Source organism: Breoghania sp. L-A4 (assembly GCF_003432385.1).
GTDB lineage: Bacteria > Pseudomonadota > Alphaproteobacteria > Rhizobiales > Stappiaceae > Breoghania.
This window is the reverse complement of record NZ_CP031841.1, coordinates 1767730-2688068: the sequence shown is the minus strand read 5'-3', so window position 1 is coordinate 2688068 and position 920339 is coordinate 1767730. Positions and strand designations below refer to the sequence as shown.

Annotated in this window: 796 protein-coding genes, 6 tRNA genes and 59 pseudogenes (1 of these 861 running past the window's edge); 332 read left to right on the top strand and 529 right to left on the bottom strand. The window is 64.1% G+C overall.

From position 1 onward, the window contains the following. Window positions 1-108 precede the first annotated feature (108 nt). Window positions 109-1188: a glycoside hydrolase family 3 N-terminal domain-containing protein gene (locus D1F64_RS25100; protein ID WP_117412690.1), complete on the top strand. Its 1080-nt coding sequence runs from the start codon at window positions 109-111 to the stop codon at window positions 1186-1188. Next, window positions 1188-1469, top strand: coding sequence for a hypothetical protein (locus D1F64_RS25095; RefSeq protein ID WP_117412689.1), 282 nt, complete (start codon window positions 1188-1190; stop codon window positions 1467-1469). Before D1F64_RS25100 ends, D1F64_RS25095 begins: the two co-directional genes overlap by 1 nt. Before the next feature lie 11 nt (window positions 1470-1480). Here D1F64_RS25095 and D1F64_RS12285 read toward each other — a convergent pair whose 3' ends face one another. From D1F64_RS12285 to D1F64_RS23355, 22 genes and pseudogenes are all read right to left on the bottom strand, one after another. Next, window positions 1481-3049: an SUMF1/EgtB/PvdO family nonheme iron enzyme gene (locus tag D1F64_RS12285; RefSeq protein WP_117412688.1), complete on the bottom strand. Its 1569-nt coding sequence runs from the start codon at window positions 3047-3049 to the stop codon at window positions 1481-1483. Further along, window positions 3042-4241, bottom strand: a complete 1200-nt coding sequence (locus tag D1F64_RS12280; protein ID WP_117412687.1) for an FtsX-like permease family protein — start codon at window positions 4239-4241, stop codon at window positions 3042-3044. The genes D1F64_RS12285 and D1F64_RS12280 overlap by 8 nt, the downstream gene beginning before the upstream one ends. Then, window positions 4238-5020, bottom strand: coding sequence for an ABC transporter ATP-binding protein (locus D1F64_RS12275; protein WP_117412686.1), 783 nt, complete (start codon window positions 5018-5020; stop codon window positions 4238-4240). Before D1F64_RS12275 ends, D1F64_RS12280 begins: the two co-directional genes overlap by 4 nt. 12 nt (window positions 5021-5032) lie before the next feature. Next, entirely contained in the window at window positions 5033-7009 is a 1977-nt protein-coding gene (locus tag D1F64_RS12270) for a vWA domain-containing protein (RefSeq protein ID WP_162901510.1), read from the bottom strand. Then, window positions 7006-7416, bottom strand: coding sequence for a hypothetical protein (locus D1F64_RS12265; RefSeq protein ID WP_117412684.1), 411 nt, complete (start codon window positions 7414-7416; stop codon window positions 7006-7008). The genes D1F64_RS12270 and D1F64_RS12265 overlap by 4 nt, the downstream gene beginning before the upstream one ends. A gap of 80 nt (window positions 7417-7496) precedes the next feature. Further along, the gene (locus tag D1F64_RS12260; protein ID WP_117412683.1) at window positions 7497-8078 is read right to left on the bottom strand and encodes a hypothetical protein; all 582 of its coding nucleotides are present in this window, start codon (window positions 8076-8078) and stop codon (window positions 7497-7499) included. Between the two features lie 3 nt (window positions 8079-8081). Beyond that, a complete protein-coding gene (locus D1F64_RS12255; RefSeq protein ID WP_117412682.1) occupies window positions 8082-10778 on the bottom strand; it encodes a virulence factor SrfC family protein in 2697 nt (898 codons plus the stop codon). 131 nt (window positions 10779-10909) lie between these two features. Next, window positions 10910-14026 carry a virulence factor SrfB gene (locus D1F64_RS12250; protein ID WP_117412681.1) on the bottom strand — a complete coding sequence of 1039 codons (3117 nt, stop codon included), beginning with the start codon at window positions 14024-14026 and terminating at the stop codon, window positions 10910-10912. A 100-nt stretch (window positions 14027-14126) separates the two neighbouring features. Further along, a complete protein-coding gene (locus tag D1F64_RS12245; protein WP_162901509.1) occupies window positions 14127-15488 on the bottom strand; it encodes a hypothetical protein in 1362 nt (453 codons plus the stop codon). Beyond that, window positions 15485-16027: a hypothetical protein gene (locus D1F64_RS12240; protein WP_117412679.1), complete on the bottom strand. Its 543-nt coding sequence runs from the start codon at window positions 16025-16027 to the stop codon at window positions 15485-15487. Before D1F64_RS12240 ends, D1F64_RS12245 begins: the two co-directional genes overlap by 4 nt. Continuing rightward, complete coding sequence (locus D1F64_RS12235; protein WP_162901508.1) at window positions 16024-16542, bottom strand: serine protease; 519 nt, start codon at window positions 16540-16542, stop codon at window positions 16024-16026. Before D1F64_RS12235 ends, D1F64_RS12240 begins: the two co-directional genes overlap by 4 nt. Further along, window positions 16470-17816, bottom strand: a complete 1347-nt coding sequence (locus D1F64_RS23375) for a hypothetical protein (protein WP_162901507.1) — start codon at window positions 17814-17816, stop codon at window positions 16470-16472. The genes D1F64_RS12235 and D1F64_RS23375 overlap by 73 nt, the downstream gene beginning before the upstream one ends. A 918-nt stretch (window positions 17817-18734) precedes the next feature. Next, window positions 18735-19865, bottom strand: a complete 1131-nt coding sequence (locus tag D1F64_RS12225) for a helix-turn-helix transcriptional regulator (RefSeq protein WP_117412677.1) — start codon at window positions 19863-19865, stop codon at window positions 18735-18737. Window positions 19866-19952: 87 nt separating this feature from the next. Next, window positions 19953-20381, bottom strand: coding sequence for a hypothetical protein (locus D1F64_RS12220; RefSeq protein WP_117412676.1), 429 nt, complete (start codon window positions 20379-20381; stop codon window positions 19953-19955). A 5-nt stretch (window positions 20382-20386) separates the two neighbouring features. After that, window positions 20387-20833, bottom strand: a complete 447-nt coding sequence (locus D1F64_RS23370) for a hypothetical protein (RefSeq protein ID WP_162901506.1) — start codon at window positions 20831-20833, stop codon at window positions 20387-20389. 194 nt (window positions 20834-21027) lie between these two features. Further along, complete coding sequence (locus tag D1F64_RS12215) at window positions 21028-21444, bottom strand: TerB family tellurite resistance protein (RefSeq protein WP_117412675.1); 417 nt, start codon at window positions 21442-21444, stop codon at window positions 21028-21030. 175 nt (window positions 21445-21619) lie between these two features. After that, window positions 21620-21964, bottom strand: a pseudogene (gene tnpA, locus D1F64_RS12210) (IS200/IS605 family transposase). 184 nt (window positions 21965-22148) lie between these two features. Further along, a complete protein-coding gene (locus tag D1F64_RS23365; RefSeq protein WP_162901505.1) occupies window positions 22149-23123 on the bottom strand; it encodes an MvdC/MvdD family ATP grasp protein in 975 nt (324 codons plus the stop codon). Then, complete coding sequence (locus tag D1F64_RS23360; protein ID WP_162901504.1) at window positions 23117-23323, bottom strand: hypothetical protein; 207 nt, start codon at window positions 23321-23323, stop codon at window positions 23117-23119. Before D1F64_RS23360 ends, D1F64_RS23365 begins: the two co-directional genes overlap by 7 nt. 644 nt (window positions 23324-23967) lie before the next feature. Next, window positions 23968-24879, bottom strand: coding sequence for a radical SAM protein (locus D1F64_RS12205; RefSeq protein ID WP_117412674.1), 912 nt, complete (start codon window positions 24877-24879; stop codon window positions 23968-23970). Window positions 24880-25112: 233 nt separating this feature from the next. After that, window positions 25113-27713 (bottom strand): pentapeptide repeat-containing protein, encoded by a 2601-nt coding sequence (locus tag D1F64_RS12200; protein ID WP_162901503.1) that lies wholly within the window; start codon window positions 27711-27713, stop codon window positions 25113-25115. Next, a complete protein-coding gene (locus tag D1F64_RS23355) occupies window positions 27647-28585 on the bottom strand; it encodes a hypothetical protein (RefSeq protein WP_162901502.1) in 939 nt (312 codons plus the stop codon). Before D1F64_RS23355 ends, D1F64_RS12200 begins: the two co-directional genes overlap by 67 nt. Window positions 28586-28644: 59 nt before the next feature. Here D1F64_RS23355 and D1F64_RS12190 point away from each other — a divergent pair, with 59 nt between their 5' ends. Next, window positions 28645-29244, top strand: coding sequence for a GNAT family N-acetyltransferase (locus tag D1F64_RS12190; protein WP_162901501.1), 600 nt, complete (start codon window positions 28645-28647; stop codon window positions 29242-29244). 177 nt (window positions 29245-29421) lie between these two features. Here the strand turns inward: D1F64_RS12190 and D1F64_RS12185 are convergent, their stop codons facing one another. Together D1F64_RS12185 and D1F64_RS12180 are read right to left on the bottom strand one after the other, a co-directional pair. After that, window positions 29422-29640 carry a conjugal transfer protein TraD gene (locus D1F64_RS12185; protein ID WP_117412670.1) on the bottom strand — a complete coding sequence of 73 codons (219 nt, stop codon included), beginning with the start codon at window positions 29638-29640 and terminating at the stop codon, window positions 29422-29424. A 1-nt stretch (window position 29641) separates the two neighbouring features. After that, window positions 29642-29968, bottom strand: a complete 327-nt coding sequence (locus D1F64_RS12180; RefSeq protein WP_205470792.1) for a conjugal transfer protein TraD — start codon at window positions 29966-29968, stop codon at window positions 29642-29644. 171 nt (window positions 29969-30139) lie between these two features. Here D1F64_RS12180 and traA point away from each other — a divergent pair, with 171 nt between their 5' ends. The 6 genes and pseudogenes from traA to D1F64_RS12150 form a co-directional block, all read left to right on the top strand. Continuing rightward, window positions 30140-33130 carry a Ti-type conjugative transfer relaxase TraA gene (gene traA / locus D1F64_RS12175; RefSeq protein ID WP_248304440.1) on the top strand — a complete coding sequence of 997 codons (2991 nt, stop codon included), beginning with the start codon at window positions 30140-30142 and terminating at the stop codon, window positions 33128-33130. Window positions 33131-33226: 96 nt separating this feature from the next. Continuing rightward, complete coding sequence (locus tag D1F64_RS12170; protein ID WP_117412668.1) at window positions 33227-33442, top strand: AlpA family phage regulatory protein; 216 nt, start codon at window positions 33227-33229, stop codon at window positions 33440-33442. Then, on the top strand, window positions 33429-33731 hold the full coding sequence (locus D1F64_RS12165; RefSeq protein ID WP_248304439.1) for a hypothetical protein: 303 nt from the start codon (window positions 33429-33431) through the stop codon (window positions 33729-33731). The genes D1F64_RS12170 and D1F64_RS12165 overlap by 14 nt, the downstream gene beginning before the upstream one ends. A gap of 45 nt (window positions 33732-33776) precedes the next feature. Continuing rightward, window positions 33777-34067, top strand: a complete 291-nt coding sequence (locus D1F64_RS12160) for a DUF1778 domain-containing protein (RefSeq protein WP_117412667.1) — start codon at window positions 33777-33779, stop codon at window positions 34065-34067. After that, window positions 34064-34579, top strand: coding sequence for a GNAT family N-acetyltransferase (locus tag D1F64_RS12155; RefSeq protein ID WP_117412666.1), 516 nt, complete (start codon window positions 34064-34066; stop codon window positions 34577-34579). The genes D1F64_RS12160 and D1F64_RS12155 overlap by 4 nt, the downstream gene beginning before the upstream one ends. Window positions 34580-34614: 35 nt before the next feature. Continuing rightward, window positions 34615-36225 (top strand): annotated as a pseudogene (locus D1F64_RS12150) (recombinase family protein); the annotation flags it as partial. Here the strand turns inward: D1F64_RS12150 and D1F64_RS12145 are convergent. Continuing rightward, window positions 36196-36285 (bottom strand) — tRNA-Ser (locus tag D1F64_RS12145). The pseudogene D1F64_RS12150 and the gene D1F64_RS12145 overlap by 30 nt on opposite strands. A gap of 553 nt (window positions 36286-36838) precedes the next feature. Between D1F64_RS12145 and D1F64_RS12140 the strand changes: the two genes are divergently transcribed. The 7 genes from D1F64_RS12140 (at window position 36839) to D1F64_RS12110 (ending at window position 44476) form a co-directional block, all read left to right on the top strand. Next, window positions 36839-37912: a septal ring lytic transglycosylase RlpA family protein gene (locus D1F64_RS12140; RefSeq protein WP_117414572.1), complete on the top strand. Its 1074-nt coding sequence runs from the start codon at window positions 36839-36841 to the stop codon at window positions 37910-37912. A 264-nt stretch (window positions 37913-38176) separates the two neighbouring features. Beyond that, window positions 38177-39376: a D-alanyl-D-alanine carboxypeptidase family protein gene (locus tag D1F64_RS12135; protein WP_248304438.1), complete on the top strand. Its 1200-nt coding sequence runs from the start codon at window positions 38177-38179 to the stop codon at window positions 39374-39376. Window positions 39377-39392: 16 nt separating this feature from the next. Beyond that, window positions 39393-40127: a dTMP kinase gene (gene tmk / locus D1F64_RS12130; protein ID WP_117412665.1), complete on the top strand. Its 735-nt coding sequence runs from the start codon at window positions 39393-39395 to the stop codon at window positions 40125-40127. Window position 40128: 1 nt separating this feature from the next. Then, on the top strand, window positions 40129-41214 hold the full coding sequence (locus D1F64_RS12125; RefSeq protein WP_117412664.1) for a DNA polymerase III subunit delta': 1086 nt from the start codon (window positions 40129-40131) through the stop codon (window positions 41212-41214). Window positions 41215-41283: 69 nt separating this feature from the next. Then, complete coding sequence (gene metG, locus D1F64_RS12120; protein WP_117412663.1) at window positions 41284-42846, top strand: methionine--tRNA ligase; 1563 nt, start codon at window positions 41284-41286, stop codon at window positions 42844-42846. Beyond that, a complete protein-coding gene (locus D1F64_RS12115; protein ID WP_117412662.1) occupies window positions 42846-43631 on the top strand; it encodes a TatD family hydrolase in 786 nt (261 codons plus the stop codon). Before metG ends, D1F64_RS12115 begins: the two co-directional genes overlap by 1 nt. Before the next feature lie 35 nt (window positions 43632-43666). Further along, window positions 43667-44476 (top strand): MBL fold metallo-hydrolase, encoded by an 810-nt coding sequence (locus D1F64_RS12110; protein WP_117412661.1) that lies wholly within the window; start codon window positions 43667-43669, stop codon window positions 44474-44476. A gap of 25 nt (window positions 44477-44501) precedes the next feature. Here the strand turns inward: D1F64_RS12110 and D1F64_RS12105 are convergent, their stop codons facing one another. Then, window positions 44502-44963, bottom strand: a complete 462-nt coding sequence (locus D1F64_RS12105) for a phage tail protein (protein WP_117412660.1) — start codon at window positions 44961-44963, stop codon at window positions 44502-44504. Window positions 44964-45057: 94 nt separating this feature from the next. Beyond that, window positions 45058-45732 (bottom strand): TetR/AcrR family transcriptional regulator, encoded by a 675-nt coding sequence (locus tag D1F64_RS12100; RefSeq protein WP_117412659.1) that lies wholly within the window; start codon window positions 45730-45732, stop codon window positions 45058-45060. 472 nt (window positions 45733-46204) lie between these two features. Between D1F64_RS12100 and D1F64_RS12095 the strand changes: the two genes are divergently transcribed. The 5 genes from D1F64_RS12095 to mazG all read left to right on the top strand — a co-directional run bounded on the left by D1F64_RS12095 (window position 46205) and on the right by mazG (window position 52745). Next, a complete protein-coding gene (locus D1F64_RS12095) occupies window positions 46205-47242 on the top strand; it encodes an HlyD family secretion protein (protein ID WP_205470451.1) in 1038 nt (345 codons plus the stop codon). 108 nt (window positions 47243-47350) lie between these two features. Then, window positions 47351-48937 (top strand): DHA2 family efflux MFS transporter permease subunit, encoded by a 1587-nt coding sequence (locus tag D1F64_RS12090; protein ID WP_117412658.1) that lies wholly within the window; start codon window positions 47351-47353, stop codon window positions 48935-48937. 159 nt (window positions 48938-49096) lie between these two features. After that, entirely contained in the window at window positions 49097-49630 is a 534-nt protein-coding gene (locus D1F64_RS12085) for a regulatory protein RecX (RefSeq protein ID WP_117412657.1), read from the top strand. A gap of 657 nt (window positions 49631-50287) precedes the next feature. Then, window positions 50288-51730: an autotransporter outer membrane beta-barrel domain-containing protein gene (locus D1F64_RS12080; protein ID WP_117412656.1), complete on the top strand. Its 1443-nt coding sequence runs from the start codon at window positions 50288-50290 to the stop codon at window positions 51728-51730. 142 nt (window positions 51731-51872) lie between these two features. Then, the gene (gene mazG, locus D1F64_RS12075; RefSeq protein WP_117412655.1) at window positions 51873-52745 is read left to right on the top strand and encodes a nucleoside triphosphate pyrophosphohydrolase; all 873 of its coding nucleotides are present in this window, start codon (window positions 51873-51875) and stop codon (window positions 52743-52745) included. A gap of 3 nt (window positions 52746-52748) precedes the next feature. Here mazG and hflX read toward each other — a convergent pair. The 9 genes and pseudogenes from hflX to dusB all read right to left on the bottom strand — a co-directional run bounded on the left by hflX (window position 52749) and on the right by dusB (window position 65492). Continuing rightward, window positions 52749-54150: pseudogene (gene hflX / locus D1F64_RS12070) on the bottom strand (GTPase HflX). Between the two features lie 44 nt (window positions 54151-54194). Continuing rightward, complete coding sequence (gene hfq / locus D1F64_RS12065; RefSeq protein ID WP_117412654.1) at window positions 54195-54452, bottom strand: RNA chaperone Hfq; 258 nt, start codon at window positions 54450-54452, stop codon at window positions 54195-54197. Window positions 54453-54949: 497 nt separating this feature from the next. Next, complete coding sequence (locus D1F64_RS12060; RefSeq protein ID WP_117412653.1) at window positions 54950-56290, bottom strand: potassium transporter TrkG; 1341 nt, start codon at window positions 56288-56290, stop codon at window positions 54950-54952. A 157-nt stretch (window positions 56291-56447) separates the two neighbouring features. Next, on the bottom strand, window positions 56448-57824 hold the full coding sequence (gene trkA / locus D1F64_RS12055; RefSeq protein WP_117412652.1) for a Trk system potassium transporter TrkA: 1377 nt from the start codon (window positions 57822-57824) through the stop codon (window positions 56448-56450). 156 nt (window positions 57825-57980) lie between these two features. Then, window positions 57981-59348, bottom strand: coding sequence for a sigma-54 dependent transcriptional regulator (locus tag D1F64_RS12050; protein ID WP_117412651.1), 1368 nt, complete (start codon window positions 59346-59348; stop codon window positions 57981-57983). Beyond that, on the bottom strand, window positions 59338-61620 hold the full coding sequence (locus D1F64_RS12045; RefSeq protein ID WP_205470450.1) for a PAS domain-containing sensor histidine kinase: 2283 nt from the start codon (window positions 61618-61620) through the stop codon (window positions 59338-59340). Before D1F64_RS12045 ends, D1F64_RS12050 begins: the two co-directional genes overlap by 11 nt. A 224-nt stretch (window positions 61621-61844) precedes the next feature. Next, window positions 61845-63286, bottom strand: a pseudogene (ntrC, locus tag D1F64_RS12040) (nitrogen regulation protein NR(I)). 2 nt (window positions 63287-63288) lie between these two features. Beyond that, entirely contained in the window at window positions 63289-64449 is a 1161-nt protein-coding gene (locus D1F64_RS12035) for a nitrogen regulation protein NR(II) (protein ID WP_248304437.1), read from the bottom strand. After that, window positions 64446-65492, bottom strand: coding sequence for a tRNA dihydrouridine synthase DusB (gene dusB / locus D1F64_RS12030; protein WP_256372871.1), 1047 nt, complete (start codon window positions 65490-65492; stop codon window positions 64446-64448). The genes D1F64_RS12035 and dusB overlap by 4 nt, the downstream gene beginning before the upstream one ends. A gap of 127 nt (window positions 65493-65619) precedes the next feature. Between dusB and D1F64_RS12025 the strand changes: the two genes are divergently transcribed. The 9 genes from D1F64_RS12025 to D1F64_RS11985 all read left to right on the top strand — a co-directional run bounded on the left by D1F64_RS12025 (window position 65620) and on the right by D1F64_RS11985 (window position 76464). Beyond that, on the top strand, window positions 65620-66885 hold the full coding sequence (locus tag D1F64_RS12025) for a bifunctional 2-C-methyl-D-erythritol 4-phosphate cytidylyltransferase/2-C-methyl-D-erythritol 2,4-cyclodiphosphate synthase (RefSeq protein ID WP_117412649.1): 1266 nt from the start codon (window positions 65620-65622) through the stop codon (window positions 66883-66885). Between the two features lie 61 nt (window positions 66886-66946). Next, on the top strand, window positions 66947-67444 hold the full coding sequence (locus tag D1F64_RS12020; protein ID WP_248304771.1) for a CinA family protein: 498 nt from the start codon (window positions 66947-66949) through the stop codon (window positions 67442-67444). A gap of 97 nt (window positions 67445-67541) precedes the next feature. Further along, a complete protein-coding gene (locus D1F64_RS12015) occupies window positions 67542-67913 on the top strand; it encodes a hypothetical protein (RefSeq protein ID WP_117412648.1) in 372 nt (123 codons plus the stop codon). Between the two features lie 453 nt (window positions 67914-68366). Continuing rightward, complete coding sequence (locus tag D1F64_RS12010; RefSeq protein ID WP_248304436.1) at window positions 68367-69701, top strand: adenylate/guanylate cyclase domain-containing protein; 1335 nt, start codon at window positions 68367-68369, stop codon at window positions 69699-69701. 29 nt (window positions 69702-69730) lie between these two features. Further along, complete coding sequence (locus D1F64_RS12005) at window positions 69731-71554, top strand: hypothetical protein (RefSeq protein ID WP_117412646.1); 1824 nt, start codon at window positions 69731-69733, stop codon at window positions 71552-71554. A gap of 22 nt (window positions 71555-71576) precedes the next feature. After that, complete coding sequence (locus tag D1F64_RS12000) at window positions 71577-72830, top strand: YcaO-like family protein (RefSeq protein WP_117412645.1); 1254 nt, start codon at window positions 71577-71579, stop codon at window positions 72828-72830. After that, window positions 72827-73627, top strand: a complete 801-nt coding sequence (locus tag D1F64_RS11995) for a TfuA-like protein (RefSeq protein ID WP_117412644.1) — start codon at window positions 72827-72829, stop codon at window positions 73625-73627. The genes D1F64_RS12000 and D1F64_RS11995 overlap by 4 nt, the downstream gene beginning before the upstream one ends. Next, window positions 73624-74847 (top strand): hypothetical protein, encoded by a 1224-nt coding sequence (locus D1F64_RS11990; protein WP_117412643.1) that lies wholly within the window; start codon window positions 73624-73626, stop codon window positions 74845-74847. The genes D1F64_RS11995 and D1F64_RS11990 overlap by 4 nt, the downstream gene beginning before the upstream one ends. A gap of 204 nt (window positions 74848-75051) precedes the next feature. Continuing rightward, window positions 75052-76464 carry a hypothetical protein gene (locus D1F64_RS11985; RefSeq protein ID WP_117412642.1) on the top strand — a complete coding sequence of 471 codons (1413 nt, stop codon included), beginning with the start codon at window positions 75052-75054 and terminating at the stop codon, window positions 76462-76464. A gap of 157 nt (window positions 76465-76621) precedes the next feature. On the opposite strand, the gene D1F64_RS11980 is transcribed toward D1F64_RS11985, so the two are convergent. Continuing rightward, window positions 76622-78298 (bottom strand): EAL domain-containing protein, encoded by a 1677-nt coding sequence (locus tag D1F64_RS11980; RefSeq protein WP_205470449.1) that lies wholly within the window; start codon window positions 78296-78298, stop codon window positions 76622-76624. Between the two features lie 303 nt (window positions 78299-78601). On the opposite strand from D1F64_RS11980, the gene D1F64_RS11975 reads away from it, so the two are divergent. After that, entirely contained in the window at window positions 78602-79510 is a 909-nt protein-coding gene (locus D1F64_RS11975) for a sugar kinase (RefSeq protein WP_117412641.1), read from the top strand. Between the two features lie 396 nt (window positions 79511-79906). Here the strand turns inward: D1F64_RS11975 and D1F64_RS11970 are convergent, their stop codons facing one another. The 3 genes from D1F64_RS11970 to speD all read right to left on the bottom strand — a co-directional run bounded on the left by D1F64_RS11970 (window position 79907) and on the right by speD (window position 82299). Then, window positions 79907-80863: an IS481 family transposase gene (locus D1F64_RS11970; protein ID WP_117411175.1), complete on the bottom strand. Its 957-nt coding sequence runs from the start codon at window positions 80861-80863 to the stop codon at window positions 79907-79909. 84 nt (window positions 80864-80947) lie between these two features. Beyond that, on the bottom strand, window positions 80948-81820 hold the full coding sequence (speE, locus tag D1F64_RS11965; RefSeq protein ID WP_117412640.1) for a polyamine aminopropyltransferase: 873 nt from the start codon (window positions 81818-81820) through the stop codon (window positions 80948-80950). Beyond that, entirely contained in the window at window positions 81817-82299 is a 483-nt protein-coding gene (gene speD / locus D1F64_RS11960) for an adenosylmethionine decarboxylase (protein WP_117412639.1), read from the bottom strand. Before speD ends, speE begins: the two co-directional genes overlap by 4 nt. Window positions 82300-82672: 373 nt before the next feature. On the opposite strand from speD, the gene D1F64_RS11955 reads away from it, so the two are divergent. Beyond that, window positions 82673-83851, top strand: coding sequence for a hypothetical protein (locus tag D1F64_RS11955; RefSeq protein ID WP_162901499.1), 1179 nt, complete (start codon window positions 82673-82675; stop codon window positions 83849-83851). Window positions 83852-83897: 46 nt separating this feature from the next. On the opposite strand, the gene D1F64_RS11950 is transcribed toward D1F64_RS11955, so the two are convergent. From D1F64_RS11950 to D1F64_RS11885, 13 genes and pseudogenes are all read right to left on the bottom strand, one after another. Then, on the bottom strand, window positions 83898-84854 hold the full coding sequence (locus D1F64_RS11950; RefSeq protein ID WP_117412637.1) for a GDP-L-fucose synthase: 957 nt from the start codon (window positions 84852-84854) through the stop codon (window positions 83898-83900). A gap of 11 nt (window positions 84855-84865) precedes the next feature. Then, window positions 84866-85947, bottom strand: a pseudogene (gene gmd, locus D1F64_RS11945) (GDP-mannose 4,6-dehydratase). A 149-nt stretch (window positions 85948-86096) separates the two neighbouring features. Then, window positions 86097-86738, bottom strand: a complete 642-nt coding sequence (locus D1F64_RS25090) for an AGE family epimerase/isomerase (protein WP_117412636.1) — start codon at window positions 86736-86738, stop codon at window positions 86097-86099. Beyond that, on the bottom strand, window positions 86651-87280 hold the full coding sequence (locus D1F64_RS25085; RefSeq protein WP_162901498.1) for an AGE family epimerase/isomerase: 630 nt from the start codon (window positions 87278-87280) through the stop codon (window positions 86651-86653). Before D1F64_RS25085 ends, D1F64_RS25090 begins: the two co-directional genes overlap by 88 nt. Before the next feature lie 69 nt (window positions 87281-87349). Further along, window positions 87350-88288, bottom strand: a complete 939-nt coding sequence (locus D1F64_RS11930; protein WP_117412634.1) for an NAD(P)-dependent oxidoreductase — start codon at window positions 88286-88288, stop codon at window positions 87350-87352. Between the two features lie 118 nt (window positions 88289-88406). Beyond that, window positions 88407-89135: a sugar phosphate nucleotidyltransferase gene (locus D1F64_RS11925; protein ID WP_117412633.1), complete on the bottom strand. Its 729-nt coding sequence runs from the start codon at window positions 89133-89135 to the stop codon at window positions 88407-88409. A gap of 4 nt (window positions 89136-89139) precedes the next feature. Further along, a complete protein-coding gene (locus tag D1F64_RS23830) occupies window positions 89140-91314 on the bottom strand; it encodes an aminotransferase class I/II-fold pyridoxal phosphate-dependent enzyme (protein ID WP_205470448.1) in 2175 nt (724 codons plus the stop codon). Beyond that, window positions 91311-92132: a transketolase gene (locus tag D1F64_RS11910; protein WP_117412631.1), complete on the bottom strand. Its 822-nt coding sequence runs from the start codon at window positions 92130-92132 to the stop codon at window positions 91311-91313. Before D1F64_RS11910 ends, D1F64_RS23830 begins: the two co-directional genes overlap by 4 nt. Then, window positions 92129-93169, bottom strand: a complete 1041-nt coding sequence (locus D1F64_RS11905; protein ID WP_205470447.1) for a hypothetical protein — start codon at window positions 93167-93169, stop codon at window positions 92129-92131. The genes D1F64_RS11910 and D1F64_RS11905 overlap by 4 nt, the downstream gene beginning before the upstream one ends. Window positions 93170-93177: 8 nt before the next feature. Further along, a complete protein-coding gene (locus tag D1F64_RS11900) occupies window positions 93178-94704 on the bottom strand; it encodes a radical SAM protein (RefSeq protein WP_117412630.1) in 1527 nt (508 codons plus the stop codon). 146 nt (window positions 94705-94850) lie between these two features. Beyond that, the gene (locus D1F64_RS11895; RefSeq protein WP_117412629.1) at window positions 94851-95684 is read right to left on the bottom strand and encodes a class I SAM-dependent methyltransferase; all 834 of its coding nucleotides are present in this window, start codon (window positions 95682-95684) and stop codon (window positions 94851-94853) included. 42 nt (window positions 95685-95726) lie between these two features. Next, a complete protein-coding gene (locus D1F64_RS11890; protein WP_117412628.1) occupies window positions 95727-96299 on the bottom strand; it encodes an HAD family hydrolase in 573 nt (190 codons plus the stop codon). Window positions 96300-96409: 110 nt separating this feature from the next. Continuing rightward, a complete protein-coding gene (locus D1F64_RS11885) occupies window positions 96410-97570 on the bottom strand; it encodes a glycosyltransferase (RefSeq protein ID WP_162901497.1) in 1161 nt (386 codons plus the stop codon). 45 nt (window positions 97571-97615) lie between these two features. Here D1F64_RS11885 and D1F64_RS11880 point away from each other — a divergent pair, with 45 nt between their 5' ends. Continuing rightward, on the top strand, window positions 97616-98341 hold the full coding sequence (locus D1F64_RS11880; RefSeq protein ID WP_162901496.1) for an FkbM family methyltransferase: 726 nt from the start codon (window positions 97616-97618) through the stop codon (window positions 98339-98341). A gap of 65 nt (window positions 98342-98406) precedes the next feature. Then, window positions 98407-99126: a class I SAM-dependent methyltransferase gene (locus tag D1F64_RS11875; RefSeq protein ID WP_162901495.1), complete on the top strand. Its 720-nt coding sequence runs from the start codon at window positions 98407-98409 to the stop codon at window positions 99124-99126. Window positions 99127-99172: 46 nt separating this feature from the next. Here D1F64_RS11875 and D1F64_RS11870 read toward each other — a convergent pair whose 3' ends face one another. Then, window positions 99173-100000 carry a glycosyltransferase family 25 protein gene (locus tag D1F64_RS11870; protein WP_162901494.1) on the bottom strand — a complete coding sequence of 276 codons (828 nt, stop codon included), beginning with the start codon at window positions 99998-100000 and terminating at the stop codon, window positions 99173-99175. Between the two features lie 50 nt (window positions 100001-100050). After that, window positions 100051-100950 carry an alpha-1,2-fucosyltransferase gene (locus D1F64_RS11865; RefSeq protein WP_117412623.1) on the bottom strand — a complete coding sequence of 300 codons (900 nt, stop codon included), beginning with the start codon at window positions 100948-100950 and terminating at the stop codon, window positions 100051-100053. Window positions 100951-101481: 531 nt separating this feature from the next. On the opposite strand from D1F64_RS11865, the gene D1F64_RS11860 reads away from it, so the two are divergent. Further along, entirely contained in the window at window positions 101482-102120 is a 639-nt protein-coding gene (locus D1F64_RS11860) for a sulfotransferase family 2 domain-containing protein (RefSeq protein ID WP_162901493.1), read from the top strand. Between the two features lie 212 nt (window positions 102121-102332). Beyond that, on the top strand, window positions 102333-103328 hold the full coding sequence (locus D1F64_RS11855; protein ID WP_162901492.1) for a glycosyltransferase family 10: 996 nt from the start codon (window positions 102333-102335) through the stop codon (window positions 103326-103328). Window positions 103329-103377: 49 nt separating this feature from the next. Here the strand turns inward: D1F64_RS11855 and aspS are convergent, their stop codons facing one another. Beyond that, window positions 103378-105159 (bottom strand): aspartate--tRNA ligase, encoded by a 1782-nt coding sequence (gene aspS / locus D1F64_RS11850; protein WP_117412620.1) that lies wholly within the window; start codon window positions 105157-105159, stop codon window positions 103378-103380. Window positions 105160-105593: 434 nt separating this feature from the next. Between aspS and rnd the strand changes: the two genes are divergently transcribed. Further along, window positions 105594-106787, top strand: coding sequence for a ribonuclease D (gene rnd / locus D1F64_RS11845; RefSeq protein ID WP_117412619.1), 1194 nt, complete (start codon window positions 105594-105596; stop codon window positions 106785-106787). A 16-nt stretch (window positions 106788-106803) separates the two neighbouring features. On the opposite strand, the gene D1F64_RS11840 is transcribed toward rnd, so the two are convergent. The 5 genes from D1F64_RS11840 to D1F64_RS11820 form a co-directional block, all read right to left on the bottom strand. Further along, window positions 106804-108324, bottom strand: a complete 1521-nt coding sequence (locus D1F64_RS11840; RefSeq protein WP_117412618.1) for a Ppx/GppA phosphatase family protein — start codon at window positions 108322-108324, stop codon at window positions 106804-106806. A gap of 4 nt (window positions 108325-108328) precedes the next feature. Continuing rightward, window positions 108329-110560, bottom strand: a complete 2232-nt coding sequence (locus tag D1F64_RS11835; RefSeq protein WP_117412617.1) for an RNA degradosome polyphosphate kinase — start codon at window positions 110558-110560, stop codon at window positions 108329-108331. Window positions 110561-110660: 100 nt separating this feature from the next. After that, complete coding sequence (locus D1F64_RS11830) at window positions 110661-111341, bottom strand: hypothetical protein (RefSeq protein WP_117412616.1); 681 nt, start codon at window positions 111339-111341, stop codon at window positions 110661-110663. Then, window positions 111338-112432, bottom strand: coding sequence for an AI-2E family transporter (locus D1F64_RS11825; RefSeq protein ID WP_117414565.1), 1095 nt, complete (start codon window positions 112430-112432; stop codon window positions 111338-111340). The genes D1F64_RS11830 and D1F64_RS11825 overlap by 4 nt, the downstream gene beginning before the upstream one ends. A 91-nt stretch (window positions 112433-112523) precedes the next feature. Beyond that, complete coding sequence (locus D1F64_RS11820; RefSeq protein WP_117412615.1) at window positions 112524-113066, bottom strand: CDP-alcohol phosphatidyltransferase family protein; 543 nt, start codon at window positions 113064-113066, stop codon at window positions 112524-112526. A gap of 182 nt (window positions 113067-113248) precedes the next feature. Between D1F64_RS11820 and purM the strand changes: the two genes are divergently transcribed. Together purM and purN are read left to right on the top strand one after the other, a co-directional pair. Next, window positions 113249-114331, top strand: a complete 1083-nt coding sequence (gene purM / locus D1F64_RS11815; protein ID WP_117412614.1) for a phosphoribosylformylglycinamidine cyclo-ligase — start codon at window positions 113249-113251, stop codon at window positions 114329-114331. Then, window positions 114328-114993, top strand: a complete 666-nt coding sequence (gene purN, locus D1F64_RS11810) for a phosphoribosylglycinamide formyltransferase (RefSeq protein WP_117412613.1) — start codon at window positions 114328-114330, stop codon at window positions 114991-114993. Before purM ends, purN begins: the two co-directional genes overlap by 4 nt. Window positions 114994-115008: 15 nt before the next feature. Here purN and D1F64_RS11805 read toward each other — a convergent pair whose 3' ends face one another. From D1F64_RS11805 to D1F64_RS23350, 4 genes and pseudogenes are all read right to left on the bottom strand, one after another. Beyond that, entirely contained in the window at window positions 115009-115335 is a 327-nt protein-coding gene (locus D1F64_RS11805; RefSeq protein WP_162901491.1) for a hypothetical protein, read from the bottom strand. A 70-nt stretch (window positions 115336-115405) separates the two neighbouring features. Then, entirely contained in the window at window positions 115406-117484 is a 2079-nt protein-coding gene (locus D1F64_RS11800) for a molybdopterin oxidoreductase family protein (protein ID WP_117412611.1), read from the bottom strand. 309 nt (window positions 117485-117793) lie between these two features. Next, a complete protein-coding gene (locus tag D1F64_RS11795; protein ID WP_205470446.1) occupies window positions 117794-118609 on the bottom strand; it encodes a YHYH protein in 816 nt (271 codons plus the stop codon). Between the two features lie 159 nt (window positions 118610-118768). Then, window positions 118769-118858, bottom strand: a pseudogene (locus tag D1F64_RS23350) (nucleoside-diphosphate kinase); the annotation flags it as partial. Window positions 118859-118962: 104 nt separating this feature from the next. Here D1F64_RS23350 and D1F64_RS11785 point away from each other — a divergent pair. After that, the gene (locus D1F64_RS11785) at window positions 118963-119538 is read left to right on the top strand and encodes a DUF3291 domain-containing protein (RefSeq protein ID WP_117412609.1); all 576 of its coding nucleotides are present in this window, start codon (window positions 118963-118965) and stop codon (window positions 119536-119538) included. A gap of 51 nt (window positions 119539-119589) precedes the next feature. On the opposite strand, the gene ndk is transcribed toward D1F64_RS11785, so the two are convergent. The 3 genes from ndk to D1F64_RS11770 all read right to left on the bottom strand — a co-directional run bounded on the left by ndk (window position 119590) and on the right by D1F64_RS11770 (window position 121410). Continuing rightward, a complete protein-coding gene (gene ndk, locus D1F64_RS11780; RefSeq protein WP_117412608.1) occupies window positions 119590-120012 on the bottom strand; it encodes a nucleoside-diphosphate kinase in 423 nt (140 codons plus the stop codon). Between the two features lie 157 nt (window positions 120013-120169). Next, window positions 120170-120577 carry a hypothetical protein gene (locus D1F64_RS11775; protein WP_162901490.1) on the bottom strand — a complete coding sequence of 136 codons (408 nt, stop codon included), beginning with the start codon at window positions 120575-120577 and terminating at the stop codon, window positions 120170-120172. 140 nt (window positions 120578-120717) lie between these two features. Continuing rightward, on the bottom strand, window positions 120718-121410 hold the full coding sequence (locus D1F64_RS11770) for a glutathione S-transferase family protein (protein ID WP_117412606.1): 693 nt from the start codon (window positions 121408-121410) through the stop codon (window positions 120718-120720). 91 nt (window positions 121411-121501) lie between these two features. Between D1F64_RS11770 and D1F64_RS11765 the strand changes: the two genes are divergently transcribed. Beyond that, window positions 121502-122011, top strand: coding sequence for a DinB family protein (locus D1F64_RS11765; RefSeq protein WP_117412605.1), 510 nt, complete (start codon window positions 121502-121504; stop codon window positions 122009-122011). A 266-nt stretch (window positions 122012-122277) separates the two neighbouring features. On the opposite strand, the gene D1F64_RS11760 is transcribed toward D1F64_RS11765, so the two are convergent. Next, complete coding sequence (locus D1F64_RS11760; RefSeq protein WP_117414564.1) at window positions 122278-123096, bottom strand: cyclase family protein; 819 nt, start codon at window positions 123094-123096, stop codon at window positions 122278-122280. Window positions 123097-123271: 175 nt separating this feature from the next. Here D1F64_RS11760 and D1F64_RS11755 point away from each other — a divergent pair, with 175 nt between their 5' ends. After that, window positions 123272-125158 (top strand): ABC-F family ATP-binding cassette domain-containing protein, encoded by a 1887-nt coding sequence (locus tag D1F64_RS11755; RefSeq protein WP_117412604.1) that lies wholly within the window; start codon window positions 123272-123274, stop codon window positions 125156-125158. A gap of 318 nt (window positions 125159-125476) precedes the next feature. Next, a complete protein-coding gene (locus tag D1F64_RS11750; RefSeq protein WP_117412603.1) occupies window positions 125477-126289 on the top strand; it encodes a crotonase/enoyl-CoA hydratase family protein in 813 nt (270 codons plus the stop codon). Window positions 126290-126588: 299 nt separating this feature from the next. Here the strand turns inward: D1F64_RS11750 and D1F64_RS11745 are convergent, their stop codons facing one another. Continuing rightward, window positions 126589-127293: a class I SAM-dependent methyltransferase gene (locus D1F64_RS11745; protein ID WP_248304435.1), complete on the bottom strand. Its 705-nt coding sequence runs from the start codon at window positions 127291-127293 to the stop codon at window positions 126589-126591. A gap of 40 nt (window positions 127294-127333) precedes the next feature. Then, complete coding sequence (locus D1F64_RS11740; protein ID WP_117414563.1) at window positions 127334-127783, bottom strand: DNA polymerase III subunit chi; 450 nt, start codon at window positions 127781-127783, stop codon at window positions 127334-127336. Between the two features lie 566 nt (window positions 127784-128349). On the opposite strand from D1F64_RS11740, the gene D1F64_RS25080 reads away from it, so the two are divergent. Beyond that, the gene (locus D1F64_RS25080) at window positions 128350-128472 is read left to right on the top strand and encodes a hypothetical protein (RefSeq protein WP_256372870.1); all 123 of its coding nucleotides are present in this window, start codon (window positions 128350-128352) and stop codon (window positions 128470-128472) included. A gap of 136 nt (window positions 128473-128608) precedes the next feature. Here D1F64_RS25080 and D1F64_RS11735 read toward each other — a convergent pair whose 3' ends face one another. Beyond that, complete coding sequence (locus D1F64_RS11735; protein ID WP_117412601.1) at window positions 128609-130108, bottom strand: leucyl aminopeptidase; 1500 nt, start codon at window positions 130106-130108, stop codon at window positions 128609-128611. A 548-nt stretch (window positions 130109-130656) separates the two neighbouring features. On the opposite strand from D1F64_RS11735, the gene D1F64_RS23345 reads away from it, so the two are divergent. The 8 genes from D1F64_RS23345 to D1F64_RS11700 all read left to right on the top strand — a co-directional run bounded on the left by D1F64_RS23345 (window position 130657) and on the right by D1F64_RS11700 (window position 139505). After that, the gene (locus D1F64_RS23345; protein WP_162901489.1) at window positions 130657-130836 is read left to right on the top strand and encodes a hypothetical protein; all 180 of its coding nucleotides are present in this window, start codon (window positions 130657-130659) and stop codon (window positions 130834-130836) included. Beyond that, window positions 130794-131843 carry an LptF/LptG family permease gene (locus D1F64_RS11730; protein WP_162901488.1) on the top strand — a complete coding sequence of 350 codons (1050 nt, stop codon included), beginning with the start codon at window positions 130794-130796 and terminating at the stop codon, window positions 131841-131843. The genes D1F64_RS23345 and D1F64_RS11730 overlap by 43 nt, the downstream gene beginning before the upstream one ends. Further along, the gene (lptG, locus tag D1F64_RS11725; protein ID WP_117412599.1) at window positions 131840-132931 is read left to right on the top strand and encodes an LPS export ABC transporter permease LptG; all 1092 of its coding nucleotides are present in this window, start codon (window positions 131840-131842) and stop codon (window positions 132929-132931) included. Before D1F64_RS11730 ends, lptG begins: the two co-directional genes overlap by 4 nt. After that, window positions 132931-135354, top strand: a complete 2424-nt coding sequence (locus D1F64_RS11720) for an LPS-assembly protein LptD (protein WP_117412598.1) — start codon at window positions 132931-132933, stop codon at window positions 135352-135354. Before lptG ends, D1F64_RS11720 begins: the two co-directional genes overlap by 1 nt. A gap of 199 nt (window positions 135355-135553) precedes the next feature. Then, the gene (locus D1F64_RS11715; RefSeq protein WP_162901487.1) at window positions 135554-136492 is read left to right on the top strand and encodes a SurA N-terminal domain-containing protein; all 939 of its coding nucleotides are present in this window, start codon (window positions 135554-135556) and stop codon (window positions 136490-136492) included. Window positions 136493-136543: 51 nt separating this feature from the next. Then, window positions 136544-137563 (top strand): 4-hydroxythreonine-4-phosphate dehydrogenase PdxA, encoded by a 1020-nt coding sequence (gene pdxA / locus D1F64_RS11710; RefSeq protein WP_117412596.1) that lies wholly within the window; start codon window positions 136544-136546, stop codon window positions 137561-137563. Then, complete coding sequence (rsmA, locus tag D1F64_RS11705) at window positions 137563-138426, top strand: 16S rRNA (adenine(1518)-N(6)/adenine(1519)-N(6))-dimethyltransferase RsmA (RefSeq protein WP_117412595.1); 864 nt, start codon at window positions 137563-137565, stop codon at window positions 138424-138426. Before pdxA ends, rsmA begins: the two co-directional genes overlap by 1 nt. A gap of 32 nt (window positions 138427-138458) precedes the next feature. Then, window positions 138459-139505, top strand: a complete 1047-nt coding sequence (locus tag D1F64_RS11700; protein WP_117412594.1) for an alcohol dehydrogenase — start codon at window positions 138459-138461, stop codon at window positions 139503-139505. A gap of 424 nt (window positions 139506-139929) precedes the next feature. On the opposite strand, the gene D1F64_RS11695 is transcribed toward D1F64_RS11700, so the two are convergent. From D1F64_RS11695 to D1F64_RS23335, 21 genes and pseudogenes are all read right to left on the bottom strand, one after another. Then, entirely contained in the window at window positions 139930-141144 is a 1215-nt protein-coding gene (locus D1F64_RS11695; RefSeq protein WP_117414562.1) for an ArgE/DapE family deacylase, read from the bottom strand. Window positions 141145-141146: 2 nt separating this feature from the next. Continuing rightward, complete coding sequence (locus D1F64_RS11690; RefSeq protein ID WP_117412593.1) at window positions 141147-142412, bottom strand: allantoate amidohydrolase; 1266 nt, start codon at window positions 142410-142412, stop codon at window positions 141147-141149. 135 nt (window positions 142413-142547) lie between these two features. Further along, on the bottom strand, window positions 142548-143093 hold the full coding sequence (uraD, locus tag D1F64_RS11685; protein WP_117412592.1) for a 2-oxo-4-hydroxy-4-carboxy-5-ureidoimidazoline decarboxylase: 546 nt from the start codon (window positions 143091-143093) through the stop codon (window positions 142548-142550). A 55-nt stretch (window positions 143094-143148) separates the two neighbouring features. Further along, a complete protein-coding gene (locus D1F64_RS11680; RefSeq protein ID WP_248304434.1) occupies window positions 143149-144279 on the bottom strand; it encodes a urate hydroxylase PuuD in 1131 nt (376 codons plus the stop codon). A gap of 78 nt (window positions 144280-144357) precedes the next feature. Then, window positions 144358-145722, bottom strand: coding sequence for a nucleobase:cation symporter-2 family protein (locus D1F64_RS11675; RefSeq protein WP_117412591.1), 1365 nt, complete (start codon window positions 145720-145722; stop codon window positions 144358-144360). 164 nt (window positions 145723-145886) lie between these two features. Further along, window positions 145887-146954, bottom strand: a complete 1068-nt coding sequence (locus tag D1F64_RS11670; protein WP_117412590.1) for a BMP family ABC transporter substrate-binding protein — start codon at window positions 146952-146954, stop codon at window positions 145887-145889. A gap of 68 nt (window positions 146955-147022) precedes the next feature. Continuing rightward, window positions 147023-147943 carry an ABC transporter permease gene (locus tag D1F64_RS11665; RefSeq protein ID WP_117412589.1) on the bottom strand — a complete coding sequence of 307 codons (921 nt, stop codon included), beginning with the start codon at window positions 147941-147943 and terminating at the stop codon, window positions 147023-147025. After that, on the bottom strand, window positions 147940-149052 hold the full coding sequence (locus D1F64_RS11660) for an ABC transporter permease (protein ID WP_117412588.1): 1113 nt from the start codon (window positions 149050-149052) through the stop codon (window positions 147940-147942). Before D1F64_RS11660 ends, D1F64_RS11665 begins: the two co-directional genes overlap by 4 nt. Then, window positions 149042-150633: pseudogene (locus D1F64_RS11655) on the bottom strand (ABC transporter ATP-binding protein). The gene D1F64_RS11660 and the pseudogene D1F64_RS11655 overlap by 11 nt, the downstream one beginning before the upstream one ends. 10 nt (window positions 150634-150643) lie before the next feature. Beyond that, window positions 150644-151486 carry a xanthine dehydrogenase accessory protein XdhC gene (gene xdhC / locus D1F64_RS11650; protein WP_248304433.1) on the bottom strand — a complete coding sequence of 281 codons (843 nt, stop codon included), beginning with the start codon at window positions 151484-151486 and terminating at the stop codon, window positions 150644-150646. Next, a complete protein-coding gene (locus tag D1F64_RS24575) occupies window positions 151378-151650 on the bottom strand; it encodes an XdhC family protein (RefSeq protein ID WP_248304432.1) in 273 nt (90 codons plus the stop codon). Before D1F64_RS24575 ends, xdhC begins: the two co-directional genes overlap by 109 nt. Then, a complete protein-coding gene (xdhB, locus tag D1F64_RS11645; RefSeq protein ID WP_117412587.1) occupies window positions 151650-153974 on the bottom strand; it encodes a xanthine dehydrogenase molybdopterin binding subunit in 2325 nt (774 codons plus the stop codon). The genes D1F64_RS24575 and xdhB overlap by 1 nt, the downstream gene beginning before the upstream one ends. Window positions 153975-154040: 66 nt before the next feature. Beyond that, window positions 154041-155537 (bottom strand): xanthine dehydrogenase small subunit, encoded by a 1497-nt coding sequence (gene xdhA, locus D1F64_RS11640; protein ID WP_117412586.1) that lies wholly within the window; start codon window positions 155535-155537, stop codon window positions 154041-154043. Between the two features lie 3 nt (window positions 155538-155540). Next, window positions 155541-155891 carry a hydroxyisourate hydrolase gene (gene uraH / locus D1F64_RS11635; RefSeq protein WP_117412585.1) on the bottom strand — a complete coding sequence of 117 codons (351 nt, stop codon included), beginning with the start codon at window positions 155889-155891 and terminating at the stop codon, window positions 155541-155543. A gap of 11 nt (window positions 155892-155902) precedes the next feature. Further along, on the bottom strand, window positions 155903-156052 hold the full coding sequence (locus tag D1F64_RS23340; protein ID WP_162901486.1) for a hypothetical protein: 150 nt from the start codon (window positions 156050-156052) through the stop codon (window positions 155903-155905). Window positions 156053-156170: 118 nt separating this feature from the next. Then, window positions 156171-157024 (bottom strand): annotated as a pseudogene (locus D1F64_RS11630) (LysR family transcriptional regulator). Between the two features lie 110 nt (window positions 157025-157134). After that, window positions 157135-158112, bottom strand: coding sequence for a quinone oxidoreductase (locus D1F64_RS11625; protein WP_117412584.1), 978 nt, complete (start codon window positions 158110-158112; stop codon window positions 157135-157137). A gap of 76 nt (window positions 158113-158188) precedes the next feature. Continuing rightward, window positions 158189-158920, bottom strand: a complete 732-nt coding sequence (locus tag D1F64_RS11620; RefSeq protein WP_117412583.1) for a TerC family protein — start codon at window positions 158918-158920, stop codon at window positions 158189-158191. Between the two features lie 4 nt (window positions 158921-158924). After that, window positions 158925-159647, bottom strand: coding sequence for a CDP-alcohol phosphatidyltransferase family protein (locus tag D1F64_RS11615; RefSeq protein ID WP_117412582.1), 723 nt, complete (start codon window positions 159645-159647; stop codon window positions 158925-158927). 244 nt (window positions 159648-159891) lie between these two features. Further along, window positions 159892-160437, bottom strand: a complete 546-nt coding sequence (locus D1F64_RS11610) for a DUF2182 domain-containing protein (RefSeq protein ID WP_117412581.1) — start codon at window positions 160435-160437, stop codon at window positions 159892-159894. Between the two features lie 70 nt (window positions 160438-160507). Beyond that, complete coding sequence (locus D1F64_RS23335) at window positions 160508-160828, bottom strand: hypothetical protein (RefSeq protein ID WP_162901485.1); 321 nt, start codon at window positions 160826-160828, stop codon at window positions 160508-160510. Between the two features lie 257 nt (window positions 160829-161085). Here D1F64_RS23335 and D1F64_RS11605 point away from each other — a divergent pair, with 257 nt between their 5' ends. Continuing rightward, the gene (locus D1F64_RS11605; protein ID WP_117412580.1) at window positions 161086-162342 is read left to right on the top strand and encodes a UbiH/UbiF family hydroxylase; all 1257 of its coding nucleotides are present in this window, start codon (window positions 161086-161088) and stop codon (window positions 162340-162342) included. An 857-nt stretch (window positions 162343-163199) separates the two neighbouring features. Here the strand turns inward: D1F64_RS11605 and D1F64_RS11600 are convergent. Both D1F64_RS11600 and D1F64_RS11595 read right to left on the bottom strand, forming a co-directional pair. Next, window positions 163200-164255, bottom strand: coding sequence for a CoA transferase (locus D1F64_RS11600; protein WP_117412579.1), 1056 nt, complete (start codon window positions 164253-164255; stop codon window positions 163200-163202). Between the two features lie 52 nt (window positions 164256-164307). Then, on the bottom strand, window positions 164308-165261 hold the full coding sequence (locus D1F64_RS11595; RefSeq protein ID WP_117412578.1) for an AEC family transporter: 954 nt from the start codon (window positions 165259-165261) through the stop codon (window positions 164308-164310). Between the two features lie 169 nt (window positions 165262-165430). On the opposite strand from D1F64_RS11595, the gene D1F64_RS11590 reads away from it, so the two are divergent. The 3 genes from D1F64_RS11590 to hspQ all read left to right on the top strand — a co-directional run bounded on the left by D1F64_RS11590 (window position 165431) and on the right by hspQ (window position 168142). Beyond that, complete coding sequence (locus tag D1F64_RS11590; RefSeq protein WP_205470443.1) at window positions 165431-166330, top strand: lipid A biosynthesis acyltransferase; 900 nt, start codon at window positions 165431-165433, stop codon at window positions 166328-166330. Window positions 166331-166458: 128 nt separating this feature from the next. Beyond that, complete coding sequence (locus D1F64_RS11585; RefSeq protein WP_117412576.1) at window positions 166459-167508, top strand: CoA ester lyase; 1050 nt, start codon at window positions 166459-166461, stop codon at window positions 167506-167508. A gap of 310 nt (window positions 167509-167818) precedes the next feature. Beyond that, window positions 167819-168142 carry a heat shock protein HspQ gene (gene hspQ, locus D1F64_RS11580; protein WP_162901732.1) on the top strand — a complete coding sequence of 108 codons (324 nt, stop codon included), beginning with the start codon at window positions 167819-167821 and terminating at the stop codon, window positions 168140-168142. 53 nt (window positions 168143-168195) lie between these two features. On the opposite strand, the gene D1F64_RS11575 is transcribed toward hspQ, so the two are convergent. Both D1F64_RS11575 and D1F64_RS11570 read right to left on the bottom strand, forming a co-directional pair. Then, a complete protein-coding gene (locus D1F64_RS11575) occupies window positions 168196-168777 on the bottom strand; it encodes an invasion associated locus B family protein (RefSeq protein WP_117412574.1) in 582 nt (193 codons plus the stop codon). Window positions 168778-168904: 127 nt separating this feature from the next. Beyond that, the gene (locus D1F64_RS11570) at window positions 168905-169552 is read right to left on the bottom strand and encodes an invasion associated locus B family protein (RefSeq protein ID WP_117412573.1); all 648 of its coding nucleotides are present in this window, start codon (window positions 169550-169552) and stop codon (window positions 168905-168907) included. A 252-nt stretch (window positions 169553-169804) separates the two neighbouring features. On the opposite strand from D1F64_RS11570, the gene D1F64_RS11565 reads away from it, so the two are divergent. From D1F64_RS11565 to D1F64_RS11545, 5 genes are all read left to right on the top strand, one after another. Further along, window positions 169805-171712, top strand: a complete 1908-nt coding sequence (locus D1F64_RS11565) for an extracellular solute-binding protein (protein ID WP_248304431.1) — start codon at window positions 169805-169807, stop codon at window positions 171710-171712. 20 nt (window positions 171713-171732) lie between these two features. After that, window positions 171733-173439: a class I adenylate-forming enzyme family protein gene (locus tag D1F64_RS11560; RefSeq protein ID WP_162901484.1), complete on the top strand. Its 1707-nt coding sequence runs from the start codon at window positions 171733-171735 to the stop codon at window positions 173437-173439. Window positions 173440-174026: 587 nt separating this feature from the next. Further along, entirely contained in the window at window positions 174027-175232 is a 1206-nt protein-coding gene (locus D1F64_RS11555) for a hypothetical protein (RefSeq protein WP_162901483.1), read from the top strand. A 164-nt stretch (window positions 175233-175396) separates the two neighbouring features. Further along, on the top strand, window positions 175397-176050 hold the full coding sequence (locus D1F64_RS11550) for a DsbA family oxidoreductase (RefSeq protein ID WP_117412570.1): 654 nt from the start codon (window positions 175397-175399) through the stop codon (window positions 176048-176050). 535 nt (window positions 176051-176585) lie between these two features. Next, window positions 176586-178019 carry a hypothetical protein gene (locus D1F64_RS11545; protein WP_117412569.1) on the top strand — a complete coding sequence of 478 codons (1434 nt, stop codon included), beginning with the start codon at window positions 176586-176588 and terminating at the stop codon, window positions 178017-178019. Between the two features lie 207 nt (window positions 178020-178226). Here D1F64_RS11545 and D1F64_RS11540 read toward each other — a convergent pair whose 3' ends face one another. The 4 genes and pseudogenes from D1F64_RS11540 to kdsA all read right to left on the bottom strand — a co-directional run bounded on the left by D1F64_RS11540 (window position 178227) and on the right by kdsA (window position 182643). Continuing rightward, entirely contained in the window at window positions 178227-178859 is a 633-nt protein-coding gene (locus tag D1F64_RS11540) for a LysE family translocator (RefSeq protein ID WP_117412568.1), read from the bottom strand. 191 nt (window positions 178860-179050) lie between these two features. Then, entirely contained in the window at window positions 179051-180325 is a 1275-nt protein-coding gene (gene eno, locus D1F64_RS11535; RefSeq protein ID WP_117412567.1) for a phosphopyruvate hydratase, read from the bottom strand. Between the two features lie 119 nt (window positions 180326-180444). Continuing rightward, window positions 180445-181760, bottom strand: a pseudogene (locus D1F64_RS11530) (UDP-glucose/GDP-mannose dehydrogenase family protein). A 64-nt stretch (window positions 181761-181824) separates the two neighbouring features. Next, window positions 181825-182643 (bottom strand): 3-deoxy-8-phosphooctulonate synthase, encoded by an 819-nt coding sequence (gene kdsA, locus D1F64_RS11525; RefSeq protein ID WP_346432325.1) that lies wholly within the window; start codon window positions 182641-182643, stop codon window positions 181825-181827. Between the two features lie 285 nt (window positions 182644-182928). Between kdsA and D1F64_RS11520 the strand changes: the two genes are divergently transcribed. The 3 genes from D1F64_RS11520 to D1F64_RS11510 all read left to right on the top strand — a co-directional run bounded on the left by D1F64_RS11520 (window position 182929) and on the right by D1F64_RS11510 (window position 186073). Further along, window positions 182929-183636, top strand: a complete 708-nt coding sequence (locus D1F64_RS11520) for an ABC transporter permease (protein ID WP_117412565.1) — start codon at window positions 182929-182931, stop codon at window positions 183634-183636. Window positions 183637-183768: 132 nt separating this feature from the next. Beyond that, a complete protein-coding gene (locus tag D1F64_RS11515; RefSeq protein WP_117412564.1) occupies window positions 183769-184779 on the top strand; it encodes an NAD-dependent epimerase in 1011 nt (336 codons plus the stop codon). Then, the gene (locus tag D1F64_RS11510; protein WP_117412563.1) at window positions 184769-186073 is read left to right on the top strand and encodes a nucleotide sugar dehydrogenase; all 1305 of its coding nucleotides are present in this window, start codon (window positions 184769-184771) and stop codon (window positions 186071-186073) included. Before D1F64_RS11515 ends, D1F64_RS11510 begins: the two co-directional genes overlap by 11 nt. A gap of 15 nt (window positions 186074-186088) precedes the next feature. Here the strand turns inward: D1F64_RS11510 and D1F64_RS25410 are convergent, their stop codons facing one another. The 5 genes and pseudogenes from D1F64_RS25410 to D1F64_RS23325 all read right to left on the bottom strand — a co-directional run bounded on the left by D1F64_RS25410 (window position 186089) and on the right by D1F64_RS23325 (window position 189232). Beyond that, window positions 186089-186262, bottom strand: coding sequence for a hypothetical protein (locus tag D1F64_RS25410; RefSeq protein WP_248304842.1), 174 nt, complete (start codon window positions 186260-186262; stop codon window positions 186089-186091). A gap of 107 nt (window positions 186263-186369) precedes the next feature. Further along, window positions 186370-186795: pseudogene (locus tag D1F64_RS25405) on the bottom strand (carbonic anhydrase); the annotation flags it as partial. Between the two features lie 44 nt (window positions 186796-186839). Beyond that, window positions 186840-188000 carry a serine hydrolase domain-containing protein gene (locus tag D1F64_RS11500; RefSeq protein ID WP_205470738.1) on the bottom strand — a complete coding sequence of 387 codons (1161 nt, stop codon included), beginning with the start codon at window positions 187998-188000 and terminating at the stop codon, window positions 186840-186842. A gap of 381 nt (window positions 188001-188381) precedes the next feature. Continuing rightward, window positions 188382-188528: a hypothetical protein gene (locus D1F64_RS23330; protein WP_162901482.1), complete on the bottom strand. Its 147-nt coding sequence runs from the start codon at window positions 188526-188528 to the stop codon at window positions 188382-188384. Between the two features lie 530 nt (window positions 188529-189058). Next, entirely contained in the window at window positions 189059-189232 is a 174-nt protein-coding gene (locus D1F64_RS23325; RefSeq protein WP_162901481.1) for a DUF1778 domain-containing protein, read from the bottom strand. Window positions 189233-189621: 389 nt separating this feature from the next. Here D1F64_RS23325 and D1F64_RS11485 point away from each other — a divergent pair, with 389 nt between their 5' ends. From D1F64_RS11485 to D1F64_RS11480, 3 genes are all read left to right on the top strand, one after another. Next, a complete protein-coding gene (locus tag D1F64_RS11485) occupies window positions 189622-190689 on the top strand; it encodes an MFS transporter (protein ID WP_248304736.1) in 1068 nt (355 codons plus the stop codon). Then, window positions 190686-190832, top strand: a complete 147-nt coding sequence (locus D1F64_RS24560; protein ID WP_248304735.1) for a hypothetical protein — start codon at window positions 190686-190688, stop codon at window positions 190830-190832. Before D1F64_RS11485 ends, D1F64_RS24560 begins: the two co-directional genes overlap by 4 nt. A 215-nt stretch (window positions 190833-191047) precedes the next feature. Then, window positions 191048-191704, top strand: coding sequence for an HAD-IA family hydrolase (locus tag D1F64_RS11480; protein ID WP_117412559.1), 657 nt, complete (start codon window positions 191048-191050; stop codon window positions 191702-191704). Window positions 191705-191811: 107 nt separating this feature from the next. On the opposite strand, the gene D1F64_RS11475 is transcribed toward D1F64_RS11480, so the two are convergent. Both D1F64_RS11475 and D1F64_RS11470 read right to left on the bottom strand, forming a co-directional pair. Further along, window positions 191812-192498 (bottom strand): tRNA guanosine(34) transglycosylase Tgt, encoded by a 687-nt coding sequence (locus tag D1F64_RS11475; RefSeq protein WP_117412558.1) that lies wholly within the window; start codon window positions 192496-192498, stop codon window positions 191812-191814. Between the two features lie 278 nt (window positions 192499-192776). Next, the gene (locus D1F64_RS11470) at window positions 192777-193535 is read right to left on the bottom strand and encodes an AraC family transcriptional regulator (RefSeq protein ID WP_248304734.1); all 759 of its coding nucleotides are present in this window, start codon (window positions 193533-193535) and stop codon (window positions 192777-192779) included. A gap of 174 nt (window positions 193536-193709) precedes the next feature. On the opposite strand from D1F64_RS11470, the gene D1F64_RS11465 reads away from it, so the two are divergent. After that, a complete protein-coding gene (locus D1F64_RS11465; RefSeq protein ID WP_117412557.1) occupies window positions 193710-194066 on the top strand; it encodes a cupin domain-containing protein in 357 nt (118 codons plus the stop codon). A 165-nt stretch (window positions 194067-194231) separates the two neighbouring features. Here the strand turns inward: D1F64_RS11465 and tgt are convergent, their stop codons facing one another. From tgt to coaD, 5 genes and pseudogenes are all read right to left on the bottom strand, one after another. Then, window positions 194232-195392, bottom strand: a complete 1161-nt coding sequence (gene tgt / locus D1F64_RS11460) for a tRNA guanosine(34) transglycosylase Tgt (protein WP_117412556.1) — start codon at window positions 195390-195392, stop codon at window positions 194232-194234. Next, window positions 195389-196467 (bottom strand): annotated as a pseudogene (queA, locus tag D1F64_RS11455) (tRNA preQ1(34) S-adenosylmethionine ribosyltransferase-isomerase QueA). The gene tgt and the pseudogene queA overlap by 4 nt, the downstream one beginning before the upstream one ends. 281 nt (window positions 196468-196748) lie before the next feature. Next, a pseudogene (locus D1F64_RS11450) lies at window positions 196749-197218 on the bottom strand (peptidylprolyl isomerase). 79 nt (window positions 197219-197297) lie between these two features. After that, entirely contained in the window at window positions 197298-197813 is a 516-nt protein-coding gene (locus D1F64_RS11445) for a peptidylprolyl isomerase (protein ID WP_117412555.1), read from the bottom strand. Window positions 197814-197875: 62 nt separating this feature from the next. Further along, entirely contained in the window at window positions 197876-198376 is a 501-nt protein-coding gene (gene coaD / locus D1F64_RS11440; protein WP_117412554.1) for a pantetheine-phosphate adenylyltransferase, read from the bottom strand. Between the two features lie 171 nt (window positions 198377-198547). On the opposite strand from coaD, the gene D1F64_RS11435 reads away from it, so the two are divergent. The 3 genes from D1F64_RS11435 (at window position 198548) to D1F64_RS11425 (ending at window position 200188) form a co-directional block, all read left to right on the top strand. Continuing rightward, the gene (locus D1F64_RS11435; RefSeq protein WP_117412553.1) at window positions 198548-198844 is read left to right on the top strand and encodes a hypothetical protein; all 297 of its coding nucleotides are present in this window, start codon (window positions 198548-198550) and stop codon (window positions 198842-198844) included. Window positions 198845-199338: 494 nt separating this feature from the next. Further along, the gene (locus D1F64_RS11430) at window positions 199339-199668 is read left to right on the top strand and encodes a hypothetical protein (protein ID WP_162901480.1); all 330 of its coding nucleotides are present in this window, start codon (window positions 199339-199341) and stop codon (window positions 199666-199668) included. Window positions 199669-199810: 142 nt separating this feature from the next. Continuing rightward, window positions 199811-200188 (top strand): hypothetical protein, encoded by a 378-nt coding sequence (locus D1F64_RS11425; RefSeq protein ID WP_162901479.1) that lies wholly within the window; start codon window positions 199811-199813, stop codon window positions 200186-200188. 156 nt (window positions 200189-200344) lie between these two features. Here the strand turns inward: D1F64_RS11425 and gyrA are convergent, their stop codons facing one another. Further along, window positions 200345-203062, bottom strand: a complete 2718-nt coding sequence (gene gyrA / locus D1F64_RS11420; protein ID WP_205470788.1) for a DNA gyrase subunit A — start codon at window positions 203060-203062, stop codon at window positions 200345-200347. A gap of 294 nt (window positions 203063-203356) precedes the next feature. Between gyrA and D1F64_RS11415 the strand changes: the two genes are divergently transcribed. After that, a complete protein-coding gene (locus D1F64_RS11415) occupies window positions 203357-203998 on the top strand; it encodes a MarC family protein (RefSeq protein WP_117412549.1) in 642 nt (213 codons plus the stop codon). A 6-nt stretch (window positions 203999-204004) separates the two neighbouring features. Here the strand turns inward: D1F64_RS11415 and D1F64_RS11410 are convergent, their stop codons facing one another. From D1F64_RS11410 to D1F64_RS11400, 3 genes are all read right to left on the bottom strand, one after another. Further along, window positions 204005-207226, bottom strand: a complete 3222-nt coding sequence (locus tag D1F64_RS11410; protein ID WP_117412548.1) for an efflux RND transporter permease subunit — start codon at window positions 207224-207226, stop codon at window positions 204005-204007. Next, entirely contained in the window at window positions 207223-208236 is a 1014-nt protein-coding gene (locus D1F64_RS11405; protein ID WP_117412547.1) for an efflux RND transporter periplasmic adaptor subunit, read from the bottom strand. The genes D1F64_RS11410 and D1F64_RS11405 overlap by 4 nt, the downstream gene beginning before the upstream one ends. 269 nt (window positions 208237-208505) lie before the next feature. Beyond that, on the bottom strand, window positions 208506-208865 hold the full coding sequence (locus D1F64_RS11400; RefSeq protein ID WP_117414559.1) for a hypothetical protein: 360 nt from the start codon (window positions 208863-208865) through the stop codon (window positions 208506-208508). Window positions 208866-209016: 151 nt separating this feature from the next. Between D1F64_RS11400 and D1F64_RS11395 the strand changes: the two genes are divergently transcribed. Next, the gene (locus D1F64_RS11395) at window positions 209017-209976 is read left to right on the top strand and encodes a cation diffusion facilitator family transporter (protein WP_117412546.1); all 960 of its coding nucleotides are present in this window, start codon (window positions 209017-209019) and stop codon (window positions 209974-209976) included. Window positions 209977-209986: 10 nt separating this feature from the next. Here D1F64_RS11395 and D1F64_RS11390 read toward each other — a convergent pair whose 3' ends face one another. The 3 genes from D1F64_RS11390 to D1F64_RS11380 form a co-directional block, all read right to left on the bottom strand. Beyond that, on the bottom strand, window positions 209987-210385 hold the full coding sequence (locus D1F64_RS11390; protein WP_117412545.1) for a DUF2306 domain-containing protein: 399 nt from the start codon (window positions 210383-210385) through the stop codon (window positions 209987-209989). A gap of 365 nt (window positions 210386-210750) precedes the next feature. After that, on the bottom strand, window positions 210751-211305 hold the full coding sequence (locus D1F64_RS11385) for a single-stranded DNA-binding protein (protein ID WP_117412544.1): 555 nt from the start codon (window positions 211303-211305) through the stop codon (window positions 210751-210753). Between the two features lie 209 nt (window positions 211306-211514). Then, window positions 211515-212297, bottom strand: coding sequence for a SapC family protein (locus tag D1F64_RS11380; protein WP_117412543.1), 783 nt, complete (start codon window positions 212295-212297; stop codon window positions 211515-211517). Between the two features lie 633 nt (window positions 212298-212930). Between D1F64_RS11380 and uvrA the strand changes: the two genes are divergently transcribed. From uvrA to D1F64_RS11365, 3 genes are all read left to right on the top strand, one after another. Further along, window positions 212931-215852 carry an excinuclease ABC subunit UvrA gene (uvrA, locus tag D1F64_RS11375; protein WP_117414558.1) on the top strand — a complete coding sequence of 974 codons (2922 nt, stop codon included), beginning with the start codon at window positions 212931-212933 and terminating at the stop codon, window positions 215850-215852. Window positions 215853-216208: 356 nt separating this feature from the next. Then, window positions 216209-216493 (top strand): GIY-YIG nuclease family protein, encoded by a 285-nt coding sequence (locus tag D1F64_RS11370; protein ID WP_117412542.1) that lies wholly within the window; start codon window positions 216209-216211, stop codon window positions 216491-216493. An 824-nt stretch (window positions 216494-217317) separates the two neighbouring features. Further along, entirely contained in the window at window positions 217318-217467 is a 150-nt protein-coding gene (locus tag D1F64_RS11365; protein ID WP_117412541.1) for a DUF1127 domain-containing protein, read from the top strand. Between the two features lie 591 nt (window positions 217468-218058). Here the strand turns inward: D1F64_RS11365 and D1F64_RS11360 are convergent. After that, the gene (locus D1F64_RS11360; protein ID WP_117412540.1) at window positions 218059-218679 is read right to left on the bottom strand and encodes a hypothetical protein; all 621 of its coding nucleotides are present in this window, start codon (window positions 218677-218679) and stop codon (window positions 218059-218061) included. Window positions 218680-218932: 253 nt separating this feature from the next. Between D1F64_RS11360 and D1F64_RS11355 the strand changes: the two genes are divergently transcribed. Together D1F64_RS11355 and trmFO are read left to right on the top strand one after the other, a co-directional pair. Next, window positions 218933-219493: a type 1 glutamine amidotransferase domain-containing protein gene (locus D1F64_RS11355; protein ID WP_117412539.1), complete on the top strand. Its 561-nt coding sequence runs from the start codon at window positions 218933-218935 to the stop codon at window positions 219491-219493. A 121-nt stretch (window positions 219494-219614) separates the two neighbouring features. Continuing rightward, window positions 219615-221033, top strand: a complete 1419-nt coding sequence (gene trmFO / locus D1F64_RS11350; protein WP_117412538.1) for a methylenetetrahydrofolate--tRNA-(uracil(54)-C(5))-methyltransferase (FADH(2)-oxidizing) TrmFO — start codon at window positions 219615-219617, stop codon at window positions 221031-221033. 208 nt (window positions 221034-221241) lie between these two features. On the opposite strand, the gene D1F64_RS11345 is transcribed toward trmFO, so the two are convergent. The 5 genes and pseudogenes from D1F64_RS11345 to yajC all read right to left on the bottom strand — a co-directional run bounded on the left by D1F64_RS11345 (window position 221242) and on the right by yajC (window position 225806). Continuing rightward, window positions 221242-222090 carry a phytoene/squalene synthase family protein gene (locus D1F64_RS11345; protein ID WP_117414557.1) on the bottom strand — a complete coding sequence of 283 codons (849 nt, stop codon included), beginning with the start codon at window positions 222088-222090 and terminating at the stop codon, window positions 221242-221244. Window positions 222091-222157: 67 nt separating this feature from the next. Further along, a pseudogene (locus D1F64_RS11340) lies at window positions 222158-222558 on the bottom strand (Mth938-like domain-containing protein). Window positions 222559-222565: 7 nt separating this feature from the next. Then, window positions 222566-223507 carry a protein translocase subunit SecF gene (gene secF / locus D1F64_RS24085; protein ID WP_117412537.1) on the bottom strand — a complete coding sequence of 314 codons (942 nt, stop codon included), beginning with the start codon at window positions 223505-223507 and terminating at the stop codon, window positions 222566-222568. A gap of 18 nt (window positions 223508-223525) precedes the next feature. Continuing rightward, on the bottom strand, window positions 223526-225142 hold the full coding sequence (secD, locus tag D1F64_RS24080; protein WP_117412536.1) for a protein translocase subunit SecD: 1617 nt from the start codon (window positions 225140-225142) through the stop codon (window positions 223526-223528). Between the two features lie 340 nt (window positions 225143-225482). After that, complete coding sequence (gene yajC, locus D1F64_RS11325) at window positions 225483-225806, bottom strand: preprotein translocase subunit YajC (protein ID WP_117412535.1); 324 nt, start codon at window positions 225804-225806, stop codon at window positions 225483-225485. Window positions 225807-226018: 212 nt separating this feature from the next. On the opposite strand from yajC, the gene D1F64_RS11320 reads away from it, so the two are divergent. Further along, entirely contained in the window at window positions 226019-226993 is a 975-nt protein-coding gene (locus tag D1F64_RS11320) for an ATP-binding protein (RefSeq protein ID WP_117412534.1), read from the top strand. Window positions 226994-227015: 22 nt separating this feature from the next. Here the strand turns inward: D1F64_RS11320 and D1F64_RS11315 are convergent, their stop codons facing one another. The 16 genes and pseudogenes from D1F64_RS11315 to D1F64_RS11245 all read right to left on the bottom strand — a co-directional run bounded on the left by D1F64_RS11315 (window position 227016) and on the right by D1F64_RS11245 (window position 243272). Further along, on the bottom strand, window positions 227016-227387 hold the full coding sequence (locus D1F64_RS11315; protein ID WP_248304733.1) for a YkvA family protein: 372 nt from the start codon (window positions 227385-227387) through the stop codon (window positions 227016-227018). A gap of 19 nt (window positions 227388-227406) precedes the next feature. Further along, window positions 227407-228399 (bottom strand): peptidoglycan DD-metalloendopeptidase family protein, encoded by a 993-nt coding sequence (locus tag D1F64_RS11310; protein ID WP_117412532.1) that lies wholly within the window; start codon window positions 228397-228399, stop codon window positions 227407-227409. Continuing rightward, window positions 228396-228689 (bottom strand): hypothetical protein, encoded by a 294-nt coding sequence (locus D1F64_RS23320; protein WP_162901478.1) that lies wholly within the window; start codon window positions 228687-228689, stop codon window positions 228396-228398. The genes D1F64_RS11310 and D1F64_RS23320 overlap by 4 nt, the downstream gene beginning before the upstream one ends. Before the next feature lie 313 nt (window positions 228690-229002). After that, window positions 229003-229614, bottom strand: coding sequence for a protein-L-isoaspartate(D-aspartate) O-methyltransferase (locus D1F64_RS11305; protein WP_117412531.1), 612 nt, complete (start codon window positions 229612-229614; stop codon window positions 229003-229005). A 259-nt stretch (window positions 229615-229873) separates the two neighbouring features. Beyond that, window positions 229874-230632, bottom strand: a complete 759-nt coding sequence (surE, locus tag D1F64_RS11300; RefSeq protein WP_117412530.1) for a 5'/3'-nucleotidase SurE — start codon at window positions 230630-230632, stop codon at window positions 229874-229876. A gap of 30 nt (window positions 230633-230662) precedes the next feature. Continuing rightward, window positions 230663-231948, bottom strand: a pseudogene (gene serS / locus D1F64_RS11295) (serine--tRNA ligase). 119 nt (window positions 231949-232067) lie between these two features. Beyond that, complete coding sequence (tatC, locus tag D1F64_RS11290) at window positions 232068-232859, bottom strand: twin-arginine translocase subunit TatC (RefSeq protein ID WP_117412529.1); 792 nt, start codon at window positions 232857-232859, stop codon at window positions 232068-232070. After that, window positions 232856-233500, bottom strand: a complete 645-nt coding sequence (tatB, locus tag D1F64_RS11285; protein WP_117412528.1) for a Sec-independent protein translocase protein TatB — start codon at window positions 233498-233500, stop codon at window positions 232856-232858. The genes tatC and tatB overlap by 4 nt, the downstream gene beginning before the upstream one ends. 53 nt (window positions 233501-233553) lie before the next feature. Next, window positions 233554-233784, bottom strand: a complete 231-nt coding sequence (locus tag D1F64_RS11280; RefSeq protein ID WP_117412527.1) for a twin-arginine translocase TatA/TatE family subunit — start codon at window positions 233782-233784, stop codon at window positions 233554-233556. Window positions 233785-233863: 79 nt separating this feature from the next. Beyond that, window positions 233864-235024, bottom strand: a complete 1161-nt coding sequence (locus D1F64_RS11275) for an ABC transporter ATP-binding protein (RefSeq protein ID WP_117412526.1) — start codon at window positions 235022-235024, stop codon at window positions 233864-233866. A 77-nt stretch (window positions 235025-235101) separates the two neighbouring features. Then, a complete protein-coding gene (gene scpB, locus D1F64_RS11270) occupies window positions 235102-235731 on the bottom strand; it encodes an SMC-Scp complex subunit ScpB (protein WP_248304770.1) in 630 nt (209 codons plus the stop codon). An 88-nt stretch (window positions 235732-235819) separates the two neighbouring features. Further along, on the bottom strand, window positions 235820-236677 hold the full coding sequence (locus tag D1F64_RS11265) for a ScpA family protein (protein ID WP_117414556.1): 858 nt from the start codon (window positions 236675-236677) through the stop codon (window positions 235820-235822). An 89-nt stretch (window positions 236678-236766) separates the two neighbouring features. Continuing rightward, window positions 236767-237782: pseudogene (nagZ, locus tag D1F64_RS11260) on the bottom strand (beta-N-acetylhexosaminidase). 96 nt (window positions 237783-237878) lie between these two features. Beyond that, window positions 237879-239993 (bottom strand): SPOR domain-containing protein, encoded by a 2115-nt coding sequence (locus D1F64_RS11255; protein WP_162901476.1) that lies wholly within the window; start codon window positions 239991-239993, stop codon window positions 237879-237881. Between the two features lie 185 nt (window positions 239994-240178). After that, on the bottom strand, window positions 240179-241936 hold the full coding sequence (gene argS / locus D1F64_RS11250; RefSeq protein ID WP_117412523.1) for an arginine--tRNA ligase: 1758 nt from the start codon (window positions 241934-241936) through the stop codon (window positions 240179-240181). Between the two features lie 104 nt (window positions 241937-242040). Beyond that, window positions 242041-243272, bottom strand: a pseudogene (locus tag D1F64_RS11245) (deoxyguanosinetriphosphate triphosphohydrolase). A 224-nt stretch (window positions 243273-243496) separates the two neighbouring features. Here D1F64_RS11245 and D1F64_RS11240 point away from each other — a divergent pair. The 3 genes from D1F64_RS11240 (at window position 243497) to D1F64_RS11230 (ending at window position 245448) form a co-directional block, all read left to right on the top strand. Then, window positions 243497-243838, top strand: coding sequence for an iron-sulfur cluster assembly accessory protein (locus D1F64_RS11240; protein ID WP_117412522.1), 342 nt, complete (start codon window positions 243497-243499; stop codon window positions 243836-243838). 406 nt (window positions 243839-244244) lie between these two features. After that, the gene (gene xth / locus D1F64_RS11235; RefSeq protein ID WP_117412521.1) at window positions 244245-245036 is read left to right on the top strand and encodes an exodeoxyribonuclease III; all 792 of its coding nucleotides are present in this window, start codon (window positions 244245-244247) and stop codon (window positions 245034-245036) included. A 112-nt stretch (window positions 245037-245148) separates the two neighbouring features. Beyond that, window positions 245149-245448: a hypothetical protein gene (locus D1F64_RS11230; RefSeq protein ID WP_117412520.1), complete on the top strand. Its 300-nt coding sequence runs from the start codon at window positions 245149-245151 to the stop codon at window positions 245446-245448. A 359-nt stretch (window positions 245449-245807) separates the two neighbouring features. Here D1F64_RS11230 and D1F64_RS11225 read toward each other — a convergent pair whose 3' ends face one another. The 4 genes from D1F64_RS11225 to D1F64_RS11210 form a co-directional block, all read right to left on the bottom strand. After that, on the bottom strand, window positions 245808-246596 hold the full coding sequence (locus D1F64_RS11225; protein ID WP_248304732.1) for a tetratricopeptide repeat protein: 789 nt from the start codon (window positions 246594-246596) through the stop codon (window positions 245808-245810). A 665-nt stretch (window positions 246597-247261) separates the two neighbouring features. Next, window positions 247262-248104 (bottom strand): DUF2189 domain-containing protein, encoded by an 843-nt coding sequence (locus D1F64_RS11220; RefSeq protein WP_117412518.1) that lies wholly within the window; start codon window positions 248102-248104, stop codon window positions 247262-247264. A 56-nt stretch (window positions 248105-248160) separates the two neighbouring features. Beyond that, entirely contained in the window at window positions 248161-248808 is a 648-nt protein-coding gene (locus tag D1F64_RS11215) for an FMN-binding negative transcriptional regulator (protein ID WP_117412517.1), read from the bottom strand. Beyond that, entirely contained in the window at window positions 248809-249366 is a 558-nt protein-coding gene (locus D1F64_RS11210) for a thioredoxin family protein (protein WP_117412516.1), read from the bottom strand. Between the two features lie 364 nt (window positions 249367-249730). Here D1F64_RS11210 and parE point away from each other — a divergent pair, with 364 nt between their 5' ends. The 3 genes from parE (at window position 249731) to D1F64_RS11195 (ending at window position 254871) form a co-directional block, all read left to right on the top strand. Then, window positions 249731-251842 carry a DNA topoisomerase IV subunit B gene (gene parE, locus D1F64_RS11205; RefSeq protein WP_117412515.1) on the top strand — a complete coding sequence of 704 codons (2112 nt, stop codon included), beginning with the start codon at window positions 249731-249733 and terminating at the stop codon, window positions 251840-251842. Window positions 251843-252122: 280 nt separating this feature from the next. Continuing rightward, entirely contained in the window at window positions 252123-253688 is a 1566-nt protein-coding gene (locus tag D1F64_RS11200) for a DEAD/DEAH box helicase (protein WP_117412514.1), read from the top strand. Between the two features lie 130 nt (window positions 253689-253818). Beyond that, on the top strand, window positions 253819-254871 hold the full coding sequence (locus tag D1F64_RS11195) for a GGDEF domain-containing protein (RefSeq protein ID WP_117412513.1): 1053 nt from the start codon (window positions 253819-253821) through the stop codon (window positions 254869-254871). 94 nt (window positions 254872-254965) lie between these two features. On the opposite strand, the pseudogene tenA reads toward D1F64_RS11195, so the two are convergent. The 9 genes and pseudogenes from tenA to D1F64_RS23315 all read right to left on the bottom strand — a co-directional run bounded on the left by tenA (window position 254966) and on the right by D1F64_RS23315 (window position 263234). Next, window positions 254966-255630 (bottom strand): annotated as a pseudogene (gene tenA / locus D1F64_RS11190) (thiaminase II). Between the two features lie 14 nt (window positions 255631-255644). Further along, a complete protein-coding gene (locus tag D1F64_RS11185) occupies window positions 255645-256013 on the bottom strand; it encodes an iron-sulfur cluster assembly accessory protein (protein WP_117412512.1) in 369 nt (122 codons plus the stop codon). A gap of 46 nt (window positions 256014-256059) precedes the next feature. Beyond that, window positions 256060-256476, bottom strand: coding sequence for an SUF system Fe-S cluster assembly protein (locus tag D1F64_RS11180; RefSeq protein ID WP_205470737.1), 417 nt, complete (start codon window positions 256474-256476; stop codon window positions 256060-256062). Window positions 256477-256519: 43 nt separating this feature from the next. Continuing rightward, on the bottom strand, window positions 256520-257773 hold the full coding sequence (locus tag D1F64_RS11175) for a cysteine desulfurase (RefSeq protein ID WP_117412511.1): 1254 nt from the start codon (window positions 257771-257773) through the stop codon (window positions 256520-256522). 14 nt (window positions 257774-257787) lie between these two features. After that, on the bottom strand, window positions 257788-259101 hold the full coding sequence (sufD, locus tag D1F64_RS11170) for a Fe-S cluster assembly protein SufD (RefSeq protein WP_117412510.1): 1314 nt from the start codon (window positions 259099-259101) through the stop codon (window positions 257788-257790). Between the two features lie 11 nt (window positions 259102-259112). Continuing rightward, window positions 259113-259868: a Fe-S cluster assembly ATPase SufC gene (sufC, locus tag D1F64_RS11165; RefSeq protein ID WP_117414554.1), complete on the bottom strand. Its 756-nt coding sequence runs from the start codon at window positions 259866-259868 to the stop codon at window positions 259113-259115. Window positions 259869-259929: 61 nt separating this feature from the next. Further along, complete coding sequence (gene sufB, locus D1F64_RS11160; RefSeq protein WP_117412509.1) at window positions 259930-261405, bottom strand: Fe-S cluster assembly protein SufB; 1476 nt, start codon at window positions 261403-261405, stop codon at window positions 259930-259932. A gap of 54 nt (window positions 261406-261459) precedes the next feature. Further along, window positions 261460-262641, bottom strand: a complete 1182-nt coding sequence (locus D1F64_RS11155; RefSeq protein ID WP_117412508.1) for a cysteine desulfurase family protein — start codon at window positions 262639-262641, stop codon at window positions 261460-261462. A gap of 107 nt (window positions 262642-262748) precedes the next feature. Then, on the bottom strand, window positions 262749-263234 hold the full coding sequence (locus D1F64_RS23315) for a hypothetical protein (protein ID WP_162901197.1): 486 nt from the start codon (window positions 263232-263234) through the stop codon (window positions 262749-262751). Here D1F64_RS23315 and D1F64_RS11150 point away from each other — a divergent pair. After that, window positions 263139-263794, top strand: a pseudogene (locus tag D1F64_RS11150) (alpha/beta hydrolase). The gene D1F64_RS23315 and the pseudogene D1F64_RS11150 overlap by 96 nt on opposite strands. A gap of 290 nt (window positions 263795-264084) precedes the next feature. Here the strand turns inward: D1F64_RS11150 and D1F64_RS11145 are convergent. Both D1F64_RS11145 and D1F64_RS11140 read right to left on the bottom strand, forming a co-directional pair. After that, window positions 264085-264471 (bottom strand): NADH:ubiquinone oxidoreductase subunit NDUFA12, encoded by a 387-nt coding sequence (locus tag D1F64_RS11145; protein ID WP_117412507.1) that lies wholly within the window; start codon window positions 264469-264471, stop codon window positions 264085-264087. Beyond that, window positions 264468-265310, bottom strand: coding sequence for a response regulator (locus D1F64_RS11140; protein ID WP_205470736.1), 843 nt, complete (start codon window positions 265308-265310; stop codon window positions 264468-264470). Before D1F64_RS11140 ends, D1F64_RS11145 begins: the two co-directional genes overlap by 4 nt. Window positions 265311-266226: 916 nt before the next feature. Here D1F64_RS11140 and D1F64_RS11135 point away from each other — a divergent pair. The 4 genes from D1F64_RS11135 to D1F64_RS23810 all read left to right on the top strand — a co-directional run bounded on the left by D1F64_RS11135 (window position 266227) and on the right by D1F64_RS23810 (window position 273866). Further along, complete coding sequence (locus tag D1F64_RS11135) at window positions 266227-269886, top strand: vitamin B12-dependent ribonucleotide reductase (RefSeq protein ID WP_117412506.1); 3660 nt, start codon at window positions 266227-266229, stop codon at window positions 269884-269886. Between the two features lie 444 nt (window positions 269887-270330). Next, window positions 270331-271362, top strand: coding sequence for a hypothetical protein (locus D1F64_RS11130; RefSeq protein ID WP_162901475.1), 1032 nt, complete (start codon window positions 270331-270333; stop codon window positions 271360-271362). A 1302-nt stretch (window positions 271363-272664) separates the two neighbouring features. Further along, window positions 272665-273033, top strand: coding sequence for an MFS transporter (locus tag D1F64_RS23815; protein WP_205470735.1), 369 nt, complete (start codon window positions 272665-272667; stop codon window positions 273031-273033). Beyond that, window positions 273033-273866 carry an MFS transporter gene (locus tag D1F64_RS23810; RefSeq protein ID WP_205470734.1) on the top strand — a complete coding sequence of 278 codons (834 nt, stop codon included), beginning with the start codon at window positions 273033-273035 and terminating at the stop codon, window positions 273864-273866. Before D1F64_RS23815 ends, D1F64_RS23810 begins: the two co-directional genes overlap by 1 nt. A 206-nt stretch (window positions 273867-274072) precedes the next feature. Here the strand turns inward: D1F64_RS23810 and D1F64_RS11115 are convergent, their stop codons facing one another. From D1F64_RS11115 to D1F64_RS11090, 6 genes and pseudogenes are all read right to left on the bottom strand, one after another. Further along, on the bottom strand, window positions 274073-274927 hold the full coding sequence (locus D1F64_RS11115; protein WP_117412503.1) for an ABC transporter permease: 855 nt from the start codon (window positions 274925-274927) through the stop codon (window positions 274073-274075). 12 nt (window positions 274928-274939) lie between these two features. Continuing rightward, window positions 274940-276199 (bottom strand): ABC transporter permease, encoded by a 1260-nt coding sequence (locus D1F64_RS11110; RefSeq protein WP_117412502.1) that lies wholly within the window; start codon window positions 276197-276199, stop codon window positions 274940-274942. Window positions 276200-276284: 85 nt separating this feature from the next. Beyond that, window positions 276285-277384 (bottom strand): annotated as a pseudogene (locus D1F64_RS11105) (extracellular solute-binding protein). Between the two features lie 87 nt (window positions 277385-277471). Continuing rightward, the gene (locus tag D1F64_RS11100) at window positions 277472-278566 is read right to left on the bottom strand and encodes an ABC transporter ATP-binding protein (RefSeq protein ID WP_117412501.1); all 1095 of its coding nucleotides are present in this window, start codon (window positions 278564-278566) and stop codon (window positions 277472-277474) included. A gap of 460 nt (window positions 278567-279026) precedes the next feature. Further along, complete coding sequence (locus tag D1F64_RS11095) at window positions 279027-280937, bottom strand: FAD-dependent oxidoreductase (RefSeq protein WP_305764473.1); 1911 nt, start codon at window positions 280935-280937, stop codon at window positions 279027-279029. Window positions 280938-281119: 182 nt separating this feature from the next. Further along, window positions 281120-282850 (bottom strand): phage tail sheath C-terminal domain-containing protein, encoded by a 1731-nt coding sequence (locus D1F64_RS11090; RefSeq protein WP_162901474.1) that lies wholly within the window; start codon window positions 282848-282850, stop codon window positions 281120-281122. Between the two features lie 292 nt (window positions 282851-283142). Here D1F64_RS11090 and D1F64_RS11085 point away from each other — a divergent pair, with 292 nt between their 5' ends. Continuing rightward, a complete protein-coding gene (locus D1F64_RS11085; protein WP_117412498.1) occupies window positions 283143-283595 on the top strand; it encodes a hypothetical protein in 453 nt (150 codons plus the stop codon). Window positions 283596-283907: 312 nt separating this feature from the next. After that, window positions 283908-285380, top strand: a complete 1473-nt coding sequence (locus tag D1F64_RS11080) for a hypothetical protein (RefSeq protein ID WP_117412497.1) — start codon at window positions 283908-283910, stop codon at window positions 285378-285380. Between the two features lie 76 nt (window positions 285381-285456). On the opposite strand, the gene D1F64_RS11075 is transcribed toward D1F64_RS11080, so the two are convergent. The 4 genes and pseudogenes from D1F64_RS11075 to lpdA all read right to left on the bottom strand — a co-directional run bounded on the left by D1F64_RS11075 (window position 285457) and on the right by lpdA (window position 288883). After that, complete coding sequence (locus D1F64_RS11075; protein ID WP_117412496.1) at window positions 285457-285912, bottom strand: type II toxin-antitoxin system RatA family toxin; 456 nt, start codon at window positions 285910-285912, stop codon at window positions 285457-285459. A 92-nt stretch (window positions 285913-286004) separates the two neighbouring features. Next, entirely contained in the window at window positions 286005-286964 is a 960-nt protein-coding gene (gene lipA, locus D1F64_RS11070; RefSeq protein ID WP_117412495.1) for a lipoyl synthase, read from the bottom strand. Between the two features lie 86 nt (window positions 286965-287050). Next, complete coding sequence (locus tag D1F64_RS11065; RefSeq protein WP_117414552.1) at window positions 287051-287290, bottom strand: GlsB/YeaQ/YmgE family stress response membrane protein; 240 nt, start codon at window positions 287288-287290, stop codon at window positions 287051-287053. 151 nt (window positions 287291-287441) lie between these two features. Next, window positions 287442-288883 (bottom strand): annotated as a pseudogene (gene lpdA, locus D1F64_RS11060) (dihydrolipoyl dehydrogenase). Between the two features lie 136 nt (window positions 288884-289019). Here lpdA and D1F64_RS11055 point away from each other — a divergent pair. Next, window positions 289020-290228: an MFS transporter gene (locus tag D1F64_RS11055; protein WP_117412494.1), complete on the top strand. Its 1209-nt coding sequence runs from the start codon at window positions 289020-289022 to the stop codon at window positions 290226-290228. Window positions 290229-290425: 197 nt separating this feature from the next. On the opposite strand, the gene D1F64_RS11050 is transcribed toward D1F64_RS11055, so the two are convergent. From D1F64_RS11050 to D1F64_RS11025, 6 genes are all read right to left on the bottom strand, one after another. Beyond that, window positions 290426-291796 carry a pyruvate dehydrogenase complex dihydrolipoamide acetyltransferase gene (locus tag D1F64_RS11050; protein WP_117412493.1) on the bottom strand — a complete coding sequence of 457 codons (1371 nt, stop codon included), beginning with the start codon at window positions 291794-291796 and terminating at the stop codon, window positions 290426-290428. A 17-nt stretch (window positions 291797-291813) separates the two neighbouring features. Continuing rightward, complete coding sequence (locus D1F64_RS11045) at window positions 291814-293184, bottom strand: pyruvate dehydrogenase complex E1 component subunit beta (protein WP_117412492.1); 1371 nt, start codon at window positions 293182-293184, stop codon at window positions 291814-291816. A gap of 19 nt (window positions 293185-293203) precedes the next feature. Next, the gene (gene pdhA / locus D1F64_RS11040) at window positions 293204-294253 is read right to left on the bottom strand and encodes a pyruvate dehydrogenase (acetyl-transferring) E1 component subunit alpha (RefSeq protein ID WP_117412491.1); all 1050 of its coding nucleotides are present in this window, start codon (window positions 294251-294253) and stop codon (window positions 293204-293206) included. Between the two features lie 181 nt (window positions 294254-294434). Next, complete coding sequence (locus D1F64_RS11035) at window positions 294435-294761, bottom strand: septum formation initiator family protein (RefSeq protein ID WP_117412490.1); 327 nt, start codon at window positions 294759-294761, stop codon at window positions 294435-294437. 183 nt (window positions 294762-294944) lie between these two features. After that, on the bottom strand, window positions 294945-298499 hold the full coding sequence (mfd, locus tag D1F64_RS11030; RefSeq protein ID WP_117412489.1) for a transcription-repair coupling factor: 3555 nt from the start codon (window positions 298497-298499) through the stop codon (window positions 294945-294947). A gap of 16 nt (window positions 298500-298515) precedes the next feature. Continuing rightward, complete coding sequence (locus D1F64_RS11025) at window positions 298516-298809, bottom strand: succinate dehydrogenase assembly factor 2 (protein ID WP_117414551.1); 294 nt, start codon at window positions 298807-298809, stop codon at window positions 298516-298518. 231 nt (window positions 298810-299040) lie between these two features. Between D1F64_RS11025 and recG the strand changes: the two are divergent. Beyond that, a pseudogene (gene recG / locus D1F64_RS11020) lies at window positions 299041-301142 on the top strand (ATP-dependent DNA helicase RecG). A 2-nt stretch (window positions 301143-301144) separates the two neighbouring features. On the opposite strand, the gene D1F64_RS11015 reads toward recG, so the two are convergent. Continuing rightward, window positions 301145-301861 (bottom strand): DUF502 domain-containing protein, encoded by a 717-nt coding sequence (locus tag D1F64_RS11015; protein WP_117412488.1) that lies wholly within the window; start codon window positions 301859-301861, stop codon window positions 301145-301147. Window positions 301862-302215: 354 nt separating this feature from the next. On the opposite strand from D1F64_RS11015, the gene D1F64_RS24555 reads away from it, so the two are divergent. Next, on the top strand, window positions 302216-302476 hold the full coding sequence (locus D1F64_RS24555) for a YbaN family protein (protein WP_248304730.1): 261 nt from the start codon (window positions 302216-302218) through the stop codon (window positions 302474-302476). A 17-nt stretch (window positions 302477-302493) separates the two neighbouring features. Beyond that, entirely contained in the window at window positions 302494-302631 is a 138-nt protein-coding gene (locus D1F64_RS24550) for a hypothetical protein (RefSeq protein ID WP_248304729.1), read from the top strand. Between the two features lie 66 nt (window positions 302632-302697). On the opposite strand, the gene glmS is transcribed toward D1F64_RS24550, so the two are convergent. Then, a complete protein-coding gene (gene glmS, locus D1F64_RS11005) occupies window positions 302698-304524 on the bottom strand; it encodes a glutamine--fructose-6-phosphate transaminase (isomerizing) (RefSeq protein WP_117412487.1) in 1827 nt (608 codons plus the stop codon). Window positions 304525-304801: 277 nt separating this feature from the next. Then, on the bottom strand, window positions 304802-306151 hold the full coding sequence (glmU, locus tag D1F64_RS11000; protein ID WP_117412486.1) for a bifunctional UDP-N-acetylglucosamine diphosphorylase/glucosamine-1-phosphate N-acetyltransferase GlmU: 1350 nt from the start codon (window positions 306149-306151) through the stop codon (window positions 304802-304804). Window positions 306152-306507: 356 nt separating this feature from the next. Here glmU and D1F64_RS10995 point away from each other — a divergent pair, with 356 nt between their 5' ends. The 3 genes from D1F64_RS10995 to D1F64_RS10985 all read left to right on the top strand — a co-directional run bounded on the left by D1F64_RS10995 (window position 306508) and on the right by D1F64_RS10985 (window position 309282). Beyond that, the gene (locus D1F64_RS10995; RefSeq protein WP_117412485.1) at window positions 306508-307236 is read left to right on the top strand and encodes a hypothetical protein; all 729 of its coding nucleotides are present in this window, start codon (window positions 306508-306510) and stop codon (window positions 307234-307236) included. 131 nt (window positions 307237-307367) lie between these two features. Further along, on the top strand, window positions 307368-308216 hold the full coding sequence (rlmJ, locus tag D1F64_RS10990) for a 23S rRNA (adenine(2030)-N(6))-methyltransferase RlmJ (RefSeq protein WP_117412484.1): 849 nt from the start codon (window positions 307368-307370) through the stop codon (window positions 308214-308216). 127 nt (window positions 308217-308343) lie between these two features. Then, complete coding sequence (locus D1F64_RS10985) at window positions 308344-309282, top strand: DMT family transporter (RefSeq protein ID WP_117412483.1); 939 nt, start codon at window positions 308344-308346, stop codon at window positions 309280-309282. Between the two features lie 65 nt (window positions 309283-309347). On the opposite strand, the gene D1F64_RS10980 is transcribed toward D1F64_RS10985, so the two are convergent. The 10 genes from D1F64_RS10980 to D1F64_RS10935 form a co-directional block, all read right to left on the bottom strand. Further along, window positions 309348-310592 (bottom strand): NAD(P)/FAD-dependent oxidoreductase, encoded by a 1245-nt coding sequence (locus D1F64_RS10980; protein ID WP_205470787.1) that lies wholly within the window; start codon window positions 310590-310592, stop codon window positions 309348-309350. A 55-nt stretch (window positions 310593-310647) separates the two neighbouring features. Beyond that, on the bottom strand, window positions 310648-311070 hold the full coding sequence (locus D1F64_RS10975) for a c-type cytochrome (RefSeq protein WP_248304728.1): 423 nt from the start codon (window positions 311068-311070) through the stop codon (window positions 310648-310650). A 90-nt stretch (window positions 311071-311160) separates the two neighbouring features. Continuing rightward, window positions 311161-311832, bottom strand: a complete 672-nt coding sequence (locus tag D1F64_RS10970; protein WP_117412480.1) for a cytochrome c — start codon at window positions 311830-311832, stop codon at window positions 311161-311163. After that, window positions 311816-313096 carry a sulfite dehydrogenase gene (gene soxC / locus D1F64_RS10965; protein WP_117412479.1) on the bottom strand — a complete coding sequence of 427 codons (1281 nt, stop codon included), beginning with the start codon at window positions 313094-313096 and terminating at the stop codon, window positions 311816-311818. Before soxC ends, D1F64_RS10970 begins: the two co-directional genes overlap by 17 nt. Before the next feature lie 217 nt (window positions 313097-313313). Beyond that, on the bottom strand, window positions 313314-315005 hold the full coding sequence (gene soxB / locus D1F64_RS10960; protein ID WP_117412478.1) for a thiosulfohydrolase SoxB: 1692 nt from the start codon (window positions 315003-315005) through the stop codon (window positions 313314-313316). A gap of 305 nt (window positions 315006-315310) precedes the next feature. Beyond that, complete coding sequence (gene soxA, locus D1F64_RS10955) at window positions 315311-316177, bottom strand: sulfur oxidation c-type cytochrome SoxA (protein ID WP_117412477.1); 867 nt, start codon at window positions 316175-316177, stop codon at window positions 315311-315313. Between the two features lie 75 nt (window positions 316178-316252). Further along, window positions 316253-316579: a thiosulfate oxidation carrier complex protein SoxZ gene (soxZ, locus tag D1F64_RS10950; RefSeq protein ID WP_117412476.1), complete on the bottom strand. Its 327-nt coding sequence runs from the start codon at window positions 316577-316579 to the stop codon at window positions 316253-316255. A gap of 49 nt (window positions 316580-316628) precedes the next feature. Beyond that, window positions 316629-317090, bottom strand: coding sequence for a thiosulfate oxidation carrier protein SoxY (gene soxY, locus D1F64_RS10945; RefSeq protein WP_117412475.1), 462 nt, complete (start codon window positions 317088-317090; stop codon window positions 316629-316631). Window positions 317091-317190: 100 nt separating this feature from the next. Then, window positions 317191-317646, bottom strand: coding sequence for a sulfur oxidation c-type cytochrome SoxX (soxX, locus tag D1F64_RS10940; protein ID WP_117412474.1), 456 nt, complete (start codon window positions 317644-317646; stop codon window positions 317191-317193). A gap of 340 nt (window positions 317647-317986) precedes the next feature. Beyond that, a complete protein-coding gene (locus D1F64_RS10935) occupies window positions 317987-318757 on the bottom strand; it encodes a cytochrome c biogenesis CcdA family protein (RefSeq protein ID WP_117412473.1) in 771 nt (256 codons plus the stop codon). Window positions 318758-319012: 255 nt separating this feature from the next. Here D1F64_RS10935 and D1F64_RS10930 point away from each other — a divergent pair, with 255 nt between their 5' ends. From D1F64_RS10930 to D1F64_RS10920, 3 genes are all read left to right on the top strand, one after another. Next, on the top strand, window positions 319013-319429 hold the full coding sequence (locus tag D1F64_RS10930; RefSeq protein WP_248304727.1) for a transcriptional regulator: 417 nt from the start codon (window positions 319013-319015) through the stop codon (window positions 319427-319429). A gap of 81 nt (window positions 319430-319510) precedes the next feature. Beyond that, a complete protein-coding gene (locus tag D1F64_RS10925) occupies window positions 319511-319861 on the top strand; it encodes a metalloregulator ArsR/SmtB family transcription factor (RefSeq protein WP_117412472.1) in 351 nt (116 codons plus the stop codon). Window positions 319862-320062: 201 nt separating this feature from the next. Next, entirely contained in the window at window positions 320063-321160 is a 1098-nt protein-coding gene (locus D1F64_RS10920; protein ID WP_117412471.1) for a YeeE/YedE family protein, read from the top strand. A 104-nt stretch (window positions 321161-321264) separates the two neighbouring features. Here D1F64_RS10920 and D1F64_RS10915 read toward each other — a convergent pair whose 3' ends face one another. The 7 genes and pseudogenes from D1F64_RS10915 to D1F64_RS10890 all read right to left on the bottom strand — a co-directional run bounded on the left by D1F64_RS10915 (window position 321265) and on the right by D1F64_RS10890 (window position 328611). Continuing rightward, on the bottom strand, window positions 321265-322104 hold the full coding sequence (locus tag D1F64_RS10915; RefSeq protein ID WP_117412470.1) for a 3-keto-5-aminohexanoate cleavage protein: 840 nt from the start codon (window positions 322102-322104) through the stop codon (window positions 321265-321267). Further along, window positions 322101-323459, bottom strand: a complete 1359-nt coding sequence (locus tag D1F64_RS10910; protein ID WP_117412469.1) for an aspartate aminotransferase family protein — start codon at window positions 323457-323459, stop codon at window positions 322101-322103. The genes D1F64_RS10915 and D1F64_RS10910 overlap by 4 nt, the downstream gene beginning before the upstream one ends. A 66-nt stretch (window positions 323460-323525) precedes the next feature. Beyond that, window positions 323526-323954 (bottom strand): universal stress protein, encoded by a 429-nt coding sequence (locus tag D1F64_RS10905; protein ID WP_117414550.1) that lies wholly within the window; start codon window positions 323952-323954, stop codon window positions 323526-323528. A 120-nt stretch (window positions 323955-324074) separates the two neighbouring features. Then, window positions 324075-325598: a DUF3394 domain-containing protein gene (locus D1F64_RS24545; protein ID WP_248304726.1), complete on the bottom strand. Its 1524-nt coding sequence runs from the start codon at window positions 325596-325598 to the stop codon at window positions 324075-324077. Between the two features lie 5 nt (window positions 325599-325603). Next, on the bottom strand, window positions 325604-326587 hold the full coding sequence (locus tag D1F64_RS24540; RefSeq protein ID WP_248304725.1) for a TRAP transporter fused permease subunit: 984 nt from the start codon (window positions 326585-326587) through the stop codon (window positions 325604-325606). A gap of 192 nt (window positions 326588-326779) precedes the next feature. Next, window positions 326780-327792: pseudogene (locus D1F64_RS10895) on the bottom strand (TAXI family TRAP transporter solute-binding subunit). Window positions 327793-328311: 519 nt separating this feature from the next. Next, window positions 328312-328611 carry a hypothetical protein gene (locus D1F64_RS10890; RefSeq protein ID WP_117412468.1) on the bottom strand — a complete coding sequence of 100 codons (300 nt, stop codon included), beginning with the start codon at window positions 328609-328611 and terminating at the stop codon, window positions 328312-328314. Window positions 328612-329074: 463 nt separating this feature from the next. On the opposite strand from D1F64_RS10890, the gene D1F64_RS10885 reads away from it, so the two are divergent. Then, a tRNA-Lys gene (locus D1F64_RS10885) sits at window positions 329075-329150 on the top strand. 274 nt (window positions 329151-329424) lie between these two features. On the opposite strand, the gene D1F64_RS10880 is transcribed toward D1F64_RS10885, so the two are convergent. The 13 genes and pseudogenes from D1F64_RS10880 to D1F64_RS10820 form a co-directional block, all read right to left on the bottom strand. After that, entirely contained in the window at window positions 329425-330831 is a 1407-nt protein-coding gene (locus D1F64_RS10880; RefSeq protein WP_117412467.1) for an FAD-dependent oxidoreductase, read from the bottom strand. A gap of 1 nt (window position 330832) precedes the next feature. Next, a pseudogene (locus D1F64_RS10875) lies at window positions 330833-331446 on the bottom strand (cysteine hydrolase). 201 nt (window positions 331447-331647) lie between these two features. Further along, a complete protein-coding gene (locus tag D1F64_RS10870; RefSeq protein ID WP_117412466.1) occupies window positions 331648-333699 on the bottom strand; it encodes a hydantoinase/oxoprolinase family protein in 2052 nt (683 codons plus the stop codon). Next, window positions 333696-335432, bottom strand: coding sequence for a hydantoinase B/oxoprolinase family protein (locus tag D1F64_RS10865; RefSeq protein ID WP_117412465.1), 1737 nt, complete (start codon window positions 335430-335432; stop codon window positions 333696-333698). Before D1F64_RS10865 ends, D1F64_RS10870 begins: the two co-directional genes overlap by 4 nt. Beyond that, entirely contained in the window at window positions 335429-336298 is an 870-nt protein-coding gene (locus D1F64_RS10860) for an isocitrate lyase/phosphoenolpyruvate mutase family protein (RefSeq protein ID WP_117412464.1), read from the bottom strand. The genes D1F64_RS10865 and D1F64_RS10860 overlap by 4 nt, the downstream gene beginning before the upstream one ends. Continuing rightward, on the bottom strand, window positions 336295-336801 hold the full coding sequence (locus D1F64_RS10855; protein ID WP_117412463.1) for a 3-isopropylmalate dehydratase: 507 nt from the start codon (window positions 336799-336801) through the stop codon (window positions 336295-336297). The genes D1F64_RS10860 and D1F64_RS10855 overlap by 4 nt, the downstream gene beginning before the upstream one ends. Continuing rightward, the gene (locus tag D1F64_RS10850) at window positions 336798-338087 is read right to left on the bottom strand and encodes a 3-isopropylmalate dehydratase large subunit (RefSeq protein ID WP_117412462.1); all 1290 of its coding nucleotides are present in this window, start codon (window positions 338085-338087) and stop codon (window positions 336798-336800) included. Before D1F64_RS10850 ends, D1F64_RS10855 begins: the two co-directional genes overlap by 4 nt. Next, window positions 338084-338694, bottom strand: a pseudogene (locus D1F64_RS10845) (ABC transporter ATP-binding protein). Before D1F64_RS10845 ends, D1F64_RS10850 begins: the two are co-directional and overlap by 4 nt. Window positions 338695-338778: 84 nt before the next feature. After that, a complete protein-coding gene (locus D1F64_RS10840; protein WP_117412461.1) occupies window positions 338779-339525 on the bottom strand; it encodes an ABC transporter ATP-binding protein in 747 nt (248 codons plus the stop codon). Further along, on the bottom strand, window positions 339518-340501 hold the full coding sequence (locus D1F64_RS10835) for a branched-chain amino acid ABC transporter permease (RefSeq protein WP_248304724.1): 984 nt from the start codon (window positions 340499-340501) through the stop codon (window positions 339518-339520). Before D1F64_RS10835 ends, D1F64_RS10840 begins: the two co-directional genes overlap by 8 nt. Window positions 340502-340506: 5 nt before the next feature. After that, complete coding sequence (locus tag D1F64_RS10830; protein WP_117412459.1) at window positions 340507-341379, bottom strand: branched-chain amino acid ABC transporter permease; 873 nt, start codon at window positions 341377-341379, stop codon at window positions 340507-340509. A gap of 58 nt (window positions 341380-341437) precedes the next feature. Then, the gene (locus tag D1F64_RS10825) at window positions 341438-342670 is read right to left on the bottom strand and encodes an ABC transporter substrate-binding protein (protein ID WP_205470732.1); all 1233 of its coding nucleotides are present in this window, start codon (window positions 342668-342670) and stop codon (window positions 341438-341440) included. 57 nt (window positions 342671-342727) lie between these two features. After that, the gene (locus D1F64_RS10820; RefSeq protein WP_117412457.1) at window positions 342728-343582 is read right to left on the bottom strand and encodes a GntR family transcriptional regulator; all 855 of its coding nucleotides are present in this window, start codon (window positions 343580-343582) and stop codon (window positions 342728-342730) included. A 95-nt stretch (window positions 343583-343677) separates the two neighbouring features. Between D1F64_RS10820 and D1F64_RS10815 the strand changes: the two genes are divergently transcribed. Then, window positions 343678-344244 carry a nuclear transport factor 2 family protein gene (locus D1F64_RS10815; protein ID WP_117412456.1) on the top strand — a complete coding sequence of 189 codons (567 nt, stop codon included), beginning with the start codon at window positions 343678-343680 and terminating at the stop codon, window positions 344242-344244. A 4-nt stretch (window positions 344245-344248) separates the two neighbouring features. On the opposite strand, the pseudogene doeB reads toward D1F64_RS10815, so the two are convergent. From doeB to D1F64_RS10765, 10 genes and pseudogenes are all read right to left on the bottom strand, one after another. Continuing rightward, window positions 344249-345288: pseudogene (gene doeB / locus D1F64_RS10810) on the bottom strand (N(2)-acetyl-L-2,4-diaminobutanoate deacetylase DoeB). 3 nt (window positions 345289-345291) lie between these two features. Then, window positions 345292-346485, bottom strand: a complete 1194-nt coding sequence (doeA, locus tag D1F64_RS10805; RefSeq protein ID WP_117412455.1) for an ectoine hydrolase DoeA — start codon at window positions 346483-346485, stop codon at window positions 345292-345294. 38 nt (window positions 346486-346523) lie between these two features. Next, a complete protein-coding gene (gene eutC / locus D1F64_RS10800; RefSeq protein ID WP_117412454.1) occupies window positions 346524-347516 on the bottom strand; it encodes an ectoine utilization protein EutC in 993 nt (330 codons plus the stop codon). Continuing rightward, a complete protein-coding gene (gene eutB / locus D1F64_RS10795) occupies window positions 347513-348505 on the bottom strand; it encodes a hydroxyectoine utilization dehydratase EutB (protein WP_117412453.1) in 993 nt (330 codons plus the stop codon). Before eutB ends, eutC begins: the two co-directional genes overlap by 4 nt. After that, window positions 348502-349308, bottom strand: coding sequence for an ectoine utilization protein EutA (eutA, locus tag D1F64_RS10790; protein ID WP_248304723.1), 807 nt, complete (start codon window positions 349306-349308; stop codon window positions 348502-348504). Before eutA ends, eutB begins: the two co-directional genes overlap by 4 nt. Continuing rightward, window positions 349305-349964, bottom strand: a complete 660-nt coding sequence (ehuD, locus tag D1F64_RS10785) for an ectoine/hydroxyectoine ABC transporter permease subunit EhuD (RefSeq protein ID WP_117412452.1) — start codon at window positions 349962-349964, stop codon at window positions 349305-349307. The genes eutA and ehuD overlap by 4 nt, the downstream gene beginning before the upstream one ends. Before the next feature lie 2 nt (window positions 349965-349966). Beyond that, window positions 349967-350626, bottom strand: coding sequence for an ectoine/hydroxyectoine ABC transporter permease subunit EhuC (ehuC, locus tag D1F64_RS10780; protein WP_117412451.1), 660 nt, complete (start codon window positions 350624-350626; stop codon window positions 349967-349969). Between the two features lie 276 nt (window positions 350627-350902). Continuing rightward, window positions 350903-351748, bottom strand: coding sequence for an ectoine/hydroxyectoine ABC transporter substrate-binding protein EhuB (gene ehuB, locus D1F64_RS10775; protein WP_117412450.1), 846 nt, complete (start codon window positions 351746-351748; stop codon window positions 350903-350905). A 73-nt stretch (window positions 351749-351821) separates the two neighbouring features. Further along, window positions 351822-352619, bottom strand: a complete 798-nt coding sequence (ehuA, locus tag D1F64_RS10770; RefSeq protein ID WP_117414548.1) for an ectoine/hydroxyectoine ABC transporter ATP-binding protein EhuA — start codon at window positions 352617-352619, stop codon at window positions 351822-351824. 135 nt (window positions 352620-352754) lie between these two features. Further along, a complete protein-coding gene (locus D1F64_RS10765) occupies window positions 352755-354140 on the bottom strand; it encodes a PLP-dependent aminotransferase family protein (protein WP_117412449.1) in 1386 nt (461 codons plus the stop codon). An 89-nt stretch (window positions 354141-354229) separates the two neighbouring features. On the opposite strand from D1F64_RS10765, the gene D1F64_RS10760 reads away from it, so the two are divergent. The 3 genes from D1F64_RS10760 (at window position 354230) to D1F64_RS10750 (ending at window position 357753) form a co-directional block, all read left to right on the top strand. Beyond that, window positions 354230-354724, top strand: a complete 495-nt coding sequence (locus D1F64_RS10760) for an Lrp/AsnC family transcriptional regulator (RefSeq protein WP_117412448.1) — start codon at window positions 354230-354232, stop codon at window positions 354722-354724. A 137-nt stretch (window positions 354725-354861) separates the two neighbouring features. Beyond that, window positions 354862-356358, top strand: a complete 1497-nt coding sequence (locus D1F64_RS10755; protein ID WP_117412447.1) for an NAD-dependent succinate-semialdehyde dehydrogenase — start codon at window positions 354862-354864, stop codon at window positions 356356-356358. A gap of 15 nt (window positions 356359-356373) precedes the next feature. Beyond that, window positions 356374-357753: an aspartate aminotransferase family protein gene (locus D1F64_RS10750; RefSeq protein ID WP_117412446.1), complete on the top strand. Its 1380-nt coding sequence runs from the start codon at window positions 356374-356376 to the stop codon at window positions 357751-357753. A gap of 89 nt (window positions 357754-357842) precedes the next feature. On the opposite strand, the gene D1F64_RS10745 is transcribed toward D1F64_RS10750, so the two are convergent. After that, the gene (locus D1F64_RS10745; RefSeq protein ID WP_248304722.1) at window positions 357843-358799 is read right to left on the bottom strand and encodes a LysR family transcriptional regulator; all 957 of its coding nucleotides are present in this window, start codon (window positions 358797-358799) and stop codon (window positions 357843-357845) included. Between the two features lie 116 nt (window positions 358800-358915). On the opposite strand from D1F64_RS10745, the gene D1F64_RS10740 reads away from it, so the two are divergent. The 5 genes from D1F64_RS10740 (at window position 358916) to atzF (ending at window position 365506) form a co-directional block, all read left to right on the top strand. After that, a complete protein-coding gene (locus D1F64_RS10740) occupies window positions 358916-360535 on the top strand; it encodes an ABC transporter substrate-binding protein (RefSeq protein WP_117412444.1) in 1620 nt (539 codons plus the stop codon). 4 nt (window positions 360536-360539) lie between these two features. Beyond that, a complete protein-coding gene (locus D1F64_RS10735; protein WP_117412443.1) occupies window positions 360540-361565 on the top strand; it encodes an ABC transporter permease in 1026 nt (341 codons plus the stop codon). After that, entirely contained in the window at window positions 361562-362461 is a 900-nt protein-coding gene (locus tag D1F64_RS10730; RefSeq protein WP_117412442.1) for an ABC transporter permease, read from the top strand. Before D1F64_RS10735 ends, D1F64_RS10730 begins: the two co-directional genes overlap by 4 nt. 2 nt (window positions 362462-362463) lie before the next feature. After that, the gene (locus tag D1F64_RS10725; protein ID WP_117412441.1) at window positions 362464-364095 is read left to right on the top strand and encodes an ABC transporter ATP-binding protein; all 1632 of its coding nucleotides are present in this window, start codon (window positions 362464-362466) and stop codon (window positions 364093-364095) included. Window positions 364096-364177: 82 nt separating this feature from the next. Next, window positions 364178-365506: an allophanate hydrolase gene (gene atzF, locus D1F64_RS10720; protein WP_117412440.1), complete on the top strand. Its 1329-nt coding sequence runs from the start codon at window positions 364178-364180 to the stop codon at window positions 365504-365506. 217 nt (window positions 365507-365723) lie between these two features. On the opposite strand, the gene D1F64_RS10715 is transcribed toward atzF, so the two are convergent. From D1F64_RS10715 to D1F64_RS10695, 6 genes are all read right to left on the bottom strand, one after another. Continuing rightward, window positions 365724-367013, bottom strand: coding sequence for an amidohydrolase family protein (locus tag D1F64_RS10715; protein ID WP_117412439.1), 1290 nt, complete (start codon window positions 367011-367013; stop codon window positions 365724-365726). Between the two features lie 9 nt (window positions 367014-367022). Next, entirely contained in the window at window positions 367023-368015 is a 993-nt protein-coding gene (locus D1F64_RS23310) for a hypothetical protein (protein WP_162901473.1), read from the bottom strand. A 122-nt stretch (window positions 368016-368137) separates the two neighbouring features. Continuing rightward, entirely contained in the window at window positions 368138-369082 is a 945-nt protein-coding gene (locus D1F64_RS10710; RefSeq protein ID WP_117412438.1) for an ABC transporter permease, read from the bottom strand. After that, on the bottom strand, window positions 369079-370155 hold the full coding sequence (locus D1F64_RS10705; protein ID WP_117412437.1) for an ABC transporter permease: 1077 nt from the start codon (window positions 370153-370155) through the stop codon (window positions 369079-369081). Before D1F64_RS10705 ends, D1F64_RS10710 begins: the two co-directional genes overlap by 4 nt. After that, window positions 370152-371702, bottom strand: coding sequence for an ABC transporter ATP-binding protein (locus D1F64_RS10700; protein WP_117412436.1), 1551 nt, complete (start codon window positions 371700-371702; stop codon window positions 370152-370154). The genes D1F64_RS10705 and D1F64_RS10700 overlap by 4 nt, the downstream gene beginning before the upstream one ends. Before the next feature lie 126 nt (window positions 371703-371828). Then, window positions 371829-372791, bottom strand: a complete 963-nt coding sequence (locus tag D1F64_RS10695) for a BMP family protein (RefSeq protein ID WP_248304768.1) — start codon at window positions 372789-372791, stop codon at window positions 371829-371831. A 252-nt stretch (window positions 372792-373043) separates the two neighbouring features. On the opposite strand from D1F64_RS10695, the gene D1F64_RS10690 reads away from it, so the two are divergent. The 4 genes from D1F64_RS10690 (at window position 373044) to D1F64_RS10675 (ending at window position 375265) form a co-directional block, all read left to right on the top strand. Continuing rightward, window positions 373044-373292, top strand: a complete 249-nt coding sequence (locus D1F64_RS10690; RefSeq protein WP_117412435.1) for a glycosyltransferase — start codon at window positions 373044-373046, stop codon at window positions 373290-373292. Beyond that, window positions 373265-373729, top strand: coding sequence for a hypothetical protein (locus D1F64_RS10685; protein ID WP_248304721.1), 465 nt, complete (start codon window positions 373265-373267; stop codon window positions 373727-373729). The genes D1F64_RS10690 and D1F64_RS10685 overlap by 28 nt, the downstream gene beginning before the upstream one ends. Before the next feature lie 110 nt (window positions 373730-373839). After that, window positions 373840-374346 carry a hypothetical protein gene (locus tag D1F64_RS10680; protein ID WP_117412433.1) on the top strand — a complete coding sequence of 169 codons (507 nt, stop codon included), beginning with the start codon at window positions 373840-373842 and terminating at the stop codon, window positions 374344-374346. A gap of 4 nt (window positions 374347-374350) precedes the next feature. Beyond that, window positions 374351-375265 (top strand): NAD(P)-dependent oxidoreductase, encoded by a 915-nt coding sequence (locus D1F64_RS10675; RefSeq protein ID WP_162901472.1) that lies wholly within the window; start codon window positions 374351-374353, stop codon window positions 375263-375265. An 88-nt stretch (window positions 375266-375353) separates the two neighbouring features. Here the strand turns inward: D1F64_RS10675 and D1F64_RS10670 are convergent, their stop codons facing one another. The 11 genes and pseudogenes from D1F64_RS10670 to tpiA form a co-directional block, all read right to left on the bottom strand. After that, window positions 375354-376415 carry a class I SAM-dependent methyltransferase gene (locus tag D1F64_RS10670; RefSeq protein WP_117412431.1) on the bottom strand — a complete coding sequence of 354 codons (1062 nt, stop codon included), beginning with the start codon at window positions 376413-376415 and terminating at the stop codon, window positions 375354-375356. A gap of 3 nt (window positions 376416-376418) precedes the next feature. After that, on the bottom strand, window positions 376419-377189 hold the full coding sequence (locus D1F64_RS10665; RefSeq protein ID WP_117412430.1) for a CmcI family methyltransferase: 771 nt from the start codon (window positions 377187-377189) through the stop codon (window positions 376419-376421). Between the two features lie 81 nt (window positions 377190-377270). Further along, window positions 377271-377807, bottom strand: coding sequence for a dTDP-4-dehydrorhamnose 3,5-epimerase family protein (locus D1F64_RS10660; protein ID WP_117412429.1), 537 nt, complete (start codon window positions 377805-377807; stop codon window positions 377271-377273). After that, window positions 377807-379030: a class I SAM-dependent methyltransferase gene (locus tag D1F64_RS10655; protein WP_117412428.1), complete on the bottom strand. Its 1224-nt coding sequence runs from the start codon at window positions 379028-379030 to the stop codon at window positions 377807-377809. Before D1F64_RS10655 ends, D1F64_RS10660 begins: the two co-directional genes overlap by 1 nt. Window positions 379031-379062: 32 nt before the next feature. Then, on the bottom strand, window positions 379063-380121 hold the full coding sequence (gene rfbG, locus D1F64_RS10650) for a CDP-glucose 4,6-dehydratase (RefSeq protein WP_248304720.1): 1059 nt from the start codon (window positions 380119-380121) through the stop codon (window positions 379063-379065). A 5-nt stretch (window positions 380122-380126) separates the two neighbouring features. After that, the gene (gene rfbF / locus D1F64_RS10645) at window positions 380127-380897 is read right to left on the bottom strand and encodes a glucose-1-phosphate cytidylyltransferase (protein WP_117412427.1); all 771 of its coding nucleotides are present in this window, start codon (window positions 380895-380897) and stop codon (window positions 380127-380129) included. Between the two features lie 131 nt (window positions 380898-381028). Next, window positions 381029-381901 (bottom strand): VOC family protein, encoded by an 873-nt coding sequence (locus tag D1F64_RS10640; RefSeq protein ID WP_162901471.1) that lies wholly within the window; start codon window positions 381899-381901, stop codon window positions 381029-381031. A gap of 38 nt (window positions 381902-381939) precedes the next feature. Continuing rightward, entirely contained in the window at window positions 381940-382359 is a 420-nt protein-coding gene (locus tag D1F64_RS23305) for a hypothetical protein (protein ID WP_162901470.1), read from the bottom strand. 69 nt (window positions 382360-382428) lie between these two features. Further along, the gene (locus tag D1F64_RS10635) at window positions 382429-384057 is read right to left on the bottom strand and encodes a CTP synthase (RefSeq protein ID WP_117412425.1); all 1629 of its coding nucleotides are present in this window, start codon (window positions 384055-384057) and stop codon (window positions 382429-382431) included. Between the two features lie 127 nt (window positions 384058-384184). Next, on the bottom strand, window positions 384185-384544 hold the full coding sequence (gene secG, locus D1F64_RS10630) for a preprotein translocase subunit SecG (RefSeq protein ID WP_117412424.1): 360 nt from the start codon (window positions 384542-384544) through the stop codon (window positions 384185-384187). 135 nt (window positions 384545-384679) lie between these two features. Beyond that, window positions 384680-385437 (bottom strand): annotated as a pseudogene (gene tpiA, locus D1F64_RS10625) (triose-phosphate isomerase). A gap of 173 nt (window positions 385438-385610) precedes the next feature. Between tpiA and D1F64_RS10620 the strand changes: the two are divergent. From D1F64_RS10620 to lexA, 6 genes are all read left to right on the top strand, one after another. Beyond that, on the top strand, window positions 385611-387494 hold the full coding sequence (locus D1F64_RS10620) for a peptidylprolyl isomerase (RefSeq protein ID WP_117412423.1): 1884 nt from the start codon (window positions 385611-385613) through the stop codon (window positions 387492-387494). Window positions 387495-387581: 87 nt separating this feature from the next. Further along, entirely contained in the window at window positions 387582-388595 is a 1014-nt protein-coding gene (gene trpD / locus D1F64_RS10615; protein ID WP_117412422.1) for an anthranilate phosphoribosyltransferase, read from the top strand. Window positions 388596-388640: 45 nt separating this feature from the next. Further along, a complete protein-coding gene (trpC, locus tag D1F64_RS10610) occupies window positions 388641-389441 on the top strand; it encodes an indole-3-glycerol phosphate synthase TrpC (RefSeq protein WP_117412421.1) in 801 nt (266 codons plus the stop codon). Between the two features lie 8 nt (window positions 389442-389449). Further along, on the top strand, window positions 389450-389944 hold the full coding sequence (gene moaC, locus D1F64_RS10605; RefSeq protein ID WP_117412420.1) for a cyclic pyranopterin monophosphate synthase MoaC: 495 nt from the start codon (window positions 389450-389452) through the stop codon (window positions 389942-389944). 12 nt (window positions 389945-389956) lie between these two features. Continuing rightward, entirely contained in the window at window positions 389957-391162 is a 1206-nt protein-coding gene (glp, locus tag D1F64_RS10600; RefSeq protein ID WP_117412419.1) for a gephyrin-like molybdotransferase Glp, read from the top strand. A 158-nt stretch (window positions 391163-391320) separates the two neighbouring features. Further along, window positions 391321-392034, top strand: coding sequence for a transcriptional repressor LexA (gene lexA, locus D1F64_RS10595; RefSeq protein ID WP_117414545.1), 714 nt, complete (start codon window positions 391321-391323; stop codon window positions 392032-392034). A 48-nt stretch (window positions 392035-392082) separates the two neighbouring features. Here the strand turns inward: lexA and D1F64_RS10590 are convergent, their stop codons facing one another. Together D1F64_RS10590 and D1F64_RS10585 are read right to left on the bottom strand one after the other, a co-directional pair. Next, a complete protein-coding gene (locus tag D1F64_RS10590; protein WP_117412418.1) occupies window positions 392083-392553 on the bottom strand; it encodes a hypothetical protein in 471 nt (156 codons plus the stop codon). A gap of 113 nt (window positions 392554-392666) precedes the next feature. Further along, window positions 392667-393908 carry a ComEC/Rec2 family competence protein gene (locus tag D1F64_RS10585; RefSeq protein ID WP_162901469.1) on the bottom strand — a complete coding sequence of 414 codons (1242 nt, stop codon included), beginning with the start codon at window positions 393906-393908 and terminating at the stop codon, window positions 392667-392669. Between the two features lie 690 nt (window positions 393909-394598). On the opposite strand from D1F64_RS10585, the gene gltX (D1F64_RS10575) reads away from it, so the two are divergent. Together gltX (D1F64_RS10575) and gltA are read left to right on the top strand one after the other, a co-directional pair. After that, window positions 394599-396020 carry a glutamate--tRNA ligase gene (gene gltX, locus D1F64_RS10575; RefSeq protein ID WP_117412415.1) on the top strand — a complete coding sequence of 474 codons (1422 nt, stop codon included), beginning with the start codon at window positions 394599-394601 and terminating at the stop codon, window positions 396018-396020. 331 nt (window positions 396021-396351) lie between these two features. Beyond that, the gene (gene gltA / locus D1F64_RS10570) at window positions 396352-397644 is read left to right on the top strand and encodes a citrate synthase (RefSeq protein WP_117414544.1); all 1293 of its coding nucleotides are present in this window, start codon (window positions 396352-396354) and stop codon (window positions 397642-397644) included. 251 nt (window positions 397645-397895) lie between these two features. On the opposite strand, the gene lpxB is transcribed toward gltA, so the two are convergent. The 18 genes and pseudogenes from lpxB to D1F64_RS10485 form a co-directional block, all read right to left on the bottom strand. Further along, window positions 397896-399071: a lipid-A-disaccharide synthase gene (lpxB, locus tag D1F64_RS10565; RefSeq protein ID WP_117412414.1), complete on the bottom strand. Its 1176-nt coding sequence runs from the start codon at window positions 399069-399071 to the stop codon at window positions 397896-397898. Then, a complete protein-coding gene (gene lpxI, locus D1F64_RS10560) occupies window positions 399064-399957 on the bottom strand; it encodes a UDP-2,3-diacylglucosamine diphosphatase LpxI (protein ID WP_117412413.1) in 894 nt (297 codons plus the stop codon). Before lpxI ends, lpxB begins: the two co-directional genes overlap by 8 nt. Before the next feature lie 15 nt (window positions 399958-399972). Continuing rightward, window positions 399973-400767 (bottom strand): acyl-ACP--UDP-N-acetylglucosamine O-acyltransferase, encoded by a 795-nt coding sequence (gene lpxA / locus D1F64_RS10555; RefSeq protein WP_117412412.1) that lies wholly within the window; start codon window positions 400765-400767, stop codon window positions 399973-399975. Window positions 400768-400774: 7 nt separating this feature from the next. After that, the gene (fabZ, locus tag D1F64_RS10550; protein WP_117412411.1) at window positions 400775-401236 is read right to left on the bottom strand and encodes a 3-hydroxyacyl-ACP dehydratase FabZ; all 462 of its coding nucleotides are present in this window, start codon (window positions 401234-401236) and stop codon (window positions 400775-400777) included. Window positions 401237-401385: 149 nt separating this feature from the next. Beyond that, the gene (lpxD, locus tag D1F64_RS10545) at window positions 401386-402453 is read right to left on the bottom strand and encodes a UDP-3-O-(3-hydroxymyristoyl)glucosamine N-acyltransferase (protein ID WP_117412410.1); all 1068 of its coding nucleotides are present in this window, start codon (window positions 402451-402453) and stop codon (window positions 401386-401388) included. Window positions 402454-402524: 71 nt separating this feature from the next. Then, a complete protein-coding gene (gene bamA / locus D1F64_RS10540; protein WP_117412409.1) occupies window positions 402525-404864 on the bottom strand; it encodes an outer membrane protein assembly factor BamA in 2340 nt (779 codons plus the stop codon). A gap of 203 nt (window positions 404865-405067) precedes the next feature. Next, a complete protein-coding gene (rseP, locus tag D1F64_RS10535; RefSeq protein WP_117412408.1) occupies window positions 405068-406204 on the bottom strand; it encodes an RIP metalloprotease RseP in 1137 nt (378 codons plus the stop codon). A gap of 201 nt (window positions 406205-406405) precedes the next feature. Continuing rightward, the gene (dxr, locus tag D1F64_RS10530) at window positions 406406-407260 is read right to left on the bottom strand and encodes a 1-deoxy-D-xylulose-5-phosphate reductoisomerase (protein ID WP_346432324.1); all 855 of its coding nucleotides are present in this window, start codon (window positions 407258-407260) and stop codon (window positions 406406-406408) included. A 3-nt stretch (window positions 407261-407263) separates the two neighbouring features. Beyond that, window positions 407264-407709 (bottom strand): annotated as a pseudogene (locus D1F64_RS25400) (hypothetical protein); the annotation flags it as partial. Between the two features lie 120 nt (window positions 407710-407829). Further along, a complete protein-coding gene (locus D1F64_RS10525) occupies window positions 407830-408732 on the bottom strand; it encodes a phosphatidate cytidylyltransferase (RefSeq protein ID WP_117412407.1) in 903 nt (300 codons plus the stop codon). Further along, window positions 408729-409499 carry an isoprenyl transferase gene (locus D1F64_RS10520; RefSeq protein ID WP_117412406.1) on the bottom strand — a complete coding sequence of 257 codons (771 nt, stop codon included), beginning with the start codon at window positions 409497-409499 and terminating at the stop codon, window positions 408729-408731. The genes D1F64_RS10525 and D1F64_RS10520 overlap by 4 nt, the downstream gene beginning before the upstream one ends. A 34-nt stretch (window positions 409500-409533) precedes the next feature. After that, complete coding sequence (frr, locus tag D1F64_RS10515; RefSeq protein WP_117412405.1) at window positions 409534-410097, bottom strand: ribosome recycling factor; 564 nt, start codon at window positions 410095-410097, stop codon at window positions 409534-409536. Between the two features lie 115 nt (window positions 410098-410212). Then, a pseudogene (pyrH, locus tag D1F64_RS10510) lies at window positions 410213-410931 on the bottom strand (UMP kinase). Window positions 410932-411018: 87 nt separating this feature from the next. Further along, window positions 411019-411945 carry a translation elongation factor Ts gene (gene tsf / locus D1F64_RS10505; RefSeq protein WP_117412404.1) on the bottom strand — a complete coding sequence of 309 codons (927 nt, stop codon included), beginning with the start codon at window positions 411943-411945 and terminating at the stop codon, window positions 411019-411021. A gap of 254 nt (window positions 411946-412199) precedes the next feature. After that, window positions 412200-413332, bottom strand: a pseudogene (locus D1F64_RS10500) (30S ribosomal protein S2). Between the two features lie 285 nt (window positions 413333-413617). Continuing rightward, window positions 413618-414088, bottom strand: a complete 471-nt coding sequence (locus D1F64_RS10495) for a DUF1801 domain-containing protein (RefSeq protein WP_117412402.1) — start codon at window positions 414086-414088, stop codon at window positions 413618-413620. 190 nt (window positions 414089-414278) lie between these two features. Continuing rightward, entirely contained in the window at window positions 414279-417716 is a 3438-nt protein-coding gene (gene dnaE / locus D1F64_RS10490; RefSeq protein WP_117412401.1) for a DNA polymerase III subunit alpha, read from the bottom strand. Window positions 417717-418393: 677 nt separating this feature from the next. Then, a complete protein-coding gene (locus tag D1F64_RS10485; protein ID WP_117412400.1) occupies window positions 418394-418852 on the bottom strand; it encodes a hypothetical protein in 459 nt (152 codons plus the stop codon). Between the two features lie 92 nt (window positions 418853-418944). Here D1F64_RS10485 and D1F64_RS23300 point away from each other — a divergent pair, with 92 nt between their 5' ends. Next, entirely contained in the window at window positions 418945-419202 is a 258-nt protein-coding gene (locus tag D1F64_RS23300; protein ID WP_162901468.1) for a hypothetical protein, read from the top strand. Between the two features lie 322 nt (window positions 419203-419524). Here the strand turns inward: D1F64_RS23300 and D1F64_RS10480 are convergent, their stop codons facing one another. From D1F64_RS10480 to D1F64_RS10465, 4 genes are all read right to left on the bottom strand, one after another. Continuing rightward, the gene (locus D1F64_RS10480) at window positions 419525-420181 is read right to left on the bottom strand and encodes an ABC transporter ATP-binding protein (RefSeq protein ID WP_117412399.1); all 657 of its coding nucleotides are present in this window, start codon (window positions 420179-420181) and stop codon (window positions 419525-419527) included. 91 nt (window positions 420182-420272) lie between these two features. After that, window positions 420273-421550, bottom strand: a complete 1278-nt coding sequence (locus D1F64_RS10475; protein WP_248304719.1) for a lipoprotein-releasing ABC transporter permease subunit — start codon at window positions 421548-421550, stop codon at window positions 420273-420275. 274 nt (window positions 421551-421824) lie between these two features. Continuing rightward, a complete protein-coding gene (gene proS, locus D1F64_RS10470; protein WP_117412398.1) occupies window positions 421825-423162 on the bottom strand; it encodes a proline--tRNA ligase in 1338 nt (445 codons plus the stop codon). A 635-nt stretch (window positions 423163-423797) separates the two neighbouring features. After that, window positions 423798-424145 carry a hypothetical protein gene (locus D1F64_RS10465; RefSeq protein ID WP_248304718.1) on the bottom strand — a complete coding sequence of 116 codons (348 nt, stop codon included), beginning with the start codon at window positions 424143-424145 and terminating at the stop codon, window positions 423798-423800. Window positions 424146-424359: 214 nt separating this feature from the next. On the opposite strand from D1F64_RS10465, the gene D1F64_RS10460 reads away from it, so the two are divergent. Beyond that, on the top strand, window positions 424360-424752 hold the full coding sequence (locus D1F64_RS10460) for a hypothetical protein (protein WP_205470731.1): 393 nt from the start codon (window positions 424360-424362) through the stop codon (window positions 424750-424752). A gap of 282 nt (window positions 424753-425034) precedes the next feature. Here the strand turns inward: D1F64_RS10460 and D1F64_RS10455 are convergent, their stop codons facing one another. From D1F64_RS10455 to D1F64_RS10335, 25 genes and pseudogenes are all read right to left on the bottom strand, one after another. Continuing rightward, window positions 425035-425301: a DUF1467 family protein gene (locus D1F64_RS10455; protein WP_117412397.1), complete on the bottom strand. Its 267-nt coding sequence runs from the start codon at window positions 425299-425301 to the stop codon at window positions 425035-425037. A 16-nt stretch (window positions 425302-425317) separates the two neighbouring features. Next, window positions 425318-425722: a methylmalonyl-CoA epimerase gene (gene mce, locus D1F64_RS10450; RefSeq protein ID WP_117412396.1), complete on the bottom strand. Its 405-nt coding sequence runs from the start codon at window positions 425720-425722 to the stop codon at window positions 425318-425320. A gap of 40 nt (window positions 425723-425762) precedes the next feature. Then, window positions 425763-427433: a ribonuclease J gene (locus D1F64_RS10445; RefSeq protein WP_117412395.1), complete on the bottom strand. Its 1671-nt coding sequence runs from the start codon at window positions 427431-427433 to the stop codon at window positions 425763-425765. Beyond that, window positions 427430-428233 carry a biotin--[acetyl-CoA-carboxylase] ligase gene (locus D1F64_RS10440; RefSeq protein ID WP_117412394.1) on the bottom strand — a complete coding sequence of 268 codons (804 nt, stop codon included), beginning with the start codon at window positions 428231-428233 and terminating at the stop codon, window positions 427430-427432. Before D1F64_RS10440 ends, D1F64_RS10445 begins: the two co-directional genes overlap by 4 nt. A gap of 3 nt (window positions 428234-428236) precedes the next feature. Next, complete coding sequence (gene nuoN, locus D1F64_RS10435) at window positions 428237-429676, bottom strand: NADH-quinone oxidoreductase subunit NuoN (protein ID WP_117412393.1); 1440 nt, start codon at window positions 429674-429676, stop codon at window positions 428237-428239. A gap of 115 nt (window positions 429677-429791) precedes the next feature. Continuing rightward, complete coding sequence (locus D1F64_RS10430; RefSeq protein WP_117412392.1) at window positions 429792-431306, bottom strand: NADH-quinone oxidoreductase subunit M; 1515 nt, start codon at window positions 431304-431306, stop codon at window positions 429792-429794. Further along, window positions 431306-433267: an NADH-quinone oxidoreductase subunit L gene (gene nuoL / locus D1F64_RS10425; protein WP_117412391.1), complete on the bottom strand. Its 1962-nt coding sequence runs from the start codon at window positions 433265-433267 to the stop codon at window positions 431306-431308. Before nuoL ends, D1F64_RS10430 begins: the two co-directional genes overlap by 1 nt. 8 nt (window positions 433268-433275) lie before the next feature. Beyond that, window positions 433276-433584 carry an NADH-quinone oxidoreductase subunit NuoK gene (nuoK, locus tag D1F64_RS10420; RefSeq protein ID WP_117412390.1) on the bottom strand — a complete coding sequence of 103 codons (309 nt, stop codon included), beginning with the start codon at window positions 433582-433584 and terminating at the stop codon, window positions 433276-433278. A 53-nt stretch (window positions 433585-433637) separates the two neighbouring features. Beyond that, window positions 433638-434252 (bottom strand): NADH-quinone oxidoreductase subunit J, encoded by a 615-nt coding sequence (locus tag D1F64_RS10415; RefSeq protein ID WP_117412389.1) that lies wholly within the window; start codon window positions 434250-434252, stop codon window positions 433638-433640. A 69-nt stretch (window positions 434253-434321) separates the two neighbouring features. After that, window positions 434322-434810, bottom strand: a complete 489-nt coding sequence (gene nuoI, locus D1F64_RS10410; protein ID WP_117412388.1) for an NADH-quinone oxidoreductase subunit NuoI — start codon at window positions 434808-434810, stop codon at window positions 434322-434324. A 59-nt stretch (window positions 434811-434869) separates the two neighbouring features. Next, window positions 434870-435115, bottom strand: coding sequence for a hypothetical protein (locus tag D1F64_RS10405; protein ID WP_117412387.1), 246 nt, complete (start codon window positions 435113-435115; stop codon window positions 434870-434872). 13 nt (window positions 435116-435128) lie between these two features. Next, window positions 435129-436178 (bottom strand): NADH-quinone oxidoreductase subunit NuoH, encoded by a 1050-nt coding sequence (gene nuoH, locus D1F64_RS10400; protein ID WP_117412386.1) that lies wholly within the window; start codon window positions 436176-436178, stop codon window positions 435129-435131. A gap of 15 nt (window positions 436179-436193) precedes the next feature. Beyond that, window positions 436194-438287 (bottom strand): NADH-quinone oxidoreductase subunit NuoG, encoded by a 2094-nt coding sequence (gene nuoG / locus D1F64_RS10395; protein WP_117412385.1) that lies wholly within the window; start codon window positions 438285-438287, stop codon window positions 436194-436196. Then, window positions 438284-438622, bottom strand: a complete 339-nt coding sequence (locus D1F64_RS10390; RefSeq protein WP_117412384.1) for a pentapeptide repeat-containing protein — start codon at window positions 438620-438622, stop codon at window positions 438284-438286. The genes nuoG and D1F64_RS10390 overlap by 4 nt, the downstream gene beginning before the upstream one ends. Before the next feature lie 13 nt (window positions 438623-438635). Continuing rightward, window positions 438636-438839: a hypothetical protein gene (locus tag D1F64_RS10385; protein WP_117412383.1), complete on the bottom strand. Its 204-nt coding sequence runs from the start codon at window positions 438837-438839 to the stop codon at window positions 438636-438638. Window positions 438840-438850: 11 nt separating this feature from the next. After that, a complete protein-coding gene (nuoF, locus tag D1F64_RS10380) occupies window positions 438851-440155 on the bottom strand; it encodes an NADH-quinone oxidoreductase subunit NuoF (RefSeq protein WP_117412382.1) in 1305 nt (434 codons plus the stop codon). Window positions 440156-440164: 9 nt separating this feature from the next. Beyond that, window positions 440165-441318: pseudogene (nuoE, locus tag D1F64_RS10375) on the bottom strand (NADH-quinone oxidoreductase subunit NuoE). Further along, window positions 441318-441833, bottom strand: coding sequence for a hypothetical protein (locus D1F64_RS23295; RefSeq protein WP_162901467.1), 516 nt, complete (start codon window positions 441831-441833; stop codon window positions 441318-441320). Before D1F64_RS23295 ends, nuoE begins: the two are co-directional and overlap by 1 nt. Beyond that, window positions 441830-443013, bottom strand: a pseudogene (locus tag D1F64_RS10370) (NADH-quinone oxidoreductase subunit D). The gene D1F64_RS23295 and the pseudogene D1F64_RS10370 overlap by 4 nt, the downstream one beginning before the upstream one ends. A gap of 10 nt (window positions 443014-443023) precedes the next feature. Then, window positions 443024-443629: an NADH-quinone oxidoreductase subunit C gene (locus D1F64_RS10365; RefSeq protein ID WP_117412381.1), complete on the bottom strand. Its 606-nt coding sequence runs from the start codon at window positions 443627-443629 to the stop codon at window positions 443024-443026. Window positions 443630-443659: 30 nt separating this feature from the next. Further along, complete coding sequence (locus D1F64_RS10360) at window positions 443660-444232, bottom strand: NADH-quinone oxidoreductase subunit B (protein WP_117414539.1); 573 nt, start codon at window positions 444230-444232, stop codon at window positions 443660-443662. A 35-nt stretch (window positions 444233-444267) separates the two neighbouring features. Next, window positions 444268-444633 (bottom strand): NADH-quinone oxidoreductase subunit A, encoded by a 366-nt coding sequence (locus D1F64_RS10355; RefSeq protein ID WP_117414540.1) that lies wholly within the window; start codon window positions 444631-444633, stop codon window positions 444268-444270. Window positions 444634-445344: 711 nt separating this feature from the next. Beyond that, window positions 445345-445421 (bottom strand) — tRNA-Asp (locus tag D1F64_RS10345). Window positions 445422-445692: 271 nt separating this feature from the next. Then, window positions 445693-447156 (bottom strand): pyridoxal-dependent decarboxylase, encoded by a 1464-nt coding sequence (locus tag D1F64_RS10340; RefSeq protein ID WP_117412379.1) that lies wholly within the window; start codon window positions 447154-447156, stop codon window positions 445693-445695. 43 nt (window positions 447157-447199) lie between these two features. Beyond that, the gene (locus D1F64_RS10335; RefSeq protein ID WP_117412378.1) at window positions 447200-448348 is read right to left on the bottom strand and encodes an alpha-hydroxy acid oxidase; all 1149 of its coding nucleotides are present in this window, start codon (window positions 448346-448348) and stop codon (window positions 447200-447202) included. Window positions 448349-448736: 388 nt separating this feature from the next. Between D1F64_RS10335 and D1F64_RS10330 the strand changes: the two genes are divergently transcribed. The 19 genes from D1F64_RS10330 to D1F64_RS24525 all read left to right on the top strand — a co-directional run bounded on the left by D1F64_RS10330 (window position 448737) and on the right by D1F64_RS24525 (window position 468302). Continuing rightward, window positions 448737-449789, top strand: coding sequence for a TRAP transporter substrate-binding protein (locus D1F64_RS10330; RefSeq protein WP_117412377.1), 1053 nt, complete (start codon window positions 448737-448739; stop codon window positions 449787-449789). 6 nt (window positions 449790-449795) lie between these two features. After that, the gene (locus D1F64_RS10325) at window positions 449796-450344 is read left to right on the top strand and encodes a TRAP transporter small permease (RefSeq protein ID WP_117412376.1); all 549 of its coding nucleotides are present in this window, start codon (window positions 449796-449798) and stop codon (window positions 450342-450344) included. A 270-nt stretch (window positions 450345-450614) separates the two neighbouring features. Then, window positions 450615-451934, top strand: coding sequence for a TRAP transporter large permease (locus D1F64_RS10320; RefSeq protein ID WP_117412375.1), 1320 nt, complete (start codon window positions 450615-450617; stop codon window positions 451932-451934). 386 nt (window positions 451935-452320) lie between these two features. Next, the gene (locus D1F64_RS10315; protein ID WP_117412374.1) at window positions 452321-453097 is read left to right on the top strand and encodes an IclR family transcriptional regulator; all 777 of its coding nucleotides are present in this window, start codon (window positions 452321-452323) and stop codon (window positions 453095-453097) included. 109 nt (window positions 453098-453206) lie between these two features. Continuing rightward, window positions 453207-455339 (top strand): indolepyruvate ferredoxin oxidoreductase subunit alpha, encoded by a 2133-nt coding sequence (locus D1F64_RS10310; protein ID WP_117412373.1) that lies wholly within the window; start codon window positions 453207-453209, stop codon window positions 455337-455339. Beyond that, window positions 455339-456421: an indolepyruvate oxidoreductase subunit beta family protein gene (locus tag D1F64_RS10305; protein WP_117412372.1), complete on the top strand. Its 1083-nt coding sequence runs from the start codon at window positions 455339-455341 to the stop codon at window positions 456419-456421. Before D1F64_RS10310 ends, D1F64_RS10305 begins: the two co-directional genes overlap by 1 nt. Continuing rightward, window positions 456418-456768, top strand: a complete 351-nt coding sequence (locus D1F64_RS10300; protein ID WP_117412371.1) for a DUF6537 domain-containing protein — start codon at window positions 456418-456420, stop codon at window positions 456766-456768. The genes D1F64_RS10305 and D1F64_RS10300 overlap by 4 nt, the downstream gene beginning before the upstream one ends. An 18-nt stretch (window positions 456769-456786) precedes the next feature. Further along, the gene (locus D1F64_RS10295; RefSeq protein ID WP_117412370.1) at window positions 456787-457410 is read left to right on the top strand and encodes a LysE family translocator; all 624 of its coding nucleotides are present in this window, start codon (window positions 456787-456789) and stop codon (window positions 457408-457410) included. A gap of 225 nt (window positions 457411-457635) precedes the next feature. Next, complete coding sequence (locus D1F64_RS10290; RefSeq protein ID WP_248304717.1) at window positions 457636-458976, top strand: amino acid ABC transporter substrate-binding protein; 1341 nt, start codon at window positions 457636-457638, stop codon at window positions 458974-458976. 69 nt (window positions 458977-459045) lie between these two features. Further along, on the top strand, window positions 459046-459822 hold the full coding sequence (locus D1F64_RS10285) for an ABC transporter ATP-binding protein (protein WP_117412369.1): 777 nt from the start codon (window positions 459046-459048) through the stop codon (window positions 459820-459822). Next, window positions 459815-460567 (top strand): ABC transporter ATP-binding protein, encoded by a 753-nt coding sequence (locus D1F64_RS10280; RefSeq protein WP_162901466.1) that lies wholly within the window; start codon window positions 459815-459817, stop codon window positions 460565-460567. The genes D1F64_RS10285 and D1F64_RS10280 overlap by 8 nt, the downstream gene beginning before the upstream one ends. Before the next feature lie 16 nt (window positions 460568-460583). Continuing rightward, window positions 460584-461462 carry a branched-chain amino acid ABC transporter permease gene (locus D1F64_RS10275; RefSeq protein WP_117412368.1) on the top strand — a complete coding sequence of 293 codons (879 nt, stop codon included), beginning with the start codon at window positions 460584-460586 and terminating at the stop codon, window positions 461460-461462. A gap of 2 nt (window positions 461463-461464) precedes the next feature. Next, window positions 461465-462499, top strand: coding sequence for a branched-chain amino acid ABC transporter permease (locus D1F64_RS10270; protein ID WP_117412367.1), 1035 nt, complete (start codon window positions 461465-461467; stop codon window positions 462497-462499). A gap of 135 nt (window positions 462500-462634) precedes the next feature. Beyond that, complete coding sequence (locus D1F64_RS10265; RefSeq protein ID WP_117412366.1) at window positions 462635-463402, top strand: glutathione S-transferase N-terminal domain-containing protein; 768 nt, start codon at window positions 462635-462637, stop codon at window positions 463400-463402. Window positions 463403-463505: 103 nt separating this feature from the next. Then, window positions 463506-464606: a C4-dicarboxylate TRAP transporter substrate-binding protein gene (locus D1F64_RS10260; protein ID WP_117414537.1), complete on the top strand. Its 1101-nt coding sequence runs from the start codon at window positions 463506-463508 to the stop codon at window positions 464604-464606. Between the two features lie 388 nt (window positions 464607-464994). Beyond that, window positions 464995-466941 carry a TRAP transporter large permease subunit gene (locus D1F64_RS10255; RefSeq protein WP_248304716.1) on the top strand — a complete coding sequence of 649 codons (1947 nt, stop codon included), beginning with the start codon at window positions 464995-464997 and terminating at the stop codon, window positions 466939-466941. 13 nt (window positions 466942-466954) lie between these two features. Continuing rightward, a complete protein-coding gene (locus D1F64_RS24535) occupies window positions 466955-467557 on the top strand; it encodes an amidohydrolase family protein (protein ID WP_248304715.1) in 603 nt (200 codons plus the stop codon). After that, complete coding sequence (locus D1F64_RS24530; RefSeq protein WP_248304714.1) at window positions 467554-468168, top strand: hypothetical protein; 615 nt, start codon at window positions 467554-467556, stop codon at window positions 468166-468168. The genes D1F64_RS24535 and D1F64_RS24530 overlap by 4 nt, the downstream gene beginning before the upstream one ends. Beyond that, a complete protein-coding gene (locus D1F64_RS24525; protein WP_248304713.1) occupies window positions 468147-468302 on the top strand; it encodes a hypothetical protein in 156 nt (51 codons plus the stop codon). Before D1F64_RS24530 ends, D1F64_RS24525 begins: the two co-directional genes overlap by 22 nt. A 126-nt stretch (window positions 468303-468428) precedes the next feature. On the opposite strand, the gene D1F64_RS10245 is transcribed toward D1F64_RS24525, so the two are convergent. Both D1F64_RS10245 and D1F64_RS10240 read right to left on the bottom strand, forming a co-directional pair. Next, window positions 468429-469298: an ATP-binding protein gene (locus tag D1F64_RS10245; RefSeq protein ID WP_248304712.1), complete on the bottom strand. Its 870-nt coding sequence runs from the start codon at window positions 469296-469298 to the stop codon at window positions 468429-468431. Then, complete coding sequence (locus tag D1F64_RS10240; protein ID WP_117412364.1) at window positions 469292-471376, bottom strand: PAS domain-containing protein; 2085 nt, start codon at window positions 471374-471376, stop codon at window positions 469292-469294. Before D1F64_RS10240 ends, D1F64_RS10245 begins: the two co-directional genes overlap by 7 nt. Window positions 471377-471865: 489 nt before the next feature. Here D1F64_RS10240 and D1F64_RS10235 point away from each other — a divergent pair, with 489 nt between their 5' ends. Next, the gene (locus tag D1F64_RS10235; RefSeq protein WP_117414535.1) at window positions 471866-472303 is read left to right on the top strand and encodes a BA14K family protein; all 438 of its coding nucleotides are present in this window, start codon (window positions 471866-471868) and stop codon (window positions 472301-472303) included. Between the two features lie 147 nt (window positions 472304-472450). Here the strand turns inward: D1F64_RS10235 and D1F64_RS10230 are convergent, their stop codons facing one another. The 3 genes from D1F64_RS10230 to D1F64_RS10220 form a co-directional block, all read right to left on the bottom strand. Beyond that, on the bottom strand, window positions 472451-473095 hold the full coding sequence (locus D1F64_RS10230; protein ID WP_162901465.1) for a PRC-barrel domain-containing protein: 645 nt from the start codon (window positions 473093-473095) through the stop codon (window positions 472451-472453). Between the two features lie 335 nt (window positions 473096-473430). Beyond that, window positions 473431-474216 carry a matrixin family metalloprotease gene (locus D1F64_RS10225; protein ID WP_117412362.1) on the bottom strand — a complete coding sequence of 262 codons (786 nt, stop codon included), beginning with the start codon at window positions 474214-474216 and terminating at the stop codon, window positions 473431-473433. A gap of 478 nt (window positions 474217-474694) precedes the next feature. Continuing rightward, entirely contained in the window at window positions 474695-475669 is a 975-nt protein-coding gene (locus D1F64_RS10220; protein ID WP_117412361.1) for an NAD(P)-dependent oxidoreductase, read from the bottom strand. 320 nt (window positions 475670-475989) lie between these two features. Between D1F64_RS10220 and D1F64_RS10215 the strand changes: the two genes are divergently transcribed. Further along, a complete protein-coding gene (locus D1F64_RS10215; protein ID WP_117412360.1) occupies window positions 475990-477036 on the top strand; it encodes a LacI family DNA-binding transcriptional regulator in 1047 nt (348 codons plus the stop codon). Window positions 477037-477043: 7 nt separating this feature from the next. On the opposite strand, the gene D1F64_RS10210 is transcribed toward D1F64_RS10215, so the two are convergent. The 6 genes from D1F64_RS10210 to D1F64_RS10185 all read right to left on the bottom strand — a co-directional run bounded on the left by D1F64_RS10210 (window position 477044) and on the right by D1F64_RS10185 (window position 484306). Continuing rightward, window positions 477044-477562: a hypothetical protein gene (locus D1F64_RS10210; RefSeq protein ID WP_117412359.1), complete on the bottom strand. Its 519-nt coding sequence runs from the start codon at window positions 477560-477562 to the stop codon at window positions 477044-477046. A gap of 219 nt (window positions 477563-477781) precedes the next feature. Further along, the gene (locus D1F64_RS10205) at window positions 477782-479173 is read right to left on the bottom strand and encodes a dihydrolipoamide acetyltransferase family protein (RefSeq protein ID WP_162901464.1); all 1392 of its coding nucleotides are present in this window, start codon (window positions 479171-479173) and stop codon (window positions 477782-477784) included. Between the two features lie 226 nt (window positions 479174-479399). Further along, window positions 479400-480851 (bottom strand): NAD-dependent succinate-semialdehyde dehydrogenase, encoded by a 1452-nt coding sequence (locus D1F64_RS10200; RefSeq protein WP_117412357.1) that lies wholly within the window; start codon window positions 480849-480851, stop codon window positions 479400-479402. A 5-nt stretch (window positions 480852-480856) separates the two neighbouring features. Then, entirely contained in the window at window positions 480857-481834 is a 978-nt protein-coding gene (locus D1F64_RS10195) for an alpha-ketoacid dehydrogenase subunit beta (protein ID WP_117412356.1), read from the bottom strand. Further along, window positions 481822-482904 (bottom strand): thiamine pyrophosphate-dependent dehydrogenase E1 component subunit alpha, encoded by a 1083-nt coding sequence (locus D1F64_RS10190; RefSeq protein ID WP_117412355.1) that lies wholly within the window; start codon window positions 482902-482904, stop codon window positions 481822-481824. The genes D1F64_RS10195 and D1F64_RS10190 overlap by 13 nt, the downstream gene beginning before the upstream one ends. 85 nt (window positions 482905-482989) lie before the next feature. Next, window positions 482990-484306, bottom strand: a complete 1317-nt coding sequence (locus D1F64_RS10185) for a Xaa-Pro peptidase family protein (protein ID WP_117412354.1) — start codon at window positions 484304-484306, stop codon at window positions 482990-482992. A gap of 591 nt (window positions 484307-484897) precedes the next feature. Here D1F64_RS10185 and D1F64_RS10180 point away from each other — a divergent pair. The 4 genes from D1F64_RS10180 to D1F64_RS10170 all read left to right on the top strand — a co-directional run bounded on the left by D1F64_RS10180 (window position 484898) and on the right by D1F64_RS10170 (window position 487315). Continuing rightward, on the top strand, window positions 484898-485605 hold the full coding sequence (locus D1F64_RS10180) for an ABC transporter permease (protein ID WP_117412353.1): 708 nt from the start codon (window positions 484898-484900) through the stop codon (window positions 485603-485605). Between the two features lie 11 nt (window positions 485606-485616). Further along, a complete protein-coding gene (locus D1F64_RS10175) occupies window positions 485617-486171 on the top strand; it encodes an ATP-binding cassette domain-containing protein (protein ID WP_248304711.1) in 555 nt (184 codons plus the stop codon). Beyond that, complete coding sequence (locus tag D1F64_RS24520) at window positions 486171-486425, top strand: hypothetical protein (protein WP_248304710.1); 255 nt, start codon at window positions 486171-486173, stop codon at window positions 486423-486425. Before D1F64_RS10175 ends, D1F64_RS24520 begins: the two co-directional genes overlap by 1 nt. 95 nt (window positions 486426-486520) lie before the next feature. After that, window positions 486521-487315 (top strand): substrate-binding domain-containing protein, encoded by a 795-nt coding sequence (locus tag D1F64_RS10170; protein ID WP_248304767.1) that lies wholly within the window; start codon window positions 486521-486523, stop codon window positions 487313-487315. A gap of 105 nt (window positions 487316-487420) precedes the next feature. Here the strand turns inward: D1F64_RS10170 and D1F64_RS10165 are convergent, their stop codons facing one another. Further along, a complete protein-coding gene (locus D1F64_RS10165; protein ID WP_205470730.1) occupies window positions 487421-487660 on the bottom strand; it encodes a DUF1127 domain-containing protein in 240 nt (79 codons plus the stop codon). A 144-nt stretch (window positions 487661-487804) separates the two neighbouring features. Between D1F64_RS10165 and D1F64_RS10160 the strand changes: the two genes are divergently transcribed. Further along, window positions 487805-488815, top strand: coding sequence for a WYL domain-containing protein (locus tag D1F64_RS10160; RefSeq protein ID WP_117412351.1), 1011 nt, complete (start codon window positions 487805-487807; stop codon window positions 488813-488815). A gap of 413 nt (window positions 488816-489228) precedes the next feature. Here D1F64_RS10160 and D1F64_RS10155 read toward each other — a convergent pair whose 3' ends face one another. From D1F64_RS10155 to D1F64_RS10145, 3 genes are all read right to left on the bottom strand, one after another. Further along, window positions 489229-489648 (bottom strand): carboxymuconolactone decarboxylase family protein, encoded by a 420-nt coding sequence (locus tag D1F64_RS10155; RefSeq protein ID WP_117412350.1) that lies wholly within the window; start codon window positions 489646-489648, stop codon window positions 489229-489231. Further along, the gene (locus D1F64_RS10150) at window positions 489593-490021 is read right to left on the bottom strand and encodes a MerR family transcriptional regulator (protein WP_117412349.1); all 429 of its coding nucleotides are present in this window, start codon (window positions 490019-490021) and stop codon (window positions 489593-489595) included. Before D1F64_RS10150 ends, D1F64_RS10155 begins: the two co-directional genes overlap by 56 nt. A gap of 77 nt (window positions 490022-490098) precedes the next feature. Further along, the gene (locus D1F64_RS10145) at window positions 490099-491613 is read right to left on the bottom strand and encodes a fused MFS/spermidine synthase (RefSeq protein WP_162901463.1); all 1515 of its coding nucleotides are present in this window, start codon (window positions 491611-491613) and stop codon (window positions 490099-490101) included. A gap of 831 nt (window positions 491614-492444) precedes the next feature. On the opposite strand from D1F64_RS10145, the gene D1F64_RS10140 reads away from it, so the two are divergent. Both D1F64_RS10140 and D1F64_RS10135 read left to right on the top strand, forming a co-directional pair. Beyond that, window positions 492445-500082 carry a type I polyketide synthase gene (locus D1F64_RS10140; RefSeq protein ID WP_117412347.1) on the top strand — a complete coding sequence of 2546 codons (7638 nt, stop codon included), beginning with the start codon at window positions 492445-492447 and terminating at the stop codon, window positions 500080-500082. Between the two features lie 23 nt (window positions 500083-500105). Continuing rightward, window positions 500106-501482: an aminotransferase class I/II-fold pyridoxal phosphate-dependent enzyme gene (locus D1F64_RS10135; protein WP_117412346.1), complete on the top strand. Its 1377-nt coding sequence runs from the start codon at window positions 500106-500108 to the stop codon at window positions 501480-501482. A gap of 12 nt (window positions 501483-501494) precedes the next feature. On the opposite strand, the gene D1F64_RS10130 is transcribed toward D1F64_RS10135, so the two are convergent. The 6 genes from D1F64_RS10130 to D1F64_RS10105 all read right to left on the bottom strand — a co-directional run bounded on the left by D1F64_RS10130 (window position 501495) and on the right by D1F64_RS10105 (window position 508767). Continuing rightward, window positions 501495-502286, bottom strand: coding sequence for an SDR family NAD(P)-dependent oxidoreductase (locus D1F64_RS10130; RefSeq protein ID WP_248304709.1), 792 nt, complete (start codon window positions 502284-502286; stop codon window positions 501495-501497). A 79-nt stretch (window positions 502287-502365) separates the two neighbouring features. Beyond that, a complete protein-coding gene (locus tag D1F64_RS10125) occupies window positions 502366-503652 on the bottom strand; it encodes a capsular biosynthesis protein (RefSeq protein WP_117412344.1) in 1287 nt (428 codons plus the stop codon). A gap of 64 nt (window positions 503653-503716) precedes the next feature. Continuing rightward, a complete protein-coding gene (locus D1F64_RS10120; protein ID WP_248304766.1) occupies window positions 503717-504958 on the bottom strand; it encodes a capsular biosynthesis protein in 1242 nt (413 codons plus the stop codon). Window positions 504959-505284: 326 nt separating this feature from the next. Then, the gene (locus tag D1F64_RS10115) at window positions 505285-506337 is read right to left on the bottom strand and encodes a polysaccharide biosynthesis/export family protein (RefSeq protein WP_248304765.1); all 1053 of its coding nucleotides are present in this window, start codon (window positions 506335-506337) and stop codon (window positions 505285-505287) included. Between the two features lie 477 nt (window positions 506338-506814). Beyond that, window positions 506815-508071: a hypothetical protein gene (locus D1F64_RS10110; RefSeq protein ID WP_117412341.1), complete on the bottom strand. Its 1257-nt coding sequence runs from the start codon at window positions 508069-508071 to the stop codon at window positions 506815-506817. A 3-nt stretch (window positions 508072-508074) separates the two neighbouring features. Then, on the bottom strand, window positions 508075-508767 hold the full coding sequence (locus D1F64_RS10105; protein ID WP_117412340.1) for an ABC transporter ATP-binding protein: 693 nt from the start codon (window positions 508765-508767) through the stop codon (window positions 508075-508077). 780 nt (window positions 508768-509547) lie between these two features. Here D1F64_RS10105 and paaI point away from each other — a divergent pair. The 3 genes from paaI (at window position 509548) to D1F64_RS10090 (ending at window position 510812) form a co-directional block, all read left to right on the top strand. Then, on the top strand, window positions 509548-510036 hold the full coding sequence (paaI, locus tag D1F64_RS10100) for a hydroxyphenylacetyl-CoA thioesterase PaaI (protein WP_117412339.1): 489 nt from the start codon (window positions 509548-509550) through the stop codon (window positions 510034-510036). 60 nt (window positions 510037-510096) lie between these two features. Continuing rightward, a complete protein-coding gene (locus D1F64_RS10095; protein ID WP_117412338.1) occupies window positions 510097-510294 on the top strand; it encodes a hypothetical protein in 198 nt (65 codons plus the stop codon). 98 nt (window positions 510295-510392) lie between these two features. Further along, window positions 510393-510812 carry a hypothetical protein gene (locus tag D1F64_RS10090; protein WP_117412337.1) on the top strand — a complete coding sequence of 140 codons (420 nt, stop codon included), beginning with the start codon at window positions 510393-510395 and terminating at the stop codon, window positions 510810-510812. Between the two features lie 113 nt (window positions 510813-510925). Here the strand turns inward: D1F64_RS10090 and paaC are convergent, their stop codons facing one another. After that, complete coding sequence (gene paaC, locus D1F64_RS10085; protein WP_248304708.1) at window positions 510926-511702, bottom strand: 1,2-phenylacetyl-CoA epoxidase subunit PaaC; 777 nt, start codon at window positions 511700-511702, stop codon at window positions 510926-510928. Between the two features lie 104 nt (window positions 511703-511806). Then, window positions 511807-512046 carry a hypothetical protein gene (locus D1F64_RS23290; RefSeq protein WP_162901461.1) on the bottom strand — a complete coding sequence of 80 codons (240 nt, stop codon included), beginning with the start codon at window positions 512044-512046 and terminating at the stop codon, window positions 511807-511809. Between the two features lie 6 nt (window positions 512047-512052). Here D1F64_RS23290 and D1F64_RS10080 point away from each other — a divergent pair, with 6 nt between their 5' ends. Further along, entirely contained in the window at window positions 512053-512412 is a 360-nt protein-coding gene (locus D1F64_RS10080; protein ID WP_205470728.1) for a hypothetical protein, read from the top strand. A gap of 85 nt (window positions 512413-512497) precedes the next feature. Here D1F64_RS10080 and D1F64_RS10075 read toward each other — a convergent pair whose 3' ends face one another. The 4 genes and pseudogenes from D1F64_RS10075 to puuE all read right to left on the bottom strand — a co-directional run. Continuing rightward, window positions 512498-513820, bottom strand: a complete 1323-nt coding sequence (locus D1F64_RS10075) for a TRAP transporter large permease (RefSeq protein WP_117412334.1) — start codon at window positions 513818-513820, stop codon at window positions 512498-512500. After that, window positions 513820-514410, bottom strand: a complete 591-nt coding sequence (locus tag D1F64_RS10070) for a TRAP transporter small permease (RefSeq protein WP_117412333.1) — start codon at window positions 514408-514410, stop codon at window positions 513820-513822. Before D1F64_RS10070 ends, D1F64_RS10075 begins: the two co-directional genes overlap by 1 nt. 377 nt (window positions 514411-514787) lie before the next feature. Further along, entirely contained in the window at window positions 514788-514991 is a 204-nt protein-coding gene (locus tag D1F64_RS10065) for a hypothetical protein (protein ID WP_117412332.1), read from the bottom strand. 40 nt (window positions 514992-515031) lie between these two features. Continuing rightward, window positions 515032-515936, bottom strand: a pseudogene (gene puuE, locus D1F64_RS10060) (allantoinase PuuE); the annotation flags it as partial. Between the two features lie 297 nt (window positions 515937-516233). Between puuE and D1F64_RS10055 the strand changes: the two are divergent. The 5 genes from D1F64_RS10055 (at window position 516234) to D1F64_RS10040 (ending at window position 521859) form a co-directional block, all read left to right on the top strand. Beyond that, window positions 516234-516479, top strand: coding sequence for a hypothetical protein (locus D1F64_RS10055; RefSeq protein ID WP_117412331.1), 246 nt, complete (start codon window positions 516234-516236; stop codon window positions 516477-516479). Between the two features lie 328 nt (window positions 516480-516807). Then, window positions 516808-517266, top strand: a complete 459-nt coding sequence (locus D1F64_RS10050) for a PadR family transcriptional regulator (protein ID WP_205470727.1) — start codon at window positions 516808-516810, stop codon at window positions 517264-517266. Continuing rightward, window positions 517263-517385, top strand: a complete 123-nt coding sequence (locus tag D1F64_RS25075; protein WP_256372896.1) for a hypothetical protein — start codon at window positions 517263-517265, stop codon at window positions 517383-517385. The genes D1F64_RS10050 and D1F64_RS25075 overlap by 4 nt, the downstream gene beginning before the upstream one ends. Before the next feature lie 47 nt (window positions 517386-517432). Next, entirely contained in the window at window positions 517433-518542 is a 1110-nt protein-coding gene (locus D1F64_RS10045) for an efflux RND transporter periplasmic adaptor subunit (RefSeq protein ID WP_205470726.1), read from the top strand. Next, complete coding sequence (locus tag D1F64_RS10040) at window positions 518539-521859, top strand: efflux RND transporter permease subunit (protein ID WP_117412330.1); 3321 nt, start codon at window positions 518539-518541, stop codon at window positions 521857-521859. The genes D1F64_RS10045 and D1F64_RS10040 overlap by 4 nt, the downstream gene beginning before the upstream one ends. Before the next feature lie 85 nt (window positions 521860-521944). On the opposite strand, the gene pssA is transcribed toward D1F64_RS10040, so the two are convergent. The 6 genes from pssA to D1F64_RS10010 form a co-directional block, all read right to left on the bottom strand. Continuing rightward, window positions 521945-522832 (bottom strand): CDP-diacylglycerol--serine O-phosphatidyltransferase, encoded by an 888-nt coding sequence (gene pssA / locus D1F64_RS10035; protein ID WP_248304707.1) that lies wholly within the window; start codon window positions 522830-522832, stop codon window positions 521945-521947. 13 nt (window positions 522833-522845) lie between these two features. After that, window positions 522846-523571 carry a phosphatidylserine decarboxylase gene (locus D1F64_RS10030; RefSeq protein WP_256372895.1) on the bottom strand — a complete coding sequence of 242 codons (726 nt, stop codon included), beginning with the start codon at window positions 523569-523571 and terminating at the stop codon, window positions 522846-522848. A gap of 102 nt (window positions 523572-523673) precedes the next feature. Next, on the bottom strand, window positions 523674-525578 hold the full coding sequence (locus D1F64_RS10025; protein WP_117412327.1) for an ABC transporter ATP-binding protein/permease: 1905 nt from the start codon (window positions 525576-525578) through the stop codon (window positions 523674-523676). Beyond that, a complete protein-coding gene (locus tag D1F64_RS10020; RefSeq protein WP_117412326.1) occupies window positions 525575-526027 on the bottom strand; it encodes a metalloregulator ArsR/SmtB family transcription factor in 453 nt (150 codons plus the stop codon). The genes D1F64_RS10025 and D1F64_RS10020 overlap by 4 nt, the downstream gene beginning before the upstream one ends. 182 nt (window positions 526028-526209) lie before the next feature. Then, window positions 526210-527097, bottom strand: coding sequence for a LysM peptidoglycan-binding domain-containing protein (locus D1F64_RS10015; protein WP_117412325.1), 888 nt, complete (start codon window positions 527095-527097; stop codon window positions 526210-526212). Further along, on the bottom strand, window positions 527094-527948 hold the full coding sequence (locus D1F64_RS10010; RefSeq protein WP_162901460.1) for a hypothetical protein: 855 nt from the start codon (window positions 527946-527948) through the stop codon (window positions 527094-527096). The genes D1F64_RS10015 and D1F64_RS10010 overlap by 4 nt, the downstream gene beginning before the upstream one ends. A 482-nt stretch (window positions 527949-528430) precedes the next feature. On the opposite strand from D1F64_RS10010, the gene D1F64_RS10005 reads away from it, so the two are divergent. Then, window positions 528431-529042, top strand: coding sequence for a TIGR00730 family Rossman fold protein (locus D1F64_RS10005; RefSeq protein ID WP_117412323.1), 612 nt, complete (start codon window positions 528431-528433; stop codon window positions 529040-529042). 51 nt (window positions 529043-529093) lie between these two features. Here the strand turns inward: D1F64_RS10005 and D1F64_RS24515 are convergent, their stop codons facing one another. From D1F64_RS24515 to cysS, 6 genes and pseudogenes are all read right to left on the bottom strand, one after another. Further along, window positions 529094-529339 (bottom strand): hypothetical protein, encoded by a 246-nt coding sequence (locus D1F64_RS24515; protein ID WP_205470725.1) that lies wholly within the window; start codon window positions 529337-529339, stop codon window positions 529094-529096. An 11-nt stretch (window positions 529340-529350) separates the two neighbouring features. Beyond that, window positions 529351-530001: an EamA family transporter RarD gene (gene rarD / locus D1F64_RS10000; RefSeq protein ID WP_205470724.1), complete on the bottom strand. Its 651-nt coding sequence runs from the start codon at window positions 529999-530001 to the stop codon at window positions 529351-529353. 24 nt (window positions 530002-530025) lie between these two features. Next, a pseudogene (gene cimA / locus D1F64_RS09995) lies at window positions 530026-531638 on the bottom strand (citramalate synthase). Window positions 531639-531704: 66 nt separating this feature from the next. Continuing rightward, a pseudogene (locus tag D1F64_RS09990) lies at window positions 531705-532195 on the bottom strand (GFA family protein). Between the two features lie 7 nt (window positions 532196-532202). Next, window positions 532203-532577, bottom strand: coding sequence for an endonuclease domain-containing protein (locus D1F64_RS09985; protein ID WP_248304706.1), 375 nt, complete (start codon window positions 532575-532577; stop codon window positions 532203-532205). A 212-nt stretch (window positions 532578-532789) separates the two neighbouring features. Then, window positions 532790-534214, bottom strand: coding sequence for a cysteine--tRNA ligase (gene cysS / locus D1F64_RS09980; protein WP_117412321.1), 1425 nt, complete (start codon window positions 534212-534214; stop codon window positions 532790-532792). 540 nt (window positions 534215-534754) lie between these two features. Here cysS and D1F64_RS09975 point away from each other — a divergent pair. Next, entirely contained in the window at window positions 534755-535132 is a 378-nt protein-coding gene (locus D1F64_RS09975; protein WP_205470723.1) for a metalloregulator ArsR/SmtB family transcription factor, read from the top strand. 151 nt (window positions 535133-535283) lie between these two features. On the opposite strand, the gene D1F64_RS09970 is transcribed toward D1F64_RS09975, so the two are convergent. Both D1F64_RS09970 and D1F64_RS09965 read right to left on the bottom strand, forming a co-directional pair. Further along, window positions 535284-535763: a CreA family protein gene (locus D1F64_RS09970; protein ID WP_248304764.1), complete on the bottom strand. Its 480-nt coding sequence runs from the start codon at window positions 535761-535763 to the stop codon at window positions 535284-535286. A 204-nt stretch (window positions 535764-535967) separates the two neighbouring features. Continuing rightward, window positions 535968-536531, bottom strand: coding sequence for a hypothetical protein (locus D1F64_RS09965; RefSeq protein ID WP_162901459.1), 564 nt, complete (start codon window positions 536529-536531; stop codon window positions 535968-535970). Window positions 536532-536606: 75 nt separating this feature from the next. Between D1F64_RS09965 and D1F64_RS09960 the strand changes: the two genes are divergently transcribed. Next, window positions 536607-537062, top strand: coding sequence for a GFA family protein (locus tag D1F64_RS09960; RefSeq protein ID WP_117412318.1), 456 nt, complete (start codon window positions 536607-536609; stop codon window positions 537060-537062). A gap of 32 nt (window positions 537063-537094) precedes the next feature. Here D1F64_RS09960 and D1F64_RS09955 read toward each other — a convergent pair whose 3' ends face one another. From D1F64_RS09955 to D1F64_RS09940, 4 genes are all read right to left on the bottom strand, one after another. Next, complete coding sequence (locus tag D1F64_RS09955; RefSeq protein WP_117412317.1) at window positions 537095-537289, bottom strand: DUF2783 domain-containing protein; 195 nt, start codon at window positions 537287-537289, stop codon at window positions 537095-537097. 31 nt (window positions 537290-537320) lie between these two features. Beyond that, complete coding sequence (locus D1F64_RS09950) at window positions 537321-538955, bottom strand: FAD-dependent oxidoreductase (protein WP_117412316.1); 1635 nt, start codon at window positions 538953-538955, stop codon at window positions 537321-537323. Between the two features lie 221 nt (window positions 538956-539176). Further along, on the bottom strand, window positions 539177-540127 hold the full coding sequence (locus D1F64_RS09945; protein ID WP_117412315.1) for an MBL fold metallo-hydrolase: 951 nt from the start codon (window positions 540125-540127) through the stop codon (window positions 539177-539179). A 72-nt stretch (window positions 540128-540199) separates the two neighbouring features. After that, on the bottom strand, window positions 540200-541219 hold the full coding sequence (locus tag D1F64_RS09940) for a fumarylacetoacetate hydrolase family protein (RefSeq protein WP_117412314.1): 1020 nt from the start codon (window positions 541217-541219) through the stop codon (window positions 540200-540202). Between the two features lie 190 nt (window positions 541220-541409). Between D1F64_RS09940 and D1F64_RS09935 the strand changes: the two genes are divergently transcribed. The 3 genes from D1F64_RS09935 (at window position 541410) to D1F64_RS09925 (ending at window position 544079) form a co-directional block, all read left to right on the top strand. Then, entirely contained in the window at window positions 541410-541961 is a 552-nt protein-coding gene (locus tag D1F64_RS09935; protein WP_117412313.1) for a MarR family transcriptional regulator, read from the top strand. Beyond that, a complete protein-coding gene (maiA, locus tag D1F64_RS09930; RefSeq protein WP_117412312.1) occupies window positions 541961-542617 on the top strand; it encodes a maleylacetoacetate isomerase in 657 nt (218 codons plus the stop codon). The genes D1F64_RS09935 and maiA overlap by 1 nt, the downstream gene beginning before the upstream one ends. Window positions 542618-542801: 184 nt before the next feature. After that, window positions 542802-544079 carry a DUF2865 domain-containing protein gene (locus D1F64_RS09925; RefSeq protein WP_117412311.1) on the top strand — a complete coding sequence of 426 codons (1278 nt, stop codon included), beginning with the start codon at window positions 542802-542804 and terminating at the stop codon, window positions 544077-544079. Here D1F64_RS09925 and gltX (D1F64_RS09920) read toward each other — a convergent pair. Both gltX (D1F64_RS09920) and D1F64_RS09915 read right to left on the bottom strand, forming a co-directional pair. Continuing rightward, window positions 544042-545409, bottom strand: coding sequence for a glutamate--tRNA ligase (gene gltX / locus D1F64_RS09920; protein WP_117412310.1), 1368 nt, complete (start codon window positions 545407-545409; stop codon window positions 544042-544044). The genes D1F64_RS09925 and gltX (D1F64_RS09920) overlap by 38 nt on opposite strands. A 29-nt stretch (window positions 545410-545438) precedes the next feature. Beyond that, window positions 545439-547115 (bottom strand): NAD+ synthase, encoded by a 1677-nt coding sequence (locus D1F64_RS09915; RefSeq protein WP_117412309.1) that lies wholly within the window; start codon window positions 547113-547115, stop codon window positions 545439-545441. 173 nt (window positions 547116-547288) lie between these two features. Between D1F64_RS09915 and D1F64_RS23285 the strand changes: the two genes are divergently transcribed. Beyond that, a complete protein-coding gene (locus tag D1F64_RS23285) occupies window positions 547289-547675 on the top strand; it encodes a hypothetical protein (protein ID WP_162901458.1) in 387 nt (128 codons plus the stop codon). Between the two features lie 36 nt (window positions 547676-547711). Here D1F64_RS23285 and D1F64_RS09910 read toward each other — a convergent pair whose 3' ends face one another. The 3 genes from D1F64_RS09910 to D1F64_RS09900 form a co-directional block, all read right to left on the bottom strand. Next, entirely contained in the window at window positions 547712-548239 is a 528-nt protein-coding gene (locus tag D1F64_RS09910; protein ID WP_162901457.1) for a response regulator, read from the bottom strand. Between the two features lie 357 nt (window positions 548240-548596). Continuing rightward, window positions 548597-549394, bottom strand: coding sequence for a class III extradiol ring-cleavage dioxygenase (locus D1F64_RS09905; protein WP_117412307.1), 798 nt, complete (start codon window positions 549392-549394; stop codon window positions 548597-548599). A gap of 182 nt (window positions 549395-549576) precedes the next feature. After that, complete coding sequence (locus D1F64_RS09900) at window positions 549577-550956, bottom strand: 3-deoxy-7-phosphoheptulonate synthase class II (protein WP_117412306.1); 1380 nt, start codon at window positions 550954-550956, stop codon at window positions 549577-549579. Between the two features lie 302 nt (window positions 550957-551258). Here D1F64_RS09900 and D1F64_RS09895 point away from each other — a divergent pair, with 302 nt between their 5' ends. The 3 genes and pseudogenes from D1F64_RS09895 to D1F64_RS25065 all read left to right on the top strand — a co-directional run bounded on the left by D1F64_RS09895 (window position 551259) and on the right by D1F64_RS25065 (window position 553177). Beyond that, a complete protein-coding gene (locus D1F64_RS09895) occupies window positions 551259-551981 on the top strand; it encodes a VIT1/CCC1 transporter family protein (protein ID WP_117412305.1) in 723 nt (240 codons plus the stop codon). Between the two features lie 63 nt (window positions 551982-552044). Next, window positions 552045-552569, top strand: a pseudogene (locus D1F64_RS25070) (YbdK family carboxylate-amine ligase); the annotation flags it as partial. A gap of 122 nt (window positions 552570-552691) precedes the next feature. Then, window positions 552692-553177 carry a hypothetical protein gene (locus tag D1F64_RS25065; RefSeq protein WP_256372894.1) on the top strand — a complete coding sequence of 162 codons (486 nt, stop codon included), beginning with the start codon at window positions 552692-552694 and terminating at the stop codon, window positions 553175-553177. A 10-nt stretch (window positions 553178-553187) separates the two neighbouring features. Here D1F64_RS25065 and D1F64_RS09885 read toward each other — a convergent pair whose 3' ends face one another. From D1F64_RS09885 to rpiA, 5 genes are all read right to left on the bottom strand, one after another. Then, window positions 553188-553784 carry a gamma-glutamylcyclotransferase family protein gene (locus D1F64_RS09885; protein ID WP_117412304.1) on the bottom strand — a complete coding sequence of 199 codons (597 nt, stop codon included), beginning with the start codon at window positions 553782-553784 and terminating at the stop codon, window positions 553188-553190. Window positions 553785-553975: 191 nt separating this feature from the next. Continuing rightward, the gene (locus tag D1F64_RS09880) at window positions 553976-554743 is read right to left on the bottom strand and encodes an SDR family oxidoreductase (RefSeq protein WP_117412303.1); all 768 of its coding nucleotides are present in this window, start codon (window positions 554741-554743) and stop codon (window positions 553976-553978) included. A 170-nt stretch (window positions 554744-554913) separates the two neighbouring features. Next, window positions 554914-556299 carry a glutathione-disulfide reductase gene (gene gor, locus D1F64_RS09875; RefSeq protein WP_117412302.1) on the bottom strand — a complete coding sequence of 462 codons (1386 nt, stop codon included), beginning with the start codon at window positions 556297-556299 and terminating at the stop codon, window positions 554914-554916. A gap of 113 nt (window positions 556300-556412) precedes the next feature. Then, window positions 556413-556919, bottom strand: coding sequence for a DUF2059 domain-containing protein (locus D1F64_RS09870; RefSeq protein WP_117412301.1), 507 nt, complete (start codon window positions 556917-556919; stop codon window positions 556413-556415). 27 nt (window positions 556920-556946) lie between these two features. Then, entirely contained in the window at window positions 556947-557645 is a 699-nt protein-coding gene (gene rpiA / locus D1F64_RS09865; protein WP_117412300.1) for a ribose-5-phosphate isomerase RpiA, read from the bottom strand. A gap of 317 nt (window positions 557646-557962) precedes the next feature. Between rpiA and D1F64_RS09860 the strand changes: the two genes are divergently transcribed. From D1F64_RS09860 to D1F64_RS09850, 3 genes are all read left to right on the top strand, one after another. Continuing rightward, on the top strand, window positions 557963-559831 hold the full coding sequence (locus tag D1F64_RS09860) for a methyl-accepting chemotaxis protein (protein WP_162901456.1): 1869 nt from the start codon (window positions 557963-557965) through the stop codon (window positions 559829-559831). 94 nt (window positions 559832-559925) lie between these two features. Further along, window positions 559926-560609 carry a phosphoglycolate phosphatase gene (gene gph, locus D1F64_RS09855; protein WP_205470720.1) on the top strand — a complete coding sequence of 228 codons (684 nt, stop codon included), beginning with the start codon at window positions 559926-559928 and terminating at the stop codon, window positions 560607-560609. A 48-nt stretch (window positions 560610-560657) separates the two neighbouring features. Next, window positions 560658-560732, top strand: a tRNA-Val gene (locus tag D1F64_RS09850). A 189-nt stretch (window positions 560733-560921) separates the two neighbouring features. Here the strand turns inward: D1F64_RS09850 and D1F64_RS09845 are convergent. After that, complete coding sequence (locus D1F64_RS09845) at window positions 560922-562094, bottom strand: fumarylacetoacetate hydrolase family protein (protein ID WP_117414531.1); 1173 nt, start codon at window positions 562092-562094, stop codon at window positions 560922-560924. A gap of 371 nt (window positions 562095-562465) precedes the next feature. Between D1F64_RS09845 and D1F64_RS09840 the strand changes: the two genes are divergently transcribed. The 5 genes from D1F64_RS09840 (at window position 562466) to D1F64_RS09825 (ending at window position 571539) form a co-directional block, all read left to right on the top strand. Continuing rightward, window positions 562466-565525, top strand: a complete 3060-nt coding sequence (locus D1F64_RS09840; RefSeq protein WP_205470719.1) for a patatin-like phospholipase family protein — start codon at window positions 562466-562468, stop codon at window positions 565523-565525. A 15-nt stretch (window positions 565526-565540) separates the two neighbouring features. After that, on the top strand, window positions 565541-568237 hold the full coding sequence (locus tag D1F64_RS09835) for a hypothetical protein (protein ID WP_117412298.1): 2697 nt from the start codon (window positions 565541-565543) through the stop codon (window positions 568235-568237). A 22-nt stretch (window positions 568238-568259) separates the two neighbouring features. Further along, complete coding sequence (locus D1F64_RS09830; protein WP_248304704.1) at window positions 568260-569885, top strand: GMC family oxidoreductase; 1626 nt, start codon at window positions 568260-568262, stop codon at window positions 569883-569885. Then, on the top strand, window positions 569774-570169 hold the full coding sequence (locus D1F64_RS24510; protein ID WP_248304763.1) for a GMC oxidoreductase: 396 nt from the start codon (window positions 569774-569776) through the stop codon (window positions 570167-570169). The genes D1F64_RS09830 and D1F64_RS24510 overlap by 112 nt, the downstream gene beginning before the upstream one ends. Window positions 570170-570354: 185 nt before the next feature. Beyond that, window positions 570355-571539, top strand: coding sequence for an aminotransferase class V-fold PLP-dependent enzyme (locus D1F64_RS09825; RefSeq protein WP_117412297.1), 1185 nt, complete (start codon window positions 570355-570357; stop codon window positions 571537-571539). Between the two features lie 148 nt (window positions 571540-571687). Here the strand turns inward: D1F64_RS09825 and D1F64_RS09820 are convergent, their stop codons facing one another. From D1F64_RS09820 to pcaH, 5 genes are all read right to left on the bottom strand, one after another. Next, on the bottom strand, window positions 571688-572140 hold the full coding sequence (locus tag D1F64_RS09820) for a VanZ family protein (protein WP_117412296.1): 453 nt from the start codon (window positions 572138-572140) through the stop codon (window positions 571688-571690). A gap of 335 nt (window positions 572141-572475) precedes the next feature. Next, entirely contained in the window at window positions 572476-572763 is a 288-nt protein-coding gene (locus D1F64_RS23280; RefSeq protein WP_162901455.1) for a hypothetical protein, read from the bottom strand. Continuing rightward, window positions 572756-573028 (bottom strand): hypothetical protein, encoded by a 273-nt coding sequence (locus D1F64_RS23275; protein ID WP_162901454.1) that lies wholly within the window; start codon window positions 573026-573028, stop codon window positions 572756-572758. The genes D1F64_RS23280 and D1F64_RS23275 overlap by 8 nt, the downstream gene beginning before the upstream one ends. 277 nt (window positions 573029-573305) lie before the next feature. Then, window positions 573306-573896 (bottom strand): protocatechuate 3,4-dioxygenase subunit alpha, encoded by a 591-nt coding sequence (pcaG, locus tag D1F64_RS09810; protein WP_117412294.1) that lies wholly within the window; start codon window positions 573894-573896, stop codon window positions 573306-573308. 3 nt (window positions 573897-573899) lie between these two features. Then, window positions 573900-574601, bottom strand: coding sequence for a protocatechuate 3,4-dioxygenase subunit beta (pcaH, locus tag D1F64_RS09805; protein WP_248304703.1), 702 nt, complete (start codon window positions 574599-574601; stop codon window positions 573900-573902). 235 nt (window positions 574602-574836) lie between these two features. Between pcaH and pcaQ the strand changes: the two genes are divergently transcribed. Then, complete coding sequence (gene pcaQ / locus D1F64_RS09800; protein ID WP_117412292.1) at window positions 574837-575766, top strand: pca operon transcription factor PcaQ; 930 nt, start codon at window positions 574837-574839, stop codon at window positions 575764-575766. A 222-nt stretch (window positions 575767-575988) separates the two neighbouring features. On the opposite strand, the gene D1F64_RS09795 is transcribed toward pcaQ, so the two are convergent. Further along, window positions 575989-576192 (bottom strand): SEL1-like repeat protein, encoded by a 204-nt coding sequence (locus D1F64_RS09795; RefSeq protein ID WP_117412291.1) that lies wholly within the window; start codon window positions 576190-576192, stop codon window positions 575989-575991. Between the two features lie 500 nt (window positions 576193-576692). On the opposite strand from D1F64_RS09795, the gene D1F64_RS09790 reads away from it, so the two are divergent. Together D1F64_RS09790 and D1F64_RS09785 are read left to right on the top strand one after the other, a co-directional pair. Beyond that, window positions 576693-577136, top strand: a complete 444-nt coding sequence (locus D1F64_RS09790) for a DUF2147 domain-containing protein (RefSeq protein ID WP_117412290.1) — start codon at window positions 576693-576695, stop codon at window positions 577134-577136. An 8-nt stretch (window positions 577137-577144) separates the two neighbouring features. After that, window positions 577145-577594, top strand: coding sequence for a DUF2147 domain-containing protein (locus D1F64_RS09785; protein WP_117412289.1), 450 nt, complete (start codon window positions 577145-577147; stop codon window positions 577592-577594). Between the two features lie 290 nt (window positions 577595-577884). On the opposite strand, the gene D1F64_RS09780 is transcribed toward D1F64_RS09785, so the two are convergent. From D1F64_RS09780 to D1F64_RS09745, 10 genes are all read right to left on the bottom strand, one after another. Beyond that, on the bottom strand, window positions 577885-578349 hold the full coding sequence (locus tag D1F64_RS09780) for a GNAT family N-acetyltransferase (RefSeq protein WP_117412288.1): 465 nt from the start codon (window positions 578347-578349) through the stop codon (window positions 577885-577887). 465 nt (window positions 578350-578814) lie between these two features. Continuing rightward, the gene (mdoH, locus tag D1F64_RS09775; protein WP_205470718.1) at window positions 578815-580005 is read right to left on the bottom strand and encodes a glucans biosynthesis glucosyltransferase MdoH; all 1191 of its coding nucleotides are present in this window, start codon (window positions 580003-580005) and stop codon (window positions 578815-578817) included. Beyond that, the gene (locus D1F64_RS24505; RefSeq protein WP_205470717.1) at window positions 579915-580625 is read right to left on the bottom strand and encodes a glycosyltransferase; all 711 of its coding nucleotides are present in this window, start codon (window positions 580623-580625) and stop codon (window positions 579915-579917) included. Before D1F64_RS24505 ends, mdoH begins: the two co-directional genes overlap by 91 nt. A gap of 3 nt (window positions 580626-580628) precedes the next feature. Next, entirely contained in the window at window positions 580629-580994 is a 366-nt protein-coding gene (locus tag D1F64_RS09770; protein WP_162901453.1) for a hypothetical protein, read from the bottom strand. Then, window positions 580991-582571 carry a glucan biosynthesis protein gene (locus D1F64_RS09765; RefSeq protein WP_117412286.1) on the bottom strand — a complete coding sequence of 527 codons (1581 nt, stop codon included), beginning with the start codon at window positions 582569-582571 and terminating at the stop codon, window positions 580991-580993. The genes D1F64_RS09770 and D1F64_RS09765 overlap by 4 nt, the downstream gene beginning before the upstream one ends. Before the next feature lie 517 nt (window positions 582572-583088). After that, the gene (gatB, locus tag D1F64_RS09760; protein ID WP_117412285.1) at window positions 583089-584570 is read right to left on the bottom strand and encodes an Asp-tRNA(Asn)/Glu-tRNA(Gln) amidotransferase subunit GatB; all 1482 of its coding nucleotides are present in this window, start codon (window positions 584568-584570) and stop codon (window positions 583089-583091) included. A gap of 562 nt (window positions 584571-585132) precedes the next feature. Next, window positions 585133-585666 (bottom strand): EscU/YscU/HrcU family type III secretion system export apparatus switch protein, encoded by a 534-nt coding sequence (locus D1F64_RS25395; RefSeq protein ID WP_346432318.1) that lies wholly within the window; start codon window positions 585664-585666, stop codon window positions 585133-585135. Beyond that, window positions 585663-585893 carry a flagellar hook-length control protein FliK gene (locus tag D1F64_RS24500; protein ID WP_248304762.1) on the bottom strand — a complete coding sequence of 77 codons (231 nt, stop codon included), beginning with the start codon at window positions 585891-585893 and terminating at the stop codon, window positions 585663-585665. Before D1F64_RS24500 ends, D1F64_RS25395 begins: the two co-directional genes overlap by 4 nt. After that, window positions 585860-587809, bottom strand: a complete 1950-nt coding sequence (locus D1F64_RS24495) for a hypothetical protein (protein WP_248304702.1) — start codon at window positions 587807-587809, stop codon at window positions 585860-585862. The genes D1F64_RS24500 and D1F64_RS24495 overlap by 34 nt, the downstream gene beginning before the upstream one ends. Continuing rightward, window positions 587806-588195, bottom strand: coding sequence for a hypothetical protein (locus tag D1F64_RS09745; protein WP_162901451.1), 390 nt, complete (start codon window positions 588193-588195; stop codon window positions 587806-587808). Before D1F64_RS09745 ends, D1F64_RS24495 begins: the two co-directional genes overlap by 4 nt. 190 nt (window positions 588196-588385) lie before the next feature. On the opposite strand from D1F64_RS09745, the gene D1F64_RS09740 reads away from it, so the two are divergent. Beyond that, complete coding sequence (locus tag D1F64_RS09740; RefSeq protein ID WP_117412282.1) at window positions 588386-588631, top strand: DUF6455 family protein; 246 nt, start codon at window positions 588386-588388, stop codon at window positions 588629-588631. Window positions 588632-589057: 426 nt separating this feature from the next. Here the strand turns inward: D1F64_RS09740 and gatA are convergent. The 3 genes and pseudogenes from gatA to gatC form a co-directional block, all read right to left on the bottom strand. Then, window positions 589058-590529, bottom strand: a pseudogene (gene gatA / locus D1F64_RS09735) (Asp-tRNA(Asn)/Glu-tRNA(Gln) amidotransferase subunit GatA). After that, the gene (locus D1F64_RS09730; RefSeq protein ID WP_117412281.1) at window positions 590526-590996 is read right to left on the bottom strand and encodes a GNAT family N-acetyltransferase; all 471 of its coding nucleotides are present in this window, start codon (window positions 590994-590996) and stop codon (window positions 590526-590528) included. Before D1F64_RS09730 ends, gatA begins: the two are co-directional and overlap by 4 nt. A gap of 5 nt (window positions 590997-591001) precedes the next feature. Then, window positions 591002-591289: an Asp-tRNA(Asn)/Glu-tRNA(Gln) amidotransferase subunit GatC gene (gene gatC, locus D1F64_RS09725; protein ID WP_117414529.1), complete on the bottom strand. Its 288-nt coding sequence runs from the start codon at window positions 591287-591289 to the stop codon at window positions 591002-591004. A gap of 322 nt (window positions 591290-591611) precedes the next feature. On the opposite strand from gatC, the gene D1F64_RS09720 reads away from it, so the two are divergent. Beyond that, window positions 591612-592100, top strand: a complete 489-nt coding sequence (locus D1F64_RS09720) for a YHS domain-containing (seleno)protein (RefSeq protein WP_117412280.1) — start codon at window positions 591612-591614, stop codon at window positions 592098-592100. Between the two features lie 231 nt (window positions 592101-592331). Here the strand turns inward: D1F64_RS09720 and D1F64_RS09715 are convergent, their stop codons facing one another. After that, entirely contained in the window at window positions 592332-593483 is a 1152-nt protein-coding gene (locus tag D1F64_RS09715; RefSeq protein ID WP_205470716.1) for an aminotransferase class I/II-fold pyridoxal phosphate-dependent enzyme, read from the bottom strand. 279 nt (window positions 593484-593762) lie between these two features. Here D1F64_RS09715 and D1F64_RS09710 point away from each other — a divergent pair, with 279 nt between their 5' ends. Then, entirely contained in the window at window positions 593763-595244 is a 1482-nt protein-coding gene (locus D1F64_RS09710; protein WP_248304701.1) for a M48 family metalloprotease, read from the top strand. 51 nt (window positions 595245-595295) lie between these two features. After that, complete coding sequence (locus tag D1F64_RS09705) at window positions 595296-596075, top strand: DsbA family protein (RefSeq protein ID WP_117412278.1); 780 nt, start codon at window positions 595296-595298, stop codon at window positions 596073-596075. A gap of 175 nt (window positions 596076-596250) precedes the next feature. On the opposite strand, the gene D1F64_RS09700 is transcribed toward D1F64_RS09705, so the two are convergent. Then, on the bottom strand, window positions 596251-597180 hold the full coding sequence (locus D1F64_RS09700; RefSeq protein WP_117411581.1) for an IS110 family transposase: 930 nt from the start codon (window positions 597178-597180) through the stop codon (window positions 596251-596253). A 464-nt stretch (window positions 597181-597644) separates the two neighbouring features. Between D1F64_RS09700 and aroQ the strand changes: the two genes are divergently transcribed. The 4 genes from aroQ to aat are packed head-to-tail and all read left to right on the top strand — an operon-like array spanning window position 597645 to window position 600621. After that, window positions 597645-598085, top strand: a complete 441-nt coding sequence (gene aroQ, locus D1F64_RS09695; protein ID WP_117412277.1) for a type II 3-dehydroquinate dehydratase — start codon at window positions 597645-597647, stop codon at window positions 598083-598085. A gap of 26 nt (window positions 598086-598111) precedes the next feature. After that, on the top strand, window positions 598112-598564 hold the full coding sequence (accB, locus tag D1F64_RS09690) for an acetyl-CoA carboxylase biotin carboxyl carrier protein (RefSeq protein ID WP_117412276.1): 453 nt from the start codon (window positions 598112-598114) through the stop codon (window positions 598562-598564). Between the two features lie 11 nt (window positions 598565-598575). Further along, window positions 598576-599925 carry an acetyl-CoA carboxylase biotin carboxylase subunit gene (accC, locus tag D1F64_RS09685; protein ID WP_117412275.1) on the top strand — a complete coding sequence of 450 codons (1350 nt, stop codon included), beginning with the start codon at window positions 598576-598578 and terminating at the stop codon, window positions 599923-599925. 12 nt (window positions 599926-599937) lie between these two features. Continuing rightward, window positions 599938-600621 (top strand): leucyl/phenylalanyl-tRNA--protein transferase, encoded by a 684-nt coding sequence (gene aat / locus D1F64_RS09680; protein WP_117412274.1) that lies wholly within the window; start codon window positions 599938-599940, stop codon window positions 600619-600621. A 23-nt stretch (window positions 600622-600644) separates the two neighbouring features. On the opposite strand, the gene D1F64_RS09675 is transcribed toward aat, so the two are convergent. The 8 genes and pseudogenes from D1F64_RS09675 to D1F64_RS09640 all read right to left on the bottom strand — a co-directional run bounded on the left by D1F64_RS09675 (window position 600645) and on the right by D1F64_RS09640 (window position 611010). Beyond that, window positions 600645-601226: a hypothetical protein gene (locus D1F64_RS09675; RefSeq protein ID WP_117412273.1), complete on the bottom strand. Its 582-nt coding sequence runs from the start codon at window positions 601224-601226 to the stop codon at window positions 600645-600647. After that, complete coding sequence (locus D1F64_RS09670; RefSeq protein ID WP_117412272.1) at window positions 601227-602732, bottom strand: glycosyltransferase family 4 protein; 1506 nt, start codon at window positions 602730-602732, stop codon at window positions 601227-601229. Window positions 602733-602862: 130 nt separating this feature from the next. Continuing rightward, a complete protein-coding gene (locus D1F64_RS09665; protein WP_117412271.1) occupies window positions 602863-603393 on the bottom strand; it encodes a L,D-transpeptidase in 531 nt (176 codons plus the stop codon). 280 nt (window positions 603394-603673) lie between these two features. Beyond that, complete coding sequence (locus D1F64_RS09660; protein WP_205470715.1) at window positions 603674-604198, bottom strand: DUF2155 domain-containing protein; 525 nt, start codon at window positions 604196-604198, stop codon at window positions 603674-603676. A gap of 170 nt (window positions 604199-604368) precedes the next feature. Next, window positions 604369-607223, bottom strand: a pseudogene (locus D1F64_RS24490) (valine--tRNA ligase). 132 nt (window positions 607224-607355) lie between these two features. Beyond that, on the bottom strand, window positions 607356-608015 hold the full coding sequence (locus tag D1F64_RS09650) for a DUF2497 domain-containing protein (RefSeq protein WP_248304761.1): 660 nt from the start codon (window positions 608013-608015) through the stop codon (window positions 607356-607358). Between the two features lie 293 nt (window positions 608016-608308). Then, window positions 608309-609679: a TolC family outer membrane protein gene (locus D1F64_RS09645; RefSeq protein ID WP_248304700.1), complete on the bottom strand. Its 1371-nt coding sequence runs from the start codon at window positions 609677-609679 to the stop codon at window positions 608309-608311. A gap of 657 nt (window positions 609680-610336) precedes the next feature. Beyond that, a pseudogene (locus tag D1F64_RS09640) lies at window positions 610337-611010 on the bottom strand (protein-L-isoaspartate O-methyltransferase). Between the two features lie 255 nt (window positions 611011-611265). Between D1F64_RS09640 and D1F64_RS09635 the strand changes: the two are divergent. Together D1F64_RS09635 and D1F64_RS23265 are read left to right on the top strand one after the other, a co-directional pair. Continuing rightward, a tRNA-Cys gene (locus tag D1F64_RS09635) sits at window positions 611266-611339 on the top strand. Window positions 611340-611862: 523 nt separating this feature from the next. Beyond that, the gene (locus D1F64_RS23265) at window positions 611863-612012 is read left to right on the top strand and encodes a hypothetical protein (protein WP_162901449.1); all 150 of its coding nucleotides are present in this window, start codon (window positions 611863-611865) and stop codon (window positions 612010-612012) included. A 983-nt stretch (window positions 612013-612995) separates the two neighbouring features. Here D1F64_RS23265 and D1F64_RS09630 read toward each other — a convergent pair. From D1F64_RS09630 to D1F64_RS09605, 6 genes and pseudogenes are all read right to left on the bottom strand, one after another. Next, window positions 612996-613241 (bottom strand): annotated as a pseudogene (locus tag D1F64_RS09630) (MerR family transcriptional regulator); the annotation flags it as partial. Between the two features lie 36 nt (window positions 613242-613277). Then, entirely contained in the window at window positions 613278-613598 is a 321-nt protein-coding gene (locus D1F64_RS09625; RefSeq protein ID WP_117412268.1) for an integration host factor subunit alpha, read from the bottom strand. Window positions 613599-613809: 211 nt separating this feature from the next. Then, window positions 613810-614790 carry a beta-ketoacyl-ACP synthase III gene (locus D1F64_RS09620; protein ID WP_117412267.1) on the bottom strand — a complete coding sequence of 327 codons (981 nt, stop codon included), beginning with the start codon at window positions 614788-614790 and terminating at the stop codon, window positions 613810-613812. Further along, window positions 614787-615850, bottom strand: a pseudogene (gene plsX / locus D1F64_RS09615) (phosphate acyltransferase PlsX). The gene D1F64_RS09620 and the pseudogene plsX overlap by 4 nt, the downstream one beginning before the upstream one ends. A 140-nt stretch (window positions 615851-615990) precedes the next feature. After that, entirely contained in the window at window positions 615991-616608 is a 618-nt protein-coding gene (locus tag D1F64_RS09610; RefSeq protein ID WP_117412266.1) for a DUF177 domain-containing protein, read from the bottom strand. Between the two features lie 3 nt (window positions 616609-616611). Continuing rightward, window positions 616612-617208 carry a ubiquinol-cytochrome C chaperone family protein gene (locus D1F64_RS09605; RefSeq protein ID WP_117412265.1) on the bottom strand — a complete coding sequence of 199 codons (597 nt, stop codon included), beginning with the start codon at window positions 617206-617208 and terminating at the stop codon, window positions 616612-616614. 91 nt (window positions 617209-617299) lie between these two features. Between D1F64_RS09605 and D1F64_RS09600 the strand changes: the two genes are divergently transcribed. Then, on the top strand, window positions 617300-617803 hold the full coding sequence (locus tag D1F64_RS09600) for an outer membrane protein assembly factor BamE (RefSeq protein ID WP_117412264.1): 504 nt from the start codon (window positions 617300-617302) through the stop codon (window positions 617801-617803). A 79-nt stretch (window positions 617804-617882) separates the two neighbouring features. On the opposite strand, the gene D1F64_RS09595 is transcribed toward D1F64_RS09600, so the two are convergent. The 16 genes from D1F64_RS09595 to D1F64_RS09520 all read right to left on the bottom strand — a co-directional run bounded on the left by D1F64_RS09595 (window position 617883) and on the right by D1F64_RS09520 (window position 635080). Then, window positions 617883-620021, bottom strand: a complete 2139-nt coding sequence (locus D1F64_RS09595; RefSeq protein WP_117412263.1) for a sodium-translocating pyrophosphatase — start codon at window positions 620019-620021, stop codon at window positions 617883-617885. Window positions 620022-620334: 313 nt separating this feature from the next. Continuing rightward, window positions 620335-621294, bottom strand: a complete 960-nt coding sequence (locus D1F64_RS09590; protein WP_346432317.1) for an MFS transporter — start codon at window positions 621292-621294, stop codon at window positions 620335-620337. 772 nt (window positions 621295-622066) lie between these two features. Beyond that, window positions 622067-623059, bottom strand: coding sequence for a thiamine-phosphate kinase (thiL, locus tag D1F64_RS09585; protein WP_117412262.1), 993 nt, complete (start codon window positions 623057-623059; stop codon window positions 622067-622069). A 120-nt stretch (window positions 623060-623179) separates the two neighbouring features. Next, on the bottom strand, window positions 623180-623737 hold the full coding sequence (gene nusB, locus D1F64_RS09580; RefSeq protein WP_117412261.1) for a transcription antitermination factor NusB: 558 nt from the start codon (window positions 623735-623737) through the stop codon (window positions 623180-623182). A 2-nt stretch (window positions 623738-623739) separates the two neighbouring features. Then, complete coding sequence (gene ribH, locus D1F64_RS09575; RefSeq protein ID WP_117412260.1) at window positions 623740-624186, bottom strand: 6,7-dimethyl-8-ribityllumazine synthase; 447 nt, start codon at window positions 624184-624186, stop codon at window positions 623740-623742. Between the two features lie 192 nt (window positions 624187-624378). Next, window positions 624379-624981 (bottom strand): riboflavin synthase, encoded by a 603-nt coding sequence (locus D1F64_RS09570; RefSeq protein ID WP_117412259.1) that lies wholly within the window; start codon window positions 624979-624981, stop codon window positions 624379-624381. Between the two features lie 4 nt (window positions 624982-624985). After that, entirely contained in the window at window positions 624986-626164 is a 1179-nt protein-coding gene (gene ribD, locus D1F64_RS09565) for a bifunctional diaminohydroxyphosphoribosylaminopyrimidine deaminase/5-amino-6-(5-phosphoribosylamino)uracil reductase RibD (protein WP_248304699.1), read from the bottom strand. Beyond that, the gene (gene nrdR, locus D1F64_RS09560) at window positions 626161-626670 is read right to left on the bottom strand and encodes a transcriptional regulator NrdR (RefSeq protein WP_117412258.1); all 510 of its coding nucleotides are present in this window, start codon (window positions 626668-626670) and stop codon (window positions 626161-626163) included. Before nrdR ends, ribD begins: the two co-directional genes overlap by 4 nt. 9 nt (window positions 626671-626679) lie before the next feature. After that, window positions 626680-627993, bottom strand: a complete 1314-nt coding sequence (gene glyA / locus D1F64_RS09555; protein WP_117412257.1) for a serine hydroxymethyltransferase — start codon at window positions 627991-627993, stop codon at window positions 626680-626682. A gap of 235 nt (window positions 627994-628228) precedes the next feature. Then, entirely contained in the window at window positions 628229-628435 is a 207-nt protein-coding gene (locus tag D1F64_RS09550; protein WP_117412256.1) for a serine hydroxymethyltransferase, read from the bottom strand. A 32-nt stretch (window positions 628436-628467) separates the two neighbouring features. Further along, a complete protein-coding gene (locus tag D1F64_RS09545; RefSeq protein ID WP_117414525.1) occupies window positions 628468-629760 on the bottom strand; it encodes a L,D-transpeptidase family protein in 1293 nt (430 codons plus the stop codon). Window positions 629761-630555: 795 nt separating this feature from the next. Then, window positions 630556-631068, bottom strand: coding sequence for a MarR family winged helix-turn-helix transcriptional regulator (locus D1F64_RS09540; protein WP_117412255.1), 513 nt, complete (start codon window positions 631066-631068; stop codon window positions 630556-630558). A 173-nt stretch (window positions 631069-631241) separates the two neighbouring features. Then, entirely contained in the window at window positions 631242-632183 is a 942-nt protein-coding gene (mmsB, locus tag D1F64_RS09535) for a 3-hydroxyisobutyrate dehydrogenase (RefSeq protein ID WP_117412254.1), read from the bottom strand. A 50-nt stretch (window positions 632184-632233) separates the two neighbouring features. Next, the gene (locus tag D1F64_RS09530; RefSeq protein WP_117412253.1) at window positions 632234-632644 is read right to left on the bottom strand and encodes a DUF6163 family protein; all 411 of its coding nucleotides are present in this window, start codon (window positions 632642-632644) and stop codon (window positions 632234-632236) included. A 37-nt stretch (window positions 632645-632681) separates the two neighbouring features. After that, window positions 632682-633788, bottom strand: a complete 1107-nt coding sequence (locus tag D1F64_RS09525; RefSeq protein ID WP_117412252.1) for an enoyl-CoA hydratase/isomerase family protein — start codon at window positions 633786-633788, stop codon at window positions 632682-632684. Window positions 633789-633940: 152 nt separating this feature from the next. After that, entirely contained in the window at window positions 633941-635080 is a 1140-nt protein-coding gene (locus D1F64_RS09520) for an isobutyryl-CoA dehydrogenase (protein WP_117412251.1), read from the bottom strand. Window positions 635081-635367: 287 nt separating this feature from the next. Here D1F64_RS09520 and hemB point away from each other — a divergent pair, with 287 nt between their 5' ends. Beyond that, window positions 635368-636360 carry a porphobilinogen synthase gene (hemB, locus tag D1F64_RS09515; protein WP_211200339.1) on the top strand — a complete coding sequence of 331 codons (993 nt, stop codon included), beginning with the start codon at window positions 635368-635370 and terminating at the stop codon, window positions 636358-636360. A gap of 358 nt (window positions 636361-636718) precedes the next feature. On the opposite strand, the gene D1F64_RS23260 is transcribed toward hemB, so the two are convergent. Together D1F64_RS23260 and D1F64_RS09510 are read right to left on the bottom strand one after the other, a co-directional pair. Then, on the bottom strand, window positions 636719-636880 hold the full coding sequence (locus D1F64_RS23260; protein ID WP_162901448.1) for a hypothetical protein: 162 nt from the start codon (window positions 636878-636880) through the stop codon (window positions 636719-636721). Then, window positions 636877-638112: a PLP-dependent aminotransferase family protein gene (locus D1F64_RS09510; RefSeq protein WP_117412249.1), complete on the bottom strand. Its 1236-nt coding sequence runs from the start codon at window positions 638110-638112 to the stop codon at window positions 636877-636879. Before D1F64_RS09510 ends, D1F64_RS23260 begins: the two co-directional genes overlap by 4 nt. Before the next feature lie 72 nt (window positions 638113-638184). On the opposite strand from D1F64_RS09510, the gene D1F64_RS09505 reads away from it, so the two are divergent. The 5 genes from D1F64_RS09505 (at window position 638185) to D1F64_RS09485 (ending at window position 643603) form a co-directional block, all read left to right on the top strand. Beyond that, entirely contained in the window at window positions 638185-638805 is a 621-nt protein-coding gene (locus D1F64_RS09505) for a LysE family translocator (RefSeq protein ID WP_117412248.1), read from the top strand. A gap of 284 nt (window positions 638806-639089) precedes the next feature. Beyond that, entirely contained in the window at window positions 639090-640316 is a 1227-nt protein-coding gene (locus D1F64_RS09500) for a threonine ammonia-lyase (protein ID WP_117412247.1), read from the top strand. Window positions 640317-640419: 103 nt separating this feature from the next. Beyond that, window positions 640420-640914: an RDD family protein gene (locus D1F64_RS09495; RefSeq protein ID WP_117414524.1), complete on the top strand. Its 495-nt coding sequence runs from the start codon at window positions 640420-640422 to the stop codon at window positions 640912-640914. A 77-nt stretch (window positions 640915-640991) separates the two neighbouring features. Continuing rightward, window positions 640992-642827 carry an SLC13 family permease gene (locus D1F64_RS09490; RefSeq protein WP_117412246.1) on the top strand — a complete coding sequence of 612 codons (1836 nt, stop codon included), beginning with the start codon at window positions 640992-640994 and terminating at the stop codon, window positions 642825-642827. 29 nt (window positions 642828-642856) lie between these two features. After that, window positions 642857-643603: an arginyltransferase gene (locus D1F64_RS09485; RefSeq protein WP_117412245.1), complete on the top strand. Its 747-nt coding sequence runs from the start codon at window positions 642857-642859 to the stop codon at window positions 643601-643603. 286 nt (window positions 643604-643889) lie between these two features. On the opposite strand, the gene D1F64_RS09480 is transcribed toward D1F64_RS09485, so the two are convergent. The 3 genes from D1F64_RS09480 to D1F64_RS09470 all read right to left on the bottom strand — a co-directional run bounded on the left by D1F64_RS09480 (window position 643890) and on the right by D1F64_RS09470 (window position 645964). Further along, complete coding sequence (locus D1F64_RS09480) at window positions 643890-644453, bottom strand: hypothetical protein (RefSeq protein WP_117412244.1); 564 nt, start codon at window positions 644451-644453, stop codon at window positions 643890-643892. A 65-nt stretch (window positions 644454-644518) separates the two neighbouring features. Continuing rightward, complete coding sequence (locus tag D1F64_RS09475; RefSeq protein ID WP_346432316.1) at window positions 644519-645151, bottom strand: uracil-DNA glycosylase; 633 nt, start codon at window positions 645149-645151, stop codon at window positions 644519-644521. A gap of 216 nt (window positions 645152-645367) precedes the next feature. Then, window positions 645368-645964, bottom strand: coding sequence for an NYN domain-containing protein (locus D1F64_RS09470; protein ID WP_117412242.1), 597 nt, complete (start codon window positions 645962-645964; stop codon window positions 645368-645370). A 401-nt stretch (window positions 645965-646365) separates the two neighbouring features. Here D1F64_RS09470 and rpoZ point away from each other — a divergent pair, with 401 nt between their 5' ends. From rpoZ to era, 8 genes and pseudogenes are all read left to right on the top strand, one after another. Next, window positions 646366-646755 carry a DNA-directed RNA polymerase subunit omega gene (gene rpoZ, locus D1F64_RS09465; RefSeq protein WP_117412241.1) on the top strand — a complete coding sequence of 130 codons (390 nt, stop codon included), beginning with the start codon at window positions 646366-646368 and terminating at the stop codon, window positions 646753-646755. 157 nt (window positions 646756-646912) lie between these two features. Continuing rightward, window positions 646913-649116: pseudogene (locus D1F64_RS09460) on the top strand (bifunctional (p)ppGpp synthetase/guanosine-3',5'-bis(diphosphate) 3'-pyrophosphohydrolase). 342 nt (window positions 649117-649458) lie between these two features. Continuing rightward, window positions 649459-650145, top strand: coding sequence for a DUF2062 domain-containing protein (locus tag D1F64_RS09455; RefSeq protein ID WP_117412240.1), 687 nt, complete (start codon window positions 649459-649461; stop codon window positions 650143-650145). Further along, the gene (locus tag D1F64_RS09450; protein WP_117412239.1) at window positions 650142-650894 is read left to right on the top strand and encodes a pyridoxine 5'-phosphate synthase; all 753 of its coding nucleotides are present in this window, start codon (window positions 650142-650144) and stop codon (window positions 650892-650894) included. The genes D1F64_RS09455 and D1F64_RS09450 overlap by 4 nt, the downstream gene beginning before the upstream one ends. Continuing rightward, window positions 650891-651325: a holo-ACP synthase gene (gene acpS / locus D1F64_RS09445; protein WP_117412238.1), complete on the top strand. Its 435-nt coding sequence runs from the start codon at window positions 650891-650893 to the stop codon at window positions 651323-651325. The genes D1F64_RS09450 and acpS overlap by 4 nt, the downstream gene beginning before the upstream one ends. 221 nt (window positions 651326-651546) lie before the next feature. Next, a complete protein-coding gene (lepB, locus tag D1F64_RS09440; protein ID WP_117412237.1) occupies window positions 651547-652302 on the top strand; it encodes a signal peptidase I in 756 nt (251 codons plus the stop codon). A 7-nt stretch (window positions 652303-652309) separates the two neighbouring features. Further along, window positions 652310-653023, top strand: a complete 714-nt coding sequence (gene rnc / locus D1F64_RS09435; RefSeq protein WP_117412236.1) for a ribonuclease III — start codon at window positions 652310-652312, stop codon at window positions 653021-653023. 53 nt (window positions 653024-653076) lie between these two features. Further along, complete coding sequence (gene era / locus D1F64_RS09430; RefSeq protein WP_248304760.1) at window positions 653077-653994, top strand: GTPase Era; 918 nt, start codon at window positions 653077-653079, stop codon at window positions 653992-653994. A 210-nt stretch (window positions 653995-654204) separates the two neighbouring features. On the opposite strand, the gene D1F64_RS09425 is transcribed toward era, so the two are convergent. Further along, window positions 654205-654963, bottom strand: coding sequence for a siderophore-interacting protein (locus D1F64_RS09425; RefSeq protein WP_248304697.1), 759 nt, complete (start codon window positions 654961-654963; stop codon window positions 654205-654207). A 508-nt stretch (window positions 654964-655471) separates the two neighbouring features. On the opposite strand from D1F64_RS09425, the gene D1F64_RS09420 reads away from it, so the two are divergent. Together D1F64_RS09420 and D1F64_RS09415 are read left to right on the top strand one after the other, a co-directional pair. Beyond that, window positions 655472-656077, top strand: coding sequence for a hypothetical protein (locus D1F64_RS09420; protein ID WP_162901447.1), 606 nt, complete (start codon window positions 655472-655474; stop codon window positions 656075-656077). Continuing rightward, window positions 656020-657423 (top strand): hypothetical protein, encoded by a 1404-nt coding sequence (locus D1F64_RS09415; protein WP_117412233.1) that lies wholly within the window; start codon window positions 656020-656022, stop codon window positions 657421-657423. The genes D1F64_RS09420 and D1F64_RS09415 overlap by 58 nt, the downstream gene beginning before the upstream one ends. Window positions 657424-657622: 199 nt before the next feature. Here D1F64_RS09415 and D1F64_RS09410 read toward each other — a convergent pair whose 3' ends face one another. Beyond that, window positions 657623-657847, bottom strand: coding sequence for a hypothetical protein (locus tag D1F64_RS09410; RefSeq protein ID WP_117412232.1), 225 nt, complete (start codon window positions 657845-657847; stop codon window positions 657623-657625). 551 nt (window positions 657848-658398) lie between these two features. Here D1F64_RS09410 and D1F64_RS09405 point away from each other — a divergent pair. The 3 genes from D1F64_RS09405 to parC all read left to right on the top strand — a co-directional run bounded on the left by D1F64_RS09405 (window position 658399) and on the right by parC (window position 662763). After that, on the top strand, window positions 658399-659154 hold the full coding sequence (locus tag D1F64_RS09405) for an autotransporter domain-containing protein (RefSeq protein ID WP_162901446.1): 756 nt from the start codon (window positions 658399-658401) through the stop codon (window positions 659152-659154). Window positions 659155-659485: 331 nt separating this feature from the next. Continuing rightward, window positions 659486-660235, top strand: a complete 750-nt coding sequence (gene recO / locus D1F64_RS09400) for a DNA repair protein RecO (RefSeq protein ID WP_117412230.1) — start codon at window positions 659486-659488, stop codon at window positions 660233-660235. A gap of 278 nt (window positions 660236-660513) precedes the next feature. Further along, on the top strand, window positions 660514-662763 hold the full coding sequence (gene parC, locus D1F64_RS09395; RefSeq protein WP_117412229.1) for a DNA topoisomerase IV subunit A: 2250 nt from the start codon (window positions 660514-660516) through the stop codon (window positions 662761-662763). Window positions 662764-662880: 117 nt separating this feature from the next. Here parC and D1F64_RS09390 read toward each other — a convergent pair whose 3' ends face one another. Continuing rightward, window positions 662881-664161 (bottom strand): hypothetical protein, encoded by a 1281-nt coding sequence (locus tag D1F64_RS09390; RefSeq protein WP_162901445.1) that lies wholly within the window; start codon window positions 664159-664161, stop codon window positions 662881-662883. 392 nt (window positions 664162-664553) lie between these two features. Here D1F64_RS09390 and D1F64_RS09385 point away from each other — a divergent pair, with 392 nt between their 5' ends. Beyond that, entirely contained in the window at window positions 664554-664847 is a 294-nt protein-coding gene (locus D1F64_RS09385) for a GIY-YIG nuclease family protein (RefSeq protein ID WP_117412227.1), read from the top strand. Window positions 664848-665076: 229 nt separating this feature from the next. On the opposite strand, the gene D1F64_RS09380 is transcribed toward D1F64_RS09385, so the two are convergent. The 3 genes from D1F64_RS09380 to dapA all read right to left on the bottom strand — a co-directional run bounded on the left by D1F64_RS09380 (window position 665077) and on the right by dapA (window position 666757). After that, window positions 665077-665301, bottom strand: a complete 225-nt coding sequence (locus D1F64_RS09380; protein ID WP_117412226.1) for a hypothetical protein — start codon at window positions 665299-665301, stop codon at window positions 665077-665079. Between the two features lie 64 nt (window positions 665302-665365). Continuing rightward, a complete protein-coding gene (gene smpB, locus D1F64_RS09375; RefSeq protein WP_117412225.1) occupies window positions 665366-665848 on the bottom strand; it encodes an SsrA-binding protein SmpB in 483 nt (160 codons plus the stop codon). Between the two features lie 30 nt (window positions 665849-665878). Continuing rightward, window positions 665879-666757 carry a 4-hydroxy-tetrahydrodipicolinate synthase gene (dapA, locus tag D1F64_RS09370; RefSeq protein ID WP_117412224.1) on the bottom strand — a complete coding sequence of 293 codons (879 nt, stop codon included), beginning with the start codon at window positions 666755-666757 and terminating at the stop codon, window positions 665879-665881. 253 nt (window positions 666758-667010) lie between these two features. On the opposite strand from dapA, the gene D1F64_RS09365 reads away from it, so the two are divergent. Further along, the gene (locus D1F64_RS09365; protein WP_162901444.1) at window positions 667011-669374 is read left to right on the top strand and encodes a lytic transglycosylase domain-containing protein; all 2364 of its coding nucleotides are present in this window, start codon (window positions 667011-667013) and stop codon (window positions 669372-669374) included. Window positions 669375-669492: 118 nt separating this feature from the next. Continuing rightward, window positions 669493-670353 carry an alpha/beta hydrolase gene (locus D1F64_RS09360; RefSeq protein WP_117412222.1) on the top strand — a complete coding sequence of 287 codons (861 nt, stop codon included), beginning with the start codon at window positions 669493-669495 and terminating at the stop codon, window positions 670351-670353. A 72-nt stretch (window positions 670354-670425) separates the two neighbouring features. On the opposite strand, the gene D1F64_RS09355 is transcribed toward D1F64_RS09360, so the two are convergent. From D1F64_RS09355 to D1F64_RS09320, 9 genes and pseudogenes are all read right to left on the bottom strand, one after another. Next, a complete protein-coding gene (locus D1F64_RS09355) occupies window positions 670426-671664 on the bottom strand; it encodes a porin (RefSeq protein ID WP_117412221.1) in 1239 nt (412 codons plus the stop codon). A gap of 665 nt (window positions 671665-672329) precedes the next feature. Then, entirely contained in the window at window positions 672330-673631 is a 1302-nt protein-coding gene (locus D1F64_RS09350; RefSeq protein ID WP_117412220.1) for a porin, read from the bottom strand. A 601-nt stretch (window positions 673632-674232) separates the two neighbouring features. Continuing rightward, on the bottom strand, window positions 674233-674451 hold the full coding sequence (locus tag D1F64_RS24480; RefSeq protein WP_248304759.1) for a hypothetical protein: 219 nt from the start codon (window positions 674449-674451) through the stop codon (window positions 674233-674235). A gap of 156 nt (window positions 674452-674607) precedes the next feature. Further along, window positions 674608-676388, bottom strand: a pseudogene (gene pbpC, locus D1F64_RS09345) (penicillin-binding protein 1C); the annotation flags it as partial. Window positions 676389-676399: 11 nt separating this feature from the next. Further along, complete coding sequence (locus D1F64_RS24475) at window positions 676400-678418, bottom strand: alpha-2-macroglobulin family protein (RefSeq protein WP_117412219.1); 2019 nt, start codon at window positions 678416-678418, stop codon at window positions 676400-676402. Then, a complete protein-coding gene (locus tag D1F64_RS09335; protein ID WP_117412218.1) occupies window positions 678325-681969 on the bottom strand; it encodes an MG2 domain-containing protein in 3645 nt (1214 codons plus the stop codon). Before D1F64_RS09335 ends, D1F64_RS24475 begins: the two co-directional genes overlap by 94 nt. A 241-nt stretch (window positions 681970-682210) precedes the next feature. Further along, window positions 682211-682327: a helix-turn-helix domain-containing protein gene (locus D1F64_RS24470; RefSeq protein WP_248304696.1), complete on the bottom strand. Its 117-nt coding sequence runs from the start codon at window positions 682325-682327 to the stop codon at window positions 682211-682213. Next, window positions 682324-683688: a sigma-54 dependent transcriptional regulator gene (locus D1F64_RS09325; protein WP_117412216.1), complete on the bottom strand. Its 1365-nt coding sequence runs from the start codon at window positions 683686-683688 to the stop codon at window positions 682324-682326. The genes D1F64_RS24470 and D1F64_RS09325 overlap by 4 nt, the downstream gene beginning before the upstream one ends. Before the next feature lie 2 nt (window positions 683689-683690). Next, a complete protein-coding gene (locus D1F64_RS09320; RefSeq protein ID WP_117412215.1) occupies window positions 683691-687005 on the bottom strand; it encodes a PAS domain S-box protein in 3315 nt (1104 codons plus the stop codon). A 1170-nt stretch (window positions 687006-688175) separates the two neighbouring features. Between D1F64_RS09320 and D1F64_RS09315 the strand changes: the two genes are divergently transcribed. Continuing rightward, on the top strand, window positions 688176-689138 hold the full coding sequence (locus D1F64_RS09315; protein WP_117412214.1) for a diacylglycerol kinase family protein: 963 nt from the start codon (window positions 688176-688178) through the stop codon (window positions 689136-689138). Window positions 689139-689291: 153 nt separating this feature from the next. Continuing rightward, window positions 689292-689558, top strand: a complete 267-nt coding sequence (locus tag D1F64_RS09310; RefSeq protein WP_117412213.1) for a hypothetical protein — start codon at window positions 689292-689294, stop codon at window positions 689556-689558. A gap of 122 nt (window positions 689559-689680) precedes the next feature. Here D1F64_RS09310 and D1F64_RS09305 read toward each other — a convergent pair whose 3' ends face one another. From D1F64_RS09305 to D1F64_RS09290, 4 genes are all read right to left on the bottom strand, one after another. Continuing rightward, window positions 689681-690973, bottom strand: coding sequence for a DUF2254 domain-containing protein (locus D1F64_RS09305; protein WP_117412212.1), 1293 nt, complete (start codon window positions 690971-690973; stop codon window positions 689681-689683). A gap of 143 nt (window positions 690974-691116) precedes the next feature. Next, window positions 691117-692199, bottom strand: a complete 1083-nt coding sequence (locus D1F64_RS09300; protein ID WP_205470709.1) for an AI-2E family transporter — start codon at window positions 692197-692199, stop codon at window positions 691117-691119. Window positions 692200-692351: 152 nt separating this feature from the next. Continuing rightward, window positions 692352-693050 carry a sensor histidine kinase gene (locus D1F64_RS09295; RefSeq protein ID WP_162901443.1) on the bottom strand — a complete coding sequence of 233 codons (699 nt, stop codon included), beginning with the start codon at window positions 693048-693050 and terminating at the stop codon, window positions 692352-692354. Continuing rightward, entirely contained in the window at window positions 693032-694078 is a 1047-nt protein-coding gene (locus tag D1F64_RS09290) for a CHASE domain-containing protein (protein WP_117412211.1), read from the bottom strand. The genes D1F64_RS09295 and D1F64_RS09290 overlap by 19 nt, the downstream gene beginning before the upstream one ends. A gap of 193 nt (window positions 694079-694271) precedes the next feature. Here D1F64_RS09290 and D1F64_RS09285 point away from each other — a divergent pair, with 193 nt between their 5' ends. Then, window positions 694272-694472, top strand: coding sequence for a CsbD family protein (locus tag D1F64_RS09285; protein ID WP_117412210.1), 201 nt, complete (start codon window positions 694272-694274; stop codon window positions 694470-694472). Between the two features lie 338 nt (window positions 694473-694810). On the opposite strand, the gene D1F64_RS09280 is transcribed toward D1F64_RS09285, so the two are convergent. Beyond that, on the bottom strand, window positions 694811-695605 hold the full coding sequence (locus D1F64_RS09280; RefSeq protein WP_117412209.1) for a response regulator: 795 nt from the start codon (window positions 695603-695605) through the stop codon (window positions 694811-694813). Window positions 695606-695740: 135 nt separating this feature from the next. On the opposite strand from D1F64_RS09280, the gene D1F64_RS09275 reads away from it, so the two are divergent. Together D1F64_RS09275 and D1F64_RS09270 are read left to right on the top strand one after the other, a co-directional pair. Continuing rightward, window positions 695741-695959: a NepR family anti-sigma factor gene (locus tag D1F64_RS09275; RefSeq protein WP_117412208.1), complete on the top strand. Its 219-nt coding sequence runs from the start codon at window positions 695741-695743 to the stop codon at window positions 695957-695959. Then, complete coding sequence (locus D1F64_RS09270; protein ID WP_117412207.1) at window positions 695956-696519, top strand: sigma-70 family RNA polymerase sigma factor; 564 nt, start codon at window positions 695956-695958, stop codon at window positions 696517-696519. The genes D1F64_RS09275 and D1F64_RS09270 overlap by 4 nt, the downstream gene beginning before the upstream one ends. Window positions 696520-696674: 155 nt before the next feature. Here D1F64_RS09270 and D1F64_RS25060 read toward each other — a convergent pair whose 3' ends face one another. From D1F64_RS25060 to D1F64_RS09250, 5 genes are all read right to left on the bottom strand, one after another. Further along, window positions 696675-696842, bottom strand: a complete 168-nt coding sequence (locus D1F64_RS25060; RefSeq protein ID WP_256372893.1) for a ferritin-like domain-containing protein — start codon at window positions 696840-696842, stop codon at window positions 696675-696677. Beyond that, window positions 696827-697186, bottom strand: coding sequence for a ferritin-like domain-containing protein (locus D1F64_RS25055; RefSeq protein ID WP_256372892.1), 360 nt, complete (start codon window positions 697184-697186; stop codon window positions 696827-696829). The genes D1F64_RS25060 and D1F64_RS25055 overlap by 16 nt, the downstream gene beginning before the upstream one ends. Before the next feature lie 82 nt (window positions 697187-697268). Beyond that, window positions 697269-697691 carry a hypothetical protein gene (locus D1F64_RS09260; protein WP_117412206.1) on the bottom strand — a complete coding sequence of 141 codons (423 nt, stop codon included), beginning with the start codon at window positions 697689-697691 and terminating at the stop codon, window positions 697269-697271. A gap of 3 nt (window positions 697692-697694) precedes the next feature. After that, window positions 697695-698039 carry a DUF883 family protein gene (locus tag D1F64_RS09255; protein WP_117412205.1) on the bottom strand — a complete coding sequence of 115 codons (345 nt, stop codon included), beginning with the start codon at window positions 698037-698039 and terminating at the stop codon, window positions 697695-697697. A gap of 136 nt (window positions 698040-698175) precedes the next feature. Further along, the gene (locus D1F64_RS09250) at window positions 698176-699102 is read right to left on the bottom strand and encodes a PRC-barrel domain-containing protein (RefSeq protein ID WP_162901442.1); all 927 of its coding nucleotides are present in this window, start codon (window positions 699100-699102) and stop codon (window positions 698176-698178) included. Between the two features lie 584 nt (window positions 699103-699686). On the opposite strand from D1F64_RS09250, the gene D1F64_RS09245 reads away from it, so the two are divergent. Next, window positions 699687-699899 (top strand): DUF1328 domain-containing protein, encoded by a 213-nt coding sequence (locus tag D1F64_RS09245; protein ID WP_117412203.1) that lies wholly within the window; start codon window positions 699687-699689, stop codon window positions 699897-699899. A 136-nt stretch (window positions 699900-700035) separates the two neighbouring features. On the opposite strand, the gene D1F64_RS09240 is transcribed toward D1F64_RS09245, so the two are convergent. The 6 genes from D1F64_RS09240 to D1F64_RS09215 form a co-directional block, all read right to left on the bottom strand. Further along, window positions 700036-701613 (bottom strand): histidine kinase dimerization/phosphoacceptor domain -containing protein, encoded by a 1578-nt coding sequence (locus D1F64_RS09240; protein ID WP_117412202.1) that lies wholly within the window; start codon window positions 701611-701613, stop codon window positions 700036-700038. A gap of 22 nt (window positions 701614-701635) precedes the next feature. Then, entirely contained in the window at window positions 701636-702214 is a 579-nt protein-coding gene (locus D1F64_RS09235; RefSeq protein WP_205470708.1) for a sigma-70 family RNA polymerase sigma factor, read from the bottom strand. Beyond that, on the bottom strand, window positions 702214-702432 hold the full coding sequence (locus tag D1F64_RS09230; protein WP_117412201.1) for a NepR family anti-sigma factor: 219 nt from the start codon (window positions 702430-702432) through the stop codon (window positions 702214-702216). Before D1F64_RS09230 ends, D1F64_RS09235 begins: the two co-directional genes overlap by 1 nt. A 394-nt stretch (window positions 702433-702826) precedes the next feature. After that, window positions 702827-703087 (bottom strand): hypothetical protein, encoded by a 261-nt coding sequence (locus D1F64_RS09225; RefSeq protein WP_117412200.1) that lies wholly within the window; start codon window positions 703085-703087, stop codon window positions 702827-702829. Window positions 703088-703127: 40 nt separating this feature from the next. Beyond that, window positions 703128-703319, bottom strand: coding sequence for a PLDc N-terminal domain-containing protein (locus D1F64_RS09220; RefSeq protein ID WP_117412199.1), 192 nt, complete (start codon window positions 703317-703319; stop codon window positions 703128-703130). Window positions 703320-703571: 252 nt separating this feature from the next. Continuing rightward, window positions 703572-703766, bottom strand: a complete 195-nt coding sequence (locus tag D1F64_RS09215; RefSeq protein WP_117412198.1) for a hypothetical protein — start codon at window positions 703764-703766, stop codon at window positions 703572-703574. 488 nt (window positions 703767-704254) lie between these two features. On the opposite strand from D1F64_RS09215, the gene D1F64_RS09210 reads away from it, so the two are divergent. From D1F64_RS09210 to D1F64_RS09165, 14 genes and pseudogenes are all read left to right on the top strand, one after another. After that, a complete protein-coding gene (locus D1F64_RS09210) occupies window positions 704255-704494 on the top strand; it encodes a hypothetical protein (RefSeq protein ID WP_117412197.1) in 240 nt (79 codons plus the stop codon). Between the two features lie 197 nt (window positions 704495-704691). Continuing rightward, window positions 704692-705912 carry a chromate efflux transporter gene (chrA, locus tag D1F64_RS09205; protein WP_117412196.1) on the top strand — a complete coding sequence of 407 codons (1221 nt, stop codon included), beginning with the start codon at window positions 704692-704694 and terminating at the stop codon, window positions 705910-705912. A gap of 492 nt (window positions 705913-706404) precedes the next feature. Next, window positions 706405-707139 (top strand): FCD domain-containing protein, encoded by a 735-nt coding sequence (locus D1F64_RS09200; RefSeq protein ID WP_117412195.1) that lies wholly within the window; start codon window positions 706405-706407, stop codon window positions 707137-707139. 92 nt (window positions 707140-707231) lie between these two features. Continuing rightward, window positions 707232-707711, top strand: a pseudogene (locus D1F64_RS25390) (substrate-binding domain-containing protein); the annotation flags it as partial. Window positions 707712-707794: 83 nt separating this feature from the next. Next, window positions 707795-708109 (top strand): annotated as a pseudogene (locus D1F64_RS24460) (substrate-binding domain-containing protein); the annotation flags it as partial. 21 nt (window positions 708110-708130) lie between these two features. Next, window positions 708131-708343 carry a hypothetical protein gene (locus D1F64_RS24455; protein ID WP_248304841.1) on the top strand — a complete coding sequence of 71 codons (213 nt, stop codon included), beginning with the start codon at window positions 708131-708133 and terminating at the stop codon, window positions 708341-708343. Between the two features lie 31 nt (window positions 708344-708374). Then, the gene (locus D1F64_RS09190; RefSeq protein ID WP_248304695.1) at window positions 708375-709979 is read left to right on the top strand and encodes a sugar ABC transporter ATP-binding protein; all 1605 of its coding nucleotides are present in this window, start codon (window positions 708375-708377) and stop codon (window positions 709977-709979) included. Then, complete coding sequence (locus D1F64_RS09185; protein WP_117412194.1) at window positions 709976-710998, top strand: ABC transporter permease; 1023 nt, start codon at window positions 709976-709978, stop codon at window positions 710996-710998. Before D1F64_RS09190 ends, D1F64_RS09185 begins: the two co-directional genes overlap by 4 nt. Window positions 710999-711008: 10 nt before the next feature. After that, window positions 711009-712001 (top strand): ABC transporter permease, encoded by a 993-nt coding sequence (locus tag D1F64_RS09180; RefSeq protein WP_117412193.1) that lies wholly within the window; start codon window positions 711009-711011, stop codon window positions 711999-712001. Window positions 712002-712319: 318 nt separating this feature from the next. Continuing rightward, entirely contained in the window at window positions 712320-712910 is a 591-nt protein-coding gene (locus tag D1F64_RS24450; protein ID WP_248304694.1) for a hypothetical protein, read from the top strand. Beyond that, entirely contained in the window at window positions 712874-714514 is a 1641-nt protein-coding gene (locus D1F64_RS09175) for an FtsX-like permease family protein (RefSeq protein ID WP_248304693.1), read from the top strand. The genes D1F64_RS24450 and D1F64_RS09175 overlap by 37 nt, the downstream gene beginning before the upstream one ends. Beyond that, a complete protein-coding gene (locus D1F64_RS24445) occupies window positions 714460-714681 on the top strand; it encodes a hypothetical protein (RefSeq protein ID WP_346432315.1) in 222 nt (73 codons plus the stop codon). Before D1F64_RS09175 ends, D1F64_RS24445 begins: the two co-directional genes overlap by 55 nt. A gap of 3 nt (window positions 714682-714684) precedes the next feature. Further along, complete coding sequence (locus D1F64_RS09170) at window positions 714685-715896, top strand: HlyD family efflux transporter periplasmic adaptor subunit (protein ID WP_117412192.1); 1212 nt, start codon at window positions 714685-714687, stop codon at window positions 715894-715896. Window positions 715897-716023: 127 nt separating this feature from the next. Then, the gene (locus D1F64_RS09165) at window positions 716024-716764 is read left to right on the top strand and encodes an ABC transporter ATP-binding protein (RefSeq protein ID WP_248304691.1); all 741 of its coding nucleotides are present in this window, start codon (window positions 716024-716026) and stop codon (window positions 716762-716764) included. 903 nt (window positions 716765-717667) lie between these two features. Here the strand turns inward: D1F64_RS09165 and D1F64_RS23255 are convergent. Together D1F64_RS23255 and D1F64_RS25050 are read right to left on the bottom strand one after the other, a co-directional pair. Then, window positions 717668-718651, bottom strand: coding sequence for a hypothetical protein (locus tag D1F64_RS23255; RefSeq protein WP_162901441.1), 984 nt, complete (start codon window positions 718649-718651; stop codon window positions 717668-717670). Between the two features lie 630 nt (window positions 718652-719281). After that, window positions 719282-719407: a hypothetical protein gene (locus D1F64_RS25050; protein ID WP_256372891.1), complete on the bottom strand. Its 126-nt coding sequence runs from the start codon at window positions 719405-719407 to the stop codon at window positions 719282-719284. A 103-nt stretch (window positions 719408-719510) separates the two neighbouring features. On the opposite strand from D1F64_RS25050, the pseudogene D1F64_RS09160 reads away from it, so the two are divergent. From D1F64_RS09160 to D1F64_RS09135, 5 genes and pseudogenes are all read left to right on the top strand, one after another. Next, a pseudogene (locus D1F64_RS09160) lies at window positions 719511-719899 on the top strand (transposase); the annotation flags it as partial. Window positions 719900-720941: 1042 nt separating this feature from the next. After that, complete coding sequence (locus D1F64_RS09155; protein WP_117412191.1) at window positions 720942-723254, top strand: OmpA family protein; 2313 nt, start codon at window positions 720942-720944, stop codon at window positions 723252-723254. Next, entirely contained in the window at window positions 723242-723820 is a 579-nt protein-coding gene (locus tag D1F64_RS09150) for a hypothetical protein (protein WP_117412190.1), read from the top strand. The genes D1F64_RS09155 and D1F64_RS09150 overlap by 13 nt, the downstream gene beginning before the upstream one ends. Before the next feature lie 1263 nt (window positions 723821-725083). Next, window positions 725084-725464: a hypothetical protein gene (locus D1F64_RS09145; protein ID WP_162901440.1), complete on the top strand. Its 381-nt coding sequence runs from the start codon at window positions 725084-725086 to the stop codon at window positions 725462-725464. Window positions 725465-726497: 1033 nt separating this feature from the next. Next, on the top strand, window positions 726498-733115 hold the full coding sequence (locus tag D1F64_RS09135; RefSeq protein ID WP_162901439.1) for a hypothetical protein: 6618 nt from the start codon (window positions 726498-726500) through the stop codon (window positions 733113-733115). 191 nt (window positions 733116-733306) lie between these two features. Here D1F64_RS09135 and D1F64_RS24440 read toward each other — a convergent pair whose 3' ends face one another. The 5 genes from D1F64_RS24440 to D1F64_RS23250 all read right to left on the bottom strand — a co-directional run bounded on the left by D1F64_RS24440 (window position 733307) and on the right by D1F64_RS23250 (window position 738120). Then, window positions 733307-735319: a DUF2793 domain-containing protein gene (locus D1F64_RS24440; RefSeq protein ID WP_248304690.1), complete on the bottom strand. Its 2013-nt coding sequence runs from the start codon at window positions 735317-735319 to the stop codon at window positions 733307-733309. Beyond that, window positions 735312-735470, bottom strand: coding sequence for a hypothetical protein (locus D1F64_RS09125; RefSeq protein ID WP_210210436.1), 159 nt, complete (start codon window positions 735468-735470; stop codon window positions 735312-735314). Before D1F64_RS09125 ends, D1F64_RS24440 begins: the two co-directional genes overlap by 8 nt. Before the next feature lie 503 nt (window positions 735471-735973). Then, a complete protein-coding gene (locus D1F64_RS09115) occupies window positions 735974-736912 on the bottom strand; it encodes a phage tail tube protein (RefSeq protein WP_117412185.1) in 939 nt (312 codons plus the stop codon). Between the two features lie 24 nt (window positions 736913-736936). Continuing rightward, complete coding sequence (locus tag D1F64_RS09110) at window positions 736937-737356, bottom strand: acyl-CoA transferase (RefSeq protein WP_117412184.1); 420 nt, start codon at window positions 737354-737356, stop codon at window positions 736937-736939. 2 nt (window positions 737357-737358) lie between these two features. Beyond that, on the bottom strand, window positions 737359-738120 hold the full coding sequence (locus tag D1F64_RS23250; RefSeq protein ID WP_162901438.1) for a hypothetical protein: 762 nt from the start codon (window positions 738118-738120) through the stop codon (window positions 737359-737361). Between the two features lie 132 nt (window positions 738121-738252). Between D1F64_RS23250 and D1F64_RS09105 the strand changes: the two genes are divergently transcribed. After that, entirely contained in the window at window positions 738253-738456 is a 204-nt protein-coding gene (locus D1F64_RS09105) for a hypothetical protein (RefSeq protein ID WP_117412183.1), read from the top strand. 145 nt (window positions 738457-738601) lie between these two features. On the opposite strand, the gene D1F64_RS23245 is transcribed toward D1F64_RS09105, so the two are convergent. The 9 genes from D1F64_RS23245 to D1F64_RS24430 all read right to left on the bottom strand — a co-directional run bounded on the left by D1F64_RS23245 (window position 738602) and on the right by D1F64_RS24430 (window position 742871). Then, entirely contained in the window at window positions 738602-738832 is a 231-nt protein-coding gene (locus D1F64_RS23245; protein WP_162901437.1) for a hypothetical protein, read from the bottom strand. Continuing rightward, complete coding sequence (locus tag D1F64_RS09100) at window positions 738822-739142, bottom strand: hypothetical protein (RefSeq protein ID WP_117412182.1); 321 nt, start codon at window positions 739140-739142, stop codon at window positions 738822-738824. The genes D1F64_RS23245 and D1F64_RS09100 overlap by 11 nt, the downstream gene beginning before the upstream one ends. 115 nt (window positions 739143-739257) lie before the next feature. Continuing rightward, on the bottom strand, window positions 739258-739890 hold the full coding sequence (locus D1F64_RS09095; RefSeq protein ID WP_117412181.1) for a DUF6441 family protein: 633 nt from the start codon (window positions 739888-739890) through the stop codon (window positions 739258-739260). Further along, window positions 739887-740198, bottom strand: coding sequence for a hypothetical protein (locus tag D1F64_RS09090; RefSeq protein ID WP_117412180.1), 312 nt, complete (start codon window positions 740196-740198; stop codon window positions 739887-739889). The genes D1F64_RS09095 and D1F64_RS09090 overlap by 4 nt, the downstream gene beginning before the upstream one ends. Continuing rightward, entirely contained in the window at window positions 740198-740533 is a 336-nt protein-coding gene (locus tag D1F64_RS09085; protein ID WP_117412179.1) for a DUF2190 family protein, read from the bottom strand. Before D1F64_RS09085 ends, D1F64_RS09090 begins: the two co-directional genes overlap by 1 nt. 77 nt (window positions 740534-740610) lie before the next feature. Beyond that, on the bottom strand, window positions 740611-740994 hold the full coding sequence (locus D1F64_RS09080) for a hypothetical protein (RefSeq protein WP_205470707.1): 384 nt from the start codon (window positions 740992-740994) through the stop codon (window positions 740611-740613). Further along, a complete protein-coding gene (locus D1F64_RS09075; RefSeq protein ID WP_248304689.1) occupies window positions 740943-742247 on the bottom strand; it encodes a phage terminase large subunit family protein in 1305 nt (434 codons plus the stop codon). The genes D1F64_RS09080 and D1F64_RS09075 overlap by 52 nt, the downstream gene beginning before the upstream one ends. 28 nt (window positions 742248-742275) lie before the next feature. Beyond that, window positions 742276-742641, bottom strand: coding sequence for a hypothetical protein (locus tag D1F64_RS24435; RefSeq protein ID WP_248304688.1), 366 nt, complete (start codon window positions 742639-742641; stop codon window positions 742276-742278). Window positions 742642-742658: 17 nt separating this feature from the next. Continuing rightward, window positions 742659-742871 carry a hypothetical protein gene (locus D1F64_RS24430; protein ID WP_248304687.1) on the bottom strand — a complete coding sequence of 71 codons (213 nt, stop codon included), beginning with the start codon at window positions 742869-742871 and terminating at the stop codon, window positions 742659-742661. A 113-nt stretch (window positions 742872-742984) separates the two neighbouring features. On the opposite strand from D1F64_RS24430, the gene D1F64_RS09065 reads away from it, so the two are divergent. Together D1F64_RS09065 and D1F64_RS09060 are read left to right on the top strand one after the other, a co-directional pair. Next, complete coding sequence (locus D1F64_RS09065; protein WP_117412178.1) at window positions 742985-743209, top strand: hypothetical protein; 225 nt, start codon at window positions 742985-742987, stop codon at window positions 743207-743209. Window positions 743210-743299: 90 nt separating this feature from the next. Further along, on the top strand, window positions 743300-743872 hold the full coding sequence (locus tag D1F64_RS09060; protein ID WP_117412177.1) for a DUF3489 domain-containing protein: 573 nt from the start codon (window positions 743300-743302) through the stop codon (window positions 743870-743872). 888 nt (window positions 743873-744760) lie between these two features. Here D1F64_RS09060 and D1F64_RS09055 read toward each other — a convergent pair. The 7 genes and pseudogenes from D1F64_RS09055 to D1F64_RS09030 form a co-directional block, all read right to left on the bottom strand. Further along, window positions 744761-745036 carry a hypothetical protein gene (locus tag D1F64_RS09055; RefSeq protein WP_117412176.1) on the bottom strand — a complete coding sequence of 92 codons (276 nt, stop codon included), beginning with the start codon at window positions 745034-745036 and terminating at the stop codon, window positions 744761-744763. Next, entirely contained in the window at window positions 745033-745392 is a 360-nt protein-coding gene (locus D1F64_RS24425) for a hypothetical protein (RefSeq protein ID WP_248304686.1), read from the bottom strand. Before D1F64_RS24425 ends, D1F64_RS09055 begins: the two co-directional genes overlap by 4 nt. Before the next feature lie 229 nt (window positions 745393-745621). Next, window positions 745622-745693, bottom strand: a pseudogene (locus D1F64_RS24420) (hypothetical protein); the annotation flags it as partial. Window positions 745694-746256: 563 nt separating this feature from the next. Continuing rightward, window positions 746257-747591: a ParB N-terminal domain-containing protein gene (locus tag D1F64_RS09045; protein ID WP_117412175.1), complete on the bottom strand. Its 1335-nt coding sequence runs from the start codon at window positions 747589-747591 to the stop codon at window positions 746257-746259. A 417-nt stretch (window positions 747592-748008) separates the two neighbouring features. Continuing rightward, window positions 748009-748269 (bottom strand): DUF6362 family protein, encoded by a 261-nt coding sequence (locus D1F64_RS09040; protein ID WP_248304685.1) that lies wholly within the window; start codon window positions 748267-748269, stop codon window positions 748009-748011. A 113-nt stretch (window positions 748270-748382) separates the two neighbouring features. Continuing rightward, complete coding sequence (locus D1F64_RS09035; RefSeq protein ID WP_117412174.1) at window positions 748383-748577, bottom strand: hypothetical protein; 195 nt, start codon at window positions 748575-748577, stop codon at window positions 748383-748385. Window position 748578: 1 nt separating this feature from the next. Continuing rightward, window positions 748579-749106 (bottom strand): hypothetical protein, encoded by a 528-nt coding sequence (locus tag D1F64_RS09030; protein WP_248304684.1) that lies wholly within the window; start codon window positions 749104-749106, stop codon window positions 748579-748581. Between the two features lie 592 nt (window positions 749107-749698). Here D1F64_RS09030 and D1F64_RS09015 point away from each other — a divergent pair. Both D1F64_RS09015 and D1F64_RS09010 read left to right on the top strand, forming a co-directional pair. Then, a complete protein-coding gene (locus D1F64_RS09015; protein WP_117412171.1) occupies window positions 749699-750154 on the top strand; it encodes a DUF2924 domain-containing protein in 456 nt (151 codons plus the stop codon). Next, window positions 750151-750669 (top strand): annotated as a pseudogene (locus D1F64_RS09010) (recombinase family protein); the annotation flags it as partial. The gene D1F64_RS09015 and the pseudogene D1F64_RS09010, both read left to right, overlap by 4 nt. A gap of 5 nt (window positions 750670-750674) precedes the next feature. Here D1F64_RS09010 and D1F64_RS09005 read toward each other — a convergent pair. Beyond that, window positions 750675-751444, bottom strand: a pseudogene (locus D1F64_RS09005) (IS5 family transposase). A 24-nt stretch (window positions 751445-751468) separates the two neighbouring features. Between D1F64_RS09005 and D1F64_RS24415 the strand changes: the two are divergent. The 10 genes from D1F64_RS24415 to D1F64_RS08960 all read left to right on the top strand — a co-directional run bounded on the left by D1F64_RS24415 (window position 751469) and on the right by D1F64_RS08960 (window position 759638). Beyond that, entirely contained in the window at window positions 751469-751870 is a 402-nt protein-coding gene (locus tag D1F64_RS24415; protein ID WP_248304683.1) for a recombinase family protein, read from the top strand. Between the two features lie 5 nt (window positions 751871-751875). Continuing rightward, entirely contained in the window at window positions 751876-752319 is a 444-nt protein-coding gene (locus D1F64_RS24410; RefSeq protein WP_248304682.1) for a zinc ribbon domain-containing protein, read from the top strand. Then, window positions 752316-752672, top strand: a complete 357-nt coding sequence (locus D1F64_RS24405; protein WP_117412169.1) for a hypothetical protein — start codon at window positions 752316-752318, stop codon at window positions 752670-752672. The genes D1F64_RS24410 and D1F64_RS24405 overlap by 4 nt, the downstream gene beginning before the upstream one ends. 196 nt (window positions 752673-752868) lie before the next feature. Beyond that, window positions 752869-754023, top strand: coding sequence for a DNA phosphorothioation system sulfurtransferase DndC (gene dndC / locus D1F64_RS08990; RefSeq protein WP_117412168.1), 1155 nt, complete (start codon window positions 752869-752871; stop codon window positions 754021-754023). Window positions 754024-754071: 48 nt separating this feature from the next. Continuing rightward, complete coding sequence (locus D1F64_RS08985; protein WP_248304681.1) at window positions 754072-754224, top strand: hypothetical protein; 153 nt, start codon at window positions 754072-754074, stop codon at window positions 754222-754224. Between the two features lie 6 nt (window positions 754225-754230). Continuing rightward, window positions 754231-754968 carry an ATP-binding protein gene (locus D1F64_RS08980; protein WP_117412166.1) on the top strand — a complete coding sequence of 246 codons (738 nt, stop codon included), beginning with the start codon at window positions 754231-754233 and terminating at the stop codon, window positions 754966-754968. A gap of 192 nt (window positions 754969-755160) precedes the next feature. Further along, the gene (locus tag D1F64_RS08975; protein WP_117412165.1) at window positions 755161-756267 is read left to right on the top strand and encodes a hypothetical protein; all 1107 of its coding nucleotides are present in this window, start codon (window positions 755161-755163) and stop codon (window positions 756265-756267) included. Window positions 756268-756311: 44 nt separating this feature from the next. Then, complete coding sequence (locus D1F64_RS08970; protein WP_117412164.1) at window positions 756312-757847, top strand: type IV secretion system DNA-binding domain-containing protein; 1536 nt, start codon at window positions 756312-756314, stop codon at window positions 757845-757847. A 4-nt stretch (window positions 757848-757851) separates the two neighbouring features. Beyond that, the gene (locus D1F64_RS08965) at window positions 757852-758406 is read left to right on the top strand and encodes a hypothetical protein (RefSeq protein ID WP_117412163.1); all 555 of its coding nucleotides are present in this window, start codon (window positions 757852-757854) and stop codon (window positions 758404-758406) included. Further along, window positions 758403-759638 (top strand): DNA phosphorothioation-associated DGQHR protein 1, encoded by a 1236-nt coding sequence (locus tag D1F64_RS08960; protein WP_117412162.1) that lies wholly within the window; start codon window positions 758403-758405, stop codon window positions 759636-759638. Before D1F64_RS08965 ends, D1F64_RS08960 begins: the two co-directional genes overlap by 4 nt. Window positions 759639-759965: 327 nt before the next feature. Here D1F64_RS08960 and D1F64_RS08955 read toward each other — a convergent pair. The 3 genes from D1F64_RS08955 to pcaC form a co-directional block, all read right to left on the bottom strand. Then, window positions 759966-760057 (bottom strand) — tRNA-Ser (locus D1F64_RS08955). Window positions 760058-760306: 249 nt separating this feature from the next. After that, entirely contained in the window at window positions 760307-760936 is a 630-nt protein-coding gene (locus tag D1F64_RS08950; protein ID WP_117412161.1) for a glutathione S-transferase N-terminal domain-containing protein, read from the bottom strand. 99 nt (window positions 760937-761035) lie between these two features. After that, complete coding sequence (pcaC, locus tag D1F64_RS08945) at window positions 761036-761428, bottom strand: 4-carboxymuconolactone decarboxylase (protein WP_117412160.1); 393 nt, start codon at window positions 761426-761428, stop codon at window positions 761036-761038. 267 nt (window positions 761429-761695) lie between these two features. On the opposite strand from pcaC, the gene D1F64_RS08940 reads away from it, so the two are divergent. The 5 genes and pseudogenes from D1F64_RS08940 (at window position 761696) to D1F64_RS08930 (ending at window position 763493) form a co-directional block, all read left to right on the top strand. Further along, window positions 761696-762286 carry a YceI family protein gene (locus tag D1F64_RS08940; RefSeq protein ID WP_117412159.1) on the top strand — a complete coding sequence of 197 codons (591 nt, stop codon included), beginning with the start codon at window positions 761696-761698 and terminating at the stop codon, window positions 762284-762286. 60 nt (window positions 762287-762346) lie between these two features. Beyond that, window positions 762347-762661, top strand: a pseudogene (locus D1F64_RS25385) (cytochrome b/b6 domain-containing protein); the annotation flags it as partial. Window positions 762662-762690: 29 nt separating this feature from the next. Beyond that, window positions 762691-762927: a cytochrome b/b6 domain-containing protein gene (locus D1F64_RS25380; RefSeq protein WP_346432314.1), complete on the top strand. Its 237-nt coding sequence runs from the start codon at window positions 762691-762693 to the stop codon at window positions 762925-762927. A gap of 18 nt (window positions 762928-762945) precedes the next feature. Next, a complete protein-coding gene (locus D1F64_RS24400; RefSeq protein WP_248304680.1) occupies window positions 762946-763170 on the top strand; it encodes a hypothetical protein in 225 nt (74 codons plus the stop codon). Beyond that, window positions 763167-763493, top strand: a complete 327-nt coding sequence (locus D1F64_RS08930) for a YceI family protein (RefSeq protein ID WP_248304679.1) — start codon at window positions 763167-763169, stop codon at window positions 763491-763493. The genes D1F64_RS24400 and D1F64_RS08930 overlap by 4 nt, the downstream gene beginning before the upstream one ends. A gap of 174 nt (window positions 763494-763667) precedes the next feature. On the opposite strand, the gene D1F64_RS08925 is transcribed toward D1F64_RS08930, so the two are convergent. Then, a complete protein-coding gene (locus D1F64_RS08925; protein ID WP_248304678.1) occupies window positions 763668-764135 on the bottom strand; it encodes a DUF4405 domain-containing protein in 468 nt (155 codons plus the stop codon). A 204-nt stretch (window positions 764136-764339) separates the two neighbouring features. Between D1F64_RS08925 and D1F64_RS08920 the strand changes: the two genes are divergently transcribed. From D1F64_RS08920 to D1F64_RS08910, 3 genes are all read left to right on the top strand, one after another. Then, complete coding sequence (locus D1F64_RS08920; RefSeq protein WP_117412158.1) at window positions 764340-765980, top strand: fumarate hydratase; 1641 nt, start codon at window positions 764340-764342, stop codon at window positions 765978-765980. Between the two features lie 349 nt (window positions 765981-766329). Continuing rightward, window positions 766330-766938 carry a L,D-transpeptidase gene (locus D1F64_RS08915; RefSeq protein WP_117412157.1) on the top strand — a complete coding sequence of 203 codons (609 nt, stop codon included), beginning with the start codon at window positions 766330-766332 and terminating at the stop codon, window positions 766936-766938. 177 nt (window positions 766939-767115) lie between these two features. After that, the gene (locus D1F64_RS08910) at window positions 767116-767514 is read left to right on the top strand and encodes a hypothetical protein (RefSeq protein WP_117412156.1); all 399 of its coding nucleotides are present in this window, start codon (window positions 767116-767118) and stop codon (window positions 767512-767514) included. A 90-nt stretch (window positions 767515-767604) separates the two neighbouring features. On the opposite strand, the gene D1F64_RS08905 is transcribed toward D1F64_RS08910, so the two are convergent. From D1F64_RS08905 to D1F64_RS08895, 3 genes and pseudogenes are all read right to left on the bottom strand, one after another. Next, window positions 767605-768309: an outer membrane beta-barrel protein gene (locus D1F64_RS08905; protein WP_162901434.1), complete on the bottom strand. Its 705-nt coding sequence runs from the start codon at window positions 768307-768309 to the stop codon at window positions 767605-767607. 246 nt (window positions 768310-768555) lie between these two features. Continuing rightward, window positions 768556-768924, bottom strand: coding sequence for a DUF971 domain-containing protein (locus tag D1F64_RS08900; RefSeq protein WP_248304677.1), 369 nt, complete (start codon window positions 768922-768924; stop codon window positions 768556-768558). 49 nt (window positions 768925-768973) lie between these two features. Then, a pseudogene (locus D1F64_RS08895) lies at window positions 768974-770408 on the bottom strand (deoxyribodipyrimidine photo-lyase). A 217-nt stretch (window positions 770409-770625) separates the two neighbouring features. On the opposite strand from D1F64_RS08895, the gene moaA reads away from it, so the two are divergent. Together moaA and D1F64_RS08885 are read left to right on the top strand one after the other, a co-directional pair. Then, entirely contained in the window at window positions 770626-771705 is a 1080-nt protein-coding gene (moaA, locus tag D1F64_RS08890; protein ID WP_117412153.1) for a GTP 3',8-cyclase MoaA, read from the top strand. 16 nt (window positions 771706-771721) lie between these two features. Further along, the gene (locus D1F64_RS08885) at window positions 771722-772003 is read left to right on the top strand and encodes a hypothetical protein (protein ID WP_117412152.1); all 282 of its coding nucleotides are present in this window, start codon (window positions 771722-771724) and stop codon (window positions 772001-772003) included. Between the two features lie 9 nt (window positions 772004-772012). On the opposite strand, the gene D1F64_RS08880 is transcribed toward D1F64_RS08885, so the two are convergent. The 4 genes from D1F64_RS08880 to D1F64_RS08865 all read right to left on the bottom strand — a co-directional run bounded on the left by D1F64_RS08880 (window position 772013) and on the right by D1F64_RS08865 (window position 778475). After that, a complete protein-coding gene (locus D1F64_RS08880; RefSeq protein WP_117414515.1) occupies window positions 772013-772816 on the bottom strand; it encodes a transglutaminase family protein in 804 nt (267 codons plus the stop codon). 363 nt (window positions 772817-773179) lie between these two features. Further along, window positions 773180-777007, bottom strand: coding sequence for an SIR2 family protein (locus tag D1F64_RS08875; RefSeq protein WP_117412151.1), 3828 nt, complete (start codon window positions 777005-777007; stop codon window positions 773180-773182). 35 nt (window positions 777008-777042) lie between these two features. After that, window positions 777043-777903 (bottom strand): DUF3306 domain-containing protein, encoded by an 861-nt coding sequence (locus D1F64_RS08870; RefSeq protein WP_117412150.1) that lies wholly within the window; start codon window positions 777901-777903, stop codon window positions 777043-777045. A 32-nt stretch (window positions 777904-777935) separates the two neighbouring features. Continuing rightward, a complete protein-coding gene (locus D1F64_RS08865; protein ID WP_162901433.1) occupies window positions 777936-778475 on the bottom strand; it encodes a DUF3305 domain-containing protein in 540 nt (179 codons plus the stop codon). Window positions 778476-778752: 277 nt separating this feature from the next. Between D1F64_RS08865 and D1F64_RS08860 the strand changes: the two genes are divergently transcribed. The 3 genes from D1F64_RS08860 to D1F64_RS08850 all read left to right on the top strand — a co-directional run bounded on the left by D1F64_RS08860 (window position 778753) and on the right by D1F64_RS08850 (window position 781796). After that, entirely contained in the window at window positions 778753-780831 is a 2079-nt protein-coding gene (locus tag D1F64_RS08860) for a 4Fe-4S dicluster domain-containing protein (protein WP_248304676.1), read from the top strand. 442 nt (window positions 780832-781273) lie between these two features. Then, a complete protein-coding gene (locus D1F64_RS08855; RefSeq protein ID WP_117414513.1) occupies window positions 781274-781483 on the top strand; it encodes a hypothetical protein in 210 nt (69 codons plus the stop codon). A gap of 103 nt (window positions 781484-781586) precedes the next feature. Further along, entirely contained in the window at window positions 781587-781796 is a 210-nt protein-coding gene (locus tag D1F64_RS08850; protein WP_162901432.1) for a hypothetical protein, read from the top strand. A 92-nt stretch (window positions 781797-781888) separates the two neighbouring features. Here the strand turns inward: D1F64_RS08850 and D1F64_RS08845 are convergent, their stop codons facing one another. Further along, window positions 781889-782185 carry a DUF3144 domain-containing protein gene (locus tag D1F64_RS08845; protein WP_117412147.1) on the bottom strand — a complete coding sequence of 99 codons (297 nt, stop codon included), beginning with the start codon at window positions 782183-782185 and terminating at the stop codon, window positions 781889-781891. Between the two features lie 95 nt (window positions 782186-782280). Further along, window positions 782281-783693 carry a multicopper oxidase family protein gene (locus D1F64_RS08840; protein WP_117412146.1) on the bottom strand — a complete coding sequence of 471 codons (1413 nt, stop codon included), beginning with the start codon at window positions 783691-783693 and terminating at the stop codon, window positions 782281-782283. Between the two features lie 483 nt (window positions 783694-784176). On the opposite strand from D1F64_RS08840, the gene D1F64_RS08835 reads away from it, so the two are divergent. Further along, entirely contained in the window at window positions 784177-785928 is a 1752-nt protein-coding gene (locus D1F64_RS08835; RefSeq protein WP_205470706.1) for a HAMP domain-containing methyl-accepting chemotaxis protein, read from the top strand. Between the two features lie 225 nt (window positions 785929-786153). Here D1F64_RS08835 and D1F64_RS08830 read toward each other — a convergent pair whose 3' ends face one another. Then, window positions 786154-787014 (bottom strand): NAD(P)H-binding protein, encoded by an 861-nt coding sequence (locus D1F64_RS08830; protein WP_117412144.1) that lies wholly within the window; start codon window positions 787012-787014, stop codon window positions 786154-786156. Window positions 787015-787124: 110 nt separating this feature from the next. Between D1F64_RS08830 and D1F64_RS08825 the strand changes: the two genes are divergently transcribed. Further along, entirely contained in the window at window positions 787125-788033 is a 909-nt protein-coding gene (locus D1F64_RS08825; RefSeq protein ID WP_117412143.1) for a LysR family transcriptional regulator, read from the top strand. A gap of 208 nt (window positions 788034-788241) precedes the next feature. Here D1F64_RS08825 and D1F64_RS08820 read toward each other — a convergent pair whose 3' ends face one another. The 16 genes and pseudogenes from D1F64_RS08820 to apbC all read right to left on the bottom strand — a co-directional run bounded on the left by D1F64_RS08820 (window position 788242) and on the right by apbC (window position 802880). Further along, window positions 788242-789129, bottom strand: a complete 888-nt coding sequence (locus D1F64_RS08820; protein WP_117412142.1) for a DMT family transporter — start codon at window positions 789127-789129, stop codon at window positions 788242-788244. Window positions 789130-789265: 136 nt separating this feature from the next. Continuing rightward, the gene (locus D1F64_RS08815; protein WP_117412141.1) at window positions 789266-790282 is read right to left on the bottom strand and encodes a DUF6352 family protein; all 1017 of its coding nucleotides are present in this window, start codon (window positions 790280-790282) and stop codon (window positions 789266-789268) included. Continuing rightward, complete coding sequence (locus D1F64_RS08810) at window positions 790275-790766, bottom strand: DUF6505 family protein (protein WP_205470704.1); 492 nt, start codon at window positions 790764-790766, stop codon at window positions 790275-790277. Before D1F64_RS08810 ends, D1F64_RS08815 begins: the two co-directional genes overlap by 8 nt. A gap of 4 nt (window positions 790767-790770) precedes the next feature. Further along, complete coding sequence (locus D1F64_RS08805) at window positions 790771-791409, bottom strand: biotin/lipoate--protein ligase family protein (protein WP_162901431.1); 639 nt, start codon at window positions 791407-791409, stop codon at window positions 790771-790773. A gap of 224 nt (window positions 791410-791633) precedes the next feature. Then, window positions 791634-791825: a DUF6494 family protein gene (locus D1F64_RS08800; protein ID WP_117412139.1), complete on the bottom strand. Its 192-nt coding sequence runs from the start codon at window positions 791823-791825 to the stop codon at window positions 791634-791636. 146 nt (window positions 791826-791971) lie between these two features. Next, complete coding sequence (locus D1F64_RS08795; protein WP_162901430.1) at window positions 791972-792967, bottom strand: trypsin-like peptidase domain-containing protein; 996 nt, start codon at window positions 792965-792967, stop codon at window positions 791972-791974. Continuing rightward, on the bottom strand, window positions 792957-793121 hold the full coding sequence (locus D1F64_RS23240) for a hypothetical protein (RefSeq protein WP_162901429.1): 165 nt from the start codon (window positions 793119-793121) through the stop codon (window positions 792957-792959). The genes D1F64_RS08795 and D1F64_RS23240 overlap by 11 nt, the downstream gene beginning before the upstream one ends. Window positions 793122-793156: 35 nt before the next feature. After that, window positions 793157-793849 (bottom strand): c-type cytochrome, encoded by a 693-nt coding sequence (locus D1F64_RS08790; RefSeq protein WP_117412137.1) that lies wholly within the window; start codon window positions 793847-793849, stop codon window positions 793157-793159. Then, window positions 793846-794574 (bottom strand): WD40 repeat domain-containing protein, encoded by a 729-nt coding sequence (locus tag D1F64_RS08785; protein WP_117412136.1) that lies wholly within the window; start codon window positions 794572-794574, stop codon window positions 793846-793848. Before D1F64_RS08785 ends, D1F64_RS08790 begins: the two co-directional genes overlap by 4 nt. A gap of 96 nt (window positions 794575-794670) precedes the next feature. Then, window positions 794671-795816 carry a formate dehydrogenase subunit gamma gene (locus tag D1F64_RS08780; protein ID WP_117412135.1) on the bottom strand — a complete coding sequence of 382 codons (1146 nt, stop codon included), beginning with the start codon at window positions 795814-795816 and terminating at the stop codon, window positions 794671-794673. Window positions 795817-795908: 92 nt separating this feature from the next. Beyond that, a complete protein-coding gene (locus tag D1F64_RS23235; protein WP_162901428.1) occupies window positions 795909-796082 on the bottom strand; it encodes a hypothetical protein in 174 nt (57 codons plus the stop codon). Between the two features lie 376 nt (window positions 796083-796458). Next, entirely contained in the window at window positions 796459-797058 is a 600-nt protein-coding gene (gene fdh3B, locus D1F64_RS08775; protein ID WP_117412134.1) for a formate dehydrogenase FDH3 subunit beta, read from the bottom strand. Window positions 797059-797072: 14 nt separating this feature from the next. Continuing rightward, a pseudogene (locus D1F64_RS08770) lies at window positions 797073-799969 on the bottom strand (formate dehydrogenase subunit alpha); the annotation flags it as partial. 277 nt (window positions 799970-800246) lie between these two features. Further along, the gene (locus tag D1F64_RS08765; RefSeq protein WP_117412133.1) at window positions 800247-800441 is read right to left on the bottom strand and encodes a twin-arginine translocation signal domain-containing protein; all 195 of its coding nucleotides are present in this window, start codon (window positions 800439-800441) and stop codon (window positions 800247-800249) included. Between the two features lie 324 nt (window positions 800442-800765). Then, a complete protein-coding gene (locus D1F64_RS08760) occupies window positions 800766-801176 on the bottom strand; it encodes a molecular chaperone TorD family protein (protein ID WP_248304675.1) in 411 nt (136 codons plus the stop codon). 510 nt (window positions 801177-801686) lie between these two features. Next, window positions 801687-802880, bottom strand: coding sequence for an iron-sulfur cluster carrier protein ApbC (gene apbC / locus D1F64_RS08755; protein ID WP_117412132.1), 1194 nt, complete (start codon window positions 802878-802880; stop codon window positions 801687-801689). Between the two features lie 479 nt (window positions 802881-803359). Between apbC and D1F64_RS08750 the strand changes: the two genes are divergently transcribed. The 7 genes and pseudogenes from D1F64_RS08750 (at window position 803360) to D1F64_RS08720 (ending at window position 809822) form a co-directional block, all read left to right on the top strand. Continuing rightward, the gene (locus D1F64_RS08750) at window positions 803360-803764 is read left to right on the top strand and encodes a BLUF domain-containing protein (protein WP_162901427.1); all 405 of its coding nucleotides are present in this window, start codon (window positions 803360-803362) and stop codon (window positions 803762-803764) included. Window positions 803765-803881: 117 nt separating this feature from the next. Beyond that, a pseudogene (locus D1F64_RS25375) lies at window positions 803882-803953 on the top strand (hypothetical protein); the annotation flags it as partial. A gap of 416 nt (window positions 803954-804369) precedes the next feature. Continuing rightward, on the top strand, window positions 804370-804552 hold the full coding sequence (locus tag D1F64_RS08740; RefSeq protein ID WP_162901426.1) for a hypothetical protein: 183 nt from the start codon (window positions 804370-804372) through the stop codon (window positions 804550-804552). A 236-nt stretch (window positions 804553-804788) separates the two neighbouring features. Continuing rightward, entirely contained in the window at window positions 804789-806786 is a 1998-nt protein-coding gene (locus D1F64_RS08735) for a bifunctional 2',3'-cyclic-nucleotide 2'-phosphodiesterase/3'-nucleotidase (protein ID WP_117412129.1), read from the top strand. Window positions 806787-806913: 127 nt separating this feature from the next. Beyond that, entirely contained in the window at window positions 806914-807432 is a 519-nt protein-coding gene (locus tag D1F64_RS08730; RefSeq protein WP_248304673.1) for an NUDIX hydrolase, read from the top strand. 156 nt (window positions 807433-807588) lie between these two features. Further along, window positions 807589-808026, top strand: coding sequence for an NUDIX hydrolase (locus tag D1F64_RS08725; RefSeq protein ID WP_117412127.1), 438 nt, complete (start codon window positions 807589-807591; stop codon window positions 808024-808026). Window positions 808027-808295: 269 nt separating this feature from the next. Then, a complete protein-coding gene (locus D1F64_RS08720; protein WP_117412126.1) occupies window positions 808296-809822 on the top strand; it encodes an inorganic phosphate transporter in 1527 nt (508 codons plus the stop codon). Between the two features lie 13 nt (window positions 809823-809835). Here the strand turns inward: D1F64_RS08720 and D1F64_RS08715 are convergent, their stop codons facing one another. Next, the gene (locus D1F64_RS08715; protein WP_117412125.1) at window positions 809836-810645 is read right to left on the bottom strand and encodes a nitroreductase family protein; all 810 of its coding nucleotides are present in this window, start codon (window positions 810643-810645) and stop codon (window positions 809836-809838) included. 116 nt (window positions 810646-810761) lie between these two features. On the opposite strand from D1F64_RS08715, the gene arfB reads away from it, so the two are divergent. Next, complete coding sequence (gene arfB / locus D1F64_RS08710; protein ID WP_117412124.1) at window positions 810762-811184, top strand: alternative ribosome rescue aminoacyl-tRNA hydrolase ArfB; 423 nt, start codon at window positions 810762-810764, stop codon at window positions 811182-811184. Window positions 811185-811273: 89 nt separating this feature from the next. Here arfB and D1F64_RS08705 read toward each other — a convergent pair whose 3' ends face one another. From D1F64_RS08705 to D1F64_RS08695, 3 genes are all read right to left on the bottom strand, one after another. Then, window positions 811274-812305 (bottom strand): methionine synthase, encoded by a 1032-nt coding sequence (locus tag D1F64_RS08705; protein ID WP_117412123.1) that lies wholly within the window; start codon window positions 812303-812305, stop codon window positions 811274-811276. Between the two features lie 90 nt (window positions 812306-812395). After that, window positions 812396-813088 (bottom strand): class I SAM-dependent methyltransferase, encoded by a 693-nt coding sequence (locus tag D1F64_RS08700; protein WP_117412122.1) that lies wholly within the window; start codon window positions 813086-813088, stop codon window positions 812396-812398. A gap of 28 nt (window positions 813089-813116) precedes the next feature. Further along, window positions 813117-814379, bottom strand: coding sequence for a DUF3419 family protein (locus D1F64_RS08695; RefSeq protein WP_117412121.1), 1263 nt, complete (start codon window positions 814377-814379; stop codon window positions 813117-813119). Between the two features lie 286 nt (window positions 814380-814665). On the opposite strand from D1F64_RS08695, the gene D1F64_RS08690 reads away from it, so the two are divergent. The 11 genes from D1F64_RS08690 (at window position 814666) to D1F64_RS08640 (ending at window position 825249) form a co-directional block, all read left to right on the top strand. Continuing rightward, a complete protein-coding gene (locus D1F64_RS08690) occupies window positions 814666-815643 on the top strand; it encodes an MBL fold metallo-hydrolase (RefSeq protein WP_248304672.1) in 978 nt (325 codons plus the stop codon). A gap of 404 nt (window positions 815644-816047) precedes the next feature. Then, entirely contained in the window at window positions 816048-816506 is a 459-nt protein-coding gene (locus tag D1F64_RS08685; protein WP_117412119.1) for a BLUF domain-containing protein, read from the top strand. Window positions 816507-816807: 301 nt separating this feature from the next. After that, a complete protein-coding gene (gene fdhD / locus D1F64_RS08680) occupies window positions 816808-817707 on the top strand; it encodes a formate dehydrogenase accessory sulfurtransferase FdhD (protein ID WP_117412118.1) in 900 nt (299 codons plus the stop codon). Continuing rightward, complete coding sequence (mobA, locus tag D1F64_RS08675) at window positions 817704-818351, top strand: molybdenum cofactor guanylyltransferase MobA (protein WP_117412117.1); 648 nt, start codon at window positions 817704-817706, stop codon at window positions 818349-818351. The genes fdhD and mobA overlap by 4 nt, the downstream gene beginning before the upstream one ends. Next, window positions 818348-818884 carry a molybdopterin-guanine dinucleotide biosynthesis protein B gene (gene mobB, locus D1F64_RS08670; RefSeq protein ID WP_117412116.1) on the top strand — a complete coding sequence of 179 codons (537 nt, stop codon included), beginning with the start codon at window positions 818348-818350 and terminating at the stop codon, window positions 818882-818884. The genes mobA and mobB overlap by 4 nt, the downstream gene beginning before the upstream one ends. Beyond that, window positions 818871-820166 (top strand): gephyrin-like molybdotransferase Glp, encoded by a 1296-nt coding sequence (glp, locus tag D1F64_RS08665; RefSeq protein ID WP_117412115.1) that lies wholly within the window; start codon window positions 818871-818873, stop codon window positions 820164-820166. Before mobB ends, glp (D1F64_RS08665) begins: the two co-directional genes overlap by 14 nt. Before the next feature lie 249 nt (window positions 820167-820415). After that, the gene (locus D1F64_RS08660; RefSeq protein ID WP_117412114.1) at window positions 820416-821201 is read left to right on the top strand and encodes an ABC transporter substrate-binding protein; all 786 of its coding nucleotides are present in this window, start codon (window positions 820416-820418) and stop codon (window positions 821199-821201) included. A 162-nt stretch (window positions 821202-821363) separates the two neighbouring features. Then, window positions 821364-822074, top strand: a complete 711-nt coding sequence (locus tag D1F64_RS08655; RefSeq protein WP_117412113.1) for an ABC transporter permease — start codon at window positions 821364-821366, stop codon at window positions 822072-822074. Beyond that, a complete protein-coding gene (locus D1F64_RS08650) occupies window positions 822071-822910 on the top strand; it encodes an ABC transporter permease (RefSeq protein ID WP_117412112.1) in 840 nt (279 codons plus the stop codon). Before D1F64_RS08655 ends, D1F64_RS08650 begins: the two co-directional genes overlap by 4 nt. Before the next feature lie 169 nt (window positions 822911-823079). Then, window positions 823080-824228, top strand: coding sequence for a PLP-dependent aspartate aminotransferase family protein (locus D1F64_RS08645; protein ID WP_117412111.1), 1149 nt, complete (start codon window positions 823080-823082; stop codon window positions 824226-824228). 73 nt (window positions 824229-824301) lie between these two features. After that, a complete protein-coding gene (locus D1F64_RS08640; protein WP_117412110.1) occupies window positions 824302-825249 on the top strand; it encodes an MBL fold metallo-hydrolase in 948 nt (315 codons plus the stop codon). A gap of 94 nt (window positions 825250-825343) precedes the next feature. Here D1F64_RS08640 and D1F64_RS08635 read toward each other — a convergent pair whose 3' ends face one another. Continuing rightward, window positions 825344-826228: a LysR family transcriptional regulator gene (locus D1F64_RS08635; protein WP_117412109.1), complete on the bottom strand. Its 885-nt coding sequence runs from the start codon at window positions 826226-826228 to the stop codon at window positions 825344-825346. A gap of 356 nt (window positions 826229-826584) precedes the next feature. Between D1F64_RS08635 and D1F64_RS08630 the strand changes: the two genes are divergently transcribed. Beyond that, window positions 826585-827463 (top strand): NAD(P)-dependent oxidoreductase, encoded by an 879-nt coding sequence (locus tag D1F64_RS08630; protein ID WP_117412108.1) that lies wholly within the window; start codon window positions 826585-826587, stop codon window positions 827461-827463. Between the two features lie 78 nt (window positions 827464-827541). Here D1F64_RS08630 and D1F64_RS08625 read toward each other — a convergent pair whose 3' ends face one another. Both D1F64_RS08625 and D1F64_RS08620 read right to left on the bottom strand, forming a co-directional pair. Beyond that, on the bottom strand, window positions 827542-828060 hold the full coding sequence (locus tag D1F64_RS08625) for a DUF302 domain-containing protein (RefSeq protein ID WP_248304671.1): 519 nt from the start codon (window positions 828058-828060) through the stop codon (window positions 827542-827544). A gap of 108 nt (window positions 828061-828168) precedes the next feature. After that, window positions 828169-828663 carry an Lrp/AsnC family transcriptional regulator gene (locus D1F64_RS08620; protein WP_117412107.1) on the bottom strand — a complete coding sequence of 165 codons (495 nt, stop codon included), beginning with the start codon at window positions 828661-828663 and terminating at the stop codon, window positions 828169-828171. A 218-nt stretch (window positions 828664-828881) separates the two neighbouring features. Between D1F64_RS08620 and D1F64_RS08615 the strand changes: the two genes are divergently transcribed. Further along, a complete protein-coding gene (locus tag D1F64_RS08615; protein ID WP_205470703.1) occupies window positions 828882-829886 on the top strand; it encodes a sulfurtransferase in 1005 nt (334 codons plus the stop codon). 203 nt (window positions 829887-830089) lie between these two features. After that, on the top strand, window positions 830090-830830 hold the full coding sequence (locus D1F64_RS08610) for a methyltransferase domain-containing protein (RefSeq protein WP_117412106.1): 741 nt from the start codon (window positions 830090-830092) through the stop codon (window positions 830828-830830). Between the two features lie 12 nt (window positions 830831-830842). Here the strand turns inward: D1F64_RS08610 and D1F64_RS08605 are convergent, their stop codons facing one another. From D1F64_RS08605 to D1F64_RS08595, 3 genes are read right to left on the bottom strand one after another with little or no spacing between them, the layout of a single operon-like run. Beyond that, the gene (locus D1F64_RS08605; protein ID WP_117412105.1) at window positions 830843-832129 is read right to left on the bottom strand and encodes a cation:proton antiporter; all 1287 of its coding nucleotides are present in this window, start codon (window positions 832127-832129) and stop codon (window positions 830843-830845) included. Further along, window positions 832129-832854, bottom strand: coding sequence for a uracil-DNA glycosylase family protein (locus D1F64_RS08600; protein WP_117412104.1), 726 nt, complete (start codon window positions 832852-832854; stop codon window positions 832129-832131). The genes D1F64_RS08605 and D1F64_RS08600 overlap by 1 nt, the downstream gene beginning before the upstream one ends. A gap of 23 nt (window positions 832855-832877) precedes the next feature. Next, window positions 832878-833489: a glutathione S-transferase gene (locus tag D1F64_RS08595; protein WP_117414510.1), complete on the bottom strand. Its 612-nt coding sequence runs from the start codon at window positions 833487-833489 to the stop codon at window positions 832878-832880. A gap of 211 nt (window positions 833490-833700) precedes the next feature. On the opposite strand from D1F64_RS08595, the gene D1F64_RS08590 reads away from it, so the two are divergent. Further along, a complete protein-coding gene (locus D1F64_RS08590; RefSeq protein ID WP_117412103.1) occupies window positions 833701-835242 on the top strand; it encodes a HAMP domain-containing sensor histidine kinase in 1542 nt (513 codons plus the stop codon). A 16-nt stretch (window positions 835243-835258) separates the two neighbouring features. Here the strand turns inward: D1F64_RS08590 and cobT are convergent, their stop codons facing one another. Continuing rightward, on the bottom strand, window positions 835259-836299 hold the full coding sequence (gene cobT, locus D1F64_RS08585) for a nicotinate-nucleotide--dimethylbenzimidazole phosphoribosyltransferase (RefSeq protein WP_117412102.1): 1041 nt from the start codon (window positions 836297-836299) through the stop codon (window positions 835259-835261). A 95-nt stretch (window positions 836300-836394) separates the two neighbouring features. Here cobT and D1F64_RS08580 point away from each other — a divergent pair, with 95 nt between their 5' ends. The 3 genes from D1F64_RS08580 to D1F64_RS08570 are packed head-to-tail and all read left to right on the top strand — an operon-like array spanning window position 836395 to window position 838155. After that, window positions 836395-837210 (top strand): adenosylcobinamide-GDP ribazoletransferase, encoded by an 816-nt coding sequence (locus D1F64_RS08580; RefSeq protein ID WP_117412101.1) that lies wholly within the window; start codon window positions 836395-836397, stop codon window positions 837208-837210. A gap of 52 nt (window positions 837211-837262) precedes the next feature. Further along, entirely contained in the window at window positions 837263-837451 is a 189-nt protein-coding gene (locus tag D1F64_RS08575; protein ID WP_117412100.1) for a DUF1289 domain-containing protein, read from the top strand. Further along, a complete protein-coding gene (locus tag D1F64_RS08570) occupies window positions 837451-838155 on the top strand; it encodes a TIGR02281 family clan AA aspartic protease (RefSeq protein ID WP_117412099.1) in 705 nt (234 codons plus the stop codon). The genes D1F64_RS08575 and D1F64_RS08570 overlap by 1 nt, the downstream gene beginning before the upstream one ends. Before the next feature lie 3 nt (window positions 838156-838158). Here the strand turns inward: D1F64_RS08570 and dusA are convergent, their stop codons facing one another. The 3 genes from dusA to D1F64_RS08555 all read right to left on the bottom strand — a co-directional run bounded on the left by dusA (window position 838159) and on the right by D1F64_RS08555 (window position 841979). Further along, window positions 838159-839154: a tRNA dihydrouridine(20/20a) synthase DusA gene (gene dusA, locus D1F64_RS08565; RefSeq protein WP_117412098.1), complete on the bottom strand. Its 996-nt coding sequence runs from the start codon at window positions 839152-839154 to the stop codon at window positions 838159-838161. A 377-nt stretch (window positions 839155-839531) separates the two neighbouring features. Continuing rightward, a complete protein-coding gene (locus D1F64_RS08560; RefSeq protein WP_117412097.1) occupies window positions 839532-840545 on the bottom strand; it encodes an SDR family NAD(P)-dependent oxidoreductase in 1014 nt (337 codons plus the stop codon). A 414-nt stretch (window positions 840546-840959) separates the two neighbouring features. After that, window positions 840960-841979, bottom strand: a complete 1020-nt coding sequence (locus tag D1F64_RS08555) for a 1-aminocyclopropane-1-carboxylate deaminase (protein WP_117412096.1) — start codon at window positions 841977-841979, stop codon at window positions 840960-840962. 139 nt (window positions 841980-842118) lie between these two features. Here D1F64_RS08555 and D1F64_RS08550 point away from each other — a divergent pair, with 139 nt between their 5' ends. Further along, on the top strand, window positions 842119-842595 hold the full coding sequence (locus D1F64_RS08550; RefSeq protein ID WP_117412095.1) for an Lrp/AsnC ligand binding domain-containing protein: 477 nt from the start codon (window positions 842119-842121) through the stop codon (window positions 842593-842595). Between the two features lie 25 nt (window positions 842596-842620). Here D1F64_RS08550 and D1F64_RS08545 read toward each other — a convergent pair whose 3' ends face one another. The 9 genes and pseudogenes from D1F64_RS08545 to D1F64_RS08505 form a co-directional block, all read right to left on the bottom strand. After that, window positions 842621-844099, bottom strand: coding sequence for an amidase family protein (locus D1F64_RS08545; RefSeq protein WP_117412094.1), 1479 nt, complete (start codon window positions 844097-844099; stop codon window positions 842621-842623). Between the two features lie 2 nt (window positions 844100-844101). Continuing rightward, window positions 844102-845337, bottom strand: coding sequence for an FAD-dependent oxidoreductase (locus D1F64_RS08540; RefSeq protein ID WP_117412093.1), 1236 nt, complete (start codon window positions 845335-845337; stop codon window positions 844102-844104). Between the two features lie 13 nt (window positions 845338-845350). Beyond that, a complete protein-coding gene (locus D1F64_RS08535) occupies window positions 845351-846751 on the bottom strand; it encodes a M20 family metallopeptidase (protein WP_117412092.1) in 1401 nt (466 codons plus the stop codon). Next, the gene (locus tag D1F64_RS08530; RefSeq protein WP_117412091.1) at window positions 846717-848330 is read right to left on the bottom strand and encodes a gamma-glutamyltransferase; all 1614 of its coding nucleotides are present in this window, start codon (window positions 848328-848330) and stop codon (window positions 846717-846719) included. The genes D1F64_RS08535 and D1F64_RS08530 overlap by 35 nt, the downstream gene beginning before the upstream one ends. A 10-nt stretch (window positions 848331-848340) precedes the next feature. Then, a complete protein-coding gene (locus tag D1F64_RS08525) occupies window positions 848341-849345 on the bottom strand; it encodes an oligopeptide/dipeptide ABC transporter ATP-binding protein (RefSeq protein ID WP_248304670.1) in 1005 nt (334 codons plus the stop codon). Further along, a complete protein-coding gene (locus tag D1F64_RS08520) occupies window positions 849342-850328 on the bottom strand; it encodes an ABC transporter ATP-binding protein (RefSeq protein WP_117412089.1) in 987 nt (328 codons plus the stop codon). The genes D1F64_RS08525 and D1F64_RS08520 overlap by 4 nt, the downstream gene beginning before the upstream one ends. After that, window positions 850325-851223, bottom strand: a pseudogene (locus D1F64_RS08515) (ABC transporter permease). Before D1F64_RS08515 ends, D1F64_RS08520 begins: the two are co-directional and overlap by 4 nt. A gap of 1 nt (window position 851224) precedes the next feature. Continuing rightward, entirely contained in the window at window positions 851225-852142 is a 918-nt protein-coding gene (locus D1F64_RS08510) for an ABC transporter permease (RefSeq protein WP_117412088.1), read from the bottom strand. 62 nt (window positions 852143-852204) lie between these two features. Beyond that, window positions 852205-853716: an ABC transporter substrate-binding protein gene (locus tag D1F64_RS08505; protein ID WP_117412087.1), complete on the bottom strand. Its 1512-nt coding sequence runs from the start codon at window positions 853714-853716 to the stop codon at window positions 852205-852207. A 134-nt stretch (window positions 853717-853850) separates the two neighbouring features. Here D1F64_RS08505 and D1F64_RS08500 point away from each other — a divergent pair, with 134 nt between their 5' ends. Continuing rightward, window positions 853851-854642 carry an IclR family transcriptional regulator gene (locus D1F64_RS08500; RefSeq protein WP_117414509.1) on the top strand — a complete coding sequence of 264 codons (792 nt, stop codon included), beginning with the start codon at window positions 853851-853853 and terminating at the stop codon, window positions 854640-854642. Between the two features lie 383 nt (window positions 854643-855025). Here D1F64_RS08500 and D1F64_RS25370 read toward each other — a convergent pair whose 3' ends face one another. Then, the gene (locus D1F64_RS25370; RefSeq protein WP_346432313.1) at window positions 855026-855364 is read right to left on the bottom strand and encodes a glutathione binding-like protein; all 339 of its coding nucleotides are present in this window, start codon (window positions 855362-855364) and stop codon (window positions 855026-855028) included. Next, window positions 855273-855575: a glutathione S-transferase N-terminal domain-containing protein gene (locus tag D1F64_RS24385; RefSeq protein ID WP_248304668.1), complete on the bottom strand. Its 303-nt coding sequence runs from the start codon at window positions 855573-855575 to the stop codon at window positions 855273-855275. The genes D1F64_RS25370 and D1F64_RS24385 overlap by 92 nt, the downstream gene beginning before the upstream one ends. Window positions 855576-855968: 393 nt before the next feature. Between D1F64_RS24385 and D1F64_RS08485 the strand changes: the two are divergent. The 3 genes and pseudogenes from D1F64_RS08485 (at window position 855969) to D1F64_RS08470 (ending at window position 858458) form a co-directional block, all read left to right on the top strand. Beyond that, a pseudogene (locus D1F64_RS08485) lies at window positions 855969-857524 on the top strand (ISL3 family transposase). Window positions 857525-857559: 35 nt separating this feature from the next. Beyond that, window positions 857560-857988 carry a DUF4880 domain-containing protein gene (locus D1F64_RS08480; RefSeq protein ID WP_162901424.1) on the top strand — a complete coding sequence of 143 codons (429 nt, stop codon included), beginning with the start codon at window positions 857560-857562 and terminating at the stop codon, window positions 857986-857988. Between the two features lie 8 nt (window positions 857989-857996). Then, a complete protein-coding gene (locus D1F64_RS08470) occupies window positions 857997-858458 on the top strand; it encodes a FecR domain-containing protein (RefSeq protein WP_248304667.1) in 462 nt (153 codons plus the stop codon). Between the two features lie 237 nt (window positions 858459-858695). Here the strand turns inward: D1F64_RS08470 and D1F64_RS08465 are convergent, their stop codons facing one another. From D1F64_RS08465 to D1F64_RS08445, 5 genes are all read right to left on the bottom strand, one after another. Continuing rightward, a complete protein-coding gene (locus D1F64_RS08465; RefSeq protein ID WP_248304666.1) occupies window positions 858696-859754 on the bottom strand; it encodes an ABC transporter permease in 1059 nt (352 codons plus the stop codon). A gap of 68 nt (window positions 859755-859822) precedes the next feature. Then, complete coding sequence (gene rbbA, locus D1F64_RS08460; RefSeq protein WP_117412084.1) at window positions 859823-862561, bottom strand: ribosome-associated ATPase/putative transporter RbbA; 2739 nt, start codon at window positions 862559-862561, stop codon at window positions 859823-859825. Window positions 862562-862563: 2 nt separating this feature from the next. Continuing rightward, window positions 862564-863574: an HlyD family efflux transporter periplasmic adaptor subunit gene (locus tag D1F64_RS08455; RefSeq protein ID WP_117412083.1), complete on the bottom strand. Its 1011-nt coding sequence runs from the start codon at window positions 863572-863574 to the stop codon at window positions 862564-862566. 756 nt (window positions 863575-864330) lie between these two features. Then, window positions 864331-865599 (bottom strand): HAMP domain-containing sensor histidine kinase, encoded by a 1269-nt coding sequence (locus D1F64_RS08450; RefSeq protein ID WP_117412082.1) that lies wholly within the window; start codon window positions 865597-865599, stop codon window positions 864331-864333. After that, on the bottom strand, window positions 865599-866285 hold the full coding sequence (locus D1F64_RS08445) for a response regulator transcription factor (RefSeq protein ID WP_117414506.1): 687 nt from the start codon (window positions 866283-866285) through the stop codon (window positions 865599-865601). The genes D1F64_RS08450 and D1F64_RS08445 overlap by 1 nt, the downstream gene beginning before the upstream one ends. 148 nt (window positions 866286-866433) lie before the next feature. On the opposite strand from D1F64_RS08445, the gene D1F64_RS08440 reads away from it, so the two are divergent. From D1F64_RS08440 to D1F64_RS08430, 3 genes are read left to right on the top strand one after another with little or no spacing between them, the layout of a single operon-like run. Beyond that, complete coding sequence (locus D1F64_RS08440) at window positions 866434-867879, top strand: efflux transporter outer membrane subunit (protein WP_117412081.1); 1446 nt, start codon at window positions 866434-866436, stop codon at window positions 867877-867879. Further along, a complete protein-coding gene (locus D1F64_RS08435; protein ID WP_117412080.1) occupies window positions 867879-868952 on the top strand; it encodes an efflux RND transporter periplasmic adaptor subunit in 1074 nt (357 codons plus the stop codon). Before D1F64_RS08440 ends, D1F64_RS08435 begins: the two co-directional genes overlap by 1 nt. Further along, the gene (locus tag D1F64_RS08430; RefSeq protein ID WP_117412079.1) at window positions 868949-872068 is read left to right on the top strand and encodes an efflux RND transporter permease subunit; all 3120 of its coding nucleotides are present in this window, start codon (window positions 868949-868951) and stop codon (window positions 872066-872068) included. Before D1F64_RS08435 ends, D1F64_RS08430 begins: the two co-directional genes overlap by 4 nt. Window positions 872069-872577: 509 nt before the next feature. On the opposite strand, the pseudogene D1F64_RS08425 reads toward D1F64_RS08430, so the two are convergent. Next, window positions 872578-873024, bottom strand: a pseudogene (locus tag D1F64_RS08425) (IS21 family transposase); the annotation flags it as partial. A gap of 168 nt (window positions 873025-873192) precedes the next feature. Continuing rightward, window positions 873193-874128, bottom strand: a complete 936-nt coding sequence (locus D1F64_RS08420) for a LysR family transcriptional regulator (protein WP_117412078.1) — start codon at window positions 874126-874128, stop codon at window positions 873193-873195. A gap of 112 nt (window positions 874129-874240) precedes the next feature. Between D1F64_RS08420 and D1F64_RS08415 the strand changes: the two genes are divergently transcribed. Genes D1F64_RS08415 through D1F64_RS08395 form a run of 6 tightly spaced genes read left to right on the top strand, consistent with a single transcriptional unit; the run spans window position 874241 to window position 880270 of the window. After that, window positions 874241-876499 carry a CocE/NonD family hydrolase gene (locus tag D1F64_RS08415; protein ID WP_117412077.1) on the top strand — a complete coding sequence of 753 codons (2259 nt, stop codon included), beginning with the start codon at window positions 874241-874243 and terminating at the stop codon, window positions 876497-876499. Continuing rightward, on the top strand, window positions 876499-877299 hold the full coding sequence (locus D1F64_RS08410) for an ABC transporter permease (RefSeq protein ID WP_117412076.1): 801 nt from the start codon (window positions 876499-876501) through the stop codon (window positions 877297-877299). Before D1F64_RS08415 ends, D1F64_RS08410 begins: the two co-directional genes overlap by 1 nt. Before the next feature lie 22 nt (window positions 877300-877321). Next, window positions 877322-877591, top strand: a complete 270-nt coding sequence (locus tag D1F64_RS24380; RefSeq protein ID WP_248304665.1) for an ATP-binding cassette domain-containing protein — start codon at window positions 877322-877324, stop codon at window positions 877589-877591. Next, on the top strand, window positions 877558-878367 hold the full coding sequence (locus tag D1F64_RS08405) for an ABC transporter ATP-binding protein (RefSeq protein ID WP_248304664.1): 810 nt from the start codon (window positions 877558-877560) through the stop codon (window positions 878365-878367). The genes D1F64_RS24380 and D1F64_RS08405 overlap by 34 nt, the downstream gene beginning before the upstream one ends. Before the next feature lie 34 nt (window positions 878368-878401). Beyond that, window positions 878402-879430 (top strand): extracellular solute-binding protein, encoded by a 1029-nt coding sequence (locus D1F64_RS08400; protein ID WP_117412075.1) that lies wholly within the window; start codon window positions 878402-878404, stop codon window positions 879428-879430. 3 nt (window positions 879431-879433) lie between these two features. Next, complete coding sequence (locus tag D1F64_RS08395; protein WP_117412074.1) at window positions 879434-880270, top strand: ABC transporter permease; 837 nt, start codon at window positions 879434-879436, stop codon at window positions 880268-880270. 228 nt (window positions 880271-880498) lie between these two features. Here D1F64_RS08395 and D1F64_RS08390 read toward each other — a convergent pair whose 3' ends face one another. The 5 genes and pseudogenes from D1F64_RS08390 to D1F64_RS08365 all read right to left on the bottom strand — a co-directional run bounded on the left by D1F64_RS08390 (window position 880499) and on the right by D1F64_RS08365 (window position 885148). Further along, window positions 880499-881341: an amidohydrolase family protein gene (locus tag D1F64_RS08390; RefSeq protein WP_248304663.1), complete on the bottom strand. Its 843-nt coding sequence runs from the start codon at window positions 881339-881341 to the stop codon at window positions 880499-880501. Next, window positions 881326-881514: pseudogene (locus tag D1F64_RS08385) on the bottom strand (fumarylacetoacetate hydrolase family protein); the annotation flags it as partial. The gene D1F64_RS08390 and the pseudogene D1F64_RS08385, both read right to left, overlap by 16 nt. A gap of 195 nt (window positions 881515-881709) precedes the next feature. Continuing rightward, entirely contained in the window at window positions 881710-882450 is a 741-nt protein-coding gene (locus tag D1F64_RS08380; RefSeq protein ID WP_117412073.1) for an SDR family oxidoreductase, read from the bottom strand. 31 nt (window positions 882451-882481) lie between these two features. Beyond that, a pseudogene (locus D1F64_RS08375) lies at window positions 882482-883989 on the bottom strand (altronate dehydratase family protein). 248 nt (window positions 883990-884237) lie between these two features. Beyond that, a pseudogene (locus D1F64_RS08365) lies at window positions 884238-885148 on the bottom strand (GntR family transcriptional regulator). A gap of 211 nt (window positions 885149-885359) precedes the next feature. On the opposite strand from D1F64_RS08365, the gene D1F64_RS08360 reads away from it, so the two are divergent. The 5 genes from D1F64_RS08360 (at window position 885360) to D1F64_RS08340 (ending at window position 890684) form a co-directional block, all read left to right on the top strand. Continuing rightward, window positions 885360-886343, top strand: a complete 984-nt coding sequence (locus D1F64_RS08360; protein ID WP_248304662.1) for an ABC transporter permease — start codon at window positions 885360-885362, stop codon at window positions 886341-886343. Beyond that, window positions 886340-887104 carry an ATP-binding cassette domain-containing protein gene (locus D1F64_RS08355; protein ID WP_117412071.1) on the top strand — a complete coding sequence of 255 codons (765 nt, stop codon included), beginning with the start codon at window positions 886340-886342 and terminating at the stop codon, window positions 887102-887104. Before D1F64_RS08360 ends, D1F64_RS08355 begins: the two co-directional genes overlap by 4 nt. Window positions 887105-887186: 82 nt before the next feature. Beyond that, the gene (locus D1F64_RS08350) at window positions 887187-888101 is read left to right on the top strand and encodes a sugar ABC transporter substrate-binding protein (RefSeq protein WP_346432323.1); all 915 of its coding nucleotides are present in this window, start codon (window positions 887187-887189) and stop codon (window positions 888099-888101) included. A gap of 86 nt (window positions 888102-888187) precedes the next feature. Continuing rightward, the gene (locus D1F64_RS08345; RefSeq protein ID WP_117412069.1) at window positions 888188-889210 is read left to right on the top strand and encodes a zinc-binding alcohol dehydrogenase family protein; all 1023 of its coding nucleotides are present in this window, start codon (window positions 888188-888190) and stop codon (window positions 889208-889210) included. A gap of 40 nt (window positions 889211-889250) precedes the next feature. Next, window positions 889251-890684, top strand: coding sequence for a mannitol dehydrogenase family protein (locus D1F64_RS08340; RefSeq protein ID WP_248304661.1), 1434 nt, complete (start codon window positions 889251-889253; stop codon window positions 890682-890684). Window positions 890685-891415: 731 nt separating this feature from the next. On the opposite strand, the gene D1F64_RS08325 is transcribed toward D1F64_RS08340, so the two are convergent. The 7 genes from D1F64_RS08325 to dctP form a co-directional block, all read right to left on the bottom strand. After that, window positions 891416-892741, bottom strand: a complete 1326-nt coding sequence (locus D1F64_RS08325) for an FAD-binding oxidoreductase (RefSeq protein ID WP_117412065.1) — start codon at window positions 892739-892741, stop codon at window positions 891416-891418. A gap of 12 nt (window positions 892742-892753) precedes the next feature. Continuing rightward, window positions 892754-893383, bottom strand: coding sequence for a DAK2 domain-containing protein (locus D1F64_RS08320; protein ID WP_117412064.1), 630 nt, complete (start codon window positions 893381-893383; stop codon window positions 892754-892756). Then, a complete protein-coding gene (locus tag D1F64_RS08315) occupies window positions 893383-894381 on the bottom strand; it encodes a dihydroxyacetone kinase subunit DhaK (RefSeq protein ID WP_117412063.1) in 999 nt (332 codons plus the stop codon). Before D1F64_RS08315 ends, D1F64_RS08320 begins: the two co-directional genes overlap by 1 nt. Window positions 894382-894404: 23 nt before the next feature. Then, on the bottom strand, window positions 894405-895823 hold the full coding sequence (locus D1F64_RS08310; protein ID WP_117412062.1) for an amidase: 1419 nt from the start codon (window positions 895821-895823) through the stop codon (window positions 894405-894407). Further along, window positions 895823-897130, bottom strand: coding sequence for a TRAP transporter large permease (locus D1F64_RS08305; RefSeq protein WP_117412061.1), 1308 nt, complete (start codon window positions 897128-897130; stop codon window positions 895823-895825). Before D1F64_RS08305 ends, D1F64_RS08310 begins: the two co-directional genes overlap by 1 nt. Beyond that, on the bottom strand, window positions 897127-897672 hold the full coding sequence (locus D1F64_RS08300; RefSeq protein WP_117412060.1) for a TRAP transporter small permease: 546 nt from the start codon (window positions 897670-897672) through the stop codon (window positions 897127-897129). The genes D1F64_RS08305 and D1F64_RS08300 overlap by 4 nt, the downstream gene beginning before the upstream one ends. A gap of 136 nt (window positions 897673-897808) precedes the next feature. Continuing rightward, a complete protein-coding gene (gene dctP / locus D1F64_RS08295; RefSeq protein WP_117412059.1) occupies window positions 897809-898816 on the bottom strand; it encodes a TRAP transporter substrate-binding protein DctP in 1008 nt (335 codons plus the stop codon). 385 nt (window positions 898817-899201) lie between these two features. Between dctP and D1F64_RS08290 the strand changes: the two genes are divergently transcribed. The 4 genes from D1F64_RS08290 to D1F64_RS08275 all read left to right on the top strand — a co-directional run bounded on the left by D1F64_RS08290 (window position 899202) and on the right by D1F64_RS08275 (window position 903002). Next, window positions 899202-900560 (top strand): MmgE/PrpD family protein, encoded by a 1359-nt coding sequence (locus D1F64_RS08290; RefSeq protein WP_117412058.1) that lies wholly within the window; start codon window positions 899202-899204, stop codon window positions 900558-900560. Window positions 900561-900583: 23 nt separating this feature from the next. Next, window positions 900584-901390 (top strand): IclR family transcriptional regulator, encoded by an 807-nt coding sequence (locus D1F64_RS08285; RefSeq protein WP_117412057.1) that lies wholly within the window; start codon window positions 900584-900586, stop codon window positions 901388-901390. Between the two features lie 266 nt (window positions 901391-901656). Continuing rightward, the gene (locus tag D1F64_RS24375; RefSeq protein ID WP_346432312.1) at window positions 901657-901947 is read left to right on the top strand and encodes a pyocin activator PrtN family protein; all 291 of its coding nucleotides are present in this window, start codon (window positions 901657-901659) and stop codon (window positions 901945-901947) included. A gap of 365 nt (window positions 901948-902312) precedes the next feature. Continuing rightward, entirely contained in the window at window positions 902313-903002 is a 690-nt protein-coding gene (locus D1F64_RS08275; protein WP_162901420.1) for a DUF998 domain-containing protein, read from the top strand. 3 nt (window positions 903003-903005) lie between these two features. Here D1F64_RS08275 and D1F64_RS08270 read toward each other — a convergent pair whose 3' ends face one another. Continuing rightward, a complete protein-coding gene (locus D1F64_RS08270) occupies window positions 903006-903998 on the bottom strand; it encodes an aldo/keto reductase (protein ID WP_117412055.1) in 993 nt (330 codons plus the stop codon). Between the two features lie 432 nt (window positions 903999-904430). Between D1F64_RS08270 and D1F64_RS08265 the strand changes: the two genes are divergently transcribed. The 3 genes from D1F64_RS08265 (at window position 904431) to D1F64_RS24370 (ending at window position 906591) form a co-directional block, all read left to right on the top strand. After that, entirely contained in the window at window positions 904431-904817 is a 387-nt protein-coding gene (locus tag D1F64_RS08265; RefSeq protein WP_248304660.1) for a tudor domain-containing protein, read from the top strand. Window positions 904818-904876: 59 nt separating this feature from the next. Next, on the top strand, window positions 904877-905116 hold the full coding sequence (locus D1F64_RS23760; protein WP_205470702.1) for a hypothetical protein: 240 nt from the start codon (window positions 904877-904879) through the stop codon (window positions 905114-905116). An 83-nt stretch (window positions 905117-905199) separates the two neighbouring features. Next, the gene (locus D1F64_RS24370) at window positions 905200-906591 is read left to right on the top strand and encodes an FAD-binding oxidoreductase (RefSeq protein ID WP_117412054.1); all 1392 of its coding nucleotides are present in this window, start codon (window positions 905200-905202) and stop codon (window positions 906589-906591) included. 807 nt (window positions 906592-907398) lie between these two features. Here the strand turns inward: D1F64_RS24370 and D1F64_RS24365 are convergent. Next, window positions 907399-907833 (bottom strand): annotated as a pseudogene (locus tag D1F64_RS24365) (class I SAM-dependent methyltransferase); the annotation flags it as partial. Between the two features lie 481 nt (window positions 907834-908314). Here D1F64_RS24365 and D1F64_RS08245 point away from each other — a divergent pair. Continuing rightward, entirely contained in the window at window positions 908315-909271 is a 957-nt protein-coding gene (locus D1F64_RS08245) for an IS481 family transposase (protein WP_117411175.1), read from the top strand. A 396-nt stretch (window positions 909272-909667) separates the two neighbouring features. Here D1F64_RS08245 and D1F64_RS08240 read toward each other — a convergent pair whose 3' ends face one another. Genes D1F64_RS08240 through D1F64_RS08230 form a run of 3 tightly spaced genes read right to left on the bottom strand, consistent with a single transcriptional unit; the run spans window position 909668 to window position 912548 of the window. Beyond that, on the bottom strand, window positions 909668-910945 hold the full coding sequence (locus tag D1F64_RS08240) for a TRAP transporter large permease (protein ID WP_117412052.1): 1278 nt from the start codon (window positions 910943-910945) through the stop codon (window positions 909668-909670). Then, window positions 910930-911553, bottom strand: coding sequence for a TRAP transporter small permease (locus tag D1F64_RS08235; protein ID WP_117412051.1), 624 nt, complete (start codon window positions 911551-911553; stop codon window positions 910930-910932). The genes D1F64_RS08240 and D1F64_RS08235 overlap by 16 nt, the downstream gene beginning before the upstream one ends. Window positions 911554-911576: 23 nt before the next feature. Continuing rightward, complete coding sequence (locus D1F64_RS08230; RefSeq protein WP_117412050.1) at window positions 911577-912548, bottom strand: sialic acid TRAP transporter substrate-binding protein SiaP; 972 nt, start codon at window positions 912546-912548, stop codon at window positions 911577-911579. A gap of 441 nt (window positions 912549-912989) precedes the next feature. Between D1F64_RS08230 and D1F64_RS08225 the strand changes: the two genes are divergently transcribed. The 7 genes from D1F64_RS08225 to D1F64_RS08195 form a co-directional block, all read left to right on the top strand. Further along, entirely contained in the window at window positions 912990-913541 is a 552-nt protein-coding gene (locus D1F64_RS08225) for a GntR family transcriptional regulator (RefSeq protein ID WP_162901418.1), read from the top strand. 136 nt (window positions 913542-913677) lie between these two features. Further along, window positions 913678-915255, top strand: coding sequence for a peptide chain release factor 3 (locus tag D1F64_RS08220; protein ID WP_117412048.1), 1578 nt, complete (start codon window positions 913678-913680; stop codon window positions 915253-915255). A gap of 138 nt (window positions 915256-915393) precedes the next feature. Further along, window positions 915394-915651, top strand: a complete 258-nt coding sequence (locus D1F64_RS08215; RefSeq protein ID WP_248304659.1) for a BrnT family toxin — start codon at window positions 915394-915396, stop codon at window positions 915649-915651. After that, window positions 915617-915877: a BrnA antitoxin family protein gene (locus D1F64_RS08210; protein ID WP_117412046.1), complete on the top strand. Its 261-nt coding sequence runs from the start codon at window positions 915617-915619 to the stop codon at window positions 915875-915877. The genes D1F64_RS08215 and D1F64_RS08210 overlap by 35 nt, the downstream gene beginning before the upstream one ends. Window positions 915878-916076: 199 nt before the next feature. Next, window positions 916077-918233 (top strand): malate synthase G, encoded by a 2157-nt coding sequence (locus D1F64_RS08205; protein WP_117412045.1) that lies wholly within the window; start codon window positions 916077-916079, stop codon window positions 918231-918233. Window positions 918234-918494: 261 nt separating this feature from the next. After that, window positions 918495-919004, top strand: coding sequence for an MASE1 domain-containing protein (locus D1F64_RS08200; RefSeq protein ID WP_117412044.1), 510 nt, complete (start codon window positions 918495-918497; stop codon window positions 919002-919004). Then, on the top strand, window positions 918944-920339 hold the 5' portion of the coding sequence (locus D1F64_RS08195; protein WP_162901417.1) for an ATP-binding protein. It continues 584 nt past the right edge of the window; only the first 1396 of its 1980 coding nucleotides appear in the window; it begins with the start codon at window positions 918944-918946; its stop codon lies beyond the right edge, outside the window. Before D1F64_RS08200 ends, D1F64_RS08195 begins: the two co-directional genes overlap by 61 nt.

Here is a 920339-nt window from a genome sequence, read left to right as displayed (position 1 = left end):
CAGTCGGATTATTCGGGGTTTTCAGGACGTGCAGGGCGACATGCCGCCGCCGCGCCGGGTGCAAGCCAGGCGGCGCCTGCAGTGGACGGACCGGCCGCTGATTTTGACGTGACCGCGGAGCCCCGATTTCTTCCCGCCGGCGACGCAACGCTCGGCGTCTATTCGGACGAACCTGACCCGGCTGCGCCCCAGACAGGAACGGCTTCCGGACCTGGATCAGACATCGGATCGCTGATCAACGCGTCGCAAACCGGCGACACGCCCTTCGAACCCGAACTCTTCGACGGCCCGCCGGAGCTTCCGCCGGGCATGGCCAAGGCCGCGCTGCGGGGCGCGGGTCGCGCCGATACTGCTGCAGTTCCGGCGATTCCGAAACAGGCGGCGCTGACCCATGTGCCGCGCCCGCTCGCCAAACCCGCGCCCGGCGGCGCGCTCGACGTCGAGGCCCTGTCGCGGCAGATCGGGGCGATGCTGATCGTCGGGTTCAAGGGCACCCGGGCCGAGGACCCCGACGTGCAGGCGCTCGGCGAGTTGATCCGGCGCGGACGGCTGGGCGGCGTGATGTTCCTCAAGCACAACATCGTCAGCAAGAAGCAGGTCGTTGCGCTGACGGGTTATTTCCGCCGCCAGGCCGGCAGCCGCCCGGTCATCATCTCGGTCGACCAGGAAGGCGGGCACATCGAACGTCTCACCCGCGCCGCGGGATTTCGTGAGCGACCGTCGGCGGCCGAGGTCGGCGGCATGACCGAGCGTGCCGCGGCACGGCTCTATCAGGACATGGCCCTGGACCTGCGCTCCTGGGGCTTCAACATGAATTTTGGCCCGGTGCTGGACGTCAACGTCAACCGCAACAATCCGATCGTCGCGCGCTACGGACGCAGCTATTCGGCCGATCCCGCGGATGTGGCGCGGTTCGGCAGGATCTTCGTCGAGGCCCACCGCAAGGCAGGGGTGATGACGAGCGTGAAGCACTTCCCCGGCCACGGTTCGAGCACCAGCGACAGCCACAAGGGGTTCGTGGACATTTCCGGCAGCTGGAGCGAGAAGGAACTGACGCCGTTCCAGCAGCTCGCCCGCGCCCACGCGATCGACACGGTGATGATCGGACATCTCTACATCGACCGTTACGGCGCGCCGGGGGGCGGCGCCTGCCGGCATCCCTGTCCCCGGCCGTCGTCAACGGGCTGATGCGCACGACACTGGGCGCACGCACCGTCGCGATCACCGACGACATGGACATGGGCGCCATCCGGCGCAATTTCACCTTCGACGAGGCCCTCGCGCTGGCGGTCGGCGCCGGTGACGACCTGATCATCCACTCGAACCTGATCGAGAAGGATCCGGCGATCGCCGAGCGGATGCTCGATTCGATCCTCGGCGCGGCCATCTCAAGTCCGCAGATGCGCGACCAGATCGGGGCGGCCAATCGGCGGATCGCGCGGCTCCACAAGGCCATGGCGGGCGGCTGAATTCCCCGCGGTTACGGATCCAGGCCCGCCAGGGACAGTTCCAGGATGACTTCGCGGCTGCGATCCTCCTGTTGCGCCAGGCGGGTGCAGATGTCGGCGGACCGGCGCACGGACGCCGCAAGGGCCGGCATGCCACGCTGCTCCAGTTCGGAAACCAGTGCGCCCGCCTGTGCCTTGATCCGGTCGGGGTCGAACTCGTTCACCATGCGGACGATCAGATCGGAGTTGAAGCTGTTGAACTCGAACTTGGTTCCCTGAGCCTCGTCGTTCTCGCTCTCCATGACGATCAGATTGAGCCGGTCGAAACTGGCCGCGGCTTCCGGAGCCAGCAAGAGCTTGCGGCTGCGGATCTCGGTCTCCAGATGGCGGATGAATTGCAGCAGCTTGCCGCTGTTCATGAGCATGCTCGACAGGAGCCGGTCCTCGCGTTCGTTGCGGGATGCGTTCTCGAGCCGGATTGCCTTCTTCACCGTCGCGATGTTGGCGCGGATCTGTCGGTTGGCCTCGGTTTCCTCCATTTGCGACAACAGATTGACCGGATCTTCATCCGCTGGCAGCCGGCTCTGGCCGGCGCTGTCCCATTCGGACCGCAGGCGGTTGAAATCGGCCAGGTCGCTGAGCGCCGGACCCGAAATCGCGAGGCGGAAGCCCATGTCGCGGAGCGTCTTTTCCTTTCCCGTTGCCGGATCGAAATAGGGGTGCTCCGTGCGCATGGCGGAGCGCAGACCGCCCACGCCAGACAGGAAGGACCCGCCCTTGACGATGAAGCCGCCCGCAAGTCCGTGCAGCCGGCCCGCCTTGTTCAACTTGAAGGGCTCGAGCGTCATTTCGGAGGCGTTGCCATACATGTCGTGCAGGCCGATCGGATTGGGATCGAGAAGGCCGACCTCGTTGACGGAGCCGCCCGAGGACAGGTTGGCCCAGGCGTAGTTGTCGATCCGCGAGCTCATCGGAAACCGTTCCGCCTGGAAATCCGTGAGATTCACCGCGGCTCCCCCGCGCACCGCATATTCCCACTCCACCTCAGTGGGCAGCCTTGCGTAGAAGGCGCGGCTGCCGAGCAGCGCCTCCAGACTGTCGGCGGCATGTTCGTGCAGGTAGCGCGTCAGCCGGCGGCTGTAGTCCACCGCGTCGTACCAGCTGACGCCGGTGACGGCCTCGAACGCGTGCGCAGGGCTGGCGCAAGCCTCGCCGCGCACCGCCGCGTATTGCCCCACTGTGGTCTCGTATTTCGCCAGCAGATAGAAGCGGCTGCCGTCGGCCTTGAAGGCGCCGGAAATGAAGGCCGCGCGCGTGTAGTCGAGAAAGCCCTGTTCCTCGCTGGGCCAGCCGAGAAGAATGCGCCGGTCGTCGAGAACCGCCCCGCCGGTGCTGTCGTCCTCGGACTGGGGCGTCGACACCTTCCGGAAAACGATCTTCTGATCGCACGGCAGATCCAGGATCACGTCGTCCGCGAGCGGCTGTGGGTTCCAGCCCTCGTCCAGCGCCAACGCCTGGACGGAGACCGCCGCCAGCGCGCCCGTGCCCAGCAGGGCAGAGAGAGCGGTGCGCATGATGCGCCTGAAAACTGTCTCACGCATGTTCCTTCAACGCCTCCGAAGGCGGGATCTTCTTCAACCCCTGGAATTGCAGATGCCCGATGGTCAGCGTGAGGCCATAGGAGAGGGCGATGGCCACCACGATCGCCGACGCGCGCAGGTCGCAGATGCGACCATCGAACATGTCGGTCAGGTAGACCTGGTTGATGAACAGCGCGACCGCGGAGGCCGCGGAGAGCGACACCACCAGGCCCAGCGTCGCGATCAGGAAGATCTGGGTCATCGGATACATCGAGAGCTGGAACGAGGACATTCCGAGCAGCCGCATCAGGCTCAATTGCTGGCGGCTCTGGCGCAGCGTCGAGGCGATGTTGGCCATCAGCGACACCAGATAGCCGAGCACTCCGGCGATCGTGATGATCGCGAAAATGCCGTTCATCACCGCTTCCAGGCTCTTGACCCAGGTGATGTTGGCCGCGTTGCTCTTGGCCTTGAAGCCACGCTCGGACATGATCGCGTCGAGCGCGATGACTGTCTCGATCGACGCCGCATACAGGCGGACGCTGTCATGCCGGGCGATGCGTTCGGACAGCGGCGTGCCCGTAATGCCGCGCTCCGGTACCGCGTAATTGTCCGAAAACGCGCCGATCTGCGCGACGACCGGCTCGTCGAGCAGCGCCTCGAGCCCGCCGAGCAGACGCGCGGGGACGACCAGCGCGACCTCCAGATCGTAAGACAGCGCCTCGTCGTCGGAATTGCGGTAGCGCGAGGCGACGACCGTGTCCCCCACCGAGACCTTCAGCTTCTGCGCCAGCGATTCCGAAAGCCCGACCTGACCGGCCTCCAGCGGCGGAAAGCCCTCGGGCAGCAGCGGATCGCCGACCATCGACGGCCGGATGTCCGCCTCAACGAGATCGAACGTGTTCCCGCTGCGCGCGAATTCCATTTTCGCCGCCAGGCTGCGCGGGGCGCCCACCACGAACCCGACCTCGGGCCGGGCGCGCAGTTCGGCGATATCCGCGTCGGTCAGCGGCACGTTGCCCGAAACGTCGACGCGGAGGAACGCCGGGTCGCTGCGCAGATTGTCGATCATGCCTTCCACGACGCCCGACTTGAGGCCGTAGAGGATCAGCAGAGGCGTGAGGACGGCGGCGAGGCCGACGCAACTGACCACGACCGGCAGCGGGTTGCGCAGCATCGACTTGAAGGAAAGCTGGACCGGATAGAACATCATGGCACCACCCGGCCGGATCTGCGTGTGGATCGCGCCTCCACCGGTGCGTTGGTGATCATCGTTTCCATGCGCTGGTCGGCGGAGCGGCTGGCCAGCAGCAGGCGCGGCAGCTTGAAGTCGCTGGCGAGCGAGACGTTGTGGGTGATGATCAGCACCGCCGCTTGCTGCATGCGCGCGTATTCCTTCAGCAGACGGACCACCTTGGCGGCCATCTCGCCGTCGACGGAGCTGGTGGGCTCGTCGGCCATCACCAGCCGGGGCCGGTGGGCGAGGGCGCGGGCCACCGCGACGCGCTGGCGCTGGCCTCCCGAGAGATCGCGCGGCAGGGCCGCGCCGAGACTGTCGAGTTCGAGCCAGCTCATCAGGTCGTCGATCAGCGTCTCGTCCGGTGCCTTGGCCAGCTTTTGCGAAAAGCGGATGTTCTCGCGCACGTTGAGAAAGGGAAACAGCAGGTTGGTCTGGACGATGTAGCCGAAATGAAGCGCGCGCAGGCTGGTCAGCTTGTCCTCCCGCCGCTCGCGGAGCAGCGGCGTGAGATCGATGCGCGCGCTGCCGGTGTCGAGAAAGATCTCCTCGGTGCGATCCGGGCGCTGCGCCAGCGCCAGCATTTCCAACGCCGTGGTCTTTCCGACCCCGCTCTCGCCGACCAGCGCGTAACATTTGCCCGGATACAGGTGCGTGTCCGCGATGGTGATCTCGGAGACACGCTGGGTATCGCTAAGCCTGCGCATGGCGACACCGACGGAGAGAATGGGGCGGGCATTGCCGACCGGTTGCATGCCGCGGCCCGCCTAGGGCATCAGGCTGAGCGGCACGAGCGTCACGCGCTCGCCGTCAGGCACGTCCGGAACGAGTTCGATCCAGCGGTCCGCATCGTCGTGGATCTCGCGCAGGGCGATCAGGCGCGACCGCATCTGCTCGACGACGGCGTATTTCTCGGGCGCCGAGCGGCCGGCCCAATCCTCGGGCGTGATGTTGGCGATGAGGCTGGTGTAGGGCAGTCCCTCGAGATACTCGCCCATGAGATCGCCCAGCGTGCCCGCCGAGCGAACGTCCAGCCGGTCGCGTGAGATTCTCGCAGCCGCCTCGCGCAGGTTGGTGAAGAAATCGCCGTCGCCTTCGTTGCTGACCGTGCGCAGGCCCAGCTCTATGGCCTCTTCCATCACGTCGTGCAGCGTTGACAGCTGATTGCGGGTGATCAGCAGGAACGGCTGCAGTGGATGCGCGCGGCGGTCGATCGGGTCGCGATCCGTCACCCAGCCTTCAAAGATCTCGGGGACGGCCGTCTCCTCGGTGCGGCCAAGATAGGCAAGCAGCATGGCCCGGCCGATGCGCTGGGCCTGGCCCTCCGCCGTGGTCTCGTCTTCTTCGGTGATTTCGGCGAGTTCGCCGTCCATCGCCACCTGAACCTGGCCGGTCAGCGAGGTCGCTAGGTCCGAGATGCGCCGTTCCAGGGTCGCCGCGTCGCCTCCGTCGGCGCCGAAATAACTCTGATTTCCCTGGAACTGGGAGAGAGCGCGATAGGCGGCCTCGGCCGGCGTGTGGTCGAAGCGCCCCGACGCGGTTTTCAGGTGCATGGTGAAGATGCTGACTTTCTCTTCCTCGGCGCGCTGCTGCACCTCGGAAACGGCGAGCGCCCCATAGGCGGCGGCGTCACCAGATTCCCGGGGACCGGCGTCGGTCACCAGAATGATGTAGCGGCCGCCAAACGTGTCCCAGTTCATGGACTCGTCATTCAATGCGGTCTGGACCCCGGCGATCGCATCCTCGTTGAAGCCGCTGCTGTTGGAGGTGGCCGGCTCCATGTGGGTGATGGCCTCGAGGAACTTGTCGGGCGTGGAGTCCTCATTGAGCGGCAGGAATACCTTGGTGACATACTCGAGCTCCGGCACCAGCTCGGTGTTGTCGCGGAAACCGACGAGGCCGAATCGGAACCGCTCGCCCTCCGGATTGTCGGCGATCAGCGCGCTGAACCGCTCGATCGCCTTGCGCACCGCCTGGATGTAGGGATCCATCGACTTGGTGGTGTCGATGACGAAGGTGATGCCGACCTTGAAGTTGCGCAGGGCCTCGTCCCGGTCGACCGACCGCTTCGGCACGGGCCGGTTCTTGGGCAGGGAGGCGATCCGCAGCAGTTTCGAGCGGATGCGCGTCGTCGGCATGCGAAACTCATGCGCCTCGAGGATCGGCAGGATGTAGAGCTGCGAGGTGATGTCGACGTAGTTCTCTGGCTCGATCGAGACGACGGGATCCTCTGGCCGGAGTCCGCCTGCGATGGCGCCGGCGCGCAGTTCTTCAAGCACCGCAGCGATGTTCTCGTGCTCGAACAGGGCCTCGAACTCGGGACGGCTGCGGTAGATCAGTGTGCGCTCGCGGTTGGCGGGGTTGTTGAACCCCACGACGATTGACTGGCGCCATGGAATGGTGCGTTCCTTGGCCATCCAGCCCTCGGGGCCCTGGCTCGAGCTGCGGCCGACTTCCAGATACCGCTGGCCGTCGATGTCCTTGTCGTCCCAGACGTAGAAGATTTCGAAAGCCGGAAGGGTGTCGATCAGCGTTCCCGCACCGGGCTCGCTGTGAAGTTCCGCGTCCGGACGCGTGAGGATGCGCTCATAAAGCGTGCTCTTGCCGGGGATAAGCATCGGCTCGCGCGCCGAAAGCGCGGACGTTCCCGGAAAAAGCCAAACCAGCGCGAAGAGCGTCAGCACACCGCGAACGAAAATGGACAGGGCTGCGCCGGACCGCGCCGCCGCGTTGTGACTCGTCATGACGTTTCGTACCTGTTCCAGCATGTCGGCCCAATGTCTCGGTGTCCGCGCGACACCCGTTTACCTGCAATAAGTATCAGTCGAGAATGTTTCGAAATGAACCCGGTCCGCATCCGGGCCTGTTCCGCGAGCTCGCACAGCTTGCGCCGCAGCGGGCCGGCTTCCTCGGAGCCCGTCTCTTCCGCCGCCAGATAGTGGCGGGCTGCGGCCGAGGGATCCGGAATGGGGAAGGGGCTGCCCTCCCTGATGCCCGGATCGTACCATTTCCCGACCTGCAGGCTGGCCTCGGCCGACCCACGTTCGGCCGCGAGCGTCATGGCGCGGAAGCCGATGTCGTCGTCGTCGGCCGCCGCGGCTTCGACGGCCAGCGCGTGCAACTCGTCCGCATTGGTTCCGCCGTCGCGCAAGGTCTCGTAACGCTGGGCAAAGCTTGGCTGCGCTGGCGGTTCCGGCTCCGCGACGGTTTCCGGGACGGGAGTCGGCGAGATTACGGTCTGCTCGACCGGGGCCAGAGCCTGTCGCGCAGGAAATAGGCGGTGATGCCCGCGGCGAGCAGCAACAGCCCGGCCAGGAGCAGCCCGAGCCAGAGGTGCTTGCGAGGCCGCGGCTCGACCGGGAGCGTGAGCGGCGGGTCAATGGGCGGGTCCCCGACAGGCGGACCGGGACCCACCGGCGGCCTGTTGGGGCCCGACCCGCTGCCGGTGACCGGAGAGGCGGCGCGCGGGATGCCGAGGTCGACGGTCGCGCCCCCGAGCGCATCGGCGATATGCGGCCAGAAATGGCGTTCGCTGGTGCCATCGGGAAGCTGCACGGTCACGTCCTGGTCGAGCACCAAGTTCTGCGTCACCGCGGGCCCGTAGAGCAGCACGGTTTCGCGCTCGCCTTCCGTCACCCGCACCGGGGCGAGCACGGCCGGTTGCCCCTGCCAGCCATCCTGGCCGAGAAACGGCTTGTCGCCGTGGCGCTGCTTGATCGTGACGCCGGCGACCCCGCTCGCGGGGCCGGCGATGGCGATTTCCACAAATCCCGGCGTTCCGGCCGCCTCTTCGCGTACGCTGATCTTGCCCATGAGCTATCCGAGGCTCCGCGTGCCAACGCCGGGAAGCGTCTTGTTCAGGGTTTCCAGAATCGCGCCGACCTTGATGTTCTGTTCGACGTTGACGTTCAGCCCGTCGGTGGATTTGGCGTTCGCCTCCACCGTCGCGTGCAGCGCGTACATCCAGTCCGCCAGCGCCTCGTAGTCAAAACGAACGGCATTCAGGGACATCTGCGCCGCCGAATTGGCCGCCTGCCGAGGCACGAAGATCGGCCGCTGCGCACCGCCTTCGCCCGGCGCGCTCGGGCGCTCGTTCTCCGGCATCGCGTCGAAGCCGAAATGGCTGACGAAGCGGTTGATCACCGCGGCGGCCGCGAAGGTCGCCTTTTCCAGATACAGATCGATGTCCTCGCTGATGCTGCCCGACAGCCGCTTGATCATCGCCGCCACGTCGTCCACCAGATCCTTGCGCACGGCGGCGGCAGAGACCTCGCTCACCAGTTCTTGCGCCAGCTTCGGGTCGCCGCGGAAGAAGCGCGCGAGATGGCCGCCATCCGCCGAGGTGTACAGCACGTTCAGCCAGTGCTCGACCGCCGCCGAGGCAAGAAACTCGTCCGCCGTCTGGACGGAGCGGCCGCCATTCGCCGGCTTCTTCGCAGTCGGTGTGGGCGCCGGGGCGGCGTCCATGCCGGGGATGGGCGGCAGGCCGGGCAGGGGCGGAAGATCGGGGACCGCAGCCTCCTGCACGGGAGGGGCCTCGTCGGCTTCGTCGTCATGGCCGTTGGAGGCGCGGCGGTTGAACGCATCGTGAATGACGCTGGCAAACCCCTGTTGCGTGATCTGCATCGAGGCGAGGAGATCGGCGAAGCGGCGCTCCTGCGCCAGGCGCTGGATGTGGCGCAGGATCGTCTGGCTGACGAGAACGCGCTCCTTCAGCCGCTTTTCGATGTCGCTGTCGACGTAGAAGGGCGCAAGCGCAGCGGCGAGATCCTCGCGCAGCTTGCCGAGCCGGCCCGCGATCTGCTCTTCCTTGAGTTGCGGATGGCACACCGGCGCCAGCTGATCGGCCAGGAAGCTGACGCCGCCGTCGTTCAGCCGTAAGGCCTCATCGAAGGCCTTTGCCGGGTCCTTGAAGAATTTCTGGACCGACGGCTGCTTCAGGTAGCCCTCGCGCAGGCTGTCGATATAGGCCTGCTTCTGCGGCAGGATCGCCTTCTCGCTGCGGCCCTCGTATTCGATCATGAATTCGGACTTGATGCCTGGATTGCGCAGCCAGAAGCAGTTGTTGAACGCCTGGCCCGGCGTCCATTCCTCGGGCCAGGCATGGCTCTTGCCGAAAAAGCTCTCGATGGAGGAGAACAGGCGCGCCTTGAACCGCTCGCCCGGATCCTGACCTTCCTCGCCCGCCTTCTCGACGAAATGGGTGTCGAACCATGTCAGCATCAGAAACAGCACGACGGTCTTGCCGACGCGGTCCTGGGCCGTGGGGCCGTGGGTGACCGAAATCCAGTTGTCGATCATGTCCGGCAGGGTCACCACGTCCTGGTTGGAGGGCCGCACGCAAAGCAGCATGCTGGTCAGTTCCTGCTCGGCGACATAGCGGTCGAACAGATAGGCGACCTTGCCGCGCACCAGCAGCTCCTTGAGGGGGTCCTTGCCCTCTTCCTTCACGTAGGTGCGCAGGTCCAGTTTCTGGCGCTCGCGGGCGCCGGGAAAATCAAGCAGGTCGGTGGTGTCGAAGAATGCCCACGGCTTCTCGGTGATCGTGATGTGCAACTCCGCGACCAGGGCCGTGACCATGGGGCGGGGCAGGGAGATCGGCGCGCCGTCAAACGAGCGGATCTCCAGCATGGCCTGGTCTGGCTTGCCGATGCCGCCCAGCGTCTGCACGTCGATGATGCTTTCAGTGCGCGGCAGCAGCGCCGAAATCGGGCTGAAGGCGTCGGCCGCGAAGCCGAGCTGCGCCAGCGCCCGCGTCGCCTGCAGATAGATCGCCGTGAATTCCTCGATCCCGCCCCACAGCACGGAGAACAGGGCGCCCCGATCGGCGATGGACAGTTTCGGCGCGATCACGCTCGCCTCGTCCCAGAATCCGCGCAGCGCTTCGAGCGCGCGGGCGCCGTCGAAACTCTTCTCGAAATAGTTCTGCAGATCCCAGATGTCTTCCGTGACCAGCTGGTTTTCGCTTTTCGGCTGGTCGGCCATCCTCGACCGGCCGCGGTTGAGCGCGTCGGAGAGCTCGTCCGGCTCGATGGCGCCCAGCTTGCGCGGATCTCCGTCCATGAAGAACGAATTGCCGAGGATCTTGACGATGTCAATCTCCGACAGCAGGCGCAGGCACACCGGGTAACCCTCCGGCGACGGCAGCTGCCGCAGCGAGAATCGGGTAACGATGCCCGTGGATTCGCGCTCGCCGCCCGGGTTGATCTCGGAGATGAAATCCACGTCCTTGTGCCCGGCGAAGCGGGCCATCAGCGGGTCCTCGCCCTTGCGCGCGAGCACCGAGACCAGATAGGACTTGCCCGCCTGGCTGGGACCGAAGACGCCCACGCACATCGGCCGGTCCACGGCCTTGCCGATCTTCGAAACCTCGGTGGTCAACTGCCTCAGCCGTCGGTCGATGACCTTGCGCTCGAGACCGACGACCTTCTGGTTTTCCTCGTCATTGACCCAGGAAATGCCACGGCGTGCGGCATCCAGCGTCTCGTCGCAGAGCGTGTGCCAATCAGTCATGTGGTTGCCCCTGGTTCGTGCCGCCGAAACATGACGGTTCCCCTCGTGTGTCCCTGTCGCGCCCGCCGGCCCGCGTCATCGAGCCCAAGCCCGTCCGTGCGGTCGCCGCAGGCAGCGTCGTGCAATGCGCCTCAGGCAATCGTCAGAATGCCTGAATCCAGCCAGTATATTCCATCCGATCCCACCGGCGAGGTGTCGAGCTTCAGCTCCATCAGCCGCAAGACGTTCTTGCCGTCGCGATCGACCGCTGAGCTGATGCGGAACTCCTCGCTGGTCGCCTCGCTGTGCATGATGAGGTGATCGGGCGCATCCTCGTCGACGTCGAGCTCCTTGCGCTCCAGCGTCACCTCGATCGGCCGCTTGATCCGGCTTTCCGCACCCGTCTGCTTCAAACGCAGGCGATAAAGCGGCGCCGCCACCCAGTCGGGCCTCGGCAACTGGCGGTAGCCGATACGGATGGCGGTGTGGAAGCGGAACTCATGCTCCATGCCGTCGCCTGCCTCGGCGTCCAGATCGACGTCCGAGAAGAACAACCGCTCGTCGGTGACCACGCCGTCGCCCTCCATTTCGCCGATGAACCTGGCGGTCGAGCGCATCACCAGCCCGTCGGTGTAAAGGGTGAAATTCGTGAGCTGACCGGCCGTCAGCGCACACAGCATGCCGCCCACCACCGCCGTTGTCTTGGGATCCGCAATCAGGCTGCGCGCGCGCTGCCGGAACGGGTACCAGTTGCCGACGCGGTAGTCGCGGATCGGAATAATCCTGTCCACGGGGACGGAAAGCTGATTGCGGAATAACCCGATGACGCCGGGCAGGCAGGTCGGACGGCCGGTGAGCAGCACCGTGTCGACGTCGAACTTGTAGATGGCCTCGGAAATGTTGGAGAAGATTTTCTCGAAGGCCGCGCCGATGCATTCGGTGATGACGTCAGGATTGATCTGCACGACGACATCGCTGAGCGCGAAGTTCTCCGCCCCCAGGGAGGCCGCTTCGCGCTCGAGATAGTCGCGGGTGCGGCTGGGACTGAACAGGCGCGCGTCGTCCTCGTTGAAGAAGGACGCGAAGCCGCGCTCCACCGTGGTCCGGCCGACGCTTTCCTCTTCTTCGCAGATCGACAGGATGCCGAGAGCGACCGGGCGCAGCACGCGCAGGACGAACTGCCGGCGCAGGTGCTTGTCGATCTCGTCCATTCCCGGACTGTCGGTGAAGCGCTCGCGCAGGAAGTCGCGCGCGCCCATCAGGCCGCAGCTCTTCAGATGCGCCTCGATGGCGGGGATGACCGCCCGCTCGACGACGAGCTTCAACAAGTCGTCGCCGGCGCGGCGGAAGCCCTCGCGGAAATTCTGCACGGGCGTGATGGCCCGGTTGTCCTGCTGGAAATAGGTGGTGATCATCAGGTCGGTCGTACCGCCGCCGACGTCCACGCTGGCGATGCGCAGGCTTTTTTCCGGGGCCGCGCCCACCTGCTTGCCGGTGTGATCCATCTTGATCCTCGGCTTGCCGAGGATGTCGAAGAAGGACTCAATCGAGCCGCCGAGCTTCTGGGTGATCTCGCCGTAGAGATAGACGAGCTGGACGGAACTCGCCTCGTCCCAGGATGTGTGCACCAGGGGCATGGGCGGTGCGCCCGGTGTCTCCGCCGTCCAGCCCATCAGCGACCACATCAGCTTGATTGCGGCTTCCGTGCGGGTGCGGATGATGCGCTGTTCCTGCACCGGCGTGGCGCTGGGGATCGTCATGATGATCCGCCGCAGGACCCGCGGCGAATCCTTCTCGCGGTCGCGCCGCCGCACCGCGGGGTTGTTGATCATCATCATCGCCTGGGCGAGCAGCTCCAGCAGCATGAAGGTGAAGAAGGACGAGCGCGAGAACCGGAAACTGTCCGCGCTTTCGCGATCCTCCGGCAACACTTTCAGTCGAAGCCGGGAGATGTCTTCTTCGAGCTGCTCAAGCACATCGCCGCGATTGTTCACAAATTTGTAGAGGGAGCGCTCGATCAAGGGCGCGGCGCTGGCGCGCGACGTTCCGGGATCGGTGTCGCTGCTGTCGCGGAAACTCCAGTTCTGCATCACCGGGTCGACGTCCCACAGGTACCGTTTGGGCGAGGAAAGCCCGGTGGTCGCCTCGGTTCCCTCCGCATCCTCGCGGAACTGGGCGGCTTCCGGCCCGGTGCGCACGACGCTGGGCCAGAAGAAGGCGCGGCTGCGTGTGGACATGCGCGCGAACTGTTCAGGCCCGAATTCGGCCGGAACCAGCTCCACGAGGCTCTCGAACGGATCGCGGTAGACAAGCTCGGGGCGCGACAGGTTGCGCAGTTCCAGAACCAGCGACCGGTTGAGGTCGGTCGTTTCGTCGTTGGGGAACGACTGGATGAGGAGGCCGCAGGACCGTGCGTTGCCGATGTCGAGTACCAGATCCACGTCGATGGGCTTGAGATCGGGATCCGCGCTCACCGTGTCGACCAGGGTCACCTTGGCCGGCCTGAGGGTGTTCGCGAGAAAGCCGATGAAGGTCATGAACAGCGCGACATGCTCGAGCGCGTAGGGGAAATCGTCGTCGCGCAAGGCGCGGTTGGGATAGCGCGCTTTCTTGAAGTCGTGGTGCAGGCTGTGCAGCCAGTTGATCAGCCACGCCTGGGTCTCGACCGGCTCCGTGTCGCCAGGGCGTTCGATCCTGTTCGACAGGAACGCGGCGATGTCGCGCAGCCGGTGGACGAACCGGAATGACTCGCTTTGGCGGGAGTCGTCGGGGCTCAGGCCGAGATACGGCTGGTTCGGGCGCTGTTCGACCAGCGCCGTGTCGAAGGCGAATATGACGCGGTGGGTGAATTCCGTGTCGCCGTAGGTATTCCTGGTCTCGACGATCCGGGCGCGGACCCAGTCCATGGGGCCGGCGGCGTGGCGCTCGTTCTTCAGTTCGTCGGTTCCCGGCTCGATCTTCAGGAAGGGGACCGGAATCCACTTGTTGAGGAAGAAGCGAACCGCCTGGTCCTTGGTGACGTCATATTCCTCGTCGCCGGCTTCCGGCGCGTAGGGCGGATCGGCGTCGGGATAGTCGTCGTTCCAGTTGGGCAGCAGGCGATAGCGCTGCTTGCCGCTTTCATCAAGGGTGTCGGGGATCGGACGCTCGATGAACGAACGGGCGAAACGCGGCGTCGCGGCCATGTCGAACCCGTATTCGACAAATTGGATGCCGCTTTGGGGCGTCAAGGTGAAAGCCTCGCCCAGATCGACCAGTTTGTTCAACACGTCTGAAATCTCTCCCGTTACGCCCGCTGTCCGGCGCCCCTTCGATTGTCGCTTCCGATGGCCGCTCCGTCACCGGCGTCATTGCCGGCGCTCGCCCCCGTTACCGCTGCAATGTGCCGACCTCGACGGTCTGCTGTGGACGATCGAGCTGCCCCTCGACGAACCGGGGCTCGCCGTTGCCATCGCGGATGCGCACCCGGAACCGCACGGGGTAGCGCCGCGTACGCGTCTTGAAGTGGGTGACCCGGATCCGGTATTCGCCGGGATCCTGGAGCCCGTTTTCAAACGTGATGTTCTCGCCCGGCGGATTGCGCAGAGTGCCGTTGTTGGCGTTCGCGTCGATGTCGAGCGTGCCGCCGCACCCCTGGCGGGAACGGTAGTTGATCACCTGGCCGTTGGGGCAGACGACGGACAGATCGAGATCGTCGACGTTGCCCCATTGCAGTGTGACCTGGGCCTCGCCGCGCTGTTCGATCTCGAAATCGTCCCGCGGCGGCTCCACGACCGGCTCGGGATCTGTAATCGGCTCCGGCGGAACACAGGCGAGGCGGCGGCGCTCGAAATTCTCCCGCAGCACGCCGAGTTCGCGTTCGATCGCGATGGTCTGCAGCGTGGTGTCCTCAAGCTGGGTGTTGACCGTCTGGATGCAGGCGGCCCGGCCCGTCCAGCCAAAGACGATGTTGCCGAAGGGCGTACGCAAGCCGCAGGCCGGCAATAGATAGCTCACAAGCAGCATCAGCATCAGCAGGAAGGCGAGCGCGAGAAGGATCGGCAGTAGCCAGCGGCGCCAGAAGCCGCCGCTCTCGCGCACGTAGACGAAAGGCACGCTGTGGACCGTGGAGGCCGCCACGCTTGCCGCGGCGGGCGGCGCTGCACGGGCCGCTGCGGCAGCCGCGACCTCGCCGGCGACAGGCGGCGCCGGCGGTTGCTCGGCATCGGCGGATCGCCGCCGCGGGCCGGGGCGGGGACGGCGCAATGTCTGTCCCCGTGCGGTGATCTCGAAGGGTCCGGTGGCGCTGGCCTCGTGCGAGGTGTGGCCCCAACCGACCAGCAGCGGCTGGAACCCGCTCTCAGCACTGCCGATGGCCCAGATATAGTCCTCTCCGGGAATGGTGATGGCGTTGCGCAGGGCCGTGGCCAGCGCTTCCCGGTTGGCGGTGCCGCTGCTCTCGATACGATCGATTTCCGCCTGGATGTTGGCGATCATCTCCTCGAGCCTGTCGCGCACCGCCTGCGCCTGATCGGCCGGCAGCGCCGAGATCGGCCGCACGTCTTCGTCCGTGTCGACGAACCAGTCGATGCCGCTGCCGTCCTGCGACGGCACCGGTTCGGCCAGCAGCGCCGCGTAGTCGTCAGAGAAATGCCGCGACAGGATCGAGGCGATGCGCGACTGCGAGCGCTCGGCGACGCTTCCGATGGCGCGCATGCCCGAGGTCGGGGTCCGGGTCACAAAGACACTCATTGGCCCGTCCCTCCTGCGGCCGAGGGATCGAACGGCGGCGGCGGCGGAACCGAGTCCGGCGCGACCAGTCCCGGTCCGAGCGGGGTGCTCGGCAGCGGGCTCGCCGGCGCCTCGTCCGGTTCGGCGTCAGAGTCGGCTTGCGGACCGGGTGGGGTGGCCGCCGCATTCGGCGCGGCGGCGGCATCATCGGGCGCCTGCATGTCGGTCGCCGCCGGATCCGGCAAGCCATCGGCCTCCGGTGCCGGCAACGCGGCTTCCGGCGCGGAGGGGGCCTCAGGCGCAGTGGCGTTCGGGACCGCGTCCGGTTCGGCCGTGGTGACCGGCGATGCGGAAGCATCCGGCACGGCAGCGGCGGCCGGCGGCGTATCGGGAACGGTGGGCGGAGCCGCCGCCACGGCAGCCGGGCGTGCCGAGCAGGCGTTGGGCTGGACGGCAACGTCGATGTTGCTGCGCTGGAGGAAGGCCAGGAGGTCCGATGCCCCCAGGGCGAAGTTGAGCCGCAGCGCGTTCTGGCTGTCGGTTCTCGTAAACGTGTTCACGCCGACGATGCGGCCGCAGAGATCGGCCAGCGGTCCGCCGCTGTTGCCCGGGATATGGTTGCCGAGTGGGCGAGCAGCCGGATGCCGTTGGCGCCTTGCTGCTCGGCCGTGATACTGCCGGTTGTGACCGCCAGGCTGATGTTGCGCAGACGGCTCATGTCGCCGCCGCGGAAGGAGGCGACAAAATTCTGGTCGCTCGAGATGATGAACGAGGGGTACCCCGCCGCCACGACCGGCGTCAGCCGCTCGCTGTGCGGCGTCAGCGCCACGGGCACGATGCCCGTGGCGGGCTCTGCCAGTTCCAGAAGCGCGAAATCGTCGCTGCCAATATCCGAACTCGCCGAGCGATTGACGATGCGGACCGGCTTGGGGCTCGACAGCGTGCCGTTGGAGACCACGATCTTGCCGTCGCGAACGTTCTCGATCACGTGGAAATTGGTGATCACGTGACGGGACGTGACGAAGAAGCCGCTGCCGGTCGATACGCCGTCCGGCGTCGAGCCGACGACAAACACGGTGGCTTGTTCGAGCCGTTCCAGCAGCTCGGTATTGTCCAGGTGGTGGCTGCCGTCCCCAGGGGCCGCCTCAGTGCGCGGAGCGGGCTGCGTGGCATCGGGCAGCGCGGTCCCGTCTGGCGGGGTCGCCTCCGCAACCGCGGGGGCATGCCGGTCCCCGGCGTCGGCTGGATCGGTGCCGTCGGGCCGACGGGCGGCACCCGCAGTCCGGTTTCCAGAACACCCGGGGCGAGGCGGCAGACATCCTCGTCGGACAGGTCCTGCAATTCGGTTATCTGCTCGCGCAGCGAGCGGTTGATCTGGCGCCGCGCGGCAAGGGCATCATCATCGGTGATGCGCGCGCTGCGCGCCGGCTGCGGGTAGATGAGATTGCCCGGCCACAGCGCATAGACCACGAACAGCAGCAGCAGCACCACGAGCCCGATCAGCGTGGCGAAGGCGCTGTCCCGCCAGACGGACGGCCGCTCCACGGCCACATGGGCCGGCGCGCCATCGACGACGGTTGTTTCGCGGTGCGTCTCCCCACCGGGACCGGCCGGCTCAACGGCATCCGCGTCCGCCGTGCCATAGCTGTCGGAGGGCAGGGCATCGGCGTCCTGCGCGTCGCCGGACGTCTCATCGGATCCTTCGGCGGATCCTTCGGCTGCGGCCGCAGTGGCCGCTCCGGTCAGCACGGCGGCGCCCGCCACGGCAGCCGTTGCCACGCCGGCAGCACCGGCGCCGTCCTGCGGCGTCGCAAAGGCGGGTTCGTCCACGGCCAGCTCCGGCCGGATCGACGGGGGAAGATAGGGCCCGACCGTCGCCGCGACATGTGCGGCATGGCTGTCGGAGTCCGCGGCGGCGGCTTCCGGCACCATACCCCAGTTGATGATTACAGGCTGGCCGCTGACGACATGCAGGGATTCGGGCGTCAGCACATTGAGGGCGGCGCGCAGGAATCCTTGCACTGCCGGCGAGCGCGTTTCGGCCAGCCGGCGCAGGATGACCTCGAGCCGGGCGGTGGCGGTCAGCTGCTCGGCTGCGGGAAGGCTCGCGAGCGGCGCGGGCGTGCCCGATACATCCGTGTACCAGGTGATCGTATCGATGCCGGCGTCCGGCCTGACCACGCGCTCGGGCAGCGCGAAGAGCGACGCCGCCTCGCCGCCGCCGGCTTCGTACAGGGCTTCTGCCGCCTCGGGAAAGATCGAAACCGCTTCCACGCCATTGATCGTGGTGAGGGCGGCACCGGATGCCTTGCAGCTTCCGATGATGAAAATATGCTTCGAACCGATCATGAAAAATGATGCGCCCGTGCCCGGCCTCAGGAAAACTACAGAGGCATGATTTCAACAAAGCCCCGTTGCGTCAATTTAAAAATGGGGGCCCAAAATTCGAAAAAGCCGAAGAAAACGAATTATTTAGTCATGGTGCCTAGGTGCCGCGGCCCGTGCCGTGCGCCCCCGAAAAACCATCCCGCCTTCCCCCGGCCCGCATTCCTACGGAGGCGGCCTTGCAAGTCGCAACCGACACGCACCCACCATTCCCGAGCCCGAGTATGTCATGGCTTGGGGCGCAGTTCAAAGCGTCAGCGCGGCAGCCTGCCGCCAGGCTGCATGCCGCCGCGTCGGCTCGCGCGGATACAAGAGACCGTAACGGATCCGCAGCAATACAAGGATGACGGCGGGAATCCGGGCGAGGGGTGCAAGCGCCGCCGGTCAGAAGCTCGGGATCAAGGAAATCGACGACGGCATTTGGCGCGTCAGCTTCATGCACTGCGATCTGCGACATACCGACTTGGAACAGAGAACCCTGCAGGCAATCGACAGCCCGTTCGGCACGAGGTTGCCACCCATGTCTCAGGTGCAATCTGCTGCCTGTGTGCCCGGGTCGGACAACGAAATGGTAGCCCCAAGTTCGGAACGAAGTTCGAACTCGGAGCCGAACACGCGACGGCGCGGCCGCCCGAATGGGCGCCCCCGCGGAGCCGTCGAACGAAGTGAGATCGGCGCGAGCGAAATAGTGGCGGGCCGCGACCGATAGTGATGAGCACTATGTTTGCGCCATAGCCCTATGATGCCCAGCGCTGAAATCGGGCCGTTGATATTTGCACATGGCCGGCACCTCGCCACATATCAACGGCAGGCAGAGGTTCCGCCATCGAGAAATGGCTGTACAAAAACCAGGAGCGAAAACCAGTTATACGTAACACGAATTTACCATCGACTATTTAAGAACGTTCTCAGCGCAAAAATGCTATTGACATCAAGTTTCTTCTTCAAATTTCTCCAATGAAAATCCGCCGTGTGAGAGCTTATTCCTGTTTCCTTTGAAAATCCAGAAATCGTATTTTCCGGATCGCGCAGATACTCTAACAATTCCCTTTCTCGGAGAGTCAATTCGCTGACCAGGGCACGGTCCTCAATCTTTTTCCGCCCTTCGAACAACGGATCGGCAAAAACCCCCAAGAATTGCTCGGTCCGGCGGCCGATGACATCCTCAGATGCTGTTACGCATGACACCGACAGGTTGATATTACGGTCCCCGCAAACCAGGTCCTGAGCAATCGTATCCCCGAGCCGAGTCGCCTTAGTGAGAAGGCCCACGAGTACTTCCTGGTGCTGTTGTAACTGAAATCGGACAATTGGCTCGATCGAACGAAAGAGGTCGGGCTGGAACTCCGCCAACTGCCGCAGCCTGTTGGTCACCATGTTTGTCGTACCATCTGCCCGGCAGAAAAACGCCGCCATCGGCATGAACGAAATTTCATTCAGACGCACGCCAGCTTGGTGCGACGACAGTCGATGAACTTCGCCAATCTCCCAAGCTCGGCGAAGCGCCGGGAGTACGTCCTCCAGTAGGGCCATCACGTTGTCGCGGACAGCGACATCCGTGCCGTCGAAGAAGATGTTTAGACCGACCCAGTGTCCTTCTGTCTCACCGATCTTGACGACTATCGTGTCGCTAATGCCTTGTGGAGCCAGCCACTCCCAGAACTCGCTCGCCTTCAGACTCACGAGGTCAAGATATTTCGATAGAGGGTATGGATCTATCGGCGGATGTGCTTCCTCGATGGGCGTCCATGGGTCGATTGCAGCGTAGCGCTCGATAAAGCTCTCCACATACTCAAGGTCGAAATTGACGATCAGGGGACTGGAAAGCACCCTTGCCGGTATTCTGAAATTTGCATCGCGATTGGCACGCAGGGCCAGGATACCTTTTGCCGCACCGGTCAGATTCAGAATTTCCTTGATGACCTGCTCCCAGTTCTGGACATCGGGAATGGTGTCGAATACGAACGCATTCAGACGTTGCGACGTTCTTGCAGAGACACGTGCGTTCGTCATACCATGCTTCCCGCGCTCGCAATCTGCATAGGCTTCGTGAGCTTACGACCTTGAAATCCCAGAAAATTACCTATCGCAGCATACCAATCAGCTATATGCGCCTCCCGTAGCGTTCCCGCTCTTCCTCCAGGCCTCTCCCCGGCTGCCCCTGCGAAGTTCATCCAGCACCCCCTCGACAACCACCACTTCATGCATTGTGAAACCACGCACCTCGAATAGTCCGATCTGGTAGAATTCCACCACAAGCACAAAAGGACGGCGAATTTCACGATATGCTCCGAATGACAATAGCCCAGCCACCGCGAACAGAGCAATCGCTGCACCGGGTGCGTTGCTGACCACTACGGTGCCGACACCAACACAGATCACAATCGCAGAACAAAAGCCGAGTAACTCCGCGGAGATACGTTTCTCCACATGCGCAAAAACCACGGAATTGCCCTCGAAAACTCGACCACCGAGGATCATCCGATCCTCGACAATATCAAAGTCTTCCGCACGAATATGCTGCTTCATCCTCGTCAATCAGGGTATGTGATGAATATCATCGGCCTGAAGTCGAAAAAACTCAGATCGGCAATGTTCAGAAGGGCAGGGAATGACCTGTTGATCAGATACACGATCGGATCGCCAATACAGATCATCAGTGAACCAATGAATCGAAACCATAGGCCTAGAAGCGGAATAAAAGCGCCAAAAACCATACCGACGAAATGCAGCACAAGAGCTAGTGGAAGCGCCGCAATTGCCAAAAAGACTGGGTAGGCTAAAACCACATGAACAGGCGCGCCTGGCCCAAGCGAGACGGCAATTGCCCAAATTAGACCGGCAGCAAAACCTCGCGCCACGGTAAGTTTGATCGTCGATCGCCAATGGACCCGACTTAGGTCTGAAAAGCTGAGTTCCCCCGCCATTTTCCCCTCGTGCGTCTGATTTTTAGGTGTGATCTTTGACTTTACCGCTGCCATTGCAGCGACCGCACTTATTGTCGCCTTTCCGCCGGAACATCCTGCGCGGAAATCGCTCCGACGGAAGCGCAATACACGGCGCGGCGAGAACCGCCTGGCCGAACCTTGCTCCCAGAGAAATTAGTTCTCGGATATGGTACCCCATGGCCTCACCTGCCTTCATTTGTAGCTCTCGTCGATCAAAACCAAACGGCCTAGATTGTCGATATGGAGTTCTTCTCTCCGATCACTTCGACATACACCTCGACACGGGATTGATCAGGCGACAACGCCTCCATGTATGCCTCAAGAAGCTGTTTCTCTCTGCCTGCCAAGTGCCCATCGGCCATAGCGATGTCGATCAAGTTGGCCATGAGGGGGTTGACATGCGACCGGTCAACGAATTTAGCCACAAGCGCAATGCACTCGTCGAAATCATGTTTCTTCCAGGCCTTTAGTGCATTGTCCCAAGCGGGTGTCTGGCGGGAACCATCAATCCTCCGTAGAATGGCAATTTCATCGTCGTCAATATCACCATCTGCCGCAATCATTGTGATGCACGCGAGAAGGATGGCCGACTTCGAGTCGAGAGTGGTTTCACCACCGCCAGTCAGCCTATTGAACAAGCCCATTTACACACCCCCCTCTGTCAAATCCTTTGCTGTATTGCCGCTTACCACAACACATATGCGCCTCGTTTGCACCTACGGGGCCGTAGGTGTGAATGCTCCACCGCCTGAAAGGCGGTGGCTTCGGGTTACGGCTCAAAGCCGGATCGGTCCGCTCTTCGGCGGACTCGGTGCGAGATCACGTGACGTTGAAGTCGTCGTGGGGCTCGGGCGGAATCTGGTTCTTGATGTATTCGGCCCACATGTCGTCGATCACATTGCCGCTCGTCACCACCCAATAGCCCCTCTCCCACAGGTGCTGGCCCAAGTAGCGTTTGCGCAATATCCCGAACTCGCTCAGCAGCTTGTGCGAACTGCGCCTTTCAGGTGCTGCACCGCCCGCGGCACCGACAGGCGCGGCGGGATCAACACAGGCATGTGCACATGGTCGCGGTTGATGGACCCAGCGTGAACCACCATCTCATGCGCCCGCGCCGTCGCGCAGCAATTCCTGACAACGATTTCCAACGTCGCCGCCGAGCACCGCGTAACGATACTTCGTCACCCAAACCAGATGGTACTTGTGTCCCAAACGGTGTGAATGCCACGTTTGTGGGCTTCCATCTAGCCAATCTACACCGGAACCGCCGCGATCCCAGCCGCCTAAAGGCGTGGGGTTTACAGATCCCCTATCGGAGAACCTAAATGTGGGCGTTATTACTACTTCCCTATTCGTTTCCGTTAACTATAGGTAACAGCAAGGAAAGAAGTGAGTCAGTAAGCGGAATTGAGACATACCGTTCAAGCCATAACCACTGACCGTTAGCATTATTCTCCAAAAACACAAATTTGTTGGATTCATCTACAACAAAATCCAGAGCGGAAAACACTAAACCTTGACGACGAACGAATTCCTGTATTAGCTGCGAAAGAGAATCTGGGATATCTATTGAACGGTAACGTAAAAACGATGGGTCTGTTTGTCGTACATCTATTTCGATGCTATTATCGCCAGAATATACCATTTCTACTGCAAATACCCTTTCCCCAAATACAACAACTCGAACGTCACTTGTTTTTTCAATCTTCTCTTGAATAAGTATTGGACAAACTTCAATATTTCTCCTATATTTTTTTACGTCTTCAATATCCAGTTCCCTGGTGAACATTGGGAATATATGTCCATCTAGATATACGCTCGGCTCATCAAGGCTTTTTGTAATGCAAGAGCCAATATTGTTGATAAAGCTGACGGCCCTGAATGAATCATTGGTTATTAATGTACGCGGCATCGGTAAGCCGATTCTCGAAGCCAATTCGATTTGCTGGAGTTTATTTCTTGCGCGATGCAATGCGGGAAGAGGGTTTATCCAGCGAGCTGAGTCGTGAGTGGAAAAATACAACCCCCGTAGAAATGCAGTCCATTGCTTGTCCAAGTACTCCTTTGTGTAGCTATCATGCTCTCCCGAAAGATGAAACGTCTTTGGCCGGCGAAACCAAACTGAAGCACATTCGGACGAAATAAATGAACGTCCGGAATCAATCAATTTTATTGAAAAAGCGGAACCATCAAATGCCGATATGCAATTCTGCGCAAAGTCTTCCGTATTGATGCGCACGACCAAATGTTCGCGACCAAGTGCATTCAGTCTGCGTATGACATGGTCGGCATGCGCATCATCGCGCGATGTGACAATCAGCATCTTCCGCATGAGCAACCAAAATCGAAACGGAATCCTTGAAATCGCCTAGCAATTCGTGGGTGAATGGCACCCGCGCCGTTGGCATGAAGGATTTTCTTGTCCGCCCACAATTGCGCAGTCGCGTCGTTCTGAATATCAGAAAATCCAAGCGCTTTGGCGATCTTGGAAACAGACAGGTTGTCATTCATGACTTCAGCCATCAACGTGCCACGCCAAATTGAAAAATAGTGCACAACTGCCGCGTAGCCTAAGAGAATCCCACACCCTACGGGGAGCCGGGAAACCGCCCGAGGGTCACAACGGCGGAACCTCGAGCATTCAATTTAAAATTGAAGAACCCGAGCGGGACGCGTCGCCTTTCGACAACGTGGCGACGCACGCCGTCAGCGCCTTGACACATTTCACTTGCCCATTTGGAACTTTCAATTGGAGATCGACCGAAGAAATAGAACTTCGCATTTTCCGACCGGCAGAAATTGTGAAAATACGGTATGTCGTTGTTGTTCGGGCATCTAATTATCGTGCAGGGCAGTTTAGTCACTCCCTGTATCGTCGCTGCTCTCGTCGCCATCTTTATTTATAATTCCAGTAGACTCAACGGAACTCCGGGTGGTCGGAGACGTGCTTCCTATCATCTCAAGGTTGGAGATCTGAGAAGCCGGGTCATATTCCCAAGACGCGGGGTAAAAGTCGCCGATTCGAACTGGTTGCTGGTTCTTGACGCCGATTAGTCCAAATGGAAGTGTCATTTCCTTCATCTCCTTTTAGCCACGCCAACAATCAAAGTATTGCGTATTTCCAATGTTCAGAGCACCTACGGGTCCGTAGGGTCCAGCGTAATTTTTCACCCCGAATCCGTCCCAACCATCGCTCTCTCCCACTCCGGGCGGCACCCGCATTCCGGCAGGGCTGTAAGCGTCAGGGTGCCGGTCGCGCGATGGGTGTCGATCACCTCCATGACCTGCTGGTCGCACTTTCCGCAGTTCTGGGCTATGGCCACTGGCGGCGGAAAATCATCGAAGCCACCGACGGACAGTGGCCATCCGTTGTCCCTTGCCTCCGCTATCAGTTCCAAGATCGTCCACAGCCATGGCGGACGGAACGCATCCTGACGATAGAGCGTCTCCAACTGGCCGCCCGGCGGCACGAAGGCGCAGGAAAGGGCGATTTCATCGATACCCAGGTCGGCGAGGAAGGCGATTGTCCGCTTTGCGTCGAGATAGGCGTCACGCGCGGACAGTCCCGGAGCGCCGAGAAAAACATAGACAAATGTGCGGATGCCGTGGCGCTGCAAGTTCTCGATCGCGGCAAGAAAGCTCTTGCGCCCGATATACTTTTTCAGGACGTCGTTGCGCACATGATCGTCGATGCTTTCAAGCCCGATGCCGACCATGAGCCTTTTTTCGCCTATTGCGTCCAGCGCTTCATCCAGCATGTCATCGCGCACGAATTCCGGGCGGCTTTCGACCATCAGTTCGCTTGCCGTCGGGTGTTCCGCAAAGCGTTGGTAAAGATGTTTCCGGGCGGTCGAGGGAATTTCATGGTCTGTGAGAAAGGAGCCGCCGTTGAAGAGGGTGATGTTTTCAACGCCCTGGCTGCCGTCCAGCGCCGTGTCGATCATTTCGACGTAATCGGCCTGCGCGACGCGCCATGGAGAAAAATGATCCTCATGACCTTCGCCCAGAACCGCCAGCCGCGTTCCGGCCGGAAGGCGGCAGAAGGTGCAACACGCACCCCGCGTCTTGAGCCATGGCACGCAGCCCTGCCCGGGATGAGCATGAGCTTTCGCTTGACCGGCCGACCCAGGGCAGGAGCATAGCGTGTTTCGATGAAAGAGCCGAATAGAGTGCCGTTTGCCGTGTAATGTTCCATGATGTCCTCCGTGATGGAGGGAGAACATCAGCAGAAATCCAAGCGCGGATCGCCCTTGCCGCTTATGGGTGATACCTGCTTCGCATGAGGTATCACCTTGTTAAAACAGGAGATAATTTATCCTTCTACCTTCGCCTCGCTGAAGGCATCGGCAAAATCGCGACTGTTTTCAAGTGTCGGAGGCGCCTTGATGACCAGCCCTCGGAACCGGCAGGCATCCTCAGTGCAACCGATCCAGCGTCCACCGAGGATCTCGGTCTCGACGAAATCGCACATCTCGAAGCGGCAGTCGATGAAGTGGCATTCGTTCAGTTCTGCCTGCTCGAAGATACACCGATTGAATGTCACCTTCTCGAAAACACAGCCTTCCATCATGCTGCTTGAAAAATCGCTTGCCGCAAAGGTTCTGTCCTTGAAGTGGCAGTCCGTGAACAGGGCACGGTGACACTTGCAGTTCACGATATCGAAATCGCCCACTTCAACAAATCCCACACCCTCAAGCAGGCATCCTATGAACTCGACGTCATCGAGGCGGCATTGGGAAAAAGAGGCTTCGTTTAGAGTGGTCGCCCAGAACTCGGCGCCCAGAAGATCACAGCGCTGAAAGGCAAAAGCGGCAAGGGTCAGGTCGCTGAAATCCTGATCCCGGAAATCCCAGCTGTCCAGCGACTGGCCAATGAAGTCTAGGCCTCTTGCATAGGCGTTGACCGAAAAGAGTTCCTCACGCGTCGCGGGCGGGCTAACCACAGCAAGGAATTTTCGGACATCGAGACCTTTGGGGGACAAAGGGGCGAATTTGTGCAATCCCGTCGTGCGCCGCTTGTTCCAGACGGCGAAGAGAGCGCGGGCAGCCTGTCGTGCAGACGCGGTTGGGCGCTCCAGCAGGCACGCGAGCGCCTCGGCAAAGCGATCATCCGGGATGTCGGCCAGACAGAGGCTTTCGGGAGGAAAGAGCTTGACCAGTTCCGTGGCCTGCCCGCCGACCTGTCTCGCCGGACCAGAGTCATATTTGGTCGCCTTGAGATTGAGTCGTCCGGCCTCATCTTGGAGAAATTCAAGAATGTCGATGTCCTGCTCGCCCTGGCCCGCAAGATCGATCCAGACCGAAAGGCGTGGGTCATCGGGCGAAAAGGGCGCCGGATTCTTGAACAGATCCAGCGCTCGCTCGAACAGCGTGGAGGCAACAAGAAAATCGGAAAAGCTCTTGTGCGTGAACTCATAGGCCACATCGCCGGCCGAATCCAATCCCGTTATGCCGAAATAGAAGATGGAGAGCAGCCCCAGGCGCGGGGCATCTAGGGCGGTGTCCTTGTCCGTGAGCGCCTGGATGACCCGATCCGCCTCTCGCCTCAAAGCCAGGCTTTCGGCGACGCGCAAGAAGTCCTTGACCGTCGCGCCGCGACCGCCCCCTTTTTTCCACGCGGCAAGGGCAAGGCAGCCGAGCACTTTTTCGAAATCACCACGCTCCGGGATACCCCCTTGCGAGAACGGACGCTCCATTGCTCCGGGACGACGGTGGACGGGATAGCGGATGGACCAGATGACGCGCTGGTAGATGTCGTTGCGATCGAGGTGCCGGACGGACGTGTCGAAGACACGATCGTAGTCGGGAAAGCCTCCCTGGGGCAGGTACTTGTTCAACTTGGCCGCCTCGGCATCCCCCAGCCGCAGAACCAGGTAGAGCAGCAGAGGTTCCCATGTCAGTTCGCCAATGTCGTGGCGCTTCGATTCCGAGATGATATGCGGCCGGTGCGGATATGGCGCCCCAAATTTCATCGCCGTGTATTTGGTAAGGAACTCGAACCGCCGATCGAACCAATAGTCGATTTTATGGTCAGTATCCTCGTACTCGGCTCTCTGCGCCGGATACAATTGCAATCCATTGTGTTTCGGCACGGCCATACCGACCATCTCGAAACGGCGGGCGACTTCGAGAAGGGAAGGATCTATGGCTGCGAACGCATGTGGACGTCCGGAGATGATGACGATGACAGGCTTCATACGTTCTGCTGACGCAAGGCTCCAGAGAGCTCCGGCCACATCGTGTATCATCTGCTGCTGGGAGCCTTGCGCGGCAATTTCGTCCAGCCCGTCGCACAAGATCACGAGACGGTCATAACCCGAACTGTCCAGTTTACCGAACAGATCGAGATGCGTGGTGTTCTGCAGGAGCCCCGGCACATCCCGTCCCGAAAGCGGAAAGCCTCCGCGCGTGTCGGGAATGCCGCGAAGACGGCTGAGCGGCAGGAACACGAACGCTGTGTTGTCAGCTCCCACCCGCGCAATCATCTTTGCGATCTCAAGCCGCAGGAGAGATGATTTTCCCGATCCCGGTCCTCCAGTGATGAGCAGTGGAGCCTCCGCTTTCCCGGCTATGTGTTTTTCCAAAAGCGCAGCCGGTCGGACGAACCCTGAAGCGGGATCATCGAACCGGATCGAACGGTCATCGTCATCGCGATGGGGCATGACCGACAGTTCCACATAAACGTCATCCAGCGAAAACGGGTCGGCATGCGCGGAACCGCCGCTACCGAACAACGGCTGCTCGATCTGGGACAGCAGGAATTCGTGATGGCAGCGAAACTGAAGCGTTTCGACGAGGTCCTGACAGGATGGACCAAGGTGCTGCCGAATATGCGGCAAATATGCCGTCAGACCGTGGAGAAGCTCGGCATGGAAGGCGCGGCGATACTCAAGGGTCGACGCTTCCTTTTCCATCTCGATCTCCGCATGCCGCAGGAAGGCACGATAGCGCGAGAAGCCGTACTGCTTTTCAGGGAAATGCAATTGCGCGGGCCGATACCCGGTGAACTGAGAATCTCACGAAGGTGCCGTTTCCAATTCGGCTCTTCGATCTCACCGATCCGATCATGCCGGATTGTCGCGCGTGCCGCAGCTTTAACCAAGGTGTTGAACATGAGCGCGCAGCCCAGATGTCCGGCGCCGGGAGAAATAGGCACAAGGGTGCCGTCTTCCAGCATTCTCTCGCACCTCCAGCCGAGCGCGTCACGCGAATAGGACACTCCCACGCGCCCTTCCAGCAGCGCATTACGTTCCCGACGGAGGATTGGAAGAATATCCGACGGCTCGAAACCTTCGGGATGAATAAGCGGTATCAATCGCGCTCGATGGTCAGTCTCTCCTATCCTCTTGAGAATTTTTTCTCGATCAAGAGCGGCGGTGTAGGCGTCCTTCCATTCGCGTGTCCCGAAGCGGGCTCGATCCTCGGCAAAGAAGACTTGGAAGAAATATCGCCGCGGACCGTCCTCGGTCGGCAGAGGGCCACCCGCGCTGAACCACCCTTCGATCGTCGATTTGTTCGGAATTTCAGGGGGCGAAGTTTTGGACAGGCGCTCGGGAGAGCAAGCGCTGAGAAACTGATCGACCGACCAAGGTTGCGCATCGCCGGGCGATGCATAATTTTCCTTCCCGACGCCGAAATCCTTCATCAGCAAAATGATCTGTTTGGGGCTCATGGTCTCGATTCCGTCCGGCAGCAGAATTTTGACAGGCTTCAAAGTCGATTTATTTTCCCCATTCATATCAACACGTTTCCGCCCGTCATTCTGGTCATCCCCCGGTAGCGCCAAGCATACATTCTACCCCGATTGCTTTCATTGAAAGGCTCCAGATGAAAAGGAGCCGGAAAATGAAAGTCCGAAAACTTCAAACTACCGATCTCGATTGCGTGATCAAGATCGAGCAGACCGCCTGGGGTGTTAACGCGGCATCCGCCGAGATGATCGCCTCGCGCGCCCGCAATTTCGGAGAAGGCAGCATAGTGGTTCTGGAGGGAGAACGCGTCGTCGGCTATGCCGCCGCCCAACTGACCGAGCACCTGTCGACCGGAAGCTGGAGCGAACAGACCGATGGCGGGTTGATCACCAGGACGCACATGCCTGCGGGACGGCTGGCCTATGGCGTGTCCATGTCAGCGCTACCCGGTGTCGGTGGCAAGGGCGTCGCATGGCATGTCATCACCCATTACGCAAGGATTTTCCTCGAAACTGGACGCTGCGACAGTATGTGTGTTGGCAGCCGACTGCCAGGCTTTGCCCGATGGTCGGCCACGCCGGGCAACAGCGGTACGCTTTCGGATTATCTCCGTTCCGGCACCGATGCCCGCCCCCGAGATCCCGAACTCCGGCTTTACACCGCAAACGGGTTCCAGATACTGTGGGGTCTTCCTGATTATTACCCCGATCCCAAAAGCCTTGACGCGGGTGCAATGCTGCTTCGTCGGGAATGAGTGCGGCCACACAAGAGCGCGTGGGGACTTTTGCTGGGAAACGAAACCCTCGCGAAGTCCCCAAGCCCCTCTGCCGCCCCATGCTCTTGCTCTGGAGCGTTTGATTATTCCATGAGTGCAGCGGGGCAAGAGTTCTCTGTGGCGTGCTATCTGCGATACTGATTATGTATCGCGCTGTCAGCCCTTCTCGAACGCCTCTCTTCCCTTTTCGGCCCATAGCGCCCGCGCCCGTTCACCGTCCTCGCTGTTGAGCTTGTCGGCCATCCAGATCAGCGCGCCGAGGATGGTGGCGCGGTCATCGCCGGTCAGGTCCACGATGCCTGCCTTGACGATGAGGCCGCCAAGTTCGATCAGGTGTTTTGTGCGCTTGCGGCGCTCGACCTGCCATGTCCGCATATCATGCCGCGCCCGTGCTGCCTGATGCCGGTTGCGCGCTGCCCGGTTGCGTTGGAATGCCGCCAGCGTTGCGGTCAGATGCCGAAGCAGATCGCCGCGTCCGTCCCTGAAAGAACGCCGCCCCGCGCTTTACCCACGCCTCCCTCTTTCCGGTGTCCTTGGTTTCGGCCAACGCGACCAGCGCCCCGGCCAGTTCGTCGGCGCTGAGGTTGTCCGCCCCGGTGGCGATCACCAGTTCGCCGAGCTGCTGCACCTTACGGGCTTTCAGTTTCTTGGCTTTGTCTTCGAGCGCCTTCAGTTCCGCATCGAAGTCCCGTGGCTTGCGCATCATCACCTCCATAAGCTGTTGATGGAGCGATGATAGTTGCGCAGGCGGCTGAACGCAGTATTGTTGTCGGGACAGTCTGGCACGGCCCGGTCCATCCCGAGATTTTTTCGAGGGAGAGCGCGCTTATACGTCGTTCCGACGTGCGCTTGGCCGTGCCAATGCTTGATCGCGATGGCGATCTATCATCTTCACGTCAAGGTCATTGGCCGCAAGGCCGGGTCGAGCTCGGTGGCATCCGCCGCCTACCGTTCGGCCTCGCGGTTGCGCGACGAGCGCATCGACCGCGTGCAGGACTTTTCCAACAAGCGCGGCGTCGTCCATTCCGAGGTACTGCTGCCGGAGAACGCGCCCGATGTGTGGGAGGATCGCGAACGGCTCTGGAACGATGTCGAGGCGTTCGAGGTCAGGAAGGGTGCCCAGCTTGCCCGCGAGGTGGAGTTCGCCATTCCGCGCGAGATGACGGAGCGCCAAGGCATCGAGCTTGCCCGCGACTTCGCGCAGTCGGAATTTGTCGATCAGGGCATGATCGCCGATCTCAACGTGCATTGGGACATCGGTGAAGACGGCATGCCCAAGCCCCATGCCCACGTCGTGCTCACCATGCGCGAAGTCAGCGAGGACGGATTCGGCAAGAAGGTGCGGGACTGGAACCGCACGAAGATGGTGGAGCGCTGGCGCGAACGCTGGGCCGAACACGTCAACGAGCGGCTGGCCGAACTCGACATTGACGCGAGGATTGACCATCGCAGCCTTGAGGCGCAGGGGGGCGGGCTCGAACCGCAAAGCCAGATCGGCGCACCCGCACAGCGGATTGAGAGCGAAGGGATCGAGATCACCGACCGCGCGGAAATGCACCGCGAGATCGCACGCAACAACGGCGCGCGCATCATCGCCGATCCATCGGTGATGCTGGACGCGATCACGCAGCAGCAATCGACCTTCACGCGGCACGACATGGCGATGTTCGCGCACCGGCACAGCGACGGCATCGGCCAGTTCGACGAGGTCATGGGCGCGATGCGCGGCTCGCCCAACCTGGTCGAATTGGGCAAGGACGGACGCGGCGAGGATCGGTTCACCACCCGCGATATGATCGAGGCCGAACAGCGCTTGCACCGCGCGGCGGAATTGATGGCGGAGCGGCAACGCCATGAGGTGAATGAAGCCGACAGAGAGGCCGCACTTGCGGGCGCCGAACAGCGCGGCCTTGTCCTTTCCGACGAGCAGGCCGATGCGCTGGCGCATGTCACGGACGGGCGCGATCTTGGCATCGTCGTTGGCTACGCCGGAACGGGAAAGAGCGCCATGCTGGGCGTAGCGCGTGAGGCATGGGAGGCGGGAGGCTACGAGGTTCGCGGCGTTGCCCTGTCCGGTATCGCGGCGGAGAATCTGGAAGGCGGATCGGGCATTGCGTCGCGCACCATCGCCAGCATGGAACATGGCTGGGGGCAGGGCCGCGACATGCTCACGTCACGCGACGTTTTGGTGATCGACGAGGCGGGCATGGTCGGCACGCGCCAGTTGGAGCGCGTGCTGTCCCATGCCGCCGAGGCTGGCGCAAAAGTGGTGCTGGTCGGCGATCCGCAGCAGCTCCAATCCATCGAGGCGGGCGCTGCGTTCCGGTCAATCCATGAGCGTCATGGCGGTGCGGAGATCGGCGAGGTTCGCCGCCAGCGCGAAGACTGGCAGCGTGACGCCACCCGCGATCTGGCGACCGACAGGACTGGCGCGGCGATCCACGCCTATGACGCGCACGACATGGTGCATTCCGCTGAAACACGGGAACAGGCGCGCGGCGATCTGATCGAGCGATGGGACCGCGAGCGGCAGAGCGCACCGGACAGCAGCCGGATCATCCTCACCCAAACCAATGCCGAGGTGCGAGAGTTGAACGAAGCCGCCCGCGACAGGATGCGGGCGGCTGGCGATCTGGGTGAGGGCGTGCGCGTCACGGTCGAACGGGGCGAACGCAGCTTTGCCGCCGGGGATCGCGTCATGTTTCTGCAAAACGAACGCGGGCTTGGCGTGAAGAACGGCACGCTGGGGACCATCGAGCAGTTCAGCACGCAGAGCATGAGCGTGAAAACCGACGATGGCCGCTCTATCGCATTCGACCTGAAAGACTACGACCGCATCGACCACGGCTATGCCGCGACCATCCACAAGGCGCAGGGCATGACGGTGGATCGCACCCATGTGCTCGCGACGCCGGGACTGGACGCCCACGGCAGCTATGTTGCCCTGTCCCGTCATCGTGACGGCATGGACCTGCATTACGGCCGCGACGACTTCGCCAGCCAGGATAGACTGGTCCGTACCCTGTCGCGGGACCGGGCCAAAGACATGGCGTCCGACTACGAACAGCAGCTTGACCCGGCTCAGGATTATGCCGAGCGGCGCGGTATCAGATTCCGCGCCCGCATCGCCGAGATCATGCGCAAGCTCGTGCCGGAACGGGTGCGCGATGCCGTCGATGATCTGATCGATGGGCTGCGCCAGCCTACGATGCGGTGTCTGGGCGCGTCGCCAAGACAGGAGAGCGGCAGACGGAGATCGACCCCGATGAAGCCTTGCGCCGCGCCCGCAGGCAGGCGCTTGTCCGCCATGCTCGCGCCTCCAATGCGATACTTGAAGCCAAGCATCAGGGCCTCGCACCTTCAGATGAGCAGCGGCACGAGCTTGGCGCCGCGCGGCGTGCTTTCGAGGACGTCCGCCCACACGGCTGGCAGGATGCGGAAGCGGCTTACAGCAAGGACAATAGCCTTGCCCGTGAAGCTGGCTCCGGCAGGATCAGCCGCGCCGTCCGCGCGCTCTACCAGGAAACCGAGCTGCGCATGGAACGTGACGAGCTTGCCCGGCGTGCTAACGGCTTTGTCGAGCGCTGGCAGAAGCTCGACAAAGCCGTTGAACAGAAATATGCGGAGGGAGATTATTCCGGCTATCACGCTGCGCGCAATGAGATGGGCAATATGGCGAAGAGTCTTGAGCGCGATCCGCAACTGGAATCCCTGCTCGAAAACCGCAAGCGCGAACTCGGCATCGATCTCGAATCAGGCCGCAGCCTTGGCCGGGCGCTCGCCTTCTCCCACGGACTCGACCTCGGCAGAGGTCGGGGCATCGGACTGTAGGGCCATCCTATTTGCCGCCGATTCTATCCGGTAGCACTACGGCGACTAAATACTTCTTGCACAACGATAAATCGTCTCTCTGTCTGGTCTCTGCAATCGTCAGAAACAACCAACAGGAGGCAGCGCAACCATGCCCCATCCAGACCGTATCGTCCGTATGAAAACCGTCCTCGCCCGCACCGGCCTGTCCCGCTCCACCCTCTACCGCAAGATCGCCGAGGGCACATTTCCCGCTCAGCTCAGGATCAGCACCAACGGCGCGGGATGGCGAGAATCCGACATCAACCGTTGGGTTTCCGATCCCGTCAGGTGGCGGCCGGAAGGTGAAGCCGATGGAGCGCGGTAAGGCCGACAAGCCTGTCGATCCAACGCGCGACCAGGCCGATGATGACAACGGGGACGAAGTGTCCCGCTCCCGGCGCGCCAATAGACCGCCCCCGGCATCGGAGCGGCTTGAGGAACTGCTGGGCTACCCGTGGCCGTTCCCCGGAAGACCGCCCAGGCACGACCTCAGCACCTGGACCGTCACTGACGACTGGCCCGATCCCATTCCGATCACAGAGGACGAGATGGAGGTGTTCGAGCGCTGGTTCGGCGATCTGTTCGATGAACTCTTTGGCTCATCCGATCCTTGATAAATCCGGCATTATGCCGTATATAATCAGGAAAGGAGATCAGCCATGCCTAGACCCGCAAGTGAAATCGAAACCGCCCGCCTTGAGGCGCGCGTTCCCGTCCATGTCTATGAGCAGATGCAGCGCGCGGCCAGGCTGCGCGGCATGACGCTGACCGGCTATCTCATCGCCACGGCAGGCGAGGAAGCTCGCCGCACGGTTGAGGAAGCCGATGTTCTGCGTTTGGCGACCGAGGATCAGGTGCGCTTTGCCAAGGCGCTGATTGACCCGCCCGCGCCAAATGCCCGTCTGAAGCGCGCGGCGAAGCGCCATGCTGAGCTGATCGCGCCCCGGTGAGTGCAAGGTTCGCGATAGAGGCGCTGACTAAGGCCCACCAGCGCAAGACGTTCTCGTGCGGCAACGAGCGGATAGACCGCTATTTCCGCGAGACGGTCACGCAGGACATCAAGCGCCGATACGCGACCTGTTTCGTTGCCCGAGACCTTGAGGCCGACCTGATCGCGGGTTTCTACACGCTGTCATCGAGCAACGTCCCGTTGACCGCCGTGCCCGAGCCGCTGGCAAGCCGGTTGCCACGTTACCCGACCGTTCCGGCAGTGCTTATCGGCTGGCTTGGGCGTGATCAGTCCTATGCCGGGTTTGGCCTCGGCGAGGCGCTGCTGTTCGACGCGATCAAGACCGTCGCCGAAGCGCCGATAGGCGCTCACGCCATATTCGCCGACGCCATCGACGCGAAGGCCGCAGCCTTTTACGCAGCCTTCGGCTTCACGCCGCTGACTGATCGGCCCAATACCCTCTATCTGCCTGTTGCGACGGCACAGCGCCTTTTGTCGGGAGAAACGCCATGACAACTTCAAGCGATGGCAAATCTCAGCCTCGGGTGATGCTGCGCGCCGCCCTTTGCCTGCGCGTTTCGACGGCGCAGCAGGCTGAGCATGATGTCTCCATTCCCGACCAGAAACGGCAGGGCGAAGCCTATTGCGAGGCGCGCGGCCTGCAACTGGTCGAGACCTTCATCGAACCCGGTGCATCGGCGACGAATGACCGCCGCCCCGAGTTCCAGCGCATGATCGAGGCAGGCACCAGCAAGCCCGCACCCTTCGATGTCGTCGTGGTGCATTCGTTCAGCCGCTTCTTCCGCGATCACTTCGAGCTTGAGTTCTATGTCAGGAAGCTGGCGAAAAACGGCGTGAAGCTGGTTTCGATCACGCAGGAAATGGGGGATGACCCCATGCACGTCATGATGCGGCAGATCATGGCGCTCTTCGATGAATACCAGTCCAAGGAAAACGCCAAGCACGTCATGCGCGCCTTGAAGGAGGACGCCCGCCAAGGCTTCTGGAACGGTTCGCTTCCTCCTAACGGCTATCGCACCGTTGCCGCCGAGCAGCGTGGGGCGAAGGTCAAGAAGAAGCTGGAAATCGATCCGCTCCACGCCGACACGGTGCGACTGATCTATCGCCTTGCCCTGGAGGGCGACGGCACCACCGGCCAGATGAGCGTCACGAACATCGTTTCCTATCTCAACAGCCGCCGCATCTTCACGCAGGATGGCGGGCGTTGGGGCATCGGACAGGTTCACCGCATCCTGACCCGCCGCACCTATATGGGCGAGCACGAGTTCAACAAGCGAACCAAGAGCAAGGAACTCAAGCCCAAGACGGAGGTCGTCGTCGTGCCGGTCCCGCCGATCATCGACAAGGAGACGTTCGACGCAGTTCAGAAGCTGCATAAGGCCCGTAACCCCAAGGTCATGCCTTCGCGCGTTATCAGCGGCCCGACAATGCTGACCGGGCTGATCCATTGCGCCAAGTGCGGCGGGGCCATGACCATCCGCACCGGCAAGGGCGGGCGCTATCGCTATTACGCCTGCTCAATGAAGGCCCGGCAGGGGCCGACCACGTGCGGCGGCATGGCCGTGCCGATGGAGAAGCTGGACAATCTGGTTGTCGATCATCTTGAGAAGCAGTTGCTCCAGCCCGAACGGCTCGAAACCATTCTTGCCGCCACGCTCGACCGCCGAGAAGAACACGTCGAGCGACGCCGCGACCATATCGCCGAGTTGAACAAGCGCTCCGCCGAATCGGAATTGCGCCTGAAACGCCTCTATGACGCTATCGAGGCAGGCGTTGCCGATATGGCCGACCCGGCGCTGAAAGACCGCATCGACGGCCTCAAGGCCATCCGCGATCAGGCCAAGGCCGACGCCGACCGGGCGCAGGCGATGCTTCAGAACTCAGGGCAGAAGGCGGTGACGCCGCAGATGCTGCGCAAGTTCGCTGCGACCGCCCGCGAGCGTATCCGGCTGGAAAGCGGCGGCTATCGCCGCGACCACCTGCGCGCGCTCGCCCAGCGCGTCGAGGTCGCCGAGGGCGAGGTTCGTATCATGGGGTCGAAGTCCCGGCTGCTACAGACACTGGTGGCGAATAATGGCGTAAACTCAGTGCCCACTCAGGGACTGAAGTGGCGGAGAGGGTGGGATTCGAACCCACGAGACGCTTGCACGCCTGCTGGTTTTCAAGACCAGTGCCTTCAACCACTCGGCCACCCCTCCGCGCGCGCCTGAGCGCGGCGCCGCTCACGTTTGTGACGACCGCCGGGCGTTGTCAAGTCGTGCGGCGGCGCCGTCGGTGATTTCCCGATCGCGGTGCCGGGCGTGAGACGGGCTGAGGCTGATGCGCGCGATATTCATCCGCTCGGCACGCGTCCAGCGGCCGGCTGTGGCGCACGGGTGACAGCCTGTGGAGAATCAACATCCGGGTTCTCGACGCCCACTTAGCGCTCGGTTAAGACATACAGGCTATTGTCGTTTCGAACTGGCGGACACCGTCGGTCCACTGCGCCAATCGCATGGTGCGCCCAACATCCCGAGACGGCCGCAGGGCCGGATCGGGCGGTCTCGAAGCGAGACGGGCGCGCACCATTGATGCTGTGAGGCAGCATCCTGTCCGGGTTCGGTTGAACGCGGATGCTCTGCGGGGGGCGAACTTGAAGTCGGTGACACATGTTGCCGCTTGATTGGTATCGCATCGCTTGCTACTCGGGGGCTGTCGCCGTCGATGGTGCGATGCGGCAGTGAGCCGACAAAAAGTATCGAGTATGACCGCATGACAGACGCGACAGAGTGGGAGCCGGTTGTTTCCGGCGCCAATTCCGTTTCCAAAATCGTTCGTTCGGAAGGCGCGGTTTCGTCGTTCCGGAAAGCCGCCGGATGCGCCGCAATCGTTGCGGCGAGCATTCTGCTGGCCTCTTGTGCTTCGTCGCCGAAGGTGGCGAAGAACAAGTTCGACCCCAAGAAATATGGTGTCTCGGGCAGCCCGCGCATGGTCGCGGAAGGCAAACCCGTGCCCAAGGGCGGCGGCCGCTACATCGTCGGCAAGCCGTACAAGATCGCCGGCAAGTGGTACAAGCCAAGCCTCGATCCCGATTACGACAAGGTCGGCCGGGCCTCCTGGTACGGCAAGACGTTTCATGGCCGGCAGACCGCCAACGGCGAAGTCTTCGACATGAACGCGCTGACCGCGGCGCATACGACCATGCCGCTGCCGTCCTATGCCCGGGTCACCAACACCCGCAACGGCCGTTCGGTCGTCGTCCGGGTGAATGACCGCGGGCCCTTCCACGGCAATCGAGAGATCGATCTGTCCAAGCGCGTCGCCGAACTTCTCGATTTCAAGCAACACGGCACGGCGAATGTCCGCGTGCAATACGTCGGCAAGGCGCGTCTGGACGGGCACGACGGCGAATACCTGATGGCGTCCTATCGCGGCCCCGGCAGCAGCGACACGATGTTCGCCCAGGCAGATCCGCGGATCATCGGCCCCGCGCCGGTGCCGGCATCACGGCCCTACATTGCCGACACGGATCTGGTGCAGGTGGCGTTCGATCCGGCTGTCGCCTTCGAGGCGCCGTCGACGAGGCTCGCCTACGCAGCGGAGCCGCAACCGATGCACGATGCGCGTGGATTTGTTTCGCGCACCCAGCAGACCGCATTCCCGGCGACGATCCAGGGCGGCGAACAGACGCTGGGCTATCTTCCGGTGTCGGCCACCAGCGGATCGTCTCGTCCGGCCGCGCTTTCGCTGTTCACGGCGGAGCGCCGTATCGATACGGCCTATACCGTGCTTGAAGGCGCAATTCCCGGAGGCGTCGCGCTCGGCGCTCTTGCCCGGGTGAAGTAGGCCTGATCGATCGGTACCGGCGAACGGGCCTGACGCTCCACCATGAGCGCCGGGCGTATGCCGCGGATGCCAGCTAATCGGGACAACCCGACGGCCGCCCCGTGATCGAGCAGCGCGGTTCGCTTCCGCGCCGTCGTCTCAGCGACGGGACGCGAACGGCCTCCCATGCCCCCAATATCTCCAGAACCCACCCAATTGGCCGCAGCGCGCTTGAAGCGCCGCGTTCGGCCCGCTACATCTTGACACGGGATTCGGGAGACCTTCATGCGACATCGCAGCACTGCCTGGCGCATCATGCACACGGCCGGTCGCCGGCTGAGCTCCTTCGGGATGGCGTTTCTGATCGGATCCATGGCAGCGCTGGCGGCGGACCCGGAAGTCGCGGGCATCGAGACCAAGGCGCGCAACGCCGTACTCATCGACGTGACCACCCGGACGATGCTTTTCGAGAAGGCGCCCGATGAGAGCATTCCCCCTGCCTCGATGGTCAAGCTGATGACACTCGCGGTGCTCTTCAAGGCGATCGCCGACGGGGAGGTAACGCTTGAAACCACGTTTCCGATTTCGGAACACGCATGGCGGACGGGTGGCGCGCCGTCACGGACCTCCACGATGTTCGCGGAACTCGGCTCCGAGGTCCGTGTGGAGGATCTGATCCGGGGCATCGCCGTTCAATCGGCCAATGATGCCTGCATCGCGGTGGCCGAAGGGATGGCAGGGTCGGAATCCGCTTTCGCAGCGCGGATGGACGCTCTGGGCAAGGAGATCGGCCTCAAGAACTCCCGGTTCGGCAATCCCACCGGCCTTCCGGATGAAAAGACGCGGATGAGCGTTGCCGATCTGGCGGCGGTGGCGCTGTATCTCATCGATACGTATCCGCAGTTCTATCCGATCTTCTCCGAGACGGAATTTACCTGGAACAATATTCTGCAGCGCAACCGCAACCCGCTGTTTGGCAAGGATATTGGCGCAGACGGGCTGAAAACCGGCTACACGGAGGCCGCGGGCTACGGAATCGTCGCCTCCGCCGTGCGTGATGGCCGCAGGCTGCTGCTGGTCATTGCCGGCCTCGAAAGCCCATCGGATCGTGAAGACGAGGCGTTGCGGTTGCTGCGGGTTGGCTTTGACGAGTTTGAGGACGTCACCTTGTTCGACATGGGCGAAGAGGTTTCCTCCGCGCGGGTCTACGGCGGCAGCCAGCGCTACGTGCCCCTGGTCGCCAAACGGGCGGTGATGTCAGCCATGCCGCTGGAAGGCCGCGAGGCTTATCGCATGCGGATGGTCTACAACGGGCCGGTGGAGGCGCCTGTGCGGCAAGGACAGCGGATCGGGGCGCTGCATCTGTACAATGACAAGCGGCTGGTGCAGCGAACGCCGCTGTTCGCGGCCGAAGAGGTGGGCGTCGGGCAACTGCACCAGCGCGCCCGCGACGCGGCGGGCCAGCTGCTGTTCGGCTGGTGGTAACGATGACGGCCAATCCATGCAAAGGCTGCATCGCGGAACGGAAGGTCGATGCGTGCGCGGACATTTCATAACATTCGAAGGGGGCGAGGGGGCCGGCAAGTCGACGCAGATCCGGCGACTGGCCGAGACGCTGCGCAGCTTCGGGATCAAGGTGGTGACCACGCGCGAGCCCGGCGGTTCTCCGGGCGCCGAAGCCATTCGCCATGTGCTGTTGTCAGGCGCGGCCCAAGCCCTGGGCCCACAGGCCGAGGCCATGCTGTTTGCCGCCGCCCGCGCCGATCACGTCGCCGAAACGATCCTGCCGGCGCTTGAGGCGGGCGCTTGGGTGCTATGCGACCGGTTCACGGATTCCACCCGGGTGTATCAGGGCGAAAACGGCGTGGACGAGAGCTTGCTGGATGAACTCGAGACGGTGGCCGTGGGTGCGTTGCATCCTGATATGACGATCGTTATCGACGTTCCGGCGGAGCTCGGACTGGCGCGGATCCAGGGGCGTGACGACGAGGCCGGCGGCGAGCACGCCGACCGCTTCGAGCGCGATACGCTGAAGGTGCACCAGGCGCGCCGGCAGCGGTTTCTGGAAATCGCCAACGCGGAACCCGATCGCTGCGTCGTCGTTGACGGTCAGAACAGCCCCGACGTCGTGGCGGAGCGCATCCGCAAGCTGGTGTCCGACCGGCTGGGTCCGCTCGAGACCCCGGCCCGCGCCGCCTTGAGGCGCGAGGCCGCGGCCAGAGCCGCGAGCCGCTGACATGGCGCTCAAGCCGCAAGACGACACACCCGAATTCGACGCGATTGACGGTCTGCCGCTGCCGCGCCAGCAGATGCGGCTGTTCGGTCACACCGAGGCCGAACGCGAGTTGCTCGACAGCTATCGCTCGCCGCGCATGCATCATGCCTGGATTCTCGGCGGACCGAAGGGCATCGGCAAGGCCACGCTGGCCTTTCGCTTCGCCCGGTTCGTGCTGGCCAATCCCAACCGCATGGCCTCCCAGCTCTCCCTTGCGAATGATCTCACGGTGGACGCGGAACATCCCGCCGCGCGCAGGCTCGCCGCCGGTGCCCATGGCGACGTGCTGCACCTGCATCGCCCGTGGGACCACAAGGCCAAGCGCTTCAAGACACAGCTCACCATCGACGAGGTACGGCGCACAGTGTCGTTCTTCGGGTCCACCTCGACGGCCGGCGGCTGGCGGGTCTGCATCGTCGATGCGGCCGACGACATGAACGTCAACGCGGCCAACGCCTTGCTGAAGGTCCTTGAGGAGCCGCCGAAGCAATGCGTGTTCTTCGTGCTGTCGCACGCGCCCGGCCGGCTGCTGCCGACAATCCGCTCGCGCTGCCGCACACTGCAGCTCAAGGCCTTGCCCGCGGAGACGGTTTTTTCCGGCCTCGAGGCGCTGGGGCTCGATGCTGCCTACTCGGCCGAGGACCGCACGCACGCGACCGAGCTGTCCGACGGAAGCCTTCGCCGGGCCATCGAGCTGCTGTCGGGCGGCGGCATCGAGGTGGCGCACGCGCTGCAGGCGTTGCTGGCACAATTGCCGAAGACCGATGTGCGGACGGTGCACCGGTTCGCCGACATGGTTTCGGCCCGCGGCGCGGACGATTCCTACCACATATTCCTCGATCTGCTGCGCGAATGGCTCGACGGCCGCGTCCGCGCGGGAGCGGCCGAACAGGTGCCTGCGGCCCGCCTTGTCAGGTGGGTCGAGGTATGGGACAAGACCAACGAGGCGGCATCGCTTGCTGATGCGCTCAATCTCGATCGCAAACAGGTGGTTCTCGGTGCGTTCGGCGCCTTGGCGAAAGCCGCGGGCGACGCAGCGCCGAAGTGACCTTCCTATGATATCACCGCAATTCAAGCACTATGTGGGTTCGCCGCCGCGATGCCACCGGGTACGACCATGACCGACAAGACGCCGTTCTATATCACGACCGCCATTTCGTACCCCAATGGGGTGCCGCACATCGGCCATGCCTATGAGGCGATCGCGACCGATGTGCTGGCGCGCTTCATGGCGCTGGACGGCCGCGACGTCTATTTTCTGACCGGCACCGACGAGCACGGTCAGAAGATGTATCAGACCGCCAAGAAGGAAGGTCTCGATGTCCGCGAACTGGCCGACAGGAACGCGGCCCGGTTTCAGAAGATGGTCGAGACGCTCGGCTGTTCCAATGACGATTTCATCCGCACCAGCGAGCCGCGCCATCACGACGCCTCGCAGGAGATCTGGAAGCGGATGGCGGCCAATGGCGACATCTACAAGGACAGCTATTCCGGCTGGTACTCGGTGCGCGACGAGGCCTACTATCAGGAAGGCGAGACGGAGCTGGGTGGCGACGGCGTGCGTTATGGCCCTCAGGGCAGTCCGGTGGAGTGGGTCGAGGAAGAGAGCTATTTCTTCAAGCTCAGCGAGTATCAGGACAGGCTTCTGGCCCATTATGAGGCCAATCCCGACTTCATCGGCCCCGACGAGCGCCGCAACGAGGTGACGAGTTTCGTCAAGGGCGGGCTGAAGGATCTGTCGATCTCGCGCACCACGTTCGACTGGGGCATTCCGGTGCCCGGCGACGAGAAGCATGTGATGTATGTCTGGGTCGATGCGCTGACCAACTATCTGACGGGCGTCGGCTTTCCCGACGAGTCCGACGCGAAGTGGAAATACTGGCCTGCGGACCTGCATGTCATCGGCAAGGACATCGTTCGTTTTCATGCCGTCTATTGGCCGGCATTCCTGATGTCGGCCGGCATTGCGCTGCCCAGGCGTGTGTTCGCCCATGGATTCCTGTTCAACCGCGGCGAGAAGATGTCCAAATCCGTGGGCAACGTGATCGATCCGTTCACCATGGTCGAGACCTACGGGCTCGATGCGGTGCGCTTCTTCTTCCTGCGCGAGGTCCCCTTCGGCCAGGACGGCAACTACAGCCATGAGGCCATCGTCAACCGCACCAACGCGGATCTTGCCAACGATCTGGGCAATCTGGCGCAGCGGTCCCTGTCGATGATCGCCAAGAACCTCGACGGCACGCTGCCGGAGCCGGGCGCGTATTCGGCTGAAGACACGGCGATCCTCGATCAGGCGGACGCCATGCTGGACGCCTGTCGCGCGGCCATGACGCGGCAGGAAATCCATCACGCGCTGGCCGCCGTGTGGAACACGGTTGCGGAAGCCAACCGCTATTTCGCCGGCCAGGAGCCCTGGGCGCTGCGCAAGACCGATCCGGCGCGCATGGCCACGGTGCTCTATGTGACGGCCGAGGTGATCCGGCAGGTGTCCATCCTGGCGCAGCCGGTGATGCCGGGGTCCGCCGCCAAGCTGCTCGACCTTCTGGCGCTCGACGCCGGCAAGCGCGACTTCGCCTCGCTGGGCGCCGGTGGTCGTCTGACGCCCGGCGCCGCGCTGCCGAAGCCGGAAGGCGTTTTCCCGCGCTATGTCGAGCCGGAGCAGGCGGAGGGCGCGGCCTGATGCTGGTTGACAGTCACTGCCATCTCGATTTCGCCGACTTCGATGCCGAACGCGACGACATCGTCGCGCGTGCGCAGGAGGCCGGTGTCGGGCTGATGGTGACCATCTCCACCCGCGTGAAGCAGTTCGACCGAATCCGTGTCATCGCGGAAACCTATGACAGCGTCTACTGCTCGGTGGGCACCCATCCGCACAACGCCGACGAGGAGCTCGATGTTTCCGCAGACGATCTGGTGCGGATTGCCGAAAGCCACCCCAAGGTGGTGGCGATCGGCGAGGCGGGGCTGGACTACCACTACGACAAGGCCCCGCGCGACGCCCAGGCGATCGGTTTTCGCCGCCACATCGAGGCCGCGCGGCGCACGGGCCTGCCGCTGGTGATCCATGCGCGCAGCGCCGACGAGGACATGATGGCGATCCTCACCGAGGAAACGGAGAAGGGGGCCTTTCCAGCCATCCTGCACTGTTTTTCATCGGGTCGCGATCTGGCCCTGCGCGGCGTCGAGCTTGGGCTCTATGTGTCGTTCTCGGGCATCGTGACGTTCAAGAATTCGCCGGAACTGCGCGCCATCGCTGCGGAACTGCCCGCCGACAGGCTGCTGGTGGAGACCGACGCCCCCTATCTGGCGCCGGTACCCAAGCGCGGCAAGCGCAACGAACCGTCCTTCGTCGTCAACACCGCGCGGGTCCTGGCGGAGACGCGTGGCGTCTCCTTTGAAGAGATCTGCGCGCAAACCAGCGAAAATTTCTTCCGCCTGTTCAAGAAGATTCCAAGCCCCGCCTGATCCCTTTCTGCTCCTTCAAGGCCGCCGGACATCGTATGAGCGCACGCTTCGAATTCACCATTCTCGGTTGCGGGTCGTCAGGCGGCGTGCCGCGCATCGGCAACGTCTGGGGCGCATGCGACCCGGAAGAGCCGCGCAACCGGCGCAAACGCTGCTCCTTGCTGGTCCGGCGGTTCAACGACGCGGACGGCGTCACCACCGTGCTGATCGACACCGGGCCGGACGTACGCCAGCAGATGCTGGATGCCGGCGTCGGCCACGTGGACGCGGTGCTCTACACCCATGCGCACGCCGACCACATCCACGGCATCGACGACCTGCGGATGATCGCCATCCACAACCACAAGCGCGTGCCGGTCTACATGGACCTGCCGACCTCGGCCCGGGCGCACGAGGCCTTCGACTACTGCTTCCACACGCCCGAGGGCTCGAGCTACCCGCCGATCCTCGAGGAGCACCGCATCACGCCGGGAGTGTCTGTGGTGATTGACGGGGAAGGGGGCCCGATCGAGGCCCTGCCGGTGGTCGTCCGCCATGGCGACATCGACGCCCTGGGGTTCCGCATCAACGATCTCGCCTATCTTCCCGATGTGAAAGACATTCCAGCCGACAGCGTCGCCGCGTTCAGCGATCTCGACATCTGGATTCTCGACGCGCTGCGCCCCACGCCGCATCCGAGCCATTTTTCGCTTGATGACGCGCTTTTATGGATCGCCCGGATGAAGCCGCGGCATGCGGTGATCACCAACATGCATGTGCATCTGGACTACCGGACGCTGGCCGACACGCTGCCGGCGGGCGTCGAGCCCGCCTACGACGGCATGAAACTGGTGGTCGAGGACTGAGGCCCGTGCAATTCCGGGCCGGCGGTCAGGCGCGGGCGATCGTGACCGTCTCATAGGCGAGTTCGAGGGCTCCCACCGTCAGGGCGCCATCGGCACCGGAGAGGTCCGTGCCGCTCACCCTGACGGGCCGCGCATTGGCGAGCGTCCACGTCATTTTCGGCGTACCAGTGTCGTCGCACATGGCGAGCGCGACGGGTCCCGGCGGCGCGGATCCCTGCTCGATCGCCTCGATCCAGGAGCGGATGGCGCCCGTGTCGGCAAAGACGCCGCCCGAGAGCGTCAGCTCGAAATCGCTCACGCGCCCCAGGCCCGGCATCTTGATCGGATAGAAGATCGGGCTGTTTCCGTGCCGGTATTGCTCCGGCGCATCGGAACTGCCGACCAGCGTCCCCGGAACGGCCCGGAACGTGCCCGCGACGTCCGCGCCGAAGTGTGCGGTGAATTGGAACGTCGCCTGCGGCCAGGTCTCGTCGGTCTTCTCCGGCATTGCATCCTCCCCGAATTACGCAAGGTAGGATGCGACGCGCGCGCCGGGACTTCAACCGTCTTGGTCTATGCGGAAAGCCGGGAGAGGAAGGGGCCTAGCGCCTAGCGGCATAGGCGGCCATGAACACCTCGACGCCGCGGTCAACGGTGTCGTTGATTTCCTCAGTCCCCGGAAGATCACCGACGTTGAGCAGCAGCCGCCGCAACAGACGCGCGACACACAGATCGAAGAAGTGGCTTGCAGCCAGTTCCGTGTCGCAGTCCTTCAGGTCTCCGGCCGCGACCCGCTTCTTGAGGTATTCGCTGATGCGAGCAACACCTCGGCAGGGGCCCGCCTCGTAGAGAATCTGGCCGAACTGCGGAAATTTTTCAGCCGCACCCACAACCATGCGCAGCGTGGCCAGTTTCTCCGGCCGCGTTATGGCCTCAACATAGGTCCGCCCCAGCATCCGCAGATCCGTTTGCAAATCGGACTGGCAGGCCTCGATCTTCAGCATCAGTTCCGCCTGATCGAGCCGCTCTTCGTTGATCAGCGCTTCGAACAACGTCTCCTTGCTGTCGAAATAGACATAGAGCGTGCCTTTCGAGACGCCCGCGGCCTTGGCGATCGCCTCCATGCTCGCACCATCAAAGCCCTTGGCACGAAAGACCATGCGGGCGCCGCCGAGGATCTGCCGGCGCTTGGCGTTGTCCGCGTTTGCGTCCATGGCGGCCTTGGGAGCAGGGGGCTCCGGTTGCCGGTCCGCAATCTGGCGCGTGGCCTGCGTCATTGCCTGTTCCGTCCAATCTGTTTCATTTTGAGTAGCTTACGATTTCCATACCGTCAATCGGCGGGCGGCCTCGCCGCGCGCCGGTTTCTTTCGGCGTCACCCACCCGAACCCGGCATACGGCAGCGCAAAATAATTTGCACGACAGGTCCGGACCATCTTGCGTTCCTCCTCGGGTTGGCGCTATAACATGTATGACTGAACGGTTCGGTCAATAACTAATCGCATCGTTCGCTGAATTTCGCAAGGGCCCAAGTCGTGGCATATCGAGAAGACCGCTCCACACCGCTGCCCTCCGACGGGGCGGCCCATCCTTCCGCAAGGACGGCGGAGCGCGACACGCCGGCGCAAAACCCGGCACCCGAGACAGGCGACGGGTCCCGTACCGCTGGCAGCGTCCCCGCGGATGCCGGCACGGGCGGCCCGTCGCCAAACACTCCGCCGAAAAAGAAGTCCAAGGCCAAGCTCGTCCTGATGACCATACTCATCGCAGGCCTCGGCATCGGTGGCTACGAGGGCTACGGCTGGTGGACGGTGAGCCGCTTCATGGCGTCGACCGATGACGCGTATGTGACGGCTGACATCACCACTGTGCAGGCAAAGATTCCCGGCTACGTGGCCTCGATCGAGGTGCGCGACAACCAGCATGTGCGGGCAGGGGACGTGCTTCTTCGGCTCGACGACGGCGATTACAAGCTCGCCGTACGCGCCGCGCGCGACGGCGTTGCCGGCGCCGAGGCCACTGTCAGCCGGATCGACCAGCAGATCGCGGCCGCCAAGGCGAGCGTGCTTCAGGCCGACGCGGCGGTGGCCGCCATGGAGGCCAAGCGCGACGTTGCCAAGGCGGATTATTCGCGCGCCAGTCGGCTTGTGGCCGCCAATGTGACGAGCCAGGCGACCCTCGATTCAGCCGACGCCGAGCGCAAGAGCGCGGCCTCCAACCTGGAGACCGCCAGGGCGGCGGTGGCGGTCGCGCGCGCCAACGTCAAAGTGCTCGAAAGCCAGCGCGTGGAGGCCGAAAACGCGGTCGCATCCGCCGAAACGGCGCTTGCGAAAGCGGAACGCGATCTGAGTTTTGCGATCATCCGATCCCCCGTCGACGGCATCGTCAGCAATCGCGCGGCGCAGCTCGGTACGCTCCTGCAGGCGGGAAGCCGCGTCGCGGCGCTGGTGCCGCTCGAGGCCGTCCGTATCGATGCAAACTTCAAGGAAACCCAGCTTGAGGGCATCGCGCCGGGCGCGCACGTGAAGATCGCGGTCGACGCCTATCCGGACGCCGATATCGAGGGCGTGGTGGAAAGCATCTCCCCGGCCACCGGCTCGGTCTTCAGCCTGCTGCCGTCGGAAAACGCCACCGGCAACTTCACGAAGGTCGTCCAGCGCGTTCCGGTGCGCATCACGGTCCCCAAGAGCGCAGCGGAGAACGGCTATCTGCGCGCCGGCATGTCGGTCATCGTCGATATCGACACCCGCACGGGCGGCCCGGACCCGGTTCACACCGCGGCGCGCTGATTTCCGGCAGGATCGGTTCGTGCGTTCCGCCGTTGACCAGTTTTTCCGGGCATCGCGGCACACCGTGCGCGGCGGCCTCGGGTACCCCTCGCTCCACGAGTCCATGCGATGAGCAGCGCCACACAGAGCGCGCGCGCCACAAGCGGCAGCGCCGACGACGACAAGATCGACGGCCGCAAGCTGTTCACCTTTTTGTGCATGGTGTTCGGCATGTTCATGGCGATCCTGGACATTCAGATCGTCTCCGCATCTCTGTCTGAAATCCAGGCGGGCCTCTCCACCAGCGCCGACGACATCCCCTGGGTGCAGACCTCCTATCTGATCGCGGAAGTGATCATGATCCCGCTGTCGGGATACCTGTCACGGATGCTGTCGACCCGCTGGATGTTCGCGATTTCCGCCGCCGGCTTCACCGTGATGAGCATGCTCTGCGCCACGGCCACGACGATTGAGGAAATGATCGTGTACCGGGCACTGCAAGGCTTCATCGGTGGCGGCATGATCCCCACCGTCTTCGCCTCCGCCTACCTGATCTTCCCGCGCAGCAAGTTTGCCATCGTGTCGCCGATCATCGGTCTGGTTGCGACGCTCGCGCCGACCATCGGGCCGACACTGGGCGGCTATCTGACCGAATACGGGTCCTGGCACTGGCTGTTTTTGATCAACGTGATACCGGGCATTCTGGTGACCGTCGCCGCCGTCACGCTGATCGATTTCGATGAGCCGGATTTCTCGCTCTTCGATCACTTTGACTGGTGGGGGTTCGCAGGCATGGCGGTGATGCTCGGATCGCTTGAATTCGTCCTGGAAGAGGGGTCAAGCGAGGACTGGTTCCAGAGCGAGGAGATCTTGCTGTTCACCGGGCTCATGCTGCTGGGAGGGCTCATTTTCTTCTGGCGGGCGTTCACCGCGCGCGAGCCGATCGTCGATTTGCGGGCCTTCGCCAATACCAATTTCGCCATGGGAAGCCTGTTCAGCTTCGTCATGGGCATTGGCCTCTATGGGCTGACCTATCTCTATCCGGTCTATCTGAGTGGCATTCGCGACTACAATTCGCTGCAAATCGGCGAGACGATGTTCGTGACCGGCATCGCCATGTTCCTCTGCGCGCCGCTTGCGGGCCGTTTGATGCAGGTGCTGGATCCGCGCGTCATGATGGCGATCGGCTTCGCCGGCTTCGGCATCGGCACATGGATGCTGACCGGGATCACCAAGGACTGGGATTTTTGGGAGCTTTTCATCCCGCAGATCCTGCGCGGCGCGTCGCTGATGATCTGCATGGTGCCGATCAACAACATCGCGCTCGGGATGCTGCCGCCGCAGATGATCAAGAACGCCTCCGGACTCTTCAACCTGACCCGCAATCTGGGCGGAGCCGTGGGCCTTGCGGTGATCAACACGGTGCTCAACGAACGCCAGGCTTTTCACTACGAACGCATCGCCGAGACCGTGAACTGGTCGCGCGACACGGTGAATGAAACGATGACCGCGCTGACGCAGGCCTACTCGTCGCTGGGCGACGCCGCGCAGACCGCCGCGCTCAAGGCATTGTCGGGGATGGTGACGCAGCAAGCCTTCCTGCTGTCGTTTATCGACGTCTTCTGGATTCTCACCGGCCTGTTCTCCGCGCTGGTCGTCGCCCTGTATTTTGTCGAGAAGCCCAAACCGATGGGCGCGGGGGCGGGCGGTCACTGACGCGCGCATGCGGGCGCGAACGCGCGGGGAATTGGCCCGGTTGCGGGGAATCTGTCATTGTTGGCCCGTGACCTCGATCATGCTGTGTTCCGCGCGTGCTCATTGCCTGAAAACACCGCTGATTCAACGTGATACCGCGAAAACCTGTGACGGCCGCGATTGAAACGCCCAAAGACCTACAAGCTGCCGACGGAAGAGCGCCTGGTGCGTTCGGCAATTGCCTATCTCGACCGCTATGCGTCGTCGGCCGAGAACCTGCGCCGCGTACTGTCGCGCAAGGTGGCGCGCGCCGCGCATGCGCTGGACCATGACGCGGCCGAATTCTCCGAACTGATCGACACCGTTGTGGAGCGCTGCAAGCGTTCAGGGCTTGTCGATGACACGGCCTACGCGGAAGCCAAGGTCGCCAGCCTCAGACGGCGTGGCGGCTCGAAACGCCAGATCGCGGCGAAGCTCAGCGCCAAGGGCGTCGAGCGGCCAATAATTGAAAAGACCATGGCGCAGGACACGGTGGAGGATCTGGCGGCCGCAAGGGTGCTGGCCAAACGCCGCCGCATCGGCCCGTGGCGCACGCGCGGCGCGCGCATCGACTATCGCGACAAGGACATGGCGTCGCTGTGCCGCGCCGGGTTCGGATTTGAAACCGCACGTCTGGTGATCGATGCGGATCTGGACGCGGATCCAATTGCGTGAAGCATCCATGATGTGCTGCTCCGGCACACGAGGCCGCATCGGTCCGCCAAGAGGCTTTTCCATCCGATCCGTTTCCCGACATGACCCGCAAGCCTATGGTCAGGCACACAATATTTTTATTCCATAATATATCTTATGCGAATTGATGATATTGACGGAACAATATGGCGTTTGGGGATGGTTTGCCCCGCCTGCTTCACGGAGATGCCGATGGTTTGGATAAAGACCCGCGCGCCGCGGCGATCACTCGGCGCTCATCGACATCTGGCACACGGGTTGGCACGACGCGCATGCGGGCCTGGTTCCGAAAGGCATCCTGGCGTTCCGGACGCGCGCGTGCTTCGCGCATTGGCTGGCGTGTTCGAAAGAGACATTCCACGTCGCACTGAGTGACGATACGCCGGTGGGGTTTGTGGCCACACGAAGCGACTGAAGTGAGCGTGTCGCGTGTTCCAAGCACGCCACACGGGCTAGACGTTACCGTGTGTCGCCGATGCCACAGACGCTACGGAAGTGATCGCGGTCAGCCATCTACAATTGTAATAAAAGGCAGTAATTGATTTTATTCGGGAGGCAGGGCGCTCAACGGGGGGGCAGCCACCACCATCGATCTTTTCGGCGTCGTCCGACGCCCGGTATCTCGGGGGTGACTTTGATATGAATTCTGTTACCGGCCTTGGGCTGTCTCTGGCCGTCGCGTGTCTGCTGGCTGCCATGTCGGGTTTCGCCACGCCGGCTGCGGCGGCGGATTCGTCGCCCGGCTGCACCGCGGTCAATGCTGGTGATCTCGACGTCAGCATCTCGAATGGCGGTCAAAATTCGATAACCGTTTTGGATTTGGTCGAAGGCGACGAACTGACCTTCTCGATCACCATGACCAGCACCGTCAACAACGATCAGTGGTGGATCCACAACGCCAGCAATCTGCTTCTTGACGGTCGCTCGAACACGGCGACGGATACGGTCGTCTACACGGTCACCAGCAGCGACGGCGGCTCGATCTCGAGCGTCGTGCGTATTCAAAACCCCGGCACCTCGACGGTAACGGCCACGGCGACCTGCTCTCCTGGCCCCTACATGTCGACGACGACCGACAGCGACAGGCTCGACGACGTGCAGTCCGTCGGCACGCGCATAGTCGCCGCCACGTCGGGCGCCGCCATCGGCGATGCGACAGCGGCCGGCACCGAGGCCGCTTTCTCGGGCGCGGCGCCCTTCTCGGCCGGGCCGAACGGCGTTACTCTCAACTTCGCCGCCTCATCGCGGCAGCGCGACGCCGCGGCGCGTGCCCGCGATGCTTTCTCCGCTCTCGGCTTCGCCGGTGACGGGTCAGCCGCCCCTGCCCCCGATCAACGCCTCAATGTCTGGGCCAACGTGCGCGGCAGCTGGCTCACCAACGACATCGACGGCCATCAGATCAACGCCACGCTCGGCATCGGCTACAAGCTGACGCCCGATCTCGTGCTCGGTGCCTTCGCCGGCTACGAGACCTTCGACTACACGTTCAACACGCTCGTCGGCAATCTCGACGGCAGCGGCGTCACCATCGGCATCTATGCCGGTTGGCGCCTGATGCCGGCGCTGCGCCTCGACGGCCTGGTCGGCTGGAGCGGCATCTCCTACGACGCCACCGCCGGCGCCGCCAGAGGCTCCTTCGACGCCTCGCGCTGGATCGCCTCGGCCGGGCTTTCCGGCGCGCATCGCTACAGCGGCTTCACGCTGGCGCCGTCGGCCAAGGTCTTCGTGCTATGGGAGAACCAGGACGGCTACACCGACAGCCTCGGCGGCGTCCACGCCGCGCGCGACGTTTACACCGGTCGCGCATCGCTTGGCGGGCGCATCAGCAAGGCGTTCCAGGTGAGCGAGGGCACCATCCTGAACCCCTATCTAGAAGCCTACGGCGACGCCCACTTCTCCGACGGCGATGCCGTCAATACCGTCGACACCGGCTATGTGGACGGCCTGTCGGGGCGCACCGGCGCCGGCATCGCGCTGACCACGACGAACGGCGTCTCCGTCTCGCTCGGCGGCGAGGTCGCTGGCCTCGGCCAGAACGTCCAGGTCTGGTCGGCCTCCGGCCGCCTCGCCATCCCGTTCTGAGGCCCGGCGCACTTGCAGGCGCCAGGGGCCGGCAGCCATGCCGGCCCCTGTTTCATGCTCCGTGCGCCTTGCGTGCTCCTCGAATGGCCCAGCCGCCTCTGGTAAGCTTGATACAGTCCCGCCGCCAGAATCGGATCACGCCATGCAGCCCTCCCGCGACATTTCCCGTCTCATCGAGATCATGGCGGCGCTGCGCGAGCCGGCAACCGGCTGTCCGTGGGACGTCGAACAGACATTCGAGAGCATCGCGCCCTACACGATCGAGGAAGCCTATGAGGTGGCCGACGCCATTCATCGCGGCGATTCCGACGACCTTTGCGAGGAACTCGGCGATCTTCTGCTGCAGGTGGTCTATCACGCCCGCATGGCTGAGGAGCTCGAGCAATTCGCCTTCGGCGACGTGGTCCAGGCGGTCACGAAAAAGATGATCCGGCGGCATCCGCACGTGTTCGGCGACGCGGAGGCCCGCGATGCGGGCATGGCCAAGGGCCAGTGGGACGCGATCAAGAGAGAGGAAAAGCGCGAACGCGCCGAGCGGCGCGTCGCGCAGGGCAAGGATGCCGAGGCGCGCCGCGGGCTGCTCGATGCGGTGCCGGTCACCCTGCCCGCCCTGACCACGGCGGAGAAGCTGCAGAAGCAGGCGGCTCATGTGGGCTTTGACTGGGGCAAGGCCGGGCCCGTGATCGCCAAGATCAGGGAGGAACTCGACGAACTCGAGGCCGAGATCGAGGAGGCCGGGCCGGATACGACCCCGGAGATGGAGGACGAACTGGGCGACGTGCTGTTCGCCATGGCCAATCTGGCGCGGCACCTGGAGATCGATCCCGAGAAGGCGCTGGGCCGTACCAATCGCAAGTTTCGGCGCCGCTTCGCGCACATCGAGACCCGCGCACGCGCCGACGACCGCGGCCTGGAGGCCATGAGCCTCGACGACATGGAAGCCTTGTGGCAGGAGGCAAAGCGCATCGAACGCGGCGGCGATGCCCCCGCGGCCGTCAGCACCTCGGACACATGACCCTCACGCGACCATCTGACCCTTGAAGCGCGCCCGGAATACCTCGGAAATCTTGTCGGGCACCCGGACAGTCAGCATGATGTCTCCGCCATCCGCTTCCTCGCGGTCGAGCACTTCCGCGCTGCGATAGATCCAGGCAAGCGAAGCGCCATCACTGGACGACAGCGTGAGCGAGACGATTTCGCGCTCCCGCGTCATGATGGTCTCGATGCGGGCGAGAAGATCATCGACGCCCTCGCCTGTCACGGCGGAGAGCGCAACGGGCCCTTCCCGTCGGCGTTCCTCGCCAGCAGGCTCGCCCGGTGTTCCGGCTCGAGGAGGTCGATCTTGTTCCACACTTCGACGATTCGGGTCTTTTCTGAAACGCCAAGCCCCAGAAGCTGCAGCGTATGTTCCACGTCGGCGGCCTGGGCGGCGGTGTCCTCATGCGCGATGTCGCGTACATGCAGCACCAGATCGGCCTCAAGCACCTCTTCAAGGGTTGCCCGGAACGCCGCGACCAGATGTGTCGGCAGATCGGAGATGAAGCCGACGGTATCAGACAGGATGATTTCCACGCCGTGCGGCAAGGTAATCCGGCGCAGGGTCGGGTCCAGCGTGGCGAACAGAAGATCCTTGGCGAAGACCGTGGATTCCGTCAAGCGATTGAACAGACTTGATTTTCCTGCATTGGTGTAGCCGACGAGCGCCACCACCGGTTGCGGAACCTTCTTGCGTGCCGAGCGGTGCAGATTGCGGGTGCGGCGCACCTGCTCGAGCTCGCGCTCCAGCTTGCTGATGCGTTCCTGAATGAGGCGGCGATCCGCCTCGATCTGGGTTTCACCGGGCCGCCGACAAATCCAAGGCCGCCGCGCTGGCGCTCAAGGTGCGTCCAGCTGCGCACCAGCCGGCTCTTCTGCCAATTGAGATGCGCAAGCTCCACCTGCAGCCGTCCCTCACGGGTGCGGGCGCGCTCGCCAAAAATTTCCAGGATAAGCCCGGTACGGTCAACGACCTTGGCGTTCCATGCCTTCTCGAGATTGCGCTGCTGGATCGGCGTCAGCGCATGATCCACCACCACAAGGTCAACACCCTCGGCCGCGATGAGGCCTTCGAGTTCCTTCACCTTGCCTGTGCCGAACAAGGTCGCCGGACGGACCGTCGAGATACGCACGATGCCGGCGTGACGAATGTCAAGATCGATCGCCAGCGCAAGGCCGATCGCTTCCTCGCGTCTGGCTTCGGCGGTTCGGATGGGAACGGCGGCGGTCGCGGGAAGACTGCCGTCCGTGCCCTCCCCCTTGGCGATCCGTCTGGATTTCTGAAGATCGCGGCGTGGCAGCACGGGCACGATCACGAGCGTACGCGTCCGTTCGGTGGCTGTCAGATACGAGCCATCGTCCTGGCGCTCCGGCTCATGCCCCAGGTCTTCGCGTTCGTCCCGGTCGTCCCCCGGTCTATGGGTTTCAATTAGCTGACCGCCTTTTCAGCCTCTTCATCAGCGGGATCAAAGAGTTGAACCGGCTGATTCGGCATAACGGTGGAAATCGCGTGCTTGTAGACCAACTGCGAGTGACCATCGCGGCGCAACAAGACGCAAAAGTTATCGAACCAGGTCACAACGCCCTGCAGCTTAACACCGTTGACCAGAAATATCGTCAGCGGAGTCTTGCTCTTACGTACATGATTGAGAAAAGTATCTTGAAGATTCTGAGCTCGGTCAGCCATGTTTCTTTTTGTCCTGTATCAGCGAACGCCGCCGCTGCGTTCTACCGCATTTTATCGATCACCGGACACCGCCGTCAAACGCATTGATTTCACAGGGAAACTCCGTTGTCGAGGAACGTCGGTCCCGGTGCTGCCTCTACTCAATACGTGCCGAAAGCGTCCTGAAGATTCACAATTCGTTATAGAGGAATTTTTTCGCATTGCGAATGGAACGAGCGTCGTAGTGCCGTCCCAGCCGGTGCAGGATTTTCGGAGCAAAGGCACTGTGATTCCAGACTATATCGCGCCCAATTCGTGCCCTGCGACAGTAACAAGCGCCGGAACGGCCGCCGCGCAATCTCTGGAAGCTGACGATCCAAGCGTTCGTCAATCCACCTTCAGGCACCAATTCGGTGTTGTCAACAAACCTGACCAAGGTTGCACCGCTCTTCCTAGCCTTATGTCAAATTGTGAGATTTTCGTTCTGTGCGAGAGGTTTGCCCCTGTGCATCGACGCATCAGCGGCGCAGCCAGTACGTGTGGTTGGCCGCTGCAAACAGGGCGAGAACTTCGATCCGGCCGAGAATCATGATCGTGCAAAGGATCATCTTGGACGGACCGTTGAGCGCCGCGTAGGCCGGCCAGGCCTCGGCTCCCACGGCAAGCCAGCCGTTGGGATAAAGCGGGCCGATGTTCGAGAACGCCGCAATCGAGGCCACCAGGGCGCCCTCGTAGTCGATGTCCTCAAGCGCAAGGGCCAGCGAGCCAAACGCCACGACGACGATGGACGCGGAAAAGAAGCTCCAGATCGCCTTCATGAGCTGGATGTCATAGACTTGGCTGCCGAATTGCGCCGAGCGGATACCGTGCGGATAGACCAGCCGCCCGAGCTCTCGGTAGGCTTGGACCAGCATGCCGCCGAGGCGGTAATGTTTGAGACCGCCCGCGGTCGAAAACGTCCCCCCGCCCACCAGGGCGATGAACATCACCAGGGTCAGCGGCAGCACCGCAAAGCCGCCATGGCGCACCTCGAAGCCGGTCGTCGAGACGAGTGACGCGGCCGTGAACAACCCTTCGCGCAACGCGGTCAAAGGGCTCAGGACATCGACGGACCCGGCGGCGCGGAACAGCGTCAGCGCATACATCAGCCCCACAATCCCGGCGAGAGCCATCACCGAGTAGCTCTCCCTGTGCCGGGCCAGCAACTGGCGCCGGTTGGTCAGCAGCATGCGCTGCCAAAGGATACTGCTGGCGCCGAGCAGCATGAAGATGATCATCGCAATCTCCGCGAACGGGTTGCCGTAATCGGAAATATTGCCGTCGATTGGCACGAAGCCGCCCGTGGATACGGTGGCCAGCGCCAGACAGAGCGCGTCGATTGGCGGGATGCCGGAGAGCAGCAGACAGATCATGCAAGCGACCGTCGTGAGCAGATATAGTCCGGCGATGTCCCGCACGGCGTTGACAACCCGATGGCCCATCATGCCTTCCGCGCTTTCCGCCAGACGGATGTGGCGGTCCGGCAGTCCGCCGATACCGGCCGGCGCGGAAATCAGCGTGATGCTGAGCAACGTGAGCAATCCGCCAAGCCATTGCAGCTCGGCGCGCCAGAAGATGATCGCCAGCGGATAGTCGGCCAGGTTGGTGAACACCGTCGCGCCGGTGGTCGTCAGGCCGGAGACCGATTCAAAGACCGAATCCGCTGGCGACAGGCCGGCCGTGATGGCGAACGGCAGCGCGCCGATCAGCCCCAGCACCACCCAGCACAGCGTCAGCAGCAAGAAGCTCTGCATGCGACCGAACGCACTGCGTCTGCCGTTGAGCGCGAACAGAAAGCTCAGCGCGCAAAAGCCGCTCATCGCGGCGATCAGAAAGAAATCGAACAGCGCCCCGTGTCGCCGGATGTCGCGGCCACGGCCACGGGCAGCAGCATGGCGAAGCTGAAGCCCAGCAACACGATTGAAAAGTGAAACAGGATGCCGGTCATCGCCGCTCAAGGCCGCCTTGTGCCGCAGGTCAAAAGAATTCGAGGCTCACGCGGAACATCTGTTCGACGTCGCGCACCCGTTCGGCCATGGCGAACATCACCACCCGGTCCTTGGCCTGGATCTGGGTGCTGCCGTCCGGCGTAATCACGGTGTCACCACGGTACACAGCGCCAATGCGGATGCCCGGCGGCAGATCGACTTCGCTCAGCGGCCTGCCGACCAGCGGCGAGGTCTCCAGCGCTTCGGCCTCAATAACCTCCGCGGCGCCGTTTTGCAGGGAATGCACGGCCCGGATTCGGCCGCGGCGGACATGCTGAAGGATCTTCGAGATCGTCACCGCACGCGGGTTGATATAGGCGTCGATACCAAGGGCGTGGGCGAATGCCGGATAGCTGGTGTTGTTGAGAAGGCTGAGATTGCGTCGGCAGCCAAGCTTCTTCGCCATGACGCACGACAGGATATTGACTTCGTCGTCGTTGGTCAGGGCCACCATCGTGTCGGCGTCCTGAATGTCGGCCTCGCGCAGGATCTGCTGGTCGAGCGCGCTGCCGTGCAAGATCACCGTGCGCTTGAGACGATCGGCGATGCTCAGGGCGCGATCGCGGGAGAACTCGATGATCTTGATCTTGGCGCGGGACTGCCGCTTCTCCAGGTTCTCGGCAACATATTGACCAATATTGCCGCCGCCGGCGATGACCACCCGATTGGCCTCCGGCTCCTCGTGTCCGAAGATCGCCAGGGCGCGGCGGACGTGGTCGCGCCGGGCCACCACGTAGACGAGATCGCCAACAAGAAGCGCATCGGCACTCTTGGGCACGAACAGACGGTTCTCCCGCTGGACGCCGACCACCACCGCGCTGAGGTCGGGAAACAGCTCGGTCAACTGGCGCAGCGGCGTATCGACGACCGGGCAGTCCTCTTCGCACATGATGCCGACAACAACGACGTGGTCATCGCAGAAGCGCGCGGTCTCCACGGCGCCGGGCAGCGACAGGCGGCGCAGCACCATCTCGCCCACTTCCACCTCGGGAGAGATGATGACGTCGATCGGCATGTGATCGCGCGAGAAGAGATCCTGCCAGTGGGTGCGCAGATAGCTCTGCGCGCGGACGCGGGCAACCTTGGTCGGCACATTGAACAGCGAATGCGCCACCTGGCAGGCAACCATGTTGACTTCGTCATAAAGGGTGACCGCGATGATCATGTCGGCCTGGTCGGCGCCTGCCAGCGCCAGAGTGTCGGGATGCGAGCCGTGACCGACGAAGCCGCGCACATCAAGCGTATCGCGGATGGCGTTGATCAGATTGGGCGAGGAATCGATGACCGAAACATCGTTCTGCTCGGAAGCGAGCTTTTCGGCGATGCCGTAGCCGACCTGGCCGGCGCCGCAAATGACGACTTTCATGTGTTGTTCCTTCGCGAAGGCCTATACGCCGCGATCAAATCCGCACCGGCGCTCCCGGCGGCGCCGCACAGATCCCGGACATGCCTATGGACGCCGTGCATGCGTATCGTGCCCGGCCGGGACGCGCGGTCCACGTCAGGCTCCGCATCAGCGATATCATGAAACACCGAGGGATTTCAGCTTGCGGTGAAGAGCGGAGCGCTCCATTCCCACAAATTCCGCGGTGCGGGAAATGTTTCCTCCGAACCGCTTGATCTGCGCCTGCAGGTAATCGCGCTCAAAGACCTCGCGGGCCTCGCGAAGCGGCAGGGCCATCAGATGATCGCCGCCATTGTTGGAGGACAGGCCCGGCAAGGTGGCGCCAACCTCGGCCGGCAGCAGATCCGCCGTGATCTCGCGATCCGGATCGCCGCGCGACAGGATCATGAGACGCTCGACGTTGTTGCGCAACTGGCGGATGTTTCCCGGCCAGTCGTGGGTCTGCAACACAGCCATGGCATCCGGCGCGATGGGGCGCCGCGGAATTCCGGTCGCATTCGATATCTGTTCGGAAAAGAAGTCGATCAGTTCGGGGATGTCCTCGCGGCGCTCCGAGAGCGCGGGCACACGAAACGGCACGACGCCCAGCCTGTGGAACAGATCCTCGCGGAAGCGGCCCTCGGCGATCTCCTCGTCCAGATTCCGCGCGCTGGAGGAAATGATGCGGATATCCACATGCACACGGGTCGCCCCGCCGACGCGCGTGAAATTCTGGTCCACCAGAACACGCAGGATCTTGCCCTGCGTCTCGCGCGGCATGTCGGCGACCTCATCGAGATAAAGCGTGCCGCCATGGGCTTCCTCGAGCGCCCCCACCTTGCGGGGCCGGTCGTCCTCGGGCTCGACGCCGAAAAGCTCCTCTTCCATCCGGTCCGGCGTGATCGTCGCCGCGTTGATAACCACGAAGGGGCCTTGAGCGCGGTTGGAGATCGCGTGGATCGTACGCGCGACAAGCTCCTTGCCGGAGCCCGACGGCCCGGAAATCAGGATGCGGCTGTTGGTTGGCGCAACCTTGTCGATGGTCTGGCGCAAATGGCTGATGGCGCTCGATGTGCCGATCAACTGGCTGGCGTCACTGCTGCGCTGGCGCAAGTCACGCACCTCGCGGCGCAGTTTGGACGCCTCCAAAGCGCGTTCGGCGATCAGGACGAGCCGGTCCGCCTTGAACGGCTTTTCGATATAGTCGTATGCGCCGCGCTTGATCGCGGAGACGGCGGTTTCGACGTTGCCGTGACCGGAAATGATCACCACCGGCAGGTCCGGGTGCTGTTGCTTGATCACGTCGAGCAGCGCAAGACCGTCGAGCCGGCTGCCTTGCAGCCAGATGTCGAGAACCAGCAGCGACGGCCGCCGTTCCTCGATGGCCGCCAATGCGCTGTCGCTGTCAGCGGCGGTGCGTGTTTCATAGCCTTCGTCATCAAGGAGCCCCGCAACGAGGTCCCTGATGTCCGCTTCGTCGTCAACGATGAGAATGTCAGACGCCATGGGGTGCGACCGGATCTTCTGTTTGAGGTTCTAAATCAGGATCAATATCAAGTGTGCCCGGCAATGTGTCGCTGGCCGCGATCGTCAGGCGCACCCAGGCGCCACGGCCGCCGCCGGCCACGTCGGGAGCATCAAGCAGTTCGACGCCACCGCCGTGATCTTCGAGAATCTTTCGCACGATCGCGAGCCCCAGTCCGGTGCCCTTCTCGCGCGTTGTCATGTAAGGTTCAAGCAATCTTTGCCTGTTTTCGTGCGGCAGGCCGACGCCATTGTCGATGACATCGACCACACAGAAGCCATCATTCTTGCTCAGCGAGACGGTGATGCGGCCCTTGCCACGGTCCACTTCCGGGACGGCAAGAACGCCTTCGGTGGCGTTCTTGATGACATTGGTGAGCGCCTGGCCGAGCAACCGGTGATCGAAGTGGGCGATCAACGGGGTCTGCGGCAGCTCCATCTTGATGTCTATGTCGGCCTGAGCCACGGACTGCATGAACACCGCCTCGCGCACCACTGGCACGAGATCACGATCCTCCTTGGCCGGCTTCGGCATCCGGGCGAAGGAGGAGAACTCGTCGACCATCCGTCCGATGTCGCCCACCTGGCGGATGATCGTGTTGACGCATTGGTCAAAAATCTCGCGGTCGGTTTCGATCTGCTTGCCATAGCGGCGCCGGATGCGCTCGGCCGACAGCTGGATCGGGGTCAGCGGGTTCTTGATTTCATGCGCGATGCGCCGCGCCACGTCAGCCCAGGCGGATGTCCGCTGGGCGCTGACCAGGTCGGTGATGTCGTCCAGCGTGACCACATAGCCGTGCTCACGTTTTGCGGACTGTTCGGTCGTCACCCGCACGTTGACGATGCGCTCTCGGCCGCCGCGCATCAGCGTGATCTGCCCCTGAATGGCGCGCGCGTAGCTGTCGTCCAGCATCTCGTTGACGATATCGGCGAGCTCGGGAACCACATCCGTGATGTTGCGGTCGCGCAGTTCGTCTTCCGAATGGTCCAGCAAGCTGAGTCCGGAGCGGTTGATCAGGGTGATGCGCCCGCCATCGTCGATGCCGATAACCCCCGCCGTGACACCGGCCAGCACGGCCTCGGTGAACCGCGCGCGGCGGTCAATCTGGTCGTTGGCCGACAACAGCGCGTCGCGCTGGCCGCGCAACTGCGCCGTCATGTTGTTGAAGGTGGCCCCAAGATTGGCAAGATCCCCTTCCCGCCGGTCTATCGGCACCTGGGTGTAGAGATTTCCTTCCGACACCTGGTCGGCCGCGCTGATCAGCCGGCGGATCGGGGACACCATGCGATTGGCGAAGCCAAACCCCACCCAGATCGACGACAGCAGCAACACCAGCGCCACGCCGGTATAGACAAGGGCAAACGCGATCTGGACGCCGAAACGGCTCTTTTCGAGATCGTTGTACTCGCTCTCGCCTTCCTGGGCGATGCGCAGGTAATCGACGACGCGCGGATCCATGGCGCGCGCCACATACAGGAAGATGTCGTCATAGGCGACGAGCTTGATGATCCCACCCACCTGACTGGAAACACCCGGCGCGATGAGAACGGGCTCGCCCTTCTCGGCCTGCGTGAACGCCGACGCCGGCGGCATGAGAACCGTGGTCTTGGGGTCGACCACGGTGCGGGTGACAACCGTGCCGTCCTTCTTCAGCAGAAATGCCGCGGGCAAGGTGCGCAGGCTCGCCTGGGCTTCGAAAAACGAATCAAACCGGGTCGGCTCGTAGTCGTAGACGGACTTCGCCCGGTCGACGTCATTGGCCATGGCGATGAGATCGCCGCGAAGCACGCGCGCATGCTCCTGCAGGTAGGCACGCGCCACGGTGAGTGAATTGTCGATGATCTGCCGGGTGCGTTCCTCAAACCAGCGGTCGAGACCCCGATCCAACGTGATGGTCGCGACAATCGCCACGAGGATGGCTGGGACCGCCGCAATGACGCTGAACAGGCCAACGATGCGAACCTGCAATCGCGCCGCCGCCCTGCCCCGTCTTCGGGCAACCCACAAACCGTAGATTTCCCAGCCGATCGCGAGGCAAAGGGCGCCGATGACCACGGCGTTGCAGCCCAGCGCGATCGAGATTACCTCCTGGCTCGGCACAATCGGCGTCATGCCCGTCAGGACAGCGAAGGTCGCCGCCACCGAGACCAGAGACAGGACCATGAACACCAGACCGTAGGACCGGACCAGCCGGTTTCCTTGACCGGGCGGGCGCAAGGTCTTTTCCGATTCCGCGTCGCTCAGCAGGGTCATGGACAGTCAATATTCCATTCGTGGGCGGGCCGGGCCGCGATGCCGACAATCGGTGCACTGCGTCACGGATACCACACTGTCGCCAAAATGCGACATCTGCGAGGCAAAAATTGTCAAAACCGCGTGGCGGAAAGTCCGGCGCTCGTGACGCTTGCGGACGCGTCCGACCGGACACAGGTGTCCACGTTCCGGCCGGAATGGACACGCCGTCGGGAGGTCCCCATCTAGCGGGAATTGCGGATGACCTGAATGTCGAGATCGCGGATTTTCTTGCGCAGAGTGTTGCGGTTCACGCCAAGAAGCTCCGCGGCCTTGATCTGATTGCCCCGGGTCGCGGCAAGCGCCGAGCTGAGCAACGGATACTCCACCTCCTTGAGGATCCTGTGATACAGGCCCGGCGGCGGCAGCGTGTCGCCGAAATTGGAGAAATAGCCGTTCAAGAAGCGCTCCACTGCGCCGAGAGGTTCGCGTCGTCATTATCCGCGTCCGGATCCTCGTTGATCGAGGCCGGCTGAGACAGCTCCTGGTCGATCAGGTTGGCGGTGATGACATCTTGCGGATAGAGCGCGGAGAGCCGGCGAACCAGGTTTTCCAGCTCACGCACATTGCCCGGCCAGCGATAGCGCTTGAGCCGTTCGACGGCCGCGGGTTCCAGCTGCTTGGTCGGCAGGCCTTCCTTGTTCGCCAGCATGAAGAAGTGGCGCACCAGATCGGGAAGATCCTCGGCGCGCTCGCGCAGCGGCGGCAGCCGCAGCGGCACCACATTCAGGCGGAAATAGAGATCCTCGCGAAACAGTCCCTGATTGATGAGTTGGCGCAGGTCCTTGTTGGTCGCGGCGACAATCCGCACATCGGTCTTGATCACCGTCCGGCCACCAACGGCCGTGTATTCGCCCTGCTGCAGCACCCGCAGCAGGCGTGTCTGCGCCTCCATCGGCATGTCGCCGATCTCGTCGAGGAACAGCGTGCCGCCGTCGGCCTGCTCGAACCGGCCGGCGCTGCGCGCCTGAGCGCCGGTGAAGGCGCCCTTCTCGTGACCGAAGAGTTCCGCCTCGATCAGGTCGCGGGGGATCGCCGCCATGTTGATGGCGACAAAGGGTCCGTTGCGCCGCTTGCCGTAGTCGTGCAGGGCGCGGGCCACAAGCTCTTTGCCAGTGCCGGATTCGCCGGAGATCATCACGGTCAGATCGGTCTGCATCAGGCGCGCCAGGACGCGATAGATTTCCTGCATCGCCGCGGACCGGCCGACAAGCGGAATGTTCTCGCCGACTTCCTCGGAGACGTCGACACGCTTGGACTTCGGCTCGGACAGGGCCCGCCCGATGATGCTGATCAGTTCCTTCAAATCGAAGGGTTTGGGGAGATACTCGTAAGCGCCGCGTTCGGAGGCGCGGATCGCCGTCATGAACGTGTTCTGCGCGCTCATGATGATGACCGGCAGATCCGGACGCAGCTTCTTGATCCGCGGAAGCAGATCAAAGGCGTTTTCATCGGGCATGATCACGTCGGAGATCACGAGATCGCCCTCTCCGGAACTGACCCAGCGCCACAGCGTCGCGGCGTTGGACGTCAGCCGGACCGAATAGCCGGCGCGCGACAATGCCTGATTGAGGACCGTGCGGATCGCTGCATCGTCGTCAGCAACGAGAATTGTGCCACTGGGCATCGTCATTCATTCCTGGCGCTGTTGGGTGTGGGATATTCATTCGAGGACGCGGGCATCAGAATCCGGAACGCGGTGCGTCCGGGCTGCGAGTCGCACTCGATCACCCCGCCATGGTCGCCAATGATCTTGGCAACCAGGGCAAGGCCCAATCCGGTCCCGTTGGTCTTGGTGGTCACGAAGGGGTCGAAGAGATGCGGCATCAGGTCATCCGGCACGCCGGGTCCGTTGTCGCGAACGCTGAATTCCAGCGGCAGACTGACGCGGTCGCGCGTGCCGGGCACCGACATGCGGATACCGGGCCGGAACGCGGTGGACAGCACCAGTTCGCCTTCCGGATTGTCACCCACGGCCTCGGCGGCGTTCTTCACCAGGTTCAAAAACACCTGCACAAGCTGGTCGCGATTGGCGTAGACCGGCGGCAACGACGGATCGTACTCCTCCACGATCCTGATATTGCGCGCGAAACCGGATGCCGCGAGCCGCTTAACATGGTCGAGAATAACGTGAATGTTGACCGCTTCGCGATCGATTGGTCTTTCGTCGGAAAACACTTCCATCCGGTCGACAAGCTTCACGATGCGATCCGCCTCATCCATGATCAGCCGGGTCAGGGCACGATCATCGTCATCGGCGGACTGTTCGAGAAGCTGCGCGGCGCCGCGAATGCCTGAGAGCGGGTTCTTGATCTCATGGGCCAGCATCGCGGCGAGCCCGGTGACGGTGCGCGCGGCGCCGCGCGACGACAGTTGGCGGTCGATCTTCTCCGCCATCGTGCGCTCTTGCAGCATCAGGGTGACGAAACCGGGCCGCTCGTTCACCGGCGCGGCATAGATGTCGACCATCTTTTCCGAGCCGATGCGTGGCGAACTGATGTCGACCTTGTACTCGTTGACCGCGGAACCGCGCTGCTTGACCTGATCGACGAGGGTCAACAGGGGGCTCCCGAAGGGCACGAAATAATCAAGCGGATGCCGGTGCATGACCGCGCCGCTGGCGCTGAAAAAGATCTCCGCCGCCATGTTGGCCTGCTCGATGCGGCCATTCGGATCAACCAGCAAGACCGGATGCGGCAGCGCATCGAGAATATCCGTGCCCGCGCCGCTCGCCGTACTCTTCGCCTCGCCCGGCAAAGCGCCGCTGCGGTCGATGCTATCGCTCATCATGCGGCTCTCCGCGACGTGCAGTCAGAAAACAGGGAATGGGCCAGCCGTTCGACGGTGGCCGGTTCATCGCAAGTCAGCAGCGCCTTGCGGTGCGCAGGCGCCGGCTTCGCGTCCTCGGCGACGCCATCGAGATACCAGCCCAGATGTTTGCGCGCGCAGCGCAATCCAAGCTGCGTGCCGTAGTGCGCCAGCATCGCCTGATAGTGCTCGACCACCAGATCGGCCAGGTCCGCGCCCGAAGGCCCTTCCCGCTCCGGCCGCCCGTCGAGACTGTCGGCGACCGCGCCGACGATCCAAGGACGCCCGTATGCGCCGCGTCCGATCATCACGCCGTCGGCGCCCGATTGGGCCAGCATCCGCCCGGCATCACGCGAATCCATGCAATCGCCGTTTGCGATGACTGGGATGGAGACCGCCTCGCTGACCGCACGGATGGCGGGCCAATTGGCCGCGCCCTTGTAAAACTGGCAGCGCGTGCGGCCATGCACCGTGATCATCTGCACGCCAGCGTCCTGTGCCCGGCGGGCGAGCTCCGGCGCATTGATGCTGCGTTCGTCCCAGCCAAGCCGCATTTTCACCGTGACCGGCAACGCCGTCGCTCCGACGGTCGCGTCGATCAGCGTCATCGCATGATCGAGGTCGCGCATCAGCGCCGAACCGGAGTAGCCTGTGGTCACACGCTTGGAGGGGCAGCCCATGTTGATGTCGATCATCTCCGCGCCGGATGCCTCGGCGCGCCGGGCGCCCTCGGCCATCCAGCGCGCCTCGCGGCCGGCAAGCTGCACCACGTGGGGACGGATGCCGGCGCCTTCCATGCGCAGGGTCGTTTCGGGGTCGCCGTCAACCAGCGCCTCGCTCGCCACCATTTCCGAAACCACGAGTCCCGCGCCGAAGCGCGCCGCGATTCGGCGAAATGGCAGATCCGTAACTCCGGACATCGGGGCGAGCAGCACGCAGTTCGCGGTGCGCAAGCCGCCGATTGCCAAGCCTTTTGACTGGGCAGCGGATGTAGGGTCTTTGCTTATTTTATGAGCATCGTTCATGATTGCACACATATTAGACAACTATCGGCATTCGGCAAGACCATGATTGACTTTTTATCGAGCCGGTTGTTTCCCGGTGCAATTGCTCCGACACAACCGCCATCCACGAGCGCCGATCCGGAAGCCCATGCCAAATAACGCAAATACCGTGCCGCGCGGCAAAGGCACTGTCGCAATCGTCGTCGCGGCGGGCCGCGGGTCGCGCATGGCCGCCGATGGGGATGCGGGGCCGAAGCAGTATTTGCCGATCGGCGCACGGCCGATTCTGGCGCTTACACTCGATGCGCTTGGCGCAAGCCACCGCATCGACAGGATCGTCACGGTCATACACGCAGATGACAGGGCGCTTTATGACGCCGCAATAGGCGATATCGAGGCGCGAAACAAGTTAATGGCCCCGGTGACAGGCGGCGCCACGCGCCAGGCGTCGGTGCGGCTGGGACTGGAGAGCCTGGCGGACGCTCCGCCGGCCTATGTGCTGGTTCATGATGGCGCTCGGCCGTTCATTGACACAGCCACCATCGAGCGGGTCTGGAACGCGCTCGATGCGGGCAAGCCAGCGGTGCTGGCCGCCCTTCCCTGCACGGACACGATAAAGCGGGTCGATGACGCGGGACGTGTGACCAACACACTTCCCCGCGACGGCCTTTGGGCGGCGCAGACGCCGCAGGGATTTCGTTTCGACGTCGTGCTCGACGCGCATCGACAGGCGTTTGAACGGGGCGAGACGTCGTTTACCGATGACGCCGCGGTGGCGGAATGGGCCGGGCATGCGATCACGGCGGTCCGCGGAGGCGAAGACAATATCAAGATCACGACAAGGAGCGATCTCGTGGCGGCCGATGAATGCATGCGCCTGCAGCAATGGGCGACCCTGGGTGATATCCGTGTCGGCAACGGCTACGACGTGCATGCGTTTGCCCCCGGCGACCATGTGATCCTCGGCGGCGTTCGGATCGGGCACGACAGGCGGCTGAAGGGGCACTCGGACGCGGATGTGGCGTTGCATGCGATCACGGATGCGATATTCGGCGCGCTGGCGGATGGCGACATCGGTTCGCATTTCCCGCCCTCCGATCCGCAGTGGAAAGGCGCCGCCTCGGACATTTTCCTCGAGCATGCCGTGACGCGCGTTGCCCGGCGCGGTGGGCGGATTGCCCACATCGACCTGACGATCATCTGCGAGGAGCCGAAGATTGGACCGCATCGCGACGCCATGCGCGCCCGGATCGCCGCCATCTGCGGCCTGCCGGTCCAGCGCATCGCCGTCAAGGCGACGACCTCCGAAAGCTTGGGATTCACTGGCCGGCGGGAGGGAATCGCCGCCATGGCCACCGCGACAGTGCGCCTGCCGCTCGGCGATGATGACGCAGGCTCCGATGCCACCGCTTGACGCTGACACGCCGACGGAACCGGGAAAGGAAGTGATCATGACAAGCGTCCAGATCGGGGACATGTCCTTGCAGGCCTTGGCGCGGGAACTGTTGGACGCGGCCAGCAGCCTCGGTCTGCTTGTCGCGACGGCGGAATCCTGCACCGGCGGCATGGTTGCGGCCGCGATCACCGACATCGCAGGCTCATCCGCCGTTCTCGATTGCGGCTTTGTCACCTATTCCAACGAAGCCAAGTCAGCGATGCTCGGCGTCGCGCCAGAGTTGATCGCGGAGCACGGAGCCGTCAGCGAGCCCGTGGCGCGCGCCATGGCGCAAGGCGCGCTTGGTAAGTCGCGCGCAGACGCCGCCGTTTCGATCACCGGCATAGCCGGCCCCGGCGGCGGCTCGCGGGAGAAGCCCGTGGGCCTTGTCCATTTTGCGATCGCACGCCGCGGCGCGCCGACCGTGCACAGCGCGCAGACATTCGGCGATCTCGGACGGCACGAAGTCAGATTGATTGCAGCACGATATTCACTAAAATTTTTATCAACTTCGCTGGCTCAATTTATTGAGCCCTAAATGTGTGTCTGTGTATTCAGGTTTCGAGTGGATACAATTCCTCGCGGCCATACGTCACCTTCCGCGACTGTTGCAACCGCGATTGGAGCCAGTGACGATGCAAAAGCTTGTTCACACGATGGGAGCACTGCTGCTGTTGGCAACGCCGGCGGCGGCCGGTGAAGTGCATATCATTTCCCGTGACGGTTTTGGTGACTTCGTCGAGAGCCAGCAGATCTTCAGTTCAAAGAAGCGCGGCATGGTGCAGGTCACCTATTGCAACAAGAACTATTTCGCGTTCCCGCACACCGTTGCCTGGACGGAATACGAGAGCGAGAACGGGCGCACGGTCGGTGTCGAATACGGTGACGGCAAAATCTGGCGGTTGATCTGCGAAGACCCGCAAGAGCAGCAACACTATGCGGACCTGAACAACGGTCTGCTCGACAAACCTCTGTGGAAGGGTGCCGTCTGGTTCGCGACACGGTGATGGACTCAGCCGGGAAATGTCTCGGCGCGTTGCCTCCGACGGCTGCCGGTCGTCGATCGCATCGCGCACATGTGCGCTTTCCGGCGCCCGATCCCCGGCACACTGCGATCCGATCGGCACGCGACACGCGAGCGTGATGGTGCCGGTACCCGCGTGAGACCAACACGGTAAGGCAGAGCGGCGCCATTGCCGGCCGCCGGCGCATGCGGGAGAAGCCTCGAAACCGCAAAATCAGCAATCGCGTCTTTGTATCCACCTGCCCACTGGCTACGGTCCGCTTTTCGTCCCTCGCGGTAAGTGCTAGGCTTTTTTCGCTGAAATTGGATACGAACGGGGACGTCGATGGGGAAGCATGACCGCCAATGTGGCGCGTGTGGCGCGGTCTTGCCCGAGGGTGCACAGTTTTGCCCCGGCTGCGGGGCAAGGGACGTCCAGTCGTGCACATCCTGTGGCGTGGAACTGCCTCCCAACGCGCGGTTCTGCCCGCAATGCGGCGTGCAGCAGGCCGAACAGGCGAGCCGGACGCCCGCAACGAGCCTGCTTACGCGCGGTTTGGCGCATGACGGTGAACGCCGGCAGCTGACGGTGATGTTTTGCGACGTCGTTGGCTCGACTCGGCTCTCCACCGAAATCGATCCCGAGGACCTGCGCGAGGTGCTGCGTGCGTTCCAGACGGAGGCCGCCACAGTCATCGAGGCGGCGGGCGGGCTTATCGCGCGCTACATGGGCGACGGCATTCTCGCCTATTTTGGCTATCCCACGGCGCTGGAAGACGCGCCGCGCCGCGCCGCGCTTGCCGGTCTTGAGATCCTGCGGCGTATCGACGGGCTGAACCACGGTGAGTTGCGCGCCTACGATGTGTCGCTGGCCCTGCGGATCGGTTTGCACACCGGTATCGTCATCGTCGGACAGATGGGATCGGGGCGCACCCGTGAAGAACACTCGATTGTCGGCGAAACGCCCAATATCGCCGCCTTCGTGGAATCATGCGCGCCGCCCAACACCGTAGTCGTCAGCGCCGTCACCGCCGGATTGATCAAGCCCGGCTTCCGGATGAAGACCCTCGGCCAGCACAGCGGCAAGGGCCTGGAAACACCCATCGAGCTGTTTCATATCCTTGGCCAGGACGCCGCCGCCGAACGCCAGCGGTTCACCCCCTCGTCCAGCGTCATCGGCCGCGACCGGGAACTCGCCACCTTGCAGGCCGCGTGGAAGTGGACCTGTGAGACGGGCAAGATGTCGATTATCACCCTGACCGGCGAACCGGGCATCGGCAAATCCGGGCTCACCGCACAGTTCCTGCGCGATGCCGACATCCCCCGCCAGCGGCTTGTGCGGCTGCACGGTGTGCACGAGGAACGCGACTCCGCCTTTGTCGCGGTGCTGCGGCTGGTGACCAACTGGCTCGCCAGCGAACCAACCGACGACTACGATCTCGTGGCCCACCGGGTGCGCGACTGGTTCGCGGAAAACGGCGTGGTCGACACCGCGCCCGTCAACGCGATCCTCCGGCTGTGGCGTCCCGATCGCTTTCCGCAATCGGAGCCGGCCGGAACCGACGAAGCGGTGCGCGACGGCGTCTTCGCGGCCTTCGCGCGCTTCATCGCGGCGCGCGCAAAGCCCCTGGCGATCGTGCTCGAGGACGCGCATTGGGTGGATCCCTCGACAATCGAGCTCATCGAATCCGTTCTGGTCTCGCAACGGGACGCGCCGATCTTTTTCCTCGCCGTATCGCGTCCCGGTCCCGCTTCCCGTGGGAGGCGCGGCGGACCGACGATCTCTCGCTGACCGGCCTGAGCCGGGAGGCCTGCGCGGCGGTGATCACCCGCATCGGCGGCGGCAGCGTTCTGGAGCCGGCCTTGGCGCGGCAGATCTATCAGGTCACCGACGGTGTGCCGCTTTACGTCGAGGAGTTGACACGCGCTCTTATGGAAACCGGCCAGGTTATTGAAAAACATGGGCGGCTTTTCACCCGGGGCGCGGCGGATGGCTTCATCACGCCAACGTCGTTGCTGGATCTGCTGACGGCTCGTCTGGATTCGCTGGGCTCAGCCAAGGAACTGGCGCAGGTCGCAGCGGTGATCGGACGCATTGTTCCGCTTGACGATCTGGCGGCCATTTCCATGCTCGACAACCAGCGGCTGGAAGCGGCGACCGACCGGCTGATCGCCTCCGGCCACATGCGCGCCGTGCAGGACCGCGGCATGACCGCGCTCGAATTCCGGCACGCCTTGTTCCAGAAGGCAGCCTACGACAGCCTGCTCAAGAGCCAGCTCAAGCCCCTGCACGCGCGGTATCTCAAATGGCTGAAGGCGGAGCCTTCGCGGCTGATGCATGTGCGGCCGGAACGCCTGGCCAGCCACTGCGAGGCTGCGGGATTCTATGATTGCGCGGTTCGCCATCTGCTCGCGGCAGGAACGTCCGCCGTGCAGGCATCGGCCAATCTTGAGGCCGCGCGGCACCTGCAGCGGGCTGTCGAGCTCAATGCCTCCATGGAACAGACCGACGCGGTGATGACGCGCGGCCTGCAGTTGCAGGTGATGCTGGCAAGCGCCTTCCTCGCGGCGAAAGGACCCGGAGCGCCGGAAACCAAGGACAGCTATACGGCCGCGGTCGCGCTGTCGGAGACGACTCCCGAATCCGAGTGGCACTTCCCGGCCTACTGGGGCTGGTGGCGTGTCTCGGATACGTTCGCGCTGATGGCGGAGCGGGCCGAGCGTCTGGTGGAGGTGTCCGAGAGGATGAGCGGCGTCGAGTTCAAGCTGCAGGCCCGCCACTGCAAATGGGCCAATGCCTTCCAGATGGGCGATCTGTGCAATTCGATGACCCATGCGCACGATGGTCTGGCGCTCTATGCGGAGGCCGGCCACGACGGACCCGGCGCGCTCTACGGCGGTCACGACGCGAAAGTCTGCGCGCTGGGTGAAATCGCACTGTGCCAGTGGATGACCGGCAACGCGGATGCCGCGAGAAAGACAATCGTCGAGACGCTTGAATGGGCGGAAGCGCTTGATCATCCCGGTAGCCTGTTCCATGCGCTCGATATCGCGGCGATGCTGCACTGTCATTTGCGCGATTGCGCTGCGGTGGAGGAGCTGGCGCGGCGTCTGGCGACGCTCGCCGCGACTCATGAGGTCGACGACTACGCCGCCAAGGCGATGATCTACGACGGCTGGCGGCTGCTGGAATCCGGAGATCCGCAGGCGGCCCTGCAGGGCATCGAGCGCGGCCTTGCCATCATGCGCGATGTCGGCACGCCCGAGGACTTTCCTGTCTTCTATTGCATGCTGGCGCAGTGCCGCCGGGCCCTGGGCGCACACGAGAATGCCCTCGCGGCGCTTGACGAGGGCCGATCGGTGATCGATTTGCAGGGCGTCATCTACTGGGGCGCCGAGCTTGAGCGGCAGGCCGCGGAGACCTTGATTGTCAGTAATGGCGATGTGAGTGAAATCACATACTGCCTCAATGAATCGTGTGATATTGCGACCGCTCAGGGCGCTCACGCGTTGGCGCTGCGCACCGCGATGACGCGCATGCAGTCCCAGCCGGACAGCGACAGCGAACAGCGCCTGCGCGCCATTCTGGACAAGGTTGCCGGCGGGGGACGACTGCCGACACCGACGATGCACATGCGTTGTTGAACGGCAGATCGGAGAAATTCGCATGACACGATCTTCGTCGCGCAGACCAGCAGACGATGACCAGACGAAAATCTATCTCTCAGGCACTCATCGGGCGCGCTCGCCGGCGGATACATTTCGCCGCCTGCAGCCGCTGCTTCCCGTTTTCGGCATCACCCGGGTATCGAACATCACCGGGCTCGACCACGTCGGCATCCCCGTCTATATGGCGTGCCGCCCGAATTCGCGTTCTCTCTCCGTCTTCCAGGGAAAAGGAATCGACGCGGACGCCGCGCGGGTCTCCGCCGTCATGGAAGCGCTCGAGACGCTGCATGCGGAAAGCATCGACAAGCCGCTGAAGCTCGCAAGTTTCGAGGAACTGCGGTTCTCGCACACGATGATCGACGTGCTCGGTCTGCCGTTGGCGCGTCCCGAGGGGCTCAATCCCTTCGAGCAGATCCTCTGGATCGAGGGGCAATGCCTCCTGAGCGGCATCGACCAGTGGCTGCCGCACGAACTCGTGCACGCCAACTACACCGATCCCCAGCCGGCTGGATCCGGCGTTTTCGCGGCCACGACGAACGGTCTCGCCTCGGGCAACACCTGGAACGAGGCCGTCCTGCATGCGATCTACGAGGTCATCGAGCGCGACGCCACCACCTTGTGGAAGCTCTCCACGCAGGCCTGGGGCAGCAGGCGCGCCGTCGATCTGGCGACGATCGACGATCCGGTTTGCGCCGGCCTTATTGACCAGTTCGAACGCGCTGGGCTGGATGTCGTCGTATGGGACGTATCGAGCGACATCGAGGTCGCCGTCTTCTACTGCCTCGTCACCGACCGGGATTCCACGACCGGCGCACCGGAGATGGGCGCGGGCGCTCATCTGTGCGCCAATGTGGCGCTGGCGCGCGCGCTGACGGAAGCCGCCCAGGCGCGCACCACCTATATCGCCGGGTCGCGCGAGGATATCGACGAGCACGAATACACCGAGAAGGCCGTCATCGAGCGCCAGCGCATGGCGCGTTCGGTAATCGACAGTCTGCGGCCGCAACGCCGGTTCTCCGACGCATACAATCTGCTCACCGACCGGTTCGATGAGGATCTCGAGGCGGTCAAGGACGCGCTGATGGCGCGCGACATCACCGACATCGTGGCGGTCGACCTGACCAAGCCAACGTTCAACGTGCCTGTGGCCCGGGTCGTGATCCCGGGGCTCGAAGGCGCCTTCGAGGGTCCGCAGAGCGGCTATGTGCCGGGACTGCGGGCGACCCGGGTGATTTCGGAGGGAGCGGCATGACCACCTGTGTCTTTCTCGGTCCCACCATGCCGTTGAACGAAGCGCGCGGCGCGATGCCCGAAGCGGTGTTCCTGCCTCCGGCGCGCAAGGGCGATATCGCCCGGGCCATCGCCGAACACGCGCCTAGCGCCATCGGTCTCATCGACGGCCATTTCGAACAGGTCCCCGCGATCTGGCACAAGGAGATCCTGTGGGCGCTGGACCAGGGCATCGAGGTGTGGGGCGCCGCCAGCATGGGCGCGTTGCGCGCCTGTGAACTGCGCCAGTTCGGCATGCGCGGCGTGGGCGAGATTTTCCAGGCCTATGTCGAGAACCGTTTCGCGCCGTTTTCAGGTCCGTTCGAGGACGACGACGAGGTTGCCGTCGTGCACGGGCCGGAAGAGGCGTCCTATCTCTCCACCGACGCCATGGTGGACATTCGCGCCACCCTGGCCGCCGCCGAAGCCGACGGGGTGATCGATGCGGATATCCGCGATGCGCTCGCCGAAACCGCTAAGGCGATGTTCTACAAGCGCCGCACCATGGCGGCCATGCTCTCGGCGGCCACGAACCAGGGCATGGACGCCGCAATCCTTGCGGCATTGCGCGACTGGCTTCCCCAAGGCCGCGTCTGGCAGAAGAAGGCGGATGCCGAAGCCCTGCTCCGGACGCTCGCCGGCGACGCCGCGCCGCGGCCGCGACCGGTGTTCCACTTCGAGCGAACCCTGATCTGGACCCAATCCGGGCTGGAACCGCCGTTTGAGCCTACGGACGAGGCGCATGCGGACGTGGCCTTCGGCAATGGAGCGACGTCATGAGCGCGTTCTCGCTCGACCGGCAGTATCAAAGGACCGGGACGCGCTTCAAGCTCTACGTCCAGTCTCCCGCGTCCAAGTGCTTTCCCGAACCGCAAACCGTCTGGGTTTCCTCCAGGGCGGGAACACTGGCCCCGGGCCCGTCCGACAAACGGATGCATGTGGTCGCCGCGCGCGACAAGAAGCACTACGAGGACGAGGACAAGCCGCCTTACAAGGGGCCCGCCTCCCCCGGCGTCCGGACAAACCGGCTCGGCCATTTCGATCACCTCACGCCCACGGACCCCGGTTTCGCGGCCGCGCATATGTTCGGATCCGTCAGGCGAGTCCTCGACGTGTGGGAAACCTATTTCGGCGGCCCCCTGCCTTGGCACTTCCAGTGGAGCTTCAAGACCCTGGAAATGATCCCTTGGGTGGACTGGGACAACGCCCATTTCGGCTGGGGCTTCATGGAGTTCGGCCACGGCGGCAAGGCCGGCAAGCTCGACGATCGCGCCTACTGCCTGAATTTCGACGTGCTGGCCCATGAGTGCGGGCACGCGTTGGTCTACGCGACCGTCGGCATTCCGGAACCCGAAAAGCTGACCACCGAATACCGGGGCTTCCATGAATCCGCCAGCGACATCGTCGCGCTGCTTTCGGCGCTGCATTTCGACAGTCTGATCGACTACGTCCTGGAGAAGAGCGAGGGTGATCTCTACGCGGCCAACGAATTGAACCGCATCGGCGAGACCTCGGAAACCGAACAGATCCGCATCGCGTCCAACACAATGACGATGGACGATGTGATCGACACGTCGATGCCCCCGCAGGATGCCACCGGCAAGCAGGTGCACGCCCTTGGCCAGCCGCTGACAGGGGCCCTGTTCGACATTCTGATTGAACTTTATCAGAAGCGGCTCGTCGCGCGAGGTCTGGTGTCTCAGGAATACGCCAGCATGTCGCGCGAGGTCGAAACCTCCGGCGAGCCCAACAATGCCGCGCACCGGGCGCTGATGGCATCCTACCGTCGGCATCCGGAGAAATTCACCGATTCCTTGCGCGAGGCCCGCGACATGCTCGGCCGCCGGCTGGCGCGCTGCTGGCATCAGATCGACCCGCAGAACCTCACATACGCGAAGGTCGCGCGCATGCTTCTGCTGGCGGACCATCAGATCAGCGGCAACACGCATCAGAAAGTGATCACGGATTGCCTTCGCTGGCGGCGAATCTTTGTAGGGTAGAGTTACCGGGAACCGGAGTTTTCAGGCGCGCCGGCGCGTCCTGACGGTGGTGTTTGTCCGGAGGTTGTGACGACGGGATCCCGATTCCGCTCAATGCGCCGATTGCCGGCGTCCGGCGGCGGGATCCTCTCTTGAGTTGATCGGCGCGTCGCGAGTATATTGGCGCTTTGACGCAAAGTAATTTTCACTAGGTGGGGATGGGATATGACGGACCTTATCGATAACTTCGGCGCAGTCCTCTACGGGCGCGTCATCGACGGCATGGCGATCCGCCGCGATGCCCTGAACCGGCGCGCACGGACAGCCATTCCCGGAGCGGGAGGCGCTGGAACCAACGGCAAGGCCGACGGGTCCGCGCAGTTCGCCTATGTTTACGGCATCAAGATCGGCGACGAGACGCACCGTCTCTTCGAACCCTGCATGGTCGTGGTCAGCGAAGATGGCGCCGGCATGGTGGACGCGGCTGACTGGAGCGCCTTCGTCAGCCTGAGGGCGAAGGAAAGCCTGGTGAAGGCGGCCGGCTCCGGGAAGGGCAAGGTCAAGGTCATCGGATCGGATGGCACGGTCCGTGAGGAGAGCGCCAATGTGGAGCTCGCCAGCGGTGAACGGTTCCTTTGGGAAAAGATCATCGAGCAGGAGGACACCGGCTTTCGCAAATGGGACGTGTCCGTCGACGATCCGCTGATCGCATTCGCGGAAACGGACACCACCCCGCTCGGCCTTGTCGATTTCGACCTCGATCTCGATGACGATGACGTCATGGAGGGTGTCGATCCGCTGGACGACGAGGTTCCTGATGACTGGCTGCCATTCGACGCGATGCCGGATGAGATGATGCCCGACACCATGATGGGCGGTATGCCGGACGACATGGCCGATGCGGGCGGTGGCTTTTCCCTGCGAGGCCCTGACGGGCGTCTGTATTTCGTTCCCGGCGATCTCTCCGGCTACGAGGTTGTTGAGGATAGCGCCAAGGAAGAGGTCATGCTGGCCGACGGCATCGACCGGCCGGATCTCCAGTTGCGCGAAATCGCGCCGGAAGAACCGGCGGGACCCGAGGGCGGACCGGCCAGCCGGGCGATGATGCAGGATCGCGCCATGTTGCAGAACCGGGCGATGATGCAAGACCGCGCCATGATGCAGAACCGGGCGATGATGCAGAGCCGCGCCATGATGCAGAGCCGAGCCATGATGCAGAGCCGCGCCATGATGCAGAGCCGAGCCATGATGCAGAGCCGCGCCATGATGCAGAGCCGAGCCATGATGCAGAGCCGAGCCATGATGCAGAGCCGAGCCATGATGCAGAGCCGAGCCATGATGCAGAGCCGCGCCATGATGCAAAGCCGAGCCATGATGCAGAGCCGCGCCATGATGCAGAGCCGCGCCATGATGCAGAGCCGCGCCATGATGCAGAGCCGCGCCATGATGCAAAGCCGAGCCATGATGCAGAGCCGAGCCATGATGCAGAGCCGAGCCATGATGCAGAGCCGAGCCATGATGCAGACACGCGCCATGATGCAGAGCAGAGCCATGATGCAGGCCCGGGCGATGATGCAGACACGCGCCATGATGCAGGAGGCTGGCCACTCCTACGGCGAAGAGGACGACGACGACTAGGTCGCCTGATGGTCCTCAACGCGCGAGACATGACAATGCAGGCGGGTCGCTCGTGCGGCCCGACTTTTTCACGCGCGCGGCACACGTTTGACCGGGCGGGACGGCGGATCCGGGAGAGATGTGGCGACGAACGATGCGCCGGCCGGCCTCCCGGTGGTCAGGCGGCCGTGGCGTCCCGATCCTCGTTCTCTTCCGGCTCGTCCTCGCCAAGACCGCCGAAGAAATCCCCGACGCTGGCGCCGAGCGCTTTCCGGCTTTCAGCCGCGAGCGCCCGATTCTTGCCGGCGGACAGGGCTTCGGCCAGTTCGATGTAGAGGTTCCCGGGAAGCGGCGGCGCGAATATGTAGCCCTGCGCCGCGGAAACGCCGAGTTCACGCAGGCAGTGAATCTGTTCGATTTGCTCAACGCCCTCGGCGATGATGCCCATGCCGAGGTTGCCCGCAAGCTCCACCAGCGTGTCCACGATGGTTGACGTGCTGTCGTCGCCACCCAGCGTGTCGATGAACATCTTGTCGATCTTGATGATGTCGATGCCGAGCTTCTGCAAATACGCCAGTCCGCCGTGTCCGGTGCCCACGTCGTCGAGCGCCACACGCAGGCCGAGCGCCTGCATTTCGGCGATGATCTTGCGCGCGGTTTCCAGGTTCTTGAGCGGTTGGCGCTCGGTCACCTCGACCACGATCTGCTGATACCGGATCTGCGAAGGGCCGTATATGTCGATGATATCGTCTATGATTTCCCGGTCATCGAAGTGGCCCGCGAAAAGGTTGACCGACAGCTTCATGTCCGGATTGCGCGAATAGAGGTCGCCGACCTCCTCGCAGGTCTTGCGCATCATGATGCGCGTCATCTCGAAGATGTGCCCCGACGTCTCCGCATAGGTCATGAACTGGCCCGGCGACACAATCGTTCCATCCGGCCGCCGCCAGCGGATCAGCACCTCGCAGCCGATCAGTCCGCCGGTGTCGATGTCCATCACGGGCTGGTAGTAGGGAATGAACTCGCCCTTGCTGATCGCGGCGATGAATTCATCCTCCGCCGCCTGATCCGGACGCCAGGACATCCACAGCGCTACCGCGATGAACAGCACGGCGAATCCGCCCGCGGCAACAGCCGCGATCATCTTCAGATCGGATACCAGAGGAATCGATGCCGAGACCGGGACGACAACGGTCGCCTCGATGGGATAGCGCTTGGAGCGCTGCAACTCGGTGATCATGCGTTCGCCGCTGGGCATCGCGGATTCCCCGCCCATCGTCAGCCAGATGACATCGCGCGACAACCGCACCTCGACCCGCCGGTGGGCGCGCAGATAATCCGGCCCCGGATCGATCGATATGGCGGGCGCCGCGATCTCGGCGATCAGCCGGATCCCGTTGCCCACGTGCCAGCTGACGACCGCCACATGCACGCCGGCGAAGCTCTGGTCCAACAGCCCCAGCCCGACGACCGCGGAATTTTCGCGGTAGACCGGCATGATCGCGTCGCCCGACAAGGTGCGCTCCGGTGTGGAACACATCGGCACCCCGTTGGCGTCCACCAGCCCGATGCCTTGAATGAAGGCGGACTTGCGCACCGCCTGGCTCATCGCGATTCTGTGTTCGGGGAGACAGGTGACGCTGCCATCGTTGGTCAGTGCCTGAAGGGTCGATACCCCGTCACCGAGCGCCTGCTCGGCCCGTTCGATGAAGCGCGCGGCAGCAGCCCGCACTTCTTCGCGGGCGCGCATTTCCGCATGATTTTCCAGGCTGTATTTCGCGACAAGCAGCGGTACCACGGCGATCAAGACCGCGACGACGAAGGTCCGGAGAAATATTTTGAGGCGTTGCGACACAGAACGGATTTCCGGACGGGGTTAAGCGTGCTCCCATAATCGCACTCGATGCGTAAACACCCCCTAAACCGTTTGAATTTTCATTCAAAACGACCTTCAGGCGCGGCCACGATCGCTCCGGGGCGGAAGGTAACGCCCACAAGCCTCCCAAAGACCGCCTCGCCCAAGGCTTGTACCGTTCACGAAACGACTTCATTTCACCACCGTATCCACGCACCCCCTTGCATCCGCCGCCGCGGCCCGGTTTGGTATCGGCAATGCGGCTTCAACCCGCGCCCAACGCCCGTACACCGGAGACCTTGCATGGACGCGCTGTTCATCGGACAAGCCTACATCGACATCACGTTCCTGACCGACCGCCTGCCCGTCGGCGATGAAAAGACCATCGCCGAGGACTACGCGGTGAGTTTTGGCGGCAACGCGGTCACCGCGGCGTTCTGCTGCGCCAAACTGGGCATCGCCCCGGATCTGATCTGCTCGCAGGCCAACGACTGGCTGGCGCGGATGTTCCTCGACATGGCGGCGCAATACGGGATCTCCGTGCATGGACGCAAGGTGCGCGAATCCTCCCTGTCCTTCATCATGCCGAAGGACGGCAAGCGCGCCATCGTGCGCTGCCGGGACGATGATTTCCTGCACCCCTTCCCCACGCTGAACCTGGACGGATGCCGCGCGCTGCATGTCGACGGGCATCTTCCCGATGCGGCGCTTTACTACGCCCGTGCCTGCCGGGAGGCGGGCGTTCTCACGTCACTCGACGGCGGGGCGGTGCGCGTCAACACGGACGAGCTGCTTGGCTACATCGACATTGCGATCGTGTCGGAGAGATTCTGCGAGCAGTTGGGCAAGCCGGTGGGCGAGACGCTCGCGTATCTCAAGGCGCGCGGATGCCGGATCGGCGGCGTGACCCTGGGTGAGCGTGGCATGGTCTGGTACGATGAAAGCGGCACAACCCGCGATCTGCCGTCGCTCGTCGTGGCCAAGGAAAAGGTCATCGACACCAATGGCGCGGGCGACGTGTTCCACGGCGCCTATGTCTATTCCTATCTCAGCGATCCGGAAAAATCGTGGCACGAGCATTTCCGATTCGCCCGGGCTGCCTCCGCCCACGCCATCCAGCATCTTGGCAACGAGGCCAGCCTGCCGAGCCGCGAAAACGTGCTCGCCGCCATGTCCGCCTTGACGGAACGCCCATCCGAGAGTGCCGCGTGAGCAGTTCGGACCGGGCATCGGGGGTGCGGCGCGCGCCATTCCACGATGTGCGGGACTCGGTTCGTTGTTGGGGCTTGCGCGAAACGCTTGCGATTGAAGATCCGGTGCGTTGAGAACCGGACCTGCCTAGAGCGTTTCCTTGTTAAATGGAACCATTCTGCGGAGATGAATTTTGTCGAGGATCAAGAGGATTGGCGAAGGGCATATCGCAAATATGGCCGAGACGGGCCTCGCCGATAATCGGGAAAATTCATCCCGCCCAAAGGGTTGGTCGAAACCGGCCGTCCGCCGCGTCAACGGCCTCCGCCGTAGCATGGGCTACGCCGTTCGCCCGTTTCCTCGCGGATCGAACCGGTTTGGACCAACAGAATTGATTCCATTTAAGAAGGAAACGCTCTAGATGTGGAGCCTCAAGAGGTTGTCCTCGGTTAGATCGAGTCGACTGATCGGTGTTTTGGATTTTAGGCTGCCATGTGGCCGGTGCCAATTGTAGCGGTGTAGCCAGATCGGCAGTTCGGCTGCGCGATGGCGTGACGTTGGGTAGGCGATGGCATAGGCCCATTCCCGCAACGCGGTCTGTATGAAGCGTTCGGCCTTGCCGTTTGTCTTGGGCGTGTAGGGTCGGGTGCGGATGTGCTTGAGGCCGAGATCGCGGCAGGCTTTTGCGAAGGCTTTCGATTTGTAGCAGGCGCCATTGTCGGTCATGACGCGGGTGACGGTGACGCCCAGGCTCTCGTAATAGGCGAGCGCGGCGCGCAGGAAAGCGACCGCACTGTGTTTCTTCTCGTCGGGCAAGATCTGGCTGAAGGCGATGCGCGAGGCATCGTCGATGCAGACATGGACAAACTCCCAGCCGACACCGCGGCTGTTGGACTGGCCGGTGCGATCGCCGGTGATGCGGTGGCCGACGCGGTCGAACCGACCGAGTTTCTTGATGTCGATGTGGATCAACTCGCCCGGATGCTGGCGTTCATAGCGGCGCACCGGTTCGGCCGGATCGAGGTCCTTGAGCCGGGAGAGGCCTGCCCGCCGCAGCGCCCGGCTGACGGTGGCCGGTGACACGCCGACCTCCCGAGCGATGTGCTTACCTGTCCAGCGCTGACGGCGCAGGGCGATGATGCGTTCACAGAGGAGCGGATCGGTTGCGCTGGGCATCCGGCCTGGCCGAGAGGAGCGGTCGACCATGCCGGCCGGGCCTTCCGCCCTGTAGCGTTCGGCCCACCGGGCAACGATCTTGGCCGACACGCCATAGACCCGCGCCGCCTGGGCCCGGGAAAGACGACCTTCAATGACCGCTTGGGCCATCTCCCCTCGACGCAACGGTGTCAGGCGGGCATTCTTGTGGATGTTCATTCGGACCCTCCGATGCGTGCTGAAGCGTGGTAACTCCAGTCTCCTCGGTCAGGTCCGAATGGACAACCTGTTGAAAGCTCACATCTAGGTGCCGGACTTGCCGGCCTCGACCGCGTCCTCGATGTAGCGCGGCAGCGCGAAGGCGGCCGCGTGCACCTCGGGGGTGTAGTAGCGGGTCTCCAGCCCTGCCCGGTCGAAGCGGGTGCGCAAGGTATCGACCGAAAGCTGGCGCAAATCCGCGTCATCGCTTGCCCAGCCCAGGGTCATGTGCCCGCCGATATAGGTCGGCACACAGATCACATAGGCGGATGCATCGGCAAACAGCGCATCGAAGTGACCGATGCTCGCCGTCAGTTCGTCAGCCTGGAGAAACGGCACGCCGTTCTGGGTCACAAGAACGCCGCCCGGCTTGAGGCACTTTTTCACGGCCGCGTAGAACGCACGGGTAAACAGCACCGCACCGGGCCCGATTGGGTCGGTGGAATCGACGATCACGACGTCAAACCGTTTGTCCGTGGTCTTCACGTAATCGACGCCGTCGGCGATCACGAGTTCGAAACGGGCATCGGTGAAGACCGGCGCATTCATCTCGGCGAAGTGTTGTTTGGAGAACTCCACCACCGCCGCATCGATTTCGACCTGCACGAGGCGTTCGACGGAAGCGTGCTTGAGCACCTCCTCCGCCAGACCACAGTCGCCGCCGCCGACGATCAGCACGTCGGTCGCCGCGCCATGCGCCAGGATCGGCACGTGGCTCATCATCTCGTGGTAGATGAATTCGTCGGCGGTGGTGACCTGGGTCACCCCGTCGAGCAGCAACACCTTGCCGAAGAGCCTGTTTTCCAGCAGCACCAGATGCTGATGCTCGGTCTTGTCCTCGAACAGCAGCCGGTCCGCCTCAAACGAGAAACGAATGCCGGGATGCAGTGTCTCGGAATAGAGCCGCGTCTCCGTCATACGCCTGTCCCGCGCAGGATCTCCTCGACCACGAGCGAGCGCGGATTGAACGCCGTCCGCAGGACCTCGATGCAGCTTTCAGGCACGGCATCGCCGCACATGAACACATCAAGCGCCGCATAACCGTTCTCCGGCCACGAGTGAATCGAGATATGGCTCTCCGCCAGCACCGCGACCCCGGAAATGCCATTCGGTTCGAAGCGGTGCAGATGGATGTGCAGAAGCGTTGCGCCTGCCGTTTCAACGCATTGAACCAGAGTCTTCTCGATATGCTCGAGGTCGTCGAGGTTCTCGGCGTCGTGCAGGTCGATGATCAGATGCGTGCCGGCGCATTTGACGCCATTCTTGACGACAAAATGATCCTTGCGCTCGTCCGCAGACACGGCGTCGCGAACGAAGTGAGTTTGTTCTTCAGCATGGGTGGTGCTTGGAGCCTCCAAGTCCATCCCCAATTTGAAGAGGGCGCTGTGCGTAGACATTCGTCCTCCCAAACCAGCAGATGAAACCCGGGCGAACCGGAGAGGCGCGATATACGGGTTCATGGCCCGGGATTCAACCGTAAAAACCCCAAACCTCAGGAATTCGGTGCTCAAATTTCATACGCGGCCCGCTTCTGCCCAAGTCTCGAGCGTGGCGGGCGTTTTGCCTAGCCGCCTAATAACTTGCCTGGATAGCCTGACACGCTGGCAATACATGGCGATTTGCGGCATGTTTTGTGCACTAAGCACTGCGGGGCATCCGGCGCGAAAACCGCCGCGCGCCGCCGCGATGTCGCCACCATCGACCGGCCATATGAACGCCGCCGTCCCGTGCCATACATGATGCCCGTCACTCAGAGATTCGGAGACCACGATGAAATTTGCCCGGCCGTTATCCATGGCGCTCGGCGTCGCTCTGATCGCCTCCGGCCTGTTCGGGCCGCGCGCGATGGCCTTCGATCCGACCGGAAGCGATGTCGCCGACACGTTCCTCAAGGGGCTTGAATCGGGCGGCGCCCAGGATCTCAGCGTCGGATCGGTCGAGCAGACGGGCGAAACCGTGGTCATCAACATGCTCGCGGCGACCATGCGCCAGCGCGGCGAGGAGATGTCTCTGGAGGCCGAGGCCATCGCCTTCACCGATGCATCGGTGGACGCGACGGGCCGCATCAAGGCCGGTGCGATGGCCGCCAGGAATGTCAGCATGAAGACGGACACGGCGACCTTCTTCGCCGCGCGCACCGCCGCCACAAACGTCATCCTGGTGCGGCCGCGGGATATGGGAGCCGTTGCGGCGCCCATCGACGCGATCGGCTACGAGAGCCTCGACATCACCGACGTCCGGGTCTCGACGGAAGATGAGGGCACGGTGCCGATCGCCCGGATCTTCAGCACCCTGGAGCGCTCGGGCAAAGCGCCGCCGACCAAGGGGACGTTCCAGATCGAGGGCATCGAACTCGACCCCGCGCAACTCGACGATGAACAGGCCAAGAAGACGCTCGCGGAGCTTGGCTACGACATGCTCAATCTGTCGATGAAAGCCAGCTTCGAATGGGATGTGCTCAATTCGCGCGCCATCCTCGAAAATTTCGAGATTTCCGGTGACGCGATCGGAACGCTTTCGTTATCGGCGTCCTTTGGAGGCGTGACGCCCGATGTCGTCGCCAAACTCAAGCAGCAAAGCCATGCAGACGGCGAGCTGATGGCGTTGGCGCAGCAGATCACCGTCGAAAGTATCGATTTGCGCTTTGACAATGACACGATTGTCGAACGCGTTCTGGATCGTCAGGCGGAAGAGGCGAACATGGAGCGCGCGGCCTTCGTGGAACGGCTGAACTCCAGTCTGCCGCGGATCCTGACGCTGCTGCAAAACCCGCCGTTCCAGGAGAAGATTGCCGCCGCGCTGGGCACCTTCCTGAGCGCGCCCGAGTCGTTGCAGATCACGGCCAATCCCGCCCAGGCACTGACCGTCGGCTCGATCGCCGGCACGGCGATGATGGCGCCGATGGCCGTGCCGCTGCTGCTGGGACTGGACATCAAGGCAAACGAATAGCCGATTGCAGGCAAAACGCTGCCTCGCGGAGCTGGGCGTCGCGGCACTATTGCGCTGCGACGTCCGCATCCGGCTGGTTGGCCAGGTACCATTCGTAGACCTGGGCCAAACCCGCCTTCAGATCGATACGCGGCGTCCAGCCGAGCGCATGCAACTTGCCGCTGTCCATGATCTTGCGCGGCGTGCCGTCCGGCTTGGACGTGTCAAAGGCGATCTCGCCCTCATACCCCACCACGTCCATGATGGTTTCGGCCAGCTCGCGGATCGGCGTGTCCGATCCGTAGCCCACGTTGATGTGCTCCGCCTCGTCATAGCGAGCCAGCAGGAACGCCAGGGCGTCGGCGAGATCATCCACATGCATGAACTCGCGCAACGGCGTGCCCGTGCCCCAGACCTCGACGCTCGGCGCGCCGGAGACCTTGGCCGCGTGCACCTTGCGCATCAAGGCCGGGATCACATGGCTGGAGGTCAGATCAAAATTGTCGTTCGGGCCGTAGAGATTGGTCGGCATCGCGGAGATGTAGCTGCGCCCGAACTGCTTGCGATAGGCCTGGCACAGCTTGATGCCGGCGATCTTGGCGATCGCATACCATTCGTTGGTCGGCTCCAGCGGGCCCGTGAGCAAGGATTCTTCGACGATCGGCTGCTCGGCGAATTTCGGATAGATGCAGCTTGAGCCGAGAAACATCAGCCGGTTCACATCCGCCAGATGCGCACCGTGCACCAGGTTCGCCTCGATCATCATGTTCTGATAAAGGAAATCCGCGGGATAGCTGGAGTTGGCCATGATGCCGCCGACCTTCGCCGCCGCGATGATCACGCAATCGGGCCTGGTTCGCGCCAGATAGGCCTCGACCTCCGACTGACGGATCAGATCGACCTCGGAGCGGCCAGCGGTCAGGATCTCACAATCCTCGCGCTCGAGCCTGCGGACGATCGCCGAGCCCACCATTCCGCGATGTCCGGACACGAAGACGCGCTTGCCCGCGAGCGGATAGTCCATGCCGTTCTCCTTCACTCGCCGCGACCATAGGCCTGTCGCGCCAGACGCTCGGTCATCAGCAGGTCCCGGTCGGCGACAACCATCTCTTCCACCAGGTCCGCGAAACGCGTCGTGTGCTGCCAGCCAAGCACGTCGCGCGCCTTTGACGGATCGCCGAGCAGCAAATCCACCTCCGTGGGACGGAAATAGGCGGGATCGATCCGCACCAGAACCTCGCCGGTGGCGGCATCCGCGCCCACTTCGTCGACGCCCTCCCCGACCACGCAATGGTCTTGCCGATGCAGGCGAAGGCCAGTTCCACGAACTCGCGCACCGAATGCGTCTCTCCGGTCGCCAGCACGTAGTCGTCCGGCTTCTCCTGCTGCAGCACACGCCACATGCCCTCGACATAATCGCGGGCGTGACCCCAGTCGCGCTTGGCGTCGATGTTGCCGAGATAAAGCACCTTCTGCAGCCCCAGTTCGATGGCGGCAACAGCGCGGCTGATCTTGCGTGTGACGAAGGTTTCGCCGCGCAGCGGGCTCTCGTGATTGAACAGGATACCGTTTGACGCATGCATGCCGTAGGCCTCGCGGTAGTTCACCGTGATCCAGTAGGCGTAGAGCTTGGCGGCGGCATAAGGCGAGCGCGGATAGAACGGCGTCGTCTCGCTCTGCGGCGTTTCCTGCACAAGACCGTAGAGCTCCGAGGTCGAGGCCTGGTAGAATTTCGTGGTCTTTTCCATCCCCAGGATGCGGATCGCCTCGAGCAGCCGCAGCGTGCCGATGCCATCGGCATTGGCGGTATACTCCGGCGTCTCGAAGCTCACCATCACATGGCTCTGGGCGGCGAGATTGTAAATCTCGTCCGGCTTCGTCTCGGCGATGACCCGGATCAGGTTGGTGCTGTCGGTCAGATCGCCGTAATGCATGAAGAAGCGCACGTCCTCTTCATGCGGATCCTCATAAAGCTCGTCGATGCGTCCGGTGTTGAACGACGAGGAGCGCCGCTTGAGGCCATGCACCACATAGCCCTTCGCCAGCAGCAGCCGCGCAAGATACGCCCCGTCCTGCCCGGTGATGCCGGTGATGAGAGCTACAGGCGCATTTGCCATGATGGTGTCCTCTGAGCCGTTCGTTGCCGGCGTCTACAGCGTTGTCGGGAACCGGCGCTTTAATGCGGAACAGCCCCTTGGGATAACTGACCGACGTTCTAGTACGGAGTGCGCGGCTCCGTCACCCCTCGTTTTGGCGGGCAGCCAAATCAGCTGTCCACCGCCACGTTGCAAGCGGACACCAGTTCCGATACGGCGCAAACGATGTGATAGAGCGAGCTCGCCGGCGCGGGCTCGTCCACGAACGCGCCCGTGTCCTCCAGCTTGTCGCGCCAGAGCCCCTTGGGCGTGTCAGTCAGATACAGTTCCATGGCCTTGACGGCAGACAGTGCCGCTGCGTGATAGTGCTCCTTCTCCGCACCGGCCGAGCATCGCGCCATTTTCAGCGCCGCCTTGAGCCATTCCGTCTGACCCCACAGACGCGCGATGCGCCGGCGCGGCGTGAAATCGTCGTTCAGCTCCAGCATCGCGACCTTGCGGTCTTCGCAAATGCCGTGTGCCTCGGCGATGGCGAACAGACGCCGGGCGGCAACAATCGCGTCCGGACGGTCCCGCTTCCGCGCCCACCGCAGCGCTAGCCATGCCCATTCAAACTGGTGCCCCGGCTCCACATGACGATCCGCGTCGTTTGCCAATGCACGCCAGTGGCCGTCAAAAAGCTCGAGAAGACCGCCTGTACTGTGGTCGATAAACCGGTCAAGCATCAATTCCATGATCTCATCGGCAAGCGCGGCCCACCGGGGTCCGCCGCCGGCCTCGTCCCAGGCGAGTGCCGCCTCCAACAGATGCATGTGGGGTTTGCGCGCAGCGGCACGCTGGGCGGATTGCTCTCCTGAAACCCGGCGTGCGGATGGCGATAGCCGCGCTCGACCGCCTTCAGCAGGTCCTCCGCCGCGGCCTCATAGCGCCCGCGCCGCTCCGGAAATGCGTCCGCGGCACTCGCCAGGGCGAACATCGAAAAGGCCTGATCGTAGAGATCGAAGCGGCTGCTCTCGATTGCGCCGTCCGCACTCACGAGGTGGGCGATCGTGCCGTCATCGCGCAGAAAATGGGCGAGGTACCAGTCAAGCGCGCGTGTCGATATGGCCCGCCAGTCGCCCGTCCAGCCCAGCCGCCCGGCCTCGATGACGGAATATATCTGCCTTGGCTGCACGAAGCCGCGATGCGACGCGGACGATGGCGTGCCATCCTCCAGCGCGATCGCCTCGACGAAAGCGCCCGTGCCCGGATTGACGCCGGCGCGCGTCCATACGGGCAAAGCCTCGTCAAACAGCCACCGTGTCAAACGTGCGGCGGCGACGTGCAGGTCAGGCATGTATTGCGTATCGGTCATCGCGGGTCCGCACTTCATCCTCTCCGCCTACCACACCTGATGACAGGCGGAGGTCCGACGAGACCTGGGTCAGACGTTGCCATAGCGCGTGTTGCGCAGCATCGTGAAGCCCTTGAGCAGTTCTCGGATGCCGGCGCTCAGCGACATCTGCGGCTTGTAGCCCGTCGCCTCGACCTTTTCGTTGGAAACAATGTAGTTGCGCCGATCCGGATCGGTTCCGAGTTGCGCTTCCACATAGATGAAGTTCGGCACTTCCGCCTTGATGTGCTCGCAAAGCTCGAGCTTGGAGACGTTCGCGTCCGACAGGCCGACGTTGTAGATCTGACCGACCATCGCATCCCGGTTGGCCAGCGCGTGCTGGAACACCCGGGAAACATCGCGCACATGGATGTAATTGCGCTTGAAGTGGCTTTCGAACAGCACGACGGTCCGGTCCTTCACCGCGCGATAGGTGAAGTCGTTGACCAGCAGGTCGATGCGCATGCGCGGCGACATGCCGAAAACCGTCGCGAGCCGGAAGCTGACCGCGTTGGGATGCTGCATCAGCACCTTCTCGACCGCGACCTTCTCGATCGCGTATTGCGAGATCGGACGCAGCGGCGAGTCCTCGGTGCAGAAGTTGCCCTCCTCGCCGGAACCATAGGCGCTGTTCGTCGTGGGCATCAGGATCAACTGATCCTTCGACGCCAGGTCCAGCATCATCAGGATCGCGTCGTGGTTGATGGTCTTCGCGCCGACGGGGTCCGCGGAGCACAGCGGAGCCCCCACGTAAGCCGCCAGCGGGATGATCACATCGGCTTCCGCGATCAGCGGCGCGATGGTCTCCCTGACCCGGATATCGCCCTTCACCACCTTGAAATTCGGGTTGTTGCAGACGTGATTCAGGCTCGCCTGGTCGTACATGAAGTTGTCCAGGACGGTGACCTTGTGGCCGGCGGCCAGCAGGTCGGGAACCATCGTTGATCCGAGATATCCGGCGCCGCCGGTTACGAGAATACGTTGCGTCACAGTTTGGGTCTTCCTCGACTGCTCGTTCAAAAAGTTCAAAGTGGCGCCATAGCGCCTTGATCCTGTCGGACCGTATTAGACAAGAAACGGCAGGATGGCGATCCGTGCCGCAATGCAATCAGTCCCGGACGATGGTTTCCAACGCGCGACGGTAGTCCGCTGGCAGGCCGATATCGATGAACCAGCCCGGACTTTCCATGCCGTAGAGCCGCAGGCCGCTTGCGAGCATGCCCGGCAGGATTTCGTTTTCAAATGAAATCACGCGATCCGACGGCTCACGCCACGGATCGAGGATGCGCGGCGCCAGGCAGTAAACGCCGCCGTTGGCCGGATCGCCCACCCCGGCCTTGATCGAGGCCAGCGCGTGAACACGGTTTTCCGCGTCGAGTTCCGCGAGACCGTATCGCCCGGCCTCCCCGGCATGAAACACCGCGACGCTCAGATCCGCCCGTTTGCTGGAATGAAACCGCGCGAGCGCGTCCAGCGAGACGTCGAAAAAAGTATCGCCGTTGAGCAGCAGAAACGGCTGGTCCGGATCCAGCAGCGCGCTTGCCAGCAGCACCCCGCCTCCGGTGCCCAGCGGCGTTTCCTCGACGGCGTATTCAATCGGCACGTTTCTGTAGCTGTCGCCGAAACAGTTGATGATCACGTCCCTGCGATAGCCCACCGACAGGATCACGCGCCCGATGCCGGCATCGATCCAGAAATCCAGCTGATGCTGGAGGAACGGCCGGTCACCGACCGGCGCCATGGCCTTGGGCAGATCGGGCACTTCCGAGCGCAACCGCGTGCCCAGACCACCGGCCAGGACAATCGCCGTCGTGAGCTTGGGGCCGGCTGCCGACATGCGCCTATACCGCGTTGATGATGTCACACAAGACCCGGACCTCATCGAGACCGAGGTCGGGGAAGTTGCCGATATACATGCCGTAGAAATGCACGTGCTCGGCATTGGGACAGCTCAGGTGATGATCCTGCGGAACGATGCCCCGAAGATACGGCTGACGGAGCTGGTTGCCGCCGCCTGCGCTGCCACGGCGGAATTCGACGCCGTTGTCGCGCAGGGACGCCATCAGGCGATCCATCAGCACGTCGTCGGCTTCGCGCAGGATCAGATTGAAGGCGTAGTTGCTCGAGCCCTCGCGCCGGAAATCCTTGCGATAGCGTTCGCCGTCGATCAGGTCGAGAAACAGCGCAAGATTTTCCTCGCGGCGCACGTTGTTGGCGTCCAGCCGCTTGAGCTGGCTCAGCCCCATGATGGCGCCGATTTCCGTGTTGCGCATGTTGTAGGCGGGAAAGGCGAAGATGAATTCCGGATTGAGGTCCGGGTGCGCGCTCTTGTAGCGTTCGCGGGTGGTCTCGTCGTTGGATTCGCGCACCATCCCGTGCGAGCGCAGCATGCGGGCCTGCTGGTAGATCTCGGGGTCGTTGGTGCAGACCATGCCGCCCTCGATCGTGCTCATGTGATGCGCGTAGTAGAACGAGAAATTCGACATCTGGCCGAAGCTGCCGACCTTGCGGCCATTGTGGGTCGCCCCATGCGACTCACAAACGTCCTCCACGAGCGCGATGCCGCGCGTCTTGAGCTCAGCCATCAGCCGGTCGCACAGGCCGTCAAAGCCTTGCGCATGCGTCAGGAACACGGCTCGGGTCTTGTCGGTGATCCGCGCCAGCACCGCGTCGGTATCGAGCCCCAGCGTGTGCGGGTCGATGTCAGCGAAGATCGGCGTGAAACCCGCCTGAAGCACCGAGGAGATGTCGGAGACCCAGGTCAGCGGCGGCACGATGATCTCGCCGCCTTCGGGAAACGCGTGGCGCAGAACCGTCATCGACAGCAGGTTCGCCGACGAGCCGGAATTCACGAAAACCGAGTATTTCACGCCCAACCATTCCGACCATGCCTCCTCGAATGCGCGGCAGTTGCGGCCGTTCGTCAGGATCGGATCGTCCTGCTTGAGGTGGTCGATGACCGCGTCCAGATCCGCACGGGAAATGTTATTGCGCATCAAGGGAAACTTGTTCATTCCGCAACCTGTCTGTCTGAAGAGAGCGTCGTGTTCAGGAAAGTTCGTCGGCGAGCTGCCGCGCGGCCGCGGCAACGGCCTGGACGCCGATGCCGACCGCCTCGTGCAACTCCGCCCGTGTGCCGAGCTCGAAGCGATAGCCCCCTCGACGCCAATGTTGCGGAACGCATGGGCGAGCTTGTGCTGCGCGATCAGTTCAAAGAACCGGGCATCCATTCCGCCGCGCGCCCGGAAACCTTCCTCGAGCGTCATCAGCCCCGCATAGCCCGCGATGTCATGCACAAGCGCGTCCTCATCGAAACCGGTGAGATCGAACAGATCGATCACGCCAACATCGATCCCCTCGCCCGCCAGCGTCTCCGCCACGGCCAGGGCTGAATGCAGCATGTAGCCCGTGGCGACCAAGGCGATCTTCCCGCCGGTGCGGTGCACGTGGTAGCCGCGTGCCATGTCCGGGCCGCCGGTTTCTTCCGTATAGACCACCGGCATAACCTGGGCGTCCAGCCGGATGTATTTGGGGCCGGTGTTTTCCAGGCACTGTTCCAGGAACCCGCCAGACGTTACATGATCCGCGCTGGAAAGGACCCGCATGTTCGGCAGCGCGCGCATCAGGGTCAGGTCCTCGTAGCACTGGTGCGTGGGCCCGGAGACCACATAGCTGTAGCCGGCGCCGACGCCGATCAAGTTGACGTTAAGCGGCCGCACCGTCGACAGCAGCCCCAGGCTCACGCGCAGTTGCTCGAAGCAGCGCATGGTGATGAACGGCGCGATGGCATAGGCAAAAACCTTGAAGCCCTCCAGCGCCAGCCCGGCCGACACGTTGATCAGGTTCTGCTCGGCGATGCCGACGTTGATGAACCGGTCTGGAAAATCGGCGCGGACGCGATCAAGCACCGGCGAGCCGAAATCGGCGGTCACGACGAAGATGCGGTCGTCCTCGGACATGGCGCGCCAGATGCGCTCAAGCAGCGCGTCTCGCATCGCAATCGGTTTGATCGTCACTTTGACGTCTCCAGCAGCTTGTCGAGAACGTCGGCTTTCGGCGCCAGGATATGCGCGAGCGGCTCGTTCTCGAGACCCGGCACGCCGCGTCCCTTGATCGTCTTGGCGATCAAGGCCTTGGGCTTGCCGTTGTGCGCGGACTTCATCGCCTGCAGGGCCTCCTGCACGGCCTCGACGTCATGGCCGTCCACGATGCGCGCGTCCCATCCGAAACTCTTCAGACGCTCATCAAGCACGCCATGCGAGACGACGTCCTCGGTGTGCGCCAGCATCGAGGTGCGGTTGTCGTCGACGATCAGATTGAGCCGGTCCAGTCCATGGTGGCTGGCGAACATGATGGCTTCCCAGCACGCACCTTCGTGCAGCTCTCCATCACCCGTGATGACAAAAACCTGCTGATCCCCGCCCTTGCGATTCAGGGCCAACGCGCTACCGGCCGCCACGCCGAGCCCGTGTCCGAGCGAGCCATTGACTGTCTCATAGCCGGGGATGATGGGATCGGGAATGCCACCCAGAATGCCGCCGCTTTGGCACACCCGCTGCAGCTCCGCTTCATCGAAGAAGCCCAGATCCGCCAGGATCGGATACATGCAGATCGAGCCGTGCCCCTTGCTGATGATGCAGCGGTCGCGACCTTCCGCCAATGGCTCGGACGGATCGAAATTCAGCACGCCGCCATAGTAGAGCGCGACAAAGATCTCGATGGGCGAGAGCGACGATGCAATCCGGGTTTCCGGCGCGCGGCGATGAATCGCCAACGTTTCCCGCCAGACCCAATGCGCCTTGCTCTGGAGAGAGTTGGCCTTAGCGCTCGTCATGGATTGACCCGTCTTTCTGGCGCGATCCCATGGCCATGCCGCTCACAATCCTTCTGGCTGGTACAGCGCGAGACTGCTTCCCGCGCTCTCGAACCGAAACGGGACATGAACGAGTTGGGACAATTTCTCGCGAACGCGCTGATGATGTTCCGGGGCGCGAATACCAGCAAAAAGCCGCCGCCGCCAGCACCGAGTAGCTTGCCGCCCAGCGCGCCCGCCTCCCGCGCGGCCTCGTAGTAGGCGTCGATTTGCGGCGTCGACACCTTGTCCGACAACCGGCGCTTCAGCGACCAGCCTTCGTGCAGAAGACGTCCGAAAGCGTCCAGGTCGGTGCCGTCGGCGCCGAGAATCGACATGCCCTCGTCGACCATCGCGCGCATTGCGTCGAGTTCCGAACGACGGCTGTCGAGATTCTTGATCTGGTTTTCGGCGATCTCGGAGGCAACCCGCGTCACGCCGGTGAAAAACAACAGCAGGTGATCGTTCAGGGCTGCGCGGCGTTCGTTGGGAAACACCACCGGCGCGACGACGATTTCGCCGCTGCGGTGGAAATCGACCCTGTTGAAACCGCCGTAGGCCGTTGTCACCTGGTCCTGCGACCCGACGTTCTCGCCGATCACCGACTGTTCGACATGAATCGCGTTGCGGGCGAGTTCCTCCTTGGCGACAGAGCGTCCGCGCAGCGCCTTGATCGCGTGGATCAGGCCGACTGTGAAGGATGAGCTCGAACCGAGACCGGAACGCGCCGGCAGATCGCCGTCGTGGTGAACCTCCAGCCCGTCTTCGACATCCAGCCACTCGAACACGCCCCGCACCGCCGGATGAACGATTTCGGCGCAGCTCTTCACGTTCTCGATCTTGGAATAGACGATCCGGTGCTTGTGGTCGAAGAACGGCGGGAGCTTTCGGCACGAAATATAGCAGTATTTGTCGATGCTCGTCGCCAGAACGGCGCCACCATGCTGCTTGTACCAGTCAGGGTAATCCGTTCCGCCACCGAAGAACGAAATGCGGAACGGCGTCTTTGTAATGATCATGGATGCGACTAGTCCCCCAGGAGCCGACGCTTGAGCTTGATCTTGGACATTTCCTCGACGTTGCGTCGCTCCTGCTCCCCGAACCGGCTTTCAACCAGCTTCAGGTATGCCTCATTCGAAAAATAGGTCTGCCAGGCCTCGTCACGGAATTTCAGAACTTCCGCCGAGGTGAGGTACTTGGTGCGCACCGGCTCCGCTTCATAGGACAGGAAAGCAAAGCCTTCAAATGTTTGGGGAAGCTGCCAGCCCTGGTCGAGCGCCTCATGATAAAGCGGGCTGCCCGGAAGCGCCTGGCATGGGTACAGATTGGCCATCTCCGTGTTCAGTTCCAACGCCAGGTCGAGCGTCTCCTGCATGGTGTCAAATGTATCCTCAGGAAAGCCGAAGATGTAGTTCGAGATGATGTTGATGTCGCTCTTGCTGATCGTCTCGCAAATGTTCCGGATGTTGACTTCCTTGAAGCTGCCTTTGGACACCTCCTGCCTCACGGTCTGGTTGCCAGCCTCGACGCCGAGCGCCAGCCAGTTGACGCCGGCGCGCTTGAACGTATCGAGCGCATTGGGGCGAACCGTGTCGATGCGGCTGTAGGTCCACATGTTGAACCCGTAGTCCTCCTTGATACAGTTCTCGAGGATCGGCAGGTAGTATTTGCGGTTGAGAAAGAACATCTCGTCGCTGATCCGCAGCGTCTCAACCCCCATGCCCGCCAGTTTGCGCATTTCGCGGGCAACCCATTCCGGGCTCCAGAACCGCATGCCGCGTGAATGCGAGGCGTTGACATCGTCGCTGTTGTCCACCCGGTTGACGATATTGATCATGCAGAAGTTGCACGCGAACTGACAGCCCAGACTCGTGTAGATCGCCGCGAAGGGCGTGCGCTTGTTGTGATCGAACCCTGCGTGCCAGAAGTGCGCGCGGTAGAGATCAAGCGGCCGGTCCTTGTAGGGCAGCAGATCCCACGCATAGCCCGGAAGATCGATGTCCATCCGATCCTGCGGCACCACCTGTTCGGGCGCGTTGAGGATGTTTTGTACGTGCCCCGCGCCGTCGTTGACCTTGTAGCCGATGCCCTTGATCCTGGGGAAATCGGGCTCCAACCGCGACCGCAGCAGATTGTGGAGCGCATAGACCCCCTCGTTCAGCAGAATGAGATCCACGCAGTTGTAGGCGAGAACCTCTTTCGGCAGAGCGCTCACGTGCGATCCGACCAGACAGATCGGCGTGTTACAGCCCGCCGCCTTGAGCGCGCGGGCCAGCTCGATGGCGCCGATCATGCTGGTGGTGCCGGAATTGGGGTTCTGTCCGTACAGAACCATCACGATCAAACGTGCCTTGGCGTCGATGACCCGTTTGACCGATGCCTCGAGAGACAACCGTTCCGCGTCGCAATCGAGAATACCGACCCCGAACCCCTTCGCCCGGCACGATTCGGCCAGAAGCAGGGACCACGTCGGGGGTTCAATCGCCGAATAGGTCTTGGCCAGATCCTGGTAGGCTTTGGCGGCCGAGTCCGGCGTCACGAAAAGGACGTCCATTCAGAAAGCTCCGTTCCTCGGACCCTCGATTTGTCGCAGGCTCACAAGCCAAGAGCAAGCCGCCCTCGTACGGAGGCATCTCAACGCGCCCTGACTACATAAAGCCCGCCGACAGCCTAGGTTGGCACCATGTACCCGCGACAGGGTCAACTTGCGGACATCTCGAGTTCCGGAACACCAGCGTCCGCCATGAACTCTCCGTTCCGGCAGAACGTCCACCAGAACCCGTCTTCCATATTGACCTGCCCGAATTCCTCCGAGATCGCGAGGAGCACCCCGGGGTGAAATCCCCCACCTTCGTGACCAAGCCAGTCCTTGCCCTTGTTGCGCGACGCCAACGCGACAAGCTCCGGATTGCTGTGCAACTCATAATCGTCGCCGCAGATAATGGAAAATGTCTTGTTCGCCACCCGCTTCGCCTTGACGATGTCGGCCTTGACGCTGTCGTAGTAGTGGGAGCCGTCGACATAGATGAAATCGAAGCCTTCCCCCAGATTGTCCAGGAAATGAGCCGAGCGGGCGCGAACGACGCAGATTTCGAGATCCGGTCGCTGGCGCTCGTAATCCAGCACCCGCAGCGCCGTGTTGTGGAACGCGGCGAATGACAGATCATCCATTGCCTGGTAGCCGAGAACGCCTTCCCGGCTGTCCAGCTCGGTCAGGTAAGGGCGCCATGAATCGACGAGCATCAAACTTGACCCTTCGGGGAGTTGCTCGACCCAAACGGAAGTCGACCCTTCACCGAACCACGTGCCGATTTCGATCATGCTGATGGAGCGATCGAAATATCTTTTGACGATCTCGCGCATGACGCGCCGGCGCTCGACGCTCATCTGATTGCGGGTCACGGCCGAAAATCGGAAGACGAAGCCCGGCGCCGACATTCGCGCCATTTTGTCGATCAGAGTGTTGGCGATACCGGATCTGAATTTGCGGATCGCTCTCTTGAGCCGTCGGCCGATTTTCAGATTAGATTTCATGCTGCGGCTTTCCAAACAAGGATGGCGAACAACTTTAGCGCGCTAAGACTGCGACGTGCCAGCAGCCGCCGCACGTGAAGACTTCATGATCGGAATGACTTCCAAAAGCGATGATACTTGAAAGCCGCACACTCCTGACGGGTCAACGGTAGCGGCGCTCAGAAGAATGGTTGTGCCGACGCCAGCGTTACGACCGGCATCGATGTCGGTCTTGCGATCACCAACGAGGATTGAGGCGCCGAGATCCAGATCAAGATCGCGCTGCGCCCGCAAGATCATTCCGGGATTCGGTTTGCGGTCATACGACGCCCGCTTGTAGGCGCCGATACCGTGCTCGGGATGATTGGGGCAGTGATAGATCGCGTCGATCACGACGCCCTCGCGCAGGAACTCCGTCCGCATCCAGTCGCTGAGAGCAGCGAAATCCGCCTCGGTGTAGTACCCCCGTCCGATCCCCGCCTGATTGGTGACGACGACGATCGCCATGCCAAGGTCGGTTGCCGTCCGGCAGAGGTCAAATATCCCATCGATAAAGACGATATCATCAGGCAAGTGGACGTAGTTGTGATCCTCATTGATCACGCCGTCGCGGTCGAGAAAAAGTGCCGGTCTCACGAACTGGGGACCTCAACGATTCGCGCGCGAAATCACGTCAGGCTGCGCGCGTTTTCGAAACCCATAAAAACGGAACCCGGCAGCAAGGGCAAGTTTCACAATCATCCCCATCAAAGACCGATACGCTTTCGGACTGACCTGAGCAGCCTGGAGTGCAGAATTCGGCCGAAGAAAAAGGCGCGCTTCGCCGCTCCGGCGTCCATACGACCAATCTCTCGACCGTTGCCGTCGCGCCAGACATGGGTCGTCTCGCCGGACAAAAGCCGCGCAACGTGCTTTTTGCGCGCGCGATCGTAGTTGGCAATCCAGCCGGGCGCCGCGTCCGAAAACTGGCCCTGGTTGTCGTGCGTCCGGCCGAAATAGGCCAGCGACGGCATATAGACCGGCAGGTAGCCGTTGCGGTTGAATTCGAAATGGAACCGCAGGATCGGGTCAATATTCTCGAGTTCCGGGCATGCGGGGTCCGGCTCGATCAGCCTTTGGTAGATGTCGGCCCGCACGACGTAACTCAACTCCGGAAAATACGACAGGCGCACCCCGGAATCGACCATCCAGATCGGAAACCAGTCCTTCTTCTGGGCGACTTTTCGATGTGCCGGAAACGCCTTTGGAAAGAACCGCGGGACCAATTGCCCCTTGGTGTCCATCGAGATCGCAGCACCCCACACAAGCGACGCTTCAGGGTCGGATTCCAGGTGATCAACCGCCGTCTGCAGCCAATTGGGTCCCAGGTAGCCGTCGGTCGACGTCATGAAGGCAATGTATTTGCCGCGCGCGGCGCGAACCGCCCTCAGGACGCCGTCCCCGCGGGATGTGTCGACGCCGTCGACAAGCCGGATTTCGGGATATTTTCCGATGATATCGAGAGAACTGTCCGTCGAACCACCATCGGCCATGACGAATTCCATGTTCTCTACCGTTTGAGACAACACCGAGCGGATCGCCTGCTCAATCGTATCCTCGTTGTTCTTGTTGATACACACAACCGACAACATGGGGCGTGCGGCGGCACTGGAATCTTTCGATACGATCGTCATCTGTCTACCTGATTGGAGCGCACGGTGATCCAAAGCCTGCGATTCACCTGCAATCGAGCCGCTTCCCAAAACACCTTGTTGCTGCGGATCCCGTTGGGTTATGCCCACAAGCCTGCCGATAGGCAAGTCGCGACCGAACGCCAGATCCGGGCGCGTCGACAGCCACTCCGCGATGCGAAAGCCATGCAACGCTTTTCCATGCCGAGGCCAATTTCGATTGACGACACCTTCCATCAATCTGATAAACCCCTGTCCTCCCCAGACCAGCGGCCCGCCACCATGACGCAGTATTTTCAGTACGATCAGTTCGAGAGCGCATACGGGCGAAAGATCGCCGGTCTCATCCATGTGGGCGCCAACGAAGGTCAGGAGTTGCAGACGTATCTGGACGCGGGCATCCGGCACATAAAGCTGTTCGAGCCGCTGAAGGATCCCTTTGAGCGGCTTCTCGCCGTGATCGCGAAGATCAACGACAACAGCATGATCGAGGCTTACAACGTCGCCTTGGGCGCCGAGGAAAAGACCTCCCAGATGTTTGTCGCGGACAATGCCGGCGCCTCAAGCTCGCTGCTTGAACCGATGGAAAACCAGCGGGTCTGGAAGAAGATCCATTTTGATGCCACCGAGACCGTGGACATCGCCCCGCTCTCGCACTATCGGAGCGCGGACGATCCGCACAACATGCTGCTGCTCGACGTTCAAGGCTACGAACTGGAGGTTCTGCGCGGCGCGGCCGACATGATCGGCGGCTTCGACTATGTGATTTCGGAGCTCAATCGGGAAAAGAGCTACAAGGGCTCCGCGGGCGTCGCCGACATCGATCAGTTCATGACCGAGCACGGTTTCCGGCGCATGGAGACCTATTGGCTGAGCCGCTACTGGGGCGATGCGCTCTACGTGCGCGCCGATCTGATTCCCGCTTCAAAGCTGCCGATTGAAGTCGACCAGAAGAAGCCACGCGGTCTGCTCAAACGGCTGATCTACAGCATCCTGGGCCGCGTCTAGCCCAGGCCCCGAAGTGCCGGACAGGCCGGCGCTCGAACACTGAACGGTGCAACAGGAGTTTGCGGGTGACACGTCAGATTGTCGGCGAAAAATTCGAATACACGCGCACGCGCTGGATCGAGCAGGCCCTGCAAATCTTACCCGCGGACTCGACATTGCTCGACGTGGGCGCCGGCGAATGCGCCAACCGGCCGTTCTGCGCCCATCTGAAATACACGTCCCAGGATATCGCGGAATACGATGGCTCCGGAGACGGCAAGGGACTGCAGACGGGCGGCTTCGATTTCTCAAAGATCGATATTGTCTGCGATCTCCTCGACATTCCCGAGGACACGAAGTACGACGCCGTGCTGCTGACAGAGGTTCTGGAACACGTGCCCGATCCAGTCGCGTCGCTGATGAAGGTCTGCCGGCTGCTGAAGCCCGGCGGAATGCTGATCCTCACTGCCCCCTTCTGCAGCCTCACGCATTTCGCGCCGCACTTCTATTGCACGGGCTTTTCCAGCTATTTTTACAGCCATCATTTGAAGAACGCCGGTCTCGACATTGTCGAGATGACGCCGCACGGCGGCTACTTCGACTGGATCTCACATGAAGTCGGTCGGGTGCAGCGGGTCTACCGGCAGTACGCGGGCAAACGCCTGGGGTTCTTCGGAAAAGCGCAATTATGGCTGACCCGGGCATTGCTACGGCGGATCGCGAAGCAGGAACAGACGTTCTCAGGAGAGCCCACGTCGGAACTGCTGACCAACGGCTACTTCGTGCGCGCGGTCCTTGCGCCCTAGCAAGGATCCTCGACACAAGCCCGCGTCCCGGACGCCTGCCGCGTCCTCACCGGGGCGAACCGATCATGAGCACGGAAGGATCGCGGCGCCCACCCTTGCCCAAAAGCATGCGGAGAACCGTCGAGACGTACCAGCACTTGAGACAATCGACCACGCCAAAGGTGGCGAGCCGGTATGACAAGCGGGCCGCAGCCCCGCGCATGCGCGCGACTTTGCCCGCCTTGAATCGCTTGCGCGCAGGCGCGGCCCCACGACCGGCAATTGTATCGATCGTTGAATCAAAAATATTGGATTCAATGGGCGCCGGCACGACGCCGTAAGTGGCAAGACCGTGCTCCCATGGACGCCGCAGGTCTTCGTCGACGGGTCGCATTCTTTTGCCCGCCCGTTCGAGGAACTTGCGCGCGCCGCGCTGATTGATCAGATAGGCGCCGGTGTTGTTCGGCACGCGCCAATAGCGCACGGCGGCATAGTCGCCGAAGAGCCGCGCGGCGGACCGGAACGCTTCCTTGGGCGGATTGGACAGCCGCACGATGTCCCAGTCCGCGGGAAGCGCATCGAGGTTTGTCAGAAAGCTGCCGAAATCCGGGTTGAGCCGCAGGTCGTCCTCGAGAACCAGAACCGGTCCCTGAAGATCGCGTTCGACGATATGCCGGTGAATGGTGAGATGACTGGCATAGCAGCCGACCTCGCCGTTCGTCATAGCGGAACAGCGGCCGTTTTCATCCTCAAACATCGTCCGCAGCCAGTCCGGCAGCGCATCACCGCGCACCGCCGGAAAGCGCTCGAAGTCGAAAGAATGACGGGTCAGCTCCGTCGCCATCCAGGCGAGCCGGTCCACGTCCCTGTCCATGTTGATCACGAATATATGCAAGCGGTTTCGGTCCTGGCGTTCGAGGGCAGCAAGGCTCTCCATGGAGCGCCTTATAACTGAATCCAGTCGGGTGGGAACAGATCACCCGTGTCCGTCGTGCGCTGCTTTTCCTCCGAGAACCATTGCCGTGGCGCAACGGTGATGCCGCCCTCGTGCTTGCCGGCCCATGCCCCCCACCAGCTGAAGGTGCTGTTGGCGATGATGTGGTGCCGGCAGGCAGCCATCAGTCGGAAGTCGCCATCCCGGGACCCACCGTCGATAAATTCGACATCCGTCCAATGCGCCAGCCTCGCGCGCGCGGCGGTCAGATCGTCTGAAAAGACCAGGAAGCGCGTCGCGCCGGCCGTGGCCTTCAGGTGATCTCGCGCGCGGTCGTAATAAGCGATGTCGAGCATTCCATGGACGGCAGCTGTGGCCGGATCGCTTCCGTAATCGCCACAACGCACATGCACTGACACGGCGTCCGGATCAGTCGCGCGCTCCAGATTCTCAGGCGTCACGGGAGCAGATGAGAGCGTCGCGGCGATCTCCGTTCGCAACGCATCGGCAATGGGCGCGAAATACCGTTCCGACTGGAAATACCCGACCAGGAACCAGTCGCCACGCAGCGAGAACAGCGCCTGATCGAAGGCGAAGCCTCGTTCAATGTAGACGCTGCCCCGCCACCCCGTCGGCAGCTTCGGCGCAGGCATCCCGAGAACACGCCGGAGCCCGCGCCGCCCACGCGATATCAACTCGAACAAAGGCGATGCTTTGTGCGGCCACTCCTGGCAATCGATCCCCAAATCAACGAGAGCCGAACCCGCATGCGCGAGACGTCCGGACATCTTGGGCGCGACGAAAAATTCGGCGTCCGCGCTCTCCGCCAGCGCACGGCCGGCGGCGTATTGGAACAGCTGGTTGCCCAGGCCACCATTCAGTTGAACGCAGATCACAGGCCGTCGAGACATGGAGCACTCACATTGGATGCGGGCCCTTGATGTTCAAAGCCCCACGGCACGATAGATTGTTGATCCATAACGTGGATCGGCGAGACACGCTAGGAGGCGCTGTGACGGATCGGGGCGCCGCCAGATGCGCCACGCCAAGTCGCCGCTCGCATTTTGTTTCAGAAAACCTGTAACACGCGGCTCCCGTAACCATCCCTATCTGCTGACATTTTGCCATATTCATGTCTTAGGTGTCGGCGCGCCGAAACGAATAGCCTGTCCGTTCGGATCGAGGCACGGCGGGAACAGCTGAGCAACACAGAGCGATGAGAAAAATCTCGTTTGACGCTGCGTTCTTCGACAGAAGTCAATTGACCCAATGATGGTCATCACCTGAAATTGGATCGAGACATGTTTGGGATAGGCCGGTATTTCAAATCGCACGCCTTCGACCTCGCAAGGCGAAGCGAGAGAAACAAATACGATCTCGGTGGCTACTTTGAGTACGGGATATTCGAGCGGACGCTGTGTTACTCATCCACGCATAATCTGATGTATTTCAAGGTTGGACGCGCCGCGTCAACCTCGATCATTGCGATAATGACACAACTTCAGATCGGAGACACAGCCGGCCGCATCTCGGATGCGGCCAGGTTTGTCGACACGGCCTGGACGTTGTTTCCGAAAAGCAACATCTGTGACGAGGTGAACTTCCGGCTTTTCAATCCGGGTCTTCGACGGTTCACCGTCGTCCGAAATCCCCTGGATCGATTGTGCTCGTTCTACAATCTTCTCAATCACACGGCAGATACCCCAGCGACGTACCCGCGCCTGCGCCGCGCGACGGATCCGATGAGGCACAACAAGCGGATTCATGAAGAGAGTCTGGAAGACTATCTGCAACGGATCATCCAGTTGCCGGATGCTGAGATGGACGAACATATCCGCCCCCAGGCCTCTTTGGTGCGTCTTGACCAGGTGAAATACGATCACATCTGCCGCTTCGAAAACCTGAATTGCGACATGTCGGAAATGTTCACGGCACTCGACTTGCCGAGCTCTTATCTCGAACAGTTTAAGCGGCCGATCAACAGCTCGAACCACGTCAAGTCCGGCGCAATGATCCCGCCCGCTCTCAAACGGAAGGTCGAAGAGCGGTATCACCGTGACTACGAGACATTCGGATACTGACGCTGTGCGGTCCAGCGGCTCCATGTAAAGCAAAGCGGAGATCCCAAGTTCCTGTTTCTGCAGGTTAGCACAAACTCAGTCCCGCACGGCGCGTCCCCGATGATTCCATGCCATATCGTTGCCGGAGGCAGGAATCGGTTGATCCAGATCCCGATCCGGCGTTCATTGCGCCGATTCCGACAACCGGACATGGACAGGATCAGGCTTCCCTCATGCGCACCATTGGCTATGTGACTCCGGACAACAACGAGGCGATGTTCGCCCTCACGCCGGAGGGGGACGGGCGACTGGGTGCGTTGCGTTTTGTCGGAGCCGATCTTCTGCATGAAGCCGACTGGCTGGTCGTCAATGGCGACACGGGCGTGCCGATCCCCACGACCATTCCGCGGTCCCGCAGATTGCTGTTCTTGTCCGAACCGCCGGAAGTCCTGCGCCTGACGCGCGGGTTCGTGGAGCAATTCGGCACAATCGTCGGCGGCGTCGATGTTCCTGGCTATTCCGGGATGCAGTTCCGCTCGCATCCCGCCATTCACTGGTTCTTCAGCGGGTCCATCACTGCCAGGGGATGGCAGCAGACGATGAGCTACGCCGAGCTTCGCGACCTGCCGCCGCCCGGAGACAAGCAGACCGCCATTTCCGTGGTGCTGTCGAAAAAGACCCAGACGCCGCAACACCGGGCGCGGCTCGTGTTCGTCGAGGCGCTGCAAAAGCGCTTTCCGGACAGGGTGAAGGTCTTCGGCTCCGGGTTCGAGCGGATCGACCAGAAGGCCGACGCGATCCTGCCGTACAAGTATCATCTGGCGCTGGAAAACAACGACATTCCACATTTCTGGACGGAGAAGCTGGCCGACGCCCTGCTCGGCTGGTCCCTGCCCGTTCATGCCGGCTGCAAGAACGTGAGCGGCTATTTTCCGCCAAAATCCTTCGTCCCGCTCGATCTTCAAAACCAGAATGAGGCAATGGACACCGTCGCCCGGCTGTTGGACTCCGATCCCTATGACGATCATCTGGATGCCATTGCCACGGCGCGGCGCAGTCTCATCGAGGAGCACACCGTGTTCGCGGTGGCGCGCCGGGTGATCGAGGCGATCGAACCCGGATGCCGCTACGACGCGCCCACCGATGGCGAGATCATCCGCCCCGACCTTGCGTTTCGCTTCTGGAAACGCGTGCGACGCTACTTCCGGCCAAAGAAAAAGGCCGGCTGAACGGACAGCCGGCCTGTGTTTCGTGTTCTGTCGAGCGCGAAACCCCGCTCTACTCCGGCAGGTTGAGCCGGATGTGCAGATCGCGGAGCTGGGCGGGGCTGGCTTCCGCCGGCGAGCCCATCAGGAGATCGGCGGCCTGCTGGTTCATCGGGAACAGCGTCACCTCGCGCAGGTTCTTCGCACCCACCAGCAGCATGACGATGCGGTCGATGCCCGCGGCCATGCCGCCATGCGGCGGCGCGCCGTAATGGAAGGCGCGGTAGAGGCCGCCGAAGCGCTCCTCGACCACCTCGGCATCCAGCCCGACGATACCGAACGCCTTAATCATGACTTCCGGCACATGGTTGCGAATGCCGCCCGAGGCGATCTCGAAGCCGTTGCAGACCAGATCGTACTGCCAGGCTTTAATGTTCAGCGGGTCCTCGTTCTCCAGCGCGCCCAGGCCGCCGCGCGGCATGGTGAAGGGGTTGTGGCCGAAATCGACCTTCTTTTCCTCTTCGTCCCACTCGTAGAACGGGAAGTCGACGATCCATGCGAGCGCGAATCGATCGGTGTCGATGAGGTTGAGGTCCTCGCCGACACGGGTCCGTGCGCTGCCGGCGAAGCCGGAAAACTTCTTCGGATCACCGGCGGCGAAGAAACAGGCATCTCCCGGCTTCAGGCCGAGCTGCAGGCGGATCGCCTCGGTGCGCTCGGGGCCGATATTCTTGGCCACCGGACCCGCGCCCTCGACCTTGCCGTCCTCAAGGCGCCAGAAGATATACCCCAGACCCGGCTGGCCTTCCTTCTGAGCCCAGGAGTTCATGCGGTCGCAAAAGGCGCGGCTGCCGCCCGTCGGCGCCGGAATGGCCCACACCGCGCCGCGCGGATCGTTGGCGAGGATGTTGGCGAAGACCTTGAAGCCAGAGCCGCGGAACTGTTCCGACACGTCCTGCATCTCGATCGGGTTGCGCAGGTCCGGCTTGTCGGAGCCGTATTTCAAAATCGCCTCGTCATACGGAATGCGCGGGAAAACCTGCGTGACGGGCTTGCCGCCGGAGAACTCCTCGAACACACCCTTGAGCACCGGCTCCATGGCCTCGAAGACGTCGTCCTGTTCGACAAAGCTCATTTCCAGGTCGAGCTGGTAGAACTCTCCCGGCAGCCGGTCGGCGCGCGGGTCCTCGTCGCGGAAGCACGGGGCAATCTGGAAGTAGCGATCAAAGCCCGACATCATCAGCAACTGCTTGTACTGCTGCGGCGCCTGCGGCAGTGCGTAGAACTTGCCGGGATGAATCCGCGAGGGCACCAGGAAGTCGCGCGCGCCTTCAGGAGACGATGCGGTGAGGATCGGCGTCTGGTATTCGGTAAAGCCGATCTCGCCCATGCGGTTGCGGATCGAGGAGATGATCTTCGAGCGCGTCTTGATGTTGGCGTGCAGCGTCTCGCGGCGCAGATCGATGAAGCGGTACTTCAGCCGCGTCTCTTCCGGGTATTCCTGCTCGCCGAACACCGGCAGCGGCAGTTCCTTGGCCGCGCCGAGCACTTCCAGTTCGCGGATGAAGACCTCGATGTGGCCCGTCGGCAGATTGGTGTTGATGGTCTCGTCGGTGCGCTTCTTGACCTCGCCGTCGATCCGCACGACCCATTCGGAACGCACCGTTTCGGCCAGCTTGAAAGCACTGGAATCGGGGTCGACCACGCATTGCGTCAGACCGTAATCGTCGCGCAGGTCGATGAACAGCAGGCCGCCGTGATCGCGCACACGGTGCACCCATCCGGAGATGCGGATGCTCTCGCCAACGTGGGTTTCGCGCAGCTCTTCGCAGGTGTGGCTCCGGTAGCGATGCATGGATTCCTCGGGCGATTTTCAAGGGCCGCAGGCCGGAATTCTGGATCAGCCGCGCGCCGGTAAATGACCGCCGCAGAAGACATGCCACGCCGCCAATGTCAAGGGTGCGGGCCCGTCCGGGCTGCGTGTCGGAGGCCTCCCGCATGGCGCGCCGCGTCCGAGATTGACGCCGCCACGAACCCTCGTCGCAGACGCTTTCGAGGACCCTTCCGATCCGGCCATTGGTCACGAATCGTCACACGCCGTCATGGCACATGGCCAACTGCACCTTGACGGAGCCGCTGTTTGGACGCGAGATGGACATCCTTTCCGTGAAAAGCGCCGTCCCGCCCGCGCCGGCCGGCTTAATTTCACTCATTCGGCGGGTCTACCGGGCCGCATACCCCGTTACAGGGCGACACGGTGGAAATCCTGCGCTATAGCTGCGAACCATCATGAAACCAATCACAACCACTGAAGAACTCGCCACCGCCTGCAGCGGATTTGCCCGCCACGAATATGTGACGGTGGACACCGAGTTCATGCGCGAGAGCACCTTCTGGCCGAAACTGTGCCTGATCCAGCTTGCGGGTCCGGATGACGCGGTGACCGTCGATCCGATGGCCGAAGGCATTGATCTTGAGCCGTTCTTCGCCTTGATGCGCGACGAAGGCGTGATCAAGGTGTTCCACGCCGCCCGCCAGGACATCGAGATCGTCTACCATCTGGGCAATTTCGTGCCCCATCCCGTGTTCGACACCCAGGTGGCCGCGATGGTCTGCGGGTTCGGCGATTCGATCTCCTACGACCAGTTGGTCGGCCGGGTCAGCGGCGCGCGGATCGACAAGACCCACCGGTTCACGGATTGGGCGCGCCGGCCGCTGACCGACAAGCAGCTCACCTACGCCCTGGCCGACGTGACGCATCTGCGCGACGTCTACCGGTTCCTGCAGGCCAATCTCGAGGAACAGGACCGCAGCCACTGGGTGCGCGAGGAGATGGAAGTCCTCACCTCGCCGTCGACCTACGAGATGCACCCCGAAAACGCCTGGAAGCGCCTCAAGATGCGCGTGCGCAAGCCGATCGAGCTTGCCGTGATGCGTGATCTCGCCGCCTGGCGCGAGGTCGAGGCCCAGCGCCGCGACGTGCCGCGCGGCAGGGTCCTGAAGGACGATGCCATCTATGAACTCGCCTCGCAGCAGCCCAGGGATGCCGGGGCGCTGGCGGCCTTGCGCACGATCCCGCGCGGCTACGAGCGGTCGAAGTCGGCGGAAGACATTCTCGCCGTGCTGCGCAAGACATTGAAAACGCCCAAGGAAGATCTGCCGGAACTGCCGCGCGGCAAGGCCGCGCCCGACGGATCCGCCGCCGCGGTCGATCTGCTGAAGGTGCTGCTGAAGCTGACGACCGAGGCTGAAGGCGTGGCGGCGAAGATCATCGCGACGGTTGATGATCTGGAAAAGATCGCTGCCGACGACAAGGCCGACGTGCCGGCGCTGTCGGGCTGGCGTTACGAGCTGTTCGGCAAGGACGCATTGAAGCTCAAGCGCGGCGAAATCGCCCTCGCCTTCCAGGGAAAGCGCATCATCTCGGTCGACAGGGTGTTGGGCGACGACGCCGAAACGCAAGCCAAGACGGCGGCCGAATAGCCGCCGCAACGCTTGCTTACGACAGAACCCGGATCGCGGCGTTCAGACCGAACATCTTTGCCAGCCGCGACAACCGCTTGGCCAGCCGCTCGCCATCCAGCGCGCCAAGCTCCGGCGGCAACCGCAATTCCAGCGTCCCGTCAACAACCGCAAGCCCCGTGCGTCCGATGATGCCCGGTGCGGACCCCGTGATCAGATAGGCGACGCGCAGGCTGGCGCCCAGGGTACGCGCACGCTCCTTGAGCCGCAGGGACGCCAGCTCACGGAACCCCGGGCTCAACGCTTCGTCGAAGGGACCCGCATGCCGGTAATAGACCGCCAGCGCGAGATAGGCCCGACCGGGATGGTCGACGCCGGTGAAGGCGGCGTTCGATATGATGCTGAGGCTCTGCTCGCCGCGATATTCGGGATGCGCGCGCCAACCGATGTCGGCCAGCAGGCAGGCGGTGGTGCGCAGCCGCTTCTCCTCGTCGGTTTCCTCGACCTCGAGCACGGAGAAGGCATTCTCCGTCCAGGTCACGAGCTCGCGCGCATGGCGTGGTGAACGGGCGCGCAGCAGCGCGAATTCGTGGCCGGCCGTCAACAGCGGATCGAGGATCTTTTCCTCCTCCGGCAACTGGTCGTAGAGCAGCCCCTCGCGCACGCCCAGCGCGGACATGACGATGCGGCTCGGCCGGACACGGCGGATTACCTGCTCGAGTACGGCCGCGCCATAGGGCAGCAGGGGACGGCGCTGCTTCGAGACCACCTCGATGCAGTCAAGCGCGCCGATGTCCGAATGGGTGATCACCTTGCAGAACTCGAGCGCCTCATCGGCTTCGATCGAGTAATGGTCGATGACATGCAGCGGATATCCGGTCTGCGCCATGTGAAGGCGCGCCAGGGAGCGCCAGGTGCCGCCCACCGCATAGAACGCGCGTCCCGTGCCGATGGACAGCCAGTCGGCGCCTTCCAGCGCTTCGCCGACCAGCGCGACCGCCTTCTTGATCGACCCGCCGGCCGCTTCCTGCAACCGAATGCCGCCCAGCGGATAGGTCAGGCCCTTGCCGATCTCGCGCCCGGTGACGGAGACCAGCTCCAGGCTTCCGCCGCCGAGATCGCCGACGATGCCGTCCGGCTTCCACATGCCGGCGATGACGCCAAGCGCCGACTGATAGGCCTCGTCCTTGCCGGTGAGCATCTTGACGGTCGTGCCGCAGATGTCCTCGACCCGGTTCAGGAACTCCCGTCCGTTCTCGGCATCCCGCACGGCGGCCGTCGCCACGATCAGCAGCTTGACGACGCCGATCTGGTCGCACAACTGGCGGAAGCGCATAAGCGCCCGCAGCGCGACGTCGGCGGCCTCATCGGAAAGACGGTTCGTCGTGCCCACACCGCGGCCCAAGCCGGCGAGCACCTTCTCGTTGAAAAGCACCGTGGGTGCCCGAGACAGGCGTTCATAGACGACAAGCCGGATGGAGTTGGACCCGATATCAATGACGGCGACCGCGCCCTCGCCGGGCAGTCGACCCGGAGCAGCGTCGTCGGAGACCATCATGCTATCAAGTGTGCTTCTTTGTGCGTCCGCCAAAAAGCTTTGGGGAATGATTTCTGAGTGCTTTGCCACGGCCCGACAGTGATGGGTAGGTCATGAAGTATTGGTGTGCGTTGAATGGTTCTTCGCCATTTTGCGGCACTATGCGCTCATGGCCTCCGTCGGGCAAGACGCGCCAGCTGTGCTGGTTGTCTTTCATGTTGGCAACCATGATCTGTTCGAGAATCTGCTCGTGAACCGTGGGATTTTCAATCGGCGTGGCGGCTTCCACCCGCCGGTCCAGGTTGCGCGGCATCATATCGGCCGAGCTGATGTAAATTTTGGCGTCCGCCGACGGCAGCCCCGAGCCATTGCCGAAGCAGAAGATGCGGCTGTGTTCGAGAAAGCGGCCGACGATCGATTTCACCCGGATATTCTCCGACAGACCCGGAATGCCGGGCCGCAGGCAGCAGATGCCGCGTATCACCAGATCGATCTGCACGCCCGCGCAGCTCGCGTCGTAAAGCGCGTCGATGATCGTGCCATCGACGAGCGCGTTCATCTTCATCCAGATCTGGGCCGGACGCCCGGCGCGCGCATGCTCGATTTCGGCCTTTGTCAGATCGAGAACCCTCGCGCGCAGACTGATCGGCGAAATCGCCACCTTCTGCAGCGCCACCGGTTCCGCGTATCCGGTGATGTAGTTGAAGATCTTCGCCACATCCTGGGCAATCACCGGATCGGCGGTGAAGAACGAAAGATCGGTGTAAATCCGCGCGGTGATCGGGTGATAATTGCCGGTGCCGATGTGGCAGTAGCTGGTCAGCTTGCCCTGTTCGCGCTTCACCACCATCGACAGCTTTGCGTGCGTCTTGAACTCGATGAACCCATAGACGACCTGCACGCCGGCGCGCTCCAGATCGCGCGCGAGCCGGATGTTCGCCTCTTCGTCAAAGCGGGCCTTCAACTCAATGAGCGCCGTCACCGACTTGCCCGACTCGGCCGCTTCGGAAAGCGCCTTGACGATGGGCGAGTCGCTCGACGTGCGGTACAGCGTCTGCTTGATCGCGACGACATCGGGATCCTGCGCGGCCTGGCGCAGGAACTGAACCACCACGTCAAAGGATTCGTAAGGATGGTGAACGAGAAAATCCTTCTCGCGGATGGCGGCGAAGCAGTCGCCGCCATGCTCACGCACCCGCTCGGGAAACCGCGCCGTATAGGGCGGGAACTTCAGATCATCCCGCTCGACCTTCACCAGCTCTGACAGATCGTTCAGCGCCAGAAGCCCCTCCGTGAGGAACACGTCGCTTTCCTCGACGCCCAGCGCGCTCGCCACGAAGTCGCGCAGCGGCTCCGGAGTGGCCGCTTCGATTTCAAGCCGGATCGCGGATCCGCGGCGACGCTGCTTGAGCGCGCTTTCGAACAGCCGCACCAGATCCTCCGCCTCTTCCGAGATTTCCAGATCGGAATCGCGGATCACCCGGAAGGCGCCCTGCCCGCGAATCTCGTAGCCGGGAAACAGCCGCGTGATGAACAACCCGAGCGTATTCTCGATGGTGATGAAGCGGTGCGATCGCGTGCGCCGGTTGTCCGCGTTGGGAAGCGCCACGAAACGCTGCAACTGACCGGGAATGCGCAACAGCGCCGTCATGTTGGCGCGGCCCGACTTCTTCTGCAGATCGAGGATCAGCGAGAAGCCGAGATTGGGAATGAACGGGAAAGGATGCGCGGGATCGATCGCAAGCGGCGTCAGCACCGGAAAGATTTGGGCGAGGAAATAGGTCTCGAGCCACGCCTTGTCTTTGGCGGAGAGCCCATCCGCCTCCACCAGCACAATGCCCTCGGACGCCAGATTGCCCTTGAGGGACCGCCAACTGCCCTGCTGCTCGCTTTGCAGCGTCTTCACCGCGGCGCCGATCTTGACAAGTTGCTCGCTCGGAGTGCGGCCGTCGTCGCTGACGGTGCGCACGCCCGCGCGGTCCTGCGCCTTCAGGCCGGCAAAGCGGACCATGAAGAACTCATCGAGATTGTTCGCGGAAATCGACAGGAACCGCAGCCGCTCAAGCAGCGGGTGCTGTTCATTGGACGATTCATCGAGGACGCGATGGTTGAACTGCAGCCACGACACTTCGCGATTGATAAAGCGCTCCGGGCTTTGGCGCAGGTCCACGGGGGCTTCGGGGACCTTTGCGGCAGTCCGTGTCTCTGCGCGTGCCGGAGCACTGGTCTTGTTCGCGGGGGCCGTCGCGTCTTCCATGCATCATCTCCAAAGGTGGAATTGTCATACATAGAACGGAATTATGACATTCTTTTCATCGCCGCGCGGTTATCCCAGCGGATTTCTTGGTTCGCGCACGCTATTCGAGCGCGCTCAAGACCTCTGCCGCGATCTTGCGGTTGATCTTCTTCCGCGCGGCAAGCGCCGCCCGGTCGAGATCGGCGACAATCCTGTTGGCGGCTTCCAGCGAGCGCTCCATGCGCACCACCAGGAAGTCGATCACCGTCGCCTCCACCGGCAACTGACGATCGGCAAACAGCTTGACCAGCACCCGGCGCAACAAGTCGTCATCCGGCTCACGCACCTCCACCGGCGTCGCCAGCCGCAGCCTCGAGGCCAGATCCGGCAGATCGAGATTCCAGGACGCCGGCCAGGTGCGGCTGGTCAGCAGCATCGAATGCCCCGCCTCGCGGGTGGCGTTCATCAGGTGGAACAGGGCCGTCTGGTTCAGACCGTTCTGATGGGCGTCTTCAAGCGCCACGGGGCCGCTGCGTGCGAGCGCGGCGATGTCGATGCGCCCGAGATCGCTGGCGGCGACGACGCTGGCCTGCGAACACTCCCGCCAGATCGAGACCAGGTGGCTTTTCCCCGCGCCCACGGGACCGGCGATCAGCGCATAGGCGGACGGCCAGTTCGGCCAACTGACGACGAGCTCGAACGCCGCGCGGTTGGAATCCCCGACCAGAAAATCATCGCGCCCGAGCGCCGCTTCATGCGGCAGCTCGAAGGGAAGTTGGGCCGGATCACCGTTCGCGCTCATTGCTCGGCGCTCTCTGTTCCGGAACGGGCATGCGCCGTACCGTGATACAGCGCGCTGTTCAGATACCGCTCCAGGGCGTACCGGGCAAGCACCGCGATCGCGGCCGACGCGGGCACGGCGATCAGCATGCCCACGAAGCCGAAAAGGTAGCCGAAGGCGAAAAGCGCGAACATCAACCACACCGGATGCAGTCCGACCCGTGTTCCCACCAGCTTCGGCTGAAGGATGTTACCCTCCAGAAACTGGCCAACCATGAAGATCCCAAGCACGATCGCCACCATGGTCCAATCGGGCCAGAACTGCACGAAGGCGACGACCAGCGACACCACCAGTCCCAGCGTCGCGCCGACGAACGGAATGAAGCTGACGAGCCCCGCCCCGATGCCGATCAGCAGGCCGAAGTTCAACCCGACCAGCACCAGCCCGATTGCATAGAACGCGCCGAGCAGCAGGCAGACGCTGATCTGTCCGCGCACGAACCCCGACACGGCCGCGTTCATCTGCCCTGCCAGCCGCAGGATCTCGTCGCGGTGGTCGCGCGGCAACCAGCCGTCGATCTTGTCCACGATGCCGTTCCAGTCATGGATCAGGTAGAAGGCGACGACCGGGGTCACCACGATCAGCGAGACAAGCGAAATCAGCGCCTGTCCGCCGCTCCACAGCGACTTCAGGATGTCGCCGAGCCAGCCGGCGCCCTGCCCCATCAGATTGCCCAGTGATGACTTCAGATCCTGCGTCGTCATGCCGGTAAGCCGGCCCAGCCTGTCACCCAACTGGTCGAACAGAACTTCCTGTAACCGCTGCACGTAGCCAGGCATGTCGGTAATCAGTCCCGACAACTGATGGCCCAGCACCGGCACCAGCATGACGAGGAAGGTCACGAACAACAGCACGAAGACGAACAGGATGGTCAGCGTGGCCAGCAGCCGGCTGAAGCCATATGCCTCCAGCCTGTCCGCGACCGGATCGAGCAGATAGGCCAGCGCCATACCCGCGACGAACGGCAAAAGGATCGCGCGGAACACCAGGAGAAAGCCGACGAAAGCCGCGAATGCGAGAAGCCAGAAGAAGATGTGCTTTTTGAGACTCATCGGTTCCGGCATCCCTGTTGCCGGCGAAGACGGGCCCTTGCCTGCGCCATCCGCCGGTTTCATTGCACGTCAAGCCGCGGCCCGCGCCCGGTCACCGGTGCGGTTCCGCCGCCATGTGGCGAATCCACTCCATGAGATAGGCCCCGGTGGAGATCACCGTCAACAGCCCGGTCAATCCGACCATCAACACCTTCGTCGCTCCGAGCGGCACCGCGAAGGCATGCGAGCCCAACACCATGCTCGCCAGCACGATCTGCGCGACCGTGTTGGCTTTCGAGACCATAAGCGGCCGGATTGTGACGGGACGGGCCAATGTCCACGACAAAATCACCGCGCCGACGATCAGGATATCGCGGCTGACCACCGCAATCACCAGCCAGGCGGGCAATTCTCCGACAATCGCCAGACAGACATAGATGGTCACCAGCAACGCCTTGTCGGCGAGCGGATCGAGATAGGCGCCGAGTTCCGACGCCCCGCCCAGATGCCGCGCGATCAGCCCGTCGACCGCGTCCGATGCGCCGGCGATCACGAACACCCAGAAGGCCCACAGCAGATTGTGTTCGATGATCAGCCAGACGATCAGCGGCACCAAAAAGAGCCGGAACAGAGAGATCAGATTGGGAACCGTCATTTGCCGTCACCCCGGCGCCAGGACATGCCGCAAAACATGCGCGAGAGCCGCCAGATGCGGCCCGCGCGTGATTCGATCCAGCGTGAGAAGCTAACCATCATTGGGGTGCGGCGCTAATCCCGTTTGACTCTGGAGCGGGCAATCGGTTGGATGCGCCGAATCGTAACCGGGAACTCGCATCCATGAGCGACAAAAGCGCGGGCGCCGACGGCGGCCTGACCTATGCGCAATCAGGCGTCGACATCGACGCCGGCAACGCCCTCGTCAAGAAAATAGCCCCCTTTGTGAAGGCGACGGCGCGGCCGGGTGCGGACAGCGACATCGGTGGCTTCGGCGGATTGTTCGACCTGAAGGCCGCGGGCTTTGTCGATCCGATCCTGGTCGCGGCCAACGATGGCGTCGGCACCAAGCTGAAGATCGCGATCGAGACCGGCATTCACGACACCGTCGGCATCGATCTTGTCGCCATGTGCGTCAACGATCTCATAGTACAGGGTGCCGAGCCGCTGTTTTTCCTGGATTACTTCGCCTGCGGCCGGCTCGACGTCGAGGCGGCGGCGAGCATCGTCCAGGGCATCGCCAAGGGCTGCACGATCTCCGGCTCGGCGCTGATCGGTGGCGAGACGGCGGAGATGCCCGGCATGTATGCCGATGGCGACTATGATCTCGCCGGATTCTCCGTCGGCGCCGTGGAGCGCGGCGCGCTGCTGCCGCGCCCCGATATCGGCCCGGGCGACGTCATTCTGGGTCTGGCCTCCAACGGCGTGCATTCCAACGGCTTCTCGCTGGTGCGCCATATTGTCGAAGCCTCCGGCCTTGGCTGGGACGCACCCGCCCCCTTCGACGAGAGCAAGACGCTGGGCCGCGCGCTGCTGGAGCCCACCCGGATCTACGTCAAGCCGCTGCTGGCCACCCTGAACAAGACCGTTGGCATCAAGGCGCTGGCGCATATCACCGGCGGCGGCCTGCCGGAAAACCTGCCCCGCGTATTGCCGAAAACGGCAACGGCACGCATCGATCTCGGCGCGCTGCCGAAGGTTCCCGTGTTCAACTGGCTGGCGTCGACAGGCAATGTGGCCGAACCTGAAATGCTGCGCACCTTCAACTGCGGCATCGGCATGGTCGTTGTCGTCGCGGCCGACGCGGCCGATGAAGTCACCCGGCTGCTCACGGCTGAAGGCGAGACGGTCGTCCGCCTCGGCGAGATGGTCGAGCGCGCCGATGAGCCCGTGGTCTTCACGGGCACGACGGGTTTCAACGCGTGAGCGCGCGCGGCAAGAAGCGCGTCGCCATTCTGATTTCGGGCCGCGGCTCGAACATGGTGGCGCTGCTGGACGCCGCGCGCGACCCGGCCTTCCCGGCCGACATCGTTCTTGTCGCCTCCAACCGTCCCGATGCGGCGGGACTGGCGCACGCCAAAACGGCCGGCATCCCGACCGTATCCATCGACCACACGGCGTACGGCAGGGACCGCGCCGCCTTTGACGCCGCCATGAACGCGGTGCTCGTCGAGCATGACGTGGAGCTTGTGTGTCTCGCCGGCTTCCTGCGGCTGCTGACGCCGGGCTTCGTCGAGGCGTGGTCAGGGCGCATGATCAACGTCCACCCGGCGCTGCTGCCGTCCTTCAAGGGTCTGGATACCCATGCGCGGGCGCTTGAGGCCGGCGTCAAGATCCACGGCGCCACGGTTCATTTCGTTTCAAGTGAAATGGATGCCGGCGCCATCATCGTGCAGGGCGCGGTGCCGGTTCTCGATGCCGACACCGAAGACGCCCTCGCCGCCCGCGTTCTGGCCGTCGAGCATGCGATCTACCCGATGGCGCTCGGCTGGGTGGCCTCGGGCCGCGCGCGCCTCAATGGCCAGCGCGTGACGCTTGAAGCGCAGGCGGCGGTGACGGCGGGGACGCTCATCTGGCCCGCCGGCTGATCCGCCAAACGCCTGTTACTTGCACATTTGCAATGCCGCGGCGAGTTCGCGGCGCATGCCGCGCGGCAGCGACGAGCCGAAGCTGACGTTTGCGATGTCGCTCGGGCTCAACGCCTCCAGAGCCTTCTTGGACGCGCACTGGCAGCGCTTGACCACGCCATCGGAATTGCGCTGGCGGCGGTATTCGTCGTTCACGCAGCGATCCAGCATCATGACGCGCGCGGTATCGCGGCCCTTGGCAAAGGCCGGCGGCGCGATCTGGAGGCTCAGGGCCAGCGTGGCGATTGCCGGAATGGCCAAAAGACCCGGACGGAGGAATGCGGCTGTTATTCTTGCAGGCATGCGTCTTCCTTGTTGCTTCGCAAGTGGCCGGGGCGGTTCATGGTCTGCGCCACTGCGGCCGGGGGCCTTGTCAATCAAGCCGGATCCACACGTGACTGTCGTGAAACGCGGCGCCGCCATAGGGCGCGGTCGGATCGGCGCCTGTCAGCGTATTGATTCCCCGCCCGTCGACAAAGGCCGAATTCGGCCAGATGCCTTCCGAGACCACCACACCGGGCAGAACACCGTCAAAAATACGGGCATGCAACCGCACCGCGCCGCGTTCGTTGCCCATCCGTATGGCGTCCCCCTCGCCCACGCCGATGCGCGCGGCTTCATCGGGATGCAGCAGCACCTCCGGCCGGCCTTCCTTCTTCCTTGAGCCTTCCGTTTCGTTGAACGTGGAATTGAGGAAGGAGCGCGCGGGCGCGGTCACCAGCCGGAAGGGATGCGTCGCGTCGCTGTCCTCGATCACCGGCCAGAAGTCCGGCAATTCGGGCATATCGCTCCACGGTCCCTTGGCGCCGTCGTTGGGCGCGGGCGTCTTCGTCCAGTCCGGCCGGAAATGGAACTTCTTGTCCGCATGGCCGAAACCGTCGAGATAATGCGCCTGCCGGAATTCCGGCTGCAGATCGAGCCAGCGGTCGCGTTCCAGCGTGTCCCAATCCCCATAGCCCGACGCCTTCAACATCCAGTCGATGTGCTCGCGCGCGCTCAATGCGTTGCCTGGATGCTCGACACCCAACCGCGTCATCAGTTCATTGAGAACGAAAAGGTTTTCCCGCGCCTCGCCGGGGCCGTCGATCAGCTTCGGCCCGAGTTGCAGATACTGGTGGCCGCCGCCCTTGTAGATGTCGTCATGTTCGACAAAGCTCGTCGCCGGCAGCACGACGTCAGCCATGGCGGCGGTCTCGGTCATGAACTGCTCATGCACGCAAACGAACAGATCGTCACGCGCAAAGCCCCGCTTCACCTTTTCCTGCTCGGGCGCCACCGACACCGGATTGGTGTTCTGCACCAGCATGGCGGTCACCGGCGGCCCGCCCTCCAGCGCCTCCGGCTCGCTGCACAGGATCGCGCCGATGCGCGACTGATCGAGCAGGCGCACGGACGGATCGCGCCGCTCGGGCGCCTCGATCATCCGCTTGTCGAGCTTGTAGATTGCGCCGTTGTTGTGGAACGCGCCGCCGCCCTCGTATTGCCAGCAGCCGGTGACGCAGGCGATCGACGCCGCCGCGTGCATCGACACGGTGCCGTTGCGCGAACGCGTGAACCCATAGCCCAGGCGGAAATAGCTGCGTTTGGTATTGCCCACCAGATGCGCGAAGGCCTCGATCTCGGCGACCGAAAGCCCGGTGATCGCGGCCGCCCATTCCGGCGTGCGGCTTTTGACGTGCTCCGCCAGATCATCCGGGCAATCAGTGTAGCGGCGCAAATAGTCCCAGTCGGCCAGCCCATCGCGAAACAGCACATGCATCGCGGCGCAGGCCAGCGCCGCGTCGGTGCCCGGCTTGAGCACCAGCCCCATGTCCGCCTGTTTCATGGTGCCGGTGTTGTAGACGTCGATGACCACGATCTTCGCGCCGCGGGATTTGCGCGCCTTCACCGCGTGGGTCATCACGTTGATCTGGGTGGAGACCGCGTTCGTCCCCCAAATCACCACGCAGTCCGCCAGCGCCATTTCGCGCGGATCCGGGCCCGCGAGCAGGCCCGTGCCGGCGATATAGCCCGTCCAGGCATTGTTGGTGCAGATGGTGTCGAACTGGCCGCTGTAACGCTTGGTATGGCGCAGGCGATGAATGCTGTCGCGCTGCACCAGCCCCATGGTGCCGGCATAGTGATAGGGCCACACCGTCTCCGATCCCAGGGCCTGTTCCGCTTTCAGGAATTTCTCGGCCACCAGGTCCAGCGCATCATCCCAGGACATCGGCTCGAACCGCCCCTCGCCCACGCGGCGCAGCGGCCGCGTCAGCCTGTCAGGGTGATGGGTGCGGTCCGCATAGCGCGCGACCTTGGCGCAGATCACCCCGTCGGTATAGGCGTTGTCGGCGGCGCCCCGGACCCGGCCGATGGTGGACGGCCCCAGCACGTCGACTTCGAGCGCGCAGGTCGACGGACAGTCGTGCGGACAGGCCGACGCGCGGGTGAGCGGATAGACGGGCTTGTTCATGAGGCGGCGATCTCCTTACAGGAGACGGAGAATCCGTGGGCCGGCATCCCGTGTCAAGCGGACACCGGAGATCCGGCGTCCGCGGCGCTCCAAAGCGTCAGGGACGCGGGGGCGGCGGAAAACCGTTGGGAGGAGGCGGAAAGCCGTTCGGCGGGCCGTCGAAGCCGGAGCGCCCGCCCGGGCCGCCTGGCCGGCCATCAGGTCCCCTGCCAGCGAGTCCCCTGCGGCCAGGCCCTTCCGCGCGGCGCTGGAAGGAGGCGTCCGGCGTTCCCTTGAAGCAGCGCGGGACGAACGGAAAGCTGCTGGTGATCACATAGTGATAGGTACCCTGGGGATATTCCGGCGTGACGCCGGTACGGCCGTTGCAGTCATCGAGATCGCCGCTGCCCTTGGCATAGGCAAAATCCTGCGTAAACGAGCCGTCGGGTCGTCCCCCCGGCCCGCCGCGGCGGGTGCCCCCTTCAACCGGTAACTGGAGCGCAGCTTGACCAGCTTGCCGCTGGGCCTGTCCGGATTGGCGTAGCCGTAGGGGCCGTAGATCGGAAATCCGTCCGCCGCATAGCCGACCAGAACGGGCGCGGAGGCGGAGGAATAATGCGCCAGCAGGCCGACCGGGATGCCGTGGTAGTGATAGGCGCCGTTGGGCTGCACATGGGCGTTGTTGCGGTCCAGCCCCAGATTGAGCGGCCCGCCGATCGCCTCGTAATTCCAGCCCGATCTTGGATCGTTGTTCCAGAATTCCGCCGTGCCGGGATCGAACAGCACGCCGTTCAGCGCCACGCCGAAGGGCTGCCGCACGAGCTGCGTCGTGCGCCCGCTCTTGCGCGGCCTGGCCGGCACCGTGAACTGATAGTTCTGCCGCCGGATGCTGTTGGGATTGTTGCGGTTGGGAAAGCGGCCTGTCTTGTGATCGGGCAGCCCATTCGCGGAAATCACCCGCGTGTTGCCGCGCACCGTGATTGTCGCCGCGGCCTCGGCATCGGGGACCAGCGCCTGGCCCAGCAACTCGAGCGCGCTTGGCGGATGAACGGGATGCTCGCCACCGAGTGAGGCGTCGTCGTCATGCGCCCAGGCGCCGCCGCTCAAAAGGACAATCGATGCGGTCGCGCAGATTTTCCGAAACATGGGTCCCTCCAGACGGGCTGTCCGTCATCCCCTGTCTCCTTGGTGCCAGTCCCTTGCTCCGAAATCAAATGACAATGCGTCCATGTTTCCGCGCGCGGCCGGGCACAAAAAAGCCGGCGCGACGGCCGGCTTTCTCACATCCATCGAGAGCGGCTGGGGTCAGCCGACGATCTCGGTCTCGGAGAACCAGTAGCCGATCTCGCGGGCCGCGGTTTCAACGGCGTCGGAGCCGTGCACCGAGTTCTCGCCGGGGAGGCAACGATTCTCGCGCACGTCTTGCGATTCGCGCCGGAATACGGTCGAATGGCGCGCCATCCGCCACGACGCGATCCTCACGCAGCTTATGGATCCTCATGCAGCCACGCATTGCCCTCTACACCTTCGGCCAGTTCCGCCTGCCCGCCGACGATCCGGCAAATGACGGTTTCCACGCGCGCAACGACGCGAACCTGGCCGCCGCTGAGGCCGCGGACGGATTCATGGCGCGGTCCGGCTACGCCGATGAGCCGGGTCCGGACGTCTGGGGCGAGCAGGTCTATCCGCGCTTTCATGTCGAGCGCGGCGACGGCTGGGCGCCGTCCACCCTGTCGCTGTGGCGCGACCTCGCCTCACCGATGGCCTTCGCCTATGCCGGCATTCACGCCGAGGCGATGCGCCATGGCCGCGACTGGTTCGACAAACCGGCCTGGCCGCCGCTGGTGCTGTGGTGGGTGGCGGGCGATCACACGCCGGAGTGGGCCGAAGCGGTCATCCGCCACGAGCACCTGCATGACCACGGGCCGAGCGTCCATGCCTTCACCTTCAAGGCACCTTTCGACGCGAACGGCCATCGTTGCCAGGTCGATCGCGAGGCGGTGAAACGGTTGATGCGCGCGAACGCCGACCGCCATGCCGCCGCGGGTCGAGCTTCGGCCGAAATCAGCGCATGAGAAAGCCGGCGCGACGGCCGGCTTTTTCACATCCATCGAAAGCGGCTGGGGTCAGCCGACGATCTCGGTCTCGGAGAACCAGTAGCCGATCTCGCGGGCCGCGGTTTCAACGGCGTCGGAGCCGTGCACCGAGTTCTCGCCGATCGACAGGGCGAAATCCTTGCGGATGGTGCCCTCATCGGCGTCGGCCGGGTTGGTGGCGCCCATGATCTCGCGGTTCTTGGCAACGGCGTTCTCGCCTTCGAGAACCTGAACGATGGTCGGGCCCGAGGACATGAATTCGGTCAGCTCGCCGAAGAACGGGCGCGCCTTGTGCTCGGCGTAGAAGCCTTCGGCCTCGCGCAGCGACATCCACACGCGCTTCTGCGCGACGACGGAGAGGCCTGCGGATTCCAGACGGTCGATGATCTTGCCGGTGATGTTGCGCTTGGTGGCGTCCGGCTTGATCATCGAGAAGGTGCGTTCGATGGCCATGGTTCTGGTCTTTCGTTCTGCGCAGTGGGCGTTCTGCGAATGGGGCGGTTGTGATGAAAATCGGCGCCCGATATCGAGCGCCGATGAAATTCCGGGCCGGTATACGCGCACGGCCAATTTCTCGCAAGGGGCAGGACGACAATCCCGCGCGCCCGGATCAGGACTTTGGCGAGATCAATCCAAGGCGCGGACAGTCGATGCCGGCGACAACGTGATTGTCGACCGTCTTGACCTGCGGGTTCGGGCCCCAGGGATCGGGGTCCTTTGCGAAAGACACGTAGTAGAGCAATTCGCCGCTCTTATCTCCAGCGATATTGCTCGCCGTGACGTGACCACACGAAATCAGATATCCATTTTTCGGGTGGACGACAGCTCTCGGCACCGCAAATACCGCGCTATCGGGAGCCTTGAGCTTTGTTTTTACCGCCTCTTGATAAACGGACATCTGCGCCTCGTTCAAGGCGACGTAGTCCGAGCTCTTGATGTCGTATGGCTCCGATTTGCAGCCAGCCAGAAGAAACGTCGCCAGAACAACAATCTTCACACTACGAATTTTCGACGCCATTTATTTAACCTTTACTACAATACGAAAATGAAATTCAGATCCAGATACCCATCTCTTGATGGGCACCACTCTGAATTGGATCGAATGCATTGATAAGCGAAATGCTCAGAACAGCCAACCGCAGCCCGGGATCGCCTTGTTCAAGCCGCCGCCGGCGTCTTGTGCCCCAGATGATTGTGCAGCTCAAGGCAACGGCCGAACCATTCCGTCACCGGATCGTCGTCTTCGAGCAACCGGAAGGAACTCACCACGCGCGGCCACTGCAGCGTGCCAAAGAGGATGTAGTCGGCGAACAGCGGCGCGTCGCCACCGAACCACGGCTGGTTCTTCAACATCTGGCGCACCGGCTGCAGCGCCTTGCGGAAGGTGTCCAGCCGCGCCTCGCGGCCCTCGTGCAGGGATTCCAGTGTGGTGCCGAAGCGTTTTTCGCGGCTCTCGCGGAAATACGCCTGGTCGTCCGGCCCCAGAATATCGTGAATGTCCTTCATCACCAGATTGCCGAGCGCGAAGTGCACCGTGGTGTTGACCCAGCTCTCGACGAATTTCGCGGCCGCCCGGCCACCCTCGCCGCCGAACAGCGACGGCCGGTCGGGATAGGTTTCCTCCAGATAGACCGCGATATCCCAGCTGTCGCTGATCGTGCGGTCCTCGTCCGAGATCACCGGCACGGTCGAGGACACGCCGCCGACCATCTCGCGGATCTTCGTGAACGGGGTCGCCCGCTCCTCGACGCCGAGATGCTTGTGCGCCAGGGCCATTTTCACGCGCCAGCAATAAGGGCTGAACCGCCGGGCCTCGTCGGCCCCGCACAAGTCGTAAAGTACAACGGGCATCTGGCGTCCTTTTGTGAATTTCCGCGCGCATGTCAGGCGTGCTGACGTATGATTTTGAGCGACCCTACTTGAGCTTTTCGCGGGAGAAAACATGAAAGCTTTTGTCACGATGATGGCTGGCTACAACGCCTGGGCCAACACCCGGCTTTATGCAGCCGTGGAGACATTGTCCGAAGCACAGTATTTTGAGGATCGCGGCGCCTTCTTCGGCTCGCTGCATGGCACGCTGAACCATATCTTGGTCGGCGACCACATATGGATGCACCGCTTCACCGGAGACGGCCCTCTTCCGGCGCAGCTCGACACCGTCCTGCACGACACATTGACGGCCCTGCGCGCCGCCCGCGAGGCCGAGGACGCGCGGATCATCGCCTACACCAACGGCCTCTCGGAGGCGGATCTGCGCCACACCTTCACCTACACGCCGGTCACCAGCCCCGAGCCCGTGACCCAGCCGCTGGCGCCCGCGCTGGCGCATCTGTTCAACCACCAAACCCATCACCGCGGCCAGGCGCACGGAATGCTCAGCCAACTCAGTGTCGACCCGCCGTCGCTGGACTTGATCCGGTATCAGCGCGAGAGGGGCGTGGGGATGGGGTGAGATCGCGGCACCTCACATCCGATGTCATCCGCCGGCCACAAAAAACCACGTCGTCATCCCGTGCGCGGTGCAGCGCGCGGTGCTGCTCCGCTGACACGGGATCCATACCGTGATGTCTCCATGCGGCGAGGCCAGGGTGATTGCACACGAGGACTGAGCCACGTGTCCGCGCCGACCCTTATCGGCATGGAAGCCGGGTCAAGCCCGGCACGACGGACGCGATTTCCGTGCTGCCCTCAGCCATCCATTCATGTCCAACGCAATACCTAAACCAGCGCGATCAGCCGGCTGGGGCCGCCGCTGGCGCCGGCGATTTTTGGGGCGCCGACCACCAGTGTCGCGCCCGTCGCCGGCACCTGATCAAGGTTGGCGACCGCTTCCATGCCCCAGCGCCCGGACGGCAGCCAGGCGTAGTGGGTGACGAAATCGGTCGACAATCCATAGTCGAGCGACAGCGTGTCCACCGCCATGCCGGTGACGCCGCGTTCCATCAGCAATTCGGTTGCTTCCAGAGCAAAGCCGGGGAAATGCATCTTGCCGTCGGCATCGGCGTTGCGGAACTTTTCGTTTCCAGCGAATTGATCCCAGCCGGAGTTCATCGCCACGCAGCCGCCCTGCGGCAATGGACCGTTGGCTGTCTCCCAGTCCAAAAGATCCTGCGCACTTACCTGATAGTCCGGGTCTGCGGCGGCCTGTGCCTTCACGTCGATAACGGCGAGCGGCAGCACGAGCTGGTCGACCGGCACGTCGGCCGCCGACGCCCCGTCCTTGGAGAAATGCAGCGGCGCGTCCATGTGGGTGCCGGTGTGCTCGACCAGATGCCAGCGGTTGACGTTGAACCCGTCCTCCTCAAAAGAAAACATCTTTTCGAATTCGATCTGGTTGCCGCCGAAATAGGTGGGAAAATTCTCCACCAGCCGGTGCGTCAGGTCGACGGCACGGCTGAAACTGGCGGGGGCCGCGCGCGCCGGCGGCGCAAAGGCCTGGAACGTGGCGGCGGTTGCGGCAGCCGCACCCGCGCCCTTGAAAAATCCGCGGCGCGACAACCGCGCGACAACCGCTTCCTGGCAACCCGGAACACACATGACGACGCTCCAAAGCAAGAGGCCCCCCGGCCCTGTGTAATTATACGAAGCGACATGCCGCAGCGGCAACCTCGGATACGCGCGAATACGGCCAAAACGGGTCGCAAAGTCACGTTCTTCGCACTGCACGCGTGATTGCTCTTGCAACGGGACACGGTCCGCGCCAAAAGGCGCCATGCTGCATGTCAACGAACTCACATACCGGATTGCCGGCCGTACCCTGCTTGACCAGGCCTCCGTCGTCGTGCCCGAGGGCGCGAAGGTCGGCTTGGTCGGTCGCAATGGCACGGGCAAATCAACGCTTTTCGGCCTGATCACCGGCGATCTGTCGCCGGAATCCGGCTCGCTCACGGTGCGCCGCAACGCGCGCGTCGGCCAGGTGGCCCAGGAAGCGCCCGGATCGGACATCTCCCTGATCGACGTGGTGCTGGCCGCCGACACCGAGCGCTCGGCGCTGCTGGCGGAAGCGGAGACCGCGACCGACCCGCACCGCATCGGCGAGATCCACATGCGGCTGGCCGACATCGACTCGCACACGGCGGAAGCGCGCGCCGGCTCGATCCTTCACGGGCTCGGCTTTTCGGCCGCCGCCCAGCAGCAACCCTGCTCTGCGTTTTCCGGCGGCTGGCGGATGCGCGTGGCGCTCGCCGCCGTGCTGTTCTCCGAGCCCGACCTGCTGCTGCTGGATGAGCCGACCAACTATCTCGATCTGGAAGGCACGCTGTGGCTGGAAACCTACATCGCGCGCTATCCCTACACCGTGCTGCTGATCTCGCATGACCGCGACCTGCTCAACAAGGCGGTGGACACCATCGTGCATCTGGACCAGCTCAAGCTGACGTCCTATCGCGGCGGCTACGACAATTTCGAGCGCCAGCGTCGCGAGAACATGGCGGTGCAGGAAAAGCATCGCGAGAAGCAGGAAACCCAGCGCAAGCATATGGAAGCGTTCGTCAATCGCTTCCGCGCCAAGGCGTCCAAGGCGCGCCAGGCGCAGTCGCGGCTGAAGATGCTCGAGCGCATGGAGCCGATCCAGGCGGCGGCCAACGACATGCGCCAGCCGATCTCCTTCCCGGAGCCCAAGGTGGTCCCCGCCCCGCCGCTGATCGCGCTCGAGGGCGCAAGCGTCGGCTATGATGGCAAGCCGGTGCTCAAGAACCTGAACCTGCGGCTGGACCCGGACGACCGGATCGCGCTGCTCGGCGCCAACGGCAACGGCAAGTCCACCTTCGCAAAGCTTCTGGCCGGGCGGCTGGAGCTGATTTCCGGCCATATGGCGCGGGCCAACAAGATGAAGATCGCCTATTTCGCCCAGCACCAGCTGGACGAACTGGTGCCCGAACACTCGCCGGTGCAGCACGTGCGCGCCCGCATGCCGGGCGAGCCGGAAGGCAAGGTGCGCGGCCGCGTCGCCCGCTTCGGTCTGCCGACCGACCGCATGGAAACCGCCGCCAAGGATCTCTCCGGCGGCGAAAAGGCGAGACTTTTGCTGGGCTTGGCCACGTTCGACGGACCCAACCTGCTGATCCTCGACGAGCCGACCAACCATCTGGACATCGACAGCCGCGAAGCGCTGGTCTTCGCGCTCAACGATTATCAGGGCGCGGTGATCCTGATCTCGCATGACCGGCATCTGGTGGAGGCGTCGGCCGACCGGCTGTGGCTGGTGGCCGACGGCACCGTAACCAATTACGACGGCGATATGGAAGAGTATCGCAAGATGATCCTGCAAGGCGGCAAGGGCGCCGACCGGGCCGGCGAAATGGACAAGCAGCAGCGCGGTTCGGCCCAGGACCGGCGCCGGGGGGCGGCGGAAAAGCGCGCCCAGCTGGCGCCATTGCGCAAGCAGATCCAGGCGGCGGAACGCAAGGTGGAGAAGCTGCAGGGCGACATCAAGCGCTTTGACAGGCTGCTCGCGGACCCGGAACTTTATGCCCGCGATCCGCTGAAGGCGACGCAACTCGCCAAGCGCAAGGCCGACACCGAGAAGGCCCTGGCCAGGGCCGAGGAAGACTGGCTCGGCATGACGTCTCAATACGAAGAGGCCACGGCGGCCGAATAGCCGCGCTGAAGCCGTACTGCCCGGGCATGCAAGGCGTTGGTGCGGGATGGCGCGCAAGCGGCCCATCCTTCGAGACGGGCCATCGGCCCTCCTCAGGATGAGGTCGATTGTTGTGGCCCGGCGGCATGCAATCTCTTGATTCACAACAAGAAAGCCTCATCCTGAGGAAGCCGCGCAGCGGCTGTCTCGAAGGATGCGCGGCGTGCTCCATCACCGATGCACGCTCCACCGGACAATCTCGCGTCGACAGAGCCCCCTATCCCCCGCACTCGAATTTCCGCTATCGTTTGAAAAAACGATCACCGGGGGAACAAGCCTATGAGCATTGCAGTCGAGCGCGACGGGGCCGTCACGATCATCACCATCGACCGTCCGGAGGCGCGCAACGCCGTGGACCCGGACACAGCCGAAGCGCTGAGCGAAGCGTTTCTGCGGTTCAACGCGGATGATGACGCCCGCGTGGCGGTTCTCACGGGCGCCGGCGGCGCGTTCTGCGCCGGATTCGATCTCAAGTACGCGGGTTCCCTGGAACAGGAACGCCGCCCGCTGGGCGATCTGGATATCCCCGCCGGCTGGCATGGTGGCAACGGCTCCGACATCCCGCGCGGACCGATGGGGCCGACCCGGCTGACCCTCGACAAACCGCTGCTTGCCGCCATTTCCGGACCCGCTGTGGCCGGAGGCATGGAGCTGGCGCTGCTCGCCGACATGCGGGTGATGGAGGAAACGGCCTATATGGGCGTCTTCTGCCGCCGCTGGGGCGTTCCGTTGATCGACGGCGGCACCGTGCGGCTGCCGCGCCTGGTCGGCATGGGGCGCGCCATGGACCTGATCCTGACCGGCCGCAAGATCATGGCAGACGAGTGCCAACGTATTGGACTGGCTGAGAGAATCGTGCCCCACGGCGATGCCTTGAGCGCCGCAAGGGCGCTGGCCGCGGAGATCGCCCGCTTCCCGCCCGAATGCGTGCGCGCCGACCGCAAGGCGGCCTACGCCGCCTGGGGCAAGCCGATCAACGAGGCGCTGAGCATTGAATGGGCCAGTCGCTCGATCCTGCAAAAGGAAGGCATTTCAGGCGCCCAGAGATTTGCCCGCGGCGCCGGCCGCAGCGGCGATTTCGAGCGCATTTGACGCGTCAAAAGCGTCAAAACGGTCGAATTGCGTCGAGATCGCGCCGCGCCGTGAAAATCCCGTCCGCGTCATGGCCGGGCTTGTCCCGACCACCCGCAACTCATTGAAAACATGGATCCTCGGCACAAGGCCGAGGATGACGACCGCGGGGCATGAGCCTTGCCCCCCGGTTCAAACAGGGCTTTCTATTTTCCCTCGAATTCGCGCGAATTCGAGGGATTTTTGACGGTTTTTTGATTCAAATTCGAGACCGTTTCGTTTGAAGGGACGCGATCGCGGCTATCGTTTGCGATCGCATACTATTTCTTGCGGAACTCCGCCATCACATGCTCGATCACCCGGCCGTCGGGCCGGTGGACGTCGTAGGCGCGATGCGAGCGCAGGGCGAAGCCGAGATCCCGAAACCGGTCGAGCTCCGACGGCGTCAGCGGCCAGGGCGGACCGTCATAACCGACGCCGTCCTCGCCCGAGCGGGTGATCACCAGCAGCGTGCCGCCGGGGGCAACCAGATTGGCGATGGCGGCAAATCCCCGCTCGCGCAGATCGCCGTGCAGGGCCTGCAGCGTGTAGCACTCGTGCACCAGATCAAACGCGCCGATCCACTCCTGAGGCGGGTTGAACAGATCGGCGACCTGATAATCGACCTTGGTGTCGGGAAACCGCCTCCGGGCCCATTGAATGGCGCCGTCGGCGAGATCGAAAGCGGTGGTCGCCCAGCCGGCGGCCGACAGCGCCTCGGCGTTGTCGCCGAGCCCGCAGGCCACATCGAGCGCCCGGCGGCCCGCGCCGGGGTTCCTGGCGAGCCAGGCCACCAGAACGTCCTTGGGCTTGAGATCCGCCCAGGGCACCGCGGCGGGATCGTCGTCCGCCAGCTCGTAGACCTGCTCGAACCATGACCGGCGATCCTCGGGATCGCCGCCCTTTGCGCCCGTCAGCTCGTCAAGACGCCGCAGCGCCTCCGTGCGCCGGTCCGAAAATCCTGGTTCATCGCGAATGTCGCTCACGATCACCTCCTGTAAAAACATCGTCCGTCGGGAGAAACCGTCACGCCTTCTTGACCCAGCCGCCGCTGTCGCCCTGCTGCCAATAGGTGAGCGCGTGACCGGCGGCCTTCTGCAGCTTCCAGTGGCCGCGCGCCTGAGCCAGCGCGTCCGGATCATTTCCATCGAAAAGAAACACCGCGCGGGTGTATTCGGCCAGATCCGGCGGCTCGGCGCGGTGCACCAGAAAGCGCACGGCGGCCGCGTTGGGATTGTCCGGCGCCTCGCTCAACAGGATCGGCTGGCGCGCATCGTCCTCCCCGCCGGCAAGCGCGTGCGGCAGGAAGGCGTCGGCGCGATAGGACCACAGCAGGGTATCGAGGGCCTTCAGGGCATCGGCGTCGCCCGCCTGCACGACGACTCGCCATTCGCGCTCAAGGCACTTTTCGAGCAAGCCCGGCAGGACCTTTTCCAGCGGCTGATGCTGCAGATGATAAAACAGTACGTCGCTCACCAAGTGGTCCTTGTCCCGCGCATGATCTCTGGGCCGCCGTTCGCACCCAATCGCACTGTAACAGCCCGACAAGGCGCACGGAACACCCGGCGGCGCATCGCGCCTCCCCGGCCCGCCGCGCGGACCGGCTCCAGCCGCTTGATTCGCCTGCACCTTCGCATACGGACCCGCCCGATTCCACGCCATCCGCAGTGCAATGAGCATCGGGCGCGTCAGCGGCATTTTCGCATAAATGACGTCACGGTTTCTCCCAATGACAGTCCAGACAGCGCTTTGTGCGGCATTCGCGCAACAGGCGCCAGGGAATGCATATGATCCACACCTGCCTGCGCTTTTATCGGTTGTGGTGAACGCGCGTTAACCGCATAGACACCGCCCAGCAGCCAGCATGCCGCCAGAAATCGTCGCACGGGTGACAGGAGTCACAGCACGCCCTGCCCGAACGGCTTATCCGTGGTTTCACGCAGGCTCATCGGAGCATCATCGTCCGCCGGACGCGATGCCCGAACATCAAGGATCGAGCGCCAGCCCTTCCGTCCGAAGGCCGGTGTCTCCAGGAGTGCTCAATGATCGCGCGTTGTGTTCTTTTCGTGTTTCTTGTCGCCGGCATCGCCGGCGCCATGGCCAGCCTCGGCGTCGTCGTCACCGATGAAGCCAGCGCATGCCAGCAGGCCTACAAGACCTGCTAACGCCTGAGCGCCGGCCCATCCGACCTGCAGCGCTTTCCCGGTTGATGGCTCTTCGCATTTGCTGAAGAGGCCATCTAGCCGGTTCGTCCTGGAATTCAAACCGCCCGGCACGCATTGCGCGCCGGGCGGTTTTGCGTCAGCCTTCGTAGTGGTCGCGCACCAGACGGTCGAGCAGGCGCACGCCGTAGCCCGAGGCCCAGGACTTGTTGATGTCGTTCTCCGGCGAGGACATGGCTGTGCCGGCGATGTCCAGATGCGCCCACGGCACGTCATTAACGAAATGCTGCAGGAACTGGGCGGCGGTGATCGAACCGGCGTTGCGCCCGCCGGTGTTCTTGATGTCGGCGTTCTTGGCCTCGATCAGCTTGTCGTATTCCTTCGACAGCGGCATGCGCCACAGCGGCTCGCCGGTGGCCAAGCCAGCGGCAATCAGACGCTCGGACAGCTCGTCGTTGTTGGAGAACAGCCCCGCGTTCTGGCTGCCCAGCGCCACGATGATCGCGCCGGTGAGCGTCGCCAGATTGATCATGAAGGCCGGCTTGAAGGTTTCCTGGGTGTACCAAAGGGCGTCGGCCAGCACCATGCGGCCTTCCGCGTCGGTGTTGAGCACCTCGATGGTCTTGCCCGACATGGCGGTGACGATGTCGCCCGGGCGCTGGGCGTTGGCGTCGGGCATGTTTTCCACAAGCCCGATGACGCCGACCACGTTCGCTTTCGCCTTGCGCGCGGCCAGCGCGTGCATCAGGCCGGTGACGGCGCCCGCGCCGCCCATGTCGCCCTTCATGTCTTCCATGCTTGCCGCCGGCTTGATGGAGATGCCGCCGGTGTCGAACACCACGCCCTTGCCGACAAACGCGATGGGCTGCTGCTTCGCCTTGCCGCCGTTCCAGCGCATGATCGCCATCTTGGACGGACGCACCGAGCCCTGACCGACGGCCAGAAGCGAGCGCATGCCCAGTTTGGCCATGTCCTTTTCATCGAGAATCTCGACCTTCACGCCGACCTTCTCGAGATCCTTCGCGGCCTGGGCGAATTCCTCGGTGCCAAGCACGTTGGCCGGCTCGTTGACCAGATCGCGGGCCAGAATCGCGCCGTCGGCAACGCCCTCGCGCTCGCCCCATGCCTTCTTGGCGTCGCCCGCGCACTCCACGTGAATCGTGATCCTGGCGGCCTTGGGCTTGTCATCCTTGTCCTTGGCGGTCTTGTACTTGTCGAATTTGTAGGCGCGCAGCTTCATGCCCATGCCGACGTCAGCCGCCTGGTCCGCATCGACGGCCTCGCCATCGGCGCGCTCAAGATGAACCGAAGCCGCGGTTGCCTTGGCGCCGACAAGCTGGCCCATGCTGACACCGCCCAGGCGAACCCAGTCGTATTCCTTCATCTCCGCCATCTTGCCCATGCCGACGAGGACGATGCGGTCCAGCTCGACGCCACCCGGCGCCACAATATCGAGCGTGCCCATGGCCGCGCCCTTAAACGACGCCGCCTTGATGGCGCGGGTGATCGCGCCGCCCGCGGCCTTGTCAATCGCGGCGGCGGCGGGACCAAGGCCCAGACTTTCATCGGTATAGACAACGGCGACGCCCTTTTTGGGGTCGGCCGGCTTGGAAATGCTGATGCTGGGGAGAGGTGCCATGGTTTGGATCCGGTTCCTTCAATTGGTGAGCGGCCCAGACGGCGGGCCAATCGGGGTCGCGCGAAATACGCGGCGACGGTGGGCAGACAATGCAGCGGCTCGCGCCATACGGCAAGCGCCGCCGTGACGATCCATGGGCGGATCGCGAAAAAGCATTCGGAACGCCGATAGTGCGGCGCGACAACCCGCACTTAAAGATCCCGTGTGGCGGATTTTAGGGCCGCCGGCATCAACGGCCCCCGCGCCCGCACCGGACGACCGGCGCAACCGCGCGCCCTTAACCAGCTATGCGGCGGGCGGGACGCCTTTTTATTGGCGCGCAAACTGCGGGAAACCGCGCACTGAAAAGAATTGTTAACCTCGTTTATTGAGCCGGCGTTCACCAAAGTCCATGCTAATGGGCGAAGGAACCGTGTGTCCGGGGCGCCACCGTCGCGCGGCAAACCGCCTCACGGTTCGAGAAGCGTTTCGCACTGCCGCATCAAAGCCCTATTGCATAGCCACAGAGCGCCGCGCACCACAGACGTCCTGGAACCTGCCGACCCCGTATGAAGACGATCGAACTCTACATCTTCAAGCGCATCGCCAGCGCCTTCGTGTTCGCCTTCGGCGCGCTCATCGGCGTGGTGTGGACGACGCAGGCCTTGCGCCAACTCGATCTGGTGACCGCCAAGGGCAGACGATCGTGCAGTTTCTCGGCATCACCATGCTGGCCCTGCCTTTCCTGAGCCTGATCATCGCGCCCTTCGCCTTCATCATCGCGCTGGTGATCGTCTTCAACGCGCTCAACTCCGACAATGAACTCATCGTCATCGGCGCGACCGGCGCCCCGCGCACCAAGGTGCTCAAGCCGGTGCTGGCCGCGGCGGGAATGCTGAGCATCCTGATGCTGGTGTGCTCGCTTTACGTGTCGCCCAAGGGGCTCGCCGTGCTGCGCGAGGAGCTGACCAAGGTCAGGGTCGACCTGCTTGCCAACATCATCCGCCCGGGCCGCTTCATCGAGATCGACGAGGGTCTGACCTTCCACATCCGCAACCGCGATGGCGACGGCACGCTGGAAAGCCTGATGCTGGACGACGTCCGCGACCCGGAAACCAGCTTCACCTATCTGGCGGAAAGCGGCCAGGTGGCGGAGCTCGCCGACCGGATGCTGCTGGTGATGAGCAACGGCACGATCCAGCGGCGGACCGGGGCCTCCGGCTCGATTTCCATCGTCCGCTTCCAGAGCTATGCCTTCGATCTGACCAGCCTGATGCCCCAGACCTCCGCGCCGGTGTTCAAGCCGAGCGAGCGCACCATCGCCCAACTGCTTTGGCCCGACGCGGGCGACGACTATTACGCCGCCAATACCGAGCGGTTCGCCATCGAGCTGCACGACCGGATCGCCCAGCCGCTCTACCCCATCGCCTTCGGCCTGATCGTGTTCGCCTTCATCGGCGGCGCGCGCTCCACGCGGCAGGGCCGCAGCGCCGGCGTGCTGGCGGCACTCCTCGCCTGCGTCGGCATGCGCGTAGCCGGGTTCGGCTCGACGACGCTGGCCGTCGGCAACCCCTCCTATATGGCCGGCATCTACCTGGTGCCGGTCCTGACGATCGCGCTCGCCGGCTGGCTCAGCGTCTCCAACACCCGGCCGCGCTGGCTGGAGGCGCTGGGCGAGCGCATGGAGCGGGCGGTCGAAGCCGCACAGGCCCTCCTCACGCGCCTGGGGCGCCGCACGCCGGCAGGTCTGGCATGATCGGCATGACCCTCACCCGCTATGTGTCGGGACGCTTCCTGACCGCCATCCTCGGGCTGATCGTCATGGCGGCCACGCTGCTGTTCCTGTTCGATTTCCTGGAACTGGTCCGGCGCGGCGGCGACCGCGAGGGCTTCACCGTCGCGCGGGTGGCGCTGATCTCGCTGCTGCGGGTGCCGATGCTGCTGGAACAGGTCCTGCCGTTCGCCGCGCTGTTCGGCTCGATCGCCGCCTTCGTGGCGCTCAGCCGGCGGCTGGAGCTGGTGATCGCCCGCGCCGCCGGCGCCTCGGTGTGGCAGTTCAGTGCGCCGGCGCTGCTGGTCGCCATCGTTTTGGGGATCGCCAGCATCACGCTGTTCAATCCCGCCGCCGTGTACCTGAAGGACAAGTCAGACGCACTCGGCGTCAGCCTGTTCGGCAACGAGCAGAAGCTGCTACTGCAGACCACCAGCGAGGCGTGGCTGCGTCAGGACGGGCTGGACGGGGAAACCATATTGCGCGCCAAGCAGTCGCTGGACCAGGGTCTGCGGCTGTTCGGCGTCACGGTCTTCACCTTCAACAAGGACGGCAGCTTCCGCGAACGCATCGAGGCGGACAGCGCGCGGCTTGACGATGGCGCCTGGAATTTGGAAGGCGTCACCGTCTACACGGCGGAAGACGAGCCACGGACCTACGCGTCCTACATCGTCAGCACATATCTCGGGCCGCTGGAGGTGCGCGAGAGCATCGCGGCGCCCGATTCGATCTCGTTTTGGGAGCTGCCGCGCTTCATCGAACTGGCCCAGCGCGCCAGCCTGCCCGCGCATCGGTATTCTCTCCAATACCAGATGCTTCTGGCGCGGCCGCTGCTGCTGACGGCGATGGTTTTGATTGCCGCCGCCGTTTCCCTCAGAATTTCTCGCCTCGGAGGCCTGGGAAAACTGATTCTGGGTGGAATATCAGCGGGGTTCGTGCTTTATGTTCTCACCGAACTTGCAAAGGACCTCGGGGGGGCTGGCATCGTGTCGCCCGTCATCGCCGCATGGTCACCGGGAATTGTAGCGACGCTTATGGGTTTCACGATCCTATTGCACCAGGAGGATGGTTGATGTCGGCCGTCTTCGTCCTCCGGCCCAAGAGGCTCGACAGCCCGCGGAAGCGCACAGCTTTCGCGCGTGCGCTGCGTGGTTCCATCTCCTTTTTGGCGCTGTTCGCGGCCGCCGGCGCCTGCGGCATCGCGGCGCTGAACGGCTTGAGCGCGGACGCGCGCGCGCAGGACTCCATCGAGAGCGCCCTGACCCGCGGCGCCCACCCGGACGAGCAGATGCTGCTCGAAGCGGCGGAGCTGCAGTACGACTACGACAACGACATTGTCTCGGCCGTCGGCAACGTGCAGATCTATTATTCCGACTACACGCTGGAAGCCGAGCGGGTGACGCTCGATCGCGCACGCTCGCGGCTGTTCGCCGAGGGCAACGTGCGCCTGACGGAACCGGACGGCAACGTGATCAGGACCGACTCCATGGAGCTGTCCGACGACTTCCGCAGCGGCTTCGCCCGCTCGCTGCGGGTCGACACCGTCCAGCGCACCCGTTTCACCGCCGCCAGCGCCACGCGCGAGGAAGGCGAGACGACGGTGTTCGAGGACGGCACCTACACGGTCTACACCAGGCCGAGAACACCGCCGGACAAGCCGCCGCTGTGGCGCATCAAGGCGGCGAAGATCATCCACAAGCAGAGCGAGAAGACGGTCTACTACGAGGACGCCCGGCTCGAATTCTGGGGCGTTCCGGTGGCCTATCTGCCGTTCATGTCGCACCCCGATCCGACCGTGAAGCAGAAGTCCGGCTTCCTGTCGCCAACCACCGTCTATGACAACCGGCTGGGCGTCGGCATCTCGGTTCCCTATCACTGGGTGCTGGCGCCGAACTACGACGTGACCTTCACGCCGACCCCGCTGTCGCGCCAGGGCGCGCTGCTGCAGGCCAACTTCCGCCACCGGCTGGAATCTGGCTCCTACTCGCTGTATGGCGCGGGCATCCGGCAGGAAAGCCCCGAGGAATTCGCCGGCACCAGCGGCGACCGGGATCTGCGCGGCTTCATCAACACCAAGGGCCAGTTCGCGATCAACGACCGCTGGGACTGGGGCTGGGACCTGTCGCATTTCACGGACCGGGCCTTCGTCAAGGACTATGACATCCAGGGCGCGGATGGCGACGAGGTCATCTCGAAGATCTATCTGACCGGTATGGGCGATCGAAACCACTTCGACGCCAAGGCCTATTCCTTCCGGGTGCTGCAGGACGACGACCCGACAAACATCACCAATGCGCCGGTGGGACCATTTTCGCGGGTCGACCAGGATCTTCAGGCCAAGCAGCCCGTCGTGCATCCGGTCATCGACTATTCCTATGTCTTCGACAATCCGGTCATCGGCGGCGAGCTGTCGCTGGACACCAATTTCACCTCGCTGACGCGTGAGCGCACGGATGCCTTCAGTCCAGATGGCGTCGTCGATCACTTCCGCGGCGTCGAGGGCACGTTCACCCGCGCCAGCCTGCAGGCGGAATGGCGGCGGACGATCATCGATCCGATCGGCCAGGTGTTCACGCCGTTCGCCTACGCGAAGACGGACCTCTATTTCCTCGCCTCCGCCGACCCCAACGTAACGACGCTGACCGACGACGCGGTCGTGGTGCGCGGGATGCCCGCCATCGGGCTGGAGTACCGCTACCCGATCCTGGCGGCGTTCGAGGGCGGCAGCCAGGTGTTCGAGCCGATCGCCCAGGTGATCGTGCGGCCGAACGAGCAGCGCATCGGCGAGTTGCCCAACGACGACGCCCAAAGCCTGGTGTTCGACGACACGACGCTGTTCGAATACGACAAGTTTTCCGGCTACGACCGCAACGAAGGCGGCACGCGGGCCAATATCGGCCTGCAGTACAAGCTGCAGATGTACACCGGCGGCTTCGTCAGCGCCCTGGTCGGCCGCTCGTTCCATCTGGCGGGCGAGAACTCCTACAAGACGACGGACCTGCTTTCCACGTCGTCGAGCTCGGGCCTGCAGACCGACATGTCCGACTATGTGTCGCGGGTGTATTTCGACACCAACACCGGCTTCCGCCTGGGCGCCCGCGCCCGTTTCGACAAGGACGACTTCACCGTCCAGCGCGCGGAAATCCAGGCCTCGGGCATCACCGGGCCGATGACCACCTCGTTCACCTACGGCTTCCTGGGTGCGCAGCCGGACCTCGGCATATCCGACAACCGCGAGGAACTGCAGGCGGCGAGCTCGGTGCGGCTTCTGACCAATTGGCGGGTCTTCGGCTCGCTGCGCTATGACCTGCAGAACAGCAATCTGGTGCGCGATGCCTTCGGCGTCGGCTATGACGACGAGGGCTTCTCCATGTCGCTGGCGTTTGCCGAGGACCGCAGCCGCAACAACGGCAACACAACCGACCAGACCGTGTTCCTGCGCGTTGGCCTGCGCACCCTGGGCGATACGCAAGTGACGACGGACGTCAAGAACTGAATTTTCGCAAACCGCGCGTGGTTCCGGCCGTTGCCATCGTTTCGCCAAACCGGCGGGGCAACGCACTGTGAGGGACGCTGCGGGCGGTTTCAGAACCGCCGAAGCACACCAATCGCCGAATGACGCGCGCACGCGCGACCCGATAGACGGATCCTGCCAGAACAAGGATCCGATGAATGCAGACTTGGGAGAGCCGACAATGACATCTCCGCGTTGGGACCATATTCGCGGCCTTGTGCTGGCCGCGGCCTGCGCGCTGGCACCGCTTGCGGCGCAGCCGGCGCATGCACAGACATCCATCGAGGTGGTGGTCAACGACGAGGCGATCACCAGCTACGACATCGCGCAGCGAGCCCGGCTCCTGCAGCTGACGACGCGCCGCTCGGCCGGAGCGGCGAAGAAGGCGGCGCTCGAGGAACTCATCGACGAGCACATCAAGACGCAGGAGGCCAAGCGCACCGGAACCAGCGTCAGCGATGCTCAGGTCGACGAAGCCTTCGCGCAGATCGCGTCGCGCACCAAGATGTCGCCGTCGCAACTCGGCAAGGCGCTGTCGCGCGCCGGCGTTCAGCCCAGCACGCTCAAGGCCCGCATCGGCGCCGAAATGGCCTGGGCCGAAGTCGTACGCGGGCGCTTCCGCCGCACGATCAACATCAGCGAGCAGGAAATCATCGCCGCGCTGCAGAAGCAGGACGGTGACAGCGAGGAGACCACGACGGAAGTCACGATCACCCAGCTCATTTTCGTGGTGCCGCGCAAATCGTCGAAGTCCCTGACAACGAAGCGCCGCGGCGAGGCCAATGACCTGCGCAAGCGCTTCTCGTCATGCGAGGAAGGCTTGAAGCTGACCAGCGAATACAATGAGGTCGTGGTCAAGCCGCTCGGCATCCGGCTGTTGCCCGAATTGCCGGCCAACATCCGTGACTCGCTCGAAGGCGTCGAGACGGGCCGGCTCGGAAAGCCGGTTGAGACCGGAAACGGCATCGAGATCTTCGCCGTCTGCAACAAACGCGAGATCCAGAGCGACGCGGCGGCGCGCAACAAGGTGGAAAGCGACCTGCGCAACAAGGAAGGCGAGATGATGTCCCGCCGCTACCTGCGCGAACTGCGCCGCAACGCGGTTATCGATTATCGCTAGTATGATCGTGTTTGGACAGGACCAGGCTCGCTTCATGAAACGTTTCGCCGCATGACAGCGCCGCACGCGCCTCTTGCCCTGACCATGGGCGAGCCCGCCGGAATCGGCCCCGACCTCACACTCATCGCCTGGCAACGGCGCGACGCGGCATCGTTGCAGCCATTCTATGTGCTCGGCGATCCCGAGATGCTGGCAAGCCGGGCCCGGCGGATGGCGCTGGACGTTCCGATCGTCGTTTGCACGCCCGAAGAGGCCATGGGGCATTTCGCGAGCGCGCTTCCTGTGGTGGCTCTCGACAATCGCGCGCCCGACACGCCCGGCGAGCCGTCGCGCGAGGCGGCTGCCGCCGTCATCGAGGCGATCGAGACTGCCGTCGCGCATGTGGCGGAAGGCCGGGCCGGCGGCATCGTCACCAATCCGATCAACAAGAAATCCCTCTACGACGCGGGCTTCAGGCATCCCGGCCACACGGAGTTTCTCGGCATGCTCGCCGAACGGTTCTGGCCGGAAACCGCGCATGAACCCGTGATGCTTCTGGCGGGCCCCGACCTGATGGCCATCCCGATCACCGTGCACATCCCGCTGGCCGATGTTCCCGGCGCCCTGACCAGCAAGCGGATTCGGCTCGTGGCGCGCATCGCCGACCACGAGCTGCACACGCGCTTCGGAATTGACCGGCCGCGGCTGGCGCTGGCGGGGCTCAACCCCCATGCGGGCGAAAACGGCAGCATGGGCCGCGAGGAGCGGACCATTCTGGAACCGGCGATTGCCGAACTCCGCGAAGAGGGCATCGACATCGTCGGCCCCCTGCCCGCTGACACCATGTTCCACCCGCGCGCGCGCGCCCAATACGATTGCGCGCTCGCCTGCTACCATGACCAGGCGCTGATCCCAGTGAAGACCCTCGCGTTCGACGAAAGCGTCAACGTGACCCTGGGGCTGCCCTTCGTGCGCACCTCTCCCGATCACGGCACGGCCTTCGACATCGCCGCGAGCGGCAAGGCGCGGCCCGACAGCCTGATCGCCGCCTTGCGGCTGGCCGCAAGGCTCAGCGCGCGAGGCGCGGGCTGATGCCGCAGATCGACGATCTGCCGCCGCTGCGCGACGTCATCGCCACGCATGGGCTGGATGCGCGCAAGTCGCTGGGCCAGAATTTCCTGCTCGATCTGAATCTCACCGCGCGCATCGCCCGCTCCTCCGGTGCGCTTGAGGGCGTCACGGTGGTCGAGGTCGGCCCCGGTCCGGGCGGGCTGACGCGCGGGCTTCTCGCGGAAGGCGCCAAGGCCGTGATCGCCATCGAGAAGGACAGGCGCTGCCTGGCAGCACTTCGCGAGATTGCCGATCACTATCCCGGCCGCCTCACGATCATCGAAGGCGATGCCCTGGAAATCGACATGGCGGCGCTGGCCGCCGGCGTCGACGGTCCGGTCAAGGTGGTCGCGAACCTGCCCTACAACGTCGGCACGCAACTGCTCACCGGCTGGCTCGAATGCGATCCGTGGCCGCCCTGGTGGCAGTCCCTGACGCTGATGTTCCAGAAAGAAGTCGCCGAGCGCATCGTGGCGAGCGAGGTGGACAAGGCCTATGGCCGACTCGGCGTGCTGGCCGGGTGGCGCACCCGCGCGCGGATGCTGTTCGACATTGCGCCGCAAGCGTTCACACCGCCCCCGAAAGTGACCTCCGCCGTGGTGCATCTGGAGCCGATCCTCGAGCCCATGGACTGCGATATCCGGTATCTGCGCCGGGTGACGGCCGCCGCCTTCGGTCAGCGGCGCAAGATGCTGCGCTCAAGTCTCAAGGCGCTGAACGTCGCGCCGGCCGCTCTGCTGGACGATGCCGGGCTGAACGAGACGGCGCGCGCGGAAGAAATTCCGGTGTCGGGCTTCGTGGCGCTTGCAAATTCGCTGCGTGAGCGCTCCAATAAGGCTCAGTAAACACAGGATATTTCACGAGGGAGCGTTCCGCAGTGCAGAACCAGAGCATCATCGAATACGGAGCGCCCCTGGCGGAAACCTCGGCCGAGACCCCCGCGCCCACCGGCACGGAAGTCCTCATTCAGATCAACCATTGCGGCGTCTGCCACTCCGACGTGCATATCCACGACGGGCACTTCGATCTTGGCGGCGGCAAGCAACTGGATGTGCGCGCCGGCCGCGAATTGCCCTTCACACTGGGTCACGAGATCGAAGGCAGCGTGTGCGCCATGGGTCCGGATGCGACGGGCGTCACAATCGGCAAGCGCGCCGTGGTCTATCCGTGGATCGGATGCGGCGACTGCCCCACCTGCGCGGAGGGCGACGAGCACCTGTGCGCCAAGCCGCGCCAGCTCGGCATCAACGTGAACGGCGGCTATTCGACCCACGTGATGGTGCCGCATCCGCGCTATCTGCTGAACTATGACGGCATCGACCCGCGCATCGCCGGCAGCTTCATGTGTTCGGGCCTCACAGCCTATTCCGCGCTCAAGCGGCTGGAAGCGCAGGCGAAACGCGGCCCGCTGCTGCTGGTGGGGCTTGGCGGCGTCGGCATGATGGGGCTGGCCTTCGCCAGGGCGCTGTTCGAGCACGCGCCCTATGTGGCGGACATCGATCCGGCGAAGCGGCGCGCGGCAATGGGCGCGGGCGCGGCCGCCGCGTTCGATCCGTCGGACCGTGAGGCGCGCAAGGCGTTCCTTGCCCAGACCGGCGGCGTGTTCGGCGCGGTGGATTTCGCGGGCGCGGAAAGCTCGCTGAATTTCGCCCAGAGCGTGCTGCGGAAATCCGGCAAGGTTGTCGTCGCCGGGCTGATCGGCGGGTCGTTCACCATTCCCATCCCGATGTTCGCCATGCGCGTGATCGGCATCGAGGGCAGCTTCGTCGGCTCGCTTCCCGAAGCGCGCGAGATGCTCGAGATCGTCCGCGCCGGAAAAGTCTCCTCAATCCCCGTCGAGACCCGGCCGCTGTCGGCCGCCAACCAGGCGCTGGACGACCTGCGCGCCGGCACCATCATGGGTCGCGTGGTGCTGGAGATTTAGGGGCTCTTCAGTCTCCGATTCATCGCTCAAAGAGCCGGTCGCATCGTTGCTTTCGCTGCTCTCAGAGCGTGTCACAGGCGGCGCAGATGGATCCTCGGCACGAGGCCGAGGATGACGAAAGCGGGGTTCAGAGATCTGAAAAGACAGACGTTTTCGTCATGCTCGGGCATGTCCCGGGCATCCACGCGGCACGTGCGATACAGGCCGGCTGACGCGCAATCCGAACGTTACGACGGACGTTCGGCAGCGCAGACGCCAGGGGTCCGCAGCCGCGTAAACCGCCCATCCTTCGAGACGGGCCTTCGGCCCTCCTCAGGATGAGGTCCCCGTGTTGTGATTATCTCGACCTATCAACACGATAGCCCTCATCCTGAGGAGGCCGCATGGCGGCCGTCTCGAAGGATGGCGGCTTGCATGGAGTTCCCTATGCGCTCAGCAGGTCCTTGAGCGCCAGGGCGACGACTTCGGTGGCGGCACGCAGATCGGTGAGTTGCAGGTGCTCATCGGCGCCGTGGGCGTTGGCATCGAGGATCGAGCGCGGGCCCGCGCCATAGAGGATCGTCGGGATGCCCGCTTCCGAGTAATGCCGCGCGTCGGTGTAGAGCGGCACGCCGGTGGCGTTGATCTCGGTGCCGAGGACGGCCTCCGCGTGGCGCTTGACCGCGGCCACAAGAACATCGGTGCCCGGAAGGGTGCGAAGCGGCTCGGCCAGCATGATGCGGCGGCATTCCACCTCGATGCCCGGCGTCGCCGGGCAGGCGTTGGTGATCAACTCGCGCAGCGCCTGTTCCACCGCGAGACCGTTTTCCTCCGGGATCAGGCGGCGGTCCAGCCGCAGGGTGACGCGGTCGGGCACCACGTTGGTGTTGATGCCGCCGGAAATCAGGCCGACCGTGATCTTCGGACTCTCGATGCCCTTGGTCTGGCTGTGAATCGCGTTCAGCCGGGCCCGCTCCTCATAGATCGCCTGGAGGATCGGCGTCATCGCCTCCAGCGCGTCCGCGCCGGTCTCCGGCATGGCGGCATGCGCCTGTCGGCCGCGCACCAGAACCTCCAGATGCAGGCAGCCGTTGTGCGCCGTGGTGATGGCATAGGAAAAGCCGGCGGAGAACGCATAATCGGGCTTGGTCAGTTCCTGCTCGATCAGCCACTTGGGGCCGACGAAGCCGCCGGCTTCCTCGTCATAGGTCAGATGCAGTTCGATCGTGCCGTTGAGCCCCTCGGGCTCGGCCATCAGCGCCTTCAGCGCGAACGTGTAGGTGGCGAAGTCCGATTTTGAGACGGCGACGCCGCGGCCGTAGATGGCGCCGCCGCGCTCCTCCGCGCCGTAAGGATCGGTGGTCCAGCCGTCGCCCGGCGGCACGACATCGCCATGGGAGTTGAGGGCGATGGTGGGTCCGGAGCCGTCGCCGAAGGTCTGGCGGACGATCAGATTGGTGACCGACTTCATGCCGTTCTGGCGCACGAATGGCTCGGGAACCGGATGGCGCTCGACGCTGAAGCCCATGGCCTCCAGCAAGTCGGCGACGGCGCTCGCGTGCGGTTCGCAGTCGCCCGGCGGATTGTCGCTGGGAATGCGCACGAGGCGCTTGAGGAACTCCACTTCCTCCGCCCAATTGGCGTCGATCGCGGCTTTCATCATCAGGTCCTTTCCTGCTGCGCAAGGGTCTCGATGACCCGCACCAGCGCTTCAACGGCGACACCCATGTCCTGCGGCGTCGCGTATTCCAGAGGACTGTGGCTGATTCCCGCCCGGCATCGGACGAAGATCATGCCGACGTCCGTGAGCCTGGCCATCGCCTGCCCATCGTGACCGGCGCCCGACATCAGCTTGCGCGGCTGCAGGCCCATGCCGGAGAACGCCGTCTCCATCGCGGCCTGCAGGCGCGGCGCGCACGGCACGGTTGGCGCATCGTGGAAGCGCTCGAAGCCGAAGATGCAGCCGCGCCGCGCGCCGATACGCCGTCCGGCATACTGGATCGCCTCGCAGGCTTCAAGCCGCGCGGCGTCGCTGGCGGCACGCACGTCGAGCGAGAACTTCACGTCGCGCGGAATCACATTGACCGCGCCGGGCAGCGCGGTGATCTCGCCGACGGTCGCCACCAGCGAGTCCTTCACGCCGGCGCTCGCGATCTTCTCGATCTCCAGCATCAGTTCGGACGCCGCCGCCAGCGCGTCGTGGCGCAGCGCCATGGGCACGGTGCCGGCATGGCCCGCCTCGCCGCGCACGCTGACGCGGAAGCGGCTGGCGCCGGCGATCGCCGTGACGATGCCGAGCGGCCGGTTCTCGGCCTCCAGAACGGGGCCCTGCTCGATATGCACCTCGAGATAGCCGATGACGTCGCGCGGATCATAGGCGGCGGCGCCGGCCTTGTCGGGATCGCAGCCGAAGGCGGTGAGCGCCTCGCGCACGGAGACGCCGTCGGCGTCCATGCCCTGCAGCGCCTGCCAGTCGAGCGCGCCGGCGACAGCCGAGGACGACAGCAACGTGGTGGGAAAGCGCACGCCCTCCTCGTCGCCGAAGGCCAGGATATCGAGACCGAAGGGCAGCTCCGTGCCGCTGTCGCGCAGGCTGCGCGCCGCGAGGATGCCTGCGACGACGCCGAAGTTGCCGTCGTATTTGCCCGCGTCGCGCACCGTGTCGATGTGCGAGCCGATCAGCAGCCGCCGGTTGGAGCCATCCGAACGGGTGGGCGCGAGATGGCCGCGCACGGTGCCGAGGTTGTCCTCGGAGACCTCAAGACCCGCGTCGCGCATCCAATTCGCCACCTCATCGGCCGCCGCGCGGTGCTCCCGGCTCAGATAGAGCCGCGTCAGCGCGCCTTCGTCGCTGGTGTGGCGGGCGAGCGCCTCGATGTAGTTGGAAGCCGCCTGGGCAAGATTGGATTCAACTGGAGTCTGGGTCATTTATCGACAGGATTTCCACAAGCTTTCAACAGGGTATCAACAGGCATTCAACACGATCCGCACAGGCGGCATGCCCCGCCAGGAGCCGAAAACGCGCCGTTTCAGGTGCGCATTGCACAGCCTCCGGCTCCGGGCTCAGATGTCGCGCACCCGGTCGCGCAGGCGGAAGCGGAAGATGCGGGCGATCTGGCTCAGGGCCATGTCGAATTCCGTCTGCCTGTCGTTGCCGATCCGGGCCTCGAAACTCTCCAGGATCTGATGACGGGTGGCGCCCTTCACCGCGAGGATGAAGGGAAATCCGAAGCGCTCCTTATAAGCGGCATTGAGCGTGTTGAAACGGGAAAACTCCTGTTCCGTCATCTGATCAAGCCCGGCGCCCGCCTGCTCGCGGCGCGAATCCTCCGCCAGTTGTCCAGCCAGCGCGGCGCGGCCGGCGAGATCGGGATGCGCCCGGATCAGCGCCAGCTGCCGCTCGCGGGGCGCGGCGCGCATCACCGCGTCGAACGCGCCGGCCAGCGCCTCAACATCGGCGAAGGGGCGACGGTCCGCGGCGGCCTCCGCCACCCAGGGCGAGTGCTCGGCGATATCGGCGAAACGGGCCGCAAAGACATCGCGCGGCCAGGCGTTGATTTCGGCGAGGCTCCAGGGTCCCTCGCCCGCGTCTTCATCGGTTTGAGGCATTCATCGTCCTATTGGCTGGCGAGCCACGCGCCGAGCTTCTCCCGCTCCTCATCCGTCATGCCGGTCTCGTTGCCGAGCGGCATGGCCTGGGAGTGCACGGCCTGGGCCGTGATCTGGACGCGGAAGCGGCGCAGGTCGTCGAGCGTCTCAAGATGCACGCCGTTGGGGCTTCCTCGAAGCCCTCGTGACGCGGCACCTTGGCGTGGCACATGGCGCAATGGGTGCCGGTGATGGTGAGCACTTCCGCGTCCGAGATCACGTCGGCGTCCGCATCAATCCCCTTGGGCGCCGTCATCACCATGGCGGCAGCGAGGCCGATGGCGGCGACCGGCAGCGTCCAGGCGATCTTGGCCAGCGGATCGCCCGCCTCGTGCCGGTTGAAGAAATGCCGCACCATGGCGCCGATGACGATGATCAGCGCCACCAGGATCCACGAATGCGGGTGGCCGGAGAGCATGGGATAGTGGCCCGAGACCATCATCACCAGCACCGGCAGGGTGAGATAATTGTTGTGCACCGAGCGCTGCTTGCCCATGGCGCCGAGCGCCGGATCGGGCGGCTCGCCCTTGAGCAGCGAGGCGGTGATCTTCTTCTGGTTGGGCACGATCACGCCGAAGACGTTGACCGCCATGATGGTGCCGATGAAGGCGCCGACATGGATGAAGGCCCCGCGGCCGGAGAAGATGTGCGTGTAGCCATAGGCGGCGAGCAGGATCAGCGCGAAGACCAGCCCGGCCAGCAGCGGCGTGTTCCTGCCGATCGCGGACTTGCACAGCTGGTCATAGACGATCCAGCCGGCGCCCAGCGTGATGATCGACATCAGCGCCGCCTCGCCCGGGGTCATGGCAAGCTTCTGCGGGTCGATCAGATAGACGTTGGCGTTGAGATAGTACTGAACCACCAGCAGGCAAAAGCCCGTCACCCAGGTGAGATAGGCCTCCCACTTGTACCAAAGCAGATCCTCGGGCAGCTCGCTGGGCGCCACGGTGTATTTCTGCACGTGGTAGAAGCCGCCGCCGTGCACCTCCCAGGCGGTGCCCAGCACCCCTTCTGGTTGGCCCGGGCGCTTGCGCAGCGCCAGATCGAGCGCGATGAAATAAAACGACGTGCCGATCCAGCCGATGCCGACGATCAGATGCGCCCAGCGCAGCAGAAGATTGAGCCAATCGGCCAGAAACGGTGTCATGGGAGGTCCGCCAAGGTCTTCGAATATCGGGTGGGAAAGCGGCGGCGGACCGAAGCCCGCCGCCCGTATCGTGCAGGCCTATGCCTCCTCTTCCGCCGCTTCGTGCGGCAGCGCGAGGTTGAGGAGCACGGCCAGAATGGCCGAGGGCAGCAGACCGGAGGTCAGCAGGATCTGCGCCGTCTTGGGCAGGTGCTGAAGCGCGCCCGGCTCCAGCTGCAGGCCGAGGCCGACGGACAGCGACACGGCGAAGATCACCATGTTGCGGCGGTTCCAGACCACGTCCGAGAGCATGTTGATGCCCGCGGCCGCGACCATGCCGAACATCACCACCACGCCGCCGCCGAGCACGTTGATCGGCACGGTGGAGACGGCTGCGCCGATCTTCGGCAGGAAGCCGCAGATGATCAGGAAGATCGCCCCGTAGGTGACGACATGGCGGCTCATGACGCCCGTCATCGAGATGAGACCGACGTTCTGGCTGAACGAGGTGTTCGGCAGGCCGCCGAAGACACCGGCGACCGCCGTGCCGAGACCATCGGCGAAGGTCGCGCCGGAGATCTCCTTGTCGGTCGCCTCGCGGCCCGCGCCGCCCTTGGTAATGCCCGACGTATCGCCCACGGTCTCGATCGCGGAAATCACCGCCATCAGGCACATGCCGATGATGATCGAGGCGTTGAACTCGACGCCCCACTTGAACGGCATCGGGATCGAAAACGCAGCCGCATTGCCGATGTTGCCGAAGTTCACCTGTCCCATGAACAGCGACACGATGTAGCCGGCGATCAGGCCGACAAGAACGGCGGCCACCGACAAGATGCCGCGGGCGAAGAACTTCAGGCCCAGCGTGACCGCGATCACCACCAGAGCCGGAAACCACATGGCGAAGGTGCCGTAACCCGGCTTGCCCATCAACGGAACGCCGCCGGCGGTGTACTGGATGCCGACGCGGATCAGCGACAGACCGATCATCAGAACGATCAGGCCGGTGACGAGCGGCGGCAACGCGAAGCGGATGCGGCCGATCACCGTTCCCAGGAAGAAATGGAAGATGCCGCCGATGACGACACCCGTCATCAACCCGGCGAGACCGGCGACGCCCTGCCCCGCGACGGCCGGGATCATGACCGGCAGGAAGGCGAAGCTGGTGCCCTGGACGATCGGCAGGCGCGCGCCGACAGGCCCAAAGCCGATCGTTTGAAACAGCGTTGCGATACCGGCGAACAGCATCGAAATCTGGATCATGTAGATCATGTTCGGAAAGTCGGGCGAGTTCGATCCAAAGCCGAAGCCCGCGGCTCCCGCAACGATGATCGCGGGCGTGACGTTGGAGACGAACATCGCCAGGACATGCTGAATGCCCAGCGGCACCGCCTTGCCGATGGACGGTGTCCAGTTCGGATCCTTGAGTTGCGCCGCCGTTGCGCCGAGATGGTTGTTAGACATGCTGTTCCCCGTTGTTGACGCATTGGGACTGCGCCCCCGCAGCCGTGTCCAATGCCGGTATTGACTATCGTTCCGTTGTTCTCCCGGTGTTTCGCTCCCGAAGGCGCCGGGCAGGCTGGAATCCCGCCCGGCGCCTCATTTTTGCTCCTGCGTCGCGATGCGCCTTATTGCGGCAGCTTGTCGTCGACGCCCTTGACGTAGAAATTCATGCCCAGCAGCGTGCCGTCGTCGGCCACTTCGCCGTCCTTCAGCCACTCCGTGCCGTCCTGCTTGGTGATCGGGCCGGTGAAGGGATGGAAGGCGCCGGACTTGATCTTGCCCATGGTCTCTTCCGCCATCGCCTTCACGTCATCCGGCATGTTGGTGAACTCGGCCATGTGGACCATTTCCATGTCGAATCCGCCCCAGGTGTCGGTCGACGTCCAGGTGCCGTCCATGACGGCGGCAACCCGCGCGTTGTAGTAGTCCGCCCAGTTGTCGATGATCGCCGTGAGCTGAGCCTTGGGGCCGAACTTGATCATGTTGGAGGCCTGACCGAAGGCATGGATGCCGCGCTCCTCGGCGACCTGCATGGCGGCCGGGCTATCGGTGTGCTGGGTCAGGACGTCGACGCCCTGATCGATCAGCGCCTTGGCGGCGTCGGCTTCCTTGCCCGGGTCGAACCAGGAGCTCACCCAGACGACCTTGAGCTTGAAGTCCGGGTTGACGGACTGCGCGCCGAGCAGGAAGGAATTGATGCCGCGCACCACTTCCGGGATCGGGAAGGAGGCGATGTAGCCGGCGGTGCCGGTCTTGGACATCCTCGCCGCGATCTGGCCGATCACATAGCGGCCTTCATAGAAGCGCGAGGAATAGGTGGAGACATTGTCGGCGCGCTTGTAGCCCGTGGCGTGCTCGAATTTCACGCTGGGGAACTTCTTCGCCACCTTCAGCGTCGGGTCCATGTAGCCGAACGAGGTGGTGAAGATCAGCGTGTTTCCGGCGCGCGCCAGGCGCTCGATGGCGCGCTCGGCGTCCGGGCCTTCCGGCACGCTTTCGAGATAGGTCGTCTCGACCTTGTCGCCGTATTTTTCCTCGATGGCCTTGCGGCCCTGGTCGTGCTGGTAGCTCCAGCCGAAATCGCCGGTCGGGCCGACGTAGATGAAGCCGATCTTCAGCGGATCGGCGGCATGGGCCGCGCCCGTGACAAGGCCCAGGGCCAGGGCGGCTGCGGTGAGAAGTCTGGTTTTCATGACGGCTCCCTTCTTGGATGCTGTGTGCATTTGGGGTTTCTTTCAGAGTTCCGGCCGGAAGGCTGGGATCAGCGCTCCGGCACGAAGGTGCGTCCCAGCGCCGCCGGCGTGTTGATCAGCGTCAGCCGGCGGTTGCGGGAAATCAGGACGAGAACGAGGATCGTCGCCAGATAGGGCAGCGACGCCAGAAATTGCGACGGAATGCCGATGCCCAGCGCCTGGGCATGGAACTGCGCGATGGTCACCGCGCCGAACAGATAGGCGCCGGCGACGACGCGCCAGGGCCGCCAGGAGGCGAAGACCACCAGCGCCAGCGCGATCCAGCCGCGCCCCGCCGTCATGTTCTCCACCCATTGCGGCGTGTAGACGAGGCTCAGATGCGCACCGGCGAGCCCGGCGCAGGCGCCGCCGAACATCACCGCCAGATAGCGCACCTTGATGACCGAGACGCCCAAGGCATGCGCCGAGGTGTGGTTGTCGCCGATGGCGCGCAGCACGAGCCCCGCGCGGGTGGCGAAGAGGAACCACATGACGCCGATGACCAGCGCGAAGGAGGCGTAGACGATGACGTCCTGCCCAAACAGCACGGTACCCAGGAACGGGATGTCCGACAGCAGCGGAATCTCCACCGGCGGAAGCCGGACGCCCGGCTGGCCGACGAAGCCTTCGCCGATCATGCCCGACAGCCCCAGCCCCAACAGCGTCAGCGCCAGGCCTGTCGCCACCTGATTGGCCACCAGCGTCTGGGTCATGAAGGCGAAGAGCACGGACATGAGCACGCCCGCCCCCACACCGAACAAAATGCCGGCATAGGCGGAGCCGGTCCATTGGGCGCCGGCGAACCCCATCACCGCGCCCATGATCATCATGCCCTCGACGCCGAGGTTGAGCACGCCGGAGCGTTCGGTGATCAGCTCGCCGATGGCGGCGATGAGAAGCGGGGTTGCGGCAGTGATGACCGTCAGCAGGATGGGCTCGATGATGCTCATAGCGCTTCCTCCGCCGGCGTGAGATCGGGCAGCGGCTCGGCGGTCTGCTTTGTCGAGACAAACCGCAGCTTGTAGAGGATCAGCGTGTCGCAGCCCAAGACGAAGAACAAAAGCATCCCCTGGAACACCCGGGCGACCTTGTCCGAGATGCCCATGGTCACCTGCGCCGCCTCGCCGCCGAGATAGGTCAGCGCCAGCACGAGCCCGGCGATGAGAATGCCCAGCGGATTGAGCCGGCCGAGGAAGGCGACGATGATGGCGGTGAAGCCGTAGCCCGGCGAGATCACCGGCTGAAGCTGCTGCACCGAGCCCGACACCGTGGCGATGCCGGCGAGTCCCGCAAGCGCGCCGGAGACGAGGAAGCCGAAATAGACCATCCGGGTGCGCGAGAAGCCGGCGAAGGCGCCGGCGCGGGCCGACTGGCCGAGCACCTTGACCTCGAACCCCTTGAGCGTCTTGCCGAGCATGACGGCGATCGCGGCGACCGCGACCAACGCGAAGACGACGCCCCAGTGCATCGCGCCGTAGCCGATCAGCGAGGGCAGGATCGAGGCTTCGGTGAAGTCGCGGCTTTCGGGGAAATTGTAGCCGCCGGGGTCACGCCAGGGGCCGCGCACCAGCCAGTCCAGCAGCTTGTCCGCCACATAGACCAGCATCAGCGAGGTGAGGATCTCGTTGGTGCCGAAGCGCGTCTTGAAGAAGGCTGGGATGGCGCCGTAGAGCGCGCCGCCCAGCATGCCCAGCGCCATCATCAGCGGAAGCACCAGAAAGCTGTCCCATTCCCAGAAATACACCGGGATGATGGCGCCGAAGATAGCGCCGAAAGTGTATTGGCCTTCCGCGCCGATGTTCCAGATGTTGGACAGGAAACATACCGACAGTCCGACGGCGATGAGCACCAGGGGTGCTGCCTTGGCGGCGAGTTCCTCCAGCGACCAGCTCTCCGTGAGCGGTTCGATGAAATAGAAATACAACGCGCGCAGGGGATCGTAGCCGAGCGCCCCGAAGAGAATGGCGCCGGTGATGACCGTCAGCCCCAGCGCGATCAGCGGCGAGGCCAGAGCCATCGCCTTCGACCGTTCCGGCCGTCTTATGAGTTCAAGCCGCATCCGTCGTCGCCCCCGCTTGCGCCAGATCCGTGTGATCGCGTTCCCCCGCGCCGCCCATCAGCAGGCCGATGCGTTCGCGCGTCATGGCGGACGCCGACTCGGCCTCCGACAGATGCCCGCGCGAGATCACCGCGATCCTGTCGGCGAGTTCGAAAATCTCGTCGAGATCCTGGGAAATCACCAGCACGGCCGCGCCCGAGCGCGCCAGATCCACCAGCGCCTGGCGGATCAGCGCCGCCGCGCCCGCATCCACCCCCAGGTGGGCTGGTTGACGATCATCACGCCGGGATTGCGGTCGAGTTCGCGGCCGACGACGAATTTCTGCAGGTTGCCGCCCGACAGCGCATGCGCTTCCGGGTCATCGTGGCTCATGCGCACGTCGAACGCCCCGGTGATCTTCTTTTCCAGCCGGCTGGCGGTCTTGCGGTCGACGAACAGCGAGCGCACCAGCCGGTCGAAGGTGGAATGGCGCGTCAGCACGATGTTCTCGCTGAGGCTGAGGCCGGGCACAGCGCCGTGGCCCAGCCGCTCCTCGGGCACGAAGGCGGCGCCCGCCCTGCGGCGCGCGGTCACATCCATGTTGCCCACGGGCTTGTCGTCGATGCGGATGGATTGAGGATCGATCACCAGCCGCTCGCCGGAGATGGCGTCAAACAGCTCGCTCTGGCCGTTGCCGGCGACACCCGCGATGGCGACGACCTCGCCGGCGCGCACCTCGAGGTCCACGTGATGCAGCGCCACCGCGAAGGGGCCTGCGGCGGCGAGCGAGACATCGTTGAGCGCCAGCCGCACGGCGCCGGTCTCCCCGCCGCGAACCGCCTTGACGATGCCGATGTCGGCGCCGACCATCAGGCTCGCCAGCGTTCCGGCGGTCTCCTTCGTGGGATCGCAATGGGCGACCACCTTGCCGTGGCGCAGGATGGTGGCGTCGTGGCACAGCCGCTTCACCTCCTCCAGCCGGTGGCTGATATAGAGGATCGCGCAGCCTTCAGAGGCCAGCCGGTCGAGCGTCGTGAACAGCTTTTCCGCCTCCTGCGGGGTGAGCACCGAGGTCGGCTCGTCCATGATGATCAGGCGCGGGTGCTGCAGCAGGCAGCGCACGATCTCGATGCGCTGGCGCTCACCCACCGACAGATCGGCGACGCGCCCGTGCGGGTCGAGCGGCAGGCCGTAATCGACCGAGACTTTCGTGATGGTGGCGGCGAGATCCCGCATCGGCGGCGGATCGGCCATGGCGAGCGCCACGTTCTCGGCCACCGTCAGCGCCTCGAACAGCGAGAAGTGCTGGAACACCATGCCGATGCCGAGCGCGCGGGCGGCGGCGGGCGTCGGTATGGTCACCGGCTTGCCGCGCCACAGGATCTGGCCCTCGTCGGGATCGAGCGCGCCGTAGAGGATTTTCACAAGCGTCGACTTGCCCGCGCCGTTCTCCCCCAGCAGCGCATGGATCTCGCCCTCGCGGATGGTGAAATCGACCTGGTCATTGGCCTTGATGTCGCCGAACCGCTTGACGATGCCGCGGGCCTCCAGAAGCACCGGAGACCGGGTGGCCGCATCGTCGATCGCTGGACTGCCGGACATGGTTCTCCCCCTAGTTCGCATCCGCGAGGCGCACGAGCGGCGCTTCGACGTCACCCGGTGCCTCAACGCCTGCCATGGCCGCCGCGGCCTCCCGCCGCACCAGCAACTCCGCCACGGTGGCCGCCGCCAGCACCGCGGGCTCCTTGCCGGCGATGCCCTTAACGCCGATCGGGCAGACGAGCGCGCCGAGCGCCTCCTCGCACAATCCCGCCTGGCGCATACGCGAGAGGAAGCGCGCGCGTTTGGTCGCGCTGCCGATCAGCCCGACGTAGTCGAAGCGCCCCGCGTCCAGCGCCGCATGCACGATCTCCTGATCCAGCGTGTGGCTGTGCGTCATCACCAGCACGAAGGCGCCGTCTTGCGCCTCAGCCAGAACGCTTGCCGGGTCCGCCTCATGCCGGCACACCACGTTGCCCGGAACATGGTAGGGGAAGGCCTCGGCGCGCGGATCGACCCAGGTGACGGAAAAGGGCAGCGGCGCGAGCGCCAGCACCAGCGCGCGCGCCACATGTCCCGCGCCGAAGAGATAGAGCGGCGTGCGCGCCGCACCAAACCGCTCCAGCAGCACGCCGTTTTCAAACCGCGCGGCCGCGCCGTGCAACTCCGCGTCATCGATGACGGAGCGTTCCAGGGGCGCGGCGCCGGAAACACGGGCACGGGTGACGAAATCGCCCTCCGCCTCGAGCGCCGCCAGCGCCCGGACCGCATGAAGCCGGTCGGCTGAGAACATCTCGAAGGCCAGCGTCACGCGGCCGCCGCAGCACTGGCCGAGATCGGGCCCAACACATGCTCGCGGGTGACGAACCCTTGCGGCGCGGCGAACAGCTTCTGCGCCTGCGCCAGCGCCTGCCATTCCAACCGGCCGCCGCCGATGGTGCCGTGAAATCCGCCGTCGGGCCGCACGACCATGCGCGCCCCGGCCTCGCGCGGCGCGGAGCCGCGGGTTTCGATGATGGAGACCAGCACGCAGGCGCCCTGAGCCTCGATATTGTCCGCGACCTGTGCCCATCCCGCCATCACGCCGGCTCCGCGGTCTTTGTGGCGCGGATGGCCGCAAGAATGGCTTCCGGGGTGGCCGGGGCGTCGAGCGGCGGCACGACGCCGGGCTTGATACTGGCGATGGCGTCGGTGATCGCGCCGAAGACGGAATTGGCAAGCATCAGCGGCGGCTCGCCGACCGCCTTGGAGCGGTAGATCGTCGGCTCGGGATTGCCCAGCGAGCGCCACAGATCGACGCGGAAATCCTCCGGCACGTCGGATGCGGTGGGGATCTTGTAGGTCGACGGCGCGTGGGTTCTGAGCTTGCCCTTGTCGTCCCACACCAGCTCCTCGGTGGTCAGCCAGCCCATGCCCTGGACGAAGCCGCCCTCGATCTGGCCGATGTCGATGGCCGGATTGATGGACTTGCCCACGTCATGGAGGATGTCGACCCGGTCCACCCGCATCTCGCCGGTCATCGTGTCCAGCGTCACTTCCGAGCACGCCGCGCCATAGGCGAAATAGAGGAACGGGCGGCCCTGCGCCTTCTCCCGGTCCCAGGTGATTTTCGGCGTCGCATAGAAACCGGTTGAGGAAAGCTGGATGCGCGCCACGTGCGCCTGATGGGCGAGGGTCGCCAGCGGAATCACCTTGCCGCCGCAGATCACGGTGTTGTCGGCGAATTCGACCGCATCGATGGGGACGCCGTGCTTGTCGGAGGCGAAGCTGGCCAGCCGGTGGCGGATGACTTCCGCCGCCCGGCGCGCCGCCATGGCGTTGAGATCGGATCCCGACGAGGCCGCCGTCGGCCCCGTGTTGGGCACCTTGCCGGTATGGGTGGCGGTGATCGAGACGCGGTCCAGCGTCACGCCGAGTTCGTCGGCCACCACCTGGGCGACCTTGGTGAACAGCCCCTGCCCCATCTCTGTGCCGCCGTGGTTCAGGTGCACCGAGCCGTCCTGGTACAGATGCACCAGCGCGCCGGCCTGGTTGAGATGGATGAGCGTGAAGGCGATGCCGAATTTCACCGGCGTCAGCGACAGGCCCTTCTTGAGGATGTGGTTCTCGGAATTGAATCGCCGGATCGTCTCGCGCCGGGCGCGGTAGTCGCTGGTGCGCTCCAGCTCCGAGACGATGCCGCTCAGGGTGCCGGTTTCCTCCACCGGCATGCCGTAGTGGGTGACGTCGCGGCCGTCCGCATAGAAATTGGCCTTGCGGATATCGAGCGGATCGGCGCCCAGAGAAATCGCGATGGAATCGATCATCCGCTCGGCGGCGATCATGCCCTGCGGGCCGCCGAAACCACGAAACGCCGTGTTGGAGCAGGTGTCGGTGCGCATGCGCCGCGAGGTGATCAGCGCGTCGGGATAGAAATAGGCGCTGTCGGCGTGGAACATCGTGCGGTCGTTGATGCCCAGCGACAGATCGGCGGAATAGCCGCAGCGCGACGCGAAGGCCATGTCGACCGCCTGGATGGTGCCGTCGGGTTCAAACCCAACCGTGTAGTCGACCCGGAAATCATGCCGCTTGCCGGTCATGATCATGTCGTCATCGCGATCGAGCCGGATCTTGCACGGACGCCCGGTGACCTGGGTGCCAAGCGCTGCGAGCGCCGCCCACTGGTTGGCCTGACTTTCCTTGCCGCCAAACGCCCCGCCCATGCGGCGGACCTCGATGGTTACCTTGGCCTCGCTGAGCCCGAGAACCTTGGCGACCGTGTGCTGAACCTCGCTGGGATGCTGTGTGGAGCTGTGCACGGTGATGTCGCCGGCGTCGCCCGGCACGGCCAGCGCGATCTGGCCCTCGAGATAGAAATGCTCCTGGCCGCCGATGTGCATGTTGCCCGAGACGGTGCGTTGCGAGGTCTCCAGCGAGGCTTCCGGCTGGCCGCGGCGGAATTCATAGTCCGGCAGCACCGTGTCGCCGCCGCGCGCGAGCGCATCATCGACGCTGATGATTGGATCGCGCGCCTCGACCTCGATCTTCGCTAGAATACTGGCGCGCCGGGCCTCGTCACGCGTTCGGGCGAGCACGGCGAAGACCACCTGGCCGTGAAACAGGATCTCGTCGATGGCGAGCACCGGATCGTCGCCGATCGACGGCGAGCAATCGTTGGTGCCGCGAATGTCCTCGCCCGTCAGCACCCGGACCACGCCCGGAGCGGCACGCACGGCGGACAGATCGACGCTGAGAATGCGCCCGCGCACGGCATCGCGCGCGTAGCCCGGCGCAATGTGCAGCGTGCCCGCTGGCTCGCGCATGTCGTCGACGTAGATGGCCTGTCCGCTGACGTGGCCGGCGGCGCTGTCGTGCGGCACGGGCTGGCGGACGGACGGGCCGGACCGGCTCACCGGGTCCGGCATGTCATGCGCCTCCGGCGCGGGGCTTCGCGCGCCGGAGGGTCTTTCACCTCAAGGGCATCGGGGGCGTCAGGCAACCGGGTCAAGCGCCGCCTCCCTGATTCCGGTGATCCGCGTGCGCGCGGTGTTCATGCCGGCGATCTCCACCAGCGCCTTGGCCAGCAGCGCGCGCGCCGTCTCGCTGCGATAGCTGCTGCTGGCGCGCATGTCGGTGAGCGGCGTGAATTCCTCGCCGATGCAGCGCAGGGCGCGCGACCAGGTGCCCGGTTCGGACAATCGCGCACCGATCAGCGCGCTTTCGGCTCCCTTCGCGCGCTTGGGCGTCGCCGCCATGCCCCCGTAAGCGATGCGCGCCTTGCCGATCGTCAGACCATCATCTTCCAGCGTGATCCGGAACGCGCCCATGACGGCGGAAATGTCCTGGTCGAAGCGCTTGGAGAGCTTGTAGGCGCGGAAGCGGTGATTGGGCTTCATCTTGGGCACGAACACGCCGGTGACGAGCTCGCCCGGGCGCAGATCCTGCTTGCCGTAATCGATGAAGAAATCCTCCAGAGGCACCGTGCGGGCTTCCGATCCGCAGCGCAGCTCCAGCGTCGCGCCGAGCGCGATCAGCGCGGGCGGCGTGTCGCCGATGGGCGAGCCGTTGGCGATGTTGCCGCCAACCGTGCCACGGGCGCGCACCTGCATGGAGCCAATACGCCGCCACAGCTCCCCCAGATCGGGATCAATCGCGGCGATGGCGGAATGGCTGCGCGCGTAGGTGGCGGTGGCGCCGATGATCAATCCGCCTTCGACCGTTTCCACCCGATCCAGCCCGGCGACCCGGCCAAGCCAGATCACCTTGGGCAGATCGCGCAGCTGCTTGGTGATCCACAGGCCCACATCCGTGGCGCCGGCGACCAGCGTCGCGTCCGGATGCGCCATGAACAGATCGGTCAAGGCGTCGACGTCGGCGGGGCTTGCGAAAAAGCGATCCTCGTCGCCGATAAACAGGTTCGCGCCGTCGTCGAGCGCGCCGAGGGCGGAGAGCGTCTCCGCAGCGTTCTCGCTCCAGGCGTCGTCGGCGGGTTCGAAACACACCTCCATCGCCGCATCGATGATCGGCCGGTAGCCGGTGCAGCGGCAGAGATTGCCCGCCAGCCGGTCGTTGACGGCCTTGCGGTCGGGCGCGCCGTGGTCGTCGTGATAGAGCGTGAACAGGCTCATGACGATACCCGGCGTGCAGAAGCCGCATTGGGAACCGTGGTGGCGCAGCATGGCGTCCTGCACCGGATGCAGCATGCCCTCGCCGGCGCCTCGCGCGAGATCATCGACGGTGACCACCTCGCAGCCGTCGATCATGCCGAGAAGCTGGATGCAGGCGTTGACCGGCTCGTAGCGCACGACCCCGTCCTGAACCCGGCCGATGGCCACGGTGCAGGCGCCGCAATCGCCCTCGCCGCAGCCTTCCTTGGTGCCGCAGCTTCCCTCGCGCAAACGCAGGTAATCGAGCAGCGTTTCCGCCGGTCCGACGTTGGTCAGGCTGACGGTCTCGCCGCGTCTGAAGAACCGGAGCGATGCGCGCATGAGTCAGCTCCCCTTGTAGGTCGAATAGCCGTAGGGCGAGATCAGCAGCGGCACGTGATAATGCTCCTCGCCCGCGGCGATGCCGAAGCGGATCGGAACCACATCGAGAAAGGCCGGCGCGGGCAGATCGTGCCCCTGGCCGCGCAGATAGTCGCCGGCAAAGAACGTCAACTCGTAGACGCCGGGCGCATAGGCGTCGCCTTCGAGCAACGGCGCGTCGACCCGGCCGTCATTGTTGGTCGCGACGGTCTTGAGCAGTCCCGCGTCATCGCCCAGACGCCTGAGCTCGATCGTCAGGCCGGCGGCGGGACGTCCCGACGCGGTATCCAGAACATGGGTGGTCAACCGTCCCATGGAACTCCCGATCAAAAAGCCCGTTCAGGCACAATGCTGTCATCGGGCCAAAACAAAAATACACCAAGATTGTGATTCTGAACCGCCCGGCCTTCGTCGAACACCCGTTCGCGCGCCCAAACCGCCCTTGATCCCCGGTTCGCCGGTGTTGCGGCGATCATTCGCCGCGCTCTCCGCCAGCAAACACACGATCACAATTTGAGCATGGTGATTCAGTGTGCACCAGTCTTAACGTGCGCAAAAGAACAGAAAACAGTGCCCAACGATGCCGAAAAGGCATCAATCGACAATCAATGTCTGCCGCAACACGCTGACGGCGTGATCGAAGAACATCGCCGGGGCCAGAGCAAGACCCCGGTGCGCCGACGTGATGATGGCGAAGCGGTCGCGCTGCAGCGGCACGTCGGAGAGTTTCCGGAACACCAGCCGGCCCGCCGCGAGGTCGTCTTCCAGCCCCACCCGGGTCTGAAAGGCGACGCAGGAGCCCTTTCGGGCCAGCGCCTTCATGAAGCGCAGGGAGTTGGATTCCACAAAGGTGCGCTTGGACTGGCTCTTGGCGCCAAACGTGGCGTCGATGCGCGCGCGCAGCGACAGGCCCGGGCCGGCATCGCCACCGGATAGGCGAAACACTCCGCGAGACTGAGATCGTCGCGCGCCGCCAGCGGATGGTCCGGCGCCATGATGCAGCCGATGGGCAGATCGCGTTGGAAATTCACCGACAGGCGCGGGGTCTCAGGCGGCTCGTAGGTGAAGCCGACATCGGCCTCCGCCGCCTCGACCCTGGCGGCGACGGTTTCCGAATCGTCGACCGACACCTCAACGTGGATGCCGGAGAACTTCGTGCGAAACGCGGAGACGATATCGGGCAGGATCACCTCGATGACGCTTTCCACCGCCGCCACCCGCACGATGCCGCGGCGCAGGCCCTTGAGCGCGTCGAGTTCGGAGAACGTCGCCTCGTAGTCGCCGAGCGTGCGGCGCACGTGGGCGAGCAGGATCTCGCCCGCGTGCGACAGCCGCAAGCCGCGGCCCACCCGGTCGAAGAGCTGCACGCCGAGCTGGTCCTCCAGCGACAGCACCTGCCGGTTGACCGCCGAGGAGGCGACGTTCAGCTCGCGGGCGGCGCCGCGCATGGAGCCTGCGCGCGCCACCGCCTCGAAGTAGCGCACCGCCGGGCCATAGAGATATCGAACGCGGTCCAGAACGTTTCCCCCTGTTCGCGGTGTGGACCGCCTCCGCCGCCCTACGGAATCAGCACCGTGGTGCCGGTGGTCCTGCGGCCTTCGAGATCCTGATGCGCCTTCACGCCGTCCGCCAGGGCGTATTCCTGGTTGACCGGGATTTTCACCGCGCCCGAGGCAACCACGTCGAAGAGATCCCCCGCCGTCTCCAACAGATCGGCGCGCGCCGCGATATAGCTGAACACCGTCGGCCGGGTGACGAAGAGCGACCCCTTTTTGCCCAGCAGGCCGAGGTTGAAGTCCGGGACCGGCCCGGACGACTGGCCGAAGGTGACCCACAGGCCGAGCGGCTTGAGGCAGTCGAGCGACCCGGCCCAGGTGTCCTTGCCCACGGAATCATAGACCACGTCGCAGCCCGCGCCGCCGGTGATCTCCTTGACGCGCTCGACGAAATTCTCGGTGCGGTAGTTGATCACGTGGGTGTAGCCGGCCGCCCGCGCGATCTCCGCCTTGGCGTCCGAACCCACAGTACCGATGGCGGTGGCTCCGATGTGGCGCGCCCACTGGCCCGCGATCTGGCCGACGCCGCCGGCCGCGGCGTGAAACAGCAGCACCGTGTCCGGAGTCACCTTGAAGGTCCTGCGCAGCAGATAGCGCGCGGTCATGCCCTTGAGCATCATGCCGGCGGCGGTCTTGTCGTCGATGCCCGCGGGCGTCTTCACCAGCCGGTCGGCGGGAACCAGACGCTCCTGCGCGTAGGAACCCAGCGGACCGACGTAGGCGACGCGGTCGCCCACCGCGAGATCGGTGACGCCCTCGCCGAGCGCCACGACCGTGCCCGCGCCCTCGTTTCCGGGAATGAACGGCAGCCCGGCCGGAGCGGGATAGAGCCCTGAGCGGAAATAGGTGTCGAGAAAGTTCAGACCGATCGCGCCGTGGCGCACCCGCGCCTCGCCCGGACCCGGGTCGCCGACCTCGACGTCCTCGAACCGCATGACCTCCGGTCCGCCCGTCTCGTGAACCCGCAGTGCCTTGACCATTGTGCTTCCCCGTGCGTGATCGCTTGTGATCTTATACGTTGTGTTTACAGCGCGAAGGCCGCCGGGCACAGGGGCGTCAGGACTTTTCCCGCGCCCTCGCCCGGCGCGCCGCGGCGATGATATTGACCATCTCGACGCCGCCGGCGAACGCCATGGCGAAGTAGATGTAGCCGCGCGGAATGTGGAAGCCGACGCCGTCGGCGACCAGCGCCACGCCGATCAGCAGCAGGAACGCCAGCGCCAGCATCTTGGTGGTCGGATGGTTCTTGATGAAGGCGGCGATGGCGCCCGAGGCCACATACATGATGATCATGGCGATCACCACGGCGGCGACCATGACCCCCAGATGCTCGGCCATGCCGATGGCGGTGAGGATCGAATCCACCGAGAACACCATGTCGATGACGATGATCTGGGCGATCACGGCGGCGAATGTGGCGGTGCCCGATGCGGACGCGCCGCCCTCCTCGCCGCCCTCGATCCCCTGATGGATCTCGTGGGTCGCCTTGAACAGCAGAAACAGCCCGCCGGCCAGCAGGATCAGATCGCGCCAGGAGAACGCCTCCCCGGCAAAGGAAAACAGCGTGTCCTGCAGGCCGATGAGCCAGGCCAGCGCGGCAAGCAGGGCGATGCGGAACCCAAGCGCCAGAGCAAGCCCGATCTTGCGGGCGCGGTCGGCCAGGGCGTCGGGCAGCCGTCCGACGATCACCGAGATGAACACGATGTTGTCGATGCCCAGCACGATCTCCATCACCGTCAGGGTGATCAGGCTGGCCCAGATGGCCGGATCGAATACCCACGCGATCATGGCATCATCCCGCCGTCTTCGCGGCGCTGCGCTTGGCGAGCTGCAGCAAGGCGCCGACGCCCAGCAGATAGAGGCTGGAGGCGGCCAGGCCGATTCCCACCGCGCCTTCCGCGACCATGCCGTTGCGCGCCGCGGCGAAGGCACTGCCCAGCCACAGCGCCGTTATCGCCAGATTGAGCGGCCGCCAGCGCTTGACGCGCACCGGGTGGACGAAGTTCACCGGCGCGAAGGTCAGCACGGCGAACACCAGCACGATGACGAAGGTCCAGGCGTGCAGCGCCTGAAAGACCATCAGGTCGAACACCAGCATGTTCCAGGTGACGGGGAAGCCGCGGAAGGAATTGTCCGGCGTCTTCATGCCCTCATAGGCGAAGTACAGCGCGCCGGTGATCACCACGAGTCCGGCGGCGATCAGGTTGTAGGGACTGTCCAGCAGCCCGCAGTTGGCGAGCGCGAAGGCCGGTACCAGCACGTAGGTGGCGTAATCAATGACGAAATCGAGCGAGGATCCGGACCAGTTGGGCAACCGCTCGGTGATCTTCACGGCGCGCGCCAGCGGACCGTCGACCCCGTCGACGAGCAGCGCCACACCCAGCCAGGCAAACGTCATCGGCCAGTTGCCCTCGGCCGCGGCGAGCAGCGCCAGCAATGCCCAAAGCGCGCCCGAGGCGGTGAGCAGATGCACGGAAAACGCCCGCACGACGGCGGTGGCATCGGACGTCTTCATGAGGCGTCTCGTCCGGGCTGCCGGGCAGCCTGCGAGTGCCATGCTTGCGAAAGATGAGTGATCACGACGCGCGTCGTCCCCCGAAAATGGCCCCGAATGCGGCGATACGCCGAATGCGGAACCCATCATGTCCTTGCGCCGCCGCCGGGATCGCCGCGACGGCGGTGGGCGCAAATCCTGCCGCAATCGGACGCCCCCGGCGAGCGATTCATGCGCCAAACATAACGGAATTGCGACGCAATCCTCAGAAAAACGCCGAAACAACTCCGGTGGAGACCAAAAGCGCAAGTCCCCAGGCGAGAAACAGCACGCCGATCAGCGGAGAAATCCAGCGCTGCGGCTGAGTCTTCTCGATCACCATCACGATTCCGAGCACGGCGATCCACAGGATGTTCATCACGCCGACGGCGAACATCACCGCCATCAGCGCCCAGCAGCAGCCCATGCAGTCGAGCCCCTGGCGCAGACCCGCGCGGTATGAGCCGCGCTGCGCAGGCTCGCCCAGGGTGTCGAACAGACCGGGATAAGGCGGATGGCACCGCAGGACACAGGCGCGCTTGAGCGGCGTGAACTGATAAAGCCCCGCGGCAATCAGCGTGGTGGCGGAAAGCGTGGTGGTGGCCGGGGCCATCATGGCGGTGGCGAGCTGCGCCTCGTGCAGGCCCCACTGCAGGGCGGTCGCGCCGAGCGAATAGGCGCACCAGACGCTCAGATAGCCCGCCGCGAGCGACACAACGGCGGAGGCCGCCCGCTGCGAGCCGCCGACGTGCCCGGCGTAGCGCGCCAGCATGGGGCGGCGCTGGGCAGCATCATCGCCAGCACCATCATCACCCACATGACGTAGACGAGCGCCAGATCGGTCAGCCCCCACGAGCCCGCGCCCGCCATTCCGAAGCTGCTGGCGTACCCAGGCAGGCACAGGGCCGCGAGACCCGCGCGCACCTCCGCCGGCAGATCCGCAAAGGCGCCGAGTTGGTTGAAAAGCCGCATGCCGGGCCGAGTTCGGCCATGTCCATCGACGACGGCATGGCGGCGAGCATGGCCGCGAGATACAGCCAGCCGGCCAGCGCGGCCACGGCGACGGCGCCGTAGACCAGCGTGCCGGGCCGGCGCGTCAGCAGGGCCGCAACCCGGCTCGTCACCGGGCTTGCGGGGCGCGGCTGGTTCGCAATGTCACTCATGTCGCCTTGTCGATACTCCACGCCCTGCCGCGCCTTTGCCGGATCACAATCGGATGCCGTTTCGCGCCGCGGCGGTCCCGCCCATAAAACCGGCTCGCCGTCCGGCACACAAGCGCCAATCCGCGCAGCGACAATTGGCAGCGGCGGTGCCTCCCTGGTTGCGAGGCGTTTGCCATGAGCCTAGATCTTACGAAGCCGGATTGTCCGGGCGCTCCTCCGGGCCGCCTGGAAACCCCACACCACGACGGGTGCACGCGATGAGCCAGAGCGACCGAAATGCCGAAAACGAAAAGGCTTCCCGCGCGGACGTGGCCGACGTGATCATCGCGGGCACCGGACCTTCGGGCCTGATCGCCGCGATTCTCCTGGCGCGCTCGGGCCTGGATACCGTGCTGGTGGGTCCCGCCGCCCCGCGCGACGACCGGCGCACCACCGCGCTGCTGGAATCCTCGGTGCGCATTCTCGACCGCATCGGCCTGTGGCCGGCGATCGCCAGACACGCCGCGCCCTTGAAGCGGATGCGCATCGTCGACGACACAAAGCGACTTTTCCGCGCGCCGGAGACCGTGTTCGACAGCGCCGAAATCGGTCTTGATGCCTTCGGGTACAATATTTTGAACGAAGATCTTAATGTGATCCTTCACGATGCGGCGGCCACGACGCCCAGCTTGCGCCGCGTGGAGGGATTCGTCACCGGCATCGTGCACCATGCACATGACTGCGAGGTGATGGTGGCCGGCGCCGGTTCGCTGCGCGCACGGCTGCTGGTGGGCGCGGATGGCCGCAATTCGCGGGTGCGCGAGGCCGCCGGCATTGGAGTGAAGCGCTGGAACTACGACCAGGCGGCGCTGGTGCTGAACCTGCGGCACGACCGGCCGCACCACGATACATCAACGGAATTCCACACCCCCAGCGGCCCCTTCACCCTTGTGCCGCTGGGCGATGGCCGCTCGAGCCTGGTGTGCGTGGAACGCCCCGCCGAGGCCGAGAGACTCACAACGCTTTCGCCCGAGGCGCTGTCGCTGGAGCTGGAGAGGCGCGCGAAATCCTTCCTCGGCAAGATGCGGGTCGACGGCCCGGTGCAGATCTATCCGCTGTCGGGCATGACGGCGGAAAAGGTCGCGGCGAAGCGCTCGGCGCTGATCGGCGAGACCGCGCATGTGTTCCCGCCCATCGGCGCGCAGGGTCTCAACCTGAGCCTGCGCGACATCGAGGCGCTGGGCCATGTGCTGGAGCGCGCGCGCGCCGAGCATCTGGACATCGGCGGCGAGGAGGTGATGGCCCGCTATGAGCGCGCGCGGCGCACCGACATCGCCACCCGCACCACGGCGGTGGACCTGCTCAACCGCACGCTGCTGGCCGATTTCCTGCCCATCCAGATGATGCGCAGCGTCGGACTGTATCTCGCCGGCCGCATCCCGCCGCTGCGCAAGCTGATGATGCGCGAGGGCGTCGCGCCCGGCTTCATCAGCGCCCGCGGCGACGACAGTCTTCTGGGACGGCTGAGCCGGTAGGGTTCGGGGCGGGCACCTGGCTCGATCAAATTTTTCCGGATCGAACAAGCCTCGCTCTCAGGCTTCAACTCAACCAAGTCATTCCGGACCGTGTGCGGCAACGCCGCATCACGCGATCCGGAATCCAGGAGAAGAGCGCCCGCAGGGCGCATGATCCTTCATGCCGCGGTGACGAGTGAACAAAGCGCCTTCGGCGAGTTCCTCCTGGGTTCCGGCTCTCTCGACACGCTCTGCGAGCGTGCTCGGGCCGGAATGACGTCGAGGGTTGAAGCGTCACAGAGACATTCATGGGCGCGGCGGCTGTCGTTCGCGAGGACTTGAGCAGCCGCCGTTCACCGCAGCCAGTGTTGTGCTTCAATCCTCCCAAGTCATTCCGGACCGTGTGCGGCAACGCCGCATCACGCGATCCGGAATCCCGGAGAAGAGCGCCCGCAGGGCGCATGATCCTTCATGCCGCGGTGAAGAGTGAACAAAGCGCCTTCGGCGAGTTCCTCCTGGGTTCCGGCTCTCGCGATGCACCTGCGGTGCACGCGGTCCGGAATGACGTTGGGAGTTGAAGCATCACAGAGACATTCATAGGCGCGGCGCACTGCGATACTCCGGCTCCCCACGCCCGCTCCAACCTGAGTGTCACCCCGGCCTCCGAGCCGGGGCCCACTCTGCTCTCCGCTTGTGGAAACAATCACGGTCTGGCTAAGACACTGGCGCGCAAAGACGCGTCTCGGCGCTCGCGGGACGGCATGTTGGGTCCCGGCTCGGGGGCCGGGATGACATCCCCGGTGAGGCAGCAGACGTCGGAAACAATCAACGCCCGGTGAGGCACAGGCGCGCCCAAAGCGCGCACCGCCCCTTCAGCGTCACGCAGTGGTTTTCCGGAACCCCGGCGCGATGGGGACGGCGGCGGCGGGCAGTCCGCCCGGTTCGATGATGTGGTCGAACAGCCCGCGCGCACGGAAATGCGGGTCCTGCATGGCCTCCTCCAGCCCGAGCACCACGGTGGCGCAGCAATCCGCCTTGGCGAGCAGCGGCCGCCATTCCTCTGAGGTCTTTTCGCGGATGGCTCCGGCGATTGCGCGGGCGGTGGCCTGCGGGTCGATCCGGTCGTCGCGCAGCTCTTGTGGAATATCCAGCACATCGCACAGGGTGATCCAGAATTTCTGCTCGAGACTGGCCACCGCGATCAGCCGGCCGTCGGCCGCCGGATACAGCCGGTAGCGCGGCGAGCCGCCGGTCAGCAGCCCCTGCCCGCTGACAGGCACTTTTCCAGTCGCCGCAAGCTCGGCCTGCGCGAAGACGGCGAAAGTGAAGGCGGCATCGGCCATGGCGATGTCGAGGCAGCAGCCCTCGCCCGTGCGCTGGCGGGCGATCAGCGCCAGCAGGATGTTGGCGAGCGCGGGAAACGAGCCGCCGCCGATATCCGCCACCAGCGCCGGCGGGACTGTGGGCGCATCGGTATCCCCATGCGACAGCGCCAAAAGGCCGGTGTTGCCGACATAGTTGAGATCGTGGCCGGCCTCGCCGGCGCGCGGACCCGTCTGCCCGTAGCCGGAGATCGAGCAGTAGATCAGCCTCGGGTTGATCGCCTTGAGCGCCTCATAGCCCAGACCCAGCCGCGCCATGACGCCGGGGCGGAACTGTTCGACCAGGATATCCGCCTGCTCGATCATCGGCCGCAGGGTTTCGATCGCATCCGCAGCCTTCAGGTCGATCTCGACGCTGGTCTTGCCGCGGTTGAGCAGGGCGAAAGGTGCAGAAACGCCGCCGACGAAGGGCGGATAGTGGCGCATGTCCTCGCCGCCAGGCTTCTCGATCTTGGTGACATGGGCGCCGGCCTCCGCCAGCATCAGGGTCGCCAACGGCCCCGGCAGCAGCGTGGTGAAGTCGAGAACCCGGATCCCGTCCAGTGGCTGCATGGTAATACCCGTCCCGCTTTGGCGTCGCCGTAGCGCCACGCTACAAGCCCGCTCAGAGGCCGGGCAACATGTTGTTGGTGATCAGATAGAGAAACGCCGTGACGGTGACCACCGAAACCAGGGTGCCGAGCATCACCACCGCCGAGGCCCGTTCCACATAGGTGTGGTAGGACTGCGCCATGACGAAGACGTTGGCGGCGGGCGGCAGGCAGGCCATCAGCACGGCGGTGGCGACCCACAGCGGCTCGAAGCCGCCGATCCAGTTGAGCAACGCCAGGATCAGCAGCGGATGCAGGATCAGCTTGATCAGCAGCAGCACCGGCAGCTCGCCGGGCACGCGCACCAGCGGCCTGAGCGCCACCGAGACGCCGAGCGCAAAAAGGGCGCAGGGTGCTGCGGCGTTGCGCAGGAAGGTCAGCAGCGTGTCCAGCGCCCTGGGCGGCTGGAAGCCGATGGCCGCGGCACCGACGCCGAGAATGGTGGCGATAATGAACGGATGGGTGAAAATCTGCTTGAGCACCCGCAGCGCCATCGTCTTCGCGTCGGCGTCCTGGGTGCCGCCGAGGGCCATCATCAGCGGCAGCAGCGTGAACAGCAGGATGTTGTCGAAGCAGAAGATCAGCGCCGTGGGGACGGCGGCAGCCGAGCCAAGGGCCGCGAGCGTCAGCCCCGGCCCCATGTAGCCGATGTTGGAATAGGCGCCCGCCATGCCCTGGATCGTGGCGACCGCGATGTTGCCGCGGGTGATCACCACGCCGATGCAGAAGGCCAGCGCGAAGGCGCAATAGGTCGCGAAGGTCGTGGCCGCCACATAGGCGAGATTGGTCAGTTCCTCGACCGGGGTCTGGGCCAGAAGCTGGAAGAACAGCGCCGGGAGCGCCAGATAGAGGATGAAGAAGTTCATCCAGTCGAGCCCGGCCGCGGGAAGGGAACGGATCTTGCCCGAGGCGAAGCCGACGAGGATCAAGCCGAAGAAGGGCAAGGCCAGAGTGAGAACGTCCTGCATTCGTGCGTCTGCCGGTGCCCTGGAGGATCGGTGGGAAGGGCCGCCGGACGCCGGCAACCGAATGTGCCGGTTGCGCGCCGCTTCGACCTTGAGTACTCCATCGAGGCCTAGCCGGTTCGCGAATGCCGGTCAATTGGCGCCGACGCCCGAAGCATCGACGGGAGCCCGAGTGAGCAGTTCCAAAGCCCCCCTGCCCCAGCGGCTGCGATACGCGGCCGAATATGCCGCGCTGCGCCTGCTCGGCGCCGCGATCCGCGCGATGCCGCTGGATATGGCCTCGAGCGTCATCGGCTGGTCCTGGCGCACACTCGCACCGCTGACCGGGCGTCATGCGCGCGCGCTTGAACACATCGGCGCGGCGTATCCCTCGATGCCGCAGGCCGAGCGCGAGACGCTTTCGCGCGACATGTGGGAGAATCTGGGGCGAATCATGGCCGAGACGTTCCAGCTCGACCGGATGATCGACTCACCCGGGCGCTATACCTACGATCTCGACGGCGTCGCCGACGTGCTCCGCGACCGGACCCGCGGCTGCGTCATCGTCTCGCTGCACACCGGAAACTGGGAAATCGTCGCCCAGCCGGCGGAGACATTCGGACTGCGGACGGCCGGCGTCTATCAGGCGTTGAGCAATCCGCTGTCGGACGCGTGGCTGACGAAGCTGCGCGCAGGACTGTTTCCCGGAGGGCTTTACGCGAAGGGACACGACACGGCGCGCAGGATGCTCTCGCATGTGCGAAGCGGCGGCGCGATCGCCTTTCTCGCCGACCACCGCGACGTGCGCGGCATCCAGGTGCCGTTCTTCGGCCGCCCCGCCTACGCCAACCCGTTTCCAGTGATGCTGGCGCGCTCCTGCGGCGTGCCCGTGGTGGCGGTTCGGGTGATCCGCGAAGGCGGCGTCCATTTCCGCTTCGCGGGCGAAATCGTGGAGATTCCGCGCGACGGCGACCGGCGCGAGGACATAGCAGCGGGCACCGCGATGGTGCATGGCGTGTTCGAGCGCTGGATCCGCGAGTACCCCGCGCAGTGGATGTGGATCCACCGCAAGTGGGCCAACGGCGCGGCGTGACGGTCCGTCCGCGCGCACGCGTCGGCCGCCGCTTCGCCTTCCGGCTGATTGTGCAGAGCAAAAAAACCGCTATTCTTGTGCCCAGACGCCACGCCCGCCATCGCCCTGAAACGTGAAACGGATCCAGCATGACCAAGAGCCCGCGCAGCTTCTATCAGCCCCTGGCCATCGGCGCGCCCGCGCCGCTGCGCGAGTTGCCGGTGCAACTGGAACGGATGATCCACTTCGTGCCGCCGCAGATCGAGAAGATGCGCGGCAAGGTGGCCGGACTGATCGGCAAGGTCGACGTGGTGCTGGGCAATCTCGAGGACGCCATTCCCGCCGACGAGAAGGACGCCGCGCGGCAGGGTTTCATCCAGATGGCGCGCGACAATGATTTCGGCGACACCGGGCTGTGGGCCCGCGTCAACTGCCTCAACTCGCCATGGCTGCTCGACGACATCCTGGAGATCGTGCCGGCGGTGGGACACAAGCTCGACGTGATCATGCTGCCGAAGGTGGAAGGCGCCTGGGACATCCACTATCTCGACCAGTTGCTCGCGCAACTGGAAGCGCGGCACGGAATCGAAAAACCGATCCTCATCCACGCGATCCTGGAGACCGCGGAAGGCGTGAAGAACGTCGCCGACATCGCGCTCGCCTCGCCGCGCATGCACGGCATGAGCCTTGGCCCCGCGGATCTGGCGGCCTCGCGCGGCATGAAGACGACGCGGGTCGGCGGCGGCCACCCGGACTACGGCGTGCTGGCGGACCCCGGCGCGGATGCACATGCGGCACGCGCCTTCTATCAGCAGGACCTGTGGCACTACACGGTGGCCAAGATGGTCGACGCCTGCATGAGCGCCGGAATCAAGCCGTTTTACGGCCCGTTCGGGGACTTTTCGGACCTCGCGGCCTGCGAATCCCAGTTTCGTAACGCTTTCCTCATGGGATGTGTGGGAGCATGGTCGCTGCATCCGACCCAGATCGACATCGCCAAGCGCGTGTTCAGCCCGGATCCGGATGAAGTGGCGTTTGCCGCGAAAATCATCAAGGCGATGCCCGACGGAACGGGGGCCGTGATGATCGACGGCAAGATGCAGGACGACGCCACCTGGAAGCAGGCCAAGGTGATCGTCGACCTGGCGAAGATCGTTGCCGCCAAGGACAGCGATTTCGCCGAGCGCTACGCGCTCTAGGGCGCGTCAGCGGCCACGGCGCGCGCGTCCGAGGTCGCAATGCCTGGCTTGACAGTGTAGAATGCCCATGCTTGTAGGGCCGCCTGCGCGGTCGCGCGCCGGACGCTCCGGCGCAGCACCGAAGACCACGCCCCGGTGACGCCGTGACCTTCGACGGCGTCATAAGCCATCGCGGCGCACGGCCCGCGTCGGCCCCGAGACAGGCAGCACCGCACCCGACAATCCTGCGGCCGCAGGATGGGCACAAGAACAGGACGCCGGACAAGGCGGCCGCCGAACCGTTTGGAGCACCGAGAACACAATGCAAAAGATCCGGGCCGCCAAATACAGGATCGGACAAGTCGTCCGCCACCGGGTCTATCCGTTCCGTGGCGTGGTTTTCGACGTGGATCCGGCCTACGACAACACCGACGAGTGGTACCAGTCGATCCCCGAGGATATCCGTCCGCGCAAGGATCAGCCGTTCTACCATTTGCTCGCCGAAAACGACGAGAGCGAATACATCGCCTACGTGTCGGAGCAGAATCTGGTCGAGGACGAGACCGGCGAGCCGGTGCGCCATCCTCAGATCGAGGAGTTGTTCGACACCTCCGAGGACGGCAACTACCACGCCCGCAACGTCGAACTGCACTGATCCCGAAAATGGGCGCGCCGCGCGCCTGAGCGCGCGACGCCTGTTGCCGCGCTCTACTGCTGCGCGTCGGCCGGAGTTTCCGGTGCCCCGTCGATGACGCCCGCGAATCCGGCGAGCGGAAACGTCAGCGTGGCCGGCTTGGACGCGGCGTCCATCAGACCCACGCGCATCGTCTCGCCGCGCCGCATGCGTCCGAGCGCCGGAGCATCCAGCAACTCATCGGCGAAGCACCGGTCCGCCAGGCAGATCCGGTAGGCGAGCTTCTGCGGGACCGCATCGTCAATCTGCACGACGAGACCCGGTTGCAGCAGCATCCGGTTGGGCACCGCCACCAGAAGCCGGGGCTCCGGCCGTCCGGTCACCGTTTCCACAGCCACCGAGGCCGACAGCCGGCCCTGATCGTCATAGAGCACCTGCGACGTCATGCAGGTCTGCTTGCCGGTGGCGTCCGGCGGGCTGCACTGTTTCGTCCAGGGTGACTTTTCCGGCTCCACCGGCGCTTCGCTGCCCGCGGCCAGCGCCGCGCCGGACGCGACAGCGCCAAGCACACCACCGGCCAGCATCATGCCCAGCATCCGGGCGGCCTTGCCGCCCGCACGCACCGGTATGGCGGTCGAAAGGGTCATCTTCTGCATCTGTCTCTCCTGGGACACGGCGAAACGCGAACGCGCGCTCCGCGGTTCAGAATTCCGCGCCGGAAACGAAAACGCCGCAGGGTCCGGGACCCCGCGGCGCCTTCGGATCGCGATTGCCGGCGCTTAATTAGTTCGCGGGCTCGGACTGCTTCTTCTGCTGTTCGATCAGCTTCTGACGGGCTTCCTCGGCGCGCTTCTGCAGCTCCGCCTGCAAGGCTTCCTGCTTCTGAGCCATCGCCTTGGGATCGACCGCCTCGCCGTCATAGATCTTGGTGAAGCCGATCAGCGTCAGATCGAAAGCGACGGCCTTGGCCTGCTGGTTCAGCGTGGTCAGCACCAGCTTGCCGCCGGCCTTCATGCCATCGATGAATTCCTTGGTGATCACCAGTTCGGCGTAGCAGGCGTTGGGGAAGCAGATGCCGTATTTGGCCTGCTCCTGCTTGCCGGCGTCGACCTGCACGCGCAAGCCCGGCTGGATCAGCATGCCCGGCGGCACCGCGACCAGCAGCGTCTTGCGGTCCTCGCCTTCGATCTCGCGAATCGCCACGGAGGCGAGAAACTGGCCCGTGTCCGTACGCAGTTCCTGGGTTACGAGGCACATGACCTTCTTGGTCTGCGGGACTTCGTTGCAGACCTTCACCCAAGCGGATTCCTCGGAGCCGGCGGCGGGGGTCTCCGGCGTCTGCGCAGCCGCCATACCCATGGTCGCGGCGGTAGCCATCGCCACAAGCGCGCTGCGCGCCATCGCTCCAACCCGGTTAATACTCTTGGCCATACATCAACGTCCTTGCTCAAATCCCCACCGGCGCTCAGCGGGGTCCACTATCCCTGCATCCCGCCACACGCATCCTCAATGCACTGCATCGGGGGAAATTGCGGCGAGACGGTGACACGACTCCCGCGCATGAATAGCCCGGCATCACATATATTTCCAGCGGTTCTGAAAAAGTACGCACGCCAAAGGAGGCGCCGATTGTGCTAGTGTCGGGATTGGAATCATTCGTTTCTTAACCAATCCGACTGCCCCATGGACCGCTGGCGCGCCCGCATGACCGTCACCCCGACCCCCGATCGTCCCCTGTCCGCCGGCTCGTCCCGGCGCGCCGCAAGCCTGACGGGTCTGCGCGCCCTGGCTGTCGTGTGCGCGCTGGCGCTCGGGGCCCAGGTGGCCGCGGCCGCGCCGCAGCACGGCATCGCCATGCATGGCAAGCCGGCGCTGGAGGCCGGGTTCACCCACCTGCCTTACGCGAATCCCGAGGCGCCGAAAGGCGGCCGGATCACCTACGGCGTCCAGGGCAGTTTCGACAGCACCAACCCCTTTATCGTCAAGGGCGTCGCCGCGCGCGGGCTGTGGGACTTCGAATATGGCAACAACGTCTACGAGAGCCTGCTGACGCGCAATCGCGACGAGGCCTTCTCGCTCTACGGCCTGATCGCGGAAAGCGTCGAGGTGCCGGACGACCGTTCGTGGGTCGAGTTCCGCCTGCGGCCCGAAGCGCGGTTTTCCGACGGCACGCCGATCACCGCCGACGACGTGATCTTTTCGGTGGAGCTGCTGCGCGAGCACGGGCGGCCGCACTACCGCTCCTGGTACAAGAAGGTCGAGCGGCTCGAGAGCCCTGATGCGCATACGGTGCGTTTCGTGTTCAAGGACGGGACCGACCGCGAGCTTCCGCTGCTGATCGGCCTGGCGCCGATCCTGCCGAAACACGCGACCGATCCGGAAACCTTCGAGCGCTCGAACCTGGACACGCCGCTGGGATCGGGTCCCTACACGGTCGCGGCGCTGGACCCGGGCGGCCACATCGTGCTCACGCGCGACGAGAACTATTGGGGCAAGGATCTGGCCGTGAAGGCCGGGCACGACAATTTCGATGAGATCCGCATCGACTATTACCGCGACCACAACTCGCTGTTCGAGGCCTTCAAGAAGGGCCTTGTGCATCTGATGGTGGAAAAGGATCCCGCGCGCTGGGCGCAAGCGTATGATTTCCCCGCGGTCACGGACGGCCGCGTGGTGCGCGACACGCTGGAGAACGCCATGCCGCAGGGCATGCTGGGCATGGTGTACAACACCCGCCGGCCGGTGTTCTCCGATCCGCTGGTGCGTCAGGCGCTGCAGCATCTGCTGGATTTCGAGTGGCTGAACCAGAATCTGTATTTCGGCCTCTACGAGCGCACCCACGGCTATTTCGACGGCTCGTTCCTCTCCTCCATCGGCCGGCCGGCGAGCGCCGAGGAACAGGCGCTGCTGGCGCCCTTCCCCGGCGCCGTGCGGCCCGACGTCATGCAGGGCGCCTGGCGGGCGCCCACGTCGGATGGCAGCGGCAGCGACCGCGGCGCGCTGCGCGCCGCGGTGACGCTGCTCAAGCAGGCCGGATACGCCATCGACGGCGGCGTGATGACCCAGACATCGAGCACAGCGCCGCTGACCTTCGAGATCCTGACGAAGAACAAGGACGAGGAGCGGCTGGCGCTGGCGTTTGAGCGGACGCTGGCGCGCATCGGCATCGCGGTGACCATCCGTACGGTCGATTCCGCGCAGTACGAGCGCCGCCGCATCGCCTACGACTACGACATGACCTTCAACTACTGGCCGGTATCGCTGTCACCTGGCAACGAACAGTCTTTCCGCTGGAGCTCGGCCAGCGCGGAGCAGGACGGAACATTCAATTTCGCCGGCGCCCACGAGCCGGCGATCGACGCGATGATCGACGCCATGCTGGCCGCGCGCACCGAGGAACAGTTCACCGCCGCGGTGCGCGCCTTCGACCGGGTGCTGATTTCCGGCTTCTACGTGGTGCCCTTGTTCCATCTGCCGGCCGAATGGGTCGCGCGCTGGGCGAACATCGTTCACCCCGACGCCGCGCCGCTGACCGGCTACCGTCTCGACACGTGGTGGTCCGCCGCCTCGGAAGCGACACCGACGCAATGACAGATGACGGATCGCCCCCCATGTCCGCGCAAAAAACATCCGGCTACAACAAGCCCCCGCTCAAGGATGACGACCGCATGATCCTTTCGCCCGCCGAGACCATCAAGCGGAATCAGGCCTCCGGCGTGTGGGGCCGGGTGACGCTGGACGCATTGTTCAGAAAGACGGCGCAGAACCATCCCGACCGCATCGCGCTTGCCGATGCGCCCAATCGCGAACGCTGGACCTCAGGGGCGCCGCGCACGCTGAGCTATGCGGAAGCCGACGTCGAGGTGTCGCGGCTGGCGGGACTGTTCAAGGCGCTGGGACTGACGCCGGACACTGTCATCGGCGTGCAGTTGCCCAACACCACGGACGCGGTGCTGATCATGCTGGCGGCGTTGCGCGCCGGCCTCATCGCAACCCCGGTGCCGCTGGTGTGGCGCGGGCGTGAAATCGCCGAGGCCCTGAGCACCAGCGGCGCCAAGGCCGTCATCACCATCGACCGGCTGGAATCGGGCACTTACGCGGCGTGGATGCGCGAGGCGGCGGTGGACGTCTTCGGGTTGCGCTATGTCTTCGGCATCGGCAACGATCTGCCAGATGGACTGCTGGACCTCAACGCCGTGATGAAAGAAGTCGGCAACGAGGTGCCGCCGGCGGAGGTGACGCGCTCGGTGAACGCCGCCGACCATCTGGCGACGCTGACCTGGACGATGGGGCCCAGCGGCGCGCTGATGCCCGTGCCGCGCTCGCACAATCACTGGATTTCCGCCGGCCTGATGCCGATGCTGGAGGGGCGTATCGCCGACGGCGCGTCGATCCTGCTGCCCTATGCGCTGAGCGGACTGGCCGGCATCGGCTGCGGCATCGCGCCGTGGCTGCTGTGCGGCGGCACGCTGCACCTGCACCATCCCGAGGACGTGCAGCAGATCGCCCGCCACGCGCGCTCCTGCGAAGCCGATGTTATTGTGGTGCCGGGACAATTGGCGCCACTGGTCGACACGCTGCTCAAGAAGCAGGATCCGCCGCGGACCATCGTCGCCGTGTGGCACGCGGGCGCGGACAACAGCGTCCAGCCGCCCCATGTCAACGCCATCGTCGACGTGACGCTGATCGACGAGATGGCGCAGGTGGCCCGGCTGCGCGGCGAAACCGGCCCCTCCCGCGCCCTGCCCTCCGGCCCGGTGGGCGCCCCCTCCGGCGTCGCCGATGTGCCGGTTCTGCTGGAAATTCATGTCGAATCGGAAGGCACCTCCGCCGCGCCGCTGCATGTGCGCGGGCCCATGGTGCCCGAGCGCGCCTGGCCCGGCTCGGCGACGGCCGACTGGCCCGACGCCGCAAACGGCTATCTGCGGACCCGGCTGGTGGGCGTCCGCGACAAGGGCGTGATCAAGAATGTCGACGCCAATCCGTTCCTCGACAATGCGGCGCTGATCGGCGGCATCGGAGTGGAGCTGAATGCGCTTGACCAGCTTTATGCGAAATTCGAAGGCGCCAGCGATGCGGCCGCCTTCCTGGTGAGCGAACCGACGCTGGGCACCCGGCTCTGCGCCGCCATCGTCGCCAAGCCCGGCGCCTCCGTCGACGAAGCCGCGTTCATGGCGTATCTCGACGCGATGAAGATCGGCATGCAATCGCGGCCGCACGGACTGTTCCCCGCGTCCTCGATCCCCCGCAATGACGCGGGCATCGTCAATCGCAAGGCGCTGGAAACGCTGGCGTCGGAATACAAGGCGACCGGCTAGAGCGTTTCCTTGTTAAATGGAATCAATTCTGTTGGTCCAAACCGGTTCGATCCGCGAGGAAACGGGCGAACGGCGTAGCCGATGCTACGGCGGAGGCCGTTGACGCGGCGGACGGCCGGTTTCGACCAACCCTTTGGGCGGGATGAATTTTCCCGATTATCGGCGAGGCCCGTCTCGGCCATATCCGCGATATGCCCTTCGCCAATCCTCGTGATCCTCGACAAAATTCATCTCCGCAGAATGGTTCCATTTAGCAAGGAAACGCTCTAGGCGCACACCCCTCGACTTTGATCGCATCGCTTTTCGCAATGTGTGCCGCAGGGTCATCGTGCGACCTGCTGCGCCGGAGGAAGCGGACGTTTTCGAACGTCTCCTGTTTGACATCGGCGTCCCGTATTCACGGCCACCGAAACCGCCGTTCCACCGGCCGACCACTACAGTTTTATCGTTTTTGTTAGCACCGCCTTAATGCCATTGTGTCAAAACCATCGGCAACATTACGTACAGGCCTATTTTCGATGTCGCTTGATGGTCCCGTCATAGCCATTCGAATGCCCGGTGGATGCGATTCCGAATTCTGGGAACAGATGGAAGCGCTCCACACGAACCTGCTCGCGCTGGACTCGCCGGGAAAGCTGCCTTCGATCCTCAAAAGCGTCGCGACGCCCACCGCCGTCATCGTCGACGGCAAGGGCGCCGACCTCGACCTGTTCGTGAAGTGGATCCAGGCGGTCGAGCAATGCCTTGCCGGCCGCCATGTTCCCCTGATCTGCCTGGCCAGCACGGCGTTCAAGAAGCCCGTCGCCATCCGGCCCGACGCCATCCTGACCCATCCGGTGCCCGCACAGACCGTCGTCGCGCACACGCGCGCGATGAACCGGCTGATCACCAAACGGATGGAAGCCGACGTGCGCACCGCGACGCTGCAGTCGCTCGAGATCGCGCTTCCCAAACCTAACATGCCCGTGTCGGGCGGCTCGCCGTCAAACGGTCCGGCGCTGCTGGTGGTGGGCACGCGGGGGCACTTTTCCCAGATCGAATCCGTGCTTGGCGCGAAGATCAGCTTCGTCGGCGCGATGACCGCCGACATGGCCAACCTGTATCTCACCTGGCGCAATTTCGACGCCGTGATCCTGGACCAGGAAAACGCCGAGGCGATCGACACGCTTCTGCTGCTGCGCGCCAACCCGATCTATCACGACCTGCCGATCATCCTGCTGACCGAGGGGCTGGACGCCGACACCACGCGCATGGCGTACAAGGCGCGCGCCAACGACGTGATGACGCTGCGCTCCACGCGCGCCGACCTGTTCCTCAGGCTGACGATCGGCATCCGGACGCGGCGGCTCGACCGCTCCATCCAGGAGACGCTGCTGGCCTGCCAGGACGCGATCGACGACCCCTCGGGCGACGGCGTCATTTCGTCGGACCACTTCAAGTGCTACCTGAGCCACGCCAAGAAGACGGCGCATCTGAACTGCAAGCCGCTGACGGTGACGCGGCTGCTGATCCAGACCCACGACGGGGAGAACGACGGCGTGCCGGCCAAGGCGCTGGAGCGTCCCGCCCTGCGGCTGCTGCGGCGGCTGTGCCGGGTGGAGGATCTCGTCGGTCTCGTCGGCGACGCCGGCGTCATTGCCGTGTTCCCGACCACGGATGAGGCCGGCGCGCACCTGGCGATCCGCCGCATCCGTTCGGTGATGCGCAACACGCCGGTGACGCTCGATCTCGGCAAGAAGCCGATCAAGCTGGACGCGATCGCCAAGATCGCCAGCGTCAATTCCGCCGCCTGACGGCGGCCCGCGACTCCCGTCCCCATCCGCCGCCGCATCCGCGTCAACACGGCTTCGTGTCCGCGGCGGATTTTGTCCCAACCCGCTTTTGCCCTACATGTGTGCCATGGCGGCCAGGGGCCGGATCGCGCGCCGCCTCTCGTCCACGCAACGGAGACATCGCAATGACCAGGCAGACAATCACCGTGGATGTTGTGTCCGATGTCATGTGTCCGTGGTGCTATATCGGCAAACGGCGGCTTGAGAAGGCCATCGGCCTGATCAACGATCTCGACGTCACCGTGCACTGGCGGCCATTCCAGCTCGACCCGACCCTGCCGCGCGAGGGCAAGGACCGGGAGACCTATCTGAACGAGAAATTCGGCGGGCCGGAGCGCGCGGCGGGCATCTATTCCAACATCCGCCAGGCGGGAGAGACGGAAGACCTCGATTTTCAATTCGACAAGATCGAGGTCTCGCCCAACACGCTGGACTGCCACCGGCTGATCCGCTGGGCCAAGACGCCCGAGACGCAGGAGGCCGTGGTCGAGCGGCTGTTCAAGGCCTATTTCATCGACGGAGAGAACCTGTCGGACGACGAGGTCCTGGTCAGGATCGCGCAGGAAGCCGGCATGGACGGAGAGCGGGTGCGCGAGTCGCTGCGCCAGGAGGCCGACATGGTGGCGACCCGGTCGGAGATCCAGCAGGCGCAGCAGATCGGCGTCACGGGCGTGCCCTGCTTCATCATCGACAACAAATACGCGGTGATGGGCGCGGAGGCCGCCAGCACGCTGGCCGACGCCATCCGCCAGGCCGCGAACGAGCGCGCCGGCTCCTGAGCGCGACCGCGGCCGCCCAATCGGGTCACGCCGCCGCGCTGTCCCACCTATTTCGCGCCGGCGGGCGGATCGGGGCACGATTCGCTCAGGCCGCGCGCCTGTGCGCCGGGATGCATCGGCGGCGCGGGCAAACGCGGCGCGGGTCACTGATCCGACAGCGTTTTTCGCCGCGCCGCATGCGCGATAGGCAAAATTCACAATCAAATTCAGTGAATTGTGCGCGGTATTCCGCCCTCGTCAACGTTCAGCTCCCTTGCCATAGGTTAATTTTTTGTTAATCTCATTCCCGAGATACAGTCCATGCTTTCCGTGGCGGGAGAGCGAGTGTGCGTATCGTTACCGACATGAAAACCATACCGGCAGTTTGCCGCCGGATCGCGCGCCGCGCTCCGATACACTCCCAGGCGCGCGACACGGTTGGCGGTGAGATGCGCCTGAGAAGTGTTTCCGGAACCCGGAACGGAAACACGGTTCGAATTTTCCGCGACAACGCGGAAGCCGCAACGGGATCAGGTAACGAAGTGAGGCCATTGTGATGCGTCTATTCTCCAAATCCGCTTCTTCGAGCGATGCCGACTCGGAAAAGGCAGCGGCCGAATACGCCTTGTCGAACGGCGAGTACGCCGACGACGCGCACGACGACGGCGCCGTGCATCACGAAGAGCCGATCGAGCAGCTGACCCCCTACATGCGCCGTTCCAAGGAGCGCCAGCGCAAGCTGGACACGCTGATGGCGCGTGTCAGCGAGCTGGGCAACACCTTCGAGCAGCTCAGCGCGCTCTCGGCCCAGTCGGAAAACAACGTCAACTCGCTGTCGGAATTCATTTCGATGTCGAAGGTCGACGTCGAGACCCAGATCAATCTGGAGAGCGAAAACGCCAACCTCTCGAGCCAGCTGTTCAGTCTCAAGCACGAGAACGAAAAGCTGGCGAGCAAGGCGAGCGACGCCGAAGCCACAGCCCACGCCCTGCGTCACCGCATCGGCGAGACGCGCACGGCGCTGGAGACGGCGCGCAGCGAGATCATCAGCCTGCGCGACACCAACCGCAAGGTGACCGAGCAGTACAACCACGAGTGCGAGACCCTCAACCACGAGCGCACGAAATACGCCGCCATCTACGAAGAGCACGAGGCCCTGAAGTCCAAGGCGCGCATTCTGGAAGGCCGTGTGGAAAGCCTCAACGGCGACTTCGAGGCGTTTGCCAAGCGCGAATTCGAGCTCGAGCGCAAGCTCAGCGAGACCAGCGGCTTGCTTGACAAGGAAGTCAAGAAAAACAAGCACATGGCCAACGAACTTGAGGCCGTGAAACGCGATCTGACCGAGGTGCGCAACGAAAACATCGACTACCGCTCGCAGCTGGATATCGCCACCGAGGAGCTGGAGTTCCAGAAGAACCAGGGCGAGGACGAGCAGCGCAAGCACGACGACCAGATCTACTCGCTGAACTCGGAAATCGAGAACCTGAGTTCGCAGAAGCGGGTCAGCGACCAGACGCTGCAGGAGGTGCTTCGCGAGGACAAGAAGCTGCGCGAGCGCAACCGCGATCTCGATGCGCGGCTGCATGAGATCCAGCATCTGCTGGACGCGCTGCAGAAGAGCCACGAGAGCGACCGGCTGGAGCTTCAGGCCTCCAATTCCAAGCTGCGCGATCTCAACATGCGCTACAACTCCACATTGTCGGAGCTGAAGCACGAGACGCTGCAGAACAAGCGCTATATGGAGACCAACGAAGAGACGATCGCGGAAAACAAGAAGCTGCGCAAATACAAGATCATGCACGAGGCGTCCCAGGCCCAGGTCGAGGAACTCAAGGCCCAGTTGCGCAGCTACCAGACGATCATCGAGGAAAACAGCCAGTCGATCACCCGCGCGCCGCGCGCCGCCGCTCCCGAGCCCGCCGCGGAACCGGCGGCCAGCCCGGTGTCGGAGACGTCCGAGGACAAGCCGGACGCGTCCAAGCTGCACTGATCGCGCAACACCCGGGATCTCCGGTTTGGAGAGATATCAGGCCGCCGTTCCATCGGGACGGCGGCTTTTTTGCGTGTCGGGGGCCTCTGCCGCCCGCGTCACGCATGCAGCGCCACGCGATTGGCGGTGGAGACGCGGCGCCAGTCGGATACGTGCCGGGACGAAGAGCGCGAACCCGGTCCCTGCTCAACGCGTGACGGATCCGCGCTACCGCGTCGCCGCCATGACGACGCTGCCGCCGAGCATGCAGGCGCCGCCGGTGTATCCGATCCGCTTGTGCGCCGCCGGGCTATGAAACATCCGCCGGGCGCGCGTGGCGATCAGCGCGTAAAATCCGAGAAAGACAACCACCACGGCGGAGGATGTGGCGGTCATGATTGCGACCTGGAGGGCGATGCTGCGTTCGAGATCGACGAACTGCGCCAGAAAGGCCAGATAGAACATGATCGCCTTGGGATTGAGAACCGCGGTGACCGCCCCCGCCCAGAAGCTCATCCAGGAAGACGGCGTGAACGGCTCCGGCGCGCTTCCAGTCACGACGGCACCGGCGCCGTTCCTTGCATCGAGAATCTGGCGGCAGCCCAGATAAGCGAGGTAGAGAACGCCGGCCCATTTCACCACCTGGAACAGCAACGCCGACGCGGCGAGCACGGCGCCCACCCCGAGAAACGACAGCGCCATCAGGACAACACCGCCGAGCACATCCCCCAGAATGCACATCAAGGCGGCCGCCTTTCCCCGGACCACGGCCTGACTGACGACGAGCAACACGCTCGGACCGGGGATCAGGGTGAGGACGACGCAGGCGGCGGTGAATGCGAGCCAGGATTCAAGCGACATGACACCTCTTTCGGGAACGCCGCACGAGAGTGTGCCCCGATACGATAGGACCGCCGTCGGGGTACGGCGGCGGCCTGTTTCGGCTGGCGGATGACCGCGAATGGCCGCCTCCCGCGCTGAGATCAAATCCGGGAAAGGTGATTACCGGATATCGGCGGGGACTTGCGCCCGCACAGGCAGACGGATGGGCCTCAGCCGCGCAGGATCGAGGCGCCGGCGTAGCGCGCCTGAGGGCCGAGGTCCTGCTCGATGCGGATGAGCTGGTTGTATTTCGCCAGCCGGTCGGAGCGCGCGAGCGACCCGGTCTTGATCTGCCCGCAGTTGGTGGCGACCGCCAGATCGGCGATGGTGGCGTCCTCGGTCTCGCCCGAACGATGCGACATCACGGCGGTGTAGCCGGCCTTGTGCGCCGTCTCGACCGCGTCCAGGGTTTCCGTCAGCGTGCCGATCTGGTTGACCTTCACCAGGATCGAGTTGGCGACGCCCATGCCGATACCGCGGCGCAGGCGCGCGGTGTTGGTGACGAAAAGATCGTCTCCCACGAGCTGGCACCTGTCGCCGGCGATTTCCGTGAGCGCCTTCCAGCCGTCCCAGTCGTCCTCGGCCATGCCGTCCTCAACCGAGATGATCGGATAGCGCGCCACGAGATCGCCGAGATAGGCGGCCATTTCCTGGGGCGCGAGCACCTTGCCCTCACCGTCGAGATGATACTTGCCGTCCTTGAAGAATTCGGTGGAGGCCGCGTCGAGCGCCAGGAACATGTCCTCGCCCGGCTTGTAGCCCGCCGTCTCGATCGCCTTCATCACGAAGCCGATGGCGTCGTCGGTGGAAGCCAGGCCCGGCGCGAAACCGCCTTCGTCGCCCACATTGGTGTTGTGGCCGGCATCCGACAGCGCCTTTTTCAGCGTGTGGAAGACCTCCGCGCCCATGCGCACGGCGTCGGCGAGATTGGCCGCGCCCACCGGCATGATCATGAATTCCTGGAAATCGATCGGATTATCGGCATGCGCGCCGCCGTTGATGATGTTCATCATCGGCACGGGCAGCAGGCGAGCGCCGGGGCCGCCGACATAGCGGTAGAGCGGCAAGCCGCAGGCATCGGCCGCGGCCTTGGCGACCGCCATGGACACACCGAGGATCGCGTTGGCGCCGAGACGCGCCTTGTTCTCCGTGCCGTCGAGCTCGATCATCGTCTCGTCGATGAGGATCTGCTCTTCGGCATCCATGCCGCCGATGGCCTCGAAGATCTCGCCGTTGACCGCGTCAACCGCGTTCTGGACGCCCTTGCCGAGATAGCGCGGGCCACCGTCGCGCAGTTCCACAGCCTCGTGCGCGCCGGTGGAGGCGCCCGAGGGCACCGCAGCACGGCCCTTGGAGCCATCCTCCAGAAGCACATCGACCTCAACGGTCGGGTTGCCACGGCTGTCGAGAATTTCACGGCCAACGATATCGATGATGGCGGTCATGGGCTCTCCTTGCGTCGGCGGACGTCTGTGAGTTGGATACTGGGTGCCTTCTAGAGCGTTTTCCCGCGCGATGAAATCATCGGGTGCAAAGAATTCACATCCAGGGACGGCAAATCGCGTCAGATGCCCTGCGGCGGCTTTCCGACGCTGACATAGGACAGACCGGCGCCCGTCACATCGGCGGGTTCATAGATGTTACGCAGGTCCACCAGGACCGTGCCGCGCATGGCGCCGGCCAGCCGCTTGATATCCAGCCCGCGATAGACATTCCATTCGGTCAGCACCACGACCGCGTCCGCGCCATCGGCCACATCGTAAGGATGGTCGCGCCACGCCGCCCGGGCAGCAGGGGCTCGGCCTGTTCGCGCGCTTCCGGGTCGTGCAGCACCACATTGACACCCGCCGCGATCAGCAGCGGCACTATCACCAGGCTTGGCGCATCGCGCACGTCGTCGGTGTTGGGCTTGAACGCGATACCGAGAACGCCGACCGTCTTGCCCTTCGGATCGGGGCCGAGAGCTGTGAGAATCCGGTCCGCCATGGCGTGCTTGCGCGCGTCGTTGACCGCGATCGTCGCCTCAATAAGCCGTTGCGGCGCGCCGAACTTGCGGCCCGTCGCGGCGAACGCATTGGTATCCTTCGGAAAACACGAACCACCGTAGCCCGGCCCGGCATGCAGAAACTTCGAGCCGATACGATTATCCAGCCCGATGCCGGAGGCGATCTGCTGCACGTCGCCGCCGACCTGCTCGCACAGATCCGCGATCTCGTTGATGAAGGTGATCTTCATCGCCAGGAAGGCGTTGGCGGCATATTTGGTGATCTCGGCGTTCTCCAGCGATGTGAAGACAATCGGCGTCTCGCGCAGGAAAAGCGGCCGGTACAGCGTGCGCAGAGCCTTCTCGGCGCGCGCGTCCTCAACGCCGACGACAACGCGGTCAGGCCGCATGAAGTCGTCGATCGCCGAACCTTCGCGCAGGAACTCCGGGTTGGACGCGATGGAGAACGGAACGCCGGGACGTTCGGCGGCGATGATGTCGCGCACCTTGCGGCAGGTGCCCACCACCACCGTGGATTTGATGATCACCACCGTCTCGGGCTTCATGGCGCGCGCGACCTGGCGCGCGGCCTCGAAGACGTAGCTCAGGTCCGCCTCGCCGTCGCCGCGGCGCGAGGGGGTGCCGACGGCGATGAACACCACGTCGGCGGACTGCACGGCCGCGTCGAAGCCCGTGGTGAATTTCAGGCGGCCCGCCTCGTGGTTGCGGCGGATCAAATCGTCGAGGCCCGGCTCGTAGATCGGCACCTCGTGGCGGTTGAGCCGGTCGATCTTCGACTGGTCGAGATCGACGCATGTGACGTCGAAGCCGAATTCGGTGAAGCAGACCCCGGACACCAGCCCGACATATCCGGTGCCAATCATCGTAACCAGCATGAGAACTCCAAGTGCCTTGATCGGTTGTGGCGCGACGCGCCGTCGCGGGATGTGCGTTAGCCGCCTAGCTTACCGCTTTTATGACGGTGTCCAGGCTCTGCAGCGTCCTGAGCAGATCCGCGAGCTGGTCGACCGGCACCATGTTGGGGCCGTCCGACGGCGCGCTGTCGGGATCCTGATGGGTCTCGATGAACACCCCCGCCACGCCGACGGCCACGGCCGCGCGGGCCAGGACAGGCACGAATTCGCGCTGGCCGCCCGATGTCGTCCCCTGCCCGCCGGGCTGCTGCACCGAATGGGTGGCGTCAAAAATCACCGGCGCGCCCGTCTGCGCCATGATCGGCAGCGCACGCATGTCGGAAACCAGCGTGTTGTATCCGAAGCTGGCGCCGCGCTCGGTGAGAAGCACATTGGGGTTTCCCGAGCCGGTGAGCTTGGCGACCACGTTGGTCATGTCCCACGGCGCCAGAAACTGGCCCTTCTTGACGTTGACGATGCGTCCGGTCTGCGCGGCGGCCACCAGAAGATCTGTCTGGCGGCACAGGAACGCCGGGATCTGCAGAATATCAACGATCTCGCCGACCGGCGCGCAGTGGGTCGCGTCATGCACATCGGTGAGAACCGGCACGCCGAAGCGGCTCTTGATGTCGGCGAAGACCTCGAGCGCGCGTTCCATGCCGATGCCGCGCTTGCTCGTGAGGCTGGTGCGGTTGGCCTTGTCGTAGGAGGTCTTGTAGACAAAGCCGATGCCGAGGCTGTCGGCGATCTCCTTGATGGCGTGCGCCATCTCGAACGCATGGTCACGGCTTTCCATCTGACACGGACCGGCGATCAGGGAAAACGGCAACGCATTGCCAAACCGGACGGATCCGGCTGTCACGATTGTATTGCACGATGTCACGGGAACGCCTCTAAGCTGTGGTACTCGGCCCGGTGTCGTTGGCCACCTGTTGCCTGCACAGATACTCCGGCCGCCTGGAAACCGCAACGCCCAAGGGGTATCCGCACCGTGGGACGCGGGCGGCAATTTGTCCCGCGAAATGAATGGCGGCGGCGGCAAATCGGGGTAGTCTGCACGCACACAGCCCGACGAGATTTCAAACGCCCAGCGCGCGGAGCAAGACGGCCTTGATACACAGTGCGCCTAAACCGACGGGAGACGCGTGTCATGAATGATCTGGGCTCGCCGCTTCAGATCTTTGCGCGCAACACGCTGTCGCTGGTTCTGCGCGAGATGCGATCGCGTTATTCGGAGCAGAAACTCAGCTATGCCTGGGCGCTGCTCGAGCCGCTCGGCTGGATCACCATGCTGTCGCTGATGTTCATGTCGCTGGGCACCCACAACCCGCCCGTCGGAGACAGTTTTGTGGTGTTCTTTTGCACCGGCGTGGTTCCCTTCAATATCTACAGCCAGACGTCGGGCGCCGTGATGAACGCCATTCAGATGAACAAGTCGCTTCTGTATTTCCCGATCATCAAGTCGATCGATACCTTCGTCTCACGCGCCATCCTCGAAATCGTCACCCACATCACGGTCCTGGTGGTGATCATCGGCTGCTACAATTTCATGTTCGGTGGCGAACTGCCGGAAGACTGGCTCAACGTCATCGCCCCGATTGCCTTGCTGGCGGTGATCGGCTTCAACACCGGCGTCATCAACTGTGTGATCGTCGCGCATTTCAAGGAATGGCGGAACATCTGGGGCGTCATCAGCCGGCCCCTGTTCTTCCTGTCGGGAATTTTCTACGTCGTCGAGAGCTTTCCCCCGCCATCCAGAATATCTTTTACTGGAACCCCATCCTGCATTGCGTGGAGTGGGTGCGAAGCGGCTACTTCAGGGGCTTCGACAGCGATTTCGTCGATCCGATCTTTGTGATTTTCGTGACGATGGTTGGATTTTTCGTCGCGCTCAGCCTGGAGCGCATCTATCGCAAGAAGATCCTCGAGTGACCTGCTACCCTGCGCGAGCCCTTCCCTCGCCTCCCGATTCTGCACAAGGCCCGCCTGAATGACATCCGTCCTGGTTACCGGTTCCGCCGGTTTTATCGGCCATCACGTTTGCCGCGCGCTTCTGGACACGGGCGCCAACGTCGTCGGTCTTGACAACGTCAACAGCTACTACGATCCGACGCTGAAGGAGGCGCGTCTCGACCGGCTGCGCCCGAGCAACCGGTTCACCGAGGCGCGAATCGCGCTGGAGGACCGCGACGCGGTGATGGCGCTGTTTGCCGAGCACAGTCCGAGCCGGGTGATCCATCTCGCGGCGCAAGCCGGCGTGCGCCACTCGCTCGACGCGCCGCAGGACTATGTGGACGCCAATGTGACCGGGTTCCTCAACATGCTGGAGGCGGCGCGCGCGCATCCGGTCGAGCACATGGTGTTTGCCTCCACCTCCTCCGTTTTCGGCCTGGATGCCGCCATGCCGCTGTCGGAACACCGCGGCGGCAATCATCCCGTCTCCTTCTACGCCGCCACCAAGAAGGCCAACGAGGCGATGGCGCATGCCTATGCGCATCTGTTCGCCATCCCGCTCACCGGCCTGCGCTTCTTCACCGTCTACGGGCCGTGGGGCCGGCCGGACATGGCGCTGTTCAAGTTCACCAAGGCGATTCTGGCGGGCGACCCGGTGGATCTCTACAACCGCGGCCAGATGGTGCGCGACTTCACCTATATCGACGACATCGTCGAGGGCATCCTGCGCATCTCGGAAAGGCCCGCCGCAGCCAACCCCGACTGGGACCCGGAAAATCCGGATCCGGCGAGCAGTTCCGCGCCCTATCGCATCTTCAACATCGGCAATTCGCAGCCCGTCCAGCTGATGGACTATCTCGAGGCCATCGAGGAGGCGCTGGGCAGGAAAGCCATTCTCAACATGATGCCGATGCAACCCGGCGATGTGCCGGCGACCTTTGCCGATACGACCGAGCTGCAGGCCGCGACCGGCTTCAAGCCGGCAACGCCGGTGCGCGCGGGCGTCGCCGCCTTCGTCGACTGGTACCGGAGCTACTATGACGTCTGAGACAATCCGCGACACGTGGCTTTCGGTCATCGGGCTGGGCTACGTCGGGCTGCCCGTGGCGGCCGCCTTCGCGCAGGCCGGCTTCCCCGTCACCGGTTTCGATGTGGATTCAGGCCGCATCGCCGAGCTGCGCGCCGGGCGCGACCGCACCGGCTCGCTGAGCGCGGAGCAGCTGGCGCGCGAGACGCTGACACTCACCGACCAGCCGGAGGCGCTGGCGGGCGCTGACGTGCATATCGTCGCCGTGCCGACACCGATCGACGCGGCCAAGCGGCCGGACCTCAGCCCGCTGCTGCGCGCGGCAGAGACGGTGGGACGGCAGATGAAGCGCGGCGCAACGGTGGTGTTTGAATCCACCGTCTATCCCGGCGCCACCGAGGAGGTCGTCGTGCCGGTGCTCGAAGGTGTTTCGGGACTCACGCTGAACCGCGACTTTTTCGTCGGCTATTCGCCCGAACGCATCAACCCCGGCGACAGCGCGCATGATTTCTCCACGCTGACCAAGGTGGTCTCCGGCAGCACCCCGGAAACGCTCAAGATGCTGGCAGCGCTTTATGGCGCGGTGGTCACGGCAGGGATCCACGAGGCGGCGTCGATCCGCATCGCGGAGGCCGCCAAGGTGATCGAGAACACCCAGCGGGATCTCAATATCGCGCTGATGAACGAGCTGTCGGTGATGTTTCACAGTTTGGGCATCGACACGCGCGACGTGCTGGCGGCGGCCGGCACCAAGTGGAATTTCCTGCCCTTTCAGCCCGGGCTCGTGGGCGGCCACTGCATCGGCGTCGATCCCTATTATCTCACCCACAAGGCGCATGAGATCGGCCACACGCCACAGGTTGTGCTCGCCGGACGCGGCACCAACGAGGCCATGCCGCGGTTTGTCGCCACCAGCCTGATCCAGGACTGCGCGCGGCTGGGGTTCACCATGCCGCTCACCGTCACCGTGCTCGGCGTCACCTACAAGGCGAATGTGCCGGACGCGCGCAACTCCAAGGTCGCCGATCTGGTGCATGAGCTGGAGAAATACGGCGCCCGGGTGCAGACCATCGACCCGATGGCCGATCCGGCGCAGACCCTGTCCGAGCACGGCGTGGCGCTCACCGCGCTGGAAGACGCCGCCCCCGCCGACGCGGTGATCCTCGCCGTGCCGCACCGGGATTTCTCCGGCCACGCGCCAGACTGGGTCTTCGTGCAGAGCCTGCTGAAAGACGCCACCGGCTTCGTCTCCGATCTGACGGGGCTCTTGCCGCGCGAAACGAAGCCGGACGCGGTCACGCTGTGGCGGCTGTGACCGGTACCATTGAGGCTACAGGAACGACACCTTCCCGGTGCTGATCTCGTAGATGGCTGCCACGGCATTGAGCTTTCCGGCGTCGTGCAGTTGCGCAAGGATGGGACCTTCCGTCTGCGCGCGTTCGGCATTGCTCCTGGCGTTTTGCGCCGTTGCCGCCGCAAGCAGGTCCGCGGGCTTGGCCTGCATGACGTCATAGACCGCCGGACGGATAGCGTTGACCAGGCTCGGCAGATGTCCGGGGGCAGGGTGTTGTCCTGAATCGAACTGATGGTCGCGCCGACCGCCCCGCACGAACTATGACCAAGTACGACGATCAGCTTGATGCCGAGCACCGCGGCACCATACTCGAGGCTTGCAAGACCGTCCTCATTGATGAAGTTTCCGGCCACCCGCACGACGAAGAGCGCGCCAGGGCCCTGATCGAACAGGAGTTCCGGCGCCACGCGCGAGTCCGAGCAACTGACGATGGCCGCAAACGGCTGTTGCCCCGCGGCGCGCTCGACGCGTCCGACCGAATGATCGGTGTTTATCGCGGCATTGGCGACATAGCGGGCGTTGCCCTCGACGAGACGCTGCAGCGCCTCCTCCGGCGAGACCGGCGCGGTTTCGGCCGTCTGGGCCGCAGCGGTCGACAGGGTCGCGCCCGCCGCGGCGAGCGCCACACCACCGGCGAGCAGGTTGCGTCGGCTGATGGTCTCGTTTGAAGCGTCGTTGCACATGGCCGTTTCCTTTTGAATGTTTGGCGCGCCGTGGCGTGCCCGGGTTATCGCTTGGCGTAATCGAGATAGAGATGCCGCATCACCTCACCCACGGCGGAGCTGGCGCGGCGGCCGGGGAAATTGCTCAGCACCACGACAGCGAGATCACGCTCGGTGTCGATCACGATCCGGGCGAGATTCATCGAGTTGGAGCCGTTGTGGGTGAGCAGCGGCGCGTCCGCCCAGTCGAACGCCACCACGCCCCACCCCAGTCCGTAGCCACCGGTTTCCGGCGTGCCGGGCGGCGGATTTTCGCGCACCGGCGTCTGGACGTGTACGGACTGGATGACGTTCAGCGTCCCGGGCGAAACCAGCACCGGGCCGCGCCGGCCCTGACCGGCGTTCCAGCCGGCCCACGCGGCGTAGTCGAGAACCGACATGTTGGCATTGCCGGAGGGCGATATGACCGGCGGAACATCGGCCGCTGGACCCCACAGCATCGGAGTGACACTGCCATCCGCCGCGATGCGGTGACCGACGGGCGCATCCACCAGTCCGTAGGTCGCCTGGGGGCCGAGCCGCGCGGTCCGCAGTCCCATGGGTGCGAAGATGCGCTCATACATCAGCTGTTCCCACGGCGTATCCGAGACCTTCTCGATCATCGATCCGGCGATCATGTAGCCGAAATTGGAATACTGAAACGGCGACCCGTCGGGCACGGAAACGGCGTTGTGCTGCCACGCCTCCAGCGTGCGCAGGCGCAGCGCCGGCAGGTTGTAATCAAAGGTGCTGTTGCTGAAATAGAGATCGAGCATCTCCTCGGTGTCGGCGGGGATGCCGCTGGCGTGCGAGAGCAGTTGCTCGAGCGTGGCACTGGCGATGCCCGGACTCAGACCGGGGACGTCATCGCCCAGAACCTCACCCACGGTGGAGGTCCAGCGCAGTCGCCTCTCCTCCACCATCATGCCGGCCAGCGTCGCGGTCATCGCCTTGGTGTTCGATCCCAGATGGAAGCGGTCATCGAGGCGCACGGGAATCTGTTCGCCATGCACCCGCGTGCCTACCGCCGCAACGGCGACCACCGCACCATCCCTGACAACGGCTGCGGCGAGCGCCGGAAGCCCGTATTCCACCCGGATACCATCCAGGTAGCCGGTGATATCATCGGGTTGCGCCATCGCGCCCGGCGCGACCAGAAACAGGCTGGCGCCCGCGATGATCCGCATGAGCATCACCGCACTGCCGGATCGGCTGCCGATCCGGAGAGCACGTCTTTTAGGCATGGGATGATCGCTTTCCGGATTTGACACCCAGCCCAGGCGGCCGAAGCGCGGATAAAACTCGCACGACACTAGCCATGCGGATTTCCCCGTACTATCCGAAAACTGCAAAACCGGGAGAGATCCGATCCATGGTGAACAGTGCGTTATCTGAATGGATGAAATCCGCGTGGGCGCGCTACTGCTCTCCCAGAGCCGCCGGCACCGTCGCAATGGGCAAAAACATCCGCGGCGGATTTGAGAGAAATGGCTGAAAGCCGTATCCCTCATACAATGCCCGGCGCCGGGCGACGAGATCAGGGTTTCCGTCGTCCAGCACATCAAGGATCACAACCGCGATCCCCACACGTTCCGGCGCTTGCGCAATGCGCGTGCCAAAAGCACGCCGCCATAACCGTGTCCGGCATGGCACTGGTCAACACCGATCATGGACAGGAAGGCCGCCGGATGCAATGCGGCCGCGCTGATCGTCACCCGGGCTTGCCTCCCCCAATCGTCACCCCGGGCTCGACCCGGGGCCTACTCCGTTCTCCTCTCGTTGAGGCGCTCGCGGGTCCAAGCTGAGGCATGATCATGCACAAAGACGTCGTCACGCGCCGAGCGGTGCAGTGGGCCCCGGGGCAAGCCCGGGGTGACGATCGGGGTGGGCGCAACCCCACAGCAATCGGCCGCCACCGTCAGCCCGGACGCGCTGCAGCGTGCGATGCTCCCACGTAGATTCGGGGCGCCGGTTCCCGATCCGCCAGGCTCCGCATCGCATTCGGGGTCCCGGCGGGATATCGGTGCGGCGTCCTCCTGTCCGGCCTTCACCGAACAGGCTCTGCCGCGCGCCGAACAAGCCGCCCATCCTTCGAGACAGCCGCTGCGCGGCTTCCTCAGGATGAGGTCGAGATTGCTGATCCTTTGGAATATCAACACGATGATCCTCATCCTGAGGAGGGCCACAAGGCCCGTCTCGAAGGATGGGCGGCGGACGCAGTGCTTTCCGGATGGCGCCTCGCCGCTCACGTAGAGAGAACGCGCGCCGCGTGACCGGCGAATGCCTCGCGCAACCGTGGCGTTGCTTGCGGTGGTGCATCCAGCGTATCGAAGAATGCCGCATGATCGACCGGCTGCAGCTCCGTCCGCACGCTCGCCTGCTCGTCCAGGGCTTGTGTCGTCTCGTCGAAGGCCCGCACAGCGGTTGTTCTTGAGTGCTCATCGTGCAGACAGTGTGGCACGATGGCGTACACTGTGACGAATTGGGCCGATGGCGAAGGATCGTGCCATAGGCAACAATGGGGCGGAATGCGGGCTTTCGTCACACGAGCGCCAAGGTCCGCTATGCGCAGGGTCCGCTGTGCGGAAAGCGCAATTTTCGGCGATACCACTGGCCAGATGGAGACATCGCGTCGCAATTGGTATTTTGTTGCAGATGGCTGTGCCTACGTCGTCGCAGCCAGGGCAGCGCCTTCAGGCGTGAGCATCCGCGCGTAGCATACCGAGCCCCACCGGCGCGAAAGGACATTCCTTCCATGCTCAAAGTGTTGTCCGGGTCTGGGCCCTGCTGCTTGGTATCGTGCTCATCATGCTGGGCAATGGCATGCATTTCACGCTCATCGGCCTGCGCGGCGGGATCGAAGGTTTTTCGTCCGCGGAGCTGGCCGTCGTCACCTCAAGCTATTTCATGGGCTTCCTTTCGGGCGCGCGGTTCAGTCCGCTGCTGATCCAGCGCGTCGGTCACGTGCGCGTCTTTGCGGCGCTCGGCAGCTTCATGTCGGCGGGGCTGATCGCTTTTCCGCTGCTGAGCGAACCCTGGGCCTGGACCATACTGCGGATACTCGTGGGCTTCTGCATGTCGGGCATCTACGTCACGGCCGAGAGCTGGCTGAACGACGCGTCCACCAACGAGACGCGCGGCAAGGTGCTGTCGGCCTACATGATCGCGCAGACGCTGGGCATCATCGGCGCGCAGGGACTGCTGACGCTGGGCGATGCGGGAACGTCCGTTCTATTCATCAGCGCCTCGATCCTTGTGTCGGTCTCCTTTGCGCCAATCCTCTTGTCTGTCGCCCCAATCCCCGTGGTCGAGGTTGCGCGCCCGATGTCCCTGCGTGATCTTTTCTCGGGCTCGCCGCTGGGCGCCGTGGGAATCTTCCTGCTGGGCAGCGTCTACGCGACGCAATCAGGCATGGGCGCCGTCTTTGGTACCAAGATTGGGCTGACGACAACGCAAATCGCGCTGTTCATTGCGATGCTGTTCGCCGGGGCGCTGCTGTTGCAATATCCAATCGGCTGGCTGTCGGACCGGATGGACCGGCGCAAGCTGATCTGTGGGTCGGCCGCCCTGGGCGCCGCATCCTGCGCACTGGGGTGGATCGCCGGCGGCGGACTATGGCCCTTGATGGCGGCCGCGTTCCTTGCCGGCGGGGTCACAACACCGCTCTATGCCCTGCTCCTGGCCTATACCAACGATTCCCTTTCGGTCGAGGAAATGCCGGCCGCATCGGGGGGCTCGTCTTCACTTTCGGGCTTGGCGCCATCGCGGGTCCGCTGGTCAGCGGCTGGGCGATGCAGGGGCTTGACCCGTTCGCGTTTTGGCTGGTGCTTGGCGCGACCTTCTGCATCATCGCGCTTTACGCGCTCTACCGTATGACGCAGCGCGCCGTGGTGCCGGTCGAGAAGACCGAAAGCTACCTGAATGTGCTGCCCACCACCTCGCCCGTGGCGGTGGAGGCCGCGGGTGAGTGGGCCGCCGAACAGGCCGAAGCCGACCGTGAGGCCGACGCGCAGTCCTGATCTTGGTTGTCTGGGCGCGCGACGAGCCGGGAGTCGGACCTTCGCCGCCGCCTGCACCAATGACAACCTCGGGCCGAAAGCGCCTGTGAACAGACGACAGTTTCGGGCGGGAAGTGTGAACTCGCGGCGATCCGAACCAACGGCATCCATGTGAGCTGAGCTGCCGTTCGAACGTGATTGCACCTAACACAAGAACGTTTCAGCCGGCGCTGAATATGATCCATACTGGCAACCGCTTTGTTGCTTTGGGAAAAATCTGTGAAATGACCAAGTGCCTGATGCTTGATGTTGATGGAGTGCTCGTTGACGGCCGTCCCGGCGATGGGCAGCGCTGGGATCGTGATCTTTCTGAACAAATGGCAGTTTCGTCTGATGCGCTCGTCGAACAATTCTTCAAGGCCGAGTGGAGCGATGTTGTAACTGGCAAGAAAGACCTGTTGCCAACTCTTTCGACGGTGCTGAAGCGCATTGCGCCTTCCGTCGATGCGGAAGAGCTCATTGTCTACTGGTTTGAAATGGATTCTCGTATCGTTGAAGCGGTTCTTTCCGATGTTCGTTTGGCGCGACAGAAAGGAATTCCCGTTTACCTGACAACAAACCAAGAGCACATGAGAGCGGCCTATTTGATGCAGACCATGGGCTTAGGCGATGAGGTTGATGGCATCGTATATTCGGCGAAAGTCGGAAGTAAGAAACCGGAACCTGAGTTTTTCACTTACGCTGCGCAGGCAACAGGTCGCCAGCCGGAAGAAATGCTTCTGATCGATGACACAATGTCAAATATCATAGGGGCACGGTCGGCAGGGTGGAATGCTGCCCACTGGGACGGAACTGAACGCTTATGGACCATTCTGCGCCGAAACATTGAATAGAAAAGGCGGGAAGCTGCCGCTCTCTGAAAATGGTGGCGAGGTCAGCAATGGGCCGAAACCGGATCACCGCAAGTCACAACCGCCGCCCCTTGAAACGCTGGCCACGCTCACACCGCCGCCAGATCACCCTTCTCCCATTCCGCCTTCACCTCGATCCGATGTTCCGCGAAGCGCTTCGCCTCGATCGCATCCCGCATGCCCTGCATGAGGCTCTGGTAGTGGTGCAGGTTGTTCCAGGTGAGCAGCATGGCGCCGAGGCCCTCGCCGGCCTTGATGAGGTGGTGGAGGTAGGCGCGGGAATAGGTGTTGGCGGCCTGGCACGTCGAGGTCTCGTCGAGCGGGCGCGGGTCGTCGGCGTGGCGGGCGTTCTTGAGATTGATGCGTCCGCGGCGGGTGTAGGCGACGCCGTGGCGGCCGGCGCGCGTCGGCATGACGCAGTCGAACATGTCGATGCCGCGGGCAACCGATTCAATGAGATCGTCCGGCGTGCCGACGCCCATCAGGTAGCGTGGCTTGTGCGCCGGCAGCACCGGGGTGGTGATCTCCAGCATCTTGAGCATCACGTCCTGCGGCTCGCCCACGGCGAGGCCTCCGACGGAATAGCCCTCAAACGGCAGTTCCGAGAGCTTTTGCGCGGATTCAATCCGCAGATCGGCCACGTCGCCGCCCTGAACGATGCCGAACAGCCCCTGCCCCTTGGCCGGTCCGCCCATTTCCTCGAATTTTTCGCGCGAGCGCGCCGCCCAACGCCGCGGCGCGCTGATCTTGATGCGCGGCAATGTGTGAAAATTCATCCGCTCGCTCACGGGTTCCTCCAAGGCCCACGGGTCCCTCCAAGAATTATGTCATGTCGCCGAACGCTGGCATGGTGGCTCTATCCGAATGTTCATTGCGCATGATGGACAGCCGATGACGTCCACACCCATGAGACGAAAAGCGGCAACTGAGGGCGGGAACGGTCATTTGCTGCGAGCGTCGCCGAGGTACGGTCCGCGGACGAAGGGTGAACTCGTTGCAATAGCGGTCGGCTTTCTGGGAGTATGGAACGCCGTGGTCCATATTGTATGATTGCCTACTTCCTTCGCGCGAGACGCTGCCAATGCCCCGGCGAGACACCGTAATTTGCTTTGAAGCGGCGGGTCATGTGAGCCTGATCGCTGAACCCAGCGTTGGTTGCTGCATCTGCCAAACTCTGCCCCATTGCGATCTCAGCGCGCGCTTGGTCAAGGCGGCGCATCATTAGATAGCGATAGGGGCTTGTACCAAAGGCTTTGCGGAATTGACGGGCGAGTGCATATCGGTCCTGTCCGGTGATGGCCTCCAACTCGTCCGAGGCTACCGTTCGATCAAGATTCGCATCAAGAAATTCGCGTGCCAAACGGATGGATTTGGGGTCAATCAAGGAACGCGATGCGCGACGCGCAGACGGATCATTTGCCAGAAGGCCATCTGCCAGAAGCGTGATAATTTCATCCCGGCAGACCGGTTCCAGCGCCATGTGCATGTCGCCAAACGCCGCGTGAATTGCCCGAAACAATCTTGAATCGTCGAAAACAGCTTCTCTTACGAAGGGTAGCGCAGCGGCGGATTGCCCAAGAGCCCCGCGCACCATGGAGGGCTCGATATAGAGCATCCGATAGTGAAAGCCCTCATCTGAACCTGCCTCTCCGTTGTGAATCTCATCGGGATGCAGGACAATCACCTTCCCGCGCGTGCTGTTGGCGCGGGCGCCGCGATAATCGAAGCTCTGTACGCCATTGATCGTGTAACCGATGGAATAAGTGTCGTGCCGATGAGGCGCGTAGGCTTCGCCGGAGAAATAGGCTTCCAAGCGCTGGATGCCCGCTTGCCAAGGGGCTGAGTGAACCCAATCGCGCGCGCACGATCGTTCAAGACCTGGCGTCAGGTCTTGTGCGATGACATGTCCCGATCTTTGCCCGCGTGAAATGCGCATTCTCCTTTGTGGTAAGATCAAAGAATGCACCATAAAAACAGGAAACCGCAGATGAAAACAGTCAATCTCCGAGAAAAACTAGGCCTGTTCTCAAGCCATTGGGATCCGCATGTAATAGCCGAATATAATGAAAACGAAGTGATGGTCGTAAAGTTCATGGGCGAATACCCGTTCCACAAACACAATACGACGGATGACTTCTTTTACGTCTTGGAAGGTGAAATGGTGATGGACATCGAAGGGAACCCATCGCAAACCGTCAAAGCTGGCGAGTTGTTCATTGTCCCCAAAGGCGTCGTGCACCGCCCGCGTGCAGAGAAAGAAGTCAAAGTTCTCTTGATCGAACCCAAAGGAGAGCCGAATTCTGGCGATTCAGAGCGCGAACCAGCCCTAAAACCGCACATCTAACATCTTAAGCAGCGGCAGAGCAGATATTGGTCTTTGCCGCAGCATCAAACATCATGGGCTCGTTCCGGACCTTCGCCACAATCGATGCCAATGTCCACAATGGGCCGAAAGCGGATCACTCTGAGTTATACGGCCGCCACCCGTGCCCATATCATACCAATCACCCTACCCCACCTCCGCCAGATCACCCCTCTCCCATTCCGCCTTCACCTCGATCCGATGTTCCGCGAAGCGCTTCGCCTCGATGGCGTCGCGGATGCCCTGCATCAGGCTCTGGTAGTAGTGCAGGTTGTTCCAGGTGAGCAGCATGGCGCCGAGGCCCTCGCCGGCCTTGATGAGGTGGTGGAGGTAGGCGCGGGAATAGGTGTTGGCGGCCTGACACGTCGAGGTCTCGTCGAGCGGGCGCGGGTCGTCGGCGTGGCGGGCGTTCTTGAGATTGATGCGGCCGCGGCGGGTGTAGGCGACGCCGTGCCGGCCGGCGCGGGTGGGCATGACGCAGTCGAACATGTCGATGCCGCGGGCAACCGATTCAATGAGATCGTCCGGCGTGCCGACGCCCATCAGGTAGCGCGGCTTGTGCGCGGGCAGCACCGGCGTGGTGATCTCCAGCATCTTGAGCATCACGTCCTGCGGCTCGCCCACGGCGAGGCCTCCGACGGAATAGCCCTCGAACGGCAGTTCCGAGAGTTTTTGCGCGGATTCGATGCGCAGATCGGCCACGTCGCCGCCCTGAACGATGCCGAACAGCCCCTGCCCCTTGGCCGGTCCGCCCATGGCCTCGAATTTGTCGCGCGAGCGCTGCGCCCAGCGCAACGAAAGCTGCATGGCGCGCTCGACTTCCTCGCGGCTTGCCGGAAGCCTGATGCATTCGTCGAACTGCATCTGGATGTCGGATCCGAGCAGGCCCTGGATCTCAATGGAGCGCTCGGGCGTCAACTCGTGCCGGCTGCCGTCGATGTGGCTCTGGAAGGTGACGCCGTTCTCATCGAGCTTTCTGAGCTGCGCCAGCGACATCACCTGGAAGCCGCCGGAATCGGTCAGAATCGTGTGCGGCCAGTTCATGAACCTATGCAGGCCGCCGAGCCGCGCCACGCGTTCGGCCGTGGGGCGCAGCATCAAATGATAGGTGTTGCCGAGCACCACGTCGGAACCAAGCTCGCGCACCTGTTCCGGGTACATCACCTTGACGGTGGCCTGGGTGCCCACGGGCATGAAGGCGGGGGTTCGCACCTCGCCGTGCGGCGTGCTCACTGTGCCGCGCCGGGCCATGCCGTCGGTTGTGATCAGCTTGAAGCCGAAGGGTTTTGGGGTCGGCTCGACGCTCATGAGGTTTTTTCCGGAAACAGCAGCGAGCCATCGCCATAGGAATAGAAGCGATAGCCCGATTGAATGGCATGGGTGTAGGCCGCCCGCATGGTCGCGGTGCCCGCGAAGGCGGAGACCAGCATGAACAGCGTCGATCGCGGCAGATGGAAGTTTGTCATCAGCACGTCCACCGCCTTGAAGCGGTAGCCGGGCGTGATGAAAATGTCGGTGGCGGCGTTCATCGGGTGGATGCGGCCTTCCTCATCGGCGGCGCTTTCCAGGAGCCGCGTCGAGGTGGTGCCGACCGAGACGATGCGGCCGCCACGCGCCCGCACGGCGTTGAGCGCGTCGGCCGTCGCCTTCGTGATCTCGCCGCGCTCGAAATGCATGGTGTGGTCGGCGATGTCGTCCACCTTGACGGGCAGGAAGGTGCCCGCGCCCACATGCAGGGTGACGAAATGCTCCTCGATGCCGCGCGCGCGCAAGGACGCCAGCAGTTCATCGGTGAAATGCAGTCCCGCCGTGGGGCGGCAACCGCGCCCTCCTCGCGCGCATAGACCGTCTGGTAGTCGGCGCGGTCCTGGGCGTCCTCGCCGCGTTTGGACGCGATATAGGGCGGCAGCGGGATGTGGCCGACCGTTGCGATCGCGACATCCAGATCGGGACCCGCGCAATCGAACGCCAGCTCCACCTCGCCGGCCTCGCCCTTCTCCACGAGCGTCGCCCGGAGCGGGGCGGCATCGCCGGCGGCGCCGAAGCGGATGCGGTCGCCCGCGAGAAGTTTCTTGGCGGGCCGGGCAAAGGCCTTCCAGCGGGCGCCGTCGAGCCGCATGTGCAGGGTGAAGGAGACTTTTGCGTCGATGCCGCCCGCGCGCGAGCGCACGCCCTCGAGCTGCGCCGGGATCACCTTGGTGTCGTTGAACACCAGCGCGTCGCCGGGCTCGAGGAAATCCGCCAGCGAGGCGACCGTGCTGTCGGTGAGCGGTTCTCCCGGGCGCACGACGAGCAGCCGGGCGCTGTCGCGCGGGCGCGCAGGACGCAGGGCGATCCGCTCCGGCGGCAGATCGAAATCGAAATCGTCGACACGGAGGCTCATGAAAGGGTCTGACCGGGTTCGGGAGGTTCGCGCCGTGCGATAACGCGCGGCTGCCCGCGTCATAGCGAGCGGTTTTCCGGCGGTCAACTCGGGCCGGCCCCAATGAAAAACCGGCGCCCGTGTGCCACGGGCGCCGGCCAGAATGCTCAGCGCTTCCCCGATCGTCCTGCTCGGGCTTGTCCCGAGCATCCATCGGCCTCCCGGAAGGTGGATCCTCGGCACGGTGGCCGAGGATGACGACCGAGAATTTTTCGCGCGTCTTCAGGCGCGTCGCAGGACGCTTATGCGTCCGCGGCGACCTTGATCGAGACGATGTTATCGGGATCGACAACCGGCTCGCCGCGCTTGAGCTTGTCGACATTCTCCATGCCTTCGATGACCTTGCCCCAGACCGTGTACTGGTTGTTGAGCCAGGGCTGTCGGCGAAGCACAGGTAGAACTGGCTGTCGCCGGAGTTGGGATCGCCGGAGCGCGCCATGGAGACCGTGCCGCGCACGTGCGGCTCGGAGGAAAACTCGGCCTTCAGCTTGGTGCCCGAGCCGCCGATGCCGATGCCCTGCGGGCAGCCGGTCTGGGCCATGAAGCCGTCGATGACGCGATGGAAGACGATGCCGTCGTAAAAGCCTTCGCGCACCAGTTCCTTGATCCGCGCCACGTGATTGGGCGCGAGATCCGGCCGCATCTCGATGACGACGGAACCCTGACTGGTTTCCATCAGCAGGGTGTTCTCGGGATCCTTGATATCTGCCACCGGGGTTCCTCTCTCTTCCGGTTTGAAGCGCCGGCGGCTCTGGGCCACCGGCGCGTGTTCTTCGCGTTCGGTATAGTGTCTAGTGCACGTCGGCTGCAACGCGCATGGAGATGATGGTGTCGGGGTTCGCGGGCGGCTCGCCGCGCTTGATCGCGTCCACATGCTCCATGCCCGAGACGACCTTGCCCCAGACGGTGTACTGACCGTTGAGGAAGTGGCCGGGCGCGAACATGATGAAGAACTGCGAGTTGGCGCTGTCGGGGCTCTGCGCGCGCGCCATGCCCAGCACGCCGCGGTCAAACGGCTCGGCGGAGAACTCGGCCTTCAGGTCCGGCTCGTCGGAGCCGCCGGTGCCGGTGCCCGTGGGATCGCCCGTCTGCGCCATGAAGCCGTCGATCACGCGGTGGAAGACGATGCCGTCGTAAAACTTGGCGCGGGCCAGCTTCTTGATCCGGGCGACGTGGTTGGGCGCCAGATCGGGACGCAGCTCGATTTCCACGCGGCCGGACTTGAGTTCCAGATACAGGGTGTTTTCCGGGTCCGCGGCGCGGGCGGCAGCCGAGACGGCAAAGGCGGCGGCGAAAGCGGCAGCCATTATGAATGTGCGCAGCACGTAAGTCCTCCAGGATCGTCAGCCGGGCTGGCGCCCGGCCTCTGTCACGATGAAAGTTTCTGCTTGAGTTCGCGCGCGACCAGGGCCGGCACGAAGGAAGACACGTCGCCTCCCATGCGGGCGATCTGCCGGACAAGCGTGGCGGTGATGTGGCGAACCTCCGGCGAGGCGGGCAAAAACACCGTGCGCACGTCGCCTGCCATGGCGCCGTTCATGCCGGCCATCTGCATCTCGTAGTCGAGATCGGTGCCGTCGCGCAGGCCGCGCAGCAGGATCCCGGCGCCCTTCTCGCGCGCCAGATCGACCACCAGCCCGTCGAAGGAGACCACCTCGATGCGGTCCGCGACATCCCCATCAAGCCCGCCCCGCGCGAGCGCGCGGATCATCGCGGCCCGCTCCTCGAAGGAGAACAGCGGCTGCTTGCCCGGATGAATGCCGATGGCGACGACGACGCGGTCGGCCAGCGACAAGGCCTGGCGCAGAATGTCGACATGACCGTTGGTGACCGGGTCGAAGGACCCTGGATAAAGAGCGATGCGTTCCATGATTCCTGAATAGCGGCATGGCGGCGCCGATACAACCGCCGAGCGCGCGGGCCAGGGGCGGGCTCCCGGCGCTCCGGGGCTGCGTCATTGTGATTTTTATACAACACGCAAATTTTTATTTATTTCAGACTACAAAAATGCTAAGGTCTCCCCACTTCAGAGGAGGCGATCATGAAGGGCGCTACACGCCGCGCGACGTTCGTCGTCGCGATTGGCGGAATGGCTCTTATGCTCGCCGGGATCGACGGCTATGTGCGCGCCGACCACGGCGTTGTGGAGAAGAGCGACCGCCTGAGACAAGAAATAACAGTGGCCTGTACCGAGGCCGTTGTGTCGGATGCCGAAAGCTCATGCGACACGATTGCCGGAGGCAAGGCCTTCGCGAAACCCGGCGTCACCTATGTGACCAAGGCTTTTCAGTCCGGAGACACGGAGACCACTCTGGTCAAAACCCGGATTGAAAAATAGTCCAGTTCGAGTCGACTGGATTCCTGACCAGAAGCGACGACGCATTCCCCGGTGCGTCGTCGTTTCGCGTTCCGGCCCCCAATCCGCTCCTTGTCGCGTCCCGCATGCCCCCTCCCCACGTCTTGCGACGGACCGCGCAACGCGTCTTGCGGCAGACACGCATCCGTGTCTGTTTCGTGAAACGGAACGCACTGTTTCACGGCTGCGCCCAATCGCCCCGAATACCAAAATATCCCCGGATTTCCGCCGGTCCCGGCACCGTTCGCAACCGTGCCGACCGGGCCCGCCGTTCACGTTGCGCGTGATCGGGATTGCATCTGCACAGCTGACCGCCATATCGGAGACCGAGACGGGATCATCCTGACGGGTAACGTGAAAATCTTCGCGGCCGTGATGATTAGGCAAGCGCAGTTTGTGATGTTTGCGCCGCGCCGCCGACCGTCGGCCCCGCCGTATTGGCGCGCGAGGGCAGGTTTTCGAAAAGGACGTGAACAATGTTTACGACGGCTGCGAAAGCGTGGCTGGCGGGGCTTTTGGCCCTTGGTTGCCTGCTTATATTGGCAATCGGTCAGTTTGACCGGCAAGTCACGGCGTCGCCCTTCGTGGTGGCGCAAACGGAACGGATGCGCGCGCTTGGGGCGGAACGCGACTGCGCGGGCATCATTTCAAGCGAGGCGCTCGACGAATGCCTTCGCGCGGCGCGCGCCGGATCTCCCTCCGGCATCAACGCGATCACGGGCGGCGCGCAGCGTCAGCCGGGCCCCAGTGCGGTGATCGGAACCCATGACGACGCCCGCCGGATGGAGGCGGCGCCGAAGGGCTGACACGCCCCCTTCAAAGGCGCCGACACGCGATATCGCGCCATTCGCCCGATCTGTGATTTCGGTCACTGATGGAACCAAATGGCTGCTGCATAGTTCTCCCTATAAGGACCGCACAGCGGCCGCCACTATTCGGGAGCGTGTCATGACTATTGCGAACATACATACCGGTCCGTCCGCCGCCCGTCGCCCCTCGGTGACACTGCGCGAGCTGGCGATTGCCACCGCCGCAGCACTGATCGTGTTTTTCGGTGGCGTCCAGCTGATCACCGGCGTTACGGCCGACAACGGCATCGGGGCCATTCCCGCCGCCGCCCAGAAAATGGACCGGCTGCCGCTCGGCGGCAACGTCACCTGCTCGGGTCAGGCCTGGGGCGCGTGGTCGGAAGAGTGCCTGAACGCCATCGGCCAGACCAGAGGCGCGCGCTCCAACGGACTGCGGGTCATCGCCATCGAGACCGTCGAGATCCGCGACGAAGCCCGGAACACGTCGACGCTGGTTCGCCAGCCGACGGACAGCTAACGCTTTCAACAGACAACGCGGCCGACCTCCAAGGCCGCGTCCGGCAGGCTTTCCCCGAAGCCTGACCGGTCCCCTTCAATCGTTTCCTCCCCCGCAACGACTAACGGGGCGCCCGCAAGGGCGCCCCGTTCTTTTCGTGTTCGCATCGGGACCGGCTCAGGCGTCGGGCGTCTCGCCACGCGCATCATCGGGGCCACCGGCAGGGCCATCCGGAGAGGCCTCGCCTTCGATCCCGTCGCCCGGCTCCTCATCCTCCGCACCGACATCCTCGGAAATCCGCTGCACCGCGACCACATGTTCGTCGGCGGCCGTGTTGAACACGGTGACGCCCTGGGTGGCGCGCCCCGCAATGCGAATGCCGTCCACCGGACAGCGAATGAGCTGTCCGCCATCGGTGACCAGCATGATCTGGTCGGCGTCGTCGACCGGGAACGAGCCGATCAACTGGCCGTTGCGATCGTTGACCACCATCGCGGTGATGCCCTTGCCGCCGCGCCCGGTGATCCGGTACTCGAACGACGAGGTGCGCTTGCCGTAGCCGTTCTCGGTCAGCGTCAGGATGATCTGTTCGTAGGCGCTCATTTCCGCGTAGCGCGCCTCGCTGAGAGCGCCGTCGCCGACCTCCTCCTCAGGCTCAGGCGTCTCGTCCTCCGCCTCGCCCCGCATCAGACGCCGCCACTTGAGATAGGCGGTGCGCTCGTCCGACGTCGCCTCGAAATGATGGATGATAGCCATGGAGATGACCGTGTCGCCCTGCGCGAGATTGATGCCGCGCACACCGGTGGAGGCGCGGCTCTGGAACACGCGCACGTCGGTCGCCGGGAAGCGGATCGCCTGGCCGGCCGCCGTGGTCAGCAGGACGTCGTCGTTGATCGAGCAGGTCTCCACCCCGACAATGCCGTCGCCCTCGTCGAGCTTCATGGCGATCTTGCCGTTGCGGTTGACCTGGACAAAGTCGCTGAGCTTGTTGCGGCGGACGTTGCCCGAGGTGGTCGCGAACATCACGTCCAGCGCGCCCCAGCTGTCCTCGTCCTCCGGCAAAGGCATGATCGTGGTGATGATCTCGCCTTCCTGCAGCGGCAGCAGGTTGATCAGCGCCTTGCCGCGCGCCTGGGGCGCCGACAGCGGCAGCCGCCAGACCTTCATCTTGTAGACGATGCCACGCGAGGAGAAGAACAGCACCGGCGTGTGCGTATTGGCGACAAACAGCCGGGTGACGAAATCCTCGTCCTTGGTCGACATGCCCGAGCGGCCCTTGCCGCCGCGCCGCTGGGCGCGGTAGGTGGCGAGCGGCACGCGCTTGATGTAGCCGGTGTGGCTGACGGTGACGACCATCTCCTCACGGGCGATGAGATCCTCATCGTCCATGTCCGCGCCGCCTTCCAGCAACTCGGTGCGCCGGGGCGTGGCGAACTCGTCGCGGATCGACGCGAGATCATCCTTGATGATGGTCATGATGCGGTCGCGCGAGCGCAGGATATCCAGATAGTCGCTGATCTGCCCGCCAAGGCCATTGAGCTCGTCGCCGATCTCGTCACGGCCCAGAGCGGTCAGCCGCTGCAGACGCAGATCGAGAATGGCGCGCGCCTGGGTTTCCGACAGCTTGTAGGTGCCGGTTTCGCTGACCTTGTGGCGCGGATCATCGATCAGCTCCACCAGCGACTGAACCTCGCTCGCCGGCCAGTCACGCTCCATCAACTGGGCGCGGGCTGTCGCGGGATCGGGCGCGTGGCGGATCAGACGGATGATCTCGTCGATGTTGGCCACCGCGATGGCGAGGCCGACCAACACATGGGCGCGATCGCGCGCCTTGTTGAGCAGGAACTTGGTGCGCCGGGAAACAACCTCCTCGCGGAAGTCGACGAAGGCGCGCAGAAGCTGCAGCAGGCCGAGCTGTTCGGGCCGGCCGCCGTTGAGCGCCACGATGTTGGCGCCGAACGAGCTCTGGAGCTGCGAGAAACGATAAAGCTGGTTCAACACCACGTCGGCCACGGCGTCGCGCTTGAGCTCGATGACGACACGCATGCCGTCGCGATCGGATTCGTCGCGAATGTCGGAGATGCCCTCGATGCGCTTGTCGCGCACGAGTTCGGCGATCTTCTCGATCATCGTCGACTTGTTCACCTGATAGGGAATCTCGGTGATGATCAGCGCTTCGCGGTCCTTGCGGACCTCCTCGGTCGTCACCTTGCCGCGGATCAGGATCGAGCCCCGGCCGGTCTCATAGGCCGAGCGGATGCCGGCGCGGCCGAGCACCTGGCCGGCGGTCGGGAAATCCGGGCCCGGCACGATTTCCATCGCCTCGTCCAGCGTCAGATTCTCGTTCTCGATCAGCGCGATGGACGCGTCGATGACCTCGCCGAGATTGTGAGGCGGGATGTTGGTGGCCATGCCCACGGCGATGCCGCCGGCGCCATTGACGAGCAGGTTGGGGAACCGCGCCGGCACAACGACGGGCTCGCTTTCCGAGCTGTCGTAATTGTCCTGGTAGTTGACGGTGTCCTTGTCGAGATCATCGAGCAGCGTCTGCGCGACCTTCTGCAGGCGGCACTCGGTGTACCGCATGGCGGCGGCGCGGTCGCCGTCCACGGAGCCGAAGTTGCCCTGTCCGTCGATCAGCGGCAGCCGCAACGAGAAATCCTGCGCCATGCGCACCAGCGCGTCGTAGATCGCGCTGTCGCCGTGCGGATGGTACTTACCCATGACGTCACCGACCACGCGGGCCGACTTGCGGTAGGGCTTGTTCCACTCGTAGCCGTTTTCATGCATCGAGAAGAGAATACGCCGATGCACCGGTTTCAGGCCGTCACGCACATCGGGAAGCGCGCGGGACACGATCACGCTCATCGCGTAATCGAGATAGCTGCGCTTCATCTCGTCGGTGATGGAGATCGGCCGGATATCCGACGGAGAAGCGCCGGAAGCGGGGGTATCGTCTTGGTCTGCCAAGGAAAGTCTCGTCCTTCGAATTGATCCAGTTCTTATAGCCGATTTTGTCCGTCCAACCAAATCGCAAAGGCAAATTGACGCGCGCAATATTGGTATAAAAACAAATACTTAGATCAATGTCTTTGAGAATGAACAACAATCGCACCGCTGGATCTGGCCAGGGGCGCGCCAAACCGTGAAACTGGCAGAATCACCCCGCTCCAACCCCTTGGTGCCACCATGCCCGTCGACTACCTGATCAACGCCTTCGCCACCCTCTTCGTGACCATCGATCCGATCGGCCTGGCGCCGATGTTCCTGGGAGTCACAGCGGGGATGACCACGGGCGAGCGGCGGAAAATCGCAATCCGCGCCAGCATCATCGCGGTGATCATCCTGATGGTCTTCCTGGTGGGCGGAAACCACCTGCTGGAGCTGCTGGGCATCTCCGTGCCGGCGTTCCAGATCTCCGGCGGGCTGCTGCTGCTGTTCATCGCGGCGGAGATGATTTTCGGGTGGCGCCAGCAGCGCAAGAGCAAGGCGGCGGAAGCCCTCGCCCACGACGAATCCGACAGCGGCGTGCACGAGCACGACGTGTCGGTGTTCCCGCTGGCGATCCCCTTGATTGCCGGCCCCGCCTCCATCTCGGCGGTGATCCTGCTGGCCTCGCAGGCGCCAGACAGCGTCGGCTACGCCGGGCTGATCGCCGTGACGCTGCTGATCATCGGCTCGTGCTTCGTGATCTTCACGGCCGCCGACCGCATCGAGAAGCTGCTCGGCGCCACGGTGCAGCTGGTGCTCACCCGGCTGCTGGGCGTGCTGCTGGCGGCGCTGGCCGTGCAGTTCGTCGGCGACGGCGTCCGCGCGTTCATCGCGGGGTAACGGCCGCTACCCCTTCGTCATCGGCTTGCCGTCGTCCCGGAGCGCCACGTAGATCGCCGGGATCACCAGCACGGTGAGCAGGGTCGAGGACGCCAGGCCGAACAGCAGCGAGATCGCCAGGCCCTGGAAGATCGGGTCCGCGAGGATCACCGCCGCACCGATCATGGCGGCCAGCGCGGTCAGCAGGATCGGCTTGAAGCGGATGGAGCCCGCCTCCAGCAGCACATCGCGCAAGGGACGCTCCGCCGTGCGCGCGTGGCGGATGAAATCCACCAGCAGGATCGAGTTGCGCACGATGATGCCCGCCAGCGCGATGAAGCCGATCATCGAGGTGGCGGAGAAGGGCGCCGCGAACAGCCAGTGGCCGATCATGATGCCGATCAGCGTCAGCGGCACCGGCGTCAGGATCACCAGCGGCAGCTTGAACGAGCGGAACTGCGCCACCACCAGGAAATAGATCCCCAGCAGCGCCACCATGAAGGCTGCGCCCATGTCGCGGAAGGTCACCCAGGTCACCTCCCATTCGCCGTCCCACAGCACCGCAACTTGCGCGTCGCTAACGGGCTGGCCATGCAGCAGGATCGCCGGCTTGGGCAGGTCGCCCCAGTCGGCCGCGTCGATGCGCCGCTGCACCTCCAGCATGCCGTAGACCGGCGCCTCGAAGTCGCCCGCGAGTTCCGCCTGCACCATGACCACGGGACGGGCGTTGTGGCGGAAGACGAGATACGACGCGCGCTCGCGCTGCAGGCTGACCACATCGCCCAGCTCGACGATGGCGCGGCTGCCCGGCAGCGCGTTTGCCGGCACAGGCGTCGCCAGCAGCCGCTCGCCGATTACCCGGTCGCTCTTGGGAAGCGCGATGGCGATTTCCACCGGGCGCCGGCCCTCGCCGCGATGGGAGTAGCCGACGGTCGTCGATCCCAGCAGCTTCTGAACCGTGTTGTAGACGTCGGCCTCGCTGACGCCGTGATACTCCAGATTGTCCTGGTCGATGGCGATGCGCAGGCGCTCCGCCGGCTGGCCGAGGCTGTCGTCCACATCGACAATGAAGGGCACGGCCTCGAAAATGCCGCGCAGCTTTGTCGCCACCGCGCGGCGGGTGTCGGGATCGGGGCCGTAGACCTCGGCCAGCAGGGTCGCGAGGACCGGCGGACCGGGCGGCACCTCGGTGACCTTGATGGAGGTGCCCTCGGGCACGTCGAGACCGGCCAGCAGCGCGCGCAGCTCAAGCGCGATGGGATGGCTCTCGCGGTCCCGCTCGCCCTTGGGCAGCAGGTTGACCTGAAGATCGCCCTGCTCGGCCGAAGACCGCAGAAAGGAATGACGCACCAGGCCGTTGAAGTTGAAGGGCGCGGCCGTGCCCGCGTGGCTCTGGATGGAGGCGATTTCCGGCACCACCAGCAGCCGCCCGGCGGCATCGCTCAGAACCCGCTCCGTGGTCTCCAGCGAGGACCCTTCAGGCAGATCGAAGACCACCTGCACCTCGGACTTGTTGTCGAACGGCAGCAGCTTGACGGTCACGTCGGTGGTGTAGAACAGCGCCGTGGAGGCCAAGGTCGCGGCACCCACCAGCAGAAGAAAGACCCATGCGCCGAGGCGGCTGGCCAGAACCGGCCGGGCGACCGCGCGATAGATCCGGCCCAGCACGCCGCCATCCCCGTGGCCGTCGCCGGGCGCATGGGCGTGAACCGGCGCTTTTGAGGCGAACTTCATCATCAGCCAGGGCGTGAGCACCACCGCGACGAAAAACGAAAACAGCATCGCCGCCGACGCGTTGGCCGGAATCGGACTCATGTACGGCCCCATCAGGCCGGAGACGAACATCATCGGCAGCAGGGCGGCGACCACGGTCAGGGTCGCGACAATGGTCGGGTTTCCGACCTCCGCCACCGCCTCGATCGCGGCTTGCGCGCGCGTGCGCTCATCCTTCATGGCCCAGTGCCGCGCGATGTTCTCGATCACCACGATGGCGTCGTCCACCAGGATGCCGATGGAGAAGATCAGCGCGAACAGGCTGACGCGGTTGATCGTGTAGCCCATCATCTGCGAGGCAAACAGCGTCAACAGGATGGTGGTCGGGATCACGATGAAGACCACCAGCCCCTCGCGCCAGCCGATGGCGAAGGCGACGAGGACGACGATCGACAGAGTCGCGAGGCCCAAGTGAAACAGCAGCTCGTTGGCCTTCTCGTTGGCCGTCTCGCCATAGTCGCGGGTGATGTGCACCGCGACGCCCTCGGGGATCAGCCGTCCTTTCAGATCCTCCAGGTGATGCAGGATCTCCTCGCCGATGACCACCGCATTGGCCCCTGCCCGCTTGGCAAGCGCGATGGAGACCGCGGGCACCCGGGTCATTTCGCCGTCCTCGCCGCGCTCGATGTGCCAGACGCGGCTTTCCAGCGGTTCGGCGTCGGCGACGATGCGCGCCACGTCGCGCACATAGACCGGACGGCCGTCGCGCGTTGAGAGCAGAAGCAGGCCGATGTCCGGCACGCCGGTCAGCGTCTGGCCGGCGACCACGGGCACGCTGTCGCCGCCGTCACGGATGATCCCGGCCATGAACGAGCGGTTGGCGGCGGTGACCTTGCCGACCAGCTGGTCGAGCGTGACGCCGTAAAGCGAGAGCTTTTCGGGGTCCGGTTCGACGCGGATCTGGCTGGGGCTGCCGCCGACCAGATAGCTGAGCCCCACGTCCTGCAGCCGCGACAGCTCGATGCGCACCTCGTCGGCAAGCGAGCGCAACTCGTTGCCCGACCAGCGGTCCGCGGCCTCCGGCGTCGGCGTCAGCGTGGCGACGACGATCGCCACGTCGTCGATGCCGCGGCCGACGACAAGCGGCTCGGGAATTCCGACGGGAATCCGGTCCATGTTGGCGCGGATTTTCTCGTGCACGCGCAGGATCGCATTGTCGGAAGAGGTGCCGACGTAGAAGCGCGCGGTGACCATCACCTGATCGTCGACCGTCTGGCTGTAGACGTGCTCGACGCCGTTGATCGCCTTGACGATGGTCTCCAGCGGCTCGGTGACGAGTTTCACCGCGTCAGGCGCCTTCAGCCCGTCGGCGCGCACGAGAATATCCACCATCGGCACGGAGATCTGCGGCTCTTCCTCGCGCGGCAGGGTGACCAGCGCCAGCGTGCCCAGCACAAGGGCCGCGAACAGCAGCAGCGGCGTCAGCGGTGAGGTGATGAAGGCGCGGGTGAGCGCTCCGGAAAGGCCCAGATTCATGGCTTCACCAGCGTGTCGCCGGCGCGCAGGCCCGTGAGCACCTCGATACCGGGACCGCCGTCAGCGGCCAGAGGCTGCGGCTCTCCCAGCTCCACGATGATGTCCAGCGACGCGCCGGTTTCGCGCGCCAGACGCACGAAGTCCAGCCCGTGCCGGGTGGACACATAGTCGGGTGGGATCACCAGCGCCGCGCGCTCGCCCGCATCGATCCAGACCCGCGCGCGTTCGCCGACAAAGAAGTCGCCCAGGCCCTCGACGGTCGCATCGGCGATCACGCGGCCCTGCTTGATTTCGGGATAAAGCTTCGCGATGCGGCCACGTTTCTCCACCGGGGCACCGACCTGCGCCTGGGTGGCAAGCTCGCGCCGGCCCACACGCACCGGATCGCCGACCTGCATGAAACGGGCATGGCGCTCGGGCACCTCAAGCCGCAAGATATAGCCGTCAATCGCGATGGTGGCGATGACCTCGCCGGGCAGAACCACGGAGCCTTGGGTCACCGGCACCGACAGAACCCGGCCGGCGGCGGGCGCCAGAACGTCACCTTCGGTCACCTGCTGGTCGAGCACCGCGCGCTCGGCCTCCGTCGCCAACAGCGTGTTGCGGGCGACCGTCAGTTGCGTGTCGAGCTGATCGATACGGGCCTGCGAGATGGTGCCGCGCTCGAACAGCGTCGCGGCGCGGTCGTAGTCGGCCTTGAGATTGGCCACCTGGGAGCGCGCCGCGTCGATGCGCGCCTCCAGCGCCCGGCGGCTGAGCGCCAGCTTCTCATCGACAATCCGCGCGATCATCTCGCCTTGCGTGACCGAACTGCCCTCATCGACAATCAGCTCGACGAGCGTGCCCGACAGACGCGCGCGCGCGGGAACCCGTTCCGCCGCCTGAACGGTGCCGTAGACAACCTTGGTGTCCTGAACGGTGTCGCGCGCGACCGTGAATTCTTCGGCGCGAACGGGCGGCGCGAGAAACGCAGCGGCCACAAGGGCGAGACATCCAACTGCGACCACCATTCGGCGATATGCGTCGGCGTGTCCCCGCGCCACCGCCGTGGCAGGGCGGACAACGGTCCGCCGTGGGCGGTCCGGGAAGGCCTTGAAAGCGCTGTTTGGCAGCATTGTCGCACCTTTGTCTGTCTTGTCGCGGCTTTATATTAGAACATATGAATGTACTAATAGGCACTCGCCGGGGCGATTACCAGTGCGAAAATCATAACCTGAAAAAAGCGCGCAACATTGATCTGACTCAGGGCCCGAGCCGAGAGGTGCGATGGACGCCGATGTCAGCCACCGGTGCGATCGGGATCCAGATCGAGGGGGAAATCCGCGCCGCCAAAGCCATGCACACTGTCGTGCGCGCGCAGAATCACCTTGGTTGTTCCCGCCGGCAGCGCGATGCCGGAGAGGCCGCGGGTGAAGGGCTGCTCGTTCTCATGCGGATGCAGCAGGACGCGGGTGGCAAGCACGTCGCCCTCCGGCGACAGCACCTCCCAGCGGTCGGCGTAGTGGTCCCAGCCGGCATCGGCGTGGCGCACGGTGACCGAGAAGCTCCAGCGGCCGTCCGCCATCGGCCGCGCGGTGGCGTCGACCACATCCGCCTCGCCGGCGAAACTTGCCCCCGCGCAAACAAACCAAGGTACCATGGCAACCAATATCGCCGCGCCGCATTTGCACATCGTGGTCTTGCTCCCGATCAAATTGGTCCGGCAGGCTGTGTGCCGCTTGCGAACAGGCTCCATGTTTCCTACTCGGTAGACAACACGCTCCCACTCACGTTCCCGCGAGGCGAATTTCATGGCGACCGGTTCCAAAAAAGTCATCTACGCGGCGCTGGCGGGCAACGCGCTGATATCCGTCACAAAGTTTGCCGCAGCCACCTACACCGGCTCATCCGCCATGATGTCGGAAGGCATTCACTCGCTGGTCGATACCGGCAACCAGGGGCTGCTGCTCTACGGCATGAAGAAGGCAAGCAGGCCGGCCGACGACAAACATCCCTTCGGCTACGGGGTGGAGCTGTATTTCTGGGCGTTTGTGGTCGCGATCCTGATTTTCGCCGTGGGCGCCGGCGTTTCGCTTTACGAAGGCATCCAGAAGATCGTAGAGCCGCACCCCGTCACCAATCCGATCGTCAACTATGTGGTGCTTGGGCTGGCGATGATCTTCGAGTCCGTCGCGTGGTTCATCGCCCTGAGAGAGTTCACCAGCATCAAGGGCAAGCGCAGCTACATGCAGGCTGTGCAGCAATCCAAGGATCCCGCGCTTTTCACAGTGCTGTTTGAGGATTCCGCGGCCCTGCTCGGCCTGGTCGCTGCCTTCATCGGCCTGGCGGCGGCGCAGATTCTCGGCCTGCCCTGGCTCGACGGCGCGGCCTCCGTCGTCATCGGCATCATCCTCGGCGGCACGGCGATCTTCCTCGCCTATGAGACCAAGGGGCTGCTGCTGGGCGAATCCGCCTCGCCGGAGCTGGTGGCGAACATCCGCGCGCTGGTGGCCGAGACACCGAATGTCGACGCGCTGAACGAGCTGCGCACCATGCACATGGGACCGGACGACGTGCTGCTGGCGGTGTCGCTGGATTTCAAGAACGACATCTCCGTCGGCCAGGTCGAGGACGCGATCTACAAGCTGGAACAGACCATCAAGGCGCGTTTTCCGATGGTCCGCCGCCTGTTTATCGAGGTGCAGAACCGCAAGCACCATGAGGAAATGGTGCGCCAGGAGACGGATGCAGCCGCGACAGAGGCGCACTGACGCCGACGGCTCAGCCGCCGAAGACCACCTGATGCAGGATCCTGCCCGGCAGGAAGGTGAACAGCCCCGCCACGACCAGCGCGCCGACGAACAGCCCCGTCATGGCGCGGCGATGCGCCTGGATCCGGTTGCCGCGCGCCGCGAACACCGCAAACGGCAGTTGCACCAGCACATAGACCGCCAGCAGATGGATCGGGCTCCAGGGTCCCACCAGGCGGATCTCGTGGATGAAGAACGACGAACCGGCGAGCCCCGCCATCAGCGCCACCCAGATCCAGCCGGAGCGCCGGTGCGTGCCGTCACCCTTGGCGCGGGCGAACTGCAGCAATCCGAGCGCAAAGGCCGCAAACGCGGCATAGGCATGAAGCTGGATGATCAAGGGCGCGGAAAACAGAGGGGCGAGGCTCATCGGCCGATGGTGCTCCATTGCGAAAAGGCGGCCTGAACGGAGCCGGGCCGCGCAAGCATACCGCGCAAGGCGCTTCCTCTCAGACACCGCGCAACGCCGGTCACAGGAACCATTCTTTGCAACCGGTGGGACAAGCCCGCCTCCACCGCGCACCCGCCCTTGCAGGGAGTGGGGACCGATAGAGCAAGCCGCCGATGCTTCGAGACGCCGTCTGAGACGGCTCCTCAGCATGACGTTGTCCGTGTTGATATTTTTCGTGAGATCGCCACGCACTCAACGTCACCCTGAGGAGGCCGCGCGTGCGGCTGTCTCGAAGGGTCGGCGGCATCATGCCAACGGCCGAAAATATCCAACCCAACATTCGCTCAGAACGGGATTTCGTCGTCCATGTCGTCGACCGGGCCGCTGCGCTGGCCGCCCGGAGCACTCTGGCCACCCTGGCCGCCCTGACCGCCGCCATACTGGCCGCCCTGGTTCATCGGCGCGGACTGGCCGAAGTCGCCGCCGCCCTGACTGCCCTGGCCGACCCGTCCGCCGGAGCTGTAATCACCGCCGCCCTCACCCTGGGCGCGCCCGTCAAGCATGGTCAGCGTCGAGTTGAAGCCCTGCAGCACAACTTCCGTGGAATATTTGTCCTGGCCGCTCTGGTCCTGCCATTTGCGGGTCTGCAGCTGGCCCTCGAGATAGACCTTCGAACCCTTGCGCAGATACTGCTCGGCGACCTTGCACAGGCCCTCGTTGAAGATCACCACACGATGCCACTCGGTGCGCTCGCGGCGCTCACCGGTGTTCTTGTCGCGCCAGCTGTCCGAGGTGGCGACACTCAGATTGGCGATCGGACGGCCATCCTGTGTGCGGCGGATTTCCGGATCGGCGCCCAGATTGCCGACCAGAATGACCTTGTTTACGCTGCCAGCCATGTCTGAACTCCCGTCTCAAATCTTTGGGCGACCCTAACGCTTTTGCGGCGCGAACATCGCAAAACCATCCGGTTTTCCACAATAGGCTCCACAATACCGCAAGCCGCCACCGCGCCGCAGGATCAAAACGCGGACATGTTCGCATTTTGTTCCCATCAATGCAAGCAGCGCCTTAGCCGCCCCTTCCGCCGCAACACGGGCGCGGAGGCCTATTCCGCCATGGCGACGAGATCCGGCCAGACCTGCGTCGAGAGAAGCTGGCAATAGATGCCGGCCATCAGACCGTCGTTGCGCAGGCCGAGATAGGCCTCATCGGGCAGTTCCTGCAGGCGGCGCTCGTCGATGACGAAATAATCGGCGATGCGGACGGTTTCACCGTCCTTCAGGGTGAATTGCGCCTGGTTGGAAACCAGCAGGTCCAGCTCCTTGAGCCGGGCGACGAACGTGTCCGTGGCCCCGGCCTGGCGCTGGAAGGTGGCGCAGAACTCCAGCGCCTTTTCCGTCTGCTCGCTCGGCTTGCCGTCGACGAACAGCGGGACCTCACCACCGTCGCGCAACCGCGGGCACGCACTGTCAATGCAGAGCGCGAAATTGTCGCCGCTGTTCTCGCGCACCAGAATATAGGGGTAGCGGCGCACATAACCCGGCACATAGGTGGACGGTTTCCAGCGCCCGTCCGCGCCGACGAACAGATTCTGCTGCTGGCGCAGCCCCACCATCGCCACCGGCTGCGGCACATCGCGCCCAACGAAAACAATGGGATAGGTCCGGCAGGCGGCGGGGAACTCCGCCAGCGTGATGGGGATCGCCTGGGTCGCGGCGGCGAAGCTCATGTCATCGCTGCTATCCAGCCCCAGCGCGCCGTGCCGGTCCGGGTTCAGCGCTTCGGGCGCGGAGTAGAACAGCGGCATCATCGCCCCGCCCTGCGCGGCAGCCGCGGCGCTGCCCGCGCCATTGCCCTCAGCCGGCGTTTCGACGGGATCATCGGTCATAAGCGGTCCCTTGAGACAGGTCTTTCATGGCGGCACTATTGCAAAGATCCAAAGGGATTAGAACAAAAAGGCGCACTCGCCCACAGACTCTTTGCCCGTGTATCAGGCGATCCGGCGGCCCGGACAGGCTTGGCAGGCGGCACGACGCCGCCACGCAATCAGGACAAGCAGCCGGCGCCGATGCCTTGCAGAACCGGTCCGAAACGTCGCGAATTTCATTCAGATCGCTGCGGAATCGGCCCTGTTTCGGGGGGGTGTTTCGATGGATTTGAAGTGTTTTCGAGAAGAATCCGGCCCGATCCCGCTGCGGGGTTCTCCCCACGGAATTTGGGCGGACCATCCCGCGCATTTGCTCTTGTTCTCTTTTTGTACTTCTATAATATTGAGTCTGACAGCGCCTTGATTGACCCGTATAACCTCCCACTTGATGCCACGGGCCTCAAGGGGCATCAGACCGCAGCCAGTTCGCGCGCCGCCCATCCCGGCCCACCGGATCCATCGGGGGCCGCGCTCGAGCGCCACCACGCATTGTTCAGGACCCGGACGCGCCGGGCCCGCGAGGAAGTTTTCATGCCGGATACCAAGCCGCCGGAAGCCACATCCGACGCCGTTACCACCACCGTCGCCACCAGGATCGACGCCACGCGGTTCATCTCGGTGCGCGGCGCGCGCGAGCACAACCTCAAGAACGTCGATCTCGACATCCCGCGCGACAAGCTGGTGGTGATGACCGGGCTGTCCGGTTCCGGCAAATCCTCGCTGGCGTTCGACACGATCTACGCCGAGGGCCAGCGCCGCTACGTCGAAAGCCTCTCGGCCTACGCGCGCCAGTTCCTGGAAATGATGCAGAAGCCCGACGTCGACCAGATCGACGGGCTGTCGCCGGCGATTTCCATCGAGCAGAAGACCACCTCGAAGAACCCGCGCTCCACGGTGGGCACGGTGACCGAGATCTACGACTACATGCGGCTGCTGTTCGCGCGCGCCGGCGTGCCCTATTCGCCGGCGACAGGCCTGCCGATCGAGAGCCAGACGGTGAGCCAGATGGTCGACCGGATCATGGCGCTGGAGGAAGGCACGCGGCTCTATCTGCTGGCGCCGATGATCCGCGGGCGCAAGGGCGAATACCGCAAGGAACTCGCCGAGCTGATGAAGAAGGGCTTCCAGCGCATCAAGCTCGATGGCGTCTTCACCGAGATCAACGAAGCGCCGGCGCTGGACAAGAAGCTCAAGCACGACATCGACGTGGTCGTCGACCGCATCGTGGTGCGGCCCGACATCGCCTCGAGGCTTGCGGATTCTCTGGAGACCGCGCTGCAGCTTGCCGACGGTATCGCGGTGGCGGAATTCGCCGACAAGCCGCTGGAGGCGGCGGCCGAGGGCGCGGTGCTGCAGAACCGCAACGAGACGCACGAGCGGATGCTGTTTTCGGAAAAATTCGCCTGCCCCGTCTCCGGCTTCACGATTTCCGAAATCGAACCGCGGCTGTTCTCCTTCAACAATCCCTTCGGCGCCTGCCCGACCTGCGACGGACTGGGCACGACGCTGAAGTTCGAGGGCGATCTGGTCGTGCCCGACGGCACACTCACCTTGCGCGGCGGCGCGGTGCTGCCCTGGGCCAAGACCGGCTCCACCTCGCCCTATTACGCGCAGACGCTGGAGGCGCTGTGCCGCCACTTCAAGGGGTCGATGAACACGCCGTGGGACGATCTGCCCGAAGGCCTGCGCGATTGCATCCTGCATGGCTCGGGCGACGAGGAGATCACCTTCACCTATGACGACGGCGTGCGCAGCTACCAGACGCAGAAGCCGTTCGAGGGCGTGGTCGGCAACATCGAGCGGCGCTGGCGGGAGACCGACAGCAACTGGGTGCGCGAGGAGCTGTCGCGCTACCAGTCCGACAGCCCCTGCCCGGCCTGCAGCGGCTTCCGGCTGAAGCCCGAGGCGCTGGCGGTGAAGATCGACGGCAAGCACATATCGCAAGCCTCGCAGATGTCGATCCGCCACGCGCGCGACTGGTTCGAGCATGTGCCCGACACGCTCAATGAGAAGCAGAATGCCATCGCCGCGCGGATTCTCAAGGAGATCCGCGAGCGGCTGCAGTTCCTCAACGACGTCGGGCTGGAATATCTCACCCTGTCGCGCAATTCCGGCACGCTGTCGGGCGGCGAGAGCCAGCGCATCCGGCTGGCCTCGCAAATCGGCTCGGGGCTGACCGGCGTGCTCTATGTGCTCGACGAGCCCTCGATCGGGTTGCACCAGCGCGACAACGCGCGGCTGCTGGTGACGCTCAAGCACCTGCGCGATCTCGGCAACACCGTGATCGTGGTGGAGCACGACGAGGACGCGGTGCTGGCGGCGGATTATGTGGTGGACGTGGGCCCCGGCGCGGGCGTGCACGGCGGCCACATCATCGCCCACGGCACGCCGGCCGACATCATGGCCAGCGAGGCCTCGCTGACGGGGCAGTATCTTTCGGGCACGCGGCAGATCCCGGTGCCGGAAAAGCGCAGAAAAATCTCCAAGACGCGGCAGCTCAAGGTGATCGGCGCCACCGGCAACAACCTGCAAAACGTCTCCGCCGGCATCCCGCTGGGCACGTTTTCCTGCGTCACGGGGGTTTCGGGCGGCGGCAAGTCGACCCTGCTGATCGACACGCTGTACCGCGGGGTCGCGCGCAAGCTCAACGGCGCGCGCGCCCATCCCGCGCCGCACGAACGCATCGACGGGCTGGAGTATCTCGACAAGGTCATCGACATCGACCAGTCGCCCATCGGACGCACGCCGCGCTCCAATCCGGCCACCTACACCGGCGCCTTCACGCCGATCCGCGACTGGTTCGCGGGGCTTCCCGAGGCGAAGCTGCGCGGTTACGCGCCGGGGCGGTTTTCCTTCAACGTCAAGGGCGGCCGCTGCGAAGCCTGCCAGGGCGACGGCGTCATCAAGATCGAGATGCATTTCCTGCCCGACGTCTATGTCACCTGCGACGTATGCAAGGGCAAGCGCTACAACCGCGAGACGCTGGAAGTGCAGTTCAAGGGCAAGTCGATCGCCGACGTGCTGGACATGACGGTGGAGGAAGGCGCGGAATTCTTCTCCGCCGTGCCCTCCGTGCGCGACAAGCTCAAGACGCTGCACCGGGTGGGGCTGGACTACATCAAGATCGGCCAGCAGGCGACGACGCTGTCGGGCGGCGAGGCGCAGCGGGTGAAACTCGCCAAGGAGCTGTCGAAGCGCTCCACCGGCCGCACGCTCTATATTCTCGACGAGCCGACGACGGGGCTGCACTACCACGACGTGGCGAAACTGCTCGAGGTGCTGCACGAGCTGGTCGACCAGGGCAACACCGTGATCGTCATCGAGCACAATCTCGAGGTCATCAAGACGGCGGACTGGATCGTCGACCTGGGCCCCGAGGGCGGCGACGGCGGCGGCGAGATCGTCGCCGAGGGCACGCCCGAGGACATCGTCAAGGTTGCGCGCAGCTACACGGGGCAGTTCCTCAAGGAGCTGCTGGAGCGCCGGCCGCAACGGCGGATGACCGCGGCGGAGTAGCCCGGGCGGCGGTTGGGGCCGCGCTGCAGGTCTCAAGAAACAGGCGCCCTGCGGGCGAATCCCTCCTGGATCCCGGATCACGTGATGCGGTCTCGCCGCACACGGTCCGGGATGACGTAGAGAGTTGAAGATCCACAGCGGCCGTTGCGCCTGTCGCGTCTTGTCTCTGAGGCTTGTCCAAGACAATCTTGCCCCACAAGCCCTCATCAGGCTTCAACCCTCCGCGTCATTCCGGACCGAGCACGCGCAGCGTGTCGAGAGATCCGGAATCCAGGAGGAAAGAGCCCGGAGGGCGCTATTCTTCTTTTCCAGCACCGCGCTCTTGCCTCCGATATCCGCATATTTCACGATGAGCCATGGCCTATGTCTACATCATGGCGTCGGGGCGCAACGGGACGTTCTATGTGGGCGTGACGACGGATCTGTCGCGGCGCGGCTTTGAACATTCCTCCAAGCAAACGGACGGATTTACGGCGCGCCACGGCGTCTCCAAGCTCGTCTGGGCTGAGAGGTTTGACAGCGTCACCGATGCCATCGCACGGGAGAAACAACTGAAAAAATGGAAGCGCGCCTGGAAGCTCGCGCTGATCGAGGAGGCAAACCCGGACTGGCGGGATCTCTTCGAATTCGGTCTGGAATGAGCGTGGGCGGACGATTGAGAAGAACACTGCGCCGTGCGGGCGCGTTCCTCCTGGATCCCGGATCGCGTGATGCGGCCTGCCGCACACGGTCCGGGATGACGTAGAGAGTTGAAGATCCACAGCGGCGGGTGCGCCTGTCGCCATCGCATCGGCCGCCAGCTCATGGCCCACCGTCCCCGTCTTTCCCGCGTCATCATCCCTCCTCCGCCGTCATCACCCGGCGAAGTCCGGGTGATCCACTCTGTGTGCGGCACGGTTTGAGCTTTTGTGGACAATCCAATGCCGCTCCGCGATGCGCCATACGCCTGCCGCACGCGGGATTGGATACCCCGGACTTCGCCGGGGTATGACGCCGACGGGCTCGAGCCCGCGTCAAATATGACGAATGCCTCACTGGGAATGCGGAAACGGATGCGGGCCTAATGGTCGCGCGTTACAGCCCTGGCCATGTGGACCGGATGTGACGGCGGGCAGTGCGAGAAGAAACACGCGCCATGCGGGCGAGTCTCTCCGCGACATTCCGGAGCAAGCACGCGCAAGCTTGTTGAGAGAACCGGAAAGCAGGAGAAACGCGCCAGAAAGGCTCCTATTTTTGGCATCGCGAGGCCCTTGAAAGCCGCGCTCAATCAACATGTTACGCACGGTTTTCCGCCATTATTGTGCACTGCACATGCTGCTCTGCACAAATTGCATGGCTGCTTTGCAGCATTGGCTCTCCACAAACCGGATGCCCTCGCCTACTTATCGATCATCGAGACAACGCGCCGCACCGCAAACAACGCGAAGCTGCTGGCGCCCAAGAGTAGAAGTTCTGGAGCAAGACAATGATCAACTCGATCACGCGCAAGTACCACAGCTGGAAGAAATACCGCGAGACCTACGACGAGCTCGCCCGTCTTTCCAACCGCGAGCTGCACGATCTCGGCATCGGCCGCTCGGACATCGAATTCGTGGCCCGCAAGACGGCCCGCTAAGTTTCGTGCCCTTGAAATAATCTCCTCCCTTATTTCAAGGACACATCCCGAAGGGGCTACCTCCTCCCAGCCCCCAAGGACCCCGACGAGGCACCCTCCTCCCAGCCTCCTAGGAAAAAAGACGCCCACCGGTACCTCCTCCCGCCGGTGGGCGTGTTTTCCCTAAGTCGGGCACGCACAATCCGGGACCACCGTTTGGTCCGCACAGTTTGCGCCGTTGAAGTGACCTCCTCCCCACTTTGACAGCGCACTATCCGAAGGGGCTTTCTCCTCCCAGCCCCCAAGGAGCCCGACGAGGCACCCTCCTCCCAGCCTCGTAGGAAAAAAAGACGCCCACCGGTACCTCCTCCCACCGGTGGGCGTTTTTTTATGCGCTTTTTCCAACATATGATTTCCGGTCGGCACGAAGCCGCCTATCCTTCGAGGCCCGCTTGCGCGGGCACCTCAGGATGAGGTCATCGTGTTAATGGTTTCGACGTGGCTGCGCCCGTGCGGCGCCATCCACGCAGAGGCGGGATGGACAATCTGACAGCCCCATCGGGAGCCGAGTGTGATCGAACGGGAGATGGCGCCGCGTTTCGGGCTAGGGCGTCAGGCGTCGCCGGGATATTTCGCGAACCACGTGTCCAGCGGCATGATGTCCGGCGCGACGCCGTTGGCGTGCGGCCAAGAATCCACCGCGAAGGATTTGCCCGCCGCCTTCTCCGTGACCACGGCGGTGGCGTGCGGATAGCGTCCATCGAGGAAGAAGCCGCGCGCCACCGGGCTGCGCACGCTGTGATGGGTGAGAAGCCCCGCCTTCTCGGCCACGACCAGCAGGCTGGTCGTGTTGGTCGCCTCGTCGATGCAGTCCATCTGGCCGCGCACGCCGGCGTTCTGCGCGTCAAAGCCGCCTGCGTCGTTGGCCGAACCGACGACCGGCGCGACCCGCTTTTCCTGCCATTGCACGGCGCGGGATATGGCGGCGCGTTCCGCCTGCGGCGACGACGCGCCGTTTTTCAGGATCGAGGCCAACTGTTTCATGTCGGCGGATGAAAAGCTCACCGGCGTGCGCCAGGCACAGCCAAAGCCGTGGCAGATGACCACCTTTGCGCTGCTCGGCGCGACCGCGTTGCGATAGGCGTACCAGGATTTCGGCGTGCCCACGGCCTGTCCGGCGCACCCCGAAAGCACCAGCCCCAGGGCGCCCGCCGCCATCACCAACCGCTTCATCGCCGCTCCCCAACCACCCGCCGGATCTCCATGCGCCCAAGCCTGCCGGAATTCAGAATCATCCGTCTTGATACGAAGTCTGCCACAAATCGCCGCCGCTGGGATGTCCGGGATTCCGTGACCGGCGGAGCGGCTGCCGGAACCCTCGCGCCGAGAGCGCGCATGGCACGCCGGGGGGACACATCATGGAACAAAATAACGTCGATTCCGTTTCCCCACCAGGCAACACCCATCCACAACGAGGAGATGCGCCATGCATGATATTTCAGGCAAGACAGTCGCCATCATCGCCACCAACGGCTTCGAGCAGTCGGAGCTCGAGGTGCCGCTGGAGAAGCTGAAGGACGCGGGCGCCCAGGTGCACGTCATCTCATTGACGAGCGACGCGATCACCGGCTGGAAGAATGGTGACTGGGGCAGCAAGGTTGCGGTCGACCGGACGATCGACGATGTGTCGCCGGACGACTACGACGCCCTTGTGCTGCCCGGCGGCCAGATGAATCCGGACATCCTGCGCGTCGAGCCGAAGGTCATCGCCTTCATCAAGACGATCTTCGAGCAGAAGAAAATCGTGGCGGCGATCTGCCACGCGCCTTGGCTGCTGATCGAGGCCGGGATCATCAAGGGTCGCGCGGTCACGTCCTACGGGTCGATCAAGACCGACGTGATCAACGCCGGCGGCGTGTGGGAAGACAGCGCCGTGGTGGTCGACAAGGGACTGGTGACCAGCCGCAAGCCCGACGATCTGGACGCGTTCTGCTCCAAGATCGCGGAAGAGATCGCCGAGGGCAAACACGCCGCGCGCGCGGCGTAATCAGCCTGCCGGGCATCAACGGCATCTCGAAAGGCCCCGGAGCAACGCCCGGGGCCTTTCATGCCTCAAGACGCCGGTCCAGCCGATTGCCAATCGGCCGCGATTGGCTATATAGACCGCCATGACCCAACACACCCACGCTCCCATTCATATCATCGGCGGCGGGCTCGCAGGCTCGGAAGCCGCCTGGCAGATCGCCTCCGCCGGCGTGCCGGTGGTGATTCACGAAATGCGCCCGGTGCGCAAGACCGACGCGCATCAGACCGAGGCCCTGGCCGAACTGGTGTGCTCGAATTCCTTCCGCTCCGACGACGCCGAGCAGAACGCCGTGGGACTGCTGCACGCGGAGCTCCGGCGCGCGGGCTCGCTGATCATGAAGGCCGCCGACGCGCATCAGGTGCCCGCCGGCAGCGCCCTGGCGGTCGACCGGCACGGGTTCTCCGGCGCGGTGACCGAGGCGCTGGAAGCGCATCCGCTGATCTCCATCGTGCGCGAGGAAATCGCCGGACTGCCACCCGAAGATTGGGACAGCGTGATCGTGGCGACCGGGCCGCTGACCTCGCCGGCGCTGTCGCAGGCCGTGCTGGAGGCCACCGACGAGGATGCGCTTGCGTTCTTCGACGCCATCGCGCCGATCGTGCATTTCGGCTCCATCGACATGGACACAGCCTGGTTCCAGTCACGATATGACAAGGTCGGTCCGGGCGGAACGGGCAAGGACTACATCAACTGCCCGATGGACAAGGAGCAGTATCAGGCCTTCATCCAGGCGCTGATCGACGGCGAGAAAACCGATTTCAAGGAATGGGAATCGACGCCCTATTTCGACGGCTGCCTGCCCATCGAGGTGATGGCCGAGCGCGGCGCGGAAACCCTGCGGCACGGACCGATGAAGCCGATGGGGCTGACGAATGCGCACAACCCGGCGGTGAAGGCCTATGCGGTGGTGCAACTGCGCCAGGACAATGCGCTGGGCACGCTCTACAACATGGTCGGCTTCCAGACGAAGCTGAAATACGGCGCGCAGGCCGAGATCTTCCGCATGATTCCGGGGCTGGAGAACGCACAGTTCGCACGCCTTGGCGGGCTGCACCGCAACACGTTCCTCAATTCACCGAAACTGCTGGACGAAAGCCTGCGGCTGAAGGCGCTGCCGCGGCTGCGTTTCGCCGGGCAGATCACCGGCTGCGAGGGCTATGTGGAATCCTCGGCGATCGGCTGTCTCGCGGGTCGGTTCGCGGCCGCCGAGCGGCTGGGCAACCCGATCGCGCCGCCGCCAGGCACCACCGCCATGGGAGCGCTGCTCGGCCACATCACGGTGGGCCACCTGCCGGACGAGGAGCCGGGAAAACGCTCGTTCCAGCCGATGAACGTGAATTTCGGGCTGTTTCCGCCGGCCGAGTTCAACAAGACCGGCGAGGACGGCAAGCGGCTGAAGGGCCCGGACAAGAACAAGGCCAAGCGCCGGGCGCTGACCAGCCGCGCGCTCAATGATTTCGACGCCTGGCTGGCGGGTTCGGAACGGCAAGCGGCGGAATAGCCCGATGATTGGCCCCTGTCCGTCCGTCATTGCCCGGTGTCGGTCCGGGCACTCCAATCGCGCGCGCGGCAAGCCCAGGGGTCTGTTGAGACGATGCTCTGGATGCCTTTCTTGGCACTTTGGCTGACCGCAATCAGAGTGGATACCCCGGACTTCGCCAGGGTATGACGGCTGAGTGAGCTGCAAGCGGTGCTCCAAGCACCCCGTGTCAGATGCCCCGGCGGCTGGCGCGCCAGAGGGTCCACTGGCGGCGCCATTGGGCCAGCTCGATGGGCGTGTTGAAGGGATCGACGCCCGGCCTTTCCATCGCCGCGAGATAAGGCTCGATGAGCGCGAGCGGCAGGAAGGCCGGCGCGCAGGCCGGATCGCAGGCGCCAAGCGCCGCGCGCGCCTTTTCCAGATGCCCGGCGATGATCAGCCGCAGCTCGCCGAGACACGCCCGCAGATGCGGCGTGGCATCAAGCTGGCGATAGCTCTCCATGTCGACGCCACAGGCGGACAGCAGATCGGCCGGCAGATAGGTCTGGCCGCGGCGGGCGTGCCAGGGCAGCGCGCGCAAGAGCCCCGTGAGCGCATAGGCGACGCCGCCATGCCCGGCCGCGTCGGCCGGAGCCCCCTCGCCGTTCTCCGCCAGAATCATCGAGACGAGCTGGAACAGCACCGAGGTCGTCTCACCGGCGTAGCCCTCCAGATCGCTCAGGCTGGGCATCGGGTCGTCGTAAAGATCGAAGATCCGCGCTTCGAGCAGATCGAGAAACGGTTTTTCTGGCAGATCGTAGCGCGCGATGGTCTCCAGCAGCGCCGCCGCGACCGGATGGGCGGCCGTCTCCGGCTGTCCCGAGGCGTTCCCCGTCAGCGTGTCGCGCCACCATTGCAGGCGGATCTCGCCGGGCAGCGCATCGCTGACCAATTCGCGCACCCGCGCCACCTCGAGGTTGAAGGCGTAAAGCGCGAAGACGTGCGGCCGCGCGCCGGCAGGCACGAAGAGGGTCGCAAGGTACCGGTCCTTGTCGTGGCGCCGGACCAGATCCTGACAATGATCGAATGAGGATTGCATGGAAGCGATGTAGTCCAAAATCGGGTGCTGTCCACCGGAAACCAGCAGCAGACACCCGTCCCGGCGATCAGTCGACCGCCAGGAGCGCCGCGGCGACCGCGCGGTTCTCGGCCAACAGCACGTTGAGCGTGCGCACCGCCGCGCCGGTGGCCATGGAATCGGCCGAAATGCCGTGCGCGCGGAACCGCTCGCGCAGGCCTGGCTTGATCGGCACGAGCGTCGGTCCGGAGCCGATCAGCAGGATCTCGATGCCGTCGGCTTCCGCAAACAGCGGCGCGAAGGCATCCGCGGTCATGTCGTCGGGCGAAACCGGATCCCATCCGTAGACGCCCGAGGGCAGCACCAGAAGCGAGCCGCGATGCGACATGTCGGCGAAACGGAAGCCCCCTCGCCATAGGCGTCGATCGGGGCGCGCCCTGGAAAATGCGCGTCCCGAACGATGATTCCCTTGCCGCGTGGGCCGGCCATCGTGACCTCACGCAGCTCCGGTTTCGGGTTCCGGGGTGCTGTCCGCGGATTCCGGCTGAGGCCGCAGTTTCAGATAGATCAGCACGGGCGCGGCGATGAAGATCGACGAATAGGTGCCGACCACGATGCCCCAGATCATCGCGAAGGTGAACGAACGGATCACCTCGCCGCCGAAGATATACAGCGCCAGAAGGGCGATCAGCGTCGTCAGCGACGTCATCGTCGTGCGCGACAGCGTGTCGTTGATCGACAGATCGAGCAGTTCGGGTAGCGGCATCTTCTTGTATTTGCGCAGGTTTTCTCGAATCCGGTCGTAAACCACCACCGTATCGTTGAGCGAGTAGCCGACGATCGTCAGGATCGCGGCGATGCTGGAGAGTCCGAAGTCGAGCTGCAGCACCGCGAACATGCCGATGGTCAGGATCACGTCGTGCACGGTCGCGACAATGGCGCCGACGGCGAATTGCCACTCGAAGCGGAACCAGATGTAGATCAGCACGGCGAAAAGCGAAGCGAGGACGGCGATGGTGCCGGCCTGTGCAAGCTCACCGGAGACGCGCGGACCGACCGCCTCGATGCGGCGGAAGTTCACCTCGTCGGCGAACTCGTCGCGCACGAGGGCCACCGCGCGCTGCTGCCCTTCCTCCGCGCCTTCCTGACGTTCGATGCGGATCAGCACGTCATCGGGCGCGCCGAAGGTCTGCACCTGCACATCACCCAGATTGAGATCCTTCAGCCGCGTGCGGATGGCGGAGATGTCAGCCGGACCGTCCGTGGTCTGGATCTCGATGATGATGCCGCCGCGGAAGTCGATGCCGTAATTCAGGCCGATAACGAAGAACATCGCGATGGAACTGACGATGGCCAGCACGGAGAGCGGAAACGAAAACCGCCGGTTTATCATGAAGCCGAAGTGGGTCACTTCGGGCACGAGTCTCATCAGACGCATATCAAGACCCTTCCACGGTCAGATCGGCACGCGCGTGGGGCGGCGCAGCTGCACCCACATCGCGATGAGGAAACGGGAGAACGTGAAAGCCGAGAAGACGGTCGTCACGATGCCGATGGCCAGCGTCACGGCGAAGCCGCGAATGGGGCCGGACCCGAGGTAGAACAGGATCACGGCGGCGATCAGCGTGGTAATGTTGGCGTCCAGGATGGTTCCCAGCGCCCGGTTGAAGCCCACGTCAATCGCCCCGATGGCCGAACGGCCGAGCCTCGCTTCCTCACGAATACGCTCGAATATCAGCACGTTGGCGTCCACCGCCATGCCGACAGTCAGCACGATACCGGCAATGCCGGGAAGCGTCAGCGTGGCGCCCAGCGTGCTCAGCGCGCCGAAGATCAGGATCATGTTGACGATCAGCGCCAGGTTGGCGAAGACGCCGAACAGCCCGTAGGCCGCCAGCATGAAGACCACCACGCCGAACGTGCCGAGCAGGGAGGCAATCTTGCCCGCCTCGATGGAATCCGCACCCAGGCCGGGGCCGACGGTGCGCTCCTCCAGGATCGTCAGGCGCGCGGGCAAGGCGCCGGCGCGCAGCAGGATCGCCAGGTCGTTGGCGCCCTCGACGGTGAAGCTGCCCGAGATCTGGCCGGAGCCACCGAGAATCGGCTCGCGGATCACCGGCGCGGAGACCACCTCATTGTCGAGCACGATGGCGAACGCCCGATTGACATTCTGCTGCGTCACCAGGGCGAACTTGCGCGCGCCCGAGGTGTTGAAGCGGAAAGAGACGACGGGCTCGTTGGAGCGCTGGTCAAAGGTCGCCTGCGCATCGACGAGATCCTCGCCGGTGAGAAGCGCGTTCTCCTCCACCAGATAGAGCTGCGGCGGATCGTCGACCGAAGGCAGCAGCAAGGTGCCGACCGGCGGACGCGTCTGGGCCGCCTGCTCCGGCGCCATGGTGCTGTCGACCATATGGAAGGTCATCTGGGCGGTCTGGCCGATCAGCGCCTTCAGGCGCTCGGGGTCGGACAGGCCCGGAGCCTCGACAAGAATGCGGTCCTCGCCCTGCCGCTGGATCGAGGGATCGGTGGTGCCCATCTCGTCGATACGGCGGCGGATAACCTCGATCGACTGGTCGACGACCGAGCGCACGCGCTGCGCCAGACCTTCCTCGGTGAAGGTGAAGCGGGCGAGGCCGTCGTCGGAGACCGTGAGCTGGAATTCGTTCACCGCCGTGCCGCTGAAGACAGACGACGCAAGCGGGTTGAGCAACTCGCTCAGCCGCTCCCGCGCGTCGTCGATGCGGGCGGTGTCGCGCAGGCGCAGCTGCACCGCGTCGTCGCCTTGCACGGCAAGCCCGGTGTAGCCGATGCGCGGCTCCTCGCGGCGCAGGGCGTCACGGACCTCGCCGACGAGGGTGCGCAGGCGCTTGGTCGTGTAATCCTTGCGATCGACCTCATAGAGCAGATAGACGCCGCCCTGAAGATCCAGCCCGAGCACCACCTGCTTGCCCGGAATCCAGTCCGGCCAGCGGGCGACATTCTCCGCGGCGAAGAAGTTCGGCAGGCTCGTCAACACCCCGGCCAGGACGATCAGAACAATCACGCCGATTTTCCAACGTGCGAAATACAGCATATCGCGGCGTCCATTCCTTCTGGATCACGATGCGGCGGGCCAGAGAGCCTTGCGCCGCGACGCGATCGATTCGTGTAAGTTGGCCCGGAATGCGGGCGGTTTCCCGCCAATCGCTCATTCCCGCCTGAATATTCCGCCCGCCGGAACCAGTACGACCGATTGGCCCGCCATGGCGCGGCCTGACGGCCCGAAGGCACGCCGCATCGAGCGGATGCGCCCTGCATGGAGCCTGGGAGCCCGAAAGGCGGCATGGCCGCCTCCCGTCAGATCACCCGGCAACGCCCCGCGGCCCCATCACGGGCCGGAGGCGTCTTGCGGGCGCAGTCGCCGCCGGCCGCTGTCAGGCGGCAGGCTCACCCTTGGCGCGGACTTCCTGGACCATGGCGCGCATGATGCGCACCTTGATGCCTTCGGCCACTTCCACCTGGATCTCGGCGTCGTCGATAACCTTGGACACCTTGCCGATCATGCCGCCGGCCGTGACGATCGTGTCGCCACGACGCAGACCAGCGACCATTTCCTGGTGCTGCTTCACGCGCTGGCGCTGCGGGCGGATGATCAGGAAATACATGATCACGAAGATCAAGATGAACGGCAGGATCGACATCAGAAAATCGCCGCCGACCGGTAGACCGCCCTGCGCGAAGGCTGGGGTCACGAACATAGACCTCTCCAAGAAATTGTTGTTGGGACAGCCTCACCGACGCACCACGCGCGGGCGGGCTCTCCACTTCATTTTAGCCGCGCGGACTATAACCGCGTGCCCGCGCTTTGCAAGGGACGGCATGCCTTACCGGGGGCGCGAGCCCGTCTTTTGATTCACACGCGGCCCGTGCTACAGGCTGTTGACTCCGGGCGGCCCGAGGGCCGCGACGGATTCGCCGCGCATGGGGCCGGCCGCGCGGACACCGCCCGCGGCGTCCCGGCCCGACGCGGAGCAGATCAACCACCGGCCGAGCACCCCGCCATGACCGCACCTTCCGAATTCACCGAACTGACCCGACGTCTCGACACGCTTATCGCGCTGATCGAGCGCGCCGTGCCCGCCGTGCCCCCCGCCCCGACTTCGACGCGGCCGACGCCTTCGTCTGGGCGCCCGCCACGCAGACGCTGGACCCGGTGCAAAGCGTCAACCGAGTGGCCATGGTGCTGCTGCAGGCGGTGGACCGCATGCGCGACACGCTGATTTCCAACACCGAGCGCTTCGCGGGCGGGCTGCCAGCCAACAACGTGCTGTTGTGGGGCGCGCGCGGCATGGGCAAATCGTCGCTGGTGAAGGCGAGCCACGCGCTGGTCAATGAACAGCGGGCCAGGGAGGGCAAGGGACCGCTCAAGCTCATCGAGATCCACCGCGAGGACATCGAAAGCCTGCCGGCGCTGATGAAGCTGCTGCGCGGCAGCGCCATGCGCTTCATCGTGTTCTGCGACGATCTGTCGTTCGACGGCAACGACGCGTCCTACAAGTCCCTGAAGGCGGTGCTCGAGGGCGGCGTCGAAGGACGCCCGGACAACGTGCTGTTCTACGCCACATCGAACCGCCGCCATCTTTTGCCGCGCGACATGATGGAGAACGAACGCTCCACGGCGATCAATCCGAGCGAGGCGACAGAGGAAAAGGTGTCGCTGTCGGACCGATTCGGCCTGTGGATCGGCTTCCACAAGTGCAGCCAGGACGACTATCTGGAGATGGTGCGCGGCTACTGCCGCCACTTCAAGATCGACATTTCCGAAGAGGAGATGCGCCGGGATTCGCTGGAATGGTCGGCGACCCGCGGCGCCCGCTCCGGCCGCGTCGCCTGGCAGTACATCCAGGATCTGGCGGGACGCCTCGGCGTGCCGCTGACGGAGTAGCGTGTGGGGGTTGGCGGGACGGTCAGGAGCGCCAGAAAAGCCAGCCGCACAGCGCGATCGACGCGATCCACGCGGCGGCGACGGCTGCCGCGGCGCACAGGCTGACCGGCCTTGATCGCATCGCCTCGGCGGCGGCGCGATGTTCGGCCATGAGCTCGGGCGGGATCAGCCGGATGACCAGCAGAATGCCGAGCGGAACAATGACTGCGTCGTCCAGATAGCCGAGCAGCGGGATGAAGTCGGGAATCAGGTCGATCGGTGAGAGCGCGTATCCAGCCACCACGGCGGCCAGGACCTTCGCATACCACGGCACCCGCGGATCACGGCCCGCCAGATAGACGGCAAGCACGTCGCGTTTGACGATGCGCGCCCAATCCTTCAGGCGGGCCAGCACGGCACCGCGGACCCTGGCGTCAGACCTTGGAGAGATACTGCAGCGGATCGACGGGCTTGTTGCCGCGGCGCAGCTCGAAGTGGAGCTGCGGCTGGCTGACGGAGCCGGTGGAGCCGGCGGCGGCAACCACATCGCCCCGGCGGACCGTGTCGCCGCGCCGGACCATCAGCTCGCTGTTGTGCGCGTAGGCCGAGACCCAGCCGTCCTCGTGCCGGATGAGCACCAGATTGCCGTAGCCCTTCAATTCGTTGCCCGAGTAAATCACCGTGCCGCTTTCCACAGCGCGGATCTGCGCGCCTTCCGGCACGGCCAGATTGATGCCGTCGTTGCGCGCCCCGCCGGCCTTGCGGCCGAAGCTGGAGATCACCCGACCACGCACGGGCCAGCGGAAGCGGTTCGCATTGCTGTCACCAACCGATTCGGTGGTTTCGGGATCCGGCTGCGCGGTAATGTTGGCGATCTGGTTCCCCGATGCCTCTTCCTCGCGCGACGCGGCGCGCTCAGGCTCCGACCGCACCGGACGGGAAACCTTGGGGCGGAGTTTCGGGCTCACCGCGATCGGCGCCGCGGGAGCGGTTTCGGTGGCGCGCGTCGTGCGGGTGTAGGCAGCAGAGGCGGCGGGCTTGCGGCGCGGCTCCTCCAACGGAGCCTCGACGCGTGAAACCTGCGACGGCGCGACGGCACGCACCGGCGCGGAGTTCACCACGCGCGGACGCATCGGCTTGGGATCGGGCACCACGTCGGCATTGGAGGCGACGCGGACCGTTCTGGTGCGCACCGGCTTCACGTTGGAGGCCGTGTCGCGGGCGTCGGGCGCCTGCGGGCGCTGCGGCGTGGGCAGCGCGTTGGCCTGCACCGATGAGCCGTGATTGTAGGACGGGATGATCAGACGCTGACCTTCACGCGGAAAATTCGGATCGCCGTTGAGACCGTTGGCCGCCTGGATCGCGCTCACCGGCACGCCGTAGCGGCGCGAGGCGGTCTGAACGCTTTCGCCACGCTCCAGCGTCACCCAGGTGCCGCCGGCAGTCGTCCAGCCCGGCTTGGCGGGTTGGGACTGTGTGGTACGGGTCTGGGGCGCCTGGTGTCGACGGCGTTCGAGCGCGGCGAAACGGAGCCGGTGTACAGCGGCACGGGCTGCGGCCCCTGCGCCGCGACGATCGGCACGCCCCGGTTCGTCCCGGAGGACGACGGCAGCACGCCGCGCTGCACGGCGCTGTTGCTTGCGTAGCCGGTGTTCGCGTAGCGCGAGGTATTGCCGGTGTTGACCGAGCCGGTGACATCGTCAGGATTGGAGGACATGAGAATGTCGTCATAGCTTGGCTGGGTGACGGGCCGCCAAGGATGTCTTTTTGATTCTGCGTGCCGCCGGTATAGATCGGACCGCCAAAACGCTCGACGCCACTGCTACAACCGGCAGCAAGGCCCGAGACGAGCGCAATCACTGCGACGCGGGACATCAACCGGGAGCGAAACGTGTACTCGGTGCGGGACATAGGCTCTACTCAAATTCGATCTACGCATTTGAAGACAGGCCCATAGTTAATACCGGTAACGTTGATAAAGCTTTAAAGCCGGACCGGTTGTGGTAACCACCGATACGAGCGATGCGGCGTCAGAGCCGCGCGGCGATCCCCGCCACCATCGGCACGAAACGCACGGGCGCGACCTCGGTTTGCGCGAAATCGTCGCCGCTGCGCACGACGCGCGTCAGTTTTTGCGGCTGACCCGGGACGCCGACCGGCGCGATCAGCACGCCGCCATCGGGATCGAGCTGTGCCTTCAGCGCCTCCGGGATCGCCTCGACACTGCCGGTCACGATGATTCGGCCAAAGGGCGCCTCCTTCGCCCAGCCCAGCAGTCCGTCGGCCAGTTCCACCTGAACGGAGTCCATGCGCAGCGTCGCCAAGCGCTGGCGGGCGAGTTCCACCAGAGTGCGGTAGCGTTCCAGCGTCACCACCCTGGCCGCCAGATGCGACAGCAGCGCCGCCTGGTAGCCCGAGCCCGTGCCGATCTCCAGAACGGAGTCCCGCGCGCCGACTTTCAGATGCTCCAGCATGGTGGCGATGGTCGAGGGCGCGGAAATGCTCTGGCCGCATTCGATAGGAAGCTGGGTGTCCACATAGGCAAGCACATGCTGGCGGGCGGCGAGAAACAGACGCCGGGGCACGCGCTCGATGGCGCTGAGCAGCCGCGCGTCACTGACGCCGCGGGCGCGCAGCTGCATGATCAGCGACAGGCAGGCCTCGCGCTCGCTCTGCAGCCGCGCGCGGGACTGCGCGTCATCGGGGCGGCCGTATCCCGGCCGGTGCCCGTGCCGTCGGCCTTGCGGTCAGATCCCGCCATGCGCGGCTCCACGCGGTTTGAGAGGCGTCACGCCGAGGGCGCCGGAGCCCTACCCGAAGGCCGGCACGCCCGCGCCCGGCGTTCAAGGCGCGCCAGGAGCCGGCCGGCATGTCGCCGGACGGCAACGCGCCCCGACGTCATTATGCAAGCTTATCGGAGAGATTTCGCATGAATTCGTGATCCGTCATGTCGAGCCGCAGTGGCGTCACGGAGATGTTGCCATTCATGATGGCGTGCAGGTCCGTGCCCTTGGCCGGATCCATCTCGGTGCGCTGGAAGGCCAGCCAGTAATAGGGATTGCCGCGCCCGTCCGTGCGGGCATCAATATAGAGCGAATCGGGATTACGCTTGCCCTGCGCGGTGATCTCGACGCCGCCGACCGCATCGGGCGCGCGGGCGGGGAAATTGACGTTGAACAGCGTTCCGGCGGGCGTCTGCATCGACACCAGCTTCTCGACAAGCGCCGGCGCGTGGTGTTCGGCCGCCTCATAGCTGGGATTGTCGCGCGTTTCCCAGCCGTAGGCCTGCGACAGGGCCACCGAGCGGATGCCCAGAATGGTGCCCTCGATGGCGCCGGCGACGGTGCCGGAATAGGTCACGTCCTCGGCCAGATTGCCGCCGCGATTGACGCCCGACAGCACCAGATCAGGCGCATCGCGCATGATCTCGCGCACGCCCATGATCACGCAATCGGTCGGCGTACCGCGCACGGCGAAGCGATTCTGCCCGAGATCGCGCAGCCGCAACGGATCATTGAGCGACAGCGCATGCGCCACGCCGCTCTGGTCCGTCTCGGGCGCCACGACCCAGACATCCTCCGACAGCGTCCGGGCGATGCGTTCAAGAACCGCAAGACCCGGCGCGTTGATGCCATCGTCGTTGGTGATCAGAATGCGCATGCTGTCTCCCGTGGCGACCGTCGAATGGTGTCAGACCGCCGGCGCGCCGATGACCGCGAGCCCGCCCATCAGCGGCCGCAGCACCTCGGGCACGGTGACCGTGCCGTCCGCGTTCTGGTAGTTCTCGACAACCGCGATCAGCGCGCGGCCGACAGCGATGCCGGAGCCGTTGAGCGTGTGCACGAACTTGAGGCCCTTCTCGTCCTCGGACGGAAGCGGGCATTCATGCGCCGGGCCTGGAAATCACCACAGACCGAGCAGCTCGAAATCTCGCGATAGGCGTCCTGTCCAGGCAGCCAGACCTCGATGTCGTAGGTCTTGCGGGCGCCAAAACCCATGTCGCCGGTGCACAGGGTCACGACGCGGTAATGCAGGCCGATCTGCTTGAGCACCTCTTCCGCGCAGCCGAGCATGCGCTCGAGTTCGGCTTCCGATTCCTCGGGCCGGGTGATGGAGACCAGCTCGCACTTCTGGAACTGGTGCTGGCGCAGCATGCCGCGCACGTCGCGTCCCGAGGAGCCGGCCTCCGAGCGGAAGCAGTAGGTCAACGCGGTGACCCGCATGGGCAGCACCTTCTCGTCGAGGATCTCCTCGCGCACGAGATTGGTCAGCGGCACCTCCGCAGTCGGAATCAGCCAGCGGCCATCGGTGGTCTTGAACAGATCCTCGGAGAACTTGGGCAGTTGCGAGGTGCCGAACAGCGCCTCGTCGCGCACCAGAAGCGGCGGCGAGACCTCGAGATAGCCGTTCTCGCGGGTGTGCAGGTTGATCATGAACTGGCCGAGCGCGCGCTCGAGCGCAGCAAGCTGACCCTTCAGGATCACGAAGCGGCTGCCCGAGAGTTTCGCGGCGGTCCCGAAGTCCAGCCCGTCCTGCAGGCCGGAAATCTCGAAATGCTCCTTCGCCTCGAAATCGAGCGCCGGCTTGTCGCCATGCGCGCGATAGAAGACGTTGCCGGTCTCGTCCTTGCCCACCGGCACATCGTCGAGCGGAATGTTGGGGATCGCCGCCATGGCGTCGTCGAGCGCCGCGCTCAGCGCACGCTCCTCGTCCTCGCCGCTCTGGATGAAGGCCTTGATCTGCGCGACCTCGTCGATCAGCGCCTGGGCGCGGTCATTGTCACCCGATCCCTTGGCCTTGCCGATCTCCTTGGAGGCGGCGTTGCGGCGCTCCTGGGCTTCCTGCAGCTTGGCGACATGCGCGCGGCGCGCATCGTCGAACGCCACCAGGCGCGCGGCCTGCGGCTCCGCGCCACGGCTTTCCAGCGCGCGGTCGAATGCGTCCGGATTGCTTCGGATCCATCTGATATCAAACATCGGTCACACCCAGGCAGACTAGTGTCAGGCAATTGCTAGGGGCGGGCGTCCAGCGCGCCGAGGCGACCGGTCACCAAGCCCGTGAACGTGCCCGTGTATGACCGATTGCGTGCGCAGGATCAAACCTCCTCGGCGCGCTCGGCCTCTTTTTCCGCGCGTTTGCGCTCCACATAGACCACCGCGAAGATGGAAAATTCGTAGAGAAGCAGCGTCGGGATCGCGAGGCCGATCTGGGTGATCGGATCCGGCGGGGTCAGGACCGCAGCGACGATGAAGGTGATCACCACCGCCCATTTGCGCTTTTCGCGCAATGTCGTGCTGGAAACCATGCCGGCGCGGGCGAGCAGCGTCAGCGCCACCGGCAGCTGGAACACCATCCCGAAGGCGAACAGCAAAATCATGATCAGGCCGAGATACTCCGACACCCGCGGCAAATGCTTGATCGCCGCGATGCCCTCCCCGCCCGCCTGCTCCATCGACAGGAAGAACGTCATGGCCATGGGCATGACGAAGAAATAGACCAGCGCCGCGCCACAGGCGAACAACACCGGCGTCGCGAAGAGATACGGCAGGAAGGCGGAGCGTTCGTTCTTGTAGAGACCCGGAGCCGCGAACATGTAGATCTGCGAGGCGATCACGGGAAAGGCGATGAACAGCGCGCCAAACAGCGCCAGCTTCAACTGCGTGAAGAAAAATTCCTGCGGCGCCGTGTAGATCATCTCAATCGGATGCTCGGAACCGGCGGCCTGCTCGTAGGGAACGATCAGGATATTGAAGATATCGGAGGCGAAGTAGAAACACACCACAAAGGCGATCGCAATCGCGATGATCGACTTCATCAGCCTCTGACGCAGCTCGATCAAATGCTCAAGCAACGGAGCCTTTGAAGCTTCGATATCGTCGTCGCTCATGATTTGATGTCTCCGGCGCCCTCAGCGGTGCTGGCCGCCTTGGTCTTGGCGGTCTTCGGCGCTGCCTTGGACGCAGAGGTCTTCTTCGTGGCGGCGGCCTTGGCCGGCGCCTTGGCGGCCGGCTTCGCCGCGGGCTTCCTGTGGGCCGGAGCCTTCCTGGCAGCGGGCGTCGCGGACGCAGACTTTTTTGAGGCGGAGGACCCGGCAGCGGCCGGTTTGGCCGTGCTTGCGGAGGACCCGGCAGCGGACTTGTCCACAGCGGCCTTGTCCGGCACGAGCTTTTCGGTTGCCGAGGGCGGCACCTTCGCGGCCGACGGCTTGCCGACCACGGCGGGCTCGCTCAGGTCCTTCTTGATGTCCGCGGCGGCCTTGGACACCGGATCGAAGGATTTCTTGATGTCGCCGAGAGGGTCGAAGTTGGCGGCCTTGTCGGCGGCCTTGCGCATCTCGTCGATATCCGCCTGTTTCTCAACATCGCGAATAGCGTCGTTGAAGGTGGACTGGAACTCTCCGGCCATACGCCGCAGTTTCCCCACCGTCTGCCCGAAGGTCCGCAGCATGCGCGGCAGATCCTTGGGTCCCACCACGACAATTGCCACCGTGGCGACCACCAACAGCTCCGTCCAGCCGATATCGAACATCAACAGCCGCCTGTTTGACGAACCTCAGGGGCGGCGCGCCGCCCGTGCCTGGTTCAGCCTGCCTTGGACTGGTCTTCCGCCTTTTTGGCGGAGACGGTTTGAGCGTCCGTATGCTCGATGGTCTTGCTCGTGTCGGCCACGTCCGTTTCGTCTTCGGCCATGCCCTTCTTGAAGCTCTTGATGCCCTTGGCGACATCGCCCATCAGCTCGGAGATCTTGCCGCGACCGAAAAGCAGGACCACCACAACCGCGATGATCAGAATTTGCCAGATACTCAAACCCATGTGGACCACTCCCGATAAGTCCGTTGTCGTTCAGGATCGCGCTTGCGCAGCGGCGTTCCCGACCCGCATACCACTGCACTTAAGCCGTCCCGTCCCCCGCCGCAACCGGTTTCAGCCCGTCCGCGCGCGGAAAGACGAGAATATCTGTCGGATCGAAGGCCAGCGTGACATCGTCGCCGACACGAAACCGCCCGCGCTCGCGCACCCGCGCCTTGAGCGGCAGATCGAGACCGGAAACCGCGATGTCCAGCAGGTCCACCTCACCCAGAAACCGGGTGCGCGTGACCCGTCCCTGCAACGCCGCGTCATCCGCTTGCGCGCCGCTGTCCGCCATCACCTCAATTCCCTGGGGCCGCAGGCAGATGTCAACATCGACGCCGTCAGCGACGCCCTCGCAGTCGAAGATGCCGACCGGCGTTTCGGCTCGCCCGCCCCGGGCGACGCCGCTCACCTCGTTGAGTTCGGAGAAGAAGCGCGCGGCGAATACGTCGACAGGATTGTCATAGAGCGTATCCGCCGGACCGATCTGCACCAGCCGGCCGGCGCGCATCAAGGCGATGCGGTCGCCCATGCGCATGGCCTCCTCCGGATCGTGGGTGACCACGATGCAGGTGGCGCGGGTCTCGCGCAGCACCGCCAGCGTCTCGTCGCGCACATTGTCGCGCAGCCGCCGGTCGAGGCCGGAGAACGGCTCGTCCATCAGCACCACGGCCGGACGCGGCGCGATGGCGCGGGCCAGGGCCACGCGCTGCTGCTCGCCGCCCGAAAGCGAATGGGGATAGTCGGCGGCATAGGCCTCCAGCCCGACGCGGGCGAGCGCGCTCAGGCCTTCACGCTCGGCCTCCGCGCGCGGCAGGCCGGTCAGGCCGAAACAGACGTTCTGCAGGATCGTCAGATGCGGAAACAGCGCGTAATCCTGGAACATCAGGCCGACGCCGCGCCTTTCCGGCGCCAGAAACGTGTTGGGACCGGCGACCTCGCGGCCGTTGATCATCACCAGGCCGGATGTCTGCCGCTCCACACCGGCGGCGATGCGCAGCAGGGTCGTCTTGCCGCAGCCCGAATGCCCCAGCAGGCACAGCACCTCGCCCGGATCGACATCGATGGAGATATCGCGCACCGACGGCTGGCCGTCGTAGTCGTGGCAGATGCCGGAGAACGACAGCCGCGCGGCAATGGTGGCCGCGGCCGTGCCGCGCCGGCCCCAGTGCGTGGGATCGGCCTTTGCGTTCACATTCACAGCGATCGGTCTTTCAAAGGGTTTTCTCTTGGTTGCGCGTCGCGGAAACCGTCGCAGCGTCTCGAAATCATCCGGGGCTAATCCCGGTCGTCGTCGTCACCAGTGAGAATGCCCGCATCGAACATGTCCTGATCGGTCAGCGGATCCTCGTCCTCGGCCAGATCCGGATCGTCGTTCGGCTGCGGCACCAGAAAGTTCACCGGCACCGCGCTGTCAAGAAGCCCGGCCCCGCGCAGCTCTTCCAGACCCGGCAGGTCGCCGATGGCATCGAGCGCGAAATGTTCCAGAAACGCGTCCGACGTGCCGTAGGTGATTGGCCTTCCGGGAGTGCGGCGGCGGCCGCGCAGGCGCACCCAGCCGGTCTCCAGCAGCACATCCAGCGTTCCCTTGGATATGGAGACTCCGCGCACGTCTTCAATCTCCGCGCGGGTGACGGGCTGGTGGTAGGCGATGATGGCGAGGGTTTCAAGCGCGGCGCGCGAGAGCTTCTTCTGCTCGATCGCCTCGCGCTGGAGCAGAAACGACAGATCGTCGGCCGTTCGGAACGCCCATTTTCCCGCGACGCGGACCAGATTGACGCCACGCCCGGCGTAAGCCGCCTGCAGTTCGCCGACGAGCGCAGCCACATCGACGTTCTCGGGCATGCGCTCGGCCAGTTCCTTGTCGCCCAGGGGTTCCGCGGAGGCGAACAGAAGCGCCTCCAGCATGCGCAGCTCGAAGCGGTGATGCGAGGGCGACAGGCTGGTCACATTGTCCCGCGTCTCGCCGGCCGCGGCGCCCAAATGCTCGCCGTTCTCAGTCATTGACGCTGGTATCCCCTGTGCCGCGGGCCGGTTCCCTGTGCGATCCGGTTTCGGTGTCGCGTCCCGCGCGCGAGGCGCTGTCGCGCGTGCGCACGTAGAGCGGCGAGAAGGAACCGGACTGGCGGATCTCGATCATGCCTTCCTTCACCAGCTCCAGGCTCGCGGAAAACGAACTCGCCATGACTGTCGTGCGTTCCTCGGGGACCACGAGATACTCCATAAGAAACGAGTCGATCGGCGTCCAGTCGGTGGTGACGCCGATGAGGCGGGTGAGAAGCGCACGGGCGTCCTGCAGCGCCCAGACGGTGCGCCTTTGCACCCGCACCGAGGTTACCGAGCGGCGCTGACGCTGCGCGGCGTAGGCCGTCAAAAGGTCGTAGATCGTCGCGTCCCATTCGCTCTTCTTGACGATGGAAGCGGTTTCGGGATGCCCGCGGGCGAAAATGTCCCGGCCCAGCCGGTTGCGGTTCATGATCTTCGCCGCGACCTCGCGCATCGCCTCCAGACGCCGCAGGCGGAAGGCGAGCGCCGCGGCAAGCTCCTCGCCGCTGGGCTCGTCGTCGTCCTTCTGGGCGGGCAGCAGCAGCCGCGATTTCAGATAGGCCAGCCACGCCGCCATGACCAGATAGTCGGCGGCCAGTTCGAGCCGCAGCTTGCGCGCCTCATGCACGAAGGCGAGATACTGCTCGGCGAGCGCCAGAATGGAAATCTTCGCCAGATCGACCTTCTGGTTGCGCGCAAGCGTCAAGAGCAGGTCCAGAGGTCCCTCATAGCCGTCGACATCTACGACCAGCGCCGGACCTTCGGCCTCCCGGTCGCGCGACTGCGCCGAAGACAGCAGATCCTCCATCGACCGCCCGTCATCGCCAGCCATCGCCGGGTCTCTCCTCGCTCGATCCCCGTAGCGTATCCGGGATCAGTCCATGTTCCGCGGCCGTCTTATGCGACCGCCGCCATCAGCTCAGCGAATTCCTCGCGCGCCGCGGGCTCGTCCAGCGGCTGCGCCGGCGCCAGTGCGCCAAGGGCGACGTCCGCGCGCCTCAGGGCCTCGCCGGCGAGCACCGGCGATCCGGCGGCCACAGCGCACATTTCGTCAAAATCGCCATTGCAGTGCAGCGCGAGATCGCATCCTGCCTCGAACAAGGCCGCCACCCGCGCCTCCATACTGCCATGCAGCGCCTTCATGGACACGTCGTCGCTCATCAGACAGCCGTCGAAGCCTATCGCGCCGCGAATGATCCGCGCAATGACTTCGCGCGAACAGGTCGCGGGTTGGCCGCATCCAGGGATTCGTAGATCACATGCGCGGTCATCGCCAGGGGAAGGTCCGCCAGGCGGCGGAACGGCTCGAAATCGCTGCGGTCGAGCTCCGCTTCCGGCGTGTCGACCACCGGCAGCTCCAGGTGGCTGTCCACATGCGCCCGGCCATGGCCAGGAATGTGCTTGCCAACCGGCAGCACGCCGCCCGCCAGAAGACCGTCGGCGCATTCGCGCGCCAGCGTGCTGACCGTATCCACATCCTCGCCGTAGGCGCGATCGCCGATGATATCATGCGCTCCGGGCACCGGAACGTCGAGCAGCGGCAGACAGTCGCTGTTGATTCCGAGTGCAGCGAGATCCGCCGCGATCAGCCGCGCGCCGAGCCAGGCCGCGCGTCTGCCGCGCGCCGGATCCCGCGAGAAGAGCTCGCCGTAGCTCCGGCCCGGCGGATAGGCCGGCCAGTGCGGCGGTTTCAGGCGCTGGATCCGGCCACCCTCCTGATCGATCAGAACCGGCGCGTCGCCCCGGCCCACACAGGCGCGATACGCCGCCACCAGGTCGCGGATCTGGGCGGGCTCCATGCAGTTGCGGGCGAAGAGAATCAGCCCCCAGGGGCGTTCATCGCGGATGAAGGCCCGCTCGTCAGATGTCAGGACCGCGCCCGCGCAGCCGGTGATGAAGGCTTTTGAGGTCATGGCGTGTTCCGGCCGGACGTGAGAGGCGGCGTTTTCTGGAATGGAAGTCTTCGCGGCGGGCCGACAATCCGGCCCGCCTGTTGATGACGCGCGACCCTATTGCGCGCGGCGCACGAAACAATCGCCACCGGCGGCCTTAAGGCTTTCGCAGAGCTGGTTGGCCTCGCTCTGGCTGTCAGCGACGATCCGGACCCGGTAGAAGACACCGCGATCGCCGAGATCGGCCTCCTGAATGACCGAGGATACGCCGCCGAGCACGGACGGATACCGCCGCTGCATCGACGCATAGGAGGATTCGGCCTGATCACGCGTGCGCTGCGACGAAATCTGGACGAAGTAGGCGCCCGCCGGAACCGACACGTCCCGCGCCGGTGCGGACGGCTGCGCAGCGGGGGCTGGACTGACCGCCGCCGACTGGTTGCCGCCGGAGAGATCCAGCGGGCCGTCGTTCTGGACCGGCTGCGGCGTGTCCTGCGCCGGGGCCGCGGCCGCCTGGACGCTCTCGGGTTTGGGACGCGGCGTAATGTCGATCGCGGCGCCGGACGCCGTCGCGCCATCCGTGGCTGCCGCGTCAGTGGTGTCGCCGGTGGTCAGATCAGCCGTGTCGGCGCCGAACGGTCCGTCGGGAGCAATCGTTTCGGTGGACACGCCTGCGGGCTCGGACGTGCCGGGCGGCGATGTCTCGGGCAGCGGGTTGATGGCCACCACGTTCGATTCCGCTTCCACCTCGTCGGGAGCGTTGATGATGGTTCCGTCGGGCCGCACCACGACGGTGCGCACCCGGCGCGGCAAACCGTTGGCGGTCACTGGCTCACCGGCCTCCGAGGTCTCGCCGGTCACCTGACGCGGCTGCGAACCGTTGGTCGTTGGCACGGTCGCGAGCGGCTCTTCCTCACGCGAGACCAGTTGTTCCTGGCGCGGAGCCGCGACGCCGCCCACGCGATCATAAATCGCCTTGCTCGGAGACGCCGCCTCGCCGGACTGCTCGGTCGGGAAAACCTTGAAGGGGCCGGAATCGGCGGTGATCACCGCCGCCGGGCCGACCGGGCCGTCATCGCCAAACAATCCGGTGAGCAGAAAGCCGCCAGCGCCCAGCGCCACGACCGCCACGACGCTGCCGACCACGACCAGGCCGCGGCTCGAGGAGCGCCGCGCCGGCGCAACCTCGCGCTCGGCCTGCGAATGCGGCGGCAGCACGTGTTCCGGCGACACGCCGGGCGCGTAACCGGAGTCCGGCTCGAAAAGGTCATCGAAACTGTCGTCGGACGGCGCATCCGCCTGATCCACGCCATCAGCATAGTAGTCACCCGAGGCATTGGAGATGGCCCGCTCGGCGGCGGGCCAGGCCATGTCGTCGACATCGTCGCGCGGCGCCTCGGGGACCTGCCCGAAGGACGGCTCGCGGGCCGGTGCGCTTCGCGGAGCCGGGCTCAACGACGGCCCAGCAGCCCGCTCGTGCGTGAACACGGGCTCGCGCAGCGCTGACGGCTCACGGTGGGGCTCGCCGGTGAAGGCGGATTCTGGAACGAACGCCGGTTCGGGCGCATACTCGCCGGCCGGCGGCGTCACGGCATACAAATCGCCCTGACCATAATCGGGCTCATCCAACGGCGCGGGATCCGCGCGTGGCGCCTGGGGCGAGGCAAACGATGTGTCGCGGCCAAGCGTGAAACCGCCCTGCCCGAAGCCCGACCGGTCATCGCGCGGCGCGCGAACCGGCGCATCTACAGAGGCATCGGACGCGGACCGCACCGGGTCCACCGCATAGTCCGCATCGGCGGGATTGTAGCCCTGCGGCTGACCGGCATCCGGATGAGCGGCCTCCTCGGAATAATACGGCTGTTCCTGATACGAAGGCCGCAATTCGGCCATCAGCTCGGCCTCGAGACCGTCGGCGAAATTGTCCGGCAAATGGACGCGCGGCGCGGCGGGCTGCGGCTCCGACGCATAGAGATCCGGCGTATTGGGGTCCGGGTCGTAAGGGTCGGCGAGATAGGGGTCCCGCGCCGGAGGATCCGAGGCGTAGGGATCGGGGGAGTAAGGATCGGGAGCGCGCACATCTGGCGCGGCTTGCGGCGCATGGGGCGCGGCGGCTCCCCTGTCGGGCTGAGCACGGCCGGTCTCGCTGACAATGCGGGCCAACTCGACCAGCGGATCCTCGGCCGCGTCATGATCATACGAATAGGGATTGGCATCCGCTTGCGGCTGCAAATCCTCACGTTGGTTCCCAGAGGTCGGCGGCGAGTTTCTGTCGGCCATGAGTTAAGCGCTATACCTTTGATTTCCCGGCAACCCCAAGACCCGCGGGCTCGAAGAACAATGGCCGATCCGATCAACATCCCTCAAGAACCAGGTCCTTCAAGAACGCCGGGAAATATACACGTGCTTCGCGCTGATCAGCGCATTTCCTGTGGCGCGTCGACGCCCAACACCGCCAGCCCGGAGGCCAGCACTGTCGAGGCAGAGCGAACGAGCGCCAGTCGCGACAGGGTTAACATTGTGTCACTGGCGTTAATAAAACGTAATTGGGGCAAATCCTTGCCGCGGTTCCAATGCCCATGCAACGCGCTGGCCAGTTCATAAAGATAAAACGCCACCCGATGCGGTTCATGCGCTTCCGCTGCGGTGTCGATGACCCGGGGCCACTCGGCCAGCTTGGCGATCAACGCCAGTTCCCCTTCATCGGTCAGTTGCGCAAGATCCGCGCAGCGCAGCGCCTCGTCGGAAATATCCGCGTCCGGCAGCTCGCGCGCCGCCTGACGGAACACCGAGGCGCACCGCGCATGAGCATATTGCACGTAAAAGACAGGATTGTCTTTCGACTGTTCGGTGACCTTCTGGAAATCAAAGTCCAGCGGCGCGTCGTTCTTGCGGTAGAGCATCATGAAGCGCACCGGATCGCGGCCCACTTCCTCCACCACCTCGCGCAGGGTGATAAAATCGCCCGAGCGCTTGGACATGCGCACCGGCTCGCCGCCGCGGAACAGTTTTACAAGCTGGCACAGCCGCACAATGACCTTGGCCTTGCCGCCGGAGATCGCCCGGCCGACGGCCTCGAGCCGCTTCACGTAGCCGCCGTGATCGGCGCCGAGCACGAAGATCATCTCGTCGAAGCCGCGCCGGAATTTCGAGCGGAAATACGCCACATCCGCCGCGAAATAGGTGTAGGAGCCATCGGACTTCTTCAAGGGGCGGTCGACGTCGTCGCCGAAATCCGTGGCGCGGAACAGGGTCTGCTCACGCTCCTCCCAGTCGTCGGGAAGCTGGCCCTTGGGCGGCGGCAGCACGCCCTCGTAGACCAGATCGCGCTCGACAAACTCGGCCAGCATCTCCTCGATGTCGCCGCCCTTGCCGTGCAGCATGCGCTCGGAGAAGAACACATCGTGATGCACGTTGAGCAGCGCCAGATCCTGGCGGATCAGCTCCATCATCGCGTCGATGGAGAAATCGCGGACGATCTCCATCCACTCGAACTCGGCCATCGCTTTCAGCGTCTCGCCGAATTTCCCGGCCAGGGCCTCACCGACCGGCACGAGATAGTCGCCGGGATACAGCCCCGCGGGGATCTCGCCGATGTCCTCGCCGAGGGCCTCGCGGTAGCGCAGGAAGACGGAGCGGGCCAGCACCTCGATCTGCGAGCCGGCGTCATTGATGTAGTACTCGCGGGTCACATCCCAGCCGGCATAGGCCAGCAGCCGGGCAAGCGCGTCGCCGAAGACGGCGCCCCGGCAGTGACCGACGTGCATCGGGCCGGTGGGGTTGGCGGAGACATATTCCACATTTGCCTTGAGCGCCGCGCCCTGCGTGCTGCGGCCGTAGTCGGCCCCCTCGCCGAGGATGGCCGCGACCACCTTCGTCCAGAAGACCGGCACGAGACGCAGGTTGATGAAGCCGGGACCGGCGATCTCGACCGAGGCGATGTCGGCATCGGCGCGCAGCCGGTCCGCGATCATCTCCGCCAGATCCCTCGGCTTCATGCCGACCTGCTTGGCCAGCACCATCGCCGCGTTGGTCGCCAGATCGCCGTGCGAGGCGTCGCGCGGCGGCTCGACCACGGCGCGGGACAGATCAAGCGCCTCGCCGGAGACCGTTGTCAGGTCCAGCGCACCGACGGCAGACCGGACGCGGCCGGTAAAATCAGCGAAAATGTTCATGAACTCACCAGGGCCTGTTGGACGCCTTCATCCGGCGCGAAGTTTGTCGGCGCCGCGCCAGCGTCTCTTGTCCGCGTTTCGCGGAACATCAATTGGCCGCTCGCCTAGCGCAAATCCGGGGTGTCGTCAAACAGCCGCCGGTGCTCGTCCATGGCGTAGCGGTCGGTCATGCCGGCGATATAATCGCACACGCGGCGGCTCAATTGCGTCTCGGTGGCCGCCTCCAGATCCTGTGCCCACTCGTCGGGCAACGTGTCGGGATGCGCCTTGAAGTGGGCGAAGAGATCGCGCATCACGCGCGCCACCTGCTCGCGCACCTTCAGCACCTCCGCATGGCGGTACATGTTGGCGAAGAGATAGGCCTTCACCTGCTTTTCCGCCTCCGCCATGGCCGGCGAGAAGCCGACCATCTGTTCGCCCGCCTCGCGGATGTCATCGACCGTCCGCGGCACGAGCCGGGCCAGCCGCGCGACCGCCTCGGCGATCACATCCTCCACCAGACGGGTGATCACCCGGCGCACCACCTCATGGATACGGCGCGGCTCCTCGAGACCGGGATATTTGCCGTCGACCTCGGCCAGGATCGCGCCGACCAGCGGCACGCCCTTGAGATCGTCGAGATGGAACAGACCGGCTCGCAGGCCGTCGTCGAGATCATGGGCGTCATAGGCGATGTCGTCGGCGATCGCGGCCGCCTGCGCCTCGGCGCTCGGCCAGGACCACAGCATCAGGTCGTGGTCGCGCGCCGCCTCGCGGATGGCAAACGGCAGTCCCTTGCCCGCATAACGGCCGACGGGACGCCGGCGCGATCGGTCAGCGGGCCGTTGTGCTTGACCAGGCCCTCGAGCGTCTCCCAGCACAGGTTGAGGCCGTCGAACTGCGCGTAGCGGCGTTCCAGCGCCGTGACGACCCGCAGGCTCTGGGCGTTGTGGTCGAAGCCGCCGAAATCCACCATGCAGGCGTCCAGCACATCCTCGCCCTCGTGGCCGAAGGGCGTGTGGCCGAGATCGTGGGCGAGCGCCAGCGCCTCGGCGAGATCCTCGTCGAGCCGCAGGGCGCGGGCGATGGACCGGGCGATCTGGGCGACCTCGATGGTGTGGGTCAGCCGGGTGCGGAAGTGGTCGCCCTCGTGATAGACGAAAACCTGGGTCTTGTGCTTGAGACGGCGGAAGGCGGTGGAATGGATGACACGGTCGCGGTCGCGCTGATACGGCGTGCGCGTGGGGCTTGCCGGCTCGGACACGTTGCGGCCATGGGCGCTTTCGGGCCGCACCGCGTAAGGTGCGCGACCCTGCGCGCCAAATCCAAGCTTATCGGTTTCAAGCGACGCATTCATTCATCACGGCCTTTTTCGAGGAGATGGATTGCGGGCGGGGATGCGGGGATTCTTCGACCCCGTCCCTCACATTGACGTGGCCCCCACTGGCAATTCCATTCGACGCATATATATTTCAACCAACAATGACCATAACCGATTGCGTGCCCGATCCCCACTCGATGAGCGGGACAGGCGGCGCGGATCGCGAATTTTTCGCAAAATCAGGACACCGGCAGCGAACCATGACCACCGATACACAGCCCGCCGTCTCCATCAGCCCCAGCGCCGTGCGCCGGGTGGCGAAAATCCTGTCCAGCGAATCGCAGGGCACCGTGCTGCGCATCTCCGTCGAAGGCGGCGGATGCTCGGGCTTCCAGTACAAGTACGATCTGGTGAAGGACCGGCTCGACGACGACTACGTGATCGAGAAGGACGGCGCGACCGTGCTCATCGACACCGTCTCCCTGCCCTTCATGGACGGCTCGGAAATCGACTTTGTCGACGACCTGATCGGCCAGTCGTTCCAGATCAAGAACCCCAACGCGACCGCCGCCTGCGGCTGCGGCACCAGTTTTTCCGTGTGAGGAACACCGCGCTTCCCGAGACATCATTCGATGTCATCCCGGCCGCAGCGAAGCGGAGCGCCGGGACCCAGTAAGCGCCAGCTTTCCGGTTTTGCTCCGAGCAATGCCGCACGTGATGGCCACGTCCCAGCGTATTCGCCGGCGCCAATGGTTACTGGATCCCGGCTCGTAGGCCGGGATGACATCATTTTTTGCGATGTCGGTGACATGGGTGGCCGCTCTTCACGCGCAATCGCCTGAGATCTCATTCGCCGAGCTGTATAGTAGCCCCCGGGTCAAGCCCGGGGTGACATCGTGTGTTTGATCCCCTTCCCGCTCGCGTATCGCGCTTTGATTTCCCGCGCGGTTTCCCGTTAGATCGCGCTACCGGCCGGGAATCGGCGCAGACACGTCCGACGGAGCACCCATGAAAATCGCGACCTGGAACATCAACGGCGTCAAGGCGCGCATCGACACGGCGCTGGCGTGGCTGAAGGAAGCCGATCCCGACATCGCGTGCCTGCAGGAAATCAAGTCGGTGGACGAAAATTTTCCGCGGCAAGCCTTCGAGGAGCTGGGCTACAATCTGGCGACCCACGGCCAGAAGGGATTCAACGGCGTCGCCATTCTCTCCAAGCTGCCGTTCGACGAGATCACCCGGGGCCTGCCCGGCGACGATACGGACGAGCAGGCGCGCTTCATCGAGGCCGTGGTGACGACCGAGCGCGGCGCCTTGCGGGTCGTCAGCCTGTATCTGCCGAACGGCAATCCGGTGGATACGGAAAAGTTTCCCTACAAGCTGCGCTGGATGGAGCGGCTGGAAGCGCGCGCCAAGGTGCTTCTGGACGACGAAGAGGCCTTCGTGCTGGCGGGCGACTACAACGTCATTCCCGATCCGATCGACGCCAAGCGGCCCGAGGCATGGGTGGGCGATGCGCTGTTTCGGCCCGAGAGCCGGCAGGCGTTCCGCGGGCTGCTCAATCTGGGCCTGACGGAGGCCCTGCGCGCCTGCAATGAGAACGCGGACGTCTACACCTTCTGGGACTATCAGGCCGGGGCCTGGCAGAAGAACAACGGGATTCGCATCGACCACCTGCTGCTCTCGCCACAGGCCGCCGACCGCCTGCGCGGCTGCACCATCGACGCGCATGTGCGCAGCTGGGACAAGCCGTCCGACCATGTACCGATCTGGATCGATCTCGACGCCGCAATGGCGTGACCGCGCCGAAGGCGAGCGCTCAGGCGGCCATGCTGCCCAAGGGTCACTTTCGCACGCAATTCCCGGATAATCGTGCTATCATGATCGCGATGGGATAACACAGCGCCTGCCATTGCTGATCGCGTTGCTCGCCGGGGCTCTGGTTTCGGCGACGGGAGCCTTTGCCGCTCCGGATTGCCGCTGCCGCGCGGACGGCAAGTATTTCCAATTGGGTGACATCATCTGCATCGGCAGCGCCGGCCACAGGCGGCTGGCGCAATGCGACATGGTGCTCAACAACACCAACTGGACGATTCTCGCCGACGAATGCCCCTCCGCCAGCCTTCGCCTCGATGGTCCACCACAGACCCCCGCACTCGCGCCGTCGTCGGACACGCCCGCATCACCGTGGAAGCCGCAGGCGCCGTCGTGATCGGTGAGCCTTGAACCCCTACCCCAGCGGCGTCATGGCCCGGAGCGCGGATCAGGTCCGCGTTGACGGCGAAGATGCAGGGTGTGTCCAAGCCTGCGCGCCGTTCTCGCCTCTGAACGTCCCGCGCTCGGCTCGGGATCCATACCGATACGCTTCGGCCGGGAAAGCGGTTGCGAACGGAAATCGGCGCAGCCACCGGGCGCAACCGTGGTGGCCTTCCCACGCTGCCACGCCACGGCATGGATTCCGGCTTTCGCCGGAATGACGATGGAGCGCATATAGAGAATTCAGGACACGGGAATGTTGATCTGAGGCTCTCGGCCCGTCCGCCGCGCCTGCAAGCGGCGCAAGACGCCCGCTCAGTTGAGGCCGGCGTATTTCTGGGTCCAGCCCTCGGCCAGGGTCATGGCGCGGCGGCGTTCGTCCTCGCTGGCGAGCGCGAAGGCCTTCTCGTGCATCTGCTGCACCCAGGCGCGGTCGGCGGGGCCGGCCTTCTGGCGCGCCACCGTCAGCCACATCAGGCCCCGGGCGCGGTTCTGGCGGATCTTCTCGCCGGTGAAGAGAAGATTTCCAAGCATCGCCTGCGCGCGGCAATGGCCCTTCTCGGCGGCCAGCTTGAACCAGCGAGCCGCCATATGCGGATTGTTGTCGCCGCCATCGCCGTCGAGATACATGCGGCCGAGATTGTACTGCGCCTCGGCGCTGCCGAAATAGGACGCCGCGTAGCTGAACAGATCACGCGCGCGGCGGACGTTGGGTTTCACGGCCGTGTCGTGGATGCCGGTCATGTAGTAGGCGCCGATCGCCACGAAGGCGGAGGCGACATAGGGCGCATGCGGCGAGCGCGGCCCCTCGTCGGCGTGCTGGTTGGCGATGCGGCTGAAATAGCCAAAGGCCTTGAGATCGTCCTCGGCGACGCCATCGCCCTCGGCGTACATCCGGCCCAGCTTCCACTGCGCCGCAGGCATGCCGTTCTCGGCCGCGAAACGCAGGGCGTTCACCGCGGCCTGCTTGTCGCCGGAATAATAGGCGCGCGCGCCGAACCGCAGGGCTTCCCGGGGTGTCGTCGCCTCACCAAGGTCGGGTGCCGTGGAAGGTTCCGCCGCCGGGTCAAACGCAAGGACCGCGGTGGCTGCACTCAAGCACATGCAAACGGACAGCATTGTTTTTGTGAATATGATCCGCATGACCAGGTATTCTATTACGTGTCCACTGTTCCAAGGGTCTCGCTACGCGAGCTTGGTACGCTTGTTTCCGGCGTCCGCTTCACCGCACATCACCCGCCGATTCTCGACGTTCAGGCGACAATGCGGCATCGGGGTAAAGATCCGGTATCCCCGGCGTCATTCTTGTCACGATCTTCATACGGGCTTGTCACGATCTTCATACGGGGCAGTTGCGGCCCCGTTGTGACCCAGGTGTGTCCGTGTTGCGGCAATTCCAGATACCGCTCCGGACACCGCACTGACGGCCCTTCCGCAGGTGCAGAAATTCCGCACAATCATGGCCGAAAGGCGGCGGCAAACGGGGTTGGCGGCCGAGTCCGAGTCAATCGGCGACCACTGTTGCACAGGGGCCACAAACACCCGCGGCGCACCGCGGCGATGGGCGCGCGCGCCTTACGAATCTCCCTGAAAGGAACGAAAGAATGGCGGAGCGGGGCGATTCCGGTGGCCCACGCCTCACCGGTGGGATGACCGGGCGCGGCCAACAGGACGCCCTGGCGCATGTGGCATTTGGGCCGCATTCGCCAAGACATCCCAAGGTGTTGAACCGGCCGGTTGATGTACGCAAACCGATCGGGTGACGCGCCTCAGGCGGTGGGCTCAGCAGATTTGGCCTCCTCCGCCGGAATGAGCTTGCGGTAGACATGCCACGAGGCGTGTCCGAGCACCGGCAGGACGATGAACAGCCCGACGAACAGCGACAGCAGGCTCAAGGCTAACCCGGCAGCGATCAGCACCGCCCAGAACAGCATCGGGCGCGGGTTCTCGATCACCGAGCGCACGGAGGTGATCATGGCGGTGACGAAGTCAATGTCGCGGTCGAGCAGCAGCGGAAACGACACCACCGAGATCGCAAACACCGTGATGCCCAGCAGCGCGCCGGCAAGATTGCCCAGGCCCAGGAAAATCAATCCGTTGGCGGTGCTCGTGACCGCGGTCATCAGCGAGCCCCAGTCCAGCGGCCTCAGTCCGAAGAACACGAGATAGATCACGGTCGCGATCTCGATCCAGATCACCAGGGTGAAGGTGGTGACGACCGCCATCCAGCCCAGGTCGCGCCGGCCGCTGGCGCCGATCGCGCCGAAGACCGCCGACCACGACAACGGCAGTCCCCGCTCCTGCCGACGGCTGACCTCATAGACCCCGGAGGCGACGAAGGGGGCGACCAGCGCGAAGCCCGCCGCCAGGGGATAGGCCATGAAATGCAGATCGAGAAAGAACAGCACGCCGAGGATCAGCCACCCGGCGACCGCATAGAAGCCGCCGAAAAACAGCCCGTAGACGGGTGCGGCGGTGAAATCGCGAAACCCGGCGCTCAAGGCCGCGCCGATGTCGGCGGTGGTTATCGTGTTGATGACAATCGGCGGCGTGCGGCCCTGAACGGGTTTCGCCTGTCCCTCCCGGGACGATTCCTGTGTGGCACTGACCATGTCTTCCTCCCGAATCGCGCCGGTCCGCCCAAAACGGCGCATGGTTTATGCTTGCCTCACGCCGGTGCGTTCGCCTTCAAGTCGCGCATGATCGCGGCCGTCTCCCGATCGTCCGCGCGCACCATTCCGCTCAGCCCCTCAACGACACCATCATAGTCGGCCGCATTTCTGTTCTGGCTCAACTTCCATTTTCCGTCGATCGCCGTGATTTCCAGCTCGATTCCGACAATTCCGCGCACCATGGTCTCGATATAGCGGCCCGGAGCGTCCTCCACCGCCCAGGGCGCCGCGCGGTCGCGTTCGTGCACCATCGTCAGCGCGGCGACGTGCCCGGCAAGCCACTCCGCGTCATCGTGGACGCGCAAGGCGCCCCGGCAATGAACGACGGCGTAGTTCCATGTCGGAACGACCTTGCCGGTTTCCTGTTTCGTCGGATACCAGGACGGGCTGATGTAGGCGTGCGGCCCCTGGAACATCGCCAGCGCCTCAATCTCGGTGCTCGCGTCGCGCCATTGCGCATTGCCGCGCGCCAGATGACCGCGCAGCACGCCATGCTCGCCCGCGTCCGGATGCAACATCAGCGGCACGTGGCTTGCCTGCAACGCATCGCCGTTCAACGACACCAGCGTGGCGAGCGGGTGCGCCCGAATGAGTTCGTGCAGGACGTCGCAGCGCTCCTCGCGGAAATGCGCGGGACAATACATCTACTGTTCTTTCCACTTGATCGAGCATCCCATCGACGGCATCTGCTCGACGGGCCCCTCGCCCGTGCGCGCGATCTGGCGCATGGCCTCGACGAGCTCCCGGCGGGTGCCTTCCGGCACGGGTCCGGCGCGGCCGCCATCCAGCCGCCCGCGATAACGCAGCATTCCCTTCGCGTCGAAACCAAAAAGATCAGGCGTGCAGACGGCGCCAAAGGCGCGCGCCACCGACTGGTCCTCGTCGTGCAGATAGGGAAACGGCAGCGCGTGCGTCGCCGCGAACTCGATCATTTTCGGGAAGGAATCCGCCGGATAGGCCTCCTCGTCATTGGCACAGATAGCGACGCACCCGATGCCCTCGTCCATCAGCTCGCGCGCGTCCTCGGCCAAGCGGTCGATCATTGCCTGGACATAGGGGCAATGGTTGCAGATAAAGGCGACGACGGTGCCCTTCTCGCCCGCGACATCGCCAAACCGGTATCGGCGTCCGTCGGTAGCGGGCAGATCGAATGCAACCGCCGGTCGTCCGACATCCAGCCGCGGCGTCTCCACTTCACTCATGCGCGTCGTTCCTAAAACCCATTAGAACCGTTGCCCGGATCCGGCGCCGGATCGCGAGGGCTTCACTCCGACGGCAAGACCGCCTATGTGATCTGCAACCCACGCTCAGCCAAGCCTCGACAGTGTGCCAAGCAAAGGGCCTTCCGGCAAGCGATGTCACCGGACGGCATCGGCCGCGGCGCGCAACATGGCCGTGGCCCCGCGCCTGTGGCCTCCGGACGCCCGATCGGCGTCCCAAAGTGCTTGGGACGGGGGATACGCAGTGTTCAGGCTGGCAGCGGAGGCGGCGAATTGTCATCATTCGGGGTGATTCGGACTGCGCGGAGCGCACCGGCACCCGGTCCGCAGGAACAGGCGATACGGAATGGCAGGCAAGGACGATCTCTTTGAAAACCTCGAGGAAGGCGTCGCGAAGTTGAAAAGCGTGAAACAATCCGCCGACGCCACAACGCTTGAGAGCGAGGCCGAGACACCCGTGGCAGTGGCCGCCGCCGGCGGGGCACGCCGCGGCGTGCCCGTGGCCCGGACCCCCGCCGTCTCCAATGACGGCGACTACACCGCCGCCGACATCGAGGTGCTGGAAGGCCTGGAGCCTGTGCGCCGCCGCCCCGGCATGTACATCGGCGGCACCGACGAGAAGGCGCTGCACCACCTGTTCGCCGAAGTCATCGACAACTGCATGGACGAGGCGGTTGCCGGTCACGCCACCTGGATCGACGTGGATCTGGCCGCCGACGGCACCCTGACGGTGACCGACAACGGCCGCGGCATCCCGGTGGATCCGCATCCGAAGTTCAAGGACAAGTCGGCGCTCGAAGTCATCATGACGACGCTGCACGCCGGCGGCAAATTCGACAGCAAGGTCTACGAGACCTCCGGCGGGCTGCACGGGGTGGGCATTTCGGTGGTGACCGCACTGTCCGAATACCTTGAGGTGGAAGTCGCCCGCGCGCGCCAGCTCTACCGTCAGACGTTCATCCGCGGCATTCCCCAGGGAAAGCTGGAAAACGCGGGGCCTGTCCACAACCGGCGCGGCACCACGATCCGCTTCCGTCCCGACCCGGAGATCTTTGGCCACGGCGCGCGCTTCAAGCCCGCCCGGCTGCTGAAGATGGCGCGCTCGAAGGCCTATCTGTTCGGCGGCGTCGAGATCCGCTGGCACTGCGCGCCGGACCTGCTGGACGAGAAGGGCGAGATTCCGGCGGAGACCACGTTCCACTTCCCCGGCGGGTTGAAGGATTTCCTCGCGGAATCGCTGGGCAAGGAACGCCGTGTCGTCGACGAGATCTTCGCCGGCAAGACCGACAGAACCGGCGGCCACGGCTCCGTGGAATGGGCGATTTCGTGGTTCGGCGGCGACGGCTTTCTCAACTCCTACTGCAACACCGTGCCGACGCCGGAAGGCGGAACCCATGAGCAAGGCTTCCGCATCGCGCTGCTGCGCGGCCTGAAGAACTACGCCGAGATGGTCGGCAACAAGAAGGGCGCGCTGATCACCGGCGACGACGTAATGACGTCGGCCGGCGGCATGCTGTCGGTGTTCATCCGCGAGCCGGAATTCGTCGGCCAGACCAAGGACAAGCTTGCCAGCGCCGAAGCCAGCCGCATCACCGAGAACGCGGTGCGCGATGCCTTCGATCACTGGCTGACCGCGTCGCCCAACCAGGCCAACAAGCTGCTGGAATGGGTCGCAGAGCGCGCCGACGAGCGCATGCGGCGCCGGCAGGAACGCGACGTGGCGCGCAAGACCGCCGTTCGCAAGCTGCGGCTCCCGGGCAAGCTGGCCGACTGTTCCACCAGCGCGGCGGACGGGACCGAGCTGTTCATCGTCGAGGGCGATTCCGCCGGCGGCTCCGCCAAACAGGCGCGAAACCGCAAGAACCAGGCGATCCTGCCGCTGCGCGGCAAGATCCTCAACGTGGCCAGCGCCACCCGCGACAAGCTTGTGGCCAACCAGCAGATCGCCGATCTGACCCAGGCGCTGGGCGCGGGCACCCGCAGCGCCTACCGCGATCACGAATTGCGCTACGAGCGCGTCATCATCATGACCGACGCCGACGTGGACGGGGCGCATATCGCAGCGCTGCTGATCACCTATTTCTATCAGGAGATGCCGGAGCTGATCTCCAACGGGCATCTGTTCCTGGCGGTTCCGCCGCTCTACCGTATCTCGCAAGGCGGCAAGACGCTGTATGCGCGCGACGACGCGCACAAGGACGAGCTTCTGCAAAAGGAGTTCAAGGGCAAGAGCAAGATCGACATCGGCCGCTTCAAGGGCCTTGGCGAGATGCTGCCCGCGCAGCTCAAGGAAACCACCATGGATCCCTCCAAGCGCACCTTGCTGCGCGTCCGGGTGGCTGACGAGGACATCGACGGCACCCGCGACGCCGTCGACCGGCTGATGGGCAACAAGCCCGAGGCGCGCTTCCATTTCATCAAGGACAACGCCGAATTCGCCGTCGATCTTGATATCTAGTCTCTCCGTCGCGGCCACTGCTTTTGTCTTCGCCGGCTAAGGCCTTTCATCTTGCGCGAAAAGTCGAACCAGGCTGCCAATCGCGTAATCACCGTGCAGAAATCGGCGGCGGACACTCCGCACACTAACCTTAATCGGTTCCGCGGGCCCCGCGAGGCCTCACGGACATTGACAATACAAGCGATCCACGTATGGTGCGCGGCATCATCCAAGAACATAACCGGCCGTAGCGGCTTTTCTTGTAGCCGACGGTTAAGACAGCGACGCGAACGCGACACGCATGAGTTTTTCCACACTCGGATTGAGCGACAAAGTCCAGAAGGCCGTCGAGGCCTCGGGCTACACCGAACCCACTGCCATTCAGGCGGAAGCAATTCCGCATGTGCTTGAACGGCGCGATGTCCTCGGCATCGCCCAGACCGGCACCGGCAAGACGGCGTCGTTCACGCTGCCGATGCTGACGATCCTGGAAAAGGGCCGTGCGCGCGCCCGTATGCCGCGCACCCTGATCCTGGAGCCGACGCGCGAGCTTGCCGCCCAGGTGGAAGACAACTTCAACAAGTACGGCGTCAACCACAAGCTGACCGTCGCACTGCTGATCGGCGGCGTGTCGTTCAACGAGCAGGACAAGAAGATCGACCGCGGCGCGGACGTCCTGATCGCGACGCCGGGCCGCCTGATCGACCATTTCGAGCGTGGAAAGCTGCTGTTGCAGGGCGTCGAGATCCTGGTGATCGACGAAGCCGACCGGATGCTCGACATGGGCTTCATTCCCGACATCGAGCGGATCTGCAAGCTGCTGCCGTTCACCCGGCAGACGCTGTTCTTCTCCGCGACGATGCCGAACGAGATCACCCGGCTGACCGAGCAGTTCCTGCACAATCCGGTGCGCGTCGAAGTGGCCCGCGCCGCCTCGACGTCGGACAACGTGAAGCAGCTGCTCGCCGCCACGGGCGGCGATGCCAAGGACAAGCGCGAAACGCTGCGCTCGCTGATCACGTCCGACACGGACCTGAAGAACGCGATCATCTTCTGCAACCGCAAGCGCGACGTTTCCGTTGTCGCCAAGTCCCTGAAGAAGCATGGCTTCAATGCCGGCGAACTGCACGGCGACATGGACCAGCGCTCGCGTACGGAAACGCTGGATTCGTTCCGCAACGGATCACTGGCGCTGCTGGTGGCCAGTGACGTTGCCGCCCGCGGCCTCGACATTCCGGCCGTGAGCCACGTGTTCAACTATGACGTGCCGATCCACGCCGAAGATTACGTCCACCGCATTGGCCGCACCGGCCGCGCGGGCCTGACGGGCACCGCGATCACCCTGGCGACCCCGAGCTGCGGCCGTTACACCGATGCGATCGAAAAGCTGATCGGCAAGTCGATCCCGTGGATGGACAAGCCGGCCGAATTCGCAGCCGCCGCCGACGGCGAGCGCAAGCCGCGCCGACGCAGCCGCCGCAAGCCAGAGGACGTCGCCGAGGCGAAGACGGAGTCCGTTGAATCGGCGGCCCCCGCACCGGAGGCCGCGGAACCTGCAAAGGCCGAGCAAGACGAGGCCCACCAGGAGCCGCGCAAGCCCAGCTCACGCCGTTCGGGCGCACGCAAGCCGAAATCCGCCGACGCGGCGGTGAGCAAGGTACCCGACGCGCAGACGCACACGCCGCGACAGGCAGCGCCGCAAGACCAGCAAACACCGCCCGCAAGTAATCGACACGAACCTTCCGCAGCGAAAGGCAAGAAGCCGCCGCGCCGCCAGAAGGATCATGACGAACCTGTGGTGGGTCTGGGCGATCACGTTCCGGCGTTTCTTCTGCGTGAGGTTCGCCCCAAGCGCGCGACACGCTAGGGGCTTTCCCAAGCGGAAATGCACGGAAACGGTTAACTGGAATTTAAAGACTTCCGCTGTTAACTGACCATGCCGGGATGGGGTTGATGGATATTTCCCGTCACTTCATGATTTTGCATGGTTGATAAACATGAGCCAACGCGACGATTTCAAGCGAACGATCGCATTCGGCGATGTCGCGTTGTCTTATATGAAGCGCAACGAGCTCCCCGCGATTCCCCGGAACTACGAGCTTTGGTATACCTACGCGGCCGGTTTCAACCCGGCACTGAACCGCGCGGTGGATACCATCATCGAAACGCGCCACGAGATCACCAACCACGACGTCAGCGAGATCTACGACCGGTATCTGTCGCCCAATCACCTCGGCGACCGGATCGACAAGGTCGGCACGACCATCTCCGAGGAACTGGACGGCATCATCAATCTTGTGGATTCAAGCCTCGGCTCGACGGGAGACTACAGCGTCTCGCTGAAGGGCGCGCAGGATGCGCTCTCCTCCGCGACCACAGCGTCGCAGATCAAGCAGTTGATCCGCGATCTGGTGGCCGCCACCGAGAAGACCGAATCCACCAATCAGAAGCTCGACGACCAGCTCAAGGAGTCGCGCGCTCATATCACCGCGCTTCAGGAAAGGCTTGAAGCGATCCGCTATGAATCGCTGACCGACGAGCTGACGACGCTGGCCAACCGCCGGCACTTCGACCAGTCCATCGAGCGCGCGATCGAGGAGGCGACCGCCAGCGGCGAGGCCTTGTCGCTGCTGCTCTCCGACATCGATCATTTCAAGAAGTTCAACGACACATACGGGCATCAGACCGGCGACCAGGTGCTGCGGCTGGTGGCCCTCGCCGTCAAGCACAACGTGAAGAGCGAAGACCTGACATGCCGCTATGGCGGTGAGGAATTCGCCGTCATTCTGCCACGCGCCGACGCCCAGCAGGCGTATGAGATCGCCGAACGCATCCGCCAATCGGTGTTTTCGAAGGAACTCGTCAAGCGCTCGACCGGCGAGAACCTCGGCCGTATCACCATCTCGATCGGCATCGCCAACCTGCGCCTGGGCGACACCGCGTCCGATCTCATCGCGCGCGCGGACAAGGCGCTGTATTCAGCCAAGGACGCCGGCCGCAACACGGTTCGGGGCGAGCTGGAACGCAAGAAGACCGGCACCGCCGCCTGACGGCGCCAAGAGCAACGCCGCACGATTTTTCCAAGTTCCGATTTATAGATGACACTGACGCGGGCCGCGCGCACGATCATTCTGACGTGCGCAACTATCGGCTCAGATTGAGCCCCATGTCCCAGAAATCCGCTTCCAGACGCGTGGCCTGCTCGAACAGGCTCAGCAGCCGCGGATAGCGCGCCTCGGTCATGTAGGTGGCGGCGAGCACATCGAGCCGGGCGCGGGCGGCATCGGCCACCTCGACATAGTCCGGGCTGGCGTATTCCTCGATCCATTCGCGATAGGGATTGGCCTCATCCAGGGCGTCGGGGCGCCGGGAAAGAGCGGCACCGATCTCGGCATAGCCCACCACGCAGGGCGACAGCGCCACATGCAGATCCAGCAGGTCGCCGCGCATGCCGGCTTCCAGAACGAAGCGCGTGTAAGCCATGGTGGCGGAGGCCTCGGGCAGCGCCTCGAGGTCCTGCGGGCTCAGCCCCAGCGGCCGCACAGCCGCACATGAAGCTGCATCTCGCCATCGAGGATCGCCTTGAGCGTCTCATTGGCGCCCTGCATCTCCGCAAGCGTGGCGGATTTGTAGATGGCCAGCGCGTAGGCCCGGGCGAAATGGATGAGGAAAAGGTAGTCCTGGGCGAGATAGTGCCGAAACGACTCCGCCGCGAGCGTGCCGTCCCCCATCCCATCCACGAACGCGTGCTGCGTGTAGGCGGCCCATTGCGGTGCCGCATCGCGCTTGAGGCGGTCGAAAAGCTGCATGAAACGGAGAAAACCTAGTTCGCGAGCGCGGAGGCTTCGGCGGGCTTGATCTCCACCGACTCACCGCAACCGCAGGCCGAGACCTGGTTGGGATTGGAGAAGGTGAAGCCCGAGGACAGCGTGGTGACCTCGAAGTCCATCACGGTGCCCAGAAGGAACAACACGGCGGTGGGGTCAACGTAGATCCGGACGCCCTTGTCCTCGACCACGTCGCCCGGCGCGTTCTCGTCGCGTACATAGTCCATCGTGTAGGACATGCCCGCGCACCCGGCGTTCTTCAGGCCAATGCGGACGCCGTACACCGGCTCGTCGGACGCGGCGATGATCTCGCGCACCCGTTCCGCCGCAGCGTCTGTCAGAGAAATAACCTGAAAGCCAACCATATTCGGACACCTGCTCGATTTGCCCGCCACAAGGGCGGATCGTGCGTTAATACCAGTCGAGTGCGACGCGCGCCTCATCCGACATGCGTGAGGGATCCCACGGCGGATCAAACACCATATCCACCGTCACCGGACCGACGCCCGGCACCGCGGAGACCGCGTCCTGCACCCAGCCCGGCATCTCGCCGGCCACCGGGCAGCCCGGAGCGGTCAGCGTCATGTCGATCGCGATGGAGCGATCATCCTCGATGTCGACCTTGTAGATCAGGCCGAGTTCGTAGATGTCGCAGGGAATTTCCGGATCGTAGACGCTCTTCAGCGCCGCGACGATATCGTCGGTCAGCTTCGCCAGTTCCTCGGGCGGCAGGGCGGAGCCTGTGCCAGTGATCTCGCTCTGGGTCGCACCGGTCTCGAAACCTGTCGAGGCCGGCTCCGGTTCCCGGACTGTCATGTCGTCGCTCATTGTCACGTCCCGTGCTTCGGCTCGCCTGTGATCCCATGATCGGTCAGGCGAAAAACTTCTGCGCCTTCTTCAAGGCTTCCACCAGCGCGTCGACCTCCTCCATCGTATTGTAGAGGCCGAAAGAGGCGCGGCAAGTGGAGGTCACTCCGTAGCGGCTCAGCAACGGCTGGGCGCAATGGGTTCCCGCGCGGACCGCGACACCGGAGCGATCGATGATCGTCGAGATGTCATGCGCGTGGGTTCCCTCGATCTCGAACGAGATGATAGCCCCCTTGCCGGGCGCCGTCCCGAAAATCCTCAAGCTGTTGATCTGCGACAACTGCTCGTGGGCGTACCGGCTCAACGCCGCCTCATGGGCGGCAATCCGGTCACGTCCCAGACCTTCCATATAGTCAAGGGCGGACGCCAATCCAATAGCCTGGACGATCGGCGGCGTGCCGGCCTCGAAACGGTGCGGCGGATCGTTGTAGGTCACCATGTCCTCGGTGACGTCGAGAATCATCTCGCCGCCGCCCTGGAACGGACGCATGGCGGCCAAACGCTCCTTCTTGGCGTAGAGCACGCCGATGCCCGTGGGCCCGTAGACCTTGTGGCCGGTGAAGACATAGAAATCGCAATCCATGTCCTGCACGTCGACCGGCATGTGCACGGCCGCCTGGCTGCCGTCGACCAGCACCGGAATGCCGCGGGCGTGCGCGATGCGGCAGACTTCCTTGACCGGAACCACCGTGCCCGTGACGTTGGACATCTGGGTGATGGCGACGATCTTGGTGCGGTCGTTGAGCAGCTTTTCGAACTCGTCGAGCTGGAACGAGCCGTCGTCGGCCACCGGAGACCAGCGCAGGACCGCGCCCTTGCGCTCGCGGTGGAAATGCCACGGCACGATGTTGGAGTGGTGCTCGAGGATCGAGATCACGATCTCGTCACCCTCGCCGATCGCCTCCTCGCCGAACCCGTAGGAGACGAGATTGATCGCCGCCGTGGTCGAGTTCGTGAAGACGATGTTGTCGGTGGAGGGGGCATTGAGGAAGGCGCGCACGGTCTCGCGCGCCGCCTCGTAGTTCTCGGTCGCCACGTTGGACAGATAGTGCAGGCCGCGATGCACGTTGGCGTATTCCTCGGAATACGCCTTCGAGATGCGGTCGATCACCGACTGCGGCTTCTGCGCCGAGGCGCCATTGTCGAGATAGACAAGCGGCTTGCCGTAGACCTGCGTGCTCAGGATCGGAAAATCCCGGCGCACGGCCTCGACGTCATAGGGCGTCAGATCCACCCGATCGGCAACATCGCTGTTCATACCGGCGTTCCCCGTCAGCACGCGAGCCAGGCCCGGGCGCGCTCCTCAAGATTGGCGACGATGTCGTCCTCGCCGATTTCCTCGATGGCTTCGGCGAGGAAGGCCAGCACCAGCATCGTGCGGGCCTCGGCTTCCGGAATGCCGCGCGCGCGCAGGTAAAACAGAAGATCCTCGTCGATCTGCCCGGACGTGGCGCCATGGGCGCACTGCACGTCATCGGCGAAGATCTCGAGCTCCGGCTTGTAGGCCATTTCGGCGTCGTCCGACAGCAGCAAGGACTGCGTCATCATCTGGCCGTCGGTCTTCTGGGCATGCGGATGCACGTTGATCCGGCCCTGGAAGACGCCCTTGGCATGACCGTCGATGACCGCCTTGAAATACTCGCGGCTGTCGCAATTGGGCACCGCGTGGTCGATGACCAGCGTGATGTCCGCATGCTGGTCACCGTTGATCAGCGTTGTGCCGCGCAGGCCGACGGTGGAATGCTCACCGGCGAAGGTGACGAAGGCCTGGCCGCGCGAGACGCGGCCGCCGGAGGTGAAGGTGAACTGGTTGAAGGTCACCTTTTCGCCCAGCAGCGTCAGGAACGAGCTGATGTGCAAGGCGTCGCGCGCCTCTTCCTGCAGCTTGACCCAGCCGATGTCCGCGCCGTTGGCGGCATAAAGCTCCACGGCGACGTTGGTCTGGTAACCGCTGCACTCGAAGCCCTCATAGGCATCGAGGAAGCGGACCTTGGCGCCCTCCCCCACATGCACCACGTGGCGCATGTAGGCGACCGCCGCCGGACCGGTGGTGACGTGCAGCAGCTCGATTGCCTTGTCGACCGTGACGCCGTCGGCGACCCGGATCAGCGCGCCGTCGCGCATGAACGCCGTGTTCAGGCCAACGGCGGGATCGTCGACGTTGGCCGCCAGCTCGCCCAGCCCGTCGGGACGGCCGTTCATCAGCCCCGATTCCAGCGAGGAGATCGAGACGCCCACGAGCCCGTCGAGATCCGACAGATCGGCGCAGAACAGACCGTTGACGAAGACGACACGGTAACCCGCCGCCGCGCCAAAATCCTTGACGTTGGCGAGCGCCCGCTTTGCCTGCTCCGGATCGGCGGCTTCCGAGAGTGGCAGCGCCTCGCGGATCTCGCGGCGCAAATCAGTGTATTTCCAGGCCTCGACACGGCGATGGGGCAGCCCCTTCGCCTCAAAGCCCCTGAAGGCCTTTTCGCGGATCGCGGCCACCGCGTCACCGCCGGGCAACGCGCCCTTGGCTGACCCATATTGATCGATCAGGCCTTGCTCGGCGGCGGTGCGAAGCACTTGGGGATTGGATGTCATGTGATCCGCCCTCACGCCGCCGCTTCGATGTAGTCGGCATAGCCGTTCTTCTCGAGCTCGAGCGCCAGTTCCTTGCCGCCGGTCTTGACGATGCGGCCGCGGGACAGCACGTGCACCACGTCCGGGATGATGTGATCGAGCAGACGCTGGTAGTGGGTGATCACCACCATGGCGCGCTCGGGCGAGCGCAGCGCGTTGACGCCCTCGGCGACGACCTTGAGCGCATCGATATCGAGGCCGGAGTCGGTCTCATCCAGCACGCAGAGCGTGGGCGCCAGCAGCGCCATCTGAAGGATCTCGGAGCGCTTCTTCTCGCCGCCGGAGAAACCGACGTTGAGCGGGCGCTTGAGCATGTCCGGCGTGATGTTCATCTGCGCCGCCTTCTCGCGCACCAGGCGCATGAAGTCGGGCGTGGCCAGTTCGCCCTCACCGCGCGCCTTGCGCTGGGCGTTAAGCGCGGTCTTCAGGAACGTCATGGTGGCGACGCCCGGAATCTCGATCGGGTACTGGAAGGCGAGGAACATGCCGGCGGCGGCGCGCTCGTCCGGACCCATCTCCAGCATGTTCGCGCCGTTGAACAGGATCTCGCCCTCGGTGACCTCGTAATCCTGCTTGCCGGCGAGGATGTAGGAGAGCGTGGACTTGCCCGAGCCGTTGGGGCCCATGATGGCGTGGACCTCGCCGGCGTTGACGGTGAGGTTGACGCCGCGCAGGATTTCGGTGCCGTCGTCGGCGATGCGGGCGTGCAGGTTCTTGATCTCAAGCATGGTCATTGTCGGTAACTCTGTATCTTTGTTTGAATGGGGTCGCGGGAGGCAGGCGGCAGGTTTAGCCGACCGACCCCTCAAGGCTGATCGAGATCAGCTTCTGGGCCTCCACCGCGAATTCCATCGGCAGCTGCTGGATGACGTCGCGCACGAAACCGTTGACGATCAGCGCCACCGCTTCCTCATCGCTCAGGCCGCGGGCCTGGCAATAGAACATCTGGTCATCGGAGATCTTCGAGGTCGTCGCCTCGTGCTCGAAGACCGCGCTGGCGTTCTTGGCCTCGATATAAGGCACCGTGTGCGCACCGCACTGATCCCCGATCAGCAGGCTGTCGCACTGGGTGAAGTTGCGCGCGCCCGACGCCTTTCGGTTGGCCGAGACCAGCCCGCGATAGGTGTTCTGCGACTTGCCCGCGGCGATGCCCTTGGAGATGATCCGGCTCGAGGTGTTCTTGCCCAGATGGATCATCTTGGTGCCTGAGTCCACCTGCTGATAGCCGTTGGAAATGGCGATCGAATAGAACTCGCCGACGCTGTTGTCGCCGCGCAGGATGCAGCTGGGGTATTTCCAGGTGATGGCCGAGCCGGTCTCCACCTGGGTCCAGGAAATCTTGGCGCGGTCACCGCGGCAGTCGCCGCGCTTGGTGACGAAATTGTAGATGCCGCCCTTGCCCTGGCTGTCGCCGGGGTACCAGTTCTGCACCGTGGAGTACTTGATCTCCGCGTCTTCCATGGCGATCAGCTCGACCACGGCGGCGTGCAGCTGGTTCTCGTCGCGCTGCGGCGCCGTGCAGCCTTCCAGATAGGAGACGTAGGCGCCCTTCTCCGCGATGATCAGCGTGCGCTCGAACTGACCGGTGTTCTGCTCGTTGATGCGGAAGTAGGTCGACAGCTCCATCGGGCAGCGCACGCCCTCCGGCACATAGACGAAGGAGCCGTCGGAAAAGACGGCGGAATTCAGCGTGGCGTAAAAATTGTCGCTGACCGGCACGACGGTGCCGAGGTACTTGCGCACCAGTTCGGGATGCTCGCGCAGGGCCTCGGAGATCGAGCAGAAGATCACGCCGGCGGCGGCCAGCTCCTTCTTGAAGGTGGTGACCACCGACACGCTGTCGAACACCGCGTCGACCGCGATGCGGTTCTTCGGCTCGACGCCGGCCAGAATTTCCTGCTCGCGCAGCGGGATGCCCAGCTTCTCGTAGGTCTCCAGCAACTGCGGATCTACCTCGTCGAGGCTCTTGGGTCCCTCGCCCGCCTTCTTCGGCGCGGAATAGTAGTAGAGATCCTCGAAGTCGATCTTCGGGTACTCGACGCGGGCCCATGTGGGCTCTTCCATCGTCCGCCAGCGGCGATACGCCTCCAGACGCCACTCGAGCATCCACTCCGGCTCGCCCTTCTTGGCGGAAATGAAGCGGACGGTGCTCTCGTCGAGGCCCTTGGGCGCCCGGTCCGACTCGATGTCGGTCACGAAGCCGTATTTATACTGATCCAGATCGATCGCGTGAACCTGATCGATGGTTTCTTGAACTGCAGGCATTGCCCTCTCCATCCATCGCGGCGTCAAGGGCCGCGTGCTGTCGAAGTTTACTGGTTATGCGGCACGGCCGGCTTTCGCCGGACGCATCCTCGATACGAGCGAACGCCAGATCTCGGCAAAGCGTTCGATGTTGTCTTGCGTGGTTTCCCGTCCCAGGCTGACGCGGATGGCGCAACGCGCCACGGCATCGGGCACCGCCATGGCCTTGAGCACGTGGGAGACGGAAACCTTTCCCGATGAGCAGGCCGAGCCCGACGATACCGCCGCGCCCGCCAGATCACAGGCAATCAGCGCCGTCTCGGCCGGCATGCCGGGAACGGCGAAATTCGTCGTATTGGCAAGCCGTTCGCTGTCGCGCCCGAAGAACACGGTGTCGGGACATATATGGGTCAGCTCGCTCTCGAGCCAATCTCTGAGATCCCGCAATCTATGCTGGTCCTCGACAGATTTCACAACGTCACGGGCCGCGGCGCCAAATCCGCTGATGGCGGCGACGTTTTCCGTGCCTGCGCGGCGGCGGTCTTCCTGGCCGCCGCCCCTGATCAGCGGCGCGCAGCGGAACCGCGCGTTGGCGTACAGGATGGCGCCGGCGCCCTGCGGCCCGCCGATCTTGTGCGACGAGACGGTCGCCACGTCGGCGCCCCAGGCCTCGAGCGTCACGGGAATGCGGCCCAGCGCCTGCACGGCGTCGACATGAACATAGCCGCCCGCCTCACGCGCCATCGCACTGATCTCGGCGAGCGGCTGCAGCACACCGGTCTCGTTGTTGGCGGCCATCACGGAGACGAAGGGGACGCCGCCGGCGTTCTTTTCCTGCGACAGCAGGCTGGAAAACTGATCCAGATCAATTCGGCCCGTCGCATCCACCGGTATGGTCGTGCAGGTTTCGGGAGAGAAACGCCCGCCGGAAAGCACCGAAGCGTGCTCAACGGCGCTGAAGAACAGGCGGGTCGCGGCCCGGCTGGCGCCATCAAGGCTGACATCGGGCGTCAGCACGCCGGCGTTGGCCTCTGTGCCGCCGCTGGTGAAGACGATATTGCGCGGGTCCGCGCCGGTGCAAGACGCCAGATTCCGGCGCGCGTCGGCGATCCGCGCATGCGCCGCACGGCCCTCGCCGTGGACCGAGGATGCATTGCCCGTGGCCTCCAACGCCGCGAGCACAGCTGCGCGCGCCGACGCGCTCAGCGGCGCGCTTGCGTTGTGATCCAGATAGATGCGCCGCGCAGCGCCAGACATCGCATTCCTTCCCTGACCGGTCTTGCGTACCGGATTCCTGTCGGCCGTCTCATGCCCTGCCCGTGCGGCCGAACCGGGAGCACACCGTGCAGGAGCTGCGGCACCGTTCAGCGCGACGATTCCGTGGGTTTCGCGCCGAATTTACGTGTTTGCGCCGCCGAGAGCACCATCGCCTGACGGAAAACCTTGAAATTGTCCGCCAGCGTGACGATAACAAGACACACGATACGGACGGCGTCGGCCGGATTTGACGACAGGCCCGTCTTTCGAATAATTCTAAACAAGGTTGTAGGGAGACGCGGGTACCAAGTCAACAAATGGGCCCGCAAAAAGAGTCGAAAAGCCCGAAACCTGCCGGAGCATTTCGCGCGCAAACGATGGCGTTTTCGCGCCGGGCGGGCAAGCCCCGGAACCACACTCGAGAGCATTGCTCCTCCGCCCCGTCCCCGCGTCGGACGGAAGGCGGCGTGCTCTAGGCCAAAGGACGACAAGAATCTATGCCTGAAGTCATTTTCAACGGTCCCGAGGGCCGTCTCGAAGGACGCTTTCATCCGGCCGCGAAGCGCAACGCGCCCATTGCGCTCGTCCTGCATCAGCACCCGCAGTTCGGGGCACGATGAACAACCAGATCAACTACCAGCTCTATTACATGTTCGCCAAGCGCGGTTTCGCCGTGCTGCGGTTCAACTTTCGCGGCATCGGCCGCAGCCAGGGCTCGTTCGATCACGGCCAGGGCGAGCTTTCGGATGCGGCTGCCGCGCTCGACTGGGTGCAGACGATTCACCCCGATGCGCGCGCCTGCTGGATCGCGGGAGCATCGTTCGGCGCCTGGATCGGCATGCAGCTGCTGATGCGCCGCCCGGAAGTCGAAGGCTTCATTTCCGTGGCCCCGCCGGCCAATCTCAACGACTTCTCGTTCCTGGCGCCCTGCCCCTCATCCGGGCTGATCATTCACGGCGACAACGACAAGGTCGTGCCGTCCAAGGACGTGCAGACGCTGGTGGACAAGCTGAAGACGCAAAAGGGCATCGTGATCGACCATGAGGTGATCCCCGGCGCCAACCACTTCTTCGAAGGCCACGTCGACACACTGCTGGAGAAATGCGGCGCGTATCTCGACCGCCGGCTGGAAATGATCGAAAACGCCGCGTAGCGCTCACGCACGACACGGTCAATCAGAGACTCGGTCAAACAAAGAAGCGCGCGGTCCGCACCGCGCGCTTCAGACTGCTGACAAAGCCGGGAAAACTCTCCTTCGTCATGGTCGGGCTTGTCCCGACCATCCATAAGTCATTGAAAACATGGATCCTCGGCACAGGGCCGAGGATGACGATCGAGGCGTATGAGCTTTGTCATCAAGCTCAAGCGCGCGGTCCGCACCGCGCGCTTTTTTCATGCCAGTTCGTTATTACGCCGCCGCATCCGAACGCGGATCGCGCGGGATCAGTTGCCCGGGGTCCAGGCGTCGTAGTCGGCAGAGACCTTGGGACGCGACTGCGGCGTCAGGATCGAGCCATCGGGGCGGTAGGCGGCCGGGGTGCCGGTCATGTTGCGCCGATGCGGCATTTCCCAGCCACGCGCGTGATAGGCCTCGTCGCTCGGCGGGGTATCGACGCGATAATGCATCCAGCCATGCCAGCCCGGCGGAATGGTGCTGGCGTCGGCTACGCCGTTGTAGATCACCCAACGCCGCCCGCCGCGCCGCTCGCGGTAGTAGCTGTTGCCGAACTCATCATTGCCGACGAACTCACCCTTGCGCCAGGTGAAGAAGCGCGTGCCCATCGTCTGGCCGTTCCACCAGGTGAAAATCTGAAGCAGGAAATCTTTCATCGCGTCCGCACACCCATGTTTGCGCGCCGAATATGACCCGCGCCCCGCGCGCTGTCCAGTGCGGCAAACGCACAGCCGGTATTCCGGCTACCGGCGCCCGGGACGCGCGGTCCTGGGCGGGGAGCGGCGCTTGGCGCGGCTGCGGCTTTCGCGGGTGCCGGGGCACGGAGCTCGACATCATCCGACGCTGAGGGCCTGATGTCGGCGAAGCTGGAATTGCGCTCGGCCGCGGCCGCGGCCGCGTTCTCGGCGGCGGCTTCGAGCTTGGCGCGCTCCTGGGCCTTCTGCACCGCGAGCCGGCGCGTGACCAGGGCCTCCTGGCCCACCTTGATCGCCGCATGCTGGTGATTCATCCGCGCGCGCTGCAATGAGCGGCGCTTCTCCAGATCCGCCGCAAGCGCCGCGTCGACGCCGGCAATGGTGTGATAGCCGGTGGCCTCGTCGAGCACGAACTGGCGCTCGTCCGCGATCAGCCACTGCAGCCGGTTGAACAAGGTGGACGGCGCGAGCGGCTTGACCAGCAGATGGTGGGCGCCGGCGCGCAGCACCTTCTCGACCAGATCGCGCGTGCCGAAGGCGGTGACGAAGATCACCGGCACGAAACACAACGGCGCCATCTTGCGATGCCGAATCGTTCGCAGGAAGTGGTAGCCGCTGACCCGGCCCATCTTCCAGTCGGTCAGAATGAGGTTCGGCGGCTCCACCAGCATGGCGTCGAGCGCGTTTTCCGGCGAATCATAGACGCGCACCCGCGCCACCCGCATCGACAGCAGGATCGACCGCAGAATCATCTGCATCGGCTTGGAATCCTCGACGATCACGATGTCGAGGGCTTCCACGGGCAGCCGGTACGCCGTGTGGTTCATTGATTTCGCCTGCATATCCGATGCCGCCCCTGTGGACAGCGCGCCCGCGGGCTGTCCCTTCCAAACTTTCAAGCGAGCATGACTCAACACGGCTTAAATCCCGGACAAACCGCGCTGCGGGATTTGATTCAAATTGTCTGTATTGCGCATTTCGCGACCGATTCCCGTGTCTTGTACCGGGGCGGCTGGCGCGCAGCGGCGCGGGAGCGGGCGCGTCTCGACCCCGGCCCCGGCCGATGCCGAACACCAAGGGTCAGGCGGGGCCTTGAATTGAGCGTTTGAAAGGCAACCGACGACTGCTGATCGGGCGCCCGAACGACTAAAAAACAGGCCCGTTTGCAGATGCCAAAATCCGCGCCAATTGCGCAGAGAATTTGCCTCAAAAAAAGATCTGTTCGCGGCCTGTGAAAATTCATGGGGGCCTGAACCCCGCAGTCCGCCTCGCCTTTTGGGATCTGCCCCCGCTATTCACAGCCTATGCACAACATTTAGGTATAAAATTATACGGACCCACAACTGCTTGACGCTCTGAAGCGATTCATATTAGCTTAAGCATCAGTCGCTTCGGCGTGTTGGGGATGGGCTGGACAGCCTGCGTACTCAGGAAAATTCACAATCTTTGGACCGTGGACCGGCCCGCATCGCGGGTGTCGGCAGCGACCGGAAAATTGCGGCTTTTTTGACCGTTGAGAAGTGACTTCTGGCTCGAAATACACTATATTTAGTGCTTAATCGAACCTTCAGTACAAAATGCCAGCCGACGGGGAAGAGGCGCTCCGAACGGCGGCGGATTTGAGAACCTGGATACGGATGCATTCCGGTCCGGGACGCGGCGGAATTTTGGATATGCCGGTTACACGCACATGCGGGCCGGCAAAAGGGGTCAAGAATGCGGATCGAACGGCGTTATACAACCGAGGGCCGGTCGCCTTACGCGGACATCGAATTTCGGGCAGCGACAAGTGAGATTCGCAACCCGGACGGGTCGATCGTCTTCCGGCTGGAGAATGTTCAGGTTCCCGCGGCCTTCTCGCAGGTGGCCAGCGACATTCTCGCCCAGAAGTATTTCCGCAAGGCCGGCGTGCCCGCCCGCCTGAAGCGGGTCGAGGAAAACACCGTTCCGTCCTGGCTGTGGCGCTCCGTCCCCGACGAGAAGGCGCTCGCCAAGCTCGATGAAGCCGACCGCTACGGCTCCGAGCTCGACGCGCGTCAGGTGTTTGACCGGCTGGCCGGCACCTGGACCTACTGGGGCTGGAAGGGCGGCTATTTCGACACCGAGGCCGACGCCCTGGCGTTCTTCGACGAACAGCGCCACATGCTGGCCACCCAGAAGGTGGCGCCCAACTCCCCGCAGTGGTTCAACACCGGCCTGCATTGGGCCTATGGCATCGACGGCCCGGGCCAGGGCCACTATTACGTCGATTTCGAAACCGGCAAGCTGACCAAGTCGAAGACCGCCTACGAGCATCCGCAGCCGCATGCCTGCTTCATCCAGTCCGTCGGCGACGACCTGGTCAACGAAGGCGGCATCATGGACCTGTGGGTGCGTGAGGCGCGGCTGTTCAAATACGGCTCGGGCACCGGCTCCAACTTCTCCGCCCTGCGCGGCGGCGGCGAGGCCCTGTCGGGCGGCGGCAAGTCATCCGGCCTAATGTCCTTCCTGAAGATCGGCGACCGCGCCGCGGGCGCCATCAAGTCCGGCGGCACCACCCGCCGCGCCGCCAAGATGGTGGTCGTCGACATCGACCATCCCGACATCGAGGAATACATCAACTGGAAGGTGAAGGAGGAGCAGAAGGTCGCCGCTCTGGTCACCGGCTCCAAGATCGTCTCCAAGCACCTGGCCGCGGTCATGAAGGCCTGCGTCAACTGCGAGGGCTCGGGCGACGACTGCTTCGACCCGCTCAAGAACCCGGCGCTCAAGCGCGAGATCCGCGCCGCCAAGAAGAACCTGGTGTCGGAGAACTACATCCAGCGGGTGATCCAGTTCGCGCGTCAGGGCTACAAGGACATCGAGTTCAAGACCTACGACACGGACTGGGATTCCGAGGCCTATCTGACGGTCTCCGGCCAGAACTCCAACAATTCCGTGCGCGTGACCGACGAATTCCTCAACGCGGTGGAAGACGGCGGCACCTGGGACCTGACCAGCCGCAAGGAAGGCAAGGTCGTCAAGACGCTCGACGCCAAGGACCTGTGGGAACAGGTCGGCTACGCCGCCTGGGCCTCGGCCGATCCCGGCATCCAGTATCACACCACCATCAACGACTGGCACACCTGCCCGGCCGGCGGCCCGATCCGCGCCTCCAATCCGTGCTCGGAGTACATGTTCCTTGATGACACGGCGTGCAACCTCGCCTCGCTGAACCTGCTGCAGTTCCGCGACGCGGAGAAGAACTTCGACGTCGAGAGCTACGAGCACGCGGTGCGGCTGTGGACCGTGGTGCTGGAAATCTCGGTGCTGATGGCGCAGTTCCCCTCCAAGGAGATCGCGCAGCTTTCCTACAAGTACCGCACGCTTGGGCTGGGCTACGCCAACATCGGCGGCCTGCTGATGACGTCCGGCATCGCCTATGACAGCGACGAGGGCCGCGCGATCTGCGGCGCGCTGTCGGCGATCATGACCGGCGTTTCCTACGCGACCTCGGCCGAGATGGCCAAGGAGCTGGGCTCCTTCCCGGGCTACAAGGGCAATGAAGAGGCGATGCTGCGGGTCATCCGCAACCACCGCCGCGCGGCGCATGGCGAGACCGGCGGCTACGAGCAGTTGCACACCAATCCGGTGCCGCTGGACCACGCCTCCTGCCCCGACAAGAAGCTGGTGAAACACGCCAGGGCCGCCTGGGATCTGGCGCTGAAGCTGGGCGAGGCGCACGGCTACCGCAACGCGCAGGTGTCGGTGATCGCGCCCACGGGCACCATCGGCCTGGTGATGGATTGCGACACCACCGGCATCGAGCCCGACTTCGCGCTGGTGAAGTTCAAGAAGCTGGCCGGCGGCGGCTACTTCAAGATCATCAACCGCGCGGTGCCCGAGGCCTTGTCCAAGCTCGGCTATTCGGACGCAGAGGTGAAGGCGATCATCGACTACGCCGTGGGCCAGGGCACGCTGAAGAACGCGCCGGGCATCGACCACGCCAAGCTGCTGGCCAAGGGCTTCACGGAAGAGAAGATCGCGGCGGTGGAAGCCGGTCTCGCGACCGCGTTCGACATCAAGTTCGTGTTCAACCGCTGGACGTTTGGCGACGCCTTCTGCCGCGACACGCTGGGCTTCACCGACGAGCAGCTCAACGATCCGGACTTCGACATGCTGCTGGAGCTCGGCTTCTCCAAGGGCGACATCGAGAAGGCGAATCTGTTCGTCTGCGGCGCGATGACGCTGGAAGGCGCGCCGAAGCTGCGTGACGAGCACATCGGCATCTTCGATTGCGCCAACCCCTGCGGCCGTCTCGGCAAGCGCTACCTGTCGGTGGAAAGCCACATCCGCATGATGGCCGCGGCCCAGCCGTTCATCACCGGCGCCATCTCGAAAACCATCAACATGGCGAATTCCGCCACGGTGGAGGACTGCAAGCAGGCCTACATGCTGTCGTGGCGCCTGGCGCTGAAGGCCAACGCGCTGTATCGCGACGGCTCCAAGCTGAGCCAGCCGCTCAACTCCTCGCTGCTGGCGGACGACGCCGAGGACGCCGACGAGGCGGCCGAGGCGCTGGTGGCGCAACCCATGCAGGCACGCGCGGAAGCCGTGGCCGAACGCATCGTCGAGCGCATCGTGGAACGCGCCCGCGACCGCGACAAGCTGCCCGGACGGCGCAAGGGCTATACCCAGAAGGCCATCGTCGGCGGCCACAAGGTGTACCTGCGCACCGGGGAATACGACGACGGGCGGCTGGGCGAGATTTTTATCGACATGCACAAGGAAGGCGCCGCCTTCCGCGCGATGATGAACAATTTCGCCATCGCCATCTCGCTCGGCCTGCAGTACGGCGTGCCGCTCGAGGAATACGTCGAGGCCTTCACCTTCACCCGGTTTGAGCCCGCCGGCATGGTGCAGGGCAACGAGGCGATCAAGAACGCCACCTCGATCCTCGACTACGTGTTCCGCGAGCTGGCGGTCTCCTATCTCGACCGCGCGGATCTCGCCCACGTCAATCCCGAGACCATCGGCTCCACGGTGATGGGCGGTGGCGAGAACGAAGGCAGCCGCCACCAGACCGTCGTCTCCAAGGGCCTGGTGCGCGGCAACACGTTCCGGGTGGTTCCGGGCACCGGCGAACCCGCGGGCCACGCGAAATCGTCGCCCGTCAGTGGCGGCTCCACGGTGATGGCCATCTCAACCGCCACGGCGACCGCCTTCAAGCGGGAAACGGAAACCGAGACGGTCGTGACCGTGGAATCCGGCCAGACCTCGGTCGCCCGCCAGGTCGCCCAGGCGCGCATGAAGGGCTACGAGGGCGAAAACTGCTCCGAATGCGGCAACTTCACCATGGTCCGCAACGGGACGTGTTTGAAGTGTGACACGTGTGGGAATACCAGCGGGTGCAGCTGAGGGGGCTGAGGAGCTGTTGGTGGGGGACCAAAGTTTAAATTGAAGAGCAACGATTGATCAGCATACACGCTCTACGCACAACGGCGACGACGGGCCCCGTCGTCGCCGTTGTTTGATCATTGCGGATTGGCCTAAACGAGCCCTCCAATAACGCGTCACACGATTTTGTAGTTTGGACCAGAACGACCAACAGCGTTCCGTCTATCCTCGGTAGCTCAGTTGGATAATGCATCTCCATTCGATCGAACTCCAGTGCCAGTTCGTCCGATCCGAGATAGTCCGACAAGGGTTATATTGCGTTTCGTTAAACACCCAACAGTCAAATGTTGATCGTCATATCGGCGTTGACACTATAGAATTCGCATGTCTGTATTTCTTGATAACTGTACATAATTTGGATATTGAACGCACTCTGGCGATAATATTGAAAGTGTGAGGGGCGAGATGCGGTTTGTTCGTGCATTCATCGCGTCATTCGCGCTGATCCTCAGCGCGAACGGGGTACTTGCAGCGACAATCTTCTCGTCGAAGACACCGGGCTGCGCCATCGAATTATCGGGAGAGATCGTTCAGGGTGATGCCGAGCGACTGGCGGCCATCGCCGATCAGGCCGGACTTACCGGGGCTATCGATAGCGGTGAGGCTAAGAATTCGGCCGAAAAGGCGCTATGCCTCAACAGTCCAGGCGGCAGCTACGTCGAAGGCCGCAACATGGCCCACTTCGTCCATAAGAACGGCATCGCCACACGGACACTCGCGACTAGCGAGTGCTACTCCTCATGCGCATTCGTCTTCATGGCTGGGCATTCTCTCGGAGGCGAAGTCGACGGTCCGCGTCGAATCCTCACGATTGGAGGAAAGCTCGGATTCCATGCCCCGTACTTTGCCTTGGACCCCGACAAACCCGTTACGGGCGCAGATACGAACGCCGTTTCGGTGCTTAGCATGCAGTTGATCTCCGACTTCATTAAGTTCTCGTCCTATGCGTCGCCGTTTGATCATCGTCCTATGTTTTCCATGTCTCTGCTTGGCGATACCCTTGGCATGATGCCCGATCAACTCGAACTAGTGGATACGGTTGAAGAAGCCGCCCGATGGGCCATTGAACTGGACGGCACCAGGGAAAAAGCGCTGCTCAACGACCGGCAACTGGTTCAGGCCTGCGTCAACTTCCAAGCGTGGGAATTCGACCTCCCTTCCACGGAGGTAACCGAGTTCAAATGGTATCTACCCCTCAAAAGAATGATGCTGACGCTTTGGGGTGAAGAACGCGAATTCGGCCTGGTTGACACCGGTGGCATGGAAGTGCGCCATTGCCTTGTTGAAGCGAATAACACCAAAGAGTCAGGGTTTATCATCTGCAGTCGAGACGAGTTCAATGGTGTCATGCTTGGAGATTGCGAACACGGCTTTGGCTCTTGGGAGCCATGGTACTACGCCTTGCCACCTGCAACCCCGTTGACGCAGCTACGCTGACAAATACAAAGATTTACGCAAATTGGTGGAACTGATGGAATGGGTCATCAGCATCGCTCTCGCGTTTGTTGTATGGGAGTAAGCGCGCCTTGCCGTAAAGTCTGCGTTCTGGGTGGTCCCACCAAGGCACCGCGTTGAGGCAATTCGACTGTACAGACCCTACTCGGCATGGATGGTAATCGACCAATATTCGGTTGCGGCTAAGCTTCCGATCTACAGGGGCCTTCATGGTAGCCGAGCCTTCGATGAGTCTCTGTGAAAGCCGACACGATGCCATGGTGGGGCGGGGCGGGATTGGCCGGCGGCGGTCGCCCATCCTTCGAGACGGGCCTTCGGCCCTCCTCAGGATGAGGCGGGGTGTGCGGCTGATTTCACAAGAGAATCAATACGATGACCTCATCCTGAGGAGCCGTCGAAGACGGCGTCTCGAAGGATGGGCGACACGCCCCGTGACAGGCGCGGAGAGGCGGCCATGGCGCAAGGCGGTATGCGGATGGGCCGGCTGTCCGTCGCCGCCCTTCGCCTCTCGCGCGTCATGCCACAGGACGCGGCAATGCGCGGGCCGATCGCAAGCGGCACTTGCGTGCCGCTGCGCGCCCGGGATGACAATCACGGGTCATGAGACAGAGTTCAGGACATGGATGCCTCTGACCAGCGCCACGGCGCGTCCGGTGTCATACTCTCCGTGTCATCCCCGCGCAGGCGGGGATCCAGCAGCCACCGTGACCGGCTTTGTCACACCACCGCCAGCCACACGGAGTACTGGATTCCCGACCCGGGCTTCGCCCTCTCGGGAATGACACCGTGGAGGAGCGCATTCGATGCCATGGTGCGGCAGGGCGGGATCGGCCGGCGGCGGTCGCCGATCCTTCGAGACGGGCCTCCGGCCCTCCTCAGGATGAGGCGGGGTGTGTGGCTGATTTCACAAGAGAATCAACACGATGACCTCATCCTGAGGAGCCGTCGAAGACGGCGTCTCGAAGGATGGGCGACACGCCCCGTGACTGGCCCACAGAGGCGGCCGAGGCGCATGAGGTATTCGGGAGCCGGCTTATCCCTCGCCGCCCCCTCGCCTCTCGCGCGTCATGCCACAGGAAGCGGGCGATGCGCGGGCCGATCGCAGCGGCGCAGGGCGGTGACGGTTGCAGTCGTCGCGCCATGCCGCGATCAATTGGCGTCCACGGCGCCCCTGCCGCTTGGAGCCCCCCGTCGCCTCTCGCGCGTCACGCGGCCCAACAATATGTCCCCGACACGGTTCGCGTGCTGGTAGGCTCCGAGCCGGCGCTTGAGGGAGGATGCTCTGTGGAACACGCGGCTGACCGGGGCTATCGATGGGTCGTGCTGGGCATTTCGTCCGTCATCCTCGCGGTGACGATGGGCCAGTTGGTGAACGGTCTTTCCGTCTATTTCGTGCCCATCGGGGCGTCGGAGGGCTGGAACCGGGGCGACATCGCGCTGATCAACACCTGCGGGCTGCTGGGCCTGGGAATCGGCTCGCTGGTCATGGGCTACATGGCCGAGCGCTTCGGCATCCGCCGCGTGGTGCTGTTCGGGATCATCGCCACCGGGCTCGCCACCATCGCGGCCTCCTCGGCGCGCGAACTTTGGCAGTTCTACGCGCTTTATTTTCTGGCCGGCGCGCTGGGCGGGGCGCCATTTCGGCGCCGCTGATGGCGCTCGTCGGTACCTGGTTCACGGTCGGCGCCGGCATGGCGATCGGCATCGCCTCCGCCGGTCAGGCGCTCGGACAGGGCGGCGTTCCGTTTTCCGGCGCCTATCTGATCGAGGCCCTGGGCTGGCGCGACGCGATGATGGCGCAAGGCGTGATCACGCTTGGCCTGCTGATGCCGCTGGGGCTTTTTCTGCGCGATCCCCCTGTCGCCGCAAACAGCGGCATCCTGTCCGAGGAGACACCGTCGGGACTGCCGAACGCGCTGATCACGGCATGGATCTCGCTGGCGGTGATCTTCTGCTGCGCCTGCATGGCCGTGCCCTTGATGCACCTCGTTCCGCTGATCCAGGGGCGCGGCTTCTCGGCGCCGGAGGCCGGGAGCGTGCTGTTCCTGGCGCTGATGGTCGCGATCATCGGCCGTGTGGCCTTCGGCAGGCTGACGGACATGATCGGCGCGCTTCCCGCCTACCTCACCGCATCCGCCTGGCAGACGGTGCTGGTCTTCGGCTTCGTGCTCATCGGACGGCTGGACGCCTTCTATCTTTATGCGATCATCTATGGCTTCGGATACGCGGGCGTCATGACCACGGTGATCGTCACCACCCGCAATCTCACCGCACCGGCGCGCCGGGCCTCGTCACTGGGGATCATCATGGCGTTCGCCTACGCCGGCCACGGGCTGGGCGGCTGGCAGGGCGGCTATTTTTTCGACCTGACCGCCGACTACCAATGGACCTTCGCCAATGCGGCCATCGCCGGGGTCCTCAATCTGGCGATCGTCTCCGCGCTTTGGATGACCATCCACCGCAGGCAGGTCGCCATCCCTGCATAGAGCAGATCCGGTTGTCATGGGTACGGAAGACACGGAAGAGGCGCGATTGCTCCCTCCCCACCCTTAAGGGGAGTTGTCACCCTGCGGAACACGGAGGAAGGAAGACGGGAACAAGCATGCCCCGGGGGCGACGGCCGGGCGCGGAAACAGCGGCGACGGGCCATGTCCGCCCGCGCGCCGTCAAAGCGCGCCTTATCAGCCCGGGGTCAGGCCGGCGTCAGGCCCCGCAGCCGTTCGGAGCGCCGACGCAGGAGTTCCAGAACGGTCAGCAGCACGATCGAAATCGCCACCATGAGCGAGGCGACCGCAAGAATCGTCGGGGAAATCTGTTCGCGCAAGCCGGTGAACATCTGCCACGGCAAGGTCTTCTGGCCGGCCGAGCCGAGGAACAGCACCACAACCACCTCGTCAAACGAGGTGATGAAGGCGAACAGCGCGCCGGACACGACGCCGGGGATGATCAGCGGCATCTGCACCTTGAAGAAGGTGGTGAGCGGATTGGCGCCCATGCTGGCGGCCGCCCGGACAAGCGAGCGGTCGAAGCCGACGAGCGTCGCGGTCACCGTGATGATCACGAAGGGCGTGCCGAGCGCGGCATGCGCCAGGACCACCCCCCAGTAGGTGCCCTGCAGGCCGATGCGCGAGTAGAAGAAATACATGCCCGCCGCCGAGATGATCAGCGGCACGATCATCGGCGAAATCAGCACCGCCATGATCGCTGGGCGATACGGCACGTGGGACTGGGACAAGCCAACGGCCGCCAGCGTTCCGAAACTGGTCGCCAGCAGCGTCGCCGCCGGCGCGATCAGGAACGAGTTGGTCATCGCCTGCTGCCAGTCGGGATTGGTGAAGAAGTCCTCATAGTGCTTCAAGGAGTAGCCGGCCGGGTCGAAGGCCAGCATTTCCTTGGTGAAGGTGAAGAAATTCTCCGCGTTGAAGCTGAGCGGCACGATCACCATGATCGGGAAGATCAGGAAGAAGAAGATCAGGGCGCAGATGGTACGAAAGCCGTAGTACCAGGAGACCTGGATTTTCGAGGCATAGGGGGGAAGACTGCTCATGGGAATGCCTCGTTATCCGAGCTTGACGTTGTCGATGCCGACGATCCGGTCATAGACCACGAACAGGATCATGACGGCGGCAAGAAGCATGGTGCCGAGCGCGGCCGCCAGCCCCCAATTCAGCGAACTCGAGATGTGATACGCGATCCGGTTGGAGATGAAGATGCCGGAGGTTCCGCCCACGAGTTCGGGCGTGATGTAGTAGCCGATCGACAGGATGAAGGCGAGCACGGCGCCGGCGCCGATGCCGGGAACCGACTGCGGGAAATAGACCCGCCAGAATGCGGTCCAGTCGTTGGCGCCAAGGCTCTTGGCGGCCCTGACGTAGGTGGGCGAGATCGTCTTCATCACCGAATAGAGCGGCAGGATCATGAACGGCAGCAGGATGTGCGTCATGGCGATGATCGTGCCGGTCTGATTGTTGATCATCACGAGGCGCCCCGCGTCGGAGACGATGCCCACCCACACAAGGAAATCATTGATCACCCCCTGCTGCTGCAACAGCACCTTCCACGCAGACGTGCGCACCAGAAGCGATGTCCAGAAGGGCAGAAGCACCAGGATCATCAGCATGTTGGAGCTTCTGACCGGAAGCGCCGCCAGAAGGTAGGCGATCGGATAACCCAGGATCAGGCAGGATGCGGTGATGGCGACGCTGAGAAACAGCGTTCGTCCGAACAGATACAAATAGATTCGCTCGTCGGCCGGCTTCATCTGAACGCCGTCCTGCGTGCGCTCGGCGTCGACCGCCGCCAGATAGTAACCGTCGGTGTAGCGGCCGGAGTATTGTTTCAGCAGGGCCCAGACCGCGACATCGCCCCAGTCCTTGTCGATCTTGATGAACTGTTCGGTGTAATTGCCCTCGTCCATGCGCTTGACGCGCCGGCCGGTCTTGCGGAACAGGCTGGAGACCCCGGTCATTTCGTAGTTGAGCCGCGAGCCGAGCCGGGTGTGGGTCTTCTCTTCGGCGGCAATCTTCAAATCGGCGGCAAGCGCGGCGAACACCTGCTCATCCGGGAGCTTACCCGAATCGGCGTCCCAGTCGTCCAGCGCCTCGACCGTGCGCGGCAGCGTATCGACGACGATGCTGTTCTCAACGGAACGGAACAGCATGTCCACGATCGGCGCGACAAACGTCAGCAGCACGAAAACCAGCAGCGGAGCGATCAGCATGAGGGCGCGCAGCTTTTCGCGCCGCAGCGCCCTGCGCAGGCTGACCTTGAGCGGTTGCCCGTCCCGGGTTGTGAGAACCGTTTCGCTGTTGTCGCTCATTGGATGTCCGGACCGCGGCTGAAAGTCATTGGATGGAAGCGAACGGGGCCCGAGCGGCCCCGTTCTGTCGTTCTAGACGCAACGCCTACCTGGAGAGCCAGGCCTGGAACTTCGCGTCGAGATCGTCGCGATAGTCGGCCCACCACTCGTAGTTATAGAGGAAGGTGTTCTTGGCGTTGTTGGGATCGGTCGGCATGTGCGGCGCCATGTCGATGCCCAGTTTCGCATGCTTGCCGACGAGCGGCGCGGAGGACTTGCGGGCCGGACCGTACGAGATGTACTTGGCCTGGTCGGCAAGACGCTGGGTGTCGGTTGCGAACCTAAGGTAGTCCTTCACCATCGCCAGACGGTCGTCGGGAAGGCCGGCCGGGATGATCCAGCCGTCCAGATCGAACACCTGCGCGTCCCAAAGCATCTTCACCGGCTGATCTTCCTCTTCGATCAGAGCGAACAGGCGGCCGTTGTAGGTGGAGCCGATCACGACTTCCTTGTCGGCCAGAAGCTGCGGTGTCTCCGCGCCCGCGGACCACCAGACAACCTGGTCCTTGATGGAGTCGAGCTTGGCGAAGGCGCGATCCTGGCCTTCCTCGGTTTGCAGCACATCATAGATGTCCGCCTTGGCGACGCCGTCGCACAGCAGAGCCCATTCCATGTTGTTGATCGGACGCTTTTCAAGCGCGCGCTTTCCGGGGAACGCTTCCAGATCGAACACGTCGCAGATGTCGTCCGGCTCCTTGCCGTTCCACTCGGCAACGTCGCTGCGGTACCCGAAGGTTGTGGAGTAGACGATCTGCGGGATGAAGCAGTCGGAAACCAGGAGGTCGCCGAAGTCCTCGGAGGCCGGGGTTCCGTCCGGCGCCGGGGCCAGAAGCTCGTCGGGATTGATCTCCATCGCCAGGCCCTCGTCGCAAAGACGGATGGCGTCGGAGGCGACCACGTCGACCAGATCCCAGGTGACGTTGCCGGCTTCATTCATGGCGCGCAGCTTCGCGACGGCCTCGGCGGACGATTCATCGTTGATGATGTTCACGTCCGGGTGCGCCGCCATATAGGGCTTGTGGTAGGCGTTGTTCTGGGAGTCCGAATATGCGCCCCCCAGGACACGATGGTCATGTCAGCCGCGATTGCGGCGGTGCTGCACAGGGCCAGCGCGGACCCTGCAAGAATTGTCGTCATGAGCTTCATGAAACTAGCTCCCTTCTTTGTGGTTTTGCGAATAACCGTCTTCATCACATGTGAAGGCGCGTGAACCCACGCGCCCACAGCGATCTCCTAGACAACCGCATCAAGCGCCTTGCAATCGCTCTGCGACCAGCCGATCGGCACGATCTCGCCGACTTCAAGCTTGCGCCGCTCGCCGCGATTGCGAATCTTGACGATGAACTCATTGTTGCCCGCGACGTTCATGCGAACGCGAATGTGGTCGCCGAGATAGATCATCTCTTCGATCCTGCCGCGGACCAGATTGTCCATGCTGTCCGCAGGCTCGAACTCGACGCGCTCGGGACGCAGGGAAATGGTCGTGCGGTTGCCGACCGCATCGACATTGACCTTTTGGGCAATGACGTCGGTGCCATCATCCAGCGTGACCTTGCATTGAGCACCCTGGATATCAGTGACCTTGCCGCTCAGCTTGTTGTTCTCGCCGATGAACTGCGCGACGAACGAGTTCTGAGGATCCTCGTAAAGCGCATCCGGCGTCGACAGCTGCTGGATCACCCCGTCGTTGAAGACGGCGACCCTGTCGGACATGGTCAGGGCCTCGGTCTGGTCGTGCGTCACGTAGACGACGGTCACACCGAGGTTTCCATGTATATGCTTGATTTCATACTGCATCTGCTCGCGCAACTGCTTGTCGAGCGCGCCGAGCGGCTCATCCATGAGCACCAGTTCAGGATCGAACACCAGCGCACGGGCAACGGCGACGCGCTGCTGCTGACCGCCGGAAAGCTGGGCCGGGCGGCGGTTGCCGAAGTCAGCCAACTCCACCATGTCCAGCGCCCGCTTGACCTTCTCTTCCTGCTCCGCCTTGCTCATCTTGCGGACCTGGAGCGGAAACGCGAGGTTTTCCGCCACGCTCATGTGGGGAAACAGAGCGTAGTTCTGGAACACCATGCCAATACCGCGCTTGTGCGGCGGCACGTTGTTGATCGGGCTTTCGTTGAGATAAATCTCACCGTGCGTGGCCGGCTCGAAACCCGCAAGCATCATGAGACAGGTCGTCTTGCCCGACCCCGACGGTCCAAGCATTGTCAGAAATTCGCCGGGCGGTATGTCGAGATTAAGGTTCTTTACGACCAGAGTCTCTCCGTCATAGCTCTTTTGAACGCCGTCAAACTTGACGGAAGCGCCCCGTGTGCTCGCCATAGTGTCCCCAAGCCTGGTTCATTCAGTATTATTGACCACGAAACCGCCAATGCTCGGGTGACTGCCGTCGCTGCCGGGCCGTCGTTCTACGTGATCTCGCATAGACAAACAAAAATACTACTGAATTGAAAGGGAAAAATGAAAGAATCCGATTCTTTCTCAAATGCCCTAGGGAAATTTAAAATGAACGACTGATAATGCTGATGAAACACAAAGCAACAAGTTTGGAGTTCCAATATACATCAAACTGTACTGACGATTGTTAATATTAATAGGCGGCGTCACAAAATATCATTGCGGAAATTTGAGAATTATATTTGAAAGAAGACACGTACCAAAATATTTTATATTTGTATAAGGATGACAGGAACTGAACATGCGCACTGTATAAAACGACACATGGCGACAACCAGCCCGCGAGATGCGCCGGGCACCGCCTCGCGACGGCGCCCGAAACGCCTCATCCCTTCATATTGCAGGCTTTTTCCTCGTAGTGCGGGTTGCCCGGATCGATAGCCAGCGCGATGGCCGCAATGGCGCAATAGGCGGACGACACGGAGCCTTCCTGCCAGCCCGGCCAGTAGCTCCATGTGTCGCCGGCGCAGAAGAACGGCAGGTCGGGCGAAAACGTGGTGATCTTCTCATAGACCTCAGGACTTTCCAGGGCCGTGTCCGACGCCCAGCCGCCCACCTGATGCGGCATGTACTGCCAGGCAATGGTCATGCCGCGATCGACGTAGATGTCCTTCTCGTTGCCGGGATGCAGCAGGCCGAGGCCGTGAATGCCCTCCTCGATGCGCTTCTTCTGGTCATAGGAGGCAAATTGCACCGCTCCCTGGCCGCGGTTGTAGGCGCCGGTCAGCACGCCCGTGTGGGCGGTGAAATCCTCCGACGGGTACCAGATCTGGCTGATGATATCGTCCGTCCAGGAGATGCCGCCGTAGATCTCGTCCTCGGTTTCCCAGAAGCGGTTCTTGCCCTGCCAGCCGACCTTGATTGCCGGCGTCCACAGGTTGGGCGTCGGGTCGCTGCCCCAATGGCCGGTGGCGCTGAAATCCTCCAGACCGCTGAGGAAGGCGCGCGGCATGTTCGCCGGATCGAGCACATCGTTCAGCAGCGAGGGCGCCATGGTGGAGACACAGAAGTCGGTCAGCACCTCCTCCGTCGGACCGTTGGCCTCGCCTACGGTGATGGCCTCGTACTGCACGTTCGTGACCACGCGGCCGGGCTTGGCCGAAATCCCGGTAACGCGGGTGCTCAGTCTGACGAGGTCACCGACCCGCGCCCCCTGCCCGGGGTTCGACGGCGCACCGAACAGGAGCGAGTCAGCGGGAACCTCCTGCAGCAGAAGTTGCTGCCAGATCCGGTCCATGCCGCCAACCGGCTGCATCAAGGAGGGCTGCCAGTCGATATGGTAGCCGTTGAACAGGAAGGATCCCGGCGAGAGCTCGGGATTGGCGGCCGGGTCGCCGATGAAGCCGGAGTCGAAGATCGATTGCGCCGGAATGCGATTGCGCAGCGCGCCTGCATCCCGCCATCCGCCCGGCAGCTCGGTGAAACCGACGCGCGAGGAAGCCTCGTTGATCACCAGATTACACGGGTCGCCGGGATCGGCGCGGCTGAGATCCCCGAACACCTGCTGCAGCTCCGCAATCTGCTTGGCGGTGTTGCCGCCGAGCTTGCAGGCTTCCACATTGACCTTCGCCGCCAGTTCGGCCATTTCCGCAAACAGGCTGTAGGTCACCTGCCCCATCGGGATCGGCTTGCCGCCGTTAAACGCGTCGCTCTGCATGACATTCGACATGGTCTGGAAGAAATAGGGTTCCAGCGGCACGCCGATTTCCTGGCAAAGCGCGATCAGGTTGACATGGTTGGATGGAATCCGGCCGGGACCCGCATTGAGGAAGAGCTCCACAGGATCCCCCTCGTAGCCGCCGTCCGCCCAGGCGTCGTCCATGAAGCGGCAGACCTGCTCGACGGGCGCGGGACTGTCCCCGCGTTCCTGATAGGTGTCGGCGTACATCTTCGGAAACAGCCGCTCGGGATTGTACTTCGAGAACCACCAGTCCTTGTAGTGCTCGTCGGATGGCCGCGCCGTCAGGCTGCGGCCGCCATAGCGGTCGTCCGCTTCAAGCACGACGACCTTGAACCCGGCGTTGGCCAGAACATAGGCGGTTGTCAGCCCCGCAACGCCGGCGCCGAGGACGGCAACCGATTTGCCCGCGCCGAATCCGGGCGGCAGCTCGGGCCGGCTGGTATTATAGGCGGCGCGGGCGGGACTAAGACCCGACCACAGCGACGGCGCGGCCATGCTGCCGGAAAGAATTGTGAAGGCTTTCAAAAACGATCGTCGAGAAATACTTGATTTCATGTCCATTCCTCCAATGGCGCCAGCTCAAACAGCTACTAGAAGCGCATTGTTTCAAAACGTGTGTGAGAAATTTCGGTGCCAGGCTTGATCACAATCAACACCTGTCATTGTTCACTCCGCCAAATACGCAACACCGCTTTTCCGGATATTCGCGGACACGCAGCGCGGCAGGCGCGAGCACGTCACCCGGCCGAAAGCGTGGCCTGCTGAATCCTGATGATCACGAACTCGGCGGGATAGGTGGGCGCGACGCCAACATCGACATACAACACCCCTTCCTCGCGGACCTCCGGCGGATTGTTGGCCGCGTCACATTGTACCCAGAACGCCTCCGCCGCCGTGCTGCCAAACAGCGCGCCCTGCTGCCACAGGCCGGTCAGGAACGCCGACACATCGCGCATGACCATGCCCCGAAGCGCCGGGGAATCGGGGTCAAGCGCGACCCACTGCAAACCCGATTGGAGAGAATTCTCAATGAAAATCAGGGTTCGCCGAACCGCGACATAGATGTAGTCGGGATCCGACGTCAGGGTGCGCGCGCCGTAGCTCAGGATGCCGTAATTCGCGATCAGGCGGATCGCATTGACGCCATTGGGATTGAGCATGTCCTGATCACTGTCGGTGACCGCGGTTGCCACGCCCGTCGCGATGTTCAAAGCGCCATGGATCACCCCCGCGGGCGACTGCCACGGCCCGACGGCCTGATCGGTCGCGGCGTAGGTTCCGGCCATGGCGCCCGACGGCGGCACGAGCAGGCACTTGGTCGCTACCGGGTCGAAAACCTCGATCCAGGGGTAGTAGATCGCGCCGCAGGAGGAGTGCAGCGCGGCGCCCGCATCAGTACCGCCAACGGCTCCGCCGGTCTTGTAGGCCACGGCATCGGGCACCGTCATCCCGAATGGCGTATCCAGGATCGCAAACAGATCCCGGTGCGGCCGGTTCTCGCAATAGGCCAGAATCTGCGCCGCGCTGGCACGCTGGGCCCCGACGTCCTCGATCATCGCGACATCAGGCGCCACCAGAAGGCTGATGTTATCCACGGCATCGAACGCGGCCAGTGCGGCGCCGAGATCGAGCGGCGCCGAACCCGCCGTGCCGCCCGAAAGGGGCCACAGGCCGTTGCCGGGCCGCGTGGCCGATGTGCCGGGCGCGACCGAGATCCGGACAAACAGCGAAGACCCGTTGATCCGCTGCTCAATCCGAGCACCCTGGCCCGTGTCTTTGGCCAGGTCGGCCGCGGTCACCCCGGGATAATGCTCCATCGGATAGTAGCGCACATCGTCGATGGTCACCGGCTCGATCTCATTCCGCGCGGCACAGTCTTGCGCCCGGCGCTGATCCAGTGTCGGCGTCGCGCCGGCTTCGGGCAAACGGTAGAGGATTGTCAGACTGAAGACCGGCGTTGCCGGATCAGACGGTTGCGCAGTCGGGTCATTGCAGATCTGCAGCGACAGTGAATTGCCCCAGTCACCGGGCGTTGCCGCAGAGACCGTGAGGGGCGCGAGATCGGCGGACGCAATGGTCTCGCCGGCCGCCGCGCCGGACACGACGGTGCAGACCGATCCGCCCTGCGCGAAGAACGCATAGACCGCAAAGGGAAGTTGCGCCCCCCAGGAAAAGCCGCCAAATGCCTGAAAAAAGGCGTTCCAGCTCGTGATCAGAACCGGCTCGTTCGCGTTTCCTTGTTCCGTTCGGCCGACGAAGGCGGTGTTGGACGTGCTCACAGGCGCGATCGCCGACGCGCCCGGAAGCTCCTCGATATAGACGCCGGGGTGCGAATATTCAGCCATGGAAACTCCGGTGCGGGCTCCCGCGCGACGCCACAAACGGGCAAATTTCGCGCCGCGCCCGGCAAATTGCGCGTGAACGGGCACGCGGTTCAAATGCAATCGATCAACAATATTCTGCCGCAAATCCTATTTGCCGCCCGATCGGCCCGCAAGGCTGTTCTCGGGATGATGCGTGCACCAATGCGCGTGAAAGGCTCAGGAGCCTCGCAGGCGCGCGCGTTTCGCTAAAATTCGAGACATTCAGCGGATCATCCATTCATCACAGTCAACGAACACGCGGTTCCGCGAATTGCCACCCGGTCCGTTTTGGCGTGCAATGGGTGGGGTCGGAAAACCGTCCCAAACCGAGGTGGATCCCGTGTCTGTCCTCACTGCCCACAGTGCCCGAGCAAGGCCGCGCCGCCGGAGCGTTCGGGTGGCCGTGCTCATCGTGGCGCTGGCGATGCCGATGGCCGGCACCGGCGCGGTGTGGGCCGCCGACGAAGTCCACATTATCACGCGCGATGACGGTTCGTTCGTCTCCAGCCATCGACTGTACGCGTACAAACATCCGCACACCACGGCGGTGGACTATTGCGGCCGGAGCTATTTCGTCCATCGTTCGACGATCGAATGGACCGAGATGGCCGCCATCCGGGGCTATTCGGTCGCGCTGGAGTATTCCGACGGCACGAGCTGGCAGTTGATCTGCCGTAACCCGCAGGATCAGGTGGCGAGCGACGAGTTCACGCGGCAGGACTTCGTCAACGACCGCAAGTATCGCAAAAGCTCCAACGGAGGAAGCTGGTTCGACACGGTGATCGAGCGGCGAAAGAAGAAGTTCGTCGCCCCGGGCGCGTGGAGCCGGCGCGGGGTCGGCAACAACTGATGACCCATTCGAAGCCGTTGGTCCGCTGATTTGAGCGGACCAATGACAAAAATCACAATTTCCCAAACGTAAATTTGCTACATCAAACGGAATGCATCGCCAAAGAGTGCATTCGCAATTCATTTCATCACCGATGTTTTGGGGGCGCGGCTCGTCCAGATCGGGCCACGCACGATCCTCCCACTTTCGGCGCGTCATTTTTTTTCTCGCACGCGCGGACACCGATTTCACAGTTCACATTTCGTGCGTGCTGTCCGCCCGAACCGGAATTCAACTATCGGTGGCGGCCGCGCACCCAGCAGGGGAAACGCAATGCCCACCATTGTCACTGAGGAACTTTCAAACCCGCATTGCCCAACGGCGCTCAGGACGCTTTTCGCAACGCTGGCCGCCGCGGCCATCATGGTCTTGTCGCTTCCGCAGGCAGCAAGCGCCGCCAGCCTCAAGACCCAGCTCTGCGTCGCCAACATGACGGATATGGACATCACCAAGATCAATGTCACGAGCGTCGACAACTACGACTGGGACGGAAGTTCGCGGCCGGACAAGAATTTCAAGGGAAAGACGATCGCGGCCAGGGATTCCCGCTGCGAGCGCGAGGAACTGAACACCCATGCGAACGGTGCGCCGTTCACGATGACGCTGACCTTTTCCAACAACACCACGCTGACGTTCCGCGCCAACCAGAAGGATGCCAAGACGAAATACTGGCGCACGGTATCCGCCTCCGGCTCGGCGGCGAACACACTGGAGATCAAGCAGACCGCCGGCGCCGACGCCAACGGCTACTACATCCGCACCAAGGCCGCGCCGGACAATTCCGGCTGGATGGCCCAGCTGCTCCGCCGCAAGCCCGACATCCGCATGAACGAACTGACGATGCCCGGCAGCCATGACGCCGGCATGTCGACAACCAAGAAATGCACCGGCGGGGCAACGTCCGCGTGGGCCATCACCCAGCATTCCTCGATCGGCAAGCAGCTGACACATGGCACGCGCTATTTCGATCTGCGGCCGTTCCTCTACTCCAAGGATCCCGACAAGATCTATCTGGCCCACTACAGCAGCCTGGGCGGCTGCTATGGGCAGAAGCTCGATGATGTGCTCGACGAGGTGAAAAGCTTTCTGCGGGGTGCGGGACGCGGCGAAGCGGTGTTCCTCAAGGTCTCGCACACGCAACAGGACACGCATCTCAAGGGCGACATCCGCGACGACGTCACCAGCCTGTTCGAAAGCAAACTCAGCGGCTTGCTGCTGACACTCGAGAAAGGCGGCAACGTCGACATCGGCAAGACGAAGCTCAAGACTCTTGCCGGCAAGGCGATCGCCGTCTTCGATATCGCCGACAACTATGACGACAAGGCCGAGAAAGGCATTCTCAACTACGCCGACTGCGACACCAGTGGCGAGCATCTGTGCCGCCTGCCGAAGGGGTTCGACTGGGGTCTGCTGGTCTATGACAAATATGCCAAGGAAGCCGATTTCGACAAGATGCGCGATGATCAGATCAAGAAGCTGGAACGGCGCGGCGGCTACGGCAACCAGTTCCTGTACCTGCTGTCATGGACGCTCACCGGCACCGCCGGCAATCTCGATATCCAGGCGCTGTCGGCGCGCAACAACCCGCAACTGCCGCACTATCTCGCGAAAATCAAGCATGGCGACTACACGGCGAACGATTCCCGCGGCAACCCGCAGGCCGGCAAACCCGCCATCCCCGAGATCGTCTACATCGATTTCGGCGATGCGTGGCTCAACCGGCTGATCATCGATATCAACAACTGAGACAGGACAGCCCGTCCCCGCCTGTTGGCGCGGGGCGGGCCATTCCCGATCATTTCCACTGAAACGACCGGCGCGTTCAGGCCGGGCCGTAGACCTCGTCGGCGCGGGCCTCGAAGGCTTCGGAGAATTTGCGGAAGGCGCGCTCGAACATGGCGCCCATCACCGAGCCGAGGGTGCGCGAGCGGAACTCGTAGGTGATGAAGAACCCGACCTCACAGGCGTCCTCACCCAGGCTGTTGAACGTCCAGCGGTTTTCCATGTGGCGGAAGGGACCGTCGAGGTATTCGACGAGGATTTCGCGCGCCTCGTGGTTCAGCGTCACGCGGCTGGTGAAACTCTCGCTGAACAGCTTGTAGGCGACCGTCATGTCGGCGACGAGCACGGTGGTGCCATCGTCCATCTCGCGGCGTCCGCGCACGCTCAGCGCCTTGCACAGGGGCACGAACTGCGGATAGCGCTCGACGTCGGCCACAAGGTCGAACATGTCACCGGCGGAATGCGGTACGCGGTGATTGGTCTTGAAACTCGGCATGTCGGTGCCCGGTTGTTACTCTTGCTATGCCACATCACGGGCCGTATGCGAAAGCCGGGTGTCCCACGGACACCCGCGTTGGGACGACCGCGTCAGTGCGCGCCATCGCGCCGGGCGCGGGCGGCCTGCAGTTCCCGGAAATCCTCGCCCGCGTGATGCGACGAGCGCGTCAGCGGGCTGGCGGACACTTTCAGGAAGCCCTTGGCGTAGGCGATCGATTCATAGGCCTTGAAGGCTTCCGGCGTGATGAACTCGATCACCGGGTGATGCTTGCGCGTGGGCTGGAGATATTGACCGATGGTCAGAAAATCAACATCGGCCGAGCGCAGATCATCCATCAGGGCCAGCACCTCGTTGCGCACCTCACCAAGGCCCACCATGATGCCGGACTTGGTGAAGATCGTCGGATCGATCTCTTTGACCTGCTGCAACAGACGGATCGAGTGGAAGTAGCGCGCGCCGGGACGCACCTTGAGATACTTCGACGGCACCGTCTCCAGATTGTGATTGAAGACGTCCGGCTTGGCAGTGACCACGATTTCCAGCGCGCCGTCCTTGCGCAGGAAGTCCGGCGTCAGCACCTCGACCGTGGTCTTGGGCGAGCGGGCGCGAATCGCGCGGATGACGTCGGCAAAGTGGTTGGCGCCGCCATCATCGAGATCGTCGCGGTCAACCGAGGTGATCACGACATGCTCGAGCCCCATGGCGGCGACGGCCTCGCCGATGCCCTTGGGCTCGTTCACGTCGATCGGACCCGGCATGCCGGTGCGCACGTTGCAGAAGGCGCAGGCGCGCGTGCAGGTGTCGCCCAGGATCATGAAGCTGGCGTGTTTTTTCGACCAGCACTCGCCGATGTTCGGGCAGCCGGCTTCCTCGCAAACGGTGACGAGATTGTTGTCGCGCACCACCTTCTGGGTTTCGCGATAGACCGGAGATCCGGGCGCGCGCACGCGAATCCACGCGGGTTTGCGCAGCATCGGCGTATCCGGATTCTTCTGCTTTTCCGGATGGCGCGGACGCGGCGATGTGACGGTATCGAGCACTGTGACCATGAGGATCGTTTCTCGCGTTTGGGCGGGCGCGTCAAGGTGGGGAGCGCTACAGACCCATCAAGACGGCTTGAACACCCGAAAACCGGTTATTTTCTGATTGCCCGCCAGATGACCAGCAGCAGGATGGCGCCGATGGTGGAGACGATCAGCTGATCGATGAAGCCGCCGGTGACGTGCAGACGGAAGATCTCCGCCAGCTTGCCGCCGACCAGCGCGCCGATCAGTCCGACGACCAGACTCGACAGAATCGAGCCGCGGCGGCCCAGAACCGCGTAGGCGATGGCGCCGGCGATCAGCCCGACAATGATCCACAACAGAATTCCCATATCGTACCCCTTCGCAAGCCTCTTGCGTCTGGCGAACCGCGCTTCGAAGCCGCGGCCCATCCTTCGAGATGGCGCTTGCGCGCCCCTCAGGATGAGGCGCCACCTCTGACGGTCATGCCGCAGCCATCAACACGATGGACCTCATTCCAGTCTAGCTGTGAATTGCCCGGCCGTAGGCGTCCAGCACGCTCTCGTGCATCATCTCGGACAATGTGGGGTGCGGGAAGACCGTATGCATCAGTTCTTCTTCCGTCGTCTCCAGATTCATGGCCACCACATAGCCCTGGATCAGTTCGGTGACTTCCGCGCCCACCATATGCGCGCCGAGCAGCTGGCCGGTCTTGGCGTCGAAAATCGTCTTCACCATGCCCTCCGGCTCGCCCAGCGCGATCGCCTTGCCGTTGCCGGCAAACGGGAAGCGGCCGACCTTGACGTCATAGCCGGCCTCCTTCGCCTTGGGTTCGGTGAGGCCGACGGAGGCCACCTGCGGATGGCAGTAGGTGCAGCCGGGGATCTTCTTCTTGTCCATCGGGTGCACGTCGAGACCCTTGATCTTCTCGACGCAGATGACGCCCTCGTGCTCGGCCTTGTGCGCCAGCATCGGCGGGCCGGCGACATCGCCGATGGCGTAGACTCCCGGCACATTGGTGCGCCCGAAGCCGTCGATGACGATGCAGCCGCGGTCGGTCTTCACGCCGAGCTTCTCCAGCCCCAGTCCCTCGACATTGCCGACAACACCGACCGCGGAAATCATCTTTTCCGCCGTGATCTGCTGGCTCTTGCCGTCGCCGGTCTCCACCGTCGCGGTGACCGTGCCCGAGCCCTTCTTGACGCCCGCGACCTTCGCACCGGTGAGGATCTTGATGCCCTGCCTCTCGAAGCGCTTGCGCGCGTGCGCGGCGATCTCGGGATCCTCCACCGGCATGATCTGGTCGAGCAACTCGATCACGGTCACCTCGGCGCCCATGGTGCGATAGAACGACGCGAATTCGATGCCGATGGCGCCGGAGCCCATGACGATCAGGGATTTCGGGATCGCCTTGGGCTTCATGGCCTCGAAATAGGTCCAGATCGCGTCCTGGTCCGGCTCGATGCCGGGGATGACGCGCGGCCGGGCTCCTGTGGCGATGATGACGTGCTTTGCCTTGTAGGTGCCCTCGCCCAGGGTGTTCTTGGGAACCGCGTTCTGCGGCTCGACGGCGGCCTTCTTTGGCTTGGACACGGTGACCTCGCCGGGTTTGGCGATCGTCGCCTCGCCCCAGATCACGTCAACCTTGTTCTTCTTGAGCAGAAAGCCGACGCCGCCGGCGAGCTGGCCGGAAACGCCGCGCGAGCGCTTGACGATGGCGGCCGCGTCGAAACCGACCTTCTCCGCCGACAGGCCGTAGTCGCCGGCGTGGGTCATGTAGTGATAGATCTCGGCGGAACGCAGCAGCGCCTTTGTCGGAATGCAGCCCCAGTTCAGGCAGATGCCGCCCAGGTGCTCGCGCTCCACGACGGCGGCCTTCAGCCCCAGCTGTGCGGCGCGAATGGCCGTGACGTAGCCCCCGGGCCGCCACCGATGACGATGACGTCATAATTCGTATCGGCCATGGTCCAATCCTTTTTCATCCGTTATCGATGGGCCGGCGCTCATGCGCCTTGCGCCCAGATCTGTTTTTTCCCTGCCGCGCGGCGACGCGGCGCCATTCGTCTTCGTCAGCGGTTTCCCGCCAGCACCGGACAATCGATGCCGTTTTCATCCAAACCCGTGAGCCTCGCCCTGCTGACCCTGTCGTGCATGGCGGTGCTGTCGCTGTGGTTCGCGGCCTCCGCGGTCACACCGGCGCTGGTCGCCTCCCACGGGCTCAGCCCGGCGCGCGCGGCGCTGCTGACCACGGTTGTGCAGATCGGCTTCGTCGCCGGCAGCCTGACAAGCGCCGTCCTCGGTCTCGCCGACCGGGTGGCGCCGCGAAAACTCTATTGCGTTTGCGCGCTCACGGGCGCGCTGGCCAACGCGGCCTTCGTCACCGTCGAGCCGGGCTCGGCCGTCTCGATTTTTCTGCGGTTCACCACCGGCGCGATCATGGCCGGGGTCTATCCCGTCGCCATGAAGCTGGCGGTGAGCTGGGCGAAGCGCGACGCGGGCCTGCTGGTCGGCACGCTGGTGGGCGCGCTGACAGTCGGCTCCGCCCTGCCCCATCTGTTCGCCTTCGCGGGCGATCTGGACTGGCGCGCCGTGATGCTGGCGGCCTCTGTCTCCGCGAGCCTCGGCGCGCTGCTGGTGCTCGGCGTGGGCATCGGTCCGGGGTTCCAGAAGGCCGCTGCCTTCAACGCGCGCGTGGCGCTCAACGCGCTTTCGGACAAGCCGCTGCGGCTGGCCAATTTCGGATACTTCGGCCACATGTGGGAGCTTTACGCCGTGTGGGCGTGGCTCGGCGCCTATATCGCCGCGAGCTTCGCCGCAAGCGGGCTGGAAGACGCCGTGCTGCAGGCGCGACTGGCCACCTTCGCGGCGCTCGGCATCGGCGCGCTGGGAGCCCTCGCCGGCGGCTGGTTCGCCGACCGCATCGGCCGCACGGCGCTGACGATCATCGCCATGACCATCAGCGGATTGTGCTGCCTGGCAGCCGGTCCGCTGTTCGGCGCTGCACCCTGGATCATCGTGACGCTGGCGCTGGTGTGGGGCGTGTCGGTGATCGCCGACAGCGCGCAGTTCTCCACCGGCGTCGCGGAACTCAGCCAGCCCGGCACCCAGGGCACCATGCTGACCATGCAGACGGCCATCGGCTTCGCCATCACGGTGATCACCGTGCAGGGCCTGCCTGCGTGGGTGGAGCTCGCCGGCTGGCAATGGGCGTTCGCGCCGCTGGCGCTCGGCCCGCTGTTCGGCATCGTCTCCATGGCGAAGCTGCGCGGCCTGCCGGAAGCCGCCCAAATGGCGCACGGACGAAAATAGCGGCGTTGCCTGCAACGCCTGTCTGCCTTCGATCCTACGCCAGTTTCCAGCCATCAAGTCCCCCGTCGGGTGCGCGTTGTCCCCAACGCGCCGGTCATGCGTCAGCAATACGACACGGCCAAGAGTAGTGCAATCGTTTGCACGTCACGCAACCGCGGTCAGGAAGTCCCGGCGGCACACGCCGCCGGCTCCCGTTGTCACACAAGCATGCTCATCGGGTTTTCGATGTAGCGCTTGAAGGCGGCGATCAGCTCCGCGCCCAGCGCGCCGTCAACGGCGCGGTGATCTGTCGACAGAGTGACGCTCATCACCGTGGCCACCGCCAGCGCACCGTCCTTGACAACCGCGCGCTGCTCGCCCGCGCCCACGGCCAGGATGGTCGCGTGCGGCGGGTTGATGACGGCGGCGAAGTCCTTGATGCCGAACATGCCAAGGTTGGAGACCGCCGTGGTGCCGCCCTGGTATTCGGACGGCTGCAGCTTGCGCTCGCGCGCCCGCTTGGCGAAATCCTTCATTTCATTGGAAATGACCGAAAGCGGCTTGCTCTCCGCCTTGCGGATGATCGGCGTGATCAGGCCGCCGGGAATTGAGACGGCGACGCCGACGTCGGAATGCTTGTGCTTGACCATCGCGCTTTCCGTCCAGGACGCGTTGGCGTCGGGCACGGCCTGAAGCGCCATGGCCTGCGCCTTGATGATCATGTCGTTGACCGAGAGCTTGTAGGCCGGATCACCATCCTTGTTCTTCGGCGCGCCGTCGTTGATCTGCTTGCGCAAGGCCAGCAGCGCATCGATCTCGCAATCCACCGTGAGGTAGAAATGCGGCACCTGCTGCTTGGATTCCACGAGCCGCTTGGCGATGGTCTTGCGCATGCCGTCGTGCCGCACGAGCTCATAGCTGCCTTCCTCAAACAGCTTCAGGATCGCGTCATCACTCGGCGGGGCGGAGACGGCCGAAGCCTTCGCAGCGGGCGCGGCCTCGGGAGCCGCCTTGGCGCCGCCACCGGAGATCGCCGCCTCCACGTCGCGCTTGACGATGCGGCCGCGCGGGCCGGAACCGCTGATGGCCGCGAGATCGAGACCACCGGTCTCGGCGATGCGCCGCGCCAGCGGAGAGACGAACAGCCGGTTGCCGGCCGGCGTGCTGATCGGGGATCCGCCCGAGGAACTCGGGGTCGGGGTCGGGGTTGGTGTCGGGGTTGGCGTCGGGGTCGGTTCTGGATCGCCGCTCGGACCATCGTCGTTGAACGGCGCCTTGCCGACATCGGCGGCCGGCTTGGGCGCAGGCTTCTCAGCCTTCGCACTGTCCAGCGCGCTTTCGTCCTCGCCCTCTTCCAGCAGGATGGCGATGATCTCGTTGACCTTCACCGCTTCCGAACCCTCGGGCACGAGGATTTTGGCGATCGTGCCCTCGTCGACGGCTTCCACTTCCATGGTCGCCTTGTCGGTCTCGATTTCGGCGATGACGTCACCGGAGGAGACGGTGTCTCCCTCCTTGACGGTCCACTTGGCCAGCTTGCCCTCTTCCATGGTCGGAGAGAGCGCCGGCATCAGGATGTTGATCGGCATTTCTGTCCCTCCAGCCTTCAGGCGGTGTAGGTGACGGCCTTGGCGGCCGCGACCACGTCGGCGACCGTCGGCAGCGCGAGTTTTTCGAGATTGGCGGCATAGGGCATCGGCACGTCCTTGCCGGTGACCCGGGCGACCGGCGCGTCGAGATAATCGAACGCCTTCTCCATGATCTGGAAGCCGATCTCCGAGGAGATCGAGCACTGCGGCCAGCCTTCCTCCACCGAGACGCAGCGGCCGGTCTTCTTCACAGAAGCCAGCACCGTGTCCATGTCGAGCGGGCGCAGGGTGCGCAGATCGATAACTTCGGCCGAGATGCCCTCGGCGGCCAGTTCCTCGGCCGCCTTGGTAGCGTAGTTCATGCCGATGCCGAAGGAGACGATGGTCACATGCTCGCCTTCGCGCACGATCTTCGCCTTGCCGATCGGCACGGTCCAGTCATCGAGATCCGGAACGTCGAAGGTCTGGCCGTAGAGGATCTCGTTCTCCAGAAACACCACCGGATTGGGATCGCGAATGGCGGATTTCAGCAGGCCCTTGGCGTCAGCCGCGGACCAGGGCATCACAACCTTCAGACCCGGCACCTGGGAATACCAGGACGAGAAATCCTGGCTATGCTGGGCGCCGACGCGGGCGGCGGCGCCATTGGCGCCGCGGAACACGATCGGGCAGCCCATCTGGCCGCCGGACATATAGAGCGTCTTGGCGGCGGAGTTGATGATCTGGTCGATCGCCTGCATGGCGAAGTTGAAGGTCATGAACTCGACGATGGGCTTCAGCCCTGAGAGCGCCGCGCCGACGCCCAGGCCGGCAAAGCCGTGCTCGGTGATCGGCGTGTCGATGACCCGGCGGGCGCCGAATTCGTCCAGCAGCCCCTGGGTGATCTTGTAGGCGCCCTGGTATTCGGCGACTTCCTCGCCCATGACGAAGACATCGCCGTCGGCGCGCATTTCCTCGGCCATGGCGTCGCGCAGCGCTTCGCGCACGGACATGGACTTCATCGCGGTGCCTTCCGGCACCTCGGTGTCGGGTGCAACGGCCGCCACAGGCGCCTCGACCTTGGGAGCGGCGGCGACGGGCGCGGGCTGTTGCGGCGGCGGCGCGGAGGCCCCGGCTTTCGCAGCCGGCGCATCGTCCACCTCTTCGCCCTCTTCGGCTATGATGGCGATCGGCGTGTTGACCTTCACCGCCTCGGTCCCCTCAGCGATCAGCAGCCTGGCGATCACGCCCTCGTCGACGGCCTCCACTTCCATGGTCGCCTTGTCGGTCTCGATCTCGGCGATCACGTCGCCGGAGGTGACCGAGTCGCCTTCCTTGACCAGCCATTTGGCCAGTTTGCCCTCTTCCATCGTCGGAGAGAGGGCCGGCATCAGAATTTCTGTCGGCATTGTCGTTTGTCCTCTCGCCTCAGCGTACGATGTCGGTCCACAGCTCGGACGGATCCGGCTCGGGATCGCTCTGGGCGAATTCAGCGGCTTGCGCGACGATCGCGCGGACGTCCTTGTCCGTCGCCTTCAACTCGTCCTCGGTGGCCCATTCTTTTTCCAAAAGACGCCCGCGAACCTGCTCGATCGGATCATGCTCGGTCCGCATCTTCTGGACCTCTTCCTTGGAGCGGTATTTCGCGGGATCGGACATGGAGTGACCGCGGTAGCGATACGTCTGCATTTCGAGAATGTAGGGGCCCTTGCCCGCCCGGCACCACGCCAGCGCCTTGTCGGCCGCCGCCTTGACCGCGCGCACATCCATGCCGTCGATCTGGTCGCCGGGGATGTCGAAGGACGCGCCGCGTTCCGACAGATCCGTGTTGGACGAGGCGCGCGCGACGCTGGTGCCCATGCCATACTTGTTGTTCTCGATGACGTAGATCACCGGCAGGTTCCACAGCTTCGCCATGTTGAAGCTCTCGTAGACCTGGCCCTGGTTGGAGGCGCCGTCGCCGAAATAGGTCACCGAGACGTTGCCGTTGTCACGGTAACGGTTGGCAAACGCCAGTCCCGTTCCCAGCGACACCTGCGCGCCGACGATGCCGTGTCCGCCGTAGAAATTCTTCTCCCGCGAAAACATGTGCATGGAGCCGCCCTTGCCGCGCGAATAGCCACCGCGCCGGCCGGTCAGCTCCGCCATCACGCCATTGGATTCCATGCCGGTGGCCAGCATGTGCCCGTGGTCGCGATAGCCGGTAATGACCTGATCACCGTCCTTCATCGCCATCTGCATGCCGATGACGACCGCCTCCTGGCCGATGTAGAGATGACAAAAGCCGCCGATCAGGCCCATGCCGTACATCTGGCCGGCCTTTTCCTCGAAACGGCGGATGAGCAGCATCTCGCGATAGGCGTGCAGCTCGTCCTCTTTCGAGAAGTCAGCGATCGCGGGTGCGGATTTGGCGGACGCCCTGGAGCGAGAAGCCCCTTTTGCGCGCGTGCCAGTAGACTTCGGTTTGGTAGCTGCCATGGCCCTCATCTCGGTGAGCGTTCCCCTCGCTAGACGTTACCGGAAATTACCGAAGGGGATCTGTCAATCCAAGATAGGGATTGCGGCATTTATGAAGGCTTAATTATCTGAAAAAACACGCATAATTAGAATTAATCCGATTTCGGTTAAATAACTTCGATTAACTTCTTTCCGGTTGTTGTCAATTTTGCTGCGATGCAGCACGGAGGATGGTGATTTCATCCCGGTGCACCAGGTTCAGACTTGCCCGGGCGCGCTCGTCGATCATGTCCGGATCGAGGCTCGAGGGCCGCAGAAGCACCACGCGGCGCTCCAGCTTCAAACGCGCCTGCTTGAGTTCATCAAGCTCGGCCTGCAACCGCGCGGTCTTAGTATCCAGACGCGCGCGCGCGATCAGGCCGTACTCGCCGTTCAGCGCGTGAAAGGAGAAATAGCCCAGGATGGCGATGGTGAGAACGGGGAAAAAGAGCCGCCGGACGACTGATTTCTTGCGTTGCCGTGTGTACATGGAACGACGCGTTACTCTACTGGATACTGCAAGCGAGCATCATCCGCCATCAGCCTTAACAGGCCGTTGAGACGATCGAATCAATTTGACCGATTTGCGTGCAGGGGTGACGCGGACCGGCGCGACGGATGGGGTCCGGTCCGCCGCATCCGGCAGCGCCGCGCGGCCTGGACGAATGCCGCCTCAGGCGGCCTTCTGGCTTATTTGCGCGAGTTTCACGAGCTTCGACAGGATCACCGCCGCGCCCTTGAGACGCTCCTCAGCGTCGGGCCAGTCGCGCGACAGGACGATCTTCTGGTCGGGACGGATTTTCGCCAGCACGCCCTGCTCGGTCACATAGCTGATGAGACCGGCGGGATTGGGGAACTCGTTCTTGCGGAAGGCAATGACGATGCCCTTGGGACCCGCGTCGATCTTTTCCACATGCGCCTGGCGGCACAGCGCCTTGATGAAGACGATCTTCAGCAGATGCTCGACCTCGCCGGGCAGCGGCCCGAAACGGTCGATCAGCTCCGCGCCGAAGCCGTCGATCTCCTGGGCGTCGGTGAGATCGGCCAGGCGGCGGTAGAGATCGAGCCGCAACTGCAGGTCGGGAACATAGTGATCGGGGATGAGCACCGGGGTGCCGACGGAAATTTGCGGCGACCACTGCTCATCGGACACCTCGTCCTCGCCGGCGCGCAGCTGCGCCACCGCCTCCTCCAGCATCTGCTGGTAGAGCGCGAAGCCGACCTCCTTGATGTGGCCCGACTGTTCCTCGCCCAGGAGATTGCCCGCGCCGCGGATATCGAGATCGTGACTTGCGAGCTGGAAGCCCGCGCCCAACGCCTCGAGTGACTGCAGCACCTTGAGCCGCCGCTCCGCCTGTTTGGTGAGCGTCTTGTTGGCGGGGACGGTGAACAGCGCGTAGGCGCGGGTCTTGGAGCGCCCGACCCGGCCGCGCAACTGATAGAGCTGCGCCAGGCCAAACATGTCCGCGCGATGCACGATCAGGGTGTTGGCCGTGGGAATATCGAGCCCGGATTCCACGATGGTGGTCGACAGAAGAACGTCGTACTTGCCGTCGTAGAAGGCGTTCATGATGTCGTCGAGTTCGCCCGGCGGGATCTGCCCGTGCGCCACCGCGACCTTCAACTCCGGGACGTTCTCATCGAGGAATGCCTTTGTGTCCGCCAGATCGGCGACGCGGGGGCAGACATAGAAGGACTGGCCGCCGCGATAGCGCTCGCGCAGCAGCGCCTCGCGCACCACCAGCGCATCGAAGGGCGAAATAAAGGTGCGCACGGCAAGCCGGTCGACCGGCGGGGTGGCGATCAGCGACAGGCCGCGCACGCCGGTGAGCGCCATCTGCATGGTGCGCGGGATCGGCGTCGCGGACAGGGTCAGAACGTGGACGTCGGACTTCAGCTCCTTGAGCCGCTCCTTGTGCTTGACGCCGAAATGCTGCTCCTCGTCGATGATCAGCAGGCCGAGATCCTTGAAATCGACGCCCTTGCCGAGCAGCGCGTGGGTGCCGATGACGATGTCCAGCGTGCCGTCCGTCAGCTCCTTCTTGGTCGCCGCCAGTTCCTTGGCGGAGACCAGCCGCGAGGCCTGCGCCAGCCGTACCGGAAGACCCTGGAAGCGCTCCTGGAAGGTCTTGAAATGCTGGCGCGCCAGCAGCGTCGTGGGCACGACGACGGCCACCTGGCGGCCGGACATGGCGGCGACGAAGGCGGCGCGCAGCGCGACTTCGGTCTTGCCGAAGCCGACGTCACCACAGACCAGCCGGTCCATCGGCCGCCCGGAGGCGAGATCGGAGAAGACAGCGTCGATGGCGTTGAGCTGGTCCTCGGTCTCCTCATAGGGGAACCGTGCGGCGAATTCGTCGTAGACGCCCTCGGGCAGGGTGATGGGCGTGGCCGAGCGCAGCGCGCGCGCGGCGGCCGTCTTGATCAGACCCTCGGCGATGTCGCGAATGCGCTGCTTCATGCGCGCCTTGCGCGCCTGCCAGGCGCCGCCGCCAAGCCTGTCGAGCTGCGCCTCGGTGTCGTCCGAGCCGTAGCGGGTCAGAAGCTCGAGATTTTCCACCGGCAGATAGAGCTTGTCGCCGCCGTGATACTGGAGTTCCAGGCAATCGTGCGGCGCGCCGGCGGCGTCGATGGTCTTCAGGCCGACGAAGCGGCCGATGCCGTGATCGACATGAACCACGAGATCGCCTTCGGACAGGCTGGAGACCTCGGTGAGGAAATCCGCGCCCTTTTTCGAACGCTTGCGCTGGCGCACCAGACGATCGCCGAGAATGTCCTGCTCGCCGATGAACACCTGCTTGCCGAGCTCGAAGCCGGTCTCCAGCCCCAGAATCGCCAGCGCCGCCACGCCCTGCGGCAGCGCCTGGGCTCCCGCCTGCGAGGAGACCTGGGCGGCGCGGTCCAGCCCGTGATCGTTCAGCACCTGGGACAGCCGGTCGCGCGCGCCCTCGCTCCAGCAGGCGATGACCACCCGCTTGCCGTCCTTGTGCAGGCTGGCGATATGATTGATGACCGCGTCGAAGATGTTGACGTCGCCGGCGGCGCGTTCGGCGGCGAAGGTGCGTCCGCCGCGCCCCTCCAGATCGACCACCGCGCCTTGCCCGTCCGGCACCGCGAAGGGATTGAAGCGCGCCGAGGTGCGATCGGCGATGCGCGTCGTCCAGTCGTCCTGCGACAGGTAGAGTTCCGGCCAATCGATCGGCTTGTAGGGCACGCCGTCCGCGCCGCCCTTGCGCTCCAGCGCGTCGTGCCGCGCGGCGCAGTGATCCTTGACCTGATCGACGCGCTCGCGCACCACGTCCTCGACCTGCGGGTCAAGCACCACCGGCGCGTCGCCCACATAATCGAACAGGGTTTCCAGATGCTCATGGAACAGCGGCAGCCAGTGCTCCATGCCGGAATAGCGCCGGCCTTCGCTGACCGACTGATACAGCGCGTCGTCGCGGGTCGCGGCGCCAAAACGCGAGACATAGTTGCGGCGGAAGCGCGAAATCGCCTCCTCCGAGAGCACCACCTCGCTCATCGGCACCAGATCGAGCCGGGCATGCTTGCCCGTGGAGCGTTGGGTTTCGGCGTCGAAAGGACGAATGGTCTCCAGCGTGTCGCCGAAGAAGTCGAGCCGCACCGGCTCGGCCGATCCCGGCGCGAACAGATCGAGAATGCCGCCGCGCACGGCGTATTCGCCGGTCTCGCGCACGGTGTTGGTGCGCAGATAGCCGTTGGTCTCCAGCCAGGCGACGAGCGCGCCCATGTCGACCTGGCCGCCCGCCTGCGCCGCCCAGGCGTTGGTCCGGGTCCATTCGCGCGGCGGCAGCAGTTGCGTGGCTGCGTTGACGGTGGTCATCAGGATCACGGGACGGCTGCCGAATGCGCCATGCGCCAGGGTCGCCAGCACGCTCAGCCGGCGGGCCACCACATTGGCGTTCGGCGACACGCGGTCATAGGGAAGGCAGTCCCAGGCGGGAAGCTGGATGACGTCGACGCCGGGCGCGAAGAAGCCCACGCCCTCGGCCGCCGCTGCCATGCGCTGGCCGTCGCGCGCCACGTAGACGAGCGCCGGGCCACCGGAGCGCGCGGCGGATTCGGCCAACTGACCGAGCACCAGCGCTTCCGCGCCATCGGGAACGGACGCAATGACCGCATTGGCATGACGGCTAAACAGGCCCTTGAGCGGCTTCAGCAAATCTCGTCTCCAGAAGAATCGTGCGGGCGACGGCCCGGTCAGCATGACATCGCAGGTAGTGTCAGATCACGCCGCCATTGGCCGCATGGAAGTCGGCCACCGCCTTGAAGATGTCGGTGTCGTATTCGGCCGGCACCGGATCGCGTCCGGTGAACCAGGCCAGAAGGTCGTTGTCGCCTGCGTCCATCAGATGCTCGAGCCGGTCGAGCGCGCCGTCATCAAGCGTCTCGAGATTGGCCTGCGCGTAACCGCCCAGAAGAAGGTCCATCTCCTTGATGCCGCGGTGCCAGCAACGATAGAGCATGCGCTTGCGGCGCACATCGAGCCCCGCGCTGGATCGGCTAACTCCGGTCATCGGCATGTCCTCGGTTGTCTGTATCGGTGCCCCGGGCGGCGGAGGGGTCCGGTTCCGCGAGCCCGATGCGCCCGGGCCGCGCGTCTGTATAGCGCCGCGTTTCCGCTCTGTCAGCGCCTGATACCACGCACCACGATGGGTATCGGCATTGCGAAGCGCACAATTGCCGTGCCAAATGCGCCGACGCTCCGTTGCCCTGACACGCGATTCCGAAATCCGGCCGAGTTTTCCATGCGCCCGCCCCTGCTCGACCCGCTGTTTGCCCCCGTCTCAACGCTTCCCGGCGTGGGGCCGAAGATCGAAAAGCTGATCGCCACACTTGTCGGCGTCGGAGGCGAGCGCGACGCGCATGTGGCCGATCTGCTGTTCCATCTGCCGTCCACCGTCATTGACCGGCGCAATCAGCCGGGAATCGCCTATTCGGCGGAAGGCGCCATCGTCACGCTGAAGGTGCGCATCGACCGGCATCAGCCCGTGCCGCGCGGCAGCCGCGCGCCCTACCGCATCTTCGCCCATGACGACACCGGCGAGATCGCGCTGGTGTTCTTCCATCCCCGCCAGGACTGGCTGGAGCGCACCGCACCCGTCGGCGAGACCCGCTATGTGAGCGGCAAGGTCGAATGGTTCAATGGTCAGCCGCAAATGGTGCACCCGGACCATATCGTCACGGGCGAGGAATTCGACGGCCTGCTGCTGGTGGAACCGGTCTATCCGATGACCGCGGGACTTGCCTCGAAAACCCTGCAGAAGGCCATTGCCGGCGCGCTGGCCAATGTGCCGCCGATGCCGGAATGGCTGTCCGAGGCGCATCTGGCGCGCGATCACTGGCCGGACTTCCGCTCGGCGCTGGAAACCGTGCATCATCCGCACGAGCCCAGGGAAATCGATCCGGCCTCGCCGGCCTGGTCGCGGCTGGCGTATGACGAATATCTGGCCAGCCAGCTGGCGCTCGCCATGGTGCGCGCGCAGATGCGCAAGGTCGCCGGCGTACGGCGCATCGCCACCGGCGAACTCAAGGCCAAGATCCTGGCCGCCCTGCCCTTCAGCCTGACGCCGGGCCAGCAAACCGCCGTGGCCGAGATCGAGGCCGATCTGGCGGCGCCCGAGCGCATGCTGCGGCTGCTCCAGGGCGACGTGGGCGCGGGCAAGACCGTTGTGGCGCTGCTGGCGATGGCGGCCGCCATCGAGGCGGGCGGACAGGCGGCGCTGATGGCGCCGACGGAAATTCTCGCCCGTCAGCACCTGCGCTCCATCGAACCCCTGTGCAAAGCGGCGGGACTCACCGTCGCGCTGCTGACCGGCAAGGCCAAGGCGGCCGAGCGCCGCGCGGTTCTGGAAGGCCTCGCATCCGGCGAGATCGACATTCTCATCGGCACGCATGCGTTGTTCCAGAGCACCGTGGAGTTCCACAATCTCGCGGTGGCGGTGGTCGACGAGCAGCACCGTTTCGGCGTGCACCAGCGGCTGGCGCTGTCGATGAAGGGTCGCGGCGTGGACGTGCTGGTGATGACGGCGACGCCGATCCCGCGCACGCTGGTGCTGACCTATTTCGGCGACATGGATGTCTCGCAGCTCACCGACAAGCCGGCGGGCCGGCAGGAGATCGAAACCCGCTCCGTGTCGCTCGACCGGCTCGATGAGGTGGTGGCGCGGCTGCACGGGCTGCTGGCGCGCGGCGAGAAGGTCTACTGGGTCTGCCCGCTGGTCGAGGAATCCGAAAAGCTCGACGTGGCGGCGGCCGAGGAGCGCTTCGAGACGCTTCGGCAGGAATTCGGCGACCGGATCGCGCTGGTGCATGGCCGCATGTCCGCGGCGGAGAAAGACGCGGCGATGGAGGAATTCCGTGCCGGATCCAAACAGGTTCTGGTCGCCACCACGGTGATCGAGGTGGGCGTGGACGTGCCCGACGCGACGATCATCGTCATCGAGCACGCGGAACGCTTCGGGCTGGCCCAGTTGCACCAGTTGCGCGGCCGCGTGGGCCGGGGCGACAAGCCATCGACCTGTCTGCTGCTCTACAAGGGCCCCTTGGGGGAAACGTCACGCGCGCGGCTGCAGATCATGCGCGAGACCAACGATGGTTTTCTGATCGCCGAGGAGGATCTGCGGCTGCGCGGAGAGGGCGAAATCCTGGGCACACGGCAAAGCGGCCTGCCGGGGTTCCGCATCGCCAGCATCGAGGCGCATGGAGACCTGATGGACGTGGCGCGCGACGACGCGCGGCTGGTGCTGGAAAAAGACCCGCGCTGACGAGCCCGCGCGGCCAGGCGCTGCGTGTGCTGCTGTATCTGTTCTCGCGCGACGACGCGATCCGGCTGCTGCGCGCGGGCTGACGCTATTCGGCCGGGCTGTCGGCGCTTTCGCGCTCATGCTCGATTGCCGGCGCGGGCACCTTGTCCGCCTGCTTCGCCCTGGCGTCATCCGCCAGCGCACGCGTCTTCTTCTGATATTCCGGCGCCACGAGGCCGGCGGAAATCACCAGCTTGGCGGCGTCCTCAACCCCCATATCGAGTTCCAGGATATCGGCGCGCGGCACGAACAGCAGAAAGCCCGAGGTGGGGTTGGGCGTCGTTGGCAGGAAAACGCTGACGAGCTCCCGGTCGTCACCGAGCAGATGCGCCACCTCCCCCTTGGTGCCGGTCGCCAGAAAGACGATGGCCCAGAGGCCATGGCGCGGGTATTCGATCAGCGCCGCCTTCTTGAAGCTGTTGCCGCGCTGGGACAGGGCGGTTTCGAAAATCTGCTTCAGCCCGCGATAGAGATTCCGCACCACCGGCATGCGGCCGAGAATCTGCTCGCCATAGGAAATCAGCGTGCGGCCCGCGATGTTGGCCGTCAGAAAGCCGATCATCGTGAGCGTGAAGAAGGAAACGATCAGACCGAAACCGGGCACGGCGAAGGGCAGATAGGTATCGGGATTGTAGTGGATCGGAATCCACGGCTTCACCCAGCCGTCGACCCACAGGATCAGCGACCACGTGAGATAGGCGGTGATGCCAAGCGGCCCCGTGATGACGAGGCCGGTCAGAAAGTAGTTTCTCAGTCGGGTCATGGCGCCGGACGACTTCTGAGAATGGGGCTCGGTGGTCAAGATTGCGTCGTCCTACGGTGGCGTCAAGCCAGGTGATGTGCCGGCGCCGGAAGCGCCAAGAGCGATTGCCGAGAGCAGGTTGAGCCGATCAGGCCACCATCGCACGCAATACCAACGCACGAACCGCTCAAACGTTCAGAAATCGAGCAAGTTTTGTGCCGTATGGGGATGCCAGCCCGCAGGCCGCTCACTCTAGCCATACATGCCAGCTATCCCTACATAATAGAAACTCTATGGCATCCGGAAGGCCATTCGCTTGCATAATTTTCAGCCACTCGGCCGCTTCGCTCCACCTGCCCCGCCTGGACTCGTCCCGTGACGCAGCGTCCTCCGCCCAGCAAGCGGCGCAGCCGGCTCCCCGCATCCGGCCGGATGTTTTATGGCGCGCTGGGATTCGTCCTCGTCGGCATCGGGCTCGTCGGCGCGGTGCTGCCGCTGCTGCCCACGACGATCTTCCTCATCCTCGCGGTGCCGTGCTTCGCGCGTTCAAACGAACGCATGGAAACCTGGATCCTGAACCATCCGCAATTCGGCACGCCGGTGCGCCGCTGGATCGAGCACGGCGCAATCCGCTGACGGCAAAGCTCCTTGCCTTGTCCGGGATGGTGATCGGCTACGGCCTCTTCGCCTATTCGGCCGAGGCCAATCCGTTGGCGCTCATCCTGGGCGCGGGCTTCGTGCTGGCCTGCGCGGCCTTCGTCGTGACGCGGCCCTCGGGGCCGGCATCGTGATCGCTCCGGGCTCTCACCGCTGATCCGCAAGCGGCGCCGGCCGGACAGCGGCCGGCGCGCGGCGCATTATTCGACGGTGACCGATTTCGCCAGATTGCGCGGCTGATCCACGTCCGTGCCCATGAAGACGGCCGTGTGATAGGCCAGCAACTGGATCGGGATGGCGTTGACGATCGGAGCGATGGTGGCCGGCATCTGCGGCAGCACCAGCGTTTCCATCGACGCAACCGATGCGGCCTTGGCGCCGTCCTCGTCGGTGATCAGGATGATGCGGCCGCCGCGCGCCGCGACTTCCTGCATGTTGGAGACGGTTTTCTCAAAGATCCTGTCATGCGGCGCGATAACGATGACCGGCATGGTTTCGTCGATCAGCGCGATGGGGCCGTGCTTGAGTTCGCCAGCCGCGTAGCCTTCGGCATGGATGTAGGAGATTTCCTTCAGCTTCAGCGCGCCTTCCATGGCGATCGGGAAGCTGGAGCCGCGGCCGAGATACAGCACGTCGCTGGCCTTGGCGAGCGTGCGCGCCAGGATTTCGGTCTCCGGCTCCAGCTTGAGCGCCTCGACCATGAATTTCGGTATTTCCGAGAGCGCGCGCACCAGCCGGGCCTCATCCTCTGCGTCGAGCACGCCGCGCGCCCGGCCTGCGGCGACCGCGAGCGAGGCGAGGACCGCGAGCTGACAGGTAAAGGCCTTCGTCGAGGCGACGCCGATTTCGGGGCCCGCCAGCGTCGGCAGCACCACATCGGATTCCCGCGCGATGGTGGATTCCAGCACGTTGACCACGGAGGCGATGTGCTGGCCCTGCGAGCGGCAGTAACGCAAGGACGCCAGCGTGTCCGCCGTCTCGCCCGACTGCGAGATGAACACCGCCAGACCGCCGGGCTTCAGCGGCGTCTCGCGATAGCGGAACTCCGAGGCGATATCGATGTCGACCGGCAGGCGCGCCAGCTTCTCGAACCAGTATTTGGCGACAAGGCCCGCGTAATAGGCCGTGCCGCAGGCCGTGATGACGACACGGTCGAGATCCTTGAAATCGAACGGCAGGCCGTTCGGCAGCCGGGTTTCCATGCGGCTCAGATCGAGATAATGCGCCAGGGTGTGGCTGACGACTTCCGGCTGCTCGTGGATCTCCTTGGCCATGAAGTGCCGGTAGTTGCCCTTCTCCACCAGCGAGCGGCTCATCGACGAGATCTGTATGGGGCGGTCGACCACCGCGCCGCTTTCGTCGCGGATGACGGCGCCCTCGCGGGTCACCACCACCCAGTCACCGTCCTCGAGATAGGCGATGCGGCTGGTGAAGGGCGACAGCGCGATGGCGTCGGAGCCGAGATACATCTCACCGTCGCCATAGCCGACCGCCAGCGGATTGCCGCGGCGCGCGCCGATCAGCAGATCGTCGTGGCCTTCGAACAGGATCGCCAGCGCAAACGCACCCTCCAGCCGCACCAGCGCCTGCTGGACGGCGGGCGCCGGCTCCAGCCCCGCCTTGAGACCGGCCGCGACCAGATGGCCCACGACCTCCGTGTCGGTTTCCGTCTCGAACACCACGCCGGTCTGCTCGAGCTCGGTGCGCAGCTCGGCGAAATTCTCGATGATGCCGTTGTGGACGATGGAAACGCCCGCGGCCTTGTGCGGGTGGGCGTTTCTCTCCGTCGGCGCGCCATGGGTGGCCCAACGGGTATGGCCGATGCCGGAATGGCCCATCAGGCCCGCGCCGGGCAGCTTCGCTTCCAGATTGCGCAGCTTTCCTTCCGCGCGCAGCCGCATGAGCTGCCCCGCCTCCAGCGTGGCGACGCCGGCGGAATCATAGCCGCGATATTCCAGCCGCTTCAACGCGTCAACGAGCAGCGGCGCCACCGGCTCGCGACCCAGAATTCCGACGATACCGCACATGCTTCAAACCCTTTCGCCGGACCGGCCGCCGTCATCGCAATGACGCCAGCCGCTTCCGTTTCAATTCCTCGCGGCAATCAAGGGCGGGACAACGCTCACGCGCCCGCCGCCTCCTGCCTTCCGGCGCTCAGCGCACCGGCATTCATCCGTGTCGCTTGTTCCAGCCGGGCGGCCCGCACCGGTCTGCTCCGCGTTCGGCACCACGTTTAACGGGCGGCACCGTGCGAATTGAAATCAAACGTTGTTTCAAGAAATGACAAGGCCCGAGGGCCTCGTCTCAGTCCTTCGGCTTCTTCCGCCTGGCCGCGCGGAAGGCGGCGGCCCAGCCCGGCTTGACCGCCTGGCGGCCACGCGCCACGGCGAAGGCGTCCGCCGGCACGTCATCGACGATGACACTGCCGGCGGCGACAATCGCGCCATCGCCAACCGCCACCGGCGCGACAAGCGCCGAATTGGATCCGATGAAGGCGCCCGCGCCGATATCCGTGTGCGCCTTGGAGAAACCGTCATAGTTGCAGGTGATGGTGCCCGCGCCGACGTTGGCGCCGGCACCCACCCGGGCGTCGCCGATGTAGCTGAGATGATTGACCTTGGCGCCGGCCTCCAGCACCGCCTTCTTCACCTCGACGAAATTGCCGATACGGACGTTTTCGCCCACATCCGCTCCCGGGCGCAACCGGGCATAGGGACCGACGACGGCGCCGGACTTCACATGCGCGCCCTCGACATGGCTGAAAGCGCGGATCGTCGCGCCGTCCTCGACAATGACAGCGGGACCGAACACGACATTCGGTTCGATCAGCACGTCCGCGCCCAGCTTCGTGTCATGGGAAAAGAAAACGGTCTCGGGCGCGATCAGCGTGGCGCCGCCGAGCATCGCGGCATGGCGGGCACGAACCTGGAAGATCGCCTCGCATTGCGCCAGTTGGGCGCGGTTGTTGACGCCCAGAACCTCGTCCGCATGCCCGGTTTCCGCGACCACGGTGTGGCCGCGCGCGTTGGCGATCTCCACCGCATCGGTGAGATAATATTCGCCCTGCGCGTTGCGATTGCCGATGGCGTCGAGCAACTCCGGCAGCAGGCTGCCCGAAAATCCCATGACGCCCGAATTGCAAAGAGTGACCAAGCGTTCTGAATCGCTTGCATCCTTTTCCTCGCGGATGGCGACAAGCCGGCCGCCCTTGACCAGAAGCCGGCCATAGCCGGTGGGGTCGGCCGCCTCAAAGCCCAGCACCGCGAGATCGGCGCCACCCGCCAGCGCTTCGCGCACCCGCATGATGGAGCCGGGGGTAATCAGAGGCGTGTCCCCGAACAGCACCAGCACGTCGTCGGCCGCCCGCTCCAGCGCCGCGCGCGCCGCCAGAACCGCATGTCCGGTTCCCTTGCGCTCATGCTGGACGTGCAGCGTGGCGGGCATGCCGGCCGCGCCCACAAGATCAGCCACCTGCGGCATATCCGGCCCGCACACCACCGCAAGACGGTCCGCGCCCGCCTGATGCGCGGTGGCGATCACATGCGCCAGCATCGGCCGACCGCCGACGGGATGCAGGACTTTCGGGGTCTTCGAGCGCATCCGGGTGCCGAGGCCGGCGGCGAGGATGACGATCAGACAGGTGCGTGCGCTCATCGGTGTCTCAAGTTTTTCGGCCATAAAGGCCCTGTCAATACAACAGATATATAAGGGTGTCAGGTGGTCATGCATCCGCGGCGATTACGGGCTTTCGCGGATCAGCATTACCATGACGCTGTAACAGAAGGTTAGCTTGCGGCGAACATGCCGTTTTCTAACGACTAATCGTTCTTCCTGTCTTGTTCGGGATCTTGTTTCGCGTTCAGATGACAGAAGGACTGTTTCGTTGATTCGGTTCAGGAAGCCGGTGCGAGTTCGTGCAGAAGAAAAAGTCCCAACTTCGTCAGCTGTTCAAAGGCAATGAACGGGTCCGTCCCGCATTGCTGATTTCCGGCTGGGGATTCTGTGCATTGATGGCGTTTCTGTTCGCGGTCTCTGCTTTCCAGTTCCGTATCGATGACGTTGATCTGGAGGCCTCCTACGCGCAAATCCCGCTGCCGCCGGGCGGCGATGTGACGACGACCGCGAATATCGGCACCCGCAACGGTACCCGTGGCGGGGTTCCCCGCCAGCGGTTCGACATATTCGAGGCCTCCTCCCCGGAATCCAACGCGCTGTCCAACCGGATGGACGTGGAGTTGAAGACGCTCCGCCATGAGATCATTGCGTTGCGCCGCTCCTCGGAGGCCATGCGGCATCTCAATGAGCAGCTTTCCATCCGGGTCAACGAGCTCGAGGCGCAGGCGCCGAATGCCCAGCATACGGTGCCGTCCGCCGGGATAAGCCGCTTGCCCTCGGGCGTGCGGCGCTCCGCGTCCAACGACGAACGTCCAGCATCGCAGGCGCCGGTCAGCTCGAGCAGCGCGCCGCGTTCGAACTTCGGAATTGATCTTGGCCGTTATTCCTCACTGGACGACGTGGAAAGCGCCTGGTCGGCGCTCAAGGTGACGGAATCGTCGATTATCGGATCGCTGTCGCCGCTCGCCTCCGTCTACCAGGCCAACGGCAGCCTGAGCGCGCATCTGCTCGCGGGCCCCTTCCCCAATGCGGCGGATGCCGCAAAGACGTGCGCGCGGCTGACCGCGCGCCGGATCGCCTGCAAACCGACGCTTTTTGTCGGCCAACAGCTGACCGCGCGCTGAGACCACTCGTTTTTGCACAAACGAACGATTGTCATTGCCGCGCGTGAGCGCCATAGATCCCGGATCCCGGTCCGGCGCAGCATCGCTCCCGGACCGACGTGTCCTCCAGACCCGACAGAAACGCGCCCCAGATGAACTATCGCCACGCCTACCACGCGGGAAACTTCGCCGATGTGCTCAAGCACATTGTCCTTGCCGCCATCGTCGAACATCTCAAGGGCAAGGAATCCGCCTTCCGGCTGATCGACAGCCACGCCGGCATCGGCGTCTATGATCTCGGCAGCGTGGAGGCGCAGAAGACCGGCGAATGGCGCGACGGCATCGGCCGTCTGATGGCGGCCAAACCGCCGGCGCCTGTCGCCGCGGTGCTCGCGCCCTATCTTGACGTGGTGCGCGCGCTCAACCCCGACGGGCCGTTGACCCGGTACCCGGGTTCTCCGGAAATCGCCCGCAGGCTTGCGCGCAAGCAAGACCGGCTGACACTGGTCGAGTTGCACCCTGACGATCAGGCGACTCTGGCAGCACGCTATGGCGGCGATCACCAGATCAAGCTCATCGAGCTCGACGCCTGGCTGGCGATGCGCAGTTTCGTGCCGCCGAAGGAAAAGCGCGGCGCGGTTCTGATCGATCCGGCGTTTGAGGACACTGACGAATACGTCCATCTCGCCAGCGCCCTGTTCAAGGCGACCCGGCGCTGGTCGAACGGCACCTACGCCGCCTGGTATCCGATCAAGACGCAGACGACGATCAACCATTTTTATCAGATGATGATCGACACAGGCATCCGCAACATCCTGCGCGTCGAGTTGAATGTGGGGCGCGCCTCCACCAACGGGCCGATGAAATCCTGCGGCATGCTGATCATCAATCCGCCGTGGACACTGGAGGCCTCGCTGCGCATGGCAATGCCCTGGCTGACGAAGACGCTGGCGCAAAGCAGCGGCGCGCGTCATTTCATCGACTGGCTTGTTCCGGAATGACAATCCCTTCCAGACGGCGGCGGCGCGAAGCTTGACCGGTCCGGCCGACTGACGCATCGTTGCGGCCGCGCCTTCCAACGCGATGCACCGCCAGCGGCGTATCGCACCTCAAGAACAGACAGTCTTCATGAACCTCACCGAGCGCACCCGCGCCTATCTGCTGCTGTGCGTGATGCCGCTGTTCTTCACGTCGAACCTGATCATCGGGCGCGCGGCGATCGATGCCGTGGAGCCGTTCACGCTGGCCTTCCTGCGCTGGGCGCTGGCCGCCGCGATCCTTCTGCCCTTCGCATGGGGCGGGCTGCGGCGCCATGCGGAGCTGCTGCGCGGCGAATGGCGGCTTTTGACGCTGCTGGGATTTCTCGGCATGTGGATTTGCGGCGCCGTCGTCTATCTGGCGCTGCAGTTCACCACGGCAACCAACGGCACGCTGATCTATACCGCCTCGCCGGTGCTGATCCTGTTGCTGGAGCGGATCTTTCGCGGCCGGGTCATCGGGGTACGGGAAGCCATCGGCATCGTGCTGGCGCTTGGCGGCGTCGTGACCATCGTCGTCAAGGGGAGTGTCGACGTGCTGTTGGGCATGCGTTTCAACGCAGGCGATCTGTTGTTTGCCGGCTGCGCGTTGAGCTGGGCCGTCTATTGCGTATTGCTGAAGGACAGGCGCGTCGCCCCGCTGCCCAGCACCGTGCTGTTTGCCGCGACCACGATCACGGGCGCGCTGACGCTTGCGCCTTTCATGGCCTTTGAAGTCCTCCATACCGGCCGCTTTCCGCTCGACGCCGAGGCATGGCTGTCGATCGGCGGCATCGTCATCAGCGCTTCGCTGCTGGCTTTCTCCTGCTTCCAGTACGGCATCAAGGTTCTTGGGCCCTCGGTGACGGGGCTGTTCATGTATCTTCTGCCGCCCTACGGCGTGTTGATGGCCATCGTATTCCTGGGCGAGGAATTTCATGCATTCCATGCAGCGGGATCCGCGCTGGTGATGAGCGGGCTGATCCTCGCGACTGCACCCAGCCGCCTGCTCACCGCTCCCTTCGCGGCGCTGCGCGGCGCACGCTCCTGAGACATGCGGCATGACTGTGTATTGGGGGCGCGGCAGCGCCGCACCCCGGAGCGTTTTGGTGGCCCCTAGCCGAACATGTCGGCGCTGATGCCCGCGTACCAGCCAACCGACTCCTCGAACGTCGCTTTGCGCAAGGCCGCATCCTCGCCGGTCTGGCTGATGAAGCCGTCAATACTGGCGATCTTCTCGTCGGTCGCCTCGTAGCGCGCCCCGACCTTCACCCCATCGTCGGTATCAATGAGGCTCCAGCAGGTGTTGGCAAAGCGCGCCGGGAATGTTTTCGCGTCCGTCAGCGCGCCGCGCACGGCCATCGCCGCGACTTTTGCCTGGCTGTTGGCGGAGAAGCCGGATTTGGGCATGTCGCCGGCGATACAGGCGTCCCCCAGCACGTGAATGGCCTCGTCCATGCGGCTTTGCATGGTGGCCGGCACGATGGGGCAATAGCCACTGCGGTCGGTCAGCCCGGCTTGCGATGCGATATGGCCCGCCGTCTGGGCCGGGATCACGTTGGCGACGTCCGCCTTGAACGTATCGAGTTCGGTTTCGATTTCTCCGGTTTCCGGATTCAGGCCGGTAACGCCGCCGCTGATGGAGGCGGGCAGCCACTCGATCATTCCGGGATAATGCTTTTCCCAGCCCTCCATGAAGAGGCCCTGCTTGGAGAACTTCTCCTTCGGATCGAGAATGATGATCTTGGCCGTCGGATTGGTCTTCTTGAGCTGATGCGCGACCATGGAGACACGCTCGTAAGGGCCGGGCGGGCACCGGTACGGATTGGGCGGGGCGACCATCACGTAAGTCCCGCCCTCGCGCATGGCCAGGACCTTCTCCTTGAGCAAGGTTGTCTGGGTGCCGGCCTTCCAGGCGTGCGGCATGCGGCCCGCGGCGGCCAGCGAATAGCCCGGCACACTGTCATATTGCAGATCGATTCCGGGGGCCACGACGAGCCGGTCGTAGGGCACGCGCCCGCCGCCGGCCAGGGCCACCTCGCGCGCGTCGCGGTCCACGCCCACGGCCCAGTCGTGCACGACATTGACGCCGTAATCCGAGGCGAGCCCGCCATAGCTGTGACCGATGGAGGCGAGCGTTCGGAAGCCGCCGATATAGAGGTTGGAGAAGAAGCAGGTGTAGTAGCTGCGCGTCGGTTCGATCAGCGTGACGTCGATCGCGCCTTTGGAATCCTTGGCAATGTAGCGCGCGGCCGTGGCCCCGCCGGCGCCGCCGCCGATGACAACGGCGCGCGGGCGGCCCTGCGCGTGAAGGGCGCGGGTGAACCGCGGCGTGGCCGCGACGCCGGCCGTGGCGCCCATATATTTGGCGAATGTCCTTCTTGAAATTCCAGCCATCTCTTCCTCCCGATCTTGTTCAATCGGCCGCCGCGAAATAGGCGGCGAGCGCTGCGATCTGCTCATCCGACAGACTCGACGCGATGAGCTGCATCACGGGGTTGTCCCTCGTCTTGTTCTTGTAGGCATGAAGGGCGCGCGTGAACTCGTCCGGCGGCCAGTTGGTGATTGACGGAATACCGTCATCCGCACCGCTGGCCTGATGGCAGGTCACGCATTCGCTCGCCAGATAGGCGCCATATTCGGGATCGCCCGCATTATCCGATACTGCCCAAACGTCGGGTGTACCGCTAGGCGCCGCGGCGTCAAAAACTGCGGGCGGCCGCATCTGTGAAATCAATTCGGCGCCGCGCGCAACCGCGGCCTCGGGCACGAAGCCCGATAACAGGACGGAACAATAAGCCGCCCCGGCAACCTTGAATGCTCCCAGCGTCCGGAACATCGCGATCCTCCCTCGCAACCCACCAGCCGACACAAGCATCCATACTATAGCAAAACGGCCCGCAGCGTTGCGCCGCGGGCCGTTTGTTTTCTAGTCGACCGAACCGCCGTCCGGCTCTTCGCCCTCCGGCGTCACATCGATGACCACCGCGCGCTTGGTGATCTTCACGTCCGCCTTGCAATCGCTCATGCAAGGCTCTTGCGCACTCGCAAGCGGCGTATCGGGCCGATCATCGTCGATGAAGTTTCCTTCGTTCGGCATGCGGATGGAGGTAAAATTCTCCTTCGACAGCACGAACTCCTCATCGGTGACGATGTCGTTCATGTAGAGCAGATAGGCGACGATCCCGTAGGTCTCGTCCGGAGTCAGGGACTGGGCGTCGCCAAACGGCATCGCGCGATGGATGTAGTCGTAGACGGTGGAGAGATACGGCCAGTAGGAACCGACGGTCTTCACCGGGTTTTGGGACTTCAAGGTGTCCCGGCCGCCGGCGAGCACCGGCCAGCGGTCCACGCCCTCGGCGAAATCGCCGTGGCAGGCCGCACACCGCTCGGCGAAGACCGCCTCACCATCGGTGACGCTGCCCTCACCCTCCGGCAGGCCCTGCCCGTCCGGACGCACGTCGATATCCCAGCCGGCAACCTCCTCGGGCGTCGCTTCCGTACCGATGCCCAGCTTGCCGGCGACGGCGGGAACCGAGATCACGCAGGCGACGACGGCGACACCGGCAAGGCGCGAGAAATGCTCACGAAATTTCGACATTTTCCACCTCGCCATTGGCTTTGACATGCCAGGTCTGGATGCCGTTGTTGTGATAGATCGAGTTGGTGCCGCGCACCGCGCGCAACTCATCCTTGGTTGGCTGCACGTAGCCGGTGTCATCATAGGCGCGCGACTGCACCAGCAGATCGGAGCCGTCCCAGTCGAACTCGTAGTAGAAACGGTGCATCGACTTGTCGAGGCTCGGGCCGTCGATGCGCGCCTGATGCCAGTTCCTGCCGCCATCGGTGGTGACGTCGACGCGGGTGACGCGTCCCCGGCCCGACCACGCGACGCCGGTCAGCACGGTGAAGCCCTTGCCATGGGTGATCGGCGCCTGCGGGCTGGGGCTGGTGACGACGGACTTGGCGTCCATCACCCAGGTGAAGCGCCGCGCCCGGCCGTCGGCGAGAAGATCGGTGTATTTGGAGGTTTCCTCGCGGGCATGCCACGGCTCGTCGCCAACCTCGATGCGGCGGATCCACTTGACCCACATGTTGCCTTCCCAGCCGGGAACGACCAGGCGGGCGGGATAGCCCTGCTCGGGACGCAGCGCCTCGCCGTTCATCTTGAAGGCGATCATGCAATCGTCGAGCGCCTTTTCCAAAGGCAGCGAGCGGTTCATGCCGGCGGCGTCGCCGCCTTCGGGCATCAGCCACTTGGCATTGGTCTTCAGCCCGGCTTCCTCGAGCAGATAGCGCAGCGGCACGCCGGTATACATGACGTTGTGGATCATGCCGTGGGTGAACTGGCAGCCGTTGAGCTGCGCGCCGCGCCACTCCATGCCGGAGTTGGCCGCGCACTCAAGGAAATAGATCCGGTTTACGCGCGGAAAGCGCTTCAGATCGTCGAGCGTGAAGACCAGCTCCTTGTCGACCAGGCCGTTGATCATCAGCCGGTAGTCGGTCGGAGCGACCTCGGCGACACCGCCGTGATGGCGCTCGAAGCACAACCCGTTGGGCGTGATGATGCCGTCGAGATCATGCAGAGGCGTGAAGTTGATCGAGCTTTCGCGCGACGCCGTCAGCCATTCGACGCTGCGGCGAACCACATTGCTTTCATATTCCGAGGGCATGCCATAGGGCGCCGCATCGACGCCTGCGCCGAGATAGCGGCTCCAGTCCGCCACATTCGGCGGCAGGTTTGCCGGATCGCTTTCGGCGCGCACGCCGCCGGCCGCAGCGATCAGGCCGCCGGCCGCCAGGCCACCCTTCAGGAAGCCGCGCCGCGTGGGCCGCGGCAGTTTTCCGTCATCGCCACTTTTCATGGGCATGGACGAGCTCCGTTCGTTTCCTCAACCAAACATATTCGAATGTGAGAATATATTATATCGACCACCATGAAAAGCGTCTGCACGGCAAAACACGCAATAAAAACGCCGCGCTTTCACGGGCTTTCCTCCGCGCCAAGCGCGAGAGGGCCGGGCCGCTCGCGCCGCCCGGCCCTCTCGCATTCAAACCCCTGATCCGCAGCCCGAATGGACGTCAGAGACCGACCACGTTGACCGAGCGATTGGGTTCCAGCGACACCGTCTTGTGCTCGGCAAGATAGTCTTCCACCACGTCCCAGATCGCCGGACCCTCGGTGCCCTCGTTGACGCTGGCCCAGCCGGCGACCGCGTATTCCTTGGCGGCATCGATCGCGTCGCCGGTCTTGAGCACCGTCATGCCGGTGATGCGTTCGCCGATGGTCTTGGTGGGATCGATCGTGTAGCCAAGCCCGCCGACGCGCACCATGTCGCCGCCCTGCTGATAGTAGGGATCGACGTTGAACAGGTTGTCGGCCACGTCCTCGAGGATCTCCTTGATGAAGGCGCCGCTCATCATCGAGCGGTAGGCCGCGGGATAGGTCATGGAGGTGGCGTTGTGCAGGTCCTCCACCGTGATGTCCTGGCCCGGCAGCACGCTGGTGCCCCAGCGGAATCCCGGCGACAAGGCGATGTCCGCGTCGCGCTGCTCGAGCAGCGCCTGGCAGATCAGATCGTCGAACGTGCCGTTGAAGTTGCCACGGCGATACAGCAGCGAGTCGGCGGAGCCGAGCACCCGGCCCAGTTCCGCCTCGTAAGGCGCGCGGACGCTGTCGATCAGGGCGGAAACCTCCGCGTCGGGCTCGATCACGTCGGAGAAGATCGGGATCAGCTTGTGGCGGAAGCCCTTCACGGCGCCGTCGCGCACGTCAAGGTCGAGGCGCGAGACGAACTTGCCGTTGGAACCGGATGCCAGCAGCAGGGTCGAGCCGACCTGGACCGGCTCGGGAATCGCGTCATGGGTGTGGCCGGTGAGGATCACGTCGATACCGGTGACGCGCGACGCCAGCTTGCGGTCCACGTCGAAGCCGTTGTGCGACAGCAGCACGACGAGCTCGGCGCCCTCGGCGCGCGCCGTGTCGACGTTCGCCTGCACGTCCTCTTCGCGAATGCCAAACGACCAGGTCGGGAACATCCAGCGCGGGTTGGCGATCGGCGTGTAGGGAAACGCCTGGCCGATGACCGCGACCTTGACGCCGCCACGCTCATAATAGGCGATTGGATCAAACGCCGGCTCATCCCATTCGGTGTCGCGGATATTGCCGCCCAGGAACGGGAAATCCAGCGAGTCGACCGCTTCCTTCACACGGTCGGTGCCGTAGGTGAACTCCCAGTGACCCGTCATGGCGTCGGGCTTCAGCGCGGCCATGACGTCGATCATGTCCTGGCCCTGCGTCTTCAGCGAGGTGTAGGAGCCCTGCCAGGTGTCGCCGCCGTCGAGCAGCAGCGTGTTGTCCTCGCGGCCCGAGCGGATCGACTTGAGCACGGTCGCAACGCGGTCGATACCGCCCATACGGCCGTAGGTCCTCGCCAGCGCGGTGAAATCCTCGTAGGTCAGCGCATAGGCCTCGGGCGATCCGGGCTGGATATCGTAAAGTTTGAGGAAATCGGCTCCGGTGACATGCGGCGGCAGGCCGCGCACGGCACCCACGCCGACGTTGACCTCGGGTTCGCGGAAATACAGCGGCTTGAGCTGGGCGTGAATGTCGGTGATGTGCACCAGCGTGACATTGCCCATCGGCTCAAACGCCAGAAGATCGGACTGGCTCAGCGCCTGCTGCGCCGCCACGCGACCGAGACGGCCAAACCCGCCGCCGGTCAACGCCGCCGTCGCTACGGCCGCCATCAGGAATTCACGCCGCGAGATCATGGCTTACGCTCCGTCTTCGATTGCGCCTCGATCAAGGTGGCGCATTTTCAACTGCCGCGACAAGGCCGGCGGCATTGTTTTCAGGGTCTGTGCGCCAATCGGGGAACGCCGGAATCCAGGACGCGGTTTCCCGATGCGGTGTCAAACCGCCGGAAAGCCCGCGTGGAGGCTGGATGCAGGTCGATTGGGGCGGGTGACGATGGCCGATCCATGCCGGCCATCGTCAATCCGTCTGTCGCGCGCAGCCGATCAGATCCGGCTGCGCCGGTTCCGGCGAAGCGTCGCTCCGCCGGAAAGCAGTCGTGTCAGTTGCGAACGGCCGGCGTTTCAACCGAAAGGCCGGTGCCGCGCCACGCCAGATAGGTTTCCAGCGCGACGAATTCGTCCGAACCGCGCTTGTAGGCCGTGGCGCGGATGTTCTCCATGCAGCCTTTGAAGCGGCGATGCAGCGAGCCCATCTTCTGCCACTTGAAGCGGTAGGTCGGGAATCCGTTCGACTGGCCCTGGCTGAGCTTGTCGGCGCGGATGTACTTGCCGTAGTTGTCCTCGTGGCAATTGGAGCACGCCATGTCGAGCTGTCCGACACGGGTGTAGTAGAGCTCCTTGCCGCGCTCGAACCACGGCTGCATCGGGCCGCTGACGTCAATATCGACCGGCATGCCGCGCGACTGAAGGCCGACGTAAGCCGTCATGCCGAGCATAGCATCGGATTCCCATTTCCACGGATCCGCTTCCATGCGCTCGGTGCGGCAAGCGTTGATCTGGTTTTCCAGCGTGAACGGTCGGCCGGCGGCCTCGTTCCACTTGGGCATGGCGGCGCGCACGCCCTTCATGCTTTCAGACGCATCGCCGTGGCAGGATTCGCAGGACTTTCCCGCGGCCCCGTCCACCGTCGACCAGGCCTGCTCGGCCTCATCGACCATCAGGAAGCCCGGATTGTTGAAATCATCAAGCTGCAGGTCCTTTGTCTCGCTCGTGCGATACTCGAGACCTGAGATGACTTCACTGAGCGGGTGTCCTTCCGGCGGCGCGACACGGGTCGTCAGGACCGTATCGCCGACTTTCGGAAACTCGGCATCCTCAGCCTGTGCGGCCATGGCACTGGAAAGCAGCGCTGCGGCGGCGAAACCGGCGCATATGCTCTTTCCGGAATAGGTTCGGGCCCATTTCATTCGGCGTTCCCTCCGATTTATTGGCGGGCAGGCCTGAACCCACCCCGTTGCCTGTCTGCGGCCGTACTCGTCAGATCACCCGACGGTGATCTTGGATTCCGTCTCGTAAACGGAGCCGTCGTCATCCACCCAAGTGAACTTGAACGTTCCGGATTCCGGCACGCGCACGTTGAACTCGAGGTAGGGGTTGGCGGACACCGCCGGCTCGAGATCGCAGCCAAACACCATCTTGTCGTTGAATTCACAGGTGAACTTGTTGATGATCTGGCGCGGGATAAGGTTGCCTTCCTTATCCTTCCGCTGACCCGATTCCATCTTGTGGCTGATCAGCGTCTTGATTGCGATGATCTCGTCTTTCGAGGCCTTCTTCGGCACTTTTACGCGAGGCTTAGGGTCTGCCATTGCCTGTCTCCTGAATTATCACTGGATCCGTTGAAACCGCTCGGTCCAATCAGCCGCCGCAGCCGCCGATGGTGACCTTGACGGTCTTCGTGTCGATGAAAACGGATCCATCCGCCATCTTCGCCACCGCGATCACGTCCTGTGTCTTGGCGAGCCGCATCCGCGTGGAGGCAGCGCATTCGCCCGACATGTCCGAGAAATGGAACGTGGCGACGCCCGGGTTCGGGTTGCCCGCCGCCAGCAGCAGCACCGATGCGACATAGTCATCGCTCGTCATCGGGCTTTCGACCGAGACCGACATCGGCACGGTGTTGCCGTTCTCCGCGATTTCAGGAGCCGTCAGTTCGACCTTGCCGGTTGCGGGCTCCTTGCCGCCGGTAAAGTCCATGATGGCTTTCTTGACGTCGTCGCTCGCGGCAAAGGCTTCGCCGCGGGGTCCAACGGTGAGAAAGAGCGCCGCAGCACCCGCTCCCAGTGCCAGCGCCTGGCGCCGGTTCAATGATACCGTCATCGTTTCCTCGTCATTTGCATGTCATCCGCGGAATTCGATCCGCGATCCGGACCTTCGATGCGCCCCGGACCTATCGCCCGGTGTCGCGTCGCACCGCTCTCTATTGCTCTTTCAGCGTCAGAAGATAGGCCAGCACATCCTCGACCTGATCGGCGGTCAGGATGGATTTGCCCTCGAATTTATCGAGAGGACGGTTGAAGCCTTCCGACTTGTAGAAGGCCGGCATGATGGTGCCTTCGAAAACCTTCTTGGAATCGACCAGCAACAAACGCAGCTGCGCTTCGTCATAGCGATCTGCGACCCCGTCGAGCGGCGGCGCGACTTCGCCATGGAATGGCAGATCGGACAGATCGGACACTACGTGGCAGGCCAGACAATTGCCCAGCTTGCGGTCGGCGAGCGTCACCTTGCCCGCAGCCGGATCGCCCGGCTTGCCCGTCAGCGACACCGCAATGCCGCCGTCCACGATTTCATAGGCCGGCTTACCCGCCTGCGCCGCGACAAGCGACAGCGCAAGGACGCCGGCGGCCGCCAAACTGGTACGGAGAATTTTCATCGGCGATTTCCTTCCCTCCTGCGAGGCTTCCCCACCCGCAAGGCTTCATGGCCGCGGTTCTTGTGCGGCGTTTCGCAAGATCCCGTCCAGTCGTCCGGGACCCGCCAAGGTTCGACTAGTCTTAGCAGCATCGGGCGCCAAGATCAATAATCATATTCATATGTTTGCATGTGATTTCACATGCGGCGTTGCAGAGCCGGGCCTAGAGATTGTCCGTGCCGGATAATGCAACAAGATCAATCTAGAGTGCAATGCAACATAGGGCCGCCATCTTACCATGCGCGCCACAGGTTTCGTGGCTTCATCCAACCTAACACCGCGTTCCCGATGCACGGGCCGGTTACCCGACCACCGAAAGAACCGGAAACGTCTCGAGCAGCCAGAATGACAGATTCGCCATCTGCCCGGTCAGAAAGGCCACGCCGGTGATGATCAGCAGCACGCCCATGGCCCGTTCGACGGTGACCATGTGGCGGCGGAACTTGCCCATGAACCGCATGAACGGTCCGGCAAAGACGGCGGCGGCCAGAAACGGCACGCCAATTCCAAGCGAGTAGGATCCCAACAGCAGCGCGCCCTGGAACACGGTATCCTCGGAGCCGGCAACGAACAGGATGGCGGCGAGAATCGGCCCCACGCATGGCGTCCAGCCGAAGGCGAACGCCAGGCCGATCACGTAGGCGCCAACAAGCCCCGCGGGCTTGCGCTCGAGATGAAAGCGCGCCTCGCGGTACAGAAGCGGAATGCGGAAGACGCCAAGGAAGTGCAGCCCCATGATGATGATCACGGCGCCGGCGATGTAGCCCAGCTCCTGGATGTGGCTGGAAACGAACTGGCCGATGACGGAGGCGCTGGCGCCCAGCGTCACGAAGACCGTCGAGAATCCGAGAACAAACGCCAGAGCGGCCATGAAGACACCGGTGCCGTCGCCTTGCACCGGCGCAGACGCCGCCTGGGCGCCCGCTGGCTGCGCCGCGGCGGTGCCGGTGAGCTGATCCATGGAAACCCCGGCGAGAAACGCCAGATAGGGCGGCACCAGCGGCAGCACGCAGGGAGAGACGAATGACAGCAGACCCGCGATGAAGGCTCCCCAGATCGAAATGTCCTGCATGCGGCGTATGCCCTTCGACTTGCGATGTTCCACGGTTGCCGCGATCGTCCGATACGGCGGACTTGCAGCCTCTCATGCGAAAATACATTCGCATTATGATATATGATAGTCTACTCTTATATAGACCATCACGGGATTTCCGTGCACTCACCTTTGCGCGAGACCAGCCGGACGCCCCGGTTTCCGGCCGCGCATTGAACACGGCGCGGAAGCAGGCTCAAGAACCACGGCTTCGGATACATCACAATGTGGCGCATGCGCACAACCCTTTCCAGTCTCGCCCTGCTTGCGGGCCTTCTCGCCTCCGCCGGCCTCGCGCACAGCGCCCGCGCGGCGGAACTGGTGATGCTGGAGCAGCAGGGCTGCGAATGGTGCGCGATGTGGCACGAGCAGATCGGCCCGATCTATCCCAAGACCGAGGAAGGCCGCCGCGCGCCCCTGCGCCAGGTGGATATCCATGCGCCGATGCCGGACGATCTGTCGGAGATCCGCTCCGACCATTTCACGCCGACCTTCGTGCTGGTCGAGGACGGAGTGGAAATCGGCCGCATCCGCGGGTATCCGGGCGAAGACTTCTTCTGGGGCTGCTGGGCCGGCTTCTGGAGGATCTGGACGAGGCCCAGGCGAAGCGAAGCGCCATGGCGGTGCCGGATGCGCCCGCACGATAGTTGAAACAGAGCCTCGACTTTGTTGGGCGCTGCCGGTAAATCGACGTATCCGGGTGACGAGCTTGAGAAGCGTGGAACGAACGACATGTTCAAGGACAGCAAGGCGATCATATCCGAACTCGAAGAGACGGAGTCGTCGCCTGAACTCGACAAGATTCTGGATAACGCCAAGGACGCCAGCGACTTCCTGAAGGCGCTCGCGCACGAAAGCCGGCTGATGATCCTGTGCATCCTCGCCGAGGGCGAAAAGTCGGTCACCGAGCTCGAATCAATCCTGTCCCTGCGGCAGCCGACGGTTTCCCAGCAACTGGCCCGGCTGCGCATGGACAACCTGGTCACCACGCGGCGTGACGGAAAGACCGTCTACTACAAGATCGGCAACGAGGACGTCGGCAAGGTCATCGACGTGGTCTACGACATCTTCTGCCGCAAATAGAGTTCGGGCGCGGAACGACAGCGGAGCCTGACCGGCGGCGCTTCAGACAGCGGATGCCGGGCATGGGACGACCGGTATCAAACCCATGCGTCCGCGCCACGCCGACACACGAAGGGACCCGCAAGAGGTCCCGGGGCCGCAAAAACCGGACAAAACGGCGGCGCGGCAAGACGACATGCTCTGGGAGAGGGTATCGCCACAATGGATGCGCTGTCGACGCCGGTGTTGCTCGCCCTGGCCGGTTTTGCCGGAGGCGTGGTGCTGGGTCTCGCCGCGCGCCTGGGCCGGTTCTGCACGCTGGCGGCATTCGAGAACATTTTCTACGGCTCCGACTATCGCCGCATGCGCGCGTGGGCGCTGGCGGTCGCCGTGGCGATCGTGCTCGTGCAAACCATGGCGTGGCAGGGAATCCTTGATCTCGACCAATCCATCTACCGCGCGGCGGAGTTCACGTGGCTGAGCGCGATCGTCGGCGGGCTGCTGTTCGGCGCGGGCATGGCGCTCAACGGCACCTGCGGCTTCGGTACGCTGGTGAGGATGGGCGGCGGCGACCTGCGCGCCCTGGTCACCTTCCTCGTGCTGGGAATCTCCGCCTACATGATGATGGGCGGCGTCACATCGTTTATCAGGCTCGAGTTCACCGATCCGGTGACGCTGGATCTGTCGGCGCTCGGCGCGCATGATTTCGCCGCGATGATGGACATCTTGCTCGGCACCAACGCGGGCGCGCTCTGGGGCTATCTGGTCGCCGCGGTCCTGGCGCTATGGGCCCTCCGGGACAAAGGGTTCCGGCAACGCTGGCGGCTGGTCGTCTCCGGTGTCGCCGTGGGCCTGGTGATCGCCTGGGGGTGGTTCGCCACCGCGACGCTCGGCGCGGATCCCTTCGATCCGCAGCCGCTGGCCTCCTACACCTTCGTACGCCCTGTGGGTCAGACGATCCTCTACGCCATGACCTTCAGCGGCGCGACCATCGACTTCGGCGTCGGCGCGGTTGTCGGGGTTATCGCGGGGGCGCTCGCCGGCGCGGCCATGCGGCGTGAATTCCGGTGGGAGGCCTGCGACGATGTCCGCGAGCTGCGCCGTCACCTCTCCGGCGCGTTCCTGATGGGAACCGGCGGCGTGATGTCCTTCGGATGCACCATCGGACAGGGCATGACGGCGGCTTCGGCGCTGTCGATTTCCACGCCGGTGGTGTTCCTCTCGATCGCGCTGGGGGCGCGCCTCGGCCTGAGCTGGCTGATGGAGGGATCGCTGCGCGGGCTTTTCAGTTCGCTCATCGCGGTTCGCCGGCTTCCCTGACACCGTATCGCCCATGCAACGCGCCCTTTCCCGCGCCAATCACCGTGTCCGAAACGCCACCCCGCAGACGAACCGCGGGATGGCTGCCGATTCACCTCGCGGAGTCAGGGCTGCGGGAAGCCCAGCACACGCAGGGTCTGCTCGCGATCGGTGACGGGACGGCCGAGCAGTTCCGCGATCGAGCGGATGCGCGCGACGGCGGCGTCATTGCCACGCGTCATCGTGCCATCGGGCGCCCAGAGCGAATTCTCGAATCCGACCCGCGCGTGACCGCCCATCGCAATGGCGGCTGTTACCGACGCCGTTTCACCACGCCCGAAGGCGCAAATGCTCCAGGCGGTCGCGCGCCGCTCTTCCGCGGTGTCCATCACGTCGAGAAACGCGCGCAACGCATTGGGATCGCTTTCCTGGTTGGCCGTATACCGCCCCAGCACAAAAAGGACGGACCAGTGGCCGCCCGGAATGACGCCGCGGCGCACGAACTCGAGGAATGCGTGCAGGTCGGCGGCATCATAAAGAATATGCTGAACGGCAATCTGCTCCGCGAGGCACCAGCCATAGAAGTCCGCGGCGGCAGCCACCGACTCCTCATCGGGCAAGACCTCGCGCAGTCCCACGCTGACCGCCTCGGGCTTCAGAGCGCGCACCATCGCGATCTGCTCCTGCGGCGCGTAACGGCCGACCGCCTCGGTGGTCGCCTGCACCACAATCCCGGGACCCGCCTCGCGCGTGATCGCCGCCGTCACGTCGCGGTACAGATCGGCGTCGAGCACGTGCACGCCTTCCGCGTCACGCACATGCACATGCACGGCCGAGGCGCCCGCATCGGCGCAACGCGCCACGTCGCGGGCGATCTCGGCGGCCGTCATCGGCAGGTTCGGATGGTCGGCCTTCGTGCGCCGCGCCCCGTTGGGCGCGACCATGATCATCACCGGATCGCTCATGCCGCGGCCACTTGCGCGAAGACGCGCGCCATGGAGCGCCCGAGCTTGTCGGCGATTTCGGTGACATGGCTGTCGTCGATGATAAATGGCGGCGCCAGCAGCACGTGATCCCCGCGCTCACCATCAATCGTTCCGCCCATCGGATAACACATAAGGCCCTCCTCCATCGCCGCGCGCTTGATCATTGCATTGACCTTGAGCGCCGGCGCGAACGGCTCCTTGGTAACCCGATCCGCGACAATTTCAAGCCCGCGAAAAAGTCCCCGGCCGCGGATATCACCGACATGAGGATCGCCGGCAAAGCGGTCGCGCAAAGCGGCATCGAGCTTGTCCCCCATGGCGCGGACATTGGCGAGCAGCCCGTCGCCCGTGCTGCCGGCCACGCGATCGAGCACCGCGCATCCGGCCGCGCAGGCCGCCGGATGGCCGATATAGGTGTGGCCGTGCTGGAAAAAGCCCGAGCCCGTTGCGATCGCCTCGTAAATTGCGCCTGAGACCAGCAGCGCGCCGATGGGCTGGTAACCGGCCCCCAGCCCCTTGGCGATGGCGACCATGTCCGGGCGCACATCGTCGGCTTCGCTGGCGAACAGCGTGCCCGTGCGTCCCATGCCGCACATCACCTCATCGAGAATCAGCAGCACGCCGTGCCGGTCGCAGATCTCTCGAATGCGCTTGAAGTAGCCCGGCACGGCGGGCACCGCGCCCATGGTGGCGCCGACGACCGGTTCCGCGATGAAGGCGGCGACGGTGTCAGGACCGAGCTCCTGGATCTTGGCTTCCAGTTCATCGGCCACGCGCAAGCCGTAGGCCTCCTCGCTCTCGTCCGCGCGCCGGTCCCGGTAGGGATGGCAGGCCGCGATATGATGCATGGCACCGACCAGCAGCGGCTCGAACTGCGCGCGCCGCCAGCGGTTGCCGCCGGCTGACAGCGCGCCCAGCGTGTTGCCGTGATAGCTCTGCCAGCGGGCGATCACGTTGCGCCGCGTGTGTTCTCCCCGCTCCAGGAAATACTGCCGCGACAGTTTCAGCGCCGCCTCCACTGCTTCCGACCCGCCGGAGACGAAATACACCCGCTCGATGCCCTCAGGCGCCAGGTCCACAAGCCTGGCCGCCAGGGTTTCCGCAGGTTCGCTGGTGAAAAACGCCGTGTGGGCGAAGGGAATCGCGTCGAGCTGCGCCTTGATCGCCGCGATCACGGCGCCGTCGCTGTGGCCCAGGCAGGAGACGGCCGCTCCGCCGCAGGCGTCGAGATAGCGCTTGCCGGCGCTGTCGATGATGTGGACGCCCTCGCCCGCCACCGCCGTCGGCAGAACGGCCTTCGTGTGACGCGGAAAAACGCGGCTTTGCTCGCTCATGGAATCCTCCCGAACGCGGCGTGGTTTCTGTCATGTTCAGGCTGAAATGCCCGCGGCGCCGGCGGCCTATTCGCGCACCACCATCACCGACTGACGTGCATGGCGCACGACCCGGGCAGCATTGGGGCCGAGCAGATAATCCTTCAGCTCGGGGCGGTGCGAGCCAAGCACGATGAGATCGACATCGATCTTGTTCGCCGCATGGAGGATCTCCTCGTAGATCACGCCGTGCGCGATGTGCCCCTTGGCGACGATCCCGGAGGGAACATGCTCCGCAATGAAGGCCTCAAGCAACTTTGAGGCTTCGGCGACCGCCCGCTTCTCGTAGTCCTTGGGGAAGAAGGAGCCCACCAGCGCCGAGCCGATCTGCGGCACGACCGCGACGATATGCAGGTCCGCCGGGTAGTGGCGCGCGAGATCGACGGCCTCGGGCAGCGCCTTGCGCCACGAGCTTTCCTCGCCCAGGTCGATCGGCAGGAGAATGTTCTTGTACACCGCCGCCTCCAAGATCCGGTCCCGCCTTCAACGCAGACGTCGAGAAGGCATGAAACCGCGTCGGTTTCAGACTGACGGAGCACCCGCCCGGACCTTTCGGGCCGGTATGGGCTCCGGACTTCAAAATGCCGGCACTGTCGTGCGGCGCGACTGCAGCATGATCACGATACCGAGCAGCAGCAGCGCGGGAAGATAGAAGACCTCCTTCCACACCCGCTCGGTGTTCTCCACGCCGACGCTGGCGATCACGACCGGGACATCGCCATAGAAGTCGAAATTCCGCCCCAGTTCGTCGAACGCCGAACCCGGCAGAGGCTCCTCGAGCACCGCCGCCCCGTCCGCCACATCCACGCTGATGCCGGCGGCCTGAAGGCGCGCCTCGCCATCGTCCACCTCGCCCAGCGGGATAACGATCACCGTCTCCAGCGTCGCGTCGGGATTGTCGAAATCCGGACCGCTCACCCGGGCGCGCAGCCCCTCGCCCACGGGCAGTCTTTCGGCAATCTCTGCGATCTCCGTTCCCGGATGCTCGATGATCGGATCCTGAACCATGTCGAGCCAGAACCCGGGCCTGAAGAGCGTGAAGGCCACGAGCAGCAGCGCCACGGTCTCCCAGATCCGGCTCCTCGCGAAGAAATAGCCCTGGGTGGCGGCGGCGAACAGCATCATCGCCACCACGGCGACGCAGAAGACGAACACCGCCTTGACCGGCGTCACGTCGATCAGCAGCAGCTCCGTGTTGAAGATGAACAGAAACGGCAGCAGCGCGGTGCGGATGTCGTACATGAAGCCCTGCACGCCGGTCTTGATCGGATCGCCGCGCGATATGGCGGCGGCGGCGAAGGCCGCAAGCCCCACCGGCGGCGTGTCGTCGGCCAGGATGCCGAAATAGAAGACGAACATGTGCACCGCGATCAGCGGCACGATCAGCCCGCTTTGCGCGCCCAGCGAGACCACGACCGGCGCCATCAGCGACGACACCACGATGTAATTGGCCGTGGTCGGCAGGCCCATGCCGAGAACGAGGCTCATCACCGCAACCAGAAACAGCATGCCCAGCAGGCTGCCGCCGGAGAGAAACTCCACCAGTTCGCCCACCACCTGATGCGCGCCGGTGAGCGAGATGGTGCCGACGATGATGCCGGCGGCGCCCGTCGCCACGCCGATGCCGATCATGTTGCGCGCGCCTGCGACGATGCCGTTGATCGTGTCCGTCACACCGGCGGCAAACGCGCCCAACAGGTCGCCCGATCCCCGGAACAGGGCCTTCAGCGGCCGCTGGGTCAGCGTGACGACGATCATCGCCGCCGTCGCCCAATAGGCCGACAGCGCCGGCGACAGACGTTCGATGAGAATGCACCAGATCAGGATGATGATGGGCAGCAGGTAGTAGAGCCCGGTCAGCGCCGTCTCGCCCGAACGCGGCAACTCGAGGATTGGCGCGTCGGGATCGTCGACAACGAGATCCTCACGCCCCGAGGCGATGCCGATGAGCAGCAGATAGGCGCCCAGGAAAAGAACGGCGGCACTCCAGAAGCCCATGCCGGGATAGGCCACCTTGACCCAGCCAAGCCCATAGTAGACCGCGGCGGCGAGCACCGAGATGCCGATGAAACCGCCGAGAAAGCCGATCATCTTCATCATCGCGGTCATATGCGAGGGCGGCTTGGGCAGCCCTTGAGCCCCATCTTCAGGGCCTCCAGGTGCACGATATAGACCAACGCGATGTAGGAAATGACCGCCGGAAGGAAGGCGTGCTTGATGATCTCGGGGTAGCTGATGCCCGTGAATTCGCTGATCAGAAAGGCGGCCGCCCCCATCACCGGCGGCGTCAGCTGGCCGTTGGTCGATGAGGCGACCTCCACGGCGCCGGCCTTCTCGGCCGAAAAACCGGTGCGCTTCATCAAGGGAATGGTGAAGGTGCCGGTGGTCACCGTGTTGGCGATGGAGGAGCCGGAATACAGCCCGCTCATGGCGGAGGCCACCACGGCCGCCTTGGCCGGCCCGCCGCGCAGGTGACCCAGCAGCGCGAAGGCGATCTTGATGAACCAGTTACCGGCGCCCGCCTTCTCCAGGATCGAGCCGAAGGCGACAAACAGGAAGATCATCGAGGCGGACACGCCCAGCGCCACGCCAAAGACCCCTTCCGTCTGCATCCAGAAGTGCCACATCGCCTTGCCGTAGGACGCGCCCTTCCAGCGGATGGCATCCGGCAGCACGTCGCTGTGACCGAAGAAGACGTAGAGCACGAAGACACAGGCCACCACCACCAGCGGCAGCCCGAGCGAGCGGAAGACGGCGATCGCGAGGACCACCATGCCGATGGTGGAGGCGATCAGATCCCCTGTCGTCGGCAGCCCCGCGCGCACCGCGATCTCATTCTTGAACACCAGCAGATAGAGGCAGGCGGCCACGCCCGCGAGCCCGAGCAGCCAGTCGTACCAGGGAACGTAGCGCCGGGGGCTGGCCCTGAGCAGCGGATAGGCCATGGAGGCCAGAAACAGCGCGAAGGCGAGATGGATGACCCGCGCCTCGGAATTGTTGAAAATGAAGCTGTTATTGCCGAGAATATCCGCAAGCTGGTAGGGAATGCCGGAGGCGATGTAGAGCTGGAACATCCCCAAAGGAAACACACGAGGGGAATGAACCGCCCTTGCCAGCCTGCCGGATTGCGCGCGCCCGTGTCCACCTGGGCGACGAGGGACTCCGCATCAATCGCGGCCCCCCCGCCGCGCCCGCCCTGATCGCCGCCCGAGGCAGTGTCTTCCGCCCTGGATTGCCCCATCACATCCCCTCCGCAGCAAGGATAACCGGCAGCATGGACCCTACATCAGGCCAAGTTCCTTGTAGGCCCTCACCGCGCCGGGATGCAGCGGCGCGGACAGCGAGTCCTTGATCATTTCTTCCGCCTTCAGGTTGCCGAACGCCGGGTGCAGAGCGCGAAAATCGTCAAGATTGGACATCACGGCCTTGGCGATGACGTAGACGACGTCGTCGGGCACCTTCGCGGAGGTCACGAAGGTCGCGCCCACACCAAAGGTCACCACATCCTCGGCATTGTTGTACATGCCGGCCGGAATGATCGCCTTGCGGTAGAAAGGATTGTCGGCGACCAGCTTGTCGATTTCGGGTCCCGTCGCATTGACCAGCACCGCGTCGCACGTCGACAGAGTCTCCTGGGTGAGCGCGGAGGGATGCCCGACGAGCCAGAAATAGCTGTCGATCTTGTCGTCGCACAAAGCCTGCCCGGTTTCCGCCGACTTCAGCTCGGCCGCGAGCCGCAAATCGTCGCGCGACCAGCCAAGCGCCTGTTCGATCACGTCCCAGGTGCCACGCGTGCCGGAACCGGGGTTGCCGATGTTCACCCGCTTGCCCTTGAGATCGGTGATGTTGGAGATGTTGGCGTCGACACGCGCCAGGATCGTCACCGGCTCGGCGTGCACGGAGAAGACCGCGCGCAGGTCTTCAAACGGGCCCTGATCCTCGAACTTCGAGGTCCCATTATAGGCATGATACTGCCAGTCCGACTGGGCGACGCCGAATTCAAGCTCGCCGGCGCGAATGGTATTGATGTTGTAGATCGAGCCGCCGGTCGATTCCACGGAGCAGCGGATGCCGTGCTCCTTGCGGTCCTTGTTGACCAGCCGGCAGATCGCCCGCCGGTGGGATAGTAGACCCCGGTGATGCCGCCCGTGCCGATGGACACGAACTGCTGTTCGGCGGCGCGTGCCGGCGCCGAGACGCCCGCTAACCCGAATGCGGCCACCGTTGCGGCAAGCGCCGCCAGACGAACCCTGGAAAGATCGCGTGAAAAGAAGTGAACCGGCAAGAAACGCATCGTCTGCCTCCCGAATTGGCTGACCTGATAAATCCGGCCGCGACGCCTGCTTGTTGTTCGTGCGCCTGGACCAGCCTCTTGTTCCGGTCAGAAGCCTAAACCAAGTCGCGACGCGGGAACAAGTTTCAGATCGTAATTTGATATGTAAAATACCTGAGTGAGAGCGTAAATCACGGTAGAGACAAGCACCCTGTCACAAGAAAATCGCATGTTGTCTCAAGTGCCTGCCAAAATCGTCTGGACGGATCGCAGCCCTGGTAGAGGATACGCGCTCGACAAAAAAGTTCCGCTACGGAATATCTTGACAAAAATCCGCATGCGCGGCCGCAAAACGGAACGTCATTTGACTTTGAATGCCGATTGAATCGAGGGACTCACCTGCGCGGCGGGACGGTACTGCGACACCGCCAATAGCGCTGTGCCTACCCGTTACATCCGCCGCAGGCCGCACGCGTTACCCTGCGGCAAGCAGACTCTCGCGAAAGATTTTCCGGAGGAAAAGAACGGTGCTGGCAGGCTCTATTCGCCGCCGACGCGGCCGCCCTCGATGACCTCGAAGATATGCCGCCGCAGTCGCGTTTCGGCCATGTCTTCGCGCAACCCCTGCCGCCACTGATCGACAATCAGGCGCAGCGGCAGAGTCTGGCGCGTCTGCGGCAAGCGACTGAGGAAATCGGTGAAATAACTGTCGAGCGCATCGCGATCAATCACGTTTTGGGCGATCAGACCGTGTACCAGCGTCATGGTCGCCGCGATATGGCCCTTGAGAAAATCAAACTCGACAACGCCGGCACCCCTACGGTCTTCATCATCCGCCATATGAGTTCGCCTCGATTGCTTCCGACCTCGAACGTTGACACGTTCGATCCTGTGCGGCTTTTACTAAGTTACACGGATACCCTAAATATCCAGACGACGGGCGAATTCGGCCACATATTTTTGCAAAATGCAATTCGGAAAATATGCAAACTGTTTGCATGCGAATGCTTTTTGCCGGAAACGAATCTCCTGGAAAGTAACAATATATACGGACAACCGCCCCCTCGAGAATTTTCACAACGCTGATTTTGCTGTGATACGGCAAGATTCCGGGATCATTCAAAAGCCCGCCCGACGCACGCGCTCGCGGGCCGCTCGCGGCACAGGAGCCGACGCCCGTCCGGCACAGACGCGGCGCGCGCGAACCCGCCCGCGCGGGAGATCAATCCACAGAGGATAAAAAGAGTTTTCGGAAGGAGACTTGCGCGAAGCCGTGGATCTGGTATGAAACCGCCCTCATTGGGAGCCGATAGCTCAGCTGGTAGAGCAACTGACTTTTAATCAGTAGGTCCAGGGTTCGAGCCCCTGTCGGCTCACCAACTTCCCAAGAGATCCCAATAGTTTGGAACTGTCCACGCGCTCGCGAGCGCGCACCCGGGTCACGGTTGAGGGCCTCATCGGGAGCGCCCGGCTGCGCCCGCGTTCGTCCACACGCGCGGCACGGTCCTTCAAGTGGGCTCCGTGACATCAAACCACGCCTGAGGCTTCGGATCGCTTTGACCGCCTCCACGAGCCGTCCGACAAGGAGCGCCGCGTGTGGCGAAGCGGGGCGCTCGATGCGATCCGGAGGGCGCACTGACGCGGATTGCGGCTCTAATCCGGCCCGCCTGCGGCATCGCGTCCCGCCAGATATCCGAAAGCGATGGCGCTCAGCAGACCGTTGCCCGACAGATAACCCGAAACGTCGGGACCGGAGACACCGCACGCGGCCCCTCCGCCCGCGTAGAGGTTCGGGAACGGCCTCCCCGCCCGATCCAGCACCCGCGCGTGCTCGTCGATCATCAGACCGCCCTGGGTATGAAACAGCGCGCCCGTGACCTTGACCGCATGATAGGGAGCCGTCAGCGGCGGCTTGGTGGTGAAATCGCGGCCGAACGGATCCGCGCCCTCCCCTGCCTGAAGGGCTGTGACATCGGCAAGCGTCCTTGCGAGCGCCGCTTCGGGCAGGCCGGTGACACGGGCCAGCGCCGCCACGTCTGCAGCCTCGCGGATGGCGCCGGCCTTCACGGCGTCCGCGTAGTCCGGGAAGCCTTGCGCAAAGCCGTGCAGCCGTGCGTCAAAAATGTTCCAGGCGATGCCGCCCGGCTGCGCCAGCACGTTCACCGCCTGCTCTGAATAGCCGCCGTGCTCGTTGGAAAAGCGCTCGCCATCGGCGTTAACCTGAATACCGCCTTCCATCATCAGCGCCCAGGAAATCAGGATGCCGTGCGGGTGGGCCAGCGAGCCGTGGCCCTGGTAGCCGGAGAGATGCATGGTCTTCGCGCCGAGCGCCTCGCCCCACGCGAGCGCGTCGCCGGTGTTGCCCTCGTGGCCGTAATAGAGCCCGCCGGCGATTTCCGGGATATGGGCGCGAACCAGCGCCGCGTCGCCGCCAAAACCGTTGCAGGCGAGAATCAATGCGCCGCAGCCCAGCACTTCGCGCGCGCCATCGGGACGGCTGATCTCGACCGCATCGATACGATCTTCTTCACTGGCGAACAGCCTGGTGGCATGCGCCTCGGTGACCACCGAGATGCCGGCCGCCTCGGCCGCCGCCAGAAGGCGCGCTTCCAGTCCCTCGCCGGTCTTCTCCGGCACCGCGTGCATGCGGTGACGCGAATGGCCGGGATAGAGAAAATCGTCGAGCACGATCCAGTCGATGCCGTGCGCGTCCGCGAGCCATTCCAGCGCCGGGCCGATGGTACGGCTCGCGAGGCGCGCGAGCGCGGCGACCGACTTGCCTTTGGACTTGGCGAGAATGTCAGACTCGAAACGCTCCGGCGTGTCGTCCTCGACGCCGATGGCGCGCTGGAAGCGGGTGGCGGGCGCGGGAACAAATCCCGACGACATGGAGGTGGAGCCCGACGGAGAGGCGTCGCGTTCCAGAACGATGACCTCGGCGCCGCCGGCGCGCGCCTTCAGCGCCGCGACAAGGCCGCAGGCGCCCGCTCCTATGACGACCACATCGGCCTGGACGTCAATGCGCGCCGGTGCATCATGCGAAATCGATGCCGTCCCCATGTCAGACGCCCGAAATCATCGCGATTGCCTCGGCGCAGGTCAGTGTGCCGGCCACCGTCGCAAGATCGCCGATGGCGCGCACATGCGTCTCGCGCGAGAACGCGGCGCAGCCGTCGCTGAGCACGATGGTCTTGAAGTCGCGCACATGCGCGTCGCGCACGGTCGAGGCGACGCCGCCGTTGGTGACGATGCCGCAGATGATCAGCGTGTCGATGCCGGCCTTGCGCAACACCCATTCCAGCCGCGTCATGTAGAAGGCGGAATAGGCGACCTTCTCGATCGCCAGATCCGCCGGCTGCAGCGCGTCGACCAGTTGATGCCCCAGGCGCCGGGGCAAAAGTCGCCCTTGCGCAGGAACGGTCTCAGTTCCTTCAGATGGGCTGAGATGAACGGCTCGCCACCCTTGCCCGGCACCAGCGTGAACTGGGTCGAGGCAATCCAGCCGCCCTTGGCGCGCAGCGCGTCGGCGACCGGCAGCACGCGGTCGGGAAGCGCGGCGATGTCGGCATTCTTCTGACCGCCCCGGGCATAGGCGCCGTCGGGATGCAGGAAATCATTCTGCAGATCGACGATCAGCAGGGCCGTGCGGGCGGGATCGATGGTGATTGCAGTCATGCCTGATGCTGCTCTTCTTGATGTGGAATCAGCGGTCTGCTCTCCTCTCCCCCCTTGAGGGGGAGATGCCCCGATAGGGGGCAGAGGGGGTGAGCCACATGCTCGGAACCTGCCGCCCACCCCCCTCTGTCGGCTGCGCCGACATCTCCCCCTCAAGGGGGAGAGGGGCAGTCAAATCCATCTCTCGACGTATAGCGCACTCTACCCCACCGGCGTGATGACAAGATTGCCATAGGCGTCCACGCGCGCTCCAAGCCCCGGATCAACAAAGATCGTCGTGTCGGCCTGCTCCAACAGGGCCGGTCCGCTGATCGTGGCGCCGACCTCAAGCTGCAGCCGCTCGAAGATTCCGGCGTCGTGCCATGCGCCGTCGCTGAAGACACGGCGCGTGCCCGTGCGGCAGGCATCGGCCGGTTTGCCGCCAACGGGCGCGAAGACGGCCATGTCGAGCCCAGGCCGGCGGCCGATCACAGCGATGCGGTAGTTCATCACGCGCATCGGAATGCCGTCGAGCAGCCGTCCGTAGGTCTCGTGATAGGCCGCCTCGAAGGCGGACCGGATCGCCGCGGTGGTCAGCCCGTCCACCGGCATGGCAAGCGCCACGTTCACCGTATGGGTCTGGCCCAGATACAGCATGTCGAGTTCGAAAACCCGGTCCACGGCGGCGAAGGCGACGCCCGCGCCGTCAAGCAGAGCGCCGGTTTCGTCGGCGACGCGCATCATCTCGGTGCCGAGGTCGGCCGCATCGAGGTGATCGAGCAGCCTGTTGACCGTCTGCACCCGGTCGTGGCGCATGTCGGCAACCACGCAGCCCAGGGCGGAGGTGACGCCCGGAAAGCGGGGAACCAGCGCGGAAGCCAACCCGACTTCCTTGATCAAGGCGCCGGTGTGCAGCGCGCCGCCGCCGCCGAACGGCATGGCGGAGAATTTCGCCGGATCATGACCCTTTTCAATGGAAACGAGACGGATGGCGCCGGCCATCTTGGCGTTGGCGAGCTTCAGGATCGCTTCGGCCGCGGCCTCGACCGTCAGACCCAGGGGCGTGGCAATATGCGTTTCGATGGCCGTGCGCGCCGCCTCGACGTCGAGGCGGTCCAGCTTGCCGCCGATCGGCCTGTCGGCGTTGATACGGCCCAGCACCACGTTGGCGTCGGTGACGGTCGGACGGTCGTTGCCGAGCCCGTAGCAGACGGGACCGGGATCGGAACCGGCGGATTCGGGGCCGACCTGCAGCAGGCCGCTCTTGTCGACATGGGCGATGGATCCGCCGCCCGCGCCGATCGTCGTGATCTCGATCATCGGCGTGCGCACGACCATGCCGAAATCGATCGACGTCTGCGCGGCCAGCGCCGCCTCGCCGCCCGCCACGAGCGACACGTCGAACGACGTTCCGCCCATGTCGCAGGTGATGATGTTCTCGAAACCGGCGGCCTTGGCTATGGCGGTGGCGGCGATGACGCCGGCGGCCGGTCCCGAAAGCGCCGTGCGCACCGGATAGCGCTTGGCGGTGTCGATGGACATAACGCCGCCGTTGGACTGAACGATCAGGATGTCGCCTGTGAAACCGCGCGCGGCCAGGCCTTTTTCCAGCCGGTCAAGATAGGAGGAGACCACGGGCTGCAGATAGGCGTTCAGCGTCGCGGTCGACAGGCGCTCAAATTCACGGATTTCGGGAAGGATCTCGGTGGCGGCAGTCACGTAGGCGTTGGGCCAGACGGAGCGCACCGCCTCCACGGCGCGCGCCTCGTTGTCGTTGTTGGCGTAGCCATTGATGAAGAACACGCAAACCGCTTCGCACCCGGCCTCGGCCAAGTCAAGCGCGCGGGATTTCACCTCCGCCTCGTCGACCACGCGCAGCACAGAGCCGTCAGCCAGGATGCGTTCGCCGACCTCGACGCGATCGGGCCGCTCGACCACGGGCGTGAACGAGCCCTTCAGCCCCCAGGTGGTCGGCCGATCGCGGCGGCGCATCTCGAGCACGTCGCGAAAGCCTTCCGTGGTGATGATGCCGGTGCGCGCACCCTTGCGCTCCAGCAAGGCGTTGGTGCCCACGGTGGTGCCATGCACCACGGTCCTGATATCGGCGAAATCGGCGACTTTCTGGGCGATGCCCTCGACAAAGCCCTTCGACTGGTCGCCGCGGGTCGACGGCACTTTCGCGGTGACGACCGTGCCCGTAGTTTCATCCAGAATGAACACGTCGGTGAAGGTGCCACCGACGTCGACGCCGATCACATATGCAGGTTTTGTCATTGAGCCGCCTCCTGGGCGCGCAGGCTTGTGGTGGCGGCATCGTCCACGGTGCCGTCCATGCGCAGCACGACGCCATAGTCGGCCTCGGCGCAGGCGCGGCTGATGAAACCGAGACGAGCATCGCGGGCGACGCTGGCCGGGTCGCGGGCGAACGCCTGGCCGTAGCCGCCGCCGCCCGGGGTCTCCAGCCGCAGCGCCTGGCCGCGATCGATGTGGATGCCGACGATCTTGGAGACCATCGGCGGCGTGTGGCTCCCGTCCGCCTGCTCATAATGGAAGGTGTTGAGCGCGGCCGCACCGCCGCCGACCACACCGCGCGGCGGGAACTTGCCGCGCTCGCCGAACAGGAAGACGTCGGCGTGTTTCTCCAGCAGCTCGATCTCGTAGACCGCGCCGAGCCCGCCACGATATTCGCCGGCGCCGCCTGAATCCGGACGCAACGCCCACTGTGTGAACCGCACCGGATAGGCGGATTCAAGGATTTCCAGCGGCGGGATCGTCGCGGTGGAAATGGGCGCGTTGCCGTGGTTGAGGCCGTCGCCGGCGCCATGCGCGCCGTGGCCGCCGCCGAAGAAGGAGAACATCACCCAGCGCTGGCCGTTCGCGCGGTGGCCGGCGAGCGACAGCGCGTTGATGGTGCCGTAGGCGCAGGCCATGGCTTCTTTCGGCGCGATCTGCGCCACCGCCTGGAACACCACATCGATGAGCCGCAGGATGGTCTCGGTGTAGCCGCCGACGGGCTTGGGCGCCTTGACCGACAACAGCGAGTCCGGATCGATGCGGAACTCGACGGGCTCAAGCACGCCCGCATTGGCGGGCACGTCGCCGAAGATGTGCTTCAGCGCCACGTAACAGGCGGCGATGGTGGTGGCGCGGGAGATGTTGACCGGACCGGCGCAGGCCGGGGACGAGCGCGAGAAATCCATCACCATGCGGTCGCCGTCGATGGTCAGGTCCAGCGCGATCTTCAGCGGCACGTCATTGATGCCGTCGTTGTCGAGGAAATCCTCGGCCGATACGGTGCCGGACGGCAGCCCGGAGATCTGGGCGCGCATCATGGCGGCCGCACGCGCCTTCAGCTCGACCAGGCAGTCGCCCACCGTCGCATCGCCATATTCATCGAGCAGCGCGTTCATGCGCTTCTCGCCCAGCTCCAGTGCATTGATCTGGCCGTTGAGATCGCCGTAGAGAGACAGCGGCAGACGCGAGTTGGCCGACAGAATGTCCACGATGTCCTGGCGGAATTCGCCGCGGTCATAGAGCTTGACCGGCGGGATCAGCATGCCTTCCTGAAAGCACTCGGTCGCGGCGGGGTTGTAGTTGCCCGGCACGTTGCCGCCCACGTCGTGCCAATGGCCGACAGACGCGAGATAGCAGAACACCGCGCCGTCGCGGAACACCGGCTTGACCAGCCGGAAATCCGACAGATGGGTGCCGCCGTCATAGGGATCGTTGAAGATCCAGACGTCGCCTTCGTTGACGCCGCCCTGTTTTGCGGCCTTGTCGATCACCGCCTTGACGGCAAACGCCATGACGCCGACGAAGATCGGCAGGCCGGACTTGCCCTGCACAAGCGTGTCGCCCGTCGTCGCATCATAGATGCCGTGCGAGGCGTCGTGGGCTTCGGCGATGATCGGGTTGAAGGCGGAGCGGAACAGCGTCGCATCCATCTCGTCGGCGACCTGCTCCAGGCGGCCCTTGAGAATGGCGAGGGTAACCGGATCGATGCTCATTGCCCTCCCTCCCCGTCATAGCGCTTGCCCTGGGCGAGCAGGTCCGGTGTGCCGATCACGTCATTCAGCCCCGTGAAGTCGAACATGCGGTTGCGGAAGGCCTCGTTGGATCCCGTGGCGACCAGATTGGCGTAATAGTCGCGCGCGGTTGCGGCGATGGCGCGCACGATGCCGCCGGGAAAGATCACGAAGCTGAAGCCGAGCGCCTCCAGCCCGGCCGCATTGACGATCGGGGTCTTGCCGCCCTCGACCATGTTGGCCATCAGCGGCACGCGGCCCTTGAAGCGCGCCAGGATCTGTTCGATCTGCTCCATCGACTGCGGCGCCTCGATGAACAGCATGTCGGCGCCGGCCTCCAGATAGGCCTCGGCGCGGTCGACCGCCGCCTCGAAGCCTTCCACGGCGATGGCGTCGGTGCGGCCGATGATCAGCGTGTCCTCGGAAGCGCGCGCGTCACACGCCGCGCGGATCTTTCCCGCCATCTCCGAGACCGGGACCACCGACTTGCCGTCGAGATGGCCGCAGCGCTTGGGCATCGTCTGGTCTTCAAGCTGCAGCGCGTTGGCGCCCATGCGCTCGAACACGCGCACGGTGCGCTGGACGTTGAGCGCGTTGCCGAAGCCGTTGTCGGCATCGACGACGATCGGGAGCGCGATGCGGTCGCGCAGCACGGCGATCGTGTCGGCGACCTCGCTCATCGACACCAGACCGATATCGGACCGGCCGAAACGGGTGTAGGCGATGGAGGCGCCGGAGAGATAGACGGCTTCCGCGCCCGCCTGCTCCGCGATCAGCCCGGTCAGTGAATCATAGACGCCGGGCGCGAGCAGAATCCGCTCTTCTCCCAGTCTTTGCTTCAAGCTCATGTGCTTGTTTCCTTGTCGCGCTCTGCCGCAAAGCGCTTCTTCAGATGCGGCACCAGGCCGCCGTCGGCGAGCATTCGCTTGAGATTGTCGGGCAACGGCTCGAGCCGCACCGTCCGGTTTGTATTCACCAGCCGCAGTTCGCCGCCCTCGACATCGAATTCGGCCACATCGCCGTCATGAACGGCATCGAGATCCTTTGCGACGAGGACGGGCAGGCCGAGATTAATGGCGTTGCGGTAGAAGATGCCGGCAAAGGATCGCGCGACGACGCCGGCGACGCCGAGGTGTTTCAAGGCTTCCGCCGCCTGTTCGCGCGACGAGCCCATGCCGAAGTTCCTGCCGGCCACGACCACATCGCCCGGCCGCACCGTGGACGCGAAATCGGGCCGCGGTCCTTCCAGACAATGCGCGGCGAGCATGTCGAGCCCGCCCTTCATGTACTGGCCCGGAGCAAGCTGGTCGGTGTCGATGTCATCGCCAAACACGAACACGCGCCCGCTCATGCGCCCTCCTCCTTGCCGGTGAGAAAGTCGCGCGGGTCGCTGATCCGCCCGGTGATGGCCGAGGCCGCGACCGTCAAAGGCGACCCCAGCCAGACCTGGGACGACGCAGCCCCCATCCGGCCCTTGAAGTTGCGGGCTGTCGAGGAAATGCAGGTGACGTTCTCGCCGAGCCGGTCGGTGCCGTAGCCCGCGCAGATGCCGCAGGCATTGGGCAGGATCCGCGCGCCTGCCTCCTCGAAGACCGCCATGATGCCCTCCGCCGCGGCACGATCCTGATCCCGCCGCGTGGCGGGCGCGACCATCAGTTCGACGGAGGGCGCCAGCGTCCGTCCGCGCAGGATGCCGGCGGCGCGCTTCAGATCCTCGTATTTCGCGCCGGTGCAGGCGCCGATGTAAGCCACGTCGATGGGCGTGGCCGGCGCATCCGAGATCGACGCGGCATTGGCCGGGGAATGCGGAGCCGCCACCTGCGGCTCGAGCGCCGTTGCATCGAAGACATGATGCGCCAGCAGATCGGCGCCGGGATCGGTGCGAAGCGCCCGCCAGTCGCCCGCGTCACCGCCCACATCCTCGAGATAGTCGGCGGTGGTCTCATCCGGTGCGATCAGTCCAGCCTGGGCGCCAAGCTCGGCCGCCATGTTCGACAGCGTCATGCGCTCCTGCATCGACAGCGCCGCGATCGCCTCACCCGCATATTCCACGGCCTGATATTGGCCGCCGTCCATGCCGAGACGGCCGCACAGCGCCAGCATCATGTCCTTGGCGGTGACGCCGGGCTGCAGGTGGCCCTGCCATTCCAGCAGGATGGTTTCGGGGACCGTCAGCCAGATCTCGCCGGTGGCCAGCACGCCCGCCATCTCGGTGGCGCCGACGCCGAACATGTAGGTGCCGAACGCCCCGCCCGTCGGTGAGTGGCTGTCGCCGCCCACGACGAACATGCCGGGTTTCAGATGTCCCCGCTCGGGCAGGACCACGTGACAGATGCCTTCACCGTCATGAAAAGTAACCTTGCGCTCGCGCGCCCACTGGCGGGTGAGTTCGAGAATGCGCGCGCCCTCGTCGGTGTCGCCGGGCACGAAGTGATCCGAGATCAGCACGACCTTGTCCGCGTCGAACAGGCCGACGCCGAGATCCTTGAGGATCGGCTCGACGCGGCGCGGGCCGCCGGAATCATGGATCATCGCGAGATCCACGCGCGCTGTCACGACCTCACCGGGGACCACGGTGTCGCGCCCCGCCGCGCGGGCAATGATCTTCTGCGCCAGTGTCTGTGGGGACGTCATCATACCAACCCCAGGTAGGAGCGCTGCAGCTCGGGATCATCCATCAGATCGGCCGGTTTGCCGGACAGGCGAATCTCGCCGTTTTCCATGACAAAGGCGCGGCTGGCGATTTCCATCGACTGCAGCACGTTCTGCTCGACCAGCAGGATCGTCAGGCCTTCGGCGTTGAGCCGCGTGATCAGCGCGAACATTTCCTCCACCAGCAGCGGCGACAGGCCGATGGAGGGTTCGTCGAGGATCAGCAGCTCCGGTTCCGCCATCATGCCGCGGCCGATCGCCAGCATCTGCTGCTCGCCGCCCGAGAGCGTGCCGGCCTTCTGGCCGAAGCGCTCGCGTAATCTTGGAAAGACATCCTGCACATGCTCGAGATTGCGGGACCGATTGGGTTTGCCGCGTCGATAGGCGCCCAGCTCAAGGTTCTCGCGGACCGTCAGATTGGGGAAGATGTGCCGGCCTTCGGGCACATGAATCAGGCCGCGATCGACAACCGCCTGCGCGCCAAGACCGCCCGTCGCCTCCCCCTTGAACCGGATCGAGCCGCTCCACGGCTTCATCAGCCCGACAGCACCGAACTGAATGTGGTCTTGCCGACGCCGTTCGAACCCAGCAAGGCGACGATCTCACCCTGCGCGATGTCGAGATCGACGCCGCGCAGAACCTCGACCGCCCGTAACCGCCCCGCAGGGCGCTGACCTCAAGCATCGGCTGCCTCCCGCGCCGCGATCCGCGCCGCCATGCCCTTGCCCAGATAGGCCTCGATGACCCGCGGGTCGCTGACCACGTCACGCGGCGCGCCTTCGGCGATCAGTTCGCCCTGGTTCAGCACCCAGGTGTGTTCCGACAGGCTCATCACCGCCTGCATCACGTGCTCGATCAGCACGATGGTGACGCCCGCCTCGCGGATCGCCTGGATCACCGGGATCACATCGCGGATTTCGGACGGGTTCAGCCCGGCCAGCACTTCATCGAAGAGGATCAGCTTCGGGTCCGTCGCCAGCGCCCGGGCCACCTCCAGTCGCTTGCGTCCGGCCACCGTCAGCGAGGCGGCGTCCATCTCGAGCCGGTCGCCAAGCCCCACCTGGCGCGCCACGGCTTCCGCCTTTGCGAGCGCGTCACGGCGTGACTTGATGCGCAGATGCGCGCCCACCGCGATGTTCTCGCGCACGCTCTGGCCCGCGAAGGGCTGGACAATCTGGAACGTCCGGATCATGCCGCGGCGCGCGATGGCGTCCGGCGCCATGCCCGTGATGTCCTCACCCAGAAAACTGACGGAGCCCGCGTCGGGCTTGTGAAATCCGGTGATCAGGGCGAACAGCGTCGTCTTCCCCGCGCCGTTTGGGCCGATCAGCGACGTGATCCTGCCCTCCGGCACGCTCAGCGTCACATGGCTGGAGGCGTGAACGCCGCCAAACGACTTGCAGATGTCGCGAACCTCAAGCATGGCGCGGCTCCGGTCGGGCGGCGGATTTGTCGCGCGGCTTGCGCTGAAGCTTGCCGATCAGACCGGCGAAGCCGCGCGGCATGAACAGCACCATGCAGACCAGCAGCACGCCATAGAGCACCAGCGATATGCCCGGCACGTCGCCGATGATCCAGCGCGTCACTTCCGAAAGCGCATGCAAGGCGGCGGCGCCCAGCAGCGGGCCGAACAGCGTTCCGATGCCGCCGACGATCGGCACCAGGAGGCTTTCGATCGACACGGCGGCGCCATAGGCGATGTGCGGATCGAGATAGAGGAAATACTGCGCGTAAAAGACGCCGGCGAGACCGGCGAACAGGCCGGAGAGCACGATCGCGCCCATCTTGACCCGGAACGCGTTGACGCCGAGCGCGCGGGCCGCGTCCTCGTTGTCGCGCACCGCCATGAGCTGGGCGCCGAAGCGCGAATTGCCGATCCACCATACGGTGAGACAGGCGGCCAGCGTCATGGCCCAGATCAGCCAGAAGAATCCGTGCTTGCTCGCGAACTGCAGGTTGGCCGCCCCCACATCCAGCGGGATGAGGATGCCGACGCCCGCGCCCGTGAAGTCCAGCGAATTGGACAGGATGCGCAGCACCTCGGCAAACGCCAGCGTCACCAGGGCGAAATAGGAGCCGCGCAGCCCATAGCGGAAGGTCGAGAAGCCGATGATCGCGGCGACCAGCATGGCCATGGCGCCGCCGGCCGCGAGCCCGATCCAGGGATTGACCCCGAGCTGAACCTGCAGCACCGCGACCGTATAGGCGCCGGTGCCGAAATACGCCGCGTGGCCGAAGGAAAACTGGCCGCCGTAGCCACCGAGCATGTTCCACGCCTGGCCGAGCAGTGCCGCGTAGAGCGTCATGATGACGATGTTGAGCCAGGAATCCGTCGTGATGGCGAAAGGCACTGTGCCGATCAGCGCGAAGACCAGGGCGAGAATGGCAAGTTGGCGCATGGAGGTCATACCTTGTGACCGAGCAGGCCGGTCGGCCGGAAAATCAGCACCCCGATGAAGATGACGAAGATGCCGATCTGACCGAGACTTTCGCCGAGAAACAGCCCGCCCAGCGCCTCGACGACACCGATGATCAAGCCGCCAATCAAGGCGCCGACGAACGAGCCCATGCCGCCGAGGACCACGATGGTGAAGGCGATGAGAACGAAGCCCGTGCCCACCTGCGGATTGACGTAGTAGCTGGGCAGAAGCAGGCAGGCGGCGACGCCAAGACAGGCCACGCCAAGTCCGAAGCTCATGGCGAAGACGTGGTTCGTGTCGATGCCGACCAGTTGCGCGCCCTTGCGCTCCTTGGCGAGCGCGCGGATGGCGCGGCCAAGGTCGGTCTTTGACATCAGCAGCCACAGCAGGGCTGCGGTGACGAAGGCGCCGATGAAGGCGAAGACCTTGGGCAGCGGCAGGAAGGCGCCGAAAAGCTCGACGACCTCGAAGGAATACGGCGTGTCGACCACCCGCGTGTCCGACTTGAACACGAACAGCGACAGGTTCTCGATGATGATCGCCAGCCCGAGGGTCACCAGAAGGATGTTCTCGTCGCGGCCGTGGCTGGCGCGGCTGATGATGCCGCGCTGCAAGGCGTAGCCGAGAATGAACATGCCCGGCGGCACGATCAGCAGGGCGACGTATGGATCGATGCCGAACTGCACGTTGAGATAATAGACCGCGTAGAGACCCACCATCAGCAACGCGCCATGCGCGAAATTGATGATGTGCAGCACGCCGTAGATCAGCGTCAAGCCGAGCGCCACCAGCGCGTAGAGCGCACCGGTTGTGAGCCCGTTGAGCACCGACGGAATGAGAATTGAAAGCTCGATCATGATCGACCCGGGCTGGAATGGGCCCGGCGGAGCACCGCTCCGCCAGGATGCCTGCGTGTCAGGACGGCATCGGGAAGACGGGCTTCGCCGAGGCGTAGGCCTGCGGGAAGATCACCTCGATGTCGCCGTTCAGCACCTGGGTGTTGACCGGCTGGGCGCCGACATTCTGACCGTCGATCATACTGGTCGGACCATAGGGCATGTAGGACATGTCCAGGGTGGAGGACGCCAGCGCCGCGTTCACCGCTTCGGAGTCGGTCGAGCCCGCACGTTCGATGGCGTCGGCCAGCGCCACGACGGCGTTGTAGGCGAGGAACACCTCATAGGTGTAGATCAGGCCCTTGGCTTCCGCCGCCGCCTTGCGCGCCTGCGCCACGTCCGATTTCGGATTGAACCAGTGGTTGCAGTCCATGATGTATTCGGCGGCTTCGGGGAACTCGTGCACGAACTTGTAGTTCGACGCGGCGCCACCGAGCACCGAATAGATGCCCTTGGCCTCGACGCGCTGCTGGCGCAGCGTGCGGGCAAGCAGCACATATTCGTTGTAATAGTTCGCCGGGATGATCAGATCCGGCTTCTTGGCCTTGATCTGCAGCACGATGTTGGTGAAGTCGCGCGTCGGGTTGGCGTGCTTGATGACATCGACGACCTCGATCCCCTTGCCCGGCAGTTCCTTCTGCAACAGACCCGCGGTGCCCGTGCCGAACAGCGATTCCTCATGGATGATCATCGCCGTCTTCGCCGGCGTATCGGTCATGGCGTTGATCGCGGCCAGATTGTCGACGGCGAATTTGGCGATCACGCCATAGCCCGGACCGAAGCGGAACGTATTGGACAGCCCGCGCTGCACGATTTTGTCGGAAACGCCGACATCAACCACATGCGGCGTGTTGGTCTTGGCCGCTTCCTGCGAGGTCGCCAGCGAGATCGCGGAGGAATAGCCGGCGACAATGCCCGTGACACCCGCTTCAGCCATCTTGGTCACCTCGGCCGCGCCGATATCCGGCTTGCCCTGGCTGTCGGCGAGCATCGCCTCGATCCTGGCTCCACCGAGCGACTTGATGCCGCCGGCCGCATTGATGTCGGCAATCGCCATCATCGCGCCTTCGCGGCACTGGCTGCCGGAAAAGGCGATAAAGCCGGACACCGGATGGATCAGGCCTATCTTCACCGGAGCGGCCTGCGCACGCAGGACGGCCGGAAAGCCGGTGAGGCCGACGCCGAGAGCGGCGGCACTGGTTGCGAGGAAGTCGCGGCGGCGCATTCCGCCCGCCCCTGTGGTATCGGTCATGACAATCTCCCGTAAATTACTGGTCTGCGCTCGGTAGTCCCCGGTGTTCCCACTGTCTTATCCATCACCGGCGGGGACCGGCGATGACTTCAAGGTTGCCCACCGCATGCCTTCTTGTTCGCGCACTCGGCGCATCGACATTTCAAAGCGGTAGACATCCGGGCGATACAGCACCCGGAGATACTCGACAGGTCTCTCCGACCCGTCACACACAACGCGCCTGACCTCGATCAGCGGCCCGCCGGCGGGCATCGACAGCGCGCTGGCGACCTCCGGATCCGCGACGGTCGCCGAGATCGTCTGGCGCGCGGAGGCGACATCGACGCCGGCCATCTCAAGCAGGTGCAGAAGCGGCTGGGCGTCGAGATCGTCGCGATCAAACTGGCTGCCGATTTCAGCCGGCACGTAGGTCACGAGATAGGACATCGGTTCGCCATCGAGGCTGCGCACGCGCACCGCGTGCTGCACCTCGGTGCCAGGCTCGATGTCCAGCGCATGGGCGATGTCCTCACTGGCCGCGACATAGCCGAAAGCCAGGACACGCGCCGTCGTCGAGATTCCCATGAGCGAGATATTTTCAAGCCAGCCCTCGATCGACGAGGTGACGGCGGGCGCCGGGGGGCGCTTGATGACCCGCGTGCCGCGGCCGCGTTCGCGCACCACGAGACCAGCGTCGGCGAGCTCGTTGAGCGCGCGCTTGGCGGTGATCCGCGAGACCCGGAATTCGGCGGCCAGATCCTGCTCGCCGGGAACAAGACACCCAGCGATCAGGTCGCCGCCGTAGATGCGGTTGCGGAGGATCAGGAAAATCTGGTGATACAGCGGCACGCGGGTGTTGGCGTCGAGACGCCCGTAGGGCCAGCCGGCCGTGCCGTCCGTGGTGTTCGCGTCGTTGGGGTCCGCACCGGCCATCGCATGTTCTCGCTGTTTGCGGATCTAATGGTATATCCTTATACCATTATGTCAATTGTGCTCATGAAACATTTCTTCGTGCAAGGAGGAACACAATGCCGGTCATCCGCATGACGCTGATCGAGGGATATGACGACGAAACAAGACGGACGCTCGCAACCCGCCTGACGGATGCCGTCCGCGCCACCATCGCGGCGCCGCTCGACGGCATTACCGTTGCGATCGAGGAGGTGAAACCCACAAGCTACATGCGCGGCCGCGTCTCGCGGACGCCGGGGCCGCCCCTGCCCGGCGCCACGGACCTGGTACGGGACTTTCTCCGCGCGATGCAGGCCCGGGATCTCGATGCGGCAAGAGACTGTCTCGCCGACGGGTTCCGCATGACGTTTCCCGGCGGCGCGGTGTTCACGACGCTTGAGGAGCTCGTGGCGTGGGGCGCGCAGCGTTATCGCTTCGTGACGAAGACCTATCAGGGCTTCGACGAATGCTTCGGTGAGACCGGCATGGTCGTCTATTGCTTCGGAACGCTGTCCGGCGAGTGGCCGGACGGCACAGCCTTCTCCGGCATCCGCTTCATCGACCGATTCACCACCGATGGGGGCAAGCTCACGGAGCAGCGCGTCTGGAACGACCTGGCAGAAAGCCGGGCGACGCCGTCCTGAGAGCTTACATCTCGTCCGAGAATACCGCCACGACAGAGGCGCAGTCGCCGGATTTGATCAGGCCCGGGAAATGCCGCGCCGCCAGCACGCCGGAAAGTTTGGCGCGAATGTCATGTGACGGGCGTCCGGTGCGGGTGATCGAATGTACGCGGGCGATGACGTCGCCCTTGGTCACGCGCTCGCCAAGATCGACCATCGTCTCGTAGAGGCCCTCGTCTTCGGAAAACGAGAAGCAGTCGACGGACGGCATGTCGAGCCAGCGCGTCGGCTTGCTCTGAACGGGACCGGCGACGATGCCGGCGTGCTTGAGCACATTCATGACCCCGAGCCGCGCGATGCGCACCGTTGCGGCGCGCGCCGTGCCGCCGCCGCCCAGTTCCGTGGTGACAAACACCTTGCCCTGTTCCTCCGCCGCCGTGTCGTACATGCCGATCGCGTCGATCTCCAGCATGCGCGCCGAATAGGGCGCGGAAAACGCCTCGACCGCCGCCATCGCGCGGGCTTCCAGCTCCTTGTCCTCGAGCACATGAGCCGCGCAGAAGGGCAGGAAATCGAGCGTGCGGCCGCCGGAGTGGAAATCGAGCACGATATCGGCCATCGGCAACAGGTGACGCTGGAAATAGTCGGCGATCTTTTCCGTCACCGTGCCGTCGGGCTTGCCCGGGAACAACCGGTTCATGTTGCCCTTGTCGACCGGCGAGGTGCGCGTGCCGAGCTGAAAAGCGGGATAATTCATCGCAGGGACGATGATCACCGTGCCGTTCACCTCCTCCGGCTTCAGCTTCGCCGCCAGATCGTAGAGTGCCAGCGGCCCTCGTATTCGTCTCCGTGGTTGCCGCCCGACAGCAGCGCCACCGGGCCGGAGCCATTCTTGATGACGCAAACCGGAATCATCACGGACCCCCAGGCGGAATCATCGCGGGAATACGGCAGGCGCAATAGTCCATGCTGCAGGCCGTCGCGGTCGAAGTCGACGGTGGGCGAAATCAGCGACGGACGCAGCATCGGGGTCTGCAGGGGGGCGGAGTCGTGGGATGACGGCATGGTCTAGTCCTTCACGAAGAGCTGGCGCGGCACGTCCGCGAGGCAGTCGACGCCCGTCTCGGTGATCAGGAGGGATTCGGTGATTTCCAGGCCCATGTTCTCGAGCCACAGTCCGGTCATGAAATGGAACGTCATGCCCGGTTCGAGCACGGTCCGGTCGCCCGGGCGCAGGCTCATGGTGCGCTCGCCCCAGTCGGGCGGATAGCTGAGCCCGATCGGGTAGCCGGTGCGGTTGTCCTTGGTGATCCCGTATTTCTTCAGCACGCCGAAGAAGGCAAGCGCGATGTCCTCGCAGGTGTTGCCGGGCCGGGCCGCCTCGAGCCCCGCCTCCATGCCTTCCAGCGTCGCCTTCTCCGCGTCAAGGAACTCCTGCGTCGGCTTGCCGAGAAACACGGTGCGCGACAACGGGCAGTGGTAGCGGTTGTAGCAGCCGGCGATCTCGAAGAAGGTGCCCTCATTGGCCCGCATCGGCTTGTCGTCCCAGGTGAGATGCGGCGTGGAGGCATCCACGCCGGAGGGCAGCAGAGGCACGATGGCCGGGTAATCGCCGCCGATGCGGCCCTGCGGCGTGTCCACACCCCGCGTGCCTGCATCATAGATCTCGGCGACCAGATCGCACTTGCGCATGCCCACCTCGATGGTGTCGAGAATGCGCGCATGCATTGCTTCCACGATGCGCGCCGCATTGCGCATGTAGACGATCTCGGTGGGGCTCTTCACCGCGCGCTGCCAATTCACCAGGGCGGTCGCATCGATAAACCGGGCGTTGGGCAGATGCTTGTTGAGCGACGCGAAGGCGGCGGCGGAAAACCAGTAGTTGTCCATTTCCACGCCGATGATGCGGTTGCCCCAGCCCCGGCCGGTCAGCACCGTGGAAAGAAAATCCATCGGGTGACGCTCGGTCGACTGCACATAATTGTCGGGATAGCTGACGATGTTGTCATGCTCGAGATAGGTGGTGCGTCTGGCGCCATTTCCGTCCTGACCGCGGCCAAACCACACCGGTTCCCCGTCCATGGCCACGATAACGGCCTGATGCACGTAAAAGGACCAGCCGTCATAGCCGGTGAGCCAGGCCATGTTGGACGGATCGCTGACAATCAGCAGATCAATGCCCTTGGCCACCATGGCCTGGCGGGTCTTGGCAAGGCGCGCGGAATATTCCTCTCGGGAAAACTTCAAGACCGGACCCGTCATGGGCGTAATCCTATTCAATGCGGCGCTCGGGCCGCGTGTCAGTTATCGAAAATCGTTCCAGCGGCCGCGGCCGCCGCCCGGTCGCGCGCCAGCGTCGCGATCGCCGTGTCCTGCACGCCCGTTCCGGTCAGATCCGCCACAGTGATGGCGTCGACTGACAAGCGACCAGGCTTGAGACCGGCGATGATCTGTCCGAGTTCCGCGAATTCGGCATCGGCAGGAACAAGCCCCGCCTCAATGGCGTGGTGCAATTCACCCAGCCGCCGCGTCTGCGACAGACTGTCGGCGACGTAGATGTCGGCGCCGGCGACCAGGGCCGGATCAAGCTCGTTCTTGTGCTCCGCGTCCGAGCCCATGGCCGTGACGTGGGTGCCGCGCGCAAGCCAGTCCGCGCGCAGCAGCGGCGTCTCCGATGGCGTGGTGGTCACGACGATGTCGGCGCCATCGACGGCGGCTTGCGGATCGGCCCCGGCTTCAACGGCAATGCCGAGCCGGGCGGTGAGTTCCATCGCCTTGGCCTGAGCCTTGACCGCGTCGCGCGCCCAGATGCGGGCCTCGCGGATCGGCCGCACCAGCATCAGGGCCTCGAGCTGCAGCCCCGCCTGAACGCCGGCGCCAAGGATCGCGGCAACGGACGACTCCTCGCGCGCCAGATGCCTGGCGGCGACGGCGCCGGCGGCGGCCGTGCGCACGTCGGTGAGATAACCGCTGTCGAGCAACAGCGCCTCGACCATGCCTGTTTTGGCGGATAACAGCACCATCAGCCCGTTGACGCTGGGCAGGCCCAGCGCCGGATTATCGAAGAAGCCTGGCGAGATCTTGATGGCAAATCCATCGACGCCCGGCACATAGGCGGTCTTCACGTCGACCTCGCCGCGAAATTCCGGAATGTCCAGCCGCAGGATCGGCGGCATCACGACAGGCAAGGTCGCCAGCGCCCGGAAGGCGTTCTCCACGCAGCTTACCGCGTCGAGATCGAGCGGCACCAGCGTGCGCAATTCGGCCTGGGTGAGAATGGACATGCGGCTCATGCGCCCGCCTCCGCCAACGCGTCATCACAGACAATGGCGCGATGCGCCGCCATGTCGATGTTGCGGCCCGACAGCAGCAGGACGATCGGCCTATCGCTTGCGATCCTGCCGGCAAGCAACGCCGCGATGCCGACGGCGCCGGCGCCTTCCACAATCTCACGCTCCTGAACATAGGCGTGGCGGATCCCCGAAGCGATCTCCTCTTCCGTCAGCAGCACGACCTCATCGACCAGCGCGCGGCAGATGCCGAACGTATGCGCGTTGTCGAGACCAATGCCGCCGCCGAGCGAATCCGCGAGGCTTTCCAGTTCCTCGACCTGCACCGGATGACCCGCCGCAAGACTTGCGTGCATCGCCGCGCCGCGTTCCATGGACACCGCGATGATGCGGATGTCCGGCCGCAGGCTCTTGGCCGCCACCGCGATGCCGCTGATCAACCCGCCGCCCGACAGCGGCACGATGATGGTCGCCGCATCCGGCACATCCTCGAGGATTTCCAGCCCCAGCGTGCCCTGCCCGGCGATGATGTCTGCGTGATCGAACGGCGGCAGCATGACGAGCCCGTCCTCCGCCACAAGCCGGTCCACCTCGAGCTGCGCCTCGTCCTGGCTGGCGCCGATGATCCGCGCTTCCGCGCCGAGCTGCCGGATCGCCTCGCGCTTGTTCTCGGGCACCAGGCGCGACATGCAGATGACCGCGCGCGCGCCGGCGCGTTTCGCGGCATGAGACAAGGCGCGGCCGTGGTTGCCGGTCGACGCCGCGGTCACGCCGCGCGCCTTCTCCGCATCCGACAGCCTTGCCACGGCATTGCTGGCGCCGCGCAGCTTGAAACTTCCGGTGATCTGGCGATGCTCCAGCTTCAGATGAACCGGCACGCCGGCAAGCGCGCTCAGACTTTCCGACGCGACCGTCGGCGTGCGTTCGATCATCCCCGCGATGCGCTCGCGCGCCGCTTCGATATCGGCAAGCGTCACGGAGAGCGCTGTCATGAGGCGTCTCGCAGTGGAGGATCGAGTGGCAGGGTCATCAGGCGGCCGTGCTCGGGCCGTGGCGTGTCGTCGCCGCACAGGCGCAGGCAGTTCCAGGCGGTGGCGAGATTGCTGCCGACCACCGGCTTGCCGATCGCCGCCTCGATCGCGGGGGCTGCGAGCGCGGCGCGCACCGCGGTGCAGGAAATGAACAGCGCATCAGAGTTCGGCGCCATTGCCTCTTGCGCGAGCTCCACGAGCGAGGCGGGCGAGATCCGCGCCATCACCCGGTCGTCGTCCAGCTCCAGGCACGTGAAGCGCGCGATGTCGAAGCCGTGGCGGGCGAAATACTCCGCCATCGGCCGGCTCGTCTCTTTCGTATAAGGCGTCAGGACGCTGATCCGGCGCGCGCCCAGCGCCCGCAAGCCGCGCACGGCCGCCATCGGCGGCGTGATGACGGGCACGCCGGGCCGGGCCGCGTGGATTGCCGCCTCCACCGCCGCGTCGCCGATGACGGCGGAGGCGGACGTGCAGGAATAGCAGATCGCGTCCAGCGCCTCGCCAGGCAGGATCAATTCCGCGCCCCGGGTCAGCTCCGGCTGCATCGCGCGCAGGTTCTCGGGCGTCGTGGGATTGGCGTAAGCGATGCGGCTGACGTAGACACCGATCCGATCGCTCGCCACCATGCGCGCGTAATCCGGTTCCGTGGTGTGATCCGTTGCCAGGATGATCAGCCCGACACGCTTTTCATGCGTGCGCGCGTCAAACACGGGTGGCGTGCCGCTGACCCGTATCGACTGCCCGGAACCGCTCCGCGTCATCATCGCTCTATCCGTCCATACCGGCGCTCCAGCCAACGCAGTCCGACGACGGAGATGAGGCTGATCGTCAGGAAGAAGGCTCCCACCAGGGTCATTGGCTCGATATAGCGATAGCTGGAGTTGGCCACGCTCTTGGCCTGATTCATCAGTTCCAGCACTGTAATCACCGACAGCAGCGGCGTCTCCTTGAACATGGCGATAAAATAGTTGGCGAGCGCCGGGATCATCGGCGGAATGGCCTGCGGCAGGATGATGTTCGTCCAGGTCTGGCCGGCGCTCAGGTTGCAGGCCTTTGCCGCCTCCCACTGTCCTGTGGGAACATTCTCGATTCCGGCACGATAGACCTCCGCGGTGTAGGTGCCGTAGTGCAGCCCCAGCCCGATGACGCCGGCCACCAGCGGAGACAGCAGGATTCCGGCATCCGGCAGCACATAGAAGATGAAGTAGAGCTGCACCAGAAGCGGCGTGCCGCGAATGAACTCCGCCGCGAAACCGATCGGCCGGGAAATCAGCCGGTTCGGCGAGCGCCGCAGCAGGGCGATGACCAGACCGACCGCCGCCGCCAGCACGGAGCCGAGAAGCGTCGCCAGAATAGTGATCTTCACCCCCTCGATGAGGGTCGGCATGATCTGCCAGACAAAGGCCCAATCCCATTCCATGCTCAGCTCCTCACGCCATCCAGGCCACGCGCCAGATGCCGCTCGAGCCCCCGCACGCCCCAGGAAATGGCCAGCGCCATGAGAAAGTACAAAATCAGGATCGACCCGAAGGGTACCAGGGTGTTGCCGGTCTGGGCCCGGACCACCTGGGCCTGGAATGTCATGTCGGTCAGCGAGATCAGCGAGACGACGGCGGTCGCCTTGAGAAGCTCGATGGCGTTGTTGCAGAAGGTCGGCAGCATGACGATGAAGGCCTGCGGCAGGATGACATGGCGCATGCACTGCCAGCGGCTGAGATTGACCGCCACGCAGGCCTCGTACTGCTCGCGCCCGACGGACTGGATCGCGCCGCGCACCACCTCCGCGCCATAGGCGCCGACATTGAGCCCCAGCGCCAGCACGCCGGCCTGCAGCGGCGTCAGGGTGACTCCGGCAAACGGCAGCACGAAATACGCCCAGAACAACTGCACGAAGATCGAGGTGCCGCGGAAGAACTCGATGTAGGCGGTGGCCAGCGAACGCACCGCGAAGAAACGCGACAGGCGGCCGAGACCCGCGATGAACGCCATCGCCAGGGCCAGCACACTGCCCATCAGCGTCAGCTCGATCGTCACCAACGCGCCCTGCAGGATCAGCCCGATATATCCGGTCCAGTCGATCATAGAAGCCTCACGTTACCGGAACCGCTGAAGGCGGTGCCTGTCGCGCCTGTCAGGACTTGCGGCCCATCCTTCGAGACGGGCCTGTCGGCCCTCCTCAGGATGAGGTTGAATGTGTCGCGCTTTCCCGGTGCCGCCCCGGTCTGCCTCATCCGGGGACCTCATCCTGAGGAGCCCGCGCTTGCGGGCGTCTCGAAGGATGGGCCAGGCACGCCGCGCGGACCGATCCGATAGCCGGGGCGATCCGCGGATCGCCCCGGAGTATTGGTTCCGGCGTTACTACTTCGCGGCGCAGAGCTTTTCGCGCGAGGTCGACATCGCGGCGGCGGCCGAGAAGCCGTAAGGCTCGATGATCTCCGCGAATTCGCCCGACGCCTTCATCTTGGCGAGCTCGACGTCATAGGCGTCGCGCAGCGCCGTGTCCTGCTTGCGGAACGCCGTGCCGTCGCAATAGACGGGCGCGCCCTCGACCGGTGCGAAAACCTCGATGCTGTCGTCGCCCGACTTCTTCTTCAAATCGTTGAGCGACAGAACCGGCAGCGAATAGACCGTGATGCGGCCGTCCTGCAGCATCTTCAGGCCCGACTGGCCGTCCGGCACCACGATGACGCGATCACGCGGCACGCCGGCTTCCAGCGCCGCCTTCTCTTCGGTGCCGCCGCCCGGCGCGCCGATCGTCGCGGCCTCGTCCTTGGCGATATCGGCAAAGCTCCTGTAGCCGCCCGGATTGCCCTTCTTCACGAGAAACGCTTCCGCGTCGCACAGGATCGGCTGCGAATAGGCAACGGCCGCGCAGCGCTCGGGCTTCATGAACAGCCCCGCGGTGACCGCGTCGTGGCGGCCGGCCTGCAGACCGGGGATCATCGCGCCATATTCGGAGATCGAAGCGACGATCTCGTCGATGCCGAGGCGTTTGAACACCGCGCGGGCAACATCGGGGGCGGCGCCCGAGACCTTGCCGTCGGCGCCGACCGCGGTGTACGGCGGCTCGTTGGCGATGGCCACGCGGGCAAAGCCCTGTTCCCTGAGATCCTCGAGCTTGTCGGCGAGAGCCGGCTGTGAGACGGCCATGGCGGCCATCAGGGCGAGGCCGGCGGTTCCGGCCAGAATTCCAAACGTCTTCATCTGATTGTTCTCCTCTGATGATGCAGGTAAGTGGCGCGGCTCGGCGGCTGCGCCGGTTGTGCGGGGCCAAGCCTCAGACCCGGTGTCCCGCCGCAATGATCTTCTTCAGGAAGCTCTGGGTGCGTTCCTGCTTCGGGTTGGTGAAAATGTCGTCGGGCTTGCCTTCCTCGACGATCTTGCCGCCGTCGAAAAACAGCACCCGGTCGGCAAAATCATGCGCAAAGCCCATTTCGTGGGTGACCAGCAGCATGGTCATGTCGGTTTCATCCGCGAGCCGGCGCATGACGGAGAGAACCTCCTCCACCAGTTCCGGATCGAGCGCCGAGGTCACCTCGTCGAACAGCATGATCTTCGGCTGCAGGGCGAGCGCGCGGGCGATGGCGATGCGCTGCTTCTGGCCGCCGGAGAGTTGCGCGGGCATCGCCTTTGCCTTGTCCGCCATGCCGACCATGTCGAGCAGTCCCATCGCCTGCTTTTCCGCCGCCTGACGCGAAACGCCCTTGGTCAGCATCGGCGCCAGGGTGATGTTGTCGATCACCGACTTGTGCGGAAACAGATTGAACAGCTGAAAGACCATGCCGATCTTCTGCCGCATCCGCGTCAGATGCTTCTCGTCGGCGGGCACCAGCTTGCCCTGGCGCTCCATGTGATAGAGCTCCTCGCCATCGATCTGGATATGCCCGGCGTCGATACGCTCAAGCGTCATCAGGATGCGCAGGATCGTCGTCTTGCCCGAGCCGGACGGGCCGATCAGCGCGAGCTTTTCACCCGGCATGACCTGCATCGACAACCCGTCCAGAACCGTGACATCGCCGAAGCTCTTGGAGATGGAGTCGATTGATATGATCGGCGAGACATTTGGCGCGGACATGCAGCGCTCCAGCTGGAGAAACCGAAGCACTGACGATGCGAAAGTTACCAAATCATGTCAATGATCAAAATAGTATCAGTACAATTATTGAATTCCCGCACAGATATCATGCGCCGGCGCTCAAATTCCGGGCAATCAGATCGCCAGCAACGGCATCTCCGGATCGCCCAGCAGAAGTTTTGCGATCATCCCGAGCCCGGCCCGGAGTTCGTCCTCTCCGGTGGAGCCCAGGGCGACGCGCACCGCCGGCTGCGTGCCGCCGTCGGCCACGCGGAACGACTCGCCCGGCGCGACCGCGACACCGAGCAGCCGCGCCTGGGCGACGAACCCGGCCTCCGTCCGCTCGCCGCGCAGCGGCAGCCACAGATGCAACGCGTCGCGATGGCTGCGGTAGCGAACGCCCTGCAGCACCTCGGCGGCAATCGCCTGGCGGCGGCGCAGGGCCGCGCGCTGCCACATCATGAGGTCCAGGGCGGTGCCGTCCAGCACCCATTGCGAGGCGATGTCGGCCACCATCGGCGTGGCCATCCAGTTGGTCACCAGATGCCGGTTGGTGGCGGCGGCGACATAACGGTCGGGGGCCGCGAGATAACCGATGCGCAGGCCCGGCACCGTAATCTTGGTGAAACTGGTGATATAGATCGTGCGTTCGGGCGCGATTGCGGCGACCGGCGGCGGACGGTCCTCGACAAGCGGGCCCAGGACGTCGTTCTCGATGATCGCGATGTCGTGCTGGCGCGCGACCGCCGCCAGCGCCTCGCGGCGCGCCTGGCTCATCAGGACGGCGCGCGGATTCATGACCGAGGGCTGCAGGAACACGGCGCGGATGTCGTGACGCCGGCAGGCCGCGTCGAGCGCCTCGGGGATCATGCCGTCCTCGTCGACAGCCAGCCCATCAAGATTGAAGCCCAGATAGTTTGCCAGCGGCCGCAACGTATGGTGGCCGACGACTTCCATGGCGACGGTCGACCCCGGCGGTGCGACACTCATCAACGCCACCGTCATGCCCGCCGTCGCGCCGTTCGTCACCGTGACGTTCTGTGTGGAGGCCTCGATGCCGCAGCGGCGCAGCCACTCCACCGCGACGGCGGCATGGCGCGGGAAGACGACGTTGGGCCGGAACGACAGCGCCGAATTCGCAGGCAGGTTTTCGGCAAGCCAGCCAAGCCCCTGCTTCAGCCGCTCATGGTGCATGGCCTCGCAGACCGGCTTGAGGATGGACAGATCGATGACCTCGCCAAGCCTCTCCGGCAAATAAGGCGGGTCCGGCTCGCGGCGCATCGTCTGGACGAAGCTGCCCCGGCCGATCTCACCGGATACCAGGCCTCGCCTTATCAAGTCCTCATAGGCGCGGCTCACCGTCTGAACGGAAAGGCTGAGTTCATGCGCCATCTTGCGCTGCGGCGGCAAACGCTCGCCGTTCGCGAGCTTGCCCTCATGGATCGCGCGGGCGATCTGGTCTGCGAGCGACAGATACGCCGGACGCCGCAACAGGGTGGGATCGGGACTCCAGAATGTCATGACTTATATGAGATCAAAATCAGTGCAATTGACAATCAAAATCTCGCGGCATCATGGTGATGCGGACAACAGTGCACGGAACCATAGCAATGACCGGCCTCAAGCTCGACCCGATCGACCTGCGCATTCTCGAGGCGATCCAGCGCGACGGGCGCATTACCAAGCTGGCGCTGGCGGAAAAGGCCGGGCTCTCGCCCACCCCGTGCTGGATGCGGCTGCGCAAGCTTGAAAAGGCGGGAATCGTGGCGGGATATCATGCCCGGGTCGCCATGCGGGTGATCGCGCCCGTGGCCACCGTGCTGATGGAGGTGACCCTGGGCAACCACCGTCAGGCGGATTTCGACCGGTTCGAACACGCGATCCGGGACGTGCCCGAAGTCACCGCCTGCTGGTCGGTCGGCGGCGGTGTCGACTATGTGCTGAAAATCATGGCGCGCGACATCGACGCCTACCAGCGGCTCGTCGATTCCCTGCTTGACCGCGAGATCGGCATCGACCGCTACTTCACCTACATCGTCACCAAGACGGTGAAGGAGGAAACCGTGCTGCCGGTGGCCGCGCTGCTGCCCACCGCCAACTCATGAAGCCTGCACTGCGGAGACATCGTCTCCGTCAGCCTCTCAAAACAGACAATCTCTCTGCCTGCACGCCGTCCAATAGCCTCTCTCTCCTGCGCAACGGGTCTATTTCTCTTCTACCATCCGAACCCGGGAGATTCTGCATGACCGCGTTGTTTGCCCGACCCAACCGCCACGCCGCGCTGGACCGCCTCACCGATCGCCGTCTGCTGCGCCAGCTCGCCTATGTCGGCGGAAGCTGGACCGCGAGCGGCACCGCCGCGCATTTCGAGGTTGCCGATCCGGCCAGCGGCGACACGCTCGCCTGGGTCGCGGCGCTCGACGCCGAGCAGACCAGCCACGCCATCGACGCGGCATCGGATGCGTTTCCGGCCTGGAAGGCCATGCTGCCGCAGCAGCGCGCGACGATCCTGCGCGCCTGGTTTGATCTGATCCTCGCCGCCAAGGAAGACCTGGCGCTGCTGATGACCCTGGAACAGGGGAAGCCACTTTCGGAGTCGCGCGGCGAGATCGACTATGCGGCGTCCTTCGTCGAGTGGTACGCGGAAGAGGCCAAGCGGATGAACGCCGAAGCCGTCACCAGCCATCTGCCGAACGCGGAGATGTCCGTGCGGCGCGAGGCGCTGGGCGTCGCCGGCATCGTCACGCCGTGGAACTTTCCCTGCGCCATGCTCACCCGAAAGGCGGCGGCGGCGCTGGCCGCCGGCTGCACCGTCGTCGCGCATCCCTCGTCTGAGACCCCGCTGTCAGCGCTGGCGCTTGCCGAACTGGGCGAACGCGCAGGGCTGCCCGCCGGGGTCTTCAACGTGGTGACCGGCAACGCGGCGACCATCGTCGGCCGCCTGTGCGAGGACACCCGCGTGCGCGTGATGAGTTTTACCGGCTCCACGGACATCGGCCGGCTGATCGCCGCACAATGCGCGCCCACGATGAAGCGGCTGGTGATGGAACTCGGCGGCCACGCGCCGCTGATCGTGTTTGACGACGCCGACATCGGCAAGGCGGTACGGATCGCGGTGGACGCGAAATTCGCGACCTCGGGCCAGGACTGCCTCGCCGCAAACCGCATTTATGTCGCACGGCCGGTCTATGATCGCTTCGCCACGGCCTATGCCGAGGCAATCGCCGCGCTCAGGGTCGGTCCCGGGCTGGATGAGGCCACCGACATCGGCCCGCTGATGCATGGCCGCGCGGTGGCCAAGGTGGAAGCGCAGATCGCAGATGCCCTGGCGCATGGCGCGCGGCTGCTCACCGGCGGCAACCGGCACCCGGCGGGACCGTTGTTCCTCACGCCGACGCTGCTGGCGGACGTGCCCGACGAAGCGCTGATCATGCGCGAGGAAACATTCGGCCCCGTCGCCGCCATCGCGCCGTTCGACACCGAAGACGAGGTGATCGACCGGGCGAACGCAACGGAATACGGCCTCGTCGCCTATGTGGTGAGCGAAAACGGCGCGCGTCAGCGGCGCATGGCGCACGCACTGGACTTCGGTATGGTGGCCGTCAACCGCGTCAAGATCACCGGCGCGCCGATCCCCTTCGGCGGCGTCAAGCAGTCGGGCATGGGCCGCGAGGGATCGCGGCACGGCCTGGAAGCCTTCACCGACCTCAAATACGTCTGCGTCGACACCGCAGCCTGACACAAGGAAACCATCATGCTCGACCGCTCGAACGAACTGACCGCTTGGGACCGGGACCACTTCTTCCATCCCTCGACCCACATGGGGACGCACGCGCGCGGCGAGAGCCCGACCCGCGTCATCGACAGCGGCGAAGGCGTCTACATCACCGACAAGGCGGGCAGGACAAGCCTCGACGCCTTTGCCGGGCTCTATTGCGTCAACGTCGGCTACGGCCGCCAGAAGATCGCCGACGCCATCGCCGAGCAGGCGAAGTCCCTCGCCTACTACCACGCCTACGTGGGCCACGGCACCGAGGCCTCCATCACGCTTGCCAAGATGATCATCGACCGCGCGCCAGCCGGCATGAGCCGCGTCTATTTCGGCATGTCCGGCTCGGACGCCAACGAGACCAACATCAAGCTGATCTGGTACTACAACAACGTGCTGGGGCGGCCGGAGAAGAAGAAGATCATCTCGCGCTGGCGCGGCTATCACGGCTCGGGGATCATGACCGGCTCGCTGACGGGTCTGGAGCTGTTCCACAACGCGTTTGATCTGCCGCGCGCGCCGATCCTGCACACCGAGGCGCCCTACTACTTCCGCCGCGAGGACCGCTCCATGTCCGAGGAGCAGTTCTCGCAAGCCTGCGCCGACAAGCTGGAGGAAATGATCCTGGCGGAAGGCCCGGAGACGGTCGCCGCCTTCATCGGCGAGCCGATCCTGGGCACGGGCGGCATCGTGCCGCCGCCGGCTGGCTATTGGGCCAAGATCCAGGCGGTGCTCGACAAATACGACGTGCTGCTGGTCGCCGACGAGGTCGTCACCGGCTTCGGCCGCCTCGGCACCATGTTCGGCTCCGACCACTACGGCATGAAGCCGGACCTGATCACCATCGCCAAGGGCCTGACCTCGGCCTATGCGCCGCTTTCGGGCGTCATCGTCGGCGAGAAAATGTGGAACGTGCTGGTGCAGGGCTCCGACAAGCTGGGCGCGCTGGGCCACGGCTGGACCTATTCAGCGCATCCGATCTGCGCGGCGGCCGGCATCGCCAATCTCGAACTGATCGACGAGATGGACCTGGTGACCAACGCGGGCGAGACGGGCGCGTATTTCCGCGCGGAGCTCGCCAAGGCGGTGGGCGGTCACGCCCACGTCGGCGACGTACGCGGCAACGGCATGATCGCGGCTGTGGAATTCGTCGCGGACAAGGACGACCGGGTGTTCTTCGATGCCTCGAAGAAGATCGGCCCGCAGGTCGCCGCGGCGCTCGGCGAGCGCGGCGTCATCGGCCGCGCCATGCCGCAGGGCGACATTCTGGGCTTCGCGCCGCCGCTGTGCCTGACCCGCGAGGAAGCCGACATCGTGGTGAGCAAGGCGGCCGAGGCGATCGACAGCGTCTTCGCGTCGCTGTAACCGAAACCGCACGACAGACCTGGAAACCGGCGGGCGCTCCTGATGGGCTCGCCGGTTTTTTTGCGCGCGCATCGAGCAGCCCGCCGCCCTCAGGCGAAGGCGCGCAGCGAGTTGGTGAGCTGGTTGGCGAAGCGCGCCGAGGCGACGGGCAGCGTGCGGCCCTTCATCTGACCCAGCAGCAGATGGCCGATGGGCACGTCGCGCGTCGAAATTTCGCGGAAGATGACGGAACGGTCCGGCTTCTCCTCAAGCCCGATGGGGATCTGGAAGCCTACCGCCTTCTCGTGGATCACATAGTGGCGGATCAGGTCGAAGGAATCCGTTTCCACGATGGGCGACAGGCTGCGCGAGGAGCCCTTCGCCGCGATCTCCAGCAGATGCCGCACGCCATAGGGCGCCGCGGGCAACACGTGGTTGTGGTCGAGGCAGTCGCGCAGCCGGATGGTCTTCTTCTCCGCCAGCGGATGGTCGGCGGCGATGACGATGTAGACCGGCTGCGGCACCGAATAGAGCACCTCGAAATCCACCATGTGCACGGGCTCGAACACCAGTGCCAGGTCGCTTGAGAAGGTCGCGAGCTCGTGCTCGGCCTGCGCCCGGTCGCGCACGTTGACCGAGAAGGTGACGCCCGGATGGTCGCGCCGGTACTGGGCGATCTGGCTGGGCAGGAAATAGGGCGCCGCTGCCTGGGAGCAGGCCACGGAGACGTGGCCGCGGCGCACGCCCGACAGGTCCGAGACCTGCGAACGGATCCACTCCATGTCCGAGATCTGGCTGCGGATGTGCAGCAGAATCAGCTCCCCGGCCGCATTCAGCCGCACGCCGCGCGGCAGCCGCTCGAAGATCTCGTAGCCGAATTCGCGCTCAAACCCCTGAATGCGCCGGTTCAGGGCCGAGGCGGTGATGTTCATATCCTCCGCCGCACGCCGGATCGACCCGGCCCGCGCGACCGCCTGAATCAGACGGAATGTCTGTAAGTGTTTCAACTCAAATCCTTTATTCGGTACCGCTGCATCTGATGCACCGCTTTTGTGAAAAAATAGCATTAGAAGTACACGCTCCAAAACAGCAATCTTGCGGAAACGCCGTCCGGGACCTCCATCCCGCGTTGCCCGACGGCGCATGCGCCTCCAGACCTCGACCTTCCGAAAGGATTGCCCCGATGACAGTTAAGACTTCCCGACGCCAGTTCCTGCAGCTCGGCGGTGGCGCGCTCGGCGCCTCCATGCTGCCCTTCTCCATGACGCTTCCGGCCATGGCCGCGGGCAAGGACACGCTCGTCACGGTGATGGGTCAGACCATCAACAGCCTCGATCTGCACCGCACCGGCACCAACCGGCCGAGCTACCAGATCGCGGTCAACTGCTACGACCGGCTGGTCTCCTTCGGCACCAGGACGACGCCCGACGGCGGTCTGTCCTATGACTATTCCACCATCGTTCCGGAACTGGCCGAGAGCTGGAGCTTCTCCGACGACGGCCTGGAGCTGACCTTCAAGCTGAAGCCGGACGCGGTGTTCCAGGACGGCTCCCCGGTGACCGCCGAGGACGTGAAATGGTCCTTCGACCGCGCGGTCTCCGCCGGCGGCTTCCCGACCGTGCAGATGAAGGCCGGTGCGCTGACCCGTCCCGACCAGTTCGTGGTCGTGGATGAGAAGACCTTCCTGGTGAAGCTGGACTTCCCCTCCAAGCTGACGCTGCCGGATCTGGCGGTGCCGGTGCCCTTCATTCTCAATTCCAAGATCGCCAAGGAACACGCCACCGCCGACGATCCGTGGGCAATGGAATACGTGCACAAGAACACCATCGGCTCCGGCGCCTTCAAGGTGGTCCGCTGGAATCCGGGCGAACAGGTGGTCTACGAGCGCAACGATAAATGGACCGGCGGTCCGCTGCCGGCGGTCAAGCGCGTGATCCTGCGCGAAGTGCCGAGCCCGGCGACCCGCCGCGCGCTCATCGAGCGCGGCGACGTGAACCTGTCGTTCAACATCCCCAACAAGGACGCCAAGGAACTGGAGAGCAAGGAAGGCGTCAGCGTCTTCTCCACACCGATCGAGAACGCCATCCAGTGCGTCGGCCTGAACACCACGTTCGAGCCCTTCCAGGACCCGGACGTGCGCAAGGCGGTGGCCTATGCGATCCCCTACGAGCAGATCTTCCAGACGGCGGCCTACGGCCGCGGCGCGCCGATGTGGGGCGGCAAGGCCGAGATCGACAGCATCGAGTGGCCGCGCAAGTCGCCCTATTTCACCGACCTCGACAAGGCGCGCGAACACCTTGAGAAATCCGCCTTCGCCAAGGGGTTCGAAGTGCCCTTCTCGATCGATCTCGGGCAGTCGGACTGGATGGAGCCGACGGCGCTGCTGATCCAGGAAAACCTTGCCAAGCTGGGCATCGCTTCCGAGATCGACAAGATCCCCGGCGCCAACTGGCGCACCGCCTCGCTGGTCGAAAAGCGTCTGCCGCTGCATCTGGAAAACTTCGGCGGCTGGCTGAACTACCCCTGCTACTACTTCTTCTGGGCCTACAAGAAGGGGCACCTGTTCAACTCCTCGAACTACGAGAACGCCGAGATCGAGCAACTGGTCGACGAGACCCTGCATCTGGACGTGGACGACCCGGACTACGCACCCAAGGTGATGCGCATGTTCGAGATCGCCTTCGAGGACCTGCCGCGCATCCCGCTGTGGCAGCCGGCGCTGAACGTCGCCACCAACGGCGCGACGGACTACGAGTACTGGTTCCACCGCCAGCTCGACATCCGCTCGCTGAAGAGCGCCTGAGCCCATGCCCGTCCGCCTGAAAACCGTGCTGATGCGGATCGCGCAGGCCGTGCCGGTCGTGATCGGGGTCGTGGTGATCAGCTTCGTGCTGACCCGCGCCCTGCCCGGGGACCCTGCCGTGTATTTCGCGGGTGCGGCGGCGGACGAGGCATCCATCGCCGAGATCCGCGAGGCCCTCGGCCTCGACAAGCCGCTTCCGCAGCAGTTCGTCCTCTATGTGGGCGATCTGCTGCAAGGCGACCTGGGCCAATCCATCTCCAGCGGCCAGCCGGTGGCGACCGATCTGGCCAACCGGCTGCCCGCCTCGCTTGAACTGACGCTGACCGCCCTTCTGCTGTCGTGCCTGATCGCCGTGCCGCTCGGCGTGCTGGCGGCGACACGCCCCGGTTCACCGGTGGATCACCTGTGCCGGGTGCTGGTCACCGCCGGCGTGTCGCTGCCGACCTTCTTCACCGGCATCGTGCTGATCTACGTCTTCTACTACCTCCTCGGCATCGCCCCCTCGCCGCTCGGACGGCTGGATTTCTCCACTCTCGATCCCGACCATGTCACCGGATTCTATCTGATCGATGCGGCGATCGCCGGCGACGGGGAAACCTGGATGGCCGCCCTGCGCCAGCTCATCCTGCCGGCGGTGACGCTGTCGCTGTTCACCATGGCGCCGATCGCCCGGATGACGCGGGCCGCGATGCTCGGGGCGCTGTCGTCGGACTTCATCCGCACGGCGAAGGCGGCCGGGCTGTCGCGCGGAAAGGTGCTCTACGGCTACGCCTTCCGCAACGCGCTGCTGCCGGTGGTCACCACGCTGGGCATGGTGTTCTCCTTCACGCTGGGCGCCAACGTGCTGGTGGAGAAGGTCTTCGCCTGGCCCGGCATCGGCTCCTACGCGGTGGAGGCGCTGGTGGTCTCCGATTACGCCGCCGTGCAGGGCTTCGTGCTGGCCATGGCGCTGCTGTTCGTCGCGCTCAATCTGGTCATCGATCTGACCTATACGCTCATCGATCCGCGGATTGGATTTGACCAGAAATGACCGATGCAGCCCTGAAATCGGCCGATGAGGCGGACGCGCCGCCGGTCCGCACCAGCAGTTCCTTCGATCATCTGGTCTACGTGCTGAAGGGCAACCCGGTCACGCTGATCGCCTTCGCCATGTTCGCGATCATGGTGTTCTGCGCCGTCTTCGGGCCGGCCATAGCGCCCTATGATCCGCTGGAATCGAATACGGCGCACGCATTGCAGCCGCCGAACTGGAGCCACTGGTTCGGCACCGACAGTCTCGGCCGAGACGTGTTCAGCCGGGTCATCGTCGCCACCCGCCTCGACCTGACGATCTCGATCGCCGCCGTGGCGCTGTCCTTCGTCTTCGGCTCCGCGCTTGGCGCCGCGGCGGGCTACTGGGGCGGCTGGCTCGATACCATCCTCAACCGCGTCCTCGACACCATCATGGCGTTCCCGCTGTTCGTGCTGGCGATGGGCATCGTCGCGGCACTCGGCAACACCATCGAGAACATCATCTACGCCACGGCCATCATCAACCTCCCCTTCTACGCGCGCCTGGTGCGCGCCGAGGTGAACATCCGCCGCGAGGCCGGGTTCGCGCTCGCAGCCCGGCTGTCGGGCAACTCGGATCTGCGCGTGCTCGCGCTGCACATCTTTCCCAACGCCCTGCCGCCGATGATGGTGCAGATCTCGCTCAACCTCGGCTGGGCGATCCTCAACGCCGCCGGTCTCAGTTTCATCGGCCTGGGCGTCCGCCCGCCGACGCCCGAGTGGGGCATCATGGTGGCCGAGGGCGCCAATTTCATCGTCTCCGGCGAATGGTGGCTCGCCTTCTTCCCCGGTCTTTGGCTGATGTTCGCGGTGCTTTCCTTCAACCTCCTCGGCGACGGCCTGCGCGACATCGTCGACCCGCGCAGGAGGACGTGACCATGCTTTCCATCTCGGACCTGGCCGTCAGCTTCCAGACCCGCAACGGAACCGTGGATGCCGTGCGCAACGTGTCCCTCGCGGTCGCCAGCGGCGAGACGCTCGGCATTGTTGGGGAATCCGGTTCCGGCAAGTCGGTGACCGCCTATGCATTGATGAGGATTCTGGACGCAGGCGGCACGATCACCGCCGGCGAGGTCAGCTATTCCGGCGTCGATCTGCGCCGCGCCTCCGAACGTGATATCCGCGACATCCGCGGCCGCGAGATCTCGATGATCTTCCAGAACCCGCGCGCCGCACTCAACCCGATCCGCAAGGTCGGGCACCAGATCGAGGACGTGTTGCGCCGCCACGCCCGCGCCACCCGCCACAATGCACGCCGCAAGGCGATCGAGGCGCTGGAGGCGGTAAAGATCCGCGACGCGCAAGCGCGCTACGACGCCTATCCGTTCGAGCTTTCCGGCGGCATGTGCCAGCGCATCGTCATCGCCATCGCCTTGGCGTGCGATCCGCGCCTGCTGATTTCCGATGAGCCGACCACCGGGCTGGACATCACGACGCAGAAGGCGGTGATGGATCTGGTCGCGGAGCTGATCCGCGAGCGCGGCATGAGCTCGATCCTGATCACTCACGATCTCGGGCTCGCCGCGCAATATTGCGACAAGATCGCGGTGATGAAGGATGGCCGCATCGTCGAGGCCGGCGATCCGGCGGAGATCTTTCTCTCGCCCAAACATCCCTATTCGCGCAAGCTGGTCGACGCCACGCCGCGGCTGGGTGAAAGCATCCGCACGCTGCTGCCCGAATCCGAGCGCACCCCGGAGCTGCCGCATGCGCCGACGGACAGGCCGCTGCTCGAGGTCCGCAACCTGGTGAAGACCTACAAGGGCAAGTCGGGACCCGTGCATGCGGTCAAGGACATCTCCTTCACCGTCCTCGAGGGCCAGAGCGTCGGGCTTGTGGGCGAGTCCGGCTGCGGCAAGTCCACGACCGCGTCGATGCTGGTGCGGCTGCTGGACCCGTCAAGCGGCGAAATCCTTTTCAATGGAAACGATATCGCCGCGACGCCGGCGCAGAAATTCTCCCGCGACCCGCGCCGCTCCGAGATCCAGATGGTGTTCCAGGACGCCACCGACAGCCTCAACCCGCGCCACACCGCGCGCCAGAGCATCGCCGATCCGCTGCACCGGCTGGGCGGATTGAACGGTTCGGCGGCGCGCGAGCGCGTGGCGGAACTCGCCGATCTCGTCGGCCTGCCGCAGCCGCTGCTCGACCGGTTCCCGCATCAGCTTTCGGGCGGCCAGAAGGCCCGCGTCGGCATCGCCCGGGCGATCGCGCTGAACCCGAAGTTCCTGATCCTCGACGAGCCGACGGCGGCGCTCGACGTGTCGATCCAGGCGGTGGTTCTGAATTTGCTCGCCGACCTGCGCGCCAAGCTCGGAATGAGCTATCTTTTTGTCAGCCATGATCTGCACGTCGTCCGTCTTCTCTGCGATCATGTGATCGTCATGAAGGGCGGCGAGATCGTCGAACAGGGAGCCGCCGAGGACGTCATGAGCGCGCCGCGGGACGCCTACACGCGCACGCTGCTCGCAGCCGCGCCAAAACCGCCGCAAAGGCGGATCCAGGCATGATCAAGGAAACCACCATGAAAGAGATGCCCCTTACGATCACCGCGCTGCGCGAGGCCTATGCCGGCGGCGCCAGCCCCTCGACGTGATCGAAGAGGTCTACGCCCGCATTGCCGCCGTGAACGATCCCGGCATCTTCATCCATCTGATCGACAAGGCGGAGGTTCAAGCCGCCGCCGCGGCGCTTGGCTCCTACGACCCGTCGAAGCCGTTGTGGGGCATTCCCTTCGCCGCCAAGGACAACATCGACGCCGCCGGGAGTCCCACCACCGCCGCCTGCCCGGCTTACGCATATGTGCCCGACGCGGACGCCTTCGTCGTCGGACGCCTGCGCGCCGCCGGCGCCCTGCTCGTCGGCAAGACCAACCTCGACCAGTTCGCCACCGGGCTTGTCGGCGTGCGCTCGCCCTATGCGCCGCCGAAGAATTCCATCGACCCATCGATCGTGCCGGGCGGCTCCTCGTCGGGCTCCGGCGTCGCCGTGGGCCACGGGCTGGTCAGCTTCTCGCTCGGCACGGATACGGCCGGTTCGGGCCGCGTTCCGGCGGCGCTGAACAACATCGTCGGCCTGAAGCCGACGCTGGGCGCGCTGTCCCCGGGCGGCGTGGTGCCCGCGTGCCGCACGCTGGACACCATCTCGATCTTCGCCATGACCGTCGGTGACGCCTACACCGCCTACGAGGCCGCCGCGGGCTATGACGCGGCCGAGGCCTATTCGAAGGAGATCGCGGTCGCGCCGCTGGGCGATGCGCCCGAAAGCCTGACCATCGGCATTCCGGACGCGAACACCATCGAGTTCTTCGGCGACACGGTGCAGCGGGCCTCCTTCGAGAGCGCCGTGGACACCCTGCGCTTTGCCGGACACACGATCGTCGAGGTCGACTTCACGCCGTTCTACGACGTCGCCCGCATGCTCTACGACGGCGCCTGGGTCGCCGAGCGCTACACGGTGATCGCGGACCTTTTGAAGACCGATCCCGAGGCCATCCTGCCCGTGACCCGGCAGGTGATCTGCAAGGCCGAAGGGCTCACGGCGGCCGACGCCTTCCGCGGGATCTACCGGCTCGAAGAGCTCAAGCGTATCGCGGCGCCCGTGCTCGGCGCGCTCGACATGATGTGCGTACCGACGATCCCGACCTTCTATACGGTCGCGGATCTCGAAGCCGACCCGATCGGCCCGAACTCGAACTTCGGCACCTACACCAATTTCGTCAACCTGATGGACATGTGCGCCATCGCGGTGCCCACAGCACCGCGCAGCGACGGCCGTCCCGGCAGCGTCACGCTGCTCGCGGGCGCGGGCAAAGACGGGCTGACGGCGGCGGTCGCCAGGACGTTCGAGAAGGCGTCGGGCGCCAGCCTGCCGACGGCGGCCGAGCTTCAGGCCCAGACGCTGGTCATGGGCGGGGCGTAGGGCGGCAAAGATGGATCCTCGGCACATGGCCGAGGATGACGAAAGCCGGGTTCAGAGACTTGAAAAGAATGATGTTTTCGTCATGCTCGGGCTTGTCCCGAGCACCCATGCGATCGATGAGACACGCGCAAGACAAGGCTTGATCCCGGACCTGCCACAGGCCCTTGAGGAGGATGAGACGCGAACGGTGCTGCGTTCGAGCCCGCAAGCCCCTCTTCTACGCGCGGGGCGCATAGGCGGAGGCGTCGACGCTGTCGGGACGGCCGTCGAGCGAAAGCTGCGAGACACGCGGCGCGGTCTGCGCGATGACGCGGCCGCGCCGCACCACGGCGAGCCGCGCGGCTTTCAGCCGAATGGCCTCGATGGCATCGTCCGCCTGCAGCAGGTTGAAGTCCGCGTTGCAGCCGGGCGCAAGGCCGTAGCCTTCCAGCCCCATGATCGTGGCGGGATGCGTCGTGATGCACTCGAAGCAGTAGCGCATGGCCTCGCGCGAGGTCATCTGCGCCACATGCAGCGCCATATGCGCGACCTCCAGCATGTCGCCCGAGCCGAGCGAATACCACGGGTCCATCACGCAGTCGTGGCCGAAGGCGACGTTGATGCCGTGCGCCCGCATCTCCGGCACCCGGGTCTGGCCGCGCCGTTTGGGATAGGTGTCATGCCTGCCCTGCAGCGCGATGTTGATGAGCGGGTTGGCGATGGCGTGCACCCCGGCCTCCGCCATCAGCGGCAGCAGCTTCGAGACATAGTAGTTGTCCATCGAGTGCATCGACGTGAGATGCGATCCGGCGACGCGGCCCTGCAGGCCCAGCCGCCGGGTCTCATAGCTCAGCGTCTCGATATGCCGTGACAGGGGATCATCGGTCTCGTCGCAATGCATGTCGACCATGAGCCCGCGTTCGGCCGCGAGTTCGCACAGCGCCGTCACCGAACGCGCGCCGTCTTCCATGGTGCGCTCGAAATGCGGGATGCCGCCGACCACCTCCACGCCCATGTCCAGCGCCCGGATCAGGTTCTTCTCCGCATTCGGCGAGCGATAGAACCCGTCCTGCGGAAAGGCGACAAGCTGCAGATCCAGATAGGGCGCGACCCGGCGCCTGACCTCGAGCAACGCCTCGACGCCGGTGAGCCTGTCGTCGCAGACATCCACATGGCTGCGCACGGCGAGCAGCCCTTGCGAGACCGCCAGATCGCAATAGCGCAGCGCGCGCTCCACCACCGCCTCGATGGTGAGCAGCGGCTTCAGCTCGCCCCACAGCGCGATGCCCTCCAGCAGCGTGCCGCTCTCGTTCATGCGCGGCAGACCGAGCGACAGGGTCGCGTCCATGTGGAAATGCACGTCCACGAAGGGCGGCGCGACGAGCTTGCCGCCCGCATCCAGAGTCCGGCCCGCCTCGGCCGCGATCCCCGCCTCCACGGCGACGATTTTTCCGCCCGCACAGCCGATGTCCATGCCGGTGCGGCCGTCTGGCAGCGTGGCGTTCTTGATGAGGAGATCGAAACTCATGGGATTCTGCTATGGGTTCTGTGTTGAGTCGAGAAGCTCTGACTTTGCTTCAGAAGTCAGGTAGGCAGATAGCGCCTGTTTTGCGACTGGAGACATTTCATGCTCGGGAAAGTAAAGGAACTTGCGCGGTTTCAGATCCAATATCATTGCTATTATATCGGAAACGCCAGCTTTAATTGCGTCGTCGGGCCGAGTTTCCAGCTCTTGACCAATGAAACTCCTGAGCGAAACACTACAGAAACGTTCTGGAATCGGCGCAAAACCACCAAAATTTCCGCAAATTACTATCGGCCACGGGACGACCGGGAGGCTTTCTACAGATGCACTCAAATAGCTGCCAATTGACTCACTATCTATCAGAATATCCCACCGTTCTAAGTAGATAATAAATTCCATTTCGTTTGAATCTATTTTTTCCCGCTTCTCCCGAGAATATGAAATCATCGTGTGAGGATTTTTAATCTTTGTCCGAAGGTAACAAATTTTTCCACTTTCGGTGCCGCCATCTCTAATCTCCGTACTTTTAAATTCTATAAATTCATTTTTATTAAATATATTTCTACAATAATTTTCTTTTATGTAGAAATTTTCAGAATACTTTATCGATTTGTCGCTTTCGAAGCGAACATTTGAGTAATAGTGATTTAGTGTATATCTGCTGAATTGCTGATACTGCGTTTGAAGCGGAACCGGATTTATTGAGTTTTGCCTTATGTACTCTTTCGCAACTTTGATAGATATTTCATTTTTAAATTGAATTTCAGATTCTAATTTCTTGATCAAAGTCTGTTCACGATAGTAATTATAATAATAAACTGACAATCCAATTGTAATTACTGAAATAGAAATTGGCAACAATGCTCGGTGCACTCTTCTGTAATACGCATCTATCGCCAATCCAATTATCGAAGCAATTAATAGATATCCTGTGAAAAAACCTATTCTTGTTGAAAAAAGGAAGAATGTCGCGACGGGCGAAATTGTCATTACAATCCAAAGCACGATGAATATCAATAATGGCCAGAGCCAAAATAATTTTGTCAATTTCATCTATTCCGTCCTGTCAGGCGTCGCGCGCAATTATAGTAATATTTGCCAATGCCCTATTTCTTTCAACGCTACTCTCACCGCTGCCCCCGGAAATAGGGCGTGAGCAGCGCCCGGGGATAATCCGCCTTGCGCGCCACCATGACCAGCGCCGCGATGGACAGAAGGTACGGCAGCATCAGGAAGACCTGGCTGGGGATGAAGGCGCCGACTTCGGTCTGCAGCCGCACCTGGAAGGCGTCGAACGCCCCGAACAGCAGCGCGCCGATCAGCGCCTTGCCCGGCCGCCAGGAGGCGAAGACGGTGAGCGCGATGCAGATCCAGCCGCGCCCGTTGACCATGCCGAAGAAGAAGGCGTCGAACGCCGACATGGTGAGAAACGCCCCGCCCAGCGCCATCATCGCCGACCCCGCGACCACCGCGCCGATGCGCAAGCCATAGACCGAGAGGCCCTGCGCCTCCACCGCCGAGGGATCGTCGCCCACGGCGCGGATGGCGAGCCCCAGCGGCGTGCGGTAGAGCACAAACGCCGTCAGCGCCACCAGCGCAAACGCCAGAAAGGTCATCGGCGTCTGCTGGAAGAAGGCGGGTCCCACGAACGGCAGGTCGGAGAGCAGCGGAATGTCGACGGGCTGGAAGGCCACGATGCGCGGCGGCGAGGACACGTCCGGCAGCGCCGTGCGATAGGCGAAATAGCTCACCGACGTTGCGAACAGCGTCACGCCGATGCCCGAGACGTGCTGCGACAGCCCGAGCGGCACGGTCAGGATCGCGTGGATCAGCCCGAAGAAGGCGCCGGCGAGCGCCGCGACCGCCACACCGCCCCACAGCCCCGCGCCGAGCCACACGGCCATCCAGCCGGCCATGGCGCCGGCGGTGAAGATGCCCTCGATGCCGAGGTTCAGCACGCCCGCGCGTTCGCAGACCAGCGCCCCCAGCACGCCGAAGATCAGCGGCGTGGCGATGCGGATGGCGGCGGCCCAGAAATTGGCGGCGAGCAGGATCTCGAAAATGTCGCTCATGCCGCCTCTCCCGTGGCGCGCCCGACGAAGCGCACTTTGAAGCGCACGAACAGGCTGGAGATCAGCACGCAGATCAGCGCCATGGCGACGATCAGGTCGGCGAGATAGTTGGACACGCCGGCGGCGCGCGACATGCTGTCCGCGCCGACGAAGACGCTGGCGATGAACAGCGCCGCGAAGACCACACCGATGGGCGAGAGCGCCGCCAGCATGGCCACCACGATGCCCGCGTAGCCGAAGCCGGGCGAGAGATCCGCCGTAAGATAGCCCTTCAGCCCGGCCACCTCGCCGACGCCCGCAAGCCCCGCCAGCGCGCCCGACAGGAGCCCCACGCGGATGAAGGTGGCGGTCACGGGAATACCGGCATGGCGCGCGGCGCGGGCGTTCTCGCCCACCGCGCGGATCTCGAAGCCCCAGACCGTGCGCTTGAGCAGCACGTAGACGAAGAGCGCCGCGGCAAACGCCATGATCAACCCGCCATGGATGCGCATGCGCGCCACCAGCTTGGGCAGCACGGCGGCATCGATGATCGGCTCGGACTGCGGCCAGCCCATGCCCATGGGATCCTTCATCGGGCCCTCCAGCATCATCTGCACGAACAGCAGGATGACGAAGTTGAGCAGCAGGGTGGTGACCACCTCGTCGACGCCGAGTTTCGATTTCAGCAGCGTCGGGCCGAGCATCACCATGCCGCCGGCCAGCGCGCCCGCCATGATCACCAGCGGAATCATCACGATGGGCGGCTGGTCGATCGCGCCCGATCCGATGGCGGCGGCGGCCAGCGCTCCGGCGTAGAGCTGCCCTTCGCCGCCGATGTTCCACAGCTTGGCCCGGAAGGCGACGGCGGCGGCAAGCCCGGTGAGGATCAGCGGCGTGGCGCGGGTCAGCATCTCGGAGAACGCGAAGACCGAGCCGAAGGCGCCCCTGGCCATCAGCGCATAGGCCTCGAACACGGAGGTGCCGGTGGTGGCGATTGGGATGGCGGCAAGCAGCAGGGCGGCGACGGCGGCGATCACCGGGGCCGCGATCAGCCGGGTGGTCGTGGCCGTCTCGCGCGGCTCTAAACGGATCATGCGGCTTTCTCCGCTGAATGTCCGGCCATGCGCAGGCCCAGGGTGCCGCGATCCAGCCCTTCGGTCGGCTCGGCGGCCGAGAGGTGCCCGCGGTGGATGACGGCGATGCGGTCCGACAGGCGCATGAGTTCGTCGAGATCCTCGGAAATTAGGATCACGCCCGCGCCGCGCGCCCGCGCCTCCAGGAGCCTGCGGTGCACATCGGCCGTGGCGCCCACGTCGAGCCCGCGCGAGGGCTGCGCCGCCAGCACGACGTGAGGCCCCGCGTCGAGCGTGCGCGCCAGCACGATCTTCTGGATGTTGCCGCCGGAGAGAAGCCGCGCCGGCGCCTCCCCGCCCTGGCAGCGGATGTCATAGGCCGCAATGGCCTCCTTCGCCCTTGCGGCGATCTCGCCGAAGCGCAGGAAACCGAATTTCTGGAAGGCCGGCTTGCGGATTTCCTCGATCACCAGGTTCTCGGCCACGCTCATGGCGCCGACGATGCCGTCCTTGTGCCGGTCCTCCGGAATGCGGGCGAATCCGGCCGCAATCATCTGGGCGGCGGAATCGCTGCGGATACTCTCGCCAGCCAGCGTCATGGTACCGCTACGCGGCGTCTCCAGGCCCGAGATCACCCGCGCCAGCGCGCCCTGGCCGTTGCCCGAGACGCCGGCGATACCGAAGATCTCGCCTTCGCGCAGGGTGAGATCCACCATATGCAGCGCCTCGCGCCCCTCGCCGGTGGAAACGCCCTGAAGCCGCAGCAGCTCTGCGCCCGCCGGGATGGCGGTACGGCTGCTCACCGGCACGTCGCGGCCGACCATCAGCTCGGCGAGCTGGCGCTGATCGCAGTCGGATGTGGCCAGATCCGCAACCTTGGCGCCCGCGCGCAGCACGGCGACACGATCGGAGGCGGCGATGACCTCGGCGAGCTTGTGCGAGATGAAGATGATCGCAAGCCCCTCCGCCGCGAGGCTCTTGAGCGTTTCGAACAGAGTTTCCGATTCCTGCGGCGTCAGCACCGCCGTCGGCTCGTCGAGCACCAGAACGCGGGCGTCGCGGTAGAGCGCCTTGAGGATTTCAACGCGCTGCTTCTCGCCCACCGAAAGCGTCGAGATCCGCGCGTCCAGATCGACGCTCAAACCGGAATGCGCCATCAGGCCCGCAAGCCGGGCGCGAGCCGCGCCGCGGGCCAGCCGCGCGGCGAAGAGGTGTTCCGTGCCAAGGATGATGTTTTCCAGCGCCGAGAGGTTTTCCGCCAAGGTGAAATGCTGGTGCACCATGCCTATGCCGGCGGCGAGCGCCGCATGCGGCGAGCCGGGCTCCAGCGGCTGCACGGCGCCGCCCGCGCGCGGCGCGACCAGCACGGCGCCCTCGTCGGCGACATAGTGGCCGAAGAGGATGTTCATGAGGGTCGTCTTGCCGGCGCCGTTCTCGCCCAGCAGGGCGACGATCTCGCCGCGCCGCAGCGACAGATCCACCGCGTCGTTGGCGACGAGCGGCCCGAAGCGCTTGGTGACGCCGCGAAGCTCGAGCACCACGGCGTTGGCGTCCGTCACCGCGTCCATGACGTATCCATGAGATCCCCCAGATCAGCTTTCGGACGCCGGTCACACGGCATGCGAAAACAGATCTCTCGCACGAAACCGCCAGCCGGAATACACCCGGCCGGCGGCGCTTGATAATCGAATGCCCTACATGGTCGACTTGGGCTCGGCGTCGTTGACGTTGACGCGGAAGAAACCGTCGAGGATTTCCTGCTCCTTGGCCTTGGCGGCAGCCAGCGCCTCGGGATCGGCCAGCGCCTCGTCGGCGACGAAGCTCGCGCCGCCATGCGCCATGTAGCTGTAGGGGCCGTAGTCGGCCGGCTCGAAGGTGCCGCCCGCCACCGCGGCGATCGCCTTGTCGATGGTCGCTTCCATGTGCCACAGCGCGGACGCCAGGATGGTGCCGGGATAATCGGACGCCGTGTCGATCACGTTGCCGATCGCCAGGATGCCCTTTTCCTTGGCCGCGTCGGAGACGCCGAAGCGCTCGGCATAGAGGATGTCGGCGCCCTTGTCGGTCATCGCGAAGGCGGCTTCCTTGGCCTTCGGCGGGTCGTACCAGGAGTTGATGAAGGTCACCAGGAACTTTACGTCCGGGTTGGTGGCCAGCGCGCCTTCCATGAAGGCGTTCATCAGCCGGTTGACCTCGGGGATCGCGTAGCCGCCGACCATGCCGATGACGTTGGACTTGGTGGCCTTGCCCGCCACCATGCCGGTCAGGTAGCTCGGCTCGTGGATGAAGTTGTCGAAGACCGAGAAATTCGGCTTGGACGGGCCGAAGGACGAGCCCATGAGAAACGCGGTCTCGGGATACTCGGCGGCCACCTTGCGCGCCGCGCGTTCCACCGCGAAGGCTTCGCCGACGACCAGGTTCATGCCCTGCTCGGCGTATTCGCGCATCACCCGCTCATAGTCGGTGTTGGCGACGTTCTCGGAGAAGGTGTAGGTGATGTCGCCGCGCTCTTCCGCCGCCTTCAGCGCCACGTGAATGCGGCTGACCCACTGCTGTTCCACCGGAACGGTGTAGATCGCGGCGACCTTGACCGGCTCGGCGGATGCCGGCGCGATCCCGCTCGCCAGCACGGCGGATGCGGTCAGCGCTCCGGCCATCACCGCGCGCCGCGACCATGCGATTGTTGTCATGAACCCCATTTGAAACCCCTGGATTGTCTTTGTTCCAGCCGCATATGACCACAATGTAGCCACGCCCACAATATGAGCAGACGGCTGCGGCGTCATTTTTTTGAATGTTTGGACAAAAATTGCGGACAGACACCCCGGTAAAGAATGCAGCGCCGAGGGTGCCTTGCAAATCGCGGCCTCACGCGTATGAAGGGCTGTCCATTCCGTTGAGGATCGCAGATGAAAGTCAGCATTGCCATTCCAACCCGCGATCGCGGCGTCTATCTGGCCTCCTGCCTGGCGGTCTGTACCGCGATCGGCGACCCGGATCTGGAAATCGTGGTGAGCGATAATGCGTCGACGGACGACACCGCCGATGTCGTCGCCTCCTTCAACGACGCGCGCATCCGCTACATACGCACGCCGGGCGCATCAGCCAGCGGCAGAATTTCGAGAATGCGGTGGATCACGCCACCGGCGACTATGTGATCACCATCGGCGACGACGACAGCGTGCTGCCGGGCCAGTATCCGGCGCTCAAGACCCTGCTGGAGCGTGAAAAGCCCGAGGCGGTGTCCTGGCAGTCGAATTTCTACAACTGGCCCAACGCTTACAACCCCAACGCCGGGCGCCTCAAGATCAAGAAATCCGGCGTGTTCGGGCGCCCCATCACCGTTGCGACCCGGGACCTTCTGGATGATCCGCAATGGGGCCTGACCCACAGCAACGACATCACCCCGCGCCTGCATCACGGACTGATCAGCCGCGTCGCGCTGGACAAACTGCGCGCCAAGACCGGGCATATCCACGGCAGCGGCGCGGTCGATGTGTATTTCAGCTCCGCGATCCTGAGCGTCATCGACAGCTTCATCTATCTCCGGCACCCGTTTTCCATGCTCGCCATGGGCCCCGCAGCGGCGGGCTGAGCGTCCAGGACTCCGAAAAATCGCCCGCCGCCGGAAACAACTCCATCGCTGTCGTCACCCAGGAATCCGCCGCCGACCCGATACGCGAACCGATCGAGGGGCACTTCCCGGTGCTCGGGTTCTATTCGCTGATCGGGATGGAGCAGGCGAACCGGATGGCCTATGACGGCAAGCGCCCGCCGGACTACCGCTATCACGTCGAACAGATCCTCAAGCAGTTGGAGACCGTCAGCGACGAAGCGAGGGACAAGGCGATCGATAGGCTGCGCGGCTTCCTTGCCGAAGTCGGCGCAGACGATGCCGTGCCCGCCGGCACGCCCGTTCGGCGCAAGGCCTACGGAGGCCCCAAGAAGACCCGCCAACGCTGGCCAAAATCCTATGTAACGCCATCCAAGATCTGTATCGATCTTGGCGGGCTCGGCCTCGGCGACGTCGCGAATGCGACCCTCGCGCTTGATCATCTGCTCGGCACGCGCGCATCGGTCGAAGAGGCGGGAAGCTGGCCTGCGATTATCGCCCGCTCGGCGCGCTTTATCGTGCAGGGCATGATCGGCGTGCGCCCGGCCTTTCACGAGCCGCGGCCGATCGCCGGAAATGCAGCCGCCAAGGCGTCGTGACGCGATGAGCGCGCAGGCCCGCATTCTGCTGACCGGCGCCGGCGGCTTTCTGGGCCGCGAGGTCGCACGCGCGCTCTCCGCGCACCACGTCATCGGCGTCGCGCGGCATCCGGCAGCGAATGCCGCGGTTGCCGAATGGATCCAGGCCGACCTGCTCCACTGCGATATGCAGACGGTCGCCGAGGAAGCACGCGCCGACACGCTGATCCACCTCGCGTGGACGACCGAGCACGGAAAATTCTGGACCGCGAAAGACAATCTGGACTGGGCGGCCGCCACGCTGAGACTGTTGCGGTCCTTCGACGCCGCCGGAGGTAAACGCGCCGTCCTCGCGGGTTCCTGCGCGGAATATGATCTGTCCGCAACCGTGGACGCCTATTGCGAGCGCCGCGATCTCCCCAGCCCGCACACGCTCTACGGCACGGCCAAGGACGCGACACGGCGCATGGCCGAAGCCTATTGCCGGGAGTCGGGACTTTCCTTCGCCTGGGCGCGCATCTTCTTCCTGTTCGGCCCACACGAACACCCGAACCGGCTCGGCGGTTCCATCGCCAAGGCGCTGGTCTTGGACGAAGAGGCACGCTGCTCGTCGGGCATCCATCTGCGCGACTTCCTGAGCACGGCGGACGCCGGCGGGGCGATCGCGGCGCTTGCGCTCTCTGGTGTGGGGGGTGCGGTGAACATCGGCTCCGGCACGGCAATGAGCATCGGCGATTTTGCGCGCGCCTTCGGCGATGCCGCGGGTCGGCCGGATCTCATCCGCCTCGGCGCCATGCCCGACCGCCCCGGCGATCCCGCGCGCATCGTCGCAGATATCACCCGACTGCGGGATGAGGTCGGGTTCCGCGCCTCGGTGACGTTCGAGCAGCGGGTTCGGGAAACGCTCGACTGGTGGCGGACGGCGGAAGCATCCGGCTAGCGCCGCGCTCAGTGGACGAGTATCAGTTCCGGCGCGAGCCCACGTTCGTCAAGTGAGGCGCGTATCTCGGCTTCGTAGTTGGGATTCATCACGAAGATTGCTGCGGGCCTTGCAGCGACAAGCGTATCGATGGCGACGACGGGATGCCCGTGCCGCCTATGAACCGCCCCTGCTTGCCGGGATTGATGTCCACGACCCCGGCAAACAACGCCGCATCCGGATCGATGATGTTGGCGAATGTCGCGCCCTTCGCGCCCGCTCCCCAGATGAAGACCGGACCACTGTCGCCATGCGTCCGGGCGCGGCCGCGCCATATCTCGACATAGTCCGCTTCGCGGCCGATAAAGCCCGCGCGGTCAAGCGGCGCGGCGGTCATGGCTTCGGCCCAGAGATATTGCCCGTCGAAGCACGTTGAGGTCATCGTGGGCGCATAGCCGGACTTCTCGAGCGCAACGGCAATCGAGCCAAGCGTGAACAGCGAGCAATGCTCGTAGAAGAAGTCATGCATGACGCCATTGCGAACGATCCATTCGTTGGTCGGCGTCTCGAGATAGATCTTGACCGGCTTGTCGTCCGGCAACGCGCCGCGAACCGCCTTCAGAAACCCGACGGGATCGGCAATGTGCTCGATGGTGTGCCGCGACACCACGATGTCCGGCGACAGACCGTGTTCGCCCGCCGTTTCGGAATTGAAGTAACTGCCGACGATTTCGATTCCGGAGGCCGGCGCCACCCCTCGGTAGGCGGGATCGAAGCCCACCGCGCGGCTGACCCGGCCGGGCCCGAGCACGCGGACCAGCGCTGCCAGAAAATCGCCCTGCCCGCATCCGACTTCGAGGATTTCCAGCGGTCCGTCCGGCGCGGCGTCGACAATTCGCTCCAGCCGAGTCTGCAGGTGCTGCATGAACACGTCGGAGTGCCCCTGGGCATTGTCATAGTGCGGTGTGTAGTCGATCAGTTGCGGATCGAAGGCGGCATTCCAGACAAACCCGCAGCGGTCGCAGGCCGTGATTGCCAATGGACCGTAGCCCGTCTCCCGCGCGGTTGCCACATCCGGGTAGACGGCATTCTGCAGAACCGGACTCCGGTCGCGGCCAAGCATGCGCCGGTGGGACGCGCTTTCGCAGACGGGACAGACGGTGCCGGACATGTCTCAGTCGGCCCGCCGCCGCAACCACGCGCTCGGCCAATAGGTCGGCATTTCGGCGAGCGTGGATTCGTTGAAGGTCGGCACCGGCGCCGCCAGTTCGAACTCCGGGTGCTTGCTTGCAAATTCCTCGGCGGCGGTGGACGGATTGTCCGTGGCCCATGCCGGGTTGCCGTTGGGAACCGCAGTCAGCTCGCGCATGATGCCGTCGGTCGCGACAATATAGGAACCCGGGGTCACCATTCCGGAGTAGATGTTGAGCTCATCCATCACGTGACTGTAACTGTGATCGGAGTCCAGGATGATCAGAACCGTCTCGTATTTGTCCGCGACAGCCTTCACCTTTGCGACGATGTCGTCGGCCGTCGAACTGCCTTCCAGCAGATCGATGCGCTTGAACAGCGGATGCGCCTCGATCGCCTCGCGGTTGTGCGGCCGGATCTCGATGTCGATGCCGAGCACATGGCCCTTGCCCATCGCCTCGAACAGCGACGCGTAATAGATCAGCGACCCGCCGTGGGCGACGCCCGTCTCGATGATCAGATCCGGCTTCAGATCATAGATCACCTCCTGGATGCGCATCATGTCTTCCGGCAACTGGATGACAGGACGGCCGAGCCAGGAAAACCGGTACGAATACTTCTGGTTCCAGCCGACGCGGTTGAGGATCGGCGATAGCGTGTTGAAGGCTTCGTCCGAGTACAGGGAAAGCGTCTCGGAACCGTTGTCGTCCTGACGGGTGAGAGTGGCGTTGTCTTCGTCCAGGATGAGTTTCATGGTCTGAATGGTTCCGATTTCGGGAGGTCGGCGCTTCTTAGCAGCGCTCCTGAGGTAAAGCAAACACGGGTATCCGGGGCTTTATCCAGCCACGGAAAACTCCGGCCAGCATTGGTCCGCGTCGCCGATCACGGCGGGTTCGGCGGGCCAGTCAATGGCGAAGGTGGGGTCGTTCCAGCGGTAGCCGGCGGCATGGCCCGGCTCGAAGGGCCGGCCCATCTGGTAGAGGATATCGGTGTCGTCCTCGAGCGTCAGGAAGCCGTGCGCGCAGCCCTCGGGCACGAAGACGGCGTTCATCGCGTCGGCGGAGAGTTCGACCGAGATCCACTGCCCCCGGGTGGCGCTGCCGGCACGGATGTCGACGACCACGTCGAAGGCGCGGCCGCGCACGGCACGCACCAGCTTCGCCTCCGCGAAGGGCTCGGGCTGGTAGTGCAACCCGCGCAACGTGTGCTTCCTGGGATTGCCCGACAGGTTGATCTGCGTCGAGGTGAAGGCGATCCCGGCCTTATGGAACTCCTCAGGACAATAGTATCGCGCAAAGACGCCGCGCGCGTCGCGATGCGGCGACGCCTCGATGCTGAAAACCCCATTGAGCGCCGTCTCGACAATCCGCATCAGAAAATCCCGGTTCCGGGGATCGCCACGACAAACCGGCCGCCCCAGTCGCGGATGAACGCAAGATCCGAAGCGATCTCCTCGCGCAGGTTCCACGGCAGAATGACCACGTAGTCCGGCCGCGCCTCCCGGAGCGCGTCGGGCGAGACGACGGGAATGCGGCTTCCCGGCAGGAGCTTTCCCTGCTTGGCGGCGCTGCGGTCGGCGACAAGCGAAATGTCGTCCGCCGTCACCGCGCAATAGTTGAGGAACGTGTTGCCCTTGGCGGCCGCGCCATAGGCGGCGACCTTGGCGCCCTCCGTGCGCGCGGTCTCAAGGAACGCGAGAAAGCCGCGCCGCGCCGCTTCCGCCGCCGCACCCAGGCCCGCGTGACCCGCGAGGCTGTCCAGTCCGGCGGCCGCCTCCCTGGCGCGCATCGCGGCGACATTCGCCGTCGTCTCACGATCGGCGTCCACCGCGCAGGCATAGACCCGCAGCGACCCGCCGTGCGTCGGCAGTTCCTCGACGTCAAACACCCTGAGGCCGGCGAAACCGAAGATCTTCTCCACCGCGGCGAGCGACAGATAGGAATAATGCTCGTGATAGATCGTGTCGAACTGGCATTCGGCGATCAGGTTCAGCAGATGCGGAAACTCGAAGGTCGCCACGCCCTGAGGCTTCAATAGAACGGCAAAGCCGGAGGCGAAGTCAACGATATCAGGGACATGCGCCAGAACGTTGTTGGCTGCCATCAGGTCGGCCCGGATGCCGCGCGCGACCAGAAGCTCCGCCGTGGCCTTTGAGAAAAAGCCGATGTGGGTCGCAACCCCCTTGGCGATCGCGGCCTTCGCCGTGTTCGCCGTGGGCTCGACGCCAAGCACCGGAATGCCGGCGGCCACGAAATTCTGCAGCAGGTAGCCGTCGTTGCTCGCCACCTCGACGACGCGCGAGGTCGCGTCCAGCCCGAAACGCTCCGTCATGGCTTGCGCATAGGCGCGCGCATGGGCCAGCCAACTGTCGGAATAGCTGGAGAAATAGGCGTAGTTCTCGTCAAACAGCGCATCCGCGGGGATGTCGTGCACGGCCTGGGCCAGAAGGCATTCGCCGCACACCATGACTTTCAGCGGAAAGCGCGGCTCCGCCGCCGCCGAGCCAGCCGGCAGGAAGGCATTGGAAACCGGCTGCTCGCCCAGATCGATGAGCGTGTGGGTCAGTTCGGCGCCGCAGGCGCGGCAACACGGCATTGCCAAAGAGGCGGCGGTCGCGGATGAAACGCTCATGAGGCCGGTCCCGTCAGATACTGGTCTATTTGCTCAAGGCACAGCGCACGCGCGTCGCCGCCCCGGTCATGGCGTGCATACCACTCCGCCGTCAGCCGGACCGCCTGCTCCATGTCCAGACTGCCCTGCCATCCGAGCCGTTCCGCCGCAAGGCACGGATCGATGCTCAGATGCGGCGCCTCAGGCGGCTGCGGCGTGGGGTCGAATTCGATCGCCGTGTCGGCGCCGTAGGATCTGATAAAGATCTCCGCCAGACGCAGCACCGGCAGCGTGGCGTCGAGCGACGGGCCGATGTTGATCTGGCGCGGCGTGGACGCGTCCGACAGCAGGTACTCGGCCAGGGTGAAATAGCCCGACAGGCAATCCAGCACATGCTGCCAGGGGCGCGTGGAAGCCGGATTGCGCATCACCAGCGGCTTATCCGTTGCGATCGCCCGCCAGATATCCGGCAGGATGCGATCTTGGGAAAAGTCGCCGCCGCCGATGACGTTGCCGCCGCGCACCGTGGCCACGCGCACGCCCGCGGGCTCGAAGAAGCTCGCTGCATAGGCCGCCACCGCATGTTCGCAGGCTGCCTTGGAGGCGGAATAGGGATCGCAACCGCCGAGCGGGTCGGTTTCGCGAAAGGCACGGCCCGAGCCGTCGTTGCGGTAGACCTTGTCGGAGGTGACAGCCACGATGCCGCGAAGACCCTCCTGCCCGCGCAAGGCCTCGAGCAGATTGACCGTGCCCTGCACGTTGGTCTCGAACGTCGCCACAGGCTCGGCGTAGCTGCGCCGAACGAAGGCCTGTGCCGCCATGTGCAGCACGAAGTCGGGCCTGGCGGCGTCCACGGCGCACCGCACAGCATCTAAATCGCGCAGATCGCACCAGGCCTGCGGTTCCGCGACCACGCCGCCGAGTTTCTCATAGAGATTGGCGGGACCTTCGGGCGCCAGCGCCAGGCCGTGCACCTGGGCGCCCATGTGCCTCAGCCACAGCGCCGCCCAGGATCCCTTGAACCCGGTGTGGCCCGTCAGCAGAACGCGGCGGCCGCTCCAGAACGCAGGGTCCATGCGGATCACTCCCAGATCTTCCACGGCGCGCCGGCCGTCCACAACGCCTCGAGCTGGCGCTTGTCGCGCAGCGTGTCCATCGGCTGCCAGAAGCCATCGTGCTTGTAGGCGCCGAGCTGCCTGTCGCGCGCCAGGGACTCCAGCGGTTCCAGCTCCCAGGATGTCGCGTCGCCGTCGATCCGGTCGAAGGCCTGCGGCTCGACCACGAAGAAGCCGCCGTTGATGCGGGTCTCGTCGCCCCGCGGCTTCTCGTGAAAACGATTGACCACCGTACCGTCGATCTCCAGGGCGCCGAAGCGGCCCGGGGGCGCCACCGCGGCGAGCGTGGCCAGCCGTCCATGCTCGCGGTGAAAGGCCACCTCGCGGGTGAGATCGATATCGGATACGCCATCACCATAGGTCACGCAGACGGTGCCGTCGCCGTCGAGGTAGCGGCGTGCGCGCAACAGACGCCCGCCGGTCATCGTGTCCTCGCCCGTGTCCAGCACGGTAATCCGCCAGCTTTCCGCGCGGCTTCCATGGTATTCGACCCGGTTGTTGCCGATGTCGAAGGTCACGTCGGACTGGTGCAGGAAATAATTCTGGAAATATTCCTTGATCATGTAGCTCTTGTAGCCGCCGCACAGAATGAAATCGTTCATCCCGTGCGCGGCATAGATCTTCATGATGTGCCAGAGAATCGGCTTGCCGCCGATCTCGATCATCGGCTTCGGCCGGACTTCGCTCTCCTCGGAGATCCGTGTCCCCAATCCACCTGCGAGAATAATGACTTGCACGGATTTCCTGCACTTTTTGTCAAGCGGGGCGGCGTTCTGGCCGATCGGGGAATGTCATAGGCTGAATGAAATGCTGATGCAATGTCGGCTGCCCGCATGCGTGAAGCGTCGCGCGAACGCCCGGGAGGCGATCAATCCAGTTGCTGGAAAATCAGGGCCGTTCCGAAATTGGCGGCGGCCGGAACGATGACCATGCCGCTCCTGTGGATGGCCGGGATCTCGTTTTCCGCCACGATCCGCGCGATCTTCGCGACGTCGTCGACAAGCACCTTCGCCGCCACCAGCCGCGGCGTTTCAAGCGCTTCGACCGCGAACGCCTCGCCGTAGAACGCCTTGAAGCCGGTGGGCGTGAGAACATCGATGGAGCCGCCGTTGGCGAGCGCGCATTCCATGCCGAAGCTTGTCAGCCCCAGTTCGCGCTGGCCCGAGAACCCTTCCACGAACTCATAGACGTCCGAAGGTTCCTCGGCCACGATGATCGCCGCTCCGAGCTTCCGCGCTCCGTTGGCATGCTGCTGGAACTCGGATCGCCAGAAATTCTCCGGATAGCGGTTTCGGCAGGTGAAGAAGGCGGCGTCGGGCATGTCCGGATCGGTGGTGAAGGTGAGATCGAAGCCGACGGTGCGGCTGCCGCCGCCCGGCTGCCCGGCGTCGCGCTCGAAGGAGAACGGCGCATAGACCGTCATGCCGCGGTCGTGGAAGCCCTTGCGGTCGGCAACCGGGTCCGAACTGTCCAGCACGAGCATGGAAATGCCTTCGTGCCGGGTGAGAAAATCCCGGTTGTAGGCGCCGAAAGAGAACGCATCGACGTCGGCCTCCTCCATGCGGCTCGGGTCGGCCACGGCGAGGACCTCGAGGAAGGCGCCGTCAAGCTGCACCAGCCGGTTGCTGGTGCCCCACGCGTGGTCGGCTCTCGGCGTCAGCGTGAAGCCGAGCGCCGCATAGGCATCGCCGGCAGCATCGAGATCGCGCACCGCGATGACGAGATGATCGAGTTGTCGCATTATCGTCCCCGCCCGCGCCAGCCAGTCAAAATTGGATCTTATTCGGAATAGCGGACGTCGCCGAGCCAGCCGCCCTCGCGCAAGACCGGCTTCAGGGTGCCCATGATCACGCCGACCCAGCCAAAGCCCTCCTCGGAGGTCTCGCTCGCCAGTTCCTCGTTGTAGAGAACCGGCATCCAGGCGACGAGATCGCCGCCCTTGAGCGCTGGTCCGGTCTTGCCGACGGTCCGCGCCATGACCACGAAGCCGCCCTCGGCGCTGGGCACCCGCAGGACCGCGGTCTGGGTGCCGTCGTCGTTGAGCTTGACGCAGCTTTTGACGCCAAACTGCTCCTTGGCGTCGATCACCAGGGCCGGCAAAGGCTTTTTCGCCTCCACCGAGCAATCCATGCATTGGCATGTGTATTCGAAAGCCGAAGTTCCGTCAGTGAATTCCAGATCCGTGGTGTCTTCGGTCATCGGCTCGCCACCTCATGCTCAATTCAGGGCACAGGGACCGTGGCCGCCGCGCCCGCCAATCCAGCAGTATCAGACCAGACGGCTCTGCTCCACCGCCGCGCGGACGAAAGACGCAAACAGCGGATGCGGCTCGAACGGCCGTGATTTCAACTCCGGATGATACTGCACACCGATGAACCAGGGGTGGTCCTCACGCTCGACCGTCTCCGGCAGCACGCCGTCGGGCGAGGTGCCGGCGAACTTCAGGCCAACCGCCTCCAACGTGTCGCGATAGGCCATGTTCACCTCGTAGCGGTGGCGATGGCGCTCGCTGATCTCCTCGGAGCCGTAGATTTCGGCGATCTTGCTGCCGGCCTGAAGATGCGCGGGATAGGCGCCGAGCCGCATCGTGCCGCCCATGTCGCCTTCCGCCGCGCGGCGCTCCAGCGCATTGCCCTTCAGCCATTCCGTCATCAGACCGACGACCGGCTCGCTGGTGGGGCCGAATTCGCTGGAACTGGCCTGAGTGATGCCGGCCAGGTTGCGCGCCGCCTCCACGACGGCCATCTGCATGCCGAAGCAGATGCCGAAATACGGCACCTTGCGCTCACGCGCGAAAGTGACGGCGGCGATCTTGCCTTCCGCCCCGCGCTCGCCAAAGCCGCCGGGAACCAGAATGCCGTTGACCTCGCCCAGCCAGGGCGCGGGGTCCTCTTTCTCGAAGACCTCGGCTTCCAGCCACTCCAGGTTCACCTTCACGTTGTTGGCGATGCCGCCATGAACCAGGGATTCGATCAGCGACTTGTAGGCGTCCTTGAGCTCGACGTATTTGCCGACGATGGCGATCGTCACCTCGCCTTCGGGATTGGCGATGGTGTTGGAGATCTTGTCCCAGCGCGACAGATCGGGCGCCGGTGCGCCGGTGATGCCGAACGCGTTGAGAACCTCGTCGTCCAGCCCCTCGTTGTGATAGGCCACCGGCACGTCGTAAATGGATTTGACGTCGAGCGCCGGGATCACGGCGCCTTCGCGCACGTTGCAGAACAGCGACAGCTTGCGGCGCTCGGCGGCCGGAATCGGCCGGTCGCAACGCACCATCAGAATGTCGGGCTGGATGCCGATGGAGCGCAGTTCCTTGACCGAGTGCTGGGTCGGCTTGGTTTTCAGCTCGCCGGCGCTCGGGATGAACGGCATCAGGGTCAGGTGGATATAGACCACCTCGCCGCGCGGCAGCTCATTGCCCAGCTGGCGGATCGCCTCGAAGAACGGCAGTCCCTCGATGTCGCCCACGGTGCCGCCGATCTCGCAGAGCACGAAATCGACCTCTTCATTGCCGTCGAGCACGAAGGCCTTGATGGCGTCGGTGACGTGCGGGATCACCTGAACGGTGCCGCCGAGAAAGTCGCCGCGGCGCTCCTTGGCGATAATGTCGGAATAGATGCGGCCGGAGGTCACATTGTCGCGCTTGTTGGCCGGGCGGCCCGTGAAGCGCTCATAGTGGCCGAGATCGAGATCGGTCTCCGCCCCGTCGTCGGTCACGTAGCACTCGCCGTGCTGCATGGGGCTCATGGTGCCCGGATCGACGTTGAGATAGGGGTCCAGCTTGCGCAAACGGACCTTGTAGCCCCGCGCCTGAAGACAGGCACCGAGGGCCGCAGACGCAAGCCCCTTGCCAAGTGACGACACCACGCCGCCGGTGATGAAAATATACCGCGCCATGGACCCAAACCATAACGTTACGAGCGGCGATTCGGCCACTCAATTATTGACGGAAAGCGCACAAACGAACGCCCTGTACATACCGTACAGGGCGCATCGCGTCGCAACGATGATTCAAGCCGCAGACTTACTGCGACGTCGGGACCTGCGGACCGCTCGGAGCCGGCGCGCTCTGCTGCTTCAGCGCGTCCAGAATACCCGTGCCTTCGCCCGGAGCCTCGCCCTGCGCGGCGGGAACCGCGTCGAGGATCGACGACGGCGTGTCCGAGTTGCGCGCAATGACCGTCAGGACCATCGATGTGGCGAAAAACGCCACGGCGAGGATCGTTGTCGCCCGCGTGAGCATGTTCGCCGTACCGCGGCTCGACATCATGCCGCCGCCACCGCCGCCAATGCCCAGCGCGCCGCCTTCGGAGCGCTGCAACAGGACGACGAGCACGAGCGTGATTACAACCATCAAATGAATGACGATGATGACAGTTTCCATCGGTCAGCCAGCTACCTTTGTACAAGTTGGGCGGGTTCTACACGATACCCGCCGCGCTTACCACCCTTCGATATAGGAAGCGGGCAACTTTGCCGCCAGTGCCCGCGAGCGCCCCTTGCGCGGCGCCGCGGCGCCCTATCGGTAAGCGGCCACAATTCCAAGGAAATCCGCGGCTTTCAGGGATGCGCCGCCAACCAGCGCGCCGTTGACGTTTTCCACCGCCATCAGCTCGGACGCGTTGCCCGGCTTGACCGAACCGCCATAGAGCAGCCGCATCCGCGCGCCCTCCTCCGCGAAACGCGCTTCCAGCGTGCTGCGGATGAAGGCATGCACGGTGGCCACGTCCGCGGCCGTCGGCGTCAGCCCGGTGCCGATGGCCCAGACGGGCTCATAGGCGATGATCGTGGTTGCGGCTTGCGCGCCGTCGGGCAGCGAATCGGCAAGCTGGCCGCCAACCACGTCGAGCGTCGCGCCGCTTGTGCGCTGGGATTCCGTTTCGCCCACGCAGACGATCGCCACAAGCCCCGCGCGCCAGGCGGCCTGCGCCTTGGCCCGGACCACCGCATCGCTCTCGCCATGATCGGCCCGGCGCTCGGAATGGCCGACGATCACCGCGCTCGCGCCCGCATCGCGCAGCATCTCGGCGGAAATATCACCCGTATGCGCGCCGGACACGGCCGCGTGGCAGTCCTGCCCGCCAATCGCGACGCCGTGCGCCGACGCCGCCCTGGCGAAGCCCGCAATCAGCGTCGCCGGGGGCACACCATGATGTCGACGACAGCGCTCGCGGCGGCATCGTAGCCGGCGGCCAACGCCTCGATCTCGCCAATGGAGGCGCCCAGTCCGTTCATTTTCCAGTTGCCGGCAACCAGCGGCTTGATCGCTTTATCCATGGGCCCTCAGCCTCCCCTTTGTGAATGCAGTGAAGTCTTCTACCGCTTGGCTAGCAGAAAACACCGTACTATCAAGTTTGCGTCGCTTGCCGCTCGTCAATCACCTGCCTATTATCCGGCCAAACACGCATCGGCGGCCAAAGCCTTGCCGCCCAAACGAATGGGAATTTTTTATGCTCGATGCCATGCGAAAGAGCGCCGGTGGGACCATCGCCAAGATCTTCATCGCGCTTCTGGTCCTGAGCTTCGGCATCTGGGGCATTGCCGACGTATTCCGCGACTTCGGCCAGAACACGGTGGCCGAGGTCGGCTCGGCCGAAATCACCGCCGTCGACTTTCAGCGCGCCTACAACCGCGAAGTGCAGAACCTCAGCCAGCGGATCGGCCAGCCCCTGTCGGGGACCCAGGCCGCCGCCTTGGGCGTGCCCGGCCAGGTCCTGGGCCGCGCGGTGGCCGAAGCGACGTTCGACCACATCGCCAAGGAGTTCAATCTGGGCATCTCCAACGACGCGCTCGTGACCGAGATCCATGCAGACCCCATGTTCCGCGGACCCGACGGGCGCTTTGACCGTTCGCGCCTGCAGCAGCTGCTCTACGCCAATGGCTATTCCGAGGACGAGTACATCCGCACCCGCATGTCGACGGCCCGCCGCCGTCAGATCGCGGAAGGACTTGCCGGCGGGGCGACGGTACCGCAGACGATGCTCGAGGCCATGCATCAGTACCGCAGCGAGGAGCGCACGGTGCGCTACCTGACGCTCGACGCCAGCGCGGTGGAGCCGACCGGCGAGCCGGACGCAACCACGCTCGAAGCCTATTTCAACGACAACAAGGCGACCTACCGGGCGCCGGAATACCGCAAGCTGGAGATGATTGTCGTCGACCCCGCCAGCCTCGCGAAACCGCAGAATGTCAGCGAGGAGGATGCGCGTCAGACCTATGAATCCTCGCTTGCGCGCTTTGGCAGTCCCGAGCGCCGCCAAGTGCTGCAGCTGACGTTCGCCGACAAGGAGAAGGCGGACGCCGCGGCCGCGAAACTCGCCGCGGGAACCGCTTTCGAGGACCTGGTGACCGAGCAGGGCCTGACCCTGTCCGACGTCGATCTGGGCCTGATGACACGCGACAAGCTGATCGATCCGGCCATCGCCGAAGCCGCCTTCTCGCTCGACGAAGGCGCTGTCAGCGATGTCATCGAAGGCCGCTTCGCCCCCGTCATCGTCAAGATCACGAAGATCGAGCCGGAGGCCGTGAAATCCTATGACGAGGTCAAGGACATCCTGAAGGACGAGCTCGCGACCCGCCGCGCCGAAGGCGAAGTGCTCGACCTTTACGACGAGATCGAGGACGCGCGTGCCGGCGGCGCCACGCTGACGGAACTTGGAGAGCGCTTCAAGCTCGACGTGCGCACTGTCGATGCGGTCGACAGCTCGGGCAAGGACATGGCCGGCAATACCATTGAGCTGCCGGAAGCCAACAAGCTGCTTAGCGAGGCTTTCAGCGCCGATATCGGCTACGAGACCGCTCCGGTGCAGATCGGACAGCGCGGCTTTACCTGGTTCGACGTCAAGGACGTGATCGCCGACCGCGACCGCACCCTGGACGAGGTCCGCGGCCGGGTCATCGACGACTGGAAAGCCGCCCAGCTTCAGGAAAAGCTGACCGCAAAGGCGGAAGAGATCGCAACGCGCCTGAAGGACGGCGCCGCGATGGACGCTATCGCGACCGAGCTCGGCCTGGAGGCGAAAATCTCCGATCCGGTCACGCGCGAGACCAGCACCGCGGATCTGTCAGTCGCGGCGGTTTCACAGGCCTTCGAGGGCCCTGTGGGCCATGTGGCCACCGCCGCAACCGCCTCGGGCGGCCAGATGGTGCTGCAGGTCGCCAGCGTGGACACGCCGCCCTTCTTCGCGCCCGATGGCGACGAGATGAAGCAGGTCATGCAACGCACGTTGATCGATCAGTATCTCACCGGCGTCCAGGAAAGCATCGGCGTCCAGATCAATCAGGCGGCGATCGCCCGGGCCATCGGCACGGACGGCCGCGCGGGCACGCTGTAATGCCGCGTCCTTGCGCCGCGCCCGTGTTGTCCCTGGAGTCAGGGCGGCACGTCGCGGCGGGGCGCCGGTTCCCGGGGGAGAGCTGCAATGTCTGATCTGAAGATGCTGATCGCCAAGGCGGCGGCCGGGGAGCCCTTGTCGCGCGATGAGGCGAAGCAGGCATTTTCGGTGCTGATGAGCGGCGCGGCCACGCCGGCGCAGATCGGCGGCTTCCTGATGGCGCTGCGCGTGCGCGGCGAGACCGTGGACGAGATCGCGGGCGCCGTGGAGATCATGCGCGCCAAGATGCTGCGCGTTGAGGCGCCCGCCGGCGCCGTCGACGTGGTCGGCACCGGCGGCGACGCGTCAGGCACCTACAACATCTCCACCTGCACCGCCTTCGTGGTCGCAGGCTGCGGCGTCCCCGTGGCCAAGCACGGCAATCGATCGCTGTCGTCGAAATCCGGCGCGGCGGACGTTCTCATGGCGCTGGGCGTCAACATCGACGTGACGCCGCAGATCATCAGCGACTGCGTCACCACGGCCGGTCTGGGCTTCATGTTCGCGCCCGCCCATCACTCCGCCATGAAGCACGTGGGTCCGGCGCGCGCGGAACTCGGCACGCGCACCATTTTCAATCTGCTCGGACCGTTGTCCAATCCCGCCGGCGTCACCCGCCAGATGGTCGGTGTCTTCGACCGCCAGTGGGTCGAGCCCATCGCCCATGTACTGAAAAGCCTCGGCTGCGAGCACGCCTGGGTGGTGCATGGCCATGGCGGCCTTGACGAGATCTCGATCAGCGGCCCGACGGCCGTGGCCGAACTGAAGAACGGCGAGGTCACCACCTTCGAGATCACGCCGCAGGACGCGGGCCTGCCGGTCTCGCCGCTTGAGGAAATCAAGGGCGGCGAGGCTCCGATCAACGCCGCGGCCCTGACGGCCGTGCTGAACGGCGAGACATCGGCCTATCGCGACGTGGTGCTGATGAACGCCGCGGCCACGCTGATCGTGGCGGGCAAGGCGTCGACGCTGGCGGAAGGTGCCGCGCTTGCGGCCACATCGATCGACAGCGGCGCGGCGCTCGACCGGCTGAACCGGCTGGTCGCGCTCTCCAACCAGTAGATTGCACAATCCCGAGCGGCGCGTCCTCCGCCTGATGGATACCAGATGACCGATATTCTGAAGAAGATCGAGACCTACAAGCGCGTGGAAATCGCCGAGGCGAAGCAGCGGGTGCCGGAAGCCGGCCTTCGCCGCCAGGTCGAGGCCGCCGCACCGCCGCGCGGGTTTCTCAACGCCCTGCGCGCCAAGCGTGACGCGGGTTCCTTCGCGCTGATCGCCGAGATCAAGAAAGCCAGCCCGTCGAAGGGCCTCATCCGCGCGGATTTCGACCCGCCGGCGCTGGCCCGCGCCTATGAGGCCGGGGGCGCCGCCTGCCTCTCCGTGCTCACCGACGCGCCCTCGTTCCAGGGCAAGCCGGAGTATCTCGCCGCGGTCCGGAACGCCGTCGCCCTGCCCGCACTGCGCAAGGATTTCCTCTTTGAGCCCTATCAGGTGCTCGAGGCCCGCGCCTGGGGCGCGGATTGCATCCTGATCATCATGGCGTCGGTGACCGACTGCGAGGCCAGGGAGCTTGAGGACGCCGCCTTCGCGCTCGGCATGGATGTGCTCATCGAAGTACACGACGAGCCGGAGCTCGAGCGCGCGCTCAGGCTCACCTCGCCGATGATCGGCATCAACAACCGCAACCTGAAGACCTTCGAGACCACGCTTGAGACCAGCGAGCGGCTGGCACCCATGGTGCCCGGTGACCGGCTGATCGTCGGCGAATCGGGCATTTTCACACCGGACGATTGCGCGCGGCTCGAACGTGTCGGCATCGAGACCTTCCTGGTCGGCGAAAGCCTGATGCGCCAGGACGACGTCGCCGCCGCGACGCAGGCGCTGCTTGCCCGCGCGCACCGTTAGGAGCACTCATGGCCACCGGCACGAGACTGACGCATCTGGATGACACCGGCGCGGCCAACATGGTCGACGTCTCGGAGAAGGCCGTCACCGCGCGCACCGCCACGGCGGTCGGCTCGGTGCTGATGAAGCCCGAGACGCTGGAGATGATCCTGTCCGGCAACGCCAAGAAGGGCGACGTGATCGCCACGGCGCGCATCGCCGGCATCATGGCCGCCAAGCGTACGCACGAACTGATCCCGCTGTGCCACCCGCTGGCCTTGTCCAAGGTCTCCGTGGACATCGTGGCCGACGAGTCCCTGCCCGGCCTGCGCGTCACCGCCATGGCCAAGCTGTCGGGACAGACGGGCGTCGAGATGGAGGCGCTCACCGCCGCCTCCGTCGCCTGTCTGACGATCTACGACATGGCCAAGGCGGTCGATCGCGGCATGGTGCTCTCCGGCATAAAGGTGCTGGAGAAATCCGGCGGCCAGTCGGGCTCCTGGACCGCCCCGGACAACACATAGAGGCGCCGCCACATGAGCCTGATATCGGTCGAAGACGCGCTGGCCCGCCTGCTCGACAAACTCGTGCCCACCGAGGTCGAGCGCGTGCCGCTGGCCGACGCCGACGGCCGCGTGCTGGCCGAGGATCTGGCGGCGACCCGCACCCAGCCGCCGTTTGCCGCAAGCGCCATGGACGGCTACGCGGTGCGCGCGGCGGACGTGGAACTGGTGCCGGCCTCCCTGAAGGTCATCGGCGACGCGCCCGCGGGGCATGAATTCTCCGGCTCCGTCGGCCCCGGCGAATGCGTGCGCATCTTCACCGGCGCGCCGCTGCCCGAAGGCGCCGATTCGATCCTGATCCAGGAAAACGCGGTCCGCGACGGTGACACGATCGTCGCCAACGAGGCCGTGCCGCTGGGCCGCTACGTGCGCCGCGCCGGGCTCGATTTCACCCAAGGCGACGTGCTGCTCAAGGCGGGAACCCGCCTGTGCTACCGATCGCTGGCGCTGGCCGCGGCGATGAACCACGCCGAGATCCCGGTGCGCCGGCGTCCCAGGGTCGCGGTGCTGGCCACCGGCGATGAACTCGTGCCGCCGGGCACCGAGCCCGCGCCCGACCAGATCGTCGCCTCGAACCAGTTCGGCATCGCCTCCCTGACGCGCGCGCATGGAGGCGAGGCACGGATGCTGGAGATTGCCCGCGACGATCAGGTGGCCATCGCCACCCAGGTGCGCGCCGCGCTCGAATGGGGCGCCGACATTCTCGTGACGCTGGGCGGCGCCTCCGTCGGCGACCACGACCTGGTGCAGGAATCGCTGGGCAACGAGGGCATGGAACTGGCCTTCTGGCGCATCGCCATGCGGCCCGGCAAGCCGCTGATGTTCGGCCACCTCGGCCCCATGCGCGTGCTCGGCCTGCCCGGCAATCCCGTCTCCTCCATGGTATGCGGGCTTCTATTCCTGAAGCCGCTGCTCGATGCGCTGCTCGGTCAGCCCGGCTCCGGCCCGAAGGAAGAGGACGCCATCCTGGGAGATGCGCTTGGCGAAAACGACCGCCGCCAGGACTATCTGCGCGCCAGGCTGTCGCGCGACGCATCGGGCCGTCTGGTGGCCACGCCGTTCGTCTTGCAGGATTCCTCCATGCTGGCCACGCTCGCCGCGGCCGACGCGCTGATCATCCGCGCGCCGCACGCCCCCGCGGCGGCGGCCGGAGACGCCGTCAGCATCGTGCGGCTCTAGCCGCCGTTGCGTCGCGCGAACGCGCCAACAACATCCATCATTCATATTCGCCTTGCAGAACACAAACAGAACGGGTAGCCTACGTTCGTGTTTTGTACCCGATGCTGCGGCTTGGCATTCCGAGCCGCGCCAAGGGACCCGCAAGCGAAAGGCCATCCATGCTGACGCGCAAGCAATACGAACTGCTGATGTTCATCCACGAACGGGTCAAGGAGGCCGGCGTGCCGCCGTCGTTCGACGAGATGAAGGATGCGCTCGACTTGCGCTCCAAATCCGGCATTCATCGCCTGATCACGGCTCTTGAGGAGCGCGGCTTCATCCGCCGGCTGCCGAATCGGGCGCGGGCGCTGGAAGTTCTCAAGCTGCCGGAATCGATTTCTCCGAGTCTTGCCGCGCAGCGCGGCCGCGGCTTCTCGCCAAGCGTCATCGAAGGATCGCTGGGCAAGCGCGAACCGCAAAGAGCCCCGTCCCGCGAGGCCTCGCCCGACGACGTGGTCTCCGTTCCCGTGATGGGACGGATTGCCGCCGGCGTGCCGATCGAGGCGATCCAGACACACAGCCACTTCATTTCGATTCCCGTCGACATGCTGTCGTCGGGCGAGCATTTCGCGCTGGAGGTTCGCGGCGATTCGATGATCGACGCAGGAATCCTGGACGGCGACACCGTGCTGATCCGCAAGGGCGACACCGCCGAGAGCGGCGACATTGTCGTGGCGCTGGTGGACGAAGAGGAAGCGACGCTGAAGCGCCTGCGCAAGAAGGGCGCCTCGATCGCACTGGAGGCCGCCAACCCGGCCTATGAAACACGGATCTTCGGCGCCGACCGGGTCCGCGTTCAGGGCAAGCTCGTGGCGCTCTACCGGCGCTACTGAGCACCGGCAGGACGCGGTTCCGTTCCGCGGGATCGCGCGAACACGCGGTCAATCCGCGGGCGCGCCGTGCCACGGACGATGACGGCCATTCCGGACGGTCTCGATGCGCGCGGAGCGCACAAGCGGCGGCACGTCGGCATCCAGGGGCATTGCGGCTCCCGTGCCGGGTCCGGGCTGCTTTGAGACCGGATCCCGGGCGCCGCCCGGCATCCGCGTGTCTGAGGGTCCGGCGAGATACAGCGCCGCGGCACCGTCGCGCAAAAGGCGTGTCCGGTCGAACACCAGGGCACTTCGCGCGCACCAGTCCGGCACTTCGAAGAAGGCGACGATCACATCCGCCTGGCGGCAGTCTTCGGGCAGCGCCTGCGGGGTTTTCGGCACCGCGATGTGCAAGGCGGGCGGCGCGCGGGCGGCCCGCGCCGGCGCGGCGTGCGCCTGAAGTCCCGCGCTCAGCACGCACCCAAGATCATCACAGCGCGCCACCGGCGCACGGGCCTTGCGGTCCGCGAGCGGCGCCACATCGCCATCGGCCCTCAGCCAGACCTCGGCCGCAAAGCGCCCGCCGCTTCCCTGAAGGATCGCCAGGCGGCCATCGGGCTGGCGCGCGGCGACCGTGCGTCCGTCCTCGCTGATCAGAATATCCGGGCGGACGGGGGAAAGCCAAAATGCAGCACGGCCGCCAGGCTGATGGGGGCGAGACCGATCAGCCGCCAGCGCGATTTGAGCAAGGCGAGAAGCAGCAGCCCGGCGACGCAGGCGAGTCCGACGACCGGCGGCACGGCGCCGACGAGCCCGCCGGACGGCGTCCAGCGCGCGACGGTCTCGGCAATCGCCAGCATGGCGTCAATGCCGGCGCCCATGGCGGACAGCGGCAGCGGGTCCAGGCCGAAGGGCATGGCCAGGACCGAGGCGACGGCGGCAGGCATGATCACCAGACTCACCAACGGCATCGCCGCCATGTTGGCGAGAAGCCCCAGGGGCGCCGTGCGATAGAAATGCACCGCCGCGATGGGCGCCGTCGCCAGCCCGGCGATCAGCGAGGTGACCAGCAATCCGGCGATCCAGAAGCGCAAGCCATGCCACAGCGTGTGCCCGGCGCGCGTCGTCTCGCGCGCGCCGCGCTTGCGCCAGGCCTCATACGCCGCCACCAGCGCGATCACGGCGGCAAACGACATCTGGAAGCCCGGCTGCAGCAAGGCCTCGGGCGATGCGGCCAGGATCAACAACGCGGCCACGGCGACCGACCGCATGGTCAGGGCCCGGCGCCCGCTGAGCATGGCAATGAACACGATCGCCGCCATGATGTAGGCGCGCTGGGTGGCGATCGAGGCGCCCGAGAGCGCCAGATAGACAGTGGCCGCGACAAGCGCCGCACCCGCCGCCCAATGGCGGATCGGATACCCCAGCGCGAGCGCCGGCGAGGCGGCGAGAACCGCGCGCACGGCGAAGAAGATCGTGCCCGCCACCAGCGCCATATGCATGCCGGAGATCGCCAGAACATGCGCGAGCCCCGCGACCCTCAGGCTTTCCTGCGCCGCCTCGCTGACGCCCCCGCGGTCGCCGACGATCAGGGCCGCCGCGATGCCGCCCGCCTCGCTGTCCGTCCCGGTCGCCGGATCTGACAGACTGTCCCGGATGCGCGCCGAGATCGCGAAACGGATGTCCGTCAGCGCGCCGCCGAGGTGCAGCCGCCACCCCGGCTCCGGCCAATCCCCGGCATCGACCACGGGCTTGAGATCGCCGTAGACGAAGCCGCTCGCCCCGATCGACGCGAAATAGGCCGCCTGGTCGAAGGCGTATCCGCCCGGCAGCACGGCGCCTCCCGGCGGCGACAGGCGCGCCAGGAAACGCACGGGCTTTGAGACGCGCGGCACGCTCTCCCCCGAGCGCACCGTGACCCGCACCAGCCGGGGCAGGCGATCGGGGGGACTTTGGACATCGTGCGCGGCGCAACAAGGAGGCGATAGCCGCTGGAGCCTGCCGTCCCCTGCCGCCGTTCAACCGCGACAATACGGCCCGTGACCTCATGGGTGCGCTCGCGCTCCAGCCGCGGCGCCTCGACGCGCGCCGCGCGCAGGTCCGCGCAGGCGAGCCCCGCGCAGGCGCACGCAAGCAGAACCGCCCCCCGGCCCGGCCGCCCGCGCGACCGGCGCCACCAGGCGGTTGCGGCAAGCGCCAGCGCGAGCGGGATCGTCGCCCAGACGAAGGGCTCGCGCGGCAGCGCGAAGTATCCCCAAATGCCGAGCGCGAAGGCCAGCACGGCCCACGGCGCGCCGTGACCGGCGTCCAGATCGCGGCCGATCGCATGGATGAAGGAATGCCACAGCCGCTCGATCGTCAGCCGCAGGGCCACGCGCGGCCGTATTACAAGAAGTCCGCGCAGGCGTCCCGCCACCCGCCGGGTGGCGGCCACGACAGGCCGGACGGCCTGCTGCCCCGGACCATCATTGCCGTTCATGGTGCTGCCCGCTCTTCTGCGGCATCCCCTGACATGCTACACCACCGGCGAACCCGGCGCTGCATCGCGCCGCAATCCAGACCCATCACAGATCGATCCGGCCCCTATGCGTGAAACTGTCGTCACCCGCTTCGCCCCCTCGCCCACCGGCTACCTGCACATCGGAGGCGCGCGCACGGCGCTCTTCAACTGGCTCTACGCCAGGGCGCACGGCGGCAAGATGCTGCTCAGGATCGAGGACACGGACCGCGAACGCTCTACCGACGCCGCCATCAAGGCGATCTCGGAGGGCCTCACCTGGCTGGGACTGGACTGGGACGGCGAGGCGTATTCGCAATACGCGCGCGCGCCGCGCCACCGTGAGGTGGCCGAACAACTGGTCGCCGACGGCAAGGCCTACTATTGCTTCGCGACGCCCGATGAGTTGACCGAGATGCGCGAGAAGGCCCGCGCCGAGGGCCGCCCGCCGCGCTACGACGGCCGCTGGCGCGACCGTGATCCGTCCGAGGCGCCCGCCGGCGCCAAAGGCGCGATCCGCATCAAGGCGCCGCGCGACGGCGAAACCCTGGTCGACGACCAGGTGCAGGGCCGCGTCACCTTTCCCAACAAGGATCTGGACGACTTCATCATCCTGCGCTCGGACGGCAACCCCACCTACATGCTGGCCGTGGTCGTCGACGATCACGACATGGGCGTCACCCACATCATCCGCGGCGACGACCATCTGACCAACGCCGCCCGCCAGACCGTCATCTCCCATGCCCTGGGATGGGATGTGCCGGTGATGGCGCATATTCCCCTGATCCACGGGCCGGACGGCGCGAAACTGTCCAAGCGCCACGGCGCGCTCGGTGTCGACGCCTATCGCGACATGGGCTATCTGCCCGAGGCGATGCGCAACTATCTGGTGCGCCTGGGCTGGGCGCATGGCGACGACGAGATCTTCTCCACCGAGCAGATGCTCGAGTGGTTCGGCTTCGACGGCATGGGCAAATCGCCCTCGCGTTTCGATTTCGCCAAGCTGGAAAGCATCAACGGCCACTACATGCGCGCGAGCGACGACGCGCGCCTTCTCAAGGCGCTGAAGGAGTTCCTGCCGCATACGGAGGGTGGCCCCGAAATCCTCGCCCGTCTCGACGCGGACATGGAAGCAAAGCTGCTGGCCGCGATGCCGGGCCTGAAGGACCGCGCCAAGACGCTGGTGGAACTGGCCGACAGCGCCGGTTACCTGTGGGCAGAGCGCCCGCTGGACATCGACGAGAAGGCTTTGAAACTCCTCGACGAGGCTGGCAAGGCGGTGCTCGCGGGCCTTCTGCCCAAATTGCAGGCGCTTGACGAGTGGAGCGTCGAGGCGACCGAATCGGCGGTGCGCGCCTATGCCGAGGAAGCAGACCTGAAGCTCGGGAAAGTCGCGCAGCCGTTGCGCGCGGCGCTGACCGGGCGCACGACGTCTCCGGGAATTTTCGACGTCTTGATGGTTCTGGGCCGCGACGAGGCGCTCGCCCGCATCGCCGACCAGGCCGCGTAAGGCATGAATTTCGCCCGGCTCGTCCCGCGGCGCCGGGCGGGCGCCAGACGGGCTGTTATTTGTACGCATGGCGGACGGCATTGAGCCGCCATGCGGATTTCGGACGCAAACTGTCGCAGCGCAGCATTTTCCTCGCGGAATGGCGCAATCGTGCGGTCCCGAAATGCCCTAAGTATAGGCAGCGAAGCGCGATCGACTTGCGGCACCCCCTAAATCGGCTACCAAGCGGCACCAATCCTCCCGCCGCAGACAGCTCCTCTCACAGCTGACCGGCTACCAGGCTCTCAGGCTTCGGACAGTGGTGGACGGCTTCATTCAGAAGGGGTTCTATATGAGCGACAAAAAAGCGACCTTGAACATCGGAAACGAGAGCTGGGATCTGACGATCAAGAGCGGAACGGTCGGTCCGGACGTCATCAACATCGGCTCCCTCTATGGACAGACAGGCCGCTTCACCTACGATCCGGGATTCACCTCCACCGCATCGTGCGAATCCAAGATCACCTACATCGACGGCGATGAAGGCACGCTGCTGTATCGCGGCTATCCGATCGACCAGCTGGCCGACAACGGCGATTTCCTCGAGACCTGCTACCTGCTGCTCTATGGCGAGTTGCCGACGCCGACGCAGAAGGACGACTTCGTCAAGCGCGTGACCTACCACACAATGCTGCACGAGCAGATGTCGCGCTTCTTCTCCGGCTTCCGCCGCGACGCCCACCCAATGGCCGTCATGTGCGGTGTGGTCGGCGCGCTGTCCGCCTTCTACCACGACTCCACGGACATCTCCGATCCGCACCAGCGCATGGTCGCGAGCCTGCGCATGATCGCCAAGATGCCGACGATCGCCGCCATGGCCTTCAAGTACCACATCGGCCAGCCGTTCGTGTATCCGCGCAACGACCTGGACTACTCGGCCAACTTCCTGCAGATGTGCTTCTCGGTTCCTTGCGAGGAATACAAGGTGAACCCCGTGCTGGCCCGCGCCATGGACCGGATCTTCATCCTGCACGCCGATCACGAGCAGAACGCCTCCACCTCGACGGTGCGTCTGGCCGGCTCCTCGGGCGCCAACCCGTTCGCCTGCATCGCGGCCGGCATCGCCTGCCTGTGGGGCCCGGCGCACGGCGGCGCCAACGAGGCGGCCCTCAACATGCTTGAGGAAATCGGTACCGTGGACCGGATTCCGGAATACATCGCGCGCGCCAAGGACAAGGACGATCCCTTCCGCCTGATGGGCTTCGGTCACCGGGTCTACAAGAACTATGATCCGCGCGCCAAGATCATGCAGAAGACCTGCCACGAGGTGCTCAGCGAGCTCGGCATCAAGGACGATCCGCTGCTCGACGTCGCCATGGAACTGGAGCGGATCGCGCTGTCGGACGAGTATTTCATCGAGAAGAAGCTCTACCCGAACATCGATTTCTACTCGGGCATCACCCTGCGCGCGCTCGGCTTCCCGACCACCATGTTCACGGTGCTGTTTTCGCTGGCCCGCACGGTCGGCTGGATCGCCCAGTGGAAGGAAATGGTCGAAGATCCCTCGCAGAAGATCGGCCGCCCCCGCCAGCTCTACACCGGCGCGGCGCCGCGCGACTACGTGCAGAGCGGCCAGCGCCGCTGACACGAAGCGTCATGAACGCGAAAAAGGCGGGCCAATCGGTCCGCCTTTTTTCTGCCGACGAAGCCGAAAAATCCCCTCGGTCGTCGTCCTCGGCCTTGTGCCGAGGATCCATGTTTTCAGAGACTTATGGATGGTCGGGACAGGCCCGACCATGACGAACAAACAGTCATTCAGACTGTGCCATCGCGCTCACGGCGGGCCAATCGGTCCGCCTTTTTTTGTTTCTTGGGTTTTGGAATCCTGCGCCGGAGCTACCGTCCCGCGACTTCGGACACGATGCGGGCCGCGCGGGCGCGGGGCTTTTCACCGCCGTCGAGCAGCATGCGCGCTTCCAGCGTGGAGAACGCCGCAAGCTGACGCGCGCGCGCCTCCGAGCCGTCCAGAAGATCCAGCACCACCGGCGCCAGCACATCGGCGTTGACGTCCGCGTCGAGGAACTCCGGCACCACATTGTCTTCCAGGATGATATTGGGCAGCACCATGGACGTGACCGACGCGATGGGGATGAAGCGGTGCAGGTCCTTCACCCGGCGATAGAACCAGTCGAGCTTGTAGGCCACCGCCATGGGCACGCCGGAAATCGCCAGCTCGAGCGTCACGGTACCCGACGCGGCAAGCGCCGCGCGGGCCTTGCGGAAGGCCGCGAACTTGTCCGCCTCGCCAAGCACGATCCGCGGGCGCACGGCCCACGTCGCGGTCTGCGCGCGAATGCGCTCGGCGAGATGCGGCACGCAAGGGATCATCACCTCGAGCCCGGGATGCACGGCCGCAACGCGCGCCACCGTCTCGCCAAACGGCTCCAGCAGCCGCGAGACCTCGCTGGACCGGCTGCCCGGCAGCACCAGGAGCGAAGGCGCATCGGCCGTTCGCTCACCCGGTGCCGGGCGCAGCTCCGCGAGCCGCTCGATCAGCGGGTGCCCGACATAGCTGCACGGCGGCCCGCCCAGCGTCTCGTGCACTCCCGGTTCAAACGGCAGGATCGCCAGAAGATGATCGATGTAGCGCGCCATCTTCCGCGCCCTGCCCGGCCGCCAGGCCCAGACCGACGGCGACACGTAATCGACGATGGGTATATGCGGCGCCCGCTTGCGCACCCGCTTGGCGACGCTGTGGGTGAAATCGGGACTGTCGATGATCACCAGCACGTCCGGATCGGCGTTAACGACCGCGTCCACGGTCTGGTAGACGCGCCGGACGATGGTCGGCAGCTGCCCCAGGACGGCGGTCATGCCCATGACGGCCACGTCCTCGAGCGGAAACAGGCTTGTGAGCCCCGCCGCCTCCATCCGGCTGCCAGCCGTCCCCAGAAACGAGACGTTGGCTCCGTGGCGCTCGCGCAAGGCTTGCACGAGGCCCGCGCCGAGCTGGTCGCCGGATTCCTCGCCGATCACGATGAACACCGAAAACGCCTTGTCCGGCTCAGTCATCCGCCGCGTCCCCGATATTTGCGAAATCGTCCGCCGCGATGCCCGTGACGAAAAGCCCCGCCGCGTCCGCCTTAGACACCAGGGCGGCGCGCCCCGCCGCCAGGACCCGGCCGGCGTCCACCGCAATGCCGGCGAGCCCGGCCTGCGCCGCGAGCTCGACCGTGCGCGCACCGATCGACGGGAGGTCCACGCGCAGATCCTGCTGCGGCTTGACGCATTTCACGAGAACGCCGGCGCGGCCGGTCCATTTGATCCGGCCGGCGGCCCGCAGCTCGGCGCAGCGTCTGAGCATGCCGTCGGTTCCTTCCGCCGCCTCCACGGCGACCACGCGCCCGTTGACGACCACCGCTCCCTGGCCAATGTCCAGCGCCCCGAGGCGCCGCGCGGCGCGCACGCCCAGGGCGATGTCGCGCAGATGGCTCTCATCCGGTGTCCGCACACCGAGTGCGCCCGGAGGCGCCAGCAGCGCGGGCGCGATTTCATGGGCGCCGATGATGCGGAATCCCTCGGCCTCGAACAGCCGGATGACGCCCTGCAGCAGACCGTCGTCGCCACGCGCGAGCGTCCTGATGATGCGCGGCAGCCGCATCATCGTTCCAGTATCGCCGACAATGGATTTGAAGCTGGGGCGGCGGGAAATACCGCCGATGAGCACAATGTCGCGGACGCCCGCGGCTTTCAGGCTGGAAATCAGCTTGCCGATCTGGCCCCAGTCGAGCCACAGCGGATCATGCGCTTTCAGCGCCTCATCCGCCTCGCCCTTGATGGCGACGATAAAGACCGGCAGACCCCGCGCCTGCGCCGCCTCGATGACCTCGACCGGCAGCGTGCCGCTGCCGGCAATCACCGCCACCGGAGCATCCGCGCCAATCGGTGTGTCCGCCATGCGGCCGCCTCCGGCTCAGCGCGCGCCGCGCGGCGTGCAGAAATTGCGGTCGCTGTCCGCGAGGATGAAATCGACCACATCGCGGATCAGCGTGTTGTCGCCGGCTGTCTCGCGCAGCGTCGCCGCGCGTTCGCTCAGGGTGCCCTCGCCCTCGAACAGCGCCTTGTAGGCGGCGCGCAGGCCGTGGATGTCTTCGCGCGGCATGTTGCGCCGGCGCAGGCCAACCAGGTTGAGGCCGCCCAGATAGGCCCGATTGCCGATCGCCGAGCCATAGGGGATGACATCGGTTTCAATGCCGCTCATGCCGCCGATCATCGCATGCTTGCCGATGCGCACGAACTGATGCACCGCCGTCAGGCCGCCGACGATCACGTGATCGCCGATGACCACATGGCCGCCCAGCGTCGCGTTATTGACGAGGATGACGTTGTTGCCGACCCGGCAATCATGCGCCACATGCGCGCCGACCATGATCAGGCAGTTGTCGCCGATTTCCGTGAGCCCGCCGCCGCCGGCCGTGCCCGGATTCATGGTCACGTGCTCGCGGATCACGGTTTTGGCGCCGATGACCAGCCGGGTCACCTCGCCGCCGAACTTGAGGTCCTGCGGCGCGTGGCCAATGCTGGCGAAGGGAAAGATGCGCGTGCCCGGCCCGATGTCCGTGTGCCCCTCAACGACAACATGCGAGGTCAGCACCACGCCGTCACCGAGCGTCACGTTCGGACCAACCACGCAGAACGGGCCGATTTCCACGCCAGCGCCGATGGTGGCGCCGGGATCGACCACAGCCGTAGAATGGAGCGTTGTCATGCGTGGACTATCCGTCAACCATCATCGCGCTGATGTCCGCCTCGGCGACGAGGCCGCCATCGACCATCGCCTCGCCGCGGAACTTCCAGATGCTGCCGCGGCTGCGGATCTTGGTCATGTGGTACTCGACCCGGTCGCCCGGCACCACCGGCTTGCGGAACTTCGCCTTGTCGATGGTCATGAAATACACAAGCTGCTGCGCTTCGTTGTCACGCGCCCAGAGGCACAGGGCGCCGGCGGTCTGCGCCATGCCTTCGATCAGCAGCACGCCCGGCATGACCGGCATTTCGGGAAAATGGCCCTGAAAATGCGGCTCGTTGATCGTCACGTTCTTGATCCCGATACAACTGTCATCACCATTCATCTCGATGATCCGGTCGACCAGCAGGAACGGATAGCGGTGCGGGAGCAGCTTCAGGATTCGCCCGATATCGGCGCTGTTCATCGTCGTCTTGGCATCGTCAGTCATGTCTAGCCTCATCGCATCAACGGGCGTGCCGCGCGAAATCAGACCACCGGTTGTCCCGCGCGGCTGCGCGACACTCCAGCGGCGTCAAATTCGATCAACAGCGGCGATCGGTTGGCGATCAGTAGCGCCGCGTGTTGTGTCTCGGCGCTTCAATCCGCGTCGGATTTGGTGTTTCCTTTTTGAGCGAGCCTCTTCAGGGCCGCCATTTCCCGGAACCATTCCTTGACCGGCTTGGCGGGAACCCCGCCATACCGGCCGCCGGCCGGAATGTCATCCCGTACGACACTGACCGCCGCAATTTGCGCGCCCATGCCAATGCTCACATGTCCATTGACGCCGCTTTGCCCGCCGATCGCCACATAGTCGCCAAGCGTCGCGCTGCCGGAAATCCCGACCTGCGAAACGATGACGCAATGACGCCCGACGACGACGTTATGTCCAATTTGCACCTGATTGTCGATCTTGGTGCCCTCGCCGATGATCGTATCGCGATTTGCACCGCGGTCCACCGTCGTGTTGCCGCCGATCTCGACATCGTTCTGGATAACCACCCGTCCGATCTGCGGGACTTTCTGGTGCCCCTGCAGCCCCATGGCGAAACCGAAGCCGTCCTGACCGAGGCGAACGCCCGGGTGCAGGATCACCCGATCGCCGATCAGCGTGTGCTGAACGGTGACGTTGGGGCCAATCGAGCAGTTCCGGCCGATGCGGCAGCCCGCCGAAATCACGGCATTGGCGCCGACAAGCGTCTCCGCGCCGATTTCCACGTCCGGGCCGATCACGGCGCCCGGCTCAACGGTGACACCGGGCTCAAGCTTTGCTGTGGGATCCACATGCGCGCCAGCCGCGATGGCGCCATGACCCGATCCACCCGCGCCCAAAGCGCCCTCGGGACGCATTGCGCCGGGATACATGTGCCCCATGACCAGCGCCAGCGCCCGGTACGGCTCCTGGGTCAGAAGCGGTGTGACCCCCTCAGGGACGCGCGCGAGAAACCGCTTGGCGACCAGACAGGCCGTCGCCTCGGTCTGCTCAAGCAGCGCGGCATATTTCGGATTGTCGATGAACACCAGGGCCCCGGCGGACGCCTCGTCGAGAGGCGCCACGCCCGTGACTTCCGCCTCGGGATCGCCCCGCACGATTTCGGCACCGGTCCATTCGGCGATCTGGCGCACAGAGACCGGCCCCGGCGCGGCGAAGAAAATGGGATCGCTCATGTGTGCCCTTGCTTAAACGAAAACGGCCGCCACCCTGACGAGCGGCGGCCGGTCGAATTCAGTGCGGCGCGCTAGAAGCGGGTGCCGCCGCCAAGCCGGAAGACCTGGGTCTCGTCGGCATCATTCTTCATCACCGGGATGGCGAAATCGGCGCGCAGCGGACCGAACGGCGAGTTCCATTCGATACCGACACCAACAGATGCGCGAAGATCGAAACCGTTGGAACTGATGGTCGTAGCCGTCGTCGCACCCGGATCCGTGTTCCAGACAGAACCCGCGTCGGCGAAGACCGCGCCCGAGAGACCCAGTTCCTTGGGAATATAGGGGAACGGGAAGGTCGCCTCTGCCGTCGCCGCGACGAAGAAGCGGCCGCCGAGCGCGTCGCGATTGGAGGTATCCATCTCGCGCGGACCAATGCCGCTGCTCTCAAAGCCGCGGATGGTCTCGCCGCCCTTGAAGAACTGGTCGTTCAGGTTGAGGTCCTTGCCGATACCGACGATGTGCCCGCCGGAGCCCTTCAGCATGCCGACCACACCCCATTCCGGCAGGATCTCGTGATACATGCGCCCTTCCGCCGTGGTGCGAATGAACTGAGAGTCTCCGCCAACACCGGCGAATTCCTGCTGGAACTTGCCGAAAATACCGTCGCGCGGCGCCTTGTTGTTGTCGAGCGTGTTGTAGACCAGCGAGTAGCCGACCAGCGACGTCAGGCGCGTGCCGGCGGCTTTTTGGACCGCGAGTGAATAGCTCGCCAGAGGATTACTCAGCGAGATGTCGGTCTGGTAGATCTTGTAGAATAGGTTCAGACGCAGTTCATCGTCGCGCAGCGGCAGGCCGAAGGCAAAGCCGCCGCCCGTCGTATCCTCGTCATAGGACCGCGAGGAGGTGCTGTCGTAGACCTTGCGATAGGCATCCAGCGACAGCGAGATACGGCGACCCATGAAATACGGCTCGGTGAAAGCGAACTCGTAGGTCTGGGTGTTGGCACCGCCGCCAACCGCGAGACGGACGTACTGGCCGCGTCCCATGAAGTTCTTCTCGGTGATCGACACATCGCCGATCACGCCGTCGGACGTCGAGTAACCGATACCGAAGGACACTTCACCCGTGGGCTGCTCCTCGACGTCGACGTTGACCACGACCCGGTCCGGCGCGCTGCCGCGCTCGGTCGTGATGCGCACGTTCTTGAAGTAGTTCAGGTTCTTCAGGCGGCGCTCCGCCTTGTCGATCAGCACGCGGTTGAAGGCGTCGCCCTCCGCGAGATCGAACTCGCGGCGGATCACGTATTCACGCGTCCGGTCGTTGCCGCGAATGTTGATCCGCTCGACATAGGCCCGCGGGCCTTCCTCGATGTAGTAGGTGATCGAGATGGTGCGGTTCTCATAGTCGCGATCGCCGCGCGGACGAACCTGCGCGAAGGCAAAGCCCTGGCGCGAGACTTCCAGCGTCAGATCCTCGAGCGACTTCTCGACCAGCTCGGAGTTGTAGGTGTCGCCCGGATCGGTGCGCACGATGCCGCGCAGCTGCTCGGGATCGACCGAGAGCAACGAGGTCTGAACGTCGATGTCGCCGAAGGTGTACTTCTCGCCCTCATCAACCGTGAACGTCACGTAGAAGACGTTCTGCTCCCGGTCGAGCTCGGCGATGGCGGATACCACGCGGAAATCCGCATAGCCCTTCTTGTAGTAGTAGCGGCGCAGCAGTTCCTGGTCGGCGCTCAGACGGTCGGGATCATAGACGTCCGACGTGCGCAGCCAGCTCAGGAACCCGCTCTCGCGGGTGCGGATGACGTCCTGCAGACGGCCATCGCTGAAATTCGTGTTGCCGATGAACGTGATCCGCTCGACGCCGGTCTTGTCGCCTTCGTTGATCTCGAACACCAGATCCGCGCGCCGGTTGGAACGCTCGATGATCTTCGGTTCGACCTCGGCGCGGAACCGTCCGGAGCGGCGGTAGCCCTCGAGGATCCGCTGCACGTCGCTCTGGATGCGGGCGCGGGTAAGAACGGAGCGCGAGGTGGACTGAATGATCCCCGTCAGCGCTTCGTCGGAAAGCCGCTTGTTCCCCTCGAAGGAGATCTTGTTGATGATCGGGTTCTCGGTGACGGTGACGACCAGCGTTCCGCCGCGCTGAACGATCTTCACGTCGGCGAAAAGGCCGGTGGCGAACAGCGCCTTCAGCGATTCATCGACGTCCGCGGGACCATAGGAACGACCGGGCTGGATCGTCACATACGCACGCACCGAATCGTCTTCGACGCGGGTGTTCCCCTCGACGGCGATCGACCGGGCGACGGCGGCCTCGGCCTGGGAAGACCCCAGGAAAGACGCGCCTTTCGGCGCCAGAGCGCCCGCGGAAAGGCACAGGATCGCCAGAGCGACAACACGGAACAGCTTCGGAAAAACTCGCATAGAGATGCTATGCCTTTATGATTCAGACCCCCGGACGGCACTAAGGATCTGTTGGTACAGAATCTTCAATGCCGTCAGTCGTTTTACAGGGTTTTTGATTGGAAGCAACCACTTGCACCGTGGCTGCTAATTTTCGCGCCGTGCGTTGCCGTCGTGCCACGCCACACCGGACGAACCACAGACATAACGCGCGCCCCGCGCCGCTATTGCGTGGTCAGGTGAACCACATCGTTCCATGTCGCAAAGACCATTAGCATCAGCACCAGCGCGATACCGATCCGAAAGCCGATATCCTGGACTTTTTCCGATAGCGGCCGCCCGCGCAACGCCTCGTAAGCATAAAACATCAGATGTCCACCGTCGAGCATCGGAACCGGCATCAGGTTGATCAACCCGATGCTGACCGACAACACCGCGGCCAGATTCAACAGCGCGCCGATCCCCAGGGTCGCGACCTGGCCGGAGAACTGCGCCACACGAATGGGCCCGCCGAGCTGATCGGCGGATTCGCGGCCCGTGACGATGCCAGCCAGATAGCCCGCCGTCCGCGCGACGACGAACCACGTCTCCCGCGCGCCCTCGATCACGGCCTCGGGCGGCGAGAATTTCTTCGTCGTGCGGTCCTCGGGCCGCGATTGCTGGCCGAGGCCCAGCAGGCCGATGCGTTGCACGTTGCCGAACTGGTCCTTGATCTCGCGCCGCTTGGGCGTCGCCACCAGGGCGATTTCCTCGCCGCCGCGATCAACCTTGATGGTCAGCGGCTGATCCGCGCTGACGCTGACGATACGCTGGATGTCGGCGAAGCTCTCGATGTCGTTGCCTTCGATGGAAAGCACCACGTCGCCCGGCATGAAACCCGCTTCCGCGGCCGCGCTTTCGGCTTGCACGCTATCGACGCGCGGCAGCGTGGAGGAGCGCCCGTAGACGGAAAACAGCACGGCGAAGATGACGATGGCGAGAATGAAGTTGGCAATCGGTCCGGCGGCGACGACGGCGGCGCGCTGGCCGACAGGCTTGCCGATGAAGCTGGTGCGCAGCTCCTCTTCGCTCATCTGCCCGGCCGCCTCGCGATCCGGCATGCTGGCGGCATTTTCGTCACCGGCGAATTTCACATAGCCGCCCAGCGGCACCGCGGACAGCTTCCAGCGGGTGCCGTGGCTGTCGTTGAAGCCGAGAAGCTCCGGGCCGAAACCGACGGAAAACGCCGTAACCCGCACGCCGCACAGCCGCGCGATGAGGAAATGGCCCATCTCATGGAAAAAGACGACGATCGTCAGGACGAACAGGAATGGCAAGGCGTAACCCCAGATGGTGTCCCAAATGCCGACTAAAAAATCCATGCCTGCCGTTCCTTGCTGTTCGTCTCGGGTTTTTGGTCTTGGGTCGTTCGTCTCAAGGTCCGCGCGGATCGAGCATCCGTACAGGGCTTTGGCGAAACCGCGTCCGGATCATCGCACGAAATTACGAGAATAGCCTAAACGCCGGCGCATTTCCACGCGCCCGTCCCGTCCGTTGCGCGTGCGGCGGTGTCCGCCGTGTCGTCACGCGGTCCGTCTTGCCGCACATATGGCATCGATGCTCTGCGTGGCAAGCCTGCGCGCGGCGGCATCCAGCTCGAGCGCCGTCTCCAGATCGCCAGGCTCGCGCAACAGCCCATGCGCCTCGGCGCTTTCCAGCGCGCGCGCGACCACATCGGCAATCGACAGAAAACCGATCCGTCGGTCCAGAAAGGCCGCAACGGCAACCTCGTCGGCGCCATTGAGCACCGCCGTGGCGCCCTCGCCCCGTTCAAGCGCCGCCCAGGCCAGATCCAGCGCGGGAAAGGCCTCGGTGTCAGGCGCCTCGAAGGTAAGCTGCTGCAATGCGGCCAGATCAAGACGGCTTACCGGCGTTGGCATGCGCTCTGGCCAGCTCAGGCAATAGGCGATCGGCGTGCGCATGTCGGGCGCGCCAAGCTGCGCCAGAAGCGATCCGTCGGTGTATTGAACAAGGCCGTGAACCGCGGACTGCGGATGCACGAGCACCTCGAGCTGCTGTCGCTCTATCGGGAATAGGTGAAAGGCTTCAATGACCTCCAGGCCCTTGTTCATAAGGGTGGCGGAATCGATGGAAACGCGCGCGCCCATGTCCCAGTTGGGATGACGCAGCGCCTTTTCGGGGCCGACCGACGCCATCGCCTCCCGGCTCCAGCCGCGGAAAGGGCCGCCGGACGCGGTCAGGATCACCTTGTCGACCGCCTTGGCGTTGTCGCGCTCGAACACCTGGAAGATGGCGTTGTGCTCGGAGTCGACCGGCAGGATGCGCGCCTTGTGCCGCAGCGCCTCCCGCATCATCAGATCACCGGCGCAGACGAGGCATTCCTTGTTGGCCAGCGCAATCGTCCGCCCGGCGCGCACGGCCGCCAGCGTCGGAGCGAGCCCCGCCGCCCGACGATGGCCGCGATCACCATGTCCGCGGGCATGACCGCTGCTTCCAGAACCGCCGACGGCCCGGCGGAAGCCTTCACGGCGCTGCCCGCAAGCGCTGCCTTGAGCTCCTCGTAGCGGCTTTCGTCGGCCACGACCGCATGGCGCGCGCCGACAAGGCGGGCTTGCGCCGCAAGCCGCTCCACGTTGCTGTTGCCCACAAGCGCGATGACATCGAAGCGTTCCGGCGTCCGCGCGATCAGATCGAGCGTGCTCTGGCCGATCGAACCTGTGGCGCCCAGCACCACAAGCCGCAGGGGCACGGAGGTCGGGCGCGAGGACGCGTCCGTGCCGGGGGCGAGGGACGCGCTGTTGATCGCGGAAGTATCAGGCAAACTGTTGCGTCCTGTCTGCGGCGCGGGGTCCCCATGCCGGTCCATATCTATCGCGGGCGCCTGCGGCGGTATCTCGCGGTCCTCATGTATTCCGCATGCCGCGTGTTCAGGCGCCGGGAAAGCACCATGACAGTATGACATGCGATTGCGGCGGCGGATTGCCCGCTATAGCGCACTCAGACCAAGCGACGCATCGCCTGCCGTCGCGCCGATGAGACCGATGACAGCCGCGCCAACGGCGACGGCCACCAGCCCGTCGACACGGTCGAGAATGCCCCCGTGCCCGGGGATCAAATCGCCGGAATCCTTGACGCCAAAGCGACGCTTGAACGCGGATTCGGCCAGATCCCCGCATTGGGAGAGCACCGAAAGCACCGCGCAGAGGAGCGCCACGGCGATGGGGGAGCCAACCCCGCTCACGCCCGCCACGAGCATGCCCGCGGCCATGGCGCCCACGAGCCCGCCGATGGCGCCCGACCAGGTCTTTTTCGGCGACACCGCCGGCCACAGCTTCGGCCCGCCCAGCGTGCGGCCCGCGAAATAGGCGGCGATATCCGTGGCCCAGGTGACCGCGAGCACGATGGCCAGCGCCCACAGCCCCTCACGGCCCTGACGCAGCAGCAGAAGCGCCAGAAGCGGAAGGCCGGCGTAGGCGACGCCAAGCACCGGCCACAGGCTGCTTCGGAGGATCATCGCAAGGATCGCCCCGGCGGCCGCGCCCAGGCCCAGCACGCCGAGCGCCACGTCCACCTGCCCCGACGCCGCAAGCACGCCGGCCGCCAGGAGCACCGCGTAGCCGCCCCAAAGGATCACGGCCGATTCACCGTTTGCGGAAATCGTGACCCACTCGCGGTAGCACAGCAGGCAGGCAACGATGATCACACCGGCGAAGGCCCATCCGCCAAACCACACCACCGCGACGAGCGCCGGGCCAAGCACGATCGCCGAGAGAAACCGCACCATGAGATTGGACCGGCCGCCGGAAGGCGTCGTCGGATCGGATTCGGCGCGCCGCGCGCCCGATGCCCGCGCATCGGCGTCGCGAGGGTCTGGCTCGTCTTGCGTCATTGCGCCGCCTGCGAGGCGACGCCGCCGAACCGGCGGTCCCGCTTCGCGTATTCCCCGATGGCGCGATCCAGCGCGGCTTCATCAAAGTCCGGCCACAGGTCGGGAACGAAGAGGAACTCCGAATAGGCCGCCTGCCAGAGAAGGAAATTGGAAAGCCGCTGTTCGCCGCTGGTACGCAGGATCAGGTCGGGATTGGGAATGCCGCTTGTATAGAGCCGGTCGTCGACCGTGGTCTCGGTGATCTGCGCGGGATCCAGCCGCCCGGCTGCGACGTCGCGGGCAATCGACTGCGCCGCTTCGACGATCTCGCATCGGGCGCCGTAGTTGAAGGCGACGACAAGCGTCATGCCCGTGTTGTCGCGCGTGCGCTCTTCCGCATCCTCGAACATCGCCAGAATGTCGGCGGCGAGGTTCTCCCGCGAACCGATGATGCGGACCCGGATGCCGCGTTCGTGCAGTGTCTGGAGATCCTTCTGCACGAACCGCCGCAGCAGGCCGAGCAGGTAGGAAACCTCGCTCGCCGGGCGCGACCAGTTTTCCGAGCTGAAGCTGTAAAGGGTCAGGAACGAGACGCCCCGTTCCGCGGCGCGGCCGACGATCCGGCGCACCACGTCCACCCCGCGCCGGTGACCCTCGGTCCGCGGCAGGCCGCGCGCGCGCGCCCAGCGGCCATTGCCGTCCATGATGATGGCGATATGGCGAGGCACATCGCCATCGCCGCCCTGCCCGGCAATCGGTAGTCCGCTCAGCTTCGCGGTGACGGTCATGTTCGGTTACCTGCTTTCCGGCATGGCGAAGGCGTCAGACCTGCGTGATTTCCGTCTCCTTCTTGGCGACGATATCATCAATCTGCAAAATCATTTCGTCCGTCATCTTCTGCACGGACTCCCCGGCGTCGTGATGCGCGTCCTTGCTGATGTTACCGTCTTTTTCCATTTTCTTCAGCATGTCCATGCCGTCACGGCGGACATGGCGCACGGCAATACGCGCCTGCTCGGCGTATTTGTGCGCGATTTTCACCAGATCCAGGCGGCGCTCCTCGTTGAGCTCGGGCACCGGAAGACGCAGCAAGGTGCCGTCAACCACCGGGTTGAGGCCGAGATTCGATTCGCGAATGGCCTTTTCCACGGCGCCAACCTGGGATTTGTCCCAGACCTGCACGGAGATCATCCGCGGCTCCGGCACGCTGACAGTCGCCACCTGCGACAAGGGCGTCAGCGATCCGTAGGCGTTGACCAGCACGGGATCCAGCATGGAGGCGGAAGCACGCCCGGTGCGCAGGCCACCCAGTTCCGTCTTCAAGACGGAAATCGCGCCCTGCATACGCCGCTTCAAATCGTCGAAGTCGAGTTCTGTGTCCGACATCGTTCCCTCTTTGCTTTTCTCGCATGGAGCCCGGCAAATGACCCGCGGCCCCGTCCGCAGCATCGCAGCAGGGCCCGGGGCCTGTGCTCGATGCGCGGACAAGATGCTCCGGCCGTCAGTCGGCGACGATCGTCGCCAGACCTTGTCCCTTCAGGACATCGACGATGGCGCCGGGCGTATGAATGGAGAACACGATTACCGGAATATTGTTGTCGCGGGCAAGCGCTATCGCGGTCGCGTCCATAATTGACAGGCTGCGCTCCAGGATGTCCTGGTGCGAAAGCCGGTCATAGCGGGTGGCATTGGGATCTTTCTTGGGATCGGCGGAATACACGCCGTCGACGTTGGTTCCCTTGAGCAGGGCGTCGCATCCCATTTCGGCGGCGCGCAGCGCGGCGCCCGAATCGGTGGTGAAAAACGGATTGCCCGTGCCGCCGGCGAAGACGACGACCTCGCCGTCCTCAAAACGATCCTCGGCGGTGCGCTGATTGAACGTGTCGCAGATCGTCGGCATAGCGACGGCGGAAAGCACGCGCGCGCGCACCCCTTGGGCACGCAGGGCGTCCGCGAGCGCCAGGCCGTTCATGACGGTCGCCAGCATGCCCATGTGGTCGCCGGCAACGCGGCTGCCGCCCTTGGCCGCCACGGAGACGCCGCGAAAAATATTGCCGCCGCCGACAACCAGGCCGATCTGCACCCGAGCCGGACGGCTTCGGCGATCTCGCCGGCGATACGGGTGAGCACCGCGGGGTCGATTCCGAATCCCTGATCGCCCATCAAGGCTTCGCCCGAAATCTTCAGCAGCACACGCCGCCACCGCAGAGCGTCCGTCATTGTCTTGTCCTTGATACACCGCGCGCAGGCGGCCAGCCGTCACCAGATAGAACAAGGGCGCCGAATTGCTTCGGCGCCCTGGAATTGTTATTCGCCGGAGGCGAATGCCGCGACTTCCGCCGCGAAGTCCGTTTCTTCTTTCTCGATGCCCTCACCGAGACCGAAGCGCACGAATTGCGTCAGCGTGATCGGGGAACCGAGTTCGGCGGCAGCCGCCTCGATCGCCTTCTCGACGGTCAGATCCGGGTTGATCACGAAGGCCTGCTTGAGAAGCGTGGACTCTTCGTAGAACTTGCGGATACGGCCTTCCACCATCTTCTCGATGATGCTCTCCGGCTTGCCGGACTCGCGGGCCTGTTCCATGTAGACGGAGCGCTCGCGCTCGACGACGGCCGGATCGATGTCCTCGGCCGACAGGGCGAGCGGGTTGGTCGCCGCGACGTGCATGGCGATCTGCTTGCCCAGGGCGCCCAGCTTGCCGGCGTCGGCCGCGGACTGCAGACCGACGAGCACGCCGATCTTGCCGATGCCATCGCCGACCGCGCTGTGCACGTAGCTGGCGACCACGCCTTCCGACACGGAGACCACGGCGCTGCGGCGCAGCGTCATGTTCTCGCCGATGGTGCCGATCAGCTCGGTGATCTGTGCCTCGACGGACTTGCCGGTGCCCGGATAGTCGGTGGCGGCCAGCGCGTCGCGGTCACCATTGGTGCCCAGCGCCGTCTGCGCGATGTCGCGGACCAGGGTCTGGAAGGCCTCGTTGCGCGCGACGAAGTCGGTCTCGGAGTTGACCTCGACCACAGCGGCCTTCTTGCCCTCGGCGGCGACGCCGACCAGGCCTTCGGCAGCCACGCGGCCTGCCTTCTTCGCGGCCTTGGCGAGGCCCTTGGTGCGCAGCCAGTCGATCGCGGCTTCCATGTCGCCATTCGTCTCGGTCAGCGCGCCCTTGCAGTCCATCATGCCGGCTCCGGTCTTCTCACGGAGCTCCTTGACCATCGCAGCGGTAATGCTCATCAGTCGCCTCTCAGATGGGGTCGATTGAATTCAACGTGAAACGATGGCCGCGCGGCGGATCATCCGCCGGCGGCCAGTCGAATCGGTTTTCAGTCGATCCGGTTTCGATACGTCCGGCGTCCCGGCGAACCCGGATGAGTCGGACGAGAATGTAAGCGGTCGCGGATCACGCGGCCATGACAGAAACCCCGCGTTGAAGCGGAACATCATGGCCGCGCCACTCCCAAAGGAGCGTGCTCCGGAACCCGTGCGGCCTACGCCTCTGCGGCGAAAGCCTTGGCCTGACCGACCCAGTCTTCGCGATCAATACGGCCCTTGAAGGACAGCGCCTCGTCGATGCGGGCAATGTCTTCAGCCGTGAACGCGGCGATCTGGTCGAAGCGCGTCACGCCGAGAGCGTTCAGCTTGCCTTCCAGTACCGGGCCGACGCCACCGATCTTCTTCAGATCGTCGGATTCGCCTTCGGGGCGGAAAACAGAGCGGTCACACCGGCATCCGATGCCTCTTCAGCGACCGGCGCTGCTTCGGCGACCGGTGCTGCTTCGGCAGCGGGTGCTGCTTCGGCTTCGGCAGCGGGCGCCGCTTCAACTTCGGCAACGGGCGCGGCTTCGGCTTCGGCCGCAACCGGCTCTTCGAGCGCCGGCTCGTCAAGGACTTCCTCGGCTTCGCCGAGGTCAACGCCCATCGAACCCTGGGCGCGTCCGATGCCGTCGATGGCGGCGCGGGCGATCAGGTCGCAATAGAGCGAAATCGCGCGCCCGGCGTCATCGTTGCCCGGGATCGGGTAGGTGATGCCGTCGGGATCGCAATTGGAGTCGAGGATGGCGGCCACAGGAATGCCCAGACGGCGGGCTTCCTGGATGGCGATGCCCTCGCGGTTCGTGTCGATCACGAACAGCAGGTCGGGAATGCCGCCCATGTCCTTGATGCCGCCGATGTTGCGCTCCAGCTTGGTGCGCTCGCGGTCCATGAACAGGCGCTCTTTCTTGGTGAGGCCCTGTGCGGCGGAATCGTTGCCGAGGACTTCTTCAAGCTTGCGCAGACGGCGGATTGCCTGGGAAATCGTCTTCCAGTTGGTCAGCATGCCGCCGAGCCAGCGGGCGTTGACGAAATACTGGGCCGAACGGCGCGCACTGTCGGCGACCGGCTCCTGGGCCTGGCGCTTGGTGCCGACGATCAGAACGCGGCCACCGGCGGCGACCGTGTCGCTGACGGCTTTCAGCGCCTGGTGCAGCAGCGGAACGGTCTGCGACAGATCGACGATGTGGACGTTGTTGCGCGTGCCATAGATATACCGGCCCATCTTGGGGTTCCAGCGGTGCTTCTGATGGCCGAAATGCACGCCTGCTTCAAGCAGCTGGCGCATGGTAAAATCAGGCAAAGCCATGCCTAGAGTACTCCGTTTTTCCGGTTAACCTCCGCGGGCGGTAACGAACCTCGGTTCGATCACCGGATGGACGCGCGTCATCGACGACGCCCGGCCCCGCGTGTGGGATGCGCGCCTTATAGGCTGGTCCCCGCGCGGTTTCAAGCGCTCTGGGGACAACATTTGCGGGAAAAGCCACTTGTGCGCGCCGGCGATCGCTGGAGAGAGCGGCGGTGCAGCGTTACCCCGAACCGTAGGCGCCCTCGCCGAACAACCGCCGACGCGAAGCAGACGAACGACGCGCGGTCACATTTTTTCGCCGGGCAACAGGCTTGCCTGGCGCACCCAATCGAGGAATTGGGCCTCATCGATCGGGTCGCCCTCGTGGATGTCGAGATAGCGCACGTTCTCTTGCTTGGACTCGCCCGGAGGCATGGGACGCAAGAAGGAACCGCGGAAAAACGCCACCTTCACGTACTTCGTGTAGCAATGATAGCTGAGGAACCATCCCTGGTCGTCGAGACCGTAGAAGGGCGAATTCCACTTGACCGCTTTGGCGACACCGGGGACAGCCTGCTCGATGAGCGCATTGAGCTTGCGGCCGACCTCGCGCTTCCAGCCCGGCATGGCGGCGATGTAGGCCTGCACGGGGCCGTCGCCGTACCCCTTTGGGATCTGCGGGTTTCCACCAGAAAGGAGAACAGGCTGCGCCGCCGCCCGGCTCGCCGCGCGTTCTTGTGCGACCTTCCCGGAGTTCCCGGCTTTCGTCGGGGTCATGAGTCCACCTCCCTTTCGCAGGGAACGCTCTCTACACAGCGATTTTGGCGCAACCGTGGTCGCAGATGCACGCTCCTGCCCCTGCGCGCTCCGCTCGCATAAGCGCTTCCGCAAGCATGGCGCGCGCTCGGGCATCGCGCGATGTTCGCCTCAACCCGGGATTCACGCGCCTCGGTTCAAGGCATGCCGCCTAAACCATCTGCACCTGCACGACGCCCGGCACCGCCTTGAGCGCGCTGGCGATCGGCGGGGAGACCTGGTAGCGGCCGCGCAGCTTCACCTCGACCTCGCGCGCGCCGTTGTCCAGCAGCAGCACCACGCTGACATCGCCGTCGCCGCGCGCGCCCAAGTGCCGTTTGAGGCTCTGCACCGCCTGCCCGTCGCGCAGGAAAACCCGCAGGCTCTTCTGCACCCGGTTGGCGGCAACATCCAGCGGCTCCACGGACTGGATGCGCACGCCGATGCCCTCATCCTTCATCTCCGCCGCCACCAGCAGCACCACCGAGCGGCCGACGACCAGCTGGTCGCGGAATTTCGCCAGCGTCTCGGAAAACATCACCGCCTCGTACTGGCCGGTGGGATCGGAAATGCGTACGATGCCCATCTTGTTGCCGGTGCGCGTCCTGCGCTCCTGAAGCTGGGTGACCGTGCCCGCGAGCCGTCCCGCGCCCGAGCCGCGCTTCACCGACGCCTCGAACTCGCTCCAAAGCTGCACCCGCATGCGCTCGAGCACGCCGCGGTATTCGTCCAGCGGATGGGCGGAGAGATAAAAGCCGACCGCCGCATGCTCGCGCTGCAGCTTTTCCTCCGGCAGCCAAGGCTCCATGGGGTCCAGCCGGATCGGTTCGGGCTCGCCGCCCATGCCGAAGATGTCCGTCTGGCCCGAGGTCGCGTTGCCTTCCGCGCGCTGCGCCTCGCCCATGATGCGGTCGATGCCGGCGACAAGCCGCGCCCGGTTGGCGTCCAGCTCGTCGAAGGCGCCCGCCGCGATCATGCTCTCCAGCGAACGCTTGTTGAGAACGCGCGGCGACACCCGGCGGGCGAAATCGCCGATATCCTTGAACGGCGTGTCGCCGCGCACCGTCTCGATGTGTTCGACCACCTGCTCGCCCACGCCCTTGATGGCGGCGAGCGAATAGACGATCCGGCCCTCCTGCACGTCGAAATAGACGCAGGAGCTGTTGATCGACGGCGACACCACGTCGATGCCCATGCGCTGCGCCTCGCGGCGGAAATCGCTGAGCTTTTCGGTGTTGCCCATGTCGAGCGTCATCAGCGCGGCGAGAAACTCGACCGGATGGTTGGCCTTCATCCAGGCGGTGTGATAGGCGACCAGCGCGTAGGCTGCGGCGTGGCTCTTGTTGAAGCCGTAGTTGGCGAATTTCGCCACCAGATCGAAGATCGTGCTCGCCTGCTTCTTGTCCACCCCGCGCTCCACCGCGCCGTCGGTGAAGCGCGAGCGCTGGACCTCCATCTCCGCCGCGATCTTCTTGCCCATGGCCCGGCGCAGCAGATCGGCGTCGCCGAGCGAATAGCCGGCCAGGATCTGGGCGATCTGCATCACCTGTTCCTGATAGATGATGATGCCGTGGGTCTCGTTGAGCACCGGCTCGAGCTTGGGATGCATGTAGTCGGCCGGCTCTTCGCCGTGCTTGCGCCGGTTGTAGGTGGGAATGTTCTCCATCGGGCCGGGCCGGTAGAGCGCCACCAGCGCGATGATGTCCTCGAAGCGGTCGGGGCGCATGCCGGCGATGGCCCGGCGCATGCCCTGGCTTTCCAGCTGGAACACGCCGACCGTCTCGCCCGCCGCCAGCATCTTGTAGGTGGGCGGGTCGATCAGCGGCACTGCTGAGAGATCGATGTCGATGCCCCGCCGCGCCACCAGCTTCACCGCGGTGGAGAGCACCGTTAGCGTCTTCAGGCCGAGAAAATCGAATTTGACCAGCCCGGCCTGCTCGACGAACTTCATGTTGAACTGGGTGACCGGCATGTCGGAGCGCGGATCGCGGTACAGCGGCACCAGCTGCTCCAGCGGCCGGTCGCCGATGACGATGCCCGCCGCGTGGGTCGAGGCGTGCCGGTAGAGCCCCTCGAGCTTCTGGCCCATGGTCAGAAGCTTCTCGACGATCGGCTCCTCGTTGGCCGCCTCGCGCAGCCGCGGCTCGTCGTCCAGCGCCTGCGCCAGCGTCACGGGGTTGGCCGGGTTCTGCGGCACCAGCTTGCACAGCCGGTCCACCTGGCCGTAGGGCATCTGCAGCACCCGGCCGACATCGCGCAGCACCACGCGCGCCTGCAGCGTTCCGAAGGTGATGATCTGCGCCACCTGCGCGCGGCCGTATTTTTGTTGCACATAGCGGATCACCTCGTCGCGGCGGTCCTGGCAGAAGTCGATGTCGAAGTCGGGCATCGACACACGCTCGGGATTGAGAAACCGCTCGAACAGCAGCGCGAAGCGGATCGGATCGAGATCGGTGATGGTCAGCGCCCAGGCGACGACCGAGCCCGCGCCCGAACCACGGCCCGGCCCCACCGGAATGCCCTGCGCCTTGGCCCATTTGATGAAGTCGGCAACGATGAGGAAGTAGCCGGGAAATTTCATCCGCTCGATGATGCCGAGCTCGTATTCCAGCCGCTCCCAGTATTCGTGCGCCTCGTGCCCTTCCGCCACGCCGTGCAGCGCCAGACGGGCCCTCAGCCCCTCCTCCGACTGGCGGCGCATTTCGCCCGCTTCGGCGATCTCGGCTTCCGCCGTATCCGCGTCGGCGCCGGCGAACCGGGGCAGGATCGGCGCGCGCTTGGGCGCGCGGCAGTGACAGCGCCGGGCGATTTCAACGGTGTTCTCAATCGCTTCCGGAAGATCCCTGAACAGCTCGCTCATGGCGGCGCGCGGCTTGAACCAGTGCTCCGGTGTCAGCCGGCGGCGATCGTCCTCGATAACGACGCGTCCTTCGGCGATGCAGATGAGCGCGTCATGCGCCTCATAGTCATCGGGTCCGGGGAAGAACGCCTCGTTCGTGGCCACCAGCGGCACGCCGCCGCGATAGGCCATCTCCACCATGGCGGCTTCCGTGCGCCGCTCCTCGTCCGTGCCGTGGCGCTGCAGCTCGATATAGAGCCGGTCGCCGAACATGGCCTTGAGCCGCTCGAAGCGCCGTTCGGCAAGATCCTCGCGGCCGTCGAGCAGCGGCCGGCCGAGCAGGCCCAGCGCGCCGCCGGTCAGCGCGATGATGCCCTCCGCCTTGGCGGCCAGCGCCTCGATGCCGACATGCGGGCGAATTCCGGTTTCCGTGTCGAGAAACGACCGGCTGACCAGCTCCACCAGATTGGCGTAGCCCTGATCGCTCGCCGCCAGCAGCACGATTTCGGGAAAATGATCGCCCTGCCGGCGTGGCGTGTCGTCGTCGGCGCAATCGATCGCCATCTGGCAGCCGATGATCGGCTGCAGGCCCGCGCCCTTGGCCTTCTCGGAAAATTCCAGCGCTCCGAAGAGATTGCCCGTGTCGGTGATCGCCAGCGCCGGCTGGTCGTCGGCCTGGGCCAGTTTGATGAGCTTGGCGATCGGCAGCGCGCCCTCGAGCAGCGAGAAGGCGGAGTGAACCCGAAGATGTACGAAGCCGACGTCCGCCATGGCGCAAAATTCCCGAGATCGCGGATCCGGGCGGCAGGCCCGAATCTCGACCCCAGTGTCCCGCCTCCCAACGAAGGTGTCGAGAGCCCGCCGGGCATCGGCACACGCAATCCCCGGCCGAACGGCCGGTTGCGCCCGCTATACACAGACCGCGCCCGACCCGCGCGCCTTGCGGGCGCGCAAGACACCCGTCGCATCCGCGGTCCCGCGCGTAATGAACAGCCGCGCGAGCGGCGCCTCAATTCAGGCGCGCGAGCACATCCATCCAGACGGAAAGGGACAGGCCGAAAAGCACCAAGACACCAAACGCAGCCACGTCACGAGCAAGATACAGCATGGGACTCTCCCGATAATCACGTTATGATCATAGTATGTTCCATGTTTGTTCTATATGCAAGCAACATGGTGAATGGCAATGGCAAATGTCACTTATGGTAAAGCAAATCTTACCGGCGCGGGTCCGCGTGCGCGCAGACGGGCGCAGGCACGGACGTGCGCATGCCGCCCCGCGCCAATGAGACGCGAGGGTGCCGCCACGCGCGGCAGCGAGGCCCGATCGGCCTACGGTCTGCTCAGAAATCGCAGGGGGAAGAAAGCCCCGCCGCGCCGGCGTCAGCGCCTGAGGCGATAGCGGCAAGGAGCATGGCGTCGTGGCGGGCCCTGCGGCTCTTCGGGCTTTATGGCGTCCAGATTTTGACGTTCAGGACCGCCTTGACGATATGCACATCGGCTTGAATATCGGAAAAGCCGACCGTGCAGACCGCGTTGACGCATGGCACAACGCGATCGGTGCCATCGATGCTGACGTAGTCGTAGCCGACACCGAAACTCACGCGATCGCTGACGGCCCGTTCGATGGCGGCGCCGAGCGTCCATCCATGCTCGAATTTCGTGTCCGATCCATAGATGTTGAGATCGAGGTTGCTCCCGTAGGTGTAAATCTCACCGCCCGCATAGCCGCCTTTTGCCAGCACCAGCCACCGGTCGAACGCAAAGCCCACCTGGGCCGTTGCCGTGATCAGGTTGTCCAGAGACATGACCCGGCTGCGATTGGCGCCAAACGAGAAGTAGCGCGAGTCCTCTTCCAGGTCGACCAGACTGGCGCCGATCTCCCCGCCGAATACGAAACTGCCCATCTGGTGGCGATAACCGGCGTGGACGCCCCGAGAAACCCGCTGGGCGACTGATCGACGTTTTCGTCGTTCGCGGAGTCCCCCGGAACGTTCTCGTGAACATGATGAAAGTCACCGAAGGCCGCACCAACGTTCACCCCGGCAAAAAAACCTTCCCACATGCCCTGCGCCGACGCAGGCGTGCTGATCAGAAGGATGCCGGCAACAACAAGTACAATGCGCATCATGGATGCTCCAAAATATTCGGTGCTCTCAATTCAGGGGCGCCTCAATGCTCTGACCGTCAATCCGGTTGTCATATCAAGGACCCAGTGCGCCGCGCCAGAATGGAAACAATACGGGGCGCCCTGTGAAATGAAAACGCCATATCTTCCGCAGCGTAAGAAATACAAAATCTCGTTCACCGGCGTAAATACAGGCTCTTAAACGACATTTCCGCTTGTCCGGACACGCCGGGAAACAATATCTGGCGACTGTTGCCATCACGCAACGCTTCAAAGACATGAATCCGCATGCGCAGTCGCATCGGGGGCCTGCAATAAAGGGCAACCCCGAAGATGCGACACCGGCATCCAAGGAAGCGCGGTGCCTCTGGCCGTTCTGATGGAACCGGTCGCCGGTTCATTCGCCCTGAAGGAGAGATCCGCCGCTGCGCCCGGAAAGCAGGAAACGCTTCTAAAACTCGACGACCTTGCCCTCGCGCAGGGTGATGCGGCGGTCCATGCGCGCGGCCATGTCCATGTTGTGGGTGGCGAACAGCGCCGCCAGGCCGGAGGCCTTGACGAGTGTTGCCAGCGCCTCGAACACATAGCTCGCCGTCTTGGGATCGAGATTGCCGGTCGGCTCGTCGGCCAGCAGCACGCGTGGACCATTGGCCACAGCGCGCGCGATCGCGACCCGCTGCTGCTCGCCGCCCGACAGTTCCGAGGGCCGGTGGGTGGCGCGCGGTTCCAGCCGCATGTAGCGCAACAGCTCCAAAGCGCGCGCGTTGGCCTCGCTCTTGGGCAGCCCGCGGATCATCTGCGGCATGGCGATGTTCTCAAGCGCCGTGAACTCGGGCAGCAGATGATGGAACTGATAGACGAAGCCGATGTCCAGCCGGCGAATGCGCGTGCGCGCCTCGTCGGGCAGCTTCGCGCACGCCCTGCCGCCGACATAGACCTCGCCCGCGTCCGGCTTTTCCAGCAGCCCCGCGATCTGCAGCAGCGTCGACTTGCCCGCGCCTGAAGGCGCCACCAACGCCACGGTCTCGCCGCGCCGCAGGGTGAGATCCGCGCCGCGCAGCACGTCGAGATATCCGTGCGCCTCGGTGAAGCGGCGTTCGACGCCCACGAGCGCAAGCGCCGCGCCGCTGACCTGCGACGCCGGCGCATCGTGCCCTGCCCCGTTGCGATCTCAGTTTCGAGTGTGGTCATGGGAGGGCTCATTCGTATCGCAGGGCTTCGACCGGATCGAGCCGCGCGGCGCGCCAGGCCGGATACAATGTCGCGAGGAACGACAGCACCAGCGCCATGACGACGACGGTGACGGTCTCGCTCACGTCCATGTCGGCGGGCAGCTTGGACAGGAAATAGAGCTCCGGCGAGAACAGCTCGGTCCGCGTCAGCCAGGAGACGCCCTGGCGGATGCTTTCGACGTTGGCGCAAACGACGGTGCCCAGCGCCACGCCGGCCAGCGTGCCCACGGTGCCGATGCTGGCGCCGGTGATCATGAACACCCGCAGGATCGAACCGCGCGAGGCGCCCATGGTGCGCAGAATCGCGATGTCGTGGCTCTTGTCCTTCACCAGCATGGTGAGACCGGAAATGATGTTGAGCGCCGCAACCAGCACGATCAAGGTCAGGATCATGAACATCACATTGCGCTCCACCTCCAGGGCGGAGAAGAAGGTGGTGTTGCGCTGGCGCCAGTCGGTGACGAACGTCGGCCGTCCGGCCGCCTCCTCAAGCTTGGCGCGCATGCCGTCGATCTCGTCGGGATCGTCGACGAACACGTCGATGGCGCTCGCCTCGCCTTCCTTGTTGAAATAGAGCTGCGCCTCCTCCATCGGCATGAACAGCATGGTGCCGTCGTATTCCGACATGCCGATCTCGAAGATGCCCGCAACGGGGTACCCCTTGATGCGCGGCGTGACGCCCATCGGCGTCACCGCGCCGCGCGGGCTGATCAGAGTCACCGTGTCGCCGACGACCACGCCGAGCGAGCGCGCCATGCGCGAGCCGATGGCCACGCCCGCGCCCTCGTCGAACCCTTCAAGTGAGCCGGCCACAAGGGTTCCGGAAATCAGCGGCATCCGCTGCAGATCCGCAAGCCTAAGCCCGCGCACCAGGGCGCCGAACGCGCCGGCGGGGCCTGAGACCAGCGCCTGGCCCTCCACCATGGGCACGGTGAACTGCACGCCCTCGACGCCTTCGATGCGCGAGGCAACGGCGTCATAGTCGTCCAGCGGCCCATCGATCGGCTGAACCAGCAGATGGCCATTGATGCCGAGGATCTTCGACACCAGTTCGCCGCGGAAGCCGTTCATCACCGCCATGACGATGATCAGCGTGGCCACACCCAGCATGATGCCGAAGAAGGAAAACCCGGCAATGATCGAGATGAATGTCTCCTTGCGCCGTGCGCGCAGGTAGCGCCCGGCCAGCATCCATTCGAAGGCCGCGAAGGGTCGCGTGCCAGTCGGCTCGTTCACCGCGTTCATGCGCCCGTCTCCCTGGCTGCGACCGGCAGCGGAGCGATATCGCCGCAACACCGGAAATTGTTTGAAATTCAGCATATTGGAGCTGAATCTTGCCGAGTAGGCAAGCCATTTGGAACGCATCGACATATCAAACGCTTCACGTCGCCCGGGCCACGCTTCCCCACGGCGGATGCGTCGCCACAGGCGAATCGCATCCCCAAAAGGGAGCGGCCGGTCGGCCGCCTCCTGCGGGAGACGGCCTGATGTCAGGAGCCGCCCGTCATCGGGATACGGCCTATTTGTCGGGACCGGCGCAGGCAATGAGCTTGGCGACCGCGGCCTCCAGCGTCATCGTCTCGCGCTCGCCGCCGGTGCGGCTCTTCAGCTCGACCTCACCCGAGGCCAGTCCACGCGGACCGGCCACCAGCTGCCACGGCAAACCGATGAGATCCATCGTGGCGAACTTCGCCCCGGCGCGCTGATCGGTGTCGTCGTAAAGGACATCCAGCCCGGCGTTGGTCAGTTGTTCGTAGAGCCCCTCGCACGCCGCGTCGGTCGCCTGGTCGCCTGATTTCAGATTGATTAGTCCGACGTCGAAAGGAGCGACCGATTGCGGCCAAATGATGCCGTTGTCGTCGTGGCTGGCCTCGATGATCGCACCAAGCACCCGCGACACGCCGACGCCATAGGACCCCATGTGCACGGGCACGTCCGTGCCGTCCGACGTCGTTACCTTCGCGCCCATCGGCTCGGAGTATTTGGTGCCGAAATAGAAGGTCTGGCCGACCTCGATGCCGCGCGCGGCGATGCGCTTGTCTTCCGGAACCGTGGCCTCGAACTCCTTCATGTCGATCATGTCCTCGGTCGCGGCATAGAGCGAGGTCCAGTCGGCAACAATCCCGCTGAGATCGCCGCGGAAGTCGACGTCGTCACCGGGAATCGGCTTGTCGAGCAGATCTGCGTGGCAGAAGACACCGCTCTCGCCGGTGTCGGCCAGGACGATGAACTCGTGGCTCAGGTCGCCGCCGATGGGACCGGTTTCCGCGCGCATCGGGATCGCGGTAAGACCCATGCGCTTGTAGGTGCGCAGATAGGCGACAAACATCCGGTTGTAGGCCTCGACCGCCTGCTCCTTGGTGACGTCGAACGAATAGGCGTCCTTCATCAGGAACTCGCGTCCGCGCATGATGCCGAAGCGCGGGCGCACCTCGTCGCGGAACTTCCACTGCATGTGATAGAGGTTGAGCGGCAGTTCCTTGTAGGAGCGCACGTAGGAGCGGAAGATCTCGGTGATCATCTCCTCGTTGGTCGGCCCGTAAAGCATGTCGCGGTCGTGCCGGTCGGTGATGCGCAGCATCTCCTTGCCGTAGGCTTCGTAGCGCCCGCTCTCGCGCCACAGATCGGCGGACTGGATCGTCGGCATCAAGAGTTCGACCGCACCGGCGCGATCCTGCTCCTCGCGCACGATCTGCTCGATCTTGCGCAGAACCTTGTAGCCCAGCGGCAGCCAGGAATAGATTCCGGCGGACTGCTGACGGATCAGGCCCGCGCGCAGCATCAGGCGGTGCGAGACGATTTCGGCTTCCTTGGGCGTCTCTTTGAGGATCGGCAGGAAATATTGGGACAGGCGCATCAAGCAGCTCTTTTCTGGTTTTCGCGGCACACGATCGGAGGTGACCGCATGACCGCGCAAAACACAAGCCCTCGTTCCGGCTCCCGTGCGGCTTTCCGCAGCCTGGCGGGGTCACCCGGGAGGAGCGATGTAATTTTCACCAATATCAAATGTGCAAAAATTTTGTGCAGGAACGCACAATTTGGTGACAATAGGAAATCGTTGCGATATCGTACGGGCAATAATAAGGGATCGACCCGCAAGGGACTGATCCCAAATGAGGCATCGCGGTCTGAGTCTTGGGAGGAAGAGCTCTCTGGCGCACCTTCGGGTTGCAGCCGTTTCTACGATGAGACAATCCAAGCCTTCGTAGGGATTTAGGGAGTTGTTGGACGCGGAACTACAAACGCAAGGCCTTGTGCCTTGCTTTTTTTTGCCTTTTTGCGGCCACCCGATTCACCGCGCCGGCCGGTTCATGGCGCTTGCCGGCTTGCCTCTCTGAATCCGCCCGTCAGCGCAAACACCTATATTCCAACAATAAAACGGATTTGTGACAGCAACGGCAACAGCTCTCGTGACACACAGGGTCCGGGCCGGCCCCGCGCGAACCGTATCCGCACGAGGCAGCCGTCACGCGGCGGGCGCGAACTTCGCGATCAATCCGTAAACGTATACGTGCCGGTCTCGCAGAGATCGACGCCCCGGTCCTCGATATCGTCGCCATCGTCGGTGATGATGCGGATGTCGTAGACGCATTGCGTGCGCCCGTCCGAAATCGTCACCTCCACCTCGTTGCCGGACGGCAGCACCCCGTCCGCGAAGACGTCCTCTTCCCACTCGTCCACATCGGCCGGCGACGTATAGAACTCGGTGATCGTGACCGAAGACGTGTTCTGCAGCACAAGCAACAGGTCTTCCGCCGCCGCCGGTGCGGCCAGGCCGCCCGATAGCAGGCCACAGACGAGAATTCCGGCCGCCCGGCGTTTCGACATCCAGTTTTTCATGACACCCCCCAAAATTGTCCCGCGCCAGGCGAAACACCTGTCGCAACGGCAATCTATACAACGGCTTGCGCGCCCGAAAGCCCGCATCAAACGTCTCCGCATCTTGGGCGCCCGACGACGGGGTTTGCGGCGGTCCCTTCCGCCGAGAAAAGAGTCGCTAAACTGCGCCAACAACCTGGGGGTTATGATGAAAAGACATTTTGGACGCGCCGTTGTGATCGCGGCATTGCTCAGCGCGCTCGGCGCGCAGGCCGCGCAGGCCGATTCTTGCTGGGACCACAACGGCTCGCTGATGCGGCTGCAGGCACAGGGCAACCAGCGCTGGTTCACTTACGAGAATCCCAAGCCCAGCCTGCGCAACGCCGGCGTGCGGCGCGGCACGCTGCTGTTCAACGGCACCAAGCGCGGCGACTGGTACGAGGGGCTGGCGCGGGTGTTTTCGAAATACTGTCCCGGCGAGCCGCTGGAATACCGGGTCGAGGGTCCGGTGTATTCCAACCCGCTGCGGGTCGTGGTGCGCGGCACCCGCGAGTCGCAACGCCAGTGCCGCCCGACGGGCCGGATGCGCAGCGACGAACTGGTCTTCACCTACCGCACCAATTGCTGAGGCGGGAGGTGCTCGAACCTCTGCCCGAAGATCGGAAGCAACAAGAGGTGGAGGCTGGGCCGAATGTTCCGCCGATCCTTCGAGACGGCCCTTCGAGCCTCCTCAGGATGACGTTGAACGTGTGGCGATTTCACAAATATATCAACATGATAACGTCATCCTGAGGAGCCGTCGAAGACGGCGTCTCGAAGGATCGGCGACATCCCCGGACGTTGGCGCGATCCTGGGCACGCCTCCCGATCAATGTTGACGAGCGCCTGCCTCCATGCAGCCCGCCGTCGCTCAGAACCGTCCCGGAATCGGCACGTCGTCCAGCGTCAGGCCCGAATAGACCAGCAACCAGTAGACGGCGGCGAAAATGATAGCGGAGACGATCGTGGTGGCGACCGCCTTGCGCGCCAGCATCGGGCGGCTCGGCGCGCCGGGCATGGAGCCGGGTTCGATGGCGTCACCCGCCTCCTCCTGGCTTTTCACGCCGAAGGGCAGCACCGCGAAGAGCACCAGCCACCAGATGATAAAATAGATCGCCAGCATGCTGCCAAGGGCCATCGGTCGCTCTTTCGTCTCAGACTTGTTCGAGTTCGGTCAGCGTGCCGAGGAAATCCTTGGGATGCAGAAACAGCACCGGCTTGCCGTGCGCGCCGATCTTCGGCTCGCCGTCGCCCAGCACCCGCGCGCCCGCGGCCTTCAGCTCATCACGCGCCGCGATGATGTCCTCGACCTCATAGCACAGGTGATGGATACCGCCGGACGGGTTGCGTTCCAGGAATTTCGCGATCGGGGAGTCCGCGCCCAGGGGCTCGAGAAACTCGATCTTCGTGTTGGGCAGCTCGACAAACACCGTCATGACGCCGTGGTCGGGCTGCGGCACCGCCTGGGAGACATGCGCCCCCAGCGTGTCGCGGTAGACGGCGACCGCCGCCTCCATGTCGGGGACGGCGATGGCCACGTGGTTGAGACGTCCGATCATCGGCAACTCCTCAGCAAGACTTCCCGTCAGCCGCGCGCCGTCATACGACGGCGACCATGACGTGGCAAAGCGGCTTTTTGCCCCAGCGTTCCAGCACGGCCGCGCGCGCCGCCCGGCGGGAGGCTTCGCGCACCAGCTCCGGATCGCGCCGGCGCTTCTTCGGGATGCTCTCGATGGCGCTCTCGATGGCGTCGACGATCACGTCCTCGAACAATTCGCCGTCCGCATCCAGATCCGGCAGGCCGATGGCCACCGCATCCGGCTCGCAGACCATGTTGCCGGCCTTGTCGATGACCACGCTGGCCGTCACCACGCCCGCGAACGACAGCCGCAGGCGGTCGCGCACGCCGCAGGTCTCGGGGCTCAGCAGCATGGTGCCATCCTTGACCATCTGGCCTGAATGGACATCGCCGGTGACCTTCGCCGCGCCCGCCTTCAGCCGGATCACGTCGCCGTTGTAGCCGACGACCACTTCGTTGACGCCCTGCGCGCGGGCGAACTTGGCATGCGCGTTCAGGTGCAGCGGCTCGCCGTGCACCGGAACCGCGATCTGCGGCCGGATCAGTTCGTACAGCGTCTTCATTTCGCCCAGACGCGGATGGCCGGAGACATGCACCAGTCCGTCGCGGTCGGTGACGACCTCGATGCCGCGCACCACCAGGCCGTTGACGATCTCGCCCACGACCTTCTCGTTGCCGGGAATGGTGCGCGAGGAAAAGATCACCATGTCGCCCTGGTTCAGCGTCACCGTGCGGTGATCGTCATTGGCGATGCGGGCGAGTGCCGCGCGCGCCTCGCCCTGACTGCCGGTGCACAGCAGCAGCACCTTGTCGCGCGGCAGATAGCCGTAGGCGTCTTCCTCCAGGAACGGCCTCAGTCCCTTGAGCAGGCCCAGTTCGTCGGCCACGTCCAGCGTGCGGCGCATGGCGCGTCCGACGACAACCACCTCGCGGTCGCAAGCCTCGGCGGCCAGCGCCACGCCGCGCAGACGCGCCACGTTGGAGGCGAATGTGGTCACCGCCACGCGGTTCTTGGCGCCGCGGATGATCTCGGTGAGCGACTTGACGACCTCGGTCTCCGACGGGCTCACACCCTCGCGCAGCGCGTTGGTGGAATCGCTGACCATCGCCAGCACGCCCTCGTCACCGATTTCGCCGAGCCGCTTGAGATCGATCGGGAGGCCGACGCCCGGCTCCGGATCGATCTTCCAGTCACCCGAATGCAGGATGGTGCCCGCCGACGTGCGGATCGCCAGAGCGCAAGGTTCGGGGATGGAATGCGACATCGCCACCATCTCGATGTTGAATGGGCCGACGTTGAAGCGCTCGCCCTGCTGCACCACGGTGACGGGAATGTCGATGGTGACGCCGCGTTCGCCATGCGACTTGGCCTTCAGCAGGCCGGCGGTGAACGGAGTCATGTACAGCGGCGCCTTCAGACGCGGCCACAGCTCCAGAATGGCGCCGTAGTGATCCTCGTGCGCGTGGGTGATGACGATGCCATCCAGCCGGTCGAGATGCGCCTCGATGAATTTGATGTCGGGAAACACCAGATCGATGCCCGGAAGATCCGGGCCACCGAAGGAAACCCCGCAATCGACCATCAGCCAGCGGCGGTCCTTTTCAGGGCCAAGGCCGTAGAGGCCCATGTTCATTCCGATTTCACCGACGCCGCCAAGCGGGAGGAAAACCAGTTCGGCAGTGTCACTCATGTATTGGCCCTTTCGGCACTTATCTTTTTCGCGGTCGGAAAGAACAGGTCTCCCGCCGAAATACGTCGTTCGCTCCCGTCCCCTTGGGTCAGGACGAGACGGCCATCTTCATCGATTGTGCGGAAGATGCCCTCATATGTGGTGTCACCCAGACGAATTGTCACGTGTTCGCCCAGACGCGCGGCGCGGGCGATCCAGCTTTCCCGGATCGCGCCAAAGCCGGCGCCCTTGGACCATTGAGCCAGGCGCGCCCGCATCGCGGACGCCAGCCTGTCGAACAGATGGTCCGGCGGGATCAAAAATCCCAGTTCGGTCAAATCCGTAGCCCGATAGTTCTCGGGATCCGGATGATGCGCGCAATTGACGCCAAAGCCGCAGACAACGGCGCATCGCCCATCACCCAACGTCTCCGATTCCAGCAAGATGCCCGAGATCTTGGCATCATCGACCAGCAGGTCGTTGGGCCATTTCAGCCGCACGAGTCCGTGACTGCCGGTCGCGGCTTCCACCGCATCGGCCAGCGCCACGGCGCAGACCATCGGCAACTCACCGAGTTTTTCACGCGGACCCGGATCGATCAGCAGCAGCGACGCGTAGAGATTGCCGCGCTCCGATACCCAGGCCCGGCCGCGCCGGCCCCGGCCCTGCTCCTGCATGGACGCGGTAATCCAGAGATCGCCCGCGTCGCCGCCGCGCGCCGCTTCGAACGCATTGATGTTGGTCGAACCCACCGTATCGAGATGCAGCCGCCGGAAGCGTGGCGCCGATGCGATAGCGATGGGTCCTCCTGATGCCTGCATGCCCTAGAAGAACGTCTTCGCGGCCGTCTCCGCAGCGCTGACCAGCGGGCCGGCGAAGACGACGAAGAACAGCACGAACGCGCCGCTCGCGCCCAGCACCACCTTCAATTCGCCGGGCATCGGCACGAAGGAACCCTCCGGCTCGTCAAAATACATGATCTTGACGATGCGCAGGTAATAATAGGCGCCAACGACCGAGGTCAGCACGCCGATCACGGCGAGACCATAAAGCTCCGCCTCGACGGCGGCCAGGAAGACGTAGAACTTGCCGAAGAATCCGGCCAGCGGCGGAATGCCGGCCAACGAGAACATGATCATTGCCAGCAGGAACGCCATCATCGGATTGTTGCGCGACAGACCCGCCAGATCGGAGATGTCCTCGACCATGCCGTCCTTGCGGCGCATCGCGAGAATGCAGGCGAACGCCCCGAGCGTCATCGCCAGATAGATCGCCATGTAGACGATCACGCCCTGCACCCCCGCCTTGCTGGCGGCGGCGAGGCCGACGAGCGCGAACCCCATGTGACCGATCGACGAATAGGCCATCAGGCGCTTGATATTGTTCTGGCCGATGGCCGCGAACGCGCCCAGCGCCATGGAGGCGATGGAGACGAAGACGATGATCTGCTGCCATTCCAGCGCCACCGGCTCGAACGCGCTGATGACGATGCGCGTCAGCATGGCGATGGCGGCGATCTTCGGGGCCGCGGCGAAAAACGCGGTGACCGGCGTCGGCGCGCCCTCGTAAACGTCAGGCGTCCACATGTGGAACGGCACGGCGGAGATCTTGAAGGCCATGCCGGCGAGCACGAAGACGAGACCGACGGTCAGCCCGAGCGAGCCGCCTTCCAGCGTCAGCGACTGCGCGATCGCGGCGAACCCGGTCTGGCCGGTGAAGCCGTAGACCAGCGACATGCCATAGAGCAGCATGCCCGAGGACAGCGCGCCGAGGACGAAGTACTTCAGGCCGGCTTCCGTGGAGCGGATGGAATCGCGGTTGATGGCGGCGACCACATAGAGCGCCAGGCTCTGCAGCTCGAGACCGAGATAGACCGCGATCATGTCGGTCGCCGAGATCATCAGCAGCATGCCCAGCGTGGCGATGAGGATGAGGATCGGATACTCGAAGCGGTCAAACGACTGGCCGCGCGCAAACGCCACCGACATGGCGATCGCCAGCGCCGATCCGATCAGCACCAGCAGCTTCATGAAGCGGGCGAAGCCGTCGAGCGCGAAGGCGTTCTCGAACGTCGCGCCGTCCTGCAGCACCAGGAGCAGCACGCCGGCCAGCGCCAGGAGCGCGATCGCCATGCCGGTGACCACCGGCGTCGAACGCTGTCCGCCGAAGACGCCGATCATCAGCAGCACCATGGCGCCACCGGCCAGGAACAGCTCCGGCAGGGCCGGCATCAGGTCGGGCAGAAGATAAATCTCAGGCTGCATCGCTGCTAGGTCCCGTGTTCCAGTGCTGTGGTCCGTGGGTGCCTTCGGGGGTCTGCCCGAATGCGCCGCCGGCCGGTCGTTTCAAAAATCTGCGCCGGGCGGTCCCGGCGCATTGTCAGTGCGTCGTCACGGCGGCCGCGTGTCCGGCCAGTTCGATCGCCGCGTGATATTTGGTCACCAGGTTGTCGACCGACGCGGCGGTCACATCCAGGATCGGCATCGGATAGAAGCCGAAGAAGATGGTCAGCACGACCAGCGGCACGATGATCACCTTCTCGCGCAAGCTGAGATCGAGCATCGATTTCAGGCTGTCCTTGTCCAGCGCGCCGAACATCACCCGCCGGTAGAGCCACAACGCATAGGCCGCGGACAGGACCACGCCGGTGGTCGCGAACATCGCCACCCAGGTGTTGACCTCGAACGCGCCCATCAGCGTGAGAAACTCGCCGACGAAGCCCGAGGTGCCCGGCAGGCCGACGTTGGCCATGGTGAAGATCAGGAACGCCACCGCATACCACGGCATCCGGTTGACCAGCCCGCCGTAGGCGGAGATCTCGCGGGTGTGCATGCGGTCATAGATCACGCCGACGCAAAGGAACAGCGCGCCGGAGACGATGCCGTGCGAGAGCATCTGGAAGATGCCGCCCTGCACACCCTGCACCGTCATGGTGAACAGGCCCATGGTCACAAAGCCCATGTGCGCGACCGAGGAATAGGCGATCAGCTTCTTGATGTCGGTCTGCGCCAGCGCCACCAGCGAGGTGTAGATGATGGCGATCACCGACAGGGTGAACACGAACGGCGCGAAATACTCCGAGGCTTCCGGAAACATCGGGATCGAGAAGCGCAGGAAACCGTAGCCGCCCATTTTCAGCAGGATCGCGGCCAGGATGACGGAACCAGCGGTCGGCGCCTCCACGTGCGCGTCCGGCAGCCAGGTGTGAACCGGCCACATCGGCATCTTCACCGCAAACGAGGTGAAGAAGGCGATCCACAGCCACATCTGCATTTCCGGCGGGAACGGATGATTGAGCAGTTCGACGATATCCGTCGTACCCGCGTCCCAGTACATCCCCATGATGGCGATCAGCATGAGAACCGAGCCGAGCAGCGTGTAGAGGAAGAACTTGAAGGAGGCGTAGACGCGCCGCTTGCCGCCCCACACGCCGATGATGATGAACATCGGGATCAGGCCGGCCTCGAAGAACACATAGAACACCACGATGTCGAGCGCGCAGAACACGCCGATCATCAGCGCTTCCAGCACCAGGAAGGCGATCATGTATTCCTTGAGGCGGACCTGGATCGAATTCCAGCTCGCCAGGATGCAGAAGGGCATCAGGAAGGTGGTGAGAATGACGAACAGCATGGAGATGCCGTCGACACCCATCCGGTAGCTGATGGAGCCGCCGAGCCAGTCCTTGTTCTCCACCATCTGGAAGCCGGGGTTAGCGGAATCGAAGCCGCCCCAGATGAACAGCGACACGATGAACGTGAAGCTGGTGGTGATCAGCGCCACGCGGCGGATGTTCTCGCGCGCGCCTTCATCGTCGCCGCGGACGAGAAGCACGAAGAGAACGCCGACGAGCGGCAGGAAGGTGACGATGGAAAGCAGAGGCCAGTCGCTCATCAGTGGGCTCCCCCGCCCGTAAACATGGACCAGGTGACAAGCAGGGCCACGCCGATCAGCATTGCGAATGCATAGTGATAGAGGTAGCCGGTCTGGAGCCGCACGACACGCGCCGTGACGTCCTGAACGCGCGCCGCAACGCCGTTGGGACCAAAGCCGTCGATGATGGTGCCGTCGCCACGCTTCCACAGCACGTTGCCGAGCCACAGGGCCGGACGCACGAAGAGGAAGTCGTAGAGCTCGTCGAAGTACCACTTGTTGAGCAGGAACTGGTAGAGCCCGTCATGCCGCGCGGCGAGCCGCTTGGGCGTCTCCGGCGAGCGGATGTAGAAGAACCAGGCCGTCGTGAATCCCAGCAGCATCATCACGAAAGGCGAAAGCTTCACCCACAGCGGCACGTGATGAATTCTCTCCAGGATGTCGTTTTCCGGCAGCGTGAACAGGGCGCCCTTCCAGAATTCCTCGTAGTTATGGCCGATGAAGTCGCCCGAGAACAGCACACCGGCGAAGAGCGCGCCGGCGGCGAGGACGAACAGCGGCACGGTCATCACATAGGGCGATTCATGCACGTGCTTCATCACGTCGACGGGCGCGCGCGGCTTGCCGAAGAACGTCATGAACACCAGCCGCCATGAATAGAACGATGTGAAGAGCGCGGCGACGACGGTCAGCCAGAAGGCGTATTGGGCGAAGGCGTTCTCGCCCTCGAACGCCGCCTCGATGATGGCGTCCTTGGAGAAGTAGCCGGCGGTGAAGGGGAAGCCGGTCAGCGCCAGCGTGCCGATGGTCATCGTCCAGAAGGTGATCGGGATGTGCTTGCGCAGCCCGCCCATCTTGCGCATGTCCTGCTCGTCGGACACCGCGTGGATCACCGAGCCGGCGCCCAGGAACAAGAGCGCCTTGAAGAAGGCGTGCGTGAACAGGTGGAAGATGCCGGCCGAATAGGCCCCGACCCCCAGCGCCACGAACATGTAGCCGAGCTGCGAACAGGTCGAATAGGCGATCACCCGCTTGATGTCGTTCTGCACCAGACCGACGGTCGCGGCGAAGAAGGCGGTCGTCGCGCCGACCAGCGTCACCACCGTGAGCGCCGTGTGCGACAGCTCGAACAGCGGCGACAGGCGCGCCACCATGAACACGCCCGCCGTCACCATGGTGGCGGCGTGGATCAGGGCGGAGACCGGCGTCGGGCCCTCCATGGCGTCGGGAAGCCAGGTGTGCAGCAGGAACTGCGCCGACTTGCCCATGGCGCCCATGAACAGCAGCAGGCAGATGACGGTCATCGCCGTGTCGGGGGCGTAGTCGTACCCCAGGAAGGTCATGACCGTGCCCTCGTCGCCTTCCACAAACCCTTGCGCGTTGGCGAAGATGGTCTCGAAGCCAACCGAGTCGAACACGAAGAAGATGGCGAAGATGCCGAGCGCGAAGCCGAAGTCGCCCACGCGGTTGACGATGAAGGCCTTCATCGCGGCCGCGTTGGCCGAGGGCTTGTGATACCAGAAGCCGATCAGCAGGTAGGACGCGAGACCCACGCCTTCCCAGCCGAAGAACATCTGTACCAGGTTGTCCGAGGTCACCAGCATCAGCATGGCGAAGGTGAACAGCGACAGATAGGCGAAGAAGCGCGAACGGTGCGGATCGTGGTGCATGTAGCCGATGGAATAGACATGCACCAGCGACGACACGGTGTTCACCACCACCAGCATGACCACGGTCAGCGTGTCGATCCGGAGTGCCCACTGCACGTCGAAGACGCCGGAGACGATCCAGTCGGAAATGATCACCGTGCTCGGCTCGGTGTGCCCCAGCCCGACGGTGAAGAAGGCCACCCAGGAGAGCAATGCCGCGAGGATGAGGAAGCCGCTGGTGACATACTCGGAGGCCTTGGCGCCGATCAGGCGGCCAAACAGGCCCGCGACCAGAAAGCCCAGCAGCGGCAGCAGGACGATTAGGTGGTACATGCTGCCCCTCAGCCTTTCATCATGTTGATGTCTTCCACGGCGATGGAGCCGCGGTTACGGAAGTAGACGACGAGGATGGCGAGGCCGATGGCGGCTTCCGCGGCCGCGACGGTGAGCACGAAGAGCGCGAAGATCTGTCCGACCAGGTCGCCCAGATACGACGAAAACGCCACGAAATTGATGTTCACGGCGAGCAGCAGGAGCTCCACCGACATCAGGATGACGATGACGTTCTTCCGGTTGAGGAAGATGCCGAAGACCCCGAGCGTGAACAGGATCGCCGCAACCGTTAGATAATGTGCCAGTCCGATTTCCATGGTGCTTGCCTTAACGGATTCCCGTTTCTCGCCTTAAAATTCAGCCCGCGCGGTCAAATGCCCTTGCCGCTCTCGACCTTGCGGATCTCGATCGCCGTCTCAGGGTTGCGCGCCACCTGATCGGCGATGTTCTGCCGCTTGGCGTGCTCCTTGTGGCGAAGCGTCAGCACGATCGCGCCGATCATCGCCAGGAACAGAACCATGCCGGCGGTCTGGAAGAAGAAGATGTAGCGCGTGTAGAGCAGCGAGCCGATCGCCTCGATGTTGGACATCTCGCTCAGCGCCGGGATCGGCGACGCCGGCGTCGCCAGCACCTCCGGAGAGATCACCCAGCCTCCGAGCACCAGCAAGAGCTCGATCAACAAGATGATGCCGATCAGCGCGCCGATGGGCAGATACTGCAGGAAGCCCTGACGCAGCGCCACGAAGTCCACATCCAGCATCATCACCACGAAGAGGAACAGCACCGCCACCGCGCCGACGTAGACCACGACCAGGATCATGGCGAGGAATTCCGCGCCCAGCAGCAGGAACAGCCCGGCGGAGTTGAAGAAGGCCATGATCAGGAACAGCACGGAATGCACGGGATTGCGCGCCGAAATGACCATGAAGGCCGCTGCGACGGTCAATCCCGCGAACAGGTAGAAGAACAACGATTGTAGGACCATTCCGGTGTGCCCCTATTGGCCTTTGCCGCGTCTCCCGGCGAACCGGGCGCGTCGTCGTCTGTGGCGCCCCTAGCGGTAGGGCGCGTCGATTTCGATATTGCGCGCGATCTCGCGTTCCCAACGGTCGCCGTTTTCCAGCAGGCGCTCCTTGGAGAAATACAGTTCCTCGCGCGTCTCGGTGGCGAATTCGAAATTCGGCCCCTCGACGATCGCATCCACCGGACAGGCTTCCTGACAGAAACCGCAGTAGATGCACTTCACCATGTCGATGTCGTAGCGCGTGGTGCGCCGCGTGCCGTCATTGCGGCGCGGACCGGCCTCGATGGTGATGGCCTGGGCCGGACAGATCGCCTCGCACAGCTTGCACGCGATGCAGCGCTCTTCGCCGTTGGGATAGCGGCGCAGCGCGTGCTCGCCACGGAAACGCGGGCTCACAGGCCCCTTCTCGAAGGGGTAGTTGATGGTCGGCTTGGGCTTGAAGAAATAGCGCATCGCCAAAAAGAATGCCGATACGAATTCCAGCAAGAACAGCGACCTGGCGGTCTGATCAAGTCTCATCGCCCGCGCCTTTCCTCATTCCCGCGCGCCCGAAAGCCCGCGCCTTGATTACGTTGCGGCTAGCCGCCGGCGAATGTTACGCCGGCGATATAGCCCATTGCCGGAATGCCCAGCATCAATAGAACCAGCATCACCCGCTCAACGGGTGCGCTGTTGCGGTGCAGCCATGCCGCGAACGGCGTGCCCTCACCTTGGTTTTTTCTCGCCGTCCAGCCGCGCAACGCGCCGACCGCCATACGGTAATCGACCCAACCGATGTAGAGGCCGATGCCAGCCCCGATGAGACCAGCCAGGGAGATATTCATGCGGCCATCTCCCCTACGGCGCCCAGTCCATGATCCGCAGCACCGCGGCGACGATGAACACCATCGCCAGCGACAGCGGCAGGAACACTTTCCAGCCAAGCCGCATCAGTTGGTCGTAGCGATAGCGCGGCACCATGGCCTTGACCATCGCGAACATGAAGAACACGAACAGCGCTTTCAGCAGGAACCAGATGATCCCCGGCACCCAGGTGAACGGCGGGATGTCCAGCGGCGGCAGCCAGCCGCCCATGAACAGGATCGTCGTCAGGGCGCACATCAGCGCGATGGCCGCGTATTCGCCCAGCATGAACATCATGTATGGCGTGGAGCCGTACTCGACCATGAAGCCGGCGACCAGCTCGGATTCCGCTTCCGGCAGATCGAACGGCGGCCGGTTGGTCTCCGCCAGAGCCGAGATGAAGAACACGATGAACATCGGGAACAGCGGCAGCCAGAACCAGTTCAGGAACGACAGCCACGGCAGACCGATGGAGGTGGCCAGCCCGGTCTGTTGGGCGTTCACGATATCGGTCAGGTTCAGCGAGCCGACGCACAGCAGCACGGTGACGATGACAAAGCCGATGGAAACCTCGTAGGACACCATCTGCGCCGCGGAGCGCAGCGCGCCGAGGAAGGCGTACTTCGAGTTCGACGCCCAGCCGCCCATGATCACGCCGTAGACCTCGAGCGAGGAAATGGCGAAGACGAACAGGATGCCGACGTTGATGTCGGCGATCACCCAGCCGTCGGCGACGGGGATCACGGACCAGGCGGCCAGCGCCAGCGTCACGCTCAGAAGCGGGGCGAGCAGGAACACGCCCTTGTTGGCGCCGGATGGAATCACCGGCTCCTTGAGCACGAACTTCAGCAGATCGGCGAAACTCTGGAACAGGCCCCAGGGTCCGACGACATTCGGGCCGCGGCGGATCTGCACCGCCGCCCAGATCTTGCGGTCGGCATAGAGGATGTAGGCGATGATCAACAGCAGAGCCACCAGGAACAGCAGGCTCTGGGCCAGCATGATCACGAAGGGGAAGCCGTATGTCGTCCAGAAGTCGCTCATCAGTATCCCGGTCCCCTATTCCGCGGCTTCGAGCGCGCGCGCCGCGGCCTGCGCCGAGCATTCGGCCATGACGGCGGATGCCCGCGCGATCGGGTTGGTCAGATAGAAGTCCCTGACCGGCGAAACGAAGGAAGCCTTGCCCGGCTTGCCCATGTCGGCGAGCTTGACCACATCGGCGACATTGGCCGGCGTGATCTCGTCGATGGCGGCGAAATGCGGGTGCTTCTGGTAGAGCGCCACGCGCAGCGCTGCGAGGCTGTCGTAGCCCAGCGTGTGGCCGAGCACCGCCGACAGCGCCCGCAGGATCGCCCAGTCCTCGCGCGCCTCGCCCGGAGGGAACGCCGCCCGGACGGTGGCCTGGACCCGGCCCTCGGTATTGACGAACAACCCGGCCTTCTCGGTGTAGGCCGCGCCCGGCAGAATGACGTCGGCGCAATGCGCGCCCGCGTCGCCGTGGGTGCCGATGTAAACGGTGAAAGTGGAGGCCAGCGCCTGGGTGTCGATCTCGTCGGCGCCGAGCAGGACCATCACGTCCAGATCGCCCGCGTCCGCCGCCTTGAGCTGGCCGGCGGCGTCAAGCCCGCCCTTGCCCGGCACGAAGCCGACGTCGAGGCCGCCGACGCGAGCGGCCGCCGTGTGCAGCACCGCGAAGCCGTTCCACTCGTCGGTCAGCGCGCCGAAATCCTTGGCGATCTTCGCGGCGAGTTTCAAGACGGACGCCCCGGCGCGGCCCTTGAGCGCGCCCTGGCCGACAATGATCAGCGGCCGTTCGGCGCGCTTGAGATCGGCGGCGAAGCCAAGCTTGCCCTCTGCCAGTTCGCTCAGCGTCTCGGCGCCGGCGCCAAGGTAGTCGTAATCGTAGGTCAGATCGGCCGGCTCGCCGATCAGCGCCACGGGAAGATCTCCCGCACGCCAGCGCTTGCGGATGCGGGCGTTCAGCACAGCCGCCTCAAGCCGCGGGTTGGCGCCGATGATCAGCACGGCGTCGGCGTCCTCGATACCCTCGATGGTCGGGTTGAACAGGTAGCTGGCGCGGCCCTTTGCGGGGTTGAGCGCCGTTCCGTCCTGGCGGCAATCGATATTGGCCGAGCCGAGCGCGCCCATCAGGTCCTTGAGCGCGAACATTTCCTCGACTGTCGACAGATCGCCGGCGATGGCGCCGATACGCTCGCCGGGAACGCCCTTGAGCTTTTCGGCGATCGCCGCGAAGGCATCGGTCCAGGTGGCGGGCTGCAGGCGGCCATCGACCTTCACATAGGGCCGGTCGAGGCGTTGGGTCTTCAGCCCGTCCCAGATGAAACGGGTCTTGTCGGAGATCCACTCCTCGTTCACCGCCTCGTTCAGCCGCGGCATGATGCGCATGACTTCGCGGCCACGCGTGTCCACCCGGATGGCCGAGCCGACCGCATCCATCACATCGACGGATTCGGTCTTGGTCAGCTCCCAGGGGCGCGCCTGATAGGCGTAGGGCTTGGACGTCAACGCGCCGACGGGACACAGGTCGATGACGTTGCCCTGCAGCTCGGACGACAGCGAGGCTTCGAGATATGTGGTGATTTCGGCATCCTCGCCGCGGCCGATCAGGCCGAGGTCCGACACACCGGCGACTTCGGTGGTGAAGCGCACGCAGCGGGTGCAGTGGATGCACCGGGTCATGATGGTCTTGACCAGCGGGCCGATGTGCTTGTTCTCGACCGCGCGCTTGTTCTCGTGGAATCGCGAACTGTCCACGCCATAGGCCATGGCCTGGTCCTGCAGGTCGCACTCGCCGCCCTGATCGCAGATCGGACAATCCAGCGGATGGTTGATCAGCAGGAATTCCATCACGCCTTCGCGCGCCTTCTTGACCATCGGCGACTTGGTCGAGACTTCCGGCGGCTCACCGTTGGGTCCCGGACGCAGGTCGCGCACGGACATGGCGCAGGACGCGGTCGGCTTGGGCGGCCCGCCCTTCACCTCGACCAGGCACATGCGGCAGTTGCCGGCAATCGACAGCCGGTCGTGGAAACAGAAGCGAGGAACCTCCGCGCCGGCCTCTTCGCACGCCTGCAGCAGCGTGTACTCGGCCGGAACGTCTACTTCCTTACCGTCGACGATCAGCTTGCTCATGCCCTGCTCGCCTCGTTTTCTTTCCAGAGGGCGAGCATGTCGCTCACCGCAATTCCATCGATCGTCATGCCTTCGATCCTGCAGCCGGCCAGCGCGGCGCCGGCGAGGTTCGCCTTGTCGATCCTGAGGCCCGCCAGATTGACATCGCGGACCGTCCAGCCCGACATGTTCAGATCCTCGAACGTGCAACCGGACAGATTGACGTCGTGATACCGGCCGCCGGACAGATTGGCGTTCTCGAAACTGCTGCCCGAGAGGTTCACATCGTCGAAGACGGAGCCCGAGAGGTCGCTGTGCGTCACGGTCATACGGTGCTTTTCGTGATCGATCTTCATCGGCCTGCTCCGCTCACGCCTCTGACAATTCGAGCCGCGGCTCAATACGTTCGACCCGGTGTACCAGACGATCAATCCGGCGATTGACGCCCGCGAGACCCTCTTCAACACCGGTCAGCCGCACTTTCACGTCGTGCAGATCGTCCGACATCCGCTCCGTTCGCTCGTCGATACGTCGCAGGAGGTGAAGGACAATATTGTCGGGTTCATCAGTCATCGTGACCTCCCCTACTCCGCCGCGACCAGCGGGATCTCCGCCGGCTTCGTGTTCGCCGTGAATTCGTCGATGCGCGCTTCCATCTCGGGACGGAAATGGCGGATGAGGCCCTGGATCGGCCACGCCGCGGCGTCGCCGAGCGCACAGATCGTGTGGCCCTCGACCTGCTTGGTGACCTGGAACAGCATGTCGATCTCATGCTTTTCCGCCTCGCCCTTGACCATGCGCTCCATCACCCGCCACATCCAGCCGGTGCCCTCGCGGCACGGCGTGCACTGGCCGCAGCTCTCGTGCTTGTAGAAATAGCTCAGCCGCGCGATCGCCTTGATGACGTCGGTGGACTTGTCCATGACGATCACCGCCGCCGTGCCCAGCCCCGACTGCTTGGCGCGCAGCGTGTCGAAATCCATGTCCAGCTCGTCGCATTCGGACGCCGGCAGCAGCGGCACGGAGGACCCGCCGGGGATCACCGCCAGCAGATTGTCCCAGCCGCCGCGGATGCCGCCGCAATGGCGCTCCACCAGTTCGCGGAACGGGATGCCCATTTCCTCTTCCACGGTGCACGGCTTCTCGACGTGCCCGGAGATGCAGAACAGCTTCGTGCCGGTGTTGTTGGGCTTGCCGAGACCGGCGAACCAGCCGCCGCCGCGGCGCAGGATCGTCGGCGCAACGGCAATGGATTCCACGTTGTTCACCGTCGTCGGGCATCCGTAGAGGCCGACGTTGGCGGGGAACGGCGGCTTCAGCCGCGGCTGGCCCTTGCGGCCCTCCAGGCTTTCCAGCAGCGCCGTCTCCTCGCCGCAGATATAGGCGCCCGCGCCCTGGGCGACATAGATGTCGAAATCCCAGCCGTGGACGTTGTTCTTGCCGATCAGATTGGCGTCATAGGCCTGGTCGATCGCCGCCTGCAGGCGCTCGCGCTCGCGGATGAACTCGCCGCGCACGTAGATGTAGGCCACATGCGCGCCCATGGCGAAGCCGGCGATCAGACAGCCTTCCACCAGGTGATGCGGATCGTGGCGCAGGATCTCGCGGTCCTTGCAGGTGCCGGGCTCGGATTCATCGGCGTTGACGACGAGATAATGCGGCCGCTCGCCGATCTCCTTGGGCATGAAGGACCACTTCAGACCCGTCGGGAAGCCGGCGCCGCCGCGTCCACGCAGACCGGAATCCTTCATCTGGGCGACGATCCAGTCGCGGCCGTTGTCGATGAAGCCCTTGGTGCCGTCCCACTGGCCGCGCTTCAGCGCGCCCTTGAGGCCCCAGTCGTGCACACCATAGATGTTGGTGAAGATGCGATCCTGATCCTTCAACATCCAGCCACCTCAGCCCTTGCTCGTCGGGACATCGCCCGCATCAACCCGCTTGGAGAACTCGGTCTCCTCGCCCGCGGCCAGCGCCTTCGCCTGCGCGATCCAGTCCTCACGGTCGATGCGGCCGCGGAACTTCAGCTTGTCGTCCACCCAGGCCTTGTCGGCGTCGGTCCAGGCGGCGATCTGGTCGAAGTGATAGACGCCCAGATCGTGCAGCGTCTTCTCGATCTTCGCGCCAACGCCCTTGATGCGCTTGAAGTCGTCGGCTTTGCCGCCGCGCGGCGCGGCCAGCAGCGCCGGACCGGCGCCTTCCAGCAACGGCTGCTCTTCCTTGGCGGGCAGCGCCTTGAGCTCGGCCTTCGCCTTTGGCGTGGCTTTCGCCGCCGGCTTCGCGGCGGGCGCCTTCTTGACGGCTGGTTTTTTCTTTTCGGCAGACTTGGTCTTCTCCAGCGTCGCCGCCTCGGGCTGCGCGCCGCCGTTGATCGCGATGCCGGCGAACACCAGCGAGGCCGCCGGCGCGCCGTCCACCACATGCGGCATCGCCGTGCCGCCGGTGGTGTCGTCGTCGATCTCGGTCAGCGAGGTCGGGCCGCCTTCCGGCGCACCGAAGATGCGGTCCATCTGCGGACCCGGCACGACTTCCCGGCCAGCGGAAATGTCGTCGAGCAGCTTCTCGAAGCTCTCCGGCGTCAGGTCCTCATAGGTGTCCTTCCAGACCTGCACCATGGGCGCGTTCACGCAGGCGCCGAGGCATTCGACCTCCTCCCACGAGAAATCGCCGTCCTTGGAGACTTCATGGGCGTGCGCCGCGATACGGCTCTTGCACACCTTGATGATGTCCTCGGAGCCGCGCAGCATGCACGGCGTGGTGCCGCAGACCTGGATATGCGCCTTCTTGCCCACGGGGCCGAGCTGGAACATCGTGTAGAAGGTGGCGACCTCCAGCACGCGGATGTAGGCCATGCCCAGCATGTCGGCGACGTAGCGGATCGCGGGCTCGGGCACCCAGCCGTCATGCTGCTCCTGGGCGCGCCACAGCAGCGGAATCACCGCGGACGCCTGGCGCTTTTCCGGGAACTTGGCGATCTGCGCCTGGGCCCACGAGAGATTCTCGGGGTAAAGGCGAAATCGGCCGGCTGGTCGGGGTGAAGGCGACGAACGGACATTACAGCTTTCCCATTTTCGAACCGGACATTGCAAGCTCACAGCTCTGCGCAATTTTACTCAGTGCCTTGTTATACTGCTCAGTCCAAGCGCCAACATTTTCTTGTTTGCGAGCAAGTTCACTATCAGGAAAGAATATGAACGCGGTTTTTGCTGACGACAGCGAACGAATTGCAGCTCTCGTATCGTCAGATGCATATATACCTAGCCGATCAGCAGACGGAGATAAATCAATTATACTTTGCAGGAAATTCATTCTATAAGTACTGACTGAAGACACAGGATCTTCGTGGAAAGGAGGCTCCCTCCTTTCCGCAGACATCCAAACATTAAGATTCACGAGCAAACGCCTTGCTCGATAGATAAAATCCGAACACACCTCGATTTGTCGAGCCTGAAGATTGCTGTGAAACGCGTCCCCGACCGTCTCGCGCAAAAGAAATGACTGATACCCGACAAATCCTGCTGTACCCACAGCAGCAACAGCCATGATCCACTCCGGAACGCTCGCGCTCATCGGTCCACCTCTCCGAACACGATATCGAGAGAGCCGAGGATCGCCGACACGTCGGCCAGCTGGTGTCCTTGGCAGAGGAAATCCATGGCTTGCAGATGCGCGAAACCGGGCGCGCGGATCTTGCAGCGATAGGGCTTGTTGGAGCCGTCGGAGACGAGGTAGACGCCGAATTCGCCCTTGGGCGCTTCCACGGCGGCGTAAACCTCCCCTCGGGCACGTGATAGCCTTCGGTATAGAGCTTGAAGTGATGGATCAGCGCTTCCATCGAGCGCTTCATGCCATCACGCTTGGGCGCCACGATCTTGCCGTCGGTGGAGGAGACGGGTCCCTTCTCGACGGTCAGCTTCTCCAGGCACTGCTTCATGATGCGCACCGACTGGCGCATCTCTTCCATGCGGATCAGGTAACGGTCGTAGCAGTCGCCGTTCTTGCCCACCGGAATGTCGAAGTCGAGCTCGTCGTAGCACTCGTAGGGTTGCGACTTGCGCAGATCCCACGGCGCGCCGGAGCCGCGCACCATCACGCCGGAAAAGCCCCACGTCCAGCAATCCTCCAGCTTCACCGTGGCGATATCCACGTTGCGCTGCTTGAAGATGCGATTGTCGGTCAGCAGGCCCTCGATATCGTCGCAGACCTGCAGGAACGGATCGCAGAAATCCCAGATGTCGTCGAGCAGCTTGCCCGGCAGGTCCTGGTGCACGCCGCCCGGACGCACATAGGCCGCGTGCATGCGCGAGCCCGAGGCGCGCTCGTAGAACACCATCAGCTTTTCGCGTTCCTCGAAGCCCCACAGCGGCGGCGTCAGCGCGCCGACGTCCATCGCCTGGGTGGTGACGTTGAGGATATGCGACAGCAGACGGCCGATTTCGGAATAGAGCACGCGGATCAGCTGGCCGCGCTTGGGCACCTCGACGCCCAGCAGCTTCTCGACGCCGAGCGCGAAGGCATGCTCCTGATTCATCGGCGCGACGTAGTCGAGCCGGTCGAAATACGGGATCGCCTGCAGGTAGGTCTTGTGCTCGATGAGCTTCTCGGTGCCGCGGTGCAGCAGGCCGATATGCGGATCGACCCGGGTCACCAGCTCGCCGTCGAGCTCGAGCACCAGGCGCAGCACGCCGTGGGCGGCGGGATGCTGCGGACCGAAGTTGATATTGAAGTTGCGGACTTGCGCCTCGGCCATTTGTTACGCCTCAGCTCGTCTTGGCTTTTTCATCGCCGGGAAGCACGTAGTCCGTGCCTTCCCAGGGCGAGAGAAAATCGAAGTTGCGGAATTCCTGGTTCAGACTGACCGGCTCGTAGACGACGCGCTTCTGCTCGTCGTCGTAGCGAACCTCCACGAACCCGGTAAGCGGAAAGTCCTTGCGCAGCGGATGGCCGTCAAAGCCATAGTCCGTGAGCAGGCGGCGCAGGTCGGGGTGGCCCGAGAACAGCACGCCGTACATGTCGTAGGTCTCGCGCTCGAACCAGTCCGCGCTCGGGAACACCGGCATGATGGAGGGCACCGGGGTTTCCTCGTCGGCCTGGATCTTGACGCGGATGCGCAGGTTCTGCTTAGGCGACAGGAAGTGGTAAACCACATCGAAGCGCTTGGGCCGCGCCGGCCAGTCGACGCCGCAGATATCGATGAGATTGACGAACTGGCAGCGCGTGTCGTCGCGCAGGAAGCGCACGACCTCGATGATCGCCAAGGCCGGAGCCTCGAGCGTCAGCTCGCCGTAGCGCAAGGCAAATCCGTCAAGCTTGTCGCCAAGCACGGCCGCGATGTGCTCGCCAAGTTCCTGGAGCGTTTCGTCCATGGTGTCTTCGAACCCGTCTGTTCCGGCAAGCTAGCGTTCGATGGTGCCCGTGCGGCGGATCTTCTTCTGCAGCAGCAGAACGCCGTAGAGCAGTGCCTCGGCTGTGGGAGGACATCCGGGCACATAGATGTCGACGGGCACGATGCGGTCGCAGCCGCGCACCACCGAGTAGGAATAGTGATAGTAGCCGCCGCCGTTGGCGCAGGAGCCCATGGAGATGACGTAGCGCGGCTCGGGCATCTGGTCATAGACCTTGCGCAGGGCCGGAGCCATCTTGTTGGTCAGCGTGCCGGCGACGATCATCACGTCGGACTGGCGCGGGGAGCCGCGCGGCGCAAAGCCGAAACGCTCGACGTCGTAGCGCGGCATCGAAAGCTGCATCATTTCCACGGCGCAGCACGCCAGACCGAAGGTCATCCACATCAGCGAGCCGGTGCGCGCCCACTGGATCAGATTGTCGGTGGAGGTGACGAGAAAACCCTTGTCGGCCAACTCGTCGTTCATCTCCAGGAAGAACGGGTCGGCGGCGCCGATCGGCTGCCCCGTGTTGGGATCGATGATCCCCTTGGGCTGCGGCGCCACGAGAGTGCCCGATGCGCCCATGGTGGCGGCGCCGGCGGCCATGCCGGATGCGCTCGTCAATCCCATTCCAGCGCTCCCTTTTTCCATTCATAGACAAAGCCGACGGTCAGCACGCCGAGGAACACCATCATGGACCAGAAGCCGAACCAGCCCAGATCGCCATAGGCGGCGGCCCAGGGAAACAGGAAGGCGACTTCGAGATCGAAGATGATGAACAGGATGGCGACCAGATAGAAGCGCACGTCGAATTTCATCCGCGCGTCATCGAACGGGTTGAAGCCGCATTCGTAGGCGGAGAGCTTCTCGCTGTCGGGATTCTTGTAGGCGACCAGGAAAGGAGACACCAGCAGCGCCAGACCGATCACCAGCGCCACCGAAACGAAGACGACGATCGGAACATAGTCCCTGAGAAGATCTTCCATGGTCACCCATCCTTGTGCAGCGGCCGCGAACGGGCCGTGCAGGCCACCCTGCCGGAACGCGGGCCGTTGCAGCCGCTTGCGCACCCCTTGACGGGCGCAACGGCTGTCCAGCCCTTGAAAACCGCCAATCGGTGGTGCGTGGGCACGCTTAGCTCACTGCCATACCCGTGGCAAGCCCTCTTGCCGGGATGCGCATCATGAAATCAACCTACTCCGGCTCTGAGGGCTGACACCAGCCGCAGAAATACGCGCTCTCGCCGCAAATTTGTGCAAATGCCACACCAGAGCGCGCAATCGTCGCGGCGGCAAAGCCTTCGTAACGGCACATCCCGCGCGGCCGTCCGGCGCGCGTCAAAAAGCGAGAATCACAAGGCAAATCAAAAACTTGAGTTTATTACTCATGTTTATAGACTACCTCCCGCAAACGCATCCCGGACAGGCTCGCGGCTGGATGCTGCATTGACGCGCAGGTGAGCAGGACCGGCCCTTGCGATGCGCCGGACGGCGCGCGGGCCTGCCCCGGCGCGGCCGCAAAGCGGCGCTCCAGCCGCCGGTCGCGCGACCATGACAGGCGCCGGGGCGCGCGCGGCATCCGCGCATGAAACATGGGCCGTGATTTCAGAATGTGAAGTTCAAATATTCGGGAGATGGCACCCGCTCCGGGGCGGCAGCGCCACTTTCCTGCGCAAGGGTCGGGACCCTTCGGGAAAGTGGCGCGAGTGACGGGACTCGAACCCGCGACCTCCGGCGTGACAGGCCGGCACTCTAACCAACTGAGCTACACCCGCGTCGCGGACGGCGTCGTGTTGCCGTCCGGAAGTGGGGGTGATTTAGATCGCCCGACGAGCCAAGTCAAGCGACCGTACGCGGCTTTCGCGACAAATTGCGAAAACCGTGCGATCCGCTGCGGAAACGGCCATACGGAATGTATGAATTCGTCCCGCCGGCCTGTGTATATCCCCGTAGCCGGTCGGCGCGCGAGCGGAAAAATACCGCACGAGTCGTCACTTGCGGCCTATGACAACACCGGCCCGCGTCATTTCTGACCATGAAGCCGGCTCACGAGGCTCCGATCCCGCCTTTCGACGCGCCCGCCAATTCCCGGATCACCTCCCAGGCGATTTCCACATCGCGCGCGGTGGTGCTGGTCTGCCCCACCTGGAAGCGGATGGCGAAGCGGCCCTCGTGCGTCGTCTGGGTCACATAGATGCGCCCGTCGTCGTTGATCCGTTCGACCAGCCTGGCGTTGAGCGCGTCGATGGTCTCGTCCGACGCATCCTTGAGGAACCGGGGGCGATAGCGGAAGGTGAACAGCGCCAGGATCGGCTCCGTGACGACTTCGAAATCCGCCGCCGCCCCGATGGTCTTCGCCAGTCCTTGCGCCCAGGCCACGTGGTTGCGGATCTTTGTTCGCAGCGCCTCGACCCCGTAGCTGCGGATCACGAACCACAGTTTCAGCGCCCGGAAGCGCCGGCCCAGCGGCACCGACCATTCATTGTAGTCGGTGACGCCCGGCGTCTCCCCCTCCTCCCGGCCCAAGGTGCGCAGGAACGGCGGCCGCATGCCGAGCGTGTCGGTCAGCGCGCGCGGATCCTTCACGTAATGCGCCGTGCAGTCGAAGTTGGTGAACAGCCACTTGTGCGGATTGAACACGAAACTGTCGGCCAGTTCCGCGCCGCGCATCAGATCACGGAATTCCGGGCAGATCATCGCCGAGCCCGCCCAGGCGGCGTCCACATGCAGGAAGATGCCGTGCCTGGCGGCCACCGCCGCCACCGCCTCGATGTCGTCGCAGGCGCCGATGCTGGTGCCGCCGAGACACGCCACGATGGCGGCGGGTTGCAGCCCCGCCTCCTTGTCGGCCTCGATCAGCGCCTCGAGCGCCTCCGTGTCCATGGCGTAATACGGTCCTGAACCATTGGGCACCTTGACCAGATTGTCCGAGCCGATGCCGGCCATGCGCACCGCCTTGTCGATCGAGGTGTGCGTCTGGGCCGAGGCATAGATCCGCAACGGCGCCTGCCCGCACAGGCCCTTGGTGTTGCCGGTGAAACCGGTCACCTTTTCGCGCGCCGTGAGAATGGCCGCAAAGGTCGCGCTGGTCGCCGAATCCTGGATGACGCCCGCGAAATCCTGCGGCAGGCCGATCATCTGGCGCAGCCATTCCAGCACCCGAGCCTCCAGCTCGCTCGCCGCGGGCGCCGTCTGCCACAGCATGCACTGCGCGGCCATCGCGGCGGTCACATACTCCGCGACCAGCGACGGCGGGGACGAATTGGCGGGAAAATAGGCGAAGAAGCGCGGATGCTGCCAATGGGTCATGCCGGGCATGATGAGCGCGTCAAGGTCCTTGAAAATCGCCTCCATCGGCTCGCCCTCGGCAGGCGGCGCCTCGGGCAAGGCGGCGTAGATGCTGCCGGGCTCGCCTTGCGCACGCACGGGCCGCTCGCTCACGCTTTCGAGATAATCCGCCGACCAGTCCGAGGCCTTGTGCAGCCAATGTCGAAGCGCGTCCTTGTCCATGGTCGAAGATCCCACGATTTTGGAGAGGTTGTACCCGGGCGCCTCAGTCTTCACGCCACAGATAGCCCGTGTCGAGCCCGTTGATGTCATCGCACCCGATCTGACCCAGCGTCTGATCGCATTCGCCGGTGAGAATATCCAGCGCCCGGCGCGCGCCCTCGGCTCCGGCGGCGCAGGCGCCATAGACGAAACTGCGGCCGGAAAACACGAAGCGCGCGCCCAGGCAATAGGCCTTGACGATGTCCGCGCCCTGCCGGATGCCGCTGTCCATCATCACGGTCACACGGTCGCCCACCGCCTCGACGACACCGGGCAACGCGTCGATGGCCGCGGGCGCGGCTTCAAGCTGGCGGCCGCCATGATTGGAGACGATGATCCCATCCGCGCCCAGCTCCGCCGCCGTCACCGCGTCCTCGGGCCGCAGCACGCCCTTGACGACGAAGGTTCCCTGCCAGGCGTCGCGCAGCATCCTGACGCGCTCGACGCCCAGGTTGGGCGACACCTGCCCCGCCATGAAGGCGGCCAGCGCCTGCCCTCCGGTCTCGCCGCGCGCATAGGGCACGTAATTGGCGAAGCTCGGCGTGCCGTGGCGCAGCGTCTCGAGGATCCAGCGCGGCCGCGCGGCGAGATCCAGGATGGTGGAAGGCGACGGCCGCAACGGCAGGGCAAAACCGTTGCGCATGTCGCGATACCGCCGTCCCGGTAGCGGCACGTCGACGGTCAGCACCAGGACGCTGACACCCGCCTCGTGCGCGCGGCGCATCATGTCGAGCGCGATAGAATCATCCTGGGAAACATAAAGCTGGAACCACGCACTGTCGGGCGCCACCTCGGCGATCCGCTCGATCGAGGTCGTTCCCGCCGTGCTCAGCACATAGGGAATGCGCGCCTGCTGCGCCATCTGCGCCAGAATCTCGTCGGTACGCGGCCACAGCGCGTTGGCCATGCCGATGGGCGAGACACCGATGGGCGCGGACCTGCGGCGGCCGAACAGATCCACCGAAAGCGTCCGGTCGGACACATCGCGCAGCACCCGCGGCGACAATTTCAGGCGCGCGAAACCGGCGGTGTTCTCGCGCACGCCGACCTCCTCGCCGGCGCCGCCGTCAAGAAAATCGAACGCCAGCCTCGGCACGCGGCGCCGGGCGCGCGCGCGCAAATCGGCGATCGTCTGGACGCGATCCAGTGTCATGCAGTCCCCCCGCTTTTCCCGGCGCGACGCGACCGGTTCGCGCCTCCACCCCGGCCTTGATCCTTCCGCAAAGGCCACACGGCCGCGCGAAGGGATTCGCCACCGCTATAGTGCGGCGCGCCGGCCGCGGCAACAAACCGGACCGGCGTCGCGACAGCAGCGTCATCCGAAATCTGCCACTTGGCGCAAAAAAATGTATAAATAACCGTCGGATTTGAAACAGCCTGCCATTTATTTCAAATATTGAAATAACCATGGCAAATAAAGTTTGACGCCTCCCCATGCCGGTGCCAAAATCCCGCCGGTATTCGGCAATTATCACAATAAGTGATAGCTGAGGAGCGTCTGCGGGCGGCCGGCTACAATACTGTCTTTTGGGAGGAAACTAATGAAAATTCGCACGCTGACCGCGATGGCTGGCGCCGCCGCGATGGCGCTTGGTCTTGTATCCGCGGGAACGGCCAACGCTGCCGACGTCACACTGAAACTGCACCACCTGCTCGGCCCGAAGGCTCCGGCGCAGACCCAGATGCTCGAGCCCTGGGTCAAGCGCGTCGAGGAAGCGTCCGGCGGCAAGCTGAAGATCGACATCTATCCGTCGATGTCGCTGGGCGGCTCGCCGCCGCAGCTCATCCGTCAGGTCCGCGACGGCGTCGTCGACATCGTCTGGACGGTGCTGGGATACACCGCGGGCCAGTTCCCGCGCTCGGAAGTTTTCGAACTGCCGTTCATCCACACCAACAACCTGGTCGCCACCAACCTCGCCATGCGCGAGATGCTCGAAAACGGTGACTTCGGCGACGAGTTCGCCGACGTGAAGGTCATCACCCTTCATGTTCACGCCGGCCAGGCGATCCACATGGTCGACACGCCGGTGTACACGGCCGCCGATATGCAGGGCAAGAAGATGCGCATCCCGACGCGCACCGGTGCCTGGATCCTCGAGGCGCTTGGCGCCAACCCGGTCGGCATGCCCGTTCCGGATCTGCCGCAGGCGCTGTCCAAGAATGTCGTCGACGGCGCCCTGATCCCGTGGGAGATCATTCGCCCGCTGAAAATCCAGGAGCTGACCAAGTATCAGATCGAAGGCCATGACCGGATCCGTTTCGGCACCACGACCTTCATCATCGCGATGAACAAGGACAGCTACAACAACCTGCCCGACGACCTGAAGAAGGCCATCGACGACAATTCCGGGATGGACTTCACCAAGGAAGTCGGCCGCATCTGGACCAAGAGCGAAGACGGCGGCCTCCAGGCCGCGCTTGACGCGGGCAACGAGCATATCGAGCTCAACGACGAGCAGCTCGCGACCTTCCGCAGCGCCCTCGACCCGGTCATCGACCGCTGGATCGCGGACGTTGAAGGCAAGGGCATCGATGGCCGCAAGCTGGTGGAAACCGCGCGCGCGACGATCAAAAAGTACGAAAACGAAAAATAATATCTGATGAAAAATTCGGAACAGACCGGCAGTGCCGGCTCCGAAGCGACCCGTGCGGGGCCGATCGGCCTCGCACGGAGCTTCATTCGTCTCTGGGCCATCGTCGGGGGCCTGATGTTGATCGCCATCGTCCTGATGACCGCTTCGAGCGTGGTGTCGGGCTTCATCTTCTCGAAGCCGTTTCCCGGCGACTTCGAAATCGTTCAGATGGGCGTCGCCGTCGCGGCCTTCGCCTTCCTTCCCTATTGCCAGCTCGAGGGCGCCAACGTGACGGTGGACATCTTCACCACATGGGCGCCGCCGCGGCTGATCGACGGTTTCCGGATGTTCAGTGCCTTGATCGCAACGGCGATCGCACTGCTGCTGTTCTTCCGGATGTGGGACGGCATGGCCGACTACCAGAAATACAACGAGACGACTCCGATCGTGGAGATACCGATCTGGTATGTCTATCCGCCGATCCTGTTCTCGCTGGCGCTCCTGTTTCTGGCATCCCTCGTCACGATCGCCGAATGCTGGGGCAGGCTGTCCCGCAGCAGCACATCCTCCCTGTAAGATGGGACACGGCGGGCCCATGGCCCGCACGCACAAACATCCGGTTTGCTCGGACGGCTTGCGCGGCCCGACGCTTCCACTTGAAGTCGTGTGGTTCACAATGAAATGGAACTTGGCATGAGCGGCCTCCGCCCCGGACGCCCCGCCGGACCGACCGGTCGGGCCGCACGGGCCGCACCGGGCGCCGGCGGCCTTCCGGCCCGGCCAGCCACGTTCCGCGCCATTCACAGGCCACTCTCTGTCACCCCCATTCGAGGCGTTCGCACCCCAATGGATAGTCTTGTTATCGGATTTGGCGGCCTGGGCGTCATGCTCTTGCTCATCGCCATCCGCGTGCCGATCGCATATTCGATGATCGTGGTCGGGCTTGGCGGCATCGCCCTCCTCTCCGGTCCCGGCATCGTCATGTCGCAGCTCAAGGACCTGGCCTACGCGCAGTTCTCCATCTACGACCTCTCGGTGGTGCCGATGTTCGTCCTGATGGGCAACTTCGCGACCCGCATCGGCCTCAGCCGCGACCTGTTCGCAGCCGCCAATGCGTGGCTGGGACAGTTGCGCGGCGGCGTCGCCATGGCCGCCATCGCGGCATGCGCGGGCTTTGGCGCGGTCTGCGGCTCCTCGCTCGCCACCGCCTCGACCATGGGTCAGGTGGCGCTGCCGGAGCTGCGGCGGCTGAAATACTCACCGGCACTGGCGACCGGCACGGTCGCCGCCGGCGGCACGCTGGGCATTCTCATTCCGCCCTCGGTGGTGCTGGTCGTCTACGCGATCATCGTCGAGGCGAACATCGTCACCATGTTCGCCGCCGCCCTCATTCCGGGGCTGCTGGCGGTGCTGCTGTTCATGATCACCATCGCGATCTACGTGACGGTCTGGCCCGAATCCGGTCCGGCGGGCGCCAAGATCAGCGGCGCTGAGCGGCGGCGGCTGACGATCGCCGTGCTGCCGGTGCTCGGCGTCTTCAGCCTGGTGATCGGCGGCATCTACGTCGGCGCGTTCAACCCGACGCCGGCGGCCGCCGTCGGCGCCTTCCTGGTGGCGCTCTACGGCCTGGCGCGCGGCCAGATGACCGTCAACGTCTTCATCGAGGCCCTGCTCGACACCGCCAAGACCACGGGCATGATCTACCTGATCCTGCTTGGCGCCGAGCTGCTGAAGATCTTCCTGGCGCGCGGCGGGGTTCCCCAGGCGGCGGCCGACGCTATGCTGTCGAGCGGCCTGCCGCCCTACGTGATCCTGGGGCTGCTGCTGATCGCCCTGATCATCCTGGGCTGTCTGATGGACAGCCTGTCGATGATCCTGCTGGCCATCCCGTTCTTCTGGCCGGTGCTGATCGGCCTGGATTTCGGCATGGACGAGGAATCGCTGAAAATCTGGTTCGGCGTCATCGCGTTGATCGTCGTGGAACTGGGGCTGATCACCCCGCCGGTGGGGCTCAATGTGTTCATCATCAACGCCATCGCCAGGGACGTGCCGATGAGCGAGACCTTCAAGGGCGTGATGCCGTTCTTCTGCTCGGAGATCGTGCGCATCGTGCTGCTGGTCTCCTTCCCCGGCATCATCCTGTTCCTGCCACGCCTGCTCAGTTAGCGCCGGCGCGGAGAAGCCTCCAGGGCCGGCGTTCGCGCCGGCCCTTTTTCGTTGCGCGGGCGCGGCAGCGGGCCGCCGTTCGGGTCCCGCACATCGCCCACCGGCGGGCCCTGCTTCGGCGCATGAAAGTGCGCCGCCAGTGCCCGTTACACTATTTCACTATTTGAAATAGTCACTACAATAAGTGGTTGACTTGCCTCGCCAATCGGCCAAAATGACAATCCCTGATCCGTGAATCCGGGGATGGGTGCAGATCGCCGCGAGACGCTGATCGCATTGGAATTCGGCCCTTGACGAGCCGGCGCGTGAACCGCACGACGCGGAACTGTCCGCAACGGGCGCATCCGTCGCCGCGCGTCGGGGAAACAGGCCACGGGAGGGGCTTGATGGCGGTACAGCACAACAACTCGGTCGCCCGCGCCTTCGCGATCCTCGATCTGTTCACCGAGAACAGGCCGCATCTCACGGCGCGCGACGTGGCGCACGAACTGGATCTCAACAACGTCACGGCCCACCGCTTCCTGCATTCGCTGGAATCCGTCGGCGCCCTGGTCCCGGTCTCGCGCGGCACCTACCGGCTGGGTCATTTGTTCGTCGATCTCGCCCGCCGCGTGACCTCGCACAAGGTGCTGGCCGACGCCGTGCAGCCGGTGCTCGACTGGATCGTCGAGACGATCAACGAAGGCACCATGGCGGCGATCTTCGAGACCAATTCCGTTGTCTGTCTGGCGACCTCGCTGCCGCGCCGCCACCTGTTCGTCGACGTCCGCCCCGGCATGCGGCTGGAGCCCTATTGCACCTCGCACGGCAAGGTGTGGCTCGCCAGCCTCGACGACAAGACGCTCGACAAGGTGCTGGCGGAGATGCCTTTCGTGGCGATGACCGAGCGCACGATCACCCGGCGCGAAACGCTCGAGCGCGAGCTGCAGGCGGTGCGCGCCCAGGGCTACGCGGTCAACGACGGGGAGCGCGAGGAAGGCCTGCGCACCGTGGCGATCCCCGTGCGCGGGCGCGATGGCGCGCTCGTCACCAGCCTTTCCGTCTACGGGCCGACCTCGCGCATGACGAACGAAGCCATTACCGAGGCGAAGACCGTCCTGTTCCAGGCCGCCAGGCGGCTCGACCAGGCGCTCTACGGCCACAGCAAGCAAAGTCACACCTGATCCACGGCGGCCGGCGCCCCAAGACGCCGGCCGCCGCGCCACCCTCCGGCCCGCGGGCTCCTTGCGGGACATCGCCAGGCCGGAACACGCATTGAAACGGGAGCAGTCTATGGAACGGAGTTTCGACAGCGAAATCGAGCTGTTGCGCTTGGGCGAAGGAGAGAGTTTCCGCGGCGAGGGCATTCTGGCCATCACCAAGGGGCTGCTGCAGTCCGGCGTCGCCTATGTCGGCGGCTATCAGGGCGCGCCGGTCTCCCACCTGCTCGACGTGCTGGTGTCCGCCACGCCCTACATGAACGAAATGGGCGTTCATGTGGAAAGCTGCGCCAACGAGGCCGCCGCCGCCGCCATGCTTGCGGCCTCCATCAACTATCCGGTGCGCGGCGCCGTCACCTGGAAATCCATCGTCGGCACCAACGTCGCCTCCGACGCGCTGTCCAATCTGGCCTCGGCCGGCGTCAAGGGCGGCGCGCTGATCGTCATCGGCGAGGATTACGGCGAAGGCGCCTCGGTCATCCAGGAACGCACCTACGCGTTCGCCATGAAATCGACCATCGCGCTGGTGGACCCGCGCCCCAATCTCACCTCGATGGTGGACGCGGTGGAGACGGCGTTCGCGCTGTCGGAAGCCTCCAACATGCCGGTGATGATGCAGTTGCGCATCCGCGCCTGTCACGTGCAGGGCTCCTTCGTCGCCCGCGACAACAAGCGGTCGGAGTTCGGCACCCACAACAAGATCGCCGATCCCGCGCACTTCGAATACAAGCGGCTCGCCCACCCGCCGGTGACGTTCGCCCAGGAGTCGCTGAAGGTCACCGACCGCATTCCCGCTGCGCAGGACTTCGTGCGCGACAACAAGCTCAACGAGCAATGGCCCGGCCGCAAGACGAGCCGCATCGGCCTGATCATCCAGGGCGGTCTCTACAACACCGTTCAGCGGCAACTGCACGAACTCGGCCTGGCGGACGAGCACGGCAACGCCGACATCGACATCCTCTGCCTCAATGTCACCTTCCCGATGGTGCCCGACGAGATCGTCGACTTCTCGAAAGGCAAGGACCACCTGCTGGTGATGGAGGAAGGCAACCCCGCCTTCATGGAACAGCAGATGCTGCGCTGGCTGGTGGATGCCGGCTACGCCGGCAAGCTGCACGGCAAGAACTATCTGCCGATGGCCGGCGAATACACCGGCGAGGTTCTGGCGGAATGCCTGGGCCGCTTCTTCACCGAGCTCGGCGCGCCCGAGCTGGACGTGGATTCCGCCCGGACGCGGGCCGAGCGGATGGACTACGTGACGCGGACCGCGCGCGCGGTCTCCGACATTCAGCTTCCCCCGCGCCCGCCCGGCTTCTGCACCGGCTGCCCGGAACGGCCGGTTTTCGGCGCCATCAAGCTTGCGGAAAAGACCATCGGCAAGGTGCATGTGGCCGCCGATATCGGCTGCCACGCATTTGGCACCTTCGCGCCGTTCAACCAGGGCAATTCGATCCTCGGATACGGCATGTCGCTGGCCTCGAACGCCGCCGTGGAAGCGATGCAGCAGCGCCACACGCTGGCGATCATGGGCGACGGCGGCTTCTGGCACAACGGCATCCAGACCGGCGTCACCTCCAACCTCTACAATCGCGGCGACGGCGTCCTGCTGATCATGCAGAACGGCTATTCCTCGGCCACCGGGCAGCAGTTCCTGCCCTCCAGCCACAAGGACAGCGCGGTCTTCGGCACCGACTCCGACATCAAGCGCTCGCTGGAGACGCTGGGTGTCAAATGGATCCGTACCGTGCGCACCTATTCGGTGGAGACCATGGTCAAGACGCTGAAGGATGCCTTCACCACGGCGGAGAAGGGTCTCAAGGTCATCATCGCGGACGGTGAATGCATGCTGGCGCGCCAGCGGCGCGAGCGCGGCGAAAAGGCCAAGGCGATGAAGGAAGGCCGTCGCGTCGAGCAGGCCAAGTTCGGCGTCGACGAGGAGGTCTGTACCGGCGATCACTCCTGCATCCGCCTGTCCGGCTGCCCGACGCTGACCGTGATCCCCAACCCCGACCCGCTGCGCTCCGACCCGATCGCCCATGTGCAGCAGGATTGCGTCGCCTGCGGCCTGTGCGGCGAGATGGCCCATGCCGCCGTTCTCTGCCCCTCGTTCTACCGCGCATCGCGCATCTACAACGCCGGTCCCTTCGAGCGCCTTCTCTACAAGGTGCGCTCCAAGGTCATCGGCGCGCTGGCGGAGGCTGCCTGATGACCACCACCCGATTCATGATCGCGGCGCTCGGCGGCGAAGGCGGCGGCGTACTCACCAACTGGATCGTCGGCGCCGCGGCGGCCGCGGGCCTGAAGGCGCAGGCCACCTCGGTGCCTGGCGTCGCCCAGCGGACCGGAGCCACCACCTACTACATCGAGGTGGCGGACGAGGCCGACAGTCAGGGCGATCCGATCTTCGCCTTGATGCCGGTTTCCGGCGATGTCGACGTGGTCGTCGCCAGTGAGCTGCTGGAGGCCGTGCGCATGGCCGAGCGCGGCTATGTGGCGGGCGACCGCACCTTTCTGCTGGCCTCCACCCACCGGGTGCTGACCACCAACGAGAAACTGACGCGCGGCGATGGCCGGGCCGATGCCGCCGCTCTCATGCGGGCGGCGGAAAAGGGCTCGCGCGATCGCTTCCTGTTCGACGCGGCCGCCATTGCGCGCGCCGCGGGAAGTCCGATCAACGCGGTGCTGCTGGGCGCGGTGGCGGCGCTCGAGCTGCTGCCGATCCCGCGCGAGGCCCTGCGCGGGGCCATCGAGGCGGGCGGCATCGCCGTGGCGCGCAACCTCAAGGGATTTGACGCGGGCTACGCCACCGCCAAGGGCACGACACCCGAAATTGCCAAAACGGATGCAGGCGCGGCGCTGCCGGCGCCCGCCGTCGCCCGTTCCCTTGATGCGCGAATCGCCTCCATGCCGGAAGAGGCGCGAGACGTGATTCGCATCGGCGTTGCCCGTCTCGTCGATTATCAGAACGCCGCCTACGCGAATCTGTATCTGTCGCGGCTCGAGCGGTTTTCCGACGACCCGGTGCTGATGCGTGAAGTCGCCCGGCACCTCGCCGTACGCATGTCGTTCGAGGATATCATCCGCGTCGCGCAACTGAAGATCCGCGCCAGCCGGCTGGAGCGGGTGCGCAACGACATCCGCGCCGAACCCGGCCAGCCGATCGAGCTGATCGACTTCTTCAAGCCCGGCATCCCGGAGCTGGCCGACATGCTGCCCCCTCATGGGGCCGCGCCCTGCTTGCCTGGGCGGACCGCAAGGGCATCCGGGACACGGCGCATTTCGGCATGAAGGTGCGCACGATGACCATCTCCGGCTTCCTGCGCATCTGGCTGCTCGCCAAGCTCAAGCCGTGGCGACCGCGCACGATGCGTTTCGCCGAGGAACGCGAGGCGATTGACGACTGGCTGGCGCTTGTGTGCTCGGCGCGTGTGGTGAGCCATGACTTCGCCATGCAGACGGCGGATCTCGCGCGCATCGTCAAGGGCTACGGCGACACCTACCGGCGCGGCCAGAAAAGCTACAAGACGCTGGTGGACGATCTGGTTCAGCCGGTGCTGCGCTCGCCCACCGGAGTGGAAGATCCCGCCGCCCAGTTGAAGGGTGCGATCGCGGGTGTGCTAGCGTCTATTGGCTAGCTAGCCTGGGAGGCACGCATGCCGGATCTCGCCACTTTAGCCATTTTCGCCGGCGCCTCTGTGCTGTGCGCGCTCGAGCCAGGGCCGAACTTCCTGCTCCTGGCCAGTGAAACCTTGCGCGGCGACCGGCTCAGTGGCTGGAAGACCGCTTTTGGGCTGCACCTGGGCGCTTGGCCGCATATTGCGCTGGCGGCATTCGGGCTGAGTGTGGTGGTGCAGGTCGTCCCCGAGGTGCTGACCGCACTCAAATGGGCGGCGGCGGCCTGGCTGCTGTGGCTGGCCTATCGCACGGTCGCGACGGGCGATGACGCGCGTGCAGGCACCGAGACGCTGCGTAACATGGGTGCCACGCGGCGCGGCTTCGCGCTGGTGCTGTTCAATCCGCGCACGTCCGTGTTCTTCGCCGGTTTCCCTCTCCTGTTCGTGTCCCGCGACGGCGCCTTCGCGCCTCAGACGCAGATCCTGCTGCTCGGTGCGGTGACGAACATGATTTTCCTGGCCGTCGATCTCGCCTTCGTGGCGATTGTCGCCAAGGCGGGCTCACTCGACGCCCTGAAGGCCTCCCGGCGCCGGTGGTTCCGGTGGATCGGCGGCGGGCTGCTCGCCGGTCTGGCTGTGAAACTGGTCGTCGAGCGGGACTGATCGACGCGCCGGCTGGACCGCGATCACGCCGGGCCAGCCCGCTTTTTCCGGCCGCGTTTTTCACCTATTGAAATACCGCCCAAGCACCATTTTCGTTTTTTCTCCCTCGCCTCCCCCCGACCCTTGACGCGCCGTCGCGTCCGTTGCATCCTCCTATGCAATCGTTTGCGTAACTCGTCTACAAAACAATAATGACATGCAATCGATTGCACGGGAGGAACTGATATGACAACCATGACGAACAAGCTTTTCTACGGCCTTGTCGCCTCGGCATTTCTGGCCATGCCGGCGCAGGCTGCCGACCCGATCAAGATCGGCGCTTCGCTGCCGCTCACCGGCAACTTCTCGGTCTCGGGCCAGAAGCACAAGGAAGGCTATGAGCTCTGCGTCGACGAGATCAACGCCAAGGGCGGCATTCTCGACCGCCAGATCGAGCTGATCATCTCCGACAACCGCTCCGACACGGAAACCGCGATCAACCAGGCCGAGCGGCTGATCAACGTCACCAAGGCGGACGTGATCTTCGGTACGTTCTCGTCCAAGCTGACCTTTCCGATTTCCTCGGTTCTGGAAAAATACGGCATGGTGCATCCGGTCCCCGCAGGCGGCGCGCTGCGCATCTGGGCGCAGGGCCTGAAGCACGCCTTCTATTTCCAGCAGAACGCCGCTGAGTATGTCGGCGCGACGCTGACCAACGTGATCGGGGATCTCGTTCCCGCCGGCCAGATGCCCAAGAAGGCGGCCCTGGTGCATGCGGACGACTTCTTCGCCAACGCCATCGCCGCGGGCTTCCTCGGCGAGCAGGTCAAGAGCCCCGGTTCGGGCGAACTCGTCGCCGATCTGGCGCCGGGCTACCTGAAGGACGCCGGCATCGAGGTCGCCTACACCGAGACATGGCCCGAAGAAGGCTTCTCGGACTGGCTGAACCTCGCCAACTCGATCAAGCGCTCCGGCGCGGATCTGGTGGTCGGCCTCACCGCATCGGCGGAGGAAGCCGTGCAGCTCACGCGCGCGCTGAAGACCGTCCAGGCGGACATCAAGCTGCTGTATCTCAGCCAGGGCACCCAGACGGAATTCCATGAGGGCGTCGGCGACGCTGCCGAAGGCATCATGATGCACTCGTCATGGCACGAGGCCGTGCCGTTCTTGGGCTCGCTCAACGGCGAGGTCTACTCCAACCAGCAGTTCCTGGACGCCTTCAAGGCGAAATACGGCAAGGTCGCGGATGAAGACTCCGCCATCCCCTTCGCCGTGTGCCAGGGCATGGAGCAGGCGATCCGGGCCACCGGCACCACCGACAACGCCAAGTTGAGCGAGTGGCTGCACGCCCGCACCAAGGACGAACCGGTGCGCACGGTTCTCGGGCCGTTTGCCTGGGACGAGCGCGGCCTGCCGATCGACCGGCCCTTCATCATGGCCCAGTGGCAGGACGGCAACCTGAACTTCATCTACCCGAAGGGGAATTCGAGGGCGTCTCCGAGATCGTCCATCCGAAACCCCAATGGTAACCCGGGTCATCCGGGCGTGATGCAGCGGCACGGGCGCCTCGCGCGCCCGCCGCGGTGACCGAGGCGCCGGCGGGATATCCCGCCGGCAGCCCGCCCCGTCCCCTCTCACCACGGAGCAGATGAGCAAATGCTCGAAGTGCGTAACCTCTCCAAGCACTTCGGCGGAATTCGTGCCGTCGACAACTGCACTTTTTCGGTCGAGGAAGGTTCCATCACCGCGCTGATCGGCCCCAATGGGGCCGGCAAGACCACCGCCTTCAATTGCATCTCCAAGACACTCACGCCGACGAGCGGCGAGGTCTGGCTGGGCGGCAAGCGCATCGACACACTCAAGACCCATCAGGTCACCCACCGCGGATTGAGCCGCACGTTCCAGATCACCCGCAATCTCGAGGATCTGAGCGTGCTGGAAAATCTCGTCGTGCAGAGCAAGACCTCGGGAATCCGGTCCCTGTTCGGGCCCGCCATCTCGGCGGCGGAGCGCGACAAGGCGATGGAGATCCTGGAGTTCCTCGGCATCACCCGGCTGGCGCACGAGGAGACTTCCAACCTCTCCTACGGCCAGAAGAAGCTGATGGATTTCGGCGCCCTGCTGATGTCCGATCCGAAAATCATCCTGCTCGACGAGCCCGCCGGCGGCGTCAACCCGCGCCTGCTGCGCGAGATCGTCGACCACATCCGCAAGCTCAACGAACGCGGCCTGACGGTGCTGATCGTCGAGCACAACATGGAGCTGGTGATGAGCCTGTCGCACAAGGTCGTGGTGATGGCGCACGGCCAGGTGATCGCGGAAGGCACGCCCGAGGCTGTTCAGTCCGACCCGGCCGTGCTTGAGGCCTATCTCGGCGGCGGGCATGCGGACCAGCACGCCGCGGCGGCGACCATGGAGGCGGCCCATGTCTGAGCAGGCCAAGGCGGACGTGCCCCTTCTGGAAGTCACCAATGTCACCGCCGGCTACGGCCGCGGCCCGGCCATCCTCAACGGCGCCAACCTGACCGTGGCGCCGGGCCAGGTGCAATGCATCATCGGGCCCAACGGCGCGGGCAAGTCGACGCTGCTCAAGGCCATCGTCGGCATGCTGCCGCTGCGCACCGGCGAGATCCGGTTCAAGGGCGAACGCATCGACGGACTGCGCCCCGACGAGGTGCTGCGCAAGGGCATCTGCTTCGTGCCGCAGGAGCGCGCGCTGTTTCCGAAGATGACCGTGCGCGAGAACCTGCGCATGGGCGGCTATGTGCTGGAGGACAAGGCCCAGCTCGAGGAGCGCATCGAATCCGTGCTCGAGCAGTTCCCGATCCTGCGCGAACGCGCCCACCAGCACGCCGGCACCATGTCCGGCGGCCAGCAGCAGATGCTGGCGATGGCCCGCACGCTGATCATCGAGCCGCAGATCGTCATGCTCGACGAGCCCTCGCTGGGCCTCGCCCCGCAGATCGTCGAGCAGATGTTCGCGATCATGCACATGCTGCGCGATCGCGGCATGACGGTGATCCTGGTGGAGCAGAACGCCATCGTCGGGCTGAAGAATTCCGACTGGGGCACCGTGCTCGACCTGGGCACGACGTTGTTTGAGGGACCGGCGCGCCAGGTGCTCGACGACCCGCGCATCCAGGAACTCTATCTCGGCAAGTCCGCTGCGGCTGCCTGAAGCGATCGGGACAACAATGACCGAGCTGATTCAAATTCTCATTCTCGGGCTGGCGCTGGGCGGCGTTTACGCCCTGATGGCCTCGGGCCTGACGCTGATCTTCGGCGTCATGCGCATCGTCAACCTGGCCCATCCCATCATGATCATCGGCGGCGCCTACGTCAGCTACTGGCTGTTCAAGCTCTACGGGCTGGATCCGATCGTCTCGATGCCGATCTCGGCCATCGTGATGTTCTGCGTCGGCATCATCGTCTACAAGCTGATCTTCGAGAAGGAAGCCGCCAGCGCCAAATATTCGGAAATGACGGTGCTGCTGACCTTCGCCGTGGCGCTGTGCTTTGACGGCGCGCTGGGCTTTTTGTTCTCCAACACCCAGCGCATCACTTCGCCGTCCTACGCCACCGACGCGATCTTCATCGGCGAGCTGTTCATTCCCACCGGCCAGCTCTACGCCGGCATCGTCTCCATCGCCGTGATCTCCGCGCTGCTGGCCTTCCTGCGCTACACCCGCTTCGGCTACGCCATTCGCGCCACCACGCAAAACCGCGAGGCGGCGGAGCTGATGGGCGTCAACGTCGGCTTCGTGTCGCTGATCACCTTCGGCATCGGCATCGGGCTGGCGGGGGCGGCCGGAGCGCTGGTCTCCTTCATCTTCTCGTTCTTCCCCGCCAAGCATTGGGAATGGATCGCCATCCTGATGTCGCTGGTGGTGCTGGGCGGCATGGGCAAGCTCGCCGGCGCCGTCGTCGGCGCGCTGGTGCTCGCCGTCATCGCCGCCTTCGTGGGCACCTACGCGGGCGCAACGTGGTCGACCCTGACCTTCTTCCTCGCCCTGTTCCTGATCCTGCTGATCCGCCCGCAGGGCCTGTTCGGCGACCGCATCGAGGAGGCTTGATCATGGCCATGCACATGGACGTCGGCGGGGTCATCGAAGCCCGCAAGAAACACGACAGGCAGCTGACCACCGGCGGCGAAACGAAACGCGTCATCGCGTTTCCGATCGGCCTTCTCATCGTCCTGGCCGCCCTGCCCGCGCTGCAGGTCTTCGGCGGCTACAATTACGTCGTCCATCTGGCGCTCTACGCCATGATGTACGCGGCGATGGCCTCGAGCTGGAACATTCTGGGTGGCTACACGGGCTACATATCGCTCGGCCACAACGTGTTCTTCTGCATCGGAGGCTATTTTTCCGGAATGATCCTCGCCTTCACCGGGGTGAGCGCGCTGATCACCGCGCCGCTGGCGGGCATCATCGCCGCCATCGTCGGCTTCGGCATCGGCGTCATCACGCTGCGCATGCGCGGGCCCACCTTCATCATCTCCTCGATCGCGCTGCTGATGGTGGTGCGGATCCTGTTCGACAACTGGGATTTCGTCGGCGGCGCCAACGGCGTGAACCTGCCGCAGTTCGACATCGGCGTGCAGTGGGGCAAGCTGCCCTACTACTACGCCATGCTGATCGTCGTCTCGCTCACGGTCTACACCTCCTACCGCATCAAGCATTCCAAGTTCGGCCTGGGCCTGCGGGCCATCTCGCAGGACGAGGTGAAGGCGGAAAGCGCCGGCATCGACACCCGGTTCTACAAGGTCTTCGCCTTCGCCATCTCCGCCTTCTTTGTCGGCATGGCCGGCGCGGTGTGGGGCGAATACATCACCTACATCCGTCCGAACATTTTCCTGATCATCCTGATCGCCGCCAACATGGTCTTGATGAGCATTCTCGGCGGCAAGGGAACCGTCGCGGGACCGGTGATCGGCGCGGTGCTGCTGATCGCCTTCAACGAGTTCTTCGTCGCCAACTTCGGCTCCAGCGAGCTGAACATCCTGGGCACCGGCGTGATCATGGTGCTGGCGCTGATGTATTTCCCCGCCGGGATCATCGGCACCCTGGCGAAAGCGGGGAAACTGCCCCGCTTCCTCAACTGGGACTAGACGACCATGCCCATGGCAATGCCGGCCTTGATCCGTGGCAGCGCCGCGAGCGCCCCTCTCCCCCCGCAAAGGTGGGAGAGGGGCGCCCACCGCAAGGATCCCGGCGCTACGGCCGCATCTTCTTAGGACACGCACATGACCGAGTTCGTTCTGTACAACGCACCGCAATCCACCTGCTCGCAGCGCGTGCGCTTCACACTCAACGCCAAGGGGCTGGACTACGAGGAGCACAAGCTCGACCTGTTCGCCGGCGACCAGCTCAAGCCCGAGTACCTCAAGATCAACCCCAACGGCCTGGTGCCCACCCTGCTGCACAACGGCCGCGCGGTGATCGACAGCTCGGTGATCATGGAATATCTCGACGAGGTCCATCCCGCGCCGCGCAGCTTCCTGCCCGACGATCCGCTGCAGCGCGCCCGCATGCGCGCGCTGATCCGCTACATCGATGAAGTGCCGACGCCCGCGGTGCGCTTCCCCTCCTACAACCTCGCGTTCCTGCCGCACTTCCAGGCGATGAGCGAGGAAGAGTTCATGGCGGTGTGCGATTCAAAACCGCTGCGCCGGGAGTTCCTGCTGAAGCTCGGCCGCACCGGCTTCTCCGAGGAGGTGCTGGGCGAGGCCATGGAGCGCATCTCCCGCGGCATCGAGCGGCTCAACGGCCAGCTCGAGGACAGCGGCGGGCCATGGCTCCTGGGCGACATGATCACCGAGGCCGATATCGCCATCATGCCGGTGATCGTGCGGCTCAACGACATCAATCTCGGCCATCTGTGGGACGGCATGCCGGCGATGGCGCGCTGGTTCGACGCCATCCGCGCCGACCCCGCCTTCAAGCCCACCTACTACTCCGGCGCGCTTCTGACGGAGAAATACCCGCACCTGCGCGAGAAGATCGCAAGCTGAACCGGCGGCGCGCAGGCGCCCAACGACAACAAAATCCCGACGATCATTGTGTTCCAAGGAATACCCAAAAGCAGAACAAAGACAAACATCCAGGGAGATGACCATGCAGATCTCAAGACGCACCCTCTTGGCGACCGCGGCTCTCGGCGCCTTGCCGCTCGGCCGCTCGATGTTCGGTCCGGCCTTCAGCCCGGCGCACGCGGCGGAAACCCTCAATCTCACGATTTCCTCCAGCCACCCGCTGACCATTCCCTGGGTGAAGCCGCTGAAGACCAAGATCGTCGATGAGTCCAATCCCATGCTCGCGGACATGGGCGGCGCCTATGAGATCAACTGGACGGAGGCCTTCGGCGGATCACTGTACAATTTCAACGACACGCTGGAGGCGGTCGCGCAGGGCCTGTCGGACATGGGCTGGATCGGCGCGCTGTGGGAGCCGGCCACCCTGCCGTTTGCCAACATCATGTATTCGACCCCGTTTGCCACCTCCACGGCGAAACAGGCGATCGACGTGATGAACGAGCTCACCGCCGAGCAGCCGGCGATGCAGAAGGAATGGGTCGACGCCAACATCAAGTTCCTCGGCGCCTGCGGCTCGGGCGGCTACCACCTGCTGACCAAGGAGCCGATCGACAGCCTCGACGATATCAAGGGCATGAAGATCCTCGGCGTGCCGGTGACAGCTCCCTGGGTCGAGGGCCTCGGCGCCACGCTGATCAACACCGGTCTGCCGGCGATGTATTCGCAGTTGCAGACGGGCGTCGGCGACGGCGTCATCATCATCGCCACCGGTGCCTGGCCGCTGAAGCTCTATGAGGTCGCCCCCTATATCAACAAGGTCGACACCGGCGGCATCACGTTTGGCGGTTTCGGCGTCAACATGGACACCTGGAACCGGCTGCCCGCCGACGTCCAGACGGTGCTCGCCAAACTCGGCCAGGCCTACAGCGACGAGAACGCGCGGCTGATCGAGGTTTCCAACGAACTGGCGTTCAAGACCATGGCCGCCGAAGGCGCCACTATCATCGAGATGTCGCAGGAAGACCGCGTCGCCTTCGCCAATTCGATGGCGCCGCTGGGCAAGATCTGGGTCGAGGCCAACGCCGCCAAGGGGCTCCCGGCCGCGGACATCCTGCGCGCCTTCATGGACACGGTGCGCGCCCATGGCGGCACGCCACTGCGCGACTGGGACAAGGAGATCTGATCGGCATCCGATGTTCGACCAGGAACCAGGAGCGGGTCCGTTTTACCGGAAACACCCGCTTTCCCCCGCGCGGGGGGCCGAAAGTGTGTGGCGCGCTTCACGGCGTGCCGCCCATCCTTCGAGACGCCGTCTTCGACGGCTCCTCAGGATGAGGTCATCGTGTTGATATTTTTGTGAGATCACCACTCACTCGACCTCATCCTGAGGAGGGCCGGAAGGCCCGTCTCGAAGGATCGGCAGCCCCCGCAGAGCCACCGGCACGCCTTCGGCAACAGCCCCACGCTCGGAGAAGAGCAATACAAGCAGCGCACTCGAAATCGCGTGAGATCCGAAATTGCCCGACGTTCTGCCGTCGAATGCATCCCCCAGCCATAGCGGTGCCCATGCCATGAGCGATACCACCAAGACCATTGCGCCGCCGCTGGACGCGGTGGCGCGCGCGTGCGCAGCCGTTCCCTTTGGCCTGTCGCTGATCGCGTCCTTCACCATCGTGTTCATGATGGTGATGATCTGCGCCGACATCGTCATGCGCTTCTTCTTCAACCTGCCGATCCACGGCGTCACCGACGTGGTGTCGATGCTCATCGTCGCCTGCGTCTTCCTGCAGTTGGGCAGCACCATCGGCAGCGGACGTCTGATCCGCGCCGATTTCCTGCTCGGTCATTGGTCAAACACGCGTCCGGTGTTCGCTCGCATCGTTGACGCCGCCTTCCATCTCACCGGCGCGGCGCTTCTGGCTCTGGGTCTCGCCTGGCTGTGGCGCGACATGGGCAAGTCCTATGCGTCCGACGATTTCACCGGCGCTGTCGGCGCCTACACGATCACCGTCTGGCCGTTCAAGCTCGGCGTCGTCATCGGTTGCGCCGTCGCCCTCATCGTGACGCTGCACCGCGCGCTTGCGCTGCTTGCCGGCATCGCGCCGATCCTGGCGCTGCGCACCGGCGGCGCCCGCCTGCGCGCGCTGCTGCCGGCTGTGGTGTTCTTCGGGATCGTGGCGGGATTCCTGATCCTCAACTTCACCGCCAACCTCTCACCCGTGATGATCGGCGTGCTGTCGCTCGTCGGCCTGCTGGCGGCGATCGCCACCGGCATGCCGATCGCCTTCGCGCTGCTGGGGCTGTCATTCGTCGGGGTCTGGCTCACCCGGAACAACATGCTGGTGGCGGAGAACACGCTGGGCATCTCCATGACCAGCACCATCCGGTCTTACGAATTCGGTGTCATTCCGCTGTTCGTGATGATGGGGCTGATCCTCGACAAGGCCGATGTCGGCCGCGACGCCTTCCAGGTGGCCGTCACGCTGTTGCGTGGCGTGCGCGGCGGGCTGGGCATCGCGACCGTCGGCGCCAACGCGCTGTTCGCCTCCATCACCGGATCGTCCATCGCCTCGGCGGCCGTGTTCTCGCGCATCGCCGTGCCCTCGATGATCGAGGGCGGCTACACCAAGCGCTTTGCCGTCGGTGTCGTCGCCGGATCCTCGGTGCTCGGCATGCTGATCCCGCCGAGCCTCCTGCTGATCATCTACGGGCTGATCGCCGAGGCCTCGATCGGCAAGCTGTTCATCGCCGCCATCCTGCCCGGCCTGCTGCTGGCCGCGGCCTTCGCTGTGTTGAACATCGGACTGGCGACCTTCTTTCCAAGCTTCGTCGGCCGGCCGCACAAACTGACCGGCCCCGGGCTCAAACCGCTGGAACTGCTGACACGGCTGCTGCCGGTTCTCTCCATCATCGTGCTGGTGATGGGCGGCATCTATGCCGGCGTCTTCACGCCGACCGAAGCCGGGGCGGTCGGCGCGCTGGGCGCCTTCATCGTCGGCGGTGTGCGCGGCAAGCTGACCCTCGCCACCATCCGCAACGTGGTGCTGGAAACCGGCTACATCTCCGCCGTCATCCTGTTCCTGATCATCGCCGCCAGCTTCTACGCCCGCATGCTGACGCTCTCCACCATCCCGATGCAGGTCACCGGCGCGCTCGCCGGCCTCGACATCGGCATGTTCGGCTTCCTGGCGATCTACTTCGTCATCCTCGTGGCGCTCGGCATGATCCTCGACAGCGTCTCGATCATGCTGATCGTGCTGCCGATCGTGCTGCCCATCGCCACGGCGCTCGGCGGCGACCCGATCTGGTTCGGCATCATCACTGTCATTTCCATTGAAATCGGTTTGCTGACCCCGCCGCTGGGCCTCTCGGTCTTCGTGGTCAAGAGCTCGCTGCCGGACGGGTTCATCACCCTGGGCGAGATTTTCATCGGCGCGGCGCCCTTCGTCCTCACCATGGCGCTTGTCGTCGCCCTGCTGATGGCGGTGCCGCAGATCAGCCTGGCGTTGCTGCCATGAACGGAGCCTTTCCATGACCACGATCCTCTTCAAGGGCGGTGCGGTTGTCTCGATGGACCCGGTCCTCGGCGAGATGGCCTGCGCCGACGTGCTGATCACCGGCGATCGGATCGCCGCCGTGGGACCGGCGCTCGACGCCCCCGAGGGAACGGAGGTCATCGACGCGCGCGGCATGATCGTCATGCCGGGCATGATCAACGCCCATATCCACACCTGGCAGACGGGCCTGCGCGGGCTCGCCGCCGACTGGACCATCCAGCAGTACATGCGCGCCATGCATGCGGGCCTCGCCACCCACTTCACGCCCGACGACATCCACATCGCCAATCTCGTGGGCGCGCTGAACCAGATCAACAACGGCACCACGACGATCGTTGACTGGTGCCACAACAACCCCACGCCCGCGCATACCGACGCGGCCGTGGAGGCGCTCCGGACAAGCGGCGTCCGCGCGCTGTTCCTGCACGGCACGCCGAAGCCGGACCCGAAGCCCGGCCAGAAGCATTTTTCCGAAATCCCCATGCCGCGCGCCGAGGTGGAGCGGCTGGCATCGGGGCCCTCTCGGACGGCGACGGCCTTGTCACCCTGGGTCTCGCCATCCTCGGCCCCGGCATGAGCGTCTACGACGTCTGCCGCGCGGATCTGGACCTTGCCCGCGGCATGGATCTCGTCGCCTCCATGCATGTCAGCGGCGCCATGCGGGTTCCGGACGGCTTCGAGCGGCTGGACGCCGAGGGCCTGCTCGGCCCGCGCATCAACCTGGTGCACGCCAACGTGCTCACCGATGAGACCCTGAGACGGGTCACCGGCACCGGCGCGAGCGTCACGGTGACGGCGGAAGTCGAGATGCAGATGGGATTCGGATATCCGCTCACCGGCCGGCTGCGGGCGCTCCGCCAGCCGGTCAGCATCGGCTCGGATGTCGAGAGTTCGATGACGGGCGACATGTTCGCGGTGATGCGCGGAACCCTGCAGGCCCAGCGGCTCGTCGACAGCCTGGAGGCCATCGCGCGGACCGGCACGGGACCGGAAGCCATCACCATTCCGTGCCGCGAGGCGCTTGGCTGGGCGACCATCGACGGCGCGCGCATGGCGCGGATGGATCACCGCATCGGTTCGCTCACCCCGGCAAACAGGCCGACATCGTCTGCCTGCGCGCGACCGATCTCAACCTCGCTCCGGTCAGCGATCCCGTCGCCTCCATCGTGCTGCAGGCGGGGCCGCTGAACGTCGACACGGTGATGATCGCGGGAGAGTTTCGCAAACGCGGCGGCGCGCTTCTGTACGGCGCACTGGCGGGCCGGCTCGAGGAGCTCGCCGCCTCAAGCCGGCGCATTCTCTCCGCCGCGCTCGCTCCCTAGAGCAAATCCAGGATAAGTGGATACCGGTTATCCGTCCGGATTTGCGCCAAAACAAGGCCTTGGAGCAAAGATTCGATTCTGCAAGAAACGGATCTGCTCTGGACCGCCGCTCATACCGGCGGCCGTTCAGCCGGCCCGCGCGTCCAGCACGTCGCGCACCTTCCTGGCCAGATCGGAAAACCGGTGCGGCTTGCTCAGCATCGGCGCGTCTTCGCTCCAGTCGCTGTTGTCGAGGAGCGCGCTGTCGGCGTAGCCGGAGGTGAACAGCACCGGAAGCGCAGGCACGATCTGCCGCGCCCGGGACGCCAGTTGCGCCCCGTTGACGCCGCCGGGCATCGCCACGTCGGTAAACAGCAGATCGAAATTGCGGTCCTCGGCGAGCACCTTCAGCGCGTCCGCGCCGCTGGCCGCCTCCACCACCGTGTAGCCCAGCGCCAGCAGTTGCGCGGTCACCGTGCTGCGGACCATGTCGTTGTCCTCGACCACGAAGATGCGCTCGTTCCCGCCGGGATTCTTCTGCGTGGGGTGGGGCTGGGCGGCGACCGGACCCTCCGCCTGGGTCCGGGGAAAATAGAGCCGCACCGTGGTGCCCTCGCCCGGCTGCGAGGCAATCACGATGTGTCCGCCCGACTGCTTCACAAAGCCGTAGACCATCGACAGGCCCAGCCCGGTTCCGGAACCCACATCCTTGGTCGTGAAGAACGGCTCGAACACCCGCTCCAGCTCGGCGGGCGCGATGCCCGTGCCGCTGTCGCTCACGCTGACCATGACGTAGGATCCCGGCGGAACCGCACGATAATCCTCGTCGCCCTCGGTGACATCGACATGGGAGGTCTCGACGATGACCGTGCCGCCACCGGGCATCGCGTCGCGCGCATTGATGACCAGATTGAGGATGGCGCTTTCCAGTTGCGCCGGGTCAACCAGCGCGCAGCCGGTCTCCCCTGCGCCGCGTGTCTCGACGCCCACGTTGCCGTCGACCGTGTGTTTCAGCATGTCGGCCATGCCTCCACACGCCGGCGCACGTCCACAATCTTCGGCTCCAGCGCCTGCCGCCGCGAGAACGCCAGCAGATAGCGGATCATCTCCACGCCGCCGTCCGCCGCCTTCTGTATCGTCTCCACGCGGCCCCTCAGCGGACTTGCCGGATCGAGATCCTCAGCCAGCATCTCCGCGTTGCCGATGATCACCGCGAGCAGGTTGTTGAAATCATGCGCCACGCCGCCCGTGAGCTTGCCGACGGCCTCGAGCTTCTGCGACTGGCGCATATGCTCCTCGATCCTCCGCCGTTCGGTGACGTCCCGGCTGACGGACACGAAATGCGTGCACTCCCCTTCGCTGTTGTGAATGGGAATGACACTCACGTCGCGCAGGAATTCCTCGCCGCTTCTGGTTTTGGCGACAAACTCGCCCTGCAACAGCTTGTCGTTCTCCAGCGCTGCGCGAACGCGCGCCAGTTCCGGCGCCGACGGATCACGGCTGTAGATCGTGAACGGCGACATGCCGATGATCTCCTCACGGCTGTATCCGGTCTTCCGGACAAACGCCTCATTGACGTAGATCACCCGCTGCTCCTTGAGGTCACCTGGACCGGCGGTGGCGATCTGCACCATGTCGGTCATATGCTCGACCGCCGTCTGCATGAGCTGCAGCTGCTCCTGCTGCCGCACCTGCCCGGTGACCTCCTGCGAATAGACCGCCAGTCCCTCGTTCACCGGATGAACGCGGATGCTGAACCACCGGCGGCTCAATCCAAAGGGCGTGACGAAGGATACGGGCTCGCGGGTATGCAGCGCCTTGTGAAAATTGCGTTCGATCTCCGTGCCGACGAAGTATGGAAAAACCTCGAAAAGATTCTTGCCGATGAAATCGCTTCCAACGAGTCCCGCCCCCTTCGTCTGCCGGTTGGCAAAGATGAACACCCCGTCGCGATCGAGGATGAAAAACGTGTCCTGGATCGTCTCGATGGTCTCGTGCAGGCGCTTGGCGAGTTCCTCGCCTTCCTCCAGCGCCGCCGCACGCTCGTGATGCAACTCCTGTGCGGTCGCCAGCGCCCGCCTTTCCGCGTCGCGCGCCCTCCGTTCGCTGCGCATCACAATAGCGACGCTGATCCCCAGCAGGTTGATCGCCGCCAGCATCGCCTGGACATTGAAGACACCGAACTGCGAGACACGCGCCAAATTGAAGGTGTTCGCGCTGCCCAGGGCGAGCGTGATCGCGACCGACGCCGAAACATACAGCATCGTCAGGGCGACGAGCGACGCCCTGTAGTGCCGCGCGATCCAGACAATCGGCAGGATCAGCAGGAAGCCGAAGCCGAAGTTGACCCGATCCGCGGTCGTCGCCTGCGCCTCCATGCCTGGTAGCAGTTGCGTATCGACGAACGCGAGGTAGACCAGCACGCTGATCCCCGCCAGCATTCCGAAATAGGCGGCGGCGTTGGCGCGCGTCAGCCCTGTCTCGGCGAAATCCGGACGGTGCCACCATGGGCCGGCACGCCCGCTCGCATGCTCCGCAGCCGGCCTGTCGCGTCGCCCATCGGCCGGCATAGTCGGGGTGCGCAGCACAAAGAGCCCGACAGACACCACGGCAATGGCGCCGCTGAAGTCGGCGATCCACCAGGTGGCGAGCTGCAGGACAAACGGATTTTCGCCGACCCCTCTGTAAAGCAACAGCGCAACCGAGCCGACCAGCGCGCCCGCTCCGGCGGCACCGAGAACCGCCGCGAAGTGCATGAGATAGGCCGGCAGATCCGTGATCGGCAATCGCGAGGCAATGCGTCGGTGAACAGCGTAGAACACCAGGCACTCGAGGGTGGTGGTGGCCGCGATGATGGTGGAGAAAACCGGGCTCAGGCCGAACTGCAACCGCATCACGGCAAGATCACAGACGAACACCAGAACGCTGCCCAGAGGCCCGAAAAACAGCACGCCGAGCATGCCGATGCCGATGGGAGGGTACCAGAATGTGGCAGCCGCTTCGGGCTGGCTCAGGACCACCAGCGCAGCGAACATCTGGTAGAGCAGCACGAAAGCCACACCAAAAACCAGAGTTCGCCGGCAGCCGCCAACCATTTCAACTCCCCATTTCTGTCGCGAATCCTGCTTGTATCGAGCCTACATCGGAAAACCGCGTCGGCAATAGACAGGACTTTTCCGGAGTATGTTGATACCGCCGTAAGCTATTCAAAAGGCGACATATTCCGCAAGGGAATCTGGCCAGCCTGTGACAAATTTGCGTTTGTAACAAGACAAACAACCATTTCAAATAGCCGATTTTTCCAACAAATCTTCGCGCAACCGCCGGGGTGTGAACTGATGCTTTCAACGGCACCAGTTGTCGGCCTTTTTTTTGGGCGTGTCCGGTTCAACCCGCAAGACGTGCTTCGCCGGGCGGCATGTGCTTCATCGCATGACAAGCATCTCCCGCGCCTTGGAAGACATCCGGCGTCAGTGACGGCATCGGCATGGTGCCGGGCGTCCATGGTGGCAATGGAACCGCCGGCGGCGGAACGCGTTGACATTGCATACGCCAAAAGAAATCAAGGCAAGGAGACCCCCGCCATGAGAAAGCTTTTTGTCACCGCCTGCGCCGCCGCGCTGACCGCCACGACCTTCACGATGGCGCCGCCCGCGAATGCGGCGTCCTTCAAGGTACCGCTGTTTGAGCAAAGCGGCAGCCACGGCGCCGCGACGCCGGTCCAGTACCGCAAGCGGGGTTACTACCATCGCAACGGCCGCCCCTATTACAACGGCCATCGCGGCTATCGCGAACCGCGCCGCGGGTACCGCAGATATCGCGGTTTCTGGTTCCCGCCCGAGGCCTTCGCGGCGGCCATTATCGGCGGCGCGATCCAAAGCATGATGCGGAACGACCGCCCGCGCTACAACCGGCATGTGGCCTGGTGTTACGACCGCTATCGCTCGTACCGCGCGTCGGACAACACGTTCCAGCCCTACAATGGTCCGCGCCGGCCGTGTCGTTCGCCCTATTCGCGCTAGTCACGGATCAGCTGCGCTATGCGACCGACGTTGAACGCCGCTGAACGAACAATGGCCCCGCCGCAGGCGGGGCCATTTCTGTCATCTGGGTCCGGTTGAGACAGCCGGGCCAACCGCGCGTTCCGTTCGATCGCGCCGGTGGATGTGTTATTGCGGCTGTTCTGGAACCGGGGGTTGCTCCCTCGCCGCGCTTTCATCGCTCTGCGCCGCTTCACGCGCCCGCTGCCGCGCGGCCGCTGCCTGGGCTGCAAGCGTCATGAATTCCGGCGCGGCTTCGAGCGTCTCGGTCGTCGCGGCGGCAATCGTCAGGCGTTGTCCGCCGTCACCGTCGTCCGCGCGTTGCAAGCTCTCGATCGATACGGCGACTGTGTGCGCGCCGATGCCGAGAAACCCGCCGACGTCGAGCACGAAGGCCTCGACCTGATTGTCAGGTCCAAGAACCACGTCGGAAATCTCGCCGATGCTCTCCCCGTCGCCACCGATCACGCTCTCACCAATAAGATCGCTGGCAAGCCACTGGTCGGGTTCCTGGCTCATGACGAAGGACATCTGCGTGCCGGTCGGCGCCGGAGCGGCCGACAAACCCTGAGCCGGCGCGGCATCCGGCGTCGCTTCGGGGGTAACCACCCGATCGGGAGCCGTATATTCCTCCTGCGCGGCAGGTGCCTGACCCGTCGTTGGCTGATCCTGGGCCGTCGCGAACTGCGGAACGATCCCCAAGGCCAGGGACGCGGCACTGGTCAACATCAATTGTCTAAACATAACCTTCTCCTTTGTGCGCGTGTCGATCATTGCCCGCCATCCGCCCGAAAGGCTGTCACGGCGACATCGTTGCGGCGGTCCATTCCGCGCAAACGGCTGTCCCTCAGCGCGATCCGGCCAGCCAGTGGACGCACCACTCCGGCCGCAGCCAAAACAAATGGCGCGTTCAACGCATTCGGAACGCATGACAAAAGACATCCAGAACATTCGAACAGCGGCGCAATGCGCAGCATCCGAAAGTGTCCACCGCAAGTCATAGTGAAAGTTTTCCGATGAATATTGGCTTTTTTTGGATTATTTACTTAAAAAAGTAAATTCAATACATTTTGTCAAAATTATGAAGCGCGAACTTCCTCGAACGCTCGTCAGCGGGCGGATACCCTCAACCGTGTACTTGGCGGCCCATAGAGCGCACGCACGCCAAGGATATCGCCGTCCTGAGGTCCGGCAAAAGCCTCGGAGTACTTGAAAAACATCAACTGGCCGGGCCGGTTGTAGTGGTCCAGCCCGATCGCGTGGCCGATTTCATGCGCGAATGTGTATTTCAGGTCGTAGGCCTCTTCGACACCGCCATGGCCGATCTTCCAGCCTCGCATCGGATTCAGGCAAATCGCCGATTTCGCGATCGGAACCACGCTCCGGCCACCAGCCTCACCACGCGCGCCCCTGGCGGTTCCCGCATCGTTCAGACCACGATCATCGGTGGATTTCGTCGAATCCGAGACCATGTCGGCAACGTGATACCGGACATTGGCGAAGGCATAGCCGCGCGGGCGGCTTTGCGCCCCAATCAGAATATCAGCCTGTCGCGGATCGGCTGCCTCCGTGAAGCTGACGCCCCCGACGCGCTCCCACAGCCGGAAGGCGGCAAGTGCCTGCTGCTTGACGTCCTCGACTGGCAGCCCGATCCGGTCCGCCAGGATGTCGAGCCTGTCCATGTCGCGGCAATTGCGGGCCTTTGCGTCGTGCGCCGGTTGGCTGACGAAGGCGTAGGTAATATGCGCCGGACTGCCGAGTGCGGGATCGCCCCATTTGACGATCTGACCGTCGAGCCGCAGCAGCCGGTACGCCTGAGGATCCGCAGCGCACGCGCCAGAGGCGCCCGCCAGAACAGCGAGAAGGATCAGCCAAAAGCGGATTGCGTAAGTCAAGATGCGGGTCCTCCGCGCCTGAGTTCAACGCCGCGCGATCCCGAACCGCCTCAAGTCGACGCAGAGACAGGATAGAAAGCAGAGTCGCTGGCGATCAAGCCGGAGAATCCGCTGGGCCGCGCATCGTGGCCGCTGTGCCACAGTCTTGATTTTGACCAGAACTCCCTGCCGAATGGTTAACGGTACCTTGCCGTGAGACTACCTACGCGGATTTGATGACGCAGCGTCATGTCAACGCGCCCGCGACTGCGCACAAAAAAGCGGGCGGGGTGACCCCGCCCGCTGAGCTTGATGACAAAGCTCATACCCCTCGATCGTCATCCTCGGCCCTGTGCCGAGGATCCATGCTTTCAAGGGCTTATGGATGGTCGGGACAAGCCCGACCATGACGAAGGAGAGTTTTCCCGGCTTTGTCAGCGGTCTGAGCCGGCGGGGTCGCCCCGCCCGCTCTCACGTCTAGCCGCCATATGCCGGAGAACTATTCCGCCGCCTGCGCCGTGATCTCCAGGCCCGTCGGCATGGGCACGTCCTCCGGCTCGAGCTGGATGCCGGCGGTCAGCGCCACCGTTTCCAGCAGCGCCGAGAAATCGGCATCGAGATAGGCCTGCGGATCGTCCTTGAGCTGAGCCGCGCCGAAATGCGCCTGCAGCGCGTCGCGCGTGGCCGTCGTCGTGGGCATCGGCACCTCGAGCGCCCGGCCGGCCGCCAGCCCCAGATCCAGATCCTTGCGCAGCAAGGCGGGGGTGAAGGTGGTGGTCCAGTCGAGATTGACCAGCGCGTTGGTCTTGTAGCGGGTGAAGATCGAGCCCATCACGGAGTTGTTCATGAAGTCGAGGAACGCGTGGCGCGGCACGCCGGCCTTCTGCGCCAGAATGGTGATTTCCGCGAGATTCTGCGTCACCACGCCCAGCATGACGTTGTGCGCGATCTTGCAGAAACGCGCCAGCTCGCCCTCTCCCACATAGGAGACGCCGCGCCCGGCGATCACATCGATATAAGGCTCGACCTGGTCGAACACGGCCTTGGGACCGGAGGCGACGGCGGACAGTTTGCCCGATTTCACGCATTTGCCGTTGCCCGACACCGGGCAGGCGATGAAGCTTGCGCCGCGCTCGGCCAGCCGGCCGCGCAGCTCGGCCGACTGATCCGTGCCGATGGACGAGCAGTCGACGAAGATCTTCGGCGCCGCATCGCCGGTGAGCACGCCGCCCGCGCCGAAATAGACCTGCTCGAGATCCTTGCCGGTGGACACCATGGTGAACAGCATGTCCACATCGGCGAGCTCCGCCGGGCTGTCGACCAGCGTCGCGCCCTGAGCCGCCAGCGGCTCCGCCTTGGCCTTGGTGCGGTTCCAGACCTTGACCGTGTGCCCGGCCTTCACCAGACGCTCGGCCATCGGATACCCCATGCGCCCCATCCCGATCCAGCCGATCGTCGGTTGTGTCGCTGACATTGACATCTCCCTTATCATCCGGCGCCTGTGCGCCGTTTCAGCCCAGTGCGCGCTTGCGCTGTTTCAGTCTTCCGGCGCCCGGAGTCGCGGGCGCCGCCTCGGTTCTCGTGCGCCTGCGCGCCGCGGCTCCCCGGCCGGCGCCAGGAAACGCGCCGCCTTCCCCAGGGGAATGTTGATCTTGCAATCCACGCAATCACCGTGCGATGCTCATGCAATCGATTGCATTAAGTGCTAACATACAAGCTTTGGCCTCGCAACGGCTATTGCAAACGATTGACAAGGGCTTTAATCGCGGCGGACAGGACAGCGCGGGACACAGCATGACAAGCGGACGCACGACGCAGCAGCGAGCCACCTTGAAAGATGTCGCCAAGGCCGTGGGCGTGCATGTCTCGACGGTGTCGCGGGCGCTGGATCCGAAGACCCGCCACCTGCTGACCGAGGACGTGGTCAAGCGCGTCACCAAGGCCGCCGCCGATCTCGACTACCAGCCCAATTCCATCGCCTACTCGCTGCGCACCAACCGCTCGCGCACCGTCGGCGTGCTTGTACCCGACATCACCAACCAGATCTTTCCGCCCATCGTGCGCGGCATCGAGGATGCGCTGGCGCGCGAGGGCAATGTGGCGATCATCGTCAACACCGACAGCGACCCGGCCAAGGACGCCCAGATGATCAACGTGCTGCGCGCGCGCGGTGTCGACGGACTGATCCTGGCCTCCGCCCAGCGGCACGCGCCGGAAATCATCAAGGCGGCCCGCGAGGGCATCCCGATCGTCACCGTCAACCGCGCCGTCGACGATCCGGCGATCTCCTCCATCGTCAACGACGAGGGCAAGGGCATCGAACTGGCGGTCGAGCATGTCGTCGCTCTGGGCCACCGCCGCATCGCCCATATCGCGGGACCGGAAACCATCTCCACCGGCCTCAAGCGCCGCGACGCCTATTTCCATGTCGCCGAAGCGCTCGAACTCGAGGACTGGAAAAAGCTGCTGATCTATTCCAACGGCTTCAACGAGGCGGAAGGCCGCCGCTGCGCCGACGCGCTGTTCGATCTGGGCCTGCCGTTCACCGCCATCGTCTGCGCCAACGACCGGCTGGCGATCGGCGCGCTGGAGGCCATCGAAGCGCGCGGTCTCTCCTGCCCGGACGACATCTCGCTGACCGGCTTCAACGACATGCCGTTTGTCGAACGCCTCAAGCCGGCGCTGACCACCGTGCGCATCCAGACCTACGAGGCCGGCCACAGGGCGGCGGAGATCTTTCTCGAGCAGATCGCCAAACCGGTGTCCGAGCGCGTCGCCGAACACGTGGTGCTGCCCGTGGAACTGATCATTCGCGGCTCCACGGGACCGGCGAAGGGCTGAAGGCGCGCTACTTCGCGGTGATCTGCATGCCGGTGGCATCCGCCGTGTAGGTCACTGTCACCTTGACGGGCTTTCCACATGCTCGTGCCGTCCAGGTTTCCGTCCAGCCCTTGGGTCCGGCCGGGGTGAGAGATTTCACGTCCATGAAGACCAGCTTTTTCGGAATCTTGCAGTGCGCCTTCAGCATCAGCGCCGGGCGCACGATGCGCATCGCATCCAACTCAAGCTGAAAATTGCCTGCAAAGGCGCCCGGCAGCAAGGCGATTTGCCGCAAATTACCTGGCTCCGCCGTCTGGATCAGAAGCCGCCGGGTCACCGTGCGGCCACACTGGTCCATCGCCGCCCGCACGACCCACGCGCCCGCCACAATGGTGGCCCTGTTGCGCAACATCTTGTATTTTGGCGGACTCAGAACCTCCACCAGCGTCACACCCTGAAGCTTCAGCGGACGGCACTGAGCCTTTGTCCTTTCGCCTTCATGGAGGTTGATCGCTTTTTCGACGTAGCCGCGATACGTCGGCGACATCAGAAAGCCCTGGAAGAGCTTCGCGTGATCGACCTTTGCAGCCTGGGCGGGAGCGCCCCCAGAAACGACATGAAGATGACAGCACTCAACTGGACAAATCGTTTCACGGGAACCTCAAATAACTGGACTATATCGGCGAGCCTAAGTGACTCGACATGCCCTGCCTACCGATGGGGCAAAAAACCTTGCCGCCCGCTTAGCATGCGGCAACGCGCGCGCCTACTCCAGTTCCGCCGCCCAGTCGCGGGTTTCCAGAATCTCCTTCACCCGGCCCAGGAAGCGTGCGGAATAGGCGCCGTCCATGGCGCGGTGATCGAAACTCTGCGCCACCATGCCCATGGGACGCGACACGATCACGTCGCCGTCCTCGGTCTCCAGCACCACCGGGCGCTTGCGCACCGCGTCGGTCGACAGGATCGCCACCTGCGGCCCGTTGATGATCGGTGCGGTGAACAGCGTGCCGAAGGAGCCGTTGTTGGAGATCGAATAGCTTCCGCCTTCCAGATCGGAAGGCTCGAGCTTGCCGTCGCGCGCCTTCCTCGCCATTGCATCGATGGCGCGAGCGAGGCCCGCCACCGTCATGCCGTCGGCATCGCGGATCACCGGCACCACGAGCCCCTCGTGGGACAGATCCACGGCCACGCCGATGTTGATGTTCCGGCGGATCACCAGCCCGTCGCCCTCGATCAGCGCGTTGACCTTGGGAAACTCCTTCAGCGCCACGCTGACGGCGCGCATGATGAACGGCAGATAGGTGAGCGACACGCCGGTACGCGCGGCGAAATCCGCCTTCACGGCCTTGCGCACCTTGTCGACGCGGGAGAAATCCACCTCCACCGCCTGGAAGACATGCGGGGCCGTGGCCCAGGAGCGCGCGAGATGCCTGGCCGTCTGCTTGCGGATGCGGTTGAAGGGCTCGGCGGTATCGCCGTCCAGCCGCGCCACACTCGGCGCCTCATACGCCACCGGCGCTGCGGGGCCGCGCGCCTCCTGGCCTCCGGCCGCTTCGAGATCCGCCTTGTGGATCCGCCGTCCGCCGCGCGCGCTGACGTCCCTGGCCACCGCGCCCAGGTCGATTCCGCGCTGCCTGGCCAGCCGGCGCGCCAGCGGCGTCACCTTGAGACCCAGCGGCCCGTTGACGGACCCGAACTGCACGCTCGGCGTGGCGATTTCGGAAAACAGCTCCATCTTGCGCCCGCCCACATCCCGGCTCGCGCCGTTGGCCGCCGGCGCGCGTGACGCGGCAGGGACCGCGCCGGAGGCAAGGCCCCTCGATGCCTCCGGCGCGGTATCGGCGGCGGCCGTCTTCTTGGACGGACCGGACCCGCCGGATTGCGCGTCTGATTTTGCGTCTGCTGACGTATCCGATGCGGCCTGTGACGCGCCGCCGATCACCGCGACGATAGCGCCCACGGGCGCGACTTCGCCCTGGCTCACGCGGATTTCGCTGAGCACGCCGCTTTCGGTCGCCTGGACCTCCATCGCCACCTTGTCGGTCTCGATCTCGAAGAGGTTCTCGCCCTTCTCGATCGTGTCACCGGCGGCCTTGAACCAAACGCTGATCGTACCCTCGGTGACCGTCTCACCGAGCTGCGGCATCAAGACTTCCATTGTTGCTTCCCGTCTTTCAAGCCTGCCCCGCTCTCCCCCGTGCGGCGGGACAATCGCATTCGGCGCCCACTCACCTCTCCCATGGGGAGAGGTCGGGCGGGACGCCCGGGTGAGGGGAACAGAATTCTCCGTACGCCCGAGAGCCTTGATCCCCTCACCCCAACCCTCTCCCAATGGGAGAGGGGGGTGAGACATCCGTCACGAGGCCGTCCGTTCAACGCCGCGCCTACCACTCCACCGAGATGTATTGCGTCTCGAGGAATTCCATCAGGCCCTCGTGCGCGCCTTCGCGGCCCAGGCCCGATTGCTTGACGCCGCCGAACGGCGCCGCCGGATCGCTGACCAGACCCCGGTTGAGGCCGACCATGCCGAATTCAAGCTTCTCCGACAGCGCAAGCCCGCGCTTGAGATCGCCGGCGAACAGATAGGCCACCAGCCCGTATTCGGTCGCGTTGGCCTTGGTGATGACCTCGGCCTCATTGGAGAATCGCTGCAGCGCCGCCACGGGGCCGAAAATCTCCTCGCCGACGCATTTGGCCTCGCCCGGCACATCGATGAGCACGGTGGGCGGATAGAAATAGCCCGGACCATCCGGGACCTCGCCGCCGCACAGAACCTTGGCGCCGCGCGCCTTCGCGTCGTCGACCAGTTCGGCCACCTTGTTGCGCGTGTCGGCATTGACCAGCGAGCCGACCTCCACGCCCTCGACCAGCCCGTTGCCGACCTTCATGGCGGACATTTTCGCCGTCAGCTTCTCGGCGAAGACGTCGTGCACGGCGTCATGCACGAAGATCCGGTTGGCCGCCGTGCAGGCCTCGCCGAGATTGCGCATCTTGGCGAGGATCGCGCCGTCCACGGCCGCGTCGATGTCGGCGTCCTCGCAGACGATGAAGGGCGCGTTGCCGCCCAGCTCCATCGCCGGATTGACAATGCAGTCGGCGGCGCTCTTCAGCAGCTTGCGGCCGACCTCCGTCGAGCCGGTGAACGAGATCACCCGTACGCGCGGATCGTGCAGCATGGCGTCGACGATCTTGCCCGACGAGCGCGACGGCAGCACGGAGACGATGCCCTTGGGCACGCCGGCCTGTTCCAGGATCGGCATCAGGGCCAGCATGGTCAGCGGCGTCTCGGACGCCGGCTTGACAATCACCGGGCAGCCGGCGGCCAGCGCCGGACCGATCTTGCGGGTGCCCATGGCGGCGGGATAGTTCCACGGCGTCACCAGTACGCCGATACCCACGGGCTTGTGCTGCACCAGGATGCGCGCGCCGGTGGCGGGAGAACGCATCACGTCGCCGATGTTGCGCACGCCCTCTTCCGCGTACCAGCGGAAGAACTCCGCCGCATAGGCGACTTCCGCGCGGCTGTCGGGCAACGCCTTGCCATTTTCCATGGTGATCAGCGCGGCGAGCCGTTCCTTGTCGGCGATGATCAGCTCGAACGCGCGGCGCAGGATCTCGCCGCGTTCGCGCGGAGAGCGCGCGGCCCACTCGCCGAACGCGGCTTCCGCCGCGTCGATCGCCTGTTTGGCGTCCTCCACCGTGGCGCTGGCCACCGAGGCGAGCACACTCTGGTCGGCCGGGTTGAGCACGTCGAAACGCTCTCCCGTCGAGCCCGCTTTCCAGGCGCCGTCGATGTAAAGATCGGTGGGCACCGTTTTGGTGATTTGCTCGTTCATGACGGCTACTCCATTGATTTGCTGATCGTGGCGACGATACGCGCCGGCGTTGGCAAAACAATGTCTTCCAGGTTGTCCGCGGCTGGAAGCGGAATATGCGGCGTGGTGATGCGCACCACAGGACCGTCCAGATCGTAGAAGGCTTCGTCGGCCACGATGGAGGCGATTTCCGCGCCCCAGCCGCACAACCGCGGATTCTCCTCCACGGTGAACAGCCGCCCCGTCTTGGCCACCGAGCCGAGAATCGTCTGCGTGTCCAGGGGAACCAGCGAGCGCACGTCGATGACCTCGCAGTCGATGCCGTGTTCCGCGGCCAGCCGCTCGGCCGCCTCCATCGCGCGCGGCACCATCAGCGCCAATGCCAGAATCGTGGCGTCCTTGCCCGGACGCAGGATCTTCGCCGTGCCCAGCGTGTCGAGGATCTCACCGTCGGGCACCTCGCCCTTCATCGCGTAGAGCGACTTGTGCTCGAAGAATATCACCGGATCGGGATCGCGCACGGCGGCGGCCAGCAGGCCGACCACATCGAGCGGGTTCGAGGGTGCGACCACCTTCAGGCCCGGGATCATCATCGCCCAGTTTTCCACCGACTGGGAATGCTGCGCGCCAAAGCGTGAACCCGCGCCATTGCCGGTGCGCACCACCAGCGGGCACTTCACCTGGCCGTTGGTCATGTAGCGCGACTTCGGCATTTCATTGGCAATGTAATCAAAGCACACCGCCAGAAAGTCGGAGAACATGATCTCGGCGATCGGCTTCAGGCCCGTCATCGCCGCCCCCATGGCTGCGCCGAGAATGGCCTGCTCGGAGATCGGCGTGTCGCGCACGCGGATGGGTCCGAACTCCTCGAACAATCCGACGGTGGCCTTGAACACGCCTCCGGCCTTGGCGACGTCCTCGCCGAGGAACACCACGTCGTTGTCCCGCCGCATTTCCTGGGCGATGCCACGCGCAACCGCGTCGCGATAAGTCAGTTCCGCCATGCCCAGCCTCCGTCGGCATATACATCCGTCGATAGAATGTCTTCCGGCGGCAGGGGCGCCGCCTTGCAGGCTTCCGTCGCCGCGTCCACCTGCTCCATGGACGCCGCCATGATCTTGTCGATCTGCTCGGAGCCGACGCCGAACTCGGCCAGCCGCGCCTTGTAGATGTTGATCGGGTCGCGGTTCTTCTTCCAATCCTCCAGCTCGCCGTCGGGGCGGTATTTGCCCGGATCGGCGCGGGAATGGCCGGAATGGCGATAGGTCATGCATTCGATCAGCGAGGGCCCCTCGCCGGCGCGCGCCTTGGCGAATGCCTTCTGCGCCTCGCGATAGACCGCGTCGGCGTCGTTGCCGTCGATGACGATGGACGGCAGCCCGTAGGCCGACGCCCGGTCGGCGGCGGGATGCTCCACCGCCGTCACATCGCCGATCGGCGTGTATTCCATGTAGAGATTGTTCTCGCAGACGAAGACCACCGGAAGCTTCCAGACGGCGGCGAAATTCAGCGCCTCGTGGAAGGCGCCGATGTTGGTGGTGCCGTCGCCGAAAAAACACACCGCCACGTCGTCATGGCCGAGATATTGCGCCCGCCACGCGGAGCCGCAGGCGATCGGCAGATGCGCGCCGATGATGGCGTAGGAGCCCATCACGCCGTGCTCGACCGAGGTCAGGTGCATGGAGCCGCCCTTGCCGCGCATCAGCCCGTTGTCGCGCTGCATCAGCTCGCCCAGCACCTTTTCCATCGGCACGCCGCGCGCCAGCGTATGCGCATGGCCGCGGTAGGTGCAGAAGCTCTTGTCGCCGGGCTGCATGGCCACGGCGAAACCCGCCGCGATGGCTTCCTGTCCCAGCGACAGATGGCTGGTGCCCTTGACCAGGTTCTGCAGGAACAGATCGTAGGCGCGCTGTTCGCAATCGCGGATCTCGACCTGGCGGCGAAACAGCTCCAGCCGCGTGTCGAGGCCGATGTCATCATTGGCCGCCGTGCGCGCCGGAGCCGCCGCCTTCTGGGCCTTGGCCGGGGCGCGCTTGGCCGCCGTTCGTTTGGGTGTTTTCGTCTGGGGCGTCACTGCAGGCAACTCCTGTCATGCGGGACCTCGCGCGGACGGGCCCTGCGCGCGGCAAACGCCCAGGGTCCTGTCCGCGCTGGGCGCATCAGTAGCGGTTGGCGATGGGCAGATCCTCGGCGGGGAACAGCGAGATCACCTTGCAGCCGGTGTCGGTGACGACGATCTCTTCCTCGATGCGCGCGGCCGATACGCCGTCGCTGGCCGGACAATAGGTCTCCAGGGCGAAGCACATGCCGGTCTTGATTTCCATCGGATCTTCGAAGGAAACCAGACGCGAGATAATCGGCCGCTCGTGCAGCGCCAGCCCCAGACCGTGGCCGAACTGCAGGCCGAAGGCGGTCAGTTCGTCGGGAAAGCCGAATTCCTCGGCCTTGGGCCAGACGGCCGCCACCTTGTCGGTCGACTGGCCGGGCCGGATCAGCTCGATGGCCTTGTCCAGCCACTCGCGGCAGCGGATGTAGGCGTCGGTCTGCGACGGGGTGGCGCGGCCGATGTTGAAGGTCCGGTAGTAGCAGGTCCGGTAGCCGTTGAACGACTGCAGGATGTCGAAAAACGCCTGGTCGCCGGGCCGGAACATCCGGTCGGTGAAATTGTGCGGATGCGGGCTGCAGCGCTCGCCGGAAATGGCGTTGATCGCCTCCACGTCGTCCGAGCCGTTGCGGTAGAGGAACTCGTTGACCTTGGCGACGATGTCGTTCTCGCGCACACCGGGCTTCAGTTCCTCGTGGATCAGATGGTAGGCGCCGTCGACCATGGCGGCGGCCTGGTTAAGCAGCACCAGCTCATCGATGTTCTTGATCTCGCGGGCGTCCAGCATGACCTGCTGGCCGTCGACCACCTTCATGCCGGCCTTCTGCAGCTCGAAGAACATGGCGGTCTCGGCGATGTCGACGCCCACCGGCATGTCGGCGACGCCGGCTTCGCGCAGCAGGGCCATCACCTCCTCGGCGTGGTTCTTCATCAGCCCGACCGATGGCGGCACCGTGCCGCGCATGCCCAGCATGCCGGCCTTGCAGTTGTCGGCCACCAGCCAGTCGCAATAGAGCTTGTGGTGCACGGCGGCGGAGCCGAAGTCCCAGACGATCGGCTCGTTGTCGCCGGCCAGCAGCGCGAAGCGGCAGAGCTTGTCGCGTTCCCATTCGCCGATCTTGGTCGACGAGACGTAACGGATGTTGTTGACGTCGAACAGCAGCAGCGCGCCGCATTCGGAATTCTTCAGCGCCTCGCGCGCCCGGTTCAGCCGATAGTTGTGCAGCCGGCGGAAATCCACCCGGCCCTCGAAATCCACGCCCATGTGGCCCGGAGCGGGAATCGCCCGGTCCCAGTTCCAGTGCGGCTTGAGCGCTTCGATCGATGCCCGCGCCGGATCGATCAGTTGAGGCTCCATGAAAGTCGTGTTCATGACGTGATGCCCCGCCTCCCTGTGTTTCGGCCCCGGCGGCTTGCGCGCCGTGCGGCCTGATGCGTTTCCGGCTCCGCTCGGCTTTGTCGCCGCGTCGCCGCCGTGTTTGTGCAATCGATTGCACATACGATTGCACCAATCCGCAAACCTGTCAATCGGCAAGCTCGGAACAAACGCCGGTGTCGCCCGGGGAGCCCGGCGCGACCCTGACGCAAAGCCAGGCGTTGTGGACAAGCACATGAGAAGCGGTGCGGTCCATGGGGATAAACCGGCGTCGCGGACCCCGGATCCCGGAACTCTCCCCAGGCCGCGCACAGCTTCTTCACAGCCCTCAGTGGGCGCGATGGACGCGGGGCGTCGAAACGCGGCGCCACTTCAAATCCAATTCAAATCCAATTCGAAAAACAGTCAAATCCATCTCTAAAATCCATCAAAAACTCGGAAAATAGAATGGAGTTGAATTGGATTGGAGAGCCACCGGATTGCGTCTTTTTATGTCTAATCTGATCAAATTTTCGAAATTTTCCAATTTTCAGAACGAATAGACATTTTCCGTCAGACTGCTACCATGGGCGCCCACGGGAGGATTCAATGCAGGATTTTTCATCCGCGTTCCTGCAGGCCTTTTGGCTTGTGCTGTCGATGGACGCGGATCTACTTGAAATCGTTGGTCTTTCGCTCAGAGTCAGTTTGATGGCGGTGGCGATCGCCGCGTTCATCGGCCTGCCGCTGGGCGCGTTTTTGGCCGTCGCCCGCTTCCCCGGCCGCACGGTTGTCCTCGTGCTGCTCAACGCGATGATGGGCCTTCCGCCCGTCGTCGTCGGGCTGATGGTCTACCTGGCGCTGTCCAACGCCGGACCGCTCGGCGCGCTGCAACTGCTGTACACGCCCGGCGCCATGATCGCGGCGCAGGCGGTGCTGGTAACCCCCATCGTCGCGGCGCTGGCGCGGCAGACGATCGAGGACATGCGCGGCGAATATTCCGAGTATCTTCAGACCCTTGGCGTGGGAACGATGGGCATGGTCGGCACCTTGCTGCTGGACGCGCGCTACAGTCTTCTCACCGCCCTGCTCGCCGGTTTCGGACGCGCCGTGGCCGAGGTCGGCGCGGTGATCATCGTCGGCGGCAACATCAATCACGTCACCCGCGTGATGACCACGACGATCGCGCTGGAGACCTCCAAGGGCAATCTCGCCCTGGCGCTGGGGCTGGGTCTTATCCTCATCATCATCGCGGTGCTGGTGAACGCCGGCGTCATGGGCCTGAAGGCCTCCGCCGCCCGCACCGCTTACGCCTGAGGCCGCCCGTGATGCTGCAAGGACCCATCCCCTCACCCGTCCACGATGGCGCAAGCCCTTCTGATTACAACGGAATCCTGCCGCTTGGCGGCGAAGGCCTGAGGCTGCGGCGCGCCGGCCGGACGCTGCTCGACGGCATCGACATCACCATCACCGCCCCGGCGGCCGGCCATGACCGGATCGCCTGCGAACAGAGCGGAATCACCATTGTCATGGGCCCCAATGGAGCCGGAAAAAGCCTGCTTTTGCGGACACTTGCCGGTCTGGTCGCCCCTGATGAAGGCCGCGTTTCCTGGAACGGCGGCGGGCCGTCGCGGGCGCTCGCCCACAGGCTCGGATTTGTGTTCCAGAAGCCTGTTCTGCTGCGCCGTTCGGTCAAGGCCAACGTGCTGCACGCTCTCAAGGCGGCATGCCTCAACCGCGCCGAGCGCGCCAACCGCGCACGCCAAGCCCTTGAACAGGCAAATCTTTCCCATCTGGAAAGGGCGCCCGCGCGGGTCCTTTCGGGGGCGAGCAGCAGCGCCTGGCGCTGGCGCGCGCGCTCAGCCTGCGCCCCGAGCTGCTGATGCTGGACGAGCCCACCGCCAGCCTCGATCCGGCCTCCACCGCCGCGATCGAGAGCCTCGTGCTCGACGCCGCGCAGGCCGGCACCCGCGTCCTCTTCGTCACCCACGATCTCGGCCAGGCCCGCCGGCTGGCCGACGACGTGCTGTTCATGCACGCCGGCCGTATCTGCGAAGTCACTGCGGCGGAACGCTTTTTCGATACGCCAGCGTCCCATCAGGCGAGCGAGTTCCTGCAAGGCCGCCTGCTGCTTTGAAGCCGCAAAGCCGTCGAGTCGATCTGAAAACACAACGGGAGACCCCAATGCGCAAACGCACTTTTCTGAAACTTCTCGGCCTCGGCGCCGCGCTGATGCTGGCGCAGCCGGCCGATTTCGCCCGCGCCGACGATCCGTTCATCGTCGTCCAATCGACCACCTCGACGCAAAACTCGGGCCTGCTCGACTACCTCCTGCCGATGTTCAAGGAAAAGACCGGCATCGAGGTCCGCGTCGTCGCCGTCGGCACCGGCCAGGCGATCAAGAACGCCGTCAACGGTGACGGCGACGTGCTGCTGGTGCATGCCAAGCCGGCGGAAGAGAAATTCGTCGCCGACGGCTTCGGCGTGAAGCGCTTCGACCTGATGTACAACGACTTCGTCGTCGTCGGCCCGGCCAGCGATCCGGCCGGTGTCGCAAGCAGCAACGACATCCTCGGTTCATTGAAGAAAATCGCCGATGCGGGCGCCCCCTTCGCCTCGCGCGGCGACGACAGCGGCACGCACAAGAAGGAAAAGGCGCTGTGGAAGGAAGCCGGGGGCGATCCGGACGCCGCGTCCGGCTCCTGGTACCGCGAGACCGGTTCCGGCATGGGTGCGACGCTCAACGCCGCCGTCGGCATGGGCGCCTATGCGCTCACCGACCGCGCCACCTGGATCGCGTTTCAGAACAAGGGCGACTACAAGATCGCCGTTGAAGGCGACGATCGCCTGTTCAACCAGTACGGCGTCATTCTCGTGAACCCCGAGAAGCACGCCAACGTGAAGGTCAAGGAAGGTCAGGCGTTTGTCGACTGGCTCCTGTCAGCCGAAGGCCAGAAGGCCATCGCGTCGTACAAGGTCGACGGCCAGCAGCTATTCTTCCCCAACGCCGACAAGAGCAACATGTAGACAAGCGACTCGTCACGTGCCGCCGGCTGTCTTAACGGCCGGCGGCTTTTCATTGTACTGATTTTCATCCCGATTCGGCTCACTGCCAGCGCCTCTCGTCTCCCTTCATTGCAGATCATCGGGTGGCATGCGCTCGAATCCATAGGCCCCGCGCACAAGCCCGATATCCTTCAACGCCCAATCCTCGAGCCTGTCGAGCGCGCGGCGCGTCGCCCGCCTGCGGTATGCCGCACGCATGGCGGCCCACCCGGCGCGCAGCATGTGGCCTGCCGCGGCGACGAGCCGGATGAGAAGGCCGGTGCGCCGGGCGAAGCCGCTGTACGCCGAATAGTCGGTCACGGTCATGATTTTTCTCCTCGTTTTCCCCTGAAATCCGGGGCGTGAGGCAAGTGTCTCAAACCAATCCTGACAGCAGGGAGTCAACTTTGATCCCGCTATGTTCCCTCGATGAAAAATACGGTATCGATGAACCGAATGAGGGGCTGACAGATGAACCCGATCGAGCGCGCGCTGGGGATCCTCCTGATGCTGACCGGCGGCAAGCTGGTCACCGCCGCGGCGCTTGCCGAGCGCTTCGAGGTGTCGCTGAGAACCATCTACCGCGATGTGGATCGGCTGCTGGCGCTGGGCGTTCCGGTCGAGGCGGAGCGCGGCGCGGAAGGCGGCTACCGGCTGGCACACGGCTACATCCAGCCACCGGTGGCGCTCACCCGCTCGGAGACGGCGGCCCTGCTGGTGGCGCTGGCGCTGGTGCGCGGATTGCGCGCAACGCCTCTGTCCGCCGATCTCGACACCGCCGAACGCAAGCTGACCGCCGCCCTGCCCCGCGCCGTGCATGATCTGCTGGTCAATTCCCAGCGTCTCATCGGCGTCGAGCGCACGCCGCCTGACGTGTTTCATCACGGCACCACGCCGGCGCCCGCCGGCTCCTGGCAGAACGCGCTCGACCGTTTCATGGAAGGTCTGCTGGCGGGCCGGCGGGTGCGCTTCGAGCACACCAATCCGGCGCGCGACGCGCCCAGGCCGCATGAGGTCGAGCCCTACGGCATTCTGTTCGACCGCGACCACTGGTATCTCGCGGGCCGCTCGGTGGACGCCGATGATCTGCGCATCTACCGCGCCGACCGGGTCAGCAACATCGAGATCACCGGCTTTCGCTTCCGCCCCGACAAGAACTTTTCCATCCAGGATCTGCTTGGCGGCGCCTGGCTGGCGCGGGCCATGCGCCGCTGGGAGCAGGAAGACACGATTGTCCAGATCCGCGTCCGGCCCGAGCAGGCCGCCAAGCTGTCGCTCGACTGGTACTACCGCCACGCGGCGTTCACCCCCGATGGCGACGGCAATGTGCTGATCTCGATCCCGCGCAACGATCCGGCCGTGATCTTCCCGCTGGTGCGCTGGCTCGGGCCTGGCGCGGAACTGTTGGCGCCAGTCCATCTGCGCGAGCAACTGGCCGCCGAACTCGAGGCGATGGCCGCCACGCACCGCGTTGAGCGATGACGCCCGGGCAACCACCAGGGCTTGCGACCTTGCCCGCGCGCCCATCGGGCTCCATCGCCGCCAACCACACTGCAGAAGTCAGCCGGTGAACGGGCAGCCATAAATCGAAAAGCCGGCGCGAGGCCGGCTCTTCCACTCCAACGCTAGAGCGCTTCCTTGTTAAATGGAATCAATTCTGTTGGTCCAAACCGGTTCGATCCGCGAGGAAACGGGCGAACGGCGTAGCCCATGCTACGGCGGGGGCCGTTGACGCGGCGGACGGCCGGTTTCGACCAACCCTTTGGGCGGGATGAATTTTCCCGATTATCGGCGAGGCCCGTCTCGGCCATATCCGCGATATGCCCTTCGCCAATCCTCTTGATCCTCGACAAAACTCATCTCCGCAGAATGGTTCCATTTAACAAGGAAACGCTCTAGGATGCGTCAACGCTCCCGACTCGATCGGCGAACACCTCTTTCGCGACGAACAGGCCGTTGAGCGCTGCAGGAAATCCGGCGTAGACGGCCATCTGCATCATGATCTCGACGATCTCCTCGCGGCTCAACCCGACGTTCAGACCAGCCGCAACGTGCACCTTCAACTGCGGCGCCGCGGTGCCCATGGCGGTCAGCGCGGCGATCGTGGCGATCTCGCGCGCCCGGACATCGAGACCCGGCCGCGTGTAGATGTCGCCGAAGGGAAATTCCAGCAGCAATGCTGCGAAATCGGGCGCGATATCGGCAAGCGAGGCGATCACCGCCTCCCCCGCCTCGCCGTCGATTTCAGCCAGGGCGCGCCTACCGCGTTCGAGCCGGCTTTCGTTCCGGTGTGCATTCAGATTGCTGTGTGTCATTCGCGTTCGTGTCCTTGATCCGAGGTCCGGCGCCGGCATAACCGGCGATCTTGGTATCGAGGACGAGAAGGCAATCCTGCAGTTCGGCGACTTTTTCCCGGACACGCTCGCGGTGCTCTTCGAGCAGGACCCGACGCTGCGCGCCGGTCTCCTCTCCACGCTCGCGCAATCGCGCATAACGCAGCATCTCGCGGATCGGCATCCCGGTCGTTTTCAGGCGATTCAGGAATTCAATCCACGTGAGAATGGCAACGTCATAGTCACGTTGCCCGGATCCATCGCGGTCCGCATAAGGCAGCAATCCGATGCGCTCGTAATAGCGGATTGTATGGGCCGAAAGCCCGCTGCGCCGGGCCAGTTCGCCGATCTTCATCAATACCTCACTCGTCACGACGCGGACGAAGCTACGGGTTCGAGCGCACTCGAAGTCAAGGCCGATTATCAGCGAATTCAATCGCCGCCCAGCCACAGACCCGACAGCAGCCGGTCGACGGGCGCGAAATCGTCGGTCAGGGTGATGCCGAGGCCGTCGATATCGATCGACGCGGGATCCACGCGCAGCCACAGATGGCGGTAGCCGTAGGTGGCGCGATGGGTGGCCTCCAGGCCGCTTGGCTGCTTCGCCGCGTAGACGATGAAGGTGGCCCGGCGGGCGCCTTGTATGTCGCGCGGCTCGACCCAGACCTCCAACAGCGGAAACCGGAGTTTCAGGGTGCGCAGCAGGCTGGCGAGAAGCCTCGGGTTCGACGGATCGTCGACCACGTTGAGCACATAGAATCCCGTGTCCTTGAGCCGGCGTGCGACCAAGGCGTTGAATTCATCGGAGATCAGATGCGCGGGGATCGCGATGTCGTGGAAGGCGTCGCCGAAGACCACGTCGAAGCGCGGCGCCTCAGGAATGGCGCGCAGCGCCACTCGCGCGTCGCGTTCCAGCACGTGGGTGTTTTCTCCCGGCGCGAACCACAGCTTTTCGCGCGCCAGACGGGTCACGACCGGATCGATTTCGGCGATCGTCAGATCGCTCGCCGGATTGCGGGCCTGCCAGGCGCGCGGCAGCGTGAAACCGCCGCCGCCGATGAAGAAGGCCGAAATCGGCTCATCCGCGAACCGGTGCCGGGCGATCTCGTCGACCAGATGCAGATAGGGGCTGAACAGCGCCTGCGGATCGGCCTCGTCGTTGACGCTGTGCACCAAGTGGTCGAGCGCCATCAGCCGCGAGGCGCGGCCGGTCTGACCATCGGCCGGGTCAATGCGAATGCAGTAGTAGCGGCTTTCCACCTGACACGGCGTCGCGAAACCGGGAACCGTGACGCCGCCCGAGATCACGGCCAGCGGAACCAGTAGCCCGGCCGCGGCCAATGCCCCGCCGCGCCGCGACAGGCCCGGCAGGAAGAGAGCGCCAAGAACAGCGTTCAGCCCGGCCACGAGCCAGATGGTGCCGGCGGAGCCGAGCCACGAGATCAGCACGAATCCCGCGATGAACGTGCCGAGAATACTGCCGAATGCGCCCGCCGCCAACATCCGCCCGACGACCGGCCCGCTGTGGGCCGCCGCGCGTTGCAGCTCGAACACCGTCGCCATGGGCTGCACCAGACCGGCGACAAGGCTCGGGATGAAGAACCCGGCCAGCCCCGACAGCGCGATGGCCAGCGCCGGAGCCGCCTCGCCGCGCAGCAAGGCGCCCGCAACCAGACCGGTGACCGGCAGCACCAGCACTGTCGTGAGCGCGCCGAGCCAGAACGACAGGCCAATCACCGGCGCGAGATGCGCGCGATAGCGGCCCGCCAGCCGGCCGCCGATCCAATGGCCACACGTGAGACCCGCCAGGACGACGCCGATCACCGTCGTCCATGTGTAGAGCGACATGCCGAAATAGGGCGCCAGCAGGCGGCCGGCGACGATTTCCACAATCATCGCACCGGCGGCGTTGAGCGCCACGGCGACAGCCAGGAGGGCGGCGGACACGCGCCCAGCGCCGGACCCGGATACGGCTGCGCGCGAATGAGCCGCGCCGTCCGGGCCTGAACCGGTCGTGGGGCCAGCCGCCGACTGCGTGCCGCTCATCGCCGAATTCCGGCCATTTGTCCGACCTGGACCGCTTTCATCCACATTACCGTGACTCCCCCGCCTCGCTCTTCCGGTTGGCGCCTGTCATCACTATGATACCTCATCGTCGACACCGCCACCGCGCGCGCGTTTTGGCGTGTCCCTTCGAAACGGCACCGGATTCAATATCTTGGCGGACATTCTTTTGCAGGCGCGGCTTCATTTTGACAAAATATGTCCTAGGGTGAAGCGCGTAGACTTATTTTCCCTTGCGGCACATGATAGCCGTCGAGCAAATGTGTATACGGCGCATGCCCCAACCCAGAGCTTCGACGCACCTTGGGTGCCGGGCAGAATATTTCTGGCGCAATCAAGGACGATCATTCTGTCATGCTAGGCAACGCTCCAGATCTTCGATCCAGCGAGGACCGGTCGCAACAGTTCTGGCGGGCCGGACCCGAATATGCGACAGCTTTTCACGATTCTCCTCGGCGTTCCCAAGACAAAAATCCGTTCCCGGGCGATACCGGGAAGATCCGCTGTGTGCCGCCGCGATCACGGGACCATATGGCCCCGTCCGCCTGTCGAACCCATCCACGCGGCAGGCCGCCCAAGCAAGCGTGCCACTGCATCTGTATGACCGACTTTTTGTGAACCCCGCGCAGCGACGCCCGCAAGGTCGATGCCGGTACCAATGACCAGCGTCACTTCACAGTTGTCCAATGCCAGTTACAGTTGAAATGCGTGCATATGAATAACCAAGAAATTTCCATCGTCGGATATGCCACGCGGCTTCCCTCTGCTCCCGACAACGGTGCATTCTGGTCATTGCTGGAAAGCGGAACATGCGCCATCTCCCAGGTCTCCGAAGACCGCTGGCCCCTGAAACGCTTTCTGCATCCGCGCCGCGGCGAACCGGGCAAGACCTATACCTGGGCGGCCGGACAGATCGACGATCCGTGGGGCTTCGACCCGGCGTTCTTCGGCATCTCCCCGCGCGAGGCGATTCAGGCCGATCCGCAGCAAAGGCTCTTGCTGCAGGTGGTGTGGGAAGCGCTCGAGCATGCCCACATTCCGCCTGAAAGCCTCGCCGGGAGCGCGACCGGCGTCTATGTCGGAGCTTCCGCGCTCGACTACAGCCACCGCTTCCTGCTCGACCCGTCCGCGGGCGACGTGCAGTTCATGACCGGCAACACCCTGTCGATCATTTCCAACCGGATTTCCTACATCTACGACCTGCGCGGCCCGAGCTTCACGGTCGACACCGCCTGCTCGTCATCCCTGCTGGCCTTGCACGAGGCGTCCGAGGCCATTCGCGCAGGGCGCATCGACACGGCGATCGTCGCCGGCGTCAATCTGTTGCTGAGCCCATTTTCCTTCATCGGCTTCTCCCGCGCGTCGATGCTGTCGCCGACCGGACTGTGCCGGGCATTCGATGCCGGAGGCGACGGCTATGTGCGCTCGGAAGGCGCGGTGGTTCTCGTGCTCCGGTCAGCAGAGAAGGCCCGCGTTGCCGGTGACGTCGAACGCGCGCGGCTGGTCGCCACCGGCATCAACGCCGATGGCCGCACCGTGGGCATGTCGCTGCCCTCGGGCGAGTCGCAGGCGGAGCTGTTGCGCGCCGTCTATCGGGACTTCGAACTCGACCCCGGCGATCTGGCCTTCGTGGAGGCGCATGGCACCGGCACCCAGGTGGGTGATCCAGCGGAGGCATTCTCGCTCGGCGAAGCGCTTGGGAAGCACCGCGCCGCCGCGCTGCCGATCGGTTCGGTGAAAACCAACATCGGCCATCTGGAACCGGCCTCGGGGCTCGCCGGTGTGGTCAAGGCGATCATGGCGCTCGACCACGATCTCGTGCCCGCGTCGCTGCATTTCGACACCCCCAATCCGAACATCGATTTCGATGGCCTGAACCTGACCGTCACCGGCGAGGCCCTGCCGATCGCGCGCGGCGAGACGCCACGGCTGGCGGGGATCAACTCCTTCGGCTTCGGCGGCACCAACGCCCACGCGGTGATCAGCGACCCGCCACGCCGGCTGGAGCCCGCGGGCGGCAGCGCCCATGCGCCTTTGGTGCTTTCAGCCGCTTCACAGGACGCCCTGAAGGCCCTGGCCCAGCGCTATGGCGATCACCTGGATGGCGTCGGCGACGACGCCACAGCCGCCATGCTGGCCAGCGCCGCCTATTGCCGTGAGGCGCTGGCGCACCGGCTTGTGGTGATGGACACGGAGGCCCGCGCCCGCATCGGCACGCTGCACGCCTTCGCCGGCGGCGAAAAGCCGGCGACCGCGATCACGGGTCAGACCACGGGCAACACGGGGCCGGTGGTCTTCGCCTTCACCGGCAACGGCTCGCAGTGGGCCGGAATGGGTTGCGTCGCCTACAAGGGCGACCGGACCTTCCGCGCCGCCTTCGATCGAATCGACCGGCAGTTCATGCGGCTTTCGGGCTGGTCATTGGCGACGATGCTGTTTTCCAAGGACCTGGAAAGCGAGATCGACCGCACGGAGATCGCCCAGCCGCTGCTGTTCGCCGTCCAGGGCGCGCTGGTGGACGCTTTGGAAAAACAGGGCGTGACGCCGGACGCGGTCATCGGCCACAGCGTCGGCGAAGTCGCGGCGGCATGGACCGCGGGAATCGTCGATCTGGACGACGCGGTGCGCATCATTCACACCCGCAGCACCTGCCAGGAAATCACCAAGCACCTGGGATCCATGGCAGCCCTGCTGCTGCCCGGCGACGAGGCGGAAGCCGCGCTCGCCGCATCCGGACTTCCGGGACTGCAGGTGGCCGCCGTCAACAGCCCGCGCAGTGTGACGATTTCCGGCCCCACGGACAGCCTCGACGCGTTCGGGCAGTTCGCGCGCAAGAACCGCTGGGCCCTGCGCCGGCTGGACATCGACTATCCGTTCCATTGCGCGTTGGTGGACCCGATCGAGACGCCGCTGATCGAGGCGCTGGAGGGGCTGAATCCGCGCGCGCCGAAACGCACGTTCCTTTCCACCGTCTATCCCGACAGGCCGGACCCCGTGCTCGACGCGCGCTACTGGTGGGACAACGTCCGCAAGCCGGTGCTGTTTGCCGACGCGATGGCACGGCTGCTGGAGGATGGCGCGGGGGTGATCGTCGAGATCGGCCCCAATCCGCTGCTGACGACCTATATCCGCGACATCGCACGCGAGACCGGCAAGAAGGTCGCGATCGTGACCTCGTTCGACCGCAAGAACGATCGGCCGGATGCGGTGCCTGCAATCGCGGCGGCCGTTTTCGCCAACGGCGGCGCTGTCGACAAGGCGCGGCTTTTCGGTCCCGCACCGCGGGTGCCGGCGCCGCTGCCGCACTATCCCTGGCAGAACCAGCTCTACCGTCCCGACGCCACCACGGAGGGTCTCAACAGTTTTTCCGGCACGACCTGGCCGCTGCTGGGCTATCAGTTGCAGCCGGACCTCAGCGAGTGGTTCAACATTCTCGATCCCGAGATCGTGCCCTGGCTGGCAGACCACAAGGTCGAGGAGGCGGTCGTCTTTCCCGCCGCGGGCTATTTCGAGATGGCGTTGCGCGCCGCGAAGCTTTGGCTCAACAGCGAGACCGTCGAAATCCGCGATGTCGACATCCTGCGGCCGCTGGTGTTCGAGCCGGACAGCTCCTATGAGACGCGGCTGCGCATGTCCGCCGACGACAGCGTGTTCGAGATTTCCAGCCGCCCGCGGCTGACGGACGGCGAATGGTCGCTGCACGTGCGCGGCAGTATCAACGTGTCGCCCGCCACGGGCGCCGCGCCGCGCCTTGGCCAGCAGCCGGCCTTGGTCGCCTCGGCCATGGACGACACGGCGCTCTATGCGCTGACGCGGCAGTTCGGTCTCAACTACGGCGACGCGTTCCAGCGCGGCGCAGCGGTCACAACCCACGACGATCGCAGTGCGACATTGACCCTCAAACCACCAACGGCAGCCGTTTCCGACAGCGTTTCCGGCACGCCGTTCAGCCTCGACCCCACGCTTCTGGACGCCGGCTTCCACGGGCTCTTTGCGCTTTTGCGCGCAAGCGGCGAGACCCCGGCCAACACCAGCTTCCTTCCCGTGCGGCTCGGCCGCATGCGGCTGACAAGCGATGCACAGCCCGCAACCGTGCGTATCCGCGTCGACAAGGCGTCGCGCCGGTCCATCGAGGCGACATTCGAGTTCCTGGATCACGATGGTGGGCTGGTGGCGCGGCTGTCAGGCACGCGTTTCCGCGCCGTGGCGCTGGGACGCTCCGAGCGGCCGGACGAACTCACCTATCGCACCATCCATCATGCGCTCGCACAGGCCGGTGGCGTCTCGGCCGCCCGGGAGGCTGTCGCGGCACTCTCCGATCTCGCGCCAGAATCGAGCGATGATGCGGACGGCGGGCCGGAAGAGGCATTGCTGCTGCTGGAGGCGCTGGCGCAGTCGGTCGCGCTCGACGCCCTGCGCGGGCTGACGGACGGCGAAACCATCGACCCGGACGCGCTGCGCGATGCGGGCATGCTGGCCGCCTCCGCCGAACCGCTGGTGGTCTATCTTCTGCACTGGCTGGAGGATACGGGCCTCGCCACTCCGGTTCCGTCGGCTGAAGATTCTCCAGGCGACGGCGGGGTCTGGCGCCTTGCCGACGGTGAGGATCTGCCGCAGGCGTCGACCCTGTTGCGCACGATCACGCAGGAAGCCCCCGAGCGGATCGCCGAGCTGTCGCTGCTGGCGCGCCTGCGCGACGACCTGCCGGCGCTGTTGCATGAGGGCCTGCCGGACACGGCCGCCGCCCATTTCTCCACGGCGCTGTTCGAGCAGTTCCGCACGGCCTCGCCAAGCTATCAGCCGCTCGCCGACGCGATCGAGAGCACGATGCGCGCGCTTGCAGGCCGCTGGCCCGAACGCGAGCCGCTGCGCGTGCTTTCGCTGAGCGCGGGCGATCCGGCGCTGAACCGCCGCCTCGCCGGACTTCTGGATCCCGCCAACGCCACGCTCACGATCAGCGATCCGGACGCCAGTGTGGTGTCGCGCGCCACACGCATCTGGCACGGACCGGCGCTGGCGAACCACACGCCGCTCGAGGATCTGCTGAGCGATGATGCGCCGCTTGCGCGGTTCGATGTGCTGGTGGGCCCCGACATGCTGGCCCGCCTCAGCGAGGAGCAGCTTGCCGGCTTGCGCAAGCGGCTTGCGCCAGGCGCACTTCTGATTGCCGCCGAATACACGCCCGCGCCGCTGATCGAGCTGCTGCAGGGCATCGGCGCCAACTGGTGGGCGCAAGGCCAGGATCCGCGCTTCCCCGTCACACCCTTGCGTGACGGCGCGCAGTGGTGCAAGGCGCTTGGCGATGCCGGCTTCTGCGAGAGCCATTCCGCGACCCTCGAAACACCGGCGATCGAAGCGGCACTGCTGCTGGCGCGCGCGCCAGAGGCCCGCATCGTCAAAGAGCGGACCGAACCGGCCGACACCACAACCGACGGCGATCAATCCGATGCGCCCGCGCCTGGCGCAGCCATTGTCCTGATTCACGACGGCACGCGATCGTCGCAAGGGCTTGCGGAGGCGCTGGCGCACCGGTTGCAGCGTTGCGGGCGTCCCGCGACGCTGCTGAACGAGGACAGCGTTGTTTCGGAGTCCGGCGCGGATGCCCTGCAACCGTTTCTCGATGCGGATGCCGATATCGTGCATCTGGCCGGCGCATTCGTATCCGCCAAGACCGCCGCGCCGCATCCGACAGCCGCCAATGACGATGCCGTCGACGCGATGGACGTCGCCGGAAAGCGGACCATCGCGCTGAAGGGCCTGTTGCGGCACATCGGTGGCGCGCAAACACGGTTGTGGCTGCTGGCGCCCGGCGCGATGCAGCAACAGCCCGCCGATCAACGCCCCGCGCAGGCGGCCGTCTGGGCTTTCGGACGCACGGCGATGAATGAATATCCCAATGCCGCCGTGCGGCTCATCGACGTGTCGCCGGCCCTGGAACCGGGAGAAATGGCCATTCGCCTGGCGGATGAGATCCTCAATCCCGACGAGGAACGCGAAATCATCCGCGGCATGGATGGGCGCTCGGGCCTGCGCATCCTGCGCGGCGGAATTCTGGACGACGATACTCCGGAGGGACGCGACGCACGCGGTATCCGCCTCGATATCGACCATCAGGGGTCGCTCGACTATCTGCGCTGGCGCCGCGCGGCGCGGCCCGAACCGGCCGGTGACGATATCGAGATCGAAGTGCGCGCGAGCGGGCTCAATTTCCGCGATGTCATGTGGGCGCTGGGCCTGCTGCCCGAGGAAGCGCTGGAGGACGGTTTCGCCGGTCCGACGCTGGGCATGGAGTGCTCCGGCGTCGTGACCCGCGCAGGCCCACAGGCGCGGCGGTTCAAGGAAGGCGACACGGTATTGACCTTCGCGCCGGCGTGTTTCGCAAGCCACGTCTGCGTCAGCGAAACCGCCTGCGCCCCCATGCCGGCGGGCGTGTCCTTCGATGCGGCGGCAACCATACCCGTCACCTTCCTCACCGCCTATTACGCGCTTGCGGAACTGGCGCGGCTCGCCGACGGCGAAACGGTGCTGATTCATGGCGGCGCCGGCGGCGTCGGTCTCGCGGCGCTGCAGATCGCCAAGGCGCGGGGCGCTCGCATTATTGCCACGGCGGGAACGCCGGAAAAACGCAGCTTTTTGAAGCTTCTCGGCGTCGATCACGTGCTCGATTCGCGCTCGCTCGACTTCGCCGAAGAGGTCATGGAGCTGACCGATGACCAGGGCGTCGACGTGGTTTTGAACTCGCTGTTCGGCGAGGCGATGGAGCGCAGCATCCAGGTGCTGAAACCCTTCGGGCGCTTTCTCGAACTCGGCAAGCGCGACTACTTCGGCAACACGCGCATCGGGCTGCGGCCGTTCCGCCAAAACCTGAGCTATTTCGGCATCGACGCCGACCAGTTGCTGACCCGCCAGCCGCAGCTCGCGCAGCGGCTGTTCGCCGAGCTCGTGGCGCTGTTCGAGGACGGCGTGCTCACGCCCCTGCCCTTCCGGCGCTTCGATCCGCATTCGGTGGTCGACGCGTTCCGGGTCATGCAGCAATCCGGCCACATCGGAAAGATCGTGTTGCGCCCGCCGCAACCGCCCGCCGACAAACCGCAAGGCTCCGCATTGGCGTTCGAGGCGGACGGCACCCATGTGATCGCCGGAGGATTTGGCGGCTTCGGCGCGGAATTGCTGCGTTTGCTGGTCCGCAAGGGCGCGCGCCATCTCCTGGTGGCAAGCCGCAGCGGCGCCACGAGCGAGGCGGCTCAGACCGTGATCAGCGAGCTTGAGGACGCGGGAGCCACGGTTCAGGCGGTGGCCTGCGACGTGACGGACCGCGCCGCTCTCGCCGCGGTGCTGGACAACGCGCGCAGCGGCATGCCGCCGATCCGGGGCGTCTACCACACCGCCATGGTGCTGGAGGACGCCTTGCTGGCGAACCTCTCGGACGACGCGATGACATCGGTCATGGCGCCAAAAATCCGCGGCGCGGAGAACCTCGAGGTTCTGACCCGATCCGACCCGCTGGAAACCTTCGTGCTGTTTTCCTCCGCCACCACGCTGGTGGGCAATCCGGGACAGGCCAATTACGTCGCCGCGAACGGCTATCTGGAAGCGCTGGCGACCAAACGCCGCGCGGAAGGGCTTCCCGCTCTGGCGATCGCCTGGGGCGCGATCTCGGATGCCGGCTATCTGGCGCGCAACAACGACGTCAACGAGCTGCTGGCGCGCAAGCTGGGACGTCATTCGCTCACCGCGGCGGAAGCCATGGACGGACTGGAACGGCTTCTCGCCCGCAGCCGCACGGGCGGTGTCCCGCCCGCCGTGGGCTTCGCCCGTATCGACTGGAGTGCCGCGCGCCGGGATCTGGCGCTTTTGAACACGCCCCTCGTGGGGATGCTCGGGCTTTCCGCCAGCGGGCAGGACCTGGACGCCGAGGGCGTGATCGATCTGAAGGCTCTGCTGGACGGACTTGATCCGCTTGCCGCCACGCAAACGGTCGCCAGGCTGCTTGGCAACGAGATCGGCCGCATCCTGCGCATCGCGCCCGAAGAGCTGGATCCGCACCGGCCGCTGAGCGAAATCGGCATGGATTCGCTGATGGCGCTGGAACTGAGAATGGGCGCGGAACGGCAACTGGGCGTCGATATTCCGCTGATGTCGCTGGCCAATGGCGCGACGCTGAACGATCTCGCGGCGCGCATCGCCAGCCGCGTGACCAAGGGCGAGGACGCCAGCGCGATGTCCGCCGAAGCGCGCAACCTCGCGGGCCAGCATTTCGGCGATGCGGCGCCGCTGGATGCCGAGGAAGCGGCCCAGGTTGCGGCAAAGGTCGAGGAGCGCAGCAGCACCATCGGAAAACTGGTACAATAGCGGCTGGCAACGGACCCAATTTCATGACCGAAGAGCGCAATCTGGGCGGACTGTCGAAAACCGACCGCGAAAAACTGATGCAGTCGTTGCGCGCCGGACGCAAGACGGGGCGTGGGCATCGCGCCGAACCGGTGCGGAAGTCCGCGACGAAAGCGCAGGCCTTCGATTTCGCCTCTCTGCCCGAGATCAAGCAGATGCGCATGCAGATGGCGGCCGCGGAGATGATCGGCATCGCCAATCCGTTCTTCCGCGCGCATGACGCGCTGGCGGGCGCGACCACCCGCATCAATGGACGCGAGCACGACAATTTCGCCTCCTACAACTACCTCGGCCTGAGCGGGCATCCGGACGTTTCCGGCGCCGCCAAGCGGGCCATCGACGACTTCGGCACGTCGGTTTCGGCCAGCCGGGTGGTGGCGGGGGAACGCCCCTTCCACCGGGACCTCGAACACGCTTTGGCCGAACTGCACGGCGTCGAGGACTCCATCGTCTATGTGTCGGGACACGCGACCAACGTGACGACCATCGGCCACCTGCTGGGCGAAGGCGACCTGATCCTCACCGATGCGTTGATCCACAATTCGATCACCGAGGGCGCGCGGCTGGCCGGCGCCAAGCGGCTCAATTTCCCGCATGGCAACCTCGACGCGCTCGAGGCGCATCTCGAAACCCACAGGCACCGCCATGAGCACGTCCTGATCGCGGTCGAGGGTCTCTACAGCATGGATGGCGATATCCCGGACCTGCCGCGGCTGATCGCCCTCAAGCAACGCCACGGCGCCTGGCTTCTGGTGGATGAGGCGCATTCGATCGGGGTGCTCGGCGCGCGGGGATACGGCATCGCCGAACACTTCGGGATCGATCCGGGCGCCGTCGAATTGTGGATGGGCACGCTGTCAAAGACGATGGCGAGCTGCGGCGGATACATCGCAGCCTCCAGCGCGCTGTGCGACTACCTGCGCGCGACGGCCCCAGGCTTCGTCTATTCCGTCGGAATGGCGCCACCGCTGGCCGCCGCGGCCCTTGCCGCGATCGGCGTGATGAAACGCGAGCCTCAGCGTGTCGCCCGGCTCAAGCGGAACGGCCATCATTTCCTGAAAGCCGCCCGCGCCGCGGGGCTCGATACCGGACCGAGCGACGGCTACTCTGTTGTCCCGGTGATGGTGGGCGACAGCGTTCGCGCGGCGATGCTGGCAAACGCGCTTCTGGAGGACGGCGTCAACGCGCTGCCGATCATCTTCCCGGCGGTGGCTGAAAACGCGGCGCGGCTGCGCTTCTTCATCACCAGCGAACACACAGCCGAGCAGATCGACCGCGCGGTGCATCTGACCGCGCAGAAGCTCACGGCGCTTCGCGAGAGCGGCGTGGGACTGAAAACGCTGATGGACGGCGCGCGATAGGCCAACGCACCGTCAGACGTCGCCGCGCGGATCCCGGTCCACACTTGCCATGAACGGCCGGTAGGCCAGATCGGACAGTCGTGGCGGCAGCAATTTCGACAGCCGGATACCCAGCACCAGCGGCCAGGGAAACGCGCGAAACGCCGTGCGGCGATCGATGGCCCTGCGAATGATCCGGGCCGCCTTGTCCGCCGGCATCTCGAACGGCTTTCCACCCCTATGACGCGCGGACATCGGCGAGGTCACGAAGCCCGGGCAAATCACCGTGACACTGACGCCGTGCGGCCGCAGCCAGCCTCGCAGGGCCTCGCCATAGGCGATGATCGCCGCCTTGGTGGCGCTGTAGGACGGCATATCGGGCAAGGCGCGCATGCCCGCCAGCGACGAAATCAGCGCGATGCGGCCGGATCCGCGCGCGCGCATCGCCTCGACGATTCCGGAGACGGAATGCACCGTGCCCTTGTAGTTGACCTCGGCAAGGCGCTCGGCGTCGAGATCCACTTCCCGGCTGCGGCCCGGCCCCAGTCCGCAGGAAACGCCGGCGTTGGCGATCAGCAGATCCACCGGATGACGGGCGTCATAGTCCGCAAGCCACGCATGCAGGGCCACACGATCCCGGACGTCGAGCGCCCCGATTTCAACATCGGCTCCCGCCGCGCGGCAGGCCTCGGCGGTGGGCTCCAGACGCTCCGCCTCGCGCGCCACCAGCCCAAGGGTTACGCCGGGTCGCGCATAGACCCGGGCGAGTTCCTGTCCGATGCCGCCGCTGGCCCCGGTGATCACAACGCTCATCACATCACTCACGCGGGCTTCCTTGTCTGTTGATGCCGAGGCTTCCCCCGAAGCATCGCGCCAATGCGGGCGCGTTTGCCGGGTTCGAGTATCACAGCGGCGCGCCAAGCGCGCGGGCGCGGGCCACTCGCGGCGGCGGATCCACATAGGCGCCACCGCTGTTGAGATCGCGCGCCTCCAGCCGGGCCGCCATCGTGCGGATCGCTTCCTGCAGCCCTTCGCGGCTGTGGATCGATCCCCGCGCCTGGACGCTCCCCGCAAGAGCCTGCAGAAAATCCGCCAGCAACGCTCGATCCGGCCGCGCGCTGTTGAGCCAGAATGCGTCGAGCGGACGCTGATCCGTCAGCCCGGCGACGTCGAAGATGGCCGGCGCCAGGCATTTGACCGGCACTCCGGCGCGCAGGGCCTCTATCCCGGCGGAACTGTTGACCGTCACCATGCCGGAGGCACCCTTCAGCATCGCGTCCAGGCGGCCGCCGCCGAGATAGTGCACGCGATGGCGAACACCCGCCTTCTGCGCCATGCGTCCCACCATGCGCCGCCACGGTTCCCTGCCCGCATCCAGCGGGTGCGACTTCACAATCAGCCGCGCATCCCTGGGCGCCTTGCGCGCAAAGGAGCCGATGATCTCGCGTAGCGCCGCCTCCATGCCACAGTAGGGCGAATGATCGCGCAACTGGAAATCACCCTCAAGCTGCATGGGCAGCACGAAGTACGGCAGATTGCGCGCGGCGATCTTGTCCAGCCGCTTGCGCGCCAGAGCATTGCGGCGCGGCGCGCCGAGGAGGCGTATGCCGGCGGACAGATATTCGGTAAGCGGATTGTAGATGGTGTGCTTCTGGTAGTGCGGCCACGCCCAGAAGAAGGCAACGTTGGCGAGATTGTAGAGCACGTCGGGAACGGCCACGAGCCAGAAACTGTTGGCAAACCGCGGCGTCAGATCGGTCTTTGGCAGCCGTGCGGCGACATCGCGGATGGCATCCGGATCGAGTGGAAAATGCGATCCGGTCGAGGTGCCATCGCGCTCGATCGTCATCCAGTCGGGCCGCAGATACCCCAGCTCCGTCGCAACCACCGCGATGCCGCGCGCCCGCGCCGCATCGCCGGCGATCTTGTGGTAGATGCGCCTGTCGCCGTGCAGCACCACATCGGTGACGCCGTTCCGCTCCAGATAGCCGGCAATGAAATCGGGCCAGTCCGCGACCCGGCCGCGGAAGGCTGTCGCGCCGGGGCGCCGCCAGTGCATCCAGTCGCCAAAACAGAAATTGATTCGCCGCACGCGATGGCCCGAGAGCGCGAGCCTGTCGGCAATACCGCCATAGAGAGGCGACAACGGCCCTTGGAGAAACAGGAAGGTGCGCCGGTCAGAGGCCGCCATGCCGCAATTGCCCCGTTGGAAAATGAAATTCGCTTAAAATACTACACGCCAGTGCAAGCAAACTTCATTCTGCGGGACCGCCCGCGGCCGCGACGCCGCTGCTCGGGCTCCAGGCTTCTCCGGGTGCGGCGACACCAATCCCGAGCATGCGCGCCCGCGCCAGCCGCGGCGGTACCGGAACGAAGGCGCCCGGCTCGTTGACCGTGCCTGCGCACAGCCGCTCGGCCAGATTTTGAACGCCGGCCTTGCGGCCCGCGCGTGTGTAGAAGTTGCCTTTGACCTGAATGGAGTTGCCCCACAGGCGCACCAGATCGTTGCACAGATCGGCGTCGGGCTTGGGCGGAGACTGCCAGAACTGGTCCAGCGGACGCTGGCAGGTCAGACCCTCGATGTCATAGGTGGCAATGCCCAGAACCTTGACCGGGCATCCGTGCCGCAGGGCATGCACACCGACCGTGGAGTTGATCAGAACCGTACCCAGGGCGTTGCCCAGCAGTTTTCCAAGATCACCGGCCTTGATGAACACCACGCGCCTGGCCACACCGTGGCGCTGGGCAATGGCTTTGATCGTGCCCTTCCAGCCTTCGTAGCCGCTGTCCAGAGGATGCTGCTTGATGACGAGATGCGCGCCTTCGGGTGCATTCTCCGCAAATGACTTGATCGTCAGCTCAATCGCCTGATTCTGATGCGCAAATGGCGAGTTCTCGCGCAATTGGTAGTCGCTCTGGATCTGCAGCGGGAACAGGTAGAACGGCGTCTCCGAGCCGACCAATGCGTCGATCGCCGCATTGGATTGCCTCTGATGGAAGCCACCGCTCAAGAGGCGGGGAATATGGCTGACATACTCCACGAGCGGATTGTAGATCCGATCAGACTTGTAAAACGGATAGAGGAGCCGGCCGAAGTAGCTCGACAGATTGTAGAACACCTCGTAGGCCGCCTCGATCTGATGCGCGAAGGCGTAGTGCACCGCCATGTCCGGCTCAGGCAGATCGCGCGCCAGCGCCCGGATCACGTCCGGGTCCTGGGGGAAATGCGAGTAGGCCGACATGCCGCCGCGCTCAAGCGTGATCCAGTCGGGGCGCAAATAGCCGAACTCATAGGTGATTGCATTGATCTTGAAAGCGCGCGCGACATCGGCGGCAACGGCATGATAGGGCAGCCGGTCGGCGTAGTAGAGAATATCGGTCACGCCCTCGCGACGGACGAGATCATTCAGATATTCTTCCCAGTCCTCGAAACGTCCGCGGTAGTTCAGCGCTCCGAGGCGCGGCCAGAACAGCCGATCGCCGGTGCAGAGATTCACGCGCAAGATACGATGGCCGCGCCGGACAAGCTCGGAAGCGAGCTCTGCCGAAAAAAAGGACGGCGGTCCCTGTAAAAATAAGAAGCAGCGTGCCGTCATGTCGCTCAGTCACGATCCAGGATTTTACAAAATCTTATTTCATATACGTCAGGCCAGTTTGAAGGCATGCCGTCAAACTGCCAAGGGGAATTGCCACTACGGGCCCCTTTGACGGGCTGCTGCTTCATTTCTCAGCCGTGCACGGTATTCATGCAACAGTGCAGGCCGCCCTCAGGCACCCCTACCCGTGAACCGGAAACGCCAATTCAGCTCCCGGAAACCGCGAATCAGTTGCCTGCCGTCTCGGCGATGAGCTGGGTTGCGCGGGCGGACGACAACAGCGGCTGGATGATCTGCAGGAACTTGCCAAACTCGGCGGTGTTGTGATTGGCGACGTAGAGCATGTCCTTGTCCCGCATCTCGAAGTAGCGGGCCAGGAACCACGCCTTGGGATCGCGCAAGTTCAGCTTGTAGACAACGGGAACCTGGAACGCGTCGGTCAGCAGTTCGCCCGACTTCACGTTGCGAAACTTGCGCACCACGTCGGCATCCTCAAAGCGGAACAGATAGACGCCGCGCGGATCCGCGGAACGGTCGTTGAGGCCGCCGGACATGGCGAGCGCTTCGGCAAGGGAAACCGTTTGCGTCGGGAATTCCTTGATTGTCGTTTTCGTCACCGCGCCGAAGGCGGTGAACGAGCGCGCCTTCTGGGTCAGCAGGACGTTGTCCCCCTTCACCAGCAGCACATTGTTTTCAGGAACGTCAAACAGATCCTGCAGCAACGTCGCCGCCTGACGGTTGCCGCGCTTCAGCGTCACCATCGTTTCGAACGTCTTGGCTCTGGAGCCGCCCGCATTCGCAACCAGTTCGAGAAGCCGCGTGCCGGCCAGCGAAATCGGATAGGTGCCAGGCTTGCCAACGTCGCCGACAATCACCGCGCTGTTGGTCTGATTGCCCTCGACAGTCACCTGCACCTGCGGCTCGATTGCCTTGCCGACCAGGGCGTTCTGAATAATGGTACGGACGCTTTCGACCGAACGCCCCGACGCCTGGATGCGTCCGGCATAGGGCACAAAGATCCGGCCGGACTGATCGACCACCGACCCGATGGCGGTGCTCTTTCCTTCAACGGTGGAGAACAGCCCTTGCGAATCGGCTTCCCAGATGTTGATGCGCAGCTTGTCGCCGACACCGATGATCTGGGTTTCGCGGCGCGACTTGATCCCGAAGTAGTCGGCGAACTTCTGCGGACGATAGCGCCCGGCAACCTCGGCCACATGGGAGTCCACGGGAATGACGAGATAATCGGAGCTGGCGATGTCCTGCTCGACATCGGTCACGCTCAACGACGACTTGCTGGGACCGGCCCCCGGAAGCGCGGCGCAGCTGCCAAGAACGAATGCTGCAATAAACAATGCCGCGATCTTCATAGTTCCGAAACCGCCCCTCGCCAATTGGTCACAGCCTGATTATCAGGTCGCACAGTGCCTTGCCACGCCCAAGCGCACCTCAGCGAAGCCTTCCCCCAGAATGTTGCCAATAAACAACACAAAGGCCCTGAAAAATAGGCGCAATTTCCGGCGCCGCATGCGGTGCGCGGTGTCAAAACTCCGGCCCGCCCACGAAAGGCGGGACCTGAGCTGACGAATCTCACATCCGGCGCGAATCGCAGGATGACGCTTCGGACGCCGACACAGGAACCGGACCCGCGCGTTTACGCGTCGACTCCGCTCGGGCCAAGACTCGAGACGAACCTACACAGGTCTATTGTAGAAAGGGTAAACAGAATCTTTTTTCGGGAATGTCCAGGCGACTGGCTACTGCATGTGATCCCGAATGCCGGCGACGATCAGGGATCCGATGGCCCAGGTCAGGAACGCCAGAATGAACACCACAGCGACCCAGCGCATCCGCTCCGGATAGACGGCGATGTCCGGCGTCTTGGGCTGCACGAAGACCGACAGGTACCGGTTCTGCCCGCTCGCCTCGATACGCGCCTGCTCAAGGGATGCCAGAGACGAGATGAATGCCTTCTCGGCGAACATCTTCTCGGTCTCGAATTCCTCGTAGGCCGTCAACTGGGTATTGAGAGAGCCTTCGTTCTCGGTGTCGCGGATATTGGTGCGGTTTCGCACCGCATTGATCTGCTTCTGGACCGCTTCCACCTGAAACACCGTCGAGGCGATACGCGGGGAGTTCGGACTGACGGAGCGCAAGGTGGAAAGCTCGGTCTGAAGTTGCGCCAAGCGCCCCTCCAGCTCGCCAAGGATCTTCTCGCGCGCTTCAGCAGTGGCAACGGGATCCAGCCGCAACTCGCGCCCCCGGAATTGGGCAATCGCCTTGCGCGCAAGCCGCAGGCGTATTTCCGCATGCGTCACCTCGTTTTCAGCTTCCGCAACCGCGTCCGCGCGCGCACGCCGAGACATATCGTTCACAAGCTTTTCGCTTTGGGAGATGATCTTGTCGGCAAGCGCTTGCGCATCCTCGGGTCTGAAGGCCCGAACCTCCAGGAGCACAATGCCGGAGTGGGTCTCGAAGTCCGTCGATACCATCGTGTTCCAGTAGTCGACCAGATCCTCGATGGCCGCTTCCGGATCGACGGAGGCCCACCAATCCGCTTCAGGCCGCGAGAACATGGCCCGCAGGTCCAACGTCTTGTCGATCTCGCCGACCAAATCGCGCGATGCAATGAAATTCGTGACGATGTAGGAATCACTTGCGCTGGGCGAGGACCCCGTCAGCCCCGTGAGGAAGGTCAAGCCCTCGATGCCGGAAACGCCGCTTTCCTTGCTGCGTACCGCGAACTGGGCTTCCACCGCATATTGATCCGCCGCAATGAAGGCATAATAGATGCCGGCGATCAGGGTCGGCAGCAGGACACATGCGATAAAGGATTGCTTGACGATGCTGCGGCGCCTGGGCACAGGCCTGAGTCGCGGAGCTGCCGGACGCACGCCGACCGTCGGCTCCACCTCGTGTTTTTCCGCCGGGGGCGGAGCGTCGGGAAAGCGAACGATCGTCTGATCGGCAGCGAGCTTGCGCAGCTTGTCGGCCGTCTTGGGGATATCGAGCATCGCTCAAAGTTCCTTATAGATCGCAATCGCTTCATCGACACTATCGAAGAAACGAATATGGCCGTCTTTCAACACGGCGGCCATGTCGCAATAATCTTTCATCGTGCCGGGCTGATGGGAAACCATAATAATATCCGCCGCCGCAAGTCTCGTGCTGAACGCCTCGTGACATTTCTTGCGGAACCGCTCGTCCCCCACCGCCGTCAACTCGTCAATCAGGTAGCAGTCGAATTGAATCGCCATGCTCATGCCGAAGGCGAGTTTGGCGCGCATGCCCGATGAATACGTCTGTACCGGCATGTGAAAATACTCGCCGAGATCGGAGAATTCGTCAACGAATTCTGTGACCTCGCGCGGATCGGCATTGTAGATGCGGGCGATGAACCTGCAATTCTCAAACCCGCTCAGTTTGGCATGCACACCGCCGCTGAAGCCGATGGGCCAGGACACGCGCGTAAGCCGCTCGACGTTGCCGCTGCTTGGCGCCTCAACGCCGGCGATCAGACGCATCAGGGTCGACTTGCCGGCACCGTTGCGGCCGAGGATCGCAATATTGCGGCCGCGCGGAAAATCGATCGACAAATTGTCGAGCACGCAACGCGGACCTTCCTTGGTCGCATAGTGTTTGGATACGTTGTGGAAGCGAAGATTTTGAAGCGGCGCCGCCTCAGCCGGGGCCGCGTCCTCGTCGATCATCGTTGCGCCAACGGCGCTGCCCAGAGCATGACGAAATGCGGCCACGGATTGCCTGCCCAAGCTCGCGCGTGAACGCCCCCGCGTGCCGCTCCCGACCCCGGACGGACTATCGGACTGGTGATCACTCACGTCTCAGCAAACTCCACTGCGCACCATGATTCCGATCAGAGACGCCGCCCCTGACAACCCAATGTCACTCCGAAATCCCATGCAAACCTCGTCGTCCGCCATGGCCGAGCGCCTGCCGATCGCAAGTCTGCCATCGAACGAAAGCGATGCCGTTTCCCCGTCGCTCGGACATACCGGCACATCGCCCCAAACATGTCCGCAAACGCCGGATACCAACGGAAATTCCGCTTCAAGGGACGCAAATCACGTCCACACCCGCCACAAACAACAGTACCAAGGGACAAACGATGCGCATAGTTCCAAATTCAACCATCCGCGTTCGCTGCCATTTGCCGCATATGCACCTCAAATGCGGCTATTTGTGAACCCCTGGGCGCGACAGTGTAACATCGGGCGGTGGAACTGTTGCGCATCCGGAACCATCGATGCTTTGCGCCTGAGCGATCCGGGACACTTCCGGCGCCGACAGTCTGCCGCGGAATGGGCCTCGTTTGACAGCGCACGACATTGGCGGAAACCATAAGATGAGCGATATGCTCGACGTGCGCGCGACCTGCAGTCCCAGGTGGCACGCGCGGCCGGCAACGCCGAAAGCGCCGCCGCATTTTCACACACGGGAAAGCCGGGGTTTATGCGGCCGGAGGATGCGTGATGACGGACGACACCAAGGCCGCGGACGGCTTGGCGCGCGCCTGCGCACTGGCCATGTGGGGCAATGACGCTGCGTCGCGAAACCTCGGCATGACGCTGGAACAGGTGGAGACGGGCCGCGCCAGCCTGTCGATGATGGTCACAGCGTCGATGGTCAACGGCCACGCGATCTGCCACGGCGGTTACATCTTCACTCTTGGAGACAGCGCCTTCGCATTCGCCGCAAACACCCACAACCAGGTGACCGTCGCCCAGCAATGCACGGTTTCGTTCCTGCACCCCGCGCGGCTGGGCGACAAGCTGATTGCCACGGCCACCGAGCGCTGGCGCAGCGGCCGATCGGGCCTGTACGACATCAGCGTCGCCACCGCGCAGGGAACGATGATCGCCGAGTTGCGCGGGCATTCGCGCGCCATTGGCGGCGCGCTTCTGCCTGAGAGCACCGGCACGCCCGACGTCATCGGGTCCGATTCTTCGGCAAAACCCTGACACCGGCAAGAAGGGCCTTTATGGTGTGATCAGCTTTTCGCGCATCTGAGGGTATATTTCATGAATCTGCTGCTGCCGCTCTGGCAAAGACTTGTCATAACCGTTGTTGCGATGCTGGCCACCAGCTACCTCACGGGCCTGATCTGGATGTATGCCACCGGATGGACGATGCCCGGCTACATTGCCGGTGTGATCGGCGGCCTGACGGCGCTGCCCGTTTGGGAACTGCTCAAACACGTGCGCCCGTCGCAGACCTGAGTTCGGGCAAGCCGAGCTGGAGATGTATCCGCACTCACACCGATTGAATGTACCAAGTTACCATGGTACATAAAATCCGCAAACATCGGGTGCCCGCAATGACAACTGACACGATTGATCCCGCTTCGCTTTCCGACGACGCGTTCCTCGCCGCCGTCGAGACCACCGCTATTTCACCGCGAGACTTCGGCCATTTTTCCCATGTGCGCGCGGCCTACCTGCTGCTGAACGCGACGCGGGAGTTCGCGCCCGCCCTGCAGCGGATGTCCGTGGCGCTGAAGGCCATCGCGGGGAAGGCCGGCGTGCCCGAAAAATATCACGAAACGATCACCGTGGCCTTCATGGCGCTGGTGCACGTGCGCATGGCCGGCGATGCACACGGCGGCGACTGGCAGGCCTTCGCGCGCTCCAATCCGGATTTGCTGAATTCCAATCCGCTCGCCGGCATCTATACGCCCGAACAGCTCGCAAGTCCCCTCGCCCGACGGGTCTTCATCCTCCCGACACAGGCTGCGTGACGGCCAACACGCCCGAATGGCAGTCCCGAACAGGGGACGGACGCGTCAAAAGCAGCCGGTCAATCGCTTGCAGCCGGCCAATCGCTCACCGCGGCACGCGGTTCTGACTTGCGTTACGTCATCGGATCCCACCGAAGCCCCGGAAAGGCGCGCTGCATGGGCTGCATCCTGGCCAGCAGCGGGCCGAGGTGCGAGCTGTGCCGCCCCTGCCGTCCGCCGCTGCGAACAAAGCTGTCGGTGGGACGCACCAGATTCGCCCGCGTGAGCACGTCGCGCAGCGTCGCGTCCACATCGCCGCGGATCGTCCTCGGATCCACCGCTGCGCCACGCAGTATAAGCGCCTCGCTCAGCGCGTCGCATTCCAGCAGTTCATCGAAATACGGCCACAGCAGCGAGAACGCGGCGACGCAATCCTCGTTGCCGATCTCCGTCTCGCCACCGCGCCGGATAAGCCAGTCACCGGTCAGACGCAGATGGCGCGCGAACTGCCGCTCCGTCTCGTCGGCAAGACGGGCCAAAACGCCATCGGCCGATCCGCGCATCTCGAGCCAGAAGGGATGCCGGACGGCGGAGAACAGGAACTGCCGCGCCATTGTCGACGTGAAATCGCCGTTCGGCTGTTCGACCAGCAAGACGTTGTAGAAATCCTGCTCGGCCCTCAGATAGGCCAGTTCGTCCTCGTGCCGCCCCTCTCCCTCCAGTTCCGCCGCATAGCCGTAAAGCGCGCGTGCCTGGCCGAGCAGATCCAGCGCGATATTGGTCAGCGCGATATCCTCGTCAAGCCCCGGCGCGCGGCCGGTCCATTCACCAAGCCGCAGGCTCAGGATCGCCGCATCGTCGGCAAGTCCCAGACAGTAGCGAAACAGCAAACGTTCGGTATCGGACGGCACGATTTTTCTCCGCTGTTCACCACCGGCCCCGACGCCACCTGCCTCCCGGCCGGGGCCGGCTCTCTGGCGCGCCAGCCCATACATTACCGATCGTTCGGACACTGTCATCGCGGAATCGAGCGCTCGCCGGTACGAGACCAAAAGCTCTCCAGCTCATTGATCCTCGCAGAATTGCCGATGTCCTGCTGTTCTCGGTTGAGGAGGCACAACCGCACGCGCATACCAAGGCTTTTCACGACCGCTACCGCCGCCGCGATCCTGTTTTCAATGCCTGCCCAGGCCGCTGATTTCAGGGCCAACTGAGTGGTGGCTGGAATGGCCGCACCGTTCCTTCCGGTCAGCACTGCACGTTGTTCGGCGGCAACGGCAAGACGCCGCCGATGAAGGTGAGCGGGCTTCCCAAAGGCACGGAATGGATACACGCGGAGTTCAATGAGCGCAGCTACAAGCCGCTGTCGCGCAATGGTGGCCACGGCGTCATCGGATACCCGGTGAAGGGCAACGCGGCCAACCTCCCCGCCAATTCGACATCACTGCCCGGCGGCGCAAAGGTCATCAAGGCGGCTCGCGCAAGTGGCAAATATGCGTCACGCGGATATCTGCCGCCCTGCTCAGGCGGCCGCGGTAACCAGTATTTCGCCGATCTCAAGGCCGTCGGCAAGGGCGGCAAGGTGCTCGGTCAGGCGCGCGTGGAACTCGGGCGCTATTGACCATCCCATCGCTGAAAACGAAAACGGCCTCCCGGTGACACCGCCGGGAGGCCGTTTTCGTTTTTGAGCCGCACTGAATGGCGGATCAGTACAGCAGGTGCATCAGCGCCAGCGTGATGGCCGGGAAGGCCGTCAGGATGACCACCCGGATCAGGTCCGACGCCACGAAGGGCATCACGCCGCGATACGTCGCGGTCATCGGCACGTCCTTGGCCATCGAGTTGATGATGAACAGGTTCATGCCCACCGGCGGAGTGATGAGCCCCACCTCCACGACGATCAGCACGAGAATGCCGAACCAGATGGCGGTGTCTTCCGCCGGCATGCCGAAGTCCAGCGCCATGACGATGGGGAAGAAGATCGGCACCGTCAGCAGGATCATCGAGACGGAGTCCATCAGACAGCCGAAGACCAGATAGCACAGCAGGATCGCGGCCATCACCCACCACGGGTTGAAGCCGCTTTCTCCAACCCACATGGCCACCGTCTGCGGCATCTGGGTGAAAGCGAGAAACGAGTTGAACACGCCAGCACCGAAGACGATGAAGAAGATCATGCCGGTGGAGACCGCGGTTGACAGAATACACGATCCCAGCGCCTTGAGGCCGAGCTGACGGCGCATCAGGGCAAGGAGCCCGGTGCCCGCGGCACCGACGGCCGCGCCTTCGGTCGGGGTGAACCAGCCGGCATAGATGCCGCCGATAACGAGCAGGAAAATCAGCGCCACCGGCCAGATGTCGAGAATGGCCGCGGTGCGCGCGGCGCCGGAAACCTTTTCGGCCGGCTTGGCGGCGGACGGATTGAACCGGACGATCAGCGACACGGTGATCATGTAGCCGATGGCGGCGAGAATGCCGGGCACGAAGGCGGCCACGAACATTTTCGCGATGTTCTGCTCGGCGAGGATCGCGTAGATCACCAGAACGAACGACGGCGGAATGAGAATGCCGAGCGTTCCGCCGGCGGCCAGCGCGCCCGTCGAAAGACCGCCCGAATAGCCGTAGCGGCGCATTTCCGGCAGCGCCACCTGCGCCATGGTGGCGGCGGTGGCGAGCGATGAGCCGCAAATGGCGCCAAAGCCGGCACAGCCCGCGACAGCCGACATGGCGATGCCGCCCCGGCGATGGCCAACGAAGGCGGCGGCAGCCTTGAACAGGCCCTCCGACATCCCCGATCGGGTGGCGAACTGCCCCATCAGCAGAAACAGCGGCACGATCGACAGAGAGTAACTGGAAAACGTGTCGTAGGTCAGCGACTTCATCTGCGCCAGGATCGGCACCCAACTGCCTGTTACGAGCACGGTGCCGCCGATGCCGCAGACGAGCATCGCCAGCCCGATCGGAATGCGGATGAAGATCAACAGCAACAGGACGACGAAGGAGGCTCCGGCCAACTCAAGATTACTCATCAGGCGCGTTCCCCGTCACCCAGCATTTCGTTCAGGCTGCGCCAGATGGTGTATGCGGACACGACCGCGAACATGACCGCGCCGACCATCGCCGCCGCGTATCCCCACCATGAGGGCATCTGCAGGATGAAGGTCGTCTCGGAATAGGCCTTCTTGTCGAGCATGCCCAGCCACAGGCGCCAGGCGATCAGCACGGCGGTTACCGCGAGAAGGATGTTGCCGGCAAGCGTCAAGGCCGCGCGCGCGCGCGGACCGAGCGCGGAGACAAACACGTCGACGGTGACATGGCCGCGGCGCATCTGGCACCACGGCAGAAACGCGAAGACGGCGAAGGCGCATCCGGCTTCCACCAGTTCGAAGTCGCCTGTCACCGGTCCCATGACGCTCAACGGCCAGAAGTCGCTCACACCGACAAGACTGCGGCCAACGATGCTGATCACGCTCATCACTGTGAGCGCGATCAGGACAAGGCCTCCGGCCAATGCAAGCCAGCGCGCAAGCGTGTCGACCACAAGCCCGACGCGCCGCTCAAGGTCTGGGGCGATCCCTTTCGCAGGGCCGCCGTGCGCGCCATTTGCTGGACTGTTCATCCACTTTCCCCGGGATTTGCAGCGCGCGCCGGAAGCGCGTGCCCATTGTCAGACATCCGTATTCAACTGTTTCGCGGACAGAATCCGAGCCGCCGGACCGCCATAGAATGGTATGTGCCATAACAGTTAGAAAATTGCACATTATTTTCGGCGATGGCCCTGAAGCAACCGCGGAGTCCTCGCGCGGGCATGCAGGGCCCCGGGACTATCCCGGGCCCATTCGTATCGCAAGTGTGCGCGTCATGCACCCTTGCCTCGCGAACGCCGCCCAAAGGGCAAGGGCCTGCCGTCGCCAACAAGCGGTTACTGCGCCGCGTATTTGGCGATCATCTCGCGGGCGTCCTTGACGAGCGCCGCGCCGTCGATGCCGCGCTCCTTCATCTCCGCATCTCCGCACCCCATTCGCCTTCGACGTTGGCCGACGCATCCATCCGGCGCTGCGTCTCGGCAGCATCAAGAAGGATCCGGTTGTTGCCGGCATTCCCGGCGGCGCCCGGACCGGCCTTGTCGCCATCGTCCATGGCGGCACCGGCCAGACGCGAGGTCTCAAGACCCGCGTTGTCGCCGATGACCTTCTTCAAATCGTCGGGAAGGCTTTCGTACTTGTCCTTGCGTTCAGGCGGGCTTGTGATGGGCGTGCCAGTGGCGGGCGATGTCGATGCGGCGGGGCAGCCAGACACCCTCCCTGGACGACACGTAGTCGAGGAAGCGGGCGAGCGCCGCGGCGCGGCCCGGGCGCCCCGCTAGGCGGCAGTGCAGCCCGACGGACATCATTTTCGCAGACCCGTTTTCGCCCTCCTCGTACAGCACGTCGAAACTGTCCTTCAGATAGGCGAAGAACTGGTCGCCCGAATTGAAGCCCTGGGGCGTCGCGAACCGCATGTCGTTGGCGTCGAGCGTATAGGGAATGATCAGGTGGTGGCCGCCCGGCCCGTCAATCCAATAGGGCAGATCGTCGGCATAGGCGTCAGAGAGATACAGAAAGCCGCCCTCTTCCATCGCCAGCGGGATGGTGTTGACGGAACTGCGGCCGAGATAGAAGCCCAGGGGCGGCTGCCGGTCACCTCGGTGTGCAGCCGGATCGCCTCGGCCAGATCGGCGCGCTCGCGCTCGATCGTGGCGTCCTTGTACTCGATCCATTTCAGGCCGTGCGAGGCGATCTCCCAATCCGCCTCCTTCATGGCCGCCACCACCTCCGGGTTGCGGGCCAGCGCGGTTGCCACACCGTAAACGGTCACCGGAATGTCGCGGCCGGTGAACTGCCGCCACAACCGCCAGAAACCGGCGCGCGAGCCGTATTCGTAGATCGACTCCATGTTCATGTGCCGCTGGCCCGGCCAGGGTTGAGCGCCGACGATCTCGGACAGAAAGGCTTCCGACGCCGCATCGCCGTGCAGAATGTTGTTCTCCGCACCTTCCTCGTAGTTGATCACGAATTGAACCGCGACCTTGGCCCGTCCCGGCCAACGCGGATCGGGCGTGGTTCGGCCGTAGCCGATCATGTCGCGGGGATAGGCGTCATTCATCGTTCAAGTCCATCTGTTAACCGCATGTCTGCCGAAGTCCGGCGCGCCGGCTCGGAGTGGCAGATCAATATGCGCAAATCCGTACGTGGGGCACAGGGCAAAATTCTGGCCCGAAACCTGCTTTATTGAGGCCCACACCGCAATTCCCTGGGCTGGGACAGGAATTGCCCCTGAAACAAGCATAGTCTGCACAGCAGAGAAGCATAAAAAGAGTGAAACATGCGACTTCTACTCAGTATTGACACGGATCCATCTGTCGCACTGGACGACACCCGCGAATCAATACACGAAGCTCCAGTGCGCGGTTCCGCCCCAGCCAGCACCACGGAAGGGCGTCTTGACGACGACTTCGCGCGTGGCTCCGCGACCGTCATCGACGATGGCGATCGCAGCATCAGCGACATGCTGGCCCTGCTCGACACCTTGCCGGCAACCTCATCCGCCGAGGCGTTCGCAGCCTTGCGCCGCGCGTTCCCGCATGTCGGCCTTGGCGCACGTGTCGAGGCGGTCAGGAAACGCAGGGCCTTGCCGCGGCACGGCTGAGCAAGTCCCTGTTTTTATTTGATATATCTAATTTATGGGCTGGCCGCCGGCTGATCACGATTTGATGATCGGCTGACGCGCGTGCACTGCACCCTGTCCGTATTGACAGAGATCGGGAATGTCCATATATCGGACGAGCATATATCGACTGAGCATACTTATTGATCCGCGCCGTCCGTCGCATGGCCGTCGGCGCTCCTCTCCCTGCACCCGAGCCGTCCAATATGACAGAGGCCGCTTGCTGTACTTGAGCGGCCGACCTGAAACATTACAAGCCGAACCTCGCCGCGCGGGAACATTCCTGGCGGCAACCACAGGAACGATCACCATGAACGTCCGCTCGCTCTGTCTCGCCATTCTGTATCTGGGCGAAGCGACGGGATACGAAATCAAGAAGCAGTCGACGGAAGGCAGCTTCAGCCACTTCGTCGACGCCAGCTTCGGCTCGATCTATCCGGCGCTGGCGCGGCTGGAGGCCGACGGCATGGTCACGGCTCGGGAGGAAACCAAACAGGGCAAGCCCGCACGCAAGGTTTACTCGATCACGGCATCGGGCCGTGAGGAATTCATGAAGGCGCTGGCCGAGCCGCAGGCACCTGATCTGTTCCGTTCGCAGTTCCTGTTGATCGCGGTCTGCGCGGAACTCGTCACCCCGAGCGCATTCGCGCGGCAACGGACCTGCACATGGCGCAAATCAACCACGACCTGGACCGCCTGGGAGCGATGCTCGCCGAGTGTGGCAATGAAGCCACGCGGTGGGCCGTCGACTTCGGCATTCATTGCGTGACCCAGAAGCGGGCCTATCTTGAGGCGAACCGCGACCGGTTGGAAGCCATTTCGGCGAAGGCGCAAGCCAAACGTCACCAGATGGTCGTCGACGGGAAAACGCCCGAAGCCGCAGAGTAGTTATAGAAGCATTTCCGTCGACCACGACGACCGAGTTGGAGCCTCTTATGAGGATGAAGATCCGTTTTTCCTATCTGCTTGCCCTATGGATGACAGCAGCCGTCGCCGGCTGGATGGCGACCGGCGACATTATCGTCGGCGGCCGCGCCGAAGCCGAGGGCGGCGTCGAGCCGCCGGCCGTGCGCAACGAGGCGAGCGAAAAGCCGTTCCGTGTCCGGGTTGTGACGTTTGACGCCCAGACCCGCCGGGCGGCGCTGGAAATCCGCGGCCGCACGGAGGCCGATGCCAAGGTCGAAGTGCGGACAGAGACCAGCGGCAAGGTCGCCGAGCGCCACGTGACAGAAGGCTCCCGCGTCGAGGCCGGCGATCTGCTCTGCCGTATCGACGCCGGCGCGCGTGAGGCCAAGGTTCTGGAGTCCAGGGCCCGTCTGGCGCAGGCAAAACTCGACTTCGAGGCGGCAACGCAACTCAGCAGCAAGGGCTTTACGGCTGAAACCCGCGTGGCCGCGCTGAAAGCCGCGCTGGATGCGGCGACCGCTGGCCTGCGCGAGGCGGAAATCGAACTGGAGCGCACCGAAGTGCGCGCGCCGATCGCCGGTGCGGTGGAAAGCAAGATGGCGGAGGTCGGGTCCATGCTGGCCGCGGGCCAGATCTGCGCAACGCTTATCAACGCCGATCCGCTGCTGACCATCGGCCAGGTATCCGAAGACGACATATCCAAGCTGGTGACAGGTCTCGAGGCCCGGGTGTCTCTGGTGACCGGCGAAACGGTGACCGGCACCATCCGCTACATCTCGCCGTCGGCGGATCCTGAAACCCGCACCTTCCGTGTGGAAATCGAAATCGACAATCCCGACGGCGCCCTGCGCGACGGCGTGACGGCATTCGCGACCGTGGCGCTTGATGCGGTCCATGCGCATTTCATCTCGCCGGGCATCATGACCCTCAATGACGCGGGCGAGATCGGCGTCCGCGCCGTGGACGCCGACGGCAAGGTCACCTTCTATCCGACCCCCATCCTTGGCGCCGAGCGCGACGGGGTGTGGGTCCGCGGGTTGCCCGAACGCGTCCGCATCATCACGGTCGGCCAGGATTATGTCCGCGATGGCCAGACCGTCGAAGCCGCTGAAGCAAAGGCCGGGGAGGCCCAGTCATGATCGGCGCTCTCGAATCCATCCTCAGGAGACCGCGCACGGTCCTCACCATGATGATGGTGATGCTGGCCGCGGGCGCGCTCGCCTATGTGTCGATCCCCAAGGAAGCCAATCCCGACATCGACGTGCCGGTCTTCTACGTTTCCATATCCCAGCAAGGCATTTCGCCGGAGGACGCTGAGCGGTTGCTGGTGCGTCCGATGGAAACGGCGCTGCGCAGTCTGGACGGATTGAAGGAACTGACCGCGGTGGCCTCGGAAGGCCACGCGGCGGTGATCCTGGAATTCTCCATCGACTTCGACAAGGACGCGGCGCTTGCCGACGTGCGCGACAAGGTGGACGAGGCCAAGGCCGAGCTGCCGGAGGATGCCGACGAACCGACGATCACGGAAACCAATTTCTCGTTGCTGCCGACCATCATCGTGACGCTGTCGGGCACGGTTCCCGAACGCACGCTGTATCGCCACGCCCGCAAGCTCAAGGACGACATCGAGACCATCTCGACCGTCCGCGAGGCCGCGCTTTCCGGCCACCGGGAAGAGCAGCTCGAGGTGGTTATCGACGGCATGAAGCTGGAGTCCTACGACGTCACGCAAGGAGAATTGCTGAGCTCCCTGTCGCAGAACAACCAGCTGGTGCCGGCGGGGTTCCTCGATACCGGCAAGGGACGTTTCAACGTCAAGGTTCCCGGTCTTGTCGAGAGCCGCGAAGACATCTATTCGCTGCCGATCAAGCAGAAGGCGGAAGGCGTGGTGACGCTGGGCGACGTGGCCGAGATCCGCCGCACCTTCAAGGACCCGACGAGCTTCACCCGCGTCAACGGCCATCCCGCGATCGCCATTTCGGTGACCAAGCGGATCGGCGAGAACATCATCGAGAACAATCAGGCGGTGCGCGAGATCGTCGCCCAGGCCACGAAGGACTGGCCCGATGCGATCCACATCGACTTCCTGCTCGATCAATCCGATTTCATCAACGAGATCCAGGGCTCGCTGCAATCCTCGATCCTCACCGCGATCTTTTTGGTGATGATCGTGGTGGTGGCGGCGCTCGGCCTGCGCTCCGCCCTGCTGATCGGCCTGGCGATCCCGACGTCCTTCATGGTCGGCTTTCTCATTCTCGGCGGTATCGGCATGACGGTGAACATGATGGTCATGTTCGGCCTGGTGCTGACCGTCGGCATGCTGGTGGACGGCGCCATCGTCATCGTCGAATACGCCGACCGCAAGGTCGCCGAAGGCATGGCGCGGCGCGAGGCCTATATCCGCGCGGCGAAGCTCATGTTCTGGCCGATCGTCTCATCGACGGCGACGACGCTGGCCGCCTTCCTGCCCATGCTGCTGTGGCCGGGCGTCTCCGGCGAGTTCATGAGCTATCTGCCGATCATGGTGATCATCGTGCTCTCGGCCTCGCTGATCACCGCGCTGATCTTCCTGCCGGTGACCGGCGGTTTTCTCGGCCGGGGCAAGGCCAGCGCCGAGGAAGTGGCCAATGCCAAACGTCTGGCGGGCGAAGCGCATTTCGACGTCAGCCAGGTCAGCGGCTTCACCGGGCTCTATGTCCGCTTTCTGAAACTGCTGGCGGGCAATCCTCTGGGCAACATCGCGCTGCTCGGTATCGTCGTCGCCGGCTGCTTCTCGATTTTCATGATCTTCAAGGACACCGCCGCGGGCGTCGAATTCTTCGTCGACGAGGAGCCCGATCAGACCATCGTGCTGGTCTCCGGCCGGGGCAACTTCTCGTCCGCGGAAGCGCGTGATCTCGTCAGCGAGGTCGAACGCGAGGTCCTGCAGATCCCGGGTGTCGACAACGTGGTGATGACCGCCTACGCCTCCGGCGGCGCCAGCGGCGGCGGGCCGGAGCTCGGCGGCGTCCAGGACAAGCCCGCCGACGTGATCGGCGAGCTGAACGTGGAACTCTCCGATTATTGCTGCCGCCGCAAGGCGGTGGACATCTTCGCCGAGATCCGTGAGCGCACGGCGCCGCTCGCCGGCATCAAGGTGGAGGTGCGCAAGGTCGAGGGCGGACCGCCGACCGGCAAGGACGTGCGGCTGGAGATCAAGTCCACCGACTACCGCGTGCTGCGCGAGACCGTCGGCAAGGTTCGCGCCCATGTGGAGACCATGGACGGCCTGCGCGACCGCGAGGACGACCGGCCGCTTCCCGGCATCGAGTGGCAGATCACCATCGACCGTGAACAGGCCGGACGCTATCAGGCCGACATCAGCGCGGTGGGCGGCATGGTGCAGCTCGTTACCAACGGGGTGCTGATCGGCAAGTACCGCCCCGACGATTCCGACGACGAGGTCGATATCCGCGTCCGGCTGCCGGAAGGCGAGCGCACGCTCGACCGGTTCGACACACTGCGCCTGCGCACGCCGACGGGCCTGATCCCGATCGCCAATTTCGTCGACCGCAAGCCGCAACCGAAAGTCTCCTCCATCACCCGCAAGGACGGTCTCTACGCCATGAGCGTGAAGGCCAACGTGCTGCAGGAACAAGGCATCCTGCCCGACGACAAGGTGAAGGAGCTGCAGGCGTGGCTGGATACGCAGAGCTGGCCCGAGCAGGTCTCGATGAGGTTCCGCGGCGCGGACGAGGAGCAGAAGGAAGCCGGCGAGTTCCTCGGCAAGGCCGCCATGGCCGCGCTGTTCCTGATGTTCATCATCCTGGTCACCCAGTTCAACAGCTTCTACCAGAGCTTCCTGACACTCTCGACCGTGATCATGTCGATCTTCGGCGTGCTGATCGGACTGATCCTCACGGGCCAGAAGTTCTCGATCATCATGACCGGCACCGGCGTGGTGGCGCTGGCGGGCATCGTGGTCAACAACGCGATCGTGCTGATCGACACCTACAACCGGTTCCGCGACGACGGCATCGAGCCTCTCGAGGCCGTGTTGAAAACCTCGGCGCAGCGGATCCGGCCGATCCTGCTGACCACGATCACGACGATCGCCGGCCTCATTCCCATGGCGACGCAGGTCAACTTCGACTTCTTCAACCGCGTCGCCTCGGTCGGCGGCATCACGTCGATGTGGTGGGTGCAGCTCTCCACGGCCGTCATCGCCGGACTGGCCTTCTCCACCCTGCTGACGCTGGTGGTGATCCCGACAATGCTGGTCATGCCATCGGTATGGGCAGAGATGTTCCGCAGATGGTTCGGGCGCAAACCCAAGACAGCCGGCAGCCAACCGGTGCCTCATGCTCCAGCGGAGATACCCGATACGGGTCCAGCGGAAGCCGCCTCCGCAGCGGTCATCGCCCTGCCCGCCAAGCCCAGGACACCGCCGCCGGGCGTGCCCGACGCGGCCGAATAGCGGCGGCGACACAGCACCACAAGACAGAAAAGGCGCGGATTGCTCCGCGCCTTTTCCTTGTCCATTCCAGCGGCGGCGACCGGCGTCAGACCCCGCCGGATGCGCCGCCATTGTCTGGAGCAGCGTCATCGCCGGACGGTTTGTCCGCGGTGGCGGCCTCCTGGGCGTCGCGGTTGCGCCGCCAGGTGCGGCAGGCAAAGGGAATTGACGCCAGATAGGCGAGCGACGCGGCGGTCAGCACCTCAAACGGATAGCTCACGCCCAGCGCCACGAGCAGCACCACGGCCACGAACACCGGCAGCACCAGATCCCGGCGCACACGCGCGCCGATCCGCTTGCCGGAATAGGTCGGCAGGCGGCTGACGATCAGAAACGCGATCACGAACACATAGGCGATAATCGGCGGCGCCAGTTCGCTCCAGCGGTCCAGCAGACCCAGAAGATCGAGATAGACCGGCAGCAGCACCGTAAGCGCGCCCGCGGGCGCCGGCATGCCGACAAAATAGTTGCCCTGCCAGGCAGGTTTGTCCGGCTCGTCGAGCGCGACGTTGAAACGCGCAAGCCGAAGGGCCGCGGAAATCGCGAAGACCAGCACCGCGATCCAGCCGAGCGATTTGAGCTCGCTGAGAATCCAGGTGTACAGAATGATCGCCGGCGCCACGCCGAAGTTGACGAAATCCGCCAGGCTGTCGAGTTCGGCCCCGAACCGTGAGGTGGACCGCAGCAGACGCGCCACCCGCCCGTCGATCGCATCCAGCAGTGCCGCCAGAACGATCGCGCCAATGGCCCAGTCCCAGCGGGTTTCCAGCGCCATGCGAATGGCCGTGAGGCCTGAGCACAGCGCCAGCAGCGTTACCAGATTGGGCAGGATCATCCGCAAGGGCACACGCTGGAAGCGCGGCTTGCGTTTGCGGTTTTGACGCTTGTCGCGGGCGCTGGGGCCGGGTTCGAAAGGCGCAAACGGGGTGCTCACAGTCATACGCTCCTCAGGCCACGCGGGTCATCGGCGCGGATCCGGCCGGCGCGCTGAGATCGGCCAGAACGCTTTCGCCCGCCACCATGGTCTGGCCGATCGCCACCTTGGGCGCCGTGCCGTACGGCAGATAGACGTCCAGCCGCGAACCAAAGCGGATCAGGCCAATGCGGTCGCCGGCGTTGATGGTCTCGCCCTCGCCGACGAAGCAGACGATGCGGCGCGCCACAAGACCGGCGATCTGCACGACACCGACCGCGCCGCGCGGCGTGTCCAGCACAAGACCATTGCGTTCATTGTGCTCGCTCGCCTTGTCCAGCTCGGCATTGAGGAATTTGCCGGGCGTGTAGACGATCTGGCGGATCACGCCGGAGACCGGCGCGCGGTTCACGTGGCAGTTAAAGACGTTCATGAAGATGCAGATGCGGATCATCGGCTCGGAGCCGAGATCCAGCTCGAGCGGCGGCTTTGCCGAGCCCACCATGCATACGGTGCCATCGGCCGGACTGATCACCAGCCCGTCGCCGATGGGGGTGACCCGCGGCGGGTCACGGAAGAAATAGCATACCCAGCCGGTGGTGATCAGGCCGATCCAGAACAGCGGATCCCAGAACCATCCGAGCAGGATGGTGAGAAAGCCGGCGATGGCGATGAACGGCCAGCCCTCGCGGTGGATGGGCACGAGCGTGCGTGAAAAGGTGTCAATCAGCGACATGGTGCCTTCGTTTCTTGAATTCACCGCGCGGTGGCGCGCGGCAGACGTCCGGCGGCCATCTTTGCACCATCGCGGGCGCAAAGATCAATCGCCAATAGCATTTCGGGCGCAATGCGGGACGCCCCGCTACTCGGTCACGCCGATCTCTTCCGCCTTGGCGCCACGCCGGACGATACCGTCCGCGTCCGCCTCGTGCACCGCGCGCAGGCGCTCCTCGGCGTCCGCCGCCTCGCGCTGACGTTCCCACATGGACGCATAAAGACCGCCCAATTCCAGCAGCTCGGCGTGTTTGCCGCGCTCGACCACATGGCCATCGTCGAGCACCAGAATGGTCTCCGCGTCGACGACGGTCGACAGCCGGTGCGCGATGACCAGCGTCGTGCGGTTCCTCGATACCTGATCCAGCGCCGACTGGATTTCGCGTTCGGTATGCGTGTCGAGCGCCGAGGTCGCCTCGTCGAGAATCAGGATCGGCGGTGCCTTCAGGATCGTCCGGGCGATGGCCACGCGCTGCTTCTCGCCGCCGGAGAGTTTCAGTCCGCGCTCGCCGACTTCCGCGTTGTAGCCTTGCGGAAGCTTCTCGATGAAGCCCGCGATCTGCGCGAGCCGGGCCGCTTCCATGACCTCCTCGGCAGTGGCGGAAGGACGGCCGTAGCGGATGTTGTAGAGCACCGTATCGTTGAACAGCACCGTGTCCTGCGGCACCATGCCGATGTTCGAGCGCAGCGACACCTGGGTGACCTTGGAGATGTCCTGCCCGTCGATGGTGATCGCACCGCCACTGACGTCGTAAAAGCGGAACAGCAGCCGCGAGATGGTCGACTTGCCGGCACCCGACGGTCCCACGATGGCGACCGTATGCCCGGCCGGCACCTCGAAGGAAACGCCCTTGAGGATCGGCCGCTCCGGATCGTAGTTGAAGCGCACGTTGTCGAAGCGCAGGGATCCGCCTTCCACGTGAAGCGGGGCCGCATCCGGGGCGTCGACGATTTCCGCGTCCACATCCAGCAGATTGAACATGTCCTCCATGTCGGCCAGCCCCTGGCGCAGCTCACGGTAGACAAATCCGATGAAGTTCAGCGGGATCGAAAGCTGCATCAGCAGCGCGTTGATCATGATGAAGTCGCCGAGCGTCTGCGTGCCTGCCTGCACGGCGAGCGCCGACATCGCCATGCAGGCGACCAGCCCGACGGTGAAAATCACCGTCTGCCCCATGTTGAGCCATGCCAGCGACGTCCAGGTCTTGATCGCGGCGTCCTCGTATTTCTCCATCGAGCGATCGTAGCGCGCGGCCTCCATGCGCTCGTTGTTGAAGTATTTCACCGTCTCGAAATTCAGCAGGCTGTCGATGGCCTTGGAGTTGGCGTCGGTGTCGGAATCGTTCATGTCCCGGCGGATGCTGATGCGCCAGTTCGACGCGCGAACCGTGAACCATGTGTAGAGCCACACGGTGATCGCGATGACGCCGACGTAGGACCAGTCGAACTGATATCCGATGACGATCGCCATGAGACCGAATTCGATCACCGTCGGAATGGAATTCAGAATCGTGAAGCGGACGATGGTCTCGATGCCCTTGACGCCGCGCTCGATGACCCGCGACAGGCCGCCGGTGCGGCGGCGCAGGTGAAAGCGCAGCGACAGCTCGTGCATGTGCACGAAGGTCCGGAACGCCAGCTGCCGCACCGCGTGCTGACCCACGCGGGCGAACAATGCATCGCGCAGCTGGTTGAGGCCCATCATCAGAAGCCGGCCGACGCCGTAGGCGACCACCAGCATCACCGGGGTCACCAGGAAGGCCGGCAGGCCAAGGCCGCTGTCGGCTTCGGGACTGACCAGGGCATCGGTCGCCCATTTGTAGCTGTAGGGCACCAGAACGGTGACGATCTTGCCCAAGACCATGGCGATGATCGCCAGCACCACGCGAAACTTGAGATCGCTGCGGTCCTGCGGCCAGATGTAGGGCCAGAGATTGCGAATGGTCGCGAAGGTCGAGCCTCGGTCGACCGTCGACTTCTTTCCGGCGCTCATGCGCAGGTCTCCCCGGCATCGACGTGACAGGAGTCGCCGATCACGGCGCACTGGTCAGCCGAGCGCGCCAGATCCCCGAACAGGAATGCACAGGCGCGCGCCAGTGCATCGATGGTGTCCGCGTCAATGCAATAGTGCGAACGGCGTCCCTCGATCTCGCCGGTGATCAGGCCCGCGTCGCGGAGGATTTGCAAATGCTGGGATACCGTCGACTGCGCCAGCGGCAACGCCTTGACGATCTCGCCGCAACAGGCCCGCTCACGTGGCCGGATCTCCCGCAGGATGGCGAGACGCGCGGGATGCCCGAGCGCCTTGAAGACAGCTGCCAGCCGCTCGTCGTCAAGCGCGCCGGGCGCTTGCGAGGCGCCGGCAAGAATGATGGGAACGGACTTTTCAGCGTCCGGCACGCCGGAAGCCGCCGGAGCATCCGGTGGCGTTGCGATATTCATCGTGGAAAACCGATCGTGAGAGCCTCGCAAGAATGACGGTGCGCGGCGATGGATGATGCCGGCCAAGGAGGTACCGGCACGGCATCGTTCATCGTCGATAGACGATCAAAATGACAAAAACAAGGGGCGCGGCCTTCTGGTCCGCGCCCCTATGGGTATTCGGCGGTGCCGCGTGGGCAGGATCAGTTCACCGGCGCATCCGTCTCGCCCCACGACTCATCGGCCTTCGGCGTGATGAAGATCTGACCGGGATAGATCAGGTCGGGATCGCGGATCTGGTCCTTGTTGGCCTGATAGATCGTGGTGTAGCGAACGCCCTTGCCATAGAGGCGCTGGGAAATCCGCCACAGATTGTCGCCGCGGCGAATGATGACATTCGGCGTCTTCCGCGGCGCGGCCACGTTCTCGCTGGCGGTCTCTTCGGCCGCGGCCACCGGCACCAGGATGACGTCGTCCTCCTCGCGCTCAAAGGTCACCTCGGCGCGGGCGACCACATCGCCCTTGGCTTCTTCCACCTGATCGGCGCGAACGTCGTGCTGGCCCACCTCGAGCGGCTTGTCCGCCTCAACGAGCCACCGGCCTTCCGGATTGGCCTTGGTGTCGCCGACGTAGTCCTTGCCGACGTAGACGCGCACCGACGAACCCGGGTTGCTCGTTCCGGCAACGAACAGCTGCCCCTTCTCGCTCTCCACGGCCTCGACGCTGACGGTGGGCTCGGGTGCGGCCGCCTGAGCGGGGGCTTCTGGCTCCGCCGCAACCTGAACGCTGTCGGACGCGGGCGCTTCCGGTTCAGCGGCGACGGCGGTTTCCGCCGGTGCTTCCGGTGCTTCGGTCATGGCGACATCATTGCCGTCGGCCGGCGCGGCGTCCGCGGCGACGACCGTGCCCGATGCGGGGACCGTCTGTTCGGCATCGCTTGGCGCGGGCTCCGTGGCCTGCTCCTCAACCGGAGCAGCCTCGACGACTTTGGCTTCCGCCTGAGGCTGCTCTACCGCCCGCTCGACAGCGGCGGGCGCGGCGTCCTGCTGCGCTTGCGCGCCGGCTTGCGGCGTGTCGGCAACGGTCTTCACCTCTTCGGGGCCTCGGCGACCGACGGCATCTCCACCGCTGTCTCGGCAGCCGGCTGCGCGGCGGCAGGCGCCGGCTCTGCGGAAGGCTCGGATCCGGTTGTCACCGTTTCGGGCGCCGCCGTCTCAGATCCCGCCATCCCGGTCGCGGGCGCGCCGGCGGCCGGCGCCTCAGATGCCGGTGCGTCAGGACCTGACTCAGCAGCAGGCGTACCGGAGGCGGGCGTTTTCGTTGCGGCGGTGTCTGCAGCAGGCGCCACAGCCTCCGCCGGCTTTTCCTGCAAGGCGGCGGTCGCGCGCGTCTTGTCAGACGCCGCCGTGTCATCGGATTGGGCAACCACCAGTTCACCCTGGGCGGCGACCGGCTTCTGCAAGATGGTGCTGGCCTCGCCCTCGGCGTTCATCACCACCAGGACGTCGTCGGTTTTGCTCTTGGGAATCGAGACGGTCACACGCTGTGTGGATTCCACCATCTTGCCGTCTTCCGAAGCAGCCTGAATGGCGACGTCATAGTCGCCTGGCTCCAGCGGCTTGGACAGTACGATTGCCCACTCACCGGAGGTGTTGGCCGTCGTCTTGCCGACAACCGCGCCATTGGCGACGAGCGCCACCACGGCCTTGGGCTCCGACAGGCCCGCCACCACGGCGTCGCCGGTCGGTTCAATGCGCACGATATCAAAGGTCGGAAGCACGGATTGGGTCTTGCCGGGTTCGGCCCCTGCATCAAGGTCGGCAGCCGCGACGGTTTTCTCGGCGGTAGTGTCAGCGCCCTTGCCGGAGTTTTCCGCCATCGGCTTGAAACTGTCGAAATAGCCCGCCTGATAGCCGCCAATACCGAGACCGGCGGCGGCCACGGCGAAAATCCCAGCGATCACAAATTTCAACATCAAGCCGCGAACCTCTTCCGGCTGCCGGGGACCCTGTTCGGATGATTGGGCGGGCGCCCGGCAGGACAGTTGCCGATCGGTCGCGCACGTGATTTCAACGCGCGAGACCGCAGAAACACTAACAATTCCCAAACTGGTTATACCGCTTTGCCGCCCACGGCAAGCAAACGCCCGTACATGCCTGACCAGACGGGCATTTTGGGCCCGCCAATACGGACAAATGCGCCGAAAGGCGCGCTCTCTTGCCATCCGAGGGCCGAGAGCCAAGCGATTCTCTCGCTCCTGCACAAAACCCTACAGTGCATTTCGGCTCAAAATGGGGCCGGTTCCTCCGCCGCGATACATCGTTCGCGCTGGGGTCGCGCTTGACCAGGGCGCGGTCATTGCGCGCAAACCACATTCGTCCAATCCCGCTTGACCGCCGGAACCGTCGAATGCACTTATCAATCATGGCAGAGATTCGAAGCATTTGCGTCTATTGCGGCTCCGGCAAGGGTAAAGACCCCGCCTATGCGCGGGCCGCGCGCGATCTTGGGCGGGCGATGGCGGAAGCCGGCATCCGCCTTGTGTATGGCGGCGGCAGCGTCGGGCTAATGGGACTCGTCGCCTCCTCGGTCATGGAGCACGGCGGCGCGGTCACCGGGATCATTCCGCGTTTCCTGCAAGAGCGCGAGGTCATGCTCTCCAGCGTCGACGAGTTGATCGTGACCGAGGACATGCACGAGCGCAAACGCATCATGTTCGAGCGGTCGGAGGCCTTCATCGCCCTGCCCGGCGGCGTCGGCACGCTGGAAGAAGTCGTGGAAATGATGACCTGGGCGCAACTCGGCCAGCATCGCAAGCCGGTGCTTCTGGCCAATATCAGCGATTTCTGGAAACCGCTGTACACGCTGCTCGATCACATGCGCGCCGACGGCTTCATCCGCTCGGGCATGGAAGTCGGCTATCTGGTCGCCGATCACGTGAGCGAGATCCTGCCTGCCCTTCGCGACGCGGTTCGCGAAGAACGCCGGCCGATGCTCGACATTGGCGCGGGCGCGGCCCCTTTCGACCGGCTGTAGTTCCGCACCCGCCCCGCCGATGCGACCCGTCCGGCGACCCGGCGCCTCCCGTTACACCACCGGCGCGGGACGGTTGCGATAGCTGCCGAACGAATAGATCGCCAGCGACACCCAGATCAGCACGAAACTGGTCAGCCGCAGCACATCCAGCGCCTCGCCGTAGACAAGCACGGCCAGCAGGAACTGGATCGAAGGCGCGAGATACTGCAGCACGCCGAGCGTCTTCATCGGCAACCGTCGCGCGCCCGCCGCGAACAGGATCAGGGGCACCGCGGTGACGGCACCCGTGCCCGCCACCAGCGCCCATATCAGCGGCGGATGTGTGAAGACGACGGTTGTCCCCAGCGAAAGGTAGACCAGATACGCCAATGCGAAGGGCTCAGCAGCAGCACCTCGATCATCAGTCCCGGCGAGGCCCCGACCGGCACCGTCTTGCGGACATAGGCATAGGTGCCGAAGCTGAAGGCCAGGGTCAGCGAGACCCAGGGAATGCCGCCAAGCTCGAAGGCCTGCACGGCGATGCCGATCACCGCGACGGCGACCGCGGCAGCCTGCCAGCGCGTCAGCCGCTCACTGAGAAGCGCCATGCCGATCGCGACATTGACGAGCGGATTGATGAAATAGCCGAAGCTGACCTCCAGCACCCGTCCCTCGCCGATCGCCCAGATGAACACCAGCCAGTTGACCGAGATCACCGCGGCCGACAGCGCAAGCCGCATCAGGTGACCCGGCACGCGCAGGATTGCTGCGATCTCGCTCCACCGGCCCGCCAGCCAGAGAAAGACGCCGACCGAGATCACCGACCAGATGATCCGCTGCGCGACGATCTGGTCCGCCGAGACCCCGGTGAGCACCTTGTAGTAGATGGGCAGAAAGCCCCACAAGACATAGGCCGAAAGCGCGAAGGCCAGGCCAGCGCGCGCCTCGCGCGCGTCCTGCGCACTGGTAGTGCCGGTCATTGAACGTGATCCGTGGTTCGCCGGTTATTCGGCCGCGGCCGAAGCATCCTGACGGCCGCCCAGCAGGCGGAAGGTAATGGAATCGATCAGCGCCTGGAACGACGCATCGACAATATTGGGCGAGACGCCGACGGTAAACCAGCGCGCGCCGGTTTTCGAGTTCATGCTTTCAACCAGAACTCGCGTCACCGCTTCGGTGCCGCCGTTGAGGATACGCACCTTGTAGTCGACAAGCACCAGATCCTCGATATCCGCTTGGTATTTCCCAAGATCCTTGCGCAACGCGATGTCGAGCGCGTTGACGGGCCGATGCCCTCGCCCACCGACATGCGCTCCTCGCCGTCGACGTCCACCTTGACGACCGCCTCCGACATGGTGACGAGATCGCCGATCGCGTTGAAGCGCCGTTCGACCATGACGCGGAAGCTCTTCACGTCGAAGAATTTCGGCACGTCGCCCAGGTGGCGCAGCGCCAGCAGCGAGAACGATGCATCCGCTCCCTCATAGGCGTAGCCTTGCGCCTCACGCTCCTTGAGTTCGCGCAGCAGACCGCCAAGACGCGGGTCCTTCTTGTCCACCGCGATGCCCAGCCGCGCCAGTTCATGCAGCACATTGGACATGCCGGCCTGGTCGGAGACCAGCACCCGGCGGCTGTTGCCGACGCCTTCCGGCGTCACGTGCTCGTAGGTGCGCGGATCCTTGAGAATGGCGGAGGCGTGGATGCCGGCCTTTGTGGCAAACGCCGACGCGCCGACATAGGGCGCATGGCGGTCCGGCGCCCGGTTCAACAGCTCGTCGAAGGCGTGCGACAGCGTGGTGATGCCCTCAAGCGACGCCTGCGATACGCCGGTCTCGAAGCGATCGGCGTATTCGGGCTTGAGCATCAAGGTCGGGATCAGGGAAATCAGATTGGCGTTGCCGCAACGCTCGCCAATGCCATTCAACGTGCCCTGGATCTGGCGCACGCCGGCCCGGACCGCGGCCAGCGCGTTCGCGACCGCCTGCTCCGTGTCATTGTGGGTGTGAATGCCCAGACGATCGCCCGGCACATGCCTGCAGACCTCGGTGACGATCTCGGTGATCTCATCGGGCAGCGTGCCGCCGTTGGTGTCGCACAGCACCACCCAGCGCGCACCGGCGCCATATGCCGCTTTCGCGCACGCCAGCGCGTACTCCGGATTGGCCTTGTATCCGTCGAAGAAATGCTCGCAGTCGAGCAGCGCCGTCTTGCCAGCGGCCACCGTCGCCTCGATGGACTGGCGAATGCCATCGAGGTTCTCCTCATTGGTCGTCCCGAGCGCCACCTTGACGTGATAGTCCCAGCTCTTGGCGACAAAGCAGATCGCATCGGAGGCGCAGTTCAAGAGGTCCTGCACGCCGGGATCGTTTTCAACCGAGCGCCCCGCCCGTTTGGTCATGCCAAAGGCCGTGAACGCGGCCTTCCGGGTGCGCTTTTCGGCGAAAAATTCCGTATCGAGCGGATTGGCGCCCGGATAGCCGCCCTCGACGAAATCGACGCCCAAGCTGTCCAGCATCTCCGCGATGGCGATCTTGTCAGCCAGCGAAAAGTCCACGCCGTTGGTCTGCGCGCCGTCTCTCAGAGTGGTATCAAACAGGTAGAGCCGTTCCTTGGTCATCAGCGCATTCCTTCGCCGCCCGAGACGGCATCTGTTTCCTCTCAGACCGGCACCGCCTTCGCGGCGTCAGTCAAGTCCGTCTCTCGGCGGCCATTCGGCGGTATCAAAATCGGGATGCTGAAACGATTTCAGCCTGCTCAGGAACTCCTGGGTGGCCTCGTCCGGTTCATCCTCCGTGCGGTGCGACGGCAAGCCGTCGAGCTCGGACAGCCAGGGCATGCGCCCTTCCATGCCGTACTGGATGCTCGGCCTGATCCGTTCGGGATGATCGAAGGCGCCGATCGCCAGCGCCACGCCCCCACGGGCGCGTCGTAGGTCAGCGGGGTGCCGCATTGGCTGCAAAAGCCGCGCTTCACCAGATTGGAGCTCTGGAAGGTCGCCGGCGCGCCGCGCGTCCATTCGAGCGTCGCATCGCCGACCGCCACCAGCGGCGCATAGAAGGCGCCGAAGGCTTTCTGGCACATGCGGCAGTGACAGATGCTGGCATGGCCGAGTTCACCGCTCACCGCAAAGCGCACCGCGCCGCATTGGCACCCGCCCGTGTGGCGTTCCGTCATGTCAGTCTCAGCCATCGCCGCCTCCACGCTTCGCCTCAATCCAGATCGTTTCGCATACACCATCGAGGTTGTTCATGACCTCGCCATTCCAGAACCTGATCACCCGCCAGCCCGCGGCTTCAAACCAGGCATCGCGCACGCCGTCGCGCGCCGCATTGGCCTCTTCCGCGTGCTGGGATCCATCCAGTTCGATCACCAGTCGATGCGTCGGCGCCGCGAAATCAACAATGTAGCGACCAACCGGCATCTGCCGCCGAAACCCGATACCGCCGAGCCGGTGCGCCCGCAGAACGTTCCAAAGCTTTCGCTCCGCATCCGTCATATCCTGGCGCAATCGCCTGGCGTTCGCGCGCAGTGACGGCGGCGTTCCGGCACCGGCCACCGATCCCTCCCCGGTCAGTCACGTTTCGCCGCCTTCCCCCCCTCTGTCCCCTTCCGGGGACATCTCCCCCGCAAGGGGGAGAGGAGAAGCGGCTCGGCCCTTTTCAATTCAGCAATCTCTCGCCGGCGGACCGTCCGGCCGAGATCGCAAAATCCATCCGCTGCGCCCCTCTCCCCCTTGCGGGGAGATGTCGGCGCAGCCGACAGAGGGGGTTACTTCAGCTCCCAGCTCGTCTCCAACTCGCCGGTCGAAGGGTTCTTGGCGTCCATCAGGACGATGCCCATGGCGACGAGTTCATCGCGGATGCGGTCGGCTTCCGACCAGTTCTTGGCGCCACGCGCCGCGATGCGCGCCGCAATGAGTTCTTCGACCTTCGCGGCCAATTCGGGGTCTGCCATGGCAGCCATGTCCACTTCTTGTTGTTTGCTGTGCCACTGGGCGGGATCGAGACCGAGGAATGTGGCGGCATCGACCAGTTTCTGAGCCGCGGCGGCGTCGCCGGAGCGGGCCTCGCGCGCATAGGCGTGAAGCGCTGCGAGCGCGCGCGGCGTGTTGAGATCATCGCACAACGCCTCGGCCAACTCCAAGGGCGGCGCTGCGTCGAGCGTGGCGACAATCTGGTGCCGGGCGATCAGCTCGGCCCAGCGTCCGATCAGCTTCTCCGCCTCGACGAGCGCGTGTTCGGTGAAATCGATCGGCTGGCGGTAATGCGTGGTCAGCATGACGAGACGCACAGCCAGACCCGGCCAGCGGCGCCCGCCGACCTTGTCCGTCTCCAGCAGCTCATGCACGGTGATGAAGTTGCCGAGCGATTTCGACATCTTCTCGCCTTCCACCTGGAGGAAGCCGTTGTGCATCCAGTATTTGGCCATGATCGCCGTGTCATGCGCGCAGCGCGACTGGGCGATCTCGTTCTCATGGTGCGGGAAGGTCAGATCGATGCCGCCGCCATGGATGTCAAACGTCTCGCCGAGATGTTTTTTCGCCATGGCCGAGCACTCGATGTGCCAGCCCGGACGGCCTTCGGCCGCGATGCCGCAGGGGCTGGGCCAGGACGGCTCGCCGGACTTGGAGGGCTTCCACAGCACGAAGTCCATCGCATCCTTCTTGTAGGGCGCGACCTCGACGCGCGCGCCGGCCTCCATGTCCTCCAGCGTGCGTCGGGACAGTCCGCCATACGCCTTCATCGAGGGCACATCGAACAGCACATGGCCCTCGGCGACATAGGCATGGCCCTTGGCGACCAGCGTCTCGATCATCGCCTTCATCTCGCCGATGTGCTCCGTGGCGCGCGGCTCGATGTCGGGATCGAGGGCGCCGAGCGCATGCATGTCGGCATGATACTGGGCCGCGGTCTTCTCGGTCAGTTCGCGGATCGAAACACCCTCGGCGGCCGCGCGCGCGTTGATCTTGTCGTCGACGTCGGTGATGTTGCGCACGTAGGTGACGTGATCCGGCCCGTAGAGATGACGCAGCAAGCGGTACAGCACGTCGAAGACGACGACCGGGCGCGCGTTGCCGATGTGCGCGTAGTCATAGACCGTCGGGCCGCAGACATACATGCGCACGTTGCCGGGATCGATCGGCGAGAAAACTTCCTTCTCGCGCTTCAGCGTGTTGAAAATCCGCAATTCCATTAAGAAAGCCCCGTTCCTCGGCGCCGGCCGGGGCGTTCGTCTTGCGATGTCAGGCAGGAGGAAACGGCCACGGTCGGCGATGTTGCTAGAGCAGATCCCCGTCGCGCAGGCCGGAAGGCCCGCAGGACAAGCGCCCTAACAGCAAATAATCTCGCCCAGAATGACAAAAGCGCGCGTGACCGTGATCATGACCGCCGGTTTAGGCCAATATCGCGGGAGTCGTCAAGAACGCCGTCCGCAAAATGCGCAGAAACCATCGTTTGCGGCGTCCCGGGCGCGGCGACTGCGACGCCGTGAAATTCCGGTCCTTCAGGCACCCTGCAAGCGGCCGCCTCCTTGTGACGATATTGATTTTCTCACCCCAAGGCGCAGAATGGTCAGCGATCGGCGGTCGAGACTTCCGTGGAGCGGGTGCCGGACCGATCCAATCGACATGTCTTTGAACTGTCAGAGGAATGATCCCCGCGGAACGCGGGATGTCGCGCGGCGTCGCTCGCCGCGACACCTGCCGGCGGCACGGTGGACGCAATGTGAGTTGTCATGGCAAGGACACCCGTCGTCACGAACGCCGAGACCTGCGAAAGCCTTGCCACGTCCGCGCCGTCATTCTCCGCAAAACGCGATCTGGCGCGTCAGTCCGAGGCGGCGGCCGCGTTCATCAAACTCCTCGCCTCCCCCGTCCGGTTGCACCTGCTGTGCCACGTCGCCGATGACGAAGTCTCCGTTGGCGAACTCGCGGAGCGGACCGGCATGCGCATGCCAACGGTCTCGCAACAACTGTCGCTGCTGCGCGCCCGGGGATCGTGCGGACACGGCGCAAGGGGACAACAATCTATTATCGCCGCGACAGCGCCCTCACCCGCGACATCATGGACGTGCTCATGCGGCACTTCTGCCCACCGTCCATCTGATGGCTGAAGTGACCTTGCGGAAACTACGTAGAAAAGCCTCCCGCAATCAACGGCATGAGTCCCCTGCCTGGCAGATCGATTCAACGTGTTGAGAAACCGATTCAAGGGCGCGCGCCTCCCATGGAACCCGTGGCGGACGGCGCCATTGCCGCTTGGCCCTATTCGTCGATCCAGTCGGCGCAGCGCGGCGGCTCGATGGTGCCCCAGGGCATGATCGGCACCGTCGAGGTGGAATTCTTCGGCGAGCCCTCGATCAGCTTGTCCGAATAAACCACATAGACCAGCGTGTTGCGCTTGGCGTCACAGCCGCGCACGATCTGCATCTTCTTGAAAATCAGCGAGCGGCGCTGGCTGAACATGTTGTCGCCCTGCTCGAACTTCTCCTTGAACGAAACAGGACCGACCTGGCGGCAGGCCAGTGAAATGTCGGACACCTCTTCCGCGACGCCGAGCCAGCCCGAGATGCCGCCCTTTTCAGGAACGGTGAAATGGCACGACACGCCCTCGACCAGCGGATCGTCGATGGCGTAGGTGGCCAGCTTGTGGTCCGGCGTGAGGAACTTCCACACGGTCGAGCGCTTGAAGATGAGCTCCGGCTGTTCGGCGGCCAGCGCCGCCTGACCGGACCAGGCGGTCATCAGGGTCAGCGCAAGCGCCGCAATGAACAGCCGCGCGGGTGAATGTTGCATATGTTTGAATCCCTTGTTCGATGCTGCTGATGTAGGGGGCGGAGCCGCCTTCGCCAGAGGGCCGTCGACCAAGGGCCGGCGCGTCGCACCCCAGCCAAGCTTCCGTGCGTGTTAGGTTCCATAACAAGGCGCCGCCCCTGTCCGGCACTCAGGTCAGGAGCGTCTCTTCGCGCCGCGCCGGGAGCTGAGCAGAACGCGAAGTCCGGCGAGGAAAAAGCCGGCGAGCGCGATGGTGAGGAACACCCATTTGTAGGTCGTCGTGCGGCTTGCCTCGTCCACCAGCACCTTGGTGACGTCCCGCGCGCCGGCGTCCAGCATGCGCCAGACCAGCCAGTTCTCCCAGTAGTCGAAAATGGCGGCGAGAAACGGCGCCGCGTAGATGACCGAGCGCAGCGTCACCGCCACGCGGTTCTCGCTGCGCGCCGCGCCGCGCATCAGCAGGATCGTGCCGAATCCCAGGGCCAGCGCATAGGCCAGCGGAAAGATCAGATCGAGCGGCAGCTGCACGTGGGCGTAATAGGCAATGCCGTCGGATCCGAGCGCGGACAACAGCGACTGCGCCTCGCCCAGCGAATAGCCGCCCGGGCGCGCATCGAAACTTGGAAGACCGCCGCTCAGCTCGGCGAAGCGCCGCCGCACGAGGAAGAAGGCGCCCAGCAACGCGACGGCGACCACGCCGCCACCAACCGCCAGCCGTTTCATGAGCCCCTCTGACATGTGTGCGCCTTCCATGTTCTTGACGATTCTGACCGATACTCTAGGACATACGGAGCGTTCACAGGAGACCGGGACATGAAACCGTCGAAACTGCCGCTAGCGGGCGCATGCCGATGCGGTGGCGTGACTGTCGAGATCAGCGCGCCGCCGCTGATGACCGCGGCATGTCATTGCACCGGCTGTCAGAAAATGAGCGGCAGCGCCTTCTCCCTGACCGCCATGATTCCCGGCGATGCATTTTCCGTGACAAAAGGCGACACGGTGATCGGCGGGCTGAAGGGTCCCCAGTTGCACCATCATTTCTGTCCCGACTGCATGAGTTGGATGTTCACACGGATCGAAGGCCTGGATGCTTTCGTCAATGTCCGCCCGAGCCTGTTTGACGATCATGCATGGTTCTCGCCCTTCATCGAGACCATGACCCGCGAGAAGCACGCCTGGGCGCAAACGCCGGCGCGGCATCACTTCGAGGGGTTTCCGCCCATGGAGGAGATGCAGAAGCTTTTTGCGGAATTCGCGGCGGCCGAATAGGCCAACCGCGGGCGAGGCGGTCCGGGCCTGTGTCAGTCCGCACGCTTTGCGAGTGCGATGGCCTGCGCCAGGACGTTCGGCTCGCCAATGTGGTTGGCCAGCAACAGCACCAGCTTGGCGTTGAGTTCGGCGCTCTGCTCATCGTCGAGACCGCGATGGGCGTCGACCAGCGCGTTGTAGAGCGCATCTGGCTCGGCCAGCTGGGAGGTCGTGATCAAGTCCGCCATCGAATGGCTCCTGCGTGTGTGTCGCGCCTGGTCATGCGCCCGCGGCGCATGCCCGCGCCATGGCCGCGCCCAGCATGTCCGGGTCGTAACTCCGGAACCGGGCGGCAAGGTGCTGGTCGGGGCGGATCAGATAGGTCGCGCCCGGCGTCGCGTCATAGCGCTTGGCGAAATGCCCCGCAACGTCATCCATGAGGTCTCGACCGACAACGATCAACGCCGCTCCGGGAACGGGTTCGGGCGCCTCGCCTCCCGCCACGTGCAGAACGGTGAAGCCGGGGCCGAGCGCCCGCAGCAGCCACACGGCGTCACCGGAGGCTGTCGTCATCGGACAGTCGGGCACCGGAGCGCCAAGCCGCGCGCTGCCGGCGAACGGCTTGGCGTCCGGTGTGCTCAGGGGCGTGTCACGGTAGACCGTGGGTGTGGACAGTCGGCCGGAGTTGACCATGTCGCGGGCGAATGGTGTCTTGGCCGCCAGGTCCAGCACCGCGTTGCGCAGGCGGCGTTCCATCGGCGTCTTGGGCGCGATGAAATCGGTCGACCGGGTGGAATGCGCGATGTTCTCGTCCGCCGCCGCCGAGCGTTCCAGATCGTAGCTTTCCAGCAGCGCCTTTGCGGCCTGCCCGCGGATCACCAGATCCAGCTTCCACGCCAGATTCTCGGCGTCCTGCACGCCGGAATTGGCGCCGCGCGCGCCAAACGGCGAGACCTGATGCGCGGAATCGCCCGCGAAGATCACCCGGTCGTGCACAAACCCAGCGATCCGCCGGCACTGGAAGGTGTAAAGCGACACCCACTCCAGCTCAAAATTGCTGTGCCCGAGCATGCGCTCGATGCGCGGCACGACGTTTTCCGGTTTCTGCTCCTCGACCTGATCGGCCTCCCAGCCAAGCTGCAGATCGATGCGCCAGATGTCGTCGGGCTGTTTGTGCAGCAGCGCCGACTGACCGGCGTGGAACGGCGGATCGAACCAGAACCAGCGCTCGGAAGGAAAGTCGGCCGTCATCTTCACATCGGCGATGAGAAACCGGTCCTCGAACACCTGTCCGTCGAAGGCGATGCCCAGCATGCCGCGCAGGGGCGACTTGGCGCCGTCGCAGGCAATCAGCCAATCGGCATCGAGCTCAAAAGGACCGTCCGGCGTCTCCAGCGTCACGCGCACATGGTCGCCGCGCTGCTCTACCATTGTCACCTTGTTGCGCCAGCGCAGGTCGATGTCCGGTATCTCGGCGATGCGTTCGACGAGAAACAGCTCCGCGTAATATTGCTGCAGGTTGATGAAGGCCGGCATCTTGTGGCCGTCCTCGGGCAGCAGGTCGAACTGATAGACCAGCTTGTCGCGCAGAAAATTCTTGCCCACGCGCCAGGTGACGCCGGTCTCGACCATCGGCTTGCCGACACCGAGCCGATCCCAGATCTCCAGCGTCCGCTTGGCGAAGCAGATGGCGCGCGAACCCTCGCCGATGCGGTCGGCGTCATCCACGATGACCACCTTCTGACCGCGCTGCGCCAGATCGATGGCGAGACTCATGCCCACGGGCCCCGCGCCGACGATCACCACCGGATGGCGTGCGGGCGCGCCCGCGTCCTGATCAGCGGATCGGCGATAGCCGAATTGATACAGCGTCTTGCGCTCACCGGCCCCGATGCCGGCGGTGTCGACAGTCATTCAGCGTCCTCCCAAACGCATGTTTCAGGCTCTCGCGATCTGCGGCCGGCGCATGCCGCCCATCCTTCGAGACGCGCCAGATGGCGCTCCTCAGGATGAGGACCTGCAAGGTGCGAGGTGTTTCATTACACAGCCCATCAACACGAAAACCTCATCCTGAGGAGGCCGCCTTCGCGGTCGTCGCGAAGGATGGGCCCCTTGCCCGGAGATCCTCACGCCCCTCAGCCCTGCAGCGCGTTCCACATCTCGCGGTCGCGCTCGGCGGTCCAGATCTGCGGATGATCCATCCCCTTGGCCTCGTCGTAGGCGCGGGCGACGTTGAACGGCAGGCAATGCTCGTGGATGGCGAAGGAGCCGAATTTCGGCGCCATCAGCTCGCGCACGGTATCAAACGCTTCCTTCAGGGTGCGGCCCTGCTCGGCGGACTTGGACACCGAACCGTATAGCGTGGTGAGGAACTCGCGGGTCAGGGCAATGCCCTCATTGACCATCTCGGGCGAGCCGAGCGCGTCGCCGCGGCCCGGCACCAGCGCCTTGGGCTCGAAGGCGGCGATGCGGTCGAGTGTCTTCGGCCAGTCGCCGAAATGCCCGTCGCCGCAATAGCACGCCGAGTGGTATTCGACGATGTCGCCGGAGAACATGACGCCCGCGTCCGGCACCCAGACGACGATGTCGCCCATGGTGTGCGCGCGGCCCAGGTGCATGATCTTCACCTCGCGCTTGCCCAGCCAGAGGGTCATCGAGGAGGAGAACGTCTGCGTTGGCCAGGTCAGGCCGGGAATGCTGTCGGCAGCCTGGAACAGGCGCGGGAACCGGCCGAATTCGCTGTCCCAATCCTGCTGGCCGCGCTCGACGATCATCCGGCGGGTCAGATCGGAGGCGATGATCTCGCTTGCGCCATAGGCCGAAGCACCGAGCACGCGCACCGCGTGATAGTGGCTCAGCACCACATGCTTGATCGGCTTGTCGGTGACGGTGCGGATGCGGTCGATGACCTTCTGCGCCATCACCGGGGTCGCCTGGGCGTCGATCACCATGACGCTGTCGTCGCCGACGATGATGCCGGTGTTCGGATCGCCCTGCGCGGTGAAGGCGTAGCAGCCCGGGGCGATTTCACCGAAGGAGATTTCCTTCTCTTCCATGTCGCCTGCGGACGCGAATTCCTTGGCCATTGTCGTCTCCGTTGTCGTTTCCTCGCAGCGGGCGCGCCCGCGCGACAGGTATCTTGAAAAAGCGTCGTGAAGTTACTCGGCCGGATCGTATTGCGTGACGGTCTGGCTGATCGCGCCGAAGATCGACCCGCCATCATCGTCCTTCATCTCGATGCGGACGCGGTCGCCGAACGTCATGAAGGGGGTCTTCGGCGCGCCCTCGACGATGGTCTCCACCGTGCGCCTCTCGGCGATGCAGGAGTAGCCGACGCCGCCCTCGGCAATCGTCTTGCCGGGCCCGCCGTCGAGCTTGTTGGAGACGGTGCCCGAGCCGATGACGCAGCCCGCGCCCAGCGGCCGGGTCTTGGCCGCGTGTGCGATCAGCCTCGGCATGTCGAAGGTCATGTCGGTGTCGCAGCGCGCCTTGCCGAAGGCCTCGCCGTTGTATTCGACCATCAGCGCGCGCGCGATCGTGCCGCCGGTCCAGTCGTCACCCAGTTCGTCGGGCGTGATCGCCACCGGTGAAAACGCGGACGACGGCTTGGCCTGAAAGAAGCCGAAGCCCTTGGCCAGTTCGCCGGGAATGAGGTTGCGCAGCGACACGTCGTTGACCAGCATCAGCAGCTTGATATGGCCGGCCGCGGCCTCCCGGCTGACGCCCATGGGCACATCGTCGGTCACGATGGCGATTTCCGCCTCGAAATCGATGCCCCAGGCGTCGTCGGCGAGCGCAATCGGCGCGTGCGGCGGCAGGAAACTGTCGGAGCCGCCCTGATACATCAGCGGGTCCGTCCAGAAGGTCTCCGGCATCTCGGCGCCGCGGGCCTGGCGCACCAGCTCCACGTGATTGACGTAGGCGGAGCCGTCCGCCCACTGGTAGGCGCGCGGCAGCGGCGACAGGCACAGCGCCTCGTCGAAGGGCTCGCCCTTGATCTGGCCGATGTCGAGCCGGGTCGAGAGATCGCGCAGTTCCGGCTCGGCGCGCGCCCAGTCGTCCAGCGCCGCCTGCACGCTGCCCGCCACGGTGCCCGCCGGCGTGTAGCGCTTCAGATCCCGGGAGACGACGACAAACAGGCCGTCGCGCGTTTGGTCATTGAGGCTGGCGAGTTTCATATCCGCGTCATGTCCCTGTCGAGGCCGCCGTCGCTGAAATCCGGATTCTCCAAAACATGGTCCGGGCGTCCGCACACACTTGATACGCACAATGCTCTAGGGCAAATTGGTTACATGTGCAACCATCGTCGTACAAGTCCCGTCAGATGATCCCGGTGGCGCCCATCAACCCGAGCCGAACGCGAGTCTCATGAGCGAAAACGCCAAATCCGGATCGCCCCTCGGGCGCGCATCCACCGTCGATGGCCGGTTGAACCTGCAGGAGTTCCTGCCCTATCGGCTCAGCATCCTGGCCGACACCGTGAGCCAATCGTTGTCGCAACTCTACAACGCCCGCTACGGCATCGCCATTCCCGAGTGGCGGGTCATCGCCATCCTGGGTCAATACGGCACCGTGACGGCCAAGCAGATCGGCGCCTGCTCGCGCATGCACAAGACCAAGGTCAGCCGGGCGGTTGCGACGCTTGAACACAAGGGACTGGTGGAGCGGGCGGCCAACAGTGACGACATGCGCGAAGCTTTCGTGACGCTGAGCGAGACCGGCCGCGCCATCTACGGCCAGATCACGCCGGCGGCGGCCGAATTCGCCGATGCGCTGCTCGGCGCGTTGACTGCCGCGGAACGCGCGCATCTGGAAGCCATTCTGACCCGGCTGAACGATCACGCGCTGGTGCTCGCAGACGACATCGCCAACGGCCGCCCCCTGCGCCCCGGCGGATCTGAACCGGAGGGCAAGAGCTGATGCCTCGACCCGTGCTCCACGACTATTTTCGCTCTTCCGCCGCCTACAGGGTGCGCATCGCCCTCAACCTCAAGGGGATCGACTATACGCAACATGCGGTCAACCTCATCCGCGACGGCGGCGAGCATCTCAGCGACGCCTACCGGGCCATCAATCCGCAGGCGCGGGTGCCGAGCCTGGAAACCGCCGACGGTGACGTGCTGATCCAGTCGCCCGCAATCCTCGAGTGGCTCGAGGAGACGCACCCGACCCCGCCGCTGCTGCCCGCCGGTACAATGGCGCGCGCGCGCATTCGCGCCGTCGCGGCGATCATCGCCTGTGACATTCATCCGCTGAACAATTTGGGTGTCATGGGCTACCTGAAAGGCCCGTTGGGCTGCACCCAGGACGCGGTGAATGCCTGGTACGCGCATTGGGTTTACAAAGGTTTTTCCGCCATCGAAACGCTGCTGCGCCGGGCTGAGACATCCGGACCCTTTGCCTTCGGCGACTTGCCGACGCTCGCCGACGTCTATCTGGTGCCGCAGGTGTTCAACGCGCGGCGGTTCAACGTGCCGCTCGACGCCTATCCGCGCATTGTCGCCGCGGACGCCGCCTGCGCCGATATTCCCGCCTTCGCCAAGGCCCATCCGTCACGCCAGCCGGACGCCGTGTGACAGGCGCGCCGTGCTCGCACCGGTGCATGGTTTCCGCCCGTCGTGCTACCATGGCGATGCCAGCCATGGTATTGCAGCCCGCGCCGTGGCTTTGACACATTGATCTGCGGCAATGGGGATTCGCGGTAGCAGGTGCGCCTCATGAGCCCTGGTTCGTTTTTTTGCGTTGCGTGACGAGAGTTTGATGATGATCCGGCCGCTGATTGCCATGACGCTGTGCGCCCTCACGATGGGCATCCCGCGCGCCCATGCGCAGGGCGATGTCTGCGCCGGACTTGAAAACGAGCTTGCGCGGCTGTCCAGCCTTGCCGGCGGACCCTCCTCACAGCTCGACAAGTGGGATCAGGCCATCGCCGCGCAAACCACGGCTGTTCAACGCTCCGAGCAACACCGGCGGCGCGCGGGCTGCGACGGCGGCGCCTTCCTGTTCCGCAACGCCGATCCTGTCCAGTGCAAGGCCCGCGACAGGCAGCTTCGCGACATGCGCGCCAAGCTCGCCAAGATGGAGCGCGACCGCGACCGGGTGGCACGCAAGGCGAATTCGGGTTCCGGCACGGAACGGCGCATTGCCGTCATTCGCAGCCAGCTGCGCCAGAACCGCTGCGGCGCGCCGCAATATCAGGCCCGTTCGCGGGAGTGGAACGACGCGGAGAGCAGCAACGGCCGCGTCCGCTATGTGCCGAGCAACGGCGGACGGCTTTTCAGGCGCGTCGCGCCCGACGGCAACGGTATTGTCGATGCGCGGCCCGATCGCCGCTCGGAAGGCCTGTTCGGCCTGCTGTTCGGCGGATCCCCGCGCCGCGACCGCGACTACCGCTATGAAAACGACTGGGGCGGCAGCTTTGCCGGCACCTATCGCACGCTCTGCGTGAGAACCTGTGACGGCTACTATTTTCCGATCAGCTTCTCGACCACCGAAGCCAGCTTTTCGCGCGACAGCGCCATGTGCAACAGCATGTGCCCCGGCACCGATGCGCGGCTGTTCATCCATCACAATCCCGGACAGGACAGCAAACAGATGGTCGCACTCGACGGTCAGCCCTATGTGGAACTCGAGAGCGCCTTCCGCTACCGGGATGAATTCGATCCCGACTGCAGTTGCCATGCGCAGGGACAGGTTTCGGCGGGCAGCAGCCGTCTGATCGCTGTTACCATGAGCGGCGACGATGATTGGCGGACACTGCGGGAGGTCACGGCGCCGACGACCGGCACCGCGCGCCTGGCGCCGCTGGAGATACCGCAACCCCTGCGCAAATTGCCCTTCGACGCGGACCCGGATACGCTCGCCAACCAGCGCGGCGGATTTTCGCCTCAAGCGCTGCTCAGGACGATGAACGCGGCGGTGACGAAGGAAATCACCAAGACCGCCTCGGCCGCCAACAGCGGGGCCTCGGACGAGAAGGCCCCCAAAGGCGCGGATGATGTCAGGATAGTCGGGCCAAGCTATTTCGTCGCCCAATAAGCGGCAGCAGGCGGGCAAGTTCCGGCCCGTGATCGAGGCCGGTCAGCGCCTTGCGCAGGGGCATGAACAGCCCCCGCCCCTTGCGCCCCGTGGCGTCCTTGACCGCCGTGGTCCAGCTCTTCCAGGTCGTCTCGTCCCAAGGCTCGTCGGGCAACAGGTCGCGCGCCTGAGCAACCATCTCCGCGTCCTCCGCCGCGATCACCGGCTCAACAGGCCCGTCGACCACGCGCCACCAGTCCGGCACCTCGCCGAGTTTGGCGATGTTGCCGCACACCGCCTCCCAGAACGCCCGCGCACGATCGTCCTCCACGCCCGCATCGCTCAGCGCCTGCGCGACCTGCGCATAGTCCATGTGATGCAGCAGCTTGGCGTTGAGGCCATCGAGATCAGCCGGATCGAACGCCGCCGGCGAACGCGACACCGACCCGAGATCAAAGCGCTCGGCCAGTTCCGCCATGGTGGCGACCGGCTCGACCGCGTGCGACGTTCCGATCAGAACGGCAAGGCTCGCAACGGTCATCGGCTCATATCCCGCCTCGCGCAGGCTGGCCACCGACAGCGCGCCGGACCGCTTGGAGAGCCCCTCGCCGCTCGACGTCGTCAGCAGGTTGTGATGCGCGAACGCCGGCGGAATCGCGTCCAGCGCCTTGAAAATCGCGATCTGCACGCCGGTGTTGGCGACATGATCCTCGCCGCGGATAACGTGGCTGACGGCCATGTCGATATCGTCGACGATGGACGGCAACGTGTAGAGATAAGTGCCGTCGCCGCGGATCAGCACCGGATCGGAGAGCGACGCCAGATCGACGCTCTGCAGCCCGCGGCACAGATCGTCCCAGGCGACTTCCGTCTTGACCGGCACCTGCGGGTCGCTTTCGAAATTGGGCAGCAGGAAGCGCCAGTGCGGCTTGCGGCCTTCTTCCTCGAACGCGGCCTTCTCCTCGTCCGACAGCAGCAGCGCCGAGCGGTCGTAAACCGGCGGCATGCCGCGCGCGCGGCGGCGCTTGCGGCGGCGATCGAGCTCATCCGGCGTCTCAAAGCACGGGTACAGCAGCCCGGCGGCCCTGAGCGTTGCCGCGGCTTCCTCATAGCGGGCCACGCGGGCGGACTGGCGCTCGACGCGATCCGGTGTCACACCCAGCCACGCCAGATCGCGCGCGATCCCGTCGGCATATTCCGCTTTCGACCGCTCCACATCGGTGTCGTCGAAGCGCAGGATGAACCGGCCGCCGGCCTTTTGCGCATAGAGCCAGTTGAACAGCGCCGTGCGGACATTGCCGATGTGGATATTGCCCGTGGGCGAAGGCGCGAAGCGAACGGTCGGTGTCATGGTCTTGTCACGTCTTTGCTGGCCTGGGGTCAGGTCGTGTCGCGAAAGCGGTTGGTGATCGGATAGCGGCGGTCACGGCCGAAATTGCGCGCGGTCACCTTGACGCCCGGGGCCGCCTGACGGCGCTTGTATTCCGCCACATAAAGCAGGTTCTCGATCCGGTGGATCTCCTGGCGGTCGTGGCCGCGCGCGGCGATCTCGTCGACGCTCATTTCCCGCTCCACCAGACATTCGAGCATGTCGTCGAGCACCTCATAGGGCGGCAGGGAATCCTGGTCCTTCTGATCCTCGCGCAACTCGGCCGTCGGCGCCTTGGTGATGATCCGCGACGGGATCACTTCCCCCTTCGGACCGTGCGCGTCCACCGGCCAGTGCGCATTGCGCCATTCCGCAAGCCGGTAGACTTCCGTCTTGTACAGATCCTTGATCGGATTGAAACCGCCGTTCATGTCGCCGTACAGAGTGGCGTAGCCAACCGACATTTCCGACTTGTTGCCGGTTGTCACCAGCATCGGTCCGAACTTGTTGGAGATCGCCATGAGCAGCATACCGCGGGCGCGGGCCTGGATGTTCTCCTCAGTGACGTTCGGCGCCTGGCCGTGGAATACCGGTTTCAATGTCTCAAACGCGCCTTCGACCGTGGCCTCGATGGGCACGATATCGTAGCGCACGCCGAGCAGGCGGGCGCACTCGGCCGCGTCCTCCAGGCTCTCGCTGCCGGTGTAGCGGTAGGGCAGCATCACGCAATGCACCTTGTCAGCACCCAGCGCGTCCACCGCCATGGCGGCGCAGACGGCGGAATCGATGCCGCCCGACATGCCCAGAACCACGCCGGGAAATCCGTTCTTGATCACATAGTCGCGCAAGCCCATGACGCAGGCCCGCCAATTGGCTTCCGCCTGATCGGCAAGCGCCGCGCGGGTGTCGTCGACGCAGCGCCAGACGTTGTCCGCATTGCGCTCGAAGCCGATCACCTCGATCGCCTCGACGAACTGCGGCAGTTGCACCGCCAGGGTGCGGTCGGCCTGCAGCACAAAGGAACCGCCATCGAAGACAAGCTCATCCTGTCCGCCCACCTGGTTGACATAGACCATCGGCAGACCGGTTTCGACGACGCGGGCGACCATCACCTGCAGCCGCTCCTCGGCCTTGTTGCCCCAGAACGGCGACCCGTTGGGCACCACGAGAATCTCGGCTCCGGTCTCCTCGAGGCATTCGGCGATCTCCTCGACCCACATGTCCTCGCAGATCGGCACGCCCAGCCGCACGCCACGAAACGACACCGGACCGGGAATCGGGCCAGGCTCGAACACGCGCTTTTCATCGAACACACCGTAGTTCGGCAGTTCCACCTTGGTGCGCACCGCAAGGACCTTGCCCTCATCGAGAAGGCACACGGCGTTGTAGAGCTTTCCGTCGATCCGCCAGGGCGCGCCGAGCAGCATGGCCGGACCGCCGTCCGCCGTCTCCGCCGCAAGCGCCTCGACAGCCTCGCGGCAGGCCTCGACAAACGCGGGCTTCAGCACAAGATCCTCGGGCGGATAGCCCGCTATGAACAGCTCGGGGTAAACGATCAGGTCGGCGTTGGCGCGCGCGGCCTGCGCCCGGCCCTTGCGCACCTTTTCCGCATTGCCCGCGATGTCGCCCAAGGTCGGATTGAGCTGGGCGATGGCGAGGCGGAATCGGTCGGCAATCGAATGGGTCATGGTCTGGCGTCCGGCGGAATCAATCCCAACGGCGTGTTGCCGCCATCGGGGCAATTCAATCCGAAGGTTCAATTGGATATCAGCGTGAACGGCGACGCGGAAGGCTGCGTTCCCCGAACGGCTACCACTAGAGCGTTTCCTTGATAAATGGAACCATTCTGCGGAGATGAATTTTGTCGAGGATCAAGAGGATTGGCGAAGGGCATATCGCGGATATGGCCGAGACGGGCCTCGCCGATATTCGGGAAAATTCATCCCGCCCAAAGGGTTGGTCCAAACCGGCCGTCCGCCGCGTCAACGGCCTCTGCCGTAGCATGGGCTACGCCGTTCGCCCGTTTCCTCGCGGATCGAACCGGCTTGGACCAACAGAATTGATTCCATTTAACAAGGAAACGCTCGAGAGCATCCAGCGCTCGAGGGAAAGCCGACATACTGTCTCCAATCCCGGCTGCCTGGCCTCCGCCATCCGGCTCGGCCGGCGTTCACACGGCGCCACGCTGACCGCGCAGATCGGCAAGGCGCATGGAGTCAACGCGAGGGGCTGTGCGGGAGTGCATTGAAAGCGCGCAACAGGCAAACGCGGCGCCGTCCGGATATCAGAACAAGGTGCTGGTGCGCGGCAAGGGCGTCGCCATGACCGCGGCGATTTTCGCCAGCGTCTTGGAATCGGGTTCCGCGCCGCGCGGCATCGGACCAAAGTAACCGGGGACGCGAACGAAGGGCCGGGTCTCGGTGACGATCCGCTCGATACGCTGGTAGAGCTGGGTGGGCGACACCGGCTTGGCCAGGAACTCATTGGCCCCCAGGCGCGCCGCCTGCACCACATAGGCGCGCTTGTTGAACGACGTCAGCATGATCACCGGCGTGGTCGCGACCGCCTGATCCTTGTCTTTGCGCAGGCGCTTGATGAAGTCCGCGCCGTTGACCGGCGCCATGACCCAATCGCAAATAACGATATCCGGCCGGTACTTGAGCAAGCGCTCCATGCCGATGCGCCCGTCTTCCGCCAGATGCACCACGCCGCAGCCCAGCCCCTGCAACACGGCGCGCAGCAGCGATCGCATGAACAGATTGTCGTCAATCACCAGGACCGAAATCTTATTCAAGGAAATGCGCACGCTCACAAGCAGCCTCCCACGCACCCGACGGATAACGTACATATCCCATGGTAATATTTCTGATTTGTTAAACGATAAGCGATGTTCATCAGAATAAATCAAATGAACGTTTATATATATTTGGGCGCCCCGGACACCAATCCTCCGGATTTGTCACCGAATACGGCGTCATCCCAGTATACAGCGCACTCGCATTTTCAAATATGCATTCTAAATAAGTATATTACGACACCCGGGGACGGCGGCAGGAACGGCGACTTGAGTCACCCGTGACCTGGAGGAGGTCCGTTTCGCGGAAATCCACCGGATCGTTTCAAAACAAATCCGGACGGGCAATCGGCTCCCACTTCTCCCGGACTGATTCTATTGGAATGCGAAGGCGTCCATGCGCAACACGCCATACTCATGGCTTGAGTGAATGCACGCCCCGGCGCGGTTCCCCTTGGCTGCGCCAATCGCCACGAGAACGGGCAGATAGTGCTCGTCCGTGGGATGATTGCGCACGGCGTGGGGCGCGCGGGCGCGATAGTCGGCGAGCGCCTCAGCATCGCCCGCGGCGATCCTGTCGCCTACCCAGTCGGCAAATTCCTTCACCCAGGCCGGTTCGGCGTCGGCCAGCGCCCTGCGCCCGCCATCTGGCGCCCGCAACTCGTGCAGATTGTGGGTCAGCGATCCGGACCCGATCACCAGGATGTTCTCGTCGGCCAGCGACGAAAGCGCTTCGCCCATACGCAGATGATGCGCGGGGCCCATGTCCGGCTGCACGGCGATCTGCACCACGGGAATATCTGCATCCGGATAGAGCAGCGACAAGGGCACCCAGGTGCCGTGGTCGTAGCCGCGCTCGGCAACCAGATCCGGCGCCAGCCCCGCGTCACCGAGCAACCGCGCGACACGCTGGGCGACAGCGGGCGCGCCAGGGGCCCGATATTGCACCTGATAGAGTTCCTTTGGAAAGCCGTGCATGTCGTAGATCATGCCCGGCGCGGGGTCGGTGACGACGGACGGCCGCTCGGTCTCGAAATGCGCCGAGGCGATAACGATGGCGTCCGGTTTTCCGAGCTGAGCGCCATAGCTGCCCAGAAACGCCCGCGCGGCGGTGTTCTGCAGCAGCAGCATCGGCGATCCGTGCGAAATGAAAAGCGGCGGCAAGCGCGACATGGCGAACGCTCCAGATGATTGAGTTTCCTGCAACGGGAATCCCATATCGCACGCCCGCCGGTCAATCGGCATGCGTTGAACGCACTGTTGAGACCGCGGGAACACCGGAAAACAATAGGCAACCGGAAAACAAAGACGGCGCCACGCGGGCGCCGTCCAGAAAGCAGTTTGCAAGGTGAACGCTACGACACGGCCGCGATCTGCTGACGTCCGTCGCGTTCCTTCTTGAGGTTTTCCGCAACCAGGAAGGCCAGCTCAAGCGCCTGATCGGCGTTCAACCGCGGATCACAATGGGTGTGATAGCGATCCGACAGGTCGTCGTCGGAAATCGCCCGCGCGCCGCCGGTGCATTCGGTGACATTCTTGCCGGTCATCTCCACATGGATGCCACCCGCGTGGGTGCCTTCCGCCCGGTGCACCGTGAAGAAGGCTTCCACCTCGCTCATGATGCGGTCGAACGGACGGGTCTTGAAGCCCGAGGTCGCCTTGATCGTGTTGCCGTGCATCGGATCGCACGACCACACCACCTTGCGGCCTTCGCGCTCCACCGCGCGCACCAGCGCCGGCAGATGATCATAGACCTTGTCCGCGCCAAAACGGGCGATCAGCGTCATGCGGCCGGCCTCATTCTCCGGGTTGAGAATGTCCAGGGCGCGCAGCAGCTCGTCCGGCTCGATCGAGGGGCCGCACTTCATGCCGATCGGGTTCTTGATGCCGCGGAAGAATTCCAGATGCGCATGGTCGAGCTGGCGGGTGCGGTCGCCGATCCACAGCATGTGGCCGGAGGTCGCGTACCAGTCGCCGGACGTGGAATCGACACGCGTCATTGCTTCCTCGTAGCCAAGCAGCAGCGCTTCGTGGCTGGTGAAGAAATCGGTCGAGCGCAACTGCGGCGCGGTGTCCGGATCGATGCCGCAGGCGCGCATGAAGTTGAGCGACTCGGAGATGCGGTCCGCCAGCACCTGATAGCGATGCGCCTGCGGGCTGTCCTTGACGAAACCCAGCATCCAACGATGCACGTGGTCGAGATTGGCGAAACCGCCCTGCGCGAAGGCGCGCAGCAGATTCAGCGTGGCCGCCGACTGGCGGTAGGCCATCTCGAGGCGCGCGGGATCCGGCTCGCGGCCGGCTTGGGTGAAATCGATGTCGTTGACGATGTCGCCACGATAACTCGGCAGCTCCACATCGCCCTGCTTCTCGGTCGACGAGGAGCGCGGCTTTGCGAACTGTCCCGCGATGCGCCCCACTTTCACCACCGGCGAGGCGGCTGCATAGGTCAGCACGACCGCCATTTGCAGAAAGACCCGGAAGAAATCGCGGATGTTGTCGGCGTCATGCTCGGCGAAGCTCTCGGCGCAGTCGCCGCCCTGGAGCAGAAACGCCTTGCCGTTGGCAACCTCGGCGAGCTGCTTCTTCAGCTTGCGCGCCTCGCCTGCGAAAACCAGCGGCGGATAGCTCGCAAGCCGAGCTTCCATGGCCTCGAGCGCTGCCTGATCCCGATACTCGGGCACCTGCTGAACCGGCTTCGAGCGCCAGGTTTTCGGTGTCCATTTCTCCGCCATGATCGTCTCCCTGGTACGCAACCAATGTGCCTTGTCCGGCACCTCGTCCCGCCTTGCATGATAGTGTGGCCGTCGCGAGCGTTCCATATCCCCTAATCGGGACCTGTCCCGCAAGACCGTTTCGCCCAAAACATGCGGGTATCCCTTCCAAATGGGAAGCGCCCCGCCAGCCTGCCAGCACGGGCGCGTTTATACACGCAGCAACCGTACAAGGCCACCGGTTTGCCCGATGCATTTACCGAAGCGATTATAGCAGACATTGTTCAGCGAGAGAGAAAGCACCAGGTCACATCGGAACGCGCATGAAATTGGAGCACGAACACACGCGGGATGCCATCGCACGGCGTATCCGCAAGGGGCCGCAAGTCAACTACCTGCGCGACTGGGTCTATGGCGGCATCGACGGGGCGGTGACCACCTTTGCGATCGTCGCGGGCGTGATCGGCGCGGATCTGTCGGCGGGCGTCATTCTGGTTCTGGGCCTTGCCAATCTGCTGGCCGACGGATTTTCCATGGCGGCGGCGAATTACTCCGGCACGAAGACGGAACTCGACGACTACAAGCGCCTCAGGCTTATGGAAGAGACCCACATCGCCCAATATCCGGATGGCGAACGGGAAGAAATCCGCCAGATTTTCCTGGCCAAGGGCTTTGTCGGCGACGAACTGGAGCGCATCGTCAAACTCGTCACGGCGCACAAGGAGAACTGGATAGACACCATGCTCACCGAGGAGCATGGCGTGTCGCTGGCCCAGCGCTCGCCGGCCAAGGCCGCCGGCTCGACCTTCGCCGCCTTCGTCCTGTGCGGTACGGTCCCCCTGCTGCCCTTCGCGCTGCATACCGGTGCCTCGGCGTTCATCGCCACCGTGATGACCGCGATGGTGTTCTTCGCTATCGGCTCGATCAAGAGCCGCTGGTCGACTCAACACTGGGTCTGGTCGGGACTGGAAACCACGAGCATTGGCCTTGCCGCCGCGGGCATCGCGTGGGCGATCGGCCATCTGCTGCAGGGACTGGTCGGCTGAAGCAGGCTCCCCCGCGTCAGGAAGCGCTTGACCAGCCTCCGCACAAAAGCCGATGCTGGGATCATGGACGCGCCCTCCTTCACCCTCGGCATTGAAGAGGAATACCTGCTCGTTGATCGCGAAACCCGCGATCTCGCGGATGATCCGCCACAGGCGCTGTTCGACGCCTGCAAGGAGGCGCTGTCGGACCGGGTGTCGACCGAATTCCTGCGCTGCCAGATCGAGATCGGCACGCCGGTGTGCGAAACGCTCGGCCAGGCGCGCGACGAGTTGGCCCTGCTGCGCCGGACGATCGCCGAGAAGGCCAGCGCGCATGGGCTGGCGCCCATCGCCGCCTCAACTCATCCGTTCGCCGACTGGACGCGCCAGTCGCACACCGACCTGGCGCGTTACAACGACATCGCCCGCGACATGCAGGTGGTGGCGCGGCGGCTGCTGATCTGCGGCATGCACGTGCATGTGGCGATCGAGGACGAAGACCTGCGCATCGACCTGCTGAACCAGCTCACCTATTTCCTGCCGCATCTGCTGGCGCTCTCCACCTCCTCGCCGTTCTGGCGCGGCCAGCCCTCGGGGCTGAAGTCCTACCGGCTGGCGGTGTTCAATGAGTTGCCGCGCACCGGTCTGCCCGAGACCTTCGAAAGCCCGGCGAATACCGCAGAACCATCGACACGCTGGTCTCCGCCGGCCAGATCCAGGACGCCACGAAGGTGTGGTGGGACCTGCGCCCTTCCGACCGGTTCCCGACGCTGGAAATGCGCGTCACCGACGTCTGCACCACGCTCGACGACGCCATCGCGATTGCCGCGATCTTCCGTTGCCTGTGCCGCATGCTCTATCGCCTGCGCATCGACAATCAGCGCTGGCGTGAGTATTCCCGCTTTCTGATCGCGGAAAACCGCTGGCAGGCGCAGCGGCACGGAACGCAAGGCGCGCTGATCGATTTCGGCCGCGGCGCCATGGTGCCGTTCGAGGAACTGATCGACGAACTGATGGAGCTGATCGGCGAGGACGCGGATTTCTTCCGCTGCCGCGCGGCCGTTGAACATGCCCGCGCCATGGTCTCGCACGGCACCTCCGCCGACAAGCAGCTGGCGGTCTACAACGCGGCGCTGGAAAGCGGCGCCGGCACGCCGGAAGCCCTGCGCGCCGTCGTCGACCATCTCATCGCGGAGACCATGGCGGGGTGTACGTAGGTCCGGGCACTCAAGCCGCCACGAGCCACCGAACATCGGCGTCCGCCAGCGCCGCGTCGATCAATCCGAGCAAATCCTCGCCAAGCGCCACCGCGCGCGGGTAGCGCGGCGCTTCGCGGTCGTCGAGGATGGGCACGTGCCAGCCGTGGGTGGTCTCAATGAAATGGCGCACGCCGGCCTCGCCCCAGTGCCGGTAGAAACCCGCCAGCACGCAATCCACGTAACTCAGCAGGATCGGATGATCCGCATCGCCCCAGCGGTAGTGTTCCGAGCGGGCGCGGTAAACGAACCCGCGCCCGTCATGAGCCGGAGCGTCCGGGTCCGCACAAAACGAGCCCTCATCGAGATCGACGCGGTCGTAACGTCCTTCGCGCTCATCAAGCGCCGCCAGTCCGGAGCTGTGTTCGCGCACCATCAGCCCGCGAATGTCCGTGCCTGCTTCCGGCCGCACCGTCAGGCTGCACACGCCGCCGCGCGGCGTGGGCCCCGCGATGCGCCATTCACGCACCCAGCCGGACAGGGTGCCCCGTGCGACGATGCTGCCGGGCGTCCGCGTATCGCAATTGACGAGCGAGCCGTAGCCGAAATAGGAGATGGTGTCCGTCATTGCCATTGATTCCAAAACGTACGGATCTCGGGCTGCTCATCGGGCGCAGCCGGTCTCCCTAGACATAGAAAATCGCGCGAAGATTCTCAAAGCCCGTGCTGATGTTTTCGTCGCGGCGGAGCCCGTCCCCCAGGCCTGGGACAAGCACCAAATGAATGGACGTCATGGCTGGGCGCCGGCATCCGGGGCCTTTAGAGGGACGCGGTGATGCCGCCATCGACATAGATGATCGCCCCGTTGACGAAGGACGACGCCTCCGACGACAGGAAGATGCAAGCGCCAACCAGTTCCTCGACCCTGCCCCAGCGTCCCGCCGGTGTCCGCTTGGCAAGCCAGGCGCTGAAATCCGCATCGCTGACCAGCGCCGCATTGAGCGGCGTGTCGAAATAGCCCGGCGCCAGGCCGTTGCATTGCAGGCCGTGCCTCGCCCAGTCGGTGGCCATTCCCTTAGTGAGATTGGCTACCGCGCCCTTGGTGGCGGTGTAGGGGGCAATGCCGGGGCGGGCCAGCGCCGTCTGCACCGAGCAGATGTTGACGATCTTGCCGGCGCCACGGCCGATCATGTGCCGCGCCACCGCCTGGCCGACATGAAAGACGCTGGCGACATTGGTTTGCAGCAGCGTCTCGAAGGCGTCGGCGGGAAAGTCCTCGAGCGGCGCCCGGTGCTGCATGCCGGCATTGTTGACCAGGATGTCGATCGGCCCGGTTCCAGCCTCGACCCCGTCCACCGCCGCGCGCACCGCCGCGTGGTCGGTAACATCGAAGGCCAGGCCGGTCACTGTGCCGCCCTCGCCGCGCAATCGCTTCACCGCGGCATCCAGCCGTGCTGCATCACGGCCGTTGAGCACAATCTCCGCACCGGCCGCCATCAGGCCGCGCGCCAATGCGAAACCGATGCCCTGCGACGATCCCGTCACCATCGCCCGCTTGCCTTCGAGTTTGAACAGATCCGTGCTCACCCGTCACCTCCTGCATCAACGTCACCCACACCCAGGCGCGCGCATCGCAACTGGATCTGCCGACACGCGGCTTCGACGCCCTGGTCCGCGCCTCAGTGCATTATTACAATACGGAAGACGAGATCGAACGCTTCGTGAAGGCGCTTGCGGACGGCAACGGAGGATTGCCCCTATTCCGCGGCCTCGCGGCGGACGCGTTCGCTCGGTTCGCGCATGGTGACGAGTTCCTCGGCGGCGGTCGGGTGCACGGCCATGGTGGCGTCGAAGTCGGCCTTTGTGGCGCCCATCTTCAGCGCGATGCCGAGCACCTGAACCAGTTCGCCGGAATCCGGCCCCATCACGTGAACCCCGAGCACACGGTCCGTGTCCGCATCGACGATCAGCTTCATCAGCATCTTCTCGTCGCGGCCCGACAGCGTATGCTTCATCGGCCTGAACGAGGCGCGATAGATATCGAGCGAGGAATGCCGCGCGCGCGCCTCCGTCTCCGTCAGACCGACGGTGCCGATTTCCGGCTGCGAAAACACGGCCGCAGGCACCATGGAATGGTCCACGGAAACCGGTTTGCCGCCGAATTCGGTGTCGGCGAAGGCGTGGCCCTCGCGGATCGCCACCGGTGTCAGGTTGACGCGGTTGGTCACATCGCCCACGGCGAAGACCGATGGCACGTTGGTGCGGGAGCGTTCGTCGACGCGGATGGCTCCGGCCGCGTCCAGCTTGACGCCGGCGCCTTCCAGCCCGAGCCCCTTGGTGTTTGGATTGCGGCCGATGGCCATCAGGATCTGGTCAGCCTCGATCTGCTCGCCGGCATTGGTGTGGCCGATCAGCCCGGTATCGGTCTTCTCGATCCGGGAGAAGACGTCCTCTGTGATCACCCGAATGCCCTTCTTCTCCATCTCCGCGTGCAGCGCCTGGCGCAGGTCGTCATCGAAGCCGCGCAGGATTTCCTCGCCGCGATAGATCAGCGTCGTCTCGGAGCCCAGACCATTGAAGATGCCGGCGAACTCCACCGCGATGAAGCCGCCGCCGGCGATCACCACACGTTTGGGAAATTCGGGAAGATAAAAGACCTCATTGGAGGTGATCGTGTGCTCGACACCCTCAAGACGCATGTCGTTGTTCGGCGCGCCGCCGGTGGCGATCAGGATCTTGGCGGCGGTGACACGCCGGCCGTCCTTGACCAGGCGCACCGCGTTGGGACCGTCCAGCTCGGCGCGGCTATCGAAAAGCGCCACGCCGGAGCGCTCCAGATTGCCGCGGTAGATGCCCTCCAGCCGATTGATCTCGCGATCCTTGGCGGCGATCAATGCTTTCCAGTCGAAGGAACGCGCGCCAACGTCCCAACCGAAACCGGCCGCATCTTCGAAACTCTCCGAGAACTGCGAGGCATAGACGAGAAGCTTCTTGGGCACGCAACCGCGGATCACGCAGGTGCCGCCGTAGCGATGCTCTTCGGCGATCGCCACGCGGGCGCCATGGGTGGCCGCGATCCGCGCGGCGCGTACGCCGCCCGATCCCGCTCCGATCACGAACAGATCGTAGTCGAATTCGGACATTTCATACCCCCGCTTGACCGCGCGCCCGGCACGGCCGTGTCATGTCGTGATGGTGCGCGCGCCTCGCGAGCACGCGAGCCCCACAGATAGGCCGGACAGTCTGCGCTGCAAGATCAGAAGTTGTGGCCGCGCTTCTTCAGCTCGTCGCGCACGCGGCCGACCATGACGGTCGAAAGCGCGTCGCCCCACTGCTTGGCGGCGCCGATGCTGAGCGCGTTCATCTCCGGCCGCAATTCGGCCAGCTTGGCGCCGACCGGCGAGGTGTAGAACGCCGCAATCGCCTTCAGCTCTTCCTCGGAAAAGCGCACGGCCCAGATTTCCATGACCGTTGTGTCAAGCTCGGCGCGCTTGCTGACCAGATCGAGCGCCACGGCGTTGGTGACCTCGTCGATTTCCTTGGTCAACGCCGGGTTGGAGCGAATGAACAGCGTGCGGGTCTTGTCCGCGATCACCGGCAGGATCTCGTCATAAGCGCGTATCGAGTTGCTGCTGATGATGGCCGCGCGGGCGGCATTGATGTGTGACTCAGTGAAATCCTCGGCGGCCGCCGCAGGTCCGGTGGCGACACAGCCGGCAAGGATCACTCCCGCCAAAATCCGCTTCATGGTCACGCGTTTCATGTCTTTCTCCGTTCACTTGTTCTTGTATCAGGCGGACGGCTCGACGACGGTGACACCGTCAGCGCCACCCAAATAGGCCATATCGGCCAATCCGATAAACAGTCCGTGTTCAACGACACCCGGAATGCCGGCGAGCCGGCTCGCGAGGGCATCGGGGTCGGAAAGCGACTTCCAGTCACCGTCCACGATGTAGTGCCCGCCGTCGGTGACAAACGGGGCGCCATCGGAGGCCATGCGCAAGCGCAATTCGCCCGCGAGGCCCAGCTCATCGGCGACCCTGCCGATCGCGATCCTTGTGGCCGCGAGGCCGAAGGGCATCACCTCGATGGGCAACGGGAAAGCGCCCAGCGTGTCCACATGCTTGCCGTCGTCCGCGATGACGATCATTCGCGCCGACGCGTTTGCCACGATCTTCTCGCGCAGCAACGCCCCACCGCCGCCCTTGATCAGGCGCAACTGGCCATCGAGTTCGTCAGCGCCGTCGATCGTCAGATCCAGCTCCGGCGTCTCATCGAGTGTCGTCAACGGAACGCCAAGCTCCCTGCACAGCGCGGCGGTGCGCTCCGACGTCGGCACGCCGATCACAGCCAGGCCGCCCGCAACCTTGGCGGCAAGAGCACGCACAAAAAACTCAGCCGTCGAACCGGTTCCGATTCCGAGGCGCATGCCGGGCTTCACGTGGTTCAACGCGGCCTCGGCCGCCATTTTCTTGTAGGTGTCGCTCATCGAAGCGCCGCCGCCGCGTCCGGCCCGATTCCGTGTGTCAACAAACGCTCGTCATCCCATTCGTTTCGCCGCGCATTGTGTAGCCCCAGCAACAGCGCGTTGCCAACGCCGCGCGATCTTCGCGGCACTGTTTTCACAGCATTGTCCGGTATCCGCAACCCGCCCACGGCGACAATCGTCCTCTGGTGCCGCCCGATCACGGCTTTTTAAGGACGCAGGGACGACGCGTCCGCCCGAACCGCGCCGCTGGGTCTGCCGTTCCGGGCTCCACCACGCCGCCGGCCGCCACCGCTCCAAACCATAACTCTACGGAATGTGTGTATACCCACCAGTTTTTTGGCGGAATTTACAAACAATTCATTACAATCGGCGACCATCCGGCTCGGTCAACTCAATTTCCTGACCTCCGGAGATGTACTATGGCACTGCAGCATTTGCTATTCGCATTCGGATCGCAATCAGACGCGGACAATGACTGTCCCGACGTCGCCGCTGCTATCGAAAATGTGCAAGCAGACCCCGAACCTGCTAGCGATAACAAGGTCTTGAACGGCACGTTCGACTTGATCGAAGCCGACCTCAAGGCGGCGGCGCGCGGCATCGTCGACAGCGCGGCCTCCATGCGCGACCGGATTGCCGAACAAGGCAGCACGATTTCCGCCATCCGCGGCGACACTGCGTCGCTCGCCACGCGGTCCGGCGAAGCGACGCGAAACGCCCAGGCGCTTGCCGGCGCGATCGAGGAGCTGAATCAAACAAGCCGCGAAATCGGCACCCAGGTCGCCAACACCACCCAGATGACCGATGAGGCCAGCGCCATCGCCGACGAGGCCGGCAAGGGCGTCGGCGACTTGCGCGACGCCATCCAGAGCATCGCCGACGTGGTGTCGCTGATTTCCGCCGTCGCCAAACAAACCAATCTGCTCGCCCTCAACGCCACCATCGAGGCGGCGCGCGCGGGTGATGCGGGAAAAGGCTTCGCCGTCGTCGCCAATGAAGTGAAGATGTTGTCGGCCGAAACCCAGAAGGCCACCGACGAAATCGTCTCCAATATCGCCCGTCTGCAGCAGACCGCGGAAAGCAGCATCGGCGCCGTCGACCGGATCGTTTCCGTCATCGGCCAGATCCGGCCGACATTCACCTCGGTCGCCGCAGCCGTCGAGGAGCAGGTCGCGACCACCGGCGAGATCGGACGCGCCGCCAATATGACAGCCGACTTTGTCGGTGAAGTGGGCGAACGCGTCAGCGCCATCGGCTCGGCCACCGACCGCGCCGACGCCGCCGGCGGTGACATTACCAGGGCCGGCGACGACATGGGCGGCCTGTGCGACGCCCTCAACAACCGCTTCACGATGCTGTTGCGGCAGACCGAGGCCGGCAACCGTCGCCGCCACGACCGCTTTCCGCTCGACATGCCCGGCACGCTGGCGGCCGGTGGGCACCCGCTGGCCATCCGCACCATCGACATCTCTCCTGGTGGCGCGCTGTTGAAGGCGGAGGGCGCCGCTCCGGCCATCGGCGCGCGCGCGACGCTCGACCTTCCAAACGTCGGTCAGCTCGACCTGACGGTCGCCAATGTAAGCGCCTCCGGCGTCCACTGCACGTTCACGACCCTCGAAGGCCCGGCTTATGAGGCGCTCGGGGCTGTCATCGACCAGGTCAAACGGGAAAACGAGAGCTTTGTCGCCACGGCAACCGAGGCGGCTGAGCGCATCAGCCAGTCGATGGCGCGCGCCATCGAGGAACGGCGCCTGTCCCTCGACGACCTTTATGACACCGAGTATCAGCCCGTCGCCGGCAGCGATCCCGTGCAGTTCACGACGCGCGCGCTCGCGGTTCTCGAGGACATCCTGCCGCCGGTGCAGGAGGAAATCCTGGCGCACGGCCACAACATGGTGTTCTGCGCCTGTGTCGACAGAAACGGCTATCTGCCGGTGCACAACAAGATCTATTCCAAGCCGCAAAACCCCGAGGACCCCGCGTGGAACACGGCCAATTGCCGCAACATGCGGATTTTCGACGACCGCGCCGGACTCAGTGCGGCGCGCAACACCCGGCCCTTCCTGATCCAGTCCTATCCGCGCGACATGGGCAACGGCAAGATTGTCTGGATGCGGGAGATCGACGCGCCCATCATGGTTGCCGGACGCCACTGGGGCGGCTTCCGGACCGCCTACAAAATGTGACGCCGCCGGCGCGGCGACCCTGGTTGCCCCGATCGGCGAAAGCCGCTAGAGCAATCGGCCTCCATCCGCCTTCTGATGCCTTGAGGACGCCGCCTTGCCCGAACCGGTCCTGCTGCTCGATCTCGATGGCACGCTCGTCGACACCGCCCCCGATCTGATCGCCACGCTCAACGTCGTTCTGGCAAGCGAGAAGCTCGCTCCGGTGCCTCTCGAGGTGGCGCGCTCGCTCATCGGTCATGGGGCCCGGGCCCTGCTGCAGAAGGGCTTCGACGTTGCCGGCGAGCCTCTCGACGACGCGCGCGAGGCGCGGCTGTTCGCCGCGTTCATCGACCACTACGGCGCCAATATTGCCCGCCATAGCCGCCCGTTCGACGGAGTGGAAGCGGCGCTGGCGCGGTTCGCCCTGGCGGGCTGGCATCTGGCCGTCTGCACCAACAAGCTCGAGCATCTGGCCCGCTCGCTGCTCGATGAACTCGACATGAGCCGGCATTTCAAAGCCATCGTCGGCGCGGATACGTTCGAGCGGCGCAAGCCGGACGCCATGCCGGTACTCGGCGCGATCGAACTGTGCGGCGGGGACGCGGTGCGCTCGGTGATGGTCGGCGACAGCCGCACCGACATCGACGCGGCGCGCAACGCCGGCATCCCCGTGGTCGCGGTCACATTCGGCTACACGCCGGTGCCCGTGGACCAGCTGGCGCCCGACCGGATCATTTCGCATTTCGACGATCTGTGGACGAGCGTGCAGACGCTGGCTCCGCGCGCGACAGGCTCTTGACTTGATCCGCCCGCGCCCCTTATATCGCGCCACCGCAGCACGCTGCGCGGGCGATTAGCTCAGCGGGAGAGCATTCCGTTCACACCGGAAAGGTCGCTGGTTCAATCCCAGCATCGCCCACCATTCCCCCCGTGGTCCTGTTCAAACGTCTTTCATCATGCGGGACCAAACGTCCGGCATGGATGCTCGGGACAAGCCCGAGCATGACGAATTTCGTTGTTTTCCAATAAGATAAGCAGGACTCTCGTCATCCCCGGCCATGTGCCGAGGATCCGGATCGCCGCGCGCCGGAGCGCGTCCGGCAACGCGCATTCACAGCAGGCCGCGCCCGGCGAGATTCTTCATCAGCGCGGACGCGCCGAACGTCCAGGGCGCGATCCTGTCCGATGTGGTCACCCGGTTGATCAGCCGGCCAAGTTTCGGCGTGGCGATGTGCACGACGTCGCCGATGTGGTGGGTGAACCCCTGCCCCGGCGCGTCGCGGTCCGTCACAGGCGCGAACATGGTGCCGGTGAACAGCACCAGCGCGTCGGGATACTGATGATTGGCGTTCAGGGTCTGGCGCGCCAGATCCTCCACATCACGGCTGATCAGGCTCATCGAACTACCGCCCTTCAGCTCGAAGCCATCCTCGCCATAAATCTCCAGCGCCACATCCATGGCGCGCACATCGTCCAGCGTGAAGGTGTCGTCAAACAGCCGGATGAACGGACCGATGGCGCTCGAGGCGTTGTTGTCCTTGGCCTTTGAGAGCAGCAGCGCGCTGCGTCCCTCGAAATCGCGCAGATTCACGTCGTTGCCGAGCGTCGCGCCAACGATCTTTCCCGTGCTGTCGATGACGAGCACCACCTCGGGCTCGGGATTGTTCCATGACGATTCGGGATGCAGGCCGATCTCGGCGCCCAGACCGACCGACGCCATGGGCTGGGTCTTGGTGAAGACCTCCGCGTAGGGACCGATGCCGACTTCCAGATACTGCGACCACATGCCCTGCGCCTGAAGCGTGGCCTTGAGACGCTCGGCATCGTCCGATCCCGGCACCAAAGTGGCGAGATCCACGCCGATGTCGCCGCTGATGGTGCGGCGGATGCCCTCGGCGGCCGCGGGATCCCCCTTGGCCTTCTCCTCGATCACCCGCTCCAGCATGGATTCCGCGAAGGTGACGCCCGCGGCCTTCACCGCCTGCAGATCGACTGGGCACAGGAAATGCGGCATGTCGCCCGAGCCGGGCACCTCGGTCGTTCCGGTGTTTTCCAGCAGTTCCTCGACGGAGCCGATGCGCGTCGCCGATGCCAGCGCGGCGCGCACCGCGGGTGCGCCCGGCGAATTGATCACATCCGTCATCGTCGCGAAGCTGCGCGACAGATCGAACACGCCGTCTTCGCCGAGCAGCACGACGCTCGGGCCTTCGCCCGGCACATGGGCCCGTCCCACCAGCGTCCCCGCCAATCCGTCCTCGGGCAATGCCTGCCGCACGTCCACCATTGTCGTCTCCCCCACCGGCGCCGGCCCGCGCGCATCGTGCGCCACCATTTTTCATCCTGATTCCCCGCCGGCGCGAGCGGGGACCGATTCATCGCACGAAATCTAGACCAGCCCATCCCGGCATGAAAGTCCGATGCTCCAGCCGTCATCCGCGGGGCGGCAGCCGATTACCTTGCGTCACCCCAAGGCTTGGATTAGACTTTTCCAGCGCGCGCCGGCGTCATGCCGCAATTTCGAACAATGCCGCCGCGCCAAGTGTGCATGACCGCCGGTTTTCGGCCGCCGTTGCTCAATTTCCGATTTTTGATCGATTTTCCAACCGTGAACCGCGTCTTAGAACCCAAAATTTTTAGAAAAAGCACCTCAAGACTATGGCGACAGGCAGTTTCGATTTTCACGCGATCAAGTCGTATTTCGCAGCACGAAAGGACGGCGAGGAGCCGCCCGCGCCATACGTTTTTCCTTTTGGTGACGAGGACCGTTGCGGCGACGATGCGCTGATCGAGAACGAACTGGCCTATATCGCCGCTCAGCGGCGCAAGGCATGTAATCCTGAGTGTGCGCTGGAGCACGTGGAAGCCATCCGCGCGGCCGTTGAGGCGGACAACGAGGCACGGCGGCACAATCCGCCGGATCCGGACGTGGAGCGAACGCCCGAGGATGACGGTGATAAACCGTATCTCTTCGGCATGGCGCTGTCGGGAGGCGGCATCCGCTCGGCGGTGTTTTCGCTCGGCGTGCTGCAACGGCTGGCACGCGCGGGAATCCTCCGCCACGTCGACTATCTCTCCACCGTTTCAGGCGGCGGTTACATCGGCTCGGCGCTGTCGTGGTGGCTGAGCGGGCACAACGGCAGCACCGAGGCGCTCGATCTCGGTCCGGACACGTTTCCTTATGGAACCAGGACACCGGCCAACCCCGCCAACACCACCGAAATCCTCACCTACCTGCGCCAGAACGGCAATTATCTGGTGCCCGGCGGGGACATTACCCTGTTCTCAGGTATTGCCATCGTGCTGCGGGCAATCTTTCTCAACCTGCTCGTCTGGATCCCGATCCTCGCCTTCGGCTTCATGTGCGTCCACTATCTGGACCGCTTTCTCGACCACTGGATCGGGCTGGAGCCGCTGAACGCGCTTCTGGCGCGTGTCGCCGGTGCGATACCCACGCTGGAAGCGAGCGATGCCGGCGCCATTCCGGGGCTCTACGCAATTCCCTTCCTGATCGCGGGCCTGGGCGTGGTCCTGTTTTTCCTTTCCTCCGTCGCCTTCTCGCTGTTGTCCTGGATGTCCTTCGCAAGCGCCACGAAACCCGATGGCCCGCGTGCAGAGGCGACGGATCAATTCGAGGCGATTCCCGCCGCACGACGCGAACTCAGCTTCCTCAAGGTCACGGCCATCTTCGCCGCCATCTTCGTGTTGATCTATCTGGTGATCGCGAAAATCAATGCCATCGGCGATGCGTCTTCGGGCCAGATTGCGGGTAATCTCTTCGCTGACATAAAACTGTTCGCAGGCTTCGTCGTCGTCAACCTTCTGCTGCTCATCAACGCGGAAGGGTTGAAGGGGCTCAATCCTCAGGAAAGCATCCGTCTCTACCTGGTTTTCGCCGGCTTTTTCATTCTGTGGCTGTTGAACGGCCTGTTTGCCTGGCTTGCCGGCTGGCTGATGCCCGGCTTCTGGTCGGACGTCTTCGTGATCGCCTCGTTCGGCTGCGAGATTCTCGCCATCATGGGCGGGGCCGCAATGCTCTTTTTCTGGCTGGCGCTGACTATCGAGCACGCCTGGCGCGACACTTCCATCTCGCTGAAGTACAGCGGCCGCAGGCGCTTTGAGCGTGTCTACGGTCTGTGGTTGCCGCTCATCATCGTGTTGCTGATCGTCGCGAGCATTCCCTTCAGCGTGGCGCTGATCAGTGACCGGCTGAACGGCAGCGAAGGCGCGCTCAGCGTGCTCGCGGGCGCGGCCACCGCCCTGTGGGGACATTTCAAGGCGCACAGCAAATCCGGCCCCGGCGGCAGCACCAAACTCGTGCTGATCATCGGCTCGCTCTTGTTGCTCTACGGGGTGCTCTTGCTGTCCTACCGGCTGGCGATCAACTTCTCCGCCACGGGACCCGACGTCGTCGCGCTGACGGCGCTCGCGGCCCTTTCCGCGGTGGTGGGCTGGTTCGTCAACATCAACTACATCTCGATCCATCGCTACTACCGCGACAGGCTGATGGAAGCCTTCCTGCCCGACTACCGCACCGCGCACGACAACCTGCGTCGGCCTGCCAGCCTCGCCGACGATTTCCACCTGAAGGATGTCGGACAGGGTCCGTGCCCCGGCCCCTATCACATCATCAACACCAACGCCGTGCTGGTGAATTCAAAAGTCCGCAAATTCGCGTTGCGCGGCGGCGACAACTTCATCCTCTCGCCGCTGTATTGCGGTTCCCGCGCCACCGGCTGGCAAGCCACGCGCGACTTCATTCTGGGCGGCATGACGCTCGCCACCGCGATGGCGATCTCGGGCGCGGCCGCCAACCCGCGCGCCGGCGTCGGCGGACAAGGCGTCACCCGCAACCGCTTCGTGTCCCTGGCCATGACGTTCCTGAACCTCCGGCTGGGGTACTACGTGCGGCGGCCGGACCGAAAGAGGCCCACCCGCGTGCGCCCCAACCACTTCGTGCCCGGAGGCGCCTATGTCCTGCCGTGGGCCGGTTACACCGAGGACTCGACGTTCCAGGAACTCAGCGACGGCGGCCACTTCGAAAACCTTGCGCTTTACGAACTTGTGCGGCGGCGGTGCGGTCTGATCATCATCTGCGACGGCGGCCAGGATACCCAGGCGTCCTACTCGGATTTCGTCACGGCGCTGCAACGCATCGGCCAGGATTTCGGCGCCACCGTGAAATTCGATCTGGACGTCCACGGCGTGACATCCGATCCCAAGCATCTGATCCCCCGCCCCCCAAAAGACACTCTCTATCCCAAGGGCGCCGAATACTCCGACAAGGGCTATTTCCTCGCCCGCGTCGACTACAACGGCCGCGGCGGCGGACCGTGGCCGGAATATGGCCTCGTCATCTACATGAAGACCGCGATGATCGAGCCGCTGGACATGGTGGCGAAGGGCTACAAGGGCGCCAATCCGGATTTCCCCGACGAGACCACCGCCGACCAGTTCTTCGCCGAACCCCAGTTCGAAGCCTATCGCTCGGTCGGCTACGCCATCGCCGAGCAAATGATCGAGGAACTCGATCTCGGCACGAAGTTCGCCGGCGGCGCGCGCCCGGCGCTTGCCGCGCTGCGCACGATGCCGAACGGGCCGTCCTCCGGCGGTCCGGCTCAAGCGGCCGCCCCGAAGACCGCCGCGCAAAAGCGATCCGCCAAGCCGGCCACCAAGACTGGAACCAGATCGCGGAAAGCCGCCACCAAACCCGCATAGCTGTCGAGTGAACGCATGTACAAGCCGCGCATCATCACCCTTTCGATCCTCGCCGGTATCGCCATCCTGCTTGGCCCCGTGGTCGTGCGCGCGCTCACCGCGCCGGAAAGCGGCGCGGTGCTCGGCGAGGCCATGCGCGCGGGGCGCACGCCGGAAAGCATGCCAGGTTCGGACAGCGACTATCTCAAGGACATGGATCACGGCTGGGACAAGCAGCGGGTGTTCGCAGAGCTCGCCCGCGCGCTCGACATGGAGCCGCGCGCGCTCGGCCGGATGTTTTCCCGGGACGCAGTATGGAAGGCCTACAACCGCGGCCGCAACAACTGGGTGGTGTGGACCGGCGGCAACGACCGGTTGTGGGACCATCTCGCGGATCACACCTATGGCGCCTTCGACCTGCTGAAGATCATCTCCAGCCACGACGCCATCCGCTATTGCGGCAACTCAGGGCCCGTCTACAGCTACGACGGGCAGCCGCCGGCGGGCAGCCGGCCGGTCGAACCCCTGCGCACGGCGTCAGGCGATGCGCCGGCGCGACGCGCCACCCCCTATCCGCCGGGCTACCTGCTCTATGAGGACGACGCGTGCGAGGGCGCGGACCGCGCGTGGTATCGCGTCGGCCGTGAGAACCGCTGGAAATACTACGGGCTGATGAACGAGCCCTGTTTCCGGCCGCCCAAGGGCGGCGACCCGAAGCATTTCGGCCTGTGGCTCGACGTGCGCACCTACGGCCCGGACTGCCCCGGCGACGATCCCTTCGCCGATGAACAGACATATCCCGGCGTGAAGATCGGCGCGCGGGGCGACGGCACCCTGCCGGTGGGCTCCTACTACGGCGAGCCGACGGGCATCGTCGGGTTGCGGCTGTTTCCGAACCCGGACTTCGATGAAGCGGCGCGGGCCCGCTGGGACCCCGAGCGCTACTACACCGATCCCGGCTATTTCCTCGACAGGGATCTGGTGCGGCCCTACCGGGTCGGCATGAGTTGCGGCTTCTGCCATGTGGGGCCAAATCCGGTCAATCCGCCACCCGATCCCGAAAAGCCCGAGTGGGAGCACATGACCTCCAATCCCGGCGCGCAATACGCCTGGATCGATCGGGTGTTCACCTGGAATCCCAAGGCACGGCACGAGAATTTCATCTACCAGATCGCCCATTCGTGGCTGCCCGGAACGCTCGACACCTCGCTCGTCTCCTCCGACAACATCAACAATCCGCGCACCATGAACGCGGTCTATTCCCTGGCCGCGCGGATGCAGATGGCCAAATCCGCGAAGGAGAAGCTCAGCGGCGGCGAGATGCTGAACAAGCAGCTCAACGATTTCGAGCAGACGCGGGTGCTTGGGCAGTTCTTCGAGCAGCCCGACACGGTGTTCACTCCGCATGTGCTCAAGGACGGGGCGGATTCCGTCGGGGTCCTCGGAGCGCTCAACCGGGTCTATGTCAACATCGGGCTGTTCAGCGAGGAGTGGCTCACGCACTTCAAGCCGCTGCTCGGCGGCCACATCACGCCGTTCGAGATCGCTGTGGCGGAAAGGAACTCCGCCTATTGGAACGCCAATACGCTGCAGACGCCGGATCTGGCGCTGTTCTTCCTGACAAGCGCGCCGCCTGACAAGCTCGCCGACACCCCCGGCGGCGAGGCCTATCTCGGTTCCGACACGGCGCAGCTCAACGAGGGAAAACGGCTGTTCGCCGAGAATTGCGCGGCGTGCCATTCCTCAAAACAGCCGGACAACTTCTGCGCGCCGGGCGAGACCTGTGGAGACGGCTCGATTGCCTGGAATTCCGACGCCTACAAGGACTGGATGCGCGCGGAAGTGCAAAAACCGGATTTTCTGGAAAACAACTTCCTCTCCACAGACCGCCGCATTCCGGTGACGATCCTGCAGACCAATGCCTGCAGCCCGCTGGCCACCAACGGGATCGCGGGCGACATCTGGGACAACTTCACCTCCACCACCTACAAGCAGCTGCCCGCGGTGGGCAAGATCACGGTGCACCACCCGGTCACCGGCGAACCGTGGCAGTACGACATGCCGGGCGGCGGGCGCGGGTACACGCGCCCCGCGTCCCTCGTCAGCCTGTGGTCAAGCGCGCCCTATCTGCTCAACAATTCGGTCGGCAATTTCTACGGCGAGCCGTCGCTCGAGGCCCGCATGGCCTCGTTCAACGATTCCATCCAGAAGATGCTGTGGCCGGAGAAGCGCCGCGTTGACGCAAAGCTGGGCGACACGGTTCCGGGCTACATCCAGCGCACCACCACGCGCAGCTACCTGCGGGTGCCCGCAACCTACCTGCCCGATCCATTGAACAACATCGTCGGCATGAGTTCCTGGCTGCCACGGCTGTTTCCCTGGGCCTTCAGCGAGGTGGAAACGGGTCTGCTCGAGCTGGGACCGATCCCGGCCGGCACGCCGGTCAACCTGGTCGCCAACATCCAGCCCGTGTCGCGCGAGACCGACATCAAGTCCCGGCTTGCCCATGCAGTCAAGGTCAAGCGCGTGCTGAAACAGGCGGTCTCCGTGCTCAAGGATTTGCCCAAAGACGCCTCCGATGAAGACGCGCGCGCAGCCTTCGCGCCGCTCGTCGATCCCTTGATGAGCATCAACAAGTGTCCCGACTATGTGGTCAATCGCGGCCACTATTTCGGAAGCAAACTGACCGACGAGGAGAAATGGGCGCTGATCGAGTTCCTCAAGACATTCTGAGGCGGCGCGGAAAGGAACGCGCATGACGGACGGCACGAAAGCGGCGGACCCCGCGAAAGCGGAATACGAATACATCGTCGTCGGCTCCGGCGCGGGCGGCGGCACGGTCGCGGCACGGCTGGCGGAAGCGGGCGCGCGCGTGCTGGTGCTGGAGGCGGGCGGCGATCCCAAGCGGCTCCAGGGAGGCAATCCGCTGTTTCCCCAAGCCGAACGCCTGGCGCAGGACTACGAGGTCCCGGCGTTCCACGCCCTGTCGACCGAAAACCACGCGCTTCGCTGGGATTTCTGGGTCCGCCACTACGGCGACACGGCGAAACAGAAGCGTGATCCCAAGTATCGCGAGACGTTCAACGGCGAGACGGTCGATGGCGTGTACTATCCGCGCGCCGGCGCGCTCGGCGGCTGCACGGCGCACAACGCCATGATCCTGCTGTATCCGCACAACAAGGACTGGGAGGATATCGCGGCGCTGACAGGCGACAAAAGCTGGAAGGCGGACGCCATGCGCGGCTATTTCGAGCGCATGGAGGATTGCCGGCATCGCCTCTGGCCGCCCTGGCGCTGGATCGGCAAACTGCTGGGATGGAATCCCACCCGGCACGGGTTCAATGGCTGGCTGCGCACGGAGAAGGCGTTCCCGCGTCGCGCGCTGTGGGATTTCGTCCTGGTGCATACGCTCGCCCGCGCCGTGAAATACGCACTCAAGAAGAACGACGACCCGGTCAACCGCTTCACCTGGGCGTTCGAGGGCAAGGGAGATCCCAACGACTGGCGGCTGGTGGAGGAAGACGCCATCGGCATTCGCTATCCGCCGCTGACCACCCGAGGCCACGCGCGCATGGGCACCCGCGAGCGGCTGCTGGAAGTCCAGCACAGGCATCCGGACAGGCTCACCATCGAACTCGACGCTCTGGTCACCCGCGTGCTGATTGATGACGACAACCGCGCCATTGGCGTCGCCTACCAGAAGGGCAAGCGGCTCTACGAGGCCCACTGGCGGCCAAGCGGCCATGACGGTGAGGCGCGCCAGGTCTTCGCCTCGCGCGAGGTGATCCTCGCCGGCGGCGCCTTCAACACGCCGCAGCTCCTCATGCTCTCGGGCATTGGTGACAGAGCGGCGCTCGAGGCTCACGGGATTGCCGTGCGCGCCGATCTGCCGGGCGTGGGCAAGAACCTGCAGGACCGCTACGAGGTCACCCAGGTCAACCGCATGAAGAGCGACTGGGGGCACTCGGCGGCGTGGAACTGCGCAAGGGTGACCGCGTCTACCGGCAATGGCAGAACCGCCGCGGCGCCTATACCACCAACGGCGCGGCGATTGCCGTGGTGCGCCGGTCCGCCCCTTCCCGTCCCCTGCCTGATCTGTTCTGTTTCGCCGTGCTCGGCCGCTTCATGGGCTATCAGCCGGGCTATTCGCGCGATTCCATCCGCCCCGATTATCTCACCTGGACCGTGCTCAAGGCGCACACGCACAACACCGGCGGCTCGGTCGAACTCGACCCTGACGATCCCACGAACCCGCGCAAGCGGCCGAAGATCAACTTCCGATACTTCGAGGAGGGAACCGATGCCAGCGGCGAGGATCTGGCTTCCGTGGTCGAGGGCGTCAAGTTCGTGCACGAGGCAGCAGGCACCATCCGGCATCTGATCGCGGAAGAGGAAAGCCCCGGCCCGCGGGCCACGGATGACGCGGCGCTGAGCACGTTCGTGCACGACAACGCCTGGGGCCATCACGCCTCGTGCACCTGCGCCATCGGCAGGGACGGCGACGCAAACGCCGTGCTCGACAGCGCCTTCCGGGTGCGCGGGGTCACGGGCCTGCGGGTGGTCGACGCCTCGGTGTTTCCGAAAATTCCGGGCTTCTTCATCCTTTGTGCCGTGTTCATGATCGCCGAAAAGGCCGCCGATGTGATCCTGAAGGATCGCCGCTAGCGACGGCCGTATGGCTCCGACGGCCGTCGCGGAATCCTGACGTCGCGCCAGGGGAGCCGCACCGCTCCCGGCGCGCCTCGCCGCAATCCGCTTGCCGGACGCGCCGATCTGGTGCAAACGGATAGACGGCGCGCGCCGTTTCCTGCCGCATGCCCATCACACAATTCCTCGCAAGGATCCGTCGCATGAGCATTCGCCATGGCCGCCCCGTATTGAGCATCCCCGGTCCCACCACCGTGCCCGATGACGTCCTCAACGCCATGCATCAGCAGGCGATCGACATCTACTCCGGCCCGCTGGTCGCCACCACGGACAGCTGCCTTTCCGATCTCAAGACCCTGTTCGGCACCAAAGGGCACAGCTTCATCTACATCGCCAATGGACATGGCGGCTGGGAGGCCGCGCTGTCGAACGTCCTGTCGGGCGGCGACAAGGTTCTGATTCTGGAATCGGGCCGTTTCGCGCTTGGCTGGGGCATGATGGCGGAGAAGATGGGCGTCGAGATCGAGGTGCTTCCGGGAAGCTGGCGCCGCGCGGTCGATCCCGCCGCCGTGGAAGCGCGTCTGCGCGCCGACACCGAAGGCGAGATCAAGGCCGTCCTGGTGGTTCAGATCGACACGGCATCGTCCGTCATCAACGACATTCCCGCCATCCGCCAGGCCATCACCAACGCCGGCCATGGCGCGCTTTACATGGTCGACACCATTGCCTCTCTCGGCATCGTGCCCTTCACCATGGACGCGTGGGGCGTCGACGTGTGCGTCTCGGCGGCCCAAAAGGGGCTGATGACGCCCCCTGGCCTGACCTTTCTGGCGGCCAACGACAAGGCGATGGCGGCGCATGAGGAGGCCGATCTGGTCACCCACTACTGGGACTGGACGGCGCGGCTGGGCGACATCCATTACCAGAAATACTGCGGCACGCCGCCTGAACACCTGCTGTTCGCCCTGCGCAAGGCGCTCGACATTCTTTTCGACGAAGGCGTCGAGAAGGCGCAGCATCGCCATGCGCTGCTGGCGGAAGCCGTGCGTCGCGCCGTCGCGGTCTGGGCCGAGGGTGGCAGCCTTGCCTTCAACATCGAAAGCGCTGCCGAACGCGCCAATTCCGTCACCACGATTCTGACCGAAGGCTTCGATCCCGCAACGTTGCGCGCCTTCTGCGCGGAGACCTGCGGCGTGACCATCGGCGGCGCGATCGGCGATCTCGAGGGCAAGGGACTCCGCATCGGCCACATGGGCCACGTCAACGCTCCATCCGTCCTGGGCACGCTGGGCGCGATCGAGATCGGACTCATTGCGCTCGGGATCCCGCACGGCAGGGGCGGCGTGCAGGCCGCCGTCGACTGGCTCGGCCAATCCGTGGCGGTCTGAGGGAACTCTAACGCGGCCGGCGAAGCGGCGGCGGTTCAGGCGCCCGATTGTTCCGGGATGACGCAATGCTCGGGCATTGTTGCGGACCCGGTCACGCATCTCCTCGCATGAGCGGCGCGGCGCGCGCAACGGCGTCCTGAGAGGATGCTCAGCCCTTGCGGGTGACGCGCACAGGAATGGGCGCCGGCTCGGCGGGCATCACATCCGTGAAACCCAGCTTGTGCCAAGGGATCAAAGCGCCGCTCGGCCGCAGCTGCATGACGCCGGCCGCGGCAAGCACGCCGACAATGTCGGCGAGCGCATCGGCCATGGACGCTTCATGATGGGGCACAAGCGCCTGCACAAGTTCGCCGCCGCAGCCCAGAGCAACGGCGATGAGTGCGGCGGGGAGCACGCGTCCGCCGAAAAATCCGGAAAGCGAAACCGTCAGCAGCGCAAAGAACACGCCGTGAAAAAGCTTGTCGAAGGGGTGGCCGAGGCCCGTGGAAAACACCACACCCAAGGCAATGCCGGCGATGGCGAGAAACGCGGTCGATGCGATGGCGGATGCGGGGGCAGCGCGAAGAAACGCCTGGGCCTGGCGGATGATACGGCTCGACATGACGCGGTTCCTGGTCCAACCGGCGCGGGGTGCGTGACCCTGGATGCCGGAACGCTGAACAATCACAAGTATCCCGACCGCACCTTCCGGCCCGGTCTGTCCGTATCGCGTGCGCGGCGACGGACGAACCCGACCAGTGTCGCCGCAAGTTCCTTACGAGATGTTAACCGGCACCGCCTTGCGCCGTGCCGCTCGCGCCATCCGCTGGCATGGCGTTACTTAAACAAGACACTGAAGCGCCGGGCGTCATGATGAAATCACAACGTCCGGCGCTTCAGGACAACCCGGTGGAGTCGGCCGAAGACCCGCGGCCCATGACGTTTGGGCGGCTGCCTTCAGACGCTGCCGTGCAGCCGGACCATTTGGAAGGGATCCTGACCGGTGGGCGGATAATAGTCCGTCCGCGCGGCCCCGGCGCCGCTCGCGCTTGCGGCGCCGGGCCAGGCGAGAGGCAGCAAAAGCGTATCCGTGCGATCAGGGTGATCGCGGCGGGCCAAAAGCCGGAGCGCATCAACGAAGACCGGATGAAGTATCCTCAAACTGTCCCGATTGAATTTTTGAAGATTTTGACGCAGCTTTTCATCGACCGCAGCTTTTTCGGGGCCTTCAATATTGTCAAACATAACAGTCTCCACAGGATGGCCAGACCCTTACTTTAGGAGAAGTGATCCACATGAAAAAGTAAATAATCCACCGAAAAAATCCGTACTGTGGATGACTTATGTGACTCAATTCATTAACTAATTGTTTTCCATATATAAAATCGTCAATCTTTCTTTTTTGCCCGGATATTCCATGTGGATAACCAATTTTTAACCCTTCCAAAAAGCCCCGAATCCGCAATTTGGCCATCACATCAGGAGTTACGACACCGTCTCCAGCCGTCATTTTCGCTCCCAAGCCAGGAAACCCGTCCTCCGCAAATCGACAGCCGGTGCACTACCGATCGCAAGAACCCCAATGATCGCGGCAGGTTGGCACAAGGCCAAAGTTTAGCTGCCTCGATCGGCCCTCTCCAGTCAACCGGGCCGCCTTGGGACTGTTACTTACTCCTGCGGGATTGGTTGCTGGCCACATGCCTTCTCCGGCCAAAGAAAAGCCGCCCGCCGGGTATCCCGGCGGGCGGCTCTGATCGGTCTCAAGCGGGCTCTTTCAATCCGCAATCTCAGACGTCGAAAAATACCGTCTCCGCATCGCCCTGCATGTGGATGTCGATGCGATACCGCACGCCCGTCGGCGTCTCGACGCGCTCGGCGATCAGGGTGCCGCGGCGCTCCTCGGGGACAAGCTGCATCACGGGATCGGCGGCGTTGGCCTCCGCCTCGTCGGAGAAATAGATCCGCGTGTACGCGTGCACCAGCATGCCGCGCGCCAGCACGATCATGTTGAAATGCGGCGCCTCGCCCTCGGCCGGCGCGCCCGGCTTGATGGTGTCGAAGAAGAAGCGGTTCTGAGGGTCTGTGCCGGTGCCGCAGCGGCCGAAGCCGGTAAAGCGGGCGTTGGGCCGGCGCGGGTCGTCCGGGTGCGCGAAGCGGCCATCCGCATCCGCCTGCCAGATCTCGATCATCGCATCGCTGATTGGCGCCCCCTCGCCGTCCAGAACGCGGCCCTCAATGCGAATGCGCTCGCCCTCGGTGTCTTCATCGGTGAGCTCGGATCCGGCGATCTGCGAGAAATTGTAGCCGTATTGTCCGGCCGTCAGCCCATAGGCGAAATACGGTCCGACCGTCTGCGACGGGGTCTGCTTCAAGGTCATCGCTCAGGCCTCCATCGGTGTTTCTTTGCGGCCGCGCAGGACGATGTCGAAGTTGTAACCGAGCGCGAAGTTCGGCTCGGTGACGCCAATGTCGAACTGCGAGATCAACCGCTCGCGCGCGCTTTCCGGCGTGCCCTGGTAGATCGGATCGAGATCGAGCAGCGGATCGCCGGGGAAATACATCTGGGTGACCAGACGGGTCGCGATGGAGGGGCCGAGCAGCGAGAAGTGAATGTGGTTCGGCCGCCAGGCGTTGTAGTGGTTCGGCCAGGGATAGGCGCCCGGCTTGATGGTGCGGAAGGTATAGCGTCCCTCATCGTCGGTGACGCAGCGGCCGCCGCCGAAGAAGTTCGGATCAAGCGGCGCTTCATGCTGGTCGGTCTTGTGGATGTAACGTCCGGCGGCGTTGGCCTGCCAGACTTCCACCAGCGTGTTGCGCACCGGGCGGCCGTCCTCGTCGAGCACCCGACCGGTGACGATGATGCGTTCGCCCAGCGGATCGCCGTTGACCATGCCGTTCTTCGTCAGGTCCGCATCCAGCGCGCCGACATATTCGTGACCGTAGACCGGGCCGGTCATTTCCGACAGCGTCTGCTTCATAGGAATGAGCGGCTTGGTCGGCGAGCGCAGCACGGTCGACTTGTAGCCCGCGTGCAGATACGGCGGATGCGAATCCCAATCCCTGGGGCGATACTGGTCGGTCACATTTCCCTCCTGGATCAACATGCGGTCTCGAGCCGAGCCATAGCCGCAAGCTGCTGATCTATTCCGAAGCTCCGGCAAGCGCGCCCGTCCGAGCACAAGATGGTCCGGAGCCTCTCCATTTCGAATAGCCGGCGCCAAAATGCATCGGCGCAACGGTTATGTAAAATAACCTTTCATGCCATATTACATAACCCACAGATTATAGATCTGTATCCTCATCCATCAGGCCGACCGCATGATCGACACGCGCATCAAGTTCCGCCATTTGCAGTGCTTTCTGGAGGCCGCCCGCCAAGGCTCCATCGTGCGGGCGGCGGAAGCGCTCAGCGTGTCGCAGCCCGCCGTCTCCAAGACCTTGAAAGAACTTGAAGAATCGCTGGGCGCGAGATTGTTCGACCGCTCCAAGAAGGGCGTGCGGCTGACGCGCTTCGGGGAAATCTTCATGCGGCACGCCGCGGCCAGCGTGATGGCGCTGCATCAGGGCATCGACAGCGTCTCGCGGGCGCAATCCAAGGGCGGATATATCGTCAGCGCCGGCGTGCTGCCCAATGTGGCGGCGAGACTGATGCCACGGGCATTAAACCTGTTCAAGCAGACCGCGCTGGAAACCGTGGTGCGGGTGTCGACCGGATCCAATGCCTCGCTTCTGGCGCAACTGCGGCTGGGGGACCTCGACGTGGTGGTGGGGCGGCTGGTGGAGCCGGACCAGATGACCGGGCTGGCGTTTGAGCATATCTATTCCGAGCCGATGACGCTGGTGGTGCGCGCGGGCCATCCGCTGAGCGCCGCCGAGCCTTTCGATCTGGCGGCCCTGTCGCGCTTTCCCGCGTCGCTGCCGCCGGAGGGAACGGTGATCCGCAAGGAGGTGGACCGGTTCCTGATCGCCAACGGCATCCGGCTGCCTTCCGACCAGGTGGAGACCATTTCGGTGACCTTCGGGCGCGCCTATGCGCTGGCGTCGGACGCCGTCTGGGCGGTGCCGCGCGGCGCCATCGACGGAGACATCGCGGCTGGAACGCTCGTGGAGCTGCCGATCGACAGATCGGCGATGATGGGGTCCATCGGCATCACGACGCGATCGGACATCGCGCCCTCGCCGCTGGCGGAGCTGCTGATGAACACGATCCGTGAAGTGGCCGGCGGCTTTCGCGCACAGGCCGGCTAACGAACTGAAATCTCGTCAGAAAATGTGCCGTACCCGGGTCGCGAGACCTTGGGCCGGTCAGGAGGGTCGTCATCCGGCGGGCCGTGTGGCGGCTGACTGCGGCGCGATGAGCGCGCGGTCAGCGCCGTCCGCCGGACGACCTTTCGCGTCGTGCGCCCGCAAACCGCACGGTTGCGGGAGCGCAGCCCCTGGAGGCCGCAGGGATCAGCGCGGGAACGCCGATCACTGCATGGTCAGCCATTCGCGAGCCGCGCGCTGCGCCTCGGCGATATCGGCGCTGGTCATTTCCTCAGAGATTTCCTTGCGATAGCGCACGGCATCACGGTTGCCCTTCATCGCGGCCAGATTGAACCACTTGTGCGCCGAGACGAGATCCGCCGGCACGTCGCGACCGGTGGCATAGGTCATGCCGAGTTCAAACAGCATTTCCGCATTGGCGGGGCCGATCCCATTCCGGCCATGCCCTCGACGGGTATTTCAAAGCGAGCCATTGTCATTCTCCTATGATTTCCGAAGGTCCTGGTCCCGATGCTTCTTTCGCGACCGAGGCACCTCCGCGTTACGTAGAGAGTATTCCAGCCTGAGCTTTGACCGAGGATTAATGTTTATGGTTAACAAGAACAAAACGAATTAAAAACGTTCGGTAAAATTTCAGGTTCCTTAACCGACAAAGCGGAAAAAACCTATAAATTTCAATACTTTGATCCTTAAGAGAAAGAGTTAATCAACACGCTTCCGTAACCATACGACACGATACACGTCGTATTGAGGCCCAAGTAGATAAACGTAGTGGCGGACACGGCCACCCAATTGACCATGTGTCGACGGCCTCTCAGAGCCAAAAAGCGGCGCGCGAGGACGCTTGCCAGCGCCCCGAAAGCAGCTACCTTACTATAGCAACGACCAAAAACACGGGAGGGAATATCATGAGTGTCTTGAAACGTGGACTGCGCGCCGCCGCCATATTGTCTGCGCCGGTGGTCATCGCCGCAGCCGTTCTTGTGACGACGCAGCCGGCGGCGGCGGCGGATGCGAAGGGCGTCTGGGCTCGTCCGAGCGGAACGTCGCGGATACAGATCTCGTCGTGCGGCAAGGCCCTGTGCGGCAAGCTTGTGTGGCTGAAGAACCCGCGCAAGGACGACAAGAACCCCGACAAGTCCAAGCGCGACCGGCCGCTGCTGGGGGTTCAAACCGTCATCAACATGGTTCCCAGCGGCGACGACAGCTGGAAGGGCAAGGTGTACAATGCCGAGGACGGCAAGACCTACAAGGGGGTCATGGAGTTGACCGCGCCCAACAAGCTGAAGCTTGAAGGCTGCGTTCTGGGCGGGTTGATCTGCAAGGGCGAGACCTGGAACCGCTACCGATAGGACGCGCGATGGAGCTCAAGAACGGCCAACGCGGACAAGTCCTCGCCGCCCTGTGCGCTGTGGGAATGTATCTGGCGCTCGACGCCGGGACGGCCCGGGCGGCGGATTTGCAGGGCGACTGGCGCACGCCCTACCCCGGCACGGTGCGCATCGCGCCGTGCGGCGACGCCCTGTGCGGCCACGTCATCGCCTTCGATCCGCCCGCCGGTATGACCCAGGAAAGCGCCCGCGACGTCAACAACCCTGACCCGGACAAGCGCGACCGGCCCATTCTCGGCATCGAGGTGCTGTCGGGACTGAAGCAGGAGGGCGGAACGTGGCGCGGGCGGGGATACGATCCCGAGCGCGGCATCGCCGCCGACGCCACGGTCACACTGAACGGCGAGGACAAGCTGACGATACGCGGCTGCATCCTGTACGTGCTATGCGAGAACGTGAACTGGACCCGCGTGCCCTGACAGGGCGCTCCACGACTGTCAACTTTCTCGAATTTCGAGCGGTTGTTGATGGTTATTTGAATGAATTTTGATTCAAATTTGAATCAAATTCGAATTCGACTTGCGTCCGCCGTGAAGGTGCGCTCGCCGATCTGGCATCACGCCGTGACGCGCCCCGCCCGCTCCCCTCTGTCCCAGCCAGCCAAAAAACTTATCCCCGCTACGCATCGCAGGCTTACGATTGGCGTCACGATCGGACATGAGCCCGGCGCGGATTCGGATCAAGCCGCCAATCCGGCTGAGGATGAGTCCTACAGCATCATCTTCATGCCGATGTGCGAGGCTTTGAAACCAAGCCGCTCGTAGAAACGGTGCGCGTCGCCGCGCGCCTTGTTGGTGGCCAGTTGCACCAGAACGCAGCCTCGCGACCGCGCCTGCTCGATGGCGAAGGCCATCATCCGCGCGCCGATGCCCTTGCCGCGCTGATCCGCCCGCGTGCGCACGCCTTCGATCTGGGCGCGCCACTGGCCGCCGTAGGACAGCCCAGGAAGAAAGGTGAGCTGAAACATGCCGACGGGCGCGTCGGTCTCATCCAGCGCCACGAAGAGCGTGTTGTTGGGATCGTCCGATAAGGCGGCGAAGGCGGCGCGATAGCCGTCAAGCGCCGCGTCGGACAGGTCCTCGCGCCCCTGACCGAGAAAATCGTCATGCAGCATCGCGACAAGGGCGCCGAGGTGCTGGCGGTCGGCTTCGACGATGCGCAAGGGCGGCTCCATGGGCGGACCAGGACGGGGTCCTTGCTCTGTGCCAGCATTTGACCGGAGGTGCAAGACGGCACCTGTGCGGCGCCAGGTGCGCTTTGGACGGCGCTTGCGCGCCAAGAGCTCGATGGCACAGCCCCCGGACGCTCATTCGTCATGCCAGGGCTCGTCGCGAGCACTCATGCGGCACCGTTTGCTGCTGATCGCCGCTTCAATCGCGGCCGTGGCTTAATCCGGCATGACCGGGCGCGCGGTGTCTTCACCTCTCCCATGGGGTGAGGTCGCGCCGCAGGCGCGGGTGAGGGGCGCAGGACCCGCCGTATCATCCTGAGCGTGAAGCCCCTCACCCCAACCCTCTCCCCATGGGAGAGGGTGCGGATACGGCGGCGCTGTCGATATCGGCGGCCTCCCACACCCTCCGCGTCATCGCACGCAGTGCGGCGCGGACAGGGATGCGAGGCTGGCTTCCGGCGGCAGGTATCAGGCAGCTTCCGGCGCGGGGACGGCGCGTGGCGCCTGCTCGTCTTCCGGCAGGCGATAGGTTTCCAGCGCGGCGGCGGCGGCAGCAATCACCGGCTCACCGGAAATCTCGACGGGCGTGAGAAAGATGCCGGCGCGCCGCGCGCCATGGCCGGCGCTGATCGAGGCGGTCCACCAGATGAGCAGCGGCGCGGCGACAAGCGGCAGCATCACCGGCAGCAGCCAGCCGACCAGCATGGGCGCGGCCCAGTAGGCCATCCCCAGGCTTGCGGTGCCGAAGACAACCATCCACCAGCTCGCGCGCAGGCAATCGAGCGGCGCGAGCGATCCGTCGGCGCGTTCGGCCGCAGGCCAGCCGAAATCCGCGCCGGTGAGCACCTGCGCGACCGATCGGCTCTGGAACATCATGTGAATCGGCGCCAATAGCGAGGCGAGCAGGAACTCCAGGACGGCGCTGCCGCAGGCGGCCGCATCGCCGCCGAAGGACTGGGCCTCTCCGACAAGCACCGCGCGCAGCACCAAAAGCACCTTTGGCAGCAGCAGCAGCGCGAAGACGCCGAAGAGCAGCGCCAGTCCCATTTCGGTCTCAGGGTGTGGAAAACGCGGAAACGGCGAGCCGGAGACGAAATAGACGGGTGCCGGCGCCACCTGCGGCGCAATGATGCTGGCGAGCAGAAAAAGCAGCCAGATGGGCGACGCCAGATAGCCGAAGACGCCCTGCAGCAGGTTGAGCCGGCTCCAGAAATGCAGCCCCGGCGCGGCCAGCACGCGGGTGTGCTGCAGGTTTCCCTGGCACCAGCGCCGGTCGCGTTTGGCGTAGTCGATCATGTTGGCGGGGGCTTCCTCGTACGAACCGTCGAGATCCGGATCCAGACGCACCTGCCAGCCGCCGCGCGCCAGCATGGCCGCCTCCACGGTGTCGTGGCTGAGAATGTCGCCGCCAAAGGGCGGCGCGCCCTGGAGCTTGGGCAGGCCACAGCTCTGGGCGAAGGCGCGCACGCGCACCAGCGCGTTGTGGCCCCAGAACGGGCCTTCCGCGCCCTGAAGCGCCGCGACACCGCGCGAGAACACCGGCGCGTAGAAGAAGGAGGAGAACTGGATCATGCGGCCGAACAGCGTGCGCCGGCCAATGATGCGCGGCACGGTCTGCAGCAGTCCCAGCCGCGGGTCCGCCTCCATGCGGCGGACCATCTCGACGATGGTCTCCCGCGCATCAGACTGTCGGCATCCAGCACCAGCATGTGGTCGTAGGCGCCGCCGCTCGCGCGGATGAAGTCGGCCACATTGCCCGCCTTGCGGCCCACATTGGGGCTGCGATGGCGATAGTAGAGGCGACCGCCGCCGCCAAGCTGAACGACCGCACGCCGATGCAGCGCGCGTTCGGACTCCACACACTCGGGGCGTGTCGAATCCGAGAGCACGTGGAAATCAAACGTCTCCAGCGCGCCAAGCCGCTCGAGCGCGCGATACATGGCGTGCAGCCGGGCGAAGACGGCGTCCGCGGCCTCGTTGTAGACCGGAATGACGATGGCCGTGCGGCCCTTGAGCGCCGACGTGGAACGCGGCACCGGATCGGGCGCGAACAGCAGGCCCAGAAGCGCCGTGCAGGCGCCCCACGACAGCCACAAGGCGCCGAAGGCGACAAGGGTGACGCGCAGAACGTCGAGCCAGTCGAACCCGTCGGCCACCGCCACGGATCCGAACATCGCCGCGGCGCCGGCCGTCAGCCCAAGCGTCAGCAGCACCGCGCCGCCGCGGCGCACGTACAGGCTCACCCGCGAGAGGATCTCGGATCCGGGGCGCGCGGCCATGCGCTACTCCACCCTGACCGGCACGCGCCGGCCACCGCGCAGCCGGCGCACACCGGCCGAAAGCCGCGCCAGCATGCGCCCGCGTGGCCGCTCGAGCGTATGAACCGGCATGGCGAGCGGAGAGGCGGGCGGCGGCAGGCAGAGGCTCGCCAGCACGCGGGAGCTCAGATCCGCCCGCGCGCTGCCGCGCAGGATATCGCGCTTGATGCCTTCGGACGCATCCGCGCCGCAGAGATCATGCAGCGCCGCCTCAAGACACAGCGCGAGCGCCGCATCATCAAGATCCGGGCGGCGCACCGTACGGCGAAGCGCCTCAAAGCCCGGCGCGGGCGTCAAACGGGAGGTGGACGAATTCGTAGAGCGCGTCATAGCAGCGTTCCCCATTGATAGGTCCAGGTTTCGGTCAGGCTTTGACCCTCGAGATGCAGGTCCGCGCGCAGCTCGACCGGCCGGCTTTCGCCGCCACGCTTCACATCAAGCACCAGCCGCCAGTCATCGCTGCCTTCAAGTTTCTGCAAATCGCTGTGAAGGAGCGTGCCGTTGTCCACGCCGATGCCCGCGGTCACCTGATCGTCGGGACCGATTTCCGGCAGCGAACCGCCGGCAAAGGTGATCACGAACTTGCGCGCCTGCGGATCGGGCTCAACGCCCGAGACGCCGCCGTGGCCCGTACGGGTGCTGGTCACGCGGCCCAGCGGATGATCCTCCTCGACGTTCAAAGCCCAGATCATCCGGTATTGCAGGTGATGCTCGGACCCTGCCGTCAGGCCTTCCCGCGGCATCCAGAAGGCCACGATGTTGTCGTGGATTTCGGCCGAAGAGGGGATCTCGGCGAGCCACACAGCCCCCTTGCCCCAATTGCCCACAGGCTCGATCCACACCGACGGACGGCGCTCGTAGCGCGCTTCCGTATCGAGATAGGCGTCTCCGGCGCGGTCGCGCTGCAGCAGGCCGAAGCCGCCCGGATCGACCTCGGAGAACAACGAAAGCTGCAACTGGCCGGGGTTGACCAGCGGTCGCCAGACACGCTCGCCGTTGGCGCGCAGGATCGCCAGGCCATCGCTGTCGTGCACCTCGGGACGGAAGTCGTCAAAGCCGGTGCGGTCGTTCTCGCCGAACAGATACATGGACGTCAGCGGCGCGATGCCGAGCCGCGAGACGTCGCCGCGCAGGAAGATGGCCATGCTCACATCGATGATGGTCTCGGTCCCCGGCGCGATGGTGAAGGCATAGGCGCCGGAAACCCGTGCGCTCTCAAGCTCCGCCCAAACGCGGATCTGCCGCGCGTCGATCTCCGGACGCTCGATGTACAGCCGGGTGAAGACGGGGAACTCCTCCGGCGCGCCGGCGGCCGTGTCCACCGCCAGCCCGCGCGCCGACAGCCCGTAACGGTTGCCGCGGCCCAGTGCGCGAAAATAGCTGGCGCCCAGAAAGCTCACCACCTCGTCGTGATGATCGGAGCGGTTGAGCGGATACAGAAGCCGGATGCCGGCGACGCCGGGGAACTCCAACGCCTCGAACTCCGCCGGATCGAGCGGGGCGAGATACTCGAAATCGGCGGCCGAAAAGGTGATCGGCCGGGCGGCGCCGTCAGCCACCTCGAACAGTTGCACCGGCGCATCGTAAATGCCGCCGGGATGAAAGGCCTGCATCTGGAAACCGCGGTCCTGGCCGCGCCAGACGGATCGCTCGCGACGATAATTGATCAGCCGGCGGCGGTCGTAATCGAGATCCGCCAGGGGTTTGGGCAGTGTCGCAGACGGCGGCTCGTAGGGCTCCGCGGCGCGCTGCTTCATGCGCGCAACCAGTTCGTCCCAGCTGAAGCTCTGCACGGCGGACCCGGACTCATCGGCGGCCGGCGCTTGCGCCAGCGCCGCCAGCGGCATGCCGCCGGCGATGGCAGCAATGAGAGCACCCGTCGCTTGCAGGTATTCGCGGCGATTCATGTCCAAACTCAACCTCTCTGACGCATCATTCAACCCGCATGGGCCGCGCGAAGCCCCTCGCTCAGGCACCTGGGAGGGGCGCCCGGGAAGGCTTGAAAACCATCTTCCGGTATCCGGGTCTGCACGAGGAACGCCCCAGCGGCGCAAAAGATCCCCGCAGTGCAGCAATTCATGCAATTTCCGCGCACGTCGGGCGCGGGCCGCATCGTCCGGTGCCGGATCGGGAATACCGACCACGGCAATTTGATCAGGAAAGACGGCGGCAACGGGGCCGAATTGCGCCGGCATCTTGACGCCCGCGACCATTAAATTAGCAACACAAGCAAGGTGTTGGGGCGGCACACATCCGCCCACGCGCCAATTCTAGCCACACTTGGATGGGGAGCGGAATACCGCAGCCGCAGGCTCACGCAGATGTGCGCTCCGCAGCGTCAATGTGACTGCCGATGCGGCAGAATGACGCAATCCGCACCGCAATGCGCGATGGCGGATCATTGCGGCGCGATAACGGGCGGAGCTAATCGATGCCGATCTTCTTGCGCAGAAGATCGTTGACGGCCTTGGGGTTGGCCTTGCCCTGGCTGGCCTTCATCACCTGACCGACGAACCAGCCCAGAAGGCCCGGCTTCTCGCGCGCCTGTTCGGCCTTCTCGGGATTGGCCTCGACGATCTCGTTGACGATCGCCTCGATGGCGCCGAGATCGGTGACCTGCTTCATGCCGCGCGTCTCGACGATTGCGGCCGGATCGCCGCCCTCGGACCAGACAATCTCGAACAAATCCTTGGCGATCTTGCCCGAAATCTCGCCCGCAACGATCAGATCGATGATGCCGCCGAGCTGGTCGGCGGAAACCGGCGAGGTGGTGACGTCGTGGCCTTCCTTGTTCAGCCGTCCGAAGAGCTCGTTGATCACCCAGTTGGCGGACAGTTTCGCGTCGCGGCCCTTGGCCACGGCCTCGAAGAAGTCGGCCGAGATCTTTTCCGCCACCAGAATGTCCGCGTCATAGGCCGACAGGCCGAAGTCGGCGACAAACCGCGCCTTCTTGTCGTCCGGCAGTTCCGGCAGATGGGACGCGAGATCGTCGACGAAGGCCTGGTCGAAGACCAGCGGCAGCAGGTCGGGATCGGGGAAGTAGCGGTAGTCGTGCGCCTCTTCCTTGGAGCGCATGGAGCGCGTCTCGCCACGGCCCGGATCGAACAGGCGGGTTTCCTGGTCGATGGAGCCGCCATCCTCGAGAATGCCGATCTGGCGGCGCGCCTCGTATTCGATCGCCTGGCCGGCGAAGCGGATCGAGTTGACGTTCTTGATCTCGCAGCGGGTGCCGAAGTCACCGCCGGGCTTGCGCACGGAAACGTTGATGTCGGCGCGCATGGAGCCCTGCTCCATGTTGCCGTCGCAGGTGCCGAGGTAGCGCAGGATGGTGCGCAGCTTGGTGAGATAGGCCTTGGCCTCGTCGGACGAGCGGATGTCCGGCTTGGAGACGATCTCCATCAGCGCGACGCCCGAGCGGTTCAGATCGACGAACGACATGGTGGGATGCTGGTCGTGCATCGACTTGCCGGCGTCCTGCTCCAGATGCAGCCGTTCGACGCCGACCTCGACGCGCTCGTCCGGCATGTCGAGATAGACGATGCCCTCGCCGACGATCGGCTGCTTGAACTGCGAGATCTGGTAGCCCTGCGGCAGATCGGGATAGAAGTAGTTCTTGCGGTCGAAGACGCTCTTGAGGTTGATCTCGGCCTTCAGCCCCAGACCGGTGCGCACGGCCTGACGGACGCATTCCTCGTTGATCACCGGCAGCATGCCCGGCATGGCAGCGTCGACCAGCGACACGTTGTCGTTCGGCGCGTTGCCGAATTCGGTCGAGGCGCCGGAGAACAGCTTCGAGTTGGAGGTCACCTGCGCATGCACCTCGAGACCGATGACCATCTCCCAGTCGCCCATGGCGCCCTTGATGAATTTCTTCGGATCGGGGGTACGGGTGTCAACGAGGCTCATGCGTCTCAAGGTCCTGTGCTGCGTCGGTTTCCGCGCGTCGCGGAAGCGCGTCCGGGCGATCCGGAGCACGGATCGCGGCGCTGAATATCATGTGCCTGTTGGGTAGTGGGAATTGCGCGCCTTCGCAAGAGGCAAGGTGTGGTTGGAGCGCTGAAGGAGGTGAAGGAAAGGTCCGAAAGCGCCATGCGGGGAATGCGACCGAGGACGACGGCCTTGGGCTTTGTCGCGAGGTGTCAGACGCCTTCGGCGAGTCCCTCCTGGGTTCCGGATCTCTCGACACGGGCTGCGCCCGTGCTCGGTCCGGAATGACGTTGAGAGTTGAAGCCCGGCAGCGGGCGACGGAGGGCGCGGCGGCCATCGTTGGCAGTCGGAGGCGAAGACTGGTGCCGCTCGCACAAAGCGCCATGTGGTGCTTCAACCCTCCCCGTCATTCCCGGCAGCGTGCGCGAAGCGCGTCGCGTGATCGGGAATCCAGGAGGAAAGCGCCCGGAGGGCACATGTATCTTCACCGCTGCGGGGGAATGCGACCGAGGATGACGGCCTTGGGCTTTGTTGCGAGGTGTCAGACGCCTCCGGCGAGTCTCTCCTGGGTTCCGGATCTCTCGACGCGCCTGCGGCGCGCTCGGTCCGGAATGACGTTGAGAGTTGAAGCGTCACACGAGCACTTGTGAATGCCGCCAGCAGGATCAGCCCGGCACCGGCCCCTCCGTCGGGCTTCAACCCTCCGCGTCATTCCGGCCCGTGTGCGGCAAGGCCGCATCACGCGAGCCGGAATCCAGGAGGAAAGCGCCCACCAGGCACCGGTCTCTTCTCTTTTCCGCCGCCGCCTATTTCGCGCTTCGCAGGATGTAGCCGATGATGACCGCGACGGCCTGGTACAGTTCCTCGGGATCTCCTCGTCGAGCGCCACCTGGGCCAGCGCCTGGGCGAGCAGCGGGTTTTCCTCGATCGGCACGCCATGCTCGGCGGCGATCTTCAGGATCTGGTCGCTGAGAAACCCCTCACCCTTGGCGGTGACGCGCGGCGCGCCCTTGGTATCGTAGGACAACGCAACGGCGATGCGCTTCTTGCCGGCGTCGTCGCGCGCGCCGCTCATGTGCGCCAGTCCACGAAATAGCCCGCCTTCTGCGGCTCGGCCGAGGGGCGGCCGCGGCGAATGTCGATGCGGGTGGCTTCCAGCCCGACGTCGCCAAACGCCTCGCGCAGGGCGTCGACGTCGGCGCGGAAACGGGCCGCCGTCTCACCACTCTCCGCCCAGAGCGTCACCGCCACGCTGTCGGCGCGCAGGGTCATGAGCGTATCGACGGCGCCGGTCTGCGGCAGATCGACGGAGAAGCGGATTTTCCAACCCGTCTCGCCCGCGCCCTCCGCGCCGGGGTGCCGCCGTCGCGGGCAATCTGGAACTGCGCCACCGCCGTCTGGTTGCCCAGCGCCAGCGGCAGCTCGAAATTCCACTCCTGCGTCTGGGCGGCGGCGCGGTGGGCGGCGCCCGCATGTTCGGAGCCGCCCATGGAGGCCATTTGCGACAGGCGGACCCGGGCGAGCGCCGCATCGGTGTCCGACAGAAGAATGCGCGCGGCCTCGCGTGGCGTGGCGCTCTCGGGGATCGTGGGCTGAGACGGCATCTGGCCGCGCGGCAGACCGCCGGCGCGCGGCGGCGGCTCGCCCGCCCCTTTTCGGGTTGCGGGGGCCGCATGTTCGCCCAGGAACGACAGCAGCGCGCCGCGCAATTGCATCAGCGAGGTCTTGAGATCGGTGCCACCGAGCAGGCCAAGCTGGGCCGCGACCTGAACCGCGGCTTGGCCCGCGCCCTGCGGCAGCGCCGCCTTCGCGCCGGCCTGGGCGGTCTGCGCCTGTCCTGACGCGCGTTGCACAAGATTGGCTTCCTGGAAGATGCCCGAACGCTGCACGGCCTGTTTCAACGGCGCGGGCTGGGAGGCGTCGCTTGCGGACATGCGGAAGCCCAGCAGATCCTGCAGCGCCTTTTGCACGGTGGCGGGCAACCCGCCGCCGCCCGAACGCACGAGGCCCGCCACATTGGCGAACAGCGGCGTCATGGAATCCTGCTTTGTCGCGGCCAGCGGGCGGGCCACCTCGGCCACCTGCCTGAGCATCTTGAGCATGTCCGGCGGCAGGGTTTCGCGCGCGCCGGGCGCCGCCTGGGCCGGAAGCGTGACCTGCGGCGCGGGTCCGCCGACCGCAACCTTCAGCGACACGGTCGTTCCGGGCTGCGGCGCGCCGGCGGGAAGGCGCAGTTCGAACGTCGCGGCCCCGGACTGGAATTGCGTGGTGCCCGCAGGCGTCTGCCCGACGACGCGCGCCACGAGTTCCGCGCCGGGCTGCAGGAGAGGCAGATTGCGCGCGTTGAGCACCGGCAAGGGCGCGGATGTCCCGCTCTGAGCCGCAGGCGCCGCGATCAGCCGCGCGCCGGAGGGCTCCACCTGCGGCTGCAGGCGGAGCGTCTCGCCCGTCGCGAGCGTGACCGCGCTGCGGATATCGGCGGTGAAGGCGGGCAGTTGCAGCTTGACGCTGCCGTTCTGGCCCTGGGCGAGGACGGTGGCGTCAATGGCGAGCGGCTGCGGCGCGCCGGCCTGGGTGGCGCCGGCCGTCGAGAGCGCCTGGGCTGTCGGCGTCTGGAACGTCTGAATTTGGGGCGTCTGGATTTGGGACGTCTGAGGACCCGGGATTTGCGTGATCGGCGTTTGAGCCGTCGCCGGCTGCTGGACGGAGGGCTGCGTTCCTGGTTGTGCGAGCGCAACGGCCGGTTGCGCGCCGGCCGGCACTCCGGTGGCGGGTTGGCCGACGGCGACCGGCTGGCCGGCAGGGACTGGCTGGCCAGCCAGGGCCGGGGCCGGCTGCGCGGAGGCAGACGCGGCGGACGGGATCTGGCCCGGAGCCGGCTGCCCCGGCTGCGCGATCGGGCCCGGACCGGCGGACGCGGGCAGCGTTGCGACCGTCTGGATGGTCACGGACTGGCCGGAAGCCGGTTGCGCGGACGAGGCTGCCGTGGGCACGCCCTGCCCCGTGGCGGTGGATTGTGCGGCGGGCGGCGCGAATTGCACGCGCAATGCCGCGCCCTCGCCCTGCACCGTCAGCCTGACGGTGGCGCCGGTGGGCACGGGCTGTGGCGGCCGCAACTCGAGCTTCATGGCGTTCAGTTCAATGCGCACCTTGCCGTCGGGCAGTTGCGCCAGGACCTTCGCCTCGACGGTGGCCTGGGCGGCCGTATCGACGATCACCGAGCCGCCCGCGGCGGCGGCCTGCTGCGGTGCCGGCTGACCGGCCGGGATCTGGCCCGCCAGGGAAGAGAGGTCCGGGGTTGGCCCGTCTGCGCAAGCGGCGTCTGGGGAGACGGCTGCGGCGGAAGCGGCTTGCCGGAGGCATCCAGCAGCAGCGCCAGCTTCGGTTCCGCGCCGCCGCTAGTCACCTTGAACTGCACCGTCTCGCCGGCCTTGACCGTCACCGGCAGGCGCAACTCCACCGTGGCCTTGCCGATGGCGAGTTTCGTCGCGCCGTCCGCGCCTTGCGACAGGACGCGCGCGGACACGGTTTCGCCTGCGTTCAACGGCGGCAGGCGCGCCTCGCCCGAGACCGGCAACGGGGTTGTTGATACGGCGGTGACCAATGGCGCTCTCCGAATGACGCCCGGACCGCGACAGGCTTTCCGAAACGTCAGCTCCCAGAGTATCGGCCAAATGCCTTCCACAAGCTAAACGAATTTCGCCCCCCTGAACGGCCGCTTGACCGAGATCAATTCAAACCGTTGCAAATGCAACTAGCATGGGACGCAGACAAGGCAACCCAGGAGAGAAGCGATGTCATTCTTCAAGCGCGCCGACGAGCGCATGAGCCTGATGGGCGAGATGATGGAGAGAACCGGCGTCGACCTCTCGACCGGCGCGGGTCCGTGCGAGGAATCCTTCCTGCGCCGGAGCATTTCCGCCTGCATGCACTGCGGCGCAGTAACCGAATGCAAGCAGTGGATGACGGAAGAGCACGACACGCCGCCGACCTTCTGCCCCAACAGCCGCCGCTTCTCGGACCATATCGCCGCCCGGTGAGTTCGCGGACGAGCAGACCTGCGGGGCGACATACGCCCCTGCCGCCGATGTTTCGAGACGGCGCGATGCGCCGCCTCGGCAAGGTATGGTGTTTTGGCTGTTTTTGAGGTCCGTCGGCATGGCGACGGAATCCCTCGGAGGCGTGCAGGCGGCACGTGTGGCCGATGCTTCGAGACGGGCCTTCGGCCCTCCTCAGCATGACGTTGAATTTTTGGATAGTTTTTGTAATTTCGTATTTTTATCAATACGATAACGTCATGCTGCGTAGCCGTCGAAGACGGCGTCTCGAAGCATCGGCACCGGGCGCAAACCCGGTGCATTCGTGCGGACTGGAGAAACAGACCGGCGCCCGGAGGGCCCCTGTCCGCTCAACGTCTCTTCAAGATTTAACGCCCGCGACCCTGACGCGTCGCGGGAGGCAGCCACTCAGCCCCACCATTTCTCCGGCGTGAAGCGGCCGGCGGCCTCTTCGATCACCTGAGCGGCCTGGAACAGCGTCTCCTCGCCGAACGGGCGGCCGATGAGTTGCAGGCCGAGCGGCAGACCCTTGGCGCTGAGGCCCGAGGGCACCGAGATGCCCGGCAGGCCTGCGAGGTTCAGCGGCACCGTGAAGATATCCTGCAGGTACATGCTCACCGGATCGGTGATGGCGCCCGAGGCGAAGGCCGCGGACGGCGTGGTCGGCGCAAGGATCGCGTCGATGCCGGCATCAAAAGCATCATGGAAATCCTGCTTGATCAGCGTGCGGACCTTCTGCGCCTTGAGGTAATAGGCGTCGTAATAGCCGGCCGAGAGCACATAGGTGCCGATCAGGATGCGGCGCTTGACCTCGGGACCGAAGCCGCTCGCGCGCGTCTTCTCGTACATGTCGGTGATGTCGGAGCCGTTGACGCGCAACCCGTAGCGCACACCGTCGTAGCGCGCGAGGTTGGACGAGGCCTCGGCCGGCGCCACGATATAATAGGCCGCGAGAGCGAATTTCGTGTTTGGCAGGGAGATCTCGACGACCTCGGCGCCGGCGTCACGCAGGTAGTCGGCGCCGCGCTGCCACAGGGCGTCGATTTCCTCGGACATGCCGTCGGAATGATACTCGCGCGGCAGGCCGATCTTCAGGCCCTTGAGCGACTTGCCGATGGCGGCCTCATAGTCGGGCACCGGCGCGTCCACCGAGGTGGTGTCCTTGAGATCCACCGAGGCCATCGATTTCAGCAGGATCGCCGCGTCGCGCACGGTGCGGGTGATCGGGCCGGCCTGATCCAGCGACGAGGCGTAGGAGACGATGCCCCAGCGCGAGCAGCGGCCATATGTCGGCTTGATGCCGACCGTGCCGGTGAGCGCCGCCGGCTGGCGGATCGAGCCGCCGGTGTCGGTGGCCGTGGCCCCGCGCACAGATGCGCGGCGACGGCCGCCGCCGAGCCGCCCGAGGAGCCGCCGGGAACCAGCGCCGTCGTCGAGCCGGTCTCACGCCACGGGTTCACGGTCGGCCCGTAGTGGCTCGACTCGGTGGACGAGCCCATCGCGAACTCGTCCATGTTGAGCTTGCCCAGCAGCACCGCGCCGTCGGCCCACAGGTTGGCCGTGACGGTGGATTCATAGGCCGGCTTGAAGCCGTCGAGAATGTGGCTGCAGGCCTGGGTGTGCACCCCTTTCGTGGCGTAGAGATCCTTGACGCCGATCGGAATGCCCTCAAGCGGCCCGGCCTTGCCTTCGGCGATGCGGACATCAGACGCCTGCGCCATCACCCGCGCCTTGTCCGCCGTCGTCGCCACGTAGCTGTTGAGCGCGGCCGCCCCGGCAATCGCGCCGAGATAGGCGTCGGTGAGCTCGGTGGCCGTGAACTGCTTGTTCGTCAACCCGTCGCGGGCCTCGGCAATCGTCAGGTCGGTCAAATCGGTCATGCGGTGAGCTTCTTCTCATAGAAAACGTTGAATTCTGAATCCGGATAGTCGGCGAAGGCCTCGCCACGCACGAAGCCCGCGCGCTCGTAGACGGCCCAGGCGGCCTCGAACCCCGGCGTCGACCCGGTCTCCAGCCGCAGCACGGGCACGCCGCGCATCACCGCCTCGCGCTCGATGGCCGCGAGAATCGCGCCGCCCACGCCGCTGCCGCGGATCGCGGGATCGGTGTACATGCGCTTCACCTCGCCAAAGCCCGTGTCGTGCAGCTTGAGCGCGCCCATGCCAACCGCCTTGCCGTCGTCGCCGCGCGCCACGAACACCACCGTGTCGAGACCCGCCATCTGCTCCGCCGTCATCTGAAACTGAAACTCAGGCGGCGACAGCGGGCGCATGGTGGCGTTCAGCGCCTCGACCATGGCGCGCACCTCGTCCTGCAGTGGGGTCTCGAGGGCGATCGACACGCTCATGAGGTCTACTCGACGACCTTCGGCACCACGAAGAAATTGTCCTCGCTGGCCGGGGCGTTGGCGACGATATCGGCCGCCTTGCCGCCGTCGGTCACCACGTCGGCACGCAGGCGCATGGTCGTCTCGACCGCGGATGTCATCGGCTCGACGCCGCTGACATCGGCCTCATCAAGCTGCTCGACGAAGCCGAGAATGGCGTTGAGCTCGCCCTTCATGGTCTCGGCCTCGGCATCGGAGACGGCGATGCGCGCCAGTTTGGCCACGCGTTTCACGGTCTGGGTATCGACGGACATGCGCGTCTTTCCATTCTTGCTCGGAGTGAGCCATTCTTCATCGAAGTGGACGGCGGTTTTTGCGAAGGCTGCGGGCTCCCGGAGACGGGCCGCGGGCTTTGGCGAAACCTGCATATAGCATCGCCCGTCCGCGCCGCGCAATGCGCCAGCCGCGCCCGATGCGGGCAAACCGCCGCCTCACCGAAGCCTGACGCCACTGTGAGCGAGGATTGATTGGCGCCCGGGCCGCGATCGCGTCATCTGGTATGGCGAGCGTGCTGCCGCCGTCTCGGCATCCCGCCCGTTTGGCATCCCCGTCATCTGGCATTTATGAGGACGCATCATGACCTTTACCGCATTGCGCCGGACCTTCGCCGCCGTCGCCGTGATTGCCGGCGGCGCAGGCCTCACCGCCACCGCGTTTCCCGCCATGGCCGACGAGGTCACCACCTATGTGACCCACGGCGCCGCCATCGGCGGCACCGATCCGGTGGCCTATTTCACCGACGGCAAGCCGGTGGCGGGCTCCGACGAGTTCACCGCCACCTACGACGGGGTGACATGGAAATTCGCCTCCGCCGCCAACCGCGACGCCTTTGTCGCCGAGCCGGAGAAATACGCTCCCGCCTACGGCGGCTATTGCGCGACGGGCGCCAGTTTCGGCGTGAAGATCCCCATCGACCCCAACAAGTGGCACATCGTCGACGGAAAGCTCTATCTCAACGCCAACGAGGGCGCCGACAAACGCTTCCGCGAGGACGTTGAGGGCACCATCTCCCGCGCGGACGAGGCCTGGCCGAAGATCAAGCAGATCCCGGCCGACAAGCTGTGAGGGGTTGGATGCCGCCATTCGATAAACCCACGATTGTCATCCCGGCTGCAGCGAAGCGGAAAGCCGGGACCCAGTAGCCGTTGGCTGCCCGGCTCCTGCCGAGAGGTCGAGATCGTCCTGGAGCAACGACCGCGACGTGATCGCGAAGGCATGCGTTTACTGGGTCCCGGGTCTCGCGATGCTCGCCCGGGATGACATCGTGGGGAACGTGACGACAGTGACAAGTGCCCCCTACTTCAGCCAGCCGCCCAGACGGTCCAGCGCGTCGGTCATGTCGGCCTCGGTGCCGGCGAAGGAAAAGCGCATGTAATTGTGGCCACGGGCGTGGTCGAAATCCGCGCCCGGCGTCGCGGCGACGCCGGCTTCCGCCAGCATGCGCCTGGCGAAATCCATCGAATCATTGGTGAAGCGGCGGACGCTCGCATAGACGTAGAAGGCGCCGTCGACGGGCAGCAGCTCGTCGAACCCCAGCGCCGGCATGCGCGCGAGCAGCAAGGCGCGGTTGCGCGCGTAGCCCGCCTTGATCGCCTCCAGCTCCTCTGTGGCGTCGAACGCGGCAAGCGCCGCGCGCTGCGACAGCGACGGCGCGGAGATGTAAAGGCTCTGCGAGATGCGCTCGAAGGGACGGATCAGAGGCTCGGGCACGATCATCCAGCCGATGCGCCAGCCGGTCATGCAGTAGTATTTCGAGAAGCTGTTGATGACGATGGCGTTGTCGTCGTACTGCAGCGCGCAATCGGCGCGGCCCTCGTAGACCAGCCCATGGTAGATCTCGTCGGAGACGAAGACGATGCCCATGTCGCGCGCGGCCTCCACCAGCGCCTTGAGCGCGTCGGGCTGCATCATCGTGCCGGTGGGATTGGCGGGGCTTGCGACCAGCAGACCCTGGATGGGCTTCTCCGCATGCGCGCGGGCAAGCAATTCCGGCGTCAGCACCCAGCGGGTGTCGGCGGAGACCTCGATCTCGACGGCTTCCAGCCCCAGCACCTTGAGAATGTTGCGGTAGGCGGGATAGCCCGGCGCGGGCAGCGCGATCCGGTCGCCTGGATTGAAGGCGCCGAGGAACGCCAGATTGAAGCCGGCGGAAGAACCGGTTGTCACCATGATGCGGCGCTCGGGCACGTCGATGCCATAGGCCGCTTGGTAATGCGCGGCGATACGGTGGCGCAGAGAGGAAAGCCCGCGCGCTTCGGTGTAGCCGATGCGGCCATCGTCCAGGGCGGCGCGCGCCGCCGCCATCACGGGCGCGGGCGCCGGGGCGCCGGGCTGGCCGACTTCCATATGCACGACGCGGGCGCCGGCCGCCTCGCGCTCCATGGCATCGCTCATCACGTCCATTGCCAGAAACGGCTCGACGTCGCTGCGCCTCGAGGGTTTCAACATGGGCTCTCCGTCTCTGCCGCCGCTCGGCCGCGCGCTGTGTTGCGTTGCATTCCGTATCCGCCGTGCCGTCGTCTTGCCGCAATCGCGCGCTGCTGTGATCTTCGATCCCGAGCGCGCGCGTCGGCCGCGCCGGCCAGACGGTTGACCGCGGGTCACACCATCCATACCGTCGCCGGGCGCGATACGCTCGCTTCGCGCCCGAAAACCGGCGGCCCGTTTGTGGATGGCCCGTATTTCGACCGCCCGTTTTCGAACCGCCAGACAGAGGACCGCCAGACCGTGACGACTGCCCTAACCCGTTTGCGCGCCGCATGCCAGCCTCACCTGACGCCTCGCACCGCCGTGAGACCGGAAGCGCATGGCTCCGGCGGCGAGCCGGCCGCGCGGCTGCGGCGTCTCACGCCAAGGCTGGCAACCGGCGCGCTGGCGATGGTCATGGGCCTGCAGGCGGCATGCCTTCCGGCGCTGGCGCAGGGACGCAAGCTGCCTTTGGTGCGCGACGCGGAAACCGAGACGCTGCTGCGCGACTACGCCCGGCCCATCCTCAAGGCGGCGGGGCTTGCGGGCGATTCGGTCGACGTCATTCTGATCAACGACAAGCGCTTCAACGCCTTCGTGGTCGACGGCCGCCGCATCTTCATCAACACCGGCGTGATCATGGACGCCAAGACGCCGAACGAGGTGATCGGCGTGCTCGCGCATGAGACCGGACACATCGCGGGCAACCACATGGCGCGGCTGCGCACCGCCGCAGCCCGCGCGCAGATCATGGCGGTGATCGGCGCGCTGCTGGGCGCGGGCGTGATGGCGGCGGGCGCCAGCGCCGGCTCGGGCGGCGTCGCCCAGGGCGGCGCGGCCATCGCCGGCGCGGGCGGCGGCATCGCCCAGCGCTCGCTGCTGGCCTACCAGCGCACCGAGGAGGCCTCCGCCGACCGCGCCGCGGTCACCTACCTCGACCGCACCGGCCAGTCGGCCAAGGGCATGGTGACCACCTTCGAACGCTTCGCCGACCAGCAGCTTTTCTCAGCCCAATACACCGACCCCTACGTGCAGAGCCATCCGATGGCGCGCGAACGCCTGTCGCAGCTGGAAAACCTCGCCAAGCGCAGCAAGAATTTCGGCAAGAAAGATTCTCCCGCGCTGCAGGCCCGGCACGATCTGGTGCGCGCCAAGCTGCTGGCCTTCACGTCCCATCCGCAGACGGTGTTCCGCGCCTATGGCGAAAAGGACCGCAGCCTGCCGGCCGAATACGCGCGCGCCGTGGTCAAGATGCGCAGCGGCAACCCGCGCGACGCCGACCGCGCCATCGACGCGCTGATCGCCAAGCAGCCGAACAATCCCTATTTCTGGGAACTCAAGGGCCAGGCACGGCTGGAATCGGGCAAGCCGAGGGAGGCCGTGGCGCCCTTCGCCAAGGCGGTCTCGCTGGCGCCGAACGAAGGGCTGCTGCACATCTGGCACGGCTACGCGCTGGTGGCGTCGGGCGACAACGGCGCGTTGCGCGCGGCCGTGCAGTCGCTAACCAAGGGGCTGCAGCGCGAACCCAATTCGCCGCTCGGCTATGCCCAGCTGGCGATCGCCGAAGCGCGCCTGGGCGACACGGCGGCGGCCGATCTGGCGACCGCGCAATCCATGATGGCGGGCGGCGACTTCGACAACGCGCGCCGGTACGCGGCCCGCGCTCAACAGAAATTGAAGCGTGGATCGCCGCAATGGCTACAAGCGGACGACATCGTGTCCTATAAGCCACCCAAGTTTTGATATGAATGCGCACCGCGGCCGCAGAGGCCCGGCAGCCACCAGGAGCACACCATGAAGCGTATCCTTCGCGCGGCCGCGGGCCTTGCCATCGGCGCCGCCATGACGATCGCCGCCCCCTTCGCCGCCGGGACCGCCAGCGCCGAGCCGTTCGACGCCGCCAAGCGCGGCGAGATCGAGCAGATCATCCGCAACTACCTTCTCAGCAATCCGGAAGTCGTCCGCGACGCCTTCATCGAACTCGAGCGCAGGCAGAAGGAAGAAGAGAACGCGGCGCGCGCGGGCACCATCGCCAGCAACGCCGACATCCTGTTCAACTCCACCCGCCAGGTGGTGCTCGGCAATCCGGAAGGCGACGTCACGCTGGTCGAGTTCTTCGACTACAACTGCGGCTACTGCAAGCGTTCGCTCAGCGACATGAACCGGCTGATCGAGGAGGACGATCAGCTGCGCGTCGTGCTCAAGGAGTTCCCGGTGCTGGGTCAGGGCTCGGTGGAGGCCGCCAAGGTGGGGGTGGCGCTCAATCTCACCACTCCCGAACTCTACGGCGCGTTCCACAACAAGCTGCTTTCCGGTCGGGGCCAGGCCAACGCCGCCCGGGCGCGCGAGGTGGCGCTGGACGTCGGCGCGGACGCCGATGCGCTGGACACGGCGATGAAGGATTCCGAAGTGGCGGCGACCATCGAGGAGGTCTATGGCCTTGCCAACGGCCTTGGGCTGACCGGCACGCCGTCCTACGTGGTGGGCAACGAGGTGGTGTTCGGCGCGGTCGGCTACGACCAGCTCAAGAAGCGGATCTCCGACTTCCGTCAGTGCGGCTCGACGAGCTGCTAGGGCGCGATGCGGAAACCGTGCGGCGTTGCGATAGCAAACGGGATCGTCCCAATGGAGCTTCGCAGTGTCCGCATATTCGCCGGTCGCTGAAATCTGAGCAGTGCGCGCGGAAATCAAATGCAATTGTCATCCCGGGCGAGCATCGCGAGATCCGGCAACTGTGTTGTTGAGTGTGTCATGCGTGGAACGGGACACCGTCTCTTAGGATGGCGTTTGCGGTGACGAGGATTTTTCTGGCCAGCGCGATCATGGTGACCTTGAAGGGTTTTCCGCGATCGACCAGGGCCCGGGCATAGGCCTTGAAACGCGAGTTGGAGCGCGCCGCGGTGACGGCGGCCATGTAGAGGGCGTCGCGCACCCGCTTGCGCCCACCCTTGATCGCGCGGTGGCCCCGGAAACGGCCGCTGTCGACATTGAAGGGCGCAAGACCCGCAAGCGCCGCGATCGCCTTGGGCGATGTGGTGCCGAGCTCACGCATCAGCGCGATCAGCGTCGTGGCGGCGACCGGGCCGATACCGGGAATGGAGCGCAGCAGCCTTTCCATCCCCGCGAACGTCGCATTGGCCCGGATGAGGGCGGCGCGCTCGGCCTCCACAGCGGCGATCTCCTCATTCAGCCAGGCAAGGTGGCGCTCCAGGCTCGACCGCTCGCACTCATGGGCCTCGGCAAGACGAAGCTTTTCCTGCTGGCGAATGGCGACCAACTGGTCGCGGCGCTTGTGTACGCCGGAGAGCCGGTCACGCGCCTCGTCGGCCGCCGGCGTGGCCTGCGGATCGAGGCACTGCCCCATGGCGGCGAGCATGCGGGCGTCGATGGCATCCGTCTTGGCGATGAGGCCGAGTGAGCGGGCAAAGTCGCGGGCACGGGAGGGATTGACCCGGGCAAAGCGCAGCGCGTGTCCGGCCAACGCCCGGGCAAGCGTGCGGTCAAAGCGGCCCGTCGCCTCGAAGACGACGAAGAGCTGACGCTCACCAAGGCCTGCGAGCCATGCCTCGATGGCCTCGGCCGTGTTGTCAACGCGCCGATGGGTGTCGTAAAGCCCATCAAAAATATCGAGATGATGCTTGGAAACATCGATTCCAATGAAGCCAGGGTGTATCCTCATGGCGCCTGTCCCTGTGCTGCGAGGTCCGGTTGCGGCGGCCTCGATCAACTGTTCAGGTTTGGATCTGTCTGCGCGGGCGGGGATCCGTGCCGGTTCTCGGTCTGCAAAACCTGGGACCCAACGATCTCCCGTCCGCACCCATTCTGACACATCGACAATACACAGGGACCCAGTAACCAACGGCCGAACTGATCGTGCCCTGATGCCGCCACAGCCCGAGCCACCCCACCGGCGTTAACGGCTACTGGGTCCCGGCTTTCCGCTTCGCTGCAGCCGGGATGACAATCAACTGTGATTGCGGATCAACCGGACGGCCGTGGCTCGGGAGACGATCGGGCGACACGCGCACGATCATCGCCCGGGAAAGCCCCATCGGGGCTTTTCCTCCCCACGCCGAACCCCTATAACGGGCGGGACTATGCGCAGGCGGCGCGTGCCGGGCACGGGCCGCCATTGGGGTTTGAATGGCATCCACCATCTTCGTCTTGAACGGGCCGAACCTGAACCGTCTCGGCAGCCGCGAGCCTGAGCACTACGGCCGGACCACATTGGCCGACATCGAGAGACTGTGCCGGGAAACGGGCGAGGACCTGGGACTAGACGTGGAATTCCGCCAGACGAACTTCGAGGGCCTTATGGTCGACTGGATCCAGGAGGCCGGCGACGTGGCGCAAGGGCTGATCATCAACCCCGCCGCCTATACGCACACCTCCGTGGCGATTCACGACGCCATCCGCGCAGCGGAGATCCCGGCGGTCGAAATCCATCTTTCGAACGTCTTCGCCAGAGAATCCTTCCGGCACCATTCCTTCGTATCGCCGGTGGCGCACGGCGTCATTTGCGGCTTTGGCGCGACCGGCTATCGCCTCGCCATCGAAGCGCTTTCCGATGTGATCCGGACCTGAAAATTAGACAGCGATTGAAAAGCAACATGTCCAACAAGAAATCCACCATCGACCACGATCTGATTCGCCAGCTCGCCGGCCTGCTCGACGAGACCAACCTGTCGGAAATCGAAGTCGAGCAGAACGACCTGCGCATTCGCGTCGCCCGCCAGATGAGCGTCACCGCGCCCGTGGCCGCCGCGCCCGCGGCACCCGCGGCAGCAGCCGTCAGCGAGGCCCCGGTCCCCGTCGACCCGGCGAACCATCCCGGCGCGGTCCCCTCGCCGATGGTCGGCACCGCCTATCACGCGGCCGAGCCCGGCGCGCGGCCGTTCATCGACGTGGGCCAGAGCGTGCGCGAAGGCGAGACGATCATGATCGTGGAAGCGATGAAGACCATGAACCAGATCCCGTCGCCCAGGGCCGGCACGATCAAGGCCATTCTGGTCGACGACGGCCAGCCGGTCGAATTCGGCGAGCCCCTGGTCATCATCGAATAAAGGCGCGCGCCATGTTCTCCAAGATTCTCATCGCCAACCGCGGCGAGATCGCGCTACGCATCCTGCGCGCCTGCAAGGAGCTGGGCATCGCGACGGTGGCCGTTCATTCCACCGCCGACGCCAACGCCATGCATGTGCGGCTGGCCGACGAAAGCGTGTGCATCGGCCCGCATACCGCCCGCGACAGCTACCTCAACATTCCCTCCCTGATGGCGGCGTGCGAGATCACCGGCGCCGACGCCGTGCACCCGGGCTACGGCTTTCTGTCCGAGAACGCCCGTTTCGCCGAGATCCTGGAGGCGCACAAGATCGCCTTCATCGGCCCGTCGTCGGAACACATCCGCATCATGGGCGACAAGATCGAGGCCAAGCAGACCGCCAAGCGGCTCGGCATCCCGGTGGTTCCCGGCTCGGAAGGCGGCGTGACGAGCGCCACCGAAGCCAAGCGGATCGCTGCCGAGATCGGCTATCCGGTGCTGCTGAAGGCGGCGGCCGGCGGCGGCGGACGCGGCATGAAGGTGGCGCTCAACGAGGGCGAGATCGAAACCGCCTATTCCACGGCCCGCGTGGAGGCGCGCAACTCGTTTGGCGACGACACGCTGTACATGGAGAAATATCTCCAGAAGCCGCGTCACATCGAGGTTCAGATCCTGGGTGACGGCAAGGGCCGCGCGGTGCATCTGGGCGAACGCGACTGCTCGCTGCAGCGCCGCCACCAGAAGGTGCTGGAGGAAGCCCCCTCGCCCGCGCTCAACGCCGCCAACCGCAAGAAGATCGGCGACATCTGCGCCAAGGCGATGGCCGACATGAGCTACTCGGGCGTCGGCACCATCGAGTTCCTGTACGAGAACGGTGAATTCTACTTCATCGAGATGAACACCCGGCTGCAGGTGGAGCATCCGGTGACCGAGATGATCACCGGCATCGATCTGGTCAACGAGCAGATCCGCATCGCCTCGGGCGGCGATCTGGGTTTCACCCAGGATGACATCACGTTCGAGGGCCACGCCATCGAATGCCGGATCAACGCCGAGCACGCGCGCACCTTCGTGCCCTCGCCCGGCAAGATCACCTATTATCACCCGCCCGGCGGCCTTGGCGTGCGCGTCGATTCCGGCGTCTATCAGGGCTATTCGATCCCGCCGCATTATGACAGCCTGATCGGCAAGCTGATCGTGCACGGGCGCAACCGGGTCGAATGCATGATGCGGCTGCGCCGCTGCCTCGACGAATTCGTGGTCGACGGCATCGAGACGACCATCCCGCTGTTCCGCGAGCTGGTCGACAATCAGGATATCGCCAACGGCATGTACGACATCCATTGGCTGGAAAAATATCTCGCGGATCCCGTCGATATCTGATGTAGGCCAAGAATGAGCCGCTCCAACGACGACGTTCTTCTGGAAATCACGCCGCAGGTTTTGCTGAAAGCCTATGCCTGCGGCATTTTTCCGATGGCGGAATCAGCCGACGATCCCGAGCTGTTCTGGATCGAGCCGGACCTGCGCGGCGTCCTGCCGCTTGACGCCTTTCACGTGCCGCGCAGGCTGCGCCGCACGGTGCGCGCCGATCATTTCGAGATCCGCGTCGATCACGACTTCGACGCGGTCATCAACGGCTGCGCGGCCCCCGCACCGGGACGCCGCAAGACCTGGATCAACCGGCCGATCCGCCGGCTGTATGGCGAGCTGTTCGAGCTGGGGCACTGCCACACGGTGGAGGCCTGGCGCGACGGACATCTGGTCGGCGGGCTCTACGGCATCGCGCTGGGCGGGGCGTTCTTCGGGGAAAGCATGTTCTCGCTGGAGCGCGACGCCTCGAAGGTGGCGCTGACCCATCTCGCGGCAAGGCTGATCGCGGGCGGCTTTTCGCTGCTGGACACGCAGTTCGTCACCGAGCACCTGAAGCGCTTCGGCGCCGTGGAGCTCGACAAGCGCGCCTATGCATCCGTGCTGGAGACCGCCATGCGGATCGAGGGCGATTTTCACCGCATGGGCGACCCTGCCTCGGGAGAAATCTCCGGCGCGGCTGTTCTGAATGTGCTTGAGGGACGGTAGGTATCCCGCTCAACGCGCGGGCGTCACCCGCGCATGGCTTCGACATCACGGACGTGCGCGCCGCGCGGCGGAGCCGTTCGGGACCAAGTCTTCCAATAGGGGTTCGCCGTTCCACCGATCGGCGTGAGCTCCGACGTCAGTATCGCATGATAATTGGCGGCGTTGCCGGTTCCGAACGCGGTGTCATCAACCGGATAGATCATCCGCCGTATTTCGGTGAGAAGCGCGTGCTGGTCGAAAACCAGAATTGCCTCCGGTCTGCCGTCCGGTCCGTCGATGTAGTCGATCAGAACGGCCGCATGGCTGGTCAAGTTGCCCGGCGCGCCGACACCCACCCCTCCATCGTACAGATGACTGTCGCCGCCTTCACGATCGAGAAAGGTCGCGATGGGCGTGCCGATTGGCAGGCGGCAGGACAGCACGTTCGCACCCCGTTGCCATTGGCGCACACTGCGGTGATCGCCGACAGCCGCCTTGACGAGCGCAACACACTGACGGTTCGCCATTTCCGGCTCCACGGCGCTCAGGCGCGCGCGCAGGACACGCTCGTCGGACCCAACGGTGAGCGTTTCAAGCCGCGGATCCAGCGGCGCAATATGTCCCATCTAGTTGGATCTCCGTTTCATACCAGCAACAAAAACACCGAACCGGCGCAATATTTTACGTACCCTGTCCGGGCAGCGCCACCACACTTTGTCGCTCCACCGGGCGGATCGGACCGCCTCCCGAACCACGATCTCGATCGGCGCAAGCGCCACGCCGTTCAGATGCGGATTCGCGGCCATATAGCCTTTGCCGTCAAAGAAGGCGGCGGGATCTCTTTCCTCCATCGCGCCAAACGACAGGTAATGGCGAAGGGGATCAATCCCGGCTCGGGCGACATCGGGGTTCTGATCGAGATACCAGTCCCGTTGAAACAGACCCGATGCTTCAATCGTCTTCAGCAACATTTCCCCGGACCCGCCTTCGCGTCCACGTTTCTCCCGGCCGATGAGATGTGACGTCAGCGTCTTGAAGCTTCGCGCCATGTCGCTCAGCGTGGCGGACTGATTTTCCAATGCGGCGGCATAGGACGGTTCTGTGTTTTGCGCCGGCGGGGCGTCCCAGATCTCGTCAACCTCGCGCGCGATACGGTTGAGTTCTCTCGCCAGCGCCTCAGCCGCTCCCGTGACGGGCGCCGCCGCCGCGGCTTCGCGGTACAACGCCTCGAGCGTGCCGACGACGCGGCTCATCGCGTGGTCCTCGCGCACGCGCTTCGTGACCTCGGCAACGTCTTGCGGATCGTATGCCTCGAGTTGCCCGGCCAGCCACGCCTCGTTCACCTGATCGGCGCCAGAGAAATAGCGCGGGCTGAAGTTGGTATCCGCCCAGGGCTGCAGCGTTTCAGATGTCACCATGCTGCCGGCAAGGCTCGGAACGATCGGGATCGTGGCGCATCCGCAGGCCATCGCCTCGAGCGCGCTGCGTCCGATGGCGAAGGCGATATCGTAATCGGGAAGAAAAAGTTCGGGATTGTGCCGGACGTTGCCATAGGCATAGCCGACCTTGTCGAGCGTGATGCCATTCTGGGCGCAGGCGTGATCCAGTGCCTCTATTTCGTCAACGGAGAAACCGGACTGCCCGAACAACACGGCGCGGGACGGCGCCCCCGCGCCGGGCTGCCTCACACGCGAAAAGCGGTCTGTGTCCACGAAGTTGGGAACAACCCGCACCTGACCGGCCGGCAGATCGAATTTCGTGGCGATATGCGTCGCCAGCTTCCGCGAAACCGCGGCATAGGTGCGCATCTGCGGGTGGCGCGGCGGGTGTTCCACCCACGGGCGCTGGCCATGACACACATACACGCATGGAACCTGATCGAAACGGGCCAAGGCGGCCAGAGCCGGCAACTGATGATGGGCGTGGATCACATCCGGCCGCAAGGGAATGTCGGCGGTGTCATCGTACGCCTTGATGCCGTTCGACAGCAGCACGTTGTTCAAGACCCCGATACGCGGGCAGTACACGGCCACCTCGTGCCCGCGCGCCTTCAGCGCCAAGGCCAGTTCCAAGGTGACCAGCTCTGTTCCAGCGTAGTGGTGCAGCTTTCGCTGTGTCAGCAGGATCTTCATCGCGGATCCCGCTGAGCATCGGATCCGGCCGAAGACCCCCGGCGTGAATCAGCAAACGCGGACGCCAGGATGCAGATCCTGAACGCCGCTTGAAAACTCTCATATTTCTCGGAGAAAGCGCCAGCATCGATCAGAGGACCGCCTCCTCTTCAGGCGGCCGAACTCTCACGAAAAGAGACGCGGTCGGGATCGCGCACGAGTCCTGAACGCCCGAAACACTCCGCAAGGCATGCAGCACAGCGCTCATGTCTTCGTTCGACAATCGGACACAGCCGAACGTGGGCCTGAGCGACCCGTCTTCGCGGCACTGACCTGAATGGATGTAGATCCCGTTGCGGCCATTCTCCTTTGCCGTCAAGGCGGGCCCGGAGACCGGATCAATCGTCAGCGCCGCTTCCGGGCCGTAGGACCGGGCGGGATAGTCTGTCTCATCGCCCGTCTTCACAATGCTTGAGACCGCATACTCGCCGTTCGGGGTGTCACCCCACTCCAGGAGCGGATCGCGGATGCGATTGCCCTCGCTGGCGGCTTTGGCGTTGTCCGCCTTGCCGTAAGCGATGAACGGACCAGCCAACAGCGCGCCCGTGTCTTCGATGAGCGCAAGCGTTCCGTAATGCCTACGGTCGCTGGGCAAAATTATTTCGATCGTAACCTGCGTCATACCCAAGCGCGATTTGCCGATATCCTTAAGACTTACAATGTTGAGATAACAGACTTTGCATCGCAATTGGAGCTGTTTTCCTGGCCAACACCGGCAAAATTTTTGGCGGAACGCTCCTTACAGGCATGAACTCAGAGGCTGAATGCGCTCCCCGGACGGACGGGGCGCGGGGCGCGATTGCCGGCGCATTCCCGCTGCAGGGCCTCGCCATGCTGGCCCGGAATTGCAGTCATAGGAGAGCCAAGCCGTCTCGAAGAGACAATTGCACGCGGCGGAGCCCCTACCAGGGTTTCGGGCGGGGCTGGGTGCGGGGGATGCCGTCGTCGGGAAGCGGTTCGTCGGCGAGCGGATCGTTCTCGATCACCGGCGCGCTGACGGGCGGACCATCGTAATTGTCCGGCGGCGGCACGTTGGAGTACTGCTTGCAGTCCGTCAGCCACACGTCATAGACCGCGTGCTCGATGGCGTGCAGGCCGGGGCTGGAGGCGAACATCCATCCGGTGAAGATGCGCCGCACCTCGTTGTTGAGCGTGATCTCGTCGGCCTCGACAAACGCGGTGGTCTGCGGCGGCTCGGTGGGCGGGCGGGAGTAGCAGACCCGCGGCACCACCTGCAACGCGCCGAACTGCACGGTTTCGCCGATGTAGACATCGAACGAGATGATCCGGCCGGTGATCTTGTCGAGGCCGGCGAAGACCGCGACGGGATTTTCGATCTTCTCCGCGCGCACGGACCCGGGCAGCGCAGCCACGCCGATCAATCCCGCAATCACTGCCAGCCGGCGGCGCATACTCTTGACCATCATCACTCGTTCTCGCGGCGCGTCACGCGCCCTAGTCAGCAAACAGGCCTGATTCGTGAGACCTTGAACAGCCTTGGCTTTTGGCTCGTCAATCGCGCCAAGATGTGGCGGCGCGGTGTCATTCTCAAAAAAACACCGCGCCGTGGTCATGGCGCATCATCGGAGACCGGCGATCAGGCGGCGTCGCCCAGACGGCGCAGGGCCGCCTCAACCTTCTCGCGCCGGGCGACGAACTCGTCGCGCTTTTCCTTCTCGCCGGCGACCACCTCTTCGGGCGCCTTCTCGACGAACTTCGGATTGGCCAGCTTCTTGTCGATGCGCTCGATATCGGCGTCGATCTTGCCGATTTCCTTGGTCAGCCGCGCCTTCTCGCCATCGAGATCGACGACGCCCGCAAGCGGCAGGCAGACGGTGGCTTCGCCGACGACGATCTGCGCGGAGCCCTTGGGCGCCGCGTCCGCCATCTCGATGCTCTCGACCCGCGCCAACTGGCGCAGGGCGGGGCCTTGCGTCTCAAGCCGGCCCATCGTTACGGCGGAGGCGCCGACGATGACCAGCGGCACCCTGGCGCCGGCGGGCACGTTGGATTCCGAGCGCACCGAGCGGATCTGGGTGATCATGTCGATCAGCCAGTTGATCTCGCCCGCCGCATCCTCGTCGCTCGCCTCGAGCTCCGGCCAGGCGGTGAGCGCCAGCGGCGCGTTGCGCGGGGCGCCCGTCTCGCCGATGCGCTGCCACAGCTCCTCGGTGATGAACGGCATGAAGGGATGCAGCACCTTCAGGATCTCGTCGACCGCCCAGGCGGCGGTGGCGCGGGTTTCCGCCTTCAGCGCCGCGTCGTCGCCGTTGAGCGCGGGCTTGGCCAGCTCGATGTACCAATCGCAGAAGGTGTTCCAGACGAAACGGTAGACGGCGCCGGCGGCGTCGTTGAAGCGGTAGCCGTCGAGTGCCGCGCCCACATCGGAGACGCAGCGCGCGGTCTCGGTGACGATCCAGCGGTTGAGCGTCTGGGTGACGGAGGCGGGATCGAAACCCTCAATCCGCGCGCATTCGTTCATCTCCAGAAAGCGCGTGGCGTTCCACAGCTTGGTGGCGAAGTTGCGGTAGCCCTCGACGCGGGAGGTGGCAAGGCGGATGTCGCGGCCCTGCGCCGCCATGGCGGCCAGCGTGAAGCGCAGCGCGTCGGCGCCGTATTCGTCGATCAGCGACAGCGGATCGATGACGTTGCCCTTGGACTTCGACATCTTGGCGCCGTTCTCGTCACGGACCAGCGCATGGATATAGATGTCGGCGAAAGGCTCGGTGCCCATGAACTTGTTGCCGAACATCATCATCCGGGCGACCCAGAAGAAGATGATGTCGAAGCCGGTGATTAGCACCGAGGTGGGATAATAGCGCTCGAGCTCCGCCGTCTCGTCCGGCCAGCCCATGGTCGAGAACGGCCACAGGGCGGAGGAGAACCAGGTGTCGAGCACGTCGGGATCGCGCGTGAGCGTCACGGCCTCGCCATAGTGGGCGGCGGCCTCGGCTGCCGCCTCTTCCTCGGTGTAGCCGACGAAATGCTTGCCGTCGGGACCGAACCACGCCGGGATCTGATGGCCCCACCAGAGCTGGCGCGAGATGCACCAGGGCTCGATGTTCTCCATCCACTCGAAGTAGGTCTTCTCCCAGTTCTTGGGCACGAAGTTGGTGCGGCCCTCGCGCACCGACGCGATGGCCGGCTGGGCCAGCGTCTTGGCGTCGGCGAACCACTGGTCGGTCAGCATCGGCTCGATGACCACATGGGAGCGGTCGCCGAAGGGCTGCATGATCTTCTTGTTCTCGACGAAGGGAACCGTGGCGCCCTCCTCGTCCGTCGTGGTGACGGCCAGGCCCTCGGCGGTGATCGCGGCAATGATCTTTTCGCGCGCGTCGAAGCGGTCCAGCCCCGGTACTCATCGGGCACCAGGTTGATGGCGTCGACCTCGGCCTCGCCGGGCAGCGCGCCGCTTTCGACGATGACGCGCGCCATGGCCGCGCAGTCGGCATAGGCCGGTCCGTCGGACCGCATGGCGGCTTGCTCGTTCATCAGCCGGTAGAGCGGGATGCCGTTGCGCCTGGCGACCTGGTAATCGTTGAAGTCGTGCGCGCCGGTGATCTTCACCGCGCCCGAGCCGAACGTGGGGTCAGGATACTCGTCGGTGATGATCGGAATGCGGCGGCGGTGTTCCTTCGGCCCCACCGGGATCTCGCACAGCTTGCCGACGATCGGCGCGTAGCGCTCGTCCGACGGGTGCACGGCGACCGCGCCGTCGCCCAGCATCGTCTCGGGCCGGGTGGTGGCGATCGAGATATAGTCGCGCGTCTCGCGGAGGATGACGGCGCCGTCCTCGTCCTTCTCGACGTATTCGTAGGTCTCGCCGCCGGCCAGCGGGTACTTGAAGTGCCACATGTGGCCGTCGACCTCGGTGTTCTCCACCTCGAGGTCGGAAATAGCGGTCTCGAACTTCGGATCCCAGTTGACCAGCCGCTTGCCGCGATAGATCAGGCCTTCGCGATACAGCTCGACAAACACCTTGAGCACGGCCTTCGACAGGCCCTCGTCCATGGTGAAGCGCTCGCGCGACCAGTCGCAGGACGCACCAAGCCGCTTGAGCTGGTTGATGATCGTGCCGCCGGATTCCTCTTTCCACGCCCAGACCTTCTCCACGAAGGCCTCGCGGCCGATGTCGCGGCGCCCGGGCTCGCCGCGATCGGCCATCTGGCGCTCGACGACCATCTGGGTGGCGATGCCGGCGTGATCCATGCCCGGCTGCCACAGGACGTCCTTGCCCAGCATGCGGGCGCGGCGGATCAGGATGTCCTGCAGCGTGTTGTTGAGCGCGTGGCCCATGTGCAGGGAGCCCGTGACGTTGGGCGGCGGAATGACGATGGAATAGGCGTCCGCGCCCGGCTTGGCGCCGGCGCCGGCGGCAAATGCGCCCGCCTCTTCCCAAGCCTGGTAAATCCTCGGCTCGATCGCCGCCGCGTCATAGGTCTTGTCCAGCATGGAACCCGTCTCGAAATTTCGTGGTGTCTGCGTGTAATGCCAAATGGGGGCATCAATCAACCGGACACAAACGAAAACGCCGCCCAAAGGGGCGGCGTTCGCGAATTTGTGCCGTCTGAGGAGATGACGCGGTCAGCGGCCGCGCGAGACGCGTTCGATTTCCTGCCGCACCATGCGCTCGACCACCGTCGGCAGGTTGGCCTCCAGCCAGGCCTTGAGCATCGGCCGCAGCATCTCACGCACCAGGTCGTCCAGCGTCTTGCCGTTGTTGGACAGAACCGTGTGGTTCAGGCTGCTGAAAGCCGACGAAACGGCGCCGCCCGTCAGGGCCGAGAGCAAAGCTTCCTGGTCCGCGATGGGCTCGATGTGGTCGGGGATCGGCTTGTATTCCGACGCGTCCATCACCGGCTCGTGCCGCGGTGCGGCCTTGCGCGCTGCCGCCTTCGCGGCCTCGGCGGCTTCCGCTTCGGCCGCGGCCTTGGCGAAGGCGGCATCCGCCTCGCTTTCGTCCTCGGATGCGCCCTCGAAGGCGATGTCGCCATCGCCCGACGCCATCGCGGCTTCCATGTCGACCATGTCGACGTCATCCGGATCGACCGCGAAGTCCTCCGTCAGCTCAAGAATGGAGTCATCGTCCCCGGCGGCTTCCTCGGCCGCCTCGAAGGGATCTTCCTCGACAGGTTCCGGATCCGGCTCAGCTTCAGCGACATCAAAGCCGCCACCATCTTCATCGAACAGCTTGTCCAGGTCGTCCTGAGACATCCCGGCTTCCGGATCGAGTTCAGCTGCCATTTCCACTGCTTCCGGTTCCGGGGTCGCATCCGCATCAGACGTTGGGCCGGCGGCTTCCGCCGCCTCTGGCGCATCTTCGTCGGAGATTATTCGGCGAATAGATGCCAGGATCTCCTCCATGGAAGGTTCCTGGGCCTGTCCAGCCTTCGCCATGACATCCCCCAAAACAAGTAACTACCACCGCATACCCGAACCGCCGCAATGGCTCTTGCAGCGATTCGCATCCTGGTAACTATAACCCTTCCTTAACCTGTTCGGAAATTCCGGCTTTTCCCAATGGGGGTTATCCCCGTTCAACGACCATCGGGGGTGCGCAGGCCGAACCACTTGTCGCGCACCTTGCCGGCGTGCTCGACCGGGTCGTAGCGGGCAACGTGAAGCTGCAAATGCTCGGACGTGAGGCGCCCGATGGCGGAAACCAGCGCAAACGCCGCCACGAGGCTGTCGCGCTGGGCGGTGACGAGGGTGACCTGGGCGGTGATCAATTCACGCTGGGAATCGAGCACGTCGAGCGTCGTGCGCTGACCGACACGCTGCTCCTCGACAACGCCGCTGAGGGCCAATTGCGAGGCCTCGACCTGCGACCGCGCGGCGACAATGGACGCCTCGGCCGCCTGGAACTGCCCCCAGGTGGCCACGACGGCGGCCCGCACCTGGTCGCGGGCGACGTCCACGAGAATGCGCGCATTGCCCAGTTGCTCCTTGGCCTGGCGTACCCGCGAGGACACGGCGCCGCCCTGGTAGATGGGCACGGACACCCGGCCGAAGACCGAAGCGCTGCTGGCGTCGTTGATCGCGCCGGTGCTGGACGGGTTCCACTGGTGCGCCAGGTTGCCTTCCAGCGAGACGGTCGGAAGCAGCTCGCCTTCGATCGACTTCACGTTGAAGGCCGCGGCGTCGGTGTTGAACTGCGCGGCGAGAATGGCCGGATGGTTGGCAGTGCCGCTGGCGATGGCGCTTTCCATCGACCTGGGCACCAGGCGGCGGATGTCGGTATTGGGCACCAGCGAGTTGGCGTCAACGCCGATCACCTGGCGGAACACCGCGCGGCTGGCGTTGAGGTTGGCGAGCGCCAGGTTGAGCGACGATTGGGCGGCCGCGAGCCGGGCGTCGGCCTGCGCGGTGTCGGTTCGGGTCCCCTCGCCAACCTGGAAACGGTCGCGCGCCGCGCGCACCTGCTCATCGAGGAACTTGATGTCGGAGCGGCGCAGCGAGACGATCGCGGTGTCGCGGATCACGTCCATGTAGGCCTGAGCCGCGTCGAACATGACCGTCTGCTCGGTCGAGCGCAGGCTCTCGCGCTGCGCGCTGACCGCGGCCTCCGCCTGACGGGTGCCGTTGACCGTGCGAAAGCCGCGGAACAGCGGCTGGTCGATCTGCACGCCGACGGTGGCGGTGTTCTGGTGGGTGCTCGACCCCGGCCGGGGATAGGTGGACGTATGCCCCGCGCTGAGACTGCCGAAGACCTGCGGGCGCCAGCCGGACAGGGCCTGCGCGACGCCTTCGTCCACGCCGCGCAACTCGGCACGCGCCGCGTTCAGGGTCGGATTGTTGGAATAGGCCGCCGCCAACGCATTGTTCAGCGTCTGCGCATCCGCGCCGGCAACCGAGCACACAAGCCCCAACAACGCCGCCGCACTTGCGGCCGATTTACGAATACTCACTGCGCGATGCCTCATACTAAGCGCCTCTCGCGACAGCCGTTGCGGCCGCCGCTCCTGCATCCGGGGCGCTGGTTCGGCGGCAACGCGCCACCGTCCGATCGCCAACAGCCCCGACTCCCGCATTCTGCGCCGCCACGCGCACCGGAGAGCATCCTTATCGCCGGAGAACCGGCGTGTTCGCGACAAAACCGCCCGTCCACGACAGCCCGGCCCGCCACACGGCACTTCATTCCATTCAAAGGCGAACAGACCGCCTCCGGCTGGACCCACCCAGCCCGGACACCCCGCCGATCGATCCAGGTTTCACACAGGGGGCTGTGGAAAGATCGAGACTGTCACACAATGCAACGCGGCTGGCGCCGCCCCCATGGGGAACAAGGCCAACCGTCGCGCATCGCCGCCAAAAACGAAACCGCCATAAACGCAGCCGACAGAACGACTTAAACCAGCTCACGCCAGCAGCCGCCCATGCCTGACCCGCTTGCCATTGATAGTAGGACCGATGGCGCCGCTTTTTAACCGCCCGAGGGAGCAAGTGTTAAAAAAACCCTAATTGAGGCTTCAGGGCAACAGGCTGGCGCGGCGGATTCACGCAGGGTCAATCCGGCGAAAGGGCTTCGCCGGGCGCATTCAAGTGATTGAAGTTGCTTCAGGACTCTAGAACACGAAGGCGCGGGGACGCTCAAATCCGGGCAACGGATGCACCGCCGCGTTGAAGGCGGCGCGGGCACCCACGGCATCGCCGCTGCGGGTCATCAGCAAGGCTTCCGCGGCGTTGCCCTGACCCGCACGCACACCAGGCGTCCGCCCTCCTTGAGCTGGGCGGTGAGCGCGTCGGGAAGCTCCTCGATGGCGCCGTCAACAACGATCACATCATAGGGGCCCTCGTCGGGCAGACCGGCGCCGGGGTCACCGGTCACCACCGCGGCGTTGTCGATGCCCTCGTCGACCAGAATCTCGCCGGCCGCGGCCGCGAGTTCCGCGTCCGCCTCAAGCCCCACGACGGAGCCGGCGATTCGCGCCAGAACGGCGACCGAATACCCCGTGGCGCACCCGACCACCAGCACCAGATCGTCAGGCTCGATCTCGGCAAGCTGGACCAGCCGGGCGAAGACATGCGGCTTCATGAGATAGCGGGCGGGGCTGCCGTCGCCGGCATCGCGGATCGCGACGTCGTCGTCGATATAGGCGACCGGACGGCGCGTCTTGGGGAGGAACAACTCGCGCGGCACGGCGCCCATCGCGTCGAGGATCCGCAGATCCGTCACATCGTTCGTGCGCAACTGGTTATCCACCATCCGCTGGCGGGCTACCGCGAAATCGCCCATCACACCCTCGTCCTGTCCGATTGCCTTGGCTCACGGTTCATTAGCCCCCCAACACCCCCTGACAAGGGCCACCGCCGGACAGGCCCGCGCATTTGGCCGCCGACGCGTCATAGCCACGCGCGGAAACGACATTTTTCGCGACGCGGATCAAAGCTGTGCAAATTGTGGCGCCTCCCCATTGTGATGCCGCCGGACCTCTGCTAATCAACCCTCTCGCCAATCATGTTCACGGCTCCGTGAACGGAATCAGGTGCTTGAGGCCTCGTGGCGGAGTGGTGACGCAACGGATTGCAAATCCGTGTACCCCGGTTCGATTCCGGGCGAGGCCTCCAAATTTCCCCTTCCGTAATAGATGCGATCCGACGCCGCGCCGGCGGCGGGCGGCTTCATGCGCCGCGCCTGTCCGCGACCACAGCCGGCCGCGCCAGGCGCCGCCTCCACGCGCGCCCCGCCTGCTTGGGGACGCGCCGCCGGAAGAGCACGAGCGCGCCGCCATATTGTGCGTTGCAACATAGCGTCACGGCGGAGGAGCGCTGCCTTCCCGATGATAGAGAATGCCTATCGAGCGATTTGAGATACCTATCAAACCCTTGATATAAAACAATTTCTTCTTACATGGTGAGGTGTGGCGCCTGCGGGTGCCGCGGGATGCCGGAGCCCTGCGTTTCATGCATATCTGCGTTGCAACATTTTCAGGGACCGGGATATTGCGCTGCTCGAGAATTGCGTTATATCTCTGGTATACCAGATGCCAGACACCGATTGCCACCGAGTGGTGGCGCTCTGGCACTCACGAAATTCAGCCAGCCACGGCGCCGAGACGGCCCGCGGACTGCAAACAGGAAGGACAAGCCAATGACCAGCATGACCTTTGAGAACACCTACACGAAATACTCCTTCGCGCCGCTCGTTGCGCTCGCCCTGGTTCTCGGCCGCTTCGTCAAGAGCGCCCTGACCGAGACGAACGGCAACAGCGCGGACAACATTCGCGGCGTCTCCGCCTGATAGCGACCGCGCCCCCTCCTCCCGGGGCGCACCCGCAGCTTCCCTCCAGACTGCGACCGCTATCACGGATACTCCGCACCTTCGCTGGAGCGCTTTTCAAGACTTCAAATCCTCCCATTGAAGGAAAAGCGCTCCAGTCTTTCTCTCTGCCCGAGCATGATCTCCAAGCATGTTCGGGTTTCTTCCAAGACCGGGTCTTCTCCCTCCGACAGCCGGGTCTTGTACCTCCCAAAAACTGAAGGCGGATGATCGCAACGACGATCATCCGCCTTTTTTGTTTGTTCGGACCGGTTCACGCGCGGAGTCGCACGCGCGCGCTTTCAGTTCCGGGCATCTTCGGGAAGGACGGGGTCAGTTCAGCGGGCCTGGTCGAGAAGCCGCTTGCATTCGAGCAGTTCAAACAGCGTCGCCTGCAGCCGGCGGATATCGTCCTTGGCAAGCTGCTGGCCGGGCTCATGCTGCTCGCTGTCGCGCCGGCCCTCGCCGCCACGCAACCGCTCCATGAAACGGAACGAGGACCGCGCCGCCGCCGGCTCGCCAACCTCATCGTCGGCAAGCACGTCGCGCGGCATCCGCTCGGCCTCGTCGCCGTTGACCGGCGGGCCCGACGCGCGCTCCTGGACAATGCCGCGCACCCCGCGCGCCGGCGGGCCCTCTGCGTCCGCCGGCTCCGGGCGACGCGCCCGCGGCGCGGCGTCCCGGGTCCCTGTATCCTGCCGCCGGCTGAGCATCGCCGGGATTTCGGGCACCTGATCCGCGGCGGGAGCCGTTTCAGGCGCCGCGGCCTCGTCATACGCCTCTTCCTCGTCCCCGCCGGACGGCTCGCCGTAACCCTCGTCATCCGCTTCATCGGACGATCCTGAGGGTGCGCGGGATGGTTTGGACGCCAGCGACGGCTCGACGCGCGCGGTCTTCGCGCCGCTGGGTGCGGCAGCGTCGTCAGCCTCCCCCTCGTCGCCTTCGCGCCAGATGTCCATGACGTAGCGCACGCCCTGTTCCTTCAGGATGCGCTGCACGCCCTTGATGGTATAGCCTTCGCCGTAGAGGAGATGACGGATGCCGCACAGCAGCTCAACGTCTTCCGGGCGGTAATACCGCCGCCCGCCGCCGCGTTTCATCGGCTTGATCTGGGAAAACCGTGTTTCCCAAAAGCGCAACACGTGCTGCGGCAGATCAAGTTCCGTCGCGACCTCACTGATCGTCCGAAAAGCGTCGGGACTCTTATCCACTGGGCTTCTTCACGCTCAGAAATCGGAGTGTCCGGCTCACTCGGCGCCGGAACCGTTCGCAAGCAGTTCCTGATTGATCTTCTGCTTCAGGACATTGCTTGGCTTGAATACCATGACGCGGCGGGGCGAAATCGGAACCTCCTCGCCGGTCTTCGGATTGCGGCCGATCCGCTCACCCTTGGAGCGGACGACGAATGAACCGAACGACGACAGCTTCACCGCCTCGCCGGCCACCAGACAATCGGAAATCTCCGACAGGACCTGTTCGACCAGATCCGCCGATTCCGTGCGCGAGAGGCCGACCTTCTGGTAGACCGCTTCGCAAAGGTCGGCTCGTGTAACGGTTTTGCCGCTCATGGCCCCTCCTTGGGCGAAATCGTCGACAGTGCTGAATTTAAAGACGAACTTCGAACGCCAACGCTCTACGGTATGCGCTCCGCCGCATTGGGTCAACCACCGCCATACGCAATAATGCCGCTGGGGCGCAAGCATGGCCGATATTGGCCGCCGCGCGCCCGCGCACGATCGCACGGGGACTGGCGCCGCCCCGGCTGAACGTGGCCGCGCGCTACCAGCGCAGCAGCACCGAACCCCAGGTAAAGCCGCCGCCCATCGCCTCGAGCATCAGCAGGTCGCCGCGCTTGACGCGGCCGTCGCGCACCGCGGTGTCGAGCGCCAGCGGGATCGAGGCGGCCGAGGTGTTGCCATGCAGGTCCACCGTGATCACGACCTTTTCGGGCGCGATGCCGAGCTTGCGGGCCGAGGCATCGATGATCCGGCGGTTGGCCTGATGCGGCACGAACCAGTCGAGATCCTCCGCGCAGGTATCGCTGGCCTCGAACGCGTCCATGATCACGTCGGTGACCATGCCGACCGCATGCTTGAAGACTTCCTTGCCCTTCATGCGCAGATGGCCGGTCGTCTGGGTCGAGGACGGCCCGCCATCAACGTAGAGCTTGTCCTTGTGGTTGCCGTCCGAGCGCAGGTGGCACGTGAGGATGCCATGGTCGGTCGACATGTCGCCCGGCACGTCCTGAAGCTCCAGCACCACGGCGCCGGCGCCGTCGCCGAACAGCACGCAGGTGGTGCGGTCTTCCCAGTCGAGAATGCGCGAAAAGGTCTCCGCGCCGATGACCAGCGCGCGGGTGCCCTGTCCGGCCTTCAGCAAGGCGTCGGCCGTGGTCAGCGCGAAGACGAAGCCCGAGCAGACCGCTTGCACGTCGAAGGCCGCGCCGTGGGTGATGCCAAGCGCGGCCTGGATGGTGACCGCGGTCGCGGGAAACGTGTTGTCCGGGGTCGAGGTCGCCAGCACGATGAGATCGATCGACTGGGCGTCGACGCCCGCATGGTCGAGCGCGGCGCGCGCCGCCTTCAGGCCGAGATGGGAGGTGAACTCTCCCTCGGCCGCGATATGGCGCTCGCGAATGCCGGTACGCTGGACGATCCATTCGTCCGACGTGTCGACCCGGGTCGCCAGGTCATCGTTGGTAACGGTATTTTCCGGAAGATAGCTGCCGCAGCCCAGTACAACGGATCGACGTACACTCACTTCTCACCTGCCTGTTGATCGATCCGTTCCTGAAACCCGCCGCTTTGGTAATGCACCAGGTCATCCGCGATCTTGTGTATGAGTTCACTGCGCGCCATGTCGTAGGCCAGCTCCACCGCATTGGCGAAGCCTTCCGCGTCTGTGCCGCCATGGCTCTTGATGACAATGCCGTTGAGACCGAGGAAGACGCCGCCGTTGGCCTTGCTGGGGTCCATCTTCTCGCGCAGGCGGTCAAATGCGCTCTTGGCGAAGAGATAGCCGATGCGCGCCATCAAGGTGCGGCTCATGGCCGAGCGCAAATAGGCGCCGATCTGCTTGGCCGTGCCCTCGGCGGTCTTCAGCGCGATGTTGCCCGAAAACCCTTCCGTGACCACCACGTCGACGGTGCCCTTGCCCAGATCGTTGCCCTCGACAAAGCCCGCGTAGGACAGCGAGGGAAGATCCGCCTCGCGCAACAGCCGCCCAGCGGTGCGCACCTCTTCCAGCCCTTGACCTCCTCAACACCGATGTTGAGCAGCCCGACCGTCGGCTTTGCGATGCCGAACAGCGCGCGCGCCATGGCGCCACCGAGAATCGAGAAGTCGATAAGCTGCTGCGCGTCCGCGCCGATCGTCGCGCCCACGTCGAGGACGATCGATTCACCGCGCAAGGTGGGCCAGATCGCCGCGATCGCCGGGCGTTCAATGCCCGCCATGGTGCGCAGGCAGAATCGCGCCATCGCCATCAGCGCGCCGGTGTTGCCGGCGGAAACGGCGACATCAGCCTCACCGATCTTCACGGCCTCGATGCAGCGCCACATGCTGGAGTTGCGGCGGCCCTGCTTGAGCGCCTGGCTCGGCTTGTCGTCCATGCGCACGGCGATGTCGCAGTGATGCAGCGTCGAGGCCTCGGCAAGCCTGGGATGCTGCGCCAGGATCGGCGCGACAATCTCCTGCTTGCCGTAAATTTCAAAGCGGATGTCCGGCCGGCGCTCCAGCGCGATGGCCGCGCCCGGAATCACGACTTCCGGCCCATCGTCGCCGCCCATCGCATCAATCGAAATTCTAATCGGTTTTGCCATAGGGCGTTTCGCCGGGCTCCATTTGTCTCGGATCGGCCACGCAAGCGGGCGCCGCGCAGCAATTCGAAGGCCGTCGGACCATACTCAATTCCCCCCGACTGACAACCTAGTTTGTCGCGCGTGTGACAGATGACATGGTGTCAACCGTCATCATCCGCGTTCTTTTTGGCAAGCGCATGCGCCGCCAGGGCCGCGAAGGGAGAGCGCTTTGCCGGCGGCGCATCGGAGGCGTCCTCAGCGGCGTCACCCACCGCCGCGCCGCCCTCGCGGGCCGCGACCGCCGTTTCGAAATCGACGCCGGGCTTGCGCGGATAGTCGTCGATGGCCAGCGCCAGCTGTTCGGCGCTCAGCCCGCCGATATCCAGCGAGGTGCCCGTGAAGCCTTCGGGAGGATCGCGGCTTTCCATGTCGACGATGATCTCGCCCTCCTCCTCCTGGCGCGCGGCCAGCCGCTCGGCCTCCGCCTGCGGCAGGAAGGTCATGTCGACGGTCTCGTGAATGGCCTGGACGACCGGCTCCAACGTGACCACGCAGGTCTGCACGACCTCGGCGTCGATGGGGCCCAGAACGCGGTAGCCGTTCTTGCGCCACGGACGGATTTCATAGGCGACCTTGAAGGAGAGCACGTCGACGAGGCCGTAGGCGTCACGCAGCGCCGCGCGTTCTTCCTCGCTCGCGGCGCGCTCGAAACGGGTGCCGCCAGGCGGGATCGCATCGAGCATCTGCCGCCAGCGCAAGGGGGGCGAAATCAGGGTCATGGGCTACTCCACTCGCTCCGGAGACGCGTTGGCGCCGGTTGTGCCGCCGGATCGCGGGCCAAACGGCGCCGGGTCGATCCACGTCAGCGTTCCGGCGACGATCGCGGCCGGGTCCTGGGCCGCCAGCGCGCCGGAGGCCGCCCGCGTGTAGTCGGCCAGGCTCCGGCTTTCGGTTTGCGCCCCATCCGGGGCGTTCATGAAGACGTTGCGGTCCAGCGCCAGCGCCAGCGCGGCATCGTCTCCGGCGTCAAGCGCGCTCGCGTAGGCGTCGGCGCAGCCGTAGAAGACCTCCGCCATGCGGGTGATCTTCTTCTTCATGCCCTCGTCCGATGCGCCGAGCTCGCGCAGGCTCCGGTCCATGTCGAGAAAGAACGTGTCGAAGACCTTCTGGCCGAAATCGCGCGCGGCCGCGCCCTCGCCCGAGAACCGGTGAAACAGCAAGACCGCGTGCAGCACCATCATGTCGAAGCGGCCCTCCAGCGTGTCGGGCACGCCCAGGCGCGCATAGAAATGCGGCTGCCGCGCCTGTGCCACGATCGCGACGTAAACCGCCGTTACAGCCGGGTCATTGCGGCCGCGACGAAAAAAATTGAAGATCATGCGGCTGAACCTGATACGCGAACCATACTTGCCAAGTGGCCTAACGCAGGATACGGACTTTGCCAAGATCGAACAGAGGGACAGGGCCACTATGCGGGTGACGACAATCAACACCGACCATGGCATCGACGGCCAGAGCAAGGCTCCGCGCAGCCGGACGAGACGGGCCGCGCGCATCGTCGCGCTCAGTCTGGTGCTTGGTGTCGCTCTCGGCGGCTGCCTGACGAAGACGATGAACCGCGGCCACGTCATCCCGCCGGACACGCTGACCCAGATTCAGGTCGGCTCGTCGCGCGAGCAGGTGCAACTGGTGCTGGGCACGCCCTCGACCACATCGACGATCGGCGGCGAGGCCTATTACTACATCTCCCAGCGCGAAGAGCAGACCGCGTTTCTCGCGCCCGACATCGTCGAGCAGCGCGTGGTGGCGATCTATTTCGATGACGAGGGCCGCGTCGCCAATCTGGGCGATTACGGCCTGAAGGACGGCAAGGTGTTCGACTTCATCTCGCGCAAGACCCGCACCGGCGGTTCGGATTACGGCTTCCTGAGCCAGATCCTGAAGGGCGCGGCCAACCCGTCCCTGGGACTGTAGCGGCACACGCTGTCACACAACACAAAGGCCCCGCGCGGTGCGATCCGCGCGGGGCTTTTTCATGTCCGCCAACGCGTGATCAGTGCGCCAGCACCGCGAGCAGCAGAAGCGCCACGATGTTGGTGATCTTGATCATCGGATTGACCGCGGGGCCCGCCGTATCCTTGTAGGGATCGCCGACGGTGTCGCCGGTCACCGACGCCTTGTGCGCCTCGGAGCCCTTTTCGTGCTTGACGCCATCCTTGTCGATGAAGCCGTCCTCGAACGACTTCTTGGCGTTGTCCCAGGCACCGCCGCCCGCCGTCATCGAGATGGCGACGAAGAGACCCGTCACGATCACGCCGAGCAGCATCGCGCCGACCGCGGCGAAGGCATCCGCGGGGGTCGCGACCAGCCTGACGACAAGGAAGACGAAGATGGGCGAGAGAACCGGCAGCAGCGAGGGAACGATCATTTCCTTGATCGCCGCCTTGGTCAGCATGTCCACCGCGCGGCCGTAGTCCGGCTTCTCGGTGCCCAGCATGATGCCCGGCTTTTCCTTGAACTGCCGGCGGACCTCCTCCACGACAGCACCCGCAGCGCGGCCGACGGCTGTCATCGAGATGCCGCCGAACAGGTACGGCAGCAGCCCGCCGAACAGCAGTCCGGCCACGACGTAGGGGTTGGAGAGGTTGAACAGTGCGTCGACGTTGATGCCCTCGAAGATCGAGCCCGGCGTGGCATTCGCCGCGAAGAACCGCAGGTCCTCGGTATAGGCCGCGAACAGCACCAGCGCGCCGAGACCGGCCGAGCCGATAGCATAGCCCTTGGTGACCGCCTTGGTGGTGTTGCCCACGGCGTCGAGCGCGTCCGTCGTGGCGCGGACTTCCGCCGGAAGATCGGCCATCTCCGCGATGCCGCCGGCATTGTCGGTGACCGGACCGAAGGCATCGAGCGCCACGACCATGCCGGCGAGCGCCAGCATCGTGGTCACCGCGATGGCAATGCCGAACAGGCCCGCCAGCGTATGCGTGACGATGATGCCCGCGATGATGATGATCGCCGGCAGCGCCGTCGCCTCGAGGGAAATCGCCAGACCCTGGATGACGTTGGTGCCGTGTCCGGTGACCGACGCCTGGGCGATCGAGCGCACCGGACGGTATTCGGTCCCGGTGTAATACTCGGTCACCCAGATGATGAGGCCGGTGATGATCAGACCGCTCAGGCCGCACAGGAACAGGTCCTGACCGGTGAAGCTGGTCCCCGTCGACGTGGTGTACCGGGTGTCGAAGCCGAGCCAGAACCAGACGATCAGGAACAAGGCGACGGCGGAGAGGACCGCCGTGGCGATGAAGCCCTTGTACAAGGCCCCCATGATCGAGTTGTTGGCGCCGAGCTTGACGAAGAACGTGCCGGCAATCGAGGTGAGGACGCAGACGCCGCCGATCACGAGCGGGAACAGCATGAACTGCTCCGCGGTCGCGCCGACGAAGAAGATCGACGCCAGAACCATGGTGGCGACGACGGTCACCACGTAGGTCTCGAACAGGTCCGCCGCCATGCCGGCGCAATCGCCGACGTTGTCGCCCACGTTGTCGGCGATGGTGGCCGGGTTGCGCGGATCGTCTTCCGGGATCCCCGCCTCAACCTTGCCGACCAGATCGCCGCCGACGTCCGCGCCCTTGGTGAAGATGCCGCCGCCCAGACGCGCGAAGATCGAGATCAGGGAGGCGCCGAAGCCGAGCGACACCAGCGCGTCGATGACCGGCCGCGACGCGGTCTCCATGCCCATGGGACCCGTCAGAACCCAGTAGTAGACAGTGACGCCAAGCAGCGCCAGACCGGCAACTAGCAAGCCGGTGATCGCGCCCGATTTGAAGGCGATCTCCAGCCCGGCGCCGAGTGATTTCGAGGCCGCCTGCGCGGTCCGCACGTTGGCGCGCACCGAAACGTGCATGCCGATGAAACCGGCCAGGCCCGACAGCACCGCGCCGATCAGGAAGCCGATCGCCGCCGTGGCCGACAGCAGCCACCAGCCAATGACGAAGACAACGGCGCCGACGAGAGCGATGGTGGTGTATTGCCGCGACAGATAGGCTTGCGCGCCTTCCTGGATGGCGGCCGCAATTTCCTGCATGCGCGCGTTGCCGGCATCCGCCGCCATGACGGAACGGGTCGCCCATGCCCCGTAAGCCAGAGACAAAAGTCCGCAAAGAATTACCAAATAGAGCACGTTCATGGCTCCTCCCCTTCAAGATACGCCCGGGACTCTTGCGGTCCTGTGTGGGCGGCTGGATCGGCCCGGTCCGGCGATGTCGCCTGAACCTCGATGCGGCCGATCGATACTGGAATGCCGGAACAGCCTGTCCGCCTTCAGCGGGACGCAAGCCACACCAACCCGCCACCACGGGTCTGCCGCCGCCCCTTGCGGGGAACCGGCGGCGGACCCGCAGCGTCACGCTGACGGTATCGAGAGTCTGGCCAAGGTCAAGATGCCGCAGCCATTAAACCGCTGACAAAGCTTTAGACTTACGTTGCGATACGGCCCGAAATCAGAGCACCGTCGCGCGCCTTTCGCTCCAGACCAGCCACGCCAGCAGCGTGAGGCACAAGGCGACGGCGGGAAACAACATCCAGTTTATTGTGGCCCAGCCGGATATGTGCAGCACGGTTCCGGACGAAAACGACGCCGCGGCGACGAAGCCGAAGACCAGAAAATCATTGGTCGCCTGCACCTTGTTGCGCTCCTCGGGGCGGTAGGTGTCGGTCACCATGGCGGTCGCGCCGATGAACCCGAGATTCCAGCCAAGGCCAAGTAAAACAAGGGCAATCCAGAAATTCTCGACCGCGACCCCGGCCAGCGCGACCATGCCGCAACCGGCCAGAAGCGCCAGACCGGTGGCCACCACCCGCTCCTTGCCGAATTTGGCGATCAGATGGCCGGTGAAGAAGCTCGGTCCGAACATCGCCAGCACGTGCCACTGGATGGCCAGGGTCGCATCGGTCTGGGTGAGCCCGCAGGCAACCATCGCCAGCGGCGTGGCGGTCATCACGAAGCTCATCAGCGCGTAGGTGGCGATGCCGCAGGCCGCGGCGACGATAAACCGGCGCTGGGAGATGATTTCCAGTATCGGACGCCCGCGCGCGGTGACGACGCCCGTCTCCGGCGGCGGAATCCGGATCAGCGAGAGAATCACGAAGCTCAGGACATTGAGCCCGGCGAGCGCGACGAATGTGCCGGCGAACAGCACCGGCTCGAACAGATCGACCGTGAAGATGACCGTCTGGGGCCCGATGATCCCGGCCAGCACCCCGCCGGCCATGACCCAGGAGATTGCCTTGGGCTTGAACATCTCGCTGGCCGTGTCGGCCGCGGCGAATCGGTACTGCTGCACCAAGGCCCCGACAAAGCCGCTGAGCGCGCTGGCCAGGCAGAACATGACAAAGGCCTGCTCGAAGATCGCCCAGGCGGCGAGAAGTCCGGCGGCCACGCCAACCAGCGCGCCACCCATGAAGGCGGTGCGACGGCCGAAGCGGCGCGACAGATACCCGCGGGCAGCGTGCCGCAGGCGGTGCCCAAGACCATTGCGGTGACCGGCAGGGTGGCGAATTCCTTGTCCGCGCCCAGCAGCGCGTGGCCGACGAGCCCGCCAAGGGCCACGACGATGGCCGCCGTGGCCCCGCCGAGCGACTGCGCCGCAGCCAAAACCAGGGCGTTGCGCCGGGCCAGCCGGTCACCGGCGGGCGGAACCGCGCCAACGGAAGAAGGGATCATTGAAGCTCCAGAACAAGCGAGGAATACCAACGGTCGCAACGAATGACCCATTTGACCGGTTTTGCGCGACGTCTGGCAAGGAGCGGTTCGCGGGCGATGCGGGGCATCGTTCAAGAAACGCGACGCTGTCCAGTCGTTGCGCAAAGCCGGCCTTCGGTGGGCCAAACCGGTCCACCGGACAGCGTTGCGCCGCTTGCCCGACCGGGCAGGTCGCGCCGCGCGACGCGCCTTGCCGGACGAACCGGTTTGGCTCCATCAAAGGGGTCATACGTTACGATCGTTGGTATTAAGTGCGTTACGAATCAATATCCAAACAGCCTTGAAAACCGGCGCCGTTTCGCGCGGCGCCACAGATCCAACAACAACGACGGATATTATGAGGTCATTCCGCGAGAAAATGCCAGAGCCCTCTGCCAAATTGCAGTAGTTTAGCTCAAGTTGCTGAAAATAATGCTCAATTCGCCCAAGTAAATATATTTTCCAGCGCCAGGCCGCAGCCCCCGCCGGCATCAGAAATGCGCGTAGCTGGCCTGCCCCAGCGTCAGTTCCCCGCCACCGTCATTGATGAAGCGCGCGCGAGCCGCGCCTTGCGTCACCACGCCGATCCGGACGGACTCGACACGCGCTTGCGCGAGCATGCGTTCGAATGCCGGAGCGTCGTCCGGCGACACCGCGACAAGGAGCTCGTAGTCATCGCCACCGGTCAGCGCCGTGGCGAGAGCCGTGGGGTCGGAGGCCGTGGCGCGGCGCGCGGCATCGGACAGCGGAACGCGGGCGACCTCCACATCCGCGCCGACACCGGACGCGCTCAGGAGCTTGCCGAGATCGCCCGCAAGACCGTCGGATATGTCCATCGAGGCGCGGGCGTAGCGCAAGACGGCGGGAGCGGCGGCCACACGCGGACGAGGCAGCAGATAGCGGCCGAGCAGATGGCCCCGCTCCGCCTCGCTCAGAGCCCAGGCCCCGCAGGATGCCGGGTCAAGCCGCAGCCTCAGCCCCAGCGCCGCATCGCCGATGGTGCCCGTCGCATAGAGATGATCCCCCGGGCGCGCGCCGTGGCGGCGCACCGCCCGGCCGGCGGGCACGTGGCCGATGGCTGTCACAGATAGCACCATGCCGTTGCCGGACTTGATGGTGTCGCCGCCATAAAGCACCACGCCGTAGTCTGCCTGATCGGCCCTGAGCCCGGCGCTGAATCCGGCGATCCACTCCTCCTCCCAGCCTTGCGGCAGGCCGAGGCCGAGCAGATAGCCCAGCGGCTGCGCGCCCTTGGCGGCGAGATCGGAAAGATTGACGCGCAGGGCCTTTTGCGCGATGGCGGCGGGCGGGTCATCGGGAAAAAAATGCACCCCCGCGGCCAGCATGTCCTTGGTCAGAACCAGGTCATGCCCCGGCGGCGGCGTGAGCACGGCCGCATCATCGACAAGCTCGAAACTGCCGGGGTCGGTGGCCAGGGGCGCAAGATAGCGCTCGATCAGCTCGAATTCGCCTATTCGGCTCATGTTTGATCTCACGCCCGTTCGCTACGCTCATGGCTCCAGCGCCCGCCGCTTGCGTCCCTCTCCCCTTGAGGAGGAGAAGGAGCACGTGTCGGACTTCGGGCCACACCGAAATCCGTCCGCTTATTCCGCGTCGCCCGGAGCCTTCGTTTCGAATTCCTCGGGCCGCAGATCGCGGGCGATCCGGTCCAGCACGGCGTTGACCATGCGCGGCTCGTCCTCGCTGAAGAACGCCTTGGCGACCTCGATGTACTCGCTGATGACCACGCGGGCCGGCACGTCCTTGCGGCGGATCAGCTCGAATACGCCCGCGCGCAGGATGGCGCGCAGGATGGAATCGATGCGCTTGAGCGGCCAGTCCTGCGCCAATGCGGTGTGCACGCGCGGATCGATCTCGCGCTGCTCGGCGACGACGCCGTGCATGAGGTCGCGGAACCAGCCGGCGTCGGCGTCGCGGTACTGCTCGCCGTCGAGCTCCTTTCCGAGCCGGAAGGTCTCGTACTCGGCAACGATGTCGGAAAGCTGGGTGCCGCCGAGTTCCATCTGATACAGCGCCTGGACCGCGGCGAGCCGGGCCAGACCGCGCTTGTTGGCGGGCTTGACCTCGCGCGCGCCGCTGGCGGGCTTGTCACCGGACGGATCGGCGGACTTGCCGCCTTTGCCTGGGGCGGACGGATGCATGGTCAGGCTCCGAGGCGGTCTCGGACCGCGATCATGGCAAGCGCCGCATCGGCCGCGCCGCCGCCCTTGTTCTTGTCGCTGACGCGGGCGCGGGCCCAAGCCTGGTCGGAATTTTCGACCGTCAGGATGCCGTTGCCGACCGCCAGGGCGCCGTCGATGGTCATCTCCATGACGGCGCGCGCGCTTTCGCCCGCCACGATATCATAATGGCTGGTCTCGCCGCGAATGACGCAACCGAGCAGCACGAACCCGTCGTACTGCGCGCCGCCGTCTTCCGCCGCGATCAGCGCCATCGACAGGGCGGCCGGGATCTCGAGAACGCCGGGCACCGAGATACGGTCGTAGGATGCGCCGGCGGCGTCAAGCGATGCGGTCGCGCCATTGACGAGTTCATCGGCCAGATCGCCATAGAAGCGGGCGTCGATGATGAGGATGTGCGGTGCCGCCATGGGAAATGGTGCTTTCAATGCGTGAAAAGAGGAGGCGACAGGAACCATGCCGGGCCGGCTTTGTCCAGTGGCAAATTGCGCGATCCGACCCTTGCGGCGATGCCCTGTTATAGCAGCGGCGACGGGCCCGAGCCATCGCAGGTCTACGCATGCGCCAAGCGGGTTGCCGCGTTCCGTCTTCGTGGAATGAATTCAGCCGAACTCGGCCAGCCGCGCGGCATAGCGCGCCATGGTGTCGACTTCCAGGTTGACCCGGTCGCCGGCCTTGCGTTCGTTCCACGTGGTCTCGCTCAGCGTGTGAGGGATGAGGAAAACGGAGAATTCGTCGCCCTCCACCTCGTTGACGGTCAGCGAGGTGCCGTCCAGGGCAACCGAGCCCTTTTTTGCGATGAAACGGGCGAGCGCATGCGGCGCGCGGAAGCGGAAATAGGCGCTGTCGGGATGATCGCGGCGCTCGACGATCTCCGCGAGACCATCCACGTGCCCCGCGACCATGTGGCCGCCGAGTTCATCGCCAATACACAGCGAGCGCTCGAGATTGAGCCGCGTTCCCTCGCGCCAGTCGCCCGCCGTGGTCAGGGCCAGCGTCTCGGCGCCCGATTCAACCTCGAACCAGTTCCGCTCCCCGTCACGGCCCTTGGCGGTCACCGTGTGGCACGGGCCGCCGCAGGCGATCGACGCGCCGATGTCGATGCCGTCGGCATCGTAGCGGGTGGCGATGCGGGTGCGCCGGCCGGCGGGAATATCGATGGCCGATAGCACGCGGCCGATGTCGGTGACGATGCCGGTAAACATCAGATCACGGTCTCCACAGATGGATCAGCCGGTCCTGGCCGAGAACGCATTGGTCGCGCAGCTCGAAATGGGGATCCTTGGTCAGGGTTTCCAGCGGCACGGGTCCCAGCGGCGGCACGCCGCCCTCGCCGATATCCACCGGTCCGAAGGAGAGATAGGCCTCGTCGACGAGACCGGCGGCCACGAAGCTGCCCGCAGTCGCTCCCCCGCCCTCGACCATCAGCCGGGTGATGCCGCGATGCGCCAGCGCCCCGAGCGCGGCGGGCACCTGCACCCGGCCGTGCTCGTCCTCGGCGACCGTGATGATCTCGACGCCGGCGGCCATCAGCGCCGATGTGCGCTCGATGGGGGCCGCGGGCGTTGTGATCAGCTTGACGGGCACCTCGCGCGCCGTGCGCACCAGATTCGAGCCCAATGGCAGGCGCGCGGTGCTGTCGAGCACGAAGCGGATCGGCGAGCGGTCCTCCATGCCCTCCAGGCGGCAGGTGAGATCCGGATCGTCGTTGAGTACGGTGCCCAGGCCCACCAGAATGCCGTCGGCCTCGGCGCGCATGACGTGCACGAAGCGCTGGATTTCCGGGCCCGTGATGTGGATCTGGCTGCCTTCCCGGCGGCCGATGAAGCCGTCGCGCGAGATCGCCAGCTTGAGCTGGACCTGCGGGCGGCGTTCGGCGAAGCGGCGGAAGTGGCCGATATGGGCGTCATGGCATTCGCGCGCGAGCACGCCCATCACCACCTCGACGCCCGCGGCGCGCAGGATTTCGACGCCCTTGTCCTTGACGCGGGGATTGATGTCGGAGGCGCCCACCACCACCCGGCGCACGCCGTGCTCGGCCAGCGCCACCGCGCAAGGCCCGCTGCGGCCCCAGTGGGCGCAGGGCTCGAGGGTGACATAGGCCGTGGCCCCTTTCGCCGCATCGCCCGCCTGACGCAGGGCGAGGATCTCGGCATGAGGGCGGCCGCTCGGGGCTGTCGCGCCGCGGCCGACGATGACCGGCTGGCCATCGATCTCGCGCACGATCACGGCGCCGACGGCGGGATTGGGCCAGGTGAGACCGCGAGTGCGGCGGCCGATGGCGAGCGCCGCGCGCATGAAGCGCGCGTCTTCAGGCGCAATGGCGCCGGCATCCGGGCGATTGGCCGTCTGCGGCGCGATCAGGGTTGAGGCGCCCGCCGGGATCACAGGTCCTCGCGCTCCGGCGGCGGGTCTCCCGGGGCCGATGCCGCGGGCTCCAGTTCGCCGCCGCTCAACTCGTCCAGCAGCGCCTCGAAATCCTTGGCCTCCCGGAAATTGCGGTAGACCGAGGCGAAGCGGACATAGGCGACGTCGTCAAGCGTCTTGAGCCCGTCCATCACCAATGTGCCGATGAACTCCGAGGCGATATCGCTCTCGCCGGAGCTTTCGAGCTGACGCACGATGCCGGAGACCATGCGATCGATGCGCTCGGGCTCGACCGGCCGCTTGCGCAGCGCGATCTGGACCGATTCCATCAGCTTGTCACGATCGAAGGGAACCCGGCGCCCCGTCCGCTTGACGACCGTCAGTTCGCGCAGTTGCACGCGTTCGAACGTCGTAAAGCGGCCGCCGCAGGTCGAGCAGATGCGGCGACGGCGGATCGCCGTGTTGTCCTCGGTCGGACGCGAGTCCTTGACCTGGGTTTCCTCGCCGCCGCAATAGGGGCACCGCATGGGTTTGGCCTAGCTTTCGTAGATCGGGAAGCGGCTGGTCAGCGCCACCACCTTGGCGCGCACCGCGGCTTCCACCGCCTGATTGGCGTCTTCGCTGTTGGCCGTCTTCAGGCCGTCCAGCACTTCGGTGATCAGCAGCCCGACTTCGCGGAATTCCGCCGCGCCAAAGCCGCGCGTCGTGGCGGCCGGGGTGCCGAGACGGATGCCCGAGGTGATCGTCGGCTTCTGCGGATCGTTGGGAACGCCATTCTTGTTGCAGGTGATGTTGGCGCGACCCAGCGAGGCCTCGGCCGACTTGCCCGTCAGTTCCTTGGGACGCAGATCGACCAGCATCAGATGGGTGTCGGTGCCGCCGGAGACGATGTCGAGACCGCCTTCCACCAGCGTCTGCGCCAGGACCTTGGCGTTCTCGGCAACCGCCTTCGCATAGACCTTGAAGTCCGGGCGCAGCGCCTCGCCGAAGGCCACCGCCTTGCCGGCGATCACATGCATGAGCGGACCGCCCTGCAGGCCCGGGAACACCGCCGAATTGATCTTCTTGGCGATCGTCTCGTCGTTGGTCAGCACGAGACCGCCGCGCGGACCGCGCAGGGTCTTGTGGGTCGTCGAGGTGACCACATGGGCGTGCGGGAACGGGCTCGGGTGCACGCCGGCCGCCACGAGACCGGCGAAATGCGCCATGTCGACATGCAGATAGGCGCCGACTTCATCGGCGATCGCGCGGAACTTCGCGAAGTCGATGACGCGCGAATAGGCCGAGCCGCCGGCGATGATCACCGCGGGCTTGTGCTCGCGCGCCAGGGCTTCGAGCTGGTCGTAGTCGATCAGGCCGGTTTCCACATTGAGACCGTACTGCACGGCGTTGAACCACTTGCCAGACAGGTTCGGCCTTGCGCCGTGGGTCAGGTGACCGCCGGCGTCCAGGCTCATGCCGAGAATCGTGTCGCCCGGCTTGGACAGCGCCAGCAGCACCGACTGGTTGGCCTGGCTGCCGGAATTGGGCTGCACATTGGCGAAGGCGCAGCCGAACAGCTTCGTGACGCGCTCGATGGCGAGGTTTTCCGCGACGTCGACAAACTCGCAACCGCCATAATAGCGACGGCCCGGATAGCCCTCGGCATACTTGTTGGTCATGATCGAGCCCTGCGCCTCGAGAACGGCGCGCGAGACGATGTTCTCCGAGGCGATCAACTCGATCTCATGCCGCTGACGCGACAGCTCCGAGGCGATCGAGGCGGCCACCTCGGGATCCGCTTCGGCGAGCGAGCGGGCGAAAAAATCAGGGCTGATCGGCGCGCCGAGCGAACTGTCTGTCATCGACATAGAGAGAGGTCCTTCCCATCCGCTGAAAAAAGCGGTCCGACCATCGTCGAACTGCGTATACCACGGGTAATCGTGGCCAATACCATACAAGATCTGGCGATCCAAGCGCCTTCGGCATGCACGATGTCGTGCAGCAACAGCACAGCGCCGCCACCGGAGGCGGTGCTCCGGCGGTGGATCCCGCCGTGGTATACCAGAGAATTGTCGCTGAGTCCTCACCCCGGAGCGGGGATTTTCAAGCGCCGGACTGCATCTGAATGCGGCGCTGCAGTTTGCGCACGGCGATGCGCTGCAAATCGGAGCGCGGCACCGATGCGGGCCCGAAAACGCTGACCTCGACGCCCGTGGTGGCGCAGATCGCGATGACCTTTATCTGCCGCCCGATCTGCTGGAATTCGAGGTAGACCTCACCCGAATGTGACGTTCCGTCGCGTCCGCTCATGCCGCCACCCCCGATTTGCCCGGAGCCGCCCGCTATTGCAGGACCACGACCGGGCCGTCCTCCGGCATGCTGCCGCCGAGACCATCGCGATTGTAGATGTCCTCGCGGAAATGCACCACACCATTGGGACTGCTCCAGGCGGTGACATAGGTCAGATACAGCGGAATGCCGTCGTCCAGCTTCACGTCCAGCCGCTCGCCGGAGGCGATCGTCTGATCAACACGGGCGCGCGACCAGTCGGGCGTCGTGGATTCCAGCAGCCATGTGACCAGGTCGCGGACGTTCTGAACCCGCACGCAACCCGAGGAATCGAAACGGTAATCCTTGGTGAACAGGCTCTTGGACGGCGTGTCGTGCAGATAGACCTGGTGCTGGTTGTGAAAATTGATGCGCACCGAACCAAGCGAATTTTCCTCGCCCGGGTCCTGACGGAACTGAAGCTTGGTGGCGTCATCCGTGTTCCAGTCGATCTGGGTCGAATCCAGCTCGTTGTTGTTCCAGTCGTAAATCCGGATCTTGTTGCGCGCCAGATACTCCGGATCCTCACTCATCTTCGGGATCAGGTCCTTGCGGATGATGCTGACGGGCACGGTCCAATACGGGTTGAAGTTCAACTCATAGATCTTGCTGGCGAGAATCGGCGTCTGGCGGTCGATCTTGCCGACAACCGCGGTATGGCGCGAACGCACGACGCCATTGTCCACGGCCTCGATCTCGGCGGCCGGAATGTTGACCATCACGTAGCGCTCGCCGAGGAAGCCGGACATGGCGCGCACCCGCACGATGTTGGTTTCGAGCTGGCGCAGGCGGACAATGGCCGGCACGTTGAGCGCGCCCAGGGTGCCGCGGTCAAGAATGCCGTCCGGCGTCAAACCGTGACGCACCTGAAAGCGGCGCACGCCCTCGTCCACATCGGAATCGAAGCTGGGGGACAGACTGAGGTTGGCGTCCATGTCGCCCGACGTCATGAGCCGCTGGCGAAGGGCGACGACGATCTGGCTGCGCGCGCCCATGCGCAACTTCTGCGGGGGATTGGGGACAGCCGCCCAGCCGCCGTTGGCGACGATGGCGCGGTATTTCTCGATCGAGCGCTCAAGATACGCCACGGTATCGGCGGAAAGCGTCGGCTGGTCCGACTTGAAGGCATCGAGCCCCTTGATGGTCTCGTCGAGACGCGACTTCCACTCCTCGCGCTTCTGGTGCTGCTGCAGCACCTGGAGCGGCGATTGAGCGTTCGCGGAGAGCGGCAGCATCGCAACCGCGCCGAACAGCGTCGCCTGTGCGATCACCGCCACCTTGGCGCCCGCACGAGCAATCCGAACCATTTTGGCGCCGATCAAGCCGGCCTTGCAGAATTCCACAGCGCTCACTCCTGAAAGCGGTTCCCGGTCCGAAGCCCTTGCGTGGATACGCAAACGACCTGCTTCGGCGCCGTGAGAGCGATCAACGCGACCGCGCGCCGATGATCGCACCGGCGCACACGCTGATCAGTCACTGTGACGACCGGACGCTTCGCGGCCAATCGGGCCCAAAACGGCTCCTGTCATCACCCTGCCAGACGGGACGTCCGCGTATTGCGGGCGCCTTGGTCTGGACAACCAGACGAAACGAGACAAACGGACATGTCCGATCTGCTTGAATCGCAACGCTAACTACTTGAATCCACGTACAGTCTAGCCGCCATGGAAGACGATTTCCCGAAACTGCCTATCCACTACCATCATGCGGCGGGCGAGGCAATAAAAGACGCGCCTGCTCACCGATCATCTCACGCCAGTGTGACGCAGGATCCGCACCTCGGTCCGCAGGCCGCAGCACACGATCGACCCGCGCGGCGCGCGGTCGCCAAACGCCCGGACGTCCGATTGATGCGGCGCCATCGGGCACCGGGTGACTGGCATCATCCCGCCGGAAGGAGCGGGACGACCCTGCATCTCACCGCATTAAGGCGATCTCGTGTCGCAAAGGGCTCCGATACCGAGATAGCGGCGGCGACACAAACGCAAAGCGCCGCCCGTGTTGCGGGCGGCGCTTGGGGATCGGCTGTGGTTTGCCCCAGCCATTTTTCTCTTGCTATCCGCGACGTTGCGATGCGTCCACGTCCGCCCTGGGTCTTGCCCCTAGAGACGATACAGGATCTGGTCGGTCCAGAAGCGCTCGAGGCGCCGCAGCGACTGGTTGAGCTGCTTGAACTCATCCGCATCGATTTCGCCAACCTGGGCGACCGACAGGATGTGGCGCTCATAGAGATCGTTGACGATCCCTGCGACGGCCAGACCCTGCTCGGTCAGGCTGACGCGTACCGACCGGCGGTCGACCCGCGACCGCTCATGATTGATAAAACCGGTGTCGACCAGTTTCTTCAAATTGTAGGAGACGTTCGAACCGAGATAGTAACCACGTGTACGCAGCTCTCCGGCCGTCAACACGCTGTCACCGATGTTGAACAGCAACAACGCCTGCACGCTGTTGACGTCCGAACGGCCCATCCGGTCAAACTCATCCTTGATCACATCAAGTAATCGACGATGCAATCGCTCAACGAGGGTTAGCGCTTCAAGGTAAAGCGGCTTCAGCGCCACTTCATCCTCATCCTGCGCCAGGACCTCGACTGCCCTTTTTGCCGTGATCATCTGATTGCGCCTCTTTTGTCCTGTGCTTTGGCAGATATTCTTTCCGCCTGAGACCGACATTAGGCGGTGCAATCTAAGATCCGCTTAAGAGGCAAGATGAATCTTCTGTTAAGGGAGGAACGCGGCTTTTAGCGAAATGCGGCTCAAAACGGCAGACTTTCGCACATTGCGCATCAACCTTGATCGGCGACCTTGCCGCGCAGGTATTTTATGATGCCAGAAAAATCCATTCCTTCGTTGCCAGCGTTACAAAACAGTGAATAGAGCGCGGAGGCTTCCGCGCCGAGCGGCGTGGAGGCGTCCACGCTGCGCGCGGCGTCCTGCGCCAGCTTGAGGTCCTTGAGCATCATGGCCGCGGCGAAGCCGGGCTGATAGTCGCGGTTGGCCGGCGAGGCGGGCACCGGGCCGGGGACCGGGCAATAGCTGGTCATCGACCAGCACTGGCCGGAGGCGGTGGAGGCGATATCGAACAGCTTCTGATGATCGAGACCAAGCTTCTCGGCCAGCACGAAGGCTTCCGAGACGCCGATCATCGAAATGCCGAGGATCATATTGTTGCAGATCTTCGCCGCCTGGCCGTTGCCCGCGCCGCCCGCGTGCACGATCGTCTTGCCCATGATCTCGAGATAGGGCCTGGCCTTGGCGAAGGCCTCCTCCGGGCCGCCGACCATGAAGGTCAGAGTGCCGGCCTGCGCGCCGCCGACACCACCGGAGACCGGCGCATCGACCATCGCCATTCCCGCGGCCTGCGCCGCGTCCGCCACGACGCGGGCGCTGTCGACGTCGATGGTGGAGCTGTCGATCAGCACCGTCCCGGGACGCGCATGAGTCAGAATGCCGTCATCGCCGGTATAGACCTCGCGCACATGCGCGCCCGCGGGGAGCATGGTGACCACGACGTCGGCGAAGGCAACCGTCTCGGCGATGCTGTCCGCGCCGGCGCCACCCGCCGCCTCCAGCCGCTTGACGGCTTCCATGCTCAGATCAAGACCGGTGACCTCGTGACCCGCCGCCGCCAGGTTGGCGGCCATCGGCCCGCCCATGTTGCCCAGTCCGATAAAACCAATGCGCGCCATGCGCTCCTCCCGTGCTTCTTGATATTGGTTGCGCCGCATGCGCTCCGCGCCGGCCGCCCTCCCCGGCGACCGTCTCCGCGCACGGGGCGCTAGCGGCGATTTTCGCGTTCCATCAGCACCAACAGCCCCAGATAGATCAGGATGGTGATCAGGTAGAAGGAAATCTCGTAGGGCCGGTGAGCGAAGATGTCGGCGAAGACCGTGTGCATGGCGACCTGCGACAGGGTGCGCAGCAGCCACATCACCGGCCCCCAGCTCGCGGTCAGCCACAGGCCCACGGCGGCGACCAGATCCAGCACGCCGAAATAGACGGTGGCCACCTGCCACTCGACCTGCATGTCGGCGAAGAAGACCCCGCGCCAAGGCGTGTAGCCTATAATGCGCGCCCAGTGGATGAGCCCCGCGCCGATCAGCAGGATGGCCAGCGCGCGCAGGTACCACACGAAAAGCTCGCGCCACGACGGGCGGTTCCGTAAGACGTCTTGCAGTGCCACGATCATGATCAGGTCCGGTCTTCGAAGTGTTCGGGCGATCGGCTCAGGCCGTCAGAACCAGATCGCCGTCCTGCGGTCGCACGAAATGGGTCTCGACATCAACCGCGGCGACATCCTCAAGCCTGGCGGGCCTCCACTGCGGCGCGCCGTCCTTGTCGATGATCACCGCGCGCACGCCCTCATAGAAGTCGTGTCCCTTGAGAATATGCGAGACGATGCGGAACTCCAATCGCATGGCGTCGTCAAAGTCCAGCTTCGCGCCGCGGCGCATCTGTGCGAAGACGACGCACACGCTGGTGGGCGACTGGCGGCGGATGGCCGCCGCCGTCCTTGCCGCCCACTCGGCATGCGCGCCGCTCTCCGCGTCGAGACCGGCGAGAATCGCGGCGACATCGGGGCCGGAAAAGATCCGTTCGATGTCCGGCGCCAGATCGGCCAGCGGCTCGGCCTTGGCGTCCGCCGGCGGCTGTTCGTGGAAGCCGTCGAGAACGGCGACGATGTCGGTGGCCTGCTCCAGCGCCAGTGCGATCGCGGCGAAGCGCTCGGACGGGACGGCGTGGGTCAGGATGCCCGCCCACAGCGCGTCGGCCTGCTTCAGCCGGCCGCCGGTGAGCGCGCAATAGATGCCGGTCTGACGCGGCATGCGCGGCAGCACATAGGTGGCGCCGACGTCGGGGAAGAAGCCGATGCCGACCTCCGGCATGGCGAAGGTGGTGCGCGCGCCGCCGACACGATGGGTGCCATGTACCGACAGGCCGACGCCGCCGCCCATGACGATGCCGTCGATCAGCGCCACGGTGGGCTTGGGATAATGTTTCAAGCGGGCGTTGAGGCGGTATTCGTCGGCGAAGAATTCGAGCTGCGCGGGATTCCCCGGCGCGCCGTGCCCCCGCCCCTGTTCATAGATCACACGGATATCGCCGCCGGCGCAAAAGGCGCGATCGCCTGCCGCCTCGATCACCACATGGGCGACGCTGGGGTCATCGTCCCAGGCGTCGAGCTGCGTGATGATCGCCCGCACCATGGCGTGATTCAGCGCGTTCAGCGCCTTGGGCCGGTTCAGCGTGACGAACCCCGCCCGGCCGCGCACGTCAAACAGCACATCGTCAAACACCGCGCCATCGCTGGCGTCATTCGTCTCATGGGTCATGGTTGTCCGGCGATCTTTCGGGAGGCGCGCGGGAGGAGGCCCGCAATCGGTTGCTCCAAGAGATAAAGTCTATCCGGGACCTTGCCAAGGCGGTTGACGCGCGGAAGCTGCCGGCCTCGCGCACAACAGATGTGTCGCAAGGGACGCTTGACCTACTGCCGGAACAGCTCTCGCGCGATGATCAGGCGCATGATCTCGTTGGTGCCCTCGAGAATCTGGTGCACGCGGACGTCGCGCAGATAGCGCTCGATGGGATAGTCGCGCAGATAGCCATAGCCGCCGTGCAGCTGCAACGCCTCGTTGACCACCGTGAAGCCGACATCGGTGGCCAGCCGCTTGGCCATGGCGGCAAGGCGGGTGGCGTCGTGGGTCTTGGCGTCGACGTGCGACGCCGCCTTGTGCAGCAGCAGCCGCGCGGCCTCGAGCTCGGTCGCCATGTCGGCGACGCGGAACTGCAGCGCCTGGAATTCGGCAAGCGCCTGGCCGAACTGCTTGCGCTCCTTCATGTAGGCGATGGCGCGCTCCAGGCAGGTCTGCGCCGCGCCCAGGGAACAGGCGCCGATGTTGAGCCGCCCACCGTCGAGCCCCGCCATGGCGATGCGGAAGCCCTGCCCCTCCGCGCCGATCAGATTCGCCGCCGGCACGCGGCACTCGGAGAAATTCACCTGGGCGGTGGGCTGGCTCTTCCAGCCGAGCTTCTGCTCCTGCGCGCCAAACGACAGGCCCGGCGTGTCCTTTTCCACCACGATGCAGGAAATGCCGGAAGGCGTCTCGTCGCCCGTGCGCACCATGCAGACATAGACGTCCGCCACGCCGCCGCCGGAGATGAACGCCTTGGAGCCGTTGAGCACATAGTCGTCGCCGTTGCGTGTGGCGCGGGTGCGCAGGGCGGCCGCGTCCGACCCCGAGCCCGGCTCGGTCAGGCAATAGCTGGCAAAGGTGTTCATGGAGCACAGATCGGGCAGCCATTTCGCGCGCTGCTCGTCGTTGCCGTAGGTATCGATCATCCACGACGCCATGTTGTGGATGGAGATATAGGCGGCGGTCGAGGTGCAGCCCTTGGCGAGTTCCTCGAAGATGATCGCCGCGTCCAGCCGCGTCAGGTCCGAGCCGCCGACATCGTCGCGCACATAAATGCCGCCAAAACCCAGCGCCGCCGCCTTGCGCAGGGTTTCCACCGGAAAGGTGGCGTTCTCGTCCCAGTCGCGCGCATACGGCTCCATCTCCTCGGTCGCGAAGGACGCGGCCATGTCCTGGAAAGCGCGCTGTTCCTCGGTGAGATCGAATTCCATCCGCCCGGTTCCTCCCGCAAGGCCATGCGTCGTGATCGCGCACAGTCCCGTTCATCCGGGATATCGGCGCGCGCGCCCTGCGTCAATCGCACCCGGCAAACGCCGGTCCTATGCGATTGGTGTGTCTTGTGCTGTATGCTAATGCTGGCCGACAAATCATACAGAAGCGGACGCAGGTGCGACAAACGTCCGACAAGCCGCCGAAAGGCGGCGTCTCGCCAAGCACATGGAGCCAGACGATGAACGTTGACCCGCGCAAGAGCCTTCGCGCGCCCGCCGACCCGGACATGGCGTCGATTCTCGGCGGACGGCGGATGCGCCGCAACCGGCGCGCGGACTGGTCACGGCGGCTGGTGCGCGAGAACGTTCTGACGGTCGACGATCTCATCTGGCCGATCTTCATCGTGGCGGGGAGCGGCGTGCGCCAGCCCGTCGCCTCCATGCCCGGCGTCGAGCGGCTGTCGGTCGACGAGGCGGTGCGTGATGCGGAAAAGGCAGCAAGCCTCGGCATCCCGGCGATCGCGCTGTTTCCCTACACCGATCCCGCCTTGCGCGACGCGACAGGCTCGGAGGCGCTGAACGCCGACAATCTCGTCTGCCGCGCCTGCCGCGCCATCAAGAAGGCCGTGCCCAACGTGGGGCTGGTCACGGACGTGGCGCTGGACCCCTACACCAGCCACGGCCACGACGGGCTGATGGACGGCGAGACGATTCTCAATGACGAAACGGTGGCCCAGCTCGTGCGCCAGTCGCTGATCCAGGCGGACGCCGGCGCCGACGTGATCGCGCCCTCGGACATGATGGACGGGCGCATCGGCGCGATCCGCGCGGCGCTGGACGACAACGGCTTCACCGACCTTCAGATCATGTCGTATGCGGCGAAATACGCCTCCGCCTTCTACGGCCCGTTCCGCGACGCGGTGGGCACCAATGCGACGCTGGTCGGCGACAAGCGCACCTATCAGATGGACCCGGCCAACACGGATGAGGCGATCATCGAGGTGGAGCTGGATCTGGCCGAGGGGGCGGACATGATCATGGTCAAGCCGGGCATGCCCTATCTCGACATCGTGCGCCGCGTGAAGGACACCTTCGCGGTGCCGACCTACGCCTACCAGGTGTCGGGCGAATACGCGATGATCATGGCCGCCGCCCAGAACGGCTGGCTGGACGGCGAACGCGCCATGCTGGAAAGCCTGATGGCCTTCAAGCGCGCGGGCGCCGACGGCGTGCTCACCTATTTCGCGCCGCGCGTGGCTGAGATCCTGAAGAAGGGATGACGGCCGGCCCGCGACGGAGACTTCACGCGTCGATTCAACAGCGCTGGTTCAACGGCCTGAGACGGTGATTCAAGCCGCACGGAAAAGCGAGTCGCGCCAGGGGCTTGGGGCGGAGCGCGAAAGGCACGGTTGATTCATAACGGCGAAGCCGCTGTGAGACTGATGACAGAGCCGAGAAGCCCCCTCCCTCGTCATGGTCGGGCTCGTCCCGACCATTCATAAGTCCTTGAAAACATGGATCCTCGGCACAAGGCCGAGGACGACGATCGCGGGGGTATGAACCTTGTCATCGAGATCATACCGATCTCGAGCGCCGTCGCCATGGACGTGTCACTGAGTCAATCGGGCCGCATGCCGGCTACGGCGCCATGGCGCCGCCGGCATAGGGCCGGGCGACGAGTTCGGCCAGCGTGTCGATGCCTTGCCGGAACCGCGCATCGCCTTCGACGGAGACGAAGCTGATGCGCACCGCGTTGGGCGCCAGCGTGCGTTCGGCGGAAAAGACGTGTCCGCTGCTCACCCGCACGCCCAGCGCCTCGGCCTCCGCGCAAAAGGCATCCCCCGCCAGCCACCGGGCAGCGTCAGCCACGCCAGCCCGCCCTGCAGATCCGGTTCGGCAAGGCCGGGAAGCGTTTTCGAAACGTACTCCGCGCGCTGGCGCACGCCGCGCCGGATCGCCTCGATGCGCCGGTCCAGCGCCCCGTTGCGGATCACCTGGCTGGCGATGCCGGACAGAAGGGCCGAGGCCATCATCTGCATGGCGTTGTGCGCGCCGGCGACCCGGCGCACCAGACGCCCCGGCCCCGCCGCGTATCCAATGCGCATCGCCGGAGCGATGCATTTCGACATGCCGGTGACCAGCAACGTCTGCTCCGGAAGGAGAGCCGAGAAACTCGATCCCGAATCCGCGCTGAGAAAGCCGTATATCTCGTCCTCGACGATCGTCAACGCGTGGCGCGCCGCGACCTCGGCGATGGCCTCGCGGCGTTTGACCGGCATCGGCCGGCCGGTGGGATTCTGCACGCTCGGCATGAGCACCACGAGCGAGACCGCATTGGCGCGGCAGCAGGCGTCCAGCGCGTCCGGGCACATCCCCTGTCCGTCCATGGTCACGGGCAGCAGTTTCACGCCGTTGAGCGCCGCGGCACTCAACATGCCCGGATAGGTAACCTGATCGCAGGCGATGCCCGTGCCCGGCCGCACCAGCGAACCGAAGGCCGCCGACAGCGCCGACTGCACACCGTTGAGAATGCAGACCGTGTCCGGGGTTATGTCGTGACGCCAGCGGGCGAGATAGGGCAAGGCCGCCTCGCGGTCGCCGGCCGCGCCCATTTCCCCGACATAGTCGAGCGGTGTCGTGCCCGCAGCCGCCCGCGCGCCCGCCGCCTCCAGACCCTCGCGCAGGAAATCACCCGCCGGCTCCATCAGGAAACAGTTCACCGCCATATCGATCACGCGGGCCGGATCGGACGGCTTGAACGGCATCGTCAGCAGCCGCGGCCCCTCGCCCACGAAGGTGCCACGGCCGACAACGCCGTGCGTCAGGCCCGAGACGGTGAGCGCCTGATAGGCGCGCGACACCGTGCCCGGCGCGCAGTTGAGCTGCCAGGCCGCCTCGCGCACCGGCGGCAGCCGCGTGCCCTCCGGCAGGACGCCGGAGGCGATGCGGTCGCGCAGGAAGGCTTCAAGCTGGCGGGCGCCGATGGGCGTGTCGCCGCCCGCGTCGCCCCGGAGATCGGAGAATATTGTCATTAGAACAATATAACGATTGTATCACGTATCTGTCACCTTCAATCATGCGGGCCATGCCAAAGGAGCGGCCCCATGCCTGCCATCATGTCTCTCGATCAGTACCTCCTGCTGTGTCTGTACATCATCGCGCTGACCGGCACGCCGGGTCCGGCCAATGTGGCGTTTCTCGCCTACGGCAGCACCTATGGAGTGCGCCGCACGGTGCCGTTTTGGCTGGGGACGCTGTTCGGATTCTCGATGATCTACGTGCTGGCCGTGGCCGGGCTGCTCGCCATCGTCACCGGTCTGCCGTGGCTGTGGAACGCGTTGCGCGTCGCCTGCCTGGGATACATCGTCTATCTCGCCTGGACGATCGCGATGGCGTCACCGCGGCCGGTGGATGCGCCCATGCCTGCAGACAGCCGAGCGCCGGGCTTCCTGCGCGGCTTCTGGGTGCACCCGCTCAACCCCAAGGCCTACGCGATGCAGATCGCCGCCATCTCGCAGTTCGTCTCCCCCGAGCGCTATGTCGCGGACGCGACGACCATCGCCATCACGTTCTTCTGCCTCGGCGGCGCGGTCAATTTCGGCTGGATCGCCGGCGGCAGGATTCTCGCCCGCCTCGCCAACAGTCCGCTGCGCTTCCGGATCGTCAACGGCACGCTGGCGGCGCTGATGCTCGTGAGCACCGCGGTCAGCCTGCAAATGGCGTGAGCGGCAAGCTCCGCATTTTTGCGGATATGACGACGCCCGTTGACTCAATCGGCTCACGACGTGATTCAACGACCTGTCATATTGATTCAGGCCGCTGGCAAACTGATTCAAGCGCCTGAGGTTCTGAGTCAACAAAGGCCGAAAGACGAGTCGCTTCAGAGGCTTGGTCGCCGTTCCTGGAGGAATCCCGTAAGGGCTTGTACGCAGGACGCTGCGGCGCGCGCTTGCATTAGTGTGGTGCTTGGTGGCACATCGGCGCCACCGCAACGCCGCGCAGGCCCCCCATGCAGATCACGCTCGCCACCATCCAGGACGCCGCCGCCGCCATCGAAGGCGAGGTCGTGCGCACACCGCTGCTGCCGGCGCCGCGCCTGTCCATCCTGACCGGCGCGGATGTCTGGGTGAAGTTCGAGAACCAGCAGCGCACCAACGCCTTCAAGGAACGCGGCGCGCTGACGAAACTGCTGACGCTCAGCGCCGAGGAGCGCGCGCGCGGCGTCATCGCCATGTCGGCCGGCAACCACGCCCAGGCGCTGGCCTGCCACGCGACACGGCTGGGCATCCCGGCGACCATCGTCATGCCGACGACGACGCCGCACGTGAAGACGGCCGCCACCCGGGCCTATGGCGCGCAGGTGGTGCTGGCGGGCGAAAGCGTCGCGGAGGCGCAAGCGGAGGCGTATCGCATCGCGGACGCCAAAAACCTGGTGTTCGTGCATCCCTTCGACGATCCGGACATCATCCGCGGCCAGGGCACCATCGCGCTGGAGATTCTCGCGGACGCGCCGGACACGGAGATCATCGTCGTGCCGGTGGGCGGCGGCGGCCTGATCTCGGGCGTCGGCATCGCGGCCAAGGCGCTCAAGCCCGAAATCGAGATCATCGGCGCGGAGACCGCCTTCTACCCCTCGATGCACAACGCGCTTCACGGCGCGCAGGCGCCCTGCGCCGGCAACACGCTGGCCGAGGGAATCGCCGTGGCGACGGCGGGAACGCTGACGCGCGAGATTGTGGCCAAGGTCGTCGACGAGATCATCCTGCTGCCCGAGGCCTCCATCGAGACCGCGGTCAATGCCTTCCTGGAGCTGCAGAAGACGGTGGCGGAGGGAGCCGGCGCGGCGGGCCTCGCCGCCCTGCTCACGCATCCCGACCGGTTCAGGGGACGGCGCGTGACCCTGGTGCTCAGCGGCGGCAACATCGACCCGCGGCTGCTCGCCTCCATCATCACCCGCGAGCTGGCGCGCGAGGGACGGATGGTGACCATCCGCATGGAGATCCCCGACCGGCCGGGCGTGCTGGGCGACATCTCGACGCTGATCGGCGATCTCGACGGCAATATCCTCGATGTCTCGCACCACCGGCTGTTTCTCGACGTGCCGGCCAAGGGCGCCTCGCTCGACGTCACCATGGAGACCCGCGACTCGGATCACGCGCGGCAGATCATCGAGATGCTGCGCACCCGCGGCTTCAAGGTGGACTGGCTCAAGGTGGCGGAGACCTCCGGCCGGTGAGAGCCCACGGGCTGCGTCATATTGACAGGGGCGTCCCCGCTCACCACCTGTTCATTGCATTTCAGGGATCATTACGATGACGCAGGATATCGCGCGGACCGACATGGCGCAGGCTCACGACAACGACGCACCGCGGGCACAGGCCTTCGATCCGCTCAGCCAGCCCGAGCTGTTCGACGGGCTGCGCACCAAGCGGATCTTCGCGTTTTTCATCGACACCATCGCCATCATCCTGCTCACCTGCGTCGCGGCCGTCGTCATCTTCTTTGTCGGCATCTTCACCCTGGGTCTCGGCTGGCTCGCCTATGCGTTCCTGTGGCAGGGCGTGGCGCTGCTGTACACCGCCTTCACGCTGGGCGGCCCGGCATCGGCCACCCCGGGCATGCGCGCCATGGGGCTTGAGATGCGGCTGTGGCACGGCGGACGGATGTATCCGCTGCTGGCGGCGGTGCATCTGGTGCTGTTCTGGATTTCCGTCAGCGTGATCACACCTTTTGTGCTGCTCGTGTCGCTGTTTTCCGACCGCAAACGTCTTCTGCACGATATCATCCTCGGTACGCTCGTCATCAACACACCGGCGAATGGGCCGCTTGCGTGACGGGCAAGAACCGGTTACCGCTCGGGTGATTGGTTGGTGCCAACAGTGTTGATGAAACGCGATAACGCGGGCAGTGCATGACGGTAGTTGGTCTCCAAATGGCGCTCACGTTCATCGTGATCGCCGGCACCATCGTGCTCTACGCGATGGAGCGGTTCCGGATCGAGGCGGTGGCTCTCGGCTCCGTGGTCGCGCTCATTCTGATTTTCACGATCCTGCCGCTCCAGACCCCCACAGGCCCGCTCGGTCCCACCCAGTTCCTTGCCGGTTTCGCCAATCCCGCGCTGATCACCGTGATGGCGCTCTTGACCATCGGCCAGGCGCTGTTCCAGACGGATGCGCTGGACAAGCCCGCGCAGCTGCTGATGCGGATGTTCCGCGGCAGCCGCATCGGCGCGACAACACCGCTGTTGCTGGTCGTCGGAGCCATCAGCGCGTTTCTCAACAACACGCCTGTGGTGGTGATGTTCCTGCCCGTTCTGGTGGCGCTTGCGAGCGCTCAGGGAACATCGGCGACCAAGGTGCTGATGCCGCTGTCGTTCATCACGATCCTGGGCGGCATGACGACGCTGATCGGCTCGTCCACCAACCTGCTGGTGGCCGATGTCGCCCGGCGCAGCACCGACGTCACGCTGAAATTCTTCACCTTCACGCCGCTGGGGACGGTGCTGGCGCTGATCGGCGTTGTCTACATCGTCTTCGTCATGCCGCGTCTGTTGAAGCCGCGGCGCACGATGGCGGACGAGTTGCAGACAGGCGCGGGCGGCAAGCAGTTCATCGCGCAGATCGCCATCAGCTACGACCATCCGCTGGTGGGAACGACGTCGGTCGCCGGCATGTTCCCCAGCCTGAAGGACATGACCGTCCGTCTGGTGCAACGTGGCGAGAAACCCTTCCTGCCGCCCTTCGACAACCTCGTGCTGGAGCCCGGCGACACGGTGATCGTCGCCGCCACCCGCTCGGCGCTGACACGGGCGCTGTCGGGACGGCACGCGATCATCGGCTCGGAGGGCGTGGAGCAGCAGCCCAGCGAGGACAAGCAGCCGGCAAGCGAGGGCGCGGCGACCCTGGCGGAGGCCGTGGTGGCGCCCGGCTCGCGGCTGATCGGCCGCACCACGGCGCAGGCGAGCCTGCGGGCGGAAACCGGTTGCGTGGTGCTGGGGCTGCAACGGCGCTCGCGGATGCCGCGCATGGCCATGACCGACATCCGACTCGAGGCCGGCGACGTGCTGCTGCTCGCGGGAACGCGCGGCGACATTGAATCGCTGCGCGGCAACCACGACGTGCTGCTGCTCGACTGGTCGGCGGCCGAGGTGCCGCAACGCCAGTATGCGCCGCGGGCGCTGACGATCTTCATGCTGGTGGTGGCCTGCGCGGCAACCGGTGTGCTGCCAATCGCCACAGCGGCGCTGGCGGGCGCCTTCGCGATGCTGATGATGGGCTGCCTGAACGTGCGCCAGGCGCTGCGCGCCATCGACAGCCGCATCTTCATGCTGATCGGCGCCTCGCTGGCCGCCGCCACGGCGCTCGAGGCCACCGGCGGAGCGGAGGCCGTGGCGGAGGCGCTTGTCAACGCCATGGAGGGACAGTCGCCCCGGGTCATCCTGTCGGCGCTGTTCCTGCTGATCGCGGTGCTGACCAACGTGCTGTCGAACAACGCCACCGCCGTGCTGTTCACGCCGATCGCCGCCGGCATCGCCGCGCGCACCGGCGTCGATCCGGAGGCCTTCATCGTCTGCCTGATCTTTGCCGCCAACAGTTCCTTCGCGACCCCGATCGGCTATCAGACCAACCTGATCGTCATGGGACCGGGGCATTACCGCTTCAGCGATTTCCTGCGCGCCGGCACGCCGCTGGTGCTGATTATCTGGCTCTCTTTCACATTGCTCGCGCCGTGGTACTATTCCTTCTGAGATGATACCTTGCGTGCGAGACAGATGCGATGACACGCGCCGTAACCGACAACCCTCAATTCTACCTGACCGCCCCCGCACCCTGCCCCTATCTGGAAGGCAAGCATGAGCGCAAGGTGTTCACGCATCTCGTCGGCGAGCACGCTCCGGCCCTGAACGACGTGCTGACCCATGGCGGCTTCCGGCGCAGCCAGAACATCGCCTACCGTCCGGCCTGCGAGGACTGCCACGCCTGCACCTCGGTGCGCATTCTCGTGGATCAGTTCAAATGGACGAAATCCTTCCGGCGGGCGCTGAAACTGGGCCGCTCGCTGGTCGGCGAGCAGCTGCCGGCCGCGCCCTCGGGTGAGCAGTACGATCTGTTCCGGCTCTATCTCGACGCCCGCCACGCGGCCGGCGGCATGGCCGACATGGGGCTTCTCGACTATGCGCTGATGATCGAGGACACCCACGTGAACACGATCGTGGTGGAATATCGCGAGCGGCTGGAAGGCTCCGGCCTGGACCGGGCCCGGTCGGGCAAACTCGTCGCCGCGGCGCTGACCGACGTGCTCTCCGACGGGCTGTCGATGGTCTATTCGTTCTTCGATCCCGATTTCACAAAGATGTCGATCGGCACCTTCCTGATCCTCGACCATATCGAGCGCGCCCGCCGCATGGGCCTGCCGTATGTCTATCTCGGCTATTGGGTCAGCGGCTCGCGCAAGATGGACTACAAGACCCGCTTCCAGCCGCAGGAATATCTCGGCAGCCAGGGCTGGACGCGGTTCGACTAGAGCGTTTCCTTGTTAAATGGAATCAATTCTGTTGGTCCACACCGGTTCGATCCGCGAGGAAACGGGCGAACGGCGTAGCCCATGCTACGGCGGAGGCCGTTGACGCGGCGGACGGCCGGTTTCGACCAACCCTTTGGGCGGGATGAATTTTCCCGATTATCGGCGAGGCCGTCTCGGCCATATCCGCGATATGCCCTTCGCCAATCCTCTTGATCCTCGACAAAATTCATCTCCGCAGAATGGTTCCATTTGACAAGGAAACGCTCTAGCTCCCGTGGCGAAGCGGTCAGAACATCCGGAACCCGGGAATCCTGACCACTCCGAGAAACACCGCGACGAACAGGCAGATCCCCAGCAACCCGGCCAACGCCGCAACCCACCACAACGCAGGGCCGGTGACGGTCGCGCCGCTCCAAACGGCGTGCCCGCCGACGGCCAGCGCGCGCACGCACCACAGGCACGAGACCGCCGCGCCGATCTGCACCGCACTCGCATACAGGTCCCAGGGCATGGCGGAAAGGGCGATGAAACACAGCACGAGAGGCGCGAACTTCAGCCAGTAGATCCTTTGGCTGCGCGCGGCCTGGGCCTGCGCGTCCACGGCAAAATCACCAAGCGGCAGCGCCGCCACAACGAAGGCGACCGCCACGCAGGCCAGGGCGGCAAGCGTGCCGAAGGCAAGATTGGCGGCCAGCCAATGGGCGGCCTCCAGCCAGCGTTCGCCAAGCCGCTGCGCGGCGACCTGATCGTAGATCCGGTCCTTCGCGATATCGGCCACCCAGCACATGATGCCCAGGGCCAGCGCCACGGCGTAGAAGAGACCCGACGCCGCAGTGGTCCACGATGACATTCCCCGCCCCTCCTCCGCTCCGGCAACCAGCCTTGGCAACCGGCTCTGGCAATCAATTCTGGCAATCAGCCCAGATGCTGTTTGATCCGCGCAAAGACCGCCTCGAACATCGCTTCCGTCAGCACGCCGGTGTTGGTGTTGTAGCGGGAGCAATGATAGCTGTCGAACAGCCGGACGCCGTCCAGATCATGCTCGCCGCCATGGGTGAACGGATAGGACGCGCGCCGCCGCTGCAGAGTCGACAGCAGCGTGTCGTGCGCGATGCGGCCCAGCACCAGGATGGCGCGCAGGTTCTGCATGGCGTTGATGGTGTTGACAAGAAACGGACGGCAAGCCTTGATTTCGGCGCCCACCGGCTTGTTTTGCGGCGGCACGCAGCGCACCGCGTTGGTGATCGCCACATCGACCAGCTCGAGCCCGTCATCGGGCCGCGCCTGGAAGTGTCCGCGCGACAGGCCGAAACGGTCCAACGTCTGGTACAAGAGGTCGCCCGCATAATCGCCGGTGAAGGGGCGGCCGGTGCGGTTGGCGCCGCGCACGCCGGGCGCAAGACCAATGATCAGCAGCTTTGCCTCCAGCGACCCGAAGGTCCGCACGGGCGCGTTGAACCACGCCGGCTCGGCCGCACGCAGCTCCTCGCGAAAGGCGACAAGGCGCGGGCACAGCGGGCAGTCGCGGCCGGGATCGGTCTGTGGCATGGCGGTCTCGGGCATGGGGCTGGCGATCGCTGAGAGGGACAGGAGACAGGGCGCCGCCGTATCGGGATCGGCCCCGGATCCGGCGGGTCCACTGTGAGCGATGACCGCGGATGAAATCAACCGGCGTGACTGACCGTCAACAGACGCCTGCCCCGGAATCAAAAAGGACCCGCCGTTGGCGGATCCCTTGAGACACGGGTCTGAAGATCGAGGCGACTAGAGATCGTCCTCGAATTCCTCCTCGCGGACATTGCCGCTGCGCTCGGCCACGCGCGGCGTGCGCTCAGCCGGGTCGCGGCCGACGATGGAGGCCAGCGTGTTCAGATCGATGAAGTGGTCGGCCTGGCGGCGCAGGTCGTCGGCGATCATCGGCGGCGTGGTCTGCAGGGTGGAGACCACGGAGACCTTGCGACCGCGGCGCTGCAGCGCCTCGACCAGCGAGCGGAAGTCACCATCGCCGGAAAACAGCACGATATGCTCCACATGCGCCGCCATCTCCATGGCGTCGACAGCGAGCTCGATATCCATGTTGCCCTTGACCTTGCGGCGGCCCGAGCTGTCGAAAAACTCCTTGACCGGCTTGGTCACGACCTTGTAGCCGTTGTAATCGAGCCAATCGATAAGCGGGCGAATGGAAGAGTATTCCTGATCTTCAATCAAAGCAGTGTAGTAATATGCACGAAGCAAATAACCTTTGCCTTGAAACTCTTTGAGCAGTCGCTTGTAATCGAGGTCAAAACCCAACGCCTTTGCAGTAGCGTAAAGATTTGCACCATCAATGAAAAGCGCTACTTTTTCACGCGGATCGAACATTGTTTTTCTCTTTCTTCAGATAGATTATTTGAGCCATTCTGGCTCAACCCCGACTCAGGGAGATGAGGACTTGGAATTCTTCATAGGGCTCTCGGGCCGAAAAAATTGAGAATTCAAGCTCACACATTCACTGATGAATGTCTTTAACCTCTACCTATTATATCCAGGCTCCGGATTCAAGAACAGCTGTAGGAATACCGAGATTTTTGGGAACCATACACTCATTGTACAACATCCGATAATTTATAACGGCTGGGGTGACAGCTTGCCCCCACCCCCGGGTCACGGCATCTTTTTACAATACACGGCGGACTGCAACCCGCGGCGGCGGCGGGCTTGCATTTGACAAAAAGACCGCCTACAGATGCCGCTTCGAATCCCCTGAAAATCGGAGTATTTCCATGGCGCGCGTGACCGTCGAAGATTGCATCGACAAAGTCGACAATCGTTTTGAACTGGTCCTTCTCGCGAGCCACCGGGCCCGCATGATCTCCAGCGGATCGCAGGTCACGATCGATCGCGACAACGACAAGAACCCGGTTGTGGCGCTTCGCGAGATCGCTGATGAGACCATCAGCCCGGAGGATCTCAAGGAAGACCTGATCCACTCGATGCAGAAATACGTCGAGGTGGACGAGCCGGAGCCCGAGGCCGTGCCGATGGTGCCCTCGCCCGGCTCCATGAAAGCGGACGAGCAGGACGGCGGCATGGAATTCGACCGCATGTCGGAAGAAGACCTGCTCAAGGGTCTGGAAGGCCTCGTGCCGCCGGATCGCTCGGACGACTATTGATCGCAGCGCGGAAGCGCCCCATTTGCATCAGAGCGGCGCGACATCGTGCCGCTCCGCTGCGTTCAGGCGGTTTTCGTACGTCACTTGACTCCGAAGCGAACCCCATTCGCGCGACCGTTAGGCGCGAACAGCGCTTTGCAAACGCGTCGCCACGCCAATGATGCGACAATATGAACTGGTCGAACGGGTCAACCGATACAACCCGAACGCCGACGAAGCCCTGTTGAACAAAGCCTACGTCTACGCCATGCAAAAACATGGCGCGCAGATGCGTGCTTCGGGCGACCCCTATTTTTCCCATCCGCTGGAAGTCGCCGCCATCCTCACGGACATGCGGCTTGATGACGCAACCGTCGCCGTCGCCCTCCTGCACGACACGATCGAGGACACCGACGCCACGCGCTCGGAAATCGACACGATGTTCGGCGAGGAGATCGGCAAGCTCGTCGACGGGCTCACGAAGATCAAGAAGCTCGATCTGGTGTCGCACAAGACCAAGCAGGCGGAAAACTTCCGCAAGCTGCTGCTGGCGATCGCTGACGACGTGCGGGTGCTGCTGGTCAAGCTTGCCGACCGGCTGCACAACATGCGCACGCTGCACTACGTGCCCGACGAGAAGCGCCATCGCATCGCCGAGGAGACGATGGAAATCTATGCGCCGCTGGCCGGGCGCATGGGTATGCAGGAGGTGCGCAACGAGCTGGAAGACCTGGCCTTCCGCACCATCAATCCCGATGCCTACGACACCATCACGGAACGGCTGACCCGGCTGCGCGAAAAGAACGAGCGCCAGATCGCCGATATCGCGCGGGACCTGACCGAGCGGCTCGCCAGCCGCGGCATCAACGCCGTGGTGCACGGGCGCGAGAAACGGCCGTACTCGATCTTTCGCAAGATGGAGCAGAAATCCATCGGCTTCGAGCAACTGTCCGACATCTACGGGTTCCGGGTGATCGTCGACACGCTCGAGGACTGCTACGCGGCGCTCGGCATCGTGCATACGAGCTGGCCCACCGTGCCGGGCCGGTTCAAGGACTACATCTCCACGCCCAAGCAGAACGACTACCGCTCGATCCATACCACCGTCGTCGGTCTCAGCCGGCAGCGCGTGGAGCTGCAGATCCGCACCGCCGCCATGGACCGCATCGCGGAATTCGGCATCGCCGCGCACGCGCTGTACAAGGACGGCGAGACCGGGGGGCGCAACATCGCCCGGCTGACCGAGGACTGCCGCGCCTACGACTGGCTGCGCCACACCATCGATCTGCTGTCGCAGGGCGACACGCCGGAAGAGTTTCTGGAAAACACCAAGCTCGAGCTGTTCCACGACCAGGTGTTCTGTTTCACGCCCAAGGGCCGGCTTATCGCGCTGCCGCGCGGCGCGACCCCATCGACTTCGCCTATGCGGTGCACACCGACATCGGCAATACCTGCGTGGGCTCCAAGATCAACGGCCAGATCGTGCCGCTGGTCACCGAGCTGCGCAACGGCGACGAGGTCGACATCATCCGCTCGACCGCCCAGTCGCCCCCGCCGGCCTGGGAATCCATCGCCGTTACCGGCAAGGCCCGCGCCGCCATCCGACGCGCGACCCGGGCGGCCGTGCGCGAGCAATACGGCGGGCTTGGCCGGCATATCCTGGAACGCGCCTTCGTGCGCGCCGGCCATGCCTTCGACGAGGACGGGCTCGCCGCCACCCTGCCGCGGCTCGGCCAGACCAGCGTGGCCGATCTTCTGGCCGCCGTCGGACGCGGCGAGACCTATGCCGCCGACGTCATCAAGGCGCTGTACCCGGACTATCAGGACGAACGGGTGGCGCCCGAGCGGCCGGCGAGCAAGGAAGGCTGGTTCGACGTCAAGGGTGGCGAGGGCATGAAGTTCCGCGTTCCCGGCGAGGTGAACGGCGATGGTCGCTCGCTGCCGATCCGCGGCCTGAAGGGCGGACTGCCGGTGCGCTTCGCGCCCGCCGGCGGCGCCGTGCCCGGCGACCGGATCGTCGGCATCATGACGCCTGGCGAGGGCATCACCATCTATCCGATCCAGTCGCCGGCGCTGACCGCCTTCGATGACGACGAACGCTGGCTGGACGTGCGCTGGGATATCGACGAGGACAATCCCGAGCGGTTCCCGGCGCGAATCTCGATTTCCTCGATCAACGAACCGGGGTCGCTTGCCACGATCGCGAAGATTATCGGCGAGAACGACGGCAATATCGACAATGTCCAGATGCTGCGCCGGGCGACCGACTTCCACGAGATGACCATCGACCTGGAAGTCTGGGATCTTAAGCACTTGAACCGCATCATCAATCAGCTGCGCCGGTCGAGCGTTGTCTCCAGCGTGACGCGGGTGAACGGCTAGGCGGCTGCCGGATGGAGGGGGCCGGAGTCATCCTGCGCCACCCGCGGGTCGATCCGCCGGCTGCGTCAATCGCCGGAGAATTCGGGCGATAGGAGCTTGCCTGACTGGCATTGCGACCGCACATACAGCATGATGAGCATCACCGGAGTGCTGATCGGACACGAATAACGGCCCCCAAGAATGGGTCCCCCGCAAGAGCGCCGCACGCATGCACGCCGCATGAACTCGAAAACAGCTTGCGATTTTTCGGGATTTGCGAAATTTCAAAGAATGGGCGCGATACTCCGCTCACGCTTGATCGGAATCCGCTCCAGTAACACCGCGTCTTGAGGCCTCTATCGAATGCTCTTCCAACGCCGGCACCCTCCGCACTGGTTCGAAGTCTTGCGCGTCGCCCTGTGGCCGCGCCGCAGCTGGGTCCGTTCGGGCAAGTATTTCGCCAAACGCGTGCTGCGCCTGACCGCAAGTCCGCATGCGATCGCGGCGGGAATCGCCGCCGGCGCCCTGGCCTCGTTCACCCCCTTCATCGGCTTTCATTTCATCATCGCCTTCGTCATCGCCTATATCATCGGCGGCAACATGCTGGCGGCTGCGCTGGGCACATCGGTCGGCAATCCGCTGACCTTTCCCTTCATCTGGGCGTCGACCTACCGGCTCGGCACCTGGATCCTGAGCGGCACCCTGCCCGCCCATCAAAGCAACATGATCACCGAGAGCCTGTTCGAGCACTCGATCGACACAATCATGCCGATCCTCAAGCCGATGCTGCTCGGTTCGGCGATCCTCGGGATCATCGCCGGCGCGGTGCTTTACGCGATCGTCTACGGCACGGTGCGCACCTATCAGGCCACCCGCCGGGCGCGTCTGGCGGCACGGCGCAACGCGCGCAGTCTGGCGCTTGGCGAAAAGCCCCCCGCGGCATCCGAGCACGCGTCCGCGGCCCTTGCCGCCGCAGTGCCGGAAACCGTGGTGGGAAAGCCCGCCGGCCTGTCGCCCAGCGGCAAGCTGCTCGAGGAAGAAATGCAATGAGCCTGCGCCTGGGCATCAACATCGATCATGTCGCGACGCTGCGCAACGCGCGCGGAGGCGCCCTGCCCGATCCGCTGCGCGCCGCCCTTCTGGCGCAGGAAGCCGGCGCCGACGGCATCACCGCGCACCTGCGCGAGGACCGGCGGCACATCCGCGACGACGACATCGCGCGGTTGATGGAGACGATCGACATCCCGCTCAACTTCGAAATGGCGGCGACCGACGAGATGCGCGCAATCGCCCTCGAGCACCGTCCGCATGCCGCCTGTATTGTTCCGGAAAAGCGCGAGGAGCGCACCACAGAAGGCGGGCTGGACGCCGTCGGCGGCCACAATGCGCTCAGGCCGCTTGTCGGCGCATTGGAAGACGCGGGCATCCGCGTCTCGCTGTTCATCGAGCCCGACAAGCGGCAACTGGACGCAGCGCTTGCGCTCGGCGCGCCGGTGGTGGAACTGCACACCGGTGCCTATTGCGATGCGGCCATGGCCTTTGACGAGACCGCGCGCCGCGCGCATCTGGCGCGCATCGAGGAGGCGGCCTCGCACGGCGCGGCGATCGGCCTGGAGGTGCACGCAGGACACGGACTGAGCTTCGACACCGTGGCGGACATCGCCCGCCTGCCGCAAATCATGGAACTCAACATCGGCCATTTCCTCATCGGCGAGGCCGTGTTCACCGGGCTGGGCGCGGCCATCGCCGAGATGCGCCGGCGGATGGTTGCGGCGCGCGGCGAGAGCGCCGCCGCATGATCATCGGAATCGGCAGCGATCTGATCGACATCCGCCGCATCGAAAAGACGCTGGAACGCTTCGGCGAGCGGTTCATCCGGAGGGTGTTCACCGAGGTCGAAATCGCCCGGTCCGAACGCCGCAAGGAACGCGCCGCCTCCTACGCCAAGCGCTTCGCCTCCAAGGAAGCCTGCTCAAAGGCGCTGGGCACCGGCATACGCGGTATCCGCTGGCAGGAAATGGGCGTCGTCAACCTCAAGAGCGGTCAGCCGACGATCGCGCTCAACGGCAAGGCGATGGCGCGGCTCAACTCCATGCTGCCGCCGGGATTTTCCGCCCGTATCGATCTGACGATCACCGACGACTATCCGCTGGCACAGGCATTCGTGGTGATTTCCGCGTGGCCGGTCGATTGGCCGCACCCCCTCGCGCCCCCGCCGAAATCCGTTTGAACCGCGCCGCAGTGTGAAAAACGCAACCGCGCGCGCCGGATCACGCGACTTTCGGGCTTTTCAACCCTGCGCGCGCTTGACCGCGCGGCGCACAGGATCCATTTAAGCGATGCGTTGCGTCCTCCGGTCCGACCCAGTATCAAGGTCTCACACGGTGGCGGGTCCTTGATGCCTCCCCCGCAAACCGCCCACAGATATGCAGCGAAGGCGCGACAGGCCCGATGAGCGTTTCAAGCGAGAAGACGGACAACAATGGCGGCCTCGGCGAGACCGTGAAGGTTGTCGCGCAGGCACTGGTGCTGGCGCTGGTTTTGCGGACCTTTCTGTTTCAGCCGTTCAACATCCCCTCAGGGTCGATGATGGACAACCTGCTGATCGGCGATTACCTGTTCGTGTCCAAATACAGCTATGGCTACAGCCGCTACTCGTTCCCCTATGGCCTGGCGCCGTTCTCCGACCGCATCATGGCCAGTGAGCCCGAGCGCGGCGACATCGCCGTGTTCAAGCTGCCGCGCGACAATTCCACCGATTACATCAAGCGGGTGATCGGCCTGCCGGGCGACGAGATCCAGATGATCGACGGCGTGCTCCACATCAACGGCGTGGCCGCCAAGCACGAGCGCATCGACGACTTCATCGAGACCGACCGCTACGGCAACGTCCGCCGCGCGCCGCGCTACCGCGAAACGCTGCCCAATGGCGTCAGCTACACCACGCTGGACACCTCGCCAAACGGCACCTGGGACAACACCCGCGTCTACAAGGTGCCGCAGGGCCACTATTTCATGATGGGCGACAACCGCGACAATTCCTCCGACAGCCGGGTTCTCAGCGGCGGCGTCGGCTATGTGCCGTTCGAGAATTTCGTCGGCCGCGCGGAAATCCTGTTCTTCTCGCTGAAAGACGGCGAGGCCGCCTGGAAGGTCTGGAACTGGCCGTGGTCGGTGCGCTGGGACCGGCTGTTCAAGACGCTTTGAGCACGCCATGAAGCGGAACAGCCGCGGGCAGATCGAAACGCTTGAGGCCAAGATCGGGCATCGTTTCCACGACCGGGCGCTGATCGAGCGGGCGCTGACGCACGCCAGCGCCCTGCCGACCGCGCGCGCCTCCACCGACAGCTATCAGCGGCTGGAATTCCTCGGCGACCGGGTGCTGGGGCTGGCCATCGCCGACATGATCACCGCGCAGTTCCCGCAAGCCGACGAGGGCGAGCTGGCGCGCCGGCTCAACCATCTGGTGCGACGCGAGACCTGCGCGGAGGTGGCGCTTGAGCTGGATCTCGACGCCGCCATGATCATCGGCGACAACGAGGCGCAGACGGGCGGACGCCAGAAGAAGGCGCTGCTGGGCGATATCTGCGAATCCGTGCTGGCGGCGCTGTATCTGGACGGCGGCTGGGACAAGGCCCGCGCTTTTGTGGAGCGCCATTGGCGCGGACGCATGATATCGTGGGGCGGTTCGCTGCGCGACGCCAAGACGACCTTGCAGGAATGGGCGCAGGGCAAGGGCCTGGACGCCCCGATTTACCGCGTGACGGGCCGCAGCGGCCCCGATCACGCACCGCGCTTCACCGTCACCGCCAGTGTCAACGGCATGGATGACGGCATGGGCAGCGGATCTTCCAAACGGATCGCCGAACAGGCGGCCGCCGAAACGATCCTGCGCCGCGAAGGCGTATGGACGGAGACCGAGACGTGACAAAAGAAACGGCCCCCAAGGCCGAGGCAGCCCCGGAGACGGCGGCTGCGCCCATCGACGAGACCACGCCCCCGGCGGCGGACACCTCCTGCGGCTTCGTGGCGCTGATCGGCGCGCCCAACGCGGGCAAGTCGACGCTGCTCAACGCGCTGGTGGGCACCAAGGTGTCGATCGTCACGCACAAGGTGCAGACGACGCGCGCGATCATCCGCGGCGTGGCGCTGCATGGCCCCGCGCAGATCATCTTTGTCGACACGCCGGGCATTTTCGCGCCCAAGCGGCGGCTCGACCGCGCCATGGTGGACACCGCCTGGGGCGGCGCCAAGGATTCCGACTGCGTGGCGCTGCTGATCGACGCGCGCAAGGGTATCACCGGGGACATCGAGGTGCTTCTGGAAAAGCTTTCCTCGATGAACCGGCCCAAGGTGCTGATTCTCAACAAGATCGACGTGGCCAAGCGCGATCATCTGCTGGCGCTGGCCGCGCGCGCCAACGAAATCGTCAATTTCGAGCGCACCTTCATGGTCTCGGCGCTGACCGGCAACGGCGTGCCGGACCTGTTGGACTATTTCTCCACCAAGATGGAGCCCGGCCCCTGGCTCTACCCGGAAGACCAGATCTCCGATCTGCCGATGCGTATGCTGGCGGCCGAGATCACCCGCGAAAAGCTTTTCATCCGGCTGCACGAGGAAATTCCCTACGCCTCTACGGTGGAGACCACCGACTGGAAGGAATTCCGCAACGGCTCGGTGCGCATCGAGCAGACGATTTATGTGGAGCGCGACAGCCAGAAGAAGATCGTGCTGGGCAAGAACGGCCAGACCATCAAGGCGATTTCGAGCACCGCGCGCGAGGAAATCGGCGAGGCGCTGGAGCAGACCGTGCACCTGTTCCTCTTCGTCAAGGTCCGCAGCTCCTGGGCGGATGACCCCGAGCGCTACCGCGAGATGGGGCTGGAGTTCCCGCGGTAGAACACGCACCCGGCGCTCGCGAGATGGTTGCGGGGAGTTCATGCGATAGGCCAGGCACCCTCACCCGGCGCTTTGCGCCGACCTCTCCCTCCAGGGAGAGGTGACGCCCTTCGGGCGTTTCGGAAAATCGCCGCACCGGTTGGCGCCTGCAGCCTCCTCGCCCTCAGGGAGAGGGTCGGGGTGAGAGGTCTTGCAGCCCCCCTTCCCCGCTCAATCCTCGATTTTCACCTTCGCATTGACCTCGCCGCGGCTCCAGTAGCCCGATGCCTTGACCCATTGGCGCGGATGGCCGCGTTCCTCGACGATATAGCCGCGGATGGCTTTGGCCACAGTGCCTTCCGCCGCGATCCAGACGAAACCGTCGCCCGACGGCAGCTCATGCGCGTCGAGCGCTGTGCGCAGCATCGACGCATCGGCATCCGGCCGCGTCCGCACCAGCCAGTGCGGCGTCCAGGCGGCGCGGGTCTCGACCGACTGGGCATCAGTGGGATCGGCCACTACGACGAAACTGGTCACGGGCACGCCATCGCGCAGCTCCTCGACGCGGCGGGTGATCGCCGGCAAGGCGGTCTCGTCGCCGATCAGCAGATACCAGTCGAAATCGTCCGGCACGATGGTCGAGCCGCGCGGGCCGCCGATTTCCAGCGTGTCGCCGGGCCGCGCCGAGGTCGCCCAGTCCGTCGCCGGTCCCTCCTCGTGAATCGCGAAATCGATGGTGATCATGCCGGCCGCCACGTCAAAGCGGCGCGGGGTGAAGTCGCGCATGAGCGGCTTGCCGGTCTCCGGGCCGCCGGGCCCGGGGAAGAACAGCTTGATGTGGTCGTCATGCGCGGGGCTGACGAAATCGGCGAAGTCGTCGCAGGTGAACTCCACGCGCAGCATGGTCGGGCTCAACCGGTCGATGACGGCGACGGTCAGCGTGCGGCGGCGCGGTTCGCGACGCTCGCGGGTGATCTCATGAAGAGGCAAGGTGACTCCCGTTCCTGTGTTTGCTTGATAACCGGCTTGGGTCCAAAGGGTTCCGCTCCCATCGCCTCGGTCTTGCGCGTGGTCTCGCCGGTCAGCGTCCCGGCGGCCGGCAGGCTCCGGTTCTCTCCATCCCGGCCGTTTTCCGGCGACTACAGGCGGATGCTCGGCGTAACGTCTTCGGCGACGCTGGCGACGTGACGCCTTTCCGTTGATCAATGACGGAATATTCCTGCATTTCCCACTGTTTTGCCGAAATCGGATAGCTGGCATCCCCTCACATTTTTAGGTTGAGCTCAAAGGCAGATGGCCTTGAGCGCCAGCTCGGCTGCGCTCGATTCCGGAACCACGGCATCAACGCCGTCTTTTGAGCGCTTTTTGGAACACGATGCATCTGTTACAGGCTATCCGCCCGCAAGACTTTTTCCGTCACCTCGCCGTTCCCTATTCGCCTATCCGGAAAACCCGCCGCGCCGCGTTGCTGCTGGCGTCCGCGTTGACGGGAAGTCTCTTGCTGACACCAGCCTTGATGACGCCTGCCGTGGCCGACGAGATCATCGACGGCAGCAGCGAGACCGTTATCGGCACAGGCGGCGGCACCAAGACAAGCCCTTGGGATGCTTCCGGGATCCTCACAGTCGGAAATACCGGCACCGGCACGCTGACGATTTCAGAGGGCGGCGCGGTCACGAACACCATTGGATATGTCGGCCGCCAGAACGGCAGCGACGGCACGGTCACGGTTACCGGCGCGGGCTCGACATGGACCAATGACGCCCTCTCCGTCGGCTCGTCAGGAACGGGCACGCTTGTCATTTCCAACGGCGGCAAGGTTAGCGCCGGCACTTTCTACGCGAGTGATTATTCCGGCAGTTCCACGACGGTGACCGGCGCCGGATCGGTTCTGACCGCTGGGGATTCCTTTATCGGCGGCGACGGCGATGCCACGCTGACCGTTTCCGATGGCGGCAAGGTCGATTTCAGCTCCTCCAGCACCTTTCTCTATCTTGGCTCCGGCACCGGCTCCGGGACGGCCACGGTGACCGGCGCCGGATCGGAATGGATCACCGGGACGATTTCAGAATCGGTAAAGGCGCCGGTTCCGGCAACACGCTGACCATCTCCGATCGCGGCAAGGTCACGAGCAAATTCGTCGCCATCGGCGATGGCGGCACGGCCACGGCGACGGTGACCGGAACGGGATCGACCTGGTCCATCGAAAGCCACATGCAAATCGGCAGAAATTCGGCAGGCACGCTGACGATCGCCGACGGCGGCACGGTCTCGACAGCAAGCAGCTCCATTGGCGCCAGCGCCGCCGGCAACGGTACGATTAACGTCACCGGCGCTGGCGCGACATGGACCAACACCAACGACATCGACATCGGTCAATACGGCACAGGCACGCTGACGATTGCCGATGGCGGCAAGGTCAGCGCCGGCGGCACGGTCACCATCGCCAAGGAGACCGGATCGACCGGCACGCTCAATATCGGCGCGGCGGCGGGCGCGGCGGCGGTTGCGGCCGGAACGCTCGATGCCGGCACGATTGCCTTCGGCGCGGGCAGTGGAGCGATCGTCTTCAATCACACCGATACCGATTATGTGTTCGGGGCTGATGTCACGGCGGGCGCGGGCGCGAGCACGCTCAATCATCAATCCGGGAGCACGGCGCTGACAGGAAGCGTCGCCGTCAACGGCGATACAACCGCGGACGGCGGCACGCTGAAGCTCACGGGCGGGGCGAGCCTGTCGAACGCGAGCGGATACGTTGGCAAGGCGTCAGGCACCACGGCCGCGATCGAGGTGTCCGGCACGGACAGCCACTGGACGAATTCGGGAGATCTTCATGTCGGCGGCGACGGCACCGGCACGCTGACGGTGTCGGAGGGTGGCGCGGTGACGAGCGCCGCCGCGTCTCTGGGGAATGGCGGCGCCGGCGTTGGCACGGCCAGCATCACCGATGCGGGCTCGACATGGACCAATGAGTTCTTAATCGTTGGCCGGTCAGGTACGGGCGCGCTGCGCATTGCCGATGGTGGCAAAATCACGACTGATGACAACGGATTTGTCGGTATGCAGGTCGGCAGCAAAGGTGCGGTTACGATCACCGGCACGAGTTCGACTTGGACCACCGGCGGGTTTCTCGACGTCGGTGCCGCGGGCAATGGCACGCTGGCGATTTCAGCCGGTGGAGCCGTGAACACCGATTTCGGATTTATCGGTCATTACGGAACCGGCACCGGCGCGGTCGTGGTGACCGGCGCGCACTCGCGCTTTACCAGCACCTCGGGGCTGGAGATCGGAAGTCTTGGCACCGGCGTCCTGACGATTGCCGATGGCGGCACGGTCGACGTCGGCGGCGGATCCGGCACCGTGACGCTCACTCTGACGGATGGGGCGACCGCAACGATCAACATCGGGCCGCCGCCGGCGACACGGCCGTGGCGGCCGGCACCCTGAACGCCGGAACCCTGGCGTTTGACATCGGCACCGCCAAGCTCGTCTTCAACCACACCGATACCGACTACGAATTCGACGAGCGCTTGACCGGTTCCGGTGCCCTTGAGCACTATTCCGGCACGACCAGCCTGACTGGCGATCTGTCGGCTTTTACCGGCACGACATCGATTCTCGGCGGCACGCTGTCGATGAACACGGCCTACGGCGGGGCGATCACCGTCGGCAATGGCGGACGCTTCGGCGGCAACGGAACCGTCGGGTCGATCGCAGCCAGTTCCGGCGCGACAGTCGCGCCCGGCAATTCCATCGGCACGATGAACGTGACCGGCACTGTGGTATTCGACCCGGGCTCGACATATGAGGTGGAGATCGACAGTGGTGGCAACTCCGACCTGATCGCGGCGACCGGAGCCGCGACGATCAATGGCGGCACCGTCTCCGTGATCCCCTATCCGGGCTACGCCGTGGCCACCCCCTATACGATCCTGACGGCCACCGGCGGCGTGACAGGGACCTTCGATGCCGTCACCTTCGCCTCCCTCTTCCTGACGCCGTCGCTCACCTACAACGCCAATGACGTGCAGCTGACGCTGGCACAGACAGCAAGCTTCGCCAGCGTGGCCGCGACACGCAACCAGGCGGCGACGGCCGCGGGACTGGATAGTGTAGGCAATGGCAGTGTCTTCGATGCTGTCCTGGCGCTCGGCACCACTGCCGAGGCGCAGGCTGCCTATGACGCCCTGTCGGGCGAGATCCACGCCTCCGCCAACGGCCTGTTGCTGACCGGGAGCCGGTTTGGCCGCGACGCCATCGGCGATCGCATCCGGGGCGCGTTCTCCGGCCTCGGCGCTTCGGAGATGCCGCAGATCGCCTTCCATGGAGAAGGCGGCGTTCCGGGACCCGATGGCGGCGCCATCGCCTGGGGCAGGCTTTCGGCAACTGGGGCGGACGGCCGGCGACGGCAATGCGGCGCGGATGGATCACAGCAGCGGCGGCTTCCTGTTCGGCGCGGACGCGGAGGTTCAGGACGGCTGGCGCGTGGGTCTTCTCGCCGGCTACGGCCACAGCAGTTTCTCCGCCGACGGCGTGCGTTCGAGCGGAAACGCCGACAGCTATCATCTGGGCGCCTACGCCGGCCGGCAGTTCGGTCCAATCGGGCTGCGGACGGGCGCGACCTACGCCTGGCACGATGTTTCCACGACGCGCTCCGTCACCATCGGCTCCTTCACCGACACGCTCACCGCCGACTACGCAGCCGCCACGGCGCAAGTCTTCGGCGAAGCGGGCTATACGCTCGACACCGCATTCGCCCGGTTCGAACCCTTCGCGGGCCTCGCGCTGGTTCACCAGCACAACGACGGATTTTCCGAGAGCGGCGGGGCCGCGGCGCTGACCGTATCCTCCGCGTCGCAAACGCTCGGCGTCACGACGCTGGGCGCGCGCGCCGAACGGCAGTTCGCGGCCACGGGCACCCTCACCGCCTCGCTCGCCGGCACGCTCGGCTGGCGTCACGCCATCGGCGACGTCTCGGCCGGCTCCACCATGCGGTTTGCCGGCGGCGACGCCTTCACGATCACGGGCGCACCGATCGATCGCGATACGGCGCTGATCGAAGCCGGTCTGAAACTCGGCCTTGGCGACAACGCCAGGCTCGATATCAGCTACCAGGGGGAACTGGGCGCCCGAGCCCAGGATCACGGCGTGAAGGCCGGTTTCTCGGCGCGCTTCTAGAGCGCTTCCTTGTCAAATGGAACCATTCTGCGGAGATGAATTTTGTCGAGGATCAAGAGGATTGGCGAAGGGCATATCGCGGATATAGCCGAGACGGGCCTCGCCGATAATCGGGAAAATTCATCCCGCCCAAAGGGTTGGTCGAAACCGGCCGTCCGCCGCGTCAACGGCCTCCGCCGTAGCATGGGCTACGCCGTTCGCCCGTTTCCTCGCGGATCGAACCGGTTTGGACCAACAGAATTGATTCCATTTGACAAGGAAACGCTCTGAAGCGCGTCGGTTTCCCTCCATTCACCCCCTCGCCGCGCCCGGAATCTGCTAGTCTCGCGGCATGGAATGGACCGGCGAAGCGATCATTCTGGGCACCCGCAAACACGGGGAGACGAGCGTCATCCTCGAGGTGATGACGCTTGAGCGCGGCCGGCATCTGGGACTGGTGCGCGGCGGGCGCTCGCGCAGGCTGCAGCCCATGCTGCAGCCGGGCAACGCCGTGCATGTCACCTGGCGCGCGCGGCTGACCGACCATCTGGGGCATTTCTCCGTCGAGCCGGTGAAATCCCGCGCGGCCGCGCTGATGGAAAGCGCCGTGGGCATTCATGGCGTGCAGCATCTGGCGGGGCTGCTGCGGCTGCTGCCCGAGCGCGACGCGCATGCGACCCTCTATGATGCCTTGAGCATCGTGCTCGATCATATGGACACGCCGGCTGTCGCAGCCGCCCTGATGGCGCGGTTCGAGCTGGAAATGCTTACGGAATTGGGATTTGGGCTGGATTTGAGCCAATGCGCGGCGACCGGCGCAACGCGGGACCTGATCTGGGTGTCGCCGAAATCCGGTCGCGCCGTCTCACGCGAGGCGGGCGCGCCTTACGCGACGAAACTGCTGCCGCTGCCGGGCTTTCTCAGCCACCGCGAGGGCGCCAACGCGCCGCCCAGCGCGGACGCCGACGACCTGCGCGATGCCTTCAGGTTGACGGGTTTCTTTCTCGACCGCCACGTTTTCGCGCCGCGCGGGATCATATGGCCGGCGGCAAGGGAGGGGTTTGTCGAAGCGTGCAGGAGAGTGCGAGCGGAGACTGGATAGCGGAACAATATTCTCAATCTGCCGACAAAGCTGAAGAAGCCCTCCTTCGTCATGGTCGGGCTTGTCCCGACCACCCATAAGCCTTTGAAAACATGGGTCCTCGGCACAAGGCCGAGGATGACGACCGAGGGGTATGAGGGTCGTCGCCATGCTCCCAAAGCTCTGCTGGTGCGTCCGGTCTGACATTCGCGCCGGATATTCGAATTCAACCCCGGTTTTCCGCCCCCTCCGCACTCTCCCGCCTTGCAGGTTTCCGCCAATCACGCTAGCCAGAGAGCATGGGAAAAGAGCTGATTCCGCCGGGAGGCATTGAGAGCGTCAACCTGCGCGATGCGCTGGAAGAGCGCTACCTTGCCTATGCGCTGTCGACCATCATGCACCGGGCGCTGCCGGACGTGCGCGACGGCATGAAACCGGTGCACCGGCGGCTGCTTTACGCCATGCGGTTGCTCAAGCTGGATCCCGGCCAGGGCTTCAAGAAATGCGCCCGCGTCGTCGGCGACGTGATGGGTAAGTTCCATCCGCACGGCGACCAGTCGATCTACGACGCGCTGGTGCGGCTGGCGCAGGAATTCGCCCAGCGCTACCCGCTGGTGGATGGCCAGGGCAACTTCGGCAACATCGACGGCGATAACGCCGCCGCCATGCGCTACACGGAAGCAAGGCTCACCGACGTCGCCAAGCGGCTGCTGGACGGCATCGACGAGGATGCGATCGATTTCCGCGAGACCTACGATGGGCTCGACAAGGAGCCGATCGTGCTGCCGGGCGGGTTTCCCAACCTGCTCGCCAATGGCTCCGCCGGTATCGCCGTGGGCATGGCCACCTCGATCCCGCCGCACAACATCGTCGAGCTCTGCGACGCCTCGCTGCACCTGATCAAGCATCCCAACACCGATGTCGACAAGCTGGTCGAATTCGTGCGCGGCCCGGATTTCCCCACCGGCGGCATCCTGGTGGAAGAGCCCGCGGCGATCCTGGAATCCTATCGCACGGGCCGCGGCGGCTTCCGAGTCCGCGCGCGCTGGGAGAAAGAGGACACCGGCCGCGGCACCTGGGTGGTGGTGGTCACCGAGATCCCCTACCAGGTGCAGAAGGCCAAGCTGATCGAGAAGATCGCCGAGCTCTTGATCGCCAAGCGGCTGCCGCTGCTGGCCGACATCCGCGACGAGTCGGCGGAGGACGTGCGCGTGGTGCTGGAGCCGCGCTCGCGCAACGTCGATCCGGAAATGCTGATGGCGTCGCTGTTCAAGCTGACGGATCTGGAAAACCGCTTTTCGCTCAATATGAACGTGCTGTCCAAGGGACAGGTGCCCACGGTCATGAGCCTCAAGGACGTGCTCGCCGAATGGCTCGAGCACCGCAAGGAGGTGCTCGTCCGGCGCTCGACCTTCCGGCTCAAGCAGATCGAGCACCGGCTGGAGGTCCTGGAAGGCTATCTGATCGCCTACCTCAACCTCGACGAGGTGATCCGCATCATCCGCTACGAGGATGAGCCGAAGGCCGAGCTGATCAAGGCCTTCAAGCTCTCCGACGTGCAGGCGGAAGCCATCCTCAACATGCGGCTGCGCTCCTTGCGCAAGCTGGAAGAGATCGAGATCCAGGGTGAGCACGACAAGCTCAGCCTTGAGCGCGACGAGCTGAAGGCGCTGATCGCCTCGGACGATCTGCTGTGGGGCAAGGTCTCCGGCGAGATCAAGGACCTGCGCAAGGCCTATGGTCCCAAAACGCCGCTGGGCAAGCGCCGCACCGGCTTCGGCGAGGCGGTGGAGCACGATCTCGACGACATCCAGCAGGCGATGATCGAGCGCGAGCCGGTCACCGTCGTCGTCTCGGACAAGGGCTGGATCCGGGCCCTGAAGGGCCATATCCAGGACACCTCGACGCTGGCCTTCAAGCAGGGCGACAAGCTGAAGATGGCCTTCCATGCGGAGACCACCGACAAGCTGCTGGTGTTTTCCACCGGCGGACGGTTCTACACGCTCGGCGCCGACCGCCTGCCCGGCGGGCGCGGCAACGGCGAGCCGATCCGCCTGATGGTCGACATGGACCAGGACCAGGACATCGTCGCCGTCTTCGTGCACAAGCCAGGCCGCAAGCTGCTGGTCGCCTCCACGGACGCGCGCGGCTTCATCGTGCCGGAGGCCGACGTGATCGCCAACACCCGCAAGGGCAAGCAGGTGCTCAACGTCGGCATGCCGGCGGAAGCCACGCTCTGCGTGCCGGCGGACGGCGACCACATCGCGGTGATCGGCGCCAACCGCAAGCTGCTGATCTTCCCGCTCGAGCAGGTGGCGGAGATGTCGCGCGGACGCGGCGTGCGTCTGCAGCGCTACAAGGACGGCGGGATTTCGGACGCGGTGGTGTTCAAGGCCGAGGACGGGTTGAGCTGGATGGATTCCTCGGGCCGCAGCTTCACCCGCTCGATGGAAGAGCTTGCCGACTGGCGCGGCGACCGCGCCCAGGCCGGCCGCCTGCCGCCGCAGGGTTTCCCGCGCTCGAACAAATTCGGCACCAACACGCTGTAGGGCAGGCTTTCGCGGCAACTATCGCATCGGCGCAGGAAACCGCTCATCGCCGCGATGCGGGGGAGCGCTTGAGCAGGCGAAATCCGACCACGACGGCATAATCTGCAATTTGCGTGGTCATTCCTTCCATCCCTTCACAACAGGCTCATCGAGCGTTGACGGTCCGGCCAAAAGACTCATAAATACAATGAATTCATCCAACTCGCGGACATAAACTGGCACTTGTTTAGAGAACGCAGCCCAAAGCATCCCCCCGTCCCAATCGACAGTGAAACTTGCGCCCTTAGACTCATCCTTGGAATAGGTCTTGTTTGACCAAAAAGATTGACTGCGTCCGGGATACAAGACGTCATAGTTGCAGCCAAAGGAGCCGGGTCTTTCCAGATCGACAAACCGGCCCTTGTCGGTCGAGATCACAGGATGGATCGTGTCGTAGGTTGCGAAGCGGCCTACCTTCGCCACTTCATCCGCCGGCGCATATCCGACCGGCAGCAGAGAAGGCACATTGCGCGCACCGAGATACCGAATGGCTGCATCGAACTTCAGCCAAAACTCACTTGCAATCAGGTAAGCGCGCCCGTCTTTCGGTAGATCAGTAACCCAATCCTCTAGCCCCGGTACCTTGGACCATTCAGAGCGTGGCACCCGCCATGCGCCGTAACAGACGGATACGATGTGAATTCCCGGTCGCATTCCGCGTTCTTTATAGAGTTTCAGCTCCTTTGCGGCGTCTTGGTCCCTGGGAAAGATAAACGGCGTCAGATCCGGGCTTTCCGTCTCGGCCCGTTTCTCGGACGCCCTGAAAGCCCGTCTGTCCACCTTGACCGGGGGATAGACCTTGATGAATTCCACATGGCCATGCTTGCCGGATAGCCCCGTCGCGCTGACGTAATATTCCATCCGGTCGAAGGTCTCGGCATCGTTCACCCACAGGACCGGCATCTTGGAATCCGGTTTCAGCTTCCGGTGTTCTTCCGTGAAAGGTTGGACCAGAAACCGGTGGACCTGTTTTTTGTCTTCCTCGATCTCCCTTCGGCTGGCCGACGCCCAACTGCAAGCGTGTATCACCGGCGTGTAGACAGCCGCCTTGCTGTCCGGCACCTTGGCGCCGATCACCGGTGGATTTCGGTAGTCTGCACCGGTGGTGGTCCCGGGAGAAACCATCCAGTCCGTCACCAGCGTGCCGGTACACTTGATCACCCGCTCGATGGTGACCGGCACCCCGTCGACCTTCACATCGACCGCGTAGCGATAATACACCGGGTAGCGTGGATCATTCCGCTCGCAGCCGGCAAGCAGCAGGCTGCACAAGAGCGCCATTGCGCCGGTGCACAGGCGTGATCCGGGGGCCGGTCGGCGGCGGATGGAGGCATTTTCTGGGGATCGGAAACTATTCATCAGGGCAATCTCGTTGAGGTAATACCCCTACCCTAGGTTACAAACGTGAATAGAAATTCCCCGACAGAGAATGATGATCCGGAATGGATGCTCCCGCTCACGCATCTGACTGCCTCAGACCGGGACCACCTACGATCGTTCCGCCGGCCACACGGCGGCCTTCGCAGCCTGCTGCCGATGCTTCGAGACGGCGCGTTGCGCCTCCTCAGCATGAGGTGATCGTGTTGATGATCTTGTGAATTTTCAATTTCTGTTCGCGCTACCTCCACGGGCCTCATCCTGAGGTGCCCGCGCACGCGGGCCTCGAAGGATGGGCGGCTTGTGGTCCCCGGGACGGCGCTTGCGGCATCGGAGCGTTCCGCTCGTTCGCCCGCATGTGGTAGGCTCTATGCATGGGCGCCACGGTCTATATCCTGCGCTGTGCAAACGGCCGATATTACACCGGCATCACGCGCCGGGACCTCGCCCATCGGCTTCATGAACATCAATCGGGGTTGCTTGACGGCTACACAGCGCGGCACAGGCCGCTTGAGCTGGCGTTTTCAGAGCATTTCGAGGTGATTGCCGAAGCCGTGGCCTTCGAGCGCCAGACCAAGGGCTGGAGCCGGGCGAAGAAGGAAGCGCTGATCGCTGGTGATTATGCGCGCCTGCCGGCTCTGTCGCGCCGCGGAGCCAAGACGCGCTAAGGGGCATGTGGTGGCGAGGTCCACGTGTGCCGCCCATCCTTCGAGGCCCGCGTGCGCGGGCGCCTCAGGATGAGGTCCGTGGGGGGCAAAGTCTGAAACTGAAAATGCATAAGACCATCAACACGACCACCTCATCCTGAGGAAGCCGCGCAGCGGCTGTCTCGAAGGATGGGCGACAGCGGCGGTGCGCGGCGGCAGCCAAGCGCAACAACAGTATGCACGCCCGGCGCTACGACCGTTCCGCGGGCCAGAAGCCCGTCTTGGCGTCGCGGTGGATGACGATCACGCTGACGCCGGGATCCAGGCAGCGGGTGCATTTCAGATCCGTGGCCAGATCCTCCACGAGCGCGGCATCCGCGAACCGGCCGATATTGAGATAGCGCATCCGGTGACAGTGGCCGCAATCGATGGCCAGCCGCAGGCCCTTGTCCTTCACATCGGCGATCGTGGTCATTGTGCGGGCCTTTCGTGGATGTGACACGGCATCGAGACATTCAAGAGCCGGATGCCCCGCCACCCTAGCCCTTGTCGCGCAGCAGGCGGCCCTTTTCGCGGTCCCAGTCGCGGTTCTTCTCGCTCTGGCGCTTGTCGTGCAGCTTCTTGCCGCGCGCCAAAGCGAGCTCCAGCTTGGCGCGGCCCTGCTCGTTGAAATAGAGCTTCAAGGGCACGAGGGTCATGCCGTCGCGCTGCACGCTGCTCATCAGCTTCGAGATCTCGCGCGCGTGCATCAACAGCTTGCGGTGGCGGCGCGGCTCATGATTGTTGCGGTTGCCCTGCAGATATTCCGGAATATAGCTGTTGATCAGGAAAAGCTCGCCGCGCTGCTCGGTGGCGTAGGACTCGCCGATGTTGGCCTTGCCAAGGCGCAGAGCCTTGACCTCCGTGCCGGTCAGCATGATGCCGGCCTCGAAGGTTTCCATGATTTCAAAATTGAAGCGCGCCTTGCGGTTGTCGGAAATGATCTTCCCACCCGCCGGCGCGGCTCCTTTTTTCGCAGCCATATGGCTCTTTCTTCCTTACTTGATCCCGCTCTAGTTGAGCAGACCCGCATGCACCATGGCGGCGCGGACGCGCGCCTGCGTCGCCTCGGCAAGCGGCACCATCGGCAGACGCATCGTCGCCTCCATGCGGCCCAACAGCGACAAGGCATATTTGGCCCCTGCGGGATTGGGTTCAAGGAACAAAGCACGATGAAGCGGCATCAGCTTGTCCTGATAATCGAGCGCGGTGGTGAAATCGCCCGCCGCGCACGCCGCCTGGAACTCCGCGCAAAGCTTGGGCGCCACATTGGCCGTCACCGAGATGCAGCCATGGCCGCCATGCGCCATGAAGCCGAGCGCCGTGCCGTCCTCGCCCGTGAGCTGGTTGAACCCCGGCCCCATCGCGTCGCGCTGATCACTGGCGCGCTGAATGTTGCCGGTGGCGTCCTTGACGCCGGAAATGTTGGCGCAGTCCGCAAACAGCCGCGCCATCGTCTCGACCGACATGTCGATCACCGATCGCGGCGGGATGTTGTAGATGATGATCGGAATGCCGATGGCGTCGTTGATGGCCTTGTAGTGCTGGTACAGGCCTTCCTGATTCGGCTTGTTGTAATACGGCGTCACGACCAGCACCGCGGCGGCGCCGACCTTCTCCGCATATTGGGCCAGATCGATCGCCTCACGGGTGTTGTTGGACCCCGCACCGGCGATCACCGGCACACGGCCGTCCGTCGCCTCCACGCACAGCTCGACGACGCGGCGGTGTTCGGCATGGCTCAGCGTGGGAGATTCACCAGTGGTTCCAACGGGTATGACGGCGGAAGAGCCTTCCTTGATCTGCCAGTCCACGAAGTCCTGAAACGTTTTTTCGTCCACGGCTCCATCGCGAAATGGAGTCACGAGCGCGGGCATCGATCCATAGAACATCGTGGCAGTTTCCTCTGAGTTCGCCGTTTTCCTGCCGCCTTCACACGGTTGGATAGCGCCGGACAATATCCGCACCATCCGGCCTCGGCAAGACAAGCCTCAATTTATCCGCCGGGCGGGAATCGCCGGAAACCAATCGTAAATCGTGACAGGCGTATCGTTAACGAAATCGCAAGATCGACACTGCGCAAACAACCCATTCCCGGCGGCCGACCCGCAGCCGCCAAACACGCAGAGCCAAGTGGACAAGACCATGCAACTGCCTGGAACATCCGGTATCCGGCACGCAGCCCCGAGACTGATCACTTTTACGACCTCAAGTCCCCACACAGCATTGCGGCGCTGGAGCCGGCGGCTGTGGTCGTTGCGCCTGGTCGGCGTCCTTGCGGCCGCCACCGGCGGCGCGCTGAGCCCGGGTGTGGCCCACGCCATGATGCCGGAAGCCAAGCCCGGCGCGGCGCAAGCCGGCGCCGCGCAGACCGACCCGGCCATTCCGAAAGCCAAACCGGGCGCGGCGGCGCGTATCGATCCGGTTGACGCGCCGGCTCAAAATGCACCCCAAGCCATTACCCACGTCCTGAGCGGAGGGGCTGCCGTACCCGCGCGTAAGCCCGAGATCTCCCGGGCGGCGCCTGCACTGGCCTATGCCCCCGTTGTGGAAGCACCCAAACACGAGCCGGATGTGCCGCGCCGCGCAAGCGGCCCCTCCGCGCCCGCCTCCACCGGCTCTGTCGCGGAACTCAAGAAGGCGCTCGAGGCCATCGGCAAGGGCAACATCGGCGCCGCCATGCTGATCCGCACCGCAATGCGCCCCTCGCTCGATCGCCGGATCATCGACTGGCGGCTGATCGTCAGCGGGGATCCGTTGATTTCCACCCGCTTCATTTCCGACTTCGCGCGCGAGGCGCCGCATTGGCCCGATGCCGAGATGATGCGCACGCGGGCGGAAATCGCGTTTTACCGCGAAAAGCCCACGACGAACCTGATCCTCAAGGAATTCTCACGCGAAGCGCCGAGCACCATCACCGGCCGCCTGCTGTATGCCCGCGCGCTGCTGGACGCGCGGCATGGCGGCGACGCCGCCCGGGTGATCCGCGCGCTGTGGCGCGAAGAGGAGTTGTCCGCCGATCTGGAGAAGAGCATTCTGGGCGACTTCTCCAAACAGCTCCGCCATGAGGACCACCGCTGGCGCGTGGAAAGGCTGCTTTACGCGGAGCGCACCAACGACGCCCTGCGCAACGCAAAACACCTGCGGTCTGATGAGCGCGCCTACGTCAAGGCGCGCGTGGCGGTCATCCGCCGGACCAAGGACGCCGCAAGGCTTATGGGCCAGGTGCCGCGCTCCATGCACGCGGACGCCGGCTACGTCTTCGCAAAGATCCAAATGCTCCGCCGCGCCAACAAGGACAAGGACGCGATCGCCCTGATGCTCAAGGCGCCGCGCAAGCCGGAAGACATCGTCGACGGCGACGAATGGTGGATCGAACGGCGGCTGCAATCGCGCTCGGCGCTCGACCTTGGCGACGCACGCTCGGCCTACGCGATCGCGGCGGGGCACGCCGCCCAAAGCCCGGCCAAATACGCCGAGGCCGAATTCCACGCCGGCTGGTTCGCGCTGCGATTCCTCAACGATCCGCGCCGGGCGCAGCCGCATTTCGCCAACATCACCAAGGTGGCGACCACGCCGATCACCAGCTCGCGCGCCAGCTACTGGCTCGGCCGCACGGCGGAGGCGCTGGGGCAGCGGGCCGAGGCCACGAGCCACTACCGGCGCGCGGCGCAATATTCCACCGCCTATTACGGGCAACTGGCCCACGCGCGGCTGGGACTCAACGGCCCCGCTGTGGCGCAGCCCCCGGCACCCAGCGCGTCCGAGCGCCGGGCGTTCGAAAGCAACGAGTTGGTGCACGCGATCCGCCGCATGATTAAGGCCGGACGCATGAACGATGCCGACCGGCTTTTCCGCCATCTGGGCCTCACCCTGAAGACGCCCGGAGAAGTGGCGCTGGCCATCGACCTGGCGCAAAGCCAGGGCGAACACCAGACGGCGCTGATGATCGGCAAGCTGGCGGCGGGCGAGAACAACGATGTCGCAGCGCTTGCCTTCCCCACGGCGGCCATTCCCGCCAAGACAAAGATCGTCAAGGGCGTGGAAAAGCCGGTGGTCTATGCGATTGCGCGGCAGGAAAGCGCCTTCAACCCGCAAGCCGTCAGCCATGCCGGCGCGCGCGGGCTGCTGCAGCTCATGCCGGCTACCGCCAAGCGCACCGCGCGCAATGCCGGGCTGCCCTACAACAAGGGAAAACTGACAAGCGACGCGGCCTATAACGCCACCCTGGGCGCGGCCCATCTGGGCGAACTGGTCGACGATTTTGGCGGCTCCTACATCATGACGTTCGCCGCCTATAACGCGGGCGCCCGCAGGGTGCGCGAATGGGTCGAGCGCTTCGGCGATCCGCGCTCGCCGAAGGTCGACGCTGTCGACTGGATCGAGCGGATTCCGTTCACGGAAACAAGGAACTACGTCCAGCGGATTACCGAGAACCTGCAGGTCTACCGGGCCCGTCTGGACGGTGGAAAACTCGCGATTGCCCAGGACATCAAGCGCGGCGGCTGAGGCAGCCGTCACGCGATGCGCGCCTGACGAAGGCCGGCTGCGGCCAGTGCGCGTGCGGCTTGCATTCCGCACGCCGCTTTGCGCTACTTTGTGGTGAACAACCACAGAGGGCAAACGCTTGAGCACCAATATCACCACCCAGAGCCAGGACGGGTTGCGGCTTTTCGCGCGCGCCTGGGGCCCTGAAGACAGCGCCGAACCTCCGGTCGTCTGCCTGCCCGGGCTGACGCGCAACTCCCGCGATTTCGACAGGCTGGCATCACACCTCAGCGATCGCGCCGGTCCGGCAAGACGGGTCATGGCGCTCGACTATCGCGGCCGCGGCGGCAGCGGCCGGGATCCCGACTGGCGCAACTACGCCCTCCCCGTCGAGCAGGCGGACATTCTTGCGCTGCTCGGTTATGCCGGCATCGATCATGCCGACTTCATCGGCACCTCGCGCGGCGGGCTGCACATCATGATGCTGGCCGCAAGCCGCCCCGGGTTGATCCGCAAGGCGGTTCTGAACGACATCGGACCGGTGATCGAGGCGCAGGGCCTCAAACGCATCGCCACAACCGTCGGTTTCAAACCGCCGAATGCCAGTTGGGACGTGGCGGCGCAGGCCCTGAGGCGCGAGCAAGGCGCGATCTTTCCGAAACTCACAGGCCCGGACTGGCTGGAGTACGCCCGGCAGATTTTTCGCGAACAGGACAGGACAATCTTCGCGGATTACGATCCGGCGCTTGGCAAGACACTGGAAGATCTGGATTTTTCATCACCACCCCCGCCGCTGTGGGAGCTGTTCGCGGCGCTCGAAGGCATGCCCGTTATGGTGGTCCGCGGCGCATTGTCCGACATACTCTCGGAAGCGACGGTGTGCGGGATGGAAGCGCGGCACAGCCGGTTCTCACATCTCGCAGTCCCGGATCAGGGACACGCGCCCCTGCTGTGGGACACGCCAACGTTGCAGGCGCTCGCCGCATTTCTCGCGGCCTGAATAGCCGATTGACGACAAAAAAACCCGGCGGATTGCTCCGCCGGGTTTCTCACATCCGATCAGATGATCAGATTAGAACGTGCGCTGGACGCGGAACAGAGCGACCAGATCGTCGTCGTCCGTACCACCAACACCGAAGTTCTCGTTCAGGTATTCAACTTCAACACCGATGTCGAGGCCGCCAACCGGGTGCCAGACGAGGTTTGCCTGTGCGCCGATCTGATCGACGTCAAGCGACGTACCGGCTGCGTCGAGCGAAGCGTAGGACGCGGACGCGGAGCTCGACCATGCGGGTGTCCAGAAGTGGGTGAAACCACCGCCGATGCCCCAAGCCGTTGCCGTGTCGATGCTGGCCGCGGTCAGTGCGACAGCATCGGTGCCCAAGTTGGAGCTGACGTACTTCACAGCACCATTGGCGTAAGCGGCCTGGAAGCTGACCGAGTCGCCGGCGGCGATCATCGGCAGGTTGAAGGTCACGCCTGCGCCGACTGCCCAGCCCATGGCCGAGTCGTCGACGCGGGTCGTCACGCCGCCGCTCGTGATGGTGCCAGCATAGACTTGGTGCAAGACACCCATGATCTGAGCTGAGCCCCAACCCTGATCGACGCGCAGGTTTGCGACGAAATCAGGCATCTTGTGGCCGCCGTAGATGTCGAGCGTGTCGGCGGTGTCGGCATCAGCGTTCAGATCAACACCAAACGTTGCTTCCGAGATGGAGATGTTGCCGCGGCGCTGCTTGCCATCTTCGACGGAGACCGAAGCGGACATGCCGTTGCCGAAGGCAGCGGTGTAGCCGAACAGCGTCGTGTGCTGATCAGCAAAACCCTGATCGATCAGCGAACCCCAAGCGTCGCCGGTGTAGAAGTCGTAGAACGAACCGGTACGACCAGCGGTGAAGCCGCCGAGCTGAACGAAGGCATCCCACAGGATCACGCCAGCGCCGATGCCAGCACCGGAGTCGGAAGTGATCCAGGTATCAACGTAGGTGCGCAGGAGGCCATATTCGGTCTCGGTGCGAGCGTCGAGGCGGACGTAACCACGGGCACGGAACGTCGTGGCGTCGCCGTTACGGGTGCCCCAGTTGGTGTTGCCCGTGTCTGCGAAATCGCGGACGCGGAATTCTGCACGAACACGACCGCCAACGCGGAGGCAGGTCTCGGTGCCCGGGATGTAGAAGAAGCCCGTGCCCTGTGCATCGCAAACGCGAACGTAGTCAACCGGCTCCGGAGCGATCGGCAGATCGGCTGCGTGAGCGCCAGCGACGGCGAGAGTACCTGCGGCTGCGCCGAGGATGAGAGTCTTAACAGTCATTCCTGACCTCCAAATATATTCCTGTCGAATGCAACAATCCCCGTGCGCCGAACGTGCCGGCACATGCATGCTGCATCCGTTTCCCCGCGAATTTACCGAAACAAACCGCGATCTCTGGCGAGACCGCTACTCAGAACTTGAACCGGTGGTGACACACTGTGTCGTTGTTCGCAGGGCCAAGATAGTCAGAGGATTTTGGAGGCATCAAGCGGCAAAGGCGCCGGAGGGGGGCTCCGACGCTGTAATCAGGTCACAATGTTGCAGATAGGACACAAAAACCCCTCCTCCATTAACCAATGGCTAATGAAGGGAGCGCTTTTCGACCTATCCGCAGTGCGATTCAGGACAAGGGGCCCAGAATCGCTCCGGCTGCAAATATCAGTCAAGAAAATCACGTCAGATTTTCAAGACTAAAAGCTTAAAAGACAAAAAAGTAATCTCATTAGCCGTTACAAAATTCAAAGATCAACTTTTCTGAATGAAACTCTCACGCAAAACACAAAGTCTGTAGTAACAATTTTCGAATTTTTAAAACTTACGCTACGGGATGAAAGCCATTCAATCGCTGAATAAACGGCAACAGACCAACAGGATTGACCTATACGCTGTATCGGATGACCCGGCGGCGCATGATGCGCCGCCGGGTCGATTGGCGATTACGAGATTCAGAAGGTGCGCTGGACGCGGAACAGAGCGACCAGATCGTCGTCGTCCGTACCACCAGCACCGAAGTTCTCGTTGAGGTATTCAACTTCGACACCGATATCGAGACCACCGACCGGGTGCCAGACCAGGTTGCCCTGCGCGCCGATCTGATCGACGTCATACCGTGTGCCGGTCACGTCGAGCGAAGCGTAGGACGCGGAAGCCGAGGTCGACCACATCGGGGTCCAGAAGTGGGTGAAACCACCGCCGACGCCCCAAGCCGTTGCCGTAGAGATGTTGGTTGCGGAGGTCGCGACAGCATCGGTGGCCAAATTGGAGCTGACGTACTTCACAGCACCATTGGCGTAAGCGGCCTGGAAGCTGATCGAGTCGCCTGCGGCGATCATCGGCAGGTTGAAGGTCACGCCGGCGCCGACAGCCCAGCCGATAGCCGAGTCATCAACACGCTGCGTGAAGGTGGACGTGAAATCGGGAGCGCCAGGCGTCACGCCCGTGAAGCTGAAGTCATCAGCGTTCACGAGATGCAGGGCGCCCATGATCTGAGCCGAACCCCAGCCCTGGTCGACGCGCAGGTTGGCGACGAAATCAGGAAGCTTGTGGCCGCCGTAGATGGCCGTGCTCGTGATACCGACAGCCGTATCAGCGGTATCGCCATCGTTGTTCAGATCAGAACCCAGCACGGTTTCGTTGTAGGTGAAAGTACCGGAGATGTTGCCGCGACGCTGCACGCCGTCTTCGACGGAGACCGAAGCGGACATGCCGTTGCCGAAGGCAGCGGTGTAGCCGAACAGCGTCGTGTGCTGATCAGCAAAACCCTGATCGATCAGCGAACCCCAGGCGTCGCCGGTGTAGAAGTCGTAGAACGAACCGGTACGACCAGCGGTGAAGCCGCCGAGCTGAACGAAAGCGTCCCACAGGATCACGCTGGCGCCGATGCCAGCACCGGTGTCGGAGGTGATCCAAGTGTCAACGTAGGTGCGCAGGAGGCCATATTCGGTCTCGGTGCGAGCGTCGAGGCGGACATAGCCACGAGCACGGAACGTGGTGGCATCGCCACCGCGGGTGCCCCAGTTGGTGTTGCCGTTGTCTGCGAAGTCGCGAACGCGGAATTCTGCGCGAACACGGCCGCCAACGCGAAGGCACGTCTCGGTACCCGGGATGTAGAAGAAGCCCGTGCCCTGTGCGTCGCAAACGCGAACGTAGTCAACCGGCTCCGGAGCGATCGGCAGATCCGCCGCCTGAGCGCCGCTCGTGGCGAGCGCTCCCGCAGCAGCTGCAAAAGCCCAATGTCTGATCGTCATTTCCTGACCTCCAATATCAAAATCATCGGAAGAGAACCTGTCAGCTCCCGGGTCGCATGACCCGGATGTGCTCACTTCCATTCCCCGCGACAGGTTCACCGATCTCTTTCAATCAACCTGACGTAGAGTCATCTATCAACGTCAGAGTCGATCTTTTCACTATGTGGAGCATCGGCGCCCTAGACACACCGAGAGAATATCCAATGCGCGCATGTTATCAACCTGACTCTACGGCATTTATCAGCAGATTTTGGAGTTTGGGCCACACTGTAGCAAAAATGCCGCAAATTATATGATATATCAAATTTTTTCGCTTCGAAAGTGACGCATACGGCCTGATTGAACTTCAGCTTGCTTCAATTTCCGGAAAGTTGCGCCGTTCTATAAATCTTACTCTGCGTCAGATTCGTCTGCCGGATCTCCCGCTGCGGGCATCGCAATTCGGCCCAATCTGATAAATGGTAGTTAACTTATTGTTATCATTATATTTTTGGCGGAGAATCCGGTGGCCCGGGCCCTGTTCGCATCCAGAGAGGAAACGGCGAATCCGATGACCAGAACCACGGGCACTCACCTGCCGTGCTCGGCGCGGTTATGGGCGCTATCGCAACTGGACGGTGATGCTGGCCGAATGTCCGGCCGAGTCGATGACCGAAAGCCGCGTGAAGCCCGGGCCGTCCGGCGTCCAGGCCGTGGCCCGGCGAAACGCCGGCGCACTCACCGGAGCGCCATTGGCGAACCACAGGAACGGCGGCTTGCCGGATCGCACCTTGACGCGCAGCGCGCGCGCGGTGCCGCCATCGGCGAATCCAACATCCACCACCGCGCCGCTGGGCGGATAGGCGATTTGCGGGCCGTCAGCCGCGGCGCCATCGGCGCGGGATGCCTGGCGGACACGGCGCAAGGGTTCGGGCAGGCTCGCGGATGAGCCCTCCAGCACCGCGCGCGGCGGCGGCCTCAGCGCGGTCAACTCACGACCGAGCCTGGCGAAGCTGTCAAACAGCACGGGCGCGGCCGCGGTGTAGCCCGTGGCGCCGGCCACCGCGCCGCCGTCCGCGCGTCCGCTCCACACGCCGATCACATAGCGGCCATCGAATCCCAAAGCCCAGGCATCGCGATAGCCATAGGAGGTTCCGGTCTTGAAGGCGATTCGTCCGCCGATCGCATGACGCGGCGGCGGCGTGCGCAGCAGAATGTCGGCGACGTACCATGCGGCAAGCGGCTGCAGAACCGGGTCGGCGCCGAGCGAACCGGCGGACGACTCATTCGCGCGCATCCCTTGCCGCTCGCGCAGGGCGACCGGTTCGCCACCGCGGGCGATCGCCGCATAGAGCGCCACCAGATCGTGCAGCGAGACGCCCAAGCCCCCGAGCCCGATGGCAAGCCCCGGCTGGCCGCCTTCCGGCAAGGCGGCATGGGCGCCGGCCTTGCGCAGGCGCGCGAGCAGCCGGGTCGGGCCGACGGCGTCCAGAAGGGTGACGGCGGGAACGTTCAGCGACAGCGCCAGCGCATCGCCCACCGTGACGGTGCCGCGAAAATCATGATCGAAATTCTGCGGCGCATAGCCGCCGATCGACATCGGCCGATCCTCGATCAGGCTTTGCGGATGCGCCACACCTTCCTCGAACGCCAGGCCATAGATGAGCGGCTTCAGCGTCGAGCCGGGCGAGCGCACGGCCCGCGTCATGTCGATGGCGCCGAAGCGCCGCGCGTCGAGATAGCCGGGCGAGCCGACGGAAGCGAGGATCTCGCCGGTGGCATGGTCGGCGACGACAATCGCCAGCGACCGCGCATCCCCCAGCCGTCCCGCCGAAGTACGCGCCAGATCCTCAAGCCGTGCCTGCAGGCCGCGCTCGATGGTCAGGCGCACCACACGCCGGTCCGGTTCATCCGCCCGCGCGCGGTCCGCCGCATGGGCGGCCAGCATGGGAAAGGGCCTGCGGCGGTCCGGCATGGGCTCGCGGGCGGCGGCCTCCGCCCGGGCCCGCGACATGATGCCGGCCGTGACCATGCGATCGAGCACGCGTTCGCGCGCGTCTCGCGCCGCCTCGAGGTGCAGATCGGGCCGGCGCGCTTCAGGTGCCTGCGGCAGCGCCACCAGCATGGCCGCCTCGCCCAGACTCAGGCGCGCGGGCAGCTTGCCGAAATAGGCGAGTGACGCGGCGGCGATGCCTTCGATATTGCCGCCATAGGGCGCGCGCGCCAGATAGAGGCCGAGAATCTGCTCCTTGCTCAGCACGCGCTCTATATAAAGAGCGCGCAGGATCTGCCGCAGCTTGCCCTGGGGCGTTCGCGTGCTCTCGCCATCGATCAGCCGCACCACCTGCATGGTCAGCGTGGAGCCGCCGGAGATGATTCCCCCGACGTCACCGCCTGCCATGCGGCGCGCAGCAGCGCTTGCGCATCCACCCCGGGATGGCGGGTGAAACGCTTGTCCTCATAAGCCATCAGCATGTCGAGAAACAGCGGATCGACCTCGTCGCGCGCAACCGGCAGCCGCCAGCGCCCGTCCGTCGCGGTGTAGGCACGCAACAGTTGCCCGTCGCGATCCAGAACGACGGCGGAGACATCAAGCTCCGAGGGTTTTGGGACCGGCCCGCCGACGAGCCCGGGGCCCAACACTATAAAGAGTGCCGCCGCCAGGCACGTCACGGCGACCGCGCCCGCGATGGCGGCCGAAACGGCACGCCAACGCCTGAGGCGCGATGCCCGGGTCCGGTCTGATCGGGTGCGATCTTCATCATGGTCCGGCACCATCCGGCATCCGGCTATCGGTTCGGGCCGATCACCTCGACGCGGCCCGTCTCCGTGTGCGCGGACCGGTACGGACGGTACATGTCCTCCACGCTCGCCGGCGGATGCACATAGGCTCCCGGGGTCACCGCCCGCGCCAGATAAGCAAAGCTTGCGTTGCGCGCGTCGCCGCGGGCGCGGTTGAACGCCGCGACAAACCGGTCATCGCGGAACTCCGTGTGCGCCGTCTCGGTCTCCAGCGCCAGCCAGTCGAGCGCGCCCACGTCGCCGCTGCGCAGCAGGCGCGGATTGTCGATCTCCAGTCCGGCGGGCAGCCGATCGACGAGCAGCAAGCGCCCCGCTTCGTCGTCCAGCGCCAGCACCTTGAGCACCACCACGACCCGGGTGTTCTGGGCGATCGCCGCCAGATCCACCGGATTGCCCTCGAGATCATAGATGTCGCGCATCACGGTGAAGCCATTGCCACGCGGCCCACCCGGCCTGATCGGCGGACCGGTCACCGAGGTGACCACGTCGACGGGCGTCTCGCCCTGGTTGGTCAGCCGCACCGGCGCCGCGATCAACGACGCCCCATTATAAAGACGCGTCGCGGGAGCGCTGAGGACATTACCGTCCAGCGCCAGCTTGGCGTCGGCGGTGCTGTCCGTCAGCGCATTGGCCGCGAGCAGCATCCAGGCCATTTCCTGCGTGCTGTAGCCGCGGTCGTTCGTCGCCGCCTCGCCCATCAGCGAGACGAGTTCATCCAGCGCGACGCCGGCGGGCTTGGTTTCCGCCGCAAGCGTCACCAGGGCCGCCCCGTCGCGCAGCATCGAGCCATAATCGGAGCGATAGCCGTCCGCGGTCTCGCTCATGCCGGTGCGCAACTGCTCCGCGGCAGAGCCAAACGCCGCTCGGGCGCGTTCCTGCTCGCCATAGAGCGCCAGCGCCGCGCCGAGCTGCGCGCGCGCCATGGGTGTGGAGAAATCCTCGAGCTTGGTGTCGTGGAAGTAGCGCAGATCGCCGATGGAAACGCGGGCGGCGCGCGCCAGAACATAGAGCGCATAGGCGATGCCCTCGCCGCCGTCGGAGAAGTCCGACGCATAGGCGATGCGGTTGGCGAGATTGTCCAGCGCCTGGTCATAGGCAAGCGCCGGCACGTCATAGTCGAAACCGCGCGCCCGGATCAGGAAATCGGACACATAGGCATCGAGCCACAGATCGTTGTCGCCGTAGCTGTTCCACAGGCCGAAGCCGCCTCCGGACGACTGGTTCGCCAGCACGCCGGAGATCGCCTTCGTCACCCGCGCGCGAATGGCGGCATCCGTATCGAGGCCCGACGCCAATGCGACCTGATTGAGATAGAGAAGCGGCAGCGCGCGGCTGGTCGTCTGTTCCGAGCAGCCATAGGGGAACCGGTCGAGCGAGGCCAGCAGGCCCGGGACATCGATCCGCGCGGCGCCGGTGACGGAGAAACTCACGCGGCTGGCGCCAGCGCGGAATCCCGCAACGGTGGACCCCGTCAGATGAATGCTTCCCGCCGGCGGCAGATTGACGATCCGCCGTTCGGTCTCGTCGGGCTGATTGTCGCGCACGCCCAGCGCCAGGGACTTGGCCGCGACCGCCTCGCTCGGGCCGCCCAGCGGGCCGTTGAGCACCAGGGTGATCTCCGCGTCGCCCACCTCGCGTCCCTCGATCGGGATGCGGATGGCGCGGCGCTCCTTCTGCGCAAGCTCCACGGTGTGTTCGGTGTCGGCCTTGCCGATGACGATTTCAGGCGTCTGCTCGAACACCAGTTCATAGGTTCCCGCAGGACCGTCGACATTGTCGATCTCGACCAGCATGCGCGAGGTATCACCCGGCGCCAGGAATTTCGGCAGCGACACACTCATCACCACCGGATCCCGCACGATCACGTCGCTGACCGCGTGTCCCAGACCCGACGCGCTCCAGGCGGTGGCCATCAGACGCAGGGTGCCGTTGAAGTCCGGCACTTCGAATTCGACCAGCGCCGCGCCGTCGTCGCCGACGCGCACGATGCCGGAGAACAGCGCCACGGGCTTCTCGGTCGGCGGCGGCCCCTGGATGCCCAGCCCATGCCGTCGCCCCCCGAGCGCACGCGGCCACGGGTACCGGCCATGCGGTCGATGAGCTGGCCGTAGAGGTCGCGGATTTCCATGCCCAGCTCACGCTGGCCGAAATACCACGCATCCGGCGCGGGCGGCTCGTAGCGCGTGAGATTGAGAATGCCCAGATCCACCGCGGCGAGCGTCACATAGGCTTCCTCGCCGGGCGCCAGATTGGCGAGTTTCAACGGCACGGAAAGCGTGTTGCGCGGCCGCATCTGTTCGGGCGCCTCCAGCGACAGATCGAGACGCCGGTCGCCGGGCTCGACGCCAAGCCACTGCACGCCGATGGCGCGCGCGGGCATGCGCTTGGCCTCGATGTCCATCGGACGGTACAGCGTCGCGGTAACATAGGCGCCGGTGCCCCAGTCCTCGGTCACGGGAACGTCGATACTCATGTCGCCGGCTTGCGCGACCTCCACCGTCTGCGTGGAGACCAGACCGTCCGCCATCACACTGATCAGCGCGACACCGGGGAACCGGGCCTTCAGGCGCAGCTTGGCGGTGTCGCCGGGGCGATAGGCCTCGCGATCCAACCCGACTTCCAGAACATCGGGCGTCTCCGAACCGGCATCGGCGACATACCAGCCGGCGGAGAAATCCACGGACGTGGCGGTCGGAGCAGCGCCGCCCACGGTGATTTCGAGCCGGTACTGACCCCATTGAACCGGCAAGGACAGAGCGGCGACATCCGTGTCCGACACGTCCAGCGTGCCCGTATCCACGCGCTGCGTCGTGGTCACCGCGTCGTACTGCCAGGTACCGTCCGATTGATACCACTGGTAATTGCGTTCGAGCTTGGACAGCGTCCACGACAGGCCCTTTGCCTCCTGGCGCGCACCGGTCTCATCGACGACGATGACGTTGAAGGCGGCGGGACCACCCTCCTCCACCGCATCCTCGAACAACGGACGGATGCCGATGCGCGGCCCCTCCGGCGCCACGGGCAGGCTCAGCGTGCGTTCGACAAAGCGGCCGCCGGCGTCCACCAGACGCGCAACGATCTCGGCCTGCGTCAGTTGCGTGTCCGCCGGTGTCTCCGGCAGCAGCGGCACGAACGACAGCGCGCCGTCCTCGTCGGTGACGAGATCGGCCGGCAGCGCCTGACTGTTGGGATAGGATTCCTCGTCGGCGAGGCCGAAGAGATAGCCCTTGTGCTCCGTACCCCAGGTGCGCGTGGGGCGCAGGGTGATCTCGCCTTCCAGCCGCTGGCCGCCGGCGGGCGCGCCGTAGAGGTAGCGGGCCGAAAGCGCGATTTCCGGCGGGTCCTGCGGATCGATGCGCGTGGCGTCGGTCTCAAGGTCGAAATCGACGCGCTCGGGCTGGAAATCCTCGACAAGGAAGGTCTTGCGGGCCAGCGCCTCGCCCTTGGGATCGGCGTAGACGGTCAGCGACCAGGTGCCCTGTGCGGCGCCCGGCGACAACGGCAGCGTCACATTGTGTCCGCCGAGCCCTCCGTCGGGGCTGTTGATCCGCCGGTGCTCGACGCCGTCCGGACGGGCGAAGACGAAGGTCAGCGGCACGTCGCCCGAGGCCACTGCCTTGGAATCGCGCACCAAAGCCATGGCATGCACCTGCGCGCCGGGACGATAGACCCCGCGCTCGGTGAATGCGTAGACATCAAGCGGCCCCGGCGCGGGCCGGCCCTCGACGCCGCGATCGGTCAGATCGAACGCCGCCTTGGCCAGATCGAGAAACGCATAGTCGCCGTCGGCGGCGCGCGCCATCAGCACGGCGGGACGCATGCCGCCGGTGCCACGCGCCAGCCCCGGCGCGAAGCGCGCATAACCCGCCTCGTCGCTCTCCGCCTCGCCCAGCACCTCGTTGTTGGCGGCGATCAGTTGCAGCGTCACGGCGCCGCGCGCCTTGGCGCTCGCCAGCGAGCGCACCATCACGTGCAGCCCGTCGCGGCCGCTGTAGCTCGTCAAGCCGAGATCGGAGACGACGAACCACTGGGTGGCGAAGGGTCCCCACTGGTTGCGCGCGTCATTCGCCGGCCGGGCCACCAGAGCATAAGCGCCGGGCTTCAGGTCAATGCCGATATCGTCCAGCGGCACGGCGGTGGTCACATCCTGGTTGAGGACCTGATCCACCTCGATTTCGCCCTCCCAGATGCGCGCGCCGGTGTCGTTGCGGATCTCGTCCGCGCGATAGGCGCTCAACTGGTCGAGAAAGCGGCCGGAGCGGATCAACTCGGCGATCGCCCGGTCGCCGACGCGATAGATCTCCGCGCCGATCAGGCCTGTGTTGACGGAGACGAGCGGAATCGTGGGATCCTTGCCGCTCGGCAGCACATAGGCGCGGCCGATGACGCGGACGCTCGGCGCGCGGTCGCGCACATAGATGGAAAGCCGCACCGGCTTTTCGATCGTTTCGCCGTCGGCCGACGGCAGGCCGGGGCGAACCTCGATGGCGTAACGGCCACCATGACGCACGCCGTCGACGCAAATCTGCGCGTCCTCGACCTCGACCGAGGTGCCGGGCGCATCATCGACATGAACGAAGTCGGCGAGATTGGGACGCGCGGTCTGAAGCTTCTCGGAGAACACCAGACAGATGCGCGGCGCGGCGGCGTCAGAATCCACCTGATGGTTGATGATGCGGAAGCCGTGCTCGGCGACAAGCTTTTCATAGTCGGCGCGCAGGGTGTCGTCGTCGCGGATCGTCAGCGCCAGGCGATAGGAGCGGATCGCCGGCTTCCACAACTGCCGCGGCATGTAGGAGCGGGCGATCAGCTCCAAAGCGCGCACGCGCTCACCGTCGTTGCCCGAACGCAGATAGGCGTTGACGGCGGCAGCGCTTGCGGCTTCCTGCAAGCGCTGGCGCGCCTGCCAGTCGTCGGGTTCCGCGGCCAGCGCGCTCTGCGCCAGTCCGGCCCACAGGTCGAAGCGCTCGGGCGCCAGCGTCAGCGCGCGGCCGAACAACGCATGCGCCGCCTCGGTCCTGCCCGCCGCCATGGCCGCATCCGCATCGCGGGTCAGCGCGCCAAGGCCCGCGCCATTGGCGTAGAAGCGATCGGCCAGGCTCGACGCGTAGCGTTCCGCCTCGTCGCTCAGCGACCGCGGCAGGTAGCCGAGATCCGCCCGGCGTTCGGCCACGGCCGGCACCGACGGCGCGTCACGCACCGCGACAACACGGCCCGCGATGGCGCCCTTGAACTTCTTCAGGTCGCCGAAATCGCTCTTCAGGAAGCACCAGGATGCACTGACGTTATAGGTGAAGGCCTGGCAGATGGGATCGTCGAGGCAGGTAGCCTTGCAGGCTTCCAGATCCACATCGCGCACGGTGCGGTAATCGGCGCCGAAATAATCGGCATCCTCGATCACCACGATGCGCCGTTCCGCAGCAAAAGCCGGTTGCACCGACAAGGAGGGGACGAGGACCGTTCCAAGCGCCGCGACGACACAGGCGACAACCGGTATCAGGCAGCCCCTCAAGGCACCCAAACCCACATATGTCCGGACATGCTTTCGACCGCTCATTCCACTGTCTCCCACCCGCGCACCGGACTATTGCCGACAGCGCAACAGGGTACAAGTGAACTGACCATGCGTGACAAAAACAAGTCACTTTCGCACACCTGATTCGATTTTGGACGGCCAGGGCGCGTTCAGGATACGAGGACGCCGGCTTTTCGGCCAGCCTCGCATCTGAACCATGACGTGGGCAGAAAATCCGGCTCCGCGGCGAACAAAACCGCTTCGGCGCGGCCGCAGCGAAAGACTAGCCTCCCACGTCCCAGATCTCGCGCTTGCGATACAGGGTGGAGGGGCTGACCTCGAGGATGCGAGCCGCCTTGGGAAGGCTGCCGTCGCACATGTCGATCGTCGCCTCGATCACGGCGCGTTCCATCTGCGACAGCGACAGGCCCAAGGGCACCGAGACCGCAGGTCCGCCGTTCGCGGCGGCCGCACGATTGGGCGTGGGAACGGTGCCGTTGACATTGGCGGACACGTCAGGGGCCGACATAGAGACCCCGTTCTGCCCGCCGCGCCGCCGGCGGCCGCATCGCCGTTGGGGCCGCTCAAAGACAGCATGGCTGACGTCACCACTTCACCGTCGTTAAGCACAACCGCGTTGCGCACGACGTTCTGCAGCTCACGCACGTTGCCCGGCCACGGCTGGCTCATCAGCAGTTCCTGCGCTTCGGTGGATAGCGACATGAACGCCTTGCGCTCCTCACGGGCATAGACGTGCAGAAAGTGGGTGGCGATATCGATCACGTCGCCGCTGCGCTCGCGCAAGGGCGGCAGGTGAATTGGCAGAACATGGAGCCGGTAGAACAGATCCTCGCGAAAGCGCCCGGCGGCGACTTCCTGTGCGGGATCGCGGTTGGTCGCGCAGATGACCCGCACGTCCACCGTCTTGTGCTCGGAGCTGCCGACCGGCTGAATGCGGCCCGTCTGCAGAAAGCGCAGCAGCTTGGACTGCAGCGCCGTGTCCATCTCGCAGATCTCGTCCAGGAAAAGCGTTCCGCCATCGGCCAGCGCCGCGGCGCCGTCGCGGTCGGCGATCGCCCCGGTGAACGAGCCCTTGATGTGGCCGAAGACCTCCGATTCGATCAGGTCACGCGGGATGGCGGCGCAGTTGATGGCGATGAACGGCTTGTCGCGACGCGGGCCGCCGCGATGAATGGCGTCGGCGCAGACTTCCTTGCCGGTGCCGCTTTCGCCGGTGATGAAGACGGTCGCGCGCGACTTGGAGACGCTCTCGATCATCCGGTAGACCGAGCGCATGATCATCGACCGGCCGATGAAACCGAAGAAGCCGGCGGTGCCGATCTCCGGCGACAGATCCTCCACCGTCCGCTGCAGCATCGCCCGTTCCTGAGCGTTGCGCACGGTGGTGATCATCCGTTCGGCAGCCACAGGCTTGACGAGGAAATCGTAGGCGCCGCGGCGCATGGCCTCCACGGCGGTAACCACCGAGCCCTGGCCGGTGACCACGACCGTGGTCACGTCAATGCCGCGCTCGCGCAGGGAGCGCATCACCTCGAAGCCATTGATATCGGGCAGTTGCAGGTCGAGCAGAACGACCTGATAGGCGCCGGTCTCCAGATGTTCGAGAGCTTCCTTGCCGGTGGCGACATGGTCGACGGGCAATCCGGCCTGGGTCAGCGACGCGCCGTAAAGGGTGGCAAGCGAAAGCGTGTCTTCAACCAGAAGGACACGGGCCTTGGATGCTGCCGGCTCGGATGCCATGATCAACGATCTCCCGTCGTGGTCGGAACCACAGGCGCGGCGCCATATTCCTGCTCTCCATAGCCGGTGATGGCAGAGATGGCGGCTTCGGCGTGATCCAGTAATTCGTACACCAAGTCAAGCTCGTCAATTTGCGCACCCAGCCGCACCTGATGATCGATTTCCGCTGACATTTTCGAAGCTTCCATGGCACCGAATGTGCCCAGGAGACTCGTCAGCGCATGGGTTGCGGCACCGATCGACGCCAGATCGCCACGCGCTGTTGCATCGGAGAGCTGCGCCAGCCGCTCCCGGGTGTCGGCATCGAACTGGGCAAGGACCCGCCCGCGCATTTGCTGGGGCAGGCCGGAGAGCAGCGTCGACAGCACATCCGGCTCCACCGCCGTTGCAGGAAACAGTCCAGCGTTTGCCGCCATGACACGCTCCTTGATCGCCTCAACCGCTCCGGTCCCGGCCTCAATCCGCCCGCCGCCGGCCGGGTCGCGCTGACGACGAATCACGCCCGAGTCCATGTCCGGACGCGCAAGGACATCTTGTTGTGCCTGCGGCAAACGCGCATCTGTAGTTTCCCTCGCCGCCGACGGGTCCATGGCCGAATTCCGCCGTCTGCCGGTTTCCAGCAACGCGGCGAGGGTTGTCACCAACTCCTGCTTGGAGACCGGCTTGGACAAGAAGGCGTCCATGCCATTGGCGAGAATCCGGTCACGGTCCACGGCAAGCGCATGGGCGGTCAGGGCAATGATCGGAACGTCGCCCACGGGGGCCGCCATGGCGCGCACCAGGCGCGTCGCTTCCTCGCCGTCCATTTCCGGCATGGAGATGTCCATCAGCACGGCATCGAAGGTCAGCGCGCGCACCATGTCGACGGCCTCGCGGCCGGTGTTGGCGCAGTGGACCGTGCAGCCAACGCCGGCGAGCATTTCCGAGAGCACCATGCGATTGGTGGCGTTGTCCTCCGTCAGCAGAATGCGCGCGCCCCTGACCCGCGACAGCACCGCGTCATCGACCACACGCGCCTGCGCGCGCGGCGGCGGAGCGGGCGCCTCGCGCAAGGGCAGTTCGAAATAGAACAGGCTGCCCTCGCCCAGCACGCTCTCCACCGTGATGCGCCCGCCCATGCGCGAGACGAGTTCGCGACAGATGGCCAAGCCCAGTCCCGTGCCTTCGTAGCGGCGCGAATAGGACCTTTCCAACGTCGAGAATTCCTCGAAGAGATCCGGGATCTTGTCTCCCGGGATGCCAATTCCGGTGTCGCGCACCGCGAAGCGGATGCGGTGCACGCCTTCGTTGGCGCCGCGCGCGTCCCGCGCTCCGACACGGCTGAGCTCCATCGAAACCGTCCCCGTCTCGGTGAACTTCAACGCATTGCCCACGAGGTTCAACAGCACCTGCCGCAAGCGCCCCATGTCGACCAGGACAAGGTCCGGCGTCGCCTCGGCGATGGATATCCTCAGCGTCAGTCCGCGCGCATCGGCGCGCGGGGCCATGAGCGACCCGACACCTTCGAGCAGCCGGCGCAAGGAGCCCGGCTCGGGCTCCAGATCGAACTTCCCCGCCTCCATCTTGGAGAACACGAGCACGTCATCGATGATCGCGAGCAGCGCCTGCGCGGATTCACCGGCCGTGTCCACATAGGCGATCTGCTTGTCGTCGAGAGCGGTCTCCGCCAGAAGCTCCAGGAGCCCCAGCACACCATTGAGCGGCGTGCGGATTTCATGGCTCATCATGGCCAGGAAGCTCGCCTTGGCCTGACTCGCCACTTCGGCCTTGTCGCGCGCATCCTCCAGCGCGAGGGCCCGCGCCTTCTCCTCGGCGATGTCGCGCACATTGGCGATGAACAGCCGCTCGCCGACGCCCTCGGATACATTGACCGACGCTTCCACCAGCACCATCGTGCCATCCTTGCGCCGGCACTCGACCTCGGTGCGGCGCTTCAGCATCGCGCCGTATCCCGTGGCCTTGTAGTTCTCCAGGCCCAGTACGTATCGCGACCGCAACGGCTCGACGAGCAAAAGGTCGAAAACATTGGCGCCGCACGCGTCCTGCTCCGAATAGCCGAAAATCGACTCCGCCGCCGGATTGAACGAGACGATGACACCGCAATCGTTCACCACGATAATCCCGTCAAACGCTCCGAAAACCGTGGCGCGCAGCAGGTTCTCACTTTGGCGAAGCGCCATTTCGCGCTGCTTCAGCTCGGTGATGTCGACGCGGAAGCCCACCGTGCCGCCTTCCGGCGTGGGCTGCTCGAAGATTCGCAGCCAGCGGCCGTTGGCAAGCTCCTGCTCGACGACCGACCCTGATTCACTGTGCTGGCGCAGGCGCTCGAGAATCCACGTTTCGGGATCCTGCTTCGCATGCGCATATTGCCCGCGCCGCACGCCCTCGCGCAGCATGTCCTCGAACTTGCGCCCAACGAGGATGAAATCGGAGCTGCGGCTGTAAATCTCGCGATACTTGTTGTTGCACATGATCATCCGGTCGTCCTGATCATAGAGGACGAAGCCGTCCGGCAGGGCGTTGATGGCGTTGATCAGCCGGTTCTCGACCTCATCGATGCGGGCGAGCGCCGACTTGCGGGCGGAAAGATCGCGCAGAATGAGGACAAATTGCCGCCGGCCGGCCAGGTACATCCGCGAGAGCGACACATCCAGCGGCACGGTGCGGCCGCAACTGGTGATGCCGGTGAACTCGCCATGCCGCGTATCGGGCCGCCCGCCGCTTTCATCGGCGATGAAGTCAGAGAGGCTCTCGCCATCGCTGTCGCAAAACAGCGCCCGGATGTCCAACCGCATCAGATCCGCCGCCGCATAGCCCAGCAGGCGCTCGGCGGCCGGATTGCACGACAGCACGCAACCGCGCGCGTCGATCGTCAGCACGCCATTGATCATATTGTCGAGCACGGCGCGCAATTCCGCCTCGCGCTCGCTCGTCTGTCTGTGCGCCTCCGCGATTTCGGCGCCACGGGCGCTTTCCATCGCCGCGAGCCGCTTGAAATCATGCAGAACGCGACGGTGCCGCAACGCCAGCACCACAATGATCAGGGTCTTGACGATCACCAGCGCCACAAGGCCGACAAACGCCATCAGGGCCGTGGCGCGGAAGTCCTCGTAGCGGTGCTCAGGCGAGCCGGATCCGGCCGGTTGTCCGTCGGCAATGACCGATGCGTCCTGGGCAAGCGCGCCGTCCACGCCCCCTGCAAGAACGCCCAGGATGATTGCCATCGCGGCCGCCGCCAGCACGAGCGGGATGATGACACCGCGCCGCGTGCGCGCCCGCCCCGGACGGTATTCGACAGGTCCGTCAGCCGTGCGCATGCATGCCCCTTTCGCGTGTCGCCCTGACACCTCCGCGAGATGCCGCCGGCGAGCGCGAAACCACTTCGCCCAGGAGCAATCCCAGATCGGCTTTTATCACATAGAACCAATTCTGCCGGTCCAAACCGGACCGGTCCTCACGATGGCGGATCACCGCCGAGGACGGCGATGCGGTGGCGGCCACGTTTCGGGCAACCCGGAGCGGGAGGAACTGTGCCGAGCTTCACCGGGTCGCGTCCCGGCCATATCCGCGACGCTCTTCGTCGGCGCTCGTGAGCTAAAAAACCCACCCCCGCACACCGGTTCCCTTTGCCCGGAGAACGCTTTGCCCCCTGGCTCCGGCGCCGCAGGCACGGCCGTCGATACGCATTATTGTTTCGCAAAATGAGCATCGCCCTTTGCAAATTGCGAAAGATACCTGTCAAAATTTTCAATTCGGGAATTTTGCCAAGGGTTTCAATCGCCAGTTTTTTCCCGCATCACAGGCCAACGGGGCCAATCCATTGAAACTTAGCCGTTTTTCATATCACACATAGCGATTGGCACGGGTCTTGTTACGCTTTCGACAGGCCTCGTCGGGAAAGGTACCCCGCCGCGGAGACTCCGGACCCTCCAAGTCCCGGTCTCATGGCGGCTCCACCGACCCCGCGCGCAGATGCCCTCGAAGAGTTTCGCGGACCCCATCGACCCGTCACCGCGATTACAAAAGCCGGCGTGTTCGCATGAACCGGTTCTCTTTCTCAAGGCCTCGTGCACCCGGTGGGCTCCATCGGATGCATGAGGCCTCCTTCCTCCCAAAAGACGCTGCCGTCCCATTCCGGAATTCGCGGGAAGTCGACCGGCTCCCCGGACTCCCCCGCCCGCAAAACCCGAGCATGCCCGAACGGGTGACTCGGCATGGCGCCGAACGATTGCCCGGGTACGGCGCGACATTTTGCCTTCCCTTTGGGAAGCCGCGCAGGGCAAACGCGGAACCGCGCGCGTTCGTCGAGGACATCGTCGGCCGCCGCGCGCGAAGAATGACGGGCCTTCGCTTCCTTAGCGTGGGCGCGCGGTGACTGTGACTGTGACTGTGTCTGTGTCTGTGTCTGTGTCTCTGACTGATGGAACCAACCGGCGCCCTGGCGATTATGCTATGGCATCATTCGTCACCGCTCCGGGATCCTCACCATGACCACCGACACGTTCGCCCGCGACGCCGCCGATCCTGCCGCGACGGGCCGCAAGGTCTGCATTCTCTTGAACGAGAAGGCCGGCACGGCGCGCACGCAGGATTCCGAGGAACTCGGGCGGCTGATCGCGGCACCCTTTGAGGCGCGCGGCGATCGTGTGGAGGTCAGGGCCCGGGCGCCGAAGGCGTTGGGCGAAGAAACGAAGCGTCTCAATGACCCGGATGAAGAGCCGTTCGATTTGGTCGTGCTGTGCGGCGGCGACGGAACCCTGTCGCGCTGCGCTGCCGATCTGGCGGAGAACGCCGCAACGCTCGGCTTCCTGCCGCTCGGCACCATGAATCTGTTTGCCCGGGCGCTCGGCCTGCCAACAGACGTTGAGGCCGCGGCCGCGGCGCTGGCGGAAGGACGCGCCCAGAAGATCGACGTCGGTTCGGTCAACGGCCGGATGTATCTGCACCATGTGTCCTTCGGCCTGCACCCGAGGCTGTTGCGTCAGCGCGAGACGATGACCCACCGCTCGCGCGCGGGAAAGATATTCGCGGGCATGAAGGCCTTCTGGCTTACGGTGCGCGCGCCCTCACGCCTGGAGCTTGCGCTCCAGCTCGATGACGAAGAGCGAGCCCGGCCCTCCTCGGCCATCGTCGTGTCGAACAATCCCTTCGGCCCGGGGCACATGCCCTATCCCGATGAAATCACGACAGGTAAGCTCGGGGTCTACGTCTGCCACAGTTTCGACCCGCCGGCGCTCGTGCGGCTGGGCGCGGACGCCATGCTCGGGCGGCTGGACGAGAACCCCGATATTGAGGCCTGCCTGTCCGAGCGGCTGACGCTGACCGCCATGGGCCGCAAGCGCTCGAGGATCACGGCCTCCGTCGACGGGGAACTGGTCAAGGTCGCGCTGCCGGCCAAAGTGACAATCCTGCGCGGCTATCTGGATGTGATGGTGCCTGCCGGCGTCTGAACCGGCGCCCGAACAGGCGCTGCGGCCCCTCTTGCGGTGCCTCTCCCGGGAAACAACGCCTGGCCAGGCGCGAAATCGTCATGAAGATTTCGTTTTTGAATTTTTAATGCAACCAAATCATGCGCCACCCGTTGTTGAAGCGGAGGTAGTGATATGAAAATGCCCATCATGCATCTTTGCGCCCTGACCTTGGTTCTCGCCATCGCGATGTCGCTCGCAGCGACCGCGTCGCTGATCGCCGCGCCCAATGAGCAGTCCCTGACCCGGGACGCCACGATCACCAACCGCAGCGCCAAGCAAGACCGCGCCGAGGTCTCGGACACACGCGAGACGCTGCGCGTCCGTTGTGTCGAGGCCGGGCAGCTGACGTCGTGCACCGGCTGGCCCGCCGAGAAGGACATCGTCGTCGGACGGCTGTAAGCTGCCGCCGGCACTTGCTCCGAACACAGCAACCGATATGCGCCAAAGCCGCCCGCGACACATCGCCGGCGGCTTTTTCATGACCTCGCGCCGGAACGCGGATGCAGGTCCGCGTGACGGTCTCAGCCGCGCTTGTCCAGGACCTTCCATACCCGATCGCATGCGCGGCCCAGTTCCGCGCGATCGTCGTCATTGAAATCGAACGCATTGGCGTCCTCAACGATCAGCTCCACATGGTGCGCCAGGAAATCGCGGTAGCCGGGACGCGCGACGATGCCGAGCCGCTCGATGGCCGCCAGAAGCCGCAGGACGACGGTCAGATTGCTCATCCCGTCACGGCGCAACGGGTGAAACGCAGTGCCCAACAGCCGCTCGACGGACACCAGCTCGCACCAGACCCGCGCTTTCCCCTCCTTGTCGCGATAGACCGACGAGGGCTCCGGCCGCGTGAGAATTTTCGAAAACGCCCCGGAAAGATGGTCGATCACGGCGATCGCGGTAAAACCGTCGTTCAGCCCCGGCGACAGCGCCCGCTGGGCGATTTCCACCATCAGCAGAATGGAGAAATCGAGATCGGCTTCCGGTGTCCGGTTGTGCGCGATCATGAACGCCGTTTTCAGCGCCTTGCGCCCGTCCTCATCCAGGGTGCCGGAATAGCTCAGCAGCGGGCTGCCCCGAACCACGAATTGCCCCGGGGTCGCAATCACCTCGATAAACAGATCATGTTTTGCAGCCACCTTGCGCAGCCGCTCGACATCGACGGCATCGACATAGCCATTGCACCCGCTCGCCACGTCCGTGGTCTCGGCGTCCGGACGGATATCATCGAGCCGATCAGGGCTTCCGGCCGGCTCTTCCTCCTCGGAGTCCTTGATCAGCATCTCGATGTGCCCGGACAGGCTGCGGCCGATGCGGGCGATTTCCTCGTCGATGGTGATGCGCGTGGCCACGTTGTGGATGAACACGATGACCAGGCAGATCGACAGCACCGACCAGATCACGGCTCCACCGGTGGACAAAGCGTGGTCGATATTCGTGTCGGATCGTTGCAGCAGGAGGATCGAATAAAAGAAGGTTGCCGCCAGCGCCCCGGCCGTCACCTGAATCACGTTGTCCTCGGTGAAACGGGTCAACAGCCGCGGACCGATGTTGCCCGCCGCCAGCGTGAAGACCACCAGCGTCAGGGAGTAGACAAGGCTCAGCACCGTCAGCGCCGCGCCCGCGATGGTCGCCAGCACGGTGCGCACCGTCGGCAGGGCCGGCGTCGGGAACACCAGTTCCACCCAGTCGCGCAGCCCGTCGCCGACATGCACCACGGCCACCGCCGACAGAATGCCGGTGAGGCCGATCAGGGCGGGCACCAGCATGAAGCTCCGGGCAAGCCGGGCGGTGATCACGCGGACGAACATCAGCATCGATACGAATTTCCCAAACGAAGACCCGGGTGCCGCCGGCGGACGGCGCCCTCACAGCATCAATAGAGCACATTCGAGCACGCGGAGGGACCGCACGCACGATCGAAACCAAACGCGCCCGCGTCCCTGGCGCGGCCGCCGGTTCAGAACGCGGCGGATGCCGGCCGTACGCGCGCCGCGCGCGCCCGCGAAACGGCGGGCGGCAGGGAGTTGCTGAGGATGGCGTTGACCACAAGCAGAGACGGAACGGCGATGAAGCCGCCGACGGGTCCCCACAACCAGATCCAGAAGGCCAGCGACAGGAACACGGCAAAGGGATTGAGCGCCGCGGTGCGCCCGATGACATGCGGCGTGACGAATTGCGCTTCCATCAGGTTCAACGCCAGATAGGCGAGCGGCGGCGTCATGATGCCCAGCGGATTGTCGGCCGTGGCGAGACCAACGCCGGTGAGGATCAGGAGCATGATGGCGGGGCCGATGTAGATGACGTAATTGAGCACGCCCGCCAGCATGCCCCACAACAGCGGCGACGGTATGCCGAGAGCGTAAAAGACCCCGGCGACGGCGACGGCAAGCACGAGGTTCACACCGGTGATCGACAGCAGATAACCGGAGACCATGGCCTCCACATCCCGGAAGATGCGCGCGATCCGCCACCGCAGATGGCGGCCGAAACACCACGCGAGGACGGCGGCGCGAATGCGCACCCGCGTGGCGATGAAGAAATAGAGACTTGCGAGAAACAGCACGATTTGCGCCATCAAGGCCGGCGCGAAGAACACGACGCTCTCCACCGCCGAGTTGTCCTCGACGTTGACGCGCATGCCGCCGGGTTGCCCCATGGCCGCGCGCAACTGCTCCTGCAGCCCGGCAACGGACGCGATGGCGCCGCGCCAGCTGGTGAGTTCAGACTGCAGCCGGGCCCAGATCGCGGGCAGCTTTTCGAGCCAATCCGACAGCGGCACGGCAAAGCCGGTGATGGCGATGCCGATCAGGGCCACAAACATGAGAACGACCGCGATGCCTGATATCCAGGGCGGAATGCCCACGCGCTCGATACGGTCGGCCACGGGGCCGAACATCAGGCCGATGACAACGGACAGAAAGACAGGCGCGAGAACGACCTGCGCATATTCCAACGCGGCGACAAACGCCACCACGCCGAGAAGCACCATCGACAACCGCGATGCCGCGGCAATGATGATGCCCAGATTCGGCTCCGCCACCCCCGGCCCGAGACGCGACGCACGTCTGTTTTCGTCATTCGGAACCCCTTGTTTCGGAGATAAAACGCGCAAGACGGGCATTGGTTCCACCCAGGCGCGACGAGGCTTGGAACGATGTCAACGGGGCGCGCGCCGCGGCGGCCGGCCTGCGCTCAGGCGCCTTGGGCCGAGTCGGTGTCCGCGGCGGCCACCTTCTTGTTGCGCCTCTTGCGCATGCCGGGCTTGCCCTTGCGGCCCTTGCCCGTGGTGATCGCGCCGGTGCGGATCGGGATTGTCATGCGCACGACGAGGCCGGCTTCACGGAAATCCCTCTCGATCACACCACTCAGTTCACCGCGGATATTGGCGTCGATCAGGCGTGACCCGAAACTGCGATCGCCCGGATCGCTGACCGGAGTTGCGGAGGTTTCCACCCAGTCGAGAATCAGGTTCTCGGAGTTCCCGGCCGATTCAACCACCCAACGGATGTTCAAATCACCGTTCTCCTCGGTGATCCCGCCGTATTTCAGCGCGTTTGTGGCCAACTCGTGGAACGTCAGGCCGAGCGCCTGCGTCGTGCGCTCGTCGAGCGAGATACCCGGCCCCTTGGCCTTGTCCGGTCCGATCCGGCGGCCGAAGACCTGCTCGAGCTCACGGCTGAGAAGCTCGTGCAAATCCGCGCGCTGCCAGTGAGACCGCGTCAGCATGTCCTGCGCGTTGGCCATCGCATTCAGCCGCGCGGAAAACGACGTGGAAAAATCCTCCAGTCCGTCGGAACTCGAGACCGTCTGCCGGGCGATGGCCAACACCCGGGCGATGGAGTTCTTGATGCGATGCTTCATTTCCTGAAGCATCAGGTCCTTCTCCTGCACCGATTTCTCATAAACCTCATGCAGCTCTTCGGCGGCGGAGACGGCTTGGACTGGAACCAGGTCGACGTCGCAAGGGCGGCCGCAAGCAACAATGATATGGCGCCGAGAACGAAGGTATTCAGCCATTCGTTTGCACCGCCGAACTGGGCCGTCTCGCGAATGGTGACGGTCCATTGCCGGCCGCCGATCTCAAAGGAGCGATCAACGCCGTAGGCGCTCCGGGCGCTTTGCTGCGCGAAATCGCTGGAGCGGTAGAGAAGCGTCTTGCCGCCGTCCGTCGTATCAAAGGTTTCAACGACAACGGGCATCTCCGCCGTGCGGCTGAGCGCGGCAATGTGGAGATCCCCGGCGCGAAACGGCGCGTAGACGAAACCGGCGACCGGCACCGGCGTCCGGGCGGACGCCAGAACGTTCGCGGGAATGTCCGTGTAGGGGATATAGACGAGAAAGCCCGCCTGTTTGTCCTCGGTGATTTCCTGCACCAGCTCGACGGGAGCGGAAACGCGCATCTCGCCGCTGTCGAGCGCCGCCTGCATGGCGGCGCGACGCGTGGCCTCGGAGAACATGTCAAACCCCAGCGCCACATGATTGCGCATGTCGTCCGGCGACAACAGAACGATCGGCGTGCGCCATGCCTGATCGGTGGTCTCGGGCCACACCCGCCGCTGCAGATCGTAACTGTCAGCGAGATCCGCTTCGGCGAGAGCCTCGTCGCCGGTATTGATGAGACGTGCGTAACCGATGCCGCGCAGTCCATCGAAGTCGCCCGCCCGGCCGATGCCACCGACAAACGTGTCAAACGCAGGCCGCGTCACCACACCCGGATGCGCATTCATGAAGGCGCCCGTCGCGGATACGAGCGCGACATGCTGGCGCACTTGGTCGCGAATGCGATCGGCGGATTCGCCCGCGACGATCTCAAAGCGGGCGCGATTCGCCGCTTCCTCGGCGCGATAGACCATCAGCGTCATGCCGATGCCGATGGCCAAAACCACGACAAACACAATCGCCGGCAGAATGCGGTTCACAACCCCAGTTTCCTTGCGGTGAAGCACCACGATAAACCTTCAACAAACATGATTAGTCGGGTTTCCCGCGCCGTGACGGCCGAAATCCCGCGCGTGTCATTCCTTTGCAAAGCATAGGGAACTTTCGCTGGGTCAGGGCGTTCTTATCACGAGACACGCCGATGGGGCGTTTCTTAGGACCAAGGAGATTCTCATGAACTGGAATCAAGTTGAAGGCAACTGGGAACAGGCCAAAGGCAAAATCCAGGCGCAGTGGGGCAAGCTCACCGGCGACGATCTGGATGTGATCGCGGGCAACCGCAAGGAACTCGCCGGCAAGCTGCAGGAGCGCTATGGCAAGGCGCAGGAAGACGCCGAACGCGAGATCGACAGCTGGCTGTCATCCAACAACTGATCTGCTTTGTGAACCAGCCGCCGGCGGGGCCTTCGGGTCCCGCCCGCGGCCCGCTCCGGCGGCGCGCCTCGCAAACACCGCAGACCGTCCGCCCCGTACTTCCTGACAGCCCTCACCCGCATCTGATCTCGGCAAAAAGGCCGGCCGCGCCCTCAAGGCGCGACCGGCCTTTTCTGTTTCAGTGAGCCGGCACTAGAACAGATCCGCTTCTTGCAGAATCGGATCTTTGCTCCAAGTCCTTGTTTTGGCGCAAATCCGGACGGATAACCGGTATCCACTTATCCTGGATTTGCTCTGGAAGCCGTGCGCTGCTTACCCCGGCCAGACCGTCTCCGCGATCAGGCGACGGCCTCCACACTCTGGTCGAAGAACAACGCCTGACTGATCAGCGCCTTGACCATCTCCGGGTTGAAGGGCTTCGTGACGAGGAACGTCGGTTCCGGCCGCTCGCCGGTCAACAGACGCTCGGGGAACGCGGTGATGAAGATCACCGGCATGCTGTCGGTCTTGAGAATGTCGTTCACCGCATCGATGCCCGAGCTGCCATCGGCGAGCTGAATGTCGGCCAGCACGAGGCCCGGACGGCGGCGGTTGAACAGTTCCACCGCTTCGGTGCGGGTGCGCGCGATGCCGGTGACCGTGTGCCCAAGATCCTCAACGATATGCTCGATATCCATCGCGATCAGAGGCTCGTCCTCGATGATCATGATCTCGGTCGCCACCTGCGCGGAGATGCTCTGGCTGGCATCACGAAGCAGATCGCCGACACCCTCGACATCCACACTGAGCACCTGGGCGATTTCCGCAGGCGAAAAGCCCTCGACAGAGGCCAGCAGGAAGGCCTGGCGGGCGACGGAGGGGATGATCGACAAATTCGCGCTGGCGCGCTGTTCCCAGGCAAAGGGAGACTCCTCGGAGGGAATTTCGATGTCCGTGGAACCGAAGATGGTCGCGAAGAGTTTGTAGAGTGAAACCCGGTCATTCGAGCCTTCGGGGAAGCTCGAGACGTCAGCGATCAAGGCTTCGAGAACAGCGGCGACATAGGCGTCGCCCGACTTTTGCGAACCGGTGACCGCTCTGGCGTAGCGCCGCAAATACGGAAGATGTGACGCGACGCGAATAGATAGTGACATGTGTAGCTCCCGGTTTGCCAGAACAGGCATCAATGACAGGCAAACGCTGAACGACGGAAAAAGTTCCATCGGTTTGAATATTTTTTGATGTTTGGACTATAGTCCAATCCGACCGCAACAGGGTGACCTGCTTCTATGAACGGCACAAAAAAATCTCCCCAATCTGGGCAACGCGCGGACCAGGAACGCCATACGGGCGCGCTTGCGCCGCTCGATTCGCATTCACAGATCACGCAAAAATTGCGTGCATTCTATGACTCCGTGCAGGACGAAGGCATTCCGGACCGGTTTCTCGATCTTCTGGAAAAACTCGATCAGGCAGAAAAGGCCGCCAAGCCCGCGGACGACTCATGAGCGGCTCGGACGACCGCGAACCGGGGTTCAAGCGCGCGCTCCTTGCGGAGCTCCCCAAATTGCGCGCCTTCGCGGTTTCGCTGTGCCGCCGGCATGACAGGGCCGACGACCTCGTCCAGAACGCCATCATGAAGGCGTGGGCCAAGCAGGAGAGTTTTCAGGCAGGGACCAACATGAAGGCCTGGCTGTTCACGATCCTGCGCAACGAATTCTATTCCCATATGCGCAAGAGCGGCCGAGAGGTGCAGGACAGCGACGGCCTGTTTACCGACAGCCTCGCGGTGCCTCCCGAGCAATACGGCTCGCTGGATCTTCTCGATTTCAGGAAAGCGCTCGACACCCTTCCCGACGATCATCGCGAAGCCATCGTCCTCGTCGGCGCCTCCGGGTTCTCCTATGAGGAGGCGGCCGTCATCTGCGGCTGTGCCACGGGCACCGTGAAGAGCCGGGTGAGCCGGGCGCGGGCGCAGCTGCGCGAATTGCTGGAACTGACCGAGGAGGATGGCTACGGCTCGGGCACGGAGATGTCGGGCGTCCGCAGCGCTCAGTTCGGCGGCTGACACCACGACGGGACCGTTCCGGACACGCTGCGCGCGCCCTCAACGTATCCTCGCTTCGCAATACAAAAGCGGCCGGCCTCTGAAGAGACCGGCCGTTTGCTTGATGCTTTCGGGATACAGTCGCGCCGGCCGGCGATCGCGGCCCGGCGCACGCATCAGTTGGACGAAATCGCCCGCAGCATCCACAGCGCCTTTTCGTGAAACGTCAGACGCGCGGTGAGCATGTCCTCGGTGACCAGATCACCGGCATCGCCCGCCGTTTTACCCGCCTTGCGCATCACCTTGACGCTGTCTTCGTGCTCGGCGATCAGGTCGTTGACCATGTCGATCGCCGTGAGGTGCTTGACCTCGGACGCCTTGGGCGCGAACTGCGCGGCGTCACCCAGGGTCGCGGGGCGAGGTGGCCCAATGCGCGGATTCGCTCGGCGATGGTGTCGGTGGCTGCAAAGAGCGTGTTGTAGTGCTCCTCGGTGAGCTCATGCAGCGGCTTGAAGAGCGGACCGACCACGTTCCAGTGGTAGATGTGGCTCTTGATGGTCAGCCGGTACGTGGCCGCCAGAATGCCCGACAGGGTTTCAGACATCTTGGCGCAATAGGTGTCATTGAGGCCGATATCGATCGTTTCGTCATGCGATTTCGGCTTGAGGGCAGCGGAAACAGTTGCCATGATAATTACTCCTGTTAGCAGTCGTTCAGTCAGCGGATCCGCGCGCTTCCAGGACCAGCCGGCCCCGCAGGCGCGGATGCATTCAGTCTTCGGAGCCGCTGGCGGCGCGCGCCGCCAGGAAGGCAAGACCGGCGGCAATGGCGATCGGGACCAGCGCCTTGGATTTCAACAAGCGTGGCAGCAGCGCCATCGATGCGGCGGCCGCCATGGCGCGTGTGGCGTTGCGCTCACGTTCGCGCCGTCTCTCCAGCGTGTTGACCGCCCAAACGGCGGACACGATGATCAGCGCCACCACGATCTGGCCGCCGGCGATCACGAAGGCCGCCTGAACGGCGCCCATCGATTGCGCAAGCGCCAGCCCGGCGCCCAACAGCGCCGAGGCATAGGCGGCGATCGCCAGGATCGACACGAAGACAAGGCAGATGGCATTGCGCCGTGCCCTGGCAATCATCGCGCCGATATCCCTGGAGGCGAAGGATGCCGCGAGCGGGAGCAGCCGCAACATCGCCTAGCGCCGAAGCAGCATGGCGATCAGGAAACCGACGCCGGCGGCAATGCCGAGCGACTGAAGCGGCTTCTGACGCACTTGGCTGGCCATGGTCTTCTCAAGTCCGGCCAGCTCCTTGGTCAGGCTGTCGAGCGTCTCCTGGGACATCTTGGCGATGTCCTTGCCGGCCTGGCCGGCGCGCGCCTTGTACTCGCCGCCCTTGCCCGCGCCGTATTTGGAAATCGACTGGGCCAGCGCCGCGATGTCGCCGCGCACGCGCTCGACGTTTCTCTCGATATCGTCAGCGCTCACGACTTCAATGTTGTCGCCGGCATCGTTGGCAGCGGTTGCTTTTGCAGTAGCCATGTCAGTGCTCCTTGTTCATTCAGTCACACAACGCGTCCGCGAGCAGAAGGTTCCTCGGAAAACACGCGTGACAAGAAAAAAACGCCAGCTTGCGCTGGCGCTTTCGCTTCACTCCGGCGAACCGGAACGGACGGTCTTAGTTGGCGAGAACCGATTCCGGGTTCTTCGCATAGGCCTCTTCCGAATACTCGGGGAAGGACTCAAGCTGCTTCTGCGTGAACGTCGTATAGATGTGAAGTGCGCCCGCATCGTCCTTCTTGATGTCGAGCTTCGAAGCGTTCAGTGCAACCGGCTTTTCGCCGATGCCCAGGAAGCCGCCGACGTCGATGATGTAGGCCTCGACCTTGCCGTCGGCGGAGACGATCACGTCGCTGACGTCGCCGAGGTTCTCTTCCTGGGCGCCGTAGACCGCGGTGCCGATCAGTGCGTCGGCGCTGGCCGTGGACGCATCGACGACAACCTGCGTGTTGTGGTCGTCCGTGCCGGTGACGTCACGCAGCATGGCCGTGCCGGACGACATGGTGTCGTCGTTCATGTCGGACGCCATCTTTTCGTTCTCGCCCTCGATCACGGCGCGATCGAATGCCGGGGCGTTCTTGAGCTCGCTCTCCGTGGCGGCCATCGTCAGCCACTTCTGGCCATCGCGCTCGGTCCAGCCGAGACGATCGAAATCGACGGCGACGTCTTTCTCGCCCATGCCGAGGAAACCGCCGACACTGACGACAACCGCTTCGGCCTGGCCGTTCGGGCCAAGCACCACGTCGTTGACGTCACCAATGGCCTTGGCTTCCTCGCCGGTGCCATTGTAGATCGTCTGACCGATCAGCGTGCTGGCCAGAACCTGGTCGGCCTGCGCGGTGAAATAGCCGGCGTCGCTGTTCATCGACGGCATGTCGGGCGACATGGTGAAGACCGCGATGCCAACCGCGGAGCTGGTCTCATTCGTCGACTGCGTGTTTTCCATGGCCTTGGTGTCTTCCATGGGCTTCGTGTTGTCGGCCGCAAGCGCACCGGTCGAAATAAGTGCTGCAACGGCGGTTGTGGTCAAAAGAGTGCGGATCATGATATCTTCTCCCGATATGTCGAATGGCATTGAGGCCGCGTCCTGCAGACGTTTGTTCAGGACAGATGCATGACGCGGCCGATTTACATGGAGACAACCGCCGGTCAGGAGAAAAGTTCCGGCGCGTTTCAATTCTTTTTTAAGTTTGGCGAGCGATCGCGGGCGCGCCCTGACGCGGATTCATTCCCGCTTCTTGTCCCATTACGCCTCCCCTTTCGCGACGAACACGGCGCGCACGGGTTACGGCCGCGCCAGGAAAGCGGGCTGCGCGCAACGGGCGCGCGGCGTGACGACACATCTCTTATGGATGGGAACGCAAGACTTCCGTTTCGCTGGCGCGACCGGCGAGTGTGAGGTGCGTGTGAACCGGCGAACACCGCGCGGGCCGCTCTGTTTCGGGACGAACCCACGAAAGAGTCCGACGCTTCGTGTCGCCGCCGCGCACTGGTGCGGCCGACGCCCCGAGCGCACGCCTGAATCGCCCCGAGAGAAATTTTTCGAATAAAAAATGAACCAATTGCCGCACCACCCGTTGTTCCCACGACGGCGCATCTTGCACCGACCCATTTTACAGGAGATCGACCATGTTAGGCTGGGCACTGACTTTCTTCATCATCGCCTTGATTGCCGCTTTTCTTGGCTTTGGCGGCATCGCAGGCACAGCGATCGGTATTGCGAAGATTATTTTCTTTGTGGCCATCGCGCTGTTCGTCGTCTCGCTGGTCTACGGTCTGGTGACCGGTCGCCGTCCCCGGCGATCTGATCGCGGCCGAACCGGACTGACCTCCAAGCACTGAGAAACTCCCATGGTCCCCGCCATGGGAGTTTTTTTGCGTGCTGATGGCGGCCGGCAAGCGCGGTCACGGCGGGCAGACGCTCGATCGTTGCAGCGGGGAACTCAGCCGGCGGTCTGCTAAAGCCAGCCGCCGTCTTTCAATGAACGCCATCCAGGGGCATTTCAAGCCGGGTCAGGGGACCGACGGTCGTGCAGGTCGCCGAAAGCTGGCGCAGGTAGGCGCGCATCAACCGAGCCTTCAGCGGCGCTTCGTTTTCTCCGCCCAGCGACATGTCGTTGATCGCCGCCGCGCCGGAAATCTCAAGGACGGCGCTTGTGCCACCCGTGACATCGATCTGTATCGTCTCGCCCGGCGACAAGGCGCTGAAGCGCGGCGGCAGCAGCTCCGCGAGAATGAAGGCCAGCGGGATCGCCTTGTCGAGCACGATCACCGCCTGCGATTGACCGTCCGCGGAAATATGCACGGCGCTGCGCGGCAGCTTGGCCGGTTCGCGCAAGGATTCCACGACCTCGCGCACCAGGGATTCAAGCGCCACATCGGTTCCCTCATTGGTGGCGTAGGACACACGATAGGCGGCGGAAATGCCGAGCACGCGCTCGAGCGCGACGCGCAGGGCCGCCTGTTCGTCCGGCTGCGTCGCCTCCCGCCTTTGCATGCCCAACAGGCTCGAGATCATCTGCAGCGTGTTCTTGATGCGGTGATGCAACTCGCGCGTCAGACGCTGCTGCTCGGCGAGCGATGCCTCAAGATCCCGGGTGCGGTAGGCGATCCGGTCGGCCATCATGTCAAAGGTGATGCCCAGCAGCTTGATCTCGGCCGGCGCGTTGTCGAGATTGCCCACACGCGCATCGGACTGACCCGATCCGTAGCGCCGAAACGTCGCGTAAATGTGCCGGATGTAGCGCAGCATGAACCGCTGCATGCCGAACCGCAGAACGACAAACACCACCGCCAGCAAGGAGATGGGCAACAGCAGCGCCTTCGCCATGCTGATCCATGGCTCGAACAATGTGGCAGAGGGGGGCGCGCCCGTCAGGATCCGGAAGTCGGTGCCGGGCAGAGCCACGGCGGCGACCGACCACCCTTCGGAGGTGGTCCGGCGCGTCTGCGGGGACAACGCCCTCAGCTCGGGATCGTCGAGCATGGTGCGAAATGTTTCGGGCTCTTCCGAACTGTCGGCATAGGCGGCGAGAACGTCACCACTCGGGCTGAGCAGCGCGAAACTGATGTGGCTGGAAATGGTGGCGGCTATCGGAGCGGTAAGCAGCGCGTAGGGGCGCAGGCCGATGTCGACACGGATCCCGGTCGTCCCGTTTGCGCGCGACACGGGCACCGTTTGAATCATACGCGAAGGCGCCGGCTCATTGCCCTGGCCCTCCACACTCTCCCGGGCAAGCGCGCGTTCGCACACGACGGCGTCCGCGGCCGATGTCACCCGGAAGTACACAGCCTCGTGCATTTCCGTGCGCATCGCGTCGAACACCTGCGCGCAATCGCTGAAATCACCCGGATTCCCGGCGGCGAGCGCGGCGGCATATCCCTCGGTGCGCGCGATGATCTTGGCGCTCGACTGGCCAATAAGGCGCGCGTAGTCAACGAACCGGGACTGCTCTTCCTCGGCCCGGCGCACATAATCGGAATAGGAAAACACAAACGCCAGCGCGGCGAGCGGCACCAGAGCCGCCGCCACGTAGCTGAACAGGCGGCGATCCAACCGCGTACTTGTGGGGGGAAGTTTAGCCCATGGCACGACTTTTTACTGCCGTTGTCGTCGTCACTGAAAGGATGGCCTGCACCGACCGGTCAGGCCCGAAGTCTTCTGCCGACTCAACGGTGAGAAGTTCCGCAAGCCGCACGCGCGCGCGGTTCACGCGGCTCTTCACGGTGCCGACGGCACAGCCGCAAATTTCCGCCGCCTCGATATAGGAGAAGCCGGAAGCGCCGACGAGGATCAAGGCCTCGCGCTGATCGCTGGGCAGCGTCTCAAGCGCGCGCCGAAAGTCCGCGAGGTCCAGATGGCCGTCTTGCGCGGGGTGTTCGGCAAGCCTGCTGGAATAGGCGCCATCCACGTCCTGGACTTCCCGTTTGTTTTTCCGATAGCTGGAGTAGAAGGCATTGCGCAGAATTGTAAACAACCAGGCCCTGACATTCGTCCCTTCGGTGAAGGAATCCAGGTTCGCCCACCCCTTCATCAGTGCTTCCTGCACCAAATCGTCGGCGCGGTCGCCAACGCCCACCAGCGACGCCGCGAAGGCGCGCAAGCTGGGAATGCACGCGATGAACTCCGCGCGCAGAGTGTCCGACACATCACCCATCAATTGCTCTCCTGCGCGGATTCAGAAGCGGATTGCGTCTCAAGCCTGCGGAGGAGTTCGGCAAATCTGTCCGGAACCGGCTGCTCGACGACGTCATTGTAAAGCGCCTTAAGCTGGCTTCCTATCCGGGAGTGGATGTCCGTGTCGACTTCTCGGCCGCCGCCGGAGCGCCCGGATGCGTTCAGTGTCTCGTGCGTCGTGGATCCTAGATCCGCCATTCCGGGTCCTTCATCGCTCGCATTGTGGAAAGCTGCATGGTTCGATTCATGCCCCGTGCTACGATAGCCACTCCGAAGCGGGGCGCCGCAGTGGTGCATCTGCCTGTTCGCGCTCACTTTTCCGCTCCACTGAATGATGGCCGACCCAAGCGGGTAAACTCCCTGAGGCGGCGGTTGCAATTCATCTCTGTGTGGGAAACGTCCGATGCCGGATTCAGTTCCGCCGGAGCGGAGATTTTTTGATTGCTATGGGACTTGAGACGGACATTCGCCTCGCTGACGTCCGCCACGCGCCCGGCGCACCCGGCCGTCATCCACCTCGTGTGCGCATCAATCGCGGCAACAGATAAAAAAAGCCACCGCCGCCGCGAAGGGCATCGCGGCGGCGGCAGGGTCATTTCTCGCCGGAAGGCTCAAGCGGCGGGGCGGTTCGCGCCGCCATGTCCTCTTGCGTCTTCTCGGCGGAGTCGCCGAGCGCCGGATCGCTGCGCGGGTCGCTCTTTGAGAGCTCGGCCCACCTGGCGAGAAGCTGCTGTTTCTGCGCCGCGCTCAGCCCGGGCGCGTCTTCGATTTCCTGCGGAGAGCCGTAAGCCGTTCGCGGATCGATGTCGGCGACGGCGCCGCCGTCCACCTGGGGCAATCGGTCGATCATCATCGTCTCCTTTCAAGGATCGTTGCACATCCGTCAGTGCGCCCTAGGCGTAGGACGGTTTGGACGGACCCGCGAGCAGCCAGATCAGGAAGCCGATGACCGGCAGAACCAGAATCAGGACGACCCACAAGACCTTGCTTGCGGTGGAGGTGGCGGAGCCGACGATGCGCACGATGGCGTAGACGTCGAGCACCAGAATGACGAGGCCCAGAAGGCCGCCAATTTCAATACCCATGACTGTTCTCCTTTTCAGTGTTGTGTTTCTCAGAGTTGCGTTTCAACTCTTCGTTCGCGACCCGCTCAGTCTGCGGAAAGCGTCGCTGGACGAGCATGGCCGCGGCGTGACTTCCGTGGCGCGAACCGGAAGGTGTTGACGGCCCCGTGCCCTTGGCGCGCACCGCGGTCCCGACAGTTCCTCGATCGTCCTGATCAGGCCCGTGCGTGAGGCTCCTCCGTGGGGGCGCCCCTTACGGACTCCTGCGGGAACTCAGCCGGCGGGGGTGCCGCGCAATGTCTCAACGCCAACCTGCGGCTCGGAATCATCCATGTCCGTACTCAGGATCCAGAGGCTCGCGGCGCCCAGAAAGAGGGCGCACAGGAAAAGACTCACGAGGAGCACATACAAGACCGGCCGGCCTCTGCGGCCCTGACGGGCCTGTTCGGTTGGAACAGTCTTCTGCATGACGTGTCCTTTCGTTGCCGGTGTCCGATTATGACTTCGCGTGGCGAAGTCAGGCGCGCGACCGGGCCGTTGCCATCGCCGCCGTTCTGTTGTGTCAACGCCGCGAAGCGGGCTTGGTTCCAATGCTTACATGACCGCGTCGCGCTTTGGCCGCGTCCCGCGCGACGGGGTATGCGGGGGAAGATGCGCGGGAACCATCCGGCGTGATCGCGAGTTATCCCTTCGGCATCAGCAACAGGAGCGACACACGACACCGGCCCACAGAGACTTGTCCGCCGGGCTTTCGCTGGCGGCGCGATGACGATCCATGGCGAAAGCGCCAAGCGCCGCGACGCCGTCGCCCCGTCGCGTGCGGATCTGTGGATCCGGACTACGGCGCCGTCTGCGAGACGCGAGGGCCGCGCTGTCGGCCAAGGCCGGCTGACCCGCAGTTCACGGGCGGCATGCCCGTCGCCCCGGCTCACAACCCAACCATTCGGAGACAAGACATGAACACGCAGACCCCATTCGATGAGATACTGAAAGACCCGCGCGCGCATTTCGACAAACCGGCCTCGGTCCTCTCCTCGTCGCTCGATTCCGGGAAAAAGCGCGAACTGCTCGAGCGCTGGGAACAGGACGAACGGGCCCTGGTGCGCGCGGCCGGAGAATCGCCGATGACGGGCGGCGAGCAGCCGATGCTGCGCGACGTGGAGCTGGCTCTCTCCCAGCTTGACAAGACGAACTGAGCCCATCGCGCGACGCGCATACCCCGGGCGGCGTGTCTGAGCTCCTCACACAGGCCGCCCGGCCTCCCCTGCCCGCCATGATCCGCCGTTTTACCGACCCGCCGAAACCCTGCTACCGTCGTGACACTGACACGTGAACGGGTCAGAACGACCGTGCCGATACAGGCGGATTCTGGGGCGGGTTCCGGGGGCAGATCATGGATGCGAAGCGCGACGCCGTGAGAACGGCTCAGACCGCCGGGACCGCCGGAGAAGTGTTTCTCGCCTTCCTGAAGCTCGGCCTGACCTCCTTCGGCGGGCCGATCGCGCATCTGGGCTATTTCCGGGACGAGTTCGTCACCCGCAGACAATGGCTGACGGATCAGGCCTATGCCGATCTGGTGGCCTTGTGCCAGTTCCTGCCCGGCCCCGCCTCCAGCCAGACCGGCTTCGCGCTGGGGCTGATGCGGGCCGGCTGGCTCGGCGCGCTGGTGGCCTTTGTCGCCTTCACCCTGCCCTCGGCGCTCATTCTCTTTGCCTTCGCCATGACGGCGGCGCGGATCTCAGGCTCCCTGGGAACGGGCGCGCTGAATGGTCTCAAGATCGTCGCCGTCGCCATCGTGGCGCAGGCCGTGTGGGGGATGGCGCGCAGTCTGTGCCCCGACCGGGAACGCGCCAGCATCGCGCTTGGCGCCGTGATCCTGCTGGCTTTTCTGCCCGGCGCATTCGGCATGGTTGGCGCGATCGCGCTTGGCGCGCTCGCGGGTCTGGCGCTGGGCCGCGGCGGGGCGGCCGAGGGAGCGCACATCGCGGGTCCGGTGCCCCGGGCATCGGCACTCGCCGCGCTGGCGCTGTTTGGCGCGGGCCTGATCGTCTTCCCGCTTCTCGCGGGCCAATCGCAGGCACTGGCCGTCGTCGACAGCTTCTATCGTGCCGGCGCGCTGGTGTTCGGCGGCGGTCACGTGGTGCTGCCGCTGCTTGAGGCCGGCACGGTTGCGCCGGGCTGGGTCACGCCCGATGCGTTTCTCGCCGGATACGGGGCGGCGCAAGCCGTTCCCGGACCGCTGTTCACCTTCGCGGCCTATCTCGGTGCGGTGCTCGGACCGGAACCGAACGGCGCGCTCGGCGCCGCGCTGGCACTTCTTGCCCTGTTTGCGCCCGGCTTTCTGATCCTGATCGGCGTGCTTCCGCACTGGGACGCCTTCCGCCGCAAGGCGTGGGCGCAATCGGCCATGCAGGGCGCCAACGCGGCCGTCGTCGGCATTCTCGGCACGGCCCTCTATTCACCCGTCTTCACCAGCGCCGTTCATGACCTGCGCGCGTTCGCGTTGGCGCTCAGCTGCTTCGTGCTGCTGATGGCCTGGAAAGCCCCGCCGTGGGTCGTCGTGATCATCGCCGCCGCCAGCGGCGCGGCCCTGGCGCTGCTCGGCTCAACCTGAGCCGCTGAACTCCTTCAGTTTTTGGCCGGGTCCGTCGAGTGCAGGAGACGGACGAATGAAGCGCTCGCGTGCGCATGAACAGCCCGGGATATCCTGTGAGCGTATTCACCCGCCGTTGGAGCGGCAGCGCTCCCTCGAATTGTGACGGCCCGGACAGGTGGTTGGCATGACGAGCCGCCGGCCCGAGCGGTGTCGCGCCCGGCAATGTTGCGCACCACGTGTCTACACCCTCCCCTGTTCCATTTTGACGCGACTGCCGGTCATCGCGCACCGGGCTGGCCCAACAAATAAGATAATTCAAACACATCGGCCATTCCGTTATCCAATTCGAAGTAACGCCTCGCCCGGATGACTACTCGAAGAATCCCATTCCCGCGCCGGATTATTAAACAAAATCAAGGCTACCTCTGGGTAGTTGACTCAACGTCAAGTCGCGTTTACCAATCTTGGTCCAACAAATAGAGTCTACGTGTTTTTGCGCGGGCGGTTTGAATGGCGGACAAATCCAGACAGGACACTTCGGCGATCGATGCCGGACCGATGGCGGGATCCGCCGTCGACGCTGTCGTGCGGCAAATCCGCGAGATCATCTCCGATCTGGGTCTGACCGTCGGAGACAGCCTGCCGACGGAGCGCGAGCTTTGCGCCCGGTTCAATGCCAGCCGCAACACGGTGCGCGAGGCGATGCGTATCCTGAAGGCTTACGGGATGGTCGATGTTCGGCCGAAGGTCGGCGCGACGATCACCGACAACCGGATGGCGCGCGCCTTCGAACTGTTCTCGTTCAACACAATGGACGTCTCCCGCAAAACCTTTAGCGAAGTCCAGGCCTTTAGGGATCTGCTGGAAGTCGGATCAGCCGAACAGATCATCGACAACCTCACGGAGCGCGACCTCGAGGACCTTCGCCGCATCAACAAGAAGCTTGGCGACATTCATGATCTGCAGGAGGCCTCGGAGGTCGACTACGCCTTCCACGTGCGGCTGATAGCGATCCTCGACAACACCGCGATCCTCAACGTCTACAGCGTGATGAAGCCGATCATTCTGCGGATCATGCAGAAGGGCAAGACCCGGAGGATCTTCAAGATGGAAACCTTTGCCGAACATCGGGACATCGTCGACGCACTCGCCGCGCGCGACCGCCTGGCATTTCAGTACCGGCTGAGGACGCACCTGATGGTCGGGTACAGGTTCTTCTCCGAGGAATTAGAAGGGGCGAGCTGACGGGAGAAAGCGCCCGAACAAGACAAGCGGGGCGAACTGCGCCGGTTTGCCGCCAAGAACCGTGAAGTGGCGACAACTTTGGGAGGAAAGTCATGAAATCCATGCTGAAATGGTCGACGGCAATCTCTGTGCTTGCCATCTCGACGCAGTTTGCGTTCGCCGGCCCCGAGATCGTATCCGGTCCGGGCGCCGATCCGGCTTGCTTCGCGCCGGTGTCCAGCGACACGACCTACTTCAAGTGGTCGGCCAAGGAGGGGCCGTACAAGGTCGCCCTGGTCAACGGCTTCATCGCCAACGACTGGCGCGTGCAGATGATCGCCGTTGCCAAGGCCTATGCCGAGCAGCCGGATGTGGCAAAGAACCTGGAGGAGTTCAAGGTTGTCTCGGTCGGCGAAGACATTGCCGCCCAGATCGCCGCAGCCAACAACTTCATCGATCAAGGTTTCGACGCCATTATCGTCAACGCCAACAACACCGCCGCCTTCGGCTCCGTGGTGCGCAAGGCCAACAACGCCGATGTGGTGGTGCTGTCGTTTGACAACGTGATCGACGATCCGAACCAGATCGCCATCAATGTCGACCAGAAGGGCCTTGGCAAGGCGGCCGCGGAGTTCCTGCTGTCGAAAACCGACGCCAACCCGCGAAGTTCCTGCATGTGCGAGGCCCGGCGGGCCAACCCGTGGACATCGCGCGCAACGACGGTTTCCAAGAGGTCATTGCCGCATCCGGCCGTGATGTGGAGGTTACCGACGTGGTGGGCAACTGGGCGCCGGGGGACGCGCAGAAGGTCACCGCTGACGCGGTTGCCGCCGGCGGCGTGTTCGACGGCGTTTATGTGCAGGGCGGCACGCAGGGCGCAACGATGGCTCTGCTCGACGCGGGTCACCCGCATGTGCCGATTACCGGCGAGACGGAGAATGCCTTCCGCCAACTCTGCAACAACGAGGGCCTGGTCTGCCAATCCGGCGGCACCGGACCGGCTCAGTCGTCGGTGACCATCAAGACCGCGATCGCGGCGCTTCAGGGTGAAACCATTCCGCAACAGATCGCGCTGCCGACCTCAATCTCCTATTCGCCGTTCGAGGAAGGCGTCGAGGTGTTTCCGGAACTGCCGGGAAGCTTCTTTGCGGGCAACAACTTCGAAGCCTGCGACATTGGCTTCACGGCCGACGAGATTGCCGCGCAGAGCGGGGAAAACAACTGACATCCGACTTGCCACACGCGCTGCCGGTGACATGCTTGCCGGCGGCGCCCTTTTTCATGGGATCTCGAAAATGTTGGACTCAGGCGCTCCCCCGCTGCTGCGCATGTCGGGCATCAGCAAACATTACGGCGGCGTTCGCGCGCTTGAAAATGTCAACTTCGAAGCGACCCGGGGCACTATCCACGCTCTTCTGGGGGAAAACGGCGCCGGAAAATCGACACTGATCAAGGTGCTGTCGGGAGTCGTCCAGCCGGATTCAGGGACCATCGAACTCGACGGCCACCCGGTGCACTTCGCAAACCCGACGGAGGCGAACGCTGCCGGCATCGCCTGTATCTTTCAGGAGCTCTCGCTGCTTCCTGACCTGACCGTCGCCGACAATATCGGCATCACCCGCCCGCCCCAGCGCTTCGGCATGATCGACTATCGGGCTCAGCGAAAGATGGCCGAAAAGGCGCTGGCACGCGTCGGCGGCGAAGCGATCAACCCCTCCTCCACCATCCGCGAGCTGCCGCTGTCGCGGCGCCAGATGGTGGAGATCGCCAAGGCGCTCGCGCGCGATCCGAAGATCCTCATCCTCGATGAGGCCACGTCAGCGCTCACCGCGCGGGATGTCGGGAAGGTCTTCGCCATGCTGCACAGGCTTCGCAAAGAAGGGATGTCGATCATATACATTTCGCACAGGATGAACGAAATCGCCGAACTCGCCGATGTCTGCACGGTTTACCGCAACGGCCAGAAGGTCGAAACGTTCAAGGCGGGCACGAAATCAGACAATGCCATCGTCGAGATGATGATCGGCCGGGAGTACGAAAGTGTGTTCCCGCCCAAGGCGGGGAAAAAACCGGTTGCCGCGCCTGTTCTCAAGGTCAGCGATTTTTCGTGGCAAGGAGAACTGAACAACATCGATCTCGAAATCCGTCCCGGCGAGATCATCGGCTTGGGCGGCCTCGATGGCCAAGGGCAGCGCCAGTTGCTTCTCGGCCTGTTCGGAACGCTCATCGGCACGACCGGCACGGTCGAAATCGCAGGCAAACCCGTCAGCCTTTCGAGCCCGAAAAAGGCAAAATCCGACGAGATCGGCATGGCGCTCATCCCCGAAGATCGCAAGGCGGAAGGGCTGATGTTGTCGATGGCGGTTCGGGAAAACCTGTCGTTCGCCGCGGTCGAGAAGGTCAGCCGCGCGGGCATCATTGATCTCAAGGCGGAGGAACGGGCGATCGACCAGATCATGGGTCTCCTCAAGATCAGGTCGGATGGCATCGACGGGCCGGTCGGCGCATTGTCGGGAGGCAATCAGCAGAAAGTGGTGATTGGAAAGTGGCTGATGACAAGGCCGCGCATCATCCTGCTCAACGATCCCACCCGGGGCATCGACGTCGGCACCAAGCAGGAGATCTATCAGCTCTTGCAGAATCTGGCCTCTGAGGGCGCGGCGATCCTTTTGTATTCAACCGATTATGACGAGCTGATCGGATGTTGCGATCGGGTTCTGGTGATGTATGGAGGCACCGTGGTGCGCACATTGGCGGGCGATGAACTCAATGAAACCAATCTTGTCTCCGCGGCGCTCAACCTGCCCGCCGGTGTCGATGAAGCGGCATTGGCCGCACGCGCGAAGGAAGTGACCGCATGAGCGCGCCCGTCGAAGCAACGCGACCGGAGCGCGGCCAGCGCCTTCGGCACAGACCGCGTCTGTCGGCCGCCCAGCGCGGCATCCTGCTGGCGGTTGCGATCTTCGCGGTCATGTTCGCGGTCTATGGCTGGAAGCAGCCGGTTGGTCTCACCGCCAATGTCATCAATACCGCCTCCAACAAGGGCGCCCTGCTTGCGCTCGTTGCCATGGCGCAGACCCTGCCCGTGCTGACCGGCGGGCTTGATCTGTCGGTGGGCGCGATCTTCGTTCTCTCCAATTGCCTGGCCTCCAGCATCGTCGTGGGCGATCCTGTTTCCACCGCCTTCGGAATCATTGCCGTGCTGCTCGTCGGCCTGCTGTGCGGCGCGACGAACGGGATCATCATCGTCTACGGTCGCCTGCAACCGCTCATTGTCACCCTCGCAACGGGGGCGGTCTATTTCGGCATCGCGCTGGCACTGCGTCCGCAGCCGGGCGGAACGGTGAATTTTGAACTGGCCGATTTCATGACGCGCTCAAGCTATGCGGTGCCTCATTCGGCGGTTCTCCTGCTGCTCGTCGTCCTGCTCGTTTGGATACCCTACCGTCGCTCCGTACTGGGCCGGGCGGCCTTCGCCATCGGCACGGCCGAACAAGCCGCCTACATGTCCGGAGTTCCGGTGCAACGCGCCAAGGTGCTTGCCTACGCGCTATCCGGCATGATGGCATCCATAGGCGGGCTGCTTCTGACCGCGGTCACCTACTCAGGCGCGGCCAAGGTATCAATCGCCAACGACTACACGCTCAACTCGATCGGCGCCGTGGTGATCGGCGGCACATCGCTGTTTGGCGGCGTGGGCAGCGCCGTCGGTTCCATTTTCGGGGCATTCGTGATGCGAACCGTCGGCGATCTGCTGATTGTTTTCGACATCAATCCGGTTCTCCAGCCGCTGTTCGTGGGCCTTGTCCTGCTGGGCGCGGTCTGCATCGGATCACTGCGCGTCCTGCGCATCAAGAACAAGCTTGATCTGTATCGGTAGGTCGCTCGGCATGAACGCAATCCTCAGACAATTCGACAAGGCCACGCTGATCGCGTTCGGCTGTATCGTGGTGCTTCTTTTCATCGGAGCGCTCGCCGAACCCGCGTTCCTGTCGCCGAAATACCTGGTGCAGCAGCTCCACGTAGCCTCGTTCCTCGGTGTCGTCGCCACCGGCGTGATGCTGGTCATCCTGCTCGGCCATATTGACCTGTCCATTCCCTGGACCATCGGTGTCGGAGGCATGATGGCGACAGGTGCCACAGGCATACTGGGGCCCGAGCTCGGAATCTCCCTCGCCATCCCCTTTGGTATCCTGTGCGGCGCCACGATCGGCCTCATCAACGGCCTTGGCATTGCCTATCTGCGCGCGCCAGCGATGATTTTCACCCTCGGCATGAATGCGGTCGCCCAGGGTCTGATGGTCTATCACACCGGCGGTTTCGCGCCACAGGACCGGGCGACCCCGTTCATGCGCGAACTCACGGTGGGGCATCTCCTGCCCGGCGTGCCCAATCCGCTGCTGATCTGGATCGTGTTGGGCGCCGCCACCATGTTCATGCTCAACCGGACGATACTGGGGCGCCAGATCTACGCCATCGGCAACCAGGAGCGCGCGGTGTTCCTCAGCGGCGTCGATACGCGCAAGGTCGTCGTAATCTGCTTCGTGATCTCCGGCGCCTGCGCGGCCGCCACCGGCGTCCTGCTGGCCGGATGGGCCAACCGGTCCTATCAGGCCATGGGCGACCCCTATCTGCTGCCAACGATTGCGGCTGTCATCCTCGGCGGAACCAACGTGCTCGGGGGGCGTGGCAAATACATTGGCACCGTCGCCGGGGTGATCCTGATCACCATCCTGCAGTCGATGCTCTCGGTCGTTCAGCCACAGCGCTATTTCGCCGGACTCGGCGTCGACTTGCCCGCCGACACATTCCGGCAGGTGGTCTTCGGCCTTGTCATCATCGCCATGCTGCTGCTGTACGGACGCCAAAAACTGGTGCGCTGATCGGTGCGGTGGCCCGGTTTGTCACCCGGCGTGATATCGGGGCCCGGCACGGGGCGCGAAAGGGCGGAGCGTTCGAACTCGGCGCGCGACGGCGCGGCCCTGGCGCTGCTCGGCTGAGTGCAAAGGCGCGCGCCAAGCGCTCACGCCATTGCGCGCGGCTCGAAAGGCTGAATTTCAAGACATTTGGGGCACGATGGAGGCTTGCGCTTGATATCAGGCGATCTCCAACCCCAAGTCTTTAAACTGCAGAAATGCGATTCAATGGAGCATTGATGCATGTCAGTGCAAACATCAGGAATTGCCTTGTAAATTGTTAGAATGAGCCCGCTCGACAAGAAGCTCTTTCGGGACTTGAGGCGCCTGTGGGGCCAGGCGCTCGCGATCTCGCTGGTTATGGCTGCAGGTGTTGCCACCGTGCTCCTGGCCATCGGGTCTTATCGTTCACTCGAAGAAACCCGGATCACCTACTACCAGCGCCAGCACTTTGCGGATGTGTTCGCGAGCGTGCAGCGCGCGCCACGCAGGCTTGCAGACCGGATTGCCAGGATTCCCGGCGTCGCGACCGTCGAAACCCGGATCGTAAAGTCTGCGCTTCTCGACATCGACGGGATGCGCGAACCAGCCACGGGGCACTTCGTCTCGCTCCCGGACGGCACCATGCCCGCGCTAAACCGGCCGTATCAAAGGCTCGGCCGCATGCCTGGCGGGGGAGCCACGGACGAAGTGGTCGTCAATCAAGCCTTCGCCGAAGCGCATGGCTTTCGCCCGGGCGACAGCTTCGCGGCCACCCTCAACGGTCGCAAATACCGGTTGCAGATCGTTGGAACCGCCTATTCCCCGAATTCGTCTATGTTGCCGGACCGGGCGATATCATGCCTGACGACCGTCGCTTTGGAATCGTGTGGATGAACGAGAGCGCGCTTGCAGCGATCTACGATCTCCAAGGCGCATTCACGTCGGCGCTTGTCCGCACGACGCGCGACGCCAACGAAGTCGGCGTGCTGAAGCGCATCGACACCCTACTGGCGCGTTATGGCGGTCAGGCGGCGCATGGTCGAAGCGACCAGTTTTCACACGCCTTCCTCAATCATGGGCTCGACATGCTGCGCAGCATGAGTCTGACGCTACCTCCTGTATTTTTTGGCATCGCCTTTTTCCTCGTTCATCTCACGCTCGGCAGAATCGTCCTTTTGGAACGGGGTCAGATCGGCCTGCTGAAGGCGTTCGGTTACGGCAATGCCACCGTCGTCGGGCATTACGTGAAGTTCGTGGCGATCATATGCCTTGCGGGATTTCTTGCGGGATCTGCTGCCGGTATTCTGCTCGGCCAATACGTCACCAGACTGTATGCGGATTATTTCCGGTTTCCGCTGCTTGTCTTCGCGCCATCTGCGGATATCTACTTCCTCGCCGCCCTGCTGCCGACGCTGGCCGGCATGACCGGCGCGATACAGGCGGTGTCGCGCGTCGTGGCACTCTCGCCCGCCGTCGCAATGCGCCCCTTGGCGCCGCCCCGTTACCACGGCAGCGAAAGCGGTCTCGCCAGGCTTGCCGCTGCGCTCTCGCCGCTGACAAGAATGGCCTTTCGCAGCGCAGTCCATAACCGTCTGCGCTCGTTCATGACCATGATCGGCCTTGCCATGAGTTTGGCGATCCTGATCGCGTCGCTCTATCTGGCGGACTCGATGGAGCATCTGGTCGAAGTCAAATACATGCTCTCGGAACGCCAGGATGCCACCATCGATTTCGTCAAGCCGCAGCCGCTCGCAGTGATCGGTTTGGCAAAGCGGATGCCGGGAGTTCAGGCGGCGGAGCCGACCCGGATGGTGCCCGCTCGGATCCGTAACGGCGCCACGGAGCGCCGGGTGACACTCTATGGCCGACCGGCTGACGCAAAGCTCAACCGGATCGTCGACAGATCCCTGCGCCGCGTCATGCCGCCTGAGAGGGGCATCGCGATCAACTCCTGGTTGGCGAGAACTCTTGGAGTCGGGATCGGAGACAATGTCGAGATAGACATGCTGGGTCAAACGCGCCGGACCGTTTCGCTGCCCGTGACGATCCTGACGGAGGATTACATTGGCCTGCAGGCGACGATGGAGATCTCGGCACTGTCCCGTCTCCTCCACGAAGCGCCACGCGTCGACCGCACCGAGTTGCGCATCGACCCGGCAAGGCTCGACGCCCTCTATGACGAGGTAAAGGCGACACCGGCGTTCGGCGGCATTGCGCTGCAGGCAATTTCCTTGGCGAATTTCCAAGCCGCACTCGTCATCATCGTTACCGCCATGGCGTCGATCTATACCGGTCTTGCCGGCACGATCGCCTTCGGCATGGTCTACAATGCCGTTCGGATCTCGCTGTCGGAACGCACCAACGAACTTGCGACGCTGCGTGTGCTCGGCTTCGGCCAGGGGAGGTTTTCTGGGTCCTGGCTGGCGAGCTCGTCATTCTGCTCGTGCTCGCGCAGCCACTCGGATGGGCTGCTGGATATGGGATCGCGTGGATCATGAAGAACGCTATGGATGCGGATCTGATGCGCATGCCCCTGGCGCTCGACCGCAGCACCTATGCCTTGGCCAGCGCCGCGGTCTTCTTGGCCGCCGGCTTGTCGGCGTTGCTCGCGAGACGTCACATCCGGCGCTTCGATCTGGTTGCGGTTCTCAAGACGAGGGAGTGAACCATGGGCCAGTGGGTTAGGAAATCGCTTCTCGCGGGACTGCTGGGCTTCGCTGTACTCGCCTTCGCAGTCTGGTTTCTGCGACCGCAACCGGTTTTGGTGGATTTCGGCCAAGTCCATATTGGTACGCTCAAAATCACGGTGGAGGAGGAAGCCAGAACCCGGGCGCGCGATATCTACACGGTTTCGGCGCCGGTCGCGGGTCGGGTGGTTCGAAACCCGCGCATTGCCGGCGACCCTGTCACGATGAACGAAACGACGGTGGCGATCCTGCGGCCGACCATGCCGGCTTTCCTCGACGAACGGTCGCGGAGCGAACTGCACGCGTCCCTGACTGCGGCTGAGGCCGCGATCCGACTGACACAGCACGAAGTCCGGCGCCTCGAAGCCGAACGGGAACTCGCCGGGAACAAGTTGACCCGTGCTCATGCGCTTGCCGACAGAGGAATCCTGCCGATCGAAAAGCTCGAAGAAGCCGACCGCGCGGCTGAGGTGAGCAAGCATGCGCTCGCGGCCGCGCGGGCAGAGCTGGAGGTCCAGCGCAACAGACACGCCGCGATCCAGGCGCAATTGGCCGACCCGAGGGATTTCGATCAGAAGAGCAACGAGTTCCAGGAACTGCGTCTGACCTCGCCCGTCTCGGGCGAGGTGCTGCGGGTCCTGCAGCAAAGCGAAGCCGTCGTCGCGGCGGGAACGCCGCTCATTGAGGTCGCCGATACCAGCGATCTCGAGATCCGGGCGGACCTGTTGTCAACCGATGCCGTTCAGGTTGAGATCGGCGCATCGGCACGGATCATAGGCTGGGGTGGACCTCCACTGGGGGCCCGCGTGACGCGTCTGGATTCGGCCGGGTTCGAGAAGGTCTCGGCGCTCGGAATCGAGGAACTCCGGGTGCCGGTGATCCTCGAGTTGACCAGCCCCGAGCAGCAGTGGCGGCGGCTCAAGCACAATTTCCGGGTCACCGCCGAAATAACGCTCAAGCGGATGGAAAACGCGCTGCTCGCGCCCTCTGCGGCCCTCTTTCGTAGCGGCGACGGCTGGACCGTCTTCGTTTCGGAGCAAGGCCGCGCCCGCCTTCGCAACGTGGACATAGGGCTCGGCAACGAGGCCTTCACCGAGGTCATCCTGGGGCTCGATGACGGGGAACGGGTCGTCCTCTACCCGGACGAAAGGATTGCCGACGGCACCAGGGTCAGGGAACGCGTGCAACGGTGAGGCGACGTGATGACGACACCGAGGGCGTTGCCGCGAGGCCGGGCACATAGCCCGCAATGCAGGCCGGATTGCCTTTCGCGGCGGGCGTCGGCGCTTCAGATCGTCGGTGGCAGAGCGAGTTGAAGGGATGACGACGGCCAGCGGGCGCGAAAGCATGAAACAAGGAAACATGATTTTCCGTACCGAAGGTCTGACCAAGATCTATGGCGAAGGCCCTGCGGCTGTCAACGCGCTGCGCGGCGTCGATCTGGAGATCTCCGCCGGCGAGATCGTGGTTCTGCTCGGCCCCTCGGGTTCGGGCAAATCGACCCTACTGAACATCCTCGGCGGGCTCGATAAGGCCAGCGGCGGCCGGGTGTGGTTTCGCGATCAGGAATTGACGGCAATGAGCGACCGTCAAATCACCGCGTACCGTCGTGAAAATGTGGGATTCGTGTTTCAGTTCTACAATCTCATGCCCGGTCTCTCCGCGCGGGAAAATATCGAGCTGGTCACCGTGTACGCACGGCACCCGCTCGATGCGGACGAGGCTCTGGCACTGGTCGGTCTCGCGGACCGCGCCAGTCATTTCCCGGCGCAGCTCTCCGGCGGTGAACAACAACGGATCGCGATTGCACGCGCCGTAGCCAGACAACCTGACGCCCTGTTCTGCGACGAACCAACCGGCGCGCTCGACAGCGCCACCGGACGGGGCGTGTTGAAGATGCTGCGCGACGTCAATCAGCGCCTCGGTTCGACCATCCTGATCGTTACCCATGCCGCGGCCACGGCCCAGATGGCGGATCGCGTCATCCACTTCGCCGATGGACAAATCCGGGAAGTCGCGCGCAATGCGACGAAACTCGACCCCGAACAAATCGAATGGTGAGCACGCGCATCCGGCCCGCGCGACACCTGTCCGTCAGCGCGAGACCAACCGCCGTTTCGGCGCGCCCCATCAAAGCGAGGAGCGAAGCGTCACGATATGAAATGGATGGCGGAGGGAATGGGCCTGACGTCGAACCTTCTCCAAAGTATTCAAGCTCTTGTTCCTGATCTAATTCACTGGCATCAAGATCAGTCTTTCTCAACAACTCCAGATTATTCAGAATATCAATCTCGGCCGCGCTGTCGCCCTACTCGGATCACATTCCCTGAATCTTCTTCGTAATCTCCGTATCCGCTCACATAGAATAGATCACTCACTACTGCCACCCGACTTTCATCAGCTGCAGTCCACTCTACCGGCACCGCCGTGTGATCAATGAAGGACGGAAAAACAACTAGACGGCCCGGCTTCGCATGCACAACCGTTGATCGTGGAAATATCTTCTCGCTAACAAACGCAAAAGGATTTCTGAATTGGGTGCCCCCTTCTCATTGTCAATAAGATCGCTCGGAACAGACAAATAATATATTGAAGACAGAAACGCAGGGTAGTGGTTGTGTACCGACTCTCGCAAAAGACGCTCTTTTTCCTGATTTGATTGGCGTCCAAGTCTGACAGCCCATCGCCTCCAGTGGAACTCCCCTGAGTACCATCGTTGGAAGTTTTCTTCCACCAACTCTTGAAATACTTGTTGGCACCGAGCCTCCAACAAGCTCCAGCCGCGTGAATCAAGGCGAAACGGATCCTCCATTGTTTGATCAGCTAAGTGCACACGCGTCTCCTTTGCATTATCCAAAAGTGACTCCACGTCCCTGACCATTTCGTGATGATACTCTGCCACGTCGGTAAGATCACATGTCCAAAATGGTATCGAGAAAAGATTATCCTTTTTCAAACTTATCGTCATTCCTCTGCCTTCCTAGACCAGTGCAAGCGAACGCCCTGAAATGGCAAAATGCCTTTGTTGTAACTCACCAGTAAATCCCCATTATGCATTCGGCTTACTGGTATCTTCTCCATAAGCATAGATTGTACTGAGACATTAATTAGAGAAGGTGGGCATGTAACACGCACCTCCAATTCTCGCGCTGGAAAATAGCAACCAATTAACTCCGAACCCACACGAGGGTAGTGGGTTTCCGCTGCCACTTTTACATCGAAAGTCGAACGCCCATCGACCTCTTTGCTTATAACAATCCCCCGCCCGTGCGAGTAATCTGGATCTAAGACGTCAATAACCTCTTCACCTATGCTAGCGCTTTTGAAGCAAGACTGTTCGCCGGAAGGATCAAAGATATCTTGATATCGCGCAATCTTTTTGGAACGATTTACGATCTTAAAGTGCAGTTCAAAACTGAAAAGCACGCCATCACTGCCGTCCTCTGACAACTCGATGAGATAAGTTGCCTTATCAATCAGAAAAGGGGAGTGAAATATCTGTGATTTAGCGCTCTGAATTATGGATTCAGGAAGCGCAAGTAGTAGACTTTCGGGCCGCTTATTGTAGCTGATTAAGCACACACCCAGCGGCATACCGAATGCCATAGAGCAATATAGCGTAAACCAGCGCTTATCAGTACGAACAGTAGCTCCAAGATCGGATGGAAGCAAACTGCCAACTGGAGTAACGAGCATCACTAAGCAGCCAAATATTAATGCAGACACAAAAAAAGTCAGCGGGAAATTTTGGCTTATATACTCTCGAAAGACGTAAACTAAAACGAAGGACCCAATAATGCCGAATATCCACACGCTCGGATCAAGCACAGTATCGAGCCCAAACGCTGTAAGCGCTACACCTGAAACAATAAAAAGGTGAGTCCACTGGACTCCAAATTCATTTAGGACCCTTCCCATGAAACTGTCAGGTACTGTTTGGAGATCCATCTACTCTACGACCTCGGGTGAGTAATGGGCGTCAACGGCGAGAACAACTCTTTCCCCGCAGATGGGACTACTGAGTGAGATAGACGGGGCGTGCACTACTCCGCTGTTAAAGATTATTAATCGGCCTTCTCGCGCTGGAACAATTGTCCCATAGGGGCCAGATCCATAAATCATCGAAAGTGGATTAACAAAGTATGTACCTGTTTCCTCATCGTTTGCCTCTGAAAGAAAGTATACAGCAGAAAGGAGAGCTGTGTTATGGCTATGAAGCGACTGCGATATTATCTTTTGCGGCGTTTCAGTGCCCGTTACAACAGACGCCCACGACTTGAAGTGAAACTCACCCGAATCAAGTTGCAGACCCTTAGTGTCAATTACCTTGGCCATCTCAACATGCACAAATCGGAAAAAGCTCTGCCAGTGTTCATCCTGCAAGCTCTGGAGAATTGCTTCTGTTTGCTTCCCGTACGCTGAATGATGAATGCGGCCGGACGAAATTAGTCCCGATATATCTCTGAGCATATCGGGGTGGTGAGCAAATAAATCACTACCATCGCTATGCCAAACTTCCAGTTGGCAAAGCGTAGTGACCTGTAAGTCCGTCCGGCTCCTGGAAAGCTGCAAAAGATTCTATTTTTCTTTTTTATCAGATTTTTGATCTTGAGCAACTTGCGCAGGTTTAACTCCCCCACAAATGTCTGATTGGTTCCCATTGCCAACCGTAAACTTGATCGGTTTTTGAGTGTCCTTTTTCATCACTCAACCTCCTTGATGTACGGAGAGAGATTATCTGACGGCGAGAAAGTTTCAAGCCATCTTTCGTCGAGGTCCATCGACAGATGTCGTCACGCCAAATCCGCTTCATCCGGCCGACATCCAGGGCCGTGATGGCGGCGTGCTGGTCCTGAAGACGCTGTTCGGGCGCTATCCGTTCTTGAAGAAACTCTTTGCCGACGGCGGCTATCAGGGCCCGGTCTTCGCAAAGGGTCAGAAGAAAGCCATGCCCGGACGACCGAGATCGTCAAGCGATCCGACACGGCCAAGGGTTTTGAGGTTCTGCCTAGACGCTGGGTGGTCGAACGAACTTTCGCATGGCTGGGGCGATGCCGCAGGCTGGCCAAGGATTTCGAGAACCTGTCGCGCAACGCGATCGCATTCAGCAAACTCGCCTCTATCCGCCTCATGCTGCGAAGGCTCTGTTCAAAACGAAGAACTTTCCAGACCGACTCTGACGGTTTAGGTTTTTGACAGCTGTCTCGCCGAGGATCGAAAAGCTTGAGCTTCCTGCGATCCGCAGCCATGCAGCTTTGAAATACGGAAAAAGGACCGGAACCCCTACAATCATTCCGATCACGGTGATAATTATCGCTATGATTTCAATAGTTTCGAAGGTTTTCCCATCGGCTTGGCTAGATTCGCACCGGGTAGATCTTTTGTCCAGAGTATGCGCGGGTCTGTTCGAGAGCAAGAAGCGAAGCCCGCTAAGATGAGTGAATTTATTACTTGGAGAAAAAGCTATTCTAGAGCATAATTGTGAGGTCAAGCAACGGCAAGAAGGCTCGAAGTGGAGGACACATGCCGGATTTCGACCCCGCATCTTCCAGAGAAGACATGGAGAATATTGCTCCTCCGCCGCCACCTGCACCAGCGTCTGGGGATCCGAGACAAGCGATCCAACGTGATCTAGAGCTTCTCCGAGAGTCTTTGACCAATGTCAAAAGCATCGCCGGCGCCGCCTCGCTTTACCACGACGCGTGCGACGGTGCAGACACTTACGAGAACAACTGCGCACATTTCCTATCAGACGCATTTTTGAGAGCTGGCTATAGCAACCTCAATGCTCCCGCAGATTGCATCAATGCGCGTTGTGGAACATCGGCCAAGAGGCCCATTCGGGCGCGAGATATGTGGTGCTGGTTCAAGGAAATGGCAACTAAAACTAAGATGTCTCTGCCTAATTCGGAAGGAATTTGGACTGTGTTTCAGCTTGATGAGGCAGTCTATTGGGGTGGCCACGTAATAATATATGACAGCGACAAGAAATTGTATTTTGGGACGCGGCATTATCCAAATTGGTCACAGCATTGCTATCAGTGGTAAGGACAACTTGGGCAAGCCAAAATTAATTCTGCTCCACTAATGGGTTTGTAGAAACGATATACAGCGAGCGACCCTTAGCCTTGCGCGATTTATCGCGAACACTTTCTCCAGACCAAGTGCGAAAGAAACCGCAACGCGTCCGGAGTGATGGTCAAGTCACAGAGTAATTCAGCTGTCTCGGGGGGTGAAAATGTTTCCACATTCAACGGCGCGATTATTGCTAATAGTTGGCATATGGATCACTTTTTCTTCTTCGGCCGCGCTGGCCCTCTGCCCAGTGACGTCCACCCTAGACCGCGATGCCCAAAACGAAAGCGACTTGAACAGCACCGCAGCAACGGTTCCTCCCGTGGATGCGCTAGTGATGTCCATTGCAGAGTTGAATGGGACTATTGGCGCAGGCAACGAACCAGTGCTCACATTCGATTTTGCAAGCAACAATCTGGATGCTGACCGGAGAGCGTGTTTGAGAGCGCTTGGGCGCCTCGCTGTCCGTGCCGACAGGCTCGGTTCGATCGAGCTTATTATTATTGGTCATGCGGACTCCGTGGACAACGACTTTACGAACAATTTGCGATCTCTGGAGAGGGCACGAGCAGCAAGGACATACCTGCAGGAAGAGGTAGATGATTTCAACGAACGGGTGACGGTCGACGTTGCAGGCCGAGGAGAGGCCGAGCCATGGGCCTGCGGTCCACCGGACGGGGATGAGGAGTCCATCGAAACAGAGCCTTGCGCACCACGCCTTCAGATGTTGCGCCTTTCTCAGGCGGGCGGAGAAGCGCGTGTTCGAAATGACCGACGACTAGAAGTGCGTCTTGCCTCGCCAGTTTTTGCTGGGCCTCGATACGAAGTGTTGAGTTCCGCACTGGCAGGTCAAGACGGCAACATCCCAAATGCGGATTCAGAAGCATTGCGGGATCACTTCGCGGTGCTTCGCCATTATCCGGCGGGCACAACGCCGTTACATCCGGTGATCGTACCCGTTTCTGATCCCACTGGGGATGCCATCGAGGTTTGCAGCTTGGCAGAACAAGACGCGGACGGAGGCCGTCTGTGGCTCGATACGGGTTGGCAGAGGATCCAACTGGAAATTCCTAATTCTGCTCCTGTTGCGTGGGACACAGAACCCGGATTTGTTGTATCCGCGATAAACTCTTCAGCATTGGGCAATCGGTTGCTGGTGCGATTGCGGGCGCGGCCCGATGTCAGATCCGCGAGCGGGCCGCTGCGGGGGCAGATCGAACTGCTTCTAGCCACCGCGATCGTACAGGACGGGCAAGAAGGCCGACAGGATGCAGCGGCGGGCGTTCCGGACCCTTGGCGGGTGCGCGTGCGACTACCGCATTTCCTTGACGCCTTGATCGCCGACGAAGACGAGACCCTGCTTAACGACACGCAGCGACGCCTTTTGCGAAGCTGTCTCGGGCTCGATCCTGACGACGTCGGCAGTCAGCAGGATCGCAAATCTCTTTTAGATAGCCTTTTGTTGCAAGCCTTGGACTTATTGCCGCGAGACGGAGCAGGTTTGCTGGCATGGGCTCATGATTATCACGCACCTACTGGCATGTTTGCGCTCCGGCCTGGCATGCATCTACGGCTACTGACCGGACGGGACCAATTACCTGAAATTCCTGGCTCAACTATTGGACGACAGGACTTTTCCGACTTAACCTCGGAGATCGTTTTCCCCCTATATTCCGCACCTACACGGCCTTTTGTGGGGGCATCACAGGATGCAGTCCCTGTGCTCAGCGGACTTTTCGGACAGAACGCCGTCACACTTGATCCCGGCCTTGCCCTGCGCTGGTGGGATGCCCCCGCTTTGGCCAACCTGTCACAGAGAGCCGACGATGGCACCTTCGGGATTGGAGATCCGGCAGCACTTGAACTGTTGCTCTCGGGGCGGCTGGCTTACGTCATACCGCCCAACGGGCGACCGACTGATCCTTCGAACAATCCTGATTACCTTCGCGTCATTCCAAGGCCCTTCATCGCCACGGAGGCGCTCCGTCCCACCCGGGACACGTTAATCGTCGCGGCGCGCTCCCACGACGATATCTCCGAATTTTTAGCACAAGACCGGGATGGTCGATTGTTCGGATCCATCGAAACAGACTTGGGTGATGCCGTTCTAACTTCAGCCTGTGCTTGGGGTTCGCGGGATGATCCGAACGGAGGGCCACGGGCACGGGTGCTCTGCGGTCTCTTCACGCAACCGATGCGGGCCTCGCTTCTGATAGACGTGGAGGTCAATGGCGAGCCTCGCCGCGTGCCCCTGGGAACCAGCGTTGGCTCTCTGTTGCCACCGGAGGTTATGGCCCCCTGCTTTGTCGTAGGGACCGGGGCCGCGGACCAGCGCTTACCGCCGGGAAGCCGACTGGCCGCACGGATCACGTTGCCGACCTACGGAGACAATTCGCGCGCGGTCTATAGTTCAGATGATTGCCGGCTTCTGGCGCTTCCCCTGGTTCATATGGAGAGATTTTCATGGACGAACTGATCCTCCAACGCATTGCCGAGGGGCTGTATGCCACCGCATCTGTCAACGACGACACCGGGCTTGTCTTCATGCCTGAGAGCGATCCCGGCCTGACGTCGCTGACACTTGAAGGCAAAGTTACCGAGGCCGGACGTTGGCTGGTCTGGTCGCATGGGCCGCTGGCCCCGGCGTTGAGCCAAGTGGCCCCGCTCTTGCTGACCCGGGACCGCCGGATCGTCTTCAGCCGGGGACCCTATGGCGGCGGTGTCATCAGTACGGGCGCAGCAATCGGCACAATCCCCGGCAACAGCTTCCTAACGACCCTCCGTCCTGACTTCCCCTCTCTCACCGGTCAAAAGATCAAGAGTCTGCCCGCGATTTCTATTGGACAATCGGATTTGCTCTGCGACAGAAATGGGCTGTTCCTGCAACCAAAGCCCGGGCAAAGACACGTCTTTGAAGGTACCGGGGTGCGTACGGTCATTCCAACTTTGCTTTTGACGGCCAGCGGCCTTCGGGAGGGTGTTTCGTCTTCAATGTTGGCTTGCGTTTTGAGCGGCTCCAGGAATTCGGCATTCGCTCAGTAGTCACTGCGGAAGGCACGCAGCCAGTGGGGGCGACCGTTAAGGCGCTGCGTGAGGAAAGGCCGCTATTTCACAAAAGCAATCAGCCCGCGGGGACTCGACTGCAGGCCACCGTGGTGTTTGACCCGATGGATGGCGAAAACTGGGAACGTATGCATTTCGTGCCGCATGCAAGCATAACGCTAAGGTCTCGGTTTAAGGGGGTGCATGGTCACGATGTGCTCCTGACCGTGCCAGCGGCCGGAACAGTACCTGAACCGCCGCGCTTTCGGCTCGTGCTAAACCGCGACGAGCAGGACCTTGCCGGAAGTGTCAGAAGCTTTGAAGCCTCGCTAATGCCGGAGGGGCCGTTTGACCTCACGTTGGCGATGCCAGAACAAGTCACGGCGGTTGCAACCAATGACACCGGGTTTGCCGTGGGGACACACCGCATGAGTTCCTGCGCATGGGCCCGATGCAAAAGGGCACACCAAGACGTCTGATCTTCCGGCTTGGCGGCGGACACGTGAAACCCGATGACGAAAGCGGACCGGGCGACGGTGTACTGATTGGTGCAGACCGGCCATTTGAGGATGCAACACTCTGGGCGAAGCTAGAGCTTGCGCCCTTAGGACCGGCAGCGGACTTCATCTCCGAAGCGAGAGCGCTTAGACAGTTTGAACATGATCAAACAAACACCTCTGGCGTGCGGCTGCGCAGACCGGATCCGCGGCCCTTGCCCGGGGCCAAGCTGGGCGGTGATCTGGGCTTCGTTCCGATCCTGCCCGCACCGACGGGCATGCCGCCTGCCGGGGACGTACCGGTACCGGCCCAGTTGTCGAACGCTCGGCGGCGCGCAGCCATGCCCGAAGTCTCAGCCAAGTCCGCGACACAAAAAAATTTAGCCCGCACGTTGTCTCCGACGCTGCTCAAACCTCGAGTGACCACTGCGGGCTTTGAAATCTATGAAGACACCGAGGGCAATATCCGCGAGATCGTTTTTGCTCGCGGCGCATGGGATAAAACGATCGAGGGTCGGCTCTCCCTGGCGGGCAAACCGGACGAGCTCGACGTGCCGGGATTAGTACCCGGAGACCTCACAGCAGCGATCCTGCGCAACCAACTTTTCATGGCGCTAGATCGCGAGGCGGCTTTGGGTCAGCAAGACCCCGAGTTCCAGATCAAGGGTAAGATCGCGATCTCGGGCTGGGGTTTGAGGCCAAGCTCCTTACCAAGGCAGGCACAGCGGCCGAGGTTGCCAAAGCCGCGCCCAAGGATGCGTTGGTGTTGTTCAAAGGCTATGAGGGGCTTTCGATCCGGCAATTGGTCGAGACGATCAACCTCAAGCTCTGGTCGGGCAAGCGCTATGTCACCGATGCCGCTGGCGCGGCAAAACGTGTCCGCGACCTGCATAAAAAAATCACCAAAGACGAGGCGTTCAAGGACGATCCGCGCTATGAGGCGCTGCGCACTGCTCTCGACGATCCCAATTGGAATGGCGTACTGGTGCTCGACATGTCGATCAACCCGTCGAACCTGCCGGCCCAGATCAAGGGCCTGATGGGGGGATCGGCAAGGACGAGTTTCGCGCCGATCACATCGGTTTTCCCGTTCAGCGCGTACGCGATAGCGGTAGCAATCCGAAGGCCAAACCGTTTGCGGCTGTGACTTATGAAAGCAAACCGCTCGAGCCTGACGAGTCCAAGCAATATGAATTCAACGTCAAGAAACTCGCTGCGGGCTTTGCTGTGGGCAAGCTGCAGGATTTCGATTGTGAGCTGGAGTTGCGGGTCGGTCAGCTTTTTGGCGATGACGGGCTGACGCTCACCAAGAACGGCACAATTGTCGAGACCAATGTCGTCACGCTCGAAGGCAGCTATGAGCGCCGCACCGAGAACGGGTCCAGTGTCGAGGTCTACAAATTCCTGAGCACGGATGATCTCGAAATAAGGATGCAGGACGACTTTCCGCTTATCAAATCACTCAGGATCGACGAGATCGGCTATTCGGCCAAGGTTGTCCCAACCGAGGTGAATGGTAAGTCTGTTGACAAGGTCGAGGGTAAGTTCCTCATCGATGGCGATATGGACTTCAAACCCTTCGATCTCGGCATGGGAAGCAACTTCGACTTCTTCGACATCGAAAAGGTAAAGTTTGGCGATCTGGCGATCGACATGACGTTCCTTATCGACGCTTTGGGCGACGTGCGGAGCCTTGACCTCGACTTCAGCCCCGGTGCGCTCCGTTTTGATTTCCTGCGCGGCGACAAGAAACCCGGCGGCGGTTTCTTCAGTTCCTTCCCGCTGAAATGGAAGGGCTTTGGAGTGTTGTCCTCCGGGCTTAAGCTGGGCGATATAGATTTCATCTCGATAGCTCTGAAGAATGAATTCAATATTGATACGGAATTTTTCCTAACATTCGATCTCGATATGGGTAGCTTCGGGTCGCTGGGCTCTTTGCTCAAAGACTTCAAGATGGAGCTTGCCCTCGCCTTCGGCTTCAACAAGGGCAAATTTGCGCTCGAGCTGGGGATGGCCTTCCCGTCATCGCCTTCGGGCAGCCTCGATATCAGCTTTCAGGGCGTGCTGGAGCTGAAAGCGAAAAAATACGAGCTGGTGCAGCTCACCTATGAAAAAACACCGGGGAAGAGGGCAAAGCCTGGGGTTTCCGCGGGGTCGAGGTTGAGCTCAAGGTCTTCAACGTGGATCTGCCGCCCGAGGGTACGAAAACCGGGGTCTATATCTTCGCTGATCCGGGCAACATCGATGCCGGGGTGGGCTGGCTTCTCTCGACTGTGGCACCAAAGAAGGGCGGATCAATCGACCTGCGGCAATTGACGCTGGGCCAGCGCGTCGATCCGCTGCCCGGGATCGATGCAAGCGGCGAGCGGATTTCCACCCAACTTGTGCTTGAACAGCTTGCGCAAGGGGCCACAGGCATGCCCGTTGGCAAAGAGGTGGGCGATAACACTGCGGAAGAGATTGAGATCCCGGATGTCAGGTACGCGCCGCAGCGGGACTGGACCGTGGGATTCGACGTCAAGCTCTTCGACTATCTCGGCTTGGGGCTCGCGATTCGCGATCCCGATCTTGCGGGGCTTCGTGTCGAGGTTGCCGATCTCTTCGACATCGACGTGCTCTATCGCAAACTGGCCGACGATCTGGGCGTCTATTCGGCGGAGGTCGCGCTGGCCGAGAACCTGCGCCATTGGCAGTTTGGCGCGGCGGGCATCACGATCCCGGTGATTGCCTTCGACATCTATACCAACGGCGACTGGGGCGTGGATCTCGGTTATCCATACAACAAGGATTTCACCCGAGCCTTCCATCTCAATATCTTTCCTTTCACCGGTGCCGGCGGCTTCACCTTTCGCCGGGTCTCTGGACCGGGGGCAAAACTATTGCCGAGTGAGGGGAGACTCATCGACGGTACCTTCGCCCGCTACGATCCGATTACCGAAGTACAGATGGGGGCCCGCGTTGGGCTCGGTCTGGCCGTCGGCGGCGGAATCTTCCGTGCCGGTCTTTCCCTCACTGTCTACATGTATCTCAGCGGGGCGTATGGGCGACTGCGTATCCCGAGCGGGAAAGCTCCGGTCGCGTCGCCGTCATACATCCTTGTCGAGGGCATCGTCGGCATTATGGGCGAGCTCTATGGCTATGTTGATTTCGGCATAGTTCGGGCCGGTGTGAATATTACACTTTGGGTCGAAGCTGGGGTGCTCTTTGAGACGGATAAGGCGCTGCGCCTGCATTATGAGGTGGGCGTAAGGGTGCGTATCCGCGTGGTGATTGCGCGGGTCTGCGTATGGCGGAAATGCTTCGAGATCTCCGTCAGCTTCTCGTTCGGCACGCAAGTGCGGATCGAACAGACCATTGGCCGGGACAAGAATCGTGAGCACTACAGATATGGTTCGTCCGCACTGGAGGCCTTAAACTCCAAGAAGCTTCTGACGAGCTTGCGGACCGCCGGCTCCGCTTGGGCGGAGATGCCCGTCCCTGGGGACTGGGGGGCAACGGGCCCCACGGTGCCGATTAGCTGCGTGTTACAGCCCGATATCACGCTGGCCTTTGCCGCCTCTGACGGCGCGCCTGAGCCGCAAGCGGTGATGCTGCTCGCCACTCAGCTGACCGATGAGGCACGCGATACGCGTATTGCTGGCCCGATCTCGGCGGCCGAGGAACTGGTCCGCGGTCTCACTGCTTGGGCGATCAAAGCCAATACCACCGATCCGACTAAACTCACTGCCTCGTTGCTGCGCGCTATCTCTGCCCGCATCGCTGGTGATGATGGTGCACATGAACGCAACCTGCACGCGCAGCGGCCCACTGTGAAGGAAATATACCAATTTCTCACCGATGCGTTTGATGCGACCACACTTGATCTTCCCGACCGCGGCACCCAGTCCGCGTCAACCGGGGCGCGGGGGGCGCTGATTCCGCTGCCGTCTGCGCTACAGATCAAACGAAATGCTGATGCGCCCTTTTCGCCTGGCGATTTCGACTTCGTGACCGCGGATTATCTGACCCGGGTCAATACTCTGACCAAGGACCAGCTGCTCACTGATATCAGCGACGGCACGCCAGGCGCGCCAAGGCAGAGTGTCGCCGATGTTCTGACGCAGGAATGGGTCGCTCTGGTCATGCGTAGCGCGCTTGGCAAGCTGGCCGATTATCTCGACACGCTGGAGCCAAATAGTGCCGACCTCGATGCAAAGCAGTCTTTGGCGCAGCTCATGACCTGGCTTAGCGAAGCCCATGATTCCGAAACAGCAAAGAGCATAGAGCTGCGCAGCCCTGCGGCCGAGGTTGCCATGCAGGCCGGGCGCAGTCTGATTGCCGGGCCGCGAATTCCGCTGCCCACGAACGGCAACACCCCCGACTGGCTGGAGAACGCGCCCCAGGGGGCAGAGGCTGACTGGTTCCATCCGCTGTTCCGACTGGGAGGCATGCAATTTCCCATCGATCTCGCCCACGGGCCGGTAATCCCGGCGGGGCAATATGGCTGGCTCTCTGTGCCGCAGGAGATCGATTTCGAAGCCGCCGAGCCTAGCACGTTGGTGGCGCTCAAGGCTGCGGCGGAGACGCTGGAGCAAGATGCAGATGCCAAGAAGGTCAATCTCTTCAACACGCACCTCACCCGTGCCCCGCTCTTCGACAGCCGCCCGCGCCATCTGCGCTTTGGAGCGTTGCGGATGGCGGACACAATCGACAGTCGGCCTCTCTGGTCACTCGATGAGCTGCTGAGCGAAGGCAAAATGGCCTTCAAGCAGGTTGAGCGTTTGCGCCGCTCGGATACCAAGGACAATGCGCCGCTCAGTTATTTGGACCTGACACCGGGTGAGCTTTCGGCTCTAGTGCCGGCCATGGTGCTCGACCTATCGGTCAATGCCAACACCTCGGAGCAAACGAACCCGGCCACCGAGACCTCAGAGCCCGAGATCACGGCGCTGATGATCCAAGCCATGGAAGAAACCGCGCGGGCGCTGCTCGACGTGGCCCTTGATCCCGACCGTCTGGATCGGCCTGAGATCGGTGCGGTGAAGCTCTATCTGGTGGATAAGGACGGCACAGCGGGGAACGAGGTAGGGGCCACACCCGATGGGCGACCCGTTATCATCAAGACCAATCCTTCCCGCGAAGTCGCCCCTGCCAAAGCGGCTAGGGGCTTCCGGGCCGCGGACCGCAGCGTCGTGTCGGCCACTGATGGAACCGCCTTCCTTGAGCTCATCCGCCAGGCTGTCATCGTCAATACCGGTGGCTTCACGCTGCTGGTGCCCAAAGAAGACCTGCCAGAGAAGCCCAACCAAGGGGGCGGCGACCCGCTCAAAAGCGGGCTGCGGTTGCGTATCGTGGTAGAACTCGGCACGCCGGGCCAGCCGTCCGGGCTCGCGAGAGCCAATGATCCCCGGCTAGAATTTGCCAACCGGCTAATCGGCGCGCCGGCCTCGTGGCCGGAGCAGACGGTGCTGGCCGCCGATATGGGGTTGGAGCTCTATCCACTGCATCAACCGGGTGTTCTGCCGGTGAATGTGACCCGTGATCCAGCCTCCGAACAGATGAGGGAGGAGGTTGAACTTCTTGCGCAGCGGTTCTCCACGGCGAGCTTCGAGTTGTCGTTTGAAGGCAATGTGATCCTGGCGCGAGACCGCTCAGTGGCAGTGCAGCCCGATCACGAGGAAAAACAGGAAGGCGCTGCGCGAGAAGCCGCGGATGCCCCGCTACGTTACCGGGCTTCTATGGCGGTGGGGCAGCTGACCGGGCATACAGCTTCACCGGCCGTCGCCCGCACCGAAGCGATTGCTGGCGTCGCCCGCCATGTGACCCTCTACGACATGGTGGGAAAAACGGTCGAGACCGCAGTTCATTGGCGCGACGTCTACGGCAATCTCTGGGGTAACAAGGCGGGAGCGTCGCGTGACCTTCCCATGCACTATTGCGACCGGATGATCGGCATTGTGGGGCTGCCGTTCCTGCGCATCGTGCAGACCCCCGCGACGGTGAACGGCGGCTTTGGTATCGACCTCGAACTTAGCTTCGATCTCAAGGCAGTTAAGGCCGCCATGGGCGATGGGATGGACCCTGGACAGCTGAGGCTTGCCGCGGACACTCTGCAGAGGGCGGCAGCGCAGCTGCGCGATACGAGGGTGACGCTGGAGCTGGGCCTTGGGCCCCAAGCGCAGACAACCTCAACCGCCTTTGACGCCACGCGCAAGGGGGAGATCATCAGCTTCCTCGATGCCATGGCCACTGAAGTGACGAAAGCTGCTGAGAGCACAGCCCCGAGCACGCTGATCCCGCTGTCGCTGGCGGTCAAGGTGGCACTGCCCGACCTGGCCACGCCGGTGGAATATTCCGTGGCGCTGCGTGTCAAACGGCCTGCTCCGCAGGACGAACCTAGGCTCTATCCGCTCGACGATGTGCGCGTGGCGCTGCCGAGGCTGGTCTCCGACAGCGAGGTCTATGCGGCGTTGGAGCCTTTTGCTACCACCGCCCAGGAAGTGCCCATCGCCACCGATGCCACGCCAGAGAAACCGACGGTAGCGCAAGCGGGCACAACCACCCGCCCAAGAACCTCGCTCAATGCCTATCTCGATGCGCTTGAGAATGCCGTGGCCACATCCCATCGCGTGGCCACGGGCCGCTCAGGCCGCCCGCTGGGCGGGGCCGCCGCGATCTGGCTGATCCCCAAAGCCATGCTCGATAAGGTCACCGATGGCACGCTGTCCGCGCGCATGGGGAAAGCCTTTGCCTTCCGTCCGCTGCGCAACAGCCGCATGAGCGTGGATTTCGGTGGCGATACCGGTGCCGCGGCGATTTCCCAGCCGCCAAATACACCTGAGCGCGACGTGCGAGTGGTGGATGCGGATGTCGATCTTGAAACCCGCCGGGTGATCGACTACCTCGAACGCCTAAACGATCCCAAGCTGATTGCAGCCAGTATCGCCGCAGACAAGGGCGTGACACCGAAACTCGATGGCTTTGTCGCCGCCTGTCAGGAGCTGCGGCGCGCCTTCGCCGCCCGTCTGGTGGATGCGCAACTCGCGCCTGTGCTGGCAAACCAGAGCGGAGCCGAGCTGACCCAGCAGATGCGTGATCGGGTGAGCGATCGTTTGTCGCGCGATTTGACCCGCTATGACACCACCGGCGGCTTCCTGCTATTCCCCGAAAGCGGCGTGGCAGACTCGGACGAAGGGGGCGAAGTCTATGCTGAGCTGATCCTGCCGGAGGCGACGCCCACCGGAACGGAGCTCGATGCCGCGCCGCCAACATTGGCGATACAACCTTTCTCGATCCAGATCGGGGCGACGACCCTAGCGGCGGACAACCGACGCAGTGATGTGTTGCTCTACTTCCCGGTGCAGACCGAGAACATCCAGGCCGCGCCGCCCGCCGGGCTGCGTATCACCCATCTGCAGAGTCTCAAGCGTGCGAGTGCGGGCAGCGACGGCGCGGGATACCGCCCGACCGCCTGGCTGAAACTGCACGACCAAGTGGCGCAGGATCCGTCACAATCGTCGCAGCTTGCGGGCTGGACGGAGATTGCTCTCTCCGAAGCCGCCAAGGCGATCATTCCGGTCCGCCGGGTGCCCAAGGCCCCAGTGCTTGTGGGCGAGCGCTTCCTGCCCCAGATCTCTCCGGAGCAACCGCCGGTGAGCCTTGGAGCGCTCCGGCAATGGACTTCGATTCACCGGCTCGACATTGGCCCGATGATCGCCCAGGACCGGCTCACGAGCAGGGTGACCTATTCCCCCGGCGGTCTGGCAGATACTGTGCGGCAAAAGCTCCAGCGCGCTGCGGATGAGCCTTTGGCGATACGCATGCTGCGCTTTGGTGAGGAAATCCGGCTAATCCCGGTGGAGGACGTCTACCTTGCGCCGAACAGAGGCGATGTCCAAGACTGGCTTATCGCGCGCCTCGAGGCGCTTGTGACCCCGACTGCCCTGCGCGCGGAACGGGTTCAGGAGGCGCAACCGATGCGCGATACAGTTACAGTGGTCGAACGCAAGCCAGACGGCACAGGCGAGCTCATCGTGACCCTCGCACGCCTCGATCAGGTCGCGCCAAAGGCGCGGTGGTTCATCGAAGACGGCGGCGCAGGCAAGGAGCTTGCGGTGCCGGATGCAGGCAGCGGTGCCTCTGAATACGCGCCGCGCCCTGAACCTGACACCCAGCGACGCAGCTTGAGGTTTGAGCGGCTCGATGCTCTGGTGCAAGGCGATGCTGTCTCAGAACATTGGATCGACCGCAACCGCACGGCGGGCAATGCCGAGCTGCACTCTGATTTCGTCTACACCACCGCCATAGTTGGCTCTGGCGAACCCGTCACACCAGTGCTCGATCACAAGATGCCGGTGCGGCTCAGCGACCCGATTAAGGCTGATGGCAAAGGCGACGTCGATGGGGCAGCATTGAAACAACAGATGCGGCGCATCATCCACGATCTGCTCGGTGGCGCCGCGCGGCCGCTGAAGACCGACATCGTGATCGAGTATGAAAGCGATGCATTCATAGGCACTGCGGATGAATGGCGCGAACCCGGCGGTCCGATGATATTTGCGATTACGGGCTATCAAGAAGACAACGACACTACTCTGGATAACTTCGCGGACCAAATCACGGAGAACCTGATGTCGTGGTCGCTGCGCGGGCCGGTCCGCGATGGGCAAAACCGCCCGTTGGGTCGTCTGCTCTTCGACGTCCGTATCTACAATGCGACGCCGGATGGTGAGGATTTCGATGACACGCGGGTTCTCTGGCTGCGGCGCGGCGAGTTGTCTTTTCCCGGCGAGCTTTATGGTCAGCAGTCGAACGAATGACGCCGACCAGAAGCGCCGATCTGAAGCCTTTCGCAAAGGAAGAAATCTCTCATTTGATACTTTTTCGGTGTCTTGTTTTGAGATATGGTCTCCTTCGGGCTTGCTTGCTGCGCTAAGGCAAGGGCACCTGATACACTTTCGGGATCTCAACGACCTTTGTCGCTCGCTGTCGACACTATTACATGGTAACTTCAGCCGATCTTGCAGCCCCAGAAGCATGTCTGGTCGGCGGCGAAGTAGCCGTTCGCGACCCGGAAATACCCCTGCAACTCGACGGTATCGCCCGCAGTCAGCGGCACCATGGTCTGCAGCCAGATCGCGGTGGCCAGCGAGACGTGGGTGGCGGAGACTTCACCGAGGGAGCCGCGGATTTCTGTCGCGCCGTTCAGCACGAGCCGTCCGCGCATTCGAGCCGTGGCGCTGGCGTTGATCTTGTAGAGCAGCGTCGCGCCGAAGAGGTAGGTGCCGTCGACCGGCGCCACGAAACGGTTGTTCGCGGCGTCGAACGCGCCCTGATCGTTGTAGTCGGTGTTGTTGAGGCCGATCTTCGTCCAGGTCCCGACGCCAACATAGTTGTCGTAGTTGGTCCAGGCCTTGAACCGCGGGAGCCGCGGCTGGTCGACGATGCCGCTCGCATTGTCGACGCTCAGCCCGTCGAAGAAGGTGCTGCCGTCAGCCGAGACTGCGAGGCGGAAGCGGTCGGAACCGAACAGCCCAACCAGCGCCTTGGTCACGAAGCCGGTCTGCAGGGTCAGCCCGAGATCGTCGCCCGCAGCCTCCTTGTTCATGGTGTAGAACAGATCGCCGGTCCCGCCCTCGGCCACGGTCTTCGCGGTCCAGAGCGCGGCGTTCAGCTTGGCCGAGAACGGGTTCGACGCATCCGCCGTCGTGCCGACCCCGAGCAGCGCCATGTTCTGCAGCGCCGTCGGTGTGGTCCCGATCCAGCCGGACCCGTCGTAGACCAGCAACAGCCCCTGGTCCTCGACCCATACCCGCCAGCCCGTTCGTGGCGGCAGCCGAAGCCAGGCGCCGTCGGCCCAGAGCGCGACATTCAGGTCCCACCCCGCCCAGTCGCCCGTTGCGCCCGAGCCGACGATGTAACGGTCGCCATCCGCAGGGCTGCCGGGCGGGGCCGTCAGGTCCCGGTCGAGGACGGAGACCCGGCCGACGCGGGCAACGAATTGGGACAGCTGATAGATGAGTTCGCCGACGCCGACGATCAGAGCGCCGATTCCGGTGCGGATCAGCGCTCCGCGCAACACGACGAGCGCGGTGACAAACCCACGGACCGACAGTGCGGCGGCGGCCAACCCGGTGACCCAGCGGCCCGCGAGGAAGGTCGCGAAGGTCACGGCATAGGTGGTCAGGCGGCCGATATTGTCGAAGAGGCCGCGGATCGCGATGCCGAGCGGGCCGGTGCGGCTCGCGACCGCCGCCATGGCATTCGCGACCGCTTCCAGCGCCGGAGCCGCTGCGACCGCCAGCTGGTTCGACAGCCCGCGCCAGATCAACCCGAGCCGGGAGATGGCATCGTTCGTCCGCTCGATCTGGTCGGCGTCCTGCTCCGACACCACGACACCGAACGCGAGTACGTCCTCTGTCGCCTGGCGCAGCGTCGCGGTGTCGATCCGGCTCATGGCGATGGAGCCTTCCTCGCCGAAGAGCTGGCCCGCAACGGCGGCGCGTTCGGCGGCAGGCACGAAGCTCTCGATGGCCGCGTTGATCACACCAACCCGCTGGTCCAGCGGCAAGGCGATCAGCTCGTTGGCCGACAGCCCGAGCCGGTCCAGCGCATCGGCAGCCGGGCCGCTCCCGGCAGCCGCCTGGCTGAGACGGCGCGTCAGATCCTTTGTGGCTTGTTCGATGCCGGAGATCGACACGCCCGCCAGCTCGCCCGCGCGCTTCAGCGTCTGGATCGAGGCGACGGTGGTTCCGAGGGACTGGGCGAGCTTGGCCTGCGCATCGACCGTCTGCAGGCCCGAGCGGATCATCGCCACGCCAGCGGCGGCGGCAGCTGCCACGGCGGCGGCGGCTACGACCCGCACCCGCCGCGAGAAGGCCGCGAGCCGGGCGTTGGCGGCTTCCATCTCCCGGCTCAGCCGTCCGAAACCGCGCGACCCGGCTTCGCCCACGCCTTCCAGCTCGGCGCGCACCTGCCGTCCGCCCACGGCCGCGAGGCGGACGCTGACCCTCTTCTCAGCCATGGGAATGATCCATCTGTTCGTTGAGCTTCGTGACCATCACCGTTTCGATGACCGGCAGCAGTTCGGCCATGGCGGGCGGCGAGACCCCGAGCGCGTCGCCGAGAGCAAGCGCCGCCGACATGTCCCAGCCGATCACCGCGCCGGGCAACACACGCAGCTGGCCGCCGAGACGGCCGACGAGATCCCAGACCTGCCAACCTTCCGGAGTTTCCGGACGGTTCAGCCGCGCCGGGCAGTCCGGGCACGCTTGCGTGCAGGCTTCGCAGTATCGGTCGCCCCCACCGAAGGACCATTCGGCGAGAGCGCGGAGGCGTTTTTTCCTGCTCCAGCAGCAGGCCCTTCGAGACATAGGTCAGATGGAAGGCCTCGAAGATCGGCCAGACGTCGAGCAGCGCGTCGATGGCCTCGGGGCTCGGATCGATGGGCTTGCCGTCGGCGTCGCCGATGCCCTCCCAGGCGAGCACGGCCCGTCGCGCCAGCGCTTTCGCGAAGGCGACGGCGCGCTCCTCGTCGGGCGTCTCATCGGGCACCGCCTCGACGGCCGGATCGCTGCGGGTCGCCACCATCAGCGCGGTGGTCAGCGGGCGGAGCTGCACCCGGACGCCTGGGGGAGGTCATGCCAGCGTGGCGCGTTCGTCAGGTCGAGCGTGAGCATCAATACGTCTCCACGTCATTCACGAGGGTTGCAGTGCACATCCGGCCGACCAAGCTGTCGCGCGCGGCCTGCCAGTCGAAGGTCGCCTGCACGCCCTGCGGCCCGGAGATCTCGATGCGCGGGCGCGGCAGGTAGACGGCGTGCACGGTGAGGGTAAAGCTCTCGCCCGAGGGCAGGACGTAGGCGAACTCCATCTCGCAGGCCTCGCCGTTGATCGCCTGCGTCACCAGCGTCTGGTCGGCGAAGCGGACCTCGATCCGGCCGGTCAGCGCGGCGATGGACGGGTCCGCCCCGTCGATGCGCCCGTCCGAGCGGATGGTCTCGATCCGGTCGAGGTTGTTGGCATAGGTGATCTCGGCCGAGACCACGTTGCCGAGCGCGGTACCGTTGCGGGTGATCGCGCCGTTGAAGTGCCCGAAGCGCTTCAGTTCCAGCGCGGCGGGTGTTCCAGCGCTGGTCGTCGTGCCGACCGTCTCGCCCTGCGCCACCAACCGCGCCGTTGCCGTCAGCAGGCCCGAGCGCTGCATCTGCCAGGTGATCTGGTCGAGCACGCAGCCGGAATACATCGCATAGCGCAGCACCTCGGGCATGCCGGTCTCGATCGACATGCTGGGCAGCGTCCAGGACCCGGACTGGAACTCGTGCGTCCAGGGGCCGGTGCCTGTGGTGGTCGGCGCGCCGAAGGCCGCCTTCAGCCAGAAGCCGAAGGCCTCGGCGTCGAGCGGCACCACGACGTCGCCGTCGGCCGTGACCGCATCCTTGATCGGCGCCAGCGGATCGCGGCCGTACCCCAGCAGCTCCGAGTTCAGCAGCGGCTGCTCTGCGCCGAGCGAGGTGCTGGCGAAAGGCATGCGGGTGAAGCCGCTGGCGGGCGGCGTTCCATAGGTCGTCTCAAACGCAAGCGCCATCAGCGCCCGCGCCCCCTGGGCTCGTGCCATTGTTTTCTCCTCGGGTTGTCGGGATCAGCCGAGCGGATCGGCCGTGGAATAGTGCAGCACGACCGGGATCACGGCGGCCTTCAGGCTGGCCGCGCCCTCGACCGGCAGATCGACCGGGCGCGGCGCTTCCGCCTCGACCCAGTCGCAGAGCCCGCCCAGCGTGCGGTCGGCGGCGAGTGCCGTGCCGATGCTGGCGGTCAGCGTGTCGAAGGCAGCGTCACGGTCACCGCCCTGTACGACCGCCTCGATCTCGACGCGGTGCTGGTAGTGGTAGGCCAGCGGCGACAGTGTCACCTCGGGCTCGCCCGGCTCGCCGTCGCGCAGGATCAGCAGGCCATCTTTGGGCACGCGCTCGGGCAGCACGACGCCGCGCAGGGCGGTGGCGGGCAACGCCGAAAGCCGCGCGTGCAGCGCGGTGAGGATGGTTTCACGGAGGGTGGGCATATCTAGGCCTTAAAGCGAACGGCCTGCGGTGCTTGAGATGGCACCTGAACGGAGAGACTGAAACTGTGTATGCTTGCGATCTTGAACATCGCGGGTCCTGCACCGAAAAAAGTTTCCACAACTGTCGGGTCGTCGGCGTTTTTGACGCTCACTGATTGAAGATCGCCACTCTCCGAAACCAGCAGCGTCCGGTCAGAATATCGTACCACCGAGCCGTACGGCCGCCACATCTGGTCCCGAGCGTTGGTCCTTCGCCAAGCAAAGTGGAATGCCAGAGGAATGGTTTGGTCGGCGTTCACACTTAGTTCGAAAGCAGCATAAACGCCTGATACAACAGATGGAGTATGTTCGCGGACCTCAACCGTCCAGGATCTTCCATAGAAGCAGTTAGCCACTTCATTGGAGGGCCAATGAACACCGGGCAAGAAAATCGCGTCAAAGGGCGCAAGATCGGTTCGTCGAGATGGATTTATTTGGATACGTAGCCGTTCTTTGGCGAACTGATGTTCTATGAAATCTTGGTCCAAGGGAAGCAATGTCACCGGATCGATATCCAAAGCTCCGCAGATTCCAAACAAGTCGTCGACCCGCGACGGAATTCCGTTATTCAGCCACCGATAGATTGTGTTTCGATCGCGTGCATTCCCACGGCACTGCCGCTTTTCCTTGACGCGTTCCCCCCACGCCACCGCAAAGTCATCCACTGAACCAAAACGACCCTCGATTAAGGACTTCAGAAGTTCGGGGTTAATGGGAACTGGCAACCTTTACACCTCGAGTCTCAATTTCTTTGATCCTACTGAGATACGAGATTCTTCTTTTTTATGCATCCTTGGAGTGCGGGGGTTCAAGCGAAAAATCGATCAGGGTTCCAGTAAAGGGAAAGGACCGGAACGATGACGAAGAAGACCAGCTACCACTCCACCAACGGCAACTTCACCGGTAAGACCGTCACCGAAAGCAGCGGTGGCCACACCAAGTCCACGAGCTACAAGGCCACAGGAAGCGGCCTTTCGCGGACGATCATGGGGCCCGGGTGGAAGGCGACCTCCACCACTACGACGGATCCCAAGGGCAATACGCGCACGACCAAGTACTGACCGTGCAGCCAGCGTAAAGTGGGGAGCCGCCGAGACGCGGCTCCCTATCTGTTTCTGATGACTCTCAAGACCGCTCTTTTTGGGGCGGCAGGCTTTGAACATCTGGCCGGAGTCATCTCATTGTCTCTGATGAGATGGATCCACGTTAGGCAGTCGTCTCATGTCCGATCTGGCTCAGGTTTTCATTCATTTCGTCCAGCCAATCCCAGAAATCATTCAATGCCTCGCTTTCGGGATCAATCGACAAAAGCATCCCGTCCTGAGCTGAGGTTTCTTGAACAATCTCATAAAATATCAGGCCGTTAAGGATAGTTTTCCGCTCTTCAATCGTCGAGGAAACAGCGAAAGACCTCTTGGCGACAAAGTCATAATCCATGGGGCCGTATTTTTTTTATCGCGATGATCGACTCGATCATCTGTATCTTCTTTTGGATCTCCTCTGCCCGCTCCTTCAAGACCCCCAGCAGGTCCCAGAAGATCCGTAGAACGCCACCGACGATCATGCCACCTGCAAGAACGGCGGCTCCGCCGACGAGACCCGCAACGAAATCACTACCGGCCTTCTCAATACTTTTGCCGTGTCTGTCGGCGGCGTCCCTATACCTGTCACTGCTTTCGCCCATTCGATCGGACAAGTCGTCGAGGTTCTCAGCCAGCGCCTCCAATATCTCTTTCCGCGTCGGCAAAGCGATTCTCCACGTTGAAACAGCATCGCGAGAATACCATCGATCTGGCGATGCGCCTGCAGGTCAGACAATGCTTCGTTGTCAACCAGATAGCGTTTGTGAAGGCTGGGGCGGGTCACGCAACGTAACCCTCCACCCAATTCGCCACGATCATCCCCGGTATACCATCCACTGCGCGCTCCGCATCCCGCGCCAGGTCCAGCCGTTTCGGCAGCTTGACCTGCGGCACCAGCAGGAAGATCGGCGCGGTGACCCTTCCGCGCCCGGTCTTCGAGCGGGACACCACGGCCTGGCCCTTCGTGTTCAGCCGGCCCTCGGCTACCAGCAGGCTCGGGCCAGTGCGGCGATAGACAAACCGCAGGCGCAGGCCGCGCCGCCGCTCCCATTCGCCGGGCGTGATCCGGCCGCCGCGCAGGGATTTGCCTGCGGCGGGCAGCGGGATCGCCAGCCAGAACCCGTCCTTCGAGCGGATCAGCGGTCCCGTGTCGTGCGCGCCGACGATGACCGGAGCCTTGGACCAGACCAGCGCCGCCGCATCCAGGCTCTCGCCCGACTTCGGGAAGTTCTGGCTGCGGATCGAGTTGGCCAGCCGTGTGCCGAGCCCCGCGCCGGTGATCTGCAACCGCCACGCCGTCTTCAGCCCGGTCCCGGCCTCGCGCATGGCGGCCGTCACCGCGCGTTCGCCCGCCGCGACCTCCGCCGCCATCATCGCGACGATGTCGGAATCGATGTCGAGCTTCAGTTTCACGCGGCCCTCAGATCGACAGCCCAGACCAGCCGCTCGCGGTCGCGAACGGGCTCGCCCTGGATCAGGAAGGCATCGCCGTCGATCTCGAGGCGGTCGCCGGGACGCGGGTTCGCCACCTCGGCCACGCGCAAGTCGATCCGCGTGGTTTCGGACCAGAGCCGCGCATCGCCGAAGTCGGAGACGACATCCGCGCGCCGAGCGACGGCACGCACCAGAACGGGCGCGCCGCCATCAGCGATGTAGACCGCGTCCCGGCCGATGTTCGGATTGGCGAAGAGCGCACTGAGCGCGGCGGCGAAGGCGCTCATCAGAACGTCGCGTTCAGGCGCACCCGGCCGATGGTGTCGCCCGCGCCGCTCGCCACCGCCTCGACGGCCACGCCGATCAGCGTGTTGTCAGTCGCGACCGTAGTGCAGCGCTTGTTGGTGTCGTCCCAATAAACCTTGGCGCCGACGGTCCAGGCCTGGGAGCCGACCTTGGTGATGTCGAAGACGCCGACGAGCGCGGTCTCGACGGGCTCGGCGATGGCGGCGTCCCCGGCGGCGATGCCGAAGATGGAACCGACGAGCAGGCCATCGCCCGAGGCGACGGCATAGGGCGCTGTCAGGGTGATGGTGTTGCCGGGCTGGACGTAGGTTTTCATGGGGGTGATCCTCGTGGAAAGACGAAGGGCGGCCCGTCAGGACCGCCCGCATGTCAGGGTTCAGCATGGGGTGCGGGTTACGCGCCCGGGTTCTTGTAGAGGCCGCGCCAGTCGATGGCCTTGGCGCCGAAGTCGAGGCGGCACTTGATCTCGACGCCGTCGACGTCGAAGCCGTTGCGGGTCTCGATGTAGGCGCCCTGCTGACCCTCGAGATAGGCGTACTCGATGGTGTCGATCTGGTTCGGACTGGCCGCCAGGTACCAGGCAGTCTCGCTGGCGGCGTCGAGCCGGGGCTCGCTGATCGGCGCCAGCGTCCGGATCGACTGCGGCACGACGCTGGACGTCGCGGCGGGCACGAGGTTCTGCGCGACCAGCTGTTCGGCCTTCAGCTCCAGCGAGGCGGGCACGATCAGGAAGGCGGGGCGGAGGTTCGATCCAGCAGCGCGGTCAGTTCCGACCACGCGTCGTGCCGGTCGGGGCCGCCCTCGATGACGACGTGATCGACGAGCCAGCTTTCCAGACCACGGCCCCATGCCCAGACATCGACTTCGATCCGGTCCTTCTGCACGTCGGCCCCGGCCGTCAGGAACAGCCCACCCGCAGGCACGGTGCCGGATGTCGAGCGCTCACGCCGGTCGTAGAGCCGCTGCCAGTCGGGGGCTTCCCCGGTTTCGACCCATGTCTCGCCGAGGATCGTGTTGCGAAACGCCTTGATCGCCTCGTCCGAACCTTGAGCCGCGTCCCATGCCCGCACGATCCGCTCCCAGCTGAGCCAGCCGATCGGCGAATAGAGCGCCGAGAGGTGATACCCGACCGTGGTCGGATCGGCGGCCACGGCGGTCGCCCGCCATTCGCCGCCCTCCAGCATCGCCGTCTTGCGGTGTTCCGCGATGGGCGTGTCGCAGCCCTCGCAGTGATATTCCGCAGTCTCCGGGCGGCCCTTCTGCCAGCGCAGCCGGTCGAATTTCAGCCACTGCATCGCCCCGCAATGCGGGCACGGCACGAAGAACCGCCGCTGGTCGGACGCCTCGTATTCCCGCTCGATGCGCGACAGCCCCCGGATGGTGGGCGTCGAGACCAGCAGCACCTTGCGCCGGTGGGCGAAGGTCAGTGACCTGGCCTCGGCCAGCGTCACCGGGTCGCCTTCCTCGTCGGCCGAGGCCGGATAGGCATCGACCTCGTCGAGAAAGATGTACCGCGCCGGAGTGGACCGCAGCCCGACCGCCGAGTTCGCGCCCGTCATGATCAGGATGCCGCCCGCGAATTCCTTCGACAGCATTGTGTTGCCCGCGTCGCGGGACCGGGCCGGTTTGACCCGCTCCCGGAGTTCCGGGCTTTCGTCGATCAGCGGGTCGATCCGCTGGCGCGAGTTGCGCTTGGCCAGTTCGACAGTCGGCTGGACCGCCAGCATCGGGCCCGGCGCCTGGTGGATCGCGAACCCGATCCAGTTGTTCCCCGCCTCGGTCGCGCCGACCTGCGCGGCCTTCATGAACACGATCCGCTGCGTGGGATCGCCGGGCGAGAGCCGGTCCATGATCTCGCGCATGTAGGGCGTGCGCACCGTGCGATACCGGCCGGGCTCGGCCGAGGCGCGGCCCGACAGCATCCGGTGCCGGTCCGCCCATTCCGAGACGGTCAGGTCCGGGTCGGGCCGGAGCCCGTTGCCCCAGGCGCGCAGGATCTCGCCCGCGCCATCGAAGCTTGCCCCTAACAACGATCCGGGGTCCGTCAGTGCGTCATCATCACCGGAAGTCGGGCCGGACCTCGGCGAGTTCGTCGAGGTGGGCGCGTACATGACTCGAAAGGACCTTCTGCATCGCGGCTGGCTCCACGGTGATTTGCTGGCCCGTCGCGTCGCTGCACGAGGCCGAGAGCTCGGCCGCCATCAGCGCCGCGGCGCGCGCAGGCCAGTTCACCCACGTGTCCCGTTCCTCCCGCGCCAGCCGGAACACCAGCGCCAGCGCGCGGGCCCGCTCGATCAACTCCCCCTTCAGCTTCTGGAGCCGGATGCGCCGTTCCTGCGCCTTCAGCACCTCGTTCGCGGTCTTCGCCTGCAGGAACGTGGTGCCGCCGCCGATGGCGGGGACCGCCAGACCCTGTTCGCGCAAAGTATCGCCGACGGCCGCTACCGCCGCCTCGGGACGGGTTTCAGCTTCGGCGCGGGCGGCTTTCTCGTCTTCGACGGGTCCGTCGTCTCGGCCCGTCTGGCGTCGCTGGCGGCCGCGTTGATGCTGCCGTCGGGATAGAGGACCAGCCGCTCGGCCGTCTTCGCCTTCTGGATCGCACCGCGCGACAGCCCGACATGCGCGGCGTACTGGCGCTCGCTCATGCCCTGCATCGGCGGCTCCGATTATCATTCTAAATCATGTGCTTATCGAGTTGATAAGCGTCGCCACCGGAGCGAACGTCACTCCAACGCAACGATGCAACTCGACCCAAGGAGCCACCCCGATGACCCGCCGCGCGACCGACATCACGAAAGCCCTCGACGCCTTCATCGCCGCGAAGACCGAGATCGACGCGATGCTGGAGCGGCTCGCCGCCCTCAGCGCGGACCATTTCGAGACCAGCCCCGACGAGATCAACTGGGGCCATGTCGGCACCCTGAACCACTACCGCACCAAGTTGCGCGAGATCACCGACATGGCCTTCAGCGAAGGCGAACACGCCGAGTGAGACGACCCGCTCCCGGTCCCGCCCGCCGACTGGCGGGCTCGACCTCGTAGAAGGGCCCGCATCCTGCGCGCCCCGATACGGGAGACGACGATGTCCAAGCTTTCCGATACCCAAGCCCTGATCCTGAGCGCCGCCGCACAGCGCGAGGACCGCATCGCCCTGCCGCTGCCCGAGAGCCTGCGCGGCGGCGCTGCCGCCAAGGTGGTCGGCGCGATGCTCGCGAAGGGCTTCCTGCAGGAGGTCGACGCGGACATGCGCAAGGGCGAACCCGTCTGGCGCGAGACCGGAGACGGCCACGGCGTCACACTGGTCGCCACCGACGCTGGCCTCGCCGCCATCGGCATCGAGCCCGAGGACGCGAACACCGCGCCTGCGGGCGCGACGGACGCGCCGACAGAGAAGCCCGCGCCGGACACCCCCACCGGACCCGAAGCCACGCCCAAGGCGCGCACGCCGCGCGAGGGCACCAAGCAGGCCACGCTGATCGCCATGCTGCGCGCACCGGACGGCGCGACCATCGAGGAGATCATGGCCGCGACGGGCTGGCAGTCGCACACGGTGCGCGGCGCGATGGCCGGGGCCCTGAAGAAGAAGCTCGGGCTCGAAGTAACCTCCGAGAAGGTCGAGGGCCGAGGGCGGGTCTACAGCCTGCCGCGCGACTGACGCGCACGCCGAAAGTCGAGCTCGATACCGCCGTCCATCTGGGCGGCGGTTTCTCATCATCGCGCAAACCCAGACAAATTCGCCCTGCCGCTACATTTGGTTCAACAAACTTGAAACGAGGGTGGCGCATTCTCCCCGCGCAGTTCCATCGCTTTGCTCAGTGAATACTCCAACTATTTCGACCATTCCGTTCAAAAGATTCACTGTATTCAACATCGGCCCACCCGAGAGGCCGCGTGGTATAGAATTGAATATCGCTTCGCTTGTTTTGGACTCCACGTTGTGCCGCTTCGGGTAGAGAAGACCGACCATGCCGCTTTCATCCCCGACACTTTTGTTGCTGTAGACCCACGGCTTGGGCTGCAGAACACCCCATCCCTTTTGAAATCGCGCGAGAGAAACCCACCGATAGTGATTACGTTCGCCGTCTCGTTGGCGGCAGTTACAGCGGGTGGCGGCAAGAGTTGGCGAAATTTAAATTCATCGGCGTAGAACGCAGCTAGATCTCGATCTTTAGCCTCAGATAGAGATCTGGGACCGTCACCGACGTAGACCCACCTTCCGTCAATATGAAATGCTTTCTCAGCGGGCTCCTCGTCGAAGTTGTGGCCACGAAGTACGTGCCGCGCGGTCACAAGGACCGGACGCGACTTGTGGTCTATCAAGATCCCCGTGCCCACTTGGACTGGGGCCTCGGGATTCAGGTGATGTGAGGCATAAATCGCCACTAGGCTCGGCAGGACACGGGTCGCAAATGAAGATTCGACATCAACCATGAGACCTTGGACGCGCTCAGCATCACGATCTCCTTCGTCCAAGTTATCAATTGATGGCACCCTGGGCGTCCTTGCTACGAGAATTCAGCTGCATGCTGTGCATACCTCAAAACTAGGACCGAGGGCCAAGGTGATCCAGGTTCTTAAGCCCCTTCTTCGGAAAGACAACCAGCGACCGATAGTGGATCGCCTCGAACAGGCGCCGCAGGACGTAGGACCGCGCTATGCTCACCACGGTGAACACCGCACCCATCTTCAGGTTCTGGGCCAGCGTCGTGTGCAGCCCGAAGACCGGGAAGATAAGGATCTGCGTGACCACGGCGACGCCGTAGCCGACGATCACGTTGGCGACGGACTCGAGCAGCGACATGGCGCGCGATTGCTTCATGCCGTCACCTCATCCATCGGCCAGCAGTTCAGCCGCGAGAGTTCGCAGCGCATGCGCCGCAACCAGGGGGACCACGCCGTTGCCACAGAGGCGAAGCCGGTCCACCCGGTGGGCCAGCCCATCAGCGCCTCGACGAACAGCGGGTTCAAGGGCCGGCGCGGCTCCGAGGTATCGCTCCCAGCCATCGGCGTCACCAGGACCTGGCGGCCAAGCAGGCCGTTCACCGGTGTGTTCGCCAATGTCGTCGTCCCATCCTTGTGATCGCGCGCTGTCGGCGTCATCCACATACGGCTGGCGTGGCTCAGATCGGCCGTCTTGCGGTTGCCTGCGCTCGGTTTGCAGCCGTCGTTCGCCATCGGCGTCGGCCAGAGCGCGGCCGTCGTCGCGAGGTTCATCCCGTGCTGGCCCGCTGTCTGCGACGGCGTCGGCTTCGTCTGCCTGTTCTCGTTGGCGCTGGCTCGCGGCGTCGGCCAAAGCCGCAGCAGTTCCGTCCGGTTCCCGCCACTCGACCGGGTGCCAGAGCAGGCGCGCGGGGTCGGCCAGTTCGTGTCCCTCGCGGATGGCGAGGATGAAGAGCCGCTCGCGCTTGTGGGGCGCACCGACTTCCGCCGCCGTAAAGAGGCCTGCCGCAAGCTTGTAGCCCATGCCGACCAGTCCGCCGGCGACTTCGGGGAAGCCGAGGCGGAGATGATGGGCGACGTTCTCGAGGAAGACGAAGGGCCACTATTTTACGTTAGGTAAATTACTCGGTCTGTGGCAACTTTAGATTGTGCATTGGCGATAGGAGGCCCACATGAAAGCACTTTTTTTTACCGCGTTTGCAGTTGGCGCATTTTCGTCCGTAGTGAGTTCGCAAGTAATTGCGCAAGAATCCCATTCCTTTAACCTACGAGTTGAATGCAGAAAGCCAGCTGATGGCCGTGGCTGCACTGCGGATGGAATCGTTTGCGCCAACGCGCCTGAGGGAAGCTATTTTGCGGCAGGACAGTCCGTTAGCGGCCAGATCGCTAGCATCAACTCGCCTAGAACTCACTGGTGCCGGGAGGCGAGCACAAGTGCTCAGGGCGTTCCAATCGGTGGGCTCCTAGCACCTACATCGATGTGTGCCAGTCTTCACGCTGAAAGCGGCGGCGGATATGATCAAATCGGGCAGGTCTTCTACATCGACTGTTCGTACACCACGACTGTCTATCCAATCCCATCACAGTAGCAGACTGCTTCTAGAGTCCTAGTTCCTTTTCCCGCGCGGCCGGGTTCTCGCCCAGCCGCTCGGCTCTCACTTGCGCGAAGGTCCGACCGTCGCCGTCGAGGATCGCGTCGCGGCCGGTCGCGGCCTGCCAGCGCTCAACGGCGACATCGACATAGGCGGGGCTGATTTCCATCGCGAAGACGCGGCGGCCATTGGCCTCGCCCGCCATGATCTGCGAGCCGGAGCCCGAGAACGGCTCGTAGCAGAGGCCACCGCGGGCGACGTGCTGGCGCATCGGGATGCCGAAGGCGTCGAGCGGCTTGGGCGTCGGATGGTCGGGGCGCTCGTCTTTGGCGAAGGACGGCATCTCCCAGGTCGAGGGCAGCGTCTGATCGGCCACCTTCGGCGGGCGGTTCGGACGCCGCCAGCCCATGAAACAGGGCTCATGCTTCCAGAGGTAATGGGAGCGGGTCAGAACCCCGCGGTCCTTCACCCAGATGATCTGCTGGTGCACGAAGGCGCCTGCCTTTTCCCAGCAGGCTTCCAGCATCGCCTGGCGACGCGAGGCGTGCCAGCAATACCAGGCGGCGTCCTCGGCGATGGCCTCGGCCACGGCCGCAGCGATGAAGCCGTCGTAGAGCTCCGCGCCCTGCGAACTGTCGTCCCAGGTCGTACCGTAGGACGCCGACCAATCCTTGTTCCGGGTCGGGTGGTTCGAGCCGTCATAGTCCACAAGATAAGGCGGGTCGGTCGCGAACAGGATCGCGCGCTCGCCATTCATCAGGCGACGCACATCGTCGTGGCTGGTCGAGTCCCCGCAGAGCAGCCGGTGGTCGCCGAGGATCCACAGATCGCCGGTGCGCGAGGCCGGATTCCGCGGCGGCTCGGGGATGGTCACCGGCGGCACGGAGCCCCCGGCGCCACCTTCTTGCCCGTCCACCTCCGGCACGAAGGCCAGCAGCTTGTCGAGTTCGCCGTCGGAGAAGCCGACCAGCGACAGGTCGAAATCCTCGGCCAGCAGGTCATTCAGTTCCGCCGACAGCAGCGCCTCGTCCCAGGTGCTGAGCTCGGTCAGCTTGTTGTCCGCGATGCGGTAAGCCCGCCGCTGCGCCTCGGTCAGATGCCCCAGCACGATCACTGGCGCCTCGGCCAGACCGAGCTGCGTCGCGGCCAGCACTCTCCCGTGCCCGGCGATCAGCTCGCCGTCCTCGGCAACCAGGCAGGGAACCGTCCAGCCGAACTCCGCCATGCTGGCGGCGATCTTCGCGACCTGGTCCGCGCCATGCGCCTTCGCGTTCTTCGCGTAGGGCTGAAGCTTGGCCAGCGGCCACATCTCGATCGTGTCCGGGGCGAAGCTCAGCGTCATGGGCGGGTGGTTCCCGATGTTCAGGTGGATGCTGGCCGGACTCCGGACACCGGATGCCGCGCCGGACTCCACGCGGGGTCCAGCGGCGTCAGGGCTATCCAGCCCGAAGGCCAGCGTTCATTGGGGTTTGCGCGGGGCTCGGGTGGATCCGGCTTCCGGGTGGCTTCCCAAAAATCCGGCCCTGTCGCTGGCGATGTCCCGCGCTTCGCCCGCCAGCATACGAATATCGCCAGGAAGGAACCGGAAACTGCCGTGGGCTGGACCCCGGCCGGACCCCCGCTGGATACCGGGGTCCAGCAGGCCCCCGTCAACGCAAAGGGGAGAGCGGGCTTTCCAGCGCACTCTCCCCATCTTGCCTTCGGAATAGCACGATCATGTTGCAGATGTCGAAGGAAAAAGTGTTGCAACACATTGGAGTCACTGTGCATTCAGGCGCGCAGCGATCTTGGTCAGCGCCAGCTGCCAACGCCGCCATGCGGTCGTGCGGTCGCAACCGAGTTCTCCGCTAATCTGCTTCCACGGCACGCGGGCCGCGCGAGACCAGACCAGTTTGCGCTCCGCCTCCTCGATCCAGAGCACCCAGTCGAAGGTCTGCTCGAGCCGGGTGATCGCGGCGGCCGAGGGCCAGACCCGCATCGGCTGCGGTTCCATCGCCGCGATCTCGCGGCTGGTGTGCAAGATGTCGGGCCAGGTGTTGAAGTAGCCCTGGCGCCTTCACTGGCGGCAGTTTGCGCGGGGTGCGGAACGCCTCCTCGAAATGATCGGCGACACAGTCGGCGGTCCATTCACGATCAGCCATGATGCGCCTCCCTGTCGGAAGGGCGCGGGCCGTAGAGCTTCTCGCCCAGCTGGCGGACCAGTTCACGCTCGGGCCAGATGAGGCGGTCGTCATCGGCGGAGACCGCGAGGACGCCCTGTTCCCGCCAGTCCTCGCGCTTGACCTGCTCGGGATCGCGGCGCCGACCGCCGTAGCCATGGGGTGCCATCTCATGCGACACCTCCGTTCGTCTCGATCGCCCCGAGCAGGATGGCGATGGCGTCGGCCTCGTTGTCGTCGGCCGGGCTGAAGCCGCGGGCACGGACGGCGGCGACCATCGTGGCCTTGTCGGCGTTGCCCTTGCCTGCGGCATGACGCTTGATCGTGCCGACCGGGACGCCCTCGTAGGGCACGCCGCGCAGCTCGGCCCATGCGGTCAGCGTGGCCATGAGCCCGCCGTAGATGTGGCTCGCGTCGGTGCCCGCGTGGCGGCGGACTTCCTCGAACCAGATCGCGGCGACAGGACCGGACAGCCGGTCGATCTCGGTTAGCCAGTTGGTGAAACGGAGGTAGCGCATACCACCGCCGTCGAAGCGGCCGGGGCGCAGCGAGACGGTGCCGCTGGTGATCTGGCCGTCATGGGCGCGGATCAGCCTCTCGAAAGCCTTGCTCTCAAGAAATCCAGACAGCAGTTCCGGCTCTGCATCGTCGAATAGCCGAGAAAGATTGGGGCAAGTTCTGGCCGGGGCGCGTACCATATAAATCTCCGGAAATGCTGATTTGGACTATAGATCGCGATTGCGGGGCCGTGCTCGGCGCTTGACACCGCGATGTCGTCTCTGGGGACTGCGGTGACTATCACCTCCCTCCCGGGCCGAGAGAATCGCTGGGGCAAGAGCCACGCGCGCATCCTCGATCAGCGCCAGGACAAGGGGACTGATCGGAGTTGCTTTACGCGCCATGATCTTACCTCAACGAACTACTGCTCTTGCTTGATTCAACCTGCGATAATCATGGACAAATCCGTGATCGGCAAGCCCTGATGTTCTCTTCCTGTTCGCATTTCCTGATCCCGCTTTCATGAGATGTCCCATCCCGGGTGGCCGGGTGGCTTTTGTTCGGTATCCACCACCGAACACGGCCACGAGACATGAAACGTCCCAATCCGCTCCCACCTGACCAGCTGCCCGCCGCCGAGCGTCGCGCCGAGCTGTGCCGCTTGCTGGCGCTCGGGCTGGTTCGGTTGCGGATGCGGGATGGGGGCGAAGTATCTGACGATACTGGAGAACGTTGCCTACACTATCCGCCCGACCAATGCCGTCATGCAACTCCAACTCACCGGAGAAATGCATGAACAAGCCCGATCCCATCCCCGCGCGCCTGGCCGCGCTCAAGACCACGCCGACGCCCGATCTGAAGCAACAGTGGCGCGACCTGTTCGACAGCGAGCCGCCGCCGTTCAACCGGCGCTTTCTCGAAAGCCGCATCGCCTATCGTATCCAGGAACTGGCCTATGGCGGACTGAAACCGGAGACGGTCCGGCGCCTGGAGCGGCTCGGTGAGGAACTGGACGGCGGCGACCGATCCAAGCGCGGCATCCGCGCCGACCGTGACCGCCCGATCACTGGCACGCGCCTCCTGCGAGAATGGCAGGGTGTCGAGCAGGTGGTCACCGTCACCGCCGATGGCTTCGAATGGCAGGGGCGGCCCTACAAGTCGCTGTCCGCCATCGCGCGGGCCATCACCGGGACGCGCTGGAACGGCTGGGTCTTCTTCGGGCTCAAGAACCACAGGGGGCGGACATGACGAAGCCGCCGGAGAAATCGAAGGTCGTCCGCAAGCTGCGCTGTGCCGTCTACACCCGGAAGTCCAGTGAGGAAGGGCTGGAGCAGGAGTTCAACTCGCTCCACGCCCAGCGCGAGGCCTGCGAGGCGTACATCGCCAGCCAGCGGTCCGAGGGATGGGTGCTGGTCCGCGATCAGTATGACGACGGTGGCATTTCGGGCGGTACGCTGGAACGCCCCGGCCTGAAGCGGTTGCTGGAGGATATCGAGGACGGGCTGGTCGACGTGGTCGTCGTCTACAAGATCGACCGTCTCAGTCGTTCGCTCGCCGATTTCGCCAAGCTGGTCGAGGTGTTCGACCGGAACGGGGTGACCTTCGTCTCGGTGACGCAGTCGTTCAACACGACGACTTCCATGGGTCGGCTGACGCTGAACATCCTGCTGTCGTTCGCGCAGTTCGAGCGCGAGGTGACGGCCGAACGCATCCGCGACAAGGTCGCCGCGAGCCGCAGAAAGGGCATGTGGATGGGCGGCGTCCCGCCCTAGGTGACCGACTCATAAGTTCGCAGCCATATGCGGATTGAAGCGAGTTGGACTGACGCGAGAAAATTGGCGTCGCGCTTGTCGTATCGTGTGGCAATGGCCCTGAAGTGTTTGAGTTTGCTAAAGAAACGCTCGACGGCGTTGCGTTGCCGATAAACCCAGGGGCTGAAGGGGAAGGTTTTGACGCGGTTCGGCATGGCGCGGATGTTGGCCCATGCGCCCCGCGCGGCCATTTCGGCGCGCAAGGCATCGCTGTCATAGGCGCGGTCGGCGAGCAGGATGTGACCGGCCTTGAGCGTTTCGAACATGTCGGCGGCCGAGCGTCCGTCGTGGGCCTGGCCTTCGGTCAGCTTGAGGCGGATCGGCCGGCCCTCGGCGTCGACGAGCGCATGGATCTTGGTGGTCAGTCCGCCGCGCGAGCGACCCATGCAACGGGATCGCTCCTCTTTTTTTGGCCGTTGGCGGCGTGCTGGTGAACGCGGATCGATGACGAGTCGATCATCTGCACGTCACCGTCGTAAGCATTTGATACCGCTTCAAGAATGCGTGCCCAATGGCCAGCCTTGCGCCAGCGGTTGAAGCGGTTGACGCAGGTCGTGTACGGGCCATAGCGCGCCGGAATGTCGGCCCAAGGCGCTCCCGTGCGCAGCCGCCAGAAGATGCCGTTCAGCACCTTGCGGTCATCGGCGCGCGGGACCCCACGCACCTTTGTCGGCAGAAGCGGCTGTATCACAGACCACTCGAAATCCGTCAGATCGAAGCGAGCCATCCTGACCTCCATTGATGATGGTCAGTGAATCAGAACTCTCGCGCCAAGGGAATCCCGTTTTATGAGTATGTGACCTACGGCTACCGCGTCGAGAACCGGAAGCTGGTCATCGACGATGAGCGCGCCGAGCATGTCCGCTGGGTCTTCGCCCCCTTCCTCGAGATCGGATCCTGCACGGAACTGGCGCGGAAGGTCGGCGCGCGCGGTATCCGCACGCCGCGCGGCAACCGGATCGACAAGAAGTACCTCTACCGGATGCTGAACAATCGCGCCTACATCGGCGAAGCGGTCCACAAGGGCGACAGCTATCCCGGCGAGCACGCGGCCATCATCGACCGCGAGACGTGGGACAAGGTCCACGTCATTCTGCAAGAGAGCCCCGAAAGCGCGCCGCCCGCACCCGCGCCGACACGCCCGCGCTGCTGAAAGGGTTGCTGTTCGGCCCGGACGGTGCCGCGTTCTCGCCGACGCATACCCGGAAGGGTGGGAAACTCTACCGCTATTACGTCAGCCAGACGGTATTGAAGCATGGCGCAGGGTCGTGTCCGGTCGGACGCGTTCCTGCGGGCGAGATCGAAGCCGCCGTCATCAACCAGTTCCGCGTCGTGTTCCGCCAGCCCGAGATCGTGGCGGGGACTTGGAAGGCGGCCCGGGCGCAAGACGGCGACATCACCGAGGCCGACGCCCGCGCCGCCCTGCAACAGCTTGACCCGCTGTGGGACGAACTCTTTCCCGCCGAGCAGGCGCGCATCGTGGCGCTGCTGATCGAGAGAGTCGATATCGGCGCCGAGGGGCTCGACATTCGGCTGCGGGTGGATGGCCTCCACGGCCTCGCGCGCGAGTTGCCGGCCGGCGACATGGGCGCGGCAGCATGACCCGCGCGACGCCGATCCCCGAGACGGTGACACTCCATGTCCCGTTCCGTGTCGTGAAGCGCGGCGGGCGCAAGGAGATGCAGCTGTCTGAGGACTCGCCTCAAAAGCGCAAGACCGACAACACGCTGATCAAGGCGCTGGCCCGCGCATTTCGCTGGAAACGCATGCTGGAATCCGGCGAGTTCACGAACATCGCCGAGCTTGCCGAGCGCGAAGGGATCGCCTCCTCCTACATGACCCGCGTCCTGCAGCTAACTCTGCTCGCGCCCGACATCGTCGAGGCAATCCTGGACGGGCGACAGGGGCCGGAGGTGACGCTGGCGCGGTTGCTGGAGCCGGTTCCGGTGGAGTGATCGGAACAACCATCAAGCTTGCTTACTCGGCGCCCTTGACGCCCACACGGGCCGCACAAGCGTCATTCTCGGCCGCCCAGCACAGAATCGGCTCGGCTCTGGCGACATCTCCAATTTACAGTGGGTCGCGGAGACTGCTACACAAGACACAGATAAAGCGAGTGAATCGCGCCTACACAAGGGGGACAGTAGTTTGATGGACGGCGCTGAAGCACTCGCCATTGAAGATGAGAGCGCAGCGCTCTTTGATGCTATTCAGGCAGAACTACTCGATGAGTATCGCCAAGATCACGATTGGCCTTGGATCATCGGCTATTCCGGGGGCAAGGATAGCACACTGGTCACGCATCTCGTGTTCGAGATGCTTTTGTCCCTTCCACCTTCGCAGCGCACGCGTCCGGTGCACGTAGTGGCCAACGACACTCTGGTCGAAAGCCCTCTTGTCGTCCAGCACATCATCGAAAGCATGGAAGAGATCGAAGGAGCGGCCAGCGCGTTCAGGCTTCCGGTCATCACCAAGATCACGCGGCCTTCGCCGGACCAGTCCTTCTGGGTAAACCTGATTGGCCGGGGCTATCCTTCCCCGAATCGCTCGTTCCGCTGGTGTACAGATCGGATGAAAATCCTTCCCACCAGCCGGTACATCAAGAGCCAGGTTGACCAAGCCGGAAAGGTTGTTCTCCTGCTCGGGGTGCGCCGATCAGAGAGCGCGACGCGCGCCGCCTCGGTAGGGCGCTATGACAATGGAGAGCGCCTGAACAAGCACAACGATCTTGTTGGCTGCATGGTCTTTCGACCCATTGTCGAACTGCATACCGATGATGTCTGGGAGTTTCTGGCCCTTAACGAACCGCCTTGGGGCGGTTCGCATCTCAAGCTTATCGGTCTCTATCGCAATGCAAGCGGTGGGGAGTGCCCGGTCGTCACCTCCAAGGATGATGCACCGTCCTGCGGTACGACGTCCTCGCGCTTTGGCTGCTGGACCTGCACGGTTGTGGAGAAAGACCGGAGCCTTGAGGGCTTCGTAGAGTCCGGTTACGCCGAATTCACGCCCCTTCTGGACTTCCGGGACTGGCTGGTTTCGATCCGCAACGAGAAGGAGCGCCGCCAAGCCCGGCGACGTGACGGCCGCATCACGATTACGGATGGCGGAACGTTTATCCCTGGCCCCTTTACCCTCCAGACCCGCGCTGAGGTTTTCGAACGGCTCCGCGGCTTGGAGGAGGAGACTGGACAAAGCTTGATCACAGAGGAAGAAGTTGATCTCATCCACCAGATTTGGTCCGAAGAGATCGCGGGCCACAGCAAGTCGAGGACAATGAGTGTCCGTGAAATCGTGAAGGACAAGTAGATGCCGCGAAATGTTGTTGTGCTTCTCGATAATCCAGATGGACGGACCATGATCAAGGATGCCTGCAAGGCCAATGGGATGCTTTTCGCCGAGTTTGAAGAGCTGGTACAGGCTGAGGTTGAACAAACGGGAAAGCAACGCCGAGCTGGCCTGTGGGATTCCTTTGACGATATCCTTGACCGCATTCAAGTGGACGAATAACAGCCCATGCATCTTTCACACATCACGTTGCGGGACTGGAAGGCCTATACGACGGCCAATTTTGATTTCCCGGCACCGGCAAGCGGTCGAAATATCGTTTTGATCGGCGCCCCCAATGGCTACGGCAAGACAAGTCTTTTTGAGGCCATTGTGCTTGGGATGTTCGGGCGGGATGGCCTGCCGCTGATCGCCCGTTCGCCGTTTTCAGGTGCGGACAAGGAGCGTCTCGCTACCTCCTACAAAAACTTTCTAGAGAAAGCGCTTCATGGTGGCGCAACTGCGGCGGGGCGTACGTCCTGTTCTGTGAAACTGATCTTCACCGACGACAATGATGAGCCGCTTGAAATTCAGCGCATCTGGCATTTCAGCGACTCTGGCGCGTATCGCCCTCAAGATGAGGAAATCCACATCTACGAGGGCTCAACCCGCAAGGCCGTTGGCCCAGGGGCGTTGCAGGGAAACGACCGCGCAGATTGGTTTCGCGAGTACATTGCAGAAAATCTTCTGCCCTTCACATTGGCGCACTTCTTCATGTTCGATGGCGAACAGGTGAGCGTGCTTGCAGAGCGGGAGATGTCGGCGCAGGTTCGTGCTGGCATCGAAGGTCTGCTCGGTATTCCAGTTCTGAAACAACTTGCAAAGGACTTGCGCTCCTATGCAGAAGTTCGGCGCAAGGAGTCCCCGAACGTTTCCGACAAGACTATCGAAAAGCTGGAACTCGAGCGACACACGCTCACCTTCTAGTATGACAAGAAGTCAACTCGTCTGGCCGAAATAGAACCCAGTCGCGCCGCTCTAAAGGAAGAGCAGGAGCATCTGATCCGCGAACTGGCCAGCTTTGGCGCTGGTTCGCAGGCCCTACTTCAAGAACAATTCGAGCAGATCAAGAACTATGAGCGCGCTATTGAAGACGGAAATGCACAGCTCGAAGATCTGATGATGAAAGACCTTGCGCTGGCGCTGTGCGGCCTACCGCTTCGAAAGAGCGTCAAGGCCCGGCTTCTGAGCGAGGGCGTGCTCGAGCGCTGGGAGAATGGGAAAAGCCAGGGAGACAGCAATCTGGAGCGTTTCCTTGCCTCGGTCGATGCCGGCATGCAGGAGCTTGATCCGGCGCTCACGGGTGGCCAGCGAGAAGGCGTTTTGAACAGCGCTCGCAGTGCTTGGGAGAAGCTCTGGTATCCGCCTCCCGACAACTGTGCAGAGGTCTATCTGCACCCATACCTGAATGAGCTGGAACGCTCCAAAGTGATCGACCGGCTCGAAGAGCTGGATGAGTTGGGAGCGCCGGCGATTGTCGAACTGTTGGCCAGCATTGCAGCCAACGAAGAGGCGCTTAAGCGTCTGCAAGATGAAGTCATGCGCACCGAAGCGGTAGCACCACATGTGGATACGAAGCGCGAGCGCCTATCCCATGTCGGCAGCGAACTTCAGAGGTTTGATCAGGAGATCGGGGCGCTGCGGCGTGAGATGGCCTCGCTGGAAAGCCAAATTGGCCAGAAGAATACGGATCTGACGAAGCTCTCTGGTCAGCTTGACCAAGCTGCCCCGTCCGCCCGGCGCGCCGCGCGTGCGAACAAGGTCGCGATGATGGTCGACCAGATCGTGGCAAAAGCAGTGCCAAGCCAGATTGACGCAATAGCGGCGGCCATGACGACGGCGCACCGCTCTATGGCACACAAGAAAGACCTGGTGGAGCGTATCGCCATCGATGAGAATTGCGACGTGAAGCTCCTAAATGCTGCTGGCGTTGACTTGCGTGGTTACGACCTCTCGGCTGGTGAAAAGCAAATCTTCACCCAAGCCTTGATCTCTGCCGTGTCGTCGGTTTCGGGCCGCGGCTTTCCAATGGTGGTCGATACGCCGCTCGGACGTCTTGATATCGAGCATCGTAAGGGTGTGCTGAATCATCTCGTGCAGCGCGAACATCAGGTTATCTTGCTCTCCACAAACACCGAAGTCGTGGGAGAGTATCTTCGGGAAATTGCGCCGCACGTGCAGAAAAAGTATCTGGTCCACTTTGAGCGGGTTGGTGATATCGGTTAGTCCACGGTTCGTCCCGGATACTTTGACGAGACGGGAGGACAGGCATGAGCATTTCCCTCGTTGAAGTCGCGGGCGCCAACTTCCGCACAGATTACGACAGCGACAAGCTCAACACAGATTTCATGGGGCGGCTTGGGATGCGCAAACGCTATCTCCCCGCCCGCTTAGCAATCTCGCGTTCCCTGGCGATGAGCGCTCCAATTTCCCTTTCAGCTGATGAGCTGGAGCCGGGAAAAGTGATCAAGGGCGACACGCTTTTCGGCACAGGCACAGCGCTTTCCGTATGGCTGGCGCTGATCGTGGAGCGTGCCGGGGAGCCGGACGTCGATATCAAAAGACTTGTCACGCTGGTCGGTGCCCATTGGCGGCGTGGGCTAGCAAAGCTAGACGACGAGTGGGAACAGGCTGGAGCCGATCTCGGACAATTTATCCGGCGTCTTGTAGACGTGGCTGAACTTCCCTCAGCGGGAGGCCGTTTGCCGACGTCCGGCGGCGCGGGCGCATCCGGCGCCACTTTCTCCAGCGGCGAGATCAAAGTTCCCCTCGGCGAGATCGGGGAGGATGTCGCCACCAAGGAAAAGGTCTTTTGGAGCCTGAATGGTAAGGGTGGCGCGCCCCACACGGCAATCATGGGCGGTAGCGGCTCGGGCAAGACGGTTATGGCAGCCGCCATGCTGCGTTCCATTCGTGAGCAGGCTCCGGTGCCGCTGCTGGCCTTTGATTTCAAGGGGGACCTCGCAGGCTTTACTGGCACGAAGGCTCAAACCGCACTCGGTGAAGCCTTTGAGGCACAGGTAATCGAGCCTCCGCGCATGCCCATCCCGCTCGATGTTCTTGCACTCTCGCAGAAAGACCAGTTCGGGATTGACGAGGCGGCGATGCGGTTCCGCGAGTCCTTCTCGCGGCTAAAGGGCTCAAAGCTGGGAAACATCCAGCGCAACTACGTCCATGAAGCGGCCAGTCGAGCGCTTTCCTCGGAGGAACCCTGTGAACTGCGGCACATCCGCGACCGCTTGCATGATGTCTATCAGGAGCATGAGGTCAAGGAAGACGGCGCCGTTTCAAGCATGGAAGAGTTGTGCCGGTTTCCGCTGTTCGAGCCAAAGTTCTCTCCGGCGGAGTTCTTCCAGAAGAGCTGGATCATCAAGCTGCCGCCAAACGTCCCGGAAGACAGTCGTACAATTGTCGTCAACCTACTGCTGGATGCGCTGGACCAGTATCTGAATGGCCTTGTGGATGCCGAGACAAGCCCAGATGGCGCGCGGGGTCTTCGCATCCTGTGCATGATCGATGAAGCGCACCAGATCCTCGGGACCAAGCTGCCCTCGCTATCTCGTCTGATCCGTATGAGCCGATCCAAAGGCGGCGTTGTTATGCTGGTCTCTCAATCTCCCGATGACTTTTCCGGCGAAGACGATGAGTTCCTGGACAACATGGGCTTGGTCGCAGCGTTCGCGACCAACGCAAAGCCAGGGGCTGCAGCGCGCGTTCTCGGCAAGGGTGCCAACCTTACGAACCTTCAGACAGGCCAGTGCTTCGTGCGGTTCGACAAAAACACCAAGAAGATCAGAGCCTGGTAATCAAATGAGTGAAGTGGATAAAACAAACTCCGAATATAATCGTGAGTTTCTTAAAGAGTTGAGGCGCCGTACGAAAACGCCCTTGTCCGATCTGACCTTCATTTTCTATCTAGTTTTTGGCGTAGTCCTCTTCAGTGGTTTTGGCGTCTTTGTGGAGATTGTAAAGTATTGGTTCTCGGGAAGCCCTTTGGACGTCCAAGGCTTACAGGGTGTGCGTGCCGCATTGGCTGTGTTCTATCCCGCACTAATAGGTGCCGCGTCTTTACAGCTCACGCTTGAGGCAGTCAAGAATTCGAAAACCTTGATGGCGGTCTTTGCAATCAGCTCACTTTTGATAATGTTGATTGCAGCGGCTGTTCTTGGCATACAAGAATTCCGCCAAGAGGGGCCGAAGCATATTTTTTCGTTGTCATTTATTTTGTCGCTTTTTGGGCTTTGGATTTGGACAGTCGCGAACGCAGATAACCCAGACCTAAAAACGAAGCCCAAACCTGAAGACGCCGTTGGCGGTAGTGTGACCCGCAAGCTTCCAGGCAGTACAACTGGGTTCACAGAATGACCAAATTCAGCTTCCCCTATGAGACCCACGCCCTTCGTGTCGACCAACGCCTAGGCACTTTTTTCGTTGTTGCCCTCCCGGCAGAACTTCTTCTGCAAGTTGCCGCCAGTGACCGGATGCGAGCGACTATGAAGCAGGATGGCAGCGGCTACACTCTTGAAGGTACCCAGCGTCTCATCCAAGACAAGCGCCTGAACGAGATTGCATCCTACATCAACCGTGTGGATTCCGCCTTCCCAAATTCGATCATCGTGGCCGCAAATTATGATATTGATACCGGTTTCGATCAAGGCGAGTTGGAATACATGTCCTCAGACGAGGAAGGGGTTCCGCTTGTTAGATCGGACGTCTGGTCGATCACCGAATCTAAAGATGGCTGCCACAAGCTCACAATCCCGTCTTCGAAGAAGTTAGCTGCCATTATCGATGGCCAGCATCGGCTCTTTTCGTTCGCTCGCGCCGAAGCTGATGCCATGGACAGCATGACTTTGCTATGTTCGGTTTTCCTCGATCTGCCTAAGGCGCTCCAGGCTCAAGTTTTCGCCACTATCAATTCGACGCAGAAGCGTGTGGACCGCAGTCTGACCTATGAGCTGTTCGGCTACAACGTATCGGACGAGGCTGAGGAATACTGGACGCCAGATAAGCTGGCCGTATTTTTCACGCGTAAACTCGGTACTGATTCCGACTCGCCGCTTCAGGGAAGGATCATGGTTGCGCCGAAGCGTGATGTCGCCCTTGAGAAACTGGCGGCGGAGGCGAATTGGCGTGTTTCGACAGCCGTGATCGTAGATGGAATCCTTCGCCTGTTCTCAAGCAATCCGAAGCGCGACGCCAATCTTATGCGAAAGGACGAGGCGAGACCGCGCCGTGGATTGAAGGACGGACCAAACGATCGCTCACCGCTCCGCGAGGTCTTCATCGAAGGAAATGACGCGCTTATCTACAAAATGGTTCTGAACTATCTCAAAGCGAGTGAGGATGTCTTCTGGAAGAATGCCAGTGAGGAATCCTTCATATTCCGGACAATTGGCGTTCAGGCCATCTTCGACATACTTCGAAAAGTCGCCGGGCAATCACTGGAGGCGAAGGATATCAGCGTTGGGTTTTTCACAGCGCTTCTGGAGGGCGCGCGCCCGATTGACTTCGCAACGGAGCGTTTCCGAAATCCATCTGGATCTGGGCGAACAGTGATCCGCCGCGCCATCGAGGAAGCTATCGGTATCACGTAGGGTGTATCGCAATCATGAGTTGTTCGGTCAGCTCGCGCATCAAATGGAAAAAGCTCCCCTTCAGGTTTGGATCTTGGTTCCATAAGCCAAGTGCCACTGACGTCGAAGTGCTCAGCCGCAGACTCGAAAAAGACTCGCAATTCCAGGTATTTGCAAGAAATTCACCAAAACGGCGCAGTCATGAGGTCCGGAGAATATGGGCCCGGAGAGAACGCCTCTGGGCCTCCTGACACCAGGACCGGTGCTCAGCCCCTCCCGCATAACCCTCGAAAACAACGCAAAAATCCGGCCGCAGCCGGATCGGGAGAGCGCTTTCGTTTGGGCAAATGGCGGAGAGGAAGGGATTCGAACCCTCGAGACAGTTTAACCCGCCTACTCCCTTAGCAGGGGAGCGCCTTCGACCACTCGGCCACCTCTCCAATTCCGTCTGTAAGGGAGTGCGGCGGGCGGCGCAAGGGTGGAGGTGCCTTTCCACATGATTTTCGGCGACCGATGGGCGCAAGCACGCCCGAAAACGCCGACAAAGCCTGCCGAGTGCGCGTGGCATTCGCGCTGAAATCGACCCGCTTTCGCCGGCAATTCACGAGGGCCGGGCGCGCCGTCCGGGTCAGCGCGACCGTCCGGAAGCATCCGGGCCGGCCGGGCCGGATGCCCTGTCGCGCTGTTCCTCACGGCATCGGGATCGGGCCCATGTCCTTGGGCACCTGATAGCCGCGCTGCACGGCGGGACGGGCGGCCACGTCGAGATACCAGCGCTTGACGCTGGGAAAGTCGTTCAGATCCACGTCCTGCCACTCGAAGCGCGAGGCCCAGGGCCAGATCGCCATGTCGGCGATGGAATAGTCGCCCGCGACATAATCATTGTCGGCCAACTGCCTGTCGAGCACGCCATAGAGACGCCGCGCCTCCTTCTTGTAGCGCTCGGTCGCGTAGGGCGCCTTGTCGGGGTTGAAGTGCACGAAATGATGCGCCTGACCCAGCATCGGGCCGAAACCGCCCATCTGCCACATCAGCCACTCCATCACCTTCCAGTAGCCGGCCTCGTCGGAGGGCAGGAATTTTCCGGTCTTCTTCGCCAGATACAGCAGGATCGCGCCCGACTCCATCAGCGTGGTGCCCGTCTCGCGGTCGACGATCGCCGGAATCTTGTTGTTGGGCGAGATTTCGAGGAATTCCGGCGCGAACTGCTCGTCCTGCATGATGTTGATGGCATGCGTCTCGTACGGCAGGCCGCATTCCTCCAGCATGATGGAGACCTTGCGGCCGTTCGGTGTCGTCCAGGAATAGAAATCGATCATTGCTTCCCCCTCGTTTGATCCGCGGCGCGCGTGTCGACGCCGCCATCCCGGGCGCACCACCGCCAGCCGCACCGCGGCCCGGATGGCCGTGTGACGCGCTCAGGCCTTGCTGTTTTCGTATTCGGCCACCGTCGCCGCCGCCTCCTTGAAGGCGGTGTTGGCGGCGGGCACGCCGCAATAGATGGCCGACTGCATCAGCACTTCCTTGATGTCATCGGGCTCCAGCTCGCCCTCGAACAGGGCCGCGCGCACGTGCATGACGAATTCCTCCCAGCGCCCCAGCGCCACCATCATGGCGAGTACCAGCAGCCGCCGGGTCTTGTGGTCGAAGCGCTCGCGCGTCCAGATCTCGCCCCAGGCATAGCGGGTGATCAGATCCTGGAATTCCTCCGAGAACGAGGTCTTGCTGGCATCCGCGCGGTCCACATGCGCATTGCCCAGAACCGTGCGGCGGGTCTTCATGCCCATCGCGTGGCGCTCGCGTTCGTCCATCTATTGGTCCTCATGACGGTTGACTGGCTGGCCGGACACAGGATCCGGATTCGGCGCATACCGTGACCGCGACGGCCGTTTCGGTCAACCGCCACGGCCGTCCCCCACCGCAACAGCAAGCGTGCCAACACCGCGACCCGATTGTTCGCCACGGCTGAACAGTGCGTGCAGTTGCAGTGCAGCATGCGCGACGCGATGTGAGGGCGAGCGCGTTGCCTTGCGCCCGCGCCACCAAAACACGTCATGCACCCGTTTCAGGAGCCTTCCATGTCCCGTCTCTCCACCGCGCTTCTCGCCGCCAGCCTGCTCACCGCCCCTGCCCTTCTCGCCGGCACGGCCAGCGCCGAACCGGTCGACTACGCCATCGACCACAGCCACGCCGCGCTGACCTTCACGGTCAACCATTTCGGCTATTCCACCGTGCACGGCCGGTTCTCGGATTTTGACGGCACCGTTGTGATCGACGAGGAAGCGCCGGAGAACTCCAAGGTCGCGGTGACCATCGACACGGCGAGCCTGGAGACCTTCTGGGATCCGCGCGACGAACACCTGAAGACCGCCGACTTCTTCAACGTCGAGGCCTTCCCCAAGGCGACGTTCACCAGCACCAAGGTGGAGAAGACCAGCGACACGACGCTCGATGTCACCGGCGACTTCACGCTGCTCGACGTCACCAAGCCGGTGACCATCACCTTCACCGTGAACAAGAGCGCGCCGAACCCGGCGACCCAGGTTCAGACGATCGGCCTTGTCGGCACCACCACGCTGACGCGCAGCGACTTCGGCATGTCGACCTATGTGCCCGCCGTCTCCGACGAGATCCCGGTGCGCATCGACCTGGAACTGAACCAGAAGTAAGCCGCTGAAAGACACGCCGCGCCCGCGGCGTGTCCCCGCCCCACCGCCCAAGGACAGACCATGCTGCGCAACAGCCCTTCCGGATACGGCGCCATCGCCATCGCGTTCCACTGGACAATGGCCGTGCTGATCCTCGGCATGCTGGGGCTCGGGCTCTACATGCACGAACTGCCGCAGGCCGACCCGGCCACTTTCCAGCTCTACCAGTTGCACAAGTCCTTCGGGTTTGTGGCGCTGGCGCTGGCCGGCCTGCGGCTCGCCTGGCGGTTCGCCAACCCCTCGCCGTCGCTGCCCGCCACCATGCCGCGTTGGGAAAAGCGCGCAGCGCATCTGGGCCACACCGGCCTCTACGCCCTGATGCTGGCGATACCGCTCACCGGCTGGGCGATGGTCTCGGCAAGCCCGTGGAACATCCCCACGGTGCTGTTTGGCACGCTCACCATGCCGCATCTGCCGATCCCCGACGCGCTGGGCTCCAAGGCGGCGGTCGAGGGGTCTTTCGCGAGGCGCACGAGCTTCTCGCCTGGGGCCTGATCGCGCTGCTCGGCCTTCATATAGCTGCCGCGTTCAAGCACCACCTGATTGCCCGCGACGACACGGTGCGGCGCATGACATCGCCGCGTTACGCCCGCGGCGCGTGACCTTTTTTGGAGATCCCCATGCTGAAGATTCTCGCTCTCGCCGCCAGCCTCGGCCTGGCAAGCACCGGCGCGCAGGCCGCCCAGTGGCAGATCGATCACGACAACAGCAGCCTCACCTTCGAGGCCTCGCAGGCGGGCGCCGCGGTGCCGGGCCAATTCCGGACCTGGGACGCCGAGATCGACTTCGACCCCAAGACCTTGCGGCGGCGAAGATCCGCGTCACCATCGACACCGGCTCGGTGACCAGCGCCAACGCGCAGGCCGCCCAGATGCTGCCCGGTGAGGGCTGGTTCAACGCGGGCGCCTTCCCGAAAGCCACCTTCGAGGCGCAGGACGTGATCGACACCGGCAACGGCGCCTATGAGGCCATCGGCACCCTGACCATCAAGGACATCGCCATGCCCATGGTGCTGCCGTTCACACTGACGATCGACGGCGACACGGCAACCGCCTCCGGCACGGCGGAGGTGCTGCGCGGCGACTACGCCATCGGCAAGGATATTTCGGAAGCCACCGTCGCCGGCGGCGTCAAGGTGATGTTCGAGATCGTGGCGGCGACGAAGTAGCGCTGCGGGCCTGAGGTCCGCACGGCACTTGCGGACAAGGCTCATACCCTCGATCGTCATCCTCGGCCTTGTGCCGAGGATCCATTCTTTTCAATAACTTATGGGTGATCTGGACAAGCCCGAGCATGACGAACAAGAGTTCGGGGGTCTTTCCTCAAGCTCAGCGGGCGCGCCTCAATCCTTAAGGTGCGCGAGCACGCCGGCGATGTCGCGATCGGACTTGCCGTTGGCGGCCGCCACCTGCTGCAGGTTGAGCGCATCCAACGGCACCGAGTAGCCGTTCTGCTCAAGCGCCGCGACAAGCGTCTCGCGCGTGTGCCCGAAGACCGGCGCGACCGCCTCGAGCGGGCTCGATTGCACGGACCGCAGCACCATCACCATGGGATTGCCCGACGGCGCGTCGCCGGATGTCGGCCATGCGAAAGGCACCGCCGCGATCACCGAGACCGCCAGGGCGACGGCCATGGGCGTGCGCCTGAAATAGGCGAGAAACGGCTTCCAGTTCTTCCACACATGCAGCACGAACGGCGCGATCAGCACCATCGACAGCCACTCGTGCATGCCGTGGAAAAGCCCCTGCCCCCAGTGGAAGAACAGGGCGATGCCGGAGACCAGCGAGACGATGAAAAGACCGGTCAGCAAGGGGTCGCGTAGCGGGAGAAAAGTCCGGGCATGGGAGGCGCCTCACAGATGGAACACCCTGAAACAGCTAAATGCCGCGGCGATGATTGTCCTGTTAATCTTTGGTAATGTCGCGCCGCGCCACCCGCCCCTTGGCCTTCCCCCCATCCCGCGTAAAAGGCATGCAATCCCCTTGGCCGCGCTTTTTGGGAGAGCCGCACAACTATGACCGCCCAGCCGAAGACCCCGCCGGACTACACCCATTCCTCCATGTATCCGCTGTCGGAGGACACCACGCCCTACCGCAAGCTGACCTCCGACTTCGTCTCCACCGCCAGCTTCAACGGCGAGGAGGTTCTGGTGGTCGAGCGCGAGGGCATGCGGCTGCTCGCCGAGGAAGCCTTCAAGGACATCAACCATTTCCTGCGCCCCGGCCACCTGGAGCAGTTGCGCAAGATCCTCGATGATCCGGAAGCCACCGAAAACGACAAGTTTGTGGCCTTCGATCTGCTGAAAAACGCCAGCATTTCCGCGCATGGCGTTCTCCCCATGTGCCAGGACACCGGCACCGCGATCGTCATGGGCAAGAAGGGCCGGCGCGTGTGGACCGACGGCTCGGACGAGGCGGCGCTGGGCGAAGGCTCGCGCGACGCCTATTTCCACAAGAACCTGCGTTATTCGCAGCTCGCGCCGCTGTCGATGTTCGAGGAAAAGAACACGTCGAACAACATGCCCGCTCAGATCGACCTCTACGCCGAGGGCGAGGATTCCTACAAGTTCCTGTTCATGGCCAAGGGCGGCGGCTCGGCCAACAAGACGTTTCTGTTCCAGGGCACGCCGTCGCTGCTCACCCATGACCGGCTGATCGAGTTCCTGAAGGAGAAGGTGCTGACGCTCGGCACCGCCGCCTGCCCGCCCTATCACCTCGTCATCGTCATCGGCGGCACCTCGGCCGAGATGAATCTCAAGACCGTAAAGCTGGCCTCCGCGCGCTATCTCGACAATCTGCCGACGCAAGGCTCGGAACTGGGCCACGCCTTCCGCGATCTCGAGATGGAGGAAGAGATCCACAAGCTGACGCAGGCGACCGGCGTCGGCGCGCAGTTCGGCGGCAAATATTTCTGCCACGACGTCCGCGTCATCCGGCTGCCGCGCCACGGCGCCTCGCTGCCCATCGGGCTCGGCGTCTCCTGCTCGGCCGACCGCCAGGCCACCGGCAAGATCACGAAGGACGGCATCTTTCTCGAGCAGCTCGAGATGCACCCGGAAAAATACATGCCGGAAGTGACCGACGAGCATCTCGACGACACGGTCGTGAAGATCGACCTCACCCGGCCGATGACCGAGATTCTCGGAGAGCTGACGAAACACCCGATCAAGACGCGGCTGTCACTCTCCGGTCCGCTGATCGTGGCGCGCGATCTGGCGCATTCGAAACTGCGCGAGCGGCTGGAGGCGGGCGAGCCGCTGCCCGATTATTTCAAGAACCACCCGATCTATTACGCCGGGCCGGCCAAGACGCCCGAGGGCATGCCGTCGGGCTCCTTCGGCCCGACGACGGCCGGGCGCATGGACGCCTATGTGGACCAGTTCGAGGCCGCCGGCGGCTCCATGGTGATGCTCGCCAAGGGCAACCGCTCCGCCCAGGTGCGCCGCGCGTGCCAGGCGCACGGCGGGTTCTATCTCGGCTCGATCGGCGGACCGGCGGCGCGTCTTGCGCAGGACTGCATCAAGTCGGTGGAATGTGTCGAATACGAAGAGCTCGGCATGGAAGCGATCTGGAAGATCGAGGTCGAGGACTTTCCCGCCTTCATCGTCATTGATGACAAGGGCAACGACTTCTTCAAGGAACTGAATCTGGGCTGACACCGGGCGGCGCAAGATCTTCAGAACCGGCCCAGCGGGCGGCGAATCACTTCGCCGCCCGTTCGCGTGTCTTGGCCGGTTCGCCGCGCATACGCGGAATTGCGGGATAACGCCCCGTCCGTGATCACTTTTTGTTCAATATGAATGCGGGTTTCGAAAGCTTCGGGCGAAAATGTGGCCTATTCACAACAGACCTTGCGTTATATGCATTCGACGACCGTGTGATGATGATCACAGCTTGCGAAAGCGGCCGCGCGTTAACATCATCGCAACCGCCGCTTGACATGGTTAACAGCAGGCACGGGTCCCGCAGGGCGCGGACATTCAAGAGGCATCAAAGGGGAATAGGATGCGCAGGTTTTTCCTGGTCGTGACGGCATTGATCACGGGCGCGGTGGCGGCAACCACCATTGTTACGGCCGCTTCGGCCGCCAACAAGTTTTTTGATCCGACCACAAAGCGCTGGGTCGAATACGGCAGCAGGCTGAGCCACAGCGGCAAGTCGCCGATCAAGCGCGAAGTCGTCAGCTACGACGGCAACTACGCGCCGGGCACGATTGTCATCGATACGGCCGAGCGCCGCCTCTACCACGTGCTGGAAAACGGCAAGGCCCGCAAGTACGGCATCGGCGTTGGCCGCGACGGGTTCCAGTGGTCCGGTACCCACCGCGTGAGCCGCAAGGCGGAATGGCCGGGCTGGACCCCGCCGCCGGCCATGCGCGCCCGCGCCGCCCGCAACGGCCAGACCCTTCCGGCCCACATGGAAGGCGGCCCGAACAACCCGCTCGGCGCCCGCGCCATGTACATCGGCTCCACCATCTACCGCATCCACGGCTCCAACGAGCCCTGGACGATCGGCGGCGCGGTCTCCTCGGGCTGCATCCGCATGGCCAACGAAGACGTCATGCATCTGTATGAAAACGTTGAGGTTGGCGCGAAGGTCGTCGTCCAGCGCTAGTCCGCCGGTCCTGATCTGAACAAGAAGCCGGCCTGGAGTGATCCAGCGCCGGCTTTTTTGTGTCTCGCCTGGGACACATCTGCAGCGCCATTGCCGGCCGCCCCTTGCGCCGATGAATTCCTGTTGCAATCATTTCTCCCTGTTCGGAGCGCAGGCGTGATTGAAGGGAGAGCAATCATGGACGAATGGCGCGTGACCGGTGCCGCAATCCTTGGCGCCCTCGTCATCGTGCTGGCGAGCACGGGCGCGCTCCGGGCCTCGGCGCTGAGCGAGCGCGGACGGCACCTGGCCGAGACCCATTGCGCGCGCTGCCACGTGGTCAGCGAGCAGACCCGCATGGGCGGCATCAGTTCCACGCCGTCGTTCATGATCCTGATCAAGGCGCTCGAGGACTGGCGCAACCGCTTCGCGACCTTTTTCGACCGGCCGCCGCATCCGGCCCACATACGCTTCGAAGGCGACGCGGAACGCCCTGAGGATCTGCCCGCCACCATCGCCGAGGTAATCCTCAGCCACGCGGACGTGGACGCGCTCCTCGCCTATGCCGACCAGTTGGCGGCGGACACGAAGGACTGACGCCCGAAACAGATGCGGCGGCCCGAGGGCCGCCGTATCTGTTTCCGTATCCGCGCGCGTGCGCTCCGAACGAGCGCGCGGAAAGCCTGATTACATGGCGCTGAGACCGCTGAAGCGCCAGACCAGTGCCGCGCGCACCGTATTCGTCTCCAGGTCAGCGCCTTCGGGCGTGGCGCCGATCTGGAACAGCTCGCTGCCATATTGGCCGTACATATACTCGACCCGGCCCGTCAGCGAGCCGCCGCCGATCTGCAGGCCGAAAAGCCGGCTGAGGTCGGCCTCCACACCCGCACCAACCACGAAGCCGGTCAGGAGTTGACTGTCGCGGGTCGGTCCGCCGCCAATGCTGTCGAAAATCTCGAGATCCGCGAAACCCGCACCTCCGGTGACAAACGGCATCCAGGTATCGAATGCATAACCGAGCCGACCGCGAACGGTCGCGATATAATTCACATCCGCGCTCTGCACGCCCACAACGCCGAAATTCTTCGGCCCTTCGGAAATGTCGCCGAGGGTAATGTCAGCTTCAAGACCGAACACAAAATTGTCGATCTGATGATTGTAGCCAACGAGCGCGCCACCGGCGAAGCCGGATGGTTCGACGACAAGCGGCACGCCTGGCCCCAGATCCCAATCGGTCTGGCCATCCACGTAGCCGGCATGCACGCCGAGATAGAATCCGGACCAGTCCGTTGCAGTTGCCCGCTGCGAGTAGCTGGGATCCGCGGCCTGCGCGCTCCCGGCCGCGGCCGCCATCAGAGCCGATACAGCCGCACCAAGAAGATACCTGTTCACGATTGTCACTCCGCCAAAATCAATCTCTGAAAGCCGATGCGAACGCCGGTACTCGCCGTCCGGGCAGACAGCGGCGCCTGGCCGCTCGTCACCAGGGCAGAGCCACGAAACCTTGGGAAAACCATCGCGGACGCTGCGTTAGAATAAGAAGTATCGCAATATTTTTGGCGGATAAACCGGAAACATCCGTAAATCAACGCATGAGCGACCAAGCTTCCGCAGCGTTGCATTCACGCAACTCTCGGCTCAGCCCTCCCGCTTCAGCCCCTTGGCCTCGAGATCCTTGAGATAATCACCCCAGATCGTCTCGAACTCGCGGCCCAGCCGCAAAAGGTAGTCCCAGGAAAAGATGCCGGTGTCGTGCATGTCGTCGAAGATCAGTTTCACCGCGTAGTTGCCGACCGGCTCGATCTTCATGATCCCGACATCGCGCTTGCCCGGCATGGTCTGTTTCTGGGCGGGCGAATGCCCCTGCACTTCCGCGGAGGGTGAGGCGATGCGCAGATATTCCGCTGCGAGCGCGAAGCGCTCGCCACTGTCGAAGCCCACCGTCAGTGTCTTCTTGTCCTTGGACAGCCGCAGCTCGCTCGGCCAGGGCTTCTTGTCGTCGCTCACGGGCATCTCCCTTTGTGGTGGCGCGACGATACGCAGGCGCACGCAAAGGTCAAGCGGCGCTCTCCGCCTCCGCGTGCGCCCCTTTCACCGCCTCGTAGCCGGCAAGCGCCGCCTGGCGCGCCGCCTTGTGATCGACGATCGGGCGCGGATACTCCCGGCCCAGTTTGATGCCCGCCGCCGCCAGCGCCTCGGGCGGCGCCTCGAAGGGCGCATGGATGTAGCGCGTCTCAAGCGCCGCCAGTTCCGGGCACCAGCGGCGGACATAGACGCCGTCGGGATCGAATTTTCCGCCCTGGCCGATGGGCGAGAAGATGCGGAAATAGGGCGCGGCGTCGGCGCCCGAACCGGCCACCCACTGCCAGCCGGCGGCGTTGTTGGCGAGATCCGCGTCCACCAGCGTGTCGCGGAACCACGCCTCGCCCTTACGCCAGTGGATGCGCAGGTGCTTGACCAGGAAACTCGCCGCCAGCATGCGCACGCGGTTATGCATGGTGCCGGTGGCCCAGAGCTCGCGCATGCCCGCGTCCACCATGGGATAGCCGGTGCGTCCCTCTTCCACGCCTCCAGATCCCCGGCACTCTCGCGCCAGGGATAGGCGTCGAAACCCGGCTTCCAGTTCTCCGACGGCAGGTTGGGGAAATGATAGATCAGATGCTGCGAGAACTCGCGCCAGCCCACTTCGGCGAGGAACTTCTCACCGTCCGCCCGAGCGACGGATCGCGCGCCATGGCCGCGCGGGTGCGCGCCCAGACCTGGCGCGGCGAGATCTCGCCGAAATGCAGATGCGCCGACAGCCGCGAGGTGCCTTGGAGGTCGGGCCGGTCGCGCAACCGGGCGTAGCCGCGCAAGCCGTCGTCGAGAAAATCCGCCAGCCGCACCTGGGCGCTCGCCTCGCCCGGCGTCCAGAGCGCGTCCCAGCCTTCGGCCCAGTCCGGCGCTTTGGGCAGCAGGCCAAGCTCGCCGAGCGTCTCGCTGTCCGCGTCGCGCGCCAGCGTGAGCGCCTGCGGGCGGGGCAGCGGCGGCGGCACCTCGAGCGCGCGCGCGGTGCGCCAGAACGGCGTGAACACCTTGTAGGGCCCGCCGCCTCCCGTCGTCACCTCCCACGGCTCGAACAGCACGCCCGCCTTGAAGCTGCGCGCCTCCAGCCCGGCCGCCCCCAGTTCATGCTTGATGTCGCCGTCGCGCGCCACGGCATGGGGCTCGTAGCAGCGGTTCCAGAAGACAGCCGAAGCGCCCGCGCGCCGCGCCAGATCCGGCAGCACGAGGCGCGGATCGCCGCGCAGCAGCGTCAGCCCGCCGAGCGAGGTCTTGAGCGCCGCAAGCCCGTGATGCAGCCACCAGCGGCTCGCCCCGCCCAAGGGATGCGGATCGCGGCCCTCATCCAGAATGAAGACGGGCAGCACCGCGCCCTTGTCCGCCGCCGCCGTCAGCGCGGGGTTGTCGGTGACGCGCAGATCCTGGCGGAACCAGACAATGGTGGTCATGCTCTCTCCTGGCGATCGCCGGAACCGGGCGGGCGGGCGATCAACGCATCGTGACCGGTATACGACCGCACCGCGCCATCGGATCACCCGAAGCGGGCTTAAATGCGCAGCAGCTTTGCTCAAGGGCACTCTTGCTCCTTGGCAAAAAACCATTACCTTCCAACATCACGACAAGAAAGCGGGCCGCGCGCGCGGACCCACCGTAAGGGAGAGTTTCATGGCGGATTGGCCGATCAGCGGGTTTCCCGTGCACCCTGCCACTGACGCGGCTGCTGGGGCGGGCGCCGGGGCGGGCGCTCCTGCGTCCCTGATCGATCCGTTCGGCCGCGAAGTCAGCTATCTGCGCGTCTCCGTCACCGACCGCTGCGACTTCCGCTGTGTCTACTGCATGGCCGAGGACATGACCTTCCTGCCCAAGCGCGAGGTCCTCAGCCTCGAGGAACTCGACCGGCTGTGCTCCGCCTTCATCGACAAGGGCGTGCGCAAGCTGCGGCTGACCGGCGGCGAGCCGCTGGTGCGCAAGAACATCATGAGCCTGTTCCGCTCGCTCGGCCGGCACCTGGATACCGGCGCGCTGGACGAACTCACCGTCACCACCAACGGCTCGCAGCTCGCCCGCTACGCGCAGGAGCTCTACGACTGCGGCGTGCGCCGGGTGAACGTGTCCATGGACACGCTGGACGAGGAGAAATTCAAGCGCATCACCCGCTGGGGCGACCTGCCCAAGGTGATGGCGGGCCTGGAGGCGGCCCGCGCCGCCGGCCTGCAGTGCAAGATCAACGCGGTGGCGCTGAAGGGCGTCAACGAGGACGAGATCGAGGGCATGATGGCCTGGGCGCACGGCGAGGGCTACGACCTGACGCTGATCGAGACCATGCCGCTGGGCGAGATCGACGGCGACCGCACCGACCAGTATCTGCCGCTGTCCCAGGTGCGCGCCCGCCTCATGGACCGCTACACGCTCGAGGACATTCCCTACAAGACCGGCGGGCCGGCGCGCTACGTCACCGTGAAGGAGACCGGCGGCCGCATGGGCTTCATCACGCCGATGACCCACAACTTCTGCGAAAGCTGCAACCGGGTGCGCGTCACCTGCACCGGCATGCTCTACATGTGCCTGGGCCAGGACGACAGCGCCGATCTGCGCGCGCCCTTGCGGGCCTCGGAAGGCAACGAGCTGCTCAACCAGGCGATCGACGAGGCCATCGGCCGCAAGCCCAAGGGCCACGACTTCATCATCGACAGGCGCAGCAAGACCCCCGCCGTCGGCCGCCACATGTCGGTGACGGGCGGTTAGCCGCAGCGGGCGCGTCATGAACGGCACTCATTTCCTGGATTCCTTTCGCGCCCGCGGCCTCGCCGTAGCCGTGGCGCTGCTCGCGGCCTCAGCCCTTGGCTGGATCAACCGCGCCGCCCTGCTGCCCTCCGAGCAAGCCACCGCCGGCGCCGGCAACCCCGAGTTGGCCGCCTGCCTCACCGAGCGCGTCGGCGCGGTGGAGACCATGCGCGCGGAGGCCATCCTCAACGACGCCCAGTACAAAGCCTTCAAGACCCGCGCCACCGACTATTGCCGCGCGCAGTTTCCGGGCGAGTGAGGGCGCGCCTCAGGCCTCGTCGGTCCAGACCTTGAAGCCCGCAAGCGTGTTGACGCCGAAGGTCGTGGTGATCGCCACGTCCGCGGCGTCCCTGCCCTGCGCCAGCAGGACCCGGCCCAGCCGCGGCTCGTTGTTGCGCGGATCGAACATGTGCCACTCACCGCCGAGATAGGCCTCGAACCAGGCGGCGAAATCGCCCGGCGGATGGGGTCTCGGCGTGCCGAGGTCGCTGAGATAGCCGGTGCAATAGCGCGCCGGGATGTTCAGCGCGCGGCAGAAGGCGACGGCGAGATGCGCGTAGTCGCGGCAGACGCCGCGGCGGTCGTCATAGGCCTCGAACGCCGAGCGCGTCACCCGCGCGTGCTCGTAGCCGAAGGCGATGTGGTTGTGCACGAAGTCGCACACCGCCTGAACGCGCGCCCAGCCCGGCTCCGTCTCGCCGAACAGGCTCCACGCCAGGTCCAGCAGCCGGTCGCTGTCGCAAAAGCGGCTGGCCAGCAGAAACACCAGCGTTTCCTCCGGCAGATCCTCCACCGCGTGCTGGTGCGCGCCGCGCGCCACCGGATCCGGCAGGCCGCTGTCGCGGATCACCGCGTCGCAGGAAATCGTCATGCGCCCCGCCGGCGCGAGCAGCCGGCTGCACCAGTTGCCAAAGCCGTCGCGATAGCCCGAGACCGGCACCGAGGGGCTAACGATCATGTTGTCGGGGCGCGCCAGGTCGGAGACCCGCGAGAAATGCACGTTGAGCATCGCAATCAGCGGTGTCGGCTGGGGAAAGTCGTATTGCAGTTCGTAGCCGATGCTCAGGTTCATCATGGTCTCCGCTGGGCCCGCCCGGCCCGGATGGGCAGGACGGCGCGCCAGGATTTGGGTCGCAGGCAAGGCGAGATGATCGGCAAACGGGCGCCGCGGCGTCCGGGCCGCTCAATCCTATCAACCCGGCGCCCCGCCCGCCAACGCATTCGGCCAACGCATTAGGGCCGCGTGAAGAGAGCCGGCGCACTTCAGCGCGCAGGGTCCCGCCCTCAACGCGCGGAACGCGGAAGGGTTCCGGGGGGGCGAGGTGGAAGGGGCGGGTTGGCTCGATCATATGGAAGGCGAGCCCTGAAAGATGGTGTCCGCGGAGATGGGCCGAGCGAAGACAATTGGCTTCGGTAATCTCAGTGTCCCGCCTTATCAGCGCGCATCCCATTTCCGCTTGAGTTCAATTAGTCGCTCGTCGCTGTTGAGGGCGCTGTCGGCCTCACCAATACGGGTAATCGTTGCATCTATACCGTAGGGCCAAGCGGCAACGTTGTCCGGGAGCGCAGCATGAAGTAGCTCTAATGTTTCGCGAGGGTGCAAATCTACAATATTGTCGCGAGATCGGCGAAGGTTTGGAAGCATCAAATGGTCACGGTCAATTTTTGTGAGCAATGGTAGAACAGCCGCCGCCAGTTCTGGAAAACGTGCTTCGTCGGAAAAAGCTATGTCGCACAATCGAGCGGATACGATGCCCGATTTGGCTGCAATCTGCCTTGGCCAAACGTTGCGCAAAAGATCGAGCAACAGTGGCGCCCAAGTTTCTTGTTTTTCTTTGGCCCAACGTTCCGCCTGCCACAAAATGCGAGAACGAACATCATCGTTTGAATTTAACAGAACATTGCGCAATTCTTGATCGGATACCCATTTTTCGCCCGTATCATCGTCGGTCAATGCCCATGCAGACAATATCAGACCTGATAAAGTCTCAGCGTGACCTCGGCGTTCAAGATTACTTGACACGGCAAGTCGCAGCATGTGCGGCTTGAGGTTTTCGAACAACTCACGCCCTTCGGCTTTGCCTCCCCAAAGAAAACCTCCCCAAAAGGCCTCTCGGTCCTGCTCGACGCTTGAATCCAAGGCCGATAGTAAGTTGACGTACGTCCATTCCGGGTCCACGGCAAAAAACCAACTCAGATTATGCGCAAAAATAACAAGGGCATGCCGATGAAGGTCGTCGGGTAAAGCCAACAAGCCTTGTACGAGTCGCAACCACTCTTCAGGAAGTCCTTGTCCTCTTGACAGGCCATCCTTTTGTGGATCGTCAAAAAGTGCCTCGGCCAGTTTTCCGGTAGGCGAATTGATCGCCTCCATCGTCCAATCGATTTCTTTGTTGCTCCGAACAACTGATGAGGTACTTTCATCTGTTTCCAGCGACAGCACCTCAATGGCCTTTAAGAACAATCGCTTGAATATATCGGGATATTTTTTTGCGAGGACCTTTGCTGACTTTTTTATCCATTCGGCTACGGGGCGAATTATTGAGGTCAACTGAGACGCAGAATAACGCGCAAGTTGTTCTCCTATCAGTCCAACAAACCTCGTTCCATCCGTTTTCCGGCGGTCAGAATCCAGGAACGCCCTCCAAGCCCAGTCAGGAAAGCTATCCCGTTTTGCTTCCAGCCTTAGTGCCGCAAACGCACGTGCTGGATACGCTGCTGAAAGACCCGCAAACGGATCGTACTGAACCAATTCGCTCCCCTGCCTCCCGGAGAGTTCCATCGCCTTCGCAAGCGTAGTGCCCAATGGTTCATTCAAAAGTGCGGAATGATCAGTCTCTGTTCGAACCCAGCCACCATGCCCTTCCAGCGATTCAGCGGCCCCTCTCGCATATTCGGGTTGCCACTTTGGAACCTTCTTACGCAGTTCTTCAGTGGTTTTTTCCAAGTTCAACTGCAGTATGCAACCCTCCTCATGGAGCCAGTTCAACCTGTTGACACTGGCCCAAGCTTTCCTCTCTTCAAAATGGCCATCTTCTTCATCCGACCACCGCTCTGGACCATGAAGAATACGCTGCTCAATTTCGCTTCTGTCATCCAAACCTAATTCGATCCATCTGGAGGAAAGCGCCAAAAGCAAATCCCGAGCATGGTATGCATCCCAAAACGCCTTCTCAGGCAATTTCCTGATGGCATCTCCAAACTCTTCACTGGTTACAAGCCTGTCTTGCCCCAATGCCCAAATTCTCAATCTGGCAAATATGGTGGCGTCTTCGATGGACCAGCACTGAAATTCGGTTCTCGCAGCATCCAGATTCAAGTCCATCAATCTCTGAAACTGGCTGATGAAGTAGAGAACCCACGCCGACAAACCGTGAGTTCGGGAGTACGAATCTCCGTCGGGATTTTCATCTGGAGTTATTGGACAAATGTCATTCAAACCATATCCGCCAAATTCATTTTCCAATTCCAACGCTGTTTCGAGGTTCTTACGCAAGACAATCACAACCCGTTCAATCCACTCGTCGGGAATTGATATATTACGTGGCAAGTCTGTGTATTCGACATCAAGGCTAATAAGGTCTTGTAGGCGAATTTCTTCTTTGAACCCAGGAACCGGGCCTCCCCAGTGATTCTGCTTCACTTTTACGCATGGTTGCCCGAGATCAGCAAAGCGCCGTTGAATGATCTCATTCCACCCGCTGGCTACGATGGCGGTTCCCAACTCATACCAACCTCGTCGAATTTCTGTGCGGTCTACCTCCCAATAATCGGAGAGATAACGCCATGCCTCGCGGACCGCCGCTGGAATTCCCGGATCAGATTTTTCCAGCTGCCAAGTGATTTTCTGTAATATTTCCGGATGCAAACCGAGCTGACGAACAGCCCACCAAACAGTCTCTGGCTGATGTGCAATTTTGCTGATCCAGAAACCAAATTGAGCTTGCCTGGCCGGTAGACGCGGCGGTTGCCGGGACCAATGCCCCCGTAATGAGCTAGTATTATCGTCCCTAAGCCCAGTACGGTCTAACTCATTCAGAGCAAACCCATCCCATACCTCGTTGGGCACTTCGCGCTTGGAATAGTTATCTTCCGGGGTGCTTTTTTCAGGAATCGGGTCTGAGTCGAGTGAATAAAGTTCAAAAGGATCTATGTATGGACCCTGCTCCATGAAGCCGCCCTGCCGGCCCGGCTCAGCGAATCTCCGAAAAGGATCAAAAACACAAAGCCATGTAGCTGGAGGAGGACTGTCTCCTTCTGCAAACTTCCGTACGCCTTCAATTGTGGAGACGATATGGGCAACCTGCCCTCGTTCATGAGGTTGCAGACTCTCTGGGCCTGACCTCGCCCGATCCACCACACCCTGCATCCATGCGTTGGGGTCATCTGCTCGAACGGCCCAAGCCTCTAATGTGCTCCAAAGCGCCGAGTGGCCATTCGCACTATCATAAGGAATCGCGGCAACACCTTTGTGTTGCCATCTGGAATTTGCGTAGTTTTCATCACCAGATTGAAACGCATATATCTCGTCTACAGATCCAGCTGTTCGGTGAAGTGCTTCCAGAAGATACTGCATAGGCGGGTCGTCCGCAGAATATCCGATGAAGACGACTGAGTATTTGCGTAGGACACTTCGAACAAATGACGTCGCCCACCCGTCAGACAAATACGCTCTTCCGAACTCGGAACTTGAAAGGACGAAGCCATCTCCTTCGGCTCCATTACCCTCAGAGTTTATCTTTCCATGTAGATACACAATTCCATTGAGGTCAGTAGCACGCGATGGGTCAGGAAGCTTCGGCGGAGAAAAGGTCGTTAGGCCGGCGCGGCATTCATCGAACAGCCGATCAAAATTGGTTGTCACCAAACGAACCAAACCCTCTTGGGTGGTTGCAAGCCTCAGCAATACCTGATGTGCACTGAGGTCCGTTGGAATATTCGGCGTAAGTGCCCGCGCTACAGCTTCTTGAATATCGCGCGAAAAAAAATCACGTTCAAGTAAACCGAAAATTCTATCTGCGGAGATGAGACCATCGACACCCGTCCGCTGACCTATTTCTCTCGCTTCGGCAATGATTTTCATTGCCGGATCGTTTTCACCAACCCCAAGAGCACGGGTAACCGTAGTTGCCAGTTCAAAGAAGTCAGGCAACTTCGCCTTGGCGCGTGAAATGCCTGCGCCACAAAAAAACACGACGCGTCCTTGATCGCGAGCAAGAAGCAATTCGTCGGGTATTGAAGGGCCGCTCGCGATAAATCTCATCTCAAGCACCTCAAAGTGTGATGGGACAAGCTACGTTAGAGCCCCCTACTCCCAGTCCTTGAGCGCGAAGCGGCGGCGGAGGGGGACGCGGGGCGGGGCGTCAGGATCGGCCGCATTTGCGGAACCGGCGGCGGCATCATCGGGATCAGCCGCATCAAAGCGGCCGGCAACATCCGCACGACCAGCGGAACCGGCCACATCGGCACGACCGGCGGCATCCCCGAATGACCGGATGCGCCCCCGGATGCGTCGCCGGAGCCGGCATCAAAACCGTCGCCGGCGGATCCGTCCGGCGAGGCGTCATGCGTCCCGAAAGCCTCATCACGCTCCGCGTCCGCCCGCTCCGCCTGCTCCGCTGAGGCATCCGATCGCGCGTCCGCCTCCGCCCGGTCGGCCTCGGCGCGGGCCTCGCCGGCCTCGATCATCTTGCTGACTTCTTCCTTGGTCTTCTTCCTGTAGCCCCGGCCCGCCTTCCAGGCGGACTCGAACTTGGTCAGGATCGTGTCGGTGACGTTGAAATCCTGGTTGTAATCGTCGAGCCCGTCGATGGCGGTGATCACCGGATTGACGCTCCACAGCTTGCGCAGCGCGGCCTGGCGCAGCGCCTTGGGCACGCCGTCCTTCATGAACGGCTTGAAGTCGGTGGTCTCGTCGGCCGTGTCGAGATCGACCGCCTCGGCGGCGGCGCGGTTTTCCGCCTCGCGCCCGGCGCGTTCAGCCGCCGCGCGCTCGCGTTCCGCGCGCTCCTCGGCCGCGGCCTGCTCGGCGCGCGCCGCAAGCTCGTCAAGCTCCGGCTCGGGCGTGCCCGTGGCCGCCGCGTTCTTGCGCCGCGCCCAGCGCGACAGGAACGCGCCCTGCGCCGGAGCCTCAATGCCCTTGCGGTCGTCCTCGGCCATGCTCGCGTTTCTTCCTCAGCTCTGGTCCGGCCTCAGCTCTGGTCCGGCGCGTTGCCGGAGCGTTTGAAAATCGGCTCCTTGCCGAATTTCTGCTCCTCGATCCTCAGCTTGTCGCGCTTGCGCTTCTTGAATTCCTCCTGCGCGGGATGGGCGCGCACGAAGTCGACCAGCCAGGCGAGCAGTTCCGGCGGCACCGGCACCGGCTCGATCAGCCCCTCGCCCGAATCGGCATAGTCCTGCGCCTCGTAGGGACTGGCGGTGACGGCGGCGACCGCATAGGGCATGTCGCCCGCATCCGCCTCCTCGGCGTCGCGCAGCACCACCCAGAGGCTCGGCGCGTCGCGCGCCAGATTGACCCGATAGGCCTCCACCAGCTTGCGATGCAGGGTCACGGTGGCGTTGCCGGCGTGAAACCGCGTCACGTCGCCGTCGGCCACCAGCACGCGCCAGGCGTCGTCCTCGGGCGCATCGGTGAACACCGCCACCGGCCGCCACGACCATTGCGCCCAGCGGTTGTCGATCCGCAGCCGCTCGACAACCACGCCGACCCTGATTGAGACTTCCGCCTGCAAGGCGCATCCTTTCCCCGGTATCCCTCGCCCCGGCCCCGCGCGGCCCTGCGCGCTTGTGGCGCGTGATGCGATTTCCTATCGTATTTCTGTCGTATCTCGCCGCGCGCTCCGGTCCCCTCCGGCGCCGGCCCCGTCGAGCCCGCGCGGCAGCGGCATGAGTGCGTCGCCGCGCCTTGTATAGTAGGGGCGGAGAAACGGTTGGCAATGGCCGCGGGCGTGCGTAGAACGGAATAACGAGAGTATGTTCGGGCGAAGAGGCCCGGTGGGAGAGAGTTCGATGAAAATCGCCGGCCGCAAGCTTCTGGTGTGCAATTGCGAAGGCACGATGGATCTCGATCCGCACCGGCTGCGGGAGGCTCTGGGGAAATCGGATATCATCGAGGGCGGCGACCCGGTGATGCACCGCCACCTGTGCCGCACCCAGATAGAGGCCTTCGAGCGGGCGCTTGAGACCGGCGAGCCGCTGCTGGTCGCCTGCACCCAGGAAGCGCCGCTGTTTTCCGAGATCGCCGAGGAAACCGGCCCGCAGGAGGACGGCGCCGAGGAGCGCGTCCGCTTCGTCAACATCCGCGAACGCGCCGGCTGGACCGACAAGGGCCAGGACCCGCACGCCAAGATCGCCGCACTGCTGCACGAAGCGGTGCTCGACAGCGAACCCGCCGGCCTCAAGTCCATTGCCAGCGACGGGATGTGCCTCGTCTACGGCGCGGGCCAGCAGGCGCTGGACGCGGCGCGCGCGCTCAACGGCAAGCTGTCGGTGACGCTGCTGCTCAGCGCGCCGGGCGACATGATGCTGCCGTCGGTGATGGACGTGCCGATCTACCACGGCCGGGTGCGCAACACCTCGGGATCGCTGGGGCATTTCGAGGTGACGGTGGACGGCTACGCGCCGATCCTGCCGTCGTCGCGCGGCGAGCCGCAGTTCCTGATGGGCAAGGACGGCGCGCGCTCGCAGTGCTCCCTGATCCTCGATCTGTCGGGCGAGGCGCCGCTGGTCACCGGCTGGGAGAAGCGCGACGGCTACCTGCGCGCCGATCCGGGCGATCCGGCCGCCGTGGCCCGGGCGATCTTCGAGATCTCCGACATGGTCGGCACCTTCGAGAAGCCGCTCTACGTCTCCTACAACGCGGACATCTGCGCCCATTCGCGCTCCGGCAGGACCGGCTGCTCCATCTGTCTCGACGTCTGCCCGGCGGGCGCGATCACCGACGACGGCGACACTGTCGCCTACGACCACGCCATCTGCGCCGGCTGCGGCTCCTGCGCCGCCTCCTGCCCCACGGGCGCCGTCTCCTACGCCTTTCCGCGCCGCGCCGGCCTGATCACCCGCATGCAGGCGCTGCTGGGTCACTATCTGGACGCCGGCGGGACCAATCCCGTGCTGCTGCTGCACGATGGCGACCACGGCGGCGGGATCATCGCGGCCATGGCGCGCCACGGCCGCGGCCTGCCGGACAATGTGCTGCCCATGTCGCTGCACGCGGTGACCGCCACCGGGCACGAGAGCATCCTGGCGGGCTTCCTCGCCGGCGCGCAGCACGTCGTGTGGCTCGCCGATCCGCGCAAGGCAGACGAGCTGCCCGCCCTGCAACGCGAGCTGACCCTGGCCCAGGCGCTCGGCCAGGGTCTCGGCTTCGACATGGTTGGCCGCTTCAGCATTCTGGAGGAAAGCGACCCCGATCGCGTGGAAGCCGCGCTCTACGCGCTCGCGCCGCGCCCGGCGCTCGAGGCGAAGCGCTTCGCCCCTGTCGGCGGCAAACGCGACGTGGCCCGCGCCGCGCTGTCGCACCTGCACGCGATCGCGCCGGCGCCGTCCGAGGTGGTCGCCCTGCCCGAAGACGCGCCCTATGGACGGATCGCGATTGCGTCGGAAGGCTGCACCCTGTGCCTGTCTTGCGTCTCCGCCTGCCCCGCCAACGCGCTGGCCGACAATCCCGACCGGCCGCAGGTGCGCTTCACCGAGGCCGCCTGCGTGCAATGCGGGCTGTGCGCGGACACCTGCCCGGAAGGCGTCATCACGCTGGAGCCGCGCTATTCCTTCCGCGCCGACGCGTCCCAGCCCGCGGTGCTGCATGAGGAGGAGCCGGCGACGTGTCTCTCCTGCGGCAAACCCTTCGGCACGCAGTCGACCATCAACCGCATCACCGAGCGGCTCGCCGGCAATCACTACATGTTCCAGTCCAGCGACCAGATCAAGCTGATCCAGATGTGCGACGACTGCCGCGTCGCCGCCCAGTGGACCATGCCGAACAATCCGTTCGGCGGTGGCGAGCGTCCCCGCCCGCGCACCACGTCGGACTACACCAACGCCCGCGACAAGGGGCTCTCGGTCGATGATTTCCTGAAGGGCGAGTGATCGAATCACGCCGGACGCGCGCGCATGCAATCCGCCATGCCGGCGTCTCCGGCGGCCTGTGAGGCGTTTCGGCGCCCGTCAGGGCGCGCGGACGCGCGCTGCCCGGCCGGAACAGCCGCCTGTTTTTTTGGCATGATCGAGATTTATGCGGACTGATTTTCCAAAGTTTTTGGACAGCAAGCGCAAAGCACTCGGCACTAATTATCGATCTGCAATTTTTTCAGACAGAAGCCTGACAATTAATTCGGCGTTAACACTCTAGTCAGCACTATTTCTTAGAGGCAATGTCTAGGTGGTAGATTGCCGAATTGCTTCACCAGGGTGGAAACATCATCATCGACCAACGCCGCGAAGACGGCCGTCGAATTCGCGGCACCCAGCCACAGACTGCCAGGTGCTCGCATTCCGCACAGCCTCGAAGAGGCGCAACCTGGATCTGGTCATGCTTGTGCTCGCACTCTCCGTCTGCCTTTCCGCCGCGCCCGCCGCCTGCAAGGACGTCAATCTGACGTTCATGGCGGACAACGCCACCCCCATGCAATGCATCCGTATGGGGCAACCCGAAATCGCCAAATGGTCCGTCAGCCATCCCAAGTGGACGGTGAAGAAATGGCGCTGCGTGCCCGAAAGCCGCCTTTCCAAATCCGCCTGACGCCTCCCGGTGGGGCGCGGTCTCATCGGGGAGCGCGCCGCATCCAATACGCAGTTCGATATCCGACTACCCGGCTTTTCAATACGCAATGGGGACGATCGATATGCTGATACTTGCGCTTTCCGTCTGCCTGGCCCAGGCGCCCGAGACCTGCAAGAACGTGCATCTGCCGTTCTTCACCACCAACATTCCGGTCAAGGAATGCGTCCGCTACGGCGAGCCGGAGATCGATCGCTGGGCGCGCAAGCATCCCGAATGGACCATCAAGGACAGCGCCTGCCTGCCGTCCATGTCGCAGGAACAGCCGGCCTGACGCCTGCGGCGGTCAAACAGCAAGAGCGACCCGGCGCATTGCGGCGGGGCGGTTTGCGCCGCGGGCCGGGGCACGCCTCAGCTCGATCCCGGTCAGCCCAGCCCCGGATCGGCCAGGTGCTGACGCAGCATCTCGGTGTATTGCTTCACCATGTGCTCGACGAACTCTTCGTGGTTCTCCACCTCCATCACCGATTTGGCCACATGGGCGTTGTAGCGCGCGGCGGCGAAGAGAAAAATCATGTGCAACTGCGTGGCCGGAACCTTCTGGTTCTCGCGGTTCGCAACGTCGATGAACTTGCCCGCAAGTTCCAGAAACGCGGCGGCGTCAAGGTCCCCTTGCGCGCGCGCGGCGCGGCGTTCCTGCCGGTTGGCCGGTTTGTCTTCCATCCCTGATCCCTTGTCTTTTGTGGCGCGGGCGCGCTTCCCTCATGGAAAAGGCATAAAGCGCAAGCACCCAAAAGGCCAGCAGTGCACGCGCCTCTTCACGCCACCGCGAACCAGGTCCCCATTCCGGCCGCCTGATGCTCGAGCATGTGACAGTGCAGCATCCATTTGCCGGGATTGTCGGCGACGAAGGCCACCACCACCCGCTCGCGCGGCGCGACCAGAACCGTATCCTTCCACGCCTCTCCGGCGACCGGCGCGCCATTGCGCTCGAGCACGCGAAAATGGTGACCATGGATATGGATCGCATGCGGCCAGCCGGTATCGTTGATCATCGGAATCCGCACCGTGCGCCCACGCGCCGCCGACAGCAGCGGCGTTTGCTCCATGCCGACGACGCCGTTGAACGCCCAGGCCATGCCACGCCCCACAAGCGCGCGCATGTCCATCATTTCCCCGCCCATGCGCGCGCCGGCCATGCCACCCATGGCGCCGCCCTCCATCAGCAGGTCCTGCGACAGGGCGTCGCCGAGTTCAAGCCCGCGGACGAGCGGATTGGCGGCAAGCCGCATCGGCGCGTCCAGCGGATGCTCCCGAGCCGTCTCGCTTGGGTGATAGACGAATCGCGCGATTTCCAGCCCATCCTGTCCGCTGACTTCCTCAATGGAGGCCTTGGCTCCGGGCGCAAGCGCCATGTCGAGCATCACGTCGGCGCGTTCACCCGGCGCCAGGATCAGATCTCCCGCAAGGGCCGCGGGCTCCACCGGCTGGCCATCAAGAGCGATCAGCATCGGCACATGATCCGTGAACCGGAATGACAGAACGCGCGCGTTGGACGTGTTCAGCACCCGCAGACGCAGCCGATCGCCGGCCTTCACCGAAATGGTCTCGAAAGGCTTCCCGTTGACCGTCAGCACATTGCCCAGCCGGCCCGCATGGCTCCAGTCCATCAGGCTGCCAAAGCTTTCCTCATGCAGCTTGCCGGCCGAATCCAACCGCCAGTCATCGAAATTCAGCACCAGATCCTGATCGACCGCGGGCGGTTCCGGCTCGTCGACAATCAGCGTGCCATAGAGGCCGCGCGCGAGCTGCTCCCACGAGCGGTTGTGCGGGTGGTACCAGAATGTCCCCGCGTCAGGCGCGACGAAGTCGTAGTCGAAGGTCTCGCCGGGCGGCACGGCCTCCTGGGTCAGCCCCGCGACGCCGTCATTGGCATTATCGATGCGGATGCCGTGCCAGTGGATCGTGGTGGGTTGCGGCAGGCTGTTCTTCAGGCGCACGCGGACGCGCGCGCCCTGCTCAACCCTCAGGACAGGCCCCGGAACGCCGCCGCCAAAGCCCCAGATATCGGTCAGCGGGCCGCCGTCCTCAAGCAGGCTCGCGGTACCGGCGCGCGCTTCGATCTCGCGCATGATCATGGCCGGCGCGCTCGCGGCGCGGGCGAGGCGTGGCGCCGCGCCTGAGGCCAGAACGGCGAGGCCTCCGGCCAGAACCCGGCGCCGGTCAGGCATTCCATCACGATTGTGCACAGGCTTTTCTCCCTGAACCGGGCATCGCCCCGGTGTGATTGTGCGGCCCCGAAATCCCGCAGACGAAACGATCGCAAGACGCCGCGAACAGATCACCACTTTATGCGCGATCGGAGAATCCAACAATTCTCAACCGCCGGAAGGCGGCACTCCTTGACCTCGCAACTAAATGTCGCTTCGCAAATTCTATTCAATTTTCCACACCTCTATGTATTTGTTCGTAAACGAATGATTAATTGTATGTTAGCGAATATTCATTTTAATCGCCCAGTCGACATTTCAATAAAGTCGCACACAAAATACAATCTCATCAGCAATGTAAAAAATATCGAGACGGGAAATCTACAAACAAACGGAGCGAACGCCCTGCGCTCGCCCCTGAATCGAATAATTCGCTCATATTCACTTTACGCATTTCGCCCGAAATGCCTCTCTCACAGGACGAGGAAGAAGATGATTGGTTCCATGGCTGGCCTGATCAAGATACGTTCCGTCTCGACGAAAATATTGGGCCTGGTCGCCCTGATCAGTACGGCGACAATCGTTGTAGCCACCATCGGCATTCTCAAGATGGACAGTATCGGTCAGGAACTCGAGTCGATCGCCGAGAAGGACATTCCTCTCAGCGGAGCGGTCAACCGGGTCACCACCCACCAGCTTGAGCAGGCGCTGATGCTCGAGCGCATGCTGCGCTTTGGGAACATCAACGCGCCGGACGCCAGGAACCGGTTGGGTGATGTGGAGAAGAGTTTCGAGACGCTTGCGAAGAAGGTCGAGGCCGAAATCATAGCGGCCGAGAGAATGGCCGAGGAAGCGCTCTCGCATTCGGTCAGCGTGAAGGAAACCAACGAATTCAAGGCCGTGCTCGCTAGCCTCAAACAGATCGAGACCGAACACGCCGCTTACGACGAACATGTCTACGCCGTCATTGGCATGATCAACGACGGCAGGATCGCGGAAGCGGAAACGCTCGCGGAGCAGATCGTCGTGGAGGAGGAGAAACTCGATCACGAGCTGATCGCCTTGTCGGAGAATCTCGCGGGCTTCACGCTGGCCTCGGCACAGCTTGCCGAAGAGCACGAACACAGCGGCATCAGACAACTGGCCATGGTGTCCGTCGTCTCGCTGGTGCTGGGCGTGATGCTCTCGCTGGTTCTGTCGCGCAACTGCATCTCAACCCCGCTGCGCAAGGTGGCCGGAGCGCTCGACGAGTTGGCCAAGGACAACACCGACGTTCAACTGGACGTGCGCAGCCATGACGAGATCGGCCAGGTGGCCGTGGCCTTCGAGCGCTTCAAGGAAAACACCATCGAGATGAAGCGCCTGCGCGAGGAAGCCAAGGAAGAGGAAATCCGCATCGAGGAGGAAAAGCGCGACGCGACGATGCGGCTGGCCGATGAGCTGGAACGGACCGTGAAGTCGGTCTCGGACCGCATCGCCGGCGCCGTCGCCGAACTGGAAACCACGGCGCACGGCATGGCGGCCAACGCCACCCAGACCTCGCAGCGCGCAAGCGCGGTGGCGGCGGCGGCGGAACAGGCTTCGGCCAACGTCCAGACGGTGGCCTCGGCCTCCGTCGAACTCTCGGCCTCGATCGAGGAAATCAGCCGTCAGGTCTCCAACGCCATGCAGGAGACCACGACCACGACCCATCGGGCCCGGACCTCCAGCGAGACGGTCGAGGGGCTGTCCGCCGCCGCGCAGAAGATCGATGAGGTGGTCCGGCTGATCAGCGACATCGCCGACCAGACGAACCTTCTGGCGCTCAACGCCACCATCGAGGCGGCGCGCGCCGGCGAAGCGGGCAAGGGATTCGCGGTTGTCGCCTCGGAAGTGAAGATGCTCGCCACCCAGACCGGCAAGGCGACAGAGGACATCAGCCAGCAGGTCGGCGAGATGCAAAACGGATCGGCGCTGACGTCGGACGCCATCCTCGCGGTCGTCAAGGCCATCGCGCGCATCGACGAGCAGATCAGCGGCATCGCCTCGGCGGTGGAGGAACAGAACGCGGTGACCGCGGAAATCGCCCGCAACGCCAATGAGGTCGCGACAGGGTCCACGGACATCTCGGCCCATATCTCCGATGTGAGCCAGGCGGCGACCGACAGCAGCGCCAGCGCCGAACAGGTGATCGGCACGGTCGGCACCCTGTCGCAGCAGTCCGCGCTGCTGCAGGAAGAATTGAGCCGCTTCCTGATGACCATCCGCGCCGCCTGAAGCCGCGGACGAAGCGCTCGCAAGCAACCATGGCCGGCGTTCAGCGCCGGCCTTTTGCTTTGCAGCGCCGCCCGTCCGATGCTTAGGCGATGTACTGATCCCACCTCGGTTGGATGATCGTGAATTGGCGAATAAAACCACAATCGCCGTAAAGCGGCGCTTCGGTCGCATTGCGTCAACAGCGGACTTAACCCAGTTGCCCGCTATTATAAAAAGAGAGCCGCATTAGAGGTTCCTCTTCAGAAATGTCCTCATGTTCTCGGGTGCGCATCCCAGTATTTTAGCAAGTGCAGGATCAGTTGCCGCGAACTCTCCCGCATGGGCTGCGCGGTAATATCCCAGCATCACCGCTACTGCCCCATCAGGAATCCCTGCGGCCTGCGCATTCGCTTTCACATCCTCTTCGCTCACCACCGTCCTTGAAATGGGCTCGCCCAGAAGTTCTCCTGCGACACGCGCAAGATCGGCAAGGTCCAGGCACTCGCTTCCGGTGAGCGGCGCTGTCGGGCCGTCGATCGCCGCGTCCCCGACGAGCAGCGCAGCGTCGGCGGCCGCGAGGTCGTCATGCGTCGTCCATGCAACCTTGCCGTCTTCAGGACCTTCCAGCTTGCCCGTGTGGAAACCACGCTTGTTCATCATCAGCGCACTTGCCGCGTAGAAACCGTGACGCATTGCTGTCCAGGCAATACCCGACTCGGCCAGCATGGCCTCTGTCGCGGCATGATCACGGCCAGGCGGAAAATAAGACGTAGCCGAACTGGATACCTGACTTGTGTAGAAGATGCGTTCAACGCCAATTTCGCGTGCGACGCTTATGGCGGTGGCGTGCTGCGCCAACGGGTTGCCACCTGTTGCAGCGGCGTTGGAGGAAATTAGGAGAAGTCGTTTTGCACCGGCCCACGCATGACGCAGGCTGGCGGCGTCACTGAAATCGCCCTGGCGCACGCGCACCCCGCTTGCCGCCATATCCAAAACTTTGTTCGGATCACGCACGCTGACACCGATCTCCCTGGCTGACACATGACGCAACAGGTTTTCGACGATCTTGCGGCCGAGTTTGCCAGAGGCTCCCGTAACGATGAGCATCGCTGAATTCCTTTGAGTAAGAGTCCTGTCCGGACAGGCGGCTGTTGCAATCAACCTAGTTGCAGGCCGTTTTATTGATAATCCGCTGAATCTCGAATAGCCTGTTCTCTATGAAGAACAATGTCTCTCCGAACGACCTGCAGGTGTTCCTGACAGTGCTGAACGAAGGAGGGTTCCGGGCTGCCGCAAAACGGCTGGGGATTGCGCCATCGAAGGTCAGCACGACGGTCTCCCGGATCGAGAAGCAACTCGGCGTGCCGCTTCTCCTGCGAACCACCCGGAGCGTTCGGGCAACGGAACAAGGCCAGGTCCTGGCAAGCCGCATACAGCCTCTGATGACCGAAATGGAGACGGCTTGTGTAGAAACGGTGCACTCGGCAGACGTCGTAAAAGGGCGCCTGAAACTGAACGTTCCAGGTGCGGTCATGCCGGACATCCTGCCGCCCCTTATCGTGGAATACCAACGCAGACATCCGACCGTGGAGGTCGAGATCGTTATGGAGAACAGTCTCGTCGACATCATTGAGGCAGGATGCGACGCGGGCATCCGCTACGGCGCGTCCGTCGAGAAGGATATGATTTCCGTTCCAATCGGTCCTCGCGTGCAGCAGCTGGCGCTTGCGGCGGCGCCATTCTACATCGAGAAGCACGGCCTCCCTGAGACCCCACGTCAACTGACGCACCATTATGCGATCCGATATGGCCTGCCCGGCGGACCGCTTGTTCCCTGGGCGTTGCGAAACGGAGACAAAACGGAAAACGTCAAGCCGTTGACGCGACTCATTCTAAGCGTAAGCGCATTGAACACGGGACTGAGCTACGCCCAAGCCGGACTGGGCATTATCGGCACGTTCCGCAACTGGCTTGATGATGACCTCCGTGCCGGGACTCTGGTTCCGGTATTGCCCGACTGGTGGGCCGAGCACGAAGGACCGCGCCTCTATTATCCAAGCCGCTTCACATCGACACCGTTACGCGCATTCATTGATATGTGCCGCGACGAAACCCCGGTCCGGTAATTTTGGCCGGATTTCCGCTCAGGGCCAACTGCGGTCAATGGCGAGAAATGCATTGTCCGGCGGGAGAATTCCACGGCGGCAGACCCTTTATCTGGCTTTATGACGGAGGTCGAGGAACAGAACGTGGTGACCGCGGAAATCGCGCGCAACGCCAACGAGGGCGCCACCGGCTCCACGGACAGCAGCGCCGGCGCCGGCCTTTTTCAATTCAGCCTCGGGCCGCCTGGGCGCGGGCCTTGCGCTCGCGGACGAAGGTGTAGATCCCGGTGCCGATGATGATGGTGATGCCGGCCAGTGTCGCAGGATCGGGGTACTCTCCCCAGATCACGATGCCCAGCAGGATCGCCCACAGCACGATCGAGTAGCGGAACGGCGCCACCACGGAGATCTCGCCCGTCCGCATGGCGATGATGACGCTGACGAAACCCACGAGAATGAACAGCGCCGCGCCCGCCAGATAGGCCAGCGTCACCAGGTCGGGCATGATCCACACCTCGAAGGGCTTCATCAGCGCGCCGATGGCAAGCGTCGTGCCGGTGATGGAGGCCAGGGCCACCGAGAACGTCGGCACATGCGCGGGAATCCGCCTGGTCGACAGGTCGCGCAACGCCATGAAGAACACCCCCAGCAGCGCGCTGAGCGACCAGATGGTGAAGCCTTCCAGGCCGGGGCGGACGATCAGCAGCACGCCGCAAAAGCCGACCGCGATCGCCGTCCAGCGCCGCCAGCCGACGACCTCATGCAGAAAGATCGCCGAGCCGGCGGTGACCAGCAGCGGCAGAACCTGCAGGATCGCCGTGTTGACGGCAATCGGACTGCGGAACAGCGCCGCGAGATAGAACACCGTCGCCACCGTCTCGCCCAGCACCCGCAGGCCGACGGAGGGGCGGATCACCTGACGCATGTTGGCCAGCGCCCCGGTGTACCAGGCGGCCAGCGTCATGAAGGTGATGCCAAAGGCGCCACGCAGGAAGATCGCCTCGCCCTGCGGCAGTTGCTCGGCCGCCAGCTTGATCAGCGCGTCATTGAAGATGAACCCCATGGAGCTGAACAGCATCGCGATGATGCCGATTGTGTTGGGGCTCAGCTTTGTCATTGGACATCCAGACAGCGCTCAAGACCGGCGCCGGGCCGGCAGGGCGTGGAAAACACGGAAAAAATGGATCGGGCCGCGCGACTCCGCGCAAGCCCCATCATACCTACCGCGCGAAGCGCCGCATTGGCGAGCCCGTTCACGACAGCCGTTTCAGCGGCAGGTTCTTCAACAGGTTCTGCGGCTTGACCTTGAGAATGTTGCCCGGCCCCAACGCCATGCCCAGCCACACCGGCTTGCCCTTCATGGTGTCGATGACGTCGCCGCGCTCCTCGAAATCCATGCGGAACAGCGCCACGATGCGCGACTGTTCGGAATCCGTCAGCGGCGTGCCTTCATAGAGCGCGTTGAGAATGCGGGTGGCCTCCGCGTCCAGTCCCACATGCCATGACCAGTGCGGGTCCTTGATCGACTGCACCGGCTGGATTCGGACACGGGTCTGGTGAAAATGCTGCACCCAGGACTCCAGCACCCGCGCGAAGGCGTCGAGCGCGGGCTGGGTGAAGCGGAAATCAACGGCCGTGTCGAACCGGTCGGAGCGCGCCCAGTAGATTTCCTTGTTGTCGTCGTCAAGCACATCGAGCGCCACTTCGCGCGTCGGCGTGCCCGCCTCCATCAGCAGCGCGCCGAGACCGCCCATGCCGCCCGTCTCCGACATCATCTCGACGATTTCCGCGTCCGCCAGCATCAACTGCCCCTCGTCGGTGGAGACCGACTGGTCGCGGAACAGCAGCTCGCCGGCGCGCAGGCGCATCGGATCGGCCACCTTGCGCAGGATGTTGCGGGCGATCAGATGCACCATCTGGTCGATGAACATCGGCGGAATGGTGATGTTCTCCTCGCCCGCGAACAGCGCCGCGTAGGCCGCCTCGATGGTGCCGTGCTTCACCAGGAAATCGCGGAACCCCAGGATGAAGCGGTAGTTTTCCGCGGCGTCCGGATCCGCAATCGCGCTGATCTCGGAGGCGTCCACCGCCGCCATCGGATCGGCCATCAGCTTTTCGAACAGGTGCTGCTCGGCGGCGCAGGAGTCCTCCACGGGGTGGATTTCCGGCCGGGTGTAATAGGCGCGCAGATAGTCCGGCGTCACTTTCAGCCAGCCGCTGCCGTCGAGCTCCAGCAGATGCATGCCGGCTGATTTCCAGAACTCACGCATCGCCATCTTCCTCCACGTCCCACACACGCGCGTGCGGCGCCTCGCCGGGCATGGAGACCGTGCGGTATTCCTCGTGGATGCCGCCTTCGTCATCGAAGGAGCGGACAATCGCCAGCACCGTGTTCACCGGCTGGCCGTTGGCCAGTTCGCAGGCGAAATCGATCTCGCCGCGGGCGATCGGCAGCGCGGCGCCGCGATCCGGCGCCCCATAGGCGGCGACGAAATGATCCGCCAGCCGCAGGGACAACGACATGATTGTCTCGGCATCCGTCTCGCCGATGGTCACGAAAGTGGCATGCGAAAAGCTGTCGAGCGACAGGAAGCCGTTTGAGAACGCCTGTTTCACCTTGCCGGTGATGGCGGCTTGCTCGAGACCGGAAAAGACGAAACCGCCGGGCACCGCCCATTCGCCGGAGCCGGCCGCGCGCTCGAAGACATGGTCGTCGGAATTGTCGAAACGGATCGTGCGAAGAAATTTCGGCAAACGTCTACTCCTTCGCTTCGGCCAGGCCGGACGACGCCCCCAGCGCCGTCTCGACATGCAGAAGCGTCGTGCCGCCATCGGCGTTGAGAAGCATGTTGCCGTGATCGTCAAGACCCAGGAAGCGCCCCGTCACCTCGGCGCCCTCGTAGACAACGCCAATGCTCTCGCCACGGCCGTTGGCGCGGAACATCCAGGCTTCATGCACGGGCCGAAACCCCTCCTCGCTCCAGGTATGGATCCAGGTGAGCAGGTGCCGGCAATAGGATTCAATCAGCATGGTGCGGTCCAGCTCCACGCAGCCTTCGTCATACAGCGTGGTGCGGTCCATGGAGAAACCGGGCTCCGGGCCTTTCGGATCCGGCCGGATCGGCAAATCCATGCCGACGGCCATCCATGCGGGCGCGCCGTTCTCGTCTTCGTCCGGCGCAATGGCGAGTTCCATGGCGCCCAGCCGCGCGCGGTTGACATGGACGGTGCACGGCCAGCTCCAGGTGATCGCCACCTCGGGCGGCGCCAGCGCGCCGAGACTGTCGCCCAGCGCCACCATGGCCACGAACAACATCTCGCGGGCGCGGACCCGCTCCACGTCAGGCTCCAGCACCACGGCCAGTTGCAGACGGTCGAGATTGCGCGCCCAGACCACGTCCCCGCGCCGAGCGCGCCCGCGGCGGCTTGCGCGCAGGCGTGGGCGAAGGGCTGCACGGGCGCCTTGACCGAGTGGCCGGACATCAAGGGCGGGAAAACAGGATCGGGGAGATTCACGTTCAGGACTTCACTTCAAACACGCAGGACCAGACACGGGTGCCATCCCGGGGCGCCGTCACGGGGCGCCGTCAGGCGAACGGCACCGGATGCCGTCCTCATCATTCAGCCGAGGTCGATTTCGCCCTCAACGACGTGGGTGAGATCCGTTCCCTCAATGGTCAGCACGACCTTCGCCTTGAGCTTTCCGCTGGTCATGCCGCCTTCGCGCACCTGGCGTTCGATCGCCTGCTGCGACGTCACGCCGACCTGCTTGAGGAACTTGCGCATGGACATGTTGGAGGCTTCGTCGTTCATCGTTTTCTCCCGTCCGGTATGGTTCTTGTGGCGCCGGGAGCGCGCTCCCGAACCGTTTTCGTCTTATACGGCATTCAGGACGGCGCGTCGCGCCCCGCGGCATTTATTCCCGCTGTTTGCGACCGCGCACCCGGCAAGCGGCACGCTCACCGTGGGGGCCCGAGAAGACCGCCCAAGGGCACGCGCACCGTCTCGCCGTCGCGCACAAGGCTCAGCGCGCCCTGCCCGTCAGACCGCGCAAGAAGCCCCCGCAGACCCTCGATCGCGGCAACCCGCACCGGCCCGACGGCGGTGACCAGATCGCCCACGGCAAGCCCTGCCCGCTCCGCGCGGGAGCCGGCTTCAACCCGGAGCACCCGCAATCCGGCCGGTCCCGAGGTTCCTGGCTGCGGCTCGCTCTGCAGCACCACGCCGAGCCGCAGATGCGCGATCGCATCATGCTCGTCGTATTGGCGCAGCAGAGCGGCGAGCAACGGCGCAGAGACCGCGAAATTCACGCCGATGTCCGCATCCGTGCCCTTGGTGAAGATCGCCGAGAGCAACCCGACGAGATGGCCCTGCGCATCGACCAGCGCGCCGCCGGAGGCGCCGGGATTGACGCTGGCGTCGGTCTGCACGAAATCCTCGATCGGATTGAAGCCGGCGCCGGCGCGATGGATGGCGGAGACCACCCCGCAGCTGACCGAAAGCCCCAATCCGAAGGCGTTGCCGATGGCGCAGACGGGTTCGGCCGGCTCCGGATCGCCGTCCCGCGCAAGCAGGATCGGCGGCAAGGGGCTCGCGATTGTCAGGATGGCGACGTCGGTTTCCACATCGCGAAAGGCGAGTTCCGCCGGCATCACATCGCCATTCTCCAGGCGGATGCGCAGCGTCCGCGCCGATCCGATCACATGATTGGCCGTAAGTACGGTGCGCCCATCGCCGACCACGACGCCGGAGCCTTCCGGCTCCTCGACCCGGCCGGCGTCTTGCGGCCAGTCGGGCAGAACGGAGACCACGCTTTGCCGCGCCTTGGCGACGGCCGAGACCATGGACTGGTCAAAGGCGCCCGCCGGCGCGCACAGGCACAGCGTGAGGGCCGCCGCGATGGTCCAGACGCGCTTTCCCGCTCCCCGCAATCTCGAGGGATTGTCAGTCGGCACCGGGCCGCTCTCCCATCCCCGGCGACAAGCGCACCGAGCCATGGTCGGACTGGTAGACGGCGGAAGAGGAGAAATCCATCTCCAAGGACAGAATGGCCCAGGCGCCAATGCCGATCACCGCCATCGCAGCCAGACCCAAAACGAATGCCTTCATGGCGTATGTGCTCCAAGCTTCCAGTAGAGTTGGTATCAGTTTGTACGGTTTTCGGAATTCAGCGCGCGACCCGTCTCGGTCGCCCGCTTGAGAAAGGCGATCAGGGCGTCACGCTCCTCGCGGGTGCGGATACGCTGCATCGGCATCTTCGATCCGGGCGTCACCACATCGGGCCCTTCATCGAACAGCCGGGCGATGGTTTCCTCGCTCCAGACGATGGTAGCGTCCTCGAGCGCCGGCGAATAGTGATAGCCCGGCAGCGTGCCCGCTTTGCGGCCGAACACCTTGTAGAGCGACGGGCCGGCGCGGTTGGCGTCATCCGGTGTCAGGGTGTGGCAGACGCTGCATTTGCGGGCGAACTGCCGTTCTCCCAGATCGTCGCCCGCGCCCTGATGGAACCGGCGCGGCACGGTGACGTCCACCGGCTCGAACGCCTTGCGCGGCGCGATCTGCCATGTGGCGACAAAATCGTCGAGCCCGGCGTAGAACGTCACCCGCGTGTCCGGCGCATCGGGCCTGTCGGGCGTGATCGCCAGTCCCCAGACCGGGCCGTAAGGGTTCTCGAAGCTTTCCTCCAGCGCCCAGTCGACGGTCGAGAACACCTGGATCTTGCCGTCGCCGCCGCCGCTCGCCGCCATCTTGCCGTCATCCGACAAGGCCAGAGACAGCACCGGGCGCTCGTGTTTGGGCAGCACCTTGGCGAGCTCGCCGCTTGTCACGTCGATCACCCGAGCGCGCCGTCAATGCCGCCGAACACGAGATGCGCATTGTCCGGCAGCGGCCTGAGCACGTTGACGCCCCAGCCGTGACTGTAGATCTGCCGCACGAAGCGGCCCGAAGGCGCGTCCCACATGCGGATCGTGCCATCATACGACCCGGTGAAGAGATTCCGCCCATCAGGCGAGAACCCCACGGTGTTGACGTTACCCCGGTGGCCCTGCAGCACGGCGATCTCGCGCGCCGCGTCCAGATCATAGAGCCGCGCCTTGCGGTCCCAGGACGCCGTCGCCGCATAACGTCCGTCCGGCGAGACCGCCACATCGAGGACCTTGTCGCCCGTGCCTTCGAAACGCTTCGCGATTTCACCGCGCGCCAGGTCCCAGATGGCGAAGGAGCCGTCGTCGGACACGGAAACCGCGCGGTTGTCGCCGGCGAAGGCCGCGTCGTTCACCGCCGCGTCATGGCCGATGAGCCGCTTCTCGATGACCGCCTCGTCCCCCTCGATCCGCCACAGGATGATGGCGTAGTCGAAGGAACCCGACAGCGCGCGGCCGCCGTCGGCCGACAGGGTGATGGACTTCACCGGACCGCCATGGCCCGCGAGCTTGTCCGGCCAGGCGCCGGCGGTGTGAGGCAGCAACACGCAAAGGCCCGCCGCTGTCCCGGCAAGGACGATGCGAAGCGCGCTCAGTGTGTTGCGAAGGATTCCAGCATGCTTGTCGATCAGCGCCATGACATACCCGACACGTTCCCGAAACGGGCGCCCCCGGGATGAAACAATCCGCGAGGCGCGCGCCGTGAAAGCGCGCGCCGCGGTTCTCGCGTCCCGCTACTCGGCCGGCTGCGCGGCGCCGGTGTTTGCCTCGCGTTCGGTCACATCCTCGACCCACAGATTGTGGTGTTCGCGGGCCCAGTTGAGATCGACCTCGCCGGACCCCATGGCGTCGAACGCGCCTTCCATGCCGACGGTGCCGATATAGATATGCGCGATGACAATGCAGATCAGCGCCAGCGCCACGATGGAGTGCCACAAGGCTGCAAGCTGCTGCTCCTGAATGGCGGCCAGCGGCGTCGGCAGCTCGGTTCCGGCCACCGTGTTGATCAGCGCGAAGGTGTCGGAAAACAGGCTCGTGGTGAAGGGAAACAGCAGCGCCCAGCCCGAGACCGCAACCGATGCGCCGCCCAGGATCACCGACCAGAAGATGATCTTCTGACCCGCGTTGAACTTGTGCGCGTCGGGGTGAACGTTCTTGGAGAACAGCCCGCCGCCCTTCATCAGCCAGATCAGGTCGAGCCGGTTGGGGATGTTGTGCCGCACCCACATGACGAGGACCATCACCAGCCCCGCGATGAAGGCGAAGGCGAGATAGTTGTGCAGATATTTGCCCCACAGCGTAATGGCCGAGAACGCGCTGTCTCCGATCACCGGCAACAGCACGTAGCGGCCGTAAAGCACGTTCAGCCCGGTGACGGCGAGAATGAGAAATGATACCGCGAGCAGCCAGTGGCCCATGCGTTCGATCGTCGCGAAGCGGGTGATCGTGACGCCTGATTTTCCGTGCTCGATGCGGATGCGGCCGCGCAGCGCGAAGAACAGTGCCAACAGCACGACGATGCCGAGAAGCGCCCAGGCTCCGTAGTTGGCCAGCGGCCCGTTGCGGAACGCACGCCAGTTGTCGCCCTCCGACTGGATCAGTTGGCCGGCCTTCTTGTCGGGAATCGACACCGTGCCCTGCAGGCCGCCGCGCACCGCGCGCCACAGTTCCGCATCCGAGGCGGTGCCGAGCGTGTCGCCGGGCACCTGCCCCTGCTCGGGGCTCTGCTGCAGCGCCTGCGGAACACTGGCAGGCTGCGCGAACGCCCGCTCGGCGCCCGCCGGCAGCGCCGCGAGAGCCAGCACGGATAGGATCAAAAGTGTCGCGCCCGGACGCAACGCCCGTTTCAACGCCGCCGAAATGGAAATGGTCCGATCCATGAGATCTCTCCTAAGGGCCTGAAACCGGCCTCTCGTCCCGTCATGCCTGCGGCTCGTGAGGACGCGATGGCGTCCGCGCCGCGGCAACAGGCTCAGAATTTCTGGTTCAGGCCGCGATGCTGAAGCTCGCGCCGTTGTTCGTCCGTCAGCGCCGTGTCGGGCTTGCCGCCGTAGACACCGGGCTCATAGGTCAAGGGCCGGTCCTGTTCGGACTCCCTGCAGCCCGCCAGTCCCAGGGCGAACACCGCCACCAGGAAACCGGCCATCACACTCCGTCCAACACCCATCTGATCGTTCACGTCCTTGTCTGGTCTGGTGACTTTTGTGCGGCCGTGAACCACGTCCGGTTCACGCATCCCCGATGCGCCGCGCGCTCACGTGCGCCGGTCCTGTGAAGCGCCGGACACTCGCGTCCCTGAGGCTGGCGTCGAAACGCCTGCCCGCCGGGTAGCTCATACCGTTAGGGAAGCATACCGCCGCCGCGCGAAATCGCAAGAACCGCAGCCCGCGCCGGACCTTGCCGCACCGGCCTGCGCACGTCGCGCCGCGCGGTCCGTTCGTTCAGCCACAGTCGTCGGCGAGGCGGCCCCGAAATCCGCTGGGGCCGCCTCGCGCGGTGTCGTGAGCAGGCGTGTTCCGCTTTTAGAACGCGCCGGCCTTCTGCTCGTAGGCGGTGCCCCAGCCCCAGGCGCCGGATCCGAAGCCGCGGGCGACAACGCGCTCGCGGTAGATCGCGGAGACGACGTCGCCGTCGCCCGCAAGCAGGGCCTTGGTCGAGCACATTTCCGCGCATAGCGGAAGCTTGCCCTCGGCCAGCCGGTTGCGTCCGTACTTCTGGAACTCGGCGGACGAATTGTCGGCCTCCGGGCCGCCGGCGCAGAAGGTGCACTTGTCCATCTTGCCGCGCGAGCCGAAGTTGCCCGCCTGCGGATACTGCGGCGCGCCGAAGGGGCACGCGTAGAAGCAGTAGCCGCAGCCGATGCACAGGTCCTTGGAGTGCAGCACCACGCCTTCGTCCGACTGGTAGAAGCAATCCACCGGGCACACCGCCATGCAGGGCGCGTCCGAGCAATGCATGCAGGCGACCGAGATCGACCGTTCACCCGGCTTGCCGTCCTGGATGGTGACGACGCGCCGGCGGTTGATGCCCCAGGGCACCTCATGTTCGTTCTTGCAGGCGGTGACACAGGCATTGCACTCGATGCAGCGCTCCGCGTCACACAGGAATTTCATCCGTGCCATGCGTTTTTCCTCCCTCAGGCCCGCTCGATACGACAGAGCGTGGCTTTGGTTTCCTGCATCTGGGTGACTGAATCGTAGCCGTAGGTCTGAGCCGTATTGGACGACTCACCCAGGACATACGGGTCAGCGCCCGCGGGGTATTTGGACCGCCGGTCCTCGCCCTGGAAATGACCGCCGAAGTGGAACGGCATGAAGGCGACGCCCCTGCCGACCCGTTCGGTCGTCATGGCCATGACCTTGACCTTGCCGCCCTCGGGACCGTGCAGCCAGATCATCTCGCCGTCGCGAATGCCCAGATCGTTGGCATCGCCCGGATTGATCTCGCAGAACATGTCCTGCTGCAGCTCGGCCAGCCACGGATTGGAGCGGGTCTCGTCGCCGCCGCCCTCGTATTCCACCAGACGGCCCGACGTCAGAATCATCGGGAAGTCCTTGGAATAGTCGATTTCCTGGATCGACTTGTAGGCGGTGGGCAGACGCCAGGCCTGCTTGTCCTCGTAGGTGGCGTATTTGTCGAGCAGGTCCCGCCGGTTGGTGTAGAGCGGCTCGCGATGCAACGGCACCGGATCCGGGAAGGTCCACACCACGGTGCGCGCCTTGGCGTTGCCGAATGGTGCGCAGCCATGCTTGATCGCCACCCGCTGGATACCGCCCGACAGGTCGGTCTTCCAGTTCACGCCGCCGACCTTGGCAGTGTAGTCCGACGGAATGTCGCCGGTCTGGGAGGTCTCGCCGACTTCCTCGGCGCTCGGCCGCTTGTCGATCAGGCCCGAGACCCATTCGATCGTGCGCCGCTCGTAGGCGGTCAGATCCTTGTCCCAACCAAGCTCCTGCAGCATGGCCATGGTGAACTCGGGATAGCCATCCTCGATTTCCGAACCGGCAGACCACGAGCCTTCGGCGAGCAGATTGTCGCCATTGCGCTCGACACCGAACCGGGCGCGGAAGGTAAGGCCACCTTCAGCAACCGATTTGGACGGATCGTAGAGGATCGGCGTGCCGGGATGCTTCATCTCCGGCGTGCCCCAGCTCGGCCACGGCAAACCGTAATACTCGCCGTCGCACGGCCCGCCATTGGCCAACAGCGTGGTCCGGTCGAAGGTGTGCTGGTTGGCCATCTGCAGCTTCATCCGCTCGGGCGACTGGCCCGTATAGCCGATGGTCCACATGCCGCGGTTGAATTCGCGGGTGATGTCCTCGACCAGCGGCTCGCCGTCGTTGACCTCGATGTGCTTGAACATCTCGTCAGCGAAGCCGAATTTCTCCGCGAACATATGCATGATCGTGTGATCAGGCTTGCTCTCGAACAGCGGCTCGACGATCTTGTCGCGCCACTGCAGCGAACGGTTGGACGCGGTGACCGAGCCGTAGGTCTCGAACTGCGTCGCCGCCGGCAGCAGGTAGACGCCGTCGGTGCGGTCGGAGAGGATCGCCGAGACGGTCGGATAGGGATCGACGACCACGAGAAGCTCCAGCTTCTCCATCGCCTCCTTCATATCCGGCAGTCGGGTCTGGGAGTTCGGGCATGGCCCCAGAACACCATCGCCTTGACGTTGTCCGGCTGGTCGATCTTGTCCTTGTCTTCCAGCACGCCGTCGATCCAGCGCGACACCGGAATACCGGTCGCGGTGATCATCGACTTGTCCTTGCCGTCCGTGTCCTTGACGACGGCAAAGCGTGCCTTCATGGACTCGAAGTCCACATCCCAGACGCGCGACCAATGCTTCCAGGAGCCCTCGGCCAGGCCGTAGTAACCGGGAAGCGTGTCCGCAAGCACACCCAGATCGGTGGCGCCCTGGACGTTGTCATGGCCGCGGAAGATGTTGGTGCCGCCGCCGGGTTTGCCCATGTTGCCAAGCGCCAACTGCAGCGCGCAATAGGCGCGCGTGTTGTTGTTGCCGTTGGTGTGCTGGGTGCCGCCCATGCACCAGATCAGGGTGCCGGGACGGTTGTTGGCCAGCGTCTTGGCGACGCGGCGCATCTGCGAGCCGGGAACGCCGGTGACCCGTTCGGTCTCTTCCGGAGTCCATTTGGCGACCTCGGCGCGGATCTCATCCATGCCCCAGACGCGCTGGCGGATGAATTCCTTGTCTTCCCAGCCGTTCTCGAAGATGTGCCACATGATGCCCCAGACCAGGGCAACGTCGGAGCCCGGGCGGAAGCGCACATATTCGCTGGCGTGGGCGGCCGTGCGCGTGAAGCGCGGGTCGCAGACGATCAGCGGCGCGTTGTTCTCTTCCTTCGCCTTGAGGACGTGCAGAAGGGAAACCGGATGCGCCTCGGCGGGATTGCCGCCGATGATCAGGATCGCACGCGAATTGTGGATGTCGTTGTAGGAGTTCGTCATCGCGCCGTAACCCCAGGTGTTGGCAACACCTGCGACGGTCGTCGAGTGACAGATACGGGCCTGGTGGTCCACGTTGTTCGTGCCCCAGAAGGCGGCGAACTTGCGGAACAGATAGGCCTGCTCATTGGAATGCTTGGCGGAACCGAGCCAATAGACCGAGTCCGGTCCGGCGGTGTCGCGGATCGACATCATCGTGTCGCCGATCTCGTTGATCGCCTGATCCCAGGACACGCGTTCCCATTTGCCGCCGACCAGCTTGGTCGGATACTTCAGCCTCCGTTCGCCGTGGGCGTGTTCGCGCACCGATGCGCCCTTGGCGCAGTGCGAACCCAGGTTGAACGGGCTGTCGAAGCCCGGCTCCTGGCCGACCCACACACCGTCCTGGACTTCCGCCAGAACCGTACAGCCCACGGAACAGTGGGTGCACACGGATTTGATCACATCGACCTTGCCGGTCGCAGGCCCCGCGGCCTCCGCCTTGCGCACCATCCCGCTGGACAGGCTCACCGCGGCGATACCGCCAACGGTCAGGCCTGAACGACGGAGAAATGCGCGCCTGTCGATGGCGCCGTTCGTCAGCTCTTGAAGGGCAGACGACAAGCGGGGCCTCGCGCAACCCCGTTCGTCTTCTTCCTGAGCATTCGCTCTCTCCCATTTTATTGCCCGTCGCCTCTTGAGCCGCGATCCGGAAATCCTTCCAAGGAGATTTCCTTCGCGGACGACGACAGTGCCCCTGAATTCCCCGGTTCAGCCGGCGCGGACACAATGTCCGCCGGGATGCCGGTCACGCGCTTTGTCCTGGGCCCGCGGCGGCTCGCACCGCCCGCGGCACCCGCTCGGATCAGAAGCGCGACGTCTCGTAGACCCGCTTCACGTGGTCCGTGAGCCGGTAACCGCCCGACTTCGTTTCGACGGCTTCCGCCGCCTCCACACCGCCGCCCGTCACCACGGCCGCACCACCGGCGACCGTGCCGAGTCCGGCAAGCTTGAGGAAGCCGCGACGATCCGTCTTGTGATCGTTCGCTGTGTCAGACATCCTCTATCCTCCTGCTGCGGAACGCTGGATCCAGCATTCCCTCTCGTTTCGGGAAACCGAGCGGCCTCCCATCGAAACCGGCCATCCGGGACACCTTCTGAAGGGTCCGGCGCCGGCCAGTCGGCCGCGATCATTCGACCATGTCGAACGCTGCGGCTTCTATCTCCAGAAATACCCGGCCCAACGCGCCGACAGGCGCGTAGAACCGGCTGCCGCCGGCCGCTTCCAGATCGCGGAAGAAATGAGGAGCCCAGGCAATGACATGCGCCTTGAAGAAGGCCTTCTGTCCCGACAGATCCAGGATGGGCCCGAAGCCTCCGGTGATCAGCCCGCCATCATGTCCATGACGGCGGCGACATGATCCTCGGGCTCCTTGACCGACGGGTCGCGCTCGATGCCGAGCTCGGCCATGCGGCCGCGCAACTTGGCGAGCGGCTTCTCGTTGAGAAATCCCGTCAGATAGTAGGACGCGTAGGGCAGCAGCTCGCCGCGCCCCACTCCGATGAACAGATCATGGTACTCGCGCGCCACGTCCGTATCGCGCGCACCGGCGGCCACGCGCGACAAGGCGCCCAGAGCCTGGCCCAGCTGCGATTCGTCACCGGGCAATTGCGCAAGGCTCTTGAGGGTGGACGCATCCGCCGGCGCCGCGAGCAGACCCGCTAAAAGCCCGTAAATCTGGGCCCGGGTCACATCTTCTTCGGTTGCTCGGCGATCAGATGCAGGTTCGGCCATCTTCGCTCCATTGGTCTTATTGCGGAGATTTACGCACGTATTTCAACACCGTGCAATTGTTTTTGTTTTCGCGCTGCAGCAGCCTGACCCATCGTCAAAGTAGTTTTGTCGGAATGCGTACAATGCAATAAGTTGAATATAATACTCCAGTTTTATTATTACTGATGGACGCCAGAAAATTGCGATTCTGTACAGCGCCATCCACTTGTTCGATAGCCGAACGCCGGTCGATTACCGCGAAAACAGGTCATGCTATGCGATCTGGCGTGAATTTTGATCTAATTCAACTTTGGATGCGCAAAACATCGTTTTTCGCACAAAATTGCATGGCGCATCGCCGGCAATGACGCTGCCGCGCATGGAATAGCGGGAATGGGGGATCGGCGCTTGGACACAAATAGGTGATCGGAACGATTTCGGCGCGCGTTCATCCGCGGCGGCAGCGCGCCACGCCGGAAATCGAGTCGGGTGCAGCGCGAAAGGGCACCGCGTGCGATGCCCCCGTCGTGCCTATTCGTAGACGATCGCAGGGGCGGCGTGGGCCGTCTCCTCGCGGTTGCGTTCAACCTCCGCCCAGACCTTGGTGGCGATCTCGCGGTAGAGTTTGGCGTGCGGTCCATCGGGATCGGAGACGACCACCGGCGTGCCGGCGTCCGACTTCGACCGGATGTCCATGTGCAGCGGCACCTCGCCCAGGAACGGCACGCCGAGCTTCTCCGCCTCGTTGCGCGCGCCGCCGTGGCCAAAAATGTCCGAACGCTCGCCGCAGGAGGGGCACAGGAAGTAGCTCATGTTCTCGATGATGCCGAGCACCGGCACATCGACCTTGCGGAACATGTTCAGCCCCTTGCGCGCGTCAATCAGCGCCAGGTCCTGCGGCGTCGAGACGATCACCGCGCCGGCCAGCGGCACCTGCTGCGCCATGGTCAGCTGGGCGTCGCCCGTGCCCGGCGGCATGTCGACGACGAGCACGTCGAGTTCGCCCCAGGCGACCTCGCGCAGCATCTGGGTGAGCGCCGACATGACCATCGGTCCGCGCCAGATCATCGGCGTTTCCTCATCCACCAGGAAGCCCATGGACATGACCTTGAGGCCGTAACCCTCCAGCGGCTTGAGAATGCGGCCCGACACCGGCTCGGGACGGCCGGTGATGTGCAGCAGCCGCGGCATCGAGGGACCGTAGATATCGGCGTCCAGCACGCCGACCTTCAGTCCGTTGGCCTGCAGCGCCAGCGCCAGGTTGACGGCCGACGTCGACTTGCCGACACCGCCCTTGCCCGAAGCGACCGCGATGATCGCTCCGATGCCCGGCACGCCGGGCTTGTCGGCGGGCTGTTCCTGAGCGTGACTGTGTCCGCGCGCGGCCATCGGCGGCGGTACGGCGCCCATCTGCGCCTTCGACGGCGCGGGGCGCGCCTGTCCGGACGGCTGGGACGCGGCGCCCTGCCCGGCCTTCTTTTCCGCCGTCAGGGCAACCATGACCTTGCCGGCGCCCGGAAGGTCCGCGACCACCTTTTCCGCGGCCTGACGCAAAGGCTCAAGCTCCTGCGCGCGTTCGGCCGGCACGGTGATGGAGAACACCACCCGTCCGTCGGAGACGAACACGTCCGACACCAGCCCCAGCGACACCAGGTCGCCTTCCAGATCCGGCCCCTTCACCCTGCGCAGGGCGTCAAGCACCTGTTCCTTGGTCACATCGGCCATCGTTTCTCCCGTTTCATCCTGTCACCGGCTCGCGCAGCCGTCCGGCTTTCGCCCGGCCTGTTGCCCGAGCCTGTTGTCCTGCACGCCCGCTCGCGCTGGCATGCCAGTTCGGTGCCGCGTAAACTAACCGCGGATTGCGCGCGGTCAATGTCCCATCCGGCGACGGAGCGCCGCGCGCATGGTGTTTGTGTTCAGGCAGAACATGGGAAGGCGGCAAGCGGGCTGCCAGAGGCGGCTGCACGCAGTCCCTCCTACGAAACAGTACGATCCTGCGCTTTTCGAAAAACCCGCCTAAACTCTCAATCACTCCGCCGGAGCTGTCCCTCGGTTTTTCACGATGTATTTCGGACGCCCGCGGTGCGATCACCCTGCGCGACACCATGCGGACCGGCGCCACCGGGACGCGGGATTCTTCCGGAGTTCGTCATGCCCGCCATCCAATTGTGCTTCAGGAGCCGCGCCGTCGCGATCGGCGATCCGTGCTCCTCCGACGACTGCGCCTCAAACGCATCCTCGCCAGCGCCCGTCAGCGCAACGCACTGAATGACGTCTCCGGTGCGCTTCTGATGGCGGACGGATACTACTTCCAGACTCTTGAAGGTCTCGCGGACGCGGTCGACACGATTTTCCACAGCGTGGAGCGTGACCACCGCCACAGCGACGTCACGCCGCTGCGCCGCCGCACGCTGACAAACCGGTTCTTTCCAGGCCGGCCCCGTATTTCTCCCATATACCAACAGCGCGGGCCCGGCCAGAGCCCGCGCTGGGACGCGCGCGTCAAGGACCCGCTCGCCATCGACGGCGCGGATCTCACCGACATCTTCGGACAATTGGCTCAGGATGCCGAGCACCGTCGCGCCCGTGCCGACGCGCTGCTGCTGTGAGCCGTCCCGGCCGCAGGTTCCCGATCACCGACGGCCGGGTGCATTCCTTCAGCGCCCCTTGGTAACAGAGAACCGGCGCATCGCCTCCAGCGTCTCGGCGCTGACGTGTTGCTCCATGCCTTCGGCGTCATCGGCGCGACCGTCATGCCGCACGCGGTGTTCCTGCATTCCGGGCTGACCCAGCACCGCGCCGTCGCCGTCGACGCTCCCGGCCGGCGCTGAACTTCGTCCTGCTGGCGCTGACCTTCGGCATCGACGTTCCGGGTCTGAACCAACTCTAAAACGCGCCACAATCTGAACGGCACGATACGCGATGACGGAAGTGCGGGGACAAGACCCGCTCTCATGCCGTCCGCATCCGTTCCGGCATGCGTTGGAAGACGGTTCCGGGCGCTTCAACTGCATCTCAAATCCGTCTCGAAATCTTCTCAAATCCATCGCGAATTCGTGTCGAATACAGCGAAATTTGAAAGCCGTATTAGCGCGCCGGCGATCACGCGATCTCACTCAAACGTGCATCAGTGTGACCAGCGCCTTAAGGAGCGCGAAAGCACCGGCGTCCGATTTTCCGTGCGGGGGATCGCTTGGAAAGCAAAGGAAAGCTCATGGACATCGGAAGCGCGACCAGTTCACTCGCATCGTCGGCCTCGGCCTCAATCTCCACCGCCCAGCAGACGCCGAAGCAGGCGCCGCCACCCACCGAGACAACCGAGACGCAAGCCGCTCCGTCGGAGGGCTCCGCGCCCACAGGTCCGGGGACCGGGAACAAGCTCGATATCTCCGTCTGATGTGAATGCGAACTACGGGAGGCGGCCGGCATCGCGGCGGCCTCCCGATCCCGGCCCCGCCGTTGCTATCTGCTTTTTCAAAAACCCGATTTCCGCTTCGCGCCGCCACACCTGCGTCATAACCGGGCTGCACAGTTTGGAGTGCGGTCTCTCGGCCCGCCGGCTGTCTGGCGTGGACAACTGCGCGCCGCGCGCCGTCGACGCCGGACTGAAAATCACCGATGAGGAGTGGTTGCATGCAAGAATCGCCTATCCTTTCTCCGGACCCACGAATCTCGTTCTCCCGCCGCGCCCTGCTGACGGGAGCCGCCGCCACCGGAGCCTGTGTCTTGATGCATCCCTTTTCGGCCCGGGCGCGCGAAAACACGGCGCATCTGCGCATCATGGAAACGACGGACCTGCACGTTCACGTCTTTCCGTACGACTATTATTCCGACAAGCCGATCGACACTGCGGGCCTGGCCCGCACCGCCGCGCACATCCGTCAGATCCGCGCCGAGGCCACCAATTCCGTGCTGGTCGACAACGGCGATTTCCTCCAGGGCAACCCGATGGGCGACTACATCGCCTATGAGCGCGGCATGAAGCACGGCGAGATTCACCCCGTCATCAAGGGCATGAATGTCTTGGGCTTTGACTGTTCGACGCTCGGCAATCACGAGTTCAACTACGGGCTCGATTTCATGCTGAAGGTGCTGGACGGCGCGAATTTTCCGTTCGTCTGCGCCAATCTCTCCAAGGGCACCCTGTCAGCCTCGGCGCGCAACGACGAGCTGTTTCTCAAGCCCTACGTGCTCATCGACCGGCAGATCACGGACGGGGCCGGCAATGCTCATCTCGTGAAGATCGGCTTCATCGGCTTCGTGCCGCCGCAGATCATGAACTGGGACCGCCGCCACCTGGAAGGCAGGGCGATGACCCGCGACATCGTGCAGGCCGCCAAGGCCTGGGTCCCGGAAATGAAGGAAGCCGGCGCCGACATCATCATCGCGCTGTCGCACTCGGGCATCGACGCCACCGCCTATTCCGAAGGCATGGAAAACGCGGCGCTTCATCTTGCGGCGATCGACGGCATCGACGCGATCATGACCGGCCACCAGCACCTGGTGTTTCCGGGGCCGGATTTCGCCGATCTGCCCGGCGTCGACGCGCAGGCGGGAACGCTGTTCGGAAAACCCGCCGCCATGGGCGGCTTCTGGGGTTCCAACCTCGGGCTTATCGATCTGATGCTCGAGCAGGACGGCGGCCGCTGGAAGGTTGCCAGCTTCACCACGGAAGCGCGCGGCATTTATCATCGTGACGGCCGCAAGGCCGAGCCGCTTGTGACCAGCGAGCAGGATGTGCTCGACGCCGTGCGCGCCGATCACGAGGCGACGCTCGCCTATGTGCGCCGGCCCGTGGGCCGAACTTCCGCGCCGCTGCATTCCTATTTCGCGCTGGTGGCCGATGACCCGTCCGTACAGATCGTTGCCCGCGCGCAGATCTGGTACATCACCGAGATGATGAAGGGCACCGAGTGGGAGGGCCTGCCGGTGCTCTCCGCCGCGGCCCCCTTCAAGGCCGGCGGACGCGGCGGGCCGGACTATTACACCGACGTCGCCCCGGGCCCCATCGCCATCAAGAACGTCGCCGATCTCTACCTCTACCCCAACACCGTGCGCGCGGTGGCGATCTCCGGCGCGATGGTGAAAGAGTGGCTGGAGATGTCGGCCGGCATCTTCAACCGGATCGCGCCGGGCAAGACGGACCAGATGCTCATCGACGCGGACTTCCCCAGCTACAATTTCGATGTCATCGATGGTGTGACCTACGAGATCGACCTGACGCAGCCGGCGAAATACGGCGCCGACGGCAGCCTGGCCGATCCCAAGGCCAATCGCATCGTCAATCTCAGCCACAATGGCGCGCCCATCGACATGCGGGCGACCTTCATCGTCGCCACCAACAATTATCGCGCCGGCGGCGGCGGCCATTTTCCCGGCATCGAGGACGATGTCGTGGTCTTCGTCGGCCCCGACACCAACCGCGACGTGGTCGTGCGCTATATCGTCGACCGTGGAACCATCAATCCCGAAGCCGACGCCAACTGGTCCTTCGCGCCGGTGCCCGGCACCACCGTGCTGTTTGAAACAGGGCCAGGGGCGCGGGCGTTCATGGACGACGTGAAGGGCGTGGCGATCGAGCCGGCGGGCGACGGCGCGCGCGGATTCGCCCGCTACCGCATCACGCTCTAGGACATTCCGCGGCTGGCGCGCTCCGGCAGACCTTTGACCCTTGATCGGCAACAAGGAATCGCGGCTGATACAGGGCAACGCGCATTGATAAGCGCTGGAAGTTTCGGTATGTGACGATGCGTCAGCTATGCGCCCGCTGCTGCGGTATTTCATAACGGCGGCGCACAGCGGCCCTCTGCCTTTGATGGGGAACCATTGGTCCGGACCAACAACCGGCGACACCACAAGCGGTATGAAACAGAAGAGACAATATGCAGCGCTGCCATTCCGGGTCGCTGAGGATACTGTCGAGGTTCTGCTGCTGACCAGCCGCGGCACGGGACGCTGGATCCTGCCGAAGGGTTGGCCCAAGAAACGCATGGCACCGCACAAGCTGGCGATGCTCGAAGCCTTCGAGGAAGCCGGCGTGAAGGGCACCATCGCCAAGCGGGCGATCGGCCACTTCCACTATGTCAAACGCATGGAAAGACGCCCGGATGTGCAATGCCGGGTCGCGGTCTTTCCCATGCATGTAAAGATGGTATTGGCCCAGTGGCCGGAAATGGATGAGCGGCAACGGTCATGGATCAGTCTGACACAGGCGGCCGGCATGGTTGAAGAGGCTGAACTCTCCACGATCCTGGAGTCGTTCAGCCCGCCACACTGAACGCGCCGTGCCGTGTCGTCGCGGCCGATATTTTCTCGTCCCGATGCGCCTTTCGCATCCGGTTCCTCGCCCAATGCGCCAATCCGAGGCACTTCGTTGACCGACACACGATCAGAAATCTTGAAAGTCGTCTCCGCCGTGCTGAGACCCGGAACAATGCGGCCGCAGCGCTCGTCGCTCAAGCATGCCCGCCAGTACGCGGCGCTGCCCTATCGCCTGCGCGAAAACGGGGACATGGAAATTCTGCTGGTGACCAGCCGCGACACCGGCCGCTGGGTCATCCCCAAGGGCTGGCCGAAGAAGCGCATGTCGCCACACAAGCTTGCCTTGCTCGAGGCCCATGAGGAAGCGGGCGTGCGCGGCAAGATCGGCAAGGACCCGATCGGCATCTTTCGCTACACCAAACGGATGGACAAGAAGCCCGATGTCATCTGCCACGTCAGCGTGTTCCCGCTGAAGGTTCTGACCGAACTGAACAAGTGGCCGGAGAAGCATGAACGCGAGCGTCGCTGGATGACCCCGGCCGAGGCGGCCGAACGGGTGTCGGAAGACGAATTGGCGGCGATTCTCACGGGTTTCAAACCAGCGGCCTGAGCCTCTCCTTTCCCCGCCCACGTCCCTCAATGCGTAATTCTGCGGGCTAATTCCCGGTTTTCCGCGCGTTTTTTGCCGCTTGGCGACGAACGGTTTGTCATCAGCGCGTCACACTTCTATGACGGTGCGCAGATCCGGCCGCCCTGGAGAGTTCAGGTCGCGGTCGCAGGCGGAGGGATTTCCAGGGCATGCGCCCAGGGGAGCCAAGGACCGCACAGGGAAAACCCGCCGCAGAGCGGACTGGACCGGCCAGAAGCAAGAGGCTCTTGATGACGCTGAAGACCGACGCCGACGTGCTGCCTCAGGCGCACTCCAAGAAGACGTCCCTGGACAAGGATCTCGACAAGATCGTCCATGTCGAATACGCGGCGCGCAGGATCTCCCAGCGCCTCGTCGCTCCCGGTCTGGCGCTGCTGTTCCTGTCGCTCACCGCCGCCTTCGCCGCCAGCCAGACCGGCGTGCAGACCAGCGCCGTGTTCATCGTCATCGCGGCCATGCTGGGCGGCTACATGGCGCTGAACATCGGCGCCAACGACGTGGCCAACAACGTCGGTCCCGCGGTCGGCTCGCGCGCCCTGACCATGACCGGCGCGCTGATCATCGCCGCCGTGTTCGAAAGCGCCGGTGCGCTGCTGGCCGGCGGCGACGTGGTCTCGACCATCTCCAAGGGCATCATCGATCCCTCGCTGGTGCCCGACAGCCAGACGTTCATCTGGGCGATGATGGCGGCGCTTCTGTCCTCCGCGCTGTGGGTCAATCTCGCCACCTGGATCGGCGCGCCCGTCTCCACCACCCATTCCGTGGTCGGCGGCGTCATGGGCGCCGGCATTGCGGCCGTGGGCTTCGGCGCCGTCAACTGGACGACGATGAGCATGATCGCCGCGAGCTGGGTGATCTCACCGGTCCTCGGTGGTGTCATCGCGGCGCTGTTCCTGGCGTTCATCAAGGCCAACATCATCTACCGCGACGACAAGATCGCCGCCGCGCGGCGGTGGGTGCCGCTGCTGCTGGCGACCATGGCCGGCGTCTTCTCCTGCTATCTGGCGATGAAGGGCCTGAAGAAGGTCTGGAAGGCCGACGCCACGGCCATCGCCGTCATTGGCGTCGCCACGTTCGCACTGTGCTGGGCGATCGCGAAACCCTGGGTGCACCGGCAGTCCGAGGGGATGGAGAACCGCAACCAGTCGCTGCGCAGGCTCTTCCACCTTCCCTTGATATGTTCCGCCGCCCTGCTCTCCTTCGCCCATGGCGCCAACGACGTGGCCAACGCCGTAGGCCCCCTGGCCGCCATCCTGCACGCGGTGCAATCCGGCGACATCGTCGCCAAAGTCGGGATTCCCGTCTGGGTGATGATGATCGGCGCCGCGGGCATCAGCCTCGGGCTGTTTCTCTACGGCCCACGCCTGATCCGCATGGTCGGCGAGCAGATCACCAAGATGAACCCGATGCGCGCCTATTGCGTGGCGCTATCGGCCGCCATCACCGTGATCGTCGCCTCGGCCTTCGGCCTGCCGGTGTCCTCGACGCATATCGCCGTGGGCGCGGTCTTCGGCGTCGGCTTCTTCCGCGAGTACTACACCGCCAAGAGCAAGCGCCGGGCCGACTACCTGCGCGCCAAGCGCAACGATTCCGATACCGCGCTCGACTCCGACTACCAGGCGCCGGAAGAAATCTCGCGGCGCAAACTGGTGCGGCGCGCGCATTTCACCACCATCATCGCCGCGTGGATCATCACCGTTCCGGCGGCGGCGCTACTGTCGGCCGGGCTTTTCCTCGGCCTGACACTGATGCAGTGAGCGGCGACCTCTCTCAATCCACCTTGCTGGCGTCGCGGAACATCACCTTGTGGCGCTTGGTCCTGATCCAGTCCTCGAGCTCGGCGTCGGACATAAAGTGTTCGGGATTGAACCGGTCCCAACTGACGATCTCGCCGAGCTGCTTCTTCCAGCGCTTGTAAGGCGGCTTGGCGGGCGGGCCGAAGGCGAGTATGTCGAGGACCGAGAGCTCCTCGGGAATGCCGAGCAACGGCTTCATTTCCTTCTGCGCGTTCTCCTGGCCGATCGCGGTGACCCACCAGACGTTGTAACCAAGCGCGGCGGCGGCCAGATGCGCCGACATGGTGGCGGCGGCCACCGATTGCAGCAGGATGCGCTCGGCGTTTTCCTTGTACATGCGGTTGAGATCGGACTCGTCGTCCTTGAGCACCGGGAACGCCTGCACCCAGCGGAAATCCGAGACCACGACGATGAAACCCGGCGCACCCGCCAGGCCGCGATAGTCGGGCGTGGGGAACTTCATCTTGAGTTTGGCCCGCGCCCGCTGCTCGTCGACGAAATAGGCAGCGATCTGGTCCTTCACCGCCTGCTCCCGGACAACGATGAACTGCCACGGCTGCGCATTGGCGCCCGAGGGCGCGTGGCGGGCCGCATCAAGGATCATTTCGAAATGCTCGTCCGGTACGGTGCAGGCGGGATCGAACGCGCGGCTTGTCACCCGGTTGCGGATGACCTGCATCAGCGCGTCGTAGCGCTCGCGCTCGCCGATGGGCGTCAGATCGACGCCGGCGTCTTGCTCGATCGGCTCGGCATCGGATTGCGGTTCGGACGGATGGACGGACATGGCGCGCGGGCTCCCTTTGAGGTATGCAATGGCCGCTTCTTGCGCGGGCCTTGTCTCAGCATCGCGCAGGGAAAGCGGCGGTACAAGAGCGCGGACACGCGGAGGGAGCGGACGCGATGATCGACATCACCAATCAGATCGCGATCGATCCCGACGAGATCGAGGAGACCTTCGTGCGCGCGGCGGGACCGGGCGGGCAGAACGTCAACAAGGTGTCGAGCGCGGTGCAGATGCGCTTCGACATAAGGCACTCGCCGTCGCTGCCCGACTACGTGAAGGCCAAGGCGGAAAAGCTGGCCGGCAGCCGGCTGACCAAGGACGGCGTCATCGTCATCCAGGCGATGCGCTACCGCACCCAGGAACAGAACCGGGCTGACGCGCTTGAGCGGCTTGTGGAGCTGTTACAGAAGGCGGCCGTGCGGCAGGCCTACCGGGTCAAGACCAAGCCGAGCAAGGCCGCCAAGAAACGCCGGCTGGAGTCCAAGACCAAGCGCGGCGTCGTCAAGAAGCTCCGCTCGGGCAAGGTCGGACTGGATTGATGAGAATCATTTCCTGACCGATGCTGGCTGCTCTGCACCCTCTCCCACGCCAGAGGTGAAGCATGACGTACGCGCATCAACCAGCCGCCTCACGCCAGCTCCTTGCGCAACAGCCTTGCGCCGGCGCCCAACGCCTTGAGCTTGCCGATGGCGACATCGCGGGCCAGCGGCGCCATGCCGCAGTTGGTGCAGGCGGTGATGCGCTCCGCGTCGGCGTGTTTCATCGCCTCGCGCAAGGTCGCCATCACCTCTTCCGGCGTCTCGATGCGCGCCGTGGCGACATCGATGGCGCCGACGAGGATCTCCTTGTCGGGCAGCAGCGAGATCAGAGAGACCGGCACCTTCGAACCGGTGCACTCGAGTGACACCTGGTCGATCTTCGAGGCATTCAGTGCCGGAAAAATCTCCTCATACTGACGCCACTCGCCGCCCAGCGTCTCCTTCCACTTGATGTTGGCCTCGATGCCGTAGCCGTAACAGATGTGCACCGCCGTCTTGCACTTAAGGCCGCGCGCCGCGCGCTCCAGCGCCGCCACGCCCCAGTCCTTCACGTCGTCCATGAAGACGTTGAAGGCAGGCTCGTCGAACTGGATGACGTCGACGCCCAGCGCTTCCAGCTCGCGCGCCTCCTCGTTGAGCACATCCGCGAAGGCCATCGCCATGTCGGCGCGCCTGCCGTAGTGGTCGTCGGCGATGGTGTCACAGATGGTCATTGGTCCCGGCAGCGTGAACTTCATCGCGTTCCGCGTGTAGTTCCGGGTGAACCGAGCCTCCTCGACATGTACCGGACGTGGCCGGCGGACCGGACCCGTGACCGTCGGCACGTCGACCACATAGCGGTCCGCGCGAATGCCCATCCTGGTCTTCTTGTCCCAGTCGATGCCCTCGATATGCTCGAGAAAGCCGTGCACGAAATGCACCCGGAACTGCTCGCCATCGCCGACGACATCGATGCCGGCCGCCTCCTGCTCCTTGAGCCAGACCATCGCGGCGTCGCGCTTGGCGCGCGCGAGGTCTTCGCCGCTTGAACGCCACGCGGGCCAAAGCGTTTCGGGCTCGGCGAGCCAGAACGGTTTCGGCAAGCTGCCGGCGATTGTCGTTGGAAACAGATCCGCGTTCATGCGCTTTCCCCCTGCATACCGGCCTGTCGATGACCTTTGGGGAAAGCGTAGCGCGCACGGCGGACTGCGCCAAGCCGCCGCGTATGGCGCCTAGAGAACCCGCACTTCACCGTACCAGGCATAACCGCGAAACATCGCGGCGGTCTGCAAGGTTGCGTCCTGTTGCGCGGTCAAGCCTTCCATCGCCTCGCGCATGGCGGCGCGCGGGGTGACATGGAAGCTCTTCAGCCAGGCATAGAGCAGTCCCTTGAAGGCGCGCGGCAGGCGTTCCTGGCGCCCGAAGTCCACAACATGAAGCCGCCCGCCCGGACCCAGCAGGGACATGCCCTGCGCCAGCGCCTGCCGCCAGGGCGGGATCATCGACAGGGCATAGGAAAAGAACACCCGGTCGAAATCGCCGCGCCCGAACAACGCGCATGCATCGAAACCCGCCGCATCGCCCTGCGCAAGCCGGATCCGCTCGCCCAGGCCCGCACGCGCGATGTTGGCCCGCGCGGTCTCCAGCATGGCTTGCGAAATATCCACGCCATAGAACTGAGCCCGCGGATAGGCTTCCGCCGCCGCGATGAGATTGCGTCCGGTGCCGCAGCCGATCTCCAGCACATGGCCGCGGGTGGGCGGCTGCAGCGCCGCGATGAGCTGGTCGCGGCCGAGAAGATAGTATTTGCGGGTCAGGTCATAGACATGCCGCTGGTAGCGGTAGACCCGGTCCATCAAGTCGGCGTTGGCCGCATCCGCCTTGGACGCCAGCTCGAGATCGGAGGATTGGGCGAGATCGGACATGGCGCGAATTTCCCCAAAAGCTCAGGTGTCAGCCCTTGAAGCTGTAGAGATGGAAGCCGCCGTAGATCGACGAGCGGTCCTGGCGGCCGAGCTCAAGGCTTTCCGCCTCGTGATAGTCCCAGCGGTCCAGGGTCTCGTCGGCGACGCGGCCGGGCAGCAGCGAAGGTTCGGCGGCGGTGCGGAACACCACCCGGGCGCCGGGGCGCGCGGTGCGGGTGATTTCCGACCACACGGCGTTGAGCTGCGCGTCCGTCATCCAGTCCTGGGCATCCAGCAGCACATAGGCGTCGAGGCTCGCCCCGTCTTCTTCCGCCAGGCGTTCGGTGAAGGAGCGGTTGACCACGCTGACGCGATCGGCGCGGTCGCGGATGGCGTCAAAGTGCTCGGCCCGCAAATAGGGCGGCAGGGGACCGGCCGGACCGGTGGAGACGGTTCGGGTCGAACCGCCCGGCGCATAACCGCGCGAAAACGCCTGCCAGGCGAAATAGTTCTCCGACATGGGAAAGTCGCAGGCGAGCTTCTCAAGCCGCGCGCGCAAGACGCCTGCCATGTCGCCGCCGCCCGCCAGCGCCTCGTATTGCGCCGGCGGAATGCCAAGGCCGTAGAGCGACATCTTCTTGGACGTCGCCCAGCGCACCAGCCGCTTGTCGAAGAGCGGCGCGAGCGCCGTGTCGAAGAAGCTGCGCTGTTCGTCCAGCGAGCGCGTCTTCACCATATGCGCCGGATCGATGCCGTAGAGCTTGGCGATGAAATGACCGACGCCGATGAAATAGCCCAGCAGGCCGTGGTGATAGAGATCGCGCGAGAACAGGGTGATGCGCTTGCGGCCCCAGCCCGCCAGGTCGCGGCCCTCCCAGTAGGAGCGGGTGTCCGCGTCGATCTCGTCGCGCAGGAAACGCTCGTAGGCGCCAACGTTGGCCTTCTCGTCCGCCTCGCCGAAGAAGCGGTAGAAGCTCTCGTAGCCGGGCAGCTTTTGCGCCGCCGCCAGTTTAAGCCGCGTCAGCGCCACATGGGCCCGGTTGAGATCGACCGCGATGATCTCCTGCGGGTCGGCGGTGAGGTAGGAGAGCACATTGCAGCCGCCGGAAGCGATGGTGATCATGCGGCTGTGCGGGGCGAGTTTCAGAGCGCGCATGTCGACATCCGGGTCTTCCCAGATCTGCGGATAGACGAGGCCCTTGAAGGCGAAGGTGAACAGCCTCTCCAGCATGCCCTCGGTCAGCGAGGCATTGGAGCGGTGGACCGCCGTCTTCAGACGTTGGGAGGAAGCCCGCAAGGTGCCGTTTGCCATGATCGCTCTCCGGAATCAGGCGTTGAGATGATCGTTGAGCGATAGGCACATTGCGCGACAGTTTGGTGACGCCCGCAATTCTCCGGCGAAGCACCGCAGAACCGATTGCCGGGGCTGTGCTCTCGCATTCCGCTGCGTGATTTGCAAAACTGCCCATCCGCACGGCAAGGCTGCATCATCGCAGCGGCCTGAGCGCGATCGCCGGACGGCTCCGCCGCGGGGACCCGCGACGGGGTGGCGATTGACGCGCCCGAAATGCGCGGAAGCATCACAGAGGGAGACCATCATGACCGTTATGACATGGACTTGTACGGCGGCGCTGGCAGCCGCGGGAACGTTGGTGATCGCCGCGACACCGGTCGCCGCGGCCAATGTGAAGATCACGCCGCTGGGTGCCGTCGACGGCGAATTCTGCCCGCTCGACCGCGCGCTGATCTTCGAGGACCCGGACGGCACGCGCATCCTCTATGACGCCGGGCGGACGGTTGCCGGCGCCGGCGACGCACGCCTTGGCGACATCGACGCGGTGCTGCTCAGCCACGTGCATGGCGACCACCTGGGCGACCGGACGATTGCCGCGGTCAACGCCAGCCCCTGCGGCAAGCCCGAATTCCCCAATGTTACGGCGCCCAATTCCAACAGCGTCGACATCGTCATGGCGAAGAACGCCAAGTTCCTCGTCGGCGGCGAGATGGCGAGCTTCTTCTCCACCAAGATCAAGGCGCTGGGCGGCGACCCATCGCTGGTGCAACTGGTGCGCTTTGGCGCCAGCCGGAACGTGGGCGGCGTCAGCGTAGCGAGCGTGCCGGCGGTGCATTCCAACGGCCTCAGCCCGGCATTTCTGGACAAGGACCATGCCGACGCCTTTGCCGCCAACGGCTTGACCGCCTACGTCGGACCTCCCGGCGGCTACGTGGTGAGCTTCACCAACGGGCTGGTGGTCTATCTGTCGGGCGACACCGGCATTACCGCCGAACAGGACCTGGTGGTGCGCGGGCACTACCGCGCCAACCTGACCGTCCTCAATATCGGCGGCACCTTCACAACGGGGCCGACGGAAGCCGCCTACGTCATCAACGACCTGGTCCGCCCCTCCTCGGTTATTCCCTCGCACGCCAACGAGGAAGCGACCCGAGACGGCACCGTGCTCACCGGCACGCGAACCGAAACCTTCATGAACGCCGTCAGCGTGCCCGTGCACGTGCCCTTGAGCGGAAAAACCATGGAATTTGACGGCTCCGGCACCTGCGTAGCCGGCTGCTGACACCGGAACCCGATGCACGCACAGCGAGCCCCGCTCACCGCGGGGCTGAGCTTGATGACAAAGCTCATACCCCTCGATCGTCATCCTCGGCCCTGTGCCGAGGATCCATGTTTTCAAGGGCTTATGGATGGTCGGGACAAGCCCGACCATGACGAAGGAGAGTTTTCCCGGCTTTGTCAGCGGTCTGAGCCCCGCTCACGGCGGGGATTTTTCTGTTCTGTGAGGAGAACCACAGCAGCACACTGAGGCAACCACTTACTATAATTCTCAGATTAGTTTACTCGGATTTTACTAAATTGCCCCCATAGTTATTGCTCATAAGCGGTGACCCCCGGTAGCAATACACCGAGTTCCCATCGCGGTTGCGCGCGTCATACTGACAAAAGCCAAAGCAGGAGGGCGTCATGGGCCTCTATCAAATCTGCTACCGCAGTCAAATCCACGACCACGTGCTGCACGGCGATATGGACGCTGAAATCGAGCGCACGACGACGCGGCTGCGCCGCCTGAACAGGCTGAACGGTATAACCGGCGCGCTGATCCTGACCGATACCCACATTTTCCAGCTTATCGAAGGCCGCGTCGAGACAATCGAGGACGCGCTGGAGTGCGCCGCGCAGGACCCGCGCCACCACAGCATCGAGATCCTCAGCCGCAAGGCCGTCGAATACCGCCTGTTCCACGACAGCTGGCTGTATTTCGCGGACCTGCGAATGGACACGGACCGCGATCTGCCGGCCGATATCGCCGCCGTCATGCCGAACCCGGCGACCGCCTCCGTCTCGGACGTCCTGGGCCTGATGGGCCACGTCTCCGGCGACCTGGCAGAAGGGCATCTGACCAACGAGCTGATGCTGATCTAGGCCGTCTCGGCGCCGCCGTTTTCGGGCACTGGCTCCGTTTGACCAAATCGCTCTCAATCGTCGCGTTACAGACAGCGCTTTCAAGGTCTGTCTGTAACCGGACGCCGGCGTCTCTCCGACCGCGCCAATTCCGCCGAATGGCCATTGCGCCGCCGTCCCTCCCCTTGCCAAATTGGCAAAACAGGTTTGCCATAGGGCATCGCGCCGGAATCGTCCTATGTATACGATAGGAACGAGACCGTTGGGCCAAGGCCTGCAAGCGGTCCGCGCGCGAGGGACACCATTGAGCACCACCAGCGACATGCAGACATTCCTCATCCGGCCTGACCCGGACGACGCGAGGCTGTCGACCGTTGTCACCGGCATCGATCACACCGGCGCCACCGTGGACACGCGCGTGGTCACCGAGCGGGCGCTGACGCTCTATCTCAACTCGCAGGAAGTCGTCACGATGATGACCATCGGCGACCATCCGGATCTGCTCGCCGTCGGCTATCTCAAGAACCAGAACATGCTCAAGCCGGACGACGTCATCACCGGCATCGACTATGACGACGATCTCGACGTGGTGGTGGTGCGCACCGAACGCGCCACCAACTACGAGGAAAAGCTGAAAAAGAAGGTGCGCACCTCGGGCTGCGCGCAAGGAACCATCTTCGGCGACGTGATGGACAGTTTCGAGGACATCAAGCTGTCGTCCGACGCGCGGCTGAAGACCTCCTGGCTGTATGGGCTCACCAAGGCCATCAACACCGCGCCCTCGCTGTATCTGACCGCGGGCGCCATCCACGGCTGCGTGCTGTGCGAGGAAGATCGGCCGCTGGTCTACATGGAGGACGTCGGCCGCCACAACGCGGTGGACAAGATCGCCGGCTACATGGCGATGAACGGCGTCTCTCCATCGAACAAGATCTTCTACACCACGGGCCGGCTGACCTCGGAAATGGTGATCAAGACGGTGATGATGGGCATTCCCATTCTGGTCTCGCGCTCGGGCTTCACCGCCTGGGGCGTGGAGCTCGCCAAGAAAGCCGGACTGACGCTGATCGGCCGGGCGCGCGGCAAACGCTTCGTGGCGCTGGCCGGCGCCGAGCGCATCGACTTCGACATGGATCCCGAGAGCGTCGGTGAAGAAGACAAGCGGCACGGCCGCAAGGGCGATGCACCGAATGCGCGCGCCGCCGAGGAGGCCGGGGCATGACCGGGGCCATTCTCCCCAAAACCATCGGATGCGTGCTGGCGGGCGGCCTGTCGCGGCGCATGGGCGGCGGCGACAAGGCGCTCAAGGCGCTTGGCGGCAAGCCGATGCTGGCCCACGTGATCGAGCGCCTGCGGCCGCAGGTCTCCGCCATGGTGCTCAACGCCAACGGCGATCCGGCGCGGTTCGAGGACTTCGGCCTTCCGGTCGCCCCCGATCCGATCGAAGGCTTCGCCGGTCCGCTGGCCGGCGTGCTCGCGGGCCTGCGCTGGGCGGAGACAAACGCGCCCCACGCCCGATGGGTGGCAAGCGCCGCCGCCGACACGCCGTTCTTCCCCTCCGATCTTGTGGAGCGTCTGGGCAAGGCCGCGGACCAGCCGCAACCGACCATCGCGCTGGCCGCCTCCGGCGGGCACCGGCACCCGGTCTTCGGACTGTGGCCCGTGGCGCTGGCCGACGACCTGGAGCATTTCCTGCGCACGGAATCCACCCGCAAGGTGCTCGCGTGGGTGTCCCGCCACGCCAATGTCGAGGTGGCGTTTGAGCCGACACACGTGAACGGCGCGACGCTGGATCCGTTCTTCAATGCCAACACGCCCGACGACATGGCGCAGGCGGCCGGGTATGTCGCGGAGCCGCAAGCATGATCGGCGGACCAAAGACACCGGTCTTTGGCGTGACCGGCTGGAAGAACTCCGGCAAGACCACGCTGGTCACCAAGATCGTGGAAGAGCTGACGCGCCGCGGTTACCGCGTCTCGACCATCAAGCACGCGCATCATGCCTTCGACATCGACAAGGAAGGCGCGGATTCCTATCGCCACCGGCAGGCGGGCGCATCGGAAGTCGCCATCGTCTCCGGCCACCGCTGGGCGCTGATGCACGAGCTGCGCGGCGAAGAGGAACCTGCTCTCGCCGACGTCATCGCGCGGTTGTCGCCCTGCGACATCGTCATCATCGAGGGCTACAAGCGCGAGGATCACCCCAAGATCGAGGCCCGCCGGCTCGACGCGCGCAACCGTGAGCCGTTGAGCGCCAAGGATCCGCATATCGTCGCCATCGCCGCGGACTTTCCGCTGGAAGGAGAGACGCTGCCGGGCTTCTCGCTCGACGACTCCGCGGCCATCGCCGACTTCATCATCCTTCACACCAGATTGCCGAGACGCGATGCCGCCGAATAAGCCCTCCCGTCGCCTGCTCGACGACTGCTTCCTGCATGACAAGGAGCGGCTGAAGCATGCGGAGGCGCTCGCCATCCTGCGCGCGCGAGTCCAGCCCGTAACCGACGCCGAAACGGTTCCGCTGGATCAGGCCGCCGGACGCATTCTTGCGCAAACCGTCACCGCGCCGCGCGACGTGCCGCTCAACGACAACGCCGCCGTCGACGGCTATGCGTTCGGGCACGCATCCTACGAGGCGACGGGCGGCTTCTTTCCCGTGGAGACACGCGTCGCGGCGGGCCATCCCGCCGAGGCGCCCCTGCTGCCCGGCCGCGCCGCACGCATCTTCACCGGCGGCGTGATGCCCGAAGGCGCCGACACGATCGCCATGCAGGAGGACTGCGAGAACCACGACCAGGACGGCGCCCCCTTCGTGATCATTCCGCCGGGGCTCAAGAAAGGCGCCAATCGCCGGCGAGCCGGCGAGGACCTGGCGTCGGGCACCGTGCTGCTGGACGCCGGCACGCGGCTCAGGCCGCAGGACATCGCCGCCATCGCCTCCGTCGGGCTGGCGGACGTCTTTGTCTCACGGCGCCTGCGCGTGGCGCTTCTGTCGACCGGCGACGAGATCGTGCGGCCCGGAGCGGAGCTGCATTCCGGCCAGGTCTATGATTCCAACCACTATCTGCTGCGCGCCCTGCTCGAGACGCTGGGCGTGGAGATCACCGATCTGGGCGTGCTTGCCGATGATTACGGCACCATCCGGACCGCCCTTGAGGCCGCCGCCGAAACCTATGACGTGATCATGACCACTGGCGGCGCCAGCCGCGGTGAGGAGGACCACCTGGTCACGGCGCTGGACGATCTCGGCTCGCGGCACATGTGGCAATTGGCCATAAAGCCGGGCCGGCCGATGAATTTCGGCCAGATCGGCGACTGCGTGCAACTCGGACTGCCGGGCAATCCGGTGGCCGTGATGGTGTGTTTCCTGCTCTATGCGCGGCCCGCGCTGCTGGCGCTTTCCGGCGCGCCGTGGAGCGAGCCGGTGCGCTACCAGGTGCCGGCGGACTTCGAGATCGCGAAGAAAAAGCCCGACCGGCGCGAATTCCTGCGCGGCATCCTGCGCACGGATGCCGACGGGACCCTTCGAGTGGAAAAATTCGCCCGCGACGGATCCGGCCTGATCACCGGCCTGCGCGAGGCCGACGGGCTGATCGAGATCGCCGAAGAGGTCACCAGCGTTGCAAAAGGCGCCCTCGTCCCGTTCATCCCGTTCAGCGAGTTCGGACTGCCACCGCGTTGAGGCGGCCGAACGCTGCCGCCTCGCCCCGCAAAGTGATGGCCGCGTATCGCGCAATTGCACAAAATTGACCCCTTGATCAAAAAACACACAGATCTCCGGCATATGCCGTTGGGGAAGACGGTTGCGTGCGCCGAAAATTTAGTGGGAGTATGCGGGTAGAGACGGGAGACGCACAACGCGCCCCTGACCGTTCGCAGCGCCAATGAACGCGGCGAACACCGTGCATGACAAAAACCAGAGGGTCTTCACATGGGTTTCATCAAACAGATTACCGCCATTGCCGCGGTCTCGATCATCGGCCTTTCCGCCTCAATGGTCGGCGCATCGGCCGCCGACAAGATCCGCATCGGCACGGAAGGCGCCTATCCTCCGTTCAACAACCTGACGTCTGACGGCCAGCTCGTCGGCTTCGACATCGACATCGCCAAGGCGCTGTGCGAGGAAATGAAGGCCGAGTGCGAGTTCGTCACCCAGGATTGGGACGGCATGATCCCGGCGCTGATCGCCAACAAGTTCGACGCCGTCATCGCGTCGATGTCGATCACCGAGGAGCGCCTGCAGAAGGTCGACTTCACCAACAAATACTACAACACGCCTCCGGCCATCGCCGTGCCGAAAGACTCCGAGATCGCCGGCGTGACGCCCGCAGATCTTGACGGCGTTGCGCTCGGCGCGCAGTCCTCGACAACGCATTCCAACTACGCGGAAGCCAAGTTCCCCGGCGCCGACATCAAGCTCTATCCGACTGCTGACGAATACAAGCTCGACATCATCAACGGCCGCCTCGGCGCGGTGATCGACGACGTGGTGGTGCTCAGCGAATGGATCGACAGCGCGGACGGCGCCTGCTGCAAGATCCTGGGCACGCTGACGCCGGACCCGGTGATCAATGGCGCGGGCGCAGGCATTGCGATCCGCAAGGGCTCGGACGAGTTGAAGGCGAAGTTCAACGCGGCCATCGACGCCATTCGCGCGAACGGAACATACAAGGAAATCAACGACAAATACTTCAAGTTCGACGTCTACGGCAGCTAGGCTCGCGGTCCGGGCCGGCCTTGTGAACAAGGCCGCGTTCGAATCTGACTGCATGCCGCGGGCCTCGCGCCCGCGGCATCACGCGACACCATCATGGCGCGGCGGGAGCCTGTGTTTCCGCCGCGCCCATGAGTTGCGCGCGGTATCAACGGACCGGATTTGATGGATCAGACATTATTGCTGTTGTCCTTCGGCGCGGACGGCTGGGGCGACGAGATTGCCTGGGGGCTGCTCGTCACCGTCACGCTCGCGCTGGCGACGCTGCCATTCGGCCTGGCGTTGGGCTTCTTCCTCGCGCTGGCCAAGGAGTCCTCCGAGCCCTCCATGCGTGCCGCGGCCAACGTCTACACGACGATCTTTCGCGGTCTGCCTGAGCTTCTCACCCTTTTCATCGTCTACTACGGCGCGCAGATCCTGCTGCAACTGGTCATTCAGCTGTTCACCGACAGCTATGTGGAGATCAACAGTTTCATCGCCGGCATGGTGGCGCTGACCTTCGTGTTTTCCTCCTATGCGAGCGAGGTCTTCCAGTCGGCCTTCAAGGGCATTCCCTTAGGCCAGTATGAGGGTGGCCATGCCCTGGGCCTTACCCGCGTGCAGACCATGCGGCTGGTTATCGTGCCGCAACTGATCCGGCTTGCGCTGCCGGGCCTGTCCAACCTGTGGCTGGCATTGCTCAAGGACACAGCGCTGGTTTCGATCGTCGGGCTGTCCGATATCCTGCGTCAGGCGGGTGTCGCGGCGAAGGTCACGAAGGAAGCCTTCCTGTTCTACGGCTTCGCCTGCCTGCTCTATCTGGTGCTGGCGATCATCTCCTCCTACGGGATCTCCTCGATCGAGCGCTGGACGCGACGCGGGGAGGTGCGCCGATGAGCGATACAGCCCTCGGCGCCGCGGCCGTCGAACATGCCCCACCGCCGCCGCAGGCAAAATGGACAGGCCTTCGGATTGCCGGATATCTGCTGGTGTCGTTCTGGAGCCTTGCCGGCCTTGGCCTGATCTGGTTTCTCGTCGACAGTTACAGCCCCGTGTTTGTCGTCCGCTATGGCCCGAAGTTCATCTCCGGCTTCATCGTCACGATCGAACTGGTGCTGGTTTCCATCATCCTGGGCGCGCTGATCTCGCTGCCGATCGCCTTCGGGCGCATGTCGAGAAACCGGATCATCGGCGCCTTCGCCTATGCCTATGTCTATTTTTTCCGCGGCACGCCGCTGATCGCCCAGACATTCCTCGTCTATTACGGCGCGGGATCGTTCCGCGAGTTCTTCGAGGACATCAACCTGTGGTGGTTCTTTCGCGACGCCTGGTACTGCGCCATCTTCACCTTCTCGCTGAACACCGCCGCCTACCAGGCCGAGATCCTGCGCGGCGCCATCGAGAACGTGCCGCGCGGCCAGATCGAGGCCGGCCAGTCCCTGGGCCTGCCGCGCTGGGTGATCTTCATCAGGGTCGTGCTTCCACAGGCCTTTATCGTGGCGCTGAGGCCCTACGGCAACGAGATCATCCTGATGATCAAGGGCTCGGCCATCGCCTCGGTGATTACGGTCTACGACCTGATGGGCGAGACCAAGCGCGCGTTCTCGCGCAGCTACGACTTCCAGACCTATCTCTGGGCCGCGATCATGTATCTGGTGATCGTGGAGACGCTTCGCAGGTTCTGGGACAAGCTTGACGCGCGCCTCACCCGGCATCTGGAACGCGCGGGCTGATCCGCGCCCCGATGGGAACGTCGGGTCCCACGCGGACCCGCGATGGCCGCGTTGCCCACAGCACGCCAAAGCGCCACGCGCGCGCTTTGAGATTTCGCGCGCGATACCTATTGTGCCGCGACCGAGCGGTCTGCCGCTTCCCACTGTCCCTTGTGCATCGGATTTCGCCATGAGCACGAACCAGCATCACGTCGCCACCCTGCTTGCCCACGCCAACGGAACCCCCGATCCGGTGACAGGCGCCGTGGTGCCCGGCATCGCGCCCGCCACCACCTTTGCGCGTGGCGCGGACTACGCGCTCACCAGCCCGCAGCATCTCTACGCGCGCGACGACAACGACCTGTTTCGCCAGACCGAGGGCCTGATCGCCCGGCTGGAGAACGCGGCGGCGTCCCGGCTGTTCGCCTCCGGCATGGCCGCGATCTCCTCGATTTTCCGAACCGTGCCGCCCGGCGCCGCCGTGGTGCTGCAATCGGGCATCTACTGGGGCACCACCGCCTGGGCGCGCAAGTTCTGCAAGCGTCAGGGCATCGCGCTGGTGGAAGCCGACTCCACCGATGGGCCGCGCTTCTGCGAGATCCTGGCGGAGACGAACCCCGATCTGGTGTTCATCGAAACACCCGCCAATCCCGGCCTCGGCGTCACCGATATCGCGCTGGTGGCCGAAGCCGCGCATGAGGCGGGCGCCATACTCGCCGTGGACGCCACCGCCGCGACGCCGCTGCTGTGCAAGCCGCTCGATTTCGGCGCCGATCTCGTCGCGCATTCGGCCACCAAGGCGATGAACGGCCATTCCGACCTGCTCGCCGGCGTGGTCTCCACCGGCAATGCGGAGGACGAGCACTGGAAGCTTATCGTCGAGGACCGGCACGACGCCGGCGCCGTGCTCGGCTCCTTCGAATGCTGGCTGCTGCTGCGCGGCTTGCGCACCCTGGCCTTGCGGGTGGAGCGAATGAGCGCGAACGCGCAGGCCATTGCCGAGTACCTCGAGAGCAATCCGGCTGTGGAGCGCGTGCTCTATCCGGGCCTTGAGAGCCATCCCGGCCACGAGATCGCGCAAGCTCAGATGAGCGGCGGCTACGGCTCCCTGCTGTCGTTCCTCGTCAAAGGCGACGAGACCGATGCGCTGGCCGTTGCCGGGAGGCTGAAGCTGATCCTGCGCGCCACCTCTCTGGGCGGCGTGGAAAGCCTCGTTGAGCACCGCTACACCATCGAGGGCGATGCGACGGGCGTCGCGAAGAACCTTTTGCGGCTGTCGGTCGGTATCGAGCATCCGGACGATCTGATCGCCGATCTGCAACTGGCGCTGGGCGGCTGATCCCCTTTGCCGCATCGATTATATTCATGATCTGGAATATTATCGTGACACGTTCAAAAGGGAGAGAGACCGCATGCATAGACCCAAATCCATGCTGTTCGGCGCCGTGGCCGCGATTTGCTACGCATTGCTGCCGCCGACAGGCGCCACAGCCGATCCGGTCGCCGGATTGACACCCGTTGCGGTCGCGCCCGGCATTCATGCGCTCGTCGGGCCGCTGGGCCAACGCGATGCCGACAACCTCGGCAACAACGCGACGTTCGGAGTCATTGAGACGGACGCCGGCGCCGTGGTGATCGACTCAGGCGGCAGCCGGCGCGGCGCGGAAGCCCTTCTCAAGGCCATCCACACCCTCACCGCAAAGCCGGTCGTTGCCGTCATCAACACAGGCGGTCAGGATCACCGCTGGCTTGGAAACGGCCCGTTCCACGACATGGGCGCCGCGATCTATGCCACTGAAGCCGCTATCGCCGATCAGAAAGACCGCGCCGACATGCAATTCATGGTTCTCGAGAACCTGATCGGCGCCGAGGGGCTGGCGGGAACCGAGGCTGTCTACGCCGATACGGCCGTGAGCGAGGAGACGACGCTGACGTTCGGGTCGACGACGGTCGTTCTGATACCCGCGGGCCCGGCGCATACCCCGGGAGACATGCTGGTCTGGCTGCCGCAGTCGCGTGTCGTCTTCGCCGGCGATGTGGTGTTTCTGGACCGGCTTCTCGGGATCCTGCCCGTCTCCTCGTCCTCGGGCTGGCTCGAGGCCTTTGGCCGGCTCGAAGCGCTGGATCCGAATATCGTCGTGCCCGGGCATGGATCCCCGGCGCCGCTTGCCAAGGCGCAGGCGCAAACCCGCGACTACATTGCGAGCGTGCGCGCGGCGATCGGCACCCTGATCGAGGACAATGGCCTTATCCAGGACGCGCCGACGATCGACCAGTCCGCCTACGCGGCGCTTCCCGGCTTCGACAGCCTTGCGGGCCGCAATGCGCAAGCGGTCTATCAGGAAATGGAATGGGAATAGCGCGACAGCGCGCGGCACAGGCGAGACGGAAGCGGTGACGCACCCGGGCTCCCCGCAGCCCCACCGCATGACCCGCGGCTTGCGGCCTCCGGTATCAGCTGCAGGCGGCGGCGTGACCACGCAACCAGGACGCGAAGGCCTTCAGCGGCGGGCGCATCACGCCGGGCCGGGTAACGATGTGATACCCCGAACCATGGCTGCGCGTATCCTCAAACAGGACCTTGAGGCTGCCGGAAGCGATGTCCGGCTCGATGAAAGCGCGCGCGGTGGCGGAGACGCCATCGCCACGGCGCAGCCCCTCGAGCACCATGTAGCCCGGCAAATGGGTGACATTCATCTTCCTGGTCGGCACCACACCTTGGCGCTGCACCCACAGCGCGAGCTCGTTGGTACCCAGTTCCTGCAGCCAGGGAAATTGCAGCAGGTCCTCCGGCGTGGTGATCGTCCGCTCACCGATCAGGCTCGCGGCGCCAACAACAACGAAACTCGTCGGCAGCAGCAGTTCTGACTCCAGGCCCGCCCAGTTGCCGTCACCGAAGCGGATGGCCAGGTCGACACCGCCCGGCTCGAAGGTGACCACCTCGCCGGTTGGATTGAGCATCAGCTCGATGTCCGGATGGCTGTTTCGGAAATCGGAAATGCGCGGCATCAGCCAACTTACCGCAAAGGCGGGCGTCATGGTGATGTTCAGCGGCCGGACACCCTCCTCTCCGGTGAGATGGTCGACGGTGGCGCGGATCGCCGAAAACCCTTCGTTGACGCCCTGAAACAGGGTTTCGCCTTCGGGTGTCAGGGCAATGCCCCGGCCTTCGCGGACGACAAGCTGCAGGCCAAGATGCTTCTCCAGCGCGCGGACCTGCTGGCTGACCGCCGCATGGGTGACATTCAGCTCGCGTCCGGCCGCGGAAAAACTCTTTTTCTCCGCAACGGCGGAAAAAGCCCGCAGGCTGCTCAGGGAGGGAAATTCACGCCAATTCATCTGTTAGCCAAACTTATATTCGAACATTCTTCTTGGGTCGCATTTTTCGCGCTCAATTGCAATATTCCGCTCAACGCAAGCTCAGAAGGATATTAGGTCATGTTAAGTATTTATGCTCATGCATTCATGGAAGCCAGCCGCTTCCCGCGCGCGACCGGGCGGACCTGCCCCAACGGCACGCGGACAAGACCCGGCGAGATCGGTCACGTTTCGCCAGACTGTGGCGTCGCGGGCCCGACGGGGTCTAGCCAGCGCCTGACAGATTTGGTCAAATGCCCTACAAACATTGCGACACCAGATAATTCAAGGCTCGGCGGTTACGCCGGGCCTTTGGTCTGTACAGGAGGGCATATCCAATGGCGAAGGTTGCATTCATCGGTCTCGGCGTCATGGGCTATCCGATGGCCGGTTTTCTGAAAACCAAGGGCGGCCATGATATTACCGTCTACAACCGCACCACCGCCAAGGCCGAGAAATGGTGCGCCGAATATGGCGGCGACCATGCGCTGACGCCCAAGCAGGCGGCCGAAGGTTGCGACTTCGTGTTCTCCTGCGTCGGCAATGACGACGATCTTCGCGCCGTCACCATCGGCCCGGACGGGGCCTTCTCCGCCATGAAGCCGGGCTCGGTGTTCATCGACAACACCACGGCGTCGGCGGATGTCGCGCGCGAGCTCTACGACGCCGCCAAGATGAACGGCCTCGACTTCCTCGACGCGCCGGTCTCCGGCGGCCAGGCGGGCGCGGAAAACGGCGCGCTCACCGTGATGGTCGGCGGCGACGAGGCGGTGTTCGCCAAGGCGGAGCCCGTGATCCAGTGCTATGCCAAGATGGTCGGCCTGATGGGCGGCGCCGGCGCGGGACAGCTCACCAAGTGCGTCAACCAGATCTGCATCGCCGGTCTCGTGCAGGGTCTGTCGGAAGGCATCCACTTCGCCTCCCGCGCCGGCCTGGACGTCGAGAAGGTGATCGGCGTGATCTCCAGGGGCGCGGCGCAGTCGTGGCAGATGGAGAACCGCTGGAAGACCATGGCGGCCGGCCAGTTCGAGCACGGCTTCGCCGTCGACTGGATGCGCAAGGATCTCGACATCTGCCTGGGCGAAGCGCGCGAGAACGGCGCCCGGCTTCCCGTCACCGCGCTGGTCGACCAGTTCTACGCGGAAGTCCAGGCGATGGGCGGCAAGCGCTGGGACACGTCGAGCCTGATCGCCCGGCTCGACAACGCCGACAAGTAGGGCGTCTCAACAGCCCAAACGAAAACGGCCGCCCGGTGGGCGGCCGTCTTGCGTTGCGCCGAAGAAGCGCCGAGACGATTACTCGCCCGCGGCTTCCTCGACGATCTCGGTCAGCACGCCGTCGATGTCGCCCAGCGCCTCGGCGGAGGCGGCGCTGGTGCCCTCGCCGAGCTTGCGGTGGCCGACCGTGACGGAACCCGGCGTATCGGCGCGCTCGTAGACGAACAGCACATAGGGGCAATAGGCGATGTTCATCGGATCCGCCTCCATCGCCTTGCGCGACAGAACGGCGGAGCAGAACTGCATCGCCTCGGCTTTGGTGTAGATGGCCCTCCCCGCCCCGACATCTTCCGCGGTGCGTGACAGCATGTCGCCGATGTGGGCGTTGTAGTCGACCACATAGCCGCGGTTGACGATCGCGTCCTCCAGATCCTGACGGACCTCGTCGTAGGGGCGTTCGACAGTGACTGAGACCACACCGGGCATGTCGCCATTGGCCTTGGCGGCCGATGGCGCCAGGGGCGCGAGCAGCATCAGGGCGAGGCAGAGGGCCAGTTTCGGAAGCACAGGCTTGAAGATCGCGGAATTGGGGCGCATCGGATCACCTCTCAAATATGAATTCCTGAATATTACGCCGATCTCGCGCAACCGCAATTGATCTCGCGCAAGCGCCGGTCTGCCGGCCGTTCCCGAAGCGCGCGCGGACTATGCCTTGTCCTTGCCGCCATCCTTACCGGGAAGGATGTAGCTCAGGGGCAATTGCGTGGTGTATTTGATCTGTTCCATGGCGAAGGTGGTGCTGACATCGGAGATGTCGATCTTGGCGATCAGCCGCTTGTAGAAATTGTCGTATGCGGCGATGTCCGGCACGACGACGCGCAGCAGGTAGTCGACCGAGCCGGCCATGCGATAGAATTCCACGACCTCGGAAAACTCGGTGATCACGTCGGCGAATTTCTTCAGCCAGTCATCGGTGTGCTGGCTGGTGGTGATGGCGACGAAGGCCGTCACTTTGGCATTGACCTTTTCCGGATCCAGAACGGCGACGCGGCGGCGGATCACCCCGTCCTCCTCCAGCTTCTGGATGCGCCGCCAGCACGGTGTGGTCGACAGACCGACCCGGCGGCCGATTTCGGCGACAGGCACGGTGCTGTCCTCTTGCAGAATGGAGAGGATTCTACGGTCGACCTTGTCGATCATCGCGGTTTTCCCTGAAATCAAATTCCAACATATTCCCATATGACGATGCATGCATTCCAATTTCACATGCGAAGTCGAGAATATTAGATTTTTCTTCTAGTCAGCGAGCCCCGCACGCTTGTCGCCTTTCACCGAAAATGTCAAATGATGCCTTACAGACCGGCTGTTCTGCGCACCTGAAAGCGCGGCCTGCCGGCCAACAATCAACGAGGTAACCCATGGTCCGGATCAAGGCGGCGCTGCACCGCATGGCAGCGAAGGCATCCAAACTCGCTCTCGCGCTGACCGCGGCCGTCTGGCTCGGCCTGCCCGCCATGGCCGCCGTCGACGCGCCGCCGCTGGTCAGCGCCGAATGGCTGAAGACGCATCTGAATCGCGACGACATCATCATCCTCGACATACGCTCGCCCTACGCCGATTCCGGAAAGCCCGACTATCTGAAGGGCCACATTCCGGGCGCGCTTTGGAGCGAGTATCCCGGCGTGTGGCGCACCGAGCGCGACGGGGTGGAAGGCATGCTGCCGTCCGTCGAAAAGCTCGAGGCCTCCCTGTCGGAACTCGGCGTCACGGAAGAGAAGACCGTGGTCATCGTGCCCGCCGGCAAGGACAGTCAGGAGTTCGGCGGCGCCGCGCGCATCTACTGGACACTGAAGCAGCTTGGCCAGCCCTCGGTCACCATCCTGGACGGCGGCCACAGCGCCTGGACGGCCGATGCCTCCAACCCGATCGAGACCGGCGATGTGACGCCGGAAGGCGACATGTTCATCGCCGAAGCCGACACCGACATGGTGGTCTCCGACGAGCAGGTGAAGGAACAGATCGGCACGCGGATCGTCATGCTCGACGGACGCCCGCACGCCCAGTTCATCGGCAACGACAAGCATTCCAACGCCAAGCGCGCCGGCCGGATTCCGGGCAGCGTCAATCTCGACCAGGACCGTTTCTTCGACGCGGCTAAAAAGCGCCTGCGACCGCCGGCGGAACTTGCGGCAATCGCGTCTTCCGTGGTCGACGACCCGGCGGCTGAAATCGTCTCCTACTGCAACACCGGCCACTGGTCCGCGACCAACTGGTTCGTGCTGCACGAACTGCTCGGCTACGAGAACGTCTCGCTCTACGACGCCTCGATGGTCGGCTGGAGCGCCAATCCGGCATTGCCGATGGAGATCGGTGAAGCGGTTGGTTCGGCCAAGCCGGCGGTTGCCGCCTCCCCCAACGGATAGTCTCCACCGGCCGGGAGCCGTCAAGCCCGATACCGGGCCCGCCCTTGCAGCGCGGCCGGGTCGGGCTTATCTGCGCTTGACGACAGACCCCTGGCATGACCTTCGGAGCGGCATCGCGCAATGCTCTCCCTCGTGCACGACTCCCCGCTTCGTGCCGGCGTCTGATTGTTTCGAAACCGCCGGATTGACGATTGGGTTGAGACATGGCTGACGCGAGATCGATGGGCGCACGGGCATTTGAAACGAGCCGCGCGCCGGACAAGCCTCACGTCAGCCCGATGTGTCCGATCTGCGGCGGGCGCCGTTTCATCGCCTCCGACGCGGGCCGTCTCGCCAAAGGCGGCGTGCCTCCGAAATGCGAAGCCTGTTCAGGCCTCGAGCGTCACCGCATCGTCCGCGCGATGTTCGATTGTCTTCCGGACGGCTTTCTTCGGGGCAAATCCGCCTTGCAATTCTCCCGCGACCCCGGCGTGCCCATGGAGCGGCTCGGGGACGTCGATGTCTCCGTCTATGGCGGCGACAATTCCCTCGACATCTGCCGGCTCGACCGGCCCGCCGACAGCTATGACTGGGTGATTGCCAATCATGTAATCGAGCATGTGGGCGACGATTCCGCCGCCTTGCGCGAAATGCTCAGGGTGGCGAAGCCCACGGGTTTCGTGCAGGTGACGGTGCCCAGCCCGTCGAGCCAGTTGTGGACCGAGGACTGGGGCCGCGCCGACCCGGCCGCCTACGGCCACTATCGCGGCTACGGCTCGGATCTGCCGTTCGTGCTTGCCAACGCCCTTGAGGGCGCGCACGGCCTGCAGGCCATCGGCTGGGACACGGTGATCCCCACGCGCTGGGAGCCGGTCTACTTCTTCTCGCCGACGCGCGACGCGATCACCGCTTTGGGAATGGCCTTGAAGGCCGGCGGCTTTCCCGTTCTCGCCGCGTCGCGGTAGGGCACTGCGACTCTAACGGCCGGCTTCAACCGGGGCCGGCTCCCCAGGCTGTTCGCCGATGACGTGATATTTCTTCAGCCACCAGCGCAAGGCCAGCGGCGCGAGCAAGGTGCTGAGCACAGAGGTCGCGACAAGAGCGGAGTAGAGATTGTCATGGAAGACATTGTTCTCCGGATCGAGCAGCCCCGCTTCCACGGCGACGGAAAGCACAACCAGTTCCACCGCGCCGCGCGCCGTCATGCCAATGCCAACGGCGACGGCCGCGGTACGCGACAATCCACTCATGCGGGCCGGAACGCCTGCGCCGATCAGCTTGCCGCAAATCGCGACGCTTGTTGCCAACGCCACCAGTTCCGGTGCCTGCCATATGGCGAACGGATCGAACCCCATGCCAACGGAGCAAAAGAAGACCGGCGCCAGAAGCCCATCGGATATGCCGCCCAACGCCATGCGCACTTCGTTGAAGCCGCGCTTGCCGATGCGCACCGGCTCGAAGAAGATTCCCGCCATGACGGGACCAAGCACCCAATGCAGGCCGAGAAGTTCAGCGAGAGCCGCATAGGCGAGCGCGACTGAAACCAGCGCGAACAACTCTGCCGCGGCAAGATCGAGAGCCTTCACGCCGCGGTGAATATGGGGAAAAATTCGCGTACCGATCGCGATCGTCGTGCCGCCATAGATCAGCAGGCCAAGCACCGTGGCGCCAATATCCAGAGCAATCGACGTCGTCGTGCCGCCGCCGATATCAGTGAAGGCGGCCATCAAGGCAACGAGCAACAAGCCCATGACATCGTCGAACAAAGCGGCTGCAATGATCGTGCGCCCGAGTGGCGCATGCAGCATTCCGAGTTCCGACAGGACCTTCAGCGCCGACGGAATGGCGGTGATCGACATGTCGATGCCGAACAGGAAGGCCAACGCCAGCAGTCCATCGCCTTTCGGGAAAAACACAAGCGCCAGCGCGAAACCGGCCGCCAACGGCACGGTGACGCCCCCAAAGGCCACGATAAGCCCGCGGCGCAACGAATGCGCCAACTCGGAGGGCGCGATTTCGACAGCCGCCGCGAGCAAGACGATAAACATGCCGGCGGTGGCGGCCGCCGAAACGGCGGCGGAATCCTGCAACAGCTCGAAATACGGCACACCAAAGACCGACACGGTGGCAATCGCCATGCCCGCCAGCAGTGCGCCGACCACCGCCGGCTGACCTATGCGGCGCGCCGCGCTGCCCGCGAGCCTCGCACTGACGAGAACGACAAACAGCGAGACAATCACCTCGAACGGGTGTTCGGCAGACATCAGCCTTTGCTCCGGAGGTCGCGATTCACAGTGAAACCGGTCTCGACAGTCCGGTCAGCCTGCTTGGGATCTTGATGCCGCGCCTTGATATCGATCAGCCGCGCCACTTCAGCGCGCAGCACGGGCAGCAGATCCGTCTCGAACCACGGGTTCCTCTTCAGCCACGCGTTGTTGCGCCAGGAGGGATGCGGCAGCGGCAGGATACGCGGGCGACGCTCACCGGCGAAAATCTGCCGCCAATGGCCGACGGTTTCCGTCAGGTTTCGCTTCCGGTCCGCGCCCAGATGATACGCCTGTGCATATTGGCCGATGGCCAAGACCAGTTCGACCTGCGGCATGGCCTCATACAGACGGTCATGCCACAGCGCCCGGCATTCGCGGCGCGGCGGCAGGTCTCCCCCCTTGGCGTCGAGGCCGGGGAAACAGAATCCCATCGGCACGATGGCAAGGCGGCACGGATCGTAGAAGACCTCGCGGCCGACGCCAAGCCAGTCGCGCAGCCGGTCGCCCGACGGATCGTTGAAGGGAATGCCGGTGGCGTGCACGCGGGTGCCCGGCGCCTGGCCCGCGATGCACAACCGGGCCGTCGAGCTTGCCTGGACCACCGGCCGCGGCCGATGCGGCAGGCTGGCGCGTATCGGCGCCTCGACACAGGCGCGACAGGCACGGATCTCGTCGAGAAGCGTCGCGAGGTCGTCTTTCCCGGTGATGTCAGACTCTCCCATTGCCGACTGCCTGCCTCGCCCGGTCAAGCCCGGGCGCTGGGGCGCGCGGACACTTCCGCATGCCAGCGGTGCAGGTTGACGAGTGTCTCGGGGACCTCGACCTTCGCCGGCTTGCAGAAATCGACCGCGCACAGAGCGGTTATGTCCGCGATGGTGAAACGCTCACCGGCAACGAACGGCCGGCCGGCGAGTTCTCCATCAAGAAACGCGAGCTGGTCCAGCGCCTTCGGGCGGTTCGCCTCACCCCACGCGGCGATCTGCGGCACCTCCATTCCCGCCATTGATGGATGCAAGTGGCGAAAAACCGCCGCCACCGCACCAAACAGGTTCATCTCAACGCGCCGGTTCCACATTTCCACGATCGCCTTGTCACGCGCATCCACCCCCATCAGCGGCGGTTCGGGCCGCAGCTCCTCGAAATAGCGGCAGATGGCGACGCTTTCGGCGATGACGGTGCCATCCTCGAGCTGCAGCGCCGGGGTCCGCTGATACGGATTGAGCGCGGTGAACTGCGGCGATTTCTGCTCCAGCGCCCCGATATCGATTGGCGAAAGCGGAACCGTGATTGCCTTTTCGGCAAGGAAGATGCGCACCCGGCGCGGGTTCGGCGCGCGGCCTCCGTCAAAGAGTTTCAGTGTGGAAAAATCAGATCCCGCCATGCGCATTCCTTCCTGTCATTCGAGGGCTCTGCGTCCCTGTTCGCATGTCGCAAGGAAAGCCCCGAATGCGCCGGTTTGCAAATCGTTAACCATATTTCTGAGGCCGATCTTAAGAGTTTGTGACGAAGATGCCTCGGAATTGGATCCTGATCGAAACTCCCGCGCAACCGAAGAGCCGCCGTTCGGCATGATAGACAAACCGAATGTATCGGGCGTCGAAAAGACCGCCCTCAACAGCGAACGAGCAGGCCGCCGCCGCGCCGTGCAGCGCACGGTCACGGGCATGCGCGAGCAGTTGAACACGGTCAACGGCATGCGGCCGGAGTTCGACCACGAGCTGACGCTGATCTATGCCAAGACGCGCATCAGCGCCGCCTTCGCCCTGCCCGCCTTCGCCATGATCATCGCCGGCATCTGCTACTTCTGGATCGGTGCCGCCAACATCGTCACATGGATCAGCGCGGTGACGCTGGCCCATCTGCTGATGCTGTCGATCTGCTCGCGTTTCGAGAAGACGCCGATTGCGGAGATCGACCTGAAACGTTGGCGGCGCAATTTCGTCATGGGCGATTTCCTGCAGGGCCTTGCCTGGGCGGCCATCATGATGCTGCCGGTCAACACCGTGAACACCGCCAGCTTCGAGGTTTTCCAGTTCGCCACCGTGCTGGTAATCATCGCCATGATGACCATGCTGTCATCGAACCTCCCGCGCGCGCTTTTCGCGGCCACGCTGCCGATCACCGTGGCGATGGTCTATGTGTTCGTGCAGCAGCAGGAGCCGATCTTCTTTGCCATGGCCGCGATGGCGGTGGGCGCGCAGATCTTCTTCGTCATCCTCGGCTTCCGCATGCATTCCTCCAACGTGATGATGCTGCAGTACCGGGCGCAGAAGGACGAGCTGATCGGCGAGCTCGAGCAGGCCAAGGCCGTCAGCGACGACAGCCGCCGCCGCGCCGAGGAGGCCAATCTCGCCAAGTCCCGGTTCCTGGCCACCATGAGCCACGAGCTGCGCACGCCGCTCAACGCGATTCTCGGGTTTTCCGAGGTGATGCAGAACGAAGTCCTGGGGCCGATGCAGAACGCGACCTACAAGGACTATGCCTCCGACATCCACAATTCCGGCCAGCATCTGCTCAACCTGATCAATGAGATCCTCGACCTCTCGCGCATCGAGGCGGGCCGCTACGAGCTCAACGAGGAAGCCACCACCCTGGTGCACATCGTCGAGGACTGCCTGCATCTGATGAAGCTGCGCGCCAAGAGCAAGAGCATCAGCTTCAACGACCAGTTCGAACAGGATCTGCCAAAGCTTTGGGCCGACGAGCGCGCCGTGCGCCAGGTGGTGCTGAACCTGATGACGAATGCGGTGAAATTCACGCCGACGAATGGCGAGATCTCCGTCAAGGTGGGCTGGACGGCCAGCGGCGGGCAGTATGTCTCGATCCGCGACAATGGCCCCGGCATCCCGGCGGACGAGATCCCCGTGGTGATGCAGGCCTTCGGACAGGGCTCCGTTGCGATTAAGAGCGCGGAACAGGGCACCGGCCTCGGGCTGCCGATCGTTCAGGCGCTGATGCAGATGCACGGCGGCAAGTTCGAGCTGAAGTCCAAGCTGCGCGAAGGCACCGAAGTGATCGTCACCTTCCCGCGCTCGCGCGTGATGGAAGCCATGCCGCAGATCGAGCCGACCCATCGCCCCCAGGCGGCCGGCATGCGCCAGGCGTCATAGCCCGCACCGTTGCAGCTCAGTCCTTGTTCGTGACGCCCGCATCCGCGAACGTCGCCATGCCGTCGTGCACCTGGGCGGCGGCCTTGACGATGCCGGCGGCGAGCGCAGCCCCCGTCCCCTCGCCCAGCCGCATGCCGAGATCCAGCAGCGCCGTCTTGCCCATGGCGTCGAGGGCGCGGCGGTGCGCGGTTTCCGCCGAGACATGGCCGAACAGGCAGTGGTCGAGCGCGGTGGCATCCATCTTGTGAAGGACGGCGGCGGCGGATGTCGCCACGAAGCCGTCGACGATCACGGGAACCCGCTGCAGCCGCGCGGCCAGGATGGCGCCGGCCATGGCGGCGATTTCCCGCCCGCCGAGACGGCGCAGCACCTCCAGCGGATCCTTCAGGGCGCCTTCGTTGCGCGCGACGGCCTTGGCGACCACCTCCGCTTTGCGGGCAATGCCGGCCGCGTCGTGCCCGGTGCCCGGGCCGACCCAGTCGCTTGCCGCGCCGCCGTACAGCGCGTGGAAGATGGCGGCCGCCACGGTGGTGTTGCCGATGCCCATCTCGCCGATGCACAGAAGATCCGTGCCGCCCGCGATCGCTTCCATGCCATAGGCGATGGTCGCCGCGCAGGTCGGCTCGTCCATCGCGTCCTCCTCGGCGATGTCGCCGGTGGGAAACTCCAGCGCCAGTTCAAAGACCTTCAGGCCGAGATCGTGGGCGATGCAGATCTGGTTGATGGCCGCGCCGCCGGCGCCGAAATTGGCCACCATCTGCGCGGTGACGTCGGAAGGAAACGGCGACACGCCCTGTTTGGTGACGCCGTGGTTGCCGGCGAAGACCGCGACCAGCGGCCGGGTCACCTTGGGACGCCCCTCGCCCTGCCAGGCGGCGAGCCATTCTACCAGATCCTCGAGCCTGCCCATGGCGCCCGCCGGCTTGGTGAGCTGCGCGTCGCGCGCGCGCACCACCGCCACCGCATCCAGATCGGGACCCGGCATCTGCGGCAGGAGATTGCGGATGTCGTCGAACGGAAGGCCGGTGGGCGTCTGGCCGGACAGGGTCTGGGACATGCGGGGTTCTCCGAAAGGGCGATTGGCATTGGCGCGGATTTGGCCGCGATCTATAACCAGCAAGGTCGCAAACACAAGCACGGACGCCAACACCCATGAAGACGCAGGGAAACCCGCTTTGGAGCGCACTCGCGCCGTGGCTTGCCGACATCGCGGCGGCGATGCGATTCTTCTCGCGCCTTCCCGTGCCCCGGCTCGGCCCCGACGACGACCCCGCCGCCATGCCCGATTTCACCCGCGCGTCCCGCGCGACGCCGGTTGCGGGCGCGCTGATCGCGCTTCCCGGCGCGCTCCTGCTGCTGGCTCTGAGCCTCACCGCGCTGCCGCCCCTGGTGATCGCCGCGCTCACGCTGTGCGCCCTGATCGCCACGAGCGGCGGGTTGCACGAGGACGGGCTGGCCGATGTGGCGGACGGATTCTTTGGCGCGCACACGGCCGAGAAGCGGCTGGACATCATGCGCGACAGCCGGGTGGGCACCTATGGCGTTCTGGCCCTGGCCATGGCGCTGATACTGGCGGCGGGCCTGCTCGAGACGCTTCTGATCCGGCACGGGGCCTGGGCCACCGCCCTGGCGCTGGTGGGCGCGGGCGCGATCAGCCGCGCGGTGGCGCTTTGGCCCTGGGTCATGCTGCCGTGCGCGCGGCCGGGCGGCCTCGCCGCGCAGGCAGGCCAGCCAGGAAAGGATGCGGTCGTCGGCGCCTTCGTGCTCGGCGCGGTGCTGACGCTGCCGCAGGCGGTCACCATCGGCCTTGCGCACTGGCTCGCGGCGCTGGGAGCAAGCGGCCTTGCCACCCTGGGCACCGGTTCTCTGGCCCGCGCCAAGATCGGCGGCCACACAGGCGACGTTATCGGCGCCGCGCAACAGCTCGCCGCGCTTGCCTTCCTGATCGGCCTTCTTATGTTTGCGTAAGCGATGTCCCGAGGCGCGCCACGGCCTGATTGAGCCAAAACAAAGGACGGCAATGACGGTTTCCCGCTCGAGCCCTTGCATCAAGATCTGTGTGATCGACCAGGCCAGCGGCCTGTGCCGGGGATGCGCACGCACGCTTGATGAGATTGCAGCCTGGGGCGGCCTTGATGACAGTGCGCGCCAGACCATCACCGACCGGTTGCCGGCGCGCATGGCCGCCCTCGCAGGGGAGACCGCGTGATGACAGCGCTGAAATACATCGTCATCGCCGGACTTGGCGTCTTCATGGCCGGGGCTGTGGCCTATTACATCGGTTTCTGGGACCAGGATCCCGCAACCGCGAATCTCGATCGGAGCGGCCCGCAGCTCGTCAAGCTGTCCGCCCTGGCGCTCATCCTGGGAGCAAGTCTGCTGTTTTCACCGCGCAATCTCGGCACCGCCCTGCGCTCCATGCTGATCTGGACAAGCCTCGGCGTCATCCTGGTGGCCGGCTACGCCATGCGCTATGAGCTCGAAACCGTCTTCTGGCGCACCGTCGGCGTGCTGGTTCCCGGCTATGCCATCGAGCAGAACGACGGCACCATCGCGCTGGTGCAGGATCGCTCCGGCCATTTCACACTGGATGCAACGGTCGACGGCGCGCCGGTTCATTTCCTGGTCGACACCGGCGCGAGCATGATCACGCTGACGGACGAGGACGCGCGCGCCATCGGCCTGGACACAGCGGCGCTGAATTTCCGCACGCCGGTGACCACCGCCAACGGTCAGGCGCTCGTCGCCCAGGTGCAGCTGGACACGGTCACGATCGCCGGCTCGGAACTGCGGCGCCTGCGGGCCTTCGTCGCGCCGCCTGGAAAGCTGCGCAGCAGTCTCTTCGGCATGAACGCGCTCAACCGCCTGGCCTCCTGGCGGGTGGAAAAGGGCCGCATGATCCTGCAGCCCTGACGATCAGGCCACGGCCACGTCGAATACGCCGCCGGTGACATGCGCGAGCGCGGCTTCGATGACCTCGAGCCCGGCGCCCTCCTTCACAGCTTCCGTCGAAAGCGTCCGCCGCCAGGCGCGGGCGCCGGGCGCGCCCTGAAACAGCCCGAGAATATGGCGCGTGATATGCGACAGGCGCACGTCACGCGCCAGTTGTTCCTCGATGTAGGGCAAGAGCGCTTCAATCGCCGCCTCAAGCTGCACGGGAGGCGTGTCCTCGCGATAGATGCGGTTGTCGACCGCCGCCAGAAGCGCCGGTTGCTGATAGGCCGCGCGGCCCAGCATCACGCCGTCGACGCGCTCGAGGTGACGCTCGGCGTCATCGAGCGTCGCGATGCCGCCATTGATGCCGATCCAGACATCCGGCAAGCGCTGCTTGAGCCGATAGACGCGGTCGTAGTCCAATGGCGGCACGTCGCGATTTTCCTTCGGCGACAGGCCCTTGAGCCAGGCCTTGCGGGCGTGCACCCACAGCGCGTCCACGCCCGCCGAAACCACGGCGTCGGCCAGCCGGTCCAATGCCTCCTCGGGGTCCTGGTCATCGATTCCCAGCCGGCATTTGACGGTGACCGGAATGGACACGGCCTCCTTCATGGCGGCGACGCAGTCGCCCACCAGGTCCGGCTCCGCCATCAGGCAGGCGCCGAAACTGCCCGACTGCACCCGGTCGGACGGGCAGCCGACATTGAGGTTGATCTCGTCGTAGCCAAAGCCTTCCGCGATCCGCGCGGCCTCCGCCACATCGCGCGGCTCGGAGCCGCCAAGCTGGCAGGCAACCGGATGCTCCACATCGGAGTAGCCGAGCAGCCGCGCGCGATCGCCATGGATCACGGCGCCGGTGGTGACCATTTCCGTATACAGCAGCGCACGGCGCGTCAGCTGACGGTGAAACACGCGGCAATGCCGGTCCGTCCAGTCCATCATGGGCGCGATGGCAATTTTCTTATATTTTTCAGCCATTTACATTAATTTTAAAACCGAACTGAGATTGGGCGGACTGACACTGCCTACAGACGTGTTATGTGACTCATTTCAGCCAGTTTTTCAAATTGTAACGTCCAATGTCAGTCAACACCACTTCTCTGAGCGAAGCGCTCGGCCAACTCGATAATGGGAGTTAATAGCATGGGCATGCCATCATCGATGTCCGGTGGCTGCGCATGATCGGCAAGAAAAGTCCGACCCATATCTACCTGGAACAAAGAACACTGCAAACCATCGACAATCCGTTCGCCACGAGATTGTCACCCATGTCCTAGGAACAAACTGTTACCTATCTCCCAGGGTCGGACCCCCAAGGAAACTGGAGCGGGCGAAGGGCTTCGAACCTGAGACCTCTACCTTCGGAGGGATATTCCGGTCAGAGCTTCACTTCTGCGCCAAAGTCCTTCTGCCGCGTCTGGATCGATCGCGTAGGCCTCGACACCGATGAGGCGCTTCGAGCGGTCTTCTGTGCCCAGATCGACGGAACCGCCCTTCGGAATCATGGGCGTTATATCGGAATCGGCGCAGTACACACCGCCCATGCCGTCAAGCTTTGGGCTGACCGCGCACCAGACATGCGTGGCGGCTCCCTGTGGCACCGACTTCAGGTCACGGCTCAAATCTACGACCGGCCGATCATTTTTATCGACGAACCCGGTATTTTTCAGCATTTCCACCCCGACATGCGTGCCGAGATTGGTTGCCGCTATCCCGCCGGGATGGAGTGAGAACGCACGAATGTCGTCTTCCTTGCCGCGCTGGTCGACACCGACCGCGAAGAGAATATTGGCCGTTTTTGACTGGCCGTAGGCCTTGAAGGGATCATAGTCGCGATGCTCGAAATTGATGTCGTCGAACACGACCGGCGAAAAGCGGTGACCGGCGGAGGAAACCGAGACGACACGCGCGCCGCCGGCTCGCTTCAAGGCGGCCCAGAGGCGCACGGTCAACCGGAAATGACCGAGATGGTTGGTGGCGAACTGCAACTCGTTGCCTTGTGAATCGCGCTTCAGTTCGGGCAGCGCCATGATGCCGGCGTTGTTGACGAGCAGGTGAAGCGGCAGGCCCGTTTCGACGAAGTCGCGCGCGAAATCGTCGATCGAGCCTGGGTCGGTGAGGTCCATGAATTGAACCTCCATGCCGCCGCCAGCCTCGGCAATCGCCTTGCGTGCGCGCTCGACGTCACGGGCCGGTACGATGACCCGCGCGCCGGCCGAGGCGAGCGTGCGCGCCGTTTCGAGCCCGAGGCCCGAATATCCGCCCGTGACGATCGCAACCTTGCCGACAAGATCGACGCCTTTGATGATGTCGATCGTCGTGCTGGCTCGACTGAATCCGGAATTGATCGGTGATTGTGCTGTGGTCATCGCGATAGCTCCTTCTGATTGGGGCAAAGATGGATCATGAGATCTGAACGATGAATTCTTGATCATGCGGAATTTATAAGAGATCGTTCAATGGCGAAGGTGACAGCTCGGTCTGCGGACCGTTGCCTCAACCCGCTTCGGCCAAGGCGTCGGCCGTGTTCGAATCGAGGAGCAGTTGCTTGCCAGGCCTCCCACGGTCTGATCACTCTTCGCCCATAACGGCGCCATGAGCGACGCCGGCCGAGGTGGCGTGACCCCGAAACCGGCCTATCTGGATCGGTTGCTGAGGTGCGATGTTCCCGGCACGGTCCGACCATCCACAGTGGTGCCCGGAAAGCCGGCAGCAGACCAGAGGCACCAACTTCTGAGTAAGTGGAACCTCCGATCAACCCGGTGCGGTTCAAAATGACGCCGTCAGCCGTCCTTATAGTGGTAGCTGTAGCCGTTCAGTGCAGGCGCGCCGCCGAGATGGGCATAAAGAACCCTTGATCCTTCGGGGAAAAAGCCCTTCCGGGTCAGGTCGATCAGGCCCTGCATCGATTTTCCTTCGTAGACCGGATCGGTCATCATCGCTTCCGTGCGGGCGGCCAGGCGGATAGCGTCGTTGGTTTCTTCGGAAGGGACGCCATAGGCAGGGTAGGCATAGTCGGGGTTGATCACGATCTCGTCTTCCCGGACGGCTCGTTCCAGCCCGACCAGTTTGGCGGCCTTGTCGACGATCTGGCGAACCTGCGCCCGCGTCTGATCGAGGGTTCCGGATGCGTCGATGCCGATAACTCGGTCGGCCCGGTTCTGTGCGGCAAATCCGACAATCATGCCGCCCTGGGTGGAACCGGTGACGACACAGACGATGATGTAGTCGAACTTGAAACCGAGATCGTCTTCCTGTCTGGCGACCTCCTCGGCAAAACCGATATAACCGAGGGCTCCGTATTTGTGCACGGATGCACCGGCCGGGATCGGATAGGGCTTGCCGCCGGCATCCTTGACCGACTGGATGGCGTCTTCCCAGCTCTTGCGGATGCCGATATCGAAACCGTCGTCGACCAGGCGGCTGTCGGCGCCCATCAGCCGGGTCATCAGGATGTTGCCGACGCGATCGTAGACGGCATCATAATGGGGCACCCATTTTTCCTGGATGACCACGCATTTCATGCCGATCTTGGCTGCGGTCGCGGCGACCATCCGTGTGTGATTGGATTGAACGCCGCCGATCGAAACCAGCGTGTCCGCTCCCGAGGCAATGGCATCGGGGACGATATATTCCAGCTTGCGCAGCTTGTTGCCGCCCATCGCAAGCCCCGAATTGCAGTCGTCCCGTTTGGCGTAAATCTGAACCTTGCCGCCGAGCGCCTGCGTCAGGCGCGGCAGATGTTCGATTGGCGTCGGGCCGAAGGTGAGCGGGTAACGTTCGAATTTTTCCAATAGTGACATGGCTTGGCTCCGCGGACCTGATGCCGGAAACCTTATGGAGATTTTGTTGAAAGGTGCTCCCGAATTTTCTTGTATTTTTTCTTTTAATTTTCAATCAAGCGCAATAAAAATAGAATTTCTATCAAAATTATAGATATTTATGAAAGATTCTCTCTTGAACGAACTCGATCGGACCGACATGAAGATTCTGCGGGCCTTGCAGGCAGAAGGCCGGTTGACCAATGCGGACTTGGCGGCGCGCGTGAACGTTAGCCCCGCCACCTGCCACCGCCGCACCGAGAGACTGATGCAACAAGGATATGTGATGGATGTCCGGGCGTGTATCGCGCCGGAAGCGGTCGGTCTTGGTGCGCTAGTGATGGTGGGTGTCGTCCTGGACCGGTCGACCCCGGAGAGCTTTGCCTCCTTTGAGGAGGCCGTACACGCAATGCAGGAAGTTCTCGACTGCAACCTGGTGGCGGGAGATTTCGACTACCTGCTGAAAATCCGCGTTTGCGACATGGCGGATTTCAACAAGCTGCACGGCGAGCGGCTCATTGCGCTTCCGGGAGTGCGGCAGACACGGACGTTTTTCGTTATGAAAAGCGTCAAGGACAACGCTCCCCTGCGGTTTTGACCGCTTCCGCCGCGCAGGCGAATGTTCAGCACGCAGCTTGCAGAAGTGGGCTTGCGCGTTTGAGCGCGTCAAGATCCGGCTTCGGTGCGCCGAACGCGCTGTCACCGGCAAAAGCCGCTTCGATCTCCGCGGCAAATGCCAATACGCCGAGGTCGTCGTTGCGCTTGCCAACGATCTGCAGGCCGAAGGGCATGCCAAACTCATCCCTGCCCATCGGGATGGTGATCGAGGGATGGCCCGGGATCGTGGAGGCATAGGCCAGGGCCAGCCACTGGTAATAGCTGGCTGTCGCCACACCGTCGATCTGCGCCGGATAGAGTTCGTGCCAATCGCGCGGACTGATCGTTACCGCAGGTGACAGGACAAAATCATAGACATCGAAGAAGTACTGCCACTTGCGGTAATACTCACCCTGACGGTTCATCGCGTCGGCGACGTCAAGGGCCGAGTAGGACAGGCCTTCCTCGACATTGGCCATGATATTCGGTCCGTATCGGCCCGGATATCTCGTCGTATTGGCGTGGTGGGCGCCGAGCATCATGACAGCGCGGAGCACCGCAAAGATCCGGTCCGCATATGCACAATCGGGTGCCGTCTCCTCCGCCACGGCAAACCGCGGGGCGAGAAGCTCCGCCCGTTTACGGAAGGCCCGGCGGACGACCTTTTCCGTCATGGCGAAACCAAAGTCTTCAGTGAAGGCGACTTTCAAAGACGACAGCTCGCACCGGGGCAGTGCCGCAAAGTCGCGCGGGTTCCAAAGCGTCTTGCCATTTGCCACTGCGGTGAACGGGTCAAGCCGGTCGGGCCGTGCCATGACCGACAGCATCAGTGCCGTATCGGCAACCGTGCGCGCCATCGGGCCGGAGGTCGACAGATGCATAAGCGCCATGCCACGGCCATCACCCGGCACCACGCCCGGAGAGGGGCGGAAGCCGACGACCCCGCAGAAGGCGGCGGGGCTGCGGAGGCTGCCTCCGGTGTCCGATCCGGTGCAAAGGGGCGCCATACCGGTTGCAAGCACCGCGGCCGAACCGCCGGAGGAGCCGGCAGCGCTCTTCGAGGGATCATGCGGATTGCCCGTCGGACCGTAGACTGCATTGACCGTATTGCCGCCGGCGGAAAATTCCGGATTGTTGGTCTTGCCGAGGACGACGGCTCCGGCCCGGCGCATGGCGGCGACGATGGCATCGTCCCTGGCGGCAACATTGTCCCTGAACAGCTCCGAGCCAAAGGTGGTTGGCAGGCCGACGACGTCGATCATGTCCTTTACCCCAAAGGGCAGGCCATGAACCGGACCGAGCGGTTCGCCTTTCAAGACCTGCTCTTCCGCCTTGCGGGCTTGTGCGCGCAGGCTGTCGAAATTGGTTGCGACGATGGCATTGACCGCCGGATTGATAGCCTGTGTCCGGGCAATGCAGGCTTCCGCCAGTTCCACCGGCGATAGCTTACGCGCGCCGATGAGCCGGCGGGTCTCAATGGCGGTCAGGTCTGCGGGGTCGGACATTGTCATAGGTTCCTCAGGCGGGCGGGTGATAGTTCCGGTACGGGAACCTGGCCGGTGATCATTTCCTCGGCGAGCAAGGCCGCGGTGGTCGGTCCAAGGGTGAACCCCTGATGACCGTGGCCGAAATGAAACCACATCCCCTTGTGGCGGGGCGCCTTGCCGGTGAGCGGCAACATGTCGGGCATGCATGGCCGGCAGCCGGACCAGACTTCGGCTTCGACCGGCTTGCCGATATCAATCAATCCGGCGGCGGCTGCCGTGCTGCGCCGCAATTGAACGGGCGTGGGCGCCGCGTCGAAGCAGGCCAGTTCCGCACCGGTCAGGATCCGCAAGCCTTTCACCATCGACGAAAGAACGGTGGCGCTCTCGTCGTGCAGCAGAGGCGCATTCAGTGTACCGCCGCCGGCAAAATGACGATGGTAACCGCGCTTGCGCAAAAGCGGGATGTCGTAGCCGAAGCGGTTGAGCAGCACCGGCGACCATGGCCCCAGGGCAATGACAACCTCCTTCGCGGTGACCGGCCCCTCGTGTGAGCTGACTGCCCAGCCGCCACCTCTTTCGCACAGAGTATCCGCATCGCTGACGAGGATGCGCCCGCCCCTCGATGCAAAAAGAGCCGCATAGGCTTGTGTCAGGCCTCCCGGATCCGCGCAGCTCCAGGCTTCGGGCCAGTAAACCGCACCGGCAAGCCCAGGGTTCAAATGCGGCTCGGCAACCGCGAGTTCACTCGGCGATTGTGCGACGACCTGGACACCGTATTCGCTCGCAAGACGAGCAGCGTTCGCCGCTGCAGCGTCAAGGGCCGGCTGCGAGCGGTAGACAAATCGAAGTCCCGTCCGGCGTATCAGATTGTCAGCCCCTGCCGCGGCAATCAAAGGCGCATGATCGGCCGTCGCACGCCGGATCAGCCCGGCATAGGTCTGAGAGATCGCCTTGTGCCGGGCCGGAAGCGATGCCGCGAAATAGAGCCGGAGCGGACGCAAATAGGACGGCAGCGCGTTCCAATGGTAATTGACACTGTTGCCGCGCTTGAATGCGATCTTAAGAAGCGTTGTCAGGGCAAGGGGAAGTGGATAGGGCTCGACCGCCTCCGACTGGATGACCCCGGCATTGCCATAACTGGTCTCCAGCCCCGGCCCCTTTCGGTCGGCGAGGACGACATCGCGTCCCGCCTCCTGCAGCGCCAGGGCGGTCGAGACGCCAACCATGCCGGCGCCGAGAACAAGAACATCCGCCATTGCCGCGGTCCTCTCAGGGGGCAAGATCCGCGCGGCCACGCGGCGAACCGATGTCCCAGAAAAGTCCGGTCATCATGCGCAAGGCTTCGCGGCTTGAAGATAGGAGCAGGTGCTCGTTCGGCGCGTGCTGGGAACAGCCGGGATAGGAATGCGGCAGCCAGACCGTCGGCAGGCCCAGTGTTTCGGAAAAGCTCCTATTGGGGATGGATCCGGCAAGATTGGGCAGGAGCGCCGGCTTCTTGCCGGTGGTCGCAGCCACGGAGGCGGCCACACGCCCGACCCAGGGATGACCGGGATCGAGACGCGTTGCGTGGAAAATTCCCCGCTCCATCGGCAGGATTTGCACATCGCCGAAGCCCTCCCGGTCGAGATGACGGCGAAGCGCCGGCAGGATATCCTGCGAGTCGGTGCCGACCACATAGCGCAACTGGCAATGGGCGTTCGCCCAACCGGAAATGGCGTTGACGGGTGCTTCCGGCACGCCACTCTTCTGGGCAAGCACGGCGAAGGAATTCCAGCCGAACACCCGCTCCGACGGCGTCAGGCTTTCTTCACCCCAATCCGCGTCGATGGATGGGCCGTCAAAGCCGCCGACCGGACAGTCCCCAAGCGCTTTGCGGATGTCCGGTGTCAGGCTTTGAGGACGCCATTCGGGCACCTTGATCTGCCCGCGGCGGTCGACGATCGTGGCAATGGCATGGGCGAGAATGATCGCAGGATCCTTCAGCAGGCCGCCCCAATTGCCGGAATGATGCGCGCCCTCGCGGTATTCGACACGCAGATTGAAGTTCACCGCGCCGCGCGACCCCATGAACAAGGTCGGCCTGTCGGGATGCAGACGCGGTCCGTCCGATGCGATCAGAACATCGGACTTCAGGAGATCCTTGTGCATCGAGAAGAGCGCATCAAGGCCCGGAGAACCGCATTCTTCCGCCATTTCCAGAATGATCTTGGCGTTGAAGCCAAGGGCGTCGCGGGCCGCGATCACCGTTCTGAGCGCGGCGAAATTGATGAGGTGCTGGCCCTTGTTGTCCGCGGTGCCGCGGCCATAGGCCTTGTCGCCCTCGATGACGAGCTTGAACGGAGCCAGACCCGGCCGCCATTGATCGGCCTGAGCCCGGATCACATCGCCGTGGCCATAGATCAGAACGGTCTCGAAACCGGGATTTTCGATCCGTTCCGCGTAAAGAAACGGAAACCGCGCCTCGACGGGGTTTTCTAGGATGCGGCAGGCAAAGCCCATGCCTTCCAGGAGAGGAATGGCGCCTTCATTCAGGTAGCGGAATAGCTCGGATTGACAGGATGGCTCCTGGCTTTCGGTCGGATAGGACACAAGCCTGGAAAGCTCTTCGACAAAGCCTCCGTGATCTGCGTAGGTCTCAATGTCTTGCAATGCTGTTGCGCGGGAGGTCATGCTCGCTCGTCGTTTCCTTCTCGGCCACTGCGTCGCCCCAGGGCGACATGATCTCGGTGCAGCCTGTGTTCATTCCATTTTCGCGTATCACTGCGGCCGGACAGGCGAAGGCACTGGGGTAAACCGTGCGCCTCGCCGTTTCAGTCGGCTGGATCTTTTCAAGCGATGCGATGATGTCTGGCGGCAGGTCCTCGTCCGCGACGGTTGTCCCACCGCCGGAATTGTCGACGCGGGGCTGGTGGAAGGCTGTCTCCAGGTCCATCCCGAAATCCATCAGGAACGAGGCAAGGTTCAGGACCGCCGGCAGGATTTTTCTGCCTCCGGAAGCGCCGATCGCAAAGCGCTTGCCGTCTTTCTCGCCAAGCGTTGGACAGACGTTCATCAGACACTTCTTGGCGGGGGCGAGCGAATTCGGTTTGCCGGGCTCCGGATCGAACCACATGATGCCGTTGTTCATGAGAAGACCAGTCGACGGCGAGACGACGCGCGAGCCGAAGACGGAAAGCAGGGTCTGGGTGACGGCAACCATGTTGCCGTGCCGGTCGACGATGGAAAAATGCGTGGTGCAGGACGGCGCGTGCGGGGCATCCTGGTCGCCCATGTTTTGCAGGCGGTTCCGGTAGGCGATGGTGAGCGCCTCGACCATGGCGCCGTAGCTTGTTGCATCGGGTAATGTGCCCGGTTTGAAGGCCTTTTCCATCATGGCGAGGCATTCCGCCAGGTTCGGGCCGGCCGTGAGGTGCGGGGGCACCTGCAAAGTTCCGCCGCGATAGGGAACCGCGATCGCCTCATACAGCTCGGCATGATAGGCCGTCAGATCGGCAAGGCCGAGCGAACCGCCCTTTGCTTTGATGTCGGAGACCATGGCACGGGCAATGTCTCCTTCATAGAAATCCCCTGCGCCCGCTTCCGCAAGCTGCTGGAGCGTTTGCGCCATGCGGCTCTGATCGAGCCGCTTTTGCGACAGGGCCGTCCAGCCTGCAACCGGCGGCCAGCAGCCGTCCTCGAGAAACAGCTCCGCCGCATCCAGGTCCCCGGCGAGCTCGCGGGCCGTGGAGGCAATGATCAGCGAGGCATGCCAGTCGACCTGCAGGCCTTCCTTCGCCAGTTCGACGGCGGGCGCCAGCAATTCCTTCCAGTCGGTCCGGCCGAAGCGCTTGTGCGCCAGATCCATGCCGGCGACCGTGCCCGGGACGGCAATTGCCATGGCGCCCTGGACGTTGCGGTCGTCCTTTACGGACGGCCAGGGAAAGAGGTCGGAGGCTCGGCCGGAGCCGTCGAGCGGATAATCCGCGGGGTTGAGCGCCAGGGGTGACCGCATGCCGAAAAATAGCGAATAGGCCTTCTGCTCGGCCTCGCGCCAGATCATCATGCAGCCGCCACCGGCGGGACTGCTCATCCACGGTTCGACGACACCGATCGCAAAGGACGTGGCAATCGCCGCGTCCACGGCATCACCACCGGCTTCCAGAATGGCGGCGCCGGCTTCGGCCGCCATGCGGTGCTGGGCCGCGACGATGCCGCCGCGGGCCGGCGTGACGCGTTTGCGAATGATTTGGGTGGTTGAAAAATTGCTCATCAGGTGACGGTCAGGCGGGCTGGATCGAACGCCCGTCGGCGCTTTTGCGGAAGAGATGGCAATCGACATGGGCGCCGCCGTATGCAAGCCGCGGCGGCGCCCGTTCGCTGCAGACCTTTCTTGCTGCTGAACAGCGCGGATGGAAGTGGCATCCCGCCGGCGGCGAAATCGGGTTGGGAAACGCCGTGCCAAGATCGACATCCGGAACGGCGAGCGTCGGATCTGGCGTCAGCACCGAGGCGAGAAGCGCCTGCGTATAGGGATGCTTGGGTCCGGCAAAGAGATCCGCAGCCGGTGCTTCCTCAATGACCCTGCCGAGATACATGACCGCAACACGGGTCGCCAGATGCTCGACGACAGCCAGATTGTGGCTGATGAAGAGATAGGTGAGGCCAAGTTCCTCACGAAGATCCGCAAGGAGGTTGAGAATCTGGGACTGTATCGACACGTCGAGCGCGGATGTCGGCTCGTCGCAGATGACGATTTCCGGATTGATCACCAGGGCGCGGGCAATGGCGACGCGCTGACGCTGGCCGCCGGAGAGCTGGCCTGGATAGCCGCGCCGCACCCGCTCGGGCAGTCCCACCAGGTTGAGCATCCTTGTGACCGCCTTCTGCCGCGAAGCACTGGTGCCGATTTTATGAACCACCAAAGGAAGAGAGACGATTTCCTCGATCGACTTGCGCGGATTGAGCGAGGAATAGGGATCCTGAAAGATGGGCTGGATGCGCCGGGCGAGAAGCTGCCGGTCGGACGCGCCGATCTCCTTGCCGTCGACCAGGACCTGACCGGTCGTCGGCTGTTCCAGGCCAAGCAGGATCTTCGCCAGTGTCGACTTGCCGCAACCGGATTCGCCGACAAGGCCAAGCACGTCCTTCTTGTGCAGCCGGAGCGATACGCCGCCGAGCGCCTGTAGCGGCTTCGGCTTCGAGAACATCCCCTGTTTGACCTGATAGGTTTTGGTGATGCCGCAGAGTTCCAGCACCGGCTGGCCTCCATTGATGCCCGCCATCATGCCACCTCGCTCGCCAGGGTTTCACGAACGCAGCGATACATGTGTCCGCCGCCGGCAGAACGTGCCGGAATTGCCGCGGCACAGCCCACCGTGGCGAAGTCGCAGCGGCCACGGAACGCGCATCCCGAAATATCGCCCACCAGGGAAGGCACGATCCCGGGGATAGACCCGAGAGGCTCGCCAGGCTTCGTCTCGCCAGGAACCGGGATGCAGTTGAGCAGCCCGCGCGTATAGGGATGAGACGGCGCGCCGAATACTTCCCCTGCTGTGCCGCTTTCGACGATTTCGCCGGCATACATCACCGCCACCTTGTCCGCGATGCGGGCGACGACGCCAAGATCGTGCGTGACAAGGATAAGGGCGAGGTTCATCTCCCGCTTCAGGTCGGCGAGTAGACGGAGAATTTGAGCCTGGATCGTCACGTCAAGCGCCGTTGTCGGTTCGTCGGCGATGATCAGGTCCGGTTCGCACATCAGCGCCATGGCGATCATCACACGTTGGCGAAGACCACCGGAGAGCTGGTGCGGATACTGCCGCAGCCGGCTTTCAGCCGCGGTGATGCCGACCTTGCCAAGCAGTTCGGCGGCCCGCGTCATGGCTTGAGCCTTCGACACCTTTCGGTGCAGCCGCAAGGTTTCGCAGAGCTGATCGCCGATCGTATAGGCGGGATTGAGCGAGGTCATCGGCTCCTGGAAGATCATGGCCATGCGGTCGCCCCTGAGCGCCCGCATTTCCCTGGAGGTCAGCGTCCGTAGGTCCCTGCCCTCGAATTCCAGTTTCTCGGCGCCGACGCTCAACCGCTTGTCAAGAAGCCCCATGACGGCCAGCGACGTCAGCGATTTTCCGGAGCCCGATTCCCCGACAATGCAAAGCGTTTCGCCACGTCCAAGCTCGAAATCGATGCCGCGCACGGCGTGCAGCGCACCGCCGCCGAGCGGAATGTCGACGGTGAGGCCTTTCACATTGAGGATCGGCTCGCTCATCCCTTTGCCTCCGGCGCGGTGACATCGCGCAGACCATCGCCGAGGAGATTGATCGCCAGCACCAGAAGGAACAGCGCAATGCCGGGAATCGTGATCAGCCATGGCTGGAACAGCATCATATCCTTGCCTTCGGAAATCATCAGGCCCCAAGACGGGTTGGTGGCTGGACCCCGAGGCCGAGGAAGGAAAGGGCAGCTTCCAGCAGGATGGCGTGCGCCATCTCCAGCGTCATCACCACGATGAGGTTGTTGATCACGTTCGGCATGATTTCCGAGAGCACGATGCGGGTCGTTGTGCAGCCGATCGCCCGTGCGGCATTGACATATTCAAGGCCGCGGACCTGCATGACGGAGGAGCGCATGACGACCGCAAAGCGATCCCAGAGCAGAAAGCCGAGCACCAGGATGACGATCTGAAGAGAGCCGCCGAATAGGGCGACGATCGCCAGGGCGACCAGAACCACGGGCATGGCAAGGCGGACATTGATGAGGAAGGTCACCACAAGGTCGACCTTGCCGCCGAAATAGCCGGCGGCGACACCGAGCGTTGTACCGATGATGCCGGATATGACGGCGGTCACGACGCCGATCACAAGCGAGATGCGAGCGCCGTAAAGAAGGCGAGCCAGGTAATCACGGCCAAGCTGGTCGGTTCCGAGCACATGGGCGGGATCCGTTCCAGCCATCCAGAAGGGCGGCTTCATCCGGGCGAAGAGATCTTGCGCATAAGGACTATACCCGGTCAGAAGCGGCGCAAAGATCGCGGCGGCTATGACGAGGGCGAGCACGGTGAGGCCGAACAGCAATCCGTAATGTCCGCAAACACGGCGGCGAAGCTGGGCGGCGGGCGTGACGCCGACGATGCTTTCAGCGGTTTGGACAGAAGCGCTTGCCATCTCAGCCTACCCGGATGCGCGGGTCGAGCCAGGCATTTGCCAGGTCCGACAGCAACGTGAAAAGGACATAGAAGCAGGAGAAGATCAGGATCAGCGCCTGAACGGTCGGCAGATCGTGGCGGCCGATCGACTCCCATGCCAGGAACCCTGCGCCATGCAGGGCGAAGATGGCTTCCACGACGATTGATCCGCCGAGCATGAATCCCATTTGCACCGCCGCGAGCGACACCACCGGCACGATGGCGTTTCTGAGCGCGTGCTTGAACAGCACCCGGCCGGCGCCGGCCCCCTTCGCCCGGGCCGTTCGGATATAATCCGCGCTCAGAACATCCAGCATTCCGGCGCGGGTGAGGCGCATGATGGCTGGCATGGCGTAATAGCCGAGCACAATCGTCGGCATGATAAAATGCCGCCAGGTTTCCGAGCCGGACGGCGGCAGCAAGGGGAACTTGATCGAGAAGACGACGATCATGATCAGGCCAAACCAGAAGCTTGGCAGCGCCTGTCCGGAAACCGAAAGAAACAGGGCGGCACGGTCGATGACGGAATTCGGCCGGACAGCGGCCGCAACACCGAGCGGCACGGCAGTCAGGAGTGCGAAGGAAATGGCGCAAACGCCCAACAGCATCGTGACGGAAAGCCGGTCCGAGATCAAATCGACGACCGGCAGCTTGAAGTAATAACTTTGACCGAAGTCGCCATGGAGGGCCTTCCAGAGCCAGTCGGCATATTGCTCCAAGAGCGGCCGGTCGAACCCGTATTGCCGGTTGACGGCGGCAATATCGATCGCGGTTGCGTTCTCGCCGGCGATGGCGGTCGCCGGGTCTCCCGACAGGTGCAGGAGTGAGAAACTCATGGCCGAAACGGTGAACGTCACCAAGACGGCCAAGCCTAACCGCTTGAGAGCAAAGGTCAGCATTGATGGAACTCCGCGAGCAAGGCGGGCCCCGCTAGGCGGCGAGGCCCAAGCGGTGGGACGCCCTATTTCCAGCTCATATCGAAGAAACGGACGATTTCGTCCGGCGTTGGCTCAAAGTCGACCTCCTTCGTGAAGACGTAGTTGGAATTGTAGGAGAAAAGCGGAATCCAGTAGGCTTCTTCGGCAATCTTATTCAGGGCCATGGAGTAGTTTTCCTTGCGGACTTCTTCATCGACGGACGTATCGCCCGCATCAAGCCAAGCCTTGACCTCTTCGTCGCGGGCGAAGTCCTGATCACCGAACTTGAAGAACTGGCCTGTGATGGCCGAAATATCGTTGATGGAGTTCGAGCCCCAGGTCAGGAAGCCAAAGCCGGCTCCGCCCTTTCTCTGCATATCGCGCAGGGCGGAATATTGCAGGTAGTTGAGATTGGCCTTAATGCCGACTTCAGCCAGATAGGCCATCATGGCTTCCGCATAGGGCCGGTTCCGATAAGCATAAAAATCGATTGAGAAGCCGTCCGGATAGCCGGCCTCGGCGAGCAGCGCCCTGGCTTTGGCCGGATCATACGAATAGGTCGTGACATCCTGCTCACAACCGAACTGACTCGGGAAGCAGGCGGAATTGACGACCTTCGAGCTGCCTTTCAGAAGGTTGTCGACTAGCGCCTGGCGATCAATGGCATGGCCGATGGCCTGCCGGACTTCCTTCTTGGTCAAGGGGCCGTCACCGCCACGGGCCGCCGCGTCCATGGTTATATAGCCGATCCGCATGGTGCTTTCATTGGCCACGGTGAACTGGCCCATTGCGGTAAGCTGTTCAGCCTGGTCGGCAGGAACGTTCCAGACCAGGTCGATGCCGCCGGAGAACAGTTCGGCCAGTTGCGTGTTGATGTCCGGGATGGTGCGGATGTCGACCTTAGCAATCGAGGGTTTCCCCTTGGGGCCGTCATGATAGCCTTCGTATTGTTTCAGAACATAGTGCTTGCCCGGTTCGACGCTATCCACCATGTAGGGGCCGGTGCCGATCGGCTTGAGCGCCATGCCGGAAGGTCCGACCTTGGCGTAATATTCGTTCGGGTAGATCGCGACCAGGCCGGAAAGGTATTCAAGCGCTGCCGGGAAAGGTCCGTTGGTGGTGATCCGCACCGTGAACTTGTCGACCTTTTCTGCACTCTTCATCCAGTTGACATTACCGGGCACGACGACGTGGCTGTCCGGATCGACGACGAAATTGACCGTATGGACAACGTCGTCGGCGTCAAACTCCTCGCCATTGTGGAACTTGACGCCTTGGCGAAGTTCAAATTCCAGGGTCGTGTCGTCGATCCACTTCCAGGACGTGGCCAGGTTGCCGACATACTCGCCGGTTTCCTGATCGCGATACACCAGACCGTCCCAGACCTGCCGCGCCAGGACCACGCCTTCGCGCGCAGACTGGAAGTAGAAATCGACGCTTTCGAGTTCCTTCGAAAAGGCGGTACGAAGCGTGTCGTCCGCCTTTTTTGCAAACACCTGGCCGATGGAGAGCGCGGCGGTGAGAGCGATTACACCTGTCGCAACGAGTGGTCTCATCTGTTCATAACCGGCCGACGGCCGTCCCTCTGTTTCATTGCGGTTGTATTATTATATGATACTTTATATCTTATTGTCATTAAGTGTATTTTAAGCGTCCGCATTGTCAAGCGCGAGCTGGTGAGTTTATGGGCATGACTAAAGAAGTGGCGATGAAGGCAAAGGAAAAGCAAGACACCCTGTTCGTGAGCTCGCTGGAAAAAGGGCTGCGGATCATGGCGGCCTTCAATGCGCACCGCACCGAACTGGGATTGACCGAACTCGCCGAAATCGTTGGGCTGGACAAGAGTGCGGCTCAGCGGTTCACCAATACGCTGCACAAGACCGGTTACCTTGAGAAGGACCCGGAAAGCAGGCGGTTCCGCCCGTCGACGAAGTTCCTGGAATTCGCTGCCGCGTATCTGTGGAGCGATCCCTTCGTCCAGCTTGCCATGCCGAAGCTGATTGAACTCAGCCGGGACCTGGGCGAGCGGATCAACGCCGCGAGACCTGCCGGCACCCACATCATCTATGTCATCCGGATCCCGACCCAGCACACCAGTTTCGCCGCCATGCTGGTCGGCAACAAGGTGCAGATGCTGAGTTCGTCATCGGGCCGCATCATGCTCGCACATATGAGCGAAGAGGAGCGGCGCGAAGCGTTGGCAACCTGGCCCATCGACCAGGCCACGCCCCGCACCGTGACGGACCGGTCGCAGATTGCCAGAGAGGTGGAGGAAGCCGGTCAGCGCGGATACGGCATGACGGTCAGCCAGAACATCGTCAATGAAGTCGCTCTTGCAGCCCCCGTGTTCAACCGGGTCGGCAAGGTCGCGGGAACCGTACAATGCTCGGTGTCGTCCCTGAAATGGCCGATCGAGCGGGTCCACCGAGACATCGCCCCCCGGCTCATGGAAGTTGCCAACTCCATAAATTTGCTGCGCTGACAGGCGAGCGCCTTGCGGCACGCGTCGCAATTGCCTTCGCGGAGCAACGCGCTGGCGGCGAACTGATGATCGCCGCGATGATCCGGGCGGGAGGCGGCGCTGTGCCACGGCCCGATAAGCCGCCGGGCCTGAGCCCTTCCCGTCTACACCACAGGACATCGCCGAACCGATCGGCACCGCAGACCACGGCAACGATCATGCTCGCACGCAAATCCAGCCAAGCCACGCGGCGCCCGGGCCGGCCCAACAGGGGCCGGTCCTTGGATGGTGTGAGAGAAGCGGCTGGTTGTTTGTCCTGTAAGCATAATCTTCATAATCCTCGCTTCGCTCCGACCGGATTATGCTCTAGCGAAAAGGACAACCAACCAATTGCCTCCCTAAAATCAGATCGCCGCGCCAGATTTCAGAACGGCTTGTACCGACGGGCGCTCCGCAATGCGCTTGAGGTAGCCTTCGACGTTCGCCCAGGCTGACAGGTCGACGTTCTGCATCTTCGTCCATCCGAGGACAACGAAGGCGTAGGCGATTGAAAAGGTATCGCCAGCGAGGAAGACGCTTTGCGAGAGCTGGGCATCGAGCACGTTGAAAACGCGCGGCAGCAACGCCGTCCTCGTTATCTCCTTGAACTCCTCAGGCGTGTTGGGGCAGTTGAGCGGGGAAAAGGTCTTGTGCAGTTCCGTAGCGATGTAATTCGTCCATTCCAGCACGCGGTAACGCGCCATACATGATGATGGCGCCCTCGGTGAGGATGTCGCCATTGTCGAGAATAAGCGTCGGAACCTGTCCTTTCGAATTGACCTCAAGAAAGCTGCCGCCGTCCGCAAGCGACTTGTTGCGGATATCGACTTCGACAAGTTCGACGGGGATGCCGGCTTCTTGAGCGACGATGCGGAAGGCTGTCGAGCAGGCGCCGGGCGTATGATAGAGCTTCATTCTAGGGACTCCGAGAGAGGTTGGGCGGTCAGGTTGGCAGCCCCGCAAGGAACAGGGCGCCGCGGCAACCAGAGTTTAGCCGTGTTTAGGAGGGGCGGTCTTGTTGACGCTGCTCCAATGTTCCGCCAGCTTGCCGTCACGAATTTGAAACGCGTCGAAACATAGTAGTCGTAGGTTTCGCCGGGACGATCGGGATCCGGCTGGGGCAGATAACCGGCAAGCACGACATGTCGCCCTCGGCGACGATCAATGCCGGCGCGTGCAGCATTTCCGCAGGCTCCGGAACCGGTCCATTGGGAAACACTGTCAATCGGCGTTGAAGATTGGCTCTGACACATATTTCATCGAATTCAGGTGCCGACTGAAGTTGGTTTCGCAAAAGGAATCAACATCATGGGTCATTCGTTCAGATCATCGACGCTCGTCCCCCGCGGCTTTATTGTCAATTCCACTGCCATTGATGACGGGGCAATGCTGATCGCGGTTCGTCCGACGAACTGGGCGAGCGCTTGCCCGCTCTGCGGAACAAGGTCGGAACGGATTCACAGCCGATGTCAGCGGCACCTGGCAGACCTGCCTATGGCCGGAAAGCCTGTTCGACTGGTCATCGAAGCGCGGCGGTTCCACTGCGACGCGGTGTTGTGTGGCCGCCGAATTTTCGCTGAGCGCATTGACAGGGACATTTTGGTACCTTGGGCGCGGCGAACCGCTAGGCTTGATCATATCGTCCATCATCTCGGGCTTGCGCTGGGCGGCAGGCCAGCAGCCAGCTTTTCCAAGCGGCTGATGTTGCCGGTGAGCAACAATACGCTGCTGCGCGTCGTGCGGCGGCGAGAGAACCCGTGCTTTATCCCGCCGACAGTGATCGGGATTGACGACTGGGCGTGGCGACGCAACCAGCGTTATGGGACCATCATCTGCGATCTGGAACGGCGCAAAACCATTGCTCTACTGCCAGATAGGGAACCTCGACAGCCCAAGCATGGCTCTCGGAGCAGCCTCAGACCAGCATTGTCGCCCGGGACCGCGGCGGCGGTTACGCGGCGGCGGCAGCCAAGGCATTGCCGCAGGCGGTCCAGGTCGCTGACCGCTGGCACTTGATGGAAAACGCCAGCCGGGCTTTCCTCGATGCTGTGCGTAAATCCATGCGCCAAATTCAAACGGCAATCGGAGCGACCACGATCGATCTCGAGCTGCTGAGCGCAGCGCAGCGGATCCAATACGAGGGATATTGTCGCCGTGAGGACACCAACGCTGCCATTCTCGGCTTAGCCAAGTCGGGGGGCACCATTAAGGAAATGGTTCGCCAGACCGGATTGAGCCGTGGCCTGGTCCGGCGCGTGCTGCGCGGTCAACGTTCGGACGTCTTCCGCGTCCGCGAGAGTTCGCTCGCACTCTATCTGCTTTGGCTTGACGCCCAATGGGAGGCGGGACATCGCAATGGGACGGAGCTATGGCGGCAGCTCAAGAGCCAAGGGTTCCGCGGCTGCCTTCGAGTTGTCACGGAATGGGCCACACGCCGCCGAAAAGCGGAGAAGATCGCTAGCGGCATCTTGAGCCGAGCGCCTTCGGCCAGGACGATCGCGCGTCTTATGACCATCGGCCGCGACGACCTCTCTAAGTCGCAAGCCGTCACGGTCGCAGCGATTGAAGGCGGCGTACCGCTGTTGGTGGAGGCGCGGGAAGTCATCGCCGCCTTTCAGGCGATGGTCCGCAAGAAATCCATTACCGATCTCGATCCATGGTTGAAGAAAGCCAGATCAGGTTTGGTTGCCTTCTTCGCCAGCGGCGGCGTCAAAGACCGCGCGGCCGTCAGCGCGGCGATCACGTCGCCATGGTCCAACGGCCAAACGGAAGGGCAGATCACCAAGCTCAAACTCGTGAAGCGCCAGATGTATGGTCGTGGAAAGATCGATCTCCTCCAAGCCCGCATCATTGGTGCCGGATAGGGTCCATCACCATCAAAACTGCGTCAGAGCCATTGTTGAACGCCGATCACCCCGCTACGGGGGCAATCTTGCTTGCCGGTTCACAGGCATTCCGCCAGTGGCTGGAGCGTGATCCGGAAAACCAGCGCGCCTATGACGCCGCCGAGCAATTGCTGGGAGATGCCCGCACGGCGATAAAATCCGATCCTGCCCTGGAGTCTTTCAAGGCCAAATCCGCACGCTCGCGCAAGACCGTAACCAGCGGCTTGCTCGGCCTCACCATTGTCGCAGGCCTGTTCCTCTACCTCGACGGGCCGATGCGCTTGCAGGCCGATGTCATTTCCGGAGTCGCGGAACTGCCTGTCATCGAGCTTGATGACGGATCAACAGTCCATATGAATGCGGAATGCGGAATCCGCAATCGCAGTCGACTATTCCAACCAGGTCAGGCGCATTCTCCTGCTGCGAGGAGAGGCCTACTTTGAGGTTGCAAATGATCCGGCCCGCCCTTTCAGTGTCGACGCGGGTGACCGCGCTCGGTGCAGCCTTCGACATTCGTCGCGGAGACGAAGAGACCGAAATCACCGTGGCGCACAATGCCGTCCTGGTGGAAATCGATGATCCCAAACACACACAACTGCGGCTGAACGAAGCGGAACGCGTCGGCTACAGCAGCGCCGACAACCTCAGCGAAGTAACCGCCAAGGACGCGGCCACCGCGCTTGCCTGGCGCCGCGGACCGCTGGTTCTTGACAATGCCCCGCTTTCCTATGTGATCGAGGAAATTGAACGGCACTTTGGCGGTCAGGTCGTGATCGCGGGCCGCCGTTTGTCCGACCGGCGGACCAGCGGCACCATCGCGACTTCAGATACGTTTGCCGCGCTTGCGTTTCTTGAACATGCCCTGGACCTAACGGTGACCAAGATCGGCCCACTGGTTCTGCTCCGCAACTGACCTTCCGGTGGTCCGCCCCACTTGAATGGCCCGGCTTTTCGCGCCCCGCCTGACCGGCGACGATTGTTCGATAATTGCGGCCGCTGGCATCATATGAGCGCAGGCGACATATTGATCAATTCAACGCCGCATTCGCGCGCGTTCCGCCGAGTGACCGAAACGGTGTCCGGGCAGCCTCCCACCAAAGTGCGTTGATTTTGACCGATCCGACCGGGTCATAATCGACGCTCTTTGGTATCAGTGCATCGCCGACAGGGAACGCCGGAACACAAGCAGACTGCCCGCAAGAAAGGTGATCCCCATCATCAGCACGGTCGCAAACTCCTCCCAGACGATTGAAAAGTCCGCGCCCCGGTAGACAATCGCCTGCATGAAGCTGATGTAATGACGGGATGGGAGAAACCATGTGACATATTGAACCCATTGCGGTTGGCTCTCGATCGGGGACATTCCCCCGGACAGCATCATCATCGGCATGACGGTCATTATCATCAGCAGCGCGAACTGGGCCATGGTGCGCGCGAGGGTGCCGAGGAAGATGCCGATGGCGGCGGCCGCGAAGACGTAAATCGTCGTGCCGAGAAGCAGCAACGTGCGCGAACCGGCAATGGGAACGTCAAGCGCTCCCTCAATCACGAACAGCAGCGAGCCAATAAAGGCGACGATGATGACCAAGCCGTTCGCCCACACCTTGGCGAGGGCGATTTCAAGGGCCGAGATCGGCATTACCATGAGATGCTCAATGGTGCCGTGCTCCCGCTCCCGCAGAAGCGCCGCACCGGTTAGGATAATAACCAGCAGCGACAGCTGATCGGCCAGACCCGCGATTGCCCTGAACCAGGACTGCGTTCCGTTCGGATTGAAAGCGCGGCGAATGACGAGATTGGAGGAAAGGCCGTCGGTCTGTTCATACTCCTGACGGTAGTCGCTTATCACATCCGAGATGTAATTCTGGATGTAACTGGAACCGAGTCCCGCCTGTTGCGAGGCTGTCGCATCGATAAGAAGCTGATATTCGGTGTCGCGCTGCCTGATCGTATCTTTTTCAAAGCCTGGCGGAATGACTACGACAAAGGTGTAAAGCCCCTTGTCCATCGCCGGGTCGATATCTGAGACATCGATGGTTTTGGCGGACTGGAAATACGGTGGGGAAAATTGCGCGGCAATCGTGCGCGAAAGTCGCGACTGATCTTCATCGACGAACGCGATCGCAGCGTTGTTGACCGTCTCCCCACCGCCGCTCGCTTGCGTGTAAATGCTGACGCCGAAGGACCAGACGATGAAGAGGATCATCATAGTGTCCTTCCCCAGCGCTCGAAGCTCCTTGGTTCCAAGCCAGAAGATGTTAGCCGGGCTCACGATGGTCACCTTTCCTGCTTTTTCAAGAGGAGCGCCGCAAGTGCCAGAAAAACAGGCGGAAACACGGCGAGCGCCATCAGTTCCGTCGACAGATCAGCGAAGCCAAGTCCCTTGGTGAACGCTCCGACACTAATGCTCATGTAGTGGGAGGTCGGCCACATGTAGCCCATGATCCGCGCGCCGCCTTCCAACGTCGAGACCGGCTGCATCATCCCTGAAAACTGCATCGTCGGCAGCATCGACAGGACCGCTCCGGCGAAAACCGCGGCAACCTGGCTCTTGGTAAACGTGGAAATGAACAGTCCATAACCGGTAGAGGCCATTGTATAAAGAAGCGCGCCGATGGCCAGCGCGTAGCCGTTTCCCTTCAGCGGCACCTCGAACAGAAAAAGGACTGTGGCCGTCATGATCACGAAATTGGCGAGACCGACGCCGATATAGGGCAATTGCTTTCCAAGAAGGAACTCCAGCCGCGTCGTCGGCGTCGCATAGAAGTTGGCGATCGTGCCTATCTCCTTTTCCCGGGCAACGCTGACCGCCATGATGATGGCAAGAAACATCATGAGCAGCATCGCCGGTACGGAGGGCCCGATGGCGTAGATGCTCTCGGCGGTGGGGTTGTAGCGATAGCGAACCTGGGCGGAGACAGACCCGATGGAGCGATCCGTCGAACTCGACTCGCGCTCCCGCTGTTCGGAGAAGAGATTGTGCGCCTCCTGCACATAGCCTTCGATGGTTGAGGCCCGGGACGTATTGGCCCCATCGATCCAGGCCGAGATCTGCCAGTCCGATCCGCGCGTCACCGCCCAGCCAAAATTCGGGGGAATCTCGATGGCCAGAGCAATGTCGTTCGAACGCAGGCGGTCTTCCATCTCCTGAAGGCTGCGTATCGGCGATTTCTCCGTAAAATAGCTGGAGCTGGAAAAATTCGCGAGATAGGCGCGGCTCTCAGGAGTGCTGTCATGATCGAAGGCCGCGAAGCTGAGGTTGGTGACATCGCTCGACATACCGAAGCCGAAGATCAGCAGCATGACAAAGGAGCCGATGAAGGCGAAGGCAAGCCGGATCGGGTCGCGCATGAGCGACCGGGTTTCACAAAGGGCGTAGGCCAGCAAACGCCGGAGAGGCATGTATGCGGGCCGGGAGGGAGAGGCTTCGGGCGGGGCGGCCGCAGCGACCGGCATCTGCGGGATTGCAGGCGGTTCACCGGGCTGCGGCGCATCAGCCTGTTCAATATACGAGATAAAGGCTTCCTCCAGATCGGCGCCGTTTCCGGAGGCAATGACTTTCTCCGGCTCGTCGCAGACGAGCACCCGGCCGGCATGCATCAATGAGATGCGATCGCACCGCATCGCCTCGTTCATGAAATGCGTCGAAATGAATATGGTGACGCCCCGGTTGCGCGACAGATCGACGAGCAGTCTCCAGAAATCGTCTCGCGCCAGCGGATCGACGCCGGACGTTGGCTCATCCAGGATCAGAAGCTCCGGATCGTGGACGATCGCGACCGCGAGCGAGAGACGCTGGCGCACGCCCAGAGGCAGCGAATTCGCCTCGGCATCGGCGTAGTCCGTAAGACCGACATCCGTCAACAACTTGTCGACCCGCTCCTTGATCCGCGCCCCGGCGAGATGAAACAGGCGTCCGTGAAGAAAGAGGTTCTGGCTCACCGTCAACTCGCCATAAAGCGAGAAGGACTGCGACATGAAGCCGACGCGCCGGCGAACCGATAAATCGCCGGCATCGATGGCACTTCCGCAAACTTCCGCTTTCCCTTTACTCGGGGCCAGAAGTCCCGTCAGCATCTTCATCGTTGTGGTCTTGCCGCAACCGTTGGAGCCCAGGAACCCGAAGATCTCGCCTTGCTCTATCGTGAAACTGACATTGTCCACTGCGATGAACGTGCCGAAACGACGGGTCAAATCCTTTGCCACGATTATGGGCGGCTGCGAGCCGGGCACGCGCGGCGGAATGACGAGACGCGCCCGGCCGGCTTCACGACCCGGCTGGAGGGCGATGAAGGCGGCTTCGATATCCTCTTCTCCCGTGGCTGCCCGCAGTTCATCGGGCGCCGCGGAAGCGAGTATCTTGCTCTGATCCATGGCGACCAGCCAATCGCACTGGGTCGCCTCGTCCATATAGGCCGTGGACACGATCACGCTCATTCCCGGCCGCTCACGGCGCAAGTCGGCGATCAGGGCCCAGAATTGACGGCGCGACAGAGGATCGACGCCCGTGGTCGGTTCATCGAGGATCAGAAGTTCCGGGTCATGGATAAGGGCGCAGCAAAGCCCGAGTTTCTGCTTCATGCCACCCGAGAGTTTGCCGGCTGGGCGGTCAAGGAAAGGCCGCAGCCCGGTCGCGGTGGTAAGCCGCTCGATACGGGCATCGCGCTCCAGCCGGGAAAGACCGAACAGCGTGCCGAAAAACGCCAGGTTCTCCCCGACGCTGATTTCCTGGTAGAGGTTCTTGCCCAAGCCCTGCGGCATGTACGCGATACGGGTGCAGACCGCCCGGCGATGAGCGGAATTCGCCATGTTTCCGCCCAGGACCGCCACGCTGCCTGACTGTATCCGGCGCGTACCGGCGATCAATCCTAGGAAGGTCGATTTGCCCGCTCCATCGGGCCCGATAAAGCCAACCATCTGGCCTGCCGGAAGTTCAAGCGACGCATCGAGAAGCGCCGAGACCTCACCGTAGCGATGGGTGACGCCGGAAACGCGTGCGATTGGATCGTTCGCCATCGTCAATCCTCCGCATCGAGAGGATCGCCTTCGAAGCGCTTCTGAAGAAAGTCGGGCCACTCCGGTGGATTCGGGTCGAGGCGGACATAGCCGGTCCCGCGCGCGCCCGACTTCACCATCTCCAGGTGGCGTTCTATTAGGCTCGGCGGAATTCGCAGCTTGACCCTGAAGACAAGCTTGTCGCGCTCGCTACGCGTCTCGACCTGCTTCGGCGTGAACTGGACCTCCGGAGACACGAAGCTCACCTTGGCCGGAATCGCGAACTCGGCATCGTCGAACTTGATACGCGCCTGAGAACCGATCGGAACGCGCATCGCCTCGCCCATCGGCAGATAAATCTCCATGTAGAGCTCGGCGAGATTGACGATGGTCAGCACCTTGCCGCCGGCGCTCACGACCTCTCCGGGATTCGCCAACCGGTAAAGAACACGCCCCTTCGCGGGCGTGGAAAGCGTCGCATCAGCGATCTGGGCGTCCGTCTGGTCAATGAGCGCACGCGCCGCATCGATGGAGCGCTCGCGGGCCGTAACGTTCTTCCCGGCTGCCTCGAGAATGGCTTTCGCGACATCGTGCTCGCTCTGCGCCTCATCACGGGAGTGTTCGCTGACAGTGCCCCTTTCAAACAGAGAGAGCGCCCTGCGCAGGTTCGCTTCCTTAAGGGCCAACTCCGCCATTCTCTGAACGACAGTGGCTTTGGCTTCCTGCATCGAGGCTTCCTCAGCGGCAAGATCCGCAGCATATTTCGCGCGCAGGGCCCGCAACTCCGTCGTATCGATATGAGCAAGCACCTGCCCGGCTGAAACCAGATCGCCTTCCTGGACCAGCACGTTTTTAATGCGCCCGGCCGATATCGCGGCAATGTCGACCTGATTCGCCTCGATGCGTCCGTTTCCGGACACGATGCCTTCCGGCAGTTGGTCTTGCTGATTCTGCCACCAGTTCCACGTGCCCGCGGCCCCCGCCGCGAGCAGGACCACCATCAGGACAGCCGTTTTCTTCGTGATACCGCGCATATTCAAAAGCGTGCACTCCTTTGGAAACCGGGGCAGTAAGCGGCGATCTCCGTTGAAAGTCTTTATTCTAAATCAAAGATGAGGATCAACGGCTTCGGATGTGGTCTCTGTTTGGCTTTCGTCATCAACCCGGTTTCGATACGGGGCATCGGGACTGTTTTCGTCACCGTCGTCACGTGTGGACGCGGGATCAACGGAGATCCGGGACCGGCGGACGAGGGCTTGGCGATTGAAACCGTGAGGTCGCGGCGCATCGGTTGCGAGCGCAAGCGAGACCCGGGACCGGTGCGCGGATCCCAGATCAACGCCCGGCTTCGCCTCACGTGTTTGGAGTGGCGATTGAAACAATAACGATGTATTCCGCCCTCTCCATCGTCATCCTGGAAAAATAGTCGGAAAGACTTTATCCAGGATCGGCGATCCGCAAGCCTGTCTGGAAAAAGCATTTTACTACCTCTCCGGCTCCGGCTCGGCGCTTGCACTTGACCGACGACAAGGGACGGACAAATGACTCGAACATACTCCAATACAGAGTGGGAGCAGATGACCGTTCGTGAGCAACGAGACAGAAAAGCAGGCAAATAGCGAGCTTGATGACAAAGCCCACCGACCTCTCGTTCGTCGTGCTCTTGCCTGTCCCGATCATATATAAGCCCTTGAAAGAATGGATCCTCGGCACAAGGTCGAGAACGACGGAGATCACTGAGGTGGTTTGTCGTCAGTCTGATATCGTTTCCATATTGCTGCATGGATACCTCAATGGGTTGATCGCGCGATGTCCATCGCGACAGCCAAACCTGCACCGTCGGCGTTCGTGGCCGAGATCGCCCCGCCGTGTCTTTCGATGGCATGCTTGGTAATTGCCAAGCCTAGGCCGTAGCCATTTAGGACATTGGCATCTTCACCGCGCGAAAATGGCTGGAAAATCCGTTCCAGATCGGATTCGGCCACGCCTGGGCCCTCATCCACGACGAGGATATGCAGCCTATCGTCTTTGACCTGAGATCGAATGGAGACCTTCGCGCGGTCAGACGTGTATTTGACGGCGTTACGAATGACATTCTCCAACGCCCTATAGATCAGTTCCCCGTTGACTTGCGCGACGAATGACTGCGCGCCTTGGTGCGTGACCGCGATCTTGCGGGCTTGAGCCTCAAAAGCCGCATCCGCGACAATATCGTTTAGCAGTTCGATAACATCGAGCGTCTGCAATTCGATCGCATCCCTCGATCCATCCACCAGCCGGGCGAGCGTGAGTATCTCATCGATCAATCCGTCGATGCGCTCGACTTCTCGAACCATACGTTCCATCACGACATCGAGCTTGGCCGGGTTCTGCTGTAGAACGCCGACCGCAGCCTGAAGGCGCGACAGCGGCGAGCGCAGCTCGTGCGACACATCGTGAAACAGGCGTTGCTGGGTTTTGTGCAGCTGCTCCAAACGCGCGGCGCTGGTATCGAAGTCATACGCAAGGGCAGCGACCTCGTCCTTACGGCCATTCATTTTATCGCCGATGCGCATGTCGAAGCGGCCGCGTGCAAGAGCACTCAGCCCGCTGCGCAAATAGCCGACAGGCCGGACAAGATACTGCGCGAGCCAGAACGCAGCGATTGCCGCCGCCAGCAAAGCAGACAGCCAAGGCACAAGTCTGGGCCAAGTTGCCGAAACAAAGCCCTGCTCGTGAGCGTGAAGAACAATACTGTAGCAAGCGCCATTTCTTTCAACAGTACGCTGATAACCCTGCGTTTTGATTTCACAGCCTGCGGATGCTTCCTGTTTGGCGACCGTCAGTTTGACCGACTTTTGCGCGTTGGCCGCTTGGATCGCGAACGCAATGGCGGCGTTCTCACCTTCGTGGGTCAACAGCCGCATCGCGACGTCAAGTGCAAAGGTCTGCTGTCCACGTTGGATCTCACTGGCGAGCGGCGTGATCTGAAAAAAGGAACTCGCGGCAAATAACACGGCGATCGAGGCCAGCATGGCCAACCAAATGATGATGAAGAACTTCCAGAAAAGGCGCTGCATTATCGGTCCTGCAGAAGCTGATAGCCCTGTCCTCGTACAGACTGGATCCAGGATTGACCGTCATCTCTTGCCCCCAGCTTCTGGCGGACACTGCTGATATGAACATCGATACGACGGTCGAACGGCGTCAAGGGTCGGCCGAATGCGCGTTTGGATATTTCCTGTTTCGAGACGAGTTGACCAGCGTTGCGGGCAAGGACCTCGAGCAAAGTAAATTCGGTGCCAGTCAGTTCCAGCGGTTCGCCGCGCCACTCGGCAATCCGGCTTCCTGGATGCATGATTAGCTCTCCTGCCCGCAGTATTTCGGAAGCGGCCCCGGCCGCCAGGCCAGCGCGGCGCAGGATCGCTCGTAACCGTGCGGCAAGTTCGCCGGGTGAACAGGGTTTGGGCACATAATCGTCGGCGCCGAGGTTGAGCCCGGCAATCCTGTCGGCGTCATCGCCCTTCGCAGTGAGCATTAATACCGGCACGGTGCTCTTGCGGCGAATACGCTGCAAGATCTCAATGCCGTTCATGTGCGGCATCATGATGTCGAGCACGATAATATCGACGGTGTTAGAGGATGCTATTCCGATTGCGGTGCGCCCATCGTGAGCGGTCGAAACCTCAAAACCTTCCTCTACAAGATATTCTTTAAGGAGCGTCGTAAGCTCCACATCATCATCAACCAGCAAAACCTTTTCCATGCGGAACATCCATTACTCGTGCCACAAGAACCTATAAAACAGTGTCGGGTGAAGCACCAAATTTTACATATCTTAACTGATATTTGACGGCACTTTACAGTAGACCGTCTAACTTCTCCGGCAGCGTGCAAGATCGTAAAGGAATGTGATGAGCGTGGAAAATCGTAACATTTTCAGCTATAGCGCTATTCTAATTAGCTTTTTTCTTTCAGGCTGCGCAAGCTTCTCCGAACTCAGGCCAGCCGATGCCAGAATCGCAAGTATATGGCATGCCACGCTGCCCCATGATGGCCAGACATCTGATCTCGTGTCCTGGTGGTCGACATTCAACGATTCGTCGCTCACAGCGCTCATCGACGATGCGCAGACGGAAAATCCCAGCCTCGACTCTTCGATCGCCGACATCGACAAGGCGCGCGCAACGCTGGCGTCCGCAAAAGCTGGCCTGTTCCCGGGACTGGACGGCTCTGCTTCCCTAACGCGATCCGGCACCGATGGTGACAGCGATAACCGGGTTTCAGTGTCCACGACGACGAGCGGCGGCCTTGATGCCTCCTGGGAGATCGATTTTTTCGGCAAAAACCGGAAGAACAGCGAGGCGGCGCGCCTGCGGGTTCACGAGCAAATCGCCAATTGGCACGATGCTCGGGCATCCCTCGCTGCGGAAGTCGCCGATTACTACGTTCAATACCGCGCCTGCCGGCAGCTTGAAAATGCGTATAGCGCCGAGCTCAGGTCGCAAAAAGAGACCATTCGCGCCACCGAAAAGGCGGCCGAGTCAGGTTTGATCTCAAGTGCCGATCTCGCCCTGGCTCGGGCGAGCGCGGCGTCCTCCTCATCGACCCTGACGGGGCAGCGCGCCGAATGCGAGGTTCTGATCAAATCACTGACCCAAGTGACTGGCGACGATGAACCGCGTGTCCGGCAACTGTTGGCCAAGGGCAAGCGCGGTATCCCAGCGCCGAAAAACCTGAAGATCGCGCATGTCCCGGCTGATGTGTTGCGCCAGCGCCCTGATGTCAACGCTCTTGAGCTTGAACTCGCGGCCGCCGTCGCCGACATCGGCGCCGCAAAGGCGGACCTCTACCCGAGCTTGAGCCTCGGCGGCTCGATAACCTTGTCCAGCTCATCGCTGACGGGTCAGTCGACACCATGGTCCTTTGGCCCCGCGCTATCGATTCCCGTCTTCGACGGCGGGTCTCGCCGCGCCGCGGTCAAGAGCGCAATCGCCGACTATGATACGGCAGTCGCCAACTACAAATCGGGTGTGTTGAACGCGGTCTCGGAAGTGGAAACCGCTCTCGTGCGCGTGGAGAGCACCCGCAAGCGGATTGGCGATGCGCTCATCGCAGCGCGCAATTATCGCGCCTATTTCAATTCGGTCGATACCAATTGGAGAGCCGGAGGTGTGAGCTTGCTCGACAGGGAGGACGCGCGCCGCACGGCGCAAGCGGCGGAAATCACGCTCATTGGCATTCGCCGCGACGCAGTGCGCTATTGGATTGCGCTCTACAAGGCTCTGGGCGGAGGTTGGTACACAGAGACGGGTGCCTCGACACTCGATCACACAATAACAAAAGGAGGCCTTCTCTGATGCGGCCCACCTATCGCATTCTGCCCCTGCTTGCCTGGGCATATCTTTCCTTTGCCAGTCAACCGTCCCACGCACAACAACAAGAAGCTGCCGCGCTGACGGTCGAAATCACCAAGCCGGCTAAGCGTCAATGGCCCGAAACGGTTCCCGCGAGCGGCTGGCTGAAGCCTTGGCACGAGGCCATCATCGCATCCGAGATCAGCGGGCTTCGTATTACGGAAGTACTCGTTGACGTCGGTTCGATTGTCACGAAGGGCGAGCCGCTAGTCCAGTTGACGCAGGAAACCGCCCTTGCGGATTTGCGCAAGCAAGAAGCCGCGGTCGAAACGGCAAAGGCAGACCTCGCCCAGGCGAAGACAAATGCCGAACGGGCGCGCAAGGTGCAAGGCAGCGGGGCACTTTCGGATGAAAAGGTCGCGGAATACCTAATCGCGGAGCAGACCGCGGCCGCCAGCCTGAAATCCGCGCAAGCCGAATTAGAAAGCCAGGAGATCAAGGTCGATCAAACCACGATAACAGCGGTCGACGACGGACTTATTACGTCCCGTTCGGCCCAACTCGGCGCTGTGGTCTCCTCCGGCACAGAACTCTTCCGTCTGGTGCGGCAGCAGCGCATCGAGTGGCAGGCGGAAGTGTCCGCCCGCTTTGTCCCCCGTATCAAGCAGGGTCTTGCTGCCACGATCTTTGGACCGGCCGGCCAGCGTGTCGAGGGCAGCGTCCGACTGGTCGGACCGACGGTGAGCACCAATACGGGCCGCGTGATCACCTACGTTGCGCTCCCGACCGGGGACCATCCCCCTGAGGGTCTGTACGTGACCGGGCAGATCGAGCTGGAAACCACGACTGCGGTTGCCGTGCCCGAGACGGCACTCGTGTTCCGCGATGGCATCAACTACATCTTCACCGTTGGCGACGATCGGCGCGTCAAGCGGGTCCGTGTCGAAACAGGCCGGCGCAATGGCGGTGAGGTCGAAGTTCTTTCAGACATCGATCGATCTGCGAACATTGTCGTGTCAGGTGGCGCCTTCCTTTCGGACAACGCCCTTGTCAGGATTGCAGGAGAAGCACAATGAACGTCTCCTCCTGGTCAATCCTCAATCCGGTGCCGGCTATTCTGCTCTTCATTCTGCTGACCGTGTGCGGGCTGCTGGCTTTCGACCGCCTCGCCGTCCAGAATTTTCCAGATATGGATTTGCCCACGATCAAGATTGCGGCGTCTCTCGAAGGCGCGGCTCCGGCTCAGCTGGAAACGGAAGTCGCCCGAAAGATCGAGGACAATCTCGCCTCGCTCAGTCTGCTCGATCACATCACCACGACCATTACAGACGGGTCCGTTTCGATCAGCGTTTCCTTCGAACTCGAGAAGGACAGCGAAGAGGCCCTGAACGAAGTGCGCAATGCCGTCGACAGCACGTCGGCGGACCTGCCCGCGGAAATGGAGTCCCCGAGCGTGACGAAAGTCACGGTGCAGAGTTCCCCGCTGCTTACCTATGCCGTTCGATCAACGCGCCTGGACGAAACCGAGCTCTCCTGGTTTGTCGACAACGACATGACCAAAGCGTTGCTGACCGTTGACGGCGTCGGCGAAGTCACCCGGTTGGGAGGGGTCAACCGCGAAGTGCACGTCGATCTCAACCCGAACCTGATCGCGTCGCTGGGTGTTACGGCGGCGAGCGTTTCCTCGCGCCTGAAATCGATGCAATCGGACACCTCCGGCGGCCGCGGAGAGATCGGAGGAACCAGGCAGACGATCCGCACGCTCGGAGCGGTCTCGTCTTTGGAAGAACTCAAGGCGATCTCGATTCCGCTGTCGAATGGCAGTCAGATTCGCCTCGATGAATTAGGAGTTATATCCGACAGCTTCTCCGATCGCTCGTCGCTCGCCTATCTCGACGGCATGCCGGTCATCGGCGTGGAGGTGAAACGTTCGAACGGTTTTTCGGACACGGGCGTTGCCTCCGCAATTCAAACGGCGATGGAGGAATTCGCCAGTTCCAATCCCGAAGTGGAGATCGTTCAGGCTTACAGCACGGTTGGGCCGATCATCGAGAACTACGACGGCTCGATGCACATGCTGTACGAGGGCGCGATCCTGGCAGTGATCGTGGTTTGGCTCTTCCTGCGCGACTGGCGGGCAACCTTTCTGTCCGCGGTGGCTTTGCCCTTGTCGGTCATACCGACCTTTCTGGCGATGTACATGGCGGACTTCAGCCTGAACACGATAACGCTGCTGGCGCTTTCCCTGATAGTCGGCATCCTCGTTGACGATGCGATCGTGGAGATCGAGAACATCTCCCGGCACCTTCAGATGGCCAAAACGCCTGAGGAAGCGGCTATGGAAGCCGCGGACGAGATCGGTCTAGCCGTTATCGCAACCACTTTTACGTTGGTCGCGGTCTTTCTGCCGACCGCCTTCATGAGCGGTATTCCGGGGTTGATTTTCCGTCAGTTCGGGGTCACGGCCTCCGTCGCGGTGCTGGCCTCACTGCTTGTCGCCCGTCTGTTAACGCCCATGATGGCGGCGTATATGATGAAAGCGCATCCCGTTGAAAAGAAAGACGGTCTGATCATGCGCGCTTACATGAGAACCATGACGCGCTGTTTGCGCCATCGCCACCTGACACTGCTCGGGGTCGCGATTTTCCTCGGGCTGTCCCTGTCGGCCATTCCCTTGCTGAAATCAGGCTTCCTGCCCGCGTCCGACGACTCTCAAACAAAGGTCACCCTTACGCTGCAACCCGGCAGCACGATCGAACAAACCGACGCCATCGCACTCAAGGCCATGGAGATCATCTCGGGCGTACGGGACGTCACGCATGTGTTCGCCGCCGTGGGGTCAGGGTCCTCAGGCTCCGGGCTTGACTCGTCTGCCACGAGCGATATCAAAACGGCGACACTTGTGGTCGACCTGACGGCCATCGACGACCGGGAGGAGGGTCAGCAGAAAATCGAGAACAACATCCGACAGGCTTTGACAGCCGTGCCAGGTGTCCGGGTCGAAGTCGGTTCGGGCGGTAACGGCACGGCGCTCGAAATTACCCTCGCCGGCGATGATGCGAATACGCTCAATCAAGTTGGAGCGGCCCTTGAGGAGGAATTGCGCGCCCTACAGGGCATCGGCGCCGTCACCTCCAGCGCATCGCTGCAGGCACCGGAAATACAGATTGTCCCAGATTTCGCACGCGCCGCGGCGCTCGGTGTCACTTCGGACTCAATTGCCGAGGCGGTCCGCGTCGCAACCAACGGCGACTATTCCACATCGATGGCGAAACTCAATTTGTCGCAACGGCAAATTTCGATCCGCGTACGGTTTGATCCTCAAACCCGGACAACGTTGGATGACATCGCAAACCTTCGTGTCAGTGGCGCGAATGGCAACGTCGATCTCGGTTCAATCGCGGAAATTCGCATCGGCGGCAGCCCGTCTCAGATCGACCGCCTCGACCGCGCCCGTAACATCACTTTGACCATTGAACTCAACGGACGAATCCTCAACGATGTTTACAACGAAGCGAAAGAACTGCCGACACTCAAGAACCTGCCGCAAGGCGTCAGGCTTGTCGAGCGCGGCGGGGTCTGGGTTGTCCAGCAAGGCGAATTGCAACGCAGTTCCGAATTGTTCGAAAGCTTCGGCATCGCGATGGCAATCGGCATCTTCTGCATCTATGCCGTACTCGTCCTTCTCTTCCATGACTTCCTGCAACCCGTAACCATCCTGATGGCACTGCCGCTGTCTCTTGGCGGTGCTCTCCTGCCCCTGGTCCTGACGGGTACGAGCTTTTCCATGCCCGCCGTGATCGGATTGCTGATGCTCATGGGGATCGTGACGAAGAATTCCATCCTGCTGGTGGAATACGCGATCATGGCGCGGCGCGGCGGGATGTCCCGGTTTGACGCCCTTGTCGACGCCTGTCACAAGCGGGCACGCCCGATCGTCATGACAACCGTCGCAATGGGATGCGGAATGCTGCCGGTGGCCATGAGCCTCAGCGGTGGCGATTCAAGTTTCCGGCAACCAATGGCAATTGTCGTGATCGGCGGACTGCTGACGTCCACCTTTCTCAGCCTGCTGGTCATCCCCGTCATCTTCACGTTTATCGACGACTTTCTGATATTCCTGCGGAGGACAGTCACGAGAATGTATCACGAACAGGATGACGAGGCGGTCGACATCTCCCCCGGAAAATAGCCTTCTCCGTCCGTTCTGCGCGATAGACAGCGATCCACTGGAACCGGCCACCTGCGGACCGGTTCCAGTGGTCTCGGCATTGCCGTTGCCGCTCGAAATTGCGGGCGGCTATATCGCCTGTTGATTTTCACGAATGCCGCGCGGGCCGTCCGCGCACGGTGTCGGACGATCAGGTCGCAGAGGTTGTCAAGCAGACCCTGGAAGCCACGCCAAAGATATGCCACGCATTGGTCGAAACGCCCCACCGGGGCCTTTCCTGATCCTCCTCACTGTCGAACCGGACGAGGCAGGTCTTGGAGACCGGGGCCGGCACGGAATGGAAGCCGTCGAAGGGGCCGACATAGGGCAAATCCAGGATAAGTGGATGCCGGTTATCCGTCCGGATTTGCGCCAAAACAAGGACTTGGAGCAAAGATCCGATTCTGTAAGAAACGGATCTGCTCTAGGGCACAAGGCTCGGCTGCTCCTCTTCGAAGACCTCCCAGGTGGTTCGCTCGCGCTGCTCTGGATGAGGTGGTCGCGCCGTCGATCAGAACGATCTCATGGCTCCAGTCGAACTGGTAGGCCGCGCCGGGATCGAAGCTGAGCGGGACATAGGCCGCCGCCGACGCTTCGCGCTCCGACTTTGCCCACGTCGCCGCGTGGCGCCGCACGGCGTCGTAGCCACCCTCGCAGCCGAGCGCCTGGAGCTCCTCGAATATCCGAATGCGGGCTAGCCGTTCACGCTTCGGCTTGCCCGCGTTCTCGGCTAGCATGCGGTCGAGTTCGGCCCGCCACGGCCCAGCCTTCGGCTGGGGCTGAACATCGCGCTCGTAGGTGAATTCGGTCGCACCGGTTCGGATGATCTTGCGCACGGTGTTCCGCGAAATCCGGAGCTCCCGACAAATTTGTTTGATCGGCTTCCTGTCCTGAAAATACGCCCGACGAATCTTCGCAATCGTCTCCACGACCAACATCCCCAACCTGCTCCTAAGTTGCCCCGGAAGCATCATGGCCACCAATGTGAAGGGGTCATTGTTGAACGCCGATCACCCCGCTACGGGGCAATCTTGCATGCCGGTTCACAGGCACGCGGGGCGCGGATATCTCAAACGCGTCGTGGCCGACGTTCAAATCACCTATTACTAACCATTTTCGGGATCCGTGGCCGGCTCTCCATGAAAAATCCTCTTCTTCAATTCCAGGGCAGTGTCGCGAATCTCTTTCGACATCTCGTCGACGGCAGCGGTCCGGTTTGCCCAGGTCGGATAAAGAAACGCATATCTCAAAACACCTGTGGGCTCGAAAGGGCGGAGCACGAGATTCTCGACTCCACTTGAAAGCGCCACAAAAGGATCCGCCAGGCAGCACGCCAGATTGAGCCCGGCCAGTTGACAGGCGATGACGCCGTTGCGGGCCTGAATGCGGATCTTCAGCCTTTTCCCGGTGCGGTTGCACAATGTTTCCAGATGCTGCCCGAGCAGGGACTGCGCATGTGTGGCGATAATCTCATGTTCCACGAAATCGTCGAAGCTGACCGTCCGCAATCTGGCAAGCGGATGGGAAACATGCATGGCGACCACCATGGGCAAATCCAGGAAGGGCTCGATCTCGAAAGGCCCTGCCTTGATGGGCAGCGGCGCAATCCCGAGGTCGAAGGTCTCCTCGGTTACCCAGACATCGATATCCAGGCGCACGCGAGACTCCACCTGGGCGGTCATGCGCGGATGGCGCGCCATCACCCGCGCGAGGGAATGATTGATCAAGGCATGGGAGATGAACGGCGCGGTGAGGATGCGGATGTGATCCTTCTGCCCGCGTCGGATCTGATCCGCCCGCCGATCGAGCTGATCGGATGCGGACATCAGGTGTTCAACCTCTTTGTAAAACTCCTCTCCGGCCTTGGTGAGGTGCAGCTTGCGCCCCCGACGGGAGAAGATCTCAAGGCCGACCTCCTCCTCGAGAGCGGACAGCAATCGACTGACTTGCGGTGGCGTGCGCAAAAGGCGGGCCGCGGCATTGCTGACAGAGCCGCATTCCACGAAGGCCCTAAGGGCTTCTAGACACCTCTGATTTATCATCTCACCTGCCAGTTATTACGAAAAATGCACGTATAGTGACTTATTATGCACTTTACGCAATCAAGAAAAGAGGCGCTGATTGGAGGCAGAGAAGTAAAACGGATCACAAAACATGCCCATCTCCCCGGATCTCCGAACACGGGTGACCGCCTACGAGGCCGCGCGAAAGGTTCCTTTCGGATTGCCGCCGCAGCCGGCTTCGCAATACGTCGAGATGAAAGACGGGTGTCGGATCGCGATCGATGTCTATCTGCCGGATGGAGGTGCCAAAACCGCACGCTTTCCCAGTCTGCTGGTTTTCACGCCTTACTTCCGCCGCTTCAAGCGCACGGCTAGCTCCACCGTCACCGCCAGTCCCAACACCGGAAAAATCAGCGATTATTTTGTGCCGCGCGGCTACGCTGTCGTCGTCATTGATGTACGCGGTACCGGTGCCAGCTTCGGGACGCGCGACGGCTTCCGTTCGCCGAAGGAACGCGAGGACAGTGCGCAGATCGCCGATTGGGTGATCGCGCAAGCCTGGTCGAATGGCGTACTCGGCGCCACGGGCATATCCTACCTCGGGGCTGCCTCCGATTTCCTCGCTTCCACGGGGCACTCGTCCGTGAAGGCGATCGCGCCGCTTTTCTCCGTCTGGGATACTTATTCCGACAACTATTTCCCCGGCGGAATGCAGTGCGCATCCCTGACGAAAATCTATGACCGCCTGATGATGGGCCTCGATCTCGATCAGCGCGAATATCTGAAGGACTTCAGCTACTACGCCAGCCCTGATTACCAGGGCCCGCACCCGGTCGATGAGGACAGCGACGGCAGCCTTGCCAGGGCCGCCGTGCAAGAGCATCAGGGCAACTTCCGACAGACTGACTTCATGGCGGATTTGAGCTATCGCGAAGATGGGCTTCCTTACGACCCACACTACAGCAGCGCCTCGATCAGTCCTTATTCCTATTGCAAGGGCATACGCGAGGATGTGGCCATCCTGTCGATCTCCGGCTGGCTGGATGGCGCCGGATACGCCAATGGCGCGATCGCGCGTCATCTGACGCTCAGCCGCAATCCGCGTCATCTCGTGCTCGGCCCCTGGGATCACGGCGCGCGCATCGACGTGTCGCCGTGGCGAAAGGACGAGGCTCCGGACTTTCCTGTCTTAGGCTGCGTGCTTCGCTTCTTCGACACCTATCTGCTGGGCGCCGATACGGGGTTGAAGACAGAGCCTGCAGTCTCCTATTACCGGCTGCATGAGGAGCGCTGGGGCGAAGCGGAGACCTGGCCGCCACGCACAAGCGAAGTCCAGCTCTTCCCGGCCGCCCACGGCGCGCTTGCCACGAAGCAAGCGGACGGGCAGGCGGCCTACCAGGTCGATCCGACCCTGGGCACCGGGTCCCAGACCCGATACGAACGTATCGCGGGAATGGATTCGCGCGACTATTACCACGACTGGCAAGGCCGCACCGCCCGGATGCTTTCCTGGGATAGCCCGCCGTTGGAAGCCCCGCTGGCCTTTGCCGGACATGCGGTGCTGGATCTCGCGGCGGCGTTCGACGCCCCCGATGCCGGTCTGTTTGTCTATCTGAGTGAAGTCGAGGCGGACGGATCCGAACGCTACGTGAGCGAAGGCGTGCTCCGCGCCCTGTTCCGACAGGAAACAGAAGCACCGGAGACAATTCGCATCACCTGGCCCTACCGTGATTTTCATCGGGAGAGCGCAAGCCCCTTGCCGCTTGGCGAGGTGCTGAGCATACGCGTTGCGCTGCTGCCGACCGCCTGGGTGTTTCAGGCTGGCAGCAAGCTTCGCCTTTCCATTTCCGGCGCCGACAAGGACCACTTCAAGAAGGTTCCCCATGGCAAGCCGCCGCGGATCACCGTCGATCTTGGTCGGACAAGCTTCCATCTCCCGCTCGATCAGGAGGTGCCAATCCGCTTTTCAGCAGGCACCGACGGCTTTGCCGCACTGGTCCGTGAGATGCGCGAAACCGCCAATATTGAATACCTTACCGTGCTGCGTTACGAGGACGGCGGCGCAAACCGGCTCTATTCCACGGCGCCGGAGCTCTTTGCCCATGACGGGTTCAAACGGTTCTCCGACGCGCCGTTGATGGAAAAGGTGCGCGTGTCCGCGCAGCCGATTTTGTCCGACGGCATGGAGGCGCTGCGCATCGATTTTCCCGACTGGGAGACGATCATCAAAAGCGGCTGCGAGGCCGTGCTGAACCTGCCTGTGCGCCGGCAAGACGGCGCCGCGCTCGGTCAGATCAATCTTCTGGGACAAAAGGGCGCCTTTTCACCGGAAACCATTGCCCGCCTGAGTGCGTCCGCCGCGCGGTTCGCCGGGCTTTTCTTGCCCGATTTGCGGAAGGAACCCGTGTGATGCGCCTGTCGGGCCTTTTATATCGCAGCGGTATCTGGATCGCCTACACCGTCATGCTGTTGCCGGTGGTCCTGCTGATCGTGACGTCGTTCTTCAGCGACGCGATCATCACGTTTCCGCCGTCAGGCCTGTCGCTGGACTGGTATCACAACGCCATCCGCAGATCGGAGTTCCTGGGCGGGTTTACCGTCAGCCTGAAGGTCGCCGCGATCGCGACATTGATTGGCGTGCCGGCCGGAACCGCCGCCGCGCTGGCGTTGGTGCGCAGCCGAATCCGCTTCAAACAGGCGATCTCTACGTTTCTGTTGGGGCCGATCATCGTGCCGGGGATCGTGGCAGGCACCGCGCTGTATCTGATCTACCTCATGGCGCAAAACCGGTTCGACATGGACATCGTCGGAACGCTGCCCGGCCTCGTCGCCGCCCATGTCCTGCTGACGATCCCCTGGACCGTTCGCGTGGTGACGGCCGGTCTGCAGGGTCTGGACACCAGCGCGGAGGAAGCCGCCGCGAATCTCGGCGCCAGACCATGGGTCGTTTTCTACCGCATCACGCTGCCGCTGATCCGTCCGGCGATCGTGGCGGCAAGCCTGTTTTCCTTCATTCAGAGTTTCGAGAACCTGGAACTGACCCTGCTCCTCGTCGGCCCGGGCATGAGCACGCTTCCCATCGCAATGCTCAACTACCTGGAATTCCAGATCGATCCGACCCTGGCGGCGGTCGCCTCCATTCAGATCGTCGTGATCGCGACGATGATGCTGATCACCGACCGTTACGTGAAGCTCTCGCGCATCGTCTGACCCCTTGAGAAGGTCCCGGCCAATGAAATCCCTCGAACTCATCAACATCCGCAAGGATTTTGGCAGCGCGGTTGCCGTCAGCGGCATGAACATGACGATCCGCAAGGGCGAACTGGTTTCCCTGCTTGGCCCGTCGGGCTGCGGCAAGACGACGACATTGCGCATGGTCGCGGGCTTTGTCGAGCCGACCGCCGGCTCGATCGTCATCAATGGACGAGATGTCACCCACCTGCCCCATACAGCCGCAACACGGCGCTGGTGTTCCAGTCCTATGCCCTCTTCCCTCATATGACGGTGGCGCAGAATGTCGGCTTCGGTCTGGAAATGCGCAAGATTGCCAAGGCCGAGCGCGACAGCCGGACGATGGAGACCCTGCGCCGGGTACGCCTCGACCATCTGGCCGAACGCTTTCCCCGCCATCTGTCCGGTGGCCAACAACAGCGCGTCGCCCTAGCGCGTGGACTGGTGCTCAATCCCGACCTGTTCCTGCTGGATGAGCCCCTGTCCAATCTCGACGCGAAACTGCGTGGCCAGGTGCGCAGCGAGATCCGCACCCTGCAGCAATCGCTGGAATTGACCACGTTGATGGTGACCCATGATCAGGAAGAAGCCCTGACCATGTCCGACCGGCTGGTGCTGATGGAGCACGGTACAGTCCGCCAAAGCGGCACGGCTCAAGACCTCTACGAGCGGCCCGCCGATGCTTTTGTCGCCGATTTCGTCGGGCGCTCGAACGTGGTCGGCGGCCGGCCGGGGGACGGCGGCTTTGTCACCGACACCGGCGAACTGCTGCCTCTGGACGGGGAAAGCCCGCACCAGGATGCGGTCTACTACAGCATCCGCCCTGAAAAAATCGGTTTGAGTCGGGAGGGCGACGGGCTGATCGGCGAGCTGCGTGAGGTGCTCTATCTGGGCGCCCAGACCGAATACACCGCCCTGGTTGGGCAGACCTCCGTAACGGTCATCTCCGCCACTCCGGGACCCGACGACACTTTGAGCGGACTTCGGTCCGGCGAAACCGTACGCCTGCGTTGGGACGTCGCAGACGTGCGCCTCCTACAAAAATAAGTCCGGACCTTCCTTAAACCAACAGGAGAACAGCATGTTCAATCTCAACCGTCGCGCCTTCCTGGCCGCCGCCTCCGCGGCCGCCCTGCTTCCAACCGGGCTGCACGCGCAGTCCAACCAGGATGTTGTGGTTGGCACGTGGGGCGGCACTTTCGGCGACCTCCTGAAGAACAATGTCGACACCATCATGCAGACCAAGGGGTTCAATATACTGCAGGAAATTTCCGGTCCGGTTCCGCGCCGCACGAAGCTGATCTCCGAGCGCATGAACCGCCGCGGCAGCATGGACGCCGCTCTTCTGGCTGATTTTGACATGCATGCGGCGGCCAAGATCGGAGCATTGGAAAGCCTTGATGCATCCAACGTCGCGACATACCCCAACATCCTGCCGTTTCTGCAAAAGAAGTACTCAATTCCTCTCATCTATTCCGCCCATGCGATCGTTTACCGCAAGGATCTGATCAAGACGCCGCCGCGGTCGATTTCGGAACTGTGGAACCCGGCCTACAAGGGCAAGATCGGGCTCAGCGATTTCCTCTACACCACCAACATGGCCTACGCGGCCATCGCCAATGGCGGCACTTTGTCCGATTTCGATGGCGCGCAAAAAGGCCTCGAGGCCTGGAAAGATCTGGACGCGAAGCTCCTGCCGTCGACGGAAGCCGTCGGCAACGCCCTGGCGTCCGGCGATATCTGGATCACGGTCATTTCCGCGGCCCGTGGCTTCAGCTGGAACAAGAAAGGCATCGACCTGGGCTGGGTTGTGTCCGATGAGGGCGCATTCCCTGCCGTCTATGAGGCGGGCGTTCCCAAAAACGCGCGCAATTCGGTAGGCGGCCTGGCCTATATGAACGCCCTGCTCGACCCGGCCGCGCAAGCTGCCTTCGCGACCAAGATGGGCTATCTGCCGACGGTCAGTAACGCGAAAATCGATCCGGAGCTGGAAGCGCAGATCGGTTTCAGCGAGGCCGAGCAGAACCGCCTGTGGAAGCCGGATCTCGACTACATCATGGAAAACCAGGCGTCCATGCTGGACACCTGGAACCGGGTCTTTAAGGGCTGAACCATGGCCTTGCTTGTTCTTCCGGCTGGTTTTCTAGTGCTCTTGCTGCTCGGCGCGCCGATGTTGCTGATGGCACGATACTCGTTCAATCAGTTCGATCCGCTCTATCTGATGAAGGAGGCCTTTACCGCCGAGAACTATGTTCGCGCGGTAAGCGACCCCTATTATCAGAAGATCCTTCTGACGACGGTTGTGATCGCGCTGATTTGCACGCTTCTGACGACCCTTCTTGCCTACGGACCGGCCTACTGGCTGGCTCGGATGGATAGCCGCTGGAAGAGCAAGCTGACCATTTTGACCATGTTTCCCTTGCTTGTGGGCGGTGTGGTGCGGTCTGCCGGCTACATCGCCCTGTTGAGCACGGAGGGGCTTGTAAACTCCTCGCTGCGGGGGCTCGGCGTGATTTCCGAGCCTTTGCAGATGCTCTACACGCCGGGCGCCGTTGTCTTCGCCACCGTGGGCATTGTCTTGCCCTATATGATCCTGACACTCGCCTCGGTGATCGAAAGCATTCCACGTCATATCGAAGAGGCGGCGGCCAATCTCGGCGCACGGCCCGACGTCACGTTCTGGCGGGTGCTGTTGCCGCTGTCCCTACCAGGCGTTCTGGCCGGGGCAACGCTGGTTTTCATCCTATGCATGAATGCCTATGCCACGCCGAAGCTCCTGGGAGGGCCTCAGTTCCAGATGATGGCTCCGACCGTCTATGAGCAGTTCTCGCGCGCCAGCAACTGGCCGTTCGGTGCGGCCCTGGCGCTTATTCTTCTGGTCGTCACCGCCGTTCTGACCACGGTCGGGAGTATCCTGATTTCCAACCGGTATAAAGCGACTGACCGGTGACCTGCTCCCCGTGGGGTGCTACCCAACATGCCCTCGGGGTGGGCCAGAGATTTCCGGACTAAATCAGGATCACGTCCGGCAAGCAGCTGATCCAATAGTTCCTTCTCAATGGCCATGCGATGATTCTCCTTTCCATCATCATGGCCTCAAGCACGAAATTCCTGACAGTCCCGCTGCCGATCGCCCCGCCGACCGACCACGTCGCCAAGCGCGCCGATCCCGAGAAGCTCAGCGCAGCCGATAGATCCTGAGTGCATTGGCCTCCGCCACCGCCTCCCTCTCCGCCGCGCCGAGGCCGGATAAGTAATCCAGCGAAACGGATATCCAGCGCGACACGCCCATACCGAGGTTGCAGACCGGCCAGTCGCTGCCCCATACGACACGATCCGCACCGAACAACTCGAATACCCGGTCAAGATAGGAAGAGAGGTGCTCGAGAGTGTGCTGATCGGCGCGGGCATTCGCTGAGATCCCGGACATCTTGACCGCAAGATGCGGAAACGCCGCCAATGCGGACAGGCTCCGCGACCAGGCGTCGAAACCATCAGCCGCGATATCCGGATTTCCGCAATGGTCGAGAACGAACTGCTGATCGGGGCACGCCCGCAACAGGTCGGCGGCAATATCATGCTGATCCGCGCGAACGCACAGATCAAACGTATAGCCGCGCCGACCGATCTCTCGTAGGCCGATGCGGAACGCCTCGGTCTGCGCGAGGTCGTCCGGCATGACATGCAGGATGCGGCGGAAACCAGCCACCCCCAATGACGCGCATTCGTCCAGCCAGTTGGAGAGACCCGGCTCTTCCGGCCGGCAGGACGCGATCTGCCCCAGATAGCGACCGGCCCGAACCCACCGCGCAATATGGCGGGTCTCGGCCCTGTAGTCCGGATCGTCCACTCCTGCTTCCATATACAGGGCGCCCGCTACCGGGAACCCGGCCACCGCCAAGTCGAAGTCCTCCGGTGTGAACGACCCTTCCGCCAATGCGGGAACCGCGTCCGCCCAGGCATAGCCGAAGCGATCCCGCAGGATAAGATGCTGGTGCGTGTCGATCAGACCCGTCGGCAATCCGCGACCACCTCCTGGCGCTGGCGCCCCAAACCGTCGATACCAGGTTTCACCACATCGCCCGGTTTCAGGTAGAGCGGCGGCTTCATGCCCAGTTCGACGCCTGGCGGCGTTCCGTTAGAAATCACGTCACCCGGACGCTGCATCATGAATTGCGACAGATAGGAAACGAGACGCATGGCGGAATCGACTGTCGGCGGACTCATCGGATCAACCGCCCGCAGGCGATCCAATCCATCCGGTGAAATCGCCGCGCCTGCGATATCCGAGACATGCGCCGACAGATCGCGAACGGTACCGTCCTCTGCCAGCGTGCCAGTTTCCCGTCCCCTGCGGGACCAAAACGCAAAAGCTTCATGTCGGGCTCCTCAAACGTTGGCCCAGCCGCCGTCGATGACATGGGCGACGCCGGTGGTATACGCGCTCTCGTCTGAAGCGAGATAAACCACCAGTGCGGCGACCTCTTCCGGTCGGCCGATCCGGCCGATCGGCTGACGCGCGACAAACGCCGCACGGGCGGCTTCGTAGTCGCCCGTCGCCCGCAGACGATCGTGCAGCGAGGGGCTCTCCACCGTGGCCGGACAGATCGCGTTGCAGCGGATACCCCTGTCGATGAAGTCCGCGGCGATCGACTTGGTCAATCCGATCACCCCCGCCTTCGTCGCGCCGTAGACGAAACGGTTCGGCGCCGCGATGATCGAGGAGGCGACCGAAGACATGTTGATGATCGACCCGCCGCCGTTCCCGATCATTCCGGGCAGAATGGCGCGGCACATGCGGTACATGGCGGTCATGTTGAGATCGAGCGAGAAGGCCCATTGGCCCTCATCGCAATCGAGAATGGTGCCGTTGGCGACGAAACCGGCGCAGTTAAACAGAATGTCGACCGCGCCCACAGCCGCCGCAGCGTCGACGATCGCCTTCGGGTCGCGCACATCCAGCATACGGGTTTCAATCCCATGCTCAGCCAGCGCGGCCAAGGCGTCGCCGTCAATATCCGTGGCGACGACCCGCGCGCCTTCCGCCGCCATGGCGAGAGCCGAGGCCCGTCCGATCCCCTGCCCCGCCGCCGTCACAAACGCGGATTTGCCTTTCAGCCGATCAGTCACAGTGAAAAACCTCTTCCATCATCGCCTGCCACTACATCACCGCCCCGATCTGCCAGGGCACGAACTCAACGCCACCGAAGCCCAGCTCCTCCGACTTGGTCGTCTCGCCCGAAGCGACGCGGATGAACAGTTCGAACAGTTCCCGTCCCTTATCCTCCAGCGACACCCCGTCGAGCACATCGCCCGTGTTGATGTCCATATCGTCTCGCATGCGCAGATACATCTCGGTGTTCGTCGAGACCTTGATACAGGGGACCGGCTTGAATCCGGACACCGAGCCGCGGCCCGTGGTGAAGACGATCAGGTTCGCGCCCGAGGCGACCTGGCCGGTGACGGAGCACGGGTCGTACCCGGGACTGTCCATGTAGACCAGGCCATGCCGGTCGATCGGCTCGGCATAGAGATAGACGCCTTCCAGCGGCGCCGATCCGCCCTTCGCCACGGCCCCCAGCGATTTCTCGAGAATCGTCGTGAGCCCGCCATTCTTGTTGCCGGGGCTGGGATTGTTGTTCATCTCGCCACCATTGCGTACCGTATAATCCTTCCACCAGCGAATGCGCGCGATCAATTTCTCCCCGACCTCGCGGCTGACGGCGCGACGCGTCAGAAGGTGCTCCGCGCCATAGATCTCCGGCGTTTCGGACAGGATGCTGGTGCCGCCATGCGCCACCAGCAGATCGGAAGCGACGCCCAGTGCGGGATTGGCGGTGATGCCGGAATAGCCGTCCGAACCGCCGCACTGCATGCCGATGACGAGTTCGGAAACCGGAACCGGCACACGCCGGCAGGTATCGGCGACCTCACACAATTCGCGCAGAATCCCGACGCCGCGTTCGACGGTCCGTTTCGTGCCGCCCATGTCCTGGATCGTCATGTGCCGGATATTGCCGTCGGCGCGCGGCCGATCCGGACCGACGAGACCGGAAACCCGCATAACCTCACAGCCCAGCCCGACGAGAAGAATGCCGGCGAAGTTCGGGTTCCGGGCATAGCCCTGCAGCGTGCGGTGCAAGGTGAGGAAACCCTCGTCATCGCCGGCCATGCCGCAACCTGTGGTGTGGACGATGGGGACGATCCCGTCGACGTTCTTCAAGCCGGCAAACCAGTCGCTTTTCTCCGCCGCCTCGGCGATGAAGCGGGCGACGGAACCGGAGCAGTTGACCGTGGACAGAATTCCGACATGGTTCCGCGTCCCCACCCGCCCGTCGGCGCGCCTGTACCCCTGGAAGAAGCGTTCCTCATTGGCCGGCGCGACCCGCTGAACCTCACTGCCAATGCCGTAATCCTGCGTGTGGTCGGCCATGGCCAGATTGGCGGTGTGAACATGCTCCCCGGGGCGATGTCCACGATGGCTTGGCCGATAATCTGACCGTAGCGCCGCACCAGCGAGCCGGCCGGAACGGCCTCCCGGGCGACCTTGTGGCCGCGCGCAACTGCGCCGGCCAGGGCGACCCCGCCGAGGATCGTGCCGGCGGGAAGATCGGCCAGGGCGATCAGAATATTATCCTTCGGGGACAACAAAATATAATTCGATGTCATTCGCCCTTCCTTGCAAGCGCGCGGTCGAGATGCATGTGTCCCCCGTCGACGAAGAGCCACGGGCCCGTAAGATACCGCGCTCGGTCAGACGGGGCGAAGGCGACCGTGGCGGCGATTTTTGCGTGCCCGGTCACCCGGACGCCCAGCGGGCGGAACGCTGCCCGCATTTTTCCGATGAACCGGCCCATTCGCCGAAGGCGCCAAGCCACGCGAGGGGACCGGCGCAGTCCCGAGACAGGCGAGCCCACTTACGCCTTGCCACCCGGCGGACCCAATTCCGACGTGGATCGGAGCAAGGTCTCACGTGCCGACGTCATATGCGCCCGACACGCAGCATCGACCGCATCGGCATTCCGCCCGAGCAGGGCGTCGATGTAGGTCAGATGTTCCCGTATGGCGACCTCGTTGCGTTGCCGCTCATCCTGCTTGTTCCACTGATAGTGATAGTGAAAGATCACCGTGATGATGTCGTAAAAGCCCTCGATAAACCGGTTCGGCGACGCGGCATTGATGAGACTGTGGAGCCGGCTGTCGAGATCCGAGAAGTCGTGATAGCGCTGCTCGATCTCGCCGAGCAGGGCCATGTGCTCGTCCCGCAGGATCTCAAGCTGTCGCCAAAGCGGTGAACTTCGCGAAAGCGCCACGAAGGCACGCGCCGACCGCAATTCGAACATCTCCCGTATTTCGAAAAGCTCCAGCGCGAATTCAGTCGTGAACCCATTGAAAACCCAACCCGTATTAGGTCGCTTCTCGATCAGGCCGAAGCTTCTGAATCGGTTGAGAAACTCACGGATGCCAGTGGTCGCGACGCCAAACCGGCGTGCGAGCTCAAGCTCGTTGATAACGGTTCCCGGCCGGGCGTTGTCGCGCAGCATCCACTCCATGAACCGCCGTTCGACCTGCGCCGCAGTCGGAACGGTTTCAGCCTCCGGGAACCGCTCGGGCGCGCCGCTTGGTGCCTGAACGATCCAATGCCGTCCCACTCCGGAGACGACGCCTCTTTCCGACAATGCGGCGAGGACTTTGCGAACTGTGGTCCGGCTGACACCGAGTTGCGCGCTGAGCGAACTCTCCGACGGCAAGGGTTCCCCTCCCGGAGCCTGACGACCAGATCGAGGGCGTCATTGAACGCGCGTTTGAATACCGTATCCGTCTTCAAGATATCGCTTCCAGATTCCAATTCGTTCTTAATGGATAAAAAACCTCTTGACGAGTCACGTCAGGTGGCTTTTTGTACTTAACAATCGTTTTTTCTCCATAATAAACATTCGGGATGGGGAACTCCATTGCAAAGGTCGGAACCCGCACCACAAGAAACCGAGGCGTGGGCTACGCAATTCAGGGGCGGGGGCGACAAGCCGGGCAAGGGATTGCTCGCCGTTTCCCTTGCCCTGAAGCTCCTCGGCTTCGGTCCTTTGCTGATCCTGTCGCTGCTCGTCGCGTTGATCGGATTTTTCACGCCAAATTTCCTGAGCCCCGGCAATCTGAGCAACATCGCCGCGCAAACCGCGGTGATCGCCATCGTTGCCATGGGTCAGCAGCTCGTCATCCTGACCAAGGGCATCGACCTTTCGGTCGGCGCGAACCTTGCTTTCGCAACCGTGATGGGCGGCCTGATGTATCGCGTGGCGGACTCGTCGACGGTGGTCATTTTGACGATGGTTCTTACCGGCGCTCTCGTCGGCGCGGTCAACGGTATCGTCTATGTATATGGACGGCTGCCGCATCCCTTTATCATCACCCTCGCGACACTCAGCATCTGCCGAGGCCTGGCGCTCGAATTCTCGATCGGTCACACGACCATGCGCGGCATGCCGGAATTTGTGACATTTCTCGGCGGAGAGTCCAGTCTCGGCTTGCCGAATTCCTTCTTCGTCGTGGCAGGTGTCGCGCTTCTAATTCTCGTCATGACCAAGTCCATGGTCTGGGGCCGCTGGGTCTATGCGGTCGGCGGGCAGCCGGAAGCGGCGCTTGAGATGGGTATTCCGGTCAAGGGCGTCCTGGTATCGGTCTACACGATATCTGGCCTCTGCGCGGGGATTGGAGCGGTCGCGCTCGCCGGAAGGACCGCGGCCAGTTCCCCGCTTTACGGAAATCTCCTGGAACTGGATACCATTGCGGCCGTCATTATCGGAGGCGCCAGTTTCCTCGGCGGGCGCGGTCATCTCGGTCATGCCCTGATCGGCGCCGTGATGATCGGTGTGATCCGCAATGCCTTGAACCTCCTCGGTGTCGACGTGTTCTTTCAGATGATCGCCATAGGCACCATCATCGTGCTGGCGGTCGAGGCGGATGTGTTTCGCAACTATCTGGAAGGCCGGGCGCGCGTCCTGCAGGCAGGGAGGGTCCAATGAGCGCCGCCGCCGCATCGCCGGTGCTGTCCGTCCGCCATGCGCATAAGCGGTTCGGCGCGGTCCACGCGTTGCGGGACGTCGGTCTCGACGCCTATCGCGGCGAAGTTCTCGCCCTGTTGGGCGACAATGGTGCCGGCAAGTCGACACTCGTCAAATGTATCAGCGGCGTACACAGCCTGGACGAAGGGGAGATTCTTCTCGACGGCGAACCGGCGGCCCTGCATTCCCCGGCAACGGCCCGCGACGCCGGGATCGAAACCGTCTACCAGGACCTCGCGTTGTTCGACAACCTGACGCCGGCGCAAAACTTCTATTGCGGTCGAGAACTGTCGTATCCGAATTGGCTGCCCCTCCCGCTCCGCTTCTTGCGCAAGCGCCCAATGGACCGTGAAGCCTCCGCGGTGATCGATCGGCTGAAGGTAAGGCTGCCGAAATTCGATGCCCCGGTCGCGCTGATGTCAGGTGGTCAGCGCCAGGCGATCGCCGTCGCCCGCGCGACGGTGTTCGCCCGCAAGCTGGTGATCCTCGACGAGCCGACGGCGGCGCTGGGCGTGCGGGAGTCCCACAAGGTCTTGGACCTGATCGCGCAACTGCGCGACGAGGGCAACGCGGTGATCCTGATCACCCACAACATGGAACATGTGGTCGAACTCGCCGACAGGGCGGTCGTGCTGCGACAGGGACTGAAGGTCGGTGAACTCAAGCCGGAGCGCACCAATCAACAGGACATGGTCGCCATGATCGTGGGGGCGGAGGCCTAGCGAATTCACCGCCCCGTCACGGCGGTGAACAAGGGGATCGCGTCGCCGTGATGCGGTCATGAGAGGGAGGAGTGATATGAGACTGAGACTCAGACTGTTCCTGGTCGGACTCGCGCTCGCCGCTGCGACTGCCGGTTCTGCCAAAGCCGAAGACGTCAAGATCGGCTTCATTACCAAGTTCCCGGTCCCGTTCTTCGCCACGATGGAAAACGCCGCCAAGACCTATGCCGAAGCAAATCCGGGCGTCGACATCATCTACGGCCAGGGAACCTCCGCCACGGATATCGAAGGGCAGATCGCCCTTATCGAATCCATGGTCACAAGGGGGGTTCAGGGGATCGCGTTGACCCCTGTCGACCCGACCGTGGCGCCCGCGCTCGACAAGGCAATCGCCGCCGGCGTGAAAATCGTCCTGATGGATAACAACATCCCGGACTGGGATGGCAGGACGGCGCTGGCGACAACGGATAACTATAACGCCGGCAAGATCGCGGGGCAGTATCTGAAGACCGTGCTCACGGATGGCGACACTCTGGGGATACTGGAAGGCGTTCCTGGCGTTCCGTCGCTCGACGACCGCGTGAACGGTATGCTCGACGGTCTGAAAGGCGTCGACGTCACGATTGTCGGGCGCGGTACCACGAACTGTACCGAGGAACTGGGCATCAACGTTGCCGAAGACCTGTTGACGGCGAATCCCGACCTGAAGGCGATTTACGCGGCATGTGGACCGCCGGCGGCGGGTGCCGCGCAGGCTGTCAAGAATGCCAAAAAGGACCTCGACGAATTCGTACTCGTCGGCTTCGACTTCTGCTGCGGCGAGGAAGAAGCGCTGACCGCCGGTATCGAAGACGCCACGGTGGCCCAGTTCCCCGCCAAAATGGCGGAACTGGGCGTTGACGCCCTGGTCAAGGCCATCCGCGGTGAAAAAGTCGATTCTCTGATCGACTCCGGTGCCGCCCTGGTAACCAAGGCAAGCATGGCTCAGTTCAAGTGAGCAGAAGACAAGGGGGCCGGCCTTCCGCCGGTCCCCTCGCCTGCCTTTCCGGCCGGCCTTCAACTTCAGCGACGGGCGAGCGTGTCATGCAGTCGAACAAATCTCTCGTGTGTTCCAAACCGGGGTTCCTGCATTTGGAGCAGCGACCACCACCTCACCCGGAACCCGGGCACGCGTTGGTGCGGACCCATCGGGTCGGCATCTGCGGTACCGATTTTCACATTTTCGAGGGGAAGCACCCGTATCTTCAATACCCACGCGTCATGGGTCATGAGCTCGCCGTCGAAGTGTTGGAAGCCCCGGCGGGTTCGGGATTCGCGATCGGCGAGCTATGCGTCGTCAATCCGTATATCGCCTGCGGCGGGTGTAACGCCTGCCGCGCCGGCAAGCCCAATTGCTGCGCGCGGATCTCGGTCCTTGGCGTGCATCGGGACGGAGGCATGGCGGGACTGCTGTCCATTCCTGTGGGAAACCTTCTTCACGCGGATGGTCTTTCGGCCGACGCCTGCGCATCCGTCGAGTTCCTGTCGATCGGCGCCCATGCCGTCCGGCGCGGCGCGGTTGCCGAAGGTGACCGGATTCTCGTCGTCGGCGCAGGCCCGATTGGCCTGGGCGTCGCGCTGTTCGGCCGTCTGGCCGGCGGCGACGTTACGGTACTGGACATGTCGGCCGAGAGAATCGCGACGGCAAAATCCATTCTCGGCGTCGACGCGATTGGCGGTGACGGCAATCCGGCGGAGGCCATCTCGGCACGCACGCGGAGCGAGGGGTATGACGTCGTTTTCGACGCCACCGGCGACCAACGATCGATGCAGGCGGGATTCGGGTATGTGGCGCATGGCGGCCGCTACGTTCTTGTCAGTGTGGTCAACGACATGATCACATTCCCTGACCCCGTATTCCATAGCCGCGAAATGACACTTTTCGGCAGCCGCAACGCAACGTCCAGCGATTTCGAGCGCGTCATCAGCGCCATCCGGAACGATGACGTTCCCCTCCGCGATTTCATCACGCACCGGACCAGCCTTGCCGAGGCGATCGGCAACATCCCGATATGGGCGACCGACAAGTCCGGCTTGATAAAGGCACTGATCGAATTCGATGGATGATCCGTTGCGATCGCGACTCTCGGAGTCAAATTCGGCAGCATTGATCCCTTACGACCGGCCCAGCGTGACGCCCGGGATCGTTCATCTGGGCGTCGGCGCGTTCCACCGCGCGCATATGGCCGCCTATATCGACGACCTGCTGTCCGGTGATCCGTCCTGGGGGATTGTTGGCGCGTCGCTCAGGCGACCCGACACGCTCCGTGCTCTGGCGCCCCAAGATTTTCTCTATACGCTCGTAACGCGTAGCGGGTCGGAAACGAAATGTCGCGTCATCGGCGCCCTCATCGGCGTATTGCATTCCGGATCCCGGCACCGGGAGCTGCTGCGAACGATGACGGATCCGAGAACCCGCATCGTCTCGCTCACCATCACGGAAAAGGGCTACTGTCACGACCCGGCCACAGGACGTCTATCGCTTGCCCACCCGGCTATCGTCCACGACCTTGCCACGCCCGATGCGCCATTGAGCGCCCCCGGACTGCTCTGCCGTGCGCTGGAATTGCGCCGGACCGCTGGCGTCATACCGTTCACCGTCCTCTCGTGCGACAACCTGCCGGAAAACGGGCGAACGACGGCGGCGATCGTTACCGAATTTGCGGCTCAGCACGACGAGGAATTGGCACGGCATATCAATACCGAGGTCGCCTTCCCGTCGACCATGGTCGACCGGATCGTACCGGCGACGACTGATGAGGACAGGATGAATGTGGTCGAGGAGACCGGCCGATACGATGCATGGCCGGTCGTGACCGAACCGTTCACGCAATGGGTGATGGAGGACAGATTCACCGCGGGCCGGCCAAAGTTCGAAACGGCGGGCGTTGAGCTCGTTGCCGATGTCCGGCCATACGAGATTATGAAGCTCCGCATGCTCAACGGCGGTCATTCGATGCTCGCCTATCTTGGGTATCTGGCCGGTTTTGAGTTTGTCAGCGATACCGTCGCGGATCCCGCGTTCCGCGACCTCGCCCGCGACTTCATGAACGCCGAAGTCATGGAAACGCTGCCAAGCGGGACCGGCGATCCCGGTGCCTATTGCGATATGCTGTTGGAACGTTTCGCCAATCCGGCCCTCAGACACCGGACATGGCAGATCGCCATGGACGGCAGCCAGAAACTGCCTCAGCGACTTTTGGGAACCATCCAGGACCGTCTTCGGCTCGGTCTGCCGATATCCCGTGGCGCGCTGGCCGTCGCGGCATGGATGCGCTACGTTTCAGGCATCGACGAAACGGGGCGGGAGATCGATGTCAGGGATCCCCTGTCCAGGCGGCTGCGGGCGATCGCTCGGGCCGGCGGCGACCCAGCCAACATGGTCGACGGGTTCCTGCAGGTGCGCGAGGTCTTCGGCGAAACCCTGGCGCGGGACCCCGAATTTCGGGCCGCATTGATCGGCCATCTGGAGTCACTCCTGCATCGCGGCGCCGCGCAGACCGTTCGGTCCCTCGCACAGGGAGGGACGTTCGCGTGCTGATCTTCGTGCGTCCCCGCGGCCGCAAGGCTCGTTCCCTGAACCCAAAACCGTAGGCGTCCGATCCAGCGTCCGGCGCTCGGCCAGCATGTGTCGTGTCGGTGAGGCGATATGGAGGGGTTCCGACCAAAGCTCGACGCATTCGCGGTTCCGGTACTCGCATTCGCCCGGCACGAAGACGACGTCAAGTTCGCGTGCTCGTAGAGCAGCTATGTGCTGGTCCCTGCCACCATCATGGACCTCGATCCGAATCTTCGGATATTCCTGCTGATAGCCGACGATGAGCTTTCAAAGGAAACCGCCGGCAAGTGATGTCAGAACGCCGATCAGAACGTTTCCGGTATCGGCGCGACCCGCCGAATGGGCTGCGCGCCGCGCCTGGTCCAGTTGCTGAAGCGCGGTCCTGCACCTCTTCAAGATGCCGTTGGCCGGCATTGGTCAACCGGACGCCTGTATTGCCCCGTTCGAGAAGCGAAACACCGAGCTTTTCCTCCAGACGCATGATCTTGCGGCTTACGCAGGACTGCCCGACACCGAGCAATTCGGCCGCCTTTCGCAGGCTTCCGTTCTCAGCGGCGGCTACGAGGTAGCGGATTTCCGAAAGTCGAGGCATCGGCTGCAACGACCACCACAAAGATGCTCAACTTCCGAGACACCGAGGGTGCACGCAGGAGCACATGCGATCTCGCAACTCTCGTCCGTCCCGAACTTCTTTCATTTCCTTGGCTCGTGCTTCAATGCCGCAGCTTTCCAAATCGATCGAATCGAAATGGCTCCATAGAAACAATCGGCGTTTCAGCCGATATGATGTCAGCGACCAAATGCGCCGCACCCGGTCCGATGCCGAACCCATGGCCCGAGAAGCCACTTGCGAGAACGAGGCCACTTATTCCTTCAACACTATCAATCACCGGCACGGCATCGGGCGTAACATCAATTGCGCAGCCCCAGCCTTCGGCGAGTTGGGCGCCCGCAAATTCCGGAAATGCCTTTGTCAGATTGCGCAAGCCCTCCCTCAAAATATCCTCGGAAGGTTTGGGATTGAGCACGCGCAGCTTTTCAAACGGCGTCACCTCGCCGCTCGTCCAGCGTTTCGCCATTGCCAACTCGTTGAAAAACGCCTGACCAAATCTGAGGCGGATTTCATTACCCTCTGAGCGGAAGGCAGGCAGGAACTGGAAAAAAAGCCGGAAACTGTCGGGCACAATTTGCGCCAGATTGGCATTCTTTTGCGCAATCGTGTAGCCGCCATCAAGCCGTTTGCGGAATGCAAAATCATTGCCCGCCACCGCACATTCCGGCGCGCCTTCCAGCGGCTTGGTGCGCATTACCGACCCGATAACTTTGAGCTGCGGGAAATCGATACCCAAATTGCCACAGAACAGCCGCGTCCACGCGCCGGTCGCCAAAACGACATTACTACATCTAATCTCGCCATGTTCGGTCACAACCGAATGCACAGCCCCGCCCGCGGTCTCGATGGTGCGCACGGCACAGCTTTCGATAATCGTGCCGCCGCTCTCGCGGAACGCCGCCGCGATCGCAGGTGTCGCGAACGATGGCTCCGCGCGCCCATCGCTCTTGGTATAAAGCCCGCCTTCCCAATTTCCGGCCAGACTCGGTAGTTCATCGGCCAATTGCTTGGGCGTCAGCAACGTTGAGTCGATGCCGTGCTCTTGCGCGATGTCCAACCAGTCGGAGTATTTCTGCAAGTCCTTCGGCGTCATGCAAAGATAGTGGATTCCGGTTTCCCGGAACCCCGTTTCCCGCCCGGTCAGTTCGTTCATCCCCGCCCACAGTGTGGCGCTCGCCAGCGACAAGGGGATTTCCGAAGGATCGCGACCCATTTTGCGCACCCAGCCCCAATTGCGGCCCGACTGCTCGCAGGCCACGTGCGCCTTCTCGCAAATCACCACCGAAAAGCCGCGCTTGACGAGAAACAGCCCGGTCGCTGCGCCGATAATCCCGCCCCCCACAATCACCACATCAGCGCGTTCGGGCAGTTCAGGGCGCCCGATGGTGGCGGGCCCCTGATAGGTCCCTGAGATCTGGTCGTTCATCTTGTCGACTGACTATGTGTAAGTGGGAGCGGAATGGGTCATAGCGGCAACGCCCACGTCTAGCGCCACCATGCCGGGGTCGTCGGACCCAACGCCTTTGGAAGGTTCGAGCCGCAGCCGGCCCATGATCGCGGGCTTGTCGCGAAAGGCGGTCAGTGTTTCGGCTGCGGCCCCATGCGCGGCCCGCGCCACTTGATGCGCGTCCTCGAGGCCTTTCACTGCCTGTGAAATCGCGTGCACGCCATCAAGCACAGTCTTGCTCCCCAATTGCGCTTTGGAGCGCTGCCGCATGGCCGTGAGCGCTTCGGCGAGCAATGCGTCAAGGTCGAGATAATCAGCGCATTTCTGCCCTTTGGTTTTCATCGACAGTGTCATCAAGCCCGTCATCATCACAGCGCTGAGGCTCGAGCCGGAGTGTTTGGAGATGATTTTCGCAAGCCGCATAAAGGCCTCGGAAACGTCATCACCGTAAGGCGCAATATCCGCCAGAATGGCTTTGGAAACCGTTGAAAGCGTCGTGCCCATATCCCCGTCGCCGCCCGCGGCATCAAGCTTGTTGAAGCGCTCGGTGTTGGCGACAAACGCCTCAGCCACGCGCTGCGCTGCCGCACCGATATCCTTTCCGTTGAAAGACTTGGACATCAGGCTCTCCAAAGCGGGCACTTGACCGGCGCATTGAGCATATCCAACAGCTCATCATCGACCGCCATTATCGATAGCGAGGCGCCGGCCATTTCCATCGAGGTCGCATAGTGCCCGACAAGCGAGTAAGCGACCGACAGTCCCGCCGCGTCGAGGAGTTCCGCAACCTTTCGGTACAAGATGTAAAGTTCATCCAACGGCGTTGCGCCAAGACTATTGACGAGCACAGCTAACCGCCCACCCTTCTTGGGCTCCAAATCGGCCAGCAGGCGCTCAACCATTTCGGCGGCAATCTCGTCAACGGGCTTCAGCGCACCGCGCCACAATCCCTTTTCGCCATGGATACCCATGCCCATCTCGATGGAATTCGCATCGAGCACAAATGTCGGCTCACCTGCCTGGGGCACCGTACAGCCCGAAAGGGCAACACCCATGGAGCGGCATCCGGCCATGGCCTTTTCAGTGATGGCCTTGACCGCTTCAAGCGTCAGGCCTTTTTCCGCCGCCGCTCCGGCAATCTTGAACGCAAAAATCAGGCCCGCCACGCCGCGCCGCGTCTCCGCATTCTCTTTGGGCGCACTGGCCACATCGTCGGCCACAATAACGGTGGCCCAGTCGGTGCCTTCTGCTGCCAGCACATCATTGGCCATGCCGAAGACCATGGTATCGCCGCCATAATTGCCAATGATCGACAAAACCCCGCCGCCAAAATCCGCCGCCTTCAGGCTCTCGGACACATCGTCAAAAGAGGGACCTGCAAACACGTGCCCAACCGCACAGCTATCGAGTAGCCCCTCGCCCACATAACCGGCAAACAGCGGCAAATGACCAAACCCGCCGCCAGACACCACGCCAACCTTACCGGCCGGTTTCCGCGCTGCACGCTCCACGACACGACCATTGCTGCCCGAAATTTTATAGCTCGAAGGATGGGCGAGGCGCATGCCTTCAAGCGCTTCGTCGACATAACTGTCAGGGTTATTGATGAGTTTTTTCATCAGAATTGGTCTTTCGCTTTTGGTCAGTATCCCGCAGGGGCATGCACCAGCCCGCCGCGGTGTTTTTCAAAGGCGCGTGCGATGCGCAAAGCGCGCGCATCGTCATATTTGCGCACCACAATCTGGATGCCCGCCGGCATGCCTTCAGATGTCAGCCCGGTCGGCGCCGTCACCGCCGCAAGGTCCAAGAGATTGACGACCCGGCCATAGAAATTGGGTGGCGCAGCTTCATCGACATCGTTCAACGCGCACGCGACGATATGGCTGCCGGGCATGATGAATGCGTCGTAGCCCGCCGCGCGTTTGGCAAATTCTGCCTGCGCCGCAAGCCGCGATTTCAGCGTCTGTTGATACGCGTCGCCAGAAATCGTCTTGCCGGCCATGATGCGGCCCTTGATAACCGGGTCGACAGGGCTATTCTCCGCCTCGACATATTTGCCGAGCGCGCGATAGCTCTCATAGCTCATGATTTCGCCGCCCGATTTCAGATAATCGGCAATGCTGAGCGGCAGGCGAACGGGCGAAATTCTGGCGCCGAGCACTTCGAGTTCATCAAGCGCCTTGTTGTGCAGCCGCAAAATATCCGGGTCGACGCCCTCAAGATCGGCATCGACAAGCCGGCCGATTTTCATGCCTTCAATGCCCGCCTCGAGATCGGTCAGGGCATCGATTTTCGGGGCATGTCCGCTCGCCGGGTCACGCGGGTCGGTGCCTTGCATCACATTGAGCAGCAATGCCGCATCATGCACAGTGCGGGTAAACCACCCCACACTGTCATGCGTGCCGCAAAGCGGCACCACTCCGCCGCGACCAATCAGGCCGTGCGATGTTTTCATGCCGATGACACCACACCAGGTCGCCGGCGTTCTGACCGATCCACCCGTGTCAGTTCCGATGGAGACCGGAGCGAGCCCGGCGGCGACCGCCACTGCCGACCCGCTGCTTGAACCACCGGCCACCCGATACACATTTCTATCCCACGGATTTCGCGGTGGCTCCATGACCGGATTGGTGCCCCAGCCGCCAAAGCCGAACTCGGTCATGTGTGTGCGCCCCAGCACCACCATCCCGGCCTTTTCCAGCAATTGCAGAACATAGGCGGAAGCGCTTGGATGGCGATCGGTAATGGCGATGGATCCGGCGCGGGTCGGCAGGTTGGAGATATCGAACAGGTCCTTGACTGCAACGGGCACGCCCCAAAGCGGCCCACCTTGTCCACCCTTTGCCCGGACGTCATCCCGCGCCCGCGCGTCCGCCAAAGCACGCGCTGCAAAAACCTCGGAAAACGCGTGAAGTTCAGGATCGAACCGCGCGATACGGTCAAGGTAGAAGCGCGTCAACTCCTCGGCGCTTGCCGCCTTGCCTGCGGACAGTTCATCCAACTCATTGGCAAGCTGCGGCCTACCGCATCCCACCTCGATTTGTTCATCTGCCGCAGTCATTAGTTTATCCCGAGGACCAGGCGCGGCAGCCACAGCGACAGTTCTGGAATGAACGTAGTGAGCATCAAAACCGGGAGATAAGCGAAAAGCACGAGAATGAGTGTCGGCTTAAGCATGCCCTCAAGACGCGTCTTGCCAATCCGCGCACCGAAATAGAGAAGGGGCGCGGTAGGCGGCGTAATGTTGCCCATGCCCAGATTGACACCGATGATGGCGGCGAAATGCACGGGGTGAATGTCAAGTTCCCGGATGACGGGAAGCAACATCGGCGTCGCCAACAACAATCCGCTGAAATCATCCATGATCATGCCCAGCACGATCAGAAAGACATTGATAAGCAGCAGCAGAACGATGCGGTCCTGGCTTATTGAAAGGAGCAGATTGACCACCGATTGCGGCACGTTCTCCATCGTATAAAGCCGGCTGAGCATCACGGCGAAGAAGACCAATACCATGACGACGCCCACGGTGGTTCCGGCCGTATACCCGATCCGCCAAAGCTCTTTCAGTGGAATGTCACGGTATATAATGACGCCGACAATGAGAGCGTAAACGACCGCGATCGCCGCTGCTTCGGTCGGCGTTGCCAGACCTCCGTAGATTGATGTCAGGATGACCACTGGCATCACCAGGCCAAGCGTCGCTCGACGGCCCTTGTGGCCAATATCCTTCACGGCCTCGCGGATCCCGACCGCCTCAGGCTGCACAATCGGCATCTTGCGAGTCAATACGAAGTTCCAGACGGAAAACAGCCCCATGAGCAAGAAAGCCGGAACAATGGGAGCCAGAAAGCAGGCCGCAATCGAGGTACCCGATATCCAGCCATAAACGATTTGCGCTGAACTGGGGGGGATGAGAAGCGCCAGCACAGACGATGCAGCGACCAGGGCTGCCGCATAGCCCCGATCGTAGCCGCGTTCCACCAATCGCGGCACCATGATCGTGCCCATCGCGGCGACAGCGGAGGATGCGGTGCCTGAAATGGCGCCGAACACTGCCGTGACGACAATGACCACCACTCCCAAACCACCTTTGAGACGCCCAAAGATGCTGTCGCAAAAGTCGACAAGCCGGGCGGCGAGGCTGCCAGTGCTCATGATCTCTCCAACGAGAATAAAGAGCGGCATGGCCAGAAGGATTATCGAGGAGGTCTTGTTGAATCCGGCAGCAACCAGAAAGTTGGATCCGCCGTAGTCGCCAGTCAGAAACAGGAACAGCGCAGCCGCCGCAAAGCAGAACGGAACTGGTACGCCGATAATCAGCAATCCCATCAGCAGCAGGACATCGATGATGATTTCCGCACTCATCCAACCACCCCTTCCCGAGCACTGGCAAAGGGTGTTCTTCCCGTAAGCCGTAGGACCACCAGAATGAAATCGACGAGGAAATAGAAGCTCATCAGGCCGAGACCGACGGCCATTGCAGCATGGACGTAGTAAAGTGGCATCTGCAGCTCAAGCGAGTGCGGCCGGCGCTCGATGCTCCAGAGAAGATACTGAACCACCCATACTGTCATCCAGGCTGCGACCACTAAAGTGATCAACTTGATAATCAAATCGATCGCTCCAATGACCTTGGCATTCTTGACGATCACATCCAGAAGACTGGCGGATATGTGGGAGCGTTCGTAGGCTCCATAGGCGCCGCCGATGAAGTAGGTCCACACCGCCAGATATGTTGCGAGTTCCTCGATGCCGTGGAGCGGCAAGAACAGGAAATAGCGAAAGATTATCTCCATCATCACGAGGATCGTGACGCCCGCGCAGGTAACAACCAGCATTAACTTCTGCAGCCATAACTTGAAGGCCCAAAGCCCCTGCAGCAGCCCGCTTAATCCGATTTCGGCCATTTCTCTCCTCCCCGAGAGCCAACAGATGCTGCCGCCAATTTGATGGTTGATTGTTTATCGATGGTCCGGCCCGCCAAGTGAACCTTTCCACCCAGCGGACACGGAACCGGCGTACCGGCTCCGTGCGCTCGTGCTGTTACATGCCAAGTTCCGATTTCAGACGCGAATAAAGCTCTTCGCCGATCTCGTCCTTGATCTCGGGCCATACGTCCTGACGCGCAGCCGTGGCGAACGCCAGCATGGCATCCTTGTCCAGGGTCACGACCTTGATGCCGGCATCGCGAAGCTGCTGCATGTAGGCTTCGTCCGACGCTTCCGCGACCGGAAACCGCTCGTTCATGACCTTGACTGCGGCCTCCTGAACCGCGGCCCTGTCGTCCTCCGACAAGCCGTCGAACAGCTCCTTGTTGATCATGATGTAGTGATTTTCGAAGTGATCGTTGTACTGGACATACATCTTGGTGATGTCCTTGAAGTGCGTAACGGTCAATTCGGGATTGCCGCCGATGACGCCATCGGCCACGCCGGTTTGCAGTGCGGTATAGACTTCGTCCCATGGTATCATCGAGACGGTAAAGCCGAAGCGCTCCATCAGGGCCCGGTGCGTCACGCCGCCCGGCCAGACACGAACCTTCAGCCCCTGCTGCGCATTCGGGTCCGTCGGCGCCGGCAGTTCCTTGGTAAAGGCGCCGCCGCCCATTCCAAGCGCCCATGTGCTGAGAATCTGAACGCCCTGGTCGGCAACGATGCCGCTGACGATTTCGTACATGTAGCCGCCCGGCGCATAAGCCTTGGCCGCTTCTTCATAATCTGCGACCGCGTACGGGAACGAGTCGATCGCGAGGCGGGCATCGAAGGTGGATGGCACGGCGCCCATGGTCATTTGCACGGCGCCACTCGTCACCTGTTCGTAGACCTCGGTCCAGTCTCCGAGCTGATTGGACGGAAACACCTGAATATCGATCCGCCCGTCAGATATTTCCTTAACAAGTTCGGCAAAGCGCAAAGATCCTTCATGCGCTTCCGAGTCGGGCTGATACGACGTCGACAGACGCCATTCAGCCGCGTGCGCTGCCGTCATTGTCAACGTCAGGATGGAAACGACACCTGCCGTTTTTATCCAGGATTTCAGATCGTTTGACATTCCATACCTCCTTGATGGTGGTCACACCGCATTCAGGGCTTGAATCAGTTTTGCAACCGGAAGCCGGCGGCACGGACCCACAGAACCCACAGACGCCCTGTTCTTGAAGTCTGCGGAATCGGGCCCGATAGAACTTTCGGGACGAAAGAGAGTTCGCCGCGGAACCCGGCGCCACGCATGCCGAGCCGGCGCAGGTGCACGTTTCCCCCCGCTTCCACCAACCACGAAACGCACGCAGGTCTGTCGGCCAGGTTGGGCGTTGCCAGGCATCCTCATGTTCATGCTCCTCCATTCGACATGCACACCATATTTCACGATATGATTTTTTCAAGTAGTTTTTTTCATATTATGGAAATACAGTGCACGGCAATATGGGAGGCGACAAATGACGGTTGCGGAGCAGCTTGCTCAAACACTCACGGACGTGAACACAGTGCCCGCGGAGGTGTCCGCCAAGGTCATTGATGCCATTCAGGACCTCACCGCTTCTGCCCTGGCAGGCCTGGGCACACCCGCAGTCGAGGCAAGCAAAGCCGCCGCCGCTCGAATTTGGGGCGGAGGAGCTGCCGTGAGCTGGTTCAGCGACACGCGCCTCACCGTGCCCGGCGCGGCCTATTTGAACGCAACACTGTCAAGCGTAATGGACCTAGATGATGGGCATCGCGCAGCGGTCGGCCATCCCGGAGCGGGAATCGTCCCCGCAGTTCTGGCGACGTGCGATGTTTTTGACGCTCCCTTTGAAAGTGTCATCACCGCAATTGCCATCGGCTATGAAGTGGCGGTACGCATTGCGGCGTCCCGGCATCATTCAAAACTCACGACTATGGTATCAGGCCCTTGGATCGGGCAGGGTGTCGCTGCAGCTGCAGCCCATCTTCGCAAAATGCCGCCTCACCAGATGGCTCAAGCGATCGCACTCGCCGGAGCGTCCGCGCCCAATCTTCTCGCGGTCGGGTACTCAAAAGTCATGGGCAATCACCTCAAAGAGGGTATTCCCTGGGCAACAGCCGCGGGATTGAGTGCTGTCGACCTGGCAGATGCAGGTTTCACCGGCCCCATCGATTTGCTGGACAATGAGGAGATTTACAGGCGCAAGATTCTTCTTGATGACCTTGGTGAAAAATGGGTTCTTCCGGACGTCTATTTCAAACCCTACAGTTGCTGCCGTTGGGCGCATGCCGCGATGGACGCCGCATTGCAACTGCAAGCCGAACATCGGCTGGAAGCCGACGAAATTCGGCGCATAGACATTGAAACCTTTGGCTGGGCGCTCCGGCTGAACAATGACGTTCATCCGGCATCCCTTGAGTCCGCGCAATATAGCGTTCCGTTTTGTGTTGCCCTGGTGCTGACGGCCGGCGCTGACGCGTTCTTGCCCATGAGCGAAGCAGCCTTGAGTGACACAAGGGCAGTTACGCTTGCTGAAAAAGTTCGTCTGCTCCACTCGGATCGGTTTGAAGCCATGTTTCCCCAGGCAGTGCCAGCCAAGCTGACCATTCACACATCCCGAGGACGCTGGGGCTGCGAGGTTCTCACACCGCTGGGTGAGGCCACCAACCCGATGACTGCAGAGCACATGCGTGCCAAGTTCCAGAGTATTGCCGCATCCAAACTTGCGCCAGTCGATGCTGAGAGGATCGACAAGGCATTCCAAGCTCTACGCAACGGACAATTGCAGAAATTCAAGAATGATCTCGCTGCGCCATTGACTGTATATAGTGGCACGACTCGCTTGACCGGCTGAGCGAAGGACCCGAACCGAATAAGATGTTGACCAAAGCAGACAAAACCACCGGCACGCAATTGCTGGACCGGGCGATCTCCATTCTCAATCACCTCGGAGAGGCCGGTGCAGACGGCGCGCGCATGTCAGATCTTGCAGAGGCGTGCGGTCTCAATCCCTCGACCGCGCACCGGATCATCTCAAGTCTTGAAAACCACGGTCTGATTGAACGCATTGAAGGCACCCGCCGTTTCCGGTTGGGACTTGCTCTTTTTGCACTGGGCGCAAAAGCGGCAGATGGCACCGGCTTCAGGCGAGCCTGTCATCCATCATTGGTCCGCATTGCCGGCGAAACCGGCGACATGATCTTCCTTATGGCGCGCTCTGGTTTCAATACGGTTTGCGTCGACCGCCAAGAAGGTACCTATGTGATCGAAACCTTGACCGGACAGGTGGGTGGCCAGATCCCGCTGGGAGTCGGCTCCGCTGGCCAAGCGATCCTTGCCTTCCTCCCCGAAACTGAGGCCAACGCCATCATCGCCGCCAATTCAACGACATATGAGGGTTACAACAAGCTCACCGCTGGCGAGATCCTCAGGCGCCTGCCCGAAATCAGGAAACTCGGCTATGCCTTGGATCACGGTCAACTCGTCGAAGGTATTTCGGCACTGGCCATGCCCATTCGTCTGAAAGACAATAGCGTGGCCGGCGCGCTCTCCATCAATATGACCAGCGTCCGAATGAAAGCCGAAAGACTTGACGAGTTGCTCAATATATTGCGCCGGGAAATCGCTATCATTGCCGATACGGTCAATCCCCATGAAGTGAGTGCAGCCAAGAAAGCGCGCTGAAGCTTCGTGTAAACACCGCCGGCGCGGGGTGAAAATCGCCATTCAAAAGCTGTTGCGGCGCGAGCGAGCACCAGCCGAGGAACTGATCCACAAAAGAAAGAAATTACCTCGACCAGAGACCTCGGGGACATCCAACGGCCGCGTGACCAATTTACCTGCTCGCGTCGCGGCAACCGCCTCGCCCGTTCATCGGCCGCTTCGATGAAGCGCTATGGTCGGCCTGCCGGCGGGTGAGACTTCCGATTACTTCGCCTTGCTATCCAGTCATGCGCCGGGCAACCAGCTTCGCTTCTCTCGCGCAGAAGAGTCTGCTTTTTTGCGGGAACATGAACACTGCATTTCAATTGATAGCGATGTACTCAGGTCAGCCGGTCATTTCGGCTGAGGAAGTGGCAAGGGACTTCTTCGGTTTGACGAAGGCGAAGTTTGTCCGGAAAGTTACGGCCGGTGATATCGCCCTCCCCTCGTTCGGATGGAGGCGCCGCGGAATTGCGCGAAGGGCGTGCGCATCAACGACCTCGCCGCATACCTGGACAAGCGCAGAGCTGCGGCAGTGAAAGAATGTCAGCAGCTTCAAGACACGGGACGTCCATGGAAATCTCAGATGCTGGACGGGAAGCACGCTCTGTTCCCGCAGCGCACCGGGAACTCCACGTTGGAACCGCTTGCAGGGCTTCTGGTACCTGGCACAAGGACAACTCTACTAATGCACTGCTCTTGCCCTTGAATTTAGCCGTTGTCCGTCCAATCCATCATGGGCGCGACTGCCAGTATTTCCTTGCGATCGAGGCGCATGCGGCCCTCGGTTCGATTTTCAGCGCGTCGCATAGACGCGCGTGGTCTTTGTGTAAAACAATGCAAACCCACCTGATGCGCCCGCACGAGGCGCGGCTCCGGGGAAACCAGACAAGGGATGCCGCGCATGCCTCACGCGTCGAACGATCACGTCGCCACCCGGCTGTTGGTGCTCGCGGCGGGCCTTAGCTGGGCCGCCAATGTCCAGTTCCCGATCAGCGAGTGGGCCACGATGGCCTTTGCCGTGGACTATTCCGCCTGGACCCAGGACATCAGTGTGCTGGGCATCACCCGTTGCGGACCGTTTCTGTCGGGCGACGCGCCCGCGCCTGTCCCGGTGTGCTCACCAAAGCACATGGTACTGAACGTCAGCCTGTTCATCCTCGGACTGCAGGTGATCACCGGCGCGGCCCTGTCGCGCGCGGCGTGGCCGGACGGCTGGATGACGACAGTCGGACTGTGCCTTGTCGCGGCCTCCGGTGTCGGGCTGCTGCTCGTCGGCGTCTCGCCTCTCGATGTGGCGCGGGGACCGCATTTCATCGGCGCCGCGATGAACTTCTGTCTCGGCGGCGCGGGCTTCGTCATCCTCGGCGTCGCCTGCCGGAAAGCGGCCCCGCGCCGGGCCGCCTTCAGCCTACTGTGCGGCGCAACTACGCTCATCGCGACCTGGCTCTACAGCGCGCAGATTTACGAAACGCTGGGACGCGGCGGCATGGAGCGGCTGGCCGCCTATTCGATGACCCTGTGGTTTGTCGGCACCGGCCTGTCGTTGCTGGCAGGCGAGTGCCGCGCGGCAACGGTCACCGCGCAGGCGTAGAAGTCATTTCTCGCTGTCGAGCTGCGCCATCTGCATCGCCATGTAACGCTCGCCGGCCGCGGCTCCCTTGGGCATGGCCGCCTCGATCGCCGCGAGGTCGCCTGGATCGAGCACCGCGTCCATTGCGCCCAACGCCTCCGCAAGCTGGTCGCGGCGGCGCGAGCCCACCACCGGCACGATGTCGGTGCCTTGCGCCGCCACCCAGGCGATTGCCGCCTGCGCCGCCGTCAGCCCCTTGTCACGCGCCACCGCGCGCAAGGCTTCCACCAGCGCCAGGTTGTGATCGATATTGCCGCCTTGATAACGCGGGGTATGGCCGCGGAAATCCCCCGGCAACTGCTTGTCGGGGCTCCAGTGGCCGGAGATCAGCCCGCGCGCAAGCACGCCGTAGGCGGTGATGGCGATGCCGAGCGCGCGCGTCGTGGGCAGGATCTTGTCCTCGATGCCGCGCGAGATCAGCGAATACTCGATCTGCAGGTCGCAGATGGGATGCACGGCCGCCGCGCGGCGGATGGTGTCCGCGCCGAGTTCCGACAGGCCGATATGGCGCACGTATCCCGCCTGCACCATCTCCGCAATGCCGCCGATGGTTTCCTCGATCGGCACGTTCGGATCGAGCCGCGCCGGGCGATAGATGTCGATGTGGTCCAGCCCCAGCCGCTCCAGCGTATAGCTGAGAAAATTCTTCATCGCCGCGGGACGGGTGTCGTTGCCGTGCCAGCCGCCGGCGGGATCGCGCAGGGCGCCGAACTTGACAGAGATCTGGTAGCTGTCGCGCGGCCGGCCCCTGATGGCCTCGCCGATCAGCATCTCGTTGTGGCCCGCGCCGTAAAAATCGCCCGTATCGAGCAAGGTGATACCGGCATCGAACGCGGCATGGATCGTGGCGATGCTTTCGTCGCGATCGGCCGGACCGTACATGCCGGACATGCCCATGCAGCCAAGACCAAGAGCGGAAACCTCCGGGCCGGTCGTTCCAAGCTGTCGTAACTTCATTTCCCGTCCTTTCGTCCTGCGGCGCGATCCGCATCCACGGACTATGGCCATTCGTTCGATAATCCGTCACGCGAAACACATTGCGCGAATTATGGAACAGGCGACGCCTTCGGTCTCGATGCTTTCGCCGCCCTTGCGCTCCATTGCTGCATACGCAGGATTGCGGGACTGCATTCACTCAAGCCCATCGTGCCTTATCATTCCGGTGCGCCGGTTGCCCGGCAGAAGATGCGCCAGCCCCCTGACAATCAATCCCCGCGCCGCAGAGACGTATTGGGAGACCTTTCGTTGTGGCGTGCGCCGGAATTGCGACCGATCGTTTGGTACATGGCCTCCCCCACACGCCATCGTCTTTTACATTGCCGGCATCTGGCGACTGAGATATCGTGATAAGCCTTATCCATATGGTGCAGGCACGGGAGGCTTGCTCCCATGGGTTTTCATCTCATGAACGGGAAGATCTTTGTAGTGGCGGCCGGCGTTTTTGCCTCGCTCGCTACGCCTGTTGGTGCGCAGACGGCAGGAGACTGGGTGCTCGGCAAATACCAGGGCGGCGCGTACTGGTATCCGGGCATTGTCGAATCCATCGGCAATGGCACCGTGACCGTGCGCTACGACGACGGCGACCGCGAGACCGTCGGCACGAGCGCCGTCCGGCCTTATGACTGGATGATCGGCATGAAGGTTGAGTGCAATTTCAAGGGTGGCGGAGAGTGGTACTCCGGTACGATCGCATCGCTGGCCGGGGAGAAGATCGGGATCGCCTATGATGACGGAGACAAGGAAACGACTAAAACCGGCCGCTGCCGGACAGACTAGTCGTTCGATCACGTCAAAGACTGCTGCGTCAGGCTCATAGACGCGCCGCCTTACCGACTATGACCACTAACGAGAGAAAAGCCCGCTTCGGCGGGTTTTTTTGCCGCTTTGCCTCTGACATTATGGTGCGCATCAATCCGCCGGGGCCGTTATTCAAACGCGGTGCGCTGGAACCGGTGCTGCCGGACTGGTGGCAGAGCTTTCCGGGGCCATTCCTCTCCTATGTCAGCCGGACGCCCCATGCCCGCCCCTTGCGCGCCTTCGTGGATCATATCAAGGCCGTGGGCCGCGAAAGCTGACCAGGACGGCCGCACCATGCGCCCGCTCGCCAAACCACTGTCCCGGCGCTATCGTCGGGCGCTTTCCGCAACAGAGTTCCCGCATGACCCGCCTCTATTCGCCGCACGCCTATGACCGCTCCCGCCTTGTCGGCAGCTACTGGGAAACCACGGTCGATCCCGACAGCCGGCGCCATGCGGCTCTTGCGGAAGACACGCATGCGGATTTCGCGGTCATCGGCGCGGGGTTCACGGGGCTGAACGCCGCCAAGCGGCTTGCCGAGGCGCATCAGGCGGATGTGCGGGTGCTCGATGCCGGCGATCCGGGCTGGGGCGCATCGGGACGCAACGGCGGGTTTTGCTGCCGGGGCGGCATCAAGCTTGGCGATCCGGAGATTGCCCGGCGCTTCGGCATCGACGAGGCAAAGCGGCTGTTTCATTTCCAGCGCACGGCGATCGACCATGTCGCGGCGATTCTCGACGACAACGGCATCGACGCGCAACGCCATTCGCATGGCGAGACGGCGCTGGCGCACCGGGCCAGGGAGTTCGATGCCTTCGCCGAGGAAGCGGCGTTCCTGGAAAGGAATTTCGGCGTCCGGGCACACATCCACCCCAAGGAAGAGCTTGGCGAACTGGGGCTGGCGGCGCAGGGGTTTCACGGCGGCATGACGGTGCCCATCGGTTTCGCGCTCAACCCGATGCGCTATCTCACAGGTCTTGCGACGGCGGCGGCGCGGGCCGGCGCGCGGATCCACGGGCGCTCTCCCGTGACCCGCGTCGAACGAGCGGACGGGCGCTGGCGCCTGTCGACGCCTCAGGGCTCCTTGACCGCGAAGCGGCTGATCGTCGCCACCAACGGCTACACGCAGGATGACCTGAGCCCCGCACTGGCCGGACGCCTTCTTCCCGCCGTCTCCGCCATCATCGTCACCCGCCCGATAAGCGCGGAGGATCTGGCCCGGCAGGGCTGGACATCGGACCAGATGGTCTACGACACGCGCCACCTGCTGCACTATTTCCGGCTGATGCCGGACGGGCGGTTTCTGTTCGGCATGCGCGGCGCGCTCGACACGGCGCCGCGGGACGAAGCCTGGATGCGCCGGAGCATCGAGCGGGATTTCCGCGCCATGTTTCCCGCCTGGCGCGATGTGGCGATCGACCACTTCTGGTCCGGCCTCATCTGTCTGGCCCGTGATCGCTCGGCTTGCATCGGACCGCTCGGCGAAGCGCCGGACGCCTGGACGGCGCTCGGCTATCACGGCAACGGCGTGTCGCTGGGATCATACTCCGGCGCCATCGTCGCCGACCTCGCAGCCGGAGCGATCACCCCGGACGCAATCCCGGCGCCGCTGCGCGGCCCGCTGAGGCGCTTCCCATTCCCCGCCCTGCGCAAGGCCTACCTGCGCGGCGCCTATCTCTGGTACGGGCTGTCGGATGCTTTGCCTTGGAGCGGTTCGTCGAACGAACACCCGGATGACGGAAGACAGCTCTGAGCACAGCGCTGGCGCGCGATTCTCAGCCCTTTCGGAAATACAGATGCCCGCGCGCCCACATTGAGGACATGAAGCTGCGGGCGCCGGCAATGGGGTCTTCCGGCACGATCCTGGAGCGGGCGCACGCCCGCTCCACACATTGTGCGACGGTCTTCTCGCCATCGACCGCGACCATGAGCTCATGGTCGAACGGTCCAAGCGCCAAAACATGCCGGTCGCGTTTCCATACAACCTGCCCTTCGCCGCAGTGTCAGACGGCGCCGGGCGAAGCCCGATACGCTTGTGCGGCGAAAAATCCTGCCATTCGTTTCCGTCGAAGTCGATTTCATACCCGGAGGCAGAACGGTGACAGAGGTTGAACCGATGCGTCTTGTGCATTTGGAAAAAATTGTCGACGAAAGTGGCTTGCTCCTTCAACGGCAAAGCGATCAGGCGTTCGTATCCAGGAAAATTGGGCAGAAGGAAATTGATCGCCGCGTAGGCCCCGTTGTCCAGCCAGCCCCGGAATTGCATGTCGATTTGCTCGACGAACTCGAAAATCTCGGGGACCGAGTAAGCCCGGTCCTGAGGGTGCAACAAGATGTCGACGAGGCCGGCGTCGTCCTTCCAGTCGTCTGATTGCGCGATGAACGGGAGAACGGCGTGGTGCCGCGGCAAATGCTGGCACATTTCTCTCATCAGCCCGACGTCGGCTTCACTTTGGTCGATCCCGGCGGCGCGAAAGGCCTGCTGCAGCATGTAGACGCCTGCACGCAGGGTGGAGCCGTAGAGCATGAGATGCATCACGCCGTCGGGTTCCAGCACCTCCGCCAGCGCCTTTCCCCCGGCGACGGGGTCGGGAAGATGATGCAGGACCCCCGTGGAGACGATGAAGTCAAACTTCCGGTTCAATGTCCCGACATCAAACAGGCTGAGCTCGACCACGTCGAGGTTCGTCAACTGATGACGATCCTTGAGGTCGCGGGTGTAACGCAAACTGCTCTCGCTGAGATCAATCGCGGTAACATGGCAGTCCCGGTTCAGATAGGCATGGGAAGCGCCCTGAGACGTTCCACACCCCGCGACGAGGACGTTCAGCGGCCTCTTTTCGCGGTCGGGCCAGAACAGATTGAAGTCGCGGCCCGGATCCGCCAACTGGAAGTTGCCCGACTTGCGCCATTTGTCGAGATCCTTCACCGGTTTTGGGTATACCCATTTCCGGTATTGCTCCCGCACTTTGGGATTGTCCCTGTCTTTTCGCATCAGCAATCCAGATCCTGCTCTTGACCACTCCAGCAGCACGCGCGCAAGCAAGCGGCGCTCCCGTCAGCGGTACTCGTTCGGCCGCACGGCATTCACGCCAACAGGCGAACCGCCCGAGAGAATGACGTCAGGTTGTCCCGTCTAGAGCGTTTCCTTGTTAAATGGAATCAATTCTGTTGGTCCAAACCGGTTCGATCCGCGAGGAAACGGGCGAACGGCGTAGCCGATGCTACGGCGGACGGCCGGTTTCGACCAACCCTTTGGGCGGGATGAATTTTCCCGATTATCGGCGAGGCCCGTCTCGGCCATATCCGCGATATGCCCTTCGCCAATCCTCTTGATCCTCGACAAAATTCATCTCCGCAGAATGGGTCCATTTGACAAGGAAACGCTCTAGATGTGAGCTTTCAACAGGTTGTCCATTCGGACCTGACCGAGGAGACTGGAGTTACCACGCTTCAGCACGCATCGGAGGGTCCGAATGAACATCCACAAGAATGCCCGCCTGACACCGTTGCGTCGAGGGGAGATGGCCCAAGCGGTCATTGAAGGTCGTCTTTCCCGGGCCCAGGCGGCGCGGGTCTATGGCGTGTCGGCCAAGATCGTTGCCCGGTGGGCCGAACGCTACAGGGCGGAAGGCCCGGCCGGCATGGTCGACCGCTCCTCTCGGCCAGGCCGGATGCCCAGCGCAACCGATCCGCTCCTCTGTGAACGCATCATCGCCCTGCGCCGTCAGCGCTGGACAGGTAAGCACATCGCTCGGGAGGTCGGCGTGTCACCGGCCACCGTCAGCCGGGCGCTGCGGCGGGCAGGCCTCTCCCGGCTCAAGGACCTCGATCCGGCCGAACCGGTGCGCCGCTATGAACGCCAGCATCCGGGCGAGTTGATCCACATCGACATCAAGAAACTCGGTCGGTTCGACCGCGTCGGCCACCGCATCACCGGCGATCGCACCGGCCAGTCCAACAGCCGCGGTGTCGGCTGGGAGTTTGTCCATGTCTGCATCGACGATGCCTCGCGCATCGCCTTCAGCCAGATCTTGCCCGACGAGAAGAAACACAGTGCGGTCGCTTTCCTGCGCGCCGCGCTCGCCTATTACGAGAGCCTGGGCGTTACCGTCACCCGCGTCATGACCGACAATGGCGCCTGCTACAAATCGAAAGCCTTCGCAAAAGCCTGCCGCGATCTCGGCCTCAAGCACATCCGCACCCGACCCTACACGCCCAAGACAAACGGCAAGGCCGAACGCTTCATACAGACCGCGTTGCGGGAATGGGCCTATGCCATCGCCTACCCAACGTCACGCCATCGCGCAGCCGAACTGCCGATCTGGCTACACCGCTACAATTGGCACCGGCCACATGGCAGCCTAAAATCCAAAACACCGATCAGTCGACTCGATCTAACCGAGGACAACCTCTTGAGGCTCCACATCTAGACGTTGAACTTGGGGTGCCGGCACGGCGGATAATCCAATTCCCGGGCACGTTTGACCACCAGTGCCGGTCGGTCAACGCTGGGTTTGAGCAATACCGTATAGCACGACGATTGACATAAAGCGCTGCCCCGGACCCCGGCTGGGGAGCACCAGACAGAGCGCCTTGACCCCCGCCTGCATTGACGCGGCGCGCGCGTGATCCCATGACCGATCCCGTTTCCCGCAGGCGCACCTTCGCCATCATCCCGCATCCGGAGGCCGGCAAGACGACGCTGACGGAAAGGCTGCTGCTGTTCGGCGGCGCGATCCAGCTCGCCGGCGAAGACAACCGGTCTTGCACTGGGACCAAGATTTCCGTCCGCGTTTGTCCGCCGTGCCGGCGTCCGGAAAACCCGCTCAACGGTAGAGCGCGGTCGGCAGCCACATGGAAAACTCGGGCACGAAGGTCAGCAGCAGCAGTACGGCAATCAGCGGTACGAGGAACGGCGCCGTTGCGACAACGCAACGCTCGAAGGGCACGTCGGCTACTTTCGACAGCACGTAGAGCACCATGCCGACCGGTGGCGTCAGCAAGCCGATCATCAGGTTGAGGATCATGATGATCCCGAAATGGACCGGGTCGACACCGATGCTGATGGCGACCGGCAGCAACACCGGCGTCAGAATAGTGATGGCGGCAATCGTTTCCATGAAGCAGCCGATGACCAGCACTATCAGCGTGATGATCAGCAAGATCGCGACTGGATCGTCGGTGACCGTCAGCAGGTTGCGAGCGAAGAGCTGTGCCACCTGATTGGCCGTCAGGATCCAGGCGAAGATCGCCGAGGCGGCGACAATCAGCATGATCGAGGCAGTGGTCTCGATGGTCTCCATCGAGACACGGAGCACGCGCCGCCAGTTCAGCGTGCGATACACGATGACCCCGAGGAACAGGGAATAGGCCACCGCCGCGATCGCGGCCTCGGTGGGGGTGAACATTCCCGACAGGATGCCACCGACAATGATGACCGGCGTGAACAGGGGCAGGATCGCATCGCCGAAGGTGCGCAGGAACACCGGAATGCGGAACCGGTCGTCGCGCGGATAATCGCGCCGCCAGGCGTAGAACGCGACCATTGCCATCAGCGCCATGGCCATCACCAGCCCTGGGATCAGGCCGGCGGCGAACAACTGGCCGATGGAGGTGTCGGCGATCACCCCATAGACGACCAGGGGCAGCGACGGCGGGATGATCGGGCCGATGGTCGACGACGCCGCGGTAATCCCGACGGAGAAGTCCGTGTCGTAGCCCGCGTCGCGCATGGCCTTGATTTCGATATTGCCGAGCCCTCCCGCATCCGCTGTCGCGGCCCCCGACATGCCGGCAAAGATGACCGAAGCGCCGACGTTCACATGGCCGAGACCGCCGTGCATCCAGCCGACGGCGGCGCGCGCGCAGGCAAAGATCTTGTTGGTGATGCCGGCCGTGTTCATCAAGTGCCCGGCCATGATGAAGAACGGCACGGCGATCAGCGGAAAGGAATTGATGCCGTTGACCATGTTGTGAAGCACCACAAGGTTCGGCATGCCTGTGGTGGAAATGAAGAACAGCGACGCGACGCCAAGCGCCACAGCCACGGGCGCCCCCGCAACCAGCAGCACGAACAGCAACACAAACATCAAGGCGAGCGACATGCCGGTTGGTCCCCAGGATCAGTCGGAAAGGTCAGACAAGGCGTGCGCCTTGAGGTCGCGCACCACGTCCGCGGGCTTTGCCGGAGTTTTCGCACCAGCCAGACAAGCGAATAGAGCGCCATCACGGCCAATCCGGCGACGACGCCCCAGTAGACGAGGCTCTTCGGGATGTCGGCTGACGCCATCTTGGTTCTCGTCTTGAGCGCAAGCTGCACCCCGACAAAGGCCATGTAGCCATAGAAGGCCATGGTGAGGCCTTCCATCGCGACGGACAGCCATTTGCCCGCGCGCGGCGGAATGAAGCGGTAGAAGAACTCGAGGAAGATGTGGGTGCCCTTGCGGCTCACGGTGACCGCGCCAAGGAACGTCACGAGGATCAGCACGTAGCGGGCGATCTCTTCCGTCCACGCCAGGCTGTCGTTCAGAACGTAGCGGGTGAAGAACTGCAGGAAAACGATCGCGGCCAGTCCCCAGAGCGCGATGAGCCCTGGCATGTCGACGAGTTTGATGTCGAGCGGCCGCTGTTCGTCATCCGCAACGAAAACGGAGCGCGCGGGATCCGTCGCGCGCTCCGGTTGCGCTGCATCGTCTTCGGACGAAGTGCTCATGTGTCGTCTCGGCCTTGCGGTCTTCAGAGTGCCTGAAGCCGCTCAAACTGCTCTTTGGTATAGGGTACCTTGTCCCAGTCCGTGAGCTTGGGCAACACCGCGTCCTGGAACGGCTTGCGGTCGACTTCGTTGACCTGCACGTCCTGGTCGCGGAACCAGCCGATCAGATCGGTCTCGGCCTGGTGGATGGCGTCCGACACATTGGCCGAAGCCTCCTTGAGCACACCCTCCACGACCGGAGCGTCGTCGCCGAGCTTATCCATGGCGCTGTCGGATGCGATAATGAGCAGCGAGTTCAAAAGGTGCCCCGTCAGGTTGATGTTGGACTGCACCTCATAGAACTTCTTGAACTTGATGGTCGGCAGTGGGTTTTCCTGAGCGTCCACCACCTTCTGCTGAAGCGCCAGATAGACCTCCGAGAACGCCATCGGAGTGGGGTTGGCGCCCACCGCATTGGGGAACATCAGCATGACCGGCGAGTTCGGCACCCGAATCTTAAGCCCCTTCATGTCCTCCGGCTTCAGGATCGGGAAATTCGAGGTCACATGCCGCTGGCCGTAGTAGACGAGCGCCATCACGGAGTGGCCCGTGGCGTCCCTGTAGCCGGCCGACAGGTCCTTGAAGAGATCACTTTCGCGATAGCTCTTCCAGTGATCCCAGCCGCGCATGATGAACGGATAATCCGAAATGGCGATGGGTCCGTAGTAGCGCTCCACGAAACTGGGGCCCGTGTAGATGATGTCCACCGAGCCGATGCCAAGTCCTTCGTTGATCTCCACTTCCTTGCCGAGCGAGGAGGCCGGATAGACATTGATGGTCACCCGGCCATCCGTCTTCTCCTTGACCTGCTCCGCGGCCCAGAGCGCCCATTTGTGATAGTCGGACCCCTCTTCGTAAACGTGGGCCCACTTGAGTTCCGCAGCAAAAACGCCACCAGCCGACGCCATGGCGAAAGCGGCGGCCAGCGCGGCCGCCTTGAACAGTCTTCCGATCATCTCGTCCTCCCTTGCGCCCGCCCGCGCGACGCGATCCGGTCGCTTCTTGTTATCAAAATAACTAGTATACTAGATGTATTTGATATACTAGCGTTGGGGAAACATCAAGAGTGATCCGGACACACGCCTGAGAATCGTGCTTGCAATCAGCACAGGACTGAACAGGGCACGCGCCCATGGCGGCGCGGCTGGACGACACAATGACGGCCAAATCCCCGCGCGCTGCCGCGCTTCCCGAGAAGACACGCAAGCCCCGTGCGCGCAATGCACCGCCGGGGTGAATGATCATGCGCGGATTCCTCGAGCCGCCAAGAATTCGGAGGTGGTCTATCACGATCTGAAAAACGCGATCATCGCCATGACCCTCCCCCGGGCGCGCCGATCGTCGAGAAGGCGCTGACCGAGAAATATGGCATCTCCCGCACACCGGTCCGCGAGGCGGTGCTGCGCCTCGCCGAGGAACGGCTGATCGACGTGGTCCCCAAGTCCGGCACGTTCGTCGCCCGGATTCCGCTATCGATCCTGCGGGAAGCCCTGGTCGCCCGGCGCGCGCTCGAGGAAGTCACGGTTCGTGCCGCCACCCGCCGCGCCAGCGAAAGCCAGATCATGCAGATGCGGGCCCTGATCCAGCGTCAGCAGGAAATGGCGGATGCAGGTAACGAGGAAGCCTTCCACCGGGCCGACGAGGACTTTCACGCCGCCATTGCCGCAGCCGGCCATTTCCCCGGCTTCTGGGACATGATCCAGCAGATCCGGGTGCAGGCCGAACGCTACCGCCGCCTCACCCTGCCCCAGGCCGGCCGCATGCAGCTCGTGGTCGGCGAGCACGGCGCGGTGCTGGACGCCATCGCCGCGGGCGATGCGGACACGGCGGTCGCGAACATGAACGAACATCTGAACAAGCTAAGGCTCGACTTCTCGATTTTCCGGGATCTCTGGCCGAACTATTTCATCAACGATCTTGCCGCGGACGACACCATCACCGACGTCTGAACCGGCTCCCCACGGCAGACCGTTGGCCGCGCATCGGCAGCAATCCCATTTGACAAAGCCATCGCTTCGGGCGAGACACGGCACGTTCCGAGCGCGGCGACAGGCTCGCGTTCCCGACCGGCTCCGAAAAGACATCATGACCGATCCCGTTTCCCGCAGGCGCACCTTCGCCATCATCTCGCATCCGGACGCCGGCAAGACAACGCTGACGGAAAAGCTGCTGCTGTTCGGCGGCGCGATCCAGCTCGCCGGCGAGGTCAAGGCCAAGCGCAACCGCCGCCAGACCCGTTCGGACTGGATGGGCATCGAGGCGGAACGCGGCATCTCGGTGATGACCTCGGTGATGACATTCGAATACGCCGATTGCGTCTTCAACCTGCTCGATACGCCGGGCCACGAGGACTTCTCCGAAGACACATACCGCACGCTGTCCGCCGTCGACAGCGCCATCATGGTGATCGACGCGGCCAAGGGTATCGAGGCGCGGACGCTGAAGTTGTTCGAGGTCTGCCGCCTGCGCGACATCCCGATCATCACCTTCATCAACAAGATGGACCGCGAGAGCCGCGATCCGTTCGAGCTTCTCGACGAGATCGAGCAGACGCTGGCGCTGGATCTGGCGCCCGTCACCTGGCCCGTCGGCCGCGGCCGCTGCTTCGCCGGCACATATGATCTGCGCCGCGACACGGTGCGCCAGCTCGACGAACAGGTGGAGGGCGCGAAAGTCTCCGGCCCCACCGACGCGACCGTCGCGGCCATGCTGCCGGACGGCGATCGCGAACAGATGCTGGAAGAGCTGGAACTGGCGCAGGTCGGCTGCAAGCCGTTCGACCTCGCAGCCTTCCGCGAGGGCCATCTGTCGCCGGTGCTGTTCGGTTCCGCCTTGCGCAACTACGGCGTGCGCGACCTGATCAACCTGCTGGCCGAAATCGCGCCGACACCGCGCGGCCAGCCAACCAACGCGCGCTTCATCGATCCGCGTGAGCCGAAGATGACCGGCTTCGTGTTCAAGATCCAGGCGAACATGGACCCCAACCACCGCGACCGCATCGCCTTCATGCGCGTCGTCTCGGGAAAGCTCACACGCGGCATGAAGGCCAAGCTGGTGCGCACGGGCAAGACCATCGGCATCCACACGCCGATGTTCTTCTTCGCCCAGGACCGCAGCCTCGCGGAAGAGGCCTACGCCGGCGACGTGGTGGGCATTCCCAACCACGGCACGCTGAGGATCGGCGACACGCTGACGGAAGGTGAAGGCGTCGTGTTCCGCGGCGTACCGAGTTTCGCGCCGGAAATCCTGCGCCGCGTCTCGCTCAAGGACGCGATGAAGGCGAAGAAGATGAAGGAAGCGCTGCAGCAACTCGCCGAGGAAGGCGTCGTCCAGGTGTTCAGCCCCTATGACGGCTCGCCGGCCATGGTCGGCGTCGTCGGCGCGCTGCAGCTCGACGTGCTGGTGGAGCGCATGCAGGCGGAATACGGCCTGCCGATCGGCCTCGACATGGCCCGCTTCGAAGCCTGCCGCTGGGTGACGGCGGAAGACCCCGCGGAGCTGGACAAGTTCATCGAGAAGAACCGCGGCGCCATGGCCGCCGATCTCGACGGCGCGCCCGTCTTCATGGCGACCTCCGCCTTCATGCTGCAGTACGAGAAGGATCGCAATCCCAAGATCACCTTCTCCGACGTGAAGGACTATCAGAAGGAACTGGTGGCCTAATACATCGGCATCCATGACCCTTCCTGCCGGTTCCAAAGATTTCTGATGACGAGCCGGCACGCTCCGCGCCCTTGATTATAACGACATTTGTAGTTACACTCGACCATGCCATTCGAGTGGGACGAGACGAAAAACCGTTTGAATATTGCCAAGCATGGCGTGGGTTTCGGCACCGCATGCCGAATATTCGAGGGCGTCGTCCTGACGGCTGAAGACCGGCGTTTCGACTATGGAGAGAGACGCTTCATTTCCATTGGCATTATCGACGGAATTGCGATCCTAACAGTTGCCCATACGGACAGGGCTGACCGGATCCGACTGATTTCCGCACGCCCTGCCAGCCGCAAGGAACGGAAACACTATGAAGAAGCGTTACAACGCAGAACTGAGCCTTGAGGAACTGGCCGCGCTGCCGGACGAGCAGATCGACCACAGCGACATTCCGGAACTCGATGATGCCTTCTTCGAGGCCGCGAAGCTGACGCGTCCCGCGACAAAAAGACAGGTCACGATCCGCTTCGACGCGGATGTGCTCGACTGGTTCAAGGCGCAAGGCAAGGGCTACCAGAGCCGCATGAACGCGATCTTGCGCGCCTATATGCAAAGCAAGCAGCAGCGCTGAGCGAGACAAACGTCACCGCGCGCCCTCTCCCACTTTCGTCCCATGCCGTTTGGAAAGACAGCTTTTCCACTTCCCCAATTAAAGCCGCACCGGCAAGCTGCTATCTGACTGCTCACAGGATCGGGATCTCCCGTCCGCAGACACACGTCCGCATGCGCGCCAGGCGCGCCCGGGCCTGCCGAACGTCAGGAACCAGAACATGACAGCCAACCGCGTCGACATCAGCGGCATCAAGGTCGCCCGGGAGCTTTACGACTTCATCGAGACGGAAGCGCTGCCGGGGACAGGCGTCGCGCCTGGGGATTTCTGGGATGGCCTCGGCGCGCTGGTCAACGACCTTGGCCCGAAGAACAAGGCGCTGATCGACAAGCGCGAGGCGATCCAGGCCAAAATCGACGCCTGGCACGCAGGCGGCAAGCCGCAGGACATGGCCGCCTACAAGGCGTTCCTCGGCGACATCGGCTATCTGGTGCCCGAGGGCGGAGAGTTTTCCGTCGACAGCGACAGGATCGATCCGGAAATCTCGATCATCGCGGGTCCGCAGCTCGTCGTGCCGGTGATGAACGCCCGCTACGCGCTCAACGCGGCGAACGCGCGCTGGGGCTCGCTCTACGACGCGCTCTACGGCACCGACGCGCTGGGCGACCTGCCCAAGCCGGGCGGCTACGATCCCGAACGCGGCGCCCGCGTCATCGCCTGGGCCAAGAGTTTTCTCGACGGCGCAGCACCCCTGGCCGGCGGCAGCCATGCCGACGTGACGGCCTACAGCGTGCGCGACGGCGGGCTTTTCGTCGCAATGGCGGACGGCACGGAGACCGGGCTTTCCGATCCGACGCAGTTCGCCGGTTACCGGGGCGAGGCGTCCAATCCGTCTGCCGTGCTGATCGTCAACAACGAACTGCACGCCGAGATTACGATCGACCGCGACAGCACCATCGGCGCGTCGGACAAGGCGGGCGTCGCGGACGTCATTCTCGAGAGCGCCATCTCGACGATCATGGACTGCGAGGATTCGGTCGCGGCCGTCGACGCCGAGGACAAGGTCGTCGCCTACCGCAACTGGCTCGGCCTGATGAAGGGCGATTTGACCGAAGAGGTGACCAAGGGCGGCAAGACCTTCACCCGCAAACTCAACGGCGACCGTGTGTACACGGCACCCGACGGATCCGCCCTGTCGCTGCACGGCCGCTCCTTGATGCTGGTGCGCAACGTCGGCCACCTGATGACCAATCCGGCCGTGCTCGATCGGAACGGCGACGAGGCCTTCGAGGGCCTGCTGGATGCCGCCTTCACCTCGCTGATCGCCATTCACGACCTGAAGAACGACGGCCCTGGCAACTCGCGCGCGGGCTCCGTCTACATCGTCAAGCCGAAGCTGCACGGCCCGGAGGAAACCGCCTTCACCGACGAAATTTTCGGCCGCGTCGAGGGCTTCCTGGGGCTTGCGCCGAACACGCTGAAGATCGGCATCATGGACGAGGAACGCCGCACCACGGTCAACCTCAAGGAATGCATCCGGGCGGCGAAATCCCGCGTGGCCTTCATCAACACCGGCTTCCTCGACCGCACCGGCGACGAGATCCACACTTCGATGGAAGCCGGCCCCATGGTGCGCAAGGCGGACATGAAGAGCCAGCCGTGGATCATCGCCTATGAGGACTGGAACGTCGACATCGGGCTCGAGTGCGGCTTGCGCGGGCATGCGCAGATCGGCAAGGGCATGTGGGCCATGCCTGACCTGATGCACGCCATGCTGGAACAGAAGATCGGCCATCCGCAGGCGGGCGCCAATTGCGCCTGGGTGCCCTCGCCCACCGCCGCCACCCTGCACGCGACGCACTATCACACCGTCAACGTGCAAAGGCGCCAGGACGAGCTGGAAAGCCGCGGCCGCGCCTCGCTCGACGATATCCTGACGATCCCGGTGGCCCAGGGCGCCAACTGGTCGGACGACGAGGTGCGCGCCGAGATCGAAAACAATGCGCAAGGAATCCTCGGCTATGTCGTGCGCTGGGTCGACCAGGGAGTCGGCTGCTCCAAGGTGCCCGACATCAACGACGTCGGCCTGATGGAAGACCGCGCCACCTGCCGCATCTCCTCGCAGCATATCGCCAACTGGCTGCACCATGGCGTGGTGTCCGGGGATCAGGTGATGGAGACCATGAAGCGCATGGCCGAGGTGGTCGACCGCCAGAACGCGGGCGATCCCGCCTACACGCCCATGGCGCCGGCCTTCGACGGTCCGGCCTTCAAGGCCGCTTGCGATCTGGTTTTCAAGGGCCGCGAGCAGCCGTCGGGCTACACCGAACCGGTGCTTCACGCCCGCCGCCTGGAACTGAAGGCGATGCAGGGCTAAGACAATCGCAGCCGGCCGGACCCGTATCATTCGGGCCGGCCGGCTGCGGAGGGCGCGCACCTCGATGCGACCGCAACGCTTAACAAGTCATTCGCGCAACTTTTCGGAAACACTGGTGAAAAATGGACTGCAGCGGCAGAATCATTTGCCTCTGAACGGCCCACGCGACTAGATTCAGCCAAACATATTGTCAAAATTGCGCTGATTCGAATTGACTTTGGGCCGTTTCCTTGGGAGTGCGGCGCGGAACGGGCACGGACCATGGGCATCACGCTCACTATTATTCGGTATTGCAGCCTCTACACTTTGTGCGCAGCGGGGGCTTTTCTGTTTTTCCCGACATCACAGAACATTCCGATCGTCTGGCCCGCAACGGGCGTGTTCCTGGCCGCGCTGCTGGCGACGCCGCGACGGCACTGGTGGATACTCGTGCCCGCCATCGTCGCCTGCGATGTTGTCGTCCTGACGCTGATCGGCCGGATCCCGGCCCTTGCAGTCGCCATTTTTCCGTTGATTTCTTCGGGTCAGGCCATCGTTGCCGCGCTGCTGATACAGCGCTTCCACAGGCTGGATCTGCGCTTCGAACGCCTTCACGACGTCATGGCGCTGCTGCTGTGGGGCGGCATTCTGCCCGCAGCGGTCTTCGGCGTTCCCGCGTCGATGGTTGCCAGCAATTCCTTCAACGCCCTGCCTTATGACGGCTGGATCTGGTGGCTGATCGGCAACTGCTTGCAAGTCATGACGGTGACCCGGCCGTGCTGCTGCTGCTGACCGACGACAGCGTGTCACGCATCCGGCAGGCAAATCGCGTCTTCTGGGTCGAGGTGACGGCTCTGCTCGTCGCCCTCACCACGACAACCATTCTGATATTTTCCTACGGCGCCTCACCCGGGACGGCGCTCCCCTCCTACAGCTTTCTGCCCTTCGCGCTGTTGATCTGGAGCGCCTTGCGGCTGGGACCGCGCACGACGGCGCTGGCCTGCCTGACATTTTCTCTCGTGGCGCTCTGGTTCGACACAAGCTTCGTCGCGGCGGGTACCGGAGACGGTCTCGCCGATGTCGGCGCGCTTGGGGTGTTCCTGCTGATCGCCACGGTCAGCGCCCTGTCGTCGGCCGCCGTCATCGCCGAGAGCCGCAGCGACACCGAGCGGCTCGCCGAAAGCGAGCGGAAGCTCCGCGAGGTGATGAAGCTCGCGCCGATCGGCATCTATGTCGCGGACAAGGAGAAATACTCCTTCACCAACCCCGCCGGCGCCAAGATCGTCGGCCTCTCCAGCCCCGAGGAGATCGTCGGCAAGAGCGTGATGTCCTTCTACCCGCCGGAAGGCCAGGCGGCGGCACAGCAGCGTATCGACAGTCTGGTGGATGAAGGCAGCGGCTCCCGGCCGAGGATGGTCAACACGGTCGTCGACGCCGACGGCAACCGCCGCGTTGTCGAGGCGATGGCGACCGCGATCCGATGGGAAGGAAGATCGTCCTTCCTGGTCATGGTCAACGACATCAGCGGGCGCAAGCAGGCCGAGGACGCCATGATGCGCGCGCAGAAGATGGAGGCCGTCGGCCAGCTGTCCGGCGGCATCGCGCATGACTTCAACAATATTCTCGGCATCATCATCGGCAACCTGGAACTGGTTCAGGACATGGCCGCCGACCGGCCGGAAATTTCGGAGCGGATCGAACTGGCCCTCAAGTCCGTCAACCGCGGCGCAAGCATTACCCACAAATTGCTGAGCTTCTCGCGCCAGAAGACGCAGGCCACCAAGCTGACGTCGCTGAACGCCATCATCGACAACATGCAGGAGCTGATCTCCCGATCGCTGACGGCGGCGATTACGGTCGAGAACCGGCTTGCCGACAACCTGTGGATGGTCGACGTGGACCCGGGAGAGTTCCAGGACGCTCTCATCAATCTGGCGCTCAACGCCAGGGACGCCATGCCCGAGGGCGGGTCGCTGGTCATTGCCGCGGAGAACACCAAACTGGATGCCGAATACGTAAAGCTGAACCCGCTGGCCCGTGAAGGCGAGTTCGTGATGATTTCCGTCGCAGACACCGGCGTCGGCATGGAGCCGGATGTCGTCGACAAGATTTTCGAGCCGTTCTTTT

What these genes read in the sequence shown, in the direction of transcription:
- speE (WP_117412640.1), bottom strand. Translation starts at nt 81,820, where the DNA reads ATGACGGAGACGCGGCTCTATTCCGAGACACTGCATCCCGGCATTCGT.
- D1F64_RS12020 (WP_248304771.1), top strand. Translation starts at nt 66,947, where the DNA reads ATGTCCTTGCAGGCCTTGGCGCGGGAACTGTTGGACGCGGCCAGCAGC.
- D1F64_RS11355 (WP_117412539.1), top strand. Translation starts at nt 218,933, where the DNA reads ATGCATGATATTTCAGGCAAGACAGTCGCCATCATCGCCACCAACGGC.
- D1F64_RS09085 (WP_117412179.1), bottom strand. Translation starts at nt 740,533, where the DNA reads ATGAAAACCTACGTCCAGCCCGGCAACACCATCACCCTGACAGCGCCC.
- sufB (WP_117412509.1), bottom strand. Translation starts at nt 261,405, where the DNA reads ATGCCTGCAGTTCAAGAAACCATCGATCAGGTTCACGCGATCGATCTG.
- D1F64_RS09940 (WP_117412314.1), bottom strand. Translation starts at nt 541,219, where the DNA reads ATGAAACTCGCCAGCCTCAATGACCAAACGCGCGACGGCCTGTTTGTC.
- D1F64_RS11145 (WP_117412507.1), bottom strand. Translation starts at nt 264,471, where the DNA reads ATGAAAGATTTCCTGCTTCAGATTTTCACCTGGTGGAACGGCCAGACG.
- rbbA (WP_117412084.1), bottom strand. Translation starts at nt 862,561, where the DNA reads ATGGCGAACGATCCAATCGCACGCGTTTCCGGCGTCACCCATCGCTAC.
- D1F64_RS08590 (WP_117412103.1), top strand. Translation starts at nt 833,701, where the DNA reads ATGATAGACAAACCGAATGTATCGGGCGTCGAAAAGACCGCCCTCAAC.
- mazG (WP_117412655.1), top strand. Translation starts at nt 51,873, where the DNA reads ATGCAGCCCTCCCGCGACATTTCCCGTCTCATCGAGATCATGGCGGCG.
- xdhC (WP_248304433.1), bottom strand. Translation starts at nt 151,486, where the DNA reads ATGGCAGGCGCTGGCGCAGGCGCAGAAGCTGTTCGCCGCGCCGCAAGG.
- D1F64_RS09250 (WP_162901442.1), bottom strand. Translation starts at nt 699,102, where the DNA reads ATGATCCGCACTCTTTTGACCACAACCGCCGTTGCAGCACTTATTTCG.
- secG (WP_117412424.1), bottom strand. Translation starts at nt 384,544, where the DNA reads ATGGAAACTGTCATCATCGTCATTCATTTGATGGTTGTAATCACGCTC.
- nusB (WP_117412261.1), bottom strand. Translation starts at nt 623,737, where the DNA reads ATGCATCCGTCCGCCCCAGGCAAAGGCGGCAAGTCCGCCGATCCGTCC.
- D1F64_RS09285 (WP_117412210.1), top strand. Translation starts at nt 694,272, where the DNA reads ATGAACTGGAATCAAGTTGAAGGCAACTGGGAACAGGCCAAAGGCAAA.
- tatC (WP_117412529.1), bottom strand. Translation starts at nt 232,859, where the DNA reads ATGAGCGACGACGATATCGAAGCTTCAAAGGCTCCGTTGCTTGAGCAT.
- D1F64_RS11955 (WP_162901499.1), top strand. Translation starts at nt 82,673, where the DNA reads ATGAAATTTGCCCGGCCGTTATCCATGGCGCTCGGCGTCGCTCTGATC.
- D1F64_RS08730 (WP_248304673.1), top strand. Translation starts at nt 806,914, where the DNA reads ATGCGCCCGCTGCTGCGGTATTTCATAACGGCGGCGCACAGCGGCCCT.
- D1F64_RS25095 (WP_117412689.1), top strand. Translation starts at nt 1,188, where the DNA reads ATGCGCACGACACTGGGCGCACGCACCGTCGCGATCACCGACGACATG.
- D1F64_RS10920 (WP_117412471.1), top strand. Translation starts at nt 320,063, where the DNA reads ATGGATGCGCTGTCGACGCCGGTGTTGCTCGCCCTGGCCGGTTTTGCC.
- D1F64_RS10855 (WP_117412463.1), bottom strand. Translation starts at nt 336,801, where the DNA reads ATGAGCGGGCGCGTGTTCGTGTTTGGCGATGACATCGACACCGACCAG.
- D1F64_RS11280 (WP_117412527.1), bottom strand. Translation starts at nt 233,784, where the DNA reads ATGGGTTTGAGTATCTGGCAAATTCTGATCATCGCGGTTGTGGTGGTC.
- D1F64_RS08835 (WP_205470706.1), top strand. Translation starts at nt 784,177, where the DNA reads ATGGCTGGCCTGATCAAGATACGTTCCGTCTCGACGAAAATATTGGGC.
- D1F64_RS08815 (WP_117412141.1), bottom strand. Translation starts at nt 790,282, where the DNA reads ATGCGTGAGTTCTGGAAATCAGCCGGCATGCATCTGCTGGAGCTCGAC.
- D1F64_RS11155 (WP_117412508.1), bottom strand. Translation starts at nt 262,641, where the DNA reads ATGTCTGGCGCTGCGCGGCGCATCTATCTGGATCACAACGCAAGCGCG.
- gltX (WP_117412415.1), top strand. Translation starts at nt 394,599, where the DNA reads ATGCGTGAAACTGTCGTCACCCGCTTCGCCCCCTCGCCCACCGGCTAC.
- D1F64_RS11345 (WP_117414557.1), bottom strand. Translation starts at nt 222,090, where the DNA reads ATGCAATCCTCATTCGATCATTGTCAGGATCTGGTCCGGCGCCACGAC.
- D1F64_RS09740 (WP_117412282.1), top strand. Translation starts at nt 588,386, where the DNA reads ATGTCATTCTTCAAGCGCGCCGACGAGCGCATGAGCCTGATGGGCGAG.
- D1F64_RS10935 (WP_117412473.1), bottom strand. Translation starts at nt 318,757, where the DNA reads ATGCAGGACATTTCGATCTGGGGAGCCTTCATCGCGGGTCTGCTGTCA.
- D1F64_RS10385 (WP_117412383.1), bottom strand. Translation starts at nt 438,839, where the DNA reads ATGACTGATGAACCCGACAATATTGTCCTTCACCTCCTGCGACGTATC.
- D1F64_RS11585 (WP_117412576.1), top strand. Translation starts at nt 166,459, where the DNA reads ATGACCAAGAGCCCGCGCAGCTTCTATCAGCCCCTGGCCATCGGCGCG.
- D1F64_RS09765 (WP_117412286.1), bottom strand. Translation starts at nt 582,571, where the DNA reads ATGAATCGCCGCGAATACCTGCAAGCGACGGGTGCTCTCATTGCTGCC.
- D1F64_RS23370 (WP_162901506.1), bottom strand. Translation starts at nt 20,833, where the DNA reads ATGGCAGCGGTAAAGTCAAAGATCACACCTAAAAATCAGACGCACGAG.
- D1F64_RS11215 (WP_117412517.1), bottom strand. Translation starts at nt 248,808, where the DNA reads ATGTATTGTCCCGCGCATTTCCGCGAGGAGCGCTGCGACGTCCTGCAC.
- D1F64_RS24560 (WP_248304735.1), top strand. Translation starts at nt 190,686, where the DNA reads ATGACGCAGCGCGCCGTGGTGCCGGTCGAGAAGACCGAAAGCTACCTG.
- D1F64_RS24400 (WP_248304680.1), top strand. Translation starts at nt 762,946, where the DNA reads ATGCTGAAGATTCTCGCTCTCGCCGCCAGCCTCGGCCTGGCAAGCACC.
- D1F64_RS08620 (WP_117412107.1), bottom strand. Translation starts at nt 828,663, where the DNA reads ATGATCGACAAGGTCGACCGTAGAATCCTCTCCATTCTGCAAGAGGAC.
- D1F64_RS09035 (WP_117412174.1), bottom strand. Translation starts at nt 748,577, where the DNA reads ATGGCACCCCATGGCTACGGCGGTCGGCGCCGCGATCCCGAGCAGGTC.
- D1F64_RS08455 (WP_117412083.1), bottom strand. Translation starts at nt 863,574, where the DNA reads ATGCGCGGTATCACGAAGAAAACGGCTGTCCTGATGGTGGTCCTGCTC.
- nuoF (WP_117412382.1), bottom strand. Translation starts at nt 440,155, where the DNA reads ATGTTGAAGGATCAGGATCGCATCTTCACCAACATCTATGGTGTGCAC.
- D1F64_RS08605 (WP_117412105.1), bottom strand. Translation starts at nt 832,129, where the DNA reads ATGTCTGCCGAACACCCGTTCGAGGTGATTGTCTCGCTGTTTGTCGTT.
- D1F64_RS10105 (WP_117412340.1), bottom strand. Translation starts at nt 508,767, where the DNA reads ATGATCGACGAGGACGCGGCCCCGGCTGAGGCGGCGCCGCTTCAAAAT.
- D1F64_RS09545 (WP_117414525.1), bottom strand. Translation starts at nt 629,760, where the DNA reads ATGGTTCGGATTGCTCGTGCGGGCGCCAAGGTGGCGGTGATCGCACAG.
- D1F64_RS10310 (WP_117412373.1), top strand. Translation starts at nt 453,207, where the DNA reads ATGGAACGGAGTTTCGACAGCGAAATCGAGCTGTTGCGCTTGGGCGAA.
- D1F64_RS08525 (WP_248304670.1), bottom strand. Translation starts at nt 849,345, where the DNA reads ATGATGGCGGGCATCAATGGAGGCCAGCCGGTGCTGGAACTCTGCGGC.
- eutB (WP_117412453.1), bottom strand. Translation starts at nt 348,505, where the DNA reads ATGACAGCGCTCTCCGTGACGCTTGCCGATATCGAAGCGGCGCGCGAG.
- D1F64_RS25090 (WP_117412636.1), bottom strand. Translation starts at nt 86,738, where the DNA reads ATGCATCTGTTGGAGGCGGCACTCGCCTGGGACGAGGCCGGCGGCGGA.
- D1F64_RS08695 (WP_117412121.1), bottom strand. Translation starts at nt 814,379, where the DNA reads ATGGCAAACGGCACCTTGCGGGCTTCCTCCCAACGTCTGAAGACGGCG.
- D1F64_RS11415 (WP_117412549.1), top strand. Translation starts at nt 203,357, where the DNA reads ATGCCCGTCGACTACCTGATCAACGCCTTCGCCACCCTCTTCGTGACC.
- D1F64_RS11410 (WP_117412548.1), bottom strand. Translation starts at nt 207,226, where the DNA reads ATGAATCTGGGCCTTTCCGGAGCGCTCACCCGCGCCTTCATCACCTCA.
- D1F64_RS10675 (WP_162901472.1), top strand. Translation starts at nt 374,351, where the DNA reads ATGAGCGCGCAGGCCCGCATTCTGCTGACCGGCGCCGGCGGCTTTCTG.
- D1F64_RS08505 (WP_117412087.1), bottom strand. Translation starts at nt 853,716, where the DNA reads ATGAGACCACTCGTTGCGACAGGTGTAATCGCTCTCACCGCCGCGCTC.
- D1F64_RS12225 (WP_117412677.1), bottom strand. Translation starts at nt 19,865, where the DNA reads ATGACGAACGCACGTGTCTCTGCAAGAACGTCGCAACGTCTGAATGCG.
- gor (WP_117412302.1), bottom strand. Translation starts at nt 556,299, where the DNA reads ATGTCCGAATTCGACTACGATCTGTTCGTGATCGGAGCGGGATCGGGC.
- D1F64_RS10240 (WP_117412364.1), bottom strand. Translation starts at nt 471,376, where the DNA reads ATGGTTGGCGGCTGCCGGCGAACTCTGGTTTTTGGTGTGGCTTTCGTG.
- tsf (WP_117412404.1), bottom strand. Translation starts at nt 411,945, where the DNA reads ATGAGCATTACCGCTGCGATGGTCAAGGAGCTCCGTGAGAAGACCGGA.
- D1F64_RS09470 (WP_117412242.1), bottom strand. Translation starts at nt 645,964, where the DNA reads ATGTTCGATCCGCGTGAAAAAGTAGCGCTTTTCATTGATGGTGCAAAT.
- soxA (WP_117412477.1), bottom strand. Translation starts at nt 316,177, where the DNA reads ATGAAATGGGCCCGAACCTATTCCGGAAAGAGCATATGCGCCGGTTTC.
- D1F64_RS24430 (WP_248304687.1), bottom strand. Translation starts at nt 742,871, where the DNA reads ATGCAGGGCATGAGCGAGCGCCAGTACGCCGCGCATGTCGGGCTGTCG.
- D1F64_RS11100 (WP_117412501.1), bottom strand. Translation starts at nt 278,566, where the DNA reads ATGGCGAGCACACGGGGCGCTTCCGTCAAGTTTGACGGCGTTCAAAAG.
- D1F64_RS10985 (WP_117412483.1), top strand. Translation starts at nt 308,344, where the DNA reads ATGAACCTCACCGAGCGCACCCGCGCCTATCTGCTGCTGTGCGTGATG.
- D1F64_RS10095 (WP_117412338.1), top strand. Translation starts at nt 510,097, where the DNA reads ATGAATCTGCTGCTGCCGCTCTGGCAAAGACTTGTCATAACCGTTGTT.
- D1F64_RS12140 (WP_117414572.1), top strand. Translation starts at nt 36,839, where the DNA reads ATGACAGACGCGACAGAGTGGGAGCCGGTTGTTTCCGGCGCCAATTCC.
- D1F64_RS09780 (WP_117412288.1), bottom strand. Translation starts at nt 578,349, where the DNA reads ATGGAGCCGCCCTTGCGCATCGTCGAAGCCGACCGCCAGCACCTCGGC.
- D1F64_RS11820 (WP_117412615.1), bottom strand. Translation starts at nt 113,066, where the DNA reads ATGACGGTTCCCAATCTGATCTCTCTGTTCCGGCTCTTTTTGGTGCCG.
- D1F64_RS11880 (WP_162901496.1), top strand. Translation starts at nt 97,616, where the DNA reads ATGACGCAGTATTTTCAGTACGATCAGTTCGAGAGCGCATACGGGCGA.
- soxX (WP_117412474.1), bottom strand. Translation starts at nt 317,646, where the DNA reads ATGAAAATTCTCCGTACCAGTTTGGCGGCCGCCGGCGTCCTTGCGCTG.
- D1F64_RS09730 (WP_117412281.1), bottom strand. Translation starts at nt 590,996, where the DNA reads ATGAGCGTGTCGATCGCCCTCGAGACCCCACTGCAGGACGAGGTGCGC.
- dctP (WP_117412059.1), bottom strand. Translation starts at nt 898,816, where the DNA reads ATGTCAAACGATCTGAAATCCTGGATAAAAACGGCAGGTGTCGTTTCC.
- D1F64_RS10870 (WP_117412466.1), bottom strand. Translation starts at nt 333,699, where the DNA reads ATGACAAAACCTGCATATGTGATCGGCGTCGACGTCGGTGGCACCTTC.
- D1F64_RS12160 (WP_117412667.1), top strand. Translation starts at nt 33,777, where the DNA reads ATGCCTAGACCCGCAAGTGAAATCGAAACCGCCCGCCTTGAGGCGCGC.
- D1F64_RS24370 (WP_117412054.1), top strand. Translation starts at nt 905,200, where the DNA reads ATGACCCGCCTCTATTCGCCGCACGCCTATGACCGCTCCCGCCTTGTC.
- D1F64_RS11800 (WP_117412611.1), bottom strand. Translation starts at nt 117,484, where the DNA reads ATGAACAAGCCCGTCTATCCGCTCACCCGCGCGTCGGCCTGTCCGCAC.
- D1F64_RS10825 (WP_205470732.1), bottom strand. Translation starts at nt 342,670, where the DNA reads ATGACCGATACCACAGGGGCGGGCGGAATGCGCCGCCGCGACTTCCTC.
- sufC (WP_117414554.1), bottom strand. Translation starts at nt 259,868, where the DNA reads ATGCTTGAGATCAAGAACCTGCACGCCCGCATCGCCGACGACGGCACC.
- D1F64_RS08435 (WP_117412080.1), top strand. Translation starts at nt 867,879, where the DNA reads ATGCGGCCCACCTATCGCATTCTGCCCCTGCTTGCCTGGGCATATCTT.
- D1F64_RS11175 (WP_117412511.1), bottom strand. Translation starts at nt 257,773, where the DNA reads ATGAACAGCGATGTTGCCGATCGGGTGGATCTGACGCCCTATGACGTC.
- D1F64_RS10915 (WP_117412470.1), bottom strand. Translation starts at nt 322,104, where the DNA reads ATGAGCGATCCGGTGATGATCATGGTCGCGCCCAACGGGGCGCGGCGC.
- D1F64_RS11400 (WP_117414559.1), bottom strand. Translation starts at nt 208,865, where the DNA reads ATGGTACCTTGGTTTGTTTGCGCGGGGGCAAGTTTCGCCGGCGAGGCG.
- tatB (WP_117412528.1), bottom strand. Translation starts at nt 233,500, where the DNA reads ATGTTCGATATCGGCTGGACGGAGCTGTTGGTGGTCGCCACGGTGGCA.
- parE (WP_117412515.1), top strand. Translation starts at nt 249,731, where the DNA reads ATGGCAGGCAAGGACGATCTCTTTGAAAACCTCGAGGAAGGCGTCGCG.
- tmk (WP_117412665.1), top strand. Translation starts at nt 39,393, where the DNA reads ATGCAAAGGCTGCATCGCGGAACGGAAGGTCGATGCGTGCGCGGACAT.
- eno (WP_117412567.1), bottom strand. Translation starts at nt 180,325, where the DNA reads ATGACCGCCATCATCGATATCGTTGGCCGTGAAATTCTCGACAGCCGT.
- D1F64_RS10865 (WP_117412465.1), bottom strand. Translation starts at nt 335,432, where the DNA reads ATGAGCATCGATCCGGTTACCCTCGCCATTCTCAAGGGCCGCCTGGAG.
- D1F64_RS11225 (WP_248304732.1), bottom strand. Translation starts at nt 246,596, where the DNA reads ATGTGCTTGAGTGCAGCCACCGCGGTCCTTGCGTTTGACCCGGCGGCG.
- D1F64_RS09665 (WP_117412271.1), bottom strand. Translation starts at nt 603,393, where the DNA reads ATGACGCAGGTTACGATCGAAATAATTTTGCCCAGCGACCGTAGGCAT.
- D1F64_RS09790 (WP_117412290.1), top strand. Translation starts at nt 576,693, where the DNA reads ATGAGTGTCTTGAAACGTGGACTGCGCGCCGCCGCCATATTGTCTGCG.
- D1F64_RS08355 (WP_117412071.1), top strand. Translation starts at nt 886,340, where the DNA reads ATGAGCGCCGCCGCCGCATCGCCGGTGCTGTCCGTCCGCCATGCGCAT.
- D1F64_RS23275 (WP_162901454.1), bottom strand. Translation starts at nt 573,028, where the DNA reads ATGACGGCTGGAGACGGTGTCGTAACTCCTGATGTGATGGCCAAATTG.
- D1F64_RS10970 (WP_117412480.1), bottom strand. Translation starts at nt 311,832, where the DNA reads ATGTCGAAATTTCGTGAGCATTTCTCGCGCCTTGCCGGTGTCGCCGTC.
- D1F64_RS10925 (WP_117412472.1), top strand. Translation starts at nt 319,511, where the DNA reads ATGTTCAAGGACAGCAAGGCGATCATATCCGAACTCGAAGAGACGGAG.
- D1F64_RS11075 (WP_117412496.1), bottom strand. Translation starts at nt 285,912, where the DNA reads ATGCCGAGTTTCAAGACCAATCACCGCGTACCGCATTCCGCCGGTGAC.
- D1F64_RS23255 (WP_162901441.1), bottom strand. Translation starts at nt 718,651, where the DNA reads ATGGATCTCCAAACAGTACCTGACAGTTTCATGGGAAGGGTCCTAAAT.
- D1F64_RS11135 (WP_117412506.1), top strand. Translation starts at nt 266,227, where the DNA reads ATGCGGATCGAACGGCGTTATACAACCGAGGGCCGGTCGCCTTACGCG.
- D1F64_RS09090 (WP_117412180.1), bottom strand. Translation starts at nt 740,198, where the DNA reads ATGAGCGCCTTCGCCGCCGCGCTCAGTGCGCTCTTCGCCAATCCGAAC.
- D1F64_RS10880 (WP_117412467.1), bottom strand. Translation starts at nt 330,831, where the DNA reads ATGGGGACGGCATCGATTTCGCATGATGCACCGGCGCGCATTGACGTC.
- xdhB (WP_117412587.1), bottom strand. Translation starts at nt 153,974, where the DNA reads ATGCCGGACCCGGTGAGCCGGTCCGGCCCGTCCGTCCGCCAGCCCGTG.
- D1F64_RS09490 (WP_117412246.1), top strand. Translation starts at nt 640,992, where the DNA reads ATGACGGTAGTTGGTCTCCAAATGGCGCTCACGTTCATCGTGATCGCC.
- D1F64_RS11760 (WP_117414564.1), bottom strand. Translation starts at nt 123,096, where the DNA reads ATGTGTGTTCCGGGTTGCCAGGAAGCGGTTGTCGCGCGGTTGTCGCGC.
- D1F64_RS09320 (WP_117412215.1), bottom strand. Translation starts at nt 687,005, where the DNA reads ATGCGCACGGCTGACGGACCTGTCGAATACCGTCCGGGGCGGGCGCGC.
- D1F64_RS11065 (WP_117414552.1), bottom strand. Translation starts at nt 287,290, where the DNA reads ATGGGAATTCTGTTGTGGATCATTGTCGGGCTGATCGCCGGCGCCATC.
- D1F64_RS11055 (WP_117412494.1), top strand. Translation starts at nt 289,020, where the DNA reads ATGCCGTTTTCATCCAAACCCGTGAGCCTCGCCCTGCTGACCCTGTCG.
- D1F64_RS10405 (WP_117412387.1), bottom strand. Translation starts at nt 435,115, where the DNA reads ATGAATATCTCCCTGGCTGGTCTCATCGGGGCTGGCATCGGCCTCTAC.
- D1F64_RS08615 (WP_205470703.1), top strand. Translation starts at nt 828,882, where the DNA reads ATGGTCCGGATCAAGGCGGCGCTGCACCGCATGGCAGCGAAGGCATCC.
- rnd (WP_117412619.1), top strand. Translation starts at nt 105,594, where the DNA reads ATGAAACCAATCACAACCACTGAAGAACTCGCCACCGCCTGCAGCGGA.
- D1F64_RS10195 (WP_117412356.1), bottom strand. Translation starts at nt 481,834, where the DNA reads ATGGCGGAACTGACTTATCGCGACGCGGTTGCGCGTGGCATCGCCCAG.
- D1F64_RS11360 (WP_117412540.1), bottom strand. Translation starts at nt 218,679, where the DNA reads ATGAAGCGGTTGGTGATGGCGGCGGGCGCCCTGGGGCTGGTGCTTTCG.
- paaI (WP_117412339.1), top strand. Translation starts at nt 509,548, where the DNA reads ATGACGGACGACACCAAGGCCGCGGACGGCTTGGCGCGCGCCTGCGCA.
- D1F64_RS09280 (WP_117412209.1), bottom strand. Translation starts at nt 695,605, where the DNA reads ATGTCACTATCTATTCGCGTCGCGTCACATCTTCCGTATTTGCGGCGC.
- D1F64_RS09530 (WP_117412253.1), bottom strand. Translation starts at nt 632,644, where the DNA reads ATGATCGTGGCACTGCAAGACGTCTTACGGAACCGCCCGTCGTGGCGC.
- D1F64_RS11025 (WP_117414551.1), bottom strand. Translation starts at nt 298,809, where the DNA reads ATGACCGGAGTTAGCCGATCCAGCGCGGGGCTCGATGTGCGCCGCAAG.
- D1F64_RS10815 (WP_117412456.1), top strand. Translation starts at nt 343,678, where the DNA reads ATGCCGGTCATCCGCATGACGCTGATCGAGGGATATGACGACGAAACA.
- D1F64_RS11240 (WP_117412522.1), top strand. Translation starts at nt 243,497, where the DNA reads ATGACCACCGATACACAGCCCGCCGTCTCCATCAGCCCCAGCGCCGTG.
- D1F64_RS10295 (WP_117412370.1), top strand. Translation starts at nt 456,787, where the DNA reads ATGCCGGATCTCGCCACTTTAGCCATTTTCGCCGGCGCCTCTGTGCTG.
- D1F64_RS08685 (WP_117412119.1), top strand. Translation starts at nt 816,048, where the DNA reads ATGGGCCTCTATCAAATCTGCTACCGCAGTCAAATCCACGACCACGTG.
- D1F64_RS11545 (WP_117412569.1), top strand. Translation starts at nt 176,586, where the DNA reads ATGCGTCTATTCTCCAAATCCGCTTCTTCGAGCGATGCCGACTCGGAA.
- parC (WP_117412229.1), top strand. Translation starts at nt 660,514, where the DNA reads ATGGGAAAAGAGCTGATTCCGCCGGGAGGCATTGAGAGCGTCAACCTG.
- D1F64_RS10070 (WP_117412333.1), bottom strand. Translation starts at nt 514,410, where the DNA reads ATGAACAGTCCAGCAAATGGCGCGCACGGCGGCCCTGCGAAAGGGATC.
- D1F64_RS08445 (WP_117414506.1), bottom strand. Translation starts at nt 866,285, where the DNA reads ATGGAAAAGGTTTTGCTGGTTGATGATGATGTGGAGCTTACGACGCTC.
- D1F64_RS09245 (WP_117412203.1), top strand. Translation starts at nt 699,687, where the DNA reads ATGTTAGGCTGGGCACTGACTTTCTTCATCATCGCCTTGATTGCCGCT.
- D1F64_RS10025 (WP_117412327.1), bottom strand. Translation starts at nt 525,578, where the DNA reads ATGAGCGCCGGAAAGAAGTCGACGGTCGACCGAGGCTCGACCTTCGCG.
- D1F64_RS11015 (WP_117412488.1), bottom strand. Translation starts at nt 301,861, where the DNA reads ATGACCCGACTGAGAAACTACTTTCTGACCGGCCTCGTCATCACGGGG.
- dndC (WP_117412168.1), top strand. Translation starts at nt 752,869, where the DNA reads ATGGACGGCGCTGAAGCACTCGCCATTGAAGATGAGAGCGCAGCGCTC.
- D1F64_RS09820 (WP_117412296.1), bottom strand. Translation starts at nt 572,140, where the DNA reads ATGTCGAGCCGTATCATCCGCCAGGCCCAGGCGTTTCTTCGCGCTGCC.
- D1F64_RS09660 (WP_205470715.1), bottom strand. Translation starts at nt 604,198, where the DNA reads ATGATGGTCAAGAGTATGCGCCGCCGGCTGGCAGTGATTGCGGGATTG.
- D1F64_RS11750 (WP_117412603.1), top strand. Translation starts at nt 125,477, where the DNA reads ATGAGCATTGCAGTCGAGCGCGACGGGGCCGTCACGATCATCACCATC.
- D1F64_RS08610 (WP_117412106.1), top strand. Translation starts at nt 830,090, where the DNA reads ATGGCTGACGCGAGATCGATGGGCGCACGGGCATTTGAAACGAGCCGC.
- mfd (WP_117412489.1), bottom strand. Translation starts at nt 298,499, where the DNA reads ATGCTGACCGGGCCGTCGCCCGCACGATTCTTCTGGAGACGAGATTTG.
- D1F64_RS11510 (WP_117412563.1), top strand. Translation starts at nt 184,769, where the DNA reads ATGACGTCTGAGACAATCCGCGACACGTGGCTTTCGGTCATCGGGCTG.
- soxB (WP_117412478.1), bottom strand. Translation starts at nt 315,005, where the DNA reads ATGATCTCGCGGCGTGAATTCCTGATGGCGGCCGTAGCGACGGCGGCG.
- D1F64_RS10280 (WP_162901466.1), top strand. Translation starts at nt 459,815, where the DNA reads ATGTCTGAGCAGGCCAAGGCGGACGTGCCCCTTCTGGAAGTCACCAAT.
- D1F64_RS09945 (WP_117412315.1), bottom strand. Translation starts at nt 540,127, where the DNA reads ATGGCCAAGGAATTCGCGTCCGCAGGCGACATGGAAGAGAAGGAAATC.
- D1F64_RS09550 (WP_117412256.1), bottom strand. Translation starts at nt 628,435, where the DNA reads ATGAGCGGACGCGACGGAACGTCACATTCGGGTGAGGTCTACCTCGAA.
- D1F64_RS08650 (WP_117412112.1), top strand. Translation starts at nt 822,071, where the DNA reads ATGAGCGATACAGCCCTCGGCGCCGCGGCCGTCGAACATGCCCCACCG.
- D1F64_RS10745 (WP_248304722.1), bottom strand. Translation starts at nt 358,799, where the DNA reads ATGCTATTTTTTCACAAAAGCGGTGCATCAGATGCAGCGGTACCGAAT.
- D1F64_RS23340 (WP_162901486.1), bottom strand. Translation starts at nt 156,052, where the DNA reads ATGATCGCCGCAACACCGGCGAACCGGGGATCAAGGGCGGTTTGGGCG.
- accB (WP_117412276.1), top strand. Translation starts at nt 598,112, where the DNA reads ATGTCCAACAAGAAATCCACCATCGACCACGATCTGATTCGCCAGCTC.
- cobT (WP_117412102.1), bottom strand. Translation starts at nt 836,299, where the DNA reads ATGTCCCAGACCCTGTCCGGCCAGACGCCCACCGGCCTTCCGTTCGAC.
- D1F64_RS10160 (WP_117412351.1), top strand. Translation starts at nt 487,805, where the DNA reads ATGAACCCGATCGAGCGCGCGCTGGGGATCCTCCTGATGCTGACCGGC.
- accC (WP_117412275.1), top strand. Translation starts at nt 598,576, where the DNA reads ATGTTCTCCAAGATTCTCATCGCCAACCGCGGCGAGATCGCGCTACGC.
- D1F64_RS11045 (WP_117412492.1), bottom strand. Translation starts at nt 293,184, where the DNA reads ATGCCGACAGAAATTCTGATGCCGGCCCTCTCTCCGACGATGGAAGAG.
- D1F64_RS09840 (WP_205470719.1), top strand. Translation starts at nt 562,466, where the DNA reads ATGGCGACAGGCAGTTTCGATTTTCACGCGATCAAGTCGTATTTCGCA.
- D1F64_RS10180 (WP_117412353.1), top strand. Translation starts at nt 484,898, where the DNA reads ATGCAGGATTTTTCATCCGCGTTCCTGCAGGCCTTTTGGCTTGTGCTG.
- D1F64_RS10730 (WP_117412442.1), top strand. Translation starts at nt 361,562, where the DNA reads ATGACCGATGCAGCCCTGAAATCGGCCGATGAGGCGGACGCGCCGCCG.
- D1F64_RS10355 (WP_117414540.1), bottom strand. Translation starts at nt 444,633, where the DNA reads ATGGAAGATCTTCTCAGGGACTATGTTCCGATCGTCGTCTTCGTTTCG.
- nuoI (WP_117412388.1), bottom strand. Translation starts at nt 434,810, where the DNA reads ATGAGACTTGATCAGACCGCCAGGTCGCTGTTCTTGCTGGAATTCGTA.
- D1F64_RS08630 (WP_117412108.1), top strand. Translation starts at nt 826,585, where the DNA reads ATGGCGAAGGTTGCATTCATCGGTCTCGGCGTCATGGGCTATCCGATG.
- D1F64_RS10110 (WP_117412341.1), bottom strand. Translation starts at nt 508,071, where the DNA reads ATGCTCGATATCCCCAAGACGGCCGACAAGCTGCGCAAGCTCGCTGCC.
- D1F64_RS08560 (WP_117412097.1), bottom strand. Translation starts at nt 840,545, where the DNA reads ATGACCACAGCACAATCACCGATCAATTCCGGATTCAGTCGAGCCAGC.
- aspS (WP_117412620.1), bottom strand. Translation starts at nt 105,159, where the DNA reads ATGCATCGCTACCGGAGCCACACCTGCGAAGAGCTGCGCGAAACCCAC.
- mobA (WP_117412117.1), top strand. Translation starts at nt 817,704, where the DNA reads ATGACCGGGGCCATTCTCCCCAAAACCATCGGATGCGTGCTGGCGGGC.
- D1F64_RS10135 (WP_117412346.1), top strand. Translation starts at nt 500,106, where the DNA reads ATGACCGAAGAGCGCAATCTGGGCGGACTGTCGAAAACCGACCGCGAA.
- D1F64_RS10390 (WP_117412384.1), bottom strand. Translation starts at nt 438,622, where the DNA reads ATGAAGATCGATCACGAAAAGCACCGTATGACCGTGACGCACAGCGAC.
- D1F64_RS12080 (WP_117412656.1), top strand. Translation starts at nt 50,288, where the DNA reads ATGAATTCTGTTACCGGCCTTGGGCTGTCTCTGGCCGTCGCGTGTCTG.
- D1F64_RS09510 (WP_117412249.1), bottom strand. Translation starts at nt 638,112, where the DNA reads ATGACAATATTCTCCGATCTCCGGGGCGACGCGGGCGGCGACACGCCC.
- D1F64_RS10090 (WP_117412337.1), top strand. Translation starts at nt 510,393, where the DNA reads ATGACAACTGACACGATTGATCCCGCTTCGCTTTCCGACGACGCGTTC.
- D1F64_RS11755 (WP_117412604.1), top strand. Translation starts at nt 123,272, where the DNA reads ATGCTGCATGTCAACGAACTCACATACCGGATTGCCGGCCGTACCCTG.
- D1F64_RS08420 (WP_117412078.1), bottom strand. Translation starts at nt 874,128, where the DNA reads ATGATAAATCAGAGGTGTCTAGAAGCCCTTAGGGCCTTCGTGGAATGC.
- D1F64_RS12255 (WP_117412682.1), bottom strand. Translation starts at nt 10,778, where the DNA reads ATGACTGATTGGCACACGCTCTGCGACGAGACGCTGGATGCCGCACGC.
- D1F64_RS09675 (WP_117412273.1), bottom strand. Translation starts at nt 601,226, where the DNA reads ATGGGACATATTGCGCCGCTGGATCCGCGGCTTGAAACGCTCACCGTT.
- apbC (WP_117412132.1), bottom strand. Translation starts at nt 802,880, where the DNA reads ATGGCCGATGTGACCAAGGAACAGGTGCTTGACGCCCTGCGCAGGGTG.
- D1F64_RS10270 (WP_117412367.1), top strand. Translation starts at nt 461,465, where the DNA reads ATGGCCATGCACATGGACGTCGGCGGGGTCATCGAAGCCCGCAAGAAA.
- nuoL (WP_117412391.1), bottom strand. Translation starts at nt 433,267, where the DNA reads ATGTACCACCTAATCGTCCTGCTGCCGCTGCTGGGCTTTCTGGTCGCG.
- D1F64_RS23235 (WP_162901428.1), bottom strand. Translation starts at nt 796,082, where the DNA reads ATGGCCGGTTTCCTGGTGGCGGTGTTCGCCCTGGGACTGGCGGGCTGC.
- D1F64_RS08600 (WP_117412104.1), bottom strand. Translation starts at nt 832,854, where the DNA reads ATGGGAGAGTCTGACATCACCGGGAAAGACGACCTCGCGACGCTTCTC.
- D1F64_RS09170 (WP_117412192.1), top strand. Translation starts at nt 714,685, where the DNA reads ATGGGCCAGTGGGTTAGGAAATCGCTTCTCGCGGGACTGCTGGGCTTC.
- D1F64_RS08530 (WP_117412091.1), bottom strand. Translation starts at nt 848,330, where the DNA reads ATGAGCAATTTTTCAACCACCCAAATCATTCGCAAACGCGTCACGCCG.
- thiL (WP_117412262.1), bottom strand. Translation starts at nt 623,059, where the DNA reads ATGAGCCGAATAGGCGAATTCGAGCTGATCGAGCGCTATCTTGCGCCC.
- D1F64_RS10430 (WP_117412392.1), bottom strand. Translation starts at nt 431,306, where the DNA reads ATGAGCGACTGGCCTCTGCTTTCCATCGTCACCTTCCTGCCGCTCGTC.
- D1F64_RS09115 (WP_117412185.1), bottom strand. Translation starts at nt 736,912, where the DNA reads ATGGCACGAGCCCAGGGGGCGCGGGCGCTGATGGCGCTTGCGTTTGAG.
- D1F64_RS23345 (WP_162901489.1), top strand. Translation starts at nt 130,657, where the DNA reads ATGAAGACGATCGAACTCTACATCTTCAAGCGCATCGCCAGCGCCTTC.
- D1F64_RS10320 (WP_117412375.1), top strand. Translation starts at nt 450,615, where the DNA reads ATGGATAGTCTTGTTATCGGATTTGGCGGCCTGGGCGTCATGCTCTTG.
- D1F64_RS11305 (WP_117412531.1), bottom strand. Translation starts at nt 229,614, where the DNA reads ATGCAGCTGCGCGCCCGCGGCGTCAGTGACGCGCGGCTGCTCAGCGCC.
- D1F64_RS10980 (WP_205470787.1), bottom strand. Translation starts at nt 310,592, where the DNA reads ATGGGCGCCACGGCCGGCGTCGCGGCCACGCCGCGGTTCACCCGCGCC.
- glmS (WP_117412487.1), bottom strand. Translation starts at nt 304,524, where the DNA reads ATGTGCGGTATCGTCGGAATTCTGGGTCGCGAGCCGGTGGCGCCGCTG.
- D1F64_RS09210 (WP_117412197.1), top strand. Translation starts at nt 704,255, where the DNA reads ATGAACACGCAGACCCCATTCGATGAGATACTGAAAGACCCGCGCGCG.
- D1F64_RS09310 (WP_117412213.1), top strand. Translation starts at nt 689,292, where the DNA reads ATGAAAATGCCCATCATGCATCTTTGCGCCCTGACCTTGGTTCTCGCC.
- D1F64_RS12200 (WP_162901503.1), bottom strand. Translation starts at nt 27,713, where the DNA reads ATGGAAAAGGAAGCGTCGACCCTTGAGTATCGCCGCGCCTTCCATGCC.
- D1F64_RS09970 (WP_248304764.1), bottom strand. Translation starts at nt 535,763, where the DNA reads ATGACCGCCTGGTCCGGTCAGGCGGCGCTGGCCGCCGAACAGCCGGAG.
- D1F64_RS08465 (WP_248304666.1), bottom strand. Translation starts at nt 859,754, where the DNA reads ATGATGATCCTCTTCATCGTCTGGTCCTTCGGCGTCAGCATTTACACG.
- D1F64_RS09485 (WP_117412245.1), top strand. Translation starts at nt 642,857, where the DNA reads ATGACACGCGCCGTAACCGACAACCCTCAATTCTACCTGACCGCCCCC.
- D1F64_RS09915 (WP_117412309.1), bottom strand. Translation starts at nt 547,115, where the DNA reads ATGACCCATTCGATTGCCGACCGATTCCGCCTCGCCATCGCCCAGCTC.
- D1F64_RS12170 (WP_117412668.1), top strand. Translation starts at nt 33,227, where the DNA reads ATGCCCCATCCAGACCGTATCGTCCGTATGAAAACCGTCCTCGCCCGC.
- D1F64_RS10220 (WP_117412361.1), bottom strand. Translation starts at nt 475,669, where the DNA reads ATGTCAGCGACACAACCGACGATCGGCTGGATCGGGATGGGGCGCATG.
- D1F64_RS08520 (WP_117412089.1), bottom strand. Translation starts at nt 850,328, where the DNA reads ATGAGCGAGCCGATCCTCAATGTGAAAGGCCTCACCGTCGACATTCCG.
- D1F64_RS11565 (WP_248304431.1), top strand. Translation starts at nt 169,805, where the DNA reads ATGGACCGCTGGCGCGCCCGCATGACCGTCACCCCGACCCCCGATCGT.
- soxC (WP_117412479.1), bottom strand. Translation starts at nt 313,096, where the DNA reads ATGAAAAGTGGCGATGACGGAAAACTGCCGCGGCCCACGCGGCGCGGC.
- D1F64_RS08640 (WP_117412110.1), top strand. Translation starts at nt 824,302, where the DNA reads ATGCATAGACCCAAATCCATGCTGTTCGGCGCCGTGGCCGCGATTTGC.
- D1F64_RS08315 (WP_117412063.1), bottom strand. Translation starts at nt 894,381, where the DNA reads ATGAAAAAACTCATCAATAACCCTGACAGTTATGTCGACGAAGCGCTT.
- D1F64_RS10655 (WP_117412428.1), bottom strand. Translation starts at nt 379,030, where the DNA reads ATGCCGTGTTGCCGCGCCTGCGGCGCCGAACTGACCCACACGCTCATC.
- trpD (WP_117412422.1), top strand. Translation starts at nt 387,582, where the DNA reads ATGTCTGATCTGAAGATGCTGATCGCCAAGGCGGCGGCCGGGGAGCCC.
- D1F64_RS25410 (WP_248304842.1), bottom strand. Translation starts at nt 186,262, where the DNA reads ATGCAGGCCAAGCCCGCGGACCTGCTTGCGGCGGCAACGGCGCAAAAC.
- argS (WP_117412523.1), bottom strand. Translation starts at nt 241,936, where the DNA reads ATGAACATTTTCGCTGATTTTACCGGCCGCGTCCGGTCTGCCGTCGGT.
- traA (WP_248304440.1), top strand. Translation starts at nt 30,140, where the DNA reads ATGGCGATCTATCATCTTCACGTCAAGGTCATTGGCCGCAAGGCCGGG.
- dusB (WP_256372871.1), bottom strand. Translation starts at nt 65,492, where the DNA reads ATGAACGATGCTCATAAAATAAGCAAAGACCCTACATCCGCTGCCCAG.
- D1F64_RS11855 (WP_162901492.1), top strand. Translation starts at nt 102,333, where the DNA reads ATGCGCACCATTGGCTATGTGACTCCGGACAACAACGAGGCGATGTTC.
- D1F64_RS09475 (WP_346432316.1), bottom strand. Translation starts at nt 645,151, where the DNA reads ATGCCACAGACCGATCCCGGCCGCGACTGCCCGCTGTGCCCGCGCCTT.
- D1F64_RS11600 (WP_117412579.1), bottom strand. Translation starts at nt 164,255, where the DNA reads ATGCAGCCACTGGACGGGATCCGGGTTCTCGACTTCACCACGCTGCTG.
- D1F64_RS23375 (WP_162901507.1), bottom strand. Translation starts at nt 17,816, where the DNA reads ATGATCGGTTCGAAGCATATTTTCATCATCGGAAGCTGCAAGGCATCC.
- D1F64_RS09150 (WP_117412190.1), top strand. Translation starts at nt 723,242, where the DNA reads ATGGACGAACTGATCCTCCAACGCATTGCCGAGGGGCTGTATGCCACC.
- D1F64_RS08535 (WP_117412092.1), bottom strand. Translation starts at nt 846,751, where the DNA reads ATGACCTCCCGCGCAACAGCATTGCAAGACATTGAGACCTACGCAGAT.
- D1F64_RS24545 (WP_248304726.1), bottom strand. Translation starts at nt 325,598, where the DNA reads ATGATGAAGATGATCGGCTTTCTCGGCGGTTTCATCGGCATCTCGGTG.
- D1F64_RS08200 (WP_117412044.1), top strand. Translation starts at nt 918,495, where the DNA reads ATGGGCATCACGCTCACTATTATTCGGTATTGCAGCCTCTACACTTTG.
- D1F64_RS09365 (WP_162901444.1), top strand. Translation starts at nt 667,011, where the DNA reads ATGCAACTGCCTGGAACATCCGGTATCCGGCACGCAGCCCCGAGACTG.
- D1F64_RS10485 (WP_117412400.1), bottom strand. Translation starts at nt 418,852, where the DNA reads ATGGGCAGTTTCGTATTCGGCGGGGAGATCGGCGCCAGTCTGGTCGAC.
- D1F64_RS10525 (WP_117412407.1), bottom strand. Translation starts at nt 408,732, where the DNA reads ATGACGCAAGACGAGCCAGACCCTCGCGACGCCGATGCGCGGGCATCG.
- D1F64_RS08395 (WP_117412074.1), top strand. Translation starts at nt 879,434, where the DNA reads ATGGCCTTGCTTGTTCTTCCGGCTGGTTTTCTAGTGCTCTTGCTGCTC.
- D1F64_RS08635 (WP_117412109.1), bottom strand. Translation starts at nt 826,228, where the DNA reads ATGAATTGGCGTGAATTTCCCTCCCTGAGCAGCCTGCGGGCTTTTTCC.
- D1F64_RS11485 (WP_248304736.1), top strand. Translation starts at nt 189,622, where the DNA reads ATGCTGGGCAATGGCATGCATTTCACGCTCATCGGCCTGCGCGGCGGG.
- D1F64_RS08720 (WP_117412126.1), top strand. Translation starts at nt 808,296, where the DNA reads ATGACGCTGAAGACCGACGCCGACGTGCTGCCTCAGGCGCACTCCAAG.
- D1F64_RS11500 (WP_205470738.1), bottom strand. Translation starts at nt 188,000, where the DNA reads ATGCGGATCATCGCGGGCGCCAGCCTGTTTCTGGTCGCGCCGGGCGCG.
- gltA (WP_117414544.1), top strand. Translation starts at nt 396,352, where the DNA reads ATGAGCGACAAAAAAGCGACCTTGAACATCGGAAACGAGAGCTGGGAT.
- D1F64_RS08270 (WP_117412055.1), bottom strand. Translation starts at nt 903,998, where the DNA reads ATGAAGTTACGACAGCTTGGAACGACCGGCCCGGAGGTTTCCGCTCTT.
- D1F64_RS10910 (WP_117412469.1), bottom strand. Translation starts at nt 323,459, where the DNA reads ATGAGCGAGCAAAGCCGCGTTTTTCCGCGTCACACGAAGGCCGTTCTG.
- D1F64_RS10725 (WP_117412441.1), top strand. Translation starts at nt 362,464, where the DNA reads ATGCTTTCCATCTCGGACCTGGCCGTCAGCTTCCAGACCCGCAACGGA.
- glp (WP_117412115.1), top strand. Translation starts at nt 818,871, where the DNA reads ATGCCGCCGAATAAGCCCTCCCGTCGCCTGCTCGACGACTGCTTCCTG.
- D1F64_RS08690 (WP_248304672.1), top strand. Translation starts at nt 814,666, where the DNA reads ATGACCGTTATGACATGGACTTGTACGGCGGCGCTGGCAGCCGCGGGA.
- D1F64_RS10200 (WP_117412357.1), bottom strand. Translation starts at nt 480,851, where the DNA reads ATGAACGAGCAAATCACCAAAACGGTGCCCACCGATCTTTACATCGAC.
- D1F64_RS10660 (WP_117412429.1), bottom strand. Translation starts at nt 377,807, where the DNA reads ATGCGGATTGTCGAGACGGCGCTCAATGGGGTTTTCAGCATCGAGGCG.
- D1F64_RS08325 (WP_117412065.1), bottom strand. Translation starts at nt 892,741, where the DNA reads ATGAACGACCAGATCTCAGGGACCTATCAGGGGCCCGCCACCATCGGG.
- D1F64_RS24535 (WP_248304715.1), top strand. Translation starts at nt 466,955, where the DNA reads ATGACCACGATCCTCTTCAAGGGCGGTGCGGTTGTCTCGATGGACCCG.
- arfB (WP_117412124.1), top strand. Translation starts at nt 810,762, where the DNA reads ATGATCGACATCACCAATCAGATCGCGATCGATCCCGACGAGATCGAG.
- trpC (WP_117412421.1), top strand. Translation starts at nt 388,641, where the DNA reads ATGACCGATATTCTGAAGAAGATCGAGACCTACAAGCGCGTGGAAATC.
- D1F64_RS09505 (WP_117412248.1), top strand. Translation starts at nt 638,185, where the DNA reads ATGCCTGCCATCATGTCTCTCGATCAGTACCTCCTGCTGTGTCTGTAC.
- D1F64_RS11720 (WP_117412598.1), top strand. Translation starts at nt 132,931, where the DNA reads ATGTCGGCCGTCTTCGTCCTCCGGCCCAAGAGGCTCGACAGCCCGCGG.
- maiA (WP_117412312.1), top strand. Translation starts at nt 541,961, where the DNA reads ATGCCTCGACCCGTGCTCCACGACTATTTTCGCTCTTCCGCCGCCTAC.
- D1F64_RS23335 (WP_162901485.1), bottom strand. Translation starts at nt 160,828, where the DNA reads ATGAGTGACATTGCGAACCAGCCGCGCCCCGCAAGCCCGGTGACGAGC.
- D1F64_RS08950 (WP_117412161.1), bottom strand. Translation starts at nt 760,936, where the DNA reads ATGATCGATTTCTATTCCTGGACGACACCGAACGGCCGCAAGGTCTCC.
- D1F64_RS11840 (WP_117412618.1), bottom strand. Translation starts at nt 108,324, where the DNA reads ATGATGGTCTCCGACGACGCTGCTCCGGGTCGACTGCCCGGCGAGGGC.
- D1F64_RS12000 (WP_117412645.1), top strand. Translation starts at nt 71,577, where the DNA reads ATGACACGATCTTCGTCGCGCAGACCAGCAGACGATGACCAGACGAAA.
- D1F64_RS09220 (WP_117412199.1), bottom strand. Translation starts at nt 703,319, where the DNA reads ATGGGTATTGAAATTGGCGGCCTTCTGGGCCTCGTCATTCTGGTGCTC.
- D1F64_RS09845 (WP_117414531.1), bottom strand. Translation starts at nt 562,094, where the DNA reads ATGGTGGACGTGCGGCAGGCATTGCCCGAGGACGGATTGGCGGGGACG.
- D1F64_RS10750 (WP_117412446.1), top strand. Translation starts at nt 356,374, where the DNA reads ATGCTCGACCGCTCGAACGAACTGACCGCTTGGGACCGGGACCACTTC.
- gltX (WP_117412310.1), bottom strand. Translation starts at nt 545,409, where the DNA reads ATGACACCGACCGTTCGCTTCGCGCCTTCGCCCACGGGCAATATCCAC.
- nuoN (WP_117412393.1), bottom strand. Translation starts at nt 429,676, where the DNA reads ATGCAGCCTGAGATTTATCTTCTGCCCGACCTGATGCCGGCCCTGCCG.
- D1F64_RS11990 (WP_117412643.1), top strand. Translation starts at nt 73,624, where the DNA reads ATGAGCGCGTTCTCGCTCGACCGGCAGTATCAAAGGACCGGGACGCGC.
- D1F64_RS09895 (WP_117412305.1), top strand. Translation starts at nt 551,259, where the DNA reads ATGAAATTGGAGCACGAACACACGCGGGATGCCATCGCACGGCGTATC.
- ndk (WP_117412608.1), bottom strand. Translation starts at nt 120,012, where the DNA reads ATGGCCATCGAACGCACCTTCTCGATGATCAAGCCGGACGCCACCAAG.
- D1F64_RS08765 (WP_117412133.1), bottom strand. Translation starts at nt 800,441, where the DNA reads ATGTCTGACACAGCGAACGATCACAAGACGGATCGTCGCGGCTTCCTC.
- D1F64_RS11615 (WP_117412582.1), bottom strand. Translation starts at nt 159,647, where the DNA reads ATGAAGACGTCCGATGCCACCGCCGTCGTGCGGGCGTTTTCCGTGCAT.
- D1F64_RS09155 (WP_117412191.1), top strand. Translation starts at nt 720,942, where the DNA reads ATGTTTCCACATTCAACGGCGCGATTATTGCTAATAGTTGGCATATGG.
- pdxA (WP_117412596.1), top strand. Translation starts at nt 136,544, where the DNA reads ATGACAGCGCCGCACGCGCCTCTTGCCCTGACCATGGGCGAGCCCGCC.
- soxY (WP_117412475.1), bottom strand. Translation starts at nt 317,090, where the DNA reads ATGACGGTATCATTGAACCGGCGCCAGGCGCTGGCACTGGGAGCGGGT.
- D1F64_RS08985 (WP_248304681.1), top strand. Translation starts at nt 754,072, where the DNA reads ATGATCAAGGATGCCTGCAAGGCCAATGGGATGCTTTTCGCCGAGTTT.
- D1F64_RS11695 (WP_117414562.1), bottom strand. Translation starts at nt 141,144, where the DNA reads ATGAAAGCCGCGATCGACGCCAATTGGGCGGAGGAAGTGGAGTTCCTC.
- D1F64_RS09055 (WP_117412176.1), bottom strand. Translation starts at nt 745,036, where the DNA reads ATGAAGCAATCGCGCGCCATGTCGCTGCTCGAGTCCGTCGCCAACGTG.
- D1F64_RS25080 (WP_256372870.1), top strand. Translation starts at nt 128,350, where the DNA reads ATGATCGCGCGTTGTGTTCTTTTCGTGTTTCTTGTCGCCGGCATCGCC.
- D1F64_RS10075 (WP_117412334.1), bottom strand. Translation starts at nt 513,820, where the DNA reads ATGAGTAATCTTGAGTTGGCCGGAGCCTCCTTCGTCGTCCTGTTGCTG.
- aroQ (WP_117412277.1), top strand. Translation starts at nt 597,645, where the DNA reads ATGGCATCCACCATCTTCGTCTTGAACGGGCCGAACCTGAACCGTCTC.
- fdh3B (WP_117412134.1), bottom strand. Translation starts at nt 797,058, where the DNA reads ATGGCACGGATGAAATTCCTGTGTGACGCGGAGCGCTGCATCGAGTGC.
- D1F64_RS09415 (WP_117412233.1), top strand. Translation starts at nt 656,020, where the DNA reads ATGGATCACCGGGACGATTTCAGAATCGGTAAAGGCGCCGGTTCCGGC.
- lipA (WP_117412495.1), bottom strand. Translation starts at nt 286,964, where the DNA reads ATGGTCACAGTGCTCGATACCGTCACATCGCCGCGTCCGCGCCATCCG.
- D1F64_RS08545 (WP_117412094.1), bottom strand. Translation starts at nt 844,099, where the DNA reads ATGTCCGACCCCGCAGACCTGACCGCCATTGAGACCCGCCGGCTCATC.
- eutC (WP_117412454.1), bottom strand. Translation starts at nt 347,516, where the DNA reads ATGAGCCGCATGTCCATTCTCACCCAGGCCGAATTGCGCACGCTGGTG.
- D1F64_RS09065 (WP_117412178.1), top strand. Translation starts at nt 742,985, where the DNA reads ATGACCCGCCGCGCGACCGACATCACGAAAGCCCTCGACGCCTTCATC.
- D1F64_RS11430 (WP_162901480.1), top strand. Translation starts at nt 199,339, where the DNA reads ATGTTTACGACGGCTGCGAAAGCGTGGCTGGCGGGGCTTTTGGCCCTT.
- D1F64_RS23760 (WP_205470702.1), top strand. Translation starts at nt 904,877, where the DNA reads ATGACCACTAACGAGAGAAAAGCCCGCTTCGGCGGGTTTTTTTGCCGC.
- D1F64_RS10155 (WP_117412350.1), bottom strand. Translation starts at nt 489,648, where the DNA reads ATGACACACAGCAATCTGAATGCACACCGGAACGAAAGCCGGCTCGAA.
- D1F64_RS11520 (WP_117412565.1), top strand. Translation starts at nt 182,929, where the DNA reads ATGAATGATCTGGGCTCGCCGCTTCAGATCTTTGCGCGCAACACGCTG.
- D1F64_RS12050 (WP_117412651.1), bottom strand. Translation starts at nt 59,348, where the DNA reads ATGGCGTCTGACATTCTCATCGTTGACGACGAAGCGGACATCAGGGAC.
- D1F64_RS10640 (WP_162901471.1), bottom strand. Translation starts at nt 381,901, where the DNA reads ATGCGACAACTCGATCATCTCGTCATCGCGGTGCGCGATCTCGATGCT.
- D1F64_RS10005 (WP_117412323.1), top strand. Translation starts at nt 528,431, where the DNA reads ATGGCAGAGATTCGAAGCATTTGCGTCTATTGCGGCTCCGGCAAGGGT.
- D1F64_RS11785 (WP_117412609.1), top strand. Translation starts at nt 118,963, where the DNA reads ATGCAGCCACGCATTGCCCTCTACACCTTCGGCCAGTTCCGCCTGCCC.
- D1F64_RS08625 (WP_248304671.1), bottom strand. Translation starts at nt 828,060, where the DNA reads ATGCGCCCCAATTCCGCGATCTTCAAGCCTGTGCTTCCGAAACTGGCC.
- D1F64_RS10260 (WP_117414537.1), top strand. Translation starts at nt 463,506, where the DNA reads ATGCAGATCTCAAGACGCACCCTCTTGGCGACCGCGGCTCTCGGCGCC.
- ehuD (WP_117412452.1), bottom strand. Translation starts at nt 349,964, where the DNA reads ATGGAATGGGATTGGGCCTTTGTCTGGCAGATCATGCCGACCCTCATC.
- doeA (WP_117412455.1), bottom strand. Translation starts at nt 346,485, where the DNA reads ATGACGGGTCCGGTCTTGAAGTTTTCCCGAGAGGAATATTCCGCGCGC.
- D1F64_RS10205 (WP_162901464.1), bottom strand. Translation starts at nt 479,173, where the DNA reads ATGGAAGTCTTGATGCCGCAGCTCGGTGAGACGGTCACCGAGGGTACG.
- D1F64_RS11540 (WP_117412568.1), bottom strand. Translation starts at nt 178,859, where the DNA reads ATGTCGCTTGAATCCTGGCTCGCATTCACCGCCGCCTGCGTCGTCCTC.
- D1F64_RS09570 (WP_117412259.1), bottom strand. Translation starts at nt 624,981, where the DNA reads ATGTTTACCGGCATCGTCACCGACATCGGCCGCGTGCTATCGGCCATC.
- D1F64_RS12185 (WP_117412670.1), bottom strand. Translation starts at nt 29,640, where the DNA reads ATGCGGACATGGCAGGTCGAGCGCCGCAAGCGCACAAAACACCTGATC.
- D1F64_RS11970 (WP_117411175.1), bottom strand. Translation starts at nt 80,863, where the DNA reads ATGAACATCCACAAGAATGCCCGCCTGACACCGTTGCGTCGAGGGGAG.
- D1F64_RS08780 (WP_117412135.1), bottom strand. Translation starts at nt 795,816, where the DNA reads ATGGATCGGACCATTTCCATTTCGGCGGCGTTGAAACGGGCGTTGCGT.
- D1F64_RS12015 (WP_117412648.1), top strand. Translation starts at nt 67,542, where the DNA reads ATGCAAAAGCTTGTTCACACGATGGGAGCACTGCTGCTGTTGGCAACG.
- D1F64_RS24450 (WP_248304694.1), top strand. Translation starts at nt 712,320, where the DNA reads ATGAGCCCGCTCGACAAGAAGCTCTTTCGGGACTTGAGGCGCCTGTGG.
- D1F64_RS09495 (WP_117414524.1), top strand. Translation starts at nt 640,420, where the DNA reads ATGGCGCAGGCTCACGACAACGACGCACCGCGGGCACAGGCCTTCGAT.
- D1F64_RS09610 (WP_117412266.1), bottom strand. Translation starts at nt 616,608, where the DNA reads ATGACCCTGATTTCGCCCCCCTTGCGCTGGCGGCAGATGCTCGATGCG.
- D1F64_RS09355 (WP_117412221.1), bottom strand. Translation starts at nt 671,664, where the DNA reads ATGACTGTTAAGACTCTCATCCTCGGCGCAGCCGCAGGTACTCTCGCC.
- D1F64_RS11195 (WP_117412513.1), top strand. Translation starts at nt 253,819, where the DNA reads ATGAGCCAACGCGACGATTTCAAGCGAACGATCGCATTCGGCGATGTC.
- ehuB (WP_117412450.1), bottom strand. Translation starts at nt 351,748, where the DNA reads ATGAAGACGTTTGGAATTCTGGCCGGAACCGCCGGCCTCGCCCTGATG.
- D1F64_RS08960 (WP_117412162.1), top strand. Translation starts at nt 758,403, where the DNA reads ATGACCAAATTCAGCTTCCCCTATGAGACCCACGCCCTTCGTGTCGAC.
- D1F64_RS11795 (WP_205470446.1), bottom strand. Translation starts at nt 118,609, where the DNA reads ATGTTTCGGAAAATCTGCGCGACCGCATCGATTGTCCTTTTGAGCGGC.
- soxZ (WP_117412476.1), bottom strand. Translation starts at nt 316,579, where the DNA reads ATGGCAGACCCTAAGCCTCGCGTAAAAGTGCCGAAGAAGGCCTCGAAA.
- D1F64_RS08825 (WP_117412143.1), top strand. Translation starts at nt 787,125, where the DNA reads ATGAAGAACAATGTCTCTCCGAACGACCTGCAGGTGTTCCTGACAGTG.
- D1F64_RS09935 (WP_117412313.1), top strand. Translation starts at nt 541,410, where the DNA reads ATGAGCGAAAACGCCAAATCCGGATCGCCCCTCGGGCGCGCATCCACC.
- D1F64_RS12245 (WP_162901509.1), bottom strand. Translation starts at nt 15,488, where the DNA reads ATGAGTGTCTTTGTGACCCGGACCCCGACCTCGGGCATGCGCGCCATC.
- D1F64_RS12060 (WP_117412653.1), bottom strand. Translation starts at nt 56,290, where the DNA reads ATGAGCGGCTTTTGCGCGCTGAGCTTTCTGTTCGCGCTCAACGGCAGA.
- D1F64_RS08920 (WP_117412158.1), top strand. Translation starts at nt 764,340, where the DNA reads ATGACCGCCCAGCCGAAGACCCCGCCGGACTACACCCATTCCTCCATG.
- D1F64_RS10265 (WP_117412366.1), top strand. Translation starts at nt 462,635, where the DNA reads ATGACCGAGTTCGTTCTGTACAACGCACCGCAATCCACCTGCTCGCAG.
- D1F64_RS11115 (WP_117412503.1), bottom strand. Translation starts at nt 274,927, where the DNA reads ATGAGCAGTCTTCCCCCCTATGCCTCGAAAATCCAGGTCTCCTGGTAC.
- D1F64_RS10850 (WP_117412462.1), bottom strand. Translation starts at nt 338,087, where the DNA reads ATGATGACGTCCCCACAGACACTGGCGCAGAAGATCATTGCCCGCGCG.
- cysS (WP_117412321.1), bottom strand. Translation starts at nt 534,214, where the DNA reads ATGGAATTGCGGATTTTCAACACGCTGAAGCGCGAGAAGGAAGTTTTC.
- dapA (WP_117412224.1), bottom strand. Translation starts at nt 666,757, where the DNA reads ATGTTCTATGGATCGATGCCCGCGCTCGTGACTCCATTTCGCGATGGA.
- D1F64_RS08570 (WP_117412099.1), top strand. Translation starts at nt 837,451, where the DNA reads ATGACAGCGCTGAAATACATCGTCATCGCCGGACTTGGCGTCTTCATG.
- D1F64_RS10890 (WP_117412468.1), bottom strand. Translation starts at nt 328,611, where the DNA reads ATGGCGGATGATGAAGACCGTAGGGGTGCCGGCGTTGTCGAGTTTGAT.
- D1F64_RS08655 (WP_117412113.1), top strand. Translation starts at nt 821,364, where the DNA reads ATGGATCAGACATTATTGCTGTTGTCCTTCGGCGCGGACGGCTGGGGC.
- D1F64_RS11885 (WP_162901497.1), bottom strand. Translation starts at nt 97,570, where the DNA reads ATGGAAGGTGTCGTCAATCGAAATTGGCCTCGGCATGGAAAAGCGTTG.
- dnaE (WP_117412401.1), bottom strand. Translation starts at nt 417,716, where the DNA reads ATGGCGGACGTCGGCTTCGTACATCTTCGGGTTCACTCCGCCTTCTCG.
- D1F64_RS09335 (WP_117412218.1), bottom strand. Translation starts at nt 681,969, where the DNA reads ATGAGCGGTCGAAAGCATGTCCGGACATATGTGGGTTTGGGTGCCTTG.
- D1F64_RS10760 (WP_117412448.1), top strand. Translation starts at nt 354,230, where the DNA reads ATGACCGGCCTCAAGCTCGACCCGATCGACCTGCGCATTCTCGAGGCG.
- D1F64_RS25050 (WP_256372891.1), bottom strand. Translation starts at nt 719,407, where the DNA reads ATGAAAAAGGACACTCAAAAACCGATCAAGTTTACGGTTGGCAATGGG.
- D1F64_RS11715 (WP_162901487.1), top strand. Translation starts at nt 135,554, where the DNA reads ATGACATCTCCGCGTTGGGACCATATTCGCGGCCTTGTGCTGGCCGCG.
- D1F64_RS09045 (WP_117412175.1), bottom strand. Translation starts at nt 747,591, where the DNA reads ATGACGCTGAGCTTCGCCCCGGACACGATCGAGATGTGGCCGCTGGCC.
- D1F64_RS09720 (WP_117412280.1), top strand. Translation starts at nt 591,612, where the DNA reads ATGACCTTTACCGCATTGCGCCGGACCTTCGCCGCCGTCGCCGTGATT.
- pcaC (WP_117412160.1), bottom strand. Translation starts at nt 761,428, where the DNA reads ATGGACGAACGCGAGCGCCACGCGATGGGCATGAAGACCCGCCGCACG.
- D1F64_RS11905 (WP_205470447.1), bottom strand. Translation starts at nt 93,169, where the DNA reads ATGATCATTACAAAGACGCCGTTCCGCATTTCGTTCTTCGGTGGCGGA.
- D1F64_RS10440 (WP_117412394.1), bottom strand. Translation starts at nt 428,233, where the DNA reads ATGCAGGCATCAGGAGGACCCATCGCTATCGCATCGGCGCCACGCTTC.
- D1F64_RS09960 (WP_117412318.1), top strand. Translation starts at nt 536,607, where the DNA reads ATGAAACCGTCGAAACTGCCGCTAGCGGGCGCATGCCGATGCGGTGGC.
- D1F64_RS10705 (WP_117412437.1), bottom strand. Translation starts at nt 370,155, where the DNA reads ATGATCCGTTTAGAGCCGCGCGAGACGGCCACGACCACCCGGCTGATC.
- D1F64_RS12180 (WP_205470792.1), bottom strand. Translation starts at nt 29,968, where the DNA reads ATGCGCAAGCCACGGGACTTCGATGCGGAACTGAAGGCGCTCGAAGAC.
- D1F64_RS24385 (WP_248304668.1), bottom strand. Translation starts at nt 855,575, where the DNA reads ATGAAGCTCTATCATACGCCCGGCGCCTGCTCGACAGCCTTCCGCATC.
- D1F64_RS08275 (WP_162901420.1), top strand. Translation starts at nt 902,313, where the DNA reads ATGCCTCACGCGTCGAACGATCACGTCGCCACCCGGCTGTTGGTGCTC.
- D1F64_RS09650 (WP_248304761.1), bottom strand. Translation starts at nt 608,015, where the DNA reads ATGGCAGCTGAACTCGATCCGGAAGCCGGGATGTCTCAGGACGACCTG.
- rpoZ (WP_117412241.1), top strand. Translation starts at nt 646,366, where the DNA reads ATGGCGCGCGTGACCGTCGAAGATTGCATCGACAAAGTCGACAATCGT.
- D1F64_RS12275 (WP_117412686.1), bottom strand. Translation starts at nt 5,020, where the DNA reads ATGCAACCGGTCGGCAATGCCCGCCCCATTCTCTCCGTCGGTGTCGCC.
- D1F64_RS10690 (WP_117412435.1), top strand. Translation starts at nt 373,044, where the DNA reads ATGAAAGTCAGCATTGCCATTCCAACCCGCGATCGCGGCGTCTATCTG.
- D1F64_RS11480 (WP_117412559.1), top strand. Translation starts at nt 191,048, where the DNA reads ATGATCCATACTGGCAACCGCTTTGTTGCTTTGGGAAAAATCTGTGAA.
- D1F64_RS11210 (WP_117412516.1), bottom strand. Translation starts at nt 249,366, where the DNA reads ATGAGTGAAGTGGAGACGCCGCGGCTGGATGTCGGACGACCGGCGGTT.
- D1F64_RS11660 (WP_117412588.1), bottom strand. Translation starts at nt 149,052, where the DNA reads ATGCGGCTTGAACTCATAAGACGGCCGGAACGGTCGAAGGCGATGGCT.
- D1F64_RS09595 (WP_117412263.1), bottom strand. Translation starts at nt 620,021, where the DNA reads ATGAACGTGCTCTATTTGGTAATTCTTTGCGGACTTTTGTCTCTGGCT.
- D1F64_RS10415 (WP_117412389.1), bottom strand. Translation starts at nt 434,252, where the DNA reads ATGGTCCTACAATCGTTGTTCTTCTACCTGTTCGCGGGATTGACCGTC.
- D1F64_RS12110 (WP_117412661.1), top strand. Translation starts at nt 43,667, where the DNA reads ATGAGCGCACGCTTCGAATTCACCATTCTCGGTTGCGGGTCGTCAGGC.
- D1F64_RS09275 (WP_117412208.1), top strand. Translation starts at nt 695,741, where the DNA reads ATGAACGGCACAAAAAAATCTCCCCAATCTGGGCAACGCGCGGACCAG.
- D1F64_RS11950 (WP_117412637.1), bottom strand. Translation starts at nt 84,854, where the DNA reads ATGGACTATCCGCTCGCGGGCAAGCGCGTCTTCGTGTCCGGACATCGC.
- smpB (WP_117412225.1), bottom strand. Translation starts at nt 665,848, where the DNA reads ATGGCTGCGAAAAAAGGAGCCGCGCCGGCGGGTGGGAAGATCATTTCC.
- D1F64_RS08800 (WP_117412139.1), bottom strand. Translation starts at nt 791,825, where the DNA reads ATGAACGACGAAGCCTCCAACATGTCCATGCGCAAGTTCCTCAAGCAG.
- gatB (WP_117412285.1), bottom strand. Translation starts at nt 584,570, where the DNA reads ATGAGCCTCGTTGACACCCGTACCCCCGATCCGAAGAAATTCATCAAG.
- D1F64_RS08540 (WP_117412093.1), bottom strand. Translation starts at nt 845,337, where the DNA reads ATGGCGGATGTTCTTGTTCTCGGCGCCGGCATGGTTGGCGTCTCGACC.
- D1F64_RS12165 (WP_248304439.1), top strand. Translation starts at nt 33,429, where the DNA reads ATGGAGCGCGGTAAGGCCGACAAGCCTGTCGATCCAACGCGCGACCAG.
- D1F64_RS09770 (WP_162901453.1), bottom strand. Translation starts at nt 580,994, where the DNA reads ATGACGCGCTCTACGAATTCGTCCACCTCCCGTTTGACGCCCGCGCCG.
- D1F64_RS12035 (WP_248304437.1), bottom strand. Translation starts at nt 64,449, where the DNA reads ATGATGAGCGATAGCATCGACCGCAGCGGCGCTTTGCCGGGCGAGGCG.
- D1F64_RS08855 (WP_117414513.1), top strand. Translation starts at nt 781,274, where the DNA reads ATGCTTGTGCTCGCACTCTCCGTCTGCCTTTCCGCCGCGCCCGCCGCC.
- D1F64_RS10765 (WP_117412449.1), bottom strand. Translation starts at nt 354,140, where the DNA reads ATGACATTCTGGAGTCCCGATCCCACCCTGTTGCGGCGTCCGGCGTAT.
- D1F64_RS10165 (WP_205470730.1), bottom strand. Translation starts at nt 487,660, where the DNA reads ATGACCGTGACCGACTATTCGGCGTACAGCGGCTTCGCCCGGCGCACC.
- D1F64_RS09705 (WP_117412278.1), top strand. Translation starts at nt 595,296, where the DNA reads ATGAAGCGTATCCTTCGCGCGGCCGCGGGCCTTGCCATCGGCGCCGCC.
- D1F64_RS12100 (WP_117412659.1), bottom strand. Translation starts at nt 45,732, where the DNA reads ATGACGCAGGCCACGCGCCAGATTGCGGACCGGCAACCGGAGCCCCCT.
- secF (WP_117412537.1), bottom strand. Translation starts at nt 223,507, where the DNA reads ATGCGTCTGATGAGACTCGTGCCCGAAGTGACCCACTTCGGCTTCATG.
- D1F64_RS12105 (WP_117412660.1), bottom strand. Translation starts at nt 44,963, where the DNA reads ATGCCGGAGAAGACCGACGAGACCTGGCCGCAGGCGACGTTCCAATTC.
- glyA (WP_117412257.1), bottom strand. Translation starts at nt 627,993, where the DNA reads ATGTCGATGACAGACAGTTCGCTCGGCGCGCCGATCAGCCCTGATTTT.
- D1F64_RS09255 (WP_117412205.1), bottom strand. Translation starts at nt 698,039, where the DNA reads ATGGCTACTGCAAAAGCAACCGCTGCCAACGATGCCGGCGACAACATT.
- D1F64_RS10340 (WP_117412379.1), bottom strand. Translation starts at nt 447,156, where the DNA reads ATGGACAAGGACGCGCTTCGACATTGGCTGCACAAGGCCTCGGACTGG.
- D1F64_RS11265 (WP_117414556.1), bottom strand. Translation starts at nt 236,677, where the DNA reads ATGGAGGATCTGCTGTCTTCGGCGCAGTCGCGCGACCGGGAGGCCGAA.
- eutA (WP_248304723.1), bottom strand. Translation starts at nt 349,308, where the DNA reads ATGATGACGCGGAGCGGTTCCGGGCAGTCGATACGGGTCAGCGGCACG.
- D1F64_RS23280 (WP_162901455.1), bottom strand. Translation starts at nt 572,763, where the DNA reads ATGTTTGACAATATTGAAGGCCCCGAAAAAGCTGCGGTCGATGAAAAG.
- D1F64_RS09900 (WP_117412306.1), bottom strand. Translation starts at nt 550,956, where the DNA reads ATGGCGGAGAAATGGACACCGAAAACCTGGCGCTCGAAGCCGGTTCAG.
- D1F64_RS12090 (WP_117412658.1), top strand. Translation starts at nt 47,351, where the DNA reads ATGAGCAGCGCCACACAGAGCGCGCGCGCCACAAGCGGCAGCGCCGAC.
- D1F64_RS09190 (WP_248304695.1), top strand. Translation starts at nt 708,375, where the DNA reads ATGCTTGCCGGCGGCGCCCTTTTTCATGGGATCTCGAAAATGTTGGAC.
- D1F64_RS23320 (WP_162901478.1), bottom strand. Translation starts at nt 228,689, where the DNA reads ATGTCCTCCAATCCTGACGATGTCACCGGCTCGGTCAACACCGGCAAT.
- nuoG (WP_117412385.1), bottom strand. Translation starts at nt 438,287, where the DNA reads ATGAGCAAGCTGATCGTCGACGGTAAGGAAGTAGACGTTCCGGCCGAG.
- D1F64_RS12045 (WP_205470450.1), bottom strand. Translation starts at nt 61,620, where the DNA reads ATGACCCTGCTGAGCGACGCGGAATCGGAAAAGACCTTGCGCCCGCCC.
- D1F64_RS10700 (WP_117412436.1), bottom strand. Translation starts at nt 371,702, where the DNA reads ATGGACGCGGTGACGGACGCCAACGCCGTGGTGCTCGAGCTTCGCGGC.
- D1F64_RS09380 (WP_117412226.1), bottom strand. Translation starts at nt 665,301, where the DNA reads ATGACCACGATCGCCGATGTGAAGGACAAGGGCCTGCGGCTGGCCATC.
- frr (WP_117412405.1), bottom strand. Translation starts at nt 410,097, where the DNA reads ATGTCGGACACAGAACTCGACTTCGACGATTTGAAGCGGCGTATGCAG.
- D1F64_RS09215 (WP_117412198.1), bottom strand. Translation starts at nt 703,766, where the DNA reads ATGCAGAAGACTGTTCCAACCGAACAGGCCCGTCAGGGCCGCAGAGGC.
- D1F64_RS08760 (WP_248304675.1), bottom strand. Translation starts at nt 801,176, where the DNA reads ATGGCCGAACCTGCATCTGATCGCCGAGCAACCGAAGAAGATGTGACC.
- lexA (WP_117414545.1), top strand. Translation starts at nt 391,321, where the DNA reads ATGCTGACGCGCAAGCAATACGAACTGCTGATGTTCATCCACGAACGG.
- D1F64_RS09925 (WP_117412311.1), top strand. Translation starts at nt 542,802, where the DNA reads ATGATGATCCGGCCGCTGATTGCCATGACGCTGTGCGCCCTCACGATG.
- D1F64_RS08885 (WP_117412152.1), top strand. Translation starts at nt 771,722, where the DNA reads ATGAACGGCACTCATTTCCTGGATTCCTTTCGCGCCCGCGGCCTCGCC.
- D1F64_RS11445 (WP_117412555.1), bottom strand. Translation starts at nt 197,813, where the DNA reads ATGGCTGCCGCTTTCGCCGCCGCCTTTGCCGTCTCGGCTGCCGCCCGC.
- D1F64_RS09325 (WP_117412216.1), bottom strand. Translation starts at nt 683,688, where the DNA reads ATGGCATCCGAGCCGGCAGCATCCAAGGCCCGTGTCCTTCTGGTTGAA.
- D1F64_RS12220 (WP_117412676.1), bottom strand. Translation starts at nt 20,381, where the DNA reads ATGAAGCAGCATATTCGTGCGGAAGACTTTGATATTGTCGAGGATCGG.
- D1F64_RS09600 (WP_117412264.1), top strand. Translation starts at nt 617,300, where the DNA reads ATGCGGGTGACGACAATCAACACCGACCATGGCATCGACGGCCAGAGC.
- D1F64_RS10335 (WP_117412378.1), bottom strand. Translation starts at nt 448,348, where the DNA reads ATGACACTGGATCGCGTCCAGACGATCGCCGATTTGCGCGCGCGCGCC.
- D1F64_RS11575 (WP_117412574.1), bottom strand. Translation starts at nt 168,777, where the DNA reads ATGCAGAAGATGACCCTTTCGACCGCCATACCGGTGCGTGCGGGCGGC.
- D1F64_RS09315 (WP_117412214.1), top strand. Translation starts at nt 688,176, where the DNA reads ATGACCACCGACACGTTCGCCCGCGACGCCGCCGATCCTGCCGCGACG.
- hemB (WP_211200339.1), top strand. Translation starts at nt 635,368, where the DNA reads ATGGCGTCGATTCTCGGCGGACGGCGGATGCGCCGCAACCGGCGCGCG.
- D1F64_RS11050 (WP_117412493.1), bottom strand. Translation starts at nt 291,796, where the DNA reads ATGCCGATCAACATCCTGATGCCGGCGCTCTCTCCGACCATGGAAGAG.
- D1F64_RS08210 (WP_117412046.1), top strand. Translation starts at nt 915,617, where the DNA reads ATGAAGAAGCGTTACAACGCAGAACTGAGCCTTGAGGAACTGGCCGCG.
- D1F64_RS12215 (WP_117412675.1), bottom strand. Translation starts at nt 21,444, where the DNA reads ATGGGCTTGTTCAATAGGCTGACTGGCGGTGGTGAAACCACTCTCGAC.
- nuoK (WP_117412390.1), bottom strand. Translation starts at nt 433,584, where the DNA reads ATGGAAATCGGACTGGCACATTATCTAACGGTTGCGGCGATCCTGTTC.
- D1F64_RS09110 (WP_117412184.1), bottom strand. Translation starts at nt 737,356, where the DNA reads ATGCCCACCCTCCGTGAAACCATCCTCACCGCGCTGCACGCGCGGCTT.
- D1F64_RS10360 (WP_117414539.1), bottom strand. Translation starts at nt 444,232, where the DNA reads ATGGGCGCATCGGGCACTCTCGTGGCGCCGCAGCCCAAGGGGATCATC.
- uraH (WP_117412585.1), bottom strand. Translation starts at nt 155,891, where the DNA reads ATGGGACGGTTGACCACCCATGTTCTGGATACCGCGTCGGGACGTCCC.
- D1F64_RS09015 (WP_117412171.1), top strand. Translation starts at nt 749,699, where the DNA reads ATGAACAAGCCCGATCCCATCCCCGCGCGCCTGGCCGCGCTCAAGACC.
- lpxI (WP_117412413.1), bottom strand. Translation starts at nt 399,957, where the DNA reads ATGGCGGACACACCGATTGGCGCGGATGCTCCGGTGGCGGTGATTGCC.
- D1F64_RS09785 (WP_117412289.1), top strand. Translation starts at nt 577,145, where the DNA reads ATGGAGCTCAAGAACGGCCAACGCGGACAAGTCCTCGCCGCCCTGTGC.
- D1F64_RS09975 (WP_205470723.1), top strand. Translation starts at nt 534,755, where the DNA reads ATGGCAAGGACACCCGTCGTCACGAACGCCGAGACCTGCGAAAGCCTT.
- trmFO (WP_117412538.1), top strand. Translation starts at nt 219,615, where the DNA reads ATGACCCAACACACCCACGCTCCCATTCATATCATCGGCGGCGGGCTC.
- D1F64_RS11435 (WP_117412553.1), top strand. Translation starts at nt 198,548, where the DNA reads ATGAAGGGCGCTACACGCCGCGCGACGTTCGTCGTCGCGATTGGCGGA.
- D1F64_RS11985 (WP_117412642.1), top strand. Translation starts at nt 75,052, where the DNA reads ATGACGGACCTTATCGATAACTTCGGCGCAGTCCTCTACGGGCGCGTC.
- acpS (WP_117412238.1), top strand. Translation starts at nt 650,891, where the DNA reads ATGATCATCGGAATCGGCAGCGATCTGATCGACATCCGCCGCATCGAA.
- D1F64_RS24380 (WP_248304665.1), top strand. Translation starts at nt 877,322, where the DNA reads ATGAAATCCCTCGAACTCATCAACATCCGCAAGGATTTTGGCAGCGCG.
- D1F64_RS11690 (WP_117412593.1), bottom strand. Translation starts at nt 142,412, where the DNA reads ATGACCCAGACTCCAGTTGAATCCAATCTTGCCCAGGCGGCTTCCAAC.
- D1F64_RS09955 (WP_117412317.1), bottom strand. Translation starts at nt 537,289, where the DNA reads ATGGCGGACTTGATCACGACCTCCCAGCTGGCCGAGCCAGATGCGCTC.
- D1F64_RS12115 (WP_117412662.1), top strand. Translation starts at nt 42,846, where the DNA reads ATGCTGGTTGACAGTCACTGCCATCTCGATTTCGCCGACTTCGATGCC.
- D1F64_RS09905 (WP_117412307.1), bottom strand. Translation starts at nt 549,394, where the DNA reads ATGTCGCGCTTGCCGCCGCTTTTCATTTCGCACGGATCGCCGATGCTG.
- D1F64_RS11860 (WP_162901493.1), top strand. Translation starts at nt 101,482, where the DNA reads ATGTATTTCAAGGTTGGACGCGCCGCGTCAACCTCGATCATTGCGATA.
- D1F64_RS10140 (WP_117412347.1), top strand. Translation starts at nt 492,445, where the DNA reads ATGAATAACCAAGAAATTTCCATCGTCGGATATGCCACGCGGCTTCCC.
- D1F64_RS08245 (WP_117411175.1), top strand. Translation starts at nt 908,315, where the DNA reads ATGAACATCCACAAGAATGCCCGCCTGACACCGTTGCGTCGAGGGGAG.
- glmU (WP_117412486.1), bottom strand. Translation starts at nt 306,151, where the DNA reads ATGAGCGCACGCACCTGTCTGATCGTCATCCTCGCCGCCGGCCTCGGC.
- D1F64_RS08410 (WP_117412076.1), top strand. Translation starts at nt 876,499, where the DNA reads ATGCGCCTGTCGGGCCTTTTATATCGCAGCGGTATCTGGATCGCCTAC.
- D1F64_RS11365 (WP_117412541.1), top strand. Translation starts at nt 217,318, where the DNA reads ATGATCAACTCGATCACGCGCAAGTACCACAGCTGGAAGAAATACCGC.
- D1F64_RS25395 (WP_346432318.1), bottom strand. Translation starts at nt 585,666, where the DNA reads ATGAGCGGCGCGCGCGACGACGCCGGCAAGAAGCGCATCGCCGTTGCG.
- D1F64_RS09965 (WP_162901459.1), bottom strand. Translation starts at nt 536,531, where the DNA reads ATGTCAGAGGGGCTCATGAAACGGCTGGCGGTTGGTGGCGGCGTGGTC.
- proS (WP_117412398.1), bottom strand. Translation starts at nt 423,162, where the DNA reads ATGCGCCTGTCCCAATATTTCCTGCCGATCCTCAAAGAGACGCCCAAG.
- D1F64_RS11370 (WP_117412542.1), top strand. Translation starts at nt 216,209, where the DNA reads ATGGCCTATGTCTACATCATGGCGTCGGGGCGCAACGGGACGTTCTAT.
- D1F64_RS10695 (WP_248304768.1), bottom strand. Translation starts at nt 372,791, where the DNA reads ATGGCCGGAGCGCTGACCGCATCCGCCGTGCTGGCGAGCGGGATCGCG.
- D1F64_RS09525 (WP_117412252.1), bottom strand. Translation starts at nt 633,788, where the DNA reads ATGACCCATGAGACGAATGACGCCAGCGATGGCGCGGTGTTTGACGAT.
- scpB (WP_248304770.1), bottom strand. Translation starts at nt 235,731, where the DNA reads ATGCTGGAGGCGCTTCTGTTCGCCTCCGCGGAACCCCTGGGCGACAAG.
- D1F64_RS24575 (WP_248304432.1), bottom strand. Translation starts at nt 151,650, where the DNA reads ATGGCGGGATGGGCACAGGTCGCGGACAATATCGAGGCTCAGGGCGCC.
- D1F64_RS08940 (WP_117412159.1), top strand. Translation starts at nt 761,696, where the DNA reads ATGTCCCGTCTCTCCACCGCGCTTCTCGCCGCCAGCCTGCTCACCGCC.
- D1F64_RS08845 (WP_117412147.1), bottom strand. Translation starts at nt 782,185, where the DNA reads ATGGAAGACAAACCGGCCAACCGGCAGGAACGCCGCGCCGCGCGCGCG.
- D1F64_RS11665 (WP_117412589.1), bottom strand. Translation starts at nt 147,943, where the DNA reads ATGAGCATCATCGAGCCCATCCTGCTGACGGTCATCACTGCCGCAACC.
- D1F64_RS25085 (WP_162901498.1), bottom strand. Translation starts at nt 87,280, where the DNA reads ATGACCGATACGCAATACATGCCTGACCTGCACGTCGCCGCCGCACGT.
- D1F64_RS10290 (WP_248304717.1), top strand. Translation starts at nt 457,636, where the DNA reads ATGACAACCATGACGAACAAGCTTTTCTACGGCCTTGTCGCCTCGGCA.
- rlmJ (WP_117412484.1), top strand. Translation starts at nt 307,368, where the DNA reads ATGAACTATCGCCACGCCTACCACGCGGGAAACTTCGCCGATGTGCTC.
- D1F64_RS11610 (WP_117412581.1), bottom strand. Translation starts at nt 160,437, where the DNA reads ATGCTGGCGCGCTACGCCGGGCACGTCGGCGGCTCGCAGCGGGCGGCC.
- D1F64_RS24425 (WP_248304686.1), bottom strand. Translation starts at nt 745,392, where the DNA reads ATGGCGAACGACGGCTGCAAACCGAGCGCAGGCAACCGCAAGACGGCC.
- D1F64_RS08785 (WP_117412136.1), bottom strand. Translation starts at nt 794,574, where the DNA reads ATGGCGCTGATCGACAAGCATGCTGGAATCCTTCGCAACACACTGAGC.
- D1F64_RS09260 (WP_117412206.1), bottom strand. Translation starts at nt 697,691, where the DNA reads ATGTTGCGGCTGCTCCCGCTCGCGGCATCCTTCGCCTCCAGGGATATC.
- secD (WP_117412536.1), bottom strand. Translation starts at nt 225,142, where the DNA reads ATGCTGTATTTCGCACGTTGGAAAATCGGCGTGATTGTTCTGATCGTC.
- D1F64_RS11380 (WP_117412543.1), bottom strand. Translation starts at nt 212,297, where the DNA reads ATGACCGATGATCCCGTCGAAACGCCGGCTGAGGGCAATGGCGCGGGC.
- D1F64_RS08910 (WP_117412156.1), top strand. Translation starts at nt 767,116, where the DNA reads ATGGACGAATGGCGCGTGACCGGTGCCGCAATCCTTGGCGCCCTCGTC.
- D1F64_RS11405 (WP_117412547.1), bottom strand. Translation starts at nt 208,236, where the DNA reads ATGGTGGTCGCAGTTGGATGTCTCGCCCTTGTGGCCGCTGCGTTTCTC.
- D1F64_RS11515 (WP_117412564.1), top strand. Translation starts at nt 183,769, where the DNA reads ATGACATCCGTCCTGGTTACCGGTTCCGCCGGTTTTATCGGCCATCAC.
- rfbG (WP_248304720.1), bottom strand. Translation starts at nt 380,121, where the DNA reads ATGGACCCTGCGTTCTGGAGCGGCCGCCGCGTTCTGCTGACGGGCCAC.
- D1F64_RS10125 (WP_117412344.1), bottom strand. Translation starts at nt 503,652, where the DNA reads ATGGCGGCCTCTGACCGGCGCACCTTCCTGTTTCTCCAAGGGCCGTTG.
- D1F64_RS08345 (WP_117412069.1), top strand. Translation starts at nt 888,188, where the DNA reads ATGCAGTCGAACAAATCTCTCGTGTGTTCCAAACCGGGGTTCCTGCAT.
- D1F64_RS11805 (WP_162901491.1), bottom strand. Translation starts at nt 115,335, where the DNA reads ATGCCTGCAAGAATAACAGCCGCATTCCTCCGTCCGGGTCTTTTGGCC.
- nuoH (WP_117412386.1), bottom strand. Translation starts at nt 436,178, where the DNA reads ATGAGCGACTTCTGGACGACATACGGCTTCCCCTTCGTGATCATGCTG.
- D1F64_RS24505 (WP_205470717.1), bottom strand. Translation starts at nt 580,625, where the DNA reads ATGGCCGCGCGCCCCGGATCCGAGATCCTCTCGCGGGTGAGCCTGTAC.
- ehuC (WP_117412451.1), bottom strand. Translation starts at nt 350,626, where the DNA reads ATGATCGACTGGACCGGATATATCGGGCTGATCCTGCAGGGCGCGTTG.
- lpxB (WP_117412414.1), bottom strand. Translation starts at nt 399,071, where the DNA reads ATGACTGAGCCGGACAAGGCGTTTTCGGTGTTCATCGTGATCGGCGAG.
- D1F64_RS12285 (WP_117412688.1), bottom strand. Translation starts at nt 3,049, where the DNA reads ATGCGTGAGACAGTTTTCAGGCGCATCATGCGCACCGCTCTCTCTGCC.
- D1F64_RS08850 (WP_162901432.1), top strand. Translation starts at nt 781,587, where the DNA reads ATGCTGATACTTGCGCTTTCCGTCTGCCTGGCCCAGGCGCCCGAGACC.
- D1F64_RS10045 (WP_205470726.1), top strand. Translation starts at nt 517,433, where the DNA reads ATGAGGATGAAGATCCGTTTTTCCTATCTGCTTGCCCTATGGATGACA.
- D1F64_RS10520 (WP_117412406.1), bottom strand. Translation starts at nt 409,499, where the DNA reads ATGACCGTCACCGCGAAGCTGAGCGGACTACCGATTGCCGGGCAGGGC.
- D1F64_RS10635 (WP_117412425.1), bottom strand. Translation starts at nt 384,057, where the DNA reads ATGGCGCGGTATATTTTCATCACCGGCGGCGTGGTGTCGTCACTTGGC.
- D1F64_RS10175 (WP_248304711.1), top strand. Translation starts at nt 485,617, where the DNA reads ATGCTGCAAGGACCCATCCCCTCACCCGTCCACGATGGCGCAAGCCCT.
- D1F64_RS08840 (WP_117412146.1), bottom strand. Translation starts at nt 783,693, where the DNA reads ATGCCTGACCGGCGCCGGGTTCTGGCCGGAGGCCTCGCCGTTCTGGCC.
- D1F64_RS10465 (WP_248304718.1), bottom strand. Translation starts at nt 424,145, where the DNA reads ATGAAAAACTGGATGTCGAAACGCCGGGCGGCCGGAATTCTCGTCTGT.
- D1F64_RS08265 (WP_248304660.1), top strand. Translation starts at nt 904,431, where the DNA reads ATGGGTTTTCATCTCATGAACGGGAAGATCTTTGTAGTGGCGGCCGGC.
- D1F64_RS08550 (WP_117412095.1), top strand. Translation starts at nt 842,119, where the DNA reads ATGAAAGATTCTCTCTTGAACGAACTCGATCGGACCGACATGAAGATT.
- lptG (WP_117412599.1), top strand. Translation starts at nt 131,840, where the DNA reads ATGATCGGCATGACCCTCACCCGCTATGTGTCGGGACGCTTCCTGACC.
- D1F64_RS10710 (WP_117412438.1), bottom strand. Translation starts at nt 369,082, where the DNA reads ATGAGCGACATTTTCGAGATCCTGCTCGCCGCCAATTTCTGGGCCGCC.
- D1F64_RS12190 (WP_162901501.1), top strand. Translation starts at nt 28,645, where the DNA reads ATGAAAGTCCGAAAACTTCAAACTACCGATCTCGATTGCGTGATCAAG.
- D1F64_RS10820 (WP_117412457.1), bottom strand. Translation starts at nt 343,582, where the DNA reads ATGGCCGGTGCGGACCCCAACGACGCGAACACCACGGACGGCACGGCC.
- D1F64_RS09540 (WP_117412255.1), bottom strand. Translation starts at nt 631,068, where the DNA reads ATGATCACGGCAAAAAGGGCAGTCGAGGTCCTGGCGCAGGATGAGGAT.
- D1F64_RS24440 (WP_248304690.1), bottom strand. Translation starts at nt 735,319, where the DNA reads ATGGCTGAGAAGAGGGTCAGCGTCCGCCTCGCGGCCGTGGGCGGACGG.
- D1F64_RS11895 (WP_117412629.1), bottom strand. Translation starts at nt 95,684, where the DNA reads ATGAAATCTAATCTGAAAATCGGCCGACGGCTCAAGAGAGCGATCCGC.
- D1F64_RS12125 (WP_117412664.1), top strand. Translation starts at nt 40,129, where the DNA reads ATGGCGCTCAAGCCGCAAGACGACACACCCGAATTCGACGCGATTGAC.
- D1F64_RS09180 (WP_117412193.1), top strand. Translation starts at nt 711,009, where the DNA reads ATGAACGCAATCCTCAGACAATTCGACAAGGCCACGCTGATCGCGTTC.
- D1F64_RS09105 (WP_117412183.1), top strand. Translation starts at nt 738,253, where the DNA reads ATGACGAAGAAGACCAGCTACCACTCCACCAACGGCAACTTCACCGGT.
- D1F64_RS11925 (WP_117412633.1), bottom strand. Translation starts at nt 89,135, where the DNA reads ATGTCGGCAGCCGGCCCCAAGCTCACGACGGCGATTGTCCTGGCCGGT.
- D1F64_RS10455 (WP_117412397.1), bottom strand. Translation starts at nt 425,301, where the DNA reads ATGGCCCTTGGCAGCATGCTGGCGATCTATTTTATCATCTGGTGGCTG.
- D1F64_RS11825 (WP_117414565.1), bottom strand. Translation starts at nt 112,432, where the DNA reads ATGAGTCTCAAAAAGCACATCTTCTTCTGGCTTCTCGCATTCGCGGCT.
- D1F64_RS11830 (WP_117412616.1), bottom strand. Translation starts at nt 111,341, where the DNA reads ATGAGCGCGAACGGTGATCCGGCCCAACTTCCCTTCGAGCTGCCGCAT.
- D1F64_RS11625 (WP_117412584.1), bottom strand. Translation starts at nt 158,112, where the DNA reads ATGGTCAAGGCACTGCGGGTTCACGAGACGGGCGGACCGGAGGTCATG.
- lpxA (WP_117412412.1), bottom strand. Translation starts at nt 400,767, where the DNA reads ATGACAACGCTCCATTCTACGGCTGTGGTCGATCCCGGCGCCACCATC.
- mce (WP_117412396.1), bottom strand. Translation starts at nt 425,722, where the DNA reads ATGATCGGACGTCTCAACCACGTGGCCATCGCCGTCCCCGACATGGAG.
- pdhA (WP_117412491.1), bottom strand. Translation starts at nt 294,253, where the DNA reads ATGGCAGCTACCAAACCGAAGTCTACTGGCACGCGCGCAAAAGGGGCT.
- nrdR (WP_117412258.1), bottom strand. Translation starts at nt 626,670, where the DNA reads ATGCGGTGCCCCTATTGCGGCGGCGAGGAAACCCAGGTCAAGGACTCG.
- pcaQ (WP_117412292.1), top strand. Translation starts at nt 574,837, where the DNA reads ATGATCGACACGCGCATCAAGTTCCGCCATTTGCAGTGCTTTCTGGAG.
- D1F64_RS10365 (WP_117412381.1), bottom strand. Translation starts at nt 443,629, where the DNA reads ATGGACGAAACGCTCCAGGAACTTGGCGAGCACATCGCGGCCGTGCTT.
- D1F64_RS12260 (WP_117412683.1), bottom strand. Translation starts at nt 8,078, where the DNA reads ATGGGCAAGATCAGCGTACGCGAAGAGGCGGCCGGAACGCCGGGATTT.
- D1F64_RS08660 (WP_117412114.1), top strand. Translation starts at nt 820,416, where the DNA reads ATGGGTTTCATCAAACAGATTACCGCCATTGCCGCGGTCTCGATCATC.
- D1F64_RS09795 (WP_117412291.1), bottom strand. Translation starts at nt 576,192, where the DNA reads ATGCTGTTTGAACTCGGCATGACCTATGCCACCGGTCGCGACGTGCCG.
- D1F64_RS09700 (WP_117411581.1), bottom strand. Translation starts at nt 597,180, where the DNA reads ATGAGGATACACCCTGGCTTCATTGGAATCGATGTTTCCAAGCATCAT.
- D1F64_RS09480 (WP_117412244.1), bottom strand. Translation starts at nt 644,453, where the DNA reads ATGTCATCGTGGACCACTGCGGCGTCGGGTCTCTTCTACGCCGTGGCG.
- D1F64_RS08870 (WP_117412150.1), bottom strand. Translation starts at nt 777,903, where the DNA reads ATGGCCGAGGACGACCGCAAGGGCATTGAGGCTCCGGCGCAGGGCGCG.
- D1F64_RS23810 (WP_205470734.1), top strand. Translation starts at nt 273,033, where the DNA reads ATGGCGCTCGTCGGTACCTGGTTCACGGTCGGCGCCGGCATGGCGATC.
- D1F64_RS08880 (WP_117414515.1), bottom strand. Translation starts at nt 772,816, where the DNA reads ATGAACCTGAGCATCGGCTACGAACTGCAATACGACTTTCCCCAGCCG.
- D1F64_RS11200 (WP_117412514.1), top strand. Translation starts at nt 252,123, where the DNA reads ATGAGTTTTTCCACACTCGGATTGAGCGACAAAGTCCAGAAGGCCGTC.
- D1F64_RS12270 (WP_162901510.1), bottom strand. Translation starts at nt 7,009, where the DNA reads ATGACGAGTCACAACGCGGCGGCGCGGTCCGGCGCAGCCCTGTCCATT.
- D1F64_RS10315 (WP_117412374.1), top strand. Translation starts at nt 452,321, where the DNA reads ATGGCGGTACAGCACAACAACTCGGTCGCCCGCGCCTTCGCGATCCTC.
- D1F64_RS09605 (WP_117412265.1), bottom strand. Translation starts at nt 617,208, where the DNA reads ATGATCTTCAATTTTTTTCGTCGCGGCCGCAATGACCCGGCTGTAACG.
- D1F64_RS24530 (WP_248304714.1), top strand. Translation starts at nt 467,554, where the DNA reads ATGAGCGTCTACGACGTCTGCCGCGCGGATCTGGACCTTGCCCGCGGC.
- D1F64_RS11865 (WP_117412623.1), bottom strand. Translation starts at nt 100,950, where the DNA reads ATGTCTCGACGGCCTGTGATCTGCGTTCAACTGAATGGTGGCCTGGGC.
- D1F64_RS08700 (WP_117412122.1), bottom strand. Translation starts at nt 813,088, where the DNA reads ATGTCCGATCTCGCCCAATCCTCCGATCTCGAGCTGGCGTCCAAGGCG.
- D1F64_RS10475 (WP_248304719.1), bottom strand. Translation starts at nt 421,550, where the DNA reads ATGAACGCGGTGAACGAGCCGACTGGCACGCGACCCTTCGCGGCCTTC.
- D1F64_RS08440 (WP_117412081.1), top strand. Translation starts at nt 866,434, where the DNA reads ATGAGCGTGGAAAATCGTAACATTTTCAGCTATAGCGCTATTCTAATT.
- D1F64_RS23265 (WP_162901449.1), top strand. Translation starts at nt 611,863, where the DNA reads ATGACCAGCATGACCTTTGAGAACACCTACACGAAATACTCCTTCGCG.
- D1F64_RS11555 (WP_162901483.1), top strand. Translation starts at nt 174,027, where the DNA reads ATGGAAGCGCTCCACACGAACCTGCTCGCGCTGGACTCGCCGGGAAAG.
- D1F64_RS10050 (WP_205470727.1), top strand. Translation starts at nt 516,808, where the DNA reads ATGAACGTCCGCTCGCTCTGTCTCGCCATTCTGTATCTGGGCGAAGCG.
- D1F64_RS23365 (WP_162901505.1), bottom strand. Translation starts at nt 23,123, where the DNA reads ATGCTGATTGTCACATCGCGCGATGATGCGCATGCCGACCATGTCATA.
- uraD (WP_117412592.1), bottom strand. Translation starts at nt 143,093, where the DNA reads ATGCCTCAAACCGATGAAGACGCGGGCGAGGGACCCTGGAGCCTCGCC.
- ribH (WP_117412260.1), bottom strand. Translation starts at nt 624,186, where the DNA reads ATGGCGGCACCGCACATCCTCATCATCGACGCCCGCTTCTATGGCGAT.
- D1F64_RS23315 (WP_162901197.1), bottom strand. Translation starts at nt 263,234, where the DNA reads ATGCAGGACGAGCGCAATGGGCGCGTTGCGCTTCGCGGCCGGATGAAA.
- D1F64_RS10975 (WP_248304728.1), bottom strand. Translation starts at nt 311,070, where the DNA reads ATGTTCCGGACGCTGGGAGCATTCAAGGTTGCCGGGGCGGCTTATTGT.
- gyrA (WP_205470788.1), bottom strand. Translation starts at nt 203,062, where the DNA reads ATGAAGCGCAGCTATCTCGATTACGCGATGAGCGTGATCGTGTCCCGC.
- D1F64_RS09200 (WP_117412195.1), top strand. Translation starts at nt 706,405, where the DNA reads ATGGCGGACAAATCCAGACAGGACACTTCGGCGATCGATGCCGGACCG.
- D1F64_RS09455 (WP_117412240.1), top strand. Translation starts at nt 649,459, where the DNA reads ATGCTCTTCCAACGCCGGCACCCTCCGCACTGGTTCGAAGTCTTGCGC.
- D1F64_RS09405 (WP_162901446.1), top strand. Translation starts at nt 658,399, where the DNA reads ATGGATCACAGCAGCGGCGGCTTCCTGTTCGGCGCGGACGCGGAGGTT.
- D1F64_RS10170 (WP_248304767.1), top strand. Translation starts at nt 486,521, where the DNA reads ATGCTGGCGCAGCCGGCCGATTTCGCCCGCGCCGACGATCCGTTCATC.
- D1F64_RS10230 (WP_162901465.1), bottom strand. Translation starts at nt 473,095, where the DNA reads ATGATCGACACGCGCACAAAGGAGAAGGTTATGTTTAGACAATTGATG.
- gatC (WP_117414529.1), bottom strand. Translation starts at nt 591,289, where the DNA reads ATGTCCGTCGATACCCAGACCGTGAAACGCGTGGCCAAACTGGCGCGC.
- D1F64_RS23245 (WP_162901437.1), bottom strand. Translation starts at nt 738,832, where the DNA reads ATGGATTATGACTTTGTCGCCAAGAGGTCTTTCGCTGTTTCCTCGACG.
- D1F64_RS08830 (WP_117412144.1), bottom strand. Translation starts at nt 787,014, where the DNA reads ATGCTCATCGTTACGGGAGCCTCTGGCAAACTCGGCCGCAAGATCGTC.
- D1F64_RS09165 (WP_248304691.1), top strand. Translation starts at nt 716,024, where the DNA reads ATGACGACGGCCAGCGGGCGCGAAAGCATGAAACAAGGAAACATGATT.
- sufD (WP_117412510.1), bottom strand. Translation starts at nt 259,101, where the DNA reads ATGACATCCAATCCCCAAGTGCTTCGCACCGCCGCCGAGCAAGGCCTG.
- D1F64_RS10245 (WP_248304712.1), bottom strand. Translation starts at nt 469,298, where the DNA reads ATGCTGAAACACACGGTCGACGGCAACGTGGGCGTCGAGACACGCGGC.
- rsmA (WP_117412595.1), top strand. Translation starts at nt 137,563, where the DNA reads ATGCCGCAGATCGACGATCTGCCGCCGCTGCGCGACGTCATCGCCACG.
- D1F64_RS11910 (WP_117412631.1), bottom strand. Translation starts at nt 92,132, where the DNA reads ATGACGAGCGCTAAGGCCAACTCTCTCCAGAGCAAGGCGCATTGGGTC.
- D1F64_RS08220 (WP_117412048.1), top strand. Translation starts at nt 913,678, where the DNA reads ATGACCGATCCCGTTTCCCGCAGGCGCACCTTCGCCATCATCTCGCAT.
- D1F64_RS10735 (WP_117412443.1), top strand. Translation starts at nt 360,540, where the DNA reads ATGCCCGTCCGCCTGAAAACCGTGCTGATGCGGATCGCGCAGGCCGTG.
- D1F64_RS11425 (WP_162901479.1), top strand. Translation starts at nt 199,811, where the DNA reads ATGACTATTGCGAACATACATACCGGTCCGTCCGCCGCCCGTCGCCCC.
- D1F64_RS09500 (WP_117412247.1), top strand. Translation starts at nt 639,090, where the DNA reads ATGCAGATCACGCTCGCCACCATCCAGGACGCCGCCGCCGCCATCGAA.
- D1F64_RS08875 (WP_117412151.1), bottom strand. Translation starts at nt 777,007, where the DNA reads ATGAGATTTATCGCGAGCGGCCCTTCAATACCCGACGAATTGCTTCTT.
- D1F64_RS08735 (WP_117412129.1), top strand. Translation starts at nt 804,789, where the DNA reads ATGCAAGAATCGCCTATCCTTTCTCCGGACCCACGAATCTCGTTCTCC.
- speD (WP_117412639.1), bottom strand. Translation starts at nt 82,299, where the DNA reads ATGTCTACGCACAGCGCCCTCTTCAAATTGGGGATGGACTTGGAGGCT.
- D1F64_RS09305 (WP_117412212.1), bottom strand. Translation starts at nt 690,973, where the DNA reads ATGCTGATGTTCGTCCGCGTGATCACCGCCCGGCTTGCCCGGAGCTTC.
- D1F64_RS08555 (WP_117412096.1), bottom strand. Translation starts at nt 841,979, where the DNA reads ATGTCACTATTGGAAAAATTCGAACGTTACCCGCTCACCTTCGGCCCG.
- hfq (WP_117412654.1), bottom strand. Translation starts at nt 54,452, where the DNA reads ATGGCTGACCGAGCTCAGAATCTTCAAGATACTTTTCTCAATCATGTA.
- D1F64_RS09450 (WP_117412239.1), top strand. Translation starts at nt 650,142, where the DNA reads ATGAGCCTGCGCCTGGGCATCAACATCGATCATGTCGCGACGCTGCGC.
- D1F64_RS10215 (WP_117412360.1), top strand. Translation starts at nt 475,990, where the DNA reads ATGACAAGCGGACGCACGACGCAGCAGCGAGCCACCTTGAAAGATGTC.
- D1F64_RS10755 (WP_117412447.1), top strand. Translation starts at nt 354,862, where the DNA reads ATGACCGCGTTGTTTGCCCGACCCAACCGCCACGCCGCGCTGGACCGC.
- D1F64_RS08705 (WP_117412123.1), bottom strand. Translation starts at nt 812,305, where the DNA reads ATGAACGCGGATCTGTTTCCAACGACAATCGCCGGCAGCTTGCCGAAA.
- D1F64_RS11185 (WP_117412512.1), bottom strand. Translation starts at nt 256,013, where the DNA reads ATGGTTGGCTTTCAGGTTATTTCTCTGACAGACGCTGCGGCGGAACGG.
- D1F64_RS11130 (WP_162901475.1), top strand. Translation starts at nt 270,331, where the DNA reads ATGCGGTTTGTTCGTGCATTCATCGCGTCATTCGCGCTGATCCTCAGC.
- moaA (WP_117412153.1), top strand. Translation starts at nt 770,626, where the DNA reads ATGGCGGATTGGCCGATCAGCGGGTTTCCCGTGCACCCTGCCACTGAC.
- D1F64_RS08305 (WP_117412061.1), bottom strand. Translation starts at nt 897,130, where the DNA reads ATGAGTGCGGAAATCATCATCGATGTCCTGCTGCTGATGGGATTGCTG.
- D1F64_RS08645 (WP_117412111.1), top strand. Translation starts at nt 823,080, where the DNA reads ATGAGCACGAACCAGCATCACGTCGCCACCCTGCTTGCCCACGCCAAC.
- D1F64_RS08240 (WP_117412052.1), bottom strand. Translation starts at nt 910,945, where the DNA reads ATGTCGCTCGCCTTGATGTTTGTGTTGCTGTTCGTGCTGCTGGTTGCG.
- chrA (WP_117412196.1), top strand. Translation starts at nt 704,692, where the DNA reads ATGGATGCGAAGCGCGACGCCGTGAGAACGGCTCAGACCGCCGGGACC.
- D1F64_RS10835 (WP_248304724.1), bottom strand. Translation starts at nt 340,501, where the DNA reads ATGCGCCAACTTGCCATTCTCGCCCTGGTCTTCGCGCTGATCGGCACA.
- D1F64_RS09235 (WP_205470708.1), bottom strand. Translation starts at nt 702,214, where the DNA reads ATGGGTGATGTGTCGGACACTCTGCGCGCGGAGTTCATCGCGTGCATT.
- tgt (WP_117412556.1), bottom strand. Translation starts at nt 195,392, where the DNA reads ATGAGCGTCGAGCCGACCCCAAAACCCTTCGGCTTCAAGCTGATCACA.
- D1F64_RS10860 (WP_117412464.1), bottom strand. Translation starts at nt 336,298, where the DNA reads ATGAGCTTGAAGCAAAGACTGGGAGAAGAGCGGATTCTGCTCGCGCCC.
- D1F64_RS08715 (WP_117412125.1), bottom strand. Translation starts at nt 810,645, where the DNA reads ATGTCCGTCCATCCGTCCGAACCGCAATCCGATGCCGAGCCGATCGAG.
- D1F64_RS23295 (WP_162901467.1), bottom strand. Translation starts at nt 441,833, where the DNA reads ATGAGCGCGAGCGTTCCGGAGTGGATCATGGCTGTTGCTGCTGTGGGT.
- D1F64_RS11975 (WP_117412641.1), top strand. Translation starts at nt 78,602, where the DNA reads ATGGACGCGCTGTTCATCGGACAAGCCTACATCGACATCACGTTCCTG.
- D1F64_RS08580 (WP_117412101.1), top strand. Translation starts at nt 836,395, where the DNA reads ATGAAGACGCAGGGAAACCCGCTTTGGAGCGCACTCGCGCCGTGGCTT.
- D1F64_RS11770 (WP_117412606.1), bottom strand. Translation starts at nt 121,410, where the DNA reads ATGCCCGTTGTACTTTACGACTTGTGCGGGGCCGACGAGGCCCGGCGG.
- D1F64_RS12025 (WP_117412649.1), top strand. Translation starts at nt 65,620, where the DNA reads ATGCCAAATAACGCAAATACCGTGCCGCGCGGCAAAGGCACTGTCGCA.
- D1F64_RS11560 (WP_162901484.1), top strand. Translation starts at nt 171,733, where the DNA reads ATGTCCGCGCAAAAAACATCCGGCTACAACAAGCCCCCGCTCAAGGAT.
- D1F64_RS12095 (WP_205470451.1), top strand. Translation starts at nt 46,205, where the DNA reads ATGACCATACTCATCGCAGGCCTCGGCATCGGTGGCTACGAGGGCTAC.
- xdhA (WP_117412586.1), bottom strand. Translation starts at nt 155,537, where the DNA reads ATGCGCGCATCGCTCCGGTTCTTCAGACGCGGCGAGACCGTCAGCCTG.
- D1F64_RS11035 (WP_117412490.1), bottom strand. Translation starts at nt 294,761, where the DNA reads ATGTACACACGGCAACGCAAGAAATCAGTCGTCCGGCGGCTCTTTTTC.
- D1F64_RS10830 (WP_117412459.1), bottom strand. Translation starts at nt 341,379, where the DNA reads ATGATCGAGCTTTCAATTCTCATTCCGTCGGTGCTCAACGGGCTCACA.
- D1F64_RS09625 (WP_117412268.1), bottom strand. Translation starts at nt 613,598, where the DNA reads ATGAGCGGCAAAACCGTTACACGAGCCGACCTTTGCGAAGCGGTCTAC.
- rarD (WP_205470724.1), bottom strand. Translation starts at nt 530,001, where the DNA reads ATGACCGGCACTACCAGTGCGCAGGACGCGCGCGAGGCGCGCGCTGGC.
- D1F64_RS09885 (WP_117412304.1), bottom strand. Translation starts at nt 553,784, where the DNA reads ATGACGGACACCATCTCCTATTTCGGCTACGGCTCGCTCGTCAATTGC.
- D1F64_RS08300 (WP_117412060.1), bottom strand. Translation starts at nt 897,672, where the DNA reads ATGGCCGAAATCGGATTAAGCGGGCTGCTGCAGGGGCTTTGGGCCTTC.
- D1F64_RS11620 (WP_117412583.1), bottom strand. Translation starts at nt 158,920, where the DNA reads ATGATCGCGTGGGTATTCGATCCGGCCATCTGGGCCAGCCTGATCACC.
- D1F64_RS09715 (WP_205470716.1), bottom strand. Translation starts at nt 593,483, where the DNA reads ATGTTGAAACCCTCGAGGCGCAGCGACGTCGAGCCGTTTCTGGCAATG.
- D1F64_RS11220 (WP_117412518.1), bottom strand. Translation starts at nt 248,104, where the DNA reads ATGGTCAGTGCCACACAGGAATCGTCCCGGGAGGGACAGGCGAAACCC.
- D1F64_RS12135 (WP_248304438.1), top strand. Translation starts at nt 38,177, where the DNA reads ATGCGACATCGCAGCACTGCCTGGCGCATCATGCACACGGCCGGTCGC.
- D1F64_RS11570 (WP_117412573.1), bottom strand. Translation starts at nt 169,552, where the DNA reads ATGGCCAAGAGTATTAACCGGGTTGGAGCGATGGCGCGCAGCGCGCTT.
- D1F64_RS09870 (WP_117412301.1), bottom strand. Translation starts at nt 556,919, where the DNA reads ATGAAACGCGTGACCATGAAGCGGATTTTGGCGGGAGTGATCCTTGCC.
- D1F64_RS10325 (WP_117412376.1), top strand. Translation starts at nt 449,796, where the DNA reads ATGAAAAATTCGGAACAGACCGGCAGTGCCGGCTCCGAAGCGACCCGT.
- D1F64_RS09385 (WP_117412227.1), top strand. Translation starts at nt 664,554, where the DNA reads ATGGGCGCCACGGTCTATATCCTGCGCTGTGCAAACGGCCGATATTAC.
- D1F64_RS23360 (WP_162901504.1), bottom strand. Translation starts at nt 23,323, where the DNA reads ATGGCTGAAGTCATGAATGACAACCTGTCTGTTTCCAAGATCGCCAAA.
- D1F64_RS10620 (WP_117412423.1), top strand. Translation starts at nt 385,611, where the DNA reads ATGCTCGATGCCATGCGAAAGAGCGCCGGTGGGACCATCGCCAAGATC.
- D1F64_RS11995 (WP_117412644.1), top strand. Translation starts at nt 72,827, where the DNA reads ATGACCACCTGTGTCTTTCTCGGTCCCACCATGCCGTTGAACGAAGCG.
- D1F64_RS10040 (WP_117412330.1), top strand. Translation starts at nt 518,539, where the DNA reads ATGATCGGCGCTCTCGAATCCATCCTCAGGAGACCGCGCACGGTCCTC.
- D1F64_RS08235 (WP_117412051.1), bottom strand. Translation starts at nt 911,553, where the DNA reads ATGAGCACTTCGTCCGAAGACGATGCAGCGCAACCGGAGCGCGCGACG.
- D1F64_RS08860 (WP_248304676.1), top strand. Translation starts at nt 778,753, where the DNA reads ATGAAAATCGCCGGCCGCAAGCTTCTGGTGTGCAATTGCGAAGGCACG.
- purM (WP_117412614.1), top strand. Translation starts at nt 113,249, where the DNA reads ATGAGCGACAAAAGCGCGGGCGCCGACGGCGGCCTGACCTATGCGCAA.
- glp (WP_117412419.1), top strand. Translation starts at nt 389,957, where the DNA reads ATGAGCCTGATATCGGTCGAAGACGCGCTGGCCCGCCTGCTCGACAAA.
- mmsB (WP_117412254.1), bottom strand. Translation starts at nt 632,183, where the DNA reads ATGCGGCGCAACCAATATCAAGAAGCACGGGAGGAGCGCATGGCGCGC.
- aat (WP_117412274.1), top strand. Translation starts at nt 599,938, where the DNA reads ATGAGCCGCTCCAACGACGACGTTCTTCTGGAAATCACGCCGCAGGTT.
- D1F64_RS10445 (WP_117412395.1), bottom strand. Translation starts at nt 427,433, where the DNA reads ATGAGTGACACTGCCGAACTGGTTTTCCTCCCGCTTGGCGGCGTCGGT.
- coaD (WP_117412554.1), bottom strand. Translation starts at nt 198,376, where the DNA reads ATGGAACGCATCGCTCTTTATCCAGGGTCCTTCGACCCGGTCACCAAC.
- moaC (WP_117412420.1), top strand. Translation starts at nt 389,450, where the DNA reads ATGGCCACCGGCACGAGACTGACGCATCTGGATGACACCGGCGCGGCC.
- D1F64_RS10300 (WP_117412371.1), top strand. Translation starts at nt 456,418, where the DNA reads ATGAAGGTGCGCACGATGACCATCTCCGGCTTCCTGCGCATCTGGCTG.
- D1F64_RS08285 (WP_117412057.1), top strand. Translation starts at nt 900,584, where the DNA reads ATGTTGACCAAAGCAGACAAAACCACCGGCACGCAATTGCTGGACCGG.
- D1F64_RS11680 (WP_248304434.1), bottom strand. Translation starts at nt 144,279, where the DNA reads ATGACACCGTTTCTGGCCGATTGGCTCAATCTTCTGCTGCGCTGGGCG.
- D1F64_RS08415 (WP_117412077.1), top strand. Translation starts at nt 874,241, where the DNA reads ATGCCCATCTCCCCGGATCTCCGAACACGGGTGACCGCCTACGAGGCC.
- D1F64_RS08510 (WP_117412088.1), bottom strand. Translation starts at nt 852,142, where the DNA reads ATGCTGACCTTTGCTCTCAAGCGGTTAGGCTTGGCCGTCTTGGTGACG.
- D1F64_RS11180 (WP_205470737.1), bottom strand. Translation starts at nt 256,476, where the DNA reads ATGAGCGACGACATGACAGTCCGGGAACCGGAGCCGGCCTCGACAGGT.
- D1F64_RS09230 (WP_117412201.1), bottom strand. Translation starts at nt 702,432, where the DNA reads ATGGCGGATCTAGGATCCACGACGCACGAGACACTGAACGCATCCGGG.
- pcaG (WP_117412294.1), bottom strand. Translation starts at nt 573,896, where the DNA reads ATGACCTTGAAGCAGACCCCGTCGCAGACGGTCGGACCGTATTTCGCC.
- D1F64_RS24405 (WP_117412169.1), top strand. Translation starts at nt 752,316, where the DNA reads ATGACCCGCGCGACGCCGATCCCCGAGACGGTGACACTCCATGTCCCG.
- D1F64_RS09520 (WP_117412251.1), bottom strand. Translation starts at nt 635,080, where the DNA reads ATGGAATTCGATCTCACCGAGGAACAGCGCGCTTTCCAGGACATGGCC.
- xth (WP_117412521.1), top strand. Translation starts at nt 244,245, where the DNA reads ATGAAAATCGCGACCTGGAACATCAACGGCGTCAAGGCGCGCATCGAC.
- D1F64_RS11110 (WP_117412502.1), bottom strand. Translation starts at nt 276,199, where the DNA reads ATGAGCGACAACAGCGAAACGGTTCTCACAACCCGGGACGGGCAACCG.
- D1F64_RS09060 (WP_117412177.1), top strand. Translation starts at nt 743,300, where the DNA reads ATGTCCAAGCTTTCCGATACCCAAGCCCTGATCCTGAGCGCCGCCGCA.
- lpxD (WP_117412410.1), bottom strand. Translation starts at nt 402,453, where the DNA reads ATGAGCGATCCCATTTTCTTCGCCGCGCCGGGGCCGGTCTCTGTGCGC.
- D1F64_RS08725 (WP_117412127.1), top strand. Translation starts at nt 807,589, where the DNA reads ATGCGGCCGCAGCGCTCGTCGCTCAAGCATGCCCGCCAGTACGCGGCG.
- D1F64_RS10305 (WP_117412372.1), top strand. Translation starts at nt 455,339, where the DNA reads ATGACCACCACCCGATTCATGATCGCGGCGCTCGGCGGCGAAGGCGGC.
- D1F64_RS10255 (WP_248304716.1), top strand. Translation starts at nt 464,995, where the DNA reads ATGAGCGATACCACCAAGACCATTGCGCCGCCGCTGGACGCGGTGGCG.
- D1F64_RS09825 (WP_117412297.1), top strand. Translation starts at nt 570,355, where the DNA reads ATGAGCATTCGCCATGGCCGCCCCGTATTGAGCATCCCCGGTCCCACC.
- mdoH (WP_205470718.1), bottom strand. Translation starts at nt 580,005, where the DNA reads ATGGTCCGCCGCATGGAGGCGGACCCGCGGCTGGGACTGCTGCAGACC.
- D1F64_RS10235 (WP_117414535.1), top strand. Translation starts at nt 471,866, where the DNA reads ATGAGAAAGCTTTTTGTCACCGCCTGCGCCGCCGCGCTGACCGCCACG.
- metG (WP_117412663.1), top strand. Translation starts at nt 41,284, where the DNA reads ATGACCGACAAGACGCCGTTCTATATCACGACCGCCATTTCGTACCCC.
- yajC (WP_117412535.1), bottom strand. Translation starts at nt 225,806, where the DNA reads ATGTTCGTGACCCCAGCCTTCGCGCAGGGCGGTCTACCGGTCGGCGGC.
- mobB (WP_117412116.1), top strand. Translation starts at nt 818,348, where the DNA reads ATGATCGGCGGACCAAAGACACCGGTCTTTGGCGTGACCGGCTGGAAG.
- dusA (WP_117412098.1), bottom strand. Translation starts at nt 839,154, where the DNA reads ATGGCTGAAAAATATAAGAAAATTGCCATCGCGCCCATGATGGACTGG.
- D1F64_RS09950 (WP_117412316.1), bottom strand. Translation starts at nt 538,955, where the DNA reads ATGACTGTCGACACCGCCGGCATCGGGGCCGGTGAGCGCAAGACGCTG.
- D1F64_RS08290 (WP_117412058.1), top strand. Translation starts at nt 899,202, where the DNA reads ATGACGGTTGCGGAGCAGCTTGCTCAAACACTCACGGACGTGAACACA.
- D1F64_RS25060 (WP_256372893.1), bottom strand. Translation starts at nt 696,842, where the DNA reads ATGGTCAACGACCTGATCGCCGAGCACGAAGACAGCGTCAAGGTGATG.
- D1F64_RS11605 (WP_117412580.1), top strand. Translation starts at nt 161,086, where the DNA reads ATGAGCCAGAGCGACCGAAATGCCGAAAACGAAAAGGCTTCCCGCGCG.
- D1F64_RS24375 (WP_346432312.1), top strand. Translation starts at nt 901,657, where the DNA reads ATGCGCCGGGCAACCAGCTTCGCTTCTCTCGCGCAGAAGAGTCTGCTT.
- D1F64_RS10665 (WP_117412430.1), bottom strand. Translation starts at nt 377,189, where the DNA reads ATGAAACTCATCCTGGACGAAGACAACGCCACTCTCACCCGTCAGGAC.
- D1F64_RS08575 (WP_117412100.1), top strand. Translation starts at nt 837,263, where the DNA reads ATGACGGTTTCCCGCTCGAGCCCTTGCATCAAGATCTGTGTGATCGAC.
- D1F64_RS08975 (WP_117412165.1), top strand. Translation starts at nt 755,161, where the DNA reads ATGATGAAAGACCTTGCGCTGGCGCTGTGCGGCCTACCGCTTCGAAAG.
- D1F64_RS10285 (WP_117412369.1), top strand. Translation starts at nt 459,046, where the DNA reads ATGCTCGAAGTGCGTAACCTCTCCAAGCACTTCGGCGGAATTCGTGCC.
- D1F64_RS10495 (WP_117412402.1), bottom strand. Translation starts at nt 414,088, where the DNA reads ATGACCCCGACGAAAGCCGGGAACTCCGGGAAGGTCGCACAAGAACGC.
- D1F64_RS11765 (WP_117412605.1), top strand. Translation starts at nt 121,502, where the DNA reads ATGAAAGCTTTTGTCACGATGATGGCTGGCTACAACGCCTGGGCCAAC.
- D1F64_RS10185 (WP_117412354.1), bottom strand. Translation starts at nt 484,306, where the DNA reads ATGAACACGACTTTCATGGAGCCTCAACTGATCGATCCGGCGCGGGCA.
- D1F64_RS11595 (WP_117412578.1), bottom strand. Translation starts at nt 165,261, where the DNA reads ATGCAGGACGTTCTCACTCTGGCCTTGCCCTTCTTCGGCTTGATCCTC.
- D1F64_RS25055 (WP_256372892.1), bottom strand. Translation starts at nt 697,186, where the DNA reads ATGGCAACTGTTTCCGCTGCCCTCAAGCCGAAATCGCATGACGAAACG.
- D1F64_RS09270 (WP_117412207.1), top strand. Translation starts at nt 695,956, where the DNA reads ATGAGCGGCTCGGACGACCGCGAACCGGGGTTCAAGCGCGCGCTCCTT.
- D1F64_RS10715 (WP_117412439.1), bottom strand. Translation starts at nt 367,013, where the DNA reads ATGAGTTTCGATCTCCTCATCAAGAACGCCACGCTGCCAGACGGCCGC.
- D1F64_RS10740 (WP_117412444.1), top strand. Translation starts at nt 358,916, where the DNA reads ATGACAGTTAAGACTTCCCGACGCCAGTTCCTGCAGCTCGGCGGTGGC.
- D1F64_RS08205 (WP_117412045.1), top strand. Translation starts at nt 916,077, where the DNA reads ATGACAGCCAACCGCGTCGACATCAGCGGCATCAAGGTCGCCCGGGAG.
- D1F64_RS10930 (WP_248304727.1), top strand. Translation starts at nt 319,013, where the DNA reads ATGCGCACAACCCTTTCCAGTCTCGCCCTGCTTGCGGGCCTTCTCGCC.
- D1F64_RS12280 (WP_117412687.1), bottom strand. Translation starts at nt 4,241, where the DNA reads ATGATGTTCTATCCGGTCCAGCTTTCCTTCAAGTCGATGCTGCGCAAC.
- D1F64_RS08980 (WP_117412166.1), top strand. Translation starts at nt 754,231, where the DNA reads ATGCATCTTTCACACATCACGTTGCGGGACTGGAAGGCCTATACGACG.
- D1F64_RS08400 (WP_117412075.1), top strand. Translation starts at nt 878,402, where the DNA reads ATGTTCAATCTCAACCGTCGCGCCTTCCTGGCCGCCGCCTCCGCGGCC.
- D1F64_RS08430 (WP_117412079.1), top strand. Translation starts at nt 868,949, where the DNA reads ATGAACGTCTCCTCCTGGTCAATCCTCAATCCGGTGCCGGCTATTCTG.
- D1F64_RS11390 (WP_117412545.1), bottom strand. Translation starts at nt 210,385, where the DNA reads ATGAGCCTCGCCCCTCTGTTTTCCGCGCCCTTGATCATCCAGCTTCAT.
- D1F64_RS09175 (WP_248304693.1), top strand. Translation starts at nt 712,874, where the DNA reads ATGCCTGACGACCGTCGCTTTGGAATCGTGTGGATGAACGAGAGCGCG.
- D1F64_RS09185 (WP_117412194.1), top strand. Translation starts at nt 709,976, where the DNA reads ATGAGCGCGCCCGTCGAAGCAACGCGACCGGAGCGCGGCCAGCGCCTT.
- D1F64_RS08230 (WP_117412050.1), bottom strand. Translation starts at nt 912,548, where the DNA reads ATGATCGGAAGACTGTTCAAGGCGGCCGCGCTGGCCGCCGCTTTCGCC.
- D1F64_RS11675 (WP_117412591.1), bottom strand. Translation starts at nt 145,722, where the DNA reads ATGTCTAACAACCATCTCGGCGCAACGGCGGCGCAACTCAAGGATCCG.
- D1F64_RS08470 (WP_248304667.1), top strand. Translation starts at nt 857,997, where the DNA reads ATGATCCGGCCCGCCCTTTCAGTGTCGACGCGGGTGACCGCGCTCGGT.
- trkA (WP_117412652.1), bottom strand. Translation starts at nt 57,824, where the DNA reads ATGAAAGTCGTCATTTGCGGCGCCGGCCAGGTCGGCTACGGCATCGCC.
- D1F64_RS10995 (WP_117412485.1), top strand. Translation starts at nt 306,508, where the DNA reads ATGGCGTTTCTGTTCGCGGTCTCTGCTTTCCAGTTCCGTATCGATGAC.
- D1F64_RS11670 (WP_117412590.1), bottom strand. Translation starts at nt 146,954, where the DNA reads ATGAAAACCAGACTTCTCACCGCAGCCGCCCTGGCCCTGGGCCTTGTC.
- D1F64_RS08310 (WP_117412062.1), bottom strand. Translation starts at nt 895,823, where the DNA reads ATGACTGCGGCAGATGAACAAATCGAGGTGGGATGCGGTAGGCCGCAG.
- D1F64_RS09225 (WP_117412200.1), bottom strand. Translation starts at nt 703,087, where the DNA reads ATGATGATCGACCGATTGCCCCAGGTGGACGGCGGCGCCGTCGCCGAC.
- D1F64_RS09350 (WP_117412220.1), bottom strand. Translation starts at nt 673,631, where the DNA reads ATGACGATCAGACATTGGGCTTTTGCAGCTGCTGCGGGAGCGCTCGCC.
- D1F64_RS11550 (WP_117412570.1), top strand. Translation starts at nt 175,397, where the DNA reads ATGACCAGGCAGACAATCACCGTGGATGTTGTGTCCGATGTCATGTGT.
- fabZ (WP_117412411.1), bottom strand. Translation starts at nt 401,236, where the DNA reads ATGACTGACGATGCCAAGACGACGATGAACAGCGCCGATATCGGGCGA.
- D1F64_RS08970 (WP_117412164.1), top strand. Translation starts at nt 756,312, where the DNA reads ATGAGCATTTCCCTCGTTGAAGTCGCGGGCGCCAACTTCCGCACAGAT.
- D1F64_RS09590 (WP_346432317.1), bottom strand. Translation starts at nt 621,294, where the DNA reads ATGGGTGGCGCGCTGGTTGGCGTGGCCGCCGGACTTCTCGCCGCCTGG.
- D1F64_RS11395 (WP_117412546.1), top strand. Translation starts at nt 209,017, where the DNA reads ATGGCGACCGGTTCCAAAAAAGTCATCTACGCGGCGCTGGCGGGCAAC.
- fdhD (WP_117412118.1), top strand. Translation starts at nt 816,808, where the DNA reads ATGCAGACATTCCTCATCCGGCCTGACCCGGACGACGCGAGGCTGTCG.
- D1F64_RS10670 (WP_117412431.1), bottom strand. Translation starts at nt 376,415, where the DNA reads ATGTCCGGCACCGTCTGTCCCGTCTGCGAAAGCGCGTCCCACCGGCGC.
- D1F64_RS09030 (WP_248304684.1), bottom strand. Translation starts at nt 749,106, where the DNA reads ATGGTACGCGCCCCGGCCAGAACTTGCCCCAATCTTTCTCGGCTATTC.
- ehuA (WP_117414548.1), bottom strand. Translation starts at nt 352,619, where the DNA reads ATGTCCGCGCCAAATGTCTCGCCGATCATATCAATCGACTCCATCTCC.
- D1F64_RS11095 (WP_305764473.1), bottom strand. Translation starts at nt 280,937, where the DNA reads ATGAAATCAAGTATTTCTCGACGATCGTTTTTGAAAGCCTTCACAATT.
- D1F64_RS09390 (WP_162901445.1), bottom strand. Translation starts at nt 664,161, where the DNA reads ATGAATAGTTTCCGATCCCCAGAAAATGCCTCCATCCGCCGCCGACCG.
- D1F64_RS08500 (WP_117414509.1), top strand. Translation starts at nt 853,851, where the DNA reads ATGACTAAAGAAGTGGCGATGAAGGCAAAGGAAAAGCAAGACACCCTG.
- D1F64_RS11735 (WP_117412601.1), bottom strand. Translation starts at nt 130,108, where the DNA reads ATGGCACCTCTCCCCAGCATCAGCATTTCCAAGCCGGCCGACCCCAAA.
- D1F64_RS11465 (WP_117412557.1), top strand. Translation starts at nt 193,710, where the DNA reads ATGAAAACAGTCAATCTCCGAGAAAAACTAGGCCTGTTCTCAAGCCAT.
- lepB (WP_117412237.1), top strand. Translation starts at nt 651,547, where the DNA reads ATGAGCGTTTCAAGCGAGAAGACGGACAACAATGGCGGCCTCGGCGAG.
- D1F64_RS10840 (WP_117412461.1), bottom strand. Translation starts at nt 339,525, where the DNA reads ATGCTTGAGGTTCGCGACATCTGCAAGTCGTTTGGCGGCGTTCACGCC.
- D1F64_RS23240 (WP_162901429.1), bottom strand. Translation starts at nt 793,121, where the DNA reads ATGAAGGCATTCGTTTTGGGTCTGGCTGCGATGGCGGTGATCGGCATT.
- D1F64_RS23305 (WP_162901470.1), bottom strand. Translation starts at nt 382,359, where the DNA reads ATGACCGAAGACACCACGGATCTGGAATTCACTGACGGAACTTCGGCT.
- D1F64_RS11900 (WP_117412630.1), bottom strand. Translation starts at nt 94,704, where the DNA reads ATGGACGTCCTTTTCGTGACGCCGGACTCGGCCGCCAAAGCCTACCAG.
- D1F64_RS08740 (WP_162901426.1), top strand. Translation starts at nt 804,370, where the DNA reads ATGGACATCGGAAGCGCGACCAGTTCACTCGCATCGTCGGCCTCGGCC.
- D1F64_RS11080 (WP_117412497.1), top strand. Translation starts at nt 283,908, where the DNA reads ATGCCCACCATTGTCACTGAGGAACTTTCAAACCCGCATTGCCCAACG.
- D1F64_RS08320 (WP_117412064.1), bottom strand. Translation starts at nt 893,383, where the DNA reads ATGTCCAAGTCTTTCAACGGAAAGGATATCGGTGCGGCAGCGCAGCGC.
- D1F64_RS10330 (WP_117412377.1), top strand. Translation starts at nt 448,737, where the DNA reads ATGAAAATTCGCACGCTGACCGCGATGGCTGGCGCCGCCGCGATGGCG.
- recO (WP_117412230.1), top strand. Translation starts at nt 659,486, where the DNA reads ATGGAATGGACCGGCGAAGCGATCATTCTGGGCACCCGCAAACACGGG.
- D1F64_RS25370 (WP_346432313.1), bottom strand. Translation starts at nt 855,364, where the DNA reads ATGGCGCGTTACCGCGTGCTGGAATGGACGAATTACATCGCTACGGAA.
- D1F64_RS09670 (WP_117412272.1), bottom strand. Translation starts at nt 602,732, where the DNA reads ATGAAGATCCTGCTGACACAGCGAAAGCTGCACCACTACGCTGGAACA.
- D1F64_RS08820 (WP_117412142.1), bottom strand. Translation starts at nt 789,129, where the DNA reads ATGACAAAGCTGAGCCCCAACACAATCGGCATCATCGCGATGCTGTTC.
- D1F64_RS08965 (WP_117412163.1), top strand. Translation starts at nt 757,852, where the DNA reads ATGAGTGAAGTGGATAAAACAAACTCCGAATATAATCGTGAGTTTCTT.
- D1F64_RS11835 (WP_117412617.1), bottom strand. Translation starts at nt 110,560, where the DNA reads ATGGAAGACGCGACGGCCCCCGCGAACAAGACCAGTGCTCCGGCACGC.
- D1F64_RS09830 (WP_248304704.1), top strand. Translation starts at nt 568,260, where the DNA reads ATGACGGACGGCACGAAAGCGGCGGACCCCGCGAAAGCGGAATACGAA.
- D1F64_RS08450 (WP_117412082.1), bottom strand. Translation starts at nt 865,599, where the DNA reads ATGCAGCGCCTTTTCTGGAAGTTCTTCATCATCATTTGGTTGGCCATG.
- rseP (WP_117412408.1), bottom strand. Translation starts at nt 406,204, where the DNA reads ATGGATTTTTTAGTCGGCATTTGGGACACCATCTGGGGTTACGCCTTG.
- rpiA (WP_117412300.1), bottom strand. Translation starts at nt 557,645, where the DNA reads ATGAGCGACACCTACAAGAAAATGGCGGCCGAGGCCGCGTTGAACCAC.
- D1F64_RS09835 (WP_117412298.1), top strand. Translation starts at nt 565,541, where the DNA reads ATGTACAAGCCGCGCATCATCACCCTTTCGATCCTCGCCGGTATCGCC.
- surE (WP_117412530.1), bottom strand. Translation starts at nt 230,632, where the DNA reads ATGCGCATTCTGATCACCAACGACGATGGCATCAACGCGCCGGGTCTT.
- bamA (WP_117412409.1), bottom strand. Translation starts at nt 404,864, where the DNA reads ATGCGAGTTTTTCCGAAGCTGTTCCGTGTTGTCGCTCTGGCGATCCTG.
- D1F64_RS11385 (WP_117412544.1), bottom strand. Translation starts at nt 211,305, where the DNA reads ATGGCTGGCAGCGTAAACAAGGTCATTCTGGTCGGCAATCTGGGCGCC.
- rnc (WP_117412236.1), top strand. Translation starts at nt 652,310, where the DNA reads ATGAAGCGGAACAGCCGCGGGCAGATCGAAACGCTTGAGGCCAAGATC.
- D1F64_RS10210 (WP_117412359.1), bottom strand. Translation starts at nt 477,562, where the DNA reads ATGTCGCCGACGTATCGCGGCTACGTCGAAAAAGCGATCAACCTCCAT.
- D1F64_RS24520 (WP_248304710.1), top strand. Translation starts at nt 486,171, where the DNA reads ATGCTGGACGAGCCCACCGCCAGCCTCGATCCGGCCTCCACCGCCGCG.
- D1F64_RS11475 (WP_117412558.1), bottom strand. Translation starts at nt 192,498, where the DNA reads ATGAATTTTCACACATTGCCGCGCATCAAGATCAGCGCGCCGCGGCGT.
- D1F64_RS10275 (WP_117412368.1), top strand. Translation starts at nt 460,584, where the DNA reads ATGACCGAGCTGATTCAAATTCTCATTCTCGGGCTGGCGCTGGGCGGC.
- D1F64_RS10150 (WP_117412349.1), bottom strand. Translation starts at nt 490,021, where the DNA reads ATGAAGATCGGCGAACTGGCCCGGCGCAGCGGGCTTTCGGCCCATACA.
- D1F64_RS11775 (WP_162901490.1), bottom strand. Translation starts at nt 120,577, where the DNA reads ATGGCGTCGAAAATTCGTAGTGTGAAGATTGTTGTTCTGGCGACGTTT.
- D1F64_RS08915 (WP_117412157.1), top strand. Translation starts at nt 766,330, where the DNA reads ATGCGCAGGTTTTTCCTGGTCGTGACGGCATTGATCACGGGCGCGGTG.
- D1F64_RS10020 (WP_117412326.1), bottom strand. Translation starts at nt 526,027, where the DNA reads ATGAATATCGCAACGCCACCGGATGCTCCGGCGGCTTCCGGCGTGCCG.